General features: G+C 60.4%; 808 protein-coding genes, 7 tRNA genes, 8 pseudogenes and 3 riboswitches (2 of these 826 running past the window's edge). Of the genes and pseudogenes, 405 read left to right on the top strand and 418 right to left on the bottom strand.

From position 1 onward, the window contains the following. Positions 1-10,663, top strand: the 3' portion of a protein-coding gene (locus tag KVQ82_RS19985) for a non-ribosomal peptide synthase/polyketide synthase (protein WP_222015382.1). It extends 4,328 nt beyond the left edge of the window; the window shows 10,663 of its 14,991 coding nt (coding positions 4,329-14,991); the start codon falls outside the window, past its left edge; its stop codon occupies positions 10,661-10,663. 68 nt (positions 10,664-10,731) lie between these two features. Further along, positions 10,732-11,691, top strand: a complete 960-nt coding sequence (locus KVQ82_RS19980) for an alpha/beta hydrolase (RefSeq protein WP_222015381.1) — start codon at positions 10,732-10,734, stop codon at positions 11,689-11,691. Positions 11,692-12,823: 1,132 nt separating this feature from the next. On the opposite strand, the gene KVQ82_RS19975 is transcribed toward KVQ82_RS19980, so the two are convergent. From KVQ82_RS19975 to pvdM, 5 genes are all read right to left on the bottom strand, one after another. Next, entirely contained in the window at positions 12,824-15,286 is a 2,463-nt protein-coding gene (locus tag KVQ82_RS19975; protein ID WP_222015380.1) for a TonB-dependent siderophore receptor, read from the bottom strand. Between the two features lie 116 nt (positions 15,287-15,402). Next, positions 15,403-17,052: a cyclic peptide export ABC transporter gene (locus KVQ82_RS19970; protein ID WP_007968743.1), complete on the bottom strand. Its 1,650-nt coding sequence runs from the start codon at positions 17,050-17,052 to the stop codon at positions 15,403-15,405. Between the two features lie 147 nt (positions 17,053-17,199). Then, positions 17,200-18,117: a formylglycine-generating enzyme family protein gene (locus KVQ82_RS19965; protein ID WP_222015376.1), complete on the bottom strand. Its 918-nt coding sequence runs from the start codon at positions 18,115-18,117 to the stop codon at positions 17,200-17,202. Positions 18,118-18,155: 38 nt separating this feature from the next. Continuing rightward, complete coding sequence (locus tag KVQ82_RS19960) at positions 18,156-19,436, bottom strand: aminotransferase class V-fold PLP-dependent enzyme (protein ID WP_222015373.1); 1,281 nt, start codon at positions 19,434-19,436, stop codon at positions 18,156-18,158. Next, positions 19,433-20,803: a pyoverdine-tailoring dipeptidase-like protein PvdM gene (pvdM, locus tag KVQ82_RS19955; RefSeq protein ID WP_103369045.1), complete on the bottom strand. Its 1,371-nt coding sequence runs from the start codon at positions 20,801-20,803 to the stop codon at positions 19,433-19,435. Before pvdM ends, KVQ82_RS19960 begins: the two co-directional genes overlap by 4 nt. 320 nt (positions 20,804-21,123) lie before the next feature. Here pvdM and KVQ82_RS19950 point away from each other — a divergent pair, with 320 nt between their 5' ends. After that, positions 21,124-22,743 carry a PvdJ/PvdD/PvdP-like protein gene (locus tag KVQ82_RS19950; RefSeq protein WP_222015371.1) on the top strand — a complete coding sequence of 540 codons (1,620 nt, stop codon included), beginning with the start codon at positions 21,124-21,126 and terminating at the stop codon, positions 22,741-22,743. A gap of 195 nt (positions 22,744-22,938) precedes the next feature. Here the strand turns inward: KVQ82_RS19950 and KVQ82_RS19945 are convergent, their stop codons facing one another. The 3 genes from KVQ82_RS19945 to KVQ82_RS19935 are packed head-to-tail and all read right to left on the bottom strand — an operon-like array spanning position 22,939 to position 27,484. After that, positions 22,939-24,330 (bottom strand): efflux transporter outer membrane subunit, encoded by a 1,392-nt coding sequence (locus KVQ82_RS19945; protein ID WP_222015370.1) that lies wholly within the window; start codon positions 24,328-24,330, stop codon positions 22,939-22,941. Positions 24,331-24,337: 7 nt separating this feature from the next. Further along, positions 24,338-26,311: a MacB family efflux pump subunit gene (locus KVQ82_RS19940; RefSeq protein ID WP_222015368.1), complete on the bottom strand. Its 1,974-nt coding sequence runs from the start codon at positions 26,309-26,311 to the stop codon at positions 24,338-24,340. After that, positions 26,312-27,484, bottom strand: a complete 1,173-nt coding sequence (locus tag KVQ82_RS19935; RefSeq protein ID WP_027614028.1) for an efflux RND transporter periplasmic adaptor subunit — start codon at positions 27,482-27,484, stop codon at positions 26,312-26,314. Positions 27,485-27,804: 320 nt separating this feature from the next. On the opposite strand from KVQ82_RS19935, the gene KVQ82_RS19930 reads away from it, so the two are divergent. From KVQ82_RS19930 to KVQ82_RS19895, 8 genes are all read left to right on the top strand, one after another. Continuing rightward, positions 27,805-28,287: a sigma-70 family RNA polymerase sigma factor gene (locus KVQ82_RS19930; protein ID WP_027614027.1), complete on the top strand. Its 483-nt coding sequence runs from the start codon at positions 27,805-27,807 to the stop codon at positions 28,285-28,287. Positions 28,288-28,421: 134 nt separating this feature from the next. Continuing rightward, complete coding sequence (locus KVQ82_RS19925) at positions 28,422-29,756, top strand: lysine N(6)-hydroxylase/L-ornithine N(5)-oxygenase family protein (RefSeq protein ID WP_222015366.1); 1,335 nt, start codon at positions 28,422-28,424, stop codon at positions 29,754-29,756. A 591-nt stretch (positions 29,757-30,347) separates the two neighbouring features. Then, entirely contained in the window at positions 30,348-33,047 is a 2,700-nt protein-coding gene (gene mgtA, locus KVQ82_RS19920) for a magnesium-translocating P-type ATPase (RefSeq protein ID WP_222015364.1), read from the top strand. Between the two features lie 186 nt (positions 33,048-33,233). Beyond that, positions 33,234-33,950 carry an MgtC/SapB family protein gene (locus KVQ82_RS19915; RefSeq protein ID WP_007968289.1) on the top strand — a complete coding sequence of 239 codons (717 nt, stop codon included), beginning with the start codon at positions 33,234-33,236 and terminating at the stop codon, positions 33,948-33,950. A gap of 343 nt (positions 33,951-34,293) precedes the next feature. Then, positions 34,294-35,502, top strand: coding sequence for an EAL domain-containing protein (locus tag KVQ82_RS19910; protein WP_260687689.1), 1,209 nt, complete (start codon positions 34,294-34,296; stop codon positions 35,500-35,502). Between the two features lie 86 nt (positions 35,503-35,588). Then, positions 35,589-36,023: a chemotaxis protein CheY gene (locus KVQ82_RS19905; RefSeq protein ID WP_222015356.1), complete on the top strand. Its 435-nt coding sequence runs from the start codon at positions 35,589-35,591 to the stop codon at positions 36,021-36,023. Between the two features lie 142 nt (positions 36,024-36,165). Then, the gene (locus KVQ82_RS19900) at positions 36,166-36,792 is read left to right on the top strand and encodes a response regulator transcription factor (RefSeq protein WP_108182209.1); all 627 of its coding nucleotides are present in this window, start codon (positions 36,166-36,168) and stop codon (positions 36,790-36,792) included. 8 nt (positions 36,793-36,800) lie between these two features. After that, positions 36,801-40,019 (top strand): transporter substrate-binding domain-containing protein, encoded by a 3,219-nt coding sequence (locus KVQ82_RS19895; protein ID WP_222015355.1) that lies wholly within the window; start codon positions 36,801-36,803, stop codon positions 40,017-40,019. 4 nt (positions 40,020-40,023) lie between these two features. Here the strand turns inward: KVQ82_RS19895 and dkgB are convergent, their stop codons facing one another. Then, positions 40,024-40,827: a 2,5-didehydrogluconate reductase DkgB gene (gene dkgB, locus KVQ82_RS19890; protein ID WP_222015354.1), complete on the bottom strand. Its 804-nt coding sequence runs from the start codon at positions 40,825-40,827 to the stop codon at positions 40,024-40,026. 319 nt (positions 40,828-41,146) lie between these two features. Between dkgB and KVQ82_RS19885 the strand changes: the two genes are divergently transcribed. The 3 genes from KVQ82_RS19885 to KVQ82_RS19875 all read left to right on the top strand — a co-directional run bounded on the left by KVQ82_RS19885 (position 41,147) and on the right by KVQ82_RS19875 (position 44,201). Then, entirely contained in the window at positions 41,147-42,013 is an 867-nt protein-coding gene (locus tag KVQ82_RS19885) for a pirin family protein (protein WP_222015353.1), read from the top strand. Positions 42,014-42,220: 207 nt separating this feature from the next. Next, the gene (locus KVQ82_RS19880) at positions 42,221-43,663 is read left to right on the top strand and encodes a mechanosensitive ion channel domain-containing protein (RefSeq protein WP_041070791.1); all 1,443 of its coding nucleotides are present in this window, start codon (positions 42,221-42,223) and stop codon (positions 43,661-43,663) included. 97 nt (positions 43,664-43,760) lie between these two features. Beyond that, complete coding sequence (locus KVQ82_RS19875; protein ID WP_027614017.1) at positions 43,761-44,201, top strand: carboxymuconolactone decarboxylase family protein; 441 nt, start codon at positions 43,761-43,763, stop codon at positions 44,199-44,201. A 136-nt stretch (positions 44,202-44,337) separates the two neighbouring features. Here the strand turns inward: KVQ82_RS19875 and KVQ82_RS19870 are convergent, their stop codons facing one another. Next, positions 44,338-45,930, bottom strand: coding sequence for a DHA2 family efflux MFS transporter permease subunit (locus tag KVQ82_RS19870; protein WP_222015352.1), 1,593 nt, complete (start codon positions 45,928-45,930; stop codon positions 44,338-44,340). Beyond that, complete coding sequence (locus KVQ82_RS19865) at positions 45,927-47,048, bottom strand: HlyD family secretion protein (RefSeq protein WP_222015349.1); 1,122 nt, start codon at positions 47,046-47,048, stop codon at positions 45,927-45,929. Before KVQ82_RS19865 ends, KVQ82_RS19870 begins: the two co-directional genes overlap by 4 nt. A gap of 342 nt (positions 47,049-47,390) precedes the next feature. On the opposite strand from KVQ82_RS19865, the gene KVQ82_RS19860 reads away from it, so the two are divergent. Then, complete coding sequence (locus tag KVQ82_RS19860; protein WP_222015347.1) at positions 47,391-49,118, top strand: ShlB/FhaC/HecB family hemolysin secretion/activation protein; 1,728 nt, start codon at positions 47,391-47,393, stop codon at positions 49,116-49,118. Between the two features lie 113 nt (positions 49,119-49,231). After that, entirely contained in the window at positions 49,232-53,701 is a 4,470-nt protein-coding gene (locus KVQ82_RS19855) for a hemagglutinin repeat-containing protein (protein WP_222015346.1), read from the top strand. Between the two features lie 138 nt (positions 53,702-53,839). On the opposite strand, the gene nhaA is transcribed toward KVQ82_RS19855, so the two are convergent. Beyond that, positions 53,840-55,042, bottom strand: coding sequence for a Na+/H+ antiporter NhaA (gene nhaA, locus KVQ82_RS19850; RefSeq protein WP_222015344.1), 1,203 nt, complete (start codon positions 55,040-55,042; stop codon positions 53,840-53,842). 215 nt (positions 55,043-55,257) lie between these two features. Here nhaA and KVQ82_RS19845 point away from each other — a divergent pair, with 215 nt between their 5' ends. From KVQ82_RS19845 to KVQ82_RS19835, 3 genes are all read left to right on the top strand, one after another. After that, positions 55,258-55,758: a sigma-70 family RNA polymerase sigma factor gene (locus KVQ82_RS19845; RefSeq protein WP_047295156.1), complete on the top strand. Its 501-nt coding sequence runs from the start codon at positions 55,258-55,260 to the stop codon at positions 55,756-55,758. A gap of 40 nt (positions 55,759-55,798) precedes the next feature. Further along, entirely contained in the window at positions 55,799-56,782 is a 984-nt protein-coding gene (locus tag KVQ82_RS19840; protein ID WP_222015342.1) for a FecR family protein, read from the top strand. Between the two features lie 98 nt (positions 56,783-56,880). Then, the gene (locus KVQ82_RS19835) at positions 56,881-59,304 is read left to right on the top strand and encodes a TonB-dependent receptor (RefSeq protein WP_222015340.1); all 2,424 of its coding nucleotides are present in this window, start codon (positions 56,881-56,883) and stop codon (positions 59,302-59,304) included. Between the two features lie 53 nt (positions 59,305-59,357). Here the strand turns inward: KVQ82_RS19835 and KVQ82_RS19830 are convergent, their stop codons facing one another. Both KVQ82_RS19830 and KVQ82_RS19825 read right to left on the bottom strand, forming a co-directional pair. Further along, positions 59,358-60,866 carry a serine protease gene (locus KVQ82_RS19830; RefSeq protein ID WP_222015338.1) on the bottom strand — a complete coding sequence of 503 codons (1,509 nt, stop codon included), beginning with the start codon at positions 60,864-60,866 and terminating at the stop codon, positions 59,358-59,360. Between the two features lie 93 nt (positions 60,867-60,959). Further along, a complete protein-coding gene (locus tag KVQ82_RS19825; protein WP_222015336.1) occupies positions 60,960-62,111 on the bottom strand; it encodes an MFS transporter in 1,152 nt (383 codons plus the stop codon). 372 nt (positions 62,112-62,483) lie between these two features. Here KVQ82_RS19825 and KVQ82_RS19820 point away from each other — a divergent pair, with 372 nt between their 5' ends. Next, a complete protein-coding gene (locus KVQ82_RS19820; RefSeq protein ID WP_222015334.1) occupies positions 62,484-63,464 on the top strand; it encodes a diaminopimelate epimerase in 981 nt (326 codons plus the stop codon). Positions 63,465-63,630: 166 nt separating this feature from the next. Here the strand turns inward: KVQ82_RS19820 and codA are convergent, their stop codons facing one another. From codA to KVQ82_RS19800, 4 genes are all read right to left on the bottom strand, one after another. After that, positions 63,631-64,878, bottom strand: coding sequence for a cytosine deaminase (gene codA / locus KVQ82_RS19815; protein ID WP_222015332.1), 1,248 nt, complete (start codon positions 64,876-64,878; stop codon positions 63,631-63,633). An 18-nt stretch (positions 64,879-64,896) separates the two neighbouring features. Then, positions 64,897-66,168: a cytosine permease gene (gene codB / locus KVQ82_RS19810; RefSeq protein ID WP_222015331.1), complete on the bottom strand. Its 1,272-nt coding sequence runs from the start codon at positions 66,166-66,168 to the stop codon at positions 64,897-64,899. A gap of 492 nt (positions 66,169-66,660) precedes the next feature. Continuing rightward, positions 66,661-67,017 carry a 6-carboxytetrahydropterin synthase QueD gene (gene queD, locus KVQ82_RS19805; RefSeq protein WP_007915588.1) on the bottom strand — a complete coding sequence of 119 codons (357 nt, stop codon included), beginning with the start codon at positions 67,015-67,017 and terminating at the stop codon, positions 66,661-66,663. A 95-nt stretch (positions 67,018-67,112) separates the two neighbouring features. Further along, a complete protein-coding gene (locus tag KVQ82_RS19800; protein WP_222015329.1) occupies positions 67,113-68,192 on the bottom strand; it encodes a patatin-like phospholipase family protein in 1,080 nt (359 codons plus the stop codon). Positions 68,193-68,397: 205 nt separating this feature from the next. Here KVQ82_RS19800 and KVQ82_RS19795 point away from each other — a divergent pair, with 205 nt between their 5' ends. The 4 genes from KVQ82_RS19795 to KVQ82_RS19780 are packed head-to-tail and all read left to right on the top strand — an operon-like array spanning position 68,398 to position 70,999. Beyond that, a complete protein-coding gene (locus KVQ82_RS19795; RefSeq protein ID WP_041070839.1) occupies positions 68,398-68,706 on the top strand; it encodes a PepSY domain-containing protein in 309 nt (102 codons plus the stop codon). Further along, the gene (locus tag KVQ82_RS19790; protein WP_222015328.1) at positions 68,706-69,017 is read left to right on the top strand and encodes a PepSY domain-containing protein; all 312 of its coding nucleotides are present in this window, start codon (positions 68,706-68,708) and stop codon (positions 69,015-69,017) included. Before KVQ82_RS19795 ends, KVQ82_RS19790 begins: the two co-directional genes overlap by 1 nt. A 3-nt stretch (positions 69,018-69,020) precedes the next feature. Next, positions 69,021-69,689, top strand: coding sequence for a response regulator transcription factor (locus KVQ82_RS19785; RefSeq protein ID WP_222015327.1), 669 nt, complete (start codon positions 69,021-69,023; stop codon positions 69,687-69,689). Next, positions 69,686-70,999: a sensor histidine kinase gene (locus KVQ82_RS19780; RefSeq protein WP_222015326.1), complete on the top strand. Its 1,314-nt coding sequence runs from the start codon at positions 69,686-69,688 to the stop codon at positions 70,997-70,999. Before KVQ82_RS19785 ends, KVQ82_RS19780 begins: the two co-directional genes overlap by 4 nt. A 126-nt stretch (positions 71,000-71,125) precedes the next feature. On the opposite strand, the gene KVQ82_RS19775 is transcribed toward KVQ82_RS19780, so the two are convergent. Continuing rightward, positions 71,126-73,273, bottom strand: a complete 2,148-nt coding sequence (locus KVQ82_RS19775) for a methyl-accepting chemotaxis protein (protein ID WP_222015325.1) — start codon at positions 73,271-73,273, stop codon at positions 71,126-71,128. A gap of 365 nt (positions 73,274-73,638) precedes the next feature. Here KVQ82_RS19775 and KVQ82_RS19770 point away from each other — a divergent pair, with 365 nt between their 5' ends. Beyond that, on the top strand, positions 73,639-74,955 hold the full coding sequence (locus tag KVQ82_RS19770; protein ID WP_222015324.1) for a Na+/H+ antiporter family protein: 1,317 nt from the start codon (positions 73,639-73,641) through the stop codon (positions 74,953-74,955). A gap of 193 nt (positions 74,956-75,148) precedes the next feature. Beyond that, the gene (locus KVQ82_RS19765; RefSeq protein ID WP_222015323.1) at positions 75,149-76,831 is read left to right on the top strand and encodes a methyl-accepting chemotaxis protein; all 1,683 of its coding nucleotides are present in this window, start codon (positions 75,149-75,151) and stop codon (positions 76,829-76,831) included. Between the two features lie 119 nt (positions 76,832-76,950). On the opposite strand, the gene KVQ82_RS19760 is transcribed toward KVQ82_RS19765, so the two are convergent. Continuing rightward, positions 76,951-77,886 carry a LysR family transcriptional regulator gene (locus tag KVQ82_RS19760; RefSeq protein ID WP_086794868.1) on the bottom strand — a complete coding sequence of 312 codons (936 nt, stop codon included), beginning with the start codon at positions 77,884-77,886 and terminating at the stop codon, positions 76,951-76,953. Positions 77,887-78,000: 114 nt separating this feature from the next. On the opposite strand from KVQ82_RS19760, the gene KVQ82_RS19755 reads away from it, so the two are divergent. The 3 genes from KVQ82_RS19755 to KVQ82_RS19745 all read left to right on the top strand — a co-directional run bounded on the left by KVQ82_RS19755 (position 78,001) and on the right by KVQ82_RS19745 (position 80,334). Beyond that, a complete protein-coding gene (locus tag KVQ82_RS19755) occupies positions 78,001-78,486 on the top strand; it encodes a DMT family transporter (RefSeq protein WP_108182234.1) in 486 nt (161 codons plus the stop codon). A gap of 4 nt (positions 78,487-78,490) precedes the next feature. After that, positions 78,491-78,946 (top strand): DMT family transporter, encoded by a 456-nt coding sequence (locus KVQ82_RS19750; RefSeq protein ID WP_222015322.1) that lies wholly within the window; start codon positions 78,491-78,493, stop codon positions 78,944-78,946. A gap of 1,220 nt (positions 78,947-80,166) precedes the next feature. Next, positions 80,167-80,334, top strand: a complete 168-nt coding sequence (locus KVQ82_RS19745) for a metallothionein (RefSeq protein WP_080963240.1) — start codon at positions 80,167-80,169, stop codon at positions 80,332-80,334. A gap of 22 nt (positions 80,335-80,356) precedes the next feature. Here KVQ82_RS19745 and KVQ82_RS19740 read toward each other — a convergent pair whose 3' ends face one another. After that, complete coding sequence (locus tag KVQ82_RS19740) at positions 80,357-80,629, bottom strand: hypothetical protein (protein WP_145596453.1); 273 nt, start codon at positions 80,627-80,629, stop codon at positions 80,357-80,359. Positions 80,630-80,669: 40 nt separating this feature from the next. Continuing rightward, positions 80,670-80,897, bottom strand: a complete 228-nt coding sequence (locus KVQ82_RS19735) for a DUF6555 family protein (RefSeq protein ID WP_003223528.1) — start codon at positions 80,895-80,897, stop codon at positions 80,670-80,672. A gap of 145 nt (positions 80,898-81,042) precedes the next feature. Between KVQ82_RS19735 and KVQ82_RS19730 the strand changes: the two genes are divergently transcribed. The 3 genes from KVQ82_RS19730 to KVQ82_RS19720 all read left to right on the top strand — a co-directional run bounded on the left by KVQ82_RS19730 (position 81,043) and on the right by KVQ82_RS19720 (position 83,168). Next, positions 81,043-81,810 carry a helix-turn-helix domain-containing protein gene (locus KVQ82_RS19730; RefSeq protein WP_222015321.1) on the top strand — a complete coding sequence of 256 codons (768 nt, stop codon included), beginning with the start codon at positions 81,043-81,045 and terminating at the stop codon, positions 81,808-81,810. 196 nt (positions 81,811-82,006) lie between these two features. Beyond that, complete coding sequence (locus KVQ82_RS19725; protein WP_073471384.1) at positions 82,007-82,180, top strand: DUF1427 family protein; 174 nt, start codon at positions 82,007-82,009, stop codon at positions 82,178-82,180. A gap of 31 nt (positions 82,181-82,211) precedes the next feature. After that, complete coding sequence (locus KVQ82_RS19720; RefSeq protein ID WP_222015320.1) at positions 82,212-83,168, top strand: zinc-binding alcohol dehydrogenase family protein; 957 nt, start codon at positions 82,212-82,214, stop codon at positions 83,166-83,168. Positions 83,169-83,295: 127 nt separating this feature from the next. On the opposite strand, the gene KVQ82_RS19715 is transcribed toward KVQ82_RS19720, so the two are convergent. Further along, positions 83,296-84,318 (bottom strand): purine nucleoside permease, encoded by a 1,023-nt coding sequence (locus KVQ82_RS19715; protein WP_222015318.1) that lies wholly within the window; start codon positions 84,316-84,318, stop codon positions 83,296-83,298. A gap of 15 nt (positions 84,319-84,333) precedes the next feature. After that, positions 84,334-85,293 carry a nucleoside-specific channel-forming protein Tsx gene (locus KVQ82_RS19710; RefSeq protein ID WP_027613853.1) on the bottom strand — a complete coding sequence of 320 codons (960 nt, stop codon included), beginning with the start codon at positions 85,291-85,293 and terminating at the stop codon, positions 84,334-84,336. Positions 85,294-85,735: 442 nt separating this feature from the next. On the opposite strand from KVQ82_RS19710, the pseudogene KVQ82_RS19705 reads away from it, so the two are divergent. The 3 genes and pseudogenes from KVQ82_RS19705 (at position 85,736) to mnmH (ending at position 98,674) form a co-directional block, all read left to right on the top strand. Further along, positions 85,736-96,255: pseudogene (locus KVQ82_RS19705) on the top strand (autotransporter-associated beta strand repeat-containing protein). 281 nt (positions 96,256-96,536) lie between these two features. Further along, a complete protein-coding gene (gene selD / locus KVQ82_RS19700; RefSeq protein WP_222015316.1) occupies positions 96,537-97,571 on the top strand; it encodes a selenide, water dikinase SelD in 1,035 nt (344 codons plus the stop codon). Beyond that, positions 97,571-98,674 carry a tRNA 2-selenouridine(34) synthase MnmH gene (gene mnmH / locus KVQ82_RS19695; protein ID WP_222015314.1) on the top strand — a complete coding sequence of 368 codons (1,104 nt, stop codon included), beginning with the start codon at positions 97,571-97,573 and terminating at the stop codon, positions 98,672-98,674. Before selD ends, mnmH begins: the two co-directional genes overlap by 1 nt. A 133-nt stretch (positions 98,675-98,807) precedes the next feature. Here mnmH and KVQ82_RS19690 read toward each other — a convergent pair whose 3' ends face one another. After that, entirely contained in the window at positions 98,808-99,482 is a 675-nt protein-coding gene (locus KVQ82_RS19690; RefSeq protein WP_222015313.1) for a histidine phosphatase family protein, read from the bottom strand. Positions 99,483-99,707: 225 nt separating this feature from the next. Between KVQ82_RS19690 and KVQ82_RS19685 the strand changes: the two genes are divergently transcribed. Both KVQ82_RS19685 and hemB read left to right on the top strand, forming a co-directional pair. Beyond that, complete coding sequence (locus KVQ82_RS19685; RefSeq protein WP_047291489.1) at positions 99,708-100,406, top strand: glutathione S-transferase family protein; 699 nt, start codon at positions 99,708-99,710, stop codon at positions 100,404-100,406. A gap of 240 nt (positions 100,407-100,646) precedes the next feature. Next, positions 100,647-101,621, top strand: a complete 975-nt coding sequence (gene hemB, locus KVQ82_RS19680) for a porphobilinogen synthase (RefSeq protein ID WP_041074196.1) — start codon at positions 100,647-100,649, stop codon at positions 101,619-101,621. A 129-nt stretch (positions 101,622-101,750) separates the two neighbouring features. Here the strand turns inward: hemB and KVQ82_RS19675 are convergent, their stop codons facing one another. Both KVQ82_RS19675 and KVQ82_RS19670 read right to left on the bottom strand, forming a co-directional pair. Beyond that, on the bottom strand, positions 101,751-103,286 hold the full coding sequence (locus tag KVQ82_RS19675; RefSeq protein ID WP_222015312.1) for an FAD-dependent oxidoreductase: 1,536 nt from the start codon (positions 103,284-103,286) through the stop codon (positions 101,751-101,753). 213 nt (positions 103,287-103,499) lie between these two features. Then, a complete protein-coding gene (locus KVQ82_RS19670; RefSeq protein WP_222015310.1) occupies positions 103,500-105,704 on the bottom strand; it encodes a TonB-dependent siderophore receptor in 2,205 nt (734 codons plus the stop codon). Positions 105,705-105,983: 279 nt separating this feature from the next. Between KVQ82_RS19670 and KVQ82_RS19665 the strand changes: the two genes are divergently transcribed. Beyond that, positions 105,984-107,066 carry a DUF1615 domain-containing protein gene (locus KVQ82_RS19665; protein WP_108182245.1) on the top strand — a complete coding sequence of 361 codons (1,083 nt, stop codon included), beginning with the start codon at positions 105,984-105,986 and terminating at the stop codon, positions 107,064-107,066. 7 nt (positions 107,067-107,073) lie between these two features. Here the strand turns inward: KVQ82_RS19665 and KVQ82_RS19660 are convergent, their stop codons facing one another. From KVQ82_RS19660 to KVQ82_RS19610, 11 genes are all read right to left on the bottom strand, one after another. Next, a complete protein-coding gene (locus tag KVQ82_RS19660) occupies positions 107,074-107,775 on the bottom strand; it encodes an anti-sigma factor (RefSeq protein WP_222015309.1) in 702 nt (233 codons plus the stop codon). Continuing rightward, positions 107,772-108,308: a sigma-70 family RNA polymerase sigma factor gene (locus KVQ82_RS19655; RefSeq protein ID WP_222015305.1), complete on the bottom strand. Its 537-nt coding sequence runs from the start codon at positions 108,306-108,308 to the stop codon at positions 107,772-107,774. Before KVQ82_RS19655 ends, KVQ82_RS19660 begins: the two co-directional genes overlap by 4 nt. 226 nt (positions 108,309-108,534) lie before the next feature. After that, on the bottom strand, positions 108,535-109,056 hold the full coding sequence (locus KVQ82_RS19650) for a DUF3455 domain-containing protein (RefSeq protein ID WP_108182248.1): 522 nt from the start codon (positions 109,054-109,056) through the stop codon (positions 108,535-108,537). Positions 109,057-109,252: 196 nt separating this feature from the next. Further along, positions 109,253-110,857 (bottom strand): ABC transporter ATP-binding protein, encoded by a 1,605-nt coding sequence (locus tag KVQ82_RS19645; RefSeq protein WP_222015303.1) that lies wholly within the window; start codon positions 110,855-110,857, stop codon positions 109,253-109,255. Position 110,858: 1 nt separating this feature from the next. Further along, positions 110,859-111,881, bottom strand: a complete 1,023-nt coding sequence (locus tag KVQ82_RS19640) for an ABC transporter permease (protein ID WP_222015301.1) — start codon at positions 111,879-111,881, stop codon at positions 110,859-110,861. Continuing rightward, the gene (locus tag KVQ82_RS19635; RefSeq protein ID WP_108182251.1) at positions 111,881-112,945 is read right to left on the bottom strand and encodes a microcin C ABC transporter permease YejB; all 1,065 of its coding nucleotides are present in this window, start codon (positions 112,943-112,945) and stop codon (positions 111,881-111,883) included. The genes KVQ82_RS19640 and KVQ82_RS19635 overlap by 1 nt, the downstream gene beginning before the upstream one ends. Position 112,946: 1 nt before the next feature. Further along, a complete protein-coding gene (locus KVQ82_RS19630) occupies positions 112,947-114,812 on the bottom strand; it encodes an extracellular solute-binding protein (RefSeq protein WP_086794729.1) in 1,866 nt (621 codons plus the stop codon). 149 nt (positions 114,813-114,961) lie between these two features. After that, positions 114,962-117,673: a TonB-dependent receptor gene (locus KVQ82_RS19625; RefSeq protein ID WP_222015300.1), complete on the bottom strand. Its 2,712-nt coding sequence runs from the start codon at positions 117,671-117,673 to the stop codon at positions 114,962-114,964. A gap of 207 nt (positions 117,674-117,880) precedes the next feature. After that, positions 117,881-118,282, bottom strand: a complete 402-nt coding sequence (locus KVQ82_RS19620; protein ID WP_003223575.1) for a biopolymer transporter ExbD — start codon at positions 118,280-118,282, stop codon at positions 117,881-117,883. Then, positions 118,282-118,989 carry a MotA/TolQ/ExbB proton channel family protein gene (locus KVQ82_RS19615; protein WP_007966644.1) on the bottom strand — a complete coding sequence of 236 codons (708 nt, stop codon included), beginning with the start codon at positions 118,987-118,989 and terminating at the stop codon, positions 118,282-118,284. Before KVQ82_RS19615 ends, KVQ82_RS19620 begins: the two co-directional genes overlap by 1 nt. Before the next feature lie 51 nt (positions 118,990-119,040). Beyond that, positions 119,041-119,865, bottom strand: coding sequence for an energy transducer TonB (locus tag KVQ82_RS19610; RefSeq protein ID WP_222015298.1), 825 nt, complete (start codon positions 119,863-119,865; stop codon positions 119,041-119,043). Between the two features lie 1,082 nt (positions 119,866-120,947). On the opposite strand from KVQ82_RS19610, the gene KVQ82_RS19605 reads away from it, so the two are divergent. Then, positions 120,948-121,571: a glutathione S-transferase N-terminal domain-containing protein gene (locus tag KVQ82_RS19605; RefSeq protein ID WP_041074054.1), complete on the top strand. Its 624-nt coding sequence runs from the start codon at positions 120,948-120,950 to the stop codon at positions 121,569-121,571. 134 nt (positions 121,572-121,705) lie between these two features. Here the strand turns inward: KVQ82_RS19605 and KVQ82_RS19600 are convergent, their stop codons facing one another. After that, positions 121,706-122,146 (bottom strand): CBS domain-containing protein, encoded by a 441-nt coding sequence (locus KVQ82_RS19600; protein WP_041074056.1) that lies wholly within the window; start codon positions 122,144-122,146, stop codon positions 121,706-121,708. Between the two features lie 342 nt (positions 122,147-122,488). Here KVQ82_RS19600 and KVQ82_RS19595 point away from each other — a divergent pair, with 342 nt between their 5' ends. Continuing rightward, entirely contained in the window at positions 122,489-124,849 is a 2,361-nt protein-coding gene (locus tag KVQ82_RS19595) for a DNA polymerase II (protein WP_222015297.1), read from the top strand. Here the strand turns inward: KVQ82_RS19595 and KVQ82_RS19590 are convergent. The 3 genes from KVQ82_RS19590 to KVQ82_RS19580 form a co-directional block, all read right to left on the bottom strand. Beyond that, on the bottom strand, positions 124,814-125,284 hold the full coding sequence (locus KVQ82_RS19590; protein WP_222015292.1) for a DUF1810 domain-containing protein: 471 nt from the start codon (positions 125,282-125,284) through the stop codon (positions 124,814-124,816). The genes KVQ82_RS19595 and KVQ82_RS19590 overlap by 36 nt on opposite strands. A gap of 28 nt (positions 125,285-125,312) precedes the next feature. Further along, complete coding sequence (locus tag KVQ82_RS19585; RefSeq protein WP_222015290.1) at positions 125,313-126,134, bottom strand: aldo/keto reductase; 822 nt, start codon at positions 126,132-126,134, stop codon at positions 125,313-125,315. 178 nt (positions 126,135-126,312) lie between these two features. After that, positions 126,313-127,461: an aldose epimerase family protein gene (locus KVQ82_RS19580; protein WP_222015288.1), complete on the bottom strand. Its 1,149-nt coding sequence runs from the start codon at positions 127,459-127,461 to the stop codon at positions 126,313-126,315. A 359-nt stretch (positions 127,462-127,820) separates the two neighbouring features. Between KVQ82_RS19580 and KVQ82_RS19575 the strand changes: the two genes are divergently transcribed. The 3 genes from KVQ82_RS19575 to KVQ82_RS19565 all read left to right on the top strand — a co-directional run bounded on the left by KVQ82_RS19575 (position 127,821) and on the right by KVQ82_RS19565 (position 130,935). Next, complete coding sequence (locus KVQ82_RS19575; RefSeq protein WP_047291528.1) at positions 127,821-128,570, top strand: hypothetical protein; 750 nt, start codon at positions 127,821-127,823, stop codon at positions 128,568-128,570. 156 nt (positions 128,571-128,726) lie between these two features. After that, positions 128,727-129,941 carry an MFS transporter gene (locus KVQ82_RS19570; RefSeq protein WP_222015286.1) on the top strand — a complete coding sequence of 405 codons (1,215 nt, stop codon included), beginning with the start codon at positions 128,727-128,729 and terminating at the stop codon, positions 129,939-129,941. Between the two features lie 208 nt (positions 129,942-130,149). Then, positions 130,150-130,935: a sulfite exporter TauE/SafE family protein gene (locus tag KVQ82_RS19565; protein ID WP_041074069.1), complete on the top strand. Its 786-nt coding sequence runs from the start codon at positions 130,150-130,152 to the stop codon at positions 130,933-130,935. 80 nt (positions 130,936-131,015) lie between these two features. Here the strand turns inward: KVQ82_RS19565 and KVQ82_RS19560 are convergent, their stop codons facing one another. After that, positions 131,016-131,489 carry a GNAT family N-acetyltransferase gene (locus tag KVQ82_RS19560; protein WP_222015284.1) on the bottom strand — a complete coding sequence of 158 codons (474 nt, stop codon included), beginning with the start codon at positions 131,487-131,489 and terminating at the stop codon, positions 131,016-131,018. Between the two features lie 209 nt (positions 131,490-131,698). Between KVQ82_RS19560 and KVQ82_RS19555 the strand changes: the two genes are divergently transcribed. Continuing rightward, positions 131,699-132,271, top strand: coding sequence for a DUF4174 domain-containing protein (locus KVQ82_RS19555; RefSeq protein ID WP_041074073.1), 573 nt, complete (start codon positions 131,699-131,701; stop codon positions 132,269-132,271). 137 nt (positions 132,272-132,408) lie between these two features. Here the strand turns inward: KVQ82_RS19555 and ampC are convergent, their stop codons facing one another. Next, positions 132,409-133,575, bottom strand: a complete 1,167-nt coding sequence (gene ampC / locus KVQ82_RS19550; RefSeq protein WP_222015283.1) for a class C beta-lactamase — start codon at positions 133,573-133,575, stop codon at positions 132,409-132,411. A 160-nt stretch (positions 133,576-133,735) separates the two neighbouring features. On the opposite strand from ampC, the gene KVQ82_RS19545 reads away from it, so the two are divergent. After that, entirely contained in the window at positions 133,736-134,608 is an 873-nt protein-coding gene (locus KVQ82_RS19545; protein ID WP_222015280.1) for a LysR family transcriptional regulator, read from the top strand. Positions 134,609-134,736: 128 nt separating this feature from the next. Here the strand turns inward: KVQ82_RS19545 and gudD are convergent, their stop codons facing one another. Then, positions 134,737-136,080, bottom strand: a complete 1,344-nt coding sequence (gene gudD / locus KVQ82_RS19540) for a glucarate dehydratase (RefSeq protein ID WP_222015279.1) — start codon at positions 136,078-136,080, stop codon at positions 134,737-134,739. 25 nt (positions 136,081-136,105) lie between these two features. After that, positions 136,106-137,452 carry an MFS transporter gene (locus KVQ82_RS19535; protein WP_222015278.1) on the bottom strand — a complete coding sequence of 449 codons (1,347 nt, stop codon included), beginning with the start codon at positions 137,450-137,452 and terminating at the stop codon, positions 136,106-136,108. Positions 137,453-137,818: 366 nt separating this feature from the next. Between KVQ82_RS19535 and KVQ82_RS19530 the strand changes: the two genes are divergently transcribed. Together KVQ82_RS19530 and KVQ82_RS19525 are read left to right on the top strand one after the other, a co-directional pair. After that, the gene (locus tag KVQ82_RS19530; protein WP_041074082.1) at positions 137,819-138,532 is read left to right on the top strand and encodes a FadR/GntR family transcriptional regulator; all 714 of its coding nucleotides are present in this window, start codon (positions 137,819-137,821) and stop codon (positions 138,530-138,532) included. Between the two features lie 92 nt (positions 138,533-138,624). Then, complete coding sequence (locus KVQ82_RS19525) at positions 138,625-138,840, top strand: hypothetical protein (protein ID WP_222015276.1); 216 nt, start codon at positions 138,625-138,627, stop codon at positions 138,838-138,840. Positions 138,841-139,069: 229 nt separating this feature from the next. Here KVQ82_RS19525 and yegQ read toward each other — a convergent pair whose 3' ends face one another. Beyond that, entirely contained in the window at positions 139,070-140,413 is a 1,344-nt protein-coding gene (yegQ, locus tag KVQ82_RS19520; protein ID WP_222015275.1) for a tRNA 5-hydroxyuridine modification protein YegQ, read from the bottom strand. A gap of 249 nt (positions 140,414-140,662) precedes the next feature. On the opposite strand from yegQ, the gene KVQ82_RS19515 reads away from it, so the two are divergent. Beyond that, positions 140,663-141,724: an AI-2E family transporter gene (locus KVQ82_RS19515; RefSeq protein WP_041074089.1), complete on the top strand. Its 1,062-nt coding sequence runs from the start codon at positions 140,663-140,665 to the stop codon at positions 141,722-141,724. Here the strand turns inward: KVQ82_RS19515 and KVQ82_RS19510 are convergent. The 3 genes from KVQ82_RS19510 to KVQ82_RS19500 all read right to left on the bottom strand — a co-directional run bounded on the left by KVQ82_RS19510 (position 141,721) and on the right by KVQ82_RS19500 (position 142,780). Next, entirely contained in the window at positions 141,721-141,903 is a 183-nt protein-coding gene (locus tag KVQ82_RS19510) for a hypothetical protein (protein WP_041074091.1), read from the bottom strand. The genes KVQ82_RS19515 and KVQ82_RS19510 overlap by 4 nt on opposite strands. Positions 141,904-142,005: 102 nt before the next feature. Beyond that, positions 142,006-142,200 carry a hypothetical protein gene (locus KVQ82_RS19505; RefSeq protein WP_025108897.1) on the bottom strand — a complete coding sequence of 65 codons (195 nt, stop codon included), beginning with the start codon at positions 142,198-142,200 and terminating at the stop codon, positions 142,006-142,008. Positions 142,201-142,429: 229 nt separating this feature from the next. After that, positions 142,430-142,780, bottom strand: a complete 351-nt coding sequence (locus KVQ82_RS19500) for a hypothetical protein (RefSeq protein ID WP_007965394.1) — start codon at positions 142,778-142,780, stop codon at positions 142,430-142,432. A gap of 257 nt (positions 142,781-143,037) precedes the next feature. Between KVQ82_RS19500 and KVQ82_RS19495 the strand changes: the two genes are divergently transcribed. Next, positions 143,038-143,856 (top strand): shikimate 5-dehydrogenase, encoded by an 819-nt coding sequence (locus KVQ82_RS19495; RefSeq protein ID WP_222015274.1) that lies wholly within the window; start codon positions 143,038-143,040, stop codon positions 143,854-143,856. Positions 143,857-144,066: 210 nt separating this feature from the next. Continuing rightward, positions 144,067-144,585, top strand: a complete 519-nt coding sequence (locus KVQ82_RS19490; RefSeq protein ID WP_222015273.1) for a cupin domain-containing protein — start codon at positions 144,067-144,069, stop codon at positions 144,583-144,585. A gap of 132 nt (positions 144,586-144,717) precedes the next feature. Here KVQ82_RS19490 and KVQ82_RS19485 read toward each other — a convergent pair whose 3' ends face one another. Continuing rightward, a complete protein-coding gene (locus tag KVQ82_RS19485; protein WP_041074096.1) occupies positions 144,718-145,362 on the bottom strand; it encodes a YceH family protein in 645 nt (214 codons plus the stop codon). 125 nt (positions 145,363-145,487) lie between these two features. On the opposite strand from KVQ82_RS19485, the gene KVQ82_RS19480 reads away from it, so the two are divergent. Then, a complete protein-coding gene (locus tag KVQ82_RS19480; RefSeq protein ID WP_222015272.1) occupies positions 145,488-145,997 on the top strand; it encodes a DUF1993 family protein in 510 nt (169 codons plus the stop codon). Between the two features lie 154 nt (positions 145,998-146,151). Here KVQ82_RS19480 and sstT read toward each other — a convergent pair whose 3' ends face one another. Then, positions 146,152-147,384, bottom strand: coding sequence for a serine/threonine transporter SstT (sstT, locus tag KVQ82_RS19475; protein ID WP_222015271.1), 1,233 nt, complete (start codon positions 147,382-147,384; stop codon positions 146,152-146,154). Positions 147,385-147,722: 338 nt separating this feature from the next. Here sstT and KVQ82_RS19470 point away from each other — a divergent pair, with 338 nt between their 5' ends. Then, entirely contained in the window at positions 147,723-148,886 is a 1,164-nt protein-coding gene (locus tag KVQ82_RS19470) for an MFS transporter (protein ID WP_222015270.1), read from the top strand. On the opposite strand, the gene nhaR is transcribed toward KVQ82_RS19470, so the two are convergent. Then, positions 148,881-149,780 (bottom strand): transcriptional activator NhaR, encoded by a 900-nt coding sequence (gene nhaR / locus KVQ82_RS19465; protein ID WP_145596531.1) that lies wholly within the window; start codon positions 149,778-149,780, stop codon positions 148,881-148,883. The two genes, KVQ82_RS19470 and nhaR, sit on opposite strands and share 6 nt — an antisense overlap. Before the next feature lie 230 nt (positions 149,781-150,010). Here nhaR and KVQ82_RS19460 point away from each other — a divergent pair, with 230 nt between their 5' ends. After that, entirely contained in the window at positions 150,011-150,253 is a 243-nt protein-coding gene (locus tag KVQ82_RS19460) for a hypothetical protein (protein ID WP_025108906.1), read from the top strand. 29 nt (positions 150,254-150,282) lie between these two features. Further along, positions 150,283-151,032: a TerC family protein gene (locus KVQ82_RS19455; protein ID WP_041074106.1), complete on the top strand. Its 750-nt coding sequence runs from the start codon at positions 150,283-150,285 to the stop codon at positions 151,030-151,032. Between the two features lie 187 nt (positions 151,033-151,219). Here KVQ82_RS19455 and KVQ82_RS19450 read toward each other — a convergent pair whose 3' ends face one another. Beyond that, the gene (locus KVQ82_RS19450; RefSeq protein WP_177327930.1) at positions 151,220-151,381 is read right to left on the bottom strand and encodes a hypothetical protein; all 162 of its coding nucleotides are present in this window, start codon (positions 151,379-151,381) and stop codon (positions 151,220-151,222) included. 234 nt (positions 151,382-151,615) lie between these two features. Between KVQ82_RS19450 and KVQ82_RS19445 the strand changes: the two genes are divergently transcribed. The 3 genes from KVQ82_RS19445 to KVQ82_RS19435 all read left to right on the top strand — a co-directional run bounded on the left by KVQ82_RS19445 (position 151,616) and on the right by KVQ82_RS19435 (position 152,789). After that, positions 151,616-152,287 carry a peptidase C39 family protein gene (locus tag KVQ82_RS19445; RefSeq protein ID WP_222015268.1) on the top strand — a complete coding sequence of 224 codons (672 nt, stop codon included), beginning with the start codon at positions 151,616-151,618 and terminating at the stop codon, positions 152,285-152,287. Positions 152,288-152,376: 89 nt separating this feature from the next. Beyond that, on the top strand, positions 152,377-152,583 hold the full coding sequence (locus KVQ82_RS19440; RefSeq protein WP_041074110.1) for a DUF6021 family protein: 207 nt from the start codon (positions 152,377-152,379) through the stop codon (positions 152,581-152,583). Between the two features lie 11 nt (positions 152,584-152,594). Beyond that, positions 152,595-152,789 carry a hypothetical protein gene (locus KVQ82_RS19435; RefSeq protein ID WP_047291581.1) on the top strand — a complete coding sequence of 65 codons (195 nt, stop codon included), beginning with the start codon at positions 152,595-152,597 and terminating at the stop codon, positions 152,787-152,789. 150 nt (positions 152,790-152,939) lie between these two features. Here the strand turns inward: KVQ82_RS19435 and pbpG are convergent, their stop codons facing one another. Both pbpG and folD read right to left on the bottom strand, forming a co-directional pair. Continuing rightward, entirely contained in the window at positions 152,940-153,878 is a 939-nt protein-coding gene (pbpG, locus tag KVQ82_RS19430) for a D-alanyl-D-alanine endopeptidase (protein ID WP_041074112.1), read from the bottom strand. 230 nt (positions 153,879-154,108) lie between these two features. Continuing rightward, complete coding sequence (folD, locus tag KVQ82_RS19425; RefSeq protein WP_041074114.1) at positions 154,109-154,963, bottom strand: bifunctional methylenetetrahydrofolate dehydrogenase/methenyltetrahydrofolate cyclohydrolase FolD; 855 nt, start codon at positions 154,961-154,963, stop codon at positions 154,109-154,111. Between the two features lie 275 nt (positions 154,964-155,238). Here folD and KVQ82_RS19420 point away from each other — a divergent pair. From KVQ82_RS19420 to KVQ82_RS19370, 11 genes are all read left to right on the top strand, one after another. Beyond that, positions 155,239-155,315: transfer RNA gene (locus tag KVQ82_RS19420), tRNA-Arg, on the top strand. A 32-nt stretch (positions 155,316-155,347) separates the two neighbouring features. After that, positions 155,348-155,423: transfer RNA gene (locus tag KVQ82_RS19415), tRNA-His, on the top strand. A 57-nt stretch (positions 155,424-155,480) separates the two neighbouring features. Then, positions 155,481-155,565 (top strand) — tRNA-Leu (locus tag KVQ82_RS19410). A 76-nt stretch (positions 155,566-155,641) separates the two neighbouring features. Then, positions 155,642-155,717 (top strand) — tRNA-His (locus KVQ82_RS19405). Positions 155,718-156,115: 398 nt separating this feature from the next. Then, positions 156,116-157,426 (top strand): trigger factor, encoded by a 1,311-nt coding sequence (gene tig / locus KVQ82_RS19400; protein WP_025108913.1) that lies wholly within the window; start codon positions 156,116-156,118, stop codon positions 157,424-157,426. Positions 157,427-157,518: 92 nt separating this feature from the next. Next, on the top strand, positions 157,519-158,154 hold the full coding sequence (clpP, locus tag KVQ82_RS19395) for an ATP-dependent Clp endopeptidase proteolytic subunit ClpP (RefSeq protein ID WP_007951559.1): 636 nt from the start codon (positions 157,519-157,521) through the stop codon (positions 158,152-158,154). Between the two features lie 112 nt (positions 158,155-158,266). Further along, positions 158,267-159,550, top strand: a complete 1,284-nt coding sequence (clpX, locus tag KVQ82_RS19390; RefSeq protein ID WP_003223632.1) for an ATP-dependent Clp protease ATP-binding subunit ClpX — start codon at positions 158,267-158,269, stop codon at positions 159,548-159,550. Positions 159,551-159,713: 163 nt separating this feature from the next. Then, a complete protein-coding gene (gene lon, locus KVQ82_RS19385) occupies positions 159,714-162,110 on the top strand; it encodes an endopeptidase La (RefSeq protein WP_003223634.1) in 2,397 nt (798 codons plus the stop codon). A 148-nt stretch (positions 162,111-162,258) separates the two neighbouring features. Then, positions 162,259-162,531, top strand: a complete 273-nt coding sequence (locus KVQ82_RS19380; RefSeq protein WP_008077714.1) for an HU family DNA-binding protein — start codon at positions 162,259-162,261, stop codon at positions 162,529-162,531. Between the two features lie 236 nt (positions 162,532-162,767). Further along, a complete protein-coding gene (locus tag KVQ82_RS19375) occupies positions 162,768-164,639 on the top strand; it encodes a SurA N-terminal domain-containing protein (protein WP_047291588.1) in 1,872 nt (623 codons plus the stop codon). A gap of 247 nt (positions 164,640-164,886) precedes the next feature. Further along, positions 164,887-165,774 carry a DUF2242 domain-containing protein gene (locus KVQ82_RS19370; RefSeq protein ID WP_041073907.1) on the top strand — a complete coding sequence of 296 codons (888 nt, stop codon included), beginning with the start codon at positions 164,887-164,889 and terminating at the stop codon, positions 165,772-165,774. Between the two features lie 324 nt (positions 165,775-166,098). On the opposite strand, the gene KVQ82_RS19365 is transcribed toward KVQ82_RS19370, so the two are convergent. Beyond that, positions 166,099-167,139 carry an AraC family transcriptional regulator gene (locus KVQ82_RS19365; RefSeq protein ID WP_222015266.1) on the bottom strand — a complete coding sequence of 347 codons (1,041 nt, stop codon included), beginning with the start codon at positions 167,137-167,139 and terminating at the stop codon, positions 166,099-166,101. A gap of 3 nt (positions 167,140-167,142) precedes the next feature. After that, the gene (locus KVQ82_RS19360; protein ID WP_222015264.1) at positions 167,143-168,273 is read right to left on the bottom strand and encodes a nitrilase-related carbon-nitrogen hydrolase; all 1,131 of its coding nucleotides are present in this window, start codon (positions 168,271-168,273) and stop codon (positions 167,143-167,145) included. A gap of 206 nt (positions 168,274-168,479) precedes the next feature. Between KVQ82_RS19360 and KVQ82_RS19355 the strand changes: the two genes are divergently transcribed. After that, positions 168,480-170,519: an FAD-dependent oxidoreductase gene (locus KVQ82_RS19355; protein ID WP_222015262.1), complete on the top strand. Its 2,040-nt coding sequence runs from the start codon at positions 168,480-168,482 to the stop codon at positions 170,517-170,519. 226 nt (positions 170,520-170,745) lie between these two features. Further along, on the top strand, positions 170,746-171,669 hold the full coding sequence (locus KVQ82_RS19350; protein ID WP_222015260.1) for a 1-aminocyclopropane-1-carboxylate deaminase/D-cysteine desulfhydrase: 924 nt from the start codon (positions 170,746-170,748) through the stop codon (positions 171,667-171,669). Between the two features lie 159 nt (positions 171,670-171,828). Here the strand turns inward: KVQ82_RS19350 and KVQ82_RS19345 are convergent, their stop codons facing one another. The 3 genes from KVQ82_RS19345 to KVQ82_RS19335 form a co-directional block, all read right to left on the bottom strand. After that, a complete protein-coding gene (locus KVQ82_RS19345; protein WP_108182278.1) occupies positions 171,829-172,383 on the bottom strand; it encodes a cytochrome b in 555 nt (184 codons plus the stop codon). Positions 172,384-172,570: 187 nt separating this feature from the next. Beyond that, positions 172,571-173,398 (bottom strand): phosphonoacetaldehyde hydrolase, encoded by an 828-nt coding sequence (gene phnX / locus KVQ82_RS19340; protein WP_222015258.1) that lies wholly within the window; start codon positions 173,396-173,398, stop codon positions 172,571-172,573. 154 nt (positions 173,399-173,552) lie between these two features. Continuing rightward, positions 173,553-174,662 (bottom strand): 2-aminoethylphosphonate--pyruvate transaminase, encoded by a 1,110-nt coding sequence (locus tag KVQ82_RS19335; protein WP_222015256.1) that lies wholly within the window; start codon positions 174,660-174,662, stop codon positions 173,553-173,555. Positions 174,663-174,775: 113 nt separating this feature from the next. Between KVQ82_RS19335 and KVQ82_RS19330 the strand changes: the two genes are divergently transcribed. Further along, positions 174,776-175,636, top strand: coding sequence for a LysR substrate-binding domain-containing protein (locus KVQ82_RS19330; protein ID WP_222015254.1), 861 nt, complete (start codon positions 174,776-174,778; stop codon positions 175,634-175,636). A gap of 120 nt (positions 175,637-175,756) precedes the next feature. On the opposite strand, the gene KVQ82_RS19325 is transcribed toward KVQ82_RS19330, so the two are convergent. Then, positions 175,757-176,629: a LysR family transcriptional regulator gene (locus tag KVQ82_RS19325; RefSeq protein ID WP_222015252.1), complete on the bottom strand. Its 873-nt coding sequence runs from the start codon at positions 176,627-176,629 to the stop codon at positions 175,757-175,759. Positions 176,630-176,898: 269 nt separating this feature from the next. On the opposite strand from KVQ82_RS19325, the gene KVQ82_RS19320 reads away from it, so the two are divergent. Continuing rightward, positions 176,899-178,224: an MFS transporter gene (locus tag KVQ82_RS19320; protein ID WP_047291611.1), complete on the top strand. Its 1,326-nt coding sequence runs from the start codon at positions 176,899-176,901 to the stop codon at positions 178,222-178,224. A 71-nt stretch (positions 178,225-178,295) separates the two neighbouring features. Beyond that, entirely contained in the window at positions 178,296-179,687 is a 1,392-nt protein-coding gene (locus KVQ82_RS19315) for an FAD-dependent oxidoreductase (protein ID WP_222015251.1), read from the top strand. Positions 179,688-180,669: 982 nt separating this feature from the next. Here the strand turns inward: KVQ82_RS19315 and KVQ82_RS19310 are convergent. Further along, positions 180,670-182,055: a type VI secretion system Vgr family protein gene (locus KVQ82_RS19310; protein ID WP_222015248.1), complete on the bottom strand. Its 1,386-nt coding sequence runs from the start codon at positions 182,053-182,055 to the stop codon at positions 180,670-180,672. 221 nt (positions 182,056-182,276) lie between these two features. Here KVQ82_RS19310 and KVQ82_RS19305 point away from each other — a divergent pair, with 221 nt between their 5' ends. Beyond that, the gene (locus KVQ82_RS19305; protein ID WP_027614601.1) at positions 182,277-182,981 is read left to right on the top strand and encodes a YebC/PmpR family DNA-binding transcriptional regulator; all 705 of its coding nucleotides are present in this window, start codon (positions 182,277-182,279) and stop codon (positions 182,979-182,981) included. A 124-nt stretch (positions 182,982-183,105) separates the two neighbouring features. Here KVQ82_RS19305 and KVQ82_RS19300 read toward each other — a convergent pair whose 3' ends face one another. Together KVQ82_RS19300 and zapE are read right to left on the bottom strand one after the other, a co-directional pair. Next, on the bottom strand, positions 183,106-184,419 hold the full coding sequence (locus tag KVQ82_RS19300; protein WP_222015246.1) for a leucine-rich repeat-containing protein kinase family protein: 1,314 nt from the start codon (positions 184,417-184,419) through the stop codon (positions 183,106-183,108). Positions 184,420-184,544: 125 nt separating this feature from the next. Next, the gene (zapE, locus tag KVQ82_RS19295) at positions 184,545-185,666 is read right to left on the bottom strand and encodes a cell division protein ZapE (protein WP_222015245.1); all 1,122 of its coding nucleotides are present in this window, start codon (positions 185,664-185,666) and stop codon (positions 184,545-184,547) included. 285 nt (positions 185,667-185,951) lie between these two features. Between zapE and KVQ82_RS19290 the strand changes: the two genes are divergently transcribed. The 7 genes from KVQ82_RS19290 (at position 185,952) to KVQ82_RS19260 (ending at position 192,547) form a co-directional block, all read left to right on the top strand. After that, on the top strand, positions 185,952-186,473 hold the full coding sequence (locus tag KVQ82_RS19290) for a spore coat U domain-containing protein (RefSeq protein ID WP_222015243.1): 522 nt from the start codon (positions 185,952-185,954) through the stop codon (positions 186,471-186,473). 105 nt (positions 186,474-186,578) lie between these two features. Further along, on the top strand, positions 186,579-187,112 hold the full coding sequence (locus tag KVQ82_RS19285; protein WP_222015242.1) for a spore coat U domain-containing protein: 534 nt from the start codon (positions 186,579-186,581) through the stop codon (positions 187,110-187,112). Between the two features lie 19 nt (positions 187,113-187,131). Further along, complete coding sequence (locus tag KVQ82_RS19280; protein ID WP_007961145.1) at positions 187,132-187,668, top strand: spore coat U domain-containing protein; 537 nt, start codon at positions 187,132-187,134, stop codon at positions 187,666-187,668. 4 nt (positions 187,669-187,672) lie between these two features. Beyond that, complete coding sequence (locus KVQ82_RS19275; RefSeq protein WP_041068749.1) at positions 187,673-188,173, top strand: spore coat U domain-containing protein; 501 nt, start codon at positions 187,673-187,675, stop codon at positions 188,171-188,173. A 34-nt stretch (positions 188,174-188,207) separates the two neighbouring features. After that, on the top strand, positions 188,208-188,996 hold the full coding sequence (locus tag KVQ82_RS19270; protein WP_222015241.1) for a molecular chaperone: 789 nt from the start codon (positions 188,208-188,210) through the stop codon (positions 188,994-188,996). Between the two features lie 225 nt (positions 188,997-189,221). Continuing rightward, on the top strand, positions 189,222-191,579 hold the full coding sequence (locus KVQ82_RS19265; RefSeq protein WP_222015240.1) for a fimbria/pilus outer membrane usher protein: 2,358 nt from the start codon (positions 189,222-189,224) through the stop codon (positions 191,577-191,579). Continuing rightward, on the top strand, positions 191,576-192,547 hold the full coding sequence (locus KVQ82_RS19260) for a spore coat U domain-containing protein (protein WP_222015239.1): 972 nt from the start codon (positions 191,576-191,578) through the stop codon (positions 192,545-192,547). Before KVQ82_RS19265 ends, KVQ82_RS19260 begins: the two co-directional genes overlap by 4 nt. Positions 192,548-192,650: 103 nt before the next feature. Here KVQ82_RS19260 and KVQ82_RS19255 read toward each other — a convergent pair whose 3' ends face one another. Next, positions 192,651-193,406 (bottom strand): anti-sigma factor, encoded by a 756-nt coding sequence (locus KVQ82_RS19255; RefSeq protein ID WP_222015238.1) that lies wholly within the window; start codon positions 193,404-193,406, stop codon positions 192,651-192,653. Next, positions 193,403-193,909: an RNA polymerase sigma factor gene (locus KVQ82_RS19250; RefSeq protein ID WP_222015237.1), complete on the bottom strand. Its 507-nt coding sequence runs from the start codon at positions 193,907-193,909 to the stop codon at positions 193,403-193,405. The genes KVQ82_RS19255 and KVQ82_RS19250 overlap by 4 nt, the downstream gene beginning before the upstream one ends. A gap of 238 nt (positions 193,910-194,147) precedes the next feature. Here KVQ82_RS19250 and KVQ82_RS19245 point away from each other — a divergent pair, with 238 nt between their 5' ends. From KVQ82_RS19245 to KVQ82_RS19225, 5 genes are all read left to right on the top strand, one after another. After that, complete coding sequence (locus tag KVQ82_RS19245; RefSeq protein ID WP_222015236.1) at positions 194,148-195,725, top strand: amino acid adenylation domain-containing protein; 1,578 nt, start codon at positions 194,148-194,150, stop codon at positions 195,723-195,725. Then, a complete protein-coding gene (locus KVQ82_RS19240; RefSeq protein ID WP_222015235.1) occupies positions 195,722-197,056 on the top strand; it encodes a hypothetical protein in 1,335 nt (444 codons plus the stop codon). The genes KVQ82_RS19245 and KVQ82_RS19240 overlap by 4 nt, the downstream gene beginning before the upstream one ends. Positions 197,057-197,106: 50 nt before the next feature. After that, positions 197,107-197,874 (top strand): enoyl-CoA hydratase-related protein, encoded by a 768-nt coding sequence (locus KVQ82_RS19235; protein ID WP_222015234.1) that lies wholly within the window; start codon positions 197,107-197,109, stop codon positions 197,872-197,874. Between the two features lie 117 nt (positions 197,875-197,991). Continuing rightward, entirely contained in the window at positions 197,992-199,086 is a 1,095-nt protein-coding gene (locus tag KVQ82_RS19230; RefSeq protein WP_222015233.1) for a catalase family peroxidase, read from the top strand. Continuing rightward, positions 199,083-199,628, top strand: a complete 546-nt coding sequence (locus tag KVQ82_RS19225) for a cytochrome b (RefSeq protein WP_222015232.1) — start codon at positions 199,083-199,085, stop codon at positions 199,626-199,628. The genes KVQ82_RS19230 and KVQ82_RS19225 overlap by 4 nt, the downstream gene beginning before the upstream one ends. Here KVQ82_RS19225 and KVQ82_RS19220 read toward each other — a convergent pair. From KVQ82_RS19220 to KVQ82_RS19210, 3 genes are all read right to left on the bottom strand, one after another. Then, positions 199,625-200,824 (bottom strand): MFS transporter, encoded by a 1,200-nt coding sequence (locus KVQ82_RS19220; protein WP_222015230.1) that lies wholly within the window; start codon positions 200,822-200,824, stop codon positions 199,625-199,627. The genes KVQ82_RS19225 and KVQ82_RS19220 overlap by 4 nt on opposite strands. A 149-nt stretch (positions 200,825-200,973) precedes the next feature. After that, entirely contained in the window at positions 200,974-202,125 is a 1,152-nt protein-coding gene (locus KVQ82_RS19215; RefSeq protein WP_222015228.1) for a M14-type cytosolic carboxypeptidase, read from the bottom strand. A 482-nt stretch (positions 202,126-202,607) separates the two neighbouring features. Next, entirely contained in the window at positions 202,608-202,946 is a 339-nt protein-coding gene (locus KVQ82_RS19210) for a DUF3077 domain-containing protein (protein WP_003223691.1), read from the bottom strand. Between the two features lie 131 nt (positions 202,947-203,077). On the opposite strand from KVQ82_RS19210, the gene KVQ82_RS19205 reads away from it, so the two are divergent. Beyond that, positions 203,078-203,737, top strand: coding sequence for a LexA family transcriptional regulator (locus tag KVQ82_RS19205; RefSeq protein WP_086794635.1), 660 nt, complete (start codon positions 203,078-203,080; stop codon positions 203,735-203,737). A 39-nt stretch (positions 203,738-203,776) separates the two neighbouring features. On the opposite strand, the gene KVQ82_RS19200 is transcribed toward KVQ82_RS19205, so the two are convergent. Genes KVQ82_RS19200 through KVQ82_RS19185 form a run of 4 tightly spaced genes read right to left on the bottom strand, consistent with a single transcriptional unit; the run spans position 203,777 to position 209,338 of the window. Beyond that, positions 203,777-205,726 (bottom strand): acetyl/propionyl/methylcrotonyl-CoA carboxylase subunit alpha, encoded by a 1,950-nt coding sequence (locus KVQ82_RS19200; protein WP_222015226.1) that lies wholly within the window; start codon positions 205,724-205,726, stop codon positions 203,777-203,779. Further along, a complete protein-coding gene (locus KVQ82_RS19195; protein ID WP_222015224.1) occupies positions 205,726-206,541 on the bottom strand; it encodes a gamma-carboxygeranoyl-CoA hydratase in 816 nt (271 codons plus the stop codon). Before KVQ82_RS19195 ends, KVQ82_RS19200 begins: the two co-directional genes overlap by 1 nt. A gap of 13 nt (positions 206,542-206,554) precedes the next feature. Continuing rightward, positions 206,555-208,162 carry a carboxyl transferase domain-containing protein gene (locus KVQ82_RS19190; protein ID WP_041068786.1) on the bottom strand — a complete coding sequence of 536 codons (1,608 nt, stop codon included), beginning with the start codon at positions 208,160-208,162 and terminating at the stop codon, positions 206,555-206,557. A gap of 12 nt (positions 208,163-208,174) precedes the next feature. Beyond that, positions 208,175-209,338: an isovaleryl-CoA dehydrogenase gene (locus KVQ82_RS19185; RefSeq protein WP_041068789.1), complete on the bottom strand. Its 1,164-nt coding sequence runs from the start codon at positions 209,336-209,338 to the stop codon at positions 208,175-208,177. Positions 209,339-209,694: 356 nt separating this feature from the next. On the opposite strand from KVQ82_RS19185, the gene KVQ82_RS19180 reads away from it, so the two are divergent. Continuing rightward, the gene (locus KVQ82_RS19180; RefSeq protein WP_222015222.1) at positions 209,695-211,392 is read left to right on the top strand and encodes an AMP-binding protein; all 1,698 of its coding nucleotides are present in this window, start codon (positions 209,695-209,697) and stop codon (positions 211,390-211,392) included. Between the two features lie 665 nt (positions 211,393-212,057). Here KVQ82_RS19180 and KVQ82_RS19175 read toward each other — a convergent pair. The 5 genes from KVQ82_RS19175 to KVQ82_RS19160 form a co-directional block, all read right to left on the bottom strand. Beyond that, entirely contained in the window at positions 212,058-212,957 is a 900-nt protein-coding gene (locus tag KVQ82_RS19175; RefSeq protein ID WP_222015220.1) for a hydroxymethylglutaryl-CoA lyase, read from the bottom strand. Between the two features lie 146 nt (positions 212,958-213,103). Beyond that, on the bottom strand, positions 213,104-213,502 hold the full coding sequence (locus KVQ82_RS19170) for a MerR family DNA-binding transcriptional regulator (RefSeq protein WP_041075047.1): 399 nt from the start codon (positions 213,500-213,502) through the stop codon (positions 213,104-213,106). Between the two features lie 142 nt (positions 213,503-213,644). Next, on the bottom strand, positions 213,645-214,481 hold the full coding sequence (locus KVQ82_RS19165) for an IS3 family transposase (protein ID WP_260687688.1): 837 nt from the start codon (positions 214,479-214,481) through the stop codon (positions 213,645-213,647). Beyond that, complete coding sequence (locus KVQ82_RS31645; protein WP_232967021.1) at positions 214,478-214,780, bottom strand: transposase; 303 nt, start codon at positions 214,778-214,780, stop codon at positions 214,478-214,480. The genes KVQ82_RS19165 and KVQ82_RS31645 overlap by 4 nt, the downstream gene beginning before the upstream one ends. 149 nt (positions 214,781-214,929) lie before the next feature. Beyond that, entirely contained in the window at positions 214,930-215,859 is a 930-nt protein-coding gene (locus KVQ82_RS19160; RefSeq protein ID WP_222015217.1) for a LysR family transcriptional regulator, read from the bottom strand. A 157-nt stretch (positions 215,860-216,016) separates the two neighbouring features. Here KVQ82_RS19160 and KVQ82_RS19155 point away from each other — a divergent pair, with 157 nt between their 5' ends. Next, on the top strand, positions 216,017-217,246 hold the full coding sequence (locus tag KVQ82_RS19155; RefSeq protein ID WP_041075051.1) for an acyl-CoA dehydrogenase: 1,230 nt from the start codon (positions 216,017-216,019) through the stop codon (positions 217,244-217,246). A 145-nt stretch (positions 217,247-217,391) separates the two neighbouring features. Here the strand turns inward: KVQ82_RS19155 and KVQ82_RS19150 are convergent, their stop codons facing one another. Next, positions 217,392-218,726, bottom strand: a complete 1,335-nt coding sequence (locus KVQ82_RS19150) for a substrate-binding domain-containing protein (protein ID WP_222015216.1) — start codon at positions 218,724-218,726, stop codon at positions 217,392-217,394. Positions 218,727-218,888: 162 nt separating this feature from the next. Next, positions 218,889-219,701 carry an exodeoxyribonuclease III gene (gene xthA, locus KVQ82_RS19145; protein WP_145596614.1) on the bottom strand — a complete coding sequence of 271 codons (813 nt, stop codon included), beginning with the start codon at positions 219,699-219,701 and terminating at the stop codon, positions 218,889-218,891. 327 nt (positions 219,702-220,028) lie between these two features. Between xthA and KVQ82_RS19140 the strand changes: the two genes are divergently transcribed. From KVQ82_RS19140 to KVQ82_RS19130, 3 genes are all read left to right on the top strand, one after another. Then, a complete protein-coding gene (locus KVQ82_RS19140; RefSeq protein ID WP_086794616.1) occupies positions 220,029-220,679 on the top strand; it encodes an N-acetyltransferase in 651 nt (216 codons plus the stop codon). 66 nt (positions 220,680-220,745) lie between these two features. Continuing rightward, positions 220,746-222,473 (top strand): autotransporter assembly complex family protein, encoded by a 1,728-nt coding sequence (locus KVQ82_RS19135; protein WP_222015215.1) that lies wholly within the window; start codon positions 220,746-220,748, stop codon positions 222,471-222,473. Then, positions 222,470-226,144 (top strand): translocation/assembly module TamB domain-containing protein, encoded by a 3,675-nt coding sequence (locus KVQ82_RS19130; protein WP_222015214.1) that lies wholly within the window; start codon positions 222,470-222,472, stop codon positions 226,142-226,144. The genes KVQ82_RS19135 and KVQ82_RS19130 overlap by 4 nt, the downstream gene beginning before the upstream one ends. A 155-nt stretch (positions 226,145-226,299) precedes the next feature. Here the strand turns inward: KVQ82_RS19130 and KVQ82_RS19125 are convergent, their stop codons facing one another. The 8 genes from KVQ82_RS19125 to KVQ82_RS19090 all read right to left on the bottom strand — a co-directional run bounded on the left by KVQ82_RS19125 (position 226,300) and on the right by KVQ82_RS19090 (position 239,352). After that, entirely contained in the window at positions 226,300-228,810 is a 2,511-nt protein-coding gene (locus tag KVQ82_RS19125; protein ID WP_222015212.1) for a fimbria/pilus outer membrane usher protein, read from the bottom strand. A gap of 84 nt (positions 228,811-228,894) precedes the next feature. Continuing rightward, a complete protein-coding gene (locus KVQ82_RS19120; RefSeq protein ID WP_222015210.1) occupies positions 228,895-229,644 on the bottom strand; it encodes a molecular chaperone in 750 nt (249 codons plus the stop codon). A 72-nt stretch (positions 229,645-229,716) separates the two neighbouring features. Continuing rightward, on the bottom strand, positions 229,717-230,310 hold the full coding sequence (locus KVQ82_RS19115; protein WP_222015208.1) for a fimbrial protein: 594 nt from the start codon (positions 230,308-230,310) through the stop codon (positions 229,717-229,719). Between the two features lie 109 nt (positions 230,311-230,419). Beyond that, positions 230,420-231,067, bottom strand: coding sequence for a response regulator (locus KVQ82_RS19110; RefSeq protein ID WP_108182311.1), 648 nt, complete (start codon positions 231,065-231,067; stop codon positions 230,420-230,422). A gap of 22 nt (positions 231,068-231,089) precedes the next feature. Continuing rightward, a complete protein-coding gene (locus KVQ82_RS19105) occupies positions 231,090-234,257 on the bottom strand; it encodes a hybrid sensor histidine kinase/response regulator (RefSeq protein ID WP_222015206.1) in 3,168 nt (1,055 codons plus the stop codon). 86 nt (positions 234,258-234,343) lie between these two features. Then, positions 234,344-235,531 carry an EAL domain-containing response regulator gene (locus KVQ82_RS19100; protein WP_222015204.1) on the bottom strand — a complete coding sequence of 396 codons (1,188 nt, stop codon included), beginning with the start codon at positions 235,529-235,531 and terminating at the stop codon, positions 234,344-234,346. Further along, positions 235,518-238,331 (bottom strand): ATP-binding protein, encoded by a 2,814-nt coding sequence (locus KVQ82_RS19095; RefSeq protein ID WP_108182314.1) that lies wholly within the window; start codon positions 238,329-238,331, stop codon positions 235,518-235,520. Before KVQ82_RS19095 ends, KVQ82_RS19100 begins: the two co-directional genes overlap by 14 nt. 52 nt (positions 238,332-238,383) lie before the next feature. Then, a complete protein-coding gene (locus tag KVQ82_RS19090) occupies positions 238,384-239,352 on the bottom strand; it encodes a fimbrial protein (protein ID WP_222015203.1) in 969 nt (322 codons plus the stop codon). Positions 239,353-239,529: 177 nt separating this feature from the next. On the opposite strand from KVQ82_RS19090, the gene KVQ82_RS19085 reads away from it, so the two are divergent. From KVQ82_RS19085 to KVQ82_RS19065, 5 genes are all read left to right on the top strand, one after another. Continuing rightward, complete coding sequence (locus KVQ82_RS19085; RefSeq protein WP_222015201.1) at positions 239,530-240,852, top strand: DUF308 domain-containing protein; 1,323 nt, start codon at positions 239,530-239,532, stop codon at positions 240,850-240,852. A gap of 253 nt (positions 240,853-241,105) precedes the next feature. Beyond that, the gene (locus KVQ82_RS19080; RefSeq protein ID WP_222015200.1) at positions 241,106-241,588 is read left to right on the top strand and encodes a MarR family winged helix-turn-helix transcriptional regulator; all 483 of its coding nucleotides are present in this window, start codon (positions 241,106-241,108) and stop codon (positions 241,586-241,588) included. Next, entirely contained in the window at positions 241,578-243,047 is a 1,470-nt protein-coding gene (locus tag KVQ82_RS19075) for an efflux transporter outer membrane subunit (RefSeq protein WP_222015199.1), read from the top strand. Before KVQ82_RS19080 ends, KVQ82_RS19075 begins: the two co-directional genes overlap by 11 nt. A 14-nt stretch (positions 243,048-243,061) precedes the next feature. Then, complete coding sequence (locus KVQ82_RS19070; RefSeq protein ID WP_108182318.1) at positions 243,062-244,264, top strand: HlyD family efflux transporter periplasmic adaptor subunit; 1,203 nt, start codon at positions 243,062-243,064, stop codon at positions 244,262-244,264. A 236-nt stretch (positions 244,265-244,500) separates the two neighbouring features. Beyond that, positions 244,501-246,030, top strand: coding sequence for a DHA2 family efflux MFS transporter permease subunit (locus KVQ82_RS19065; protein WP_027614637.1), 1,530 nt, complete (start codon positions 244,501-244,503; stop codon positions 246,028-246,030). 125 nt (positions 246,031-246,155) lie between these two features. Here the strand turns inward: KVQ82_RS19065 and lpxH are convergent, their stop codons facing one another. Together lpxH and KVQ82_RS19055 are read right to left on the bottom strand one after the other, a co-directional pair. Then, the gene (lpxH, locus tag KVQ82_RS19060) at positions 246,156-246,908 is read right to left on the bottom strand and encodes a UDP-2,3-diacylglucosamine diphosphatase (protein ID WP_222015198.1); all 753 of its coding nucleotides are present in this window, start codon (positions 246,906-246,908) and stop codon (positions 246,156-246,158) included. After that, positions 246,905-247,411, bottom strand: coding sequence for a peptidylprolyl isomerase (locus tag KVQ82_RS19055; RefSeq protein WP_027614639.1), 507 nt, complete (start codon positions 247,409-247,411; stop codon positions 246,905-246,907). Before KVQ82_RS19055 ends, lpxH begins: the two co-directional genes overlap by 4 nt. 251 nt (positions 247,412-247,662) lie before the next feature. On the opposite strand from KVQ82_RS19055, the gene KVQ82_RS19050 reads away from it, so the two are divergent. Beyond that, positions 247,663-249,363, top strand: coding sequence for a glutamine--tRNA ligase/YqeY domain fusion protein (locus KVQ82_RS19050; protein ID WP_222015197.1), 1,701 nt, complete (start codon positions 247,663-247,665; stop codon positions 249,361-249,363). 22 nt (positions 249,364-249,385) lie between these two features. Next, entirely contained in the window at positions 249,386-250,768 is a 1,383-nt protein-coding gene (cysS, locus tag KVQ82_RS19045) for a cysteine--tRNA ligase (RefSeq protein WP_041073270.1), read from the top strand. A 196-nt stretch (positions 250,769-250,964) separates the two neighbouring features. Here the strand turns inward: cysS and KVQ82_RS19040 are convergent, their stop codons facing one another. After that, positions 250,965-252,806, bottom strand: coding sequence for a sigma-54-dependent Fis family transcriptional regulator (locus tag KVQ82_RS19040; protein ID WP_222015196.1), 1,842 nt, complete (start codon positions 252,804-252,806; stop codon positions 250,965-250,967). A 331-nt stretch (positions 252,807-253,137) separates the two neighbouring features. Here KVQ82_RS19040 and KVQ82_RS19035 point away from each other — a divergent pair, with 331 nt between their 5' ends. From KVQ82_RS19035 to KVQ82_RS19010, 6 genes are read left to right on the top strand one after another with little or no spacing between them, the layout of a single operon-like run. Then, positions 253,138-254,232: an ABC transporter ATP-binding protein gene (locus tag KVQ82_RS19035; protein ID WP_041073274.1), complete on the top strand. Its 1,095-nt coding sequence runs from the start codon at positions 253,138-253,140 to the stop codon at positions 254,230-254,232. After that, positions 254,232-255,347 carry an ABC transporter ATP-binding protein gene (locus tag KVQ82_RS19030; RefSeq protein WP_041073275.1) on the top strand — a complete coding sequence of 372 codons (1,116 nt, stop codon included), beginning with the start codon at positions 254,232-254,234 and terminating at the stop codon, positions 255,345-255,347. The genes KVQ82_RS19035 and KVQ82_RS19030 overlap by 1 nt, the downstream gene beginning before the upstream one ends. Continuing rightward, on the top strand, positions 255,344-256,210 hold the full coding sequence (locus tag KVQ82_RS19025) for a carbohydrate ABC transporter permease (RefSeq protein ID WP_007961995.1): 867 nt from the start codon (positions 255,344-255,346) through the stop codon (positions 256,208-256,210). Before KVQ82_RS19030 ends, KVQ82_RS19025 begins: the two co-directional genes overlap by 4 nt. A 10-nt stretch (positions 256,211-256,220) precedes the next feature. Further along, positions 256,221-257,021 carry a carbohydrate ABC transporter permease gene (locus tag KVQ82_RS19020; RefSeq protein ID WP_041073277.1) on the top strand — a complete coding sequence of 267 codons (801 nt, stop codon included), beginning with the start codon at positions 256,221-256,223 and terminating at the stop codon, positions 257,019-257,021. 10 nt (positions 257,022-257,031) lie between these two features. Then, on the top strand, positions 257,032-257,304 hold the full coding sequence (locus KVQ82_RS19015) for a DUF2160 domain-containing protein (protein ID WP_027614647.1): 273 nt from the start codon (positions 257,032-257,034) through the stop codon (positions 257,302-257,304). Positions 257,305-257,351: 47 nt separating this feature from the next. Beyond that, positions 257,352-259,094, top strand: a complete 1,743-nt coding sequence (locus tag KVQ82_RS19010; protein ID WP_047291695.1) for an ABC transporter substrate-binding protein — start codon at positions 257,352-257,354, stop codon at positions 259,092-259,094. A 516-nt stretch (positions 259,095-259,610) separates the two neighbouring features. On the opposite strand, the gene KVQ82_RS19005 is transcribed toward KVQ82_RS19010, so the two are convergent. Both KVQ82_RS19005 and KVQ82_RS19000 read right to left on the bottom strand, forming a co-directional pair. Further along, positions 259,611-261,044 (bottom strand): heavy metal sensor histidine kinase, encoded by a 1,434-nt coding sequence (locus KVQ82_RS19005; protein ID WP_222015195.1) that lies wholly within the window; start codon positions 261,042-261,044, stop codon positions 259,611-259,613. Next, positions 261,041-261,715 (bottom strand): heavy metal response regulator transcription factor, encoded by a 675-nt coding sequence (locus KVQ82_RS19000; protein ID WP_095666954.1) that lies wholly within the window; start codon positions 261,713-261,715, stop codon positions 261,041-261,043. The genes KVQ82_RS19005 and KVQ82_RS19000 overlap by 4 nt, the downstream gene beginning before the upstream one ends. Positions 261,716-262,124: 409 nt before the next feature. Here KVQ82_RS19000 and KVQ82_RS18995 point away from each other — a divergent pair, with 409 nt between their 5' ends. The 6 genes from KVQ82_RS18995 to KVQ82_RS18970 all read left to right on the top strand — a co-directional run bounded on the left by KVQ82_RS18995 (position 262,125) and on the right by KVQ82_RS18970 (position 269,494). After that, the gene (locus tag KVQ82_RS18995) at positions 262,125-263,372 is read left to right on the top strand and encodes a TolC family protein (protein WP_222015194.1); all 1,248 of its coding nucleotides are present in this window, start codon (positions 262,125-262,127) and stop codon (positions 263,370-263,372) included. A gap of 49 nt (positions 263,373-263,421) precedes the next feature. Beyond that, positions 263,422-264,615, top strand: a complete 1,194-nt coding sequence (locus KVQ82_RS18990) for an efflux RND transporter periplasmic adaptor subunit (protein ID WP_222015193.1) — start codon at positions 263,422-263,424, stop codon at positions 264,613-264,615. A gap of 15 nt (positions 264,616-264,630) precedes the next feature. Beyond that, positions 264,631-267,780, top strand: a complete 3,150-nt coding sequence (locus KVQ82_RS18985) for a CusA/CzcA family heavy metal efflux RND transporter (protein ID WP_222015192.1) — start codon at positions 264,631-264,633, stop codon at positions 267,778-267,780. Positions 267,781-268,038: 258 nt separating this feature from the next. Further along, entirely contained in the window at positions 268,039-268,242 is a 204-nt protein-coding gene (locus KVQ82_RS18980) for a co-regulatory protein PtrA N-terminal domain-containing protein (protein ID WP_182404272.1), read from the top strand. A gap of 76 nt (positions 268,243-268,318) precedes the next feature. Further along, the gene (locus KVQ82_RS18975; RefSeq protein WP_041073199.1) at positions 268,319-268,651 is read left to right on the top strand and encodes a DUF2790 domain-containing protein; all 333 of its coding nucleotides are present in this window, start codon (positions 268,319-268,321) and stop codon (positions 268,649-268,651) included. Between the two features lie 462 nt (positions 268,652-269,113). Further along, on the top strand, positions 269,114-269,494 hold the full coding sequence (locus KVQ82_RS18970; protein WP_222015191.1) for a DUF6124 family protein: 381 nt from the start codon (positions 269,114-269,116) through the stop codon (positions 269,492-269,494). A 206-nt stretch (positions 269,495-269,700) separates the two neighbouring features. Here KVQ82_RS18970 and KVQ82_RS18965 read toward each other — a convergent pair whose 3' ends face one another. The 24 genes and pseudogenes from KVQ82_RS18965 to KVQ82_RS18850 all read right to left on the bottom strand — a co-directional run bounded on the left by KVQ82_RS18965 (position 269,701) and on the right by KVQ82_RS18850 (position 297,984). Beyond that, positions 269,701-271,026: an OprD family porin gene (locus KVQ82_RS18965; protein ID WP_222015189.1), complete on the bottom strand. Its 1,326-nt coding sequence runs from the start codon at positions 271,024-271,026 to the stop codon at positions 269,701-269,703. Between the two features lie 440 nt (positions 271,027-271,466). After that, positions 271,467-271,547, bottom strand: a pseudogene (locus KVQ82_RS31640) (transcriptional regulator); the annotation flags it as partial. Positions 271,548-271,817: 270 nt separating this feature from the next. Further along, on the bottom strand, positions 271,818-273,281 hold the full coding sequence (gene nuoN / locus KVQ82_RS18955) for an NADH-quinone oxidoreductase subunit NuoN (RefSeq protein WP_222015186.1): 1,464 nt from the start codon (positions 273,279-273,281) through the stop codon (positions 271,818-271,820). Positions 273,282-273,288: 7 nt separating this feature from the next. Then, complete coding sequence (nuoM, locus tag KVQ82_RS18950) at positions 273,289-274,821, bottom strand: NADH-quinone oxidoreductase subunit M (RefSeq protein WP_027614661.1); 1,533 nt, start codon at positions 274,819-274,821, stop codon at positions 273,289-273,291. Between the two features lie 39 nt (positions 274,822-274,860). Beyond that, positions 274,861-276,714: an NADH-quinone oxidoreductase subunit L gene (gene nuoL / locus KVQ82_RS18945; protein WP_095666946.1), complete on the bottom strand. Its 1,854-nt coding sequence runs from the start codon at positions 276,712-276,714 to the stop codon at positions 274,861-274,863. Continuing rightward, positions 276,711-277,019: an NADH-quinone oxidoreductase subunit NuoK gene (nuoK, locus tag KVQ82_RS18940; RefSeq protein ID WP_003180046.1), complete on the bottom strand. Its 309-nt coding sequence runs from the start codon at positions 277,017-277,019 to the stop codon at positions 276,711-276,713. Before nuoK ends, nuoL begins: the two co-directional genes overlap by 4 nt. Before the next feature lie 3 nt (positions 277,020-277,022). After that, the gene (nuoJ, locus tag KVQ82_RS18935; protein WP_041073216.1) at positions 277,023-277,523 is read right to left on the bottom strand and encodes an NADH-quinone oxidoreductase subunit J; all 501 of its coding nucleotides are present in this window, start codon (positions 277,521-277,523) and stop codon (positions 277,023-277,025) included. Positions 277,524-277,532: 9 nt separating this feature from the next. Beyond that, complete coding sequence (gene nuoI / locus KVQ82_RS18930; protein ID WP_003223795.1) at positions 277,533-278,081, bottom strand: NADH-quinone oxidoreductase subunit NuoI; 549 nt, start codon at positions 278,079-278,081, stop codon at positions 277,533-277,535. An 11-nt stretch (positions 278,082-278,092) separates the two neighbouring features. Next, entirely contained in the window at positions 278,093-279,100 is a 1,008-nt protein-coding gene (gene nuoH / locus KVQ82_RS18925) for an NADH-quinone oxidoreductase subunit NuoH (RefSeq protein ID WP_007964859.1), read from the bottom strand. Continuing rightward, positions 279,097-281,811 carry an NADH-quinone oxidoreductase subunit NuoG gene (nuoG, locus tag KVQ82_RS18920; RefSeq protein WP_222015184.1) on the bottom strand — a complete coding sequence of 905 codons (2,715 nt, stop codon included), beginning with the start codon at positions 281,809-281,811 and terminating at the stop codon, positions 279,097-279,099. Before nuoG ends, nuoH begins: the two co-directional genes overlap by 4 nt. A 136-nt stretch (positions 281,812-281,947) precedes the next feature. Beyond that, entirely contained in the window at positions 281,948-283,303 is a 1,356-nt protein-coding gene (nuoF, locus tag KVQ82_RS18915; protein WP_041073222.1) for an NADH-quinone oxidoreductase subunit NuoF, read from the bottom strand. After that, on the bottom strand, positions 283,300-283,797 hold the full coding sequence (gene nuoE, locus KVQ82_RS18910) for an NADH-quinone oxidoreductase subunit NuoE (protein ID WP_003223804.1): 498 nt from the start codon (positions 283,795-283,797) through the stop codon (positions 283,300-283,302). Before nuoE ends, nuoF begins: the two co-directional genes overlap by 4 nt. Before the next feature lie 2 nt (positions 283,798-283,799). Beyond that, positions 283,800-285,584 (bottom strand): NADH-quinone oxidoreductase subunit C/D, encoded by a 1,785-nt coding sequence (gene nuoC / locus KVQ82_RS18905; RefSeq protein ID WP_041073225.1) that lies wholly within the window; start codon positions 285,582-285,584, stop codon positions 283,800-283,802. Positions 285,585-285,653: 69 nt separating this feature from the next. Then, the gene (locus KVQ82_RS18900; RefSeq protein WP_003223809.1) at positions 285,654-286,328 is read right to left on the bottom strand and encodes an NADH-quinone oxidoreductase subunit B family protein; all 675 of its coding nucleotides are present in this window, start codon (positions 286,326-286,328) and stop codon (positions 285,654-285,656) included. A 10-nt stretch (positions 286,329-286,338) separates the two neighbouring features. Then, the gene (locus KVQ82_RS18895) at positions 286,339-286,752 is read right to left on the bottom strand and encodes an NADH-quinone oxidoreductase subunit A (RefSeq protein ID WP_003223812.1); all 414 of its coding nucleotides are present in this window, start codon (positions 286,750-286,752) and stop codon (positions 286,339-286,341) included. A 558-nt stretch (positions 286,753-287,310) separates the two neighbouring features. After that, positions 287,311-288,636 (bottom strand): isocitrate lyase, encoded by a 1,326-nt coding sequence (gene aceA, locus KVQ82_RS18890; protein ID WP_145596671.1) that lies wholly within the window; start codon positions 288,634-288,636, stop codon positions 287,311-287,313. Positions 288,637-289,109: 473 nt separating this feature from the next. Then, positions 289,110-289,871, bottom strand: a complete 762-nt coding sequence (locus KVQ82_RS18885) for a secretin N-terminal domain-containing protein (protein ID WP_222015183.1) — start codon at positions 289,869-289,871, stop codon at positions 289,110-289,112. Between the two features lie 263 nt (positions 289,872-290,134). Beyond that, positions 290,135-290,560, bottom strand: coding sequence for a GNAT family N-acetyltransferase (locus tag KVQ82_RS18880; protein ID WP_003223818.1), 426 nt, complete (start codon positions 290,558-290,560; stop codon positions 290,135-290,137). Then, complete coding sequence (locus KVQ82_RS18875; protein ID WP_041073232.1) at positions 290,553-291,725, bottom strand: cupin domain-containing protein; 1,173 nt, start codon at positions 291,723-291,725, stop codon at positions 290,553-290,555. The genes KVQ82_RS18880 and KVQ82_RS18875 overlap by 8 nt, the downstream gene beginning before the upstream one ends. 86 nt (positions 291,726-291,811) lie before the next feature. After that, positions 291,812-293,182: an adenylosuccinate lyase gene (gene purB, locus KVQ82_RS18870; protein WP_027614666.1), complete on the bottom strand. Its 1,371-nt coding sequence runs from the start codon at positions 293,180-293,182 to the stop codon at positions 291,812-291,814. A gap of 127 nt (positions 293,183-293,309) precedes the next feature. Continuing rightward, positions 293,310-293,933, bottom strand: coding sequence for a high frequency lysogenization protein HflD (gene hflD / locus KVQ82_RS18865; protein ID WP_041073234.1), 624 nt, complete (start codon positions 293,931-293,933; stop codon positions 293,310-293,312). After that, positions 293,930-295,054: a tRNA 2-thiouridine(34) synthase MnmA gene (mnmA, locus tag KVQ82_RS18860; RefSeq protein WP_222015181.1), complete on the bottom strand. Its 1,125-nt coding sequence runs from the start codon at positions 295,052-295,054 to the stop codon at positions 293,930-293,932. The genes hflD and mnmA overlap by 4 nt, the downstream gene beginning before the upstream one ends. A gap of 59 nt (positions 295,055-295,113) precedes the next feature. Then, the gene (locus KVQ82_RS18855; protein ID WP_041073236.1) at positions 295,114-295,560 is read right to left on the bottom strand and encodes an NUDIX hydrolase; all 447 of its coding nucleotides are present in this window, start codon (positions 295,558-295,560) and stop codon (positions 295,114-295,116) included. A 198-nt stretch (positions 295,561-295,758) separates the two neighbouring features. Then, positions 295,759-297,984: an NADP-dependent isocitrate dehydrogenase gene (locus tag KVQ82_RS18850; RefSeq protein WP_222015179.1), complete on the bottom strand. Its 2,226-nt coding sequence runs from the start codon at positions 297,982-297,984 to the stop codon at positions 295,759-295,761. Between the two features lie 480 nt (positions 297,985-298,464). Here KVQ82_RS18850 and icd point away from each other — a divergent pair, with 480 nt between their 5' ends. Then, positions 298,465-299,721 carry an NADP-dependent isocitrate dehydrogenase gene (gene icd, locus KVQ82_RS18845; RefSeq protein ID WP_222015178.1) on the top strand — a complete coding sequence of 419 codons (1,257 nt, stop codon included), beginning with the start codon at positions 298,465-298,467 and terminating at the stop codon, positions 299,719-299,721. 79 nt (positions 299,722-299,800) lie between these two features. On the opposite strand, the gene KVQ82_RS18840 is transcribed toward icd, so the two are convergent. After that, positions 299,801-300,082: a cold shock domain-containing protein gene (locus KVQ82_RS18840; protein WP_198758132.1), complete on the bottom strand. Its 282-nt coding sequence runs from the start codon at positions 300,080-300,082 to the stop codon at positions 299,801-299,803. Between the two features lie 224 nt (positions 300,083-300,306). Between KVQ82_RS18840 and clpS the strand changes: the two genes are divergently transcribed. Next, on the top strand, positions 300,307-300,690 hold the full coding sequence (gene clpS / locus KVQ82_RS18835; protein WP_011334948.1) for an ATP-dependent Clp protease adapter ClpS: 384 nt from the start codon (positions 300,307-300,309) through the stop codon (positions 300,688-300,690). A 30-nt stretch (positions 300,691-300,720) separates the two neighbouring features. Beyond that, entirely contained in the window at positions 300,721-302,991 is a 2,271-nt protein-coding gene (clpA, locus tag KVQ82_RS18830) for an ATP-dependent Clp protease ATP-binding subunit ClpA (protein WP_041073244.1), read from the top strand. A gap of 971 nt (positions 302,992-303,962) precedes the next feature. Here the strand turns inward: clpA and infA are convergent. The 4 genes from infA to trxB form a co-directional block, all read right to left on the bottom strand. Continuing rightward, on the bottom strand, positions 303,963-304,181 hold the full coding sequence (gene infA / locus KVQ82_RS18825; RefSeq protein WP_002553999.1) for a translation initiation factor IF-1: 219 nt from the start codon (positions 304,179-304,181) through the stop codon (positions 303,963-303,965). 112 nt (positions 304,182-304,293) lie between these two features. Continuing rightward, positions 304,294-305,001: an arginyltransferase gene (locus KVQ82_RS18820; RefSeq protein ID WP_222015176.1), complete on the bottom strand. Its 708-nt coding sequence runs from the start codon at positions 304,999-305,001 to the stop codon at positions 304,294-304,296. A 57-nt stretch (positions 305,002-305,058) separates the two neighbouring features. After that, positions 305,059-305,739: a leucyl/phenylalanyl-tRNA--protein transferase gene (gene aat / locus KVQ82_RS18815; protein WP_222015174.1), complete on the bottom strand. Its 681-nt coding sequence runs from the start codon at positions 305,737-305,739 to the stop codon at positions 305,059-305,061. Positions 305,740-305,801: 62 nt separating this feature from the next. Continuing rightward, positions 305,802-306,761: a thioredoxin-disulfide reductase gene (gene trxB, locus KVQ82_RS18810; protein WP_222015173.1), complete on the bottom strand. Its 960-nt coding sequence runs from the start codon at positions 306,759-306,761 to the stop codon at positions 305,802-305,804. 309 nt (positions 306,762-307,070) lie between these two features. Here trxB and KVQ82_RS18805 point away from each other — a divergent pair, with 309 nt between their 5' ends. The 6 genes from KVQ82_RS18805 (at position 307,071) to cysG (ending at position 314,754) form a co-directional block, all read left to right on the top strand. Further along, positions 307,071-309,479, top strand: a complete 2,409-nt coding sequence (locus KVQ82_RS18805) for a DNA translocase FtsK (protein ID WP_084234290.1) — start codon at positions 307,071-307,073, stop codon at positions 309,477-309,479. Between the two features lie 66 nt (positions 309,480-309,545). Continuing rightward, the gene (gene lolA, locus KVQ82_RS18800; protein ID WP_041074219.1) at positions 309,546-310,166 is read left to right on the top strand and encodes an outer membrane lipoprotein chaperone LolA; all 621 of its coding nucleotides are present in this window, start codon (positions 309,546-309,548) and stop codon (positions 310,164-310,166) included. Between the two features lie 200 nt (positions 310,167-310,366). Continuing rightward, positions 310,367-311,689 carry a replication-associated recombination protein A gene (locus KVQ82_RS18795; protein ID WP_003223849.1) on the top strand — a complete coding sequence of 441 codons (1,323 nt, stop codon included), beginning with the start codon at positions 310,367-310,369 and terminating at the stop codon, positions 311,687-311,689. Further along, positions 311,689-312,063 (top strand): fluoride efflux transporter CrcB, encoded by a 375-nt coding sequence (gene crcB, locus KVQ82_RS18790; protein WP_041074221.1) that lies wholly within the window; start codon positions 311,689-311,691, stop codon positions 312,061-312,063. Before KVQ82_RS18795 ends, crcB begins: the two co-directional genes overlap by 1 nt. Before the next feature lie 15 nt (positions 312,064-312,078). After that, a complete protein-coding gene (gene serS, locus KVQ82_RS18785; protein WP_003223852.1) occupies positions 312,079-313,359 on the top strand; it encodes a serine--tRNA ligase in 1,281 nt (426 codons plus the stop codon). After that, positions 313,360-314,754, top strand: coding sequence for a siroheme synthase CysG (cysG, locus tag KVQ82_RS18780; RefSeq protein WP_222015172.1), 1,395 nt, complete (start codon positions 313,360-313,362; stop codon positions 314,752-314,754). It abuts the gene before it with no gap. A gap of 114 nt (positions 314,755-314,868) precedes the next feature. On the opposite strand, the gene KVQ82_RS18775 is transcribed toward cysG, so the two are convergent. The 8 genes from KVQ82_RS18775 to KVQ82_RS18740 form a co-directional block, all read right to left on the bottom strand. Beyond that, positions 314,869-315,876: a glutathione S-transferase family protein gene (locus tag KVQ82_RS18775; protein WP_222015171.1), complete on the bottom strand. Its 1,008-nt coding sequence runs from the start codon at positions 315,874-315,876 to the stop codon at positions 314,869-314,871. Positions 315,877-315,967: 91 nt separating this feature from the next. Further along, positions 315,968-316,969: a glycosyl transferase family protein gene (locus tag KVQ82_RS18770; RefSeq protein WP_222015170.1), complete on the bottom strand. Its 1,002-nt coding sequence runs from the start codon at positions 316,967-316,969 to the stop codon at positions 315,968-315,970. Continuing rightward, on the bottom strand, positions 316,966-317,301 hold the full coding sequence (locus KVQ82_RS18765) for a TusE/DsrC/DsvC family sulfur relay protein (RefSeq protein WP_003223861.1): 336 nt from the start codon (positions 317,299-317,301) through the stop codon (positions 316,966-316,968). The genes KVQ82_RS18770 and KVQ82_RS18765 overlap by 4 nt, the downstream gene beginning before the upstream one ends. Continuing rightward, positions 317,298-317,591 (bottom strand): sulfurtransferase complex subunit TusB, encoded by a 294-nt coding sequence (gene tusB / locus KVQ82_RS18760; RefSeq protein ID WP_121184803.1) that lies wholly within the window; start codon positions 317,589-317,591, stop codon positions 317,298-317,300. Before tusB ends, KVQ82_RS18765 begins: the two co-directional genes overlap by 4 nt. Continuing rightward, positions 317,591-317,947: a sulfurtransferase complex subunit TusC gene (tusC, locus tag KVQ82_RS18755; protein ID WP_041074231.1), complete on the bottom strand. Its 357-nt coding sequence runs from the start codon at positions 317,945-317,947 to the stop codon at positions 317,591-317,593. Before tusC ends, tusB begins: the two co-directional genes overlap by 1 nt. A gap of 1 nt (position 317,948) precedes the next feature. Beyond that, positions 317,949-318,341 (bottom strand): sulfurtransferase complex subunit TusD, encoded by a 393-nt coding sequence (tusD, locus tag KVQ82_RS18750; RefSeq protein ID WP_222015169.1) that lies wholly within the window; start codon positions 318,339-318,341, stop codon positions 317,949-317,951. 236 nt (positions 318,342-318,577) lie between these two features. After that, positions 318,578-319,282: a YoaK family protein gene (locus tag KVQ82_RS18745; RefSeq protein ID WP_041074232.1), complete on the bottom strand. Its 705-nt coding sequence runs from the start codon at positions 319,280-319,282 to the stop codon at positions 318,578-318,580. A 25-nt stretch (positions 319,283-319,307) separates the two neighbouring features. Further along, positions 319,308-319,637 carry a DUF6388 family protein gene (locus tag KVQ82_RS18740; RefSeq protein WP_108182343.1) on the bottom strand — a complete coding sequence of 110 codons (330 nt, stop codon included), beginning with the start codon at positions 319,635-319,637 and terminating at the stop codon, positions 319,308-319,310. Positions 319,638-319,771: 134 nt separating this feature from the next. Here KVQ82_RS18740 and KVQ82_RS18735 point away from each other — a divergent pair, with 134 nt between their 5' ends. Beyond that, a complete protein-coding gene (locus KVQ82_RS18735; RefSeq protein ID WP_041074236.1) occupies positions 319,772-320,122 on the top strand; it encodes a hypothetical protein in 351 nt (116 codons plus the stop codon). Between the two features lie 89 nt (positions 320,123-320,211). On the opposite strand, the gene KVQ82_RS18730 is transcribed toward KVQ82_RS18735, so the two are convergent. Continuing rightward, a complete protein-coding gene (locus KVQ82_RS18730) occupies positions 320,212-320,637 on the bottom strand; it encodes an N-acetyltransferase (protein ID WP_041074238.1) in 426 nt (141 codons plus the stop codon). A 147-nt stretch (positions 320,638-320,784) separates the two neighbouring features. Between KVQ82_RS18730 and KVQ82_RS18725 the strand changes: the two genes are divergently transcribed. From KVQ82_RS18725 to KVQ82_RS18710, 4 genes and pseudogenes are all read left to right on the top strand, one after another. After that, complete coding sequence (locus KVQ82_RS18725; protein WP_041074240.1) at positions 320,785-321,222, top strand: hemerythrin domain-containing protein; 438 nt, start codon at positions 320,785-320,787, stop codon at positions 321,220-321,222. Between the two features lie 222 nt (positions 321,223-321,444). Further along, complete coding sequence (locus KVQ82_RS18720; RefSeq protein WP_222015168.1) at positions 321,445-322,080, top strand: lytic polysaccharide monooxygenase auxiliary activity family 9 protein; 636 nt, start codon at positions 321,445-321,447, stop codon at positions 322,078-322,080. Between the two features lie 40 nt (positions 322,081-322,120). After that, positions 322,121-323,122, top strand: a pseudogene (locus KVQ82_RS18715) (chitinase); the annotation flags it as partial. 152 nt (positions 323,123-323,274) lie between these two features. After that, complete coding sequence (locus KVQ82_RS18710) at positions 323,275-323,865, top strand: NUDIX domain-containing protein (RefSeq protein ID WP_222015165.1); 591 nt, start codon at positions 323,275-323,277, stop codon at positions 323,863-323,865. Between the two features lie 83 nt (positions 323,866-323,948). Here KVQ82_RS18710 and KVQ82_RS18705 read toward each other — a convergent pair whose 3' ends face one another. Further along, positions 323,949-324,464, bottom strand: coding sequence for a methylated-DNA--[protein]-cysteine S-methyltransferase (locus tag KVQ82_RS18705; RefSeq protein ID WP_222015163.1), 516 nt, complete (start codon positions 324,462-324,464; stop codon positions 323,949-323,951). A gap of 150 nt (positions 324,465-324,614) precedes the next feature. On the opposite strand from KVQ82_RS18705, the gene ggt reads away from it, so the two are divergent. From ggt to KVQ82_RS18690, 3 genes are all read left to right on the top strand, one after another. Next, complete coding sequence (gene ggt, locus KVQ82_RS18700; RefSeq protein WP_222015162.1) at positions 324,615-326,342, top strand: gamma-glutamyltransferase; 1,728 nt, start codon at positions 324,615-324,617, stop codon at positions 326,340-326,342. Positions 326,343-326,408: 66 nt separating this feature from the next. Beyond that, the gene (locus KVQ82_RS18695) at positions 326,409-326,942 is read left to right on the top strand and encodes a cysteine hydrolase family protein (RefSeq protein ID WP_222015161.1); all 534 of its coding nucleotides are present in this window, start codon (positions 326,409-326,411) and stop codon (positions 326,940-326,942) included. Positions 326,943-327,264: 322 nt separating this feature from the next. Continuing rightward, positions 327,265-328,284 carry a lysozyme inhibitor LprI family protein gene (locus KVQ82_RS18690; protein ID WP_222015160.1) on the top strand — a complete coding sequence of 340 codons (1,020 nt, stop codon included), beginning with the start codon at positions 327,265-327,267 and terminating at the stop codon, positions 328,282-328,284. Between the two features lie 59 nt (positions 328,285-328,343). On the opposite strand, the gene KVQ82_RS18685 is transcribed toward KVQ82_RS18690, so the two are convergent. Next, positions 328,344-328,985 carry a TetR/AcrR family transcriptional regulator gene (locus KVQ82_RS18685; RefSeq protein WP_222015159.1) on the bottom strand — a complete coding sequence of 214 codons (642 nt, stop codon included), beginning with the start codon at positions 328,983-328,985 and terminating at the stop codon, positions 328,344-328,346. A 240-nt stretch (positions 328,986-329,225) separates the two neighbouring features. Here KVQ82_RS18685 and KVQ82_RS18680 point away from each other — a divergent pair, with 240 nt between their 5' ends. Continuing rightward, positions 329,226-329,861, top strand: coding sequence for a hypothetical protein (locus KVQ82_RS18680; protein ID WP_123588268.1), 636 nt, complete (start codon positions 329,226-329,228; stop codon positions 329,859-329,861). A gap of 40 nt (positions 329,862-329,901) precedes the next feature. On the opposite strand, the gene KVQ82_RS18675 is transcribed toward KVQ82_RS18680, so the two are convergent. The 4 genes from KVQ82_RS18675 to KVQ82_RS18660 form a co-directional block, all read right to left on the bottom strand. Then, positions 329,902-330,447 (bottom strand): hypothetical protein, encoded by a 546-nt coding sequence (locus KVQ82_RS18675; RefSeq protein ID WP_222015155.1) that lies wholly within the window; start codon positions 330,445-330,447, stop codon positions 329,902-329,904. Positions 330,448-330,540: 93 nt separating this feature from the next. Then, the gene (locus tag KVQ82_RS18670) at positions 330,541-330,876 is read right to left on the bottom strand and encodes a hypothetical protein (RefSeq protein WP_147438961.1); all 336 of its coding nucleotides are present in this window, start codon (positions 330,874-330,876) and stop codon (positions 330,541-330,543) included. 80 nt (positions 330,877-330,956) lie between these two features. Next, complete coding sequence (locus tag KVQ82_RS18665) at positions 330,957-331,673, bottom strand: hypothetical protein (protein WP_222015153.1); 717 nt, start codon at positions 331,671-331,673, stop codon at positions 330,957-330,959. A gap of 105 nt (positions 331,674-331,778) precedes the next feature. Beyond that, positions 331,779-332,084 carry a hypothetical protein gene (locus tag KVQ82_RS18660; protein WP_222015150.1) on the bottom strand — a complete coding sequence of 102 codons (306 nt, stop codon included), beginning with the start codon at positions 332,082-332,084 and terminating at the stop codon, positions 331,779-331,781. Positions 332,085-332,240: 156 nt separating this feature from the next. Between KVQ82_RS18660 and KVQ82_RS18655 the strand changes: the two are divergent. Next, positions 332,241-333,686 (top strand): annotated as a pseudogene (locus tag KVQ82_RS18655) (SulP family inorganic anion transporter). Between the two features lie 106 nt (positions 333,687-333,792). Here KVQ82_RS18655 and KVQ82_RS18650 read toward each other — a convergent pair. Next, positions 333,793-334,686 carry a DMT family transporter gene (locus KVQ82_RS18650; protein WP_222015148.1) on the bottom strand — a complete coding sequence of 298 codons (894 nt, stop codon included), beginning with the start codon at positions 334,684-334,686 and terminating at the stop codon, positions 333,793-333,795. Positions 334,687-334,775: 89 nt separating this feature from the next. On the opposite strand from KVQ82_RS18650, the gene KVQ82_RS18645 reads away from it, so the two are divergent. Both KVQ82_RS18645 and KVQ82_RS18640 read left to right on the top strand, forming a co-directional pair. Continuing rightward, entirely contained in the window at positions 334,776-336,107 is a 1,332-nt protein-coding gene (locus KVQ82_RS18645) for a PLP-dependent aminotransferase family protein (RefSeq protein WP_222015146.1), read from the top strand. Positions 336,108-336,268: 161 nt separating this feature from the next. Further along, positions 336,269-336,655 carry a cytochrome c family protein gene (locus KVQ82_RS18640; RefSeq protein WP_041074265.1) on the top strand — a complete coding sequence of 129 codons (387 nt, stop codon included), beginning with the start codon at positions 336,269-336,271 and terminating at the stop codon, positions 336,653-336,655. Here KVQ82_RS18640 and KVQ82_RS18635 read toward each other — a convergent pair. After that, positions 336,652-336,792: pseudogene (locus KVQ82_RS18635) on the bottom strand (LysR family transcriptional regulator); the annotation flags it as partial. The gene KVQ82_RS18640 and the pseudogene KVQ82_RS18635 sit on opposite strands and share 4 nt — an antisense overlap. Positions 336,793-336,998: 206 nt before the next feature. On the opposite strand from KVQ82_RS18635, the gene KVQ82_RS18630 reads away from it, so the two are divergent. Next, positions 336,999-337,694: a hypothetical protein gene (locus KVQ82_RS18630; protein WP_041074271.1), complete on the top strand. Its 696-nt coding sequence runs from the start codon at positions 336,999-337,001 to the stop codon at positions 337,692-337,694. Between the two features lie 40 nt (positions 337,695-337,734). Here KVQ82_RS18630 and KVQ82_RS18625 read toward each other — a convergent pair whose 3' ends face one another. The 3 genes from KVQ82_RS18625 to KVQ82_RS18615 all read right to left on the bottom strand — a co-directional run bounded on the left by KVQ82_RS18625 (position 337,735) and on the right by KVQ82_RS18615 (position 340,818). Continuing rightward, positions 337,735-339,378: a diguanylate cyclase gene (locus KVQ82_RS18625; protein WP_222015145.1), complete on the bottom strand. Its 1,644-nt coding sequence runs from the start codon at positions 339,376-339,378 to the stop codon at positions 337,735-337,737. A gap of 227 nt (positions 339,379-339,605) precedes the next feature. Next, complete coding sequence (locus KVQ82_RS18620) at positions 339,606-340,124, bottom strand: phage infection protein (protein WP_222015137.1); 519 nt, start codon at positions 340,122-340,124, stop codon at positions 339,606-339,608. A gap of 124 nt (positions 340,125-340,248) precedes the next feature. After that, positions 340,249-340,818: a chorismate mutase gene (locus tag KVQ82_RS18615; protein WP_086790841.1), complete on the bottom strand. Its 570-nt coding sequence runs from the start codon at positions 340,816-340,818 to the stop codon at positions 340,249-340,251. Between the two features lie 125 nt (positions 340,819-340,943). On the opposite strand from KVQ82_RS18615, the gene KVQ82_RS18610 reads away from it, so the two are divergent. Next, a complete protein-coding gene (locus KVQ82_RS18610) occupies positions 340,944-342,302 on the top strand; it encodes an MATE family efflux transporter (protein WP_222015135.1) in 1,359 nt (452 codons plus the stop codon). Between the two features lie 98 nt (positions 342,303-342,400). Then, positions 342,401-342,961, top strand: a complete 561-nt coding sequence (locus tag KVQ82_RS18605) for a YceI family protein (RefSeq protein WP_108182361.1) — start codon at positions 342,401-342,403, stop codon at positions 342,959-342,961. A 15-nt stretch (positions 342,962-342,976) separates the two neighbouring features. On the opposite strand, the gene KVQ82_RS18600 is transcribed toward KVQ82_RS18605, so the two are convergent. Together KVQ82_RS18600 and KVQ82_RS18595 are read right to left on the bottom strand one after the other, a co-directional pair. Continuing rightward, entirely contained in the window at positions 342,977-343,189 is a 213-nt protein-coding gene (locus KVQ82_RS18600) for a YXWGXW repeat-containing protein (RefSeq protein ID WP_095666916.1), read from the bottom strand. Positions 343,190-343,230: 41 nt separating this feature from the next. Then, positions 343,231-343,554 carry a YXWGXW repeat-containing protein gene (locus tag KVQ82_RS18595; protein ID WP_222015134.1) on the bottom strand — a complete coding sequence of 108 codons (324 nt, stop codon included), beginning with the start codon at positions 343,552-343,554 and terminating at the stop codon, positions 343,231-343,233. A gap of 256 nt (positions 343,555-343,810) precedes the next feature. Here KVQ82_RS18595 and KVQ82_RS18590 point away from each other — a divergent pair, with 256 nt between their 5' ends. Continuing rightward, complete coding sequence (locus KVQ82_RS18590) at positions 343,811-344,497, top strand: GNAT family N-acetyltransferase (RefSeq protein ID WP_222015124.1); 687 nt, start codon at positions 343,811-343,813, stop codon at positions 344,495-344,497. Between the two features lie 192 nt (positions 344,498-344,689). On the opposite strand, the gene KVQ82_RS18585 is transcribed toward KVQ82_RS18590, so the two are convergent. Beyond that, positions 344,690-345,328, bottom strand: coding sequence for a TetR/AcrR family transcriptional regulator (locus tag KVQ82_RS18585; protein WP_222015122.1), 639 nt, complete (start codon positions 345,326-345,328; stop codon positions 344,690-344,692). A gap of 86 nt (positions 345,329-345,414) precedes the next feature. Between KVQ82_RS18585 and KVQ82_RS18580 the strand changes: the two genes are divergently transcribed. Then, positions 345,415-346,002 (top strand): NAD(P)H-dependent oxidoreductase, encoded by a 588-nt coding sequence (locus KVQ82_RS18580; RefSeq protein WP_222015120.1) that lies wholly within the window; start codon positions 345,415-345,417, stop codon positions 346,000-346,002. A gap of 102 nt (positions 346,003-346,104) precedes the next feature. On the opposite strand, the gene KVQ82_RS18575 is transcribed toward KVQ82_RS18580, so the two are convergent. Continuing rightward, complete coding sequence (locus KVQ82_RS18575; protein WP_108182362.1) at positions 346,105-347,223, bottom strand: P1 family peptidase; 1,119 nt, start codon at positions 347,221-347,223, stop codon at positions 346,105-346,107. Between the two features lie 173 nt (positions 347,224-347,396). After that, entirely contained in the window at positions 347,397-348,512 is a 1,116-nt protein-coding gene (locus tag KVQ82_RS18570) for a polyamine ABC transporter substrate-binding protein (RefSeq protein WP_222015118.1), read from the bottom strand. A gap of 111 nt (positions 348,513-348,623) precedes the next feature. Between KVQ82_RS18570 and KVQ82_RS18565 the strand changes: the two genes are divergently transcribed. Continuing rightward, positions 348,624-349,403, top strand: a complete 780-nt coding sequence (locus KVQ82_RS18565; RefSeq protein WP_222015115.1) for a LuxR C-terminal-related transcriptional regulator — start codon at positions 348,624-348,626, stop codon at positions 349,401-349,403. Between the two features lie 132 nt (positions 349,404-349,535). Here KVQ82_RS18565 and KVQ82_RS18560 read toward each other — a convergent pair whose 3' ends face one another. Further along, the gene (locus tag KVQ82_RS18560) at positions 349,536-350,477 is read right to left on the bottom strand and encodes a class I SAM-dependent methyltransferase (protein ID WP_222015114.1); all 942 of its coding nucleotides are present in this window, start codon (positions 350,475-350,477) and stop codon (positions 349,536-349,538) included. 199 nt (positions 350,478-350,676) lie between these two features. Between KVQ82_RS18560 and KVQ82_RS18555 the strand changes: the two genes are divergently transcribed. Together KVQ82_RS18555 and KVQ82_RS18550 are read left to right on the top strand one after the other, a co-directional pair. Next, the gene (locus KVQ82_RS18555; RefSeq protein WP_041062997.1) at positions 350,677-351,090 is read left to right on the top strand and encodes a response regulator; all 414 of its coding nucleotides are present in this window, start codon (positions 350,677-350,679) and stop codon (positions 351,088-351,090) included. 78 nt (positions 351,091-351,168) lie between these two features. Further along, positions 351,169-351,837 (top strand): HAD-IA family hydrolase, encoded by a 669-nt coding sequence (locus KVQ82_RS18550; RefSeq protein WP_222015112.1) that lies wholly within the window; start codon positions 351,169-351,171, stop codon positions 351,835-351,837. Between the two features lie 102 nt (positions 351,838-351,939). Here the strand turns inward: KVQ82_RS18550 and KVQ82_RS18545 are convergent, their stop codons facing one another. Further along, on the bottom strand, positions 351,940-352,599 hold the full coding sequence (locus tag KVQ82_RS18545) for an isoprenylcysteine carboxylmethyltransferase family protein (protein ID WP_222015110.1): 660 nt from the start codon (positions 352,597-352,599) through the stop codon (positions 351,940-351,942). 176 nt (positions 352,600-352,775) lie between these two features. On the opposite strand from KVQ82_RS18545, the gene KVQ82_RS18540 reads away from it, so the two are divergent. Next, complete coding sequence (locus KVQ82_RS18540) at positions 352,776-353,573, top strand: SDR family NAD(P)-dependent oxidoreductase (protein WP_222015108.1); 798 nt, start codon at positions 352,776-352,778, stop codon at positions 353,571-353,573. A gap of 198 nt (positions 353,574-353,771) precedes the next feature. On the opposite strand, the gene KVQ82_RS18535 is transcribed toward KVQ82_RS18540, so the two are convergent. Both KVQ82_RS18535 and KVQ82_RS18530 read right to left on the bottom strand, forming a co-directional pair. After that, positions 353,772-355,166, bottom strand: a complete 1,395-nt coding sequence (locus KVQ82_RS18535) for a HAMP domain-containing sensor histidine kinase (RefSeq protein ID WP_086790850.1) — start codon at positions 355,164-355,166, stop codon at positions 353,772-353,774. After that, entirely contained in the window at positions 355,144-355,827 is a 684-nt protein-coding gene (locus KVQ82_RS18530; RefSeq protein WP_003223938.1) for a response regulator transcription factor, read from the bottom strand. The genes KVQ82_RS18535 and KVQ82_RS18530 overlap by 23 nt, the downstream gene beginning before the upstream one ends. Positions 355,828-356,133: 306 nt before the next feature. Here KVQ82_RS18530 and KVQ82_RS18525 point away from each other — a divergent pair, with 306 nt between their 5' ends. From KVQ82_RS18525 to KVQ82_RS18500, 6 genes are all read left to right on the top strand, one after another. Beyond that, complete coding sequence (locus KVQ82_RS18525) at positions 356,134-357,075, top strand: hypothetical protein (RefSeq protein WP_108182368.1); 942 nt, start codon at positions 356,134-356,136, stop codon at positions 357,073-357,075. A gap of 265 nt (positions 357,076-357,340) precedes the next feature. Beyond that, entirely contained in the window at positions 357,341-357,688 is a 348-nt protein-coding gene (locus tag KVQ82_RS18520; protein ID WP_041062977.1) for a metalloregulator ArsR/SmtB family transcription factor, read from the top strand. 26 nt (positions 357,689-357,714) lie between these two features. After that, positions 357,715-358,185 (top strand): arsenate reductase ArsC, encoded by a 471-nt coding sequence (locus KVQ82_RS18515; protein WP_108182369.1) that lies wholly within the window; start codon positions 357,715-357,717, stop codon positions 358,183-358,185. 12 nt (positions 358,186-358,197) lie between these two features. Continuing rightward, the gene (gene arsH / locus KVQ82_RS18510) at positions 358,198-358,896 is read left to right on the top strand and encodes an arsenical resistance protein ArsH (protein WP_222015106.1); all 699 of its coding nucleotides are present in this window, start codon (positions 358,198-358,200) and stop codon (positions 358,894-358,896) included. A 102-nt stretch (positions 358,897-358,998) separates the two neighbouring features. Beyond that, on the top strand, positions 358,999-359,838 hold the full coding sequence (locus KVQ82_RS18505) for an AraC family transcriptional regulator (protein ID WP_041062968.1): 840 nt from the start codon (positions 358,999-359,001) through the stop codon (positions 359,836-359,838). A gap of 68 nt (positions 359,839-359,906) precedes the next feature. Continuing rightward, positions 359,907-360,485: a LysE family translocator gene (locus KVQ82_RS18500; protein ID WP_222015103.1), complete on the top strand. Its 579-nt coding sequence runs from the start codon at positions 359,907-359,909 to the stop codon at positions 360,483-360,485. Here KVQ82_RS18500 and KVQ82_RS18495 read toward each other — a convergent pair. Genes KVQ82_RS18495 through KVQ82_RS18465 form a run of 7 tightly spaced genes read right to left on the bottom strand, consistent with a single transcriptional unit; the run spans position 360,456 to position 366,777 of the window. Beyond that, the gene (locus tag KVQ82_RS18495) at positions 360,456-361,850 is read right to left on the bottom strand and encodes an ATP-binding protein (protein ID WP_222015102.1); all 1,395 of its coding nucleotides are present in this window, start codon (positions 361,848-361,850) and stop codon (positions 360,456-360,458) included. The two genes, KVQ82_RS18500 and KVQ82_RS18495, sit on opposite strands and share 30 nt — an antisense overlap. Further along, complete coding sequence (locus KVQ82_RS18490; RefSeq protein WP_041062959.1) at positions 361,847-362,509, bottom strand: response regulator; 663 nt, start codon at positions 362,507-362,509, stop codon at positions 361,847-361,849. The genes KVQ82_RS18495 and KVQ82_RS18490 overlap by 4 nt, the downstream gene beginning before the upstream one ends. A gap of 11 nt (positions 362,510-362,520) precedes the next feature. Continuing rightward, the gene (locus tag KVQ82_RS18485; protein ID WP_198758161.1) at positions 362,521-363,165 is read right to left on the bottom strand and encodes a tetratricopeptide repeat protein; all 645 of its coding nucleotides are present in this window, start codon (positions 363,163-363,165) and stop codon (positions 362,521-362,523) included. Then, positions 363,162-363,971 (bottom strand): SDR family oxidoreductase, encoded by an 810-nt coding sequence (locus KVQ82_RS18480; RefSeq protein WP_222015101.1) that lies wholly within the window; start codon positions 363,969-363,971, stop codon positions 363,162-363,164. The genes KVQ82_RS18485 and KVQ82_RS18480 overlap by 4 nt, the downstream gene beginning before the upstream one ends. Next, a complete protein-coding gene (locus KVQ82_RS18475; protein ID WP_222015100.1) occupies positions 363,958-364,632 on the bottom strand; it encodes a TenA family transcriptional regulator in 675 nt (224 codons plus the stop codon). Before KVQ82_RS18475 ends, KVQ82_RS18480 begins: the two co-directional genes overlap by 14 nt. Beyond that, positions 364,629-366,110: an AMP-binding protein gene (locus KVQ82_RS18470; protein ID WP_222015099.1), complete on the bottom strand. Its 1,482-nt coding sequence runs from the start codon at positions 366,108-366,110 to the stop codon at positions 364,629-364,631. Before KVQ82_RS18470 ends, KVQ82_RS18475 begins: the two co-directional genes overlap by 4 nt. Further along, entirely contained in the window at positions 366,100-366,777 is a 678-nt protein-coding gene (locus tag KVQ82_RS18465; RefSeq protein ID WP_145596800.1) for a thermostable hemolysin, read from the bottom strand. The genes KVQ82_RS18470 and KVQ82_RS18465 overlap by 11 nt, the downstream gene beginning before the upstream one ends. A gap of 207 nt (positions 366,778-366,984) precedes the next feature. Here KVQ82_RS18465 and KVQ82_RS18460 point away from each other — a divergent pair, with 207 nt between their 5' ends. Next, positions 366,985-367,533, top strand: coding sequence for a cytochrome b (locus KVQ82_RS18460; protein ID WP_121184874.1), 549 nt, complete (start codon positions 366,985-366,987; stop codon positions 367,531-367,533). 7 nt (positions 367,534-367,540) lie between these two features. Beyond that, positions 367,541-367,654 (top strand): annotated as a pseudogene (locus KVQ82_RS31635) (metal ABC transporter ATP-binding protein); the annotation flags it as partial. Positions 367,655-367,810: 156 nt separating this feature from the next. Here the strand turns inward: KVQ82_RS31635 and KVQ82_RS18455 are convergent. Together KVQ82_RS18455 and KVQ82_RS18450 are read right to left on the bottom strand one after the other, a co-directional pair. Beyond that, positions 367,811-368,209, bottom strand: coding sequence for a carbohydrate-binding module family 20 domain-containing protein (locus KVQ82_RS18455; RefSeq protein ID WP_222015098.1), 399 nt, complete (start codon positions 368,207-368,209; stop codon positions 367,811-367,813). Between the two features lie 192 nt (positions 368,210-368,401). Further along, the gene (locus KVQ82_RS18450) at positions 368,402-368,941 is read right to left on the bottom strand and encodes a thioesterase family protein (RefSeq protein ID WP_222015097.1); all 540 of its coding nucleotides are present in this window, start codon (positions 368,939-368,941) and stop codon (positions 368,402-368,404) included. A 507-nt stretch (positions 368,942-369,448) separates the two neighbouring features. On the opposite strand from KVQ82_RS18450, the gene KVQ82_RS18445 reads away from it, so the two are divergent. The 6 genes from KVQ82_RS18445 to KVQ82_RS18420 all read left to right on the top strand — a co-directional run bounded on the left by KVQ82_RS18445 (position 369,449) and on the right by KVQ82_RS18420 (position 374,467). After that, complete coding sequence (locus tag KVQ82_RS18445) at positions 369,449-369,811, top strand: DUF6124 family protein (protein ID WP_222015096.1); 363 nt, start codon at positions 369,449-369,451, stop codon at positions 369,809-369,811. Positions 369,812-369,951: 140 nt separating this feature from the next. Further along, positions 369,952-371,493: a DUF2235 domain-containing protein gene (locus KVQ82_RS18440; RefSeq protein ID WP_222015095.1), complete on the top strand. Its 1,542-nt coding sequence runs from the start codon at positions 369,952-369,954 to the stop codon at positions 371,491-371,493. Then, positions 371,493-372,149, top strand: a complete 657-nt coding sequence (locus KVQ82_RS18435; RefSeq protein WP_222015094.1) for a DUF2931 family protein — start codon at positions 371,493-371,495, stop codon at positions 372,147-372,149. Before KVQ82_RS18440 ends, KVQ82_RS18435 begins: the two co-directional genes overlap by 1 nt. Positions 372,150-372,160: 11 nt before the next feature. Beyond that, positions 372,161-372,820, top strand: coding sequence for a DUF2931 family protein (locus tag KVQ82_RS18430; RefSeq protein ID WP_222015093.1), 660 nt, complete (start codon positions 372,161-372,163; stop codon positions 372,818-372,820). Positions 372,821-372,851: 31 nt separating this feature from the next. Continuing rightward, positions 372,852-373,508, top strand: coding sequence for a DUF2931 family protein (locus KVQ82_RS18425; protein WP_222015092.1), 657 nt, complete (start codon positions 372,852-372,854; stop codon positions 373,506-373,508). Positions 373,509-373,768: 260 nt separating this feature from the next. Next, positions 373,769-374,467 (top strand): hypothetical protein, encoded by a 699-nt coding sequence (locus KVQ82_RS18420; protein WP_222015085.1) that lies wholly within the window; start codon positions 373,769-373,771, stop codon positions 374,465-374,467. A 371-nt stretch (positions 374,468-374,838) separates the two neighbouring features. Here KVQ82_RS18420 and KVQ82_RS18415 read toward each other — a convergent pair whose 3' ends face one another. From KVQ82_RS18415 to KVQ82_RS18385, 7 genes are all read right to left on the bottom strand, one after another. After that, entirely contained in the window at positions 374,839-376,044 is a 1,206-nt protein-coding gene (locus KVQ82_RS18415) for a PIN domain-containing protein (RefSeq protein ID WP_222015083.1), read from the bottom strand. Between the two features lie 135 nt (positions 376,045-376,179). Continuing rightward, positions 376,180-376,797: a hypothetical protein gene (locus KVQ82_RS18410; RefSeq protein WP_222015082.1), complete on the bottom strand. Its 618-nt coding sequence runs from the start codon at positions 376,795-376,797 to the stop codon at positions 376,180-376,182. Next, positions 376,797-377,144 (bottom strand): hypothetical protein, encoded by a 348-nt coding sequence (locus KVQ82_RS18405; RefSeq protein ID WP_222015079.1) that lies wholly within the window; start codon positions 377,142-377,144, stop codon positions 376,797-376,799. The genes KVQ82_RS18410 and KVQ82_RS18405 overlap by 1 nt, the downstream gene beginning before the upstream one ends. Beyond that, a complete protein-coding gene (locus tag KVQ82_RS18400; RefSeq protein WP_222015077.1) occupies positions 377,141-378,292 on the bottom strand; it encodes a hypothetical protein in 1,152 nt (383 codons plus the stop codon). Before KVQ82_RS18400 ends, KVQ82_RS18405 begins: the two co-directional genes overlap by 4 nt. Positions 378,293-378,602: 310 nt before the next feature. Then, positions 378,603-379,709: a DNA alkylation repair protein gene (locus KVQ82_RS18395; RefSeq protein ID WP_222015075.1), complete on the bottom strand. Its 1,107-nt coding sequence runs from the start codon at positions 379,707-379,709 to the stop codon at positions 378,603-378,605. Positions 379,710-379,711: 2 nt separating this feature from the next. Next, on the bottom strand, positions 379,712-380,317 hold the full coding sequence (locus tag KVQ82_RS18390) for a glutathione S-transferase (protein WP_115985012.1): 606 nt from the start codon (positions 380,315-380,317) through the stop codon (positions 379,712-379,714). A 61-nt stretch (positions 380,318-380,378) separates the two neighbouring features. Then, a complete protein-coding gene (locus KVQ82_RS18385) occupies positions 380,379-381,287 on the bottom strand; it encodes a MurR/RpiR family transcriptional regulator (protein ID WP_222015073.1) in 909 nt (302 codons plus the stop codon). Positions 381,288-381,826: 539 nt separating this feature from the next. Between KVQ82_RS18385 and KVQ82_RS18380 the strand changes: the two genes are divergently transcribed. The 3 genes from KVQ82_RS18380 (at position 381,827) to KVQ82_RS18370 (ending at position 384,374) form a co-directional block, all read left to right on the top strand. After that, positions 381,827-382,231, top strand: a complete 405-nt coding sequence (locus tag KVQ82_RS18380) for a TraR/DksA family transcriptional regulator (RefSeq protein WP_003225981.1) — start codon at positions 381,827-381,829, stop codon at positions 382,229-382,231. Positions 382,232-382,456: 225 nt separating this feature from the next. Further along, the gene (locus tag KVQ82_RS18375; protein WP_222015071.1) at positions 382,457-384,061 is read left to right on the top strand and encodes a methyl-accepting chemotaxis protein; all 1,605 of its coding nucleotides are present in this window, start codon (positions 382,457-382,459) and stop codon (positions 384,059-384,061) included. A 112-nt stretch (positions 384,062-384,173) separates the two neighbouring features. Beyond that, positions 384,174-384,374, top strand: coding sequence for a hypothetical protein (locus tag KVQ82_RS18370; RefSeq protein ID WP_007966907.1), 201 nt, complete (start codon positions 384,174-384,176; stop codon positions 384,372-384,374). 6 nt (positions 384,375-384,380) lie between these two features. On the opposite strand, the gene KVQ82_RS18365 is transcribed toward KVQ82_RS18370, so the two are convergent. Beyond that, a complete protein-coding gene (locus KVQ82_RS18365) occupies positions 384,381-384,617 on the bottom strand; it encodes a DUF2789 family protein (RefSeq protein ID WP_041062897.1) in 237 nt (78 codons plus the stop codon). A 46-nt stretch (positions 384,618-384,663) separates the two neighbouring features. After that, on the bottom strand, positions 384,664-384,939 hold the full coding sequence (locus KVQ82_RS31630; protein WP_260687686.1) for a hypothetical protein: 276 nt from the start codon (positions 384,937-384,939) through the stop codon (positions 384,664-384,666). Between the two features lie 423 nt (positions 384,940-385,362). On the opposite strand from KVQ82_RS31630, the gene KVQ82_RS18360 reads away from it, so the two are divergent. The 3 genes from KVQ82_RS18360 (at position 385,363) to KVQ82_RS18350 (ending at position 387,160) form a co-directional block, all read left to right on the top strand. After that, positions 385,363-385,812, top strand: a complete 450-nt coding sequence (locus KVQ82_RS18360) for a hypothetical protein (RefSeq protein ID WP_222015070.1) — start codon at positions 385,363-385,365, stop codon at positions 385,810-385,812. 8 nt (positions 385,813-385,820) lie between these two features. After that, positions 385,821-386,018: a hypothetical protein gene (locus KVQ82_RS18355; RefSeq protein ID WP_108184379.1), complete on the top strand. Its 198-nt coding sequence runs from the start codon at positions 385,821-385,823 to the stop codon at positions 386,016-386,018. 128 nt (positions 386,019-386,146) lie between these two features. Continuing rightward, positions 386,147-387,160 (top strand): ABC transporter substrate-binding protein, encoded by a 1,014-nt coding sequence (locus tag KVQ82_RS18350; protein WP_222015068.1) that lies wholly within the window; start codon positions 386,147-386,149, stop codon positions 387,158-387,160. A 122-nt stretch (positions 387,161-387,282) separates the two neighbouring features. Here the strand turns inward: KVQ82_RS18350 and KVQ82_RS18345 are convergent, their stop codons facing one another. Together KVQ82_RS18345 and KVQ82_RS18340 are read right to left on the bottom strand one after the other, a co-directional pair. After that, positions 387,283-389,415 carry a TonB-dependent siderophore receptor gene (locus KVQ82_RS18345; RefSeq protein ID WP_222015065.1) on the bottom strand — a complete coding sequence of 711 codons (2,133 nt, stop codon included), beginning with the start codon at positions 389,413-389,415 and terminating at the stop codon, positions 387,283-387,285. Positions 389,416-389,507: 92 nt separating this feature from the next. Beyond that, positions 389,508-389,897 (bottom strand): DUF2946 domain-containing protein, encoded by a 390-nt coding sequence (locus KVQ82_RS18340; RefSeq protein WP_222015064.1) that lies wholly within the window; start codon positions 389,895-389,897, stop codon positions 389,508-389,510. A gap of 94 nt (positions 389,898-389,991) precedes the next feature. Here KVQ82_RS18340 and KVQ82_RS18335 point away from each other — a divergent pair, with 94 nt between their 5' ends. Continuing rightward, on the top strand, positions 389,992-390,432 hold the full coding sequence (locus KVQ82_RS18335) for a DUF3995 domain-containing protein (RefSeq protein WP_222015062.1): 441 nt from the start codon (positions 389,992-389,994) through the stop codon (positions 390,430-390,432). Between the two features lie 145 nt (positions 390,433-390,577). On the opposite strand, the gene KVQ82_RS18330 is transcribed toward KVQ82_RS18335, so the two are convergent. The 7 genes from KVQ82_RS18330 to KVQ82_RS18300 all read right to left on the bottom strand — a co-directional run bounded on the left by KVQ82_RS18330 (position 390,578) and on the right by KVQ82_RS18300 (position 397,786). Further along, positions 390,578-390,940, bottom strand: a complete 363-nt coding sequence (locus KVQ82_RS18330) for a Na+/H+ antiporter subunit G (protein WP_047294967.1) — start codon at positions 390,938-390,940, stop codon at positions 390,578-390,580. After that, the gene (locus KVQ82_RS18325; RefSeq protein ID WP_003225959.1) at positions 390,937-391,215 is read right to left on the bottom strand and encodes a K+/H+ antiporter subunit F; all 279 of its coding nucleotides are present in this window, start codon (positions 391,213-391,215) and stop codon (positions 390,937-390,939) included. The genes KVQ82_RS18330 and KVQ82_RS18325 overlap by 4 nt, the downstream gene beginning before the upstream one ends. Further along, positions 391,212-391,700 (bottom strand): Na+/H+ antiporter subunit E, encoded by a 489-nt coding sequence (locus KVQ82_RS18320; protein WP_047294965.1) that lies wholly within the window; start codon positions 391,698-391,700, stop codon positions 391,212-391,214. Before KVQ82_RS18320 ends, KVQ82_RS18325 begins: the two co-directional genes overlap by 4 nt. Continuing rightward, complete coding sequence (locus KVQ82_RS18315; RefSeq protein ID WP_095666874.1) at positions 391,697-393,376, bottom strand: monovalent cation/H+ antiporter subunit D; 1,680 nt, start codon at positions 393,374-393,376, stop codon at positions 391,697-391,699. Before KVQ82_RS18315 ends, KVQ82_RS18320 begins: the two co-directional genes overlap by 4 nt. Continuing rightward, a complete protein-coding gene (locus KVQ82_RS18310; protein WP_003225953.1) occupies positions 393,373-393,717 on the bottom strand; it encodes a Na+/H+ antiporter subunit C in 345 nt (114 codons plus the stop codon). Before KVQ82_RS18310 ends, KVQ82_RS18315 begins: the two co-directional genes overlap by 4 nt. Further along, on the bottom strand, positions 393,717-396,635 hold the full coding sequence (locus KVQ82_RS18305; RefSeq protein WP_047294961.1) for a monovalent cation/H+ antiporter subunit A: 2,919 nt from the start codon (positions 396,633-396,635) through the stop codon (positions 393,717-393,719). Before KVQ82_RS18305 ends, KVQ82_RS18310 begins: the two co-directional genes overlap by 1 nt. 212 nt (positions 396,636-396,847) lie before the next feature. Further along, entirely contained in the window at positions 396,848-397,786 is a 939-nt protein-coding gene (locus tag KVQ82_RS18300) for a DMT family transporter (protein ID WP_086790876.1), read from the bottom strand. Positions 397,787-397,871: 85 nt separating this feature from the next. On the opposite strand from KVQ82_RS18300, the gene KVQ82_RS18295 reads away from it, so the two are divergent. Further along, positions 397,872-398,435, top strand: coding sequence for a helix-turn-helix domain-containing protein (locus KVQ82_RS18295; protein ID WP_041062862.1), 564 nt, complete (start codon positions 397,872-397,874; stop codon positions 398,433-398,435). Further along, positions 398,436-399,830 carry an FAD/NAD(P)-binding protein gene (locus KVQ82_RS18290; RefSeq protein WP_222015060.1) on the top strand — a complete coding sequence of 465 codons (1,395 nt, stop codon included), beginning with the start codon at positions 398,436-398,438 and terminating at the stop codon, positions 399,828-399,830. A 189-nt stretch (positions 399,831-400,019) separates the two neighbouring features. Here KVQ82_RS18290 and ppnN read toward each other — a convergent pair whose 3' ends face one another. Beyond that, entirely contained in the window at positions 400,020-401,393 is a 1,374-nt protein-coding gene (ppnN, locus tag KVQ82_RS18285) for a nucleotide 5'-monophosphate nucleosidase PpnN (RefSeq protein WP_222015057.1), read from the bottom strand. A 223-nt stretch (positions 401,394-401,616) separates the two neighbouring features. Here ppnN and KVQ82_RS18280 point away from each other — a divergent pair, with 223 nt between their 5' ends. Next, entirely contained in the window at positions 401,617-402,144 is a 528-nt protein-coding gene (locus KVQ82_RS18280; RefSeq protein ID WP_086790878.1) for a DUF3087 domain-containing protein, read from the top strand. Here the strand turns inward: KVQ82_RS18280 and KVQ82_RS18275 are convergent. Further along, positions 402,141-402,527 (bottom strand): DUF2784 domain-containing protein, encoded by a 387-nt coding sequence (locus KVQ82_RS18275; protein ID WP_222015055.1) that lies wholly within the window; start codon positions 402,525-402,527, stop codon positions 402,141-402,143. The two genes, KVQ82_RS18280 and KVQ82_RS18275, sit on opposite strands and share 4 nt — an antisense overlap. 152 nt (positions 402,528-402,679) lie before the next feature. Here KVQ82_RS18275 and KVQ82_RS18270 point away from each other — a divergent pair, with 152 nt between their 5' ends. From KVQ82_RS18270 to KVQ82_RS18260, 3 genes are all read left to right on the top strand, one after another. Then, positions 402,680-403,378 (top strand): AzlC family ABC transporter permease, encoded by a 699-nt coding sequence (locus KVQ82_RS18270; protein ID WP_027612977.1) that lies wholly within the window; start codon positions 402,680-402,682, stop codon positions 403,376-403,378. After that, positions 403,378-403,689 (top strand): AzlD domain-containing protein, encoded by a 312-nt coding sequence (locus KVQ82_RS18265; protein WP_177327894.1) that lies wholly within the window; start codon positions 403,378-403,380, stop codon positions 403,687-403,689. Before KVQ82_RS18270 ends, KVQ82_RS18265 begins: the two co-directional genes overlap by 1 nt. A gap of 62 nt (positions 403,690-403,751) precedes the next feature. Continuing rightward, entirely contained in the window at positions 403,752-403,907 is a 156-nt protein-coding gene (locus KVQ82_RS18260; protein ID WP_174376867.1) for a hypothetical protein, read from the top strand. A gap of 45 nt (positions 403,908-403,952) precedes the next feature. Here the strand turns inward: KVQ82_RS18260 and KVQ82_RS18255 are convergent, their stop codons facing one another. The 4 genes from KVQ82_RS18255 to KVQ82_RS18240 all read right to left on the bottom strand — a co-directional run bounded on the left by KVQ82_RS18255 (position 403,953) and on the right by KVQ82_RS18240 (position 407,196). Next, the gene (locus KVQ82_RS18255) at positions 403,953-404,225 is read right to left on the bottom strand and encodes a hypothetical protein (RefSeq protein WP_047294946.1); all 273 of its coding nucleotides are present in this window, start codon (positions 404,223-404,225) and stop codon (positions 403,953-403,955) included. Positions 404,226-404,574: 349 nt separating this feature from the next. Next, a complete protein-coding gene (locus tag KVQ82_RS18250; RefSeq protein WP_222015053.1) occupies positions 404,575-405,255 on the bottom strand; it encodes an SOS response-associated peptidase in 681 nt (226 codons plus the stop codon). A 48-nt stretch (positions 405,256-405,303) separates the two neighbouring features. After that, positions 405,304-406,149: an ABC transporter permease gene (locus KVQ82_RS18245; RefSeq protein WP_222015052.1), complete on the bottom strand. Its 846-nt coding sequence runs from the start codon at positions 406,147-406,149 to the stop codon at positions 405,304-405,306. A 60-nt stretch (positions 406,150-406,209) separates the two neighbouring features. Then, positions 406,210-407,196 (bottom strand): aliphatic sulfonate ABC transporter substrate-binding protein, encoded by a 987-nt coding sequence (locus KVQ82_RS18240; RefSeq protein WP_222015051.1) that lies wholly within the window; start codon positions 407,194-407,196, stop codon positions 406,210-406,212. 291 nt (positions 407,197-407,487) lie between these two features. Between KVQ82_RS18240 and KVQ82_RS18235 the strand changes: the two genes are divergently transcribed. The 3 genes from KVQ82_RS18235 to KVQ82_RS18225 all read left to right on the top strand — a co-directional run bounded on the left by KVQ82_RS18235 (position 407,488) and on the right by KVQ82_RS18225 (position 409,818). After that, positions 407,488-408,435, top strand: a complete 948-nt coding sequence (locus tag KVQ82_RS18235) for an ABC transporter substrate-binding protein (protein WP_222015050.1) — start codon at positions 407,488-407,490, stop codon at positions 408,433-408,435. A gap of 131 nt (positions 408,436-408,566) precedes the next feature. Next, the gene (locus tag KVQ82_RS18230) at positions 408,567-409,466 is read left to right on the top strand and encodes a polysaccharide deacetylase family protein (RefSeq protein ID WP_222015049.1); all 900 of its coding nucleotides are present in this window, start codon (positions 408,567-408,569) and stop codon (positions 409,464-409,466) included. 109 nt (positions 409,467-409,575) lie between these two features. Further along, entirely contained in the window at positions 409,576-409,818 is a 243-nt protein-coding gene (locus KVQ82_RS18225) for a DUF1652 domain-containing protein (RefSeq protein WP_041062828.1), read from the top strand. A 4-nt stretch (positions 409,819-409,822) separates the two neighbouring features. Here the strand turns inward: KVQ82_RS18225 and KVQ82_RS18220 are convergent, their stop codons facing one another. After that, positions 409,823-410,185, bottom strand: coding sequence for an NUDIX hydrolase (locus KVQ82_RS18220; RefSeq protein ID WP_222015048.1), 363 nt, complete (start codon positions 410,183-410,185; stop codon positions 409,823-409,825). 221 nt (positions 410,186-410,406) lie between these two features. On the opposite strand from KVQ82_RS18220, the gene KVQ82_RS18215 reads away from it, so the two are divergent. Next, entirely contained in the window at positions 410,407-410,604 is a 198-nt protein-coding gene (locus KVQ82_RS18215; RefSeq protein ID WP_041062822.1) for a hypothetical protein, read from the top strand. A 58-nt stretch (positions 410,605-410,662) separates the two neighbouring features. On the opposite strand, the gene KVQ82_RS18210 is transcribed toward KVQ82_RS18215, so the two are convergent. Then, entirely contained in the window at positions 410,663-410,902 is a 240-nt protein-coding gene (locus KVQ82_RS18210) for a hypothetical protein (RefSeq protein ID WP_041062819.1), read from the bottom strand. A gap of 186 nt (positions 410,903-411,088) precedes the next feature. On the opposite strand from KVQ82_RS18210, the gene KVQ82_RS18205 reads away from it, so the two are divergent. Together KVQ82_RS18205 and KVQ82_RS18200 are read left to right on the top strand one after the other, a co-directional pair. Beyond that, entirely contained in the window at positions 411,089-411,424 is a 336-nt protein-coding gene (locus KVQ82_RS18205) for a hypothetical protein (RefSeq protein ID WP_041062809.1), read from the top strand. Between the two features lie 188 nt (positions 411,425-411,612). Next, positions 411,613-412,212 (top strand): DUF6338 family protein, encoded by a 600-nt coding sequence (locus tag KVQ82_RS18200; RefSeq protein WP_222015047.1) that lies wholly within the window; start codon positions 411,613-411,615, stop codon positions 412,210-412,212. 137 nt (positions 412,213-412,349) lie between these two features. Here KVQ82_RS18200 and KVQ82_RS18195 read toward each other — a convergent pair whose 3' ends face one another. After that, positions 412,350-413,234, bottom strand: coding sequence for a LysR substrate-binding domain-containing protein (locus KVQ82_RS18195; protein WP_041062806.1), 885 nt, complete (start codon positions 413,232-413,234; stop codon positions 412,350-412,352). 159 nt (positions 413,235-413,393) lie between these two features. Between KVQ82_RS18195 and KVQ82_RS18190 the strand changes: the two genes are divergently transcribed. After that, on the top strand, positions 413,394-416,420 hold the full coding sequence (locus KVQ82_RS18190) for an FAD-binding and (Fe-S)-binding domain-containing protein (protein WP_222019425.1): 3,027 nt from the start codon (positions 413,394-413,396) through the stop codon (positions 416,418-416,420). Here the strand turns inward: KVQ82_RS18190 and KVQ82_RS18185 are convergent. Both KVQ82_RS18185 and KVQ82_RS18180 read right to left on the bottom strand, forming a co-directional pair. Beyond that, the gene (locus KVQ82_RS18185; RefSeq protein ID WP_222015046.1) at positions 416,353-417,042 is read right to left on the bottom strand and encodes a paraquat-inducible protein A; all 690 of its coding nucleotides are present in this window, start codon (positions 417,040-417,042) and stop codon (positions 416,353-416,355) included. The two genes, KVQ82_RS18190 and KVQ82_RS18185, sit on opposite strands and share 68 nt — an antisense overlap. Further along, the gene (locus KVQ82_RS18180; RefSeq protein WP_041062800.1) at positions 417,039-417,635 is read right to left on the bottom strand and encodes a paraquat-inducible protein A; all 597 of its coding nucleotides are present in this window, start codon (positions 417,633-417,635) and stop codon (positions 417,039-417,041) included. Before KVQ82_RS18180 ends, KVQ82_RS18185 begins: the two co-directional genes overlap by 4 nt. Positions 417,636-417,815: 180 nt before the next feature. Between KVQ82_RS18180 and KVQ82_RS18175 the strand changes: the two genes are divergently transcribed. Then, complete coding sequence (locus tag KVQ82_RS18175; protein ID WP_222015045.1) at positions 417,816-418,985, top strand: DUF1624 domain-containing protein; 1,170 nt, start codon at positions 417,816-417,818, stop codon at positions 418,983-418,985. A gap of 150 nt (positions 418,986-419,135) precedes the next feature. Here the strand turns inward: KVQ82_RS18175 and KVQ82_RS18170 are convergent, their stop codons facing one another. Next, on the bottom strand, positions 419,136-420,527 hold the full coding sequence (locus tag KVQ82_RS18170; protein ID WP_222015042.1) for an aldehyde dehydrogenase family protein: 1,392 nt from the start codon (positions 420,525-420,527) through the stop codon (positions 419,136-419,138). 103 nt (positions 420,528-420,630) lie between these two features. Between KVQ82_RS18170 and KVQ82_RS18165 the strand changes: the two genes are divergently transcribed. Next, entirely contained in the window at positions 420,631-421,509 is an 879-nt protein-coding gene (locus KVQ82_RS18165) for a LysR family transcriptional regulator (RefSeq protein ID WP_041063049.1), read from the top strand. Between the two features lie 47 nt (positions 421,510-421,556). Here KVQ82_RS18165 and KVQ82_RS18160 read toward each other — a convergent pair whose 3' ends face one another. After that, complete coding sequence (locus tag KVQ82_RS18160) at positions 421,557-422,180, bottom strand: glutathione S-transferase family protein (RefSeq protein WP_222015041.1); 624 nt, start codon at positions 422,178-422,180, stop codon at positions 421,557-421,559. A 104-nt stretch (positions 422,181-422,284) separates the two neighbouring features. Next, positions 422,285-423,700, bottom strand: a complete 1,416-nt coding sequence (locus tag KVQ82_RS18155) for a cytosine permease (RefSeq protein ID WP_145596870.1) — start codon at positions 423,698-423,700, stop codon at positions 422,285-422,287. Between the two features lie 397 nt (positions 423,701-424,097). Here KVQ82_RS18155 and KVQ82_RS18150 point away from each other — a divergent pair, with 397 nt between their 5' ends. Continuing rightward, positions 424,098-425,009 carry a LysR family transcriptional regulator gene (locus tag KVQ82_RS18150; protein WP_222015035.1) on the top strand — a complete coding sequence of 304 codons (912 nt, stop codon included), beginning with the start codon at positions 424,098-424,100 and terminating at the stop codon, positions 425,007-425,009. 19 nt (positions 425,010-425,028) lie between these two features. Here the strand turns inward: KVQ82_RS18150 and argE are convergent, their stop codons facing one another. The 5 genes from argE to KVQ82_RS18125 all read right to left on the bottom strand — a co-directional run bounded on the left by argE (position 425,029) and on the right by KVQ82_RS18125 (position 429,278). Then, a complete protein-coding gene (gene argE / locus KVQ82_RS18145; protein ID WP_222015034.1) occupies positions 425,029-426,180 on the bottom strand; it encodes an acetylornithine deacetylase in 1,152 nt (383 codons plus the stop codon). Next, positions 426,177-426,854 (bottom strand): DUF1028 domain-containing protein, encoded by a 678-nt coding sequence (locus KVQ82_RS18140; protein ID WP_108182409.1) that lies wholly within the window; start codon positions 426,852-426,854, stop codon positions 426,177-426,179. Before KVQ82_RS18140 ends, argE begins: the two co-directional genes overlap by 4 nt. A 152-nt stretch (positions 426,855-427,006) precedes the next feature. Then, the gene (locus KVQ82_RS18135; protein ID WP_003225869.1) at positions 427,007-427,423 is read right to left on the bottom strand and encodes a RidA family protein; all 417 of its coding nucleotides are present in this window, start codon (positions 427,421-427,423) and stop codon (positions 427,007-427,009) included. 57 nt (positions 427,424-427,480) lie between these two features. After that, a complete protein-coding gene (locus KVQ82_RS18130) occupies positions 427,481-428,800 on the bottom strand; it encodes an NAD(P)/FAD-dependent oxidoreductase (protein WP_047294907.1) in 1,320 nt (439 codons plus the stop codon). A 247-nt stretch (positions 428,801-429,047) separates the two neighbouring features. Then, positions 429,048-429,278: a hypothetical protein gene (locus tag KVQ82_RS18125; RefSeq protein WP_222015033.1), complete on the bottom strand. Its 231-nt coding sequence runs from the start codon at positions 429,276-429,278 to the stop codon at positions 429,048-429,050. Positions 429,279-429,318: 40 nt separating this feature from the next. Between KVQ82_RS18125 and KVQ82_RS18120 the strand changes: the two genes are divergently transcribed. After that, entirely contained in the window at positions 429,319-429,687 is a 369-nt protein-coding gene (locus KVQ82_RS18120) for a lysozyme inhibitor LprI family protein (protein WP_052510566.1), read from the top strand. A 37-nt stretch (positions 429,688-429,724) separates the two neighbouring features. Here KVQ82_RS18120 and KVQ82_RS18115 read toward each other — a convergent pair whose 3' ends face one another. The 5 genes from KVQ82_RS18115 to KVQ82_RS18095 form a co-directional block, all read right to left on the bottom strand. After that, positions 429,725-431,854, bottom strand: coding sequence for a TonB-dependent receptor (locus tag KVQ82_RS18115; protein WP_222015031.1), 2,130 nt, complete (start codon positions 431,852-431,854; stop codon positions 429,725-429,727). 199 nt (positions 431,855-432,053) lie between these two features. Next, positions 432,054-433,598: a class I SAM-dependent methyltransferase gene (locus KVQ82_RS18110; RefSeq protein ID WP_222015029.1), complete on the bottom strand. Its 1,545-nt coding sequence runs from the start codon at positions 433,596-433,598 to the stop codon at positions 432,054-432,056. Between the two features lie 290 nt (positions 433,599-433,888). Further along, entirely contained in the window at positions 433,889-434,383 is a 495-nt protein-coding gene (locus KVQ82_RS18105; RefSeq protein WP_222015027.1) for a PaaI family thioesterase, read from the bottom strand. An 8-nt stretch (positions 434,384-434,391) separates the two neighbouring features. After that, entirely contained in the window at positions 434,392-435,549 is a 1,158-nt protein-coding gene (locus tag KVQ82_RS18100; protein ID WP_047294881.1) for a GGDEF domain-containing protein, read from the bottom strand. A gap of 103 nt (positions 435,550-435,652) precedes the next feature. Beyond that, positions 435,653-435,901, bottom strand: a complete 249-nt coding sequence (locus KVQ82_RS18095) for a hypothetical protein (protein WP_047294879.1) — start codon at positions 435,899-435,901, stop codon at positions 435,653-435,655. 170 nt (positions 435,902-436,071) lie between these two features. Here KVQ82_RS18095 and KVQ82_RS18090 point away from each other — a divergent pair, with 170 nt between their 5' ends. The 3 genes from KVQ82_RS18090 (at position 436,072) to KVQ82_RS18080 (ending at position 438,315) form a co-directional block, all read left to right on the top strand. After that, positions 436,072-436,716 carry a hypothetical protein gene (locus KVQ82_RS18090; RefSeq protein WP_041062703.1) on the top strand — a complete coding sequence of 215 codons (645 nt, stop codon included), beginning with the start codon at positions 436,072-436,074 and terminating at the stop codon, positions 436,714-436,716. A gap of 86 nt (positions 436,717-436,802) precedes the next feature. Continuing rightward, a complete protein-coding gene (locus tag KVQ82_RS18085; RefSeq protein ID WP_222015025.1) occupies positions 436,803-437,144 on the top strand; it encodes a hypothetical protein in 342 nt (113 codons plus the stop codon). 217 nt (positions 437,145-437,361) lie between these two features. After that, positions 437,362-438,315, top strand: coding sequence for a helix-turn-helix domain-containing GNAT family N-acetyltransferase (locus KVQ82_RS18080; RefSeq protein ID WP_222015023.1), 954 nt, complete (start codon positions 437,362-437,364; stop codon positions 438,313-438,315). Positions 438,316-438,360: 45 nt separating this feature from the next. Here KVQ82_RS18080 and KVQ82_RS18075 read toward each other — a convergent pair whose 3' ends face one another. From KVQ82_RS18075 to KVQ82_RS18055, 5 genes are all read right to left on the bottom strand, one after another. Then, the gene (locus tag KVQ82_RS18075; RefSeq protein ID WP_222015021.1) at positions 438,361-439,365 is read right to left on the bottom strand and encodes an XdhC family protein; all 1,005 of its coding nucleotides are present in this window, start codon (positions 439,363-439,365) and stop codon (positions 438,361-438,363) included. Positions 439,366-439,376: 11 nt separating this feature from the next. Then, complete coding sequence (locus KVQ82_RS18070; RefSeq protein ID WP_222015018.1) at positions 439,377-440,729, bottom strand: cytochrome c; 1,353 nt, start codon at positions 440,727-440,729, stop codon at positions 439,377-439,379. A gap of 17 nt (positions 440,730-440,746) precedes the next feature. Continuing rightward, entirely contained in the window at positions 440,747-442,999 is a 2,253-nt protein-coding gene (locus KVQ82_RS18065; RefSeq protein ID WP_222015016.1) for a xanthine dehydrogenase family protein molybdopterin-binding subunit, read from the bottom strand. Further along, positions 442,999-443,454: a (2Fe-2S)-binding protein gene (locus KVQ82_RS18060; protein ID WP_027613020.1), complete on the bottom strand. Its 456-nt coding sequence runs from the start codon at positions 443,452-443,454 to the stop codon at positions 442,999-443,001. The genes KVQ82_RS18065 and KVQ82_RS18060 overlap by 1 nt, the downstream gene beginning before the upstream one ends. Positions 443,455-443,543: 89 nt before the next feature. After that, the gene (locus KVQ82_RS18055; RefSeq protein ID WP_222015012.1) at positions 443,544-444,476 is read right to left on the bottom strand and encodes an AraC family transcriptional regulator; all 933 of its coding nucleotides are present in this window, start codon (positions 444,474-444,476) and stop codon (positions 443,544-443,546) included. Between the two features lie 160 nt (positions 444,477-444,636). Between KVQ82_RS18055 and KVQ82_RS18050 the strand changes: the two genes are divergently transcribed. The 3 genes from KVQ82_RS18050 to KVQ82_RS18040 all read left to right on the top strand — a co-directional run bounded on the left by KVQ82_RS18050 (position 444,637) and on the right by KVQ82_RS18040 (position 447,788). Continuing rightward, entirely contained in the window at positions 444,637-445,686 is a 1,050-nt protein-coding gene (locus tag KVQ82_RS18050; protein WP_041062671.1) for an NAD(P)-dependent alcohol dehydrogenase, read from the top strand. A gap of 55 nt (positions 445,687-445,741) precedes the next feature. Continuing rightward, the gene (locus tag KVQ82_RS18045; protein ID WP_222015010.1) at positions 445,742-446,938 is read left to right on the top strand and encodes an MFS transporter; all 1,197 of its coding nucleotides are present in this window, start codon (positions 445,742-445,744) and stop codon (positions 446,936-446,938) included. A gap of 121 nt (positions 446,939-447,059) precedes the next feature. Further along, positions 447,060-447,788, top strand: coding sequence for a type 1 glutamine amidotransferase (locus tag KVQ82_RS18040; RefSeq protein ID WP_222015002.1), 729 nt, complete (start codon positions 447,060-447,062; stop codon positions 447,786-447,788). Here KVQ82_RS18040 and KVQ82_RS18035 read toward each other — a convergent pair. From KVQ82_RS18035 to KVQ82_RS18025, 3 genes are all read right to left on the bottom strand, one after another. Further along, a complete protein-coding gene (locus tag KVQ82_RS18035; protein WP_222015001.1) occupies positions 447,785-448,141 on the bottom strand; it encodes a hypothetical protein in 357 nt (118 codons plus the stop codon). The two genes, KVQ82_RS18040 and KVQ82_RS18035, sit on opposite strands and share 4 nt — an antisense overlap. Positions 448,142-448,371: 230 nt before the next feature. Then, positions 448,372-449,211: a glutathione-dependent disulfide-bond oxidoreductase gene (gene yghU, locus KVQ82_RS18030; protein ID WP_222014997.1), complete on the bottom strand. Its 840-nt coding sequence runs from the start codon at positions 449,209-449,211 to the stop codon at positions 448,372-448,374. A 73-nt stretch (positions 449,212-449,284) separates the two neighbouring features. Continuing rightward, complete coding sequence (locus KVQ82_RS18025) at positions 449,285-449,905, bottom strand: LysE family translocator (RefSeq protein ID WP_222014995.1); 621 nt, start codon at positions 449,903-449,905, stop codon at positions 449,285-449,287. Between the two features lie 176 nt (positions 449,906-450,081). On the opposite strand from KVQ82_RS18025, the gene KVQ82_RS18020 reads away from it, so the two are divergent. Further along, positions 450,082-450,975, top strand: a complete 894-nt coding sequence (locus KVQ82_RS18020; protein WP_222014993.1) for a LysR substrate-binding domain-containing protein — start codon at positions 450,082-450,084, stop codon at positions 450,973-450,975. A 33-nt stretch (positions 450,976-451,008) separates the two neighbouring features. On the opposite strand, the gene KVQ82_RS18015 is transcribed toward KVQ82_RS18020, so the two are convergent. Next, a complete protein-coding gene (locus KVQ82_RS18015; protein WP_222014991.1) occupies positions 451,009-451,938 on the bottom strand; it encodes a LysR family transcriptional regulator in 930 nt (309 codons plus the stop codon). Positions 451,939-452,064: 126 nt separating this feature from the next. On the opposite strand from KVQ82_RS18015, the gene KVQ82_RS18010 reads away from it, so the two are divergent. The 3 genes from KVQ82_RS18010 to KVQ82_RS18000 all read left to right on the top strand — a co-directional run bounded on the left by KVQ82_RS18010 (position 452,065) and on the right by KVQ82_RS18000 (position 455,280). Continuing rightward, positions 452,065-452,340 (top strand): DUF2798 domain-containing protein, encoded by a 276-nt coding sequence (locus KVQ82_RS18010; protein ID WP_222014989.1) that lies wholly within the window; start codon positions 452,065-452,067, stop codon positions 452,338-452,340. A 222-nt stretch (positions 452,341-452,562) separates the two neighbouring features. Continuing rightward, complete coding sequence (locus KVQ82_RS18005) at positions 452,563-454,350, top strand: thiamine pyrophosphate-requiring protein (protein WP_222014987.1); 1,788 nt, start codon at positions 452,563-452,565, stop codon at positions 454,348-454,350. A gap of 216 nt (positions 454,351-454,566) precedes the next feature. Next, positions 454,567-455,280, top strand: a complete 714-nt coding sequence (locus KVQ82_RS18000) for a DUF72 domain-containing protein (RefSeq protein WP_222014985.1) — start codon at positions 454,567-454,569, stop codon at positions 455,278-455,280. Between the two features lies 1 nt (position 455,281). On the opposite strand, the gene mntP is transcribed toward KVQ82_RS18000, so the two are convergent. The 3 genes from mntP to KVQ82_RS17985 form a co-directional block, all read right to left on the bottom strand. Continuing rightward, positions 455,282-455,845 (bottom strand): manganese efflux pump MntP, encoded by a 564-nt coding sequence (mntP, locus tag KVQ82_RS17995; protein WP_222014983.1) that lies wholly within the window; start codon positions 455,843-455,845, stop codon positions 455,282-455,284. 6 nt (positions 455,846-455,851) lie between these two features. Beyond that, a riboswitch (yybP-ykoY riboswitch) is annotated at positions 455,852-456,024 on the bottom strand. A gap of 237 nt (positions 456,025-456,261) precedes the next feature. Then, positions 456,262-457,632: an ATP-binding protein gene (locus tag KVQ82_RS17990; protein WP_222014971.1), complete on the bottom strand. Its 1,371-nt coding sequence runs from the start codon at positions 457,630-457,632 to the stop codon at positions 456,262-456,264. Then, the gene (locus tag KVQ82_RS17985; RefSeq protein ID WP_222014970.1) at positions 457,629-458,291 is read right to left on the bottom strand and encodes a response regulator; all 663 of its coding nucleotides are present in this window, start codon (positions 458,289-458,291) and stop codon (positions 457,629-457,631) included. The genes KVQ82_RS17990 and KVQ82_RS17985 overlap by 4 nt, the downstream gene beginning before the upstream one ends. 170 nt (positions 458,292-458,461) lie before the next feature. Here KVQ82_RS17985 and KVQ82_RS17980 point away from each other — a divergent pair, with 170 nt between their 5' ends. Genes KVQ82_RS17980 through KVQ82_RS17960 form a run of 5 tightly spaced genes read left to right on the top strand, consistent with a single transcriptional unit; the run spans position 458,462 to position 463,281 of the window. Next, complete coding sequence (locus tag KVQ82_RS17980) at positions 458,462-458,728, top strand: PepSY domain-containing protein (RefSeq protein ID WP_007960465.1); 267 nt, start codon at positions 458,462-458,464, stop codon at positions 458,726-458,728. Continuing rightward, positions 458,728-459,273 carry a cytochrome b/b6 domain-containing protein gene (locus KVQ82_RS17975; RefSeq protein ID WP_222014969.1) on the top strand — a complete coding sequence of 182 codons (546 nt, stop codon included), beginning with the start codon at positions 458,728-458,730 and terminating at the stop codon, positions 459,271-459,273. The genes KVQ82_RS17980 and KVQ82_RS17975 overlap by 1 nt, the downstream gene beginning before the upstream one ends. A gap of 51 nt (positions 459,274-459,324) precedes the next feature. Then, complete coding sequence (locus KVQ82_RS17970) at positions 459,325-460,620, top strand: exo-alpha-sialidase (protein WP_222014968.1); 1,296 nt, start codon at positions 459,325-459,327, stop codon at positions 460,618-460,620. Next, positions 460,620-461,231 (top strand): hypothetical protein, encoded by a 612-nt coding sequence (locus KVQ82_RS17965; RefSeq protein WP_222014966.1) that lies wholly within the window; start codon positions 460,620-460,622, stop codon positions 461,229-461,231. Before KVQ82_RS17970 ends, KVQ82_RS17965 begins: the two co-directional genes overlap by 1 nt. Before the next feature lie 22 nt (positions 461,232-461,253). Then, positions 461,254-463,281, top strand: a complete 2,028-nt coding sequence (locus tag KVQ82_RS17960; RefSeq protein ID WP_222014965.1) for an LTA synthase family protein — start codon at positions 461,254-461,256, stop codon at positions 463,279-463,281. 29 nt (positions 463,282-463,310) lie between these two features. Here KVQ82_RS17960 and KVQ82_RS17955 read toward each other — a convergent pair whose 3' ends face one another. Further along, entirely contained in the window at positions 463,311-464,129 is an 819-nt protein-coding gene (locus tag KVQ82_RS17955; protein ID WP_222014964.1) for an alpha/beta fold hydrolase, read from the bottom strand. Between the two features lie 172 nt (positions 464,130-464,301). On the opposite strand from KVQ82_RS17955, the gene KVQ82_RS17950 reads away from it, so the two are divergent. The 5 genes from KVQ82_RS17950 (at position 464,302) to KVQ82_RS17930 (ending at position 479,122) form a co-directional block, all read left to right on the top strand. Beyond that, positions 464,302-464,751: a helix-turn-helix domain-containing protein gene (locus tag KVQ82_RS17950; protein ID WP_027613044.1), complete on the top strand. Its 450-nt coding sequence runs from the start codon at positions 464,302-464,304 to the stop codon at positions 464,749-464,751. Positions 464,752-464,905: 154 nt separating this feature from the next. Continuing rightward, the gene (locus tag KVQ82_RS17945) at positions 464,906-466,612 is read left to right on the top strand and encodes a ShlB/FhaC/HecB family hemolysin secretion/activation protein (protein WP_222014963.1); all 1,707 of its coding nucleotides are present in this window, start codon (positions 464,906-464,908) and stop codon (positions 466,610-466,612) included. Between the two features lie 24 nt (positions 466,613-466,636). Continuing rightward, the gene (locus KVQ82_RS17940; protein ID WP_222014962.1) at positions 466,637-478,192 is read left to right on the top strand and encodes a filamentous hemagglutinin N-terminal domain-containing protein; all 11,556 of its coding nucleotides are present in this window, start codon (positions 466,637-466,639) and stop codon (positions 478,190-478,192) included. Between the two features lie 6 nt (positions 478,193-478,198). Then, positions 478,199-478,603: a hypothetical protein gene (locus tag KVQ82_RS17935; protein ID WP_222014961.1), complete on the top strand. Its 405-nt coding sequence runs from the start codon at positions 478,199-478,201 to the stop codon at positions 478,601-478,603. Between the two features lie 210 nt (positions 478,604-478,813). After that, entirely contained in the window at positions 478,814-479,122 is a 309-nt protein-coding gene (locus KVQ82_RS17930; RefSeq protein ID WP_222014960.1) for a hypothetical protein, read from the top strand. A 91-nt stretch (positions 479,123-479,213) separates the two neighbouring features. On the opposite strand, the gene KVQ82_RS17925 is transcribed toward KVQ82_RS17930, so the two are convergent. Both KVQ82_RS17925 and KVQ82_RS17920 read right to left on the bottom strand, forming a co-directional pair. Then, a complete protein-coding gene (locus tag KVQ82_RS17925; RefSeq protein WP_222014959.1) occupies positions 479,214-480,257 on the bottom strand; it encodes an LLM class flavin-dependent oxidoreductase in 1,044 nt (347 codons plus the stop codon). A gap of 63 nt (positions 480,258-480,320) precedes the next feature. Next, a complete protein-coding gene (locus KVQ82_RS17920; protein ID WP_003225754.1) occupies positions 480,321-480,806 on the bottom strand; it encodes a flavin reductase family protein in 486 nt (161 codons plus the stop codon). A 324-nt stretch (positions 480,807-481,130) separates the two neighbouring features. Between KVQ82_RS17920 and KVQ82_RS17915 the strand changes: the two genes are divergently transcribed. Both KVQ82_RS17915 and KVQ82_RS17910 read left to right on the top strand, forming a co-directional pair. After that, the gene (locus KVQ82_RS17915; RefSeq protein WP_222014957.1) at positions 481,131-482,552 is read left to right on the top strand and encodes a cytosine permease; all 1,422 of its coding nucleotides are present in this window, start codon (positions 481,131-481,133) and stop codon (positions 482,550-482,552) included. A 299-nt stretch (positions 482,553-482,851) separates the two neighbouring features. After that, positions 482,852-483,952, top strand: coding sequence for a polyamine ABC transporter substrate-binding protein (locus KVQ82_RS17910; protein ID WP_007960451.1), 1,101 nt, complete (start codon positions 482,852-482,854; stop codon positions 483,950-483,952). A gap of 94 nt (positions 483,953-484,046) precedes the next feature. Here KVQ82_RS17910 and KVQ82_RS17905 read toward each other — a convergent pair whose 3' ends face one another. The 4 genes from KVQ82_RS17905 to KVQ82_RS17890 all read right to left on the bottom strand — a co-directional run bounded on the left by KVQ82_RS17905 (position 484,047) and on the right by KVQ82_RS17890 (position 488,651). Beyond that, positions 484,047-485,024 (bottom strand): TerC family protein, encoded by a 978-nt coding sequence (locus KVQ82_RS17905; protein WP_222014956.1) that lies wholly within the window; start codon positions 485,022-485,024, stop codon positions 484,047-484,049. A 289-nt stretch (positions 485,025-485,313) separates the two neighbouring features. Continuing rightward, positions 485,314-485,787, bottom strand: coding sequence for a hypothetical protein (locus tag KVQ82_RS17900; RefSeq protein ID WP_108182449.1), 474 nt, complete (start codon positions 485,785-485,787; stop codon positions 485,314-485,316). Positions 485,788-486,010: 223 nt separating this feature from the next. Further along, positions 486,011-487,723: an amidase gene (locus tag KVQ82_RS17895; protein ID WP_222019423.1), complete on the bottom strand. Its 1,713-nt coding sequence runs from the start codon at positions 487,721-487,723 to the stop codon at positions 486,011-486,013. Positions 487,724-487,862: 139 nt separating this feature from the next. Further along, complete coding sequence (locus KVQ82_RS17890; RefSeq protein WP_108182450.1) at positions 487,863-488,651, bottom strand: helix-turn-helix domain-containing protein; 789 nt, start codon at positions 488,649-488,651, stop codon at positions 487,863-487,865. An 85-nt stretch (positions 488,652-488,736) separates the two neighbouring features. On the opposite strand from KVQ82_RS17890, the gene KVQ82_RS17885 reads away from it, so the two are divergent. Continuing rightward, the gene (locus KVQ82_RS17885) at positions 488,737-489,735 is read left to right on the top strand and encodes a bile acid:sodium symporter family protein (protein WP_222014946.1); all 999 of its coding nucleotides are present in this window, start codon (positions 488,737-488,739) and stop codon (positions 489,733-489,735) included. Between the two features lie 95 nt (positions 489,736-489,830). Here the strand turns inward: KVQ82_RS17885 and KVQ82_RS17880 are convergent, their stop codons facing one another. Then, positions 489,831-490,025 carry a PLDc N-terminal domain-containing protein gene (locus tag KVQ82_RS17880; RefSeq protein WP_041062599.1) on the bottom strand — a complete coding sequence of 65 codons (195 nt, stop codon included), beginning with the start codon at positions 490,023-490,025 and terminating at the stop codon, positions 489,831-489,833. Positions 490,026-490,079: 54 nt separating this feature from the next. Next, entirely contained in the window at positions 490,080-490,694 is a 615-nt protein-coding gene (locus KVQ82_RS17875) for a response regulator transcription factor (protein WP_086790923.1), read from the bottom strand. Between the two features lie 114 nt (positions 490,695-490,808). Between KVQ82_RS17875 and KVQ82_RS17870 the strand changes: the two genes are divergently transcribed. Further along, positions 490,809-492,434: a hybrid sensor histidine kinase/response regulator gene (locus KVQ82_RS17870; protein ID WP_222014944.1), complete on the top strand. Its 1,626-nt coding sequence runs from the start codon at positions 490,809-490,811 to the stop codon at positions 492,432-492,434. Position 492,435: 1 nt separating this feature from the next. On the opposite strand, the gene yecR is transcribed toward KVQ82_RS17870, so the two are convergent. From yecR to KVQ82_RS17850, 4 genes are all read right to left on the bottom strand, one after another. Then, a complete protein-coding gene (gene yecR, locus KVQ82_RS17865; RefSeq protein ID WP_041062589.1) occupies positions 492,436-492,744 on the bottom strand; it encodes a YecR family lipoprotein in 309 nt (102 codons plus the stop codon). A 31-nt stretch (positions 492,745-492,775) separates the two neighbouring features. Then, positions 492,776-493,090 (bottom strand): hypothetical protein, encoded by a 315-nt coding sequence (locus KVQ82_RS17860; protein ID WP_041062586.1) that lies wholly within the window; start codon positions 493,088-493,090, stop codon positions 492,776-492,778. Positions 493,091-493,598: 508 nt separating this feature from the next. After that, entirely contained in the window at positions 493,599-494,771 is a 1,173-nt protein-coding gene (locus KVQ82_RS17855; RefSeq protein ID WP_041062583.1) for a cystathionine gamma-synthase, read from the bottom strand. Next, the gene (locus tag KVQ82_RS17850) at positions 494,768-496,144 is read right to left on the bottom strand and encodes a pyridoxal-phosphate dependent enzyme (protein WP_108182454.1); all 1,377 of its coding nucleotides are present in this window, start codon (positions 496,142-496,144) and stop codon (positions 494,768-494,770) included. The genes KVQ82_RS17855 and KVQ82_RS17850 overlap by 4 nt, the downstream gene beginning before the upstream one ends. Before the next feature lie 392 nt (positions 496,145-496,536). Between KVQ82_RS17850 and metE the strand changes: the two genes are divergently transcribed. After that, a complete protein-coding gene (gene metE / locus KVQ82_RS17845; protein WP_222019422.1) occupies positions 496,537-498,825 on the top strand; it encodes a 5-methyltetrahydropteroyltriglutamate--homocysteine S-methyltransferase in 2,289 nt (762 codons plus the stop codon). Between the two features lie 123 nt (positions 498,826-498,948). Here the strand turns inward: metE and KVQ82_RS17840 are convergent, their stop codons facing one another. Then, positions 498,949-499,884: a Ppx/GppA family phosphatase gene (locus tag KVQ82_RS17840; RefSeq protein ID WP_222014942.1), complete on the bottom strand. Its 936-nt coding sequence runs from the start codon at positions 499,882-499,884 to the stop codon at positions 498,949-498,951. Here KVQ82_RS17840 and KVQ82_RS17835 point away from each other — a divergent pair. From KVQ82_RS17835 to map, 3 genes are all read left to right on the top strand, one after another. After that, complete coding sequence (locus tag KVQ82_RS17835; protein WP_222014940.1) at positions 499,883-500,227, top strand: hypothetical protein; 345 nt, start codon at positions 499,883-499,885, stop codon at positions 500,225-500,227. The two genes, KVQ82_RS17840 and KVQ82_RS17835, sit on opposite strands and share 2 nt — an antisense overlap. A gap of 77 nt (positions 500,228-500,304) precedes the next feature. Further along, a complete protein-coding gene (locus KVQ82_RS17830) occupies positions 500,305-500,532 on the top strand; it encodes a ParD-like family protein (protein WP_025111624.1) in 228 nt (75 codons plus the stop codon). Then, on the top strand, positions 500,529-501,320 hold the full coding sequence (gene map / locus KVQ82_RS17825; RefSeq protein WP_222014938.1) for a type I methionyl aminopeptidase: 792 nt from the start codon (positions 500,529-500,531) through the stop codon (positions 501,318-501,320). The genes KVQ82_RS17830 and map overlap by 4 nt, the downstream gene beginning before the upstream one ends. 127 nt (positions 501,321-501,447) lie before the next feature. Here the strand turns inward: map and KVQ82_RS17820 are convergent, their stop codons facing one another. From KVQ82_RS17820 to ribBA, 5 genes are all read right to left on the bottom strand, one after another. Beyond that, positions 501,448-502,602: an ABC transporter ATP-binding protein gene (locus KVQ82_RS17820; protein ID WP_222014936.1), complete on the bottom strand. Its 1,155-nt coding sequence runs from the start codon at positions 502,600-502,602 to the stop codon at positions 501,448-501,450. Between the two features lie 17 nt (positions 502,603-502,619). Next, a complete protein-coding gene (locus KVQ82_RS17815; protein WP_025111627.1) occupies positions 502,620-503,429 on the bottom strand; it encodes an ABC transporter permease in 810 nt (269 codons plus the stop codon). A gap of 6 nt (positions 503,430-503,435) precedes the next feature. After that, positions 503,436-504,350 carry an ABC transporter permease gene (locus KVQ82_RS17810; protein WP_041062560.1) on the bottom strand — a complete coding sequence of 305 codons (915 nt, stop codon included), beginning with the start codon at positions 504,348-504,350 and terminating at the stop codon, positions 503,436-503,438. After that, a complete protein-coding gene (locus KVQ82_RS17805; protein WP_108182459.1) occupies positions 504,347-505,372 on the bottom strand; it encodes an ABC transporter substrate-binding protein in 1,026 nt (341 codons plus the stop codon). The genes KVQ82_RS17810 and KVQ82_RS17805 overlap by 4 nt, the downstream gene beginning before the upstream one ends. 330 nt (positions 505,373-505,702) lie before the next feature. Beyond that, positions 505,703-506,812, bottom strand: coding sequence for a bifunctional 3,4-dihydroxy-2-butanone-4-phosphate synthase/GTP cyclohydrolase II (ribBA, locus tag KVQ82_RS17800; RefSeq protein ID WP_222014934.1), 1,110 nt, complete (start codon positions 506,810-506,812; stop codon positions 505,703-505,705). A 65-nt stretch (positions 506,813-506,877) separates the two neighbouring features. Here ribBA and KVQ82_RS17795 point away from each other — a divergent pair, with 65 nt between their 5' ends. Beyond that, a complete protein-coding gene (locus tag KVQ82_RS17795) occupies positions 506,878-507,171 on the top strand; it encodes a DUF1330 domain-containing protein (protein ID WP_222014932.1) in 294 nt (97 codons plus the stop codon). A gap of 100 nt (positions 507,172-507,271) precedes the next feature. Here KVQ82_RS17795 and KVQ82_RS17790 read toward each other — a convergent pair whose 3' ends face one another. From KVQ82_RS17790 to KVQ82_RS17760, 7 genes are all read right to left on the bottom strand, one after another. Next, the gene (locus KVQ82_RS17790) at positions 507,272-507,835 is read right to left on the bottom strand and encodes an NUDIX hydrolase (RefSeq protein ID WP_041062549.1); all 564 of its coding nucleotides are present in this window, start codon (positions 507,833-507,835) and stop codon (positions 507,272-507,274) included. A gap of 1 nt (position 507,836) precedes the next feature. Beyond that, a complete protein-coding gene (locus KVQ82_RS17785) occupies positions 507,837-508,589 on the bottom strand; it encodes a GntR family transcriptional regulator (protein WP_086790933.1) in 753 nt (250 codons plus the stop codon). A gap of 58 nt (positions 508,590-508,647) precedes the next feature. Then, positions 508,648-509,037 carry a carboxymuconolactone decarboxylase family protein gene (locus KVQ82_RS17780; RefSeq protein WP_222014920.1) on the bottom strand — a complete coding sequence of 130 codons (390 nt, stop codon included), beginning with the start codon at positions 509,035-509,037 and terminating at the stop codon, positions 508,648-508,650. Positions 509,038-509,165: 128 nt separating this feature from the next. Beyond that, positions 509,166-509,651: a flavin reductase family protein gene (locus KVQ82_RS17775; protein WP_222014917.1), complete on the bottom strand. Its 486-nt coding sequence runs from the start codon at positions 509,649-509,651 to the stop codon at positions 509,166-509,168. A 12-nt stretch (positions 509,652-509,663) separates the two neighbouring features. Beyond that, positions 509,664-511,145 (bottom strand): aldehyde dehydrogenase, encoded by a 1,482-nt coding sequence (locus KVQ82_RS17770; protein ID WP_222014916.1) that lies wholly within the window; start codon positions 511,143-511,145, stop codon positions 509,664-509,666. Then, positions 511,142-511,975: an alpha/beta fold hydrolase gene (locus KVQ82_RS17765; RefSeq protein ID WP_198760183.1), complete on the bottom strand. Its 834-nt coding sequence runs from the start codon at positions 511,973-511,975 to the stop codon at positions 511,142-511,144. The genes KVQ82_RS17770 and KVQ82_RS17765 overlap by 4 nt, the downstream gene beginning before the upstream one ends. A gap of 31 nt (positions 511,976-512,006) precedes the next feature. Beyond that, positions 512,007-512,597, bottom strand: coding sequence for an amino acid synthesis family protein (locus KVQ82_RS17760; protein ID WP_007968626.1), 591 nt, complete (start codon positions 512,595-512,597; stop codon positions 512,007-512,009). A gap of 449 nt (positions 512,598-513,046) precedes the next feature. Here KVQ82_RS17760 and KVQ82_RS17755 point away from each other — a divergent pair, with 449 nt between their 5' ends. Together KVQ82_RS17755 and KVQ82_RS17750 are read left to right on the top strand one after the other, a co-directional pair. Continuing rightward, on the top strand, positions 513,047-514,090 hold the full coding sequence (locus tag KVQ82_RS17755; protein WP_222014915.1) for a YCF48-related protein: 1,044 nt from the start codon (positions 513,047-513,049) through the stop codon (positions 514,088-514,090). Continuing rightward, a complete protein-coding gene (locus tag KVQ82_RS17750) occupies positions 514,087-516,471 on the top strand; it encodes an RND family transporter (protein WP_041062522.1) in 2,385 nt (794 codons plus the stop codon). The genes KVQ82_RS17755 and KVQ82_RS17750 overlap by 4 nt, the downstream gene beginning before the upstream one ends. A gap of 175 nt (positions 516,472-516,646) precedes the next feature. Here KVQ82_RS17750 and KVQ82_RS17745 read toward each other — a convergent pair whose 3' ends face one another. Next, on the bottom strand, positions 516,647-517,366 hold the full coding sequence (locus tag KVQ82_RS17745; protein ID WP_007968622.1) for a FadR/GntR family transcriptional regulator: 720 nt from the start codon (positions 517,364-517,366) through the stop codon (positions 516,647-516,649). A gap of 156 nt (positions 517,367-517,522) precedes the next feature. Further along, complete coding sequence (locus tag KVQ82_RS17740; protein WP_097087141.1) at positions 517,523-519,259, bottom strand: IlvD/Edd family dehydratase; 1,737 nt, start codon at positions 519,257-519,259, stop codon at positions 517,523-517,525. A gap of 194 nt (positions 519,260-519,453) precedes the next feature. Here KVQ82_RS17740 and KVQ82_RS17735 point away from each other — a divergent pair, with 194 nt between their 5' ends. The 8 genes from KVQ82_RS17735 (at position 519,454) to KVQ82_RS17700 (ending at position 526,208) form a co-directional block, all read left to right on the top strand. Beyond that, entirely contained in the window at positions 519,454-520,776 is a 1,323-nt protein-coding gene (locus tag KVQ82_RS17735; protein ID WP_108182466.1) for an MFS transporter, read from the top strand. Between the two features lie 158 nt (positions 520,777-520,934). After that, complete coding sequence (gene araD1 / locus KVQ82_RS17730; RefSeq protein ID WP_222014914.1) at positions 520,935-521,927, top strand: AraD1 family protein; 993 nt, start codon at positions 520,935-520,937, stop codon at positions 521,925-521,927. Between the two features lie 9 nt (positions 521,928-521,936). Next, positions 521,937-523,517, top strand: coding sequence for an aldehyde dehydrogenase (NADP(+)) (locus KVQ82_RS17725; RefSeq protein ID WP_222014913.1), 1,581 nt, complete (start codon positions 521,937-521,939; stop codon positions 523,515-523,517). 155 nt (positions 523,518-523,672) lie between these two features. Further along, complete coding sequence (locus tag KVQ82_RS17720) at positions 523,673-523,972, top strand: DUF5629 family protein (RefSeq protein WP_222014912.1); 300 nt, start codon at positions 523,673-523,675, stop codon at positions 523,970-523,972. Beyond that, on the top strand, positions 523,972-525,147 hold the full coding sequence (locus KVQ82_RS17715; RefSeq protein WP_222014911.1) for a lactonase family protein: 1,176 nt from the start codon (positions 523,972-523,974) through the stop codon (positions 525,145-525,147). The genes KVQ82_RS17720 and KVQ82_RS17715 overlap by 1 nt, the downstream gene beginning before the upstream one ends. Before the next feature lie 157 nt (positions 525,148-525,304). Beyond that, a complete protein-coding gene (locus KVQ82_RS17710) occupies positions 525,305-525,484 on the top strand; it encodes a hypothetical protein (protein ID WP_041062495.1) in 180 nt (59 codons plus the stop codon). A 260-nt stretch (positions 525,485-525,744) separates the two neighbouring features. Further along, a complete protein-coding gene (locus KVQ82_RS17705; protein ID WP_222014910.1) occupies positions 525,745-525,954 on the top strand; it encodes a hypothetical protein in 210 nt (69 codons plus the stop codon). Continuing rightward, on the top strand, positions 525,951-526,208 hold the full coding sequence (locus KVQ82_RS17700; RefSeq protein ID WP_222014903.1) for a hypothetical protein: 258 nt from the start codon (positions 525,951-525,953) through the stop codon (positions 526,206-526,208). The genes KVQ82_RS17705 and KVQ82_RS17700 overlap by 4 nt, the downstream gene beginning before the upstream one ends. Before the next feature lie 174 nt (positions 526,209-526,382). Here the strand turns inward: KVQ82_RS17700 and KVQ82_RS17695 are convergent, their stop codons facing one another. The 3 genes from KVQ82_RS17695 to KVQ82_RS17685 are packed head-to-tail and all read right to left on the bottom strand — an operon-like array spanning position 526,383 to position 531,846. Next, positions 526,383-526,967 carry a glutathione S-transferase gene (locus KVQ82_RS17695; RefSeq protein WP_222014902.1) on the bottom strand — a complete coding sequence of 195 codons (585 nt, stop codon included), beginning with the start codon at positions 526,965-526,967 and terminating at the stop codon, positions 526,383-526,385. After that, positions 526,964-530,605, bottom strand: a complete 3,642-nt coding sequence (locus tag KVQ82_RS17690) for an AAA family ATPase (protein ID WP_222014900.1) — start codon at positions 530,603-530,605, stop codon at positions 526,964-526,966. Before KVQ82_RS17690 ends, KVQ82_RS17695 begins: the two co-directional genes overlap by 4 nt. Next, positions 530,602-531,846 carry an exonuclease SbcCD subunit D C-terminal domain-containing protein gene (locus KVQ82_RS17685; protein ID WP_086790942.1) on the bottom strand — a complete coding sequence of 415 codons (1,245 nt, stop codon included), beginning with the start codon at positions 531,844-531,846 and terminating at the stop codon, positions 530,602-530,604. Before KVQ82_RS17685 ends, KVQ82_RS17690 begins: the two co-directional genes overlap by 4 nt. 242 nt (positions 531,847-532,088) lie before the next feature. On the opposite strand from KVQ82_RS17685, the gene KVQ82_RS17680 reads away from it, so the two are divergent. Continuing rightward, entirely contained in the window at positions 532,089-535,712 is a 3,624-nt protein-coding gene (locus KVQ82_RS17680) for a hypothetical protein (RefSeq protein ID WP_222014898.1), read from the top strand. Between the two features lie 88 nt (positions 535,713-535,800). Here the strand turns inward: KVQ82_RS17680 and KVQ82_RS17675 are convergent, their stop codons facing one another. The 7 genes from KVQ82_RS17675 to KVQ82_RS17645 all read right to left on the bottom strand — a co-directional run bounded on the left by KVQ82_RS17675 (position 535,801) and on the right by KVQ82_RS17645 (position 543,274). Further along, the gene (locus KVQ82_RS17675; protein WP_222014896.1) at positions 535,801-537,438 is read right to left on the bottom strand and encodes a BatD family protein; all 1,638 of its coding nucleotides are present in this window, start codon (positions 537,436-537,438) and stop codon (positions 535,801-535,803) included. Beyond that, positions 537,435-539,168 carry a tetratricopeptide repeat protein gene (locus KVQ82_RS17670; RefSeq protein WP_222014894.1) on the bottom strand — a complete coding sequence of 578 codons (1,734 nt, stop codon included), beginning with the start codon at positions 539,166-539,168 and terminating at the stop codon, positions 537,435-537,437. Before KVQ82_RS17670 ends, KVQ82_RS17675 begins: the two co-directional genes overlap by 4 nt. Continuing rightward, entirely contained in the window at positions 539,165-540,244 is a 1,080-nt protein-coding gene (locus KVQ82_RS17665; protein ID WP_222014891.1) for a VWA domain-containing protein, read from the bottom strand. Before KVQ82_RS17665 ends, KVQ82_RS17670 begins: the two co-directional genes overlap by 4 nt. Further along, positions 540,237-540,734 (bottom strand): DUF4381 domain-containing protein, encoded by a 498-nt coding sequence (locus KVQ82_RS17660; protein WP_222014882.1) that lies wholly within the window; start codon positions 540,732-540,734, stop codon positions 540,237-540,239. Before KVQ82_RS17660 ends, KVQ82_RS17665 begins: the two co-directional genes overlap by 8 nt. Then, positions 540,731-541,675 (bottom strand): DUF58 domain-containing protein, encoded by a 945-nt coding sequence (locus KVQ82_RS17655; protein ID WP_198760045.1) that lies wholly within the window; start codon positions 541,673-541,675, stop codon positions 540,731-540,733. The genes KVQ82_RS17660 and KVQ82_RS17655 overlap by 4 nt, the downstream gene beginning before the upstream one ends. Positions 541,676-541,680: 5 nt before the next feature. After that, positions 541,681-542,640, bottom strand: coding sequence for a MoxR family ATPase (locus KVQ82_RS17650; protein ID WP_003218556.1), 960 nt, complete (start codon positions 542,638-542,640; stop codon positions 541,681-541,683). 280 nt (positions 542,641-542,920) lie between these two features. Beyond that, on the bottom strand, positions 542,921-543,274 hold the full coding sequence (locus KVQ82_RS17645; RefSeq protein ID WP_041062446.1) for a hypothetical protein: 354 nt from the start codon (positions 543,272-543,274) through the stop codon (positions 542,921-542,923). A gap of 503 nt (positions 543,275-543,777) precedes the next feature. Here KVQ82_RS17645 and KVQ82_RS17640 point away from each other — a divergent pair. Then, positions 543,778-548,673, top strand: a complete 4,896-nt coding sequence (locus KVQ82_RS17640; protein ID WP_222014880.1) for an NAD-glutamate dehydrogenase — start codon at positions 543,778-543,780, stop codon at positions 548,671-548,673. Positions 548,674-548,878: 205 nt separating this feature from the next. On the opposite strand, the gene KVQ82_RS17635 is transcribed toward KVQ82_RS17640, so the two are convergent. The 4 genes from KVQ82_RS17635 to KVQ82_RS17620 form a co-directional block, all read right to left on the bottom strand. Then, on the bottom strand, positions 548,879-549,592 hold the full coding sequence (locus KVQ82_RS17635; RefSeq protein WP_222014877.1) for an ATPase: 714 nt from the start codon (positions 549,590-549,592) through the stop codon (positions 548,879-548,881). Between the two features lie 241 nt (positions 549,593-549,833). After that, positions 549,834-550,235 carry a cupin domain-containing protein gene (locus tag KVQ82_RS17630; RefSeq protein ID WP_041062438.1) on the bottom strand — a complete coding sequence of 134 codons (402 nt, stop codon included), beginning with the start codon at positions 550,233-550,235 and terminating at the stop codon, positions 549,834-549,836. Between the two features lie 190 nt (positions 550,236-550,425). Next, positions 550,426-550,719: a putative quinol monooxygenase gene (locus KVQ82_RS17625; protein WP_003225668.1), complete on the bottom strand. Its 294-nt coding sequence runs from the start codon at positions 550,717-550,719 to the stop codon at positions 550,426-550,428. A 123-nt stretch (positions 550,720-550,842) separates the two neighbouring features. Beyond that, positions 550,843-552,276 (bottom strand): PLP-dependent aminotransferase family protein, encoded by a 1,434-nt coding sequence (locus KVQ82_RS17620; RefSeq protein ID WP_222014876.1) that lies wholly within the window; start codon positions 552,274-552,276, stop codon positions 550,843-550,845. 315 nt (positions 552,277-552,591) lie between these two features. Between KVQ82_RS17620 and KVQ82_RS17615 the strand changes: the two genes are divergently transcribed. Then, positions 552,592-553,032 (top strand): carboxymuconolactone decarboxylase family protein, encoded by a 441-nt coding sequence (locus KVQ82_RS17615; protein ID WP_174376880.1) that lies wholly within the window; start codon positions 552,592-552,594, stop codon positions 553,030-553,032. A gap of 228 nt (positions 553,033-553,260) precedes the next feature. On the opposite strand, the gene KVQ82_RS17610 is transcribed toward KVQ82_RS17615, so the two are convergent. Then, positions 553,261-553,593, bottom strand: coding sequence for a hypothetical protein (locus KVQ82_RS17610; RefSeq protein WP_222014875.1), 333 nt, complete (start codon positions 553,591-553,593; stop codon positions 553,261-553,263). Positions 553,594-553,800: 207 nt separating this feature from the next. Between KVQ82_RS17610 and KVQ82_RS17605 the strand changes: the two genes are divergently transcribed. From KVQ82_RS17605 to KVQ82_RS17595, 3 genes are read left to right on the top strand one after another with little or no spacing between them, the layout of a single operon-like run. Then, complete coding sequence (locus KVQ82_RS17605; protein WP_260687685.1) at positions 553,801-554,466, top strand: secretin and TonB N-terminal domain-containing protein; 666 nt, start codon at positions 553,801-553,803, stop codon at positions 554,464-554,466. Continuing rightward, entirely contained in the window at positions 554,463-555,014 is a 552-nt protein-coding gene (locus KVQ82_RS17600; protein WP_041062424.1) for an RNA polymerase sigma factor, read from the top strand. The genes KVQ82_RS17605 and KVQ82_RS17600 overlap by 4 nt, the downstream gene beginning before the upstream one ends. 31 nt (positions 555,015-555,045) lie before the next feature. Then, positions 555,046-555,984: a DUF4880 domain-containing protein gene (locus KVQ82_RS17595; RefSeq protein WP_222014873.1), complete on the top strand. Its 939-nt coding sequence runs from the start codon at positions 555,046-555,048 to the stop codon at positions 555,982-555,984. A gap of 219 nt (positions 555,985-556,203) precedes the next feature. On the opposite strand, the gene KVQ82_RS17590 is transcribed toward KVQ82_RS17595, so the two are convergent. Further along, positions 556,204-556,812: a prepilin-type N-terminal cleavage/methylation domain-containing protein gene (locus KVQ82_RS17590; RefSeq protein ID WP_222014872.1), complete on the bottom strand. Its 609-nt coding sequence runs from the start codon at positions 556,810-556,812 to the stop codon at positions 556,204-556,206. Then, positions 556,809-557,261 (bottom strand): type II secretion system minor pseudopilin GspH, encoded by a 453-nt coding sequence (gspH, locus tag KVQ82_RS17585; protein ID WP_222014870.1) that lies wholly within the window; start codon positions 557,259-557,261, stop codon positions 556,809-556,811. The genes KVQ82_RS17590 and gspH overlap by 4 nt, the downstream gene beginning before the upstream one ends. 131 nt (positions 557,262-557,392) lie before the next feature. Between gspH and KVQ82_RS17580 the strand changes: the two genes are divergently transcribed. From KVQ82_RS17580 to KVQ82_RS17555, 6 genes are all read left to right on the top strand, one after another. Beyond that, a complete protein-coding gene (locus tag KVQ82_RS17580) occupies positions 557,393-557,827 on the top strand; it encodes a type II secretion system protein N (protein ID WP_222014858.1) in 435 nt (144 codons plus the stop codon). A gap of 215 nt (positions 557,828-558,042) precedes the next feature. Next, positions 558,043-560,451 (top strand): hypothetical protein, encoded by a 2,409-nt coding sequence (locus KVQ82_RS17575; protein ID WP_222014857.1) that lies wholly within the window; start codon positions 558,043-558,045, stop codon positions 560,449-560,451. Positions 560,452-560,526: 75 nt separating this feature from the next. Beyond that, on the top strand, positions 560,527-560,916 hold the full coding sequence (locus KVQ82_RS17570; protein ID WP_222019421.1) for a type II secretion system protein N: 390 nt from the start codon (positions 560,527-560,529) through the stop codon (positions 560,914-560,916). A 165-nt stretch (positions 560,917-561,081) separates the two neighbouring features. Beyond that, a complete protein-coding gene (locus KVQ82_RS17565) occupies positions 561,082-563,463 on the top strand; it encodes a DUF4062 domain-containing protein (RefSeq protein ID WP_222014855.1) in 2,382 nt (793 codons plus the stop codon). Positions 563,464-563,553: 90 nt separating this feature from the next. Then, positions 563,554-564,465, top strand: coding sequence for a hypothetical protein (locus tag KVQ82_RS17560; RefSeq protein WP_222014854.1), 912 nt, complete (start codon positions 563,554-563,556; stop codon positions 564,463-564,465). 491 nt (positions 564,466-564,956) lie between these two features. Further along, positions 564,957-565,316 carry a hypothetical protein gene (locus tag KVQ82_RS17555; protein WP_222014852.1) on the top strand — a complete coding sequence of 120 codons (360 nt, stop codon included), beginning with the start codon at positions 564,957-564,959 and terminating at the stop codon, positions 565,314-565,316. A 211-nt stretch (positions 565,317-565,527) separates the two neighbouring features. On the opposite strand, the gene gspI is transcribed toward KVQ82_RS17555, so the two are convergent. After that, a complete protein-coding gene (gspI, locus tag KVQ82_RS17550; RefSeq protein ID WP_222014848.1) occupies positions 565,528-565,902 on the bottom strand; it encodes a type II secretion system minor pseudopilin GspI in 375 nt (124 codons plus the stop codon). 148 nt (positions 565,903-566,050) lie between these two features. On the opposite strand from gspI, the gene gspG reads away from it, so the two are divergent. From gspG to KVQ82_RS17505, 9 genes are all read left to right on the top strand, one after another. Continuing rightward, positions 566,051-566,509: a type II secretion system major pseudopilin GspG gene (gspG, locus tag KVQ82_RS17545; RefSeq protein WP_027613117.1), complete on the top strand. Its 459-nt coding sequence runs from the start codon at positions 566,051-566,053 to the stop codon at positions 566,507-566,509. An 8-nt stretch (positions 566,510-566,517) separates the two neighbouring features. Further along, entirely contained in the window at positions 566,518-567,471 is a 954-nt protein-coding gene (gene gspK, locus KVQ82_RS17540; RefSeq protein WP_222014847.1) for a type II secretion system minor pseudopilin GspK, read from the top strand. Further along, positions 567,468-568,652 (top strand): type II secretion system protein GspL, encoded by a 1,185-nt coding sequence (gspL, locus tag KVQ82_RS17535; RefSeq protein WP_222014846.1) that lies wholly within the window; start codon positions 567,468-567,470, stop codon positions 568,650-568,652. The genes gspK and gspL overlap by 4 nt, the downstream gene beginning before the upstream one ends. Then, positions 568,645-569,193 (top strand): type II secretion system protein GspM, encoded by a 549-nt coding sequence (gene gspM / locus KVQ82_RS17530; protein ID WP_222014845.1) that lies wholly within the window; start codon positions 568,645-568,647, stop codon positions 569,191-569,193. Before gspL ends, gspM begins: the two co-directional genes overlap by 8 nt. Next, entirely contained in the window at positions 569,190-571,571 is a 2,382-nt protein-coding gene (gene gspD, locus KVQ82_RS17525; RefSeq protein ID WP_222014843.1) for a type II secretion system secretin GspD, read from the top strand. The genes gspM and gspD overlap by 4 nt, the downstream gene beginning before the upstream one ends. A 307-nt stretch (positions 571,572-571,878) precedes the next feature. Next, positions 571,879-573,285, top strand: coding sequence for a type II secretion system ATPase GspE (gspE, locus tag KVQ82_RS17520; protein WP_222014841.1), 1,407 nt, complete (start codon positions 571,879-571,881; stop codon positions 573,283-573,285). Continuing rightward, positions 573,285-574,499 carry a type II secretion system inner membrane protein GspF gene (gene gspF, locus KVQ82_RS17515; protein ID WP_047293962.1) on the top strand — a complete coding sequence of 405 codons (1,215 nt, stop codon included), beginning with the start codon at positions 573,285-573,287 and terminating at the stop codon, positions 574,497-574,499. The genes gspE and gspF overlap by 1 nt, the downstream gene beginning before the upstream one ends. 489 nt (positions 574,500-574,988) lie before the next feature. Then, entirely contained in the window at positions 574,989-576,101 is a 1,113-nt protein-coding gene (locus KVQ82_RS17510) for a substrate-binding domain-containing protein (protein ID WP_222014838.1), read from the top strand. A gap of 203 nt (positions 576,102-576,304) precedes the next feature. Beyond that, complete coding sequence (locus KVQ82_RS17505) at positions 576,305-588,799, top strand: filamentous haemagglutinin family protein (protein WP_222014837.1); 12,495 nt, start codon at positions 576,305-576,307, stop codon at positions 588,797-588,799. Positions 588,800-588,847: 48 nt separating this feature from the next. On the opposite strand, the gene KVQ82_RS17500 is transcribed toward KVQ82_RS17505, so the two are convergent. The 3 genes from KVQ82_RS17500 to KVQ82_RS17490 form a co-directional block, all read right to left on the bottom strand. Beyond that, a complete protein-coding gene (locus KVQ82_RS17500; RefSeq protein WP_222019420.1) occupies positions 588,848-589,189 on the bottom strand; it encodes a type II toxin-antitoxin system RelE/ParE family toxin in 342 nt (113 codons plus the stop codon). Beyond that, positions 589,122-589,316 (bottom strand): stability determinant, encoded by a 195-nt coding sequence (locus tag KVQ82_RS17495; RefSeq protein WP_095136765.1) that lies wholly within the window; start codon positions 589,314-589,316, stop codon positions 589,122-589,124. Before KVQ82_RS17495 ends, KVQ82_RS17500 begins: the two co-directional genes overlap by 68 nt. A 254-nt stretch (positions 589,317-589,570) precedes the next feature. Continuing rightward, on the bottom strand, positions 589,571-590,518 hold the full coding sequence (locus tag KVQ82_RS17490; RefSeq protein ID WP_222014833.1) for a transporter: 948 nt from the start codon (positions 590,516-590,518) through the stop codon (positions 589,571-589,573). A 210-nt stretch (positions 590,519-590,728) separates the two neighbouring features. Between KVQ82_RS17490 and KVQ82_RS17485 the strand changes: the two genes are divergently transcribed. The 11 genes from KVQ82_RS17485 (at position 590,729) to KVQ82_RS17435 (ending at position 601,530) form a co-directional block, all read left to right on the top strand. Then, the gene (locus KVQ82_RS17485; protein ID WP_222014832.1) at positions 590,729-591,766 is read left to right on the top strand and encodes an AraC family transcriptional regulator; all 1,038 of its coding nucleotides are present in this window, start codon (positions 590,729-590,731) and stop codon (positions 591,764-591,766) included. Between the two features lie 229 nt (positions 591,767-591,995). After that, positions 591,996-592,883 carry a Dyp-type peroxidase gene (locus KVQ82_RS17480; RefSeq protein ID WP_222014831.1) on the top strand — a complete coding sequence of 296 codons (888 nt, stop codon included), beginning with the start codon at positions 591,996-591,998 and terminating at the stop codon, positions 592,881-592,883. A gap of 27 nt (positions 592,884-592,910) precedes the next feature. Then, positions 592,911-593,879, top strand: coding sequence for a Gfo/Idh/MocA family protein (locus KVQ82_RS17475; protein WP_222014830.1), 969 nt, complete (start codon positions 592,911-592,913; stop codon positions 593,877-593,879). Between the two features lie 262 nt (positions 593,880-594,141). Beyond that, positions 594,142-594,894 carry a GntR family transcriptional regulator gene (locus KVQ82_RS17470; RefSeq protein WP_222014829.1) on the top strand — a complete coding sequence of 251 codons (753 nt, stop codon included), beginning with the start codon at positions 594,142-594,144 and terminating at the stop codon, positions 594,892-594,894. Further along, positions 594,891-596,621 (top strand): fumarate reductase/succinate dehydrogenase flavoprotein subunit, encoded by a 1,731-nt coding sequence (locus KVQ82_RS17465; RefSeq protein WP_222014828.1) that lies wholly within the window; start codon positions 594,891-594,893, stop codon positions 596,619-596,621. The genes KVQ82_RS17470 and KVQ82_RS17465 overlap by 4 nt, the downstream gene beginning before the upstream one ends. Before the next feature lie 25 nt (positions 596,622-596,646). Then, positions 596,647-596,892: a ferredoxin family protein gene (locus KVQ82_RS17460; RefSeq protein WP_041062341.1), complete on the top strand. Its 246-nt coding sequence runs from the start codon at positions 596,647-596,649 to the stop codon at positions 596,890-596,892. Positions 596,893-597,130: 238 nt separating this feature from the next. Further along, entirely contained in the window at positions 597,131-598,534 is a 1,404-nt protein-coding gene (locus KVQ82_RS17455) for an ABC transporter substrate-binding protein (RefSeq protein WP_222014827.1), read from the top strand. A gap of 131 nt (positions 598,535-598,665) precedes the next feature. Continuing rightward, positions 598,666-599,448, top strand: coding sequence for an ABC transporter permease (locus KVQ82_RS17450; RefSeq protein ID WP_222014825.1), 783 nt, complete (start codon positions 598,666-598,668; stop codon positions 599,446-599,448). Continuing rightward, complete coding sequence (locus KVQ82_RS17445; protein ID WP_222014823.1) at positions 599,448-600,296, top strand: ABC transporter ATP-binding protein; 849 nt, start codon at positions 599,448-599,450, stop codon at positions 600,294-600,296. Before KVQ82_RS17450 ends, KVQ82_RS17445 begins: the two co-directional genes overlap by 1 nt. After that, positions 600,293-601,255, top strand: a complete 963-nt coding sequence (locus tag KVQ82_RS17440; RefSeq protein ID WP_222014822.1) for a HEAT repeat domain-containing protein — start codon at positions 600,293-600,295, stop codon at positions 601,253-601,255. The genes KVQ82_RS17445 and KVQ82_RS17440 overlap by 4 nt, the downstream gene beginning before the upstream one ends. Then, entirely contained in the window at positions 601,252-601,530 is a 279-nt protein-coding gene (locus KVQ82_RS17435; RefSeq protein ID WP_222014821.1) for a DUF971 domain-containing protein, read from the top strand. Before KVQ82_RS17440 ends, KVQ82_RS17435 begins: the two co-directional genes overlap by 4 nt. Positions 601,531-601,655: 125 nt before the next feature. Here the strand turns inward: KVQ82_RS17435 and KVQ82_RS17430 are convergent, their stop codons facing one another. The 3 genes from KVQ82_RS17430 to KVQ82_RS17420 all read right to left on the bottom strand — a co-directional run bounded on the left by KVQ82_RS17430 (position 601,656) and on the right by KVQ82_RS17420 (position 606,140). Continuing rightward, on the bottom strand, positions 601,656-603,314 hold the full coding sequence (locus KVQ82_RS17430; protein ID WP_222014813.1) for a phosphoethanolamine transferase: 1,659 nt from the start codon (positions 603,312-603,314) through the stop codon (positions 601,656-601,658). Between the two features lie 200 nt (positions 603,315-603,514). After that, complete coding sequence (locus KVQ82_RS17425) at positions 603,515-604,252, bottom strand: TorF family putative porin (protein ID WP_222014812.1); 738 nt, start codon at positions 604,250-604,252, stop codon at positions 603,515-603,517. 145 nt (positions 604,253-604,397) lie between these two features. Continuing rightward, a complete protein-coding gene (locus KVQ82_RS17420) occupies positions 604,398-606,140 on the bottom strand; it encodes an amidohydrolase (protein WP_222014801.1) in 1,743 nt (580 codons plus the stop codon). A 103-nt stretch (positions 606,141-606,243) separates the two neighbouring features. Between KVQ82_RS17420 and KVQ82_RS17415 the strand changes: the two genes are divergently transcribed. From KVQ82_RS17415 to KVQ82_RS17365, 11 genes are all read left to right on the top strand, one after another. Next, positions 606,244-607,161, top strand: coding sequence for a LysR family transcriptional regulator (locus KVQ82_RS17415; RefSeq protein WP_222014791.1), 918 nt, complete (start codon positions 606,244-606,246; stop codon positions 607,159-607,161). Between the two features lie 219 nt (positions 607,162-607,380). Then, positions 607,381-607,998, top strand: a complete 618-nt coding sequence (gene lexA, locus KVQ82_RS17410; RefSeq protein ID WP_086790987.1) for a transcriptional repressor LexA — start codon at positions 607,381-607,383, stop codon at positions 607,996-607,998. Continuing rightward, positions 607,998-608,615, top strand: a complete 618-nt coding sequence (gene imuA, locus KVQ82_RS17405; protein ID WP_222014790.1) for a translesion DNA synthesis-associated protein ImuA — start codon at positions 607,998-608,000, stop codon at positions 608,613-608,615. Before lexA ends, imuA begins: the two co-directional genes overlap by 1 nt. A 7-nt stretch (positions 608,616-608,622) precedes the next feature. Continuing rightward, the gene (locus KVQ82_RS17400; RefSeq protein WP_222014783.1) at positions 608,623-610,038 is read left to right on the top strand and encodes a DNA polymerase Y family protein; all 1,416 of its coding nucleotides are present in this window, start codon (positions 608,623-608,625) and stop codon (positions 610,036-610,038) included. After that, positions 610,035-613,112: an error-prone DNA polymerase gene (locus tag KVQ82_RS17395; RefSeq protein ID WP_222014780.1), complete on the top strand. Its 3,078-nt coding sequence runs from the start codon at positions 610,035-610,037 to the stop codon at positions 613,110-613,112. Before KVQ82_RS17400 ends, KVQ82_RS17395 begins: the two co-directional genes overlap by 4 nt. A gap of 253 nt (positions 613,113-613,365) precedes the next feature. After that, positions 613,366-614,052, top strand: a complete 687-nt coding sequence (locus KVQ82_RS17390) for a CsgG/HfaB family protein (protein ID WP_186448497.1) — start codon at positions 613,366-613,368, stop codon at positions 614,050-614,052. Between the two features lie 29 nt (positions 614,053-614,081). Further along, entirely contained in the window at positions 614,082-614,450 is a 369-nt protein-coding gene (locus KVQ82_RS17385) for a DUF4810 domain-containing protein (protein WP_003225593.1), read from the top strand. Continuing rightward, entirely contained in the window at positions 614,447-615,106 is a 660-nt protein-coding gene (locus KVQ82_RS17380; RefSeq protein WP_041073763.1) for a DUF799 domain-containing protein, read from the top strand. The genes KVQ82_RS17385 and KVQ82_RS17380 overlap by 4 nt, the downstream gene beginning before the upstream one ends. 239 nt (positions 615,107-615,345) lie before the next feature. After that, positions 615,346-616,035, top strand: coding sequence for a GntR family transcriptional regulator (locus tag KVQ82_RS17375; protein ID WP_041073761.1), 690 nt, complete (start codon positions 615,346-615,348; stop codon positions 616,033-616,035). Positions 616,036-616,170: 135 nt separating this feature from the next. Next, a complete protein-coding gene (locus KVQ82_RS17370; RefSeq protein WP_145597110.1) occupies positions 616,171-618,282 on the top strand; it encodes a PAS domain-containing sensor histidine kinase in 2,112 nt (703 codons plus the stop codon). Positions 618,283-618,464: 182 nt separating this feature from the next. After that, entirely contained in the window at positions 618,465-621,098 is a 2,634-nt protein-coding gene (locus tag KVQ82_RS17365) for an excinuclease ABC subunit UvrA (RefSeq protein WP_222014779.1), read from the top strand. Positions 621,099-621,686: 588 nt separating this feature from the next. Here KVQ82_RS17365 and KVQ82_RS17360 read toward each other — a convergent pair. The 7 genes from KVQ82_RS17360 to KVQ82_RS17330 all read right to left on the bottom strand — a co-directional run bounded on the left by KVQ82_RS17360 (position 621,687) and on the right by KVQ82_RS17330 (position 627,892). Then, positions 621,687-623,630: a response regulator gene (locus tag KVQ82_RS17360; RefSeq protein WP_222014778.1), complete on the bottom strand. Its 1,944-nt coding sequence runs from the start codon at positions 623,628-623,630 to the stop codon at positions 621,687-621,689. Then, positions 623,620-624,495, bottom strand: coding sequence for a sensor histidine kinase KdpD (locus KVQ82_RS17355; RefSeq protein ID WP_222014777.1), 876 nt, complete (start codon positions 624,493-624,495; stop codon positions 623,620-623,622). Before KVQ82_RS17355 ends, KVQ82_RS17360 begins: the two co-directional genes overlap by 11 nt. Then, positions 624,488-625,498, bottom strand: coding sequence for an ATP-binding protein (locus KVQ82_RS17350; RefSeq protein ID WP_222019419.1), 1,011 nt, complete (start codon positions 625,496-625,498; stop codon positions 624,488-624,490). Before KVQ82_RS17350 ends, KVQ82_RS17355 begins: the two co-directional genes overlap by 8 nt. Further along, entirely contained in the window at positions 625,495-625,899 is a 405-nt protein-coding gene (locus tag KVQ82_RS17345; RefSeq protein ID WP_041072521.1) for an anti-sigma regulatory factor, read from the bottom strand. The genes KVQ82_RS17350 and KVQ82_RS17345 overlap by 4 nt, the downstream gene beginning before the upstream one ends. Continuing rightward, complete coding sequence (locus tag KVQ82_RS17340; protein WP_041072523.1) at positions 625,896-626,258, bottom strand: STAS domain-containing protein; 363 nt, start codon at positions 626,256-626,258, stop codon at positions 625,896-625,898. The genes KVQ82_RS17345 and KVQ82_RS17340 overlap by 4 nt, the downstream gene beginning before the upstream one ends. A 4-nt stretch (positions 626,259-626,262) precedes the next feature. Beyond that, complete coding sequence (locus KVQ82_RS17335; RefSeq protein WP_222014776.1) at positions 626,263-627,114, bottom strand: STAS domain-containing protein; 852 nt, start codon at positions 627,112-627,114, stop codon at positions 626,263-626,265. A gap of 256 nt (positions 627,115-627,370) precedes the next feature. Next, entirely contained in the window at positions 627,371-627,892 is a 522-nt protein-coding gene (locus tag KVQ82_RS17330; RefSeq protein WP_121185148.1) for a DUF4142 domain-containing protein, read from the bottom strand. Between the two features lie 204 nt (positions 627,893-628,096). Between KVQ82_RS17330 and KVQ82_RS17325 the strand changes: the two genes are divergently transcribed. Further along, a complete protein-coding gene (locus KVQ82_RS17325; protein WP_041072529.1) occupies positions 628,097-628,339 on the top strand; it encodes a DUF465 domain-containing protein in 243 nt (80 codons plus the stop codon). Positions 628,340-628,761: 422 nt separating this feature from the next. Further along, complete coding sequence (locus tag KVQ82_RS17320; RefSeq protein WP_041072532.1) at positions 628,762-630,750, top strand: U32 family peptidase; 1,989 nt, start codon at positions 628,762-628,764, stop codon at positions 630,748-630,750. Between the two features lie 27 nt (positions 630,751-630,777). On the opposite strand, the gene KVQ82_RS17315 is transcribed toward KVQ82_RS17320, so the two are convergent. The 6 genes from KVQ82_RS17315 to KVQ82_RS17290 form a co-directional block, all read right to left on the bottom strand. Beyond that, positions 630,778-631,740, bottom strand: a complete 963-nt coding sequence (locus tag KVQ82_RS17315) for a Dyp-type peroxidase (protein WP_222014775.1) — start codon at positions 631,738-631,740, stop codon at positions 630,778-630,780. Positions 631,741-631,808: 68 nt separating this feature from the next. Continuing rightward, a complete protein-coding gene (locus KVQ82_RS17310) occupies positions 631,809-633,074 on the bottom strand; it encodes an FAD-binding oxidoreductase (protein WP_222014774.1) in 1,266 nt (421 codons plus the stop codon). Between the two features lie 2 nt (positions 633,075-633,076). Continuing rightward, positions 633,077-634,654: an aldehyde dehydrogenase (NADP(+)) gene (locus tag KVQ82_RS17305; RefSeq protein ID WP_222014773.1), complete on the bottom strand. Its 1,578-nt coding sequence runs from the start codon at positions 634,652-634,654 to the stop codon at positions 633,077-633,079. 58 nt (positions 634,655-634,712) lie between these two features. Continuing rightward, on the bottom strand, positions 634,713-635,660 hold the full coding sequence (locus KVQ82_RS17300) for a dihydrodipicolinate synthase family protein (protein WP_222014772.1): 948 nt from the start codon (positions 635,658-635,660) through the stop codon (positions 634,713-634,715). A 51-nt stretch (positions 635,661-635,711) separates the two neighbouring features. Beyond that, a complete protein-coding gene (locus KVQ82_RS17295) occupies positions 635,712-636,638 on the bottom strand; it encodes a 4-hydroxyproline epimerase (protein ID WP_222014770.1) in 927 nt (308 codons plus the stop codon). A 21-nt stretch (positions 636,639-636,659) separates the two neighbouring features. Next, positions 636,660-638,288, bottom strand: coding sequence for an APC family permease (locus KVQ82_RS17290; RefSeq protein WP_222014768.1), 1,629 nt, complete (start codon positions 638,286-638,288; stop codon positions 636,660-636,662). 200 nt (positions 638,289-638,488) lie between these two features. Here KVQ82_RS17290 and KVQ82_RS17285 point away from each other — a divergent pair, with 200 nt between their 5' ends. Beyond that, positions 638,489-639,262 carry an AraC family transcriptional regulator gene (locus tag KVQ82_RS17285; RefSeq protein WP_222014766.1) on the top strand — a complete coding sequence of 258 codons (774 nt, stop codon included), beginning with the start codon at positions 638,489-638,491 and terminating at the stop codon, positions 639,260-639,262. Positions 639,263-639,272: 10 nt separating this feature from the next. Here KVQ82_RS17285 and phnE read toward each other — a convergent pair whose 3' ends face one another. From phnE to KVQ82_RS17260, 5 genes are all read right to left on the bottom strand, one after another. After that, on the bottom strand, positions 639,273-640,040 hold the full coding sequence (phnE, locus tag KVQ82_RS17280; RefSeq protein WP_222014761.1) for a phosphonate ABC transporter, permease protein PhnE: 768 nt from the start codon (positions 640,038-640,040) through the stop codon (positions 639,273-639,275). Next, complete coding sequence (locus KVQ82_RS17275; protein ID WP_222014756.1) at positions 640,037-640,864, bottom strand: ABC transporter permease; 828 nt, start codon at positions 640,862-640,864, stop codon at positions 640,037-640,039. Before KVQ82_RS17275 ends, phnE begins: the two co-directional genes overlap by 4 nt. After that, the gene (locus KVQ82_RS17270) at positions 640,858-641,655 is read right to left on the bottom strand and encodes a phosphonate ABC transporter ATP-binding protein (RefSeq protein ID WP_222014755.1); all 798 of its coding nucleotides are present in this window, start codon (positions 641,653-641,655) and stop codon (positions 640,858-640,860) included. Before KVQ82_RS17270 ends, KVQ82_RS17275 begins: the two co-directional genes overlap by 7 nt. Next, positions 641,652-642,515 (bottom strand): putative selenate ABC transporter substrate-binding protein, encoded by an 864-nt coding sequence (locus KVQ82_RS17265; RefSeq protein WP_041072554.1) that lies wholly within the window; start codon positions 642,513-642,515, stop codon positions 641,652-641,654. The genes KVQ82_RS17270 and KVQ82_RS17265 overlap by 4 nt, the downstream gene beginning before the upstream one ends. 270 nt (positions 642,516-642,785) lie before the next feature. Continuing rightward, a complete protein-coding gene (locus KVQ82_RS17260) occupies positions 642,786-643,178 on the bottom strand; it encodes a RidA family protein (RefSeq protein WP_198758772.1) in 393 nt (130 codons plus the stop codon). A 122-nt stretch (positions 643,179-643,300) separates the two neighbouring features. On the opposite strand from KVQ82_RS17260, the gene KVQ82_RS17255 reads away from it, so the two are divergent. Further along, positions 643,301-644,245 carry a LysR family transcriptional regulator gene (locus KVQ82_RS17255; protein WP_041072558.1) on the top strand — a complete coding sequence of 315 codons (945 nt, stop codon included), beginning with the start codon at positions 643,301-643,303 and terminating at the stop codon, positions 644,243-644,245. 74 nt (positions 644,246-644,319) lie between these two features. Then, a complete protein-coding gene (locus tag KVQ82_RS17250) occupies positions 644,320-645,480 on the top strand; it encodes a radical SAM protein (protein ID WP_222014754.1) in 1,161 nt (386 codons plus the stop codon). On the opposite strand, the gene KVQ82_RS17245 is transcribed toward KVQ82_RS17250, so the two are convergent. After that, the gene (locus tag KVQ82_RS17245) at positions 645,462-646,346 is read right to left on the bottom strand and encodes a LysR substrate-binding domain-containing protein (RefSeq protein WP_222014753.1); all 885 of its coding nucleotides are present in this window, start codon (positions 646,344-646,346) and stop codon (positions 645,462-645,464) included. The two genes, KVQ82_RS17250 and KVQ82_RS17245, sit on opposite strands and share 19 nt — an antisense overlap. Positions 646,347-646,457: 111 nt before the next feature. Here KVQ82_RS17245 and KVQ82_RS17240 point away from each other — a divergent pair, with 111 nt between their 5' ends. From KVQ82_RS17240 to KVQ82_RS17220, 5 genes are read left to right on the top strand one after another with little or no spacing between them, the layout of a single operon-like run. Further along, the gene (locus tag KVQ82_RS17240) at positions 646,458-647,510 is read left to right on the top strand and encodes an agmatine/peptidylarginine deiminase (protein ID WP_222014752.1); all 1,053 of its coding nucleotides are present in this window, start codon (positions 646,458-646,460) and stop codon (positions 647,508-647,510) included. A 3-nt stretch (positions 647,511-647,513) separates the two neighbouring features. Beyond that, positions 647,514-648,422, top strand: coding sequence for an N-carbamoylputrescine amidase (gene aguB / locus KVQ82_RS17235; RefSeq protein ID WP_222014751.1), 909 nt, complete (start codon positions 647,514-647,516; stop codon positions 648,420-648,422). Positions 648,423-648,424: 2 nt separating this feature from the next. Then, positions 648,425-649,528, top strand: coding sequence for an extracellular solute-binding protein (locus tag KVQ82_RS17230; protein WP_222014742.1), 1,104 nt, complete (start codon positions 648,425-648,427; stop codon positions 649,526-649,528). Positions 649,529-649,575: 47 nt separating this feature from the next. Further along, positions 649,576-650,697 (top strand): agmatine/peptidylarginine deiminase, encoded by a 1,122-nt coding sequence (locus KVQ82_RS17225; RefSeq protein WP_222014740.1) that lies wholly within the window; start codon positions 649,576-649,578, stop codon positions 650,695-650,697. Between the two features lie 50 nt (positions 650,698-650,747). Beyond that, on the top strand, positions 650,748-651,770 hold the full coding sequence (locus KVQ82_RS17220; RefSeq protein WP_222014738.1) for a GlxA family transcriptional regulator: 1,023 nt from the start codon (positions 650,748-650,750) through the stop codon (positions 651,768-651,770). Positions 651,771-651,795: 25 nt separating this feature from the next. Here the strand turns inward: KVQ82_RS17220 and KVQ82_RS17215 are convergent, their stop codons facing one another. Beyond that, positions 651,796-652,830, bottom strand: a complete 1,035-nt coding sequence (locus KVQ82_RS17215; RefSeq protein WP_222014737.1) for an alpha/beta fold hydrolase — start codon at positions 652,828-652,830, stop codon at positions 651,796-651,798. A 301-nt stretch (positions 652,831-653,131) separates the two neighbouring features. Between KVQ82_RS17215 and KVQ82_RS17210 the strand changes: the two genes are divergently transcribed. Continuing rightward, the gene (locus KVQ82_RS17210; protein ID WP_222014735.1) at positions 653,132-653,545 is read left to right on the top strand and encodes a cupin domain-containing protein; all 414 of its coding nucleotides are present in this window, start codon (positions 653,132-653,134) and stop codon (positions 653,543-653,545) included. A 6-nt stretch (positions 653,546-653,551) separates the two neighbouring features. On the opposite strand, the gene KVQ82_RS17205 is transcribed toward KVQ82_RS17210, so the two are convergent. Further along, on the bottom strand, positions 653,552-654,541 hold the full coding sequence (locus tag KVQ82_RS17205; RefSeq protein ID WP_256198928.1) for an AraC family transcriptional regulator: 990 nt from the start codon (positions 654,539-654,541) through the stop codon (positions 653,552-653,554). A gap of 120 nt (positions 654,542-654,661) precedes the next feature. Then, on the bottom strand, positions 654,662-655,357 hold the full coding sequence (locus tag KVQ82_RS17200; protein ID WP_222014733.1) for an SDR family NAD(P)-dependent oxidoreductase: 696 nt from the start codon (positions 655,355-655,357) through the stop codon (positions 654,662-654,664). Positions 655,358-655,760: 403 nt separating this feature from the next. On the opposite strand from KVQ82_RS17200, the gene KVQ82_RS17195 reads away from it, so the two are divergent. Continuing rightward, positions 655,761-657,266, top strand: coding sequence for a sensor domain-containing diguanylate cyclase (locus KVQ82_RS17195; protein ID WP_222014731.1), 1,506 nt, complete (start codon positions 655,761-655,763; stop codon positions 657,264-657,266). A 24-nt stretch (positions 657,267-657,290) separates the two neighbouring features. On the opposite strand, the gene KVQ82_RS17190 is transcribed toward KVQ82_RS17195, so the two are convergent. Next, positions 657,291-658,304 (bottom strand): zinc-dependent alcohol dehydrogenase family protein, encoded by a 1,014-nt coding sequence (locus KVQ82_RS17190; RefSeq protein ID WP_222014730.1) that lies wholly within the window; start codon positions 658,302-658,304, stop codon positions 657,291-657,293. Between the two features lie 176 nt (positions 658,305-658,480). Here KVQ82_RS17190 and KVQ82_RS17185 point away from each other — a divergent pair, with 176 nt between their 5' ends. Then, positions 658,481-660,856, top strand: a complete 2,376-nt coding sequence (locus KVQ82_RS17185) for a phosphoketolase (protein WP_222014727.1) — start codon at positions 658,481-658,483, stop codon at positions 660,854-660,856. A gap of 4 nt (positions 660,857-660,860) precedes the next feature. On the opposite strand, the gene KVQ82_RS17180 is transcribed toward KVQ82_RS17185, so the two are convergent. Both KVQ82_RS17180 and KVQ82_RS17175 read right to left on the bottom strand, forming a co-directional pair. Then, positions 660,861-661,286 (bottom strand): potassium channel family protein, encoded by a 426-nt coding sequence (locus KVQ82_RS17180; protein WP_041072585.1) that lies wholly within the window; start codon positions 661,284-661,286, stop codon positions 660,861-660,863. 27 nt (positions 661,287-661,313) lie between these two features. Next, positions 661,314-661,961, bottom strand: coding sequence for a BON domain-containing protein (locus KVQ82_RS17175; RefSeq protein ID WP_108182556.1), 648 nt, complete (start codon positions 661,959-661,961; stop codon positions 661,314-661,316). Between the two features lie 356 nt (positions 661,962-662,317). Here KVQ82_RS17175 and KVQ82_RS17170 point away from each other — a divergent pair, with 356 nt between their 5' ends. From KVQ82_RS17170 to KVQ82_RS17160, 3 genes are all read left to right on the top strand, one after another. Then, the gene (locus KVQ82_RS17170) at positions 662,318-663,712 is read left to right on the top strand and encodes an MBL fold metallo-hydrolase RNA specificity domain-containing protein (protein ID WP_222014725.1); all 1,395 of its coding nucleotides are present in this window, start codon (positions 662,318-662,320) and stop codon (positions 663,710-663,712) included. Positions 663,713-663,776: 64 nt separating this feature from the next. Continuing rightward, entirely contained in the window at positions 663,777-664,664 is an 888-nt protein-coding gene (locus KVQ82_RS17165) for a universal stress protein (protein WP_145593478.1), read from the top strand. 189 nt (positions 664,665-664,853) lie between these two features. Further along, a complete protein-coding gene (locus tag KVQ82_RS17160; RefSeq protein WP_047294075.1) occupies positions 664,854-665,108 on the top strand; it encodes an Lpp/OprI family alanine-zipper lipoprotein in 255 nt (84 codons plus the stop codon). A gap of 95 nt (positions 665,109-665,203) precedes the next feature. Here the strand turns inward: KVQ82_RS17160 and KVQ82_RS17155 are convergent, their stop codons facing one another. Together KVQ82_RS17155 and KVQ82_RS17150 are read right to left on the bottom strand one after the other, a co-directional pair. Beyond that, on the bottom strand, positions 665,204-665,752 hold the full coding sequence (locus KVQ82_RS17155; protein ID WP_222014723.1) for an Hsp20/alpha crystallin family protein: 549 nt from the start codon (positions 665,750-665,752) through the stop codon (positions 665,204-665,206). Positions 665,753-666,124: 372 nt separating this feature from the next. After that, positions 666,125-666,649 carry a GAF domain-containing protein gene (locus KVQ82_RS17150; RefSeq protein ID WP_222014721.1) on the bottom strand — a complete coding sequence of 175 codons (525 nt, stop codon included), beginning with the start codon at positions 666,647-666,649 and terminating at the stop codon, positions 666,125-666,127. A gap of 214 nt (positions 666,650-666,863) precedes the next feature. Between KVQ82_RS17150 and KVQ82_RS17145 the strand changes: the two genes are divergently transcribed. Together KVQ82_RS17145 and KVQ82_RS17140 are read left to right on the top strand one after the other, a co-directional pair. Further along, positions 666,864-667,094 (top strand): hypothetical protein, encoded by a 231-nt coding sequence (locus KVQ82_RS17145; RefSeq protein ID WP_027613841.1) that lies wholly within the window; start codon positions 666,864-666,866, stop codon positions 667,092-667,094. Between the two features lie 171 nt (positions 667,095-667,265). Continuing rightward, positions 667,266-668,183, top strand: coding sequence for a LysR family transcriptional regulator (locus tag KVQ82_RS17140; protein ID WP_086791012.1), 918 nt, complete (start codon positions 667,266-667,268; stop codon positions 668,181-668,183). A gap of 90 nt (positions 668,184-668,273) precedes the next feature. On the opposite strand, the gene KVQ82_RS17135 is transcribed toward KVQ82_RS17140, so the two are convergent. Next, positions 668,274-668,777 carry a cupin domain-containing protein gene (locus tag KVQ82_RS17135; protein ID WP_174377038.1) on the bottom strand — a complete coding sequence of 168 codons (504 nt, stop codon included), beginning with the start codon at positions 668,775-668,777 and terminating at the stop codon, positions 668,274-668,276. 316 nt (positions 668,778-669,093) lie between these two features. Here KVQ82_RS17135 and KVQ82_RS17130 point away from each other — a divergent pair, with 316 nt between their 5' ends. Together KVQ82_RS17130 and KVQ82_RS17125 are read left to right on the top strand one after the other, a co-directional pair. Then, a complete protein-coding gene (locus KVQ82_RS17130) occupies positions 669,094-669,858 on the top strand; it encodes a glucose 1-dehydrogenase (RefSeq protein WP_222014719.1) in 765 nt (254 codons plus the stop codon). Positions 669,859-669,951: 93 nt separating this feature from the next. Further along, entirely contained in the window at positions 669,952-672,342 is a 2,391-nt protein-coding gene (locus KVQ82_RS17125; protein ID WP_222014717.1) for a membrane-bound PQQ-dependent dehydrogenase, glucose/quinate/shikimate family, read from the top strand. 211 nt (positions 672,343-672,553) lie between these two features. Here the strand turns inward: KVQ82_RS17125 and KVQ82_RS17120 are convergent, their stop codons facing one another. Continuing rightward, on the bottom strand, positions 672,554-672,982 hold the full coding sequence (locus tag KVQ82_RS17120) for a hypothetical protein (RefSeq protein ID WP_260687684.1): 429 nt from the start codon (positions 672,980-672,982) through the stop codon (positions 672,554-672,556). 474 nt (positions 672,983-673,456) lie between these two features. Between KVQ82_RS17120 and KVQ82_RS17115 the strand changes: the two genes are divergently transcribed. Then, positions 673,457-673,768, top strand: a complete 312-nt coding sequence (locus tag KVQ82_RS17115; protein WP_222014715.1) for a hypothetical protein — start codon at positions 673,457-673,459, stop codon at positions 673,766-673,768. A gap of 80 nt (positions 673,769-673,848) precedes the next feature. Here the strand turns inward: KVQ82_RS17115 and KVQ82_RS17110 are convergent, their stop codons facing one another. Both KVQ82_RS17110 and KVQ82_RS17105 read right to left on the bottom strand, forming a co-directional pair. Then, positions 673,849-674,241: an Imm41 family immunity protein gene (locus tag KVQ82_RS17110; protein ID WP_222014712.1), complete on the bottom strand. Its 393-nt coding sequence runs from the start codon at positions 674,239-674,241 to the stop codon at positions 673,849-673,851. Positions 674,242-674,511: 270 nt separating this feature from the next. Continuing rightward, positions 674,512-674,982, bottom strand: a complete 471-nt coding sequence (locus tag KVQ82_RS17105; protein WP_085654133.1) for a hypothetical protein — start codon at positions 674,980-674,982, stop codon at positions 674,512-674,514. A gap of 56 nt (positions 674,983-675,038) precedes the next feature. On the opposite strand from KVQ82_RS17105, the gene KVQ82_RS17100 reads away from it, so the two are divergent. Then, positions 675,039-680,903 carry an NEL-type E3 ubiquitin ligase domain-containing protein gene (locus tag KVQ82_RS17100; RefSeq protein ID WP_260687683.1) on the top strand — a complete coding sequence of 1,955 codons (5,865 nt, stop codon included), beginning with the start codon at positions 675,039-675,041 and terminating at the stop codon, positions 680,901-680,903. 49 nt (positions 680,904-680,952) lie between these two features. On the opposite strand, the gene metH is transcribed toward KVQ82_RS17100, so the two are convergent. Then, positions 680,953-684,663: a methionine synthase gene (metH, locus tag KVQ82_RS17095; protein WP_222014710.1), complete on the bottom strand. Its 3,711-nt coding sequence runs from the start codon at positions 684,661-684,663 to the stop codon at positions 680,953-680,955. A 156-nt stretch (positions 684,664-684,819) separates the two neighbouring features. On the opposite strand from metH, the gene KVQ82_RS17090 reads away from it, so the two are divergent. The 3 genes from KVQ82_RS17090 to nfuA all read left to right on the top strand — a co-directional run bounded on the left by KVQ82_RS17090 (position 684,820) and on the right by nfuA (position 688,963). Continuing rightward, entirely contained in the window at positions 684,820-687,114 is a 2,295-nt protein-coding gene (locus KVQ82_RS17090; RefSeq protein WP_222014708.1) for a fatty acid cis/trans isomerase, read from the top strand. A 181-nt stretch (positions 687,115-687,295) separates the two neighbouring features. Then, on the top strand, positions 687,296-688,321 hold the full coding sequence (locus KVQ82_RS17085; RefSeq protein WP_222014707.1) for an acyltransferase: 1,026 nt from the start codon (positions 687,296-687,298) through the stop codon (positions 688,319-688,321). 57 nt (positions 688,322-688,378) lie between these two features. Continuing rightward, positions 688,379-688,963, top strand: a complete 585-nt coding sequence (gene nfuA, locus KVQ82_RS17080; RefSeq protein ID WP_003225494.1) for a Fe-S biogenesis protein NfuA — start codon at positions 688,379-688,381, stop codon at positions 688,961-688,963. Between the two features lie 187 nt (positions 688,964-689,150). Here the strand turns inward: nfuA and cobM are convergent, their stop codons facing one another. The 4 genes from cobM to KVQ82_RS17060 form a co-directional block, all read right to left on the bottom strand. Next, complete coding sequence (gene cobM, locus KVQ82_RS17075) at positions 689,151-689,897, bottom strand: precorrin-4 C(11)-methyltransferase (protein ID WP_222014706.1); 747 nt, start codon at positions 689,895-689,897, stop codon at positions 689,151-689,153. 81 nt (positions 689,898-689,978) lie between these two features. Continuing rightward, positions 689,979-690,392: a cobalamin biosynthesis protein gene (locus tag KVQ82_RS17070; RefSeq protein ID WP_222014702.1), complete on the bottom strand. Its 414-nt coding sequence runs from the start codon at positions 690,390-690,392 to the stop codon at positions 689,979-689,981. Beyond that, the gene (locus KVQ82_RS17065) at positions 690,389-691,087 is read right to left on the bottom strand and encodes a CbtA family protein (RefSeq protein WP_041072677.1); all 699 of its coding nucleotides are present in this window, start codon (positions 691,085-691,087) and stop codon (positions 690,389-690,391) included. The genes KVQ82_RS17070 and KVQ82_RS17065 overlap by 4 nt, the downstream gene beginning before the upstream one ends. 11 nt (positions 691,088-691,098) lie before the next feature. Next, the gene (locus tag KVQ82_RS17060) at positions 691,099-691,296 is read right to left on the bottom strand and encodes a CbtB domain-containing protein (RefSeq protein ID WP_047598594.1); all 198 of its coding nucleotides are present in this window, start codon (positions 691,294-691,296) and stop codon (positions 691,099-691,101) included. A 122-nt stretch (positions 691,297-691,418) separates the two neighbouring features. After that, a riboswitch (cobalamin riboswitch) is annotated at positions 691,419-691,641 on the bottom strand. A gap of 857 nt (positions 691,642-692,498) precedes the next feature. Continuing rightward, positions 692,499-692,712: riboswitch (cobalamin riboswitch) on the top strand. Between the two features lie 97 nt (positions 692,713-692,809). Here KVQ82_RS17060 and cobW point away from each other — a divergent pair. The 6 genes from cobW to KVQ82_RS17030 all read left to right on the top strand — a co-directional run bounded on the left by cobW (position 692,810) and on the right by KVQ82_RS17030 (position 703,208). Next, positions 692,810-693,880 carry a cobalamin biosynthesis protein CobW gene (cobW, locus tag KVQ82_RS17055; RefSeq protein WP_222014701.1) on the top strand — a complete coding sequence of 357 codons (1,071 nt, stop codon included), beginning with the start codon at positions 692,810-692,812 and terminating at the stop codon, positions 693,878-693,880. A 3-nt stretch (positions 693,881-693,883) separates the two neighbouring features. Then, positions 693,884-697,732 (top strand): cobaltochelatase subunit CobN, encoded by a 3,849-nt coding sequence (cobN, locus tag KVQ82_RS17050; protein ID WP_222014700.1) that lies wholly within the window; start codon positions 693,884-693,886, stop codon positions 697,730-697,732. Between the two features lie 75 nt (positions 697,733-697,807). Continuing rightward, complete coding sequence (locus KVQ82_RS17045; protein WP_198759270.1) at positions 697,808-698,806, top strand: ATP-binding protein; 999 nt, start codon at positions 697,808-697,810, stop codon at positions 698,804-698,806. Continuing rightward, positions 698,734-699,465, top strand: a complete 732-nt coding sequence (locus KVQ82_RS17040; protein WP_260687682.1) for a VWA domain-containing protein — start codon at positions 698,734-698,736, stop codon at positions 699,463-699,465. Before KVQ82_RS17045 ends, KVQ82_RS17040 begins: the two co-directional genes overlap by 73 nt. A gap of 156 nt (positions 699,466-699,621) precedes the next feature. After that, on the top strand, positions 699,622-701,268 hold the full coding sequence (locus tag KVQ82_RS17035) for a phospholipase D-like domain-containing protein (protein WP_222014699.1): 1,647 nt from the start codon (positions 699,622-699,624) through the stop codon (positions 701,266-701,268). 380 nt (positions 701,269-701,648) lie between these two features. Next, positions 701,649-703,208, top strand: a complete 1,560-nt coding sequence (locus tag KVQ82_RS17030) for a TerC family protein (protein ID WP_222014698.1) — start codon at positions 701,649-701,651, stop codon at positions 703,206-703,208. A gap of 166 nt (positions 703,209-703,374) precedes the next feature. Here KVQ82_RS17030 and KVQ82_RS17025 read toward each other — a convergent pair whose 3' ends face one another. Further along, positions 703,375-703,803 (bottom strand): co-chaperone YbbN, encoded by a 429-nt coding sequence (locus KVQ82_RS17025; protein WP_222014697.1) that lies wholly within the window; start codon positions 703,801-703,803, stop codon positions 703,375-703,377. 276 nt (positions 703,804-704,079) lie between these two features. On the opposite strand from KVQ82_RS17025, the gene KVQ82_RS17020 reads away from it, so the two are divergent. The 10 genes from KVQ82_RS17020 to KVQ82_RS16975 all read left to right on the top strand — a co-directional run bounded on the left by KVQ82_RS17020 (position 704,080) and on the right by KVQ82_RS16975 (position 711,556). Next, positions 704,080-704,328: a type II toxin-antitoxin system Phd/YefM family antitoxin gene (locus KVQ82_RS17020; protein ID WP_150368399.1), complete on the top strand. Its 249-nt coding sequence runs from the start codon at positions 704,080-704,082 to the stop codon at positions 704,326-704,328. Further along, a complete protein-coding gene (locus KVQ82_RS17015) occupies positions 704,318-704,599 on the top strand; it encodes a type II toxin-antitoxin system RelE/ParE family toxin (protein ID WP_098964185.1) in 282 nt (93 codons plus the stop codon). Before KVQ82_RS17020 ends, KVQ82_RS17015 begins: the two co-directional genes overlap by 11 nt. Before the next feature lie 286 nt (positions 704,600-704,885). Next, positions 704,886-705,734 carry a transporter substrate-binding domain-containing protein gene (locus KVQ82_RS17010; protein WP_222014696.1) on the top strand — a complete coding sequence of 283 codons (849 nt, stop codon included), beginning with the start codon at positions 704,886-704,888 and terminating at the stop codon, positions 705,732-705,734. Positions 705,735-705,785: 51 nt separating this feature from the next. Next, positions 705,786-706,448, top strand: a complete 663-nt coding sequence (locus KVQ82_RS17005; RefSeq protein ID WP_003225455.1) for an amino acid ABC transporter permease — start codon at positions 705,786-705,788, stop codon at positions 706,446-706,448. Positions 706,449-706,457: 9 nt separating this feature from the next. After that, on the top strand, positions 706,458-707,120 hold the full coding sequence (locus KVQ82_RS17000; RefSeq protein ID WP_222014693.1) for an amino acid ABC transporter permease: 663 nt from the start codon (positions 706,458-706,460) through the stop codon (positions 707,118-707,120). After that, the gene (locus tag KVQ82_RS16995) at positions 707,117-707,914 is read left to right on the top strand and encodes an amino acid ABC transporter ATP-binding protein (RefSeq protein WP_041064592.1); all 798 of its coding nucleotides are present in this window, start codon (positions 707,117-707,119) and stop codon (positions 707,912-707,914) included. The genes KVQ82_RS17000 and KVQ82_RS16995 overlap by 4 nt, the downstream gene beginning before the upstream one ends. Before the next feature lie 28 nt (positions 707,915-707,942). Further along, positions 707,943-708,332: a RidA family protein gene (locus tag KVQ82_RS16990; RefSeq protein WP_007912330.1), complete on the top strand. Its 390-nt coding sequence runs from the start codon at positions 707,943-707,945 to the stop codon at positions 708,330-708,332. 130 nt (positions 708,333-708,462) lie between these two features. Further along, a complete protein-coding gene (locus tag KVQ82_RS16985) occupies positions 708,463-709,227 on the top strand; it encodes an IclR family transcriptional regulator (protein ID WP_222014691.1) in 765 nt (254 codons plus the stop codon). A 39-nt stretch (positions 709,228-709,266) separates the two neighbouring features. Further along, a complete protein-coding gene (locus KVQ82_RS16980; RefSeq protein WP_222014689.1) occupies positions 709,267-710,481 on the top strand; it encodes an amino acid deaminase in 1,215 nt (404 codons plus the stop codon). A 139-nt stretch (positions 710,482-710,620) separates the two neighbouring features. Then, positions 710,621-711,556, top strand: coding sequence for a sugar kinase (locus tag KVQ82_RS16975; RefSeq protein WP_222014687.1), 936 nt, complete (start codon positions 710,621-710,623; stop codon positions 711,554-711,556). Between the two features lie 118 nt (positions 711,557-711,674). Here KVQ82_RS16975 and KVQ82_RS16970 read toward each other — a convergent pair whose 3' ends face one another. Both KVQ82_RS16970 and KVQ82_RS16965 read right to left on the bottom strand, forming a co-directional pair. Next, complete coding sequence (locus tag KVQ82_RS16970) at positions 711,675-711,950, bottom strand: peptidylprolyl isomerase (protein ID WP_003225447.1); 276 nt, start codon at positions 711,948-711,950, stop codon at positions 711,675-711,677. Between the two features lie 39 nt (positions 711,951-711,989). Next, positions 711,990-714,539 (bottom strand): PAS domain-containing sensor histidine kinase, encoded by a 2,550-nt coding sequence (locus KVQ82_RS16965; RefSeq protein WP_086791455.1) that lies wholly within the window; start codon positions 714,537-714,539, stop codon positions 711,990-711,992. Between the two features lie 133 nt (positions 714,540-714,672). On the opposite strand from KVQ82_RS16965, the gene KVQ82_RS16960 reads away from it, so the two are divergent. Then, complete coding sequence (locus KVQ82_RS16960; protein WP_222019416.1) at positions 714,673-715,785, top strand: PilT/PilU family type 4a pilus ATPase; 1,113 nt, start codon at positions 714,673-714,675, stop codon at positions 715,783-715,785. 22 nt (positions 715,786-715,807) lie between these two features. On the opposite strand, the gene KVQ82_RS16955 is transcribed toward KVQ82_RS16960, so the two are convergent. The 10 genes from KVQ82_RS16955 to KVQ82_RS16910 form a co-directional block, all read right to left on the bottom strand. Continuing rightward, positions 715,808-717,763 carry an acetoacetate--CoA ligase gene (locus KVQ82_RS16955; protein ID WP_222014685.1) on the bottom strand — a complete coding sequence of 652 codons (1,956 nt, stop codon included), beginning with the start codon at positions 717,761-717,763 and terminating at the stop codon, positions 715,808-715,810. A 164-nt stretch (positions 717,764-717,927) separates the two neighbouring features. Then, complete coding sequence (gene hbdH / locus KVQ82_RS16950; protein WP_041064562.1) at positions 717,928-718,701, bottom strand: 3-hydroxybutyrate dehydrogenase; 774 nt, start codon at positions 718,699-718,701, stop codon at positions 717,928-717,930. Between the two features lie 7 nt (positions 718,702-718,708). After that, on the bottom strand, positions 718,709-720,100 hold the full coding sequence (locus tag KVQ82_RS16945) for a GntP family permease (RefSeq protein WP_027612663.1): 1,392 nt from the start codon (positions 720,098-720,100) through the stop codon (positions 718,709-718,711). 283 nt (positions 720,101-720,383) lie between these two features. Continuing rightward, entirely contained in the window at positions 720,384-721,799 is a 1,416-nt protein-coding gene (locus tag KVQ82_RS16940; RefSeq protein ID WP_222014682.1) for a sigma-54-dependent Fis family transcriptional regulator, read from the bottom strand. Positions 721,800-721,968: 169 nt separating this feature from the next. Further along, entirely contained in the window at positions 721,969-723,543 is a 1,575-nt protein-coding gene (locus KVQ82_RS16935) for an ABC transporter ATP-binding protein (protein ID WP_222014680.1), read from the bottom strand. Positions 723,544-723,552: 9 nt separating this feature from the next. After that, positions 723,553-724,575 carry an ABC transporter permease gene (locus KVQ82_RS16930; protein ID WP_041064553.1) on the bottom strand — a complete coding sequence of 341 codons (1,023 nt, stop codon included), beginning with the start codon at positions 724,573-724,575 and terminating at the stop codon, positions 723,553-723,555. Next, positions 724,575-725,636: a microcin C ABC transporter permease YejB gene (locus tag KVQ82_RS16925; RefSeq protein WP_222014679.1), complete on the bottom strand. Its 1,062-nt coding sequence runs from the start codon at positions 725,634-725,636 to the stop codon at positions 724,575-724,577. The genes KVQ82_RS16930 and KVQ82_RS16925 overlap by 1 nt, the downstream gene beginning before the upstream one ends. Further along, positions 725,636-727,504, bottom strand: a complete 1,869-nt coding sequence (locus KVQ82_RS16920; RefSeq protein WP_222014675.1) for an extracellular solute-binding protein — start codon at positions 727,502-727,504, stop codon at positions 725,636-725,638. The genes KVQ82_RS16925 and KVQ82_RS16920 overlap by 1 nt, the downstream gene beginning before the upstream one ends. 135 nt (positions 727,505-727,639) lie before the next feature. Continuing rightward, complete coding sequence (locus KVQ82_RS16915) at positions 727,640-727,921, bottom strand: peptidylprolyl isomerase (RefSeq protein WP_007912303.1); 282 nt, start codon at positions 727,919-727,921, stop codon at positions 727,640-727,642. Between the two features lie 96 nt (positions 727,922-728,017). Next, the gene (locus KVQ82_RS16910) at positions 728,018-728,887 is read right to left on the bottom strand and encodes a triacylglycerol lipase (RefSeq protein ID WP_222014674.1); all 870 of its coding nucleotides are present in this window, start codon (positions 728,885-728,887) and stop codon (positions 728,018-728,020) included. Between the two features lie 338 nt (positions 728,888-729,225). Between KVQ82_RS16910 and KVQ82_RS16905 the strand changes: the two genes are divergently transcribed. After that, entirely contained in the window at positions 729,226-730,404 is a 1,179-nt protein-coding gene (locus tag KVQ82_RS16905; RefSeq protein WP_222014673.1) for a hypothetical protein, read from the top strand. A gap of 69 nt (positions 730,405-730,473) precedes the next feature. Here KVQ82_RS16905 and KVQ82_RS16900 read toward each other — a convergent pair whose 3' ends face one another. Further along, positions 730,474-731,541, bottom strand: coding sequence for a 3-deoxy-7-phosphoheptulonate synthase (locus KVQ82_RS16900; protein ID WP_222014671.1), 1,068 nt, complete (start codon positions 731,539-731,541; stop codon positions 730,474-730,476). Between the two features lie 616 nt (positions 731,542-732,157). On the opposite strand from KVQ82_RS16900, the gene KVQ82_RS16895 reads away from it, so the two are divergent. The 8 genes from KVQ82_RS16895 to KVQ82_RS16860 all read left to right on the top strand — a co-directional run bounded on the left by KVQ82_RS16895 (position 732,158) and on the right by KVQ82_RS16860 (position 738,322). Further along, positions 732,158-732,919: a carbon-nitrogen hydrolase family protein gene (locus KVQ82_RS16895; RefSeq protein ID WP_222014669.1), complete on the top strand. Its 762-nt coding sequence runs from the start codon at positions 732,158-732,160 to the stop codon at positions 732,917-732,919. After that, positions 732,916-733,359 carry a GNAT family N-acetyltransferase gene (locus tag KVQ82_RS16890; protein WP_222014668.1) on the top strand — a complete coding sequence of 148 codons (444 nt, stop codon included), beginning with the start codon at positions 732,916-732,918 and terminating at the stop codon, positions 733,357-733,359. The genes KVQ82_RS16895 and KVQ82_RS16890 overlap by 4 nt, the downstream gene beginning before the upstream one ends. Positions 733,360-733,486: 127 nt before the next feature. Beyond that, entirely contained in the window at positions 733,487-734,128 is a 642-nt protein-coding gene (gene uvrY / locus KVQ82_RS16885) for a UvrY/SirA/GacA family response regulator transcription factor (protein WP_222014666.1), read from the top strand. A gap of 2 nt (positions 734,129-734,130) precedes the next feature. After that, the gene (uvrC, locus tag KVQ82_RS16880) at positions 734,131-735,954 is read left to right on the top strand and encodes an excinuclease ABC subunit UvrC (RefSeq protein WP_198759285.1); all 1,824 of its coding nucleotides are present in this window, start codon (positions 734,131-734,133) and stop codon (positions 735,952-735,954) included. Between the two features lie 32 nt (positions 735,955-735,986). Then, positions 735,987-736,547 carry a CDP-diacylglycerol--glycerol-3-phosphate 3-phosphatidyltransferase gene (pgsA, locus tag KVQ82_RS16875; protein WP_003225417.1) on the top strand — a complete coding sequence of 187 codons (561 nt, stop codon included), beginning with the start codon at positions 735,987-735,989 and terminating at the stop codon, positions 736,545-736,547. Between the two features lie 60 nt (positions 736,548-736,607). Beyond that, a tRNA-Gly gene (locus KVQ82_RS16870) sits at positions 736,608-736,683 on the top strand. 46 nt (positions 736,684-736,729) lie between these two features. Continuing rightward, a tRNA-Cys gene (locus KVQ82_RS16865) sits at positions 736,730-736,803 on the top strand. Positions 736,804-737,236: 433 nt separating this feature from the next. Then, positions 737,237-738,322, top strand: a complete 1,086-nt coding sequence (locus KVQ82_RS16860) for an LPO_1073/Vpar_1526 family protein (RefSeq protein ID WP_222014664.1) — start codon at positions 737,237-737,239, stop codon at positions 738,320-738,322. 53 nt (positions 738,323-738,375) lie between these two features. Here KVQ82_RS16860 and KVQ82_RS16855 read toward each other — a convergent pair whose 3' ends face one another. The 12 genes from KVQ82_RS16855 to KVQ82_RS16800 all read right to left on the bottom strand — a co-directional run bounded on the left by KVQ82_RS16855 (position 738,376) and on the right by KVQ82_RS16800 (position 745,804). Continuing rightward, positions 738,376-739,443: a tyrosine-type recombinase/integrase gene (locus KVQ82_RS16855; RefSeq protein ID WP_222014662.1), complete on the bottom strand. Its 1,068-nt coding sequence runs from the start codon at positions 739,441-739,443 to the stop codon at positions 738,376-738,378. A gap of 2 nt (positions 739,444-739,445) precedes the next feature. Next, a complete protein-coding gene (locus KVQ82_RS16850) occupies positions 739,446-739,682 on the bottom strand; it encodes a DUF4224 domain-containing protein (protein ID WP_222014661.1) in 237 nt (78 codons plus the stop codon). 44 nt (positions 739,683-739,726) lie between these two features. Then, positions 739,727-740,716: a phosphoadenosine phosphosulfate reductase family protein gene (locus tag KVQ82_RS16845; protein WP_222014659.1), complete on the bottom strand. Its 990-nt coding sequence runs from the start codon at positions 740,714-740,716 to the stop codon at positions 739,727-739,729. Then, entirely contained in the window at positions 740,713-741,255 is a 543-nt protein-coding gene (locus KVQ82_RS16840; protein WP_222014657.1) for a phosphohydrolase, read from the bottom strand. The genes KVQ82_RS16845 and KVQ82_RS16840 overlap by 4 nt, the downstream gene beginning before the upstream one ends. Continuing rightward, entirely contained in the window at positions 741,252-741,899 is a 648-nt protein-coding gene (locus KVQ82_RS16835) for a hypothetical protein (RefSeq protein WP_222014653.1), read from the bottom strand. Before KVQ82_RS16835 ends, KVQ82_RS16840 begins: the two co-directional genes overlap by 4 nt. Before the next feature lie 72 nt (positions 741,900-741,971). After that, positions 741,972-742,781: a DUF2303 family protein gene (locus KVQ82_RS16830; RefSeq protein WP_222014651.1), complete on the bottom strand. Its 810-nt coding sequence runs from the start codon at positions 742,779-742,781 to the stop codon at positions 741,972-741,974. Between the two features lie 44 nt (positions 742,782-742,825). Next, on the bottom strand, positions 742,826-743,176 hold the full coding sequence (locus tag KVQ82_RS16825; protein WP_222014650.1) for a hypothetical protein: 351 nt from the start codon (positions 743,174-743,176) through the stop codon (positions 742,826-742,828). 58 nt (positions 743,177-743,234) lie between these two features. Next, positions 743,235-743,477 carry a pyocin activator PrtN family protein gene (locus KVQ82_RS16820; protein ID WP_108589632.1) on the bottom strand — a complete coding sequence of 81 codons (243 nt, stop codon included), beginning with the start codon at positions 743,475-743,477 and terminating at the stop codon, positions 743,235-743,237. Next, positions 743,474-743,857, bottom strand: coding sequence for a hypothetical protein (locus tag KVQ82_RS16815; RefSeq protein WP_222014648.1), 384 nt, complete (start codon positions 743,855-743,857; stop codon positions 743,474-743,476). The genes KVQ82_RS16820 and KVQ82_RS16815 overlap by 4 nt, the downstream gene beginning before the upstream one ends. Next, the gene (locus tag KVQ82_RS16810) at positions 743,854-744,132 is read right to left on the bottom strand and encodes a phage antirepressor KilAC domain-containing protein (RefSeq protein WP_222014646.1); all 279 of its coding nucleotides are present in this window, start codon (positions 744,130-744,132) and stop codon (positions 743,854-743,856) included. Before KVQ82_RS16810 ends, KVQ82_RS16815 begins: the two co-directional genes overlap by 4 nt. 10 nt (positions 744,133-744,142) lie before the next feature. After that, a complete protein-coding gene (locus KVQ82_RS16805; RefSeq protein WP_222014645.1) occupies positions 744,143-744,715 on the bottom strand; it encodes a deoxynucleotide monophosphate kinase in 573 nt (190 codons plus the stop codon). 333 nt (positions 744,716-745,048) lie between these two features. After that, positions 745,049-745,804 (bottom strand): S24 family peptidase, encoded by a 756-nt coding sequence (locus KVQ82_RS16800; RefSeq protein ID WP_222014643.1) that lies wholly within the window; start codon positions 745,802-745,804, stop codon positions 745,049-745,051. Positions 745,805-745,910: 106 nt separating this feature from the next. Between KVQ82_RS16800 and KVQ82_RS16795 the strand changes: the two genes are divergently transcribed. The 33 genes and pseudogenes from KVQ82_RS16795 to KVQ82_RS16635 all read left to right on the top strand — a co-directional run bounded on the left by KVQ82_RS16795 (position 745,911) and on the right by KVQ82_RS16635 (position 771,362). Next, positions 745,911-746,159, top strand: coding sequence for a YdaS family helix-turn-helix protein (locus tag KVQ82_RS16795; protein WP_222014640.1), 249 nt, complete (start codon positions 745,911-745,913; stop codon positions 746,157-746,159). A gap of 141 nt (positions 746,160-746,300) precedes the next feature. Continuing rightward, positions 746,301-746,789, top strand: coding sequence for a phage regulatory CII family protein (locus KVQ82_RS16790; RefSeq protein WP_222014638.1), 489 nt, complete (start codon positions 746,301-746,303; stop codon positions 746,787-746,789). Next, the gene (locus KVQ82_RS16785; protein WP_222014637.1) at positions 746,782-747,033 is read left to right on the top strand and encodes a TraR/DksA C4-type zinc finger protein; all 252 of its coding nucleotides are present in this window, start codon (positions 746,782-746,784) and stop codon (positions 747,031-747,033) included. Before KVQ82_RS16790 ends, KVQ82_RS16785 begins: the two co-directional genes overlap by 8 nt. Further along, the gene (locus KVQ82_RS16780) at positions 747,030-748,067 is read left to right on the top strand and encodes a PriCT-2 domain-containing protein (RefSeq protein ID WP_222014635.1); all 1,038 of its coding nucleotides are present in this window, start codon (positions 747,030-747,032) and stop codon (positions 748,065-748,067) included. The genes KVQ82_RS16785 and KVQ82_RS16780 overlap by 4 nt, the downstream gene beginning before the upstream one ends. Before the next feature lie 107 nt (positions 748,068-748,174). Further along, positions 748,175-749,779: pseudogene (locus tag KVQ82_RS16775) on the top strand (primase-helicase family protein); the annotation flags it as partial. A gap of 328 nt (positions 749,780-750,107) precedes the next feature. Beyond that, positions 750,108-750,596 (top strand): hypothetical protein, encoded by a 489-nt coding sequence (locus KVQ82_RS16770; RefSeq protein ID WP_222014631.1) that lies wholly within the window; start codon positions 750,108-750,110, stop codon positions 750,594-750,596. 257 nt (positions 750,597-750,853) lie between these two features. Further along, positions 750,854-751,207, top strand: a complete 354-nt coding sequence (locus tag KVQ82_RS16765; protein ID WP_108589620.1) for a putative holin — start codon at positions 750,854-750,856, stop codon at positions 751,205-751,207. After that, positions 751,200-751,490: a phage holin family protein gene (locus KVQ82_RS16760; RefSeq protein WP_222014628.1), complete on the top strand. Its 291-nt coding sequence runs from the start codon at positions 751,200-751,202 to the stop codon at positions 751,488-751,490. The genes KVQ82_RS16765 and KVQ82_RS16760 overlap by 8 nt, the downstream gene beginning before the upstream one ends. Further along, a complete protein-coding gene (locus KVQ82_RS16755) occupies positions 751,490-751,858 on the top strand; it encodes an HNH endonuclease (RefSeq protein WP_222014627.1) in 369 nt (122 codons plus the stop codon). Before KVQ82_RS16760 ends, KVQ82_RS16755 begins: the two co-directional genes overlap by 1 nt. A 295-nt stretch (positions 751,859-752,153) precedes the next feature. Further along, complete coding sequence (locus tag KVQ82_RS16750; RefSeq protein ID WP_222014626.1) at positions 752,154-752,552, top strand: phage terminase small subunit P27 family; 399 nt, start codon at positions 752,154-752,156, stop codon at positions 752,550-752,552. Next, positions 752,512-754,326 (top strand): terminase large subunit, encoded by a 1,815-nt coding sequence (locus tag KVQ82_RS16745; protein ID WP_222014624.1) that lies wholly within the window; start codon positions 752,512-752,514, stop codon positions 754,324-754,326. Before KVQ82_RS16750 ends, KVQ82_RS16745 begins: the two co-directional genes overlap by 41 nt. Next, entirely contained in the window at positions 754,323-754,508 is a 186-nt protein-coding gene (locus KVQ82_RS16740; RefSeq protein WP_222014622.1) for a hypothetical protein, read from the top strand. Before KVQ82_RS16745 ends, KVQ82_RS16740 begins: the two co-directional genes overlap by 4 nt. Before the next feature lie 2 nt (positions 754,509-754,510). Then, entirely contained in the window at positions 754,511-755,782 is a 1,272-nt protein-coding gene (locus tag KVQ82_RS16735) for a phage portal protein (RefSeq protein ID WP_222014621.1), read from the top strand. Further along, on the top strand, positions 755,779-756,723 hold the full coding sequence (locus KVQ82_RS16730) for a S49 family peptidase (RefSeq protein WP_222014619.1): 945 nt from the start codon (positions 755,779-755,781) through the stop codon (positions 756,721-756,723). The genes KVQ82_RS16735 and KVQ82_RS16730 overlap by 4 nt, the downstream gene beginning before the upstream one ends. An 80-nt stretch (positions 756,724-756,803) precedes the next feature. Continuing rightward, a complete protein-coding gene (locus KVQ82_RS16725; RefSeq protein ID WP_260687681.1) occupies positions 756,804-758,117 on the top strand; it encodes a phage major capsid protein in 1,314 nt (437 codons plus the stop codon). A gap of 48 nt (positions 758,118-758,165) precedes the next feature. Beyond that, the gene (locus tag KVQ82_RS16720) at positions 758,166-758,462 is read left to right on the top strand and encodes a hypothetical protein (protein ID WP_222014617.1); all 297 of its coding nucleotides are present in this window, start codon (positions 758,166-758,168) and stop codon (positions 758,460-758,462) included. Positions 758,463-758,465: 3 nt separating this feature from the next. Beyond that, positions 758,466-759,017: a hypothetical protein gene (locus KVQ82_RS16715; protein ID WP_222014615.1), complete on the top strand. Its 552-nt coding sequence runs from the start codon at positions 758,466-758,468 to the stop codon at positions 759,015-759,017. Between the two features lie 2 nt (positions 759,018-759,019). Next, positions 759,020-759,382, top strand: a complete 363-nt coding sequence (locus tag KVQ82_RS16710) for a phage head closure protein (protein WP_222014613.1) — start codon at positions 759,020-759,022, stop codon at positions 759,380-759,382. Further along, a complete protein-coding gene (locus KVQ82_RS16705; protein ID WP_222014611.1) occupies positions 759,375-759,896 on the top strand; it encodes a hypothetical protein in 522 nt (173 codons plus the stop codon). The genes KVQ82_RS16710 and KVQ82_RS16705 overlap by 8 nt, the downstream gene beginning before the upstream one ends. Before the next feature lie 24 nt (positions 759,897-759,920). Then, on the top strand, positions 759,921-760,511 hold the full coding sequence (locus tag KVQ82_RS16700; protein WP_222014609.1) for a hypothetical protein: 591 nt from the start codon (positions 759,921-759,923) through the stop codon (positions 760,509-760,511). After that, a complete protein-coding gene (locus tag KVQ82_RS16695) occupies positions 760,508-760,711 on the top strand; it encodes a DUF2635 domain-containing protein (protein WP_222014607.1) in 204 nt (67 codons plus the stop codon). The genes KVQ82_RS16700 and KVQ82_RS16695 overlap by 4 nt, the downstream gene beginning before the upstream one ends. Then, entirely contained in the window at positions 760,711-762,207 is a 1,497-nt protein-coding gene (locus KVQ82_RS16690; RefSeq protein WP_222014605.1) for a phage tail sheath subtilisin-like domain-containing protein, read from the top strand. Before KVQ82_RS16695 ends, KVQ82_RS16690 begins: the two co-directional genes overlap by 1 nt. 60 nt (positions 762,208-762,267) lie before the next feature. Beyond that, on the top strand, positions 762,268-762,615 hold the full coding sequence (locus KVQ82_RS16685) for a phage tail tube protein (RefSeq protein WP_108589606.1): 348 nt from the start codon (positions 762,268-762,270) through the stop codon (positions 762,613-762,615). Continuing rightward, a complete protein-coding gene (locus KVQ82_RS16680) occupies positions 762,612-762,908 on the top strand; it encodes a phage tail assembly protein (protein ID WP_222014603.1) in 297 nt (98 codons plus the stop codon). Before KVQ82_RS16685 ends, KVQ82_RS16680 begins: the two co-directional genes overlap by 4 nt. Before the next feature lie 130 nt (positions 762,909-763,038). Next, positions 763,039-765,093 (top strand): phage tail tape measure protein, encoded by a 2,055-nt coding sequence (locus tag KVQ82_RS16675; protein WP_222014601.1) that lies wholly within the window; start codon positions 763,039-763,041, stop codon positions 765,091-765,093. Positions 765,094-765,096: 3 nt separating this feature from the next. Continuing rightward, entirely contained in the window at positions 765,097-766,353 is a 1,257-nt protein-coding gene (locus tag KVQ82_RS16670; protein WP_222014599.1) for a DNA circularization protein, read from the top strand. A 3-nt stretch (positions 766,354-766,356) separates the two neighbouring features. Next, positions 766,357-767,469 carry a phage baseplate assembly protein gene (locus KVQ82_RS16665; RefSeq protein WP_222014597.1) on the top strand — a complete coding sequence of 371 codons (1,113 nt, stop codon included), beginning with the start codon at positions 766,357-766,359 and terminating at the stop codon, positions 767,467-767,469. Then, positions 767,466-767,972, top strand: coding sequence for a phage baseplate assembly protein V (locus tag KVQ82_RS16660; RefSeq protein WP_222014595.1), 507 nt, complete (start codon positions 767,466-767,468; stop codon positions 767,970-767,972). Before KVQ82_RS16665 ends, KVQ82_RS16660 begins: the two co-directional genes overlap by 4 nt. Beyond that, entirely contained in the window at positions 767,972-768,370 is a 399-nt protein-coding gene (locus tag KVQ82_RS16655; protein ID WP_222014593.1) for a phage GP46 family protein, read from the top strand. Before KVQ82_RS16660 ends, KVQ82_RS16655 begins: the two co-directional genes overlap by 1 nt. Further along, complete coding sequence (locus KVQ82_RS16650) at positions 768,360-769,397, top strand: baseplate J/gp47 family protein (RefSeq protein WP_222014592.1); 1,038 nt, start codon at positions 768,360-768,362, stop codon at positions 769,395-769,397. Before KVQ82_RS16655 ends, KVQ82_RS16650 begins: the two co-directional genes overlap by 11 nt. Beyond that, positions 769,388-769,987, top strand: a complete 600-nt coding sequence (locus tag KVQ82_RS16645) for a YmfQ family protein (protein ID WP_222014590.1) — start codon at positions 769,388-769,390, stop codon at positions 769,985-769,987. Before KVQ82_RS16650 ends, KVQ82_RS16645 begins: the two co-directional genes overlap by 10 nt. Before the next feature lie 11 nt (positions 769,988-769,998). Then, a complete protein-coding gene (locus tag KVQ82_RS31625; RefSeq protein WP_260687680.1) occupies positions 769,999-770,973 on the top strand; it encodes a hypothetical protein in 975 nt (324 codons plus the stop codon). After that, entirely contained in the window at positions 770,973-771,362 is a 390-nt protein-coding gene (locus KVQ82_RS16635; protein ID WP_222014589.1) for a tail fiber assembly protein, read from the top strand. The genes KVQ82_RS31625 and KVQ82_RS16635 overlap by 1 nt, the downstream gene beginning before the upstream one ends. Here the strand turns inward: KVQ82_RS16635 and KVQ82_RS16630 are convergent. Continuing rightward, positions 771,359-772,378 carry an acyltransferase gene (locus tag KVQ82_RS16630; protein WP_222014588.1) on the bottom strand — a complete coding sequence of 340 codons (1,020 nt, stop codon included), beginning with the start codon at positions 772,376-772,378 and terminating at the stop codon, positions 771,359-771,361. The genes KVQ82_RS16635 and KVQ82_RS16630 overlap by 4 nt on opposite strands. Positions 772,379-772,504: 126 nt before the next feature. Between KVQ82_RS16630 and KVQ82_RS16625 the strand changes: the two genes are divergently transcribed. Next, the gene (locus KVQ82_RS16625; RefSeq protein WP_222014587.1) at positions 772,505-773,038 is read left to right on the top strand and encodes a glycoside hydrolase family 19 protein; all 534 of its coding nucleotides are present in this window, start codon (positions 772,505-772,507) and stop codon (positions 773,036-773,038) included. Continuing rightward, positions 773,035-773,553, top strand: a complete 519-nt coding sequence (locus tag KVQ82_RS16620; RefSeq protein ID WP_222014586.1) for a lysis system i-spanin subunit Rz — start codon at positions 773,035-773,037, stop codon at positions 773,551-773,553. The genes KVQ82_RS16625 and KVQ82_RS16620 overlap by 4 nt, the downstream gene beginning before the upstream one ends. A 6-nt stretch (positions 773,554-773,559) precedes the next feature. Here the strand turns inward: KVQ82_RS16620 and KVQ82_RS16615 are convergent, their stop codons facing one another. Continuing rightward, positions 773,560-773,940, bottom strand: a complete 381-nt coding sequence (locus KVQ82_RS16615; RefSeq protein ID WP_222014585.1) for a hypothetical protein — start codon at positions 773,938-773,940, stop codon at positions 773,560-773,562. Positions 773,941-774,383: 443 nt separating this feature from the next. Between KVQ82_RS16615 and KVQ82_RS16610 the strand changes: the two genes are divergently transcribed. Together KVQ82_RS16610 and KVQ82_RS16605 are read left to right on the top strand one after the other, a co-directional pair. Beyond that, positions 774,384-774,470 (top strand) — tRNA-Leu (locus KVQ82_RS16610). A 164-nt stretch (positions 774,471-774,634) separates the two neighbouring features. Continuing rightward, on the top strand, positions 774,635-775,864 hold the full coding sequence (locus KVQ82_RS16605; RefSeq protein WP_222014584.1) for an integrase arm-type DNA-binding domain-containing protein: 1,230 nt from the start codon (positions 774,635-774,637) through the stop codon (positions 775,862-775,864). Here the strand turns inward: KVQ82_RS16605 and KVQ82_RS16600 are convergent. Genes KVQ82_RS16600 through KVQ82_RS31620 form a run of 7 tightly spaced genes read right to left on the bottom strand, consistent with a single transcriptional unit; the run spans position 775,834 to position 778,364 of the window. Next, positions 775,834-776,079: an AlpA family transcriptional regulator gene (locus tag KVQ82_RS16600; protein WP_222014583.1), complete on the bottom strand. Its 246-nt coding sequence runs from the start codon at positions 776,077-776,079 to the stop codon at positions 775,834-775,836. The genes KVQ82_RS16605 and KVQ82_RS16600 overlap by 31 nt on opposite strands. After that, positions 776,076-776,816, bottom strand: coding sequence for a hypothetical protein (locus KVQ82_RS16595; protein WP_222014575.1), 741 nt, complete (start codon positions 776,814-776,816; stop codon positions 776,076-776,078). The genes KVQ82_RS16600 and KVQ82_RS16595 overlap by 4 nt, the downstream gene beginning before the upstream one ends. Continuing rightward, positions 776,813-777,052, bottom strand: a complete 240-nt coding sequence (locus KVQ82_RS16590; protein ID WP_222014573.1) for a hypothetical protein — start codon at positions 777,050-777,052, stop codon at positions 776,813-776,815. Before KVQ82_RS16590 ends, KVQ82_RS16595 begins: the two co-directional genes overlap by 4 nt. After that, positions 777,036-777,617 carry a hypothetical protein gene (locus KVQ82_RS16585; protein WP_222014571.1) on the bottom strand — a complete coding sequence of 194 codons (582 nt, stop codon included), beginning with the start codon at positions 777,615-777,617 and terminating at the stop codon, positions 777,036-777,038. Before KVQ82_RS16585 ends, KVQ82_RS16590 begins: the two co-directional genes overlap by 17 nt. Continuing rightward, positions 777,610-777,786 (bottom strand): hypothetical protein, encoded by a 177-nt coding sequence (locus KVQ82_RS16580; protein ID WP_222019469.1) that lies wholly within the window; start codon positions 777,784-777,786, stop codon positions 777,610-777,612. Before KVQ82_RS16580 ends, KVQ82_RS16585 begins: the two co-directional genes overlap by 8 nt. A 3-nt stretch (positions 777,787-777,789) precedes the next feature. After that, positions 777,790-778,059, bottom strand: coding sequence for a hypothetical protein (locus KVQ82_RS16575; RefSeq protein WP_222014567.1), 270 nt, complete (start codon positions 778,057-778,059; stop codon positions 777,790-777,792). Then, entirely contained in the window at positions 778,056-778,364 is a 309-nt protein-coding gene (locus tag KVQ82_RS31620) for a hypothetical protein (RefSeq protein WP_260687679.1), read from the bottom strand. The genes KVQ82_RS16575 and KVQ82_RS31620 overlap by 4 nt, the downstream gene beginning before the upstream one ends. A gap of 79 nt (positions 778,365-778,443) precedes the next feature. Here KVQ82_RS31620 and KVQ82_RS16565 point away from each other — a divergent pair, with 79 nt between their 5' ends. Next, on the top strand, positions 778,444-779,190 hold the full coding sequence (locus tag KVQ82_RS16565) for a hypothetical protein (protein WP_222014566.1): 747 nt from the start codon (positions 778,444-778,446) through the stop codon (positions 779,188-779,190). A 9-nt stretch (positions 779,191-779,199) separates the two neighbouring features. On the opposite strand, the gene KVQ82_RS16560 is transcribed toward KVQ82_RS16565, so the two are convergent. The 11 genes from KVQ82_RS16560 to KVQ82_RS16515 form a co-directional block, all read right to left on the bottom strand. After that, positions 779,200-779,808: a 3'-5' exonuclease gene (locus tag KVQ82_RS16560; protein ID WP_222014565.1), complete on the bottom strand. Its 609-nt coding sequence runs from the start codon at positions 779,806-779,808 to the stop codon at positions 779,200-779,202. Positions 779,809-779,872: 64 nt separating this feature from the next. Beyond that, positions 779,873-780,976 carry a DNA translocase FtsK gene (locus tag KVQ82_RS16555; protein WP_222014564.1) on the bottom strand — a complete coding sequence of 368 codons (1,104 nt, stop codon included), beginning with the start codon at positions 780,974-780,976 and terminating at the stop codon, positions 779,873-779,875. Between the two features lie 9 nt (positions 780,977-780,985). Then, positions 780,986-781,186 carry a hypothetical protein gene (locus KVQ82_RS16550; RefSeq protein WP_222014562.1) on the bottom strand — a complete coding sequence of 67 codons (201 nt, stop codon included), beginning with the start codon at positions 781,184-781,186 and terminating at the stop codon, positions 780,986-780,988. 1 nt (position 781,187) lies between these two features. Then, entirely contained in the window at positions 781,188-782,834 is a 1,647-nt protein-coding gene (locus tag KVQ82_RS16545; RefSeq protein ID WP_222014559.1) for a YqaJ viral recombinase family protein, read from the bottom strand. Further along, positions 782,831-783,589 (bottom strand): hypothetical protein, encoded by a 759-nt coding sequence (locus KVQ82_RS16540; RefSeq protein ID WP_222014551.1) that lies wholly within the window; start codon positions 783,587-783,589, stop codon positions 782,831-782,833. Before KVQ82_RS16540 ends, KVQ82_RS16545 begins: the two co-directional genes overlap by 4 nt. A gap of 158 nt (positions 783,590-783,747) precedes the next feature. After that, entirely contained in the window at positions 783,748-784,194 is a 447-nt protein-coding gene (locus KVQ82_RS16535; protein ID WP_222014549.1) for a hypothetical protein, read from the bottom strand. Next, positions 784,191-784,325, bottom strand: coding sequence for a hypothetical protein (locus KVQ82_RS31615; RefSeq protein WP_256574599.1), 135 nt, complete (start codon positions 784,323-784,325; stop codon positions 784,191-784,193). Before KVQ82_RS31615 ends, KVQ82_RS16535 begins: the two co-directional genes overlap by 4 nt. Then, on the bottom strand, positions 784,322-784,534 hold the full coding sequence (locus KVQ82_RS16530; RefSeq protein WP_222014547.1) for a hypothetical protein: 213 nt from the start codon (positions 784,532-784,534) through the stop codon (positions 784,322-784,324). The genes KVQ82_RS31615 and KVQ82_RS16530 overlap by 4 nt, the downstream gene beginning before the upstream one ends. After that, positions 784,531-784,824, bottom strand: coding sequence for a hypothetical protein (locus KVQ82_RS16525; protein WP_222014545.1), 294 nt, complete (start codon positions 784,822-784,824; stop codon positions 784,531-784,533). The genes KVQ82_RS16530 and KVQ82_RS16525 overlap by 4 nt, the downstream gene beginning before the upstream one ends. Before the next feature lie 739 nt (positions 784,825-785,563). Beyond that, positions 785,564-786,031: a hypothetical protein gene (locus KVQ82_RS16520; protein WP_222014543.1), complete on the bottom strand. Its 468-nt coding sequence runs from the start codon at positions 786,029-786,031 to the stop codon at positions 785,564-785,566. Between the two features lie 21 nt (positions 786,032-786,052). Then, complete coding sequence (locus KVQ82_RS16515; protein WP_260687678.1) at positions 786,053-786,715, bottom strand: helix-turn-helix domain-containing protein; 663 nt, start codon at positions 786,713-786,715, stop codon at positions 786,053-786,055. 44 nt (positions 786,716-786,759) lie between these two features. Here KVQ82_RS16515 and KVQ82_RS16510 point away from each other — a divergent pair, with 44 nt between their 5' ends. The 24 genes from KVQ82_RS16510 to KVQ82_RS16395 all read left to right on the top strand — a co-directional run bounded on the left by KVQ82_RS16510 (position 786,760) and on the right by KVQ82_RS16395 (position 808,065). Beyond that, positions 786,760-786,984, top strand: a complete 225-nt coding sequence (locus KVQ82_RS16510) for a helix-turn-helix transcriptional regulator (RefSeq protein ID WP_222014541.1) — start codon at positions 786,760-786,762, stop codon at positions 786,982-786,984. Between the two features lie 2 nt (positions 786,985-786,986). Continuing rightward, complete coding sequence (locus tag KVQ82_RS16505; RefSeq protein WP_047299716.1) at positions 786,987-787,295, top strand: CII family transcriptional regulator; 309 nt, start codon at positions 786,987-786,989, stop codon at positions 787,293-787,295. A 2-nt stretch (positions 787,296-787,297) separates the two neighbouring features. After that, positions 787,298-788,083: a DUF1376 domain-containing protein gene (locus tag KVQ82_RS16500; RefSeq protein WP_222014540.1), complete on the top strand. Its 786-nt coding sequence runs from the start codon at positions 787,298-787,300 to the stop codon at positions 788,081-788,083. Further along, positions 788,080-788,799 carry a replication protein P gene (locus tag KVQ82_RS16495; protein WP_222014537.1) on the top strand — a complete coding sequence of 240 codons (720 nt, stop codon included), beginning with the start codon at positions 788,080-788,082 and terminating at the stop codon, positions 788,797-788,799. The genes KVQ82_RS16500 and KVQ82_RS16495 overlap by 4 nt, the downstream gene beginning before the upstream one ends. Then, positions 788,792-789,235: a RusA family crossover junction endodeoxyribonuclease gene (locus tag KVQ82_RS16490; RefSeq protein WP_222014535.1), complete on the top strand. Its 444-nt coding sequence runs from the start codon at positions 788,792-788,794 to the stop codon at positions 789,233-789,235. Before KVQ82_RS16495 ends, KVQ82_RS16490 begins: the two co-directional genes overlap by 8 nt. A 126-nt stretch (positions 789,236-789,361) precedes the next feature. Continuing rightward, positions 789,362-789,637 carry a hypothetical protein gene (locus tag KVQ82_RS16485; RefSeq protein ID WP_222014533.1) on the top strand — a complete coding sequence of 92 codons (276 nt, stop codon included), beginning with the start codon at positions 789,362-789,364 and terminating at the stop codon, positions 789,635-789,637. A gap of 2 nt (positions 789,638-789,639) precedes the next feature. After that, positions 789,640-789,900: a hypothetical protein gene (locus KVQ82_RS16480; RefSeq protein ID WP_222014531.1), complete on the top strand. Its 261-nt coding sequence runs from the start codon at positions 789,640-789,642 to the stop codon at positions 789,898-789,900. Between the two features lie 146 nt (positions 789,901-790,046). Then, positions 790,047-790,508: a hypothetical protein gene (locus KVQ82_RS16475; RefSeq protein WP_222014530.1), complete on the top strand. Its 462-nt coding sequence runs from the start codon at positions 790,047-790,049 to the stop codon at positions 790,506-790,508. Positions 790,509-790,582: 74 nt separating this feature from the next. Then, a complete protein-coding gene (locus tag KVQ82_RS16470) occupies positions 790,583-791,170 on the top strand; it encodes a hypothetical protein (RefSeq protein WP_260687677.1) in 588 nt (195 codons plus the stop codon). Further along, a complete protein-coding gene (locus tag KVQ82_RS16465) occupies positions 791,170-793,320 on the top strand; it encodes a hypothetical protein (protein ID WP_222014518.1) in 2,151 nt (716 codons plus the stop codon). The genes KVQ82_RS16470 and KVQ82_RS16465 overlap by 1 nt, the downstream gene beginning before the upstream one ends. Positions 793,321-793,327: 7 nt before the next feature. Then, positions 793,328-793,771, top strand: coding sequence for a GNAT family N-acetyltransferase (locus KVQ82_RS16460; RefSeq protein ID WP_222014517.1), 444 nt, complete (start codon positions 793,328-793,330; stop codon positions 793,769-793,771). A gap of 2 nt (positions 793,772-793,773) precedes the next feature. Beyond that, positions 793,774-794,292 (top strand): hypothetical protein, encoded by a 519-nt coding sequence (locus KVQ82_RS16455; RefSeq protein ID WP_260687676.1) that lies wholly within the window; start codon positions 793,774-793,776, stop codon positions 794,290-794,292. Then, positions 794,292-796,310, top strand: a complete 2,019-nt coding sequence (locus KVQ82_RS16450) for a hypothetical protein (protein ID WP_222014516.1) — start codon at positions 794,292-794,294, stop codon at positions 796,308-796,310. Before KVQ82_RS16455 ends, KVQ82_RS16450 begins: the two co-directional genes overlap by 1 nt. Further along, on the top strand, positions 796,307-798,226 hold the full coding sequence (locus KVQ82_RS16445; RefSeq protein ID WP_222014515.1) for a hypothetical protein: 1,920 nt from the start codon (positions 796,307-796,309) through the stop codon (positions 798,224-798,226). Before KVQ82_RS16450 ends, KVQ82_RS16445 begins: the two co-directional genes overlap by 4 nt. Positions 798,227-798,271: 45 nt before the next feature. Continuing rightward, positions 798,272-798,655 (top strand): hypothetical protein, encoded by a 384-nt coding sequence (locus tag KVQ82_RS16440; RefSeq protein ID WP_222014514.1) that lies wholly within the window; start codon positions 798,272-798,274, stop codon positions 798,653-798,655. Between the two features lie 66 nt (positions 798,656-798,721). Then, positions 798,722-801,262, top strand: coding sequence for a hypothetical protein (locus tag KVQ82_RS16435; protein ID WP_222014513.1), 2,541 nt, complete (start codon positions 798,722-798,724; stop codon positions 801,260-801,262). Further along, on the top strand, positions 801,263-801,595 hold the full coding sequence (locus KVQ82_RS16430; protein WP_222014512.1) for a hypothetical protein: 333 nt from the start codon (positions 801,263-801,265) through the stop codon (positions 801,593-801,595). Beyond that, positions 801,585-803,198: a phage terminase large subunit gene (gene terL / locus KVQ82_RS16425; protein WP_222014511.1), complete on the top strand. Its 1,614-nt coding sequence runs from the start codon at positions 801,585-801,587 to the stop codon at positions 803,196-803,198. Before KVQ82_RS16430 ends, terL begins: the two co-directional genes overlap by 11 nt. Before the next feature lie 25 nt (positions 803,199-803,223). After that, on the top strand, positions 803,224-805,794 hold the full coding sequence (locus KVQ82_RS16420; RefSeq protein ID WP_222014504.1) for a hypothetical protein: 2,571 nt from the start codon (positions 803,224-803,226) through the stop codon (positions 805,792-805,794). A 40-nt stretch (positions 805,795-805,834) separates the two neighbouring features. Beyond that, positions 805,835-806,161 carry a hypothetical protein gene (locus tag KVQ82_RS16415; protein ID WP_222014502.1) on the top strand — a complete coding sequence of 109 codons (327 nt, stop codon included), beginning with the start codon at positions 805,835-805,837 and terminating at the stop codon, positions 806,159-806,161. Beyond that, positions 806,158-806,391, top strand: a complete 234-nt coding sequence (locus tag KVQ82_RS16410) for a hypothetical protein (protein ID WP_222014500.1) — start codon at positions 806,158-806,160, stop codon at positions 806,389-806,391. Before KVQ82_RS16415 ends, KVQ82_RS16410 begins: the two co-directional genes overlap by 4 nt. Then, a complete protein-coding gene (locus tag KVQ82_RS16405; protein WP_222014498.1) occupies positions 806,369-806,788 on the top strand; it encodes a glycoside hydrolase family protein in 420 nt (139 codons plus the stop codon). The genes KVQ82_RS16410 and KVQ82_RS16405 overlap by 23 nt, the downstream gene beginning before the upstream one ends. Beyond that, a complete protein-coding gene (locus tag KVQ82_RS16400; protein ID WP_222014497.1) occupies positions 806,785-807,039 on the top strand; it encodes a hypothetical protein in 255 nt (84 codons plus the stop codon). The genes KVQ82_RS16405 and KVQ82_RS16400 overlap by 4 nt, the downstream gene beginning before the upstream one ends. 585 nt (positions 807,040-807,624) lie before the next feature. Continuing rightward, positions 807,625-808,065 carry a hypothetical protein gene (locus tag KVQ82_RS16395; RefSeq protein WP_222014494.1) on the top strand — a complete coding sequence of 147 codons (441 nt, stop codon included), beginning with the start codon at positions 807,625-807,627 and terminating at the stop codon, positions 808,063-808,065. 152 nt (positions 808,066-808,217) lie between these two features. Here the strand turns inward: KVQ82_RS16395 and KVQ82_RS16390 are convergent, their stop codons facing one another. The 11 genes from KVQ82_RS16390 to KVQ82_RS16340 all read right to left on the bottom strand — a co-directional run bounded on the left by KVQ82_RS16390 (position 808,218) and on the right by KVQ82_RS16340 (position 817,894). After that, on the bottom strand, positions 808,218-808,379 hold the full coding sequence (locus KVQ82_RS16390; RefSeq protein WP_174376922.1) for a hypothetical protein: 162 nt from the start codon (positions 808,377-808,379) through the stop codon (positions 808,218-808,220). Positions 808,380-808,579: 200 nt separating this feature from the next. After that, positions 808,580-809,086, bottom strand: coding sequence for a peptide-methionine (S)-S-oxide reductase MsrA (msrA, locus tag KVQ82_RS16385; RefSeq protein WP_041064515.1), 507 nt, complete (start codon positions 809,084-809,086; stop codon positions 808,580-808,582). A gap of 208 nt (positions 809,087-809,294) precedes the next feature. Continuing rightward, the gene (locus KVQ82_RS31610; RefSeq protein ID WP_260687675.1) at positions 809,295-809,579 is read right to left on the bottom strand and encodes a hypothetical protein; all 285 of its coding nucleotides are present in this window, start codon (positions 809,577-809,579) and stop codon (positions 809,295-809,297) included. Positions 809,580-809,686: 107 nt separating this feature from the next. Beyond that, the gene (locus tag KVQ82_RS16375) at positions 809,687-809,917 is read right to left on the bottom strand and encodes a hypothetical protein (protein ID WP_007964939.1); all 231 of its coding nucleotides are present in this window, start codon (positions 809,915-809,917) and stop codon (positions 809,687-809,689) included. A 122-nt stretch (positions 809,918-810,039) separates the two neighbouring features. Beyond that, positions 810,040-810,270, bottom strand: coding sequence for a hypothetical protein (locus tag KVQ82_RS16370; protein WP_041064505.1), 231 nt, complete (start codon positions 810,268-810,270; stop codon positions 810,040-810,042). A gap of 189 nt (positions 810,271-810,459) precedes the next feature. Next, complete coding sequence (locus KVQ82_RS16365) at positions 810,460-811,488, bottom strand: DNA topoisomerase IB (RefSeq protein WP_222014489.1); 1,029 nt, start codon at positions 811,486-811,488, stop codon at positions 810,460-810,462. A 69-nt stretch (positions 811,489-811,557) separates the two neighbouring features. Next, positions 811,558-812,637: a molybdenum ABC transporter ATP-binding protein gene (gene modC, locus KVQ82_RS16360; RefSeq protein WP_222014488.1), complete on the bottom strand. Its 1,080-nt coding sequence runs from the start codon at positions 812,635-812,637 to the stop codon at positions 811,558-811,560. Between the two features lie 3 nt (positions 812,638-812,640). Beyond that, positions 812,641-813,321 carry a molybdate ABC transporter permease subunit gene (gene modB / locus KVQ82_RS16355; RefSeq protein WP_222014487.1) on the bottom strand — a complete coding sequence of 227 codons (681 nt, stop codon included), beginning with the start codon at positions 813,319-813,321 and terminating at the stop codon, positions 812,641-812,643. After that, complete coding sequence (modA, locus tag KVQ82_RS16350; protein WP_108182818.1) at positions 813,322-814,089, bottom strand: molybdate ABC transporter substrate-binding protein; 768 nt, start codon at positions 814,087-814,089, stop codon at positions 813,322-813,324. 166 nt (positions 814,090-814,255) lie between these two features. Beyond that, on the bottom strand, positions 814,256-815,320 hold the full coding sequence (locus tag KVQ82_RS16345) for a nitronate monooxygenase family protein (RefSeq protein ID WP_222014486.1): 1,065 nt from the start codon (positions 815,318-815,320) through the stop codon (positions 814,256-814,258). Positions 815,321-815,434: 114 nt separating this feature from the next. Continuing rightward, positions 815,435-817,894 carry an autotransporter gene (locus KVQ82_RS16340; protein ID WP_222014485.1) on the bottom strand — a complete coding sequence of 820 codons (2,460 nt, stop codon included), beginning with the start codon at positions 817,892-817,894 and terminating at the stop codon, positions 815,435-815,437. Between the two features lie 189 nt (positions 817,895-818,083). Between KVQ82_RS16340 and KVQ82_RS16335 the strand changes: the two genes are divergently transcribed. Together KVQ82_RS16335 and KVQ82_RS16330 are read left to right on the top strand one after the other, a co-directional pair. Further along, positions 818,084-819,067 carry an MDR family oxidoreductase gene (locus KVQ82_RS16335; protein WP_222014483.1) on the top strand — a complete coding sequence of 328 codons (984 nt, stop codon included), beginning with the start codon at positions 818,084-818,086 and terminating at the stop codon, positions 819,065-819,067. Between the two features lie 62 nt (positions 819,068-819,129). Beyond that, a complete protein-coding gene (locus KVQ82_RS16330; protein WP_198759467.1) occupies positions 819,130-819,588 on the top strand; it encodes a GyrI-like domain-containing protein in 459 nt (152 codons plus the stop codon). Here KVQ82_RS16330 and ada read toward each other — a convergent pair. The 5 genes from ada to KVQ82_RS16305 all read right to left on the bottom strand — a co-directional run bounded on the left by ada (position 819,585) and on the right by KVQ82_RS16305 (position 822,717). Further along, positions 819,585-820,652, bottom strand: a complete 1,068-nt coding sequence (gene ada, locus KVQ82_RS16325; RefSeq protein ID WP_222014482.1) for a bifunctional DNA-binding transcriptional regulator/O6-methylguanine-DNA methyltransferase Ada — start codon at positions 820,650-820,652, stop codon at positions 819,585-819,587. The two genes, KVQ82_RS16330 and ada, sit on opposite strands and share 4 nt — an antisense overlap. 86 nt (positions 820,653-820,738) lie before the next feature. Next, the gene (gene alkB / locus KVQ82_RS16320; RefSeq protein WP_222019410.1) at positions 820,739-821,404 is read right to left on the bottom strand and encodes a DNA oxidative demethylase AlkB; all 666 of its coding nucleotides are present in this window, start codon (positions 821,402-821,404) and stop codon (positions 820,739-820,741) included. A gap of 5 nt (positions 821,405-821,409) precedes the next feature. Further along, on the bottom strand, positions 821,410-822,120 hold the full coding sequence (locus KVQ82_RS16315) for a 2OG-Fe(II) oxygenase (RefSeq protein WP_222014481.1): 711 nt from the start codon (positions 822,118-822,120) through the stop codon (positions 821,410-821,412). 94 nt (positions 822,121-822,214) lie between these two features. Continuing rightward, positions 822,215-822,391 carry a hypothetical protein gene (locus KVQ82_RS16310; RefSeq protein ID WP_162531605.1) on the bottom strand — a complete coding sequence of 59 codons (177 nt, stop codon included), beginning with the start codon at positions 822,389-822,391 and terminating at the stop codon, positions 822,215-822,217. 23 nt (positions 822,392-822,414) lie between these two features. Beyond that, positions 822,415-822,717, bottom strand: coding sequence for a DUF1883 domain-containing protein (locus KVQ82_RS16305; protein WP_041064472.1), 303 nt, complete (start codon positions 822,715-822,717; stop codon positions 822,415-822,417). A gap of 212 nt (positions 822,718-822,929) precedes the next feature. Between KVQ82_RS16305 and KVQ82_RS16300 the strand changes: the two genes are divergently transcribed. Continuing rightward, on the top strand, positions 822,930-823,286 hold the full coding sequence (locus KVQ82_RS16300) for a hypothetical protein (protein ID WP_003225393.1): 357 nt from the start codon (positions 822,930-822,932) through the stop codon (positions 823,284-823,286). Positions 823,287-823,358: 72 nt separating this feature from the next. Further along, positions 823,359-823,589 carry a hypothetical protein gene (locus KVQ82_RS16295; protein WP_027612691.1) on the top strand — a complete coding sequence of 77 codons (231 nt, stop codon included), beginning with the start codon at positions 823,359-823,361 and terminating at the stop codon, positions 823,587-823,589. Between the two features lie 3 nt (positions 823,590-823,592). Here the strand turns inward: KVQ82_RS16295 and KVQ82_RS16290 are convergent, their stop codons facing one another. Continuing rightward, the gene (locus tag KVQ82_RS16290) at positions 823,593-823,880 is read right to left on the bottom strand and encodes a hypothetical protein (protein WP_131671764.1); all 288 of its coding nucleotides are present in this window, start codon (positions 823,878-823,880) and stop codon (positions 823,593-823,595) included. A 152-nt stretch (positions 823,881-824,032) separates the two neighbouring features. Beyond that, complete coding sequence (locus tag KVQ82_RS16285) at positions 824,033-824,218, bottom strand: hypothetical protein (RefSeq protein WP_007964653.1); 186 nt, start codon at positions 824,216-824,218, stop codon at positions 824,033-824,035. A gap of 258 nt (positions 824,219-824,476) precedes the next feature. On the opposite strand from KVQ82_RS16285, the gene galU reads away from it, so the two are divergent. Then, positions 824,477-825,316 (top strand): UTP--glucose-1-phosphate uridylyltransferase GalU, encoded by an 840-nt coding sequence (gene galU, locus KVQ82_RS16280; protein WP_007912230.1) that lies wholly within the window; start codon positions 824,477-824,479, stop codon positions 825,314-825,316. Positions 825,317-825,656: 340 nt separating this feature from the next. Here the strand turns inward: galU and KVQ82_RS16275 are convergent, their stop codons facing one another. Together KVQ82_RS16275 and KVQ82_RS16270 are read right to left on the bottom strand one after the other, a co-directional pair. Further along, positions 825,657-827,405, bottom strand: a complete 1,749-nt coding sequence (locus tag KVQ82_RS16275) for a phosphoethanolamine transferase CptA (protein ID WP_041064457.1) — start codon at positions 827,403-827,405, stop codon at positions 825,657-825,659. A gap of 199 nt (positions 827,406-827,604) precedes the next feature. Then, positions 827,605-827,787 (bottom strand): DUF6026 family protein, encoded by a 183-nt coding sequence (locus KVQ82_RS16270; RefSeq protein ID WP_041064455.1) that lies wholly within the window; start codon positions 827,785-827,787, stop codon positions 827,605-827,607. A 273-nt stretch (positions 827,788-828,060) separates the two neighbouring features. Between KVQ82_RS16270 and gnd the strand changes: the two genes are divergently transcribed. From gnd to KVQ82_RS16255, 3 genes are read left to right on the top strand one after another with little or no spacing between them, the layout of a single operon-like run. Next, positions 828,061-829,041: a phosphogluconate dehydrogenase (NAD(+)-dependent, decarboxylating) gene (gene gnd / locus KVQ82_RS16265; RefSeq protein ID WP_222014480.1), complete on the top strand. Its 981-nt coding sequence runs from the start codon at positions 828,061-828,063 to the stop codon at positions 829,039-829,041. Continuing rightward, a complete protein-coding gene (gene zwf / locus KVQ82_RS16260) occupies positions 829,038-830,561 on the top strand; it encodes a glucose-6-phosphate dehydrogenase (RefSeq protein ID WP_222014479.1) in 1,524 nt (507 codons plus the stop codon). The genes gnd and zwf overlap by 4 nt, the downstream gene beginning before the upstream one ends. After that, positions 830,558-831,364 carry an HAD family hydrolase gene (locus KVQ82_RS16255; RefSeq protein ID WP_222014478.1) on the top strand — a complete coding sequence of 269 codons (807 nt, stop codon included), beginning with the start codon at positions 830,558-830,560 and terminating at the stop codon, positions 831,362-831,364. Before zwf ends, KVQ82_RS16255 begins: the two co-directional genes overlap by 4 nt. Positions 831,365-831,467: 103 nt before the next feature. Here KVQ82_RS16255 and nhaB read toward each other — a convergent pair whose 3' ends face one another. The 3 genes from nhaB to KVQ82_RS16240 all read right to left on the bottom strand — a co-directional run bounded on the left by nhaB (position 831,468) and on the right by KVQ82_RS16240 (position 834,873). Continuing rightward, positions 831,468-832,970 carry a sodium/proton antiporter NhaB gene (gene nhaB / locus KVQ82_RS16250; protein ID WP_222014477.1) on the bottom strand — a complete coding sequence of 501 codons (1,503 nt, stop codon included), beginning with the start codon at positions 832,968-832,970 and terminating at the stop codon, positions 831,468-831,470. Positions 832,971-833,038: 68 nt separating this feature from the next. Continuing rightward, positions 833,039-834,328: a hypothetical protein gene (locus KVQ82_RS16245; protein ID WP_222014476.1), complete on the bottom strand. Its 1,290-nt coding sequence runs from the start codon at positions 834,326-834,328 to the stop codon at positions 833,039-833,041. Positions 834,329-834,606: 278 nt separating this feature from the next. Continuing rightward, positions 834,607-834,873 (bottom strand): hypothetical protein, encoded by a 267-nt coding sequence (locus KVQ82_RS16240; protein WP_041064446.1) that lies wholly within the window; start codon positions 834,871-834,873, stop codon positions 834,607-834,609. A 345-nt stretch (positions 834,874-835,218) separates the two neighbouring features. On the opposite strand from KVQ82_RS16240, the gene KVQ82_RS16235 reads away from it, so the two are divergent. Further along, on the top strand, positions 835,219-836,544 hold the full coding sequence (locus KVQ82_RS16235) for a sigma-54 dependent transcriptional regulator (RefSeq protein ID WP_041064445.1): 1,326 nt from the start codon (positions 835,219-835,221) through the stop codon (positions 836,542-836,544). Positions 836,545-836,630: 86 nt separating this feature from the next. On the opposite strand, the gene KVQ82_RS16230 is transcribed toward KVQ82_RS16235, so the two are convergent. The 9 genes from KVQ82_RS16230 to KVQ82_RS16190 all read right to left on the bottom strand — a co-directional run bounded on the left by KVQ82_RS16230 (position 836,631) and on the right by KVQ82_RS16190 (position 844,838). After that, the gene (locus tag KVQ82_RS16230) at positions 836,631-837,953 is read right to left on the bottom strand and encodes a hypothetical protein (protein WP_108182808.1); all 1,323 of its coding nucleotides are present in this window, start codon (positions 837,951-837,953) and stop codon (positions 836,631-836,633) included. Positions 837,954-837,998: 45 nt separating this feature from the next. Then, positions 837,999-838,745, bottom strand: coding sequence for a hypothetical protein (locus KVQ82_RS16225; protein ID WP_041064441.1), 747 nt, complete (start codon positions 838,743-838,745; stop codon positions 837,999-838,001). 44 nt (positions 838,746-838,789) lie between these two features. Further along, entirely contained in the window at positions 838,790-839,470 is a 681-nt protein-coding gene (locus KVQ82_RS16220) for a C39 family peptidase (protein WP_041064439.1), read from the bottom strand. A 63-nt stretch (positions 839,471-839,533) separates the two neighbouring features. Further along, the gene (locus KVQ82_RS16215; protein WP_108182807.1) at positions 839,534-840,532 is read right to left on the bottom strand and encodes a heme utilization protein; all 999 of its coding nucleotides are present in this window, start codon (positions 840,530-840,532) and stop codon (positions 839,534-839,536) included. 73 nt (positions 840,533-840,605) lie between these two features. Continuing rightward, positions 840,606-841,181, bottom strand: coding sequence for a hypothetical protein (locus tag KVQ82_RS16210; protein ID WP_041064433.1), 576 nt, complete (start codon positions 841,179-841,181; stop codon positions 840,606-840,608). Position 841,182: 1 nt separating this feature from the next. Next, positions 841,183-841,632 (bottom strand): hypothetical protein, encoded by a 450-nt coding sequence (locus KVQ82_RS16205; RefSeq protein WP_222014475.1) that lies wholly within the window; start codon positions 841,630-841,632, stop codon positions 841,183-841,185. A gap of 323 nt (positions 841,633-841,955) precedes the next feature. Beyond that, complete coding sequence (locus KVQ82_RS16200) at positions 841,956-842,492, bottom strand: AAA family ATPase (RefSeq protein WP_222019409.1); 537 nt, start codon at positions 842,490-842,492, stop codon at positions 841,956-841,958. After that, positions 842,489-843,052, bottom strand: a complete 564-nt coding sequence (gene pnuC, locus KVQ82_RS16195) for a nicotinamide riboside transporter PnuC (protein WP_222014474.1) — start codon at positions 843,050-843,052, stop codon at positions 842,489-842,491. The genes KVQ82_RS16200 and pnuC overlap by 4 nt, the downstream gene beginning before the upstream one ends. 151 nt (positions 843,053-843,203) lie before the next feature. Further along, positions 843,204-844,838 carry a methyl-accepting chemotaxis protein gene (locus tag KVQ82_RS16190; protein ID WP_222014472.1) on the bottom strand — a complete coding sequence of 545 codons (1,635 nt, stop codon included), beginning with the start codon at positions 844,836-844,838 and terminating at the stop codon, positions 843,204-843,206. Between the two features lie 302 nt (positions 844,839-845,140). Between KVQ82_RS16190 and KVQ82_RS16185 the strand changes: the two genes are divergently transcribed. Further along, positions 845,141-845,971 carry an undecaprenyl-diphosphate phosphatase gene (locus KVQ82_RS16185; protein ID WP_041064421.1) on the top strand — a complete coding sequence of 277 codons (831 nt, stop codon included), beginning with the start codon at positions 845,141-845,143 and terminating at the stop codon, positions 845,969-845,971. Continuing rightward, complete coding sequence (locus KVQ82_RS16180) at positions 845,968-846,396, top strand: DUF1294 domain-containing protein (protein ID WP_222014469.1); 429 nt, start codon at positions 845,968-845,970, stop codon at positions 846,394-846,396. Before KVQ82_RS16185 ends, KVQ82_RS16180 begins: the two co-directional genes overlap by 4 nt. A gap of 128 nt (positions 846,397-846,524) precedes the next feature. On the opposite strand, the gene KVQ82_RS16175 is transcribed toward KVQ82_RS16180, so the two are convergent. Continuing rightward, positions 846,525-846,884, bottom strand: a complete 360-nt coding sequence (locus tag KVQ82_RS16175) for an MmcQ/YjbR family DNA-binding protein (RefSeq protein WP_041064415.1) — start codon at positions 846,882-846,884, stop codon at positions 846,525-846,527. After that, positions 846,881-847,789 (bottom strand): LysR substrate-binding domain-containing protein, encoded by a 909-nt coding sequence (locus tag KVQ82_RS16170; protein ID WP_222014468.1) that lies wholly within the window; start codon positions 847,787-847,789, stop codon positions 846,881-846,883. Before KVQ82_RS16170 ends, KVQ82_RS16175 begins: the two co-directional genes overlap by 4 nt. Before the next feature lie 125 nt (positions 847,790-847,914). On the opposite strand from KVQ82_RS16170, the gene KVQ82_RS16165 reads away from it, so the two are divergent. Together KVQ82_RS16165 and KVQ82_RS16160 are read left to right on the top strand one after the other, a co-directional pair. Then, the gene (locus KVQ82_RS16165; RefSeq protein WP_222014467.1) at positions 847,915-848,526 is read left to right on the top strand and encodes an FMN-dependent NADH-azoreductase; all 612 of its coding nucleotides are present in this window, start codon (positions 847,915-847,917) and stop codon (positions 848,524-848,526) included. A 238-nt stretch (positions 848,527-848,764) separates the two neighbouring features. Further along, positions 848,765-849,802, top strand: a complete 1,038-nt coding sequence (locus KVQ82_RS16160; RefSeq protein WP_041064406.1) for a dienelactone hydrolase — start codon at positions 848,765-848,767, stop codon at positions 849,800-849,802. Between the two features lie 92 nt (positions 849,803-849,894). Here the strand turns inward: KVQ82_RS16160 and KVQ82_RS16155 are convergent, their stop codons facing one another. Beyond that, the gene (locus tag KVQ82_RS16155) at positions 849,895-851,082 is read right to left on the bottom strand and encodes an MFS transporter (protein ID WP_222014466.1); all 1,188 of its coding nucleotides are present in this window, start codon (positions 851,080-851,082) and stop codon (positions 849,895-849,897) included. A gap of 276 nt (positions 851,083-851,358) precedes the next feature. Next, a complete protein-coding gene (locus tag KVQ82_RS16150; RefSeq protein WP_041064399.1) occupies positions 851,359-852,945 on the bottom strand; it encodes an ABC-F family ATPase in 1,587 nt (528 codons plus the stop codon). Positions 852,946-853,341: 396 nt separating this feature from the next. Between KVQ82_RS16150 and KVQ82_RS16145 the strand changes: the two genes are divergently transcribed. The 3 genes from KVQ82_RS16145 to lpxO all read left to right on the top strand — a co-directional run bounded on the left by KVQ82_RS16145 (position 853,342) and on the right by lpxO (position 855,846). After that, on the top strand, positions 853,342-853,809 hold the full coding sequence (locus tag KVQ82_RS16145; RefSeq protein ID WP_222019408.1) for an anti-virulence regulator CigR family protein: 468 nt from the start codon (positions 853,342-853,344) through the stop codon (positions 853,807-853,809). A 176-nt stretch (positions 853,810-853,985) separates the two neighbouring features. Beyond that, a complete protein-coding gene (locus KVQ82_RS16140) occupies positions 853,986-854,495 on the top strand; it encodes a hypothetical protein (protein ID WP_260688124.1) in 510 nt (169 codons plus the stop codon). Positions 854,496-854,946: 451 nt separating this feature from the next. Next, complete coding sequence (lpxO, locus tag KVQ82_RS16135) at positions 854,947-855,846, top strand: lipid A hydroxylase LpxO (protein ID WP_222014464.1); 900 nt, start codon at positions 854,947-854,949, stop codon at positions 855,844-855,846. A gap of 135 nt (positions 855,847-855,981) precedes the next feature. Here lpxO and KVQ82_RS16130 read toward each other — a convergent pair whose 3' ends face one another. After that, a complete protein-coding gene (locus KVQ82_RS16130) occupies positions 855,982-856,854 on the bottom strand; it encodes a Ku protein (protein WP_222014463.1) in 873 nt (290 codons plus the stop codon). Between the two features lie 192 nt (positions 856,855-857,046). On the opposite strand from KVQ82_RS16130, the gene KVQ82_RS16125 reads away from it, so the two are divergent. Both KVQ82_RS16125 and KVQ82_RS16120 read left to right on the top strand, forming a co-directional pair. Beyond that, positions 857,047-857,388 (top strand): hypothetical protein, encoded by a 342-nt coding sequence (locus KVQ82_RS16125; RefSeq protein WP_145598224.1) that lies wholly within the window; start codon positions 857,047-857,049, stop codon positions 857,386-857,388. A gap of 52 nt (positions 857,389-857,440) precedes the next feature. Continuing rightward, positions 857,441-858,586 (top strand): PQQ-dependent sugar dehydrogenase, encoded by a 1,146-nt coding sequence (locus KVQ82_RS16120; protein WP_222014462.1) that lies wholly within the window; start codon positions 857,441-857,443, stop codon positions 858,584-858,586. 130 nt (positions 858,587-858,716) lie between these two features. On the opposite strand, the gene KVQ82_RS16115 is transcribed toward KVQ82_RS16120, so the two are convergent. Further along, positions 858,717-859,835 carry a GNAT family N-acetyltransferase/peptidase C39 family protein gene (locus KVQ82_RS16115; protein ID WP_222014454.1) on the bottom strand — a complete coding sequence of 373 codons (1,119 nt, stop codon included), beginning with the start codon at positions 859,833-859,835 and terminating at the stop codon, positions 858,717-858,719. Between the two features lie 92 nt (positions 859,836-859,927). Between KVQ82_RS16115 and KVQ82_RS16110 the strand changes: the two genes are divergently transcribed. The 3 genes and pseudogenes from KVQ82_RS16110 to ilvA all read left to right on the top strand — a co-directional run. Continuing rightward, positions 859,928-861,502: a RimK family protein gene (locus KVQ82_RS16110; protein ID WP_260687674.1), complete on the top strand. Its 1,575-nt coding sequence runs from the start codon at positions 859,928-859,930 to the stop codon at positions 861,500-861,502. A 7-nt stretch (positions 861,503-861,509) separates the two neighbouring features. Beyond that, complete coding sequence (locus tag KVQ82_RS16105) at positions 861,510-862,433, top strand: magnesium transporter CorA family protein (protein ID WP_222014453.1); 924 nt, start codon at positions 861,510-861,512, stop codon at positions 862,431-862,433. A 340-nt stretch (positions 862,434-862,773) separates the two neighbouring features. Beyond that, positions 862,774-863,769, top strand: a pseudogene (ilvA, locus tag KVQ82_RS16100) (threonine ammonia-lyase, biosynthetic); the annotation flags it as partial. Between the two features lie 30 nt (positions 863,770-863,799). On the opposite strand, the gene KVQ82_RS16095 reads toward ilvA, so the two are convergent. Together KVQ82_RS16095 and eco are read right to left on the bottom strand one after the other, a co-directional pair. Beyond that, positions 863,800-864,105 (bottom strand): NIPSNAP family protein, encoded by a 306-nt coding sequence (locus tag KVQ82_RS16095; protein WP_003225174.1) that lies wholly within the window; start codon positions 864,103-864,105, stop codon positions 863,800-863,802. Positions 864,106-864,126: 21 nt separating this feature from the next. Beyond that, positions 864,127-864,612 (bottom strand): serine protease inhibitor ecotin, encoded by a 486-nt coding sequence (gene eco / locus KVQ82_RS16090; RefSeq protein WP_222014451.1) that lies wholly within the window; start codon positions 864,610-864,612, stop codon positions 864,127-864,129. 370 nt (positions 864,613-864,982) lie between these two features. On the opposite strand from eco, the gene KVQ82_RS16085 reads away from it, so the two are divergent. Next, a complete protein-coding gene (locus KVQ82_RS16085) occupies positions 864,983-865,252 on the top strand; it encodes a DUF1652 domain-containing protein (RefSeq protein ID WP_047294641.1) in 270 nt (89 codons plus the stop codon). Here the strand turns inward: KVQ82_RS16085 and KVQ82_RS16080 are convergent. Together KVQ82_RS16080 and KVQ82_RS16075 are read right to left on the bottom strand one after the other, a co-directional pair. Beyond that, a complete protein-coding gene (locus tag KVQ82_RS16080) occupies positions 865,249-865,647 on the bottom strand; it encodes a hypothetical protein (protein WP_222014448.1) in 399 nt (132 codons plus the stop codon). The two genes, KVQ82_RS16085 and KVQ82_RS16080, sit on opposite strands and share 4 nt — an antisense overlap. A 90-nt stretch (positions 865,648-865,737) precedes the next feature. Further along, on the bottom strand, positions 865,738-866,007 hold the full coding sequence (locus KVQ82_RS16075) for a DUF2790 domain-containing protein (RefSeq protein ID WP_222014447.1): 270 nt from the start codon (positions 866,005-866,007) through the stop codon (positions 865,738-865,740). Between the two features lie 484 nt (positions 866,008-866,491). On the opposite strand from KVQ82_RS16075, the gene KVQ82_RS16070 reads away from it, so the two are divergent. Beyond that, positions 866,492-866,788, top strand: a complete 297-nt coding sequence (locus tag KVQ82_RS16070; RefSeq protein ID WP_047597132.1) for a hypothetical protein — start codon at positions 866,492-866,494, stop codon at positions 866,786-866,788. A 90-nt stretch (positions 866,789-866,878) separates the two neighbouring features. On the opposite strand, the gene KVQ82_RS16065 is transcribed toward KVQ82_RS16070, so the two are convergent. The 6 genes from KVQ82_RS16065 to KVQ82_RS16040 are packed head-to-tail and all read right to left on the bottom strand — an operon-like array spanning position 866,879 to position 874,615. Next, a complete protein-coding gene (locus KVQ82_RS16065; RefSeq protein ID WP_222014446.1) occupies positions 866,879-869,104 on the bottom strand; it encodes a lipase family protein in 2,226 nt (741 codons plus the stop codon). 12 nt (positions 869,105-869,116) lie between these two features. Then, a complete protein-coding gene (locus KVQ82_RS16060; RefSeq protein ID WP_260687673.1) occupies positions 869,117-869,986 on the bottom strand; it encodes a hypothetical protein in 870 nt (289 codons plus the stop codon). Next, positions 869,979-870,863, bottom strand: coding sequence for a hypothetical protein (locus KVQ82_RS16055; RefSeq protein WP_222014445.1), 885 nt, complete (start codon positions 870,861-870,863; stop codon positions 869,979-869,981). Before KVQ82_RS16055 ends, KVQ82_RS16060 begins: the two co-directional genes overlap by 8 nt. Beyond that, positions 870,856-871,701, bottom strand: coding sequence for a hypothetical protein (locus tag KVQ82_RS16050; protein WP_222014444.1), 846 nt, complete (start codon positions 871,699-871,701; stop codon positions 870,856-870,858). Before KVQ82_RS16050 ends, KVQ82_RS16055 begins: the two co-directional genes overlap by 8 nt. Next, positions 871,698-872,546 (bottom strand): DUF4123 domain-containing protein, encoded by an 849-nt coding sequence (locus KVQ82_RS16045; RefSeq protein ID WP_222014443.1) that lies wholly within the window; start codon positions 872,544-872,546, stop codon positions 871,698-871,700. The genes KVQ82_RS16050 and KVQ82_RS16045 overlap by 4 nt, the downstream gene beginning before the upstream one ends. Beyond that, complete coding sequence (locus KVQ82_RS16040; protein WP_222014442.1) at positions 872,543-874,615, bottom strand: type VI secretion system tip protein VgrG; 2,073 nt, start codon at positions 874,613-874,615, stop codon at positions 872,543-872,545. The genes KVQ82_RS16045 and KVQ82_RS16040 overlap by 4 nt, the downstream gene beginning before the upstream one ends. 374 nt (positions 874,616-874,989) lie before the next feature. Here KVQ82_RS16040 and KVQ82_RS16035 point away from each other — a divergent pair, with 374 nt between their 5' ends. After that, positions 874,990-876,291 (top strand): OprD family porin, encoded by a 1,302-nt coding sequence (locus tag KVQ82_RS16035; RefSeq protein WP_222014441.1) that lies wholly within the window; start codon positions 874,990-874,992, stop codon positions 876,289-876,291. Between the two features lie 112 nt (positions 876,292-876,403). On the opposite strand, the gene KVQ82_RS16030 is transcribed toward KVQ82_RS16035, so the two are convergent. The 12 genes from KVQ82_RS16030 to KVQ82_RS15975 form a co-directional block, all read right to left on the bottom strand. Continuing rightward, entirely contained in the window at positions 876,404-877,024 is a 621-nt protein-coding gene (locus tag KVQ82_RS16030; RefSeq protein WP_222014439.1) for a hypothetical protein, read from the bottom strand. 43 nt (positions 877,025-877,067) lie between these two features. Continuing rightward, positions 877,068-878,006: a carbohydrate kinase gene (locus KVQ82_RS16025; protein WP_222014437.1), complete on the bottom strand. Its 939-nt coding sequence runs from the start codon at positions 878,004-878,006 to the stop codon at positions 877,068-877,070. A 13-nt stretch (positions 878,007-878,019) separates the two neighbouring features. After that, complete coding sequence (gene xylB, locus KVQ82_RS16020; protein ID WP_222014435.1) at positions 878,020-879,516, bottom strand: xylulokinase; 1,497 nt, start codon at positions 879,514-879,516, stop codon at positions 878,020-878,022. A 152-nt stretch (positions 879,517-879,668) separates the two neighbouring features. Further along, positions 879,669-881,144, bottom strand: coding sequence for a mannitol dehydrogenase family protein (locus tag KVQ82_RS16015; RefSeq protein WP_222014433.1), 1,476 nt, complete (start codon positions 881,142-881,144; stop codon positions 879,669-879,671). 17 nt (positions 881,145-881,161) lie between these two features. Beyond that, a complete protein-coding gene (locus KVQ82_RS16010; protein ID WP_145598206.1) occupies positions 881,162-882,265 on the bottom strand; it encodes an ABC transporter ATP-binding protein in 1,104 nt (367 codons plus the stop codon). Between the two features lie 118 nt (positions 882,266-882,383). Then, the gene (locus KVQ82_RS16005) at positions 882,384-883,214 is read right to left on the bottom strand and encodes a carbohydrate ABC transporter permease (protein ID WP_047294621.1); all 831 of its coding nucleotides are present in this window, start codon (positions 883,212-883,214) and stop codon (positions 882,384-882,386) included. Positions 883,215-883,222: 8 nt separating this feature from the next. Further along, positions 883,223-884,149, bottom strand: coding sequence for a carbohydrate ABC transporter permease (locus tag KVQ82_RS16000; protein WP_003225141.1), 927 nt, complete (start codon positions 884,147-884,149; stop codon positions 883,223-883,225). 173 nt (positions 884,150-884,322) lie between these two features. Continuing rightward, the gene (locus tag KVQ82_RS15995; protein WP_222014432.1) at positions 884,323-885,633 is read right to left on the bottom strand and encodes a sugar ABC transporter substrate-binding protein; all 1,311 of its coding nucleotides are present in this window, start codon (positions 885,631-885,633) and stop codon (positions 884,323-884,325) included. Positions 885,634-885,878: 245 nt separating this feature from the next. Then, positions 885,879-886,772 (bottom strand): AraC family transcriptional regulator, encoded by an 894-nt coding sequence (locus KVQ82_RS15990; protein WP_222014430.1) that lies wholly within the window; start codon positions 886,770-886,772, stop codon positions 885,879-885,881. A 68-nt stretch (positions 886,773-886,840) separates the two neighbouring features. Beyond that, positions 886,841-887,710: a phospholipase gene (locus tag KVQ82_RS15985; RefSeq protein ID WP_222014427.1), complete on the bottom strand. Its 870-nt coding sequence runs from the start codon at positions 887,708-887,710 to the stop codon at positions 886,841-886,843. A gap of 146 nt (positions 887,711-887,856) precedes the next feature. Next, positions 887,857-889,149, bottom strand: coding sequence for a glycosyltransferase (locus KVQ82_RS15980; protein WP_222014426.1), 1,293 nt, complete (start codon positions 889,147-889,149; stop codon positions 887,857-887,859). Between the two features lie 82 nt (positions 889,150-889,231). Then, entirely contained in the window at positions 889,232-889,594 is a 363-nt protein-coding gene (locus KVQ82_RS15975) for a response regulator (RefSeq protein WP_145598202.1), read from the bottom strand. A 260-nt stretch (positions 889,595-889,854) separates the two neighbouring features. Here KVQ82_RS15975 and KVQ82_RS15970 point away from each other — a divergent pair, with 260 nt between their 5' ends. From KVQ82_RS15970 to KVQ82_RS15950, 5 genes are read left to right on the top strand one after another with little or no spacing between them, the layout of a single operon-like run. Further along, positions 889,855-893,355 carry a response regulator gene (locus KVQ82_RS15970; protein ID WP_222014425.1) on the top strand — a complete coding sequence of 1,167 codons (3,501 nt, stop codon included), beginning with the start codon at positions 889,855-889,857 and terminating at the stop codon, positions 893,353-893,355. Next, a complete protein-coding gene (locus KVQ82_RS15965) occupies positions 893,355-894,188 on the top strand; it encodes a protein-glutamate O-methyltransferase CheR (protein WP_041064296.1) in 834 nt (277 codons plus the stop codon). Before KVQ82_RS15970 ends, KVQ82_RS15965 begins: the two co-directional genes overlap by 1 nt. After that, positions 894,185-894,778 (top strand): chemotaxis protein CheB, encoded by a 594-nt coding sequence (locus tag KVQ82_RS15960; protein WP_047294607.1) that lies wholly within the window; start codon positions 894,185-894,187, stop codon positions 894,776-894,778. Before KVQ82_RS15965 ends, KVQ82_RS15960 begins: the two co-directional genes overlap by 4 nt. After that, the gene (locus tag KVQ82_RS15955; protein WP_041064291.1) at positions 894,772-895,986 is read left to right on the top strand and encodes a hybrid sensor histidine kinase/response regulator; all 1,215 of its coding nucleotides are present in this window, start codon (positions 894,772-894,774) and stop codon (positions 895,984-895,986) included. Before KVQ82_RS15960 ends, KVQ82_RS15955 begins: the two co-directional genes overlap by 7 nt. A gap of 44 nt (positions 895,987-896,030) precedes the next feature. After that, positions 896,031-896,408: a response regulator gene (locus KVQ82_RS15950; protein WP_016774860.1), complete on the top strand. Its 378-nt coding sequence runs from the start codon at positions 896,031-896,033 to the stop codon at positions 896,406-896,408. Between the two features lie 113 nt (positions 896,409-896,521). Here KVQ82_RS15950 and KVQ82_RS15945 read toward each other — a convergent pair whose 3' ends face one another. The 8 genes from KVQ82_RS15945 to KVQ82_RS15910 form a co-directional block, all read right to left on the bottom strand. Beyond that, positions 896,522-898,192 (bottom strand): ATP-binding protein, encoded by a 1,671-nt coding sequence (locus KVQ82_RS15945; RefSeq protein ID WP_041064284.1) that lies wholly within the window; start codon positions 898,190-898,192, stop codon positions 896,522-896,524. Further along, a complete protein-coding gene (locus tag KVQ82_RS15940; protein WP_145598198.1) occupies positions 898,189-899,691 on the bottom strand; it encodes an ATPase domain-containing protein in 1,503 nt (500 codons plus the stop codon). The genes KVQ82_RS15945 and KVQ82_RS15940 overlap by 4 nt, the downstream gene beginning before the upstream one ends. 140 nt (positions 899,692-899,831) lie before the next feature. Further along, entirely contained in the window at positions 899,832-900,887 is a 1,056-nt protein-coding gene (locus KVQ82_RS15935) for a tetratricopeptide repeat protein (protein WP_222014424.1), read from the bottom strand. A gap of 258 nt (positions 900,888-901,145) precedes the next feature. Continuing rightward, positions 901,146-902,567 carry an efflux transporter outer membrane subunit gene (locus KVQ82_RS15930; protein WP_041064275.1) on the bottom strand — a complete coding sequence of 474 codons (1,422 nt, stop codon included), beginning with the start codon at positions 902,565-902,567 and terminating at the stop codon, positions 901,146-901,148. Continuing rightward, positions 902,567-905,755, bottom strand: coding sequence for an efflux RND transporter permease subunit (locus KVQ82_RS15925; RefSeq protein ID WP_041064272.1), 3,189 nt, complete (start codon positions 905,753-905,755; stop codon positions 902,567-902,569). Before KVQ82_RS15925 ends, KVQ82_RS15930 begins: the two co-directional genes overlap by 1 nt. Before the next feature lie 15 nt (positions 905,756-905,770). Then, the gene (gene mexE, locus KVQ82_RS15920) at positions 905,771-907,024 is read right to left on the bottom strand and encodes a multidrug efflux RND transporter periplasmic adaptor subunit MexE (RefSeq protein WP_041064269.1); all 1,254 of its coding nucleotides are present in this window, start codon (positions 907,022-907,024) and stop codon (positions 905,771-905,773) included. A gap of 273 nt (positions 907,025-907,297) precedes the next feature. Continuing rightward, entirely contained in the window at positions 907,298-907,750 is a 453-nt protein-coding gene (locus KVQ82_RS15915) for a DUF805 domain-containing protein (protein WP_108182774.1), read from the bottom strand. Positions 907,751-907,765: 15 nt separating this feature from the next. Beyond that, positions 907,766-908,113: a DUF4190 domain-containing protein gene (locus tag KVQ82_RS15910; RefSeq protein ID WP_041064263.1), complete on the bottom strand. Its 348-nt coding sequence runs from the start codon at positions 908,111-908,113 to the stop codon at positions 907,766-907,768. Positions 908,114-908,279: 166 nt separating this feature from the next. Between KVQ82_RS15910 and KVQ82_RS15905 the strand changes: the two genes are divergently transcribed. Together KVQ82_RS15905 and KVQ82_RS15900 are read left to right on the top strand one after the other, a co-directional pair. Further along, positions 908,280-908,645, top strand: a complete 366-nt coding sequence (locus KVQ82_RS15905; protein ID WP_222014420.1) for a hypothetical protein — start codon at positions 908,280-908,282, stop codon at positions 908,643-908,645. 192 nt (positions 908,646-908,837) lie between these two features. Beyond that, complete coding sequence (locus tag KVQ82_RS15900; RefSeq protein WP_145598196.1) at positions 908,838-910,016, top strand: sugar transporter; 1,179 nt, start codon at positions 908,838-908,840, stop codon at positions 910,014-910,016. 916 nt (positions 910,017-910,932) lie between these two features. On the opposite strand, the gene KVQ82_RS15895 is transcribed toward KVQ82_RS15900, so the two are convergent. Further along, positions 910,933-911,278: the 3' portion of a MaoC family dehydratase gene (locus KVQ82_RS15895; protein WP_222014418.1), read on the bottom strand. The gene runs 110 nt beyond the window's last position; 346 of the gene's 456 nt are visible here — the last part of the coding sequence; the start codon falls outside the window, past its right edge — the gene reads right to left on this strand; its stop codon occupies positions 910,933-910,935.

Below are 911,278 nucleotides of genomic sequence, written 5' to 3'. Positions count from 1 at the left end.
GCGCAGCCTCAGCCACAGCCCGCTGTTCCAGGTGATGCACAACCACCAGAGCCAGGTGCGCCAGGCGCAGGGCGCCACGCGGCTGCCAAAACTGGCGATTGAAGGCTTGCCGTGGGCGTCCAGTACTGCGCAGTTCGACTTGACCCTGAACACCTTTGAATCGAGCGACAACGTCTGGGCCGAGGTGACCTATGCCACCGACCTGTTCGACGTCGAAACCATCGAACGCCTGGCGCAACACTGGACCCATCTGCTGCAAGGCATCGTTGCCGACAGCGCTCAGCGCATTGCCGAACTGCCGCTGCATGACGCCGCCGAACACGCGGCGACCCTGCGCCAGTGGAACCCGTGCATCCGCGATTTCCCAAGCGAACAGTGCCTGCATCAACGGATCGAACAACAAGCCGCCCGCGCCCCGCAAGCGATTGCCGTGAGCTGTGCCGGGCAGTCCCTGAGCTACGGCGAGCTCAACAGTCGCGCCAACCAGTTGGCCCACAAGCTGATTGCCAGCGGTGTCGGCCCGGACGTGCGCGTCGGTCTGGCGGTGGAGCGCAGCCTCGACATGCTGGTCGGCCTGCTGGCGATTCTCAAGGCCGGCGGCGCCTATGTGCCGCTGGACCCGACGTACCCGGAGGAACGCCTGAGCTACATGATCGGCGACAGCGGCATCGCCTTGCTGCTGACCCAGAGTCATCTGCTGGGTCGTCTGCCGGTGCCGGATTCGCTGCGCAGCCTGATGCTCGATCAGGAGCGAGACGGTCTGGAAGGCTACAGCGACAGCAATCCGCAGGTACGCATGAGCCCGGACAACCTTGCTTACGTGATCTACACCTCCGGTTCCACCGGTCAGCCGAAGGGTACGTTGCTGGCCCATCGCAACGTGCTGCGCCTGTTTGAGGCCACTGATGCGTGGTTCGATTTCGGTGCCGCGGATGTCTGGAGCCTGTTCCATTCCTACGCCTTCGATTTCTCGGTGTGGGAGGTTTTTGGGGCGCTGCTGTATGGCGGCAAACTGCTGGTGGTGCCTTACGAGGTCAGCCGCTCGCCGGAAGATTTCTTCGCCTTGCTTTGCCGCGAAGGTGTCACCGTGCTCAATCAGACGCCGTCGGCGTTCAAGCAATTGATGCAAGTGGCCTGCGCCCCGCAGCACGCGGCGCAAGCACTGGCGCTGCGTTACGTGGTGTTCGGCGGTGAGGCGCTGGAGGTCAAGAGCCTGCGTCCATGGTTCGAGCGTTTCGGCGATCAGGCACCGCAACTGATCAACATGTACGGCATCACCGAAACCACCGTGCACGTGACCTACCGGCCGATTTCGCTGTCCGACTTGCAGCGTGATGCCAGCAGTCCGATTGGCGAACCGATCCCGGACCTGTCCTGGTACTTGCTCGACGGAGATCTGAACCCGGTCGCCAAAGGCTGCATCGGTGAGCTGTACGTCGGTCGCGCCGGCCTGGCTCGCGGTTACTTGAACCGCGCGGATCTTACCAGCCTGCGCTTCATTCCCGACCCGTTCGCCGCCGATGGCGGGCGTCTTTACCGTACCGGTGACCTGGCGCGCTATCGCGCCGACGGCGTGATCGAATACATCGGCCGGATCGACCATCAGGTGAAAATTCGCGGGTTCCGTATCGAACTCGGCGAGATCGAAGCGCAACTGTTGGAACAGGCTGCCGTGCGCCAGGCCGTGGTGCTGGCGCAGCCGGGCCTCAGCGGTCAGCAACTGGTGGCGTATCTGGTGCCAGGCGACGCCGCGCTACTCGACGCGAGCCCGGCCGAACAGGCGTTGTGGCGCGACAGCGTGCGCGCCGAACTCAAGGCCAATCTGCCGGATCACATGGTCCCGGCGCACCTGTTGCTGCTGGCGCAATTGCCGTTGACCGCCAACGGCAAACTCAACCGCAATGCCTTGCCGTCACCGGACGCCAGCCAGGCGCAGCAGACCTATCAGGCGCCGCAAAGCGCGATGGAGCAGGGGCTGGCCGCGATCTGGCAGGACGTGCTGAAGTTGCCGCAAGTCGGCATCCACGACAATTTCTTCGAATTGGGTGGCGACTCGATCATCTCGATTCAGGTGGTCAGCCGTGCCCGTCAGGCCGGCATTCGCCTCAATCCCAAAGACCTGTTCCAGCACCAGACCTTGCAGCGTCTGGCACTGGTCGCGCAGTGGGGTGGCGACGAGTCGACGATTGATCAGCAAGCCGCGAGCGGTGCAGCGTTGCTGCTGCCGATCCAGCAGCAGTTCTTCGCCGACGAAATTCCGCAGCGTCATCACTGGAACCAGTCGGTGCTGCTGCAACCGCGGCAGGCGCTGGACGCTGAAAAACTCGAGCAAGTGTTGCGCGCACTGGTGGCTCATCACGATGCCTTGCGCCTGAGCTTCACCCAGCGCGATGGCGTGTGGCAGGCCGAGCACCGCGCGGTCGAAGCGCTGCCGCAGAACCTGCTCTGGCAGGAACACGTCGCCGATGCCGCCGCCCTTGAGGCCTTGGGCAATCGCGCCCAGCGCAGCCTCGATCTGCAACACGGACCGTTGCTGCGGGCGGTGCTGGCAACTCTGGCCGATGGCACTCAGCGTCTGCAGTTGGTGATTCATCACTTGGCGGTGGACGGCGTGTCGTGGCGGATTCTGCTGGAGGATCTGCAAAACGCTTATCAGCAATTGCTGAATGATCAGCCGTTGAGCCTGCCGTCCCGAACCAGTGCGTTCAAGGACTGGGGTGAGCACTTGCAGCGCTACGCTAACAGCCCGGCGTTGCAGGCCGAACTCGGTTATTGGCAGGCCTGCCTGAGCGATGTGAGTACCGATCTGCCGTGCAAACGCGTTGACGCCAGCGAGGACAATTGTCTGGCCCAGACCGTGCAGACCCGGCTCGGCGCCGAACTGACGCGGCAATTGCTGCAAGAGGCCCCGGCGGCGTACCGCACCCAGGTCAACGATCTGTTGCTGACGGCATTGGCGCGGGTCATCGGCCGCTGGAGCGGGCAGGCGTCGACGCTGATCCAGCTCGAAGGCCATGGTCGCGAAGAACTGTTCGACGGTGTCGATCTGACCCGCACGGTGGGCTGGTTCACCAGTCTGTTCCCGGTGCGCCTGACACCGGCAGACACGCTTGGCGAGTCGATCAAGCAGATCAAGGAACAACTGCGCTCGATCCCCAACAAGGGCATCGGTTTTGGCGCCTTGCGTTACCTCGGTGATGCGCAGGCGCAGCAGAGCTTGCAGGCCTTGCCGAGCCCGCGCATCACCTTCAACTACCTTGGGCAGTTCGACGGCAGTTTCGCTGGCGACGAGGCGGCGCTGTTTGTGCCGTCGCCGGACAACGCCGGCCTCGATCAGAGCCCGGAGGCGCCGCTGGGCAACTGGTTGACCCTCAACGGTCAAGTGTATGGCGGCGAGCTGCGGGTCGGCTGGACGTTCAGCCGTGAGCGTTTCGACAGCGCGGTGATCGAAGCTTTGGCCGCAGATTACGCCGCAGAACTCGCAGCGTTGATCGGCCATTGCCTGACCCCGGGCGTTGAAGGCCTGACCCCGTCGGACTTCCCATTGGCCGGCCTGACGCAGGCGCAGCTCGATCAGTTCCCGCTGGCGCCACGCCAGGTCGCCGATGTGTATCCGCTGTCGGCGATGCAGCAGGGCATGTTGTTCCACAGTCTCTACGAGCAGGCCACCGGCGATTACATCAACCAGGTCCGGCTCGATGTCGAAGGCCTCGATCCGCCACGCTTCCAGCAAGCCTGGCAAGCGGCGGTGGACAACCACGACATCCTGCGCAGCAGTTTTGTCTGGCAGGGTGAACTGGCGCGTCCGGTGCAGGTGGTGCACAAGCAGCTGGACATGCCGTTCTGCGTGCTCGACTGGCGTGATCGCGACGATTGTCAGAGCGATCTGAATGCACTGGCGGCGGCCGAACAGGCGCAAGGTTTCGACCTGAGCCAGGGGCCACTGTTGCGTATGCTCGTGGTGCGTCTGGACGAGCAGCGTTGCCATTTGATCTACACCAACCACCACATCCTGATGGACGGCTGGAGCAACTCGCAGTTGCTCGGCGAAGTCCTGCAACGCTACAGCGGGGTTGCCCAGCCGCCACTGGCCGGGCGTTACCGCGATTACATCGAATGGCTGCAGCGCCAGGACGTGCAGGCCAGCGAACGTTACTGGACCGCGCAACTGGCTGACCTGCAAGCGCCGACCTTGCTCGCACAAGCGTTGCAGGCGCAGCGCGGCGATGCACCGCGCGACGGCCACGGCGAGCATTTCTGCGTGCTCGACGCTGAGCAGACGCGGCGTCTGGGCGAGTTCGCGCGCCAGCAGAAAGTCACCCTCAACACGCTGATTCAGGCGGCATGGCTGCTGCTGTTGCAGCGCCTGACCGGCCAGCCGTGTGTGGCGTTCGGCGCCACGGTGGCGGGGCGTCCGGCCGAGCTCAAAGGGGTCGAGCAGCAGATCGGTCTGTTCATCAACACCTTGCCGGTCATCGCCAGTCCGCAGTCGCCCTCGAGCGTTGGCGAATGGTTGCAGAGCGTGCAGGCGCAGAACCTGGCCTTGCGCGAGCATGAGCACACCCCGCTGTTCGACATTCAGCGCTGGGCCGAGCGCAACGGTGAGGCGCTGTTCGACAACATTCTGGTGTTCGAGAACTACCCGGTGTCCGAGGCGCTGGCGCAGGGCGCACCGCAAGAACTGCGCTTCGGTGAAATCCACAATCATGAGCAGACCAACTATCCGCTGACGCTGTTGGTGCACTTGAGCGACGAATTGTCGATGCACTTCAGCTACCAGTGCGAAAGCTTTGCCGCGCACAGCGTGGTGCAGCTGGCCGGGTATCTGCAGCGCTTGCTCGGGCAGATGAGCGAGTCGGGGCAGCGTTCGCTCAGCGAGCTGAACCTTATCGAGCACAGCCCGCAGGTGAATACCGACTTCTCCACCGATCTGTGCATCCATCAAGCCATCGCCCGTCAGGTGGCGGCGACCCCGGATGCCTTGGCGGTGACCTTCGCCCATACGCAACTGACCTACGCCGAGCTGGACGCGCAGGCCAATCGCCTGGCGCATAAACTGCTTGAGTTGGGTGTCGGCCCGGAAGTGCGCGTGGGCGTGGCAATGCCGCGTTCCGAGCAGTTGCTGGTCGCCTTGCTCGCGGTGCTCAAGGCTGGTGGCGCTTACGTGCCGCTGGACCCGGACTACCCGGCGGATCGCGTGGCTTACATGCTCGAAGACAGTCGGGCGCGGGTGTTGCTCACCGAGCAGGCCGTTGCCGCGACTCTGAGTGTGCCGGGCGATACGCAAGTGCTGCTGATGGATCAGCTTTCGTTGAGCGCTTTTCCGAGCAGCGCGCCGCAAACATCGGTCGCTCCGGACAACCTCGCCTACGTGATCTACACCTCCGGTTCCACCGGCAAACCAAAAGGCGTGGCGATTGCCCATCGCAACGTCATGGCGCTGATCGATTGGTCGGCCAAGGTCTACCGCCGCGAGGACATTCAAGGCGTGTTGGCCTCGACGTCGGTGTGCTTCGACCTGTCGGTCTGGGAGCTGTTTGTCACTCTGGCTAACGGTGGTTCGCTGATCATCGCGCGTAATGCCTTGGAGCTCCCGCAACTGCCGGCCCGTGATCAGGTGCGCCTGATCAACACCGTGCCGTCGGCGATTGCCGCGCTGCAGCGTTCCGGGCAGATTCCGTCGAGCGTGCGCATCATCAATCTGGCGGGTGAACCGCTGAAGCAAGCGCTGGTGGAGGCGCTGTATCAGCAGCCGACGGTCGAGCATGTTTACGACCTGTATGGCCCGTCGGAAGACACCACCTACTCGACCTGGACCCGCCGCAGTGCCGGTGGTCAGGCGCGGATCGGGCGTGCGCTCGAGCACAGCGCCAGCCATCTGCTGGATGCCGATCTGCACGCGGTGCCGCAGGGCGTTTCGGCGGAGCTGTACCTGTCCGGCGCCGGCATCACGCGCGGTTATCTGGGGCGTGCGGCGATGACCGCCGAGCGCTTCGTGCCGAATCCTATCGGCGGCAACGGCGAGCGCCTGTACCGCACCGGCGACCTGATTCGTCAGCGCGAGGAGGGCGAGCTGGAGTACATGGGCCGGATCGACCATCAGGTGAAAATTCGCGGCTTGCGTATCGAGCTGGGCGAAATTGAAGCGCGTCTGCTGGCGCATGCCGCCGTGCGTGAAGCGGTGGTCGTCGCCAGCGAAGTCTCGGGCAGTCAGCAACTGATTGCCTATCTGGTGCCGAGCGATCCGGCGATCATCGAGGCCAGCGTCGAGCAACAGGCTGCACTGCAGCAAACCCTCGGCAACTGGCTGGGCGCAACCCTGCCGGATTACATGGTGCCGAGCCATCGCCTGTGGCTGGCGCAGCTGCCGCTGACCCCCAACGGCAAGATCGATCGCAAGCGCCTGCCAGCACTGGAGCTGAGTTCCGCGCAGTTGCATGTCGAACCGGCGAATGCCACCGAGCAGGCGCTGGTGGAGATCTGGAAGGAGGTATTGGGCCTTGAGCAGGTCAGCACCCATGACAGTTTCTTTGCCTTGGGCGGCGACTCGATCATCTCGATTCAGGTGGTCAGTCGCGCCCGTCAGCAAGGGCTGGAGCTGAGCCCGAAAGACCTGTTCCAGCAACCGACCATTCAGCAACTGGCCCTGTGCGTGCAGGCTGCCGAAGGGCGTTTGGCGCCGGCGCTGATCGACCTGCCGCTGCACGGCTTGAGCGAGGCGCAAGTGGCGCAATTGCCACTGCCGGCCGGGCAACTGGACGGGCTCTATCGCTTGTCACCGATGCAGCAGGGCATGCTGTTCCTCGGCCTGAATTCGCCGGAATCCGATCTCTACGTCAACCAGTTGAGCGTTCCTGTGCAGGGCCTTGAGCCGCTGCGTCTGCAGGCCGCGTGGGAAAGCGTCAGCCGTCGCCACGACATTCTGCGCACCGGTTTCCTCTGGCAAGACATGGCCGAGCCGCTGCAATTCGTACTCGCCGATCCGCAGTTGCCGTTCAGTCTGCTTGACTGGCGTGAGCAGGATCATTCGGCCGAGGCCTTGCAAGGTCTGGCGGATGCCGAGCGGGCCAAGGGCTTCGACCTTGACCAGCCACCGCTGCAACGGCTGACGCTGGTGCAAGTCAGCGAGCACAGCTATCAGCTGATCTGGACCTACCATCACATTCTGATCGACGGCTGGAGCAGTTCGCAGTTGATCGGTGAGGTGCTGAGCCAGTATTCCGGACGACCACTGGCCGACGCGGTGCCGTATCGCGGTTACATCAACTGGCTGCAACAGCAGGACGCGAACGCCAGCGAAGGTTTCTGGCGTCAGCACCTGAGCCGGCTCGACGAGCCGACCTATCTGGCGGACGCAGTGACGCGTACCGGCAGCGGTCGCGGTCACCAGGCGCTGTACAGCCGTCTGGGCGAGGCCCGCACCGAACAGTTGAAAGCCTTTGCCCAGTCGCAGCAGGTCACCCTCAACACCTTGGTGCAGGGGGCGTGGCTGGTGCTGCTCAGCCGTTACAGCGGCCAGCGTTGCGTGGCGTTCGGCGCCACGGTGGCGGGGCGTCCGGCGAGCCTGCCGGCCTCGGAATCGATCCTCGGCCTGTTCATCAACACCTTGCCGGTGATCAAGGACGTGCCGGCCGAGCAGGCCGTGGGCGCCTGGTTGCGCGAGTTGCAGGATTTCAACCTGGAACTGCGCGAGCGCGAGTACACCCCGCTGACCGACGTCCAGCGTTGGGGCGGGCGTGCCGGGCAGTCGCTGTTCGACAGCATCATCGTGTTCGAAAACCACCCGATCGATCAGGCGCTGCGCGAGTGGCGCGATGATTCGCTGAAGTTTGGCGAGATCAATAACTCGGGCCTGACCAACTTCCCGATGGACCTGATGGTCACCCTCGAAGACGGGTTGGTGATCGAGTACATGTTCCTGCGCGAACATTTTGATCTGGCGACCGTGGAGGGCATCCGCAGCAACATGGAAGGCCTGCTCACGGCACTGGTTCAGGACGCCGGGCAGGCGCTGGGACGCATCGGTCTGCCGACCGGGCAAGTCGCGTCCACGCCGGACGTTGTCGCGCAAACGCAGACCACGCTGGTGCACCAGCGCATTGCCGGGTGGGCTGCGCAGCGGGCCGAACAAACCGCCGTGATCTTCAATGAGCAAGCCTTCAGTTATGGCCAGATCGAAGCGCGGGCCAATCGTCTGGCGCATGCGCTGATCGCCGAAGGTGTCGGTCCGGAAGTGCGGGTCGGTGTGGCCCTGCCACGCAGCGAAAACATGATCGTCGCGCTGTTGGCGGTGCTCAAGGCCGGTGGTGCCTACGTGCCGCTGGACGCGACCTATCCGCGCGAACGCTTGAGCTATTTGATGCACGATTCGGGCATCGCTTTGCTGCTCAGCGATTCGAGTCTGCGTCAGGTGCTGCCGACCCAGGCCAACCTGCAGGTGCTGGAACTCGATCAGCTGGATCTGCGCGCTCGGCCGGATTCGGCGCCGCAGGTCGCGGTGCAGCCGGGCAACCTGGCCTACGTGATCTACACCTCCGGCTCCACCGGTCAGCCGAAAGGTGTCGGCGTGGCGCACGGGCCGCTGGCGATGCACTGCCAGGCGATCGGCCAGCGTTACGAAATGAGCGCGGCCGATTGCGAGTTGCACTTCATGTCGTTCGCCTTCGACGGCGCGCATGAGCGGTGGCTGACCACCCTGACTCACGGCGCGCGTTTGCTGATCCGTGACGACAGCCTGTGGACGGCCGAACAAACCTACGACGCCCTGCATCAGCATGGCGTGACTGTGGCCGCGTTCCCGCCGGTGTATCTGCAACAACTGGCTGAACACGCTGAGCAGCACGGCAATCCGCCGCCGGTACGGATCTACTGCTTCGGCGGGGATGCGGTGCCGGTGGCGAGTTTCGAACTGGCCAAACGCGCACTGCAACCGCAGTACATCATCAACGGCTATGGCCCGACTGAAACGGTGGTCACGCCGCTGATCTGGAAGGCCGCGGTCGACGATCAATGCGCCGCGGCCTATGCGCCGATCGGCAGCGTGGTCGGCGAGCGCAGCGGTTATGTGCTCGACAGCGATCTCAACCCGCTGCCGGCCGGCATTGCCGGTGAGTTGTACCTGGGTGGCGCGTTGGCGCGCGGTTATCTGGGGCGTGCCGGTGGCACCGCCGAACGTTTCGTTGCCAACCCATTCAGTGCCGACGGCAGTCGCCTGTACCGCACCGGCGACCTGGTGCGCCAACGTGCCGACGGCACTGTCGACTATCTCGGGCGGATCGACCATCAGGTGAAAATCCGTGGTTTCCGCATCGAGCTGGGTGAAATCGAAGCGCGCCTCAAGCAGCAGCCGGGCGTGCGTGACGCTGCCGTGGTGGCCCGCGAGGGCGTCAGCGGCAAGCAACTGCTCGGCTATGTACTGGCCGCTGCCGAGACGCCAGCCGACGGCTTGGGCGAACGTCTGCGCGAGCAACTCAAGGCCAGCCTGCCGGATTACATGGTGCCGGCACACCTGATGGTGCTTGAGCGCATGCCGCTGACGCCGAACGGCAAACTCGACCGCAAGGCCCTGCCGAATCCGGACGCCGAACAGCGGCTGGCCTACGTCGAGCCGCGCACCGAGCTGGAAAAAGCCCTGGCGAAGATCTGGCAGGAAGTGCTGAAAATCGAACGGGTCGGGCTCAGCGACAACTTCTTCGAACTGGGTGGCGATTCGATCCTCAGCCTGCAAGTGGTGGCCCGCAGCCGTGTGCTCAAGGCTCAGGGCCTGAGCCTGAAACTGCGCGATCTGATGCAGAAACCGAGCATCGGCGAACTGGTAGCGAGCGTTCAGGGCACGGCGGAAAAAGCCTCCGGGTTGCTGGCGATGAACGCCGAGGTCAAGGGCGTGGCGCCGCTGTTCTGCCTCCACGCCGGTTTCGGCACGGTGTTCGACTACGAGCCGCTGGCGCGGCGCCTGAGCGGTCAACGCCAGCTGTTGGCGATTCAGTCGCGGATGCTGCTGGATCCGGCGTTCAACGACACCTCGCTGCAGGAAATGGCCAGTGATTACCTGGCGCAGATTCGCCAGAAACAGCCGCAGGGGCCTTACCACCTGTTGGGCTGGTCGCTGGGCGGTACGCTGGCGATGTTGATCGCCGCGCAACTGGAGCAGGCCGGGCAACAGGTCAAGTTTGTCGGGCTGGTCGACAGCTTCGTGCCGTCGGCGGCGGTCGACGCCGGGGCTGTCGATGACTGGCAAGCCGACCTGCGCGATTTCCTGCAGGTGACACTGCCGGACGCCGCACCGGGCCTGTCCATCGACGGTGAAGAAACGCCGCACAACCTGCGTGCGCTGTTCAAGCGTGCCATGAGTGCCGAGCGCGGGGCGTCGACTTACGTGGCGCTGGGTGCCGAAGAACTGGCGCATGTGTTCAGTGTGGCGCGCCGGCTCAAGCAGCTGTCGCGCAAGCTTGAGCGTTGTGCGCCGTTGACCGTCAACCCGACGTGCTGGTGGACCTTGGGTCGCGAAGCCGAGGCACTGGAGCTGGCGGCGCAACTCGACCAGCCGGGCATGGGCGGTGAATGGCTGGATTGCGGGCACTTCCAGATCCCGCGCGATGAAACTTTCCTGTCCGAGGCTGAAGAAATGCTCGGCCAGATCGTTGAATCAGTAGTCATGTCCTGAACCCAGCTGTGAAACCCAAAGTAGAACCGATCGGGCGTTGATGGCGCCCGATCGGTTTGGAGATTTGAATGTCATTGAATCCTGATATCGCCGCATTTCTGCAATTGGTCGGCAACGGCCGGGCCACTGGCAAACGCGTCGGCATGCACGAGTTGAGCCCGACCGAGGCCCGTGAACAGTTCGATCAGTCATCGTTGCTGATGGACGCCGGCGGTGAAGAACTGGCCGTGGTGGATGAGCTGCAATTGCCGGTGCGTGACGGCGCACTGTTGCACGCGCGGATCTACAGCAATCATCCGTTGCAGGCGGGCGCCGGTCGTCCGGCACTGCTGTATTTCCATGGCGGCGGCTATGTGGTCGGCAGCCTCGATTCGCATGATTCGCTGTGCCGTGCGTTGGCTTCGCTGGCCGATTGTGTGGTGCTGTCGGTGGCGTATCGACTGGCACCGGAACATCGCTTTCCGACAGCGGCCGATGATGCCCGCGATGCCTGGGACTGGCTGCTGGCGAGTGCGGCTGATTTGGGCATCGATGCGGCGCGGCTGGCGATTGCCGGCGACAGCGTCGGTGGCAGCCTGGCCACGGTGCTGGCTGCGCAACTGACGGCTGCCGCTGTGCAGCCGTGTTTGCAGGTGTTGATTTATCCCGTTGCAGATGCCAGTCGCAGCACGCCTTCGATCGAGCGTTTCGCCGAAGGCTATCTGCTGGAGAAGGCTTCGCTGCAGTGGTTCTACGCGCACTACCAGCGTGATGCCAGTGATCGTCTTGATCCGCGTTTCTCGCCGTTGCTCGGCGAAGTTCCGGCCAATGTCGCGCCGGTGCTGATGGTGTTGGCCGAGTGTGATCCGTTGCACGATGAGGGGGTGGCTTATGCCCGGCATTTGCAGGCGGCGGGGGTTGCTGTGGAGTTGAAGGTTTATGAGGGGATGACCCACGACTTCATGCGTATGGGGGCGATTGTTGATGAGGCTGAGGAGGCGCTGGGGTTGATTGCTGGGCGGTTGGTAGAGGTGTTTGCTTTGGCTTGACCGGGGTTGGGGGTGAGTGAATATCCGTTGCTGCGGTAACGGCCACCTAGGGTTCCGCCCTGACGGCGGGTCACTTTGGCAAACGCCCCAAAGTAACCAAAGGGCTTTACCCTGACGTTCGGCCCTCGCTCAGGCTCGGGTTCCTTCGCTGCGGGATTCATCCGGGGGGCAGCGCCTACGGTTTGCTTCGCTGCACCTCCTCTCGCTGTGTTTGGCTGCGCCAAACGGTCGCTGCGCTCCCACCCCCGGATAAATCCCTCCACTCAGCCTTCCGACGGGCCCTGAGATCAAAAGCTTTACTCGAGCTAACGCTCATCGTTTTGAGTGGGGCGGCTTCGCCGCATGGGGTGCACGCTCTCTAAATTGTAGGAACCAGCCTGCTGGCGATGGCGGCCTGCCAGCCGACCAATTTCTAACTGATGACACCCGATCTCACTGTGGGAGCTGGCTTGCCAGCGAAGGCGGCCTGACAGCCGACCAATTTCTAACTGATGACACCCGATCTCACTGTGGGAGCTGGCTTGCCAGCGAAGGCGGCCTGCCAGCCGACCAATTTCTAACTGAAAACACCCGATCCCACTGTGGGAGCTGGCTTGCCAGCGAAGGCGGCCGGACAGCCGACCAATTTCTAACTGATGACACCCGATCCCATGTAGGAACTGCCGAAGGCTGTGATCTTTTGATCTGCTTTGGCTTTGGCTTTGGCTTTGGCTTTGGCTTTGGCTTTGGCTTTGGCTTTGGCTTTGGCTCTTGATGTGGCTTTTGATCTTTTGCCCCTTCGGCAGGCCGAGCGGAGGTGTTCATCCGGGGTAGGCGCGCAGCGCCGTGCGGCGAAGCCGCATGCATCGAGAGGAGGTGCAGCGAAGCAAACCGTAGGCGATGCCCCCGGATGGACGCCGTAGCGAGGGAACACTGAGCCTAAGCGAAGTGCCGTACGCCGGGGCAAAGCCTTTTGGGTTACCTTTTCGGCGTCTGGAAAAGGTAACTCGCTGTAAGAGCGAAACCGCCAGCAGCAACACCCGCAGAAACGGATATTCCCCCAAAACCCCAAGAGCCTGGTCGGCCCAAAGGCCGCCAAGTCCCCCAAAAAAAACGCCAGCAAATGCCGGCGTTTCATTGAGCGCTAAACGTATTACCAGTTGTAGGTCACGTCAGCAGTCATGGTCCGACCTTCGCCGTAGTAGCAATCGAGGGTACCGTTGCACGCGGCAACGTATTTCTCGTCGGTGAGGTTTTGCAGGTTGGCTTGCAGCTTCACACCTTTGACATGCAGCGGCGATTTCTCCAGGTCGTAAGAGACCATGGCGTCATACACGGTGTAGGACGGAATCTGGAACGAGTCCGACTCGTAATCCGAACCGTAGCTGCTGCGCACGTAACGGGCGCCCAGGCCCATGCCGAAACCGGCGAGGGCGGTGGAGATGTCGAAGTCGTAGTTGACCCACGCGGAGGCGGTCAGCGGTGGACGCATGGCCAGGGTGCGACCTTCGCGCCCGTCGTTGTCTTTCTCCCACTTGGTCTGGTTACGCGACACTGCCGCCAGCACGCGCAGGTTGCGGGTGACGTTGACCTTGCCTTCCAGCTCGATACCGCGCGAACGCACGGAGCCGCTCTGGGTGCTGAAACCAGGGTTGTTGAGGTCGGTGGTGAGCATATTGTCCTGGTCGATCTGGTACGCCGACAACTGGATGAAGCCGTCGATCGACTTCGGCTCGTACTTGACGCCGATTTCGTACTGCTTGCCGGTGGTCGGTTCGAAGGCGCTGCCGCTCATGTCGGTACCGGTTTGCGGCAGGAACGATTCGGCGTAGCTGACGTAAGGTGTGATGCCGTTGTCGAACTCGTAGCCCAGGCCGGCACGCCCGGTGAACTTCTCGTCCTTCTGGTTGCTGTGGCCGCCGCTCAGCGGTTGCTTGTTGTCGGTTTCGGCGAAGTCATACCGACCGCCGAGGGTCAGGAACCACTGGTTCCAGCGCAGTTGATCCTGAGCGTACAGGCCGGTCTGGGTGATGGTGTTGTCCCATTTGTACGGCTGACGGAAATTGATCTGGCTGCCATACACCGGGTTGTACAGATCCAGACCTGGAGCGGTGCGGTCGTACAGGCCGAGGAATTTCGAATTGTAGTGGTAGTAGTCCACGCCCAGCAGCACGGTGTGCTCGACGTCGGCGGTGTGGAACTTGGCCTGGGCGATGTTATCGATGCCGTAGACCTTGTTGTGCTGCGACCAGTCCACCGCATAACGGCTCTGGTAGCTGCCGTCGTTGAGGCCGGTAACCGGGTTGGTCGGGAACGCATAACCGTGCAGCGGCGCCACGTACTGGTCGTTGATGTCGGCGTAACGCGCGTTCTGCTTCAGGGTCCAGACGTCGTTGAGTTCGTGAGCGATCTCGTAACCGACGACGAACTGCTCGCGGTGGTACTTGTTCACGTCCGGCTCGCCGAGGAACAGGCTGCGGCTGATGCGCCCGGCCTGGCTGCGATGCACGGTGCCGTTGGCCGGCAGGCCCTGGGCTTCCGGTACGTCGTGGTCTTTCTGGTACTGACCGAACACGGTGATGGTGGTCTGATCGTTAGGCAGCCAGGTCAGGCTTGGCGCCAGCAGCATGCGGTTCTGGCTGGCGTAGTCGATGGCCGAGCCGCTGTCGTTGACCACACCGGTCAGGCGATAGAGGAATTCGCCTTGATCGTCGATCGGTCCGCCGAGGTCGAAGGCACCGTACTTGCGGTCATAGCTGCCGCCACCGATCTTCACTTCGTGCAGCGGGGTCGCGGTCGGACGCTTGCTGACCATGTTGACGATACCGCCCGGCTGGTTCTGGCCATACAGCACCGAGGCCGGGCCCTTGAGCACTTCGACGCGCTCCAGGGTGTACGGGTCGATCTGCAGCGAACCGCCGGTGCTGCCGCCGCCGTAAGGCATGTGCAGGCCGTCGAGGTACAGCGGAGTAGGGGAGAAGCCACGGGACGTCGGTTCGTCGAAGATCTTCACCCGATCCGAGAAACCGCCGCCGGTCATGCCCGGCGTGTACTGCAGAGCTTCGGTGACGGTCTTCGAGCCGCGCATCTTGATTTCGTCTTGAGTGACGACGTTGATGGTCTGCGGGATTTCCTTGAGCGACGAATCGGTCTTCGATCCGGTGGCGCTGCGCTTGGCGACGATCCCGTCGACCGGGCCCCAGGCCGATTCGGCGGTGGCGGAAATGCTGGTCGGGGCCAGATCGAGGCTGGCGCCACCGCTGCTGCGCGAACGCAAGGCGACGTTGTTGCCCTCGACGCTGTAGGCGATGTTCGTGCCTTGCAGCAGTTGCGCGATGGCGGCGGTCGGTTCCAGGTTGCCACTGACCGCGCTGCTGCGCAGGCCGCTGACTTCATCCGGGCTGTAAAGCACTTGGAGGTTGGTCTGGCGACCGAATTCCTGCAACGCGCTCCCCAGCGACTGTGCAGGAATATTGATCGCCACGGCGGCGGCCTGGGCCTGGCCGATCATCGGCACAGTCAGGGCCATGGCGCAGAACGCGGGCAAGGTGCAACGGAAGGAGCGGCGGATCAGCAGGGCCTTGGCGAGCGGGTGGAGTCCGTGCGGTGCGGGCATTGTTCTTCTACTCTTCAAAGTGTTGACTGAGAACTATTTCTATTAACTGTTAGTAAGACGTTGAGCCTTCCGAAAACCGGAAAGCTCAACGCCATTTTTTTACAAAATTTTCACAGTCAGGCGGGTTGCAGCTCAGTGACCACTTTGCCGGCGCTCATGCGCACCAGTTGGTCGGCGACATCGAAGTAACGATCGTCGTGGGAAATGACGATGATGGTCTTGCCCAGACGCTTCAGGTCCGGCAGCAGCTCGGTGTAGAAAATCCGCCGGAAGGTCGGGTCCTGATCGGCGGCCCACTCGTCGAACACCAGCACCGGACGCTCCTCCAGCCAGGCGTTGATCAGGGCCAGACGCTTGCGCTGGCCGGTGGACAGGTCGGTGGTGGTGAACGAGCCGTCACGCACGCTGACCTTGTGCGCAATTTCCAGGCGCTCCAGGTATTGGTTGGCGTCTTCCGGGATATGGGTGTCGCCCTGAACCACGTCGTCGAACAGGTAATAGTCGGCGAAGATCGTGGTGAACAACTGGCGGTAATCGTCGCGGTTGGCGGCATCGACGAGCTGCTGATTGAGGCGGATTTCGCCTTGCTGTGGCGCGTACAGGCCCAGCAGCAATTTGATCAGCGTGGTCTTGCCGCAGCCGTTTTCGCCGACGATGAAAATGATGTCGCCTTGTTCGATTTTCAGGTTCACCGGCCCCAACCGGAACGGCTTGGCGCCTTCAACCGTCGGGAAACTGTACGAGACATCGGTCAGTTCCAAACTGTGCACCGGGGTCTTTTGATGGCCCTGGTCGCTGAGCAGCAGGTGCGGCTCGGGCGAGGAGAATTGCTCGGACAGATCGGCAATGCGGCGGAACGCGATTTGCGCGCGACTGACGATCGGCAAGGTGCCAATGATGTGTTCCAGCGGCCCTTTCATGTACAGCAGCACCAGCACGAAGCCGCTCATGACTGCTTTGTCAGCACTCGGCCACAGCGATTGCAGGCCCAGCGCCAGACCGATCACCACGAAGAACAGCATCGACCCCAAGGTCTTGGCGACCACGAAAATGTTCACCGAACGCACCTGCGTGTCGCAGATCTTGTCGGCCGTGCCTTCGATGCCCGAGACGAACATGCGATGCCGGCGCGGGCGGTGGATGCGCAGTTCCTTGGCGCCCTCGGCGACCGCGTGGTAGTGCTTCTGCAACTCGTCTTCGTAGTCGCGGGCCTTGAGGAAACCCTGCATGCCACGCCCGCGCGCGATGTACTGAATGACCGTGCCGATCAGGATCGCCACCGCCATCATCAGGAACATCGGCCACGACAACATCGCCAGGTAGCCCATGCAACCGAGGGTCACGGTCAGGGAAATCGCCAGCGGCGCAAAGGCGAAGGCGAAGTCGCTGATGGTGTCGACATCGTGGGTCAGCACCGGAATCAGCCGATGGCTGCGATAGCGCTCGATCTGCTCGATCGGCGCCGAAAGGACTTTCTCGCCCAGCTCTTTGCGCAATTTGGCGATGATGTGCTGGCCGACGAAATTGGTGCCGATGTCGGAAAAGATCGAGCTGGTCAGCGCCAGCAGGCACAGGCCGGCAAACACCGCGACCATGGTGCTGGTCAGTGCGCCCTCGGCGTGCAGCACGTTGTTGATGGTCGCCAGCAGCGCGGTGACGCTCAGGCCACCGACCATGCCAAGCAGGATCGACACGCTGACGATCAGTCGAAAGGGTTTGAGCAGGGCGAACAATTCATTGATCACCCCGCGTGTTGGTTTGCTCATGGAGGTTCCCTGCTTGAAGGAGCGGCGAACACCGGCACTGCTCGTGGGGTTCGCCTGGATGACGTAGAGGGCAGTGGGCGCGCCATGGAGGATCGCGCCCACCTGTAGAACGACTGGCAGGACGGCTAATTTAGCCGGGCGATGGCGTTACAGATCACGGGCGACCCGGAAGCCGATCCAGTCGCCACGGGTGTCGGTGTAGGTGGCGTTGCGGTTGCCCGAGCGCGAGAACACCGGTGCCTCGCCCCAGTCGTTGCCACGGATGCGCCGCACTTCGCACTTGCCGCTCAGCCAGGCACTGCCATCGCTTGGCGCACCGACGTAGTTCTCGTTGTAGCAATCGGCGGTCCACTCATAAATATTGCCGTGCATGTCGTAGACGCCGAACGCGTTGGCCGGAAAGCTGCCGGCCGGCGCGGTGAAGTTGTAGCCATCGGCGGCGCCGTAGGTGTTGGCGTGTTTGGCGATGCTGTATTCCTTGCCTTCGTCAAACGGGAAAGGGAACGGCCCGGTGCTGCCGGCGCGGGCGGCGTATTCACGCAGCGACTCGCTGACCAGCCGGTATTGCTGGCCGGTCTTCTTCGACAGCCAGGCCACGTAAGCTTCGACCTCCAGGAAATCCATGCACACCGCTGGGTGCTTGTCGGTGTACTGCTTGCGCGGGTCGCTGCCCTGATAATCCGGGATCCCGGCCTTGCACGCGCGACCGGGGCGCGTGTCGCCGTCGGGCATCTTGTAGCCGCTGTCCTTGAGGTAGGCGTCCCACTCGCCGCGCAGTATCTGGAAACGGCTGATCGCCAGCGGTTTGGCAAACGTCACCGGGTGCATCGGTCCTTCGTCCGGCTCGCGGCCGACCTCATCCTCCGGGGTGCCCATGGTGAACGTGCCAGTGGGCAGCACGACCATTTCCGGGCAGTCCTTGCAGTCCTTGAACACCTTGCCCGGCGCAGGCGGGGTGGCGGCCTGCGCGGCACCCGGCAGCAGGCCGGCGGCGAGGGCGGTGAGGGCGGTGAGCATCAGCGCCGGCAGCGCCTTCAAGGAAAATCGACGCAGTTCACTGTTCATTGCGAGTCTCGCTAAAAGGAAAAAAAGGAGCGTCCGGGTCAAAGGGCCTGATCGAGCACGCCCAGCAAGCGGTCGATTTGCGCTTCGTCGTTGAGCAGCCCCGGTGCGGTACGGATCACCGGGCCGACGTCACGGTGCACGGCATCGGCCACCACGCGGTTAGCCATCAGGTGCGCGGCGATCTTGTCGCTGTCCTTGCCCTTGACCCGGAAGAAGGTGAAACCGGCGGACAGTTCGGGGCTCAGTGGCGTGACCAGTTCGATCTGCGGACGCTGCTGCAGGCGTTGTTTCAGGTAACTGTTGAGCTCGTGAATACGCGCCTCGACCTCGGCCTTGCCCAGCTCAAGATGCAATTTGAACGCTTCGTCCAGCGCCCAGCGGTGCTCGAACGAGTGGTAGCCGCCGGGCGTCATGGTGGTGGAAAACGCCGTGGCTTCGGAGAACGTCGGAATGATCGGGGTGACGTATCTGACCTCGGCGAAGCGGCTGCAGACGATGCCGGTGCCACGTGGGCCGAACATCCACTTGTGGGTGCCGGCGATGAAGAAGTCGCAGTTCATCTGCGCGAAGTTCAGGTTGTCCACGCCGAAGCCATGCACCCCGTCGACCACGTAAACGATGCGGTCAGCGTCGCTGCGACCGCGGTTGTGCTGGTCGACGATGGCGCCGATTTCACCGATGGGCAGTTTCATGCCGCTGCCCGAATGCACCCAGCACATGCCCAGCACCCGGGTTTCGGGGCGGATGGCGCCGTCGATGGCAGCAAGGATTTCTGCCTTGCTCGCGTTGTACGGATCCTGGAACAGGCGAATCTTGCGCACCCGGGTGCCGTCGCGTTCGCTACGCAGGGCGAGGATGGTGTGGGTCGCGTAGTGCTCGTGCTCGGTGGTGAGGATTTCCTGATCGGGGCGCACGTGCACGCCGCCGTAGATCGTCGCCAGACCTTCGGTGGTGCTGCCGGTCAGGGCGATCTGTTTGGCGTCGGCTTGCAGGTAGCGTCCGGCCCAGACCCGCACGTTCTCCTCGCGCTGTTCGATCACGCCGAGGTCCCAATCCATGGCCAGGCCGGGATTTTTGTCGAGGGCGGCGCGGTGCCGCTCAATCGCCTCGCGCACTGGTTTGGGGTGCGAGGTAATCAGGAAATTGGAGAAGTGCAGATACGCCGGATCCTGGTCGAACAGCTGCTGCAACCGCGTCCACTTGTTGCCGGTCACGGGCGCGGCGTTCGCGGCACCGGCGACATTCGGCAGGCTCGCGCCCAGTGGCAGAGCCGCGGCGAGAATCCCCGCCTGCTTCAAGAACTCACGACGATTGCTCATGGCTTGGCAGTTCCCGGCGCGGCGGCCAGTGCCGGTTTCGCGGCTTTCTCGACCTGATCCCAGACCCGCAGGAAGTTGCCGCCCCAGAGCTTGGCGATGTCCGCTTCGGAGTAACCTCGTGAGATCAGCTCGGCGGTGACGTTGCGAATTTCGCCGACGTTCTCGAAGCCTTTGACGCCACCACCTTCGTTGAAGTCGGAGCTGATGCCGACATGGTCGATGCCGATCTTGCGCACCGCGTAATCGATGGCATCGCCCAGATCCTTGAGGCTGGCTTTCGGTTCTTCTTCGAGGATGCCGTACAGGCGGCTGGCGTACTGGCCGAACTTCTGCTCGGACCACGCCGCAATGATCGGGTCGCCCGGCATCAGCGCCATCGCCAGGTTCGGCAGCGGCGGCAGGTCGAAGTCCTTGCGCATCTCGTTGAGCTTGTCCTGGGTTTGCTGGGTGAGCGGACGCAGGTACTGCGAGAACGCGACGATCTGCACCACGCCGCCGCTGTTTTTGATCAGCTGCATTTCCTTGTCGCTGAGGTTGCGCGGAATGTCGACCATCGCACGTGGCGCCGAATGCGAGGCTACCAGCGGCGTGCGGCTCAGTTGCGCAACTTGTTCGAGGGCTTTGGTCGACATTTGCGAGACGTCGATGATCACGCCCAGATCGTTGAGGCGCTTGACCGCCTGCTTGCCCAGATCCGAGAGGCCGTCGAGGGCGTCCGGCGAATCATTGAGGAATGGCAACGGTCGCGACGAATCCGCCCAGTCGTTGTTGCCGATGTAGCTGAAGCCGAACATGCGCATGCCGCGCGCGGTCCACAGGTCCAGCAGGTTGAGGTCGTGGCCCAGCGGATAGGCGTTGAGCATGCTGATGAAAATCGCGAATTTGCCTTCGCCGTGCAAGCGCCGGAAGTCATCGGGTGTGTAGGCGATGGCCACCTGATTGGGGTAGTCGCGAACCATCCCGGAGATGATCTTGAAGCGGATTTCCTGCTGATTGCGCGCCTCGTCGACGAAGCCGGGTGTCGGCTTGTGCGGAGCGTTCGGGCCGTTCCACATTTCCGGCCAGCCGAAGATGGTCAGCGCGGCGCCGGACAGGCGCCCGCGGTTGGCCTTGGCGAGGTCGAACTGGCCGTCGCCGTCCTTGTCGGCTTCGTGGCCGTCAGTGCCGAAATTTTGCGTCAGGCTGACATGGCTGTCGAAAGAGAGCATGCGTTCGTGCAGCTCATCGGCCTGCTTCATGACTTTGGCCGGGTAGCCGAGGTCGTCCTTGAACCAGTGATGCCACACGGCAAAGCCTGCGCCGGCGCTGATCGCCAGGGCCAACGGCAGGCCGATGAATAGAGCCTTTTTCGAACGTGGTTTTGTCATTGCCATCTCAGTCAGGTTCGCCATCGAGGTGCAGGCGCGGGGGCCTTCGCTATCTGGGAAGAACGAGTGGTTGGCGGCAAAATTTAAGCCTGGTGCTGTGGCGAGGGGATTTATCCCCGATCGAGTGCGAAGCGCTCGCAAAGCCTGCCAGCGCTGTCCCTTCTGGTGTCGCCGCCAGCGTCGGATGGGAGTTGCTTCGCAACTCATCGGGGATGAATCCCCTCGCCACAAGTCATCATCGCCGGGCGCGTTAAATTTGTCGGGGCAACAAACGTTCTAGCTTGGATAAAGCCTGCTTCATGGCTGACACAGGTAGGGCAATGAAGATTTCTCGACGATGGTTCATGGCGGGCCTGGCGCTGACCGGCGCTGCCGTGCCTGCGGCGTATTTCGGGCATCGTGAATGGACGAAGCCGGACCCGACGATCACCCCGGGCGAAGCGTCTTTCGACGTCGCCGACATGGCCGGACAGCGCCTGGCGAATGCGTTGCGCGGGGTGTGGGATATCCGTTTCGAAGGTGCCGATGCCGGCCTCGAGGGCTTGCCGCTCAAGGGTCTGCAAGTGTTTCTCGACATCGGCCAGAAGGGGCGCGGCGTGTGCGGTTTTCTCGACACGCCCGAGCGCCTGCGCTCCGCTGAAACACCGCGTTATCGAATTCTGGGCGACCTCGCGATAGCCGATGCGGCGAAGTTGAGTTGGCGCCTGATCGGTGCCGACGGCCAGATCAGCTATGAGCTGGAGATGATCCTCGATGAGGTCTGGGCCGACTTCGGCAATGCCGGCAGTGGCACCCTCAGCGGCAAGGCTTTGCGCCTGGATCGAGCGCTGGCCTTGCCGGAGCAGGACAACCGCTTCGTCGCCGTCAAGCGGCTGTTTCCCGAAGCGCGCGAGCGCACGCCGCTCAACCCGACGTTGCTGGCGTGGCTTATCTCTCCCGAGCATCGCCTGTTTCACCAGTTGTGGCATGCGACCCGGGACAAGTGGCACAAACTGCCCGAGGACAAACGCGAAGCCTTGCGCGGCATTGGCTGGCAGCCCGGCCCGCGCGACAAGGAGCGCGATGCCCGTGGCCCGCGCAAGGATCGCAATGGCTCGGGCGTGGACTTTTTCTTCATGCACCGGCACATGCTCGGGACGGCGCGCTCGATGCAGGATCTGCCGTCGTGGGCGTTTTTCCCGCTGCCGCAGCCGGAGCTGATCCGCGACCGTGTCGGCTTCGCCCGCTATTTCGACAACCACGACGGCTCAGCCTTGCCGCCCACCTGGACGGCGGCGGGCGATGACGAATTCAGTCAGTGGGTCAGCGACATCAAGACCGCCGAGACCTACGAAAGCAACTTCCAGGTCTGGGAGTCGCAATACCGCGATCCGGCGTATCTGGCCCGGCTCACCCTCGGCCAGTTCGGCTCCGAAGTCGAGCTGGGCCTGCATGACTGGTTGCATATGCGCTGGGCCTCCGTGCCGCGCGATCCGTCCAACGGTCAGCCGGTGCCGTTTGCCCGCGATCCGGCGGACTTCGCGGCCCGCTGGTACAACGCCGAAAACGACTTCCTCGGCGATCCGTTTTCTTCCCACGTCAACCCGACGTTCTGGCATTTCCATGGCTGGATCGATGATCGCATCGAGGACTGGTTCCGCGCTCACGAGCGTTTCCACCCGGGCGAAGTCGCGCGGCTGCAGGTCAATGGCGTGCCATGGTTTGCCCCGGGGCGCTGGGTGGAAGTCGATGATCCGTGGCTCGGACCGATCACCCATGGCTGCAGTACCACGCCGGGATTGCAGGTGGGCAAGTCGGTGGAGATGGATCCGGAAACCATGAAGCTGGCGCTGCGCATCACCTTTATCAGCGACGAGGAAAAACTCGCCGGTCTGTTCCGCCGCGTGCCGCAACGGCCATGGTATGCGCGCAATCTGAAGGCTAAAACCAGCCCGACTTGAGGGCTGCGTCATCGATCATTCGCGAGCAGGCTCGCTCCCACAGGTTCAGGTGTCAGGCCGAGAGAGCGGCAACATCGTCAATCAATGTGGGAGCTGGCTTGCCAGCGATAGCATCGGGTCAGGCAACGTTGATGTTGGGAGTGCTGGCCTCATCGCTGGCAAGCCAGCTCCCACAGGGTTGTTGTGTTGATTCGATTACAGCGTCTGCCACCCGCCACCAAGTGCCTTGTACAGCGCAATGCTCGCCTGCACTCGTGACAGCCGTAGTTGTGCATGCTGATCCTGGGCCGCGTACAGCGTGCGCTGGGTTTCCAACACGGTCAGCAAGTCTTCAGCGCCGGCCTGGTAACGGCTCTGCGCGATGTCGAATGCGGTCTGCGCCTGATTCAGTTCTTCGTTCTGCCACAACCGCTGCTCATCCAGGCGACGAATGCCATTGAGCGCTTTTTCCACATCGGCAAACCCGTTGATGATCGCCCCACGGTAGGTTTCCAGCAGCTCTTGCTGGCGCGCCATGGCCTTGTCGCGTTCAGCACCGAGACGACCGTTATTGAAAATCGGTGCGACCAGTCCGGCGGTCAGGTTGTAGAAAGGGCTGCGAATCAAATCGTCGAACTGATTGGCGCCTGAGCCGAGTTGGGCGGTCAGGGTCAGTGCCGGCAACATGGCCGCGCGAGCGACTTTGACGTCAGCTTCGGCGGCGGCCAGTTGGGCTTCGGCGCGTGCGATGTCCGGACGCTGCGTGAGCAACTCGCTGGGCACGCCAGCGGCGATGTCTGGCCATTGCAGGTGATCGAAGGGCTCTGTCGCCGACAGTTGCTGCACCGGTCGGCCGAGCAGGGCGGCGAGGCTGATCAGCGCGTCCTGGGCTTGCTGTTGCACGCGCGGCAGTTGCCATTGCTGGGCGGCGACCAGGCTCTTCTGCTGGGCCAGCTCCAGCGCGGTGGCGGAGCCTGAATCAAACCGCGTCTGCACCAGTTTCAGCACGCTTTGTGCGTTGGCCAGGTTGAGTTCGGCGATGCGGCTCTGCTCGCGCAGCGACAAGGTTTGCGCATACGTGCTGGCAACGCCGCTGAGCAATGTCAGCTCGACCGTCGCCCGGTCGAATTCGCTGGCCCGCAGGGCGAACTGGGCACTGTCGCGCGACGCGCGTTTGCCGCCCCAGAAATCGATTTCGTAGGTGGCGCTCAGGTTGGTATCGAAATAGTCCACCGCCTTGTTGCTGCTGTTGGCATCGAGTTGGCTGTAGCCATTGCCGCGCAGCAGTTTCTGCCGATTGGCATTCAGGCCGGCCTTGACCTCCGGCAACTGTGAGCCGCCAGCGATGACGGTGCCCGCCTGCGCCTGACGCACGCGAGCAACGGCAGCCGCGAGGTCGAAACTGCCGACGCGCGCCTGCTCGATCAGACGATCCAGTTCCGGGCTGCCAAATTGCGTCCACCACTGCGGGTTGTTGCGGGCAACGCTGGCGCTATGGGGCGACTGCCAGGCAGCTGGCGTTTGCACGCCACTGTCCGGGCGCTGGACGGGACTGCCGCAGGCGCTGAGCAACAGGCACATGGTCAACAGGCTGAGACGCGGTTTCATAGGTCGATCATTCACTGGTAAGGGCCGTGACCGGGTCGAGCCGGGCGGCTTTGCGGGCAGGCATGAAGCCGAAGACAACACCGGTGACCACGGCGCAACCGAAGGCACCGAGCACCGCCATCATGGAAAAAGCCACGGCCACTTCGCTGAGGACCAGCACGCCGCCGACGATCAGCGCCAGGGCGATCCCGGCAATGCCGCCGACCACCGAGAGCATCACCGCTTCGGTGAGGAACTGCCGGAGGATGTCGCGCTGGCGGGCGCCGGTGGCCATGCGAATGCCAATCTCGCGAGTCCGCTCACGCACGGTCATGAGCATGATGTTCATCACCCCGATCCCGCCGACCAGCAGCGAGATCGCGGCAATCGAGCCGAGCATCAGCGACAGGGTGTTCTGGGTGCGCGCCTCGGCCTGGATCATCGCGGCGTTGTTGGTCAGTTCGAAATCCTTCTTGCCGTTGTGCAGGCGCAGCATCAGTTGCTCGATGGCCTGCTCGGTGTCCTTGACCTTGCGCGCGTCGGCGGCGGCGATGGCCACGTATTCCGGATTGCGCGTGCCGAACAGCCGGACGCTGGCCGCCGAATAAGGGATGGCGATGCGATTATCGCTGTCGGAGTCGCCGGAGCTGGCGCCTTTTTCCGCGAGTACGCCGACCACCTGGAACGGCACATTCTCGATCAGGATGAATTGCCCGATCGGGTTCGGCACATCCTTGAGCAGTTTGCTGCGGACTTTGTGGCCGATCACCGCGACGGCTGCAGCATTCTGCTCATCGGCCTCGGTGAAGTAACTGCCTTGCACCACCGGCCAGTTGAAGATCGCCGGGAAGTTGGTGTCGTTGCCGCCGACGTAACTCAGGTGGTCGGCATTGCCGTAACGTACGCCGGCCTCGGCGCCGTTGACCGGCATGATCCGCTGCACTTGCGGCAGGCTGGCCAGCGCGTGCACATCGTCGAGGGTGATGATCCCCGGCGGCGTGCGCGGGTTGGGCGCCGAGCCGCTGAGGTAAATAATGTTCGAACCGAACGCGCCCATCTGCGCCATCACCTGGCGTTTGCTGCCTTCACCGACCGCCAGCATCACCACCACCGACGCCACGCCGATGATGATCCCGAGCAGGGTCAGTGCGGTGCGAAAGCGGTTGATCCACATCACCCGCCACGCCGCGTGCAGGGCATCGACCAGTTCGCCTTTCCAGGCGCCGGTGGCTTCGGCGCCGTCGGCCAGACGCTGGCGCAGATCCACCGCTTGCAGGGCGCCGGGGTTGGCGCTGGTCTGGGCTTCTGGGTTGTCGCGGGCGCTGTCGCTGATGATCAGGCCGTCGCGTATTTCGATGATGCGTTTGGCCCGGGCCGCGACTTCGCGGTCGTGGGTGATGAGGATCACCACGTGGCCCTGACTCGCCAGTTCGTCGAGCAGCGCCATCACCTCTTTGCCGCTGTGGCTGTCGAGGGCGCCGGTGGGTTCGTCGGCGAGGATGATGTGGCCGCCGTTCATCAACGCCCGGGCAATCGACACCCGTTGCTGCTGGCCACCGGACAACTGATGCGGGCGGTTGCCGGTGCGCGAGGCCAGACCGAGGCGGTCGAGCAGGGCAGCGGCGCGGGCGTGACGTTCGGCGGCCGGGGTGCCGGCATAGATCGCCGGCATCTCGACGTTTTCCTGGGCCGAGCCGGACGGAATCAGGTGATAGCCCTGGAACACAAATCCAAAGGCTTCGCGACGCAGCCAGGCCAGCTCGTCGCTGTCGAGGCCGGCAACGTTTTCCCCGGCGAAGCGGTACTCGCCGGAGGTCGGGCGGTCGAGGCAGCCGAGGATATTCATCAGGGTCGATTTGCCGGAGCCGGAAGCGCCGACAATCGCCACGAATTCACCAGCGTGAATCGACAGGTCGATGCCGCGCAACACGTGAACTTCAGGCGCGTCACCGCCGCCGTAGGATTTGCGAATGTCCTGCAGATCGATCAGAGGCGTTTGCATTCAGCCTCCGCTGCCGTCGACCGGGCCGATCAACAGGTGATCGCCTTCGTTGAGGCCGTCGACAATCTGCACCTTGAGCCGGTCGCTGATGCCGGTGCGTACCTCGCGTTGCTGGATGTCGCCGTTGGCCGCCACCACCTGCGCGGTTTGCAGGTTGGCCGTGGTGCTGCCCTGCAACGCGGCGACCGGCGCGGTGAGCACGCCTTTGGCCTGATTGGCGACGAAAAACACCTGAGTGGTCATCTCGGCCATCAAGGCGTTGTCGGCGTTATCGACGTCGAGCAAAACCGTGTACAGCACAACGCGGGCGCTGCCGCTTTTACTGCTGCTGGCTGGGCTGCCGCCGCCCTGGCTGGTCTGGTCCAGCGGCTTGGGCGGCACCGGCAGAATCTGCCGCACGGTGCTGCTCCAGCGCCGCTGGCCGCCGCTGAGGGTGGTGAAGTAGGCGGTCATGCCCGGTTTGACGTGACCGATGTCAGCCTCGGAAACCTCGGCCCACACGGTCATCGGTGACAGCTTGGCGATGCGCAGAATCAGCGGCGTCTGCTGTTGCGCGTTGAGGGTCTGGCCTTCGCGGGCGTCGAGGGCAACCACGGTGCCGGCCATCGGCGCGTAGATCCGCGTGTAGCCGAGTTCGGCCTGATCGCTGCGCAGGCTCGCTTCGGCCTGGCGGATCTGTGCCTGGAACATGTCGACGCGGGCCTGAGTGGCTTTCAGTTCGGCGCGGGCGGTCTGCACGTCTTCTGCACGGGTGGCGCCGCCGGCGGCGAGATTCTGCTGGCGCTGATATTTCTGCCGCGCCAGTTCATGCTGGGCGCGTTGCTCCTGCAATTGCGCCTTGAGGTTTTCGATGGAGAAGCGTCCGGCGTCGAGTTTGGCCTTCTGCGTGGACGGATCGATTTCCACCAGCAGTTGACCTTCCTTGACCACGTCACCGACTTCGACGTGGATTTTCTGGATCTGCCCGGAGGCCTGCGCGCCGACATCGACATACCGGCGCGGTTGCAGGGTGCCCAGCGCGGTGACGCTGCTCTCGATGTCGCCACGGCTGACTTGCACGGTGGCGAAGCGCTCGCGGCCCGGCGGCATGATTTGCCACGCGGCGTAGGCAACAACAGGAATCAGACAAAGGACTGCGAGCAGGGCGCGTCGAGCGGGGCGGGGACGTTTCATGCAGGGTTCCGGCCAGTGGAATTCGGCCCGTCGTCCGGCTGCACGCCACAGCGCGCAGCCGCCGAACGCTGTCGCAGGGCGCGACAGACACGGGGAGCTGTCCTGTAAACGATGAATACGCGGGGGAATTTAAGCGAAGACACAGGATGTTACAGGTATAGAACGACACTATTTAGCGGGCAACGACAAACGCCACTTTAAATCTATATGAGAATTACTATAAATTACGCACCTCAGTTGCCACTATCTTGCTACCCGTGTTCGCGGGCCGTCGATCAGTGTGCTCAAGGATCGAATCCGCATCGATGCGGCCGGGAGTCATGTTGGAAAACTACTATCGCGAGCTGGTGTGTTTCCTGAACGCCAAGCTCGGCAACCGTCAGGTCGCCGAAGATGTGGTGCATGACGCTTATGTGCGGGTTCTGGAACGCTCCAGCGACACGCCCATCGAGCAGCCCCGAGCCTTTCTTTATCGCACTGCGTTGAATCTGGTGATCGACGATCATCGGCGCAACGCCTTGCGCCAGGTCGAGCCACTGGAAGTGCTCGACAGCGAAGAGCGCTATTTCACCCCGTCGCCCCATGGCACTCTCGATCACGGCCAGCGTCTGGAGATGCTCCAGCGCGCCCTGGCGGAATTATCGCCGCTGTGCCGCGACAGTTTTCTGCTGCGCAAGATCGAAGGCCTGTCGCACCCGCAGATCGCCGAACAGCTGGGAATTTCCAAGGCACTGGTGGAAAAACACATCGTCAATGCGATGAAGCATTGCCGCCTGCGCATCAAACAATGGGATGCCCATTGAGCCGCCATCGCTAAATTTTATTTCACTGTCCTCGTTCCTACTCAACAGACGACCTGCTGTCCTGCTCAAGGCCAGTCGGGTCACTTAGGCTCTCCTTTCCCCTTGTTGAGGGGTTCATCCAGAGGACACTGGAAATGACTCAGGCAATTGCATCGCCCATCGTTCACGACCTGATCGGCGTCGGTTTCGGACCTTCGAACCTGGCGCTGGCCATCGCTCTGCAAGAGCGCGGCCCGACCCACGGCGAACTGGATGTGCTGTTCCTCGACAAGCAGGCCAACTACAGCTGGCACGGCAACACCCTGTCGACCCAAAGCGAATTGCAGATTTCCTTCCTCAAGGATCTGGTGACCCTGCGCAACCCGACCAGCCCGTACTCGTTCGTCAATTACCTGAAGGCTCACGGCCGCCTGGTGGACTTCATCAACCTCGGCACCTTCTATCCGTGCCGCATGGAGTACAACGACTACCTGCGCTGGGTCGCCGGGCAGTTCACCGAGCAGAGCCGCTACGGCGAAGAAGTGCTGACCATCGAACCGGTGCTGCACAACCACCAGGTTGAAGCGTTGCGCGTGATCTCCCGCGACAGCGAAGGCCAGCAGTTTGTGCGCACCGCGCGTTCGGTGGTGGTCAGTGCCGGTGGCACGCCGCGTATTCCGGAGGCGTTCAAGGCGCTGAAGGGCGACAGCCGCGTGTTCCACCACTCGCAGTACCTGTCGCAGATGGCCAAACAGCCGTGTGTGAACAACCAACCGATGAGCATCGCGATCATCGGCGGCGGGCAGAGCGCGGCGGAAGCCTTCATCGATCTGAACGATTCGTTCCCGTCGGTGCAGGTCGACATGATCCTGCGCGGCTCGGCGCTCAAACCTGCGGACGACAGCCCGTTCGTCAACGAAGTGTTCTCGCCGGAGTTCACCGATCTGGTGTTCCAGCAAAACAGCGCCGAGCGTGAGCGGCTGGTCAACGAGTACCACAACACCAACTACTCGGTGGTGGACATCGACCTGATCGAGCGCATCTACGGCATCTTCTATCGGCAGAAAGTCTCGGGCATCGCCCGTCATGCGTTCCGTACCCTGACCACCGTCGAGAGCGCCACCGCCACCGAACGCGGCATCGAACTGGCGGTGCGCAACAACGCCACCGGCGAAGTCACCGTGCGCCTCTATGACGCCGTGGTCCTGGCCACCGGTTACGAGCGGCAGATGCACCGCAAACTGTTGGCACCGCTGGAAGAATACCTCGGTGATTTCGAGGTCGATCGCAACTACAAACTGATCACCGACGAACGCTGCAAGGCCGGCCTGTATATGCAGGGCTTCTGCCAGGCCAGCCATGGCCTGAGTGATACGTTGCTGTCGGTGTTGCCGGTGCGTGCTGACGAGATTGCCGGGTCGTTGTATGAGCATGGCAAGAACCGTGGGCATCGTTCGATGGCGGATCTGTTGTTGGCGACTGCCAGCTGAATCAGCATTGCCTGATCCACCGCCTTCGCGAGCAAGCTCGCTCCCACAAGGGATTTTCAGTGAACACAGATTTTGTGTCAGATGAAGATCCAATGTGGGAGCGAGCTTGCTCGCGAAGGGGCCTCAAGGATCACCGCAAAAAACCATTCCTGAACCCTTCCTGAACATCCCCCGATATTCCCCGACACACTTCCTTTTGCGGGTTTACTCTCCAATCATCGAGGCGTAAGCTTCGCGCGTTTTCATCAATAGCGGAGACCCACAGTGGGTACTTGTTCGAGTGACAGTTGTCGGCCGGTCTCGGTAACCGGCAGATTCTCGGCAAGATAACGCGCAGCCTTTCTCTGCCGTTGTCTCGCCGTAAAGCGAGCAGCGGCATCCCGATCATGGTCAGTTGAGACCATGTCCCGACGTCCTTCTCATCGACACTGAAAGTATGTGATTTCGACCGTGTGGTCGTGATCGCAAACCTATCGACACGCCTGTCTTTTCTGACCGGCGCGCCAAGCCTTGCCGTGCCGGATTTTCCGGTGAACGAGGCGTGGTCGTACCTGCTCGACGGTTTCCCGGCTGACCATAGGGGCAACAGCCATGAAACTTACGCTCAAGGAATTTTTCGCAGGCTTCCTGCGCACACGCCACATCGCCCGGCACTTCCGCCGTCTGGCGCTGCTGGAATCGATCAACGACACCACGGTCAGCCGTGAAGTCCCGCCCACGCTGGCCAACACCCTGGTCGATGCGGCCCATCGCGACAGCGGCGAACTGCTCTCGTCGCTGGGCACTCACACCGACGGCCTGACCGATTTTGAAGTCGACGCACTGCGCGCGCAGTACGGCCTCAACGAAGTCGAACACGAGCAGCCGCTGCCATGGTGGACTCACCTGTGGCACTGCTATAAAAACCCGTTCAACCTGCTGCTGACCCTGTTGGCGGTGATCTCCTGGCTGACCGAAGACCTGAAAGCCGCCACGGTGATTTTCTCCATGGTGGTGCTGTCGACGCTGCTGCGCTTCTGGCAGGAAAGCAAATCCAACCGGGCCGCCGACTCGCTCAAGGCGATGGTCAGCAACACTGCCACGGTGATGCGCCGCGACGAGCCACGCATCGAGCTGCCGATCAAGCAACTGGTTCCGGGCGACCTGATCGTGCTGTCGGCCGGCGACATGATTCCCGCTGACTGCCGGGTGCTCAGCGCCAAGGACCTGTTCGTCAGCCAGGCGGCAATGACCGGCGAATCGATGCCGGTGGAAAAGTTTGCCCGTCAGGCCGACCGCGACACGCGCAATCCGCTGGAGCTGGAGAACATTCTGTTCATGGGCACCAACGTGGTGTCCGGCACGGCGGTGGCGGTGATTCTCACCACGGGCAACAGCACCTATTTCGGCGCGTTGGCACAGCGTGTGGGCGCAACTGACCGCGCGGTGACCTCGTTCCAGCTGGGCGTGAACAAAGTCAGCTGGCTGCTAATCCGCTTCATGTTCGTCATGGCGCCGCTGGTGCTGTTCATCAACGGTTTCACCAAGGGCGACTGGACCGAAGCGCTGCTGTTCGCGCTGTCGATTGCCGTGGGCCTGACCCCGGAAATGCTGCCAATGATCGTCACCTCGACCCTGGCCAAAGGCGCGGTGTTCCTGTCGCGCAAGAAGGTCATCGTCAAGCGGCTGGATGCGATCCAGAACTTCGGCGCGATGGACGTGCTGTGCACCGACAAGACCGGCACCCTGACCCAGGACAAGATCTTTCTCGCGCGCAATGTCGACGTCTGGGGTGAAGACTCCGACGATGTGCTGGAAATGGCTTACCTCAACAGTTACTACCAGACCGGGCTGAAAAACCTGCTCGATGTGGCGGTGCTGGAGCACGTGGAAATCCATCGCGAATTGAAGGTTGGCACGGCGTTTCGCAAGGTCGATGAGATCCCGTTCGACTTCAATCGCCGGCGCATGTCGGTGGTGGTCGAAGGGCGTGGTCAGCCACATCAACTGATCTGCAAAGGTGCGGTGGAAGAAGTGTTGGCGGTGTGCACCCGTGTGCAGCACGGCGAAGTCGAAGAAGCCTTGAGCGATGAATTGCTGACCCGGATTCGTCAGGTCACCGCAGCATTCAACGCTGAAGGCTTGCGCGTGGTGGCGGTGGCTGCCCGTTCGATGCCGGAAGGTCGCGACACTTACAGCCTGGCGGATGAACAGGAACTGACGCTGATCGGTTACGTGGCGTTCCTTGATCCACCGAAGGAAAGCACTGCGCCAGCGCTCAAGGCGCTGGCCGAGCACGGCGTCGCGGTCAAAGTGCTGACCGGCGACAACGAACTGGTGACCGCGAAGATTTGCCGCGAAGTCGGCCTCGCGCAACAGGGTTTGCTGATGGGCAACGACATCGAGCGCATGAACGATGCCGAACTGGCCGTGGCGGTAGAGAAAACCAACGTCTTCGCCAAGCTCACGCCGTCGCACAAGGAGCGCATCGTGCGCATCCTCAAAGGCAACGGCCATGTGGTCGGTTTCATGGGCGATGGCATCAACGATGCGCCGGCGCTGCGTACCGCCGACATCGGTATTTCGGTGGACAGTGCGGTGGACATCGCCAAGGAGGCCGCCGACATCATCCTCCTGGAAAAGAGCCTGATGGTGCTGGAGGAGGGCGTGCTCGAGGGGCGTCGGACCTTCGCCAACATGCTCAAGTACATCAAGATGACCGCCAGCTCCAACTTCGGCAACGTGTTCTCGGTGCTGGTCGCCAGTGCGTTCATTCCGTTCCTGCCGATGCTGCCGATGCACCTGCTGGTACAGAACCTGCTCTACGACATTTCGCAGATCGCGATTCCGTTCGACAACGTCGATGACGAGATGCTGAAAAAGCCACAGCGCTGGCAGCCGGCGGATGTCGGTCGCTTCATGCTGTTCTTCGGGCCGATCAGTTCGATCTTTGACATCACTACGTTCGCCTTGATGTGGTACGTGTTCGATGCCAACACCCCGGATCACCAGACGCTGTTCCAGTCCGGCTGGTTCGTGGTGGGCTTGCTGACCCAGACGCTGATCGTGCACATGATCCGCACGCCGAAGATTCCGTTCCTGCAAAGCCGTGCAGCCACGCCGCTGCTGGTGATGACCGGGATCATCATGGCGGTCGGGATCTTCCTGCCGATGGGGCCGCTGGCCAACTACTTCAAACTGCAGGCACTGCCGTCGCTGTACTTCGTGTTCCTGCCGATGATCCTGCTGGCATACATGGCGCTGACCCAGGCGGTGAAAGGTTTCTACATCCGCCGATTCGGCTGGCAATAACAGCAGGCTGCAATCTTCACCTGCCACCCTGTAGGAGCTGTCGCAGGCTGCGATCTGTCGATTGTGTTTTTAAAAGACAAGATCAACAGATCGCAGCCTGCGGCAGCTCCTACAGGGAACGGGTAGTTCAAGTGAATTGGCAGCAAGCCCAACAAAGGGACTGTGGACTATTCAAGGAGCTTCATCATGCAAGCCATCAACAACCTCAACCTCACCTCGCTGCTCGACACCCTCGTCAGCCTCAGCGCGGCGTTCATCCTCGGTGGCCTGATCGGTTTCGAGCGCCAGTACCGGCAACGCACCGCCGGCCTGCGCACCAACGTGCTGGTGGCGGTCGGTGCGGCGATTTTCGTCGACATGGCCAACCGTCTCGGCGGCGCTGAAGGCGCGGTGCGGGTAGTCGCGTACGTGGTTTCCGGCATTGGTTTTCTCGGCGCGGGCGTGATCATGCGCGAGGAAGGTAACGTCCGTGGCCTCAACACCGCCGCGACCTTGTGGACTTCCGCCGCTGTCGGCGCCTGCGCCGGGGCCGATCTGTTGGCCGAGGCGGTGCTCGGCACGCTGTTCATCCTCGCCGCCAACACCTTGCTGCGGCCGATCGTCAACAACATCAACCGCCAGCCACTGGACGTGGTTTCGGCGGAAGTCACCAACATTGTTTACGTGATCGCCCGGCGCTCGCAGCAGAAAGCCGTGTTCGCCCTGCTCGAAGCCGAGCTGGAACGCAGCAATTACCCAGCCAGCGACGTCGATGTACACGCCTTCGGTGCCGATGAAATCGAGATCGAAGCGACGCTGGCGACCACCTCGGTGGACGGTGACGAGCTGGACGCACTGGTGGCGCGAATCTCGACGTCGGCGCTGGTGGTGCAGGCGTTCTGGAGTCCCAGCACCACCGAATAAGGCAACCACATTGCACCGCCATTGGGCGTGGCTCTCAGCGTTCACAGTCGCTGGTGCTGTCATGAACATCGCCGCATCGGCCAATGCCTGTGCGGCATCTTGTCGGCTTTCAAGAGATTTCCAGCTGTTTTCAGGACGTTTCCTACAGCGTTTCTGGTGAGTTCTGGATAGCGTGCTCAACACATTTTCTTACGTCGTCAAACTCTAAGTCCTACACGCTCTGCGACCCGGAATCGCCAGGGCCCTGGCATCGTGCTGGAACATCTCGATGGTTAAGCGATCACAGACGCTCCCTCGCGAGCTCCATTCTCATCCGTGCGTCACCCACAGCGAGCCGACCCTCATGCCCAACCTGCCGCTTCGTATCCTGGTGCTGGAAGACCACGCTTTTCAGCGCTCCGTGGCGGTGAACCTCCTGCAAGGGCTGGGTTGTCAGCAGGTGCTGGAGGCCAGCGATGGTGCGCAGGCGCTGGCGTTGCTCGATGAAGTCGGCGCGGTGGACATCGCCCTGTGCGACTTGCAGATGGAGGGCATGGACGGGCTGGCGTTTCTGCAACGGGTCGGCGCCTCGGGGCAGGTCAGGTCGGTGATCATCTGCAGTGCGCTGTCGGCGGACCTGCGGCGCGCGGTGCATCAGATGGTCGCACTGCTTGGGCTGGACCTGCTCGGTGATGTCGGCAAACCGCTGCACGTTGAGGGACTGGCCGAGTTACTCGACACATTCGTCAACCGGCAGATCAACCCGCCGCAGCCGCTGCGCGCGATGACGCTGGCCAGTGAAACGACGGTCCGCCATGCGCTGGCCGAGGGCCAATTGCAGGCCTGGTATCAACCCAAGTTCGACCTGCAGAACGGCGAGGTTCGAGGCGTCGAAGTGCTGTGCCGCTGGCAGCACCCGACACGCGGGCTGATTTCGCCAGCGCTGTTCTTGCCGGTGCTCGAGCGTTGCGGTTTGCTCGACGAGATGCTGTTGGCGCAGATCGACCAGGCCTTGCACGTGCAGCGCAGCGCCCGGGCGCAAGGCTTTGTCCTGAACCTGGCGTTCAACCTGCAAACCGTGCAACTGGCCAATGCGCAACTGACGTCGACCTTGAAAAGCCTGTTGGCCGAACATACAAGCAGCGGCTCAAGCCTGACCTTCGAGCTGACCGAAAGCGGCCTGCTCGAGGCACCCGCCGCCAGCCTGGAGACACTGGTGCGGTTGCGGATGATGGGCTGTCGCTTGTCGATCGATGACTTCGGCGCCGGATTCTCTTCGTTGCAACGCCTGTGTCAGTTGCCCTTCAACGAGATCAAGCTCGACGCCGATTTCATTCGCAACCTTGCGCATGAACCCCGTTGTCGCGCGGCCATCAGCAGCACCCTGGCGTTGGGCGAAGCCTTGGGCATGAACGTGGTCATCGAAGGCATCGAAACCGCCGCGCAACGTCATGAACTGCTGGTGCTGGGCTGCACGCAAGGGCAGGGCTACTGGTACGCACGGCCGATGGCCGGGGCCGATCTGTTGAACTGGCTGCAACGGCGCAACCACGGCAAAGGAACAGACGAATGAGCGGATTTTTAGGAAAGGTCCTACAGAGCTGTTCCGGCGAGATGCGTAGTCTTGGCGCGCCACCTCCGAGCTTCGGGACATCGAGCATGATCAATAAAACCCTGCGCATCCTGATTGCCGATCCGCAGCATTTTCACCGAATGAAAATCGAGCGGCTGTTCAACCATCTCGAATACTTCCGCGTCGCTCCGGTGCAGAGTCTGCTGGAGTTGCTGACGCTGGTGGAATACGGCTGCGAACCCTTCGATGCCGTAGTCATCAATGCCGAACTGACGGCCGGGTCGCTGGACCTGTCGGACTTTTTCCTGAACAACCCGCATGTCCGTCATGTTCTGATCTACAACGAACCTTCGGCCCCGGTGCAGACCCCGGCAGGTTTTGCTCAGGAGAACATGCAGATCAGCCATGTCGCACTGCCCGACCTGGCAGCGATCAAGCACCTGATGGATCGGGTTGAGGGCCCGCCGCAGTGCGCAGCGAATGCCCGGAAACCGGCATCGGCCCTGCAGCGCCGGGCGTGAGCACGGTTTGGCGTTTACTGCAACTGTCAGATCTGACAGGTAGATCCCGCAGGGTTCCCGTGTAACAGTCTTTGCACAGCAGCGGCGTCCGCAGCATCCGACGTCGTGGCACCTTTGTCATGTGGTTGCACGGGGAGCCGTCATGAAGTCAGCGCTGATCGTCGACGATCATCCGGTGGTGCGCGCAGCCGTGAGACTCGTACTCCAGACCGAGCGATTCAAGGAGATTCACGAGGCCGCGAGCGCCAGCGAGGCCCTGGCCCTGAATCGTGAGCACAAACCCAAGCTGGTGATACTCGACCTCAAGTTACCGGGGATCGGTGGCCTGGAGGTGCTGGAACGGCTGAAGGCCATCGACCCCAAATGCAAGGTGCTGATCTTCACCTCTCAGGACCCGCAGTATTATCAGGACCGCTGCCTGCGTGCCGGTGCCTTGGGCTTCGTGGCCAAAACCAACCAGTTGCTGCAATTGCACAAGGCAATTCAGGCGTTGATGTCAGGCTATTCCTACTTTGCGGCGCCGTCTGACAAGGACTATACGTCGACCCCTATGCACCGCAGCGAAAAGCAGATGATCGACGACTTGTCCAATCGTGAGCTGAATATCCTTGAGCAATTGGCCCAGGGCAAAGCCAACAAACTGATCGCCGAAGACATGCACCTGAGCCATAAAACCGTCAGCACCTACAAAACCCGTTTGATGAAAAAACTCGGGATCAACTCGACGGTGCACTTGCGCGAATTCGCCAAACGCAATCATTTGCTCTGAGTGACCTGATGAATCGGCAAGGCTGGTGCTGTGTCCTGTGGTTGAGCATCACGGCCACCTCTTGGGCCGGTGACTCGGCGCAGCACCTGCAACTGTTGCCCCAGGCCGAACTGGACAATGTCCATGTTGCGCTCGATGGGCGTGACCGTCAGTGGTTACGCCAGCATCCGGTCTTGCGCATGGGCGTTTCCGGTGCGGACTATCCGCCGTTCGAAATCACCCGCAATCAACAAGAGTTGGAAGGGCTCACCGCCGATTACGCCGAGCTGCTGGCGCAACTGCTCGGGGTGCGCATCGATGTGCAGCGTTTCGCCAATCGCGAGCAAGTCATGGCTGCGCTGAAACATGGCGAGCTCGACCTGCTCGGCACCTCCAACGGCTTTGAACTCGCCGACCCTGATTTCGTCCTGTCGCGACCCTACGCCGACGATCAGCCGATGCTGGTGACCCGGTTTGACGAAACGTTGTCGGTGGATCTGGCAGGCAAACGCATCGCCATGGTCGAGGATTATCTGCCGCTGGCCAGTGTGCAGGCGTTCTATCCCGAGGCGCAGGTGCTGCGCTATCCCTCGGCGATGGACGCACTGGGGGCGGTGGCTTTCGGTGTCGATGATGGCTATCTCGGCGATCTGATCAGCGCCAATTACCTGATCAACACCAATTATCGCAATGACCTGCAATTGGCCGGGCCGTCCGGGCTGGATGCCAACGCCTTCGGTTTCGCCCTGCGGCGCAGTGAAGTACGCCTCAAACGCATCATCGACAAGGCACTGGTGGCGATTCCCATGGAGCGTCGTCAGCTTATCGAGCAGCGCTGGAGCGCAGGACGCGCGCAGATGGCCGCACAGTCGCGGGTACACCTGAGTGCTAGCGAGCAGGACTGGTTGGCGCAGCACCCGGTGGTGCGGGTGGGGGTGATCGAGGACTTCGCGCCACTGAGTTTTTTTGATGCCGAGGGCCGTTTCAGTGGTCTGTCGGCACAGCTGCTCAACCTGATCAGCCAGCGCACCGGTTTGCAATTCGACGTGGTTCGGGGGCGTTCGCTGGACCGCCAGATCGAACAGCTCAAGGCCGGTGAACTCGACGTGTTGCCGGTGGTGACGCCCAGCAGCGAGCGTGAAGCCGAGCTGCAGTTCACCCGCGCCTATCTGAACAACCCGTTTGTGCTGATCAGTGCGACAACGGCCGGCAGTCCGCGCAGCCTCGACGATTTACAGGACAAGCGCCTGGCGATTTATCGCGGGCATCCGTTGCGCGACTACCTGGTGCGGCGCGTGCCACGAGTCCGACTGGTGGAGGTGCGCAGTCCCGCCGAGGGCATGGAACTGATCGTCAAGGACCAGGCCGATGCGACCGTCAGTTCACTGCTGGTGGCGCGCTTTCTGCTTGCCCGCCAGTACCGCGAGCGTTTGCGCATCACCAACACCGTCGGCGATCAACCGGCACGCATTGCATTGGCGACTGCACCGCAAGCCACGGCGCTGCACACAATGCTGAACAAGGCACTGCTGAGCATCGCGCCGCAGCAGATGGACGAGTTGGTCGAGCGCTGGAGCCATGATGTGGTGGTGGAGGAGAGCTATTGGGTGCGCCACCGCCGCGAGATTGTCCTCGGGTTTGCCGCCGCGGCGGGGTTGCTGGTGCTGGCGCTGGCCTGGATCGGTTTTCAGCGCTGGCAGTTACGTCAGCGTCAGCAATGGTTGCATCAGTTGCAGCAGGCCAAGGAGGCGGCTGACGATGCCAACCGCGCCAAGACGACTTTCCTGGCGACCATGAGCCATGAAATCCGCACGCCGATGAACGCGTTGATCGGCATGCTCGAACTGGCGCTCAAGCGTGCCGAGGAGGGCGTCACTGACCGGTTGGCGATTCAGGTTGCGTCGGGCGCCGGACAGCAACTGCTCGCGCTGATTGGCGATATTCTCGATATTGCGCGCATCGAATCCGGGCAGTTGTCCCTCGCGCCGCAGCGGGCCAACCTGCGCGAACTGGTGGCCTCGGTGTGCCGGGTATTCGAAGGGCTGGCGCGACAAAAGTGCCTGTCATGGCACATCGAGCTGGGGGCGGGCAGTGACGTTGACGTATTGATTGATCCGGTGCGCTTCAAGCAAGTGCTGTCGAACCTGTTGAGCAACGCGATCAAGTTCACCGAGCAAGGCGAGGTCAGCTTGCGGCTATCAGTGCACGCTATGCCGCTTGCAAGCGTGGGCGTGACGGTGGTGATCGAAGACAGTGGCATCGGCATCAGCGAGCATGACCGCCAGCGCCTGTTCAGCCCGTTTGTTCAGGCCGGCAACCCCGGGCAGTCCGCGCGCAGCGGCTCGGGGCTGGGGTTGGTGATCAGCCGTGAGCTCTGCGAAATGATGGGCGGTACGCTGCGCCTTGACAGCGAGCCGGGGCATGGAACAGAGGTCGAGGTCAGTCTGCAATTGCAATCGTTGGCCGCGCTTGCCACCGAGGCTGCAAGCACCGCGGTGGCCGACACGCCGGCGCGCTCACTGAGCGTGCTGGTGGTGGATGACCATCCGGTCAACCGGCTGCTGCTCTGTTGGCAGTTGAGTGAACTCGGCCACCGCACCGTTGATATGGAGGACGGGGAACAGGGGCTGCAACGCTGGCGGGCGCAAGCGTTTGACGTGCTGATCACCGACTGCAACATGCCCCGGCGCAACGGCTACGAACTCGCGCGGGCGATCCGTGGCGAAGAGGCGGCGAGCGGCCGGGCACGGTGTCTGATTCTCGGCTTTACCGCCAATGCGCAGATCGAGGAAAAGGCACGGTGTCTTGAGGCCGGTATGGATGATTGCCTGTTCAAACCGATCCGCCTGGCTGATCTGGCGCTGGCCTTGCAGGGCGCCAGGCACAGCGAAAATGCGGGCGAGCCGAAGCAGCCACGGCCCTTGACCGAACTCGACCTGAGTGCGCTGGAGCAAATGGCCGGTGACGATCATGCGCTGATACAACGTTTGCGAGAGCAAGTCTTGTGCAGTCTGCAGGACGACCTGCAACGGCTGGACGTCGCACGCCGGCCCCTCAATCCGAGTGAATTGCGCACGCTGGCGCATCACATCAAGGGCGGCGCGCAGATGGTCGGTGCCGCGCGAGTGGTGGCAGCCTGTGCGGATCTTGAGCAGGCCTGCCGAGACGCCGAAATCCAAGTGGTCGAGCGCTCGGTCGAGGTGCTGCGCCAGGCCATGCTCAGTCTCGCGCAGCGCCTTCAGAGCTGAACGATCAGTCCCACAGCGGAGCAATGCCTTCCGGGCTGGTCAGGCGCTGGCCGCGCTCCAGTGTGGCGATCAACGCCATGTCGGCGTCGCTCAGGGTCAGCGCCGCAGCACCGAGGTTGCTCTGCAGATTGGCGCGTCGGGTCGACGATGGAATCACCGCGTAGCCCTGTTGCATTGCCCAGGCCAGAGTGACTTGCGCCGGGGTCGCTTGCAGGCGTGCGGCAATCTGCTGGATCAGCGGGTCCTTGAGCACTTCGCCATAGGCGAGGGTCATGTACGAGGTGATCTGGATGCCTTGGCTTTGCGCGAACTCGACCACTTTGCGGTTTTGCAGGTACGGGTGCAGTTCGATCTGGTTGGTGGCGATGTTTTCTGCGCCGACCGCTGCAATCGCCTGTTGCATCAGCTCGATGGTGAAGTTGGAAACGCCGATCTGCCGAGTCAGGCCCAGACGTTTGGCTTCGAGCAGCGCGCCCATGAACTCGGCGACGGGCACTTGATCTTCCGGCGATGGCCAGTGGATCAGCGTCAGGTCGAGGTAGTCGGTCTGCAGCTTGCGCAGGCTTTCCTTGAGGCTGTCGATCAAGCGATCCTTGGCGAAGTTGGCGATCCAGATCTTGCTGGTGATGAACAGCTCTTGGCGAGCAATGCCGCTGGCGGCGATGGCTTGACCGACCTCGGCTTCGTTCTCGTAGATCTGCGCGGTGTCGATGACGCGGTAACCGAGTTCAAGGCCGGTGCGCACCGAATCGATGACCACCTGACCTTGCAGGCGAAACGTACCCAGACCAAAAGCGGGAACAGACATTGATGACTCCAGGGGTGCAGTGGGAATGGGCGGGAGTATCCGCGTCTGCGTTCTTGAGAAAAACCGCTGGGGGGACAAAGCACTGTTGAGCACAAGTCACGAATCTTGCGGGCGCTGCGGCACGCCGCGATCTTTTGATCCTGTTATTAAAATCAAAAGATCGCAGCGTGCCGCAGCTCCTACAGGGCGAGGCGGGGACGCTTTTGGATGAGGACTGTTCTATGAGTGGGACGCTAAGACTGGTTTTTGCCGTCTAGTCCTTCAACCGTCATGGATTTAAGCTTAATTCATTGCGTCACCCACTTTTCTGGAGGCAACCATGAAAAACATCATCGGTATCTACACCAGCCCTCGCGGCCATTGGGTCGGCGATGGCTTCCCGGTTCGCACTCTGTTTTCCTACGACAATCTGGGCAAGCACATCAGCCCGTTCCTGCTGCTCGATCACGCAGGACCTGCGCAATTCACCCCGACCAACGAGCGCCGCGGTGTTGGCCAGCATCCGCATCGTGGTTTTGAAACCGTGACCATCGTCTACGACGGTGAGGTGCAGCACCGTGACTCCACCGGCAGCGGCGGCACCATCGGCCCGGGCGACGTGCAGTGGATGACGGCTGCGTCCGGGATCCTGCATGAAGAGTTTCATTCGGATGATTTCGCCAGAACCGGCGGCAAGCTCGAAATGGTGCAGCTGTGGGTCAACCTGCCGGCCAAGGACAAAATGGCCGCGCCCGGCTACCAGACCATACTCGACGGCGATATTCCGAATATCGCGCTGAAGGACGACGCCGGCAGCCTGCGGCTGATTGCCGGTGAGTTCGATGGGTATACAGGCCCATCGCGCACGTTCACGCCGATCGACGTCTGGGACCTGCGGCTCAATGCCGGCAAGTTGCTGAGCCTGGATCTGCACGAAGGGCGCAACACTGCGCTGGTGCTGTTGAAAGGTTCGGTCAAGATAAACGGTGTGGAAACTGCGGGTGTCGGGCAGTTGGTGCTGTTCGAGCGCGACGGTCGTCAGTTGACTCTTGAGGCCAATGAAGACGCGGTGGTGCTGCTGCTCAGCGGCGAGCCGATCGACGAACCGATTGTCGGCCATGGTCCGTTCGTGATGAACACCGAGCAGGAAATTCATCAGGCATTCGCCGACTTCCAGTCCGGGCGTTTTGGCCAAATGCACGAGTAAATTTCACCCCTGTGGGAGCGGGCTTGCTCGCGAAAGCGCAGTGCCAGTCAATGCGTGTCTGACTGATCCACCGCCTTCGCGAGCAGGCTCGCTCCCACAGGGGTTTTTGGTGTTTTTGCGCGGGCGTTCTGCCTCTGAAATCAATTGCTCCTACACTGAGCCAATCTGTGCGATCTTCTCGCGATTGGCCCGTATCGGAGTGGTTTGATGCTGTCTTTCTTGACCGAACATCCGTTGTTTTGCGCGTTGATCCTGATCCTGCTCGATCTGGGCCTGTGGCGCCTGATCAGTTCCCGTGGCAGCGCGTGGAAGCTGTTGGTGCGGGTGCTGATTTTCAGCCTGTTCAGCGCGGTGCTGTTCAACGAAGGCCTCAACCCGATGGAGCCTGCGCCGTGGGCGGACAACGTGCCGTTGCATCTGGCGGCGACCGGGTTGCAGATCGGTTGGTGGCTGTTTGGCGCACGCACCCTGACCGTGCTGATCGGCGCGGTGATGATGCAGCGCGTCGGGCACACCGGGCGGCTGTTGCAGGATCTGCTCGGTGCGGTGATTTTCCTGATCGCCATTATCGCCGCACTGGCCTACGTGCTGGACTTGCCGGTCAAAGGCGTGCTGGCGACGTCCGGGGCCTTGGCGATCATTGTCGGTCTGGCGTTGCAGAGCACGCTCAGCGATGTGTTTTCCGGGATCGTGCTCAACACCACCAAGCCGTATCAGATCGATGACTGGATTTCGATCGATGGCACCGAAGGCCGGGTCATCGACATCGATTGGCGCGCTACGCGTCTGCAGACCAGCCAGGGCAGCATGGCGGTGATTCCCAACTCGCTGGCGGCCAAGGCCAAGATCATCAACTTCAGCCGGCCGAGCAACATGTTCGGCCTGGCCGTCAGTGTCCAGGTCAGTCCGCATGCCCGGCCCAATACGGTGATCGATGCGCTGGAACGGGCGATGCAGGGCTGCCGTCCGCTGCTGGACAATCCCGCGCCGAGCGTCGCACTGAAAAGCGCCAGCAGCACCGGTGTCGAATACGAAATCAGCGGCTTTGTGTCGTCGATGGACCAGAAACGTCCGGTGCGCAATCAGCTGTTCGATCTGGCTTACCGGCATCTGCAGGCGTCCGGGGTCAATCTGTTGTCGAGTGTCGAACCGATCGTCACCGGCAACCTTTCGCGGCCGCGGGCGCTGCTCGACAGCTCACCGATTTTCTCCACCCTGCGCCAGGAAGAGAAAGACACCTTCAGCCAGAACATGACCCTGCAAACCTTTCGTGCCGGCGAGACGATCCTCGAAGCCGGCGAGGTCAGCGACCATTTGTTCATCATCGAATCCGGCGTGGTCAGCGTGACGTTGACCCGCCATGGCAGCCCGTTCGAATCCGGGCGCATGGGGCCGGGCGAAGTGATTGGCGAGGCCGGGATTCTGTCTGATTCGTCGGTGCCGGCGACCTTCGCAGCAAAAACCTTTTGCGCGCTGTATCGCATCGAGAAGACCTACCTGAAGCCGTGCCTGGATGCCCGCCACGACATCAACGAGGCGATGAAAGCCTTGCTCGATTATCGCCTGCACAAGGCCCAGACCCTGACCCAGGACGTGCCGACCGTGGTGGCGAAAACCGGGTTCCTGCACTGGTTGCGTCAGCGCGTGTGACGCGGTGGTCTACTCGTCTTCCGGGAGATTGGCTATTTGTCCGGGGCAGTGGCGGGACTACCTTAGTCACACATTCACTGGCCCCGGAAACTCAATCATGAAAGCTCGTACCGATTTCTACACCGCCTCCCCAGACGCCCTGAAAGCGATGATCGCCCTGGAAACCGCGGTCTCGAAACTGCCGCTGGAAAAGACCCTGATTGAACTGGTCAAGCTGCGCGCTTCGCAGATCAACGGCTGCGCCTTCTGCATCGACATGCACACCGCCGATGCAATCAAGGGCGGTGAGACCCCGCGCCGGCTGTTCGCGGTGACCGCGTGGCGTGAGGCGCCATTCTTCACCGAGCGCGAACGTGCGGCGCTGCTGTGGACCGAGTCGCTGACTCAACTGAGCCTGACTCACGCGCCGGACGAAGACTATGACATCGTCGCCGCGCAATTCACGCCCAAGGAAATGGTCGACCTGAGCGTGGCGATCAGCACCATCAACAGCTGGAACCGTCTGGCCGTAGGCTTCCGCAAAACCCCGCAGCTCTAACCCCTAACCCCTAACCCCTAACCCCTGTAGGAGCTGCCGCAGGCTGCGATCTTTTGACTTTGATTTTAAAAACAAGATCAAAAGATCGCAGCCTGCGGCAGCTCCTACAGGGGGAGGGGCGTTTCGGAAAGGGTGATCAATGCGCATCCGCACTCGGCGCGGCCGGTGGTTGTACCTTGCGCATCAAGGGCACCATCGCCGTGGCGATGATGAAGCACAGCATGATCATCAAAAAGGTATCGCCGTAGGTCTGGGTCTGCGCCTCGCGGTAAGTCAGCAACCACAGTTGACGCAGGCCGGCGGTGGTCCCGACATCACCGCTCTGGCCCAATGTCGCCAGGTTGCCACCGACCTGCGACAACCACTGATTCAGCGCCTCGTTGCTGCTGTTCAAATGCTCGGCCAGGCGGGTGAAGTGCAGGTTGGTGCGGTCATTGAGAATGGTCGCGCAGGCGGCAATGCCGATGGCCCCGCCCAGATTGCGCATCAGGTTGAACAGCCCCGAAGCGTGCTTCAAGCGTGCCGGTGCCAAGCCTCCCAAGGTCAGCGTCACTGCCGGCGGTACCGCCAGTTGCTGGGCGATCCCGCGCAGCGCTTGCGGCAACATCAATTGGCCGGCGCCCCAGTCGTGGGTGATTGGACTGAACTCCCACATCGATACGGCAAACAAGCCCAACCCAAGCATCATGATCCAGCGCAAATCCATGCGATTGGCGAGAAAGGCGTACAACGGAATCGCCATGATCTGGAACACCCCGGTGGAAAAAACCGCCAGACCAATGTCCAGCGCGCTATAGCCTCGCACCCGGCCGAGAAACAGCGGCGTCAGGTAAATCGTCGCGAACAGACCAATCCCGGTGACGAAGGAAAAGAAGCAGCCGAGGGCGAAATTGCGATCCTTGAGTGCGCGCAGATCGACGATCGGATTGGCCACGTGCAAGGTGCGCCCGATAAAGGCCAGACCCGCCAGACCGCTGATCCACGCCGTGGTCTGAATCGTTTGATCGCTGAACCAGTTCCAGCGCGGACCTTCTTCGAGGGTGTATTCCAGGCAACCGAGAAACAGCGCGAGAAACACCATGCTCAGGTAGTCCGCGCCCTTGAGCAGCGCCAGTTCCGGCTGGTCGATCTTTACCAGCATCGGCACGGCCACGGCCACGAAAATCCCCGGCACCAGGTTGATGTAGAACAGCCAGTGCCATGAGGAAATGTCGGTAATCCAGCCGCCGATTACCGGACCCAGGGTCGGCGCCAGTGACGCCACGGCGCCGATGGTTGCAGCGGCGATCACCCGTTGTTTGCCGGTGAAGAAAAAGAACGCGGTGGTGAACACCAGCGGAATCATCGAGCCGCCGAGAAAGCCCTGCAGCGCCCGAAAGGCGATCATGCTCTGGATGTTCCACGCCACCCCGCAAAGCAGGCTGGCCAGGGTAAAACCGACCGCCGAGGCGCAGAACAGCCAGCGCGTGGAGAACACTCGCGACAGCCAGCCCGACAGCGGGATCACGATGATTTCGGCGATCAGGTAACTGGTCTGCACCCACGCAGTTTCGTCGGTGCCGGCCGAGAGTCCGCCGCCGATGTCGCGCAGCGAGGCCGAGACGATCTGGATGTCCAGCAGCGCAATGAACATGCCGATGCACATCGTCGCGAAGGCGAACACTTTGGTTGCGGTGGCCATGTCGGCGGCGTTGAACGGTTGCGCCGGGGCGGTGAGGGTGGTGCTCATGGTGCGACGGCCACGGCGCTGGATTCAGCGGGCGCGCGGGTGTCGACTTCAGCGGTGACCGACAAGCCTGGCCGCAGATGCCCGAGCACGCCGTCGGCCGGATCAAGCAGAATTCGCACCGGCACCCGCTGGACGATTTTGGTGAAGTTGCCGGTGGCGTTCTCTGGCGGCAGCACGCTGAATTGCGAGCCGGTGGCGGGGGCGAGGCTGTCGAGGCGGCCGTGGAATTCCTGGCCGGAAAGCACGTCGGCGCGGATGCTCACCCGTTGCCCGGGTTTCATCCGCGCCAGTTGGTCCTCCTTGAAGTTGGCATCCACCCACAGACCGCTGGCCGGCACCACCGACAACTGTTGCGACCCCGCCTGGGCATAGGCGCCAACCCGTGCGCGGCGATTGCCGATCACGCCATCAACCGGCGCGCGCAGTTCGGTGTAGCCGAGGTTCAACTGCGCCAGATCACGCTCGGCCCGGGCTTGTTGCAGGGCGGCGCGGACCTGTTGTTTCTGGGTGTCGATCACCGCCAGTTGGCGCTGTGCGGCAAGCAATTCGGCCTGGGCGCGGGCACTCAGGGCCTGGGCGGTCTTGAAGCTGGCGTCGGCGCGTTGGGCGCTTTCCACCGACACGGCATTGCTGCTGACCAGGCGTTTGTAGCGCGCGTTGTCATCCCGCGAGCGGGCGGTTTCGGCACCGGCGGCATCGATGCCGGCGCGGGCCTGGCCGATCACTGCTTGCTGCAGTTGCTCGGTGGCGTCGAGGTTGGCCAGCAGCGCTTCTTCGGCGGCTACTGCGCCTTCGGCTTTGGCGAGGTTGGCGCGGTAATCCCGTGCGTCAAGGCGGATCAGCACCTCACCGGCCTTCACCGATTGGTTGTCGCTGACCAGCACTTCTTCGATGTAGCCGGCAACCTTCGGCCCGATCACCGTGACGTCGCCACCGATGTAGGCATCGTCAGTCTCCTCGAGAAAACGCCCGGTGCTCCACCAATGACTGGCGTACACGCCGACCACGACCAGCGCGATCAGGCCAGAGCCGGTCAGCAGCAGGCGCTTGCGCAATGGCGGTTTGGCGGGAGTGACCGGGGATGACAGGCCGGGCTCGAGGGTGGACATGGCGGTCATGGCGTAATACCTGCGGGAACGAGTAGTTATTACAGCCGTAATATGACGCAAGTAATATTTTGTGGCAATTATGTTTTTGTGCCGGTCGTCAGTTGCTTACCCGGCCTCGGGGTTTGGAGCGGTTTCGATGAATGACAGCCCTGGTAATGCGGGGCAGGTCTTCGAGTACTCGATGAAAGCCCTCGGGGAAACCCTGATGGCCTAGCGTTGAACGCAGCAAAATCAAATGTTTAAGAAATGTAAGCGCTGTAGGAAGCGTCTTGCATTTGTGTAGGAAGGCTCTGACTATCACTCGCATTGATGAAGTGGCATTACGCCATTTCATGCTTGCAAGGATGTTGCGTGCCGTATTTGCTTTGCGCTGTTTCTCGTCGTCGCTTCACGCTTTGCCCGCTGTTGTCGGCCTTTGTGTTGAGTGTGTGTGCCTCCTCGATTCAAGCGGCTGACCCTGTTGCGCCGGGCCAGGAAGTGCTGCGCCAGCAGCAACAGCAACAGCGCGATCTGCAACAACTGCAGCTCGAGCAGCGCAAGCGCCAACTGGAGCGCGGTGCGTTCGGTCCGGCACCGGCCACGCCGGCCATCCCGCAAACCGTCACCCCCGATGAACGCTGCTGGCCACTGAGCGGCACGCGCATCGGCGGCGTTACGCTACTCGACAGCAACAAGCTCAACACGCGGATCAAACCGCTGCTGGCGCCGTGCATGGGCGTCGGCCAGATCAATCATTTGCTGGCGACCATCACCGCGATCTATGTCGAGCAGGGCTACATCGCCAGCCGCCCGTACCTGTTGAGCGCGCCGGCGGCGGGGCAGTCGCTGGACATCATGGTGGACGAGGGCTACATCGAGTCCATCGAACTGGCCGATCAAAGCCTGCCCGTTTCGCTGGGCGGCGCGTTCCCGCACATGCTCGGCCAGCCGCTGAACCTGCGCGATCTGGAGCAAGGCCTCGATCAGTTGAACCGCCTGCGTTCGCTTGACCTGACCGCCGACATCGCCCCCGGCAGCCAGCCCGGCGCGTCGCGAATCATCCTGCGTTCGCGCACGGCCGGGCCGTCGCGCTGGGCGTTGGGGCTGGGCATGGACAACCTCGGCAGCGCCAGCACCGGGCGGGATCGCAACAGCGTCAGCCTGAGCGTCGACAGCCCGTTGCAACTCAACGACCTGCTGAGCCTCAGCGCCAGCGACACGTTGAATCAGGGCGACCGCTACAGTCGCAACGCCAGCCTGTATTACGCGATTCCCTATGGTTACTGGACCTACAGCGCATTCGCCAGCCACGCTGAATATCGCGCGCCGTTCAAACTGCCCAGCGCGATCCTGTACAGCACCGGCATCACCGATCAACTGAGCCTGCGCGCCGACCGCGTGTTGTGGCGCGACCAGAGCCGCCAGCTCAGCGCCAACCTGCAACTGGCACACAAGGACGTCGACAGCTACCTGGAGAATGTTCGCCTGGGCATTCAGAGCCCGACCCTGACCGTGGCCGAAGCCGGGCTCAATCTGTTCTGGCTCGACCGTGCGGTGTGGAACCTCGACTTCACCTACTCGCAAGGCCTGCGCTGGCTGGGCGCTGATGACGATGCCAATCATGCGGTCAACAATTTGCCCAAAGCGCAGTTTCGCAAGTACCGCGCTGGCCTCAGCCAATGGCGCAACGGCCAGTTCGGCGCGCAAGCGTGGCAGTGGCAGAGCCAGCTCAATCTGCAATACAGCCCCGACCCGTTACCGGCCATCGAACAGTTGCTCGGCACCGATGATTCGGCGGTGCGCGGCTATCGGGTCAGCAGCGCATCCGGTGCCAGCGGCGCGATCTGGCGCAACACCTTGCGTCTGCCGCTGCGTAGCGATTGGCCGGTGCAGATCACCCCGCGCGTGGGCCTGGACAACGGCTGGCTCAAGGCCGACCACGGTGCCCAGAGCCAACGCCTGAGCGGCGCCAGCGTCGGGCTGAATCTTGGCTGGAAGAATCTGCAAGTGGACGTCGATTACCAGCGCGCCCTCAACACCCCCAACGGATTGCAGCACGAGCCAGAGATCTGGCTGATGCGCGTGGGGTTGCAGATATGAGCACCACCGAGACTTATCAAGCAGTGAACAAACAGCCGTCGGATCTGAGCGCGACAGCCACGGCCAATACTCAATCGCGCGCCGTGATGCCGTACTTACATGGAGACGTTTTTATGCCAGCACACACCTTTGCATTTCATCTTTCTCCTCGGGGCAAACTGCGCTGGGCGATCGCCAGCCTGTTCTTCGCCGTGCACCTGCCGACCGCTATCGCCGGCGGTGTGGTGGTCGCACCCGGCCCCGGCGGCACCGCGCAATTGCAGACCCAGGGCGGCGTGCCCATCATCAATATCGTCGCGCCCAACGGCTCGGGCCTGTCGCACAACCAGTTCCTCGACTACAACGTCGACCGTCAGGGCCTGGTGCTGAACAACGCTTTGCAGGCCGGGCAATCGCAGCTCGCCGGGCAACTGGCGGCCAACCCGCAACTGCAGGGGCAGGCGGCAAGCGTGATCCTCAACGAGGTGATCAGCCGTAACCCTTCGGCGATCAATGGCGCCCAGGAAATCTTCGGCCGCGCCGCCGATTACGTGCTGGCCAACCCCAACGGCATCTCGGTGAACGGCGGCAGTTTCATCAACACGCCGAACGCCAGTCTGCTGGTCGGTCGTCCTGAATTGAACGACGGCAAACTGCAAGCACTGAACACCCGCGATGCCAGCGGTCAGTTGCAGATTCAGAGTGGCGGCCTGCGTAATGCCGAGGGTTCGGTCAACCTGATCGCCCCGCGTATCGACAGCCAGGGCCGCATCGACGCCCGCGATCAACTGAACCTCACGGTCGGACGCAATCAGGTCGATTACGCCAGCGGTCAGGTAAAAACCGTGGACCCGGCGGGCAACACCACCGATCAACGTATCGACGCCAGCCTGTTCGGTGCGATGCAGGCCGGGCGCATCAACATCGTCAGCACCGCCGAAGGCGCGGGCGTGCGTGTGGGTGCGGTACAAGTGGCCGGGCGTGACGGCGTGCAGATCCGTTCGGCTGGCGACCTCAGCGTCAGCGGTGAAGCGATCCCCAACAGCCTCGACGTGACCCGTGCCGGCATTCGCAGCAGTCAGGGCGATGTCGGCCTGCACAGCGGCAACGACCTGACATTGGCCGCCACCGACGTCAGTGGTCGCGATGTCAGCGTCAATGCCAAGCGCAACCTGACCTTGAGTACCGTCGAAAGCCGCAAGCTTCAGGAAAAACGCGAAAACTGGAGCAACAGCACCATCGGCATCACTTGGGAAACCTACGACCGCACCCAGACCGACAGTGAAACTCGCCAGCACGGCAGCCAGATCGTCGCCAGCCGCGATGCGAAATTGTCTTCCGGCAAAGACACCGAACTCAAAGCCGCCAAGGTTGAAGCGGCGAAAAATCTCGATGTGCACAGCGGCGGTGATCTGCGCCTGACTGCGGCCACCGAAAGCCACACTCAGACCGATCAGGGCAACCATCGCAAGCATTTGTGGAAGGCTGACTGGAACAACAGCAGCGAAGAGCAGCGCAGCCTCGGCAGCCAGTTGCAGGGTGGCAATATCGCGCTGCAAACCGCCGCGTTGTTGCGTTCCGAAGGCGCCGAACTGAACAGCGCCGGCGATGTGAAACTGGCGGGTAAGCAAGTGGACGTCACCACCGCCACGCGCACCAGTCGCAGTAATAACAACAGCTACTCCGGCGACCTGGTTGGCGGCGGATTCTTCGGCAAGACCGGCGACGCCGACAAGGGCCAGACCCGGCATCAGGGCAGCAAAATCAATGCGGCCGGCAAACTGATCGTCAAGGCTGACGACGTGCGCATCAGCGGCAGCCAGGTCCGTGGCGGCACCGAGGCCAGCGTGATCAGCGATCAGGGTTCGCTGGTGATCGACGGCGTGCAGGACACCTCGCACAGCAACAACCACGACAAGGACAGCAAGTTCTTCGGCATCAGCAAGGACGAGTCGCGGCAGAATTCCAGGGACAGCACCACGGTGCGCAGCGAGCTGGTTTCCGACAGCAACCTCAAGCTCAAAAGCGCCAAGGACATCGAAGTGGCCGGTTCCACGGTCAAGGCTGGCGGCGCGCTGATGGCGGACGCTGCCGGTGATGTGAACGTGCATTCCACGCAGAACAGCCACGACAGCAGTTCGACCACCGAGACCCGTGGCTTCGATGCCTACGCCAAAGAGCAAACGCCGGAGCAATACCGCGCCGGGGTGCACTACGAAGACAAGCAGCAGACCGTCACCCGCAACGACGTCAACCAGCAAGGTTCGAGCCTCAGCGGCGGCACCGTGCAAGTGAAGGCCGGCGGCGATCTGACGATCAAGGGCGGTGAAGTCAAATCCACCGCTGGCGACACCACGCTGGGCGGCAAAAATGTGTCGTTGCTGGCCGAACAGGACAGCCACAAAACTTCGACCGACACCTCCAGCACCGGCGGCGGTTTCTACTACACCGGCGGCCTCGACCGTGCCGGCAGTGGCGTCGATTTTGCCCACAGCACCACGCAAGACAGCAGCAGCAAAACCACCGCGCAAACCACCAACGTGCAGAGCAGCGGCGGCTTGACCCTCAACGCCGACAAGCTGGTGACCGAAGGCGCGCAGGTCAAGGCTGGCAACAGTCTGAACGTCGCGGCCAACGAGATCGACAACCGCGCGGCAAGCAACACCGAAAACAGCAGCCATAACCAGAGCACCTGGTCGGCGGACATCGGCGCCAATGTCGAGTACAAGGACATCGCCCGCCCGATTGCCGGTGCGGTCAAGGATGTGCTCAACGGCAAGGTGCCGGACAAGGAAGGCCTGAGCAATCTTGGCCAGCCGAACGTCGGCCTCGACGTGGCGATCGGTCACGCCAGCGCCGACAAGACCGAGCAGAGCAGCAACGCGGTAGTCAGTCGTTTCGATGGCGGCAGTGTCGACGTGAAAAGCGCCGGCACCCTGCGTGACCAGGGCACTCAGTACAGCGCGAGCAACGGCAAGGTCAACATCAACGCCGACACACTGGTTGCCGATGCCGCGAGCAACACTCACAGCAGCACCGATAATTCAGTTGATGCCAAGGTCGACGTGCGCGTTTACACCAAGACCGGCGAAGACGTGAACGTCGCCGGCAGCGGTGCGGGCGGCAACAGCTACAGCAGCAAGGACAGCAACACCGCAGTGGTCGGCGGGTATGCCGGCAATCAGGGTGTGAACATCAACGTTGGCGCAGATGCGCAGTTCGCTGGCAGCCGTTTTGACGGCGGGCAGGTCGGGGTGAACATCAAGACCGGCGGCGATCTGGCGCTGAATCAGGCCAATGATCGCCAGAGCAGCAGCGACTCCAGCCTGCGCGGCAACGGCTCGCTGACGGTCGGCACCTTGCCGGGCACCGACGGCACCAACGTCGACCTCGGCGCAGGCTTCCAGCTCGATCACACCGGCAAGCAGACCACTGACACTCAGGCTCATGTGGCGAGCATCAGCGGCATTGGCCCGGTGCAACTGAGCAGCGGTGGCAATCAGGTCCAGCAAGGCACGCAGATCGACAGCGCCGGCGGCATTGAGCTGCACGCTGACGGCAAACTCGATCTGCAAGCGGCCGTTGATACGCACACGGCAACCGGCAGCAATCTCGGCGGCGGTTTGAAGGGCGGCGGCAGCAAATCCAGCAGCGAGAAGAGTCGCGATCAGGGCGCTAATCTGAGCGGTAACTTCAACATCGGCCGGATCAACGAACACTCGCAAACCCTGACCGGTGGCCAGCTCAACAGCCAGAGCCAAATCGCCTTGAGCGGTGACGCGGTGCACCTGCAAGGCACGCAAGTCAGCGCGCCGAACATCAGCATCGATGCGCAGAAGGGCGGTTTGGTTCAGGAGTCGGCGCAGTCCACCGAGACGCGCAACAACTGGAACGTTGCGCTGAATGCCGGCGGCAACCTGAGCAGCAAGACCCCGACCGCCGCCGATGAACAGGCCAGCAGCGACCACGGCTTCAACGCCGGGGCCAAGGTCGGCGTCGATTACCTGCAAGGCACCACCCAGCAGAACAGCCAGATCAAGGCTGACAGCGTGGTCCTCAACAGCGCAGGCGATGCACAACTGTCGGGCGCACGGATCGACGCGAAAAATGTCAGTGGCAAGGTTGCCGGTGACCTGACTGTCGACAGCCGTCAGGACTCGAAGACGCAAGCCAAGGTCGATGTCGATCTGGGCCTTGCCGCGAAGAAGAACCCGCCGAGTGACAAGGAAAAACTCGCCGGCACCGACTACAAACCAACGCTGAAAGCGCAGGGCGAATACGCGCACAAGGACAGCGTGGCGCAGGCGTCCGGCATCGGTGGCAATCAGGGTGTGAACCTTGCGGTGGGCGGTGCGACACAGTTGACCGGCGCGCGGATTTCGGCGACTGAAGGCAAGGTGGACCTGGGCGGTTCGAAGGTCGGTAGCAGCGACTTGGTCAATCTTGAATACGGCGTGAAAGCCGGACTGGACCTGCCGCAGAAAACCGAGGAGAACGCACCGAAGGTGTCGTTCGAAAACGGCAATCTGAAAGTCGGTCCGGTAACCCTGAGCGGCAATCTGGACAGCCAGACCCTACAGGCCGGGATCGACGAAAAAGGCTGAGCAGCACCGCTGTAAAAACTGTGGGAGCGGGCTTGCTCGCGATAGCGTCAGTTCAGTCAGCGAAGCTGTTGACTGAACCGGTGCCTTCGCGAGCAGGCTCGCTCCCACATTGTTTTTTGTTTCGATGAGACTTTGAGGTCAGTTCGAAGCCTTCGCTTTACCCGCATTCATCAGCACAACCACCGCTAGCAGCGCCGACAGGATCGAACCCAGCAACACACCGACCTTCACCGAATCGACCAGATGCGGCGCGCCCGGAAAGGCCAGTGCGCCAATGAACAGGCTCATGGTGAAGCCGATCCCGCAGAGCAGGGCGACGCCGTACAGCTGCAGCCAGCTCGCGCCTTGCGGCAGTTGTGCCAGACCACTGCGAATCGCCAGGGCGCCGAGGCCGAGGATACCGATCTGCTTGCCGAACAACAGGCCCAGCGCCACGCCCAGTGGTACCGGCTCAAGCAGGTTGCTCGGAGAAATGCCGGTCAGCGACACACCCGCGTTGGCGAAGCCGAAAATCGGCACCACAGCGAATGCCACCCACGGATGCATTTTTTCTTCGAGGTAGAGCAGCGGCGAGTTGTGCTCGTCTTCGGGATTTCCCAGCGGAATGCACAGGGCCAGAATCACCCCGGCGAGGGTCGCGTGGATCCCCGATTGCAGCATGAAGAACCACAGCAGGGCGCCGGCGATCAGGTATGGCCAAAGCTTTCTGACCCCGCAGCGGTTGAGGATCACCAGCAGTGCAATCACCGCCAGCGACGCCAGCAGCATGCTTATCGACAGGCCGCTGGTGTAGAAAATCGCGATGATCACCACCGCGCCCAGGTCATCGAGGATGGCCAGCGCCGAGAGGAAGATTTTCAGCGACACGGGCACCCGTTTGCCCAGCAGCGACAGCACGCCCAAGGCGAAGGCAATGTCGGTGGCGGCGGGGATCGCCCAACCGCTCAGGGTCTGTGGATTGCCCCAATTGATCGCAACGTAGATCAAGGCCGGGACCAGCATCCCGCCCAGTGCGGCAAAGCCCGGCAGCGCGCGCTGCCCCCAGGTCGACAACTGACCGGCGAGCATTTCGCGCTTAATCTCCAGGCCCACCAGCATGAAGAAGATCGCCATCAGGCCATCGTTCACCCAATGCTCGATCGACAGACCAGCGACTTTGATGTGCAGGGTCGAGAAGTAGGTGGCTGCCCAAGGCGAGTTGGCGACCAGCAGCGCGGCGAGGGCGGCGGCCATCAGGATCAGGCCACCGGCGGACTCGGCAGCGAAGAATCGGGTGAGAAAGGCCAAAGCAGACGGCGACTGCTGACGGGCAGCCTGCAGGCGTGACGGATCGTGGCTCATAGGCACGGGAACTCCGCGCGGCGGCCCGACCTGCGCTGAATTAAACCTGCCCTGCCGCGTTGTTGCGGTGGCACCCGGGCGGCATTTTACACAATAGGTGGGGGAAGGCGCGGTTTTACTGACGATTACCCTTGAATCGAGCGTTTCCAAGGAATGAATTGCCGGGCTTAATAGGAAGCATTACTATTCACGCCTCTTTCCCCCAGCACGCTGTCATGAACCCCATGCTGCCCCGCAGACCCGGCTTTTTCGAGCATTACGAAGAGTTGATCGGCACCTGGACCCGGCGCCTGCGCAATCGCGCGCAGGCCGAGGATCTGGCGCACGACACCTTTGTGCGGGTGCTCGAATCCGATTCGGCAGCGGTGCAGCAGCCACGGGCGTATCTGCACCAGACCGCACGCAATATTGCGGTCGACGGTTATCGGCGTGAGGATCGGCGGGAAGCCATGGAGTCGCAGGCGATCGATCACAGTGTGTCGTCCACCGGCGACCCGGAGCATTATATGCAGGCGATCCAGTTGGCCGACTCCATCGAACGGGCGCTGCAGGAATTGCCGCTCAATTGTCGGAGGATTTTCGTCTGGCAGAAGATCGAAGGGCTGACTCAGGCAGAAATCGCCGAACGCCTGGGACTGTCCAGGAACATGGTCGAAAAATATATGATTCGCACCCTGCGGCATCTGCGCGACCGTCTCGACGGCATGCAGTCATGAGCGACCACCGCTTTTCATCCTCAGCCCGACAGGACATTCCATGATGGATACCCGTGATTGCGCGTGCGGGCAAACAACGGTGCGCGATGAAGCGGCACGCTGGTTTGTGCGTTTGCAGGAACCGCTGATCAGTGCCGACGAGCAGCAGCGCTTCGACGCTTGGCTGAACCAGCACCCGCAGCACCGTGACGAATTCCAGTTGCTGCAAGGTCTGTGGACAGCCGCCGATCTGTTACCGGCGCCACGCCTCAAGGCGCTTGTTGAAACACCGTCAACCCGCCGCGAGCGACGTCCTTTACTGCGTTATGCCGTGGCCGCCAGCGTGTTGGCGGTGGCGCTCGGGCTCGGTCTGTTCAGTGGTTTGAATCATCCGGGCGGCTATCACGCCGAGTTCGCCACGGCGTTGGGCGAACGCAAGCACGTGGCGTTGCCGGACGGTTCAGTGATTGATCTGAACAGCCGCAGCCGTCTGCAGGTGCGTTTTGAGCAGGATCGACGACTGATCGAATTGAGTGAAGGCGAAGCGATGTTCAGCGTTCAGCACGACACCGCGCGCCCGTTCGTGGTTGAGGCTGGCAGCGGCAAGGTCACGGTCACCGGCACGCGTTTCGATGTGCGCCGCGATCTTGCGCAAACCCGGGTTGCGGTGGAGCAGGGCACGGTCAAGGTGCAGGGGCGCAATGCACCGGACAATGCTTTCATCAACCTCACCGCAGGCCTCGGCACCCATGTCGACGCCGAGGGCAAAGTCGCTGCGGCCTATGCGGTCAACCCCGTCGAACTGACGGCCTGGCGCAGCGGCAAACTGGTGTTCAACAACGCCAGCCTCAGCGAAGTGGTGGCGGAGGTTTCGCGTTATCGCGACAAACCGCTGAAGGTCGCCAACGCGACGGTGGCCAACCTGCGCTTGACCAGTGTGTTCAAATCCGACAACACCGACGCCTTGCTCAAGGCCCTGCCAAACATCCTGCCGGTGGCCGTGCGCACCCTGGCCGACGGCAGTCAGGAAATAATTTCAAAATAGCATTCAGGTTTTTTTCGAGTTCATCGTCTTCCTGTTCAACTGCAACTGGTTTGCATTAACAGACGCACACTCTTGCGATCCACAGGACTACGTTCGACGTGAAAAACACCTCAGCCCACAACAAAAAATCCCCTTGGCTGCCGCTGGCTCTCGCGCTGGCGGTCAATGCCGCCGTGCCGCTGGCCTTCGCCGCTGAAGCCATTCACATCCGCGCCCAGCCGCTGGGCCAGGCCCTGAGCGAACTCGGCCAGCAAACTTCGCTGCAGGTTTTCTTCAGCCCGGATCTGGTTGCTGGCAAACAGGCACCGGCGGTCGACGGCAACCTTTCCCCCGAGCAGGCGCTGCGTCAGTTGTTGCAGGGCAGCGGCCTGGAGTATCAGATCAACGAAGGCTCGGTGACCCTCGCACCGGCCGCGACCGCTGCCAACAATGGCCCGCTGGAGCTGGGCGTGACCGACATCAAAGTGGTCGGCGACTGGCTCGGTGACGCTGATGCCGCGGTGGTGCAGAACCACCCGGGTGCGCGTACGGTGATCCGCCGCGAAGCCATGGTCGAGCAGGGCGCGATGAACGTCAGTGATGTGCTCAAGCGCGTGCCCGGCGTGCAGGTGCAGGACTCCAACGGCACCGGCGGCAGCGACATCGCGCTGAACGTTGGCGTGCGTGGCCTGACTTCACGACTGTCGCCACGCTCCACGGTGTTGATCGACGGCGTGCCGGCCGCGTTCGCACCGTACGGCCAGCCGCAACTGTCGATGGCGCCGATCTCTTCCGGCAACCTCGACAGCATCGATGTGGTGCGTGGCGCCGGTTCCGTGCGTTATGGGCCGCAGAACGTCGGCGGCGTGATCAACTTCGTCACCCGCGCCATCCCGGAAAAAGCCACCGGGGAAATCGGCACTACCCTGGAAACCTCCCGTTACGGCGGCTGGAAACACATCGACACGGCATTCCTCGGCGGCACCGCCGACAACGGCATGGGCGTGGCGTTGTTGTATTCCGGGGTCAACGGCAACGGTTACCGCGAGCGCAACAACGGTAACGACATCGACGATGTGCTGCTCAAGACCCATTGGGCGCCAACCGATCAGGACGATTTCAGCCTCAACTTCCATTACTACGACGCCAGCGCCGACATGCCTGGCGGTCTGACGCAGAAGCAGTACGACGACAAGCCGTACGACTCGGTGCGCGACTACGACAACTTCAGCGGTCGGCGCAAAGACGTGTCGTTCAAGTGGATTCGCCAGATCGACGAGCGCACTCAGGCAGAAATCCTCACCTACTACACCGACAGCTTTCGCGGCAGCACCATCGCCGCCCGCGACCAGAAAACCCTCAGCTCGTACCCGCGTTCCTACTACACCCTCGGTGTCGAACCGCGTGTGTCGCGGGTGTTTGACGTCGGCCCGACCACGCAGGAAGTCAGCGTCGGTTATCGCTACCTGAAAGAGGCGATGCACGAACAGTCGAGCCGTCTGGCGCTGGTCAATAATCAGCCGGTGGTCACGCCGACGTCCGACGGCCATGTGTTCCAGGACCGCACCGGTGGCACCGAGGCCAACTCGGTGTATGTCGACAACAAGATCGACGTCGGCAACTGGACCATCACTCCGGGCATTCGCTTCGAACACATCAGCACCGACTGGCATGACCGCGCCGTGCTCGATACTTCGGGCAAACGCGTGCCGGAGAAAAACCGCAGCATCGAGAGCAATGAACCGCTGCCGGCGCTGAGCGTGATGTATCACCTGTCGGATGCATGGAAACTGTTCGCCAACTACGAAACCTCGTTCGGCAGCCTGCAGTATTTCCAGCTCGGCCAGGGCGGCTCGGGTGACCAGACCGCCAACGGCCTGGAGCCGGAAAAAGCCAAGACTTACGAGATCGGCACACGCTACAACGATGATGTGTGGGGCGGGGAAGTGACGCTGTTCTACATCGACTTCGATGACGAGCTGCAATACATCAGCAACGATGTCGGCTGGACCAACCTCGGCGCGACCAAGCATCAGGGCATCGAAGCGTCGGTGCATTACGACATGGCCGCGCTCGATCCACGCCTTGACGGGCTGACCGCCAACGCCGGTTTCACTTACACCCGCGCGACCTACGAAGGCGAAATTCCGGGCTTCAAGGGCCGTGATCTGCCGTTCTATTCGCGGCAGGTGGCGACCGTGGGCTTGCGCTACGACGTCAATCGCTGGACCTACAACATCGACGGTTTTGCCCAGTCCAAACAGCGCTCACCGGGTACCGGGGTCAACGCCGATGGCAGCTTCAACGGTAACTACATCACCGAAGGCACGGCGGACGGGCAGTATGGCGACATCCCGGGTTACGTGACCTGGAACGTGCGCGGCGGTTATGACTTCGGGCCGCAAGTGTCGAATCTGAAACTGGGTGCCGGGGTGAAAAACGTCTTCGACAAGCAGTACTTCACCCGCTCCAGCGACAACAATTCGGGGATGTATGTCGGCGCGCCGCGTACGTTCTTCGTGCAGGCCAGTGTAGGTTTCTAAGGCGCTGTTGTGGCTGAACCGGTTTCACACGGTTCAGCCACAAAAGCCTGAAGCTATTGAGGGATCAGAAACTCGATGGTCGGCCCGGGATTCCCGGCCAGGTCTGCGCCTTTAAGGCAGACGTTCTGTCGGCCATTGGCAATGGAAACATGGAACACGCCTGTGGAGGGTGATACGCGTTGAAATCCCTGCCCGTCATTGCAATTGATGCTCCCTGGCCGGCCGTACTTGTATTGAAACCGGGCGGGATCCAGATCCGGTGAAACCGGAAATACTCTGATGTCGTATTCGTCGCCACCTACCGCTTCGACCTTATAGGCAGGCTTCAGCGGTGCGGGCGCGTCCATCATCCAGCGCCAGTAGACGCTGGGTGTTCTTCCGGCCCATTGCTTGGGCACGTCCGTAGGCCGCTGTTGGCCAATCAGGCAGAGAAAGTACAAGCCTGAGCCGTCTTTAAGTTCATGACTCAATTGATTATCGGCGTCCGGTGCAGCCGTTCGCACTTGGCTATAGCCATCAAGGTTCTGACATTCGTCCAGAGTGCGCGTAAAGCGATAGCGGTAGTAAGGAGCGGTTGTGGTGAACGTTTGCAGCCATCGCCAAGGCACGACTTGTCCATGTTCGTCGCGCTCGAGCTTGATGTAATCGCTGTTTTGCGACGAACCAGGAAACGACCAGTTCTCGCCCAGCGAACAACCGCCCAGACGTGGATTGAAATGTCCCTTGGCGAAACAGGCGTCCAGCCCATCGGTTGTGGAGGCGTAATTGGTATTGCTGCGTTTGTTGACCTGTCCCGCCACGACTTCGCAGGGCGCGCCCTTGTCGCAGCGATTGCGGTCACTCCCGCGAGTGGTGGTGCCGAGCACACCCACAATTTCATTGGTGTAACGTGCAAGCAGTGGCGAGCCTGACAGCCCGCTGACAACATCGAGACAACGGTTGCTCAGTTGTCCGACCCAACGCCATGGGCCTTCAATAATCGCCGCCGAGTGTTCTTGTTTGCAGGCCATGCGCTGAATGAAACCGTTCATGGGCGCGCCGGTGATCAGAATGTCGTCTTCGCTGTCCAACGGGGCCCGCGCCAGTTTCAACGGCTGGATACCGTCTCTGATCAACTGTTCCAGAGGCTGTTCAAGCTCAATGATAGAGAGGTCTTGACCGCGTAGCGTGCTCCAGCCGACGCGACTGACCGTGTAGGAACGGCTTTGCGGTTGCGTGTCGAAAAAATAATTGAACGTCACCCGACCCTTTGCAGGTTGATTGACGATGATCTCGTTATTGCCTATCTCCGGATGTGTGCAGTGTCCGGAGGTCAGCACATAGGCGGGTTGCGATACTGCTCCGGGTTCTCGAGTGTCAATCAGCGTGCCGGAGCAGGTCATGCCGCTTTCAACTTCAACACGGCCAATGGCTTGCCAATGCGCATAGTTTCCGCCGGCATTGGCCAGGCGCTCAGCGGGCGCAAAATTGGCAGTGCCTTCACCCCAGTCGTATCGATTGACGGAGGCACATCCCTGGAGAAGCGTGATTAGCGCGATAACCGATCCGGTTCCAATGTTCATGACAGATTTCCATTTCCGCTGAGCTGGAAATCAACATGATGCCTGGGGGCAATTCTTGTCTACTGTCAAAGCTGACAGGTATCGCACCCGTGTTCAGACTTTCAAGGTCTTGCCGCCGATAGCCACCGCCACCAGTAACACCGCCATCAAGCCAAAGGCAAAACTCAAACTGCTGGCATGTGCCACAAAGCCAATCACCGCCGGACCGGCCAGAATCCCTGCGTAACCGAGCGTGGTGATTGCCGGTACCGCGATGCTCTCCGGCATCACCGTCTGCTTGCCCACCGCCGTGTACAGCACAGGCACGATGTTCGAACAACCCGCACCCACCAGTGCGTAACCGACCAATGCCGCTTCCCAGCTCGGCGCGAATGTCGCCAGAAACAGACCTGCAGCTGCCAACAGACCACCAAACAGAATGATCCGCGTTGCACCGACAATCCGCACGATCCGGTCACCCATCAAACGTCCGGCCGTCATGGTCAATGCAAACGCCGCATAACCCAATCCCGCGTACGCCGTGTCGATCCCGCGCTCCTGCGCAAGAAACACCGCACTCCAGTCCAGCGCCGCGCCTTCGGTGAGGAACACGATGAAGCACATGCCGCCGATGAACAACACAATGCCGTGGGGAATGGCGAAGGCAGGTCCCGAGCTTTCACTGCCGTACGGCAACATGTGCGGTACACACTTGAACAGCGCGCCGGTCAACACCGCTACCACTACCAGCATCGCTGCCAGCGGTGTCAGGCCGAGGCCGAGCAGGGCACTGACCCCCGCTGCACCGACAATCCCGCCGAGGCTGAACAGGCCATGAAAGCCCGACATCATGTGCTTGCCGCTGGCCCGTTCGACGATCACCGCTTGCAGGTTGACGGTCGAATCCACCGTGCCCAGACCGGCACCGAACATGAACAGCGTGGCGATCAGCGCCGGAATCGACGATACCGTCGCCAGCAACGGCAGCGCTGCGCAGATCAGCAGGGTGCCGCCGGTGGCGATTTTGCGGCAGCCGAAGCGCGTGGCGAGAATCCCCGCCAGCGGCATTGCGAGAATCGAGCCGACGCCGAGGCACAACAGCAGCAGGCCCAACGTGCCTTCGTCGAGCCCGGCGCGAGCCTTGGCGTATGGCACCAATGGCGCCCACGCGGCAATGCCCAGGCCGGCGATGAAGAAAGCGATGCGCGTCGACATCTGCTGCAGGCGTCCGGGGACGAAAGTGTCTTGGGGGTTGAGGCTGGTCATATCGATCCTTGGCAAAAAACGTCGCGTCCCCCGAATGACAGTCATCGCGCGGCGAGGTTCGATCGCAGGTCTCGGGGCGGGGCAGCCGACATCCTAACCTGTGGGAGCGAGCTTGCTCGCGAATGCGGTATATCAGCCAATGAATATGGCGACTGATACGCAGCCTTCGCGAGCAAGCTCGCTCCCACATTGGATGACCGGTGTTCACAATTGCCCGTTCTGTGCAGAACCCTGTGGGAGCGGGCTTGCCCGCGATTGCGGTGGTTCAGGCAATGAATATGGCCGCTGACAAACCGCTTTCGCGAGCAGGCTCACTCCTACAAGGGATCGCGGTTTACAGTGATGGCTTCGACAAGGTGAGAGAGATCGGTGATGACGCAGTTCTACGATGCGCGAGGCAATATTTACGGGGTGATTTCGCCGCAGGCACTTCGTGAGGCGGGGATCGATCTGCCGATGGGAGCCGCGCAGTGTGCGGTGTCGAGACCGTCCTGGAGTCAGGCGGCCATTGCCCTGTGCTGCGACTGGCCCGAGGGCCAGCGTCCGGCGGGGAGCAAGGCGCATCGCAGTGACGGGCTGCTGATCGGTCCGTTCCAGTCAGCGCCGCCGTTCGACGTGCTGATCGTCAACACCGACGGCACCTTGGCCGAGCGCAGTGGCAATGGCTTGACGATTTTTTCCCAGTCGTTGCTGGAGCAAGGGCTGATGCCGGCGCAAGGGGCGTCGCTGCGAGTGCATCACGACAAGGGTGATGCCGTGGAAACCTCGGTGAAACCGGCCGTAGTCGAAGGCGTGAACGGTTTCTGGCTGGACCTTGGTCAACCGGGCTTCGGGCCTTCAGCGGTGGGTGCGCAGCAGGTTGAACAGCGCGGGTTCAATGGTCATGAGGTGAGCCACGTAGCGCCGTTGGCACAACTCGATTCCGCGTGGCAGCACAGTCAATTCGTGCGCATCGGCAATCCGCATTGCGTAACGTTGTTGACCGACATCGCCGAGTTGCCGAGCAACTCACAAATGCGCCAGTCGCCATGGGCCGAAGGCCTGACCCGAATCGCCTACGCGATGCCGACGGGCGCCGGCCAGCCATGCCCGGCGGGCGTCAATCTGCAATGGGCCGCGCTTGAGTCAGCGCAGCGCATCGTCGCCCGAGTGTTCGAGCGTGGTGAAGGACCGACGGCGTCTTCCGGTACCAGCGCCAGTGCAGTGGCCTGTGCCGCATGGGCGGTGGGTTGGGTGGCGAGTGGGGAGGTTCACGTCGTCATGCCGGGCGGGACGGCGCCGGTGTTGCTTGAAGAAGAGCGGGGCGAATTGATGCGGGTCAGGTTGTTTGGTACGGCTCGCTTGATCGGTTGAAGTGGTGATTGCCTTCGCTGGCAAGCCAGCTCCCACAGGGAAATGCATACCCATGCAGGATCGCGAGCATTCTGTAGGAGCTGCCGCAGGCTGCGATCTTTTGATCTTGTTTTTAGAATCAAAAACAAAGATCGCAGCCTGCGGCAGCTCCTACAGGAAATGGCGGTCAGTTAAGAGGGCTGCTGAACTCCACCACCGGCATCTGCCGCTTCATCAGCACCTTGCCGCCGCGAATCGAATACAGCGGCAGACCCTGGCTGCGGATCACTTCGTAATCGCTGTCCGCCGACAGAATCAGCAGGTTGGCCGGACGCCCCTGTTCCAGGCCGTAACGCTCGCCCAGGTGCATGGCCTTGGCGCTGTTGTCGGTGACCAGATCCAGCGCGTTCTGCAGGTTGCGATAGCCGAGCATATGGCAAATGTGCAACCCGGCCTCAAGCACGCGCAGGATGTTGCCGTTGCCCAGCGGGTACCACGGATCAACGATTGAATCTTGGCCAAAACACACGTTCATCCCGGCCTCCAGCAGCTCGTTGACCCGGGTCACGCCTCGACGTTTCGGGAAGTTATCGAAACGTCCCTGCAAGTGAATGCTTTCGGTCGGGCACGAGACGAAACTGATCCCGGAATGACCGAGCAAACGGAACAATTTCGCGCAGTAAGCGTTGTCGTAAGAGCCCATCGCCGTGGTGTGGCTGGCCGTGACCCGCGCGCCCATGTCGCGGCTGCGTGCCTCTTCGGCGAGTACCTCAAGAAAGCGCGAATGGGGGTCATCGGTTTCGTCGCAATGCACATCGACCAGGCAACCGGTGCGTTCGGCCAGGTCCATCAGAAACTTCACCGAACTGACGCCCTGATCGCGGGTGTATTCGAAATGCGGAATGCCGCCCACCACATCGGCGCCCATGCGAATCGCTTCTTCCATCAGCTCGCGACCGTTGCGGAACGACTCGATGCCTTCCTGTGGGAACGCGACGATTTGCAGGTCGATCAGATGGCGGGTTTCTTCGCGGACTTCGAGCATCGCCTTCAGCGCGGTGAGCTGCGGGTCGGTGACGTCGACGTGGGTGCGCACGTGCTGAATGCCGTGAGCGGCCAAGGCTTGAATGGTCTTCCTGGCGCGGGTTTTGGTGTCTTCTTCGGTGATGGTGACCTTGCGTTCGCCCCAGCACTCGATGCCCTCGAACAGCGTGCCACTCATGTTCCAGCGCGGTTCGCCAGCAGTCAGCGTGGCGTCGAGGTGGATGTGCGGCTCGACGAAAGGCGGCACCACCAGATTGCCGCCGGCGTCGAGGTCGCCGGGGTTGAGGGTCGGGGCTTCGGTCTGGCGGCCGATGCTGCGGATCAGGCCGTCTTCCAGGTGCAGTTCGTGCAAACCTTCCTGGTTGCGCAGCCGGGCGTTGATGATGTGCATCAGGCGAATCCTTCTTTCTTATAGGTCTGGTAGTGGCGCACTGGCGCGACGGGCGCCGAGCAGGCCGGTGACGATGACATACGTTAGCGCGGCGGCGGCAATCCCTACCAGCGGCGCGACCCACGGCGAATGGAACGCGGCGAGCGTACCGACCGCGTAAGCCCCCAGCCCCGGCCAGTTGAACGCCGGCAGCCGTGTGTCGGCCAGACGCGGATAGCGCCCACGCCAGCGGAAGAAAAAGTCGGCCATGATCACCCCACCAATCGGTGGAATCACCGTGCCCAGCAGGATCAGGTACGGCACCAGCATGTCGTACATGCCCAGCAGCGCGAGCAGGGTGCCGATCATCGCGCCGGCCAGGGTCACGGTCTTGCGCCGCCCGGTGCGCAGCAGGTTGCAACCGGCGACGGCGAAGTTATAGATGGTGTTGTCCTGGGTGCTCCAGATATTCAGTAACAGCATGGCCATTGCGGCCATGGCGAAGCCTTGCAGCAACAACACTTCAACCACGTCGGGCTGCTGATAGACGATTGCGCCGTAGGCACCGATCAGCACCATCAGGCCATTGCCGATGAAAAAACCGATCAGGCTCGCCAGCACGGCAACCCGTGCCGAGCGTGAGAAACGTGTCCAGTTGGTGGCCTGCGTCGCGCCGCTGACGAAGGTGCCGAACACCAGCGTGATCGCGGTCGACCAGTCCAGAGAACCGCTCGGCACCACCGCCAGCAACCCATCGAGGCCACCGACTTTCACGGTCGCAACCCACATCGACAGCATCAGCAGCAACATCATTGCCGGCACCGCGATGTACGACAGGATCTCCAGGCCGCGATAACCAACATACGCCGTGGCGCAGAACACCAGGCCGAACAGCACCATCAGGCCCAGCACCGTGCCTTGCTCCAGCGCGAAGTATTTGCCAATCACCACCGCGGCGGTTGCAGTGCCCCAGGCGTACCAGCCGATCTGGGTAAATCCCAGGATCAGGTCACTGAGTTTGCTGCCGACCTCACCAAAACAGAAACGCCCCATCAGCACCGAATTAAGGCCGCTTTTGAAGGCGATATAACCCAGACCTGCCGCGTACAGCCCGAGCAGCAGGTTACCGACGATGATCACCGCCATCATCTCGCCAAAACTGAAGGCCACGCCGAGCTTGCCGCCGGCAAACATGGTTGCGGTGAAAAATGTGAATCCCAGTAACACCATGGCGGTCGAGGCCAGGCCTTTTCGTGCATGCATCGGGACTTCGCTGAGGGGGTAGTCGTTGCCGGGATCGTTCTGCGTCATGGGGCGTTCCTTGCTGAAGAGGGGGGACGCGAAGCAGGTTGCAGTGGTCGTGCCAAATCCGGTTGGCGCGGGTTATGTATAGACGAGACACATGGATTGGCGCGAAAGCGGTGCAACCGAATGCACCCGAGCCCAAAGTGGGAGCGAGCCTGCTCGCGAAGGCGGCGAGTCAGGCGACATCTGCAATGGCTGATATTCCGCTTTCGCGAGCAGGCTCGCTCCCACCAGGAATGGGTGTTGGGTCAGAGGAATCTGAGCAGGGCGGCGACGATCGCTTCCGGGGCGTCCTCTTGGACGAGGTGTCCTCTTGGCGGGTTTGAGCCAAAAAGCATAGGCATAAAAAACAGCCGTGAAGGCTGTTCTCTATTTCCCTGACAACACACCCTTCCCTGTAGGAGCTGCCGCAGGCTGCAATCTTTTGATCTTGTTTTTAAAGATCAAGGTCAAAAGATTGCAGCCTGCGGCAGCTCCTACAGGGGGATTGGTGTTCAATCACTCACCGCGATAGATGCAACCGCTGGTGCAGGTCTCGTGAATGCGGATCGCGCTGAGTTCCGGCAGCAGGGGCTTCATTTCATTCCAGATGAATTTGGCCAGCACTTCGCTGGTCGGGTTTTCCAGGCCAGGAATGTCGTTCAGGTAGTTGTGATCCAGACGCTCGTACAGCGGCTTGAAGATCGCCTTGATCTCGGAGAAATCGCGGATCCAGCCCGTGTGCGGATCGAGGTCGCCGCTCAGGTGCAGCGCCACCTTGAACGAGTGACCGTGCAGGCGTCCACACTTGTGGCCGTCCGGTACGTGTGGCAGGCGGTGGGCGGATTCGAAAGTAAATTCCTTGAAGATTTCCACAGTATTTTCGGCTCTGTTCAGGTGGCGTTCGCCGCAGCGATTCGGGCAGGCGGCGAGTTTACCAGCTTGTGTTTAGCGATGCGGGAAAACACTGACTAAAGGGTCAGCAAGCGCTCGGCGAGGCGACCGTTGGCGGTCAGTTCGAGAAACTCGTCGCCCAGTCGGCGGCTCTCGTCCATCGCCGCGTGCCAATACTTTTGGCGGCTCGGCGCATCACCCATGAAGCGCTTGAAGTCGTTACGGTCGGGCAGTTTGCCGTAGGGCAGGCGCGCCAGATATTCCTTCGATGGTGCGAGCAACAGCACGTCCTGCAAGCGCTCCACCGAGGCGCGGCGCCAAGGCAGGGTCTTGTCGAACCAGCCCGGGATCACCCGGTCGGTGAAGTGCGGATAGAGCACGATGCCATCGCCGCTGTAGGGCAGGTCGAGGTGATAGTCGAGCAGACCGCCGTCGCGGAAGGTGCCGGCACCGGCACCCGGCAGGTCGCGCACGCCTTCCATGACCATCGGGATCGAACCGGACGCCAGCAGCGCCTGGCGCAGATTGCCCTTATTGAGCGCGACAAAGCGCGACGGAAAGTCATTCAATGCATTGACCGGTGGGGCGAGGCGCGGATCGTGAATGATCAGGCGTTCGAAGTGCCGCGACAGCCGTGCCCGCCCGCGCAGGTTATCGGCGATCACCGAGCCCAGGGCCAGGCCGAGGCGTCCGCGATGGTCATCGGCCAGACGTCCGTGGCTTTTCACCACCATGATGTTCAGGCGGTAATCGGCGTTGTCGAGGATGCTGGCGTCGCGGCCGTCGAGCAGGTCATTGAGCATGCGCTGCGAGCTCGCGCTGATCTCGGCCATGGTCACGCCTTTGTTGAAATTCTGCTCGGCGTACAACTGGCCGAGGCGGCGAATGCCTTCGGCAGCGTCCGGCAGGCAAGCGCTGGCGAAGCGCCAGGAACCGACCGAGGCACCGATCAGCGAGCGCTCACGCGGCGCGCTCGGCAGCCATTCGCCAAACAACGCCAGGTCCAGCCCCTGAATCCCCAACGCCTTCGGCCCTCCGGCCGCACCGGGCAGGGTGCCGACGTCGGCGGCGTTCAGGCCTTCGGCACGAATGCGCGCCATGGCCCGAGGGCCGGCCTTGAGGGTGAGGGCGGGAAACTTGATGTGGATGGCAGTCATACCGGTCTCGATCGTTAGCAAGCGAACAATTATAAGCACATGTTGCAAAACACTGTAGGAGCTGCCGAAGGCTGCGATCTTTATAAAAGTCAAAAGATCGCAGCCTCCGGCAGCTCCTGCAGGGCAATGATGGCAATTCAGTTTCAGTTAAGTTGATCCCGCTAAGGTGCCCACCGTAGCTGCATATAAAAATACGGAGACATCCATGAAAACCCTGACTGCCCTGTCCATTGCCGCGATCATCGGCCTGACCGCCAGCCTCGCCCATGCCCGCGATCTTGGCCCCGACGAAGCCCTGCGCCTGCGCGACGCTGGTACTATCGTCTCCTTCGAGAAGCTCAACGCCACGGCGCTGACCAGACATCCGGGGTCGACCATCACCGATACCGAGCTGGAAGAGCAGTACGGCAAGTACGTCTACCAGGTCGAAATGCGTGATCCACAAGGGCTGGAGTGGGATCTGGAATTAGACGCGGTGACTGGGCAGGTTCTCAAGGATCATCAGGATACGTAATGAAGGTTAATGTTCGCGCCACCAGCCGCACGGCGTTGGCGCTTGTGATTGTTTGCTCGGCGGCGATGGCTCGCGATCTCGATCAGGACGAGGCGCTGCGGCTGCGGCAGCAGGGGGTGATCCTGCCGCTGGAGCAAGTGCTGCAACAGGCGCTGGATCGCTACCCCGGCGCGAAACTGCTGGAAGTCGAGCTGGAGGAAAAGCACGACGTCTACGTGTATGAAGTCGAGCTGCTGACCGTCGAGGGCGTGGCGCGCGAGCTGCACCTGAAGGCCGACAGCGGCGAATTACTCAAAGACAAGGAAGATTGACCGATGCGTTTGCTTCTGGTTGAAGACCATGTGCCGCTGGCCGACGAACTGACCGCCGGCCTGCAGCGCCAAGGCTACGCGGTGGACTGGCTGGCGGACGGGCGCGATGCGGTGTATCAGGGCAGCAGCGAGCCGTATGACCTGATCATTCTCGACCTTGGTCTGCCCGGCGTTCCCGGGCTGGAGGTGCTGGCGCAATGGCGCGCCGGCGGCCTGTCGACCCCGGTGCTGATCCTCACCGCCCGTGATTCCTGGGCCGAGCGCATCGAAGGCCTGAAGGCCGGCGCCGATGATTACCTGACCAAACCGTTTCACCCTGAAGAGCTGCACCTGCGGGTGCAGTCGTTGCTGCGCCGTTCCAAGGGCCAGGCCAACCAGCCGACGCTCAAGGCCGCCGGCCTGCATCTGGACGAAGGTCGCCAGTGCGTGATTCGTGACGGCAGCGAGATTCAGCTGACCGCCGCCGAATTCCGCCTGCTGCGTTATTTCATGCTGCACCCGGAACAGATCCTGTCGAAAACCCACCTCGCCGAGCACCTCTACGACGGCGAGACCGAGCGTGACTCCAACGTCCTCGAAGTCCACGTCAACCACCTGCGGCGCAAGCTCGGCAAATCGGTGATCGAAACCCGTCGCGGCCAGGGTTACCTGTTCGGCGGGCAGGCTTCGTGAGGTCGATCCAGCGCCGTTTGAGCCTGGGTTTGATCAGCGTGATGGTGATCGTCGGCCTGGTACTGGCGCAAACCAGCCTGTGGTTGTTCGAAGTCGGTTTGCAGCGTTATCTCGAAGCCGGCCTGCGCAACGACAGCGAAAGCCTGCTGGTGGCGCTGGTGCGTGGCCCGCAAGGTTTGCAACTGGATGAGCGGCACCTGTCGCCGGCCTATCAGCGACCGTTTTCCGGGCATTACTTCCGCATCGATTTTGCCGACAGCCACTGGCGCTCGCGTTCGCTGTGGGATCAGGACTTGCCGCTGCTTGACCATCCCGGCCTGCACAGCAACCTGCAACTGGGCCCGGACGGTCAGCAGTTGCTGGTGTTGCGTTCGGATTATCGGCGTTTGGGGCAGTCGATCTCGATCAGCGTCGCCCAGGATTACACCCCGGTGCGCGAGAGTTTCCAGCGCATGCGCCAGATCGGCCTCGGTCTGGGCCTTGCCGGCTTGCTGCTGATTCTGCTGCTGCAACGGTTGACGGTACGTCGCGCGTTGAAGCCGCTGGAACGGGCGCGCGAGCAGATCGCTCAGTTGCAGCAGGGCCAGCGCTCGCAACTGGACGATCAGGTGCCGGTGGAACTGGAGCCGCTGGTGGCGCAGATCAACCATCTGCTGGCGCACACCGAAGACAGTCTCAAGCGCTCGCGCAATGCATTGGGCAATCTGGGACATGCGCTGAAGACCCCGCTGGCGGTGCTGCTGAGTCTGGCGTCGAACGAAAAACTCGACGACCATCCAGAGTTGCGCAAGATCCTCAAGGAGCAACTGGAGCAGGTGCAGCAGCGGCTCAATCGTGAACTCAATCGCGCACGTTTATCCGGTGATGCACTGCCCGGTGCGCTGTTTGATTGTGATGCGGAACTGCCGGGGCTGCTGGCGACGTTGAACATGATCCACGGCGAGCATCTGGCGTTGAGCTACATCGCGCCGCCGGGGCTGCAATTGCCGTGGGATCGCGAGGACTTGCTGGAGCTGCTCGGCAACCTGTTGGACAACGCCTGCAAATGGGCGGATGCCGAGGTGCGGCTGAGTGTGATCGAACGTACTGACGGTTACGCCCTGAGCGTTGAAGATGACGGGCCGGGAATTCCTGAGGAGCAACGCACTCAGGTGTTCAGCCGTGGCACGCGGCTCGACGAGCAGACTGACGGGCATGGCCTGGGGCTGGGGATTGTGCGCGATATCGTCGAGACGTGGGGCGGAGTGCTGGTGTTGGGCGAGAGTGAGTGGGGCGGTTTGAAGGTGGTGATCGAGTTGCCTAAACGCTGATCCCCCAAACACCACCAATCCCGTGTAGGAGCTGCCGCAGGCTGCGATCTTTTGATCTTGGCTTTTAAAAAATCAAAGTCAAAAGATCGCAGCCTGCGGCAGCTCCTACAGGCGAGGGTGATACAGTCAGACCCGGAACTGATCCATCAGACTCTGCTGTTGATTCGCCAGGCTGTTCAGCGACTGGCTCACCCGCGCCGACTCATTGGCTTGTCCGGACAGCGATTCGGTGACGTCGCGAATGGTCGCCACGTTGTTGTTGATCTCCTCGGCCACCGCGCTCTGTTCTTCCGCCGCGCTGGCGATCTGCAGGTTCATGTCGCTGATCACTGTCACCGCGTCGCCGATTTGGCGCAGTGCGGTCACCGCTTGCCCGACCTGTTCGACACTGCCCTGAGCCTGGCGATGGCTGTTGCCCATCGAACCGACCACGTCCTGGGTACCGGTCTGCAATTGCTCGATGACCTGACGGGTTTCTTCCACCGACTCCTGCGTGCGGCGGGCGAGGTTGCGCACTTCGTCGGCGACCACGGCAAAACCGCGCCCGGCTTCACCGGCACGCGCCGCTTCGATTGCCGCGTTGAGCGCCAGCAGGTTGGTCTGTTCGGCGATGGCGCGGATGGTTTCCAACACCGTACCGATCTTCTCGCTATTGGCCGCCAGCCCTTCGACCTGAACCATCGCCGCGCTCATGTCGGCGGCGAGGGTGTCGATGCTCGCGGTGGTGCGGTCGATCACGGTCAGGCCCTGACGGGTGGCGCGGTCGGCGTCTTTGGCCGCTTCGGCGGCTTGCGCAGCACTGCGCGCAACATCCTGCGCGGTGGCGCTCATTTCGTGGGACGCGGTGGCGACCTGATCGACCTGGCGGTATTGCTGCTCCATGCCGGCGCTGGTCTGAGTCGCGATGGCCGAGGACTGGTCGGCGGTATTGCGCGCGTCCTGCACCGAGCGTTTCACTTCGGCGATGATCGGTTGCAACTTGTCGAGGAACTTGTTGAACCAGCCGGCCAATTGGCCGAGTTCATCTTTCTTGTCGTAGGCCAGACGGCGGGTCAGATCGCCTTCGCCACTGGCAATGTCTTCGAGCATATTGGCCACGCCGAGGATCGGTTTGGTCACGCTGCGCGCCATCAGCCACACCAGCAACAGGCCGATCAGTGCCGCCAGCACGCCGAGGCTCAGTTCGATCAGGGTGCCCGAGTTGTTGCTCGCATCCAGTTGCTGCTTGAGCGCTTCGGCGCGGCTGACCAGCACCTTTTCCGGTACATCGAGCAACACGCCCCACGCCGGGCCGCCGGGGATCGGCTGGAACGGCGACAGCACTTTCAACTGGCCGTTGCTGTGCAGGCTGCTGACGCTGCTGCTGGCGCTGAGTTGACGCAGCAGTTCGGCGCCGCTGACGGTGTCCAAGGCATCCAGACGTTTGCTCAGCTTGCTGGCGTCCGGGCTGTAACCGGCGAGCAGGCCGGTGGGGCTGATGATGCTCACGGCGGTCTGGCCGTCGTAGAGTTTTTTGCTCGCGGCCTGGCTGATCGCCTGCAGGCTGTTGAGATTGATGTCCACCGACAGCGAGGCGATGACTTTGCCGTTGACCATCAGCGGAAAGACGATGCTGGTCATCAGCACGTTCTGGCCGTCGATCACATAAAAGTACGGTTCGATCACGCAGGGTTTGAGCGTGGTGCGCGGGCAGGTGAACCAGGCATTGGCCGCCTGACCGCTGGGGCCTGTGCTGGTGTCGGTCATGTCGCTTTCCGGCAGGGCCATCGAGGTGACTTTGCCGGGAGTCGGCTGCGACCAGTACAGGGCGAAGCGGCCCTTGTCATTGCTGCCCAGCTCGGGCTGACCGGCGAACAGTTCATCCTTGCCATCCAAGGCGTTGGCTTCGAACACCAGTGACAGACCGAGCAGGTCCGGGTTGGCCTGCAGCGCGGACTTGACCTGACGGGTCATGTCTTCGCGCAGGTCAAAAGCATCGAGGAAGCGCTTCTCGGCCTGCTCGCGCAGGAACAGCACCTGCCGCGAAAAACCGTGGCCGTATTGATAGGCGTCCATGAACTGCTGGCGAATCCCGGCAGCCTGCACTTCGCCTTGCGATTCAATGCGCGCCTGGGCCGACTCGGTCAGCATCTCCATGCTCGAAGCCTTCACCAGCTCGGAGCTGTGCTCCATGCGATACAGCGAAAGACCCACCAGCAGGGTCACGATGCCCGCCAGGCACAGGCCGGCGAGCAGGGTGATTTTCCATTGAATGGAAAGTTGTCTGAGCGACATGGAGACGTCCTTATTCGATAAATATCTGAGACTTTGCACTGTAACGGCCGCGTTTCGGCTTTCTTTATTGTTCAAGCGCAATATGACCGATTGCCGCATGCAACCAATCCCCTGTAGGAGCTGCCGAAGGCTGCGATCTTTTGATTTTGATTTTTTAAAAACAAGATCAAAAGATCGCAGCCTTCGGCAGCTCCTACAGGGTGGTTCATCGGTTGTTACATTCGGTTGCTTTGACACCATCGCCACTCTGCGGCACAGTGCGCGCCCTTCTAATAAGACCCTCTTTGCCAATCCGCCGGTTAACCGTTGGCGGACTCATCCTGTCTGGCGGTGATATTTCATCGCAGTGTTTTTGAGGTAGTGAAATGAATGCAGTGATTGCTGCGGTCGGCGTCATGCTGATCCTCAGCCTGTCCCGCGTGCACGTGGTGATCGCCCTGATCGTCGGTGCGCTGGTCGGTGGCCTGACCGGTGGTTTGGGCATCGACTCCACGCTCAAGGCGTTCAACAGCGGTCTGGGCGGCGGCGCAACCGTGGCCTTGTCCTACGCGTTGCTGGGCGCGTTCGCCGTGGCGATTGCCAAGTCCGGCCTGGCCCATGCGCTGGCCGACAAGGCGCTGGCGATGGTCGATCGGCAACACGCGACCGGGGGTGGCAGCGTCAAATGGCTGCTGATCGGCCTGCTCTGGGTGGTGGCGATTGCCTCGCAGAACATTCTGCCGATCCACATTGCGTTCATTCCGCTGCTGGTGCCGCCACTGTTATATGTGTTGACCAAGCTGCAACTCGATCGCCGGTTGATCGCCTGCGTCATGACCTTTGGCCTGATCACTCCGTACATGTTCCTGCCGGTGGGCTTCGGCAACATCTTCCTCAATGAAATCCTGCTGGCCAACGTCGCGCGCAGCGGCGTCGACATCAGTGGCATCAACGTCACCCACGCCATGGGCATTCCGGCGCTGGGCATGCTGTTCGGCCTGGCCATGGCGTTCATCAGCTACCGCAAGAAGCGCGTCTATGATCTGCAGAAAATCGAACAGGTCGAGCAAGTGGCCGTGCACTACAACCCGCTGAGCCTGATGATCGCCGGTGTGGCGATTGCGGCGGCGTTCATTGTGCAACTGCTGTTGGACTCGATGATTATCGGGGCGCTGGTCGGTTTCCTGATCTTCTCGGTGTCCGGCATCGTCAAGTGGCGTGAGACCGATGACCTGTTCACCGAAGGCATGAAGATGATGGCGATGATCGGTTTCATCATGATTGCCGCGTCCGGGTTCGCCGAAGTGATGAAGGCCACCGGGCAGGTGCAGACCCTGGTCGAATCGTCGGCCTCGTGGATCAATCACAGCAAGGGCATCGGCGCGCTGTTGATGTTGCTGGTGGGGCTGCTGGTGACCATGGGCATCGGTTCGTCGTTCTCCACCGTGCCGATTCTGGCGGCGATTTTCGTGCCGCTGTGCGTGCAACTGGGTTTCAGTCCGCTGGCGATTGTCTGCATCGTCGGCACCGCCGGAGCCCTGGGTGACGCCGGTTCGCCCGCCTCGGACTCGACGCTGGGCCCGACCTCCGGCCTGAACATCGACGGTCAGCATCACCACATCTGGGACACCGTGGTCCCGACCTTCCTGCACTACAACCTGCCGCTGCTGGCGTTTGGCTGGGTGGCGGCGATGGTCCTCTGACACCCTGAAAACTGTGGGAGCTGGCTTGCCAGCGATGGCGTCGGCACATTCAATATTTATGTGGCTGACACACCGCCATCGCGGGCAAGCCCGCTCCCACAGGGAGATACAGTGTCTGCAGACTCAACTTTTGCTATTGCGTGCCGTTAACGCCTTTAACCACGCCAATAAAACCAAAAGAGTGAGCCCCCCAATGCGCTTGAGTCTCAAGGCCAAAGTCCTGTCCCTTGCCGTCCTGCCGGTGCTGCTCTTTGCGCTGGTCATCAGCCTGACCACGCTGTTCATCCTCCAGCAGCAGGCGCACACCGAGGTCGAGCAGACCCGCGAACGCCTGCTCGCCGACGCCAAGGCCACGCTGCAAAGTTACGTCGCCGTGGCGATGACCACGATCAAACCGCTGTACGACGCGGCCGCCCCCGGTGATAACGCGGCGCGGGCGCAGGCGATCAAGCTGTTGTCGGGCATCCGCTACGGCAAGGACGGCTACTTCTTCGGCTACGACTCCGAGACCGTGCGCCTGTTCAAGGCCAACGACCCCGAAGGCGTGGGCAAAAGCTTCAAGGACAACCGCGATCCAAATGGCGTCTACGTCAACCTCGGCCTGGTGAAAGTAGCGAAGGACGGCACTCACTATCTGCAATACAGCTCGCCACTGCCGGGCAATGCCAACGTGCTGGTGCCGAAACTCGGCTACACCGAATACTTGGCGAAGTGGGACATGGCGGTGGGCACGTCGGTCAACCTCGACGGCATCGAGGCGCAAGTGGCGGTGGTCGAGGCGCAAGTGCAGGAGCGTATGCAAGGCGTGATCCTCAGCATCGTCGGCGTGGCCGTGCTGGTGCTGCTGGTGATCGCCGCAGCGGGCATGCTGTTGGCCAACACCATTTTGCGGCCGCTGAACCTGATGAAAGCCAACCTCGACGACATCGCCGCAGGCGAGGGCGATCTGACCCGCCGGCTGAACATCAGCAGCCAGGATGAGCTCGGCGAACTGGCCGGCTCGTTCAACCGCTTCGTCGACAAGATCCACGGCCTGGTGCGACAGATCACCGAGATGACCACGCAACTGACCGGCCTGGTGACCCAAGTGTCGGATCAGGCCCAGCGTTCCGATCAGGCGATGGAGCGTCAGCGCCATGAGACCGACCAGGTCGCCACGGCGATCAACGAAATGTCCGCCGCCGCCCAGGAAGTCGCCAAAAGCGCGCAGAACGCCGCGGTGGCCGCGCAGCAGACCGACGAGGAAGGCCAGAGCGCCAAGCGCGTGGTGGCCGGCAGCATCAAACAGATTCATGCGCTGGTGGATGACATTCGCAGCAGCGGCGTATCGCTCGACAGCCTGCAGCAGGACGTGTCGTCGATTGTCGGCGTGCTCGGAGTGATCCGCTCGATTGCCGAACAGACCAACCTGCTGGCGCTGAACGCGGCGATTGAAGCGGCGCGGGCCGGGGAGGCCGGGCGTGGCTTTGCGGTGGTGGCGGACGAAGTGCGGGCGCTGGCCAGCCGCACGCAGATCAGCACCCAGGAAATTCAGAGCATGATCGATCGTTTGCAGGCGGGCACGCAGTCGGCGGTCGAGGCGATGCGCCGCTCCAGCGAGGCGGGCGATGGCACCTCGGCGCAAGCCAATCAGGCTGGCGCGTCGCTGGATGCGATGGCCGAGCTGATTGCGACCATCAATTCGATGAACGCGCAGATCGCCAGTGCGGCGGAAGAGCAGACGGCGGTGGCCGAAGAGATCAACCGCAGCGTGCATCAGATCGCCGTGGCGGTGGACAGCGTGGCGGATGAGACCCAGTTGGGCGCGCAGACTTCGCGCAGTCTGGCGGAGCTGGGGCAGCGGTTGGGCAAGCTGGTGGGCCAGTTCCGAATTTAACGTTTACACAAACCTATGTAGGAGCTGCCGAAGGCTGCGATCTTTTGATCTTGCTTTAAAAGATCAAAGTCAAAAGATCGCAGCCTTCGGCAGCTCCTACACGGGGGGCGGTGTAAGGCTCAGGGTCTGTCCCAGTAGGGGACTTCGCCGAAACATTCGATGAAGAAGTCGATCACCGTACGCACCTTCACCGACAGTCGCCGGCTACCCGGCCACAGCACCGCAATCTGCTGCGGCTCCAGACTGTTGGACACCTGATACTCGCGCAACACCGGTACCAGCGTGCCTTCACGCACCGCTTCACCAATCAGCCACGACGGAAACATCACCAGTCCCAGGCCTTGTTCGGCGGCCTGGGTGAGGGTGTCGGCGTGGTTGCCAGTGATCGGGCCTTTGACCGAGTAAGGCGTCCAGTCGCCCTGACCTTGACGAAAGAACCAGCGCTGCTGACCGGTTGCGCCTTTGTAGGCCAGGCACTGGTGCTGCGCGAGATCTTCGGGGTGTTGCGGGATGCCGTGGCGCTGCAGATAGGTCGGGCTTGCGGCGACCTGAAAACTGTGCGGTGCCAGAATCCGCGCCTGCATGCTTGAATCGTGCAGCGGGCCGATGCGAAACAGCAGGTCGGCACCTTCCTGCAGCGGGTCGACGTAATGGTCGGTCTGCTGGATGTCGAGTTGCAGCTTCGGATAGCGCGCGCACAATTTTCCCAGCCACGGCGTCAGGTGACGCTGGCCGAACACCACCGGCGCATTGATGCGCACCAGCCCGGTGGGTTCGCTTTGCTGCTCCTGCAGCGCCTGTTCGGCTTCTTCCAGTTGCACCAGCACCAGCCGCGCATGGTGGCCGAGCATGCGCCCGGCCTCGGTCGGCGTCACGGCACGGGTGTGGCGGTAGAGCAATTGCTGGTTCAGCGCCTGCTCCATCAACTGGATCTGCCGCGAGATTGAAGAGGGCGCCACGCCCTCGCGACGGGCGACTTCAGAGAAACTGCCGTGGTCGAGTACCGCCACAAACAGCCTCAACGTCTTGAACCCCAGTTCGTTTAGCCCGTGCATGAATCTATCCTGTTGTGCGAGTTGCGCAAAAGTGTTGTCTGGATGCTCCCATTTATCGCACAGCGGCGCCAGCCGATAATCCGCACCATCGTTTACTTGCATGGGAATTTGAATATGCAAACGCTGGATGAAGTAAGTGGGGCGGCACCGGCTACCCGGTCGGGGCTGCGCTTGTTGTTATTGCCGTTGGTCATTCTGGCCGGCATGGGCCTGTCGGTGGAGGCCGGATTGCTTGGGCCATTGGGTGAGCAAGTCGGGCATCTGTGGGCGACCTTGAGCATCTTCGGCGTGGGTTCGGCGATTCTGTTTTTGCTGCTGTTGTTCGCCGGCCCCCAGAAAGGCCCAGCGCTGACCGAGCTGCCGCGCTGGCAGTTGATCGGAGGATTTCTGGGGCCAATGTACGTGGTGGTGCTGACCCTGGCGACGCCGCATATCGGGATTGCGATGACGATGATCGCGATTCTCTCGGGGCAGGTCGGCAAGAGTGTACTGATCGACCACTTCGGCTGGTTCGGCGCGACGCGCAAGAAAGTCAACGCCGAGCGCTGGCTGGCGTTGGTGTTGATTGTGGTGGCATTGATTCTGATTGCGCGAGGTTGAAGAGATGAGTCTGGTTATTTTGTTGGCAGTGGTGGTGTTGGCTGGCGCGGTGTTGAGTGTGCAGGCGGCGATCAATGGACGCCTGGGTGAAACGGTCGGGGTGTTGCGCAGTAGTCTGCTGACGTTTGTCGTGGGGGCTGTGACCACCGGATTGTTGATTCTGTTCTTTGAGCCGGCGCAGGCGGTCAGCCTCTTGGACGTGCCGAAGTGGCAGCTCACCGGGGCGCTGTTTGGTGTGGTTTACATGATGGTCATGGTCGGTGCTGTGCCTGTCGTGGGCACGGCGGTGGCGACTGTTGCGGTGATCGTCGGGCAACTGGGGATGGGGATGTTGATCGATAATTTTGGCTGGCTGGGGAATCCGGCGATCGAGCTTTCGTCTTCTCGGGTGTTGGCGATGGTTTGTCTGGGGTTGGCTTTGGTCTTTATGTATCGCAGCAGTGTTCGTCGTTCTGGTTGAGATTTGGGTGAATATCCGTTGGTGCGGTAACGGCCACCTAGGGTTCCGCCCTGACGGCGGGTCACTTTGGCAAACGCCCCAAAGTAACCAAAGGGCTTTACCCTGACGTTCGGCCCTCGCTTGGGCTCGGGTTCCTTCGCTGCGGGATTCATCCGGGGGGCAGCGCCTACGGTTTGCTTCGCTGCACCTCCTCTCGCTGTGTTTGGCTGCGCCAAACGGTCGCTGCGCTCCCACCCCCGGATAAACCCCTCCACTCAGCCTGCCGACGGGCCCTCAGATCAAAAGCGGTACTCGAGCTAACGCTCATCGTGTTGAGTGGGGCGGCTTCGCCGCATGGGGTGTGCACGAATAAAGTTGTGGGAGCTGGCTTGCCAGCGATGGCGGCCTGACAGCCGACCAATTTCTAACTGAAAACACCCGATCCCACTGTGGGAGCTGGCTTGCCAGCGATGGCGGCCTGACAGCCGACCAATTTCTAACTGATGACACCCGATCCCACTGTGGGAGCTGGCTTGCCAGCGAAGGCGGCCTGACAGCCGACCAATTTCTAACTGATGACACCCGATCCCAGTGTGGGAGCTGGCTTGCCAGCGATGGCGGCCTGACAGCCGACCAATTTCTAACTGATGACACCCGATCCCAGTGTGGGAGCTGGCTTGCCAGCGAAGGCGACCTGACAGCCGACCAATTTCTAACTGAAAACACTCAATCCCATGTAGGAACTGCCGAAGGCTGTGATCTTTTGATCTGGCTTTGGCTTTGGCTTTGGCTTTGGCTTTGGCTCTTGATGTGGCTTTTGATCTTCAGCCCCTTCGGCAGGCCGAGCGTAGGTGTCCATCCGGGGGGTAGGCGCGCAGCGCCGTGCGGCGAAGCCGCATACATCGAGAGGAGGTGCAGCGAAGCAAACCGTAGGCGATGCCCCCGGATGGGCACCGTAGCGAGGGAACACTGAGCCTAAGCGAAGTGCCGTACGCCGGGGCAAAGCCTTTTGGGTTACCTTTTCGGCGTTTGGAAAAGGTGACTCGCTGTAAGAGCGAAACCGCCAGCGGCAGCACCCGAAGAAACGGATATTCACCCAATATCGCCAGCACGAACGGATATACACCCAATCCCGCAAAAAACACCAGATCAAAAGATCGCAGCCTTCGGCAGCTCCTACACTGGTATTCACGGCTTAATCCCACAAGCCCAGACAACCACCCAAAAAGGAGTCTGCCCCCATGCCCGATAGAAAATGCGACTGCCCGAACTGCAAATGCACCATCAAGGAAGGCGAACACGCCTACGCCGTGCACGGCAAACACTACTGCTGCGAGGCTTGCGCGCATCACCACAAGGGCGGTGAAGAGTGTTCAAGCAAAGGCTGTCATTGCGCCCACCCCAAATAACCGCGCGCAAAAAAAGTGGAGCCTAATCAGGCTCCACTTGCAGTTTCAGGCTTTCATCATCCAGCCGTTCGGTATGGCGGACCGTGCCTTGCAGACGCCGGCCTTCGACCCTGACCACCACGGTTTTCGCCTGGTCGAGGTCCTCCGGTAACGGCGCCGGCACGCGCAGGGCGAAGCGATAGGGGTCGTCTTCGACAGCCTCAAGACCCACCTGACAGTCCACGCTTCTGGTGATACGTCCGAAAAGGGTGTCCAGGCCATAATCCAGATGCGCCGGGCTGAAGATGCTGGTCATTGTGTACGCCCCCAAAGAGTCCCCATTGTCTGGCGAGAGTCTAGCTCGCCGGTCGCCATGTGACGTTTTCCACGCCGAATTTCTCCGCCATCGGTTTGCTGGTCTTTTGCACTTTTTCCCGGCCGAAACGCGGGATGCGACCCACGCCGGCATCACAGCTTGCCCAGTGCCACGCCTCGGCGTTGTCCATTTTGTCCGAGCGGATAATGAACGACTTGGGCGTGCCGTGAAGGGTGTAATCGATGACAAACAGTTTTGCGTTGTTCATAAAGCCCGTATTCCTCCCTGTGGTATTAGAAGGATCGCGGCGCGTCGCGAAAATTCATTCGGATTGTCCGACGGTATCTATCGTTGGCGGCGCTGTGACCGACTGGTTACCATGCGCCTTCCGCCAACCCCAATGAATACTCGCCATGGCCCTCGCCGCACCCCCCGATCTGACGGATACCGATGTGCCGGTGCAACCGCTGGCGCGTACCTATCCGCGTGGTTTGTTTATTGAGCCGCATGAGCATGTTTGGGGGCAGTTGCTGTATGCGATGAGCGGGGTGATGTGGGTCGAGACCCCGCATGAGGCGCTGGTGGTGCCGCCGCAGCGCGCGGTGTGGTTGCCGCCTGGAGTGCCCCACGGGATTCGCGTGGTGTCGGACTTGCAGATGCGCAATATCTACCTGCGCCCGGTGCTGGCGGCAACGCTGGATGCGACGGTACAGGTGATTGAGGTCGGTGGGCTGCTGCGCGAGTTGATCGTCGGTTTGGTGGAGCAGGGTCACAGCGGCGAGCCGGCTTATTACGACGCCTTGGTCGGGCTGGCGTTGCTGGAACTCAAGCGTGCCCGGCGTTCGCCATTGAAGATCCCGCTGCCAGACGATTCCGACCGGCGCCTGATGAATTTGTGCCAGGCGGTGATGGCGGCGCCGTCGCTGGACATTCCATTCGAGCAGCACGCGGAAAACGCCGGAGCCAGCGTGCGCACGCTGGCGCGGCTGTTCAAGGACAGCCTCGGCATGGGCTTCGCCGAATGGCGGCGGCAGGTGCAACTGGCGACGGCGGTGGCCGAGTTGATTCAGGGCGTGCCGGTGAATGCGATCGCTCGGGAGCTGGGGTATTCACCGAGCAGTTTCAGTGACATGTTCCGGCGTGAACTGGGGGTGGCGCCTTCGCAATTCTCCACGGCCTGAACGCGACCCTGTAGGAGCTGCCGCAGGCTGCGATCTTTTGATCTTGTTTTCAAAATCAAAGTCAAAAGATCGCAGCCTGCGGCAGCTCCTACAGGGGGATGTCGGTCTTTTGGCCGAAATTCAGAAGTCCTTGGCCGACACCTCTGCCGATCCTTCCCTAGACTTTGCCCATTCCTTTCACGCGGCGGAGTTTTCCATGAACTACCTGATTTCGCTGGCCATCGGTCTGGGCGTCGGCCTGCTCTATGGCGCGCTGGATTTCCGTTCCCCGGCGCCACCGGCCATCGCGCTGGTGGGGCTGCTGGGCATGCTCGCGGGTGAGCAGCTGTGGCCGCTGGGCCGGCAACTGGTCGCCGGTTGGTTGTCCTGAATGTCCTTTTTTTCCTTTGGTGGATGTCCTCATGAAAGCACTGCAATTCGATAAAACCGGCGATCTGTCCTCCCTGCGTTTCGTCGACGTACCGACCCCGGTGCCCGGCGCTGATGACGTGCTGGTCGAAATCAAGGCCGCCGGTCTGAACCCCAGCGATGTGAAGAACGTACTCGGGCGGTTTCCCTACACCACATTGCCACGGATTCCCGGGCGCGATTTTGCCGGTGTCGTGGTCGAAGGCCCGCAGGCGTTGCTCGGTCAGGAAGTCTGGGGCACCGGGCGCGAACTGGGCTTTTTTGCCGATGGTTCGCACGCGCAATTCGTCAAATTGCCGGCCAATGGCGTGGCGCATAAACCGTCGCACTTGAGCTTCGCTCAGGCGGCCAGCCTCGGCGTGCCTTACACCACGGCGTGGGATGCGCTGGAGCGCAGTCTGGTGAGCGCTGAAACCCGTTTGTTGGTGATCGGCGGCGGCGCGGTGGCCACGGCAGCGTTGGCGCTGGCCAAAGTGCGCGGCGCGCAGATATTGGCGGCGGCGCGGCGGCCGGAGCAGGTCAAGGAGTTGCAGGCGCAAGGCTTCCAGACGATTCGGCTGGATAAACCCGAAGACCTCGGCGCGCAGGTCAACGCGGTGTACAGCGGTGGCGCTGACGTGATCTTCGACACCACCGGCTTCTGGCTGCCCGCCTCGGTGGCGGCATTGGCCGCGTTCGGCCGCATCGCGATCATCGCCGCACCGGTCGATGGCCATGTGCAATTGCCGGCGCTGGCGTTGTACCGCAAGGGCGGTTCGGTGGTCGGGATCAACTCGCTGCTGTACGGCGTGCAAGCCTGTGCGGTGATGCTCGAGCAGTTTGGGCGGTTCTTCGATGAGGATCTGTTGCCGTTGCCGCAGGGGTTGGTGGAGGTGCCATTGGCGGAGGGGGTGGACAGCTACGCGCAGGTGAATCAGGGCAGTGGCGACAAGGTCATCCTGATTCCCTGATCTTCCAGACACCGCATAGCCTGTGGGAGCTGGCTTGCCAGCGATAGCGGTAGAACAGTCGATGGAGATGTTGACTGAACTGATGCCATCGCTGGCAAGCCAGCTCCCACAGGGTTCTTTGTTGGGCTCAGGATTGCGGGACGCCGTTTTCCCACGCCGACCAGTTTTTCAGAATGTCCTGCACCAGTGGATTGCCCGCGCGATAGAGGTTTTCCAGCGCCGGCACAAAGCCGCCCTGATCGGCGTACTTGAGCAGATTGTCCACTTCACTGCCGCCCGGTGCCGGCCGATCAAAGTCAGAGCCGGCACGCACCACGGCCAGACGCTGCACATCCACCAGACCTTCGCGACTGGCGCGTAACAAGGCCTCGTAGGTCGAGTTGTCTTCCTGTTGCGTGGTGCAGTATTCACCCTTGTTATCGGTCAACAATTTGGTCCAGACCTCGGCGCGTTCGCTCAGGCGTGTACCGGAGAACCAGGTGTTGCCAGCCAACGTGTCGCAGCGGGTGACGACCGGCGGCTGATTGGCCGGGGCCGACGGGTATTTGCGGCGCCACGCTGCCGATTCCTTGCTCTCGCTCAGCTCGACCTTGTGGCTCAGGGCGAAGGCTTTGGCCTGCAGTTTCGGGTTGAGTTCGAAGACTTCGGTCTTGTAGTCCAACGGCGGTTTTTCGTTCGGGCCTTTGGTGTTGATGCCGAGGTAACCGGTCGGCCAGCTCGCCGGCGCATCGCGCGAATCCAGCTCCCATTGGGTACCGAATTCCACCAGGTAATGCGCCCACGCCGCAGTGCCGATGGTTCCGTGTTTCGGGCTGATGCCGGCGATCCCGGCGATCAGAAACCAGCTTTTGCGCAGGTCGAATTTCGGCGACAGGGCCAAGGCCAAGGTTGAAGCGGCGGCGTTGGTCTGGCCCATGCCGGTGGTCAGCAGGCACACCTGTTGCGTGTTGCAGCGGATGGTCGGGTACTCGGCGGACAGGCCCGGTACGCGGATTTCCTGTCTCAGGTCGAGGCGCTCGATCCAGTGCTGCGCCTCGGGGGCGAACATGGTGATCAGCACGACTTTCGGCTGGATCGGCGCTTCAGCCGCCCAAGTGGTGGAAGAGAGCAGGGCCGCAGCGGCCAGGGTCAGACGCGTCATTGCTTGCATGAAAATCTCCTGAATTCAGAACTGGTAGCCGATGCCGGCGTAGTAACCCCAACCGTTGGAGCGCGCGCGGAAATTGCCGTCGCCGAAGTTCAGCTCGCTGCCGTCCTCCCAGTTGCCGCCGTTGTGGAAATAACGGCCGACCAGGGTGAAACGCAAGTGGGTGAACGAATACAGCAACACGTTGGTTGCCACCGTGGCATTGGCGGTGCGTGCCGGGTTGTCCTTGTGGATGTCCGAGCCGAAGTCGAAGTTGGTGAAGCCGATGTAGGTCAGCGAAGCGCCGTTGCTGAACTTGTCGATGGGCACGATGTACTTGAGCTGCGCGCGGTAGCCGTCCCACGAGTATTCATTGCTCGCGCCGTAGTTTTCCCACTGGTAGCGCCCGTACAGGTTGGCCGACAGATTGACCCGCGAATGGGTGTCGATGTCGGTGCCGAAGCCGCTGTACAGGGTGTTGGCGCGGTTCTCTTTACGGCTGCCGTGATCGTAGATCCAGTCGAACGCCACGTACCATTCCTTGAACGGGCCGATGGCCAGGCTGCGGCCGGCGAGGTAGTCGATGGAGATGCGCGGCTCGTGCTCCATGAACACCGGTGAGCCATGGTCCCACACGCCTTTGTCGTGGCTGTTGCCGATGTTGAAGATCTTCGGAATGTCGACGTAGCCGTACAGCTCGAACGGCCCCTTGCGCCCGAAGTACTCGTATTCCAGATAAATGTCGTCGGCCGGTTGCGGGCCGAAGCTGATGTCCTTGCTGCCGATCAGCGTCAGGTCCTGGTTGTACCAGTCCGACAGATACGCGCCTTTTTTCGGCGGGGCAGCTTCCGGGCTGAGCGCTTCGCCCTGAGCGGATTCGTCGGGCAGCGCCGGTTGCGCCAATGCGCTGTGGCTGAGAACTCCGGTAACGCCGGTCAGTAGCAGGGAAACAGCAAACGTGCGCGCAAACGGGGCGCGAAGAAGGGAAGCAGCGTGCATTCAAAGTCCTTTTTTTGCGGATCAAGGCCCGGGTTCTGCGGGTCTGTACGGTTTTGTTACGAAAAAGCCGATATAGGTAGGTCGCAAACGTTTGCACAACACGTACCAAGTCGCACCGTTCGCCCCTGTAGGCGCTGCGGCACGCTGCGATCTTTTGATTTTGTTTTTAAGGATCAAGATCAAAAGATCGCAGCGTGCCGCAGCGCCTACAGGGGGATTTCGTTTAGGCAGAGTCCTGTGTTTAGAGGCCGAAACCCGCGGTTTAGACGGCCGTAGTATTAAAGTATTAACACCATTTAATCAGTGCCTCATCGCGGGGCGTCTACTAGCTTGTCACCCATAACGCGGTTTTGTGATGACCGTCGCAGTCTTGATTCGCGTGTGGAATAAGCCCGACTTGCACGCCTTCAAGGAAGAATTTGGCCACGACAAGGAGTAGCCCGTGGAAGCAAGGTTTGGTGTCGCCCTCGTTTCGCGTTTTTCCCCTCTTTCCCTTGCCGTGCACCTGAGCGTTGCCGGACTTTTGTTCGGTGGGGTCAGCGAGCAGGCGCTCGCGACATGCTCGGCGGCAGGTTCGACGATTACCTGTTCGGGCGTCCCGACGCTGCCGCTGTTTCTCAATGACTACAGCAGCGCCACCAGCGGCTTGACGGTCAACGTCAACTCCGGGGCGCAGATGAACGCGACGCTGGGTGGCAAGGTCATCAACCTGACCGGGGCCAATATCAACCTGAACAACTCCGGCACCCTCGACCCGGCGTTGCTGGGCCTGGTCTCGATCCTCAGTGGCGGTGCGTTCATCGGTACCGGCGCGACCAGCACGGTGAGCATCGTCAACAACGCCACCGGGATCATTCGCGGTACCGGCATGCTGCTCGGTCTGAACCTGACCAGCATCGACGGGCTGGGGATTGGCGTGAACAACTCGGTGTCGGGCACCACGACCATCACCAACGACGGCACCATCACCTCCACCGGACTGTCGGTCGGCGGCATCACCCTGGCCGATACCCCGGTGGTCGGGGTGTATGGCGGTTCACAAGTCAACATGACCAACAGTGCCAGTGGCACGATCAACGGCCGGATTGCGTTCGAGACGTCAGTGGCGGGCAACACCTTCACCAACGCCGGCAACATCACCGGCGGTGTGTCGATGGGGGCGGGCAGCACCAACACCTTCTACGCGATCACCGGTTCCAGCGTGAACGTCGGCGACGGTGTACAAGTCTCCGTCGGCCTCGGGGGCCTGATCGGCATCAACCTGACCTTCGCCCCGACTGGCACGATCGATGGCGGCGCAGCGGGCACCAACACGCTGATCCTGCAAAACCCGATCGGCCTCGGCGGCGGCACCACCGGGACCGGCACGGCGTCCAGCGCGACCTACGTCAACTTCAACAACCTGACCCTCAACAGCGGCACCTGGACCTTGCAGGGGCCGTTGGTCAGCGGCGCGACCACGCTCAATGGCGGTGTCGCGCAGTTCAACGACAACGCGGCGTTCGGCAGCGGCGTGCTAACGTCCAACGGCGGGATCCTGCAGGCCAGCAATGCCGGTTTGACGCTGGCCAACCAGATCAATCTGGGTGTCGGCGGCCTGACCCTGCAGGGCATCAACGGCACGACCCTCAACGGTGTGATTTCCGGCAGCGGCGGCCTGACCAAGATCGGCAGCGGTCAGCTCAACCTCAACGGCATCAACACTTACACCGGCAACAGCGTGCTCAATGGCGGTGTAGTGCTGGTGGGCAACAACCAGGCGTTCAGTACCGGTGGCATCACGGTTGGCGGCTCTTCGAGCATCTCGGCAACGACGCCCATTTCGCTGGCGAACGCGATCACGCTCAACAGCACCCTGACTGCGACCGGCACTGGTGCGCTGACCCTGGGTGGGGTGATCAGCGGCGCCGCCAACCTGACCAAAACCGGCAGCGGCAGCCTGACCCTCAACGGCAGCAACACCTACACCGGGATCACCAGCCTCAGCGCCGGGACCCTACGCGTGGGCAACAATAACGCCTTGGGCACCGGGGTGCTCAACACCAGCAACGGCACCAGCCTCGACAGCACCGGCAACGTGACCCTGGCCAACAACGTCGGCATCACCGGCGCGTTGAACGTGCTCGGCAGCAATGCCCTGACCCTGGGCGGTATTGTGTCCGGCACCGGCGCGATCACCAAAAGCGGCAGTGCCAGCCTGACCCTGACCGGCAACAACACCAACAGCGGCACCACCGCGCTCAACGGCGGCAGCTTGCTCGTTGGCAGCAACACCGCCCTCGGCACGGGCGCCTTGAACGCGGCGGCGGGCACCACGCTGGATGCGACCACCGCGGTGACCCTGGCCAACGCTGTCGCGCTGGCGGCGGATCTGACCCTCGGCGGCACCCAGGCGCTGGGCCTGAGCGGCGTCATCAGCGGTGCCGGCAACCTGATCAAAAATGGCACCGCGAACCTGACCCTCAGCGGCAACAACACCTTCTCCGGCGGCACGGCGCTCAATGCCGGGACGCTGATCGTCGGCTCCAACACCGCACTGGGCACTGGCGCATTGACCACGGCGGCGGGCACTACCCTCGACGCCAGCACCACCGTGGCGCTGAGCAACGCGGTCGCCCTTGGCGGTAACCTGAACATCGCCGGTAACGCCAACCTGACCCTCGGTGGTGTGGTCAGTGGCAGCGGCGGGCTGACCAAGAACGGCGCGGCCAACCTGATTCTCAACGGCGCCAATACTTTCCTCGGTGCTGTTGCGTTGAACGCAGGCACCATCACGGCGGGTGCCAACGCTGCGCTCGGCAGCGGCGATATCACCGTCGGCGGCGCTGCGACCCTCGACAGCATACAGCGGTGACGCTGAACAACAACGTCATTCTCAACAACAATCTGGGGATCGGCGGCAGCAACGGGCTGACCCTCGGTGGCGTGATCAGTGGCGCCAGCCAGTTGACCAAGAACGGCAGCGCCAACCTGACCCTCAACGGCGCCAACACCTTCACCGGTGGCACCGCGCTCAACGCCGGCAGCCTGACCGTCGGCAACGGCGCGGCACTCGGCACCGGTACGCTGACCGTGGGCGGCGCGGGCGCAACGCTCAACAGCAGCACCAACGTGACGCTGAACAACGCGATTGCCCTGAACGCCAACCTGACTGCCGGCGGCGCCAACCCGCTGACCCTCGGCGGCGTGATCAGTGGTGGCAGTAACCTGATCAAGACCGGTTCTTCGACCCTGACCCTGACCGGCAACAACACCTACACCGGCGCTACGTCGCTGAACGCCGGGACACTGATCGTCGGTTCCAACACCGCCCTCGGCACCGGCGTGCTCAACGCCGGCAACACCACCACGCTGGATGCCAGCACCGCGACGAGCCTGGCCAACAACGTCAACCTCGGTGGCAACGTGACCGTCGGCGGCAGCAACGCGCTGACCCTCGCGGGCGTGGTTTCCGGCGTCGGTGGGTTGACCAAAAGCGGCCCCGCCGACCTGATTCTCAACGGCGCCAACACCTACTTCGGCAACACCGCACTCAACGTCGGCAAGCTGATTGTCGGCAGCAACACCGCGCTGGGCAGCGGCGCATTGAACGCAGCGGCGGGCACCACGCTGGACACCAACACCGCCGTCACCCTGGGCAATCAGGTCAACCTGGCCGGGGCGCTCAATGTGGGCGGCAGCGCGGATCTGACCCTCACCGGAACCGTCGCCGGGGCTGGCAGCCTGGTGAAAAACGGCGCGGCCAATCTGAGCCTCAACGGCACCAACACCTACGTCGGCGGCACCACACTGAATGCCGGTACGGTGACCGTCGGCAATAGCTCGGCCCTCGGCACCGGTGCCTTGACCGTCGGTGGCGCAGCAACCCTCGACAGCAGTTCGCCGCTGGCCAGCCTGGCCAACGCGGTCGTGCTCAATGCGGCCCTGAGCGTCGGCGGCACCCAGGACCTGACCCTCGGCGGCGTTACCAGCGGCACCGGCCAGTTGATCAAGAACGGCGCGGCCAACCTGACCCTCAACGGCACCAACACCTTCAGCGGCGGCACCACCCTCAATGCGGGTACGCTGACACTGGGCTCGGCCGCTGCATTGGGCAGTGGTGGCCTGACCGTCGGTGGCGCTTCGACGCTGGATACCAGCACCGGCATGAACGTCGGCAACAACATCACCCTCAACGCCGGCCTGACCCTGGCCGGCAGCAACACCCTGAACCTGAGCGGCGTGATCGATGGCGCCGGCAGCCTGACCAAGGACGGCTTTGGCGATCTGACGCTCAGCGGCAACAACACCTTCACCGGTGCGCTGAACATCGCCTCCGGCAGCGTCACCACCGTGAGCAGCGGGGCGCTCGGCAACACTTCCGGCGCCAACATCAGCGCCGGTGCCAATCTCTATCTCAACAGCAGCGCCAGCCTCAACGGGCTGAGCGGCAGCGGCAGCGTGCAGGTCGCCGGCGGCAACACGCTGACCGTGGGCGGCGTGAGCAGCACCAGCATCTTCGACGGCGACCTCGGTGGCAGCGGTACCCTGACCAAAGTCGGTACCGGGACGCTGAACCTCACGGGCAGCAACGGCATCACCGGCAACACCGAGGTCAACGGCGGCACGCTGAACCTTACCGGTTCGCTGGCCAGTACCCAGCTCAACGTCAACAACGGTGCGACCCTCACGGGGACCGGTTCGGCGCTTGGCGTCATCACTGTCAACAGCGGCGGTCATCTGGCGTTGTCCTCGGGCAACACCTTGTCCACCTCGTCGCTGATCCTCACGGCCAACAGCAATGTCGACGCAAGCCTCGCTACGCCATCGACCAGCTCGCTGATGAACATCGGCGGCAACCTGACCCTCGACGGTAACCTCAACGTCACCGATGCCGGCGGCTTCGGCGTGGGTGTCTATCGCTTGTTCAACTACATCGGCGCACTGACCGACAACGGCCTGACCGTGGCCGGTGTACCGGTGGGTTACGGCATTGGCGACATCCTTGTGCAGACCCTTGGCAATCAGGTGAATCTGGTGGTGTCGGCGCCTAACACCAATCTGCGCTTCTGGGACGGAAGCCAGACCATCCCGAACGGTAATGTGGACGGCGGCAGCGGCACATGGACTGCCGGCGGCACCAACTGGACCAATTCCAACGGTACGCTGAACCAGACCTGGGCCGGCGACTTTGCGGTGTTTCAGGGCACGGCCGGTACGGTGTCGGTCAACGGCACGCAACTGTTCACCGGAATGCAATTCCTCACCGACGGCTACAACGTGGTCAACGGCACGTCGGGTCTGCTGACTGCCGTCAATGGCAGCGGTGGAACCACCGCGATGCGGGTCGATCCGGGCGTGACCGCCACGGTCGGCGTGAACATCGACGGCAGCGGCATCCTCAACAAACTTGACGCCGGCACCCTGGTGCTCAACGGCGCCAACAGCTACACCGGCGGCACACAACTGGATGGCGGCACCCTGGTGGTCGGCAGCAACACCGCGCTGGGCAGCGGAGCGTTGATCGCCAACGCCGGCACGCAACTCGACAGCAACACCGCCGTAACCCTGGCCAACGCGGCCACCCTCAACGGCAACCTCACTGTGCTCGGCAGCAATGCGCTGACCCTCAACGGTGTCATTTCCGGCACTGGCGGCTTGATCAAGAACGGTTCGGCCAGCCTGACCCTCGGTGGCAACAACGCTTTCCTCGGGCCGGTGGCGCTGAATGCGGGAGGTTTGATTCTGGCGTCGAACAGCGCGCTGGGCTCGGCGACCCTGAACGCGGCGAACGGCACCACCCTGGATGCCGGCGGCGCCTTCACGGCGGGTAACGCGATCAATCTGGCGGGCAACCTTGGTGTCGTCGGTAGCAACGACCTGACGCTGAGCGGCGCGATCAACGGCGCTGGCAGCCTGACCAAGAACGGCGCGGCCAACCTGATCCTGAGCGGGGCCAACAACTTCCTCGGCGGCGTCACCCTCAACGCCGGCACCCTGACCGCCGGCAGCAACGGCGCCCTCGGTCTGGGCAACCTGACCGTGGCCGGTGCCTCGGCGCTGGACAGCAACACCTCGGTGTCGTTGGGCAACAACGTGGTGCTCAACGCCAATCTGACCAACACCGGCAACAGCGACGTAGCGCTCAGCGGCGTGGTCAGCGGTACCGGCGGTCTGATCAAGAACGGCGCGTCCAACCTGACCCTCAACGGCATTAACACCTACAGCGGCGGCACCACACTGAACGCCGGCACCGTGACCCTCGGCACCTCGGCGGGCCTGGGCTCCGGCGCGGTGACCGTGGCGGGTGCGTCGACCCTCGACACCACGGCGCCGCTGGTGCTGGCGAACAACGTCAACGTCAATGCCAACCTGAGCGTGGCCGGCAACAACAATCTGACCCTCGGCGGTGTGATCGCCGGGGCGGGCACCTTGACCAAAAATGGCCTGGCCGACCTGACGCTGTCGGGCAACAACACTTTCAGCGGCACCTTTGATGTGCAGTCCGGCAGCTTGACCACGCTGGGCAATTCGGCGCTGGGCAGTAACGCCGGAGTCAATCTCGGCGCTGCGGCGACGCTGAATCTCGGCGGCTCCGGCAGCCTCGCCAGCCTGACCGGCAGTGGCACCGCACTGATCGGCGGCGGCAACACCTTGAGCATCGGCGGCAACAACGCCAGCAGCCTTTTTACCGGTGTACTCACCGGTACTGGCGAATTGAGCAAACTCGGTACCGGCACGCTGACCCTCGCCGGCCTCAACAGCCTGACCGGCAACACCACGGTCAACGCCGGCACCTTGAACGTCAGCGGCTCGCTGGACAGCGCCAGTGTGCTGGTCAACAGCGGCGGCACCCTGACTGGCGGCGGCTCACTGGGCGGTGCCGTGACCGTGGCCGATGGCGGTCACCTGGCCGGCGCCACCGGCAGCACCCTGTCGGTGAACTCGCTGGTGTTCAACGCCAATTCCAACTTCGATGTCGGCCTCGGTGTGCCGGTTTCCGGTGGCGGCAATGCGCTGGTCAACGTCGGTGGCAACCTGACCCTTGACGGCACCCTCAACGTCAGTGACATCGGCGGTTTTGGCAGCGGCGTGTACCGGTTGATCAACTACACCGGCGGCCTGACCGACAACGGCATGTTGATCGGCACGGTGCCGGGCAGCGTCACCCCGGGGGATCTGACCCTGCAAACCGCGCTGGCCAACCAGATCAATTTGCTGGTCACCGCACCGGGCGTCACCGTGCAGTTCTGGGACGGCAACCAACTCGTCGCCAACGGTTCGGTCGATGGCGGCAGCGGCACCTGGGGCACCGGCACCACCAACTGGACCGACGTCAACGGCACCACCAATCAGGCCTGGACCAATAATTTCGCAGTGTTCCAGGGCACAGCCGGCACGGTCACCGTCAACGGCGCGCAAACCATCACCGGCCTGCAATTCGTCACCGATGGCTACACCCTGCAGAACGGCGCGGCCGGTGCGCTGAACCTGGTCAACGGTTCGCTGGGTAACGCCACGGTGCGAGTCGATCCGAATGCCACCGCGACCGTTGGCGTAGCGCTCAACGGCAGCGGCACCCTCGGCAAATACGACAGCGGTACGCTGGTGCTCAATGCCGCCAACGGCTACACCGGTGGCACCGCGCTCAACGGCGGCAAGATTGTCGTCGGTAATAACGCGGCGCTGGGCACTGGCGTCTTGACTGCCGCTGACGGCACCGCACTGGACAGCAACGCGGCCGTCACGCTGGGCAACGATGTGGTGGTGAACGGTGGCCTGAGCGTCGCTGGCAGCAACGCCTTGACCCTCGACGGTGTGGTCAGCGGTGCAGGCAGCCTGATCAAGTCCGGCGCTTCGAGCCTGACCCTCAATGGCAGCAACACCTACAGCGGCGGCACGCAACTCGCTGGCGGCACGCTGGTGCTGGGCAACAACAGCGCCATCAGCAGCGGTGCATTGAGCGTGACCGGCAACGGCAGCCTCGACAGCACCTCGGCGCTGCAACTGGCCAATGCCGTCAACCTTGGTGGGCAACTGACCCTGGCCGGCAACCAGAACACCACGTTGCTCGGCGCCATCACCGGCACTGGCAGTCTGGTGAAAAACGGCAGCGGTGATCTCGTGCTCAATGGTGCCAACACCTACAGCGGCGGCACCACGCTGAACGCTGGCACGACCACTGGCGACACCAGCAGCCTGCAAGGCGCCATCGTCAACAACGCGGCGCTGACCTTCGCGCAGAACGCCGACGGCAGCTACACCGGCAACCTCACCGGCAGCGGCACGCTGAACAAAACCGGTACCGGCCAGTTGCTCCTGACCGGCAACAATACCTTCACCGGCAACACCTCGGTGCAGGCCGGCGACCTGATCGTCAACGGCGTGCTCAATAGCGCCAACGTCAATGTCGCCAGCGGTGCGCAAATCGGCGGCAGCGGGCAACTGGGTGGCAACGTGCAACTGGCCAGCGGTGCAACGCTGAGCGGTGGCGGCTCGGCCACGCCGTTGTCGGTCGGTGCGCTGGCGCTGTCCTCGGGGACCAACCTGGACTTCAGCCTCGGCTCGGCCGCCAGTTCAACCACGGTGGTCAACGTCGCCGGCAACCTGACCCTCGACGGTACGCTGAATATCAGCAACGCCGGCGGCTTCGGCACCGGGGTCTATCAACTGTTTCGCTACGGTGGCAGCCTGACCGACAACGGTCTGGTCTACGGCAGCCTGCCGGTGTCGGCGGCCAACCTGACTCTGCAAACGGCGATCGCCAATCAGGTCAACCTGCTGGTGCAGGGCACTCCGGGTGAAGTGCAGTTCTGGAACGGCGGCACCACCAATCCTGACGGCAGCATCGGTGGCGGCAGTGGCGTGTGGGGCCCGGGCACCAACTGGACCGATCCGAGCGGCACGCAGGCGCTGGCGGCCAATGGTCAGTTCGCGGTGTTTGGCGGTCAGCCAGGTGTGGTCACCGTGCAGGGCAATCAGAATTTCACCGGCCTGCAATTCCTCGTCGGTGGCTACAGCCTGGTGCCGGATGCCGGTGACACGCTGACCCCGGTCAATGGCCCTGGCGGCACGCCCGCACCGATCCGCGTGAATGCCGGTGCCAGCGCCCAAATCGATGTGCCGCTGATCGGCACCGGCGGGATCGAAAAGCTCGATTCCGGCACGCTGGTGCTGACCGGTGCCAATACTTACAGCGGCGGCACCACCGTCAGTGGCGGTACGCTGATCGGTAACACCACCAGTCTGCAAGGCAACATCACCGACAATGCCATGCTGGTGTTCCAGCAGAATACCAATGGCCAGTTCAACGGCGTCCTCAGCGGACTCGGGGCGATGGCCAAACGCGGCACCGGCACGTTGCTGCTGACCGGCAATCAACCGTTCAGTGGCACCGTCTCGGTCGATCAAGGCGTGCTGCAAGTCGGCAGTCGTGCGGCCCGGGCCTCGCTGGGTGGGCAGGTCACTGTCGCCAACGGTGCAGGCCTGAGCGGTAACGGCAGCGTCGGTTCGGTGGTCAACCACGGGATGGTGGCTTCCGGTGGCGCTGAAGGTACCTTGAGCGTGGCCGGCAACCTGACCAATGCCAGTGACGGTGTGTTGGCGCTGACGGTCAGTTCGCCAACCGCCACGCCGTTGGTGGTGGGGGGCACGGCAGCCCTGGGTGGTGGTCTGGTGGTCAACAGCCTCGCGCCGTTCACCGGTAATACCACTTACTCGCTGATCACTGCGGGCGGTGGTGTGACCGGCACCTTCAGTGCCGCTGATCTGCCGCAGTACGCGTTCCTCAGCAGCTCGCTGGTCTACGGTGCAGATTCGGTCACCCTGGCCGTCAGCCGCAACGGCAACTCGTTCGCTGACGTCGCCGCCACGGGCAATCAGCGCGGCACCGCCACGGCACTGTCCAATAACGGTGCGGCCGGCGCGGCGTTGCAGAACCAGATCGTCAACCTCAGCGTGGCCGGTGCGCGCAATGCGTTCGACAGCCTCTCCGGGGAAATCCACGCCAGCACCGCCAGCGCCATGCTTGAAGACTCGCGCTTCATTCGCGAGGCGGTCAACGACCGCATGCGCCAGCCATCGTGCAGCGCTGCGGATGATCCGCGTCGTACCCTGGCACCGAGCGACACGCAACTGAGCAGTAACGGTTGCCACGGTGAAATGGTCGGCTGGATCCGGGCCATCGGTGCCTGGGGCGACATGGGCGGCGACAGCAACACAGCCAAAGTCGATCGCAACCTCGGCGGTTTCATGCTCGGCACCGACAAGGCGCTGGATGACAACTGGCGTGCCGGGATGGCCGCCGGCTACACCCGCAGCAACCTCAACGCGCATGATCGCAACTCGGACGCCAAGGTCGACAGCTACCACTTGGCCGGTTATCTGAACTCGCAATTCGATGCACTGGCGGTGCGCCTCGGCGCGGCTTACAGCTGGCACAGCATCGAGACCAAACGCGACGTCAGCGTCGGCAGCTACAACGATCGCCTGAAGGCCGATTACGACGCACGCAGTGCGCAGGTGTTCGGTGAAGTGGGTTACGCAATCAACGCGGCAGGCGTCGCCATCGAACCGTTTGCCGGGCTGGCCTACGTTAACTACAACAGCGACACCGGCAAGGAAAAAGGGGGAGTGGGGCGCCTGAAGGCCGACGCCGATCAGGACATCACCTACTCGACCCTCGGCGTGCGCGTCGGCAAGTTGGTGACCCTGGCCAACGGCAGCCAGCTGACACCACGCGCGGCCATCGGCTGGCGGCACGCCTACGGCGACACCAAACCTGACGCCGACCTGACCTTCATCGACGGCGGCGCCTCGTTCAGCACCCAGGGCGTACCGATTGCCAAGGACAGCGCACTGCTCGAAGCCGGCATCGACTTCCAGGTCACCCCGACCGGCAAGCTGGGCATCGGGTACTCGGGCCAGGTATCGAGCGACAACAACGACAGCGCGTTCAACATCAGCTTCAGCCAAAGCTTCTGAATCATGGTCGAAGTACTTTAGCCGCCCGAAAGGGCGGTTTTTTTTGGGAGGCAGAATAGAGCGGCTTTATATGTCCGGCGATGAAGTGGCGGTGACCGCTCGATAGCCTTCGCGAGCAGGCTCGCTCCCACATTGGCTCTCTGTCACCCACCGACTCTGTGTCCACTGGAGATCCCGTGTGGGAGCGAGCCTGCTCGCGAAGAGGCCCGGACAGTCAGCGCAAAAATCTGCCGGCCCGCGCTCTGCTAGAATCCGCCCCATCAACTGCCAGAGACTCTCCCATGAGCGAGCCGATTCGCCTGACCCAATACAGCCACGGTGCCGGTTGTGGCTGCAAGATTTCCCCGCAGGTGCTGGAAGTGATTCTGGCCGGTAGCGGTGCGCAGAACCTTGACCCGAAACTGTGGGTCGGCAATGCCTCGCGTGATGACGCGGCGGTGTACGAGATTGATGCCGAGCGCGGGGTGGTATCGACCACTGACTTCTTCATGCCGATTGTCGACGACCCGTTCGACTTCGGCCGTATCGCCGCGACCAATGCGATCAGCGACATCTATGCCATGGGCGGCGACCCACTGATGGCGATTGCGATCCTCGGCTGGCCGGTGAATGTGCTGGCGCCGGAGGTGGCGCGGGAAGTGATTCGCGGCGGGCGTGCGGTGTGCGACGCCGCCGGCATTCCGCTGGCCGGCGGGCATTCGATCGATGCGCCAGAGCCGATCTTCGGCCTGGCGGTGACCGGTCTGGTGGAAAAGCGCCACATGAAGCGCAACGACACCGCCACCGCCGGTTGCCTGCTGTACCTGACCAAGCCGCTGGGCATCGGTATCCTCACCACCGCCGAGAAAAAGGGCAAATTGCGCCCCGGCGACATTGGTGTGGCCCGTGACTGGATGTGCACCCTGAACAAGCCGGGCAGCCGCTTCGGCAAACTGGCCGGCGTCACCGCAATGACCGACGTCACCGGTTTCGGCCTGCTCGGGCACCTGGTGGAAATGGCCGATGGCAGCCACCTGACCGCTCGCATCCGCTACAACCATGTGCCGCGTCTGGACAGCGTCGAGTACTACCTCGAACAAGGCTGCGTGCCCGGTGGCACTCTGCGTAACTTTGACAGCTATTCGAGCAAGCTCGGCCGTCTGCAGGAGTTGCACAAGCGCGTGCTGTGCGACCCGCAGACCAGCGGTGGTCTGTTGATTGCGGTGACCCCTGAAGGTAACGATGAGTTTCTCGCCGTGGCCGCCGAACTGGGCCTGGACCTGGCGCCGATTGGCGAGCTGGTTGAGCGACAGACCCACGCAGTCGAGGTGATCTGATGTACCGCGACTGCACCGATTACCGCGACATTTTCCTCAACGACCGGCCGATGATGGACGCCCGCGCGCCGGTCGAGTTTGCCCACGGAGCATTTCCCGGCGTGGTCAACCTGCCGCTGATGAACGACCGCGAGCGCGAGCAAGTGGGCACTTGCTACAAGCAGCACGGACAACAAGCCGCCATCGCCCTGGGCGAGCGGCTGGTGTCTGCCGAGGTCCGGGAGCAGCGCATTCAGGGTTGGGTCGAGTTTGCCCAGGCGCACCCCGACGGCTACCTGTATTGCTTTCGCGGCGGCTTGCGTTCGCAGATCGTCCAGCAATGGATCAAGGAGGAGGGCGGGATCGATTACCCGCGTGTCGGCGGCGGCTACAAGGCCATGCGCACGTTCCTGCTGGAAACCATCGATCAAGCCGTGGCCGAGTGCGATCTGGTGTTGCTGGGCGGCATGACCGGTACCGGCAAGACCGAACTGCTGGTGCAGTTGCGCAATGGTCTGGATCTGGAAGGCCACGCCAATCATCGAGGATCGAGTTTCGGCAAGCGCGCCACCGGGCAACCGACCAATATCGATTTCGAAAACCGTCTGGCCGTTGATGTGTTGAAAAAACGCGCCGGCGGCGTCCAGCAGTTTGTGCTGGAAGACGAGAGCCGGGTAGTCGGCAGTTGTGCCTTGCCACTGCCGTTGTACCGAGGCATGCAAGTGGCGCCGATGGTCTGGCTGGAAGACAGCCTGGAACAGCGGGTCGAGCGGATTCTGCAGGACTATGTGATCAACCTGCACGCCGAGTTCGTCGCCGTGCACGGCGAGCAGGGCTTTGCGCTGTATGCCGAGCGGTTGATTGCTAGCTTGAACAATATCCAGCGCCGGCTGGGCGGCGAGCGCCATCAGCGGATGTTCCTGCAGATGGAAGAGGCCTTGGCCGAGCAGGCGCGCAGCGGATCGGTCGAGCAGTTCCGGGACTGGATCAGCGTGTTGTTGCGCGAGTATTACGACCCGATGTATGCGTTCCAGCGGGAGAAGAAGGGCGGGCGGATTGAATTTGCCGGGGAGCGCGGGGCGGTGCTGGAGTATTTGCGCGAGCGAGTGAACCAGCGGGTTTGAGGGTGGCTTTGCTGGCCCAATCGCTGGCAAGCCAGCTCCCACAGTGTTTTAGGGATGCTGTAAATGTAAGCATCACCCAAACCCTGTGGGAGCTGGCTTGCCAGCGATGAGGAACCGACAAACAGCCAATCCCTCAAGTCGGACAGGTCGCCTTGCCGTTATCCAGCCCCTGCTTGTAGCTGTGACTCTGCAGGCTGGCCTTGCCGTTGTGCCAGGTCAGGGTCAGCACATACAGCGTATCGAAATCGCCCGCCGCCCAGTCGTCGGTGATGGTCTGCTTTTCGCCGACGGCCTTGCCGGCAACCTTGTTGATCAACTCCGGCAGATAACCGTGCGACCACGCGGTGTAGATCGTCGCGTTGTGGTACTTGTCTTCGGTCAGTTCCCGCGCCAGGTCACTGGTATCGTTGGCGGAGAACTCGATGTTCACCGGCAGGCCGAGTTTGATCGCGGCGGGGCTGATAGTCATCAGCGGGCGGATGTAGCTGTAGGAGTTGTCCCGTTCGCCTTCCTCGACATTGCGTGTCGGGTCGGCGGCGAACACGTAATCGGCCTTGCCGAATTTTTCCGGCAGCAGGGTCGACAGCTCGATCGCCCGGTTCAGGCCCTGGCAGTTGAGCTGGCCGAGGCCGCCGGCGGGCTTTTCCGCGTGGCGCAGGAAAACCAGGGTCTGGGTGCCGTCCACCGGCTGGGCGCGAATCTGGCTCGATTCGAGCGACAAGGTCAGCGCACTGACCGCCAGCAGGGAGGGCAGGGCCACGCAGGCGCGATGTTTGAAGCGTTTGGCGAAACTCATGAGGTTCGTCATTGAATATAGGATTCTTCAGCAAATTCGGTGGGGGCTGACCAACCCTTGCACCACGGGCTCCCGGCACCGGGTGTTGTCCATGTCGTGTGTCGCGCTTCCGTTACGAAGGGCATAGCTCAGAGTCCTCTGAGGCCGGTTTGGTTCATGCACATTAGCCGCAGGATGTTACGGTTCGTGTAGCTCCTACATTATGATCAGTGCTTTCCATGTGACTGGATGTTTCCCATGACCGATCTGTCCGCGTTCCCGATCACCCAGAAATGGCCGGCGCAGTACCCCGACTGGATTCAGCTCTATTCCCTGCCGACCCCCAACGGCGTCAAGGTCTCGATCATGCTCGAAGAGATCGGCCTGCCGTACGAGCCGCACCGTGTGGGCTTCGACACCCAGGATCAGATGTCACCGGAATTCCTCTCGCTGAACCCCAACAACAAGATCCCGGCGATCCTCGACCCTCACGGCCCCGAGGACCAACCACTGGCGCTGTTCGAGTCCGGCGCGATCCTGATCTACCTCGCCGACAAGAGCGGCCAGTTGCTGGCCCAGGAAGGCGCGCTGCGTTACGAGACGATTCAGTGGCTGATGTTCCAGATGGGCGGTATCGGCCCGATGTTCGGCCAGCTCGGTTTCTTCAACAAATTCGCCGGCAAGGACTACGAGGACAAGCGTCCGCGTGACCGCTATGTCGAGGAGAGCAGACGCCTGCTCAACGTGCTCGACAAACGTCTGCAAGGGCGCGACTGGATCATGGGCGAACGCTACACCATCGCCGACATCGCCACGTTCCCGTGGGTGCGTAACCTGATCGGCTTCTATGAGGCCGGGGATCTGGTGGGAATCAGCAATTTCCCGAATGTGACCCGGGTGCTGGAGCGTTTTCTGGCGCGGCCGGCGGTTGTTCGAGGCCTGACCATTCCCTCGTAATCAACACCAATCCCTGTAGGAGCTGCCGCAGGCTGCGATCTGTTGATCTGGTTTTCTAAAAACAAAGTCAAAAGATCGCAGCCTGCGGCAGCTCCTACAGGGGAATGTGGGTTGTCTGACGGATTATTGCGCACCCGGTAATGCTGTCTTGATTGATCCAGGTTTGTACCTGCGCCCAGCGAAGGCATAAGCTTCGCCCCCTACGACTTTCGTCTCATCTTCCGATTTCAGGAAAGCCCCATGTCCAGCCAGTTCCCCGAAGCACGTCCCCGCCGTCTGCGCCGCAATGCGAGCCTGCGCAGCCTGTTCCAGGAAACCGAGTTCAGCCTGAATGATCTGGTGCTGCCGATTTTCGTCGAAGAAGAAATCGATGACTTTGTGCCGATCAAGAGCATGCCCGGGGTGATGCGCATTCCCGAACGCAAGCTGGCCAGCGAAATCGAGCGTTATGCCCGTGCCGGGATCAAGTCGGTGATGACCTTTGGCGTGTCCCATCATCTGGACGCCAATGGCAGCGACACCTGGCGTGAAGACGGCCTGGTCTCGCGCATGTCGCGAATTGCCAAGGACGCGGTGCCGGAAATGATCGTGATGTCCGACACCTGTTTCTGCGAATACACCGATCACGGCCACTGCGGCGTGATGCACAACCACGAAGTCGACAACGATCAGACCCTGATCAACCTCGGCAAGCAAGCCGTGGCGGCGGCGCGTGCCGGTGCTGACGTGATCGCGCCGTCGGCAGCGATGGACGGTCAGGTGCGGGCGATCCGCCAGGCGCTGGACGCCGCCGGTTTCACCCAGATTCCGATCATGGCCTACTCGACCAAATTCGCCTCGGCGCTGTACGGCCCGTTCCGCGAGGCCGGCGGCAGTGCGCTGAAGGGTGACCGCAAAAGCTATCAGATGAACCCGATGAACCGCCGCGAAGCCCTGCGCGAATCGCTGCTCGACGAGCAGGAAGGCGCCGATGCGCTGATGGTCAAACCGGCCGGTGCGTACCTCGACATCATCCGCGACATTCGTGAAGCCTCGAACCTGCCGCTGTCGGCGTATCAGGTCAGCGGCGAGTACGCGATGATCAAATTCGGCGCGCAGGCCGGCGCGATCGACGAGGACCGTGTGGTGCGTGAAAGCCTGGGCGCGATCAAGCGCGCGGGTGCGGATCTGATCTTCACTTATTTTGCGATGGATCTGGCGTTGGCCGGGATCTGACGAATACCGCAGAACCCTTGTGGGAGTTGGCTTGCCAGCGATTGCGTCGGCACAGTCAAAATCAATATTGGCTGATCCATCGCTATCGCTGGCAAGCCAGCTCCCACAGGTATTCAGGGTGTTCTTGGGTCAGGGGCTGTTGAAGAACGGCCGGATGCCGTGATCGCGGAAATACCGCTCAATTACCTTCGGATCCGCACTGTTGTCGGCAATCGCCACATAGGTATCCGGGCGCAGCAGATAAAACCCGTTACGCCCCAACCCCGCCGTGTCAAACGCCGGCCGCCAGTCGAACACGTGCAGCGACAGATGGTGTTCATTGCACCAGGCGATCATCTCGTCGCTGGTGTCGCCGTACACGTGCACCTGCCAGCAGGGCTGGCGCAGCGGCTCGAAATTATCCCCCTCACCATCATGCGCCCACGGCAAGCGGTCGCCGCCGTGGACGTGGCCGGCCGTGCCCTGGCTCAGCGGCATGCCGCGATAGTTGAGGGTGACTTGCGAAACGGTGCGAAAAAGGAATTCGCGGCTGGCCTCGAACGTGGCCATTTTCGGGATCAGAAACGGTGCCAGGCGCGTGCGCAGCAGATCGGCGATGCGCCCCTCGGCGGTGACGAAAGTGAATACCTTGTCGGTGGTCGACACCAGCCGCCGGGCGAAGGCGATGCGCTCGGTTTCGTAAGTGTCGAGCAGCTTCGCCGTGGCGCTGCCGTTGAGCACGGCGGCGAGTTTCCACGCCAGGTTGATTGCATCGCCAATCCCAGTGTTCATGCCCTGGCCGCCGGCGGGGCTGTGCACGTGCGCCGCGTCACCGAGCAGAAACGCCCGACCGCTGCGAAAGTGCTCGGCCACGCGGTGATGCACGCGGTAGGTGGAGAACCAGTTGACCTCGTCGATGTGCACGTTCAGGTGCTCGATGGCGCGGCGGCTGACGTCGGCAAATTGCAGGGTTTCGGCGCGGTCGGCACGTTCGTCACGCACGGTGCCGATCAGTCGGGCGCGGCCTTCACCGGCCAGTGGAAACACCGCAAGGAAGTCCGCTTCATCCAGATCCAGGTGCAGCTCACCGTTCATCGCCGGGCCGCTGGCCTTGACGTCGGCGACGTAGAAAATCTGCTGATAGGTGCCGCCGGGAAAACCGGTGTCGAGGGTTTTGCGCACCACTGAGCGGGCGCCATCACATCCCGCCAGATAGCAGGCCTGGCAGATTTCCTGTTCGCCATCGGGCAGGCGCAAGTGCGCGGTGAGTCCGTCGCCGGTCTCTTCGAAACTTTCCAGAGTGGTGTCGCGTTCGACGGTGACGCCGTAGTCTTCGAGACGCTCAATCAGCAGCCGTTCGTGCTGGTCCTGGGGAAAGATTTCGATGAACGAGTAGGGCGTCAGGCCTTCGCCGATGCGCTGCAGCGGCAACTGCGCAACCGGTTTGCCCTTGACCCAGAAATGCGCCGCCGCGACCTTGTGCCCGTTGCGCACCACGGTATCGGCCAGATCCAGCTGGCGATACAACTCCAGCGTGCGCGCCTGCACCGCCAGCGCCCGCGAAGTGGTGCCGGGCGCGGACGTCTTGTCGATGATGCGCACGCGCACGCCCAGTTTGCTCAGCCACAGAGCCAGCACCAGACCGGTCGGGCCGGCGCCGATGATCAGTACGTCGCTGCGGTGCATGAGCCTGTCCTCCGTTGGCTGTGCAGCAAGTATGGATCAGATGGAAAGGCTAGCCAGTGCCGGACTCTTCGCGAGCAAGCTCGCTCCCACAGTCGAACGCATTCCGATGTGGGAGCGAGCCTGCTCGCGAAGGGGGCTTACCACCCGCCACAAAAAACAAAAAAGGCCCCGCAACGTTAAAGCTGCGGGGCCTTTGTTACGACGGGATGACGCTTAGAAATCGATTGTCCCCGACAACTTCGCCACCCGCGGCTCTCCCTGGGTCAGATAGCCGCCCTGCGCCGATTCCCAATACTTCTTGTTCGCCAGGTTTTCGACGCCCAGACGCAGGGTCACGTCTTTCTGCGCGACCTTGAAGGCGTAACGCGCACCGGCATCGAAGCGATTCCAGGTCGGCAGGCTGAGGTTGTTGGCCGCGTCGGCGTACTGGCCGCCGGTGCGCAGCATCCGCGCATTCAGCGCCACGCCTTGCAGGCCCGGTACATCCCAGTCGGCGCCGGCGTTGAACTGGAAGCTCGACACGCCGATGGCGCGGTTGCCGTCGTTGGCGCCGTTCTGGGTGTTGCGCAGTTCGGTGTCCATCAGGGTCAGGCCGCTGATCAGACGCAGGCCGTTGATCGGCTCGCCGAACACGTTCATCTCTACGCCTTTATTGATCTGCTCGCCTTCACGCACGTAGGTGCAGGTGGTGGCGCTGTTGATTTCACAGTAGCCATCGCTCGGCTGCTCGATGCGGTACACGCCCAGGCTCGCGCCGTAAGTGCCCATGTCGACCTTGACCCCGGCCTCGGTCTGTTTGGAACGCGCCGGTGCGTAGACTTCGTTGCCGTTGGTCACGCGCAAGCCGCCGGTGCTGGTCGGCGAAGTCGGGCCTTGCGCCAGACCTTCGATGTGGTTGGCGTAGAACGACACGTGCTCCCATGGTTTGAAGACGATGCCGTAGACCGGTGTGGTGATCGATTCGTCGTAGCTCGACTTGCGGCTGCCGCTGCCGTAACTGGCGTAGTTGTAGCCTTGCACCACCAGTTGCTGACGACGCAGGCCAGCGGTGATCAGCAGGCGATCGTCGAAGAAACCGAGGGTGTCGGAGAGCGCTAGGCTGCGGTTGAAGGTCTTGCCGACGATGCCCGGATCGCTGAGGTCGCCGCCGGAAAAGTTGCCGACCGGCGACGGGGTTTCCACCGGGTGGTAGATATTGTTGGCGTACTGGGTCAGGTCGAAATCGTAGGCGCTGCGCTGTTCGGCCCACAGACCGCTGAGGCCGAAATTGAGCTTGTGGCTGACCGCGCCGGTGTTGAATTTGCCGTTGAGGCCGGCCATCAGGCTGGTGTTGTCCTCGTCGTGGGGGATGAACGAGCCGGTGGTGTACGAGGCGCCGTTGTTGCCCACCAGCGTGGTCGAGTTGTAGCGTCCGACTTCGCGGGTGTGCTTGGCGCCGCCAGCAACATAAGCGGTCCAGTTGTCGTTCAAATCGTATTCGGCGCGGAGCATGCCGAAGGTGTCTTCGATGTCGGTGTAGCCCCACTTTGGCGCGTAGTTGGTGTCGGCCGACGGCGCGTCCGGAATGTGCGTGGCGGTGCCGAGGTTGACTGAGTTGCGGCCACCGTTGACGCGTTCTTTCTGGTAGGCGAAGTCGCCGGAAATACGCAGCGCGTCACCGCGATAATCGAGGCCGATGGCGAACAGTTTCGAACGCTGGTTCTCGTGATCGATGCCGGTGTCGCCTTCGCGCTGGGACAGGTTGATCCGCGCGCCAAAGCGGTTGTCTTCGCCGAAACGCTGGCCGATATCGAGGTGCTGACCGATCCGGCCTTCGCTGTTGATGTCGGTGGTGTAGCGGCGCAGCGGCTCGTCGCCGGCACGCTTGGGCTGCAGGTTGACGCCACCGCCGATGCCGGAGCCGGTCGGGGTCACGCCGTTGATGAAGGCGTTCGGGCCTTTGAACACTTCCACGCGCTCCAGGGCGTCGCTGGAAATGATCTGCCGGGGCAGCACGCCGTACAGGCCGTTATAGGAAATGTCGTCACCGTTCAGCGGCAGGCCGCGGATCATGAACACCTGCGCCTGGTTGGAGTAGCCCGAAGCCTGACGTACCGAGGCATCGTTAAGCAGGACGTCGGCGACGTTTTCCGCTTGCTGATCCTGAATCAGCTGTTCGGTGTACGACGCGGCGCTGAACGGCACGTCCATCATGTCCTGGTTGCCGAGCACGCCGAGTTGACCACCACGGGCGACCTGACCACCGGCGTAGACCGGGGGCAGGGCGTTCGGCGTCGGTGCCTGGGCGTTGACGTTGACATTGTCGAGCACCAGCGCCTTGCCGTTTTCATCGGCAGCGTGGGCGGTGACCGTCAGGGAGCACAGCAGGGCGAGAAGCGTCGGGCGGAACGGGACAGAGAGGCGAACTGAAGCGGGCATGTGTTCGTACCTGGAGGCGCAGGGCCGGTAAGAAAAAATAGGGCAGCGCGGGGAACTCCTTGCGCAAATACGACTCCAGGTGCAAATGATAGGAGTTCGCAGTAACGTTTTGCAATCAGTTTGTCATCAATCCGAAAAACACATTCACCTGTAGGAGCTGCCGCAGGCTGCGATCTTTTGACTTGGTTTTTAAAAGACAAGATCAAAAGATCGCAGCCTGCGGCAGCGCCTACACGGATTGTGTATGGTGTCCGGGCTTAATGGACTGGATGGAGCAACATGCGATTACTCATTACCCTCGCTGCGCTGCTGGCGCTCGCCGGTTGCGCCGGCCAGCGCAGTCAGGAGCCGGCGCCGCGTGCGCCGGCTGAAGTGAAGGCCGAAATCGTGCGGCTGATGCCGGCCAAGGTGCCCGACCGCGAGGGCTGGGCCACCGACATCTACGCCGCGTTCGCCGCTCAGCACATCAGCCCGACCACGCAGAATCTCTGTTCAGTGCTGGCCGTGGCCGAGCAGGAATCGACCTATCAGGTCGACCCGACGGTGCCGGGGCTGGGCAAGATTGCCCGCGACGAAATCGACCGTCGTGCCGCCAAAGTGCATATCCCCGGCCTGTTGGTCAGCGGCGCGCTGCAAGTGCGCTCCACCAACGGCAAGACCTACAGCGAACGCTTGAACGCGGCGCGCACTGAAAAAGAACTCAGCGCCATTTTTGACGACTTCATCGGCAGGGTGCCGATGGGCCGCACCTTGTTCGGCGGCTTCAACCCGGTACACACCGCCGGACCGATGCAGGTCAGCATCGAATTCGCCGAGCAGCACGCCAAGGACTATCCATACCCGGTAGACGGCACGATCCGCCACGAAGTGTTCACCCGCCGAGGCGGCATGTACTTCGGCATCGCGCATTTGCTTGGCTACCCGGTGAGTTACCGCGAGCCGCTGTACCGCTTCGCCGACTTCAATGCCGGCTGGTACGCCAGCCGCAATGCCGCGTTCCAGAACGCCGTCAGCCGAGCTTCGGGCATTCCGCTGGCGCTGGATGGCGACTTGATTCGCTACGACTCGATCATGCCCGGCAGCACCGAACTGGCGGTGCGCACCCTCGGCAAAGCGCTGGGCCTGCGCAACCCGACGATTCGCGATCAACTGGAAAAGGGCAAAACCCTGGAGTTTGAAGACACCAGGCTTTATCAACGGGTGTTCGAACTGGCCGAGAAGGCTGAAGGCAAGACCTTGCCGCGCGCGGTATTGCCAGGGATCGTCCTGCAGAGCCCGAAAATCACCCGCAAACTGACCACGGCGTGGTTCGCCAAACGCGTGGATGAGCGCTACAAGCGCTGCATGGCCAAGGCCGGTTGACGCGGGTTCAAAGCACTTTGACGGCGCGGCCGATCGCCTGAATCGGCCCGGTCGGTTTACCGATCGGCGAGCCATTGGCGCCTTCCAGCGTCAGCTCGAACAGCTGATTCGGTTGCAGCGGCGGCAGCTTGTCCAGCGGCACCGACAGCGCCTGACCCGGCTTGACCAGCCCCAGCGACACCGGCCCTTGCCAGCCGTCAGCCTTGGTCCAGAACTCCAGCGCCTTGTCCGCCGGCACTTCAACCACGCCCAGCGGGATCAGCTGAATTTCCCGGGCGTTGCTGGCCTGAATCACCCAGCCCGGTGCCTTGTCCTGCGGCGCGACCAGCACCACCAGATAACTGGGTTTCGGCGTGGTCTGGGTCAGCAGAATCGAGCCCAGGATCAGCGTCGCGGCCAGTCCGACCGCACTCAGCCCGCGCCACAGCGGCAGCAGATTCCACCATGAGGTGGGCGCCGGAGCCGGTGTTTTTCGTGAGAGTTGCTCGACACTGCGCTCGATACGCGGCCACAAGTGCGGCGATGGCTGCTGTGTCACGGCGAGATCGGTCAGGTCGAGCAAACGTCGCTCCCAGGCGTCCACCGCCGCTTGTAGCTCGGGCTCGTGGGGCAGGCGCCGTTGCACCGCTTCGCGCTCTGGCGCCGACAGGGTGCCGAGCACGTATTCACTGGCCAGTTCATCGCGTTCCTGCGCCGATTCAGTGGTCATCCCATGCACTCCCGCAAAGCGTTGAGGCTGCGTTTGATCCAGGCTTTGACCGTGCCCAGCGGCGTGCCCAACCGTTGGGAAATCTGCGCGTGGCTGTAGCCATCGACATAGGCGTGGAGGATGCAGCTTCGGCGTTGCGGGTCGAGCTGTTCCAGGCAGCGATGGATGCGCCCCGAATGCGCCTGGGCATCGAAACCGTCATCTTCGTTCGCGGGTATTTCATGATCTTCGCTGAACGGCGTTTCCCGAGCCTGATTGCGCAGCAGATTCAGCGCCAGATGCCGGGTCACGCTGAACATCCAGCCCCGCGCCGAACCGCGCGCCGGATCGAACTGCGCCGCACCGTTCCAGATCTTGATGAATGCCTCATGCACGATGTCTTCGGCCAGCGCCGTGTCACGTACCAGCCGCTTGGCCACGCCGAGCAGGCGCGGGCCTTCCTGCACATATAAATCGCGCAGGGCCGAGTGCTCGCCGCGGGCGCAGGCCGCGAGACGGGCTTCGTAATCGAACAGCGGTTCAGGCAAAGACATGGGGTGCAATCTAGCTCACATTCTTCAAACATCCAGCCAACAGTCTTCTACTGTGGGAGCGAGCCTTTGTGGTGAGGGGATTCATCCCCGACCGGCTGCACAGCAGCCGTAACCGTTGGTTGCGGTGAATTCCTGACTCCGCAGTTGCCGGATTTTGGGGCGCTTCGCGCCCCATCGGGGATGAATCCCCTCGCCACCAGTTCGCTCCCATAGGAGCATCAAGGAACTAGTTTGCCGCCCAGAAAATGTAGTCCGCCTGATATTTCACCACTTCCTGTTTGCCCTTGTTCGCCGCCGTGCATTCGCTGCCCGGGGCCACGCCGCCCTTGAGCGCGACACGCTGGATGTAACTCACGCCACTCATCGCGCCTTTGCCTTCGGCGGGGTTGGCCTTGACCAGTTGATAGGGCAGGTTGCCCGGGCTCGACGGGGCGACGGCCAATTGCGTACCGGTGACTTTCGAACCGTCCTTGGCCTGCCAGGTGGCGGGCGGGCCGAAGTAGGTGCCGACCTGCTGGCCGCTGCGATCATTGAGCACCGCTTTCGGGCCGACGAAGGTCCATTCGGTCTGCCCGGCCGCGTTGGGCTTGTCGCGGCATTCATAGGTGATCTCGCCGACGCCGGTGGTTTCCATGGCGATCTTGTGGCCTTCCGGGACTTTGATCGCGTCGGGATAGCTGCTCTGGGCGAAGGTTGTCGAGGACAGGGCGAGCAAACCGGTGAGGCCAATCAGTTGAGTGATGTTCATCTGTGTTATCTCTGAAAGGGGTAAACCGCTGACAGCCGAAGAGGGCTGCTACAGGGACTACCCGTGACGGAGGCGTTTGGATGCAGTGGCCGAAAAATATTCTCCAGGCCCCACCAATCCCCTGTAGGAGCTGCCGCAGGCTGCGATCTTTTGCTCTTGAAAAACAACATCAAAAGATCGCAGCCTGCGGCAGCTCCTACACAAGCTCGGCAGTTTTACGCGGGACGCTCAGGCCGGAGGCTTTCAGCAGTTCCTGGGTGTAGGGATGCTGCGGCGCAGCAAAGATCTCCCGCGACGCCCCTTGCTCGACCACCTGGCCGTCCTTGATCACCAGCAAGTCATGAGCCAGCGCCTGCACCACCGCCAGGTCATGGCTGATGAACAGATAGGTCAGCCCATGCTTGATCTGCAATTGTCGCAACAGCTCCACCACTTGTTTCTGCACCGTGCGATCCAGCGCCGAGGTCGGTTCGTCGAGCAGGATCAGCGCCGGCTCCAGCACCAATGCGCGGGCGATGGAGATGCGCTGGCGCTGGCCGCCGGAAAATTCGTGGGGGTAGCGATGGCGACTCTTAGGGTCGAGGCCGACTTCCTCCAGTACGCGAATCACCGCCGCCTCGCGCTCGGCCTCGGTGCCGATGCCGTGAGTCAGCAGGCCTTCGGCAATGATCTGCTGCACCGACATGCGCGGGCTCAGGCTGCCGAACGGGTCCTGGAACACCACCTGAATCTGCCGCCGCAACGGGCGCATCAAGCGCTGATTGAGCAGGCTCAGTTGCTTGTTGCCGAAGCGGATCTCGCCCTCGGATTCCACCAGCCGCAGGATCGCCTGGCCCAGCGTGGATTTGCCCGAACCGGATTCGCCGACAATCCCCAACGTTTTGCCGCGTTGCAGGCGGAAGCTGACGCCGTCCACCGCTTTGATGTATGCCTGTGAACGACTGAACAGCGCCTTGGGCAGTGGAAACCAGACCTTCAGATTATCGACCTCCAGCAGATTGTGTTGATACGCACTCGGCACCGGTACACCGCAGGGTTCCGCTTCGATCAACAAGCGGCTGTAAGGATGTTGCGGGGTGCGAAACAGCGTCTCGCAGTCGGCCTGTTCGACGATTTCGCCGTGGCGCATCACGCACACCCGTTGCGCGATGCGCCGCACCAGATTCAGATCGTGACTGATCAGCAACAGTGACATGCCCAGGCGTTGTTGCAGTTCGATCAACAGCTCAAGAATCTTCTGCTGCACGGTCACGTCCAGCGCGGTGGTCGGTTCATCGGCGATCAGCAGTTCCGGCTCATTGGCCAGCGCCATGGCGATCATCACCCGTTGCCGTTGTCCGCCCGACAGCTGATGCGGATAGGCTTTCAAACGCTGCAAAGGCTGGCGAATACCGACCAGTTCCAGCAGTTCGAGCGTCCGCTCACGTGCCGCGCGCCCCTTCAGGCCTTTATGAATTTCCAGCACTTCACTGACTTGCTTTTCCACCGTGTGCAACGGGTTCAGCGAGGTCATCGGCTCCTGGAAAATCATCGCAATCCGGTTGCCGCGTAAACCGCGCAGGTGTTGCTCGCTGGCCTGCAGCAAGTTCACCCCGTTGTAAGTAATCGAACCGCTGCTGCTGACGCTTTTACCCGGCAGCAAACGCAGGATCGAATGCGCCGTGACCGACTTGCCCGAGCCGGACTCACCGACCAGCGCCAGACATTCACCCCGGCGAATGTCGAGGTTCAAACCGTGCACCACGGCCTGCTCGCCAAAGGCTACGCGCAGGTCGCGAATCTCGATCAAATGGTTTTGCATGTCAGCTCCTCGGATCAAACGCGTCTCGGCAAGCCTCACCGATGAACACCAACAAAGACAGAATCAGCGCCAAGGCAAAAAACGCCGTCAGGCCCAGCCACGGCGCTTGCAGATTGCGCTTGGCCTGGCCAATCAGTTCGCCCAGTGAGGCGGTGCCCGCCGGCATGCCGAAGCCAAGAAAATCCAGCGCGGTGAGGGTGGCGATGGCGCCGGTCAGAATGAAAGGCAAATAGGTCAGGGTGGAGGTCATCGCGTTGGGCAGGATGTGCCGCAGCATCAGCTCACAGTCGGTCAGCCCCAGCGCCCGCGCGGCTTTGACGTATTCCAGATTGCGTCCACGCAGGAACTCGGCGCGCACCACATCCACCAGCGCCAGCCAGGAGAACAGCGCCATGATCCCCAGCAGCCACCAGAAACTCGGCGAGACAAACCCGGACAAAATGATCAGCAGATACAGCACCGGCAGCCCCGACCAGATCTCCAGCAGCCGTTGCCCGAGCAAATCCACCCAACCGCCGTAATAACCCTGCGACGCGCCGGCAACGATACCGACCAACGCACTGATGCCGGTGAGGATCAGCGCAAACAGGATTGAAATTCGTGTGCCGAAAATCACCCGCGCCAACACGTCCCGCGCCTGATCGTCGGTGCCCAGCCAGTTGCTCGCCGAGGGCGGGCTGGGTGCCGGTTCAGTCAGGTCATAATTGACCGTGTCGTAGCTGAACGGAATCGGCGGAAACAGCATCCAGCCGCCCTGATCCTCGATCAGCGAGTGCACGTAAGCGCTGGCGTAATCCGGCTGGAACGGCAGCTCGCCGCCGAAATCGGTTTCCAGGTAATCGCTGAGGATCGGGAAGTACAAAGCGCCGTGGTAGCGGATCACCAAGGGTTTGTCGTTGGCAATCAGTTCGCCGCCAAGGCAGATCAGGCACAGGCCAATGAACAGCCACAGCGACCAGCGCCCACGGCGGTTGGCCTTGAACTGCGCGACCCGGCGCTGACCCAGAGGAGAGAGTGTGAACATCAGGCAGTCCTCGCCGAGAAGTCGATGCGCGGGTCGAGCAGGGTGTAGCTGAGGTCGCCGATCAGCTTGATCAACAGGCCGAACAGGGTGAACAGGAACAACGCGCCGAACACCACCGGATAGTCCCGCGACACCGCCGCTTCGTAACTCATGCGCCCGAGGCCATCGAGGTTGAAAAGGGTTTCGATCAGCAAGGAGCCAGCGAAAAACACTTCGATCAGCGCCGACGGCACACCGGCCACCACCAGCAGCATGGCGTTGCGAAACACGTGGCCGTAAAGCACGCGGCGCTCGGTCAGACCCTTGGCCCGTGCGGTAATCACGTACTGGCGGCTGATCTCGTTGAGGAAGCTGTTTTTGGTGAGGATGGTCAGGGTGGCGAAGCCACCGATGACCAGCGCCGTGACCGGCAACACCAGGTGCCAGAGGTAGTCGCCGACCTTGCCCAACGTGCTGAGGTTGTCGAAGTTATCCGACACCAGCCCCTGCACCGGGAACCAGTTGACGTAGCTGCCGCCGGCGAACACCACGATCAGCAGAATCGCAAACAGAAACGCCGGCATCGCGTAGCCGATGATGATCGCGGTGCTGCTCCAGACATCGAATGCGCTGCCGTTGCTGATCGCTTTGCGGATGCCCAACGGGATCGAAATCAGGTAGGTGATCAGCGTCGCCCACAAGCCGAGCGACAACGACACCGGCAGTTTCTGCAGGATCAGATCGGTGACCTTGGCACCGCGAAAGAAACTGCTGCCCAGATCCAGCTGGGCGTAGTTTTTCAGCATCAGCCACAAGCGTTCGTGCATCGGCTTGTCGAAACCGTAGTGGTGTTTGATTTCCTCGATCAGCGCCGGGTCGAGGCCACGGCTGCTGCGCCCGGCACCGCCCGTCGCAGCGACTTCACCACCACCGCCCATGCTGTGCCCGCCGAAACCTTGCAGACGCGCGATGGCTTGTTCCACCGGGCCGCCCGGCGCGGCCTGCACGATGAGGAAATTGACCACCAGGATGCACAGCAGCGTGGGGATGATCAGCAGCAAACGTCGACTCAGATAACGCAGCATGTCACTGGCCCCCCGCAAGCTGGGTGTGCATCTGTTGCGTGGTCAACGGCTTGGCCGAGACCTCCCACCAGGTGTTGAGGCCTTCGTCGTAAGCCGGTTGCACTGGCGGCATGCCGAAGCGGTTCTGATACACCGTCGGCGTGCCCTTGGAGTAGTAGTTGGGAATCATGTAGTAACCCCATTGCAGCACTCGGTCGAGGGCGCGGGCGTAATGCACCATGGCATCGCGGGTGTCGGCCTTGACCAGCCCGTCGATCAGTTGATCGACCGCCGGGTTGGCCAGCACCATCGAGTTCGAACTGCCGACTTGCGTGGCACTTTGCGAGGCGTACAGGCTGTACAGTTCGCGGCCGGGAGAGACGATCGGATCGCCGCTGCGCGGGAAACTGGTGACGATCATGTCGTAGTCGCGGGCGTTGAGCCGATTGACGTATTGCGCCGAATCGATCCGGCGCAAATTCAGGGTGATGCCGATCTGCGCGAGGGTGCGTTTGAATGGCAACAGCATGCGGTCGAAGCCGCCCTGACCGTCGAGGAAGGTGAACGCCAGCGGCTCGCCATCGGCGTTGACCAGTCGGCTGTGTTGCGGCGTCCAGCCCGCCTCGGCGAGCAGTTTCAGCGCCTGCAACTGCTTGTCACGTATGTAGCCGCTGCCGTCGGTTTTCGGCGCCTGATAGACCTCGGTGAACACCTCGTCCGGGATCTGCCCGCGCAACGGTTCGAGGATCTTCAATTCCTCGGCGTCGGGCAGGGCGGTGGCGGCCATTTCACTCTTGGGCCAGAAGCTGTTCTGACGCACGTAGAAGCCGCGCATCATCTGCTTGTTGGTCCACTCGAAATCCCACAGCAGACTGATCGCCTGACGCACGCGGCGATCCTGAAAAATCGGGTTTTGCAGGTTGAACACGAAGCCTTGCGCCGCCGTGGGTTTTTCCGGGGCGAGAATCGCCTGTTGCAAACGCCCGTCACGCAATGCCGGGCTGTCGTAGCCGACCACGTAACCGGACGAAGAAAACTCGCGGTTGTAATCGAACGCACCGGCCTGCAGCAGTTGGCGAGCGACGTCGGTGTCGCCGTAGAAATTCACCGTGAGCGTGTCGAAGTTGTACATCCCGCGACTGACCGGCAGGTCCTTGCCCCACCAGTCCGGATCGCGCTGGAAACTGATGCTGCGCCCGGCGTCGACCTTGCTCACGCGATACGGACCGCTGCCCAGCGGCGGTTCGAAGCCGCCGCCGTTGGCGAAATCGCGCGTCTTCCACCAGTGTTCGGGCACCACGCGCAGCGTCGCCAGGTCCAGCGCCAGGGTGCGGTTGAGGTTGTTCTTGAAGGTGAAACGCACCTGCCGTGGACCTTCGATCAGTACGTCCTGCACGTCGGCGTACTGCTGGCGATAACTGAGGCTGCCCTTGGTCATCAGCAGGTTGAAGGTGTAGCGCACGTCCTCGGCGGTGATCGGCGTGCCATCGGCGAAGCGAGCCTTGGGGTTCAGGGTGAAGCGCACCCAGAGCCCCTCGGGATCGCGTTCCATTTGTTGCGCGACCAGTGCGTAAACGGTGTAGGGCTCGTCCAGCGAACGGAACGCCAGCGGCGCATACACCCAGTCGTTGACCTGCACCACGGAAATGCCTTGATCGGCATACGGGGTGATGTAGTTGTACTGGCCGATTTCCATCGACGCGCGACTGAGCGAACCGCCCTTGGGCGCGTCGGGATCGACGAAATCGAAATGCTGGAAACCCGCCGGATACTTCGGCGCCTCGCCGTACACCGTTAACGCATAACCGCCGCCGGCCAGCGCCGAAGTGCCAGTGCACAGCAGCGCACTGCCGAGCAGCAGGCCAGCCATGTTGCGCAAAAAACTCATGAGGTCACCCTGAAAATCCCTGAAGAAACCCGGTTCCCATGTGGGAGCTGGCTTGCCAGCGATAGCGGTATGTCAGTGAAGTAAATGTCGACTGATACGACGCTATCGCTGGCAAGCCAGCTCCCACAGGGTTTTTTGGCGCTCGTTCTTTAGAAGTGATACGTCATGCGCGCAAACAGCGTGCGGCCCAGCGGGTCGGTGTAGCGCGGGTCATAGCCGCTCTGGAAGTTGTAGGCCTGGTTGGAGAACGGTGGGTTGCGGTCGAACATGTTCTTCATCCCGGCATCGACATCCAGCACCTTGTTGAAGGTGTAGCCGGCCGACAGGTCCCACACCGAATACGACGCCACGCGCGCATGGGTATCGCGGTCGTAGTCGTTGTAACCGGTGGTGAAGCGGTTGGTCAGCGACGCCCTTGCGGCGCCGAAGATCCAGCTGCCGGTGAGGTTGTGTTTCCAGCGCGCGATCACGCCGTCCCCTTCGAAGTCGCCGACCTTGTCGGTGAACGGGCCTTTGATGGTGCTCTGGAAGTCATAACTGTCGACGTAGGTGCCTTGCAGCCCCAGGCCGAACTGGCCGTACGGGGTGTTCGGGAAGCGGTAGTCCAGCGACACATCGACACCATTGGTTTCGACGATGCCGAGGTTGGCGTTGCCGGTGACGATGTAGTTGAGCGTGCCGTCGGCGTTGCGCACGAAGCGATCCGGGTAGCTGCCAGCCTGATCGAACACGGTGGATTCAGGGAACGGCTGGATCTGGTTGGAGATGTGAATCCACCAGAAATCCAGACCCACCGACAGGTTGCTGACCGGCTGATAGACGAAGCCCAGCGTCACGTTGCGCGCTTTCTCCGGAGCCAGATCTTCATTGCCGCCGATCTGATTGAGGAACTGCTGACCGCAATCGCGCCCGCCGTTGCCACCCGGTTGCACCACGCCGCCGGTACACAGCACCGGATCGTTGTAGTAGCCCTGGGTGTAGGTGATGCTGCGCGGCGAATACAGCTCGTAGAGCGACGGCGCCCGGAAACCTTCGCTGTACGCGCCGCGCACCACCAGCTCTTTGAGCGGCTGATAACGGAACGAGTATTTCGGGTTGGTGGTGCTGCCGAAGTCGCTGTATTTGTCGTGACGCACAGCGGCGGACAGTTCGAGGCTGTCGAGCACCGGCACGTTGATTTCCGCATAGGCGGCTTTCACACTGCGGTCACCCTCGACGCTACCGGCCGGGTCGATGCCGAGGCTCTGGATGTCACCGGCAAACTGTTCGAAGTCCTGGTGGAATTTCTCTTTGCGGTACTCGCCACCCAGCGCCAGACCGGCCGGCCCGGCACCGAACCAGTCACCGATCTCGCGACTGACCCGTCCGTCAAAACCGGCCACGCGGCCAACGGCGGTGGTGTAGGCGCCGTGGTACATCGCGGCGTCGATGTACTGCTGACCGGCGGCGGATTGCGGGCCGAACGGGTTGAGCAGGCCACTGGCCAGACCGTTGATCATCGCCTGATCGCTGACATAGCCGCTGGTGACGCTGGAGACGATTTTGTTCTGGTTGTACGAGGCGCCGACGTTGTAATCCCAGCCGCCGACCAGACCGTCGAAGCTCAGCAGAAAGCGCTGGCTGGTGTTCTGGTCTTTCGATTCCCGTGGGCCGGCGGCGGTTTCGCGCCAGTTCACATCGACCGGTTGCGTCGGGTCGAGGGCGAAACCGGTCGGGCCGGGGGTGATGCCGTTGCCGGGGTAGTACGGCGACGAGGAATCCAGGCTCAGGCCGGTGAGCGGGGCCGGGCCGACCGCCGTGGCGTTGTTGTTGCGTGACCAGAAGTATTCGAGGTTGACGTTGTGATCGTCGCCGAGTTTGCCGGTGGTCTTGCCGAAGAACGAGGTCTTTTCGGTTTGCGGAATCAGGTCGATGTATTCGCGGGTGCTGAAGCGGCACAGGCCATCGCGCGCGACCAGGTTCGGCCCGTTGCAATTGCTGTTGGCCAACGGGTTGGTGGCGTTGCCGTTCTGGCTGTAGTTGCCGGGGAACGCGGTGCCGGAGGTCTGATCGAGGCCACGACCAGGATCGTAGTCGCGGGCGAAGGAGCGGTCGTTGGCGTCGAGGTTCTGCTGCTTGTTGTAGTTGAACACGCCGAGCACGTTGAAGCGGTCTTCTTCCAGATCGCCATAGCCCCAACTGGCGCTCATGTCTTTGGTGGCACCGCCGCCGCTGTGGGTCGGGGTTTCGCCACCGAGGGTGAGCTGGCCGTCGGTCAGGGATTTTTTGGTGATGAAGTTGATTACGCCGCCGATGGCGTCGGTGCCGTACAGGGCTGATGCGCCGTCGCGCAGAACTTCCACGCGCTCGATGGCGGCAAACGGGATCATGTTCAGATCCACCGCGCCACCGGCCGAGTTGGTGCCGGACAAGGCATTGTTGGCCAGGCGTCGACCGTTGAGCAGCACCAGGGTCTTGTTTGCGCCGATGCCGCGCATGTCGGCAAACGAAGCGCCACCGGTGGCGGCGCCGACCGAGCCTGCGCTGTTGTTGATCGACTGGCTGCCGGTGATCCGCTGCACCAGTTCGGCGGTGGTGGTCACGCCCTGTTTGCGCAGCTCATCGGCTTTCAGAATGGTGATCGGCACGGCCGTTTCCGCATCGACCCGGCGAATCGCCGAGCCGGTCACTTCCACCCGTTGCAGTTGCGTGGTCGGTGCCACCACTGCGGCTGCAGCGGGGACGGCGGCGTTGTCGTCCTCGGCGGCTTGCACGGTCCCGGCGCCCATCCCCATGGCCACCAGGTACAACGGAACAAAACGGTGACGAGAAATCGTTGCCACCAAAGGTTTGAGCGTGAAGCGTGGAGTGTTCATCAGCATGGTTGTTTCCGACTTGATCAGACGTTATCGAATTGGCCTTGTGAGCCCCTCATTGCTCCGCTTTCGGTGATACCGCATGCGGAAAGCCACTTTCTTCAAGCAAGCCGATCCCCTCCGAAGACGTCTGGCGTTTTTCGGTCGGCTGATTGCGACGGGAAGCGGTTCGCGGTGTCGGGCGCGTTTCTCAACGCGCGCCCGACACCGCACTCAGTGGGTGGTCATCACCGAAATCTTGCTGATGCCCGAGCGTTCGATGGACGCCATGGCCTTGGCCACCTGGCCGTAATTGACGTTGGCGTCGGCCTGCAGCTGCACGCGCACCTCGGCGTCCTTGGCCTTGACCTCCTTGAGGCTGGCCTCCAGAGATTCCGGTGCCAGTTCGGTTTTCGCCAGGTAGAACTTGCCGTCCTGATCGACGCTGACCACCACCGGGTCTTTCTTCTCGGCGGGGGCGACGGCGTCGGTTTTCGGCAGGTTGACCTTGATCGCGTTGGTCATCAGCGGTGCGGTGACGATAAACACCACCAGCAGCACGAGCATCACGTCCACCAGCGGCGTGACGTTCATTTCGCTGAGCACTTCATCGCTGTCTTGAGTGGAAAAGGACATCAGCTGGCCTCCCGCACGGCGGCAGTGGTTTTGCTGGCGATGGCCTGGCGGCTGATGGAAAACGCGCTGCGCGAGGCGAGGGCGTCGAAGTCGTGGGCGAAGTCATCCATGTCTGCCGAGGCCAGTTTCAGGCGACGCAGAAAGAAGTTGTAAATCAGCACCGCAGGGACCGCGACGGCGATCCCGACGCCGGTGGCGATCAGCGCGTGACCGATCGGGCCGGCGACCGCTTCAAGGCTCGCCGAACCGGTTTCGCCGATGCTTTGCAGGGCTTCCATGATCCCCCACACCGTGCCGAACAGACCAATGAACGGCGCGGTGCTGCCGATACTGGCGAGGATCGCCTGGCCGTTTTCCAGCGAGCGGCGTTCTTTCTGGATCTGCTGGCGCAGGTTGCGTTCCAGGCGATCCGAACGGTTGATGGTGTGCGCCAGTTGTTGCGTGGTCCGCGGCGATTCTTCCACCAGCAAGGCTTCGAAACCGCTGCTGGCGATGCGCGCCAGCGAGCCCGGATACTGGCTGGCATGTTCGGCAGCGGTGAGCAGATCCGGTGCGCCCCAGAAGGCTTTGCTGAACTGTTTGTTCTGGGCTTTCTGGCGCAGGTATTGCGCCGACTTGACCAGCAGGATCGCCCAGCTGACCACGGAAAACAGCACCAGGCCCCAGAGCACACCGGGGACAATCATCGAAGACAGTGAATTGTTCATCGCTACACCTCGCTTGCATTAAGTCGGTTGTGAGTTCGTTGGGTTGTGCCGTTATTGCGGCAATTTGAAATCGATGGTCTGGGTGGCGAAGCCGTCAATCGGCGTGTCACCGCGTTTGGCCGGAATGAACTTCCAGTTCTTTACCGCCGCGACGGCGGCGTCATCCAGTTGCGGCTTGCCGCTGGACTTGGTCACTGTCACCGAGCCGGCGCGACCGTTGGCCAACACCTGAATGCGCAGCACCACGCTGCCTTCCCAGTTGCGCCGCAGCGCCAGTGACGGGTACTCCGGCGGCGGGTTGCCAAGGCTGGCAAGGCCGGAAATCGCGGCCGATTCCTTGACCGGGCCAGGCGCGGCCGCCGGGGCTGGTGGCGCGCTCGGTGTCGCCGGCGCAGCGGGAGCGGCCGGGTGTGCCGGGGCGGGCGGAGCTTTTGGCGGCTCGACTTTCTTCACCGGTTTGGGCTTCTCGACCGGTTTCGGTTTTTCGATCGGCTTGGGTTTCTCCACCGGTTTGGGCGGTGGCTTGACCGCGTCTTCGTCTTCCACCGGTTGTTCCGGTTCCGGAGGTGGAGGGGGCGGCGGTGGCGGAGGTGGTTCCGGTGTGGGCGGTGCCGGTGGCGTCGGGCTGGTCAGCTCGACGGTCATTTCCGGAATCTGCGGCGGCGTCGGCAGGGGCTCGGGCCGGGTCTGCTGGAAAAACCACCAGGCACCGCCGTGTATCAGTGCCGACACCGCCACCAGCAACAGCATCTGCTGCTTATTCAACCCGCCGGGCTGCGAAGTGTTGGCCGTGAAGGCCGGTCTGCCCGGTGGTGGCGGGACTGGCGCGTCCCGTAACGGCCCCGGCAGGGTTCTGTGCTTTACCGCATCGTTCATTAAAGCTCCCTCGGGTTGATGAAGGGCAATAAGGTGCCGTGCGAACATTTCGATGATGTTCGAGTGGGTGGGTGTAACTTTCTTTTGGGTGTACGCAAGCCGATAGTTGAACTATCTATTGAATAGGCTTGTGCAGGCTTACTGGCTTAACGCCAATGACTTCGTTTGTTCATTCGCCATTCCCTGGTGTTGTTCTGTATCGGTATGGATTGTTTCAATGGTCGTGATTCATTTTGCAACCGCTGTGCCAAATATTGCTGAAATGTAGCGCGGTTATTTCATGGCTGTTACTCATGTCGCATTTATATAAGTTTTACAGAGTGTCCCGGTTTTCTTTAGTGCATGACTGTCCGCGGCCCCGAACGCCGGGGCTTTTTTGCAGGCGAGTCAGACCGGGCGCTGTATCGGCCGGATTAGCCAGATAGAGCCGCTGAGCTCGGGTCCTCCAGGGCGCTTGATGGTGCGCGACGGACTGATTTGGTGCGGGTCAATGTTTTAGCGGGTCACGGCGCATGTTCCTTGTTTTTGTTTAAATGAAATCCGTATTCCGGATCTGCGTTAGTTGCGTGTGCAGGAACGCTTTTGGTGCAATTAAAAAATCAATTGAAATTATTGTTCGACAATTCGGCAATCGTTGATTGACGCAGTGCTTGCGCAATAACTTCATGGGTCTTATTTAAAAAATAAATACCACGCTGCTGTCGGCACATTATTCAGCGCCAACACAGTGGTCGGTTGTCAGGTTCAGGTAATGACGTAAATTCGCGGATGGCCGGTACTGTTCAGGTGAACTCGACATTGCGCGGATGGATATATACAGGCCGTGAAACGGCAGAACGATTGAAGATTCACGCAGTGACCTCCTTGTTGCCAGTTCGGATACGCGAACTTTTGGTCCGGTATCGCACCTTACAAGAACGCGGATAGCGTTCGATGATTGCTCTTGGTGCGGGATGGGCACCGCCAGCGCGGTTTTGCGGGGTTTGAATTCGCAAGTCGCGAATGCATGGGAAAAACGTGCCAAAGCCGATACACCCGCTATAAATAGGGCTACACAGATCCGTCGAGATCGAGGAGGGGGCATGTATCAACTGTACGGACATCGCAATTCGGGTGCTGCAGCCATCGAAGCAGCGCTGGAGTTATGCCAGATCGCCTATCGCTTCATCGATATCGAAGCTTCGAGCGAGGCGGCCGAAGCCCTGGCTCGCCTCAATCCACTGAAACAGGTGCCGACCCTGCAGTTGCCCGATGGCAGTGCGATCACCGAGAGTGTGGCGATTCTGATTCACCTGGGCCTGCGCTTTCCCGGATTCGGCCTGTTGCCGGCCGAGGCCACTGATCGCGATCAGGCGATTCGCGGCATGGTCTACATCGCGAGCAATTGCTATGCGGCCATCGGCGTCATCGATTACCCCGAACGCTGGCTGGTGATGCCGGACGAAGCCTCACGACAGAATCTGATGGCCGGTGCCCGCGAGCGCTTGCACTGGAGTTGGGAAGTGTTTGCCGACCAGTTTTCCGCCGAGTTGTACCTGGACGACGAGACGCCCGGCGCCCTGGACGTGCTGGCAGCGGTGGTGACGCGCTGGTCGGGGAGTCGCGAGCACCTGCGTCAGACCCGCCCCGGGTTCTACGCATGGTTGCAGCGCATTGACCGGCACCCGGTGCTGGCGCCGGTGTTTGCCCGGCATTGGCCGGTTTGACCACCACAAGATCCTGTAGTGAGGGGATTTATCCCCGATGTGGCACGAAGCCCCCAAAAAAGCCGGGACCGCTACGCAGTCCATCGGGGATAAATCCCCTCACCACAGGGCTCACTCCTAAAGGAGGGAGGGACTTATTCCCCGCGAATGTACTGCTCCAGCTGCTTGATCAGCTCAGCCTGTTCGGCAATCGCCTCTTTCACCAGGTCGCCGATCGACAGCAAGCCGATCAGTTTGCCGTTCTCCACTACCGGCAAGTGGCGCAGGCGTCTGTCGGACATGATGCCCAGGCAGGTGTCGACGGTCTGATGGGTGTCCACGGTGATGACATCCTTGACCATGATGTCGCGCACCGGTGTACCGACCGAGGAGCGCCCGTGCAGTACCAGTTTGCGCGCGTAATCACGCTCACTGATGATGCCGACCACTTTTTCGTCTTCCACCACCAGCAGGGCCCCGACGTTTTTTTCGGCCATCTTCATCAGCGCTTCGAGCACCATGTGATCGGGTTTGATCTGATGCACTTCCTGATTTTTCTGATCTTTGAGCTTGAGCAGTTGGGCGACGGTCTTCATGGTGGTTACTCAGGTGTTGTCGTTGTTCTCCAAGCATCGTAGACGCTGGCGTGCAGGGCAAGGTGGCAAAGCGGCAGATAGCACGCAAAAAACGTCATTTGCCGAAAATACCTACCCCTGAGCCTGCGCAAAGGGAAACCTTGTGGTGAGGGGATTTATCCCCGATGGGCTGCGAAGTAGCCCCAAACTCATGAAGCCGGATTTTTCTGACACATATCACTGGATGGTTTTGGGCCCGCTACGCAGGCCATCGGGGATGAATCCCCTCGCCACAGGGTATGGGGTTATCCCCTGAATGGCAGCGTAGAATGCCCCTCTGATTCAATTTCTGAGGTTGCAGTGGTGGATTTACAGCAGGGCTTCGTCCTGACCCGGCATTGGCGCGATACCCCGGCCGGCACCGAAGTCGAGTTCTGGCTGGCGACCGACGCCGGACCGCGCCGTGTGCGTCTGGCGCCGCAGACGTCAGTGGCGTTTATCCCCGCTGCACAACGCGAAGCGGCCGAACGTCTGCTACACGATGAAAAGAATGTCGAACTGCGCCCGCTGGCCCTGCAGGATTTCGAGCATCGCCCGGTGCTGGGCCTGTATTGCCAGCAACACGGCCAGTTGATGCGCCTGGAAACCGCGCTCAACCGCGCCGGGGTCGACGTCTTTGAAGCCGACGTGCGTCCGCCTGAACGCTACCTGATGGAGCGCTTCATCACCGCGCCGGTGCTGTTCAGTGGCAGTGCCGATGACGACGGCGTCTTGCTCAACGCCCAACTGAAACCCGACCCCAACTACCGACCGCAACTGCGGCTGGTCTCGCTGGACATCGAAACCACCGAAACCGGCGAGCTGTATTCCATTGCCCTGGAAGGCTGCGGCCAGCGTCAGGTGTACATGCTCGGCGCACCGAACGGTGATGCGAGCATCGTCGACTTCGACCTTGAATACTGCGACTCACGCACCATCCTTCTCAAAAAGCTCAACGACTGGTTCGCCCGGCATGACCCCGACGCGATCATCGGCTGGAACGTCGTGCAGTTCGACCTGCGCATCCTCCACGAACACGCGCGGCGCCTCGGCGTGCCGCTGAAAATCGGCCGTGGCGGTGAAGAGATGCAGTGGCGCGAACACGGCAGTCGCACGCATTACTTTGCCTCGGCAGCGGGGCGCTTGATCATCGATGGCATCGAATCGCTGCGTTCGGCGACCTGGAGTTTCCCTTCGTTCAGCCTGGAAAACGTCGCCCAGACCCTGCTTGGCGAGGGCAAGGCGATCGACAACCCGTACCAGCGCATGGACGAAATCAACCGTATGTTCGCCGAGGACAAACCGGCGCTGGCCAAGTACAACCTCAAGGACTGCGAACTGGTCACGCGGATTTTCGCCAAAACCGAACTGCTGACGTTTTTGCTCGAACGCGCCAGCGTCACTGGCCTGCCGGCGGACCGCAGCGGCGGCTCGGTGGCGGCGTTCACCCACTTGTATATGCCACTGATGCACCGTCAGGGTTTCGTAGCGCCCAACCTGGGCACCAATCCACCGCAGGCCAGCCCGGGCGGCTTCGTCATGGATTCACAGCCAGGGCTGTACGAGTCGGTACTGGTGCTCGATTACAAGAGCCTGTACCCGTCGATCATCCGCACCTTTCTGATCGACCCGGTGGGGCTGATCGAAGGTTTGCAGCACCCGGACGATGCCGATTCGGTTCCGGGTTTTCGCGGCGCGCGTTTCTCGCGCACCCGGCATTGCTTGCCGTCGATTGTCGCGAGGGTCGCCGAAGGTCGCGAGACCGCCAAACGCGAGCACAACGCGCCACTGTCGCAGGCGCTGAAGATCATCATGAACGCCTTCTACGGCGTGCTCGGTTCCAGCGGCTGCCGGTTTTTCGATACGCGTCTGGCGTCGTCGATTACCTTGCGCGGCCACGAGATCATGCTGCGCACCCGTCAACTGATCGAAGCGCAGGGCCATGCGGTGATCTATGGCGACACCGATTCGACCTTCGTCTGGCTGCGCCGGCCTCACGGTCAGGAGGAGGCGGCGCAGATCGGCCAAGCGCTGGTCAAGCACGTCAACGACTGGTGGCGCGAGCACGTGCGGGAAGAATACGGCCTGCAAAGCGCCCTCGAATTGCAGTACGAAACCCACTACAAACGCTTTCTGATGCCGACCATTCGCGGCGCCGAGGAGGGCAGCAAGAAGCGCTATGCCGGACTGGTGACCCGCGCTGATGGCAGCGAAGACATGGTCTACAAGGGCCTGGAAACCGTGCGCACCGACTGGTCGCTGCTGGCCCGGCAGTTCCAGCAGGAACTCTACGAACGGATCTTCCAGCGCAAGCCGTATCAGGATTACGTGCGTGATTACGTGCGCAAAACCCTGGCCGGCGAGTTCGATGAACGACTGGTCTACCGCAAGCGCCTGCGCCGCACTCTTGATGACTACGAACGTAACGTGCCGCCGCATGTGCGGGCGGCACGACTGGCCGATGATTACAACGCGCAGCACGGGCGCCCACGGCAGTACCAGAATGGCGGCTGGATCAGTTACGTCATCACCCTGGCTGGGCCGGAACCGCTGGAAGTGCGCCGCGCCGCGATCGACTACGACCACTACATCACCCGCCAGCTGCAACCGGTGGCGGATGCGATTCTGCCGTTTGTCGACGACGATTTTTCAACCCTGATCGGGGGCCAACTGGGCCTGTTTTGAGTCCAGCAGTTGCAGGGTCCATTCATCGAGGATGCCGTGGAAGTAGCGCTCCAGTGCCTGAGCGAACGGGCAGTCGTCGGCGCTGAACTGCGCAAACAGGGTCATCGAGGAGTGGAATTTCAGGTCGTCGGGGTGGCCGAAAATCTCGGCTATCGAGCGCTGACGGATGTTCAGCACCAGTTGCGTGCAGGTGCGCAGCCGTGCGCCAAGCAGGTCGTGGGCCAGATAGGCCTGCGCCTCTTCGGCGGATTGAATGGCGTAACGCCGGGACATCTCGCTGCCACCCAGCCCGGCGAACTGCGGGAACACAAACCACATCCAGTGACTGCGTTTGCGCCCCTCATCGAGTTCGCGCTGAACCCGTTCGAACACTGGGTCCTGCGCCTGGACGAAACGCTGCAGATTGAACGGATCGTACTGATCAGTGCTTCTCATGACGAAGCCCTCGCCAACGGCCAGCGACTCAGACCATCGCCAGCCGTTGCTTGCGTTGTGGCGCTTTGAATACCTGATCCAGCGCCGCCAGATCCCCGGCATCCAGTTGCAACTGCGCCGCTTGTGCATTGAGTTGCACGTGTTCCGGTCGCACAGCCTTGGGAATCGCAATCACACCATCCTGGCGCAGAATCCACGCCAGTGAAACCTGTGCCGGGGTCACCTTGTGACGAGTGGCAATCTGCTTGAGTACCGGTTCGGCCAGCATCGCACCGCCCTGACCGATCGGGCAGTACGCCATCAATGGCATGCGTTGCTGTTGGCACCATGGCAGCAGATCGAATTCGACGCCGCGCTCTTCCAGGTTGTACAGCACCTGATTGGTCGCGCAGGCCGGGTTGGCCAGTTCTTCGAGGTCATCGACGTCGAAATTCGACACGCCCCAACGGCCGATCTTGCCGTCCGAACGCAGGCGTTCGAAGGCTTCGACGGTTTCTTCCAGCGGATACTGGCCGCGCCAATGCAGCAGATAGAGGTCGATGTAATCGGTGTCGAGCCGGCGCAGACTGCGCTCGCAGGCTAGCGGAATGCCTTTGCGGCTGGCGTTGTGCGGGTAGACCTTGCTCACCAGAAACACTTGGTCGCGCAGGCCCGCGATGGCTTCGCCGACGACAGATTCGGCACCGCCTTCGGCGTACATTTCTGCGGTGTCGATAAGGGTCATGCCCAGTTCGATGCCTTGGCGCAGCGCGGACACTTCACGCGAGTGCGCCGAGCGGTCTTCGCCCATGCGCCAGGTGCCTTGGCCGATCACTGGAACCTGCACGCCTGCCAGTTCAAGGGTACGCATTCAAACCTCCTGTGCTGATGGTCATACCTTAGTGGGCAGCAGGATAGCGCAGGGGTTCCAATGGAGGGCGATGAACCTGTGGCGAGGGGATTTATCCCCGATGGGCGCGTAGCGCCCCCAAGAAGCAGGGTTGCTGCGCAACCCATCGGGGATAAATCCCCTCACCACAAGGCCGGTGCTATTTAGCGGAGAACTTCAACACCACGCTGTGGTTGTAAGTCTGCCCCGGATCGAGACGCGTACTTGGGAAGTCCGGCTGATTCGGCGCATCCGGATAGTGCTGCGTTTCCAGGGTAAACGCGCCCCAGTGCGGATAGACCTTGCCGCCCTTGCCTTTGACCGTGCCGTCGAGGAAGTTGCTGGTGTAGAACTGCACGCCCGGCTCGCTGGTGAACAGCTGCAGATGCCGTCCGGATTGCGGATCACTGACCTCGGCGGCAACTTTGCTCACATCACCTTTTGTGTCCAGCACCCAGTTGAAATCAAAGCCGCCCTGTTTCGGTTCGGCGAATTTCAGCTGCGGGTGATCAGCCTTGATGTGGGTGCCGATGGCAGTGGGCTGGGTGAAATCCATCGGCGTGCCGGCCACGGGCGCCAGTTCGCCGGTCGGGATCAGTTTGCCGGTGACCGGGGTGTAATGGCTGGCGTGCAAAGTGGCAACCTGCTTGAGGATGTCACCATTGCCGGCGCCGGCGAGGTTGAAGTAGCTGTGGTTGGTCAGGTTCAGCACCGTCGGTTTATCGGTGCTGGCCTTGTAGTCGATGCGCAACTCGTTGCTGTCGGTCAGGCGATAGGTCACTTCGGTGGTGAGATTGCCGGGGAAGCCCATTTCACCGTCCGCCGACAGATAGGTGAGGGTCACGCCGACGGAATCCTTGTCCTTGGTTTCCTGCGCTTTCCAGACTTTCTTGTCGAAACCCTGAGTACCGCCATGCAAGGCGTTGGACTTGTCGTTCTGCGGCACTTGATAGCGCTTGCCGTCGAGTTCGAATGCACCCTCGGCCAGGCGATTGCCGAAACGGCCGATGGTCGCGCCGAAATACGCCCTGCCTTTCTGGTAACCCTGCACGTCGTCGAAACCGAGCACCACGTCAGCGGCTTTGCCGTGCTTGTCCGGTACTAGCAGCGATTGCAAGGTGGCGCCGTAGGTGATGACGGTCGCCTGCATGCCGTGGCTGTTGCGCAGGATGTATTGCTCGACGGGTGTGCCGTCATTGGTTTTGCCAAAGGCTTTGTGTTCGGCGGTCAGGCCGGCGGCGTTGGCGGAGAGGGTGGCGATCATCAGGGACAGTCCGAGGCCGGAGAGCAGGTGTCGGGATTGAAGCATGGTTGACCTTCCTTTTTGTTGTTGTTTTGAAAACACCACAATTCCCCTGTAGGAGCTGCCGCAGGCTCGGGCCGCGTTCGGACGATCTTTTGACTTTTGTTTTTCAGGATCAAGATCAAAAGATCGCAGCCTTCGGCAGCTCCTACACGGAATTAGTCAATCTATTTTCGCGTGTGGAAAAGATTTATAGCTGATTAATCGTGTATTTCAAAAATAAAGACTGACTAATTAGCTTGGCGCTCATTCGCCGCCAATCAACCGGGCAGATCCGCCACTGCACTTTTTTGCAATTGCCGGCTCTATCCTTGGCCAGGATGCGGCGACGCCCGCCGCGCAGGAATGTGCCCGTTCGAGAATTCATGCCGAGAGCTTTTCACCCGATCATCCGATTTGTTCGCCGCCCGTGTCTGCTGCTGGCCTGTTTGTCATCGCTGTTTGTCAGCGGTTGCACGCACCAGACCGGCAACGGGTTCATCGCTCAGATGCGTGACGGTCAACCGCAGGAATTCCTGCAGACCAGCGTCGACCGCATGGCCACATTAGCGATGCGCGACAACCTCAACAGTCTTTATCGGTTGATGGGCAAGCTGTATTTGCGCAACCCGGAAGAACTGCGCAAATCGGGGTTCCTCGACATCAACACCGCGGTGAAACAGGTGCGCCTGGCGGTCGAGCAGCAGCAACCGTTGCCGGTGCTGGGCGGGCGCAAGGATCTGGCGGCGCTCAGCTATGCGATGAGTCCGGAGTTTCTCGGGGATCGGGTCGGCGCCTTCATCTATGCCATCGGTAGCATGCTGGTCACCGCTCATGGCAACCGCGTCGAGTTCTACATGACCGACGCAATCAACCCGACCTTCGTCCACAACGCCGCGCGTAATATCGAGAAAGCCACGTGGATCCTGGCCCAGCGCCAGAACAAGGAAGGCCAGCCGCTGCTGTTCTCCAATGAAATCTCGGAGGAGGGCAGCAACCTGAGCTTCGCCACCGAATTCGGCAAGATCGTCGCGCGGCTCGACTTGCTGACGCAGATGCTCGACGAGCGTTACCGGCGTATTGGCCTGAATTACGCGCAGAGCCTGCTGTTCCTGAATTTCCTCCCGGTGCAGTGAACCCTGTAGGAGCTGCCGCAGGCTGCGATCTTTTGACCTGGATCTTAAAAAACAAAGTCAAAAGATCGCAGCCTGCGGCAGCTCCTACAGGGGTTGGTGGTGTAAGTTGTATACAGTTTCAAATAAAAATTAGCTCAAAAGGGAGCTGCACCTGTCATGACCGACTCCGCAAGCACCGACTTCAACCGCATCGACCGCGTCGCCCGTACAGAAAAACTGCCGTACGCCGCGTTACTGGCGTTCGCCATGACCGGCTTCATCGCCATCCTCACCGAAACTCTGCCGGCCGGGCTGCTGCCGCAGATCGGCGCCGGGCTCGGCGTCAGTGAAGTGCTCGCCGGGCAACTGGTGACGCTGTATGCGCTGGGTTCGATTGTCGCGGCGATTCCGTTGACCGTGGCCACCCGGGGCTGGCCACGGCGCCGGGTGCTGCTGATGACGGTCGGCGGTTTCCTGCTGTTCAACACCGTCACCACGTTCTCCAGCCATTTCGGCCTGACCCTCGCGTCGCGGTTTCTCGCCGGGATGGCCGCAGGACTGTCGTGGGGCATCATGGCCGGTTACGCCCGCGGGATCGTGCCGGTGCACCAGCAGGGGCGGGCGCTGGCAATCGCGATGCTGGGTACCCCGGTGGCGCTGTCGCTGGGTACCCCGGCGGGGACGTGGCTGGGTACCCTGATCGGCTGGCGCGCGTCGTTCGGGATCATGTCGGCGCTGGCATTGGTGCTGGCGGCGTGGATTGTACTGGCGGTGCCTGATCGTCCGGGTCAGACCAGCGCCGAGCGCCTGCCGTTGCTGCAGTCATTGCGCCTGCCGGGCGTGCGGCCGGTGCTGTTCGTGGTGCTGACCTGGATGCTCGGGCACAACATTCTTTACACCTACATTGCGCCTTTCCTGATGCAGGCCGGGCTGGCCGAGCGTGTCGATCTGGTGCTGCTGGTGTTTGGTCTGTGTTCGCTGGTCGGAATCTGGATCATCGGCGTGCTGGTGGATCGCTGGCTGCGCTGGCTGACCCTGATCAGCCTCGCGGTGTTTGCCGTGACTGCACTGGTGCTGGCGTTGATGTCTCCGTCGCCGTGGCTGATCTACACCTGCATGGCGGTGTGGGGCCTGTCATTCGGCGGCTCGGCAACGTTGCTGCTGACGGCTGCGGCGGATTCGGCCGGCGAGCATGTGGACGTGGTGCAGGCAATGCTCACCACGTCCTGGAACGTGGCAATTGCCGGCGGCGGCCTGTTTGGCGGGTTGCTGCTGGATCAAGCGGGGGCAATGTCGTTTCCGTGGGCGCTGTTGATCCTGTCGCTGATTGCGCTGGCGACGGTGTGGATCAACCGGCATCACAGTTTCAAACCGGGCCGGCGCCAGCACTGAACCACACCTCCACTGTAGGAACTGCCGGAGGCTGCGATCTTTTGATTTTGTCTTTTAATCAAGATCAAAAGATCGCAGCCTCCGGCAGCTCCTACGGTGTTAGATGTAGGAATCGGGCATAACGATAGACCGCATCGATATATGTGGTTATATGAAAAATCGCTATGCTGCGGGCCAGATTTTTCCTGTCGTTTTTCTGGACGTCTTAATGGAATTGGCAAATTTCGGCCTGGTCATCGCCGGGCTGGTGGTGGGTTTTATTGTCGGCATGACCGGTGTCGGCGGCGGTTCGTTGATGACGCCGATCCTGCTGTGGTTCGGTATCAACCCGGCAACCGCGGTGGGCACTGACCTGTTGTACGCGGCCATCACCAAATCCAGTGGCGTGCTGGTTCACAAGAAGAACAACAACATCGATTGGGCGATCACCGGTTGGCTGACCCTTGGCAGCGTGCCGGCAGTCGCCCTGACCTTGTGGTTTCTCAGCAGTCTGCACACCGCGCCCGAGGCGATGAACGCGATCATCAAGCAAGCCTTGGGCTGGGTATTGTTCGCCACCGCGCTGGCGATTCTGTTCAAGAAGCGCCTGCTCGAATTCGCCCATAACCGTGCGGGCGGCAACTACAACCCGAGCGGCGCGCGCCTGAACGTAATGACGGTGATCACCGGTCTGATCCTCGGCACCATGGTCGCCCTGACCTCGATCGGCGCTGGCGCCCTCGGCACGGTCGCGTTGTTCATTCTCTATCCACTGCTGCCAACACGGCGCCTGGTCGGCACCGAAATCGCCCACGCCGTGCCGCTGACCCTGGTTGCAGGTCTGGGCCATGCGAGCATGGGCAACATGGATTGGGGCGTGCTGGGTTTCCTGCTGATGGGTTCGCTGCCGGGCATCTGGCTGGGCAGCCACCTGACCGGGCGCATTTCCGATGAATTGCTGCGCCCGTGTCTGGCGACCATGTTGCTGTTGATCGGCTATAAACTGGCGTTCTGATGTAGGAGCTGCCGAAGGCTGCGATCTTTTGATCTTCGTTTTTACGATCAAGATCAAAAGATCGCAGCCTGCGGCAGCTCCTACGCTGCGGTATGAAGGATGTTGAATTTCATGACGGTCACCGGCAAATCCTCGTAGACCAGATCCTCGACCACCTCCCAACCCAACCCCGCATACAGCGATTGCGCGGCGTCGGTGTACAGATACAACTCTTGCACACCCAACGCCGCCGCTTCTTCAACAATACGTTTGACCAGTTGCGAAGCAATCCCGCGTCCACGCTCCTCGGCCTTCACATAAACCCCCGCCAGCCACGGCGTCAGTTGCGGGCGGATCTTCATGTCGCTGTCGATCAGCAGCGCGCCGCCGAGCAATCTTTCGTCTTCAATGGCCACCACCACGCTGGGAACCGCACCCTTGCCGCAGGCGGCGCGCATCCGCTCGGTACGAGCCTCAAGGGTATCGCCGTCACGGAATTCGCCCCATTCGTTGAAATTGAGTTCGGCCAGTTCCTCAATCAAATGCGGGTGATCACACAGGTAGTCGATGTGCATGGGCTGAACTCCTTTTCATGGGCGGAACAGCCAGCCTAATGCGCTCACAAAACGTAATCAAATCCGCGTCACGATTACGCCGATGCGGTTGCGCAATGACGCGGCTGACCTAAGCTTCTGACAAGGCGAAACATATTTGCCGGGCACGACCCCGGAACAATCGCCGCGATGCGCAATCATTAGAGCGTGGATATCAAAAGGAGATGCGCATGCTCATCAGGTCTCTGACCCTGACACTCTTGCTGGCGATTGCCGGTCCCTTGTTCGCCGCTGACAACGATTCGCCCATAGCCGGGGATATGGGTCGGGCCCGACCGTTGATCGTGATCGCACAAAGCACCGTCGACCCCGTGTGGGTGGGGTTGAAAAAGTCGCTGGAAGATCCGGCGAACAAGAAAGGTGTGACTGACCGCAACATCAAGGTCTACACCATCCTCAATATGGCCGGTCAGCTCGACGGCAAAGACCTTGGCCAGCAGGACACCATGGCCCTGTTGCGCTCGCTGAAGCTGGGCGCCGGGGCGTACCCGAAAGTGTTCCTGTTGGGCAAGGACGGCGAGACCAAACTCTCGGCCTCGGGCGATGAAGCGAAATCGGTGGACCTGAAGAAAATCTTCGATACCGTCGATGCACTGCCGGCCAGCGAAAAGGAAATCAGCGCACCAACGGTCGCTGAAACCAAGGCCACCACCGCCGAACCGGCAGCCAAGAAAGGCGAGAAGGGCGCCAAGGCGAGCAAACCGGCGAAACCGAGCAAACCACCGGAAATGCCGGATGATTGACGGCATGGCCTGAATCAAAAAAATGGGCGACCACTACAGGTCGCCCATTTTTATTGCCCGCCAAAAAGATCGCAGCCTGCGGCAGCTCCTACATGGGGCCGGTGCAGGAGCTGCCGCAGGCGGCGATCATTTGATTTTCAGTCGGTCAAAGCGCTGAGGATCGTGTGAGCAATCTTCACCCGCTCCGGAATCGGAAAGTTCTTGTTCGCCAGAATCACCACGCCGACATCCTTCGACGGCACAAACGCCACGTAACTGCCAAAGCCACCCGTAGACCCGGTTTTGTTCAGCAGCACATTATCCGCCTGCGGTTGCGGCGGGTTGAGCCACTTCACCTTGTGCGGCTGCATGGCCATTTCCGTACTGTTACCGGCCAGCAAGCGGTCGAGGCTGATCGGGTAACGGTACATTTCCCAACCCAGGCCTTGGGTCATGTCGCCGACGGTGTAGTAACCGGTGTGGGTGTTGGCGATGGCTTGTTGCAGCGGAGTATCGAGGCTTGCCGGTTTCAGGTTGGCCTGAACGTAACGCAGCATGTCGGCGGCGCTGGTTTTCACGCCATAGGCTTGCGCATCCATCGCGCCCGGGGTGACGCGCACCGGTTGGTTGTTCTTGTCGTAGCCCTGCGCGTACAGGCTCATTTGCGCTTTCGGCACTTGCAGGTAGGTGTGTTGCAGGCCGAGTTTCGGCAGCAGGGTTTCACTCATCGCCTGATCATAGGGCTGGCCAAGGGTCTTGGCGGCCAGATAACCGAACAGGCCCAGGCTGGGGTTGGAATACAGACGCTGGCTGCCAGCCGGGAAGCTCGGTTTCCATTGTTGGTAGTAGCCGAGCATCTTGTCCGACGAATCCCACGGGTCAGGGAATTGCAGCGGCAGGCCGCCGGCGCTGTAGGTGCCCAGTTGCAGCACGCTGATGCCATCGAAGGCGCTGCCCTTGAGTTCTGGCCAGATCTGGCTGGCCTTGGTCGACAGGTCCAGTTTGCCCGTCGCCTGCGCATAGCCCGCCAGGGTCGCGGCGAAGGTTTTGCTCACCGAGCCGATTTCGAACAGGGTGTTTTCGCTGACTTTCTGCCCGGTATCCTTGGCGGCGACGCCGTAATTAAAGTAATGCGGTTGGCCGTGGACGGTGACAGCCACGGCCAGGCCCGGAACCTGTTGTTGCTGCATCACCGGGGCGACGGCTTTATTAATCAGGGCTTGCAATTGCTCGTCGCTGGGTGTGGCGGCCATGCACGTGGTAGCAGCGAAAATCACGCCAAATGCGCTGCAGATATTGACTTTGCTCGGGTTGATGAAGGACATGTGTGACCCACTCTCCATGAGTGTTGAGGGTGATATCCCGCTACACTGCGGGCGATCTTCTTGTTGGGCGACTGATCAGCGTCGTCAATTTAGGCAGTCCGGCGATGATCGACAAACGATGAAATCTCGCATGAGCCATTAGAAAAATTTGGGAATGGGCATGATTCGACCTCAACTGCCGCTCAATGCATTGCGCGCGTTCGAAGCCTCGGCGCGGCATTTGAGCTTCACCCGCGCCGCCGTGGAGTTATGCGTGACCCAGGCGGCGGTGAGCCATCAGGTCAAAAGCCTCGAAGCGCAACTCAGCGTCACCCTGTTCAAACGCCTGCCCCGCGGGCTGATGCTGACCAGTGAAGGGGAGACCCTGTTGCCGGTTCTGAGCACTTCGTTCGATCACATCGCGCAGATGCTTGAGCGGCTGGCCGGCGGTCAGTATCGGGAAATGCTGACCGTGGGTGCCGTCGGAACCTTTGCGGTCGGTTGGCTGCTGCCACGGCTGGCAGACTTCCAGGCGAAACATCCGCTCATAGATTTGCGACTGTCGACTCACAACAACCGGGTCGATGTCGCCGCCGAAGGACTGGATTACGCGATTCGTTTCGGTGCCGGGGCGTGGCATGGCATCGAGGCCACGCGCTTGCTCGATGCGCCACTGTCGGTGTTGTGCGTGCCGGAAATTGCCCGGCAGTTGCAATCCCCGGGTGACCTGTTGCAGCAGCGTTTGCTGCGCTCGTATCGCACCGATGAATGGCCGCAGTGGTTTCACGCCGCCGGCCTGGCGACCCACGCCGCGCCGCCGCAGAGCATCGTGTTCGACTCGTCGCTGGCGATGATGGAGGCCGCGCTGCAGGGCAGCGGCGTAGCGCTGGCACCGCCGCTGATGTTCGCCCGGCAATTGGCGGCGGATGTGATTCGTCAGCCGTTTGCGATTGAAATCACCACCGGCAGTTATTGGCTGACGCGTTTGCAGTCACGGCCGGAGACGGCGGCGATGACGGCGTTCAAAAACTGGCTGCTGCAAATCTCTGGTTAATACAAGACCCCCTGTGGGAGCGAGCCTGCTCGCGAAAGCGGTGTGTCAGACGACAAAAATGTTAGCTGTTTTACCGCATTCGCGAGCAAGCTCGCTCCCACATTTGAAGTACGGTGAGCTTGAGAATGTCAGCGCACCAGGCACGGCCGCTTGTTATCGAATGTCCACCCCGGAAGCAAAAACTGCATCGCCACGCTGTCATCCCGTGCGCCAAGGCCCATGCCTTTGTACAGCTCATGAGCCTTGGCCACTTGGTCCATGTCCAGCTCCACCCCCAGTCCCGGTTTCTGCGGCACTTGCACGCAACCGTCGACAATTTGCAGCGGTGCCTGGGTCAGGCGCTGGCCGTCCTGCCAGATCCAGTGCGTGTCGATGGCGGTGATGTCGCCCGGTGCCGCGGCCGCGACATGGGTGAACATCGCCAGCGAGATATCGAAGTGGTTGTTGGAGTGCGAGCCCCAGGTCAGTCCCCACTCGTGGCACAACTGCGCGACACGTACCGAGCCTTGCATGGTCCAGAAGTGCGGGTCGGCCAGCGGGATGTCCACCGACTGCAGCTGAATGGCGTGGCCCATCTCGCGCCAGTCGGTGGCGATCATGTTGGTCGCCGTCTTCAGCCCGGTGGCGCGGCGAAATTCGGCCATGACTTCACGCCCGGAGTAACCGTTTTCCGCACCGCAAGGGTCTTCGGCATAAGCCAGCACGTGATGCTGATCGCGGCACAGGCGGATCGCTTCCTTCAGTGACCAGGCACCGTTCGGATCGAGGGTGATACGCGCCTCGGGAAAGCGTTCGGCCAGTGCCGTCACGGCTTCGATTTCCGCATCACCGCTGAGCACGCCGCCCTTGAGTTTGAAATCCTGGAAACCGTATTTGGCCTGGGCCGCTTCGGCCAGACGCACCACCGCTTCGGCGCTCATGGCCTTCTCGTGACGGACGCGGAACCAGTCGTTATCGGCGTCCGGTTCGCTGCGGTAGGCGAGGCTGGTTTCGCGCTGGTCACCGACGTAAAACAGATAACCGAGCATCTTCACTTGGTCGCGCTGCTGGCCTTCGCCGAGCAGCGCCGCGACCGGCACGTCGAGGTGTTGCCCGAGCAAGTCGAGCAGGGCGGCTTCGAGTCCGGTCACTGCGTGAATGGTGATGCGCAGGTCGAACGTCTGCAGGCCACGGCCGCCGGCGTCACGCTCGGCGAAGGTCTGGCGCACCTGATTGAGGATCTTCTGATAGTTGCCGATTGTGCTGCCGAGCACCAGGCTGCGGGCGTCCTCCAGCGTCTGGCGGATGCGCTCGCCACCGGGCACTTCACCGACGCCAGTGTGGCCGGCGTTGTCCTTGAGAATGACGATATTGCGGGTGAAAAACGGCCCGTGGGCGCCGCTCAGGTTGAGCAGCATGCCGTCGTGGCCGGCCACTGGAATCACTTGCATGTCGGTGATGATCGGCGCTTTGGCGGTGTCGTGTGCAGTCATGGTTTTGATCCTAATCAGACAGAATTCAGGCGTGCTTCGGCGCGGCTTCGGCCACGGCAAGGTCAGCAGCGGGTTTCGGCGTGGTGCGGGCCGCGAAGACGATGATCGCGGCGATGATCGAGGTCGCGGCCAGACCGTAGAGGCCGCCCTGAATCGAGCCGGTGTGTTGTTCCAGCAGGCCGAAGGTGGTCGGCGCGACGAAGCCGCCGAGATTGCCCACCGAGTTGATCAGCGCAATCACCGCTGCGGCGATTCGCGCATCCAGATACGCCTGCGGAATCGGCCAGAACAACGAGGAGGCGGACTTGAAGCCGAGCGCGGCAAAACAGATCGCGACAAAGGCAAAAATCGGCCCGCCGGTGGTGGACATGAACATCCCCGCCGCGGCGATCAACAACGCGGTGGCGACCCAGGCCTGCTGATGCTTCCACTTGGCCGAGAAGGCAGCGAAGGCGTACATGCCGATGATCGACAGCAGCCACGGAATCGAGTTGAACAGCCCGACCTGGAAATCGCTCATCTCGCCCATTTTCTTGATGATGCTTGGCAACCAGAACGTCGCGGCGTAGATGGTCAGTTGGATAAAAAAGTAGATCAGGCAGAACAGAATGATCTGCCGGTCCTTGAGCAGTTTGCCCATTGATGGGCGGATCGGCGTCGCGGCTTCGCGGGCCTTCTGTTCGTCATCGATGGCGCTGACCAATGCGTCTTGCTCCGCGCGGGTCAGCCATTTCGCGTCGTGAGGTTTGGCGTCGAGCCAGAACCAGACGAACACGCACAGCCCGACCGAGAACATCCCCTCGATGAAATACATCCATTGCCAGCCGTGCATGCCCAGGCCGTTGATCTGCAACAGCAGGCCGGACAATGGGCCGGAGATCAACGAGGCCACCGCCGAACCACTGAGGAAAATCGCGATGGCCTTGCCGCGTTCGGCGCCGGGTAGCCAGCGAGTGAAGTAGTAGATCACCCCGGGAAAGAATCCGGCCTCGGCCACGCCAAGCAGAAAGCGCAGGATGTAAAAGTGCGCTTCGTTCTGGATGAATGCCATGCCGGCGGCGACCAGGCCCCAGGTGAGCATGATGCGGGTCAGCCAGATACGCGCGCCGACTTTTTGCAGGAGCATGTTGGACGGCACTTCGAACAGCGCGTAACCGATGAAAAACAGACCGGCGCCGAAGCCGTAGGCGGCCGCCCCGATGCCCAGGTCATGTTCCATGTGAGTGCGGACGAAACCGATGTTCACCCGGTCAATGTAATTGACGATGAACATGATCACGAAGAGCGGCAGGACGTGGCGTTTCACTTTCGAGATGGCGGACGCGAGTGTCGAATCGACGCCCTCGTTGATCCCGGAGACGGAGGTTTTCACTTGGTTTTCTCCCACTGATTATTTTTATGCGGGGTAGGGCTGGGTGCTGCGTTGTTGCTAGACATCATACAACTGAGATTTTTTGTCCTACAAGTGGGGTGTGGCGATTAATTTTTCTGGCGGGCAGGTTTTTTATTGCTTTTTTGTCAGATGGTCCACGTTTGTCGGGGTTTTATGGAGGTTTGGCTGGTTGTCAGTGTTAAGGAAACTGCTATCCGCCTTTGTTCCTGTGTCTGTCGGAAATCCCATATTTCCTGCTTTCTTGAGTGTTGTCATACAAGTAGGTGGCAGTTCCAGGACTAAAATCAATCTCGTCAGCCACCGCGCAGTGCTACGATCCGCAAGCCCCGATGACCGGAATTGATCATGCAAGAAGACCTCGACGCACCCGCGCCCAAACGTGCGCACAACCTCGCCCATGATCTGGTGGAGAAACTCACCCAGAGCATCCTGCTCGGCCAGATGTCGCCCGGCGACAAGCTGCCGTCGGAGAACGCTATCGTTCAGGAGCACGGCGTCAGTCGCACGGTGGTGCGCGAGGCGATTTCCAAGTTGCAGGCGTCAGGGCTGGTGGAAACGCGGCACGGCATCGGCACTTTCGTCATCGAACGCGCTGCCGAGCAGGGCTTGCGCCTGAATGTCGACACCGCGCTCGGCGTGCGCAGCATTCTTGAATTGCGCATGGGCCTGGAAACTCAGGCCGCCGCATTGGCCGCGCAACGGCGCAGCGAACAGCAATTGCTGCACATGCGCCAGGCGCTGGATGACTATCAGCGTCTGCTGGACAGCAACGACAGTTGCGTCGAGGCGGATCGACGTTTTCATCTGCTGATCGCCGAAGCCACCGGCAACGTCTGCTTCAGCGAAATCATGCAGCATCTGGGCAGCGCGATGATTCCGCGTCAGCGGCTCAACGCGGCCGAGCGTGGGGCGGCGGATCTGAGCAAGCTAGGGCAGTTGGCGCATCTGGAGCACGAAGCGATCCTGAATGCGATCAAGCGCCAGGACCCGGACGCAGCGCGCGCGGCGATGTGGCTGCACCTGACCAACAGCCGCGACCGTTTCAGTGCGCAGGGCTGATTGCCGTTGGTCTGCTCGATGGCACGGCCTGCGCAGGCCTGCTTCCAAGCGGTATGGCCCGGGTTTTCCGGACCTCCTTGGTGAGGTGTGTCATGGCTAATGATTTGCTGTTTCAAGGTGGTGTGCTGCCGACCGATCCGACCCGTCCGGTGCCCGGCACGGATGAGCCGACACTGGCCGATCACGATGCGCCACCGGGCATGAGTCCCGGGCGCGATCCGTTGAGTGCTGCCGATCGGCCGGAAGACTGGAAGGACCCGGCGGCAGACGATGATGTGCCGCCGGCGGATGAGCCGACGCCGTTGTAGGATGATCGCCGGTAGTGAAAAACCCGGCTCTGGTGCCGGGTTTTTTTTGGTCGTCAGTGGCGAGGTGTTTTGTTCATGCCGGCCTCTTCGCGGGCAAGCCCGCTCCCATAGTAGTTGTTGGTGGCATGGGATTTTGTGTTCAACACAACCCCTGTGGGAGCTGGCTTGCCAGCGATGGCGGCCGCAATGTCGCTGAAGATCAGTGACGCCTACAAGGTGTTGCGTGTCCTCATACCGGATTGGCAGCTACATCACGCATCAGCAACCCAAAGCGCAAATCCACCGCATCCGGAATCGGCAGGTACACCGTGTGCCCATCCCCCGGTGCCACCTCGATCGCTTCACCCTTGGCACTCTGCAACTGGTGCAGATCAAAGTGGAAATTGCCCTTGGGCGTCATCAGTTCCAGGTGGTCGCCCAGTGCAAACCGGTTCTTCACCTTGACCTCGGCCAACCGGTCACGGCGTTGGCCGGTGAGTTCGCCGACGAATTGCTGACGTTCCGACACCGAGCTGCCGTTCTGATAATTCTGGTATTCGTCATGCACATGCCGGCGCAGGAAACCTTCGGTGTAGCCGCGCTGGGCCAGTGATTCGAGGTCGGTCATCAGGCTGCGATCAAACTCGCGCCCGGCTACGGCATCGTCGATTGCCCGGCGATAGACCTGGGTGGTGCGCGCGCAATAGAAGTGCGACTTGGTGCGACCCTCGATCTTCAGCGAATGCACGCCCATGCGCGTCAAGCGTTCGACGTGCTGCACCGCGCGCAGATCCTTGGCGTTCATGATGTAGGTGCCGTGCTCGTCTTCAAACGCCGGCATCAACTCATCGGGACGATTGGCTTCCTGCAGCAGGAACACCTGATCGGTCGGCGCGCCAATGCCCAGGGTCGGCTCGGGCTGGAAGGTCTGCACGATCTCGCCGAGCTGGTTTTCCGTGGCTTCCTGCGCCGAATATTTCCAGCGGCAGGCGTTGGTGCAGGTGCCTTGGTTGGCGTCGCGCTTGTTCATATAGCCCGACAACAGGCAGCGCCCGGAGTAAGCCATGCACAGCGCGCCGTGGACGAACACTTCCAGTTCCATGCCCGGCACCTGTTCGCGGATTTCAGCGATTTCCTCCAGCGACAATTCCCGCGACAGGATGATCCGGCTCAGACCTTGTTGCTGCCAGAACTTGACGCTCGCCCAGTTCACCGTGTTGGCCTGCACCGAAAGGTGGATCGGCATCTGCGGAAAATGCTGGCGCACCAGCATGATCAGGCCCGGGTCGGACATGATCAGGGCATCCGGCGCCATCTCGATCACCGGCGCCAGGTCCTTGAGGAAGGTCTTCAGCTTGGCATTGTGCGGGGCGATGTTGACCACCACGTAGAAGCGCTTGCCCTGGGCCTGCGCTTCGCGAATACCAAGGGCGAGGTTGGCGTGGTCGAACTCGTTGTTACGCACCCGCAGGCTGTAACGCGGCTGGCCGGCGTAGACCGCATCGGCGCCGTAGGCGAAGGCATAACGCATGTTCTTCAGGGTGCCGGCGGGGGCCAGCAGCTCCGGGGCGGCGAGGGGGAGGTCAGGGATCATGGCGGCATCGGTCGCAAAAGCGCGGCAGGGTAGTGCAGCGGCAAGTGCGGTTTATTGATCTGGATCTATCTTTGCGCGGGTGCCGCTGATCTGTGCCGCGCCGGCACCATGACAAGGTCCCGCTGCATCAGGTGCAGCGAGCTGCTTCTACCAGGCGATCTATGCTCCATGAACAAAGATGGCACTCGTGCGCGCCCCGGTGGACTAAGGTTCGAGGCGTGCATGACGCCTGGCTGACATGGATCGGACATGAACGAAAAAACGCTGCAATTCAAATCCCTCACCGTGCTGTTGCTGTTGGTGACGGTCGCCTTCATCTGGATTCTGCTGCCGTTCTACGGTGCGGTGTTCTGGGCGGTGATTCTCGGCATTCTGTTTGCGCCGATGCAGCGCAAGTTACAGCTCAAATTCGGCTGGCAGCGCAACCTGACAGCGCTTTGCACGCTGGGCATTTGTCTGGTGATCGCGATTCTTCCGGTGATCATTCTCAGCATCCTGTTGGTTCAGGAAGGCGCGACGGTGTACAACAACATCGAAAGCGGTCAACTGGACATCGGTGCCTACCTGGCACAGTTCAAACACAGCTTGCCCCCTTACTTTCAGCATTTGCTCGATCGCTTCGGCATGGGCGAACTCAACGGTCTGCGCGAGAAAATCGTCAAGGCGTCGATGCAGGGCAGTCAGGTGCTGGCCAGTCAGGCCTTCAGTTTCGGCCAGGGCACATTCGAGTTTGTGGTCAGCTTCGGCATCATGCTGTACCTGCTGTTTTTCTTTCTGCGCGATGGCGCCGAACTGGTCCGCAAGGTACGCACCGCAGTGCCGCTGGAAGAGACCCACAAACGCCGTTTGCAGTTGAAGTTCAACCGGGTGGTACGGGCGACGGTGAAGGGCAACCTGGTGGTGGCGGTCACTCAGGGCGCATTGGGCGGGGCGATTTTCTGGTTTCTCGACATCCCCAGCGCGTTGCTCTGGGCGGTGCTGATGGGCTTTCTGTCGCTGTTGCCGGCGGTGGGCGCGGGAATCGTCTGGGCGCCAGTGGCGGTGTACTTCCTGCTCAGTGGGATGATCTGGCAGGGCGTGGTATTGGGGCTGTTCGGGGTATTTGTGATCGGTCTGGTGGACAACGTGCTGCGCCCGATTCTGGTCGGCAAAGACACGCGCATGCCCGACTACATGATCCTGATCTCGACCCTCGGCGGCCTCGCAGTGTTCGGCCTCAACGGTTTCGTGATCGGGCCGCTGATCGCGGCGCTCTTCATGTCGAGCTGGGCGCTGTTTATCGAGACCAAGCCGAAAGTCCAGTTGCCTTAAGCGTGGAACGGCGCGCTGACGATTTTCTGCGACAGTGCCTGCGCTGCCGGGAGCGAAGTCAGCGGGCCGCTGATGGGCTCACCGTCGCGCACCAGATACCAGCAGGCGAGCAAGCCCGACGCTCTGAGCGATGCGGGAACAGCGCTGCCGATGACCGACATGATTTGAACCTGAGCCATGACCAGTACCTCCATCTATCTGTGGAGCTACCTTAAGGATTCGCTGTGCTCAGGGACAATCAACGCTTTCGATAGTGGTCATTGATAACAGTGAGGACGGGTTCAGTCGACAACCTGGTCGAGCATGTGCACCACTTCGCGCTCGTTGAGCAGGCCCTTGTGCACCAGGTTCTCCGCCAGCAGCGAAAGGAACTTGGCGCAGCGGTGGCCTTCCAGGTGTTTGAGTTCGGTCAGCGCGCTGTACACCTTGCTTGAAGTGCACAGGCCGACGATGCGGTGCGGATTTTGAGTAGGCATGGGTCGTCCTTGTTGTTATCAACCTGTTGTTTACGGACGGATTCAGATTGCGGTTCCGTCATGACAAATCGATGACCGTTCTGTGTTTTGCCCCCAACGGTCAAGTCCATCATGCCGACTTTAGCCGCTGGAACTGTCCTCACAGCGACCTTGGCAAGATTTTTTCAGACGTTGCCCGACCGACGGTCATAAAAAAGCCCCGCTATAAAGCAGGGCTGTTTGTTGGCGATTACCAGCGTGGGCCACCGTAGTAGCCATGTGGCCGGCCGTAATAGCCGCGTGGTGGGCCGTAGTAGACCGGGCCAGGCACGTAGACCGGTTGTTGCACATAGACCGGCGCCGGCTGGTAGTAGACCGGTGGCGGCGGTTGTTGCACATAAACCGGTGCCGGTTGAGCGTAAACAGGCTGTTGCACGTAGACCGGCCGGTCCTGGTTGATCAGTGCCGAGCCGATGATGGCCGAGCCGACGATCGCACCAAACACGGCCGGACCCTGCCAGCCACCGCCGTGGGCTTCTGCCTGACCTGTGATCGCGAATGCACCAATCAACAAGGCCACGATGGGGAGTTTACGAATCATGATAATTCCTCGGTTCTTCGACCCGGCGTCCGGGCCTGCACCAGGCCCAAAGTTGTCGCGGGGATACTTCTATGACAGCGAAATTCTGAAAATCAGCACAGCCGCTGGGTAAATTTTGTGTAAGGTCTGTACCGGCTTCTTTACCGGTGGGTCAAAGGGGCACGCGGTCCGTTGCAGACAGGCGCTTATGATCGTCCAGAACCCGATGGAATGGCTAACTCCGTCCATCCGAAAGTCCGTTTTGAAGGAGAAGTTTCATGCAGATGAATCCCAACAAAGACACCCAGCTGTGCATGTCCCTGTCGGGGCGCCCGGGGAATTTCGGTCTGCGGTTTCATAACCATTTGTACGAGCAGTTGGGCCTGAACTTCTATTACAAGGCGTTCAGCAGTCAGGATTTGCCGGGGGCTGTCGGCGGCATTCGTGCGCTGGGGATTCGCGGTTGCGGCGTGTCGATGCCGTTCAAGGAAGCGTGCATCGCACTGGTCGATGAGCTGGATGCGTCGGCGGCGGCGATCCAGTCGATCAACACCATCGTCAACACCCACGGTCACCTCAAGGCCTATAACACTGATTACATCGCCATCGCGCAATTGCTGGAAACCCACGCAGTGCCGAAAGATTCGACGTTCGCCCTGCGTGGTAGCGGCGGCATGGCCAAAGCCGTGGCCAGCGCCCTGCGTGATGGTGGCTACAAGAATGGACTGATCGTTGCGCGTAACGAGCGCGCCGGGCAGGCATTGGCGGATTCGCTGGGTTACCGCTGGCGGGCCGAATTGGGTGAAGAGCGTCCGCAGATGCTGATCAACGTCACACCGGTGGGCATGGACGGCGGGCCCGAGGCGGGGCAACTGGCGTTTGAGCCTGAAGTGATCCAGGCAGCCGGGATTGTGTTCGATGTCGTGGCGATTCCGTCGGAAACGCCGCTGATCGTGCGCGGCCGGGCCGAGGGCAAGAAAGTGATTACCGGACTGGAGGTGATTGCGATCCAGGCGCTGGAGCAGTTTGTGCTGTACACCGGGGTGCGGCCGAGTGAAGAGCAGTTTGCGGCGGCGGTGAATTTCGCCCGCAGCTGATGTTCAGGATTATGTGTTGAATGAGTTGGCCCTATCGCTGGCAAGCCAGCTCCCACAGGTATCAGGTTGCAACACAACCAGGTAAGCAACCACAAATCTTGTGGGAGCCGGCTTGCCAGCGATGAATTCAACTCGGTTTATCGGGTTGCCTATACTGCGGCCTCAGCAAGCCAAGACTTGCCCCTCATAAAAACCTGATCGAGGCACCCCATGCATCCGCCCATCCTCAACCTGCACCAGGTCGAACTCGAACCCCTGCCTGAAGCCCTTGCCCCGGAAGGCGAAACCGCGGGTCGCTACCAGCAAAGCATGGCGCGCATCGGCCAGCAGCTCGGTGCGCAGAAACTCGGCTATCGGTTGTACGCCTTGCCGCCAGGCATGCGCGGCAGTCCGTTTCACAGCCACCGGGTCAATGAAGAGATGTTCTATGTGGTGGTCGGGGAAGGCGAGGTGCGCTTGGGGGCCGAACGCTTTCCGATTCGCGCGGGCGACGTGATCGCCTGCCCGCCGGGCGGCCCGGAGACGGCGCATCAAATCATCAATACCAGCGAAGCGGAACTGCGTTACCTGGCGGTCAGCACCCAGCAGCAACCGGATATCTGCGAATACCCGGACTCCAACAAATACGCAGTGATGGACAACTTCAAGGTTGATACCGAGGGCAATGCATCAGGTTTTGTCGCCGTGGCGCGGCAGGCGGATGGGGTGGATTATTGGGATGGTGAGTAAATAGAGACCTTCGGCTTGGTGCAGTCCCTGTGGGAGCGAGCTTGCTCGCGAATGCAATGTGTCATACATATCATTGCTAAATGACACGCCGTATTCGCGAGCAAGCTCGCTCCCACAGTAGGATTTTGCGGGTTATTCGAGGCGCGCCAGGCGCTCTTCCAGTGCGGCAATCCGTGCTTCCAGCTCTTCGATGCGCTCGACCGAAACGCCGCTGGTCGCGCGCTCCCCAGGATTCTGCCGCGCCGCCAGGATCGCCTCGATGTCCGCCGGATCGCCCAGTGCATGGGTGTAGCGGTCTTCGCGTTGCCCGGCCTGACGCGGGATCAACACCGCCAGCCCACGGGCGATCAGACGCTCGAGCTGATGCACCACTTGCTCGGCATCTTCGAAATCGTGCATGCGGCCGCTGCGGGTCAGCAGCTCATTCACTGTCTGCGGGCCACGCAAGAACATCAAACCGGTGAGAATCACTTGGGCCGGCACCAGTTCCAGCGCCTTGTCGAGCTTATGCTCCCAGCGATCAGCGCGACTGCCCATGACCAGTTTGGTGTAACCGTGGCTTTCCAGCGCCCGCAGACTTTGGCCGACCTGGCCCTGAGTCAGGTTCATCACCGGCTCGCGGCTGGTCTTCTGATTGCAGGCCAGCACCAATGCATTGAGGGTCAACGGATAGGTTTCCGGGCTGGTGGCCTGTTTTTCGATCAACGAACCCAGAATGCGGATTTCCGTGGCGTTGAGCCGTGGTTCGTTGGTGGTGGTTGCAAGTTCGGTGGTCATCGCGCGTTCCCTCAGCAGTCGAAGGCGCCTAGCCTAATCCTTGGCTAACAAAAGGCAAGCCGTGTGGTCATCAAGCATGGCTATAATCGCCTCCACGTTCCACCCAGCCACCACACGAGACTGCCATGACCATTTCCCTTTACGCCGCATCCGTCCCGGTTTTTCAACAAATGCTCAACGCCCTGAGCGATGTCCTGAAAAAGGCTGAAGCCCACGCCACCGAAAAAAACATCGACCCGAGCGCCTTCCTGCAAGCGCGCCTGTACCCGGACATGTTCCCGCTGGTGCGTCAGGTGCAGATCGCCGTCGACTTCGCCAAGGGCGTTTCCTCGCGTCTGGCCGAAGTCGAAATCCCGAAGTATGACGACACTGAAACCACGTTCGCCGAACTGCAGGCGCTGATCGCCAAGGTGCTGGCCTACATCGGCGAGATCAAGCCGGAGCAGATCAACGGCAAGGAAGGCATCGAGATCGTGACCCGTCCGGGGACGCCGAAAGAGAAGCGCTTCAGCGGTCAGGCTTACCTGCTGAGCTACGGTCTGCCGCAGTTCTTCTTCCACGTCACCACCACCTACGCGCTGCTGCGCCACAACGGTGTTGAAGTGGGTAAACGCGATTACATGGGCGCGTACTAAAACACCCAGCTACAAAAAAGCCCGCCAAGGTTCACACCTTGGCGGGCTCTTTATTGGATAAAGCAAAAGATCGCAGCCTGCGGCAGCTCCTACAGGGAAACGCATTCCTAATGTAGGAGCTGCCGCAGGCTGCGATCTTTTGATCTTTTGATCTTCAGACTGAGCGCTGAACTTTCGCCTCTTCACCCAAGCAAGCCGCGGCAGTAAACAGCACATCAGTGGACGAATTCAGCGCTGTTTCCGCCGAGTCCTGCAGCACACCAATGATGAAACCCACCGCCACCACCTGCATGGCAATCTCGCTGGGAATGCCGAACAGGCTGCACGCCAGCGGAATCAGCAGCAGCGAGCCACCGGCCACGCCCGAGGCGCCACAGGCACAGATCGCCGCGACGACGCTGAGCAGGATCGCGGTCGGAATGTCCACGGCAATCCCCAGCGTGTGCACGGCAGCCAGGGTCAGCACGGTGATGGTGATCGCTGCGCCAGCCATGTTGATGGTCGCACCCAGCGGGATCGATACCGAGTAAGTGTCTTCATGCAGGCCCAGGCGCTTGCTCAGTTCCAGGTTGACCGGAATGTTCGCTGCCGAACTGCGGGTGAAGAAGGCGGTGATGCCGCTTTCGCGCAGGCACTTGAGGGTCAGCGGGTACGGGTTGCGGCGCAGCTTCCAGAACACAATCAGCGGGTTCATCACCAGCGCGACAAACAGCATGCAGCCCAGCAGCACGGCCAGCAGGTGCGCATAACCGATCAACGCGCCGAAGCCCGAGGTGGCGAGGGTAGACGCCACCAGACCGAAAATGCCCAGTGGGGCGAAACGAATCACTACGCGCACGATCACGGTCACGCCGTTGGACAGGTCGCCCAGCACCTCGCGTGTGGTGTCGCCGGCGTGGCGAATCGCGACGCCCATGCCGATCGCCCAGGCCAGAATGCCGATGAAGTTGGCATTCATCAGCGCGCTGACCGGGTTGTCGACCACGCTCAACAGCAGGCTTTGCAGCACTTCGGCAATGCCGCCCGGCGCGGTGACTGACACGTTGTCGGTGGACAGCACCAGATGCGAGGGAAACGCCATGCTGGCCACCACCGCGACCACGGCTGCAGCGAAAGTGCCGAGCAGGTACAGGAACAGGATGGGTCTGATGTGGGTTTCCTGACCGTGCTTGTGGTTGGCAATCGATGCCATCACCAGCACGAACACCAGAATCGGCGCCACGGCTTTCAGCGCCGAGACAAATACTTTGCCGATGAACGCCGAGCCTTTTGCCGCTTCCGGGGCGAACAACGCCAGAGCGATACCGGCGAGCAGGCCGATCAGGATCTGCGTGACCAGACTGAGGTTTTTCAGGCGTTGCAATAGAGAAGGGGATGAAGCGGTCATAACGGCATCTCTGGTTTTTTATAGGGTGCAAGGTTGCGTGAAACCGGTGGTACATCAAGGGGGCAGGTCACCGGCACGAACCGAAAGGGCTGACGCGCGATCAACGCTGTTAAACGGGGCGCTGAACAGGGTGTACGTTTTTCAGGGCGCGGACTTTATCACAGCGTAGGCGTTATCCTTCAGGCCTGTGACGATCTGCCACCGGATTGATCGGCAAGTCGGCAGGTTTATGCAAGTCACTGCTGAAACACTCTGTTAAGATTCGCCATCCTCATTTTCATAGTCTGCCAGCGGGCCTCTTGGTCATCGCTGGTGTCGTCGTTTTGCTGGAGTTGCTCATGCTGTTGCCCATTCTTCTGTTGTCCGCCGCCGGATTCACGGTGCTGACCACGGAATTCGTCATCGTCGGCCTGTTGCCGGCCATTGCCCGAGACCTGGCGGTAACCATTCCGCAGGCGGGTCTGCTGGTGACTCTGTTCGCTTTCACGGTGGCGATGTTCGGCCCGTTTTTGACCGCCTATTTCGCCCGCTTCGAGCGGCGCAAGTTGTTCATCACCATCCTGATCATGTTCGGCCTGGCCAACACCGTTGCCGCGCTGGCGCCGAACATCTGGGTCATGGCCATTGCGCGCTTGATCCCGGCCCTCGGCCTGCCGGTGTTCTGGGCCTTGGCCAGCGAGACAGCGGTGGACATCGTCGGCCCGGATTACGCCGGCCGTGCGATTGCCAAGATCGGCTTCGGCATCGTCTGCGCCACGGTATTCGGCATCCCGGTGGGCACGTTGATTTCCGATGCGTTCGGCTGGCGCAGTGCATTCGCGATTCTGGCGGTGATCGCTTTTGCCAAGGCCTTGCTGCTGTTTGTTTACCTGCCGAAAACCAGTCTGCATCAGCACCAGGTCAGCTTCAGCTCGCAGTTCAAGATCCTGCGCAGCCCGCTGATGCTCGGCCATGTGCTGTTGTCGATCCTGGTATTCAGCGGCATGTTCACCGCCTACACCTATCTGGCCGACATCCTCGAGCGTCTGGCGGGTTTTAACGGCACCGTGGTTGGCTGGTGCCTGATGGGCTTCGGTGCGGTCGGGCTGATCGGCAATTCGCTGGGCGGGCGTGCAGTGGATCGTCATCCGTTGGGGGCGTCCGTGCTGTTCTGCGCGTTCATGATTGCCGGCATGGTCTCGCTGGTGCCGAATATCCACTCGACGCTGGGCCTGGCGGTGGCCATGGGCATCTGGGGAATCACTCAGGCGGCGCTGTTTCTGGTCAGCCATGTGCGCCTGATGAAAGCCGCGCCGCAAGCGCCCGCGTTTGCCGCGTCGCTGAACATCGCCGGCGCCAACCTCGGTATCGGCCTGGGCGCGATGATCGGCGGGCGGGTGATCGACAGCGCTGGCCTGAGCTTTCTCGGCTTCGCCGCTGCCGGATTCATTCTGTTGTCGGTATTCCTCGCCATGGTCTTGATGACGCTCAAGCCGCGCGAAGACTGCGCCCAGACCTCATAACGCGGTAAACAGCTCGCGTCGGGCACCTTCGGTAATCGCCACGATGCCGGGGTGCTTGACCTTGCGTTCCACGGAAATGGCGTAGAACGACTCGGTCACCGCGTCGGTCTGGCCAATCACTTCGACGCCGTACTGGCGTTTGACTTCATCGGCAATCACGCTCGGACCGATGAAAATCCCGCTGCCCGATTGGCCGAAGGCCTGCATCAGGGCGCTGTCATCGAATTCCCCAACGATTTGCGGCTGGATCTGCTGTTCGGCAAACCAGCGCTGCAAACGGCTGCGCACCACGGTTTCCGCGCCGGGAATCAGCAGCGGTGCGCCGTTGAGGCTGCGCGGAAAGTCCTGCCCGTATTGCGCCGCCAATTGCGCGGTGGCGAAAAAACTGATCCCGCATTCGCCGAGTTTCTGGCTGTAGCCCTTGATGTCGAGGTGCGACGGCATCGGGCTGTCGGAAATCACCAGGTCCAGACGCTGGATGGCCAGGTCCGCCAACAGGCGTTCGAGTTTGTCTTCGCGGCAGGTGATGCGCAGCGGTTCGTGCAACTCCATGGTCGGCGCGATCAGCCGATAGACGATGGACTTGGGCACCACGTCGGCCACGCCGACGCGAAACAGGATCTGCTGTTCGTTGGGCTGGGCACGCAGCATCAACTCCAGTTCGCCGCCCAACTGGAACATCTGCTCGGCGTAGGGCAGGGCTTGGCGTCCGGCCTCGGTCAGTTCCAGCTGGCGGCCGACCCGCTGAAACAGTTCGATGCCGTAGGTTTGTTCGAGCAGCGAAATCTGCCCGCTGATGGTTTGCGGAGTGAGGTTGAGTTGCTCGCAGGCACGCACGATGCTGCCGGTCTTGGCGACCACCCAGAAGTAATGCAGTTGTCGGTAATTGAGCACTCTAAGGTTCCCCCTCCTGTAGGAGCTGCCGCAGGCTGCGATCTTTTGATCTTGCTAAAAAAAATCAAAAGATCGCAGCCTTCGGCAGCTCCTGCACTGATGGTCATAGTTCGTTAAAGCCGAAGTATAGCCGCTAAAAATACGAATTTTCCTGAAGTGTTTGTCTCCCTAGAATGCCCAGCCATCGACGGGTGGTCTGTGACCCTGTCTGTTCATTCGAAGGAAGTCTCATGAAATACACAATCCCTGCATTGATGTTTACGTCTTTACTGCTCATGGCCGGTTGCGATCAGGCCGAGAAAAGTGCCCAGCAGTTGATGGGCAAGGCTGCCGAAAGCGCCAAACAGGCGATCGACGATACGCACAAAGCTGCTGAACAAGCGCTCAGCGACGCCACCGGCGGCTTGATCGAGAAAAAAGAAGCGCCGGAAAAAGATGCGGAAAAATCCGAATCTTCCTCCAAGACCATCTAAAACCGTCATACAAGAGTCAGGACTGACCCATGGAATATCTCTTAGAACTCGCCGCCAGCCCCGCCGCCTGGGTTGCTTTGGCCACACTGGTGGTGATGGAAATCGTGCTCGGCATCGATAACCTGATCTTTATTTCGATCCTGACCAACAAGTTGCCTGTGCAGCATCGGCAGAAGGCGCGCCGCATCGGTATCGGCATGGCGCTGATCCTGCGTCTGGCCCTGTTGAGCACCATCGCTTTCATCGTGCAGTTGACCGAACCTGTAATCGAAATCATGGGCCAGGCGTTCTCCTGGAAAGACATGATCCTGATTGCCGGTGGTCTGTTCCTGGTGTGGAAAGCCACGACCGAGATCCATCACAGCATGGACCCGGCCCCGGAAGATCCGAAAACGGCAACTTCGACCGTGACCCTGGGCTTCGCTGCCGCAATCGGTCAGATCCTGATGCTGGACATGGTGTTCTCCATCGACAGCATCATTACTGCGGTGGGCATGACTGAACACTTGCCGATCATGGTGATCGCGGTGGTGGTGTCGGTGATGGTGATGCTGTTCGCAGCTGAGCCGCTGGCCAAGTTCATCAACGACAACCCGACAGTGGTGATGCTGGCCCTGGGCTTCCTGATCATGATCGGCATGACGCTGATCGCCGAAGGCTTCGGTGCCCATGTACCGAAAGGTTATGTGTACGCGGCCATGGCCTTCTCGGCAGCGATTGAAGTGCTGAACATGATGTCGCGCCGGGCGAAGCAGAAGAAGCTGGCTCAGCAGGCTTAATCTGCAGCAAACCAAAGGCCGGCTGGACTCGTCGAGTTCAGCCGGCCTTTTTGCTTATGCCTCATGCCGTACGGCTTGTGCCTTATGCAGGAGCTGCCGAAGGCTGCGATCTTTTGATTTTTTAGAGCAAGATCAAAAGATCGCAGCCTTCGGCAGCTCCTGCAGAGGTTTTATATCAACTGACCTGTCAGTGCGCAGTCGCGTGGTGGTGCTTTTCTGGCTTGTGATTCGGGGTCGAATCGACTGGATGATGATGGCGTCGCGCAATGCGCAGCACGCCCCACAGCATGGCGCTGGCAACGGCCAGCCAGCCGGCTATCAACATTACGATGGTCATGGTCAGGCTCATCGGTGCCTCCTCTTTGCCCTGCGTCGGGCACACACTTTTTCAATTCGCTCTGTTTCAGTGACAGTCTAGACAATGGGGTGTTTCAGACTATTGACCAAAGGTCGGTGATGACCAATCAGTTCGCTCTATGCAATCGATCGGTCTGCGGTTTAAGGCTATACCGCAGCCGTGCGTCGCCCTATGATCGCAGGCGTTGCCGGAACACGATGACCGGCGTCTGATCAGAGAGTGACAATGGTGCAGGTATTGACTCGATTGCGAGGGGCGTTGCTGGTGGCCGGTTGCGCGGCTGTATTGGCGGGGTGTGCGGGCGCTGTCGCGCCGCAGGTCAAGCGCCTGCCGGAGCGGGTCGAACTCAGCGGTACGTTCTATCGCGGTGAAGCCAATCAGAGTGGTCCGCAAGTGCTGGCCAGCCTGTTGTCGCAGCAGGGCATCATGATCACGCCGGGGCTGCTGGAAAAACCGTTGCAGCTGCCGGGTGCACAGGATCAGTTGCAGCAGAATCTGCAAAACCTGGCCCGCGATTACGGCATGGTGGTCTATCCGCTGGACAAGAACCTGCCAGCCTTGCTCACCCAGGTCGCGGCCGGATATCCGGTGATGGTGCGCTTTAGCGAAGGCTCGGCGTTCTGGGCTGAACCGCGTTACGCCATTCTTTCCGGTTACGACCGCTTGAAACAGAAAGTACTGTTGCGCGCCGGAATGAATCGCCGCGAACTGATGAGTTTCAGTTCCTTCGAGTCGGCGTTCGAAAAGTCGGGCGGTTGGGCCGTGCTGATCCAAAAGCCCTCGCAGATCCCCGCCGAGGTTGATCGTCAGCGCTGGCTAAAGGCGGCGGATGAGTTGGCGCAGGCCGGGCAGGAACGTGAAGCGGAGCAAGCCAAAAAGGCTCTGGCTGCACATTAAACCTCCGTTCGTCATTTGCCGGGCACCCTCACGCCCGGCACGCCTCTTAACGATAGAGCCCGAATGTGCGGGTGAATCAGGAGGCGAGCATGGCAGATTCCCCATCCCCGAAAGGCCCACACTCAAGCGAGCATTCGTCCGGTCATGATCTGGGTTTCGATCCGGATTCACCGGATCTCGACGATCCGCAGGTTGATCCGGTCGGCCCTGCCAAGGCGCCGAAGGACGTGGAAACCGGCGAAGACAGCAAGCGTCCGGCCAAGCCTTACGATCCGTTGGCTGACCTGAAACCCTAAGGGAGGTGCGTATGAGTACCGATTCCAGCTTTGACGATAAAAAACCGGACAGCGTACCGACTACGCCGGAGGATGACGTGGATCCCGTGCTGGATCCGGACAGCCCGCTGCGTGATCCATTGGCCCGGCCTAATGTGCTGACGCCAGATCCGAGCGCTGGCGATGGCATTCCGGACGACGACAAAATGCCGTTACCCAATGATTGAATAACGGGTATTTAACCACTGGCTGAATAACTCTGTGGCGAGGGAGCTTGCTCCCGCTGGACTGCGCAGCAGGCCTTTTCTTGTTAAAAAAGAAGGTCCGCTACGCGCCCCAGCGGGAGCAAGCTCCCTCGCCACAGTTGGTCTTTCCGGTTACTTGGAGGCTTCGACCACGCCGCTCTGGCGCGCCTTGAGGTTTTTCTCGGCCTTGTATTGTTGGGCCACTGCCGGAACGTTGGTGCTGCGACCGGTTTCCATCCAGCTGCGGATACGGCTGGCATCGGCGAAGTGCGTGTATTTGCCGAACGCATCGAGAATCACCAGGGCAACCGGGCGGTTGCTCATCCGCGTCACCAGCACCAGGCAATGACCCGCCGGGTTGGTGAAGCCGGTTTTAGTGATTTTGATGTCCCAGTCGGCCTTGTTCACCAAGTGATCGGTGTTGCGGAAACCCAGGGTGTAGTTGGGTTTGCGGAATGACACCGTTTTTTCCTTGGTGGTCGTCAGTTCAGTGAGGATCGGGTGCTTGCTCGCGGCCACCAACAGTTTGCTCAGATCGCGGGCGGTAGAAACGTTACGTTCCGACAAGCCGGTCGGTTCGACATAGTGGGTGTTGGTCATGCCCAGTGCCTTGGCCTTGGCATTCATCGCCGCGATGAAGGCTGCATAACCGCCCGGGTAGTGATGCGCAAGGCTGGCGGCTGCACGGTTTTCCGAGGACATCAGGGCAATCAGCAACATTTCCCGGCGCGGCAGTTCGCTCTTCAGCTTGACTCGGGAGAACACGCCTTTCATTTCCGGCGTGTGGCTGATGTCGACGTCGATCCATTCGTCCATGTTCTGGTGCGCTTCAACGACCACCAGCCCGGTCATCAGCTTACTGACCGAAGCGATGGGTACGATCACATCCGGGTTGCTCGAATAGATGACTTTATTGGTCTGCAAATCCATGAGCAGGGCGCTGCCTGAGGCGATCTTCAGTTGCGAAGCATCGCGTGGCGCAGCAGTGGTTTCAGCGGCGTTGACGGTTGGCGTGACGAATGTGCCTGAAAAAGCAAAAACCAGGCTCAGGATCGAAAGACGAATTTTCACGCGGGCGAACTCATAAAGGTTGGATATTCCGTTAGTTTGTAACGGGTTATTTCTTCAAAGCGTCGCATTCTAGGAGTATGGCTGAAGATCTGTCGATGGTTGTTTGAATGACCTGAAAATCTCGTGAAAAGGCCTGTAAAAAGAGGGGTTTCCGGCGAACGGTTAGTGTTTTTTCTCAGATACAAAAAACCCCGCACAAAGGCGGGGTTCTTTTATTGCGGAAAAGCCTCTCAGGCGTGCAGAGTTTCTGCCGCGTAGAGGGTGTTTTCCAGCAGGCAGGCGCGGGTCATCGGGCCAACACCACCTGGCACCGGAGTGATCCAGCCAGCGCGGGGCAGAGCGGTTTCGTACACCACGTCACCGACCAGCTTGCCATCGTCCTGACGGTTGATGCCGACGTCGATCACGATCGCGCCTTCCTTGATCCACTCGCCCTTGACCAGGCCCGGCTTGCCGGCGGCGACCACCACCAGATCGGCGCGACCGACGTGGCCGGCCAGGTCCTTGGTGAAGCGGTGGGTGACGGTCACGGTGCAACCGGCCAGCAGCAGTTCCATTGCCATCGGGCGCCCGACGATGTTGGAGGCACCCACCACTACCGCGTCCAGGCCATAAAGGTCCACACCCGTGCTTTCCAGCAAGGTCATGATGCCTTTCGGAGTGCACGGACGCAGCAGCGGGATGCGCTGGGCCAGGCGGCCGACGTTATAAGGATGAAAGCCATCGACGTCTTTGTCCGGGCGGATGCGCTCCAGCAATTTGGACGCGTCCAGATGCTCGGGCAGGGGCAGTTGCAGCAGCACGCCGTCAATGGCCGGGTCGTCGTTGAGGCGATCGATCAGATCGGTCAGTGCTTCTTGAGTGGTGTCGGAGGGCAGGTCGTAGGCTTGGGAGAGGAAGCCGACCTCTTCACAGTCTTTACGCTTGTGCGAGACATAAACCTGAGAGGCAGGATCGCTGCCGACCAGGATCACCGCGAGGCCGGGAGTGCGCAGGCCTTGCTGGCGACGCTCGGCAACTCGTTGGGCGATCTGCTGGCGCAGGCTGGCGGCGATCGATTTGCCGTCGATTAGTTGTGCAGTCATTGCGCGTGATTAACCATCGAGAGGGGAAAAAAAGAGAACGCATTCTCGCATGTCAGACGGTGAGGGCAAAGGCGCTTGGTCAGCAAATTCCCCTAACTCCTTTAATTAAATGAATTTTTTTCAAAAAGGATTTGACGACCTTGGGAGCGCTCTATACTATTCGTCGCACTTGTCGGGCACAGCCTAGCACTGGTTAAGAAGGTTGAGCGGAATTAGCGTTCTGCGAAGCTGGAAAGCATTTAGTTTGTAGTCCTCCAAGAGTACAGATTAATAAGGCGCCCGTAGCTCAGCTGGATAGAGCATCCGCCTTCTAAGCGGATGGTCGCAGGTTCGAGTCCTGCCGGGTGCGCCATTAGGCAGCTTTGGCACAAGTAGCGCGATATGGTGGGCGTAGCTCAGTTGGTAGAGCACGGGATTGTGACTCCCGTTGTCGTGGGTTCGATCCCCATCGTCCACCCCATATTTCGAAAGGCGCCAGATGTAACAGTCTGGCGCCTTTGCTTTAAAAGCTTCATCTGCGGATGTGGTGGAATTGGTAGACACACTGGATTTAGGTTCCAGCGCCGCGAGGCGTAAGAGTTCGAGTCTCTTCATCCGCACCAATTAAAGCTTCATTCTTGCCGCAGGCCTGATGAAGTTCAGCAAAGAAGTTGAATGGCTTTTTTGTGACGCAATATGGTGGGCGTAGCTCAGTTGGTAGAGCACGGGATTGTGACTCCCGTTGTCGTGGGTTCGATCCCCATCGTCCACCCCATATTTCGAAAGGCGCCAGATTTAACAGTCTGGCGCCTTTTTTGTTTTACGGTTTGTGGTTTGTTGTGCTGGGTTTCAGGTCGAAGGGCAGGGCGTTTCGTCGTGTTTACGGGCTTGCAGCCTGCGTGTCGACCACCGGCCATGTTCGCTGGATCGGCCGTCAGGGAGATGGCTCGCAGTCTCTTCTATATATAGAAGCGGTTGAAGCAGAGCCCTGGCGTGATGGTCTTTATTCGTCTTCGGGGTGGAATGCATTGCTGCATTCACACCTATAAATGGCCTGCTGTTTTTTTACCCGTTTTCAGTAGGGTGACTTCTTGAGTTTGACCCACTAGAATGCATGCCCTTGATTCTGGGGTCGGAAACGGCCGGCTAACGTCTGTGCAACGAGGAATATCCATGCAAGTTTCTGTTGAAAATACTACTGCTCTTGAGCGCCGCATGAGCGTCACCGTGCCGGCTGAGCGCATTGAGAGCCAGGTCAACAAGCGTCTGCAGCAGACTGCCCAAAAGGCCAAGATTGCTGGCTTCCGTCCAGGCAAAGTGCCAATGAGCGAAATCAAGCGCCGTTTCGGTGCTGACGCTCGTCAGGAAGCTGTTGGTGATGTCATCCAGTCCTCCTTCTATGAAGCCGTGGTTGAGCAGAAGCTGAACCCTGCCGGTTCGCCTTCGATCGAGCCGAAGTCGCTGGAAGCTGGCAAGGACCTGGAATACGTTGCCGTATTCGAAGTGTTCCCTGAGTTCACTGTTGCCGGTTTCGACGGCATCACTGTCGAGCGCCTGAGCGCTGACGTGGCTGACGCTGATCTGGACAAGATGCTGGACATCCTGCGCAAGCAGAACACCCGTTTTGAAGTGGCCGACCGCGCTGCCCAGAACGAAGACCAGCTGAACATCGATTTCGTCGGCAAGGTTGACGGCGAAGCATTCGCCGGCGGCTCCGCCAAGGGTACTCAGCTGGTGCTGGGTTCCGGTCGCATGATTCCGGGCTTCGAAGAAGGCCTGGTTGGCGCCAAGGCGGGCGAAGAGCGCGTTCTGAACCTGACCTTCCCTGAGGACTATCAGAACCTGGACCTGGCCGGCAAAACCGCCGAGTTCACCGTGACTGTAAACACCGTGTCCGAGCCGAAGCTGCCAGAGCTGAACGAAGAGTTCTTCGCTCAATTCGGCATCAAGGAAAGCGGCATCGACGGTTTCCGCACCGAAGTTCGCAAGAACATGGAGCGTGAGCTGCGTCAGGCCATCAAGTCCAAGGTAAAAAATCAGGTCATGGACGGTCTGCTGGCCACCAACCCGATCGAAGTGCCAAAGGCTTTGCTGTCCAACGAAGTTGACCGTCTGCGCGTGCAGGCTGTTCAGCAGTTCGGCGGCAACATCAAGCCTGATCAACTGCCGGCCGAGCTGTTCGAAGAGCAAGCCAAGCGCCGTGTAGTGCTGGGTCTGATCGTCGCTGAAGTGGTCAAGCAATTCGACCTGAAGCCTGACGAAGCCCGCGTTCGTGAAATGATTCAGGAAATGGCTTCGGCTTATCAAGAGCCTGAGCAGGTCGTGTCCTGGTACTACAAGAACGAGCAGCAACTGAACGAAGTCCGTTCGGTTGTGCTGGAAGAACAAGTTGTGGATACTGTTCTGCAGAAAGCTAGCGTGACCGACAAATCGGTCTCTTACGAAGAAGCGGTCAAGCCGGTAGAAGCTCCAAAAGCCGACTGATTGTTTTTGCGTTAAGAAGTACACACATAAGCCAGCCTTCGAGCTGGCTTATGCGTATTCAAGACATAACTATTTGGGAGTGACTGCAGAGCATGTTCCGTAATTCGTATATTCAGCAGAACTCTGATATCCAGGCCGCCGGCGGCCTGGTCCCGATGGTTGTCGAGCAATCTGCTCGTGGCGAGCGCGCCTATGACATCTACTCGCGCCTTCTGAAGGAGCGCGTAATCTTTCTGGTGGGTCCTGTAGAGGACTACATGGCCAACCTGATCTGTGCGCAATTGCTGTTCCTTGAAGCGGAAAACCCGGACAAGGACATCCATCTCTATATCAACTCCCCGGGCGGTTCGGTGACAGCGGGCATGTCGATCTACGACACCATGCAGTTCATCAAGCCAAACGTATCGACGACGTGCATTGGTCAGGCGTGCAGCATGGGTGCATTCCTGCTGACGGCCGGTGCTCCAGGCAAGCGTTTCTGCCTGCCGAACTCGCGTGTGATGATTCACCAGCCGCTGGGCGGTTTCCAGGGCCAGGCCTCGGATATCGAAATCCATGCCAAGGAAATCCTCTTCATCCGCGAGCGTCTGAACACGCTGATGGCCAAGCACAGCGGTCGTACGCTTGAAGAAATCGAGCGTGATACCAACCGCGACAACTTCATGAGTGCAGAAGCTGCGAAGGAATACGGTCTGATCGACGAAGTCATCAACCAGCGTCCTGCGTAAAATAAGCAGCTCAAAATAAGGTGGGTCGGCAGGTCCGACCACCAGCGGGCTTGAAAAAGCCCGCAATAGCCTTCATCTTGTGTTGCAAGCCTATCGGATTTGGATCGAACGAATGACTGACACCCGCAACGGCGAGGACAACGGCAAGCTGCTCTATTGCTCCTTCTGTGGCAAAAGCCAGCATGAAGTACGCAAATTGATTGCCGGCCCCTCGGTCTTTATCTGCGACGAGTGCGTCGACTTGTGCAATGACATCATCCGCGAGGAGGTGCAGGAAGCACAGGCCGAAAGCAGCGCGCATAAATTGCCTTCGCCTAAAGAAATCAGCGGCATCCTTGACCAGTATGTAATCGGTCAGGAGCGTGCGAAAAAGGTTCTGGCCGTAGCGGTGTACAACCACTACAAGCGTCTGAACCAGCGTGACAAGAAGGCTGACGACGTCGAACTCGGCAAGAGCAACATCCTGCTGATCGGCCCGACAGGCTCCGGTAAAACCCTGCTGGCCGAAACCCTGGCCCGCCTGCTGAACGTTCCGTTCACCATCGCCGACGCCACCACCCTCACCGAGGCTGGCTACGTAGGTGAAGATGTCGAGAACATCATTCAGAAACTGCTGCAAAAGTGCGATTACGACGTGGAAAAGGCCCAGATGGGCATTGTCTACATCGACGAAATCGACAAGATTTCCCGCAAGTCCGACAACCCGTCGATCACCCGCGATGTTTCCGGTGAGGGCGTGCAACAGGCCTTGCTCAAGTTGATCGAAGGCACGGTCGCTTCCGTCCCGCCGCAAGGTGGCCGCAAGCATCCGCAGCAGGAATTCCTGCAGGTCGACACTCGTAACATCCTGTTCATCTGCGGTGGTGCGTTCTCCGGTCTGGAAAAGGTTATTCAAAACCGTTCCACCAAGGGCGGTATCGGGTTCAACGCAGAAGTGCGCAGCAAGGAAGAAGGCAAGAAAGTCGGTGAATCCCTGCGTGAAGTCGAACCTGACGATCTGGTCAAGTTCGGTCTGATCCCGGAGTTCGTCGGTCGTTTGCCGGTTCTGGCGACGCTGGACGAGCTCGACGAGGCTGCGCTGATGCAGATCCTCACCGAGCCGAAAAATGCGCTGACCAAGCAGTATGCCAAGCTGTTCGAGATGGAAGGCGTGGATCTGGAATTCCGGACCGACGCACTGAAATCGGTTGCCAAGCGAGCTCTGGAGCGTAAAACCGGTGCCCGTGGCCTGCGGTCGATTCTTGAAGGTGTGCTGCTCGACACGATGTACGAAATCCCTTCGCAGTCTGAAGTGAGCAAAGTCGTCATCGATGAAAGCGTGATTGAAGGCAAGTCCAAGCCACTGTATATCTACGAAAACAGTGAGCCGACGGCCAAGGCAGCGCCGGACGCGTAAGTGTCCACACTGCCGGAACAAAGAAGGGGCCTTCGGGCCTCTTTTTTTTTATGTCGTTTTTTACATCCGCTTTGCGCTTGTTTTTTTTCAAGGCAGCCCCCATCTTGGTTTCAAGCTTAATTCCATCTGATTACGGCCATATGGCCGCCGTAGAGGCGAAATCATGAAGACAACCATCGAATTGCCTCTCCTGCCATTGCGTGATGTCGTGGTTTATCCGCACATGGTTATCCCGCTGTTCGTGGGGCGCGAGAAATCCATCGAAGCCCTCGAGGCCGCGATGACGGGCGACAAGCAGATCCTGCTGCTGGCCCAGAGAAACCCGGCTGACGATGATCCCGGTGAAGACGCTCTCTATCGCGTAGGTACGATTGCGACGGTGCTGCAGCTGCTGAAGCTGCCAGACGGCACCGTCAAGGTTCTGGTCGAAGGTGAGCAGCGCGGCGCTGTAGAGCGCTTCAGCGAAGTCGACGGGCATTGCCGCGCCGAAGTCTCGCTGATCGACGAAGTCGATGCTGCCGAGCGCGAATCGGAAGTTTTCGTGCGCAGCCTGCTGTCGCAGTTCGAACAATATGTGCAGTTGGGCAAGAAAGTCCCGGCTGAAGTCCTGTCGTCGCTCAACAGCATTGATGAGCCTGGCCGCCTGGTTGACACCATGGCCGCGCACATGGCGCTGAAAATCGAGCAGAAGCAGGAAATCCTCGAAATCATCGATTTGTCGGCCCGCGTCGAGCACGTGCTCGCCTTGCTGGATGCCGAGATCGATCTGCTGCAAGTCGAAAAACGCATTCGCGGCCGCGTCAAAAAACAAATGGAACGCAGTCAGCGCGAGTACTACCTGAATGAGCAGATGAAGGCCATTCAGAAAGAGCTGGGTGACGGTGACGAAGGTCACAACGAAATCGAAGAGCTGAAAAAGCGCATCGATGCGGCCGGCCTGCCGAAAGATGCCCTGGCCAAGGCTACCGCCGAGCTGAACAAGCTCAAGCAAATGTCGCCGATGTCCGCTGAAGCCACCGTGGTGCGCTCCTACATCGACTGGCTGGTGCAGGTGCCGTGGAAGGCGCAGAGCAAGGTACGTCTGGACCTGGCGCGTGCGGAAGACATTCTCGATGCTGATCATTACGGCCTTGAAGAGGTCAAGGAACGCATCCTTGAATACCTCGCCGTGCAAAAACGTGTGAAGAAGATCCGTGGTCCGGTGTTGTGCCTGGTCGGTCCGCCTGGCGTGGGTAAAACTTCGCTGGCGGAGTCGATTGCTCACGCCACCAACCGCAAATTCGTGCGCATGGCCTTGGGTGGCGTGCGTGACGAGGCGGAAATTCGTGGTCACCGCCGGACTTACATCGGTTCGATGCCAGGAAGATTGATTCAAAAGATGACAAAAGTGGGCGTGCGCAACCCGCTGTTCCTGCTCGATGAAATCGACAAAATGGGCAGCGACATGCGCGGCGACCCGGCGTCGGCGTTGCTGGAAGTGCTCGATCCGGAGCAGAACCACAACTTCAACGATCACTATCTGGAAGTCGATTACGACTTGTCCGATGTGATGTTCCTGTGCACCTCGAACTCGATGAACATCCCGCCAGCACTGCTGGACCGGATGGAAGTCATTCGTCTGCCGGGTTACACCGAAGACGAAAAGATCAACATCGCCGTCAAGTACCTGTCGCCCAAGCAGATTGCCGCTAATGGTCTGAAGAAGGGCGAGCTGGAATTCGACGAGGAAGCGATCCGCGACATCATCCGTTACTACACCCGTGAAGCCGGTGTGCGTGGCCTCGAACGTCAGATCGCCAAGGTCTGCCGCAAGGCTGTGAAAGAACATGCGCTGGAAAAACGCTTCTCGGTAAAAGTGACAGCTGACCTGCTCGAACACTTCCTCGGTGTGCGTAAATTCCGCTACGGTCTGGCTGAGCAGCAGGATCAGATCGGTCAGGTGACTGGCCTGGCGTGGACGCAGGTGGGCGGCGAATTGCTGACCATCGAAGCGGCTGTGGTACCGGGCAAAGGTCAACTGATCAAGACCGGTTCGTTGGGCGATGTAATGGTCGAATCGATCACTGCAGCCCTGACCGTTGTGCGCAGCCGTGCCAAGAGCCTGGGCATTCCGCTGGACTTCCACGAGAAGCGCGACACCCACATTCACATGCCGGAAGGCGCGACGCCGAAAGACGGTCCAAGCGCCGGTGTAGGCATGTGCACGGCATTGGTATCGGCATTGACCGGGATTCCGGTGCGCGCCGATGTCGCCATGACGGGTGAAATCACCTTGCGTGGTCAAGTGCTGGCAATCGGTGGTCTGAAGGAAAAACTGCTCGCCGCCCACCGCGGTGGAATCAAGATTGTGATTATTCCGGAAGAGAACGTGCGCGATCTGAAGGAGATTCCTGACAATATCAAGCAGGATCTGCAGATTAAACCGGTTAAATGGATTGACGAGGTCCTGCAAATTGCGCTGCAATACGCGCCGGAGCCCTTGCCGGATGTGGCTCCGGAGATAGTTTCCAAGGACGAAAAACGTGAGTCTGATTCAAAGGAAAGAATTAGCACGCATTAATACGTTTTTGCCTGGGGGGCTTCCTTGACAGCTTTTTAGAGCCCTTGTTATAAAGCGGCTCTTAAGTGTCTGTAGGCCATTCAGCACTCGTTTTTGCTTTCACCAAAAAACTTAGAATCATCTCAAAATAGATATAAGGGGACTTAGAGTGAACAAGTCGGAACTGATTGATGCTATCGCTGCATCCGCTGATATCCCGAAAGCTGCTGCTGGCCGTGCGCTGGACGCTGTTATCGAATCCGTCACTGGCGCTCTGAAGGCCGGCGACTCTGTTGTTCTGGTTGGTTTCGGCACTTTCTCCGTGACTGATCGTCCAGCTCGCGTTGGTCGTAACCCACAGACCGGCAAGACGCTGCAAATCGCAGCTGCTAAAAAGCCAGGTTTCAAAGCCGGTAAAGCACTGAAAGAAGCTGTCAACTAAGTTAGTTTGTTTCAGGTTTTTACCCATCCGGGTCGGGGTCATGCCTGACTTGGCAGCGGAGCGGTAGAGCAGGTCGCTGGAACAGCTGCCTGTAACGCCGGGATCGAGGGTTCGAGCCCTGTCCGCTCCGCCAGTTACGAGAAGGCGCATCCTCGGATGCGCCTTTCTTCTATCCGGATTCTACCCACGCTCCACGGTTGCCAAATTTTTGAAGTTCAACCGTTTCTGGGGGACGCATGCTGCAGAATATCAGGGACAATTCACAAGGCTGGATTGCCAAGACCATTATCGGGGTCATCGTTGCACTGATGGCTCTGACCGGTTTCGACGCTATTTTCAAGGCCACGACGCACACCAACGATGCGGCCAAGGTCAATGGTGAAGAAATCAGCCAGAACGAGCTGAGCCAGGCCGTTGACATGCAACGCCGTCAGCTGATGCAACAGCTGGGCAAGGATTTCGATGCTTCCTTGCTTGACGAAAAAATGCTCCGCGAATCGGCCCTCAAGGGTCTGATCGATCGCAAGCTGCTGCTGCAAGGCGCAGAACAATCGAAATTCGCTTTCTCCGAAGGTGCATTGGATCAGGTGATCCTGCAGACCCCTGAATTCCAGGTGGACGGCAAGTTCAGTTCCGAGCGCTTTGATCAGGTGATTCGTCAACTGGGCTACACCCGCATGCAATTCCGCCAGATGCTGGCTCAGGAAATGCTGATCGGTCAGTTGCGTGCCGGTGTTGCCGGCAGCGGTTTCGTCACCGACGCTGAAGTGCTGGCATTCGCCCGTCTGGAAAAACAGACCCGCGATTTCGCTTCGCTGAACGTCAAGGCCGACCCGGCCGCGGTCAAGCTGACCGACGATGAGGTCAAGGCTTATTACGACGAGCACGCCAAGGAGTTCATGACCCCCGAGCAGGTGGTTGTCGATTACGTCGAGCTGAAGAAGTCTTCGTTCTTCGACCAGGTTGCGGTCAAGGACGAAGACCTGCAGGCGGCGTATCAGAAAGAGATCGCCAACCTGTCGGAACAGCGCCGCGCCGCGCATATCCTGATCGAAGTCAACGACAAGACCACTGACGCTCAGGCCAAGGCCAAGATCGAAGAAGTCCAGGCGCGTCTGGCCAAGGGCGAGAAATTCGAAGCGCTGGCCAAGGAGTTCTCGCAGGATCCGGGTTCGGCCAACAATGGCGGTGATCTCGGTTTCGCCGGTCCTGGCGTCTATGACCCAGCCTTCGAAAAAGCCCTGTACGCGTTGAACAAGGATCAAGTGTCCGAGCCGGTGCGTACCGACTTCGGTTACCACCTGATCAAGCTGCTGGGTGTTGAAGCGCCGGAAGTTCCGACCCTTGCCAGCCTGAAAGACAAGCTGACCCGCGAGTTGAAGACTCAACAGGTCGAGCAGCGTTTTGTCGAGGCGACCAAGCAACTGGAAGACTCGGCGTTCGAAGCGTCTGACCTGGCCCAGCCAGCGGCAGATCTGAAACTGACTGTGCACACCTCCAAGCCGTTCGGCCGTGAAGGTGGTGAAGGCATTGCGGCCAACCGTGCTGTGGTGAGCGCTGCATTCAGCCAGGAAGTGCTGGAGGAAAATGCCAACAGCACCGGCATCGAGCTGGACCCGGAAACCGTGGTCGTGCTGCGTGCCAAGGAACACCTGAAGCCTGAGCAGTTGCCTCTGGAAGCCGTCAACACGGCGATTCGCGCGCAGTTGACCAAGGAGCATGCCAGTGCTGCGGCCAAGACCAAGGCTGACCAGCTGATCGCCAGTCTGCGCGATGGCAAGACTCCGCTGGACAAGGCTGTCGAGGGTCAGAACTGGAAGGTTGTCACAGCGGCCACTCGCGCTCAGGAAGGGGTTGATCCGACTGTGCTGCAGGCGTTGTTCCGTATGCCGAAACCGGCGGCCAAGGGCAAGCCGACGTTCAGCAGCGTGACCTTGCAGGACGGTAGCCTGATGATCGTGCGCCTGGACGGTGTGAATGAAGCAGTAGCGCCGACTGATGAAGAGAAGGCGCAGTACCGTCGCTTCCTTGCTTCGCGTGAAGGTCAGCAGGATTTCGCGGCGTTCCGCAAGCAGTTGGAAAGTCAGGCGGATATCAAGCGCTATTGATGTTTGACTGAGCGGTAACAGGAAAGCCCCGATCTGATGGTCGGGGCTTTTTTATGCTTGGGATTTGGCTGTTTCCGTTGTTTTGGGTGTGGCGGCTGGCCGTTTCGCCCGTGCGGCGAGTGGCTGCGACTTTTTCTGGCAAACCATGGTCAATAGGGTTGTAACGGCTTTAAGACACAATCCATGCGCCGCAGGGCCAAGTTCTGTTGCACAATACGCCCCGGACTGTTTTCCCTCAGGATGTTCAATGTTGATTTCAACTCCCATGCGTGTCGTTGGGTTGGCGCTGTTGTTGACCGCTGTTGCTGGCTGTTCGAAGGACAAGCCGATCTATGAGCATGAGAACTTCGATGATTCCGGCACGTTCTCGCGCAATTATCCGGTGGCCGACACCGCGAGTTGCGAGGCGGCCCGTCGTGCGTTGCTCAGCCAGGGCTACATCATCACCAGCAGTGACCCGAAACTGATCAGTGGCCACAAAAGCTTCCAGCAAACCGGTGAAACCCACATGGAGATCAGCTTCAACGTGGTGTGTACCGAAGACGGCAGTTCCAAACACCATGCCACGGTGTTCGCCAATGCCTTGCAGGATCGCTACGCGTTGAAGAAGACCAACAACTCTGCCAGCCTCGGGGTCGGCGTGTTGGGTTCGGTGTCGATGCCGATCGGCTCGTCCGATGATTCGATGGTCAAGGTGGCGAGTGAGACCGTGACGTCGCAGAAGTTCTATGAGCGTTTCTTCACCTTGGTTGAGCTGTTCCTGCCAGCCGATGCGAAGAAAGCCGCGCACATCGAAGAAAAACCCAAGACTGATCTGGGTGTCCCGGAGCCGAAGCCTGCTGCTGTAGCGCCGACAACACCTGCCCCGGCAGTCGAGACAGCGCCAGCGCCACCGCCGGCCGGCATTGTCGAGCCAGCCCAGACCATGACGCCAGCCACTCCGGCGGTGACGCCTGCGCCGGCCACGGTTGCACCGACGCCAGCGGGTTCCGAACCCGTGGTGCCGCCTGCGGAATCCGCGCCGATCACCCCGGCACCGAGTGCAGATCCTGCACCGGCTGCCGAAACGATCACGCCGCCGGCCAACCCGACCAATATCCCGCCGCCATCGGAGCCGATTCCGGCGATGCAGTGAGCCGCGCGGGCTCTGCTGTGGGAGCGGGGGTGCTCGCTCCCACATTTGTTTTGTGGCGCACTCAAATCCCGTTACATTCCCCGGACAAAACTCCAGCGATAAATTCCTGACCACCTGCTACGTTTTATTCATGAAGGCGGGATGTCACTTTCCCTTCATACGGGCACGATAAGCTCGAGGCACTGGTCACTTGACCGGGCTGTATTTTCAACGGGCAGTAGGGGGATGAAACGATGGACGATTATCAAGAAGAACTGCTCGAATACCACGCGTATGAACTCGATCAGCCAGAACCGGCCGAAGACGCCACCGAGTTGTAAGGCGTCAGGCGGTTTTGCGGTGACTGCGGCGAAACTCGCCGGGGGTCTGGCCGCTCCAGCGTTTGAAGGCGCGTTGAAACGCCTCGGCTGAAGCAAAGCCCAGCAGATAGGCGATCTCGCCGAACGCCAGTTCGGTATCGCGGATGTAGGTCATTGCCAGGTCGCGGCGGGTGTCGTTGAGTATGGCGCGAAACTGTGTGCCTTCCTCGGCCAGTTTGCGCCGCAAGGTCCAGGTCGGCAGCTTCAGACGCGCCGCCACTTCTTCCAGGTCGGGTTCCCGGCCACCATTGAGCAACGGCCCCAACAACTGTGTGATGCGTTCGCGCAGGCTGCGGGTGCGGGTCAACTGCTCCAGTTCCCGTTCACACAACGCAAGCAAGTGTTTCCAGGTGCTCGGGCAGTGTTCCGGGTTGCGCAGAGCGAGGCTGGCAAGGCTCAAGCGCAGTTGATTGCGTTCGGCGCTGAACTGGATAGGGCAATCGCCCAGCACGCTATAGGCGTCGCGATAGTCCGGCGCGTCAAATTCGATGTCGATGCGCTCGGCGCGCAAAGGCTCGCGGCTGACGCTGGACAGCTGATGCAGCCAGCCGGCGATGATGGAATCCACCACAAAACGGTTATAGGCGTTGTACGGGCTGATCGAATAGAAGCGCAGCCACGCGCCATGGGCATCCTCGTGAAAGCTCGACTGCCCGCGATAGTTGGAACCGTACAGCGGCTCGAAACGGATCAGGCAGCGGGCCGCTTCGCGCACGGTCGGTGCCTGTGCAGCGGTGACCCCGGCGAGCCCGGCCTGACTCAAGCGGCTGAGTTGGCCCATGCTCAGGCCCAGCGCCGGATCGCCGGTCAACTGGATCGCGCTGTGCCCCAGCCGCATGTAACGCGGGATCGACAGTCGCGCGCCGGCTTCGGCCAATCGCGCGGCATCCAGTCCATATTGTTCGAGCAGCGGTTGCGGCTCGACGCCGTGGCTGCGCACGGCATCAGCCAGGCTGTGCACGAAGCCTACCGACAGATCCCCAAGGCGCATCGGCAGCGGTTTCATGGCTTACAACCAGATGTTCAGCAGACGCGCGCCACGGGCTTCGCCATCGGCGAATTGCTGGCCGTTGCTGCTGAGGAAGCTTTGCCCCGAGCCGGGCTTGTCCCAGAACTGGCCGCGCAGGAACACGCTCATGCCGGCGATCGCACGGCTGCTCGGCGGCTGTGCGGTGAGCGTCAGGCGATGCCAGGCCTGACCTTCACTGATTTCCCCGGGCTTGAGGCTGACCGACCCCGGTGTACTTGAGCCCTTATAACCGGCCCACGGCTGATTCCACGCACCGTGACCCACGACGAAGGCCGGCACCGCTACCAGTTGCGCGCCTTGCTCGTCGAGTTGGCGATAGTTGTCGGGGTACCAGCTGTCGCTGCCGATCAGCACGCCCAGGCGTCCGGCCGGCGTGTCGACCACGTTGATCGCGTGGGCGTCTTCGCCCTCGATCACATCGCGCTGTTCGAAGATCGGGTGCATTTGCCGCTGGGGCTGGCCCAGCGGTACACCATCACGGCCAAACACCACGCTGCTGTTGAACAGCGCGCCGCTACCGGGCTTGAGCTGGCCATCACGAATGCTGGGTTCGGGCAGGACGATGGAGCCGGCCACCAGCGTCACGTGGAATTCCTTGGCCAGTCCACCAAACAGTGCCTGGTAATCCTTGGCCATCACTTTGGACTTCATCCGCAGGTGGGCATCGTCAAGGCGGTTGTCGCCCTTGGCAGTAAGCCAGGCGCGGGCGAACAGCAACGGATTGCTCGCCGCCAGCCAGTTCATCGCTTCGACCAGGGTCGGCGCCTGATACAGCTCGTCTTTCTCGCCGCTGATCATCAGCCAGGTACCGACATGCTCGGGCAGCACCACCACGGTTTTTTCATTCAGCAGCCCCTGATCCTGCGCTTGCTGCAGATAGGCCGCGAGTTTGCGGTGCAGGCGCTCCGGGCTTTGGTAGTCGGTGGGGAACAGTTCCGGCTGGATACCCAGCAAGTTGCCACGGTCGCCGGGCGTGCCCTGATCGACCGCCAGTTTGATGCGCAGGTCCGACAGGTAATGTCCCGCCGGCCGGTCCGCCGCCCACATGGCGTAGGTGGTCAGGGTGGCAACGATGGCCATGGAGAAAAACAGGTACAGAAGTTTGCGCATGAAAACCAACAACAACCGGGTACAGGGTGTGGCGACTAGGGTAGGGCGCATGCCTGCGCTTGCCAAGGGGCGCTGCGCATTTGGATCAATAAGTTGTCAGTTTCGGTCATTGAGTGACAGCAGTGCGACTCTTAGTCTGTCGAACATGACTGACGGGGGACGCAGAGCTCCCGCAATTTCCGTGATCGCTCGTTGTGGAGTTACCGATGACCGCCGCTCATTACCCGCACCTGTTGGCCCCGCTGGACCTGGGATTCACCACGCTGCGCAACCGCACCCTGATGGGCTCGATGCACACTGGCCTTGAAGAGAAACCGGGTGGCTTCGAACGCATGGCGGCGTACTTCGCCGAACGTGCTCGTGGCGGCGTCGGCCTGATGGTCACCGGCGGTATCGGCCCGAACGACGAGGGCGGCGTGTACTCCGGTGCAGCCAAGCTGACCACCGAGGAAGAAGCGCTCAAGCATCGCATCGTCACTCGCGCAGTGCACGAGGCGGGCGGCAAGATCTGCATGCAGATCCTTCACGCCGGGCGTTATGCCTACAGCCCGAAACAGGTTGCGCCAAGCGCGATTCAGGCGCCGATCAACCCGTTCAAGCCCAAAGAACTGGACGAGGAGGGCATCGAAAAGCAGATCAGCGACTTCGTCACCTGCTCGGTACTGGCGCAGACGGCCGAGTACGATGGCGTGGAAATCATGGGCTCGGAAGGTTACTTCATTAACCAGTTCCTCGCCGCCCACACCAACCACCGCACCGACCGCTGGGGTGGCAGCTACGAAAACCGCATGCGTCTGCCGGTGGAAATCGTCCGTCGGGTGCGTGAAGCGGTGGGCCCGAACTTCATCATCATCTTCCGTTTGTCGATGCTCGATCTGGTCGAGGGCGGCAGCACCTGGGATGAGATCGTGACCCTGGCCAAAGCCATCGAGCAGGCTGGCGCAACCCTCATCAACACCGGCATCGGCTGGCACGAAGCGCGGATCCCGACCATCGCCACCAAGGTGCCGCGTGCGGCGTTCAGTAAGGTCACCGCCAAACTGCGTGGTTCTGTGAACATTCCGCTGATCACCACCAACCGTATCAACACCCCGGAAATCGCCGAGCAGATCCTCGCCGAAGGCGATGCCGACATGGTCTCGATGGCGCGGCCGTTCCTCGCCGATCCTGACTTCGTCAACAAGGCTGCAGAAGGCCGCGCCGACGAGATCAACACCTGCATCGGTTGCAACCAGGCGTGCCTCGATCACACCTTCGGCGGCAAGCTCACCAGTTGCCTGGTCAACCCGCGTGCCTGCCATGAAACCGAGCTCAACTATTTTCCGGTGCAACAGATCAAGAAGATCGCCGTGGTCGGTGCCGGCCCTGCCGGTCTGTCCGCTGCGACCGTGGCCGCCGAGCGCGGACATCAGGTGACGTTGTTCGATTCGGCCAGCGAAATTGGCGGCCAGTTCAACATCGCCAAGCGGGTGCCGGGCAAGGAAGAGTTCTTCGAAACCCTGCGCTACTTCAAGCGCAAGCTGCAGACCACGAATGTCGAGGTGTGCCTGAACACCCGCGTCGACGTGGCGAAACTGGTTGAAGGCGGTTACGACGAAATCATCCTCGCCACCGGCATCGCGCCGCGCGTGCCGGCGATTCCGGGCGTGGAGAATGCCAAGGTGCTGAGCTACCTGGACGTGATCCTCGAGCGCAAACCGGTGGGCAAGCGCGTGGCGGTGATCGGCGCGGGCGGCATCGGTTTCGATGTCTCGGAATTCCTTGTGCACCAAGGCGTGGCCACCAGTCTGGATCGCACCGCGTTCTGGAAAGAGTGGGGCATCGACACCCATCTGGAAGCGCGTGGTGGCGTGGCCGGGATCAAGGCGGCGCCGCACGCGCCGGCTCGCGAAGTGTTCCTGTTGCAGCGCAAGAAAACCAAGGTCGGTGATGGTCTGGGCAAGACCACCGGCTGGATTCACCGCACCGGTCTGAAGAACAAGCAGGTGCAGATGCTCAACAGCGTCGAATACTTGAAAATCGACGATGAAGGCCTGCACATCCGCATCGGCGAAACCGGCGAGCCGCAAGTGCTGGCGGTGGACAATATCGTGATTTGCGCCGGCCAGGATCCACTGCGGGACCTTCAGGAAGGTCTGGTCGCAGCGGGGCAGAACGTGCACCTGATCGGTGGTGCCGATGTGGCAGCGGAGCTGGATGCCAAGCGCGCGATCAATCAGGGGGCGCGTCTGGCCGCTGAGCTCTAAGCTACGCCGCTTAACCTGTGGGAGCGAGCTTGCTCGCGAAGGCGTGGTGTCAGTCGACATATATATTGGCTGACACTCCGCTTTCGCGAGCAAGCTCGCTCCCACAGTGTTTGTGTTGTTCACTGATTCGGTGAACAACATCGAACCAATGCAGGCGTGAGCCTGCTCGCGATGGCTGCTTATGAGCGACTAGAATGCCGGCTCTACTCAGAATGATCAGTCGCCCATGCTTCTTCCTCCCGCCCACTGGTTGCCCCAAACTCCCCTCCAAATGCTTGAACTCGACTGGCTCACCCGCGCCGGAATCGAGGTCGCGATCCTGCGTCTGGACCAGATCGACCCGCTGATCAGCGGCAACAAATGGTTCAAACTCGTCGAGCATCTCAAGGCCGCTGACCGCGCTGGCGCGAAGGGCGTCATCAGCCTCGGTGGTGCGCATTCCAATCATCTGCATGCGCTCGCGGCGGCGGGCAAGCGTCTGGGCTTCGAAACGGTTGGCCTGTTGCGCGGCCATCCACAGCAAACGCCGACGGTTAGCGATCTGCAAGCGTTCGGCATGCAACTGCACTGGCTTGGTTACGGCGGCTATCGGGCGCGGCATGAACCGGGGTTCTGGGAGCCGTGGCGGGCGCAGTATGCAGATTTTCATGCGGTGCCGGAGGGCGGTGGCGGATTGGCGGGCGCATTGGGCTGCAAGGTGTTGAAGGAGCAGGTGATCGCGCAACTGGGCAACCTGGGCTGGAGCAGTTATCACGGCTGGTGGCTGGCCTGCGGCACCGGGACGACGCTGGCAGGGCTGGTGCTCGCCGAGGCAGGGGCGCATCCGGTGTATGGCGCACTGGCGGTGCCCGAGGATCATGGGGTGGCGCCGCAGGTGGCGGCGATTATGCAGGAGGCAGGTGTCGCTGCTGCCGACTACGAGCTGCTCGACGCCAGTCGCGGTGGCTTCGCCAAGGTTGACGCGCAGCTACTTGCATTCATCGAGAGCATTGAACGCTGTAGCGGCGTTGCGCTGGAGCCGCTGTACACCGGCAAGGCGTTGCTGGCGCTCAAGGAGCGGATCGAGGCGGGCGGATTCGCGTCAGGTACACGGTTGATCTTCGTGCACACGGGTGGGTTGCAAGGGCGGCGAGGATTCACCACAGGATGAATGAGTAACCCTGTGGTGAGGGGATTTACCCCCGATGGGCTGCGCAGCGGCCCCTCATTGATCAGCTATTGAGTCTGATCCACTGCATGCACAGGTTTTGGGGCCGCTTCGCAGCCCATCGGGGATGAATCCCCTCGCTACAATGGTCAAAACCGGGCCTCAGCGTGGCGCGCGCTTGGGCATCATCCGCAACAAGGTGTTATCACCCACCACATAATGGTGATACAGCCCCGCCAGCGCATGCAGGCCGATCAGCCAATAGCCGATGTTGCCGATCAGTACGTGCCAGTGCTCCACCTGTTTGGCCAATGCCTTGTCTTCGTGGACCAGCAACGGCAGATCGAAGCCGTAGAACATCACCTGGTGCCCCTCGGCGCTGGTGATCAGCCAGCCGAGGATCGGCATGCTGATCATGAACAGGTACAACAGCCAGTGCATCACCCGCGCCAGCAGGGTTTGCCACTGCGGCGAGGCCGGGAAGATTTTCGGTGCCGGGCCGATGCTGCGGGCCACCAGGCGAAACCACACCAGCACGAACACGGTCAGGCCAAGCATGTAATGCACTTCGCGAATCAGCGAGCGGCCGCCGCTGCCCTTGGGAAAGATCCCGCGCAACTCCATGCTGGCATAGACCAGGATCAACAGGATCAGCATCAGCCAGTGCAGCAGCACGGACACGGTGCTGTAGCGCGATTCGGAACTTGTCCACGGCATACGGTGTTTCCTCACAGATCAGGTCGCCACGTGCCGTTCTTGTGCGACGGCATGCTTTAACTGTAATCCGCTTTGGCGGATTTGCCTGAGGCTGATCGGAGTTTCAATGCGCTGACTCAAGGCTTCAGCCATAAAAAAACGCCAGCGTTGCGAAGACCCTGGCGTTTTTTCTGACGACAAGACGCAATCAGCTCGATTGCGGCATCTCACCGTTGGCCAGACGCTTGTTGATGTCGGCAATCACTTCCGGCAGGTCGCTGATGGTGTCGATCATGTAGTGCGGGCGCGAATCGGCGAACAGCGCGTGGATGCGTTTGCGTTCGCTGGCCAGTTCGTCGCTGCCCAGTGCCCGGTAGCCGGCGTAATCCAGGCCCAGTGCGTTGCCCGAGCAGATCAGCGCCACGGTCCACATCCCGGCGCGACGGCCCTCGAGGATGCCCGGCACGGTGTCGTCGATCTTCACGCAGGCCGCGACATCATCGATGCCCAACGCAATCACGTTGGCCAGGGCCTGAGCCGGCCATGGGCGACCGTTCGGCACTTCGTCGGTGGCGACCACGTGGTCGGCAACGTAGCCGTTGGTGGCAGCCAGCGCCACGACCTTGTCCATCACCTGTTTCGGGTAGCCGGAGCAGGAACCGATCTTGATCCCTTGCTGACGCAGGTTGCCAATGGTTTCCAGCGCGCCGGGAATCAGCGCCGAGTGCTCGGCGATCTTCTCGATCTGCAGCGGCATGAAGCGATTGTAGATGGCGGTCACGTCATCGTCGGTCGGGGTGCGGCCGAATGCTTTGCGATAGCGTTCGGCGACCTGCGGCTGATTGCACAGGGTGCGGATGTGGTCCCATTTGCCCATGCCCATCGGGCCACGGGCTTCGTCGATGGACACCTGAACGTCGAACTCGGCGAAGGCTTCGACGAAGATCTGCGTTGGCGCGAACGAGCCGAAATCGACCACGGTGCCGGCCCAGTCGAGGATCGCGGCTTGCAGCTTGCTTGGGTTTACGTAGTTCATGGCAATAAGAATCCTGTGTTGGCAATGCAATTCAAAAGGTTCGGCGATCCTGTGGGAGCGGGCTTGCCCGCGATGGGGTCCTTTCAGTCGACATCTATGCTGATGGTCAGACCGCTATCGCGGGCAAGCCCGCTCCCACAGGTATCGTGGTGATTCAGATCTCCAGCACTTCCATCTCGCGCAGCACTTCACCCACCGCCGCCACGGCCTGGCGCATTTCATCCGGGCTGACGTGGCCGATGCAGCCGACGCGGAAGGTTTCCACCTGGGTCAGTTTGCCGGGGTAGAGGATGTAGCCCTTGGCCTTGACCCGTTCGTAGAAGTCCTTGAACTGGTAGCGCGGGTCTTGCGGGGCATGGAAGGTGGCGATGATCGGGGCCTGGATCGCCGCCGGCAGGAAGCTGCGCAGGCCGAGTTTGCCCATCTCGTCCATCAGTGCCTGACAGTTGGCGGCGTAGCGCGCATGGCGAGCGGGCAGGCCACCTTCTTCGTTGTATTGCAGCAACGCTTCGTGCAGCGCCGCGACCACGTGGGTCGGCGGGGTGAAACGCCACTGACCGGTCTTCTGCATATAGGTGTGCTGGTCATACAGGTCCATCGCCAGCGAGTGCGAGTTGCCAGCGGCTGCGGCCAGCGATTCCTTGCGAGCGAAGACAAAACCCATCCCCGGCACGCCTTCCAGGCACTTGCCCGAGGCGGCGATCAGCGCATCGAACGGGACTTTTTGCGCATCCACCGGCAGCGCACCGAACGAGCTCATGGCGTCGATGATCAGACGCTTGCCGTGCTGCTGCACGACGTCAGCGATTTCCGGCAGCGGGTTGAGGATGCCGGTGCTGGTTTCGCAGTGGATCAGCGCGACATGGGTGATGTCGCCATCGGCGCGCAGCAGGCGGTCGACGTCGGCGGCGGTGGTCGGTTCGTCTTCGGCGGTTTCGAAGGTGCTGAACGAGCGGCCGAGCACTTCGCAGATTTTCGCCAGACGCTTGCCGTAGGCGCCGTTGATCAGCACCAGTACCTTGCCGTCACGTGGCACCAGTGTGCCAATGGCGGCTTCGACGGCAAAGGTGCCGCTGCCCTGCAACGGCACGCAATGGTGAGTGGCGGCGCCGTTGAGGATCGCCAGCAATTGCTCGCAGAGGCTGGCGGTCAGTTGATTGAAGCGGTCATCCCATGACCCCCAATCGACCAGCATTGCCTGGCGGGTGCGGGCCGAGGTGGTCAACGGGCCGGGAGTGAGCAGGATGGGTGCGGCAGTACTCATTCGTGTGTCCTCGCGATAGCGCTGTGGGATGAAGCTACGGGGCATACGTTGCAATTCGCCGAGTCATCAATCAAATTGTTTGTTGTTATGCCAGCCATCAGTGAGGCTTATCCATGAATCTGTTCCAGCTGCGCGCTTTCGACGCCGTGGCCCGGGAAGGCAGCTTCACCCGCGCCGCCGCGCGCCTGTTCATCAGCCAGCCAGCGGTGACCGGGCACATCAAGGCGCTGGAGGAGCATTACCAGATCACCCTGTTACGGCGCACCGCGCGTCGGGTCGAACTGACCGAGGAGGGCACCAAACTGGCGGCGATCACCCGCGCCATGTTCGGCCTGGCCGAAGAAGCGCAGACTCTGCTCGAAGCCAACCGCCAGTTGCTTACTGGGCGCCTCGAAGTGGCGGCGGACGGTCCGCACATGGTCATGCCGATGCTTGCCAGCCTGCGCGCGCGGTATCCGGGGATCACGGTGAATCTGCGTCTGGGCAATGCCCAGGAAACCCTCGCCGCGCTGTTATCGGAACACGCGGACGTGGCGGTGCTGACCGAGGTCGAACCGCGCAAGGGCCTGCATCTGCAAGCCTTGAGCGAATCGCGGATCTGCGCGCTGGTGCCCGCCGGGCATGCGTGGGCGCAGCGTAGCGGCGAGGTGCGGCTCAAGGAGCTGGATCAGGTGATCATGGTGTTGCGCGAGCCGAGTTCGATCACCCGCCGTACCTTTGATCAGGCGTGTGCGCAGGCGGCGGTCAATCCACGGGTGTTGCTGGAACTGGACAGTCGCGAAGCGGTGACCGAGGCGGTGGCGGCGGAACTGGGGGTGGGCGTGGTGTCGTCGGTGGAAGTCAGCCATGATCCGCGAGTGGTGGCGATTCCGATTGCCGGGGACGGGCTGGTGAACCGGCACATGATCGGCTGCATGGAGCGGCGGCGGGAGTTGCGCTTGATTCAGGCGTTCTTCGCTCTGGCGCCGGCCTGATACACCGTGGTGTCTTCATCGCTGGCAAGCCAGCTCCCACAGAATTTGTGTTGGCCCCGAAATTTGTGTGCGACGCCATACCTGTGGGAGCTGGCTTGCCAGCGATGAGGCCGTCACTGTCTAAGCAAGGCTCTCGCGCACCATATCGAGAAACGTTGCCACCACCCGCCGCGAACTCTGCTCGCGCAAGCACACCAGGGTCTCGGTCAATCGCCGGGTGCAGTCGGTAATCGGCAACGCACACACCCGCGAATCCGCGCCGAACTCTGCCGCTGAAACAACCCCCACACCAATTCCCACCACCACCGCCTCGCGCGCCGCTTCCCGGCCTTCGACCTGAATTGCCGGACGAATGCGAAACCCGGCGCCGGCCATTTCTTCTTCCAGCGTCTGCCGGGTCACCGAGCCGTGCTCGCGCAGCACCAGCGGCGTGTCATCCAGATCCGCCAGGCAGATCGACTCACGCTCGGCCCACGGATGATGGCGCGAAACGAACGCCACCATCGGGTCATTGCGCAGCGGCACGCACAGCAAACGGTCATCGCTGACATCACGCCCGAGCAGCGCCAGATCGGCCTGATAGTTGAACAGGCGAAACAGCGATTCATCGGTGTTGCCGGTCTCGATCTTCACGCTGATCCCCGGGTAGCGCTCGCAGAACCGCGCAATCAGCGGCAGCACATGTACCGGAGCATCCACCGCCAGAATCAGGCTGCCGGTCTGCAGCGCCTGGGATTCCTGCAGCAGTTCCTGGGCTTCAGCCTCAATCACAAACAGCCGCTGGGTGATCGCCAGCAGGCGCTCGCCCAGATCGGTCAGGCGCACCGAACGTTTGTTGCGATGAAACAGCAACACACCGAAGCGCTCCTCCAGTTTGCGCACTTGGTCGGAAATCGCCGGTTGTGTGAGAAAAAGCCGTTCGGCCGCTTTAGTGAAGCTTCCGTGTACAGCCACGGCGTGAAAGGCTTTGAGCTGGGCGTGGGACACCGACATGCAGCCTCCAGTAACAAGCTGAGCTTATGTGTGAAATACGATAAATCGATTTTATTTATTAAACAGTAATTGCTTTGATCCGCTCACGCCATCGCTGACTGCCCGCTCGGGCAGCAACGCTGGCGATGAGCCTGTGCGTGCAATAACAGGACTCATCTGACCGCTATCGCCATAGGGACGGGGCGCTGGCGCAGTGCTCAACAATAAAAAACACAGGCGTTTACTTAACGATTCTGCCGGCACACTCACACCCTGAGGTCAGAACCACAATGAACAAGCACATCGGCACCCTTGCGCGTTGGCGCATGCAGATTTTCGCTATCACCTGGCTCGCGTACGCCGCTTTCTACTTCACCCGCAAAGCGTTTTCCGTGGCCAAACTGGGCATCGCGGAAGACCCGACCTTCATGCTCGACAAGATGGCCATGGCCAACCTCGATGCGATCTATCTGGCGGCCTACGCCATCGGCCAATTCACCTGGGGCATGCTCGCCGACCGCTTCGGCCCAAGGGTCGTGGTGCTCGGCGGGCTGTTGATTTCCGCCGCGGCGGCGTTAGTGATGGGCAGTTTTGCCACGCTACCGATCTTCGCCACTTGCATGCTGATTCAGGGCCTGGCGCAGTCCACCGGCTGGTCGGGATTGTGCAAGAACCTCGGCAGTTTCTTCCCGGCGCAGCAGCGCGGGCGGGTGCTCGGATTGTGGAGCTCCTGCTATGCGTTTGGCGGTCTGGTGGCCTCGCCGTTTGCCGGCTGGTGGGCGTATACGCTGATCGGCACCTGGCACGCGGCGTTCATATCCAGCGCCGCGGTGGTTGCGGCGGTGGCGCTGTTGTTCTTCATTTTTCAGCGCAACAAACCGGAAGACGTCGGCCTGCCGGCCGTGGAGCCGGAGCCGGAACTCAGTGCAGAAGAAACCGAGGCCAACAGTAAGCTCAGCGTCTGGGAGCCGTTGAAGGAAATCCTGCGCAACCGCACGGTGCTGGTCTTGGGCCTGGCGTATTTCATGTTGAAACCGGCGCGTTACGCGATTCTGTTGTGGGGCCCGGTGATCGTCTTCGAGCAGATGCCGAGTGTCGGCAAGGTCGGCGCGGCAATCATTCCCACCTCGTTTGAACTGGCCGGTCTGCTCGGGCCGATCATGATCGGCCTGGCCTCGGACAAGCTGTTCGGCGCCCGGCGCATGCCGGCCTGTGTCCTCAGTCTGCTGGCCCTGACCGTGACCCTGGCGTTGTTCATGGGCGCGTTGCACACCGGCAGCGTGATGCTGGTGGTGGCGCTGCTGTTTGTCATGGGCCTGACCCTGTACGGACCGGATTCGATGATCAGCGGCGCCGCGGCCATCGACTTCGGCAAGGCCAAGGCGGGCGCCACGGCGGCCGGTTTCGTCAATGGTTGCGGTTCGGTCGGTGCGGTGCTCGGCGGATTGCTGCCGGGTTACTTCGATTCGGTGACGGTGTTCATTGTCTTCGCCGGCTGCGCCTTGTTCTCGGCGCTGGTGCTGATTCCGCACTGGAACAGCCGCCCGGTCGGGGTGATGGAACCGCGCGCGTCTGTGCCCAATTGCCCGCTGACCATCAAACCCCTGCGTAACTGAAAACCCTTGCCTCGCGGCCTGCTGCGGTGCTCGCGGCAGGCTGTGTCGTGGCCATCTGACTGGAGAATCCCATGCGACCTTTTTGGCTCGAGCAAGCCTTGCAGGCCGACCCATCCTCGACGTGCCCGCCGCTGCAAGGCGAAGTGCGCACCAACGTGTGCATCGTCGGCGGTGGCTACACCGGGTTGTGGACGGCGATCATGCTCAAGCAGCAGAACCCTGAACTCGACGTGCTGATGATCGAAGCCGACATCTGCGGCGCCGGTGCCAGTGGGCGCAACGGTGGTTGTGCGTTGTCGTGGTCGGCCAAGTATTTCACCCTCGAGCGCCTGTTCGGTGTCGAGGAGGCAGTGCGCCTGGTCAAGGAATCCGAGCGCAGCATCCACGCCATCGGCGAGTTCTGCGAACAATACGGCGTCGATGCCGATTACCGCCTCGACGGCACGTTGTACACCGCCACCAACAAGGCGCAGGTCGGTTCGACCGACGCCGTGATCGCGGCGCTGGAGCGTAACGGCATCAACTCGTTCACCCAGCGGCCGGTGGCCGACGTACAGCGCATGGCCGGGTCCAGCCAACATCTGGAAGGCTGGTTCTCGCCGGCAGCCGCCAGTGTGCAACCGGGCAAACTGGTGCGCGGGTTGCGCCGGGTGGCGTTGCAACTGGGCGTGAAGATCCACGAAAACACGGCGATGACCGGGCTGGAAGAAGGCCGCCCGGCGCGAATCCACACCGCCCATGGTCGCGTGATTGCCGACCGCGTGGTGCTGGCGATGAACGCGTGGATGGCCCGCGCGTTCCCACAATTCGAACGCAGCGTGGCGATCGTTTCCAGCGACATGCTGATCACCGAACCGCGCCCGGATCTGTTGCAGGAAATCGGTTTGACCAGTGGCGTTACTGTGCTCGACTCGCGGATTTTCGTGCACTACTACCACAACACCCCCGATGGCCGGATCATGCTTGGCAAGGGTGGCAACACGTTTGCGTTTGGCGGGCGGATTCTGCCGGTGTTCGATCAGCCATCGCCCTATGCGAATTTGCTCAAGCGCAGCCTTGGGGCGTTTTTTCCGGCGTTTGCCGAGGTCAAGGTGGATGCGACCTGGAATGGGCCGTCGGATCGTTCGGTGACCGGGTTGCCGTTTTTTGGGCAGATGAGTGCCAGTGGCAATGTGTTTTATGGCTTTGGTTATTCCGGCAGTGGCGTCGGGCCGTGTCACATGGGCGGGCAGATTCTTGCCTCGTTGGTGCAGGGGCTCGATAACCTCTGGACCCGTTCGCCCTTGGTGAACGGGCCGTTGGGGTATTTTCCGCCGGAGCCGATTCGGTATCTGGGGTCGTTGATGGTGCGTAATGCGATTCGGCGCAAAGAGCGGGCTGAGGATCATGGGCGGCGACCGCGGCATCTGGATGTGCGGTTGGCGAAGTTTGCGGCGGCGGCGGGGAAGGCTGACAAGGGGTGATTGGGGGCTGGCGAGCGCTGCGTTCTTTTGGGTTACCGAGTACATATCCGTTTCTGCGGTAACGGCTTCTTATGGTTTCGCTCTTACAGCGACTCACTTTTCCAGACGCCGAAAAGTAAGCAAAAGGCTTGGCCCCGGCGTGCGGCCCTCGCTTAGGCTCGGGTTCCTTCGTTACGGGGTTCATCCGGGGGCATCGCCTACGGTTTGCTTCGCTGCACCTCCTCTCGATGTGTTTGGCTGCGCCAAACGGTCGCTGCGCTCCCACCCCCGGATAAACCCCTCCACTCAGCCTGCCGAAGGGGCCGGCACGGCAAGATCAAAAGCTGCAGCCGAGCTAACGCTCATCCTGTTGAGTGGTGAAAAGCATGCGGTCTGCCTGGGCTGCTTTGCTTTTTTGTGGGAGCGAGCTTGCTCGCGAAGGCGGCCTATGGGCCGACCAATTTCCAACAGACCACACCCAATCCACCTGTGGGAGCTGGCTTGCCAGCGATGGCGGCCTGACAGCCGACCAATTTCCAACTGAACACACCCAATCCACCTGTGGGAGCGAGCCTGCTCGCGAAGGCGGCCTGACAGCCGACCTATCTCTAACTGAACACACCCAATCCACCTGTGGGAGCTGGCTTGCCAGCGAAGGCGGCCTGACAGCCGACCAATCTCCAACAGACCGCACCCATCCCCACTGTGGGAGCTGGCTTGCCAGCGATGGCGGCCTGACAGCCGACCTATCTCCAACTGAACCCACCCAATCCATCTGTGGGAGCTGGCTTGCCAGCGAAGGCGGCCTGACAGCCGACCTATCTCTAACTGAACCCACCCAATCCACCTGTGGGAGCTGGCTTGCCAGCGATGGCGGCCTGACAGCCGACCAATCTCCCACTGCCCACACCCAATCCAACTGCAGGAGTTAGCCTGCTCGTGATAGCAACCTCCCGGCCAACCACTTTCCGGCGGCTGTACTCAATTCCAATGTCTGCGGTGCTTACGGATCGGCCCCGTGGAGCAGCCAGTCGAGCAACAGGCTGCCGTCGCGCGGTGGTGGCGTTTCGTTCGGTGGCGCCGGGGGTGGATGGGCGAGGCAGAGGATCGGTCGATCCGGGTCGCTGTCGAGGAAGCTCACCCACACCTCACTGCCGGCGCGGGGCAGTTGGTGGATGGCGAGCCGGCCGGCGCCGGTCAGCGCGATCGGCAGCCACAGGCATGCAGACTCGGGTATCTGCGTCGGCCACAGACTGACGCCGATGCGCCCGCGATCATCCAGTGGCGCTGGCTGGCCAGGCGATCCCAGCACTCGTGCCAGGTGATAGCCGCCGATGTTCGGGCGCGGCTGCGCCAGGGGCGGGCGAAAGTCGCTCGACCAGGGCAGGGCGCTGAAGTCGTTTCGGTAATCATGCACCTCGGTTGTCGGATCAAGGATCGAAGGGTGCCGGCCTTGATGGTGCAGTTCGGTGATCAGCCATTGCTCGTTGAACGCATGGATCGGGTGTTCGCTGATCTGCAGCAGATGCCCGCTGCGCAACGCGCTGCAATCGCCGGATCCGCGAATCGTGCGCGACTGGCAGCGCTGGCGCTGCAGATGACGCCGGCTGCGTTGTTCGGTGTGACGCTGGTCGCTCGACAGGTTGAGCGGTGTGGGCGCAGGCACGGGGTGGTTGGCCGCGTCGGCGCTGATGACTGCCTGGCCCCGATTGCGAATGCCGGGCGCGGCCATGACCGGTGTCGCGTCATGGCGCTGTAACAGCGTGCTGATGCGCGGTGAGGGCGTGTCGTCGGTCACGGCAAACGGCACTGCCAGCGGTTCCTGCGGCAGGCTCAGGTTGTCGTCGGCAAATACCACCACATGCCCGTCCGGGCGATGTTCGAAGTGATAGTGAATGCCTTCCTCCTCACACAGACGGTGAAGGAAGGCCAGGTCGCTTTCCTCGTATTGCAGGCAAAATTCCCGTGGTGGGTAATGGCCGACGCTCATTTCGATCCGGTAACTGTCGGCTGGCAGCTCATGCTCTTCGAGCAGTTGCGCAAGGATCGCCGGCACGCTCGCTTGCACGAAGACCCGACGCTGTGGCGACTGCGCCAGACGTTGCAGGTGCGGCACCAGCGTCAATCGGTAGCCAATGCGGTGGCTGGCGCGATGCTCACAACTGACACTGTGGATCAGGCCGTGAATGCCGTGAGCGTCGCCCAGGCGCAGGAACGCCGGTTGTCGCAGCAGGCTGCCCGGCGCCAAGGCCGGGGCCAGGGCGATCACTTCAATCTCGAAAAAAAACGGCTGATTGAGTGCTTCCTTGCCACTGAAACACAGGACCGGCAGGCACAGTGGGCCATCGGTCAGGGTCAGGGTGAACGGGCTTTGCTGGTCATTGAGCATTCATACGGGCTCTGTGGGGCAATACGGACGGCAGAGGGTACGAAAACGCGAGCATTAATGGTCGTGGCTGGTGGGCTTTTCAGAATCGCCCTACAAGTCGCGGTGAAGATGTCGATTCAACAATGAATTTTTTTGGTCGATTGCCGACTTTAGGCCGTATAAACTTGGCGCCACGCGTCGGCCAATAGATGTCTCGGCGCCACAGATCAAGAGAGTGAGTAATGGGCGCACAGTGGAAGGTTAAACACAAAGAAGCGGCAGCCAACGCCAAGGGCAAGATCTTCGGCAAACTGGTGAAAGAAATCACCATCGCTGCCCGCAACGGTGCCGATACCGCCACCAACGCACATCTGCGTCTGGTGGTCGAACAGGCCAAGAAAGCCTCGATGCCCAAGGAAACCCTGGACCGCGCCATCAAGAAAGGCGCTGGCTTGCTGGGCGAAACCGTGCAGTACCACCGTGTGACGTACGAAGGTTTCGCGCCGCACCAGGTTCCGTTGATCGTCGAGTGCGTCACCGACAACATCAACCGCACCGTCGCGGAAATCCGCGTGGCGTTCCGCAAAGGCCAACTGGGTGCATCCGGTTCCGTGGCCTGGGACTTCAACCACGTCGGCATGATCGAAGCCTCGCCGGACACCCCGGACGCCGATCCGGAAATGGCCGCGATCGAGGCCGGTGCCCAGGACTTCGAGCCGGGTGAAGAGGGCGCGACCCTGTTCCTGACCGATCCGACCGACCTTGATGCCGTCCAGAAAGCCCTGCCTGAGCAAGGTTTCACGGTGTTGTCGGCGAAACTCGGCTATCAGCCGAAGAATCCGGTCAGCGGCCTGAGTGCCGAGCAGATGGCTGAAGTTGAAGCGTTCCTGGAAGGCCTCGACAACCACGACGACGTGCAGGACATGTTTGTCGGCCTGGCGGGCTGATTTGTTACAAAGATAAGCTGTGGCGAGGGAGCTTGCTCCCGCTCGGCTGCGCAGCAGTCGTTGTTTTTGGGACGGCTTTGCCGTCCAGCGGGAGCAAGCTCCCTCGCCACAGGATTTGTGTCAGTCACAGCTTTTGCAGCACCTCGATCACCTCGCCAAACCCCGGCCGCGCCAGCACATCAGGCTGACAGCAACGCTGTTCCAGCGCTTGCAGCACTTCGCGCCGCTCGGCACTCAGCCCTGAGTCGATGCGCGCCAGCAATTCCCCCAGCAGAACCCCGAACGCCCGCACTTCGATGCGTTGCAGCGCCCGGGTTTCCAGATTGTCAGTGGTGGCATGGAACGATGCCGCGCCAAAATCCCCCAGCAAGCAATCGCCCTGATCGTTCAACAGAATGTTGTGGCCGTAGAGGTCGCCGTGGGTGATGCCCTGTTGATGCAAGTGTTCGGCCGCCGATGCGATCCCTTGGGCAATGTTCAGTGCCACCTCGGCACTGAAGCGGCAGTCCTCGGCATACACATCCCGCGAGCAACTCGCCAGGCTCGGCAATGCCGCGAGATTGCGAAAGCTCGGGTCGATCAGTTGCATCACCAACCCGTGTTGCCCGTCAGGATGACCGTGAATACGGCCTTCCACGCGGATCAGGTTCGGGTGCAGGCCGGCGGTGATGCAGGCGTTCATCTCATGCAGCGGCGAACCGTCGCTGGTCATCTCGCCTTTGTACAGCTTCACCGCGACCGGCACCGACGAGTCTGCGCTACGTTGCCACTGTGCCCGGGAAATCACCCCGGAAGCGCCTTCGCCCAAACGCTGTTGCAGACGCAGCGTCGACCAGTCGATCAGCGGCGTGGCCTCCAGCGCGGCGGCGTCGGCTTCGGTTTCCAGTGGATTGCCGGCATATGCCAGCCAGGTCAGGCTCGGCAGGGTCAGCAGCCACTGCGGCAGTTCACGCAACTGGTTGGCCGCGATGCGGATCAGCTCCAGACGGTGGCACTGGCTCATCGACGCCGGCAGCGCCTGCAGGCGATTGCCGGCCAGCAGCAGTTTTTGCAGGTACGGGCGCTCGCCCAGTTCGCTGGGCAGGGTGTCGATGCAGTTGTCGGTCAGGATCAACCAGCGCAGCAGCGGCGGCAATGCAGCGCCCGGCACGTGGCGGATGCGGTTGGCCTTGAAGCCGATCATCGTCAGCGCTGCACACTGGCCGACGCACTCCGGCACCTCGGTGAAGTGGTTGTCCGAGCAGAACAGAATGCGCATGCGGGTCAGCCGATGCAGGTCGTCCGGCAGGCTGCTCAAGGCGTTGCCGCTGAGGTTGAGCACCTCCAACGTATCGGCCAGATCGAAAATTTCCCGGGGGAACTCGGTCAGGCCGCAGGACAGGTCCAGCCGGGTAATGCCCGACAACTCGCCGGCGCGCAATTGAGCAAGGGTGTGCATGTGCAGGTTCACTATCAAATGAAGAAGCGCCGGGCGCTCGGAATGGGCGACATGATAACGGCAAAGCCGGGATTTGCACTGAAGAACACTCTGATCCACTGTGGGAGCGGTGGTGATTAATGGGATCAGTGGATTTCCTGCAACTGCCCCAGACGGCTGCGGGTGCGGGCCAGATCGATGGCGTTGCCGCTCAGGGTCTCGCGCAGCGGCAAGCGGCTGAGCAGGGTCAGGTGTTTGTCCTGGTCGTAGAGCACGTCGATCAGGTTGATGAAGCGCTGTTGCGCGGCGATCGAGCGTTCGTCCAGTTCCGGCAGGTCGTCGATGATCCACTGGTCGAAACGCCGACACAGTTCCAGGTAATCCATCACCGCCATCGGTTGCTCGCACAAATCGTTGAAGCTGAAAGCCACCCGGCGACCCTCGCACAGGCGCGCCTGAATGTGGCGGCTGCCCACCGGCAGAGCCATGGCTGGCGCACCCTCGGGCGGCAGATTCAGCGCCTGGCGCTGGGTCGCTGCGGCCGGCCACACATAATGGCCTTGAGTGAAGACCTGGTGCGCATGATTGCTCGCCTGACTGCGGTAATCGTGGGGGCCGCCGACCTCCATCACGTGCATGCGTGCGTTGATCAAGTCGATCACCGGTTTGAAACGCGCGTGATAGAGCGGGTTAGGCAGCAAGCCCTCCGGCGGATAATTGGAGGTCACCAGCAACACAATGCCGCGCTGAAACAGGGCCTTGAACAGCCGGGTAATGAGCATGGCATCGCCGATGTCATGCACATGAAATTCGTCGAAACACAGCACCCGGCAGTCGTGTAACAGTTCATCGAGGGTGACGCCGAGGGCATCGTTCTGCTCGCGATGCTCGAACATGCCCTGATGCAATCGGGCGAAGAATTCATGGAAATGCACGCGCTGTTTCTGCGCGGTGGGCAGGGCCTGAAAAAAGCCTTCGAGCAGCCAGCTCTTGCCGCGTCCGACCGCACCATGCAGGTACAGACTCGGCGGCGTTTGCGGCCTGGCACCGAACAACAGGCTGGCCTGTTGTGCCATGCAATCGATCACCCGCTGCTGGCTGTGGCTGAGGGTGTAACCCTGGCTGTGAGCCTTGAGCCGGAAGTATTCGTGGATCGAGCGGGCAGTGGCGTCATGCCCGGCACTGGCTGGCCGGCCCTTGGCGAACCAGCGGCGCAGCGCCGACCAGCGTTGGGTCAGTGGCGATCGTTTGGGCGCTCGAGAGGGCACAGTGCAGTCACTCCGTAGTCATCAGGCCGGCGCCCGGGAGCGCGGCGCCGTAGTGTAACCAGAGGCGGCGTCAGGCTCCATGGCGGCTTGTCGACAATGGGCGATTACTGAACAACATTGTGTGGAACGTACAGCTATTTGCAGCGATGTAATTCGTTGTATTGCCAACCTTTCGAAACATATCCCGGAAGATCCATGGATCCAATCGACTGGCGGATTCGTCGACTGTTGCTAACCTGAAACACAGTAACGTCATCCGAATGTTCCCTGCCAAGGAATGGGACCGTGATTGCACGTGTGGTGGTGGGCCTGCTCGGGGTGCTTGGGAGCGCGGTATATGCGGCGGATCTTCAGGTTGAAGTCCGCGTTGACGTGATGCGTGGTTGCCAATTGATCGGCCAGCAGCGCGAGGCGGGTATCGAACAACTGGGCGTGCTGGATTTCGGCAGCACCGCGCGCCTCGATGATCCGGCCGGGTCCTTGGGTGCGGCGCTGACCAACCAACGGTTGCCACGCCTGGAGTGCAACCCCGACACACCTTATCAGTTGCGTGTCGACGGTGGCCTGCACGGCGGCGTCGGTGAGGTTCGCTACATGGCGGGAGCGGCCGGGAGCAAGCCGATTCCGTACCACCTGTATCAGGACGCGGCGCGCCGTGTGCCGTTGGTGGTGGACGTACCGGTCAGCGGTCGGGTGCCGGACACCGGCACCGTGGAGCTGCCGCTGTATGCGCGGATCGAGCGTCTGGCCCAGGTGCCACAGGTCGGGCGCTATTCGGACCTGGTGAAGGTCACCGTGACCTGGTAAGTGCAGGATTTCAGGCAATCCGCTGGAGGCGGGCTGCGCAGGGAAGGGGCGTTCAATACTGAGCGCGGGAGACGCAAGCATCCTGAAGGAGTAGGGACGGACGCAATGACAAGCAAGCACTGGATGGTCATCGCCACGGGTACGCTGCTGTTGCTCGCTGACGACGCACAGGCGGCGATCAGCGGGCAGATCAACGCGCGACTGATCCTGATCGCCGGGTGCGAAGTCACCAACAGCGCCACCCCGGCGATCCCGGTGAGCAATCTGGGCACCCTTGATTTCGGTCAGCAGGGGCCGACCTGGACTTCGCCCATCAAGGCCAGTCTCGACGGCGACAGCAGCGGCAAGCTGAATGTGGCCTGCAATCCCTCGGTCACCGGTTTCACGGTCACCATCGACGGCGGCACTCACGGCGACGGCACCACCCGCCGCCTGAGCAACGGACGCCAGACCCTGCCTTATCAACTGTTCCTGGATGCCTCCGGCAGCCAACGCTACAGCATCGGCCAACAACACAATTTCGCTGTCACCAGCGGTGCGCAGATACCGATTCCGGTCTTTGGCACGGTGGTGGCGAATACCCGCGCGGTACCGGCAGGTGTCTATACCGACACGCTGACGGTGACGCTCGACTGGTAACCCGTAGAGGACGGACACCATGCGCACGTTTGCATCAAGGATAGGTTTGTCGTTGCTCGGCCTGACGCTGGTTTCCAGTGCCCACGCCGCCACCACGGTCACCGGCCAGATCACCGCCAGCCTGACCCTGATCAGCAGTTGTCAGGTCAATGGCGCCGGTGGCTCCACCGGGCTGAACTTCGGTGCGCTGAACTTCGGCACTGCCAACAGCCTGTTTACCACCGCCAGCGGGCAAGTGTTGGGCGGTGGTGGCGGGGCGCTGTCGATTCTTTGCTCGAGCGGTACCACGCCGGTGGTCAAGGTGCGCGCCGGCGCCCACGACGGTCAATCGCCGGGCGGTGCACGTGCGTTGTACGACGGTGTCGCCAACTACGTGCCTTACGATTTCTACACCGATGCCGGGCATTCGCAGCTGCTGCCGATTGACGGCACGATCAATCTGGCGACCAGCACCGGCGTGGCACAGACGGTGAACATCTACGGTCAGGCGGTGGGTAAGGCCGGTTTGCCGGCGGGCACGTACACCGACACCGTCGCTGTCGAACTGACGTTCTGATGCCATGCGCCGTCAGGGCTGTGCCGCGCTGCTCCTGCTCTGTGCGGGCAGTGTGCCGCTGCCGCTGGGGGCCGCCACCAGCCAGAGCTTTCAGGTCAGCGCCACCATCACCCCGGGGTGCCTGGTGGTGGGCGGTGTCTCGAATTACGGTGGGCTGAATTTCGGTACCAGTTCGGCTCTGGGTACCGGCACGGTGCAAGTGGCGCTGACCGGTGGCGTGCAGTTGCAATGCACACCGGGCGTGACGCTGAACATGAGCGTCGATGGCGGCCAGTACAACAGCAGTGGTCGGCATATGCAGCTCAACAGCGGCAGTGCGCGGGTGGCGTACGCGCTGTTTCGCGATGCGGCTTACAGCCAGAGTCTGGGCATCAGTCAGAGCGTGGCGGTGGCTTACAGCGATGCGAACAACATCAGCCTGCCGATTTATGGGCAGGTGCAGTTGCCGGGCAATCAGCCTGGGGGGACGTACAGCGACGTGTTGCAGGTGCAACTGTCGTGGTGAGGCGACGTTTGAATGGCCGACAAGGAGCAGGTTCATGGGGGCAGTGACTTCACGGCATTCGGTTGCGCAGCGCGTGATGCTGGCGCTGATGATGCTTGGGGCTGGCAATGCGCAGGCCGCCAGTTCGGTGCTGATCTGGCCGATCGATCCGGTGCTGGAGGCCGATCAACAGGCCAGTGCGTTGTGGCTGGAGAACCGCGGCACGGAAACCGCCAACCTGCAGATCCGAGTGTTCGGCTGGAGCCAGAGCGGCTTTGAAGAGCAATACCAGAACCAGCGTGACGTGATCGGGAGCCCGCCGGTGGCGAAGATCGAACCGGGCCAGAAACAACTGGTGCGCCTGACCCGAACCAAGGATGTGCCGCCGGGACAGGAACTGGCTTACCGGATCATCATCGACGAAATCCCTGGCGCTCAGCCACCGGCTGCCGAGGGCGGCAAAACGGCGGCGGCGATTCGCTTCCAGATGCGTTATTCAGTGCCGTTGTTTGCCTACGGCGCGGGGCTGTGGAGCAAAGAGGACAGCACGCGGCCGCGCGATCCCAAAGGCGTGGGGCTGCCGCAATTGAGCTGGCGCACGGTGGCGGTGGATGGCCGGCCGTATGTCGAAGTGCGCAATCAGGGCGCGGTGCATGCGCGGCTGACTGACGTGGCGATCAAACAAGGCGGGCAAAGCAAGCCGTTGGCCGAGGGCCTGTTGGGTTACGTGCTGCCGGGGGCGGTGATGCGCTGGCCGGCACCGGGCCCCTTGGCGAGCGAGTCGGCGCTGCAGGTGCGGGTCAATGGCGGGGCGCAGGTGCAGAGCATTGCGCCAGCGAAGTAATGGCCGGGCTGAGCAGTCCTGGTTAAGTGATTCTTTGGCGAGAGGGTTTTGCCTCCGTCCAACTGTGTAGCAGTTGTCGATATACGCCACTCAGACGCATGGGTAAAAGTGAGGGACGCTGCGCGCCCCATCGGGGATAAATCCCCTCACCACAATGAGTAGCAACCTGTCATTGAGGGCGGTGGCATCAGGAGGATCGAGTCCATTGACGGACGTAAAGCGTGTATGAGCTCAGGATGGGCTCGTCGTATTCAGCGTCCGTTGTGGCTGATGACTGGCGCGTGGTGCCTGATGGTCGTGCAACCCACCGGGGCCGGCGAATTGCCGCCGCCTCCCAGCGGCATGGAGGCCGTCAGTGATGCACAGTTGTTTCTGGAGTTGGTGGTCAATCAGATGAACACCGGGCGGGTGGTGGCGGTACAGCAGCGTGACGGGCATCTGTTTCTGCCGGCCAGCGCATTACGCGAAACCGGGATGAAACTGCCTGACGGTAGTGCTGACGAAGTCGATCTTGACGGCCTGCCGGGACTGCACAGCGAGTACGACAGTGTCGGTCAGCGCCTGCTGCTGGATGTTCCGCCGCAGTGGCTGCCGGACCAGTTCATCGGCAATCGCGAGAACTATCCGCGCACGCCGGCGCTGAGCAGCTTCGGTGCGCTGTTCAATTATGACCTGTACCTCAACGACACCGACGACGCCGGCACCTATCTGGCGGCCTGGAACGAGCTGCGGCTGTTCGACGGCTGGGGCACCCTGTCCAACACCGGGCAGTACCGGCGCACCTTGTCCGGCTATTCACTCAGTACGCTGGACAACGGCTACCTGCGCTACGACACCACCTGGCGTTACTCGGATGACGAGCGAATGCTCACCTACGAAGGCGGCGACGTGATCAGCGGCGCCTTGCCCTGGAGCAACTCGGTGCGTCTGGGCGGCGTGCAGTTCTCGCGGGATTTTGCCGTGCGTCCGGATCTGGTGACCTATCCGTTGCCGCAGTTCGCCGGGGAAGCGGCGGTGCCGTCCTCGGTAGATCTGTTTATCAATGGCTACAAGTCCAGCAGCACCGACCTGCAACCGGGGCCGTATACCCTGACCAACATTCCGTTCATCAACGGCGCCGGGGAGGCGGTGGTGGTGACCACCGATGCGCTGGGGCGGCAAGTGTCGACGACGGTGCCGTTCTATGTCACCAGCAGTTTGCTGCAAAAAGGCCTGAGCGATTTTTCCGTGGCTGCCGGTACGTTGCGCCGCGATTATGGTTTGAAGGACTTCAGCTACGGCACCGGAGTCACCTCCGGCAGCCTGCGCTACGGCGTCAGTGACAGCTTTACTCTGGAAAGCCATGCCGAAGCGGCGGATTCGCTGACCCTCGGCGGCATCGGCGGCAACCTGCGTCTGGGCAATTTCGGCGTGCTCAACAGCGCCATCAGTCAGAGCCGTTTCGAAGGCGAGGGGGGCAACCAGTTCAGCCTCGGTTATCAGTACAGCAGCCAGCGCTACAGTTTTTCCTGGCAACGCTTGCAACGCCGCGACCAATACGCCGACCTGAGTGTGATCGACACGCCTTACATCAGCCTCAGCCGGCGCAGCGAGCAGGCGACCCTGAGTGTCAACCTCGACCGTTGGGGCAGCCTCGGTGCCGGCTATTTCGACGTGCGCGCGGCGGACGATTCGCGCACGCGCCTGCTCAACCTGAGCTGGAGCAAGCCGTTGTGGCGCAACAGCAGTTTCTACCTTTCGGCCAACCGCGAGATTGGCGACAGCAACTGGGCGGTGCAGGCGCAACTGGTGATTCCGTTCGATCTGCGCGGCAGTCTGGCGATCAGCAGCGAGCGCAGCAAGACCGGGCAGAGTCAGCAGCGGGTCAATTACAGTCGTTCGGTGCCGACCGAGGGCGGGGTCGGTTTCAATCTGGGTTACGCCGAGGGTGATGGCCCCGATTATCGTCAGGCCGACCTGACCTGGCGTCTGCAATCGGTGCAATTGCAGGCCGGGGTCTACGGCACTTCAGACGCCGAAACCCGTTGGGCTGATGCCAGTGGCTCGCTGGTGTGGATGGATCGCCAGGTGTTCGCGGCCAATCGTATCGACGATGCATTTGTGGTGGTCAGTACCGATGGCTTTGCCGACATTCCAGTGCGCTACGAAAACCAGCAGGTCGGTCAAACCGACAAGAACGGCCATCTGCTGGTGCCTTGGAGCAGCGCCTATTACCGCGGCAAATATGAAATCGATCCGCTGAACCTGCCGGCCAACGTGCGCAGCCCCAACGTCGAGCAGCGCATCGCCGTGCGCCGGGGCAGCGGTTATTTGCTGGAGTTTCCACTGAGTCGGGTGATCGCTGCGAGTATCGTGCTGGTGGACGCGCAGCAACGTGAACTGCCGTTGGGCGCGGGCGTGTTGCACGAGCAAAGCGGGGCGCGCACGGTGGTTGGCTGGGATGGCCTGGTCTACCTGGAAAACCTGCAGGCACAGAACTCGTTGTTGGTGACGCTGGCGGACGGCAAGACCTGCAAGTCGCAGTTCAATGTGGATATGCAACAAAGCCAGGTGCCGCTGATCGGCCCGTTGGTGTGTCAATGAGCGTGGCGCGGATTTGCTTATGTCTGGCGCTGCTGCTGCCTGGGGCGGCACAGGCCTTGTGTTCGGTGGTCAGTACCACTGCGGCGGCGTTCGGTTCGATCAGTTCGATTGCCGTGCGCACCACGACGCAGCCCAGTTCCACGCTCAACGCCGGGTTGAGTTGTACGGGTTCTTTGCTGACCCTGCTGACCAGCAATGATCACTTTTACGCCACCATCACCTCGACCCAGAGCGGCTTGCTCGGGCCGACCGGCGATGTCATCGGCTACACGATCTACGCCAACAACAGCACCAGCTACCCGGTGACCCGTGGCACCGCCTTCGACTTCGCCCGCAATGGCATCATCGACGCCTTGGGGCTGCTCAACGGCACCACCCCGAAAACCGTGCCGCTGTACCTGAGCACGACCATTGGCAGCAACGTTGCCGCCGGGGTCTACACGGAAACCCTGAGTATTTTCTGGAACTGGAATTACTGCTCCGGGATCGGTGCCGGCAGTATTTGCCTGGGGCGCGACATCAACAGCGGTACGGCGACGTTGACAGTGAACCTGACCGTGTCCAACGACTGCACGATTACCGCGCCAAACATTGCCTTTGGCAGCGCGCCGGTGATCAGCGCCTTTACTCCGGTGACCGGGCAAACGATCAATCTGGCCTGCACCAAGGGCAGCGCCTACACCGTCGGTTTGAGCGACGGGCAGAACCCGGTCAGTGTCGGCGGTCGGCGGCGGATGATTTCCGGGAGCAATTATCTGGCCTACGACATCTTCAAAAGCGCCGGGACTACTCGTTGGGGCAGTGTCGGCAGTGCGCGCCGGTCGAGCACTGACGCCGAGGTCAATCCAGGAAATGGTCTGGGCACCGGGAGCCAGATCTTCAATTACAACGCGAAAATCTACACCGACCAGACCACGCCGCCGGCGGGGACTTACCTGGACAATGTGGTGCTGGACGTGGGTTTCTGACCCAACACAGTCCCCTGTAGGAGCTGCGGCACGCTGCGATCTTTTGATTTTTAACATCAAGGTCAAAAGATCGCAGCGTGCCGCAGCTCCTACAGTGGGGCTTTCAGAATTGTATTGATTGTCTCAGTTGTTGCGCCGCCGGCGAGTCTGTTGGGCTGACCATCGCATAGTTGTACCCGCCGCCGGACCAGTAATCGGCCTGCAGATCGCCGTCGCTGCGGCTGCCGCGTGGCAGAAAGGTGTTTTTCGGCCCCGGTGGCCGCACGTAGAAACTGACCTTGTGACCGCTGCGATCCTCATACATCACCATCGCCGCCGGACCTTCGTCGGTGCTGAGCAGACGGCCGCTGACCGGTTCGAAGCCGGCGGATTTCAGATCCGGCAGACGACTGGCCTGAGTGAAATACCGGTCGAGCCAATGCTGCATGTCGCCGTCACTGTCGACTTTATAGTCCGCCGGCAATATTCCCTGCTGTGCAATCAGTCGATAGGCCTGCAAGGCATCGGTCATTGGCAGCACAGAGGCGCGCGCGAGGGTCATTTCCCGCGCCTGCCAGCCACTGAAACCACCGAGGCCGACCGCGATCAGCAACACTGCCGCGCTGGCCAGATGACGCCGTGATTGACGCTTGAGACGCTGGCGAATCTGCGCGGGATCCAACTGCGGATTCGCCGGTTGCTGCAACGCACCGCCCAGCGCAGCGCGCAATTGTTGGGCATCCTGCTGCCAGGCGCGAACCTGTGCGGCGGTGTCCGGATGATTGGCCAGCCAGGCGTCGAGGACGCGCCGATCGGCCTCGCTGAGTTGGTGGTCGACGTACGCGTGCAGGTCGCGTTCGCTGGGGGGCATGCTGATCATTTGAGTATCCGCAAGGAAGGGCTGCTGATTTCGCCGTCGCTGAGCTGGCGCAAGGCCTGACGAGCGCGGGACAGACGCGACATCACCGTGCCGCTGGGGACGTTAAGGATTTGCGCGACTTCCTTGTAGCTCAAGCCTTCCACCGAAACCATCAACAGCAGGGCTCGCTGTTCAGCAGGCAGGCGATCGAAGGCTTGCAGGGTCGATTGGGCGATCACCGTGCGCTCGGTCGAGGGCTCGGCGTCATCGCGACCGGTGAAGAATTCGAGCATCCGCGCATAACGACGGGAGCGCCGATGGGCGTCGAGAAACTGCCGATAGAGGATTGCGAACAGCCATGCACGCACGTCACCCTCGGCGCGTTTGCCGCTCCAGCCGGACAAGGCCCGTTCAAGGCTGGCCTGCACCAGATCGTCGGCGCTGGCGCCATTGTGCGTCAGAGACAGGGCGAAGCGCCTCAGACGGGGAATCAACTCACGCAGGTGTTCGTCGAGTGTGTTCATGGAAAGGGGCATGCCTGGGGTAGAAACGGCGGTATTGATTAGCAAGACGCCGCTTGATGCAGGTTATTCCATGAATCTGCGTGAAAGTTTTTTTTCTTAACTGAGTAGGAAAGTTCGTCGCGTTTTGTAGTCAGCGTAATAATGTTGCATGTCCCGGCTCAACGGGTTCGACATGCGCAGGCAGGCAACCTCGCCGAATGCGCTTTGTCGCCCGATGAGATCAAGGGGGACCTTTTTTATGCAAGCTTTCGCAATTTCCAACCAGCCGCAATCCCGTGCGGGAATTGATAGTTCATGGCAACGTTTTGGGTGTGGCCCGAAAGCCACACCGGCATTTTCTCTGATTCACCACGCCATTGAGGCGCAAGCGGTGCGCATGCCCGAGGGCATCGCGGCTCACTGTCGGGGCGAGACAATCACCTATGGCGAATTGAACCGGCAGGCCAATCGCCTCGCTAGGCATCTGCTTGAGCAAGGGGTGGCCGCTGGCGATCATGTCGCGCTGTTTGTCGAGCGCTCGATTCCTATGCTGGTGGGGATGCTGGCAACACTGAAAATCGGCGCTGCCTACATTCCTCAGCATGTGGGGATCACACCGACGCACCAGTTGCAGCACATCATGAAGGTCGCTCGCACGCGCATCGTACTGACGCTCTCGGAGCTGGCGTGCGCAATCCCGCTGACGGCACTGCAGCACTGCATACACCTCGATACCTTTATCAAGACGCCGTCATCGCAAGCTGATGAGCGCAACCCCGCCGGTCAACAGATTTCGGCCGATTCGCTGTGCTTCGTGCTGTTCACCTCGGGCACGACTGGCGTACCCAATGGCGTACGTGTCACGCAACGTAATGTCTGCAATATTCTGCTGACCGCCCCGGGCAATCTCGGTATGCAGCCGGGATGTAAGGTCGGACAAATCCTCAACATTGCCTTCGACATGGCGGCTTGGGAGATTTTCGGGTGTCTGGCCCATGGCGCAACGTTGCTGATTCGCGGCAAGAACATCGCCGCGACAGCCGAGCAGTGTGATGTGCTGATCGCCACGCCGTCGATTCTTGCCACGCTGGAGCCGGAACGTTGCACCCGCGTGAGGGTGGTGGCGCTGGCGGGTGAGCCCTGTCCGCAACCCCTGGCAGATCGCTGGGCATCGTTTTGCCAGTTCTATAACGCCTGCGGGCCGACCGAAACCACCATCGTCAACACCATGCAGCGCTACCGGCAACCAGGCGCCTTGACCATTGGCAAGCCGACGCCGAACAACACCGTGTATGTGCTGGATGAGGCAGGGCAGTTATGCGCGCCCGGTGAGCCGGGCGAAATGTGGGCGGGCGGGGATTGTGTGACGGCAGGTTATCTGGGCAATCCGCAATTGACCGCTGAACGCTATCGCGCTGACCCCTTTCTCGGTGAGGGCCGCATGATGTTCCGCACCCGAGACCTGGGCCGCTGGACGCAGGACGGTGAGTTGGAGCACCTGGGACGGGTCGATGACCAGGTCAAGATTCGCGGTTTCCGTGTGGAACTTGACTCGGTTTCCACTGCGCTTGAGGCATCCCCGAGCTGCGAGCGGGCGGTTACGTTGAAACTCGACAATCGCAACCTGGTGGCGTTTGTCTATCCGCGCACCACGGACATCGTCGCTGCCCGCCATTGCTGCGAACAGCGCTTGGCCTATTACTGCGTGCCGACTCTCATTCTGGCGGTGGACAGCATTCCGCTCACTTCCCGAGGCAAAGTCGACAAGCGTCTGTTACTCGAATGGGCCATGGCGCATCAACGGCAGCAGAGCAACGCTCAGGAGACGGGGCAATGAGTCGGCTGGATGCGGGCCTGGTCTTGCCCCCCCGGCGGGCACTTTGGCGGCGGTTGGGCTCGCTGCCGGTGTTTTCCCACTACAACCGTTTGTTTGCGCTGGTGCTGATCGTCAATGTCGCAGCGTTGGGCCATGGTCTGACCGCTGGGCAATGGTGGACAGGCGACAGTCTCGCATTGCCGACGCTGTCTGGCTGGGTCACGGCGAATCTGTCATTGGCGATTCTGGTTCGCCAGCAGTACCTGATCAATCTGCTGTTCTGGCTCGCAACCCGCGTCCCCACTAGCTGGCCGCTGGCAATTCGGCGCTCGCTGGCCAAGGTTTATCATTTTGGTGGTCTGCACAGCGGTGGTGCGGTTGCCGCGATCGTCTGGTTTGCGCTGTTGTTGGCGGTGATGCTCCAGGATCGATTCGCGGGGCCGGGTACCGTCTCGATGACGCTGTTGGCTGTCAGTGGCAGCCTGCTCGGCGTGCTGTTGTTGATGGCGATCATGGCACTGCCGCGCATTCGCTCGACGTTCCATAACGCGTTTGAACGAACCCATCGTTTTGGCGGCTGGACGGCACTCGGGCTGTTTTGGGTGATGACACTGATCGCCGCCCGTGATCAGAACCCGAAGGCGAGCCTGCTGCAGATGCTTGGCGACTCGACCTCGTTCTGGATGCTGCTATTACTGACGTTCAGCATCGTCCTGCCGTGGCTGCGCCTGCGCAGGGTGCCGGTGACACAGGTAAAGCCGTCGTCGCATGTGCTGATTGCAGGGTTCGAGCATCTGACGCCGTTTGCCGGATCGTCCACGGCCATCAGCCTCAATCCGCTGTGGGAATGGCATTCATTTGCCAATATTCCTGCGCCGGGCCAGCCTGGTTTTCGCTTGATCATTTCCCGCGCGGGCGATTGGACGGGGCGCTTGATTGATCAGCCATCGACTCATGTCTGGGTCAAGGGCATCACTACCGCAGGTGTTGCCCACATTGAAACGCTGTTCAAGTCGGTGGTGTATGTCGCGACCGGCAGTGGCATCGGTCCGGTGTTGCCGCACCTGCTGGCACAACAAGTGCCGATCCACCTGATCTGGTCAACCCGCAGCCCGCGCAAGACCTATGGCGATGAACTGGTGGACGAAATTCTTCGGGCTCAACCCGGTGCGCATATCTGGGATACCGACCTATCGGGTAAGCCGGATCTGGTGGCGTTGGCCTACGCGGCCGTCCAGGCAACCGGTGCCGAGGCGGTGATCTGCATTTCCAATCAAACACTGACTGAACGTGTTGTCGAGGAAATGGAGGCGCGAGGCATTGCGGCCTACGGCGCCCTCTGGGACTCCTGACGACCGCGCCTGTGACTTACTGAAATTTTCCCTTGTTTGAAGAGATTGTCATGAACCTGTTGATTGAACGACATGGGCGGGTTGCCCTGATTCGACTGAACCGCCCCCAAGCCCGAAATGCGCTGAGCACGTCACTGATGCAAGAGTTGCTGGCTACGTTGCAGTCGCTGGACAGCGATCCGCAGGTGGGCTGTTTCGTCATCGCCGGGACGAAGGACTACTTCGCTGCGGGCGCGGATATTCGTGAAATGTACGACAAGAGTTGTGCTGACATGATCCGCGAAGACTATTTCGCCGATTGGGAGGCCTTTTCGCGGCTACGCACACCGAAAGTCGCAGCGGTGAGCGGCTACGCATTCGGCGGTGGCTGCGAGCTTGCCATGATGTGTGATGTGATCATTGCGGCGGACACCGCGCAGTTCGGGTTGCCGGAAATCAGGCTCGGGGTCATGCCTGGAATGGGCGGCACCCAGCGTTTGACCCGCTTGATTGGTCGTGCCAAAGCCATGGACATGATTCTGACCGGACGCTCGCTTTGCGCCGCGCAAGCCGAGCAGGCCGGTCTGGTATCGCGGGTGACCGATTCCGCCGAGGTGTTGCCGCAAGCATTGGCCGTCGCGCAACAGATCAGTGGTTTTCCGCGCACGGCGGTGCGTGCGGCACGGGAGGCCGTAGACCGCGTTGATGAATCGGGCTTGCGCGAGGGCATTGTGTTCGAGCGCCGTTCCTTCCATGGCTTGTTCGCGACGCCGGGGCAACGGGAAGGCATGCGGGCATTTCTGGAGAAGCGTGCGCCTCTATTTGAGCTGGACCGCTAGTGGTTTGAATACGTCGCTCGCGATCAGATGAAAGAAACTACAGTTCAAAGGGAATAACCCTGCGAGACGAACGTCTCATAGCACCTTTCCCTATGGCCGATGGCCCTGGAGTCTTTCATGGTTGATCGCACCTCACCCCCGGGCGGGCCGCAGCGTCCGCCCTTGAGTGGCGCAAGCCTGGTGCTGCGTCTTGGCGGCATCGCGATAGTTGTCGCGGCTGTCGCCGGGGCGTTTGCCTACGTGCACGGTAACCTTGACCCACAACGTCTGACGCCCAAGGCGCTGGTCGATGTGCTAGAGAAAAACAACGGCGTGCATCCCGGGTTCCGTCGCAACCACGCCAAAGGCGTGTGCGTGATCGGGCATTTTGAGAGCAGCGGCGAGGCGCGGGCGTTTTCTACCGCGCAGGTGTTCAACGAGGCGCGGACTCCGGTGGTCGGGCGCTTCGCATTGCCGGCGGGCAATCCCTACGCCCCGGACAGCAGCGTGCCGATCCGCAGTCTGGCGCTGCGTTTCAGTCAGGCCAACGGTCAGCAATGGCGCACCGGGATGAACAGCATGCCGGTGTTCCCGGTCGGCACGCCTGAGGCGTTCTATCAATTGCAGCAGGCGCAGTCGCCGGATCCGGTCACGGGCAAACCGGACCCGTCGAAGGTGCCGGCATTCTTCGCCGCGCACCCTGAAGCCGTGCCGTTCCTGACGTGGGTGAAGACCGCCAAACCCTCGGCCAGCTATGCCACCGAAACCTACAACAGCGTCAATGCGTTCTATCTGGTCAGCGCCAGTGGGCAGAAGCAGGCGGTGCGCTGGAGCGTCACGCCACTGGCGCGCGATGCCGCCGGAGCAACAGCGCCGGAGGGCGCGGATTTTCTGGAAAAGGATTTGGTGCAGCGACTGGCCGAAGGGCCGTTGCGCTGGCAGTTGAACATCACCTTGGCCAACCCCGGTGACCCGGTGAACGATGCAAGCAAAACCTGGCCCGACGGCCGCAAGGTGATCAACGCCGGCACGCTGATACTGGAGAAGACCCAGCCGCAGCTCAGCGGTGAATGCCGTGACATCAATTACGATCCGCTGGTGCTGCCCGCCGGTATCGAAGGCTCCGACGACCCGTTGCTCGCTGCGCGTTCCGCCGGTTACGCCGATTCCTACCTGCGGCGTACCAGTGAAGTCAGCCAATTGCCCGCCGCCAAACAGGAGGCTCGCCCATGAGCACGCAACCGACTCATTTCGCGCTGTTGGCGCGGCTGCTGCACTGGCTGATGGCGGTCATGATCATTGCCATGTTGTTCATTGGCGCCGGCATGGTCACTTCGGTTTCACAGCGGCATGAATGGCTGATTCACCTGCATAAACCGCTGGGGATTGCGATTCTGCTGTTGGTGGTCGTGCGCCTGTTGGTACGTTTTTCCACCCGACAGCCACCGCTGCCAGCGGATCTGCCGGGCTGGCAGGTGATGGCGGCCAAGGCGTCGCATGTGTTGTTGTACGCGTTGATGCTGGTGCTACCGGTGCTCGGTTGGGCGATGATCAGTGCGTCGGGGGAGCCGGTGATGCTCAGCAATACCTTGCAGTTGCCGTCGATCCTGCCGGCCGATGCGCAGGTGTTTGCCCTGTTGCGCAAGGCGCACGGTTATCTGGCGTACCTGTTGTTCTTGACCGTGCTGTTACACCTGGCGGCGGCGCTGTTCCACGGTTGGGTGCGCCGCGACGAGGTGCTCGACAGCATGTTGCGCGGTCGCCAGCGCGATTAACCGGCCTGTGTGGCGCACCGATGTGGCGCGCCACTTTTCAGGGTCAGCCACCAGTAACCCAGCGCCAGCGCATTGATGGCGGCGCCGAGCAGGCACACACCGCTCCAGCCGGCCCACGCGTATGTCGCCGTGGAAAGGATTGAGCCCACGGCGCTGCCAATCGAGTAGAACAGCATGTAGCCAGCCGTGAGGCGGCTTTGCGCTTCGGGGCGCACGCTGTAGATCATGCTCTGGCTGGTGACGTGTAAGGCCTGCAAGCCCAGATCCAGAGTGATCACCCCCAGCAACAGCGCCCATAACGAGGACTGGGTGAGGGCGATTGGCAGCCACGAGGCGAGCATCAGCAGCAGCGACACACCACTGACCCATTGGCCCAGACCGCGATCGGCGAGATGTCCGGCGCGTGCTGCAGCCAGTGCCCCGGCGGCGCCGGCCAGTCCGAACAGGCCGATTTCGCTGTGGGACAACGACAGCGGCGGGGCGGCCAGCGGCAGTACCATCGGCGTCCACAGGACCATGGCGCTGGCGAAGGTCAGCAGGGCGAGGATTGCCCGTTGTCGCAGCACCGGCTCTTGTTTGAACAGGCGGAACACCGAGACGATCAGCGCCCCGTAAGCGCTGGACGGTCGCGCGGACTCATGCTTGGGCAGGACGCGTAACAGTAGAAAGGCCATCAGCAGCGTCAGCCCCGCCGACAACAGATAAATCGCCCGCCAGCCGGCCAGATCGGCCATGGCACCGGCCACGGTACGGGCGAGCAGAATACCGACGACGATGCCGCTGGTGACCACGCCGACCACGCGACCGCGTTGCGCCGGGATGGCCAATGTCGCGGCGTAGGCCACCAGCACTTGCGTCACCACGGCGAGCAAACCGGTCAACGTCATGCCGAGCAGCAACCACAGACTGTTGGGTGCCAGCGCAATCATCAGCAGGGCGACTGCCGAGAGCAGGGTCTGGGTGACGATCAGTCGGCGTCGGTTGAGCAGATCGCCGAGGGGCACCAGCAATACCAGACCGATGCCGTAACCGATCTGCGTCAAGGTCATGACGATACCGATGCTTGCCGGTGACATGGCGAATGCGTCGGCCATGGCGTCCAGTAGCGGCTGCGCGTAATACACGTTGCCCACGGCCAGACCGCAGGCAATGGCGAACAGCAGCACCACGCTGCTTTTGAGCGGTTGAGGTTGCATGCCCTGATTCCTTTTTGGGTTTCAAATTAAAACCAAAATCAAAGTAAGCATTCTGGTTTTAATTTGCAACCTTGTCGGTCATGGCATTTGATCGCGCAAAAAAAAGATCGCAGACAATGCTGCGATCTTCGGGTGGAGCGGGGGAGGAATCAGCGCAGGGTGTCGACCATGTCGGCGACGGTGGTCAGCACGTCTTTGCCCAACTGTTTCGAGCGTTTGCCCGACCAGCCCGTTTCTTTGTTCGGATGATCGTCGTGATCCTTGAACGGCATTTCCAGGGTCAGCGACAGGCAGTCGTATGTCTGACCGACCGCGTTGCAGGCCAGCGTCATGTTGGCCTGGCCCGGTTCGTCGCGGGTGTAGCCGAACTTGGTCTGGAAGTCCTTGGTGGTGTGCTTGAGGTGCGTGCGGAAATGCTCTTCGAGCTTCTCGATGCGCGGTGTGTAACCCGGGTTGCCTTCACAACCGGCGGTGAACACGTGGGGGATTTCCTCGTCACCGTGTACGTCCAGGAACAGATCGACGCCATACTTTTCCATCTGCTGTTGTACGAAAAGTACCTCGGGGCTGACGTCCTGACTGGCGCTCTGCCAGGCGCGGTTCAAATCCTGGCCCATGGCGTTGGTGCGCAGGTGACCGTGGAAGGCGCCGTCCGGGTTCATGTTCGGCACCAGATACAAATCGGCGCTGGCCAGCAGTCTGTTCAGCACCGGATCGTCGTGGCGTTCCAGGCGCTCGATCACGCCTTCCATGAACCATTCGGCCATGTGCTCGCCCGGGTGCTGTTGCGCGATGATCCAGATTTTGCGCTGGCTCTCGGCACCGCTGCCCTTGCGCAGTAACTGAATGTCACGCCCTTCGACGCTCTTGCCGGTGGCCAGCAGTTCGGTGCCGGCCTTGGTCAGCGCCTGCTCGATCAACCAGTCATGACGACCGCGGCTGTAGGGTTCGAAGTAGGCGAACCAGGCGTGGGTTTGTTCGGCTTCAAGGCAAAAGCGCAGGCTGTCACCTTCGAAACTGGTGGGAATGCGGAACCAGTTGACGTGGTCGTAGGAAGCGACAGCCTGATAGCCGGTCCAGGCCTTGTTGTAGGAGGATTGGCTGGCGTTGACCAGGCGAAACCAGTGCTCTTGATGAACATGCAGGCCGCTGGCTTTGAAGTGGAACCATTGAAAATGCGCGCTGCGGGTATCCGGGCGGATGGCCAGAACCGGGTTGAGCGGATTGGAGATGTCGATGACTTGGATGTTGCCGCTGTCGAAGTTGGCGCTGATGTCGAACGAAGATTTGGCCACGGTCATAATCGATTCCTGAATATGATTTTTATGGCGGCTACTTTACACGCAAGGCTGAGGTGAAACCGAGGGAAATTGCGGCTTGCGGTAGGGGGGCGTCTTCCGTGACGCGCAAGCAGCTTAGAGACTGTGCGATTGATTCTCAAGTGCTAATTATCATTGGTTTGCCCCAATCTGGCCGGGCCAAGCTTGCCAAGCGATATTCTTTTGATATTATCCGCGCCATCGAATTTGCAGTACCCACAGACTTCATTAGCCTGAAGCCATAAGCCCGAAAAACGGGCAAAAAAAGACCCGGCAAAAAGCCGGGTCAAAAACCGTGATTAGCCTGATGAGGAGATAGTCCAGAAGACCGACCTAAGGTCTCTGGTCCATCGACTGATCTCGCGACCAGCTGCTTGCAATAATAATCATTATCATTTGCAAGTCAAACGTTTTTATCTGCGCGATTGGAAAATTCTTTCCTGTCCGCTCACTTCCCGTGTTCGTCAGAGCTGCTCGCCATCAATCGAATGGTCGACCATCGCTCGCGCCATATCCACCATATGCACCACCGAAAAGGCCAGGTCACGGCTTGCGCCCTGCAGGTTTTCGGCTGCCTTGAAGGCGGTGGCCGCTGCGCAACGCAACAGATCCGACGCATGCACCAGCGCCTCCTCGCCGCTGAGATGGCGTTTCACATCAAAAAAACGCTCATCGACCTCGGGTTCTGACACAGCTGGTTTCAAGTAATAGTCCAGCGCTCGCTGCGCTGCCGCGTTGCCTTGAGGGGAGGTAAACGTGGTGTCCATTTGCAGATCGGGCAAGTCTTTGCTGCTGATATTCATGGTGAAGGGTCACTCCTTGTTCGATTGGAAGTCCGTGCTTTCAGGATAGTACGATGCGTAGTTGTGACCAGAATTTAAATACTACAATATGTGTTTTGCCGGCCGAAGGCGGGGCAAGTAAGGTGCCGCACATGGATAAATGGATTGAGTTGGTCAAGGCCAAGATGAGTGAACTCAAAATCACTCAAACAGAGCTCGGAGAGCGCGTCGGCATGTCCCAGGGCGGCATCGGCCATTGGCTGAACAAACGCCGCGAACCGGGCATCACCCAAATGAACCGCGTGTTGCAGGCGCTGGGCATGGACTTCCTCGAAGTGGTGCTGGTGATCCGTGAACCGCAGGAAGCGGCGGATGACGAAATGCCATTGGCACAGAAGTACAACCCGTACTTCCGCTACCCGGTCAGTGACTGGTCCACCTCGTGCGAAATCCGCGAGAGTGCAGCCACAACCTATGCTCCGACGCAAGACAAGCAGCGCTTCGAACTGACGGATTACCACGCCCGTGGTGCGGCGTTCTGGCTGACGGTGGCGGGGGATTCCATGACCGCACCGACCGGCCAGAGCATTGCCGAGGGCATGCTGATTCTGGTTGACCCGGAGGTGGAAGCGCTGCCAGGCAAACTGGTGATCGCCCAGTGGCAAGGCTGCGATGAAGCGATCTTTCGCAAGCTGGACGAAGAGGGCGGCCAGCGTTATCTGGTACCGCTCAATCCGACCTGGCCCAAAGCCTTGTTCACCGATGAGTGTCGAATCATCGGTGTAGTGGTTCAGGCCACAGCGCGTTTCTAGTCAGATCGATCCTCGCTCGGCGCAGGATCGATCCTCTGGCTACACGGCTTCCAGTTCAACCAAAGCGCTGCCTTCGCTGACCATTTCGCCTTCCTGGCAATACAGCGCTTTGATCACTCCCGCATGTGGCGCGCGAATGCTGTGCTCCATCTTCATCGCCTCCAGCACCACCAGTTGCGCGCCGGCCTCGACCGATTGCCCGGCCTCCACCAACACCCGCACGATGCTGCCGTTCATGGGCGCAGTCAGACCGCCCTGATGGCTGTGGCTGGCGTCGACGGCGCTGATCGGGTCGTAGGTCTGAATGCGCCGCAACTCGCCGTCCCATTGCAGGTACAGCGAATCGTCCTGGCGAATTGCCCGCAGGACACGGCGTACGCCATCGTGCTCGACCACCAGTGCTTCACCGGACAGTGTGGCGTTGCCTGAGCTATTCAGCGTCAGCGCCCGGTCCTGGCCCTCGCAGCTCAAATGCAAAGTGACTTCTGCCGGCAGGCCCGCACGCAAACCTCGGTTCAAGGCCCACGGCGACCCCGGATCATCTTCCCGAACAGCGCTCGGCAAACCCTGTGCAAAAGCCTGTGCTGCGGTCCGCCAGAATTCATCGCTCAGCACATCCGGCGCCGGCAGCAGCGTTTCCTGATAACGCGGAATAAACCCGGTATCCAATTCCGCAGCGGCAAACGCCGGATGCGCAATGATCCGCCGCAGAAAGTTGATGTTGGTCTTCAAACCGCCAATCGCGAATTCATCGAGCATGCTCAACAGCCGCAGCCGCGCCTGCTCGCGATCCTCGCCCCAGGCGATCAGCTTGCCGAGCATCGGGTCGTAGAACGGCGAAATTTCATCGCCTTGCTCAACACCGCTATCCACCCGACGCCCTGGTCCCGCAGCCGATTCACGATACAAATCCAGGCGGCCGGTGGCGGGCAGGAAATCATTCGACGGGTCTTCGGCATACAGGCGCACTTCAATCGCATGGCCATTGAGCGGCACCTGATCCTGGGTGATCGGCAACGCTTCGCCGCGCGCCACACGAATCTGCCACGCCACCAGATCGAGTCCGGTGATCGCTTCGGTGACCGGGTGTTCGACCTGCAAGCGCGTGTTCATCTCCATGAAGAAGAATTCGCCGCGCGCATCCAACAGGAACTCCACGGTCCCCGCGCCGACGTAACCAATCGCCTGCGCCGAACGCACCGCCGCTTCGCCCATGGCGCGACGCAGCTCCGGGGTCAGGCCCGGGGCCGGGGCTTCTTCGACGACTTTCTGGTGCCGGCGCTGAATCGAACAATCACGCTCGTTGAGGTACAGGCAGTTGCCATGCTGATCGGCGAACACCTGAATTTCCACATGGCGTGGTTTGAGCAGGTATTTCTCCACCAGCATCCGCGAATCGCCGAACGACGACTGCGCCTCACGCTGCGCCGAGGCCAGGGCTTCGGCCAATTGGCTGACGTCCTCGACCACTTTCATGCCTTTGCCACCGCCACCGGCCGTGGCCTTGAGCAGCACCGGATAGCCAATACGTGCGCAGGCATCGCGGAAGGTATCGAGATCCTGCGCCTCGCCGTGATAGCCCGGAACCAGCGGCACGCCGGCGGTTTCCATCAACGCCTTGGCCGCCGATTTGCTGCCCATCGCGTCGATGGCCGAGGCGGGTGGGCCAAGGAAGATCAGCCCGGCCTGTTCAATGGCACGGGCGAAACCAGCGTTCTCCGACAGAAAGCCATAACCCGGATGAATCGCCTGCGCGCCGCTGGCTTTGGCTGCTGCGATCAGTTTGTCGATTTGCAAATAGCTGTCAGCGGCTTTGCTGCCACCGAGATCAACGCGGACATCCGCTTCCCGGCTGTGCCGCGCTTCGCGGTCGATGGCGCTGTGCACGGCGACGGTGGTCAGGCCCAGCGCCTTGGCGGTACGCATGACCCGGCAAGCGATTTCGCCACGGTTGGCCACCAGCAGGGTGGTGAGAACAGGTGCGCTCATCAACGCGGCTCCTTGGGGGTGGTTGCAGCTTGCCAGCTTGGCGGGCGTTTTTGCAGAAAGGCGCGCAAGCCTTCCTGGCCTTCAGGGCTGACGCGGATCCGGGCGATGGCGTTTTCGGTGTAGCGGCGCAGCGCCGGGGTCAGTGCGCCGTTGCCGACTTCGCGCAGCAGATCCTTGCTGGCGCGCATTGCGGCGGGACTGTTGAGCAGCAGATTGTCGATCCATTGTTCGACGGCTTGATCAAGCTCGGCGACCGGGTAGCTCTCGGACAACAAACCGATTTCCCGCGCACGCTGCCCGCCGAAACGTTCAGCCGTCAGGGCGTAGCGACGCGCAGCCCGTTCGCCGATGGCCTGCACCACGAACGGACTGATCACCGCAGGTGCCAGGCCGATGCGCACTTCCGACAGACAGAACTGCGCGTCATCGCTGCCAATCGCCATGTCGCAGCAACTGATCAGACCCAGCGCGCCGCCGAACGCCGCCCCTTGCACCACGGCCACGGTCGGGACTTTCAGCTTGGCGAGGTTGTACATCAGCTCCGCCAGTTCCCGGGCGTCGTCGAGGTTGGTGTGGTAATCGAGCTCGGCCGATTGCTGCATCCACGCCAGATCGGCGCCGGCGCTGAAGTGCCTGCCACGCCCGCGCACCAGCAGGAAACGCAGGCTGGCATCGCTGGCCACCTTGTCCAGCGCCAGAATCAGTTCGCGGATCATTTCGGCGTTGAACGCGTTGTTCTTTTCTTCGCGGCTCAGCCACAGGGTCGCGAAACCCCGTGGATCGCTCTGCAATTCGAGGGTGTTGAAGTCGCTCATAGGGTTCTCCCGATCACATCCGGAACACGCCGAAGCGGCTCGGTTCGATAGGCGCGTTCAGCGACGCGGACAAGGCCAGAGCCAGCACGTCACGAGTCTGCGCCGGGTCGATGACGCCGTCGTCCCACAGTCGTGCGCTGGAATAGTAAGGGTGACCCTGCTCTTCGTATTGGTCGAGGATCGGTTGCTTGATCTCGGCTTCCTGCGCGGCGCTGAAGGCCTGCCCGCTGCGTTCGGCCTGCTCGCGCTTGACCTGCACCAGCACGCCCGCTGCCTGCTCGGCGCCCATTACGCCGATGCGCGCATTCGGCCACATCCACAGGAAACGCGGGTCGTAAGCGCGCCCGCACATGCCGTAGTTACCGGCGCCGAAGCTGCCGCCGATGATCACGGTGAATTTCGGCACCTTGGCACAGGCCACCGCCGTCACCAGCTTCGCGCCGTGCTTGGCGATGCCGCCGGCCTCGTATTTCTGCCCGACCATGAAGCCGGTGATGTTCTGCAGGAACAGCAGCGGAATGCCGCGCTGGCAGGCCAGTTCGATGAAGTGCGCGCCTTTTTGCGCGGCTTCGGCAAAGAGGATGCCGTTGTTGGCGAGGATCGCGATCGGGTAGCCGTGCAGGTGCGCAAAACCGCAGACCAGCGTGGTGCCGAACAGCGCCTTGAATTCATCGAACACCGAGCCGTCGACCAGCCGCGCAATCACTTCGCGCACGTCGAACGGCTGTTTGGCGTCGGCGGAAACCACACCGTACAACTCATCGCTGGCGTACAGCGGCGCAATCGGCGTGCGTTGTTGCACTTCACCGAGCTTGCGCCAGTTGAGGTTGGCAACGCTGCGGCGGGCGAGGGCGAGGGCGTGTTCGTCGCTCTCGGCGTAATGGTCGGCGACCCCGGAAATCTTGCAGTGCACATCGGCACCGCCGAGGTCTTCAGCGCTGACCACTTCTCCGGTCGCGGCTTTCACCAGCGGCGGGCCGGCGAGGAAGATGGTTGCCTGGTTGCGCACCATGATCGCTTCGTCCGCCATCGCCGGCACATAGGCGCCGCCAGCGGTGCACGAGCCCATGACCACGGCGATCTGCGGAATGCCCATCGCGCTCATGTTGGCCTGGTTGAAGAAGATCCGGCCGAAGTGTTCGCGATCCGGGAACACCTCGTCCTGACGCGGCAGGTTGGCGCCGCCCGAGTCCACCAGATAGATGCACGGCAAGCGGTTCTGCTGGGCGATGGTCTGCGCGCGCAGGTGTTTTTTCACGGTCAGCGGGTAGTACGAGCCACCTTTCACCGTCGCGTCGTTGGCGACGATCATGCACTCGACGCCTTCGACCCGGCCGATCCCGGCAATCACGCCGGCGGCGGGAACGTCTTCGCCATACACCGCGTGTGCGGCGAGCTGGCTGATTTCCAGAAACGGCGAGCCCGGGTCCAGCAGGCGATTGATCCGCTCACGTGGCAGCAATTTACCGCGCGAGGTGTGCCTTTCCTGGGCTTTCGCGCCGCCACCTTGCGCCACGTGGGCGAGCAGGGTGTGCAGGGCGTCGACCTGTTCGAGCATTGCCGCGCTGTTGGCGGCGAACTCCGCTGAACGGGGGTTGAGCTGGGTATGCAGGATAGCCATGGACAGCTCCGTTTAGCGGGTTTCGTTGAACAGTTCGCGGCCGATCAGCATGCGCCGGATCTCGCTGGTGCCGGCGCCGATTTCGTAGAGCTTGGCGTCACGCAGCAGGCGGCCGGCCGGGAATTCGTTGATGTAGCCGTTACCGCCGAGAATCTGGATCGCGTCGAGGGCCATTTGCGTCGCGCGTTCGGCGGTGTAGAGGATCACCCCGGCGGCGTCCTTGCGCGTGGTTTCGCCGCGCTCGCAGGCCTGGGCCACTGCATACAGGTAGGCGCGGCTGGCGTTGAGCTGGGTGTACATGTCGGCGACTTTGCCCTGGATCAGCTGGAACTCGCCGATGCTCTGGCCGAACTGCTTGCGGTCATGGATGTACGGCACGATCAGGTCCATGCACGACTGCATGATCCCGGTCGGGCCGCCGGACAGCACGACGCGCTCGTAATCGAGACCACTCATCAGCACTTTCACGCCACCGTTGAGCACGCCGAGGATGTTTTCTTCCGGCACTTCGACGTCATCGAAAAACAGCTCGCAAGTGTTGGAGCCGCGCATGCCGAGCTTGTCGAACTTGTTGCTGCGGCTGAAGCCTTTCCAGTCGCGTTCGACGATGAATGCAGTGATACCGTGCGGCCCTTTTTCCAGGTCGGTCTTGGCGTAGATCACGTAGGTGTTAGCGTCAGGGCCGTTGGTGATCCAGGTCTTGCTGCCGTTGAGGACGAAACGGTCGCCGCGCTTGTCGGCGCGCAATTTCATCGAAACCACGTCGGAACCGGCGTTCGGCTCGCTCATGGCGAGGGCGCCGACATGTTCGCCGCTGATCAACTTGGGCAGGTATTTGCTTTTTTGTTCGTGGTTGCCGTTGCGGTTGATCTGGTTGACGCAAAGGTTGGAATGCGCGCCGTAGGACAGCGCCACCGAGGCCGAACCGCGGCTGATTTCTTCCATCGCCACCACGTGCGCCAGGTAACCCAGACCCGCACCGCCGTACTCTTCCGGCACGGTGATGCCCAGCAGGCCCATGTCGCCGAACTTGCGCCACATATCGGCCGGAAACAGGTTGTCGTGGTCGATCTGCGCGGCGCGTGGGGCGATCTGATCGGCGACGAAGGACTGAACCTGATCGCGCAGCATGTCGATGGTTTCACCGAGGGCGAAATTCAGGGATGGGTAGCTCATGGGTCACCTTTTGGCTTTTTTGTAGGGTGGGGAGGGCAGTCGAACGGCTCTCACCTTTACGTTAACGTAAGCCTGCGCTGGTTGGCTGTCAATCACCCTTTACGTTAACGTCAACATAGGCGAGAGTAGGACCAGTTCAGGATTGAAGCGGAGTGCTTTTGGTGGGGGCGGGCTTGTGTGGCGAGGGGATTCATCCCCGATGGTTGGCGAAGCCGACCCAAAACCTGTGAATGCGGTTCAGCAGGAAAAACTGAGGTGCGCTTCGCACACCATCGGGGATGAATCCCCTCACCACAAGGCCACCCGCAAAAAAGTGAGCTCCGGTAAACCCACTAATAAAGACAATAGGGGTCATCATGGATCAACCCAGTGCAAACCCGCAGCGCAGCTACACCCGTGGTTCCCAGAGCAAAGCCTTGCTGGCGATGACCATCGGGCAGAAGTTCGACGAGACCGTCGCGCAGTACCCGGACGGCGAGGCGCTGGTGGTGCGCCACCAGCAGCTGCGTTACACCTGGCAGCAACTGGCCGACGCGGTGAACGTGCATGCCAGAGCGCTGCTGGCGTTGGGTTTGCAGGCCGGTGACCGGCTCGGCATCTGGGCGCCGAACTGCGCGCAGTGGTGCATCACACAGTTCGCCACCGCGAAGCTCGGCGTAATCCTGGTCAACATCAACCCGGCCTACCGCAGCTCCGAACTCGAATACGTACTCAAGCAATCCGGTTGTCATTGGCTGGTCTGTGCGGGAGCGTTCAAGAGCTCCAACTATCACGGCATGTTGCAAGGCTTGCTGCCGGAACTGGCCGAACAATCCATCGGCGAACTGCGCAGCGAGCGCCTGCCGGAATTGCGCGGGGTGATCAGCCTCGACGCACAGCCGCCTTCGGGTTTTCTCCCGTGGTCGCAACTGGCCGATCTGGCCGCCAGTGTCTCTGCCGAACAATTGCGTGAACGCAGCGACAGCCTGCACTTCGACCAACCCGTCAACATCCAGTACACCTCCGGCACCACCGGTTTCCCCAAGGGCGCGACCCTCAGTCACTACAACATCCTCAACAACGGTTACATGGTCGGCGAAAGCATCGGCCTGACCCCGAGCGACCGCCTGGTGATCCCCGTGCCGCTGTATCACTGCTTCGGCATGGTCATGGGCAACCTCGGCTGCATCACCCACGCCAGCACCATGATTTATCCCAACGACGCGTTCGACCCGTTACTGACTCTGCTAACCGTCGCCGAAGAACAAGCCACCGGCCTCTATGGCGTGCCAACCATGTTCATCGCCATGCTCGATCAGCCGCAGCGGGCCGAGTTCGATCTGTCGAGCCTGCGCACCGGGATCATGGCCGGTGCCACCTGTCCGATCGAGGTAATGCGCCGGGTCATCAGCGAGATGCACATGAGCGAAGTGCAGATTGCCTACGGCATGACCGAGACCAGTCCGGTGTCGCTGCAGACCGGACCCAACGATGAACTTGAACTGCGCGTGACCACCGTCGGCCGCACCCAGCCGCAACTCGAAAGCAAAATCATCGACGAGGCCGGTAACCTGGTTCCGCGCGGCACCATCGGCGAACTCTGCACCCGTGGTTACAGCGTGATGCTCGGTTACTGGAGCAACCCGCAAGCCACCGCCGAAGCCATCGATGAGGCGGGCTGGATGCACACCGGCGACCTGGCGAGCATGAACGATGAGGGTTACGTGAATATCGTGGGGCGTAACAAGGACATGATTATTCGCGGGGGCGAGAACATTTACCCGCGTGAGCTGGAAGAGTTTTTCTTCACTCACCCGGCGGTGGCGGACGTACAGGTGATCGGCATTCCGTGCTCGCGTTACGGTGAGGAGATCGTCGCCTGGATCAAATTCCACCCCGGCCACACTGCCTCCGAACTGGAACTGCAAACCTGGTGCAAGGAACGCATCGCCCACTTCAAGACGCCGCGTCATTTCAAGTTCGTCGAGGAGTTTCCAATGACGGTGACGGGCAAGATTCAGAAATTCCGGATGCGCGAGATCAGTATCGAGGAGTTAAAAACAATCGAACGGTAGCTACCACCCCTGTGGGAGCTGGCTTGCCAGCGATTGCGGTAGATCATTCAACATTGATGCTGGCTGACCTGACGCTATCGCTGGCAAGCCAGCTCCCACAGGGATGTTAGGGAATTCGGGAATTGCGGAAAGCACAAAGGGGAGCCGAAGCTCCCCTTTAATTTTGTCGTCGCGTGCTCTTTTTTATTATTGAGGGGCGGTCTGTTGTTGTTTTTGGCAACCGTGGCCCTTTACCGCTGTTTTTGGCGACCCCCATCCGGGGTCAAGAGCAAACGTATTTTTTTGAGCGCTGATCTGCTTTCTCGTCTAGCGATCCAACCGATTCGGGAGCTACCTGAAGGTAGTTTTATTGTTCTCTGCCCGGTTGCGGGTCACTCCTGAGAGCACCCTGAAAAGCACACCTTCTCCAAAAAAATCTGTTAGCTGCGTCTCTGCCGTGTTGTTTTTGTTATGTCAGAGTCGGTACGTCTTATTTTTATTGGTTTGCTGCTTTTTATTCTTGTTATGCCATAGAGATAGCAGAAGCCGTGCCAACTTTTTAAAACGCTTGTAAATCAATGGCTTGAGATTTTTGAAGGATTTTTCCTTCAGGGTAAACCAGACAATTTGTTTCCGTGTTACTCGACTGTGCCCACGTTTCGGACACCGCGGTAACACCTTCGCCCTCACTGTGCGCTACGGGCCTTGGCCACACGCGAACCGCTCGGGCGACCGAGCACCGTACTGATCTGCTGACCCGCGGCGATCAAGGCGTCGAGGTCGATACCGGTCTTGATACCCAGGCCGTTGAGCAGGTACACCACGTCTTCGGTGGCGACGTTACCGCTCGCGCCTTTGGCGTACGGGCAGCCGCCGAGGCCGGCGATTGAGCTGTCGAACACCGCAATGCCTTCCAGCAGACTGGCATAGATGTTGGCCATCGCCTGGCCGTAGGTGTCGTGGAAGTGCCCGGCGAGTTTGTCCCGTGGGACTTGCGCCGACACCACTTCGAACAGCCGCCGCGTGGCGCCGGCAGTACCGGTGCCAATGGTGTCGCCGAGGGACACTTCGTAGCAGCCCATCGCGTACAGTTCGCGCGCAACCATCGCCACTTGTTCCGGCGCGACCTCGCCTTCATAAGGGCAACCCAGCACGCAGGACACGTAACCGCGCACGGTAACGCCGTGCTGTTTCGCGGCTTCCATGATCGGTGCGAAGCGCGCCAGGCTTTCGCTGATCGAGCAATTGATGTTGCGCTGCGAGAACGCTTCGGACGCAGCGGCGAACACCGCGACTTCTTTCACACCGGCAGCCAATGCGTCTTCAAAGCCGCGCAGGTTCGGCGCCAGTGCGCCGTAGGTCACGCCGGGTTTGCGCTGGATCTGCGCGAACACCTCGGCGGATCCGGCCATTTGCGGCACCCACTTGGGCGAAACGAAACTGCCGACTTCGATGTAGCCAAGACCGGCAGCGCTCAACGCGTCGACCAGTTGCACCTTGTCAGCCACGCTGATCGGTTGGGCTTCGTTCTGCAGACCATCGCGCGGGCCGACTTCGATCAGGCGTACTTGGGAGGGGAGGGACATGGGATTGACCTGTAGTTATCTAAAGACTGCGGATGCCCCCTTGTGGGAGCGAGCTTGCTCGCGAAAGCGGTGGATCAGTCGACGAAAGATTTGAGTCGGACCGTATTCGCGAGCGAGCTCGCTCCCACAGGGGATAGGTTTTTCCGTTAAATAGCCTGCTGACCCTTGAGCGTCTGTTCCAACGCCTGCACGCAGCGTTCTTCCGCAGTGTCGAGCTCCAGCTTCATCTGTTCGATGTCGAGCAGCTGCTGCTCGAGCTGTTCGCGGCGTTCGCTGATTTTCGCCAGCATGCTGTTGAGCTGTTTGGTGTTACCGCTGGACGGGTCGTAAAGTTCGATCAACTCGCGGCATTCGGCGAGCGAGAAACCAATGCGCTTGCCGCGCAGGATCAGCTTCAGGCTGACCTTGTCGCGGGGTGAATAGATGCGTTCCTGGCCACGGCGCTCAGGGCTGAGCAGGCCTTGCTCTTCATAAAAGCGGATCGCCCGGGTGGTGATGTCCAGCTCGCGGGCGAGGTCGGAAATGCTGTAGGTCTGGCTGCTCATGAAAGCGCTCGAAAAAAGGTCTTGGCGCTAAGCTAATGGCGAGTTGACGTTTACGTCAAGCAGGAAGGATCGTTGCTGTCAGTGCCGGCCTCTTCGCGAGCAAGCTGAACTGGTCAAGTAATCTTGGACACTGATTAAGGTTTCACGCCGCCAACTTCTCCCTGGCGACTGGTGACCGATAGTCGTTGTAGCTATGTGGCCTGGTGATGTTGTAGCGCGATACATAGCGCTGCACATCCGCTCGGGCCTCATGCTCCGATTCGTAGCCTGCTTCTGGCACCCACTCTGATTTCAAACTTCCAAAGAAACGCTCCATCGCAGCGTTGTCCCAGCATTCGCCTTTACGGCTCATGCTCTGCCGGAGTCCATGTTCCAGCAGTTCATTTCTGAATTTATGGCTGGTGTACTGGCAACCTTGGTCGGAGTGAAACAGTACGTCTTTTGGGCGACCGCGTAGTTCAATCGCCATCCGCAGGGCTTCGCAGGTCAGCGTGGCATCGGAGATCATCGAAAATGACCAGCCCACAATCCGGCGAGCGAACAAGTCCAGAACCGCCGCGAAATACAGCCAGCGCTTGCCGACTTTGATGTACGTCACGTCCCCACACCACACCTGATTGACCGCCGTAACATCAAACTTGCGTTTGAGCACATGCGGTGCCACCAACGCTTCCACGCCAGGTGACTTGTACTTATGGCGCCGGCGTTGACGGCTGACAATGCCTGCTTCTCGCATCAAGCTGCGAGCCATGAACCGCCCGACATCATGCCCGCCTGCTTGCAGCTGTTTAGCCAAGGTACGAGCGCCCGCGGACTCTCTCGACGCCTTGTGATGCTTGACCAGCATGGCCTTGAGCTTCTCTCGCCTAGGGCTCACTTTGCCTTGGCGCTGACGCCATGCGTAAAAGCTACTGCGGTTTATTCCGAACACACGACAGCAATCGTTAACGCCATACTGCTCGCCCAGCTCACAGATCAACGAGAGTGATCTTTGGCGTCCAAAAGCAGGAGAGCACTGGCTTTTTTTAGGATTTCGATATCCCGGTCTCTTTGCCTGAGTAAGGCTTTAAGTTCCTGAATCTCTCTCTGATCTGCAGTAATCGCCTTGGCTCCCACCGGAGTCGAGCCCAAGCGCTCCTTACGAACCTGATCGACCCAGCGGCGCAAGGCCGTAGGGCCCATGTCCAAACTGGCACAGACCTCGGGAACCGACTGCCCCTCGTCCAGCACCATGCTGGCAGCCTTGAGTTTGAACTCACTTGAATAAGATTTACGCATATCCAAACACCTCAGATTTGGGCGCCATCATAGCGCCCGATTGAGGTGTCCAAAATCATTAGGCCAGTTCAAACTCGCTCCCACAAGGTTTCGGTGACCTCCTGTGGGAGCTAGCTTGCTCGCGAAGAACGAAGACGCGGTAGCCAGCCTTACACCTTATCGAGCTTCTTCTCCTGCGCCGCCACCTGCTGGCACAACTCGATGATCTGCTCGCGCATCCAACGGTTGGCTGGGTCCTGGTCGGTGCTTTCATGCCAGTAAAGGTGAGTCTCCACCGGCGGCACGTCGTTGACTGGAAGGTTGAACGCCTGCAAGTCGTTGCGCCGGGCAAAACGCTCGGGCACGGTCATGACCATATCGGTCTGCTGCATGACCTGCGACGCCATCAAGTAATGCTGCGAGCGCAGGGCGATCTTGCGCTGAATGCCCATTTTCCCCAGGGACAGATCGACATAGCCCAGACCGCTGCGGCGGCTGGAGATGTGGATATGTGTCAGCGACAGGTAATCGTCGAGGCTGAGTTTTTCCTTGCCCGCCAGCGGATGACCCTTGCGCATTGCACAGACGTAACGGTCTTCCATCAGCTTGACGTGACGCACTTGCGGATCGGTGTTGAGCGGCGCATCCACGGCGAAATCCAGACGCCCGGCCGCCAGTTCCTTGGTGGTTTCACGGCGTTTGGACAGGAAACTCTCGATGATCACCGTCGGCGCCAGACGCCGCAAGCGCTGGAACAGTGGCGGCAGAATCACCGCCTCCGTCAGGTCGGTCATGCTGATGCGGTAAGTCTTCACCGCCTGCGCCGGGTTGAAAATCCGGCTCTCTTGGACCGACACCCGCAGTAGCGACAGCGCGTTGCGCACCGGGCCGATGATGTTCTGCGCCATCGGCGTCGGCACCATGCCCTGAGCGGTGCGCACGAACAGCGGATCGTTGAAGGTCTCGCGCAACCGCGCCAGCGCGTTGGACACCGCCGGCTGGGTAATCCCGACAATCTGCCCGGCGCGGGTCAGGTTGGCTTCGGTGTAGATCGCGTCGAAGACGATGAAAAGGTTGAGGTCGACCTTACTCAGATTCATTACGCGGCTTCTCTTGTTCTAGGGGCTGACGATCAGCGGATCATATATCGGTGATGAATGTTTATACACGCCGAGAATAGGCTAGGTAAATTATCAGCGCTGTTCTAGCATCGATTGCATGATCTGAACAACCTCTGCCCATAGAAGGTAATTGCTCATGGATTTCGCTTATTCGCCCAAGGTGCAAGAACTGCGTGAGCGCGTGACCGCGTTCATGGACACTTACGTTTACCCGGCCGAAGCCGTGTTCGAACGCCAGGTTGCCGAGGGCGATCGCTGGCAGCCGACCGCGATCATGGAAGAACTCAAAGCCAAGGCCAAGGCTGAAGGTCTGTGGAACCTGTTCCTGCCGGAGTCGGAACTCGGCGCCGGGCTGACCAACCTGGAATATGCACCGCTGGCTGAGATCATGGGCCGTTCGCTGCTCGGGCCGGAGCCGTTCAACTGCTCGGCGCCGGACACCGGCAACATGGAAGTGCTGGTGCGCTACGCCAACGAAGAACAGAAACAGCGCTGGCTCGAACCGCTGCTGCGCGGCGAGATCCGCTCGGCGTTCGCCATGACCGAACCGGACGTGGCCTCGTCTGACGCCACCAACATGGCCGCCCGTGCCGTGCGTGATGGCGACGAGTGGGTGATCAACGGCAAGAAGTGGTGGACCTCCGGCGCTTGCGATCCGCGTTGCAAGATCCTGATCTTCATGGGCCTGAGCAACCCCGACGCACCGCGCCATGCCCAGCACTCGATGATCCTCGTACCGGTCGACACCCCCGGGGTAAAAATCGTCCGTCCGCTGCCGGTGTTCGGTTACGACGATGCACCGCACGGCCACGCCGAAGTGTTGTTCGACAACGTGCGCGTGCCGTACGAAAACGTGCTGCTCGGTGAGGGAAGAGGCTTCGAAATCGCTCAGGGTCGCCTTGGCCCGGGCCGCATTCACCACTGCATGCGTTCGATCGGCATGGCCGAGCGCGCACTGGAATTGATGTGCAAACGTTCGGTGAGCCGCACCGCGTTCGGCAAACCATTGGCGCGTCTGGGCGGCAACGTCGACAAGATCGCCGACTCGCGGATGGAAATCGACATGGCGCGCCTGCTGACCCTGAAAGCGGCGTACATGATGGACACCGTGGGCAACAAAGTGGCAAAGAGCGAGATCGCGCAGATCAAGGTTGTCGCTCCGAATGTCGCGCTGCGGGTGATCGACCGGGCGATCCAGATTCACGGCGGGGCCGGGGTCTCCAACGATTTCCCGCTGGCCTACATGTACGCCATGCAACGCACCCTGCGCCTGGCCGACGGCCCGGACGAAGTGCACCGCGCGGCGATTGGCAAGTTCGAGATCGGCAAGTATGTGCCGAAGGAAATGCTGCGCAGCGAGCGCTGATCCAGTACCGCGTCATCGTTCATCGCTGGCAAGCCAGCTCCCACAGGTTTGTTTGGTGTTCACAAACTTTGTGTTCACTGGAAATCTCTGTGGGAGCTGGCTTGCCAGCGATGACGTAAGCAGGTTCAACACATCAACATCAGATTCAGTACACCCAAACCTCAACCCGCCGATTCTTGATCCTGCCTTCATCCGCACTGTTCGCCGCCACCGGCATCAACGCGCCAAACCCGCGCACCTCGCGCATCACCACGCCGTTTCTCACCAGTTCGCGACGCACCGCCATTGCCCGCAGTTTCGACAGCAGGTCGGCGCGTGCCGGGTCATCTTTCTCGTCGCCAAACCCTACCAGTGTCACCGCGCGCTCGGTCTTGGCGTGACGCTTTATATAGTCGAGCACCCGCGCCAGGTCCTGCCGCGCCTTGTTGTCCAGATTCGCGCTACCTTCCTCAAAACGGAAGTTCACCGTCAGACGCAGGGCATGTCGGCTGAGGGATTGATAACCCTCGGGCATCAGCGCATTCGGGGTGACGGTCATCGCGTGCACGGTCTGGCTGATGAAACCGTTGGCCGCGACAATCTTCTGGCCCTGTGGGCTTTGCGCAAACGCCACCAGCGCCGATGCCCACGGATTCTGGTTGCTGGGCGGCAAATAAAAGAACAGGCGCCGCGACAGCGGATAGTCCTCGGTGGCAATCAGGCTGTTGAGCGGCGACATCGACTGCGATGCGCCGTCAGCGATGGCCACGGCTTTAGCCTGGCGCACATACGGCAGGCCGATGAAACCGATGCCTTGCGGATCGTTGCTCACCGCATCGGACAATTGCTCGCTGGATTCGAAGCGTTTCGCAGTGGAACTCAGGTGTTTCCCACGACGAACCAGCACCAGTTCCTTGAACGTGTCGTAGGTACCGGACTGATCATCCCGCGCATATAAATGAATCGATCCGCCGTGCCCGCCGACATCTTCCCAGGTTTTCACCTCACCGCTGAAGATCCGCGCCAGTTGCTCGGTGTCCAGTTGCTGCAGGGGGTTGCCGGGGTGAAGGATGATCGCCAAGCCGTCGATGGCGATCACTTGCTCGGCCTCAGCGCTTTTCAGGTCGCCGAGCGCTTCCAGGTTGAGCAGTTCGCTGTCCTTGATTGGGCGTGAGGAGGCGGCGAGGTCGGCGCTGGCGGTTTTCAGTGCGGTGAACCCGGTGCTGGAACCATGGGCGGCGACTTCAATCACCACCCGTTGGCCTTGCGCAGTCTGAGCCACGATGTGTTGTTCGTTGGCGTTGTCGGGGTTTTCGCGGTGAATCTTCAGCAGACCCTGCTCTTGCAGAAAACCTTCGACCAGCGCCGGGCCGAGATCGGCGCCGATGGTGTTGGAACCCTGAATGCGCAATGCCGGGCCGTTTTCGGGGACGGGCAGGGTGGCGGCACTGACCGTCAGCCATGCACTCGACAGAAAAGCGAACAGAACACGCAGGGTCATGCCGGCACCGAATCAGGCCAAGGGGATTGCCGGGGAGATTAAGTCAGGTGCATGACCAAAACATGACAGATCAAAAGATCGCAGCCTGCGGCAGCTCCTACAGGAAAACGCGTTCCAATGTAGGAGCTGCCGCAGGCTGCGATCTTTTGATCTTGACCAATATCAGCTCAACTCAAGCCAGATTGGCGCATGATCCGACGGTTTTTCCATGCCGCGCAGTTCGTAGTCCACGCCCGCATCCTTGACCCGTGGCAGCAAGCCATGGGAGGCGAGGATCACGTCGATGCGCAGGCCACGTTTCGGTTCATCTTCAAACCCACGGCTGCGGTAGTCGAACCAGCTGAACCGGTCGGTCACGTCCGGGTTGAGGTGGCGGAAGCTGTCGGTCAGGCCCCAGTTTTTCAGGCGGGCCATCCATTCACGTTCTTCCGGCAGGAAGCTGCATTTGCCGGTTTTCAGCCAGCGCTTCATGTTGTCCGGGCCGATGCCGATGTCGCTGTCTTCCGGGGAAATGTTCACGTCGCCCATCACCACCAGCGGCTGTTCGTTGTGGAACTGGCTTTCCAGCAGGGTTTGCAGGTCGCTGTAGAAGCGCTGTTTGGCCGGGAATTTGGTTGGGTGGTCGCGGCTTTCGCCCTGCGGGAAGTAGCCGTTCATGATGGTCACCGGTACGCCATTGGCGTCGGCGAAGGTGCCCCAGATAAAGCGGCGCTGGGCGTCTTCTTCATCGCTGGCGAAGCCTTTGTGAATCGCGATCGGCTCACTGCGCGAAAGCAGGGCAACGCCGTAATGGCCTTTCTGACCGTGGAAATAAACGTGATAACCCAGCGCACGCACTTCTTCCAACGGGAATTGGTCGTCGTGGACCTTGGTTTCCTGCAGGCCGATCACGTCCGGCTGATGCTTTTCGATCAGCGCTGCCAGCTGATGCGGACGGGCGCGCAGTCCGTTGATGTTGAAGGAAACAATCTTCATGGTCGGCAGTCCTGGCAAAAGGGCGATGCTAGCTGACATGTGGGATGGGGGCCAGTGTGGGGTAAGCAGATTCCCTGTGTTCTGTCAGATGAGTGTTGCCGGTATAGGCCTCATCGCTGGCAAGCCAGCTCCCACAGGTTCAATGGTGTTCACATATTTTGTGTGCGACGCAGGCACTGTGGGAGCTGGCTTGCCAGCGATGAGGCCCGCCCGGTCGATGAAGATCCGGAGTTGGTCTATACCTGTGGGGAACTGCGCCACCTGCAAGAGGTTCGTACCAACAAGAGCGCAGTCATTTGCGCTGCGCCCCGGGGGAGAATCACCGTCATGCCTGAAACCCAGACTGCCATCGCCGACATCCACATGCTCGACCGCGGTTACTCGCGCGAAGCCCGATCGTTGCTGTATCAGGCGTACCGCCACGAGCCGACCTTCGGTTACTTGTTCGAGGCCGAGCGGCCGGGCTACGAGCAGCGCGTACGGGCCACGGTGCGTGAGCTGGTCAAGCAGCATTTCCTGCAGGACCTGCCGGCCATCGGTCTGCTGGTCAACGACCGCCTGATCGGGATTGCCCTGATCGCACCGCCGCAACGGCGTCTGGGGATCACCGAGAGCTGGGCGTGGCGCCTGCGCATGGTGCTCAGCACCGGTTTCCGGTGCACCCGGCGTTATCTGGCCTATCACGATGCGGTGGCGGCGTGCGTGCCCAGCGACTCGGTGCACATGTTGCCGCTGCTGGGAATCCACCCGCAGTTTCAAGGTAAACATTTCGGTGAGCAGTTGCTGACGGCGGTGCACAACTGGTGTGCGGTGGACGAAACCTCGCAAGGCGTCGTACTCGACACCGGCAACCCGCGTTACCTGGAATTCTATAAACGCCAGGGCTACGAAGAGATTGGCGAAGTGGCCGTCGGCCCGGTGCGCGAACATGTATTTTTCCACGCCAATCCGCAGGTGTTACAAACTGCAACAGCATAGCAATCGAACTTCTTCGGAAATTTCCTGTTCTATCACGCTCCCAAGCCCGTGATAGCATCCGCGCCTATGAAGTTTCCAGGAAGATTTACCAGTGGCGTGCTCCTGCTGTTAACCAGCTGCGCGGCGCTGGCGCAAAGTGAATTGGACGTGCGGATCAAACCGTCCAACGACGAACTCAAGGCCAATATAGAAGGCTATATCGGCAGCCTCGGCGATCGTGACGAACAAGCCTTGCTGCGCTTCAGTCGCGGGGCCGAGGAGCAGGCGCGCAAAGCCGCGCAGGCCTTGGGTTATTACCAGCCGCAGATCGACAGCGATGTGAAGGGCGGTGATAAACCGCGCCTGGTGCTGAACATCGATCCCGGCGAGCCGATTCGTCTGCGCAACGTGACTATCCGCGTCGACGGGCCCGCGGCCTCCCTCAAATCCTTTCGTGTGCCGAGCAGTGACACGCTCAAGTCCGGCGCCGTGCTCAACCATGGGCGTTATGAAGACGCCAAACGCCTGATTCAGAACCAGGCCTCGCGCTTCGGCTTTTTCAGTGGCCATTTCACCAGCCAGAAACTTTTGGTCGACCCGCGTGCCGGGGTGGCCGACGTTGAATTGATCTACGACAGCGGCCCGCGTTATGCGCTGGGCAGCGTCAGTTTCGAGGGCGACACGCCGTTCGACGAAGACCTGCTGCAACGCATGGTGCCGTTCAAGGCCGGCGACCCGTATGACTCCGAGCTGATCGCCGAACTCAACCGCGACCTGCAATCGAGCGGCTATTTCGAAGGCGTACGTGTCGATGCCGCACCGACGGCGGCGAAAAACGACGTGATCCCGGTCGACGTCAAACTCGACACACGCAAGCCGCGCACCATGGGCCTGGGCCTCGGTTATTCCACCGACGTCGGCCCTCGGATCAAGGCCAACTGGACGCGCCACTGGGTCAACCCGCAGGGCGACAGCTACGGTTGGGAGGCTGAACTGTCGGCGCCACGGCAAAACGTCGGGCTGTTCTACGACATCCCGCTCGACCCGCCGTTGACCGATAAATTGCGCTGGGCCGGTGGTTATCAATACGAAGACATCGACGGCTCCGACACCCTGAGCAAGCTGCTGACCTTCGGCCCGGAATGGCACAGCAAGTTGCCCAGCGGCTGGCAGCGGGTGATCTCGCTGAAATGGCAGCGCGAGGAATATCAGCTCGGCGACGACTCCGGCCTGAGCACCTTGTTGATGCCTGGCATCAGCTATTCGTACCTGAAAAGTGACAACCGCATCGACCCGCATAACGGCTATCGCCTGACCTTCGAAAGCAAAGTGGCGAAGGAAGGCCTCGGCTCCGACAACAACCTTTTATATGGCACGGCGTTGATCAAAGGCCTGACCACAGTGTTCGACAACCACCGCTTCCTCGGCCGGGTGCAGGTCGGTGGCAGCGCCACCAACGGTTATAACTCGGTACCGCCGTCGCTGCGTTTCTTCGCCGGTGGCGATCAGAGCGTGCGCGGTTACGACTACCAGAGTCTGTCCCCGGAAAACGCCAAGGGCGACCGCATCGGTGGACGCTACATGGTCGCCGGCAGCGTCGAGTACCAGTATTCGATTGCCGAGAAATGGCGGATCGCGACTTTCGTCGACCAGGGCAACTCCTTCAACAAACTCGAACTGCCGAACCTCAAGACCGGGGTCGGTATCGGTGTGCGCTGGGTCTCGCCGGTGGGGCCGATCCGCCTCGACCTGGCCCACGCGCTGGACGACGACGGCGGCATCCGGCTGCACTTTTCCATGGGGCCTGAGCTGTGAAGCGTGGTTTGAAAATAGCGACACTGGCGCTGTTGGCGCTGGTGCTGTTGGTTGTATTGAGCATCAGCGCGGTACTCGGGACGCAGGCCGGCAGCCGCTGGGTGCTGAGCCTGGTGCCGGGTTTGAGCGTGGAGAATTTCCAGGGGCGCCTCGGCGGGCAATGGAGCGCCGATCATCTGTTGTGGCAGCAGGGCAGCAGCCGGGTCGAACTGAGCAAGCCGATTTTCGCCTGGTCGCCGCTGTGCCTGACGCGCATGACCCTGTGCATCGAACAGCTCAAGGCCGATCAGGTGATTCTGCAATTCCCGCCGAGTGAGGAAACCACCGACAGCGGCCCGATTCAACTGCCGGATCTGCAATTGCCGGTGGCCATCGAGCTGGGCGACGTGCAGGTTGGCAGCCTGCTGTTCAACGGCAGCGAACAGCTCAAGGGCTTGCAATTGGCGGCGCACTGGACCGCCAAAGGCCTGCAGATCGACAGCGTGAAATTGCAGCGCGACGACCTCAGCCTGAACCTCTCCGGCCTGCTGCAACCGACCGACAACTGGCCGCTGAACATTGTTGGCGACTTGACCCTGCCGTCACCGGGCACCGGCCCCTGGACGCTGGCGCTGAAGGTTGACGGCGATCTGCTGAAAACCCTCAACCTGCACGCCGATAGCCACGGCTACCTCGACGGCCAGTTGAGCGGCGAACTGCAACCGCTGGCAGAAAACCTGCCGGCCAAGGTGCGCATCACCTCCGAGGCGTTCAAACCCAGCGCCGATCTGCCGGACACCCTGCAACTCAATCAACTGGTTTTGACCGGCGAAGGTGACCTGAAAAACGGTTATCAGTTAAACGGCAATGCCACGCTGCCCGCCGATAAAGGCCCGGTGGCGCTGCTGCTCAAAGGCAAAGTCGACGCCAGCGGCGCGCAGATCGCCGGCCTCGACCTGACGGCCAACGACAAGCAAAGCCTGAAGCTCACCGGCAGCGTTGACTGGAGCAAGGGCCTCACGGCTCAGGCCAACATCAACTGGCAGGATTTCCCGTGGCATCGGCTGTATAACGAAATCGACGAGCCGCAAGTCGCCTTGCGCACCTTCACTGGCGAAGTCTCCTACACCGACGGTCAGTACCTCGGTAACTTCGCCGCCGACCTCGATGGCCCGGCGGGGGCGTTCAGCCTGAGCAGTCCGTTCAGCGGCAGCCTGAAGCAAATCGCCTTGCCACAGCTGAAGATGGAAGCCGGGCAGGGCAAGGCTGAAGGCCATGTGAACGTGCAGTTTGCCGATGGCATCGCCTGGGACACCGCGCTGGATCTGTCAGCACTCAACCCGGCGTACTGGGTTGCGGAGTTGCCGGGCACCCTGGCCGGGCCACTGAAAAGCAAAGGCGAAATGAAGAACGAACGCCTGAGCCTCACCGCCGACCTCGACCTCAAAGGCAAATTGCGCGGGCAACCGGCGATCCTCCAGGCCAAGGCGGACGGCGCCGGCGAGCAGTGGAACCTCAACGCCCTGCAAATCCGCCTCGGCGACAACAGCATCAGCGGCAAGGGCAGCATGCAACAGAAACTCACCGGGCAGATCGACATCAAGCTGACGCGCCTGGCCCAGCTCTGGCCGCAGTTGCGCGGGCAGGTCACGGGGCTGGTCAATGTCGCCGGTACGCTGAAAGCACCGCAAGGCAAGCTCGGCTTGCAGGGTTCGCAACTGGCGTTTCAGGACAATCGTCTGCAAAGCCTCAATCTCGATGCCACGCTCGACAGTGCGCAACGGGCGAAGATCGATCTCAAGGGCAGCGGCATTCAAGCCGGTGACACCAACCTCGGTGTATTGACCGCCAGCGCCCAAGGCGACATCAAGCAGCAGAAACTCAACCTCGACCTGCTCGGGCCGAAGCTGAAACTGGCCCTCGGCCTTGATGGCAATCTGGACAAGGGTAACTGGCGCGGACGTTTGGCCAGTGGCGATATTCAGGCCGGCGGCCAGGACTGGAAACTGCAGAGCCCGGCCAAACTCGAACGCCTCGCCGACGGCAAGATCAACTTCGGCGCGCATTGCTGGATGTCCGGTAATGCCAGCCTGTGCGGCGAAGATCAGCGCCTGCTGCCGGAGCCGAAACTGCGTTACCACCTCAAGCAGTTCCCGATTGAAAGCCTCGCGCAGTGGTTGCCGAAAGACTTTGCCTGGCAAGGCAGGCTCAACGCCGATCTGCAATTGGATCTGCCGGCCAGCGGCCCCAATGGCGTGGTCAGCATCGACGCCAGCGGCGGCACTTTGCGCATGAAAGAAAAGGATCAGTGGCTGGACTTCCCGTACCAGACCCTGAAGCTCACCAGCAAACTCACACCCAAGCGGGTGGACACCGAACTCAACTTCGTCGGCGGCAAACTCGGCGAGTTGATGGTGCAGGCGCAGCTCAATCCGCTGCCGAAAAACAAACCGTTGAGCGGCTCTTTCCGCCTGAGCGGACTGGACCTGTCGGTGGCGCGGCCGTTTGTGCCGATGGTCGAAAAACTCACCGGACGCCTCAACGGCAGCGGCACGATTTCCGGCGGGCTGCTGGCGCCGCTGGTCAACGGCACGGTCAAACTCAGTGACGGTGAAGTGTCCGGTGCCGAGCTGCCGATGGAGCTCAAGGACCTGCAACTGCAAGCAGTGATTGCCGGCGAATCGGTGCGCCTCGATGGCGGCTGGAAAAGCGGCAAAAGCGGGCAGGGCAACCTGAACGGTAACGTTGCCTGGGGGCAGGCGCTGATGGTCGATGTCGCGCTCAAGGGCACGCAACTGCCGGTGACCGTCGAGCCTTACGCCAAACTGGAAGTGGCGCCGGACCTGAAGATTTCCATGGCCGGCGACGAGCTGAAAATTGCTGGCAAGGTCCAAGTGCCCAGAGGCGAAATCACTGTGCGCGAACTGCCGCCATCGACGGTAAAAGTCTCCGATGACACGATCATCGTCGGGGCACAGACCGAAGAGGGCAAACCGCCGCTGGCCATGAAGATGGACATCGACGTGGTGGTCGGCGAAGACAAACTGAGTTTTGCCGGATTCGGCCTGACCGCCAACCTGCAAGGTCACGTGCACATCGGCGACAACATGGACACCCGTGGCGAGCTGTGGCTCAACGACGGCCGTTACCGCGCCTACGGCCAGCGCCTGAACGTGCGCCGTGCGCGGCTGCTGTTCGCCGGCCCGATCGATCAGCCGTATCTGGACATCGAAGCGATTCGCCAGACCGACGACGTGATCGCCGGTATTCGCCTGAGCGGCAGTGCCGAGCAACCGACCACGCAGATCTTCTCCGAACCGGCGATGAGCCAGGAACAGGCGTTGTCGTATCTGGTGCTCGGGCGGCCGTTGAGTACCAACGGCGAAGACAACAACATGCTCGCGCAAGCGGCGTTGGGTCTGGGCTTGATGGGCAGTTCCGGGGTCACCAGCAGTCTGGCCAAGGACCTGGGGATTCAGGACTTCCAGCTCGACACCCAGGGCAGCGGCAACACCACCAGCGTGGTCGCCAGCGGCAACATCTCCGAGAAACTCAGTTTGCGTTACGGCGTTGGCGTGTTCGAACCGGCCAACACCATTGCGCTGCGTTACAAGCTGAGCAAGAAGGTCTATGTCGAAGCGGCCAGCGGTGTCGCCAGTTCGCTGGATATCTTCTACAAGCGCGATTTCTAGATCGCGCTTCCTCCTTAAACCGAGTCGCCTCCATCGCTGGCAAGCCAGCTCCCACAAGTCTCTCTGGTGCACCTGAATATTGTGACCGGCAAGGACCCTGTGGGAGCTGGCTTGCCAGCGATGGCGTCTTCTCAGTCGTCGGCGCAGACGTTGGATCACTGGAGATCTGCGGATTTCTCAGAGGCTGTCGCGTGGCACACCAGCGCCACCCGCTCATAGTTCAGCGCCTTGTTGCGCTCCGGCAACGCGTAAGGCGCTTCGCAGCGCTGGTTCTGCCAGTTGATGATCAGGGTGCCGGCGTCGGCCTCCACCAGCGCCAGTGCCTTGCCGCCCGGGTCGGAGATCGCCAGTTGCTTGCCGGCGCTGTCCTCCAGCGAGGCGCCAAACGGGATCGGCTGGTGCTGCGCATCGAACAAGGCGAACTGCACGCGGCGTCCGGTCTTGCTGGTGTAACGCGCCAGCACCACGGCACCACGGCGTGGCACCACTTGTCGGGTCGCATTGTCGATCTCGACATCGCCGCCCAGATCGCGGGTGTCGAGGTTGATCCAGTTCACGCGATAGGGCTGCGCATTGGGCACCACGGCGAAGCCGTTACTGCCGGTGCTGGCCCCGGTGAAACTGCCGATTTTCACTCCTTCCACGCCTTCGACTTGAGCCAGCGCGAACGTCTCGCCCACGGTTTGTCCGAGGTTGATCCCGCCGGCATGGCCGACGATCGAACCTGCCAGGTTCAGGTTCTGCGAGTTGTAACCGCGGCCCTGACTGTAACCGGCACTGATATCCATCACCGAGGTGCGGGTGCTGAGGTTGACCGATCCGGAGCTGCCACCGGTGCTGCTGTTGCCGGCTTGTACCGAGTAATAGGTGTCGCTGTCTTCCGACAGATAGCCGTTGATGCCCATTTGCGTGGTGTCGCTGGATTTCTGCGTGCTGGCCGAGACAAACGCCCGGGGAGCGCGGGGCTTGGAACCCAGCGGGAACGACACCGACAGGTTGACCAGTGTGTCGTTGTTCGCCGGCCCGTAATTGCCGACATCCTTGGTATACGTCGCGCCGAGGTTGTAACTCACATCCCCCCAATAGTTGCTATAACCGGCCGACAGGCTTTGTGAACCGCCGCGTCCCCAGTAACGCTGGTCGCTGGCGTTGATGTAGACGCTGCCATATTCCTGGTTGCGCCCCAGGCTCTGATTGACGGTCAGGTCGGTACGGGTTTTCGAGTTGCCGGTACGTGGCTGGCCATCGTGGCTCAACTCCTCGACGTGCTCGGTGAGGGTGCGATAGCCCTCGGTCGAGTAGCGATAGGCGGCGAGAGTGAAGTTGGTGTCGGTGCCAGTGAACGTCTTCGCATACAGGGCACGCAAGCTATTGCCGGTGAGCGTTTCGCCGAAGGTGTTGCTCATGGAGTGGGTCAAGTCCAGTGAGATCGCACCGATGGCGGTATTGCGGCCAGCGCCGACGGACAATGCCTTGAAGTTGTCCGTGGCCTGCACCCCGACGATCCCGGACAAGTTGCTGCTGATGCCATACGCCAGTGTGCTGCTGACAAACTGCGGGGTCTTCTGATCCTCGCTATTGCTGTTGTACTGGCCGGCCGAGACGCTGTACTTCAACTGGCCCTGGCGAACCATGATCGGCAGGCTGGAAAACGCTTGCACTGTCACTCGGCGCCTACCATCGGCTTCGATGATTGTCACTTCCAGGTCACCGTTGGAGCCGCTGGGATAGATATCGCTGATCTCGAACGGCCCCGGCGGCACGTTTGCGCTGTAGAGGATGTAGTTGTTCTGGCGAATCTCCACGGTCGCGCTGGATTGCGCAATGCCGCGAATCACGGGTGCATAACCGCGCTCGCTGTCGGCACGCATGCCGTCGTCCGAGGCCAGCTTCAGCCCGCGGTAGCGCACGCTGTCGAACAGGTCGGCGTCGGAGAAAATATCCCCGGCGCTGAACTGGCCTTTCACTGCGGTCACGTCATGTTGCAGGTAACTGCGGTTGCTTTTGAACGTGCTGGGGCGGCCAGTGCTGCTGTTGAAGTTCGATTCGTTGCGCAGGCGCCAGCCACCGAGGTTGATCCCGTTGCGCAAGCCGAGGTTGTTGGACAGGGTGTTGTCGGCCTGGGTGCTGTTGCGGCTGCTGCTCAACTGATAATTGATGAACGCGGCGGGTACGCCTTCGTCCCACAGCGCCGAGTCGACGTAACCCCGTCGGCCACGCTCCATGGCACTTTGCGGGACACTGACCATCAGCCGCAGACGCGGCACGTCGTAACGGACAGTAGCGTGATCGATCAACGCGGGCAGATCGACGCAGGCGTTCGGGTCATCGCCGAGCAGTTTGCCGGCGGCCTGCAGTTTGCCGATGTCGACCCCCAGTTGCTGCACCATCTCCCGGGTCAGACAGGCTTCGATCTTTCCCGTACCAGGATGGCGACGGAAATCGATATCGCGCCGGCCGACCAGCGTTTCGTTGCCGTAGAGATCGACCCGATAAATGCCGGGCAGCACGCGACTGCTGGCGAGCAGTGATTGCAGGTCGACAGATGAGGGGGCGCCTTGCAGAAACGATGTATTGAATTGTTCTTCGTCATCGGCCAGGCAGGTGCAACTGATAACCAGAGCAACCGAAAATGGCGCCCATCCGTCGCGCTTGAGTAAAAACATGCAGGAACCCTATATCACCTCCGATACGAACTAACGGAGCGAAGAGAAATACAGTGAATGTGTGCGATCAGTGCGATTCGCGAGTTATGGCGTTTCTTTCTTTGGACTGGCGCGAGTGTCGACGCTGTTGGAAAGTTGCGCGGTGAAGCGATCTTGGGCGCCATAGTCATTAATGCTGCTGAACAACAAACTTGCCGCATTCGTCGAGTGAAGTTGTTTAAGCACGAACTCTTTGCGTTCGCCGGGCGCGATCATCATCGAATCAAACGGGTGCTCACTGAGTGCGCCGGATTGCAGAGTGATATCGGCGATGGACACGTGATAAAGACCGGGGTTATTCACCATCAGCACGCTTTTGCCGGCGCGCTCGGCCAGGCGCCAGGTCAATTCGCTCGGTGCCAGATAGGCGTTGTTTTTCAGGCCCGCCGGGCGGAAGAACACCTTGATGCGCTGGCGCACGGCGAGTTGCAGGGTGTTCTGGGTCTTCGCATTCTGGGGGATTTCCTGCACGTTGAGCCAGACCACCGACTCGCGGTCGGTCGGCATGCCCGCGCCTTCGTAGATCACCCGCAGGATCTGCTGTTCGTCGCCACTGACGCGTACCAGTGGCGGAGTGACGGCAAACGGTACCGCGGCAGTTTCACTGGAGTCGGTGTCGATCCATGATTGAATCAATACATCAGCACCACTGTTACGCACGGTGATTCCGGCTTCCTTGTGCTGGCCGTCGAAGACCAGACGGGTGCTGCTCAAGGAAATGCCGGCCATGGCCTGATTGGCCACGAGCAGGCCCAAAAGGCCCGCGCAAAGGGACAATGAGTGACGATAAAACATAAGGGGTACCGCGCTGTTGATTGAGGGTGCAGGGCCGGCCGGCCCTGCACCAGGCGTGAGTGTTCGCGCGGGTTATTCGTATTGCAGCGTGAACGGCAGGGTGGCGTCACCGCGACCGGCAACGGCGGTTGTCACGTCGCCAGTGGTGACGTAGGCGGCCGAGAATTTCAGCGTGGTGTTGCTGTCTTGCAGAGTATTTTCGATCTTCGCAGTTGACGGCGAGCTCAGGTCGATCAACGCTCCGTTGGAGTCGAGCAAGGCGATACCAATGTTCTTCGCAGCACCAAGACCGTCGATCAGCTTCAGCACTTTGGTTCCGGCAACAATGCCCGAACCTGCGCCCTTGGTCGGCTCGAAGATCATCGCAACCTTGGTCCCGGCGTTGCAGTTGATCTTCATGTCGAAGTTCTCGACGCTCAGGGTGCCGTTGCCTTTAGGCGCAGTGGCGGTGCCCATGCCCTTGATCGACACTTCACCCATGTCGACCGAAATGGTTTTGTTCTTGCCGGCGCCTGCAACCGAGCAGGCATCGTTGTTGATGGTGCCGGTGAAGTTGATCGTGCCGGTGCCGGCCTTGGTCGGGGTCAGTGGCGGGTCGGCTGCCAGGACATTGCCGGCCGCAGCGAAGATCGAAAGGGTGAGAAGCGTTCGGGACAACTTTTTCATGTTGCTTTTTCCATTGATGGGGTTAAAGCAACACAATAAAGCGCGGTTTACTAACGGAACATCAGACGATTCCTAGATGTACGAAAGTATCAGAGAGGTGGCTGCTTTATTAGTTGAACAAGTTGCGCTCAATACAATAGGCCATTAACTCTTGGTCGCTACTGACTTCAAGTTTGCGCATTGCCGATATTTTTTGTGTACTGATGGTTTTTGCACTTCTGTTCAGGTGACGGGCAATGTCGTTGACGCCTTGGCCCTGAACGAACAAACGCAGAATTTCATGCTCCTTGGGCGACAGCCGGGAAAAACGTTCATCCAGAGCGGCGCCGTCGCTCACTACGGATGTCGGCGCGGGTGCTTGCCAGCGCACCGGGCTGCCTTTGGCGATGGCTTTGAGGGCGGTCTCGATTTCGTCGTGCAGTTGGTTTTTCTGAATGACCGCCAGCACGCCCAGCTCCCGCAGGCGCGTCAGGATCAAGGGGTTGGAAATCATGGTCAGCACCAATACCCGGAGCTTGGGAAAGTGTCGTGTCAGGTATTCCATCAGTTTCAGACCGTCTCCGTAAGGCGAATCGGCGGGCATGTTGAAATCGGTGATCAACAGATCTACAGGCTTGGTCTCCAGCAGCTTGATCAGCTCATCGGAGCTAACGGCTTCGCCCACCACGCGAAAGCGTTGGTCACGCTCAACCAGTTCCCGCACCCCCAGCACCACGATGGGATGATCATCGGCAATGACAACGTTGAAGGTTTCCATGAGTGATTTATCCAGAGTGAAGTTATTCGAGGGAGTCGAGCAGATCTTGCAGACGCGTCAGATTTTGTCGCACCGCCACGGCCAGAGGGGGCGTCACGGCCATGCCGGTCAAGCGACATTCCAGCTCGACAAAAGCGCTGGCCAAGACGTTGACCTGCACCGCTCCCAGCGCCCCCGCCATGCTGTGCAGTTGCTGCGCCACGTTATTGGCGTCGGCCGCATCCAGTGCCGTCAGGGTGGTCTGAATATCCTGGCGCAGGGTGGTGACAAACAACTCGCGCATTTTTGCAGATAGCGACGGCGGGGCATCGATAACGGGGGCCATAGCGATTTTGCAATGTTGTTCAAGTTGCGCGCGCAGGGTGGCAAGGTTCAGTGGCTTGACCATCCAGGCGTTCATTCCGACGGCTGCGCAACGCTCGCCTTCTTCGCGCAGAGCGTTGGCGGTGACGCCGATGATCGGTAGCGTTGTGTCCTGTTGGCGTATCGCTTCGGCGAGTCGGTAGCCATTCATGACTGGCATGTTGACGTCGGTCAGCAGCAGATCGAAGCGGCCGGGTGTCCACTGCGCCAAGGCCTGTTCGCCATTCGCGGTGACGACCACCGTGCAGCCCAGTGCTTCCAGTTGTTCCTTGATGATTGCCGCGTTGATCACGTTGTCTTCGGCCACCAGCACTTGCAGATTCAACGGGCGGGTCTTTGCCTGCAACGAGGCTGGGCGCTGCGCATTGGCGCCGAGTTGGGCCAGATGAATCGCCCATGCGATCGCGCGCACATCATCGGCATCGACCGCCCAGTCGGTGCCGTTTGACTGCGCCGGATTGGGGCCACCCGGCACGGCGACGATCCGTGGCCCGTTCCGGAGTGGGGCATTGTCGATGGGCGCAAGGTCCACCAGCAGCGACGACGGCGGCGGCATCTCGCTCACCACCAAGCGGCAATCAAGACCAAAACGATTGAGCCAGGCAATAAGGTGCTGCGCCAGTTCGCTGACGGGGGCACGAACATAAACGGTGGGACTGCCGGCAGCGAAAGCAGGGCAGTCAGCCAATGCCCCCGGCACGGTCTCCAGCGCGAGCTGCAGGGTAAAACTGCTGCCCAGTCCCGGTTCGCTGACCACGTTCAACTTCCCTTGCATCAACTCGCACAGCCACTTGCAAATAGCCAGGCCCAGACCCGCGCCGGCCTGACTGTCGGCGTCGTTGACCTGATAGAACGGGTCGAACAACTGCTGCTGTTGTGTCAGGGAAATCCCCACGCCGGAATCACTGACCTGCCACTGCACCTCGGTGTTGCCAGCGGCGTTTTGCAACATGCGTAGGCGCAGCGCCACGCGGCCGTTGTCGGTAAACTTGATCGCGTTGCTCAGCAGGTTGTTGAGGATCTGGCGGATGCGCAACGGGTCACCGCGCAGTCGATCCGGCAAGGTCGAATCGATGCAGGCATACAGTTGCAGGCCTTTCGCGCGGGCAAATGCGCTGTAAGTACGCACGACGTCTTCAGTCAGCTCCAGCGGGCAGAAGTCCTGAAGCTCAAGAGTCATTTGCCCGGCCTCGATCTTCGACACATCCAGCACATCGCTGATCAGCTTGAACAGGCTGGCGGAGGAGCGCTGGATGGTGTCCAGATAATCCTGCTGGCGCGGGGCGAGTGGTGTCAGTCCGAGCAATTCAAGGGTGCCCAGTACACCGTAGAGCGGGGTGCGAATCTCATGGCTCATGGTGGCGAGGAAGCGGCTTTTGGCCTGGTTGGCCGAGTCGGCGGCCTGACGGGCCTCTTCCAGCGCTGCTGCGTCTTCGATATGCCGGGTCACGTCATGCAGTGCACACAGCCAGGCATCCTGGCCTTGGTAACGCGTCGACACGAAATCGACGTGCACGTGGCGGCGGTCAATCTCCAGTTCCGCGTGACCAGGCCCGGTCGACTGCTGGAGCAGACTCATCAGATCGCGGGTGTCCTGCCATTGCTGCGCACGCTGGTTTTGCAACAGTACGCGGTGATCGCTACGGCGGATCACGCACAGGCCTGTGGGAGCCGTGTCGATGATCGCGCGGCCGAAAGCCTCGCTTTCGGCGATGCTGGCGTGAGCGCTCTGCGCCGGCAGGATGACCCGGTTCATGTACCAGCGATTGAACGCGCGGCCACATCCGAGCATGGTCAGGACCAGAGCGAACAGGCCCAGCAGTGGCCACAGCGCGTAATCCATAAAACTCTGCACGCTGATGACGTAGATCGCCGTCCAGCGCTGATCTTCGGCACTGCTAAGTTTGAACACCAGACCGTCGCGATTGAAGTTCACGCCCTCATCCAGCGCCTGAGCAGATCGCTGTGCGCCGGTCAAAACCTCGCCAGCGGGACTGATCAAGGTGAAGTCATCGTAAATCGACCACTCCATCAATCGCTCTATGTTGTTCACCTGAGACAGTTTCAGCAACGTGCCGAGCACCACCCAGGAATCGGCGCCCTCAATGGTCAGTGTGGGCTGCAGCAGATTGATCCTGACGTAGGCCAGCAGCGTCGGTGTCGCTTCGTTGTCCTGAGTGGGCGGGTAGGGTGCCCAATGCACTTGATGATCGGCCGTCGATGAAGCCTGTTCGCGTGTGTGCTGGTTCATCTGGCTGATGATCTGGGCAACCGCGCCGATTTGTATCGGGCCGGCACCGCGCAAGCGCCCGGCGGAGGGAACGGCCACGTCGAAGTTGTCGGGGCCATTAAGCAGGATCACTTGCGGCGATTGATAGTGCGATGCCGCCCAGAACGCGCTGTAGTAGGCGGCCAGATAACTGCCCAGCGCGAAAACCTTGGGGTATTGGTCGGCGGCGATTCTCTGCGGATCAATCTTTACACTGAACGGCAGTGAGAACGGCAAGCCACGCCCCTCATAGACATTCGGGCCTTCTTCTGGCAGCGGTTTTTGCGAATAAGTGGGCAACACGACCAAAGGAAAATATTGACCCTTGGCACTGGCCTGAGAGATATCGCGAAGGAACGCTTCCTGCTCATAGATATTTTCCATCAAACGGGCGAAGTGAAACTGCAGCGTGTCGCGCTGTTCTTCAATCATGCGCTGCGCGCCCAGATAACTGACGCCGAGCAAAAACAACACCAGCGCGCCGAGCACTGGCAGGCTTTTGTTCAAACGCAACGAACTGCTGGCCAGCTTATCCAGAAATGCATTGGTCTGCGGCATTAGAGCGCCTGACCAGCGGTGATGGGGCAGCCTTGGGACACAGTGACCTCGGTAGCGAGCGACGTTCAATAACCGCCACGTGCCGCTCAATAGGCAGTCGCCGGCCCGTCGTGGGTCAGCAAGTGCTGGAACTGATCGGCTGAAACGGCATGGGAGATCAGGAAACCCTGAACCTGAGTGCAGTCGATTTTACGCAATAGGGCAAGTTCTTGCGCGGTTTCCACGCCTTCGGCGACTACGGTCAGGCCCAGTTGGCGACCGAGGCTGACAATGCTGGTCAGGGCTTGCGCGAGTTCGGCGTTGGCGTTGCAGCCTTGCACCAGCGCGCGGTCGATTTTCAGTTCGGTGAACGGTGCCGACACCAGGTTCATGTACGAGCTGTAGCCTTTGCCAAAATCGTCCTGCGACAGACCAAAACCTTTGATCCGCAAGCGGCAGGCGCCAGCGTAGAAATTGCTGATGTCGTCGGGCACCGAGCACTCCATCAACTCGAAACAGATCCGCGCGGGCAGGCCTTGATGGGTCAGAACGAACGCGAGAATGCGGTCGGGCAGGTCGTGGCTGTTGAGCAAGTGCGTGGGCAGGTTGACCGAGACCGGAATGTCATAGCCCTGTTCGCGCCAAGTCGCTTGGGCGGCGATCGCCTGTTTCAGCACGCACCAGAGCAGAGGCTCTTCGAGACCGAACGCAATCAACGCCGGCAAAAATACCCCGGGTAACAGCGTGCCATGTTCAGGGTGATTCCAGCGTACCAGCGCTTCGGCGGCGACGATCCGGCCATTGCTCAAAGCCTTCTTCGGTTGAAACCAGGCTTGCAGTTCACCGTTGTCGAGGGCGTTGCAAATACTCTGGCGATCAATGCCGGGATGGCTCGCCGCCGGGGCGCTTTGGCGCAGTGCCTGCAATTGATCGATCAGGCAGCGCAGGGCGGCGGCATTCACCGGTTTGGAAATCAGCCCGATGACTTTCACTTGCAGGTTGCTCGCCACCAGGCTCGCGCCCATCAACATTCGTCGTGAAGCGGCGCTCATGATCGCCAGTGCCGGGCGTGAGCGTTGCGCGGCGAGGCTCTGAATGAATTGCACACCGTCCATGCCCGGCATCAACAGGTCGGTAAGGACCATATCGAAGTCGCGTTGTTTCAGGCAGTCCAATGCTTCTTCGCCGTCCCTGGCGCACGCCAGATCGAAGTCACCCAACTCGCTGAACAGGTTCTGCAAATACAGGTGCTGGAAGGGGTGGTCTTCGACAATCAAAATGCTACAGGGCTTCATGAGCAACTCGTTCGTAGGGAGCCAGGATCGCGGACAAGGCTCGCAGCGTAAAAGGTTTGACCAGACAGTGATTCATCCCGGCCGCCAGACACAAGGCATCTTCGCCGCGCAGGGCGTTGGCGGTGGCGCCGATGATCGGGGTGACACAGCCGGCATGGCGCAGGGCTGCGGTCAATTCGTAGCCGTTGAGCCGGGGCATGTTGACGTCGGTGAGGACAATGTCGAACGCGCCTTCGCGCCAGAGCGACAAGGCTTCTTCGCCATCGCTGGCCAATGTCACGGTGCAGCCGAGCTCTTCGAGCTGATCGCGCAGGATCAACTGATTGATGACGTTGTCTTCTGCCACCAGTATGTATAGTTGTAATGGTCGTAACGTATGGGTTTTTCGATGCTGTGGATGCGGGGCGGTCGCGCCGCCCTGAGCCTGGCTGACCGCGCGCTGGATCGCGGCCAGATCGTTCAGATTAACTTTCCAGCCGTCTCCGCTGAACTGCGGTTCGTGGGCGCCGTCGCTGCTGGCGAGTACGCGCGGCCCGTACCATGCCGGGTTCGAAAACTGTCCGCAGGGTGCGGGATGCAGCTCCAGCAGTACAGCCGTCGCGCCAGCTTCCTGGCTGTCAGGTGCACCAATTTGTGGACGCGCGCCCCAGCGGCGCAACCAGCCGCTGATGCTGTCGGCCAGTTCGCGGATGGGCGACACCACATAAACGATGTCTGCCGCCAATTCCGGCAAAGCAATAATGGAGGCGCCTGAGGAGGGTTGCTCCAGCGGCACGCTCAAGGAAAAACTGCTGCCCAGTCCCGGCTCGCTGACCACGCGCAGGCTTCCGTTCATCAAGTGCGTCAGCCGCTGACAAATCGGCAGGCCCAGACCCGTGCCGGCCACTACGTTGGTGTGGCCTTCAGTCTGGTAGAACGGTTCGAAAATGAACGCCTGATCGTCATGGGCGATGCCTTTGCCGGTGTCCGAGACCTGCCATTGCAGGCACACGCGTTCACCTTCGCGACCGAGCAGTTTGACCCGCAGCACCACGCGCCCGGAGTCGGTGAACTTGACCGCGTTGCTCAGCAGATTGTTGAGGATCTGCCGCACGCGGCTGACATCTCCGATCAACCGGTCCGGCAATTGCGAGTCAAGGCATGCGTACAGTTGCAAACCTTTGCTTTGCGCCGCCGCCGCGTAACCCTGCACCACTTCCTGCACCAGTGTCGCCGGGCAAAACTCGCTCAATTCCAGAGCCAGTTGCCCGGCCTCGATTTTCGAAACATCAAGCACGTCGCAAATCAATTGCAGCAGAGTGGCCGAGGAGCCTTCGATGGCGTGCAGGTAACCTTTCTGCTGGGTATCGAGTTGCGTACGGGCGAGCAGTTCCAGGGTGCCGAGCACGCCGTAAAGCGGGGTGCGGATTTCGTGGCTCATGGTCGCGAGGAACAAGGTCTTCGCCTCGTTGGCGGCGTCGGCCGACTGGCGAGCCTGTTCCAGCGCCGCTTCGATTTGCCGGCGTGCACTGATGTCGCTGAAGGCACACAACAAAACGTCTTCACCTTTGTAGCGGGTAGGTGCGCAGCTCAGGTACAGGTGGCGGCCATCGGCGGTCTCGAAATAATCCGTCAGGAGAGGTTCGCTGGCGTCAAAGGCACCGCGAATCCAGCCTGCACCCAGTTGCTTGCTGCAGCCGCCCAACCACTGCCGGGCGAGGGTGTTTTCCAGCACCACCTGGCCGTCGCTGCGTCGCAGCACGCACAGCGCTACCGGGGCGGTCTGGATCACGTCGCGGCTGAACAGCTCGCTTTCCACCAGTGCCTGAATACGGTGAATGGCCGGGTTGATCACGCGGTGTTCCAGACGCCGGGTCAGCAGGCACACCAGGCTGACACTCAGCAGACAGAACAGCAGCGCACCGAGCATTTGCGGCCATAGTGCCCACAGTACCGCGAGCAGATCGAAGGAGTAGGTGAGCTGCCAATCCGATGATTTCAGCTGCTTGCGCAATACCAACTGTTCGGGCAGCCAGCCGTCACCGACAAAACCGAAAAAATCCTGTTGCCGCAGCAGCGGCAGATGTTGCCCGGGCGGTGGTCTGTGGCTGTTGCTGAACAGCGGCATGCCTTGCGCGTTGAACATGGTGAATTCGCCGGCACTGTGGTCGCTCAAGGCGCTGGAGACTTCGCGGTCGTCCATCTCCAGACCGAGCCAGCCGGAGTTGATGTCGCGCTCGTCCAGCCGAATGAATATGTACAACTGCGAGTGCCCGTCAGCGGCATGAGTCAGCCAGAGTTCCTTCAGATTTTCGCGATTGTGGTGCTTGAGGGTTTGCAGTTGCTCAAGCGTGGCCCGGGGAAAAGCACTGGGCACCGGCGTCGCGTTGTACAGGCGCCACACTTGAGGCTGGGGGGCGCTGCTGACATAGACCAGGTTGAGTTGCCGGGCTTTGAGGTAGTCGCGCATGCGTTGGGTCAGCCAGATGCTCCATTGGCGGCCCGGCGTTTGCCCGAGTAACAGACGGATCTCTTCCTCGGAGACCGGCAGATCCGGGTGGGCCATGCGCGTGGCCGAAAGGCTCAGGCTTTCCAGGAGTGCTTCGCGGGTGGTGAAAAAAGTATGCGCTTCCGCAATGGCGCTGCTCATGTAGCTGCGCCGCTGGGAGATTTCACTGTTGAAGGTAAACAACAGGAAGCTGTATACGCCGCCGAGAATGCCCGCCAGCAGCACCAGGGCAAAAATGCGCAACAGGCGACGCGCCGCGTGGGGCGATGACAGGATCGGGCTGATCTGGTGGAGGTAGTTCTTCAATCTCATCCCGGCACTCTAGGGACGGCCAGGTGCCGGGAACATCAGATGATCCTTAGTTTTAAAGGTAGTTGACGATGAAGGTGACCTCGGTGTTGGCGCTGCCGGCCTTGAGTTCATCTGTCGCCAGACGGTAGTACGAAGCCGATAAAGGAATTTTGAAGTTGGTGCCAGTAGTGGTGAATGCGCCGAAAGGGTAGGTGGTGCCCAGTGCAATGGGCTGTCCGGTGTCGTTCATCAATTGCAGGCCGATGCCCTTGGCGGTGGAACTGTCGTTGAGCGCGACGATGCCTTTGGCTGCATCGATCACAGGGGTGTTGGCCTTGAGCGTATAGGTGACCTTGTTGATGCCGGTCTGGCACTGGTTCAGGTCAATGTTGAATCGCACGGTACGCGGTTTGGCGCCTGACTCACTGAACTCGTGAAGTTGATAGTCGTCGCCCATGGCGACCGGCACAGTCGGGGTTTGGCAGGAGGCCGCATTCAGCACAAATGCATTGGTCAGGTTGAATTTGTTCAGGATCAGCTCACTGGACTGCAGGTTGCCCAGATTGCCGGCATCAATCCTGACTTGCGACGCCAGTGGGCCGGTCTTGACGATTTCCAGTCGGATTGTGCCGGCGTCGACGCGGTAGTGGGTGCCTGGGCTTGGCTTGATCGCATACGGAGAGGGTTCATAGCGACTTAACGAATCCATCCAGATACGGAACGAGAGCCCGGTCTTGCCTATGGGAAAGGTCGTTACGCTCCCGGGTGGTGTGCCTAATGCGGGATTGACTGCCACGCCGTATTGCGAAGTTGCACTGCACGACCAGTTGTGCGTGCTCGATTGCTGCGCGGTGTCCTGGTAGACCACTGTGCCATCGGGTGTGTCGGCGGGGATTGTCAGCCCACCATTGGCAAGGCTTGCGCCAAAGTTGAGCGTTTGGGTGTACGAAGAATTGACGAATGTGCAATTCGCCGCCATCGCGTCCGACGCGCACATGACTACCAGGGTGAGCAATGGGCGCTGAAGTTTTGATCGCTTCATGAAAAGGCTATACGTGTTGGCCAGGGAGGCCCTTACGTTAAACACGCAGTCTGCCGTGTGAAATCAGGCGATTCCTAGAAATCGCGTTCGCGATTCGGAAATGTCAGGATGTATTAGACTCAGCGAAGCCTGAAAGCTCGGTAGGTTGCAACTGCCCCAATGCAACAGGAAGCGCCTATGGTCCGCTTGAGTATGGTCCTGCTCGGTAACGACTTTGTCCGCAAGCGTTGGTCAGCACTGGCGCTGACCGGAATTGTCTGGGGTGCGGCCGGGGTGGCGATCTTCATCGATGCGCTGGATGGCGTTTTGTATTTTCCGCTGCATCTCTTTGGCTATCTGTTGTTGCTCGAAGCGTTGATCCTGCTGCTGGTGCCGGCCCCGCAAACCGGGACCGCTGCGGCCCTGCGTAAAGCGCGAGGTCTGGCATTTCTCTTGCTGGGGCTGCTGATCGTCGACCGGCAACATGCCGCCAGCCTGATTCTGGCGGTGCTGTTTGGTGTGGCGTTTCTGCTCGACGGCGGCTTTCGGCTGGCGGCGGCGGTGGTGGTGCGCTTTGTCGGCTGGCAAGTGTCGCTGCTGGCGGGGTTGTTCGAGCTCGGCTTTGGCGTGTTTATCCTTGAGCCGTATCCGACGCTGTACAAGGGCACGGTGCCATTCTGCATCGGCATGAGCCTGTTTCTCTCGGGCTGCGCGTTGTTGCGCCAAGCCGTGCGCTTCAGGCACCTGCCGCCGCTGACAAACCCTGTTGCGCTCAGTGCGCCGGCCAGCAGCGACGCATTGGTCATTCATGTCTGGACACCCAGCGGCACCGTAGATGACACCCTGGTACGCAACCGCCTGCTCAACCGCTATATCGCCGCGGTCGACATCAACGGCGTGATCTCCGCCGGCCACGCGGCGCTGGAATGCGGCCCGGACATTTACATCAGCCATTACCCGCTGGACGACATTGATCGGTCGGCCGGGGATTTCGTGCGCTTGCTGCGGGCGACGCCGAACAATGATGTCCCAGGGCGGTTTCTGCCGGACTATGCCGGCGAGGTCGCGGACTGGTGCCCGTCTTCGGTCCAGGTCAGCTTTGCCCACTACGACGCCCGGCGGTTGCAGGTGTTCTGGGTGGAGTATCGGCAGAACACCATCTACAACCTCACCAGTCGCAACTGTTCGAGTGTTGTCGCCCATAGCCTCGAAGCAGCGCTTGAAGGGGCGATGAATCACGGGCATTCGAGCATGCTCGATTTCGCCAGAGTGATACTCAGCCCCGAGTTCTGGGTGGCGGCGCAGGTGCGTAAACGCGCCGAAGTGATGGCCTGGACGCCCGGTTTGCTGCTTGATTACGCCCGGGCGCTGCATGCCGCGATCGAGCCGGCACCGCCGGGCTGGCACAGCATGTATGCGGTGATCAAACGCGCTTGCGGTTATGCGCTGACGGCCTTGCGCGGGCGTGAAGTGCATCCCCTCCAGCCGCCGGCGGCTGCCCGTCCTTCCGATGAAACCTGAGCGTCTTTAAACCGAGTTGCCCCAATCGCTGGCAAGCCAGCTCCCACAGGGTCAGTGGTGTACTCAAAATTCACGTACGCCATAGAAACCTGTGGGAGCTGGCTTGCCAGCGATAGCGTCCGCCCGCCAAACACAAAACCCAGCCCACTGGTCAACTAATTACAAAGCAACCTAACTATTGCGTTGACATTCGCTGCCTAGGCAGTAACATCTCGACATACATTCACTGCCTAGGCAGTTATTAGGTGAGCACATGAAGCATTTCACCCCGGACGAATTCAAACATTGCCATCTCGGCCTGTTGCTGGGCCGCGCCGCGTTGCTCAAGGACCGGATCATCGACACCCACATGGAACCCCACGGCATCACCGCTGCGCAGTTCAAGGTGTTGATCATCATGGCCCAGTACGGCGTCGACACCCCGGCCGAGCTGTGCCGGCATCTGTCGCTGGACAGCGGTTCGATGACACGCATGCTCGATCGTCTGGAGCAGAAAGGTTTCCTGGCTCGCCAACGCAGCGAAGGCGATCGCCGTCAGGTGCAGCTCAAGCTCACCGAGCAGGGCCAGCAACTGGCCGATCGCCTGCCCTACATCGGCGCCGATGCGATGAATGAACTGGCCGGCGCCATCTCCCGTGAAGAGCTGAAAACTCTGGAATACATCCTCAAGAAAATCCTGCTGGCAGCCGGTGACCCGATCACGATCCAGCGCTTAGGTGAACATAATGAGCGGTAAAACCTTGCGCACCAGCCTGACCCTGGTGCTGTCGGCGATGATCCTCGCCGGTTGCGCCAACTACAGCGGCCTCGACACTCAGGGCAAAAATCTCGACGCGAAAAGCCTGAAAGTCGGCCAGTCGCTCAACGGCGTGACTCTGTCGCCGGCGGCATGGCCGAAGAGCGACTGGTGGACCAGCCTTGGCGATCCGCAACTCGACGGGCTGATCCGCGAAGCGCTGCACGACAGCCCGGACATGCAGATCGCCGAAGCCCGCGCGCATCAGGCCAGCGCCGCCGCGTATGCCGCCGATGCCGAACGCTATCCGACCCTCGACGCCAGCGCCGGCATCAGCCGTTCGCGCTTGGCCAAGGATCAGGACCCGCGAGGGCAGGGCGATGCCTACGCCACCGTGCGTAACGTCAGCGCCGGTTTCAATTACAACTTCGACCTGTGGGGCGGCCAGCGTGATGCCTGGGAAGCTGCACTCGGTCAGGCTCGCGCTGCCGAAGTCGACCGTCAGGCCGCGCAATTGACCCTCGCCGCCGACGTGGCCCGGGCTTACAGCGATCTGGGTCAGGCGCACATCGTCTACGACCTGGCCAGCGACGACCTCAAGCGCACCAAACAGATGCTTGATCTGAGCCAGCGCCGCTTGAGTGCCGGGATCGACAGCCAGTACCAGTTCCAGCAAACCCAAAGCCTTGAGGCCAGCTCCGAAGCCAGCCTGATCGACGCGGAAAAACGCTTGAACAGCGCGAAGATCGCTTTGGCCGTGCTGCTCGGCAAAGGCCCGGATCGCGGCAACGAAATCGCCCGGCCGAAAGTCCTGCAAGCCAGCGCCGTGGCGGTGCCGTCGGTGCTGCCGGCGGAACTGCTCGGTCGGCGTCCGGATCTGGTCGCTGCGCGCTGGCGCGTAGAAGCGGCGAGCAAAGACATCGACTCGGCGAAAACCCGCTTCTATCCCAACTTGAACCTCACGGCCTCGGCCGGTGCCGAATCCTTGTTGGGTGACGCGATGTTCGGGTCGGCCAGTCGCTTCTTCAGCATCGCCCCGACCATTTCGGTGCCGATCTTCGACGGCGGGCGCCTGCGCGCCAACCTCGATGCGCGTGACGCCGATTACGATCTGGCGGTGGCGCAGTACAACAAAAGCCTGGTGAAAGCCCTCGGTGATGTCAGCGACACGATCAACCAGTTGCGTGACATCGGCCGGCAGATCGGCGCGCAGCAACACGCCACCGAGATTGCTCAGGATTCTTACAACACCGTCGTCCAGCGTTACGGTTCCGGCATCGGCAACTACCTGGACGTGCTCAGCATCGAGCAGCAATTGCTGCAGGCCCAGCGTCAACTGGCCAACCTCAATGCCGAGCAGATCGACCTGTCGATTCAACTGATGCAAGCGCTGGGCGGCGGCTTTCAGGGTGAAACCCTGACCGCAGCCAACGCCACCCCAGCCACGTCGCACAACTAATTCAGGTATTTGTCATGGCCACTGCCGAAAACACCCAAACTCAAGCCAACACGCCCGACACTGGCAATCCGCGCAAGCGCAAATTCATGCTGCTGGTGCTGGCCATCGTGGTCCTGCTCGCCGGTGCCGGCGTCTGGGCGTATCACGAATTCATCGGGCGCTTTAACGAAAGCACCGACGACGCCTACGTCAACGGCAACGTCGTGGAGATCACGCCGCTGGTCACCGGCACCGTGGTCAGCATTGGCGCTGACGATGGTGATCTGGTTCACGAAGGTCAGGTGCTGGTCAACTTCGACCCGAACGACGCCGAAGTCGGCCTGCAAAGTGCCCAGGCGAAACTGGCGCGCACCGTGCGTCAGGTGCGCGGCCTGTACAGCAACGTTGACGGCATGAAAGCCCAGGTCAACGCGCAACAGGCTGAAGTGCAGAAGGCTCAGGACAACTACAACCGGCGGAAAAACCTCGCTGCTGGCGGGGCGATTTCCCAGGAAGAACTGTCCCACGCCCGCGACGACCTGACCTCGGCGCAAAACGCCCTGGCCAACGCCAGGCAACAACTGAAAACTACCAGCGCGCTGGTCGATGACACCGTGGTTTCGTCGCACCCGGACGTGATGTCGGCCGCTGCCGATCTGCGTCAGGCGTACCTGACCAACGCCCGCAGCACCCTGATCGCGCCAGTCACCGGTTACGTCGCCAAGCGCACCGTGCAACTCGGTCAGCGCGTACAGCCGGGCACTGCGCTGATGGCGGTGATTCCGCTGGATCAACTGTGGATCGACGCCAACTTCAAGGAAACCCAATTGCGTGACATGCGCATTGGCCAACCGGTGGACATCGAGTCCGACATCTATGGCAGCAGCGTGAAGTACAGCGGCACCGTCGACAGCCTCGGCGCCGGTACCGGCAGCGCGTTCGCTCTGTTGCCGGCGCAGAACGCCACTGGTAACTGGATCAAGATCGTGCAGCGTGTGCCGGTGCGGATTCACATCAACGCCGAAGAACTGGCCAAGCACCCGCTGCGGGTCGGTCTGTCGACCAACGTTGAAGTGAACCTGCACGACCAGAGCGGCCCGGTGCTGGCCCAGCAACCGCCGCAAAAGGCCTCGTTCAGCACCAACGTCTACGACCGCCAACTGGCTGAAGCCGACGCGATGATTGCGCAACTGATCCACGACAACAGTGCTGCGGTGAGCAAGACCGCGCAACGCTGATACGTTCCCTGTGGGAACAGGTTCTCAAGGTGATGAGATTTACTGTGGTGAGGGGATTTATCCCCGATGGACTGCGCAGCAGGCCCGGCTTTTCTGAATCAAAGGAGGGGCCGCTTCGCGGCCTATCGGGGATAAATCCCCTCGCCACAGTGTTTCCTTGCAACATTGATTTTTCCCCACAAGGGCTGCTGTGTCTGTAACAGACAGGGCGTCAACCTGGTTTCATAGGATTCACAATGAGCAATAACGCCTCTTTCACGCCGCCCAGCCTGTTGCTCAGCACCATCGGCCTGTCGCTGGCGACGTTCATGCAAGTGCTCGACACCACCATTGCCAACGTGGCGCTGCCGACCATCTCCGGCAACCTCGGGGTGAGTTCGGAGCAGGGCACCTGGGTGATCACCTCGTTTGCCGTAAGCAACGCCATCGCGCTGCCGCTGACCGGCTGGCTCAGTCGGCGTTTTGGCGAGGTGAAGCTGTTTTTGTGGGCCACCATTCTGTTCGTGCTGGCCTCGTTTCTCTGCGGTATCTCGACGTCGATGCCGGAACTGATCGGTTTCCGCGTGCTGCAAGGCCTGGTGGCCGGGCCGCTGTATCCGATGACGCAAACCCTGTTGATTGCGGTCTATCCCCCCGCGAGGCGCGGCATGGCTCTGGCATTGCTGGCGATGGTCACGGTGGTCGCGCCGATTGCCGGGCCTATTCTCGGTGGCTGGATCACGGACAGCTACAGCTGGCCATGGATCTTCTTCATCAACGTACCGATCGGCATCTTTGCGGTGATGGTGGTGCGTTCGCAGCTGGCCAAGCGTCCGGTGGAAACCAGTCGGCAGCCGATGGACTACGTCGGTCTGATCACGCTGATCATCGGCGTCGGCGCGTTGCAGGTCATCCTCGACAAGGGCAATGATCTGGACTGGTTCGAATCGAACTTCATCATCATCGGCGCGGCGATTTCGGTGATCGCCCTGGCGGTGTTCGTCATCTGGGAAATGACCGACCAGCACCCGGTGGTCAACCTGCGCCTGTTCGCGCATCGCAACTTCCGCATCGGTACGCTGGTGCTGGTGCTGGGTTACGCCGGGTTCTTCGGCATCAACCTGATCCTGCCGCAGTGGCTGCAAACCCAGATGGGTTACACCGCGACCTGGGCCGGTCTGGCCGTGGCGCCGATCGGTATTCTGCCGGTGCTGCTGTCGCCGTTTGTCGGCAAGTACGCGAACAAGTTCGACCTGCGCCTGCTGGCCGGTCTGGCGTTCCTCGCGATTGGCTTGAGCTGCTTCATGCGCGCCGAGTTCACCAACGAGGTGGACTTCCAGCACATCGCCCTGGTGCAGCTGTTCATGGGGATTGGCGTGGCGCTGTTCTTCATGCCGACCCTGAGCATCCTGATGTCCGACCTGCCACCGAGCCAAATCGCCGACGGTGCCGGTCTGGCGACGTTCCTGCGCACCTTGGGCGGTAGCTTTGCGGCATCGTTGACCACGTGGATCTGGATCCGCCGTGCCGATCAGCATCATGCGTACATGAGCGAAAGCATCAGTACCTTCGAGCCGGCGACCCGCGAGACGTTGAATCATTTAGGTGGCGCGAGCCAATCGGCTTATGCGCAGATGGATCAGATCCTCACCAGCCAGGCGTACATGCTCTCCACCGTGGATTACTTCACGTTGCTGGGCTGGGGGTTCATGGGGCTGATTCTGATTGTGTGGCTGGCGAAGCCGCCGTTTGCCGCAAAAGCAGGGCCGGCCGCCAGCGGTCACTGACCTGCAACGCGATTCAATGTGGGAGCGAGCCTGCTCGCGAATGCAGTGTGTCATTCAGCGCTGAGGCGTCTGATACACCGCTTTCGCGAGCAGGCTCGCTCCCACATTGGTTTTTTGTTTGGTCTTTAGATGGAGGGGGCCGGCAGGGCAGGCGGCGGGGCAAAGTCGAACGGCGCCAGGGCAAACCCGTTCTCATCCACCTGCAGCGCCCAGCCCTGACGATCCCAATCCCCCAGCACAATCCGCTTCGCCGCCTGCTCGCCGAGCTGCAGCTTGTGGATCGCCGGGCGATGGGTATGGCCGTGAATCAGGGTATTCACCCCGTATTGCTGCATGATCCGCGGAATTTCCTCCGGCGTGACATCGACAATGTCGTTGGCCTTCATCCGTGTCTGCGCACGGCTTTCACTGCGCAGCTTGCGCGCCAGTTTGTGGCGGGTGCTCAGCGGCAGGTGGCGCAGGATGAACAGGGTGATCGGGTTGCGCAGGTAGCGCCGCAGCTTCATGTAGGCTTCGTCGCGGGTGCACAGGCTGTCGCCGTGCATCAGCAGCACCGGCTCGCCGTAAAACTGCACGACACTCGGATCCTTCAACAGCGTGCAGCCAGCTTCTTTGCAGAAGGCCTTGCCGAGCAGGAAGTCGCGATTGCCGTGCATCAGAAAGATCGCCGTGCCGCTGTCGCTGAGTTCGCGCAGGGCCTGGCAGATGGAACGCTGGAAGGGCGTCATGGCATCGTCGCCAATCCACGCCTCGAAAAAATCGCCGAGGATGTACAACGCACTCGCCGAGCGGGCGCGTCCGGCGAGCAAATCCAGAAACGCCCGGGTGATGTCCGGGCGCTCCTCTTCCAGATGCAAATCTGAAATCAGCAATATCACGCTTCGATGATCTCGGCTTTCTCGATGATCACGTCGTCTTTCGGCACGTCCTGGTGACCGGCCTTGGAAGTGGTGGCAACGCCTTCGATCTTGTCGACCACGTCGGTACCGGCAACCACTTTACCGAACACGGCATAACCCCAGCCCTGAGCGGTCTTGGCGGTGTGGTTGAGGAAGCTGTTGTTGGTGGCGTTGATGAAGAACTGCGCCGAGGCCGAATGCGGGTCCATGGTGCGGGCCATGGCAACGGTGTATTTCTCGTTCTTCAGACCGTTGTCAGCTTCGTTCTGAATGCTTGGGCTCTTGTCTTTCTTTTCCTGCATGCCAGGTTCGAAACCGCCGCCCTGGATCATGAAGCCCTTGATCACGCGGTGGAACACTACGTTCTCGTAGTGACCTTTCTTGACGTATTCGATGAAGTTGGCAGCGGTGATTGGCGCTTTTTCCGCGTCCAGTTCGATGACGATGTCGCCGTAGTTGGTGGTCAGTTTGACTTGAGTCATGATCGCTACTCTTTATAAGGAATTCGTGGTTCTGGGACATTCAGCCCCGCAACCGGTTCAGCCTGCTTCGGCCAAGGAGCGCAGTTTAGCGTGACAGGCGCGAATTTCGAGGCTGTTTTTCCAAAACCCGTCGATTAAATGCACGCCTTTATAGGCCGCGCTCTGTCAGCCCCTTGACAGCATCGGCTATGATAGCGGCTTTGTTTTGTCTGGCCCCCTTTGTGGCCGCGCACATGTAAGTCAAGGATCCTATGAGCAAGCCCACTGTCGACCCTACCTCGAATGCCAAGTCCGGCCCTGCCGTGCCGGTCAATTTCCTGCGGCCGATCATCCAGGCAGACCTGGACTCGGGCAAGCACACCCAGATCGTCACCCGTTTTCCGCCTGAGCCCAACGGCTACCTGCACATCGGCCACGCCAAGTCGATCTGTGTGAACTTCGGCCTGGCCCAGGAGTTCGGCGGCGTCACGCACCTGCGTTTCGACGACACCAACCCGGCCAAGGAAGACCAGGAATACATCGACGCGATCGAATCCGACGTCAAGTGGCTGGGCTTCGAGTGGTCCGGCGAAGTGCGCTACGCCTCGCAGTATTTCGACCAGTTGCACGACTGGGCGGTGGAGCTGATCAAGGCCGGCAAGGCCTACGTCGACGACCTGACGCCGGAGCAGGCCAAGGAATACCGTGGCAGCCTGACCGAGCCGGGCAAGAACAGCCCGTTCCGCGACCGTTCGGTGGAAGAGAACCTCGACTGGTTTGCGCGCATGCGCGCCGGTGAGTTCCCGGACGGTGCCCGCGTGCTGCGCGCCAAGATCGACATGGCCTCGCCGAACATGAACCTGCGCGACCCGATCATGTACCGCATCCGCCACGCCCATCACCACCAGACCGGTGACAAGTGGTGCATCTACCCGAACTATGACTTCACCCACGGTCAGTCGGACGCCATCGAGGGCATCACCCACTCGATCTGCACCCTGGAATTCGAAAGCCATCGTCCGCTGTACGAGTGGTTCCTGGAGAACCTGCCGGTGCCGGCCAACCCGCGCCAGTACGAGTTCAGCCGCCTGAACCTGAACTACACCATCACCAGCAAGCGCAAGCTCAAGCAACTGGTCGATGAAAAACACGTCAATGGCTGGGACGACCCGCGCATGTCGACGCTGTCGGGCTTCCGTCGCCGTGGCTACACGCCGGCGTCGATCCGCAACTTCTGCGACATGATCGGCACCAACCGTTCCGACGGCGTGGTCGACTTCGGCATGCTCGAGTTCAGCATCCGTCAGGACCTGGACGCGAACGCGCCGCGCGCCATGTGCGTGCTGCGCCCGCTGAAAGTCGTGATCACCAACTACCCGGAAGGTCAGGTCGAGAACCTCGAACTGCCGCGTCATCCGCAGAAAGAAGAACTCGGCGTGCGCCAGCTGCCGTTCGCCCGTGAAATCTACATCGACAGCGATGATTTCATGGAAGAACCGCCAAAGGGCTACAAGCGCCTGGAGCCGAACGGCGAAGTGCGTCTGCGCGGCAGCTACGTTATCCGTGCCGACGAAGCGATCAAGGACGCCGACGGCAACATCGTCGAACTGCGTTGCTCGTACGACCCGGACACCCTCGGCAAGAACCCTGAAGGCCGCAAGGTCAAGGGCGTGATCCACTGGGTGCCGGCCGCTGCCAGCATCGAGTGCGAAGTGCGTCTGTACGATCGCCTGTTCCGTTCTCCGAACCCGGAGAAGGCCGAAGACAGCGCGAGTTTCCTCGACAACATCAACCCTGACTCACTGCAAGTGCTGACCGGTTGTCGTGCTGAGCCATCGCTTGGCAATGCACAGCCGGAAGACCGTTTCCAGTTCGAGCGCGAAGGCTACTTCGTCGCCGACATCAAGGACTCGAAACCAGGTCAGCCGGTATTCAACCGTACCGTGACCCTGCGTGATTCGTGGGGCCAGTGATTTAGCGTCAAGGAAATATAAAGTGCTGACGATCTACAACACGCTCACCAAGAGCAAAGAAGTCTTCAAGCCGCTGGATGGCAACAAGGTGCGCATGTACGTGTGCGGCATGACCGTGTACGACTACTGCCACCTCGGCCACGGCCGCAGCATGGTCGCGTTCGATCTGGTGACCCGCTGGTTGCGGTTCAGCGGTTACGACCTGACCTACGTGCGCAACATCACCGACATCGACGACAAGATCATCAATCGTGCCCGCGAGAACGGTGAGTCGTTCGAAGCGCTGACCGAACGCATGATCGCCGCGATGCACGAAGACGAAGCGCGCCTGAACATCAAGAAGCCGGACATGGAGCCGCGCGCCACGGATCACATTCCGGGCATGCACGCGATGATCCAGACCCTGATCGACAAGGGCTTCGCCTACGCCCCGGGCAATGGCGACGTGTACTACCGCGTCGCCAAGTTCATGGGCTACGGCAAGCTGTCGCGCAAGAAGATCGAAGACCTGCGCATCGGTGCACGCATCGAAGTCGACGAGTCGAAAGAAGACCCGCTGGACTTCGTGCTGTGGAAGGCCGCCAAGCCGGGCGAGCCGAGCTGGGAGTCGCCGTGGGGTGCCGGGCGTCCGGGCTGGCACATCGAGTGCTCGGTGATGTCCACCTGCTGCCTGGGTGAAACGTTCGACATTCATGGCGGCGGCAGCGACCTGGAGTTCCCGCACCATGAAAACGAAATCGCCCAAAGCGAAGCGGCCACCGGCAAGACCTACGCCAACGCGTGGATGCACTGCGGCATGATCCGCATCAATGGCGAGAAGATGTCCAAGTCCTTGAACAACTTCTTCACCATTCGCGACGTGCTCGACAAGTACCACCCGGAAGTCGTGCGTTACCTGCTGGTGTCGAGCCACTACCGCAGCGCGATCAACTACTCGGAAGACAACCTCAAGGACGCCAAGGGCGCACTCGAGCGTTTCTACCATGCGTTGAAAGGCCTGCCGAGCGTTGCTCCGGCTGGCGGCGAAGCCTTCGTCGAGCGTTTCACCACGGTGATGAACGATGACTTCGGTACGCCGGAAGCCTGCGCGGTGCTGTTCGAGATGGTGCGTGAGATCAACCGTCTGCGCGAGAACGATCTCGACGCAGCGGCCGGTCTGGCGGCACGTCTGAAAGAACTGGCGAGCGTGCTGGGCGTGTTGCAGCTGGAGGCCGATGACTTCCTGCAAGCGGGCGCCGAAGGGCGTGTCGATGCGGCTGAAGTCGATGCGCTGATTGCTGCGCGTCTGGCGGCACGGGCCGGCAAGGACTGGGCCGAATCCGACCGCATCCGCGACCAGCTCACCGCCATGGGCGTGGTGCTGGAAGACGGCAAGGGCGGCACGACCTGGCGTCTGGCTGACTGATTGCCTGATCCGCGTTAAAACAAAACCCGCCTTGTGCGGGTTTTGTTTTTTGGGCTTTGGGTCTTGTGGTTACAGGGCTGACGCCATCGCTGGCAAGCCAGCTCCCACAAGTTTTTTGTTGTTCACGAGTGTTGCGTACAACCCGGAACACTGTGGGAGCTGGCTTGCCAGCGATGGGGTCCGCCCAGGCAACCAGTCATTCGGCCTGCCGCAAACGCTTGTAGAGCGTATTTCGGCTCACCCCAAGCCTGCGCGCCAGATGCGAAATATTGCCCCCGGCGGCTTTCAACTCCCGGTTCAACGCCTCGGCATCGCTCAGGTCGATGCCCAACGGCTCGGCCACCCCCACCGGCTCCATCTCCAGATCGACAAAAAAATCATCCGGCAGATGCTCCGGCCGTACCGGTTGTTCCTCGGCCATGGCCAGCGCCACCTGCATCACGCTGCTGACCTGACGCAGATTGCCCGGCCACGGATGTCGGCTGAACAACTCCAGCACTTCGCGGCTGAGCCCGGCCCATTGTGTCGGTTCACGATGCTGCTCCCACAGGCGTTTGAACAGCGCCTCTTTATCACTGCGCTCTCTGAGCGGCGGCAGTTCCAGCGTCAAACCGCCAATTCGGTAGTACAAGTCCTCGCGAAACCGGCCCAGTTGCACTTGTTCGCGCAAAGAGCGGTTGGTCGCCGAGATGATCCGCAGATCCACCGGGAACAATTCGCTGCTGCCCACCGGCTGCACGCAACGCTCCTGCAACACCCGCAACAACCGCGCCTGAGTCGGCAACGGCATGTCGCCGATTTCGTCGAGGAAGAGGGTGCCTTTGTCAGCCTTGCGGATCAGGCCGATGCTGCCTTTCTGGTTGGCGCCGGTGAATGCGCCTTTTTCGTAGCCGAACAGTTCCGATTCCACCAGTTCGGCGGGGATCGCCGCGCAGTTGACGGCGATGAATGCCTGTTTGCTGCGTGAGCTGGCTTGGTGCAGCGCTTTGACGAAGACTTCCTTGCCGACCCCGGTTTCGCCGTGGATCAACAGTGGAATGTCTTTCTCCAGCAGGCGTTCGGCCTGGCGCACGGCTTTTTCTACGCGGCTGTCACCAAAATGCAGAGAGTTGAGGCTGATCACGCCCGGCGCTTTGATCGGCGCCGTTTTCGGTTCGGCAAATACCCGAGGCTGAACAGGCGCCTGTTGCGGTCGCTTCAACAGGCACTGGAAACGGTTGCGCCCCGAGGTCTGCAAGGCAAACGGCAAGCCGTCGGGCTGATTCATCAGTTCCAGCAGCGACACGTTGAACAGGCTCTCGACACTGACCCGCGACAGGCGCACGCCGAGCAGATTGTCCGCGCGGCGATTAGCCGACAGCACCTGCCCGCTCTCATCGAAAATCAACAAACCGGCCCACTGACTGTCGAGGTTGTTCAACCCGGTGTTGAAGGTCAGTTGAAAGTGCTGACCGTGGAACAGGTTGAGGATCAGCCGGTTCTCCACGGTCTGGCTCATCATCTTGACCATGCCCAAGGTGTGCGAGGGCGGCAGGTAGCTGTCGCTGGACACGTCGAGCACGGCGATGACCTTGCGCTCGGCATCGAAAATCGGCGCGGCAGAACCGGTCATGAAGCGGTTGGCTTTCAGAAAGTGTTCATCGTGCTCGATGTGCACCGCTTGCTCGCAGGCCAGCGCGGTGCCGATGGCATTGGTGCCGCTGCAGCGTTCCATCCAGCTCGCTCCGGCGCGAAAACCCCGGGCCAGGTTCGGCTCGATAAAGCGCTGGGTGCCCCACGAGGTCAGCACCTGACCCTGGTGGTCGGCGAGCATGATCAGGCAATTGGAGTTGCTGAGGATGTTCTCGTAATACGGCAGCACTTCCTGATGGGTGGTTTGCACCAGCGCGTGGTGACGGTCGAGCAACTGCGCGATGCCGGCGGCGGGCAATTGATCGAAGGCCGGGGCGCTCTGGTGGTCAAGGCCGAAGGCGCGGCAACGTTGCCAGGAGGTCTGGATGATCGCGTCGTGGGACAGCGGCGGAGCAGGTGCGGCCATGGTGGTGGGCCTCTGATGCAGCATTCTTATTATTTTTATGCGATCCCTGTAGGAGCTGCCGAAGGCTGCGATCTTTTGACTTTGACTTTAAAAAACAAGATCAAAAGATCGCAGCCTTCGGCAGCTCCTACAGGAAGGTGAGCAGCCCGTAGAGTGTTGTTCACTATTGTTCATTGTCAATCGCCCGACTGTTCAAATGTGTTCAGCAATGAACGCCCGTTCCCCACGTTTTCGACACTTTTCACGACAAATCAACCACTTGCCATTTCTGGCACGAATGTCGCTCTGCTGCACAGGTCGCTTGACTCCAAATAATAAAAAAGGCCGAGCCATGTCACTCACCCTGGAGCACGTCAGCCGCACCGTCGAGGGCCAGACCTGGATCGACGATGCCTGCCTGACCTTCGAACCCGGATCCTTCAACGTTCTGCTCGGCCGCACGCTGTCCGGCAAGACCAGCCTGATGCGTTTGATGGCCGGCCTGGACAAGCCCGACAGCGGCCGCGTCCTGATGAACGGCGTCGACGTCACCCAGCGCCCGGTGCGCCTGCGCAACGTGTCGATGGTCTATCAGCAGTTCATCAATTACCCGACCATGACCGTGTTCGAGAACATCGCCTCGCCGCTGCGTCAGGCCGGTGTCGCCAAGGACATCATCCACAGCAAGGTGCAGGAAACCGCACGGATGCTGCGCATCGAGAAGTTCCTGCAGCGCCATCCGCTGGAGCTGTCCGGCGGTCAGCAGCAGCGCACGGCGATGGCCCGGGCGCTGGTCAAGGATGCCGAACTGATCCTGTTCGACGAGCCGCTGGTCAACCTCGACTACAAGCTGCGCGAAGAACTGCGCCAAGAGATGCGCGAGCTGTTCAAAGCCCGCCACACCATCGCGATCTACGCCACCACCGAGCCCAACGAAGCGTTGGCCTTGGGCGGCACCACGACCATCCTTCACGAAGGCCGGGTGATCCAGAGCGGCCCGTCGACTTCGGTGTATCACCAGCCGCAAACCGTGCTGGCAGCGGAGTTGTTCTCCGAACCGCCGATCAACCTGATGCCCGGGCGCATTGCCGGCAACGAAGTCAGCTTTGCCAACTTCGTGCACTTCCCGTTGAACGTCGATCTACGGCCGGTGGGCGAGGGCGAGTTCCGCTTCGGCGTGCGCCCCAGCCACATTTCGCTGGTGCCGAGCAACGATGACGATCTGGAACTGGCGGTCACCGTCGAGGTGGCCGAGATCAGCGGTTCGGAAACCTTCCTGCACGTGCGCAACGAACATTTCCTGCTGGTGCTGCACCTGCCCGGCGTTCACGAATACGACGTCGATGCGCCGATCCGCATCTACATCCCGACCCACAAACTGTTCGTGTTCGATGCGCAGGGCCGTCTGGTGCAGGCACCGGGCCGGCGTGTCGCGAGGGTTGCCTGATGGCCGAAATTCGTTTGCAGCACCTCGCCCACAGCTACAGCAAGCAGCCGAGCGGGCCTGACGATTACGCGATCCGCGAAATGGACCATATTTGGGAGCAGGGCGGCGCCTATGCCTTGCTCGGCCCTTCGGGTTGCGGCAAGTCGACGTTGCTCAACATCATTTCCGGCCTGCTCAGCCCCTCGCAGGGGCATGTGCTGTTCGATGGCAAAGCGGTCAATGACCTGACCCCGGAGAAGCGCAACATCGCCCAAGTGTTCCAGTTTCCGGTGGTCTACGACACCATGACCGTGTTCGATAACCTGGCCTTTCCCCTGAGAAATCAGGGCATGGCCGAGGCGAAAGTGCACAGCAAAGTGCAGGAAATCGCCGAAGTCCTCGACCTGCAAAACCTGCTGAGCAAGAAGGCCCGCAACCTCACCGCTGACGAAAAGCAAAAAGTCTCCATGGGCCGTGGCCTGGTGCGTGACGACGTCTCGGCAATCCTCTTCGACGAACCGCTGACGGTGATCGACCCGCACCTGAAGTGGAAGCTGCGACGCAAGCTCAAGCAGATCCACGAGCAGTTCAACATCACCATGGTCTACGTCACCCACGATCAGCTCGAAGCTTCGACCTTCGCCGACAAGATCGCGGTGATGTACGGCGGCCAGATCGTGCAGTTCGGCACCCCGCGGGAATTGTTCGAGCGGCCGAGCCACACCTTTGTCGGCTACTTCATCGGCAGCCCGGGGATGAACCTGATCGAGGTGCAGCCGCAGCCGGGCGGGGTCGGTTTCGCTTCGACGCACCTGCCACTGTCCGACGCCTTGCAGCGGCATATCGAACACGGCCAGTGGAAAAATCTGAAGGTCGGCATCCGCCCCGAGTTCATCCATGTCTGGGATGAACCGTTTGACGAAGCGATGCAGGCGCGGGTGGTCCACGTCGAAGACCTGGGCACCTACAAGATCCTCACCCTCGACCTCGACGGCGCGCCGTTGAAGGTGCGTCTGGCCGAAGACAAACCGGTGCCGCAGGGTACCGCGTACATCAGTTTTCCGGCGCAGTGGCTGATGGTATATGCCGACGAGTTTCTTCTTGAAGACACCGACTCTACCGAGGTGCAGCCATGAACAAGGTGCAGAACAACAAGGCCTGGTGGCTGGTGTTGCCGGTGTTTCTGCTGGTGGCGTTCAGTGCGGTGATCCCGATGATGACCGTGGTCAACTATTCGGTGCAGGACATTTTCGACCAGTCCAGCCGCTACTTCGTCGGTGCCGACTGGTACAAGCAGGTGCTGCTCGACCCGCGTCTGCATGACTCGTTGCTGCGCCAGTTCATCTACTCGGCCTGCGTGCTGTTGATTGAAATTCCGCTGGGTATCGCCGTCGCCCTGACCATGCCGACCAAGGGGCGCTGGTCGTCAGTGGTGCTGATCATCCTGGCGATTCCGCTGCTGATCCCGTGGAACGTGGTCGGCACCATCTGGCAGATCTTCGGCCGCGCCGACATCGGTCTGCTCGGGTCGAGCCTGAATGCGCTGGGCATCAGCTACAACTACGCGGCCAACACCATGGACGCCTGGGTCACGGTGCTGGTGATGGACGTCTGGCACTGGACTTCGCTGGTGGCGCTGCTGTGTTTCTCCGGGTTGCGGGCGATTCCTGACGTGTATTACCAGGCGGCGCGCATCGACCGCGCCTCGGCCTGGGCAGTGTTCAGGCACATCCAGTTGCCCAAGCTGAAAAGCGTGCTGCTGATCGCGGTGATGCTGCGCTTCATGGACAGTTTCATGATTTACACCGAGCCGTTCGTGCTCACCGGCGGCGGGCCGGGTAATGCCACGACCTTCCTCAGTCAGACCTTGACGCAGATGGCGGTCGGCCAATTCGATCTGGGCCCGGCAGCGGCGTTTTCGCTGGTGTATTTCCTGATCATCCTGCTGGTCTCGTGGCTGTTCTACACCGCCATGACCCATTCCGACGCCAATCGCTGAGGGCCCGGCCATGCACAAAAGAAAGCTGATTCCGTTGCTGGTGTACATCCTGTTCCTGCTGGTGCCGATCTACTGGCTGCTGAACATGTCGTTCAAGAGCAACACCGAAATCCTCGGCGGGTTGACCCTGTTTCCGCAGGATTTCACCTGGCACAACTACAAGGTGATTTTCACCGACCCGAGCTGGTACACCGGTTATCTCAATTCGCTGTATTACGTCAGCCTCAACACGGTGATCTCGCTGAGTGTGGCGTTGCCGGCGGCGTACGCGTTTTCTCGCTATCGCTTCCTCGGTGACAAGCACCTGTTCTTCTGGCTGCTGACCAACCGCATGGCGCCGCCGGCGGTGTTTCTGTTGCCGTTCTTTCAGTTGTATTCGTCGATCGGGCTGTTCGATACGCACATCGCCGTGGCACTCGCGCACTGCCTGTTCAACGTGCCGCTGGCGGTTTGGATTCTTGAGGGGTTCATGTCCGGGGTGCCCAAGGAAATCGACGAAACCGCGTACATCGACGGCTACAGCTTCCCCAAGTTCTTCGTGAAGATTTTCATCCCGCTGATCGGCTCCGGGATCGGCGTCACGGCGTTCTTCTGCTTCATGTTTTCCTGGGTCGAACTGCTGCTGGCGCGCACGCTGACCTCGGTGAATGCCAAGCCGATTGCCGCGGTGATGACCCGCACCGTGTCGGCCTCGGGCATCGACTGGGGCGTGCTGGCCGCGGCGGGGGTGCTGACCATCCTGCCGGGCATGCTGGTGATCTGGTTTGTTCGCAACCACGTGGCCAAGGGCTTTGCCCTCGGTCGGGTCTGAGGAACGCATGATGGAATGGATGAGCTGGACCACCCCCACGGCGGGGTTCTTTATTGCCATCGGCCTGTTGCTGGTGGGCATGACCACCTGGGAACTGCGCTCGCCGAGCATCCTGCGACGCGGTTTTCTGCCGATTGCCACCACCCGTGGCGATCGCTTGTTCATCGGTCTTCTCGGCAGCGCCTACCTGCATCTGCTGGTAATCGGCGTCACCGACTGGAGCATCTGGGTGGCGTCCGCGCTGTCTCTGGTGTGGCTGTTGGTTGTGATGCGCTGGGGCTAGTCGAGTCGCTCGGCAATCGTGCTCCGAAACTCTAACTGGAGGTCTCTATGTTCGATAAAAACAATAAGCTGCGACATAGCATTTCATTGGCAGCCATGCTCGCACTCAGCGGTTTGAGCGCTTCGGCCTGGGCCGATGCCTACGAAGACGCTGCGAAAAAATGGATTGGCAGCGAGTTCAAGCCGTCGACCCTGACGGCGGATCAGCAGCTCGAAGAATTGAAGTGGTTCATCAAGGCCGCCGAGCCGTTTCGCGGCATGGAAATCAAAGTGGTTTCCGAGACCCTGACCACCCACGAATACGAGTCCAAGGTGCTGGCTAAGGCGTTCAGCGAAATCACCGGGATCAAACTCACCCACGACCTGCTGCAAGAAGGCGACGTGGTGGAAAAAATGCAGACGGTGATGCAGTCGGACAAGAACATCTACGACGGTTGGGTCAACGACTCGGATTTGATCGGTACGCACTTTCGCTACGGCAAGACCGAGTCGATCACTGACCTGATGGCCAACGAAGGCAAGAACTTCACTTCGCCGACCCTCGACATCAAGGATTTCATCGGCATCTCGTTTACCACCGCGCCGGACGGCAAGATTTATCAGTTGCCCGATCAGCAGTTCGCCAACCTGTACTGGTTCCGCGCCGACTGGTTCGAACGCGCCGACCTGAAAGCCAAGTTCAAGGAAAAGTACGGCTACGAACTCGGCGTGCCGGTGAACTGGTCGGCCTATGAAGACATCGCCAAATTCTTCAGCGAAGACGTCAAGGAAATCGACGGCAAACGCGTCTACGGGCACATGGACTACGGCAAGAAAGACCCGTCGCTGGGCTGGCGCTTCACCGATGCCTGGTTCTCCATGGCCGGTGGCGGCGACAAGGGCTTGCCCAACGGTCTGCCGGTGGACGAGTGGGGGATTCGCGTCGAGGACTGCCATCCGGTCGGATCCAGCGTGACCCGTGGCGGCGACACCAACGGCCCGGCGGCGGTGTTCGCCACGCAGAAATACGTCGACTGGCTCAAGGCATACGCGCCACCGGAAGCGGCGGGCATGACCTTCTCCGAGTCCGGCCCGGTGCCGTCGCAGGGCAACATCGCCCAGCAGATTTTCTGGTACACCGCGTTCACCGCCGACATGACCAAGCCGGGCCTGCCGGTGGTCAACGCCGACGGCACGCCGAAATGGCGCATGGCACCGTCGCCGCGCGGGCCGTATTGGGAAGAGGGCATGAAGCTCGGCTATCAGGACGTGGGTTCGTGGACGTTCATGAAATCCACGCCTGAGAAACAGAAACTCGCGGCGTGGCTGTACGCGCAGTTCGTCACCTCGAAAACCGTGTCGCTGAAGAAAACCATCGTCGGCCTGACACCGATTCGCGAGTCGGATATCAACTCGCAGGCGATGACCGATCTGGCGCCGAAACTCGGTGGCCTGGTCGAGTTCTACCGCAGCCCGGCCCGCGTGCAATGGACCCCGACCGGGACCAACGTGCCTGACTATCCGCGTCTGGCGCAATTGTGGTGGAGCCACATCGCCGAAGCGGCCAGCGGCGAGAAGACTCCGCAGCAGGCGCTGGATGGCCTGGCCAAGGATCAGGACGCGATCATGACGCGTCTGGAACGCTCCAAAGCGCAAGCCACGTGCGCCCCGAAAATGAACCCGGAACGCGACGCGCAATACTGGTTCGACCAACCGGGCGCACCGAAACCGAAACTGGCCAACGAGAAGCCGAAGGGCGAGACCGTGAGCTACAACGAACTGCTGAAATCGTGGGCGGATGCGCGTAAGTGATGGTTGATGTGTGAAAGCAAACGGCACCGTAAGGTGCCGTTTTTTTTGCTGCCTGATCTACCGCCATCGCTTGCAGGCAAGCTCCCACAGGTTTCAGTGGTGTCCACAACCCCCCAAAACACCCCGACACTCTGTAGGAGCTGCCGCAGGCTGCGATCTTTTGCTCCTGATCTTCAAAGGCCAAGGCAAAAGATCGCAGCCTGCGGCAGCTCCTACAGGACATCGGTCAATGCCAGCTTCATGCTTGAATTTCTTCAAAGGTATCAAGCGTGGCGTCAGGCCCGGGTACACCGCGATTCACTGTGGGAGCTGGCTTGCCAGCGATAGCGGTGTGTCAAAAAAATAAGGATGTGACTGACCCGCCGTCATCGCTGGCAAGCCAGCTCCCACAAGTTTGCGTGTCGTCCAAAAAACTCAAAAACACCCCGATCCCTGCGGCAGCTCCTACAGGACACCGGTCAATGCCAGCTTCATGCTTGGTATCGAGCATGGCGTCAGGCCCGGGTACATCGCAGATCACTGTGGGAGCTTGCCTGCAAGCGATGGGGCCTTGGGTGCCGCCGCAGGAAAACCGAGGCGGAATACGGTCATGACGCCGGGCAAGCTTTTCACCTCCGCCACCCCCTGATGCAGGCTCATGATCGAGCGCACGATCGCCAGGCCCAGCCCGGTGCTGCCCTGTGAGCGCGAGCGGGCGCTGTCGACGCGGTAGAAGCGGTCGAACAGGTGCGGCAGGTGTTGCGCCTCGATGCCGGTGCCGGGATTGCTGACCAGCAGTGAAGCCTGCGTCGCGCCTTGCTCGATCAGCAAGGTGATGGTTTTGCCGTGCGGGCAATGACGCAGCGCATTGGACAGCAGATTGGAAATCGCCCGCTGAATCATCAGTCGATCGCCCAACACCGAGGCGCTGCCGACAACATTCAAGTGAATCTGCTTGTCCTGCGCCGCCAGCGAAAACATCTCCGCAACCTTCGCCGCTTCCGCCTCCAGCGCCACCGCTTCAAACGGCGCCAGCGCCGACGGGTGACTGACCTGCGCCAGAAACAGCATGTCCGAGACAATCCGCGCCACGCGTTCCAGCTCCTCGGTACACGACACCAGCACGTCCTTGTACTCCTCGGTCGTACGCTCGCGGGACAGCGTCACCTGGGCCTTGCCCATCAGGTTGTTGATCGGCGTGCGCAGCTCATGCGCCAGGTCATCGGAGAACTGCGACAACTGCTGCACTCCGGCATCGAGGCGGTGCAGCATGAAGTTGATGCCCTGCGCCAGTTCGCTCAGCTCCTGCGGCATGTTCACCACCGACAGCCGATGGTCCAGATCCTGCGTCGAAACCATCGCCGCCACTTTGCGAAACTCGCGCAGCGGCGCCAGTCCGCGCTGCACCGCGCCCCACGCCGTCAGGCCGATGAACACCAGCAACAGCGGCAAGGCAATCAGCGTCGAGCGCAGATAGCCGCTGAGCAGCGCCTGATCATGTGCGTTGTCCATCGACAGCAGCACCGGCACGCTGCTGCCGTCCTTGAGCCGAATCAGCTTCGACGCGGTAAGGAACTTTGCGCCCTCGTCATCGATGCTTTCGCTATAGGCCAATTGTTCGGTGGTGGTTCGCACTGCGCGCAATTCGGCGCGTGGATCCTTGAGTCCCGAGCCGGATTTGAGCAGCGGCGTACGCAGGTTCGAACGGTCATAAATCGTCAGTGTCAGGTTGTCATGGCCCATGACCTGATCGAGCAGAATGTGCGGCTTGCCGCTGACTTCATTGGCGTCGACGTACAGCGACAGGCTGTGCTCCACCTGCGCCATCTTCTTTTGCAGGCTGTCGCGCGACAGCGCATTCAGCTCATGAGTCAGGGCGAAATAGGCAAGGATCGCCAGAAACACCACCAACAGCGCGCCGAGAATACTCACCGTCAAACCGAGGCGCATCGACAGGCTGGCCGGCTTCATTCCCGCGCCTCCAGCACGTAGCCGACACCGCGCAGGGTGTGGATCAGCTTGTTGGCGAACGGGTCGTCGATCTTCGCCCGCAAACGGCGGATCGACACTTCGACCACGTTGGTGTCGCAGTCGAAATTCATGTCCCACACCAGCGAGATGATTTGCGTACGGGTCAGCACCTCGCCGGACTGGCGCATCAACAAGTGCAGCAGGGCGAATTCCTTGGTGGTCAGGTCGATGCGCTGCGCGCCGCGAAATGCCCGATGGCGGCCCGGGTCGAGCTCCAGATCGGCGACTTTCAACACCTGCGGCACTGGTATGTTTTCGCTGCGGCGCATCAGGGTGCGCACCCGCGCCAGCAGTTCGGGAAACTCGAACGGCTTGACCAGATAGTCGTCGGCGCCCAGGTCCAGACCGCGAATCTTGTCCGCCAGCCGCCCGCGCGCGGTGAGCATCATCACCCGTGTGGAGTGGGTACGGCGCAGTTGTTCCAGGACGCCCCAGCCGTCCAGTTCCGGCAAGTTCACGTCGAGAATGATCAGGTCGTACGTCTGCTGTTGCGCCAGATGCAAGCCATCGGCACCGGTGGCGGCGTGGTCAACGATATAACCACTTTCGGTCAAACCCTGATGCAAGTATTCGGCAGCTTTAAGCTCGTCCTCGACGACAAGGATTCGCATGATCTTTCACCACTTTCATTTAATGGATGTTTAATTAAGGCGGTCGGGAAAGTTGTTGTTTTTGTAGGGCCTTGCGCACGTTTCAATAACTTGATGCCAGGCACGGTAAAGGCTGAAGTGGCTACAGGGTCAACGAGCGGAGCCTTTAAAACGGCGTTGCGCGACACCCTGTCGCAGTTAAAAAAGCAAATTTCCGCGACTTCGATTTCGGCAAGTGCTGTTTGGCAGATAACCCGTGCGTATGTGTTTCGATGTATTACGACAACGCCGTTTGCACTTCGCATCCTAGAGCAAAACAACTTTCGCTAACCGTTGATAACGGATTTGTAATGTTCCAGTCACCTTGACGATAAGTTCAAAACCCTACCGTGGCGGCATCAAAGATTCTTGAATAAAGGAAGTCTTCCAATTGCCCGGTTTAATAAAACTGACGGCGCGATCACGCCTGAACATAACTGCCAGCGGCCTCTTGTGGTTGGCGTGCAGCAGCCTTGCCAGCGCCTCGACCCTGACGCTTGATCAGGCGCTGCAAAGTGCCTTCGCCGGCAACCCCGATCTCGCCGCCGCGCAGTGGGAAATCGGCATTGCCGAGGGCGATCGCCAACAGGCTGGCCTGATTCCAAACCCCGAAGTGTCGTGGGAAGCCGAAGACACCCGGCGCGACTCGCGCACCACCACGCTGATGCTCAGTCAGCCGATTGAGCTGGGCGGTAAACGCGCAGCGCGGATCGATGTTGCCAGCCGCGCGCAGGACGCTGCCAGCATCGAGCTGGAGCGCAAGCGCAATGCCTTGCGCGCCGATGTGATTCAGGCGTTCAACAGTGCGCAAACCGCGCAGCAACGCTTGCAGTTGGCGCGCCAGTCGCTGCAACTGGCCGAGCACGGCTTGCGCGTGGCCCAGGGCCGGATCGAGGCCGGCAAATCGTCGCCGGTCGAAGGCACGCGGGCACAGGTGCAGCTCTCGGAAGTGCGCCTGGAGGTGAGCCGCGCCGAGCGCGATCAGGCCAACGCGTATCAACAGTTGGCGCAGGTCATGGGCGCGCCGTTGCCGACTTCGACCAACGTGCAAGCCGCCACGCAAAACCTCGCCACGCTGCCGCCGCCCGGCCGCTTGCTCGAGCGTCTGAACCAGACCGCCGAGCTGCGTCTGGCGAAACTGCAGATCGATCAACGCGAAGCCTCATTGGGCCTGGAAAAGTCGCAGCGCATTCCCGATCTGACCGTCAGCATCGGCAGCCAGTACAGCGAAACTGAGCGCGAACGGGTCAACGTGGTCGGGCTGTCGATGCCGATTCCGCTGTTCAACCGCAATCAGGGCAACGTGCTCGCCGCCGCACGGCGCAGCGATCAGGCGCGGGATCTGCGCAACGCCACCGAGCTGCGTTTGCGCACTGAAGTTCAGACCAGCCTTGAGCAATGGCAGACCGCCAACGGCGAAGTCAACGCGTTCAATCAGACCATCCTGCCCGCCGCACAAAGTGCGGTGGACAGCGCCACCCGTGGTTTCGAAATGGGCAAGTTCGGCTTCCTCGACGTGCTCGACGCGCAGCGCACCCTGATTGCCGCGCGTGGCCAATACATCCAGGCCGTCAGCGAGGCGACCGACGCCCGCGTGCGTCTCGAACGGATCTTCGGCGACCTCAGCGTCAGCCCTTGAATTTCACTTTTCAGACAACTGCGCGATGGCACGGCGCAGAGGAGTTTCCATGGATAAAAAACTGATGGTGGTCGCGGTGGCGACTCTGGCGCTGGGTATTGGCATCGGTTCGATGTGGCCGGCCACGAGCAACATCGACGCGCATGCCGATGAGGCTTCCGAACATGCTGACCATGCCGAGGAGGGCGCTGCCGCCGAAGGCGAACATGCCGAAGAAGGCCACATCGAATTGAGCGCCGAGCAGATCGCCGCCGCAGGCATTCAACTGGCCGAGGCGCGGGCGCAAAGCATCAGTCTCGGCTTGTCGTTTCCCGGCGAAGTGCGCTTCGACGAGGACCGCACCGCGCACGTCGTGCCACGCGTGCCGGGGGTGGTCGAGTCGGTGGCGGTCAACCTCGGGCAAGCGGTGAAGAAGGGCCAGTTGCTGGCGGTGATCGCCAGTCAACAGATCTCCGATCAGCGCAGCGAGCAGGCCGCCGCGCAACGTCGCTTGGCGTTGGCACGTACCACCTACGAGCGCGAGAAAAAGCTCTGGCAGGACAAGATCTCCGCCGAACAGGATTTCCTCCAGGCAAAGCAAGCGTTGGAAGAAGCGGAAATCGCCATGAACAACGCCCGACAGAAAATCAGCGTGCTCAGCGGCAGCGTGGTCGCCACCGGCGGCAATCGCTACGAACTGCGCGCGCCATTCGACGGCGTGGTGGTGGAAAAACACCTGACGCCGGGCGAGGTGGTCGATGAAACCACCGCCGCGTTCACCCTGTCGGACTTGTCCCGCGTGTGGGTGACCTTCGGCGTTTCGCCCAAGGACCTGACCCAGGTGCAGGTGGGCAAACCGGTCACCGTCAGTGCGCCGGAATTGAAAGCTGAAGTGACTGGCAGCGTGGCTTACGTCGGTAGCCTGCTCGGCGAACAGACCCGCACCGCGACCGTGCGAGTGACGCTGGAAAACCCGCAAGGCTCGTGGCGACCGGGGCTGTTCGTCAGCGCACGGGTCGCCACTGACAGCCGCGAAGCGAAAGTGGCCGTGCCGGAAACCGCGATCCAGACCGTCGAGGACAAACCCACGGTGTTCGTGCGTACCGACGACGGCTTCAAGGCGCAGGCGGTGGAATTGGGCAGCCGCGCCGCCGGCCACGTGGAAGTCACCCAAGGGCTGGAACCGGGCGTGCAAGTCGCCAGCGCCGGCAGCTTCGTCCTCAAGTCGGAGCTGGGCAAAGCCTCAGCCGAGCACAGTCATTAATTCTGGAAGGTCACCATGTTCGAACGCCTGATCCAGTTTGCCATCGAGCAGCGCATCATCGTGCTGCTCGCCGTTCTGCTCATGGCCGGCCTCGGCATCGCCAGTTATCAGAAACTGCCGATCGACGCCGTGCCCGACATCACCAACGTCCAGGTGCAGATCAACACCGGCGCCGCCGGGTTCTCGCCGCTGGAAACCGAGCAGCGCATCACTTTCCCGATTGAAACCGCGATGGCCGGTTTGCCGGCACTGGAGCAGACCCGTTCGCTGTCGCGCTCCGGGCTGTCGCAGGTCACGGTGATCTTCAAGGACGGCACCGACCTGTTCTTCGCCCGCCAACTGGTCAACGAGCGCCTGCAGATCGCCAGGGAGCAATTGCCCGAAGGCGCGGAAGCGCTGATGGGGCCGATTTCCACCGGCCTCGGCGAGATCTTTCTGTGGACGGTGGAGGCGAAGGAAGGCGCGTTGAAGGACGACGGCACAGCCTACACGCCGACCGATCTGCGGGTGATTCAGGACTGGATCATCAAGCCGCAATTGCGCAACGTACCGGGTGTTGCCGAGATCAACACCATCGGTGGTTTTGCCAAGGAATACCAGATCGCGCCGGATCCGAAACGCCTCGCCGCGTACAAGCTCACCCTCACCGATCTGATCACCGCGCTGGAGCGCAACAACGCCAACGTCGGCGCCGGCTACATCGAGCGCAGCGGCGAGCAGTTGCTGATCCGCGCACCAGGGCAAGTGGCGAGCACCGAGGACATCGCCAACATCGTCATGGCCAATGTCGATGGCACGCCGATCCGGGTGAAGAACGTCGCCACCGTGGAAATCGGCCGCGAACTGCGCAGCGGCGCAGCCACGGAAAACGGTCGTGAAGTGGTGCTCGGCACGGTGTTCATGTTGATCGGCGAGAACAGCCGCACCGTGTCGCAAGCGGTCGCGAGCAAGCTCGAACAGATCAATAAATCCCTGCCGCAAGGCGTGATTGCGGTGCCGGTGTACGACCGCACGCACCTGGTCGACAAAGCCATCGCCACGGTGAAAAAGAACCTGATTGAAGGCGCGGTTCTGGTGATCGCGATTCTGTTCCTGTTCCTCGGCAACATTCGCGCTGCGCTGATTACCGCGATGGTGATTCCGCTGTCGATGCTGTTCACCTTCACCGGCATGTTCAGCAACAAGGTCAGCGCCAACCTTATGAGCCTCGGCGCGCTGGACTTCGGCATTATCGTCGACGGCGCGGTGGTGATCGTCGAAAACACCCTGCGTCGTCTGGCGCATGCGCAGCAACATCACGGGCGTTTGTTGAGCCGTGCCGAGCGTTTCAAGGAAGTGTTCGCCGCCGCGAAAGAGGCGCGGCGCCCGCTGATTTTCGGTCAGTTGATCATCATGGTGGTGTACCTGCCGATCTTCGCCCTGAGCGGCGTCGAAGGGAAAATGTTCCACCCGATGGCGCTCACCGTGGTCATCGCGCTGCTCGGTGCGATGCTGCTGTCGGTGACCTTCGTGCCGGCGGCGATTGCGCTGTTTGTCACCGGCAAGGTCAAGGAAGAAGAGGGCGCGGTCATGCGCGGCGCACGTCGGGTGTATGCGCCGGCGCTGGCCTGGGTCATGGCCCATCGCACGGTTGCGGTGGGCGCGGCGTTGGCGGTGATCGTGCTCAGCGGCGTGCTCACCAGCCGCATGGGCAGCGAGTTTGTGCCGAGCCTAAGTGAAGGGGATTTCGCTCTGCAAGCACTGCGCGTGCCGGGTACCAGCCTGACGCAATCGGTGGACATGCAGCAGCGCCTGGAAACCTTGATCCTGGCCAAAGTGCCGGAGGTTGAACGGGTGTTCGCCCGCACCGGCACGGCGGAAATCGCTTCCGACCCGATGCCGCCGAACATCTCCGACAGCTACGTGATGCTCAAACCCAAGGAGCAATGGCCAGACCCGAACAAGTCCCGCGAAACCCTGATGGCCGAACTGCAAGCCGCTGCCGCGACGCTGCCGGGCAGTAACTATGAACTGTCGCAGCCGATCCAGTTGCGCTTCAACGAACTGATTTCCGGCGTGCGCAGCGATGTCGCGGTGAAGGTGTTCGGCGATGACATGGACGTGCTCAACGCCACGGCAGCGAAGATCGCGGCGGCGATGCAGAAGGTCAATGGCGCCTCTGAAGTGAAGGTCGAGCAGACCACCGGGCTGCCGGTGCTGACCATCAACATCGACCGCGACAAGGCGGCGCGTTACGGGCTCAACGTCGGCGATGTGCAGGACACCATCGCCGTGGCCGTCGGCGGGCGACAGGCTGGCACCTTGTATGAGGGCGATCGGCGCTTCGACATGGTGGTGCGGTTGTCCGATGCCATGCGCAAGGACATCGAGGGTTTGTCGGCGCTGCTGATTCCGGTGCCGGCGCTGAGCGGTGCGGCGAACCAGATTGGTTTTATCGCGCTGAAAGACGTCGCCAGCCTCGATCTGGTGCTCGGGCCGAACCAGGTCAGCCGCGAAAACGGCAAGCGCCTGGTGATCGTCAGCGCCAACGTGCGCGGGCGCGATATCGGCTCGTTCGTCAGCGAAGCGAGTGCGGTGATCGAGCGCGAGGTGCAGGTCCCGGCCGGTTACTGGACCCGTTGGGGCGGGCAGTTCGAGCAACTGCAATCGGCGGCCAAGCGCTTGCAGATTGTGGTGCCGGTGGCGCTGCTGCTGGTGTTCGGGCTGTTGTTCATGATGTTCAACAATCTGAAGGACGGCTTGCTGGTGTTCACCGGGATTCCGTTTGCGCTGACCGGCGGGGTGATGGCGCTGTGGCTGCGGGATATTCCGTTGTCGATTTCGGCAGGCGTCGGGTTTATTGCGCTGTCCGGGGTGGCGGTGCTCAACGGGCTGGTGATGATCGCGTTTATTCGCAATTTGCGCGAGGAAGGAAGGGCGTTGGCCGAGGCGATCAATGTCGGCGCGCTCACGCGGTTGCGGCCGGTATTGATGACGGCGCTGGTGGCGTCGCTGGGGTTTATTCCGATGGCGCTGGCAACCGGCACCGGTGCTGAAGTGCAGCGGCCGCTGGCGACGGTGGTGATTGGCGGGATTCTGTCCTCGACCATTCTCACGCTGCTGATATTGCCGGCGCTGTACCAGATCGCCCATCGCCGGGATGAGGACGTAGTGCCCATCCGGTAGAACAGCACTACCTTTGTGGCGAGGGGATTTATCCCCGATGGGGCTGCGCAGCAAGCCCGCTTTTTTGGATAAAGAGCGGGGCCGCTGCGCGGCCCCATCGGGGATAAATCCCCTCGCCACAAGGTATTTCTCAGGCCTGAGATTTTCTGTGTGGCTGCCGTACTTGCCACATTACGAATCTGTAATTCCCCCGCCACCGTCACGAAAGGTACGCCTTGTTACCTTGATCCCGTCAGTTACTTAAACGAGGAATCAAAAATGAAAATCGTACAAATGGGTGCTTTTGTGGTGGCGTTGGCGATGTCTTCCCTGGTCATGGCTGAAGGTGGCGGCGACCGCACGTTCGACCGGATGATGACCAACAACGACCGTTCCATGGAGCTGTTCGTGGCCAAGGAAAAAGCCGCCGGCAACCCGGTGGTGGTCAATGAAAAAGCCGTCGACAACCGCAAGAGCCTGTAAGCGACAGCACTTGATCAAGCCCGTCATCGCGCATCGATGCTGGGCTTTTTTATGCCTGGATGGGAAGGAAATGGATATGAAAATACGCAAGTTGATCGCGTTCGCCAGTGTCATGGCGATGTCTTCTCTGGTCATGGCCGAAGGCGGCGGTGACCGCACTTTCGAGCGTGCCTTCAGCGCCAACGCCAAAGCCATGGAGCAATATGCCGCCGAGCAGGGCAAAGCGCCGCCGGTGGTCAAGGAATATGAATACGGGATGAAGCTGGACGTGGTGAAAATCGTCAGCGTGGTGAAGCCGCAGCCGGCTTGCTCGGTGGTCCCGACAGCCATGACCTACGAGGACTCGCAAGGGCAGCTCAATACGCTCAAGTACAGCGTGGCGGGTGTGTGCCGCAACAGTGGTGGCTAATTAATCCCTATCCCTGTAGGAGCTGCCGAAGGCTGCGATCTTTTGATCTTGATCTTAAAATCAAAGTCAAAAGATCGCAGCCTGCGGCAGCTTCTGCACGGGGCACATTTTCAGTATCACGATCGGTATTTCAATTCGGGATGTTTAAGGTTGTGTGGGCAAAACAGAACCTTCCCACAATGTTTTCAGGTTGTCCCTCAGACGTCCGCTCTCTAGCCTGTGTGGGTCGCTGCCAAATCAGCGATCGGGATTGGAACCCCGGAGAACGTGTCAGCGCCAAAGCGTCTTTCATGACGTATGCTTGCCCATCTTCATGGTGTGCAGTCTGTAATGGCGGCTGTGCGTGGGAGACTTTCGAGTCTGCCGGGTTTCTCCGTTCCCCGGGTTCCAACCTGCGTACAGCTGCCACCCCATCGCGTGGAACCGATCGGGTCAGCTCCAACGTTTTGAAGGAGAAAAAACATGAAAAAGCCAACACCGAATCCGCCCGAAACAGACACGCCTGCAGACCCCGATCCAACATCCCCCTACGCCGCCATCGACACCCACAAGCTCCACGAAGCCGCCGACCGCGCCCTCGACTACTACCTCAAGCCCGCAGCGCCCATCATGGCCACACCTTACACCGCCAACGCGCTGTTCCTGATCAACCCCTACGCCGACACCGAATCCCTGCTGGCCAACGCCTGCGAATCCCTGGCCTCGGCCACGGTGATGCTCGGCGACTTCGCCGCCTTGCTGGAGGGCACGCATCGCAAGACGCTGCTCGGCATCGCTCAGGTGGTCATGCTCGGTGAACTGGCGGTGAACAAGGCACTGGATAACGTCGAACCCAGCGCCTGACCAATGTCTTCTGTAGGCGCTGCCGAAGGCTGCGATCTTTTGATCTTGATCTAAAAAACCAAAATCAAGGGATCGCAGCCTGCGGCAGCTCCTACAGGAGTGTGTTTCGGACGGGATAAAAAAGGCGCCCCGAAGGGCGCCAAAAAATTCACCTCTGACCAAAGGAGCAAGGAGCTTCTAAAGGTGAATGGTGTTGCTCGGGAAACTCAGAGAATCGCCAGCGGGTATTCGACGATCACGCGCACTTCGTCCAGGTCCGACTCGAATGCCGTGGCGCGAGTGGTGGCCTGGCGCAGACGCAGCGACAGGTCTTTCATCGAACCGCTCTGCACCACGTATTTGACTTCCACATCACGCTCCCAGCGTTTCTGGTCGGTCAGCGGATTGCCGTCGGCATCGCGGCGCATGTACACGGCGTTGGCGTTGGAATAATCGGCGTCGGTGCCGCGCGCGTAACGGGTCATGAACGACAAACCGGGTACGCCGTAAGTGCTCATGTCGAGGTCATAGCGCACCATCCACGAACGTTCTTTCGGCGAGTTGAAGTCGCTGTACTGGATCGAGTTGTCGAGAAAGATCGAGTCAGACTGGCGCAGGTAATCGAAGTCGTCGTTGCCGTTGTTGCGCTGGTGGGAGAGGGCGACGGAGTGCGCACCGAGTTTCACCCCGACGCGGCCGCTCCAGATGTTGTTGTCGAACTGGCCGAGCAGTTGTTTGCCTTCGTCGACCGCTTTGTAATAGTTCAGCCCCCCGAACAGCGACAGGTCGTCCGCCAGCGGATAGGTCCAGGCGGTGCCGGCGTAATACTGGTTCCAGGCGTCCTTGAGGCGGCTGGAGTACAGGCTGAAACTGAGGTTCTTGTTCAGCACATAATCACCACCGCCGTAAGCGATCCACGGCGAGTTGACCGGACCGGCGTAAAACGTGGCGAAATTTTCGCGCATGTCGCTGGACACCGGTTGGCTCATCGCATGCAGACGACCGCCCTGAATCGACAGACCGTCGATGCTGGTGTTGGTCGCCGTCACCCCGCGAAAGCTTTCCGGCAGCAAGCGTGAGTCACCGGCCGCCACCACCGGGTTGGCCGGAAACACATCCCCGACCTTGATCACCGTGTCGAACGCCCGCACTTTCGCGGCGCCACCGATCTTGGTGTATTCATCCCGTGCCTGGCCGTCACTGTTGACCGGCAATACATCGAACGAACTGCGCCCTCCATTACGTCCGTCACCGGTATCGAGTTTCAAACCGATCATGGCAAACGCATCGACCCCGACCCCGACGGTGCCTTGGGTAAAACCGGATTCGAACTTGCTGATCACCGCATGCGCCCAGGCCTCGGAGTAACCGTTGCCGGTGGGGCTGGACTGGCCGTTGCGATGATCACGATTGAAGTAGAAGTTGCGGTTGAGCACCGTCAGGCTGCTGCCTTCAACAAAGCCCTCAGGCTTGTCTTCTGCAAACACCATGGACGGCCCGGCGCCGACTACCACCGCTAAAGCGGCCATCGATATTTTTGTAGGGTTAACCATCAAACACTCCTTGGGTTCGGCAGAACGGGAACGTGCGTCGGCGTGGTCTTATTGTTCGGCGGGGCAGGGCCCGCCGGCATTGGTCGCCGGGTCACATCGTTGCAGGCTGCGGATAACGCCAAGGTGATGGGGGAATTACAATTTCGTCATGTGGTTATATGGATTGAGTGAACGCCACATAAACCTGTGGGAGCGAGCCTGCTCGCGAAAGCGGAGTGTCAGGCACTGAAGATGGGGATGTGCCGACGCCTTCGTCGGAACGCCGCCCGGATCAGGCTCGCTCCCACAGTGGGTTGAGTGAGTCTGATAGATCACATGAGAGCCGATGTGGCTTTTTATCGTTCGAAGGTATCCAGCAAACCGTGTGATAGAGAGGCATCAGTTTCGGCGGGAAGTATGAGTTTGCCCTTCGTGTCGCCGATCCGTTTTACACGCGTCTTCTTCAAGGTAATTTTGCCTTGGCGTTCTTCGGCTATCGCATCAAGGCCATCCATCAACTCTGAAAAAATATCCCGCTTCATGGTTCGTGGATCTCCACTTGATAGTTGATCCTCAAATTTAACCGCAATTACCTTCTGCAGAATGTCAGCCATTGCTCACCACTTTGCAGGCAAATTCCTAGAAAGGGGAGAGCGTTATAAGTCAAAAGATCGCAGCCTTCGGCAGCTCCTACAGACCGCATACCATCCCAATGTAGGAGCTGCCGAAGGCTGCGATCTTTTGATGTTGATTCCCGCAAAAACAAAAACGGCACCCGAAGGTGCCGTTTCCGTTTCCAGCCAGCCGAGCAATCAGCCTGCCAGACCCGCCTGCTGAACCAGCGTCAGCAATGGCTGCGGGTACACACCGAGGAAGAACGCAACCACGGCGATAGCCAGCAGCATTACACCGCCTGCTTTCTGTTCCCAGTGCAGCTGGGCGTCGTGGCGGCGCAGGTTCGGTTCGATCAGGTACAGGGTGACCATCACACGCAGGTAGTAGAACACGCCGATGGCGCTGCCCAGTACCAGGGAACCGACCAGCCACCATTGGTGCGACTCGACACCGGTGGCGATGATGTAGAACTTGCCGATGAAGCCGGCAGTCAGCGGGATACCGGCCAGGGACAGCATCATCACGGTCAGTACCGCGGTCAGGTACGGACGGCGCCAGAACAGGCCGCGGTACTCGTACAGCGCGTCGGCGTCACGGCCGTTGTACGGCGAGGACATCAGGGTGATCACGCCGAACGCGCCGAGGCTGGTGATCACATAAGTCACCAGATACACGCCGATGGCTTCCACCGCCAGACCCTTGCTCGCCACCAGTGCGATCAGCAGGTAGCCGAAGTGTGCGATGGACGAGTAACCGAGCAGACGCTTGAGGTTGCTTTGGGTCAGGGCCAGCAGGTTACCGAACAGGATCGAGGCGATGGCGATGACGGTCAGTACGTCGCTCAGCACGCCACTGCTCGCGGCAGGGGAGATCTGGAACAGACGCACCATCACCGCGAACACGGCAACCTTCGACGCCGTGGCGAGGAACGCGGCCACCGGCGCCGGAGCACCTTCGTACACGTCCGGCGTCCACAGGTGGAACGGTACCAGCGACAGCTTGAACGCCAGACCGATCAGCATCATGCCCAGACCCAACTGAGCCAGCGAGCTCGGCAGGTTGGTGGTAGCCAGTGCCTGACCGATACCGTTGAAGCTCAGGGTGCCGGCATCAGCGTAGAGCAGGGCCATACCGAACAGCAGGAACGCGGAACCGGCGGCCGACAGCACCATGTACTTGATGCCGGCTTCCAGCGAACGCTTGTTGAAGAAGGCGTAAGCCACCAGACCGTAGACCGGTACCGACAGCAGTTCCAGACCGATGAACAACCCGGCCAGATGCTGCGCGCTGACCAGAACCAGACTACCGGCGGCGGCCATCAGGATCAGCAGGTACAGTTCTTCACGGTTGCCCGGGTAACCCGAGCCGCCATCGCCGAGGTAGGCATGGGCGAGGGTTACACAGGCGAGGGTGGCGACCAGGATCAGCGCCATGTACAGACAGGCGAAGGTGTCGACTTGCAGCAATGGGGTCACGGCCAGAGGCGCGACTTTCAGGGCCGGCAGGATCGACAGCAAGGCCAGGTTCAGACCGGCGACCGAGATCAGGAAGGTCTGCGAGTGGTTGCGGCGCCAGGCGATTGCCAGCATCACCACGATAATGGTGAGGCTGGTGATCAACAGTGGCGCAAGCGCAATAAAGTGTTGAATCGTGAATTCCATAGCGCTCTTACCGGGCCGAAGCGAGTTGAGTGAAGGCGGTGCCGAGCCACTGCTGCACGCCATGCATCGTGGCGGCGGAAGTGTCGAGGAACGGTTGCGGGTAGACGCCGAGGTAAATCAGCAGCGCCGCAAGGCCCAGCACCATGGTCAGTTCGCGACCGTCCATGCCGTGCAGGATCGAATCCGATTTCGACGGACCGAAGTAGGCACGGTGGATCATGATCAGCGAGTAGACCGAACCGAACACCAGACCGGAGGTGGCAATCGCGGTGATCCATGGCGCACTGGCGAACGTACCGATCAGGATCAGGAACTCGCCGACGAAGTTACCGGTACCCGGCAGACCCAGAGAGGCGGCGGCAAAGAACAGGCTGATCGCCGGCAGATAAGCGATACGCGACCACAGACCGCCCATCTCACGCATGTCACGGGTGTGCAGACGCTCGTACAGCTGACCGCTGAGGATAAACAGTGCTGCCGCCGACAGACCGTGCGCGAGCATCTGGATCACTGCACCTTGCAGCGCCAGTTGGCTGCCGGAGTAGATGCCGATCAACACGAAGCCCATGTGGGAAACGGACGAGAAGGCGATCAGACGCTTGATGTCGGTTTGCGCGAACGCGAGGAACGCACCGTAGAAGATCCCGATCAGACCGAGGGTCATGGCGATCGGCGCGAACTCGGCCGAAGCATTCGGGAACAGCGGCAGGGCGAAACGCAGCAGACCGTAGGCCGCGGTTTTCAGCAGGATACCGGCGAGGTCGACGGAACCGGCAGTCGGTGCCTGGGCGTGCGCATCAGGCAGCCACGAGTGGAACGGTACGACTGGCAGCTTGACCGCGAAGGCGATGAAGAAGCCGAGCATCAGGATGTACTCGGTGGTCATCGACATCTTGGTCTTCAACAGGTCGGCGTAGTTGAAGGTAATCACGCCGGTGTTGTTGAAGTTGACCAGTACCAGACCGAGGATCGCCACCAGCATGATCAGGCCGGAAGCCTGAGTGAAGATGAAGAACTTGGTCGCCGCGTAGATCCGGGTTTTCTTGCCGTCCGAAGAACTGTGACCCCAGAGCGCGATGAGGAAGTACATCGGCACCAGCATCATTTCCCAGAAGAAGAAGAACATGAACAGGTCGAGGGCGAGGAACACGCCGACAACGCCGCCCAGGATCCACATCAGGTTCAGGTGGAAGAAGCCAACGTGACGTTGAATCTCTTTCCACGAGCAGAGTACCGAGAGGATACCCAGCAGGCCGGTCAGCAGGATCATCAACAGCGACAGACCGTCGAGGGCCAGGTGCACGTTGATGCCGAAGCGCTGGATCCAGACGTGCTTGAACTCGAGCGCCCAGGTCGGATCGGCGCCAGGCGCCGGAGCAAATGAATAGTCACCGTGGGCCCACAGCCAGAGGCCGAGGGCGAGTTCCAGGGTCATGGTCAACAGCGCAATCCAGCGGGGGAGGGTAGCGCCGAAGCGCTCACCCATCCAGCACAGCAGGCCGCCGATGAAGGGGATCAGGATTAGCCAAGGCAGAATCATGACGGGCTCGTTTCCTTTCGCAAATTCGCAAGGTTCATATCAGACCGCTACCAGCACGATGGCGCCGATTACCAGCACGGCACCAGCAGCCATCGAGGCGGCATACCAACGCAGTTGACCGGTCTCGGTGCGGCTCAGGGCGGTGTGACCGCCTTTGGCCATACGCGGGATCAGACCGATGGTCTGGTCGAGCGGGTCTCTGCGCAGTACATGGCTGATCGCAAGGTACGGCTTGACGAACAGTTTGTCGTAGATCCAGTCGAAGCCCCAGGCAGCGAACCACCAGGCCGAAAGGAAACGGCCGATGCCGCTGTTGGCGATCGCCGTCACGAAGCGACGCTTGCCGAGGAACAGCAGGGCCGCCAGCAGGATACCGGCCAGGGCGATGGCGCCCGAGGCGATTTCCAGACTGTGCTTGGCTTCGCCACCGGCATGGCCGACGCTCTCCGGCAGTACGCCGTGCAGCGGCGGTACGATCATCGCGCCGACGAAAGTCGACAGCACGATCAGCACCGACAGCGGCAGCCAGTGAGCGATGCCGTGACCGGCGTGGGCTTCGGTCTTGGCTTCACCGTGGAACGTGATGAAGATCAGGCGGAAGGTGTACAGAGAGGTCATGAACGCGCCGACCAGACCGGCGTAAAGCAGACCGTGGTTACCGCTGGCGAACGCTTCCCAAAGGATTTCGTCCTTGGAGTAGAAACCGGCGGTGACCAGAGGCAGGGCGGCCAGTGCAGCACCACCGACGATGAAGCTGGCATAGGCCAGTGGCAGCTTTTTCCACAGACCGCCCATCTTGAAGATGTTCTGCTCGTGGTGGCAGGCAACGATCACCGCACCGGAAGCAAGGAACAGCAGGGCCTTGAAGAAGGCGTGAGTCATCAGGTGGAAAATCGCGCCATCCCAGGCACCCACGCCCAGCGCCAGGAACATGTAGCCGATCTGGCTCATGGTCGAGTAGGCGAGGATACGTTTGATGTCGGTCTGTACCAGGGCGGCGAAACCTGCCAGCACCAGGGTCACACCACCGACGATGCCGACCAGGTGCAGGATTTCCGGCGCCAGGGTGAACAGGCCGTGGGTACGGGCGATCAGGTAGACACCCGCCGTCACCATGGTCGCAGCGTGGATCAGTGCCGACACCGGGGTCGGACCGGCCATCGCGTCCGCGAGCCAGGTTTGCAGTGGCAGTTGCGCCGATTTACCGACCGCACCACCCAGCAGCATCAGGGTCGCCAGGGTGATCCAGAAGTCGCCGGCCTGGAATTTCTGCGGTGCCAGCACCAGCAGTTCCTGGATGTTCAGCGTGCCCACTTGCTGGAACAGGATGAACAGGCCGATGGCCATGAACACGTCGCCGATCCGGGTCACGATGAAGGCCTTGAGTGCGGCGTTACCGTTGTTGCGGTTGCTGTAGTAGAAACCGATCAACAGGTACGAGCACAGGCCTACGCCTTCCCAGCCGAAGTACAGGAACAACAGGTTATCGCCGAGCACCAGGAACAGCATGCTGGCGATAAACAGGTTGGTGTACGAGAAGAAGCGCGAGTAACCCGCTTCGCCGCGCATGTACCAGGACGCGAACAGGTGGATCAGGAAACCGACACCCACCACCACGCCGAGCATGGTGATCGACAGACCGTCGATGTAGAGGGCGAAGTCAGGCTTGAAGCCTTCGACCGCCATCCATTTCCACAGCACCAGGGTGTAGTGACCGCCCTCGGGAGGCGCGACGTTGAATTGCCAGATGACGTAGGCGGCGACAATCGCCGACAGGCCGATGGAACCCACGCCGATCAGCGCCGAGAGGTTTTCCGACCAGCGTCCACGGGAAAACGACAGCAGCAGGAAACCGATCAGAGGGAATACGAAAGTCAGAAAGATTAGGTTCATCCGCGCATCTCACTGGCAGCGTCGATATCGAGCGTGTGGAAGCGGCGATACAGTTGCAGCAGGATCGCCAGGCCAATACTGGCCTCGGCGGCTGCCAGGCTGATCACCAGGATGAACATGATCTGTCCATCCGGTTGCGCCCAGCGGGCGCCCGCAACGATGAAGGCCAGTGCAGAGGCGTTCATCATTACTTCCAGACTCATCAACACGAACAAAATGTTGCGGCGGACCATCAGGCCGACCAGACCAAGGCAGAACAGGATGCCGGCAACGGCCAATCCATGTTCGAGAGGGATAGCAGGCATGTCTTACTCCTTCGCCTCGTTACGGCCCAAATGGAACGCCGTGACGGCTGCGGCGAGCAGCAGCATCGAGGCGAGTTCGACCACCAGCAGATACGGGCCGAACAGGCTGACGCCCACGGCTTTTGCATCGACGGTGGTGTGGCCGATGGCCTGACCGCTCTGGTGAGCGAACAGCACATACAGCAGTTCGGCCAGCAGCAGGGCGGCGAGAATCACCGGGCCTGCCCAGATGCCGGGCTTGAGCCAGCTGCGTTCCTGCTGAACCGAGGCGGGACCCAGGTTCAGCATCATCACCACGAACACGAACAGCACCATGATGGCGCCGGCGTAGGCGATCACTTCCAGCACGCCGGCGAACGGTGCGCCGAGTGCAAAGAAGGTCATGGCCACGGCGATCAACGAGATGATCAGGTAGAGCAGGGCGTGCACAGGGTTGGTGTTGGTGACCACACGTAGCGTGGACACAACCGCGATACCCGATGCGAAATAGAAAGCGAATTCCATCGTTCTTCCTTAAGGCAGCAAGCTCTTCACGTTGATCGGTTCGGCTTCGTTCTGCGCGGAGCCTTTCGGCTTGCCAGCGATTGCCATACCTGCAACACGATAGAAGTTGTAATCAGGGTTTTTGCCGGGGCCGGAGATCAAAAGATCTTCTTTCTCGTACACCAGGTCCTGACGTTTGAACTCGGCCATCTCGAAATCCGGGGTCAGCTGGATCGCGGTGGTCGGACAGGCTTCCTCGCAGAGACCGCAGAAAATGCAGCGCGAGAAGTTGATACGGAAGAAGTCCGGGTACCAGCGACCGTCTTCGGTTTCAGCTTTCTGCAGCGAGATGCAACCTACCGGGCAAGCCACGGCGCACAGGTTGCAGGCTACGCAACGTTCTTCGCCATCGGGGTCACGGGTCAGGACGATGCGACCACGGTAGCGTGGTGGCAGGTAGACCGGCTCTTCCGGGTATTGCAGGGTGTCGCGCTTGCGAAAGCCATGGCCGAAGACCATGACCAGGCTGCGCAACTGGGTACCGGTACCCTTAACGATGTCGCCAATATATTTGAACATGGGTCAAATCCTCACTGAACCGCAACCGCAGGTGTGTTCCACAACACAACCGCAGCGGTTATCAGCAAATTGATCAGGGTCAGTGGCAGGCAGAATTTCCAGCTGAAATCCATCACCTGGTCATAACGCGGACGCGGGATGGAAGCGCGCAGCAGGATGAACAGCATGATGAAGAACGCGGTCTTCAGTGCGAACCAGACGAAGGACAGTTGCGGCAGGATGCCGAACGGACCGTGCCAGCCACCGAAGAACAAGGTGACCAGCAGCGCCGAGATCAGGATGATGCCGATGTATTCACCGACGAAGAACATGCCCCATTTCATACCGGCGTATTCAATGTGGTAACCGTCGGCCAGTTCCTGTTCCGCTTCCGGCTGGTCGAACGGGTGACGGTGAGTCACGGCGACGCCAGCGATGAAGAAAGTACAGAAGCCGAAGAACTGCGGAATGATGAACCACAGGTTCTGCGCCTGGTACTCGACGATGTCGCGCATGTTGAACGAGCCGACCTGCACCACGATGCCCATCAGGGCCAGGCCCATGAACACTTCGTAGGACACGGTCTGCGCCGAGGCACGCAAGCTGCCGAGCAGGGCGAACTTGTTGTTGCTCGACCAGCCGGCGAACAGCACCGCGTAGACCGACAGACCGGCCATGGCGAAGAAGAACAGCAGGCCGATGTTCAGATCCGCCACGCCCCAGGTCGGGGTGATCGGGATGATCGCGAACGCGATCAGCAGGGCGGACATGGCGACCACCGGTGCCAGGGTGAAGATCACCTTGTCGGCAAACGGCGGGGTCCAGTCTTCCTTGAAGAACATCTTCAGCATGTCGGCGGCGATCTGGAACATGCCGAACGGGCCAACGCGGTTCGGACCGTAACGGTCCTGCCACCAGCCCAGCAGGCGACGTTCGACAAAGCTGAGCAACGCGCCCGCGACCACAACGGCCAGCAGAATCACGATGGCTTTGATGACCGTCAGGATCACATCGATCACTTCAGGGGTGAACCAGGTCATTGCGCTGCCTCCTGCAGACCGTCGACGGACACGCCGGCGAATGCCGGTGGAATGCCGGCGATGCCCGCAGGCAAGGCCACCAGACCAGCGCCCAGTTCTTCATTGATGCGCAGCGGCAGACGCAGGGTCTGGCCGGCCACGTTCAGGCTCAGCAGGGCACCGTCGTTGACGCCCAGGCGATCCGCTTCGGATTTGGCCAGCGCCACGTACGGAGCCGGGATGCGTTCTTGTACCGGCGCGGCTTTCGACGAGTTTTCGTCGCTGCCGAACAGGTGATAGAACGGCACGGCTTGCCAGGTGCCCGGTGCCGGGTTGAACGCACGCGGTGCGGCAGTGAACCAGTTCAGCGAATCACCGGTGCTTTCGATCAGGCGGGTGCCCGGGTCGCCAGCACGCAGGTGACCACCGACTTCGTCCTGGAACTTGTTCCAGGCTTGCGGCGAGTTCCAGCCCGGCGACCAGGCGAATGGCACCTGCTGACGCGGTTCGGCCGAGCCCGAGTAACCTTCCATGGAGAAGGCGAACGCGGTGTCTTTGTCTTGCGGGGTGCGCGGTTCGTGAACGCTGATGTCGGCGCGCATCGCGGTGCGACCGGAATAACGCAGCGGCTCACGCGCCAGTTTCAGACCCTTGATGCGGAATGCGGCAGACGGCGCGGCATCGACGATACGCGCCAGTTGCTCGGTGCTCGACGCCACGGCAGCGGTGACGTGGTCGAGTTGCGTCCAGTCGATCGGCTGGTTCAGCAGGGTCGAGCGCAGGGCGTGCAGCCAGCGCCAGCCTTCGTGAACCAGGATGCTCGCATCCATGTATTGCGGATCGAAAACCTGGAAGAAGCGCTGGGCGCGGCCTTCCTGGCTGACCAGCGTACCATCGCCTTCCGCGAAGCTCGCCGCTGGCAGCACCAGTTGCGCGCGATCGGTGGTGGCGGTTTTCTGGTGGTCGGCAACGATCACTACTTTCGCAGCGTTCAGCGCGGCATCGACCTTGGCTTTCGAGGTGCGGGTGTACAGATCGTTTTCCAGCACGACGATGGCGTCGGCCTTGCCATCGATCACGGCTTGCAGCGCCGCGTCGACCGATTCGCCACCGAGCATGGCCAGGCCGAGGCTGTTGGCTTCCGGCACGATCAGGCTGATCGAACCGTTCTTCTCGCGCAGCTTCAGGGCTTTGGCGATGTTCGCCGCGGCTTCGATCAAGGCTTTGGAACCCAGCGAAGTACCGGCGATGATCAGTGGGCGCTTGGCCGCGAGCAGGGCGTCGGCGATACGCTTGGCCAGTTCAAGGGCTTCGGCGTCCAGACCTTCAACGGCCGGGGCGCTGGCGTCCAGCGCGTGAGCCACGGCGAAACCGAGGCGTGCCAGGTCATCCGGAGCGGCGTGAACGCATTCTTCGGCGATGTCGTCGAGCTTGGTTTCGGCCAGGCTGGCGATGAACAACGGGTTCAGTGCGTGCTGACCGATGTTCTTCACCGCAGCGTCGAGCCACGGCTGCACGCGCATGGCTTCGGCCATGTCTTCGGCCTTGCCCTTGACCGACTGACGCAAGGCCAGCGCCATACGGGCGGCGGTCTGGGTCAGGTCTTCACCAAGGACGAACACAGCGTCGTGGTCTTCGATGTCGCGCATGTTCGGCACGGGCAGCGGGCTGTCTTTGAGCACTTGCAGGACCAGACGGATGCGCTCCAGCTCGGAGGCTTCGATACCGGAGTAGAAGTGCTCGGCGCCGACCAGCTCGCGCAGCGCGTAGTTGCTTTCGAGGCTGGCACGCGGCGAACCGATACCGACGATGTTGCGCCCGCGCAGCAGATCAGCGGCTTTATCCAGCGCAGCGTCGACGCTCAGCTTGGTGCCGTCGGCCAGCAGCGGCTGACGTGGACGGTCGGTGCGGTTGACGTAGCCATAACCGAAACGGCCACGGTCGCACAGGAAGTACTGGTTCACCGAACCGTTGAAGCGGTTTTCGATGCGACGCAGTTCGCCGTAACGCTCGCCCGGGGAGATGTTGCAACCGCTGGAGCAGCCATGGCAGATGCTCGGCGAGAACTGCATGTCCCATTTGCGGTTGTAGCGCTCGGAGTGCGTCTTGTCGGTGAACACACCGGTCGGGCAAACCTCGGTGAGGTTGCCGGAGAACTCGCTTTCCAGCGTGCCGTCTTCAACGCGACCGAAGTACACGTTGTCGTGGGCGCCGAACACACCGAGGTCGGTGCCGCCGGCGTAGTCCTTGTAGAAACGCACGCAGCGGTAGCAAGCGATGCAGCGGTTCATTTCGTGGGAAATGAACGGGCCCAGTTGCTGGTTCTGGTGGGTGCGTTTGGTGAAGCGATAACGGCGCTCGTTGTGGCCGGTCATCACCGTCATGTCTTGCAGGTGGCAGTGACCGCCTTCCTCGCACACAGGGCAGTCGTGCGGGTGGTTGGTCATCAGCCATTCGACAACGCTGGCGCGGAACGCCTTGGATTCTTCATCGTCGATGGAGATCCAGGTGTTGTCGGTGGCAGGCGTCATGCAGGACATGACGATGCGACCACGGGTGTCGTTCTCGTCGGTGTACTGCTTGACTGCGCACTGGCGGCAGGCCCCGACGCTACCAAGCGCGGGGTGCCAGCAGAAATAAGGGATGTCGAGGCCCAGCGACAGACATGCCTGTAACAGGTTGTCTGCCCCGTCGACTTCGAGCGCTTTGCCGTCTACGTGGATAGTGGCCATGGTTCAAAGGTCTTCGTTGGCCCGGTGTCAGCGGGCGTGGCTAATGGAATCTTGTTATCCGTCCGAATCCAGTCAGCCCCGAAAGGCGTCATCGGACGAAAGGCGAAGGGCACGGACCCTTCGCCTTTTTAAGCGTTTACGCGCCGATTACGATCGGCCTTGCCAGAGGCGGGACGGCGGCGCTTGCAGGCGCGATACCGGCTTCGAACTCTGGACGGAAGTATTTGATGGCACTGCCCAGCGGCTCCACGGCACCCGGTGCGTGAGCACAGAAGGTCTTGCCTGGGCCGAGGAAACCGACCAGACCCAACAGGGTCTCGATGTCGCCCGGCTGACCACGGCCTTCTTCGATGGCCATCAAGAGCTTGACGCTCCATGGCAGGCCATCACGGCACGGGGTGCAGAAGCCGCAGGATTCACGGGCGAAGAACTGCTCCATGTTGCGCAGCAGGGAAACCATGTTGACGCTGTCGTCCACCGCCATCGCCAGGCCGGTACCCATCCGGGTGCCCACTTTGGCGATGCCGCCGGCGTACATTTGTGCGTCGAGGTGTTCTGGCAACAGGAAGCCGGTACCGGCGCCACCTGGCTGCCAGGCCTTGAGCTTGTAACCGTCGCGCATGCCGCCGGCGTAGTCTTCGAACAGCTCGCGACCGGTGACGCCGAATGGCAGTTCCCACAGGCCAGGGTTCTTGACCTTGCCGGAGAAGCCCATGAGCTTGGTGCCCATGTCTTCACTGCCTTCGCGGGCCAACGATTTGTACCAGTCAACGCCGTCGGCAATGATCGCCGGCACGTTGCACAGGGTTTCGACGTTGTTCACGCAGGTCGGCTTGCCCCACACGCCGACAGCGGCAGGGAAGGGCGGCTTGGAGCGCGGGTTGGCGCGGCGGCCTTCGAGGGAGTTGATCAGTGCGGTTTCTTCACCGCAGATATAACGCCCGGCGCCGGTGTGGACGAACAGCTCGAAATCGAAGCCGCTGCCCAGAATGTTTTTACCCAGCAGGCCTGCAGCCTTGGCTTCTTCCACGGCACGATTCAAGTGCTTGGCGGCGGTGGTGTACTCGCCACGCAGGAAGATGTAGCCACGGTAGGTTTTCAGTGCGCGGGCACTGATCAGCATGCCTTCGATCAGCAGATGGGGCAGTTGCTCCATCAGCATGCGGTCTTTCCAGGTGTTCGGCTCCATCTCGTCCGCGTTGCACAGCAGGTAGCGGATGTTGATGGATTCGTCCTTGGGCATCAGGCCCCACTTCACGCCAGTGGGGAAGCCTGCACCGCCGCGACCTTTGAGGCCGGCGTCTTTCACGGTCTGGACGATGTCGTCCTGGGCCATGTCGGCGAAGGCTTTGCGCGCAGCGGCGTAACCGTTCTTGGCCTGGTATTCGTCGAGCCATACGGCTTCGCCGTCGTCACGCAGGCGCCAGGTCAGCGGGTGAGTCTCGGCCGAACGCTTGATGCGGTTGGCAGGACCGAAAGATGTCAGGGTCATACGTAGCCCTCGAGCAGTTTGGCCACGCCGGCAGGCTGCACGTCGCCAAAGGTGTCGTCGTCGATCATCAGCGCCGGAGCCTTGTCGCAGTTGCCGAGGCAGCAGACAGGCAGCAGGGTGAAACGACCGTCGGCGGTGGTCTGACCCAGGCCGATGCCCAGATTGTTCTGGATCTCGCTGACCACCGACTCGTGGCCGCCGATGTAGCAGACCATGCTGTCGCAGACGCGGATGATGTGGCGGCCGACCGGCTGACGGAAGATCTGGCTGTAGAACGTCGCCACGCCTTCAACGTCGCTGGCCGGGATGCCGAGGATCTCGCCGATCGCGTACAGGGCGCCATCCGGCACCCAGCCGCGTTCTTTCTGAACGATCTTCAGGGCTTCGATCGACGCCGCGCGCGGGTCTTCGTAGTGATGCAGCTCGTGCTCGATGGCCGAGCGCTCGGTTTCACTCAAGGTGAAACGGTCTGTCTGGATAAGCGTGCTGTTCATGCTTAGCGGTCCACGTCGGCCATAACGAAGTCGATACTACCCAGGTACGCAATCAAGTCCGCGACCATGCTGCCTTTGATCACCGAAGGGATCTGTTGCAGATGCGCGAAGCTCGGAGTACGGATCCGGGTACGGTAGCTCATGGTGCCGCCGTCGCTCGTCAGGTAATAACTGTTGATGCCCTTGGTCGCTTCGATCATCTGGAAGGATTCGTTGGCCGGCATGACCGGGCCCCACGAAACCTGCAGGAAGTGCGTGATCAGGGTTTCGATGTGCTGCAGCGTGCGCTCTTTCGGCGGCGGCGTGGTCAGCGGGTGATCCGCCTTGTACGGGCCTTCCGGCATGTTGCGCAGGCACTGATCGATAATCTTGACGCTCTGGCGCATCTCTTCGACGCGAACCATGCAGCGGTCGTAGGCATCGCCGTTGGCAGCCAGCGGCACTTCGAACTCGAAGTTCTCATAGCCGGAGTATGGACGTGCTTTACGCAGGTCGAAGTCGCAACCGGTGGAACGCAGGCCGGCACCGGTGACGCCCCATTCCAGCGCCTCTTTGGTGTTGTACTGGGCAACGCCGATGGTACGACCCTTGAGAATGCTGTTCTGCAGGGCGGCCTTGGTGTATTCGTCGAGGCGCTTTGGCAGCCATTCAACGAAGTCTTTCACCAGTTTTTCCCAGCCGCGTGGCAGGTCGTGGGCGACGCCGCCGATGCGGTACCAGGCCGGGTGCAGACGGAAACCGGTGATGGCTTCGATCACCGTGTACGCCTTCTGGCGGTCGGTGAAGGTGAAGAACACCGGAGTCATCGCGCCGACGTCCTGGATGTAGGTGCCGAGGAACAGCAGGTGGCTGGTGATCCGGAAGAACTCGGCCATCATGATGCGGATGACGTCGACCTTCTCTGGCACCTTGATGCCGGCCAGCTTCTCGACCGAGAGCACGTACGGCAGGTTGTTCATCACGCCGCCGAGGTAGTCGATACGGTCGGTGTACGGGATGAAACTGTGCCAGGACTGACGCTCGGCCATCTTCTCGGCGCCACGGTGGTGGTAACCGATGTCCGGCACGCAGTCGACGATCTCTTCACCGTCCAACTGCAGAATGATGCGGAACGCACCGTGTGCCGAAGGGTGGTTCGGACCCAGGTTGAGGAACATGTAGTCCTCGTTGGCCCCGGAACGCTTCATGCCCCAGTCTTCAGGACGGAAGCGCGCGGCTTCTTCCTCAAGCTGTTGCTTGGCGAGGTTGAGGCTGAACGGATCGAATTCGGTGGCGCGCGCCGGGAAGTCCTTGCGCAGCGGGTGACCTTCCCAGGTTGGCGGCATCATGATGCGCGACAGATGCGGGTGGCCTTTGAAGTCGATGCCGTACATGTCCCAGACTTCACGCTCGTACCAGTTGGCGTTCGGCCAGATGCTGGTGACGGTCGGCAAGCTCAGGTCGCTTTCGGACAAGGCGACTTTGATCATCACGTCACTATTACGCTCAAGCGACATGAGGTGATAGAACACGGTGAAGTCGGCGCCCGATGGCAGCCCTTGACGCTTGGTGCGCAGACGCTCGTCCACGCCGTGCAGGTCATAGAGCATGACGTACGGCTTGGGCAGGTTGCGCAGGAAAGTCAGGACTTCGACGAGTCTGGCGCGCGCCACCCACAGCACCGGCATGCCGGTGCGGGTCGACTGAGCGGTGAACGCTTCGGCGCCAAAACGGTTGTTCAATTCGACGACCACATCCTGGTCGTCTGCCTTATAAGGCGGGATGTACAGAGCGCTGCCTGTAGTCATGGTTATTTTTTCGCTTTCGGTCAACGTAAAGAATGAAGCCAGCTTCTCGTTTCTTTGAAACAGACTGGATCAGACTTCGTCAGGGCTGCGCAGGTTGGTGACTGCGATTCGCTGTTCGCGGCGCTGTTCCTTTTGCGAAGGCATGTCGGCGCGATAAACGCCTTGGTCGCCAACGACCCAGGAAAGCGGACGACGCTCCTGTCCAATCGATTCCTGCAACAGCATCAAGCCTTGAAGGAATGCTTCTGGACGAGGCGGGCAGCCAGGTACGTAGACGTCCACGGGCAGGAACTTGTCCACCCCTTGAACCACGGAGTAGATGTCGTACATGCCACCGGAGTTGGCGCACGAACCCATGGAGATCACCCACTTCGGTTCGAGCATCTGCTCGTAGAGACGCTGAATGATCGGCGCCATCTTGATGAAGCAGGTACCGGCGATAACCATGAAGTCGGCCTGACGCGGTGATGCCCGGATAACTTCGGCGCCAAAGCGCGCGATGTCGTGGGGCGCCGTGAAGGCGGTGGTCATTTCCACGTAGCAGCACGAAAGGCCGAAGTTGTACGGCCACAGGGAGTTTTTACGCCCCCAGTTGACCGCGCCACTCAGCACGTCTTCGAGCTTGCCCATGAAAATGTTTTTGTGGACTTGATCCTCTAACGGATCGGAAACGGTTTCCCGTTCGCCAATCGGATACTGCTCGTTAGGAGCATCGGGGTCGATTCTGGTGAGATTGTATTGCATTGCCAAAGCCTCATTGTTTCAGCTTCGCCTGCCGCTTGCGACGAGCTTCCGGAGCCCAGTCAAGGGCGCCCACTCGGAACAGGTAGACAAGACCTGCCAACAGAATTGCTATGAAAACGAGAGCTTCGACGAATCCGGTCCAGCCGCTTTCGCGGACGGACACAGACCATGCAAAGAGAAAGAGGGCTTCGATATCGAAGATCACGAACAGCATCGCGACCAGATAGAATTTGGCTGAGAGCCGCAAGCGGGCGCCACCTGTAGGTAGCATGCCGGACTCGAACGGTTCGTTTTTGCTGCGGCCCCAGGCTTTTGACCCGAGGAGGCTGGAGACGCCAAGCATGAAGGCACACAGGCCGACGACACCCAGAAGGAAAATGGCAAAGCCCCAGTTGTGGGCCATGAGTCCTGTCGCTTCGGGCATGCTGGTAATCCTTAACAGAGAGCAAAGGTCTCTGAGCTTGATAAAGAAATAGGCAGTGACGATATGTCGCAGCAATCAATCGCGCTGATTTTATGGCTAAACACCCGGCAAGTAAAATTCCTATAGCGAAATTATTTATTGGAATAAGGACATAGCGAACCTCCGATGCCCTGCAGGCCATGCGTTGCGGGCATTAGCCGGGATTCTGCCAATTATGTTTTGTAGGAAATGTAACGAACATAGTTGTCGCTAAATGATAATTAATATCGTTTGGGGTGGTTTTGTAACTGTTTAACGGGGCGCTAGTTGGGAAGTTGTCTTATATGCCCGTTACTGCAAGTAGCGGAGGCGCCAGTTTTACCCGTTTTTTCTGCCATTCGTACCGGTCTGGATCAATGTTTTGTCCCGTAGCTTCCCACCGGTCCTACAGGGGTTTTGTGGTGTTTGGGGGATCGGCGGGCAAAAAAAACGCCCCGAACCAGTCGGGGCGTCAGTCTTGCGGCTTTGCGGTTAGCTTTTTATACGATCCGCAAAGGCCGTTTGCTCAGCGAAGTCGAATCAGTGGAACTGTTCTTCTTCGGTCGAACCGGTCAGCGCGGTGACCGAGGACGTGCCGCCCTGGATCACGGTGGTCATGTCGTCGAAGTAGCCGGTGCCCACTTCCTGCTGGTGAGCCACGAAGGTGTAACCCTTGGCGGCGTCAGCGAATTCCTGCTCCTGCAGCTTCACGTAGGCAGTCATGTCGTTGCGGGCGTAGTCGTGCGCCAGGTTGAACATGCTGTGCCACATGTTGTGAATGCCGGCCAGGGTGATGAACTGGTGCTTGTAGCCCATGGCGGACAGTTCGCGCTGGAACTTGGCGATGGTCGCGTCGTCCAGGTTTTTCTTCCAGTTGAAGGAAGGCGAGCAGTTGTACGACAGGATCTGGTCCGGGTATTCCTTTTTGATCGCTTCGGCGAAGCGACGGGCTTCTTCCAGGTCCGGCTTGGCGGTTTCGCACCAGATCAGGTCGGCGTACGGTGCGTAGGCCAGGCCACGGGCGATTGCCTGGTCCAGACCGGCGCGAACCTTGTAGAAACCTTCCTGGGTACGGGTGCCAGTCACGAACGGCTGGTCGTACGGGTCGCAGTCGGAAGTCAGCAGGTCGGCAGCGTTGGCGTCGGTACGGGCCAGGATGATGGTCGGTACACCGGCAACGTCGGCAGCCAGACGAGCAGCGGTCAGCTTCTGCACGGCTTCCTGGGTTGGAACCAGCACCTTGCCGCCCATGTGGCCGCACTTCTTCACGGAAGCCAACTGGTCTTCGAAGTGCACGCCGGCGGCGCCTGCTTCGATCATGCTCTTCATCAGTTCGTAGGCGTTCAGTACGCCGCCGAAACCGGCTTCGGCGTCAGCCACGATCGGCGCGAAGTAGTCGATGTAGCCTTCGTCGCCCGGGTTCTTGCCGGCTTTCCACTGGATCTGGTCAGCACGACGGAACGAGTTGTTGATGCGCTTGACCACGGTCGGCACAGAGTCCACCGGGTACAGCGACTGGTCCGGGTACATCGATTCTGCGGAGTTGTTGTCTGCAGCCACCTGCCAGCCCGACAGGTAGATCGCCTGGATACCGGCCTTGACCTGCTGAACAGCCTGGCCGCCGGTGAGGGCGCCCATGCAGTTGACGAAATCTTTCTCTGGGCGGAAGGACGGCTTGGCACCCTGGGTCACCAGGTTCCACAGCTTCTCGGCGCCCATTTTCGCAAGGGTGTGCTCAGGTTGAACCGAGCCACGCAGACGGACGACGTCAGCAGCGGAGTAAGTGCGAGTCACGCCTTTCCAGCGCGGGTTTTCAGCCCAGTCTTTTTCAAGGGCTGCAATTTGCTGTTCGCGTGTCAGTGCCATGGAGATAAACCTCGTCGCGTCTTTATGAAAAGTTGTTCTGCGGTGGAAAATTCCTGCGCTCGCTGACCAGAAGCTTAGGCGGTCAGGTCGGGTTCGGCGGGGTAGGCGACGGGATGAACGATGGGCTCGAGGGGAAGTGAGCAGGTAGTGGCGGACTGCGGGCGCATTCGGGCGTCGTGGGCCTTTATACGTTCTACAGCGTAAAGCCGGGTTACCTAATTACGCTTCCGTCCCTCGGGACAACTTCGTTCCAGTCGGCAACCTCGTCAAACACACCTTGTGGGCGGTACAGACACGAAGCGGTTCGCGGGGTAGGTGCGGACGTCGCTTCGAAGGCCCTTGCCAGGGCCTCTGATTAGCGGGAGCGAGGCCATCATGCCTTCGCTTTTTTGGCTCGTCAAACGTTTTGTAGTGCTTTTTTTCAAGCACTACATCTTTCGTCTAATACGACTAATCAGTCAGTTTTCGGTGCTTTAGTCCAGGGCGTCGACTTTGACCCGCAAGGTCATGTCATCCCGGCCTTGAGTCGAGTAGCTGCGGGTCAGCTCCTGTTTGTCGGCCTGAGTCTGGCGATTCACCCCGGCGAGAGTGATCCATTCGCCCAGGCGTCCGCTGACTGTTGTGTCGGTACTTTGCACGTTCACTACATCGGGACGTTCCTGGCTCATGCGGTCACGGTTAGTACTGATTGCCAGGTGAACGATGTCGCCGGTGACGCTCGCCGTCACGTAGAAACCCTGGGTGACGTTGCGGTATTGCGTCTGGCTGCTGTAATCGCCGTAGGAGTTGGTCTGGCTGCTGGTGATCGGCACACTTTGACCGACTTGAATCAGCGCCGGCATGCCGTCGGTGGCTTGCACCTGCTGCACGCCGCCATCACGGCTGGCGGTGCTGCGGCTGATGATGCGGGTCTGGTTCGGTTGGGCGCCGTTGACCGAGTAGCCTTCATCGCCACGGTCGTTGTTTTCATTGGTATCGACCGTGATCAGCAGGCGTTTGGGCGCAGTGTCGAGTTGACTGATCAGCGCCTTGAGTTCCTGGATCTTGTCCGGCTCGGCCTTGATGATCAGTTGATTGCCATAGGCGCTGACCTGACCGTCCTTGCCGATGAAGTCCTGCGCCATCGGCAGCATATCGGCACTGGTGCGGTAATTGAGGGGCACGATTTCTGTGGCTGCCATCACCGAAAAACTGCAGCCGAGCAGCAGGGTGGTGAGCAGTGTGCGTAGGGACATGTCCGTTATCTCCGCTTTCGAAAGGCTTGATATTGCCAGTTTGTCGGCCCGGGGTGGGGCAAGTTGAATCGTAGACAGCAAAACGCCCCGGCATCCGAAAATGGCGGGGCGTTTTGAGAGGGCGCTCAAGAGCCTTTGTAGTGAGGGGATTTATCCCCGATGGGGCGCGGAGCGGCCCCAAAAAACCTTGGGCCTGCTTCGCAGTCCATCGGGGATAAATCCCCTCACCACAGGATCTCCAAAGATCACAAGACTTCTGCCGCTCAGGCCGAATGGCGAACCATATCGACATGCGGAATCCCGGCTTCAAGGAATTCCTCACTGACCAGGCTGAAGCCCAGGCGCTCATAGAACGCCGTGGCCTGCACCTGCGCGCTGAGCATTTGCTGCTGCAGGCCGCGGGCTTCGGCTTCGGCGATGACTGCTTGCATCAGCGCATCGCCCACCTTCATCCCGCGCCAGTCCTTCAGTACCGAAACCCGGCCAATGTGCCCGTCGGGCAGCAGGCGCGCGGTGCCGATCGGAAAGTCACCTTCGAACGCCAGAAAATGCACGGCGGTCGCGTCATCGGCGTCCCATTCAAGCTCGGGTGGCACCGATTGTTCGGCGATGAACACCGTTTCACGAATGCGCCGGATCTCGGCGTTGTCCTTTTGCCAGTCTGCGACACGTACGCGAATCTTATTCATCGGCAAATCCCAGGCTGCCCTGTTTGACCAGCTCACAGAGCAGGCCGCGACCGTCTTCGTCGTTCAGCCACTCGCCGAGGTTGTCGACGTGCAGCGCATCGGCGGCGCAGATCATCTTCAACAGCTCGCGCAGCTTGCCCGGCAGGTAACGGCTCTGACCGCTGGCGAACAGCAGCAGATCGTCATCGACTTCCGACCAGGCCAGGCGCGCGCTCGGGTTGCGGATCAGCACCGCACCGTCTTGCAGGGCGTTGAGGAAGTCATCTTCTTCAACGTCTTCCGGGCCGACCACCAGTTCCGGGTAGCGCGGTTCGGTCATGTACTGGCCGAACCAGGTCAGCAGCAGGCGTTCGTCGCTCATGTGTTCGGCGAGCAGGCTTTTCAGGCGGCCGAGTGCGTCGTGCTGGATCTGATGCGGATCATCGCTGACCGGTTTCGCATCGGCGTCGGTGTAGCGTTCTTCGTCAGTCAGGAACTGGCTGAGGAAGTCAGTGAAATGGGTCAGCACTTCAGAAGCGCTCGGCGCGCGGAAGCCGACTGAGTAGGTCATGCAGTTGTCCACGGCGACACCGCAGTGGGCCAGGCGCGGTGGCAGATAGAGCATGTCGCCCGGTTCCAGCACCCATTCTTCGGTTTCGTGGAATTCGGCGAGGATGCGCAGATCCGCGTGTTGCAGCAGCGGGCTTTCGGAGTCGCACATCTGGCCGATCTTCCAGTTGCGCTTGCCGTGGCCTTGCAGCAAGAACACGTCGTAGTTGTCGAAGTGCGGACCGACGCTGCCACCCGGGGCGGCGAAGCTGATCATCACGTCGTCGACGCGCCAGCTCGGCAGGAAGCGGAAGTTTTCCAGCAGCTCGCTGACTTCCGGGACGAATTGATCAACGGCCTGAACGAGCAGGGTCCACTCTTTTTCCGGCAGCTTGCTGAATTCGTCTTCGGCGAACGGGCCGCGACGCAGCTCCCACGGACGCTCGCCGTGTTCGATCACCAGGCGCGACTCGACCTCTTCTTCCAGGGCCAGGCCGGCCAGTTCGTCGGCGTCGATCGGGCTTTCGAAGTCAGGGATGGCCTGACGGATCAGCAGCGGCTTTTTCTGCCAGTAATCGCGCATGAATTCGCGCGCCGTAAGACCGCCCAAAAGTTGAAGAGGAGTATCAGGATTCATGTGTAACCTATTGAAAAAAAGCATTTTTCAGACGGGAATAAAAACGCCCGGCGCGGCCGGGCGTCTCAAACGGGTCAAGCGGTGAATCAGATGCGTTTTGCTTGCGCCACAGCGTTACCGATGTAGTTGGCCGGGGTCAGCTGTTTCAGCTCGGCTTTCGCTTCGGCTGGCATGTCCAGGCCGTCGATGAAAGTCTGCAGCGCTTCAGGGCTGATGCCCTTGCCGCGGGTCAGTTCTTTCAGCTTCTCGTACGGGTTTTCGATGTTGTAGCGGCGCATTACGGTCTGGATCGGCTCGGCCAATACTTCCCAGCAAGCATCCAGGTCGGCAGCAATCTTGTCGGCGTTGAGCTCGAGTTTGCTGATGCCTTTGAGGCTGGCTTCGTAGGCAATCACGCTGTGAGCAAAGCCCACACCGAGGTTGCGCAGTACGGTGGAGTCGGTCAGGTCGCGCTGCCAGCGGGAGATCGGCAGCTTGCTCGCCAGGTGCTGGAACAGTGCATTGGCGATGCCCAGGTTGCCTTCGGAGTTTTCGAAGTCGATCGGGTTGACCTTGTGCGGCATGGTCGACGAACCGATTTCGCCAGCGATGGTGCGCTGTTTGAAATAACCCAGGGAAATGTAGCCCCAGATGTCACGGTCGAAGTCGATCAGGATGGTGTTGAAGCGCGCGATCGCGTCGAACAGCTCGGCGATGTAGTCGTGCGGTTCGATCTGCGTGGTGTACGGGTTGAAGCCCAGGCCCAGTTCGTCTTCGATGAAGGCGCGGGCGTTGGCTTCCCAGTCGATCTGCGGGTAGGCCGACAGGTGCGCGTTGTAGTTGCCTACGGCGCCATTGATCTTGCCCAGCAGCGGCACGGCAGCGACTTGAGCGATCTGACGCTCGAGACGGTAAACCACGTTCGCCAGCTCTTTGCCCAGAGTAGTCGGGGAGGCCGGTTGACCGTGGGTGCGCGACAGCATCGGCACGTCGGCGAAACGGATCGCCAGTTCGCGGATGGCGTTGGCAGTCTGGCGCATCAGCGGCAGCATCACGTCGTCACGGCCTTCGCGCAGCATCAGGGCGTGGGACAGGTTGTTGATATCTTCACTGGTGCAGGCGAAGTGAATGAACTCGCTGACCTTGGCCAGCTCCGGCAGTTTGGCCGCCTGCTCCTTGAGCAGGTATTCGATCGCCTTGACGTCGTGGTTGGTGGTGCGCTCGATCTCTTTGACGCGCTCGGCGTGCTCCAGCGAGAAGTTTTCAGCCAGTTCATTCAGAACGGCGTTGGCCTCGGCGGAGAAGGCCGGCACTTCCGGGATACCGGCGTGGGCGGCCAGGCGCTGGAGCCAGCGCACTTCAACCAGGACGCGGGCACGGATCAGGCCGTACTCGCTGAAAATCGGGCGCAGGGCCTGGGTTTTGCCGGCGTAGCGGCCGTCAACAGGGGAAACCGCAGTGAGCGAAGAGAGCTGCATGGGGTGTTCTCGGACAGTCGGGCAACGAAATGGGGCGCGTATCATACATGAAAAAATCCGCCGGTCCGTTGCCAACTGACCGGCGTATTACGCGCTACAGACTACAAAACTTTTATTGCGCGACGATTTACTCGCTGCGCATCAACGGATACAGCTCTTTGAGCAGCTTGCGCCGGCTGATCACCAACTGCCAGCGGTGGCCGCCGAGCTGTCGCCACAGGCGTGCCGAACGGATGCCGGCCAGCAGCAGGGCGCGGATCTTCGAAGCGTTGCTCGGTTGCTGCAGGTTGCGCATGTCGCCGTGTACCTGAATCCGCTGGCGCAGGGTGCTCAGGGTGTCTTGATACAGCGCACCGCAAGCGGCGATCACGTTTTCGTGGGCCGGGCCGAAATGTTCGACCTGCGACTGGATCTGCGGCAAGCGCTTGCCAATGGTGTCGAGCATGTCGTCACGCTTGGCCAATTGACGTTCGAGGCCGAGCATCGACAGGGCGTAGCGCAGCGGTTCGCGCTGCAGGGTGCTCGGGTCGCGCTCGAGGGCGCCGATCAATGCCCGATAACCCTCGCGCAGATTGATATCGTCGCCGCCGTACACGTCCAGTGTGTCTTTCGGGTCGCGTACCAGCAGGCTGCCGAGCATGCAGCTCAGGCCGGCTTCGCTGGTCTGGCCGGTCTTGGCGATCCGGTCGACCAGCACTGCGGCGAGAAACACCCCGCCCAGCGCCGTCAGTTGCTCCTGAGTCGGGCTCATGCCTGGCCGCTCCACGGCTCGGCGACTTCGATCACGCCGCCCCCGAGGCAGATTTCACCGTCGTAGAACACCACGGACTGGCCCGGGGTGACAGCGCGTTGCGGTTCGTCGAACACAGCGCGGTAGCCGTTTTCGGTTTTTTCCAGGGTGCAAGCCTGATCGCTCTGGCGATAACGCACTTTGGCGGTGAGGCGCAGCGGCTGGCTCAGGTCGATCGGATTGACCCAGTAGATTTCCGAAGCGAGCAGGGCGCTGGAGAACAGCCACGGATGGTTGTTGCCTTGGCCGACGATCAGCTCGTTGGTGTCCAGATCCTTGCGCAGCACGTACCACGGTTCGTCGCCGGCATCTTTCAGGCCGCCGATACCCAGGCCCTGACGCTGACCGATGGTGTGGTACATCAAGCCGTGGTGACGGCCGATGACCTCGCCTTCGGTGGTCATGATCTCGCCCGGTTGCGCCGGCAGGTATTGCTTGAGGAAATCGCTGAAGCGTCGTTCACCGATGAAGCAGATTCCGGTGGAATCCTTCTTCTTGGCGGTCGCCAGCTCGTATTTCTCGGCAATGGCGCGCACTTCGGGCTTTTCCAGTTCACCGACCGGGAACAGGGTCTTGGCGATCTGTTCGCCGCCGACGGCGTGCAGGAAATAGCTCTGATCCTTGTTCGGATCGAGGCCCTTGAGCAGTTCGGTGCGGCCATCGATGTCACGACGGCGCACGTAGTGGCCGGTGGCAATCAGGTCGGCACCAAGCATCATGGCGTAGTCGAGGAACGCCTTGAACTTGATCTCGCGGTTGCACAGGATGTCCGGGTTCGGCGTGCGACCGGCCTTGTATTCGGCGAGGAAGTGCTCGAACACGTTGTCCCAGTACTCGGCGGCGAAGTTGGCGGTGTGCAGCTTGATGCCGATCTTGTCGCACACGGCCTGGGCATCCGCCAGGTCATCCATGGCGGTGCAGTATTCCGTTCCGTCGTCTTCTTCCCAGTTCTTCATGAACAGGCCTTCCACCTCGTAACCCTGCTCGATCAGCAGGAGAGCGGAAACGGAAGAGTCCACGCCGCCGGACATGCCGACAATGACGCGCTTCTTGGATGTGTCAGAAGGGGCTGGATCACGCATAGGGATTCAATGAGTGTCTTGAAAAAGGACGCGATTCTAGCAGGCTCACGGCCTCAAGGCTAAAGAGAAGGGCGGATCAGTTCGAGACTGAAGTGATGACCGGCCAGATAGTCGTCGATGCAGCGGATGATCAGCTCGCTGCGCCAGTTGTCGCGCTGAGCGATTAATTCGCTACGGGTCAACCACTTGGCGCCGACGATGCCGTCGTCGAGTTGATAGTCCGGGTGGTGTTTCACTGCTTTGGCACTGAAACACACGCGTTGATACGTCACGCCGTTGCTCGGCGCGGTATACAGATAAATGCCGATCACCCCGGTGGGTTCGACGTCCCAGCCGGTTTCCTCAAGGGTTTCGCGGATGGCGGCGTCGATCAGGGTTTCGTCCGGGTCGAGATGGCCGGCGGGCTGGTTGAGCACGTTACGCCCGGCCTTGTGCTCTTCGACCATCAGGAAGCGGCCGTTGTCTTCGACGATGGTGGCGACGGTGATGTGGGGGAGCCATTCCATAAAACCTTCCTCAATATCCAGGTTTAACCCGATTCCCTGTGGGAGCTGGCTTGCCAGCGATGGCGGCTTATCATTCACCATTGAAGGTGCCTGATCCACCGCTATCGCTGGCAAGCCAGCTCCCACAGGGTTTCGTGTTGTGTTCGGAAACACAAACCCCGGCACACGGCCGGGGTTTGTGATGTTCCCTTTACAACCTTAAACCAGCGCAGCAATCGCCGCGTTGAAGGTTGCGCTTGGGCGCATGGCCTTGCTGATCAGCTCGGCGTCGGCGTGGTAGTAACCACCGATGTCCACTGGCTTGCCCTGCACGGCGTTGAGCTCGGCAACGATGGTCGCCTCGTTCTCGGTCAGGGTTTTGGCCAGGGTCGCGAACTGCGCTTGCAGTGCAGCGTCTTCGGTCTGGGCGGCCAGGGCCTGAGCCCAGTACAGCGCCAGGTAGAAGTGGCTGCCGCGGTTGTCGATGTTGCCGACTTTGCGCGATGGCGACTTGTTGTTGTCGAGGAACTGGCCAGTGGCCTGATCCAGGGTCTTGGACAGAACCAGTGCTTTCGGGTTGTTGTAGTTCACACCCAAATGCTCAAGGGACGCTGCCAGCGCGAGGAATTCGCCCAGCGAGTCCCAACGCAGGAAGTTCTCTTCGACCAGTTGCTGCACGTGCTTCGGCGCCGAACCGCCAGCGCCGGTTTCGAACAGGCCACCGCCGTTCATCAGCGGCACGATCGACAGCATCTTGGCGCTGGTGCCCAGTTCCATGATCGGGAACAGGTCGGTCAGGTAGTCGCGCAGGACGTTGCCGGTCACCGAAATGGTGTCCTTGCCTTCGCGGGTGCGCTGCAGGGTGTACTTCATGGCGTCGACCGGCGCCATGATCTGGATGTCCAGACCGCTGGTGTCGTGATCCTTCAGGTACGCCTGAACCTTCTCGATGACCACGCCGTCGTGGGCGCGCATCGGGTCCAGCCAGAAGATCGCCGGGGTGCTGCTGGCGCGAGCGCGGTTGACCGCCAGTTTGACCCAGTCCTGGATCGGCGCATCTTTGGTCTGGCACATGCGGAAGATGTCGCCGGCTTCGACAGCCTGTTCCATCAGCAGGTTGCCCTTGCTGTCGGTAACGCGAACCACGCCGTCAGCCTTGATCTGGAAAGTCTTGTCGTGCGAGCCGTACTCTTCGGCTTTCTTCGCCATCAGGCCAACGTTTGGCACGCTGCCCATGGTGGTCGGATCGAACGCGCCATTGGCTTTGCAATCTTCGATCACGGCCTGGTAGATGGTTGCGTAGCAACGATCCGGGATCACTGCCTTGGTGTCGTGCAGTTGACCGTCGGTGCCCCACATCTTGCCGGAGTCACGGATCATTGCTGGCATCGAGGCGTCGACGATGACGTCGCTCGGCACGTGCAGGTTGGTGATGCCTTTGTCGGAGTTGACCATCGCCAGCGATGGGCGAGCAGCGTAGACCGCCGCGATGTCCGCTTCGATCTGTGCTTGCTGCTCGGCCGGCAGGGCCTTGATGCGCGCGTACAGGTCGCCGATGCCGTTGTTCAGGTTGAAGCCGATCTGGGCCAGCACGTCAGCGTGCTTGGTCAGGGCGTCTTTATAGAACTCGGCAACAATCTGGCCGAACATGATCGGGTCGGAGACCTTCATCATGGTCGCTTTCAGGTGCACCGAGAGCAGTACGCCTTGCGCCTTGGTGCTGTCGATTTCAGCAGCGATGAACGCACGCAGGGCGTTTTTGCTCATCACGGCGCAGTCGAGGATCTCGCCGGCCTGAACGCTGGTTTTTTCTTTCAGGACGGTCGCGGTGCCATCTTTGGCGATCAGTTCGATCTTCACAGCGTCAGCGGCGTCGATCAGGGCAGCTTTTTCGCTGCCGTAGAAATCGCCGGTGCTCATGTGAGCCACGTGGGACTTGGAGTCTTTGGCCCAGGCGCCCATTTTGTGCGGGTGCTTGCGCGCATAGTTCTTGACCGACAGCGGAGCGCGGCGGTCGGAGTTGCCTTCACGCAGAACCGGGTTCACGGCGCTGCCCTTGACCTTGTCGTAACGCGCCTTGGCTTCTTTTTCGGCGTCGTTGGTCACGGTTTCCGGGTAGTCCGGCAGGTTGTAACCCTGGGCTTGCAGTTCTTTGATCGCTGCTTGCAGCTGAGGCACCGAAGCACTGATGTTCGGCAGCTTGATGATGTTGGCTTCAGGCGTAACGGCCAGGGCGCCCAGTTCGGCGAGGTGGTCGGCTACGGCTTTGTCGCCCAGTTGCTCGGGGAAGCTGGCCAGGATGCGTGCTGCAAGAGAGATATCGCGGGTTTCCACGGCGATATCGGCCGAGGCGGTGTAAGCCTCGATGATCGGCAGCAGGGAATAGGTGGCGAGGGCTGGAGCTTCGTCGGTGAAGGTATAGATGATCTTCGAGCGGGTGGGCATATTCGGATTAACTCTCTCTTCTTTGCTAAAGCGTGCGCAGAAACTCGAGGGGCGCCGGGTAAGCGCGTTCGTTCAAAGTCATCCATGAACCGAATGTCGAGAATCTTCGCGGTGATGTTGGGTGCATCGTTGAGCGTCAAGCAGTCAGGCTGCGGTAACAACCCGACCAATCAGGCGGAAAGTCTCGTGCTAGAGAGGCCAGCCGTCGTGACCCTTTGGTCAGCGGGCGGCATTATACATAGGTAGCTGGCAATCTGCCGATGGTTCATATGCAACCCGTCTCGTCCATTGGTCTAAAGGTCGCAGGGCGGGGTGGGGCGTAGAGTCGCCGGGAATGCTTGAGTTTGGCGCTTTTCCCTTTGCTTTCAGGCTTGTACGAAACCAGATGTGCCCGCGTCGTGAACAGAGGGTTTGCGTGTTGATTTAACTGGGTTACGCTCGAACCAAGCCAGATGTTCAATCCAAACAATGGAGTTCAGCATGGGTTACAAGAAGATTCAGGTTCCAGCCGTCGGCGACAAAATCACCGTCAATGCAGACCATTCTCTCAATGTTCCTGATAACCCGATCATCCCCTTCATTGAAGGTGACGGCATTGGCGTCGACGTCAGCCCGGTGATGATCAAAGTGGTTGATGCTGCCGTGGCCAAGGCCTACGGGGGCAAGCGCAAGATTTCCTGGATGGAGGTTTATGCTGGCGAAAAAGCGACTCAGGTCTATGACCAGGATACCTGGCTGCCCCAGGAAACCCTGGAAGCCGTCAAGGATTACGTGGTCTCCATCAAGGGCCCGCTGACCACCCCGGTCGGTGGCGGCATCCGCTCCCTCAACGTTGCCCTGCGCCAGCAGCTCGATCTGTATGTCTGCCTGCGCCCTGTGGTGTGGTTCGAAGGCGTGCCGAGCCCGGTGAAAAAGCCTGGCGACGTCGACATGGTGATCTTTCGCGAGAACTCCGAAGACATCTATGCCGGCATCGAGTGGAAGGCCGGCTCCCCTGAGGCCACCAAGGTCATCAAGTTTCTGAAGGAAGAAATGGGCGTCACCAAGATCCGTTTCGACCAGGATTGCGGTATCGGCATCAAGCCTGTTTCCAAGGAAGGCACCAAGCGCCTGGTGCGCAAGGCCCTGCAATACGTGGTGGACAACGACCGCAAGTCGCTGACCATCGTGCACAAGGGCAACATCATGAAATTCACCGAAGGTGCCTTCAAGGACTGGGGCTACGAGGTGGCGAAGGAAGAATTCGGCGCCGAGCTGCTCGATGGCGGCCCATGGATGAAATTCAAGAACCCGAAAACCGGCCGTGAAGTCATCGTCAAGGATGCCATCGCCGACGCCATGCTCCAGCAGATCCTGCTGCGTCCGGCCGAATACGATGTGATCGCCACGCTGAACCTCAACGGTGACTACCTCTCCGATGCCCTGGCGGCTGAAGTGGGCGGTATCGGTATCGCGCCGGGCGCCAACCTGTCCGACACCGTGGCCATGTTCGAGGCGACCCACGGTACCGCGCCGAAGTACGCCGGCAAGGACCAGGTCAACCCGGGCTCGGTGATTCTGTCGGCCGAGATGATGCTGCGTCATCTGGGCTGGACCGAAGCGGCTGACCTGATCATCAAGGGCACCAATGGCGCCATCAAGGCCAAGACCGTGACTTACGACTTCGAACGTCTGATGGAAGGCGCCACGCTGGTGTCTTCTTCGGGCTTCGGTGAGGCGATCGTCAAGCACATGTAAGAACGGCAGTCGCAACAAAACCGCCCGGCTCGAGTGATCGAGCCGGGCGGTGTGTTTTCTGGCAGGTGTCCGGGTGGCTTCAGCTGGTCACTGATTGGTGATGAGCGGCGGTCGAGGCACTATCTTTTGCGGCCTCGACATTCTGAATTTTTGTGGCGTGCAGGCCTTTGGGCCCTTGCACGATCTCGAATTTGACGATTTGCCCGGCTTTAAGGGTTTTGTACCCGTCCATTTCAATGGCGGAGTAGTGGGCAAAGAAATCGATGTCCTTGCCATCCTCGTCCTTCCCCTCGCGGGAGTCGGTGTTAATGAAACCAAACCCCTTGGCATTGTTGAACCATTTCACCTTGCCGACAGCCATGCTCAAATCCCTCTGCAACAGTCTCCATCGCTGGAGTATCATCCAATTCATCCGCAATCGAATCCGTTAAAAAGATTGACTCCGCGGATCTTTTTTACCCACTGTGGGCTCTATTGGTTGTAACACCGTTTTCCCGATAGTCAAGGTGACCGGGCAGTCGGAGTTGAAAAGGTGTACAGCCGCCCCCACCACTGTATTTGCACAACTGACGAACCTTTCTTTCCATGCATGCAATCAGCCAGATTCGACTAACATTCAATCAGGATCGCCCGCTTCTCCAAAAGGATCTTCCACAGGAGCACGACGACGATTCGGCAGGCGTTGCTGTTCAGGAAGCAAAGCCTGCGTTACAGGCGCCGCCGATGTACAAGGTGGTTTTGTTCAACGATGACTACACACCGATGGATTTCGTCGTCGAAGTGCTCGAGGTGTTTTTTAACCTGAATCGCGAGCTGGCGACCAAGGTCATGCTGGCCGTTCACACAGAAGGACGGGCAGTATGTGGAGTGTTTACCCGCGACATCGCCGAGACAAAGGCCATGCAGGTCAACCAGTACGCCAGGGAAAGCCAGCATCCGCTACTCTGTGAAATCGAGAAGGACGGTTAATCGCCGACCACTTGGGTATGAGGTGAAGCTATGTTAAACCGCGAGCTCGAAGTCACCCTCAATCTTGCCTTCAAGGAGGCTCGTTCGAAGCGTCATGAATTCATGACCGTCGAACACCTGCTGCTGGCCCTATTGGACAATGAGGCTGCCGCCACCGTATTGCGTGCCTGCGGCGCAAACCTCGACAAACTCAAGCACGACCTGCAGGAGTTCATCGACTCAACCACGCCATTGATCCCCGTCCATGACGAAGATCGCGAAACCCAGCCAACCCTGGGCTTCCAGCGTGTACTGCAACGTGCTGTTTTTCATGTACAGAGCTCGGGCAAACGCGAAGTGACTGGCGCCAACGTGCTGGTTGCAATCTTCAGTGAGCAAGAGAGTCAGGCCGTGTTCCTGCTGAAACAGCAGAGCGTTGCGCGCATTGATGTCGTCAACTATATCGCCCATGGCATCTCCAAGGTGCCGGGGCATGGCGATCACTCTGAAGGTGAACAAGATATGCAGGACGACGAGGGCGGTGAGTCTTCTTCTTCAGGCAATCCGCTGGATGCTTATGCCAGCAATCTCAACGAACTTGCGCGCCAGGGTCGAATCGATCCGCTGGTCGGTCGCGAAACGGAAGTCGAGCGTGTCGCGCAGATCCTCGCGCGTCGACGCAAGAACAATCCGCTGCTGGTCGGCGAGGCGGGCGTGGGTAAAACCGCGATTGCCGAAGGCCTGGCCAAGCGCATTGTCGACAACCAGGTGCCGGATCTGCTGGCCAACAGTGTCGTCTATTCGCTCGACCTCGGCGCTCTGCTTGCAGGCACCAAGTATCGCGGTGATTTCGAGAAGCGCTTCAAGGCGCTGCTCAATGAACTGAAAAAACGTCCGCAGGCGATCCTGTTCATCGACGAGATTCACACCATCATCGGTGCGGGCGCTGCGTCCGGTGGCGTAATGGATGCCTCGAACCTGCTCAAGCCGCTGCTGTCGTCTGGCGACATCCGCTGCATCGGCTCGACCACGTTCCAGGAATTTCGCGGCATCTTCGAGAAGGATCGTGCGCTGGCACGACGCTTCCAGAAAGTCGATGTCGTCGAGCCGTCGGTGGAAGACACCATCGGTATCCTGCGCGGCCTGAAGGGGCGTTTCGAGCAACACCACAACATCGAATACAGCGATGAGTCGTTGCGCGCCGCTGCTGAACTGGCATCGCGTTACATCAATGACCGGCACATGCCGGACAAGGCCATCGACGTGATCGACGAAGCGGGCGCCTACCAGCGTCTGCAGCCGGCCGACAAGCGCGTGAAGCGCATTGACGTGCCGCAGGTTGAAGACATCGTGGCGAAAATCGCGCGGATTCCGCCGAAACATGTCACCAGCTCCGACAAGGAACTGCTGCGCAATCTGGAGCGTGACCTGAAGCTGACGGTATTTGGTCAGGACGCGGCGATCGATTCGCTGTCGACCGCGATCAAGCTGTCCCGCGCCGGCCTCAAGTCGCCGGACAAGCCAGTGGGTTCGTTCCTGTTTGCCGGTCCAACCGGTGTCGGTAAAACCGAGGCTGCGCGGCAACTGGCCAAGGCGTTGGGGATCGAACTGGTGCGCTTCGACATGTCCGAGTACATGGAGCGCCACACCGTATCGCGTCTGATCGGTGCGCCTCCAGGCTATGTCGGCTTTGATCAGGGCGGTCTGTTGACCGAAGCGATCACCAAGCAGCCGCACTGCGTGTTGCTGCTCGATGAAATCGAGAAGGCGCATCCGGAAGTCTTCAACCTGCTGCTGCAGGTGATGGACCACGGTACGCTCACCGACAACAACGGGCGCAAGGCGGACTTCCGCAACGTGATCATCATCATGACCACCAACGCCGGCGCCGAGACGGCAGCGCGGGCTTCGATCGGCTTCACTCATCAGGACCACTCGTCCGATGCGATGGAAGTGATCAAGAAGAGCTTCACGCCGGAGTTCCGTAACCGTCTGGACACCATTATCCAGTTTGGTCGCCTCAGCCATGAGGTCATCAAAAGTGTGGTGGACAAGTTCCTTACCGAACTGCAGGCGCAGCTGGAAGACAAGCGTGTGTTGCTGGAGGTTACCGATGCGGCGCGCAGTTGGCTGGCGGCCGGTGGTTACGACTCGGCGATGGGCGCACGTCCGATGGCGCGTCTGATCCAGGACAAGATCAAGCGTCCGCTGGCAGAGGAGATTCTGTTTGGCGAGCTGGCCGAGCATGGCGGTGTGGTGCACATCGACATCAAGGATGGTGAGTTGACGTTTGACTTCGAGACTACGGCTGAGATGGCCTGACGGTTGTTGGTCTGTTGTAAAGCGAAAGGCGCCTTCGGGCGCCTTTTTGTTATTTATCGTTTGGTTTTTTGGGTGAATATCCGTTGCTGCGGTAACGGCTGCTTAGGGTTCCGCCCTTACGGCGGGTCACTTTTGACAAACGCCTCAAAAGTAACCAAAAAGGCTTTACCCTGACGTTCGGCCCTCGCTCAGGCTCGGGTTCCTTCGCTGCGGGATTCATCCGGGGGCAGCGCCTACGGTTTGCTTCGCTGCACCTCCTCTCGCTGTGTTTGGCTGCGCCAAACGGTCGCTGCGCTCCCACCCCCGGATAAACCCCTCCACTCAGCCTGCCGACGGGCCCTCAGATCAAAAGCTTTACTCGAGCTAACGCTCATCGTGTTGAGTGGGGCGGCTTCGCCGCATGGGGTGTGCACGAATAAAGTTGTGGGAGCGAGCCTGCTCGCGAAGGCGGCCTGACAGCCGACCAATTTCTAACTGATGACACCCGATCCCACTGTGGGAGCTGGCTTGCCAGCGATGGCGGCCTGACAGCCGACCAATCACCAACTGAAAACACCCAATCCCATGTAGGAGCTGCCGAAGGCTGCGATCTTTTGATCTGGCTCTTGCTCTTGATGTGGCTTTTGATCTTCAGCCCCTTCGGCAGGCCGAGCGGAGGTGTCCATCAGGGGGGGAGGCGCGCAGCGCCATGCGGCGAAGCCGCATACATCGAGAGGAGGTGCAGCGAAGCAAACCGTAGGCGATGCCCCCTGATGGACACCGTAGCGAGGGAACGCTGAGCCTCAGCGAAGTGCCGTACGCCGGGGCAAAGCCTTTTGGGTTACCTTTTCGGCGTTTGGAAAAGGTGACTCGCTGTAAGAGCGAAACCATAGGAGGCCGTTACCGCAGCAACGGATATACACACACAAAACCAACAAATCCCAGACAAACAAAAACGCCCGGTATAAACCGGGCGTCTTGTATTGACTTGATTAGCGAGCGCGGTAAGTAATGCGCCCTTTGCTCAAGTCATAGGGCGTCAGCTCGACGCGCACTTTGTCACCGGTAAGAATACGAATGTAGTTCTTGCGCATCTTGCCGGAGATATGCGCGGTTACGACGTGCCCATTTTCCAACTCCACACGAAACATGGTGTTGGGCAGGGTGTCGACGACAGTGCCTTCCATTTCGAAGCTGTCTTCTTTCGACATGCAGTAAAGCCCTCGGTGTCCAATGAATGGCCCGGTGCAACTGCGCCAGGCAAAAGCGGCGTGCATTGTGCCCGAAAAAGGGGGTTCAAGCCAAGGGGTTTAGGGTTCGCGATTAGTTCAGGATTACCCAGCGCTGATTGATCAGCAATTCGATGGGGCGATATTGGGTCTTGTAGTTCATCTTTTTGCAGTTCTTGATCCAGTATCCGAGATACACCGCTTCCAGCCCCAGACGCTGGCTTTCGGCGATTTGCCACAGGATCGCGAAGCGCCCCAGGCTGCGGCGCTCCTCGTCAGGTTCGTAAAAGGTATAGACCGCCGACAAGCCGTTGGGCAACAGATCGGTCACCGCGACGGCGAGTAACCGTCCGTCGAGACGAAATTCATAAAAGCGCGAGAAGGGCAGATCGCGCACCAGAAAGGTCGAGAATTGGTCACGACTTGGCGGGTACATGTCGCCGTCGGCATGGCGCTGCTCGATGTAACGCTGGTACAGATCGAAATATTCTTCGCTGAAGTGCGGTTTTACCGGGCGTACCTGCAGATCGGCATTGCGTTTGAAAATGCGTTTCTGCTGGCGGTTGGGCAGGAACTGCGCCACCGGGATGCGTGCAGGCACGCATGCATTGCAATTCTGGCAATGGGGCCGATACAGATGATCGCCGCTGCGACGAAAACCCATTTCCGACAGGTCTGCGTAGACGTGCACATCCATGGGCTGACTCGGGTCGAGAAACAGCGTCGTCGCCTGCTCCTCGGGCAGATAACTGCAGGAATGAGGCTGAGTGGCATAGAACTTCAAGCGCGCCAACTCGGTCATGATCAACCCTCGGGATAAGCTGGTGAATTAAGTGTAAGCCACGCGCGCAAAAGTCGCTCAGCAAACCCAGGTGGCGCGACTGGATTGATCCAGGTGGCGGGCCAGGTAGTTGGCGAATTCGTGGCGGGGGATCGCCCGGGCGCCGAGGCTGTGCAGATGATCGGTCGGCATCTGGCAATCAATCAGAACGAATCCCGCTTCTTTCAGATGCTGCACCAGCGTGGCAAAGCCATATTTGGAGGCGTTGTCGGCGTGGCTGAACATCGATTCACCAAAAAACAGCTGACCCATCGCCAGGCCATACAGGCCGCCGACCAGTTGGCCCTGATCCCAGACCTCGACCGAGTGGGCGAAGCCGCGGCGGTGCAGTTCGAGGTAGGCGTCCTGCATCGCTTCGGTAATCCAGGTGCCATCGGCGTAGTCCCGAGGCGCGGCGCAGGCGCGAATCACGGCTGCGAAATCCCGATCGAAGGTCACCTGGTAGCGTTGCTTGCGCAGCAGCTTGCCGAGGCTGCGCGAGACATGCAGTTCGTCGGGAAACAGAACGGTGCGCGGATCCGGCGACCACCAGAGGATTGGCTGGCCCTCGGAAAACCATGGAAAACAGCCGTGCCGGTAAGCCTGCACCAGGCGATCGGCGGACAGGTCGCCACCGGCAGCCAGCAATCCATTGGGATCGCGCATGGCCTTTTCCAGGGGCGGGAAAGTCAGGGAATTGCGTTGTAACCAAGTCAGCATGGCGTCCAGGCTTGCAGAAGGGGAGGGCGGTGCGGGCGCGAGGCCCGCGATAAAGTGTGCCGTTAAATGACAGGAATGTCGTCCAGATACTTCTCCGCGTCCAGTGCCGCCATGCAACCGGCACCGGCCGAGGTCACGGCTTGACGGTAGACATGGTCGGCCACATCGCCAGCGGCGAAGACGCCGGGGATCTCGGTGGAGGTGGCGTCGCCGTCGCTGCCGCCCTTGACCAGCAGATAGCCGTCGCGCATTTGCAGCTGGCCCTGAAACAGGTCGGTGTTGGGTTTGTGGCCGATGGCGATGAACACGCCGGCCAGGGCCAGTTCGCGGGTCTGCCCGGTGTGGCTGTCACGCAGGCGCGCGCCGGTCACACCGCTGGCATCGCCTAGCACTTCGTCCAGATTCTGGTTCCAGTGCAGGTGAACGTTGCCGTTGGCGGCTTTTTCGAACAGTTTGTCCTGGAGAATTTTCTCCGAGCGCAACTTGTCGCGGCGATGGATCAAGTGCACCTCTCTGGCAATGTTCGACAGGTACAGGGCTTCCTCGACGGCAGTGTTGCCGCCGCCCACCACGGCGACCACCTGATTGCGATAGAAAAAGCCATCGCAGGTCGCGCAGGCAGAGACGCCTTTGCCGGCGAAGGCTTCTTCCGAGGGCAGTCCCAGATACTGCGCTGAAGCGCCGGTGGCGATGATCAGGGCGTCGCAGGTATAAGTGCCGCTGTCGCCGATGAGCTCAAAAGGGCGCTGCTGCAACTTGGCAGTGTGGATGTGGTCGTAAACGATCTCGGTGGCAAAGCGTTCGGCGTGTCTCTGCATGCGCTCCATCAGTACCGGGCCGGTGAGGCCTTCGACGTCGCCGGGCCAATTGTCGACTTCGACGGTGGTGGTGAGCTGGCCACCGGCCTGCAACCCGGTAATGACCACCGGTTTGAGGTTGGCGCGGGCGGCGTATACGGCGGCGCTGTAGCCGGCAGGACCGGAGCCAAGAATGATCAGGCGTGAATGCTTCGCTGCGTTCATCAAATACACCTCATAAGCCTTTGTCACAAAAGACAATGCATGCTCAAATTGAACCGCAGGATTTGTGCGGTTGGCTATGCTCAGCTAAGGGGTTTGAAGCATGGCATCAGCCGCGCAAACCCGTACAATGCCGGGCTGTTACAGAATATTTGTAGAGCGCTGTGTTTATAGCTGTGTTTATAAAAGCTGCGGCACAGTGTTAAAAGTAGTCTCAGATGCGCCGGTTCACTTTTTTACCTGCCTGGATTGGGCAGTTTTTTATCGTCATTCAATAGATGGACGCGCCTTGGGCGCAGGAAAAGAAGCGTTTTGAAGAAATCCACCGCAGCACCAAAAACAGTCGTTCCGCTCTGGCGCCAGCAATTGCACTACCGGCTCAAGGAAGGTGCATTGATCGCCATCGGTGCCTTGTGCCTGTTCCTGATGATGGCCTTGCTGACCTACGGCAAGGACGATCCGGGCTGGAGCCACAACAGCAAGATCGACGACGTGCAGAACTTCGGCGGCCCCGCCGGTTCCTACAGCGCTGACATCCTGTTCATGGTGCTGGGTTATTTCGCGTACATTTTCCCGTTGCTGCTGGCGATCAAGGCGTATCAAATCTTCCGTCAACGCCACGAACCCTGGCAGTGGAGTGGCTGGCTGTTCTCCTGGCGCCTGATCGGTCTGGTGTTTCTGGTGCTGTCCGGCGCTGCGCTGGCGCATATCCATTTTCATGCCGCCACCGGTCTGCCGGCGGGTGCGGGCGGGGCGCTGGGCGAAAGTCTCGGTGACCTGGCGCGCAACGCCCTGAATATCCAGGGCAGCACGCTGCTGTTCATCGCGTTGTTCCTGTTTGGCCTGACGGTGTTCACCGACCTGTCGTGGTTCAAGGTGATGGACGTCACCGGCAAGATCACCCTCGACCTGTTCGAACTGTTTCAGGGCGCGATCAACCGCTGGTGGTCGGCCCGTACCGAGCGCAAGCAATTGGTCGCGCAGTTGCGTGAGGTCGATGACCGCGTCCACGACGTGGTGGCGCCGACCGTTACCGACAAGCGTGAACAGGCCAAGGTCAAGGAGCGCCTGATCGAGCGCGAGCAGGCCTTGAGCAAGCACATGTCGGACCGCGAGAAGCAGGTGCCGCCGGTCATCGCCCCGGCCCCGGTCAAAGCTCCGGAACCAAGCAAGCGCGTGCAGAAAGAGAAACAGGTGCCGTTGTTCGTCGACAGCGCCGTGGAAGGTACTTTGCCACCGATCTCGATTCTCGATCCGGCGGAAAAGAAACAACTCAATTATTCGCCGGAATCTCTGGCTGCCGTTGGCCACTTGCTGGAGATCAAGCTCAAGGAGTTCGGCGTCGAAGTCACCGTGGATTCGATCCATCCGGGCCCGGTGATTACCCGTTACGAAATTCAGCCTGCCGCTGGCGTCAAGGTCAGCCGTATCGCCAACCTGGCCAAAGACCTCGCACGTTCGCTGGCGGTGACCAGCGTGCGTGTGGTCGAGGTGATTCCGGGCAAGACCACGGTCGGTATCGAAATTCCCAACGAAGACCGGCAGATCGTGCGTTTCTCCGAAGTGCTGTCGACCCCCGAGTACGACAACTTCAAGTCGCCGGTCACCTTGGCCCTGGGCCACGACATTGGCGGCAAACCGGTCATCACCGACCTGGCCAAGATGCCGCACCTGCTGGTGGCCGGTACCACCGGTTCCGGTAAGTCGGTGGGCGTGAACGCGATGATCCTGTCGATCCTGTTCAAGTCCGGCCCGGATGACGCCAAACTGATCATGATCGACCCGAAAATGCTCGAGCTGTCGATCTACGAAGGCATTCCGCACCTGCTGTGCCCGGTAGTGACCGACATGAAGGACGCCGCCAACGCCCTGCGCTGGAGCGTTGCCGAAATGGAACGCCGCTACAAGCTGATGGCGAAGATGGGCGTGCGTAACCTGTCCGGCTTCAACGCCAAGGTCAAGGAAGCCCAGGACGCCGGCGAACCGTTGAGCGACCCGCTGTACAAGCGCGAAAGCATTCACGACGAAGCGCCGTTGCTGCAGAAGTTGCCGACCATCGTTGTGGTGGTCGACGAATTCGCCGACATGATGATGATCGTCGGCAAGAAGGTCGAAGAACTGATCGCCCGTATCGCGCAGAAGGCACGTGCCGCCGGTATCCACTTGATCCTCGCGACCCAGCGTCCTTCTGTGGACGTGATCACCGGTCTGATCAAAGCCAACATTCCGACCCGTATGGCGTTCCAGGTGTCGAGCAAGATCGACTCGCGGACCATCATCGATCAGGGCGGTGCCGAGCAACTGCTCGGTCATGGCGACATGCTCTACATGCCGCCGGGCACCAGCCTGCCGATCCGGGTACACGGCGCGTTCGTTTCCGACGATGAAGTACACCGCGTGGTGGAAGCGTGGAAACTGCGTGGCGCACCGGAATACAACGATGACATCCTCAACGGTGTCGAAGAGGCGGGCAGCGGCTTTGAAGGCAGCAGCGGTGGTGGCGACGGTGATGATGCCGAGACCGACGCGCTGTACGACGAAGCCGTGCAGTTCGTGCTGGAAAGCCGCCGGGCGTCGATTTCTGCGGTACAGCGCAAGCTGAAGATCGGTTACAACCGCGCCGCGCGCATGATCGAAGCCATGGAAATGGCCGGGGTCGTCACCTCAATGAACACCAACGGTTCGCGTGAAGTTCTGGCCCCCGGCCCGGTGCGCGACTGATTGCCAAGCAAGAGGCGGGACAATGATGTGCCGCCGCTCTCCCAACGAGTATTCAAGAGGACTCCCATGCGTCTTATCCGCATGCTGTTGCCAGTACTGGCGCTGACCACGCTCACGGCCCACGCCGATGACAAGGACGTGGCGCGTCTGACTCAATTGCTGGAAACATCGAAAACCCTGACCGCGAACTTCTCCCAGCTGACCCTCGATGGTAGCGGCACCCAGTTGCAGGAAACTCGCGGTGATATGGTCCTGCAGCGTCCGGGCCTGTTCTACTGGCACACCGAAGCGCCAAACGAGCAGACCATGGTTTCCGACGGCAAGAAGGTCACCCTGTGGGATCCGGATCTGGAGCAGGCAACCATCAAGAAGCTCGACGAGCGTCTGACCCAGACCCCGGCGCTGCTGCTGTCCGGTGACGTGTCGAAGATCAGCCAGAGCTTTGAGATCAGTGCCAAAGAGGCGGGCGGCGTGATCGACTTCACCCTCAAGCCGAAGACCAAGGACACCCTGTTCGACAGTCTGCGTCTGTCGTTCCGCAACGGCCTGGTCAATGACATGCAACTGATCGACAGCGTCGGCCAGCGCACCAACATTCTGTTCACCGGGGTCAAGGCCAACGAAGCGGTGCCGGCGTCGAAGTTCAAGTTCGACATCCCGAAGGGTGCTGACGTTATCCAGGAATAAACCCCGGACCCCGGGTCGGGTTCTTGTGGCTTGGAGCTTTTGTGGCGAGGGGATTTATCCCCGATGGGCTGCAAAGCAGCCCCAAAAAGGTGACTGCTGCGTAGTCCATCGGGGATAAATCCCCTCACCACAGGGTCACCAACAGGTGTCCACAGGTATTCCAACCGGTTTCAGACAATCAGAGGTTTCAACGCTACGTGATGGATCTGTTTCGCAGTGCACCGATTGCCCAGCCGCTGGCCGCGCGTTTGCGCGCGACCAATCTGGATGAGTACGTCGGTCAGGAGCACGTGCTCGCTCGCGGCAAGCCTCTGCGTGAGGCGCTGGAGCAGGGTGCCCTGCATTCGATGATCTTCTGGGGGCCGCCGGGTGTGGGCAAGACCACCCTGGCGCGCTTGCTCGCGGAAGTCTCGGACGCGCATTTCGAAACGGTCTCGGCAGTGCTCGCCGGGGTCAAGGAAATCCGTCAGGCGGTGGAAATTGCCAAGCAGCAGGCCGGCCAGTACGGCAAGCGCACGATTCTGTTCGTCGATGAAGTGCACCGCTTCAACAAATCGCAGCAGGATGCGTTCCTGCCCTACGTTGAAGACGGCACGCTGATTTTTATCGGCGCTACCACTGAAAACCCTTCGTTTGAATTGAACAACGCGCTGTTGTCGCGGGCCCGCGTCTATGTGCTGAAAAGCCTCGACGAGACGGCACTGCGCAAACTGGTGCACCGCGCGCTCACTGAAGAGCGTGGCCTGGGCAAGCGTAACCTGACCCTCAGCGATGAAGGCTTTCAGATGCTGTTGTCGGCGGCCGATGGCGATGGTCGGCGCCTGCTCAATCTGCTGGAGAACGCCTCGGACCTGGCCGAAGACAACAGCGAAATGGGCACCGAGCTGCTGCAAAGCCTGCTCGGCGACACTCGACGGCGCTTCGACAAGGGCGGCGAAGCGTTCTACGACCAGATCTCCGCGCTGCATAAATCGGTACGCGGTTCCAACCCTGATGGCGCGCTGTACTGGTTCGCGCGGATGATCGATGGCGGTTGCGATCCGTTGTACCTGGCGCGACGCGTGGTGCGCATGGCCAGCGAAGACATCGGTAACGCCGACCCGCGCGCTTTAAGTCTGTGCCTGGCAGCGTGGGAGGTGCAGGAGCGCCTTGGCAGCCCGGAAGGCGAACTGGCGGTGGCCCAGGCCATCACCTATCTGGCCTGTGCACCGAAAAGCAACGCGGTGTACATGGGCTTCAAGACCGCGCTGCGCGCGGCTGCCGAGTACGGCTCGCTGGAAGTGCCGCTGCACTTGCGCAATGCGCCGACCAAACTGATGAAGCAATTGGGCTATGGCGACGAATACCGCTACGCCCACGACGAACCGGACGCGTATGCCGCCGGCGAAGATTATTTCCCGGAAGAGCTCGAGCCCATTCCGTTCTATCAACCGGTGCCCCGTGGCCTGGAGTTGAAGATCGGCGAGAAGCTCAACCACCTCGCCCAACTCGACCGTTTAAGCCCAAGACAGCGGAGAAAATAGTGCTTCCATTGATTGTTGCGGTCTCCGTCGGCGGAATCGCCGGCACGCTGTTGCGCTTCGCCACCGCTAATTGGGTCAACGCCAATTGGCCGCGGCACTTCTATACCGCGACGCTGGCCGTTAATATCGTGGGCTGTCTGCTGATTGGCGTGCTGTACGGCCTGTTTTTGATACGCCCGGAGGTGCCGATCGAGGTGCGTGCCGGGTTGATGGTCGGCTTCCTCGGGGGGCTGACGACTTTTTCATCCTTTTCACTGGATACGGTGCGCCTGCTGGAAAGCGGGCAAGTGCCGCTGGCCCTGGGCTATGCGGCGATCAGCGTATTCGGCGGGCTGCTCGCGACGTGGGCCGGCCTGTCCCTGACCAAACTTTGATAACGAGAAACCGACATGCTCGATTCCAAACTGTTACGTAGCAACCTTCAGGACGTAGCGGACCGCCTGGCTTCCCGTGGCTTTGCCCTGGATACCGCGCGCATCGAAGCGCTGGAAGAACAGCGCAAGACCGTCCAGACCCGCACCGAAGCACTGCAGGCTGAGCGTAACGCGCGTTCCAAATCCATCGGTCAGGCCAAGCAGCGCGGCGAAGACATCGCGCCGCTGATGGCGGACGTCGAGCGCATGGCGGGCGAGCTGAGTGCCGGTAAAGTCGAGCTGGACGCGATCCAGACCGAACTGGACTCGATCCTGCTGGGTATCCCCAACCTGCCGCACGAATCGGTACCGGTCGGTAAAGATGAAGACGACAACGTCGAAGTGCGTCGCTGGGGCACGCCGACCCAGTTCGATTTCGAGGTCAAGGACCACGTCGCGCTGGGTGAGAAGTTCGGCTGGCTGGACTTTGAAACCGCCGCCAAGCTCTCTGGCGCCCGTTTCGCTCTGCTGCGTGGCCCGATTGCTCGCCTGCATCGCGCCCTGGCGCAGTTCATGATCAACCTGCACGTCAACGAGCATGGCTACGAAGAGGCCTACACGCCTTATCTGGTTCAGGCCCCGGCGCTGCAAGGCACCGGTCAACTGCCGAAGTTCGAAGAAGACCTGTTCAAGATCGCTCGCGAAGGCGAAGCCGATCTGTACCTGATCCCGACTGCCGAAGTGTCGCTGACCAACATCGTGGCCGGTGAAATCGTCGATTCGAAACTGCTGCCGATCAAGTTCGTGGCGCACACTCCGTGCTTCCGCAGCGAAGCCGGCGCATCGGGTCGTGACACTCGCGGGATGATCCGTCAGCACCAGTTCGACAAAGTCGAGATGGTCCAGATCGTCGAGCCGTCGACCTCGATGGAAGCGCTGGAAGGCCTGACCGCCAACGCCGAAAAAGTCCTGCAGCTGCTGGGTCTGCCTTATCGCACCCTGGCGCTGTGCACCGGCGACATGGGCTTCAGCGCCGTGAAGACCTACGACCTGGAAGTGTGGATTCCAAGCCAGGACAAGTACCGCGAAATTTCCTCGTGCTCCAACTGCGGCGACTTCCAGGCCCGCCGTATGCAAGCGCGTTTCCGTAACCCGGAAACCGGCAAGCCTGAACTGGTACACACCCTGAACGGTTCCGGCCTGGCGGTCGGTCGTACTCTGGTTGCCGTGCTGGAAAACTACCAGCAGGCCGACGGTTCGATCCGCGTGCCGGACGTACTGAAACCGTACATGGGTGGCCTTGAGGTCATCGGCTAAATGAAATATCTGCCGCTGTTTCACAACCTGCGCGGCAGTCGTGTGTTGGTGGTCGGTGGGGGGGAAATTGCCTTGCGCAAATCCCGCCTGCTGGCCGATGCCGGTGCGCTGCTGCGGGTGGTCGCACCTGAAATCGAAGCGCAACTGCGCGAACTGGTCACTGCCAGCGGTGGTGAATGCCTGTTGCGTGGTTATGTGGAAGCGGATCTGGACGGCTGCGGCCTGATCATCGCCGCCACCGACGATGAAACGCTCAACGCCCGAGTCTCCAGCGATGCCCATCGGCGTTGCGTGCCGGTCAATGTGGTTGACGCGCCGCAGTTGTGCAGCGTGATCTTCCCGGCGATCGTCGATCGCTCGCCGCTGATCATCGCGGTGTCCAGCGGCGGCGATGCGCCAGTGCTGGCGCGGCTGATTCGCGCCAAGATCGAAACCTGGATTCCGTCGACTTACGGCCAGTTGGCCGGTCTTGCCGCACGTTTTCGCAATCAGGTGAAAAACCTGTTTCCCGATGTGCAGCAGCGTCGCGGGTTCTGGGAAGACGTGTTTCAAGGCCCGATTGCCGACCGGCAACTGGCCGGGCAGGGCGCCGAGGCCGAGCGTCTGTTGCAGGCCAAGATTGATGGCGAGGCGGACATCACCACCGGTGAGGTGTATCTGGTGGGCGCCGGGCCGGGTGATCCGGACCTGCTGACCTTCCGCGCCTTGCGTTTGATGCAGCAAGCTGACGTGGTGCTGTACGACCGCTTGGTCGCGCCGGCGATTCTTGAGCTGTGCCGTCGCGATGCCGAGCGTGTCTACGTCGGCAAGCGTCGCTCCGACCATGCGGTACCGCAGGACCAGATCAACCAGCAACTGGTGGACCTGGCCAAGGCCGGTAAGCGGGTGGTGCGCTTGAAGGGCGGTGACCCGTTCATCTTCGGTCGCGGCGGTGAAGAGATCGAAGAGCTGGCGGCCCACGGCATTCCGTTCCAGGTGGTGCCGGGGATCACGGCGGCCAGCGGTTGCGCGGCGTATGCCGGGATTCCGCTGACCCATCGCGATTACGCGCAGTCGGTGCGCTTCGTCACCGGTCACTTGAAGGACGGTTCCACCGATCTGCCATGGGCCGACCTCGTTGCCCCGGCGCAGACGCTGGTGTTCTACATGGGCCTGGTGGGCTTGCCGGTGATTTGCGAGCAGTTGATCAAACACGGTCGCAGCGCGGACACCCCGGCGGCGTTGATCCAGCAGGGCACCACGGTCAATCAGCGAGTCTTCACCGGCACGCTGGCCGACCTGCCACGCCTGGTGGCGGAGCATGAAGTGCATGCGCCGACGCTGGTGATCGTCGGTGAAGTGGTGCAGCTGCGCGAGAAGCTGGCGTGGTTCGAAGGGGCTCAGGCGCAGGTCTGAAATACCGAGTTGCCCTCATTCGCGAGCAGGCTCGCTCCCACATTGGATCTGTGTCATGCACAAATCCCCTGTGGGAGCGAGCCTGCTCGCGAAGAGGCCCTCAAACACACCGAATCAATCAGAGCCTCTACGCCAAACCCCTTTCCCGTTGAGCCGCGCCCGATCATGCGCCCCGCTGAAATCCTGCTCTGGCCCCTTCGGCACAATCCCCGTGGGATTGATGGTCTTGTGGCTGCCGTAGTAGTGATTCTTGATGTGCTGAAAATCCACTGTCTCGCCAATCCCCGGCCACTGATACAGCTCACGCAGCCAGTTCGACAGGTTCGGGTAATCGGCAATCCGCCGCAGATTGCACTTGAAGTGCCCGTGGTACACCGCATCGAAGCGAATCATCGTGGTAAACAGACGCACGTCGGCTTCGGTCAGGTATTCACCGGTCAGGTAACGATTGGCGCCCAGTATTCGCTCCAGGTGATCCAGCTCGGCAAACACTTCATCGAAGGCCTGTTCATAAGCCTGTTGCGAGGTGGCGAAGCCGGCGCGATACACGCCGTTGTTCACCGCCGGATAAATCCGCTCGTTCAGTGCATCGATCTCGCCACGTAGCGGTGCCGGGTAGAAGTCCAGTTCGTTACCGGTCAGGTCATCGAAGGCGCTGTTGAACATGCGGATGATTTCCGCCGACTCATTGCTGACAATGCGCTTGAGTTTCTTGTCCCACAGCACCGGCACCGTGACGCGCCCGGTGTAGTCCGGGGTGTCGGCGGTGTAGCGCTGGTGCATGAAGGCGAAATCATCAAGTTTGTCGCCGGTCGAGCCCAAGGCCTTGTCGAAGGTCCAGCCGTTTTCCAGCATCAGCCAGCTGACCACGGACACGTCGATCAGGCTTTCCAGACCTTTGAGCTTGCGCAGGATCAACGTGCGGTGCGCCCACGGGCAGGCGAGCGATACATAGAGGTGATAGCGCCCGGCTTCGGCGGCGCAACCGCCTTCACCGCTCGGCCCGGGCTGGCCGTCAGCGGTGACCCAGTGCCGACGTTGCGCCTGTTCGCGCTGGAACGCGCCGTCCTTGCTGCTTTCGTACCACTTGTCCTGCCAGTGGCCATCGACGAGTAAACCCATGATCAAGACTCCTGAATCCAATAAGCGTTGGAGCCGAGTCTATTCCGATGAGTTCGAACAAAAAGCGCAAAGATCAGGCGTCTATGATCGGTTAAATCGATTTGTTGCGCGCGGCCCAGTATTGCTCGGCGGTTGCGAACGCTTGCTCGCGGCTTTGCCCGAGGCCGCGCAGGGCCAGGGCCATGGTTGAAATCAGGGCCATTTGCGGATAGCTGTCGACCACGTCGCCACGCCACACCGCTTTGAGATGTTCAACGTCCAGCGAGGCCGGTTTGACGTGGCGCTGACTGGACAGTTGCGGCCATTCCTCGTCCCAGCTCTCCCCACCGCGTGTGCCATAGAGATGGCTGTCGGCATCCGGGTTGATCTCGATCTCGCCGCCGTCGCCCTTGACCACGATCGCCGTGTCGCCGAGCAGACCGCTGGCCTCGCGATGCACCGCTTGATAGCCCGGATGAAAAATACTTTGCAGGCCACAACGGGCGCGCAGCGGGTTGAGGATTCGCGCCAGCGAATGGATCGGCGAGCGCAGGCCCATGGTGTTGCGCAGGTCGATCATCTTCTGCAACTGCGGCGCCCAGTCCATCAGCGGCATGAACGCCAGACCGCCGTTGTCCAGCGCGCTGCCGACCTGCTGCCACGTGCGGCACAGCGGGAGGTTCAGCTCGCCAAGCAGTTGTTCGGTGTACAGACGCCCGGCGGTATGCGCGCCGCCGCCGTGCATGAAGATGCGCACGCCGTTTTGCGCCAGGCACTTGGCCGCCAGCAGGTACCACGGCAGATGACGTTTCTTGCCGGCATAGGTCGGCCAGTCCAGATCGACGTGCAATGCTGGAGCGTGCAAGCGTTCACGCAAGGCTTCGGTGAAACCGGCCATTTCTTCGGCGCTTTCTTCCTTGTGCCGCAGCAGCATCAGAAAGGCTCCGAGCTGGGTGTCTTCGACCTTGTCGTCGAGCACCATGCCCATGGCTTCCCGGGCCTCTTCACGGGTCAGGTCGCGGGCGCCGCGTTTGCCCTTGCCGAGAATTCGCACGAACTGCGCGAACGGGTGCTCGGCGGGCGTTTCAAGGGTCAGCGCTGGAAAGTCGGTCATAGGCAATTCGTCGGTTTGGGCAGGCCCGCCAGTTTCGCGGCGAGTTTGGCAGGGGTGCCTTTGAACAGTCGGTTCAGGTGCAGGCTGTTGCCTTTGTCCGGGCCGAGTTTGAGTGCGGTGTATTTGATCAATGGACGGGTGGCCGGCGACAGCTGAAATTCCGCGTAGAAGCTGCGCAGCAGTTCGAGGACTTCCCAGTGTTCGGCAGTCAGTTCGATGTCCTCGGCAGCGGCAAGGGCGCTGGCGACGTCATGGGACCAGTCATCGAGGTCGACCAGAAAGCCGTCCTTGTCCAGTTCGATGGCGCGTGCGCCGACAGTCATCGAGTTCATAGCCAGCTGTTGACCTTGTCGTGGCGGATCGACAGTTCGACGAATGCCGGGTAATCGATGGCCTCTGCCCAGTCGGGAGCAACGATGGCGCGGGCCTGCAGGTCTTCAGCGAGGGCGAACAGCTTGACCCGGCGCTCGTTCAGCGTGGCGAATGGCGCGGTGCCGGGTTGCAGGGCATACACCGCGTCACCGGATAACAGCAGGGCGTCGGCAGCGCCGATCACGCGCAGGCAACTGTTCAGGCGCTCGTCGCCGAACGGGGAATGAGACAACACATGCAAAGTCGACATCAGAGGGTGATCACCTGGTCGTAACGGTCAATAAGGGCGCTGATTTCGCTGGCGCCGAGCGGCTGCGCTTCGTCCAGCGACAGCGTGCTCAGGCCACGGGCGCTGGCGCTGTCGGTGCAGTAGAACAGTTCTTCAACGCCGAACATCGGCAGCGCCTGCAGGTTGGCGCTCAGGTCTTTCTGTTGCAGGGCCTTGGCGTTCTGTCCGGCGGCCAATTGCAGTACGCCGTCATCGAGAAACAGCAGGCCGATCGGCAGATCGAACGCGCCGCCGGCCAGCACGATGTCCAGCGCCTCGCGGGCGCCGGGGCCGGACCATGGCGACTGGCGGCTGATGATCAACAGGGATTTGGCCATCTCACGCACCTCCGAAACAGATCAGTCGATCGGCGTCCTGCACTGCATCGTGCAACTGGCCGAGGCCGGACAACTCCCACGGCGCGCTGACCGCGACTGCATCACGCTGGTAGCGTTTGGCTTCTTCGTCATTCAGCACGCCACGGCGCAGGGCGGCGGCGATGCACACCACGCCGTCCAGGTGCTGCTCGCTGATGAACGCGCGCCACTGTTTGGGCAGGTCCAGCTCGTCCTGCGGGGTGACCACCGCGTCGGAGGCGTTGTACACGCCGTCCTGATAAAAAAACAACCGGACAATCTCATGCCCGGCGGCCAGCGCCGCCTGAGCAAACAGCAGGGCACGGCGCGAGGAGGGCGCATGGGCGGCGGAAAACAGCGCAATGGCGAACTTCATGACGGACTCGATCAGCAAAACTGCGGCCATGATAAAGCTTTATGAAGGCAGCCGCGAAACCCAAGTTGCACACACCGATTGCGCGGGAATAACTGTCCGCCTGCTGCTATCGGTCATAGTGCGAATCCATGTAGGAGCTGCGGCACGCTGCGATCTCTTGATCTTTACAAGCAAGATCAAGAGATCGCAGCCTCGTTTCACTCGACAGCTCCTACAGGGGGGGAGTGAGGCCTCGATCAGCGGGGCATATAGCCCAGTTGCCAACGCCGCGGAATGCTCAGCGACAGCACACCGAGCGCCGCCGCCAGCAAGCCGCTGGCGAACAGCGCCCGAAGCCCGAAATGATGTTCCAGTACCGCGCCGAGAATTGCGCCGATGAACATCCCGCTCCATGGCACCAGTTGCACCCGCCAGCCGTTACGGCGTTCGCCGAGCATCCAGCGGCCGAGTCCACGGCCGAAGCGCGATAGCGCGCCAGTCACATAGGTCAGGCCGACCGGCAGACCATTCACTTCCTCGACCGCCGCGTTAAGCATGCCCATCGCGATGATCGCCGCCAGCAGCGCCGGCAGTTGCGTGTCATACGGCCACGCGGCCGCGAAGCACAGCAGGGTGGCGATGCACAGCAGCAAGGGCAGTGTGCGCCGACCACTGAGGCGACCGATCACGATGCCCAAGGCATTACCGATCACGAACGTGACGACGAGGATGACCAGGCGCAGCGTCAGTCCGAGGTCGCCGTCACTGATCGCCACCGCCAACCGCGTGGTGTTGCCGCTCATAAAGGACACGAAATCGCCACTGGCCATGAAGCCGATAGCATCGGTCATGCCTGCCAGCACGGACAGACTGGCCACCAGTGCCAGACCGATACGGCCACGCCATTTCTGCCGATGCAAATGCCCGGACGTGGCGCGGTGAGTCGAAGTGGAGGGCAGCATCGGTGACGATATCCTTGAGCGGCGGTTAAGGTTCCAACCCGTACAGATCGCAGTAATCGGCCCAGCTCATGTGGGCCATTTCCGCCACTTCGCGGTGCACCTCCATGCGCTGAGCCTGGTACTCCTCGGGCGTTTGCGCCGTGAGCTGCAAGGTCAGTTCCCAAGCGAACAGGCCTTGATTCTCCGCCTCAGCCTCGAAGGCTTCGTGCAGGCGTTCCTCACGATACTGCGCCGGGGTTTCGCCCTTGGCCTGGGCCAGCAGTGGATTGAGATGATCGAGGGTTTCGCGCAATTCGGGGCGCGCGTCGAGAAACAGTTTCAGGGCTTGTTCATGTCGCTGGTCGGTGGGCGCCATGTGTATTCCTTGTCAGGCTGATGACTCTAGGGTGCCGGAGCGGCCGGCGTGTGTCGCGCTATAAATGCAGTAAAGCAGAACGATTTTGCCTGTTGCGATGATACAGTCCGCTTTTTTCTGAATGAGCGAATGCAATGCGAATTCTGATGGTAGCGCTGGCCGCGACCGTGCTGGCGGGCTGCGCGGGTTCGGTGATGGACGATTCTCGCACCAAAGCCCCTTACAAGGTTCTGACCTCGGACAAGCCAGAGAAAGTCGTGGCCCAGTGCGTGCAATTCGCCTGGCAGGACGAGGCGGTGTTTGGCGTGGACGCCGGCGCGTATCTGCAACCGGGCAAGAAGGGCGGCTCGACGGTGTATACCCGTTCGGCAGAGTCGTTTGTCGACGTGACCAGCGATGCGTCGGGGACGGTGCTCAATTACTACGTGCAGAAGGATGATTTTGTCGCCAAGCGGCGTTTGGCGGGGTTGGCGACCTGTCTTTGATATTGCGCTGAGCGGCTGCAGGCTTGCTCCCACTGTTTGAAATGCATTCCATTGTGGGAGCGAGCCTGCTCGCGAAGGGCTCTTGAGATTCAACCCTTCAGGCGCTTCTGGAAATAGTGCCTGCTATGCCCCGGCGGATAGTCGACGATCTCGCCAAACTGGCTGAATCCCAACTTCTTGTAAAACTCCGGCGCCTGAAAATCGAAGGTATCCAGCCAGATGCCCAGGCAGCGCTTCTCGTTGGCCAGCTCTTCGGCCATGGTCATCAGTCTCGAGCCAATACCCTGGCCGCGCCCCTGTTCCGGCACCGAAAGCAACTCGATGTACATCCACTGGAAAATCACCCGGCCATACAAGCCGCCGAGTATCGCGTCGTGTTCATCACGTACCAGCAGGGCGAACGGTTCCGACGTGGAGCCCCCGGTCTGGGCGTCGTTGTAGGCAATCAACGGCTCGAGGATAGCCTTGCGCTGTTCTTCCGTGGGGTTCTGTGACAGCTCGATTCGCAACGTCATACGCAACTTCCTTGTGAGGTGAACGCGCAGCCTATCCTGCCCGGCGGGCGCTTTCCAAGTCCTTGCTCATCCCTTTGGAACCGCCGCTGTTGCGTCGGGGTCTAGCTTCTACAGCGTCATTTCGAACGCGGTTGATGAGGACCCCCCATGAATATTTTCGAAGCCCTTCGCGAAAGCCACGACCGTCAGCGCAATTACGCCAAAGCTCTGGTCGAAACCAGCGGCGACACCCCGGAGCGGGTCGAAGCCTACAAACAGCTCAAGGCCGAACTGCAGGCTCATGAGACCGCCGAAGAACGCCACTTCTACATTCCGCTGATGGAGTTCGACAACGGCGTCGATCTCAGTCGTCACGCGATCTCGGAACATCATGAAATGGACGAGATGATGGAAGAGCTGGATGAGACCGAGATGTCCAGCCCGGCGTGGCTGGCCACCGCTAAAAAACTTTCCGACAAGGTTCATCACCATCTCAAGGAGGAAGAGCAGAAATTCTTCCAGATGGCCGGCAAGCTGCTCGACGACAAGCAAAAGGAACAGCTCGCCGGGCAATACGAAAAGGAATATCAGGCACAACTGGAGTGAGTGATGAATGCGGGTTTTTGCTGTGTCGGCGTGTAGGCCTTTAGCCATGCGTCAGGTGGGCGTTGTCGTAATTGACTGTATATGCATCCAGTGTTTGCGGCGTTTTCCACTAGAGACGCCGATTACCTGCGACAACACCGCCGATGGACAAAAAAACCACCTCCGTTAGCTTGAAGGCCTCTCCTCGGACAGGAGAGTTCTTAAATCAACGGAGTGAAAAACATGAATCAACCACAAGCTCAAACCCAACTGCGACACGGTCGCGTTACCTCTCCAGCCAGCCGCGGTGCGGTCGCCATCGAGCAAGGATTGCTCGGTGCCTGGCAGGTCAACGAAATGGAAGGGGGCAAGAATTTCCCGGCGCTGACGGCAGGACCTTTTCCTGCGCCCTATGGCAGTGACAGCGACAGCGTCACACCACCCGCCGACGGTTACATTCTCAGCGGTGGCAAGACCGATGCCCGTGACTGTGTGAACTTCACCGACGAGGAAATGAGCAAAAAGCTCAACCGTCCGTTCAACTGGCCACTGCTCAGTGTGACCCCGGGCCAGATGCTGGAAGTGAAGTGGGAATACACCGCGCCACACACCACCCGTGGATATCGCTGGCTGATCACCAAGGATGGCTGGGATCCGAAGCAACGTATTTCCCGTGCACAGCTTGAAGCGCAGCCTTTCGCCGAAGACTTCTACACTCAGGTGCCGTATTACAGCTATCCGGGGGAATTGAAGGCCAAGGTCAATCATTCGGTGAAATTGCCGGCCAGCAAAAAGGGTCGTCACGTCATCGTGTTGATGTGGATTGTCGCCAACACCGGTAACGCGTTCTATCAGGCGTTCGACGTCGACTTCAAATAATGGCGTAACGCTCAACCCACAGGTTCTGAAGGATTAGAACATGTCAAATATCGACTTTTCGTTAATGCACAGTCAGGCCGCCGACGCTGCCTCGCTGATGCCAAGCATCGCCGGCAAGAAAATTCTCATGGGTTTCTGGCACAACTGGCCGGCCGGTCCGAGTGACGGCTACCGCCAGGGCCGCTTTGCCGAGATCGCTCTGGAGGCGGTGCCCAAGGAGTACAACGTGGTTGCGGTGGCGTTCATGAAGGGCAGCGGGATTCCGACCTTCAAACCGTACAACGTCTCCGATGCCGAGTTCCGGCGCCAGGTCGGCGTGCTCAACAGCCAGGGGCGGGCGGTACCGGTCTCCCTGGGCGGCGCCGATGCGCACATCGAATTGCGTGCCGGTCAGGAACAGCCGCTAGCCAATGAAATCATCCGTCTGGTGGAAACCTATGGCTTTGACGGGCTGGACATCGATCTTGAACAGAGCGCGATTGATTTCGCTGCCAACAAGACCGTGTTACCGGCCGCGCTGAAGCTGGTCAAGGATCACTACGCAGGCCAGGGCAAGCATTTCATCATCAGCATGGCCCCGGAGTTTCCGTACCTGACCACCAACGGCAAATACGTCGGTTACCTGCAGGCGCTGGAAGGCTACTACGACTTCATCGCACCGCAGTTCTACAACCAGGGCGGCGACGGGGTCTGGGTGCCGGAAGCCAACAATGGCAATGGTGCGTGGATCGCGCAGAACAACGACGCGCTGAAAGAGGATTTCCTCTATTACCTGACCGAAAGTCTGGTGACCGGTACCCGGGGCTTCACCAGAATCCCGGCGGACAAATTCGTCATCGGCCTGCCGGCCAACGTCGATGCCGCTGCCACCGGTTATGTGATCGACAGCACCGTCGTGGGCAATGCGCTCAAGCGTCTGGCGATCAAGGGGCTGCCGATCAAGGGCCTGATGACCTGGTCGGTGAACTGGGACAACGGCGTCAGCAAGGATCGCCTGCCGTACAACTGGGAGTTCAGCCGGCGTTATGGACCGCTGATTCACAGCGCTCGAACAGCGGCGCAGGAAACGGATGATGCGTTGTCGCGCATCGCCCGTTAATCGCAAGTAAAGAAGCCCGGTAGCGCTGCCGGGCTTTTTTTGTGGGCGCGATTAATCGACTATGGGCGTTTTCCGATGACAAAGGATCAGGCGTCATGATCAAGACAGCCGAGCGGGTCAACATCGTCGACACTCAGGTGTTGTCCCACGACTGGTACCTGTTGAAGAAGATTACCTTTGACTACCTGCGCAACAACGGCGACTGGCAGCGGCAGACGCGCGAGGTCTACGACCGGGGCAATGGTGCGGCGATCCTGTTGTTCAACCGCGAACAGCGCACCGTGGTGCTGACACGCCAATTCCGTTTGCCGGTATTCGTCAACGGCCACGACGGCTTGTTGATCGAAGTGGCGGCAGGTCTGCTGGAAGGTGCGGCACCGGAGCAGCGGATCCGTGACGAAGCCGAAGAGGAAACCGGTTACCGCGTCCACGACGTGAAGAAGGTGTTCGAGGCTTACATGAGCCCCGGTTCGGTGACCGAGAAACTGCACTTTTTCATTGCCGAGTACGACGCGAAATCGAAGGTCAGTGAGGGCGGCGGCCTGGAAGAAGAAACCGAAGAGCTGGAAGTGCTCGAATGGGGCTTCGATGAAGCACTGGCTGCATTTCACCGTGGCGAGATCTGCGATGCCAAGACCATCATGCTGTTGCAGTATGCGGCGATGAATAACCTGTTTGTCCGATAAAGCAAAGATCGCAGCCTGCGGCAGCTCCTACAGGGAACGCATTCTCATGTAGGAGCTGCCGCAGGCTGCGATCTTTTGATCTTCTAAAACAAATCCCCAGTCCTGCCCACCGCCGACCAGTTACCACCCTCCAACACCAGCAACCGCTCTTTGGCCTCAAGCCCACCCGCAAATCCGGTCAACTTCCCCGACGCGCCAATCACCCGATGGCACGGCGCCACAATCGAAATCGGATTGCGCCCATTCGCCGCTCCGACCGCACGCACGGCTGTCGGGTGACCGATCTGCTCGGCGATCTGGCTGTAGGTTCGGGTTTCGCCAAACGGAATGGTCAGCAACGCTGCCCAGACCTTTTTCTGAAAATCGGTGCCGACAAAATCCAGCGCCAGGTCGAAGCGATCACGCTTGCCGGCGAAGTATTCTTCAAGCTGCTGTGCGGTTCGTTGCAGCAGCGGATTGTTCGGTGCTGCGCTCATCGGACCAAGGCGCACCCGGCCCGGTTTGTCGTTTTCCCAGAGGATGGCCGCCAGTCGTGCGCCGTTCGCAACCAGCTTCAGTTCGCCGACCGGTGAGGGCAGGGTGATGAACGTGTAGGGCATGGGCAGAACTCCGGATCAGCGTGGCGAAGGCGTCCAGCATACTGGCTGATCGGGGAGGCGCAAATCGCAATAGCGACCATACTGCTTGGTGCTTTTGCAGCGTTCCCTTCTGCTCTGCACAGAACCCAAAAACAAAAAAGAGATCGACTCATGAAGTACGAACCTTTGGCCAAAACGCTGATCGCGACTTCACTGGCACTGAGCTGCCTGATGGCCCACGCCGCTTCCGTTGCCCCGGTTGCCGCCGAGAACGGCATGGTGGTCACTGCCCAACACCTGGCCTCCCATGTCGGCGTCGATGTGTTGAAAAGTGGCGGTAACGCGGTGGATGCGGCAGTCGCTGTGGGCTATGCGCTGGCGGTGGTGTATCCCGCGGCAGGCAACCTCGGCGGTGGCGGTTTCATGACCATTCAACTGGCGGACGGGCGCAAGACCTTCCTCGACTTCCGCGAAAAAGCCCCGCTGGCGGCGACCGCCAACATGTACCTGGACAAGGACGGCAACGTCGTCCCGGACCTGAGCACCCGCGGTCACCTCGCCGTGGCGGTGCCCGGCACCGTGTCGGGCATGGAGCTGGCGCTGAGCAAGTACGGGACCAAGCCGCGCAAGGAGATGATCGCCCCGGCGATCAAACTGGCGGAAGACGGTTTCGAACTGGAGCAGGGCGACGTCGATTTGCTGGACTACGCCACCGATGTATTCAAGAAGGACATGCGTGATTCCGGCTCGATCTTCCTGCACAACGGCGAGCCGAAGCAGGTCGGGCAGAAACTGGTGCAGAAGGATCTGGCGAAAACCCTGCGCACCATTTCGGAAAAAGGCGCTGACGGTTTCTATAAGGGCTGGGTGGCCGACGCCATTGTCACCTCCAGTCAGGCCAACAAGGGCATCATCACCCAGGCCGACCTCGACAAATACAAGACCCGCGAACTGGCCCCGGTGGAGTGCGATTACCGCGGCTACCACGTGGTTTCGGCGCCACCGCCAAGCTCCGGCGGGGTGGTGATCTGCGAGATCATGAACATTCTTGAAGGCTATCCGATGAAGGACCTGGGCTTCCATTCGGCCCAGGGCATGCACTACCAGATCGAAGCGATGCGCCATGCCTATGTTGATCGCAACAGCTATCTGGGCGACCCGGATTTTGTGAAGAACCCGATCGAGCATCTGCTGGACAAGAACTACGCGACCAAGCTGCGCAACGCGATCCAGCCGCAGAAGGCCGGAATCTCCGCCGAACTGAAACCCGGCGTCGCGCCCCATGAAGGCAACAACACCACGCACTATTCGATCGTCGACAAGTGGGGCAACGCAGTGTCGGTGACCTACACCCTCAACGACTGGTTCGGCGCCGGGGTGATGGCGAGCAAGACCGGGGTGATCCTCAACGACGAGATGGACGACTTCACCTCCAAGGTCGGCGTGCCGAACATGTACGGTCTGGTGCAGGGCGAGGCCAATGCCATCGCTCCCGGCAAAACTCCGCTGTCGTCGATGAGCCCGACCATCGTCACCAAGGACGGCAAAGTGGTGATGGTGGTCGGTACGCCGGGTGGCAGCCGCATCATCACCGCGACCTTGCTGACCATGCTCAACGTCATCGACTATGGCATGGGCCTGCAGGAAGCGGTGGACGCGCCGCGCTTCCACCAGCAATGGATGCCTGAGGAAACCAACCTCGAAGACTTCGCGGCCAGCCCGGATACGAAGAAGCTCCTTGAGAGCTGGGGCCACAAGTTCGCCGGGCCGCAGGACGCCAACCACATCGCCGCGATCCTGGTCGGCGCGCCGTCGCTGGGCGGTAAGCCAGTGGGCAAAAACCGCTTCTACGGGGCCAACGATCCACGACGCAATACCGGATTGTCACTAGGCTACTGACAGGGGTAAAAAGGGGGCGGGCGCTGCTCCGCCCCGGTTTCAACGTTCGATCAAGGAAGGCCCATCATGTCTAGCGCATTGCTGATCATCGACGTCCAACAGGCTCTCTGCTCGGGCCAATATCAGTGCTTCGACATTCGCCGCGTCATCGACACCATCAACCAGCTCAGCACTCGCGCGCGCAAGGCTAGCGTGCCGGTGGTGCTGGTGCAGCATGAAGAAAAGGACAGCCCGCTGGCCCATGGAGCCGAAGGCTGGCAACTCGCCGATGGCCTGCTGACGGCAGATCAAGACCTGCGCATACGCAAAACCACCCCGGATTCGTTCTACCAGACCGAGCTGGGCAAACTGCTGCCCGGTGAAGACTTCGAGTGCCTGATCATCTGCGGCCTGCAAACCGACTATTGCGTCAACGCCACCGTGCGCCAGGCCCATCAGTTGGGTTACGACGTCGTCCTCGTAGCAGACGCTCATTCCACTCTCGACAACGGCAACATGAGCGCCGAAGACATCATCGCCGAACACAACAAGGATCTGGCGCACCTGACGGGGGCCACCGGACGCATTGACGTCAAACCCGCAACCGAGGTCATTTTCTGAAGCCCGAAAATAGCTCTGTTGTTCTTACTGGCCTCATCGCTGGCAAGCCAGCTCCCACAGGGTTTGGCATGGATCACGAAGTCTTTGAACAACACAGATCATTGTGGGAGCTGGCTTGCCAGCGATGGCGATGGATCTGTTAATGAAGATGCAAGCTGTACCCACCCAATCGCCAGCAGGCTGGCTCCCACAGTGATTGATGGTGTTCACAGATTCCATGTACAGCAAAAAATCCCTGTGGGAGCGGGCGTGCTCGCGAAGACGGCAGTACTGACCGCACTTCACTGGCATAATCCCGCGCCCCGAAGAATGGAATCTGTCGATGTTGTCTTTCAAACCCCGCCACGCCTTGCTGCTGACATCCCTGGTATTTTCCACTACCGCGCATGCCACCAGTTTCGATTGCACCGGCGCCACCAGCCCGGCTGAAAAAACCATTTGTTCTGATCCCTACATCTCCAACCTTGATGAAAAACTGAGCTCTCTGTGGCGTGTCACGTTGCCGAAAGTTGCGGATTCGAAAGCCTTGAAGGCCGATCAGCGAGGCTGGCTAAAGCAACGCAATCAATGTGCTGTGGATGTGGCCTGTTTGCGCCGGGAATACCTGATGCGCCTCAAAGCACTGGAATTCATGGCCAAACCCTTCAATTGGGATGCGACCTGGCAACTCATTCCATGGGGCGTATCATCGTCGGTCGAGGTTAAAACCAAGCGTATCGATGCCACTCATATCGCCTTTGATATTTCAGGCGTGGCTGGCGCCAACTCCGGCGATATGGATGGCGTCGCCAACATTGTGGGCAGCGAAGCACACTATGCCCAAGATGACTGTTCGTTGAAGTTCAGCGCATTCAACGGTCTGTTGGACATTGACCAGGATGGTGCAGACCCTACCTGCGGCGGTGGAATGGGGGTTTACTACGGCGGTCGCTACGTGGCATCGGAACAGCCAGTGGCGATTGATTACGACTTGCTGAGTCTGGGGGTGGCGCGGACTGAGCAGGAAAACGAGCTATTACACACTCTGCTCAAAGGCGATTATCAGACGTTGTTGCAAAACAGTGGATCGATGGTGACGGCTGATGCTTCCCGCGATGTGCCGGATGCTCAGGTCGATGAGTTCTGGTTGCGTGGGCTGGCCAACACCAATGCAGGCATTCTGATGCGCGCGCCGGACGCTCGGGTATGGCTGGTTTTATTGGTGTTCGATGAGCAGCGTAATTTGCGTGCCCGCTATTACACCAACGCGCTGCAATGGAAAAAACGTGTGCCCGAAGCATTGCTTGCCTGGCACAAGCGAATAGAGAACGGTGAGACGTTGCCGCTGGATTTCATGCCCTGATTCTCTGCGGCGAGGTTTTGGCGAAATGTCGACGGGGCTGACCAACAGCCCCGCTGCAGTCAAGTCGCAAACAACCAGCCACGCGCACTCGCGACCGGTTCCGACACCACCCCCTCCAGCACCATCCGCGTAATCGTCTCCGCCGCCGTCCGATAATCCTCATCCTGCGGCACTGCGCGCCCGGTGATGCAGCCCATTTGCCAGCCAATGTTGGTGTAGGTGCGGGTCGCCGACCAGATGAACAGCATCAGGTGCTCAGGATCCACCGGGGCCAGCAGGCCGCGGTCGATCCAGCTGCGCAAGCAGTCGACGTTGCGCCGGGCTTCGGCGTGCAGCAGGTCGCGGCATTCGGTCGGTAGCTGGCGGCCCCCCAGCAGCAGCTCGCCGCTGAAAACCCTGGCAATCGCCGGGTGTTCACGGGCGATGCGGATGCGCGCGGCGACGTAGGCGCGCAGGCCGATCATCGGATCGTCGCTTTCACGTAACGCCGCCGAGGCTTCCAGCAGCGGTTCGACGAACCCCAGCAGAACCTTGGCGTAGAGGTTTTCTTTGGTCTGGAAGTAGTAATACAGGTTGGCCTTGGGCACGCCGGCGCGGGCGGCGATATCGCGGGTCTGAGTGGCGTCGAAACCGTTGGCGGCAAATTCTTCGCTGGCGGCGGCGAGGATCAGTTGCTCGTTGCGTACGCGGATGGCGCTCATGGGAACACGATGTAAATGGTTGGCATGGGCAGATACTGACAATTTGGTTTCGCAATATACAAAACTATATAGCGATGAGGCCAGCTGACTGCTTGATTTGCGGCAGAGCTGAGCGAATTTTTATGAGTAAATTTCCCGAAGCGGCCTTTCCTCAAGCGAGCGCTCTCTCTAGAATCCGCCCCGCCTCCGCAATGGAGGCTCATTGCTATCATTTGGCTCGGTTCACATAGGGAAGACAACATGCAATTCGGGAAAATCCTGGCGCTGGGCCTGGTGCTTGCGCTCGGTGGTTGTGCCAGTTTCACCAAAGACGAAGTCGCGCCGGTCAAGCTGCCATCGATGGCCAGCTACGCGAATAAACCGAACGTGTATGTGGACTTCGACTTCTATCAGGGCGAGCCGAAAAGCACTTCGGCCGTAGAAGTGCCGCAAGCGCGAGATCAGCTCAAACCTGAGCTGCAAAAAATTCTGACCGATTCGGGCCTGTTCGGCCGCGTCACCCTGGACGAGTTCCAGAAGCAACCGGGTGACTACAGCCTGCGTCTGAAAATGTACAACCATCCGCCGAATGCCGGTTCGATGGTGTTGGGCTTCATCAGTGGTTTCAGCCTCGGGGTAATCCCCGCGTACGGCACCGATCAGTACACCATGAGCCTCGAAGCCGTGGACGGAACAGGCCAGGCCCTGACCACCGCGAGCAACCATGATGCGGTCGGTACCTGGATCGGTATCTGGTTCATTCCGCTGATGGGCAACACCCCGAAGGCCGCGGTCAACGACACGTTCGCCCGTCAGGTCAACGCGCTGCTCAAGCAGATGATCGACAATAACAACCTGAAATACTCGGCACTCGAGACCCGCACTCCGCGGGCCTGATGCCAAAAAAAGAGCCGCAATTGCGGCTCTTTTTTTGCCCTTACTTCAGGGCCTGGATGAACTGCGGATCGCTGTACAGTTCCTTCAACAGATCACGCAGCATCGGGTTATAGGCGTTGACCGCATTCGGGATCGCAATGAAACCGAAGAAGCTGCTGCTCCACTGGCTGCTGACATTCTTGGTTGCGTCGTAGACCACATTCTGGCCATTGAGCAGAGTGAAGCGTGCCGCGATTTGACCTTCGCCTGTGCCCATGCCGGCCGACAGGTTGTTCTTCACCACCAGCACTTTCAACTGACGCTGAGCCTGTGGATCAAGCAGGCCGGCCTTGCGCAGTTCTTCGGTGATCGCGTCCTGGATATGCGCCGGGATGCTGCCGGACGGCGAGCGCACCGGATTGGCCCGCACGGTCAGCGAGCCTTCGCCGGACTCGGCCGTCACCAGTGGATTGCTGACCGCATGCAGGGGCGGGGTCTGCTTGAGCTTCTGGACGTTTTCGAAGCTCGGCTCATAGCGGGTCATGGTCATGCCACAACCTTGCAGCAGCACGGCCAGCATCGGGATCAACAACAGAGACTTTTTCACGGCGTTTCCTTGCGTGAGGAATAAAGGGGGCGGATTATGGGCAGAGTGCCATCATTGATCAACATCAAAAGGGCCGCCGTTTGCGTTCATCTGCTAGATGAAATCCACCCATACTGCGTTGCCCACCAGATGGCAACGCGCCACCCCTTCGTGATCCAGCACAGCGCAAAGAAATGACGCATGACGCGGTGTAAGGGCCGGCCAGTTACTCTCCAGAAACGATCCCACACTGTGGGGAGGAGCATTGGTCATGTCGAAACCGCCGCGAACTCGCTGACCGTGAAAGTTCAGTGTTATGGCATTGATGACTGCACTGCTGATAGTTACCTCGCCTGATTCAAACTCCAGGGTAATACCTGTGCGGGCATTGCCTCTGTAGCTGAATTCGGTTCGTCTGGACGCATGGCCACAGGTCATGATGGTTGGCAATTGATCACCTCTAAAAGAAAAAGCGCGACAGGTTGATACCTGGAGAGTCAAGGTCGGATAACGACAGGCGCTGCCCGGCGTCAATCAGCCCGTACCTGATTGATCAAAACCGGTAATCCCCAGCCTCCTTTTCCGTCCAGTGACATGATGGAAAGCAGGTAGTTGTCGACTTGGCGCAGAGACACGTCATGCGCGAATAGCGCTTTCATATCATTCTGTAGATTGAGCACTTTCTTGCACCACTCGCCATAACGCGCAACTTTGCCGAATGTCGTATAACCCCGATAGCTTTCCCCCCGAGCGTCCATGACCCATGACCAGCTCAATCGGGCGAGTGAATCGACTATCGGAAAAAAATTCGGGCGGTGGAAGTGCAAGTATTTGGACGCCAGGCTGCTGTTTTCCCGTTTATTGGCAGCGCTCAATGCTTTGCACAATTGGGCATGGATCGCTGTCGCCTGGTCGATGTTGCGCAAGGAAAGCACAGCCGGTCGAGGAATTTTCGCCAGCAGGTCATGAACATCGGACTGAGCAATGGCATGGGCCGCCTCGATAATCACATCCAGCGCCTGGCGTTCGTCTTTTGAAGTGCCATTGGTTTTCCGGCGCTCGACCGATGCCGAATAAGTTCGACCGATCAGCATCAGTTTTCCGATGATTTGCGCCGGCTCGTCATTGTCTGGATTGTCCTTAACCGCTTGGTAAAGCATCTGATTGACGACGTCGAACGGTGGGCAGCCAAAAGCGTTGCCCAGCCAATTTGCTTTAGGTGGATACCATTGTTCCTGAGTAGACATTTTCAGATCCATGAATGATGGCGAGTTGGTATTATGCCGGTGTCATTGCCAGGAAAAAATGCAGCGGCGACGGCCATCGAAAAGAGTAGAACGTCAGCGTATTGTTTATTGGGCACTGGTCGCCAAACGAACTTCGATTTGAGCCAGCTCCCAAGTACTTAACAGGCTGATCGGGTCGGTACCGAAAAACTGCGAGCTGCCGAACACCCATTCTTTGCCATCCGGACAGCGGCACTGTTTGCAATGATGCAGACGCTGACCATCAAATTCGACCTGTAGCTTCCAGCCTTCAAGATCCAGCCATATGTGATTGGCAGCGAGTGGCCCGTCGACATGAGTCAGCGATAGACGTCCCAGCGCAGCCTCGCGCAAGCGCTGGCAAACGTCGCGGGCGGTCAGCAATGCAGTCATGGTCGTACTCGGTGGATGCAGGACGCGCCAGCATAAAGGTCGCTTCGTCGGGTGTCAGCGATCACTGGCCCGAGCCCGGACATTTCCGTAACATCCGCAACCCTCATTTTCGTGAACATCAGCGGCCGCGCTCGTCGGCCGTCAGTCAGGTAAGCCATGAAACCACAACGTCTGCGCGCCGATGTCCTGGCCGGACTCACCACCTCGTTTGCCTTGTTGCCCGAATGCATTGCGTTCGCGCTGGTGGCGCATCTCAATCCACTGATGGGCCTGTACGGCGCCTTTTTCATTTGCACGTTGACTGCGTTGTTCGGCGGCCGGCCGGGAATGGTCTCCGGTGCGGCGGGTTCGATGGCGGTGGTGATCGTCGCGCTGGTGGTGCAGCACGGCGTGCAATTCCTGCTGGCGACCGTGTTGCTCGGTGGCCTGATCATGATGGCGTTCGGCTTGTTGCGCCTGGGCAAACTGGTGCGCATGGTGCCGCATCCGGTGATGCTCGGTTTCGTCAATGGCCTGGCGATCATCATTGCCCTGGCGCAACTGGAGCATTTCAAGAGCGGTGAACACTGGCTCAGCGGCACGCCGCTGTACCTGATGACCGGGCTGGTGCTGCTGACCATGGCCATCGTCTACATTCTGCCGCGCCTGACCCGCGCGGTGCCGCCGGCATTGGTGGCGATCCTCGGTGTGGGCCTGCTGGTCTAACTGTTCGGCCTGCCGACGCGCACCCTCGGCGACATGGCGCACATCGCCGGCGGTCTGCCGACTTTCGCCTTGCCGGATATCCCATGGAGCCTGGAGACCCTGCGCATCATCGCTCCGTACGCGATTCTGATGGCGCTGGTCGGTCTGCTGGAAACCCTGCTGACCCTGAACCTCACCGACGAAATCACCGAAACCCGCGGCTATCCGGATCGCGAATGCGTGGCGCTGGGCGCGGCGAACGTGGTCTCCGGCGCGTTCGGTGGCATGGGCGGTTGCGCAATGATCGGCCAGACTGTGATCAACCTCAGCTCCGGCGGACGCGGGCGTTTGTCCGGGGTGGTCGCGGGGGTGTTGATTCTGCTGTTCATCCTGTTTCTGTCGCCGCTGATCGAGCGTATTCCGCTGGCGGCACTGGTGGGCGTGATGTTCGTGGTGTCACAGCAGACTTTCGCCTGGGCCTCGTTGCGGGTGTTGAACAAAGTGCCGCTCAACGATGTGCTGGTGATCATTGCCGTAACCACCATCACCGTGTTCACCGATCTGGCCACCGCCGTGCTCTGCGGGATCATCATCGCCGCGCTGAATTTTGCCTGGCAGCAGGCCCGCGAGTTGTACGCCGATGAACATCTGGAAGCCGACGGCAGCAAACTTTATCGCCTGCACGGCACACTGTTTTTCGCCTCGACCACGCCGTTTCTCAACCAGTTCGACCCGGCCAATGACCCGGCCCGGGTGACGCTGGATTGCCGGCATTTGAGCTTCGTTGACTATTCGGCGATTGCCGCACTGAAGACCTTGCGCGAGCGTTACGCCAAGGCCGGGAAGGAGTTGCAGGTGTTTCATCTGTCCGAGCGCTGCAAGAAACTGCTGAAACGCGCGGGCGTCGAACACCACTGATCCTCCCTGTAGGAGCTGCCGCAGGCTGCGATCTTTTGATCTTGTCTTTTAAAAGATCAACATCAAAAGATCGCAGCCTGCGGCAGCTCCTACAGAGGCGGTCGGGTTATCTGGCAAATTTCTTCGCCCCCGCCACACACAAAATCACCCCCAGCGTCACCGCCAGCATCCCCACGCTGACCTGTTCATGCAGTAACGTCGCCGCCAGCGCCAGACCGAAAAACGGCTGCAGCAATTGCAGCTGTCCCACTGCCGCGATTCCGCCCTGGGCCAAGCCGCGATACCAGAACACAAAGCCGATCAGCATGCTGAACAGCGCCACGTAGGCCAGGCACAGCCAGGCCGACAGGCTGATGTGGCTGAACGAGGCGGGCGCCAGCCACAGGCTGAGCACCGTCATCACTGGCAGCGACAACACCAGCGCCCAGCAGATGACCTGCCAGCCGCCGAGGACGCGCGACAGCTTCGCGCCTTCGGCATAACCCAGGCCACAGGCCAGAATCGCGGCTAGCATCAGCAGATCACCGGTGGGCGAGGCGGTCAGCCCCTGTGACAGGGCGAAGCCCACGACCAACGCGCTGCCGAGAATCGAGAACACCCAGAACACCGGTCGCGGGTGCTCGCCGCCACGTAGCACGGCAAAAATCGCCGTCGCCAGGGGAAGCAGTCCTACAAACACAATCGAATGCGCCGACGTCACGTGTTGCAGCGCCAATGCCGTCAGCAGTGGAAAGCCCAGCACCACGCCCAGCGCCACAATCAATATCGACAACCACTGATCGCGTGCCGGACGCCGTTCGTGAAACAGCCTCAACAGAATGAGCGCCAACGCGCCGGCAATGGCTGCGCGCGCGACGGTGAGGAACACTGGATCGAATTCCAGCACCGCCAGACGCGTCGCAGGTAGCGATCCGCTGAAGATCACCACGCCGATAAAGCCATTGATCCAGCCGCTGGTTTTTTCCAGGGCGGGATTAACCAGGTTCGAAGTCCGTTCCATACAGGTCACGCTCAAAAGGTGAGTTGCTTTCGAGCCATGCTGAGGCTGAGAATCAGCACAATCAAATAATTGTCATGGATACATCCAGCATGCCGCGCTCGCGCTACAAGACGCTCGTTGACGCCTACGCCGCAGACATTCGCGCGGGGCGTCTGGCGCCCGGAACCCGACTGCCGACCCACCGGGAACTGGCAGCGAGTGCGGGGTTGGCGCTGGTCACCGCGTCGCGGGTGTACGCCGAGCTTGAGGCGATGGGACTGGTCAGCGGCGAAACCGGGCGCGGGACGTTCGTGCGCGAAACCTCGTTGTCGCCGGGGCAGGGCATCGACCAGAAAGACGTGGCGGTCGGCATGATCGATCTGAATTTCAACTATCCATCGCTGCCCGGCCAGGCCGATCTGTTGCGTACGGCGTTACGCCAGTTGGCGCTGTCCGGTGATCTGGAAGCCTTACTGCGTTACCAACCCCACGCCGGGCGCCAGCATGAGCGCGCTTCGGTTGCGCAGCATTTGCAGGCTCTCGGAGTGCAGGTCGATGCCGGGCAGGTGTTGATCGTCAACGGTGCCCAGCAAGGGTTGGCGGTGACGTTGATGGCCTTGCTCAAACCCGGTGATGTGATTGCGGCCGATGCGCTGACCTATTCCGGTTTCAAGGTACTGGCCGAAGCGCTGCATCTGGAAGTGGTGGCGATTCCGCCCGGTGATCACGGGCCGGATCTGGCGGCGCTCGACAAGCTCTGTCGCAGCCGTTCGGTGCGGGCGATTTACAGCATGCCGACCTTGCACAATCCCTTGGGTTGGGTGACGCCGATCGAACAGCGCGAGCAGTTGGTCGCGCTCGCCCGCCGCCATGATCTGACGATCATCGAAGACGCGGCCTACGCTTTTCTGGTGGAAAACCCACCGCGCACCCTGGTCGATCTGGCACCGGAACGCACGGTGTACGTGTCGGGGCTGTCGAAAAATATCGCCACCGGCCTGCGCGTCGGCTTCATTGCCGCGCCGCTGCACACGGTGCCGGCGCTGGAGCGGATCATTCGCGCCACCACTTGGAACACCCCCGGCGTGATGACTGCAATGGCTTGCTGCTGGCTCGACGACGGCACCGTCACCCTGCTGGAACAACAAAAACGCGACGACGCCAAGGCCCGGCAAATGCTCGCCACTGAGTTACTGCAAGGGCTGACGTGCATCGGACATCCAGCTTCATACTTCTTGTGGCTGCCGCTGCCAGAAGATGTGCGCGCGGATCAGATTGTGGTGGAGTTGATGCACGAGCAGATTTCGGTGACGACTGCCGAGCCGTTCGCGGTGTCGGCGCATGTGCCGCATGCGATTCGGCTGGCGTTAGGGTCGGTGCCGATGGATGTCTTGCGCCAGGCATTGATCACCGTCAGAAAGGTCATCGGCGCTTATCTGTAAAAATACTGACTGTGTAATACACCTGTGGCGAGGGAGCTTGCTCCCGCTGGCCTGCAGCGCAGGCCCATATTGGGGTCGCTACGCAACCCAGCGGGAGCAAGTGCCCTCGCCACAAAATGTTAGCCTTGCCTCGACTGCATCACACCGTTCTGGATTGCCCGATGAAAAACACCGCTTCATTTCTTCTTGCCCTGGCCGCAACCGCCGTGCTGTTCAGCTCAACCGCCCGCGCCGCAGGCGATCCGGCAGCCGGCGAAAAGATCTTTCCACGTCTGTGCGGCGGCTGCCATCAGGTTGGCCCGGACGCGCGCCCCGGCTTCGGCCCGCAACTCAACGGCATCATTGGCCGACCGGCCGGGACGTCGGCCAATTACGTGTATTCCGAGGCGATGAAAAACTCCGGCAAGACCTGGGATCGCGACACGCTGACCGCGTATCTGAAAGATCCAAAAGGCGTGGTGCCGGGCACGCGAATGATTTTCTGGGGGCTGAGTGACGAGGAGAAGATCGATAATTTGCTGGCGTATCTGCAGCAGTTCGCCAACTAAAGAGTTTTCTCGACCTGCGCGGCAAACCACTGCATGACCACCGCGCACGCCGCATGCGAAGCCGTCGCCGGTTGCAGGCGTAACGCGTAAATTCCGCCCGTCTTCAGCAGTGATCCGAACGGCACCACCAACACGCCCAATGCCAGCTCATCGAGGTTGTGTTCACCGTGGAGGAACGGCCGTCGGCGATTGCGCGGTTGTTGACCAAGTTGAAGACCAATACCTGAGTTCGCTCGTTTGATCCGGATCAGGCACGCAAGCCTGACTCTCCAGCTCATACGGATTCAAGAAATGCAGGCGGCGGGCGATACGACTGTCACCCATGTTCTGGATCCTGCCTGATATGAAGAAGATTCTCGGTATTGTTTGTGCGCTGGCATTGCTCTCTGGTTGCGTGACCAAAAACCTCAGCACTGAAGACCGCCAGCAAATCAAGACCCTGAAGGTGTTGCCGGTGTTTGTTGCGGTCGACAATTTCCAGTACACCAGCATGACTCAGGCATGGGGTGCAGGCCTGGGCGCGGGTGCCGGCGCAGCAACCGGCATGGTGGCCGGTGCATCCTCTGCCGGTACAGCAGCACTGACCGGGGCAGGCTCCGTGGCCGGGACTAAAACGGGCGATGTGCTGACTGGCGATATTTCCCGAGCGATCCAGAACAATATGAAAGCCAACGGTATCGACCTGAGTCAGTTGATCCGCCAGAGTTTCGTCAAACGCATCCAGCAGGAACGAGTCTTCACTGTCGTGGGTGAGGGCGAGCAGGCTGACGCCGAAGTGGAAATCCTCGTGATGCAGTGGGGACTTTCCCTGAAGAACTACAGCACCGTGCTGTACCCGGTTATCGGCGCCAATGCGTCCATCAAGCGCAATGGCTCTGCGGTATGGCGTAACTTCGAAACCATTTCAGTGTTCAACGACGCCAACACCATCGCCTATACACCGGAGCAATATGCGACTGACCCCGAGGCATTGCGCACGGCGTTCACCCATGTTTCCGATCTGGTGATGAAAAAGCTTGTCGATGACTTGAAACCTTGATTTTTCGGCGAGGACAACTCGACTCCTTACACCTCGCTGATCAAGCCACCTGATTACGGCCCGCCGCTTTCGCCTGATACAGCTGCTGATCGGCACGTTTGATCAGCATCGTGTGACTGTTGTCCGCCGGATCGGCCAGCGCGACGCCAATGCTTACCGTGACCTGTCCGATGTTGGGAAAGTGCGCCAGTGCCACGGCAACACGGATCTTTTCGGCTACCACCTCTGGCGTATCAGGCTGGGCAACTTCCGGCAGCAGTACGGCGAACTCCTCGCCGCCGTAACGGGCGACGAAATCGGTGGCGCGCACGCTGACCTGAATGAGTTGCGCCAATTGCTGCAGCACGTCGTCGCCAATCGCATGGCCGTAGGTGTCGTTGATGCGCTTGAAGTGGTCGGCGTCAATCAGCAGCAGGGCAAACGGTCGCCCGGTGCGGCGGAAGAGCAGGCTGTACTCGCTGAGTTTTTCGTCGAAGCGACGGCGGTTGTAGACGCCGGTCAGGGCATCGTGGGTCGCCAGGTTCAACAGTTCGGCATTGGCCTGCATGAGTGCGGCGGTGCGCTGGGCGACGGTGGCTTCCAGGGAGGCGTTGGCTTCCTGCAGTTCGCGTTCCTTGGCCAGCAGCGACTGGGTCATGGCGTCAATCGACTGCCCCAGCTGGGCGATTTCCCGCACCGGGTGTTGCAGCGGGAAGTGTGCGCCGGGCTGCTGGTTCTGCACCTGTTTGGCAGAATGCGCGAGTTGCTCGATGGGCCGGCTCAGGTACTGCGCCAGGTAATACGCCACCAGCCCGAACGCGACGGCGGCGGCCACACCCAGCAGCAGCAATTTATAGAGCAGCAGGCGTGCCGGTTCCAGCGCGGTGTCCAATGGCTGGCGCACGGCAATCGACCATGACAGCGCGGTACTCGAAGGCGTCGGTACGGTGACCATGCTGGTCAGGTAACCGTTGCCGACCGACCAGCCCGGCGACTTCGAATCATTCACCGCCAGTTGCTGGCCCATCAGCGCTTCCGGGTACAGCACCTTGCCATCGTGATCAATGATCAGCGCTTCGATATCCGGCGAGGCATTTTTATGCGAGAACGCTGCCGATTCGACGATGCGCGTCACCCAGCTCCAGTGCGCGTGCGCCCCCAGTACGCCAATCACCTGGCCGTCGGCGTTGCGGATCGGGGCGGCGAAATCGATGAAGCGCAGCGGTTCGCCGTTGGGTGTTCCCGGTAGCAGTTTGGCCAGCAACACCGCTTCGTGCGGGTCACCGGTGTACTCGCCCCGCAGACCCGCCTGAAACCATGGGCGTTGCTGCACCGATTGCCCGACCAGCAAATTATTGACCGCTTGATGCACATGGCCCTCGGCATCGGTCACACCCATCCACGCATACTCGGCACGGGCCTGGGTGCGCAGTTGCATTGACTTGAGAATCGCCGGGTTGTCGAGATCGCCACGTTCCAGATGCGGCGCACGGCTGAGCAGGTAAACCTCCAGCTGGCGTTCGCGCAACTGGTCACCGAGCAGCGTCGCCGCCGAACGCGCGGTATTGAGCAGGGCACTGCCGCTGGCCTGTTTCATCTGTTCGGTGGCGATATGGCCGACATAGAAGCCGACGCTCACCAGGGTCAGCAGGGACAAACCGGCGAACCAGAGGGTCAGGTGGCTTCGCAGACTGGCTTTGAGCATGGGCAGGCAAATTCTGTTTGGACGTTGTGGCCGCATGGTATGCGCATTAAGCGTCGGGCTGCCAGTCGGTCGCTGCGGATAAGCGCCGTCGGAAGTTTCGCCGATGCTCTACAGGGCAAGATCCGTTCTGACGCTGATTGTTGAAAAGAACCACGCCTGCATACGACAAAATGAAAAAGCCCGGCTGATCAGGCCGGGCTTTCCTTGACTGCTTTAGAACTGGTGTTTCAGGCGTTACGGCTTTCGATCAGACGATCCGAACCACCTTCAGCCACACGGCGTTCCAGCAGACGATCCGAACCACCTTCAGCCACGCGGCGTTCCAGCAGACGATCCGAACCACCTTCGGCTACACGGCGCTCCAGCAGACGATCCGAGCCACCTTCAGCCACGCGGCGTTCCTGCAGACGATCCGAGCCACCTTCAGCCACGCGGCGTTCCTGCAGACGATCCGAGCCACCTTCAGCCACGCGGCGTTCCAGCAGACGATCCGAGCCACCTTCGGCTACACGGCGCTCCAGCAGACGATCCGAGCCACCTTCGGCTACACGGCGCTCCAGCAGACGATCCGAGCCACCTTCGGCTACACGGCGTTCCAGCAAACGATCAGAACCACCTTCAGCCAAACGGCTTTCAATCAACTTGTCCGAGCCGCCTTCAGCGACCAGGGTGTGAGCGGGTGTTGCTGCAAAAGCGTTAACTGCAAGAACCGAGAAAGCGATGCCGAGGATGGTTTGGCGTTTCATGATCGTGTGCTCCGGGGTGTATTGGGTTGGTATGGAGCTGATGTTACGCCGCGGATTTTTTATGAGAACTTCATTGACGTGATGGTGACTATCGACGCCAGCGATGTATGCCGGAACCCCTGATTTAAAGCTTCGGCGCCCGAATGCACAGCTCTCCGGTGGCACGGGTCAGGGCCAGATCATGCAGTGCGTCGTGGGTCAGACCCTGCCGAGCCTTGGCCAGCAACGCCTGGCAATTCGGCTCGCGGCGGTGCGGCGCGAAGTCGGCGTACTGGCGCAGCAGGCGGGTTTGCAACTCGTCCAGACGCGGACGAATCTGCTTCGCCAGATCCGGTCGCGGGGTGTCCGGCGCCGCCCCGGCCGCTTGCCATTGTGCGAGCAATCCGTACTGCACCAGTTTGTTCGCCTCCATCTGCGCGGCGATCAACTGAGCCACGTCTTCGGGGTCGAGCTGGTGTTCGGTCGCCAAAGTGCGGGCATTGGCGATGACCTGGGCTTCGCGCGGGCTGTCCTGAATCGGCTTGCCGCTGTCCCATTTGGTCAGCGCCACCAGATCGCCGATGTTCAGGCGTTCATTCAAGGTTGCCAGCAAGGGGCGCAACGATTCGATGGGGGCGGTGGCTTCGGCGGCGCCAGCCATGTGGCTGAAAACGACTAGCAGGGAGCAGGTCAGGGCATTTCGCAACGGGGTCATGAGCAGATGCGTTCCACGGAAAATAGTGCCGACATTTAAGCCTTGAGCAGAGGCGCTGTCGACCGGCTTTAATCCGCCATCTAGCGTAGTATCCAACGCATCTCCCACCCCGAGACGGATCCTCAATGCAAACCCCTGGCACCAGCAAACCGCTCTGGCAAACCTACCTGTTGTTCCTCGCGCCGATGGTGCTGTCCAATTTTCTGCAATCGATGTCGGGCACGGTCAACAGCATTTACATCGGGCAAATGCTCGGGACTCAGGCGTTGGCAGCGGTGTCGGGGATGTTTCCGGTGATCTTTTTTTTCATTGCGCTGGTGATCGGTCTGGGCGCGGGTGCCGGGGTGTTGATCGGTCAGGCGTGGGGTGCGCGCGAGGCGCACATGGTCAAGGCAATCACCGGGGCGACGCTGCTCTTGGGGGTGTTGATCGGCTTGCTCGCCGCGGTGCTGGGCAGTGTGTTTGCGCGGCAGGCGTTGCAGGGGCTGGGGACGCCGGCGGATGTGCTGGACGACGCGGTGGCGTATGCGCACGTGATGATGTGGATTCTGCCGTCGATGCTGGTGTTTGTGCTGTTCACGCAATTGCTGCGCGGGGTCAGCGACACCGTATCGCCATTGTTGGCGCTGATGGTATCGACCTCGGTCGGGCTGGCGCTGACCCCGGCGCTGATTCGTGGCTGGTTCGGTTTGCCCCAGTTGGGAATCCAGAGCGCGGCCTTCGCCGGTCTGGCTGGCAACCTGTCGGCCATGGCGTGGCTGGCCTGGCGGTTGATTCGCAACAACCATCCGCTGGCGCCGGACCGTGAGTTTTTCGCGGCACTGCGGCTGGACAGGGCGATTCTGGCCAAAGTGCTGCGCATCGGCCTGCCGACCGGGGTGCAGATGATCGTGTTGTCGCTGTCGGAGCTGGTGATTCTGGCGCTGGTCAACCAGCACGGCTCGCAGGCGACGGCGGCGTATGGCGCGGTGACGCAGATCGTCAACTACGTGCAGTTTCCGGCGCTGTCGATTGCCATCACTGCCTCGATCCTTGGCGCCCAAGCCATCGGTGCCGGGCAACTGCAGCGCCTGGCCGCGATCCTGCGCACCGGGCTGTTGATCAACGTGTGCCTGACCGGTGGCTTGATCGTGCTCGGTTACCTGTTATCGCACTGGTTGCTGGGACTGTTCCTGACCGAAGAATCGACCCGGGCGATGGCTGAGCACTTGTTGCACATCATGTTGTGGAGCCTGCTGGTGTTTGGTTTCCAGGCGATCATCGGCGGCATCATGCGCGCCAGTGGCACGGTGCTGGTGCCGGTCATTATTGCGATTGTCTGCGTGGTCGGCGTGCAGTTGCCGGCGGCTTACTGGCTGGATGGGCAGTACGGCCTGCAAGGCGTGTGGATGGCGTTCCCGGTGGCGTATCTGGGCATGTTGGTGTTGCAGACGCTGTATTACAAACTGGTCTGGCAGCATCAGAAGATCGAGCGGCTGGTCTGAGCCTGAGCCACACCGGCGGACAGATGACATGGCACAACTGCCGGTTGTTTGCTTAAGTCAATCGAGGCCTCGAAGGTTTGCCCTGTCCGGAGAATCCCATGCGTGTCCGATTCACCGCTGTGGCACTGTTCACCGGCCTGTGCGTCATGACCTGCGCGCAGGCCGCTGAATACAATCGCGTCAACACTACCGCCAGCAAGATCAGCTTCATTTACAAGCAATTCGGCGACCAGGTCTATGGCACCTTCGGCAAGTTCGACGCGACGCTGCAGTTCGACAGCGACAACCTCGCCAACGCCCACACCACGCTGCACATCGACCTGGCCAGCATCGATGCCGGCAGCGACGACGCCAATACCGAGCTGGTGAAACCGGCGTGGTTCGATACCCAGCGCTTTCCTGAGGCGGTGTTCGTATCCAGCCGTTTTACCCGCGTGGCGAACAACCGCTATCTGGTCGCCGGTCTGCTCACCGTCAAAGGCATTACCCGCGAGGTGCAGGTGCCGGTCGAGCTGAAGCCGGACAGCGCGATCGGCATTTTCGACGGCGAGCTGGTGCTCAAGCGCAGCGAATTCGGGCTCGGAGCGGGGGAGTGGGCGGATACCGTGGTGTCCAATGACATTGCCATTTCCTTCAAGGTGGTGGCGCCACAGCAGTGACGCCAGCCTTTCAGGTCAGTAGGCGCGCCAGTGCCCTGGCACCCAGCGCCATTCATGGCCGCCCCAACGGTAATGCCCGGCGACCCAGTGATAGCCCGGCGCAGGCATCACCGGCACCACTTCCACCGGCGGCGGTGGCCGGTGCGGACGGACCGGTTCGACGACGCAACCGGACAGGGTGATCGCCACCAGTGCGGCGGCGAGCAAGGCTTTAATGCTTCTGGACATGGGTTGTTCCTTATAGAAGAGGTGTGCAGGTCGACGGCCAATCAGCGCACCCAGCGCCCTTCAATCCAAAACCAATTCGGCCCGCGTGCCTGCCAGTGCCCCGGCCGCCAGTGCGCACCATGACGCACCGGTTGCCAGTGGCCGGGCATCCACACATAGCCGCGTCCTTCCCAGCGCCAGTGGCCCTGATCCCAGACATACCCGGGACGCGCGCCGGGCATCACTTCCATGCGCATCGGCGGTGGGGCTTGCTGGACGATCACCACCTGCTGGGCAAACGCTGGCGCACTGGCCAGCGCCGCCAGCGTCATCGGCACCAGCAGCAGGGTTTTTCGCCATTTGAACAGTGAACGCAACACGCTCATGAAAACTCCTCAAGGCCTGCGTGAAAAAGTGAACGCAGCTGAAGAATTGGACGCCAAATCGGCGAAAGATCCGCTTCACGGAGGATGAAATTTTCTTCAGGTCAACCGCGAGCTTCCCTGTAGGAGCTGCCGCAGGCTGCGATCTTTTGATCTTGCTTCTATAAAGCCAAAAGATCGCAGCCTTCGGCAGCTCCTACACAGAGCAGGCGTCGGGACAGGGTATGATGGCGCGGTTTTTCGCCGGAGTTCACCCGTCATGTCACGTATCACCCACTACAAATCCCCATGCCCCGAAAGCGTCAACAGCCAGATTCTGCAACTGGTGGTCGATTACCTCACCGACATCAGCGCGGTCGGTCTCGGCCCGAGCAACCTGCTGTACAACGTCTATCAGTACGCGATCGGCTATGAGGTGCATCTGTATCTGGAGGCGCTGAACGGCGAGAAGGGCACCGAGGTGGAATTGCTGGTGGCGACCGCCGAGGACGATCCGGAGCAGGTCACCGGTTTCCTTTTGTACTTGCCGGTGCAGGGCGACTGGGAAGCGTGCAGCGTTGCCTACATGGCCGTGCGTGAAGGCTATCGGCGCCAGGGCGTGGCGCGGGCGATGATCGGCGAGATGGTCAGCCGTTATCCGCACGCCGAGCTGACCTGCAGTGTCGGCAAAGTGCCGTACTTCGAAGCGCTGGGGTTCGAGGTGATCGGCGCGCGCGAAACCCAGGTGTTGATGAGCACCCGGCATTACCGCAGCAATGGCCTGCGCGGTTTTATCGACACCACACCGATCTACCGCTCGCTGGAAGTGCAGCAGATCCACACCTACCTGCTGCAGAAGAACGGCAAGCGCGCGATGCTCGATGCCGAGAAGCAGCGCGACCGGCATCTCGATCAGGTCACCCGGCACACTGAAGCGTTCGTGCGCCAGCGTTTGACGCTGCACTGAGTCAGCGGCAAAAAGCGGACAAAAAAAGAGCCTCAGGGCTCTTTGATGGGGAGAAGTAGAGCCCATGAGGCTCAAGCTGCGCATGAAACAGGGAACGGGCTTGATTTGGGGTTCAGAACACCCGATCCCTACACAGGCGCTCAGGAGTGAAGCGCCTGCGTACCTTCATCATGGGAACGCGCAGAGGCTGACTCAAGTACCGCTAGTCGCACGGGCGGCGGCCCGTTCCACCATCGCGATGATGGTGGCGGACAATTCGTCCTTCGCTTGCCCGGCACTGATTTCAGCACTGGCGGCAGCATTCGACAACGCCTCGGCGGCACCGAGCATCGCGCGCAAACCGGCCTGGGTGATTTCCCCGCCAGCAGCCAGCGGTTGCAGCACACTGCGGCACTTTTCGAGGAAGATTGCCTCGTAGTCACGCTTGATCTTTTCCAGCTCCGGCGTGCTGCCCAGCGCGGCAATGACCCCCGGAATTTCATTGCCCTGCAATAACACGCAATCGACGTATGCCGTGGCGATTACCGTCGCGGTGTCGATCAGCGTTGGCGGGCAATGGTCGATCGCTGCATCCATCACCGCAGTCTGGCGAGTATCGAAGTCGCGATACAGCGCCGCGAGCAAGCCCGAGCGAGTGGTGAAGTGGTCGTAGACCACCGGTTTGGTCACCCCGGCCTTGTCCGCCAGATAACCCAGGGTCAGCGCATCGGTGCCCTCGGCGCGAATGATCTGCCAAGCGACGTCGAGCAACTGGCGGTTGCGATCTTCGCGCGACAGGCGACGGCGCGGTTGGGCAGGGGAATCGGCTTCGGTCATTTCTGTGGTTGACATCGGTTATATACCAAACGTAACTTACTGTTCGTAACTTACCAAGAGTACATTGCCCTTGGTCAGCGCAAACTTACAGGAGAATGACCATGCACGCATTGATTGTTGTGGCGCATCACGAGCCGCGTTCGCTGACCTGCAGTGTGGCGACGCAGATTGCCGAGGGCCTGAACCGCGCCAACCCCGTCAATACCTGGGAAATCGCTGATCTGTACGCCGAGGGGTTTCAGCCGGTGTTCGGCGCAGCGGATTTCGCCGTGCATCACCGTGAGGCGCTGCCGCCAGCCGACGTACTGGCGGAACAGGCACGGATTGACCGGGCCGACGCTCTGGTGCTGGTATTCCCGGTGTACTGGTGGTCGATGCCGGCGTTGCTCAAGGGGTGGATTGATCGGGTGTTCAGCAACGGCTGGGCGTTCGATTTCGCTGGCGACCTCAAGCACGTGAAGAAGCTGCAGCGCCTGCGCGTGCATCTGGTCGGCCTTGCAGGGGCCGATGAGCGCGCCTACGAACGCCACGGTTATGGCCCGGCGATGAAGGCGCAGATCGAACACGGGATTTTCGATTACAGCGGGGCGACAGTGGTCAGTTCGACGCTGATGGTGGAGTCGGAGGTGCGTGATCCGCAGGAGCATCTGCAGACGGCACGGCACATCGGCGCCCAGATGTTCACCTGATTCCCACCTCATGCGGGAGCTGCCGAAGGCTGCGATCTTTTGCTTTTCAATACAGGATCAAAAGATCGCAGCGTGCCGCAGCTCCTACAGGTTTTTGTAGCGTCAACGGGCGCCGGGCCAGCCGGCCTTGGCCAGTGCGGCGAGCAGTGTTTCCTTGTCCAGCCCCGGCACCGCATGCCCGTTGCCCTCAGTACTCTCGCTGGCGAGCAGGGCGTTGATGATCGCTTCTTCGACCGCTTCGGTGGCGGCCAGGAACAGTTCGCTGATGTGGTCGTTGTTGACCATGCGCAAGCCGTCGCAGGTCGGCGCGCCTTTGCCCTCGTAGGCAGCAGGCGGCACCTGTTCGTTGCCGGTGGCGAAGGCGATGAAGATGTCGCCACTGTGGTCTTCGTTGCCACCGCCGCTGCGGGCCAGGCCCAAGCTGGCGCGTTGCGCGAGACGCGTGCATTGATGCGGCAGCAGCGGTGCGTCAGTGGCCAGGCAGACCACGATCGAACCCATGCCCGGATGCGGCAGCGAAGCCCGCAGGAACGGCGAATCGACCTGTTCCATGTAGCGGCCCACCGGATAACCGTCGACCCGCAACTCGCTACGAATGCCGTGGTTGGCCTGCACGATCGCCCCCACCGTCCAGCCGCCCTGAGCGCTGCTCAAACGCCGTGAGGCGCTACCGATCCCACCCTTGAATTCATGGCAGATCATGCCGCTGCCGCCACCGACAGCGCCTTCTTCAACGGCACCGGCATGCGCGCAATTCAGTGCCTCGGCGACATGTTCGGGTTTGACGTGAAAACCGTTGATGTCGTTGAGCAAGCCATCGAAGGTTTCCAGCACCACCGGCATGTTCCAGTAGAGCCGACCGTCGTCCGGTTGCTGTTGGCGGTCCAGCGCAATCAGTGCATCGCGCACCACGCCGAGGCTATGGGTGTTGGTAAAGGCGATGGGACTGGTCAGCAGCCCGGCCTCGCGAATCCACTCAAGGCCGGTGGCATCGCCGTTGCCATTGAGTACATGCACCCCGGCAAAACACGGTTGCTGGTTGCTTGAGCCACGGCGCGGTTCGATCACGGTGACGCCGGTGCAGATGTCGCGTCCGCTGTCGCTGCGGCCACGCACATTACTGTGGCCGACGCGCACGCCGGGTACATCGGTGATGGCGTTGAGCGGGCCGGGTTGCAGTTGGCCGATGCGGATGTTGAGGTCACGGGCACGGGGTTTCATGGGTTATCTCTCTATAACAAGGCAGAAATGAATGAGTGGGGCTGAACACAAAACCCTGTGGGCGCGTGGCTTGCCCGCGAAGGCGTCCGTCCAGCCAATGCATGTGTCGCCTGACACTCCGTCATCGCGGGCAAGCCACGCTCCCACAGGTTTTGTGTGGTTTGCAGGTGGGGTTACTGGCCGTTCTTGACCTTGCTCCACACCCGCGTGCGCACGCGTTCGGTGGCTTTGGGCAGCGGCTCCAGGGTGTACAACGTGGCCATCGCCGCCGCCGACGGATACACCGCCGGGTTATCCCGCGTGGCTGCGGCCACCAGTGGGGTCGCGGCGCGGTTGCCGTTGGGGTACGACAGGTGATCACTGACCGGCGCGATCACTTCCGGGCGCAGCAGGTAGTCGATGAACGCCAGGCCCTGAGTGCGGTTCGGCGCATCCTTGAGCAGCACCAGCGTGTCGAACCACACTGGCGCGCCTTCCTTGGGCAGGCTGTAGGCGATCTTCACACCGTTGTTGGCCTGCTCGGCGTTGGTCTTGGCTTCGAGCATTGCCCCGGACCAGCCGACCGCCACGCAGATGTTGCCGTTGGACAGGTCACTGATGAATTTCGACGAGTTGAAGTAGGCAATGTGCGGGCGCAACTTGAGCAGCAGCGCTTCGGCTTTCTGATAGTCCTCGGGATTGGTGCTGTTGGGCGGCAAGCCCAAGTAGTGAAGGGCCACCGGGAGCATTTCCGATGGCGAGTCGAGCATCGCCACCCCGCACTGTCCAAGCTTGGCGAGGTTCTCTTCCTTGAACACCAAGTCCCAGGAATCCAGCGGCGCCTGGTCGCCAAGGGCGGCGCGCACCTTGTCGACGTTGTAGCCGATGCCGTTGGTGCCCCACAGATAAGGCACGGCGTATTGATTGCCGGGGTCGTTGTTGGCCAGTTTGCTCAGCAGATCGCTGTCCAGATTCTTCCAGCCCGGCAGTTGATCGCGCGGCAGCGGGGCGAGGGCGCCGGCCTTGATCAGCGTCGGCAGGCTGAAGTTGCTCGCCACCACCACGTCGTAACCGCTGCGGCTGGTCAGCAGTTTGCCTTCGAGCACTTCGGCGCTGTCGAAGGTGTCGTAAACCGGTTGAATGCCGCTGTCGCGCTTGAAGTCAGCCAACGTCGTGGGGCCGATGTAGTCGTACCAGTTGTAGACGTGCACGCTCGGTGCTTCGGCGGCACTGGCGACGGATGCGACACCAAAACAGGCGAGCAGGCCAAGGTTGATGCCCCGGTTGATATAGCCACGACGACAACGCATGATGCGGCACTCCTGGCCTGCGGCAGGCCGGTAATTGACAGGAGTGCTCAGCCTATCGGGGCGGGCGCGCCTGACCCATTCCCATCATGGGTTACACAAAAGGGGTAGTGCGTGGACGCGTTGTTGCAGGAGTTGCCGGTGCATCAAAGTCTGGCGCGGGTGTTTGCCGCCGTCGGCCAGGACGGGTTCTGGCGTTCGCTGGTCGACACGCTGCGGCTGCTGGTGCCGCTGGACAACGCGCTGGTGGCGCTGATGAAGGCGGGGCAGGCGCCGCAGTTGCTGATCGACTTCGACAGCAAGGGCCGCGCCGACGAGCAGGAAGAGCTGGCCAGCTACAGCGCCGGGATGTACCTGCTTGATCCGTTTTATCAAACCGCCTCGACCGGCATCGCCGACGGCCTGCACAGCCTGGCCTCGGTGGCGCCCGACCAGTTTCTGCACAGCGAGTATTACCAGAGCTACTTTCGCTCGGTGGTCGGTGAGGACGAGTTGCAGTTCATGATCAACATCGACGGCGGTGTACTGGGCCTGTCGCTGGGGCGCTCGACGGCTTTCGATCTGGTCGAGCAGGGCCGTCTGTTGTGCGTGCGCGACTGGGTGCTGGCGGCGATGCGCCGTCACGTGCAGCTATTGCCGCCGCAAGGGACCGGCACCGAGCCGGTGGCGGGGGATCTGGCGACGCTGCTCGATCGCTTCGACGCGCGTCTGACCCTGCGCGAAGTCGACACCGCGCGGCTGATTCTGCAAGGGTTTTCCAGCAAGGCCATCGCCCAGCAGATGGGGATTTCGCCGGAGACGGTGAAGGTTCATCGGCGCAATCTCTATCACAAGCTCAACGTGAACGGGCATGGTGAACTGTTTGCGCTGGTGTTGCGTCCACCCACTTCCTGACCCACCAAACCCCTGTGGGAGCTGGCTTGCCAGCGATGAGGGCGGCACAGCTGACATCCTCGTTACCAGAAACACCGCCATCGCTGGCAAGCCAGCTCCCACAGGGATCAGCGGTGTTGGCGAGGTGTCGGGTCAGTCGAAACGTTTGAACACCAGCGCCTTCAGGCCGCTCTCGGGATCGACATCCGGAAACTCCGGCGGATTCTCCAGCCGCTGCTCAAAGCGCAGACTTGGCGCCTCCTGAGTCACGCCATCAATCAAAAAGTCCGAACCCAACGACGGATCATTCATGCACGCCAGCACCGTGCCGTCTGCCGTGAGCAATTCCGGCAAACGACGCAGCACCCGCTGGTAATCCTTGGTCAGCAGGAAACTGCCTTTCTGGAATGATGGCGGGTCGATGATCACCAGGTCGTACGGGCCGCTGTTGATCACCTTGCCCCAGGACTTGAACAGGTCGTGGCCAAGGAAACTCACCTTGCTCAAGTCATGCCCGTTCAAGCGATGATTGTCGCGACCACGACTCAGCGCGGCGCGGGACATGTCGAGGTTGACCACGTGGCGGGCGCCACCTTCGATGGCCGCCACGGAAAAGCCGCAGGTGTAGGCGAACAGGTTCAGCACGCGCTTGCCCTCGGCCTGCTCACGCACCCAGTTGCGCCCGTAGCGCATGTCGAGAAACAGCCCGGCGTTCTGCTTGCGGCCCAAATCGACGCGGTATTGCAAGCCGCCCTCGACGATGCTCATCTCGTCGATTGCATCCCCCAGCAACCATTCGGCGGTGCTTTGCGGCAAATAGCGATGTTGCAGCAGCAGGGTGTGGGCGCCGGACTGCTGCCACTCGGCCGAGGCGCTGAGGTCGAGCAGCACGTGCTTGAGCGCTTCGAGCTGTTCCGGTGCCGGTTCCTTGAACAGCGAGACCAGCACCACGCCTTGCAGCCAGTCCACCGTCAGTTGCTCCAGCCCCGGCCAGCAACGCCCGCGGCCATGGAACAGGCGACGGGTTTCGCTCGGTGCGGCCGCCAGTGCTGGTAACAAGTGGGCGCGGAGGGTGGTGAGGGCTTCAGGGTTCATCAGTCACGGTCGGCAAGCAAAAGGGCCGGCATTTTAACCACAAAAACCGCCTGACGAACGCCCGAAAGCCAAGACCACTGACCACTGTTAAGAAAAGACCTGTATCAAAAATGAATTTATGCAGGGCGCGCTGCTCATACCTGATAAGCAGCGGATTTGAGCCGCTAAGTCGTTAATGCAATTCAGGGAGTGCCAGTTCATGAGTCCAACACCGACGCCGAGCGCGCACCTTCCTGGCGGGTTGATTCTGGTGGTTGAGGACGACCCGTTGATTCTGGAATTTCTCTGCGAAATTCTTCAGGAGGAAGGTTTCAAGGTCGAGCCGCAAACCAGTGCGGATGCCGCCAAGCTGTATCTGGAGGCGCACGCGCCGGAAGTCGCGCTGCTGCTGACCGACATCACCATGCCCGGTGAAATCAACGGCGCGGGGCTGGCCAATCTGGTCGGCGAACGCTGGCCGGACAAACCGGTGATGGTCATGTCCGGTTATGAAACGCCGGAGACTTCCGGGGTCAAGCATCCGGTGGCGTTCATCAAAAAGCCCTGGGCCATCGGCCAGTTGCTCGATTGTGTCGACAGCGCGTTCAAGTCCAAGGCCGCGCGTCTGCACTGAGTCTTCGGGTCGAATTGCCGGGCAAAAATGCTACATTGCCCGGCCAATTCGCCCGGTTCTGTCAAAGGATGCGACCTTTTGTCTGCTCACGATAACGTCTTCGATCGCGCGTTCGGCGCGTTCCTGTTCGACATGGACGGCACCGTCCTCAATTCCATTGCTGCTGCCGAGCGCGTCTGGGCGGCGTGGGCTGAACGCCACGGCGTGGATGTCGAAACGTTTCTGCCGACCATTCACGGTGCCCGCGCCATCGACACCATTCGCCGGCTGAACCTGCCGGGGGTTGATGCGGAGGCGCAAGCGGCGTTCATCGCGCAGGCGGAAATCGATGATGTCGAAGGGATTGTGCAGATTCCCGGGGCCGCGGCGTTTCTCGACAGCCTGCCTGCGCAGCGTTGGGCGATGGTGACGTCGGCGCCTCGGGATCTGGCGTTGCGCCGCATGGCGGCGGCGGGGATTGCCGAGCCAGCGGTGATGATTACGGCTGAGGATGTGACGGCCGGCAAGCCTGATCCGGCGGGTTATCGTCTGGCCGCGCAGCGTCTGGGGCTTGATCCCGCCGATTGCCTGATTTTCGAAGACGCCACCGTCGGCATCCAGGCTGCTGAAGCGGCCGGAGCAGCGCTGATGATCATCACCACAACCCACCAGCATCCGCTCGACACCCGCCACGCGACGATCGACAGTTATGAGTCGCTGAGCGTCACCGTCAACAGCCAAGGCCAACTGCACCTGCAAAAGACGTGATATCACCCATTCCCTGTAGGAGCTGCCGAAGGCTGCGATCTTTTGCCTTTGATTTTCAAAAGCAAGGTCAAAAGATCGCAGCCTGCGGCAGCTCCTACAGGGTCAGTAGACGCCCGGTAACAAGCGCCAGCTACGTGCGCAATAAGCCTCGTACTCCGCACCAAACTGCCCGCGCAGCAAGGCTTCTTCCGAGTGGATACGCGCGATCAACGGAATCAATGTCAGCGCCGCCAGAATCAACCCGACACTGGAACGAAACGCCAGCGCCCAGCCCACGGCATTGATCACCAAGCCCAGGTAGCTCGGGTTGCGCAGGCGCGTGTAAATGCCGTCGGTGACCAACCGATGCCCCGGCTGAATCGCCACCAACCCGCTGAACCGTCGGCCCAGCACAAACACCGGCCACAGACGCAGCGCGCCACCGACGATAAACAGCAGCGCACCGAGCCAGCGCACGCCTTCAGCGCCGAAGGTCCAGAAGTCGATGCGATCGCAGTACGCCGGCAGAAAACCGCTGAGCAGACCGATGACGCCGAACGCCGGGATCACCCAGCGATTGGCCCGGTCCTCGCGCTCGCCCGAGCTCATGTTCACATCGGTGAACAGCGACGCCAGCACCATCAATACCGTGGCCAGCGCCACCAGCACCAGCGCCCCATGGGAGAAGAACACCGCCGGCCCGCCGATGCCCCACACCGCCAGCCCCAGATAGGCAAGGGTGGCCAGCACCGCGACCACGGTCATTTGCGCAGACATTTTCATGGTGTTCTCTAAAAAGCAGCTGACCCTTTCAGTGTAGAACGCCGCTCAACCCGCGAAGGCGTCGGATCGTTCGCGACCGGTCTTTGGTCGGCCACGTCTTCATACGGCCGACATCGCGTCTACGCTGATCCATTCCTTCTATTCGTCCGTGTATTGCCTATCGAAGAGGTGAACCCATGAAAATCGACTTGAGTGGAAAACTGGCCATCGTCAGCGGCAGCACGGGTGGCATTGGTCTGGGCATCAGTCAGTCGCTGGCCGAAGCCGGCGCCACGGTGGTGGTCATCGGGCGTGAAGCGGCCAAGGTCGAGCAAGCGCTGGCGAGCATTCGGCAGCAGGTGCCGGGTGCGCAATTGCGGGGTCTGACGGCGGATCTGGCCACCGCCGAAGGCGCGGAAAAACTCTTCGCCGCTGAACCGCGTACAGACATTCTGGTGAACAACCTGGGGATCTTCGACGCCGTGGATTTCTTCGACACCCCGGACAGCGAGTGGACGCGTTTTTATGAGGTCAACGTGATTTCCGGCGTGCGCCTGTCGCGCCATTACGCGCCGGCGATGGTCGAGCAGGGTTGGGGGCGGATCATTTTCCTGTCTTCGGAATCCGGCGTGGCCACCCCGGCCGACATGCTCAACTATGGCGTGACCAAAAGCGCCAACCTCGCGGTGTCCCATGGCTTGGCCAAGCGTCTGGCCGGCACTGGCGTGACGGTCAATGCGATCCTGCCGGGGCCGACCTTTACCGGCGGCGTGGAGCACATGCTCAAGGACGCTGCGGCCGAGTCCGGTCGCAACTTGCGCGATGAAGCCGACGCTTTCGTCCGCCGGGCGCGGCCGACCTCGATCATCCAGCGGGTGGCCGACGTTGCCGAGGTGGCGCATCTGGTCACGTACATCGCCTCGCCGTTTTCCTCCGCCACCACGGGCGCGGCCTTGCGCGTGGATGGCGGTGTAGTCGACAGCATGGCGATCTGAGTTCAACGGCCTCTATCAGGGTGGCCTTGAGGCGCTGCGGGCCAATTACCCGGCCTGATCATCCAACATAAAAAACGGTGGGAGCTGGCTTGCCAGCGATGACGGTGTTTCAGTCGAATAGATATTGACTGGACCGCCGCCATCGCTGGCAAGCCAGCTCCCACAGGGGATGTATCAGTTTGAAAGATCGGCGCAAATTCAGGACTGTGAGATCAAACTCTGCCGGCAATCCAGCACCAGCTTCGCACCGCCCAGTTCACTGCTGCCCACCTCAAGATTGAAGCCATGCAGGCTGACAATCGCCGCGACAATCGACAGGCCCAGGCCAAAGCCGCTTTGCGGTTGCCCGCCTTCGGCCCGATAGAAGCGCTGGAACACCGCCTCACGCTCGGCTTCGGGAATCCCCGGCCCGGAATCGTGGACTTCGATCCGCGTATGCCCGCCGTCATTCACACCACGCAAAATCACCGTGCCCCCCGCCGGAGTGAACTTGATCGAGTTGCTCAACAGATTGGCCAGCGCCTCGAACAACAACGCGCGGTCGCCATTGAGGGGCGGCAGGGTTTCCGGCATGTTCAGCACGAACAGCAGTTCGCCTTCTTCGGCCAGTGGCAGGTAAAACTCATGCAATTCTTCCAGCAATTGCACTGGATCGAGCTCGACAAATCCTGAGCGCCGTTGACGATCTTCCAGTTCGGAAATCCGCAGCAAGCCGCGAAACCGCGCCATCAGCGTATCGGCCTCGGCGAGCACCAGATCCAGTTGCGCCGCTGCTGGCGAACCTTCGCCGGCCTGTTGCTGCATGCGATACAACTGCGCGCGCAGCCGCGTCAGTGGCGTGCGCAAGTCATGGGCGATGTTGTCGCACACGCCTTTGACTTCGTGCATCAGCCGTTCGATGCGATCGAGCATGGCGTTGACGATGGCGGCGAGCATGTCCAGTTCGTCGCGGCGGTTGGACAGCGGCAAACGGTGAGTCAGGTCGCCGGCGACAATGGCCTGGGCGCTGTCCTGAATCGCGCGGATGCGCCGCAGCGGCCGACGGCGCAACAAATGCCAGCCGGCAATCCCCGGCAGGATCGTCAGTGACACACCCCAGAACAAGGCATGCAGAATGATCCGCGTCACGGCGAACAACGAACCGTTATCGCGCAACAACACCAGCCAGCGGCCATCGCGGGTCTGAGTCGCCACCGCGTCGCAGCTGTCGGCGGGCAGGGTCGGGTCATCGGAATCGGCGCAGTCATCCAGAGTATGAATCTTGCCGTCCAGCGGCAGGCCTTCGGGCAGTTGCTGCAAGGCGCCACCGAGGTACACGCCCTGGGCGTCGAACAGGCCGTAGGCGTCGATGCCGCGGATGTCGAAGGTCATGCTGGCGGCGAGTGCTTCTTCCAGTTGTTCACCGCGAAAGTGCGAAAACAGATGCTGACGTTGCATCAGCGAATGCTTGGCAAGGTTATCGAGGTAGCTGGAGACTTCGAAGTACATGACCCCCATGAGGATCGCGCTCCAGGCCACGAACAGCGAACTGTACAGCGCCAGCAGACGACTGCTGGAGGAGCGCCAGCCGTCAGACGGGTTCGGCAATGACATAACCCGAGCCCCGTACCGTGCGAATCAGCGGAACATTGCCCGCCGCGTCGATCTTCTTGCGCAGACGACCGATGTGCACGTCGATCAGGTTGGTGCCCGGGTCGAAGTGATAACCCCAGACTTCTTCGAAAATCATCATCCGCGACAGGATCTGGCCGCTGTTGCGCATGAGGAATTCCAGCAACTTGTATTCGGTCGGCAGCAGCGTCAGCACCTGTTCGGCGCGGCGTGCTTCGTGGCTGATCAGATCCAGTTCGAGGTCGGCCACCTGCAATGTGGTGGCCTGGGTGGCGACGCTGTTCTGGCGGCGCAGCAGCACTTCCACGCGCGCGGCCATTTCGTCGGTGGCGAACGGCTTGGTCAAGTAATCGTCGCCGCCGGCCCGCAAGCCGCGCACACGCTCATCGACATCGGAGAGCGCGCTGATCATCAGAATCGGCGTGGCCACGCCCATGGTGCGCAGGGTGGTGACGATGGCCAGGCCATCGAGTTCCGGCAGCATGCGGTCGAGGGTAATCAGGTCGTAGTTACCACTGACCGCACGGTCCAGACCTTCGCGGCCATTGTCGACCCAATCCACTTCCAGGCCGTGGCTGCTGAGTTCGGCAACGATTTCACGGGCAGTCACGGCGTCGTCTTCGATGGTCAAAATACGAGTCATAGAGCAGGCCTTGATCGGTTCAAACGGGATGGCAGCATTTTGCCAAGTATTTTCCGTCGCGCTTTAAATTAACTTTCATGTATAGCCTGTCACAAACGCAGGTTCGGGTGCCCGGCTGTTTTGCCGTCAATGCAGAAAACCCGCTGCTTTGCGTGCATTGTTGCAAATTGCAATGAATAGAGAAGTTCAGTCTTTTTAAGCCGTTGAAAAATATAGATTTATTTAAAGTTGTCGACTGGCACGGTCGCTGCAATTCATCTGCTGAAGAGTTGTAACACCATTTTTCATGCCTGGAGCACTACAACAATGAATAGATCCTCTGATGGGTTTTATCCGGCCTTCGAAGGAGAGTCGAGCAACGTGTCAGGCGTGTCCTGGGGCGCGATCTTCGCGGGCGCGGCGGCGGCTGCAGCACTGTCGATGATTCTGGTGCTGCTTGGCTTCGGTCTGGGATTCTCTGCCGTTTCACCTTGGGCCGGGGAGGGCGTCAGTGCCAAGAGCCTAGGGATTTCCACGATTGTCTGGCTGGCGGCGACGCAGATTATCGCCTCCGGCCTGGGTGGCTACATCGCCGGTCGCCTGCGGGTGAAGTGGGCCAACATGCACGGAGATGAAGTGTATTTCCGTGATACCGCCCATGGCTTCCTCGCCTGGTGTGTGGCGACGCTGGTCACCGCCGTGCTAGTCGTCGGCTCGGTGAGCAGTGTCATCAGTGGCGGCGTGCAGGCCGGTGCCAGTGTCGCCGGTGGCGCAGCCGCTGCCGCGACTCAGGCGGCCGGTACCGCTGCAGCAAACACCAGCAGCGATCAATACGGTTACTTCGTCGACAGCCTGTTTCGCGATGACCGTCCTGCGTCCGTCAGCGATGACGCCGCGCATGGTGCGGTGACCCGTATCTTCGCCCAGAGCCTGGCCAATGGCCAACTCAGCCCTGAAGACCGCACCTACCTCGCGCAACTGGTCGCACAGCGGACCAACCTGAGTCAGGCCGACGCCGAGAAACGTGTCGACGAGGTTTATGCGCGTACTCAAAAAGCCATTGCCGATGCCAAGGTCAAAGCCCAACAGGCGGCTGACACCGCTGCCAAAGTTGCTGCCTGGACGTCGCTGTGGATGTTCATTGCGCTGTTGGCCGGTGCGTTCTTCGCCAGCCTGGCAGCCACCTTCGGCGGCCGTCGTCGGGATGCAGTCGAGTACGTTGAAGTCGAGACTTACACCGCCACCACCACGCTGCCTCCAGTCCGTTAACAAGGAGAATCACCATGCGCTCTCTACTACTGTTTTTCCTCGGTGTGCCAATCCCGATCATTATCCTGATCGCCCTGTTCGTGCACTGATCCTGTTGCTCTATTGAGGCCTTTGCCTCAGCCGCTTTCACTTCACGGTGAAAGCGGCTTTTTGCTTTCTGCGACCACGCACGTTCCCGCAGGACTCATCGTTGTCGCTGAAACTCGGGGTTGAATAATATATGGATATCCGTATATTCAGTTTTCCATATGTTCGAGTCCGCCCCATGCTCACTCCCACCGAACTGTTCAAAAGCCTGGCCGACGAAACCCGCGTGCGCGCCACCTTGCTGATTGCCGAGCAGGGTGAGCTGTGCGTTTGCGAGCTGATGTGCGCCCTCGACGACAGCCAGCCGAAAATCAGCCGCCACCTCGCGCAATTGCGCAGCAATGGGTTGCTGCTTGATCGGCGTCAGGGCCAATGGGTCTATTACCGGCTCAACCCGGACCTGCCGGATTGGGTCCGGCAGGTCCTCAACGTCACGGCCAAGGCCAACACCGATTGGCTCAAGGACAACGCCTGTCGCCTGCACAACATGGATGGCCGTCCTGCCCGCGAAACCGCGTGCTGCTGAACTTCAAATATCCCCGGGAGCTACCCATGCGTGTCCTGTTCATGTGCACGGCCAACAGTTGCCGCAGCATCCTTTCCGAAGCCATGTTCAATCATCTGGCGCGGGAGGGCTTCGAGGCGGTGAGTGCCGGCAGTTTTCCCAAGGGCCAGGTGCTGCCGCGCAGCCTGACGACGCTGCAACAGGCCGGTATCGCTATCGAGGGTTTATACAGCAAGGGCAACGACGCCTTTGAAGGCAACCCGCCGGACATCGTCATCACCGTTTGCGACAAGGCGGCGGGCGAAACCTGCCCGGTGTACTTCGGCCCGGCAATCAAATGCCATTGGGGGCTGGAGGATCCCTCCGAGGTGACCGGTGATGAGGCGGCCGTGGACGCGGCGTTCCGTGCCACGCTGGCGATCATCGAGCGCCGTTGCGCAACCTTCCTCGGTCTTCCTTTCCAAACACTCAGCCGCGTTGAGCTTCAGCGTGAACTGGATCGCATCGGCTCCCTTTGAGCCGGAGGACATATGTCAAAGCACCTGCCCAATCTTGATCACAGCCTGTTCGAAGGCCGCAACACGCCACCTTCGCACGAACACAAACCGCGCATCCTGCTGCTCTACGGCTCGACCCGCGAGCGCTCCTTCAGCCGTCTGCTGGTGGAGGAGGCCGCACGCTTGCTGGAGCACTTCGGTGCTGAAACGCGCATCTTCAATCCGTCCGGTTTGCCGTTGCCGGACGATGCTCCGGTCGATCATCCCAAAGTGCAGGAACTGCGCGAACTGGTGCTCTGGTCGGAAGGCCAGGTGTGGTGTTCGCCGGAACGCCATGGCGCGATGTCGGCGGTGTTCAAGGCGCAGATCGACTGGATCCCGCTGGAACTCGGCGCGGTGCGTCCGACCCAGGGCAAAACCCTCGCGGTGATGCAGGTCTGCGGCGGTTCGCAATCGTTCAACGTGGTCAATCAACTGCGCGTGCTGGGGCGCTGGATGCGCATGTTCACCATCCCCAATCAGTCTTCGGTGCCCAAGGCTTTTACCGAATTCGACGAGGCGGGGCGGATGAAACCTTCGCCGTTCTATGATCGCGTGGTCGATGTGATGGAGGAGTTGGTGAAGTTCACCGTGCTGCTGCGCGAGCGCCAGGATTTTCTGGTGGATCGCTATTCCGAACGCAAGGAAAGCGCCGAGCAACTGATGGCCCGGGTCAATCAGCGCTCGATCTGAAGCGCCGCGACACGCCTTCATCGGTCGGGCAGTGCACAAACGTTCTAGCCGTTCCGGGGCATTTGTGGATTACTGGCGCCAGCCCATTAGCGTATTCAAGCCATGAGTAACTGGATCGACCTTGCCCACGACCGGGAAACCGGCATCGAAACCCTGCACGCGCATTTCGCCGGGCATGCGCACGCCTACGATCCGCACTGGCATGAGACCTACCTGATCGGTTTCACCGAGCAAGGCGTGCAGCGCTTCAACAGCCGTCGGGCGCGGCACGACAGTACCCCGGGCAAAGTCTTCATGCTCGAACCCGGCGACATCCATGATGGCGACGCGCCGAGCCCGGACGGCTTCACTTATCGCATGCTGTACCTGCAACCGGCATGGCTGGAGCAAGCGCTGGACGGCTTGCATCTGGGCAGTTACGGCAGCGGCCTGCCCGGCATTGGCAGTGTGCTCAACGATGATCCCGAATTGGCCCGCGCCACCTTGTTTGCGTTCAATGCGCTGCATCAACAGGACGTGCGCATGGTGCGCGAGGTGGCGCTGGACGCCTTGCTCGAACGACTGGCGATTCATCTGTATCGCCGACCGCAACCGATCGCTGCCAACCGCGCGCCTTTGATCGCTCGTCAGGCGCGCGATTATCTGGTGGCCTTTCACGAACAGGACATCAGCCTGCAAACCCTGGCCGAAGTCTGCGGCACCGACCGCTTTCGCCTGACCCGCGCCTTCAAGGCAGCCTATGGACTTGCGCCGCACGCGTGGCTGATCCAGCTGCGCCTCAGTCGTGGCCGGCAGATGCTCGCCGCCGGCATACAGCCTGTGGACGTCGCCAGTCGCCTCGGATTCGCCGACCAAAGCCATCTGGGCCGCTGGTTCGTACGCGCTTATGGCATCACGCCGGGCGCCTATCAGCAACGCGCCATCGGCGCCTCTCGACGCTGAACAAACGTTCAAGACCGCAGCCCTGCGCAGCCGTCAGAGTAGGCCCTGACTTTCTACAGGGCCGTGCCATGCTTGCGTTCATCCTCTTTGCCTTCGTGGCCTCGGTTACTCCGGGGCCGACCAATCTGATCGTGCTCAGCACCAGTGCCCGACGTGGCTGGCGGCCGTGCCTGCCGATCATCCTCGGCGCGGGAGCGGGTGCTGCGTCGCTGGTGTGGGTGGCCGGTGCGGGTGCCAGCACCTTGATGCTGCCCGGCGTGCGCCCGGTGATCAGTGCGCTGGGAATGGGCTGGATGCTCTGGTTGGCGTGGCAGATCTTCAGCGCGCCGGCCACCGCCATCGACCCCGCCGCCGGCGAAGAGAAACCCGAACTGGGGCTGGTTGGCGCCGCGCTGTTGCAATGGGTCAACCCCAAGTCGTGGATGATGGCGATTGCGGTGATCAGCGTGTTTACCGCACAAGGGCAGGGCTTGAACGCGTTGTGCCTGGCGTTCTTTCTGGTGTCGTTGCCGTGTCTGGCGCTCTGGGCGTTGCTCGGTCGCGGTGCAGCGCGCTGGCTGAGCAATCCGGTGCAGTTGCAGTGGCTGAACCGGATCCTCGCGGTGCTGCTGGTCGTCTCATCCGCCGCGGCGTTGCTGCACACCTGAGCTGATCGGCACTGACAACGTTGCGCACAAGCCGCCCTCGGCCCGATTGACCAACGTAATCCGTCCGCCCAGGCGCAACGCGATGGTGTTGACGATGGTCAGCCCCAGGCCTGCACCGTTGGCGTTGCCGCGACTGTAAAAGCGTTCGAACAACCGTGCCCGATCGGCCTCGTCGATGCCCGGGCCCTGATCTTCGACGCTCAAAAGGCACCAGCCATCGGCCTCGCTCAGCTTGACGGTGATCACCCCGTTCTCCGGGGAGAAGTTGGCGGCGTTGGTGATCAGGTTGCTCAGGGCGATGTCGATGGCGGCGGTGCTGGCCATGACGTGCAGCGCTTGTGCGCTGTCTTCGAGGGCCAGTTCCAGGTGCTTGCTCAGCAGCCACGGAGTGAGTTGCACCAGGCTGTTGCGCACGGTTTCGCTGAGGTCGATGCGTTGCAGCGGCGGCGGGTTGGATTTCGGTTCCAGGCGCGCCATGGTCAGCAATTGATTGACCAGGCGACTGGCGCGGTCAACCCCGGAAATCAGGAACTGCAACGACTCGCGGCGCTCCTGTTCGGTGCCCGCCTCCAGCAGGTTTTGCGCATGCACCCGCAGCACCGCCAGCGGCGTACGCATCTCGTGAGCGGCATCGGCGATGAAGCGCCGTTCACGGCCAAGCACTTCCTGGATCTGCGCAAGCATGCGGTTGAGCGCCGCCTGCATCGGTTCCAGTTCGCTGGGCAGGGGCGTCAGTTGCAACGGTTCCAGCGAGCCGCTGTGGCGGGCGCGCAGGGTCGCGGCCATGTTCGCCAACGGCTTGAGGCCCCAGCCGATGGCCAGCCAGACCATCGCCGCGAGGATCAGACTGCCCAGCACGTTCGGCCACAGCGTATGACGCACGATGCGGTCGACCAGATCGGCCCGCACATCGTCGCGTTCGCCAACCCAGATGCGCAGCCCGTTTTGCGGGTCTTCGAGCATGAAGGCGCGCCAATGGCGACCGTTCAAGTCCACCACATCGCTGAAGCCCGGTTGCGTCGGCGGCGCGGTGAACGACGGCGCACTGGCGGTGTGCACCAGTACCTCGTTTTTCGGGTTCCACACCTGGAAGGCGATCTTGCTTTCGTAAGGGTGACCATCGACGCGCGGCTTGGCTTCGCCGAGCGCCTGATTGAACGCCTGATACAGCTGCGAGTGTTCCTGGCTCGCCAGCGGCATGCGCATCACGCCCTGCAGCAGCCGAGCGTTTTGCGCCAGTTGTGCGTCGTAGACTTCGGCGATTTCGTGGTTGCTGTCGTGCAGGTTGAACACGCTGAGCACCGCAAGACCCGCGAGCAACAGCCCGATGATCAGCGTCAGCGTGCGGCGACGAATCGAGGTCATCGACGCTCCTCCACCAGATACCCCACACCGCGAATGGTGCGGATCAGGTCGGTGGAGAATTTTTTGCGCAGGTGATGGATGTGCACTTCGAGGGTGTTGCTTTCCGCTTCCTCGTTCCAGCCGTAAAGCAGCTGGATCAGTTGATCGCGGGTCATCACCCGGCCGGGCGGCGAGAGCAATTCATGCAGCAACTGATACTCCTTGGGCGTCAGCGCCACGGGTTGGCCCTGATAGCTGACCTGCTGGGTACCGGGGTTGAGGCTGATCCCGGCGTGCTCGATCAGCGCCTGAGCGCGGCCAGCACTACGCCGCAACAGAGCGCGCAGGCGTGCCTTGAGTTCGGCGAGGTCGAACGGTTTGACCAGATAGTCGTCAGCGCCGGCATCCAGCCCGGCGATGCGGTCTTCGGTGGCATCGCGGGCGGTGAGTATCAGCACCGGCAGGTTCGAACCGCTGTCGCGCAGGCGCTGCAGCACTTCGAGGCCGTCCATGCGCGGCAGGCCCAGATCGAGCACCGCCACGTCAAAGGTTTCACTGAGCAGCGCATGCAACGCGCTGCTGCCATCCTTCAACCAGTCGACGGTGTAGCCCTCACGGCCTAATGCCCGATGAATGCCTTCACCGAGGGCCACGTCATCCTCAATCAGTAATAAACGCACGCGGACTCCTGTCAGTCGAGTTTCTTGTTCACGTCCACCAGCAGCGCAGCGATCTCTTTGCGGCGCCCGGCGTCAGCGGTTTCCCGGCCCGGGCGCGGTGCAGCCTGCTGGGCCTTGAGCAGCGCGACCCTGGCTTCAGCGTAGCGCTTCTGACGGTAGAGGTGATCACCCCAGAAGTACAGGCTGTCGATGCCATCCGGATTCAGTTGCAGCGCCTGCTTGAGCAGTTGCTCGGCCTTGTCGCTGTCGCCGAAACCGATCGGCCAGCCCGGGACGCGATCATACAGCGCCGCCAGGCTGGTATAGGCCGAACCTTGCAGGGCCTTGGGGTCGAGCGTCAGGGCTTTTTCCAGATCGGCCTTGGCGTCCTTGGCCTTGCCCAAGGCACCGAGCCCGCCCTGAGCGCCGGCCCAACTGCTGGTGACGATACCTTTCCAGATCCACGCTTCGGCCACCGCCGGGCGCTGTGTAGTGAAGGCAGTGGCTTCGGACGACAACTGCTCGAACGCGGCGGCGCGTTGCTTTTCCGCCACTTCATACTGGATGTGCGCCCAACTCTGCTGGATGCCGTTCAGACGCTGCTGATCGGCCGGCTCCAGTGCCCAGACGCTTTGGCTGAGGACGGCGAACAACAGGCATGCGCTAAGTTTTTTCATGGCTTCAGGGACTCGTTGTCGGTTTTTTCACTGAGGCGGCGGATCAGCGGCAACTGCTTGCGCAAGCCTCGATCCACCAGGTGCGGCAGCAGATTGTTCAGGCGTACGAAGAAGCGCTCCGGCCAGCCCAGATACAAGTCGCGGCGGTCGCCGGCAATCGCGTGGATCACCGCCGAGGCCACGGTTTGCGGGTCATCGACGCTGGACTTGAGCGCATCGTTCAAGGCTTGCGCCGCCGCACTGTTCATCGACGTGCGCGTGGCGCGGGGCGCGACATACAGCACGTTGACCCGAGTGTCGGCCAGCTCGCGGCGCAGCGCTTCGGAAAATCCGCGCAGGGCAAACTTGGTCGCGCAATAACTGGCGTAGCCCGGGTAGCCGATCGAGCCGTAAGTGGAACCGACATTGACCACCATCGCGCTGTCGGCCTGTTTGAGCAGCGGCAGCAGCAATTTGGTCAGGCACATCGGCGCGCTGATGTTTACCGCGAGCATCGCGTTGATGTCGCTGTCGTCGAGCTGTTCGAGCATGGCGAAGTGATTGACCCCGGCCGCATTGATCAGCAGGTTGATGCCGCCGATGGCTTCGGCAGCGGCCAGCACTTTGCGCCGGTCACTGAGGAAGGTCAGGTCGGCGGCGACCCAGCACAGCGAATCTGGATAGCGCTCAAGCAACGGCGTCAGCGCCTGCTCATGCCGCGCCACCGCCAACACCTGGGCGCCGGCGGCGCACAAGGCCTCGGTAATCGCCAGGCCGATGCCGCCACTGGCACCGGTCAACACCACCCGCGCGTCACGCAGCTGCATGTTGAGTCTCCGCGTCGCGCGGCAGGCCACGGAACATGTCGGTGTACAGGCGATAGACGACTTTCGAGGCGTGAATCACGGCCGCTTGGTCTTCGGGATCTTCCAGTTGATTCATCAAGCGGCGATAGGTCTGCATGTGCTCGATGTCCAGCGAACCGTGCGAGCTGAGGTAGCTGAACGCGGTGTCCGGCAGCGCCAGACGCTCGCGAATGCTTCCCGCCGCATGGGTAGCCAGCGCAATGCTGGTGCCTTCGAGCACATTGACCATGCCGAACAGACCCACCGGATTGCCTCGGGCGATCAAGTCGTAGAGAAAACTCACCATCAGCTCGATCGGCAGCGAGGGCTGGCCGTCGCGGACCGCATCGCGGTCACCGCCACACGCGGCAATATCGTTGAGCACCCAGTGTTCATGGCCGTATTCGTCTTCGATGTACTCGGCCACCGCTTTGCGCAGCCACTCCAGACGTGTCGGCAGGCGCGCGCCGCAGGCCATCATCAATGGCACGGTGTGGCGCACGTGGTAGTACGCCTGCGCCAGAAACGCCCGATAGCTTTCCAGGCTGACCTTGCCTTGCAGGGCATCAAGAATGATCGGCAGATTGAACAGCTCGTGGCGTTCCTGCTGCGTGGCTTCTTGCAGGGTGTCGAAAAAACTCATGATGCGGACTCCTCGGAAACAGCGGATTCAGTCAATTGGGCGTGGTACAGCGCGGCAATCGCCTCGCGGCGTGGCCGACCGTTGGCCGTGAGCAAGCCATTGGCGGCGGTGAACGGTTGCGCCAGGCGCGTCCAGCCATGCACCTGGGCGTAATCGGGCAAGGCTTCATTGGCTTCGGCGACCGCGGCGGCCAGCTCCGCGTCGCTGCAATCGGCACGGTGCGGCCAGAGCAGGGCGTGGTTGCGCGGCAAGGCCTCGCCATAGACGAAGGCCTGGGCGATGTGGCGGCGCTGGGTCAGTTCCGACTCGACCCATTCCGGGTTGACGTTGCGCCCGAAACTGGTGACGAACTGGTGCTTCTTGCGACCCTTGAGGTAGAGAAAACCTTCGGGGTCGAACTCGCCCAGATCGCCACTGGGCCACCACTCATCGGCGTACGGCGCGTCCCCCAGATAACCGAGCAGGGTCGAGCCCTTGATCAGCACTTCGCCGTCCTCGGCCAGGCGCACTTCAACGTGCGGCAGCGGCTGGCCGACGCTGCCCGGACGCCGCGCGCCGGGGCGATTGAGGCACACCACCGAGGCGCATTCGGACAAGCCGTAGCCCTCGAACACCGGCAGGCCGACACGCTGCGCGCGGTGCAGCAGATCCTCCGAGACCCGCGCACCGCCGACGGCGGCGAAGCGCAGTTTTTGCGGATCGAAGGCTTTCTGCTCGGCAGCGCTGACCAACATCAGCAACAGTTGCGGCACCAGAATCAGACTCTCCGGCGCACGTCCGGCCAGATAACCCAGCAAGTGCGGTACATCGACGCCGCTGGCGCCCTGTATGCCCAAGGTTTTCTGGCTCGGCAGACTCAGCGTCGCACCGGCATACAGCGCGGCGTAGCAGCCGAGGTTTTCCAGCAGAATCGCCAGTGGCAGCAACGCCAGATGATGCTGTGGGTCGGTGGGTTTGCTCGCGTGATCCAGCTCCCGCGCCACCCGCAGCAAGCTGTCGGCGCTCAGGCACACGCCTTTCGGTGTGCCGGTGGTGCCGGAGGTGAAGGTCAGTTTGGCGGTGCCGGCCGGCATCCGGCTCGGGCCGCTGAAGGTGCGGCACCAGAACTCGCCGCGCTGTTCATAGCCGGCGGCGAGCAGCTCGGCCGCCAGCTCCGGTTCGGCAATCACCCGTTCGGCCTGGCTCTGTTCCAGACAATGCGCCCGTTGCGCAGAGCTGAAAAACGGCGGCAGCGTCACGCAGGTCAAGCCCTCGAACAGCACGGCCAGATCCCACAGCATCGCATCGACGCCGTTATCCAGCGCCAGGGCGACGACTTGCGCCTGTTCATCGCGCAGGCGTTCCTGGCGATACAGCACCTCGGCATACACCGTGGCGTAATCAAGTTTCAGCGTATCGCCCCACAGTGCGGTGGCGTTGTCATTGCGCCGGGCATGGTCGCGCAGGGTTTCCTGGAAGCGTTGCAGTTCAAGCGACATGGCAGGCTCCTTCAATCGAAGTCGGCAGGCCCAATCGAGTGAACAGGCCGATATTGCGCAAATGGACGAAGCCGGCGCGGATGTTGCCGACATGCACCCACGGCTTGCTTTCGTAATAACTGCCCCAGTGTTGACGCTCGTCACCCAGGCGTTCCGGGTCGGCGGCGCATAATGTCACTGGCTTCAGACCGAGCCGATGGAAGCTGTTGACCAGCCCGATGTTGCCGGTGAAGGTCACCCATTCCAGACCGCCCATGGCCAACAGATAGGTGATGGCGATGATGCTCAAGCGTGCGCTGCCGGTGTCGCTGGCAGCGAGGTTGCCGACTTCGACGATGGCGCTACGCTCAACCGGACGATCCGCCGCCGCACTGATCAAGGGTTCGATCGGTTCATCCAGATAGCGCTCAAGGAACAGCGGTTCCACATGCGCTCGGCGCACCCCGGCCACCGCACACAGCGCACCGTCGCCGTTGTGCATGCCGAACAGCTCGGGCATAAAGTGCCGAATGTCGGCACCGTGGGCCTTGCGAAAACGCTGCTGGATGAAGGCTTCGAAAGTCTCTCGCAGCGCGTCGTCGGGCAGGGCGCCGGTCAACGTCATCTGCGGCGTTTCGGCCTGGCCGAAACGTAGAGGAAGGGGAATGTTCCAGTGGTAATCGGGCATGGGCAAAGCGCCTCCCTCAATGGTTTGAGCGCAGTATCGGAGGCATTTCTTAACGAAGTCTGAAGGTGAAAAAAGGTTAATCAACGGGCAATCTTCAGATTGTCTTAAGACTGCAAGGGCAGGGTGGCACCGTCGGTTCGCCCTGCAACCGGATCGAGACTGTCGAACGAATCGACCGTCGCTCACGACAATCACGAGGCGCTTCTTATGACCCGCGACACCGCCGTCACCCGTTATGGAAAACTGTCAATTACGTTGCACTGGCTGATGCTGGCGCTGTTCGTCGGCGTCTATGCCTGCGTCGAAATCAAAGGCTTCATGCCCAAGGGCAGCGAAGCGCGCGGCCTGCTGATGGGCTTCCACGGCCTGTTCGGCACGAGCATCTTCATCCTCGTCTGGGTGCGCCTGCTCGGCCGCCTGACGCCACGCCCGCCGATCACTCCCAAGCCGCCAGCGTGGCAGACCGGCATCTCGCACCTGATGCACCTGGCGCTGTACGTGCTGATGATCGCCACGCCGATCCTCGCCTGGCTGATGCTCGCCGCCGCCGACAAACCGTTCCCGTACTTCGGCTTCCACGTCCCGGCACCGGTCGCCATCGACCCGGACTTCGCCAAACAACTCAAGTACTGGCATGAAACGCTGGGCAGCGCCGGCTACTGGCTGATCGGCTTGCACGCGGCAGCGGGGCTGTTTCATCACTACTGGGTGCGGGATAACACGCTGGTGCGGATGTTGCCGGGCCGCACGGAATAACACTGACCTGCTTCAACCCCCAATCCCTGTGGGAGCGAGCTTGCTCGCGAAGGCGTCGTGTCAGCCGGCATCATCGCTGACTGACACACTGCCTTCGCGAGCAAGCTCGCTCCCACAGGTTTTTGTGGCGTCTTGAAGAGCGCAGCAGTTGCCCGAATAACACTTCGCGTCCACGCTATGGCATGCCAACGTCGAGCGCAGGCGTGTGGCGCTGATCAACGTGACCCGCGGCCGAGGTCAGAGTTCGAGCTTGTAGCCGCGGCGCCATACGGTCGATTCAGAAGCTTCCCGTCGCCAGAGGTGTGGGACTGAAAGCCATGGTTACTTGATTGTTGGGGGCTGTTTGCCAAGTCGCGTCGCTGGGGTTGCTGTCACTGCGGACGATACATTTCCACTCCACGACATCACCGGCTTTTACGTTGTTGAATTTAATCTTGCCGGACCAAGAGGGGTAGGCGGAAGGCGTGAGTCGAACCGCTTTGGCCGGGTCCCAATTCCCTAACTCCGGCCGATCACCCACCGCATAGACGCTATAGCCTTGTGTCGTGACGCCGTTATCACAGCGGAAATTCACCTCGAGCGAAATATACGTCCAGGTGGCACCGGCATAGCCAATTATCGGCTGCAAGGCCAGCAGCAGAGCACTCAATGGCAACAAGTATCGAATGCGGCCCATGATCAGTTCCTCAGTTTTCCTTCAGTCGGGCCAGCTTAGCCCTGCGAAAACTGGAAGAGACCTGTAAGAACTGACAGTCCGTCAGACTCTTTTGCGATACCGTCACTGGCGCCTTATTCCCACCCCAAGCCGTGCGCGAAACCTGTGGGAGCGAGCTTGCTCGCGAAGACGCCAGCCCAGCCAACCCATCACTCAAACCTCCTCACCCCTGAGCTGAAGACTCATCAGATCGCAACTCGCCGACCACGACGTCAACCACGCCGGCATCTCCGGCGACTGCTCAGGCAACCCCAACGCCCTGACAAACTCACCCGGCGCCATCGTGCCTTTCGCCGAACGAAACAGCCCACGCATGACCACCACGCCGATCACCCGGCCCTTGCTCACAAAACGATGCTCCATGAAGCTCCATTTATCGTCCCAGCCAAGCATCCGGCTGTGAATTTCAAACGCTTCAAACAGCTTCAGCTCACGCCGAAATTTACCCCAGGTATCGCCAACAATCGGCAACGCTTTAGCGCGCAACGCCACCCGAAACGCGCCACTGCGCAACACAAAATCCATGCGCCCGACGTCAGCCATGGTGAAGTAGCGGCCATTGGTGACGTGCCGATTCAAATCGAGATCCAGCGGCCACACGCGCATGCGGATCACGGTGGATTCCAGCGCATTGACCGGCTTGCGCCACGGTCGGCGAAAAAGCATGCAGAGCAATCGAAACCACAGATTCATCAGTACGTCAGCCCGTTGAAAAGAGCGCTGCACTCTAGCGAGCCGGGCGATGGCGAGGTAGGTGCGTAAATGACTTTTTTGGACTGAACAGTGCATTCCGATCATTGCCGGGTGGGCGATGGATCGGTAGCCCGTTCAACCGGCGGATAAACAGGAAACAATCGGGATGTTTATGTGAAGCCTGCCGTTACCACCGAAGCCCTACAACGCCTTGCGCCATCGCCTACGAGTACGCCAGAATCCGCCGGCTTGTGCGTCTAGAGCGCGGGTTCTATCGTCTGTCGGTCACTGAAAAACAGTGATCGGGTTTGGTAGCCCTGAGTTCTCGTAGATTGCATAAGCATCATGATTTGCAGTGTCTGTTCGACACGGCTTTATGGTGGTCATGCACAGGGCGTCTTCGGGCGCGCCGGTTTTCTACGTCCCGGTCTACCAACCTGCGCATGGCCGCCACCCTCGTTTGGTAGCGAGAGTGATGGCTCCCTTTTTTGACGTAGGAGCTTCACCATGATCAAACCAACACCCAACCCGCCAGAAACCGACCTCGCATCCCCCTACGAATCGCTCGATTCCAAAAAACTCCACGAAGCCGCCGAACGCGCCCTCGACCACTACCTCACCCCGGCCACCCCAATCATGGCCAGCCCCCAAAACCCCGAACCCATGTACCTCGCCAACCCGAAGTGCGACACCGAATCCCTGCTCGCCAACGCCAGCGAAACCCTCGGCTCCGCCAGCGAAATGCTCAACAACTTCGCCGCCACACTCGACACCTCCCACCGCAAAACCGCACTGGGCATCGCCCAGGTCGTCATGCTCGGCGAACTCGCCGTAAACCAAGCCCTCGACAACGTCGAAATCGCCCACTGACCACCCCGGTGCGACGAGCCCAAACCCTCGTCGCACCCGGCAATCCCAACCGGGCTGGCACAGAGCCACGCCTTGCGCCCCCAAGCCTCGGCTGTCACCCTTCGGCCCGTTCTTCAAGGATCAGAACAAGGAATCAAGGATTGAGTGGCTACGTTCCCAACCCCCCGAAAAACTACCGCTACGAAGAAGCCACACCCGTCGACATCCACGCCCAGCGTTGGGCTGAGTACGAGAAACACGGGAAAGAACCTGCGCGCGAGCCTGAGAAAGTCGGCATTGCGTTGAGGATTGGGGTGTTCTTTGATGGTACTGGTAATAACGCGAATAACACGGCAGCAGGGCTGCTGTGTGGTGCGCAGCATCCGATTGCGCCGCAGGATATTCCTGCGAGTTGCATGCCTTATATGAGTGATCCGGATAGCAGTTACGGCAACGATGTCAGCAATGTGAAAAAGCTGAGCGACTTGTATGACGCCGTACCAGACGCTGTTGGAGAGGGATTACATAAGAGCACTTCACGTGTGATCTATATCGAAGGCATCGGCACACGAGCGGGTGAAGAAGACAGCAAGTTCGGCGCTGGCACCGGTCGTGGAGAAACGGGTGTAGCGGGGCGAGTCGAATCCTCGTTCCCAAAAATTCAACAAACGATCAGCCGAGTTTTGGTCGATAACCCGGGCAGTGAAATCAGTTCCCTGACCTTTGATGTATTTGGGTTCAGTCGCGGCGCTGCGGCTGCTCGCCATTTTGTCAATGAGCTTGTCCGCTCTAGCCGTGGGCCGCTGGGTACAGTCCTGCGTAACCTGCCCAGAGCCTTCAGCCCCAAGTTTATCGACCAATACAAAAGCGATATCAATGTGGGCTTTATTGGCTTGTTCGATACCGTTCCCTCAATTGCAGGTTGGTCCAATCTGGGGAACATCAAAAGCTCCATTGCGACGGGCATCAAACTGTATCTAGATCGTCGCTTTTTTACCGATGTCGTCCAATTGTCTGCCCGAGATGAATGCCGGGCCAACTTCGCTCTCAGTCGTGTCAAAGCAGATCACTTGGAAATTACCCTGCCGGGTGTGCATTCCGACATCGGTGGTGGTTACCTGGAGGAGGCAGAGGAGTGTGTCCTTGTCACGCCTATGCAAACACTCATCGTGTCTCTAAATACAGATGTGACCACTACCTCGATTTATCGCGATGCCGTTAATGCCAAAAGCCAATGGCTAGCTAAAGGCTGGCCTGCTGACATGCTCGAAGTCGTAACACCTGAGGCGTTATCAATGCCGGATAGCCCACAGGACAGATTGAGTCCAAGGCAGAAGCGCGTGTACGCCGCACTTCAACTCAAACGCCCCGTGAGTGGCTTGTTATCCAGGGTCTATCTGCGGGTGATGCATCGTTTGGCGAGAGAAAAGGGAGCTCGTTTCAACGACATTCCAGATACTCCAGATCTCGCCATTCCCCCAGAGCTACAAGCCATGTGTAATCGGTTTTTAGCAGGTAACTACAGCACTACACCGCAAGAAGAACAATTGCTAAAACTCAAGTACATTCACACGTCCGCCAACTGGAACCATCCACTTGGTCGAAGGGACGGCAGCGGCATCAATGCGGTTTACATCAATGCCCCCACGGAGGACTCAATCCGTGTGCAACACCCCCACGTACCCGACTGGACGCTTTGGTGATGAAAGTTCTTGTAACTCTGCTGTGCGCATTATTCATGGCTGGATGCCAATCTGCTGATTCCTTATCGGCGAAGAACGACCCGAAATCGGATTCGTGGGAGCTTGCGTTCACCGAACCCTATTACATGAAGGTTTGGGTTGAGGACAGTGCCGTCGAAGACATAAACGGCAAGCTATTCACGCGGACGGGAGGAGGCACAGCCGCTGGTGGCGAACCAGAGAATGGCAAAGAGTCCGCGCGCGGTTGGCATGCGATAGGCGCGGCTGCGAAACCAGTGATTGGTGCTGACTTGCCCAAACGCATTTACGTGCGCTGGCAATCCATTGTTGAGCCGCAGACCTATAAGGTTTGGGTGGATGTGCCTGAAGAGGCGAGGCAACTGATGGTGCAATCGGTCAGTCAGCGGTGCCCGGAAACACCGGAAGAGCAGGCCAGCTACAGCGCATCTATTTATCTGGGATTGGCGCCTGGGGGCGTTGTACAAGTTTTTGTTCGGGACGAGTGCCATCGCCCTGTCAAAGTCGCCAGAGCGCAGGCAGAGGTTGAGCCGCTGGGGCCTAGCCAAGGAAAGAACCAAGGGCGCTATGCGTATCCCGTCAGCGAAAAGTCCAAGCGGTATATCGATAAATTCGGCATACCGTACGGAAGTTGGTAATCCTTAAGCCAATGAAACAACTCATAACGATACTTTGCGGTTTGCTGATCTCAGGGTGCCAAGAAACTGATCCACTCTCAGCCAAAAATGACCCGAAGTCGGAATGGTGGGAGCTGGCGTTTACTGAGCCGGACTATATGAAGGTTTGGGTTGAAAACAGCTCTGTTCAAGACATTAACGGCAGGATTTTCTACAAAACCGGCGGCGGCACCGCTGCTGGGGGAGAACCTGAAGATGGCACAGAGTCAGCCCGGGGGTGGACAGGCGGAGTGGGCGGCAGCGGGAGGAGGGTGATAGGAGCAGACCTGCCCGTTCGCATCTGGGTCCGTTGGCAATCAATCGTCGAGCAGAAAACCTGGCAAGCATGGGTAGATATTCCGGAAGAGGCTAGGCAGTTGATGGTGACGTCCGTCAATCAGCGCTGCCCGCGAACTCCCGATCGGCAAGCAAGATTCATGGCATCGGTTTATCTCGGTCTGGCTCCCGGCGGTGTTGTGCAGGTTTGGGTAAGAGACTCATGTCATCACCCGGTCAAGGTCGCGCGAGCACAGGCGGAAATTGAGCCACTGGGGCCGAGTCAAGGCAAGAACGAAGGGCGTTACGCCTATCCTGTGAGTGAAAAGGCCAAGCGGTATATCGACAAGTACGGCATTCCATATGGAAGTTGGTAGTCGTGACAAATACTTGAATGGATCATTTGTAATGAAAGCAACGATTGCACTGCTGGGCGCATTATTGTTGTCCGGCTGCCAAAGCAGTGGCCCAGAAACAGGCGAAAATGACCCTAAATATCCATGGTGGGAATTAGTATTCGTTCAGCCGAACTACATGAAGGTCTGGGTAGAGGACAGCTCCGTCCAAGACATCAATAACAGAGTCACCTTTAGAGCTGGCAAGAGCACTGCAGCCAGCGGAGAGCCCGATATCAGCACAGAGTCTGCCCGTGGTTGGGGGACGGTGTCGGGGAGCGGGATGCCTGTGACAGGCGCCGATCTTCCAAAACTGATCTTTGTCCGCTGGCAATCCATAACAGAGCAAAAAACCTACAAAGGCTTCATCGAAATTCCGGAAAAGGGCAGGCAACTGATGGTGAAGTCAACACACCAGCGATGTCCGGAAACACCGGAGAAAACTGCTCGCTTTATGGCGTCACTTTACGTGGGGCTCGCTCCGGGCGGCGTGCTCAAAACATGGGTTAGAGATTCATGTCGAAATCCGGTTGAGATTTCTCGCGGTCAAGGGGAGATAGAGCCTCTGGGGCCGGAACAAGGGAAGCACGGTGGTCGATATGCCTATCCGGTAAGTGAGAAGGCTAAACGATACGTCGAAAAGTACGGCATTCCGTATGGGAGTTGGTAGGGAAGAGGTAGTAGTCACTTCTCTTGCCTGCTTTCAGTGGCGTTGTCTGGAGTGAATCACATTTGACAGCCACAGAGTCAGTGCTGAGCTCAACGAAGTGCCGCTTTCGGCCAAAAGCGGACGCTCACCCGGCCTCCTCTGCAAGAATTAGGCGGTCAGAATCAGACTCGATTCACGACTAATCCATGCGCCGCTTCATGATCTGGGAACTGCTCGAGATCTGCTATCCTTGTCGACCAATTTCAAACTGACTGGCGGACATGGACCTTTTTATAATCGTTTTCTTAATTAGTTTTTTATTTTTTCAGGTACTTGGGCTTTTCACTTTCAAGCGCGAGATTCTATGGCTCTCTAGTGATTATGTGTGGCTTGGATTGGCAGCTATTTCGCTAATTTTCTACGCTCAGAAGGCTGAACAAGATAATGCTAAGCGAGTGTTACCAAACTATAATACGCACCTTAGCCAAATGCAAAAAATGACACAGTCCGATGTTCTTTTCAATTTGGGCCATCTTGACATAATGTATGAGTACGGCCCAGGAGAAGGCATCAAGAACAGCAATGAATATCGTTCTGATATTTTGTTATTAAAGCACCGCATTGAAGCACTCATCGAGCCAACGCAGGCTAAAGACTGGCCAGATAGAATGGAGCAGTTTTTTGACTGCGCCCAGATATCAGCGAATTTAGTGAGTGAAACGACGCGCCTCACGGCAGAAAGATTATGCGAAAAATTTGAATGGGTACATAAATCAAGAGAGGATAGAAATGCGGTAGCTAAAACCGCTAAAGGCGGGATCGCATCAGCCTTAGAAATTCACATCTACCCAATTTTCTTTGCTTTGGCGCTGGCCATTCGACTTGGCCGTACGACAGCAGATGTCCGTAGAAAGCAACCGGCAAAAACGCCTCTAACCGTACTAAAGCCCGATGATGCAGCCGATACCTCTGAGGCATAACTTTTAAACTTAATTAAGTCTAATTTTGCAGGCAGATCATATATCTATCTGTTATAGCGTCCGCTCATTCTGATCGCCCGATTCTTGCAGAGGAGGCCGGGCGAGCGTCCGCTTTTGGCGGAATGCGGACGGTCAGAAGCGACAGCTGTCAGCCAAAGCTTGCCCTTCACCCCGAGCTCGATCCGAACCTCAGATGTCGTTGTAAAGGTACAAAATGGATTTTACCTCATTGATTAATCTTTTGAGAATCAATATGTTTATGAACAAATTGAATAAGATCTAGGAGCGGCAAATTTCCTTGCCTGCCCCTCCTTTTTACCACGTATTTATCGATAATAGGTGTTTAGGTACAGCGCATTTTGCAGGAGCGACTAAATTAACTCATCGCTAAGGAACTGAGATATTCTACGGGCATAATAACGTTGCTTCATTCGTAAAGATTTTCGCCGTCTCACTGAAAAACTTAAACGGCCCTTATATACTTCAATCACTGATGGGGTTGAGGAAGACTCTGCTTCGGATAACTTTTCGCGCAAATTTTTTATTATGACGTCCATCTTGGCGATGGCTTCCTCAATCATTATTTCTTGTTGCTGATAATACTCCGCACCGTACTTTCTCGATATGGCGTTATCTACATCAACTTCACTAGCCTCGTCTTCAGTTGACGATAGATCTCGATCCTTAATTGAGGGTTGCTTTTCATTGATGAACGTATCCCTCACCTCCTCGACAGCTGCGGAAGAGGTTTTTTGGTGAAGGTACTCATTAGCAAGCTTCAAAAAACTGTGAGTCGAGTATATGTAAAAGTCCTTGCCAGTGACTTCAAGAAATTCATCCATCAGTCCAGGTAAAGGTCCGATAGTTTTCCCGCCGCATATTGACCACCAATCCTCTTTTCGCTCACCGGTGACTAAGATCACCGAGCTGGACGACTCTCTTGCCTTGTCTAATATCTGCTTCCAAAAAATCAGATCTCCATAGCGTTTATAAATTTCCTTTACCAGCATCGACCCCTTATGTTTGTCCTTGTCTTCAAACCCAGGCGGGATTTTCTGAAGGTATCTAATATCGCCCTCTATCACTAGAGCATCTAGTTCTTCAGTGGAATACTTTGGCCCAACTTTTCCCTCTAATAGCTCGCCAAGTCTCGCTTTGACATCATCATCTGTGATTCGACCCTCATGAAAATCTTTTCTGTTTTTTAATTCATCTAAAACTTTTTCTGTAGAAATGCAGAATTCATCGTAAATATCTCTCGATACAAATGGATGCCGGGTTGGCATCTCTAGCTCTGTCTTGAATTCTTCGAGCGTAGCAATCGCCGAAGTATAAAGCTTCGATTGGTCGTGTACGATCTTTGCCCGATTATCCAGATACTCAAGCATGACTTGGTACGGAATCCACAATCTTTCACCAAGGGATTCTATAACTTGGTAAAGTGCATCCCGAGTTTCATCGGAGTATTTATACAGCCCAGTCAAAACATTTGTGTCAAAAACAAATATGCACTCCGCCCACAATTTTACTATTCTTTCGTTGTCGCTAGCGAAATGACTTGGAAATAATGACTTCATAAAATTGCACCCTTAATTCCATTTCTCTTGGTTTTTAGCTTATTAATTTATGCCTGAAAGGGCCTATAACTAGGAATGCAGGCGCCTGAATCCCTATCCCTTTAGGATCGATTTAATAAAGCGAGCGCCGCACTTTTACATGTTTCTGTCTTTTGGATCAAAGTGTAAAGGAATATTGTAGTGAGTAACAAAGTAATCCCTGCCAGACTTGACATGTTTTCCGACAGTTTTAAAATCCAAGTCCTGCTCGTCGTACGGAGCGATGATAAGCTCGGGGTAAAACTCTTTCAGTCTCGATCGCCATTCGTTTGTAACACTCAACGCGTCCACATTGAAGTTATATATCAGAAAGGCTCCTCGATCCTCATCTTTCATTCCAGTAGAATATCTAGAGTTCAGTTGCTCCCAACCTCTTTGAAGATTCATGTAGTCTTTGTGAATCTTAGCTTCTGCAAGCCACAAGTAGTCCTCGTATTCGATGCTAATATCAACGTGGCCGCCAATCATGACATCATGGCGAGCGCCAAATCCCCATCCTTTGAAATGTGAAATGATATGGAAGGTTATTTGGTCTTCAGATTGCTCTTGAAAGTAATTGCTGCTTCTAACCATTTCCTTGGTTATCTGGCATAACTTTGTCTCAATAGCACTAACAAAATCTCCGTAACATTCAATCGAATCGCTCAATGTAGATCGAAGTATTGGCATTAAGTCTATTTTTTTTGATGCGGACTTTATATTGAGGTTAGTCATCAGAGCACCAAAAATTCTATCGCTATACTTTCTTCGGAAACACTTTCAATCGGCATTTTTGTTTCTGGGTGGGAAAGTACACCTGTCAGCAAATAGTGCTTTATATACTTAGGCGGGATAAATAGTGGTCGACCGTTTTCGTCTTCGTAATAAAATTCTTTTTCAAGCACGCCTACTGATTTATTGCAAAGCAGTTCAATTCTCAGTGCTAATTCGCAGGTTTCTATTGGAGAGAACAATCTTTGCAAGGCCGCGAAAGTTAAAGTTTGTTTCTTGTAGCCAATAAGCGTCCTTTTAGCGTCGTCAATCAAAACGACAGCTTCTTGGCTATCAGGATTAATTCTCATGGCATCCTTGCAAACGTCATTAAACGACCGTAGGTGAAGTTAAACGACGAACGGCCAGTACACCCCAGAATGATGGCATGATCAATGCTTGCACTGCTGAGAGCGCGGTAGCTGCCAGGGATTGAAAGAATTGGCTCGTCATCACTCATAGTGATTCTCCAACTGACATTCAGTTTGTAGATGTCAATTGTATCAGGAGTGGGCGCGGATGCTATCGCAACCATAGCTCCTGCATGCCATGTTTCGCTCCTCAAATCCGCAGAGTTTCGCTTCATTTTCTCGGTTTTCATCGAGTTTCCGAGCATCGTTACAAAGCCCAACTCACAGACGTTACCTTCCTTCGAGTTATAAATTTTCTGAATAACAGGAAAAAAATTTAATTCACTTGGTATCACAAATGAACTATTACTTCTCAATAGGCACGTATTAATAATAGATCGATATTCTTTTGATCGAATTAAGATTTCATTCGAATTTAAAATAGTGCCGCCGGGCTTAGTAATGTCCAGAATCATTTCTATAGTTGGTGAGAAAGAAGCGCTGTTGCCTGACCAACGAAATCTGATGGTGTCGATTTGCTCGTGAAGGGCTGTACGAATTCCTACCACCTTTGAATAACCATCGAGTTTCTCAACAGCTTGGGTGTCTGCTGGAGAGATCGCTATGGTCTCTCTTATTTGATACTCCCTTATCGATGAGAATACGAACGATATGCCACCGGCCTGGCGGTAGACCTTGCGCAGCATTGTTTTGCCGTTAAAGGAGGGTAGCTCGTGTTTATCCAAAAGACCTGGAAAAGTAGCCGGGTGATCTCTGCGAACTCCTACGTGCTTGAGGTTTTTCCTAAAGTCAGCCGCTAAGTCCTGAATCTTCCCGGGCTTTGAATTTGAAAAATCAAATATGAATATTGCCTTTGAGGAATACCGAAAATATTCGGATACCCATGATTTTATAGCCTCTAGCGAACTGATTACGGCAGATGTAATTTTTGGATTTTCAGCAATGTCTGTTAATGCTGCTACGGTTTTCGACCACGAGTTTGATACTGGTAGATCTAATTCTCGTAATTTAGAGGCAAAATCTGGCAGAGGGATTCTTTTGTCTATGTTTGCAATACAAGACGTGAATTCAGTTGCGTCGAAAACCATTAGCAAAAAATCCCTTTAAGCAGGTGAGCTGGCTAGCACGCAGCCAAAAGGCTTTTCTACCATTGAGTCACTTAAAATGAAAGCAAAATGCCACTTCAGCGATCAGTGGAAAATCCTGATGCTAAATTCGTCAACGAAAACGATGCTGCTCCGACTAGCGGGGCTCACGAAAGCTGGAAGTGTTACTTAAACGATCAGCGCCTTAAAGAGGTGATCCGTACCCATCTGTCCGCTTTTGGCCGAAAGCAGCCCCATCCGTAACTCCCTTTCACTCCTAGTACCGCCAGATCAACAGAACCTATCAGTGGTATCAATCAGCAACAATCTCAAACGCACCACTCCCCAAAACCTCCCCATTCACCAAAACCCTAACCCCATGCCGCCCCACAAAATGCTTCCGCGTCGTAAAATCTTTAATCACCTGCCGCCTCCCCACAACCACCTCCCCAAACCCCGGCAACTCCACCGTCTTCAACTTGAAAACCTTCCCCGAAACCCCGCCATTCGCCTTCACATAGTCAATCGCATAATCAATCACCAACCGCTGTTCATGCGCCACCGTCGACTTCACCGTAAACGACAACGTAATCGCTTCACCCAACCGAACCACCGCCGGCTCAACCCGCACATCCAGCAACTCCACCTCAGCCTTGGCTCCCGCACCAATCACCGTCAGCGCGCGCAGATCTCCCTGTTTGATCAAACTGCGCAACGCATGCTTGGCAATCCACGCCGTGTGTTTGTTCTCCAGTGGCCAGCCTTCAATCGTGTCCAGCACCCATTCCGGATGCTCTTTGGTCACGTCGTTCAGATGGTTCGCCACGGACTTGCGTACGTACAAACTCTCATCGGCTTTCAACCGATCGAGGATTCCGGCGGTCAGTTGCGGGTTGGCTTGCACGGCTTCGAGGCGGAATGACCAGGGCAGGCGGGGGCGGGTGCCTTCGCTGGCGAGGCGGCGGACGTGGTGGTTTTGGTCTTGGGTCCAGTCGTGCATGAGTTCCAGCGAGCGTTCGAGGTCGTTGCGCAGGAAGTGGCGGATGGCGAATTCGGAGGAGCCGAAGGTTGTGAAGTATTTCAGTGCTTGCATGGAGGTATCGAAGGCGTGGCCGCCGTAGCTGGCGACGTAGTGCGGCAGGCACATGCTGACGAATCCGCTGTTGAGGCGGGGGGCGAGTTCGCGCAGGACTTCGAGGGAATCTTCGTAGTCCAGTGGCAGCACGGCATGCAGGCTTTCGCTGACGCGGGCCATGCGTTGCATCACCGACAATTCCGCCAACCCTTGGTTGGCATGCTTGAGAAACGCCTTGGCCTTGAACGCCGGGTACACGGCGCTCATTTCGCTGGCGATGTGTTGCAGGCGTTCGGCGTTGAAGATTTCCTTTAACGCCGGGGCGGCGGTGTCGGTGGTGCTCATGGTCAGGTCATCGGGGTGCTGACGAACGCTTCGAGGGTTTCGGCGTACGCGGTGTATTGGGCGATGTGCGGGTAGCGGCGGGTGTCGATCTGGTCGGGGACGACGAGGCCGGTGAAGCTCCAGGCGACGGCGAGACTGATGCCAGCCTGGGTCAGGGTGCCGTCGGTGGGCAGGCCGGTTTTTTCCAGTTCCTGTTCGAGGGCGGTGAAGGCGGCGGCGAGTTGGCCTTCGACGCGTTCGACCCACGGCTGGTATTGAATGTCGGCCGGGCGCAGGTTGCGTTCGTAGTAGAGTTGCACGGCTTTTTCACAGGCGGCGAGGCTGAGGCCGATCAGGCGCAGGGCGTGGGCGCGTTGTTTGAGGTCGCTCGGCAACAGGCTTTTGCCGCTGGCGGCTTCGAGGTAGTCGAGGATGAGGGTGGAGTCCATCAGCACCACGCCGTCGTCGAGGATCAGCGTGGGTGCCTTGACCACCGGGTTGATCTGCTGGAATTGCTCGAAGTGGCGGAACACCGAGACCGATTCATGTTCGAGGTCGATGCCCAGGCGTTTGGCGGAGATCGCCACGCGGCGCACGTAGGGGGAGTCCAGCATGCCGATCAGTTTCATGACGCGTTCCTTCAAGTCGAACCGGTGGGAAGGCATAACCTAGCCGAGCCTGAGGCAAATGTCAGTCGTCAAACCCGGCCTGCTCGTGAATCTCATCCACATTCAATTCCAGCCGATACGCCACCGCCACGAACAACGCCTGACACAAACACAAGGTCGCACTCAGTGAACGGAACGCCAGTGCGCTGCCCTCATTCACCAGCAGCAGGCTGTTGGCGTTTTTGGCCAATGGCGAGAGGTGGCTGTCGGTGAGGATCAGGGTGTTGGCCTGTTGCTGGCGGGCGTAGCGCAGGCAGTGTTGGGTTTCCTTGGCATACGGGGTGAAGCTGATGGCGATGACCAAATCACCGCTACGCACGCTGCGCATCTGTTCGCGATAACTGCCGCCCAGCCCGGAAACCAGGTGAATCCGCTTGTGAGTGTGTTGCAAGTTGTAAACGAGGTAGTCGGCGACGGCGAAGGAGCGGCGCACGCCGACCACATAGATGTTGTCGGCGTTGACGATCAGATCGACGGCTTTTTCGAAGGCGATGTCATCGAGTTCGCGGCCCAGGCGTTCGATGCCGGAGCGGGTGGCGTCGATGCATTCGCGGGCGAGGTCGCCGTCGCTGGCCTGCTGCGACTGGTTGGCGATCATGCTGCGGATGCGCTGCTGGTAGTTGTGCACCGGCGAGGCTTTGTGGGTGTAGGCGGTGCGGAACAGCGCCTGCATTTCGCTGAAGCCACTGAAGCCGAAGCGCTGCGAGAAACGCACGATGGCGGAGGGATGCACCTCGCATTCGCGGGCGATGTCGCTGATGCGATCGACCATGATCCGCTCGCTTTGCTGGCTCATGTAGCTGGCGATGCGTTTGAGTTGGCGCGGCAGGGTGTCGTATTCGTCGGTGATCAGTTGCAGCAGACGCTCGGCATTGATCGGGGGGCTGGCGAGGGCAGGCTCGTCGTTGGCCGGCAGATCGGGGCGGGGCATAAGTCTTCCTTCAGGCTGATCAAATCACACTGTGGCGAGGGAGCTCGCTCCCGCTGGACTGCGCAGCAGGCCCAAAGTTGGGGGCCGCTTCGCGACCCAGCGGGAGCAAGCTCCCTCGCCACAGTTATTTACGGTGTGCCTGATGATAGGCGGGGTGCGGGGAGTTGGCAGGGGAGATTTCCGGCGTCTGCGCAGCTGAAACGATGCACCGCGCGGGCGGCATGGCTGAAAAAAATGCGACCAACTGCCGCTCGGTTAGCCGTTTGTCTTCTATATACAGCCGTTGGACTGAATTTCTTGCTATAAACGCACTCCGATGACCGCCATGACGCCTGTGTCAGAGCTGTTTACGGGGCTTGTCGGACAAATTCCCGGTATTTACAGTTGCTGAGGCCTCAAACGGGCCTTAGACTGCCGCCCCTTCGTAAATTGAGTGCCGGGTGGCGTTTGCAATAAACGATGCCTTTTCGTCGACCGGACACGGTTCGCCGGAACGCTCCCTATTTCGCCTTAATGCACGTTTTTTTATAGAGATATCAATGACAAAGGACAAGTTGCTGGCCATGCCGGCAGATGACTACATGAATGCCGAGCAACACGCTTTCTTCACTGAGCTGTTGCAGAACATGAAAGTCGAAACCCATGAGCGCATTGAGCAAAACCGTATCGCCATCGAAAGCCTGGACACTCCGGCCGACCCGGCGGACGCGGCTTCGGTTGAAGAAGAGCGCACCTGGCTGGTGAACGCGATCGATCGCGACCAGCGCATGCTGCCGCAACTGGAACAAGCCCTTGAGCGCATCAAGGAAGACAGTTTTGGCTGGTGCGACGACAGCGGCGAGGCCATCGGCCTGAAACGCCTGCTGATCAGCCCGACCACCAAATACTGCATCGAAGCTCAAGAGCGTCACGAGCAGATCGACAAGCACCAGCGTCAGGCCTGATTCCATGGTTGCCCCCTGAATCGGGGGCGCCTGCAAAAGATCGCAGCCTTCGGCAGCTCCTACACGAGCTGACGGGGCTGCGATCTTTGCTTTTGCTCGTCTGCGATATCTTGCGCACCGTTCCATTGACCTGCTGCAGACTCCACGACTAACGGACCATGGATAATGGCGTTCTAGTGGCGTTTAATGCAGTCACAACAATGAGAACACGCGTGGGGTGTTGATATGACGAGAGATGGATCTCTGGTTGGGGCTTTGCCCGCACCAGTGCTGTTGCCGAAAAACCGCTGGATCGCTCCGACCCTGCAAAGCATCGCCCTGATGCTGTTGCTTGCCGGCATGACGCTGGGTGGAGGGTCGCTGTACATCGGCCTGCCGCTGGCGGTGCTGATTGTCTGGCTGCCGCGCCTGCGCTCGCGTGCCATCCCCGATGTTGCCCCTGTCGATGCCGGCAGCGCGATTTCCGAACTCACTCGCGACCTTTCCTACACCACCAGTCATAACGCGCTGTCAGCCGCCGGTGTGGCGTTTTCCGTCAAGCAACTGGCGAGCAAACTGGAATCGCAACTCGACGCGGCGGCGCAGATTGTCAGCAACGCCGAAGTGATGATCGCCACCGAACACGCCACCTCGCAGCTCAGCCGTGAAGCGCTGGACGCCGCCAGTGAAGCGCATCACAGCAGCGCGGCGGGGCGCACCGAACTGGTGGATTCGATTGCGCGCATGCATCAACTCAGTCAACGCGCCAACGCCAGCCGTGAGTTGATCGAAGCCTTGAGCCTGCGCAGCGACGACATTCAACGGGTGACGCTGGTGATTCAGTCCATCGCCAGCCAGACCAATCTGCTGGCGCTGAATGCGGCGATTGAAGCGGCGCGGGCCGGCGAGCATGGCCGGGGTTTTGCGGTGGTGGCGGATGAGGTACGCGGTCTGGCGGCGCGCACGGCGTCGGCGACGGGCGAGGTCGGCGAGATGGTCGCCGACATTCAGCAGCGCACCGCGCAAGTGGTGGAGCAGATCCGCGAGCTGTCCAGCGATCTGCAGACCGGCGTCGAGCAGGTCGAGAACACCGGTCAGCATCTGGAAAACATCGCCCGGTTGGCCGCCGGGGTGGAAGGTCAGGTCGGCGAAATCGCCCGGGGTGCGGAAACCAATCGCGAGCAGCTCGACAGCCTGTTCAAGGCCATCGAACAAATGCGCAGCGATCTGGCGATCAGCGATCAGCAGACCCGGCGCCTGGCCGAGGCCGCCGTGCAGATGGAAGGCCAGGCGGAAACCATCAGCGAGCGCCTGGCCGAAGTTGGTCTGGATGACTATCACCAGCGCGTCTATGACCTGGCGCGTGAGGGCGCGAGTCAGATTGCTGCGCGGTTCGAGGCGGATGTCGAGCAGGGGCGGATCAGCCTTGAGGATTTGTTCGACCGTCAATATCAGCCGATTCCCGGAACGCAACCGCCGAAGTTTCAGACCCGGTTCGACCGCTACACCGATCAGGTGCTGCCGGCGATTCAGGAGCCGTTGCTGCCGCGTCATGAGGGGTTGGTGTTCGCCATCGCCTGCACGCAACAGGGCTATGTGCCGACGCACAACCTGGCGTTCAGTCAGCCGTTGACCGGTGACGCGCAGGTCGACGCGGTGGGCAACCGCACCAAGCGCAAGTTCGCTGACCGCACCGGGATTCGCTGCGGCAGTCATCAGCAAGCGGTGCTACTGCAGACTTACACCCGCGATACCGGCGAGTTGATGCATGACCTGTCGGTGCCGATCATGGTCAAGGGCCGGCATTGGGGTGGTCTGCGCCTGGGCTATAAACCGGAGAGTCCGCGCTGATCGATTGTTACCGCTGGCGCAATGAATCTGTGCACGGGCGTTGCTGTTTCCTCTGCGACGAAGTCATTAACATGGCTATTAGTTAGGTAGCTAATGAAATCGAGAGGTCAATATGTGCAGAGTCGATGTCGCGGTGATGATTGGCAGTGGTGTGCCCGCCGGATTGCGCGCGATGGGCCAGAGTGTCTGCTGGGTGGTGCTGCTCAACGGTGAGCGGCGCGGCACTGCGTTCGCCAGTCGCGACGAGGCGGAGGAGTGCAAGGCTGCCTGGCTCGCGCAACTGATGGCCGAGCCTGGCGACAGCCTGCACTGACATTTATTAACGTCCGTCGTGCAGGCGTACGTTCAACTCATCGACCATCACCGCTTCTTCGCCGTCGGCGCGCAACCACTCTTTCAGAAGTTGCGCCTGTTGCGGCGTCCAGAACTCGGCATCAATCAACTTGGTGTTGGCGTCCAGCGGATGCGCTTCGATGAAATCGTCGATTGCCTCGTTTTCCGAAGGCAGGCCCAGTTGGTCGAACAGGGTTTTCAGATCATAGGCTGGCAGTTCCATCGTTTACTCCTTTTGCGTTGGCCGGAATGGCGCTGTCGCTCGCTCTTTATCTGAGGCGGCCGTTGGACAAGAGTTCGATTCGTGATTCAAGCGAGCGGGCAAGGGCGCATGCTTCGTTATGATCTTCGCGGAAACCTCTTACACGACCGGTGGATGATTCTTTGATATGAAAGAACGCGTTGCCCGCCGGAACTACCTGAAATCGAGGTCTGTGATTGCCTGGTCCGTGCTCCGCCAGTTCAGCCAAATCGGTACCTCGCAGCACGAACGGCGAGTCAATGCCAAGGTTGGAAGGCTGGGCAAAGTGAGTCAGAGTGCACATATGAAGTCCTTTTCATGAGATAGCCGACGGTTACAGGTCGGTTCGGGTAGTCGGAAGGAGCATCGCTGCTCTAGAATCGCCAGTGTCTGTTGGCGACAGGTGCCTATCTAAAGCAATTTTTTACCGGCGATATGTCGGAAAAGGGCTTTTTTTCGTCAGTTTTTTCCCTAAAGTTTGTAGTTCCTCTTCGTTGCGCCTCATTGAAGATTTTTCCTTCAAGGTTTGGCGAACGTCGAGGCAAGTTTCTCGCCTGACTTTCCAGTAGTCTTGCGAACCCTTGATGAATGAGCGTTCTGCTTGTTTCAGGTGTGTTGAAGTCGTTCGGTAACAGCATCGGCCTGGCCGTTTTTTTTGCCGTGCGCGTTTTGGCGCAGGGTACTTTTCAGATGTGGGGATGTTTCTTTGGCAGTCAGTAATCTCGATATGCATGCTTTGTTCGTGTTGGGTGATTTGCGTGCAAAGCTGGTCAAGCTGTTTCAATCGCGTTTTGTTTACATCACCGAACAGAACGCCGAAGGTATTTACGTGGCCGAGATCGACACCGAAAGTGCATTGGTGGTCGATGACAAACCGGGGCTCAAGCTCAAGGTCGGCGATCATTTCAGCGCGGCGGTGCTGCCCAGCCGTGAAGGCGGCAAGATGGACATCCGCTTTCGCGAAATCAAACTGACGGTGTACGGCCTGGGCGATTATGCCTTTGTCGAGACAGCGGAGGGTCACGCGATCCTGTTCAAGGAAGGCCACAGCGTGGTGACGGTGTTTGCCGCGCATCAGCAATTGCAGGAAGGCCTGACCAAAACCCTGAAAGCGGTCACCGGCAAAGCCGCGAAGTGGCGCAAGGGCGAGCTGGTCACGTTCAAGGCCAGCGAGTGACTGGCGATTTGAATCGCGCTGACTTCCATTCCCGGCACCTCGACCGAGCACGTGAAGAGGCTTTGCGGCTGTTCAACGCCAAAGCCGGAATGCAAGGCGCGTGGCTGAACTGGGTGGCTGCGCAGATCTACACCTTGCGGCCTGCGGAATACGCCAGCATGGTCAGACGCGAGCTGCAAAGCTTGCAGGAAAAGTCTGAAACGTAACCTCGTCGGGATAGGGTCCCGGAAAAAGCAGGAACCTCGGCTACAGTCAGTTGACTGAGTATTCAGAGGCTTGCGGTCTTCTGCCAGGCCATCCTGCTATTGCTGTGAACAGCACGAGGTGCAAAAGCATGAAAGGATTTCGACGGCTACTGGCCGCCAGCATGGTCACGTTTGGTGTACTGACATCGGCACAACCGGTGACGGCGGCGCAAACGCCCATCCATTTTGCCGACCTGAACTGGGAAAGCGGCAGCCTGATCACCGATGTCCTGCGGATCATCGTCGAGAAAGGTTACGGCTTGCCGACGGATACGCTGCCGGGCACCACCATCACCCTGGAAACGGCGCTGGCCAACAATGACATTCAGGTCATTGGCGAGGAGTGGGCCGGACGCAGTCCGGTGTGGGTCAAGGCCGAGGCGGAGGGCAAGGTCGCCAGTCTCGGTGATACGGTCAAGGGCGCTACGGAAGGCTGGTGGGTGCCGGAGTACGTGATCAAGGGTGACCCGGCCAAGGGTATCAAGCCGCTGGCGCCAAATCTGCGCAGCGTCAGTGACCTGAAGCAATACAAGGACGTGTTCAAGGACCCGGAAAACCCGAGCAAGGGCCGTTTTCTCAACAGCCCGATTGGCTGGACCTCGGAAGTGGTGAACAAGCAGAAGCTGACCGCTTATGGCCTGCAGGATGACTACACCAACTTCCGCAGCGGGTCGGGTGCGGCGCTGGATGCCGAGATCAGTTCTTCGATCCGCCGGGGCAAACCGGTGCTGTTCTATTACTGGTCGCCGACGCCATTGCTGGGCAAATTCAAACTGGTGCAGCTGGAAGAGCCACCGTTCGATGCCGAGGCGTGGAAGACCCTGACCGATGCCGATAACCCCAATCCGAAACCGACCCGTTCGCTGGCATCGAAGCTGTCGATTGGCGTGTCTACGCCGTTCCAGAAGCAGTATCCGCAGATCGCGGCGTTCTTCAGCAAGGTGGATTTCCCGATCGAGCCATTGAACAAGGCGTTGGCCGATATGAGCGAGAAACACACTGCGCCGCGCCTGGCGGCAGAAGCGTTCATGAAGGCGCATCCAGAGGTGTGGCAGGCGTGGCTGCCGAAGGATGTGGCGGAGAAGGTCTCCGCCAGTTTGTAATCGCTCTCTGTAGGAGCTGCCGCAGGCTGCGATCTTTTGATCTTGATCTTAAAATCAAAGTCAAAAGATCGTCCGATCGCGGCCCGAGCCTGCGGCAGCTCCTACAAGGCATCGGGTTAAGTTCAGAACCTGGTCTGCACCGCCAATTCAAAGGTGCGCGGCGTACCCAGATAGTAAGCCGGTGATACATGCGCAAACTCGGCGTACACCTCGTTGGTCAGGTTGCGCACCCGACCGGTAACGGTGGTGTGCGAGTCGACCTTGTAGCTGAGGAAGCTGCCGAACAGCGTGTACGACGGCACGGTCATGGTGTTCGCCGTGTCCGCATACACCGACGCCACATACCGCGCATCGACCCCACCTTGCCATTGCGGCGAAAAATCATAAGTCAGCCACAGATTGCCGACCCGGTCCGGGACGTTGGTTGGCGTGTTGCCCTTGCGTGAAACCACCGCGCCGGCGGCGTTCTTTTCGGTGAAGTCATCGTACTGCGCATCGACCCAGGCGAAGTTGCCTTCGGCCAACAGCTTGTCGGTGATCCGCAAGGAGCTGGCGATCTCGATGCCTTTCGAGGTTTGCTGACCGACCGGAATACTGCTGGTCGGGTCCAGCGGGTCAGTCACGGCGAAGTCCTTGCGCTCGATGGTGTAGGCGGCAACTGTCGCCGAGCCACGGCCATTGAGGTAGTCGAACTTGCTGCCGATTTCCCACTGTTTACCGGTTGAAACATCGAAGTCCTGCGTGCCGTTCGGTTGTTCGGCGGCGGTGCTGTATTGCACGTAGACGTTGGCCGACGGGATGAACTGGTAGGTCAGGCCGACGCGCCCGGTGACCGGCTCCCAACTCCGTTTGAGGTGCTTGGGATTGGTCGCTGTCACCGTGCGATGGTTGGTCACGTCGAGGTCGATGTCGTCGTAGCGCAGGCCGGTGAGCAGCGCCAGCTTGTCGGTCAGGGCCAGACGGTTTTCCGCGAATAGCGCTTTGGTCGTGACTTCGTTGGTCTTGTCGCTGATCAGCGCCGGGTTGGTGCCGGGAATATCGTAGAAATGCCCCGGGCGGTAGTTGTTCGGATCGACGGTGCTCGCGCCTTTGATATTCAGCGGCGAGTTGGTGGTCTGGTTGACCTTGTACTCGAAACCACCGGACCACGTCGTGTCGATACCGAAAAACCTGTTGTCGTGGCGCAGTTCGAACTGGTTGCCGTTCTGCTCACCCTGATGCCGCACTTGATACGCGGTGGAGCGGTTCACCGCCGTGTTGTCAGCGTTGTACTGATAGGTCTCGAGGTTGCGGTAGTCGCGCTGGCTGTCGAGGTGATACAGCGTGTTGCGCAGGGTGGTGCTGTCGTTGATCCGGTAATCGATGATCGAGCGCACCCAGATCGTGCGCTGTTCGTAGCGCCCGTCCTCGACGTTGTAGTTGTTGAAGCGGTTGTGTTTGTCGATCTTCAACTCGCCAGCCTTGGGGTTGAGCACCGGCGTGCCCCAGTACGGGCTGTCTTCGTGTTCGTCTTGATATTCCAAGGCCAGCGTGTGCGACAGATCCGGCGTAAGGTCGCTGAGCAACGAAAACGCCACGCTCCAGGCATCGCGTTCCTGGCGATCAATGTAGCCGTTGCTGGTGTTGTGGCTGACATCGAGGCGCGCGTAGTGCTGCACGTCGGCGTTCGGTTCGGTCAGCGCATGGTTGAGGCCGAACGCGGTTTCGGTGGTGTCATAGCTGCCGTAGCTGACGCGGCCTTCGACCGCTTGTTCTTCGCGGGTTGCCAGTCTGGTCACGTAGTTCAACGAGCCACCGACCGAGCCTGCACCGTTGATCAGCGACGACGGGCCGCCCACCAGTTCGACTCGATCATAGATCCACGCATCCACCGGCCGGGCGAGGCCGCCGGAGACGTTGATGCCGTTGAACATCTGGGTGATCTGGCTGCTGGTGAAACCGCGATAGGAGACGAATCCGCCAAAGCCTGGCGGTGCGCTGGCATTGACCCCCGGCAGCGTGTTGGCGGCGTCCTGAAAGTTCTGCGCGCCGTGGCGTTCGATGTCGTTGCGGTTGGCGACGGCCACTGACGCAGATGTGTCGCGCACGCTCAAGCCGAGACGCGAAGCCATGCCGCTGGATTGATCGAGGCTCAGGCCCGGTTCGCTGGTGGATTCGCCGTCGATGGTGATCGGCGCCAGATCCACGGTGGATTGCGCCCAGGCGTTAAGGGACAGGCAGCCGCACAGGTTCGCCAGTAGAGGAATATGTTTCATCGTTGAATCCTGAATGCTTGTCTAGGAGTCAGCGCACAGGCAAACGCCGCGCGTTGGCGCAGTGGGCTGAACAATCAAAAAGGCAAAGACACTCAGGCGAGCGGCGGGGCGCGAGGGTTGGCCGAAGGCCAGGTGAAGCGGGCAGGGAGGTCGGCGCTGACGATGGGCGCCAGCGGCGGGCTGTGGTGCTCGGGCAGAACCGCGAGGGTCAGGCTGGAGTTGAACGCCGGGCCCATGCCGCCGCCGACCGAGCACAGCGGGCAGCCAAACGCCTTGGACAGGGTCGGCAATGGTTCTTCGCTGGGATTGCTGCTCTGCGGCGCTTGAGTGGCCGGATCGACCGTACAGAACTGGCCGCCGATGCCGTTGAGCTGCATCCCGACCATTTGTCCGTGACCGATGCTGCAGGCGAACACGTTGAACAGGACGCAGCAATAGAGCATCCAGGCCAGCAGTGAGCGATCGGAACGGGTGAATTTCATGGGGCGGCACTTTACCGTACCGCTGATCGGTCGTGCACTTCAAAAAATGCCGACTAGGATGTTTTGTTCAAATCCCTCGAAAGGATTCTCGACCATGACCTTTGTGTTGGCTCAATGGCTGGTGACGATATTTGCGGCAATCGCCCTGGTACACGTGTACTGGGCGCTGGGTGGGCAATGGGCGGCGGTGGCGGCGGTACCGCAAGTGCCGGTGCGAGGGCTGGTGGCGACGGTGCGACCGGCCTTCAAACCGTCTGGCTGGATCACGCTGTTGGTGGCGGCAGCGTTATTGGTGATCGCCGCGCTGGTGTGCATGCGGGTCGGCTGGGGCATGCCGCCGGTGCATCACAAGGCGCTGCAGTGGGTGATCAGTGCGATTGCGTTACTGATGTTTGCCCGGGCGATCGGCGATTCGCATCTGGTGGGATTTTTCAAGGAAGTGAAGGGGTCGCGATTTGCGCGGCTGGATACCTGGGTGTATTCACCGCTGTGTCTGTTGTTGGGGGCGGGGTTGCTGGCGGTGGCTTGGGTCTGACCCGGTTCATGTGTTGGCAGTACCGGCCTCTTCGCGGGCAAGCCCGCTCCCACAGTGATTGTGGGTGTTCACAAGTAATGGACTCCATCCAAAAACCTGTGGGAGCGGGCTTGCCCGCGAAGAGGCCTGTCCAGACACCGCCGAATTAACTACCACTCTCGGTCCTGCGGCTGCTCACCTCAGCCGGCACATCATCCCCGGCCATGCGCTTGCGGAACAACGCTGCGCGCGCCAGCAGCAACGTGGTCACCGGCACAGTAATCGCCAGCAGGATCGGAATCAGCCAGGCATGCATCACCGGCCCGGACTTGAGTGCCGAAAAGCAGATGATCGACGCCAGCGCCACGCACCATGCGCCCAGCGTAGAGGCCAGCGCCGGTGGATGCATGCGCTGGAAGTAATCCTTCATACGCAGCAAGCCGGCCGCGCCAAGCAGCGCAAACACTCCGCTGAGCACCAGTAGAATGGCCACCGGAATCTCGACCCACAACGACAATTGCGCAGTCATTCGATCACCTCGCCACGCAGCAGGAATTTCGCCAGGGCAAATGAACCGACGAAGCCGAACAGCGCGATCAGCAGCGCTGCCTCGAAGTAAGTGTCACTGGAATAACGAATGCCCAGCGTCAGCATCATCAGCATGGCGACGATGTACAGGTAATCCAGCGCGAGTACCCGATCCTGTGCCGACGGCCCCTTGAACAGGCGGATCAAGGTCAGAACCATTGCCAGCGAGAACAGGAACAGCGTCAGCAGAATCGCGTTCGATAGCAGCGGGCTCATTCGAAAATCTCCATCAACGGCTGCTCGTAGGCAGTCTTGAAGTGGTGGATGAAGTGCGCCTCGTCATCCAGATCCCAGACGTGCAGCAGCAGAATGCTGCGATCCAGCGCCAGCTCCGACCACACGGTGCCCGGCACCACGGTGCAGATCATCGCCAGCGCGGCCAGACCGTTGGCGTCGCGCAGGTCCAGCGGCACTTTGACGAAGCGCGAGCGTGGCGGTCGGCGACCCGCGTTGAGCACGCCCCAGGCGACGATCAGGTTGGAGAGGATCACGTCACGACCGACCATCACGAACAGGCGCAAAATTGTCAGCGGGCGGCGAATGCGCACCTGTTTCGGGCGCAGCTTGCGCATCATCAACGGTGCGGCGAACCCGAGTATCGCGCCGAGCAGCAGGTTGCCCGGGCTGACAGAGAGGTTGAGTGTCAGCCACAAAACCCATAATGCCAGTGACAGCAGCGGAGCCGGGAACACGCGCTTCATGGCTGCACCTCCAGCATCGCGGCTTTGGCTTCAGGGCTGGGAACGGCGCGGGTGCCGAGCACGGCCATCACGTATTGCTGCGGGTTGTTCAGCGCGTCGGCGGTGGCCTGGGTATAGCGCAGCAGCGGTTCGGCCTTGAAGGTCAGCGCGATGCTCAGCCCCAGCAACAGGAAAACCGGCGCACATTCGAGTTTGCGCAGCAGCGGTGAAGGGCGCTCTTCCGGCGTCCAGAAACGCTGGACACCCATGCGCGCGAACGCCATCAGAGAGGCCAGCCCGGAGAGGATCAGCAGCGCCAGCAACGCCCAGGACGCGTTGGAAATCGGCGCTTCATCGCCCAGCCCCAGTGGATTGAGCAGCGCACCGATCAGACTGAGTTTGCCGATGAACCCGGACAGCGGCGGCATGCCGATGATCAGCAGTGCGCAGGCAATGAAGCTCAGGCCGAGAAACGCCATGGTCCACGGAATGACCTGACCGACCACGGCTTTCTGCTCGTCATCGAGGTTGATGCCCTTGGGCGGTTGCAGGGATTCCTGCGGACGCGGCAGCAGTTCGCTTTCATCCTCCAGCGGGATTTCGTTGGCCGAACGCGACCGCTCGATCAACTCCGCCAGCAGGAACAGCGCACTCAGGGCCAGCGTCGAGCTGACCAGATAGAACAGCGCCGCGCCGATCAGGTTCGGCTGGGCGAAACCCACCGCCGACAGCAGAATCCCCGCCGACACCAGAATGCTCAGGCTGGCCATGCGCTCCAGGCGTTGCGCAGCCAGAATCGCCAGCGCGGCGCAGGCGATGGTCGCCATGCCGCCGTAGATCAGCCAGTCACCACCGAAGAACGCCGATGCCCCGGCCTGGCCGGAGAACAGCAGCGTCCACAGGCGCAGCAGGGTGTAGACGCCGACCTTGGTCATGATCGCGAACATCGCCGCGACCGGTGCGCTGGCCGAGGAGTAGGCCGGCACCAGCCAGAAGTTCAGCGGCCACATGCCGGCCTTGGCCAAAAACGCCACCGCAAGAATCCCCGCGCCAGCATGCAGCAAGCCACGGTCGGCTTCCGGCACCAGCGGGATCTTCAGCGCCAGATCGGCCATGTTCAGGGTGCCGGTGACGCCGTAGATCAGCGCCGCGCCGATCAGAAACAGCGACGAGGCCAGCAGGTTGATCGAGATGTAATGCAGGCCCGACGATACCCGCGCCCGGCCCGAGCCGTGCAGCAACAGGCCATAAGAGGCCGCGAGCAGCACTTCGAAGAACACGAACAGGTTGAACAGGTCGGCGGTGAGGAACGCGCCGTACAGGCCCATCAGCTGAATCTGGAACAACGCGTGGAAGCTCGAGCCCGCGCCATCCCAGCGCGCCATGGCGAACAGCAGGGCGCTGACGCCGATGATCCCGGTCAGTACCAGCATCAATGCCGACAGGCGATCGACCACCAGCACGATGCCGAACGGCGCCTGCCAGTTGCCCGGCAGGTACACGCCAATGGAGCCGGGCACGCCGGTGGTTTGCGTCCATTGCAGCAGCATCACCGAAATGAACAGGCCGACGAGGCTGGAGAACAGGTTGATTTTCGCCTTCAGCGGCCGGTGTTTCTCGCCCAGCATCAACATCACGGCGGCGGTCAGCAGCGGCAGCAGGATCGGTGCGGCGATCAGGTGAGTCATCGCCATCATTCCTTGGGCTCCCGGCCGTCGACGTGGTCAGTGCCGGTCAGGCCCCGCGATGCCAGCAACACCACCAGGAACAGGGCGGTCATGGCAAAGCTGATGACGATTGCGGTCAGCACCAGTGCCTGTGGCAGCGGATCGGTGTAGTGCAGCAGGTCCTGGGTCACGCCGTCCTTGATCACCGGCTCTTTACCGATGAACAGGCTGCCCATGCTGAAGATGAACAGGTTGACCGCGTAGGACAACAGGCACAGGCCCATGACCACCTGGAACGTCCGTGGCCGTAGCACCAGCCACACGCCGGACGCGGCGAGGACGCCGATGGCGATTGCGATGACTTCTTCCATCAGACGGCTCCTTTGCTGGCGACGGACTTGGGCAGCGACGCGGTTTTGTGACCACGCACCGATTGGTGGGCGAGAGCGGTGAGGATCAGCAGCGTCGAGCCCACGACCACGGCGTACACGCCGATGTCAAAGAACAGCGCGCTGGCGATATGGATGTCGCCCAGCAGCGGCAAGGCGAAATGCCAGGTGTGGGTGGTCAGGAACGGATAACCGACCGCCATCGCCCCGAGACCGGTGGCGGTGGCGAACAGCAGGCCGGTGCCCATCCAGCGCAACGGTCGCAGGCTCATTTGCGCCTCGACCCACTGCGTCCCGGCGACCATGTATTGCAGGATGAACGCCACCGACATCACCAGCCCGGCAACGAAACCGCCGCCCGGCTGGTTGTGGCCGCGCATGAACAGATAGCACGACACCACCAGCGCAATCGGCAGCAGCAGGCGCACCAGCACCGCCGGCACCATCATGAAGCCGAGCGCGGTATCGCTGGCGCTGCGCGGGTTGACCAGATCGGTGACCACGTCCGGCGCGAGCAGGCGTTGCTGGGCCGGCAGTTGCAGGCTTTCTTTCGGCGGGCGGAAACGCCGGAGCAGGGCGAACACGGTCAGCGCCACGGCCACCAGCACGGTGATTTCACCCAGGGTGTCGAAACCACGGAAGTCCACCAGCATCACGTTGACCACGTTGCTGCCACCGCCCTCGGGCATGGCCCGGCTGAGGTAGAACGAGGAAATGTCGTTGGGCGTCTGCCGCGTCAGCATCGCGTAGGACAGCAGCGCCATGCCGGCGCCGACCGCAATCGACAACAGCAAGTCGCGCAGGCGCCGCACCCGGGCCTTGCGCAGGCTCGACGGCAGTGGCGAGACTTCTTCGATGCGTCGCGGCAACCAGCGCAGGCCGAGCAGGATCAGCACCGTGGTCACCACTTCCACCGCCAGTTGCGTCAGGGCCAGATCCGGCGCCGAGAACCAGACGAAGGTCACACAGGTCATCAGGCCGCAGACGCTGACCATGGTCAGGGCGGCGAGACGGTGATACTTGGCTTGCCATGCGGCGCCGAGGGCGCAGGCGATTGCCAGCAGCCACAGGGTGACGAACACGATGGAGCCCGGAATCTTCGGCCGGTCGCCCCAGCTCAGCTGGCTGTGCAGCATCGGGATCAGGCCGGCGAGCACTGCCGCCAATACCATCAGGAACAGTTGCATCTGCAGGCGGCGGGTGCCGAGTCGACGTTCTACCCGGCGGGCCATGCGCATCATCAGCACCAGACTGCGCTCGAACAGCCGCTTGCCGTTGAAGCGACCTACCAGCGGCGGGTATTTGAAGCGGCCACGCTTGAGCTGATTGCGCAGCAACAGATAAACCACGATGCCGCCGGACATGGCGATCAGACTCATGATCATCGGCGCATTCAGACCGTGCCAGATGGCCAGGCTGTACTCGGGCAGCGTTCCACCCACTACCGGCAGAGCGGCGGCCGCGAGCAGCGGACCGACCACTTGCGCCGGGAAAATCCCGACGATCAGGCAGGTGAACACCAGCAGCTCGACCGGCGCACGCATCCAGCGCGGCGGTTCGTGCGGGGTGTGCGGCAGGTCGGTGGCGGTCGGGCCGAAGAATACGTCGACGGTAAAGCGCAGCGAGTAGGCGACGCTGAAGGTGCCGGCGATGGTTGCGACAATCGGCAGCGCCGCTTCGACCCACGCGGTGGCATTGATGAACACGGTTTCGGCGAAGAACATTTCTTTCGACAGGAAGCCGTTGAGCAGCGGTACGCCGGCCATCGATGCGCTGGCAACCATCGCCAGGGTCGCGGTGAACGGAATCAGTTTGATCAGGCCGCTGAGCTTGCGGATGTCTCGGGTGCCGCTCTCGTGGTCAATGATCCCGGCGGCCATGAACAGCGACGCCTTGAAGGTCGCGTGGTTGAGAATGTGGAACACCGCCGCGACTGCCGCCAGCGGGCTGTTCAGGCCCAGCAGCAAGGTGATCAGGCCCAGATGGCTGATGGTCGAATAGGCCAGCAGCCCCTTGAGGTCGTTCTGGAACATCGCGCAATACGCGCCGAGCAACAGCGTACACGCGCCGGCGCCGCTGACGATGTAGAACCATTCTTCACTGCCGGACAGCGACGGCCACAGGCGTGCGAGCAGAAATACCCCGGCCTTGACCATGGTCGCCGAGTGCAGATAAGCCGAAACCGGGGTGGGCGCCGCCATGGCGTGCGGCAGCCAGAAGTGGAAAGGGAACTGAGCGCTTTTGCTGAGGGCGCCGATAAGGATGAGGGGAAGCAGGATGGGGTAGAGGGCATGTGCGCGAATCTGATCGCCGGCGGCCAGGACCTTGTCCAGGTCATAGCTGCCGACGACATGGCCGAGAATCATGACCCCCGCCAGCAGGCATAGTCCCCCGGCGCCGGTGACCATCAGCGCCATATAGGCGCCACGCCGGGCATCGGAGCGGTGGTGCCAGTAGCCGATCAGCAGGAACGAGAAGAGGCTGGTCAGCTCCCAGAAGAACACGATCTGGATCAGGTTGCCGGAGATCACCAGGCCGAGCATGGCGCCCATGAACGCCAGGAAGAAGGCGAAGAAGCGCGGCACCGGGTCGTCCGGCGACATGTAATAACGCGCATATAAAGAGACGAGGGCGCCGATGCCCAGCACCAGCAGCGAGAACAGCCAGGCGAAACCGTCCATGCGCAGGACGAAGTTCAAACCGAGGCTGGGCAGCCACATGAATTCTTCGCGGATCACGCCGCCGTGGGCGATTTGCGGGTACAACAGCGCGACCTGCACGGTGCCGATCAGAGCGACCAGACCTGCCAACAGGGATTCGGTATTACGCGCATTGTGTGGCAGCACCGCTGCCAGACAGCTGCCAATGAATGGCAGAAGCAGTAGAACTATCAGGGACATAGGCTTCTAATCTGCGGAAGTTTGTGAAGCATCATACGTGCCAGCTCCCTGATTACCAAACGCCAGGATGTCTCAGAATCCTACAAAGTAGTCTGAAAAAATTGGTTTGGCTTTGTTTCAAGGGGAAAAAGATCGCAGCCTGCGGCAGCTCCTACAGGGATATGCATTCCGTGTAGGAGCTGCCGCAGGCTGCGATCTTTTGATCTTCGCTTTCAATTACCGCTGTCGTTCTCCAAGGCACCTTCAACTGCTTCGTCAACCTTACCCTTGGTCTTCAACTCACTGACAATCACCGCCGCGACAATCAACCCTGCACCCACCAAGGCAATCGCCGGCAAGCGCTCCCCGGCGATCCGCCCGACGATCCCGGCCCACACCGGCTCACCGGCATAGATCAACGTTGCCCGGGTCGGCGAAACGCTTTTCTGCGCCCAGTTCATCGCCACCTGAATCGCCGCACTCGCCGCGCCGAGTCCTAGTGCGGTCACCAGCAGCGTCCAGGAAAAATCCGGAAGTGCCTCACCGGTCGGCACCACCAGCAGAAACGACAGCACCGAGGTCGCTGCCAGTTGCACCACGGTCACCCGGCGAACATCGACCTGGCCGGCATAGGTGCTGATCAGAATGATCTCGGCGGCAATCGCGATGGCGCTGATCAGCGTGGCGATTTCGCCGGGGCTGAAATTCAGCGCAGCCCCGGACGGCCCGGACAACAGCATCAGACCGGTAAACGCCAGCATGATGCCAATGCTCGGCATCAGCCCCGGCCGACGGCCCAGCACCAGCCATTGCAGCAACGGCACGAAGGGCACGTACAACGCGGTGATGAATGCCGACTGGCTGCTCGGGATCGTTTGCAGGCCAACGGTTTGCAGGCCGTAACCGAGCATGATCGCCACGCCGATGAAGGTGCCGGCTTTGAGTTCGAACAGGGTCAGGTTGCGCAAGTGGCGCCAGGAAAACAGCGCGACAATGGCGGCCGCAGCGGCAAAGCGCAGGCCGACGAAGAACATCGGGCCGCTGACGGTCATGGCGTGTTGCACCAGCAGGAACGTACCGCCCCAGACCATGGTGATCAGCACCAGCACGCACTCGGCCTTGCTGAAGCGGGAGAAGCGAAGAGGGGTGGGGGAGCTGTTCACTGACGTCATGACCTTGCGCACTATAAAAGGCAGGACGCACAATGCGCCCAACGTTGCGCAGTATACTGCCCAACCCCACCGAGTGAGCAATATAGTGCACAAAGATTCCAGCCAACGGGCGTCCGTCCTGCAACACGTCAGCCACAACGTTCGGCGCCTGCGCCACGCTGCTGACATGAGCCAGACCGCGCTAGCCGAAAAGTCCGGGGTCAGTCGGCGCATGCTGGTGGCGATCGAGGCCGGGGAAAAGAATGTCAGCCTGACCACCCTCGACCGCGTCGCCGAAGCGCTCGATGTGGCCTTCAGTGACCTGATCCAGGCCCCCGACGCGCGCGATACCAGTCGCATCAACGAAGTGGCGTGGGCCGGGGTGATTCCCGGGAGCAAAGCGGTGCTGCTGTCCAAGGCCACCGCCACCCGTGAAGTCGAACAGTGGGAATGGTGCCTGCAACCGGGCGAGGTCTACCCGTCGCAACCCGACGCCGATGGCTGGAGTGAACAGATCTATGTGTTCGAAGGTTGCCTGACGTTAACGGTGGGTGAAGTGACCAATACCATTGCGACTGGCGAGTTTTTCATGTTCGCCAGCAACCAGCCGCACGGCTATCGCAACGACGGATCCGTCGCGGTGCGCTTTGTGCGCAATGTGGTGATTTGAATGGCCCAGAGCGCAGACATCCTGATCATCGGCGGTGGCCTCAGCGGCACGATGCTGGCCGTGCAATTGTTGCGACTGCCCGGCCAGCGGCGGATCCTGATCATCGAACCGCGCGCCGAACTCGGCCGTGGCGAAGCCTACAGCGCCGTCGAACTGGGCCACACGCTCAACGGCAATGCGGCGCGCATGAGTGTCGACCCGGACAACCCTGATGACTTGACCCAATGGCTGACTGCGCACATTGCCGCTGGTGGCTGGCCGGAGTCTGCCGAGCAGAACGTACCGATCAGTGAACTGTTCCCGCCGCGCGGGCTGTTTGGCGTGTATGTGCAGCAGCGCCTGGCCGAGGCGCGAGTCGTTGGTGCGCGACACGGTTCGACCGTCGAGCACGTTCGCGCCGAAGTCGTCGATCTGCAAACCGATGCTGATTCGGTGCAACTGACCTTGAACGATGGGCAGCACCTGAACGGCGCCTGTGCCGTGCTCGCCACGGGCATGTTCCCCGCCGCGCGCACGCCACAGAATGATTCCAGCGGCCTGAATGCCGCTGCGCTTGATCCGTGGGACGTCGCGGCCATGCGCCAGCTCGATCCGCAGTCAACCGTGCTGATTATCGGCTCCGGGCTGACCATGGTCGATGCCGTGGTTTCGCTGGAGCAGGCCGGGCATCGCGGGCCGATCGAAGTGTTTTCCCGCCATGGACTATTGCCCCATGTGCGTCGACAACCGCCGGCGTGGGTGGATTTCCTTGCGCAAGATCCGGGCATTCGCACGCCGCGACAGTTGCTGCACGAACTGCGCAGGCATTGCCGTGACGCCATTGCCCAAGGCATCGACTGGCAGGCGCCGCTGGACACCGTGCGAGCGAATATCGGCCGGCTCTGGAGTCAGGCGACTGACGTGCAGCGAAGACAATTCGTACGCCATGTGCGGCCATGGTGGGAGAGTCATCACCACCGTTCGCCACCGTTGAGTGCGGCGTTGGTTGAGCGCTTGCACAACGCGGGACGGTTGCGGATTCAGGCAGCGTCGTTCAAGGGGCTTGAGCCGAGTACGCAAAATGGTGTCAGCATTCGCATTCGGCCACGCGGTGAGTCTGAGACTCGCGTGGTACACGGCGCAGCGCTGATCAATTCCAGTGGCATCGAGTACGACTGGAGGCGCGTGGCGCGACCGTTGCCGCAGCAGTTGCTGGTGCGTGGGCTGGTGCGTCCGGGGCCGTTGGCGTTGGGGATTACCGCAGCGGTGGACGGCGCGGTGCTGGACGCCGAGGGGCAAGTCGCCAGCCGTCTGTTCGCCATGGGCCCACCGCTACGCGGAATGTGGTGGGAAAGTACGGCAGTGACGGATGTGGCGTTGCAGGCCAAGGCGTTGGCGGTGCGATTGGCGGGATAACGTGATGCTTGTCTTTCGCGAGCAAGCTCGCTCCCACAAGTGACTCTGCTTGTAAATAACCTGTGCGCCACGCAACAGATCCTGTGGGAGCGAGCTTGCTCGCGAAGAGGCCGTGTCAGTCAACATCAATGTTGCCTGACACACCGCTTTCGCGGGCAGGCCCGCTCACACATTGGGCGGCCGGAAGAGTTACGCCACCACGCGATAGCACGGCACATACGCCGCGCCGCCCGGCAGTTTCATCCGGTGCTGGGCGACGAAGGCTTTGAGCAGCGCATCGAGCGGTTGCATGATCGCTGCGTCACCACGGATCTGGTACGGCCCGTGTTCCTCGATCAAGCGGATGCCCTTGTCCTTGACGTTGCCGGCGACGATCCCGGAGAACGCGCGGCGCAGGTTGGCGGCCAGTTCATGGGGCGGCTGGTCGCGGTGCAGCTTGAGGTTGGCCATGTTCTCGTGGGTCGGATCGAACGGACGCTGGAAGCTTTCGTCGATCTTCAGCAGCCAGTTGAAGTGGAACGCGTCGTTGCGCTCGCGGCGGAACTGCTTCACCGCTTTGAGGCCGGCAGTCATCTGCCGCGCGACTTCGGCCGGGTCGTCGATGATGATCTCGTAGTGCTGCTTCGCCGCATCGCCGAGGGTGGCGGTGACGAACGCATCGAGTTGCTCCAGATACGGCGCGGCATGTTTCGGCCCGGTCAGGATCACCGGGAACGGCAGGCCGGCGTTGTCCGGGTGCATCAGAATGCCCAGCAGGTACAGGAACTCTTCGGCGGTGCCGGCGCCGCCCGGGAAGATGATGATGCCGTGGCCGACACGCACGAACGCTTCCAGACGTTTTTCGATGTCCGGCAGGATCACCAGCTCATTGACGATCGGGTTCGGCGCTTCAGCGGCGATGATCCCCGGTTCGGTCAGGCCGAGGTAGCGCCCACCGTGGATACGCTGCTTGGCATGGGCGATGGTCGCGCCCTTCATCGGGCCTTTCATCACGCCGGGGCCGCAACCGGTGCAGATGTCGAGGCTGCGCAGGCCCAGTTCGTGGCCGACTTTCTTGGTGTATTTGTATTCCTCGGTGTTGATCGAGTGACCGCCCCAGCACACGACGATTTTCGGCTCGACACCCGGGCGCAAGGTGCGCGCGTTGCGCAGCAGATGGAACACGTAGTCGCTGATGCCTTGCGAGGTGCTGAGGTCGATGCGTTGGCTGTCGAGTTCGTTTTCAGTGTAGACGATGTCACGCAGGGCGCTGAACAGCATCTCGCGGGTGCTGGCAATCATTTCGCCGTCGACGAACGCGTCTGCCGGGGCGTTCAGCAGTTCGAGGCGCACGCCGCGATCCTGCTGGTGAATGCGGATTTCGAAGTCCTTGTAGGCTTCGAGGATGGTCTTGGCGTTGTCGACATGCGCGCCGGTGTTGAGGATGGCCAGGGCGCACTGGCGGAAGAGGGTGTAGATGCTGCCGGATCCGGCTTCGCTCAGTTGCTGCACTTCACGTTGAGAAAGGGTTTCCAGGCTGCCTTTCGGGCTGACCGAGGCGTTGATTACGTGTCGTTGGGTCATGCAATGATCCTTAAAACGATGTCATTCCAATGGCAGGCAAATGGCATCCGAATAGTGTGTATCCATGAATGAAGATGGCACGATCTGCGCTGTACCGCCATGTCCCCGTTGGACGCTGAAAAGATGAAAAGGGCCCCCAGCATAGCTAAATCGTGCACAGAGGCGATAATGCGCAACGAGTTTTTTCCGTTGCCCTTTTTATCGTTCAAGGAAGTCATGCCTGATGTTCGAGATCCAGCCGATGGACCCAGCAACGTTTCGCCAGCAGACCCGTCGCAGCACGCTGATCATTGCCGTGCTGTTCCTGGTGTTGGCGATGGCGCTTTCGACGGCGGCGGTGGCGCTGTTCGGTGAACCCGGCGGCGATAATCTGCGTTTCAATGTCGGCGGAGTGTTCGTCGCGTTTCTGCTGACGGCGGCGCTGATGCGCGGGCAGTTCTGGCAGCAGCCGTGGATGGCCCCGGCGGTCTATAGCTGGCGGCTCAAGCGCAGCCTGATGAGTGTGACCAACGTGATGCATCAGGTGACAGCGGCCGTTGAACAAAACGATCCGACGGCAATGAAGGTGCTGCGTTTCTATCATCTGGGTTTGACCCAGATGCACGAACTGGACGGTAACTCCAGCGATCACGCGCAGTTGCAGCGGGAGGTCGCAGCGCACCAGGAGCGGATGCAGGCGCTGGGTCTGGAGATCGACCAGAAGCGCCTGGATCCGGCCTGGTTGCAAGCCTTGAAACCCGCCGCGCGTTAAAACGGGATGCGGCTGGCGCGGCGCAGTTTCCACGCACGGGCCAGACGCCCGTAGACCAGCAGGTTGATCACCAGCACCACGCTGCCCAGTGCCAACTGGATCTGTGGCGTCAGACCTGCGGGGTAGATGATCGGCCACACGTAGTGCTCGATGAAGCCGCCGGCGTATTCGGTCTGCCCGGCGGCGTGGCGCATCAGGTTTTCCCAGTAGGTCAACGGACAGGTCAGGTGCAACACCTCGACCGCCACGCCCCACGCCGCCGCCGGCAGATGCAACCACATCAGGCGTGGCCACTTGAGCACCGGCAGCCCGCCGAACAGCACGAACAGAATGAATGACAGATGGAACAGCACCAGCCCGTCGGCTGCGATTCGGTACAGCATGTCGTCTCCCTGACACGGTTGTGAAGGCCTCCATGGTACGCCGACAGCGACGCCGGGGCGCGACGATTCAGCGTAAGTGCGCAAGATTGTTCAAGCCACGAAGGGGCATTTGCTGGCAGAGTCTGCGACCGTTTCCTCGGTTGAAGAGCGTTATGTCTGACTCACTTATGCCGCGCCGTGCGTTTCTTCGCGGCGCTGCGGCGATCATGCCGTTATCGTTGGCGACGGCGCCGTGGGGGCTGCTGGCCGGCTCCATGGCGATCGAAGCCAATCTCACACCGCTGCAGGGGCAGGGCCTGTCGAGCATTGTGTTCGCGGGCGCCGCGCAACTGGTGGCGATCGGCATGCTCAAGGGCGGTGCCGGGATTTTCTCGATTCTGCTGACCACACTGCTGCTGACCTCGCAGCACCTGTTGTACGGAATGAGCATGCGCTCGGTGATCTCGCCGCTGCCCGGGCGCTGGCGTATCGGTCTGGGCTTTTTGCTCACCGATGAACTGTTTGCCCTGACCAGCCAGCATGACCGTCAGCAGTTCAATCGCTGGTATGCCTTGGGCGTCGGTCTGACGTTCTACATCGCGTGGAACCTGTTCACCCTGGCCGGCATCGTCCTGGGCAGCAGTATTCCGGGGCTTGAGCATCTGGGCCTGGACTTCTCGATTGCCGCCACTTTCATCGCATTGATCACCCCGGTGGTGCGTAACGTGCCGACCGTGGTTTGCGTGGCGGTGTCGCTGTTCTGCTCGGTGCTGTTCAGCTATTGGCAATGGGGCTCGGCGCTGGTGCTGTCGGGGCTGGCCGGGATGACCGCAGGATTTGTCTGCAACAAGCTGTATCGGGGGCGCACATGATGGTCTGGGCAGTGATTGTCGGCATGGGGATTCTGGTGTTCCTCAACCGCTACGTGTTTCTCGAACCGCGCCTGCCATTGCGTTTGAGCAGCAACGCGCGGCAGTTTCTCGGGTTTGCCGTACCGGGAATGTTGACGGCGATCTGCGGGCCAATCGTGTTCATGCCGGACAAACAGTTGAATGTGCAGTGGGATAATCCGTATTTGCTGAGTTCGCTGGTTGCGATCGGCTTGGTGCTGTACACCCGCAATACGTTACTCAGCATGCTTTTAAGCATGGCGTTTTTCTTTTTGTTGCGCTGGTGGTTGTAAGTTGACGGGGAAAAACTGTTCTACGCTTATTGGATGATTATTGTCGACGAGGCGAAGTTCACATGACGACCGAGCAGAAGCGTCCGGATGAAAACCAGGCAGTAGACGACGAAGTGGACGAACCGAGCGAAGAGGAAATCGAGCGCGAGAAACGCAAGGAACAGACGTGGAAGCACGACGATGACAAGGAACTCACCGGGCCCGACGTGAAATTCTGACAGCCCCATGCAAAAAGCCCCGCAGATGCGGGGCTTTTTGTTGTTTCATAGGTCTTCCAGGTGCGGGAAGTCCGGATGTGACGCCCGATAGCCCAAAGTCTTGTCGATCCACGCATTGAGCTCATTGACCATCACCGGTGGGTGGCCGGGATAGCCCTCGAGCGTGGTGCGCAGAATACGTTCGATGTCCGGCACTGAACGCAGGTTTCGGGTCTTGATGTAGTGGCCGATAAAACAGTCGAGTTGAAAGCGTTCTGTCATGGACAGATAGATACACTCCAGGCCGTTGGCCTGTTTGATTGCAAAATCGTCGCGCAACTTAGTTCTCTGCAAGGCTTGGTAAAAGTTGTAGGGGATTCCTGGTTTGTTGACTCTTTGGTCAACTGGTATGCCAATTGGAAATGCGGCGCGCATGCTATCCGTAGTGCATCTAAATGTATGTATGACGGTTGAAATGTCAGACAAGCGGTTAAATCGCTCAAACGACTGTTTTTTTCGGGCTGTTTCAGCGATGAAACACCAGTTGTAAAGATCGAGTGTCACCTGTAATCACCTGTAGGAGCTGCCGCAGGCTGCGATCTTTTGATCTTGCTTTTAAAAAATTAAAAATCAAAAGATCGCAGCCTGCGGCAGCTCCTACAGGGTAAACGCGTGAGATCACAGATCTTTAAGCCACTTCTTCAATGAGGTTGGCGCCCTGATTGCGCGAATTGCCGACGGCTTTGCCAACCTTGTGCCAGGCAAATGCCTCGCTGGCTTCACCTTCGAACAGCAGCATCTGCTCGGCACGCTCCGCTGGTGTTGCCGGGTCGAGCCACTCGGCAGCCAGCTCCGGGCGAAAAACCACCGGTCGGCGATCATGGATATCGAGCAGGCCGCCGACGCTGTCGGCGGTGATGATCACGAAACCATCGTCGTCCCGGGCTTCGCTGCCGGGTGTCGGAAACTGGCCGATGGCCGCACAGAACACCGGCCCGTGATCGGCCCGCCGGATCAGCCACGGCTGTCGGGTGTTATCCGGGCCGTCGACCCATTCGAACCAGTTGTCGACCGGGACGATCAACCGATGACGCCAGATCGCCCGGAAGAAGGGGCCATGGGCGACTTTTTCCACACGGGCGTTGATCGGTGCCGCGCGGTCCCTGGCCCAGTGCGGACGCCAGCCCCAGCGCAGGTTGTCGGCATACAGGCGTTGATCATGTTGATGGAGCACCGCGAGTGACGTGGTCGGCGCCGCGTTGTAGCGCTCCAGCGCAGCGTCGCCGACGTGATTGATCAGCGCATCGGGAATGCTCAGCACCGCGACAAAGTCGTGAATGCCACGGTACTGCGAGAGTCTTCCGCACATGCGCTGAATCTCCGGTTGCACGCTTTCAGCTTAGTTGGCTCTGGCCAATCAATCCTGCGCCGCCTGACCGGTGAACGTGTCGCGCCAGATTAGCCAGCGGCGTTCCAGCACTGCGAGCAAACCGTCGCTGAGTTTGCCGAGCAAGGCGAGCACGATAATCGCCGCCAGCACGATGTCCGGTCGCGAGGTTTCGCGGCCGTCGCTGAGCAGATAACCGAGGCCCTTGGTCGCGGCGATCAGCTCGGCGGCCACCAGAAACATCCACGCCAGACTCATGCCGCTGCGCAGACCGGTGAACAGGCCGGGCAGGGCGGCCGGCAACAGAATCCGCCGTACCAGTTGCAGGCGGCTGAAGCCATAAATGCGCCCGACCTCGACCAGTTTCCGATCGATGTTGCGAATCGCCGCGACCACGTTGACGTACACCGGAAAGAACGCGCCGATGGCGATCAGCACGATTTTCGAGGTTTCATCGATGCCCAGCCACAGCAGCAACAGCGGCACCCAGGCCAGACTCGGAATCGAACGCAGCGCGGCGAACATCGGTTCCAGATACGCCTCGGCCTCACGACTGAGGCCGACCCAGGCGGCGAACACCAGCGCCAGGCTGGCGCCAATTGCAAACCCGAGCAATACGCGGATCAGGCTGGCGCCGATGTGTTTCCACAGCGCGCCTTCGGCGAGGTCGGTGAGGGTCAGGGCGATCTCGCTGGGGGCCGGCATTTGGTAGGACGGCAGCCAGCCGAGACGCACGATGAACTCCAGGACGACTACGATCAGCAGCGGCAGGGCCAGACCTTTGAAGCGCCGTCGCCATGTCGGGTTGAGGGATGACGCTCGCGGCCTCGACAAGCGCCGAGGAGGTGCGGGCAGTTCGTTACTGCGAGTGGTCATACATGGGCTCCGCTCACAGCGAATCCGCAGCGGACGCGGATGGACTGTGAGTCTGGTCGGTTACTGGCGGGCGACGGCTTGCTGCACACCACTGTCGAGCAACTGATCGATGACTTGATCGACATTCACCCCACGCCGCACCAATTCCTCGGACACCAGAATCGGTGCCGCCGCCTTGGACGCCTGCACGTCGTTGGCGGTCAGTTGCGGGCTGCTCAAGTCGGTGCGCGACAACTGCAGTTTGGCCACGTCCAGCGGCAGGCCGGATTCCTTGGCGAGCAGGGCGGCGAACTCGTCCGGATTTTGCAGCGCCCATTGTCGCGCCTGCTCGTAGGCTTTGATCACCGTGTCGATGGTGTGCGGATGCTCCTTGGCGTACTGCTCGGTGACGCTGACCACGCCATAACTGTTGAACGCCGGGTTGCGGTACAGCAGACGCGAACCGGCCTGCACCTGACTGGCGGCCATGTGCGGATCGAGTCCGGCCCAGGCGTCCACATCACCTTTTTCCAGCGCGGTGCGACCATCCGGATGTTGCAGGTGCACCAGCTCAACGTCGTCTTTCTTCAGCCCGGCCTGTTGCAGGCTGCGCAGGGTGAACAGGTAAGGATCGGTACCTTTGGTGGCGGCGATTTTCTTGCCTTTGAGGTCGGCGACGCTCTGGTACGGCGAATCCTTGCGCACCACCAGCGCAGTCCATTCGGCGCGGCTGTAAACATAGACCGATTTGATCGGGCTGCCGTTGGCGCGGCTCAGCACTGCAGCAAGGCTGGCGCTGGAGGCGAAATCGACGCCGCCGCTGTTCAGATATTCCAGCGAACGGTTACTGCCCTGGCTGAGCACCCAACTGACTTTGGTCTGCGGCAGGGCTTTTTCGAGGAAGCCGAAATGCTTGAGCACCAGGCTGACCGGTGAGTAGTAGGCGTAGTCCAGATGAACTTCGGCGGGCGCCGTTTCGGTGGCGTGAGCCAGCGGTTGCAGGCTTAGCGCCATGGCGCTGGCAACCAGCAGCGTTTTGAGGCGGAAAAAAGGTGAGAAGGATGTCATGGCGGCGCTCCGGCAAAGGCACTGTTTTTATGTCCAAAAATATATTTTCAATGGCTGCTTCCTGCATGAATGGAATATTGCAGGCTCTGTGCCATGTGCGTATCAGCCAATGTTTACGGGTTTTTCGCCGGGTTTGGTGGCTTTCAACTGTTGCTTGGGCAACACGCTGGTATCGCACTGTTGCACAGCGAACAGTGAGCATTCGGTGTGCTGAGCTTATGCATTAATCGAATTTAAAAAGCGCCAATCAAGAGCGTTATCGTCTATGCAAATCCCATTGCAGGACCCGCCATGAAGCTCTCCAAATTCTTGCGAATCACACTGATTGCTGGACTGTTCAGCGCACCGCTTGCCTACGCCGCCGAGTCGTTGGTCCTGCACGTCGGTGATCAGAACTACTACAACATCCGTGCCTCCATCGAGGCCTCCGGCGTGTTGAAAGACGCGCCGTACAGCGTCGACTGGAAACATTTCCAGGCCGCTGCACCACTGGCTGAGGCGTTGCAGACCGGCTCGCTGGATCTGGGCTTTCTCGGTGATTCGGGCTTTCTGTTTCTTGCTGCCAAACAGGCGCCGGTGAAGCTGATCGGGGTATCGCGGCAGAACCCGGACACCATCGCCTTGCTGGTGCCGAAGGATTCTCCGGTGAAAACCATTGCTGATCTGAAGGGTAAAAAAGTCGCCTACTGGCCTGGCGCGTGGAGCCAGCAGCTGACCTTGCGCGCCCTGGAGCAGGGCGGTCTGCCGGAAAACTACGTCGACTTCGTCAAGCTGATGCCGATTGACGCTGCGGCGGCATTGCCACAGGGCAGCATCGACGCTTTCCCGGTGTGGGAACCGTACATCTCCCAGCAAATCGTGTTCTCCGGTGCGCGGCCGATTCTCACGGCGAAAAACCTGATGCCGGGCCTCAGCGCGATTGCCGCGTCGGCGCCGTCGATCGACAGCAAGCGTGCGGCGATTGCCGATTTTCTCGAGCGTTTGAAACGGGCGCGGGCGTGGGTCGACAGCCACACCGATGAATATGCGGATCTGTGGGCGAAGAAGGCCAATCTCGATCAGCAGGTGTCGCGGCACTGGTTGCGCCAGGCGCACATGAGCATCGGGCCGGTGGATCGACAGGCCGCCGCCGACCTGCAAAGCACCGCCGACTTCCTGTTCAAGGTCAAGGCCTTGCCGGCGCCGCTGGCCACTGCCGGGATCATCGACACCTCGTTTCAACAGGCATTGGCGGACTGAGCGAGCGCCGGAACCAAAGCCTGTGTACCCTATCCAACGCTGGCTCGAATAGCCGGGCGCAGGGATGGATCAGGGCGAGGGAGTTTTGCCGGACGACAACAGGACCGCAACGGTCAGGCGCAAGGCAAAACATGAAATACGCGTTCAATCTTCTCTGTGCAGCGGCCATCGCGTTCGGGCTGGCCGGCTGCATTGCCGCGCCGATCGAAATGACCGCGCAGACCGAAACCCGGCTCAAGGCCCAGGCGCCGGTACGGTTTCTGCTGACGTTCGATGACGGCCCCAGCGCTTCGAGCTTGTGGAACCCGTCGGCGACAGTGCTCGACAGCCTCAAGGACAACCCGGTGCAACCGGACATCAAAGCGGTGTTCTTCGTCCAGACCCGCGCGCCCCGCGCCGGCAACAGTGAGATTGGCCGCGGCATCATGCGACGCGAATACGCCGAAGGGCACATCCTCGGATTCCACACCGCCACCCATTGGCACACCAACCATCGCTCGCTTGATCCGCAAGAGCTGGAGCAGTCGCTGAGCAATGGCACGGCGGATATCGCCGCGATCACCGGCGCTGCGCCGATCCTGCTGCGTCCGCCCTTCTGGAATTATGACAAGCGCACCTTCGCCGCCTATCAGCAACACGGTCTGCATGTGTTGCTGACCGATTTGAGCGCCAATGACGGCAAGATCTGGGGCTTCAACGCCAGCCCCCGACGTCGGGAGAATATGCTGCGCCAGCTATCGGAAGTCCGCGAGCGCATTGCCCGCGGCGAATTACCAACCGTGGACGGCGTCATTCCGGTGGTGGTGACCTTTCATGACCTCAACCGTTACACCGCGCGACATACTCGCGAATACTTGCAGATCCTCCTCGACAGCGCCGCCGCCACGGGCGTGAGGCTGGCGGACAAAGCGTTCTACGACGATCACGCGGCGCTGCAGAAAGCGGCGCTGGCACGAACGGTTCAGCAGAGTTCGCAGCCGGTGCAGTTGCCGGGCATCTGGAACTGGATCTGGGATCACGACGCGCACTGAGGCGGGGTCAAATATGTGAGCGGGTTGGCAATTGCCGGGGCGGCAGGTTGCTGATGGCTCATCTATGCTCAACGGGTCGACCGACTCAACGCCTGCGAGGCGTGTACCCATGTTAGCCATTGCCGACATCTGCCGGATTGTCGAGTCCGGCTTTCCGTCGCTTGAATGCGAATGCACACAAGTGGAGCAGGGACTGCTGCGGATCAAGGTTTATGAGCCTGACTCCGGGCGAGTCGAGTTGTTGCTCAATGGGGTTTCGCCGGAGCATCTGGTGACGATCCGCGATCTTTCCAACTTCATCGGCGAATTGCGCACGGAAATCAGCGCCGGGCGCCGGGCGTTTGCCGGTTGAAACCTCACAAGCGTCGTTGAAATGCCTGCACGATGCGCAAGGTCGCGTCGCTGGTGGGCAGATTCTGCACCGCGTCCAGCGGATGCCAGATGCATTCGATGATCTCGTTTTGCGGGCGCAACGGCTCAAGGTCGAGCACCGAAGCCTCGTAGACATGATGCTGGGTGCTGCCGCTGTGCAGTTCCATCAGATACAACATTTGCTCGGCATTGAGTGCCGTTTCTTCCTGCAGCTCGCGCGTCGCCGCCCCGGCTCTGGTTTCCCCAGGCTCGACCTTGCCGCCGGGCAGTGTCCAGCGACAGCGGGGTTTGCGGACCAGCAGAACGTGTCGATCCTGCTCGCAAATGACGGTTGCGCGTACTTTCATCTGTTACCTGTTTGTTGCGTGTCACATAAATGAAATAAAACTGCAATATTCGAGCCTGGCCCGGATTCAAAGGTTCCGTCAAGGTTTGAGCGGGTGGAGAGACGGAAAGTGCCAGAGCCTTGGCACATGACTGTCGCGACACCCGGTCGGCACATCTGCGGCAACAGGGTGTAAGGTAAAAAAGCTCAGCTGAAACCACCGTCAGCAAAAAGGAGGTACCCATGAGCATTCCTGTTCTGAACAAAATGCACATGAACGGCTACGACGTACTCAGCGTGAACAACGGCCCTTGGCGGGTTTGTACCCAAGGCGACCGGCTGGCATCGTTTGGTAGCAGAGAGGAAGCGCTGGCCTACGCCGCTGCGTTGCCGGGTTACAGACAACGCTCGGCGCGAGCGCGAAGTCACACTGCAAATTGAAGCAGATGTAACGAAAGAGCCCCGGTGATGACCGGGGCTTTTGTCGAGGGCAGGGGGATCAGTGAACCTTGATCCGGCTTATGGAGCGCGTCTTCACTTCCTTGGCATAGGACTGCAAGCGTTCTTCATCACTTTGCAGCACCTCACAAGACCTCAGAACCGCTTGGGCATCGGCTTCATTGCCGCTCTTGCGCAGCTGTTCGGCGATGCGCTTGAGGTCGACCGCCGACCATCTCAGATCCGATGCAACGGCTTGCAGGTCGCGTTGAAGTTCGTGTTCGTATTCATTGAGCCGCATGATCACCTCCGGAACATTCTCGGTAAAACAGAGTAGCCGCATTTTTCAGCGATGATGCGCAGCTCGTCTGCCATCGGGCTGGATGCATGTAAATATTTGTCCAATCCCCCTTGTGGGCGAGGCGTCGCGCTGGATGTACATCCGGTTACACGTTACATTCGCTTTTTTTCAAAACAGGGAAACACCATGCGGATATGGATCGGGAGTTTGGCGTTGGCATTGCTGGCGGGTTGCTCATTGCCAGCATCGCTGGTTCCGGGCGAGCCGAATCTCAGCAAGACCACCACCAAGGCGCCTAAAGACTATGCCGCGTGCTTGTTGCCGTTGTGGCAGCAGGACATTCCGAAGACCACGCAGACCGCGATTTCCAATGGTTACCGGATCACGGCACCGAGCATTGTTACCGCCGACGAGATTCTTGACATCATCAAGTACAAGGACGGCAGCCGGGTTTCCCTGTATCAGGGACCGCCATGGGCCAAGTCCGGGTCGTTGCGCAAATCGGTGCGTGACTGCCTGTAAAGCCCGGCCTCAGCTGCAAAACCCGCCGCCAGAAAAGCAGAAACCGCAGCAACGGTTTCTGCTTTTTTGCTTTGTGAATTTGCGAAAAGCGTTGTGACAGATCGGCACGAGGCGTTTTCCAGTGTGCGCTAGGCTTTTGAGTGCTGCCCGGTAACCAGTGGGGCATGCCTTTCAAGGAGCCACGGATCATGGATGATCTGGTCAAAGAAGTTATTCCGTTGTTGCAGTATCTGATTCCCGGATTTGTCTCGACTTGGATTTTCTACACGCTCACTTCATTCAAGCGACCTGATACGTTTGGGCAGATTGTGCAGGCGTTGATTTTTACGTTTGTGATTCATGGGGTGGTAACAAGTATTGGCGAGATCCTTTTGTGGGTGGGGATGAAGGGGGTTTCCGTAGGAATATGGGATGGCAAGGCGCAGACGTCTTGGGCAATCTTTTGTTCGCTGGTACTTGGATTGCTGTCCTGTTGTCTGGCGACCAATGACAAGCTACATGGTTGGTTGCGTAGCAGAAACGTAACGAAACAATCTTCTTACCCAAGCGAATGGTTCTGCGCATTCGCCCAACTTGATCGACTCATTACCCTGCATTTGCATGACGAAAGGCGCGTACTTGGTTGGCCGGCCGAGTGGCCGCCGGAATCAGCCAACGGCCAGTTCGTGATCCATAAGCCGCGTTGGCTGCATGAAGATGGCAATGTGGCGCCTTTGGGCGCCGAATATTTGTTGATAGATTCCGCGAAGGTTAAATGGGTTGAATTCAGCCCGGCATCAGAGGATTGATTATGAGCGCCCGCGCACCACAACCAATGCCAAAGAAATATGAACACCTGTTCTTTGGGCCAGACGGAAAACCGTTGGATAGTCCACTGTTGAAGGGGCCGAGTGCGCCTCCACCTTTAAAAAAGCACTGCTGCTGTTCACAGCGTATCCACCAACCAGTCCCTGAACGCTTTCAATGACGGTAACGCCTCATTGCGCGGCGGATACACCAGGTAATAGCTGCGCCGGCTGGTGATCGGCTCCCCCAGTTGCAGCAGTTCGCCGTTGAGCAATTCATCCTCCACCAGAATCCGCGGCACCAGCCCGACGCCAATATTCGCCCGCACCGCCTGAATCAGGTGTGAGGTCATTTCAAAGCTCGGGCCGATGCGCATGCTGCGGTGTGGCAAACCATGATGGGTGAACCATTCCGCCCACGCCTGGGCATTGCTGCTGACATTGAGCAGCAACTGCCCGGCGATGTGCTGTTCGGCGTCGTCGCGTTCGGCCGTCGACAACTGCGCGCTGGCGATCACCACCAGTTCCTCAGTGTGCAGCGGCAGGGCACTGAGGCCTGGCCATTCACCGCCGCCGACACAGATCGCGGCGTCGATTTCGCTGGTGTCGAAGTCGATTGCTTCGATGCGCGAATGCAAGTGCACGGTCATGCCCGGGTGCGCGGTGTAGAAGTCCTTGAGCCGTGGCAGCAGCCATTTCGAGCCGAAGGTCGGCAGCGTCGCCAGACGCAAACTGTGAATGCCCGAACCGAACGCCATGGCCTGCAACGTCGCGCTGCGGATCTGCCCGAGGGCTTCGGCCAGTTCGCGCTGATACATGCGCCCGACATCGGTCAAAACCACTTGCCGGCCTTCGCGGCTGAACAGGCGCATGCCGAGCATCTTTTCCAGAATCTGCACCTGCCGGCTGACCGCGCTTTGCGTCAGCGACAGTTCGTGGGCGGCGCGGGTGTAGCTTTCATGGCGTGCAGCGGCCTCGAAGGCCAGCAATAACGACATGGAAGGGGTGAGGGTTCGCGGATTCATTCGTTTTAGTCATGGATTGCGGGTCGATTTTACGTTTGTCCCGACGGCGCCAAGCAATGAAAATAAGCACCATGAGATGGCGGGAGCGTGACGCAATCATTCATTGCGCACAACTGTTCACCGCCACACGGCCCGATTTTGACCGAGATTTCCTCACCGATGATTGCCCAGCTGTCGCCCGCCACCGCATTGACCACTGATTACCAACAGTTCCTCAAAGCCCTGAAAGCCAGTGGCTTTCGTGGTGAGATCAGTGCCGATTACGCCAGCCGAGTAGTGCTCGCCACCGACAATTCGATCTATCAGCGCCTGCCGCAAGCGGCGGTGTTTCCGATGGATGCCGAGGATGTGATGCGGGTCGCTCGGCTGATCGCCGAACCGGCTTATCAGCAAGTGGTGATCACTCCGCGCGGCGGTGGCACGGGCACCAACGGTCAGTCGCTGACCGATGGCATCGTCGTCGACCTGTCGCGGCACATGAACCGCATCTTGGAAATCAACGTCGAGCAGCGCTGGGTACGGGTGCAGGCCGGGGTGGTCAAGGATCAGCTCAACGCCGCACTGAAATCCGCCGGGCTGTTTTTCGCCCCGGAGCTGTCGACCTCCAACCGCGCCACTGTCGGTGGCATGATCAACACCGACGCCAGCGGCCAGGGCAGTTGCACCTACGGCAAGACCCGCGACCATGTGCTGGAACTCGACATGGTGCTGCGCGGCGGTGAACACCTGCACGGTGCAGCGCTGGCGGAAGACGACCTGACAGCGTTGTGTGCCCGTGAAGACCGGATCGGTGACGTCTATCGCTGTGCGCGGCAGATCATTGATGAGCAAGGCGAGTTGATCAAGCAACGCTTCCCTGATCTCAACCGCTGCCTGACCGGCTACGACCTGGCGCACCTGCGTGAGGCCGACAATCGTTTCAACCTCAACAGCGTGCTGTGCGGCGCCGAAGGCTCGCTGGGGTTTGTGGTCGAGGCGAAGCTCAACGTTCTGCCGATCCCCAAACACACGATGCTGGTGAACATTCGCTACGCCGGCTTCATGGATGCGTTGCGTGATGCCAGGGCGCTGATGGCGCTCAAGCCGCTGTCGATTGAAACCGTGGATTCCAAGGTGTTGCTGCTGGCGATGCAGGATATCGTCTGGCATGGCGTCGCCGAATATTTCCCGGAAAGCGCCGAGCGGCCGACACTGGGGATCAACCTGGTGGAGTTCTGCGGCGACGATCCTGAAGATCTGCAACGCCGGGTCGAGGCCTTTCTCGAACACTTGAGCAGCGACACCACCGTCGAACGCCTCGGCCATACCCTGGCGGTCGGCCAAGCGGCGGTGAACAAGGTCTATGGCATGCGCAAGCGCGCCGTCGGCCTGCTCGGCAACGTTGCCGGCGAAGCGCGGCCGCAGCCGTTTGTCGAGGACACCGCAGTGCCACCGCAGCACTTGGCCGAATACATCGCTGAACTGCGCGAACTGCTCGACAGCCACGGTTTGCAGTACGGCATGTTCGGCCACGTCGATGCCGGTGTGTTGCACGTACGGCCGATTCTCGACATGAAGGATCCACAGCAAGCGGCGTTGGTGCGTCCGGTGTCCGACGGTGTCGCTGCGCTGACCCAGCGCTACGGCGGCCTGTTGTGGGGTGAACATGGCAAGGGCCTGCGCTCGGAATACGCGCCGGCATTTTTCGGTGAGCTGTACCCGGCGTTGCAGGCACTCAAAGCCGCGTTCGACCCGTTCAATCAGTTCAACCCGGGAAAGATCGCCACGCCGGCCAACACGCACGCGCAGCTGTTGAAGATCGACGAAGTGACCCTGCGCGGCGAACTCGACCGGCAGATCGACGAAAAGGTCTGGCAAAGCTACGGCGCGGCCCTGCATTGCAACGGCAATGGCGCCTGCTACAACTTCGATCCCGACGACGCCATGTGCCCGTCGTGGAAGGCCACCCGTGAGCGTGCGCAATCGCCCAAGGGCCGCGCATCGCTGATCCGCGAATGGCTGCGCTTGCAGGGCGAGGCGGGGGTGGATGTGCTGTCCGATGCGATTCGTCGTCCGGCGTTTTTCCGCAACCTGTGGATCCGTTGGCGCAACAGCCGTGGGCAGAGTGCAGACTTTTCCCATGAAGTGTATGACGCCATGGCCGGCTGCCTGGCGTGCAAATCCTGCGCGGGGCAGTGCCCGGTCAAGGTCAATGTGCCGGAGTTTCGTTCGCGGTTTCTGGAGCTGTATCACAGCCGTTATCTGCGCCCGGCGCGGGATTATCTGATTGCTTCGCTGGAGTACAGCATTCCGTACATGGCGCGGATTCCGGCGCTGTACAACGGTTTGATGGGCGCTGCGTTCGTGCGCCAACAGTTGGAGCGCCTTGGTGGCATGGTCGATGTGCCGTTGCTCAGCCGCTTTGATTTTCACGCTGCGCTGCGTCGCTGGAAGGTGCAGCCAGCGACGGTCTCGACACTGTCGGCGCTGACCCCGGCTCAGCGCGAGCGCAGTGTGGTGTTGGTGCAGGATGCCTTCACTCGTTACTTCGAGGCGCCGCTGCTGGCGGATCTGCTGGAGCTGATTTCGCGGCTGGGCTATCAGGTGTATCTGGCGCCGTTCAGTGCCAACGGCAAGCCGCTGCATGTGCAGGGCTTCCTGTCGGCGTTCAACCGTGCAGCATTGCGCAATGCCCGACAACTGCGTGAGCTGGCCGATATCGGCGTGCCGTTGTTGGGGCTGGATCCGGCCATGACGCTGGTCTATCGCCAGGAATACCAGAAAGTGCCCGGCATGCTGGAGTGCCCGGAAGTTGCACTGGTGCAGGAATGGTTGCTCAAGGTGATGCCGGAGCAGCCTGGTGCCGACGCGCCGCAGTCATTCCGGCTGCTGGCGCACTGCACCGAGAAAACCAACGCGCCAGCCGCCACTCGCCAGTGGGAGCAAGTGTTCGAACGGGCCGGGTTGAAACTGGCGACGCAGGCCACCGGTTGCTGCGGCATGTCCGGCACCTATGGCCATGAAGCACGCAACCGTGAAACCTCGGCAGTGATATACGAGCAATCCTGGGCGCGGCAGGTCGAGGCGCCGGCGGAGCAGGGCGAAGCGCTGGCCACCGGTTATTCCTGCCGCAGTCAGGTCAAGCGCCAGTCGGATCAGGCGCTGCGCCATCCGTTGCAGGTACTGCTGGAGGTGGTACGTCGCTGAGCGGTTCGTCGTCCGGGGCATTGTCCCAGATCAGCCGTGGGTCGAAACTCATCGCCGAGAGCATGGTGAACACCACCACCATGCCGAAAAACAGGATGCCCGGGCGTGGTTCGATATCGCCCAGCGCCTGGAACTTCACCAGCGCCGCGACCAGTGCGACCACCAGCACGTCGAGCATCGACCAGTAGCCGATCAGCTCGACGAAACGGTACAGCTTCGAACGTTCACGGCGCGCCCAGTCGCTGCCCCGCTGCACGGTGATCAGCAGCAGCGACAGGGCGACGAATTTGATCCCCGGCACGGCGATGCTGGCGATGAAAATGATCAGTGCGATGTCCCACGCGCCGCCCTCCCAGAACTCCAGCACGCCGCTCATGATCGTGCTGTCGGCGCCGTTGCCGAGCATCACCGTGTTCATCACCGGCAGCAGATTGGCCGGCACGTAGAACGCCAGCGCGGCAAACAGATAGGCCCAGGTGCGCGCCAGGGAGTTGGTCTTGCGCCGATGCAGCGGTGCATCGCAGCGCGGGCATTCGTGCGGTTCGTCGGTCATGTCGCAGGCCAGCCCGCAGCTGTGGCACAGGCACAGATTCAATTCGCTGGCGGTCGCCGGTCGCTTCATAGAATGTCCCACAGATCACGAATGTCGCGGCCGGCAATGCGGATCATCATCAGGCTCAGCACCGCCAGGGCGAACAAACCGATGCCCGGCAGCACATCCAGCAGTCCGGCGAGTTTGAACACCGCCACCATTGCCCCCAGCAGACACACTTCGAGCATGCTCCACGGGCGCAGGGTTTCCAGCCAGCGCATGCACAGCTTGAATCCCGGTGCCCGCCGAGAAGACAGTGCGTAACTCAACACCCAGATCAACAGCACCAATTGAAAGGCCGGGGCGATGATGATCGAAATCGCCGCGACCATCGCCATGAACGTGATCGGTCCCTGACTCAAGGCCAGCACCGAATCCCACAGCGTCGCGCTGTTCTTCAGGCCTTTCATGCTGATGCTCATCACCGGGTAGAAGTTGGCGAACAGCCACAGCATGGCGGCGGTGAACGTCAAGGCCAGCCGCTGTTCCACGGTCAAGCCGTTATAACGCTGCAGCACGCCGCCACAACGCACGCAGAGGGTTTTCTGGTGTTTGCCGAGCACGACTTTTTCATACACGCAATCGCAATGCTCGCAGATGATCAGGTGTTCGGTTGAGGTCATGGGCAACGCTCGACAGCTGGCGCAAAGGGCGGGGGGCGCCTGATCACTATAGAAGCCTGACGTGATTGGGCAAATGTCGATTGGCTTGGGGATCGACTTTTTATGTTATAGAGTAACGCGAATTTTTGCTGAGGCTCGCCGTTGCGACCCCTGATTCATTGACTCGATGGCGAAATGTCCATGACGATTACCTGTGCTCGTTCCAATCCGCCGCCGACCGGTCGCTTGCTGTCCATTGATGCCTTGAGAGGTCTGGTGATCCTGTTCATGCTGCTGGATCACGTGCGTGAGACGTTCCTGTTGCACCGTCAGGTGTCCGATCCGATGGACATCGCCAACACCGAGCCGGCGTTGTTTTTCAGTCGCACCCTGGCGCATCTGTGCGCACCGGTGTTCGTGTTGCTGACCGGATTGTCTGCGTGGTTGTTCGGCGAAAAGTACGCGGGCAAGGCCGATGTCAGCGCCTTCCTGTTCAAGCGGGGGCTGTTTCTGGTGCTGCTGGAATTCACCTTGGTGAACTTCGCGTGGACGTTTCAGTTACCGCCGAGCGTGATCTATCTGCAGGTGATCTGGGCGATTGGCCTGAGCATGATCGCGCTGTCGCTGCTGGTCTGGTTGCCGCGCTGGCTGTTGCTGACGCTGAGTCTGGCGATCATTGCCGGGCATAACCTGCTGGATGGGCTGCATTTTTCGCCGGAGTCGGCACTGCATGTGCCATGGGCGATTCTGCATGACCGGGGCTGGATCGAGGTCGGTGACAGTCTGCGCTTGCGCACTTCGTACCCGCTGTTGCCGTGGATCGGCGTGATCGGTCTGGGTTATGCACTGGGCCCGTGGTTCGCCCGCGGGGCTGATGCCTGGAGCCGTCAGCAGGCTCTGTTGCTGGGCGGTATCGCCGGTCTGCTGGGCTTCGTCGGGCTGCGGCTGATCAACGCTTATGGCGAAAAGCCTTGGGCGGTTGAAGACACGACCGTGCAAACGCTGATGGCGTTTTTCAACATCACCAAGTACCCGCCATCGCTGCTGTTCATCACCCTGACGGTGAGCATCGGGTTGCTGTTATTGCGGGTGTTCGAACGGCGGCAGACGCGCCGCTGGATTCACTGGCTGACGGTCTTCGGTTCGGCGCCGATGTTCTTCTATCTGCTGCACCTTTACGTGCTGAAGGTGCTTTACCTGATTGCCGTGGCGCTGTTCGGCCTTAACCACGGTAGCTATTTCGGCTTCGATTCAGTAGCGGCAATCTGGCTGGTGTCACTGCTGTTGGCGCTGGCACTGTACCCGGCGGTACGCTGGTTCTCTGCGCTGAAATCGCGGCGTCGCGACATCGCCTGGCTGAAATATCTGTAAGCCCTGGGGTCATTGCGCTCGCGCAATCAACGCACGACGTAAAACCCTGTAGGAGCTGTCGAGTGAAACGAGGCTGCGATCTTTTGATCTTGATCTGGAAAATCAAAATCAAGAGATCGCAGCGTGTCGCAGCTCCTACAGGGGGCGGTGTTATTTTCGATCCAGCCACACCGTCTGCGCGTTGCAGAACTCACGGACGCCGAAGTGCGAGAGCTCGCGACCGAAACCGCTTTTCTTCACGCCGCCGAAGGTCACGCGCGGGTCGCTGGCGGAGTAGCCGTTGATGAACACGCCACCGGTATCCAGTTCGCTGGTCAGTTGCTGGGCCAGTTGCACGTTGGCGGTGTAGATCGTGGCGGTCAGGCCGAAGTCGCTGTCGTTGGCCAGAGCCACGGCGTGGGCGCAATCGCGGGCGGTGATGATCGACGCGACCGGGCCGAACAGCTCCTGTTTGAACGAGGTCATGCGGTCGGTGACATCGGCCAGCACGGTCGGTTCGTAGTAGTTACCCGGGCCTTGGGCCTTGCCACCGCCGAGCAGCAGGGTCGCGCCTTCTTCGAGGGTGTCGCGCACTTGCTGGTCGAGTTCGTCACGTAGATCGAAACGTGCCATCGGGCCGATGTAGGTGTCAGCGGACAGCGGATCGCCAACCTTCAGTTGACGCGTGGCCTCGACGAATTTGCGGGTGAACTCTTCGACCACGCCTTCTTCGATGATCAGGCGCTTGGCGGCGGCGCAGACCTGGCCGGAGTTCTGATAGCGCCCGATGACGGCAGCCTGCACGGCTTCGTCCAGATCCGCGTCATTGAGCACGATGAACGGGTCTGAACCACCCAGTTCCAGCACGCATTTCTTCAGCGCGGCACCGGCCTGAGCGCCGATGGCCATGCCGGCACGGACGCTGCCGGTCAGGGTGACAGCGGCGATGCGCGGGTCGGCGATGGCGGTGGAAACGCCTTCGGGAGTGACGTTGATCACTTCAAACACGCCGTCCGCGAAACCGGCGTTCTTGAAGGCATCGCGCAGCAGGTAGGCGCTGCCCATCACGTTCGGCGCATGTTTGAGCACGTAAGTATTGCCGGCGATCAGCGCCGGTACCGCGCCGCGCAGCACTTGCCAGATCGGGAAGTTCCACGGCATCACCGCGAGGATCGGGCCCAGCGGACGGTACTCGATGCGCGCTTTGCCACCCTCGACCTGAGTCGGCTCGGCGCAGAGCATGGCCGGCCCGTTTTCGGCGTACCACTCGCAAAGCTTGGCGCACTTTTCGATTTCGCCACGGGCCTGGGCGATGGGCTTGCCCATTTCCTGGGTAATCATGGTTGCCATGGCTTCGGCGCTGTCGCGCAGGGCGCCGGCCAGCGCAGTCAGGGCGCGGGAGCGATCCTGCAGCGGCTTGCGTTTCCATTTCGAGAAACCGAACGCGGCGCGGGTCAGCGCAGCGTCGAGGGCCTCAGCGGATTCAAAGGCGTAGTGACCGATCTGTTCGCCGGTGGCGGGGTTGATCGAGATGGCGTGGGTCTGGCTGGAAATCTGGCTCATGGCTGGCTCCTGCGAGTTCAGTGGATGGGCCTAGAGTAGGGTGGCGTTTGTTTTCTGGAAACTGAATAATAAAGATCGATTCTTTCACGATTGGAGAATGACTGTGGATCTGGTGCAGCTGGAAATCTTCAAGGCCGTTGCCGAGCACGGCAGCATCAGTGCGGCGGCGGCGCAGATACATCGCGTGCCGTCGAACCTGACCACGCGGATCAAACAGCTGGAGCAGGACCTGGGCGTCGACCTGTTCATTCGCGAGAAAAGCCGTCTGCGCCTGTCGCCGGCTGGCTGGAGTTTCCTCGAATACGCCCGGCGCATTCTCGATCTGGTGCAGGAGGCGCGGGCCACGGTCGCCGGTGAAGAGCCGCAGGGTGCATTCCCCCTCGGTTCGCTGGAAAGCACCGCCGCAGTACGCATTCCCGAACTGCTGGCGGCGTATAACCAGTTGCATCCCAAGGTTGATCTGGATCTGTCCACCGGCCCGTCCGGAACGATGATCGATGGCGTGCTGGCCGGGCGCTTGGCGGCGGCGTTCGTCGATGGCCCGGTGCTGCACCCGGCGCTGGAAGGCGTGCCGGCGTTCGAAGAGGAAATGGTCATCATCGCACCGCTCAATCACGCCCCGGTGCAGCGTGCGGCGGACGTGAATGGCGAAAACATTTACGCGTTCCGCTCCAACTGTTCCTATCGTCACCACTTCGAAAAATGGTTCAGCACCGACGCCGCTGTGCCGGGCAAGATTTTCGAGATGGAGTCATATCACGGCATGCTCGCCTGCGTCAGTGCCGGTGCCGGATTGGCGCTGATGCCGCGCAAAATGCTGCAGAGCATGCCCGGCAGTGCGACGGTCAGCGTCTGGCCGCTGGCGGCGGATTTCCGTTATCTGACGACGTGGCTGGTGTGGCGCCGGGGTACGGTGTCGCGCAGTTTGAGCATGTTTGTGCGTTTGCTGGAGGAGCGCGGCGTGGTGCGTGCAGAAGAGTAGCTGCGTCGACGACGTCACTCATGCCTCGACGCCGCAACAGTCATGCTTCACGGCGTACCGTTTCTGCCGTACAGGCGAAAGCCTTCGCGTTGGCTCAGACGCTCGTAATACGCCCTGACGGCGGCATAGTCCGGATGTGCGAACGGCGTTTCGAACCAGCGGTTGACTGACAACCCGATGGGGATATCGGCGAGGGAAAACCGGTCGCCACTGACGTAGGCGCCAGTCTTCAGCAACTGTTGATCGAGGATGCCCATGGTCTTCGACCATTGCTCGATGCCCTTGGCCAGAGCGGCGCTGTCCTGATAATCCGCTGACCGGCGCACCAGCGACATGAACGCATACGACCACGAGCGGTTCAGCTCCGACGCTTGCCAGTCGATCCACTGATCGACCCGCGCACGAACTCGTGGCTCGGCGGGGTAGAGGTCTGCGCCGCCATAGGCGCCTGCCAGATAACGAATGATCGTGTTCGATTCCCACAGGGTGAAATCGCCGTCCTCAATCACCGGCACCATGGCGCAGGGATTGAGCGCGAGAAATTCCGGCGTGTCGGTGGATTTGAAACCTGAGCCCCAATCCTCACGTTCGAACGGGATCTGCAGTTCGGCGCAGGTCCACAGCACTTTGCGCACGTTGATCGATGACGCCTTGCCCAGAATTCGCAGCATGAGTTTTCCCTGTCTCGTGGGTGCCTGTCGGGGCATCAAGAAATACCACACCACAACGCAGAAGGCCCGCGCATGGCGGGCCTTCTTTTTACATCGAATCAATCTCAGTGACTGCCCACCAGTTTCCCGCCCATCATCCGCCGCCGATAAGCGCTGTCACGATTGGCCAGCCAGAAGTACAGCGGCGAGGTCACCAGCAGCCCCACCAGCCATGACAGGTCGGCGCCGTTGATATGCGCCGACACCGGGCCGACGTACAGCGGGGTGTTCATGAACGGGATCTGCACCGCAATGCCGATTGCGTAGGCCAGCAGCGCTTGCGGGTTGTAGCGTCCGTAGATGCCGCCGTCGACCTGAAAGATCGACTGGATGTCGTACTTGCCCTTGTGGATGGCGTAGAAGTCGATCAGGTTGATCGCGGTCCACGGCACCAGGACCACCAGCAGCACCAGCACCATGTCGACGAAGTGACCGATGAAGTCCTTCGAGGCGCCGACGGCGGCGAAGCAGCAGGCCAGCAGCACGATGATCGAGATCACCGCACGGCTCTTGGCGGTCGGAATCCAGCGGTAGGCGAAAGTCTGCACCAGGGTAATCAGCGACAGCACCGCGCCGTACAGATTGAGGGCGTTGTGGCTGATCACGCTGAGCAGGAACAGCACCAGCATCAGCGGCCCGATCGAGCCGGTGGCAAGTTTGACCGCATCCATGGTGTCCATGCCCACGGGCGTTGCCAGCACGGCAACGGCACCGAAGATGAACGCCAGGCTTGAGCCCAGCGCCGAACCCAGATAGGTGGTCCAGAACGTCGACGAGACTTTCACGTCCGCCGGCAAGTAACGCGAATAGTCGGACACGTACGGGGCAAACGCGATCTGCCACAGCGCGGCGAGCGACACGGTGGCGAGCCAGCCGGAGAGGTTGAAGCTGCCGCGGGTGAGGAAGTCATCGGTCTGGATATGGGTGAAGATGTAGCCGAAACCGACGACGATGCCGATCCCCAGCACCCAGGTACCGATGCGGTTGAGCACGTGGATGAAGCGGTAACCGATGATGCCGATGATCCCCGAACCGAGGGCGCCGATGACGATGCCGACCGGCACCGGCACGCTGTCGACCACGCCGTGCAACGACTTGCCGGCCAGTACGATGTTGGAGGCGAAGAAGCCGATGTACATGACGCCGGCAATCAGCACCACCAGCAGCGCGCCGAGCGAGCCGAACTGCGCGCGGCTCTGGATCATCTGCGGAATGCCCATCTGCGGGCCTTGCGCCGAGTGCAGTGCCATCAGCACGCCGCCGACCAGGTGACCGACCAGAATCGCGACGATGCCCCAGACCAGATTCAAGTGGAACAACTGCACGCCCAGCGCGCCGGTGACGATGGGCAACGGCGCGATGTTGCCGCCGAACCACAGCGTGAACAGATCCCTGACCTTTCCGTGGCGATCTTCGGGGGGCACGTATCCTATCGTGTGTTTTTCAATGAGCGGGGCGGACGTTGTTGCAGAGGTGGACATGACGAACTCCAAGGCAAGGATGAGTACGTGGACGTACTTCGGTAAGCGCCGACACGGACGGCGCATTTCTTGTTGAAGCGATCATGTGCAAAGGCCCGGGATAGATAAATTAGTAAGTTTGTTGCTTCAGACCTTAAAAAATATATGCCGCGTGTAATGCGTAGCTCCGGTATGTTCAGGCTTCACTCTGTTCTGGATTTACACAGTTTTGTGGTGAGGGGATTTATCCCCGATGGGCTGCGAAGCGGCCCCTCTTTTGACTTTAGAAACAGGGGCCGCTTCGCGCCCCATCGGGGATAAATCCCCTCACCACAGAACCCCCTAACTACAGATAAATGTCCTGACAACAGATAAATCCCCTCGCCACAAAGCGTCGTCTCATTTGCAGAGGTTTTATATGGCCGCCTACAACCTGCGCCAGCTCAAATACTTCGTCACCACCGCCGATTGCGGCAGCGTGGCCGAAGCCTCGCGCAAGCTCTATATCGCCCAGCCGTCGGTCTCCACGGCGATCAAGCATCTGGAAGAAAGCTTCGGCGTGCAGCTGTTCATCCGCCATCACGCCCAAGGCGTGTCGCTGACGCCCAGTGGCTCGCGGTTTTATCGCAAGGCGCTGGAGTTGCTGCGGGTGGCGCATGAGTTCGAGCAGAACGCGCTGGCGGACAACGACGTGGTCTCCGGGCAGATCGATATCGGCTGTTTCGAAACCGTCGCGCCGTTGTACCTGCCGCGCCTGATCGCCGGGTTCAAGCAGCGCTGGCCGGGGGTGGAAATCCGTATTCGCGACGGCGAACAGCAGGAACTGGTGCAGGCACTGACCGCCGGCAGCATCGATGTCGCGATGCTGTTCGAGCACGACCTCGACAGCACCATCGAAACCACCTCGCTGATGCCCCCGCAGCAGCCTTACGCCTTGCTGCCGGCCGACCACCGCTTTGCGCAACAGGCGAAAGTCTCGCTGCACGATCTGGTGCTGGAGCCGATGATCCTGCTCGACGTGGTGCCGAGCCGTACCTATTTCGTGAGCATCTTCGAAGAGCGCGGACTGGCCCCGCACATCGTTTTCAGCTCACCGTCGATCGAGATGGTGCGCGGCATGGTCGGGCGCGGTTTCGGCTTTTCGATTCTGGTGACCCGACCGTTCGGCGAGTACACCTACGACGGACAGAAAGTGGTGTGCGTGCCGCTGGTGGAAACCGTGACTGGCTCGGGCCTGTCGGCGGCCTGGCTGCGCCGGGTGCAACTGACCAAACCGGTGCAGTTGTTCGTCGATCACTGTCGGGAGGAATTGGCTCGACTGTACGCCTGAACGTACGTCGAGCCGTGTTTCAAGCGCGGATAAAGGCCAGCATCCGTTGCAGCATCGCATCACAGGCATCGAGTTGCGCGCGACTGACAAACTCGTCCGGTTTGTGCCCCTGATCCATGCTGCCGGGACCACAGACCACGGTGGGAATGCCCGCCGCATCGAACAGCCCGCCCTCGGTGCCGAACGCCACGGTGCCGAATTCCCGTGAACCGCAGAACGCCGCGATCAGCTCCGCCGCCTGACTCTGCGCATCGGTGGCCAGGCCGGGATAAGCCGACAGTTCGCTGAAACGAATCGCGCTGTGTTCGCTGACCGCCCGCATGCGTGGCAGCACTTGCTGCTCGGCGTAGGCCTGCAACTGCTGCGCGACCTGGGCCGGATCCTGTGAGGGCAGGGCACGGATTTCGAAGTCGAAACGGCAATCGGCGGGGACGATGTTCAAGGCCTTGCCGCCGCTGATCACTCCGGTCTGCACTGTGCTGTAGGGCGGATCGAAACGGCTGTCGTGCTGCTCGGGCGCCTTCAGTTGTTGGCCGATGCGTCCCAGTTCGCCGATCAGCTCGGCGGCGTACTCGATGGCGTTGACCCCCAGCGGCGCGTAGGCCGAATGGCACGGATGCCCGTGTACGTCGCAGCGCATCGCCAGTTTGCCTTTGTGGCCGAGCACCGGTTTCAGTTCGGTGGGTTCACCGATGATGCACAGCAAAGGTTTGACTGGATGTTGTTCCAGCTCGGCGAGCAACGAGCGCACGCCGAGGCAACCGACTTCTTCGTCGTAAGACAGGGCAATGTGCACCGGCATGCGCAATGTTGCTTGCACCAGCGCCGGCACCAAGGTCAGCACGCAGGCGATGTAGCCCTTCATGTCTGCGGTGCCACGGCCGAACAGCTTGCCGTCACGTTCGCTGAGTTCGAACGGCGCTACGGTCCACGGCTGGCCGTCGACCGGCACCACATCGGTGTGCCCGGAGAGCACGATGCCCGGTCGCCCGGCCGGGCCAATCGTGGCGAACAGATTGGCCTTGTTGCGCTCGGCGTTGTAGATCAGCTCGCACGGTACGTCGAAGCCTGCGAGGTAGTCGCGCACGAACTCGATCAATTGCAGGTTGGATTCGCGGCTGGTGGTGTCGAACCCCACCAGCGTCTTGAGCAACGCGGCGCTGTTGCTCATCGATCATCTCCGGCAACGCCATAGCCCGGTGCCTTGGCCGGGTCGAGCGCGCGATCGATGTAGTCCTGCAGCTGCGGCTGATAGGCGTCCCATAGTTTTTGCAACTCGCCGATCGGATTCTCGTCGGCCCAGTCGACCCGCAGATTGACGATCGGCCAGGTCTGTTCGCCGACCACCACCACCGCTGCCGAATGCACTGGCCCGGCTTCGCCACCGAGGGCCTGGGCGGCGTGCAGGGCCTTGAGCAAACGGTCGGCCAATTGGCCTTCGCCGTCTTCAAAGGCGCTGACCATTGCTTCGATCACCGCGCGCCCGGCGAGCATGTTGCCGGCGGCCACGCATTGTTCGCCGCAGACGGCGTTGTGCACGCCGAGGGTTTGCGCACCGCTGAAATGCGCGGTCTGGCCGAGGTGGTTGATCGCGGTGATCTGCCGGTACTGGCTATAGCCGTTGCGGGTCAGCACCTGGTCCAGCGCCGCATCGGGCGCGTGACCTTGTTCCATCAGCGCGAGGACTTCCGGGCCAAGGGACGGCAGGGTGATGTTCTGGCTCGACACCGCGCCAACCCCCGGCAGCAGCCACGGGCAACGCGCACCGACGGCGATGCTGGAGGAACTGATGGCGACACCGAACTGGCCGGTTTCGGGGCAACGGGCTGCGATTGAAAAGGTCATGGTCTAACTCCTTTCGAGGAATTTGTTGTCCTTGCGGGCCTCATCGCTGGCAAGCCAGCTCCCACAGTTATTGGGTTGGTCACAAAATCTGTAAGCACCTCAAACCTGTGGGAGCTGGCTTGCCAGCGATGGCCGCGACGCGGTGCGTCTGATTACTCGGGAATCACCGCCACCACATCAATCTCCATCAGCCACTGCGGCTGCCCGAGTGCCGACACCACCAGCCCGGTGGAAATCGGGAACACGCCTTTGAGCCACTTGCCGACTTCCTGGTACACCGGCTCGCGGTAGCGCGGGTCGATCAGGTAAGTCGTGGTCTTGACGATGTGGCTCATGTCGCTGCCGGCTTCTTCCAGCAGTTGTTTGACGTTGCGCATTGCCTGTTCGGCCTGCGCGCGCGGATCACCGAGGCCCACCAGATTGCCGTCGAAATCAGTGCCGACCTGACCCCGGACATACACGGTGTTGCCGGCACGCACGGCCTGGCACAGGTCGTTGTCCAGGGTCTGGTTTGGGTAAGTGTCTTTGGTGTTGAACATACGGATGCGGGTGTGAGTTGGCTTGCTCATGTACAGCTCCAGACTAGGTATTCAGCGGCGCAGAAGCACCGCCGCGAAAGTAGGCAATCAAGCGTCGACGGTGTCGGCGGCTTTCGTGTTGGCGGTCGAATGCAGGGCGGCTTCACGCTGCTCGGCATCTTTGTAATCAAGGTATTTGCGCTGGGTGGCGATGTGGTCGGCCACGTGTTTGGCGTCATGCCAGACGCCCCAGATAAACGACGAACCGCGTCGCGACTGCCATGGCAAGCCGAGGAAATACACCCCCGGCTCGCTGGACACGCCGCGCTGGTGCTGCGGTTTGCCCTTGTCATCAAATGCCGCGACTTGCAGCCAGGAATAATCCACGGCGAAGCCGGTGGCCCAGATGATCGAGGTGATCCCGGCTTCGGCCAGATTCAGATCGAGCAGCGGATTTTTCACGCACTCCGGATCTGGATAGGTCTCTCGCGCTTCAGGTTCTTGTGGCAGGTCGAGGCCGTTGCGCTCGATGTAGGCATCGGCGGCATCCAGCAAGGCGAGGTAGTTGTCATCGCCACGTTTGAGGTTGTCGACCAGGTCCTGCTTGAAGGTCACCACGCCGTTGTTGAACGACTCGGTCACGCCGACCAGGGTCATGCCACGATGGGCCAGACCCCGGAAATCAATGGTGCGCCCGCCATGCGCGCCGCTGACCGCGATGGTCACGTGTTCGCGACCGGGTTTCATCGCCGCCTGATCCCACTCGCCGAGCACCCCCAGCCACCAACAGAAATCGCGGTTGCGATAGGCACGCGGCGGACGGTCGTGAGCGCCGACCGAAAGGTAAACCTGTTTGCCGGAACGCTGCAGTTCATCGGCGATCTGCACGCCGGACGAACCGGCACCGACCACCAGCACTGCGCCGTCGGGCAGTTGCTGCGGGTTGCGATAGTCAGCGGAGTGGATCTGCAACAGACGCGGGTCTTGCGGTGCAATCGGCGGGATCACCGGACGCTGGAAAGGACCGGTCGCCGCAACCACCCGGCTGGCCTCGATCACGCCCTCGGAGGTCTCGACAGTGAAGCCCGGACGCCCGACATTGCGCACCACGCTTTTGACCTCGACGCCGGTGCGGATCGGCGCGTTGAATTTCTTCGCATAGGCTTCGAAATAGTCCGCGACGCGCTCCTTGGGGGCGAAACCATCGGGATCGACGTCATCGAATTCCAGCCCCGGAAAGCGGTCGTGCCACGCCGGACCGTTGGCCACCAACGAGTCCCAGCGCCCGCTGCGCCAGCGTTCGGCAATGCGGCTGCGCTCCAGCACCAGGTGCGGTACACCGAGTTTGCTCAGGTGCTCGCTCATCGCCACACCCGCCTGTCCGGCGCCCACGACAAGCGTGTCTGTTTTTATTGTTTCAGTGCTCATTTGTACATCCTTCCTGGCAAGGCAAGTGGATTCGGATCGCTTCAGGCTTGTCCGTTTTGCTTGCGGTCAGACTAGGCAGGAGGGGGGTATCGGTAAAATATTATTAAGCTGGGATGTGAATACAAATTGCTGAAGCAGAAGGGGTGAAGCCAGTAAAAACGCGGCTTGCAGGACAGGGGGAGGATCGTCCCGGGCAGGAAAACCCGGGACAGGAAGGTGAAAATTCACTCTTAGAGGGGGGCGTCCGTCAGTTACCGTCGGCGACCTTGCGTTCGATCGCATCGGACCTACGCTTGAGTTCCTCGGCCTCCTGTTCCTTGGTGCGGATCGAGGTCGGCGTCAGCACCTCGTCCACAGCTTTGGTATCGTCGTCGCTGTCCTGCAGATCCCGGCGAACCACATCCACCGGTTTGCCGGCAGCGTCGAGCGGAGGCGCGTTATGAGGGGTTGCGGGCTTGCGGTCGTCAGTGTTTTTCATTTTCATACCTCCATTGGCTTACAACGTTGGATACGACGACATGACACGAGTTCGAGAAATTTCACGGGTGACCGCCGCGGCCCTCGGCTGTGCGCTGCTAATCGCTGCCAATTCAGCACACGCCGCCAGTTTCGACTGTGCCAAGGCCAAAGCGGCAGACGAGAAAGCAGTCTGCGCCAACCGCTCGCTGAACGACCTGGACGTGACCATGGGCGAGCTGTTCAGCCTCGACAAACGCCTGCTGCCGATGGGCGGGCGCGACGCGCTGATCGGCGAGCAGCAGGCTTTCCTGAAACGCCGCAAGGCCTGTGGCGCGAAGGTCGGTTGCTTGACTGAGCTGTATCAGAAGCGGGTTGACGCGCTGCGCAACATCATCGAGACGCGGGTGATGACGCAGGGGCCGTTTTGACCCGCTGTTTGTTGCCGCTACGGGTCAGATCCTGCGGTCAGAGCAAATTCCACGACACCCCGACATAAACCCCCAGCCCTTCACCCGGCGTAGACCGCGCCGCATCCAGACCCTTGTCGTCATACCCCGGCGTGACTGTCGCGGCGTAGTGCTTGTTGGTTAGGTTGCGCAGGTCGAGCCAGGTTTGCCAGTCGTTTTTCGGCGCGTTGTAGCCGACAGTGGCGCCGAACAGTGCGTAGGGATCGGCGTAGTAGCTGTTGGCGTAATCCACCGCGACTTTGGATACCAGTTGCGTGTTGATCGCCGCGAAGAAGCCTTGTGGCCAGTCGTGGCGCAGTTCGCCCTGGTAGTAGTGCATCGGCAGGCCGGGCAGGCGGTTGTCGCCAAAACGCTTATCGTCGCGGTAGTGGAAGTCGCTGAAGGTGTAGGCCTGACGCAGGCTCAATTTACGTCCGTCGGCGGCTGACCACAGCGTGCTTTGCAAGCTGGCTTCGACACCCTGATGCACGGTGGGGCTGGCGTTGAGTTCGTACGGGGTGACGGCGTTGGCGTCCGGCAGCACCGACAGCAATTCGTGGCGCACCTGCGCGTAGTACCACGCCAGGCTCCACTGGCCGAGTGTGCTGTCGCCGCGACCGCCGAGTTCGAGGGTGGTCGCGGTCTGGTTCTGCAGTTTGATCGGATCGCTCTGGGTGCCGGTCGCCGCACCGTTGCCGGCCGGGAAGCGGATGTTCGAGCTGTAGATCAGCGACCACGGGTGCGGTGCTTCGACCGAACGGCTGAGGTTGCCGAACAACTGCAGGTCCGGCGTGACCTGATAGCGCAGGCCCAGACGCGGCGCGTAGTCCCAGTCGCCCAGGCTGGTTTTGCCGCCGTTTTGCGGGTAGGTGACGGCGCTTTCGCGGCGGGTGTAGAGGGCGGCGAGGCCGGTGGTCAGCCACAGGTCGTCGGCGATTTCCAGGTCGTTGCCGACGTGCAGAACGGTGTCCGAACCCTGATAGGTGAAGTTGCGCATGCGGGTGCCCGGCGCATACGCGGCGGTGTTGCCGGACGGGATGCGCACGAATTCACTGGCGCCGTCGTTGGGCAAATGTTTGGTGGTGCGCAGGCCGATGGTGCTGCGGCTTTCCATGCCGAACAGGGTGTCGCGGCGCTTGTAGTCGAACGTGCCGCTGACGTCGGTGTAGGCCACTTTCAGACGGTTCGGGCCTTCGCGCAGGTCCATCGGGTAGTCGTGATAGACCAGGCCGGTCTGAATGCTCGAATCGTCGTCGATGTAGTAGGTGGTCTTGTTGCCGATGAAGGTGCTGCCCGGTTGTTTGCGACTGTCGTCGCGCGCCACGTAAGCCGGGTTGGCCGCCCGTGGCGTGTGCTCGATCGAATGCTTGGTCACACGGCCGGCGAGGTCGTTGTCGGTCTCGCGGTAACGGAAATAGAAGCGGGTCTCCAGGTTCGGATTGAAGCGATAGCCGAAGTTGGCGATCACGCCCTGGCTCTCGCTGGCGGTGTGATCCTGATAGCCGTTGGCGTTCGCGTCGGTCAGCGACACGTAGTAATCGAAGTCGCCCAGCACTTGCCCGGAACTGATCTGACGCTGCTGGTAACCATGGCTGCCGGTGGCATAGCGCACCTGCAATTTCGGCGCGTCGTAGCCGGTGTGGCTGACGTAATCGACGGCGCCGCCCAGCGCCAGCGCACCACGATCAAAGCCGTTGGCGCCGCGCAGCACCTCCACATGGTCGAGCCACAGCGGTTCGAGCAATTCGTAGGGCGTGCCGCCGGGGCCGGTCAGCGGCAGGCCGTCGAGCATCGTGTACAACCCCGAAGCGTGCGCGCCGGGTGCGCGGTTGATCCCCGAACCCCGGATCGAAATCTTCACCCCTTCGTTGCCCGCCGACTGCGCGTAGACCCCCGGCTGATACGCGAGGACGTCCTGATTGCTCGCCACCCGGCCCTGCAACGGCTGACGCATGTCGACCACATTGCTGCCGCCGGGCACTTGCGCCAGACGCGCTTCGGCCTCCGCCACGGAGGCATCGGTGCCACTTTGCTCGTCAGCGGAAATCAGCACCTGGCCCAGCTCCATGCCTTTGGGTTCCTCGGCCATGACCGGGCAGGCGAGGGCCAGGCCCAGCAGGGCAGAGGGCAGGGATTTGGGCGACGGCATCGAGAAACTCCAGACAGACAGGGACGGGCAATGAACAGTGCGACGCCAGAAGGAACGATGGAAACACATGGCAATTTTGCTTTTTCGCCGGGGAGTCAGGGATGGAAGTGCTGGAGGTCAAGTCCGGAGACGGCATTCATGGCCGCCAACGCAGACGACCGGCCGCTGGTGATCGCGGCCAGTCGTTCGGGGGGAGGGGTCAGGCAATCTTCAACGCCATGAGAATGTCCAGCGGTGTCTGGGCAAATGCCCGGGCCTGCTCAGTCATCTCGGCAAGGTTTTCTTCGGCGGTGAGCAGCGGCTGGTCACCCCTGAGCAGCACTTCGCCCTGTTCACCGATGACGGCCCACGCCAGTTGCGCCCAGTCTTGCGGGTCAGTCATGCCTTGTTTGAGCGAAATCAGGAACAACTGCTGGACGCGGCTGACTGCCACGCCACCGCCGGTGACCGGGCTGGCCAGCACCTGAATATCGCTGTTGAACAGCGCCCGCTTGCACAGTTGCAGGTTGAGGGTGTCGCAATGTTCCTGCACCTGTCTTTCAGCGGCTTCGCTCTGGCACGGGGCGGCGACGCCCATGCCGATCAGCACGGTGACAGCCTGCACCAGGTCGTCGTAAGACACGGAGCCCACAGCCATCGACAACTGCTGCAGGGTCTTCGCGGCATAGGCATTGGCTGCGAGCGCTGCGAGCACCGGGCTGTAAATCTCCGCTTGCAGCGAAGCCGCACCGGCCGGACCCGTGACGGTGTCGGGAATGTTTTCAATGGCTTGCAACAGGACAAAACGGCTTCTCAGCAGGGCATCGCGCTGTTCGGCGGCAGACAGACGATTGGCACCGCGTACGTACAGATCCCGGCGGAAGTTCTGATTGATGAAGTAGTCGCGCGCCTGTTCGCGCATGACTGGATGCTCGATCCCCTGCAGAAAGTCCATGCCTTCTGCACTCAGATTCAGCGCTGCAACGGTATCCAACGGCACGGCGGTCGCGGCGTAGTCGAGTTTGGCCGCCGCCATGGCGTCGACCACGTCGGTGAAATACATGCAGTTCCAGTCGCGATTGAAGTACTCATGGGCCACGTACTGACGATTCTGGCCCTTGATGCTCTGCAACTGGGCACCGAGAGCCGGCGCCGTTCTGGCGTACTTCGGATTGGCCGCCAGCAGCGCTTCGGAAAATTGCATCGCGGCATCGATACGTTTGGCCGGGCTGGTGGAGGCATGGCTGGCAAAGCGGTTATGCAGACTGAACAGATTGCGCAAGGGCGCCGAAGGCGACCAGCCCGGGAAACAGTTGTAGCTGACATACAACAGGCCGCCGGGTTTGAGGTGACGGCGGGCGAATTCGACGATCAGTTGCTGATTGTCGCGGCTGACCCAGGTCCAGATGCCATGCAGGCTGATACTGTCGAAGGCCGGCAGGTCATCCCGGGCCAGCAGTTGCTCGAAACTGTCGTCATACAGGCGGGCCTGGCTGTTCCAGTCGCTCGCCAATGCAATGGCATGCGCGGCCTGGGATGGCATGAAATCGGTGCCGACGTAGTTTCCCGGGTTGGCGGCGGCATGGATGTTGATCGACACACCCTGGCCGAAGCCCAGTTCGCAGTGGTAGCCAGCGGCACTCTCCAGCGTGGCAAAGCCGCGCAACAATAGGCAAAAACGCTGGAACACCGGATTGATTTCCCGGCTATACGAGTAGGTGTAGCCCTCGTCGGTGAAATACCCTTCGTTCCAGGCATTGCTCATGGGTGCATCCTTCAATTCGCGAGTGAGAGCCGCTCTTATAAGGGTTTGGTAATGTGCACCACAAGCGGAAAAACATGTAGGTGAGTCTTACGATTGCCGAGGCGTTTAGACGTCTGTCTGCCATCGCTGCTGTGGGCCGCAAATCGGTCATGCAGTCTTTCGGGCCAGCGCGCGGGTTAATTCGAGCACCATACCCTGTAGGAGCTGCCGCAGGCTGCGATCTTTCGATGTTGATCTTTAAAGTCAAAAGATCGCAGCCTGCGGCAGCTCCTACAGGGGCGCGTGTAAATTCAGCGCCCGTGCGCCGCGTCCGCCAGTTGCCCGGTATCGACCCGCACGAACACCGAATCACCCACCGCCGTCAGCACTTCCCCGGCGTACACCTCGCAGATCACCCGGGTTTTGCGCCCGACATCGCCTTCGACCCTGGCGCGCAAGGTCAGGGTGACGCCCATCGGCGTGGGTTTGATGAACTTGAGGCCAAGGTTGCCGGTGACGCAGTCGATGCGCGGCAGGCTGCCCGGGGCACGCTGTTCGGCGCGGTAGTGGTAAGCCATCGCGGTCCAGTTGGAATGGCAGTCGACCAGCATTGCCAGCAGGCCGCCGTATACCAGGTCTGGCCAGCCGCAGTATTTGTCTTCCGGCAGGTGTTCGGCCATGACGTGCACGCCGTCCTCGTGCCAGTAGCTTTTGACGTGCAGCCCATGCGGGTTGCGGCCGCCGCAGCCGTAGCAGATGCCTTCGGGGGCGGCGAGGTCTTGCAGGGGAGTTTCGGAACGGGTCATGGGGCTGGTCATCCTGAAGGGGTGATTCCGGTCAGGCGCAGGCGGTTGCGCCCACCGCGCTTGGATTCATAGAGCGCGGCGTCGCCTTGTTCGATCAATGCCGCGAGACTGGCCGGCGGCTGGTTGAATAGGGTGGCGCCGATGCTTAACGTCACCGGCTCTGGTGTCGGAAATGCCTGGGCGGCGCTGCGGTGAAACTGATCGCGCAGGGCGTCGCCCAGTCTGACGACGTGATCACTGGGCGCGTTGCTCAGCAAAATCACGAACTCGTCGCCACCCAAACGGGCGGCGAGCGTCTCATCGGAAGTCTCGGCGCGGATCATTTCACTCAAGGCCACCAGCAAACGGTCGCCGGCGCTGTGGCCGTACTGATCGTTGACCGATTTGAAGTTGTCGATGTCGATCAGCAGCAGGGCTCCCGGATGCGCCGGGGAGACGTCTTGCAGCAAGCGCGGCGCGCGCACATCGAGGGCGCGGCGGTTGTAGAGAGCGGTCAGCGGATCACGGGCGGCCAGTCGGGCGATCTGTTCCTCGCGCCGGTAGCGTTCGGTGCCGGTCATCGACAGCGCAATCAGCATGATCGCCATTGCGCCTTCGACCAGCGAAATCTGAATGATTTCACCCCGGAACGCCGCCAGATCGATCAGCGTGCCCGGGATCATCACGGTCAGGGCCTTGGCCACATAGAACAGCCCGTGACCGAGCAACACGTAGCGCAGTTGCACCGCGCCGACGCTCAGCGAGCTGCCGTGGGGGCGCAGCAGCAGACTGGCCTTGAGCGTCGAGGCGGCCACCAGCAGCGAGTTGGCGGCCAGCATGACTTTCGACCACAGCGGCCCGTCCGGCAACAACAGCATGACCAGCCAGCTGACGAAAATCAGGTACCAGGCCGGGGATAGACGGATCTGCGTGAAGCGCGCCACCCCCAGCAAAAACAGAAAGTGCGCGGTCACCAGCAAGCCGTTGGCGAACCAGATGCCGATCAGCAGAAAACCGTTGCTGCGCAGCAGGGCCAGGGTGGAACCGATGGTGATGGTGGCGAAACCGGCGCTCCAGAACAGCAGCGAAGGCTCACGAATGCTGCGCCACTCGACCGCCAGATACAGCGCGGCGGCGGCTGCGAGAGCGATCGAAATGGTCAGCATCGTCAGTGGGTCGAGCGGCATTTCCGGGGGAGCCTGTCAGAAGGTCGGTAGGGCCGGCGATTGTAAGCGTTCGGGGCCGTTTTGGCAGGCTCCGCACGCTGATGTCATGGCCGGGCGTTCGCCGTCATGACTGTGGCGCGAGCCAGGTGTCGACGACCCGCCGATCCAGTTCTTCCCAATAAGCCATGCCCAGCACTCGCGTGGTGTTCAGCCCGCGCAGATAGCCACGCAGCTGATTGGCCGTATCGCGTTTGAGCTGCACATCGGTGATGTCCTTGTCCAGCAACACGTTTTCGTACTGCACCAGGTATTCCGCCACCCGCTCGCGAAAGTCGGGCAAAACCGCGTCGCGGATCAGGTCAAAGGTTCTCAAAGCGGCGTCCTCACTGTTGTTTTAGTCATTAGAGATGAGCATGGATCAAACGTTATCGTCGGTAACTATCGCTAGAAGTAATAGTGACCATCACGAAACGCAAGTTCAGCTTTGCAGGCAATAGGCGGAAAATTGCCTTCATTGAAAACGCAGCTCAAGGAAATTGCGCGATGAAGACACTGACCCGACTGGCGCTGACCGCTCTGCTGATGAGCGGCATGGTAGCCACGGCACCGTCTTACGCAGACGACGCTTGTGCGTGTCATCTTCAGCCAATCGCCGGCAGCAGCGCGACATTGCAACATTCACAGACCGTGGGTGTGCTGTACAGCGAAAACACCCGGGAAAACCTGCAATACCTGACGCGCTACCACGACATGGCGTTGCACGGCGCCAAGGATGCGCTGGATTCGCGAATTCGTGCAGCCTTTGTCAGCAGCTCCGACCCGGAACTGGCCATCGATTGGTTGCTCAGCTCGCTGCAGCGTCATTTTTCGTCGGTGACGGTTTACGACAGCCTTGATGCGCTGATTCAGGCACACCCGGACATTGTGGTGAAACTCGACACCTTCAACCGCTTGCTGACCCAGCAAAACAGCCTGTACGAGGCGCATTTCATCGCGCGTTTCTACGATGCCGACCTGCAGTACATCGGCAAGGCCGAGGGCTCGGTGGAGAAACAGATTCCGTCGGTCTGGGTACACGACAAAGCGGCGCAGGAGATTGCCGCGCAGATCGAGCAGCAACGTGATCTGCAACTCAATGCCTTGAAGCAGTTCGATGCCTCGCTCAAGGCGCTGGTGGCTTCCAGCTGAACACTCAAAACCAAAAGGGCAGCGGCGGCGCCGTGACGCTGAACCGTTGCCGGATGAACCGGACTTTTATTTTCAGGATTACACCGATGCGTACTTTTTTTGCCCCGACCCTGGCGGTTGCCTCCTTGCTGCTCGCCGGTTGCGCCTCCGCACCGAACGACCCGACGCTGACCTTGCAGACCAACAAGACTCCGGCGCAATACGCCGATTGCGTGGTGCCCAAGCTGCAGAGCAGTGCGCTGAACCCGACCGTCTCGCAGACCCAGCGCAGCTACCGGATCGTGGTGCCGAGCAAGGTGTCGGCAGACAACGTGCTGGAAGCCTACAAGGCCGGCAACGGCGGCAAAGTGTTCATCTATGAGCGCCACTTGCTGGCTTCCAATTTCCTGCCTTCCAGTTTTGAACGCGCTGCCCAGGATTGCATCTGACCCGGCCGCGCAAACCGTTCTGACCGAGCTCCTTTGGTTGGCCGCAACCAACCAATACTTTGCCCCGCACCTCATTCGGTAGCGGGGCTTTTTTTGCCTGACATTTGCTGCTCTGGTGATGTCGGCACGCTAGCGTTTGCCCGGCGTGGTTGGCTGCTTGCGTCGGTGTGGGGGAATATGGTTGTATGGTACAACTAAATTTCAGCAGTGATGTGTCATGAGTGTCCCTACAGCCTTGATCGAAGAAATCCGTACAGCGTCGCGCACAATGGTGCGTGAGTTCGGTTTCCTGCGCGCCACCCTGGCGGCGACCGACTATTCAGCCTCCGGCGTGCACGCATTGCTGGAAATCGAGGCCGGGGACGGCGTCAGCGCTGCACAACTGGCGCAAAGCCTTGGTCTGGAAAAGTCCAGTGTCAGCCGCATGGTCGGCAAACTGATCAAGGCCGGGGAGATCGAGGAGCGCGCCGCCGAGGACGCCCGGGTCAAGCATCTGCACCTGACGGCGCAGGGCCGGCAGACCGTCGCCGACATTCATGCCTACGGCCGGGCGCAGGTCAGCAACGCACTGAACACGCTCAATCCGTCGCAGCAACAGAGCGTGGCGCAGGGCCTTGCAACCTACGCCCATGCGCTCAAAAGCATCCGTCTGGGCGCTGACCAGCGACTCGCGCCGAACCTGCACATCAGCGCCGGCTATCGCCCCGGGCTGATCGGCCGCGTGGCGCAAATGCATGCGGATTATTATTCGCGGCATTCCGGTTTCGGCGCGATCTTTGAAAGCCGCGTCGCCAGTGAAACGGCGGAGTTTGTCGGGCGCCTCGATCAGCCCTGCAACCAGATCTGGGTGGCGATGCTTGATGAGCGCATCGTCGGCTCGATCGCAATCGACGGCCAGGATCTGGGCAACAATCAGGCGCATCTGCGCTGGTTTATCCTCGACGACGGCTGCCGCGGCAGTGGCGTCGGCCGGCAGCTGCTGAGCGCGGCAGTGGAGTTTTGCGATCAGCAGGGTTTTGATGCGATTCAGCTCTGGACCTTCAAGGGCCTCGACGCCGCGCGCCGACTGTACGAAGCCGCCGGGTTCGAATTGACCATGGAAGAGCAGGGCAGCCAGTGGGGCAGCGTGGTGACGGAGCAGCAGTTCACCCGTGCAGGCGCCTCACGTTGAAGGTTGATTCAGCGTCATCACGCAGGTGCTGAATGTATCCGCCAGTCAGGCTTCCTGCGCCTTGGCGCTGGCGATCGAAAAAGCCTTCGGCAAATTGGCGCCATTCTTCGCGGCCAGGATCTCGGCCATCACGCTGACCGCGATCTCCGCCGGTGTCTTGCTGCCAATGTAGATGCCGATCGGCCCGTGCAGGCGCTCGAGTGATGCCTGGGTCTCACCAAAATGCTCGATCAGACGTTCGCGGCGCAGCTGACTGTTGCGCCGCGAGCCGATGGCGCCGATGTAAAACGCCGGGCTGTGCAGGGCCTCGAGCAGTGCCAGATCGTCGAGTCGCGGATCATGGCTCAAGGCGACGATGCAGGTGCGCAGATCGACCGCGAAGTCGCGCACCACGTCGTCCGGCATGCCAATAATGCGCTCCACACCGTCCACCGCCCAGGTGTCGATGTATTCGGCACGCGGGTCGCACACGGCGACCTTGAAGCCGTTGAACAGCGCCATGGTCGCCAGATACTCGGCCAGCGCGCCGGCACCGATCATCAGCAGCCGATACCCCGGCCCGAGGGTATTGCGCATCTGTTGGCCGTCAAAACTGAATTGCTCAGGAGTTGCCGTGGTTTCCAGCGTGACGCGACCGCTATCCAGTGCCAGGCAGCGGCGCACCAGTTGCCCGGCATCCAGTTGCAGCAGCAGTTGGTCCAGCACCTGCCATGAGGGATTGAACTCAAGAATCAGCTCAAGCGTGCCGCCACAGGGCAAACCGAAACGATGCGCCTCGTCGGCGCTGACGCCGTAGCGCACCACCTCGGGCGCACTGTCCTTGAGGCCGCTGCCGCCCTGCGCGGTGGTGTAACGATGGATCAGATCGTCCTCGATGCAGCCGCCGGACACGCTGCCGACCACCCGACCGTCGTTGCGCAAAGCCATCATCGACCCTGTCGGGCGCGGCGAAGAGCCCCATGTGCGCGCGACCGTGGCGAGCAACACCTGCTCGCCGGCGGCGAGCCAGTCCCGCGCGGTGCGCAGGACCAGCAAGTCGATGCTTTCCATCAAACGTTCCTCTAACGCATTTGCAGGATGATCGGGCTGCTGCTGGCCGGATCGGTACGTTCACGCAGCTTGTTGACCGCCTGCGCTTCAATGGCACCGCCCTGATTGCCCCAGGTGCTGCGCATGAAGGTCAGCACTTCGGCGATCTCTTGATCCGACAACTGCTCACGGAAGGCCGGCATGCGATAGGCGTCCGGTACTCCGGCGGCCACCACCCGTTGCGAACCGTTGAGGGTGATGTTGATCGCCGAAGCACTTTCCTTGGCCAGTGCCGACGTGGCGCCGGCCAGCGGCGGCATCCATTCCGACTGGCCCTTGCCGTCCAAACCGTGGCACGAAGCACAGCGCGTGACGTAGGTATGGGCACCGGGCGCGTCCAGACGTTCCGTCGCCGAAACCGCTTGGTACTGCCATGGCTGGCCGTCGCGCTGACGGTCCCCGGGCAATGACTTGAGATAACGGGCAATCGCGGTCAGATCGTCATCGCTCATGAACTGCGTCGAGTTGTTGAACGCCTCGGTCATTGAGCCATAAACCACTGCATGTTTGTTACGCCCGGTCTTGAGGAACTGCACGATCTCCGGTTCGCTCCAGCGACCCAGGCCGGTGTTGTGATCATCACGCAGGCTCGGCGCGTACCAGCCATCGAGCAAGGCGCCGGCGAGGTACGGCGTGGCGGACTCCTCCAGAGCCTTCTCGTTGAACGCCAGACCGCGCGGCGTATGGCAACTGCCGCAGTGTCCTGCGCCTTGAACGAGATAAGCGCCGCGATTCCACACGGCATCCTGCGACGGTTTGGCCACGTAAGGTTCGGTATCGGCAAACACACCGTTCCACAGCGCAATCGGCCAGCGCAGGTTCAATGGGAAAGGAATCGCACTCGGGATATTCGCCTGCTTGACCGGTGCCACGCCTTTCATGAAAAACGCGTACAGCGCGCGCACATCGTCGTCACTGAGCTTGGCGTAGGACGGGTAGGGCATCGCCGGGTAGAGACGGCGGCTGTCGGGTGCCACGCCGTGGCGTAGCGCACGGTCGAAGTCCGCCAGGCTGTAGCGACCGATGCCGGTTTCCGGCTCCGGGGTGATGTTGGTCGCGTGGATCGCGCCCAGTGGTGTGGCCATTTCCAGGCCGCCAGCGAACGGCGCACCGCCCGGCACGCTGTGGCATGCCACGCAATCGCTGAGTCGGGCGACGTATTCGCCACGAGCCACCAGCGCCGGGTCGATATCGGCCACGGCGATGTGGTTGTTTTCAAGGCGCGAGACAGGCTCGCGGGTGACATACCAGGCCAGCAGGCCTGCCGCGACCAGGCACGGCACTGCCAGCCAGCCTGCGGTTCTTGCGAATCGGCGGTTATTCATGGACGCTCCGGCGTTGATCAAGTGAAGGTGTGGCGGCTCATGGGCAGGCTGCGCACCCGTTGCCCGGTCAGCGTTGCCACCGCATTGGCGACGGCGGGTGCGACGGCGGGCAGCGGTGGTTCGCCGATACCGCCCATTTTTTCCCCGCTCTCGACCACACGCACGTGGACCCGGGCCATCCGCGCAGGCGGCAGGATCGGATACAAGTCGTAGTTGCGCGCACGCGGTTTGCCATCAATCCACACGGCTTCCTCCACCAGGGTTTGCGACAGGCCCAGCGCCACCGCGCCATTGACCTGCGCTTCGACAATCGCCGGGTTGACGATGCTGCCGGGGTCGATTGCCTGCCAGATGTCGTGCACCTTGACCTGACCGTGCTCGATGGAGACCTCGGCGATCACCGCCGTCTGGGTACCGAACGGCGACGCCATCGCCACGCCTCGCGCACGTTTGCTGCCGTCCGCCGCGGTGAACGGCCCACGCTTCCAGCCACCCGACAGCTCGCCCACTGCGTGCAGCAGCGTGGTCAGTCGCGGGTTGTCGCGCAGCAGATGCACGCGCAGTTCGAACGGGTCCTTGCCGCCCTTGTCGGCCAGTTCGTCAAGGAACGACTCATAGAAGAAATCGTTGAGCGAATTGCCCACCGAACGCCAGTAACCGAGCATCGCCGGGCCTTTGGCGTAGATCTGCGCGATGCGCTTGTTGGGGATTGCATAGGACTTGCCCGACAAGCCTTCAAGCGCCGTCGGGTCGAGCTTCTCACCCTGTTTGCCGGCCAGCGCCTCGGTCGGTCCTTCGGTGGCGCTGATCGCTTCGATTGCCAGCGGCCAGCCGTCGTTGTCCAGCGCGGCGCGGAAATTCACCGCGGCTACAGGACGCAGCACGTCGCGCAGGAACTCTTCCTCGCGGCTCCAGATCAGTTTGACCGGGCGGCCAACCGCCTTGGACAATTCAATCGCCTGAGGGTAGGGACTGGCGGCGTCGTAGAGGAAATGCCGACCGAAGAAGCCGCCCAGCAATGGCGAATGCAAGGTGATGCGCGACGGGTCCAGTCCGGTGCGTTTGGCGATGTCGGCACGGAACATGTCCGGCGCCTGATTCGGCAGCCAGACTTCCAGTGATCCGTCGGGATTGAAGCGGGCCAGCGCTGACGGCGGCTCCAACTGGCCGTGGTTCAGATACTGGTTGTGGTAAGTGGCGTCAATCCGCGTTTTGGCGCTGGCCAGAATTGCAGCCACGTCGCCTTCATTTTCATCATCCCTGGCCGGGCCTTTGTCTTCAGCCAGGCGCTTGAGCCAGGCATCGCTGGAAAAGTCTGCAGGCATCGGCCGTACCTTGCTGTCGGCCGTGGGTTCCTGCCAGTCGACCTGAATCGCTTCCACTGCACGTTTGGCGTGCCACCAGCGCTCGGCGACTACCGCCACGGCACCCGGCAGGCGATGCACGGAATGCACGCCTTTCATCGCTTTGACCTGCTCTTCGTTGCGCAGGTTGCCCACGGTCATGCCCAAACGCGGGGCGTGCTGAACGGCGGCATGCAGCATGTCGTCGACCTTCAGGTCGATGCTGTACAGCGCCTTGCCGGTGGACTTGTCGTAGGCATCGACGCGCTTCACCGGTTTACCGATCCAGCGGAACTGGCTCGGATCACGCAGTTGCACCGAGGCCGGATCGGGAACCGGCAGATCCATGGCGTGTTCGGCCAGTTCGCCGTAGGCCAGCGAGCGGCCCGACTTGGCGTGCACGACTTTGCCGGGTTCGGTAGTCAGTTCGCTCACCGGCACCCCAAGTTTCTGCGCGCCCGCCTGCAGCAGCATGGCGCGGGCGAGGGCGCCGAGGCGGCGCATCACCGGGTAACTCATGCGCACCGACATGCTGCCGCCGGTGATGCGCATGCCGTTCTCCATCACTACATAGGCTTCGCCGGGGGGCGCGGCTTCTACCAGGAACGTCGCCGGGTCGGCATCCAGTTCTTCACCGACGATCTGCGCCATCGCGGTGAACGTACCTTGTCCGCCTTCCATGAACGGGCACAGCAGGCGCACGCGGTTGTCCGGGCGAATTTCCAGAAACGCCGGCACCTGCGTGCCGCGTTCGGCAGTGGCCGACGCCGCTGCCGCTTGCACGCGCGTCGTGCCCAGCGGCAGGCCGAAGCCGAGCACCAGTGCGCCGACGGCGGTGCCGGCCAGAAAGCGTCTGCGCGACACATTGATCGGTTCGTGCAGCGTCAGTGCTGAGGCTTCCTGAGCAGGATCGATACGCACGTTCATCAGGCGTCTCCCTTGCCGGCCAGCTCATGCACGGCGGCATGAATGGCGTTGTACGTGCCGCAGCGGCACAGGTTGACCATCGCCGCTTCGATCTGCGCATCACTCGGCTTGGGGTTCTGCTTGAGCAGCGCCGTGGCGGCCATCACCTGCCCGGACTGGCAGTACCCGCACTGGGCGACCTGCAGATCAACCCAGGTCGAGACCACCCGTTTGCCCACATCGTCGGCCTCGATCGCCTCAATCGTGGTGACCTCGCGACCGACCACGCCGGCCACCGGCGTGACGCACGAGCGCACCACGTTGCCGTCCACCAGCACGGAGCAGGCGCCGCACTGCGCCAATCCACAGCCGTACTTGGTGCCGGTCATGCCCAGGTCATCGCGGATCACCCACAGCAGGGGCGTATCGGCGTCGGCATCGACCTGATAGGTTTTCTGGTTGATTCGTAGTTCCATGGTTCACCCGCTCGATCATCGGTTGACGTGCATTTTTATAAGCGGTGAAACGCTGCGTGGCGCCTCATCGGTAAAGCGTGTTCTTTTGCTCAACTGGCCGTATTGCCCAGCGCTTCTGCGGCGAAGGGGTCGCCACGCAGCAGCGCGATATCACGACTGGGTGCGGTGCCATACAGGCGCGCGTATTCGCGGCTGAACTGCGAGGGACTTTCATAGCCGACCGCAAACGCCGCTCGCGAAACGTCCAGACGCTCCATCAACATCAGCCGGCGCGCCTCGTTCAGTCGCAGCCACTTCTGGTACTGCAGCGGGCTCATACCGGTGAGCTGGCGGAAGTGGTGGTGAAAGGTCGGTGCGCTCATCAGCACCCGCGCCGCCAGCTCATCGATGCGCAGCGCCGCGCTGTAGTTGACCTTGAGCCAGTCGATGGCTTTGGCGATGCGATAACCCTGGCCATCGACGGCCGTGATCTGCCGCAGCCGCGCGCCTTGATCGGTATGGAGCAGGCGATAGTGGATTTCCCGCAGCACCAGCGGCGCCAGTACCGGGATCGCTTCAGGCTCGTCGAGCAATGCCAGCAGGCGCTCAAGCGCGCCTTCCAGCGCGGACGACATGCTGCCAATGCCAGCGCCCGCGTTCATCGACGGCTGCCGTTTCGCAGGCAAGCCACCTTTGCTGAGGATTTCGGCGAGCATGCCGACATCCAGTTTCAGCACCAGCCCGACACAGGGCTGTTCGGGGCTGGCAAGCATCACTTCGGAATTGGCGGGCAGATCCAGTGAAGTGACCAGAAATCGCGAAGGGTCATAGCGGTAACCCTCACCGCCGACCCACAAGCGCTTTTCCCCACGGCCCACCAGAATCAGGCTCGGCTCGATCATGCACACAGCCGGTGGCGCCGGCTGATCGCGACGAAACAGCGACAGGCCGGGTATCAGCGTGGCGAAGTCGCCCGCTACGCTCACGCGCGGGTCAATGTTCAACGCCAAAGGTGATGCGTGGCGCAGCGGGGTAGGGATCATGTCGGACAACTCCTGTTGATCGAACTCTAATCCGCTGCACAGCCGTTTCCTATACACCACCCCGCAACCTCAGAGGATCAGGCAAGCATTCAAGAGGAATGCACTAGGGCGGAGGTGAATCGACCGGGAGAATGTGTCAAACCATTACAGGAGAGCCACCATGCAAGTCTTCGCTTATGGCGCCCATGCGGGCGACAAACCGCTTGAACCTCTGCGCATCACCCGTCGCGATCCCGGCCCGGAAGACGTGCAGATCGAGATTGCCTATTGCGGTATCTGCCACTCCGACCTGCACCAGGTGCGGGCCGAATGGGAGGGCACACAATATCCTTGCGTGCCCGGTCACGAGATCGTCGGTCGGGTCACCGCCGTAGGCCAACAGGTCAGCGGCTTCGCTCCGGGTGATCTGGTCGGCGTCGGCTGCATTGTCGACAGCTGCAAACATTGCGAAGAGTGTGCCGAGGGTCTTGAGAATTACTGCGACGGCATGATCGGCACCTACAACTTCCCGACTGCAGATGCGCCCGGCTGGACCCTGGGCGGTTACTCGCAAGCGATCGTGGTGCACCAGCGCTACGCATTGCGGATTCGTCATCCTGAAACTCAACTGGCTGCGGTGGCGCCGCTGCTGTGCGCGGGCATCACCACCTGGTCGCCGCTGCGGCACTGGAACGCCGGCCCCGGCAAAAAAGTCGGCGTGGTCGGCATCGGTGGTCTGGGCCACATGGGCATCAAACTGGCGCACGCGTTGGGCGCGTACGTAGTGGCGTTCACCACGTCCGAATCGAAACGCGAGGCCGCGAAAAGCCTCGGCGCCGATGAGGTGGTGGTTTCAAGCGATGCCCAGCAAATGGCCGCGCACCTGAAAAGCTTCGACCTGATCATCAACACCGTGGCCGCCCCCCACGACCTCGACGCCTTGCTGGTGCTGCTCAAGCGTGACGGCGCGATGACGCTGGTGGGGGCACCGGCGTCGCCGCATCCATCGCCGAACGTGTTCAACCTGATCATGAAGCGTCGCACCCTCGCGGGATCGATGATCGGCGGTATTCCAGAGACTCAGGAGATGCTCGATTTCTGTGCCGAACACGGCATCGTCTCGGACATCGAGCTGATCCGTGCCGAGCAGATCAACGAGGCGTACGAGCGCATGCTCAAGGGTGACGTCAAATACCGTTTCGTGATCGACAACGCGACGCTGGCACCGTGAAAAACAGTGCGTCCGGGCCATCGCCCGGACGCCTCTCGCCATACAGGTAGTTCCAATGACTTCCCTTTCTACAGAACAGCGCGGCTGGAGCGCGGTGCTGGCTATGTCGCTGGCCGCCTTCGCCCTGGTCGCTTCAGAATTCATGCCGGTCAGTCTGCTGACGCCGATTGCCGCCGAACTGCACATCACCGAGGGCCAGGCCGGGCAGGGGATTTCCGTGTCCGGTGCATTCGCCCTGATGACCAGCCTGGTGATTGCAACGGTCGCTGCTCGTGTCGAGCGCAAGACGCTGTTGCTGGGGCTGACCTTGCTCATGATCGTCTCGGGCACGGTGGTCGCTTTCGCGCCGGGCTATCCGTCGTTCATGTTCGGGCGGGCCTTGATCGGCATCGCGATCGGCGGTTTCTGGTCGTTGTCAGCGGCAACCGCGATGCGTCTGGTGCCGCCTGACCAAGTGTCCCGGGCACTGGCGATCGTCAACGGCGGCAACGCGCTGGCGACGGTAATTGCCGCTCCGGCGGGGAGTTTCCTCGGCGCGTTGATAGGCTGGCGCGGCGCATTTTTCTGCGTGGTTCCGGTCGCCGCGCTGGCGGCCATATGGCTGCTGATCAGTCTGCCGTCCTTCAAGCTCGAGCGTCAGGCCGGTCGCGGCAACGCCCTGCGGCTGATGAAGCAATGGCCAGTCGCTTTGGGGATGGTCGCCGTCAGCGTATTTTTCATGGGGCAATTCATGCTGTTCACCTACCTGCGGCCCTTTCTGGAGGAGGTCACCGGGGTCAGCATCTCAACCCTGTCCTTGATGCTGCTGGGACTGGGGCTTGCAGGGTTCATCGGGACCTTTGTGATCGAAAGATTCCTCGGCACCGGCCTGTACCGCACGCTGACGGTTATCCCGCTGATGATGGCGGTCATCGCCCTGGCGCTGGTCAACTTCGGCGCATCACCGCTGCTGACTGCGGTGCTGCTCGGACTGTGGGGGCTGGTCGCCACAGCGGCGCCCGTGGGCTGGTGGACATGGCTGGCACAGACGCTCCCGGAGGATGCTGAGGCCGGCGGAGGCTTGCTTGTGGCCATCGTGCAACTGGCAATCGCCGGAGGGGCCATCGTCGGTGGCCTGGCATTTGACCTGAGCGGTTACAAAACCACCTTCGAGCTGAGCGCGGCGGTGTTGGTGATTGCGTCGGTGCTCGCCTGGTTAGCGGGGCGCAGCGCTGCACAAGTGCATTTTGTCGAGTCGAACGCGACCGGTTGAGAGAAGTGCGAGAGTGATCGTGGAGTTGGCAGCTCTGCTCCAGCAACGGATTTGCCAATGACACTATGTGTCATATAGTCTTTGGCGCATCACTCATCCAGCCCCTCATCAAGGATTTCCAATGAACGTTCATTTCGTGGTTCACGAAGCATTCGAATCGCCCGGCGCCTATGAAACCTGGGTGCGCGAACGTGGCCATGAAGCGAGTTATTCGCGCGTGCATGCGTTTGAGGCCTTGCCCGCGAGCGTCGAGAACATCGACCTGCTGGTGGTGTTGGGCGGCCCGCAATCGCCGGCGACGAGCAAAGAGGAATGTCCGCATTTCGATGCGGCTGCCGAGTGCGACCTGATCGTTAGAGCGATCAACGCGAACAAGGCAGTGGTAGGCGTTTGCCTGGGGGCGCAATTGCTCGGCGAAGCGCTGGGTGCTGCGCATGGTCACAGCCCGGAAAAGGAAATCGGCAATTTTCCGATCACCTTGACCGAGGCGGGCAAGAACAACGCCAAGGTGGCGCACTTCGGCGATGCGCTCGACGTCGGTCATTGGCACAACGATATGCCGGGGCTGACGGCGCAGGCGAAGGTCCTCGCCGTCAGTGAGGGCTGTCCGCGCCAGATTGTCGAGTACGGCGATCTGGTCTACGGCTTCCAGTGCCACATGGAGTTCACCGCGGAGGTCGTGGAGCGTTTGATTGCCGCGTCCCCTGACGAGCTGGCGGCGGCGCTGGATTGTCGTTTCGTTCAGCAGCCGGCGGCGCTTCTCACCAACGCTTATGAGCAGATGAACCTTAAGCTGTTCGAGTTCCTCGACAAGCTGGTGGCGCAGTATCAACAGCAACGCAAGGGCTAGGAATAGCGGGCCAAACGCTCACGCCAGTTGCCACCGTGAGAACGCATGCACGCTTGCTCGGAGTCGAAACCCACGTTGCGCTCTGATGCGGGCAGGTCGATATCGGCCTCCCTCAGCGCAGTGGTCGTCAGTTCGAAGATCCGCGCTTTGGCTTGTGTGAAAGCGAGATGTTTGTCGGCCTCGGTATCGAACACCCAGATTACTTTCAGGGTCGCCTCAAACGCGTTCAGGTCAGCGGTGTGGGTCAGCCAGGTGAAGCCCTGGATTTCAGCTTTTGCGGCTTCACATGCGTCGGTGAGCGTGGCAATCAAGCGCCGCTCGATCCGCGCCAGTTCTCGTTTTCCAGCAGGCATTGCAGATCCTTATACGACAGTGGTGGTGTGGTCTCACTGTAATTGCTGAGGTTCACAAAACCTCATGTCCAACCCGAATTCCCTGTGGGAGCGAGCTTGCTCGCGAAAGCGGTAGGTCTGTTATGTCAGTGTTGACTGACTTGGCGCCTTCGCGAGCAAGCTCGCTCCCACAAAGGTTGCTGTGAACCGGGATGCCCCTGTCCAGTACAAATCCTTGTGGGAATGTGGCGTCAGTCCAGATCGCTGGCCTGATGCCGCTCGGCAACCTGGCTCGCCTCGTCACCCCAGGTGCGATTGACGCGCTGGCCACGCTTCACCGCAGGGCGTTGGGCGATGTCTTCGGCCCAGCGCTGCACGTGGGTGTATTCGTGGGCCGCTAGAAATTCGGCGGCTGAATACACGTTGTTGCGCACCAGTTGGCCGTACCACGGCCAGACCGCGATGTCGGCGATGGTGTAGCTGTCGCCGGCCAGGTAGCGGCTTTCCTTGAGGCGTCGGTCGAGTACATCGAGCTGACGCTTGGCTTCCATGGTGAAGCGGTTGATCGGGTATTCGAGCTTCTCCGGCGCATACGCGTAGAAGTGCCCGAAGCCACCGCCCAGATAAGGTGCGGCGCCCATCTGCCAGAACAACCAGTTCAGGGTTTCCGTGCGGCCAGCCGGATCTTTCGGCAGGAAGGCGCCGAATTTCTCTGCCAGATACAGCAGGATCGAACCGGATTCGAATACCCGAATCGGCGGCTGTACGCTGTGGTCGAGCAGCGCCGGAATCTTCGAGTTCGGATTGATCTCGACAAAACCGCTGGAGAACTGATCGCCCTCGTTGATGCGGATCAGCCACGCGTCGTACTCGGCCTCGGTGTGCCCCAGTGCGAGCAATTCTTCCAGCAGGATGGTCACCTTGACGCCATTGGGCGTCGCCAGTGAATACAACTGCAGCGGGTGTTTGCCCACTGGCAGGGTCTTTTCATGCGTCGGCCCGGCAATCGGGCGGTTGATGCTAGCGAAATGGCCGCCGGACGGGGCTTCGTGTTTCCAGACTTTGGGCGGTACGTAGGGCGCTTTACTCATGAAATGGGCCTCATGGTGAACTTGCCGAGAATGACCTGACGGGTATCAGACCAGACAGCATAAACGCTCTAGCTCAAGACTGCGCAACCCCCGGAATGATCAAACACGCCGCCAGACCCATCAACGCGATCCCGATGACCTTGTCGAGGAGCCGCTGTTTTTCCAGCAGGCGACGGCGTAACCGTTCAGTGGAGAAAAACAGCGCGACCAGGCTGAACCACAGCCAATGAATGACCGACATGAACAGGCCATAGGCGAAGTTCACCGTCAGCGAACTGCCAGGCTCCACCACCTGGCTGTAGGCCGCCACCACAAACAACATGGTTTTCGGATTCAGTGCATTGGTCAGAAAACCTGAGCAGAACACCTTCCAGGCACGGGGTGCCGAAGCGCTCGCATCGGTAAATGTCAGCACCGATTGATTGGTAAAGGATTTGATGCCCAGATAGACCAGGTAGCCGGCGCCCAGCAGCTTCATCATCCAGAACAGCATCGGTGACTGAGTGATGATCAGCGCCACCCCGAACACCGTGTAGAACACATGAACCTGCACGCCACAGGCGATGCCCAGCGCAGCCAGCAAACCACTGCGCCGCCCGTAGGCATAACTGTTGCGAGTGACCATGGCAAAGTCCGGGCCGGGGCTGATCACCGCCAGAAGGGTGATGGCGATTACCAGAAACAATTCATTCATCCCTACGCTCCATCGCGTGATTTGCGCTACTTGATTTCACAGATGCACTGTCCGAAGTCATTCTTGCAAAAGTTTGGAAGGATGCGGCAGGCTCCGATTGGCGCCATGATGGGGAATTGTCACTGGCAAAAAAAACGATTTATAGTCGCGAAAATCTGTGAGAAATCATCGTCTATATGAACCTGCCTCCGCTGGCTGCCTTTCGCTTCTTCAACACCGCCGCCCAGACCCAGAGTTTCGTCAAGGCTGCCGAGCTGCTGCACGTCACCCACGGCGCAGTCAGCCGCCAGGTGCGTTTGCTGGAGGAGGCGATCGGGGTCGAGTTGTTCGAACGGCGTAACCGCGCGATCTTTCTCAATCACGCGGGACGTTTGCTGTTCAATGTCACCGCGCCGATGTTCGAGCAGTTGCAGAGCACGGTTTATCGCCTGCAACGCGAAGTCCACGATGACGTGCTGGCGGTGTCCTGCGAGCCGACCATCGCCATGAAATGGCTGATCCCGCGTCTGCCCGACTTCCACAGCGCGCATCCACAGTTGCAAGTGCAATTGCTGACGGCCGGCGGGCCGATCGACTTCGCTCGTTCAGGCGTGGATCTGGCGATCCGCCGCGACGATTTCCATTGGGACGAAACCGTGCACGGCGTGACCCTTTGTGAAGAGTGGATCGGCCCGATCTGCGTGCCGTCCAGTCGACCTGACGGCGATCATTTGCGTGGCGCCTGCCTGCTGCACAGCAAGACGCGCCCGCAGGCGTGGGACAACTGGATACGACTGACTGGCATGAACGCATCGGATGTCAGTCGGGTCGATTACGAGCATTTCTACCTGTGCATTCAGGCCGCGCTGGCCGGGCTGGGCGTCGGTATGGCGTCGTTTCTGATGGTGCAGGACGAACTCAAGTCCGGCCAGTTGATCGCGCCGTTCGGCTTCGTTCGCGACGGTTCGAGTTATTGCCTGCTGTCACCGCGACCCTTCGAACAGAGTGCCAATGCCATGCTTTTTCGCGAGTGGATTAGCCAGCAGATGAGCGCGTGCAGCCAATGGCTCGGGGGTGATCTGCAGCCTTGAAGACAGAGCGCTGCATTCATCAGCCAGGCATGATCAACGGGCTTGCATTGGCCAGCGCCTGTTCAGGTGCTCCGTCAAATAATCCATGAAGGCTCTGACCTTCGGCGTCATCGCCGCACGTTCCTGCACGCATGCATAGATGTCCATCGGTTCGACATGCCCGTGGGTTTCACCCGGAAGATCTTCGAACAGTTGCACCAGTTGACCGCTTTCAAGGTAGGGCGCGGCGACGAATTCGGCCAGACGCGTGACACCTGCGCCGTTGACTGCCATTTGCGCCAGGGCGTCGATGTCGTCGCTGATGGCGGTGGCGTTGATCGGAGCGTCGTAGTGTTGGCCGTCTCGGATGAAACCCCAGCGCAGAAAGCGCCCATCCAATGGGTACCGGAACGCCAGGCAGGCGTGGTGTTGCAGGTCTTGCGGTGATTGCGGCACGCCGGCGCGTGCAAGGTAGGCGGGTGCGGCGCAGAAGATGAAAGGCAGGGAAACGATTCGGCGTGCGACGATGCCGTCTTCCAGTTGTGGTTTGATCCGCAGGCTCAGATCAATGCCGTTCTGGATGTGATTGATCTTGCCATTGGTGGTCGACAGCTCGACCAGCAGGCGCGGATGCAGTGCGGAGAAACTGGCGAGTAACGGCGCCAATACGTGGCGACCGAATGCGCTGGTGGAGGCAATGCTCAAGCGGCCTTGCAGTTCGCCTTCGTCGCCGATGATCGCGCTTTGCGCCGACTCCAGGTCCGCCGCGATGCGTTTGACTTTCTCGTAATACAGAGCGCCATTTTCAGTGAGGGCCATGCGGCGGGTGGTGCGCTGCAGCAGGCGCACGCCGAGGTGCGTTTCCAGGCGATTGAGGGTCTGGCTGACCGCTGCCGCACTGACGCCCAAGGCCTTGGCGGCGCCGACGATCGAGCCGGCTTCAACCACTTTGATAAAACTGGCAATCGCCGCCAACAGATTCATCCGTGTCCCGCCGTGTGGGTTTGATTCGTAAGTTGTGCTTTATAAAGTACCTATGGCAGGCCGTCTAGTTGAGGGCTGGGGGCTTTGCTAAGGTGCCGGCTCCCTGTCAATGGATGGAAAAGCCATATGAATCAAAGAACCACTACCGATGCCTTGCATTCGCTGCGTCGCAAGTTGTCGTCACGAGCGACGCCCTACGTGTTTGCGTTGTACATGGCGACGATCATGGCATTCCTGATGTCGCTGGTGATCACCGCCGCCAACTCCGGGATTGATAACGACTACCTGAGTAATGCGCTGCACGCCTACAAGCTGGCGATGCCGGTGGCGTTTTTGTGCATCCTCGTGGTGCGGCCGATCGTGATCAAACTGGTGGCGATGACGGTGCATCCGCATCGTTGATGATCCCCGTGCAGGAGCTGCCGAAGGCTGCGATCTTTTGATGTTGTTTTTGCATATCAAAAGATCGCAGCCTTCGGCAGCTCCTACAGGGAGCGGTTCGGCAATGCTGTCGGGAAAAAACAATCGAAACTTCGCGCGCTCCGAAACTGTCCAGACCCTTGTACCGCCCGGCGGATGTCTCGCCGGGCAGGCTTCATGTATCGGTGACAGGCGAGGAACGAAATGACGACGACAGTGGGCGATTTTCTGGTTGAGCGGCTCAGCCAATGGGGCGTCACGCGGATTTTTGGTTATCCGGGAGACGGCATCAATGGCGTATTCGGCGCGCTCGCCCGAGCCAATGGCAAGATCGAATTCGTTCAGGCCCGACACGAAGAAATGGCCGCGTTCATGGCGTCGGCCCACGCCAAATTCACTGGCGAACTGGGCGTGTGCATCGCCACGTCGGGGCCGGGTGCTTCGCACCTGATCACCGGGTTATACGACGCTCGGATGGATCACCAACCGGTGCTGGCGATTGTCGGCCAACAGGCGCGGACGGCGCTCGGCAGTCATTACCAGCAGGAGCTGGACCTGGTGTCGATGTTCAAGGATGTGGCCGGGGCGTTTGTGCAGCAGGCGTCGGCGCCGTCGCAAGTGCGGCATTTGCTTGATCGCGCCGTGCGTACGGCAGTTGGCGAGCGGCGGGTGACGGCGATCATCCTGCCCAATGATTTGCAGGATCTTGCGTACGAGCCACCAGCGCGGGCGCACGGCACCGCGCACTCTGGCGTCGGTTATACCAAGCCGAAAGTGCTGCCCTTCGAGGCCGATCTGCAGCGCGCCGCCGACGTTTTGAACAGCGGTGAAAAAGTCGCGATTCTGGTCGGCGCTGGCGCGTTGCAAGCGACGGATGAAGTGATCGCCATCGCGGAAAAACTCGGTGCTGGCGTCGCCAAGGCGTTACTCGGCAAGGCCGCGCTGCCGGACGATTTGCCGTGGGTCACCGGCAGTATCGGCCTGCTGGGCACCGAACCGAGCTACAAGATGATGCACGAGTGCGACACCTTGCTGATGATCGGCTCGGGTTTCCCCTATGCCGAGTTCCTACCCAAGGAAGGTCAGGCGCGCGGCGTGCAGATCGACCTGCAGCCAGACATGCTCAGCCTGCGTTATCCGATGGAGGTCAATCTGGTCGGTGACTCCGCCGAAACCCTTGCCGCGCTGCTGCCGTTGCTCGAACAGAAGACCTCGCACAAGTGGCGCAAAAAGATCGAGGGCTGGCGCGCCAGCTGGGAGAAAATTCTGGAAAGGCGTGCGATGGCCAAAGCCGATCCGATCAATCCGCAGCGGGTGGTGTATGAGCTGTCACCGCGCCTGCCGGAGCAGGCGATCATCACCAGCGACTCGGGTTCCTGCGCCAACTGGTACGCGCGTGATCTGAAGATTCGCCGCGGCATGCAATGTTCGCTGTCCGGTGGCCTGGCCTCGATGGGCGCTGCCGTGCCGTATGCGATCGCCGCCAAGTTTGCGCACCCCGAGCGTGCGGTGATTGCGCTGGTGGGTGACGGCGCGATGCAGATGAACAACATGGCCGAACTGATCACCGTTGCCAAATACTGGCGCCAATGGAGCAGCCCGAAATGGATCTGCGCGGTGTTCAACAACGAGGATCTGAATCAGGTCACCTGGGAGCAGCGGGTGATGGAGGGCGATCCTAAGTTCGAAGCCTCGCAAAGCATTCCCGATGTGCCGTATCACCTGTTCGCCATTTCCATTGGTCTGAAAGGGATTTTCGTCGACCGCGAAGAAGACGTCGCCGCTGCCTGGGAGCAGGCACTGGCCTCGGACGTGCCGGTGCTGATCGAGTTCAAGACCGACCCCAACGTGCCGCCATTGCCGCCGCACATCAAACTCGAACAGGCGAAGAAATTTGCCACGACCCTGCTCAAGGGCGACCCGGACGAGGCGGGCGTGATCGTGCAAGCCGCCAAGCAGGTGCTGGCCAGCGTCCTGCCCGGCAAAAAATAATCGTGAAGGCACTTCGTCGTGCACCAAGGCTGTGAGCACCGCCGAAACCTGTGGGAGCGAGCTTGCCCGCGAAAGCGTTGTGTCAGGCACAGCGATTGTGGAGGTGTCGACGCCTTCGCTGGCAAGCCAGCTCCCACAGGTATTTCGCCGTGTCCTAAATCTGTTAACGAAGACCATGGAGATTTTCATGCGTGAAGCGGCGAAGGGGCTTTTTTGATGTTCATCGGTTGCGCGGGCTGGAGTCTGGGGCGTGAGTATTGGCCGGAGTTTCCGGTTGAGGGCACGCATCTGCAGCGTTACGCGGCGCGGTTCGACTGCGTGGAAATCAACAGCTCGTTTTATCGTCCGCATCGGCGTCAGACTTATGAACGCTGGGCGGATTCGGTGCCGCCGGGCTTTCGCTTTTCAGTGAAGGTGCCAAAGCAGATCACTCATGAATGGCGTCTGCGGGGCTGTGATCAAGCGCTGGACGAGTTTCTTGGGCAGTGCGAGGGTCTGGCCGATCGGCTGGGATGCTTGCTGGTGCAACTGCCACCATCGCTGGCCTTTGAACCGACAAGCGCAGAGGCGTTTTTCGTGGCATTGCGTCAACGCTTCGCCGGTGCCGTGGTGCTTGAACCACGGCATGAGTCATGGGTGGCGGCGGCGCCGATGCTGCAGGCGTATCGGATTGCCCAAGCCATGGTCGATCCGTCGCGGATCAGTACCGATGGTTCGGCGCAGGGCTGGACGGGGGTGCGCTATTGGCGACTGCACGGGTCGCCACGGATTTATCACAGTGCTTATGAGTTGCCTTATCTGCAGCAACTTGCGCAGGACATGCAGCTTTGCGCTGCTGATGGGGCCAGCGTCTGGTGCATCTTCGACAACACCGCCAGCGGCGCCGCGTTGGGCAACGCGATGACGCTGGCGGCGCTGAGCCGGGCTTGAATCAGGCTGACAAGTGCTCATACAGAATGGTCGCGCCGACGATCATCAGCACCACGCCACCAACCATTTCCGCACGCTTGCCGACGACCGCACCGAGCACCCGGCCGAGCATCACGCCGATAGTCACCATGGTCATGGTCGCCACGCCGATGGCCGCTGCCGCCACCCAGATATTCACGTCGACAAACGCCAGGCCGACGCCGACCGCGAGCGCGTCAATGCTGGTGGCAAACGCGGTGACCGCCAGAATCAGGAACGAATGTTGACCGGGCTTTTGCTCTTCCTCGTCTTCGTGTTTCAGGCCGTTGCAGATCATGTGCAGACCGAGGATCAGCAGCAGGGTGAAGGCGATCCAGTGGTCCCATTCGGCGACCCAGCGGGTCGCAGCCTGGCCGATCAGCCAGCCGATGATCGGGGTGATGGCTTCGATCACGCCGAAGATCAGGCCGGTGCGCAGCGCTTCGCTCAGACGTGGTTTGTGCAGGCTGGAGCCTTTGCCGATGGCTGCGGCGAACGCATCCGTGGACATGGCCAAAGCGAGGAATATGAGGGAAACAGGATTCACGGGGGCACACTTCCAGTCGGGCTATGAGTCAACGACACAACCACACGCCCGACTTCAGGCATGGATGTGTCGTCGGTCTCACCAACCAAAAGGTGTTCGTACCACGGCAGGTTGCCGAGAATGTTGATACGAACGCTTCCGAGGGACTCGGAAGCAGGCTACTCCCCAACGAGGCTGCGGATCTTATGGGGGCAAACATGAAAATTTTGTCAAAAGCATCGATTGGCTCAGGGGTCCTTACTGCCCAGATCTGCATTGGGTTCTGGAAGATCACTGTGGCGAGGGGATTTATCCCCGATGGGGCGCGAAGCGGCCCCTCTTTGACGAGTTGGACTGCCGCGCATTCCAGCGGGGGCGGCGCAACGCTTCGCTAAATCACCTCATTGCAATGTCTTCTCACTCAAAGGCTATCCGGGTCACGGTGCCTCATTTATCCGCAACTGCGCACACAACCCGCCCTGCGCACGGTTATACAACTGCAACGAACTGCCGATCTTGCTGACGATCATCTGCACGATCGCCAGCCCCAGCCCGGCGCCATTGTCGTGGCCATGGCTGTAGAAACGCTCGAACAGTCGTGCGTATTCCTGCTCGTTGATACCGGGCCCGGCGTCTTCGACGCTGATGTACACCGCGCCGCCCGCCTGCGGTTGCACCTGGACTCGCACCTCGCTGCCCGGCGGGGCGAAATTCAGGGCGTTGGTCACCAGGTTCTGCAAGGCGATGGCGAGGGCTACCGGGTCGGTGTCGACCGGGCAGTGGTGGTCGCTGTCGAGGATCAGTTCGACGTCCTTTTCCATGGCCAGCGGTGCCAGTTCGGCGAGCTCTTCGCGCACCAGTTCGGTCAGATCCACAGTGCGGGTGTCGGGATTGGCCAGGTGCGGTTCGATGCGCGCCATGGTCAGTAATTGACTGGCGATGCGCGTCGCCCGATCCACCGCACTGACCAGATATTCCAGCGCCTCTTCGCGTTGTTGCGGGGTCGCCGCCAGTTGCGCGTTTTGCGCGTGGATCCGCAGGATCGCCAGCGGTGTGCGCAGCTCATGGGCGGCGTCGGCAATGAAGCGCCGCTCTCGGGCCAGCAGATTGTCGATCTGCTGCAACAGGCGATTGAGCGCGGTCTGCATCGGCTCCAGATCGTGGGGCAGGGGGCTGAGGTGCAGCGGTTTCAGGGTTTCGGTGTCACGTCCGCGAATGCTTTGCGCCATGGCGCGCAGCGGTTGCAGGCCCCAGCCGATGGTCAGCCAGATCAACGCGGCCAGCAGCGGTACGCCGATCAGGCTCGGCCATAACGTGTGGCCGACGATGCGCTCGATCAGGTCCTGACGGATGTCGTCGCGCTCGCCGACCCAGATCAGCAATCCTTGCTGCGAATCCTTGAGCAGAAACGCGCACCAGTCGCGGCCATTCTCCATCAGGTCATGCGAGCCGAGGGTGGTGGGTGGTGCGGCAAGCTCCGGCGCTTCGGCCGAGCGCACCAGCAATTGCCCGTCGCTGCGCCAGACCTGAAAGGTCAGACGGGTTTCGTAAGGGTGCGCGGCCTCGCCGTCGCCGACCCGGCTCATGGCGTCATCGAAGGCCTGATAGAGCCGGCTCCAGTCGTTGTCGCCGGGTGCGCGCTGGGCCAGCACGCCTTGCAGCAGGCGCGCGCTTTGCGCCAGTTGGGCATCGTAGACTTCTTCGATTTCATGGTGACTGTCGCGCAGCACCAGCCAACTGATCAGCAGGTCGCCGATCAATACCAGAATCAGCACCGGCACCAGTATCCGCGCGCGTATGGAAATCATGGTTTGAGCTCCACCACATAGCCTACACCGCGCACGGTGCGGATCAATTCGCTCGAGAGTTTTTTGCGCAGGTTATGGATCAGCACTTCGAGGGTGTTGCTCTCGACCCGATCCTGCCAGCCATACAGCGCTCGCGACAGGCGCTCGCGGGTGACCACCTTACCCGGGCGGGCCAGCAGTTGGTGCAGCAGTTGATATTCCATCGGCGTCACCACCACGTCGGTGCCGCGCCAGGTGACCTGCTGTGTGACCGGATCGAGACACACGCCGGCATGTTCAAGCACCGGCTGCGCACGGCGCTGACTGCGGCGCAGCAAAGCGCGGATGCGCGCTTTCAGTTCATCGACATCGAACGGTTTGATCAGGTAGTCGTCGGCGCCGGCATCCAGCCCGGCAATGCGTTCGGCGGTGCCGTCGCGGGCGGTGAGGATCAGTACCGGCAAGTCCTGTTGATCGCCACGCAAGCGTTGCAGCAGCGCGAGGCCGTCGAGCCGTGGCAGGCCGAGGTCGAGCAGCAGCAAGTCGAAGCTTTCACTGCGCAGGGCGTGCAGGGCGCTGGCCCCGTCCTGCAACCAGTCGAGGGTGTAGCCTTCGCTGCCGAGGGCAACGCGAATGCCTTGACCGAGGGCGCGATCATCTTCGACCAGCAATAGGCGCATAACGGATTCTCTTGAGCAAACACGGCGGTTGACCGGCGGCATCATGCCGCTGTGCAGGCGGCTGTGGCAGCTGACCCGACGGGAAAGATGTAACGACTCATTGCCAACTAAGCTTCGACTAAGGTTGCTTTTGCACAGTGAGGCCTTCCTCATCGAGCGAGAGTGTTTCCATGCGCAAACTTCTGCTGTTGTCCCTCATCGTTGCCAGCCCATTGGCGGTCGCCGGCCCGCAATGCACCACCGCCGAACGCTCGCAGTGGCAAGACCAGAAAGCCTTTCAGGAGCAGCTCAAGGCCCAGGGCTACGAGATCAGCAAATTCAAGGTCACCGACGGCAACTGCTACGAGATCTACGGCTTCGACAAGGACAAGCGCAAAGTCGAGATCTACCACGACCCGGTCAGCGGCAAAGCGGTGAAAACCGAGATCAAGGGCTGATGCCGAACGCCTCCGTGCGCCTGTGGGACCCCGTGGTGCGGCTGTTTCATCTGTCCATCGCGGGCGTCTTCGTTGCCAATTACTTCTTCAATGAAGCCGGTGACGCCTGGCACATCTGGCTCGGCTATTACGCCATGGGCTGGCTGCTGGTGCGGCTGGTCTGGGGATTCGTCGGGTCGCGCAGTGCGCGTTGGGCGGATTTCTGGCCGACACCGACGCGGTTGATCGCTCATGCGCGCTCGCTGATTGCCGGACGGCCCGAGCATCGCCTCGGGCATTCGCCGATGGGTGCGCTGGTGATGCTGTTGATGTTGCTGGCGATGTTTAGCGCCGGTTTGAGCGGCTGGGCCATGGAAGAGATCGACGCCCTGTGGGGTGCCGACTGGCCGTTGCAGGTACACGAATTCGCTACCGACACCTTGCTGGTACTGGTGTGTCTGCACATCGTCGCCGCGTTATTCGAGAGTTTTCTGGTTCGCGACAACTTGCCGTTGTCGATGCTCACCGGACGCCGACGGCGCTTGCCGGACGATCCGCCGCGCTGACAAGGATGTTTTGCCGATTGCCCTCCATCCTGTTTTTGCCGTGAGTCCACTATGCGTGCGCTTCCCGATCGCTTGAAATTTGTCCTCGGCGGACTGGCCGTGAGCCTGATTTTCTGGGGCGCCTGGCGCAGTCATCCGGCTCATGTGCTGGCGCCATTTGCCGTGGCCACGCCGCCGGTGGATGCTTCGCTGCAGGCACCGGAGCCGCTGTACAGCAGTCGCTTCGTCTCCTCGCAATTGAATGATTTCGTGCACTCGTCGTCGGTGACCGCGCTGCCGGGCGGCGACCTGATGGCGGTGTGGTTCGCCGGTTCCCGCGAAGGCGCCGCCGACGTGCAGATCCGTACCGCCCGCTATGACGCCGACAGCGCGGAGTGGGGCGCCGAGCAGGTGTTGGCCACCCGCGAATCGACCCGCGACGGCACCCGCCGCTACATCCGCAAACTGGGCAATCCGGTGATCGCCCTCGCGCCGGATCAACGGTTGTGGATGTTTTATGTCTCGGTATCCGTGGGCGGCTGGGCCACCAGTGCGATCAACGTGATGGTCTCGGATGATTTCGGGCGCAACTGGTCGGCGCCGCGACAGCTGATCACTTCACCGTTCTTCAACATCAGTACGCTGGTGCGCGCTGCGCCGGTATTCCATGCCGACGGTTCGATCGGCCTGCCGGTATATCACGAGTTCATGGGTAAATTCGCCGAGTACCTGTACCTGAGCGCCGACGGCGCGGTGATCGACAAATTCCGTATCAGCCGTGGCAAGCATTCGTTGCAGCCAACCATTGTGCCGCTGGACGGAAAACGTGCCGTGGCCATGCTGCGTTATGCCGGCGACACCCATCATCGGGTGCTGGCCAGCCGCACCGAGGACGCCGGGCAGACCTGGAGCGAGCCGTATCCGCTGGAGCCGGCCAACCCCAATTCATCGCTCGCGGCAGTCGGCACCGGCGACAACGGTCTGCTGGTGGCGCTCAATGATCTGCAGGACGGGCGCTTCAAGCTCAGCCTCTACGGCACTGATGCCAACCTGAGCAACTGGCGCAATGTGATCGAACTCGATCAGTCGCCCGATCCGCTTGGCCAGCCGTTCGCGCCCGACGCTTACAAGGCAATCATCGGCGAAGGCTTTCGTGCTTCCAGCGGGGCGCGTCGTCTGCCGCTGGAAGCGCGCTTTCTGAGCAATCTGGACTACCGGGTGTGCAAGCCGCAGGGCTGTGATTTCGAGTACGAGTATCCGTACTTCAGTCGCGGCAGCGATGGCCTCTATCACCTGGTGTATTCGTGGAATAACACCTTCATCAAACACGTCAGCTTCAATGACGCGTGGCTCGAGGAGCGCCTGTGATGCTGTTGCTCTGGCAAGCCCATTTGACGTTCGTCCTGCTCGCTTTTGTCTTGCTCGGCTCGCTGCACTTCACGCAACGCTGGCGCCCGTGGCTGTTGCCGCTGCTGGCGCTGGTCAGCTTCGTGCCGATCAACGAACTGCCTTTGGCGGCGTACGTGCGCAGCTTCACCGATGATCTGGCGATCACCACGCTGGTGTTGCTCGGCTGGGCCAGTCTGGTCCGGCTGGGCGTGGTCGAGCGGCAGACATTGTCGGCACGGGTGCAGATGCTGGTGCTGTTCACCGTGCTGGCCGCGCTGTTGTACCCGGCGACGATGGGCATGACCTATTTCGATCCGTATCGCTGGGGCTTCAATCCACGGCCGATGATCGTCTGTATCGGTGTGCTGGCACTGGCGCTGTTGTGGCTGCGCAACACGCTGGCCGTGTCGATGCTCGCGCTGGGCACGCTGGCGTTCGCCTTGCGTCTCAAGGCTTCGGAAAACTATTGGGACTACCTGATCGATCCGCTGCTGCTGGGTTACTGCCTGGTCACCGCTGCGGCGCTGTGCATCCGCGAGGTCTGGCGTCTGCTGCGAGCCGCACCGGCAAGCACGACATCTTCTATTTGAACCAACGACACTGAGGTCAATGATGGGCTGGTTGCAATCGCGACGCCTGCGCTATGGCGTGGGTGCGGCAGGTTTGGCGTTCTTGTTGTTTACCGTGCTCCGGTTGGTGTTCGTGCTGGGTTTCTCCGGGATCGCGCCCAGCGAGTTCGTCGACAACCCGGCACTGCGCGAAACCCTCGGGATCGGTTTGCGCTTCGACCTGCGCCTGGCCGTGTTGCTGATCCTGCCACTGGCGTTGCTGGCCTGGGTGCCGCGCTGGAACCTCACGCGGTTGCCGTGGTTACGCGGGGTCGCACGGGTTTACTGGCTGCTGGCGCTCGGCGTGATCGGCCTGTTGTACATCATCGATTTCGGTCATTACGCCTATCTTGGCGTGCGGATCAACGCCACGGTGCTGCGTTATCTGGAAGATGCGCAAATCTCACAACAGATGGTCTGGGAAACCTACCCGGTGCTGTGGATTGCACTCGGCTGGCTGGCGGTGCTGGGCGTCTGCTTCTACGGACTTTTGCAGCTGGAACGGCTGACGCTGGCCCGTGAACCCAAGGTTATCCGGCGTCCGTCGCTGGCATTCGGCACCGGGCTAAGCGTGGTCGTGGTGCTGCTGGCGCTGCTCGGTCGGGTCGATAATCTCAACCTGGAAAACCCGGTGCCGCTGCGCTGGAGCGATGCGTTCTTCTCCGGTAACGCGCAGATCGCCGCGGTCGGTCTGAACCCGGTGCTGTTCCTGTACGACACGCTGAAAACCGGGCAGGCGCAATTCGATGAGGCGCAGGTGCGCGAGCACTATCCGTTGATTGCCCGCTATCTGGGCGTGGATCGACCGGACCCGCAATCGCTCAACTTCGAACGTCCGCAAGGCGTGCAGCCGTATCGGCTTCAGGGCACGCCAAACGTGATGTTCGTCATGCTCGAATCACTGGGCACCAGCGCCGTCGGCGCCTACGGTAATCCGTTGAACCCGACGCCGAACCTCGATCAACTGGCGAGCCAAAGCTGGTTCTTCAAGCACTTCTATGTGCCGGTCACCGGTACCGCAAAAACCGTGTGGGCGAGCATCACCGGCGTTCCCGACGTTACCCGCCGCGAGACCGCAACGCGCCATCCGCTGATCACCCGCCAGCACACGCTGATCAATGCGTTCACCGATTACCAGAAGCTCTACATGATCGGCGGCAACGCCGGCTGGGCCAATATCAATGCGCTGATCCAGCAGAGCATCGACGGCGTGCGCCTGTATCAGGAAAGTGACTGGCGTTCGCCGCTGGTGGACGTGTGGGGCATCTCCGATCTGGATCTGTTCAAGGAGAGCGACCGCATCCTGCGCGACTTGCCGAAGGACCGACCGTTCTTCGTCTACGTGCAAACCTCGGGCAACCATCGGCCGTTCACCATCCCCAAGGACAACGACGGCTTCGAAGTCAGCAACCTGTCGCTGGAGCAGGTGCAGACCGCCGGTTCGCGCAGCGTCGAGCAGTACAACGCGGTGCGCCTGCTGGATTTCAATATCGGCAAACTAATGGAATTGGCCAAGGCTGGCGGCTATTACGACAACACGATTTTTGTGTTCTTCGGCGACCACAACACGCGCATCAGCCAGATCCCGCACATGCCGCCGGCGTTTGAGCAACTGGGCCTGGAAAGCAATCATGTGCCGATGCTGATTCATGCGCCGGGGCTGCTGGCGCCAAAGATCATCGAGCAAGCCGTGGGGCTGACGGATCTGCTGCCGACGGTGGCGGGGATGGCTGGCGTGCCGTTCAGCAATGGTGCGATGGGCCGCGATGTCCAGCAACCGGCTCCGGAAGGTGAGCGCGTGGTGCCGCTGGTGCTGCGCGAGGGCACGTTCCCGGTGATTGGCGGGGTAACCAAGGATTTCCTCCTGCAGATGCAGCATGACGGCAGCTCGCCGACCCTGCATGACCTGGCGTCGAATAGGCCGCTGGATAACGTCGCCGGGCAGAACCCCGAGGAATTCCAGCGCCTGGTGGAGCTGACGCGGGGTCTGCACGAGAGTGCGCGGCTGATGCTGTATCGCAACGTGCGCTGACCGGGCTGCACCCGGTCAGCGCAGTGTTCTCAGCGGTTGAGGAAGGCCAAAAGGTCTTCATTCAGCGCCTGGGCGTGGGTCACGGCAAAACCATGGGGCGCGCCGGCGTAGACTTTCAGCTCGGCGCCCTTGATCTGCGCGGCGGCCTGCTTGCCGGTGGTTTCGAACGGCACGATCTGATCGCCGTCACCGTGGATCACCAGAGTCGGCACGTCGATCTTTGCCATGTCCGGGCGGAAGTCGGTTTGCGAGAACGCGGTGACGCAATCCACGGTGCCTTTCAGCGAGGCCAAAAGGGCGACGTTCAGGGTTTGCGTAAGCACGCCGTCGGAGACTTTCTGGCCCTGATTGGTGCCGTAGAATGGCGCGGCGAAGTCCGCGATGAACTGCGCGCGATCCTTGAGCAGGCCAGCCTTGATTCCGTCGAACACCGAAGTGTCGACGCCTTGCGGATAGTCGGCCTTCTTGCCGAACAGTGGCGTCACCGCCCCGAGCAGCACCAGTCCGGCAACGCGCTCGCTGCCGTGGCGGGCGATGTAGCGGCTGACGTCGCCGCCGCCCATGGAGAAACCGACCAGCGTGACGTCGCGCAGGTCGAGGTGTTTGATCAGTTGCGCGATGTCGTCGGCAAAGGTGTCGTAGTCATAGCCGTTCCACGGTTGATCGGAGCGCCCGAAACCACGGCGGTCGAAGGCAATCGTGCGGTAGCCGCGACTGCTCAGGTATTCCATCTGGTATTCCCACATGTCGGCATCCAGCGGCCAGCCATGGCTGAACAACACGGGCTTGCCGCTGCCCCAGTCCTTGAAATAGATCTGTGTGCCGTCATCGGTAGTGAATGTGCTCATGGAAACTCCTTGCTTGAGTACGCGTTGGGGAGGGGCTGTAAAAGCAGGATTCACTATCCGCGCAATCGACCGTGGCCACTTGTATGCAGGTGCTGCGCTGGCGGCGTGGTTCTTTTCCGCGAACACAGTTGTAAGATGCAACCACACGCTGGATTTGACGGAGAAACACCCTGTGAAGCGCAAAAGCCTGCACGGCAACGCCTGCCCGGTCGCCCGTACGCTGGATCTGATCGGCGACTGGTGGTCGCTGCTGATCATCCGCGATGCGCTGGAGGGCATTCGCCGCTTCAGTGATTTCCAGAAGAATCTGGACATCGCCAAGAACATGCTCAGCGCTCGGCTCAAGGCCTTGGTAGAGCAGGGGATCCTGCAAACCGTGCCGGCCGCCGATGGCGGTGCCTATAAGGAATACGTACTGACCGAACGCGGCAAGGCCTTGCAGACGGTGATCGTTGCGCTGTCGCAGTGGGGCGGCGAGCACCTGTATGCGCCGGGGGAACCGGGTTCGGTGATGGTTGACGCGCAGCAGCGGCAGCCGATCAGGAAGCTGGAGTTGCGTTCAGCGGATGGCCGCCTGCTGGCGCCTCAGGACGTGGCGACGAAGTTGGGCGTCGCGCACTGAACCCAGGATTAACCCCGGAAAACCGCAACCGCGTCGATTGTTCAATCCCTGTTACAAACCCGACAAAAGGTTGAAACGATTGTTTGACGTCAAAATGATGGCCATCTAATATTGCGCCACTATTTTGATGTCATTCCGTATCGAGGGATCGAACATGTACCCACCCGCCCTCGCGGCGAGGTTGTGTGCAGCTTTGCTGTGCCTGTCTCCACTTCAGATTGCCTTCGCTGCACCCACTCCCGGTGAAACCGACCTGATCCGCGATCGCCAGAATCGCCTGCTTGAAGAGCAGCAGCGGCGTCTGGAAGAACTCAAGGACTTGCCCGGCAAAGATGCCAAGCCCGCGCAACCGGCAGCGCCCACCGATACCCGCTGTTTCCCGATCAAGGACATCGAGCTCAAGGGCGCCGACAGTTTGTCCGACAGCGACAAAACTCGTCTGCTCAAACCCTACATCGACCAGTGCCTCGGGGTGCCGCAACTCAACGAGCTGCTCAAGGTCATCACCGACCATTACATCGAGAAAGGTCTGGTCACCAGCCGTGCCTACCTGCCGCAGCAGGATCTGTCCGGCGGGCACCTGAAAGTGCTGGTGGTCGAGGGCAAACTCGAAGGCATGAAGGGCGCCGAGAACAGCCAGCTATCGCAGCGCGAACTGGCGATGGCGTTTCCCGGCAAGTCCGGCGAACTGGTCAACCTGCGCGAGATCGAGCAGATGGTCGATCAGCTCAATCGCCTGCCGTCCAATCAGGCCAAGATGGAGCTGGCGCCGGGCAAGAACGTCGGCGGCAGTGAAGTGCTGGTCACCAATAACCCGCAGAAGCCATGGCGTGCCGGACTGTCGCGCAGCAACGACGGCCAGCGCAGCACTGGTGAACAGCAGTGGGGCACCACTTTTGATTGGGACAGCCCGCTGGGCCTGGCCGATCAGTTGAGCCTGCGCGGCGGTCACGATGCAATGACCGACCACCAGCACACCTCCAGCAACGCCATGCTCAATTACAACCTGCCGTGGGGCTGGTGGAACTTCAGCTACACCTACAGCCAGAGCGACTACCGCTCGCAGATCGCCGCCAACGGCTACAACTTCAAGCAGACCGGCGACAGCGAAAACCATCAACTGCGCGCCGAACGGGTGATCCATCGCGACTCGGTGAGCAAGACTTCGCTCAGCGCCGGGCTGTCCTACCTGCGCACCAACAACTACATCGAAGACAGCAAGCTCAAGCTGAGCAGCAACCGCATCAGCGAAGCGCAGTTCGGCTTCAACCACGGTCGCCGCATCGGCAGCGCCTTCGTCAACTTCGACGCCGGCATGCAGGAAGGCATCGGCGCGTTCGACGCGCAGGGCAGCCACGATCCAGGCCCCGGCGAGCCCGACGCACGCTACCGCAAATACACCGCGACCCTGAGCTACCTGCAACCGTTCAAGGTGTGGGGCGAATCCTTCAGCTTCAGCAGCCTGATGACCGGCCAACGCAGCGAGGACGTGCTGTTCAGTTCACAACGCACCAGCCTCGGCGGGCTGTCGTCGATCCGTGGCTACAAGGATCAGTCGCTGTCCGGCGACAGCGGCGGCTACTGGCGCAGCGATCTGCGCTGGAGTCGACCAGTGACGGCCGAATGGCTGCGCCCGGTGTTCGCTGAATACGGCACCAGCCTCGGCTACGACCAGGGCGTGATTCGCGGTGATCGTTACAACGGCGATCAGCACGGGCGCATGTCGAGCAACTCGCTGGAACTGTTCGCCCGTGGTCAACACGTGGCTGCCAGCGTGACCTTTGCACATTCCCTCGAACGCCCGGATGTGCTGACCGAGCGTGAAGCGCCGATTTATTTCCGCCTCGACTTTTTCATCTAACTCAAATTCTTCGAGACCATCGACATGGATGTTCGTCAGTTCGCCTTCCTTGCAGGCCAGCCTTCTGCGGCCGTAAAAAAACGTGAGTCGTTCCTGGGCATGCCCAAACGCGGACTGGCGTTCCTGCTGGCGAACGTCATGTTCTGGCAGCCGATGTGGGCGCAGGCCGACGGCATAGTCGTGGCCAACCCCAACACCTCGTTGGATCGGGCCGGCAATGGCGTGCCGATCATCAACATCGCCACGCCCAACGGCAGCGGGCTGTCGCATAACCAGTTCCACGATTACAACGTCGGCGCGCAGGGCGTCATCCTCAATAACGGCTCGGCGCAGACCTCGAACACCCAGTTGGCCGGCCACATCATCGGCAACCCGAACCTGAAAAACAGTGGCTCGGCGCAAGTGATTCTCAACGAAGTCATCAGCGGCAACCCGAGCCAGTTGCGCGGTTACACCGAAGTGGCGGGGCAGTCAGCGCGGGTGATCGTCGCCAACCCGTATGGCATCACCTGTAATGGCTGCGGCTTCATCAACGCGCCGCGCGTGACGCTGACTACCGGTAAGCCGGTGCTGGATGGCGCGGGGCGGCTGGATCGTTTTCAGGTTGATCAGGGCAGCGTCGCCATCGAAGGCGCCGGCCTCAACGCCAACAACGTCGACCGCTTCGAAATCATCACCCGCAGCGCGAAGATCAACGCCGAAATCCAGGCGCAGAACCTGACGATTGTTGCCGGGCGCAACGACGTCAATGCGCAGACCTTGAACGCCACGGCCCGTGCCGATGACGGCAGCAGCAAACCGCAACTGGCGATTGACTCCTCGGCACTCGGCGGCATGTACGCCGGGGCGATCAAACTGGTGGGCACCGAGGCCGGGGTCGGGGTGAAGCTCGACGGCAAACTGATCGCCAGCGGTGGCGATATTCAGCTTGATGCCAATGGTCAATTGAGCCTGGTTGATACCTCGGCGACCGGTGCGGTCAACGTCAAGGCGGCCAGTCTCGATGCGCGCGGGCCGGTGTATGCCGGTACCGCGTTGAATGTGCAGACCCAGGGCAACCTGATCAACCGCCAGACACTCGCCGCCCGCGACAGCATCGCCCTTAGTGCCGGCGGTCAACTGACCAACGCCGGCGTCATTGAGGCCGGGGTCAACGCCGACGGCAGCCGCAACGCCAACGGTGATCTGAGCCTGAATGCGCAGTACCTCGACAACAGCGGCAAGAGTCTGGTGGCGAGCCGCAATCTCACCGTCAGCACCGCGCAAACCCTGAACAACCAGGGCGGTACGCTCAGCGGACAAACCACGGCGATCACGGCGGGCACGCTGGACAACCGCAACAGCGGCCGCGTGCTCGGTAATGCGACGCTGAACGTCACCGCCAATCAGCTATTCAACACTCAAGGGGTGATCCATAGCTCGGGCAATCTGACCGGTAGTTTCGGTCAACTGGACAACAGCAACGGCGAGTTTTCCAGCAGCGGCGTCACCCGGCTCAACGCGGCAACGGTGAACAACCGCAGCGGTCAGATCCTCGGCGATCTGGGGCTGAATATCGACCTCAGCGGCGCGCTGGACAACCGTGATGGCGTGCTCGGCTCCGGCCAGTGGGTGAGTCTGCAGGCGGCCAGCCTGGATAACCGCGATGGCGGTGTGCTCGTCAGCGACGGTAGCCTGACCGTGCGTCTGCGCGGCGCACTCGACAACCGCAACAAAGGCGAGATCACCGCCAAGGGCGCCATCGATGCGCAAGCCGGCAGCCTCGACAACCGCGACGGCAAACTCATCGGTAAAACCACCCTGGCACTGCGCAGCGATACCGCGGACAACCGTGCCGGCGTGATCCAGGCTGATCAGCAACTAACGCTCAACGTCGATCGCCTGGACAACCGCGACAAGGGCCAGATCACCGGCAAGTCCGGTATCGCTTACGCCGGTACACGTCTGGACAACAGCGGCGGACTCATCAGTGCGGTCGGTCCGGTCAGCCTCAACGCGGGCGAAGTGCAAAACGCCGCAGGTCGGATCTCCAGCCAAGGCGATCTGACTGCGGCCATCGGGTTGCTGCAACAGCAGGGTGGTGCGCTGGTCGCTCAGGGCAATCTGAGCCTGACCGGCAAGACGCTCGACAACCGCAATGGCGGTCTGGTCGGCAACACAAAAGCGCTGACCCTGACTGTCGACGACATCGACAACCGTAACGGCGAAATCTCCAGCAGTCTGCTGCTGAACATCAAGGGCCAGCGCCTGGACAACAGCGACAGCGGCAAGCTGCTGGCCGGCACCGATCTGGGCCTCGCCGTGGTGGAACTGATCAACCTGAATAAAGGCCTGATCAGCGCCAAGGGCGCAACCACGCTTACTGGCAGCAGCCTGGATAACAGCGGCGGTCGCCTCAACAGCCTCAACGGCCTGGTGATTACCCTCGACGATGCCCTGATCAACGCGCAGGGCACTATCAGCAGCGAGGGCACGCTGACGGCCAATCTCGGCCGATTCGACAACAGTGCCGGTAGCCTGAGCACAGCCGGCGTCTTGTCGGTAACCAGCCGTGGCCTGGTACTCAATCGGGCGGGTTCGATCGGCACCGACAACACGTTGACCCTGACCAGCGCCAGCCTCGATAACAGCCAGAAAGGTTTGATCAGCGCCAAAGGCGCCAGTCATGTCGATACCGGCGACTTCGACAACAGCCTGGGCGGCAAACTCACCAGTGAAGCGTCTCTGACGCTCAAGGCCGCTCAGGTCAACAACGCCACTGGCCGGATTGCCAGCCAGCAAGCGTTGAACGTATCGGTCACCGGGCTGGATCAGCAGGGTGGCGAGCTGTTCAGCAAGGCAGACCTGACCCTTGATCTGAACAACGGTCAGTTGAACAGCCAGAACGGTTTGATCAACGCGCCCGGCACGCTGCTGCTGAAAAACCTCAATGGCGTGAACAACCACAGCGGCGAAATCTCCAGCCAGCAAGCATTCACCCTCGCGGCCAATGACCTGGACAACAGCAACGGCAAGTTGATCAGCCAGCAAGGGCTGACGCTGCGCATTGCGGCAGCGCTGAATAACCTCAAAGGCGTGATTTCTGCGGCGGCACTCGATAGCCATTCCGTGAGCCTCGACAACCAGGATGGCTTGATCAGCAGTCGCGGCCCACTGGTGCTGACCACCAACAAGACCTTGAACAACCAGTCCGGCACTCTCATTGCCGATGGTGAACTGATGCTGACCGCCGATACGCTGGTCAACCAGCAGGGCAGCATTGCCGGCAAGTCCGATGCGTCCATTCAGGTAAAAAGCCTGAACAACCAGGACGCTCAACTGATCGCCACCGGTGTGCTCAAACTCAGCGCCGAGACCCTCGACAATCGCCACGGTGGCTTGCTCGGTTCGACCAAGGCCATGACCCTGACGGTCGATGAACTGGACAACCGTGGCGGTGAAATCACCACCAACAGCGATCTGCTGCTGACCGGTAAAAGACTCGATAACAGCGATGGCGGCAAGGTTTTCACCAGCAAGGCACTGACGCTTACGGTCGATCAGTTGCTCAACCGCAACAAAGGCCTGATCGATACGGGCACGCTGCTGAAGCTCCAAGGCCATACGCTGGACAACAGCGGCGGTGAGTTGCTCAGCCAGCAGGACACGCTGCTGAACCTCAGCGGCGACTTCACCAATCACCTCGGTAAAGTCAGCAGCGAAGGCGCGCTGACCGTCACTTCCGCGCAACTGAGCAACACTGGCGGCAGCCTGTCCAGCGCTGCAGATCTCACCCTCGACAGCACTGGCAAGGTCGATAACCAAGGCGGGCGGATCGTCACCGATGGCCTCCTCGTGCTCAAAAGTACCGGTCTGGATAACCGGCAGAAGGGCACCGTCAGCGGCAAAGGCGCGGTCACGGTCGCGACCGGTGACTTCGATAACAGCAGCGGTTCGCTGAGCAGCGCCGACACGCTCGATCTCGTCGCCGGCCAGGTCACCAACAGCGATGCCGGCAGTATCGGCAGCCAGGGCGCACTGACCGCGTCGGTGACAGGCTTCGATCAACAGGGCGGCAAGCTGCTCAGCAACACGCGCTTGAGCCTGGACCTGAACCACGGCCAGTTGAACAACATCAACGGCGTGATCAGCGCGCCCGGCACTCTGCTGCTCAAGCAACTCAACGGTGTCAACAACCAGGGCGGCACGATCTCCAGCACTGAAGCGTTCACCCTGACCGCGCAGAGCCTGGATAACAGCAACGGCAAACTCCTGAGCAATCAGGGGCTGACCCTGCGCATTGCCAATGCGCTGGACAACGTCAAGGGCCTGATCGGCGCGGCGTCGATTGATGCGCGGGCAGGCAGCCTGAACAACAGCGGTGGCAGCCTGGTCAGCCGTGGCGATCTTGAACTCACGGTCGATGGCCTGCTGCGCAACGATGCCAGCGGCCTGATCAGTGCCGCGCAGGCGCTGAACATCAGCAGCGCCGATCTGAATAACCAAAGCGGCACGCTGCTGGGTGTCAGCGCGGTCACGCTCAATGCGATGGCGCTGAACAACCGCGACAAGGGTTTGATCAACAGCAAGGGCAACCTGACGCTGACCGCGACCGGTCTGGATTCCAGCAATGACGGTGAAGTCTCCGCGGCGGGTGACATCGGTCTCACCCTGACTTCGTTGACCCAGAACGGCGGACGCCTGTTGGGCGACCAAGCCGTCACGCTGGACCTGGCCAACGGCGACCTCGACAACCAGAACGGTCTGCTCACCGCCAAAGGCCCGCTGACCCTCAAGCGCCTGCGCGACCTGAACAACCAGCGCGGCGAGATCTCCAGCAACCTGAGTTTCGACGTCATCGCTCGTGCCGTGAACAACAACGCCGGCAAGTTGATCAGCGGCGAAAAATTCTTGCTGCGTGGCACCTCAATCACCAACCAGAAAGGCTTGCTGTCCGGCTGGCAAGGGTTGAGCGTCAGCGGCAACAGCCTCGACAACCGCGACAGCGGCACACTCTCCAGCAAGCTCGGCGATGTCGCGGTCGAGCTAAAAGACGTGTTTCTCAACAGTGGCGCCGGTGCACTGGTTGCCGAGGGCAGCCTGACCGTCAAGGCGGGCAGCCTCGATAACAGCAACAAAGGCATTCTGAGCAGCGGAGCAGGGCAGAGCCTGACGCTAAGCGGCGCGCTCAATAACAGTCAGGGCGGCTTGATCGCCAGCGACGGTGCGCTGGATCTGCTGAGCATGGCGCTGACCAACGTCGGCGGCGCGATCAATGCACAGCAGGCGATCACTGCCACGGTTTCGCGACTGGACAACAGTGGCGGCCAGATAGCCAGTAATGACGCAATCAGCTTTAACCTCAGCGGCGACCTCAACAACAACGGTGGCCGACTGGCTGGCGCGGGTCCGATGCTGATCAAAGGCGTGACCGACCTGAGTAACCAGAACGGTCAACTCGCCAGCCAGAAAAACCTGGAGCTTTCGACCGGCTCGCTGGACAACAGCAACAAGGGCACCATCGCCGCCAGGGATCTGTTGCAGATCACCGCCAGCGGTGCAGTACGCAACAATGCTGACGGCTTGATCTACAGCCAGAACGCTGCCCTGCAACTGAAGGCGGCGAGCCTGAACAATGGCAAAGGCGCGCTGCAAAGTAAAAACGGCCTGACCCTCGATGTCAGCGGCGACCTCGACAACCAGAGCGGCAAGGTCATCGCACAAAACGGAGGTGTGAGCATCAACGCCGCCAACATTGATAACCGCGGCGGCATCCTGTCCAGCATCAAGGGGGCGCTCGAAACACGTACGGTGGGGGTGCTGCGCAATGGCTTCGACCTCAATAACAACCATCAGGGCGGCATCATTCAGGCACAGGGTCTGAAGCTGTCGGCACTGGCCGGGCTGGACAACAACGGCGGGCGAATCTCCGCGCAAGCGACAGAGGCGAACATCACCACAGCGGGATTCGATAACCGCAACGGTGTGCTTTATGCCAAAGGTCTGGTGAGCGTCAGCGGCACCAGCCTGGACAACGGCGCCGGGCAGATCGCCGGCGAGCGCATCGACTTCGGCCTCAGCGGCGCACTGAACAACGTTGCGGGTGTCATTGAAAGCAACACGCAACTCACCGTCAAAGCGGCCAGCGTCAACAACCAGAATGGTCGTCTGCGTTCGCTGGGCAACTGGGGCAAGACCGATTTGCAGATCGGCGGCCAACTCGACAACCGCAACGGCGTGCTGGAAACCGCAAACACCGACATGACCGTCAACGTTGGCAACTTCCTCAATGACGGCGGGCAACTCAACCACGTCGGCCGCGGCAAGTTCGAAATCGCCACGGCCAATGTGATCGGTGCGGGTGGCAGCATCACCACTGGTGGGCTGCTGGAACTCAATGCCGATACCTGGAACAACTCCAGCGTGATTCAGGCCGGAACCTTGAATGTCAATGTCCGGCAGTTCAGCCAGAGTGCCAACGGCAAATTGCTGGCCTCGGATGTGTTGCAGGTGCGAGGCGGCAACTGGACCAACGACGGCTTGATCGCCAGTGATGGCTTGATCGACATGCAGTTGAGCGGCGGCTACAGCGGCAATGGCCGACTGTCGAGCCAGCGTGGGACCTACCTCTCTGCTGCACAGATGAACATCGGCGCGAGCGGCAGTTTTGCCGCGGGTGCGACCTCGACCATCAGTGTGGGCGGGGCCCTCATCAACTCCGGGCGCATCACTTCCGGCGAAGACCTGACCGTCAATGCCGGTAGTGTGACCAACTACGGCACCTTGGGTGCGGCGCAGAACCTGAACATCAACACGTCTTCGTTGCTTAATGATCGCGGGCTGATATTCAGCGGCAACGACATGACGCTGAGTGTGGGCAATCTGACCAACCAGAACGGTGATTTCTACGGGTTGGGGAATGTGACCATCAAGGGTTACGGGACCGCACAGGCTAGTCAGGTGTCGAACCTGTCCGGTTCGATGGAGAGCGGCAAGACCTTCAAGATTGACGCAGCCAACTTCGCCAACCGCACCTCGGGAGACGACGGTACGCAGAGCTTCGCCCTGAATCGTAAGCTAGTTTCCGGATTCATCGGCGTTCAGTGCGGCGACTGTTCCGGTGGCACCTACGACGTCAATCTGATTGCCCACGAAGTCTTCGAAGGCGGGCAGGACAATGACACCACGGCTTCGTCGTTGCTGACGGCTGGTGGCGATTTCATCTTTAACGGCGGTGAATTCCTCAACAGCAAAAGTACGCTCAGCGCTTCCGGCAACATCACCATCAACGCCAACAATATGCGGAACGTCGGTGCGGTGAGTGGCAGCATCGAACGCACCCGAATCTTCCGTACCGGCGCGATCGACTCGGGCTCGTTCAATGTCTTTATGCCTGAGGTGGTGGCGTACAACCAACGCAATAACCCTGACTTTCCGAACGTCTATTACATCGATGGAACCGGGAACTTTGCTCAAGGCGTCGTTACCTCGGCAACGGGGCGGGAGCCCGGCCACGATGGTGGTCTGACCCGAGTGGTCGTGATCAAGGATTCGGTAACAAACAAGTCGGTGGGCGACCTCACCCTGTCCGGTTATTCCTGGGGTAACACCAGTCCGCAATCGCAATTTGATCCGAATAACCTGGTCGACATGCCGACCAGACTGCAGGGCTTCACACTGACCTCTGACAAAGAAGTCGCCACTGACGGCACCAGTCCAGTCGCGGGTCGCAACGCGGTCATTCAGGCCGGCGGCAATGTCTCGATCACCGCTACCAAGGAACTGCAGAACAGCGTGATCCACGAGGATTACGGCTCTACCGGCGGTACCAATAAAGTTGGCAACACCAACGTCGGCAACACCGGCACCACCGTTATCCGCATCAACAGCCAACTGCCGCCGGACCTCGCCCAACAGCAGGTCAACCCGCTGTCCCTGCCAGGCTTCTCCCTGCCAACCGGGGAGAATGGTCTGTTCCGCTTGAGCGGGCAGGGCGCCGCTGATACCGCGCCAGTCGCCGCGACCGGCCCGGCGCCAACCTGGACCGTAGGTGGGCAAACCGTCACTACCGAGGCACACGTAGTAGCCGGAAGCAGCGGCGGCCCGCGCAATCTTTTCATTGATGCACCGCCCGCAGTCTCCGACAGTACGCGCGCAGTGGATACGTTCCACCGCACCCCGAGTGTCGTGCAGGCCGTGGCCAGCACGGTCGACGTCAACGTGCCGGTGAAACCCGCCGGCCCGGGCATGAAAGACCGTGGCAACGACGCCATGGAGTCGATCGACACCCGTCCGGTGACCCGCGTCACCGGTCTGCCGGACACCAAGGCGCCGTCCAGCGCGCACAAATACCTGATCGAAACCAACCCGGTGCTGACCGACCTCAAGTCGTTCATGAGCTCCGACTACCTGCTGGAAAAACTCGGCTACGACCCCGACCAGAGCGCCAAGCGTCTCGGCGACGGCCTCTACGAACAACGCCTGATCCAGCAAGCCGTCACCGCCCGCACCGGCCAGGCGTTCATCGACGGCCAGACCTCCAACGAGGGCATGTTCAAGTACCTGATGAACAACGCCATCGCCAGCAAGGATGCACTCAACCTGTCGGTAGGCGTCGGCCTCACCTCGCAGCAAGTCGCCGCGCTGACCCACGACATCGTCTGGCTCGAAGAGCACGAAGTGAACGGTGAGAAAGTGCTGGTGCCGGTGGTTTATCTGGCGCAGGCCAATGGTCGTCTGGGTCCTACCGGGGCGCTGATTGCCGGTAATGATGTGACGCTGATTGCCGGTGAAAACCTGGATAACGTCGGGACGTTGAAGGCGACGAATAATCTGTCGGCGACGGCGGGCAAGGATCTGGTCAACAGTGGAGTGATCGAAGCGGGCAACCGTCTTGATCTGCTGGCGACCAACAATATCGTCAACAAGTCCGGCGGGATCATCACCGGGCGCGACGTGAACCTGACGACTCGCACCGGGGATGTGATCAACGAACGGACCATCACCTCGTCCGACAACAGCACCCGATTCGGCACCCAGCATCATGACTACGCCGACAACGCCGCACGGATCGAAGCGGCAAATGACCTGACCGTCAAAGCGGCCAACGACATCAACATCACCGGTGGCGTGATGAAAAGCGGCCAGGACATGGTCCTGAACGCCGGGCGCGACATTAACGTGTCGTCGGTGCAAGTCACCAACAGCGTGTTCCATGACGATCGGCACAACAGCAGCGACATCACCCAACTGGGTGCTGATATTGGTGCTGGGCGTGACTTCAAGGCTGATGCGAGTCGTGATCTCACAGTCATCGCCAGTCAGATCGACGCCAAGCGTGACCTTGCGATGTCAGCCACCGAAAACCTGACTGTTAGTTCGGCTGCTGATGAAGAACATTCTTTATCCAAGAATAAGAAAGTTACCCGTCAGGAAGATCACGTCAGCCAGGTCATGTCCGGTATTACCGCAGGCGGTGATGTGGCGTTGGCTGCGGGCCAGAATCTTGCGGTGATCTCTAGCCGCATCACCTCAGGGGATGAGGCTTATCTGGTGGCCGGGGATCGTATCGATATCCTTGCCGCGCAGGACACGGATTACTCGTTGTATGACATGAAGAAAAAGGGCAGCTTCGGCAGCAAAAAAACCAAGCGCGACGAAGTCACTAGCGTCACTCATGTCGGCACTGAAATCACCACAGGTGGAGACCTGATTTTGGTCAGTGGTGGTGATCAGCGCTATCAAGTGGCGAAGCTTGATAGCGGTAACAACCTGATGGTGCAAAGCGGTGGTTCCGTGACCTTTGAAGGGGTAAAGGACCTCAAGCAGGAAAGTCACGAAAAAAGCAGTAGCAGCCTGTCTTGGAACTCCATGAAGGGTAAAGGACACACCGACGAAACTCTGCGACAAAGTGAATTGACCGCAGAGGGGAATCTGGTGATCAGAGCTGTCGATGGCCTGAAGATTGATATCAGGCAAATCGATCAGAAAACGGTGAGTCAGACCATCGAGACAATGGTGCAGGCTAATCCGCAGTTATCTTGGTTGAAGGACGCCGAGCAACGCGGAGATGTGGATTGGCGCAAGGTGCAGGAGGCTCATGAGAGCTTCAAGTACAGCCACTCGGGACTTGGTCAGGGTGCGATGTTGGCGATCATCATCATCGTGACCGCATTGACTGCGGGTGCAGCAAGTGCCGCTGTAGGTACGGCGGCTGGAGCGACGGCAGGGTCGGGAACCGCCATGGCGGCTGCAGGAACGTCGCTTGCAGGCACGGCGACCGCCGCCGGTTGGGCGAATATTGCTGCAACTGCTGTGTTGACGTCTGCTGCCAGTGGCGCAGTGATCAGTACGATCAATAATGGAGGGAATCTGGGAGCAGTTATCAAGGATGTCACTTCAACCGACAGTCTGAAAAACTATGTAGCGGCTGGGGTTAGTGGTGGCATTGCGGGTCAGGCTATTGGTGTTCGATTGGCGGTTAATTCGGCACTGAAAACTGTTGTCAACGGTGGGAAGTTCAAGGACAACTTGAGTCAGGCGATAATCGGCCTGGCGGCAGATGCCTTGAGCGGTGCCATTTACGAAAAAGTCGGTGATAGCCTTCTTGGCAGTGGTTTACCAACCAAAGTCGCCGTGCATGCGATTGTCGGTGGATTGATCGGTGAAGCTGCCGGTGGAGACTTTGCAACCTCCGCATTGGCTGCCGGCGCGAACAAGGCACTCATTGACTTAGCCGGGGAGAAAATATTCCCGGGTGCCGCGCACGATCAAGTATTGGCCATGACCTCTCAACTGCTGGGCATGACGGTAGCTGCCGCAGCGGGAGGAAGCGATAAAGATCAACAAGTTGCAGGATGGGTGGCACAGCAGGCTACAGCTAATAACTACTTGACCCATGCGCAGAAAGAGGCCATTTCCAAGCAGTTGGAAGAGGCGTGTGGGAAGGATGTGCAATGTCAGGAAAATGAGCTGAGCAAGTGGAAGCCTATAGCCGACAGCCAGAATGGTTTCAATGAGGCTGAGCAGGCTCAATTTGACCAGGCTAGCAAGACCCTGGGAGATAAGTTGCTGCTGAATTGTCAGTCGGAGTTCTGTAAGGCTTTCACTTTAGTCAGCGTAAAAATGGCGAACCTGAGCTGCGGCACTATCTCGTGTTTGCGGGAAACAGCCGGAGAAACTCAAAAGTCGCAATACCTGCTTCAAAGGCAATGGGGTAAGCTTTTTCTTGATGCGTTAGGAGATGGTGGCGCCATCGCGGGTGCGATTCTCCCAGTCCTTACGGCCTCCAAGGCAGTGGGGGGGGCAGAAACAATTATTGATGTCGCAGGTGGTGCAAAAGGTAGTCTCCCAGAAATCAAGATGGTTGATGGTTTCTACCAGGCGGAAGGAACTCCTTTCAAATTCTCAGAGTATTACTACAATCGCTTATGGTCGACTGGGCGTGGGGCACCTTTTGTTCAGGCGGATGAGGTCCTGAAAACAGCAACAACGGTTACGCCGGATAGGATGGCAGGGTTCTTTCGTTATACGAATGGCTCGATGGAGATGGTTTATAATCCTGTTACTAAAGAAGTTTGGCATCTTCAACCTTTAAGGTAGTTAAGAATGTGCGAAATCACCATGCGTATTGTTTATTTTCTGTTTGTGCATCAGAAGGGAAGGCGGCTTTCTGCTTTAGAATTCTGCATAAATTATATTGATGGGGAATTGACTTTTTCAGAAGATTTTTTACGCAACGAGCCTGCAATGTACGAGCAGCTCTTCTCTTTAGAATGTAAGGGGTATGTACTTGATTTGCTTGAAAAAATGATGGGTAAGATGAAAGTGTTAAGATTTGAGGAGTCAGGAGAGGTCTTGGATGGATTGGAGTTCGTTCAGAATGTTGGCGCTACAGCATTGTGGAAGTTTAATTGTAATTTAGATTCTGAGGTAGAGAGCTTTGTTAGGGAGTTCGATCGATTGGATATTGTTGAGGAGAGGAAAAGATTGTATTCATTAGCGCAAGCTTAATGATGCAAGCGCTATCGAGCGAGCAGGGGGTAAGTGGGGACAGATCATGTTTAAGAAGAGTAAATGGGATAATAAATGGGGACAGATCACGGTTGGAAAGCACTCGGAAAATGTGGTCTGTCCCCGTTAACCACATTAGCCCAGCCCCCCGTTAACCCAACTTTTCGGGTGCGCAGGACGTTTGGGGTCATATCGTTAAAAGAACTGTCGATGCCTATAACAAGTAAATCAATAATCAGCTGGCTATTTAAATACCATGACTGGGTGGGGGTGGGGTTATTACTCGCAGCACTACTCAATGGATACTTTCAGTTCAATGGCAGTTGGGGGCGTTTTTTTACGGTACTTGCTGTTCAGTTATGGTTTGCTCAAGGTGTTTATAACTATTTAAGAGGGGCAACGGTTGTCATTGCACCCGGTGGATTGGGCAGGGGTGCTGACCCCGCCGGGCGGGCGGTATTGGCAAGTTTTGCGTTCTTTTTATATGCGATATTTTTCTTTGCGGATTATCAATACTGAATTGTTGATTGCAAAATTTCCTTTGATATTCGAACTGTTTCGGAGACACCTATAAAAAACCGGGCTAATGCCCGGTTTTTTACAAGTCAGCTCAGCCAAACGCCGGCACCACATCCCTGATAAACAACTCCAACGACTTCTTCTTCTCCGCATGCGGCAGACTGTTGTCACACCAGAAACTGAACTCATCCACCCCCAGTTCCTGGTAGTACTTGATCCGCGGAATGATCTCCTCTGGCGTACCGATCATCGCCGTCTTGTGCAAACTCTCCAGCTCAAACTCTGGACGCCCGGCAAACTTCTCTTCCGGGCTCGGAGCGAGGAAGCCATTGACCGGCGTTTCCTTATTGCCGAACCACGCATCAAACGTGCGGTAAAAACGCGAGATGGCTTTCGCACCGACTTTCCAGCCGTCCGGATCGTCAGCCGAATGCACGTGGGTGTGACGCAGCACCATCAGTTGCGGACGCGGGACGTCGGGGTTGTTGTCCAGCGCGGTCTGGAATTTGTTCTTCAGGTCGACGACTTCTTCATCACCTTTCATCAACGGCGTGACCATCACGTTGCACCCGTTGGCCACGGCGAAATTGTGCGAATCCGGGTCGCGGGCGGCGATCCACATGGGTGGATTCGGCTTCTGAATCGGCTTCGGCACGCTGGTGGAGGTGGGGAATTTCCAGATGTCGCCGTCGTGGGCGTAGTCGCCTTGCCACAAAGCGCGGACTACGGGGACCATTTCGCGCAGGGCCTGACCGCCGCTGGAGGCGGGCATGCCGCCCGCCATGCGATCGAATTCGACCTGATAGGCGCCACGGGCCAGGCCGACTTCCATGCGTCCGTTGCTGATGACGTCAAGCAGCGCGCATTCACCGGCCACCCGCAGCGGATGCCAGAACGGCGCGATGATGGTGCCGGCGCCGAGGTGAATGGTGGTGGTTTTGGCAGCGAGGTAGGCCAGCAGGGGCATCGGGCTGGGCGAGATGGTGTATTCCATCGCGTGGTGTTCGCCGATCCATACGGTGCTGAAGCCACCGGCCTCGGCCATCAGGGTCAGTTCGGTCAGGTCTTCGAACAGTTGGCGGTGGCTGACGCTTTCGTCCCAGCGTTCCATGTGGATGAACAGGGAAAATTTCATGACGCTTCCTCGGATCTTTTATTGTTGAGGCTACAAAGCTGTGTGGGAGGGCTGAAATCTTGCTCAGGCCAGAACGGGCAGGGCGCCCATCTTGCCGTGGCAATACACCAGCGGCCCGGTGTGCTGCTCCGGGACGATCAGGTTCTTCACCGCGCCGACCATGATCGCGTGGTCACCACCTTCATATTCGCGCCACAACTCACACTCGATGATAGCCGTCGCATTGGCCAGGATCGGGTTGCCCAACTCGCTCAATGTCCACTCGATGCCTTGCGCTTTGTCCTTGCCTTTGCGGGCGAAGGCGTAAGCCTCGCTCTGTTGGCCGCCGGACAGGACGTGGATCGCGAAGCGCTTGTTCTTGATCAGCACAGGATAGGAGTCGGAACTGTAGTTGGGGCAGAACAGCACCAGCGCCGGGTCCATCGACAGTGAACTGAAGGCGCTGGCGGTGAGGCCGACGATCTGGCCGTCATCGTCCAGCGTGGTGATGACAGTGACGCCGGACGGAAACGAGCCCATGACTTGTTTGTAGATGGCAGCATCGATCATTGAACGATCCTCGGGTGTTGTGACGCGATTTTTATATGTTTGTTGGTCTGATGGTATACCAGTATTTTTTCTTTGCAAGGGCTTTTCGGCTGAACCGATAAACGTGGTGCTTTCGTCGGAAACTCAGCGTTTATTGAGCTCTCGGCTGGCCTGCAGGCCGCAGAATCAGTGAGGATAACGGATCAGATAGCGCCTTGAACTACGGATCAGTCTTGTGAAATGTTTGGAATACCATAATATGGTCTTCATCTGAGGGGCGGCCGCAGAGTCCCCCCGGTTTGGCTTCATACAAAGATAAGAACAGACAAACTCGAGTTCATGCATATGTCCCAGATGTCCCGGCAAGATCCGTTGATCGAAAATCACACGGTCGACTACGTCCCACTCGCGGAACGCCACGGGAAGGCCCGCGACCTTTTCACCTTATGGTTCAGCACCAACATCGCGCCACTGCCCATCGTCACCGGCGCCATGGTGGTTCAGGTGTTCCATCTCGACTTGCTCTGGGGGCTGCTGGCGATTGCGCTGGGGCACCTGATCGGCGGCGTGGTGATCGCGCTGGCGTCGGCACAAGGCCCGCGCATGGGCATTCCGCAAATGGTCCAGAGTCGCGGTCAGTTCGGGCGTTACGGCGCATTGTTGATCGTGTTTTTTGCGGCGCTGATCTACATCGGTTTCTTCATTTCCAACATCGTGCTTGCCGGTAAATCGATTGTCGGCATTGCGCCGTCGGTACCGGCGCCGCTGAGCATTCTGATCGGCGCACTGGCGGCCACGGCGATTGGCGTGATCGGCTACAACTTCATCCACACGCTGAACCGCATCGGCACCTGGGTGATGGGCAGCGCGCTGCTCGCCGGTTTCATCTACATCTTCTCCCACGACTTGCCGGCAGACTTCCTGACGCGCGGCAGCTTCAATCTGTCCGGCTGGTTGGCGACGGTGTCGCTGGGGATCATCTGGCAGATCAGTTTCTCGCCGTACGTGTCTGACTATTCGCGTTATCTGCCGGCGGATATCGGCATCGCCAAACCGTTCTGGGCCACTTATCTGGGCGCGACGCTGGGGACGATTTTGTCTTTCAGCTTTGGCGCCGTGGCAGTGCTGGCGACCCCGGAAGGCACCGAGGCGATGGCAGCGGTCAAGCAGTCCACCGGTTGGCTGGGGCCGATTCTGATGGTGTTGTTCCTGCTCAATATCATTAGCCACAACGCGCTGAATCTGTACGGCGCGGTGCTGTCGATCATCACCTCGATCCAGACCTTCGCCAGCCAGTGGACGCCGAGCATCAAGGTGCGTGTAACGTTGTCGAGCATGGTGCTGGCGGCTTGCTGCGTGGTAGCGCTGGGTGCCTCGGCGGATTTCATTTCGCAGTTCATCGGGCTGATTCTGGCGTTGCTGCTGGTGCTGGTGCCGTGGGCGTCGATCAATCTGATCGACTTCTACCTGATCAAGCGCGGCAGCTATGACATCAGCTCGATTTTCCGCGCGGACGGCGGCATTTACGGGCGCTTCAATCTGCACGCGATCATTGCCTATTTCATCGGGATCATTGTGCAACTGCCGTTCGCCAATACGTCGCTGTACGTCGGGCCGTACGCCAATCTGGTCGACGGTGCAGATCTGTCGTGGCTGTTCGGCCTGGTGGTGACGGTGCCGTTGTATTACTGCCTCGCCACGCGCGGGCAGACGCAGAAGCAACGTGGCGAGGGGATTTATCCCCGATCGGCTGCGAAGCAGTCATGAAATCAGCGAGTGCGGCCCCCCTTTGAGATACAAAGGGGGCCGCTTCGCGTTCCATCGGGGATAAATCCCCTCACCACAAGTGATGTTTCCTTGGACCTTGTGCATTCCAGCGGTCATTCAAATTGGCCATTTCGATCCCCTTTTGGCCCATCACCCACTGTGCCGCGACCCCGCGGTCGGCAAGAATCAAAGCCACAACAAAACGCTGGACTTTACTTGCCCTTGGCTACCTTTACAGCCGCTGCCGTGTACAGAACATAAAAACCATCGATCTCACGTCGCATTTCGGGGAAACAACCATGGTCACGATGAAACGCATTCTGGGTGCCACCGTGTGTGGGCTGACGCTGCTGGCCAGCGCGGTACACGCCGAGCAGCGCGAGCTGCGGGTCTACAACTGGGCGGATTACATCCTGCCGTCGGTGCCCAAGGATTTCGCCGCAAAGACCGGCATCAAAGTGACCTGGGACACCTTCGACACCAATGAATCGCTGGAAGCCAAGTTGCTCACCGGCAACTCCGGCTACGATCTGGTGGTGCCGTCGAACCAGTTCATCGACACCCAGATCAAGGCCGGGGTGTTCCAGAAACTCGACAAGTCGAAACTGCCGAACTGGAGTCACCAGGATCCGGCGCTGCTCAAACTGCTCGACGCCAATGACCCTGGCAACCAGTACGGCGTGCCCTACATGTATGGCACGGTGCTGATCGGCTTCAACCCGGCCAAGGTCAAGGCCGCGCTTGGCGACAACGCGCCGGTCGACAGCTGGGATCTGGTGTTCAAGCCGGAAAACATGGAGAAGCTCAAATCCTGCGGCGTGGCGATGCTCGATTCGCCGTCGGAAATCCTCCCGCTGGCCCTGCATTACTTGGGCCTCGACCCGAACAGCCAGAACCCGGCCGACTATGAAAAGGCCAAGGACCTGATGCTGAAGATTCGTCCGTACGTGACATATTTCAACTCGGCCAAGTACATGACCGACATCGCCAACGGCGATATCTGCGTGGCCATCGGTTACTCCGGCAGCTTCTATCAGTTCGGCAACCGTGCGAAAGAGGCGGGCAACGGTGTGGTGGTCGACTGGCGTTTGCCGAAGGAGGGTGCGCCGATCTGGTTCGACACGTTCGCCATTCCGAAGAGCGCGAAGAATGTCGAAGAGGCCCACGAATTCCTCAACACCTTGCTCGATCCAAAAGTCATTGCGCCGATCAGCGACTTCCTCGGCTACCCGAACGTCAACAAGGACTCGATGCCGCTGGTGAACAAAGACATCACCGCCAACCCGAACCTGACGCCAACGCCTGAAGCCCTGAAAACCCTCTACGTCGTCCAGCCCCTGCCGCAAAAACTCGAACGCGTACGCACCCGGGTGTGGACCAGCATCAAGTCCGACAAGTAACCGCCTCCTCTCCTGTAGGAGCTGCCGCAGGCTGCGATCTTTTGATCTTGTTTTTCAGGAAGCAAAATCAAAAGATCGCAGCCTGCGGCAGCGCCTACAGGGATTGAGTTTGGTCTTCCTTGCGGGTGACGATCAGGCTCAACACCACTGACCCCAGAATCACCCCGCCGACCACCGCCAGCGACCATTCCACCGGCATGTGAAACCACGGCATCAGCGTCATCTTGCCGCCGATGAACACCAGCACGATCGCCAGTCCGTACTTGAGCAGATGAAAGCGGTCGGCCATGTCTGCCAGCAGGAAATACAACGCCCGCAGGCCCATGATCGCGAAGATGTTCGAGGTGAACACAATAAACGGGTCGGTGGTGACTGCGAAAATCGCCGGGATGCTATCGACCGCAAACATCAGGTCGCTGGCCTCGATCAGCACCAGCACGAGGAACATCGGCGTGGCCCAGCGTACGCCGTTCTGCAGCACGAAAAAGCGCTCGCCGTGAAAGCCCTGCGTGATTCGCATGTGCCCGCGCACCCAGCGCAGTAGCGGGTTTTTGTCGAGATCCGGTTGCTGCTCGGCGAACATCAGCATCTTGATCCCGGTGATGATCAGGAACACCCCGAAGGCATACAGCAGCCACTCGAACTGCGACACCAGCCACACCCCGGCGAAGATCATCGCTGCGCGCATCACGATCGCCCCGAGCACGCCATACAGCAGCACCCGGCGTTGCAGTTCCGGCGGCACCGCGAAGTAGCTGAAGATCATCACGAAGACGAACATGTTGTCGATCGACAGCGACTGCTCGATCAGATAACCGGTGAGGAATTCCAGGGTCTTGCGCTGGGCAATGTCGGCGCCGAACTCGCCGTGCAGATACCACCAGAGCAACCCGGCGAAAGCGAAAGCCAGCGCACACCAGGCAATCACCCAACAGGACGCTTCCCGCACTGAAACGCGGTGCGCCTTGCGTCCGCCAAAAACGAACAGGTCCAGTGCAAGCATGGCGAGGACGAAGACGATAAACGCGCCCCACATCCATGGTTCGCCGATGTTGATATTGTCAGTTGGCATGGCGGGCTCCCTGGCTTTATGTCGTTGGAGATAGACCGGGACATGCTAGCGAGGAGTGAGTGCCAAGGAAAAATCGTATATTCCTGAGATAAAGTTCGATAAAAACGAAGTGTCTGGCGTTTTTTTGCAGCAGGCGTCTTTGCAAGGGCAAGCGGCATTGATGCGTGAATGCGAGAGAAATTTCAACGTGAGTTAATTTGAAAGGTGGAGCTGCCAAACACTGCGGGCAGGCACTTACCCGTTTGGCATTGATGTGTGTTTGCAACCAGCTTTCCTATTGCTGAAAGTTTTAAAGAGGGCCCGTCGCCAGTAGTTCTAATGTGCCCTTTACTTTGTAGGATTTTTCGCCGGACTCTATTTCAAAATTAAAATCTGCGAATATTGATTCTTTTATGTTGTCTCGCAGAAGTTTGATTTCGCCGTTGCCACCATGAAGCCACCCTCCAGTGGAAATGACGCTGGCAAGTACATGGCTTCCTTCACCTTTCTTAATCGGATATGTGCCGCTTTGGAGTTTGCGACCAAAGATAATGGCTATTTGGTAGAAATCGTCTTGTGTATGATATCGCCCAATGGCACTGACTGATTCGTCGGTCAGGGAAGCATAAATAAACACGTTCGGCTCGAACCTCGGAATGGGCGGAAAATCAGGGGTGAATGTCGCCTTGTAGTATTTGTCAAGCGGCTGTTGTTTTACTTTGATAGGTAATGGCTTCAAGTTTTCATCGACGCCAAGTTGTTTAAATAGATTGGCATTGCTCATGGTCTGCGTTCCTTTAGTGATTAGCGATTTCGCGGATTTTCTAAATGGAAAGTCCATCGAGCGAGAACGTTACTCGCGGTCCTGTTCGACCGCTACTGTCAGAACTGTCAGTTGTCAGGCACGGGAGGGTATGTTGAAGGGGTATTGACGCAGAGATGAGCGACAGGCCATTGCAGCCGAGAGCGGATTGAGACCCTTTCGAGCCTCAATCCAAACCTCCTTGTTACTTGCCGGTAGTCAGCGCCGGAGTGCGCGGCGGCACCTGACGCTTGGAGCCGGTCGCCTCGAACGCCGAGGCCAGGCGCAGCAGGTTCGAGTCATCGTAGGCGCGACCGGCGAAGGTCAGGCCGACCGGCATACCGATGTCGGCCATGATCCCCATTGGCACAGTGACGGTCGGCACGCCGAGGTGACGGATCGCCAGGTTGCCGTTGGCAACCCAGATGCCGTTGCTCCAGGCGATGTCCGCCGATTCCGGATTGATATCGGCATCTGCTGGGCCGACGTCAGCGTTGGTCGGGAACAGCACCGCGTCGAGTTTCAGCGTGTCCATCCAGTCTTCCAGATCGAGCTTGCGGGTCTTTTCCAGGCCGCGCAGGCCGTCCGGCAGAGTCGGAATCTGATCCCACGGGGTGATGCCGCGCTCGGCCATGCGCACGTATTCGTCCATGCCGGCGGCCAGGTCGCCCTCACGGTTGGGCAGGGTGCCGGGGTCGTGCGGGAAGATCTTCGGCCCGTCGACATCGGCCAGGCGATTGAGCTTCGGATCGCCGTTGGCGCGCAGGAAATCGTCGAAGGCCCAGGCCGACAGGTCCCACAGTTCGTGGTGCAGGAACTCCTTGGAGACGATGCCGCGATTGAACACGGTCGGCGTGCCCGGACGGTCGCCTTCGCAGTTGGAGACCAGCGGGAAATCCACTTCGATGACTTCGGCGCCGGCCGCTTCCAGAGCCGCGCGGGCCTGCTTCCACAGGTCGATCACCGAAGGGCGGGTGTTGATGCGTTGCCCGGTCGGGCCGCCGATGCCCGGCGCTTCGCTGGTGCCGGCTTCAGGGTCGGCATTGATGTACATCTTCGGCACACCGAGGCGTTTGCCGGCCAGTGCCGCGGGTTTCACTGCCAGTTCGGCGTAGGACGCCGGACGCACCGAGGCGACGCTCGGGATCGGCACCCACGGCTGCAGGCGCCACAGGTCGCCACGGGTGTCGGGGTCTTCCGCGACGACCACGTCGAGCACTTCAAGCAGATCGGCCATGGTGCGGGCGTATGGCACCACCACGTCCATGGTCGGCGTCAGCGGCCAGTTGCCGCGTACCGAAATCACGCCGCGCGACGGCGTGTAGGCGCACAAACCGTTGTTCGACGCCGGGCCGCGACCGCTCGACCAGGTTTCTTCCGCCAGGCCGAAGGCCGAGAAACTCGCGGCGGTGGCGGTGCCGGCGCCGTTGGACGAGCCAGAGGCAAACGGCGCGGTCAGGTAGGCCGCGTTGTACGGACTTTCGGCCCGGCCATAGACGCCACGCTGCATGCCGCCATTGGCCATCGGCGGCATATTGGTCTTGCCCAGGCAGATCGCCCCGGCGGCGCGCAGGCGTTCGATGGTGAAGGCGTCGCGATGCGCCACCAGATCGGCGAAGGCCGGGCTGCCGGAGGCGGCGGTCAGACCCTTGACCAGATAGCTGTCCTTGGCGGTGTAGGGGATGCCGTCGAGCGGGCCGAGGGTTTCGCCCTTGGCCCGGCGTGCATCGGACGCCTGGGCTTCGGCCAGTGCTTGGGGATTGCGCACCACCACGGCATTCAGTGCGGTGGCGGTGTTCGGGCCGTCGTAGGCGTCGATCCGGGCCAGATAGGCCTGCACCAGTTCAACCGCGGTGGTTTGGCCGGCTTCTAGCGCCGCGCGTAATTGAGCAATGGAGACTTCAGTGACTTCGATCATGCTGTTACCGCCGACAGGTTCGCTAAAGGGTTGGGTCATTAGGGTTATCGTCGAAATACGTGAAGCATTTCGTATGGGCGAAACTCTACCCTGAACTTTGCCGAATGGCATGTGCTAATTCGATAAATATCGACAAAAGTCAGCGAAAAAATTCGCCCGGCGTCTCGCCGAACTGCTGACGGAACGCGGCGATGAACGCCGACGTCGAGTCATAACCGCAGGCCAGCGCCACGTCGGTGACCCGTTCGCCGCGTTCCAGCGGGGTCAGCGCACCCAACAGACGCAAGCGTTGACGCCAGGCGCGGAAGGTCAGGCCGGTGTCGCGTAAAAACAGGCGGCTGAGGGTTTTTTCGGTGACACCGAATTTTTCGCTCCAATGGTTCAGTGTGGTCTGCTGTTCCGGATGTTGCTCCAGACTTTGATAGATCTGCCGCAGACGGCTGTCCTGCGGCAGTGGCAGCATCAGGTCGATCTGCGGCGCCTCGGCCAGTTGATCGAGGATCACCTGGGCCAACCGGCCATGGGCGCCGCTCTCGTCGTATTCCACCGGCACCAGACTGAAGGCGCGAATCAGCTCGCGCAGCAGGTCGCTGACGCCCAGCACATGACAGCGCTCAAGCGCCCAGCCGGCCACGCTGCAATCGATATACAGGCTACGCATTTCCGTGTGCGGCGAGCTGAACACTCGGTGCGGCACGCCCGCCGGAATCCACACCGCACGCTCTGGCGGCGCGACGAAACGCCCGACGCTGGTCTGCACCTCAAGCACGCCCTGAATCGCGTACGACAATTGCACCCACGGGTGACTGTGACGTCGGGTCAGCGCGCGATTGGGCAGCGATTCGGTGCGCCCGTACAGTGCACGTGGCAGGCTCGGCAGCCCGGGAATGCTGCGCCGGAAGCTTTTCTCGTGTCCTTTAGGCGGCATCTGTTGGCTCTTCGGCGTTAGTCGGTAATTTCTGCTCACGTTAGAGTCGCAGTCACGTACTGGCAACCCCCGGATGAACAGACCCATGACCCGACCAAGATTCCTGCCCGACAACTTCACCCTGACCCTGATCGGCGTCGTGCTGCTGGCCAGTTTCCTGCCGGCCAGCGGTCAGGTCGCGGTCGGGTTCGGCTGGCTGACCAACATCGCCATCGCGCTGCTGTTTTTCCTGCATGGCGCCAAGCTCTCGCGTGAGTCGATCATCGCCGGTGCCGGCCACTGGCGCCTGCACCTGTTGGTGTTCGGCCTGACCTTTGTGCTGTTCCCGCTCCTCGGTCTGGCATTGAAACCGCTGCTGTCACTGCTGATCGGCGACAAGCTGTACATGGGCATGCTCTACCTTTGTGCGTTGCCGGCCACCGTGCAGTCGGCGATTGCTTTCACTTCGCTGGCCCGGGGCAATATTCCGGCGGCGATCTGCAGTGCGGCGGCATCGAGCCTGTTCGGGATCTTCCTCACGCCGTTGCTGGTGACGCTGCTGCTGAACGTGCACGGTGACGGCGGTTCGACCGTCGATGCGATTCTGAAGATCAGCGTGCAACTGCTGCTGCCGTTCATTGCCGGGCAGATCGCTCGCCGCTGGATCGGTGCGTGGGTCGGACGCAACAAGAACTGGCTGAAGTTTGTCGATCAGGGTTCGATTCTGCTGGTGGTGTACGGCGCGTTCAGCGAGGCGGTCAACGAAGGCATCTGGCACCAGATTCCGCTGGTCGATCTGTTGGGGCTGGTGGTGGTTTGCTGCATCTTGCTGGCGCTGGTTTTGCTGGCGTCGACCTTGCTGGGCAAGGCGTTCGGTTTCAGCCAGGAAGACCGTATCACCATTCTGTTCTGCGGTTCGAAGAAGAGTCTGGCCACTGGCGTGCCGATGGCGCAGGTGTTGGTTGCCGGCAGCACGATTGGCGTGTTGATCCTGCCGCTGATGCTGTTCCATCAGATTCAATTGATGGTCTGCGCAGTGCTGGCGCAACGTTACGCGAAACGGCCGGAGTCGGTGCCGGAGTTGATGGCGCAGGTTGATCCGTAAAACTCCGCTTCCCTGGTAGGAGCTGCCGCAGGCTGCGATCTTTTGATTTTAAAAGATCGCAGCCTGCGGCAGCTCCTACAGGGGATTGTGTTGTATCAATCCTGCGTAACGTGTTTCGGGCCGGCCAGTGCCCAGGCAATCAGGCCAAACAAGGGCAGGAACACGATGGCGATAATCCACACGCCTTTATTGCTGCCTTTGCCTGCGCTCTTGCGCACCCTGTTGATCGCCCACAGTTCAATGATCACAAGAACGACGGCGAGTACGATCCAGACGGGTTCAATTTGCATGGGCTACCTCCTGATGGTCTTTCAGTTAGGTGAGCCCAAGCGCGCAGGGTTCATTTAAATTGCGCCACTGCCTCCCGAATACTTCACCGCAGCGGCTGCCCGCGACGGCACATTGAGCGTGCGCAACAACGACGACACATGGATGCGCACGGTGAACGGCGAGATATCCAGCTCGCGGGCGATTTCCTTGTTGGTCTTGCCTTGGGCGATCAACCGCAACACGTCCTGCTGACGCGGGGTGAGGGCGGTGCCGGTCTCCAGCGGCAGCAGCCCGGACGGCGCGAACCTGACCAGCACTTCGCCTTCGCGGATCGCCAGAATCGCCTGGCCGATCTCATCCGGGGCGATGTTCTTGCCGATGAAGCCGTCGATGCCGGCCGCCATTACTTCGCCGATCAGTGTTTCGTCGTCGACCATCGACACCACGATCAATGTGGTGCGTGGCAGTTTTTGGCGCAGCGCGGCGAGTTGGCTGATGCAGGTCAGGCCGGGGAAACGCAGGTCGAGAATCAGCGTGTCCGGCTCGTTGCCGGCGGGCAGCAAGGCCAGCACGGCGTCGAGATCGCCGGCCTCCTCGATAGTCGCCTCGGGCAGCAGGCGCTGCACGGTGCGCCGCATGGCTTCGCGAAACAACGGGTGATCGTCGGCTATGATGATTCGGCCGGTCATGGCGTGACCCTCCCTGGATCAGGCGTGGTTTACGGCATGCACCTTAGCACCGCAGACGCGGATTGCCTGCTGGCCGGTGCTGATTCTGACGACTGTCGCACAAGGACGTTGCCCATGAAGTTCGAAAAAAACACCGAGCTGGATCAGGCCAATCTGCGCATCATCATCGCCAGCATTGCCATGGTTTACATTGGCGTGCTCGGTGTCTTGCCGGGTCAGCGCTTCGCTACCTATCTGCCGGTGGTGGTCTACATCGCGCTGTTTCTGCTGGCGTCGATTGGCTTGCGCCAGGCCATTGCGCGCTGGCCCGGGCATTACCCGGCGCGGCGGATTTTCGGCATGGTCCACGATTACACCGGCACCTGTTTCGGCCTGGTGCTCGGCGGTGAAGCGGCGTTGCCGCTCTACGCGGTGATCATCTGGGTCAACCTCGGTAATGGCATGCGCTATGGCTCGCGCTACCTGGCGATCGCCACCGGGTTGGCGCTGCTGGCGTTGCTGGCGGTTTATCGCTTGACGCCGGTGTGGCAGGCGCAACCGTACATGGTGCTGATGTTGATGCTCACCAGCACGGTGATTCCGTTCTACGCGCACTTGCTGCTGGAGCGCACGCGCAAGGCCTCTGAAGAAGCCGTCGCAGCCAATCTGGAAAAGTCGCGTTTTCTCGCCCAGGCCAGCCACGATCTGCGCCAGCCGATTCACTCCATCGGTCTGTTCACGGCGTGCCTGCGTGAATCGCGGCTGGGTGAGCAGGAGCGGCAACTGGTCGACAACATTGACCGATCGCTGCTCAACGTCTCGCAGTTATTCCGTTCGATTCTTGACCTCTACACCCTCGACAACGGGCGCGTCCTGCCCAGGTTGCAGGTGTTCAATCTGGGCGAGTGGCTGGCCGACCTGGTCCGCCAGAACGCCGAAGCCGCGCGCTGGGCCGGTGTGGAATTGCGCCTGCGCCCGTGCCGACACTGGGTGCGGAGCGATCCGGCGCTGCTTGCGACCATGGTGCAGAACGTGCTTTCCAATTGCTTCAAATACGGCGCGCAACGCCCGGTGCTGATCGGCGTGCGCAAACGCGGCGCCGGGCTGGCCATCGTGATTCATGACCGCGGCAACGGCATTGCCGAGGAGCATCTGCCGAAAGTGTTTGAGGAGTTTTATCGGGTGCGTCAGGTGCGTGACAAGGACGTGGAAGGCGTCGGCCTCGGGCTGTCGATCGTCAAGCGTCTGGGGCAGTTGATCGGCGTCGATGTGGCCTTGCGCTCGCAGCTTGGGCGCGGCACGGCGGTCTCCCTGTATGGCTTGCCGGTGGCCGTGGCGCCGCAGTTGCCGGCCATGCGTGACGATGTGCGGCAGGCCGGCCTGCTGACCGGGCTGAAGGTGTGTCTGGTGGAGGATGATCGCAACGTCTTGCTGGCGACCTCGGCGCTGCTCGAACGCTGGGGCTGCGTGGTGCAAGGCGAGTTGAGCGGGCAGGGGCTGGTCACCGATTGCGACATCATCGTCGCCGATTACGATCTGGGTCCACATTCCACGGGCATCGAGTGCATTGACGAGGTGCGGCGCCAGCGGGGTTTTGCGGTGCCAGCGATGATCATTACCGGGCATGACATCGAGAAAATACAGGCGGCCTTGCACGACCGCCAAATTGCCATCCTGTCCAAACCGGTACGCCCGGCCGAGCTGCGCGCGACCTTGCGAGCCCTGCGCGACCGGCAAACCGAACCGGTCGAACAGGTCTGACTCAACGCTTGCAGAGGTAGTCCTGAGTGATGGTGGTTTGCAGGCAGTTGTACTGGCCCATGGTGCGGCAGATGTTTTTCTCCGAACCGGTCACCTCGGCGTTCTTGTAACCCCAGGTCTTGCAGCGCTCCATCGCGACAGTCAGACCTTGCGCGGCGTTGGTCTGGCCGCTTTCGAACTGGCCCAGTTCGTAGGAAACCTGAACCACGCCGTCGTTCTTGCTGCCGCCGGTGGCTTCCCACTGTTTGGGCGTGGCGCAGCCGGTCAGGGCGAGGGCGGTGAGGGTGAGAGTAGCGATCAGGATTTTCATGATGAACGTCGTCCTTTACCGGAGAAATCAATTACTGAACGGGGATCGGTGAGGCACCTTTGGGCAGGCAAGACAGCGGCGGAGTCATGATGCCCATGCTCGCCACCGCGATAATCGCGCCGCTGGGCAACTCACAGTTGTACTCGCCGGCCGAGGTATACGCGGTGTAGTAGGTGAGGGTGCTGTCGCTGCGGATGTTGTCGATTTTCGACACCGGTTTGCCGATGACGGTCTGGGCCCGTTCTTTCATGCTGGCTTCGGTAGGTTTGGCAGTCTGGCAACCGCTGGCGCCCAGCATCAGGGCGCCGACAATGGCCACTTTGCACAGATTGGAATGCAGTTTCATGGTGCTTCTTCCTTGGTGTTGTTCTGATTTCCAGGCACAACGATCCCGCGCACTGCACAAAGGCAATGTTGGGGAACATCGGGGGTTGCGAGGGAATATAGCGCCGGTGGGCGGGGCGGTCGATTAGCACAAATGTGCTAGTGAGCCGTGAAGCCGATAGTCTTTTCGCTTCCTTGCAAGGGGGCGCAGAAAGGAAATCAATCTAAAAACACTCACCCATCAGCTGATGGCGTTTGCTAGCCTCAAAGGTGTAGGCGAAGACGCAGACTGATGCGCAAGCGGATAGCAAGGGGACGTGGGGCGCGTTCCGAAGGGTACACGGTTAGAAAGATCTCCGCGCTGAGATCCAGCCCTTATGCCGTGTGAGGCAGCAAAGCACCGTTCTTTTTCCATGGTTGCTTTTGTACTGTGAGAGGCCCGATAAACCTTGTAAGCCAGAGACCAGCACTGGCCGCCTACTCGAATAACCAAAGCCCGCATCACTGCGGGCTGTGTCGTTGTTGCAGGATCAGATTTTCGTCAGCGCGTACGCCAGATCGGCGCGCAGGTCTTCGAGGTCTTCGACGCCCACCGACAGACGCACCAGGCCATCGCCGATGCCCAGTTTGGCGCGGGTTTCAGCAGGAATGGTCGCGTGGGTCATGATCGCCGGGTGCTCGATCAGGCTTTCCACGCCGCCCAGGCTTTCGGCCAGGGCAAAGATCTTCACGTTTTCCAGAAAGCGTCGGGCGCCCTCCAGATCACTGTTCAGATCCACCGAAATCATCCCGCCAAAACCATGCATCTGCCGTTTGGCCAACTCATGCTGCGGGTGCGACGGCAGGCCTGGGTAGTAAACGCGTTTGACCTGCGGCTGCTGCTCCAGCCACTTGGCCAGTTCCAGTGCGTTGCTGCAATGACGTTCCATGCGCAGCGCCAGGGTTTTCACCCCGCGCAACGTCAGGAATGCATCGAACGGCCCGGAAATCGCGCCGACCGCGTTCTGCAGGAAGCCGAGTTTGTCCGCCAGTTCGGCATTCTGCCCAACCACCGCGATACCACCGATCACGTCGGAGTGACCGTTCAGGTACTTGGTGGTCGAGTGCAGCACGATGTCGAAACCCAGCTCCAGCGGGCGCTGGATATACGGGCTGGCGAAGGTGTTGTCGGCAACGCTGATGATCCCGCGTGCGCGGCAGATGCGTGCAATCGCGGCCAGATCCGACAGGCTCAGCAGCGGGTTGGTCGGCGACTCGACAATCACCAGGCGGGTGTCGTCCTGCAGCGCCGCTTCGAACGCCGCCAGGTCAGTCAGATCGACGTAGCTGAAACGGTGTCCGGCACTGCGCTGGCGTACCTTGTCGAACAGGCGGAATGTGCCACCGTACAGGTCATTGCCGGAGATCACGTGCGAACCGGCATCGATCAGTTCAAGCACGGTGGAAATCGTCGCCAGCCCGGACGCGAACGCGAACGCGCGGGTACCGCCTTCCAGATCCGCCACGCAACGCTCCAGCGCAAAACGCGTCGGGTTGTGCGAGCGCCCGTAGTCGAAGCCCTTGTGCACGCCGGGGCTGTCTTGCAGGTACGTCGAGTTGGCGTAGATCGGCGGCATCAACGCACCGGTGGTCGGGTCAGGCGTTTGCCCGGCGTGGATCACCCGGGTCGCGAAGCCTTGGGATTTATCGTCGTGCTGACTCATGCGAGGGATCTCCGTAATTGGTTGAGCATGTCGGTGCGGGTAATCAGACCATGGAAGCCCGAAGCGTCGGCAATGATCGCCACGAGGCCACGACTGAGCACCGCTTCCAGCTCTGTGAGATGGGCGCCAGGTGCGAGGGTTTGCAGTTTGTCGGTCATCACGCTGGACACCGATTGACTGAAGCGCGCGGCGTCTTCGTGCACCGCGAGCAAGATGTCGGATTCGTCGATCACGCCGACCAGTTGTTTGCCTTCCACCAGCACCGGCAGTTGTGAGACATCCGCCAGACGCATGCGCTGGAACGCGGTCAGCAGGGTGTCGTCGGGGCCGACGCTGATCACGCGGCCGTCTTCGAAACGTCGCGCGATCAGATCGCGCAGGTCGCCATAGCGTTTGCGCTGCAACAGGCCCTGATCGGTCATCCACTGGTCGTTGTAGACCTTCGACAGATAGCGCGTGCCGGTGTCGCAGACGAAGCTGACCACACGTTTCGGCTCGGTCTGTTCGCGGCAATAACGCAGCGCGGCAGCCAGCAAGGTGCCGGTGGACGACCCCCCGAGAATGCCTTCGGCCTTGAGCAACTGACGGGCATGATCGAAGCTTTCTTCGTCGCTGATCGAGTAAGCGTGGCGCACGCTGCTGAGGTCGGTGATCGACGGAATGAAGTCTTCGCCGATGCCTTCCACCGCCCACGAACCGGGCGTCGGCATCGTGCCGTCGCGGCTGTATTGCGCCATCACCGAACCCACCGGATCGGCGAGGACCATTTCCAGATCCGGCTGCACGCGTTTGAAGAAGCGACTTAGCCCGGTCAGGGTGCCGGCAGACCCGACGCCGACCACGATCGCGTCCAGATCATGCTCGGTCTGCGCCCAGATCTCCGGTGCGGTGCTGCACTCGTGTGCCAGCGGGTTGGCGGGGTTGTTGAACTGGTCGGCGAAGAACGCGCCGGGAATGTCTTTCGCCAGGCGGGCGGCGACGTCCTGGTAATACTCGGGGTGGCCCTTGCCGACGTCCGAGCGGGTGATGTGCACTTCGGCGCCCATGGCTTTCAAGTGCAGGACTTTCTCGGTGGACATCTTGTCCGGCACTACCAGCACCACGCGGTAGCCCTTGGCCCGGCCGACCAGTGCCAGGCCCAGACCGGTGTTGCCGGCGGTGGCCTCGACGATGGTGCCACCCGGTTGCAGGCGCCCGTCGCGTTCAGCGGCGTCGATCATCGCCAGACCGATGCGGTCCTTGATTGAGCCGCCGGGGTTTTGTGATTCCAGTTTGAGAAACAGTGTGCAGAGGCCGGTATCGAAGCGGGTAACTTGTACCAGCGGCGTGTTGCCGATCAGCCCAAGTACGGCAGGGCGTGAATCCTTTGACATTTCTTCACCTCTTGTAGTGGTGTTGATCGCGTTCCATTCGCGGGGAAAAGCTCGCGTGCAACATAGGCGCAGACAGGATCTGTCGCAACCATTAGTCAGCCGCAGATACAGCCATTTCGATCTAACCATAGAACAGATTCGAAGCCTGCAACGGCGCGGTTTCAGAGGGTTTACATCAAGGCGCCATCGAGTATTCAAAGGGCGTCGTGACCGCGCTCGCCAGCTTGATTCGCGCAGGAATATCCTGCAGGGCAAAACATGTTTTCAGCGCGCATACAGGTGATATTCGATCATGAGGGAAACTTGTGATCATCAAGATTAAAATGAGTTTGTCTCACCAGCGCCTGATCCTGACAATGGCCGCCATCAACAAGACATTGGAGTTGTTTGTCATGGCACTGGCCCATTCCCTCGGATTTCCGCGCATCGGTCGCGACCGCGAACTGAAAAAAGCGCAAGAGGCGTTCTGGAAAGGAGAGCTGAACGAGGCTGGCCTGCGTGACGTTGGCCGCGAGTTGCGTAAGGCCCATTGGGACTTGCAGAAAAACGCTGGCCTCGAGCTGCTGCCGGTGGGCGATTTCGCCTGGTACGACCAGGTGCTGACTCACTCGCTGATGTTCGGGGTGATCCCCGAGCGTTTCCGTCCGCACGACGGCAAAGCCACGCTGCAGACCCTGTTCGGCATGGCCCGTGGTGTCAGCGACAGCTGCTGCGGCGGTGCACACGCTCAGGAAATGACCAAGTGGTTCGACACCAACTACCACTATCTGGTCCCGGAATTCAGCGCCGATCAACAGTTCCAGCTCGGTTGGGAACAGTTGTTCGAAGAAGTCGAAGAGGCACGTGCCCTCGGCCATAACGTCAAACCGGTGATTATCGGCCCACTGACTTATCTATGGCTGGGCAAGGCCAAAGGCGCCGCATTCGACAAGCTGGAATTGCTCGACCGCCTGCTGCCGCTGTACGGGCAGATCTTCGCGCGCCTCGCCGCACTCGGTGTGGAATGGGTGCAGATCGACGAGCCGATTCTGGTGCTCGACCTGCCGCAGGAATGGAAGAACGCTTTCGAGCGTGCATACAACCAGATCCAGCGCGATCCGTTGAAAAAGCTGCTCGCCACTTACTTCGGTGGTCTGGAAGAGAACCTCGGCCTGGCCGCCAATCTGCCGGTCGATGGGTTGCACATCGATCTTGTGCGTGCAGCGGAACAGTATCCGACCATTCTTGATCGCCTGCCGGCCTACAAAGTGTTGTCGCTGGGCCTGGTCAATGGCCGTAATGTCTGGCGCTGCGATCTGGAACATGCGCTGGCGACTTTGCAGCATGCGCATGAGCGATTGGGTGATCGGTTGTGGGTCGCGCCGTCCTGTTCGCTGTTGCACAGTCCGGTGGACCTGAGCCGCGAAGACCAGCTCGATGCCGAGCTGAAAAGCTGGCTGGCGTTTGCCGTGCAGAAGTGCGAAGAAGTCGCCGTGCTGGCTCAGGCCGTCAACGAGCCTGAGTCACCAAAAGTGCTCCGCGCCTTGACCCAAAGCCGCTCGGTACAGACCAGTCGCGCCGCCTCGCCACGTATTCACAAACCGGCGGTGCAGGCCCGTGTGGCGGCCATTACAGTGCAGGACAGCCAGCGCCAATCGCCGTTTACCCAGCGCATCGCCAAGCAGCGCGCCGGCCTCGAGCTGCCGCTGTTCCCGACCACCACCATCGGTTCGTTTCCGCAGACCGCCTCGATTCGTCTGGCGCGTCAGTCGTTCAAGCAAGGCAAGCTCAGCGAAGCCGAATACACCGAAGCCATGTACAGCGAAATTCGTCACGCTGTGGAGATCCAGGAGCAACTGGGCCTCGATGTACTGGTGCACGGAGAAGCCGAGCGCAACGACATGGTGGAGTACTTCGCCGAGCAACTCGACGGCTACGTGTTCAGCCGTTTTGGCTGGGTGCAGAGCTACGGTTCACGTTGTGTGAAACCGGCAGTGATCTTCGGTGATCTGAGCCGTCCGCAAGCCATGACCGTCGACTGGATCCGCTATGCTCAGGGCCTCACCGGCAAGGTCATGAAAGGTATGCTGACCGGCCCGGTGACCATGCTGATGTGGTCGTTCCCCCGTGAAGACGTGTCCCGTGAGGTGCAGGCGCGGCAACTGGCGCTGGCGATCCGTGACGAAGTGGTGGATCTGGAGGCCGCCGGAATCAGGATCGTGCAGATCGACGAAGCCGCCTTCCGCGAAGGTCTGCCGCTGCGCCGCGCGCAATGGCAGCACTATCTGGATTGGGCCACCGAAGCGTTCCGCCTGTGTGCCTCCGGTGTACGCGACGAAACGCAGATCCATACGCACATGTGCTACAGCGAGTTCAATGATGTGATCGAGTCCATCGCCGCCATGGACGCCGACGTGATCACCATCGAAACCTCGCGTTCGGACATGGCGTTGCTCGACGCTTTCGAAGCCTTCGCCTATCCGAACGAGATCGGCCCGGGTGTCTACGACATCCACTCGCCACGCGTTCCCGATGCTTCGGAGATGGCTAACTTGCTGCGCAAGGCAGCGCAGCGGATTCCGGCCGAGCGGTTGTGGGTCAACCCGGATTGCGGTCTGAAAACCCGTGGCTGGCCGGAGACTGAAGCGGCGCTGGTGCATATGGTTGCCGCTGCCCGGCAACTGCGCAAAGAACTGGCCTGAAGCCTGAATACAAACCCTGTGGGAGCGAGCCTGCTCGCGAAGGCGGCGTGTCAGTCGAATAATGTTTCTCTGATACACCGCTTTCGCGAGCAGGCTCGCTCCCACAATGGAGTTAGTGATCGGTCAGTGCCGGCTCATCAAACCATGCAGCACACCCAGGCGCAGCCCCGGTTCCGACGGCACCATCTGTGAAATCCCGAATGCCTTGAACGCCGCCAGCATCAATACCAATCCGCCGGGCAAAATGCTCTGGCGATGCGGCTGCAAACCTGCCAGCTTCAACTGCTGAACATTCTTCACCTTCAGCAGCAACAGCGACAAACGCAACAACCTACCATAGGTAATGCCATCCTGACCGAGGTCGTTCAAGCGATTGGCCTTGAGCACTTTCGCCAGCATCCGCGCCGTGCCGGACGAGCCAATGGTCTGCTGCCAGCCCTGTGCACGGTAGCGGCGGGCGACTTTCTCGAATTGCAGGATCGCCACGCGTTCGGCTTCCTGCAGCGCACCGGGCGCGATGCGCCCGTCAGGGAAATAGCGTGCGCCCAAGGTGCCGCTGCCGATGGCGATGCTTTCGGTGAGCAGCGGCTGCGACCCCTGGCCGAGAATCAGCTCGGTGGAACCTCCACCGATGTCGACCACCAACCGCATGTCTTCAGCGCCCGGCAGGGAATGGGCGACGCCGGCATAGACCAGTTGCGCCTCTTCATGGCCGGAAATGACATCGATGCGAAACCCCAGATGACGTTCGGCGCTGTGCAGAAACAGCTGCGCATTGTCGGCCTCGCGTACCGCGCTGGTTGCCACGGCCCGCACCTTGCCGGCCTCGAACCCGCGCAGTTTCTTGCCGAACCGCGCCAGCGCCTGCCAGCCCCGATCCAGCGCCAGTGCGTCCAGAGCACCGCCTTCGAAACCTTCGGCCAGTCGCACCGGCTCACGCAGGGTTTTGACCTCCTGAATCATCAAGCCCTGTCGACTGCGTACCGACTGGCCGATCATCAGGCGAAACGCATTCGAACCCAGGTCAATGGCGGCAAACAGCGAGGCGTCTTCTTTCATGGGAATCCCTGCAAAGCGTCCGTCGAAGGCTCAAGACGGTTTGCGAGGATTTTGCGGTGCGGTTGATGACATCCTGATGACGGGGCAGGGGCGCTTCAGTGAATTGTTGACTGTCATGACTCTGTCATTATCCGGCTACTATCCTGACCCCAATACATCGCGTGTTCTTAAAGTTTTTGCTGCCTCTTTGGGCAGCTTTTTTTTGTCTGAAATTCCACACGTTTCCCCCAAAAACCAACACAAAATCCCTGTAGGAGCTGCCGCAGGCTGCGATCTTTTGACTTTGTTTTTGAAGATCAAAAGATCGCAGCCTGCGGCAGCTCCTACACGTTTATGTCAGTAGGTTTGCGGAGTGTATTGCAATTTTCCATGAGGCTTGGATAGTATACGATCCATATACACTTCGTATTGGATTTGGATATGGGCATCGTAAAGATTTCTGAAGACATGCACGAGAACCTGCGCATCTCCAGCACCGCGCTCAGCCGCTCGATCAACGCGCAGGCCGAGCACTGGATGCGCATCGGCATGCTCGCCGAGCTGCACCCCAACCTCGACCACAGCGCCATTTGCCGCTTGCTGATCCGCGCCGAACAGAACGGCGGGCTGGATCTGCACCAACTGACTCAGGAAGCCGTCAGCGCATGAGAAACCAGATCAAGATCAACACCCCCGCCGAAATCGCTCAGTCACGCGCTGCCGGCAAGCTGGCCGCCGAGGTGCTGGCGATGCTGGTACCGCATGTGAAGGCGGGCGTGACCACCGATGAACTGGATCGCCTGTGCAACGACTACATCGTCAACGTGCAGAAAGCGATTCCGGCCAACGTCGGTTATCACGGCTTCCCGAAAACCGTCTGTGCCTCGGTCAACGACGTGGTGTGCCACGGCATCCCGTCGGGCACGCCGCTGAAGGATGGCGACATCGTCAACCTCGACATCGCGGTAATCAAGGATGGCTGGTTCGGCGACACCAGCCGCATGTACGTGGTCGGCGAGGCGACGCCTGAGGCGCAGCACCTGATCAAAACCACCTACGACGCCATGTGCGCCGGCATTCGCAGGGTGCGTCCCGGAGCGACACTGGGCGACATCGGCCATGCGATTCAGAGTCTGGCGGAGAAAGAAGGCTTCAGCGTGGTGCGCGAGTATTGCGGGCATGGCATTGGCAAGGTCTACCACGATGAACCGCAGATTCTGCATTACGGTTTTCCCAATCAGGGCATGAAGCTCAAGGCGGGGATGATCTTCACCGTCGAACCCATGCTCAATGCCGGCAAGCGCCATGTGAAGAACATGCCGGACGGCTGGACCGTGCTGACCAAGGATGGCTCGTTGTCGGCGCAGTGGGAGCATATGGTGGCGGTGACCGACACCGGCTTCGAGATCCTCACGGCGTGGCCGGACGAAATCGAAGGGTTCACTCCGATCGCCTGAACACTGAGATTCCTGTGGGAGCGGGCTTGCCCGCGAAGACGTCAGCACATTCAACATTGATATTGAATGTACCTGCCTCTTCGCGGGCAAGCCCGCTCCCACAGGGAGGTGTATTGCGTGGGGTATATCAGTGAGATCCGGCGGCTTTGTTGAGATCGCTTTCAGCCCATTCGCTGTAGACACAGGCATCCGCCGTCGCCCAGCGCACTCGCACCGGGTCGCCAGCCTTAAGCGGCATGCCGGCGGCGGACAAGGCTTTCACCGTCATCGAAGTACCGCCCGCGGTGAGCACGCTGCAGGTCTGGCTCTCACCAAGAAACAACACCTCCACAACCTGCGCCGACACCTCGTTCCAACCCGCTGCCAGCGGCTCTGCGCTCGCCTGCTGCACGCTCAGCGCCACAGCCTTTTCCGGACGCACCATCAGCAGCACATCCTGATCGGTGTGCAACCCGGCGGTCAGTCGAATCGACAATGACTGTCCTTCAAACGAAGCCGCCGCATTGCCTTGCGCCTTGAGCTTGAGGAAGTTCGAGTTGCCGAGGAACGATGCGACAAACGCGTTCGGCGGATTCTGGTACAGGTCATAACCGCTGCCCAGGCCGACAATCTTGCCGTGACTGAAGATCGCGATGCGCTGCGACAGGCGCATGGCTTCTTCCTGATCGTGGGTCACGTAGACGATGGTGATGCCCAGGCGCCGATGCAACTGGCGCAGTTCATCCTGCAGGTCTTCACGCAGTTTTTTATCCAGCGCTCCGAGGGGTTCGTCCATCAACAGAATGCGTGGCTCGTAGACCAGCGCGCGGGCGATGGCGACGCGTTGCTGTTGCCCGCCAGAGAGTTGCGAAGGGCGGCGATGGGCGAATTGTTCGAGCTGCACCAGTTTCAGCATCGCGTCGACGCGCTTGTCACGTTCGGCGGCGGCGAGTTTGCGGATCGCCAGCGGGAAGGCGATGTTGTCGCGCACCGACAGATGTGGGAACAGCGAATAGCGCTGGAACACCATGCCGATGTCGCGCTTGTGCGGCGGCACGTTGACCAACGACTGACCGTTGACCAGGATCTCGCCGCTGCTTGGGGTTTCGAAGCCGGCGAGCATCGACAGCGTGGTGCTTTTGCCCGAGCCGCTGGAGCCGAGGAAGGTCAGGAACTCGCCGTCCTTGATGTCCAACGAGATGTTGTCGACGGCGGCAAAGTCGCCGTAGTGCTTGTTCAGGTTGCGCAGGCTGACCAGAGGTTTGTCGTTCTGCAGGGAGGCGTCTTTGATCACGGCACTCATGTCGTACTCCTGGGCGCTCAGGCGCTGATTTCGTTGCGCCGGCGCAGCGCGGCGGCGATGACCATGACCAAAACCGACAAGCCGATCAGCAGCGTCGATGCGACGGCGATCACCGGGGTCAGGTCCTGGCGCAGGGTGGTCCACATTTTCACGGGAAGGGTTTGCAGGGTCGGGCTGGCCATCATCACGCTGAGCACCACTTCGTCCCACGAAACCAGAAAGGCGAAGAGGGCGCCGGCAACCATACCCGGGCGAATCGCCGGGAATGTCACCTTGAACACCGCTTGCAGGCGTGAGGCACCGCAGATCACCGCCGCGTCTTCAATCGACTGATCGAACAGCTTCAGCGAGTTGATGATCGAGATGATGGTGAACGGCAGCGCGACGATCACATGGCTGACCACGAAGGCGAACATGGTCCCGGTGTAACCGAGCTTGAGAAACAGCGCGTACACCGCCACGGCGATGATCACCAGCGGCACGATCATCGGCAGGGTGAACAGGCCGTAGAGCATTTCCCGACCGGGGAAGCGCCCGCGCACCAGAGCGAAGGCAGTCGGCAAACCAAGGGCCACGGCGCAAATCGTGGTCAGCACGGCAACCTTGAGGCTGGCCGCCGCAGCGTTCATCCAGTCGGCGTTGGAGAAGAACTGGCCGTACCATTTCAGCGTCCAGCCCGGCGGCGGGAACACCAGCCACTGCGACGAGCCGAACGACAGCAGGACGATAAACACGATCGGCAACAGCAGGAACAGACCGATCAACCCGGTGGTGGCGTACAAGCCGAAACGCATCCGCCGGCTCATGGCATTGGGAGTCAGGAGCATCTCGGTTTACCTCGCGTTGCTGGCGCCAACCGGGGATTCCGGCTGAAGCTTCAGGTAGAAGTAGAACAGCACCAGCGTGATCGCGATCAGCAACGCGGCGCCGGCACTGGCCAGGCCCCAGTTGAGGAACGATTGCACCTGCTGAATGATGAACTCCGGCAGCATCATGTTCTGCGCCCCGCCGAGCAGCGCCGGGGTGACGTAGTAACCGAGCGACATCACGAACACCATCAACCCGCCGGACGCCAGCCCCGGCCGGCACAGCGGCAGGAACACCCGGAAGAAGTTGGTCCAGGGACTGGCGCCACAGATCGAGCCGGCTTGCAGGATCATCGGGTCGATGGCCTGCATGGTTGCCTGCAACGGCAGGACGATGAACGGGATCATGATGTAACTCATGCCGATCACCACGCCGGTCAGGTTGTGCACCATTTCCAGCGGCTGATCGATGATGCCCAGCGCCATCAGCGCCTTGTTGATCACCCCCGAGGCCTGCAGCAATACCAGCCACGAATAGGTGCGGGCGAGCAGGCTGGTCCACATCGACAGCAGCACGATGTTGAGGATCCAGCGGCCCCAGCCGCGCGGCACCAGAGTGATCGCCCACGCCAGTGGAAAGCCCAGCAACAGGCTGAAAATCGTCACCAGCCCGGCCACCGAAAAGGTGTTGAGCAGCACCCGCGCATACGCCGAGTTGGCGAACAGTTGTTCGTAGTTGCCAAGGCCGGGGGTCGGTTCGAGCACGCCGCGCAACAGCAGGCCAATCAACGGCGCGAGAAAGAACAGGCCGAGGAACAGCAGTGCCGGGACCAGGTTGCCGGCACCTTTCCAGCGTTGTCTGAAGGTGGGGGATGAGCCGGCAGCGCCAGTGGCGCTCCCGGTCACCGTTGCGGGGCGGGGCGCAGTGGCCGCCATTTTCATTTGACCAGCCATTCGTTCCACCGTGTCGCGATGGCTTGACCGTTCTTGGCCCAGTACGCGAAATCAAGCGTGATTTGATCCTTGGCGTAGGCCGTCGGCAGGTTCGGGGCCAGCACCGAGTCCAGGCGCGCCACGCTGTCGACGTTGACCGGGGCGTAGGCGGTCAGGTTGGAGAAGTCCGCCTGGCCTTTGGCACTGCTGGCGTTGGCCAGAAACTTCATCGCCGCGTCCTTGTTTTTCGAGCCTTTTGGAATCACCAGAATGTCGGCCATGACCAGGTTCTGTTTCCAGCTCACACCGACGGGGGCGCCGTCTTCCTGCAGGGCGTGAATCCGGCCGTTCCAGAACTGACCCATGCTCGCTTCACCGGAGGCCAGCAGTTGCTGCGACTGCGCGCCACCGCCCCACCAGACGATGTCTTTCTTGATGGTGTCGAGTTTCTTGAAGGCGCGATCCAGATCCAGCGGGTAGAGCTTGTCAGCCGCTACGCCGTCGGCCAGCAGCGCCAGTTCGAGCACGCCGGGGCTTGGCCATTTATAGAGCGCGCGTTTGCCGGGATAGGTCTTGGTGTCGAACAGGGCGCTCCAGTCTTGCGGCTTGGCAGCGCCGAGCTTGCCCTCGTTGTAGCCGAGGACGAAGGAGAAGAAGAACGAGCCGACGCCGTAGTCGCTGACGAAACGCGGGTCGATCTTGTCGCGCTGGATGACGTTGAAATCGAGGGGTTCGAGCAGGCCTTCGGAAGCGGCGCGCAGGGCAAAGTCGGCTTCGACATCGACCACGTCCCATTGCACGTTGCCGCTCTCGACCATGGCCTTGAGTTTGCCGTAGTCGGTCGGGCCGTCCTGCACGACGGTGATGCCGCTGGCCTTGCTGAACGGATCGGCCCAGGCCTGTTTCTGCGCATCCTGGGTGCTACCGCCCCAGCTGACAAAGTTCACACTCTCGGCGGCCATTGCAGCCTGGCCGGTCACGCTCAGCAGTCCCGCAAAAAGGATTGCGGTTGCAGCTTTGTTCAACACCATTTTTACGCCCTCATTGTTGTGTTTTTGAGCGGGCTTGCGTTGTTGCCCGCCTGTCGGGAGCAGTAGCTGGACGGTTTTTCAGGTCGTCCGGTCTATGGAATATCATATTATGGTATTCCAAACTTTGTGCAAGCACTTTGCCTTACCGGTTATCTGGGGAATGTGTTTTTTTTACCGCTGGAAGTTTTGTGATAGATGGAAAATTGTGGCGAGGGAGCTTGCTCCCGCTGGGTTGCGAAGCGACCCTCGCTTCTCTGAAAAGCTGGGGCCTGCTGCGCAGTCCAGCGGGAGCAAGCTCCCTCGCCACAGGAAATCACCTGTGTCTGGGCGTTATTCGGTAAACGGAATGCTCTCCACCACCTCCAGGTCATACCCGGTCAGCCCCGCATACTTCAGCGGCGGCCCAAGATGGCGCAGTTTGCCGACGCCGAGGTTCTGCAGAATCTGCGCCCCGGTGCCGACCTCCGAATAAATCCGCGATTGCGAGCGACTGAACTGCCGTGGCGGCTGAGTCAGTTGCGGTACGCGCTCAAGCAGCGCCTGTGACGATTCATGATTGGCCAATACCACCACAACCCCATGACCTTCCGCCGCGACCCGTTGCAGCGCCGCCCACAGCGTCCAGTTGCTCGGCCCGCTGTACTCGGCGCCGACCAGATCACGCAGCGGATCGATCACATGCACGCGCACCAGCGTCGGCTCTTCGCGGCGCAGATCGCCCATGACCATCGCCATGTGTACGCCGCCCTCAATGCGATCTTCGAAAGTGATCAGGCGGAAGGTGCCGTGCACCGTTGGCAACTCACGCTCACCGATGCGCTCGATGGTGTGCTCGGTGCTCAGGCGATAGTGGATCAGGTCAGCGATGGTGCCGATCTTGATTCCGTGCTTACGGGCGAACACTTCCAGATCCGGGCGGCGGGCCATGGTGCCGTCGTCGTTCATCACTTCGACGATCACCGAGGCCGGCGTAAAGCCCGCCAAGCGCGCCAGATCGCAACCGGCCTCGGTGTGGCCGGCGCGGGTCAGCACGCCGCCTTCCTTGGCGCGCAGCGGGAAGATGTGCCCAGGCTGCACCAGGTCTTCAGCGCGGGCGTCTTTCGCCACAGCGGCCGCGACCGTGCGCGCGCGATCGGCTGCAGAAATGCCAGTGGTGACGCCGACCGCCGCTTCAATCGACACGGTAAACGCGGTGCTGAATACGCTGCCATTGCTCGGGACCATCTGCTCCAGGCCCAGGCGTTGGCAATGCTCGTCGGTCAACGTCAGGCAGATCAATCCGCGCGCTTCACGGGCCATGAAGCTGATCGCCTCGGGCGTGCAACAATCGGCGGCCAGCAGCAGGTCGCCTTCGTTTTCTCGGTCTTCGTCATCGACCAGCAGGACCATTTTGCCGAGGCGATAATCTTCGAGGATTTCTTCGATGCTGTTGAAGGCCATGCTGGACTCTCGATATGGATGAAATTCGTGGTATACCATAATACAAATTCAACCAAGAGGTCACTATGAAGGCGTACTGGATTGCTCACGTGGACATCACCGATCCCGATCACTACAGCCAATACACCCAGCGCGCACCGGCAGCCTTCGCCGCGTTCGGCGCGAAGTTTCTGGCCCGGGGCGGGCGCAGCGAAGCGCTGGAGGGCAGGGCTACGCCTCAGCGTAGCGTGGTGATCGAGTTCGAGAGCTACGAGCAGGCGCTGGCGTGCTACCACTCGGCGGCGTATCAGGAGGCGAAACGTTATCGCGAGGAATGGGCGCGGGCGGAGATCGTCATCGTCGAAGGTCTGGCGCCGTAGCCATTGTAGGAGCTGCCGCAGGCTGCGATCTTTTGATCTTGTTTTTTAAAATCAAAGTCAAAAGATCGCAGCCTGCGGCAGCTCCTACAGGGGTCAGGTATCAGCGGATAAAGTGGATCTTGCCGCTGTCATCATTGCCCATGTAGATCCCATACACCCCGGCCTGGCGTTCCTCGATATAGCGCTCGAGGATCTGCCGGATCGCCGGGTAGTAGATCTGCTCCCACGGAATGTCTTCAGGGGCAAAGAACTTGTAGTCGAGCGTCTCGGGCCCGTACTGCCCGGTGATCTCCAGCGCGATCGCGCGGAAGATGATGTATACCTCGCTGATTTTCGGCACGCTGAAGATCGAATACGGCGAGACGATTTCCGCACGTACGCCGCTTTCTTCCCAGACTTCGCGCAGCGCCGCCTGCTCGGTGGTTTCGCCGCTTTCCATGAAGCCGGCGGGCAGCGTCCAGGTGCCGGGGCGCGGCGGGATCGCCCTTTGGCACAACAGGTATTTGCCGTCCTGCTCAATGATGCAGCCGGCGATGATTTTCGGGTTCACATAGTGGATGTAGCCGCAGCCGCGGCACATCAGGCGCTCGTGCGTATCGCCCGGCGGAACTTGCTGACCGAGGTCAGGGCCACCGCATTTCGGGCAAAAGCTCGGGCTGAACATGTCAGTGACCTATGCGTGGTTCTTTCAGCGCGATCGGCAGGGTGATGTTCGGCGTGGCGCCGGTCTCTTCCTGTTTGCGCTTGAGGTAATCGAGGGCCACGGCAGCAGCCGCACGCACGTGATCGACGCAGGCCTGATGCGCCGCCAGCGCATCACCGCTCTTGATCGCCTCGACCATTTTTTCCATTTCGTGATTACTCGCGCCGCGCCGGTTTTCCTGGGACACCGAGGTCGCCCGCAGGTAGCTGATGCGCGCCTGCAACTGGCGCAACTGCGTGGCCGCAACATGGTTGCCCGAGCCTTCCAGCAATACGTCGTAGAAGCCCTGCACCGAGTCGATCACCTGTTGCAGTTCGCCGTCCTTGAGTGCCTTGCGGTTCTCGTCGAGGGCTTTTTCCAGGGCCTTGATGTCCTTGGCCTTGGCGCGCAGGGTGAACAGCTGGACGATCAGGCCTTCGAGCACGCAGCGCAGTTCATAGATGTCGACTGCATCGGCGAGGGTGATGATCGCTACGCGCGGGCCTTTGGCATCGGCGAATTCGACCAGTCCTTCGGACTCCAGGTGACGCAAGGCTTCGCGCACCGACGTGCGACTGACACCGAGGCGATCGCACAGATCGCGCTCCACCAGACGATCGCCGGGCATGAGCTGGAAATTCATGATCGCGCTACGCAGTTTATCCAGCACGATTTCGCGCAGGGTAACGGGGTTGCGATTGACCTTGAAGCTGTCGTCGAGTGGCTGGCGTTTCATGGGGTCCGCTCTTTAAGTTGGCTGTCCATGCCAGACGGGCATCTAAACAGCCGAGGGGTTAACTGGAGGCCTCGGCGTCGGCTTCGGCGAAGGCTTCACGGGCGAGCCGGAAACTGTCCACGGCTGCCGGGACGCCGCAATAAATACCGACCTGAAGCAGAATTTCGCGTATTTGCTCATGACTCAGGCCGTTACGCAAGGCGCCGCGCACATGCAGCTTGAGTTCGTGCGGACGGTTGAGCGCCGAGATCATCGCCAGGTTGATCATGCTGCGCTCCTTGAGCGACAAACCCTCACGGCCCCAGACATGACCCCAGCAGTATTCGGTGACCATTTCCTGCAGCGGGCGGGTGAAGTCGTCGGCGTTCTCGATCGAGCGTTTCACGTAGGCTTCGCCCAGCACTTGGGTGCGGATCTTCAGGCCTTTTTTGTACTTTTCGTTACTCATAAATCTTCCTCACACACACATTGCCCTGTAGGAGCTGCCGCAGGCTGCGATCTTTTGATCTTGCTCTTAAAAATCAAAGTCAAAAGATCGCAGCCTGCGGCAGCTCCTACAGGGATTGTGTTTATCCATCAGGCCAGGGTTGGCAATGCCCCGAGCTTGCCCTTGTGATAAATCATCGGCGTCACCGGTTGCGCGGGCAGGATCAGGTTCTTCACCGCGCCAACGATAATCGCGTGATCACCACCGTCGTATTCACGCCACAACTCGCACTCGATGATTGCTGTGGCCTTGGCGAGGATCGGGTTACCCAGTTCGCTCAAGTGCCACTCGATGCCTTTGGCCTTGTCCTTGCCTTTGCCGGCGAAGGCGTAGGCCTCGGCGGTCTGCTCGGCGGACAGCAAATGGATCGCGAATTTCTGGCTGTCGCGCAGCACCGGGTAGGTGTCGGAGGCGTAGTTGGGGCAGAACAGCACCAGCGCCGGGTCAATCGACAGCGCACTGAAGGCGCTGGCGGTGATGCCGACGATGGCGCCATCCGGGTCGAGGGTGGTGACCACCGTGACCCCGGACGGAAACGAGCTCATGACGTCTTTGTAAATGCCGGGTTCGATCATGTCGCAGGACTCCTAGCGCATCACAAACGGATCAGGCATCGGAGCCTGAGAGAGATTGATCCACACCGTTTTCAGTTCGGTGTAGGCCAGCACCGAATCGATGCCGCTTTCGCGTCCATAGCCACTGTTCTTGAAACCGCCAATTGGCGCCATGGCCGATACCGCGCGGTAGGTGTTGACCCAGATGATCCCCGAACGCACATCCCGGGCCAGACGATGGGCGCGGCCCAGGTCGCGGGTCCAGATGCCGGCGGCAAGGCCAAACTGCGAGTCATTGGCAATCGCCAGCGCTTCGGCTTCGTCCTTGAAGCGAATCACCGAAGCCACCGGGCCGAAGACTTCTTCTTGCATGATCTTCATCGAGTTGCGGTCGCACTCGAACAGCGTCGGCTCGTAGAACCAGCCGTCACCGAGGTCGGTCGGACGCTTGCCGCCGGTGCGCAACCGCGCGCCTTCAGCGATGGCATCCGCCACCAGACCTTCGACCACCGCCAATTGCTGCGCAGTGGCCATCGGGCCCATTTCGCTGTGGTCTTCCTGCGGGTTGCCGATGCGGATGCGCTGGGCGCGTTCGACCAGGCGGTTGACGAACTCGTCGTAGATTTCGTCCTGTACCAGCAGGCGCGAACCGGACACGCAGCTCTGGCCCGAAGCCGCGTAGATCCCGGCGATGGCACCGTTGATCGCGCTGTCCAGGTCGGCGTCGGCGAAGATGATGTTCGGCGACTTGCCGCCCAGTTCCAGCGACAGTTTGGCGAAGTTCTCGGCGCTGCTGCGCACAACGTGCCGGGCCGTGGCCGCGCCGCCGGTGAAGGCGATCTTGCGGATCAGCGGATGGCGGGTGAGGGCGGCGCCGGTGCTCGGGCCGTAACCGGTGACAACGTTGACCACGCCCGGTGGAATTCCGGCTTCCAGCGCCAGTCGCGCCAGCTCAAGGATGGTTGCCGAAGCGTGCTCGGACGGCTTGATCACAATCGTGTTGCCGGCGGCGAGGGCCGGCGCCAGTTTGATCGCGGTCAGGTACAGCGGGCTGTTCCAGGGAATGATCGCGGCGACCACGCCCATCGCTTCGTGCACGGTGTAGGCAAACAGGTCGGGTTTGTCCAGCGGCAGGGTGCCGCCTTCGAGCTTGTCGGCCAGGCCTGCGGTGTAGTGGAAGAACTCCGGCAGATAACCGACCTGACCACGGGTTTCGCGGATCAGTTTGCCGTTGTCGCGGCTTTCCAGCTGCGCCAGTTGTTCCTTGTTTTCCGCGATCAGGTCACCGAGACGCCGCAGCAGTTTGCCGCGTGCGGTGGCGGTGAGACCGCGCCAGGCCGGGCTGTCGAAGGCAGTCTGCGCCGCTTGCACGGCGCGTTCGACATCGGCTTCATCGGCGTCAGGCAGTTCGGCCCAGGCTTGCGCGCTGGCCGGGTTGAGGCTTTCGAAAGTCTTGCCGGAGAGGGCGTCGACCCATTCTCCGCCGATGCACATCTGGAAGCGTTGGAGTGTCATGCAACGATCCCCTTTATAGGGTTTTGTCGGGCGTGTGCGTAGTCGAGAAATTCCAGCAACGTCTGGTTGACCAGGCGCGGCGACTCTACCGGCATCATATGCCGTTGCTCGGGCAGTACCGCAACCTTCGCACCGGGGATGCGCCGGGCCAGTTGCTCGGCCATTTCCGGCGTGGAACCGGGGTCCAATTCGCCGGTGGCGATCAGCGTCGGCGCCTGAATACTGCCGAGGTCGTCGGCGCGGTACATGTCCTGAGTGGCGAACAATTCATAGGTAGTCAGATAACCCTGCGGGTCGTTGCCGGCCAGGGTCTGACGAATGGCCGCGATCTGCGCCGGGTTCGCCGCCTGATATTCGCGGCTGAACCAGCGCGACAGCGCCGCTTCGGCATTGGCGTCCGGCCCGTGTTCGGCGGCCTGCGCGGTGCGGGCGATGACCCCGGCGCGCTGTTCTTCGCTGCGGTTGAACACGCTGTTGAGCACCACCAGGCTTTGCAGGCGCTCCGGGTAATGCAGGGCAAACGCCCGCGCCACCAAACCGCCCATGGAGAAACCGATCACCGCTGCCTGGGGCAGATTCAGGTGATCGAGCAGCTCCAGCAACTGATCGGCATAACCGAGCAGGCCGGTGCCGCTGGTCGGGCGCGGGCTGGCGCCGTGGCCGAGCATGTCGTAGGCGATCACCTGGTATTGGGCAGACAGGCCAACGATCTGGCCGCCCCACATTTCTTTGTTCAGGCCCACGCCGTGGATCAAGACCACGGGCTGGCCTTGGCCGGTCGCCAGGTAACTGGTGCCAGCCGGGGTGAGTTCAGCGGTGAGCCGAATCATGGAGCGCTCCTGCAATGCCTTTTTATTGTGATTACTGGGCTTTTTCGGCGGCCAGTTCTTCCAGATCGATGTAGCGGTTGCCGATGCGCGGGTGCAGTCGACCACCGTCGGCGCAACCGAGCACCACGACGATTTCGTCGGCACGCGGCGCGTCCTCGATCTGCATTTCCAGGGTGATGTAGTGCGAGCGCAGACCTTCGTCGTCCTTGTGCATCATCGGGATCTGGATCGACGTGCCCGGGCCGCCGCGCTTGTTGGTGAAGCTCAGGTAGCTCTTGGCCTTGACCGCTTCGCGGTAGTGGTTGCCGAAGCGCAGGGTGTGGATCACGGCCGAGGCGTGTTCGATTTCGCCGTCGGCGCCGACCACTGCCGCTTTACCGTAAGCCTCAATCTTCTCGGCACCGCCGATGATGCCCACCAGACGCTCGACCATCATTGCGCCGAGGTCGGAGCAGTTGGCGCGGATTTGCGGTTTCAGGTCCTCGACGAAGCCGTTGCCTACCCACGGGTTCTTCATCACCACGGCCAGGCCAACCATGGTCACTGGCTTGTCAGTGGCCTTGCCGCCTTCGATGAAGGTTTCTTCGACATAGCTGACGATCTTGCGAATTTCGAAACTCATGAGCTGCTCCGTAGGGGGATTGAGAGTGTCTGTGTGTCTGATGGTATACCATAATACCGATCGTGCAAGTCCCCCACGCAAGATTTGCCGCATCGATCCGGCGAATGGCGGTGTATTCGCCTGCCATCCTCATCAATCCGCCACGACGCGATATCGATGTAGGAGCTGCGGCACGCTGCGATCTTTTGATCTTGTTTTTAAAAACCCGGATCAAAAGATCGCAGCGTGCCACAGCTCCTACAGGGGGTTGTGTCGGGGTCATTTGGTTAACAAAAGATAACGTGGCGCCGATTGTCAGACGTTTCCAAAGCCCGATAGGATGAGCCAGCTTCCCAAGGCGCTCTGGACTGCGGGTTTCACGGCTATGCTTGTGACCCATCAGTCACCACGAGCACCCTTGCGGCGCCCTAAGGCCCAATGGCCTAACAATAATAAATAGGGGAAGGTCTATGAGTCGTTGCCGCCCGCCGGCGTTACGCAACACCGCGTTGCTGGCCACAGCACTCACACTGCTGGGCTGTGCTGCCTTGTCGGCACCCGTTCTGGCCGCCGAAGCGCCCGCCGACGGGGTGTATTCCACCGAATCGGCCAAAGCCGCCAAAAGCCTGATACTCGATGTTGTCCACGCCGGCACCCGGTTGGTGGCGGTGGGTGATCGCGGGCACATTCTCTATTCCGATGACCAGGGCAAGACCTGGACCCAGGCCAAGGTGCCGACCCGGCAACTGCTGACGGCGGTGTACTTCGTCGACGACAAGCACGGCTGGGCGGTCGGCCACGACGCGCAGATCCTCGCCAGCGCCGACGGCGGCCTGACCTGGAGCAAACAATTCGAAGACCTCAAGCGCGAAGCACCGCTGCTCGACGTCTGGTTCCAGGACGTCAACCACGGCGTCGCGGTCGGTGCCTACGGTGCATTGCTGGAAACCACCGATGGCGGCAAGAACTGGCAGGACGTCAGCGACCGCCTCGACAACCAGGACCAGTTCCACCTCAACGCCATCGCGGCGGTCAAGGACGCCGGGCTGTTCATCGTCGGCGAGCAGGGCAGCATGTTCCGCTCCCCGGACTGGGGCCAGACCTGGGAAAAACTCCAGGGCCCATATCAAGGCTCGCTGTTCGGCGTGATCGGCACCGCCCAGGCGCAGACCTTGTTGGCCTACGGCCTGCGCGGCAACCTCTATCGTTCCAGCGATTTCGGCAGCACCTGGCAGCAGGTCGAACTCAAAGCCGCGCGTGGTGCGCTGGAGTTCGGCCTGTCCGGCGCCACGCTGCTCGCGGATGGCTCGATCGTGATCGTCGGCAACGGCGGCTCGGTGATCAGCAGCAGCGACAACGGCGAAACCTTCAGCGTGTTCAACCGCCCGGACCGCATTTCGCTGTCCTCGGTGACAGCGGCCGGCGACGGCAATCTGATTCTGACCGGGCAGGGCGGCGTGCACACCACGCAGCCCAACGGCGCCGACATCAATAATAAGAAGGCGGGGCTATGACTTCCTTGAGCACTCATCATCAGGACAAGGCGACGTTCCTCGAACGTCTGATTTTCAACAACCGCCCGGCCGTGATCCTGATCTGCCTGGTGGTCAGCGTCTTCCTGTTCTGGCAGGCCACGCTGATTCGCCCCTCCACCAGTTTCGAAAAAATGATCCCGCTCAAGCATCCGTTCATCGAGAAGATGATGGAGCACCGCAACGATCTGGCGAACCTAGGCAACACCGTACGGATTTCGGTGGAAGCCAAGGACGGCGACATCTTCTCCAAGGAATACATGGAGACCCTGCGCCAGATCAACGACGAGGTGTTCTACATCTCCGGCGTCGACCGTTCCGGCCTCAAATCGCTGTGGAGTCCGAGCGTACGCTGGACCGAAGTGACCGAAGAGGGTTTCGCCGGCGGTGAAGTGATTCCGCAGAGCTACGACGGCTCGCCGGACAGCCTCGACATGCTGCGCAACAACGTCCTCAAATCCGGGCAGGTCGGGCGCCTGGTGGCCAACGACTTCAAATCGAGCATCGTCGACATCCCGCTGCTGGAGTCCTACCCGGACCCGCAGGATCAGGGCAAGCTGCTGGCGCTGGACTACCGCCAGTTCTCCCATGAGCTCGAAGACAAGATCCGCAACAAGTTCGAAGCGCAGAACCCCAACGTCAAAATCCACATCGTCGGCTTCGCCAAGAAGGTCGGTGACCTGATCGACGGTCTGGTGATGGTGGTGATGTTCTTCGGCATCGCGTTCGTCATCACCCTGATCCTGTTGCTGTGGTTCACCAACTGCCTGCGCAGCACCATTGCGGTATTGAGCACCACGCTGGTGGCGGTGGTCTGGCAACTGGGGCTGATGCACTTCTTCGGTTTCGGGCTGGATCCGTATTCGATGCTGGTGCCATTTCTGATTTTCGCCATCGGCATTTCCCACGGCGTGCAGAAGATCAACGGCATCGCCCTGCAGTCGAGTGAGGCGGACAACGCCCTGACTGCCGCGCGGCGCACGTTCCGGCAACTGTTCCTGCCGGGGATGATCGCGATTCTCGCTGACGCCGTAGGCTTCATCACCCTGCTGATCATTGATATCGGGGTGATCCGCGAACTGGCGATCGGCGCGTCCATCGGCGTGGCGGTGATTGTGTTCACCAACCTGATCCTGCTGCCGGTGGCGATTTCCTATGTCGGCATCAGCAAGCGTGCGATTGCCAAGAGCAAGAAGGACGCGAATCGCGAGCACCCGTTCTGGCGCCTGCTGTCGAATTTCGCCAGCCCGAAAGTCGCCCCGGTTTCGATTGCTCTGGCGCTGCTCGCCTTCGGCGGCGGCCTCTGGTACAGCCAGAACCTGAAGATCGGCGACCTCGACCAGGGCGCGCCGGAGCTGCGTCCGGACTCGCGCTACAACAAGGACAACAACTTCATCATCAACAACTATTCCACCAGTTCCGACGTGCTGGTGGTGATGGTCAAGACCGCCACCGAAGGGTGCTCGCGCTACGAAGCGATGGCGCCGATCGACGAACTGATGTGGAAGATGCAGAACACCGAGGGTGTGCAGTCGGCAATCTCGCTGGTGACCGTGTCCAAACAGATGATCAAGGGCATGAACGAGGGCAACCTGAAATGGGAAACCCTGTCGCGCAACCCGGACGTGCTGAACAACTCGATCGCCCGCGCCGACGGCCTGTACAACAACAGCTGTTCGCTGGCGCCGGTGTTGATCTTCCTCAACGACCACAAGGCCGAAACCCTCGACCGCGCGGTGCATGCGGTGCAGGAATTCGCCAAGGCCAACAACAAGGACGGTCTGGAATTCATCCTCGCCGCCGGTAACGCCGGGATCGAAGCGGCCACCAACGAGGTGATCAAACAGGCCGAGCTGACCATCCTGATCCTGGTGTACATCTGCGTCGCAGTGATGTGCATGATCACCTTCCGTTCATGGGCGGCGACCCTGTGCATCGTCCTGCCGCTGGTGCTGACCTCGGTGCTGGGCAACGCGCTGATGGCGTTCATGGGCATCGGCGTCAAAGTCGCGACCCTGCCGGTGGTGGCACTGGGCGTGGGGATTGGCGTGGACTACGGCATCTACATCTACAGCCGTCTGGAGAGTTTCCTGCGCGCCGGTCTGCCGTTGCAGGAAGCCTATTACCAGACCCTGAAATCCACCGGTAAAGCGGTGCTGTTCACCGGCCTGTGCCTGGCCATCGGCGTATGCACCTGGATCTTCTCGGCAATCAAGTTCCAGGCCGACATGGGCCTGATGCTGACCTTCATGTTGCTGTGGAACATGTTCGGTGCACTGTGGCTGTTGCCAGCGCTGGCCAAGTTCCTGATCAAGCCGGAGAAACTGGCGGGGCAGAAGGGCAATTCGCTGTTTGCTCACTGATCCGGACGCCTGAAACGACAAAGCCGCAACCTCAGGGTTGCGGCTTTTTTGTAGCTCAAGATCAAAAGATCGCAGCCTTCGGCAGCTCCTACAATGGGCACAAGTACACCCGACTTTCACCAATACACACGATCGCTGTAGGAGCTGCCGAAGGCTGCGATCTTTTGACTTTGCTTCAGGAAAGTTCGGTGCCGAGCACAGCGCTCAATGCACTGCGCGCATCATCCAGCTGCACCAGCGTCGCGTGGCGGGCACCCAGTGCATCGCGGTTCTCGATCGCCGTAAGAATCGCCTTGTGCCGCGGCAACGCCAGTTCATGCAGATTCGGCCGCTGGTTGGAATGCTTCAACGCCTCGGCAATCGCCACCGAAAGCATGTTGCACAGGTTCGCCAGCAAATCGTTGTGCGTCGCATCGGCAATCCGGCTATGGAAGTCCAGGTCCGGTTGCAGCAACGCCTCCGGGGTCGGCGCGGCTTCCATGCGTTGATAGGCCTCGCCGATGGCGGCGATGTCGGCCTCGGTCGCGTGCTGGGCGGCGAGGGCGGCAGCGGCCGGTTCGATGATGCTGCGCACACTGGTCAGCACATTGAAGAATTCATTCTGCGGGCTGCTTTGCATCAGCCAGTGCAGCACGTCCGGGTCGAGCATGTGCCATTCGCGGCGGGCCTTGACCACCGTGCCAACGCGCGGTTTTGAATACACCAGTCCCTTGGCCACCAGCACCCGCGTGGCTTCGCGCAACACCGGGCGGCTGACCGCGTACTCCTCGCACAACAGCGCTTCGGCGGGCAGTTTGTCGTCGGGCAAAAAGCGTCCGGAGACGATCTGCATACCCAGTTCCTGGACAATGCGCGAGTGCATGCTTTTACGGTCGGAAGGTTTGCGGTAATCCATGGGGAACGGCGCGATCCTGAGCGATGGAGATGCCGCGCATCATAGCAGGCACGGGCGGTGGGCGATCCAGCCCTTGAAAAGATCGCAGCCTGCGGCAGCTCCTACAGGGAAATGCATTCCAAGGTAGGAGCTGCCGCAGGCTGCGATCTTTTGATCTTAATGAGAATGGCGCGGCACTTCGGCCCCTCGGCAACCCACCAGGAAGTCAAAGTCACAACCCTGATCCGCCTGCAGCACATGGTCGATGTACAGCTGACGATAGCCGCCGACCAGTAGCTGCTGCGGTGGCTGCAGATCGGCCATGCGCGCTGCCAGTTCGGCATCCGGAATGTCCAGGTGCAAACGCCCGCTGGCGCAATCGAGCTCGATCCAGTCGCCTTCCTGCACCACCGCCAACGGCCCACCGGCAGCGGCTTCCGGGGCAACGTGCAAAACCACGGTGCCGTACGCGGTGCCGCTCATCCGCGCATCCGAGATGCGCACCATGTCGGTCACGCCTTGGGCCAGCAGCTTGGCCGGCAAGCCCATGTTGCCCACCTCGGCCATGCCTGGATAACCTTTCGGCCCGCAGTTTTTCATCACCAGAATCGAGTCTTTATCGACATCCAGCTCCGGATCATTGATCCGCGCCTTGTACATGTCGAAGTTCTCGAACACTACTGCGCGTCCACGATGCTGCATCAATTCCGGGGTCGCGGCGGACGGCTTGAGTACCGCACCCAGCGGCGCCAGGTTGCCGCGCAACACGCAGATACCGCCGTCCGCGCGGATCGGATTGTCGAGGGTGCGGATCACTTCGTCCTCGCCATAGATCGGCGCGTCCTTGGTGTTCTCGCCCAGCGTCTTGCCATTCACGGTCAGCGCGTTCGGATTGGGGATCAGATTGGCCTCACCGAGACGCCGCAGCACCGCCGGCAAGCCTCCGGCGTAGTAAAACTCTTCCATCAGGAAGCGCCCGGACGGTTGCAGGTCGACGATGGTCGGCATGCCGCGCCCGATACGCGTCCAGTCGTCCAGATCCAGCTCGACGCCGATGCGACCCGCGATGGCTTTCAAGTGGATCACCGCGTTGGTCGAACCGCCGATCGCCGCGTTGACCCGAATGGCGTTTTCAAAGGCTTCCTTGGTCAGGATCTTCGACAGGCGCAAATCTTCGCGCACCATCTCCACTGCGCGCATGCCGGACATGTGCGCCAGCACATAACGCCGCGCATCGACTGCCGGAATCGCCGCGTTGTGCGGCAGCGAAGTGCCGAGCGCTTCGGCCATGCAGGCCATGGTCGACGCGGTGCCCATGGTGTTGCAGGTGCCCGCCGAGCGCGACATGCCGCCCTCGGCCGCGAGGAAATCGTCAATGGTGATGGTGCCGGCCTTGACCTGCTCGCTGAGCTGCCACACCACCGTGCCGGAACCGATGTCCTTGCCCTTGTGCTTGCCGTTGAGCATCGGCCCGCCGGTGACGACGATCGCCGGCACGTCGCAACTGGCCGCGCCCATCAGCAGCGCCGGGGTGGTCTTGTCGCAGCCGGTCAGCAGCACCACGCCGTCAATCGGGTTGCCGCGAATCGCTTCTTCGACGTCCATGCTCGCCAGGTTGCGGGTGAGCATGGCGGTGGGGCGCAGGTTCGATTCGCCATTGGAGAACACCGGGAATTCCACCGGAAAGCCACCGGCCTCGATCACGCCGCGTTTGACGTGCTCGGCAATCTGACGGAAATGCGCGTTGCACGGGGTCAGTTCCGACCAGGTATTGCAGATGCCGATGATCGGCTTGCCGTGGAACTGGTGGTCGGCGATGCCCTGATTCTTCATCCAGCTGCGGTACATGAAGCCGTTCTTGTCGGCCGTGCCAAACCATTGGGCGGAGCGCAGGGTGGGTTTCTTCTCAGACATGATCGATTCTCTTATTGTAAGACTATTGTTTGCGAGTCATGGCTAAACATAAGCGCAAAATCGCCGCTTTGGAAGTGTTGTTGGGTAATTAGTATTACTATATAGTCGTTTTCGACGGAGGGATTGGCCCTGGCGATTTTTCGCGAGAGGCGTCCCCCGAGGTTCTATAAAAACAACAATCGGAGACCGATCCCATGAGCCAGGAATTGCGGCTTATCCGCCGCATCACGCTGAAACTGATTCCCTTCCTGATCCTGCTGTACCTGATCGCCTATGTGGATCGCTCCGCCGTCGGCTTCGCCAAGCTGCACATGGGCGCTGACATCGGCATCGGTGATGCGGCCTACGGTCTCGGTGCCGGGCTGTTTTTCATTGGCTACTTTCTTCTGGAAATTCCCAGCAACCTGATGCTCGAACGCTTCGGTGCGCGGCGCTGGTTCGCGCGGATCATGATCACTTGGGGCGCGATCACCATCGGCATGGCGTTCGTCCAGGGCCCGCACAGTTTCTACGTGATGCGCTTTCTGCTTGGCGCGGCGGAGGCGGGGTTCTTTCCCGGTGTTCTGTACTACATCACCCAATGGTTCCCGGTGCGCCATCGCGGCAAGATTCTCGGGCTGTTCATCCTCTCCCAACCGATTGCGATGATGATCACCGGCCCGGTGTCCGGCGGTTTGCTCGGTATGGACGGCATTCTCGGGCTGCACGGCTGGCAGTGGCTGTTCATTGTCATCGGCACCCCGGCGATCCTGCTGACCTGGCCGGTACTGCGCTGGCTGCCCGATGGCCCGCAAAACGTGAAGTGGATGGATCAGGCCGAGAAAGACTGGCTGACCGGCGAGCTGAAAAAGGATTTGCAGGAATACGGCCAGACCCGTCACGGCAACCCGCTGCATGCACTCAAGGACAAACGCGTGTTGCTGCTGGCGCTGTTTTACCTGCCGGTGACCCTGAGCATTTATGGCCTTGGCCTGTGGCTGCCGACGCTGATCAAACAGTTTGGCGGCAGCGATCTGGTGACCGGTTTCGTCTCGTCGGTGCCCTACATCTTCGGCATCGTCGGTCTGCTGATCGTGCCACGCAGCTCCGACCGCATGAACGATCGCTACGGCCACCTGGCGGTGCTCTATGTGCTGGGTGCACTGGGCCTGTTTTTCAGCGCCTGGCTGACCCTGCCGGTGGCGCAACTGGCGGCGTTGTGTCTGGTGGCGTTCGCGCTGTTTTCCTGCACGGCGGTGTTCTGGACCTTGCCCGGACGGTTCTTTGCCGGCGCGAGTGCGGCGGCGGGGATCGCCTTGATCAACTCGGTGGGCAACCTTGGCGGATACATCGGGCCGTTCGTGATTGGGGCGTTGAAGGAATACACCGGGAATCTGGGTTCGGGGTTGTATTTCCTCAGCGCAGTGATGGTGTTCGGTTTGATTTTGACCGGCGTGGTTTACCGCGTGCTTGAGCGCAAACACGTCCTGCCAACCGAGCAATTCGCCGCCAGCGCACGCGGTGCCACCCGCACCTGATATCAAACGAACCATCACCGCAAACCCTGTGGGAGCTGGCTTGCCAGCGATGGCGGCGGCACATCCAACATAGCGGTATCTGACAGATTGCTATCGCTGGCAAGCCAGCTCCCACAGGGTTTTGCAGTGTTTCGAAGTTTTGTTTACAGGAGAAATTTATGCATCTGGTTCAATTCGAATTGATCAACGGCGAGCGCCGCGTCGGTGTGGTCGACAACGGTCTGATCCGCGAAGTGCAGGACGCCCGTAGCGTACGCGATCTCGCGCTGGCCGCCATCGAAGCCGGCGGCACTCTGGAGCAGCAAGTAAAAACCCACGGCCTGGGCATCAGTCATGACTATGCCGAGCTGCTGAGCACGCGGCGAATTCTGCCACCGCTGGATCACCCGGACCCGGCGCACCTGCTGGTCAGCGGTACCGGCCTGACGCATCTGGGCAGCGCCTCGGCGCGGGACAAGATGCACCAGCAGGCCGGTGACGAAGCGCAAATGACCGACACCATGCGCATCTTCAAGTGGGGCGTGGAGGGCGGCAAACCGGCGGCGGGGCAGGCGGGCGTGCAGCCGGAATGGTTCTACAAGGGCGACGGCAGCATCGTCGTGCGACCGGGCGAAGCGTTCCCGTTGCCACCGTTTGCCGAGGATGCCGGCGAGGAACCGGAAATGGCCGGGCTCTACGTCATTGGCCACGACGGCAAACCGTATCGCCTCGGTTTCGCGGTGGGCAACGAGTTCTCCGATCACGTCATGGAGCGCAAGAACTACCTGTACCTGGCCCACTCGAAACTGCGCAGTTGCAGCTACGGCCCGGAACTGCGCACCGGTGAATTGCCGCAGCATCTGGCCGGCAGCAGCCGCATCCTGCGTGACGGCGAAGTGCTGTGGCAAAACGAATTTCTCAGCGGCGAGGCAAACATGTGCCACAGCCTCGCCAACCTCGAATACCACCACTTCAAATACCGCCAGTTCCTGCGTCCTGGCGACGTGCACATCCACTTTTTCGGCACCGCGACCCTGTCGTTCGCCGATGGCATCCGCACCCAACCGGGCGACCAGTTTGAAATCAGCCAGGCCGAATTCGGCGCACCGCTGGTCAACGGCATAGCCCCGGCAGCAGCGGCTTTTCAACCGGACAGCATCGGCACCCTTTAAGGAGCTCCCATGACTCAGATTCTCGGTCACAACTACATTGGCGGACAGCGCAGCGCAGCGGGCAATGTGAAACTGCAAAGCGTCGACGCGACTACTGGCGAACAGCTGCCGTACGATTTCATTCAAGCGACTGAAGCCGAAGTCGATGCTGCCGCCAAAGCCGCCGCCGCAGCGTACCCCGCTTATCGCAGCCTCAGCGCCGAACGCCGCGCGCAATTTCTCGACGCGATTGCCGATGAACTGGATGCCTTGGGTGATGAGTTCGTCGCGCTGGTCTGCCGCGAAACCGCGCTGCCTGCGGGGCGGATTCAGGGCGAGCGCGGGCGCACCAGCGGCCAGATGCGCCTGTTCGCCAAAGTCCTGCGGCGCGGAGATTTCTACGGCGCGCGAATCGATTTGCCATTGCCGGATCGCCAGCCGTTGCCGCGCCCGGATCTGCGCCAATACCGCATCGGTCTCGGCCCGGTGGCCGTGTTCGGTGCGAGCAACTTTCCGTTGGCGTTCTCCACGGCCGGTGGCGATACCGCAGCGGCGCTGGCCGCCGGCTGCCCGGTGGTGTTCAAGGCCCACAGCGGCCACATGGCAACCGCTGAACTTGTTGCTGATGCACTGATTCGTGCCGCCGAAAAAACCGCGATGCCGGCAGGCGTTTTCAACATGATCTACGGCGGTGGCGTTGGCGAATGGCTGGTCAAGCATCCGGCGATCCAGGCAGTGGGTTTTACCGGTTCGCTCAAGGGCGGTCGGGCACTCTGCGACATGGCAGCGGCGCGGCCGCAACCGATCCCGGTGTTCGCCGAAATGTCGAGCATCAACCCGGTGATCGTTCTGCCTCAAGCCTTGGCTGAGCGCTCGGAAACCATCGCCCGCGACTTGACCGCTTCGGTGGTGCAGGGCTGCGGTCAGTTCTGTACCAACCCGGGTTTGGTCATTGGGATTCGCTCGCCGCAGTTCAGCGCCTTCGTCCAGCAAGTCGCCGGGCTGATTGGCGACCAACCGGCGCAAACCATGCTCAACGCCGGCACCCTTGGCAGTTACGGCAAAGGTCTGCAAAAGTTACTGGCACATTCCGGCATCGAGCATCTGGCGGGTAATCCGCAACAGGGCAATCAGGCGCAGCCACAACTGTTCAAGGCCGATGTCAGCCTGTTGATCAATGGCGATGAAGTGCTGCAGGAAGAAGTGTTCGGCCCGACCACGGTGATCGTCGAAGTGGCGGACAAGGCGCAACTGAGCGCGGCATTACACGGCCTGCACGGGCAACTGACGGCGACCATTATCGGCGAGCAGGCCGACTTCGAACGCTTCCCGGAACTGACGCCGCTGCTCGAACAGAAAGTTGGACGGATCCTGCTCAATGGTTATCCAACGGGTGTGGAGGTGTGTGATTCGATGGTGCACGGCGGGCCGTATCCGGCGACTTCCGATGCGCGCGGTACCTCGGTGGGGACGCTGGCGATCGATCGGTTCCTGCGCCCGGTATGCTTCCAGAACTACCCCGATAGCTTGCTGCCGGAACCACTGAAAAACGCCAACCCATTGCGCATTCAGCGGCTGGTAGACGGCAAGCCCTCGCGCGACGCCCTCTGACCCATCACTCTGTAGGAGCTGCCGAAGGCTGCGATCTTTTGACTTTGATTTAAAAAAACAAGATCAAAAGATCGCAGCCTTCGGCAGCTCCTACAGAGGGATCGAGGCGCTATAAGCTATCATTGGCCCTTTCCCCCCTAGAAAGACTGTTTGCCATGACTGCCCAAACCCTTCTCAACGCCCTCGAACACTGCGGCATGGTCGAAATCGATGGCTTGCACGCCTTCGAATTCGCCCTCGACGAAGACGACAACCTGCACATCGAATGCATCGACGGCCGAGAGGCCAAGCATTGGGAATTCACGCCGGCTCAGGTTGAAGCAGCAACGTTTGACGAAGACCTGCAGAGCTGGCTGATCATTGGCTACGCCGGCGACACCAAGACCACCGGCGAACACCGTCTGGTGTGCCTCGGTGATGTGGTCAGCAGCAGCGACGACGAGGATGACAATTAATGAACATGCGTAAATTCTGGCCATTGCTGATGGCCGGCAGCGTCGGTGCGATGGGCCTGTCCAATGCCAGCGCCGAGAGCTATCAATTGCTGGTCGGCTCCTACACCGCCGGCACCAGCCAGGGCATCTATCGAATGAATTTCGACAGCGCCACCGGCCAGATCGCCGCCAAGCCACTGCAAGTGGTGAAGAGCGAAAACCCGTCATGGCTGACCTTGTCCAAAGACCAGAAGCAGTTGTTCGTGGTCAATGAAAACGGTCCCGGCCAGAAAGACCCGGTCGGCCGCGTCAGCAGCTACTCGATCGATCCCAAGACCCACGCCCTGACGCTGATCAATCAAGTGCAGAGCCTGGGCAACGAGCCGACCCATTCGAGCCTCAGCGGCGATGCCAGCCATCTGTTCGTCAGCAACTATTCGGTGGTCGAAGATCCGGGCGGCACCCTCGCGGTGTTGCCGGTCGGTGCCGATGGCAAACTCAAACCGGTGGTGCAGATGAGCGCGCACCCGGCGAGCCGGGTCAACCCCGAGCGTCAGGCCTCGAACCACGTGCACTCGACGGTGTCCTCGCCGGATGGCCGCTACGTGTTCTCCAACGACCTGGGGGCGGACAAAGTCTTCATTTACCAGTTCGACCCGAAAGCCAACCCGGAGCTGCCGTTGACCCCGGCGAAAACTGCTTCGGTGAGCCTGCCGGCCGGCAGCGGCCCGCGTCACTTGCTGTTCAGCGCGGACGGTAAACATGCCTGGCTGACCATGGAAATGAGCGCGCAGGTCGCGGTGTTCGACTACCACGATGGCGTGTTGACCCAGACGCAACTGGTCGATCTGGCCGCCGGTCAGCCGACTTCGGACAAAGCCGCCGCCGCGCTGCATGCCTCGGCCGATGGCAAGTTCCTCTACGTCAGCAACCGTGGTACCGCCAATCAGCTACTGGTTTTCAGTATCGATCCGGCAACCGGCCAGCTCAAGGAACTGCAAAAACGTTCAGTGGAAGGCGATCACCCGCGTGAGTTCAGCCTTGATCCGAGTGGCAAGTTCCTGCTGATCGCCAACCAGAAGAGCAACGAAATTGTCGTCGTCGAGCGCGATGCCAAGACCGGTCTGCTTGGCAAAACCGTGCAAAAACTGCCGATGGACGCCCCGAGCGACCTGAAGTTTCTAGTGCGACAATAAGCCACAGGCCCCGGTTTACGGGGCCTGTCTCTTTGTATTAATCGCGCTGATATCCGGTAATGCTACAAAGCATTTCAAGCGATCAACCCTCGAGCGTTAAGTTTGCTTCACGGCCCAACCGGGCAAAGCAAGCCAACCGAACACGAGGGTTACCGCCATGAACTTCAATCTCTTCTCCGTCATCGCCGCTTCCGCCATCTCCGCCACCGTTGCATTGCCAGCCAGTGCCAACGTTGAAATCGCCAGCAAAAAATCCCACACCCAGAGCTACACCCAGAAATACCTGCAACAGAGTGCCAACTTCTACGCCGCGCTGGATCACAAAGCCCAACACTGAAATGCCCGCTTCGAACAACTCCCTGTAGGAGCTGCCGAAGGCTGCGATCTCTTGATCTTCAACGTCAAAAGATCGCAGCCTTCGGCAGCTCCTACACGTATGCGTGATCAAAAATTTCCGCTCGATAGGTTTTCGCCAACGCTGAGATAGACGGCCTAAATAATCAATGAAGCTGATGTTTACTATGGCAAACCCTGAGTGTTTACCACGGCTTTTTTGATTGATCCTGACGGCACTGAAACATGCCCACGGAGCACATCATGGCCAGTTCAATCATCACCTCAGCCAAGCGCGGCGCCTACCTGGCCATCGGTCTTTACCTGGCTCTGGTGCTGTTTGTCAGCATCGCCGCGCAAACCCAACACAGCTTCGACGCACCGATCGAAGTCGCACACCCCGGCATCCAGCTCGAACACCGCGCAGACGTGCTGGTTGATCGTGCTGAACTCGCAGGAGTGAGCGGCGCATGAAAGGCTACAGACTCTGGGTCATCGCCGGTCTGGCATTGATGACCAATGGCGCGGCGTTACTCGGTTTTGGTCAAGGCTCGGTCGGTGCGCTGGCCCGGGCCATAGAGGTCAATCACAGCATTGCGCACAATATCGAACGGGCCAACTCGCAGGGGTTGCTGGCCGGTAATCCGCCGATCAAGGCTGAGGTCGATTTTCTTGGGCCGTTTGAAGTGGATTGCTTGGCACTGGGCATGTGCAACGCACTGGCTTAGACAACCCGATCATTGTGGTGAGGGGATTTATCCCCGATGGGTCGCGAAGCGGCCCCAGACCCGGCAAACCGGATTATTCTCATACACCGAGGTGTCTGATTTCAGGGCAGCTTCGCCGCCCATCGGGGATGAATCCCCTCGCCACAAGGTGTTCGGCAAGCAGGAAGAGGGGGGTTATTTCTTCATGATGGAGGTGAAGAGGTTGGATTCGAGGAAGCGCTGTAGCCACGCCTGCAAGCGAACATAGGGCGTCTGCGCGAACCACTCGCGATCCACATGCGCAAACTGTCGAACGAACGGCAGCAACGCCACATCTGCCAGACTCAAGTGATCACTCAGCAAATAATCCCGACCTTCAAGCAACCCATCCAGCCTCTGCAAAAATACCGCCCCCTCGGCCCGATAAACCTCCATCGGCTGCTCCGGATAGCGTTCGGCGTATTTATAGCGGTTCAAATGCACCTTGAACCCCTGATCATTGGCCTCGATCAACTCGGCAATCCGTGAATCGCCATCGAGCAGCCAATCGTCCGGATCATGCTGCGCCAACGCCCAGCGCATGATCTCCAGGCTCTCGTCGATCACCCGGCCATCGGCCTCCAGCACCGGCACCGTGCCTTTGGGGGAGATCGCGAGCATCGCGGCCGGTTTGGCCTTGAGGCTGACTTCGACGATCTCCACCGCTACCCCCGAATAGCGCAGGGCCATTCGCGCGCGCATCGCGTAGGGGCAGCGGCGGAAAGAATACAGCGTGTTCATTTCACCTCCAGGGTGCTCAAGCCGTTGCCTTGGCGCTGCACCTGAATCTGCACCGGAATCCGCTCGTGCATTTCCTGCACGTGGGAAATCACCGCGACCTTGCGCCCCTGCGCCTGCAGGCCGTCGAGGGCATCCATGGCCAGTTGCAGCGATTCCGGATCGAGGCTGCCAAAGCCTTCGTCGATGAACAGCGATTCGATTTTCAGCGTGCTCGACGCCATCGAGGCCAGGCCCAGTGCGAGGGCCAGTGACACCAGGAAGGTCTCGCCGCCGGACAGCGAATGCACCGAGCGCAATTCGTCGCCCATCTCGGTATCCAGCACCAGCAGGCCGAGCATGCTGCCGCCGCGTTTGAGGCGATAGCGTTTGACCAGTTGGCGCAACTGCACGTTGGCGTGATGCACCAGCAGGTCGAGGTTGTAGGCCTGGGCGATCTTGCGGAAGGTGTCGCCGGTGGCCGAACCGATCAACGCATTCACGCGCGCCCAGCGCTGGTACTCGGCGTAAGCCTCGGCGATCTGCTGCGCCAATGCCTGATTGGCGTTTTGCCGGCGCTGATCTTCAGCCTGCTCGGCGCGCAATTCGGCGCACTGTTGCTCGCTGAGGTTGAACTGGTTCTGCAGCTCGGCGAGAGCGCTGGCGAGTTGCTCGGCATCGAGATTGCCGTTGTGCTGCGCCTGATGATCGGCCAGGCGCTGATCGCGCTCCTGCAGCAGCACCTTGGCCTGTTCGATGGATTTTTCGTTGTGCTGCAAGCGCTGGCGCAGTTCACTGAGTTGCGTGTCATCGACGCGCAGCAGATCTTCCAGACCGCCGTCATCCAGTTCAGGATGGCGTGCGCGCCAGTCGGCAATCTTCTGCGTCAGTTCGTCGTCTTCGCTTTGCAGTACCTGCAAGCGTTCCTGCTGCGCCTTGAGTTCGGTACTGATCTGCACTTGTTGCGTGCGCACGTTCTGCAGTTGCGCAGCGGTGCTGGTTTCGGCGTTGCGCGCCTGTTCCACGGCCTGTTCCAGCTGCTGCTGCCAGTGCTCGGCGCTGCTGTGTTCGCCCAGCAGTTGCGCGAGTTTCGCATGACTGGCCTGTTGCTGCTCGGCCAGGGCGCTGAACTGCTGCTCGGCGCTTTGCAGCTGCTGGACGCGGCTGAGCTGGCGATCCTGTTCTTTCTCCAGCGTTTGCTGGCGTTGTTGCTGTTCGGCCAACTCTTCCTTCTGCTGCTCGACCTGCGCCAGACGCTCGGCAATCTGCCGATCCAGTTGCATGAAGGTTGCCGCCGGTTCAACGCGCAGGGCTTCGAGGGTGTCGGCTGGCAACAGGCTGGCGAACGCGCTGAGCTCTTCGTCGAGACGCTGACGGTCGCTGCTCAGTTCGCGTTGTTGATTGCTCAGGTGCTGCGCCGCTTGCTGATGTGCGGTTTCGGCATTGCGCAGTTGCTGGGTCAGGCGCGCCGCATCCTGTTGCAGGGTGAGCAGGGCGCTCTGGCGTTGTTCGTCCTGAGTGATGCTCTGGTTCAGTTGCTCGTTCTGCCGGGCCAGCCAGGCATCGCGCTTGTCGGCGTCCTGATTGAGCAACTGAGGCGCCAGCGGATGCGCCTCCAGACTCGGCGCTAGTGCCTGTTGCTGCGCGACCAGTTGTTCCTGTTGTTGCAGCAGCTCCTTTTGTTGAGCGATCACGCCACCGACTTCGGCGCGCAGTTCGATGAGCTTTTCCTTGAGCTGATCGACCACTTGCTGGGCGTTGGACTGTTCGCTTTCATCATGACGGCCGAGGCTTTGCAGCAGCGCTTCCGGCTGATGATACGGATGCTCGTTGCTGCCACAGACCGGGCAGGGCTGGTCGGCCTGCAACTGCGCGCGCAGCTCTTCGACACTGGCGCTGCGGGCCAGACGCTGGCGTTCGAGCAGTTCACGGGTGACGTTGAAAGTTTGTTCAGCGACAGTCAGTTCGGCCTTGGTTTTCACCCCGTCCTGGGTCAGGCGCTCGCGTTCCTGCTGTGCAACGAGCAGGCGCTGTTGCACCTCGGCGCTGCGTTTTTCCAGCTCCTGCTGACTGGCCCAGAGCCGCGTCAGGTCTTCGATAGCGCGCAGTTGTTTGCGATTGTCCTGCAGCAGATTGCCAAGGATGCCGATCTGTTCGGCGACGGCATCCGGCTCGGCGCCGGCCTCCTTGAACAGCACTTCCAGTTGTTGTTTTTGCGCGGCCAGCGTCTCGGCGCTGAGCGCCGCGTTCTGTTCGAGGGACGCCAGTTCGGCCTGGCCCTTGTTCAGGCGATTGCCGATCAGCATCAGCTGTTGCAGGCGATCGCGGTAGGCATTCCATGCATCGCTGAGCGGCGCCAGACCCGCACTCTGCTCCAGCCCGGCGGCGATTTTCTGCAGGCGTTCAGCGACTTCTACCTGTTTCGTCTGCAAGGCCTGAATTGCGCTCTGGCCTTCGCTGCAGGCCAGCTCGGCGGCTTGCCGGGTTTCGGCGCTAAGGGCTGTTTCCTTGGCGAGGCGGGCGAGGGTGCTTTGCTCGTCGAAGGCCTGACGCAGCAGCGGGCCACTTTCGCTGTGCCGCTGCTGCGCTTCGCTCAGGGCGATGTTTGCCGCATTGAGCGCCTGTTCCAGTTGCGTCTGGCGCTCGTTGAGCTCGCCGTGTTGCCGGGTATGCGCGGCAATCTGTGCCGCCAGCGGCGTCAGTTGCGCATCGAGTTCAGTCTTGCGCGCGAACTGGTGGCGTTGCGGCGCGAGTTGCTCCAGGCGCGTGAGCTTCAGGCGCTCGCCAGCCAGACCTTCCCACTGCTGCTGTGCACTCTGCAGTTGTTCGGCGGCCGCTTGTTGCGCGTCCTGCAATTGGCGCAAATCCTTGAGCCAGCTGTGCTGTTGTTCCAGTTGCTTGAGCTGCGCCTGCTGCAACTTCAACTGTTGCTGGGCGGCGTTGAAGCGTTCGTCCAGATCGGCCCGCGCTTCGGGCGTCAGCGGAGTCACGCCAGTGGCCTGATCCTGCAACAGCTTGTGCGCTTCGCGGGCCTCTTTGGTCTTGTCGAACGCGCGGCGGCCGAGGCGAGTGTAGAGCGCGGTGTCGGTGAGTTTTTCCAGCAGTTCGCTGCGGTCGTTGTCGTCGGCCTTGAGAAACGCGCTGAACTCGCTCTGGGCCAGCAGCACGGCACGGGTGAATTGTTCGAAGTTCAGGCCTAGCGCAGCTTCGAGTTGGGTCTTGTATTCGCCTTTCTGGCTGGCGAGCAGTTGATCCTGATCGATGTCGCGCAGGCTCTGGCGACTGGCCTGCAACTTGCCGCCGGCCTTTTCCCGGGCGCGGTTGGCTTCCCAACGCGCGCGGTAACGCCGGCCATCGACGCCGACAAAATCCACTTCCGCGTAACCTTCACCGGTACCACGGCGCAGCAAGGTACGCGGGTCGCCGGTGGCGATTTCGCCGTCGGCATCCGGCACCTTGGCGTCACGACCGGTGTTGTTCAGCCGTGGCACGGCGCCAAACAGCGCCAGGCACAAGGCGTCGAGCAAGGTACTTTTACCGGCGCCGGTCGGCCCGGTGATCGCGAACAGGCCGGCACTGGCCAGCGGTTCGGCGGTGAAATCAATCTCGAACGGCCCGGCCAGCGAGGCGAGGTTCTTCAAGCGAATGGCGAGAATCTTCATGGCTGCTCGCCCTCCAGTTGCACGTCCTGCAGCAGCTCGGCGAAGTCCTTCAGCGTCTGTTCATCGACCTCGTTACCGTAGTTGTCGAGCCAGGCGCGGCTGAACAGCTCCTGCGGAGTGAGTTGATCCAGTTCGACCAGTGCGCTGCCGTCATCGCTGCCCTCAGCGCCACGGTTGCCGGCGTACTCGGCGGCGATCCGCACCAGGCGCACGGCTTTGCCTTGCAAGGCGTTTTCCACCTGATGGCGCAGGTCCGGCTGCGGCTCGTCGAGGGTGACGCGCACTTCCAGCCATGGCTGACGCTGGGTTTCGGCGAGCAGATCGATGTTCGGCAGGTCAGCCAGTTGCAGCAGAATCTCCGCCAGCGGCGCCGGGCCGATGCGTTGCAGGTTGACCGAGCGCGGGATCAGTTTCGGCTCGACGCTGACCAGGGTTTCGCCGTCGAGGGTGATGTCGAGAATCTGGTGTTGATAACCGATCTCCGAGAACGACAACGGAATCGGCGAGCCGCTGTAGCGAATGCGTTCTTCACCGTTGACCTTCTGCGGCTTGTGCAAATGGCCGAGGGCGACGTAACTGATGCTCGGCCCGAACAGACTGGCGGGCAGCGCCTCGGCATTACCGATGATCAGGCTGCGCTCGGAGTCTTCCGAGACCGAGCCGCCGGCCATATGCGCGTGGCTGATGGCGACCAGCGCCTGGCCCGGCTGGCGCTTGGCATTCGCCGCTTCGATCAGCCACTCATGCACCTGTCCGATACCGCGCAGATAGTCGTCGCCCAGATGCGCACCGGTCACTTCCGCCGGACGCAGGAACGGCAGCGCCAGACACCACGCAGCGATCTCGCCTTGGGCATTGGGCAGTGGCAGCAGCAGACGTTCGGCGTCGAGCTGGCCGTCATCCAGCCACAACACCCGCCCCAGCGCATGGGTGCGCAAACGGCGCATCAACGGCGCTGGCAGCTCGATGCGTGAGCCGGAATCGTGGTTGCCGGCGATCATCACGATGGTCAGCAATGGTTGCTGCTCGTGAGCGCTGACGATGAAGTCGTAGAGGCGTTCCTGGGCTTTGACCGGCGGGTTGACCGTATCAAAGATGTCCCCGGCAATCAGCAGCACATCCGGCTGCGCCAGTTGCAGTTGGCGCAGCAGCCAATCGAGAAAGCACGCATGCTCGAAATCGCGCTCCTGGCCATGCAGGTTTTGCCCAAGGTGCCAGTCGGAGGTGTGGAACAGACGCAAGGTGGACTCCGCTACAGAAAAAGGTGATGGCCGCGGGGGAAATGATGGGCGGCGAAAGAGGGGGGAGTTTACTGGCAAACGGGCGGGCTTGCCCAAAGGCTTGCAAGATCAAGAGGCCGTAGCCGCTGCCGTCTGTCGCTACTGTCAGATCTGACAGTAGCGACAGACGGCGTCGGGTGATGGGATACCGCAGTCGCCAAGGCGTCAAGCCAGGGCTTTCTGTCACCTGAGGAATTGCCTGTATGAAAACGCAATCATCGTCGACCTCTACGTCTTCTGATCCAGGCGTGAGCGCACTCAAGCCCTTAAAAATCATCAAGCTCAGGACTCCCGTGCAGGGCTATGACGGTGGGTTGCCGGTGGCCGCTGTGGAGGGAGGCGTCGAGTTTCTGGTGCCTCCCTGGCTGGTCATGAAGGCGGGTGATCTGCTTGAGGTGTTCTGGGGCGACCTGCAGATGCCGGTCTGGAGCAAAGACATCGAGCCAGAAGATGAAAACGAACTCATCAAAGGGGTTATCGATGAGGGGCATATCCGCAGAGGGGAGGCCTATCCGGTTTTTTATCGCGTGACCCGACCGTTTCAGGAGCCTGAGTCAACTCCGCCGGAGAGGTTCTTCGTCAAACTGGATCGCCCCGGCGGCTTCGATGACGACCAGTCGACGCCCGGTAACCAGAACCTGCGTTACCATATTCCGCAGAGCATCATTGACGGCGGTGTTGGCCCCGAAGAGGCCGCAGCGGGTGTGCCAATCACGATCCTGCCGTACCTCTTCATGCGCATCAACGACCTTGTCAAAGTGGCATGGGGCAGCGTAGAGAAAACCGTCCTTGTCGAGCAAAGACATATTGATGACCCTGACGATAACCCGCTGGTCGTGACCATCGATAAGTTACTGATCGAGCAGGCGGGCGACAGCGCCGGGGTGATCGTGACGTACCAGGTGATCGATGAGTGCGGCAATTATCCCGATCTGCGTTCACCGTGGTCAGCGGAAATCCGACTCGTGGTGGATCTGAAAGAAAATCGCCTCGATGCGCCTATCGTGCTGGAGGCCGATCCGCAGACTGACGAAATCGACCTCGACGAATTGAACGATGACGATGTGAACGTTCTGGTCAACACCCCCGCCGGCTCCTTCCAGGTACAGGATGTCGTCGCATTGACTTGGCTGGGAACCAACGCCCAGGGCGCACCGATCAACCATGGCCCGGTAGAGCTGACGGTGACGCGAGTCGGTCTTGCGCTGCCGTTCACCATCCCGAACGACAAGGTACGGGCCATTGCCAAAGGCCGGGCCAGTGTCTCCTACATCCTCAAGCGAGCGGGCGAGGCCGATCGGCCGTCCAAGACCGTCGGTATCTCGGTGATAGGGGAGGCCTTCCGACTGCCTTCTCCTACGGTGGACGAAGCCCCTGCCGGTACGCTGAACCCGGACGAACGCTGGGCCACCGTGCGCATTCCATGGTTTGCGGGGCGTGCCGCCAGTGACCTGTTGACGCTGATCTGGCAGGCCACGCGCCCCGGCGGCGGCATCGTCTATTACGAAGATCCGCGTCCGGTTGGTGATGTGCCGGATGACGAGCCGGTTTTGCGCAACGTCTCGAATGTGGTGATCCAGCGTTTCGACGGGTTGAAGGTTTCGGTGTTCTATTCCGTCGCCAATGATGACGAGGCGACACTCAACGTGCGCGAGTCGTTGCCGTTCGAGATGCAGGTGGGCGAGGTGCAACCGCTTTTCGTGACGCCGCGTGTGGAAGAGGCAGTGCCTGGCACGTCGTTGATCGATCCGGAAGCCGTACCGCCGCTGGGCTGTAAATTGATTGTGCCGTATCTGGAGACGCTGCCCGAAGACGTGGTGAATTATCGCTGGCGCGGCTCGGCCACCAGCGGCAGTACCAGCGGCTCGCTGCAACTGACATCGCAAACCGCCGGCAAGGAGGTGCCGTTCACCGTGCCTAAACAGTTTGTGACCAACAACCTCAATCGGCGGATCGTCATTGACTACTTTATCGTGCGTAACGGCAAGACCCTGGGTTACTCCTTTCCGCTGACCTTGCGGGTCGGCAATGCCCTGCTGGATTTCGATCCGCCCTCAATCGATGGCGCACGCGGCGACCAGATCGATGCGAGCGCGGTACCTGCGGTGGGTGCCACCGTGCGCCTTGCCGCGACGTATGGCCTGAAGGTTGGCGACCGCGGCGAGATCCGCTGGATCGGCGTTGCCGGAGAGGGCACGGCGATGGTGCCATTTCGCGTGGAAAGCGGAGAAGCGGGACGCGACAAACTGATCAGCGTGCCGCAGTCGGTGGTGTTGGCCAACGTCGGGCAGGAGATCTCGCTGGATTGCACCGTGCTGCGTCAGGCCGGTGGTCAACAGTACTCGCGCGTGGCGGTTTATGACGTGCGTGCTTCGCTGGGGACAGGCCGCTTGCTGGTAATGGGCGCGCGCTCGCGGGGCAATTATCAGATTTATGGCGGCGGGACTGCGTGGCTGACCGCGCTGGATGCAACCGACCGGCAGCCGGTCAAGGCCTGGTGGCGTTATAACGGCGAGGAGGGCGAGGTCAGTGGTATGACGTTTCGTGACACCCGCCCGGACCGACTGCTGCATGTGCGGATCAGTGATGATCAAGTGACGATCAATCCGCTGAATTTGTGTGGGAACGGGAATTTTAATTCCGGCCCCGAAGCAAACAACGCAGCCTTTGCGGCACGGACTGAACGTGGTGCTCTGGTGGTTTGGGGTAGTCCTCGCTGTGGTGGGGATTTGGGGGATTCGTTACCGGCCATTTCTGATGCCTTATCGCTGAGTGCTTGCGGTTATGCGTTTGCGGCGCGGCAGGCAAATGGTGCGGTAGTAGCTTGGGGGCTTAGGGAATACGGGGGAGACGTGTCGGAACCCATCAGTCTTTTGCGGGACATCGTAGCGGTAAGCGGCAACGGTTATGTGTTTGTTGCGTTACGTCGCGACGGGAGTCTGGTGGCGTGGGGAAGCCTGGGTAATGGGGCAACACTTCCACAGCCAATCCCTGCATTGAGAGATGTCGTCAGAGTGATTGGCAACCTCTACGCCTTTGCTGCGTTACGGGCCAATGGTTCGGTCGTGGCGTGGGGGCACCAAAGCTACGGTGGTAATGTGCCTGCGGCCATCGCGGCACTGACTGACATCGTCGATCTAGTCGCTACCGCATACGCCTTTGCAGCTCTGCGTGCCAATGGTTCGGTAGTGGCATGGGGAGCCGGCACTATCGGCGGAAACGTGCCTGCCACGATTGGAGAGATGACAGACATAATCGAGCTGAGCGCCACTCAAAGGGCCTTTACCGCCCGACGAAGCAATGGCAGCGTGGTTGCCTGGGGGGATGGGGCACATGGCGCCAACGTTCCTGCGCCGATCGCAGCCCTGACGGATATCCGGACCGTGACGGGTAACTTTGGATCTTTCGTCGCACTGTTGAGCAGCGGGCGTGTAGTGGGGTGGGGAGCCCAGGCTATTCCGGCGCCGGTTGCAGCTCTGACAGATATCGTACAGGTTGTATGCGGGCACGTTGCTTTTGCCGCGCTGCGGGCCAATGGCACCGTTGTAGCTTGGGGGGCTGCTGATCGAGGCGGTGAAATCCCGGCTGCCACTGCGGCCAGATTGATCAACGTCCGGGCCATTTATGGCAACACCCATGCCTTTGCTGCACTGACTTCCAGCGGCGAGGTCGTGACCTGGGGGAGTGGTCCGGCCGGTGGGGACAGCGATGCCGTCGCCGATCAGCTCAATGGCAAAATCTTCTACGAAGCTACAGCGCTGTCCCGTGGTTTGGGAATGCGTGAGACGCGATTGCTTGAAGCGGCAGAAAGTGAACAAACGTCTTAACACCGCCAACGCCTGAACGATCGCAGCCTGCGGCAGCCCCTACACGGACTAAATGTAGGAGCTGTCGCAGGCTGCGATCTTTTGCTTTTTACTTCGGATAAAGCGGCGGCAACCCACTGTCACCCACCGGATCCTGCACCCGCTCCGCCGCCGGAATGGTACGAATCGCCCGCCACAGATCCTCGCCCTGCCAATGCTGCCCGGTCTCGCTGTACAGCGCGCCATTGAGCCCGTCCAGCGCGTCGGACAACGGCACAAACCGCGCCGCCATATCCGCCAGTGTCTCCGGCTGCTGCCGCGCCCAGGCATCGAGTGCCTGCCGCGTCGCTTGCGGATCATTCGCCTGGCACGCCCGTTTGATGTCATCCAGCAACGTACGCGGGCTTGGGCCGGTCTGGGCGGCGCGATGCACCGCCGGTTGCCAGCGCGCACGCCACCACAGGCCGAAGCCAAGCAGGGTGGTGCAGGTGAGGATCAGCGTGCTGAGTTTCCACCACCACAGGGTGTCGCTGTCGACAATGGCCGATTGCAGGGTGCCCGCCGCGGTGTCGACTTGCAGGCTCGGGTTGTTCGCCACCTGCAGGGTGCGCGCCGGCAGGCTGGTGTGTTCCAGATGATCTTCGAAGGTGTTCCACCAGACCACATCGACGGTGGGCAGCTCGATGCTGCCGCTGCGGCTGGGCACCAGTGCTTCGCGTTCTTCACGGCTGCCGATCAGGCCGCGCTCGCCGCTCTGGTTGCTCAGCACCGGTTGATCCGGGTAACGGCGCAGGCCGTTGGCTTCGGTGCCGGGCAGGGCCGGCAGCTGCGAGCTGGCCAGGCCTTCGACTTTCAGGGTCAGGCTGCGGGTCAGCGAGTCACCGACTTGAATGTGCTCCGGCTCCGGGTTCCAGCTTTCGCTCAGGCTCAGGCTGCGAGCGGGCAGCCACGGCGCATCGGCCGGATAGGTCAGCGGTTTCGGTTTGACCGTCAGGGCGATCTCGGCGGAATTGACCCGCAGCAATTTGCCCGGTTTCGGGCCTTGCGCGGTGGCGTCCTGGCTGGGCTGGGTGTCGACCAGCGTGGCGCTGAACGTTTGCGGGGCGATGAGCAACAAACCACTGTGCTGCGGGTAGATCGCATAGCGCATCTCGATCACGCCATGGCGCACGCCGTTGATGTCTTTCTCATAGGTACGCATGTCGCCCAGCTGTTCGATCCGCGCATCGGCGATTTGCAACGGGGTCAGGCTGCTGTCGTCGTACAGCGACACTGAATGGTAGATGCGCAGGGTCAGGATCGCCTGGGCTTGCACGTAAACGCTGGACTGATCGAGGCTGGCCTCGATGAACACCGGGTCCAGGTTGTTTTTCTCTTCGCGGCTGTCGCTCTCGATTACTTGCACGGTGATCGGCTGGCTCTGCACGTCACCCAGTTGCAGCGGTGGAATGACCACGCTGCCGTTCTCTTTCGGCAGCAGGGTGATGATCCAGCGCGTGGTGGCGCGGTTGTCGCCATTAAGCGTGTTCAACTGGTTGACCTGACGCGTGCCGCGCACCTCGAACAACGGTTCCAGCGGGGTCAGGTCGGGTTTGCCGAACTGGGTGACATCGCTGGTTTCGAGGGTGAGCTCGACCGTCTCGCCGGAGTTCAGGCGACTGCGATCCACGCTGGCCGTCAACTCGGCCGCCTGAGCGGTGGCCGTGCAGAGCAGCAGGGGTAGCAAGAGGGCGCTGAAGCGGGTCATCGAGTTTTTTCCTGATCCTGATGTTGTTGCTGTTCGTACCAGAATTTGCGTCGCAGCAATTCGCCCGGGTTGTCCGGAATTTTGCCCAGCCATTGTTCCAGTGCCTGACGCTGTTCGCCTTCGAGGTTGTCCTCGGCCGGTTGCAGCGTCGGTGCCGTATTCGGTGCTTCTTCCGGCGGATTGCCCGGCACTTCGTCAGGGCCCGGCTGCGGGGGCGTGGTCGGCGGCTCGGTGGCCGACTCGCCGGGCTGAGCCTCGCTCGGGGTCTCGTTTTTGACCGTCGGTGGCGGCGCGGTCGCTGGCGGTGGTTCATCGCCGGGCACGTTCGGCTGGGCCGTTTGCGGCTGTGGTTCGGCCGGTGGCGGGGTGTTCTTCTGCTTGAGCAGGTTTTCCACCAGGGCCTTGTTGGTCAGCGCCGGGCGCAAATCCGGTTGCAGTTCCAGCGCTTGCTCGTAGGCATCAATCGCCGCTTCCAGCTCACCACTTTTCGCCAGCGCGTTGCCTCGATTGTAGTGGGCGCGGGCGTCGCTGCCTTCGGCGAAACGCTGAGCGGCGCCACTGTAATCGCCGGCCTCATACAACGCCAGCCCTTGCCACTGGTGATCTTCAAAGTGTTCGGCAGCCTCGGCCGGGCGCTTCTGCTTGAGCAAGTGCAAGCCCTGCTGGTCAGGACGCAGCCACAGGTCTTCGAAGTCGAAAGCGTAGCTCGGCTGCGGCAGGCTCAGCAGCAACGGCAGGCAGAACAACCAGCCACGCCGTCCGGCACACGCGGCGAGCAGCAACAGCGGCAACAACAGCCAGTAACCCTGATCGGCCCAGGTGTCGAGGCGCACAGTCTGACCATCGTCGCGCAGGCTGCGCGGGCCATCGAGCAGGCCGAGGGCGCGCAAGTCGGACTCGTCCAGACGCGCGCTGTGGTATTCACCGCCGACGCTGGCGAGGAACGCGCCGAGGCCCGGGCTGTCGAGTTGCGGTACGCGAATCGCGCCTTGTTCATCCTTGAGGAAACTGCCGTCCTCCTGAGCGATGGGCGCGCCTTCAGCGGTGCCGATGCCGAGCATCAATAGTTGCGCCGATTGCTCGCCGAGGGCACGGCGGATGCCTTGGCGTTCCTCCTCGGTCAGCGAGGAGCCGATCAGCAGGATGCGTCCCTGGCCCAGAGCGCCTTGCTTGAGCAACGCCAATGCTTTGCCCACGCCGAGGTCGGCGCGGTGGCCGCTTTCCGGCATCAGCGACGGCTTGAGGGCGTCGAGCAGGTTGCGGCTGGTCGCCAGGTCATCCGACAGCGGCACCAGCGTGTGCGCGCTGCCAGCGTAGACGACGATCGCGGTCTGCGCATCGCTGCGTGCCTGCAACAGGTCGAACAGCTTGCGCCGGGCCTGTTCCAGTCGCGTTGGCGGCGAGTCGGTGGCGAGCATTTCCGGGGTCAGCTCCAGCACCACCACCAACGGATCGGCGGGTTTCTGGCTGGTCTGTTCGACGCGCTCCCAGCTCGGCCCGAGCAGCGCGACGAGGGTCAGCAACCACGCGACGCCGAGGGCAACCCACGGCAGCTTGCTGTCGCGTCCACCGCCACCGCTTAGCAACGTCGCGTGGAACGCCGGCGGCAGAATCATCTGCCAGCGTCCGGCGCGTTTCTGTCGGTGCCAGAGTTGCCAGATCAGCCAGCCGAGCAGCGGCAGAAGCAGCAGCCACCAGGGGCGGAACCAGTGCGGCCAGAGCGCGATCATCGGCGCCTCCGCAAACGCAGGCGCTTGAGACGCTCACGCCAGTCAGGCAACGGACTTTGCAGATACAGCTCCTTGGTAAACAGGCGTTGCAGCGGGTTGTCCGGCCACAATTCGCGGACGACCAGCAACAGGCTCAGCAGCAGGGCCAACGCCAGCGGCCAGTGATACAAGGCTTGCGCCGGGCGCGCCTGGGTCGGTTGCTGGGTGACCGGTTCGAGTTGATCGAGGGTGTCCCTGATCGCTTGCAGCTCTTTGCCGTCGCGGGCGCGGAAGTACTGACCGCCGGTGACTGCGGCAATCGCCTTGAGCGCCGGTTCGTCAAGATCCAGGCTCGGATTGACCCCGAGCAGGCCGGTGCTGCCACTGTCTTCCGGGTCCGCACCAATGCCGATCGGGTAGATTTTCACCCCTTCGCTGGCGGCCAGTTTTGCTGCGGTCAGTGGATCGATTTCGCCACCGTTGTTGGCACCGTCGGTGACCAGAATCAACACTCGGCTTTGCGCCGGACGCAGGCGCAGGCGCTTCAGCGCCAGACCGATCGCATCGCCGATGGCGGTGTTCTTGCCGGCAATGCCGATGCGCGCTTCATCAAGCCAGACGCGCACGGTGTGCCGGTCAAACGTCAGCGGTGCCTGCAGGTACGCCTGACTGCCAAACAGGATCAGACCGACGCGGTCGCCATCACGGCTTTCGAGGAAATCACCGAGCAGATGCTGGACCAGCGACAAGCGGCTGACGTCTTCGTCCTGCCACTGCATGTCGGGAAAATCCATCGAACCGGACACGTCCACCGCCACCAGCAGATCGCGACCGCTGGCGGCAATCGGCAACGGTTCGCCGAGCCATTGCGGGCGCGCCGCGGCGCTCAGCAGCAACAGCCACAGCAGCAGGAACGGTGCTTGCTGGCGCCACGCCGGCAGGTTGGCGCGGGCCCGGCGCCGTGCCAGGCCTTCGAGGTCGGAGAGAAAACTGACGCGCAACGCCGGCTCGCCGCTGTCGGCCACCGGCAGCACCAGACGCATCAGCCACGGCAGCGGCAGCAGCACGAAGATCCACGGCCAGGCGAATTCAAACATGCTTGCGAATCCAGGTTTCGACGGCTTGGGTCAGGCCGGCGATGGCTTTGTCGTCGAGTTTGCATTCCGGTTTGTAGGCGCCTTCGACCAGCACCATCCAGCGCGTCAGACCGGCCGCCGGGCAACGGTTGTCGAGAAATGCCAGCCATTTGCGGCCATTGAGCGTGTGGCTCTGGCTGTAAGGGTAGTGGTTGCGGCAAAGGCGTTTGAGCAGGCCGTTGAGCTGCTGCAGCCAGGCCCCGGCGGGTGCGCCGTCGTAGGGTTTGGGCATCTGTGCCAGTTCGGCCAGCGCGGCGATGCGTACCGGATCGAGCGGCTGTTCGGCGCGCACGATAGGGCGTTTCTTGAGCGGAATGAACCGGCGCAAACGCCACACGGCGAAGCCCAGCAGCGGCAGCAATAACAGCAGCAGCCACCAGCCCGGTGCTGGCGGCCAAAAGTCGATCGGTGGCGGGGAAATCAGCGGTTGCAGTTGCTCGAGGCCGTTCATCGACTGCTCCCCGGGCGCTGCGGATTGAGGAACTCGCGCATCTGCTCGACCATTTCGCTTTGCGTGCTCAACGGCATCAGCAGCACCCGCAGTTTTTGCGCGAGCAATTCCCAGCGGGCGATACGGGCCTCGGCCTGGGCGCGATAGGTTTGACGCAGCTCGAAATTGAGGGTATCGATTTCCAGTTGCGCGCCCCTTTCCGCGAATCTGAGCAGCCCGGCGGCGGGCAGGGCGTGGTCCAGCGGATCGGACAGCGGCAGCATCAGCAGGTCGCAATGGCGCGCCAGCAGGCTCAGTTGCTGCTCGGCGCTGTCGGTCAGCGCGCGCTCGTCACAGATGACGATCACCAGACTACCTGGGCGCAACACTTCACGCGCCCGGCGCAACGCCACGCCGAGGGCGTCGCGGTCCGGCTCGCGTTCGCTGTGCAGCGACTGATTGACCTTGACCAGGCGGTTGAGCAATTGCAGCAGGCTCTGCTTGCTGCGGCGCGGTTTGATTTCGTAGTGCTCGTTGTCGCCGAACACCAGCCCGCCAACCCGATCATTGTGCCCCAGCGCGGCCCAGCCGATCAGCGCCGCCGCTTGCGCCGCCAGCACTGACTTGAACATCAGCCCGGAGCCGAAAAACAGCCGCGTGCTTTGCTCGACCATGATAAAAATCGGTCGTTCGCGCTCCTCGTGGAACAGCTTGGTGTGCGGCTCTTGGGTGCGCGCGGTCACGCGCCAGTCGATGGTGCGCACGTCGTCGCCGGCCTGATAGACCCGCACCTGATCGAAGTCGACCCCGCGTCCGCGAAATTTCGAGTGGTGCAGGCCGATCAGCGGGCTGCGCTGACTTGGCGTGGAAAACAGCTGCACTTCGCGCACACGGTGACGCATCTCGATCAGGTCGGTGAGGCTGATGCGGATGCCCGGTTCGGACGGCAGGGGGGCGTTCATGGGGGTCAAGCGACGGCTACGACGTCGAGAATCCGCTGCACCACCCGATCCTGATCGATGCCGGCGGCTTCGGCTTCAAACGACAGAATGATGCGGTGACGCAACACGTCGAACAGCACCGCCTGAATGTCTTCCGGGCTGACGAAATCGCGACCCGCCAGCCAGGCGTGAGCCCGGGCGCAGCGGTCGAGAGCAATAGAACCACGCGGGCTGGCGCCGTAGGCGATCCACTCGGCCATCTCCGGGTCGAACTTGGCCGGGGTGCGCGTGGCCATGACCAGTTGCACCAGGTATTCCTCTACGGCGTCCGCCATGTACAGACCGAGGATTTCCTTGCGCGCGGCGAAGATTGCTTGTTGGCTGACCCGGCGTTCAGGCTTGGTTTCGCCGTTGAGCGCTTCACCACGGGCCTGCTGAAGGATCCGGCGTTCGACGGCGGCGTCCGGGAAACCGATCTTGACGTGCATCAGGAAGCGGTCGAGCTGAGCCTCCGGGAGCGGATAGGTGCCTTCCTGCTCGATCGGGTTCTGCGTGGCCATCACCAGAAAAAGTGGTGACAGTTCATACGTGCTGCGCCCGACGCTGACCTGCCGTTCAGCCATGGCTTCGAGCAGCGCCGATTGCACCTTGGCCGGGGCCCGGTTGATTTCGTCCGCCAATACCAGGTTGTGGAAGATCGGCCCTTGCTGGAACACGAAACTGCCGGTTTCCGGGCGATAGATCTCGGTGCCGGTGATGTCGGCCGGCAGCAGATCGGGAGTGAACTGGATGCGATGGAACTGGGCTTCGATGCCCTCGGCGAGTTCTTTGATCGCTTTGGTCTTGGCCAGACCCGGAGCGCCCTCGACCAGCATGTGGCCGTCGGCGAGCAGGGCGATGAGCAAACGCTCGATGAGTTTTTCCTGGCCGAGAATCTGCGTTGAAAGAAAGGTTCGCAGCGCCAGCAGCGCTTCACGATGTTCCATCGGTGACTGTTCCTGGAAAGGGTGGCCGCAGGCGTTCGGATAACGCCGGGGCTGGGGGCGTTACTTTAATCCATCGAGGGGGGTGGCGACTAACGGCATTTTGCGCAAAGTGCGGGAAATGACTGGGGCAATTGTTGGAATTTTGTAGCCGGAGAAAGGTGCAGTGTTCTTTCGGACGCCTTCGCGAGCAAGCTCGCTCCCACAGTTACCGCGTTCTGTCAGGAAAACACCGTTCATTGTGGGAGCGAGCTTGCTCGCGAAGGCGCCAGTTCAGACAAGATCAAATCTGGCTGATGTAGGTGCCAGTCCCGTCCAGAATATTCTTCAGGGTTTCTTCAACTTCAGCCAGATCAACCATGTCCGGATTGAAGGTAATTTCCAGCACATCATCGCCATTCAGCGCATCGGCATCCGCCGCCGCGATCTCGATCTTCAACTGCGTTTTGCTCAGGGTGACCTTTACGCCGTCCAGCGTCGAAGGCTCGCCATCCAGGGTGATCTCCAGCTCGTCCTCGTCCGGATAGCGGCTCATCAGAAACATGTCGCCCTTGTCGCTATGGCAGCAGAGCATGGCCATGTTGTCTTCTTCGTCGTCGCACGGGTTGACGATCAGTAGGGCGGTGGTCATTTGCATGGGAATTCCTGCCTCGGCGGGCGTGTTGGTCGCAATTGGGCGCGATTCTGCCAGCCCTCGGGAATTTCTGCATGTGAGAGTGTCAGAGGATGTGTCGTGAACGCGACACAGGTCAATGGTCACTTCTGGCACAGATGTACCGTAAATACGGGCATTCAGGCCGCCGTTTTCCGCCATGAATGCTAGTGTTTACCGTTGCCAAAGCCTTGGTTTACGTGCCAATGACCGAATATGTCGCAGCACCGCAAGCAGACACATTGTCGCACCCATTAAGCTGCGCAACGGATGAGCACCCGTAAAGACATTGTCGGCAGCCTCGACAGTCGTTTTTGCAGATGCCCATTCAATGGAAGGTGAATGTGACCTGAGTGTCTCGTCCAGCTTCACCCACCTGTCCCCCTGTTTCCTCTGCCCGAGAATCAGGAACAGGGCGACACAAGCCCCGCAAGGGGTGTTGCACGCGACGCTTTCCATCAATAACAAGCTTAAGCGGAGTACCACAGATGGCGTTCTTCACCGCAGCCAGCAAAGCCGACTTCCAGCACCAACTGCAAGCGGCACTGGCGCAGCACATCAGTGAACAGGCACTGCCACAAGTGGCGCTGTTCGCTGAACAATTCTTCGGCATCATTTCCCTGGACGAGCTGACTCAACGTCGCCTCTCCGACCTCGCTGGCTGTACTCTTTCCGCGTGGCGCCTGCTTGAGCGCTTCGATCACGCGCAACCGCAAGTGCGCGTCTACAACCCTGATTACGAGCGTCATGGCTGGCAGTCGACCCACACCGCGGTCGAAGTGCTGCACCACGACCTGCCGTTCCTGGTCGACTCGGTGCGCACCGAGCTGAACCGTCGCGGCTACAGCATCCACACCCTGCAGACCACCGTGCTCAGCGTGCGTCGTGGCAGCAAGGGCGAGCTGCTGGAAATCCTGCCAAAGGGCAGCACCGGCGAAGGCGTGCTGCACGAGTCGCTGATGTACCTGGAAATCGACCGCTGCGCCAACGCGGCCGAACTGAATGTGCTGAGCAAAGAGCTGGAGCAGGTGCTCGGTGAAGTGCGCGTCGCGGTCGCTGATTTCGAGCCGATGAAGGCCAAGGTGCAGGAGATCCTCACCAAGCTCGATCACAGCGCATTCGCCGTCGATGCCGACGAAAAGAGCGAAATCAAAAGCTTCCTGGAATGGCTGGTGGGCAACCACTTCACTTTCCTCGGCTACGAAGAGTTCACCGTTGTCGATCAGGCCGATGGCGGCCATATCGAATACGACCAGAATTCCTTCCTCGGTCTGACCAAGCTGCTGCGCACCGGCCTGACCAACGAAGACCGGCACATCGAAGACTACGCGGTGAACTACCTGCGCGAACCGACCCTGCTGTCGTTCGCCAAGGCTGCACACCCGAGCCGTGTCCACCGTCCGGCCTACCCGGACTACGTGTCGATCCGCGAGATCGACGCTGACGGCAATGTCATCAAGGAACACCGCTTCATGGGCCTGTACACCTCCTCGGTGTATGGCGAGAGCGTGCGGGTCATCCCGTTCATCCGCCGCAAGGTCGAAGAAATCGAACGCCGTTCCGGCTTCCAGTCCAAGGCTCACCTGGGCAAGGAACTGGCGCAGGTGCTCGAAGTGCTGCCGCGTGACGACCTGTTCCAGACCCCGGTCGACGAACTGTTCAGCACCGTGATGTCGATCGTGCAGATCCAGGAACGCAACAAGATCCGCGTGTTCCTGCGCAAAGACCCGTACGGTCGCTTCTGCTACTGCCTGGCCTACGTGCCGCGCGACATCTATTCCACCGAAGTGCGCCAGAAGATCCAGCAGGTGCTGATGGAGCGCCTGAAGGCCACCGACTGCGAGTTCTGGACCTTCTTCTCCGAGTCCGTGCTGGCTCGCGTGCAGTTGATCCTGCGCGTCGATCCGAAGAACCGCATCGACATCGATCCGCTGCTGCTGGAAAAAGAAGTCGTGCAGGCCTGCCGCAGCTGGCAGGACGACTACGCCGCACTGACCGTCGAAAGCTTCGGCGAAGCCCACGGCACCAACGTGCTGGCGGATTTCCCGAAAGGTTTCCCGGCGGGTTACCGCGAGCGTTTCGCGGCGCATTCGGCTGTGGTCGACATGCAGCACCTGCTGAGCCTGAACGAAAAAAATCCGCTGGTGATGAGCTTCTATCAGCCGTTGGGCCAGGTGTCTGGTCAGCGCGAGCTGCATTGCAAGCTGTACCACGCCGACACCCCGCTGGCGCTGTCCGACGTGTTGCCGATTCTGGAAAACCTCGGCCTGCGCGTGCTGGGTGAGTTCCCGTACCGTCTGCGTCACACCAACGGCCGCGAGTTCTGGATTCACGACTTCGCGTTCACCGCAGCCGAAGGTCTGGAGCTGGATATCCAGCAACTCAACGACACCCTGCAGGACGCGTTTGTCCACATCGTCCGTGGCGATGCCGAGAACGATGCGTTCAACCGTCTGGTGCTGACCGCCGGTCTGCCATGGCGTGACGTGGCGCTGCTGCGTGCCTACGCCCGTTACCTGAAGCAGATTCGTCTGGGCTTCGACCTGGGTTACATCGCCAGCACCCTGAACAACCACACCGACATCGCTCGCGAGCTGACCCGGTTGTTCAAGACCCGTTTCTACCTGGCGCGCAAGCTGGGCAGTGATGATCTGGAAGACAAGCAACAGCGTCTGGAACAGGCGATTCTGACCGCACTGGACGATGTTCAGGTGCTCAACGAAGACCGCATCCTGCGTCGTTACCTGGACCTGATCAAAGCCACCCTGCGTACCAACTTCTATCAGACTGATGCCAACGGCCAGAACAAGTCGTACTTCAGCTTCAAGTTCAACCCGCACGCGATCCCTGAGCTGCCGAAGCCGGTTCCGAAGTTCGAAATCTTCGTGTACTCGCCACGCGTCGAAGGCGTACACCTGCGCTTCGGCAACGTTGCGCGCGGTGGTCTGCGCTGGTCCGACCGTGAAGAAGACTTCCGTACCGAAGTCCTCGGCCTGGTAAAAGCCCAGCAAGTGAAGAACTCGGTCATCGTGCCGGTGGGTGCGAAGGGCGGCTTCCTGCCGCGTCGTCTGCCACTGGGCGGCAGCCGTGACGAGATCGCGGCCGAAGGCATCGCCTGCTACCGCATCTTCATTTCCGGTCTGCTGGACATCACCGACAACCTGAAAGACGGCGCGCTGGTGCCGCCGGCCAACGTCGTGCGGCATGACGACGATGACCCGTACCTGGTGGTGGCCGCGGACAAGGGCACTGCGACCTTCTCCGACATCGCCAACGGCATCGCCATCGACTACGGCTTCTGGCTGGGCGACGCGTTCGCCTCCGGTGGTTCCGCCGGTTACGACCACAAGAAAATGGGCATCACCGCAAAGGGCGCGTGGGTCGGCGTACAGCGCCACTTCCGCGAGCGCGGCATCAATGTTCAGGAAGACAGCATCACTGTGGTCGGCGTCGGTGACATGGCCGGTGACGTGTTCGGTAACGGCCTGTTGATGTCCGACAAGCTGCAACTGGTCGCTGCGTTCAACCACATGCACATCTTCATCGATCCGAACCCGAACCCGGCGACCAGCTTCGTCGAGCGTCAGCGCATGTTCGACCTGCCGCGTTCGGCCTGGACCGACTATGACACCAGCATCATGTCCGAAGGTGGCGGCATCTTCTCGCGCAGCGCGAAGAGCATCGCCATCTCGCCGCAGATGAAAGAGCGCTTCGACATCAAGGCCGACAAGCTGACCCCGACCGAACTGCTGAACGCCTTGCTCAAGGCGCCGGTGGATCTGCTGTGGAACGGCGGTATCGGTACTTACGTCAAGGCCAGCAGCGAAAGCCATGCCGACGTCGGCGACAAGGCCAACGATGCACTGCGCGTGAACGGCAACGAGCTGCGCTGCAAAGTGGTGGGCGAGGGCGGTAACCTCGGCATGACCCAGCTGGGCCGTGTGGAATTCGGTCTGAATGGCGGCGGTTCCAACACCGACTTCATCGATAACGCCGGTGGCGTGGACTGCTCCGACCACGAAGTGAACATCAAGATTCTGCTGAACGAAGTGGTTCAGGCCGGCGACATGACCGACAAGCAACGCAACCAGTTGCTGGCGAGCATGACCGACGAAGTCGGTGGTCTGGTGCTGGGCAACAACTACAAGCAGACCCAGGCCCTGTCCCTGGCAGCGCGTCGTGCCTACGAGCGCATTGCCGAGTACAAGCGTCTGATGAGCGATCTGGAAGGCCGTGGCAAGCTGGACCGTGCCATCGAGTTCCTGCCGACCGAAGAGCAGATCAACGAGCGCGTTGCGGCAGGCCATGGCCTGACCCGTCCGGAGCTGTCGGTGCTGATCTCGTACAGCAAGATCGACCTCAAGGAACAGCTGCTGAACTCGCTGGTGCCGGACGACGACTACCTGACCCGCGACATGGAAACGGCGTTCCCGCCGACCCTGGTCAGCAAGTTCTCTGAAGCCATGCGTCGTCACCGTCTGAAGCGCGAGATCGTCAGCACCCAGATTGCCAACGATCTGGTCAACCACATGGGCATCACCTTCGTGCAGCGACTCAAAGAGTCGACCGGCATGAGCCCGGCGAACGTGGCCGGCGCCTACGTGATCGTGCGCGACATCTTCCATCTCCCGCACTGGTTCCGTCAGATTGAAGCGCTGGACTACCAAGTAAGCGCTGACGTGCAACTGGAGCTGATGGACGAGCTGATGCGTCTGGGCCGCCGTGCTACGCGCTGGTTCCTGCGTGCCCGTCGCAACGAGCAGAACGCTGCCCGTGATGTCGCGCACTTCGGTCCGCACCTGAAGGAGCTGGGCCTGAAGCTCGACGAACTGCTGAGCGGCGAAATCCGTGAAAACTGGCAGGCGCGTTATCAGGCTTACGTCGCGGCCGGTGTGCCGGAGTTGCTGGCGCGCATGGTGGCGGGTACCTCGCACCTGTACACCCTGCTGCCGATCATCGAAGCGTCCGACGTCACTGGCCAGGATCCGGCCGAAGTGGCCAAGGCCTACTTCGCCGTGGGCAGTGCGCTGGACATCACCTGGTACCTGCAACAGATCAGCGCGCTGCCGGTTGAAAACAACTGGCAGGCCCTGGCCCGTGAAGCGTTCCGTGACGATGTGGACTGGCAGCAACGTGCGATCACCATCTCCGTCCTGCAACAGGGCGACGGCACCCAGGACGTGGAAGCACGTCTGGCGCTGTGGATGGCACAGCACGAAAGCATGATCGAGCGCTGGCGCGCCATGCTGGTGGAAATCCGTGCTGCGAGCGGCACTGACTACGCCATGTATGCCGTGGCCAACCGTGAGCTGCTGGACCTCGCGTTGAGCGGGCAAGCGGTGGTGCCTGCGGCTGCTGCGAATGCCGAGCTTGAACCGGCCTGAGTAGTGGTTGAATGAGAAAGCCCCGGTGTCGTGGATGCCGGGGCTTTTTTATGCATCGTTGATGCGCTCCCTGTAGGAGCTGCCGAAGGCTGCGATCTTTTGATTTTAAAAGTCAAAAGATCGCAGCCTTCGGCAGCTCCTACAGGGTTTGAGTGTCACCACAAATCCTGTGGGAGCTGGCTTGCCAGCGATGAGGGCCTTACTTTCAATACAAGTCAGGTGCTTGTTTGTTATCCAGCATCGACACTTTATCTGTCGGTCTGGTCAATAAATTATTCAGCGACTGATCAAACTTCTGCAGCGCCCGAACTTGCACATCCTGCTGTTGATTAATATCCGCGACGATCTCTTCCGAACGTTTGAAGTCGGCCCACACCGGCGTCAGTTCCTTCGCTTCAGAACCTTTCGCCGTACCGATGTAGTTCAACTTCGCATCATAAAAATCCGCACTCACATCGGCCTTGATGTCGGAGCTGCGCGAGGTGATCAACTGGCTGTGGGTGTCGATGATCGCCACCACGTCGGGATGCGCTGCACGCAAACTCTGCATGTCCGGGTACACCGTTACTGAACCGAACTGCCGTTGCAGCGAGGCCTTAACCCAATCCACCGCCATGTCCGGTTTCGAGGTGTTGACGTAGGCGTCATGGATCGGCTGCACCAGCAGGCTCTGGCCGAAACCGGTGCCGGCGTTGGCTTGATAGTTACGCAGGTATTCGCGGTTGGTCAGGGTGCTGGGGCTGTAGACCACGCCCAGTGACACGCCGGGGCCGCTTTGCACCTGGGCGGCGCTGCTGCGGCCAACCGGTTGGGTGAACAGCGTATCGAGGGACGAAACCGCTTTCGGCGCGGTGGGTACTGAGCAGGCGGACAAAGCTAAAACCGATATCGCCAAGGTACTGGCAAACGCAAGTTTCATGGTGAGTCTCCCGTGAAGCAACTTCAGTCGGAACGTCATAGTTGTCGCGGCTGTTTGTCAAAGGCGCACGACAGTTGACTCAGACTAAACCCGCCAACCTGTAAATAAGCTGACAATTTTCCGTGTTGTGGCAATGCATTAGTTTTATTGGCTTTAAGGCAAATCGGTTAATTGCCTCGGGAAATAAAAAGGCGCAAAACAGTGTTTTGCGCCTTTTTATTTATGGCTGTGCCAACAACCATCAGTTTTTCAAAGGGATCAGCACTTGTTCGTCCGGCGCCAACACCATGAACACCAGCAACTTCGCCGGTTTGCTGTTGCTGGCGTTTTTCGATACCAGGTGTTCGGAGCCGGCCGGTTCGTACCAGAACTGCCCTTTCTTGTAGGTGATCGGCTGTTCGCCCTTGACCTGGGAAATCACTTCGCCTTCTAGCACATAGGCCATGGCGGTACCGTCGTGTTTGTGGGCAATCGAGGATTGGCCGGGTTTGTAGTCGACTTCGATCATCATGGCTTTCTTGCCGGGGGCGTTTTTCAGCATCTGGTCTTGCAGGACGGTGACTTTTTCGGATGGGTCGTGGGCCAAGGCGGCAGCGGACATGGACAGGGCGAGAATGGCGGTGAAGAGGTGCAGGGCTTTCATGGCGGATCACCTGTGGGAGGAGGGGGTGGTGACCACAGTAGTCTGCGCGGTGGGGCATGCAAACGGCCAATATTCGGGAAGATCGGGTGACCAATCGGCTGCCGCCAAAAAGCAAAAGATCGCAGCCTTCGGCAGCTCCTACAGGGATAGTGTAGGAGCTGCCGAAGGCTGCGATCTTTTGATCTTGCTTCTAAACGATCGGAAAACTATTGAAATCCACACTATTGGCCAGACGGCTATCGATCAGGTCAATAAACCCCTGCGCCTCGGGCCGGTTGAAGTGCGCCTGCATCGCCGCTTCCGACTGCCAGCGTGCGCTCACTGTCCAGCGTTGGCTGTCCTCGGGGCAGCGGTCGACCATATAGGCGTCGCAACCCGGTGTCTGGCGCAGGGTGTCGACGATCTTCTGCAACTGCCGGCCGAGCTCTTCCGAACGGCCGGCGGCGGCGCGCACCTGGACGGTGTTGATCACTTCGTTGGACATTGCTCACTCTCCTGAATCAGGCCGGACGAATCCTGCTCATTGAGGGATAACGCCCATGCAGAATAGGCCCGCACCCGTTGATCACCAATAACCAATCGGCGGTTAATCGCGCAGACCAATCATTCACGCCACTTGTTGCAGAATGTCGCGCAGGCGATCCAGAGCGGTGTCGATGTCGAGGGTTTCGATGGCGCCGAAGCCGAAATACAGGCCGCTCCTCACCGGCTGTTGATAATAGAAAATGTCGATGGGATACAACCCGACCTCGACCTTTCTCGCCAACTCGATTACCAGCGCCAGGTCGACCGGCACCTTGCACAGCACTGCCATGTGGAACCCGGCACTGGGCGCTATCGCCTCCAGCCACGGCGACAGATCCGTGGCCATGCGCGCCAGAATCCGCTCGCGGCGCTGGGCGTAAATCGCGTGACAGCGGCGGATATGCTTGAGCAGGCAACCTTCGGCAATGAACTTGGCCAGCGCCCATTGCGGCAAGGTTGAAGCGTGCTGGTCAGTGAGCTTTTTCGCGCGGATCACCGCTTCGAGGATCGCCGGCGGCAGAATCGCGTAACCCAGGCGCAGCTCCGGCAGCAGGGTCTTGGAGAAGGTGCCGACGTAGGCAACGATCCCGCGCTGGTCGAGGCTGAACAGAGAGTCCGTAGGCCGGCCTTCATAGCGGAACTCGCTGTCATAGTCGTCCTCGATGATGATCGCGCCCAGTTCATACGCCCGGGCGAGTAACGCCTCGCGGCGTGCCTGGCTCATCGGCATGCCCAGCGGAAACTGGTGCGACGGCGTGACATAAATCATCCGCGTGCCCTCGGGAATCTGCTCGACCACAATGCCTTCCGCATCCACTGGGATCCCGACCACTTCCGCGCCGTGGCTACCGAACAGCAGTCGGGCCGGCGGATAACCCGGGTCTTCCATCGCCACTTGGCTGCCGGGGCTGATCAGCACGCGGGTGATCAGATCCAGCGCCTGCTGCGCGCCGTTGCACACCACGATGTCCTCGTCCCGACCGTTGATCCCGCGCGAAAACGCGATGTGCCGGGCAATCGCATTGCGCAGTGCCGGCAAGCCTTCGGGAACGCTGTAGAAACCTTTGGAGCCGGCCATCTGGCGCATCGCATGCGAGACGCAACGGCGCCAGTCGTCATGCGGGAACTGGCCCTTGCTGGTGGCGCCGCCGATAAAATCGTAACGCAGCGAGCCTTCCAGCGTCGGGTGCTGCAGGAACATCGGCAGGTTGCGCCAGCGCTCGATCTGTTCGGCGCTGGCCAGTTCGGTGTGGCTTTGCTTGCGCTGAACCTGCGCCGGACGGGCGTTGACGTAGGTGCCTTTGCCGATGACGCCGGTGAGGAAGTTTTCGTAGGTCAGTTGCGCGTAGGTGTCGGAAATGGTTTTGCGCGAAATCCCCAGTTGCTCGGCCAGCAAGCGGCTGGGCGGCAACTGCGTGCCGGCGGCCAGACGCCCGGACTCGATGGCGCCGCGCAGCTGGTTGTACAGCTGGCCGGCCAGGTCCTTGCGGCCATTGATCACGACGTGAAGTTCCATACCGACGCGGCTCCGGGGGGCGATTGGGGTGTCGGCCAGATTACCGCTGTTGCGTGATGGGCAGTAGTTGCGCAACACAAAAACCCGAAATTGGTCACCATCGCTGTAGGAGCTGCCGCAGGCTGCGATCTTTTGACTTTGATTTTTTATAAGCAAAAGCAAGATCAAAAGATCGCAGCCTACGGCAGCTCCTACAGGGGAAATGTGTGGGACCGGGATTTCAGTGGTGTGGCGGTTTTTCGTGGAATTGGGGCTGTAACGCTGGCGCATCAGCGCCTACCGTAAAACCACTATCCCGCATTCCGAGACCTGCCTATGTCCCCGCGTCTGGACTACTACAACGCATCGCCCAAGGCGATGAAAGCCATGCTCGCCATGGAAGCGCTGACCCGCGACCTGAGCATCGAGGCGCCACTGTTGCAACTGATCCGGATCCGCGCCTCGCAGCTCAACGGCTGCGCGTTCTGTACCGACATGCATTCAGTGGATGCGCGACGCGCCGGGGAGAGTGAACGGCGTTTGTATGCGATTGCGGTGTGGCGCGACAGCGGCTTTTTCAATCCGCGCGAGCGCGCCGCGCTGGCCTGGGCCGAGGCGGTGACGTTGTTGGCTGAAAGTCATGTGCCGGATGATGTTTACCAGTTGGCCAAAGCGCAATTCAGTGAAGCCGAACTGGTGGATCTGACCATGGCCGTCACCACCATCAACAGCTGGAATCGCCTGGCGGTAAGCTTCCGCCAGACCCCAAGCGACTGACGTGCATACCCTGTGATTGAGGTGTTCCTTGGGGTGAGGGGATTCATCCCCGATGGCCTGCGCAGCAGGCCCAACACTATCCGCCGCGGGTCCTTCAGATAAACCGAGTCAGCGGGATTGACGACTGCTGCGCAGCCGATCGGGGATAAATCCCCTCGCCACAGGTGTGTTTCCCCTTCCTCTAGGTGTGTGAGTTTCTTAGCCTCAGGTGTTTGATTCATTTATTGGTTAATGGGATGTTCCGTTATTGGCGGGTGGGCGCTGCGGTTTGACTGAAGTCCCGAAGGTATTGCCCATCCGCGTACTGGTCGCCGCTGGCGTTGCGAGCCCAACCTGATTCGGCGGCCGCTTGTTCACCGGCACATTCAGCGCTTCCTGATTCTTCTGCGCGGCCGCAGCGCCCTCGGGATTGTTGCCCATCTGCTGACTCAGACAGTCGTAATTCGGCGCCTTGTAGCCACCCACCGTCACCTCCACACAGCCCAACGGTTGTTCGGCGTGGGCACTGGCGAAGGCGCTCAGCAGCAGCCCGCCAAGGACGAATTTCCACAGTGATTTCATGCAAGCCTCCTGGCCGGCCCGAAGCGGCCGTTGTCTGCTTGCAGTCTAGTGCAAGCCTTGGGCAAATCCCGTGATGGTTTTTTTGCACTGCCCGTCACACCAGATTCATAAACAGCCATCAGGATGACGGTTTTCAGGGGTACGTCAGCCGTGCAGCGAGGCAGTTCCAGGGACGGTCTTCAGCGTTCAGCGACTCTCGTGCGCCGGGTGAGTCTGGGGCTGCTGCTTGGCTGGTTCAGCGGTGCGGCGACCGCCGAACCGCTGCCGGCGGATTTGCGCATGACCCTGCACATTCCGGCGCAGGACCTGGCCCGGGCGCTGGATCAGTACAGCCACGCCACGGGTGTTGCGGTGCTGGTCGACAGCCAGTTGAGTCGCGGTCGGCGCTCATTGGCGGTCGATGGCGAATACACCGCTGCAGACGCCTTGCGCCGTTTGCTCGGCGGCAGCGGCCTGATGGCGCGTTACGCCCGCGCCGATGCGTTCACCTTGCAGGTGGCGCAGGTCGAGGACGTGCCATCGGCGCTGGACAAAACCACCTCGGCCAGTGTCGCTGTCAGTCGCAGCTACGCCACCGCGGTGCAAGCGGCGATCGAGCGCAACCTGTGCCGTTCGCCGCTGACCCGTCCGGGCAGTTATCGCGCGGTGTTGCAGGTCTGGGTCGGGCGCGACGGTGTGGTGCAGCACAACCGGTTGGTCACCACCACCGGTGATGAACGGCGCGATACCGCGCTGGTGGAGAGCTTTCGCACGCTCAGGATCGACCGGCCGACACCCAGCGCGTTGCGTCAGCCGGTCACGTTGCTGTTGTTACCGGAGTCGTCAGGGAAACGCATGGAATGCACCAAATGGGAAGGAGTTTCCGGGGGATGAAAGACACCGGACAAGGTTCGATGGTCCAGCTGTTCCTGACGTCCTACGAGGACTTTCGGGTGCGTTTGCGACGCCGTCTCGGCTCGGAAGACCTGGCCAACGACGTGCTGCACGAAACCTACCTGCGGGTCGACCGCATGGAAACGCCGCCGAACCTGCTGCGGCCCAATGCCTACCTCTATCGCATGGCCCTGAACATCGCCGCCGACCGCCGTCAGGCCGACGCGCGCCTGCTCACCGGCGAGGAAGTCGAAGAGCTGTTGCAAGTCGGCGACGAGGCGCTGGACCCGGCGCGGGTGGTGGGCGGGCAAAAGGAAATTCAGTCGCTGCTCAGTGCTCTCTACGAGCTGCCCGCGCGGCGTCGCAGAATCTTCATCGCCGCGCGACTGGAGGAGGCACCGCACCTGGAAATCTCCCAGCGTTTTGGCATCTCCACGCGCATGGTCGAAAAGGAAATCAAAGCTGCATTGGGCTTCTGCGCCGCGAAACTGGAAAGAAAAGTGTTTCAGCGGTTCGGTCGCGGGGCCGGAAAACCGTCTTCTGAATAGTGCCCGATCATTTCGCTGAGAATCTGCGCGTTTGAACATCTTTCGACTGACACCTGCCAAGCCATCGGCGGCCGACAATCTGCACAACGAAGCCCACGACTGGTTGGTCCTGCTGACCTCCGGCCGCGCCACCGTGGCCGACGCCCGCGCCTTGCGCGACTGGTGCGCGCAGAGCGCCGAACATGCTCAAGCTTTCGAGCAGGCCAAGGTGTTGTGGCACAACCTGCAGCCTGCCGCTGAAAGGCTGCAGTCGCCACGGCGCTTTGGTCGACGGGCGTTTCTCGGTGGCGCCATTGCTGCGTCGGCGGCGTTTTTGCTGGTGCGCGGCACGATTCCCGGTGGTTTCGAAGGGCTCGGCGCCGATTACATCACCGAGGTCGGCCAGCAGAAGCGCTTCGAACCCGCCGACGGCGTGCGCCTGGAACTCAACACCCAGACCCGCATTAACCAGCGCGCTGGCGATGATGGTGTGCAGGGGTTCGAACTGGTCAGCGGCGAGGTTGAAGTGCAGACCGCGCGGCTGCCATTGGCGATGCAGGCTGGAGGAGGGTGGTTGCGCGCCAGTCAGGCACGGTTCAACTTGCGCAACACCGATCAGCAGGTGTGCGTGACGTGCCTCGATGGTTCGGTGGACGTCAATGTCGATGGCCGCAGTCTGCGCCTGCAGCCCGGTGAACAACTGACCTACGACGCGCAGCAAGTGGGCGCAGTGCAAAGCGTCGACACCGCCGCAGTGATGAACTGGCGCCAACAAGTGCTGGTATTCAACGGCGCAACCCTCAGCCAGATGATCGACGAGATCAACCGCTACCGCCCCGGCATGCTGCTGTTGCTCAACCGCGAACTCGGCCAACGCCGCGTCCAGGCCCGCTTCAGCCTCGACCAACTCGCCGGCGTTGCGCTGCTGATTCGCGATGCCTACGGCGTCAAATGCACCGAACTGCCCGGCGGCGTCGTCGTCCTCAGCTAACCCAATTCAGCCAACCCCACTACCCCCTGTGGGAGCTGGCTTGCCAGTGATGACGCCCTAACAGCCAACCACCCCCCAACTGACTGCCCCCATTCCAATGTAGGAGCTGCCGAAGGCTGCGATCTTTTGATCTTCAAAATCAAAGTCAAAAGATCGCAGCCTCCGGCAGCTCCTACAGAAATCTCCGATGCGCAGGGATATCGACATAACCTGCATGCATCACTCAAACGGCCCCATCACCTGCCGATACCGCTCCACCCCCTGCGCCGTCTCCCGCGTCAACCGCACCTCCAACCCCAACGGGTTCTCCCGCCGATTGCCACTCAACTGCCGCCAACCCTTATCCACCTCCCAAACCCGCACCTGCACATCACTCACACCTTCCAACACCGCCACCCCAGCCCCCGGCGCCGGCAACGGATACCGACTGCGCGCCTCAGCCCCCGCCCGATACAACGTATCCCCCTTGACCCACCAACGCACCCGCTGCAAAGCCCCAGCCTGATCCGCCGCACGGCGAATAATATCCAGCCGAAACCCTTTGCTGTCACTGCTGCGCACCGTCAGCGCAGGCGGCGCACTCGGCGGCTCATCATCCACGCCAACCTTCTTCGGCTCACTCAGCTCCACACCCGCACGCATCTCCACATCACGCTGCAACTGATTCAACGCCCGCAACAAACTGTCACTCTGCTCACTGCTCGCCTGCAAATGACTGTCCGCCCGCGTCACACTGTCCAGCCCGCGCCACGCAATCAGACTGACCACCGCCATCAGCAGAATCGCGACCATCACCTCGATCAGGGTAAAGCCCCGTTGATCGTTCATTGCACACTGATCCTGCCACTGGCATCACGCAGCACACTCAGCCGATTGAGCCCATCTGACAGGGTCAATTGCAGCGGCGGATTGATCCACTCGGCATTGAGCACCACCTTCTGCTTCGGCTCCACCCGCACCTCCAGCTTCGGGCTCTGCCAGTTGCGCGGCCGCAACTGCGGGTCATCCTTGAAATGCTCAAACTCCTGACCACTGTCATTGCGCCGACTGAAGCGAAAGCCCTTGCCATCGCTCAGCCACACAATCGGCCGACCATCCACCCGCGCCTCCGCCTGCGCCACCTGCAGCAGCTGCGCCACACGCTCGGCGTCCTTGCGCAGCAACTGCAGCGGATCCGGCTTGATACTCAGGCTGATCGCCGCACTGGCGATCCCGATGATCACCAGCACCACCATCAGTTCGATCAGCGTAAAGCCCTGTTGCCTGCCCACCTTCATTGGTTGCGCGCTCCGTTGCGTCCAGCCCCGTCCAAAAAAACATCCTGCACGGACAACATGTAAGCCGTGTGAAATAAAACCGTGAGAATTGCCGCGTAGCCTGTCAGCAGGGACAAAAGGAGATTCAGCCCATGATGCTCACCGCACGCATTTCCCCCCCGCAAACCGTCCAGGCCCTCGCACTGCTCGCCGCCTTGGTCGGCGTTGCGACCTGGTCGTCGCTGCTCCTGACCTCCGCCGAATCCCACACCCCACCAGCCCCCCCACAAATGCTCGCGGCACGCAGTGATAGCCCGGCGTTGCAGTGGTTTTCCAACCAGACGGCGCCGATGGACATCAAGGTGAGCGGGGTGATGGCGGGGGGGCGCGGGGCGGTGGCGATTTTGAGTTTGAACGATGGGCCGCCGCGGAGTTTTTTGCAGGGAGAGCGGGTGGGGCCTGGGGTGAAGTTGGTGACGGTGGAGGGGGATGGGGTGGTGATTGAGCAGAGTGGCGAGAGGGTGAGGTTGGGGGTGGAAAGGTTGGCGGAGGGGCCGCCGTTGTCGCCGCTCATCCGGCCTGAGTAGAGCCTGTTCTTCCGCTTCCAGGAAATGACCATTCGTCATAAAGCCCCACTCACCTGTCAGATGTGACAGGTGACAGCCGCTCTGCATCAAGCCTTCAATCATCCCGTATCTGCATGGCTGAACAGAAGTGTTCGCCATGCATAACTAATGATTGCCTGACAGTGAACCGGGTTATTCCAGGGCCTGTTCGAAGCTTGAGATCAAGGCGGAGCATCATGAAAATCGAATGGACGCGGGTTAAGGCGTGGCTACTGGCATTGCTACTGTTCAATAGCCTGGGGGAAGCCGCAACCGGCCCGGAAATCGCACAGTTGCTCAACAAGCGCTATCAAAACGTGCAAACAGAGTGTGCAGGGGGTAATCCGGCGTATTTTTGCAGCGGCGTCATGTTGCATGGCAGCGCTCCGATGATCGAATTCTGGAAACACGATGATGTAGCCGCGCAATTGGGGGCGGAAAGTTTTGTCTATCTGCGCGCCGATTTGGGTACCCAGACATTGTCGTCAGCCAATGGCGTGGTGTTCAGTGATTCGTTCACGGCTATTGGCAAGGACCAGCCACTGGATGTCCTGTGCGCCTATCCTTTCGCGTTTGTCCCTGTTGAGAGCCATGCGGGTTTCGGTTGCGGCCTGTCAAGTGCAAGTCGACAGGCCGCCGACGCGAGCTCTTGCGCAAGCGAGGGCGTAAGTGATTCAGCGAGTTGGTTGGCGCACTTCGAGCAACAAGGCCGACAACCGACAAAGCAATGCTCGTTGAACAGCCTCAATCCCACGTTATTCAAGGCCAGCCTGCTGGCGCATCAAGGCATCGACAGCGATTGGTCGGCCCGACCTACCCAGTTGCAGATACGAAACTGGGACGAAACCGCACCCAAGAAAATCCCGATCCAGGCGCTTTTTTACGATACGAATCAATCAGGTTCGTTGTTCGGGGCACAGAGAGATCAGTATGACTACTTTGCAACTACCGGGGATTGGCTGCCAATTCTGCGAATGGATTTGACTCAGCCAGACCGTGCGGTATTTGGATTCAATCAGCAGGATCAGTTGTACATCGGTTATCAAGTGGCCGATAAGCTGAATGCAAGGTATGCCGACACAGCGCCTGCCTGTCGCGGCAACTCGCCAGCCTACGAGTGCAATGGCGTGTTGATCAGAGTGACAAGTGCTTCACCGGACTACCATGCTTGGAACCCAAGCCCGGGATCAGTACAGCGAAACGGCGTGTCATTTTCCTATATTCGAGGAGATGTCGGCACCGAGGGCTTTTTGTATGCGAAAAGCCAAGGTTTGATTCTCAAGGAAATGGCGGCACCCGCAGGTTTTCCCCTTACCGTGCGCTGCGCCTATCCGTTAGATGCTGCAACCGAACACCGAAGCGACAGTTGCAACGAGTACGGGGAGTTATCCATTAGCAAGCCCTGTGTGGAGCAAGGTGTTATCGATATCGCAACATGGCGCGTTTATTACGATGAGTTGCAGGGGCTTTATAGGCACCATTGTAGTTTCGGTGCAAATCAATCCGAATTTGCGATGAGTGTTGATGTTAGATCTCACCTTCCTGATCCGAATATGCGCAGGCTTCATAACGAGGTCATCATCGCCGCGTGGCCCCAGAACATTGCGACGCAGCTCCCCATTCAAGCCTTTTTCCATACAAGTGAAACAGCGTTAACGAGCGCGCGCTTTTTTCAGCGCGATTACTTTCAGGAGACGGGGCAGTTCATGCCTATTGTCCGGGTGGACTTGAGTGGCTCTGATGGCCGCACCTTTGTTTATGAGCCTCAGGACCAAAACGCTCAAGTTCCCATACTGCAAGTGCCACACGCGTCAGATGTCGGGGCAAGTGTGACCCTGGCCGCTGTTGATGCCAAATCAGGTTTACGGGTCAGCGTTGCCTACCCTGGTATGAATAAGGACCAAAGCATTCAGTTGATAATGTCCGGCACGCCGGGAGCCGGCTCCCCGACAATTCCACCCATGCAGGGTGCGGAGAGTGGGAGTGCGGAGTTTTCGATTGATTCTGAGGCCATTGCTGCCAACGTCGGCAACGCCGCTAAAAGCTTCATGCTCAAGTACGAAGTCACGGAAGGCGACAGTAAAACCTCGTCGGGCACGCTGACTGTAAACGTCCTGCCGTTACCTGCTGCGGAGCTGGATAAACTCGGCATCGTGCAGGCTGAGGGCGATGAGCTGGATCTGAGCAAAGTTACGGAGGGCGGTACTCTCCGAGCGGGAGTCTGGGCATTCATGCAGGCTGGTCAGCCTGTTTGGCTGGAATTCAAAGGCAAGACTGCTACGGGTGCAGAGCACAATCGTCAGGTGTGGAACGTCCCGGGCGCGTCGGTGAATCAGAATTGGATAAATGCCGGGCAATACCTTCAGACAGTGCCATACAGCTATTTTCAAGAGCTGGGAAACGATAGCGTGCTGGAGCTGCATTACAAGGTGGCTTTGACTATGAGCAAAGTCAAAGCGGACGCTATTGACGGGCCAGTGAAACGGTACAGGATCAAAGCGGTGGATGTTGCGAAGCCTTCTGTTAACCGGGCGCGCGCTCCGTTGCGGCCAGCCCCTTCCCAAAAAAACATCCTGCACGGCCAACATGTAAGACGTGTGAAATGAAACCGTGAGAATTGCCGCGTAGCCTGTCAGCAGGGACTGAAAGGAGATTCAGCCCATGCTGCTCACCACTCGCATATCCCCCCGCAAACCGTCCAGGCCCTCGCACTGCTCGCCGCCCTGGTCGGCGTCGCGACCTGGTCGTCGCTACTCCTGACCTCCGCCGAATCCCACACCCCTCCGGCGCCACCGCAAATGCTCGCGGCGCGCAGTGATAGCCCGGCGTTGCAGTGGTTTTCTAATCAAGCGGCGCCGGTGGACATCAAGGTGAGCGGGGTGATGGCGGTGAGTCGGGGAGCGGTGGCGATTTTGAGTTTGAACGACGGGCCTCCGAGGAGTTTTTTGCAGGGGGAGAGGGTGGGGCCTGGGGTGAAGTTGGTGGCGGTGGAGGGGGATGGGGTGGTGATTGAGCAGGGTGGGGAGAGGGTGCGGTTGGGGGTGGTTTTGCCGAGGTTGGTGAGACCGTGATTGTTGACCACTAAAGTCAGATGACATGGGGATTGTGATCTGTCGAATAAATCAGAATACTGGAAGCCTTAATTCAGATGGATATGAGGTCGTACGGTGGCTGGAAATAGGAAGGTCATAAGTTTTTTCTTAGCTTCTCCGGGCGATCTATTCCTAGAGCGAAAAGTGGCTAAGCAGGTTGCTGACGAACTAAACTCTATGCTTTCACTGAAGTTAAATGTGCATATCGAATTAGTGGGGTGGGAGGATACAGTCTCAAGTGCGGGTAGACCGCAAGAAATTATCAATCGTGATTTAGAGCGTTGCGACGTATTTATTGGGATTCTGTGGAAACGCTGGGGGTCGGCCCCTGACAACGAAAGTAAATATGAGTCAGGATTCGAAGAGGAGTTTGCAATCGCGACGACAGGTCACAGGAATTGCAAGAAGCCTCTAATAAGTTTGTTTTTCAAGAAAATTGATGCGCTTGCCTTGAGCGATCCCGGTCAGCAGCTTCAAAAGGTTGTAAGTTTTAGGAAGAAAATCATTGAGGAGAAAACACTACTATTTCAAGAGTTTGAAAATGAAAAGGATTTTGAAGGTGTAATTAGAAAATGTATTTCTAATTACGTGTTGGAGCATATAGATTTAATCGATTCGCAACCGCAAGCCACTCACGCTCCAGATATCGAGCTCGAATCCAGTAAAAGCGATAAAAATAGAGAAACATTCGACTTTAGTCCTATTCAGGGGGAGAGTGCGAATTTTATTCAGTCCATTCTGCGCCGCAGCGGCGACGCTTCCAAAAGAGCGAAATTAGAGCCGTTCGAAGTCGCTAGGTTGAGGCTCATAGCTAATGGATTGGGTGATGGGCAAAATGACAATTCTTATCTAGGTACACACGATGCCAATCTAATTTATCAAAACAAAAATAGTTGTGAGTTGGATGAGCAAGAAATACTAGGTTTACTCCATTCAGGTGCAAAGAATCTTAAATATGAAAACATTCCTATATGGTACTGGCTGCAGCATCCATTAAATAAGCACTACAGTCTAAGTTTTCTAACTTTAACAATACCGGAGGGAGGGCATTCCATTGTCAGCTCCATCCTGGATTTGATGACTGTCACAGGGACGAAATTGACGTCGCATGATTTTGTCACTAGAAGAGAGTTTGTCGATACGTGGCTTTCAGAGAGGTTTTCGTCTTCGGTCAAGAACTCCGCTCTTCGTTATTTGGGTGAAAATGGGGTGGAGGATGATCTTGATGAAATACACAAAGAAATTATAAAAAATGATTCGCAGACCATCGCCTTGGCGCAAGAAGCCTACGTGTCTATTAAGTTTCGTGTGGGTTTGAACTCCGGCTTAGAAGCTGTTAATTATCTTCAGCCAGCAGTGCTGGGGGAGGAATTAATAAATTCAATATTTGAAAATCACAGTCATATCGGAACCGAAGTTTTAATTAAAACACTGGAAAACAGGAATAAAATGGTTCGCGCTAAGGCTGTAGAGATATTGATTGTTAGAGATTTGTTCTCCACTAATTTTATTGAAACTATACAACAGGATTCAGAGCCCAGTATTAGGGCTTTGGCCATCCCTGCCTTGTTAAAACAGGGGGCAATCCTTAGCGATGATGAAGCTAAAGCCATTGTGATGAAGGATCCGTCAAACCCAACGTCCGAGGAAAATCTTGCGTGGTCGAAATTCCAGTCGCGCGTTTTAGCTTTAATGGACAGCGCTGAGTTAGAGAGGAGAATGCATAGGCTTCTACCAATAAACTCTGATGCTTACATCGAGTTGGCGAGGAGAAGAATTGATATTTATCGCCCGGAGCTCACTAAAAACTTGCTAGATAAATATGAGGCTTTTTATCAAAAGCACATGCGCTTATGGGCTGAAGCAAGAAATGATGACCCAAATTCGACGTTGAAGAATTTTGATAGTTTGAAGCAATATATAATAAGCAGATTTATTAGAGAGGCGTTGACATTGCTGGTGGAAAAAAAGTCAAAAAAAGACTTGGCCGTTATCAGGTCGTCACTAGCTGATACCTCGGTGCTTCCCATCGAGCCCGACTTGGAATACTTTTATTCATTTGGAGAGTGGCAGGACGTTTTCTTGGTTATCGATTTGTTTAAGAGATTTGGTGGCGCTTCTTCTGGTAGATCACTACTTGGTGGTGGCGAGGTCTCTAAGGAGGTTCAGGGCTTAGCAGTCAGAACGGTCTTGAAACTTGGAAGAAACAGGCTTGCCGATGTTTTGGCTTTGGATTGTCCTAGCGTTATAAAGCGAAACATTATTACTTCTATTAAGGAAAAAGAGTTTGCAAGTCTTGGTGATGATGTGATTTTGGCGATGCTTAATAATGATGATCCTCAAGTTCGTAAGTATTGCGCGCTTAAATGTGCAAAGACCTATTCAAGAGCCCGGCTAGTTTCTATGTTTGATAGGTGTAATCATGCTGATCAAATATTCTATAATGTGATTCACTGGCTTGATTTTGGACTCTTTAGTTCAAAAGAGCAGATTAATAATGTCTTCAAGAAAATATGCATTCACTGATTAAATGGAGGGGTCGGTTATAAGGTTGCTGGTGTGGCGTTGTAGCGAGAGCGCTGGTCAGTAAACGAACCAAAGCCAAGCATTATGCATGTGGCAAACAAAGAAGAGGGGGGGGCGATGACGGTCTGGGAACCTATTAATGGCGTGTATATGGCTACAACCGCTACAACACCATTTCTTGTAAACCTAGGATGGTTGGAAAAATGGGCTAATTCGCCGCTGATAACTGCTGTTATAGGCGGCATGATTGGGGCGGGTTTCGGTGCATGGGCTGCGGGGTACATCGCAAAAAGGGGAAAACGATACGAATCTATTAATGAAGAAATTCGGGCTTGCAACTTAGCGATGCTACTGTCTCAACAATGCTTCAATCTTGCTTTGACACTTAAGATTGATGCAGTAAAACCCATTACAGAAGCCTATAACATAGCCCGTGGTGAGTATCTAGATACAAAGGTGGATGCACCTTCAGAAAGACAGAGTCTACAGAAGATCCACCCGATAAGCCCGCCGCTCGACGCATTGCGCACCACTGCCCTAGAACACCTTACTCTGCCGGGTCCTGCCATTCGGGCGGTATTGCAGGTAGTCGAATCGACGAATTGCCTCAATCGCGCTCTAATTCTTCGTAACGAACTGACAGATACGTTTTTACACCAACAATTTCCACCCGGTATGAATTTCCACCACATGTATTTCGGGATACCGAAGGATGGTACCTGCCACGCCGGCTACATGGACAGTATGAAAAGCATGACTAGGTACAATGATGAAGCACTGTTTTTTAGCATGACGCTATGCCAGATGTTGGATGATCAAGGGGTGCAGTTGCGAAAAGAGCGTAAAAAACTCAGTCGAGGGAAAGTCTCCATTAATCGCTTCCGACTGAATGACAGAATTCCAGAGGGAATCATCCCGAACTCCGGTAACTACGCAGAATGGTTTGCTGGTTATGAAGTCCACACCGTTTCTAAAAAAAGGTGGTATTGGAGTAGAAGATGAAGCAGGCCAACCCTCGGCTACGTTGTTATTACCTTCCGACAGCTAAACATCAGCTTTACGCTGCATTCCACCAAGCGATCTAAGACCTGAAAAGAGGATGGGTCTATTTAGGGGATATTTTTCCGCAGTAAGGTCAAAGTAAACATCGGCGTTTAAAAAGACATCTCCAGATACTCACTCGGTCTACACATCCTTGCGCCATTGCCTACAGCTACGCCAGAATCCGCTGGCTTGTGCGCCTTTGGGGTGGGTTCTATTGTGGTTCGGTCGCTGACAAATCAGCGATCGGGTTTCGCAGCCCGGATTAATCAAGGCGCACAGCGCTCCCAATCGTTGCCATTTTTGGCAATGGTGCTTCATGGCGGCTGTGCGCGGGATACCTTCGGGTATGCCGGGTTCCTTGATTCCCGGTCTGCGAACCTGCGTACAGCTGCCACCTCCCTTCGTTTCGCAGCGAACCGTGGCGGCTCCAATAATCAAGGAGCTTCACCATGATCAAACCAACACCCAACCCACCCGAAACCGCCTCGGTTTCCCCCTACGAATCCATCGACTCAAAAAAACTCCACGAAGCCGCCGACCGCGCGCTCGACCATTACCTCTGTCCGCCCGGTGCCACGCCGCCGCCGCGTAAAACCCGTGGGATGTATGCCGTGACGGCGGACAACAAAACCGAAGAGTTGCTGGTGGATGCCAGTGAGACGCTTGCTTCGGCCAAAAACATCGCGCAGAACATTGCCAGCCTGGTGCCGGTGTCGCAGCGTCGGGCGCTGTTGGGGATTGCGCAGTTGATTATGCTCGGGGAGTTGGCGGTGAATCGGGCGTTGGATAATTTGCAGTTGCCGGGGTGATGGTTGTGCTGGGCGTGCCTGCTGATTGATTGGGTGTCGGTTCTGGCGCCTTCGCTAGCAGGTTCACTCCCACAGGGTTTCAGGCTGATGGCCGGTATCGTGTGGGGCATGCGTTGTTTTGTTGCCTGAGATGTTTGTGTAGGGGCTGCCGAAGGCTGCGATCTTTTGATTTTAAAAAACAAGATCAAAAGATCGCAGCCTTCGGCAGCTCCTACAGGGGACGATTCAACAGGGTTTCCAGGCGGGCCAGGGGCGGGGCGTCCTGGTTGCGGTTGAAGACCTGGATGGCGATTTTGAGTAATCGGCCATTCTCTGCCGCTGCGATTACCTGCTCACACCGCAACAACAACCGTCCCTGATCACAATCAACAGCCTTCACTCCCGTCGGCAATCGACCTTCCAGTTGCAGCTCCGCCATGCGCGTTTGCGCCGCAATCATCGCCACCGACCGATCCCGCAAAATCCCGCTGCTCTGCGTCATCAACCCCGCCACGCGCACGGCCGCCGACATCGCCACGGCGATGATCGCCAGCGCCACCAGCACTTCAATCAGGGTGAATCCGTTTTCTCGGGAGCGTGCAGGCATAGATGGCCCAAAACCAGAACACAGCCCTCGACCCTAAGCCCCGTCCTTGACGGCTTGACGACGAAAACTCCCGAGGATTTTCAACATCCCTGACATATCTTCTTGCAACACTGCGCGTCGAATCGAATCAAGCCAAGGGAATGTCGAGATGGATATCGCGCAGTTCAAACAGCCCGGACGACCGAGCCGGATGCCGCGTGGGCAGCAGGGTTTTACTCTGATCGAGATCATGGTGGTGGTGGTGATTCTCGGGATTCTGGCGGCGATGGTGGTGCCCAAGGTGCTGGATCGGCCGGATCAGGCGCGGGCCACGGCGGCGAAGCAGGACATTGGCGGTTTGATGCAGGCGCTGAAGTTGTATCGACTCGATCACGGCACTTATCCGAGCCAGAGTCAGGGTTTGAAAGTGCTGGTGGAGCGGCCGGCGGATGCGAAGAACAGTAACTGGCGTTCGTACCTGGAGCGTCTGCCGAATGACCCGTGGGGCCGTCCTTATCAGTACCTTAACCCTGGCGCCAACGGCGAGATCGATATCTTTTCCCTCGGTGCCGACGGTCAGCCTGACGGCGACGGCGTGAATGCCGATATCGGTTCCTGGCAGCTGTAAGGCCGGTGATGAACAGCCAATCGAACCAGCAGGGGATGGCGATCATCAGTGCGCTGTTGATCGCGGCGGTGGTCGCGGTGATTGCGGCGGGGATGTTGACCCGGCAGAGCGTTTCGACCCGCGCGCTGGAGGCGGATCAGCAGCGGGTGCAGGGGCGCTGGGTGTTGCACGGTGGTCTGGAGATCAGTCGGCAATTGCTTTGGGATGCGCGGCAGCGTGATCCGTTGACCCGGCTCGATCAGCCGTGGGCGCAGCGTTTGAATGCGCACGGTTTCGAGGGGCGGCTGGAGGATGAGCAGGGCAAGTTCAACCTGCGCAATCTGGTGGCCAACGAGCGTATCGATGAGGCGCAGGTGCAGGCGTTTCAGCGGCTGTGCGCGCTGATCGGCATCAGCGCCGGGTTGAGTCAGCGCATCAGTCAGCGGGTGATCGGCTCTTATCCGTATCTGTTGAATCCGCAGATTGCCGAAAACACCACGAGCAAAAACGCCTTTGACAGTGGCCGCGCCACGTCGCCGAATGCGTCGCGCAAGCCACAGAATCCGAAGTTGCCGATGCTGCGCAGTGTCGATGATTTGCGCAGCGTCGAGGGCGTGAATGACGCGGTCATTGGCAAACTGGCGCCATACCTGACGGTGATCCCCGCGACCACCTGGCTCAATGGCAATACCGCCACCGCGCCAGTGTTGGCCGCGTATGTGCCGGGGTTGTCGCTGGAGCGGGCGCAGGCGCTGATCAATGAGCGCGACGCCGGGCGCTGGTTCATCAACCGTGGCGATTTCGTCAACCGCTTGCGCATGCCGAATCTGGAGCTGACCAGCGTCAAGGTCGGCATCACCAGTGACTGGTTTCGTCTGCGTGGCGAGGCACGGCGTGATCAGCGTCGGGTCAGTCTCGATGCGTTGCTGCACCGCAGCGAGGATCGTCTGCCGCAAGTGATCTGGTCGCGGGTGGGGGCATGAGCCAGTTGCGTGTGAGTTTGCCGCCACTGGCGCAGTTGAATCTCGACAGTGAAATGGACTGCGCGTGGCTGGACCGTCAGGGGCAGGTCATTCGTGAACAGCGCCAGACCTTTAGCCAACTGGGGCAGTCACCCAGGCAGCCACCGCTCAGCGCTTTTCTGAACCCGGCGGACAGCCTGCTGGCGAGCATCGACCTGCCACCATTGCCGGCGAACAAGACCGCAGCGGCGGTGCAATGCGCGGCGCAGGCCTTGATGCTCGGCGACTGCAGTGACATGCATATCGCTCACAGTTCGCGGGATGAAGCGGGGCAGGTGCAGATTGCCTGGGCGCCGCGTCAACGCTTGCAGCATCTGGGGCAATTGCTGAAGCAGGCCGGTTTGAATCTGCGTGGTTTGTACCCGGCGGCGTACCGCTTGCCGGTGCTGCCGGGCACGGTGGCCTGTCGGCAGGACGGCCATTTGTTGCTGCGCGAAAGCGTGCAGGTGGCGCGGGTGCAGCCGCTGTTCGACGACGAGATTGGCGATTGGCTGCTGAGCTGCGGCACGCCGCTGCACTGGATCGGTTCGACGCCACCGCCGGATGCGCAATTGCCGATGGCCGAAGCGCAGCGCTGGACCGGGCCGTTGCCCGGTTGGGGCCTGCAGGGTGCGGTGCAACAGCAGCGCAGCGAGCATCGCGGTTGGGGCCGGGCGCTGGGGCTTTGCGCCTTGGCGGTGGCGGTGTGGGTGATTGGCTTGAATCTGTATGCCGCCCGCGAAGCCAGTCAGGGCCAGCAGCTCAAGGCGCAGATGACGCTGCGGGTGAAGCAGGCGTTTCCCGAGTTGCCGGTGATCCTCAATCCGCTGCAACAGGCGCGTCAGCAACTGGCGGCGCGGCAGAAGGGCGCGGCGGAGGACCCCGCGCAGCCGTTCAATCGGCTGGTGTTGCAGGCCGGCAGTGGCATGCCGTTCATGGCCGGCACGGTCGAGCGCCTGACGTTTGTCGACGGCAGCTTGCAGTTGAGTCTGCTGGCCGATGCCCGGCGCAGCGCCAATGACAAGGACAAGGATTGGCAAGCCGCATTGGCCCAGGTCGGGATCAGTGCGACGGCTGATGATGAAGGCTGGCTGCTGCGACCGAGCGACGAAGTCACCACCCCCGACGAAAGCGCTGACGACAGCGGAGCAGAAGATGAATAAGGCATCGCTCGCGGTGTATCGCGCCCGTTGGCAGCGTTTCAGCGCGCAGCTTCAAGTGCGCTGGCAGGCGTTGGCCCTGCGCGAAAAGCGCATGGTCGGCGGCATGGCGGTGGTGCTGCTGTCGCTGTTGGTGTGGGTCGCATTGATTCAGCCGCCGCTGAAAAAAATCACTTACTGGCAACGCGAAACGCCGAAGTTGCGCGCCCAGACCGAGGCCCTCGAAGTGCTGTTGCGCGAGGTCAGCGTGCGTCCGCAGGGGCAAAGCATCGAGCAGTCGCTTGAGCAGACGCTGCAGGCCACCGGGTTGGCCGGGCACTTCCAATTACAGGCCGGGGAGGCCGGCGCTTGGCAACTGACGTTCGACGCGGCGCCAGCCGATGCCGTGCTCGACTGGCTGCTGAGCACCCCGACACAACTTTCTCTGCAAGTGGTCGAGGCCCGTCTGCAACGCGCCGACAACGCTTCGACCGAAGTCACTGCCGGCACATTGTCAGGCACCGTTCGCATGGATCAGGCGCTGGGCGCTAAGGAAGCTTCATGAAGGGGTCAGGATCCAAACCGGCACGTCTGGCATTGCCGATGCTGCTGATGGCATTGAGCGCGTGCAGCAACACCACCGCGCCGCCGAATCAGCCGCCGTTGCTGGTGGACAGCGAACTCGGTCGGCCATTGGCCAACACCCAACGTAGTGGCGATGCGCTGCTTGATCGGCAACGCGCCCAGGCACAAACCGCGCCGCAACCACGGCAGATGCACAACATCACCGAACGCGCACGCAGTGGCGGCGCCCCACGCGGCAGCACACTGCCGAGCAATCCGCTGGGCGATCAGCCGGTGACGCTGAATTTTGTCGACGCCGATATTCAGGCGGTGGTGCGCGCGTTGTCGCGTTCCACCGGCCAGCAGTTTCTGGTCGACCCTCGGGTCAAGGGCAGCCTGACGCTGGTCTCGGAAGGTCAGGTGCCGGCACGCCAGGCTTATGACATGTTGCTCGCGACGTTGCGCATGCAGGGTTTCAGCGTGGTCGATGTCGGCGGCGTCGCCCAGGTGGTGCCGGAGGCCGACGCGAAACTGCTCGGCGGTCCGATCTACAGCGCCGACAAACCCGCCGGCAACGGCATGCTCACCCGCACCTTTCGCCTGCAATACGAGAACGCGGTGAACCTGATTCCGGTACTGCGCCCGATCGTCTCGCCGAACAACCCGATCAATGCCTACCCCGGCAATAACACCATCGTGGTTACCGATTACGCCGAGAACCTGACCCGCGTCGCCCAGTTGATCCAGACCATCGACACCCCGAGCGCGATCGACACCGACGTGGTGCAGATCCAGAACGGCATCGCTGCCGACATCGCGCCGATGGTCGCGGATCTGCTCGACGCGCCGGGCAATGATCCGACGCAGAAAATAGCGGTGATCGGCGACCCGCGCTCCAACACCATCATCATCCGCGCCGGCAGCCCCGAGCGCACGGAGCTTGCGCGCAACCTGATCTACAAACTCGATAACGCACAGAGCAATCCGAGCAATCTGCATGTGGTGTATCTGCGTAACGCGCAAGCGGCGAAACTGGCGCAGGCCCTGCGCGGTTTGCTGACTGGCGAAAGCGACAGCGGCACCAGCGACAGTGCGCGCTCGGTGCTCAGTGCCATGGGCAGCAACGGCAACAACAATGGCGGTTCGGGTGCGCAGAGCGGCACGCAAACCAGCGGCAGCACCTCGACCACGTCGAGCACTGGCAGTACCGGCGGCAGTTATGCGCAGGGCAGCAGTTCGACCGGCAGCGGCGGCAATCAGGCCAGCGAACAGAACGTTGCGTTCAGCGCGGGCGGGGTGACGATTCAGGCTGACGCGACCACCAACACCTTGCTGATATCAGCGCCGGAACCGTTGTATCGCAACCTGCGCGAGGTCATTGATCTGCTCGACCAGCGCCGCGCGCAAGTGGTGATCGAGAGCCTGATTGTTGAGGTCGGCGAGGACGATGCCAGTGAATTTGGTGTGCAGTGGCAGACCGGCAACCTCGGCGGCAACGGCGTAATCGGCGGGGCGAACCTTGGCGGTTCGGGGATCAATCTCAACGGCAAGACCAGCCTCGATGTGCTGCCGCAGGGTTTGAACCTCGGTTATGTCAACGGCACCGTCGATATCCCCGGCATTGGCAAGATTCTCGATCTGAAAGTGCTGGCCCGGGCGCTGAAGAGCAAGGGCGGCACCAACGTGCTGTCGACGCCGAATCTGCTGACCCTGGATAACGAGGCGGCCAGCATTTTTGTCGGCCAGACCATTCCGTTTGTCAGCGGCAGTTACGTCACTGGCGGCGGGGGCACCAGCAATAATCCGTTCCAGACCGTGACCCGTGAAGAGGTGGGCTTGAAGCTGAATGTGCGGCCGCAAATTTCCGAGGGCGGCACGGTCAAGCTCGATATCTATCAGGAAGTCAGCAGCATCGACGAACGTGCTTCAGTCAGCGCGCGAGCGGCGGGGATCGTCACCAACAAGCGCGCAATCGACACCAGTATCCTGCTCGACGACGGTCAGATCATGGTCCTCGGCGGCCTGCTGCAGGACGGCTACAGCCAGAGCAACGAAGCGGTGCCGTGGCTGGGGACGTTGCCGGGAATCGGTGCGCTGTTTCGCAACGAGCGCCGGGCGATCAGCAAGACCAACCTGATGGTGTTCCTGCGCCCGTACATCATTCGCGACAGCGAAGCGGGTCGCAGCATCACCCTCAACCGCTACGACTTCATGCGCCGCGCCCAGGGCGGCCTGCAACCGGAGCGCAGCTGGGCGATGCCGGACATGCAGGCGCCGCAGTTGCCGACGGCGGCGCAGGGTGTTCCGGCGGTGGTGCCGGGGACGGGGCCGAGGGCGACGATCAAGGCTGTGCCGATTGAAGGGAGCACACGCTTTTGAACAGAGTCCTCAATCTGAGAAGTAACCCTGTAGTGAGGGGATTTATCCCCGATGGGCAGCGAAGCGGCCCCAAAACCTATGCACGCGGTCAATCAGATGGATCCGGATGTCAGGTTTCGGGGCTGCTGCGATGCCCATCGGGGATAAATCCCCTCACCACAAGAATTCCCCTCACCATAGAGAGCCGGGGCGACGCTGGACCTGTAGGAGCTGCCGCAGGCTGCGATCTTTTGATCTTTAAACGCAAAAGATCGCAGCCTGCGGCAGCTCCTACACGGGATTGTATTGTCATGGGGGGAGGGTGTAGATGAGTGCATTGCCCTACGCCTGGGCCAAGGCCCAGCGCATTCTGTTGTGCGACGGCGTGCTGACCGTTTGCCCATCGACGCCGGGCTGGTCGATCAACGAGGTGCGGCGCCAGTTCGGTGAAACCTCGCTCAGGCGCGTGCGCGACGACGAACTCGACGGCTTGCTCGCCTCCGCTTATGCCGACACCGGCAGCGCCGCCGCTGTGGTCGGTGCAGCAGAAAACGAAGTCGACCTCGACCGCCTGATGCAGGACATGCCGGAAATCACCGACCTGCTCGACACTCAGGACGGCGCGCCGGTGATCCGCATGATCAACGCCTTGCTCACTCAAGCCGCGCGCGATGAGGCCAGCGACATTCACATCGAACCGTTCGAAACCCATTCGGTGGTGCGCTATCGGGTCGATGGCACCCTGCGCGACGTGGTCTCGCCGCGCAAGGCGTTGCACGGTGCGCTGGTGTCGCGGATCAAGATCATGGCCCAGCTCGACATCGCCGAAAAACGCTTGCCGCAGGACGGTCGTATCGCGCTGCGTGTGGCCGGGCGGCCGATTGATATTCGCGTCTCAACCGTGCCCACCGGGCATGGCGAGCGCGTTGTCATGCGTTTGCTCGACAAACAGGCCGGGCGTCTGCATCTGGAAACCCTCGGCATGGACGCGCAGGTGCTGGCCAAACTCGATCAGCTGATCCGCCAGCCCCACGGCATCGTGCTGGTCACCGGCCCCACCGGCAGCGGCAAGACCACCAGCCTCTACGCCGCGCTGGCGCGACTGGACGCCAGCACCAGCAACATCCTCACCGTCGAAGACCCGGTGGAATACGACTTGCCGGGGATCAGCCAGATTCAGGTCAACGCCAAGATCGACATGACCTTCGCCCTGGCGCTGCGGGCGATTCTGCGCCAGGACCCGGACATCATCATGATCGGCGAGATCCGCGACCTGGAAACCGCCCAAATCGCCGTGCAGGCCTCGCTCACCGGGCATCTGGTGCTGGCGACCTTGCACACCAACGACGCGGTGTCGGCGGTCAACCGCTTGATCGACATGGGCGTCGAGCCGTTTCTGCTGGCCTCGTCGATGCTCGGTGTACTGGCGCAACGCTTGGTGCGACGGCTGTGCAATCAGTGCAAGCAGGAAGACCCGGCGGCACCGGGCACGTGGCGGCCAGTGGGCTGCGCCGCCTGCAACCACACCGGCTACAGCGGACGCACCGGCATCCACGAATTGTTCTGCATCGACGACGACATCCGCACCCTGATTCACCAAGGGGCAGGGGAGCAGGCCTTGCGCGCGGCAGCGGCCAAGGCCGGGATGTTCAGCCTGCGCGAGGACGGCGAGCGCTGGATTCGCAGCGGCGCCACCGCGCCTGAAGAAATCCTCCGTGTCACTCGGGACGCCTGATGAATCGCTATCGTTTTGAAGCCGCCGACGCCACCGGCAAGATCGAGTCCGGGCACCTGGAGGCGGACAGCCAGGGCGCGGCGTTCGGCGTGTTGCGCAGTCGTGGATTGACCGCGTTGTCGGTGCACAAGGAAAGCAACGTCGCCCAGCATGGCGGCGGCAGTGGCTTGTTCAGTGCGCGGATGTCGGACAACGACCTGGCCTGGGCAACCCGGCAATTGGCGAGCCTGCTCGGTGCCAGCCTGCCGCTGGAGGCGGCGCTCAGCGCGACGGTGGAGCAGGCCGAGAAAAAACACATCGCCCACACGCTCAGCGCGGTGCGCGCCGACGTGCGCAGCGGCATGCGTCTGGCCGAGTCATTGGCCGCGCGGCCACGGGACTTTCCAGAAATCTACCGCGCGTTGATTGCTGCGGGGGAGGAGTCTGGCGATCTGGCGCAGGTCATGGAGCGGTTGGCGGATTACATCGAAGAACGCAACAACCTGCGCGGCAAGATTCTCACCGCGTTTATCTATCCCGGTGTGGTCGGGCTGGTGTCGATCGGCATCGTGATCTTTCTGCTGAGTTACGTGGTGCCGCAGGTGGTCAGTGCGTTTTCCCAGGCGCGGCAGGACTTGCCGGGGCTGACCTTGGCGATGCTCACCGCCAGTGATTTCATTCGGGCGTGGGGCTGGTTGTGTGCGGCGATCATGGCCGGGGCGTTCTGGAGCTGGCGCCTGTACCTGCGCAATCCGGCGGCGCGCTTGAGTTGGCATCATCGGGTGCTGAAATTGCCGCTGATCGGGCGTTTCGTGTTGGGCCTGAACACTGCGCGATTCGCCTCGACCCTGGCGATTCTCGGCGGTGCCGGGGTGCCGTTGCTGCGGGCGCTGGAGGCGGCGCGGCAGACGTTATCCAATGATCGACTCAGCCTGAGTGTCAGCGACGCCACGGCCAAGGTGCGTGAAGGGGTGAACCTGGCGGCGGCGTTGCGGGTGGAGAACGTGTTCCCGCCGGTGCTGATTCACCTGATCGCCAGCGGCGAGAAAACCGGCGCACTGCCGCCGATGCTTGAGCGGGCGGCGCAGACCCTGTCCCGCGATATCGAACGGCGGGCGATGGGCATGACCGCGTTGCTCGAACCGCTGATGATTGTGGTGATGGGTGGGGTAGTGCTGGTGATTGTGATGGCGGTGTTGTTGCCGATCATCGAGATCAACCAGCTGGTGCAGTAGCTGCGATTGATGTTGTCTGCCCGGGCCCCATCGCTGGCAAGCCAGCTCCCACAGGGGGCAGTGTTGTTAATGCGATCTGCGTCACAACATCAAAACCTGTGGGAGCTGGCTTGCCAGCGATAGGGCCATGCAGCACAACAAATAACTCAGACTTTTTTACCAGGACTTCAGCATCACCCGAGCCTCAAAAGAACCATCCTCGGGTTCTCCTTTCTGTCATCTGCAACCACCCCGCAACGGCTGCAGCCAGTTTCAGCCAAACCCACGATCCAGCCCCCTCGCCATCCCCCGCAAACACCCGAGAAAACCCCCTGAAATACCCCGCGCAGCTCCCGAGGTTTTTTCCTTTATCTGTCACCGGAAACTGCGAATTTCTCACTGCGACTTAACCCCGGGCCCGCTTGCAAAGGTCAGCGGTGAGTCTTCCCAGTGTCATGCAAGTCCCCTGAAAACCTGTGTTCACAACCATCGTTGAAAAGGAGATTCTTCATGTTCAAGCGCACTCTGATCGCCGCTTCCCTGACCGTCGCCGCCCTGGCTTCCGCCCAGGCCATGGCCGTTACCGGTGGCGGCGCCACGCTGCCAGCCGCGCTGTACAAAGGTTCGGCCGACAGCATCCTGCCTGCCAACTTCAGCTACGCCGCCGTGGGTAGCGGTGCCGGCAAGACCGCTTTCCTGACCAACAACCCGGCCGGCTTCAGCACCACCGGCACCGTGCATTTCGCCGGTAGCGACTCGATCCTCAGCGCTTCGGAAATCAGCACCTACAACACCACGTACGGCGCTTCGTACGGCCCGCTGATTCAACTGCCGTCGGTGGCCACTTCGGTTGCCATCCCGTACAAAAAAGCCGGCCAGACCGCGCTGAACCTGACCAGCGCTCAACTGTGCGATGCGTTCTCCGGTGCCAAAACCACTTGGGGCCAGTTGCTCGGCACCACTGACACCACACCGATTCGCGTTGTTTACCGCAACGTTTCCAGCGGTACTTCGGAAATCCTCAGCCGTCACTTGAACTCGGTCTGCCCGACTCAGTTCGCCACCAACTCCACCTTCACCAACGCGCGTCTGCCAGCCGGTTCGGCACTGCCGTCGAACTGGGTCGGCGTCGCCAACACTGCCGATGTCGCCACCGCCGTGAACGCGGTTGACGGTTCGATCGGTTATGTCGGTCCGGACGGTGTCGACGCTACCAGCAACGCTGTTGTTGCTCGCGTCAACGGCGTTCAGCCAACGTCGCTCAACGTCACCCTGGCACTGTCGTCGGTGTCGGCTCCTTCGACCCCGGCCCAGGCTGCAAACCCTGCCAACTGGTCGCCCGTGGTGGCTAACCCGGCTTCGGGTTACAAACTGGCTGCCTACACCAACTTCATCTTCGGTCAGTGCTACAAGGATGCAACCGTGGCCGCGGCCGTCAAAGCCTTCCTGACTCAGCACTACAGCAACCCGGGCAACAACACTGCGACTCAGGCCCACAAGTTCGTCGCCGTGCCTAACGCCTGGAAAACCGCGGTCACCGCCAACTTCATCACCAACACTTCGGGCAACAACCTGGACATCAACAACGCCAGTGTCTGCAACGCTATCGGTCGTCCTTTGTAAGCTCGCGCGGTCGTAACGCCGATGACGGCAACCTTGGGGTTGCCGTCATTTTTTTTGGCTCGAATACACGCCGAACATGAAGTTTGTGTGACATCCGTTCGGTCGCGCCCTCCGCCAACGGCCTATGTCGTAACAGCAGGTTTTTGCAGGCCTGCGGCATCTTTGGCAACCAAAGTGTGGCAATCAAAAAGGATCTCGTAGTGATGCTCGCTCGCCCATCCCGTCGTCGTACCCACGTTCAGTCCTTCCAGCGTGATGCCGTGGAGCCGGCGCTGTGGCTGCTCAAGCCGTTGGCGCACGCGGTGGCGTTGTGTCTGGTGGCGGGCAGTGCGCAGGCGCAGACGGCGTTCAGTTCGAGCTGGTTTGCCGCCAAGGGTGCAGCGCAGCAGGCCGCAGCGGCGCGTCCGAGCGTGGGTGGCTTGCCGGGGATGACACCGCCATTGGCCCAACAGCAAAAAGCCAATGCGCAGTTGCAGCGTTCGATCCAGACCCTGAACAACACGGTTGCCGCGATTGCTGCGCAACAGGCGGCACAGGCGGCCGGACGCACGGCGGCGTTGGGCACGGTACAGTTTGTACCGGACGGTCTGGGCGAGGGCGGTTTGAAAGTCGATAACAGCCTCACCCAGGGTTGGCAGAACGCCAAGGGCCCGCAACAGACCCGGGCCGACGGCAAGACCACGGTGAAGATCGAGCAGACCGCCGACAAGGCGATCCTCAACTGGGAAACCTTCAACGTCGGCCGCAACACCACTGTTGAATTCGCCCAGCAGTCGAACTGGGCGGTGCTCAACCGGGTCAACGATCCGAATGCCCGGGCCAGCCAGATTCAGGGCCAGATCAAGGCCGACGGCACGGTGATGCTGATCAACCGCAACGGCATCGTCTTCAGCGGCGGCAGTCAGATCAACGTGCGCAACCTGGTGGCAGCAGCGGCGAATATCACCGATATCCAGTTCCGCGATCGGGGTCTGTATTTCGACAGCAGCGCCACCCAGCCGACCTTCACCGATGCCGCCGGCAAAGTGTTGGTGGAACGCGGTGCCTCCATCGACACCCACAAGCCGGCATCGTCTACCGCTGCCGGGGGTTATGCCTTGCTGCTCGGCAGCGACGTACAGAACGACGGCAGCATCAGCACCGCCAAGGGCCAGACCGTGCTCGCCGCTGGTGATCGTTTCTACATACGCAAGGGCTCGGGCACCGAAGGCAATGCGCTGTCCACCACATTCGGCAGCGAAGTCATTCCGGGCTTCAAGACCGGTGCCGTTGCGGGCAAAGTCACTAACAACGGACTGATCCAGTCTGCCACGGGCGACATCACTCTGACCGGTCACGAGGTGGTGCAAAATGGCGTATTGCTCGCCAGCACGTCAGTGGCGACGCGGGGCACGATTCACCTGACCAACCCGAACAGCGACAGCAGCGGCAGCGTCACGCTGGGGCAGGGCAGCGCCACGGCCGTCATGCTCGACAGCAGTGACCTGACGGCCCTCGACAGCCAACGTCAGGCCGCGCTGACAGGCGTCACGGCCAATAACCGGATCCGTGGCGATCAGTCACGCGTCGAGATTCAGAGCGGTGGCAGTGTCGAGTTCCAGAGCGGTTCGATCACCCTGGCCACTGGCGGCCAGGTTGCGGTCAATGCACAACGCCGCAGCCTGGTGCGCGACGGTGCAATGATCGATGTGTCCGGTGCCCTCGGCGTCAGAGTGGCGATGGAAAACAACAGCATCAAGATCAACGTGCAAGGCAACGAGCAGCGCGATGCCTCGGTCAACCGCGAGAAAGGCGCGCTCAACAGCTATGACATCTGGGTCGATGTGCGCGATCTGGTGTATGTGCCGGCGGGCACCAACGGCTACGCCACGGATCGCTGGTACACCGCCGGTGGCCTGTTGGAAGTCGGTGGTTATCTCGGCACTCAGGGCCACAGCGTCGGCGAATGGATGGCTCAGGGCGGCACGGTGAGTTTTGCCGGCAACGACGTGGTGACTGAAAAGGGTTCGCTGATCAACCTGTCCGGCGGCACCCTGGATGTGCAGAGCGGCGAGATCCGCCAGAGCTGGCTGCGTGGCGCCGACGGCAAGTTGTATGAAGTGTCGCGCGCGCCGGGGGACTTGCTCTACACCGGCCTGTACAAAGGTTATGAAGACAGCAGCCAACGCTGGGGCCAGACCAGTTATTACTACAGCCCGCTGATTGCCCCGCGCTCGCGTTTCGAGTCGGGCTACACCGTCGGTCGTGACGCCGGACAACTGGTGATCGCCACGGCCAACGCCGTGCTCGACGGGCAAATGATCGGCGAGGTGTATCAGGGCGAACGGCAGAACCAGGCGCCGAAACCGCTGCTCGACGGCTATCAGCAGAGTCAGACCGCGTTGGCCCGGCGTGCGCAGTTGATCGTCGGCAGTTACGACCCGACCTTCGTCGCGGCGTCGAATGGCCTGCTCTACACCCTCAATCCATTGCTCGATCAGGTGCAGATCGGTGGCGCGCCTCCGGTTGCCGGCAACGATCTGGACTTGACCGGCGTAGTGCCCGGTGCCCGCAAGGGCAAGCTGTATCTCGATAACGATCAGCTCAACGGATTCCGTCTCGGTGCACTGAAGGTATCTGCCAAGGATCAGATCGCCGTCGACGGTGCGCTCACGGTCGATAACGGTGGCGACATCACCCTGTACGCCCCGGATGTGCAGGTCGGCGCCGACCTGACCGCGCGTGGCGGCAGCCTGCGTCTGGGCAATGTGCTCAATCAGTTCAATGGTGGCGCAAACACCGACACTCGCCTGGCGGCCAAAGCCGACAAAACGATGCAAACCCGCATCGCCGAAGGCGTGCATCTCGATACCCGAGGCCTGTGGAGCAACTTGCGCACCAATCCGGACGATAACGCCAGCCTCGCGTATCTGAACGGTGGCCTGGTATCGATCCGCAGCAGCGGCGATATCGACGTCGCTGCTGGCAGCTTGCTCGATGTTTCTTCCGGTGGCGCGGTACTCGCCAATGGCAAGACTCGGGGTGGCAAGGGCGGTGATCTGACGCTGGAGTCGAGCGCCATTTCCGCGCCGGGCTCATCGCATCTGAACCTCAATGGCGAACTGCGCGGTTACGGCGTCACGGGCGGCGGCACCTTGACAGTGCAGGCCAACAGGATTCTCGTCGGCCAGACGGATAAAGCCCTGGCAGACAATACCCTGCAACTGTCCACCGACCTGTTCAGCACGGGGTTCTCCGCCTACAACCTGATCGGTCTCAACGGGCTCGACGTTGCCGAAGGCTCCGCCATTGATGTGACCCTGCCGGTGTACCGTTTCGGTGATGCGGCACCCAACCAGGTCAGTGGTGTCGACCCGCAAACGGCGCTGGAGCTGTGGACACCGACGCTGTTCCAGGAAAACCCGACCAAGGGCGTACTGACTCAACGCGCCGGCGCCAGCCTGACACTGCAAGGTGGCGCGACGCTGGTCGGGCTGATAGACGCCGCCAACAGCACCTTGACCCTGGGCCGCGGTTCGCGGATCAGCGTCGATCCGGGGCAGAGCATCAAACTGCGCGGTGCCGGGCAGATCACCGTGGAAGGTGAACTGAATGCCTGGGGTGGTGCGATTGATATCCGTCAGCAACAGTTTGGTTCGAACAAACCGGCGACCGCCATTGTCGTGGCCGATCCGAGCGCACATGACCGCTCCATCTGGATCGGTGAACAGGCTGTGCTGGATGTCTCCGGACGCGCCACTACGGCAGTCGATGCGCTGGGCCGCACTTACGGGCAGGTCGGCAAGGGCGGCAGCATCATCATCGGCGGTGAAATCGATGCGAAACTGGCTACAGCCACGGCCGCCGATGCCTATGTGATCGTGCGTCAGGGCGCCCGGCTGGACGCTTCCGGCAGCGAGGCCGTTGTGGATATCGCCGGCCAGGGACCGACCCGCGTTGCGACGGATGGCGGGCGGATCAGCCTGAGTTCCTACAACGGCCTGTTTGTTGAGGGCAACCTGCGTGCAGCGGCGGGCGGTGTCGGGGCTGCCGGCGGTCGTCTGGACATTGCGCTTGAAACACCGCTGTACGTTGACTCGGCAAGCAATGCCGTGCGGGCGCCGCGAGAGATGATCATTGGCCAGGCGCCGACAGACAAACCGCTCGCGCCGGATCTGCGTCCGGGCGAGGGTGCCGCTGACCTGCGCTACGGTCAGACGCGCTTGAGCGCAGACAGCCTGATGGCGGGCGGCTTCGATAACCTGAGCCTGTTGAGCAACGGTTTGCTGTCGTTTGACGGCGACGTCAATCTGCACATGAACCAGAGCCTGACGCTGTACGCCGGAGCGCTGTCGCTGGCCGAAACTTCCGCAAATACGACTCGCGTCGATTTGAGCGCGCCGTACCTGCGTCTGTCCGGCGTCGGCACTTATCACGCCGGCTTCGGCCTGATACGGCCGCGATTGACCAATAATCCGACGACACAGCTGTCGGACGCGACCTTCAGCGCGTCAGCGGACTTGCTGGACGTGAGCAATGGCCTGTCGTTCGGTACGCAGGGTTCGATCCTGCAACTCGGCGCGCCCGCGGTTGCGTATGGCCGACGGGCATTTGGTCAGGTGAGCCTCGACAGTCGTGGCGATCTGCGTTTCCTCGCGCCCAATGACGGTGCCGAAAAAACCCGGCTGTGGACGCCGGGTGACTTGAACCTCGGTGCTACACAAATCTATCCCGCCAGTGACGTCCAGGCTGAAGTGCGCGTTGGCTATCAGGGTGCCGTTGCGGTGTCCGACCATACGCTGCGGATCAGCAGCCACGGTGCGGCACCCGCTGAGGTGCCGTACTCGGTCTTCGGCAATCTGAGTTTTTCCGCGGCGTACATCGAGCAGGGCGGGGTGGTGCGGGCCCCGCTGGGCAAGATTGTTCTGGGTGACGATTTGCAGACCACCAGTCATGAGGTTCGACTGCTGGCTGGCAGCACCACGTCGGTCAGCGGCGCCGGTCTGGTCATGCCATACGGTGGCACTACGGACGGCATCGATTATCTCTACAACGGTAAATCGGTGGTGTTGAACGGCATCACGGGCGATAAAAACGGCGTGGCGATCGGTGGGCAATATATCGAGGTGCAGAACGGTGCGCTGATCGATCTGTCCGGCGGTGGCGATCTTCGCGGCGCCGGTTTCATTTCCGGGCGCGGCGGCTCTACCGATGCGCGCTTCAATCCGCTGGTGCGCAATGCCACCGATGGCACCTTCAGTCTGCCGGGGCTGGCGAGTAATCCGGTCTACGCCATCGTGCCGGGCAATCAGAGCCGTTACGCGCCGATCCTGGCCGAAGCCGGAGCGGTCGATCCGCGCATCGGCCAGCAGGTCACTATTGGCGCCGGCGTGCCGGGGCTGGCGGCGGGGACATACACGCTGCTGCCGTCCACCTGTGCCTTGTTGCCGGGCGCATTCCGGGTCGAGGTCAACGGTCAAGCGACGCCAGCTGCGACGACGGCAGCGTTGCAGCTACGCAACGGTTCGTGGACCAGCAGCGGGCAGATGTCGATTGCCAATACCGGACTGCGCGACAGTCTGGCCAGTCAGGTGATCCTGACGTCAGCTGACGTGTTGCGTAGTTACTCGCAGTACAACGAAATGTCGTTCACCCAGTTTATCCGCAGCGATGCCGCCCGGCGTGGCGTGCCGCGTGCGTTGGCGCCAATGGACGGCAAGGTGCTCGATCTGCGCCTGAGCACGGGTGGCAAGCAGGAGACTGCGTTGCAGTTCGATGGGCGAGCGCTGTTTGATGCCGCCGAAGGCGGGCTGATCGGCACGGCGGCGCTACGCGGTGGTTACGCCGGCGCCGAGTTCGAGGTGCTCGGTGCGGGGCATGCGCCGACGCCGGGTTTCAGTGGCGTGTCGGTGTACGCCGACACGCTGAACAACTTCAATGCCGGACGTCTGACGCTCGGTGCGCTGCCGGAGGTGATTTACAACACAACCGGCAACATCATCAAGTTCGTGGGGACCTCCAGCAACATCACGCTGCGTGAAGGGGCCATCCTGTCAGCGCCGGAAGTCGTGCTGCGCACCACCTCGACCACCGGTGGCATCACGGTCGAAGCGGGCGCCGGGATCAACACCCTGGGGCGTGGCAATGTGGCCTTCGATTCAACGTCCGGCTACCTCTACCAGCCTGAAGCCTCGAGCCTGTTGGTCGTATCCAACGGCTGGACCCATGTGCTGGCTCCGGCAGCGGCCAGCGGCATCAGCGGCGCGGGCAGCATCCGGATTGGCGTGTGTGCCTCGTCACCCTGCAACGATCCGGCGCTGCTCTATTCGAACGGCAGTATTACGGCGGCGACGGACAATCAGTTCGAACTGGGTGAAGCAGTACGTTTCGGCACGCGCCGACTGGCACTGGCAGTGGGCTCGGTCAACGCCGGCAGCGCCACCGCGCTGGCGGCGGCCGGCAGTCGCGTACCGGCCGGTCTGACCCTTAACCAGAACGTGCTCGACCGCCTGCTGCGCGGCGACACCCAATATGGCGCGCCAGCGCTGGAAACCCTGAGCCTGACCACCCGCGATGCCTTCAATTTCTACGGCAGCGTGAGCCTCGACACAATCGATCCGCAGACCGGCCAAAGCAAACTGCAGAACCTGGTGCTGGTCACCCCGGCGATCTACGGTCTGGGCGATGCCAACGATGTGGCGAGCATCCGCACCGCCAACCTGATCTGGAACGGCGCGACGCAAAGTGCTGGCAGCGTCATCACCGGTGGCGCCGGTACGGGCAGCGGCACACTGGACATTCAGGCCCAGCGGATCGAGCTGGGTTACGGCCCGATGCCTCAGGCCAGCGGACTGGATCAGAACAATCGTCTGGCGCTGGGTTTTGCCAACGTCAACCTCAGCGCCAGCGAGCGCATCACCGCCAATCACAAGGGCAGCCTGGCGGTGTATCAGGAGCAGGGCGCTTACGATCCGCTCAAGGGTTACAGCTACAGCGGCGGCAATCTGAACCTGCGCACGCCGTTGCTCACCGGTGAAGCAGCTTCGGTCAGCCTGCTGAAGGCCGGCAACAGCCTGACGCTCAGCGGCGGCGGAACTGCCGGGTTGGCGAATGCCTTGGGTGCGGAGTTGAATCTTGAAGCCCGCGACATCGTGCTGGACAGCCGTATTGCCTTGGCCAGCGGCAAGTTGACCGTCAAGTCCGAGGGCGATTTGACGCTGGGCACTCGTGCCGTGCTGGACATGGCCGGGCGGACCTTGCCGTTCAACGATGTCAGCAAGTACAGCTGGGGCGGCGACGTATCGCTGTACAGCGCCAACGGCAATATCCGTCAGGCTGCGGGCTCGCGGATCGACCTGTCGGCGAAGAATAATCAGGCCGGTAATCTCAGCGTCGTAGCCTTGGCCGACGCGGCCGGGGTGGTTGATCTGCGAGGTGAGATCCTTGGTGGCAGCAGCGGTTACTACGACGCCGGGGGCACGTTGGTGCCGTACAAGGCCGGTGGCGTGGACATTCGCGCGCAGCGCCTGGGTGGTGACGCCACCGAGCAGTTCGCCGCATTCAATCAGCGCTTGAATGCCGGGCAGGTTTACGGCAGCCGCAGCCTGCAGCTCAAACAAGGCAACCTGGTGATCGGCGACGGTCTCAAGGCCGGTGAAGTCAATGTCTCGGTGGACAATGGCAGCCTGACGGTGGCCGGTCTGATCGATGCCAGCGGCGAGCGTGTCGGCAGCATTCGCCTGTCGGCGAAAAATGGCCTGACCCTGGCAGGCAGCAGCGTGCTCGATGCCCATGGTCGCGTGCTGCGGGTCGACAGCTACGGCAAGATCATCGATGCGCCGAACCGCGCCACGGTCGAACTGAATTCCGGCGATGGTTTGCTCACGCTGGGCAGCGGCGCGCGCATCGACCTGCGCCACGGCACCGATGCCGTGCCCGGTTTCCTCGCCGGGCAACACGATGGAATGCTGCGCGGCACGCTGGAGCTGAACGCGCCGCGTCTGGGCAGCAATGACATCGCCATCGACGCCAGCGGTGTGTTGACCATTCAGGGCGCGCGATCCATCGGTCTCAATGGTTTGCGCCGCTATACCGATGCCCGCGATGGCGTCGATCCGGCGGTCAGTGGCCGACCGTATCAGGTGATTGATCAGGCCATGCTCGAACGCATTCACGGCGACAGCAATGATTTTATCAACGCCGCACTGGGCAATAACGATCTGCTGCAACGCAAACTCGCCGGGTTGAACAACGCCACTTACGCCGACGCCTTCCATCTGCGCCCGGGCGTGGAAATCGCCAGCAAGACTGCCGATGGTGATCTGGTGGTGGAAGGCGATCTGGATTTGTCCGGTTATCGCTACGCCAGTCTCAATCCGCACACGCAGCTGAACCCCTCCGTATATGGTTCCGGGGAAGCGGGCAGCCTGGTGATTCGTGCCGGTGGCAACCTCGATATTTACGGCAGCATCAATGACGGCTTCGCGCCGCCACCGGAAACCCAGGATGACGCCGGGTGGAAACTGATTGCCGGTGTGCAGCCGTTCGGTGGCGATCTGATCGTGCCGGGCAGTGGGGTGACGCTGGCCGAGGGCACGCAGTTTCCGCTGGGGGCGACACTCAATTACGACGTGACGATTCAACCAGCGGTTCTGGCCAGTGGCACGTTGCTGCCGACTCAAGCTGTGCTGAACGAGGCGTATACCTTCAGCGCCGGCACCGTGCTGGCGGGGGCGATTCACGACAGCAACGGTCATCTGCTGTACGCCGCCGGTACGCTGCTCAGCGACAGCGTGACGTTGCCTGCCGACACACGCCTGGGTGCCGGGATCCGTTTGAACAAGGCCACCGCCCTGCAAGCGATGAACTGGCCCAAGGGTGTGCCGTTGCCCAGCGTTTACGATGCAGACCTGACGACGTTCTCCGGGGTGAAATTAAAGGGCGAAGTGGCCTTGCTGCGCGGTTCGCTGATTCCGTCGATGACCGATGTGAAGCTCGCCGAAGGCACTTCGCTGATCGAGTTGCGGCCGTTCAACGGCACACAACAGGGCAAGAACTGGGCGCTGGCCAGCATGCTGCCGTCGGGCAGTGCTTCCTGGTCGATGCGCGTGGTGGCGGGTGCAGATCTTGCTGCGGCCGACAGCCGTGCGGTCAAACCGCTGACCCCTGAAGGCAATCTGCGGCTGGCGGACAGTCATTACGGCGTCAACATCACCACGGCGGCTGGCAAGCTGGTCTGGGCTCCGGATAATCCCTTCTTTACTCCCTACGAGCCGGTCCCTGATGACATGCTCGAGTACTGCCAGCAAATTGCCGATTTGTGCGTACCCATGGCCCGGTGGGTCTGGGCGCCAGGCAGCGGAATGGGGCCGGACTACGAACCGGTTCCCGAGGAGGCTCAATTCATTTGTGATCTGCAGCCAGAGCTGTGCATCGGCAACAATCCCGGGAAAACGGCCAAGGCCCATACGCAGATGTTCAGTGTTCTGCGCACCGGCACGGGTGATCTCGACCTGATCGCCGCAGGCAATCTGAGCATGGATTCACCGTTCGGCGTGTACACCGCCGGCACCCAGTCAGCGAATATCGACCCGCTCTATAACCAACCGCGCGGGCATCTTTCGGATAACAATTCGGTGTTGGGCACGGCCGGTGCCGCTTATGAAAAATGGGTCGACGGCGGTAGCGACAGCCTCTATCAGGCCTGGTATCCGCAGATGGGGGGCAACCTGACAATCAATGCCGGCGGGTCGGTTTCGGGTGACTCGGTAGGCACGAAAGCGCAATCGACAGCGGCTGGGTTCCGCGAACAGATCGCCAGTGCGTCAGTGGGCAACTGGTTGTGGCGCCAAGGCACGGGCAACCCGGATGTGCCCACAGCGTGGTGGATCAACTTTGGCAGTTACGCTACTCGGTTGATGACGCCTGACGCCAATACCGAACCGTACCTGGTGGGCTTCACCGGATTCGGCACCCTGGGCGGCGGCAACATCAGCCTGCGTGCCGGTGGCGACGCCGGGATGCTCAGACCGTTGGGCGATGCGGTCAATTATCCGCGCAGCCAAGGGCTGATCGTTGCCGTGGGCAGCACCGGGCGTGTCGCCGACGATGGCAGCGTGCAGATGACCGGCGGTGGCGATATGGACATTCGCATCGGCGGCGCATTCAACCCATCGTTGCAAGCGCGGGCCGGGGATAACGGGACTCAGCCGCCGAGGCACGACCTGCAAGGCGCACTGATCAACTTGCGCGGTGCGGCGCAATTGACCGGAGGGGCGCTGGGCGGCATCAATCTGCAATACGGTGCCAGCTCGCAGTTGCATGATGTCCGTGAAACCCGACCGCTGGATCCGTTCACCTCGACGACCAGCAACGCCTCCGGTGGCCTGGTGCTGATTCCCGGAGACGCCGGCATGAGTCTCAGCACCCGTGGTGACCTGGTATTGGGCGGGGCGGCCGATCCCGGTCGTGTGAGCCAATTCAACGCCACGCCACTGCTCGATAGCGACGCTAATATCCTTACCGGCGGCATCCTGAGCGGCTTCTCACTGTGGACCGATCACACCGCCATCGATCTGTTTTCCGCCGGCGGCAATCTCACGCCCAGCACTCAGTTGGCGCAGGTCGATGGGAGTCTGTCTCCTGTGAGGGGCGCCAATACCTCGCCCACCGATGGTCGTTTTGTCTACCCGGCGATTCTTCGGGCCGTTGCCGCTCAAGGTTCGATTTATGCGGGGCCATCAGCGGCTTACGGGGTCGGCAATGCTGCGCCGAAAACCGCGTACTCCCTGCTTTTGGCGCCTTCTCCATCCGGGCAACTCGAACTGTTGGCGGGCGATTCCATCTATGCCGGCGGCTACGCAATCAATCAGTCCGGTGCCAGCCCGCTGGCCATTGCCACCCCGTTCAGGCCGTCATTCCTCGCCTTTTCCAGCAATAACCCCAACAAGCCACTCAACAGCAACTACGGCAGTGACGGTGTTAAACCGGATGGTTATTCGCGTTACCCATTGTTCGCTTTTGGTCTCGACAGCTATTCCGGTTTGAGTGATGTGCAGGGGCCCGCACGGTTCTATGCCCTGACCGGCGATCTGGTAGGGATACGCAGTGGCGAGACGTTGAGTTTCGATACCTCGAAACGCACTTGGTACGAAGCAGCAGGCCCTGTCTGGATGATTGCCGGACGTGACATCGTGGCATCCGGAACCCACCTGGGCCAACCGACAGCCGTGCAGCCCGAGGAAATGGGCGTCGGTCAGGAGGGCATTACCTCGACCGGCAACCTGTTCGTTCATAACAATCCGCGAGATATATCGCGGGTGTCGGCGGGTCGCGACATTCTCTACAGCAGCTTCGATATCGCCGGCCCTGGCACGCTGGATATCAATGCCGGGCGCAACATCCTGATGGAAAATCGCGCCAGCATTACCAGTCTTGGCGCGATAGTGGCCGGGGATAAGCGACCCGGTGCCAGCGTGGTATTGCAGGCGGGCACGGGCGCACAGGGGCCGGATTACACAAGGTTCATCGCGCGTTACCTGAACCCGCAGAACCTTGCCAATCCGAATGCCGCTCTCAACGGTCAGCCGGGCAAAGTGGTCAAGACCTACCTCGACGAGTTGCGGAGCTGGCTGACCCTCGGCTACGGCTTCAGCGGCAACGCAGAGCAGGCACAGGCGTTCTACGCCGTGCTGCCGAGTACCGAGCAGGCGATTTTCGCCCGTCAGGTGTATTTCGCCGAACTGCGCGCCGGCGGCCTGGAATACAACGACGTCGATGGCCCGCGCAAAGGCAGTTACCTGCGTGGTCGCAACGCCATTGCGGCGCTGTTCCCGAGCACCGATGTGGCGGGCAATCCGCTCCGTTACGACGGTGACATCACGCTGTATGGCGGCGCCGGGGTCAAAACCCTGTTCGGCGGCGATATCCAGATGCTTACGCCGGGCGGCGCTCAGGTGTTCGGCATCGAAGGTGCGGCGCCACCGTCCACGGCGGGGATCATTACGCAGGGTTCGGGCAACATTCAGCTCTACTCGCAGGGCAGCATTCTGCTGGGGCAGAGCCGGATCATGACCACCTTCGGTGGTTCGATACTTGGTTGGTCGGCCGAGGGCGACATCAACGCCGGTCGCGGTTCGAAAACCACCGTGGTCTACACCCCGCCAAAACGCGTCTATGACACTTGGGGCAACGTGACGCTATCGCCATCGGTGCCGAGCACCGGTGCCGGTATCGCCACCCTTAACCCGATTGCCGAAGTGGCGCCGGGCGACATCGACCTGATCGCGCCGCTGGGCACCATCGACGCCGGGGAGGCGGGGATTCGCGTCTCGGGCAACGTCAACATCGCCGCGCTGACGGTGGTCAACGCGGCCAACATCTCGGTGCAGGGCAAGGCGACGGGTGTGCCTGTTGTGTCGGCGGTGAACACCGGGGCGATCACCTCGGCAAGCTCCGCTGCCTCTTCAGCCACCCAGGCCGCTGAAGACGTGGCCCGTCAGCAGCAGGCAGCAGCGCGGCAGAATCAGGCGTCGGTGTTCACCGTGCAGGTGCTGAGTTTCGGTAACGAGCAACTGGCGCCGACCCGCGATGGCGCCAGTCGTGCGCCGGCCAGCGGATATAACCCGAACAGCCCGGTGCAGGTGCTGGGCGCCGGAGCGCTGGATGAACAGGCGAAACAGCAACTGACCGAAGAGGAGCGGGGGCAGCTGACGTTGTAAAGGACTCTCGTGTAGTACGCTTCGGGCGGCCTTTTGGCCGCCCTTTTTTTATGTTGATGAGGTTCGTGGGTATTGTCGTCGGGTGTGGACTAACGTCAGTATTTTGATGCGCCCGTTCACTCGATAGACCAGCAGATAGTTCGGATTGACCACCATTTCCCGAGTGCCTGGCACTCGACCGGCCCGGTAACCATAGGGGATTGATGAAAGCCTTTGCGTTGCTGCACCAACCTTGTGCTGTAGAGCCACTGAAGCGTTGGAATTGTATTGTTCAACGTAATCGATAATGTCAGCCAGATCGTTCAGAGCTTGATCGCTCCATTCAAGCAGCAGCGCGGCGCTTCCTGCGCATCTCTTCCAGCATCTGGTCAAGCATTGCCATAGCTTCATCATGGGGAATGCCAGGGCTGGGGTCATCGAGTGCCTCCTGCACCTTGGCACGAAACCAGCGATCGTAGCTCTCTGCCTCTTCTTCGGATTCGAAGTCAGAGTAAAACGGGGAAAGCAATAAGCTCATAGTGATCTCCGTGATCAATCTCAGCAGTTTAAGGGGGGAATGGCCCATTGTCGTCACTGGCAGACGATGTACCCCATGAGCTCTCGAAGAACCATGGGATAACGAAGCCCAGTATCTGCATGCGCCCCTTTGGAATCTGCCGGACGCTTCCCTCCGTTGTCCGGCAATCTCGACCGCCGTTGTAGGCCTATTCCTCCACTCTGTTTTTCAGGTTTCCAGCCTACATATCCGCGCGCACCTTCCTACAAATGCACTCAGAACGCATACGGAATACTCACCTTCGCCCACAACATTTCCCCCTCCGGCCGGTTCTCCACGTCAAATTCCTTGGCCCAGCGAATCTCCGCGCTGGCGTATTTGAGGAAGGTGAAGTGCAGCGCCGGGCCAATCGCGAAGACCTTGCCGCGTACGCCGTCGTCCACATCCTGCCCGGCGAACTGCACGGTATGGCCGTACTGTTTGTCGTCGGTGGTCTGCTTGAGGTAGTAGCCGTTGATACCGAACATCACATCGTCAGTGATCTTGTAACTGGCCGAATAATCGAAGTGGAAAATCTGTCCGGACTTGTAGTCGGTGTCCTTGTTCTTTTCGTTGAAGCTGTAGGTGGTCTTGAGTGACACCTCGGTCTTGTCGGTCGGCAGCCAGGTGAACGAGAACAGCGGCTTGTAGGTGTAGAAATTGTTGCTGGTATTGGCCAGCCGATCGACGCTGTATTCACCGGTGGGCACCGTGATTTCCAGGGCGGCGCCGAGGGTCAGGTTCTTGCTCATGTCCCACAGGATGATCGGTGCAATCGTGGTGTCGCCCATGCCTTCGCGGGTATCGCTGAGACCGAATACCGACACTTCCTGCTTCAACCAGGGCTGGGCGATGTAGCCGGCCAGGCGTCCGCCGAACACGCGTACCGGGCTCAGGTAATCGATGCGTGGAATGACCGCCGTGGATTCGATGTCGACATTCGGCACCTTGCCGCCCAACGAACTGATGTTGAGCTTCGTCGACTTGTAATGGTTGTAGTAAAGGTTGAACGCAACCATGTTCTCCGGAAGGCTGTCGACCTCCAACGGCAGCATGAAGAACCCGTCGGTGCCGGGGCCGATGTTGTCGACGCCGGCTTCGGTGGCCAGGGCCGACAGGGACGCGGTGCAACCGAGCAAAGTCAGTGCCAGACGCAAGGGGAAAGTGGCGCGGTTCGGGCTCATGGCTGTCCTCATTATTATTGTGGTGGGACGTGGCGCCGGTACGCGGAACGTCCGGCACCATAGAAATAAGCGCTAGAGGCCCGACGGGGCAGGGTATTGGCGGACAGTTAGGGGGACTTCTGCGGACAGTCGGCCAACCCTGTGCTAACTTCCTTCGACATAACCGGTTACAAAAATAACAATCAAGCGTGATCCGGAATGTCAGCTCCCATGAACGTAAAAGTCCAAGACCCCACTTTCGAATTGGCGCTGGTCTCGCCGTTTCTCCTGCAAACCCTTGCCGAAGTCGTACACAACAAAGGCATCGACCCCGGAAGCCTGTGCCGTGGCCTGGGCTTCACCCTCGAAGATCTGCAGGATCCGGCGCAACGGATTTCCTATCGCCAGGCCGTAGCGATGATTCAACGGGCGCTCAAGGTGTTGCCCAATCAGGGTTTGGGGCTGTGGGTTGGCGCGCAGAATGTGCTGGGTACGCTGGGCTTGCTCGGGCATGTGCTGTCGCTGTGCAAGACCTTGCGCGATGCCTTTGCCCTCGGTATCCGCCACCAACACACCTCCGGCGGGATCGTGGTGTCCAGCGTCGATGTGGTGGGTGATCAGGTGCACCTCGACGCCGAGTGCCGCTTGCCGTTCGCCGACGTTCAGGTGTTTGCCGTCGAAGAGTTTTTCGCCAGCCTGCTGGTGTATGGCCGAGCCTTGGCCGGCAGTGAATTCAAGCCGATTGCCGTGGAGTTTGTGCACGCCGCGCCGGATTACCTGAGCGAATACCACCGCTTGCTCGGGCCCGATGTGCGCTTCGGTTGTCTGCACAATCGTATGTTGATCGATGTTCAGTGGCTGGACGTCAACTTGCCCAATCATCATTCGCTGGCGCTGCGCCAAGCGGTTGCATTGCTGGAGCTGGAAGCGGCGCAGGTGCACCAGAAACTCGATTTGATTCAAGCCGTGGAACGGGCGATTGCTCGGGACCTGAGCCGGGGCAGTCATATCGAAAAAATCGCCGGCGACCTGAACATGAGCAGCCGCACCTTGCGTCGGCGCCTCACCGAGCATGCGCTGACCTTCGAGGCGCTGCTGGAACAGGTGCGGCAGGCGCGGACCCTGAGTCTGCTGGCGAATCCGGACATGCCGATTGAACGCATCACCGAAGAAGTCGGCTACAGCGACGTGCGCAGCTTCCGTCGGGCGTTCAAGCGCTGGACCGGGATGAGCCCGAGTGCGTGGCGGCATGACACATCTCCTGCCTGAACACGAACACTGTGGCGAGGGGATTTATCCCCGATCGGCGGCGCAGCCGTCGCGAATTCTGAAAGCTCGGTATTTCAGTAGTCCGAGATTGCAGGGTTGGGGCCGCTTCGCTGCCCATCGGGGATGAATCCCCTCACCACAGGACTCTGTGAACTCCGATATTGGCGTCTCAACCCCACAAACCCTCCGGCCACAGGTAAACTCCCGCGCACTTTCCCAAGGAGTTCACATGAGTTACTACCAGCCGGGCATTCTCGCCACCCCCGTTCCTGCACAAGCGCGCCACCTGTTTTTCGCCCTGGCGTCGGTTGAAGCACTGCCGCAGGCGATCGACAACCTGCTGAGCCTGGTGGACGGCAAGTCGGCGGTGGTCGGTTTCGGTGAATCCCTGACCAAGGCGCTGAACGTACAGATTGATGGTCTGCGCAGCTTCCCGGCCATAACCGGCGTCGGCGTGGAAAACCCCTCGACCCAGCACGCGCTGTGGGTCTGGCTGCACGGTGACGACCGTGGCGAACTGCTCAACCGCTGCAACGCCGTCGAGGCCGCACTGGCCCCGGCGCTGCGCCTGGTCGACATGCAGGAAGCCTTCCGCCACAAGGACGGCCATGACCTGACCGGCTACGAAGACGGCACCGAAAACCCGCACGACGAAGCCGCCATCGCTGCAGCCTTGTTGGGCGAGGGCGCAGAAGGTCTGGTCGGCGGCAGCTTCGCCGCGATCCAGCAGTGGCAGCACGACCTCAAGGGTTTTCATCAATTGTCCGGCGAAGACAAGGACAACATCATGGGCCGTCGCCTGAGCGACAACGAAGAGATCGACGATGCGCCAGTCTCTGCCCACGTCAAACGCACCGCCCAGGAAAGCTTCGCCCCCGAAGCCTTCGTCGTGCGCCGTTCGATGCCATGGATTGAAGGTGACCGGGCCGGTCTGATGTTCCTCGCCTTCGGGTTCTCGCTGGACGCCTTCGAGGCGCAACTGCGGCGCATGAGCGGTCTGGAAGACGGTATCGCTGATGGTCTGTACCGCATCAGCCGACCGATTACCGGCGGCTATTACTGGTGCCCGCCCATCAAGGACGGCCACCTCGATCTGCGCGCGCTGCGCCTGGGCTGAGGTTTTGCAAGCACGGAGGGTTTGACCATGGACGTGGTGCGTTGGGGCATGATCGGCTGCGGCAGTGTCGCCGAGCGCAAGAGCGGGCCGGCCTTCTACAAGGCCCCGGGTTCGGCGCTGGTGGCGGTGATGGGCCGGCGCCTCGAAGCGGTGAGCGATTACGCCGCACGTCATGGCATCGCCCGGGTCTACACCGATGTTGACGCACTGATCAACAACCCCGAGGTGGACGCGGTGTACATCGCCACGCCACCCGATAGCCACCACGCCTACAGCATGAAAGTCGCCGCCGCCGGCAAGCATTGTTGCGTCGAGAAACCGATGGCGCTCAACGCCGGGCAAAGCCGCGAGATGCAGCAGGCGTTTGCCGACGCCGGTCTGCACCTGTTCGTTTCCTACTACCGCCGTTCGTTGCCGCGTTTTGCTCAAGTGCGGCAATGGCTGGCGCAGGGCCGCATCGGTGAGGTACGACACCTGAGCTGGACGCTGACCAAAGCCCCCTCGGCGGCCGATCTGGACGGCAGCGCCAATTGGCGAACCGACCCGAGCGTCGCCGGTGGCGGCTACTTTGCCGATCTGGCCAGCCATGGTTTTGACCTGTTCCAGTACCTGCTCGGCGACATCGTTGAAGTCGCCGGTTTCACCGCCCGGCAAGCCGGGTTGTATGCGGCGGAAGACGCGGTCAGTGCCAGTTGGCGCTTCGCCTCCGGAGCACTGGGCATGGGCTGTTGGAGTTTTGTCGCGGATCGGCGCGAGGACCGGGTGGAAATAATCGGCAGTCAGGGGCGCATCGCGTTCTCCGTGTTTGACGAACATCCGGTGCAGCTATTCGCCGATGAGCAGATCAGCCTGGAGATCCCGCATCACGAGCACATTCAGTGGCACCACGTGCTGGGCATGAATGCGCATATTCGGGGCGATTCGCAGCATCCGGCCGTCGCCGAGCAAGCCGTCAAGACCGACTGGGTGATGGACCAGATCCTTAAACGGCAGTGAATTTTCTCTGTAAACAGAACCCCTGTGGTGAGGGGATTTATCCCCGATCGGCTGCGCAGCAGTCGTAAACCATGCGCCTCGATCCGTCAGGTAGATTGCATCAGCCGGGTCAGGGCCGCTTCGCAACCCATCGGGGATAAATCCCCTCGCCACAAAAGTCCCGGTCAACCTGTGTCTAAGGTTATGCCCAAACAATATTTCTCAAGCTTGTCATAACGTCTCTAAGATCACGTCATAACTCGTTATAACAAGTGATCCCGTGATGACCGATAACGTACTGTCCCTGGCAAGTGTCCCCTTGCACACCCAACTGCGCGATGTCCTGCGCGCACGCATTCTTGACGGCGAATATCCGCAAGACAGCCAAATGCCTTCCGAAAGCGAGCTCGGCGCGCTTTTCAAAGTCAGCCGCATCACCGTTCGTCAGGCACTGGGCGATCTGCAGAAAGAAGGGCTGATCTTCAAGATCCACGGTAAAGGCACGTTCGTCGCCAAGCCGAAAACCTTCCAGAACGTCAGCAGCCTGCAAGGCCTCGCCGAGTCCATGACCGGGCGCGGTTACGAGGTGATCAACCGCCTGCGCAGCTTCAAATTCATCCCTGCCGACAAACGCGTGGCCGAGCGCCTGCAGGTCGCGGAAGGCGAGACCGTGGCGCAGATCAAACGCGTCCGCCTGATCAACCGCGAACCGATCTCGCTGGAAATCACCTACCTGCCCAAAGCCATCGGCGAACGCCTGGAGAAGGCGGATCTGGTGACGCGCGACATCTTCCTGATTCTGGAAAACGACTGTGGCATTGCCCTCGGCCACGCGGATCTGGCGATCGACGCGGTACTGGCCGACAGCGATTTGACCCAGGCGCTGAACGTCGAAGCCGGCTCGCCCATCATGCGCATTGAGCGCCTGACCCACAACGCCGACGGCCAGCCGCTGGACTTCGAGCACCTTTACTACCGTGGCGATGCCTTCCAGTACCGCCTGCGGATCGACCGGCAAAAAGGGGAGCAGGCATGACGCGCAACACGTTGGAACAGGAGTACGACATCGTCGTGATCGGCGGCGGCACTGCCGGGCCGATGGCCGCGATCAAGGCCAAAGAAAAGAACCGTGATTTGCGCGTGTTGCTGGTGGACAAGGCCAACGTCAAACGCAGCGGTGCGATCAGCATGGGCATGGACGGCCTGAACAACGCGATCATCCCCGGGCACTCGACGCCGGAGCAGTACACCAAGGAAATCACCATCGCCAATGACGGCATCGTCAATCAGGCCGCGGTGTACGCCTATGCCACTCATAGCTTCGAGACCATCGAGCAACTGGATCGCTGGGGCGTGAAGTTCGAGAAGGACGAAACCGGCGATTACGCGGTGAAAAAAGTCCACCACATGGGCGCCTACGTGCTGCCGATGCCGGAAGGGCACGACATCAAAAAAGTCCTTTACCGCCAGTTGAAACGGGCGCGGGTGAGCATCACCAATCGCCTCGTTTGCACCCGTTTGCTGACCGACGAGGAGGGCGCAGTCAACGGGGTGATGGGCTTCGATTGCCGCACCGCCGACTTCCATGTGATCAAGGCCAAAGCGGTGATTCTCGCCTGTGGCGCGGCCGGTCGCTTGGGCTTGCCGTCCTCGGGTTACCTGATGGGAACCTACGAAAATCCGACCAATGCCGGCGACGGCTACGCGATGGCGTATCACGCCGGGGCCGAGCTGGCGAACCTGGAATGCTTCCAGATCAACCCGCTGATCAAGGATTACAACGGCCCGGCCTGCGCCTACGTCACCGGCCCGCTCGGTGGTTACACCGCAAACAACAAGGGCGAACGCTTCATCGAGTGCGACTACTGGAGCGGGCAGATGATGTGGGAGTTCCACCAGGAACTGGAAAGCGGCAACGGCCCGGTGTTCCTCAAACTCGATCACCTGGCCGAGGAAACCATCCAGAACATCGAAGAGATCCTGCACAGCAACGAGCGTCCGAGTCGCGGCCAGTTTCACGCCAATCGCGGCACCGATTACCGCACGCAGATGGTCGAGATGCACATCTCCGAGATTGGTTTTTGCAGCGGCCATTCGGCGTCCGGGGTGTGGGTCAACGAGTGCGCCGAGACCTCGGTCAAAGGATTGTACTCGGCCGGTGACATGGCCGCCGTGCCGCACAACTACATGCTCGGCGCGTTCACCTACGGCTGGTTTGCCGGGCACAACGCGGCGGATTTTGTTTCCGGGCGCGAGTTCTCGGCGCTGGATGCCGCGCAGATCGAAACAGAGAAAGCGCGGGTCTACGCGCCGCTGGATCGTGAGCACGGTCTGCCACCGGCGCAGGTCGAGTACAAGCTGCGACGCTTCGTCAACGACTACCTGCAACCGCCGAAAGTGACCAAAAAAATGCTGATCGGCTTGCAGCGCTTCAGCGACATCGAACGCGACCTTGAGCAGATGAAGGCCAACAACGCCCACGAATTGATGCGCGCCATGGAAACCAGCGTGATCCGCGACTGCGCCGAAATGGCCGCGCGCGCCTCACTGTTCCGCGCCGAGAGTCGCTGGGGCCTGTACCACTATCGCGTCGATCATCCGCAACGCAATGACAGTGAATGGTTCTGCCACTGTCACCTGAAAAAGGGCGAGGACGGCCGGATGACCAGTTTCAAGAAACCCGTCGAGCCTTACATCATCGCGCTCGATGCCGAAGACATGCAGGCTTACGACCGCTTGCGAGTGGGCGCTTTTGCCGCTTGATGCATCACCAGAGAGAGTCCGAACCATGGCCTATCAAGCCCAGGAAATCTTCTTCCGCTCCAACGCCCCGGTCACCGTGGACGAGGACAAATGCATCGCCGACAAGGGCTGCACCGTGTGCGTCGACGTCTGTCCGATGGACCTGCTGGCGATCAACCCGGCCACGCAAAAGGCTTACATGGCGTTCGATGAATGCTGGTACTGCATGCCGTGTGAGAAGGATTGCCCGACTGGCGCGGTGAAAGTCGAAATCCCCTATCTCCTGCGGTGACTGGGCGGACGCCATCGCTGGCAAGCCAGCTCCCACAGGGATTTGTAGTGAGACACGGACTTTGCAATCACAGAGAAATCTGTGGGAGCTGGCTTGCCAGCGATGAGGCCCGCCTGGACAACACAAAAGCCATCCGGCATACCCCGGACGCTGGAATAACCGAAACCCCTCGTTTCCCACCGCGCCCTGATCGCGGCGGAGACGAACATCCTATAAATGATTCGAGGGGAAACACACCATGTTGCGTGCAGCACTCGCCGGTCTGGTACTGGCCTCATTCACCCTGTCGGCCTCGGCCGAGACCATCCGCATTGCCATCGGTACTCAGGACACCACCATCAACTGCGCCGCTGGCGGGCTGTTGATTCGTGAACTCGGTCTGCTCGACAAATACCTGCCGCACGACGGCGCCTACAAAGACGCGAAATACGATGTGCAGTGGAAAAACTTCACCAGCGGTGCGCCGCTGACCAACGAGATGGTCGCCGGCAAACTCGATTTCGGCGCCATGGCCGATTTCCCCGGGGCGTTCAACGGGGTGGCGTTCGAAACCGCCGGCAAGCACAGCCTGTTCATCAGCGTCCTGTCGGGCAGCATCAAGGGCAGCGGCAACGGCATCGTGGTGCCGAGTGCCTCTGGGGTGCAGGCGCTGAGCGAACTCAAGGGCAAGACCATCTCCGTGCCATTCGCGTCGACCGCCCACGGCATGTTGCTGCGCGCGGTGGCGGAGCAGGGTTGGGACCCACTCAAAGACGTCAACATCATCGCCCAGCCGCCGGAAGTCGCCGGCTCCGCGTTGCAGGCCGGCAAGATCGACGCCCACGCCGACTTCGTGCCGTTCGCCGAACTGTTTCCCAGCCGTGGTTTCGCCCGCAAAATCTACGACGGCGCCCAGGCCAATGCGCCGACGTTCCACGGCGCGCTGGTCGATCAGGCTTACGCGAAAAAATACCCGGAAATCGTCGTCGCCTACCTGCGCGCAAGCATCGAGGCCAACCAGTTGCTGGCTGCTGAGCCGGAGAAGTACAGCGAGCTGATCGCCAAGGTCACCGGCGTCGATGCCGAGGTCAACTACCTGTTCCACGGCCCGCTGGGCGTGCAGACCCGCGATCTGAGCTGGAAGCCGGAATACCGCCAGGCGGTGGGCACGGCGATCGACACCCTGAAACTGTTGAAAAAGGCCGATCGCGGCCTCGACCTCAACACCTTCATTGACGATCAGTACATCCGCGCCGCCTTCAAGGCGTCGAACCTGGACTACACCGCGCAACTCGCCAACTACGCGCAGATTCCGTTGAAAGCCGTGGATGCGGCGACTGGCAAAGCCATCAAGGACTTTAGCCACGTCGCCGAAATCTGGGTGCGCGGCGAAGACAAAGTACGCCAGTACACCTCCGCCGAATCCGCTTTCACTGCGCTGGCCGCATTGAAACAGGAAGGCAAAAACATCCGCGCGGTGTATGCCCAGGCCAGTGACAGCGGGATCAAATTGCTCGCCGATCAGGCGTGGTTTGCCAGTGATGCCAAGGGCCGCCTGAGTGCGTTCCTGCTCAAGGGCCAAGCGCAGCAATATGCGGCGGCGCAGGGCGGCAAGGTTTTCGACTTTACCGATGCCACAACCCAAGCCGTAGCTGCCCGCTAACCCGAGAACACCTCGGTCACTGTAGGAGCTGCCGAAGGCTGCGATCTTTTGATCTTGCTTTTTAAAATCAAAGTCAAAAGATCGCAGCCTTCGGCAGCTCCTACAGGGGATCTCGGTTGAGAGGAAGAATTGTGTACCGATCCTATTTACGCTGGGCTCCAAGGGCCGCCTCTTTGCTGCTCTGCCTGCTGTTCTGGCAACTCGCCGCCAGCCACCACTGGAATCTCGGTCTGGTCACTTTCGCCAACGTGCCAACCCCATTGGCGGTGATCGAAGCGGCGCTGGGCCTGGGCGATTCCGGCAAGCTGCTGCAGCACCTGAGCGCCAGCCTCAGCCGCGTGTTCGCCGGTTACTTCGCGGCACTTTTCATCGGCATCGCTCTGGGTCTGGCCATCGGCCGCTCGAAATGGGCTGAAGACTTGCTGCTGCCACCGCTGGAAGTGCTGCGCCCGATCCCGGCGGTGGCGTGGATTCCGTTGGCGATCCTGATGTTCCCGTCGTCGGAGCTGTCGATGGTGTTCATCACCTTCACTGGCGCGCTGTTCCCGATCCTGCTCAACACTGTGCACGGCGTCGAAGGCGTCGACCGGCGGTTGATCGCTTCGGCAAAAAGCCTCGGGGCAGGGCGCCGGGCGATCCTGCTTGAAGTGGTTTTGCCCGGCGCTGCACCGAGCATCATCACCGGCCTTGCGATCGGCATGGGCACCTCGTGGTTCTGCCTGGTGACGGCGGAGATGATCTCCGGCCAGTTCGGTATCGGCTACTACACCTGGGAGTCCTACACCATCCAGAACTACGCCGACATCGTCGTCGGCATGCTGCTGATCGGTGTGCTGGGCATGGGCAGCAGTCTGCTGATCAAGCGTCTGGGCGGGCTGTTCACGCCTTGGCACCGACCACGAGGAAAAGCCTGATGAGCGCGATGCAAACCCCGGAAGGGCGAATCGATATTCGCCAGTTGTCGATCGTGCTCGGCGAAGGCCAACACGCTTTTGAAGCCGTGCACGGTCTGGACTGCCAGATCGAACCGGGCCAGTTCGTGTGCATTCTCGGCCCGTCCGGTTGCGGCAAATCCACCTTGCTCGGTGCACTGGCCGGGCACCTGCACGCCCACTCTGGCGGCCTTAAAGTCGATGGCAGCGAGGTGTCCGGGCCGTCGCCGCAGCGCGGCATGGTGTTCCAGCATCACACGCTGTTTCCGTGGCGCACCGTGCGTGACAACGTCGCTTTTGGCCTGAAAATGCGCGGCATCGGCAAAACCGAGCGCCATCGCGCTGCCGATGAAATGCTCAAACTGGTGGGCCTCGACGGCTTCGCCGAGCGCTGGCCCGATCAGCTCTCCGGCGGTATGCAGCAACGGGTGGAAATCGCCCGGGTGCTGGTCAACCGTCCACGGCTGCTGCTGATGGACGAGCCGTTCGGCGCGCTGGATGCCTTGACCCGCCTGAACATGCAAGAGCTGCTGCTGGATATCTGGACACAGATTCGCACCACCGTGGTGTTTGTCACTCACGACATCGATGAGGCGCTGTTCCTCGCCGATCGACTGTTGGTGATGAGCGCACGTCCGGGGCGAATCATCGAAGACCTGCGCCTGGACTTCCCGCGTCCGCGTACCTCTGAGCTGGTCACCAGCACCGAATTCTCCTGCCTCAAGCGCCATTGTCTCGACCTGCTGCGCCACGACAACGACCGACCGCTGCCGCGCCTCAATCCGCTCGGCCTGCCGCCCGAACACCCCTTGCCGCGATTTGCCCTATGACCTCATTTTTTGCTGTGACCGATAACGACAACATCCTCGCCCTGCAACCGCGTCTGACCGCTGACGATGCCGGTGTGCGGCGCATTGCCCTGATCGAGCTGGCAGATCTGGAAGAACCGGACGGCCTGCTGTGGCTGGTCGAAAGGCTCACCGATGATCCGGCTGAAGACGTCCGCGCCGAAGCCGCGCGGCTGCTGGAAGCGTGGGAAGACGAACCGGTGGTGGCTGCGCTGTGCCAGGCGCTGACCGATCCGTCTGCGGCAGTGCAGGCCGCCGCCGCGCAAAGTCTGAGCCTGCTCAAGAGCGAGGCGGCAGGCCGGGTGATTCTGCCGTGGACCGAGCATGCCGAGGTCAGTGTGCGGATCGCCGCGTCCCGTGCCTTGCGCGAACTGCGTTTCGCCGCTGCGGCGCCTGCTGCTGTCGCGGCACTTGATGATGCCGATGCCAACGTACGCCGCGAAGCTGTCGGCGTGCTCGGCTGGCTAAAGCAGCTCGACGCACTGCCGGCATTGGCGCGACTGGCCAGTGCCGACCCGGACACCGAAGTGCGCCGCGCCGCCACCGGGGCTTTGGGATTGGCCTCCTGCGCCGAAGTTCTGCCGGCCCTGCGTCAGGCATTGCAGGACGCTGCCTGGCAAGTGCGCGAAGAAGCGGCGACAACCCTGGGCAAAGTCGGCCACAGCGACGCCGGCCCGGCATTGATCGCAGCCCTTGGCGATGACTACTGGCAAGTGCGCCTGCGCGCCACCCGCAGCCTCGGTCGCCTGCGTTTTGCGCCAGCGCTGGACGCCTTGATTGAGACCCTCGGCCATCGCATCAGCAACCTGCGCAAGGAAGCCGCGCTGGCCCTCGGTGAGTTGCATGATCGCGGCGCGGTGGCGGCGTTGCAGGCGGCGCAGGATGACGGTGATCTGGAAGTGCGCAAAGCAGTGCGGATTGCCTTGAGTCAGTTGCAATGAACCCGCTGTCGCTGGGCAATTCACAGAGCGAGCAGACCCTGCGCCTGAGCTGGCCGGACGGCCGCGAGTCGCTGTTCAATCACGCCGCACTGCGCCGCCAGTGCCCGTGCTCGCAGTGCCGCGCGTTTCGCCTGAAAGGTGTGACTCCGCTGGTGGATGAGCGTGTTCGCCTGATTGAGATCAACCCGCAGGGCTACGGCGTGCAACTGGTGTTCAGCGACGGCCATCAACGCGGGATCTACCCGTGGGATTACCTGGCACAGCTCAGTTCTTGAGAACACTGCTTTCCCTGTGGGAGCTGGCTTGCCAGCGATGAGGCCGGCATATAAGGCATCTATGTGACTGACAGACCGCCATCGCTGGCAAGCCAGCTCCCACAGGGTTTTGTGCAATATCTGGATTACTGCGCAGCCGTCATGGCTGGCCGGCACCCGTGAAACACATCCAGCCCCGGCTGATACAGCGCGGTTTTCACCTCGAACAACCCCAGCACCGAATGAAACAGGTTGTCATGGCTCAGATCCGGCTGTCCGGTCTTGCCTTGCAGGCAATCGCGATCAATCCCCAGTTGCGCCAGCGTGTTGTTGCCAAACCACATCACCATCGGCACATGAGTCTGCGCCTCGGGCGCCAATGCATACGGCGCCGCATGCAGGTACAGGCCGTTTTCGCCCAGGGATTCGCCGTGGTCGGAGACGTACAGCATCGAGGTATCCAGGGTGTCCTGATTGCGCTTGAGCAACTCGATCACCTTGGCGAGGAAGTGGTCGGTGTAGAGGATGGTGTTGTCGTACACGTTGACCAGTTCATCGCGGCTGCAACTGCCCAACTGGTTGGTGTGGCAGATCGGGGTGAAGCGCTCCATGCTTTTCGGGTAGCGCTCGTAGTATTCCGGGCCGTGGCTGCCGTCGGCGTGCAGGACGATGATCGCGTGGCCCTTGAGGCTGTCGATGTAGCCTTGCAGGTCGGCCAGCAGCGCTTCGTCGAGGCAGTTGTTGCCATCGCAGAACGTTCCGGGCTGGTTCTTCGCGATGTCGCGGTGCGGCACACGCAGGCAGGTGCCCTTGCAGTCGCTGTTGTTGTCCAGCCACAGCACCTGCACGCCGGCCCGTTGCAGAATGTCGAGCAGGCCTTCGTAGGTTTTGCCTTTCTTGTCGCTGTAGTCCTCACGGGGGAACATCGAGAACATGCACGGCACCGACACCGCCGTGGACGTGCCGCAGGAATGCACTTGGGTGAAGTTGAGGATGTCCAGTTTGCTCAGCTCGGGATTGGTCTCGCGCGCATAGCCGTTCAGCGAGAAATGATCGGCGCGGGCGGTTTCGCCGACCACAAACACCATCAGCGACTTTTTCTCGCGGCTGGCGGCTTTGGTGCTCATCACCGCGTCTTCACCGATCGCCTGCACCACAAAGTGCTTTTTGATGCCCAGGCGTTGCTTGGTGTATTTGCTGATGGCGTAAATGTAGTTGGTCGGGTTGATGAAATGGGTGAGCTTGTCTTCTTCGCGGAAGATCGGCGCGTAGGTCGAATAGAACGCGCCTACCGATGCGCCGATCACCAGCACGCAAGCGGCAATCACCAGCAGCTTGTTGAGCACGCCGCGAAAGAACGGTCGATAACGCACCGGCCAGCGCCAGATCAGCACCGCTGGCAGCACGCCGAGCAACAGCACGTAGGCCAGCAGCTTGCCGTTGAACAGCGCCGCAGCCTCGGCCGGGTTGGTTTCGAACACGTTCTGGATCATCACCGTGTCGATGGTGATCCCGTATTCGTTCATGAAATACGCCGCGCAAGCCGAGAGCAGAGCGACCACGGTCAGCGCCGGTTTCAGCGTCCAGCGAAACGAAACGAGGGTCAGCAGCAGGGTGATCGCCGCCCACAGGAACAGCCCGAACGAGGCGAAAAACGCCAGTTTGTGCGCGCCTTGCAAGGTGATCAGATTCCCCAGCGCCTTCCAGGTTGCCAGGTTGTACAGCGTCACCAGTGCCAGGGAAAACAGCAGCACCAGACGGGTTGAAGTGATGGACGGTAAACGCAGTCCTTTGCCCAAAGCCATTACAGACATTCCTCTAGCAGAATAGAAAACACGCGCGGTAACGCGCGTAACTGTAGAAGAACATTGGTAAAAATTTTGTAAACATCCTGTAACAACTACTCCGTTTCCCTGTAGGAGCTGCCGCAGGCTGCGATCTTTTGATCTTGCTTTTCAAAATCAAAAGATCGCAGCCTGCGGCAGCTCCTACACAAGGCGGGGTGTCAGAAAGATTTGCTCACGCTCGCCACCACCGTCGCCGTGCACACATCCTTGAATCCCCAGTTGCTCAGGCACTGGCTTTGCGATAGATCGGTATCGATGTAGCTCAGGCCCAACACCACGCCGGCCAGGTTGTGCGTCAGCTTGACCTCCCATTCGCGGTAGCTGTCCTCGGTATGCCCGGACGCCGAGTACAGGTGTGGGTCCTTGAAATCCATGTTGCCGTAACGCAGTTTCAACCCGGAATCGAACGGCAGCTCGGTTTCATAACCGACATAGGTGTAGAGCGAGCTCTGCTTGCTGTCGATCCCCGGTGCATCGCTGGAGTAATACGCCGCCAGCTTCACCCCGTAGACGCCGAGAATGCCGTACACCTCGCTCTGGTTGAACTGGCTTTCTTTGGGATAGGCGTACTTGATGTAGCCCAGGTCGAGGCTGACATCCTCGGTGGCCTGCCACAGCCAGCCGGCGTAGTAATCGACTTCCTGACGGGTTTTCAGGCCGCCGCCAAAATCGACGTTGGAGCTCCAGGCCCCCGCGTACAAGCCGCTGCTGTGGGCCAGGGTCAGACCGGCCTGCACGGCCGGGTCATTCTGGGTTTGCGAGATGCCGCGGGTGCGGTAGTCGCTGGCCAGGGTCAGGTCGACCAGCAAAGCGAAGTCGTCGTTCAGGGGGATCGCCTGGCTGCTCAAGGGCAACAGACTCAAGGAACTCAGGGCGAGCAAGGGCAAGGCTTTCATGTGAAGTCCCGGTGTTGTGATTGTTTTAGGGGCTGGACGCAAAACCTGTAGGAGCTGCCGAAGGCTGCGATCTTTTGATCCTGATCGTAAAAAACAAGATCAAAAGATCGCAGCCTTCGGCAGCTCCTACACGGGGAACGAATTGTTATGGGGTGGCGGTGTAGACCTGACGCCCGCCAAACCAGGTTTGCAGGACCTGGGTGTCATGCAGGGCTTTTTCGTCGACGCTGAACACGTCGCGGTCGACCACGATGAAATCAGCCTGCTTGCCCGGTGTCAGCGAACCGATCTGTTTGTCCAGGCCTATGGTCCGCGCCGCGTTGGCGGTATAGGCATAAAACATGGTTTCGCGGTCCAGACGCTCGTCGGCATTCAGCACGCCCATCGGCCCGACGCGGGTGATGGCCTGGGCCATGGCATTGAACGGGTTGGGTGACGACACCGGCCAGTCGCTGGCACCGGCAATCGTCGCGCCCTGTTTCAGCAGTGAGTGCGCCGGGTACTGATAACGGAAGGCGAGGGCACTGACGTAGGGTTTGATCATGTCGGTGGTGTAGTCGTCGGCGCTGGCCCACAGCAGCTGCATCGAGGCGATCACGTTCAATGGCTTGAAGCGCGCGAACTCTTTCGGATTGACCATTTGCAGGTGGGTGATCGAATGGGTGATGCCGCTCTGCCGATCCTTGCGCGCGCGTTCGATGCCGTTCAGCGATTCACGCACCGCGCGGTCGCCAATGGCGTGGATGTGCACCAGCCAGCCGCGCTGGTCGATGGCGCTGACCAGTTCGCCGAAATGCTGCGGATCGATCAACAGTTCGCCCTGTTTGTGCGAATTGCGGTACGGATCGATCATCGCCGCGCTCTGCGCCGGGTACTCGATCACGCCGTCAGCGAAGATCTTGACCCCGGGCAGGGTCAGGTTGGGGATGCCCTGAAACTGTTGGCGCACGTTATCCAGCGTGTCGAGGTCGGCCGGCAGGCTTTTCGGGTTGGCGACCAGCAACGCTGCGACGTGCACGCTCATGTCGCCGCTTGCCGACAGCGCTTTGTAGGCCGGCAGCACGCCGACGGTTTTCTCGGTGGGTTTGAGCGCGAACACGGCCTCGCCCGGGGCGGCGTTGGCGGCGGGGTCCATCCACGCGGTGATGCCGAGGCTGTTGTTGAAGCGCACCGCGGATTTGGCTGCGCTGAGCATATCGGCCGAGCTCGGCACCGGCATTTTGGCTGCGACCCGGTCCCAGCCGGCATCGACCAGAAAACCGTTGGGTTCACCGTTCGCCAGTGTGCCGATCGTGTCTTTTTCCGCAGCGGGCAGGGTTTTGAGCAATGCCGCGTCGATGCCGGCGCGCTTGAGCATCACGTTGTTGGCCCACGCGGTGTGGTGGTCACTGCCGGTGAACACCACCGGCACGTCGGCCCATTCGCCCTGGTTGAACGTCTTGCCCAGCGCCTCGGCCTGCGCCCAGTACGCCGAACTCATGCCGGCGATGCTCAGCACGTCGCCGTGTTTCGCCTTGCCGTCATCACGCCAGGCGCGCAGACGCTTTTGCAATTCATCGAGGGCGACGACTTCGTCCTCCATGTTGGCCGAGACCATTTCCAGACCGCCGAAAATCGCGTGGGAATGGCTGTCGATCAAGCCTGGCATCAGGGTCTTGCCGCCGAGGTCGATCACCTGCGTTCCGGGTTCGATCAGCGCCTTGATCTGCGCATTGGTGCCGACTTTCAGCACTTTGCCGTTCTCCACGGCCAGCGCCTGAACCTTTGGTTGTGCACGGTCGGCGGTGAAAATCTTGCCGTTGACCAGCACCAGATCGGTGGCGGCCATGGCTTCCATCGAGGCAAAACTTACAGCGCCAACCAACAGGCTCGGGATGAATCTTTTCATTGAAGATTTCCTTGTTATTGCGTCTGATGGCCAGATTAGTGGCTGACACTGGCCGACAGAACGCCTTCCTCACGAAAAACGTTTTTGCCTGAATGGAAAAAGCATGGACAAGTTGGGTGCACTGAAAATGTTCGTGGTCACCGCGCAACTCGGTAGTTTCAGCCGCGCGGCCGAGCAACTGGGCAAGACCCCGTCGGCCCTGACCAAAGCGGTCAATCACCTGGAGGCGGAACTCGGTGCGCGCCTGTTCGAGCGCAGCACGCGGCGGATCCTGCTGACCGAAATCGGCCGGGTCTACCTGGAAACCGCACGGCTGGTGCTGCAGCGGCTGGAGGAGGCCGGCGAAGAGATCGAGCAATTGCAGCACGGTCTGCGCGGCAACCTGAAAATCACTGCGCCACTGGCTTATGGGCGGGCGTTTCTTGATCAGGTGTGCGACGGCTTCTTGCAGCAATACCCGCAGATCAGCCTGCAAGTGGATCTGTGCGACGCGTTCGTCAATCTGCTGGAAAGCGGCTACGACCTGGCCTTGCGCGAGGGCCATGACGACTTGCCGGGGCTGATTGCCCGGGTGGTCGGCAGCAATCGACTGGCCTTGTGCGGCAGCCCGGAGTATCTGGCGCGCAAGGGTTTGCCGGTGAATCCGCAAACCCTTGAGCAGCATGAATGGCTGCTGTATCAGCACCCATTGCTCAGTCGCGAATTCTGGTGGGCCGAGCGCGACGGCCAGTGCCTGAGCCTGCCACAGCCGACGGCGCCGCGGTTGCGCAGTGACAATTACGACCTGCTGCTGGCCGGCGCCCTGGCCGGACGCGGCTTGCTGCACACGCCGCTGTGGAGCGCCGCGCCGTACATCGCCGACGGGCGTCTGGTGCGGGTCATGGCTGATTATGAAATCGACCCGGACAGCTTCGGCCCGCACATTCTTGCGGTGTACCCGAGCCATCGACGAGCCACGGCCAAGGTCGTCGCGTTCATCGATTACATCGCCGCCTTCCTCGCCGAACGTGGCCTCAACTGAAGCCCCGTCCCTCTGTAGGAGCTGCCGCAGGCTGCGATCTTTTGATCTTGCTTTTTAAAATCAAAAGATCGCAGCCTGCGGCAGCTCCTACACAGTCCCCGAGTCGCCTTCTTTTGTAGGAGCTGCCGAGTGAAACGAGGCTGCGATCTTTTGATTTTTGTGGATCGCCAGCTCAGGCCGACTGGCGGTGCTTGTCAGTAAAATCCCACAGGAGTACAAATGTACTCCATGACCAATCTTACTCCCCGCCGTACCGCCATCCTGACCTTTATCCGCGAACGCATCGCCGAACACGGTCAGCCCCCAAGCCTCGCTGAAATCAGCGAGGCTTTTGGTTTTGCCTCGCGCAGCGTGGCGCGCAAGCATGTGCTGGCGCTCACCGAAGCCGGGTTTATCGAGGTCAACCCGCATCAGGCCCGGGGCATTCGCCTGCTCGGGCAACCCGCGCGGCCGGAGCTACTGGACATTCCGGTGCTCGGCCGGGTGGCTGCCGGTGCGCCGATCGGTGCCGATGCCGACATCCATAACCGCTTGATGCTTGATCCCGCGCTGTTCTCCCGTGCGCCCGACTACATGCTCCGGGTGCAGGGCGATTCGATGATCGAGGACGGCATTCTTGACGGCGATCTGGTGGGGGTGAAGCGCAATCCCGAGGCGCTCAACGGCCAGATCGTGGTGGCGCGCCTTGACGGTGAAGTGACAATCAAACGCTTCGAGCGCGTAGGCGATGAGGTTCGGCTGCTGCCGCGCAACCCGGCGTACCAGCCGATTGTCGTGCGCGACGATCAGGACCTGGCCATCGAAGGGGTGTTCTGCGGTCTGGTGAGGCAAGGCTGATGGGCGCCGTCGTTGCACTCGATACGCTGTTCAATGGTGGCCAGGTCTGGAAGGGCCGCCCTGCGCCGCCGGCGGCCAGCCCGCAACCCACCGGGCATGCAGCCCTCGATGCGGCATTGCCCAGCGGCGGCTGGCCGGAAGCGGCGCTGAGTGAAATCCTCCTGGCCGGCCCCGGTGTCGGCGAACTGCAACTGGTGTGGCCGACGCTCGCGCGGTTGTCGGCAGCGGGCGAGCGCATCGTGCTGGTGGCGCCACCGTTCGTGCCGTACCCGCAGGCGTGGGCGAACGCCGGGGTCGATCTGCGCCAGTTGTCGGTGATTCAGGCCAGCGAACGCGATGCCTTGTGGGCGGTGGAACAATGCCTGCGTTCGGGCAGTTGCGGCGCGGTGCTGTGCTGGCCGCACAAGGCCGATGATCGTGCGTTGCGGCGCTTGCAGGTGGCGGCGGAAACCGGCCAGACCCTGGCGTTTGCCTGGCGTGCGCTGAGCGAGGCGGTCAACCCGTCGCCGGCGGCGTTGCGCATTGCCATCGATGCCAGACCGTCCCAGTTGCGCGTGCTCAAATGCCGGGGCGGACTGGCGCGCACGGCACCGATTGCCTTTGCCGTGGGGCACTGAGGTCGTCATGCGCTGGGTGTGTATTCTGTTCCCGCAATTGGCCCTCGACGCGGTGTTGCGTCAGCGTGCCGATCCCGATGAACCGTTGGTGCTGCTCAGCGGCCCGGCCCAGCGCCGGGTGCTGCAAGCGGTCAATCCAGCGGCGCGCCAGCTCGGGCTGCGTGCCGGCCAGTCGATGACCGCCGCACAAGCCTTGTGCAAAGGCTTTGCCACGGCCGATTACGACCTGGCCGAGGTCGAGCACTGGCAGCAATTTCTCGCGGCGTGGGCTTATCGGTTCAGCGCCCAGGTCAGCGTGCATTATCCGCGTACCGTGGTGTTCGAGATCGAGTCGAGCCTGGGCCTGTTCGGTTCCTGGACGCAGTTCGAAGCGCGGCTGCGCAAGGAACTGACCGAGCTGGGTTTCCGCCATCGCATCGTCGCCGCACCGAATCCGGTGGCGGCGCGGGTGCTGGCCAACGCCTACGACGGTCTCGTCGTACCGGACGGCGAAGCCCTGCAACATCACCTCGGGCAGTTGCCCGTCGACCGTGTCGGGCTGGAGCCGCAAGTCGCCACGGCGCTGACGCGCATGGGCCTGCGCCACCTGAACCAGCTGCAAAGCCTGCCACGTCAGGCCCTGGCCCGGCGTTTCGAAGCGTCAATGCTCAAACACCTCGACACCTTGTTTGGCGCGCGTCCGCTGGCCTTGGCGTTCTATCTGCCGCCGGATCGTTTCGATGTGCGCATCGAGCTCAATTTCGACGTGCAGTCGCATCAGGCGCTGCTGTTCCCGTTACGCCGCTTGACCGCTGACCTGTCGGCGTTCCTCTGCGGACGTGACAGCGGCGTGCAGCGTTTCGACCTGCATCTGGAGCACGCCGGGCTGCCGGACACGCTGATCAAGGTCGGGCTGCTCAGCGCCGAGCGCGATCCGGCGATGCTCTTCGAACTGGCCCGCGGGCGACTGGAGCAAGTCCAGGTCGAGGCCCCGGTGCGCGGTTTTCGTCTGCGTGCCGAAGACCTGCCGAGTTTTGTGCCACAGTTTCAGGAACTGTTCGATGACCGTCCGCAACAGACCTTGCCCTGGGAGCAGTTGCGCGAACGCCTGCGCGCACGGCTCGGCGATGACGCGGTGCAGGGGCTGCGCTTTCAGGCCGACCACCGCCCCGAATGTGCGTGGCAGAACGCTGTCGACAAACAGCGTTGCAGCGGTTTGCCGAGCGTGCAGCGTCCGGGCTGGTTGCTCGGCGAACCGCAAAGCGTGCCCGAAGGTTCGGCGCGAATCCTCATGGGCCCGGAGCGCATCGAATCCGGCTGGTGGGACGGGGACGACGTGCGCCGCGATTACTACCTGATCCAGAACCGCGCCGGTCAGCAGGGCTGGGCCTATCGGGCGGTGGGCGAGGGCGGTCCGTTGTGGCTGCAGGGCTGGTTTGCATGAGCGATGGTTATGCCGAACTGCATTGCCTGTCGAACTTCAGTTTCCAGCGCGGTGCCTCCAGCGCCCTTGAGCTGTTCCAACGGGCAAAAAAACACGGTTATCAGGCGTTGGCGATCACTGATGAATGCACGCTGGCCGGGATCGTCCGCGCCTGGCAAGCGGCAAAATCAGTGGAGCTGCCGCTGGTCATCGGCAGTGAAGTCCGTATCGATAACGGCCCGAAACTGATACTGCTGGTGGAGAATCTGGCGGGCTATCAAACCTTGTGCGGCTTGATTACCCAGGCTCGGCGGCGCACGCAGAAGGGCCAGTACCAGGTGTTGCGCGAGGATTTCAGCGAGGCGCTGCCGGGATTGTTCATCGTGTGGGTGCCGGACAGCGTCGATGACGTGCAAGAGGGGCGCTGGCTGAAACAGGCTTTCGGCGCGCGCCTGTATCTGGCGGTGCAGTTGCATCGCGGTCAGGACGATCAGCGCCGGCTGGCGGCGCTGCGGAGTCTGGCCGAGCAGCTGCAGATTGCCGCTGTCGCCAGCGGTGATGTGCACATGCACGCCCGTGGCCGGCGCGCTTTGCAGGACACCATGACTGCGATCCGCCATCACGTCCCGGTGGCCGAGGCCGGGTTGCGCCTGCACCCCAACGGCGAGCGCCATCTGCGCAGCCTCGACGTGTTGCGCGAGTTGTATCCGCAAGCGTTGCTCGACGCCTCGGTGCAACTGGCGCGGCGCTGCACCTTCGATCTTGGCGAGTTGCGCTATGAGTACCCGAAAGAGCTGGTGCCGCAGGGGCATACCGGCAGCTCCTGGTTGCGCCAACTGACTGAAGACGGCATTGCCTGGCGCTGGCCAAAAGGGCCGCAGGCCAAAGTGCTCAAGCAAATCGACGATGAACTGAAACTGATCGCCGAACTCGGCTACGAAAGCTACTTCCTCACCGTGCACGACGTGGTGCGCTTTGCCCGCGAGCAAAGGATTCTCTGTCAGGGCCGCGGCTCGGCGGCCAACTCGGCGGTGTGTTTTGCCTTGGGTATCACCGAGATCGACCCGGATCGCACCACGCTGCTGTTCGAACGCTTCATGTCCAAGGAGCGCAACGAGCCGCCGGACATTGATGTGGATTTCGAGCACGAACGCCGCGAAGAAGTCCTGCAATACGTGTTTCGCCGATATGGTCGCCAGCGGGCAGCGCTGACGGCAGTGGTCAGCACTTACCACGCCGCCGGTGCGGTGCGTGACGTGGCCAAGGCCTTGGGCTTGCCGCCGGATCAGATCAATGCGCTGGCCGATTGCTGCGGTCACTGGAGCGATGAAACACCGCCGCTGGCACGCTTGCTCGAAGGCGGCTTCGATCCCGACAGCCCGGTACTGCGCCGGGTGCTGAGCCTGACCGGGCAACTGATCGGCTTCCCCCGGCACCTGTCGCAGCACCCCGGCGGTTTCGTGATTTCCGAACAGCCGCTGGACACCCTGGTGCCGGTGGAAAACGCGGCCATGGCCGAGCGCACGATCATTCAGTGGGACAAGGACGACCTCGACGCGGTCGGGCTGCTCAAGGTCGATATCCTCGCCCTCGGCATGCTCAGTGCGATCCGTCGCTGCTTCGACTTGCTGCGTCGGCATCGGCATCTGGATCTGAGCCTGGCGACGATTCCTGCTGAAGACAAACCGACCTACGAGATGATCAGCCGCGCCGACACCATCGGCGTGTTCCAGATCGAATCGCGGGCGCAGATGTCGATGCTGCCGCGCCTGAAGCCGGCGAAGTTCTACGACCTGGTGATTGAGGTCGCCATCGTCCGCCCCGGGCCGATTCAGGGCGGTATGGTTCATCCGTACCTGCGTCGCCGCAACAAGGAAGAGCCGGAAACCTATCCCTCGCCGGAGCTGGAAGTGGTGCTCAAGCGCACCCTCGGCGTGCCGCTGTTTCAGGAACAGGTGATGCAGATCGCCATCGTCGCCGCCGACTACAGCCCCGGTGAGGCCGATCAGTTACGTCGCTCGATGGCCGCGTGGAAACGCCACGGCGGGCTGGAGCCGCACAAGGAGCGTCTGGCTGCCGGGATGAAGAAAAACGGCTACACCCCGGAATTCGCCGCGCAGATCTTCGAGCAGATCAAGGGGTTTGGCAGTTACGGGTTTCCCGAATCCCACGCTGCCAGTTTCGCCTTGCTGACCTACGCCAGTTGCTGGCTCAAGTGCCACGAACCGGCGGCGTTCGCCTGTGCGCTGATCAATAGCTGGCCGATGGGTTTCTACAGCCCGGATCAGATCCTTCAGGACGCGCGCCGCCATCAATTGCAGATCCGTCCGGTGGACGTGCGTGCCAGCGACTGGGATTGCAGCCTGGAACCGATCAGCGGCGCGCAACCGGCGATCCGCATGGGCCTGCGGATGATCAAGGGCTTTCGCGAGGACGATGCGCGGCGCATTGAGGCGGCGCGGGCGCGGGGAGCGTTTGCCGATGTCGCCGACCTGGGCGAACGGGCCGCGCTCGACAGTCGGGCCCAGGCGTTGCTCGCGGATGCCGGGGCGTTGCGCGGGGTGGCCGGGCATCGGCATCGCGCGCGCTGGGAAGTGGCCGGGGTGCAGAAACAGCTGGGTCTGTTTGCCGGCTTGCCGAGCCAGGAAGAGCCCGATGTGCTGCTGCCCAAACCGAGTGTCGGCGAGGACTTGCAGGCCGATTACGCGACGCTTGGCACCACCTTGGGGCCGCATCCGTTGGCGTTGCTGCGTGGCGAACTCAAGGCCCGGCGTTGCCGCAGTTCACAGGAGTTGCTGGAGGTGGAACACGGTCGGCCAGTGAGCATCGCCGGGCTGGTCACCGGGCGTCAGCGACCGGGCACTGCCAGCGGCGTAACCTTCGTCACCCTCGAAGACGAGTTCGGCAACGTCAACGTGGTGGTCTGGCGCGATCTGGCCGAGCGTCAGCGTCAGGTGCTGGTCGGCTCGCAACTGCTCAAGGTTGACGGCCGCTGGGAGCGTGAGGGCGAAGTGCGGCACCTGATCGCCGGGCGGCTGAGCGATCTGAGTCCGCTGCTCGATGGCATCCGCGTACAAAGCCGCGACTTCCACTAACACCGATCCCCCTGTAGGAGCTGCCGCAGGCTGCGATCTTTTGATCTTGATTTTAAAAAGCCAAGTCAAAAGATCGCAGCCTGCGGCAGCTCCTACACGGGGTATTTGTGTCGTTCAGATCAGCCAATTCATTGGCGTCAAAAAAATCTGTCGCGAATGATGGCGCTTTGTCATAATGCCGCCCCTTTTCCTGCTCCCCACCGCTTTGCCGTGCCGGGGCACACCGTTTTTTCAGAAGGAATGCACAGTGAGAATGATCTCCCGGATGTTGGTCTCAGGCGTTGCGATTGCCGTGCTCGGCACCCTTGCCAGCTCCCTTGCCGGATGCGCCACCGAAAGCTCCCGCGCACTGCCGGTGGCCAAGGTCGAGAGCGCCACGCAAGTCTGGACCGGCGTTCGCGTACCGATGGCGGTGGGCAAGTTCGATAACCGCTCCAGCTACATGCGCGGGATCTTCTCCGACGGCGTCGATCGTCTCGGCGGCCAGGCCAAGACCATCCTGATCACGCACTTGCAGCAGACCAACCGTTTCTCGGTACTGGACCGCGACAACATGGGCGAGATCCAGCAGGAAGCCGCGATCAAGGGCCAGGCCCAGCGCCTCAAGGGTGCCGATTACGTGGTCACCGGTGACGTCACCGAGTTCGGCCGCAAGGAAACCGGCGACCACCAACTGTTCGGCATTCTTGGCCGTGGCAAGACCCAGGTCGCCTACGCCAAGGTCAACCTGAACATCGTCAACATCAGCACCTCCGAAGTGGTGTATTCGACGCAGGGCGCCGGCGAGTACGCCTTGTCCAACCGCGAAATCATCGGTTTTGGCGGCACCGCCGCGTACGACTCCACCCTCAACGGCAAAGTCCTCGATCTGGCCATGCGCGAGGCGATCAATCGTCTGGTCGATGGCATGAACGCCGGTGCCTGGAAACCGGCTAACTGATCGTTATTCATTGCAAGGAGCAACACCCCATGAATCTGACTTTGTCGCGGTCGCTGCTGGCCCTGACGCTGGCCGCCAGCGCCTTGCTGGCCGGTTGCAGCAGCCCGAAAACCCTGTACCAGTGGGAAGACTATCAACCGCAGGTCTACGAATACTTCAAAGGCGAAGAGCCGAAGGAAGCACAGGCCGAAGTGCTGGAGCGCGATCTGCAAAAGATCCGTTCCACCGGCAAGGCTGTGCCGCCGGGCTACCACGCGCATCTCGGGCTGCTGTACCTGAGCATGGGCAAGGACGATCAGATGGTGCAGCAGTTCCGCACCGAAAAAGCGCTGTTCCCCGAGTCCGGCCCATACATGGATTTTCTGCTTAAAAACGCCAAGACCGGAGACGCCAAATGATCTCGCGCAGCCTGAAACTGCTGGCCGCCGGTTTGGCCCTGACCGTACTCGGTGGCTGTGTTGCGCCGAAAACCGTCGACTATTCGGCGTACAAGCAGGCACGGCCGAAGACCATTCTGGTGCTGCCGCCGCTGAACACCTCGCCGGACGTGAAAGCCTCGTACAGCCTGTTGTCGCAAGTGACGTTTCCACTGGCTGAAGCCGGTTACTACGTACTGCCGATCGCGCTGGTGGACGAAACCTTCCGCCAGAACGGTCTGACTACGCCGGATGATATCCATCAGGCTCCGGCGAACAAACTGAAGGAAATCTTCGGCGCCGACGCTGCGTTGTACATCACCGTGACCGAGTACGGTACGCGTTACATGGTCATCAGCAGCGAAACCGCGGTGACCGCCACCGCCAAACTGGTGGACCTGAAGTCCGGCACCACGCTGTGGACCGGTTCGGCGCGGGCGTCGAGCGAAGAGGGCGGCAACAACAGCGGTGGCGGTCTGGTCGGCATGCTGATTACCGCCGCAGTGAAGCAGGTGATCAACAGTTCGACCGACGCCGGGTATCCGATTGCCGGTGTGGCGAGCAATCGTCTGTTGTCGGCCGGTCAGCACGCCGGTCTGTTGTACGGTCCGCGTTCGCCCAAGTACGGTACCGACTGAAGATCAAAAGATCGCAGCCTGCGGCAGCTCCTACAGGGAAACGCATCCCAAATGCAGGAGCTGCCGCAGGCTGCGATCTTTTTGCATCATGACGGCCTCCCGCTCACTTGACCCCTCCTGACTTGCGATTCATCCCCTGCATCTCGCCACCAAAGGCGATATCCTGCGCCACACTTATCGAAGCAAACAGCGCAAAACTCTGGAACACCGTGTTTGCCTGAGGCTAAAGGAGTGTTCGAATGACCGAGAAGAAACTGGAAACCACGGTCGACCGCGTCTACCAAGGGGTTTACCAGGCGATCAGCAAGCGTTCGCTGCGTCCGGGGATGAAGTTGGGTGAAGCGTCGCTGGCCGAACTGTTCAATGTCAGCCGTACGTCGGTGCGCGCTGCGCTCAAGCAACTGGAGGCTGATGGCCTGGTCACCACCGAGCCCAATAAGGGTGCGTCGGTGTCTTTGCCCAGCGATGAAGAGATCCGCTCGCTGTTCGAAACCCGGCGGCTGATCGAGATCGGCATCGTCACCGAGCTGTGCCGCCGCAAGGACACCGCGGCGATGCAAGACCTGCGCAAACATCTGTTGCTGGAAGATGAAGCCCACGCCGCCGGCGATCATGAACGACTGATCCACCTGCTCGGCGAGTTCCATATCAAACTGGCGCGCAGCCTCAATAATCCGGTGCTGCTGGACTGGTTCCAGAAGCTGATTTCCCGCGCCTCGCTGTACGTTGCCGCACTGGATGACGACAGCCACGAAGCCTGCCGCGACAACGAACATCTGCGCCTGATCGAATACATCGAGGCAGGCGACCAGAACGCCGCCATCGAGCTGACCTGCCTGCACCTCAATGGCGTCGAAAAGGCGATTCTCGACGTCGCTGCGAAGATGAAAACTGGCTACCATCCGCTCAAACACCTGATCGGGGTCTGAACCCGGGGCGCCGCGAGAAATCGGCTATACCTTCAATGAAACCAATGCGACCGACGGCGCTCGAAACACAGGGGCGCTGCGTTCGTTCAGCGTTGCGATATATCGGGCAAACACCACAGGACACCGAGTCAATCGATGCAGTTTTTATCCGATAGCCACGGTTGTGACGGCTGGAAAGGCGAGATGGCCGAACGCATTTGCGCGTTCGACTGGCGCCTCACCGAACTCGGCCCGCTCGACACCTGGCCTGCCAGCCTGTGCAGCACCGTGCAATTGATGCTGGCTTCGCCCCTGCCGATGGTCATGCTCTGGGGCCACGCCGGGTACATGATCTACAACGACGCGTACTCGCAGTTTGCCGGTGGCCGCCACCCGTATCTGCTGGGTGCACCCGTGGAACTGGGGTGGCCGGAAGTCGCCGAGTTCAACCGGCACGTGGTCGACACCTGTCTGGCGGGCGGCACCTTGTCCTACCGCAACAAGGAACTGGTGCTGTTGCGCGATGGCGTGCCTGAAGATGTCTGGATGGATCTGTATTACAGCCCGGTGGCCAACGATGATGGCGTGCCTTCCGGGGTGATGGCGATGGTGGTCGAGACCACCGAGCTAGTGCGCTCCGAACAACTGCGTCAGGCCGCTGAAGACGCCTATCGCGCCGATAACGAACGGGTGCGTCTGGCGCTGAATGCCGGGGCGTTGCTCGGCTCGTTTGTCTGGGATGTGAAGAACAATGTGTTGTCGGCGGACGAGCGTTTCGCTCGCACGTTTTCGTATCCGCCGGAGCAGGATCTGAGCAACCTGCCGCAATCCTTGACTGAATCGCGGATTCACCCGGATGACCTGGCGTGGGTGCAGGACCGGGTCAATCATTCGCTGCACACCGGTGAGCCGTACAACGCCGAGTACCGCGTGTTACGGGCCGACGGCAGCTATCTGTGGGTGCTTGCCAGCGGCGCATGCGAGTTTGACGAGCAAGGCACGCCGCTCCGTTTCCCCGGGGTGTTGATCGACATCCATGAACGCAAGATCGCCGAAGAATCCCTGCTCAAATTCACGCGCAACCTGGAGCAGCGGGTGGCCAGTGAAGTGGATGCCCGGCTGGCGGCGGAAGAGCAATTGCGCCAGTCGCAAAAACTTGAAGCCATCGGCGGACTCACCGGTGGCGTGGCCCACGATTTCAACAACCTGCTGCAAGTGATTGCCGGCAACCTGCATTTGCTGGCGCGGCATGAGCCGGACAATGCCAACGTGCAACGCCGGGTCAGCGCCTCGCTGGCAGCGGTGGAACGTGGTGCGAAACTGTCGTCGCAATTGCTCGCTTTTGCCCGGCGCCAACCGTTGTCGCCGGCGGTGTGCGATCCGCGGCAGATCTTCGACGGCGTCGGCGAATTGCTCCAGCGTGCGCTGGGCGAAACCATTCAGATCGACGTGCAATTGCCGCAGGAACCGTGGCACATCAACGTCGACCGCAATCAGCTGGAAAACGCCATTCTCAATCTGGCGATCAACGCCCGGGACGCGATGAAAGGCGAGGGCACGATTGTCCTCAGCGCCATCAATACGCGGCTGGACAGCACTTTTTGCGCAGGCAAAGGCATCGTCGCCGGCGATTTTGTAAGGGTGATGGTCAGCGATAGCGGCGTCGGCATTGCGCCTCAAATGCTTGAGCAGGTATTCGAGCCGTTCTTCACCACCAAGGCTGACGGCCAGGGCACCGGGCTCGGTTTGAGCATGGTGTTCGGTTTCGTCAAACAAAGTGGTGGCCATGTCGAGATCGACAGCACCGTGGGCGAAGGCACGCGGGTGCAACTGTACTTTCCGCGCAGCCTGCGTCCGGTCCTTGATGAGACGCCGAGTATCGACAAGCAACAGGGCGGCGGCCACGAGACCATTCTGGTGGTCGAAGACAACGACGCGGTGCGCGCCTCGGCCGTGGAATTGCTGCGCGAAGAGGGTTATCGCGTGTTGACCGCCGGCAATGGCGACGTGGCGATGCAGAGGCTGCTGGAAGGTATCGAAGTGGATCTGATTTTCACCGACGTGGTGATGCCGGGGCTGATCAAAAGCTCCGATCTGGCGGCATGGGCCAAGGTGCAGGTACCGCCGGTGGCGGTACTGTTCACCTCTGGCCACACCCGCGACATCATTTCGCGCAACCACCAGTTGAGTCCGGACACGCACTTGCTGAGCAAACCGTATGGCCCGGAGTCACTGTTGCAGATGATTCGATCGGTGCTCAGTGCCTAGCTGGCCAATTCCCGATTCCTGTGGCGAGGGGATTCATCCCCGATGGAGTGCGCAGCACTCCCCTGCATTTTTCCAGCTATATGGCATTTGCAGTGACTGCGCCGGCTGCGCCGCCGATCGGGGATAAATCCCCTCACCACAGGGTTCAGCTTCGCCCCTAATTTTTTCTGCAGGGACAGCCAATGACTTCCAAGCGTAATTCCAAAGCACCTACCGGCATGGTCCGGGTGCGTGGCGCCCGTGAGCACAACCTGAAGAACGTCGACGTCGACATCCCCCGCGATGCGCTGGTGGTGTTTACTGGCGTTTCCGGTTCGGGCAAGTCGTCGCTGGCCTTTTCGACCTTGTACGCCGAAGCCCAACGGCGCTATTTCGAATCGGTGGCGCCGTACGCGCGGCGCCTGATCGATCAAGTCGGAGTGCCGGATGTCGATTCCATCGAAGGCTTGCCGCCCGCCGTGGCTTTGCAACAACAGCGCGGTACGCCGAGCACGCGGTCGTCGGTGGGCAGCGTGACCACGTTGTCCAGCCTGATCCGCATGCTGTATTCCCGCGCCGGCAGTTATCCGTCGGGGCAACCGATGCTCTATGCCGAGGATTTTTCACCGAACACGCCGCAGGGCGCCTGTCCAGAGTGCCACGGCCTTGGCCGGGTCTACGAAGTGACCGAGGCGCTGATGGTGCCCGATCCGAACCTGACCATCCGCCAGCGCGCCGTGGCGTCCTGGCCGCTGGCGTGGCAAGGGCAGAACCTGCGCGACATTCTTGTGACCATGGGCATCGACGTCGACATTCCGTGGAAGAAGCTGCCGAAAAAACAGCGCGACTGGATTCTGTTCACCGAAGAAACGCCCACCGTGCCGGTGTACGCCGGGCTGACCCCGGAGGAAACCCGGGTCGCGCTCAAACGCAAGATGGAACCGAGTTATCAGGGCACCTTCACCGGCGCCCGCCGTTACATCCTGCACACCTTCACCCACTCGCAAAGTGCGCTGATGAAGAAGCGCGTTGCGCAATTCATGCTCGGCAGCCCGTGCCCGTTGTGTGACGGCAAGCGCCTCAAGCGTGAAGCGTTGTCGGTGACCTTTGCCGGTTACGACATTGGCGAGTTGTCGCAGATGCCGTTGCTGCAAGTCGCCGAAGTATTGAAGCCCGTGGCTGCGGCGACGTATCTGGAACAGGCCGAGGAAAGCGGTGAAACCCTCAGCCAAGCGCAAACCCGCGAGGCGCGTCAGCAACGCGTCGCCCACGGTGCCAGCGGCCACGCCAGCGCGCCGGACGTACGCCACACGCCGAACCTGTCGCTGGAAAAGCGTCTGGCAGCGCAGCGCATTGCCGAGGACTTGCTGGAACGGGTGAGCACCCTGACCGATCTGGGCCTTGGTTACCTGGCGCTGGAGCGCAGCACGCCGACCTTGTCGTCCGGCGAGCTGCAGCGCCTGCGCCTGGCGACGCAATTGGGCTCGCAACTGTTCGGCGTGATCTACGTGCTCGACGAGCCGTCCGCCGGCTTGCATCCAGCCGATGGCGAGGCGCTGTTCGAAGCCTTGCAGCGCTTGAAGGCTGACGGCAATACGCTGTTTGTGGTCGAGCACGATCTGGAAACCATGCGCCGTGCCGACTGGCTGATCGATGTTGGCCCGGCAGCGGGCGAGAAGGGCGGGCAGGTGTTGTACAGCGGCCCGCCAGCAGGCTTGGCCGAGATCGACGAATCGCAGACCCGCGCCTATCTGTTTGCCGAGAGCCAGCAGCCGATCCGTACGGCGCGCAAGCCGAGCGGGTGGCTGAAACTCGATGGCGTCAGCCGCAATAACCTGCACAACCTCAGCGCTGAATTTCCGCTGGGCTGTTTCACCTCGGTGACCGGGGTATCGGGTTCGGGCAAGTCGAGTCTGGTCAGTCAGGCGTTGCTCGAACTGGTCGGCGCGCAACTTGGGCGGCCGCTGGTTGAGGACGAGCCGGAAGAACTCAGTCTCGAAGACGACGCGCCGCAGGCCAGCAGCGGTCAGGTGACTTCAGGGCTGGAGTCGATCAAACGACTGGTGCAGGTCGATCAGAAGCCGATTGGCCGCACGCCGCGTTCGAATCTGGCGACCTACACCGGGTTGTTTGACAACGTCCGCAAACTGTTCGCCGCCACCCCCGAGGCGCGGGCGGCGGGGTACGACGCCGGGCAGTTCTCCTTCAACGTCGCCAAGGGCCGTTGCCCGACCTGCGAGGGTGAGGGGTTTGTCAGCGTTGAGTTGCTGTTCATGCCGAGCGTGTATGCACCGTGTCCAACCTGTCATGGCGCGCGCTACAACCCGCAGACGTTGATGATTCAGTGGCAAGGCCTGAGCATTGCGCAGGTGCTGCAACTGACCGTGGATGAAGCGGTCGAGGTGTTCGGCGAACAGCCGACAATTCGCCGTTCGCTGGAAGTGCTGCGAGACATCGGCCTCGGTTATCTGCGGCTCGGGCAGCCGGCCACCGAGCTGTCCGGTGGCGAGGCGCAGCGGATCAAACTGGCAACCGAACTGCAGCGCAATCAGCGCGGCGCGACCTTGTATGTGCTGGATGAACCGACCACCGGCTTGCATCCGCGGGATGTCGATCGGCTGCTTGAACAACTGGACAACCTGGTGACGGCAGGGCACACGGTCATCGTGGTCGAGCATGAAATGCGCGTGGTAGCGCAGAGTGACTGGGTGATCGACATCGGCCCGGGGGCCGGGGATCAGGGCGGCCGGATTGTCGTGGCGGGCACACCGCAGAAAGTCGCAACGAGCAAGAAGAGCCGGACGGCGCCGTTTCTGGCGCGGGCCTTGAGCCGATAGCCCACCGGTTCTGCGGTGTGCACAAGGCTGATGATCAACAAAAACGTTGTGGGAGCTGGCTTGCCAGCGAAAGCGGAATGTCAGGCAATGAGAGGCTGAATGTGCCGACGCCATCGCGGGCAAGCCCGCTCCCACAGGTTTTTGCGGTGTTCACAACACCTGCGGATGGCATCAGTCCTGTGGGAGCTGGCTTGCCAGCGAAAGCGGAAGGTCAGGCAATGAGAGGCGGAATGTGCCGAAGCCATCGCGGGCAAGCCCGGCTCCCACAGGTTTTTGCGGTGTTCACAACACCTGCGGATGGCATCAGTCCTGTGGGAGCTGGCTTGCCAGCGAAAGCGGTGTGTCAGGCAATAGAGATGCTGGATGTACCGACGCCTTCGCGGGCAAGCGCGGCTCCCACAGGTTTTTGCGGTGTTCACAACACCTGCGGATGGCATCAGTCCTGTGGGAGCTGGCTTGCCAGCGAAAGCGGAATGTCAGGCAATGAGAGGCTGAATGTGCCGACGCCATCGCGGGCAAGCCCGCTCCCACAGGTTATCGGGTGTACATAACCCTTTTGGGAGCCAGCCTGCTGGCGATGGCGGTATGTCAGGCACCATCAAGCGTGCGACGAACCTTGTCCAGCAGTTCGCTGATCTGGAACGGCTTGACCAGCATTTCCATGCCGCTGCCCAGGAATACCTGACGATTGATCGCGGTCTCGGCATAACCGGTCATGAACAGAATCGGCAGGTTTTCGCGCCAGCCCCGCGCCACGTCCGCCAGTTCGCGACCGCTCATGCGCGGCAGGCCAACATCGCTCAGCAACAGGTCGATGGTCGGATCATTCTGCAAGCGCTCCAGTGCGGTTTCGATATCCGCCGCCTGGGTGCAGCGGTAACCCGCATCCTCCAGCACTTCGGTGACGAACATGCGCACCGCCGGCATGTCTTCGACAATCAGGACATGCTCACCGGCGCCCTGCGGATCAATTTTCGGTGCCGGGATATCGGCCCCGGTCGGGTCGTTGGTCGCCGGCAGCATGAGGGTCACTTCGGTACCGCGCCGTGCCACGCTGCGAATGTGCGCATCGCCGCCGGACTGGCGGGCGAAACCGTAGATCGTCGACAGCCCCAGACCGGTCCCCTGACCCAGCGGTTTGGTGGTGAAGAACGGATCGAACACTTTGTCGATCACACTGTGCTCGATACCGGTGCCGTCATCGCGCACCGACAGCGCCACATACGCACCATCGGCCAGGTTCGGGTCGCCGTGGGAATACGCCGCATAGGTGTTGACCCAGATATTACCGCCCCTGGGCAGCGCATCCCGGGCATTGATCACCAGATTCAGCACCGCGCTTTCCAGTTGCACCGGATCGACCAGGGCAATCGCCGGTTTGTTGGTCAGCTCCAGTTTGAGCGTGATGCGTTCACCGATGGTGCGCATCAGCAACTCTTCCAGCGAGCGCACTTGCTCATTGATGTCTACCGGTCGGGTATCCAATGGCTGTTGGCGAGCGAAGGCCAGCAGGCGATGAGTGAGTGACGCGGCGCTCATCGCTGAATTCAGTGCGGCTTCGGCGTAGAACTGCACCTTGTCCGGACGCGCATCGGCCACGCGTTTCTGGATCAGTTCCAGGCTGGTGATGATCCCGGTCAGCAGATTGTTGAAGTCGTGGGCAATGCCTCCGGTGAGCTTGCCCAGCGCGTCCATTTTCTGCACTTGCAGCAGCTGCGATTCGGCACGCACGCGCTCGGCGACTTCCTTGGCCAGTTGTGTGGTGGTGTCGTCCAGCTGTGCCAGGTGCGAGCGTTCGCGGTGGCGATGCTCGGTGACGTCTTCGACGAATACCAGGCTGAGCTGCGGCGTGCGGTACGGCGAAATCTGCCACTCGGTTTCGCGAATCTCGCCCTGTACGCGCATGTTCAACGTGCCTTTCCAGCGCTCGCCATCGACCAGTCGCAGGCGCAACTCGTTGAGGATCGCGCCCTGGTCATCGTCGAAGCATTCGCTGAGGGTGTGCGGGTTGCGGTTGTCCTGAATCATTTGCGTGAAGGCGTGGTTGCATTCATGCACTTTCAGGTTGGCGTCGAGCACGGCAATCGGCGCCGAGACATTGACGAAAATCTCGCGAAACCGGGCCTCGCTCTCGCGCAGCGCGTTTTCGGTATCACGCACTCGCAGCAGGGTGCGCAGGGTCGCCAACAGCACGTCCGGGTCCACCGGGTGAATCAGGTAGGCATCGGCCCCGGCGTCCAGCCCGGTGATGATGTCGCCGGTCTGGATCGACGCCGCAGACACGTGGATCACCGGCAGCAGCGCGGTGTGTGCATCGGCCCGCAGGATGCGCACGATATCGAAACCGCTCATGTCCGGCAGATTGACGTCGAGGATCAGGGCATCGAGCGCTTCGCTGGCGATCAGCGTCAGGCCCTCGTTGCCGGTACCGGCCTCCAGCACCTCATAGCCATGGCGCTCCAGACGCCGGCGCAAGGCGTAGCGAGTGGCGACGTTGTCGTCGACGATCAACAGACGGATGTCACGTTTCATCGACATTCTCCAGGGCGAGCGCCAGTGGAATGATCACGAAAAAGGTCGAGCCGACACCCGGCGTGCTGTCCATTCCGACCTCGCCGCCGAGCAGGGCGGCGAAGCGCTTGCACAGCGACAAGCCGAGACCGGTGCCGCGCAGGCGTTTCTGCAATGGCGAGTCGACCTGAGAAAAGTCCTCGAACAATGCACCATGCAGCTCCGGCGCGATACCGATGCCGGTGTCGCTGACGGCAAAACGTACTTTGTCCGCACCTTCCAGGCGCGCCGAGACCCGGACTTCGCCACGGGTGGTGAATTTCAGCGAGTTGGAAATGAAATTGCGCAAGATCTGCGCGAGTTTCTTGTCGTCGGTGTACAGGCGCGGCAATCCGACCGGCTCTTCGAAAATCAGATCAACCGCCGACGCATCGACGATCGGCCGGAACATGCCGCGCAACGCGCTGAACAGATCGAACATGTCGAACCACGCCGGAGAAATACTGATTCGTCCGGCTTCGATCTTCGCCAGATCGAGCAGGTCATCGACCATGTCGCTCAGTTCCCGGGCGGCGCTGCTGACGAACGCCACTTGTTTGTGCTGCTCGGTGCTGAGCGGACCGTCGAGCTCGTCGGCGAGCAAACTGTTGACGCTCAGGATCGAACCCAGCGGCGTGCGGAACTCGTGGCTCATGTACGACAGGAAACGGCTTTTCAGATCCGAAGCCTGGCGCAGTTGTTCGGCCTGGGTGTCGAGCTCGGCGTAAAGCGCAAGCACGCCCTGATTGGTTTCGTCGAGTTCGTCGCGCAGGGCGGCGGTCTCGCTTTGCAACTGGGCGATCAGCGCAGCCTGCTCCGCCGCGTTCAGGGTGGGCGACTCAGCCACGGGCGGCCTCCAGGGCAACGACCAGCACTGTTACGTCGTCGCGTCCGCGACAGAAATCGCGGTGCAGGACGCTGGCTATCACGGCGGGATGGCGGTGCACCAGACCGGGGTAGTCTTGAAGATTCCAACGGGACTGCAGGCCGTCGCTGTACATGATCAATAGATGTCCGTTCACGTGAGCATAGTCAAAGGGCTGGGCTTTCCGGTATTGGCCGCCGACGATCCCCGGATGAGAGGCCAGCCCGCGCGACTTGTCGGCGGTGATCAGGCTGGCGCCGATGTTGCCAACGCCGGTAAAGGTCAGGCCGTCGCGGGCGGCATTGAACTGCGCGAACGCGGCAGCACCACCGCGGCTGCCGATCATGTCGCGGTGCATGTCCTCCATCAGCAGCACCGGGCTGGCGAACGGGCTCTGGGCGAACACCTGTTCGCCGGCCTTCGCCGCCCGTTCGGCGTCTTCACCGTGGCCGAGGCCGTCGATGATCAGCGCACTGACGTTGGCACCGTTGTACGCCAGGTGCCAGGCGTCGCCGCACGCCGGATCGTTGTGCAGTGAGTGCTGGCTGACGCCGTAACGCAGGTCGGGCTGACGGTCTGCGCGTGGATACAAACGCGCCAGCAGCACCGCGCCACGGGTGTCGGCATAAACGTCAAATACTTCGGTCTGGCGCGCCACGGCGCCCAGCCCGATGCCCTGGGTGCCGCCGGTGGAAAAGCCATCGGTCAGGCACGCGTCCAGGTCAAAGCCTTGAGCGCGATCGACCGCAAGCATTTCGATGCCGAAGCCGCCGGTTCGCGGTAGCAGCCGCAGATGAAACTCGCCACGGCTGGCATGCTTGAGCACATTACTGGCCAGTTCGGTGGCGACCAGCGCCACACGTCCGGCTTCGGTCGCATCGAAGCCATGTTGCTCGGCGAGCCGTTGCGCGGTGCGCCGGGCGTGGCCGATCTGGCTGCTGTCTTCGATCAGCAGCACCTGGGTCAGCGACCCAGCGATATTCATGTCCATCGGGTGATCGTTATTCGAGTGCCCTTGCCGGGCTCGGTGTCCAGTTCGAATTCGTCGACCAGCCGTTTCGCGCCCGTAAGCCCCAGGCCCAGACCGCTGCCGGAGGTCCAGCCATCGGTCATCGCCAGTTTGATGTCGGGAATACCCGGGCCTTCATCGCGGAAGGTCAGGCGCAGGCCGACACGAGCGTTTTCGTCGAGGATCTGCCAGTCCATGTCGCCGCCACCGCCATAGACCATGGTGTTGCGCGCCAGCTCTGAAACGGCCGTCACCAGTTTGGTCAGGTCGATCAGCCGCATGCCGCATTCGGTGGCCAGTTTGCGCGCCGTCTGCCGGGCGAGCACCACGTCCTGCTCGATGCTGATCGGTTGAGTACCGCTGCTGCGCACGGTCATTGTTGGCGTACTCGTTCCTGCAGCAGTTTCATTCCGCGCTCGACGTTCAGCGCGGTGCTGACGCCGGGCAGGGTCAGGCCGAGCTCGACCAGAGTGATCGCCACGGCGGGTTGCATGCCCACCAGCATGGTTTCGGCATCCATGATTTTTGACAGGCCGGAGATGGTGCCGATCATCCGCCCGATGAACGAGTCGACCATGTCCAGCGCCGAGATGTCGATCAACACACCGCGCGCCGACGTCCTGCTGATGCGCTCGGACAGATCGTCCTGCAGGGTCAGGGCCAGTTGGTCATGCATGTCGACCTGGATGGTGACGAGCAGAAAGTCGCCCATTTGAAGAATCGGAATACGCTCCATCGGCTCAGACCGCTTTGCCGAGGCTGATGCCCAGGCGAGTGAGCGCGAGTTTCAGGGCATCGGCCAGATTGGCCTTGGTGACCACGCCTTGCAGGTCCAGGCCCAAGTGCACGATGGTTTGGGCGATCTGCGGACGCACGCCGCTGATGATGCAGTCGGCGCCCATCAGGCGAATCGCGGTCACGGTTTTCAGCAGGTGTTGCGCGACCAGGGTGTCCACGGTGGGGACGCCGGTGATGTCGATGATGGCGATTTCCGAACCGGTGTCGACGATGCGTTGCAGCAGGGACTCCATCACCACCTGGGTGCGTTGCGAATCCAGGGTACCGATCATCGGCAGCGCCAGCACGCCATCCCACAGCTTGACCACTGGCGTGGAGAGCTCCAGCAGTTCTTCCTGTTGACGTTTGATCACCGCTTCGCGGGACTTCTGGAAGGTACGGATGGTGTGCATGCCGAAGGCGTCGAACAGTTCGGAAATCTCCCAGAGTTGTTCGGCCAGCAGTGCCGGTTGTTCGCGATAGTGACTTTGCAGCAAGGCAAACAGCGGGCCTTTGAGCGCGAAAATGAAGCTGGCGGTCTGTTGCGAATCCTGACCGAGCAGGGCACGGCTATGGGACAGCTTTTCGAGGAACTGGCGGGTGGCTTCCCAACCCGGCGCATTGATGTTTGTGCCGTTGTCATCCTGCAGGCCATTGATGACCAGTTGCAGGAAGTCGCTGGTCTGTTGTTGCAGGTCTTGGTCCTTGAGATTGCGGGTGGCGCCGCTGGCTTCCAGGCCCTTGATCCATTCGCTCAGCAGTTGGGGTTGTTTGTTTTTCATCGCATCGTATGTGCTGTTCTGCAGTGCTGCCATGTGCCTGTTGCTCCGTAGCGTATCGGGGCCGGTTCTGTAAAAAATGACCGGTGCGAAGTCAGTGACCTTTGCCGTTCAAAATAGTTGTTCCATTGCGCAAGGATATTTTTGATCTGGCGCAAGAAAGGCCCCGGTAACTCTAGTCGGGATGGCCGCATTTGGCGGTTTTTTGCGCGCCGGGCGTGCGCAGGGTGCGGGGCGCAGAATGAAAAAAGCCGCATCGGCAGGATGCGGCTTTGTGGGGCAGTCGCGCGGATTACTTGCTTGGGTGCTTGGCCTGCAACTCTTTGGCAGCCGCCAGGTGTTTTTCCAGCGCCGGCAACATCTTCTGCGCGAAGGCTTTCAATTCCGTGGCGCCCTTGACCTTGTCGTCGGTCACCGTATTCGCTTCTTTCTTGAACAATTCGATGGTTTCTTCGTGGGCTTTGACCTGATTGTTGGCGTAGGCCGCGTCGAAGGACTCATCGCGCATGTCGAGGATCTTCTCCTTGGCCTGCTTGACCAGGGTGGTGCTGTCCGGCACCTCGATGTCATTGGCCTTGGCGATGCTCGCCAGTTCATCGTTGGCCTTGCCGTGGTCGGTGATCATCATGTTGGCGAAGGCCTTGATGTCGGCCGACTGGCTTTTTTCCAGGGCCAGACGGCTGGTCTCGATCTCCGCAATGCCGCCGGCTGCGGCATTGTCGACGAAGCTGTTGGAAGTGGCGGCAAAGGCACTGCCCATGCCGCTGCTCAACGCGACAGCCAGAACGAGATGACGCAGGTTGAATCCGTCCATTGGTATTTCTCCACACAGGTTTTTGTTGACGTTATGCAATGGAGGCAATGGCGCGGGCAAAGGTTTGATCGCGTTTACGACAGGGCGACGAACGGCCACCGCTGGTCTGACAGGTGGTCGACAGAACCCCTCAACCGAGGCCATTCTGATACAGGCTGACGCCATCGGTCGCGTTGGCTGCCGATCAACTGACGGAGGTGTTCCATGCCGGTGACTCATGACCTGTATCAGGATTTGAAGCTAACGAAGGAAGAGGTCCAGCAAAAACGCTCCGAGGATCCATTTCTGGATGCACTGATCAACAAGTATTCCGAGGCGGACGCCGACGTCGTCAAGGCCGAGACGGCAACCTCGGATGCGCCCAGCGATGACACATTGAAAAAACTCAAAGAAAAACGCCTGCAGGTCAAAGACAAGATCGTCGCCCAGTTGCAGGCTCGATCCTGACCGTCAGTCGCTTCACCGCTGCGCGATGGTGAAATGACTGAACGCCGCCCCCGACCGGCACCTCGAATGTACAGAGTCTTCACTTAGCGACTCTTTGCGAGGTGCCTCATGAACACACCCAGATTTCCCAGTGAAGAGCAGGGCGCTTTCGACCCGGTGCCCACGCATCCGGAACCCGATAGTCCGGCACACACCACAAGCCATCCTGAAGAACCGGATGAGGGTCTTCCTGAAGACGAAGATCCGGACACGTTCGACCGATCCGGCAATTGACAGGCCTTAAGCGCTGGCAAGCCGGTTATCGCAGGGGATGTGTCTTTCAGTGGCGTCGGGACAATTGCCACTTGGCAGCACAAGCGTGCCGCTCGGGCGTTTCGCGGCTACAATGCGCGCCTTGACCGTGACCGCCTGACTAAAAAACTATGTCCTTGCCCAAGCATCACCTGGAACTGCTCAGCCCCGCCCGTGACGTGGCCATCGCCCGCGAAGCCATCCTGCACGGCGCCGACGCCGTGTACATCGGTGGCCCGAGCTTCGGCGCGCGCCACAACGCCTGCAACGAAGTGAGTGAAATCGCCGAACTGGTGGAATTTGCCCGCCGTTATCACGCGCGCATTTTCACCACCATCAACACCATTCTGCACGACAACGAACTGGAGCCGGCCCGCAAGCTGATCCACCAGTTGTACGACGCCGGCGTCGACGCGCTGATCGTTCAGGATCTGGGCGTAATGGAGCTGGACATCCCGCCGATCGAGCTGCATGCCAGCACCCAGACCGACATCCGCACCCTGGAGCGGGCGAAGTTCCTCGATCAGGCCGGTTTCTCGCAACTGGTGCTGGCCCGCGAGCTGAACCTGAAAGAAATCCGCGCCATCGCCGATGAAACCGATGCCGCCATCGAGTTCTTCATCCACGGCGCCCTGTGCGTGGCGTTCTCCGGGCAGTGCAACATTTCCCACGCGCAGACCGGGCGCAGCGCCAACCGTGGCGACTGCTCCCAGGCCTGCCGTCTGCCGTACACCCTCAAAGACGAAAAGGGTGGGGTGATCGCCTACGAAAAACACCTGCTGTCGATGAAGGACAACAACCAGAGCGCCAACATCCGCGCGCTGGTCGAGGCCGGTGTGCGCTCGTTCAAGATCGAAGGTCGTTACAAGGACATGGGCTATGTGAAGAACATCACCGCCTACTACCGCCAGCGCCTCGACGATGTGCTCGAAGACCGCCCGGACCTGGCCCGTGCTTCCAGCGGCCGCACCGCGCACTTCTTCCTGCCGGACCCGGAAAAGACCTTCCACCGTGGCAGTACCGACTACTTCGTCACCGATCGCAAGATCGACATCGGCGCGTTCGACTCGCCGACCTTCACCGGCCTGCCCGTTGGCACCGTCGAGAAAGTCGGCAAGCGTGACATGCAGGTGGTGACGCAGGAGCCGCTGTCCAACGGCGATGGCCTCAACGTGCTGGTCAAGCGTGAAGTCGTGGGTTTCCGCGCCAACATCGCCGAGCCGAAAGGCGAGTTCGAAGAAGACGGCGAGAAGCGCTACCGCTACCGCGTCGAGCCGAACGAAATGCCCGAAGGCCTGTACAAGCTGCGCCCGAACCATCCGCTGAACCGCAACCTCGACCACAACTGGCAACAGGCACTGCTGAAGACCTCCGCCGAACGCCGCGTGGCCCTGAGCTGGGTGGCGCGCCTGCGTGAAGAGCAGCTGGAACTGACTGCCACCAGTGAAGAGGGCATCAGCGCCAGCGTGACCCTGAACGGCCCGTTCGGGGTGGCCAACAAGCCGGAGCAGGCGCTGGAGCAATTGCAGGATCTGCTCGGCCAGCTCGGCACTACCCAATATCACGCAATCGACGTGAAACTGGACGCACCGCAGGCGTTCTTCATCCCGAACTCGCAGCTCAAAGCCTTGCGCCGTGAAGTCATCGAAGCGCTGACCGCCGCCCGCGTTGCGGCGCACCCGCGTGGCAGCCGCAAGGCCGAAACCACGCCGCCGCCGGTGTACCCGGAGTCGCACCTGTCGTTCCTGGCCAACGTCTACAACCAGAAGGCCCGCGACTTCTATCACCGTCACGGCGTGAAGCTGATCGATGCGGCCTACGAGGCGCACGAAGAGGCCGGTGAAGTGCCGGTGATGATCACCAAGCACTGCCTGCGTTTCTCGTTCAACCTGTGCCCGAAACAGGCCAAGGGCGTGACCGGCGTGCGCACCAAAGTCGCGCCGATGCAGCTGATTCACGGCGACGAAGTGCTGACCCTGAAGTTCGACTGTAAGCCGTGCGAGATGCACATCATCGGCAAGATGAAAGGCCATATCCTCAACATGCCGCAACCGGGCAGCGTGGTGGGCCACATCAGCCCCGAAGACCTGCTGAAAACCATCCCGCGCGCGCCACACTGAGTGACGGGCGGGCGTGGCGCTACGGTGTCACGCCTGCTCGGGCTCGCGCTCCGCGAGGTCTTCGAGCAAGTTGGCTGACGGCACGAAAAACAAACCTCCGGTGACTGCCGTGCTGAAGTCCAGCAAACGGTCGTAGTTGCCGACGGGTTTGCCGACAAACATGTTCTCCAGCATCTGCTCGATCGGTTCCGGCGAGCGCGCGTAACCGATGAAATAAGTGCCGAACTCGCCAGCCCCCGGGCGACCGAACGGCATGTTGTCGCGCAGGATCTTCTGCTCCTGGCCGTCCTTGGTGATGGTGGTGAGGGCGCTGTGGGAGTTGCTCGGCTTGACCTCCTCACCGAGTTCGATGTCAGCCAGCTTGGTGCGGCCGATCACCTTCTCCTGAGCCTCGACGCTCAATGCATTCCACGCCTCCATCTTGTGCAGGTACTTCTGCACCAGCACATAACTGCCGGATTCGAACGCCGGGTCTTCGTTGCCGATCAGGGTGAAGTGATCTGCCTTGCGCCCCACCGGGTTCTCGGTGCCATCGACGAAACCGATGATGCTGCGCATGTCGAAGTAGCGGAACCCCTGCACCTCATCCACCACGGTGATCGCGCCATTGAGCGCGCTGCACAACTGGGTCGCCAGTTCGAAACACAGGTCCATCTGGTCGGCACGGATGTGCAGCAGAATATCGCCGGGAGTGGCTACGGCGCGACGGCCCTCGACGCCGAACTCACGAAACGGATGCAGCGAGGCCGGGCGCGGGCTGCCGAACAGCGAGTCCCAGGCGCTGGCGCTGAACCCGCAGACACATGACAAGTTGCCGTTGGGCACACGTTTGCCGACCGAACGGGTGAGGGCGGCGATGTCGCCGCACCAGCCGCGCACCTGACTGGCTGCATCGTTCCCGGGCAGCAACGTTGCAACGATGAAGATCGCGCTGCTGGTGATGGGGTTGCAGATCGCTTGCGGCTCGGGGGTATCCATTGCTGAGGTCATCGTCGGTTCCATATGCGCGGGGCCAAGGTCGGCGCTCAGTATGAAACCAAAAACGTTTCATCGGAATCTCAGAAACGCTCCAGTCGATAGGCCTCCTGTGCCGGCAAGCCAGCGTTTGCCGAAGGGGATACCAGCTGCGCGACCATCTGCGCCGTCACCGCCGCCTGCGTCAGCCCCAGATGCTGATGACCGAAGGCGAGCAGCACCTTGCCGTCGCAAACCTGGTCGATGACCGGCAGCGAGTCCGGCAGCGAAGGGCGAAAGCCCATCCACGGCGTCGCGTCCTCCGCGTTCAAATCATGACGGAACAAGCCTTTGCTCAAACGGTGCAACTGCCAGGCGCGCTGCATGAACGGCGGGCGCTGCAGGCCGGCGAACTCCACGGTACCGGCCAGGCGCAGACCGCCGGTCATTGGCGTCATGATGAACTTGCGCTCCAGTGACGTCACCGCAAACGGCAGGCGCCCGTGCTCGTGCGGCAACATCAGGTGATAGCCGCGCTCGGTGTCCAGCGGGACGCGTTTACCGGTCAGTGCAGTGGTGAGCTTCGCCGAATGCGCGCCACAGGCGATCAGCACCTGCCGTGCGCTGAAACGCCCCTGATCGGTAAGCAACGACACGCCATGCGCCTGCAACTGACCACCCTGAACTTCCTGCTGGAGAAACTGCACGCCGGCCGTTTTCGCCGCACTCACCAGTTCACACACCACCTGATACGGATCTAGAAAATGCCCGGTGCGCGGGTAGAACAACCCACCCTGAATCTGCTCGCTGAGCTGCGGCGCGTGCTCCCTGACAACGTCGGCCGACCAGAATTCCACCGGCACCTGTTGCTGACGCATGCGCGCCTGCAAGGCGTCGACGGCTTGTCGCGATTCGGCGCGCTCAAACACCAGCAGCGAGCCGTCCTCCTTGAGCAGGTCGGGTCGGGCGATGCTGTGCAGCAAGCGCTTCCAGGCGTCGAGGCTGCTTTCGTTGAGCGCGCGCAAGCCGGCTACGGTGCGCTGAAACGGCGCCGGGCGCAGGTTCAGCAACAGACGGGTGAACCACGGCACGGCGCACGGCATGTACTTCCAGTCCAGGCGCAGCGGCCCCATCGGGTCCATCAACATCGCCGGCAGGCGCTTGAGGATCGACGCGTCGGCAATCGGAAACACCTGCTCAGTGGCCAAGTGTCCGGCGTTGCCGAACGAGGCGCCATGACCGGGCGGCTGCTTGTCGATGACCACCACCCGTTTACCCTGACGCGCCAGTTGCAGAGCGCAGGCGACACCGATGATGCCGGCGCCAATCACCGCGATATCGGCGTTGTCCGCTGTGAGGTTGTCGGGCATGTTCAGGCTTTCCTCTGGCCGTCGAGCAAGCGCCGCAAGTGCAGCGGATTTGCCTGTTGCAACGGTAGCGGCAGCAGACTGTCGGGGAAGTCCTGATAACACACCGGACGCAGGAAACGCAGAATCGCCGCGGTGCCAACCGAGGTGCTACGCGCGTCCGACGTGGCCGGAAACGGCCCGCCATGCACCATCGCGTCACACACTTCGACCCCGGTCGGCCAGCCATTGACCAGCAGACGTCCAGCCTTGCGTTCCAGTGTCGGCAACAAGGCCCGGGCGTGATCCAGATCGGCGTCATCCAGGTGCAGCGTGGCGGTCAATTGGCCTTCGAGGTGTTCGCAGACCTGACGGATTTCATCGTCGTTGGCGCACTGTACGATCAGCGACGCGGCGCCGAAGATTTCACCTTGCAGGCGTGCGTCGGCGAGGAAGTCCTGCGCGTGGGTCACGAACAATTGCGCCTGACACTGGTTCGGGCCTTCAGCGGTGAGACCGATGGCCACGCGTTGCGCTTGCGGATTTTCACCCAATGCGCCGACGCCAGTTTTATAGGCGCGGAAGATCCCCGGCGTAAGCATGGTCTGCGCCGGGCTGCGCTGGATCAGTTTGGCGGCAGCCGCGATGAAACCGTCCAGCGCTGCCCCTTGGCGCGCAATAACCAGTCCGGGATTGGTACAGAACTGCCCGGCGCCCTGAGTCAGCGAGGCGACAAAACCCTGCGCCAACGCCTCAGGGCGAGCTGCAAGCGCTGCGGGAAACAGCAGCACCGGATTGATCGAACTCATTTCCGCATACACCGGAATCGGTTCGGGCCGTGCCTGCGCCGCTCGGCTCAGGGCGAGGCCGCCGCTGCGCGACCCGGTGAAGCCCACGGCCTTGATGCGCCAATCGCTGACCAGGGCAATCCCCACTTCATTGCCGGAACCGAACAGCAGGGAGAACACACCTTCGGGCAACGCGCACTTTTTCACCGCGCGCGTCAGCGCCTGACCGACCAGTTCACTAGTGCCGGGATGCGCGCTGTGCGCCTTGACGATCACCGGGCAACCGGCGGCCAGCGCCGAAGCGGTGTCGCCGCCCGCCACGGAGAACGCCAGCGGAAAATTACTTGCACCAAACACGGCCACCGGCCCCAGCGCGATCTGCCGCTGGCGCAGATCAGAACGGGGCAGTGGCTGGCGTTGTGGTTGTGACTGATCGACGCGAACGTCCAGCCATTCGCCGGCACGGACGGTACGGGCAAAAGTGCGCAATTGCCCGCAGGTGCGTCCGCGTTCGCCTTGAATCCGTGCGCGCGGCAGGCCGGTTTCGGCCACGGCGCGGTCAATCAGCGCATCACCGAGGGCTTCGATCTCATCGGCGATGGTTTCGAGAAATTCGGCGCGAGCACTGAGGGATGTCTCGCGATATTGATCAAACGCTTGCCACGCCAGTGTGCAGGCCTGGTCGACATGCTCGCTGCTGCCCCCGGCGTACGCGGGTTCCAGCACCGCATCGGTGGCGGGATTGATCGCACGGATCGCTTCACGGCTGCCGGCAATGGCTTGGCCGCCGATCAACATGTGGCCTGTCAGAGTCATGGCGCTTCCTTGATAAAAGAGGTGAAGCCCCGATATCGCACCGGGGCAGGGACTGCGGTCAGGCGAGGTTCTGTTCGGCGGACCAGTTTTTGTACCACTGACGGAACAGCGCGTACTGGGTCTCGGCGTAACGGCGCTGGGCATCGCTCAAGGCGTCGGTTTCGTTGAAGTGCAGGGCGTATTCGCGGTCGCCGTTGAGCACCATCAGATGCTTGTAATACAGCACCAGATCGCAGCCTTCATCGAACGACGACAGCACCGCCAGCGCCGCTTCCAGTTCGCGCGCCAGACGCCGGGCCTTGGCATCGCCCTTGGCCGCTTGTTTGCTCAGCGCCACCAGTTGCAGGACTTCGCGCGGCAGGGCGTTGCCGATGCCGGTGATCGCGCCGGTGGCGTTGCAGTTGACGAAACCGTGCACCACTTGCGTATCGACACCGACCATCAGGGTCACGGCATCGTCCTGCGAGGTGATGTTTTCAGCGGCGTAGCGCAAGTCGGCGCCACCGCCGAACTCCTTGAAGCCGATCAGGTTCGGGTACTCGCGGCGCAGTTCGAAAAACAGCTCGGCGCGGGTAGCGAAGCCGTAGTAAGGGCTGTTGTAGATCACCGCCGGCAGGTTCGGTGCGGCCTTGAGGATGGCGGCGAAGTGGGCTTTTTGCGCAGTCGCCGAAGCACCACGGGACAGCACGCGTGGAATCACCATCAGGCCATGGGCGCCGATTTTTGCAGCGTGAGCGGCGTGGGACACCGCTTCACGGCTGTTGACCGCGCCAGTGCCAACGATGGTTGGCACCCCGGCGGCCACCAGGCGCTCCACGCCTTCCTGACGTTCGGCCTCGGTCAGCAACGGCCAGTCGCCCATCGAGCCACAGTAAACCACCGCGCTCATACCAATATCGATCAGTTCGCGACCTTTGGCGACCAAGGCGTCGAAGTCCGGTTTGCGTTCGGCGGTGCACGGGGTCATCAGCGCGGGAATGCAGCCAGTGAAGATGTTATCGCTCATTGTTGTAGCTCCTCGGGAGATTCATTCAGATCGGTAAAAAAGCGGGGCAGGTCAGATGCCCCACGCAAAAGGGTCCTGCTCGTCGATCAGCAGGGTGGCGTCGGCGGTCATGTAGGCGCGCCCGGTAATGAACGGGCGCACGCGTTCGCCTTGCCATTCGAAGCGCCCTTCGAACTGGCTGCCGGTGATGCTCGCCTGGGTCCAGACCTGGCCTTCGGCGAGCTTGCCGTCGGCGGCGAGGCAGGCCAGTTTGGCGCTGGTGCCGGTGCCGCAGGGCGAGCGGTCGTAGGCCTTGCCCGGGCACATGACGAAATTGCGGCTGTCGGCCTTGGCATCGTCGGCGAACAGTTCGACGTGATCGATGAGCGCGCCGTCCTCGCCATGAATGCCCTGGGCTTCCAGGGCCTTGAGCATCGCCCAGGTGTAATCAGTGAGGGCCTCGACGTTGCTCATCTGCAGGTCCTGGCCGTGTTCGGAAACCAGGAAAAACCAATTGCCACCCCAGGCAATATCGCCGAACACGCGGCCGTGGCCGGGCACGTCCACCGGCACCTGTTTGCGATAGCGATACGCCGGGACGTTGCCCAGGGTCACCGCGCCGTCCTCGTGCAGGGTCGCGCTGACCGGGCCGACCGGAGTGTCGATCGTGTGCACGCCCGGTTCGATGAGGCCCAGGTAATGCAGCGAGTTGACCAGGCCGATGGTGCCGTGCCCGCACATGCCGAGGTAACCGGCGTTGTTGAAGAAAATCACTCCACAGGTGGCGTCCGGCGAGACCGGCGCGCAGTACAGTGCGCCGACCAGCACGTCGTTGCCGCGCGGTTCCAGCAGGCAGGCGCGGCGCCATTGGTCGTAGCCTTCGCGCAAGGCATCGCGCTGCTCGGCGATGCTGTTGCCGGGCAGGTCGGGGAAGCCTTTCATCACCAGACGCGTGGGTTCGCCGCCGGTGTGGGAGTCGATGATGTGCAGTCGTTTCATGGTTCGTCCCTTGAGTGAAGGTCAGGCGTGAGCAGGGCGCTGGCCCGTTGCCGAATGGGTGGAGGATTGAGCGGCTTCGCTTTCGTCGTCCTCGGTTTCCAGACGAATCAGGCGTGCCGGTACGCCGGTTGCGGCGCCCCAGTAGTAGATGCCCAGCGCGCAGACCGCGACGATCACCGTGTCGAACGGATGACTGAGCACGCCGATGCCGCCGAAACTGCCGAGCTTGGAGAGGACGATGGTCACGGCGTAGAAGCCGATCAGCCACGCCGACGAGCGCACTTGCTGGCCGAGATTCAGGTGCACGGTCGGCACCATGCGCCCGCACAGCAGGTAGATCACGAACATCAGGATTTGCAGGCCGAGCAACCACGACACGGTGCCCCAGCCTGACCAGTAGACGATCAGCGCGGCGATGATGAACGACAGTGGCCCGAGCACATTCATGCCCTTGACCCGGAACGGACGCGGCATGCCCGGCGCGCTGCGGCGCAGTGCGGCCACCGACACCGGGGCCACGGCGTAGCTCAATACCAGCGCGGCGGAGACCACGTTGATCAGCGCTTCCCACGACGGGAACGGCAGGGTCCAGAACACCGACAGGCCAAAGGTCAGCCACAGCGCGGGGCGCGGAATGCCGGACTTCTCGTCGATGCGGGTGAAAATCTTGAAGAAGGTCCCGGTCTGCGCCCAGCCGTAGATCACTCGCGGCGTGGCATTCATGTAGATGTTGCCGCAACCGCTGGGCGAGATCACCGCATCGGCCACCACCAGATACGCCAGCCAGCCGACACCCAGTGCCAACGCGATGTCGCGATACGGCAGGGCCAGTTCCTTGGCGACACCGGCCCAGCCATTGGCGAGCATTTCGGTCGGGATGCCGCCGAGGAACGCGGTCTGCAGCAGCACGTAGATCGCGGTGGAGAGCAGCACCGACAGGATCAGCGCAATCGGAATCGTGCGTTGCGGATTCTTCACTTCACTGGCCACCGAAATGATCGGTGTCAGGCCCAGATACGCGAAGATCACCCCGCCGGCCGACACGGCCATTTCGATGCCGGACAGGCCGAACGGCGCAAAGCCGTGCACGTCGAAATTCGCCGGTTTGAAGAAGCTGAACAACACGCCGATCACCAGCAGCGGCACGATGAACTTGAACACGCTGACCAGATTGTTGGCCATGGCGAAGGTCTTCACGCTGCGGTAATTGAGCAGGAAAAACAGGCACAACAGCCCGAACTGTACGAACCAGCCAAGCACGGTCGGGTCGCTGGAGCCGACCTTGGTCAACTCGGGAAACCATGCTGCCGCATATTGCCGCGAGGCGACCACTTCGATCGCCACCAGACTGGAAAACGCAATCAGCGTAATGAAGCCCATCAGATAACCGAGCAGCGGGCCGTGGGAGTAAACCGGGTAACGCACCACGCCGCCGGCACGGGGCAGCGCAGCGCCCAGTTCGCAGTAGACGATGCCCAGCAGCAACACGGCGAAACCGCCGAGCAGCCAGGAAAAGATCCCCGCCGGGCCGGCGATGGCGGACACGTGACTGGCGGCGAACAACCAGCCCGAACCGAAGATTGCCCCCAGCCCGATGAACGTGAGGTCTATTAATGAAAGTTGTTTCTTGAACTTGCCTTGGCCTGTCATAGCGTCGCCTTCTTGTTGGTTGTTGGAGGGGCGTGCAGTGGCGCTACAGTGAACTTGTCAGGCGCTGCGCGATTGATGTTTTTTGCCGGTGTCGATGACGAAATCAGCACAATGGCCCACGGCAAGGCCCCGGCTCGACAGGCCGCCATCCATGGGGCAATCTGCGCGCAAGCCAATGCGCACCGTGGGGAGTGACAGTCATGACGCAGAATGCGTTTGCGATCCTGAGCCAGCAGAACCAAGCGAGCCGACCGCAATGCCTCGACGATCTGCTCGCCAGCATGGCGCTGCTGTTGCCCATGCTGGATGTGATTCCCAACGCGGCAATCTTCATCAAGGATCCGCAGGCGCGCTACGTCATGGCTAACCAGACACTGGTGCAACGCTGCGGTTTGAAAGACCTGCGACCGTTATTGGGCAAGACCAGCGCCGAGGTGTTTCCGGCGCAATTGGGCCCGGGCTACACCGAGCAGGATCGGCGCGTGCTGGAAGAGGGATTGGTGCTGGAGGATCAGCTGGAGTTGCACCTGTACGGCAGCCGCGAACCCGGCTGGTGCCTGACCCACAAACGTCCGCTGTACGATCGTGATAACCGGATCATTGGCCTGGCGGGCATTTCCGTCGACCTGCAAACCGCCAGCGAAACTCATCCGGCGTATCAGCGTCTGGCGGCGGTGGATGAGTACATTCGGGCGAACTTCGCGAGCCGCGTCAGTCTTGGCGAACTGACGCGCATCGCCGGAATTTCAGTGGCGCAACTGGAGCGTTACTGCAAACGGGTGTTCCACCTGACGCCGCGGCAGATGATCCAGAAAGTCCGTCTTGAGCACGCGCATCGGCTGTTGCATGGCGAGTTGCCGATCACCGAGGTGGCGCTGCAGTGCGGCTATACCGACCACAGCGCTTTCACCCGGCAGTTCAAGGCGTCGACCGGATTCACCCCGCGCCAGTATCGGTTGGCGACGGCGCAGTGAGGCTTGCCTGTCAGGCCTTGACCCAGCGCTGCCGGCTCCAGGCACTCAGCGAGTCCACGCCCAGCACCAGAATCAGCATCGCCAGAATCACCGTGCTCGCCTGCGCTTCCTGAAACAGGCTGAGGCTGACATACAGCATCTGCCCCAAACCACCGGCCCCGACGAAGCCTAGCACGCTGGCCATGCGGATGTTGTTTTCCCAGCGATACAGGCAATAGGCGAGCAATTGCGGGGCGAGGTTGGGCAGGGTGCCGTAGCAGAAGGCAAGCACGGGATTGCCGCCCTGCAAGCGGATCGCTTCGGCCGGTTCTGGCGGGGTATTCTCCAGCGCTTCGGCGAACAGTCGACCGAGCACGCCGGTGGTGTGCAGGGCCAGCGCCAGAGTGCCGGCATTCGGCCCAAGGCCGGCGGCGAGCACCATCAGCGCCGCCCACACCAGTTCCGGAATCGCCCGCAAACCGTTAAGCAACAGGCGCGAGGCGCTTTGTAGCGGCCAGCCGAAACGCCCGGCCGCAGGCAGCGCGAGGAGAATGCCGAACACGGCCGCGAGCAGGGTGCCAAGGGCCGACATGGCGAGGGTTTCCAGCGCGCCCTTGAGGATCGCCTGCAAGTGCGTGGCGCTCAGGTCCGGGCTGAGAAAGCGCTGCGCGTAGGCACCCATCTGCTTGAGGCTGGTGGCGTTGCCCAGTTCGCCGAGGTCGAGTTCGAGGTAGCCGAACGAGGCGATCACCGCGACGCCAATCACGACGATCAGCAGCAGATTGATCAGGCGATTCATGTCAGCCTCCAGCGCAGCAGGCGGCTGAGTTGGTCGGCACCGAGCACCAGAATCAGGAAGGTCAGCAACATGCTCGCCACTTCACCGCTGGCGAACATGCGCAGCGACAGGTCGATCTGCTGGCCGAGGCCACCAGCGCCAACAAACCCCATCACCACCGAGGCACGAATCGCGCACTCCCAGCGATACACCGTGTACGACAGCAGCTCCGCCGCGACATTCGGCAGAATCCCGTAGGCGAACGCCGCGAGTCGTCCGCTGCCGGCCTGCATCAAGGCATGCGCCGGGCGTTGGTCGGTGGACTCGAAAATCTCCGCGTAGACCTTGCCGAGCATGCCGCTGTAGGTGATTGCGATCGCCAGTACACCCGCCGCCGTGCCGAGGCCGACAGCACGCACGAACAGCAGCGCCCAAACGATTTCCGGCACGCTGCGCAAGAAGATCAGCAGGCCGCGTACCGGCCAGCGCAACAAGCGCCCGAGCCGACTGGGAATGCCGCTCCGGGATGCCGCAGACAACGACAGCGCGCGGCTGGCAATCAGGCTGGCCGGCACCGCCAGCAGCAACGCCAACGCCATGCCGGCGGTGGCGATGGCCAGGGTTTGCAGGGTGGCCTTGAGCAGTAACTGGAGAAAATCGTGGTCATGCGCCGGTGGCCAGAACCCGGAGATGAAGCGGCCCATTTCGGTCTGGCTGTCGCTGTGCAGCAGCACGCCAAGGTCCAGTTCGCTGAGCTGGATGCCCGGCCACAGCAAGGCCAGCGCCAGCAGGGTCAGCAGCAGTCGCGGCGCGGCGGCCGGGTCGCGGGAATCAGCCGTCAGCATCGCGGGATCTGCACAATCAGCGGCGCACTCGGCGTCGTCGGGCTTTGCAATTGCTCATTGGCGTACAGCGTGTCGAGCATTTCGCGGCTGACCTGCTCGGCAGGGCTGTCAAACAGGATCTGGCCGTCGCGTAAGCCGATGATGCGCGGAAAGTGTGCCAGCGCCAGTTCCACCGCATGCAGACTCGCCACCAGCGTGACGTTATGCGCCCGCGCGTGTTGGGAGAGGATCGACAGGGTGTGCCCGGCGAGCACCGGGTCCATCGCCGACACCGGTTCGTCCGCCAGCAGAATCTCCGGTGCCTGATACAGCACCCGCGCAATGCCCACGCGCTGCAGTTGGCCGCCGGACAATTGCTGGCAGTAAGCGAAGAGTTTGTCGCCCAGATCCAGGCGGGCGAGGGCGGCACGGGCACCGGGAATATCCGTCGGATGCAGCAGATTGAGCAGGCTCTTGCCCAGACTCCACTGCCCGAGTTTGCCGGCCAGTACCGCCGTCACCACACGCTGGCGCGGCGGCAGCGGTGGGGCCTGATGCACAAGGCCAATTCGTGCGCGCAGACGTTGCCGTTGGCGGGCGGAAAGGTGCCAGGGGCGTTCACCCAGCACCTCGATTTCACCGCTGCTGGGGCGCAACGCGGTGGCGAGCAGGTTCAACAGGCTGGATTTACCGGCCCCGGACGGACCGATGATCGCCACCTGTTCACCCGCCGCAATCTGCAGATCGACGCCACGTAGTGCGTCGACCCCATTGGCGTGGTGCAGGCGGCCTTGATTGAGGCTCAGGGTCATTTCAACAGATCGGCGGCGCGAGCAGCTTCCTCGATGCCCTTGTAGTTCTCGGGCTTGGTGTCGATGAAACGGCTGGCCGCCTGCAGATCAAGAATCTTCTTCTGCTCCGGGTTGGCCGGGTCGAGGTCGAGGAAGGCTTTCTTGATCTTCGCTGCCAGCGCCGGGTCGAGGGTGCCGCGCACGGTCCAGTTGTAATCGAAGTAGGCCGGGGTCGTGGCGAACACGTGCACCTTGCTGGTATCAACTTTGCCGGCGTCCACCAGTTTCTGCCAGACGCTGGCGTTCAGCACACCGGCATCGACCTTGCCGGCCTGGACCCAGGCGACGGTGGCGTCGTGCGCACCGGAGTAGGCGACGCGGCTGAAATAGGCTTCAGGCTTGATGTTGTCGTTCTTCAGCATGAAGTAACGCGGCATCAGGCTACCGGAGGTCGACGACACGGAGCCGAAGGCGAAGGTCTTGCCCTTGAGATCGGCCAGGCTCTTCACGTTCGGGTCGGCAGTGATGAACTTGCTGGTGAACTGCGCATCCTGCTCGCGCTGCACCAGCGGGATCACCGGGGTGGTGGCGTCGGTCTTCAGGCGTGCCTGAACGAAAGTGAAACCGCCCAGCCAGGCCATGTCGAGGCGATCGGTCGCCAACGCTTCAACCACTGCCGGGTAGTCGGCCACCGGAACGAACTGTACTTTCATGCCCAGTTGCTGCTCCAGATAGGCCCCCAGTGGTTCGAATTTGCGCAGCAATTCGGTCGGGGCTTCATCGGGAATTGCACTGACCCGCAACACATCGGCGGCATGCGCCACCAAAGCAGAAAAAGACAGGGCCAGACCAGCAGTCAGTGCCAGGGTTCGTTTGAGCATGGAAATCTCCGTTTCATGAGCGTCGCATTCTAAGCGCCACCGGGCGCGGTGTCGCGCGCGGGCGCTCAATCAGGTTAGACGAAACGGCCAGGTTATACGCAGCCGCGCCGTGAAAGGCCAGCGCGCTTGTCCGGCGATGTTTTGCTCCACATTTCCTGCAGCCCACTGCCGCTGTCACCACGAAAACACCTGTAGGAGCTGTCGAGTGAAACGAGGCTGCGATCTTTACATTTCGATTGAAGATCAAAAGATCGCAGCGTGCCGCAGCTCCTACACGGGGATTCTGGCAATCACCTTGATCTCGAACTGAAACCCGGCCAGCCAGGTCACGCCGACCGCAGTGATCGTCGGATACGGCGCGCTGCCCCAGAACTCCGGCACCACTTCCCAGATGGTTTCGAAAGTCGATTGTGGATCGATCATGAACACCGTGACGTCCACCGCATCGGCGAAGCTGCAACCGGCGGCATTGAGGATCGCATTGAGGTTGTTGAACGCCAGGCGCACCTGATCCTGCAGATCCGGCTCGGGCGAACCGTCTTCACGGCTGCCGACTTGCCCGGAGACGAACAGAAAGCCATTGGAACGAATGGCCGGTGAATAGCGATGACGCTCATAAAGTGCATGGCGGGCAGGCGGGAAAACGACGTCGCGTTGGGTCATGGGTGTCTCCATCATTGTTTGGTGGTTGTTGATGGAGTGACTTTAGGGGCTTGCGTAAGGGGGATAAACGCGCAACCTTGGCGTTCACTGTTTGCATTTTCCAAACAATCAGAGGGCGCGAAGTGGACCGTTTCGATGCAATGCAGGCGTTCGCCCGGGTGGTCGAGGCGGGCAGTTTCACCAAGGCTGCCGAGACTTTGCACATGAGCAAGACCACGGTGACGCAGCTGGTGCAGCAGTTGGAGGCACGGCTGCGGGTCAAGTTGCTCAACCGCACCACGCGCAAGGTCAACGTCACGGCCGACGGTGCGATCTATTACGAGCGAGTGATCAAACTGTTGGCCGACATGGACGACGCCGAAACCAGTTTGTCCGGCGCCTCGGCATTGCCCAGAGGGCGCTTGCGCGTCGATGTGCCGAGCCCGCTGGCGAGACTGATTCTGATGCCGGCATTGCCTGAGTTTCACGCGCGTTATCCGGATATTCAGATCGACATGGGGGTCAGTGACCGCATCGTCGACATCATCGATGAGAACGTCGATTGCGTGGTGCGCGGCGGTGAATTGCTCGACCAGTCACTGATGGCCCGGCGGGTGGCCGACCTGCAGCTCGGGGTCTTCGCCGCGCCAACTTACCTGGCCCGCGCCGGCACGCCGCAGCATCCCCGCGAGCTGGAAGACTCCCATCATCGGGTGGTTGGATTTCTCTGGGCGCGCACCGGCAAACCCGTGCCTTACGCCTTGCGCAATGGCAGCGAACACCTGCAGATCAAGGGTCGCCACGTATTGGCCGTCGATGACGGTAACGCCTACCTTGCGGCAGGGCTGGCCGGCATGGGCGTGCTGTGGTTGCCCCGGTACATGTCGCACGCGCATCAGGCTCGGGGTGAGTTGGTACCGCTGTTCGAGGACTGGCAACTCGAGCCGATGCCGCTCTATGTGGCGTACCCGCCGAACCGGCATATCAGCCAAAAGCTAAGGGTATTTATCGATTGGATCGTGGAATTGATGGCGCACCATGGCAATGGCCCGGAACTTGCTGAGCCGCGCTCCGGGACTGTCAAATAACTAACGAATAACGCCAACCATGACAGTCGCTTGCTCTGGATGCACCGCTATTCACTCAAGGAGCGTCACCCGTCATGAATATGTATATCGATATTGTCGGTGCGTGCAATTTGAGCTGCCCCTCCTGCCCGATGGGTAACTCGGAAAACGTCAACTTCAAGAAAGCCATGCAAGTTGACATGTTTCGCAAGATCGTCGAGAAGGCCCGGAACGAAGGGGTCGAGACGATCTTTCTGTATAACTGGACCGAGCCGTTGATCCACCCGCGAATCGGTGAGTTTGTCGAGATCATCAATGCCGCCGGTTTGCAGAGCGGTATCAGTTCCAACTTGAATCTAGCCAAGAACATGCAAACCGCCATGCTGGCCAACCCATGGTTCTTCCGTATTTCGTTGTCCGGGTTTTACCAGGAGACTTACCAGCAGGGGCACGTGGGCGGCGACATTGAAGTGGTCAAGGCCAATATGATCAAACTGCATGAACTCAAACAGCAACATGGTTTGAGTACGCGGATCGAGGTGTACTACCACCGTTATCTGGACAACATGGAAGAAGAAGGGCTGATGCGCGAATTCGCCCAGCGTCTGGGTTTCGAGTTCTCGACCGGATATTCAGTGATGATGCCGCTTGAGAAAACGCTGGCGCTGATCGAACGCGATCCTTCGGTGACAGATACCGATCATGAAACCCTGAAAAGGCTGGCGCTGCCGCCCTTCGACGATCTGGTCAATCTGGTCCGCCAGTATCCCAAGCAGGCGTGCTCGCTCAAGGATGACTGGCTGGTGCTCGACTGCAACGGCAATACCGTTTTGTGCTGTTCGGTTTTCAATCAGACCGAATACCAGGTCGGCAAGTATCTGGACATGCCTCTGGCGCACCTGACCGGCCTCAAGTCCACCCAGAAAAATTGCATCGACATGTGCAATCGTTGTGCAAAAAACGGCTTGCACATCTACTCGACCCAATCCAATCGGGGGCCGCTGGAAAGTCACGCCGTTAACCGCATTATCGACTTCCAGCGGCGCACGATCATGGGGCTGCCGGTCGAAAGCGAAAAGCTTGGGCGAGCCGGCGAAGTCAGTGCGGAGAACTTCGACGAAGCGCAATACCTGCAGATGAACCAGGACGTCAAAAACGCGATTTCCACCGGCGCGTTCACCAGTGGATATCAGCATTACGTGCTGTTCGGTCGTCTGGAAGGCCGGCTCGGTGCGGGCTATCTCACCGTGGTCTGACCGTGATCAGGTCCCGCCAGTTGGCTTGAAAGCCATTCACTGAAGCATCGCGCCATCGGGTCATTCTCGCTGTCGCGATGGGTCAGCAGCGCCCAGTTCGGGCCGCGAATGGTTTGCTCCACCAGGGGCAGCAACAGTCCGTTTTGCTGCGCCTGTTGGCTGAGCAACTGACTGACCAGCGCGATCCCCAACCCTGCCGCAGCGGCATCGAGCAACAAGCCCGGATCGGAAAAATTCAGCCCCTGATCCTGCTGCCCGACATCGACCCCGGCTTCCACTGCCCAATGGCTCCAGTCCATTTCCCGCTCACCGTGCAGGGTGGTGCGCTGCGCGGTGGGCTGCGCCAAAACGCTTGGATGACACGCCGGAAGCAGGCGGTCGGCATGGAGCACCTTGAAGCTGCATTCAGCCTGCGAACTGATGTCGTCGCGCACTGCCAGATCGATGGTTTGCGTGGCCATGTCCGGCACTTCATCGGTGCTGAAAATCCACAGATCGACCTGCGGATGCTGGCGCCGAAAATCCGCCAGACGCGGCAACAACCAATGTCGGGCGAAGGCTGGCGTGGTGTTGAGCACCAGTTGATTGGGCTTCTGATATTGCCCCAGACGCCGGATGCCGACCGCCAGTTGCTGCAACATCGCCTGAGTGGTGCTGAGCAGATCGTGGCCGGCATCGGTCAGGGCGACGCTGCGACCGTTGCGAAAAAACAGCGGCTGTTCGAGGTACGCCTCAAGGCTGCGGATCTGCTGGCTGATTGCCGATTGGGTGAGGTGCAGTTCATCGGCAGCCTTGTGAAAACTGCCGAGGCGAGCCGCCGCTTCGAAGCCGCGCAGAGAGCTGAGCGGTGGCCAGTGTTTAAGCATATAGATAAGTTCCTCTAATCATTTCTGCGCAAAATCCATCGTTTGTTTGCCTGTTTGCGCGTCCGTAGCATGGTCGGCGTGAACACATTGGCTTAACTTACGAGACTTATCATGCAGCACAATGACAATAAAAACAGCGCTTGGATGATGCCGGCGGAGTGGGCCACCCACGCTGCCACCTGGATGGTCTGGCCGCACAATCAGGCGCTGTGGGAATCGGGATGGCGTGTGACTTTGCCGCAGGTGCAAGAGGATTTCGCCCGGGTCGCGAATGCCATTGCCCGTTTCGAGCCGGTGAAAATGGTCGTCGATCCGTCGGCGCTAGCGAGCGCCAAAGCGCTGTGCGGACCGAACATCGAGCTGATCCCGTTGGCGGTCAACGACAGCTGGTGCCGCGACTCTGGCCCGAGCTTCGTCTGCCACCCGCAACAAGGGCTGGCCGGTGTCAGCTGGCGCTTCAACGCCTGGGGCGGCAAGTCGGCGCACGAGCTGGACGAAAGCCTGGCACGCCGGGCACTCAATCACCTGGGGCTGGAATGCTTTGGCACGCCGCTGAGCAACGAAGGCGGGGCGATTCACGTTGATGGCGAAGGCACGCTGATCACCACCGAGTCGGTGCTGCTCAACCCCAATCGCAACCCGGACATCGGCAAGGCTGAGATGGAAGAAATCTTCAGTCGCTTGCTCGGCGTGAAGAAAACCATTTGGTTGCCGGGCGATCCTGATTACGTCACCGGCGACATGACTGATGGCCACGTCGATGGCGTCTGCGCCTTCGCCCGTCCCGGCGTGTTGCTGGTGGATGCGACCCACGACCAAAGCTCGGTGTACGCCGAAGTGGTGCGCGAAAACCGCCGCGCACTGGAGCTGGCGACCGACGCTCAGGGGCGCAAGTTCGAGCTGATCGAACTCTACGAAGCCAGCGAAGCCGTCGATACCGAAGCCGAAGTGTTCTGCGCCTCGTACACCAATTTCTACATCGCCAATGGCGCGATCATCATGCCGGCCTACGGCATCGAGGCCGACGAAGCGGCGGCGAAAGTGCTGGCGCAGGCGTTCCCCGGACGCGAAGTGGTGCCGGTGCGCATCAATCATCTGGCCCATGGCGGCGGCGGGGTGCACTGCATCACCCAGCAGCAACCCGCCTGGCCAGTGGAGGGTTGAGCGATGAGCCATCTGACCATCGCCACCACCCAGATGTCGTGTACCTGGGACCTGCCGCGCAACCTCGATCAGGCCGAGCAACTGGTGCGTGAGGCCGCCGCGAAGGGCGCGCAGGTGATCCTGTTGCAGGAGCTGTTCGCCACCCCGTATTTCTGCATCGAACAGAGCCACAAACATCAGGCGCTGGCCGAAGAGTATCGCGACAGCCGCCTGCTGCAGCGTTTCGCCGCGCTGGCCAAAGAGCTGGGCGTGGTGCTGCCGCTGAGCTGGTTCGAAAAGGCTGGCAATGCCTACTTCAATTCGCTGAGCGTGGCCGATGCCGACGGGCGTCTGTCGGGGGTGTATCGCAAGACCCACATCCCCAACGCCATCGGCTATCAGGAGAAGGAATATTTCAGCCCCGGCGACAGCGGCTTCAAAGTCTGGGACACCGCGTTCGGCCGCCTCGGCGTGGGCATCTGCTGGGATCAATGGTTTCCCGAGACCGCGCGTTGTCTGGCGCTGATGGGCGCTGAAGTGTTGCTGTTCCCCACGGCCATCGGCTCCGAGCCGGGTTGCGCGGCGCTGGACTCTCGCGACCATTGGCAGATGACCATGCGCGGCCATGCCGCCGCCAATCTGCTGCCGGTGGTGGCGGCCAACCGGGTCGGGCGAGAAGTGGCGAGCACCGATCAGGCGCTGCAGATGAACTTCTACGGTTCGTCGTTCATCAGCGATCACAAGGGCAAGTTGCTGGCCGAAGCCGACCGCGACAGCACTGGCGTGCTGGTGCACAGCCTCGATCTCGACGCGATGCGCGAAGAGCGCCTGAGCTGGGGCATTTACCGCGACCGGCGCCCGGACATGTATGGCGCGCTGCTCAGTCAGGACGGCCACCACCTTCACGCACGCTGGACCACTCAAGGGGTTTGAACATGGCTTCGCACCACCAACGACTGCTCGGTGTTCTGGGCTTGACATTGATTTGCGTGATCCCGTCGCTGCATGCCGAGGACAAAACCCTGCGGCTGTACAACTGGGCCGATTATTTTGCCGAAGACACCCTGAGCCGCTTCACCGCCGAAACCGGGATCAAGGTGATCTACGACGTCATGGACGGCAGTGAAACCCTCGAAGCGAAGATGCTTTCAGGTGGCAGCGGCTATGACCTGATTTTCCCCGGCGACACCGTGGCCGAGCGCCTGATGCGTGCCGGCAGCCTGATGCCGCTGGATCAATCGAAGCTGACAGCGCTGGCCGACATCGTGCCCGGTCTGCAGAAACTGCGCAGCCATTACCAACATTCCAGCCAGGCCACCGTGCCCTACACCTGGGGCACCATCGGCCTGACTTACAACGCAGCGCAGATCAAACAGCGCATGGCTGATGCCCCCGTCAATAGCCTGGACATGCTGTTCAAACCGGAGCTGGCGGCGAAGTTTGCCGACTGTGGCATTTCGTTGATCGACTCGCCGGATGAAGTGCTGGCAGTCGTGCTCAATTATCTGGGCCGAGACCCGCGCAGCGCGAAACCGGCGGATCTGGCGGCGGCCAGTGAGGTGCTGATGAAGCTGCGACCGTACGTGCGCAAGTTTCAGTCGCAACCGGTGACCGATCTGGTCAACGGCAACCTGTGCCTGTCGCTGGGTTACAGCGGCGACATGACCCAGGCCCAGCGCACCTCGGACAGCGCTGGCAAGAGCACCCGCTTCGAGTACCGCATCCCGCGCGAAGGCACCACGGTGTGGATGGACACCATGGCGATTCCGGTCGATGCGCAACACCCGGAATACGCCTACGCCTTCATCAACTTCGTGATGCGCCCGGAGAACATGGCGGCGATCAGTAATTTCACCGGTTACCCGACTTCCAACGCCAAGGCTCGGGCCAGCGTCGACGCGGCGATGCGCAATAACCCGGACATCTACCTTGACGAGGCGACCTATGCTCGATTGATCCCGGGCAAGGACATTCCTCAGGCTGATATGCGCGCCCGCATGCGCACCTGGACCAAATTCAAAACCGCTACCCACCCATGATTCAACGGCCGGCGCCCGGTCGCCGGCCCCTTTCAGGAAAGCCCGTTATGTCGACGCGTCGTGAGTTCATCAAACAGGTATCGGTCGCTGCAGGTGTCAGCGCCGCGGTCATGGGCCTTGGCCTGGCCCCCGGCAAACTGCTGGCGGCCAGCGCGGGGGATTGGTTCATGCCCGACGAGGGCGACCCGCACGAGCGCGCCTTCATCGCTTTCGGCGCGCAGGATGCAATCTGGGAGGATTTCACCGCAGATGTGCAAGCCGCGCTGGGCCGCATCGCCCGCACCATTGCCCGTTATGAGCCAGTCACGGTGTTATGTCGCAGTGGCGAACGCAGCCTCGCCGAAGAGTATTGCGGCACCCGCAACGTCACCTACGTGACCGCCGCGCTCGACGACATCTGGATGCGTGACATCGGCGCCAATTTCGTCATCGACGACAAGGGCGGGCTTGGCGCCGTGGACTTCAATTTCAACGGTTGGGGCAACAAGCAGCGGCACAGCAAGGACGCGAAAATCGCTGCGCGAGTGGCCAGCGACGCGCAAGCGACGTACCTGCGCAGTGAATTGGTGGGCGAGGGCGGTGGCATCGAAGTCGACGGCCACGGCACCGGGATCATGACTGAGAGCAGCTGGATCAACAGCAATCGCAATCCCGGCTGGAGCAAGGCCGATGTCGAGGCCGAACTGAAGGAGCGTCTGGGCCTGCGCAAAATCATCTGGCTGCCGGGGATCAAGGGCAAGGACATCACCGACGCCCACGTTGATTTCTATGCGCGGTTCGTCAGGCCCGGCGTGGTGATCGTCAACCTCGACACCGATCCACAGTCCTACGATCACCAGGTGACGCTGGCGCACCTGGAAATTCTCAAGAAAGCCACCGACGCTGACGGTCGCCCGCTGCAGGTCCACACGATTTCGCCGCCGCTCAAGCCGCGCAAGAGCAAGTTCAACCAGAACAACCCGGATTTCGCCGCCGGTTACATCAACTACTTCGTGATCAACGGCGCGATCATCGCCCCGGAATTCGGCGACAAGGCAGCCGATCAGAAGGCTTACGACTTGTTGTCGAAGCTGTACCCGGAACGCAAAGTCGAGCTGCTGAACATCGATGCGATCGCTGCCGGTGGCGGCGGGATTCACTGCGTGACCAGTCATCAGCCGCAAGCGTGATTGACTCTTTGGCCCATCAAGCCAACTATCGGCGCATAACAACATGACCGATGGGCCAGACCTTGATCGAACGACGTCAATTCAGCGGAGGCATGAAGGGCAAAAACCTCCGCTATCTGAATGAGCAAGCCGCCGAGACCCGCATCACCCGCACCGGTTTCCTGTTGCTGGAGCATTTTTCACTGCCGGCCTTCACCCAGGCGCTGGACACGATCATCACCGCCAACCTGTTGCGCGCCGGACTGTTCAGCTCGCGCACGTTCGGGCTGGGCGAGGGTGAAGTGATCAGCGACCTGGGGTTGGTGATTCGCCCGGATGCGCGGATTGACGCCGCCAGCCTTGCGGATCTGGACTTGCTGGTGGTGTGTGGCGGCTACCGCACCGAGCTGAAGGCCAGCGAAGAGTTGATAAGCCTGCTGCGCTCGGCGCCGGAGCGCGGGGTCAGTCTGGCCGGTTTGTGGAACGGTGCGTGGTTTCTCGGCCGCGCCGGCCTGCTCGATGGTTATCGTTGTGCGATCCACCCGGAACACCGTCCCGCACTCACGGAAATTGCCAAAGCCACTCAGGTCAGCAGCGAACCTTATGTGATCGATCGCGACCGGCTCACGGCATCGAGCCCCTCCGGGGCTTTCCATATGGCGCTGGACTGGATCAAGAGCCTGCACGGCAAGGCGCTGGTCGAAGGCATCGAGGACATCCTGGCGTTCGAGGAGTCGCGCTATCGGCGGATCAAACCGGATGAAAACCTTTGCGTCAGTGCACCGTTGCGCGAGGTGGTCAAACTGATGGATGCCAACCTCGAGGAACCGCTGGAGCTGGAGCAACTGGCGGTGTACGCCGGTCGCTCGCGGCGCCAGTTGGAGCGTTTGTTCAAGGAGCAGCTCGGCACCACGCCGCAACGCTATTACCTGGAATTGCGCATCACTGAAGCCCGGCGCCTGTTGCAGCACACCGAGCTGTCGCAGATGGAAGTGCTGGTGGCCTGTGGTTTCGTTTCGCCGAGCCATTTCAGCAAGTGCTACAGCGCGTTTTTCGGTTATCGCCCGTCAAGGGAAAAACGCCTGGTCAAATAGTCCGAGGCGTTTTCTGCCTTCGGCCTCAGAGGTGATCGGCGTCGATCACTGCTTGGGCGAACGCCTGCGGATCTTCCTGCGGCAGGTTGTGGCCGATGCCGCCGTTGATCAGGCGGAACTGGTACTTGCCGGTAAAACGCTTGGCGTAATCCTCGGGCGCCGGGTGCGGCGCGCCGTTGGCATCGCCCTCGAGGGTGATGGTTGGCACGCTGATCGACGGGGCGCTGGCGAGTTTCTGTTCCAGCGCCGCGTATTGCGCTTCGCCCTGCACCAGGCCCAGACGCCAGCGGTAGTTGAACACCGTGATCGCGACGTGATCGGGGTTCTCCAGCGCTTTGGCGCTGCGGTCGAACGTGGCGTCATCGAACGCCCACTTCGGTGAGGCGAGCTGCCAGATCAGTTTGGCGAAGTCGTGGGTGTTTTTCCGGTAGCCGTCACGGCCTCGTTCGGTGGCAAAGTAGAACTGATACCACCACTGCAATTCGGCCTTGGGCGGCAATGGATTCTGCCCGGCAGCCTGATTGCCGATCAGGTAGCCGCTGACCGAGACCAATGCCTTGACCCGCTCTGGCCACAACGCCGAAACGATGTCCGCCGAACGCGCGCCCCAGTCGTAACCACCGAGCACCGCTTGCTGGATATTCAGTGCATCCATGAAGTCGATCACGTCACTGGCCAGTGCCGCCGGTTGACCGTTGCGCAGTGTCTGGTCCGAGAGGAAATGCGTGTCGCCATAACCCCGCGCATACGGCATCAACACCCGATAACCCTTGGCGGCGAGCAATGGTGCGACCTCGTCATAACTGTGGATGTCGTACGGCCAGCCGTGCAGCAGAACCACCACCGGCCCCTGCGCCGGACCGGTTTCGGCGTAGGCCACATCCAGCAGGCCGGCCTGCACATGCTTGAGCGGGCCGAACGGCGAAGGTGCGGCATAGCTGACGCGGTGGTCGTCGGATGCCGGCTGCGCGGCGGCGGCCGTTGGCATTTGCGTCGCCGCCAGCGCGCCGAACAGCGTCACGGCGAGGATGTTCATACGGTTGAATGCTGCGTTTTTCATGCTGAAGTCTCCTTGGCAATCCTGTCGGGGGCAGGTGCGGGGTGATCCCTGCAAACCTTGCAGGCATTTGAACGCCGGGACGGATCTGGCCCATGTCGAAAAAGCGCGGTGATTCAAGTTCATGTATCGCCGGGGCGTCTGTACACACTGAGATACATAGCCGGTGTGCTTTGTATGGCCGTGTATTCAGCGGTGCGCACGATACATGGCGAGACCAAACCCGGGTTTTTCGACACATCGGCGCTACATCCGGCGGTCACAGTGCAGGCCTTCACACCACCACTGTCGAGAGGGCAACTGCATGCAACGCACACTGATTCTGGCTACTGTGGCCGCACTGGTTTCATTCACCGGCCTGGCGCAGGCGGCAGACGCTCAGGCCATGAGCTGGCAACAGGGCCTGAGCCGTACCGAGCTGATGCGTCAGGACCTGGGTGACGCGGATCGCGAAGTGATCCAGGCGCGTATCGACTTCGACCCGGGCGTGACGGCGCCGCGGCATGCGCATCCGGGTGTCGAGGTGGCGCATGTGCTCAGCGGCACGCTGGAGTATCAACTGGAGGGGCGCGCGGCGGTCACGCTAAAGGCCGGCGACTCACTGTTCATCCCGGCAGGCGTGGCCCATGTGGCGAGGAACGTCGGTCAGGACCAAGGCGTTGAACTGGCGACCTATGTGGTGAAAAAGGGCCAGCCGCTGTTGGAGCTGAAACCGTGATCGGGCTTATCTGGCGCGCAGCAACTTGCGGTAATCCACCGGCGAAATCCCGCGAGCCTGACGGAAGGAATGGCTGAAAGAACTGGCCTGCGAGTAACCCAGCATCAGGGCGATGTTCATGATGCTGGTCTCGGTGCGGCGCAGGTAATGGTCGGCCAGTTCCATGCGCATGGTTTCCAGCACCTGATTGAAGTTTTCCCCTTCCGCCGCCAGTTTGCGTTGCAAGGTGCGCGGCGAAATCGCCAGCTGCCGGGCCAGGCTTTTCAAGCTGAAATCGCCGGTCGGCAACTGTTCGGTGAGCAAGGCACGCAAGCGGTCGGTCACGGAAAATGCCGGGTACGACAGACACAGCTGCCAGTCGGCCTCCAGCAGCATGCTGCGATGCATGCGCGGGTCGGCGCCCTGGATGCGTGACGAGAGGGTCGACTCGGCGAACACCAGCGCATTGCTCCCGGCTTCGAACTGCACCGGACAACCAAAAAACGCTTCGTAGAGTGCCGGCTCGCCGAGCGCCGGGTGCCTCATTCTGACCTCCAGCATCGGCGAGTTGCTGGCGATCAACCAGCGGCCGAACGCCGCCCAGCCGGCCATTAACGTTTCCTGATGCAGGGCGCAGTAAGGCTCCAGTTCATTGATGCGCTGATCTTCGAGGGTCACGCGGCCGTCGCCGATGACGATCCGGGTCTGGCTGGACGGGCTGTCGTAAACGATCTTGCCGAACCGCAGAATCATGTTCAGCGACTCGCCGAGCGTCGCACTGGTCATCAGCACGTAACCCAATACACCGTAGGTGCCGGGGCGCACGGCGGCGCCGACCAGCAGACCGAAATGCGGCAGGTTGCTGCTGCGCGCCGCCAGTTCCAGCAAGGTCCGCAGTTGGCGCATGGGAATGCGCACAATCGAATCGGACAACTGCTCGCGTGAGAGTCCGGTCTGCTGCAACAGCCAGTCGCCATCGCAGCCGTGTTGCTCGGCGACATCAAGGACGTGGTTCACGAAAGCAGCGCTGGAAGTGGCGGGTCGCATGGGGGGAGGGGAAGTCCGGTCATCCGGTGATCTTGCTTTTCCGAAAGGTGAAGAAAGCGACGTCGCCAAGGCGCGCGGCGTCAGTAGACCCTACATGCGCCCGATCACCGGAATGCCGGTGCCGGTGACCGCAGACGCCTGTTCCGAAATCAGAAACAGAATGACCGCCGCCAGCTGCGCGGGTGTCACCCAGCGCTGGTGCTCGGCGTCGGGCATGGCCTCACGGTTTTGCGGGGTGTCGAGCACGCTCGGTAGCACGGCATTGACCGTGATGCTCATGTCCTTGAGCTCTTCGGCGAGGCTTTCGGTCAGGCGCAGTACGCTGGATTTCGACGCAGCGTAAGCACCCATCCCCAGTCCGGCCTTGGCCGCCATGCTCGCGCCGATGTTGACGATGCGCCCCGCCGAGGATTGCAGCAGCAACGGCAGCAGGGCTTTGCTGGCATTCAAGGCAGTTCGCAGGTTCAGCGAGTAGAGCCGATCCCACGCCTCTATCGCACCACCGAGCAATGGCTCCCACGCGTAACCGCCAGCGCCGTTTACCAATGCATCGAGGCGCCCGAAGTAGCGATTGATCTGGTGGGCGACTTCCTGGCAATCGGCAAAGGAAGTCAGGTCGATGCCGGACAGGACCAGTCGGTTATGGGAACTGGGCAGCGTAATCGTCGCCTGATCGATCAGCACCAGATCCGCGCCCCGGGCGGCGGCCATGTCCGCCAGGGTCTCGCCGAGATTCCCCAGGGCGCCGGTAATCGCCACAACGCGCCGTGAGAGTGACTGAGTCATCAAGAGTCCTTTCCTTTTTAAGGGCGCATACTCTAATGATATCGGTCGCCCGTAGCATGCTTTTGGATGTCAACTTGTTGTGCAAAAGTGCCAATTTTTTTTGCTCGGCGAATCTTCGGGCAAGGGTCGTGAAACAGGCGTCAGAAAGTTGGCTTCTGCCGCTCTTCAGCCGTCCCAGTCCTGAAAGCCTGGCGATGGTTTGGTCTGGCATGCTTGTCATCGTTTCCCCAGGCGCGATGGCTTTTCTGAAGTCTGGCTGCGTGTTTTTTACGCCACCTATTCTGTTGCTGCAGCAAGCCCGTGCGACTTGTATCCTTGCCCGCGACAAGGACAAGCGGCTGTAGTCCTCGAGTCGGTCGACCCGCCGCAGGAACGGAAACCGGATTTTCCCAAAGGTAGTGATGTGAAGCGTGATACCCGCCTGGTAGTGCTGTTGTTGTTGGTCATCGGCTGTTCCCTCGCGTCGCTGACGGTATGGAAAGTGTTGGCCTCTCGCGAGCGTGCGCTGGAGGAAGTCAACGTTCATGGCTTGAACCTGACCCAGGCGCTGGCGACGTATTCCGAAGGGATCGTGCGCCAGAGTTCGTTGCTGCTGCTCGGACTCGTTGAACGTCTGGAAACCGAAGGCAGTGGCCCCGCGCAGATCCAGCGTCTGAGCGCACTGGTCAACCGTCAGGAACCGCTGATGCCACAGCTCAGCGGCATCACTATCTACGACAATCAGGGCCGCTGGCTGATGTCATCCAACCGACCGATTCCGGCCGGGGCCAACAGCCGTGATCGCGCCTACTTCATCCATCATCGCGACGATCCGAGCCGCGAGACCTTTATCGGTCCGCCGATCCAGAGCCGCTCCAATCAGGAGTGGGTGATTACCGTCAGCCGCCGTTTCAACGATGCGCACGGCGAGTTTGCCGGGGTGGTGGCGGTGACGCTGGGGGTCGAAAACTTTCTGCGCCTGTTCGGCAAGATCGATGTGGGGCAGGAGGGCGCCATTGGCTTGTCTTATACCGACGGTACGTTGCTGGTGCGCTATCCCTTCCGCGAGCAGGACATGGGGCGCAACTTTTCCAAGTCGCCGATTTATGCGAAGTATCTGGTCGATCGATCCGTCGGCACCGCGTCGTTTACCTCCAGCCTGGATGGCGTCGAGCGGCTTTACGCCTTCCGCAAGAGCGACCGGCTGCCGCTGATTACCACCGTCGCTCTCGGCAAGCGCGAGGCGCTCGCGGCGTGGCGTATGGAAGCCTGGCTGTCGGCTGTGGTGGTCACGGGATTGCTGGGGCTTACCGGGCTGATCGGCTGGTGCCTGATGCTGGATATCCGCCGGCGTACCAAGGCTGAAGATCAATTGTGTGGCACGCAGCAGCAGTTGCTCTCATCCAATCGCCAGCTTGAGTTGCTGGCGATGAAGGATGCCCTGACCGGTCTGGCCAACCGGCGCTGCTTCGATGAGAGCCTCGCCATGGAAGCCCGGCGCGCGCAACGTGACGGCACGACGCTGGCGTTGCTGATGATCGATATCGATTACTTCAAGCTGTTCAACGATTCATTCGGGCATGTCGCCGGCGATGCTTGCCTGCAGAAGGTCGGCAGAATCCTGGAGGGTTGCGTACGGCGGCCGTCGGATCTGCTGGCGCGGTATGGCGGAGAAGAAATGGCGGTGATCATGCCGGACACCGACCGTGCCGGTGCGACGGTCGTCGCACAATTGATCCTTGATCGTCTGGCGCAAGCGCATATTGCGCACGCCTCCAGCCCAGTCGGGCGTGTGACCGTGAGCATCGGGATTGCGGCGGCGTCGGGGGCACGACTGGATCACGTGCCAGATTTGATCGAGGTGGCCGACCAGGCGCTGTATAACGCCAAGACGTCGGGACGTAACCGGTTTGTACCGGCCGAGTGGTGACGGGGGCGAACAGGACGTTGTCAATCAGTGGTGTCGGGCGTATCCCGCAGAGTCTTTGGGCGTCAGAACGATGGCGCCGTTGAAGTGCCCGCTGCGCAGACACGTCAGCGCCTGATTGGCGTCCTCCAGGGCAAATCGGGTGACGTCGCAATGCACGGGTGTGTGCTGCAGCTGCGCAAAAAACGCGGTGCCGTCTTCACGGGTCAGGTTGGCCACGGAGCGTACGCTGCGTTCGCCCCACAGCAAACGATAGGGAAAGGCGGGGATATCGCTCATGTGGATGCCGGCGCAAATCACGCAGCCGCCCTTGACGGTGGCGGACAGCGCCAGTGGCACCAGCGCCCCGACGGGCGCAAAGATCAGGCTGGCGTCCAGCGCATGGGGCGGTGGCTGATCCGAAGGGCCAGCCCATTCGGCGCCGAGGGTGCGTGCATAGGCCTGGCCTTCGTGGTCATCCGCTCGGGTAAAGGCGTAGACCTGTTGCCCGCGACCGCGGGCAATCTGAATTGCCAGATGTGCCGCCGCGCCAAATCCGTACAGCCCCAGGTGTTGCGCGCCCTGAGCCATTTGCAAGGCGCGAAAGCCGATCAGGCCGGCGCACAACAACGGCGCCGCTTGAATGTCGCTCAACGTGTCCGGGATTGCAAAGCAGAAGCGCTGATCGGCGACGGTGTATTCGGCATAGCCGCCATCCAGCTGACAACCGGTGAACTGCGCCTGATCGCAGAGGTTCTCCCGACCCGAGCGGCAGAAGACGCATTCGCCGCAGGTCCAGCCCAGCCACGGCACGCCAACCCGCCGGCCAATCCATTCAGCGGCCACATCGGCGCCTGCGGCGATGACTTCTCCGACGATTTCATGCCCCGGCACGCGGGGCAGAACCGCTTGTGGCAACTCGCCGTCGAACAGGTGCAGATCGGTACGACACACCCCGCAAGCCAGTACCCTGAGCAACAGTTGCTGCGCGCTGGGCGTGGGGATCGGCCGTTCTTCGCATTGCAGCGGTTGCCCGGGTGAATACAGGACCATGGCACGCACGATGATTCTCCTCGCGTTGCAAGAAAGCGCTGAGTTGCGCTCCCTCCTGCAGCGTCTGTTTCCCATAGAACCGGAGCACTGATGACGGCGCTTGATTTAAATCAAGTCTTGCAGGTTTCAGGCTTTCAGAATCGACGGACGAATCTTTGTTCAGCGAACCCGGGGCGGTAAACCTCATGAGCGATTTCCTCAATGCGCAACAACTGGAAGGCCTGGACGCTTACTGGCGCGCTGCCAATTACCTGGCTGTCGGGCAGATTTACCTCAAGGACAACCCGCTGCTCAAGGAGCCGTTGCGCCGGGCTCATATCAAACCGCGTTTGCTGGGGCATTGGGGCACGACGCCGGGGCTTAACCTGATCTACACCCACCTCAACCGGCTGATCAAACAGTACGACCTCAACATGCTTTTTGTGACCGGCCCCGGTCATGGCGGGCCGGCGATCGTGGCGCAGACCTATCTGGAAGGCACCTATACCGAGTGTTATCCGGCGGTGGAGCGCAATACCAACGGTCTGCTGCGCCTGTTTCGGCAGTTTTCCTGGCCTTACGGAATTTCAAGTCATGTGTCGGCCCAGATTCCAGGGTCGATTCACGAGGGCGGGGAGTTGGGGTACAGCCTCGCGCATGCCTATGGGGCCGCGTTCGATAACCCTGACCTGATTGTCGCCTGCGTGATCGGCGACGGTGAGGCGGAGACCGGCACGCTGGCGGCCAGCTGGCACTCGAACAAATTCCTCAATCCTGTGCGTGACGGGGCGGTGCTGCCGATCCTGCACCTCAACGGCTACAAGATTGCCAACCCGACGTTGCTGTCCAGAATCAGCGAGGATGAACTTTCGGCGCTGATGTACGGCTATGGCTACGATCCCTTTTTCGTCGAGGGCGACGATCCGGTGCAAGTGCATCAGGCATTGGCGCAGACACTCAACACCATCGTGCTGAAGATTCGCCAGATTCAGCTCGAAGCGCGGCAACGGCCGCCGTCCAGGGCAGTGTCACGGCCGCTCTGGCCGATGCTGGTGTTACGTACGCCCAAGGGTTGGACCGGCCCCGGATTTGTCGACGGCCATCGGGTTGAAGGCACGTGGCGCGCGCATCAGGTGCCGCTGGCCGACTTCACCCAGCCGCTCCATTTGCAACAACTGGAAGAGTGGCTGAGCCGTTATCGTCCCGAGGAATTGTTCGATGCCCAAGGTGCCTTGATGCCGGAAATCGCCGCGCTGGCGCCCACCGGACATCGGCGCATGAGTGCCAATCTCCACGCCAATGGCGGTGTGATGCTGCGTGCGCTGGACCTGCCGGGTTTTGCCGATTACGCCGTGAGCGTGGTTGGGCCGGGGACTTTGCGCGCCGAAGCCACCCGAGTGCTGGGAGAATTCCTGCGTGATGTGATGAAAAACAGCCTGGCCAGCCGCAACTTTCGGCTGTTTGGCCCTGACGAAACCGCTTCCAATCGCCTTGATGCGGTGTATGAGGTCAGCGCCAAGACCTGGATCGATCCGCTGGAACCTGACGACCTGAACCTGTCGGCGGACGGCCGGGTGATGGAAATTCTCAGCGAGCAGGTGTGCGAGGGCTGGCTGGAAGGCTATCTGCTGACGGGTCGGCATGGATGGCTGTCGTGCTATGAGGCGTTTATCCATATCGTCGACTCGATGGTCAATCAGCATGCCAAATGGCTGAAGACAGCCGCCGAAGTGCCGTGGCGCAAACCTGTGGCATCGCTGAACCTGCTGTTGACCTCCCACGTCTGGCGTCAGGACCACAATGGCTTCTCGCATCAGGATCCGGGATTCATCGACATGCTGGCGAACAAGAAGCCGGACGTGGCGCGCATCTACTTGCCGCCCGATGCCAACTGCCTGTTATCGGTCGCCGACCACTGCCTGCGCAGCCGTAATTACATCAACGTCATCGTCGCCGGCAAGCAACCGGAATGGCAGTGGCTGAGCATCGACGCGGCACAGCAACACTGCCAGGCAGGTGGCGGCCGGTGGGCGTGGGCCAGTCACGATGATCAGGATCCGGACGTCGTCATGGCCTGCGCCGGCGATGTGCCGACGCTGGAAACCCTGGCCGCCTTGACCCTGTTGCGCGACTACGTGCCGGACTTGCGCGTCAGGGTGGTCAATATCGTCGACCTGATGCTGCTGCAGCCGTCCAGTCAGCACCCTCATGGCTGGTCGGATAGCGCTTTCAATGCGCTGTTCACCGTCGACAGACCGGTGATTTTTGCCTTTCACGGGTATCCGGCGCTGATCCATCGGCTGGTCTACAAACGCGCCAATCATGCCAACTTTCACGTACGAGGTTTCAAAGAGGAGGGCGCGACCACTACGCCGTTCGACATGGCCGTGATCAACGATCTTGATCGCTACCGACTGGCGCTGGACGTGATCGAGCGGGTGCCACGCCTGCAGGATCTCGTAAACGTTGCGCGGGAGCGTTACTGGGCCGTCATGGAGCAACACAAGCTGTACCTCATCGAGCACGGCGAAGACCTTCCCGAAGTGCGCAACTGGCAATGGACACCTCGCCAGACGCCATGAGCGGCTATTTGTGCTTCCAGTATTTCTGCATTTCCAGAAACAGAAACGACGCGGTCCAGGTTATGAGGACAAGGCCGGTCAAGGCCTCAAGCCCGGTCAGGTACTTGAGGTGGCCGACCGGCGAAATATCGCCGAAACCGATGGTCGTGTACGTCGTGAAGGAGAAGTACACGCAATCCATCAAAGAGCCGTCGAAGTTGCCGGTCAGCTGTCCCCATTCGCCCGCGCGGGACATCAGGAAATAAACCACGGCGAACGCCCAGACCTCGATGGCATGGGCCAGCAGACTGCCCAACACCCCGACAACGATTCTGAACCGGCTCCAGATTTTCAGGCGCGGCATCCAGTCATTCAGGCGCAGCAGGCACTCATAGTGGATCACTACCGCGATGATCACGACTAGGCTGTTGATCAGCGTGACGGCAAGCATTGGCCTGGCTCCAGGAAGACGAGCGTGTCACGCCAGCAGGAGATGGTCTTCGACCCGGCCGACGCCGGGCACTGACCAGGCCGCGCGCTCGGCAATCTGGCGTTCGCGCCACAGGTGAACCCGGCCTTCGAGCCGCACCACATCGCCTTCGACTTTGACGTGAATGTCTTGGGCATCGACTTCGGCGTTACGTTTGAGCGCGGCCTCGATGCGTTGCTGAATATCGAAGACATCCAGCCGTGGACGCAGGGTGATGCAATTGCTCACGCCGGTCACACCGGACAGCTTGCGTACCGAACGCTCGACGGTTTCCTTCTGATACTGCCAGTCGACTTCACCTTCCAGGGTGATGCGTCCGCTCTGCACGATGACCTTGACGTCACCTTCGGGAATGTCGCAGCTCCAGTGGATTATCTTCAGCGCCCGGGCAGCGATGGTGTCGTCCGCGGTGCCGGCATTCCTGTCCAGTCGTACCTGGAGTTCTTCAGCCACTGCGCGCACGCCTTTCATGCGTTTCACCGCGCGCTCGGCACTGACCTTCTGGGCATAGCTTTTGACATGCCCGCTGAGGGTGACCACACCGTCCTCCACCGTGACGCCGATGTTGGCGGCATCGATTTCCGGCTGGAACTCGAGTTCTTCGAGAATATTTTTGCGCAGGTTCAAGTCGCTCATGACGGTGTCCTCTTTCGGGTAGGTGTCGATCGGTCAAACGCGCCTGTTGTTGTTTTTCTACACCGCGGTGACGCGCGCGCATTGAGGTATATCAACAATGCCGGCCTCGCCCTCGCATTGGCTGATGGCGTCTGCAAGTCGGTGATTGTTTGACAAAGATCAGAGTGGTGACCGGATAACGCCAGATACTCGAATCATGACCTTTGCCGTCGTGAGCAATCGAGGGAACAACCATGAACAAGCGCTTGCCGATTGTGGTGCTGAGTGCGTTGTAGCTGGCAACAATCCCGAAACAGCCATGAATCGGCGTGATGGCTGAAAGTGTCGGCGTTCTCATCCACATTCAGGAGACGGCCATGCGAATCACTTTTCTGGGGGCGGCAGGCACCGTCACCGGCAGCAAATACCTGTTGGATCACCGCGACCGGCATGTGCTGGTCGACTGTGGGCTGTTTCAGGGTTACAAGCAATTGCGCCTGCACAACTGGGATCCTTTCCAGCTGCCCGTGCGGGATCTCGACGCGATCGTGCTGACTCACGCTCATCTGGATCACAGCGGCTACCTGCCGGTGCTGGTGCGCAACGGCTACCGTGGCCCGATCTATGCCACCGCAGCAACCTGTGAACTGGTGAAAATCCTGTTGCTCGACAGTGGGCGCCTGCAGGAAGAAGAAGCCGGGTTCGCCAACCGCCATGGTTTTTCCAGACATGCACCGGCGTTGCCGCTGTACACCGAACAGGACGCCGAGCAGGCATTGAAACTGTTGCAGCCGGTGGAGCTGCATCATCGGGTCGAGATTGTTCCCGGCCTGACCATCCTGCTGCGCGGTGCCGGACACATTCTGGGCGCGGCCACGGTCGAGGTGGTTGCCGACGGTGTCACGCTGGTCTGTTCCGGCGATCTGGGGCGGCCCAACGATCCGTTGATGTTTGCCCCCGAAACCATCGAGCAAACAGATTACCTGTTAATCGAGTCGACCTATGGTGACCGCCAGCACCCTGCCGACGACCCCGAGCAACAACTGACCGACGTGATCAACCGCACGGCGTTGCGCCACGGCATTACCCTGGTACCGTCATTTGCGGTCGGTCGGGCGCAACTGCTGATGTATCACTTGTATCGCCTGAAGCAGAAACACGCGATTCCGGATCTGCCGATCTACCTCAACAGCCCGATGGCGACGGATGTCACGCGTCTGTATCAGCGTTTTCGCAGTGAACACCGGTTGTCGCTGCAAGAATGCGAGGGCATGTGCCAAGGCACGCGTTTCATACGTTCGACCCAGGAGTCGATCGATCTCGATCATCAGCGCATTCCGGCCGTGATCATCGCCGCCAGCGGCATGGCTACCGGCGGACGGGTGCTGCACCACCTCAAGGCATTGGCGCCGAGCCCGGCCAACTCGCTGCTGATGCCCGGTTTCCAGGCCGGCGGCACGCGGGGCGCACAGATCGTTGCCGGTGCGCCGTCAGTGCGCATCCACGGTCAGGAGGTGCCGATCCGCGCCGAAGTGGTACCGATGCAGACCCTGTCCGCGCATGCCGATGCCGATGAAATCATCCAGTGGCTGCGCGGTTTCAAACGTGCACCGAAACACACGTACGTGGTGCATGGCGAACCCAACGCCTCGGACGTTTTGCGGCGGCGTATCAGCCTGGAACTGGGCTGGTCGGTGTCAGTGCCGGAGTACCGGGACAGCGCCGAACTGGGTGCCGCTGCCGATGTGCCTCCAGCCGAACGGCAGGAGTGACCGTTTCAAATCCGCTGTTGACGATATTGACCGTTCCGCACGGTTCATCCGATGGAGACCAATCATGAGCCAATATCAAAGTCTGTTGCTGGTGATCAATCCGGCTCTGCGCCGCTCTCCGGCGATCAGCCATGCGGCTGCGCTGGCCAAGGCCAGCGGGGCGACCTTGCATATCGTGGCGCTGGTCAAGTCATTGGACATTCTCTGGTTGCTTGAAGAAGGCGATCGGGAAAAAGCCCGGGCGAACTATTTGCAGGATCACCGCGACTGGCTCAAATATCAGGCCGGCAACCTGCGCGACAGAGGCATTGACGTGACAGTCGAAGTCGCCTGGTCGGATGACATGAAGCAAGAGATCCTCGACCTCGTCACCGAGATGATGCCCGACCTGCTGATCAAGCAAGTGCAGCATGAGTCGTTGCTCAAACGCGCCTTCTTCACCCCGCTGGACTGGCACCTGCTGCGTCATTGCCCGGTCCCGGTCTATCTGCTGGGCGGGGCAGGCCAGGCATTGCCACGCAAGATCGTGGCAGCGGTCGACGCCTCTGCAAGCGACCCAGTCAACGACCAATTGAACAAGCGCATCATCGATCAGGCCACGGCCATGGCGATCCAGTGTGACGCCGAGTTGCATCTGTTGTACGCCTACGACATTTCGCAGGAGTACCTGGAGGAACTGGGCGAAGGCTTGACGGTTTCAGAGCTGACCAAGGAGCTGCGCAGAGAGTTCGAGAGCGCGTATATCGACCTGGCCAATCGTTATGGAGTACCCGCCGAGCGCCGGCATTTCGTGGTCGGCCATCCGGTTGCGGCACTCAGTGAGTTCGCCGATGCACAACATGTGGATGTGATCGTCATGGGCCGGGTGCAATACCATGGGCTGGACAAGCTGCTGGGCAGCACCACCGAACATATTCTTTATCAGGTGCCGTGCAATCTGTTGGCGGTCTGACAGCGACGTCTGCCTGCGACAAATGCCGTGATGGGTTTATTGCAGTGTCGACCGGTGATTAACACTGCCAACATCCAGTTGCCTGCCGGTTGGCCGTTCATTGACAAAAATCAGAGGCCGGCCGTGCTGACGCCAGATACTTCAGGGGTGCCGGATTTTTCCCGGCGCAATGACCCAAGGAGAGTCATCATGAACAAGCGTTTATCTGTGGTTCTGCTCAGCGTCCTTTTGGCGATGAGCGCGGGGTGCAGCAATAAAAAGGCGCAGGAAATGGACACGCGAATCGACGCCGCCCAGAGCACTGCAAACGCGGCACAATCCCGTGCCGACGCGGCTTATTCCAGGGCGGATCAGGCAGCCGCTGCAGCCAGTCAGGCACAACGTACGGCCGATGAGGCCAATGAACGCGCCAGCCGGATGCTGGAAAAGGCCAGCCGCAAATAGTGAGTCCGTGCGGCCAGCGTTTGCAGCAGTTGTGCAAGGGGCGGCGGTAAAAAAACCTTGCCGGTTTCCCGGCAAGGGGTATGACAGCGCGAAACTTACTCGCCCTTGATCGGTACGACTTTGTCCGCTTTCATGGCTTCAGGCTTTTTCGGCAACGAGATACTCAGCACACCTTTGCTGAAACTCGCGTCGATCTTCTCGGCGTCGACGCCTTTGGGCAGGTTGAAGACCCGCTCGAAGGAACCATAGTGACGCTCGCTCAGGTGGTAGCCCTTCCTTTTTTCTTCCTTGTCCTCTTTCTTTTCGCCCTTGATGATCAGGCTGCCGTTCGACAGTTTGATCTCGATGTTCTTGTGATCCATGCCGGGTAATTCGGCGGTGATCTCGTAGCTTTTGTCCTTTTCACTGATATCCACGGCCGGCATGCCGTGACCGATCAGTTCGCGCCGCCAGAGCGGTTCGACGTCGAACAGCCTACGACCAAAGGGTGAAAGCCCCGAACCGCGGTTGAAGTCTTCGAACAGGTGATCCACCTGCTGGCGCAGTTTTTCCAGAGGGCGCCACAAGTCTGCATTCAGCGGATGCTGAAGGGATTTGTCTTTGGTATCGGTAGTGACCGGCATTTTCTTCACGGAGTTGCTCATTTTGAATTCTCCTTTGCGAATGGACGGCGGCTCACGGACATCCGAACCGGAGCGCTCAGTGGTTGGCAGAGGTTTCGCCCTGCCACGTCAGCTTCAATGTCGGCGAGAACAGCGTGTCAGTGGTTGATAAAAGTCAATTACGGGGGGAACGGCGTTTCGCTCAGAAGCCAAATGGCAGCGTGCGGCCCAGCCCTATGCAAACGTCGGCCCGCTCTTGGGCGACGGACTGGTAGCTCCTGTTCTGGAACCAGGTTTTGCGCACCACGTCGATGTTTCCTGCGCGGTGTTGAAGGAGGGAGCGCCAATCTCACACGCCAGAAATGAATCAGCCCTGAATATTCAGGGCTGATTTTTTAGTTATTCGTTAACACTTCATCCGTTCTTGCTGTAGCCGCTGCCGACGTCCGTCAGATTCGAATAAAAGATGCAGCCGATCAGCCTCGCGAACAGGCCTAACGTATCCGCCAGATCCGGGTCGTCGAATATGACCGCCCTGGAGTCCAAGGCACACAGCGCACCCCACAGTTGTCCATCGGGAAGGAAAATGGGCGCGCCGGCGTAGCTTTCAATCAAATATTGCTTCACCACGGGACGCGTGGAAAACCTGCCATCGCGACTGATTTGTGGCACGAACAGCACTTGAGGGTCTCTGCGAAACTCACTGCACAGCGTGGTTTCCAGTTCCAGTGTGTCACCGGTGTTGATACCAAGCTCGATCGGATCGTACGCGGAACAGACGATCCATTCCGTGTCGGTGAATTTAGCGATCGCCGCGAAGCGCGTCCCGGTCATGCGTGTGACCAGTTGCAGAATATTGGTAGTGGCTTCAATTTCAGCGATAGAGGAACGTTCCTCTGCGCTTAGCAACGCTCTGTGAATGGTGTCACTGAGAGGCATGCAGTGTTCTCCGGTCATGATTGTTCGAGCTGGCAACGGCTAAACGCGTTTGAAACTTCGCGTTTGATTGCCGGCAAAACGGATTCGTTCACTTGAAGGATTCTGATGGCTACCATAATGAAGGATCGTTTGCGTGTCGCTTGAGGCGCCGTTTTCGGCGGCGTAGCCTTGAACACACATTTGTTCGATGTCGCATTGAAGGCAAGGTGAGAAAGTGGAAGGCGTAGTGTTGAGCGAAAAGATGCAGCGTGAAGCTGATCGGCTGCTGGCGCAGATTGTCCGGGCAGATTCGATGATCATTGCGGTGAAGGCGGGGGCGCGTGCGGATGGCTTCGTGCTTGGGCTGGAAACCAGTGAGGTTTTGCGTGCCGGCGATGCTGAAAAGTTGTACGTCATTTTTGAAGCGGCTTTGGTGGAGCGCCTGAAAACGCTTTCACGGTCTTGAGCGGCTTGTCAGGCTTCAACTGTATTTTGCAGGCAGGTCAAGACCGGTGAGCCAAGCACCGCTGTCTGTCGAATCCAGTTGATTAGTGTTTGCGGTTTGTCTTGGTTAGTATCAAGCACGAAGCCGCCGCACCGCGAATGATTCTCTCCCGTCACCCCATTGAGGCATCCAATGCAGGCCAGTCGTGCCAATCTTGCCGATTTCGTTTATTTCCTGGCCATTGCTCGCCACCAGAGTTTCAGTCGCGCCGGGAAGGAAGTCGGTATCAGTGCTTCGGCGTTGAGCCATGCGATCAAGGGGCTTGAGTCGCGGTTGGGGGTCCGTCTGCTGAACCGAACGACGCGCAGTGTCACCTTGACCGCTGCGGGCGAGGAGCTGCACAGCGTCATCAGCAAACCCATGGATGAAATCGGTTTGGCGACGGAAGCGCTTAATCGCTTTCGCGATGAACCGATCGGACGTATTCGTCTGAATACCTTAAGCGATGCTGCCGACTTGTTACTGGGGCCCGTATTGCCGGTGCTCAATGATCGGTATCCGGAAATCCAGGTCGATCTGACGGTCACCAATCTCATCGTCGATGTGATCGGCGGCGGCCATGATGCCGGGATCCGCTATGGCGGAACGGTACCGGAAGACATGATCGCTCAGCGCTTGTCACCGGATATCCGCTGGGTGGTCGCGGGTAGCGCGGACTATCTTGAACGCTTCGGCGTTCCCCAACATCCGAACGACTTGATGCACCACCGTTGCCTGCGGATTCGGCTGGGCAATGGCGCCATGTACGATTGGGAGTTCGAGAAAGAAGGACAGCAGCTCTCCATTGCTGTCCCGGGGTGCATCACCATCGATGAAACTCGCGTCGGACTTTCACTGGCTCGTCAAGGCGCGGGCCTCATGTACGCCCCTGAGCCGGCGATGATGCCGCTGCTCGAAAGTGGTGAGGTGATCAGGGTGCTCGACGACTGGTCCAGCACAGGTTCCGGGTTTCACATGTACTATCCCAGTCACCGTCAATTGCCGGTAGGGCTGCGTCTGTTGATTGACTTGATCCGTGAACTTCAGCCCATCGGCGATTACCAGGCGTAAGCCCGTGACGCGTTGCCTGCTTCCGGCCTGATACCCGCGAGGTGTCGCGGCGGGCATCGATGCGCCCACGCCTGAGCTCGGCGCAACGTTTCAGTGTTGTGTGCCAAGCAATGCCTGGTACTGCGCGTCGGTCACCGGTTCCAGCCACTCGACGTTCTTGCCGTCCCGAGCTTCCTGAATGGCAATGTGGGTCATGCCGTTCGTGGATGTGGCGCCGTGCCAGTGCTTCACGCCCGGTGGTGTCCAGACCACATCACCCGGTTTGATGACGATCTTCTCGCCCCCGGCTTGTTGTATCCAGCCTGTGCCTGAGGTGACCACCAGCGTCTGGCCCAGAGGATGGGTATGCCAGACCGAGCGTGCGCCGGGCTGAAACGTCACTGCGCCTGCCGAAACAGTCGAGGGTGCCCGCGCTGCAAACAGTGGATCGATGCGCGCGTTGCCAACGAAGTTGCCGGGCGCCCCGGTGATGGATGCTTGTTCGCCATTTCTGACCACGCTCATAGTCTCGTCGGCAGGCAGTTCGGCAGCATGGCTTGCGAACGCAGGCATCAAGGTCATTGCCAGCATGGGTAAGGCGACACGTGTTTTCATCGGCAGATTCCTGTTGATTGAAGAAATGCGCCTCCACGCTAGTGCACCAACTTCCGCGCGACTACCGGGAAAAACCTGCATGAAACGATGAGCAGCGCTCACTAATCGTCTGTTTCATCGCACTCGGTGTTTTGTCACGGCGATCTCGCCTTTCTTCACGATTGATGAGTATTGCTCATCGGAACATCCCACTCAGGGCCGGTATTCAGCTCTCCGAGCGTCGATTACCTTGGTTACATCAAACAATGTCTGCTCAGTGCGTTATGAGGCTATTGCTCATAAACATTCTGCGCAGCTGCAAAGTGAGGAACATTCGATGAGTTTTTCGTTCGAGAACAAGGTCGCCCTGGTGACCGGCGCGGCTTCCGGTATCGGTCTGGCCACCGCGCAGGCGTTCGCACGGGCCGGCGCTGCCGTAGCGTTGGCGGATATCGATGGCGGCGCTGCACAGGCAGCGGCGCAGGCCTTGATAGCTGCAGGACATCGCGCTATCGGCATTCGCTGCGACGTGGCGGACGTCGGTCAGGTTCAAGCCATGGTCAAGGAAACGGTCGCGACATTCGGTCGTCTGGACGCTGCGTTCAACAACGCCGGTATTCAGAACCTGTTAGCTGAGACAGCCGACGCCACGGTCGAGGATTACGATCGGGTCATGTCGGTCAATTTGCGCGGCGTCTGGGCGTGTATGAAATTCGAACTCGAACATATGCGCCGCCAGGGCGGCGGAACGATCGTCAACTGCTCGTCTTTGGGCGGTCTGATCGGAGGTGCCGAGCGGGGCAACTATCACGCGGCCAAGCACGGTGTCCTCGGCCTGACCAAAAGCGCAGCGCTGGAGTATGCCGCACGCAACATCCGCGTCAATGCGGTGTGCCCTGGCTTGATCTGGACGCCGATGGCCGAGCGGATGGTCGAAGCGGGGCAGGGTGAAGAGCTGGCAGGCATGACCAAGGCTATCCCCATGGGACGTCACGGCAAGCCGGAAGAAATCGCTGACGCTGTGCTTTGGCTGAGCAGCTCGACCTCAAGCTACGTCACGGGGCAGTCCATCTCGGTGGATGGTGGTTTTGTCATGCGCTGAGGCGCGTCCACCGAAGTATCGGTAGGTCGAAACATACGGCCTGACGATCGGCCAACCGCAGGCTCTGTCGGTAATCACTTAAAGGAGTAAGCCATGCCGCCATCGAACACTTCCCGGTTAACCGCCACGCTGCTGATTGTCCTTGGCTCCTTTATCTTGCTCATCGGACTTTCGCTGCTAGCGGGTGGTTTTTATCTCGTTGCGCTGGGCGGCTCGTGGTACTTCGCCCTGGCAGGTGCAGGATTGGCCATCAGTGGTGTGTTGATGTTGCGTCGACGTCGATCCGGAGCACTGGCGTACCTGCTGGTGTTCGCCGGCTCTGTCTGCTGGTCGGTTCTGGATGTGGGGTTGACGTTCTGGCCGCTGTTTTCGCGCCTCTTCGCGCTGGCTGTCATCAGCGTACCGGTGCTGGTGGCGATCCCGTATTTGCGCAGTCGCCAGCGTGGCACACTGGCGCGGCTGGCTTGCGTGGCGGCTGCGGGCATGGTCGTGGGGCTGTGCGCAACGCTCTACGCAGCCTTGCAACCGCAACCCATTCTGACCGCCGAGAGGATGCCGGCGCCTGTACCGGGGAAAGCGGTCGGCACAGTCGAACCCACGACCGACTGGCGTTATTTCGGTCATACACCTTCAGGAACACGACATGCCGTGAGCGATCAGATAACGCCGCAGAACGTGTCGAATCTGACGCTTGCCTGGACATATCGCACAGGTGAAATACCCAAAGGTGCGCAAGGGCATGTGGTGACCCCCCTTCACGTCAATGGCGTGCTCTACGGTTGTACGCAGTCGAGCCAGTTGTTCGCCCTGGACGCGGATACCGGCAAAGAGATTTGGCATCACGACCCCAAAACCCAGGCAAACAATGTTTACCCGCGTTGCCGAGGCGTGGGCTATTACGAAGAAGCCCACGAGCTGGCCGCCTCAAACAACGCTGTTGCAGCGCAGCCCTGTTTGCGGCGAATCATCGCGACCACGGTTGACGCACGGTTGATTGCAGTAGACGCGCAGACTGGCCAGGCGTGCAGCGATTTTGGTCAGCATGGCAGCGTAAGCCTGCGTATCGGCGTGGGCGATACAGATCAGGATTTGTACTTTCCGACGGCCGCACCGACGGTTGTGCGTGATCTGGTAGTGGTCGGTGGGCTGGTGTGGGACAACCAGAAAACAGGTGAACCGTCTGGCGTGGTCCGCGCCTTCAATGTGCGCTCGGGGGCATTGGTGTGGGCCTGGGATCTGGGCAATCCGGCGATTACCCGCGAGCCTCCCGAGGGGCAGACTTACACCGCAGGTACGCCGAATGTCTGGTCGACACCGGCCTTTGACGATGCGCTTGGACTCATCTACTTGCCCACCGGCAATGCCACTCCGGATTTTTGGGGCGGTCATCGCTCCGAGGCCGATGATCGCTACTCGTCTTCCGTCGTCGCACTCGACATCGCGACTGGCCTCGAGCGCTGGCGCTTCCAGACGGTTCACCACGATCTCTGGGATTACGATGTACCTTCGCAACCAGCGCTTTACGATGTTCCTGATGGCCATGGAGGAATGCTCCCGGCACTGATTCAGACCACCAAGCGTGGCCAGATCTTCATGCTTGACCGGCGTAACGGAAAGCCAATTGCGACAGTCGAAGAACACCCTGTTCCTCAAGGTGGTGTGGCGGATGAGCGAACTTCTGCGACTCAACCCTATTCGACCGGAATGCCCGCCATCGGCACTGAGCCGCTCAGCGAAAAGCGCATGTGGGGGCTTACGCCGCTGGACCAATTGATATGCCGGATCGACTTTCGCAAGGCTAGATATGAAGGTGAGTTCACGCCGCCGAGCGAGCACCTGACGCTCCAGTACCCAAGCTGGTTGGGCGGCATGAACTGGGGATCGGTGTCCATTGCGGAAAACCTCGGCTACATGATCGTCAATGATACCCGGGTAGCCATCTGGAACCGAATGATCCCCCGTGCCGCTTATGACGCGAAAATCCTTAGTGGCGGCGGCCATGAAGGGAACGCTCCGCAGGCGGGGACACCGTGGGGTATCGAGCAAGGCCGCTTCCTGTCGCCGTTGGGTATTCCGTGCCAGGAGCCGCCTTTCGGCACCATCAGTGCAATCGACCTGGCGACTCGAAAGGTGGCTTGGTCGATGCCCTTGGGGACCACCGAGCAAACGGGTCCGCTGGGCATTGCCACGCACTTGCCGATGCCGATTGGCATGCCCACTCGGGGCGGTCCGGTGACTACATCAAGCGGCCTGGTGTTCATGGCCGGCACTCAGGACTTTTACCTCCGTGCCCTTGATGTTCGCACCGGCAAAGAACTGTGGAAGGGCCGTCTGCCTGTCGGAGCCGAAGCGACTCCAATGACTTATGTTTCCCCATACACCGGCAGACAATTTTTGGTCATCAGTGCCGGCGGTAACTCGGCGACGACGCAAAAGGGGGACTATGTGATGGCCTTTGCGTTACCTGAGCACGGCGTGCAGTAACTCCGCATGCCTGCTTACGGAAAGCACAAGCACGACTCAATTGATGAAAGGCGCGCCACTGACTGGACAACGCCTGCGCGTGAGGGGATTGACAGATCTTCCGAACAGAAATGATTGATGCAGCCACCGGAAGTTGTGTCTGCTGCGTGGACTCACTGTGGTACGACACGGCGAAAAAAGCCCGCGAGAGAGGCGGGCTTCAAGGGGGGCTTCAGAGGCAGTCGGACTTGCCTATCTGAAAATTGACGATCGGTGAACTGGTTGAATCTTTGTAGAGGAGGTCAATGGAAAGACCCGATTTCACGAACTGTCCCAAACCTTTTTCATTACAGAATGCAGAAGCTGCAATCGCTCTTGCATCCTTGGTGAATTCATCAGAATCGATTTCGTCTTTGGTAACTTTTGTGAGTGTGTAAGAGATACGCATGACCTCATCGCTGTAGGTCACAGAATCGACGCGAGTTGAGTCATCAGATACTTTTCCGGACAGCGCACTCATGATGAGCGCGAGCCCTTTGAGTTGGCGCTCCCGCTCCTGCTTTTTCTCTTCCTGGGCAGATTTTGCGTGCCATACCTGTACCAGGATAAAGAGAAAAGTCATAGCCGAAAAAAATAGGATGATTCCGCGATTCTGTTTCAATTGAGAGTACCGTAGCAAAAGGCCATTATTCATTTGAACATGCCGATCGCGCCATCTCAAGTTGGAGAGGTTTCATCATTGATGAACCAAAAATCTCGACGGCATCGATCCGCCCCGCTGACTGTCTCTAGGCGTTGAAGAAATCGCACTCGGGTCAGTCGGGAGGGGAATGGCGCCGGACTATCCGTACGATTCGTCATGTGTCGGTGCGGTGCCTGCACGAGCGAACAACGAGTTGCATAATGCTTATCGTGCAGTTTGCTGGTCGGACGAACCGGCTATTTGGCGATTTGGGTAGGCTTATGGTCGTCTCAAACTTCAGAGCTGCAGAGAGACTGCGCTAGGTCAGTCGTGACAGGCAGGAAACGGCCAGAAGCGGACGTCCAAGGCTAACTTTTCTCAAGCCAAAGCGGTCATCATCATGTTCCAGTATTATTGCGCCGATGCTCGGACTGCTCATAGGTAGGTTGATGTATGGCCAGAAGCGTTAGGCTTCAACAGAAACTTCATTCAAAGTATCTCGTTGAGGTAGCGGGAGATGTGGTGCTTGATGACTGCCTTGTTGAAAAGCTATGGGCGTTCAACAGAGGTGACAGGTTTGAGTTGAATTCGCGCTCCTTCAGTTTTGGGCCTGTTCAAAAATACCGCTTGGAATACGTGATAACGAGAGGACCGATTTCTGGGCATTGGCTTTACAAAGAATTTGACCCAAAGGAACTGACATTATTTTTTACGGCTAAAGACTTTGCCGGCATCTGCCATGGCTGGACCTTGTTTGACGAGTGACCACTCAGCGTTAGCTTTCTAGGAGGCAGCCTCTGGCCGATTTCAGCCTTTCGCGACCGGCTGAAACCGAACCGAAACAATCAACTTTGATGGTTGGAGACGAGCAGAGGATTGGGGTCGGAAAAAATGCTGGTTGCCGGCATTCTACCAGCAAAAAAACCTTCGAAAACCAGCTGCATTCTTTCACGTAGATCGTAAACCTCCTTCCTTTTGAGGTTTTCAATCTTGAAACTGTCTCGACGATCTAAGTGGCAGCCGAATAACAGAAAGGTGTAACTGAATATGCGGAAAATCCGCCTAGAGAGCTCTTGGGAGGGGCTTTTGCCGATCGCGAGTTGATATAGCGCCCACTCCAGCATCCAGTAGTCATCGTGAGCCCAGATTGATTCTTCGTGTAATCGCCCTATAAACGAATAGTCGTCGAATTCCTCGCAGTCAGAAGAATTTCTAGCGATTACAGAATGAGCATCCATCGAGGTAAGTCCCTTCTCATATGTCTTGGCAGCTTCGCAGGGCAGCGAGAGTGCTCTCTAACAGCGAATAGCCTACACTACCTTCTACTATTTTCTGGCACTAAAGAAGCGTTCTCAGCGATAGCTTTTGGCTGAAACCCGCCTGTCACGAAGGGCAACCACCGACCCAACTCTGCCGGTCATAACAGGCTTCTATCGACTCATAGCTACCGGTCGCCCAAAGTGATTATCACCATCGCAGCGTTTCAATACGCCACTCCTGCGAGCCAGTTACAGCTTTTTCTCAATAGCTTCGATGGCTGCCACATACGCATCATTGCCGATCCCGACTTGGCCCCACACCTCACGTTCTTCTCCGCGTTGACGGTCATATTGTTCATCAGCATCCCAAAGCGTGAGTATTTGGTTCGGAAAGCAGTACTCGTAACGGTCGAACTCATGGGGGCCAGAATCGTCCGAGGCAGCCATCAGTGAGAACAACTCAGCCGCAGAGATAGCAAAAACATCAACCCCTTTAAACGTGAAGTTGAGTTGAGAGCTCCAGGAAACGCCTATGAACTGGACTTCATCGCTTGGGCCGTACTCAAGCTGGATTGAAGATTCGCAGAAATAATCGACGCGGCCATTGGAGCACTCCAGCTGGAATCCACTCACAGACATTGCTTCCCTTGCTGCGGTACGTGAAGCGCCAAGCCGTGCGGGGCCGATTGCTTCCAGCGGCAAAATCTCAAAAACAGGCATTCACAAATTCGATCTGGATCAAGGTCGCACAGCTGATACCGCCGCTGTCCACTATCGTGCAGATCAAGGAGTTGCCACCCGAAGTCCCCGGCAAGCGCGAGCCACACCCTGACCCGTATCTCGACCCGTTTGCCATCACGCGCCAGGACGTTGCCGGGATCTGGGGCGCCAACACCGATTTGTGGCAATACCTTTATGAACAGCACCGGGCCAAATTCATCGCCGACGCGCGCGCCCATGCCGTCCCGACGGCGGATGTCGATGCCCGGGTCCGCGCAGCCAAACTCAGTCATTTGCTCGAACTCGGCATGCTGGGGTTGAACATGGTGTCGATGTTCGTACCGGTGCTGGGCGAAATCATGATGACCGTGATGGCGGGGCAACTGCTCTACGAGTCATTCGAAGGCGCCATCGAATGGTCGGAAGGCGATCGTCAGGCTGCCAAGGCGCATCTGGTCGATGTGGCGCAGAACCTGGCGCTGATTGGCGTAATGGGCGCTGTGGGCAAGGGCGTAAGCCGACTGCGCCCGGCCTCCGCCGAACCCGTGATCGAGCACCTGCAACCGGTCGAGCGGCCCGACGGCTCGGTTCGCCTGTGGAAACCCGACCTCGATACCTACGCCAGCGATATTGTCCTGCCTGCGACTGCCGGTCCCGACGCGCAAGGCGTGTATCGGTTCGACGGCAAGACGTTCATTCGCCAGCAGGGCAAGCTCTATCAGACGCACTACGATGAGAACCTGAATAACTGGCGCATTCTCCACCCGCAGGATCCGTCGGCGTATCAACCGATCCTCGAGCACAATCGACTGGGCGCCTGGCGCCACACCCACGAGCGGCCGCTGCACTGGGATCGACTGACCTTGCTGCGGCGCATCGGTCACTCGACTGACGCATTTTCGGATGAGCAATTGCTCGAAATCGCCGACCTCAGTGGTGTCAGTGATGATGCCCTGCGCCAGATGCACCTCGATCACCAGCCGGCGCCACTGGCCCTGGGCGATACCTTGCGCTTGTATGAGGCGAATCAGCAGGTCGGGCGTTTGATCGATCAGGTCGAACGAGGAACCAAGCTTGACGATTCGTACCTGCTGACGCTGCCCATGCTTACGCAAATGCCGCGCTGGCCGAGCGGGCAGATCCTGGAAGTCTTCGACGGACCGCAGTTGTCCGGGCCCAGCCGTCTGTTCGGCGCGCAGTCAGGTGCAATCGACGGCCCGACGCGTGCGCCGATCCGGATCACCCGCGCCGACGTGCTCGACGGCCAACTGCCTGAGCGCATTCTGGCAACGCTGGATGAGCCGCAAACCGTTTGGCTGCTGGGTGCCGAGTCGGCGCGGGTCATCGAAACCCGGCCGCTGGAACTGCGCAAACAGATCGCCGATTACCTGCGAACCCGGCAGCCGGCGATGTTCGACAGGCTGTATGACGAACCCGCGTTGAACGACCCGCGAATCGCCAGGCTACAAGCCGCCACACCGGGGCTGGGCAGCTCGGCGGCAATCCGTGTGCTGCTCGAGGCGAACGCCGAGGAACTGACGCGTCTGCAAACCGGTGGGCGGGTACCGTTGCGGCTGCTGGAGATCTCCCGTGAATATGCCCGGCAGCGGCGCTTCAACCATGCGATTGCCGGTCTGCACATGGAAAATTCGGCCGGCGGCGACAGCCAATGGCTGGCCTTGCGCGCTTTGGAGCGGCTGCCGGGCTGGTCGGACGAAGTGCGTCTGGAAGTACGCGAAGGCAGTGTCGACGGGCCGTTGATCGATAGCATCGGCAGCGAAAGCGCCGGCCAGACCCAGTATCTGGTCAAGCGCGGGCCGGTCTATCAGGCGTACAACGCGCACGGGGAAGCGCTCAACGGCGTCCCGCGGCGCGGGGACAACTTTTTTACCTCGATCCTCCATGCGTTGCCCGATCAGACGCGACAGGCTCTGGGTTTTGCTGAGGTTTCGCGTAGGGCCGGACTGCGCCGGGCAGTGATCGAGTATGTGGCCCGCCATCGCACCGAACTGGCTCGGCTAGCGAGCAGGCGCCATGGCCACAAGCAACGCTTCAAGGCGCCGGTGCGGGTGCGCCAGCATGGCCTGGGTTATTACGCCAGCGGTCGCGGCGAAGGCGTGAACCCGCTGCTGGTGACGCGCGTGCAGGACGTGTATCCGGCGCTCACCGATCAGCAGGCGGGCGGGTTCATCCTCAAGCAATTGGCCGCCGGGCGGACTGACGCGCAGATCTACGAGATGTTGCAACGGCGCCTGCGTGAATGGCAGGCGCTCGAATCGACACTGGCGCAATGGGAAGGTGTGCCTTCCCCGGAGCCGACGCTGCAATCGATGATCGGCGGCAAATCCAGCGTCGTGCGCAGCCTCAAGCAGAGCTGGCGCCATGCGCCGCTGGCCGAGAGTCAGGCGAGTGCCGCACGCCTCGATCTGACGTGCGACGAGCCGTTGCCGGAGCTGACGGCAGATTTCTCGCATGTTCGCGACCTGCGCATCAGAGGGCGTTGCATCACCGATGCCAACGGCGATGCACTGTTGAGCCGTTTCCCCAGGCTCAAGGCGCTGCGCATCAATGGCACCGCAGAAACGTTTACCAACGTGCCGACGGTGCTGCAGAACATGCCGGAACTGACTGACCTGACGCTCTACGGCGCGATGCCCTATGCCGCCGACATGCCGGCACGCCTGGCTCAATTGACCCGACTTGAAGTATTGAGTGTCAGTACCTCGAGTTATCAGTCACTGGCGTTCGACGTCAGCGGCATGCGCAATTTGCGCAGCCTGGACATCGTCGCCTATTCATTGTTCGACTGGCCTGCGGGTGCGCTGGAGTTACCGGCCCTGGAGCGTCTGAACCTCAGGGATACAAGCATCAGCACCGTGCCCGCCGAGCTGCTGCAGGGGCATGAAAAACTCTGGTCGGGGCTGTCGCTGGACTGGTCAAAATTCTCCCGGGAAAACTTCGCGGGCGTGTACGAATACGCCAAAAGCCTGCCGGAACACCTGATCGATCGAGAGACCATGGTCAGGGATTATTGTCGCGGCGAGTTGCGGCGTCTGGGCGAGGGTGTGCATCAATCCACCGAGGGGATACTCCATCGTTTCTTTGAGCAATGGCCGGATGAGCAACAGCGCTTCACCGCCATCAATGCCTTGAGCGATCAATATGCTGCGCTGGAACGTGAACTCAGTCAGTGGCAGCAGCGCCTGGTGGTGTCGGCAGAATCGCTGTCCGAACTGATCGCGCGATCAAACCTTGTCCATGTTCTCAAAGCCAGTTGGCGCAACGGACTGTTCAAGCGCTATGGCGCAACGATCAGCGCCTCGACCGTCGATTTGTCGGGGTTGGGGCTCAGCGAACTTCCGGTGTTACCGGCAGACGCCTTTGCGCATGTACGCACGCTGCTGCTCAATGGCCAGCGGGTTGCAGGTGCGCAGATGCGCGGTTTCATCAGCGCATTCAGCGAAGTCCGAACCCTTGATCTGAGTAACAATGCCTTGCACGAATGGCCGATCGAGTCGCAGCGCCTTTCGCGCCTGATGCACCTGGACCTCGCCGACAATCTGTTGACCGACAGTTCGCGCCTGCAGAGCGGATTGAGTGAATTGCCTGCGCTCGAACAATTGAATCTGCGCAACAATCCGCTGAGCGATTTGAACGTCGGCAATCTGCAGCGCTTGAAGGCCCTCGACCTGCAGCGTACGCACCTGCAACATTGGCCGGCAGGCGCAGAAGGCTTGCCGCAACTGTCATGGCTGGACCTGCGCGAGACCCGTATCAGCACGCTGCCACCTGCCGTGCTCGAGAGCACCTCACTGCTCAACACCAACCTGACCGGCGCGCCCCTGACCGCAGCGGCGTCGGCGCAGCTGCGTTCGGCGCAACTGCGGCTCGAGCACGAACTGGGCCTTCCTGCCGGCGCGCTGGAGGCATTTGCCCGGGAGCCGGTGCCGGCGACGTTTCCTCCAGCGGAGAACGGTTTGACCGTGGCCCGCCAGTTGCTGCCGTTGACGCCAGCACCTGTCAGTACCGGGCTGGCACGCATGCGCCAGAATCTGCAGCGGTTGCAGCCGGCCTTTAGCGATGAACAAGCCATGCAAGTGATCGAGGCGCTGCGTAGCGATGGCGCCACCGATGTGCAGATCGAGGAGCGGATCACGGGCTGGAGTCAGACATTCGAAACCCTCGTTCGCCGACTCAACGGCTGGCTGTATACCCGGGAAACCCGTGGAGCCGACTGGGTCATCTCCTCGCAGTCGCGCAGCCTCGCGGCGTGGCGCATCCTCACCTGCTGGCGTGCCAGGTTAGCGGTTGCCGGGGGCGATGCGGTTCTGGATCTCAACGGCCTGCAATTGGGCGATCTACCGGCGCTGCCCGAGGATTTCGGGCATGTCGGCAGCCTGGACCTGACAGGCACTCGGGTGACGACCGAGGGCAGCGACGGGTTTCTCAAGTCGTTCACCCACCTGCGTCATCTGACCCTTAATGGCAATGCGCTGACGGCGCTGCCGGATGGTGTCCGGCAAATGCCGCAGCTGGAGCGACTCGAGCTTTCCAGCAACCACTTCAGCGACACCGAGCACCTGTATGCCGCGCTGTCCGGTCTGGAGCATCTGCAAGCTCTGGACCTGAGCTACAACTACCTCGATGCGTTCGACGTCAGCTATTTCGAGCATTTGCAACGTCTGGATCTGCGCAACAACAACCTGGCCGAATGGCCGGCCGGTGCGCTGGATGCGCAGCACCTGCTGACACTGAACCTCAGTCGCAACGACATCGTCGCCATCCCCGAAGAGGCGCTGGACGGTCAGCACGATGAGCTGATGGACGGCACCGACCTGACTGACAACTACAACCTGTCGCAGGAGTCCCTCGAAAGGCTCAGGGCCTATCAGACGGCGGGTGACCGCCAGCGAGTGCTCGGTTTCTCGAGTTCCGAACTGGAGGAAATGGCTGACGACGTTGCCGGCGGGCTCAGCGAAACCACGGACAGCATCGAGTCGGACGAATCGCTCCCGGACGAACAGTCCCATGCGCAGCAGAAGGCGCCGTGGCTGGCGAATCTGCTGCCGGAACAGGCGTCCGCCCGAGACCGGCTCTGGGATCAATTGGCTGCGGAACCGGACAGCGGGGCATTCTTCCATTTGCTTGACCGATTGCAGGACACCCAGGAGTTTCGCGTGGCCAATGCCGACCTGACCCGACGGGTCTGGAGGGTCATGGAGGCTGCCGCCGCCGACAGTGAGCTGCGCGAGGTGATTTTCGCCGGCTCGGCCACCCATGGAACGTGCGTGGACGGGCGAATCCTCACCTTCAGTGGTCTGGAGAGCAAGGTCTTTACCTACAACGCCTTGCTCGATTTGCCGGCCGGTCGCCCGGGAATTCGCGGCGAGGCCTTGTTGTCCCTGTCGCGGCAACTGTTCCGGCTGGACAAGGTCGATGAACTGGCAAAGGCAGCGGCCGCGCGCAGTGGTTTTGACGAAGCCGAAGTCCGTCTCGGTTACCGGATCGGTCTGACCGGTGGCTGGGAGGATGGACTGGAGTTGCCCGGACAGCCGAAAAACATGAAATTTGCCTCCGGTGTAACGCCTCAGCAGTTGTTCGATGCGCGGGCCGAGGTGGTTAACGCGGAACACTCCGACCGGTTTCTGGAGGATCTGATCCAGCGCGATTACTGGCTGGATTACCTCAAGGAGCAGCAACCCGAAGCGTTCAGGCAAATGGATGAAGTGCAACTGATGGAGGAGGGCGAGGACGACGGTCTGAGTGCTGACGACCCGCTTTATCTGAGCCGGTTGTTCGATCAGGCAGCGGCGCGCAATGCCAGGCTCATCGAATTGACGCGACAGGAGATTGAACGGATCGGTTTGTCTGCCGACACGGCACAAATGCCCGGCTCCTCCGGGCAATGGTCAGGCGCGTAAACCTGGTGAACGGTCACTCCCCGGCTGATCCGCGGAGTGACCGTTGCGCTTATTCGTCGTAACCGAGGTTCGGCGCCAGCCAGCGCTCGGTCACGCTCAGTTCCTGACCTTTGCGCGAGGTGTAGCTCTGCACCTGATCCTTGTCGACCTTGCCCACGGCAAAGTATTGCGCCTGCGGGTGCGCGAAGTACCAGCCGCTGACCGCGGCTGCCGGGAACATCGCGTAATGCTCGGTGAGGAACACGCCGCTGCGGCCTGCGCGCATTTCGCTGGCCTCAGGATCGAGCAGGGTGAACAGCGTGGCCTTCTCGGTGTGATCCGGGCACGCCGGGTAACCCGGTGCCGGACGGATACCGGAGTACTGCTCTTTGATCAGTGCTTCGTTGTCCAGCACTTCGTCCTTGGCATAACCCCAGTGTTCTTTGCGCACTTGCTGGTGCAGCCATTCGGCGCAAGCTTCCGCCAGACGGTCGGCGAGGGCTTTGACCATGATCGAGTTGTAGTCGTCGCCGGCGTCCTGATAAGCCTTGGCCACTTCTTCGGCGCCGATGCCGGCGGTGGTGATGAACCCCCCGACGTAGTCGGTCACTTCGCTGTCTTTCGGCGCGACGAAGTCGGCCAGCGAGAAGTTCGGCTTGCCGTCGGTCTTGATGATCTGTTGACGCAGGTGATGCAGGCGCGCCATGGGCTTGCCGTCATCGCCGTACAGTTCGATGTCGTCATCGTGCACCTGATTGGCCGGCCAGAAACCGAACACCGCACGGGCGCTGATCAGCTTCTCGTCGATCAGCTTGGTGAGCATTTCACGCGCATCCTTGTACAGCGCGGTGGCGGCTTCACCGACCACTTCGTCTTCGAGGATGCGCGGAAACTTGCCGGCCAGGTCCCAGGAGATGAAGAACGGCGTCCAGTCGATGTATTCGGCCAGCACGTTGAGGTCGATGTTATCCAGCACGCGGGTGCCGGTGAAGGTCGGTTTGACCGGCGTGTAGTTGGCCCAGTCGAACTGTGGCTTTTTGGCGATCGCCGCCGCGTAGCTCAGGCGCTCGGTACGGGCGCTGCGGTTGGCGGTGCGCTCACGCACATCGACGTAATCGGCGCGGGTCTTCTCGACGAACCCGGCCTTGAGTTCCTTGGACAGCAACTGCGTCGCGACACCGACCGCACGCGAGGCGTCGGTCACGTAGACCACTGCGTCGTTGCTGTACTTCGGCTCGATCTTCACGGCGGTGTGCGCCTTGGAGGTGGTCGCGCCACCGATCATCAGCGGCAGATGGAAATCCTGACGCTGCATTTCCCGGGCAACGTGGACCATCTCGTCCAGCGACGGGGTGATCAGACCGGACAGACCGATGATGTCGCACTTTTCTTCCTTGGCCACCTGGAGGATTTTCTCCGCCGGTACCATCACCCCGAGGTCGACGATGTCGTAGCCGTTGCAACCCAGCACCACGCCGACGATGTTCTTGCCGATGTCGTGCACGTCGCCTTTTACCGTGGCCATCAGGATCTTGCCCTTGGCTTCCGGCTTGTCGCCTTTTTCCAGTTCGATGAACGGGATCAAATGCGCCACGGCTTGCTTCATCACGCGGGCAGATTTCACCACCTGCGGCAGGAACATTTTGCCGGCGCCGAACAGGTCGCCAACGATGTTCATGCCGGACATCAGCGGGCCTTCGATGACTTCGATCGGGCGCGCGAACGACTGGCGCGACTCTTCGGTGTCTTCGACGATGTGGGTGGTGATGCCCTTGACCAGCGCGTGCTCCAGACGCTTGTTGACGTCCCAGCTGCGCCACTCTTCGGTCTCGGCTTCCTTGACGCTGCCGTCGCCCTTGTACTTGTCGGCGATGGCGAGGAGGGCGTCGGTGCCTTCCGGCGTGCGGTTGAGAATCACGTCTTCGACGGCGTCGCGCAGTTCCTGCGGGATCTGGTCGTAGATCTCCAGCTGACCAGCGTTGACGATACCCATGGTCAGGCCGGCGCGGATCGCGTACAGCAGAAACACCGAGTGGATCGCCTCACGCACCGGGTTGTTGCCCCGGAACGAGAACGACACGTTGGACACACCGCCGGAGCTCAGCGCATAGGGCAGCTCGTCGCGGATGTAGGCGCAGGCGTTGATGAAGTCCACAGCGTAATTGTTGTGTTCTTCGATACCGGTGGCCACGGCGAAGATGTTCGGGTCAAAAATGATGTCTTCCGGCGGGAAGCCGACTTCGTTGACCAGAATGTCGTAGGAGCGTTTGCAGATCTCTTTCTTGCGCGCTTCGGTGTCGGCCTGGCCGGCTTCGTCGAAGGCCATGACCACCACTGCCGCGCCGTAGCGTTTGCACAGCTTGGCGTGATGGATGAACTGCTCGACGCCTTCTTTCATGCTGATCGAGTTGACGATGCCCTTGCCCTGGATGCACTTGAGGCCGGCTTCGATCACTTCCCATTTCGACGAGTCGATCATGATCGGCACGCGGGAGATGTCCGGTTCACCGGCGATCAGATTGAGGAAGGTCACCATGGCCTTCTTCGAATCGAGCATGCCTTCGTCCATGTTGATGTCGATCACCTGGGCGCCGGCCTCGACCTGCTGCAGGGCGACTTCCAGGGCTTCGGTGTAGTTGTCTTCACGGATCAGACGGGCGAACTTCGCGGAGCCGGTGATGTTGGTGCGCTCGCCGACGTTGACGAACAGCGAGCTGCGATCGATGGTGAACGGCTCCAGGCCCGACAGGCGGCAGGCCTTGGGAATATCCGGAATCTGCCGCGGCGCGTAACCGGCGACGGCTTTGGCGATGGCTTCGATGTGGCCCGGAGTGGTACCGCAGCAACCGCCGACGATGTTGAGGAAACCGCTTTGGGCGAATTCTTCGATGACCTTGGCGGTGTCCACCGGCAATTCGTCGTACTCGCCGAATTCGTTCGGCAAACCGGCGTTCGGGTGCGCCGACACGTGGGTGCTGGCCTTGTTCGACAGCTCTTCCAGGTACGGACGCAGCTCACGGGCGCCGAGCGCGCAATTGAGGCCGACCGAGATTGGCTTGGCGTGGGCCACCGAGTTCCAGAACGCTTCGGTGGTCTGGCCCGACAGGGTGCGACCGGATGCATCGGTGATGGTCCCGGAAATCATGATCGGCAGTTCGATGTGCAGTTCTTCGAAGACGCCTTGCACGGCGAAGATCGCGGCTTTGGCGTTGAGCGTGTCGAAGATGGTTTCGATCAGGATCAGGTCGACGCCGCCCTCGATCAGGCCTTTGGTGGCTTCGGTGTAGTTTTCTACCAGTTCATCGAAGGTGACGTTGCGGTAGCCGGGGTTGTTCACGTCTGGCGACAGCGAGCAGGTGCGGCTGGTCGGGCCGAGTACGCCGGCGACGAAGCGTGGCTTGTCCGGGTTCTCGGCGGTCTTGGCGTCGGCCACCTTGCGCGCCAGACGCGCGCCTTCTACGTTTAATTCGTACGCCAGTTCTTCCATGCCGTAGTCAGCCATGGAAATGCGCGTGGCGTTGAAGGTGTTGGTTTCCAGAATGTCGGCGCCGGCATCCAGATAAGCCTTTTCGATGCCGCCGATCACGTCCGGACGTGTGATCACCAACAGGTCGTTGTTGCCCTTGACGTCGCTCGGCCAGTCGGCGAAGCGTTTGCCGCGATAATCCTGCTCCTCGAGCTTGTAGCTCTGGATCATCGTGCCCATGCCGCCATCGAGTATCAGGATGCGCTCTTTGAGGGCTTGCTTGAGAGCTTGAAGGCGGACGCTGCGATCGGACATTGGGACTACTCGAAAAGACCATGACGAAGGGCCGGGATCATAGCAAACCTGTGCGCTTTTGGAGCACGTGCTGCTTTTGCATGAATATCGTTCATGTTGGTACGAGCGTCATACTGTAGAATCGCGGGCGTTTTTTTCACGATCGGGATCATGGGCATGTCGTACCGCGTCATCAGCATTTTCTTGCTGTTCTTAAGCTGGGGCGCCGTTGCGCAGGAACCCGCGATCTCACCTTCTATTTCATATACGCGTGACATCCAGCCGATCTTCACCGAGAAGTGTGTGGCCTGCCACGCTTGCTACGACTCGGCGTGCCAGCTCAATCTGGGCAGCGGCGAAGGCGCAGGGCGGGGCGCAAGCAAGATGCCGGTCTACGACGGCGAACGCACTCAGGCGGCGCCGACCACGCGGCTGTTCTACGACGCCTTCGGCAAACGTGCCTGGCAGCAGAAGGGCTTTTATTCGGTACTCGATGCCCAGGGCAGCCAGGCGGCGTTGATGGCGCGGATGCTGGAACTGGGCCACAAAGCCCCGCTGACCCCGAATGCCAAGCTGCCGGAAGACATCGTCCTCGGCCTGCAACGGGAAAACATGTGCGCGATGCCCGCCGAGTTTGACGGCTATGCCGGCGCCCACCCCAAAGAAGGCATGCCGCTGGCGGTGACCGGGCTGACCGATCAGCAATACCAGACCCTGCAACGCTGGCTGGCGTCCGGTGCGCCGATCGACGAGCAGGGGCTGGCGCCGAGCGCCAGGGAAGCGCTGCAAATCGTGCAGTGGGAAAACCTGCTCAACACCCCGGGCGCGCGGCAGAGTCTGGTCGGGCGCTGGTTGTTCGAACACTGGTTCCTCGCCCACATCTATTTCAAGGACGGCGAGCCGGGCCACTACTTCCAGTGGGTGCGTTCGCGCACGCCGACCGGGCAGCCGATCGACCTGATCGCCACCCGACGCCCGAATGACGACCCGGGCACTCAGGTGTATTACCGCCTGTGGCCGGTGCAAGGGGTGATCGTGCACAAGACTCACATCACTTATCCGCTGAGCGCGGCGAAGATGGCGCGTGTCAAAAGCCTGTTCTACAGCGGCAACTGGCAAGTCAACGCGCTACCGGGGTACGGGCCGCAGAGCCGGGCCAACCCGTTCGCCACGTTCGAAGCGATTCCGGCGCAGGCGCGGTACCAGTTCATGCTCGATAACGCCGAATACTTCGTCCGCACCTTCATTCGCGGGCCGGTGTGCCGTGGGCAGATTGCGACGGATGTGATCCGCGATAACTTCTGGGCGCTGTTCCAGGCCCCGGAACACGATCTGTACATCACCGACCCCAACTATCGCGGCCAGGCCACGCCGTTGCTGGCAATGCCGGGGCAGAACGACGACGTCGGCAGTGTGCTGAGCCTGTGGCACAACTACCGCAACAAGCGCAACGAATACGAAGCCTTGCGTCGCGACAGCTACGCTGACCAACCGCCGCCGAGCTGGTCGACCCTGTGGGCCGGTAACGACAACGCGCTGCTGAGCATTTTCCGCCACTTCGACAGCGCTTCGGTGACCAAAGGCCTGATCGGCGAGGTGCCGCAAACGATGTGGCTGTTCGACTATCCGCTGCTGGAGCGCACTTATTACCAGTTGGCAGTCAACTTCGATGTGTTCGGCAACGTCTCCCATCAGGCGCAGACCCGTCTGTATTTCGACCTGATCCGCAACGGCGCCGAACAGAACTTCCTGCGTCTGATGCCGGCCGATTCCCGTGAGGACTACCTCGACGATTGGTATCAGAGCAGCGGCCAGTTCAAGATGTGGCTCGACTACGAGGCCATCGATGACGACAAGCCGACCGGGTTGAAACTCGATCCGAAGGATCCGAAGTACGACTTCGCCATGCAACTGCTGGCACGCTACGGCGACCTCAATGCGCGGCCGGATCCGATCAACCGCTGTGACGGCGCCTACTGCTCGCGGCCGAACATTGATCCGGCGTTGCAGAACGCCGAACAGGCGCTGAGCCGCCTGACGTCACGACCGGCCGCCGGTCTGAAGGTCATCGACCAATTGCCGGAGGCCACCCTGCTGCGCATCGAAACCCGCAGCGGCAAACGCGAGGTCTACAGCTTGCTGCGCAACCGTGCGCACAGCAACGTGGCGTTTCTGTTGGGCGAATCCCTGCGCTATCAGCCAGGGCTCGACACCTTGACCATTTATCCAGGTGTGCTCAGCAGTTACCCGAACTTCATGTTCAATATTCCTGCCGCGCAAGTCCCGGAGTTTGTCGATGCCATGGAAAACGCCAAGGATGCCGATCGTTTCGAGAAAATCGTCGAACGCTGGGGGATTCGCCGCAGTCATCCGCAATTCTGGTTCTATTTTCACGACCTGAGTCAGTACATCCACGAAACCGAACCGGTGGAAGAGGGCGTGCTGGACATGAACCGCTACGAGAATCTTTGATCGTTGAGATCGACCTGCTGTCCCAACTCCAAGCAACACCGCAAAGCCCCTGTAGGAGCTGCCGAGTGCAACGAGGCTGCGATCTTTTGATTCTTTAACAACAAAGATCAAAAGATCGCAGCGTGCCGCAGCTCCTACAGGGGGCCGGAGGTGATTCAGGAATTGTGCACGGGAGCCGATCATGTTGATTTCAGTGCAGGCCCTGCGCGCGCTTGCCGCGTGGACCGTGGTCTGCCACCACTTCATGCAGATTTTTTTCGACTTCAAGGCGCGCGGCCCGGTCGGGCAGTTCTTCATCGACAAAGGCGCAGTCGGCGTCGATGTTTTCTTCGTCATCAGTGGTCTGGTGATTTTCCTCTCCACCGAAAGCAAAGCACTGCCGCCCGCGCGCTTTCTGCTGTACCGGCTGTTTCGCATTGTCCCGGCGTACTGGCTGTACACGCTGTTGATGGCGTTGCTGGTGCTGTTCGCCCGGCCAATGTTGCCGGATCAGACGGTGGACTGGGCGCATTTCCTCGCGTCGCTGCTATTCATTCCTGCGCAAAATCCTGGCGGCTACGGAATTTATCCGACGCTGAACGTCGGCTGGACGCTCAATTACGAAATGCTCTTCTATGTGTTGTTTGCATGCGCGCTGGCGTTCCGCTGGCAGGTGCGCTTGCTGGTGGTTGGCGCGTTGCTGTTTTCGGTTTGTCAGGCGTTTGGCTGGATCAACGAGTTTTACCGTTCGGACATCGTCTACGATTTTTTGCTGGGGATCGGCATTGGCGTGCTCTATCGCCGGGGCTGGATCGGTGCGGGTCTGTGGCTGCCACTGTTGGCGATGGGCGCCGCGTTGTCGGCGATCTATCACCTGGCGCCGGCGCCAAGGCTGTTGAACTGGGGCGTGCCGAGCGCGGTGCTGGTGATGGCGTGCATGGCACTGGAGCGCTACGTCGAGCGCAACCGCGTGATGAAATGGCTCGGTGACTGTTCCTATTCGGTGTATCTGATGCACGTGTTGGTGCTGTCGGTTGGTAGTTTTATCGCGCGACGCTACGGAATCAATCCGTATCTGATGTTCATCGTCTGCGCTGTGGCTATCGCCCTGGGGTCATGGTTGAGCTACGAATGGGTAGAAAAACGCAGCTATCAGTGGCTTAAAGCGCGGATCGATGGCGAACCGCTGCGCGTACCGGTCGAGAATCTTTCCCGACAAAAATACTAGGACTTTGTCCGGCGCAATGATTGGCGTAAACTGCGCCCAAGCCTGCGAGGAGTTTCCATGACCGCTATTACCATTACCGACGCCGCCCACGATTACCTGGCCGATCTGCTCTCCAAGCAGAACACACCAGGCATCGGCATCCGCGTCTTCATCACCCAGCCTGGCACCCAGTACGCCGAAACCTGCATTGCCTATTGCAAGCCGGGCGAAGAAAAACCTGAAGATACCGCGCTGGGGCTGAAAAGCTTCACCGCCTATATCGATTCGTTCAGCGAAGCGTTCCTTGACGACGCCGTCGTCGATTACGCCACCGACCGCATGGGCGGCCAACTGACCATCAAGGCGCCAAACGCCAAAGTCCCGATGGTCAACGCAGACAGCCCGGTCAACGAGCGCATCAACTACTACCTGCAAACCGAAATCAACCCGGGGCTGGCCAGCCACGGCGGTCAGGTCAGCCTGATCGATGTGGTCGAGGACGGCATTGCCGTGCTGCAGTTCGGTGGCGGCTGCCAGGGCTGCGGCCAGGCCGACGTGACCCTGAAGGAAGGCATCGAGCGCACCTTGCTCGAGCGCATCCCTGAGTTGAAGGGTGTTCGCGACGTGACCGACCACACGCAGAAAGAAAACGCCTACTACTGAGTAAGGTGTTCACTGCGAACATGAAAAACGGCGCCCCGTGAGCGCCGTTTTTTTATGTCCTTTTGTAGCGAGGGGATTTATCCCCGACGGGTTGCGAAGCAGCCCAAGAAATGGAACTGCTGCGCAGTTCGTCGGGGATAAATCCCCTCACCACAGGTTTTTTATCCAGCCACAAAACTCATCTGACTCAGGGCCTGTAGAGATGTGCATGCCCCGCGCGATACAACGATGATTCGCTGAACACCTCACTGCCCAGCACCCGACCCACCAGAATCAACGCCGTACGCCGAAACCCCTTGGCCTCAACCTTCGCCGCAATGTCCTCAAGTGTCCCCACCACCCAATCCTGATCCGGCCATGTTGCCCGGTGAATCACCGCAATCGGGCAATCCGCGCCGTAATGCGGCAGCAATTCAGTGATGATTTTCTGCAGATGGTTGACCCCCAGGTGAATCGCCATGGTCGCGCCATGCTGCGCCAGACTGCTCAACTCCTCACCCGCCGGCATCGCGGTCTTGTCCGCGTAGCGGGTCAGAATCACGCTCTGTGACACATCCGGCAGCGTCAGCTCGGCGCCGAGCAAGGCTGCACAGGCGGCGGTGGCGGTGACGCCGGGGATGATTTCGAACGGAATATTCAACTCGCGCAGATAACGAATCTGCTCGCCAATCGCGCCGTACAGGCTCGGATCACCCGAGTGCACCCGCGCCACGTCCTGGCCCTTGCCGTGGGCGGTTGTGATCAATTCAATGATCTGCTCCAGATGCAATTCGGCGCTGTTGACCACCGTTTCCGCCTGATGTCCCGCCAGCACGGCGGCCGGCACCAGCGAGCCTGCGTAGATGATCACCGGGCAGCTGCGGATCAGCCGCTGGCCTTTGACGGTGATCAATTCCGGGTCGCCGGGGCCGGCGCCGATGAAGTAGACGGTCATGAAGAAATCCTGTGAAAAACGGGGCAGGGCAACGCTTCAGATGAAGATTGCTCATGATCAAACAGGGGGATTATCGGGAATTTACGCAGCGCCGGCCAATGCCAGTGTCGCCTGAGCGTATTTCTGCCGGGAAATCAGCAGCTTTGCCGGTGCCTGAATCAACTGCTCGGCCAGGGCCAGGGCGGCACTTTCCGCCACACCGTAGCAACCGGTGCGCTCATAGGCGATCTGCGAGTGATGGCTCAGTCGCTGCTGGTAAATCGCCAATTCTTCGCTGCTGAAATACAACAGCGGCAGCGCCAGTTGGCTGGCCAGTTCCTGCAAACCGGGTTCATCGCGTTTAATGTCGATGCTGGCCAGGGCTTTGACCGCCTCGATTTCTATGCGATGCGCCTGCAACGCCTGATCGAGTAACGCGCGCAGCGTGCTGGCCGGGCAGCCGCGCTGGCAGCCCAGGCCGACCACCAGGGTCGGCGCTGCGCGGTCATCGGTCATGCGTGGTATTGACCATCGCTTTTGCGGCGGAACAACCAGGCGCTGATCAGGCCCAAGGCTAGCCAGAACGCCACGTTGGTCAACTGCGAAGCGATTTTGAACTGGGCTTCCAGCGCTTGCGGAGCGAGCATCGAATGCACTTCCGGTTGCGGCGCGCCGATCACATGCGGCACGGCGAGGATCGCCACGCCCAGCAGCTTCATCAGCCAGTGACGGCTGAACACGATGAGGGCCAGGCCGACAGCGGTGGAAGCGGCGGTGCCGATCCACCAGGTCTGTCGCGACGCCAGATCGGCGGCAGCGGTGCCCGGCAGTTCAGGCGGCAGGCCCAGGGTCGGTGCGAGCACGAAGGTCGCGTAACCGGCCAGGCCCCAGAGCAGGCCCTGCGAGGTTTTGGTTGGTGCGCGCAAGGTGTACAGGCCGGCGAGCATCAGCGCGAAACCGACCGCCACTACCAGATTGCCGCCAGTGGTCGAGACCACGCGTTGCCAGCCGTCTTCCGGCTCCCAGGCTTCAGCGTCGTGAGTGTGTGCGGCTGTACCGGCGGCGTGTTCGTGAACGGCCACCGGCTCGGACTTCTCGAAGGTTTCGGCCTGCAGAATCAGTGGCGAAACCCAGAAGCTTTGCAGCAACGTCAGCAGCAGGGCGGCCAGCAGGCCGGTGAAGCCTGCGGTTTGCGCGATACGCTTGATCATGTCGGCAGGTCTCAGTGGCACGGGAACGCGGCGCTGTGGCGGGTATCGTGAGCGGCGTTGTGCACCGCTTCGATGTGCGAGAAACCGGCGAAATAAACGAGGCCTGCACCCAGGATCGACGCGAAGATCGCGGCGGTCAGGCGTTGGCTCAAGGTGGCGGTGCTGGAGATTTTGTCGGTGTTGCTGCCGGTGCTGCTGATGATCGACATGGCGCTTCCCTCTGGAGTGTCAGCGGGTGATATAGAGCGCATGGAAACCCCTGCGAGTCGGGCACGCAGAGGTTCGAACAGCGCCCGCCCACCGCGGGTTTGTTATGTTCAGCGACGCAAAATGCGCGCTGTGTGTTGCGGGCCGGTCTCCGGGCTCACGAGGGGTTGGCATCAGGCCGACCTGCAAGCATCACCTTCCCATGCCGCAATGGCACAGTGGATTCGACGCTTCGCTCGCTTACCGTTGCGGGGGCAGCACCGGACTGACATGGCTTTGAGTAAAGCACATGATTCACCGGTTTCCCGTTTCACCCTGTGAAGGGCACCCGTAACAAGTTGTGTAGGAGACCATGAGGGGAGGATTTGAGTCAATTGGGATTGGGGGCATATCCGTTGCTGCGGTAATGGCCTCTTAGGGTTCCGCCCTGACGGCGGGTCACTTTGGCAAACGCCCCAAAGTAACCAAAGGGCTTTACCCTGACGTTCGGCCCTCGCTTGGGCTCGGGTTCCTTCGCTGCGGGATTCATCCGCGGGGCAGCGCCTACGGTTTGCTTCGCTGCACCTCCTCTCGCTGTGTTTGGCTGCGCCAAACGGTCGCTGCGCTCCCACCCCCGGATAAACCCCTCCACTCAGCCTGCCGACGGGCCCTCAGATCAAAAGCTTTACTCGAGCTAACGCTCATCGTGTTGAGTGGGGCGGCTTCGCCGCATGGGGTGTGCACGAATAAAATTGTGGGAGCCAGCTTGCTCGCGATGGCGGCCTGACAGCCGACCAAATTTCTAACTGAATACACCCAATCCCCTGTAGGAACTGCCGAAGGCTGTGATCTTTTGATCTGGCTTTGGCTTTGGCTTTGGCTTTGGCTCTTGATGTGGCTTTTGATCTTCAGCCCCTTCGGCAGGCCGAGCGTAGGTGTCCATCCGGGGGTAGGCGCGCAGCGCCATGCGGCGAAGCCGCATACATCGAGAGGAGGTGCAGCGAAGCAAACCGTAGGCGATGCCCCCCGGATGGACACCGTAGGGAGGGAACACTGAGCCTCAGCGAAGTGCCGTACGCCGGGGCAAAGCCTTTTGGGTTACCTTTTCGGCGTCTGGAAAAGGTGACTCGCTGTAAGAGCGAAACCGCCAGCGGCGACACCCGCAGCAACGGATATGCCCCCAATCCAAAAAAAACCAAAGCATTGACCCATCCTCAACCCATGCGTAGCCTTGCACCTTCGAGGTTCTTCGGCCCACGCCGAAGCTAAGAAGGGAACGCGGTCAAAGCCGCGGCTGCCCCCGCAACTGTGAACGGTGAAGTTCGTTGCCACGCCACTGCCAGCTCAATCCACTGAGCCCGCGGGAAGGCGCAGCGAACGCCGGGCCCAAGGCCCGAACACCGTCAGCCAGGAGACCTGCCTCGTGACAGATTTCTCACTACAACCGGGCGGGGTGATCCGGTGGCGAATTCTTCCGCGCGCACGCTCGCAGCGGATCTCGTCCCGTATGCCCGCCACCTTGCCAAAGGGCATCCGATGAAAACACTGGCCAAACTCCCTGTCACCATCGTCACCGGTTTCCTCGGCTCGGGCAAAACCACCTTGCTGCGGCACATGCTTGACAACGCTCAGGGCCGCCGTATCGCGGTGATCGTCAACGAGTTCGGCGAGCTGGGCATCGACGGTGAGATCCTCAAGCAATGCACCATCGGCTGCACCGAAGAAGAAGCCACTGGTCGCGTCTACGAACTGGCCAACGGTTGCCTGTGCTGCACGGTGCAGGAAGAGTTCTTCCCGGTGATGCGTGAACTGGTCGCCCGGCGCGGTGACCTCGATCACATCCTGATCGAGACGTCCGGTCTGGCCCTGCCAAAACCGCTGGTACAAGCCTTCCAGTGGCCGGAAATCCGCAGCGCCTGCACCGTGGATGCGGTGATCACCGTGGTCGACAGCCCGGCCGTGGCCGCTGGCACCTTCGCCGCGTTCCCCGATCAGGTCGATGCCCAGCGCAAACTCGATCCGAACCTGGATCACGAATCGCCACTTCATGAGCTGTTCGCCGACCAACTGGCCAGCGCCGATCTGGTGATCCTCAACAAGGCCGACCAGACCAGCGCCGAAGATCTGGCTCGCGTTCGCGCCGAAGTCGCTGAAGAACTGCCGCCAGCGGTGAAAATCATCGAAGCCAGCAACGGTCGCCTGCCGCTGGATGTGCTGATTGGCCTCGGTGCCGGTTCCGAAGAACACATCGACAGCCGCCACAGTCATCACGATCACCACCACGACGGTGATGACGACCACGATGACCACGATCATGACGCCTTCGATTCGATCTCCATTGAACTGCCGCAAGCCGACGAAAGCCTGCTGCTCGACGCGCTGACGCAATTGGTGGTCAAGCACGGCATTCTGCGCGTGAAGGGCTTCGCGGCGATTCCGAACAAGCCGATGCGCCTGTTGATTCAAGGCGTGGGCACGCGTTTCGACAAGCACTTCGACCGCCAGTGGGGCGCTGATGAGGCGCGTGTCACTCGTCTGGTGCTGATCGGCCAGAAGCTCGACGCCGCGCAACTCGAAGCGCAACTGCGCGCCGCGCTCAGCGTTTAAGCCATGCACCTGCTCAGGACCCAGCCCGGCGGTTTCGTGTCGGATGACAACATTGCCGACCTTGGACAAACCCCCGCCGAGCTGGTGATCCTGTGCAGCGGCGACTCCAGCCTGGCGCTGCTCGCCGAAGCCGCGCAGCAACTGCCCGAGGATTACCCGAGCCTGCGCCTGGCCAATCCGATGCAGGTGCAGAATCACGCCTCGGTCGATCTGTATGTTGATGAGGTGCTGCGCCACGCCAAAGTCATTCTGATTTCGCTGCACGGCGGCATCGCCTATTGGCGTTACGGTGTCGAGCGTCTGGTGGAGTTGTCCGAGCGCGGCGTGCAGGTGATTCTGGTACCGGGGGATGACCGTCCCGACCCGGAACTCAGCGACCTGAGCACCGTGCCCGCCGAAGATCGCGATCGTCTCTGGCAGTTTTTGCGTCAAGGCGGCATGGGCAATGCGCTGGGCTTCTTCCATTGTCTGGCCAACCGCTGGCTGGCGCGGGATTACGCCTGGGGCGAGCCGCAAGCGCTGCCGCGTACGGCGATTTACCACCCACAGAAAAACACCGCCGCACTGAGCGACTGGCAAGCCGAATGGCTGCCCGGTCAACCAGTGGCGGCGGTGCTGTTTTATCGCTCGCATTTGCAAGCGGCGAACACCGCGTTCATCGATGTGTTCTGCCAACGCTTGCAGGTGGCGGGGCTCAATCCGTTGCCGATCGCCGTCGCCAGCCTGAAAGAACCCGGCTGCCTGTCGGTGGTCGAGGACTGGCTGGATGAGGTCGAAGCTGCGGTGATCCTCAATACCACCGGCTTCGCGCAATCCAGCCCGGAAGCGCCGCACCTGCGGCCGTTCCGGCGCAATATTCCGGTGATTCAGGCGATCTGCGCTCAGGACAACGAGCCGGGCTGGCGCGACAGCGAGCAGGGCCTTGGCCCGCGAGATCTGGCAATGCACATCGCCTTGCCGGAACTCGACGGGCGCATCATCAGCCGGCCGATCAGCTTCAAGGATCTGGCCTGGCGCAGCGAGCGCAGCCAGTCCGACGTGGTCTGCTACCGGGCGCAACCCGAACGCATGGATTTTGTCGCTGAACTGGCGCGACGCTGGAGCGATCTGGCGCGGCTGCCGAACACGGAAAAACGCATCGCGCTGATCCTCGCCAACTACCCGACTCGCGACGGGCGGATCGGCAATGGCGTCGGTCTCGATACGCCGGCGGCGGCATTGAATATCCTGCGCGCGTTGCAGGCGGAAGGCTTCCCGCTGACGGCGGAGTTGCCGGACAGCGGCACCGCGTTAATCCAGCAATTGCTCGGCGGCGTCAGCAACGACCTCGACAGCATCGACCTGCGTCCGTGCCAGCAAAGCCTGGCGATGGACGCCTATCTGGCGATGTTCAACGCGCTGCCGCAAGCCAATCGCGCGGCAGTGCTGGAACGCTGGGGCGCGCCGCAAAACGATCCGATGTGCCGCGATGGGCGAATGATGATCGCCGGTCTGCGCTTCGGCCTGACCTTCGTCGGCATTCAGCCGGCGCGCGGTTATCAGGTCGATCCGAGTGCGGTGTATCACGACCCGGATCTGGTACCGCCGCACGGCTATCTGGCGTTCTATTTCTGGCTGCGCAACACCTACGGGGCGCACGCGGTGATTCACGTCGGCAAGCACGGCAACCTCGAATGGCTGCCGGGCAAGGGCGTCGGCCTTTCGGAAAATTGCTGGCCGGACGCGCTGCTCGGGCCGCTGCCGAACATCTATCCGTTTATCGTCAACGACCCGGGCGAGGGCGCCCAAGCCAAACGGCGCACGCAAGCGGTGATCATCGACCACCTGATGCCGCCGCTGACCCGTGCCGAAACCTACGGCCCGTTGCGCAATCTGGAACTGTTGGCCGACGAATATTACGAGGCGCAACTGCTCGATCCGCGTCGTGCGCGAGAGCTGCAACGCGATATTCTGCAACTGGTGCGCGAGACGCAGATCGATCGCGAACTGCAACTCGACGCCGGTCTGGACAGCGACGCCGATGCCGCGATCTGGCTGCCGCGGCTGGACACCTACCTGTGTGATCTGAAGGAATCGCAGATTCGCGATGGCCTGCACATCTTTGGCGAATCGCCGACCGGACGTTTGCGCATCGATACCTTGCTGGCCTTGCTGCGCATCCCGCGTGGTGACGGCAAAGGCGCGCAGTCGAGTCTGCTGCGGGCGTTGGCCAAGGCGTTCGAATTGAGCTTTGATCCGCTGGATTGCACCCTTGCCGAGCCATGGAACGGCCCGCGCCCGGCGGAGCTGCAAAGCGTCAGCGACGAAATCTGGCGCACCGCCGGTGACACCCGCGAACGCCTGGAGCTATTCGCCACTCAACTGATCTCCCAGGCACTACAAATCCCCTGTGGGAGCGAGCTTGCTCGCGAAAGCGGTGGGTCAGGTACATCAATGTCGACTGACACGACGCTTTCGCGAGCAAGCTCGCTCCCACAGGGGGCAGGATGGGCTGAAGTGAGCGCGATCATTGAAAACCTGCGCGAAGTCATCGCCCCACGCCTCGACGCCTGCGGCCCCGCCGAAATGCGCGGTCTGCTCGACGCCCTGAACGGCCGCTTCGTCCCCGCCGGCCCAAGTGGCGCCCCCAGCCGTGGCCGTCTCGACGTGCTGCCCACCGGGCGCAACTTCTACTCGGTGGACGTGCGCAACCTGCCGACCACCACCGCGTGGCGCATCGGCTTCCAGTCCGCCACGTTGATTCTCGAGCGGCATTTGCAGGATCACGGCGATCACCTGCGTCAGCTCGGCCTGTCCGTGTGGGGCACCGCGACCATGCGCACTGGCGGCGACGACATCGCCCAGGCCATGGCGCTGATGGGCGTGCGCCCGGTGTGGGCCACCGGCAGTCAGCGCGTCGATGATTTCGAGATTCTGCCGCTGAGCCTGCTCGACCGGCCACGGGTCGACGTCACGCTGCGGGTCTCGGGTTTTTTCCGCGATGCTTTTGCCAACCTGATTCGTCTGTTCGACGCGGCCGTGCAAGCGGTGGCGGCGCTGGACGAACCGGATGACCTCAACCCGCTGGCGGCGAAGGTGCGTGCCGAGCGCGAGGTGCTGTTGCAATCGGGGCTGGATGCCGACGCGGCGCGGCGTCAGGCCGGCTGGCGGATTTTCGGCGCCAAACCCGGTGCCTATGGCGCGGGCGTACAGGGCGCCATCGACGGTCGCCTGTGGCAGAGTCGCGAGGATCTGGCCGAGGTCTACCTGAACTGGGGCGCTTACGCTTATGGTGGGGCGGATGAGGGCACCGCTGCGCGCGAACAGTTCGTCCAGCGCCTGAGCCAGGTGCAGGCGGTGTTGCAGAATCAGGACAATCGCGAGCACGACTTGCTCGATTCCAACGACTATTACCAGTTTCAGGGCGGCATGCTCGCGGCGGTGGAAACCCTGCGCGGGGAAGCGGCGGCGAGTTATCACGGCGATCACAGCCAGCCGGATCTGCCGAAAATCCGCACCCTGAAAGAAGAACTCAATCGGGTGATCCGCTCGCGGGCGGCCAATCCGAAGTGGATCGACGGGGTCAAACGTCACGGCTATAAAGGCGCGTTTGAACTGGCGGCGACGGTCGATAACCTGTTCGCCTTCGACGCCACCACGCAACTGATCGATGATCATCAGTACGCGTTGCTGGCGGACGCCTACTTGCTCGACCCGGCGACCCGCGACTTTGTTCGTGAACACAATCCGCATGCCCTGCGCGACATGACCGAACGCATGTTGGAAGCGCAACAACGTGGGATGTGGCAGGAACCCGGCGTGTATAAAGAAGCACTGGAAAACCTGCTGCTGGATATAGAAGAAGACATCTGACACACCGCTCCCACTGGGATCAACGTGGCTCCCAGCAATTTTCGAAAGATCACCGACCATGACCGAGTATTGAAGATGACCGACATCCCGCATTTCCCGCTCTCCGCCGTGGTCGGCGCCGATGACTTGAAACTCGCGCTGTACCTCACCGCCATCGACCCGAAAATCGGTGGCGTGCTGATCGAAGGACCACGCGGAATGGCCAAGTCGACTCTGGCCCGTGGCCTCGCCGATCTGCTGGCCAGTGGTCAGTTTGTCACGTTGCCACTGGGCGCCACTGAAGAGCGTCTGGTTGGCACCCTTGATCTCGACGCGGCACTGAGTGAAGGGCGGGCGCAGTTTTCTCCCGGCGTGCTGGCCAAGGCCGACGGCGGTGTGCTGTACGTCGATGAAGTGAACCTGCTGCCCGATCATCTGGTGGATCTGCTGTTGGATGTGGCGGCCAGCGGCACCAACCTGGTCGAGCGTGATGGCATCTCGCATCGGCATTCGGCACGGTTTGTGTTGATCGGCACAATGAACCCGGAAGAGGGCGAATTGCGCCCGCAGCTGTTGGACCGTTTTGGCCTGAACGTCGCCCTCAGCGGTCACACCGCGCCGACTGAACGCGGGCAGATCATCCGCCGCCGACTGGATTTCGACAGCGACCCGCAGGCGTTCTGCGCGCAGTGGGAAGCCGAGCAGCAAGCGCTGCGCGAACGCTGCGAACAGGCGCGCTGCGCCTTGACGCGCATTGCGCTGGATGACGAGGCTTTGGCAAGCATCACCGAGCGCTGCTTTGCCGCCGGCGTCGATGGCTTGCGGGCCGACCTGGTCTGGCTGCGTGCGGCCCGAGCCCACGCGGCATGGCGCGGTGCCGAAGCCATTGCCGAGCAAGACATCGATGCGGTAGCGGAATTCGCCCTGCGTCATCGCCGTCGTGAGTCCACTTCGCCCAGCCTTCAACCACCTGCTCAGAACCAGACCAGCACCCAGGCCGAACCAAGCGAGGGGCAGGGGCAGTGGGGCGACATGCCTGCTCCGGCGCTGACGACTGGCGCACGCCGCGAAGTGCCGAGCTGGCCAAAAAAGTAACCGGCATTCGTCCCCGATCCGACGCGGGGGCGAATGCCAGACCCCGCGCCGGACGACTCGACCACGGACGCCAGGGCAAGCGCCACGCTGCGCGCAGCGGTCTGGTGAACTGGCCGGGGACGCTGCTCAACGGCCGGCCGCAAACCCGTGAGGACTTGCAGTTCCAGCTGCGCACGCGTGCTCCCCATGAGTTATGGCTGGTGATCGTCGATACGTCGGCTTCGACGCGTCGGCATCAGGCACTGAGCGATGCCAAGGGTTTGCTCGCGCAATTGTTTGATGACGCTTACAGACAACGGGCACGACTGGCACTGCTGACAGCCAGTGGCAGCGCGCCGCAATGGCAGGTGCAAGGATTGAAGGCTTCAAGTGGCTTGCGCACCTGGCTGGAGACACTGGGCGCGGGCGGCGGCACGCCATTGGTGGCGGCGTTGACGCAGGCGCAGCAATGGCTGATGCAGCGACAAAAGCGTTTTCCGGCCGAGCAGCAACGCTTGTTGCTGGTGACGGATGGACGTTTGAAAACCTTGCCGCCGCTGCTGCCGCTGGAGTGTCCGGGGTTGCTGATCGACATCGAGCGGGGGCCGATCCGTCTGGCGCGAGCGCGGGAATTGGCGGCGGTGCTGAATGCGGAATATCGGCATATCGATGATCTGTGAAGTCTGAGCGGGCCTCTTCGCGAGCAAGGTTGGTGAACACCGCTTGCTCTGTGGGAGCGAGCCTGCTCGCGAAGGTATCGCCTCGGACCATGCGGGATCACCAAAAACCGCAGCGCTGCTCTATGCTCCACCCAGCCCAATCACAAGGAGTGAATCATGCGGGTACTGGTCGCCAATCCTCAGGACGATTTTCGCGTCAAAGCCTACGCCGGCACCAACGGCGTGCTGCTCGCCATGGACCTGTCCGAACCCCGACGCAAAGGCTTGCTCGGGTTTGCCATCGAAAAGCAACAGGGCGACAAACCGTGGTTGTTCCTGTTCAACAGCCTGACGTTTCCCGGCAAGGCTCACACTTTTCCCCAATATCACGCCACGCCCAGTGATAAGGCACCGCTGCAAAAATTCCGCTGGGCCGATTACGCCGTCAACCCGGGCACGACCCTGCACTATCGCGTGCACCTGGCCTACGGCACGGCGGACGCGCCGCTACTGGGCGAATCGCTGGAGCTGAGCATCACCAGTGACGACGGCCACCCGGCCAATCAGAGCGTGATCTTCAATCGCGCCGTGGCTGCCAGTCAGGCGTTTCAGCGCAAATTTCCCGACCTCGACGCACAGATCAGCGCCAACAAGAACCTACCCATCGAAGCCTGGCCCGGCGCGGCGCGGCTGTGGCTGGAGAACGGGCTGCTGGAGCGTTTGCTGAACTTCATCGAGCGCGCTGCGGACGCGCAGTGGGCGTTGGACATTGCGATCTACGAGTATCAGTTGCAGGCGATCATCGATGCCGTAAACGCGGCGTTCGCGCGAGGGGTGCAAGTGCGCGTGCTGTACCACGCCCAGCCTGATGATCCCGATACGACCCTGAACGAAGCGAACCTTGCCCAATTACCAGCGGCGAACAAGCGGGGCCGGGTCACTCACAACATTTTCCACGACAAATTCATCGTCCTCAGCCGGGTCGATGGCGTCGGTCAGCGTCAACCGCAGGCGGTGCTGTGCGGCAGCACCAATTTCACCGCCAATGGCGTGTATCGCCAGGCCAATGTGCTGCATACGCTTGATGACGTGACCATTGCCACGCGCTATTTGCAAACGTTCGAAGAAGTCTGGGCCAATCCCGCCGACGTCGCTGCGACGCGCAACTGGATCACCGAGCACAACCCGATGGACCCGACGCAGCCGCTGTTCGCCGGGTTCTCGCCACGCAGCGGTGGCGGCGATTTGCGTGAGTTTGTCGAGATCATCGAGGCGGCCAGCAAGGACGTGCTGTTTGTCACGGCGTTCACCTTGCCGGACGCGATCCTCAATGCGTTGCTTGGCAAGCCCCATGACGACATCCTGCGTGACGGCCTGCAAAACACCGCTAGCCGCATCACCGGGTTTCATGCCGACCGCACCGCCGAATTCGCCGCCACCGCCTTGCTCAACACCGGGCTGGAAGGCTGGCTGAAAGAAAACATGAAAGGTCAGAAGGGCAACCTGCTGGTGCACACCAAAGCGGTGGTCGTCGACTTCACCAGCGACAGGCCGACGATTATCAGCGGCAGCCACAACCTCAGCACTTCGGCCAGTAACGGCAATGATGAAAACTACCTGATCATTCGCGGCGACACCGATCTGGCTGATCGCTATGGTCTGGAATTGCTGCGGTTTTATGAGCATTACCGCTTCCGCTATTTCGCGAAAAAACTCGAGCTGAAGCAGGTGAGTCCGTTGGCGCTGGATGACAGCTGGACCAACGATTACTACGTGGAGGGGGATTTGCGGCAGTTGTCGCGGTTGCGCTTTGCCGGACGATGACAGCCAACTGTAGGAGCTGCGAAGGCTGCGATCTTTTGACTTTGTTTTTTTAAGGTCAAGATCAAAAGATCGCAGCCTGCGGCAGCTCCTACAGGGGGGGCAGTGGTCGTTGATACAGATTTTGAAATGATTTCGCTCTGTAGGAATTGTCGTCAGAGCCTGTACGCTCCAAGGCCATTTTTCATTCAGGATTTGCATGAACACCCTTTTGGAGCCTCCCAGTCGTACCTTCTCCTCGCGCCATGGCGCGGTCTTGACGCACTCGCAGCATCCGGTTTTCCGCCTCCCGACTATCGTTGACAACGCGGCCTCAGAGCCTTCGCGTTGCACTTTGCCGTGCCCGGCAGCCTGAATTCACTGAAGAGAGATCGAGACATTTTATGGAATGGTTAGCGGATCCCACGGCCTGGTTAGGCTTGTTGACTTTGATCGTGCTGGAGCTGGTGCTGGGTATCGACAACCTGGTGTTTATCGCGATCCTGGCGGACAAACTGCCGCCGCATCAGCGCGATCGTGCGCGGATCATCGGCCTGTCGTTGGCGCTGATCATGCGCCTGGGCCTGTTGGCGAGCATTTCCTGGCTGGTCACCCTCACGCAGCCGTTGTTCGAAGTGTTCGGCAAGAGCTTCTCCGGCCGTGACCTGATCATGCTGTTCGGTGGTGTGTTCCTGCTGTTCAAGGCGACGATGGAGCTGCACGAACGGCTCGAAGGGCATGTCGGCCAGCGCTCGACCAACGCGGCTTACGCATTGTTCTGGCCGATCGTGGCGCAGATCGTGGTGCTCGATGCGGTGTTCTCGCTGGACGCGGTCATTACCGCCGTGGGCATGGTCGATGAACTGGCGGTGATGATGATCGCGGTGATCATTTCCATCGGTTTGATGATTGTTGCGAGCAAGCCGCTGACCCGCTTCGTCAATGCGCACCCGACGGTGATCATGCTGTGTCTGGGCTTTCTGATGATGATCGGTTTCGCCCTGACGGCCGAAGGCCTGGGCTTCCACATCCCGAAAGGCTATCTGTACGCGGCCATCGGCTTCTCGATCCTGATCGAGGTGTTCAACCAGATCGCCCGGGCCCGCCGCAAACGCTCGATGCAAGGCCTGCGCCCCCTACGTGAGCGCACGGCCCATGCGGTGATGCGCTTGCTGGGCGGGCGCAAGCTGGAAGTGGAGGAGGTCGGCGAGGAAATCTCCGACCTGCTGGATGACGGCGAAGCCCCGAGTGTAGAACTGTTCGACCGTCGCGAGCGGGTGATGATCAGTGGTGTGCTGCAACTGGCCGAACGCCCGATTCGTAATCTGATGACCGTACGCGCGGACGTCGACACCATCGATCTGGCTGACGACGCCGAGACGATTCGCACAAAATTGATGCACTCGTCGTATTCACGTCTGCCGCTGATTCGCAACGGTGCTGTGGATGAACCGTTGGGCTTCGTGCACAAGAAGGAATTGCTCAAGGAGTACCTGAGCGGCATTGAGCCGAACCTGGAACATCTGGCGCGCAAGACCATCAACTTGCTCGACAGCTATTCGATCCTCAATGCGCTGGAGCAGATGCGCGCAGCGTCGACCCACATTGCTTTTGTGGTCAACGAGTTTGGCGACTTCGTCGGCGTGTTGACCATGACCGACATCCTCGAATCGATTGCCGGCGAACTGCCCGATGCCAGCGAAATAGAAGGCCCGGACGTGATCGAGGAGCAGGGCGGTTTTGTCGTCAGCGGCGCATTGAATCTGACGCGTGTTCGCCAGCGCACCGGGTTTGGCGCCGAACCGACCGAGGACTATCAGACCCTGGCCGGACTGGTGATGAGCCTGCTGGATCGCTTGCCGATGATCGGCGATCGGCTGCAGTACGCAGGCTGGCAAATGACCGTCAAAGCCGTTGAGGAACGACGGGTGACGCAGGTGTTGCTGGTGCGCGATTCTGCGTAAGGCAGCAGCCTTGCGCTGACGGTGCCGGCCCCTTCGCGGGCAAGCCCGCTCCCACAGTGCACGCGTCGTACACGAAATGTGTGAACAACGTTGACCCCTGTGGGAGCGGGCTTGCCCGCGAAAGCGATGTGTCAGACGCCGTAACGATTACGGGAAATGCACTGCCTCAAATCACCCGCCGATGCGCACGCGTGATTGTGCAGAGCCTGCTCAATGTGCGGCGCAACCACGGCAGGTCATGTCGTGGTTTCTGCTGCACCACCGGTGCCCTGGTCATGCCAATATGCCGGGCAAAGTTCGCCGCCAGTGTTTCCTCTGTGCCGATGCCCTTGAGCTTCTTCAGCAACTTGCCGTTTTTGTAGAACAGCACCGTCGGCGTGCCGGTGACCAACGGATGGCGCGGCGACTCACGGGTGTTAAGCATGTAGATATTGGCGCGATGACGGTACGGCTCGGCAATCTGACGAAAAATCGGCCCGGCGAACTCGCAGGCGGGGCAGTGCTCATTGGCGAAATACAGGATCACCGGGCGCCAGGTTTTCAGGGCTTTGCGGTAAACCGGGGCCAGATTGGAAATGGTATTGGCAGCGCTCATTGAGAACTCCTTTTCAACGACCTCGAAGGTTCGATGACGTTAAAGAAGGGTGAAGAACAGGACTACTGTCAGAAATTACAGGTGGCCTGTGGATTCGCGAGATTTTTCCCACTTTTATGAAGGACCGGCCCGACACGAAGCCCGGAAATATGGAATGTCGGGACGTGATACCTTTTTTCACTCAATAAAAGAGAAGGCGGTAATAAGCGATAGGCGTCGAAGCCGTCTTGGAGTGCTATTTTAAGCACCATCAACAGCACTCCAGGGAGCACCATCATGACTCACATAGTTCTTTCTAATATCGTTGCGAGTATTTCTGAATTGAAAAGAAACCCCATGGGTACCGTGGCCGCCGGTGGCGGCCAATCTGTTGCAATCCTCAATCGAAATGAGCCAGCGTTTTATTGTGTTCCCGCAAAGGAGTATGAGGCGATGATGAATCGCCTTGAGGATCTGGAACTGATCGCACTGTGCAAGGAGCGAGAAAACGATCCCACCATCAAGGTCTCTATAGATGACCTATGAGCTGGAGTTTTCCGAGAAAGCCTGGAGGGAATGGAGAAAGCTTGATTCAGCACTTCAGGATCAGTTCAAGAAAAAGCTCTCTACACGTCTGGTCAATCCTCACGTTCCTGCCGATCGACTCCGAGGGTTGGGAAACGCCTACAAAATCAAGCTTCGCAGTGCTGGATACAGGCTGGTCTATCGCGTAAAGAACGAGGTTTTGGTTGTTACCGTGATTGCGGTAGGGAGAAGAGAGCGGGGAGAGGTCTACGACAAAGCCGCTTGCAGATAGATATGGAGAGCTGGCCCCTTCAATCGTTAACCACATTGCACCGAAGTAGCCCTTCGTGCTCCATCTGGGAACCTGCTACTCGTTATTTGTAGCCTAAGGTAGCGCAGCCCATCAGTACCCGCACCTGACTCCATTTTTCGCATTTCCTGCATCCCGTTGATTCCAAAAACATTTAACCCCTCTACAGTTTCCCTGTGATTCCTGTGGCACACTTTCTGCTGTCTATTCCGTAGTAACAAACCGTGTTCCGGTATAACGGAATAAACATCATCCTGGAGTGCTTGCCATGCATCGCCGTCCTTCGTTGTTCAAAGCGTGTGTTTTTGTTCTTGCGGCTTCGTCCGCTGCCATGGGCATGGCCCAGGCAGCCGACAGCAAACTCGACAGTGTTCTGGCCCGGGGCAAGCTGATTGTCGGCACCGGCAGCACCAATGCGCCGTGGCACTTTCAGGGTGCGGACGGCAAGTTGCAGGGCTTTGATATCGACATCGCCAGGATGGTGGCCAAGGGGTTGTTCAATGACCCAAGCAAAGTAGAGTTCGTCGTGCAGTCGTCCGACGCGCGAATTCCCAATCTGCTGACCGACAAGGTCGACATGAGCTGCCAGTTCATCACCGTCACCGCCAGCCGTGCGCAACAAGTGGCGTTCACCCTGCCGTACTACCGCGAAGGTGTCGGCCTGCTGCTGCCGGCCAACAGCAAGTACAAGGAAATCGAGGACCTGCAGGCGGCCGGTGACAGCGTTACTGTGGCCGTGCTGCAAAACGTCTATGCCGAAGAATTGGTGCATCAGGCGCTGCCCAAGGCCAAGGTCGATCAGTACGACAGTGTCGATCTGATGTATCAGGCGGTGAATTCCGGTCGCGCCGATGCCGCTGCTACCGATCAGTCGTCGGTCAAGTACCTGATGGTGCAGAACCCTGGCCGCTACCGCAGCCCGACCTACGCGTGGAGCCCGCAGACCTACGCCTGCGCAGTCAAACGCGGCGATCAGGATTGGCTGAACTTCGTCAACACCACTCTGCATGAAGCCATGACCGGCGTTGAGTTCCCGACTTACGCGGCATCCTTCAAGCAATGGTTCGGTGTCGACCTGCCGTCGCCGGCGATCGGTTTCCCTGTCGAATTCAAATGATCCCGTGAGAGTGGGGCGATACAAATCGCCCCGCTCAAGGTACTGCTGACCATGAACTATCAGTTGAACTTTGCTGCCGTGTGGCGCGATTTCGACACCTTGCTGGCGGGGCTCGGTCTGGGCCTTGAACTGGCGCTGGTGTCGATCGCCATCGGCTGCGTGATCGGCCTGCTGATGGCGTTTGCCTTGCTCTCGAAGCATCGCGCCTTGCGGGTGCTGGCCTCGGTGTACGTCACGGTGGTGCGTAACACGCCGATTCTGGTGTTGATTCTGTTGATCTACTTTGCCTTGCCGAGCCTGGGGATCCGTCTGGACAAGATTCCCTCGTTCATCATCACGCTGTCGCTGTATGCCGGTGCCTATCTGACCGAAGTGTTCCGTGGCGGCTTGCTGAGCATCCCCAAAGGCCAGCGCGAAGCGGGGCTGGCGATCGGACTCGGTGAATGGCAAGTCAAGGCCTACGTCACCGTGCCGGTGATGCTGCGCAATGTGTTGCCGGCGCTGTCGAACAACTTTATCTCGCTGTTCAAGGACACCTCGCTGGCCGCCGCGATTGCGGTGCCGGAGCTGACCTATTACGCGCGCAAGATCAACGTCGAGAGCTACCGGGTGATCGAAACCTGGCTGGTGACCACGGCGTTGTATGTCGCGGCCTGTTACCTCATTGCCATGCTGCTGCGTTACCTCGAGCAGCGTCTGGCGATCCGCCGATAGGAGGCTGCGATGTACGAATCTCCCAGTTGGTTGCATGAATTGTGGGTGGCACGCGAGACGTTGCTGCAAGGCTTCCTGACCAGTGTGCAGGTGTCGGCATTGGCGATTCTGTTCGGCACGCTGCTCGGGGTTGTCGCCGGTCTGGTGCTGACTTACGGCAAGTTCTGGATGCGCGCGCCGTTCCGCTTTTATGTCGACATTATTCGCGGCACGCCGGTGTTTGTATTGGTGCTGGCCTGCTTCTACATGGCGCCGGCGCTGGGCTGGCAGATCAGCGCGTTTCAGGCCGGTGCGCTGGGCCTGACGCTGTTCTGCGGCTCGCACGTTGCCGAGATTGTGCGCGGTGCCTTGCAGGCGTTGCCACGTGGGCAGATGGAAGCGAGCAAGGCGATCGGCCTTACGTTTTATCAATCCCTCGGTTACGTGCTGTTGCCCCAGGCGTTGCGGCAGATCCTGCCGACCTGGGTCAACTCATCCACCGAAATCGTCAAGGCCTCGACCTTGCTCTCGGTGATCGGCGTCGCCGAACTGCTGCTCAGCACCCAACAGATCATCGCCCGGACCTTCATGACTCTGGAGTTCTACCTGTTCGCCGGTTTTCTGTTCTTCGTCATCAACTACGGCATCGAATTACTCGGCCGGCACATTGAAAAGCGGGTGGCCCTGCCATGACTCAAGCTCAAGTTTCCAACGTTTCAAATGGCCAGCCGCTGCTGGACATCCGTGGCCTGCACAAGCAGTACGGTGCGGTCGAAGTGCTCAAAGGCGTCGACTTGAGCATGCAGCGCGGCAACGTCGTGACGCTGATCGGCTCCAGCGGTTCGGGCAAGACCACCTTGCTGCGCTGCGTGAACATGCTCGAAGAGTTCCAGGGTGGGCAGATCCTGCTCGACGGCGAATCCATTGGCTATGACGAGGTCGGCGGTAAACGTGTGCGTCACGCGGAAAAAGTCATCGCCCGCCATCGTGCGATGACCGGCATGGCCTTCCAGCAATTCAACCTGTTCCCGCATCTGACAGCCTTGCAGAACGTTACCCTCGGTCTGCTCAAGGTTAAGAAGATGCACAAGGACCAAGCCGTCGCGCTGGCCGAGAAATGGCTGGAGCGGGTCGGCCTGCTGGAGCGGCGCAATCACTTTCCCGGGCAGTTGTCCGGCGGTCAGCAACAGCGCGTGGCGATTGCCCGGGCGATTGCGATGAACCCGAGCCTGATGCTGTTCGACGAAGTCACCTCGGCCCTTGACCCGGAGCTGGTCGGTGAAGTGCTGAACGTGATCAAGGGCCTGGCCGAAGACGGCATGACCATGCTGCTGGTGACCCACGAAATGCGTTTCGCCTTCGAGGTCTCGGACAAGATCGTTTTCATGAATCAGGGGCGGATCGAGGAGCAGGGGCCTCCCAAGGAGCTGTTCGAACGCCCGCAATCACCGCGTCTGGCTGAGTTTCTCAAGAGCACGCGGTTCTAATTTTGCTATGTAATCAGGAGAAGTACCCATGAGCATTACTCGATACGGCACCGGCAGCACGGCCGCTGGCGGTCAGCCACGTCCCTTCGCGCGCGCCGTTGAAGCGGACGGCTGGCTGCACGTGTCCGGCCAGGTGCCGGCAGTGGATGGCGAGATCATCGTTGGCGGCATCGTCGAGCAGACCCACCAGACCATGAAGAACCTGATCGCGATTCTCGAAGAGGCCGGTTATGGCCTGGAGGATGTGGTGCGGGCCGGGGTGTGGCTGGACGATCCCCGGGATTTCAGCAGTTTCAACAAGGTTTTCGGCGAGTACTTCAAACCTGAACACGCCCCGGCGCGGGCCTGTGTGCAGGCGAGCATGATGGTCGATTGCAAGGTCGAGATCGACTGCATCGCCTACAAGAAAAAGGCCTGATTGTCGTCGGCTCTTGTAGGAGCTGCCGAAGGCTGCGATCTTTTGGCAATTTTGGATGCACCACGAAGGCAAGATCAAAAGATCGCAGCCTGCGGCAGCTCCTACAGAGGCATTTTGAGTGAGTACTGACATGACCGAAGACACCATCAAACGCCGGGCCCGTGGTCTGGACCGGGCGTTCGATATCCTCGATTTCCTCAAGGAGATCGGCCAGCCGCTGCGTCCGAATGACATCGCCAACGGTATCGGCAGCCCGAAATCCACGGTCTACGAACTGGTGGCGTCGCTGCTGGAGCGACGGATTCTGGAGCCGGTGGGCAAGGACGGTCACGTCTATCTCGGTCGCCAGTTGTACTTCCTCGGGCAGGCGCACCTGCGCCATTTCGACCTCAGTCGCGAGGCCGATCACGCCTTGCAGGAGATCGTCAGCCAGACCCGGGAAACCGCGCAGATGTGCCTGCTCAACGGGCGCAAATACACGGTGGCGCTGATGAAGGAGGGTGAGCGGCATTTCCGCATTTCGTCCGACATCGGCGAAAACGCGCCGATCCCGTGGACTGCGTCCGGGCGCTTGCTGCTGGCGCATTTGAGCGACCAGCAGATCATCGACCTGATCGACGAGGACGACTACATCCTGCCCGACGGCGAACGCCTGCCGCTGGAGCGCTTTCTGGCGGAAATTCGGCAGGCCGGGATCGACGGTTTCTTCTCCTTCGACAGCGTGGCCGACACCTTCACCCATTGCTTCGCCGCGCCGGTCAAAGACCCCAATGGTGTGGCCATCTGCACCCTGTGCATCGTCGCCCCACGGGCCGATGCGAAAAACAATTACGACGACTATCGCCGGGTGCTGATCGAGAGCGCCAACAGCCTCGCCCGGCGTATCAACGAATAACCGCGGCTGCCTGCGGCCGCGACAGTGAGGAGTTCAAGCATGACGACTGCCATCAATACCGCTGTGGAAAAAGGCGCCGCTGCCATTGGCGCGCACCTTGTGCGTGACGTCAGCCTGCCGGCGCTGGTGCTGCACCGCGAGGCGCTGGAGCACAACATTCGCTGGATGCAGACGTTCGTCAGCGACAGCGGCGCCGAACTCGCGCCCCACGGTAAAACCAGCATGACCCCGGCGCTGTTCCAGCGTCAGCTCGACGCCGGCGCGTGGGGTATCACCCTCGCCAGCGCCACCCAGACCCGCGCCGCGTATGCCCACGGCGTGCGGCGGGTGTTGATGGCCAACCAACTGGTCGGCACGCCGAACATGGCGCTGATTGCCGATCTGCTGGCCGATACCGATTTCGATTTCTACTGCATGGTCGATCACCCGGACAACGTCGCCGATCTGGGCGCCTACTTCGCTTCGCGCGGCGTGAAGTTGAACGTGATGATCGAGTACGGCGTGGTCGGTGGCCGTTGCGGTTGCCGCAGCGAGCAGGAAGTCATCGCACTGGCCCAAGCGATCAACGCGCAACCGGCGCTGGCCCTGACCGGCATCGAAGGTTACGAAGGGGTGATTCACGGCGATCACGCGGTCAGCGGTATTCGTGAATTTGCCGCGTCACTGGTGCGCCTGGCGGTGCAGTTGCAGGACAGCGGCGCGTTTGCCATTGCCAAGCCGATCATCACTGCCTCGGGTTCGGCGTGGTACGACCTGATCGCCGAGTCGTTCGAAGCGCAGAACGCCAGCGGGCGCTTCCTCAGCGTGCTGCGCCCGGGCAGTTATGTCGCCCACGATCATGGCATCTACAAGGAAGCGCAGTGCTGCGTGCTGGATCGTCGTAGCGATCTGCACGAAGGATTGCGCCCGGCGCTAGAGGTTTGGGCCCACGTGCAATCGCTGCCGGAGCCGGGTTTTGCGGTGATCGCTCTCGGCAAGCGCGACGTGGCGTTCGATGCCGGCCTGCCGGTGCCATTGCTGCGTTACAAGGCCGGTGTATTGCCAGCGGTGGGCGACGATGTCGGCGCGTGCAAGGTGACGGCGGTGATGGACCAGCATGCGTTCATGAACGTGGCGCCGGGGGTTGAATTGCGGGTGGGCGATATCATTTCCTTCGGCACCTCGCACCCGTGCCTGACCTTCGACAAGTGGCGGGTGGGGTTGTTGGTGGATGAGCAGTTGGCGGTGGTCGAGAACATGGAGACTTGTTTCTAAGGCTTGAGACCGCGTTGCGGCGATTCGCTGGCAAGCCAGCTCCCACAGGGATCTCATGAGCTGTGAAGATTGTGTGGGAGCTGGCTTGCCAGCGATGAGGCCGGATCAAACACCACCGAATCAGCAGAGACGCCACCCGATGACCACCCTCAGCCCCCTGGGCCCGAACACCCCGCGCATCGCCCTGATCGGCGAATGCATGATTGAACTCCAGCACCGCGCCGACGGCAGCCTGCAGCAAAGCTTCGGCGGCGATACCTTGAACACGGCGGTGTATCTGTCCCGCGCCCTCGGCGACAACGCTCAGGTCGATTACGTCACTGCGCTGGGCGATGACAGCTTCAGCGATGCCATGTGCCAGAGCTGGGCCGATGAAGGCATTGGCCTCGACATGGTGCAGCGTCTGCCCGGTCGTTTGCCGGGTCTGTACTGCATTCAGACCGACGCCAACGGCGAGCGACGTTTCCTCTACTGGCGCAATGAGGCGGCGGTGCGCGATTGCTTTACCACTCCGGCGGCGGAGCCGATTCTTGCAGCGCTGCCGGATTACGACGTGCTGTATTTCAGCGGCATCACCCTCGCGGTACTCGGCGCCAAGGGCCGTGAGCGTTTGATCCAGACTCTTATCGAAGCCCGGCAGCGCGATGCGCGGATCGTCTTCGACAACAACTATCGGCCACGTTTGTGGGCGTCACAGGAAGAGGCGCGGGCGGCCTATCGCAGTGTGTTGCCGCATGTCGATCTGGCATTGCTGACCGTCGATGACGAGCAGGCACTGTTCCATTTTTCCGACTGCGATGCGGTGTTCGAGGCGTATGCGCAGATCGGCACGCCGGAAGTGGTGCTCAAGCGCGGCGCCGAGGCATGTCTGATTCGTTGTGATGGCGAGGCGTTTGAAATACCGGCGCAGAAGGTCGAGAAGGTGGTGGACACGACGGCGGCGGGGGATTCGTTCAGTGCGGCGTATCTGGCCAGGCGGTTGTCGGGTGGCAGTCCGGTGGAAGCGGCGCAGGCTGGGCATTTACTGGCGAGTCGGGTCATCCAGTTCCCGGGAGCGTTAATCTCTAAGGACTGACAACTATCCCTGTAGGAGCTGCCGAAGGCTGCGATCTTTTGATTTTGCTTTTTTAAGATCAAAAGATCGCAGCCTTCGGCAGCTCCTACAGGGAAACAGGGCAATCAGGTCAATCAGGTCAATCGCGGAAAAACACCTGCACCAGGTGATAGCCAAACTTGCTCTTGATCGGTCCGTGCACCGTGCGCAACGGTTTCTTGAAGATCACCGCATCAATCGCGCCGACCATCTGCCCCGGCCGCACTTCACCCAGATCGCCGCCGCGCTTGCCGGACGGGCAGGTCGAGTATTTCTTTGCCAGCACATCAAACGCTTCGCCCTTGGCAATGCGTTGTTTGAGCTGTTCGGCCTCTTCGGCGGTTTTCACCAGAATGTGGCGGGCTTGGGCTTTCATCGTGCGATACCTGTAACGGGGTGACGGCGGGGCGCGGGATTATGCCTCAAGTGACGGCGTTTGGTTGATCATCTCGCGGATCTTGTTCGCCAGCACTTCAATCGAAAACGGCTTGGCCACCATGTCCATGCCGTCCTCAAGAAAACCCTGACGCTCCGCAGCTTTCTGCGCATAACCGGTCATGAACAGCACCTTCAGTCCCGGGCGATGCTGGCGGGCGATTTCCGCCAGTTGCCGGCCATTCATCCCCGGCAGGCCGACGTCGGTCACCAGCAGATCCACACGCAACTCCGATTCCAGCAGCGGCAGGGCGGCGCTGGCATCGGCAGCTTCGTGGGCGAGGTAACCCAGCTCCTTGAGCAGGTCGAGCACCAGCATGCGCACCGCCGGGTCGTCTTCGACCACGACCACGGTTTCGCCGCAAGTGGCCGTCGGCGCTGCACTGAGGGTTTCCACGACTGGCCGTTCGGGCTCCAGCAGGTTCAGGCGCGGCAAGTACAGGCGCACACAGGTGCCCTGGTTCGGCAGGCTGTCGAGGCTGACATGGCCGCCCGATTGCTGGGCGAAACCATAAATCATCGACAGCCCGAGACCTGTGCCCTGACCAATCGGTTTGGTGGTGAAGAACGGATCGAAGGCCTTGGCGCGCACTGATGGCGTCATGCCGGTGCCGTTGTCACTGACCGCCAGCATCAGGTAGTCGCCGGCCTTGACCGGTTCGAGGGTGGTGATGTCGTTGCCGTCGAGATAGACGTTGGCGGTTTCGATCAGTAACTCGCCACCGTCGGGCATGGCGTCGCGGGCGTTGATCACCAGGTTGAGCAGGGCGTTTTCCAGTTGGCTGACGTCGGTGCTGATCGGCCACACATCGTCGGCCAGGCGCAGCGTGAGTTCGATCGGGTCGCCCTTGGTGCGGCGGATCAAATCTTCCAGCGAATGAATCAGTTCGTTGACGTTGAGGGTCTTGCGATCCAGCGACTGCCGACGGGAGAACGCCAGCAGCCGATGAGTCAGCGCCGCTGCACGGTTGGCCGACGACACCGCCGCTTCGGTGAAGCGCCCGATTTCATCGGCGCGACCGTCGGCAATGTAGCGTTGCATCAGGTCGAGGCTGCCGATGATCCCGGTGAGCATGTTGTTGAAGTCGTGGGCGATACCGCCGGTGAGCTGGCCGACCGCTTCCATTTTCTGCGCATGGCGCAACGCATCTTCGGCGCGCTCGCGTTCGAACATCTCGTTCTGCAGGCGCTGATTGGCCTGGGCCAGTTGTTCGGTACGGGCGCTGACCCGTTCCTCAAGGGTTTCATTGAGATTGCGCAACGCTTCTTCGGTCTTTTTCCGTTCACTTTCGTCGATCACGAAAATATAGAAACCGTTGACTGAGCCATCGGCGCCGTGGCGCGGCAGGTAATTCATCAGCGCGTGACGGCTGCTGCCGTCGCGGTGCGGGGTGTACAGGCTGAACGAGCAGGGACGCCCGGCCAGCGCCTCGGCGATGTACGGCGCGCGCAGGAAGTAGGCTTCTTCGCCGATCACTTCACGAATGGTGCGGCCATACAATTCCTGAGGCGTGAGGCCGTACCAGTCCAGATACGCGGCGTTGTTCAAGCGGAAGCGCTCTTCGTGGTCGACGTAACTGATGAGGATCGGCATCGCGTTGATGATCAGCTGCAATTCGGTCTGGCTCTGACGCAGCGCCTGCTCGGTGTGCTTGCGCTCGGTCAGGTCCAGCGCGGCGCCGAGGAAGCGCACGGGGCGCCCGTGGTGATCCTTGTAACAGCGACCACGGGCAAACACCCAGCGCAGTTCGCCATCGGCTTTGAGCAGCCTGTATTCCTCGGCGTATTCGGTACCGTGGGTGATGCAATGCTTGATGCTGCGGGCGATCAACGCGCGGTCTTCGGGGTGCACCCCTTGCAGGTAATCGCTGATCGGCAGCTGACTGGCCAGCGCCGGATCGATGCCGTGCAGTTGGGCGAAGTGGGCATCGGCGATGAAGCGGTCTTCACCGATGTCCCAGTCCCAGGTGCCGACTGCATCGGTAGCGGCCAGCGCCAGTTGCAGGCGCTCCTCGGTGTCGCGCTGGGCCTTGAGGCTTTCTTCGGAACGACGTTGCAGTTCAAGGGCAATGCGCCGGCGCTCGTTGGTTTCGATGGCCGTGACCAGAATTCCGGCCACTTGCGCATCTTCATCGCGGATGGGGCTGTAAGTCAGGTCCAGCCAGAAGTCGGACTCCTTGCCTTCGCGTTGCAGGGTAAATCGCCGTTCGCTGTAGGTGCGCACCTGGCCTTGTAGGACGGCTCGATAAATCGGGTCGGTAAAGTCCTGAAGTTCTGGCCATATCAGGTGCGCCGGCTGTCCGAAAGCGTGCGGATGCTTGCTGCCGGCGAGCATCGCAAAGCCATTGTTGTAGATCTGTGTGAGCTGCGGCCCCCACAACAGCAGCATCGGCATCGGCGAGTGAATCACTATATCCACCGCGGTGCGCAGGCTTTGCGGCCAGGTGCCGGCGGCGCCCAGCGGAGTGCGGCTCCAGTCGATACGGGCGATCAGGGCTTGGGCGTCATCGGGGGTGGGTGCTGCGTTCATCACATCTATCCTGAGCGTCGGTCAGTGCGTTGGCATCTACTATTCTTGCACTTGCGGTAGACGCTGTATGACCCGTTACGTCACGACATCGGGTCATTTCTGTTCATTGAATGCTTCGCGGGTGCTTATTGCCATGGAAATCGATGCACTGTTGCTCCGTCTGTCGAGCCAGCACGGCTCGGATCTGTTTCTGTCCACGGGAGCGCCACCCAGTGCGCGTATCGATGGCGTGCTGACGCCGTTCAGCGAGCGGCCATTCAAACCCGGTGAGGTCGAGGCCATCGCCAACTCCCTGATGGACGCCGAGCAGCGGCGTGAGTTCGATCGGGAACTGGAAATGAACCTGGCAATTTCCCGCACCGGTGTCGGACGTTTTCGCCTGAACATCTTCAAGCAACGCAACGATGTGTCAATCGTGATCCGCAACGTCAAACTCGATATCCCGCGCTTCGAAGACCTCAAACTGCCGCCGGTGCTGCTGGATGCAGTGATGCTCAAACAAGGGCTGATCCTGTTCATTGGCGCCACCGACTCCGGCAAGTCGACCTCGCTGGCCGCACTGATCGACCATCGCAATCGCCATAGCAGCGGGCACATCATCACCATTGAAGACCCGGTGGAGTATATCCATCGACACAAGCGCTCGATCATCAATCAACGCGAAGTCGGCGTCGATACCCGCAGTTTCCATGCGGCGCTGAAAAACACCCTGCGCCAGGCCCCGGACGTGGTGCTGATCGGTGAAATCCGTGACCGCGAAACCATGGAACATGCGCTGACGTTCGCCGATACCGGGCATCTGGTGCTGTCGACGCTGCATGCGCACAACGCCAATCAGGCGCTGGACCGCATCGTCAATCTGTTCCCCGAAGAGCGCCGCCCGCAGTTGCTGCACGCGCTGGGCAACAATCTCAAGGCGTTCGTCTCGCAACGGCTGGTGCGCACATTGGACGGTCAGCGCCGTGCAGCGGTCGAAGTGATGCTCGGCACGCCGACCATTGCCGACCTGATCCGCCGCAACGAATTGGGCGAACTCAAAGGCATCATGGAGAAGTCCGGCGAGGTCGGCATGCAGACCTTCGACGCGGCGCTGTATGCGTTGGTGGTGGAGGGCGTGATCAATGAGGACGAAGGGCTCAAGCATGCCGATTCACAAAACAATCTGCGCCTGCGTTTGAAACTGCATGCCGAAGCGGGCCCGGCGCCCGCGCCTTCATCATCAGGCGATTGGGGCTTGATGGATTAACACCTCACCCCTGTGGGAGCGTTTAGTCCGACAGCTCCGTGCGATTGCGAAACTGCTCCAGCGCTTCAGGATTGGCCAGCGCATCAGTGTTCTTCACCGGTTCGCCATGCACCACATTGCGCACGGCAAGTTCGACCACCTTGCCGCTGATGGTGCGCGGAATATCGGTCACCGCGACGATCTTCGCCGGCACGTGGCGCGGCGTGGTGTTGGCGCGGATCACCTGGCGGATCTGTTGTTGCAGGTTGTCATCGAGCGTCACGCCCGCCTGCAAACGCACAAACAGCACCACGCGCACATCGTCCTGCCATTGCTGCCCGATTGCCACGCTGTCCAGCACCTGCGGGACTTTCTCGACCTGGCGATAGATTTCCGCCGTGCCGATGCGCACGCCGCCGGGGTTGAGCACGGCGTCGGAGCGGCCATGGATCAGCATCCCGCCGTGGGGCAATTGTTCGGCGTAATCGCCCTGGGCCCAGACGCCGGGGAACAGGCTGAAATAGGATTTGCGCAGCTTTTCGCCGTCAGGGTCGTGCCACAGACCGACGGGCATGGCCGGGAAGTGCCGGGTGCAGACCAGTTCACCTTTTTCGCCGACCACTGCAACGCCGGCGTCGTTCCACACTTCAACCGCCATCCCCAGGCTCTTGCCCATGATTTCGCCGCGGCGCACGGGCGACAGCGGGTTGCCGTTGACGAAGCACGAGACCACATCGGTGCCGCCGGACATCGATGCCAGGCACACGTTGCGCTTGAAGTCGCGGTAGACGAAATCGTAGCTTTGCGGCGACAGCGCGGAGCCGGTGCAGAGCAGCGTTTTGAGACTGCTCAGATCATGGCTGTGTGCAGGCTTGATGCCGCTGCTTTCCAGTGTCGCGAGAAACTTGGGACTGGTGCCGAACACGCTGATGCGCTCGTCGTCGATCAGATCCAGCAGTCGCTCATGGCCGGGGTGAAACGGCGAGCCGTCATACAACACCACCGCGCTGCCGACCGCGAGGGCCGAGACCAGCCAGTTCCACATCATCCAGCCGCAAGTGGTGTAGTAGAACAAGCGGTCACCGGGGCCGAGATCGACGTGCAGCCCATGCTCCTTGGCATGCTGCAACAGCACGCCGCCGGTGCTATGCACGATGCATTTCGGTACGCCGGTTGTACCGCTGGAATACAGCACGTACAACGGATGATTGAACGGCACCGGGACAAACTGCGGTTCGCCGCCGGGTTGGTAGAAGTCGTCCCACAACGTCACGTTGGCACGGGTGTGGAAATCCTCGGCACGGGCCTGCGCGCGAGCGTAGGGCACGATGATCAACTGCTGCAGCGATGGCAGTTGCGCGAGGATTTCGTTGACCTTGGTGGTTTGATCAATGTCTTTGCCGGCGTAACGGTAGCCGGCGCAGGTGATCAACACCTTGGGTTCGATCTGGCCGAAGCGGTCGATCACGCCATGGGTGCCGAAGTCCGGCGACGAGCACGACCAGATCGCCCCGAGGCTGGTGGTCGTGAGCATCGCCACCAGGGTCTGCCAGGTGTTGGGCATGCACGCGGCCACGCGGTCGCCGAGGCCGACACCGGCGGCTTGCAGGCTGGCCTGAAAACCGGCGACGTGTTCGGCCAGTTCGGCCCAGGTCAATTGCTCTCGCTGACCGTTTTCGGCCACGGCGATCACCGCGACCGCATCGTCACGACGGCGCAACAGGTGCTCGGCAAAGTTCAGGGTCGCGCCGGGAAACCATTCGGCACTGGGCATCTGCGCGCCTTCACGCAGGACGGCGTCGGGTTGGGTGTGAAAGCGGATATCGAAGAAGTCGACGATCGCCTGCCAGAACGCTTCGCGCTGATCCACGCTCCAGCGGTGCAGATCGGTGTAGCTGCTCAGCGCCAGGCCATGACGCTGATTGATATCGCGGCGGAACTGATCCATGCGCGACTGGGCGATACGTTCGGCATCGGGTTGCCAGAGGAAGTCGGACATTGGTTTGCCTCTTGTTTTATTGTTCAAGCACACAGGTCAGCGTGCAGCACTTAATGCTGTGGCGAGGGAGCTTGCTCCCGATCGGCTGCGCAGCAGTCGTAAATTCTCGGGGGCTTCGCCACCCAGCGGGAGCAAGCTCCCTCGCCACAGGCGGCTTGCGTCGTTTACTGCGCCAGCCACCCCCCATCAATATTCCACGCAGCTCCCCGCACCTGGCTGCCAGCCTCGCTGCACAGAAACAACACCAGTTCCCCCAAATGCTGCGGTGTGACGAACTCCAGCGACGGCTGTTTCTCCGCCAGCAAATCATGCTGCGCCTGCTGCGGATCGACCCCTTTGGCGGCGCGATCATCGATCTGCTTCTGCACCAGCGGCGTCAACACCCAGCCGGGGCAGATCGCGTTACAGGTGACGTTGCTGGTGGCTGTCTCGAGGCCAACCACTTTGGTCAAACCAATCACCCCATGCTTGGCCGCGACATACGCAGCCTTGCCGGTCGAGCCGACCTGACCGTGTACCGAGGCAATGTTGACGATCCGCCCCCAACCCTTGGTGCGCATGCCCGGCAGGCTCAGGCGGGTGCTGTGAAACACCGAGGACAAGTTGATCGCGATGATCGAATCCCAGCGCTCCACCGGAAACTCCTCCACGGCCGCCACATGCTGAATCCCGGCGTTGTTGACCAGAATGTCGACGCCGCCGAATTCGCGTTCGGCGTAAGCGATCATGTCGGCAATCTGCGCCGGATCGCTGACGTCCGCCGGGTGGTGACCGACCTTGCCGCCGAATTGGCCGACCTCGGCGATCACGCTCGACGCATCACCGAAACCGTTGAGAATCAGGTTGGCGCCGGCCTTGGCCAGGCTCAGGGCGATGCCCAGACCGATGCCGCTGGTGGAACCGGTAACCAGTGCGGTCTTGCCCGAAAGAGTCGTCATGAATACCTCACACAATGCCAGTGGCGTAGAAAGTACCGATCACTACGAAGACCGCCAGGGTCTTGATCAGCGTAATACAGAAAATGTCTTTGTAGGCTTCGCGGTGGGTCAGGCCAGTGACCGCCAGCAAGGTGATCACCGCGCCGTTGTGCGGCAGGGTGTCCATGCCGCCGCTGGCCATCGCGGCCACGCGGTGCAGCACTTCCAGCGGAATGTTCGCCGCGTGCGCCGCGGCGATGAACTGCTCGGACATTGCCGCCAGCGCGATACTCATGCCACCCGACGCCGACCCGGTGATGCCCGCCAACAGGGTCACGGTGATGGCTTCGTTGACCAGTGGATTGGGGATTTGCTTGAGCCAGTCGGCCAGCACCAGGAACCCCGGCAACGAGGCGATTACCGCACCGAAACCGTATTCCGAGGCGGTGTTCATCGCTGCCAGCAACGCGCCGCTGACCGCACTTTTGCTGCCTTCGGCGAGTTTGCTGCGGATCGCCTTGAAGCCGAACACCAGCACCATCAGGATGCCGATCAGCAATGCCGCCTGCACCGCCCAGATTGCGGTGAGCTTGGCGATTTCCGTGGTCACCGGCGTGGCCATGCCGGGCAGCGCGAGGCTGTGGGTCTTGCCGTACCACTGCGGAATCCACTGGGTGAACAGCAGGTTCATGATGCCCACCGCCAGCAGCGGTGAGAGGGCGATCCATGGGTTCGGCAGTTTCAGGTCTTCGGCGGTTTCCGGTTCGTTACGCAGTTCGGTGCCATAGCCTTCACCGGCGCGCTGGGCCTTGTTGCGTTGGCGCTGCAGGAACAGCATGCCGGCGCAGAACACGAAAATCGTGCCGATCACGCCCAGCCACGGCGCGGCCCATGCGGTGGTGTTGAAGAACGTGCTGGGGATGATGTTCTGAATCTGCGGCGTACCGGGCAGGGCGTCCATGGTGAACGAGAACGCGCCGAGGGCGATGGTCGCCGGGATCAAGCGCTTGGGGATGTTGCTCTGACGGAACATCTCGGCGGCAAACGGATACACCGCGAATACCACCACGAACAACGACACGCCGCCGTAGGTGAGCAGGGCGCAGACCAGCACGATCACCAGCATCGCCTGACGGGTGCCGAGCAAGCGAATCGCTGCGGCCACGATCGAACGGGAGAACCCCGACAACTCGATCAACTTGCCGAACACGGCGCCAAGCAGAAACACCGGGAAATACAGCTTGATGAAGCCGACCATTTTCTCCATGAACACCCCGGTGAAGGCAGGGGCGACGGCGGAAGGATCGGTGAGCAGGACAGCGCCGAGGGCGGCAATCGGGGCGAAGAGGATGACGCTGTAGCCACGGTAGGCGGCGAGCATCAGCAGCGCGAGGGCTGCCAAGGCAATGATCACACTCATGGAGTGTCTCCAGGGATTGTTATTTTTGTGGGTGTTGCGGGTGCAGGAGAGGCTTTAGCGAGATCTGTGCCAGATACTCAACCTGTTGAAATATAAGGGTTTTATCGGGTTTTGCGATCAGCTGTTAGAGACGAAGTCTCGATAGTGAGACTTTTTGGAGGCGAAAAGATCGCAGCCTTCGGCAGCTCCTACATGGGATTTCCGTATCAACCCTGTAGGAGCTGCCGAAGGCTGCGATCTTTTGATTTTGAAGCTAAAGTCTCGCTATAGAGACTAAGTCTCTTTATTGAGACTCTGCGATGCCCAAAGCCAACATCTTTTTGTACAACGTCGACCGCCCCAATCCCAGCTGAGCAGCTGCCTCCGGCACCTTGCCGGCACATTGTGCAAGGGCAGACTGGATCAACTGCCGGTCAAACCGCTGCCGCGCCTGGGCAAAAGTCTCTTCCGCCAACGGCTCCAGCGTCGGCACCGATGGGCGCTGAACCGGAGTAAAGGCGCCAATGGCCGCGCGAATATCCTGTTCGGTGAGGATCAGGTCATCGCTGAGCAGCGCCGCGCGTTCGAGCACGTTGCGCAACTCGCGGATGTTGCCCGGCCACGCATGTTGCCCGAGCAGATCCAGCGCTGTACGGCTTAGCTCATGCTGGCTGCGCAGCTCTTCAAGGATCGCCTCGCTGAGCGCTGGCAGATCGTCGAGGCGCTCGCGCAGTGGCGGGACCTGGATCGGCAGCACGTTGAGGCGGTAATACAGATCTGCGCGGAACTCACCGCGCTTGATCGCCGCTTGCAGATCGGTCGACGTCGCCGCGATCACCCGCACATCGCTCTGGATCACGTCGTTGGAGCCAACCGGCTCGAACTCTTTTTCCTGCAGCACCCGCAGCAGTTTGCTTTGCAGCGGCAACGGCATGTCGCCGATCTCGTCGAGAAACAGCGTACCGCCCTGAGCAATCTGCAACTTGCCGGTGCGCCCCTTGCGGTCAGCACCGGTAAACGCACCGGGGGCAGTACCGAAGAATTCGGCTTCCAGCAGCGCTTCGGGAATCGCCGCGCTGTTGATGCTGACGAACGCCTTGTGCGCCCGGGGCGAAGCGCTGTGAATCGCTTGAGCCAGCAACTCCTTGCCGGTGCCGGTCTCACCGAGCAGCAACACCGGGGATTCGGTGCTGGCACTGCGGCGGGCGCGGCGTTTGACGTCGAGGCTGGCGCTGCTGGTGCCGATGAAATGGGCGAAGTTGTATTTGGTCTGCCGGGCCCGCAGCAGCGAGCGGGTCGAGGCCAGCTCTTCCTGCATGCTCAGATAGCGTTTGAGCATCGGCGACAGCGTGCGCAACTCATCGAACAGGGCAAAACCGATAGCGCCAATCACCGCGCCGGCGTCGTCGTGGATCGGCAGGCGCATGACCACCAACGGCTCTTTTGGCGTGTCCTGCATGTCCAGCAGAATGGGGCGGCCGGTACGCACCACTTCACGCAGCAGGCTGCCGGGGATCACGCTTTCGCAGGGTTTGCCGATGGCTCTTTTTGCCGACTCCAGCCCAAAACGCCGGGCATAGCGCTCGTTCATCCAGACGATGTTGGCATCGCGATCGACAATCACCGTGCCCTCGCTGGACTGCTCGATGATCTCGAACAGCGAGCGGATCGCCAGCGTGCGCACGCGTTGGTAGTCCTTGAGGCTTTCGGTGGTGTTCATGGGTTGGCGGATCCGGAATTTGGGTTGTCTGTTCGGGCCTCTTCGCTGGCAAGCCAGCTCCCACAGGTTTCTCTGGGGTACCCCATATTTGGGTACAACCCGAATCCCTGTGGGAGCTGGCTTGCCAGCGAATGTTGCGACCCGGTATCAAGGCAAGCGCCGATTATGCCTACCCCGGATGCGCCGCTGCCAACAGCTCTTTGGTGTAAGGATGCTGCGGTGAGTCGAACACATCATGGCTGGCACCGCGCTCAACCACTTTGCCGTCCTTGATCACGATCATGTCATGCGCCAGCGCCCGCACCACCGCCAGGTCGTGGCTGATGAACAGGTAGGTCAGACCGTGTTTTTCCTGAAGGTCGCGGAGCAGGGCGACCACTTGTTTCTGCACGGTACGATCAAGGGCCGAGGTCGGCTCGTCGAGCAGGATCAGCGCCGGTTTCAGCACCAGTGCCCGGGCGATGGCGATGCGCTGGCGCTGACCGCCGGAAAATTCGTGCGGATAGCGATGACGGCTTTCCGGATCGAGACCTACTTCCTTGAGCACGCGGATCACCTGTGCATCGCACTCATCGGCGCTGGACTGGCAATGCACCTCCAGCCCTTCGCTGATGATTTGCGCCACCGACATCCGTGGACTTAGGCTGCCGAACGGGTCCTGAAACACCACCTGCATCTGCCGACGCCACGGCCGCAACTGCTTCTGATCGAGCCCATCAAGGGCGGTGCCCTGAAAGCGAATGCTGCCCTCGGAGTCGAGCAGCCGCAGAATCGCCTGGCCCAGGGTCGATTTCCCTGACCCGGATTCGCCGACAATGCCCAGGGTCTTGCCGCGCTGGATATTCAGGCTGATGCCGTCCACTGCACGCAGGTATTGCTTACGCTGGAACAGCCCGCCACCGACGATGAACTCAACCCGCAGATCATCGACTTCCAGCACGTTCTCGCGCTCGTCCCGGGGCAGGGCTTCGCCTTCCGGCTCGGCGTTGAGCAACACACAGCTGTAAGGATGCTTTGGCTCGGTAAACAGGGTTTCGCACGGTGCCTGCTCGACGATTTCACCCGCCTTCATCACGCACACCCGTTGCGCGATGCTGCGCACCAGATTGAGGTCGTGACTGATCAACAGCAGCGACATGCCCAGACGTTGTTGCAAGGATTTGAGCAGCAGCAGGATCTTGCGCTGCACCGTCACATCCAGTGCGGTGGTCGGCTCGTCGGCAATCAGCAGTTCCGGCTCGCAGGCCAGGGCCATGGCGATCATCACTCGTTGCCGCTGACCACCGGACAGTTGATGCGGATAGGCCTTGAGGCGCTCTTTGGGTTTCTGAATACCCACCAGTTCCAGCAGTTCAAGGATGCGTTGTTGCGCCGCTTTACCGCCCAGGCCGCGATGCACCAGCAGCGTTTCGCCGATCTGCTTTTCAATGGTGTGCAGCGGGTTGAGCGAGGTCATCGGTTCCTGGAAGATCATCGCGATCCGGTTGCCACGCAGTTCGCGCAGCACTTTCGGATCGGCGCCGAGCAATTCCTGGCCGCGATAGCGAATGCTGCCGCTGGTTTGCGCATCGCCTTCGGGGAGCAATTGCAGAATCGAATGCGCAGTCACCGATTTGCCCGAGCCCGACTCCCCGACCAGCGCCAGGCATTCGCCGGGCCGGATGTCCAGGCACAGGTCGCGCACCGCCGGCTGGCCATGGAAGGCGACGTTCAGGTCACGGATTTCGATCAGGTTATCAGTCATGGTCACACTTCAGGATCGCGGGTCGAACGCGTCACGTAACGCTTCGCCGATGAACACCAGTAAAGAAAGAATCAGCGCCAGCGTGAAAAACGCCGTCAGCCCGAGCCACGGTGCTTGCAGGTTCTGTTTGCCCTGGCCGATCAGTTCGCCCAGCGAAGCGCTGCCGGCGGGCATGCCGAAACCGAGGAAGTCGAGGGCGGTGAGGGTGGAAATCGCTCCGGTCAGAATGAACGGCAGGTAACTCAGCGTTGCGTTCATCGCATTGGGCAGGATGTGCCGGACAATCACCTTGCGGTCGCTCAGGCCCAGGGCACGAGCGGCTTTGACGTATTCCAGGTTGCGCCCGCGCAGGAACTCGGCGCGCACCACATCCACCAGCGCCAGCCAGGAAAACAACGCCATGATCCCCAGCAGCCACCAGAAATTCGGCTCGACGAAACCCGACAGGATGATCAGCAGGTACAACACCGGTAACCCGGTCCAGACTTCCAGCAGGCGTTGCCCGAGCAAATCGACCCAGCCGCCGTAATAGCCTTGCAGGGCGCCGGCGGCAATCCCGATCAGTGCACTGATGGCGGTCAGCATCAAGGCAAACAGGATCGACACCCGGGCGCCGAAAATCACCCGCGCCAACACATCGCGGGCTTGATCGTCAGTGCCCAGCCAGTTGACCTTCGAGGGTGGGCTCGGTGCCGGTTGGTTGAGGTCGTAATTGGGCGTGTCGTCGCTGAACGGAATCGGCGGAAACAGCAGCCAGCCACCGTCCTTGCGGATCAGGTTCTGCACATAGTCGCTGCGGTAATCAGCCTGGAACGGCAGTTGCCCGCCAAATTCCTGCTCGGTGTAACGCTTGAACACCGGGAAGTAGAGCTGGCCCTGATAGCTGACCACCAGTGGTTTGTCATTGGCGATCAGTTCACCGCCCAGCGTCACCACGAACAGTCCGATGAACAGCCACAACGACCACCAGCCACGGCGGTTTTTCTTGAATCGCGCAAAACGGCGACGGCCCAGAGGCGAGAGCTTGAACATCAGGCGTTCCTCGCGGCGAAGTCGATACGCGGATCGACCAAGGTGTAGCACAGGTCGCCGATCAGTTTTATCAAGAGTCCGAACAGGGTGAAGATGAACAGCGAACCGAATACGACCGGGTAGTCTCGGGAAACCGCCGCTTCGTAACTCATGCGGCCGAGGCCGTCGAGGGAGAAGATCACTTCGATCAGCAGCGAGCCGGCAAAGAACACACTGATGAATGCCTGCGGGATCCCCGAGACCACCAGCAGCATCGCGTTGCGAAACACGTGACCGTAGAGCACGCGGCGCTCGCTCAGGCCTTTGGCGCGGGCGGTGACCACGTACTGGCGGGTGATTTCATTGAGGAACGAGTTCTTGGTGAGGATCGTCAGCGTGGCGAAGCCGCCAATCACCAGTGCCGTCACCGGCAACACCAGGTGCCAGAAGTAATCGGTAATCTTGCCCAGGGTCGACAGCGATTCGAAGTTGTCCGAAACCAGCCCGCGCACCGGAAACCAGTTCAGCGAGGTGCCGCCGGCAAACACCACGATCAGAAACATCGCAAACAGAAACGCCGGCATTGCATAGCCGATGATGATCGCGGTGCTGCTCCAGATATCGAAGTGGCTGCCGTGATGCACCGCTTTGCGAATGCCCAGCGGGATCGATACCAGATAGGTGATCAGCGTCGCCCACAGGCCGAGGGAAATGGTCACCGGCATTTTTTCCAGAATCAGATCGGTGACGGTGGCGCCGCGGAAAAAGCTTTTGCCGAAGTCCAGCTGCGCGTAATTTTTGAGCATCAGCCACAGACGTTCATGCGCCGGCTTGTCGAAACCGTACTGTTTTTCGATGTCCTTGATCAGTTGCGGGTCGAGGCCACGGCTGGCACGCGAGGTGCTGCTCATGGTTTCGCTGGCACTGCCGCCGACACTCGCGCCGCCGATCCCTTGCAGATGGGCGATGGCCTGTTCGACCGGGCCGCCGGGTGCCGCCTGGATGATAGCGAAATTCACCAGCAGGATGATCACCAAGGTCGGAATGATCAGCAGCAGGCGCCGCAGAATGTAAGCCCACATCAGTGCGGTCCTCCGGGTCTGCCACGACCGATTTTTTCGGCGGTCATCTGCTGGTTGGTCAGCGGCGTGCTGCTGATTTCCCACCAGCTCTCGATGGCTTCGTCATTGCTGGCTTGTGTTGCCGGCATGCCGAACCGATTCCACCAGACGGTGGAGGTGCCCGGCGGGTAATAGTTGGGAATCCAGTAGTAGTTCCATTGCAACACCCGATCCAGCGCGTGGGCGTAGTGCAGCATGTCACTCTGGGTCGAGGCGCGGATCAGGCCGTTGATCAAGGTGTCGACCGCGGGATTCTTCAGCACCATGTAGTTGTTGGCGCCGGGGTCGTTGGCCGAAATCGAGCCGAAGTAGTTGAGCAACTCGCCACCCGGAGATGTGCTGACCGGGTAGCCGGTGACGATCATGTCGTAGTCGCGGCTCATCAGGCGATTGACGTATTGCGAGGAGTCGATGCGGCGGATATTCAGGTCGATGCCGATCTGATTCAGCGTGCGTTTGTAAGGCAGGAGCAGGCGGTCCATGCCGTTCTGGCTGACCAGAAAGGTGAAACTCAGCGGTTCGCCCTCGGCGTTGACCAGTTGGTCGCCATTGGGTTTCCAACCTGCCTGTTCGAGCAACTCCAGAGCCTGCAACTGTTTATCGCGGATCAAGCCGCTACCGTCGGTTTTCGGCGCTTGGAAGACCTGAGTGAAGACCTCGTCGGGAACCTGCCCGCGCAATGGTTCAAGGATTTTCAGTTCGGCGGCATCCGGCAGCTCGCGGGCGGCCAGGGCGGTGTTGGAGAAATAGCTCTGCTGGCGGATGTACATGTTGCGCATCATCTGCCGGTTGCTCCACTCGAAATCCCAGAGCATCGCCAGTGCCTGACGCACCCGACGATCCTGGAACATCGGTTTCTGCAGGTTGAACACGAAGCCCTGTGCCGATTGCGGGGCCTCGGTGGCCAGGTGGGCTTTCTGCAGGCGGCCGTCACTCAGCGCCGGGCTGTCGTAACCGATCGAATAGCCGGTGGCGGAAAACTCGCGGTTGTAATCATAGGCGCCGCCGCGCAGCACCTGACGTGCGACATCGGTGTCGCCGAAATACTCGATGCTGAAGTGATCGAAGTTGTACAGGCCGCGACTGACCGGCAGGTCCTTGCCCCACCAGTCGGGGTTGCGCTCGAATGTGATGCTGCGCCCGGAGTCGACCTTGCCCACCCGATACGGGCCGCTGCCCAGCGGCGGTTCATAGCCGCCGCCACCGGCGAAGTCGCGGGTTTTCCACCAATGCTCGGGAAACACCGGCAGGGTGGCGATGTCCAGCGGCAAGGTGCGGTTCTCGTTGCTCTTGAAGTCGAAGCGCACGGTCAGCGGCGCTTCCACTTCGACACCTTTGACATCGGCGAACTGCGTGCGATAGCGCAGGCTGCCCTGGGTCATCAGCAGGTCATAGGTGTAGCGCACGTCTTCGGCTGTGATCGGCTTGCCGTCGGCGAAACGCGCCTGGGGGTTGATGAAGAAACGCAGGGACAGGCCGTCCTCCGCGCGTTCCATTTTTTGTGCCACCAGGCCATAGACGGTGTAAGGCTCGTCCATCGAACGCTGGGCCAGCGGCGAATAGAGCATGCCGTCAATCTGGGTGACGCCGATGCCCTTATCGATATAAGGCAGGATGTGATCGAAATGCCCGATCTCTATCGCCGAGCGGCGCATGGTGCCGCCCTTGGGCGCCTGCGGGTTGGTGTAGTCGAAGTGGCTGAAGCCGGCCGGGTATTTGGCCGGTTCGCCATAGACGGTCAACGCGTGTTGCGGGGTGGCGTCCACACCGGCGGCGCCTAAAAGCAAGGCCACGGCAGTGAACAGCAGATAAGGGAAAGCCAGTCGCATTGTCAGCCTTAAAGCCGGGTGATCGATAAGCGCAATTTGTACGCGAGCGGCGCGTCAGTCGCCAGCCGCATCCTGTAACCAAAACACAACGGCCCACCAGAAGGCGGGCCGTTGGGGCAGCAATCAGGCGACGGATCAGTCCTGGCGGCTGGTGACTTCGAGCAAGTGATAACCGAACTGGGTCTTCACCGGGCCTTGCACGACGTTGATCGGCGCGCTGAAGACCACAGTGTCGAATTCCTTGACCATCTGGCCAGGACCGAACGAACCCAGGTCGCCGCCCTGACGGCTGGACGGGCAGGTGGAGTTGGCCTTGGCGACTTCGGCGAAATCAGCACCGCCTTCGATCTGGGCCTTGAGTTCGTTGCACTTGTCTTCGCTGGAAACCAGGATGTGGCGGGCAGTGGCTTTAGCCATGGGGAAATTCTCCAATCTATTTCAGTAAAGTGTGGAGCCTACCGGAATCAGTAAGCGATTTCTCGGCAAAGTTCCGCTCGGCGCATTGACGTACGTTTACAGGTGCGCAGCCCGCAAGCGTGCAGCGTGCTCGACATAGAGAGCGACGGGATCCTGGCCGGTTTTTTTCACTCCGTCGGGGCGACGCAGACTGCCCAGGTGGCTGAAAGGATAGTCGGAACGGATGACCCGGCCCAGATGGGAACTGAAGCGTCCCACGAAACCATCGTTTTGTCCGGTCTCTGCGACAAAATGCTCTGATAATCCCCGGCAGACGATATGCACCGGATCAAGTGCCTGCAATAAGTTGTCCTGCAGCGTGCCGCTCCAGGAATAGTAGTGAACGTCATTGACCCGCTCCGCACCCTGGCCGCCCCAGCTGGAAGGCAGACCTTGCGGGTACTTTCTGTTGAATTGCCCAACACCTGCGGTCGTCAGGGCACTGAGTGCGGCGACAGCGTTCTGCGGCAGTCCCGGTTGCCCGCTGAGCAGCGAGAGGAGGCGGGCAAACTGTGTTGCAGCGTGCTCCGCCACGTGCTCCGGCAGGCCACCCGGTATCAGGGCCTGGCGTAAGGCGTCAGCCAGTTCCGAACCGTGATTGGGGCCACTTACCGACGTGACCGAGGCGACTTTCTCTGGCGTCAGCGCAGCGGCGTAACGGCACGCCAGCGCGCCCTGGCTATGCCCGATCAGGTTGACCTTGCCGGCTCCGGTTCCTCGCAGAACGCTTTCGATCTGAAACATCAATTGCTGGCCGCGTACTTCGTTGTCATGGGTCGCAGACAGCTGCGGCACAAACACTTGGCCGCCTGCTTCCCTCAGCGCTTGCTTGACATCATGAAAAAGCTCGAAATGGCCGATACGGTCAAACCCGAACAGGCCATGGACCAAAAGGATGGGGTAGCGGGTTGTCGCATTCCGTTGCATGTTTCTGTCTCTTTCTGCAGATGCTTGTCAGTGGTTGGTGCGTGCCACTGTAAAACAGGCCTGCGGGTCGGCGATGTCTGAAAGCTCCTCGGTACTGAAAGGAAACTGGACTAAAAGCGGTACGAATATTCGCTTCTGCTTGAGGGGGTAGTCGGAACATCTGGCAATCTTTTGAGCGGTATCTCTTGATTCTGCTTCGTATGCCTACGTCATGCGGTGCATTTACCCTGCCGATGGAAGGCGTTGTGCTGACTTCTGGCGATGGCTGGATGGTGTTCAATGGAGTTCGTTCGACGTTGCCTTCATGGCGGCGTTTTATCCAAGGAATGGAGCTACGAATGTCTATATACGAAGTCAATGGCGACACCTCTGTGGCGACCGCGTCAATTACGTCTCCTGTAGCGGATGACTCCGGTGGACGCGGTCTTCTGAGTTTGAAGGTGGACGGCGAGAACTTCGAGTTCTGCTATCGACCTGCGTCTGCACCGGTACCCGCTCCAGTCTCGTCGCTGCCTGCGCCGATGCTTGAGGTTATGGAGGGCGGAATGCTTGATCCCTCACTGAACCAGGCATTCGTCAGGGTTGCGCCTTACCCGAACATGGTGTGCGGCGACAAACTTGTGCTGCACTGGCAAGGGCTGGATGACGAAGGTTTGTCCTACATCCACGAAATCACTCGCACGGTCAGTGAAGGCCAGGTGGGGCAGGAACTTGTCTTTGTCGTGAAGGGATTGCACATAGCTACGCTGGAGCGTGGCTCACTGGAGGTTTTCTGGACGCTGTACAGCGTCGCGCTGCCGGAGCCGCTGTCATCCAGGCGCTTGCAGCTGGATGTGGGCGATCCGGAACCCGATCTGCTGGCGCCAATCCTTGAAGAGACGGTGGGTGGGACGCTTGATCCGGACCGTGTTCCGCAAGGGACTGGCGTGATCGTGCGACCTTACGCCCGGATGGCTGTCGGGGACCGGGTCATCCTGTCCTGGCAAGGTGATGAAGGACTGCCGGTCATCAATGATGTATTGCACGTGGAACAGTTTGCTGTGGGCGAAGCGCTGTCTTTCTGGATGCCCGCACACTGCATCACCCCACATCGTATGCGAGAGGTGAGCGTCAGCTACAGGGTGGAAGCAGGCTCGGCTGAGGTAAGGCAGTCTGCAAACCTGCGCGTTCTGATCGCACCATTGATGCGAGGTGATCTCGCAGCTCCGCAGGTATTGGAGGCGCAAGATGGCGAGCTGGAGGTAGTGGATGCCGAGGATGGCATTACCGTAGTGATCGACAATGCCCAGGCTGAGGAGGGAGAGCTGGTTTATTTGAAGTGTGATGGTGAGTATTTCAGTCATCGCGATGATCGGGATATCACCCGGGAAACCGCAGGCCAGCCCGTGGTATTCATTGTGCCTCACCGTTTCTGGCGAGAGCATCGGGAAACTGTGGTGCAGGTGTCGTATTCGGTGGAGCGGCTGGATGATGTCAGCCAGGCCTCTGAGGTGACCCGTATTCGGGTGCGGGCATAACCTGTGGTGAAAGCTGAACGACGATCCAGCCTTTGCGGGATTTTGACAATTCCGCAAAGGCTGTTCCGATCAACAGGCTCGAAGGAGTTCGGCTGCGCTCGACAGCAACAGCTCTGTCGCATTGAACCCAAGGCAACCATCGGTCACCGACACGCCGTAACGCAGGGCAGGGCCTAAAGGCTGGCAGCCTTCGAACAGGTGGGACTCAATCATCATCCCGATCAAGGAACGATCCCCCAGCAGTCGTTGTTCGAGCACCGCATTGAACACCTCGGGCTGGCGCAGAGGATCCTTGCCGCTGTTGGCGTGACTGCAGTCAACCATGATCCGCGCCGGAATCTTCAGGCGTTTCAAGTCGGCACGGACCCGGGCAATGCTTTCGTGATCGTAGTTCGGGCCGTGATGGCCACCACGCAGCACCATATGCGTGTCGGGGTTGCCCGGGGTCTGAATGATCGCCGGGTGCCCCTGGCTGTCGACACCAAAGTGTCGATGCGGGTGAGCTGCTGAGCGCATGGCATCGACGGCTACAGAGACGCCGCCGTCAGTGCCGTTCTTGAAGCCGACGGGCATGTTCAGACCACTGGCCATTTCCCGGTGGATCTGCGATTCGGTGGTGCGTGCACCGATGGCAACCCAACTGAGCAGGTCGTCGAAGTAACCGGCAGCCATGGGCTGCAGGAGTTCGGTAGCGACAGGCAAGCCCAGGCGGATCATCTCGATCATCAATTCGCGCGACAGGGTCAGGCCGGCAGCCATGTCGTCGCTGCCATCCAGGTGCGGGTCGTAGGCCAGACCTTTCCAGCCGACGGTGGTGCGTGGTTTTTCGACATAGGCGCGCATCACCAGCAGCATCTCGTCGCTGACTTGATGTGCGAGGCGGGAAAGCTTTTCGGCGTATTCGAGTGCGGAACGCGGGTCATGAATCGAGCAGGGGCCGACGACGACCAGCAGGCGATGGTCTTCGCCATTGAGAATCGCGCGGACCGCCTGGCGGTGGGCTGCGACTTGCTGGGCGAGGGCATTGCTCAGGGGCAATTGCTGTTTGAGTTGCAACGAGCTGGGCAGACGCAGGGTCAGCGTTTCGTTGGCAGAGTCGAGGGTGGACAGTGGCAGAGCAGAAACAGACGAGTTCATATTCAGGATTCCTGGGCTGGCGGCGGGTGCTTCCCGCTCACTCGGCCCTACTGGGGTGTTCGACAATTGGCCGTATTGGCTGCGTGTGTGTGCTTGCCACCTGTGGGTGACCGATCGGAGGCGGCAGGCTGTCCCGAGCGGAGGCTGCTAAATCGCCAGGCGCTAAAAGTGTCGTAACGGTAATAAGTGGCGTAGTTCATGTCGTGATTCCTCAAAGTGTCTGGTGTGTTGCTGAAAAAGTTGGGGCCTGAAAAAACAAAACCCCCGGTCGGGAGGCCGACCGGGGGTGAGAGTTCTCTGGTAGGCGACCCGTTTTCATGGGCGCCGTTTGGGTATCAGGCGCGCCAGTGGCTAAACCAATACCCAAAATAAAAGTTGGCAGGAGCACAAGCGTCATTCACCCGTGCAGCCGCAACCGAGCGCAAGGCGCTGGCGGAACGAAGCTGTGAAAGGGCGTTGAACATGGTTTGTCTCCAATAAGTGCGCCGAGCTTACTAGAGGCCCATGCGCCTGAGCAATCAGAAATTGCTATCGCGCTTACATGGCATTTCCTATTGCTTGAGTGCCGCAGGCGTTGTGACACACTGCGTATTTGGCACAATCCCAAGGATGAATAATGTCAACGTTCACCATCGCTGCAGCTCAATCGTTCTCCGTTGCCGGTGATCTGGCGGCGAACATCGCCCGTCATTTGCGCTTCATGGCCTTGGCAGCGGAGCAGGGCGTCGAGTTGCTGGTGTTTCCGGAGCTGTCGCTGACAGGTTACGAAGGCCAGATGGCTGCAGACATGGCAATCGATCCGCAGGATTCGGTGCTGCAACCCTTGCGCGATTGCGCGCGCGAGCTGGGTCTCATAGCAGTGGTCGGGATGCCGATTCGCCATAAGGACAGTTCGAAGGTATTGATCGGCGCGCTGACGTTAGGCAGGGATGGTTCTCTTGAGGTTTACAGCAAACAACATCTGCACAGTGGCGAAGAGCTTTTCTATGCCACAGGTGCTGGTGGTTCGTCCTTGCGCATAGGCGGCGATACCGTCGCGCTGGCGGTCTGCGCTGATTTTTCCCACGCCAGCCACGCGGCAGCGGCTGCCGTTGCTGGCGCCGACCTGTACGCAGCAAGCGTGCTGATTGGCGAGAAAGGTTATGGCGTGGATAGCGCGATATTGCAGTGCTATGCACAAAAGCACTCGATGGCGGTTCTGATGGCTAATCACGCCGGGCTCACGGGTGGATGGCAATCGGCGGGTCGCAGTGCCGTCTGGGCTGAAAGCGGCACGCTGGTTGCCGCCGCGCCAGGGCCTGGTGAACTGTTGGTCGTTGCGCGACGTGATGCCGGCGCATGGCAGGGGCGGGTAGTTCCGGTGGTGGCGGGGCAATGACCTACCATTTGCGTCGCGCCGAACTGGCTGATCGGGTATTTGCCCGAGAGCTGACGTGTCAGAACATGCTGCGCTATTACATTGGCCACGATCTGCTGTGGCAGGACCAAGCGTTCGAGGTTGCCTGGGATGGACGGGACAATTGGCTGATCATGCTTGGCGAAGTTCCTGTGGGATTTTTCAGCCTCAGTCGGGATCGCAGGGCGCTGTATCTCCGCGAGCTGCAAATAGGCGAGGCGTTTCGCAGGCAGGGTGCTGGATCCTGGGCGATTGATCAGGTTATCGCCATGGCCCGCGCTGAAGGACTGCCGGCGCTGCGTCTGACCGTATTCAAAAATAATCCTGCGCAAAGCCTGTATGAGAGAAAAGGCTTGCATGTGTGTGGCGAGGACGAGTGTTTCCTGATGATGCAGCTCGATTTCGGTACACCTGTGCTCTGAAACCCACGGCCGGCAAGCCTTCGATGATGAATTGAAACTTTTTAAATGACGCTTGCCGCTAGGTCTGTCTGGCACTTTTTGCTAAGGTGTCCGGCATCCCAATAAGACCATATCGCGAGGTGTCTGCTTGATTAGGGTGCTAGTGGTCGATGACCATGATCTCGTTCGTACAGGCATTACACGGATGCTGGCCGATATCGATGGCTTGCAGGTGGTTGGACAGGCCGAGTTCGGGGAAGAGTCCCTGATCAAGGCCCGTGAGTTGAAACCCGATGTGGTCCTGATGGACGTCAAGATGCCCGGTATCGGTGGTCTCGAGGCCACGCGCAAGCTGTTGCGCAGTCATCCGGACATCAAGGTTGTCGCTGTCACGGTGTGTGAGGAGGATCCATTCCCTACACGTCTGTTGCAGGCAGGTGCCGCGGGCTACCTGACCAAGGGCGCGGGTCTGCCGGAGATGGTTCAGGCCATCCGCCTGGTGTTTGCCGGCCAGCGTTACATCAGTCCGCAGATTGCCCAGCAACTGGCGATCAAATCGTTCCAGCCGACCAATGACTCACCGTTCGATGCCTTGTCCGAACGGGAAATCCAGATTGCGTTGATGATTGTCGGCTGCCAGAAGGTGCAGATCATCTCCGACAAGCTCTGTCTGTCGCCGAAAACCGTTAATACCTATCGCTACCGGATCTTCGAGAAACTGTCGATCAGCAGCGATGTCGAGTTGACGTTGCTGGCCGTGCGCCACGGCATGGTTGATGCCAGCGCCTGATCATGACTGAAATATTCGATTCCGGCGCCTTCCTGGCGACTGTCAGTGGGCGTCCCGGCGTCTATCGCATGTTCGACAGCGAGGCACGCCTGCTGTATGTCGGCAAGGCCAAGAACCTCAAGAAGCGACTTGCCAGCTATTTCCGCAAGACCGGGCTGGCGCCGAAGACCGCTGCTCTGGTGGGGCGTATCGCACAGGTCGAAACGACCATTACCGCCAATGAAACCGAGGCGTTGCTGCTTGAACAGACGCTGATCAAGGAGTGGCGGCCGCCGTACAACATTCTGTTGCGCGACGATAAGTCTTATCCCTATGTATTTCTGTCTGACGGCCAGTTCCCACGGCTGAGCATCCATCGTGGCGCGAAGAAGGCGAAGGGCAAGTATTTCGGCCCGTATCCGAGCGCCGGGGCCATTCGCGAAAGCCTCAGCCTGCTGCAAAAGACCTTTTTCGTCCGACAGTGTGAGGACAGTTACTACAAGAACCGTACGCGCCCTTGTCTTCAGTATCAGATCAAACGCTGCAAGGCTCCTTGTGTCGGTCTGGTTGAACCGGAAGTTTATGCCGAGGATGTGCGTCACTCGGTGATGTTTCTTGAAGGACGCAGTCACGCGCTGACCAATGAGCTGTCAACGGCAATGGAAGAGGCGGCGATCAATCTCGAGTTCGAACGCGCCGCCGAGTTGCGTGACCAGATTGCCTTGCTGCGTCGGGTCCAGGATCAGCAGAGCATGGAAGGCGGTACGGGCGACATCGATGTCATCGCAGCCTTCGTCAACCCGGGCGGCGCGTGCGTTCATTTGATCAGCGTGCGTGGCGGGCGAGTGTTGGGCAGCAAAAACTTCTTTCCACAGGTGGGTATTGAAGAGGAGGTTGCCGAAGTCATGGCGGCGTTCCTCGGCCAGTACTATATCAGCAGCCCGGAGCGCGACCTGCCGAGCGAACTGATCGTCAACGTCGTGCCCGAAGACGCCACGGCCCTGATCGACGCCATCCACGAGTTGCGCGGTCGCGAGCTGAGCATCAGCCACCGGGTGCGTGGCACGCGGGCGCGCTGGCAGCAGTTGGCGGTCACCAATGCCGAGCAAGCGCTGGGCGCACGCCTGGCCAACCGTCAACACACGGCTGCGCGCTTCGACGCGCTGGCAGAAGTACTGAACCTGGATGAACCACCGCAGCGCCTGGAATGCTATGACATCAGCCACTCCAGTGGCGAGGCGACTGTCGCCTCTTGCGTCGTGTTCGGTCCGGAAGGTGCGATCAAATCCGACTATCGTCGTTACAACATCGAGGGCGTCACAGCGGGCGATGACTACGCGGCCATGCACCAGGCCCTGACCCGGCGCTTCAGCAAACTGAAGGACGGGGAGGGCAAGCTGCCGGATATTTTGCTGGTGGACGGCGGCAAGGGACAATTGTCGATGGCCCGTGACGTGCTCAACGAATTGGCAGTGCCGGATCTGATCCTGCTGGGTGTGGCCAAGGGCGCAACCCGCAAGGCAGGGTTCGAAACTTTGTATCTTAATGATGCCGCCCATGAGTTCACTTTGCGTGGCGACTCACCCGCGCTGCACCTGATCCAGCAGATTCGTGACGAGGCACACCGGTTCGCGATCACTGGCCACCGTGCGCGGCGCGGCAAAACCCGCCGGACGTCGACGCTGGAAGGCGTTGCAGGCGTAGGGCCGACCCGGCGTCGGGACTTGTTGAAACATTTTGGTGGATTGCAGGAGCTGTCTCGTGCAAGCATCGAAGAGATCGCCAAAGCACCGGGGATCAGTAAAAAGCTCGCAGAGTCGATTTATGCAAACCTGCATAGCGAGTAGAATGCCAACTCACCTCGTAGCCAGTTGTGCCGATGAATATCCCGAATCTGATTACCGTTCTACGCGTCCTGCTCATCCCGATCTTCATTTTGCTGTTTTACCTGCCTTATCAGTGGAGCTACATGGCCTCCGCCTCGGTGTTCGCCTTTGCGGCGGCCACTGACTGGCTCGACGGCTATCTGGCTCGCCGCCTGGAACAAAGCACGCCGTTCGGAGCTTTTCTCGATCCGGTTGCCGACAAGCTGATGGTGGCTGTCGCTTTGGTATTGCTGGTTCAGGAACACGGCAATTTGTGGCTGACACTTCCCGCAGCCGTCATCATTGGCCGTGAGATTGTCGTCTCGGCCTTGCGTGAGTGGATGGCAGAACTCGGTGCCCGCGCTCATGTAGCGGTGTCCAATCTCGGCAAGTGGAAAACTGCAGCGCAGATGCTGGCGCTGGTGATCCTGCTGGCCAATCCAAGAGACTTCAGTTTCTGGGTCTTGCTGGGTTATGCCTTGTTGATGATCTCGGCAGGCCTGACGTTGTGGTCGATGGTTCAATACTTGCGGGCCGCCTGGCCGCATCTGAAAACCGACGTTGAAAAGAAATAAAACTTTTTTGAATCAAAGGGTTGACGGGGCTTCTGAAATCTATAGAATGCGCCACACCAAGCGGGAATAGCTCAGTTGGTAGAGCACGACCTTGCCAAGGTCGGGGTCGCGAGTTCGAGTCTCGTTTCCCGCTCCAAGTTTGTACGCGGTTGTTGTGGTGCTACTAAACAGCGATCGTTTGAGGCCGAGTAGCAAAATGGTTATGCAGCGGATTGCAAATCCGCCTACGCCGGTTCGATTCCGACCTCGGCCTCCACTCTTAAAAACCCCGTAGATCAATGATCTACGGGGTTTTTTCTTGCCTGCAAGAAAGCGGGGTGTTCCGCAACTTTTCACAAGTGTTCCGCAACGAACCCTCTGTTTTCCGTAGAGAAGGTGAGTCTGTCGCGCTTGAGCTGCGTTATAGGAGGCGCGCGCGACGCTCGACATTGGTACTGGCGACGTGCCACGCTAGCAACAAGTTAAAACTCTGGAGCCGGTTATGTTCGTTCTTAAGCTGTTGGCGTTCGTTGCGTTCTTTGGCTCAATTGCGTGGTTTTGGGCTAGTCCTGATTACGAACCTGGAATCGCAATTGTCTCAACACTATCCGGACTAATTGCTATATGGTTTGGCGAGCGTCAGTCGGCTCGAAAAGCAGCACAATCACAAGTAGTCGGGGCTGGTGGTGTTGGAGTGCAGGCGGGCCGTGATGCTCACGTTGGAAGCATTTCGGGTGGGGGGTCTAAGGATGCTGAATAAAGACCAAAACCAAGAGGTCGGTGCCGGAGCGTTAGCGATACAAGCGGGCGGAAATGTCATTGTGGGTATTTCCGTTGCGGACGCGCGGGCAATTGCTTTGGATGTTGCAAGGGCGACGTTTCATGAGCTGACCGGTGCTGCGAGGGACACGATGAGTGCCCGGGTAGAGGAAATCACTGAGAAGGTCATTTCCCAAATTGAGAGAGATTATCCGGAAGGCCTCAAGAAAGCGGTTGATCCGGATTTCCAGCATGCCTTATATACCGTTCAGAAAAATTATGGGCGAACAGGTGATGTTGAGTTGGGGGACCTTCTCGTCGATTTGCTTGTTGATCGGAGCAAGCAAGATAAAAGGGATTTACTGCAAATTGTCCTGAATGAATCTCTGGAGATAGTTCCTAAACTCACTTCGGGGCAAGTGGCTAATCTTTCCTTACTTTTTTTATGTTGTTATACGACAAACAACGGAGTAGTCAATCACGAGCAGCTGGGGCTGTATTTCGACAAAAATATACTTCCACTTGCTGATCAGCTAGTTAAAAGTCCTTCGTCTTTTCAACATCTTCAGTTTACAGGGTGTGGTAGCGCGCAAATGATCTCGCGCAGCCTTGAGGAAGCCTTTTTGGCCCAATATCCAGGTCTTTTCTCGAAAGGATTCGCTAGAGATGCAGCGGATGTTGAGTTGCTTCCAATTAGAACTAGGCGTCAATTTTTGATTGCCTGCTTAAATGATCCGGAAAAGCTTCAAGTCCGAACCCTGCACGCTGCTGCTCTTACAGCGATGTATGACGAACATGGAGTTGATGAGGCGAATCGATTAATAGTAGATCGGCTGTTTGAGTCGGGGCGAATGTCTCATGCAGAAGTTCGCGCGAAGTGTATAGAGTTGCGAGCCTATATGGAGCCTGTATTTTCCTTGTGGAGCGATAGTGACTTCAGGGGGTTTACTCTCACTAGCGTGGGCATGGCAATTGGTCATGCAAATATGAAGCGAATTGCGGGTGTTTTTAGCGCCTTATCCCAATGGATTGAGTAAACTATATTCGTTAACCGGCTTAGGCCTGAAGCCGGTTCTCCCCAAAGGTGTAGTTATTTCGTTGGCTTAACGATCTCCCCCACTCGGCGGTATACCTTTTTTGTCATTTCCTCAGTGGAATGCCCAAGCAAGCGGCTCGCGTCCTTAATGTCATCGATTTCACTGCCGGCTTTCGGTCGAATATCCCTAAATTGAAACTTTCGGATTGTCACAGCCAGTTCTGTATCGCCGCCTGCTGCTGCTTTCGCTGCCGCGGCTTCCCTGGCTTCGTCCCAGCGGTTTCGAAGCATGTTGTAACTCATCCTCAGTCCAGCCTGGTTGGTTATGAGGATCGAAGTTTTGACGCCGGCCTGGGCTCTCCGATCCAGCAGGCCGTTGATAAAGATGCAGAGGTCCGTCTCGGTATCGCCGGCGTACAGCTGAATGCGCAGCCGCTTTTCCGTCTTGCCCTGGCCAACCATCAGGTAACCATTGTTGAGATCGGTGGTCGAGGCCTTGAGTACATCAGCCGCTCTCTGGCCAGTGAGATATGCCAAATCCATTGCGTCTCTGAGATCTTGCCCAGCTTGCTCGTACACCGCTTTCCAAACGATATCCCCGGCATAGAAGTCCCTAGGTGTTTCTTTATTCCGGCGCAAGCCAAAGCAGGGGTTGGCCTTGTCGGTCAGACCCCACTCGCGGGCGAAGGTGAACATGGTAGATAGCAGCGCTATTTCCCGATTAGCGCGTACCTTTGCCGTGCGTGCATCTCGATACTGGGCGATGACCTGAGGGCTCATCGCCTCGATTGGGGCTGACTCGAACGCTTTTCGAAGTTGCTTCAGACTCAAGAGGTAATCGCGCTGGGTGCGCGGTTTCAGTGTCGGTATTATTTTCGATGCGTAGTCGTCAAAGAGTCGGTCCATCAGGTGCGCGGGTTTAGGCGTCGCCTTGCGGTCGAGGCGCGCCCATTCGATCTTGGCTTCGTCGAGGTCCCCGCCGAGCGGTATCTCGACGCGATTGCCATCGGCGTCCCTGCCGTTGTAGTAGTAGCCCGTCCAAATAGTGCCGCCTTTTCTCTTGCGCGTACGCCGTATCATTCGAGGTGGCAGGTCTCGGTTGGCTGGTTTCTTCTGTCGCATCGTCAGCCCACGCGTGCCAGGTCAAGAGTCCAGGTCTCGGCTACGGCGTTAGTCGCCGTAGGCTTAACCCCCGCCAACTTCAGCCGGGCGTATACCCGACCTACAACTGGGCGCTGGGCACCGGTCAACACGAATTCCCAGTGATTGTTCGTCAGCCACTGGCGTTGGCAGGAAGGGATCTTGTAGCCGGTGATGGTGGCCAGCTCGTCGTCGGTGAGGGTTTCACTCAGAAATTCCATGGACTGACTCCGACTGGTGCATGCCAATTGGGATATCTTTGCTGTCATGCGGCCTCCCTTGCGATCTCCGCATCATCCGATGAGTCGCACAATCCATAGGCGCTGGAGCAGGCCGTTGCATCGGTTGCAATCATCAGGTCGTATTGAATGCCGCCTCGGGCTGTCTTCGACCACTCCACCGCTTGGCGGATGCTTGCGATTTCCATGACTTCCAGCGCCGTCATATCAGCGATTGAACCGCGCGGATGTTTGGCATTCGATCCAGCAAAAAATGTTGCAGCGCCGCGCTTGCTGGCCTGCTGCACCATTCGCTCCCACCGGTCTATTCGATCAATGACCTCCGGGAAACGCAGCGCTATTTCGCGCAGTTCATCTTTCCGGCAGTTGATGCAGGGCATGCAGCCAACTCGCCCCATGCCTTGTGAGTACAGTGGATTGGGCTTGATCCCCATGTATCGATGGGCCTCGAAGACTGCCGGGATATCCCATTTCAAGATCGGTCGATAGTTGAATAGTCCGCCGCCAACTTCGTCGAGCTCGGGCAAATAGCGCCGGTTGAGAGATTCATCAGCGCGAACTCCCTGCCAACTGATAAGCATGTCGCCTCTGCCCATCATCGGCATCACTACCTGCTCAAGCATGGGGTCACGCTTCAGTTCCATCGTGCAGAACTGCGCCTTGCGACTTGGAAAGCGGCCCTTCCAGATGCACAGATCCAAAAAGGGGTTACCGGTTGGCTGAAGAACCTCAAGCGCTGCCAGCACTACTGACTCTGACACGCCCTGTTCGCGCCACTTTGTTTCAACGAATTTGCGCTTTCCGGCGATCCGCTGGGTGAAGTCGGCGCGAACACGCGTGATCTTCGTTTGCGTGGTTTGTTCCAGGTAATCGAGGTATTCGTAGGTCTGGGGGTGCTCATTGCCGGTGTCCGCAAAGACGGCTTGAAGGTTCTCGGTTTCTAGAGCGATCGCCACAAGCAGTGTTGCGGTGGAATCTTTTCCACCACTGACGCTGACAATATTTTGAGTTGTCACGCGCAAGCCCTCCGATGATTACCCTGCATCAGCTCCATCAGCCGGCTGAAGTACTGCATGTAGGCCACTGGCGCGGGTTGCGGGATGATGGCTTCAGGCATCGGCGGTACGCCGCGCAAGCATTCCCACTCGGCGGGGTGCTTGGGCATAAGGTCGCGGCGTTCGGTGGCCAGCGCTACCAGGTCGGCGCGTACCACGCATTCGGGCAGGACCGGATCGAGGTTGAAGCGATCGCAGATGGCGTGCCAGATGATTTCTTCAGCGATGCGGAAACTAGGCATGATCGCTTTCAACGGTCTGGTCATGTCGCCGATGTAGGCTTCGGTCGCATCGTGCAGCAGGGCGACCAGTTTGTGCTGGTCCGGAACAAGGCTCGACACCAGCATGCTGTGCTGGGCCACGCTGTAGTGCGTGCGGGTGTGGCCGTTGAAGCGGCACAGGTTCGACAGTGCTTGTGCGATGTCGAGCGGGGAGATCATGGCGGCGGTTGGGTTTACCAGGTCGAACTGGCGACCGCTGTGCGTGAGTATCCAGCTCATGCTGCGTCCTCCACTGACACCCGGCCCAGCTTGATAGCCTGACGTTTCATGTCCAACTCAAAGGCTTCGCGCAGGGCATCACGTAGGTGTGGGTAGCCTTCAGTATCGGCGTCGTGCGGGAAGCTGATTGAGCTCAGTTCCGGCGAGGCGTTGAAGGTGCCGTGTTCGTTCAGCCATTCGATCAGCTGGGTGTCGAGCGGCTGCGTGTTGAGGTTTCCGGCCGTCTCGACAGCGTGGAAGACGCGGTAGGCCAAGGCCCGGGAAACCTTGATGAGTTGTTCAGCTCTGGCTTGGCTGGCTTCCGTACCTTTCAATGCCTTCCACGTCTGGAGTGCAAGCGCCAGAAACTGGGTGATCTCCGTCAGGTCGCGATAGTCGGTCGCTGTGAAGGGCGTGGCCTTGATGCTTTGCATCTGTGCGCGCAGGTCGGCCAGCTGTTCGGCCTCGCGGTTGCGTAGCTGCATGATAGTGGTCAGGTCGGTGTTGAGCGCGGCGATCCGTTGGCTGTGCAAGCCGTTGCGTTCCTTGAGCCCGGCGTCGTAGCTGCGATCCAGTGCCCGAAGGATGAGCTTGCGGATGTAGTAACCCAGCAGGAGCAAACCGAAGGCCATTCCGATGAAGATGATCGTGTTCTGTGCGTGCATGTGCTGTGCTCCGGTAGAGCCCGCCGCCGGGATTCTTGGTGAGAGGCCGGCGGCGGGATGTTGCAGTGGTAGTTAACCCAGGTTGAACGTGCCGATGGTCAAGGTCGCGGCGCCGCCGACCTCTTTTTGAACGACTTGTTTGAATTCTTGGGCCAGGTCTTCGCGCAACTGCGCTTCGCCAATCCAGCGCAGGCGGAGTGCTGGTTTATCGCCGCCAGTCAGCACGGCTACGCGCAAGCGAATGGTGCGTGCAATCAGCCCTTCGTAAGGCGCCACGGTGAACAGGAATTCAGCCGGCAGACCTTCGGAAGATTTGGCCTCGATCTGATCCATCGCCGAACGGGATGCGCTCATGTCGCCAACTACGTGTTCGCTCTTGCGAGCCTGCTCGATGCTGATGGAGCGGATCGCTCCGGCAGCCTTGCGCAGGTCAATTTCTTTATCGTCAGCGTCCAGAGCTTTCAGGTTCGGTGACCAGTCCTCGATCCAGTCGCTGAGATCTTTCTGGGCGTGCTGGCGTTGGGCGGCATATTCAAGCGCGAGGAACGCCGCGGTCTTTTTCAGGCCGAGAGTTGCGGTGTAGTCACCATGGCCCGGCTCTGCTGCGGTACCGAGGTTGAAGTACACAGTGCAGGTCATCGAGTCACCGTCTACAAAGCCCGCGACCGCCGGGCCTTTGCCGGCGATCACATAGTTGGCGAAGTCTTTCAGCGAGTGGGTGGACAGCGAGCCACGGAAGCGGCTGCGCCCCTCCTGAAACTTTTCAATGCTATGGATCTTGACGTCTGCCGGCAGCGCCAGAACTGGCGTGAAGGTGTCCAACGATTTGGCGTTGGCGAGCAGGGCGGTCTCTTGAATGATTTGGATTGCACGAGCTTCCATTGGATCTATTCCTGTTTTGGTGAGAGGTATGAAGCAGTGAGGCGTTACGACTTCGCGTGAATCGGTGCGTCGTCGCGGGAAAACATCTGATCGGCATGGGGCGTTTCAGGGAACAGGGTGAGGCAGCCGCCCGATCCGACATGCATAGGAGTGTCGAGGGTGGTGTCTTCGCTCCGGCTGCCGCGCTTGGTTGGCACTTTGTAGGCAAGCTTGTGGTTGACGGTCACCTGGTGGCTGTCTGCAATCTGTTTCAAGGTGAAGGTGAGCGTGACGGTGCCGACTTTCTTATTGTCAACGACGCCGGCCGCGACCTCCGAGAGGGCGTGGCCGATTTGACTGGCGAAGACGCCGGCGTTGAGTTCGCCAATAAATTCGGCAGTGTTGGTAGCTTTCATGTGCTGTGCCTCATTGAGTTGTGTTGTTTGCGCCTGAACGGCAGGTGCCACCGTTGAATCAGGCCGCTTGCTTCGTCGCTTGTGCGTCGAGGTACGCAGCCAGGTCATGCAGGTAAACGACCGCAGTGCCTTTGGCGGATCCGCCGAGGCGAGTCACCTTCAGTGCGATGCGGCCGGCGCTGATGCGGCGCAGCAGGTAGCGGTCGCTGGTGATGTGCGAGAAGTAGCGCTGCCGAACGGCGGACAATGTGGGGCAGGGCGTCGGCCATTCCTTTCGCAGTTGGTCGATGGTGGTGCTCACGCTGCTTTCTCCCCGTGCCCCTCTGTTGGGGGCAGCAACTTGAGGCGGATCATCTCGGCGAGACCTTCCTTGCTTTTGCCCATGGCGGCGGCGCAGACGTTGCCGTTTTCATCCGCAACCACGGCGCCGAATGGATACTCCGGCGAGTTGGTCGGGGTGACGTAGGCGGTCTGGCCTTGGTGGATTACGTTGTTGACGCAGCGGAATACGTCGGCCAGTTCAAGCACGCGCAAGGGGACGCTGCCGAGCATCTGCGCGGCTTCGTTGGCGGCGCCGAGAAGTAGGGCGCGGCTGACGATGCCGGGGCTGTCCAGGTAGATCGGGACCAGGCGAAGGCTGCCAAGCGCTTGCATGTGGGCATTGATGTAGTTGGTGCTCATGCGGCGGCGTCCTTTTTGGTGATGGTGATTCCCAGCTTTTTCGCCAACCAATCGACGCCGTCCTCTTTCACCATCACCACCGAGTAATGCCGTGGCTTGTTGTGAGGTGGAATCAATGTGATGCGCGGATCCGAGTACAGATAGCCGCGGTCGCGGTGCTGGCTGGCAAGGTCGCCGCTGCTATTCAGGATGCCCAGCTCGCGCAACCTGGTGCGGAAGGCGCGGGGCTTGAGTCCGAGCAGTGCGGCAGTTTCGTCCAGGGTGCGGTTTGTCATGGCGCAGTCCTCAGGCAACTTGCGGCGCGGCGCCGAGTGTCAATAGAGAAACGGTCACGGTCAGATGCTTTTGGAAGTCATCAAGCGATCCGTTGTTGGTGATAACAACGTCCCGGTCCCGGATCTCGATACCGTTCTCGCTGGCGTGCGCGTTCACCGATTTTGCCGTTGGGCGTTGTAGGTGAATGACGAGGCCGCCGCGCTTTCGGATGAACTCCGCTTCGTTCTCAAAGCGAATGTCGCTCACGACAAATCCCTTCGCGTTGTCGTGAGTTCGCGCTAGCAGGTCCAGATTCTGCGCAGCGAGCAGCAACCAGAGTTCTGGGTGCACGCTGTTACGCCCCCATTCGGTGCCCAGGGACTGCATCAGTTGCCGAGGTGAGCGGCCCAGCCATGGCAGCGGCTGTTCCTTCTGGTCGCCTTCGAAGTCGCAAGGGCTCAGGTTGAGGATGTGCATCAGGCCGTCCCGCAGTGGGTCAGCGAACGCGTACGACTGAAAACCGTGATGGTTGACCAGGTGCTGCGCTGCAGTGTCTTTGCCGCTGCGAGCGAGGCCGGCGAGGCCGATTAGTAAAGGCTTCATGCTGCGTCACCCCCGAATGGGCCTAGGTCAGACGCGACAGGCACTGCTTTCGCAGATGCCTGTCGAGCGCCGGGGGTGACGATTACCAGCAGGCCGGTGTGCTTTTGGATCGCTTCGACTGCTGCTGGACTGGTGCACGCTGCGGGGTGTAGGTACACGGGGCAGCGGGTGGTGCTGTGCTGTGTCGTATGCATGGCTCGTACTCTTGGTGAGAGGTGTACGAAACAAACATTACGCGTTTATTTGTATTTTGGTCAACGGTGTTTTTTGTTAATTTTGTGAGAGGCAGAAAAAAACCCGCGCTAGGCGGGTTTCTTTTCAGGAAAATGGGGGCTATCGAAGGACTGAATACCAGAAAATACGACCCAGAATCTCTATCTGTTCTTCGCGTACCTGGTCCGCTGGATACTCTTCATCGGGGTGCTCCTCGCGATTGAAGCTCCGCATGCGAAGACCGCCACGCGCCATCCGGTAAAGCATCTTCACGCGGATCTGACCGTTATGAAGAACCGCGAACATATCGCCGTCCTTAATCGTCGTGCGGCCTCGATCAACCCCGGCTTTGCCGCCATCTGGAATGACTGGTTCCATGCTGTTGCCGGATACCTCGATGCATACAACATCCTCGATCTGGATGCCCATTTCTTCCAAGGATTTCTTGGTGACCCCAAGCCTAAATGTGCCTTGTGCTCTAACTGTTGTGTGTCCTGAACCATCGTTCAGTTCTATTTCCTTGAGCAAGGGAACCTCTACTTCATCATGGAGTGGAGATTCCTCATCCCATAGCTCTGTAGGGCCAGCAATTATCCTTGCGTCTGCCGACGCGCCGGTTTTAAGACGGGAAGTCGTGAAGTTTTCATCTAGCGCGTCCAGCGGAATGTCCAGTACCTGGGCAATGGTGATTGCGTGCTTGGTGGTCTGAGACTTCCCCTTTTCAAACGCGGCATAGACCTGCTGCGTGAGCCTTTTAGGAGGTGAAAGAAGCGCGTTGACCCTGCTGGCTACTTCCTCTTGAGTGAGGTCTAGCTCTTCGCGGCGGGTCTTGAAGAGGACAGCTATGCGGCTTGGCTTGGGCGTCGATTCGGTCATCAAAGAAGGCTACAAAAAGATTTGTATTTGTTCCAACATAAAAACATGTTGTCCGTTTACAAATTTAGTTGTATTTTTGGTTGGTACTTCAGATTCAGAGGTTGAGATGAGCATTTCGAATTCCAAGCGAGAGGCGCTAGCAGAGGCAATCAGCCTTGCCGGTGGTCAGGCCGCGTTCGCGGTGCTGGTGTCGACCGAAGATCGGCCGGTATCGCAACAGCTTGTTTCCTATTGGTTCAGAAAAGGTGAATTGCCTGCTGAACTGGTGCTGCGCGTTGAGTTGAAGACGGGGATCGCACGTGACGTGCTCCGTCCTGATGTTTTTTTGTTGCCTGCTGACTTGCAGGCAGCCTGAAAGGGGTGCCGGACTGGGGCCTCTCACCAAAGAATCCCCCAGCCCGGCTACGACGATACACAGCACATGCACATCGGTCGTGGTCGTAGGATAGGGCGTGTCCCATCTGATGGCTAGGCCGTAAACGGGGTATTTACGGTTATGAGTCGCACAGATCTCCTCCCGGGCGCTGGCCCGGTTCTTTCTTTGCGTGAGGCGCTTTACCGTGCCGGGCGCGATTATCGAGGCGGCATCACTACGTTGGCCCATGACATGCTCATGGACTACGACGAGCTGCAGAAGAAACTAAAACTCAATGAAGAGCGCCGCTGGCTGACTCCGGATGAACTGGAAGAGGTCATTCGGCTGACGCAAAACGCTGCATTGCTCGACGCGCTGGTGCGTCCTGCGGGCGCTGTCTGGTACAAGCCGACGCCGGTACCTGCCACATCCGAGGCGTTGAAGTCTGTCGGCAAACTGCTGGAGAGAACCGGCGAGTTTGTTTCAAGCATGCACGCCGGTGCTGCCGACAACGTCTGGGAGCCGCACGAAGTCGCGACTCTGGATAAATACGGAATCGATGTCATCCAAGCGGTGCTGGGCATCATGGCCGGCGCCCGTCAGGCCATGGAGGGACAGGACAATGGCTGACGATATCGATCGCGCCAACGACCAGGCGCAATACCTGCTCGACGTTGCCCTTCACCGTAACCGCCGCGTGGCATCAAGCCGCGTTAGTGCGCAGTTCTGCGAGGATTGCGACGAACCCATCCCGTTACTTCGACAGCAGGCGAGCGAGGATTGCGACGAACCCATCCCGTTACTTCGACAGCAGGCGAGCGAGGGTTGCGAAACCTGCGTGCACTGTCAGGAGTTGCGGGAGGCTCGAAGATGAGCGGCGATAAAATCCCACTCCAAGTTCACGAATTGCCAAACCTCCTTCAGTACATCTCACCCGACCAGCGTGACACGTGGGTCGAGGTTGGCATGGGCCTGAAATCTGAGTTCGGGCAGGAAGGTTATGGCCCTTGGAACAACTGGAGTCAGAGCAGCAAGAGTTATGACGGCAAGGCAGCTTTGTCCGTCTGGAAGTCGTTCAAGAAGGCCGGTACCGGAATGGGCACGGTGTTAAAACTGGCCCTTGATGCGGGTTGGAAGCCCGACAAAATCGAAATGACTGCCGAAGAAAAGAAGCGGTTTGCGGCTGAGGCTGAGCAGCGGCGCAAGCAGCGTCAGGCGGAGGTCGAGGCTGACGAAGCTTTACTCGAGGAAATGCGTGGTCTGGTGGCGGACTGCTGTTTGCGAATCTGGAATGAGCATTGTCAGTCGGAGGGACACAGCCCGTACCTTGATCGTAAGCAGGTTGGCGCGTTCGGTGTCGGGTTCTTCAGCACCACGGTCATTCTGTCTATTGATGATCGTAACAAGCGCTGTCAGGTGTGGGCTGGCAGCAACGCGATGCAGTTTTTCAACGGTTTGCCCAAGCCTCGGCCCGACTACCTGAGTTTTCTGGTGTTCAAACCGGGCAGCATTGCGATCCCTCTTCGTGACGCCGCTGGCAAGTTGTGGAGTCTGCAATCAATTAATGGGCAGGGGACGAAGCTGTTTCCAAAGTACGGGCGCAAGTCCGGGTGCTTCCATGTGCTGGGGTCGATCGATTCGCCGACGGTGGTTGGTGAAGCCGAGGGATACGCGACGGCCGCAAGTGTTCACATGGCAAGCGGTTGGCCCGTAGCAATGGCGGTTGATTCCGGCAACCTGATGAATGTCGCCCGGGTTCTGCGTGAGGCGCATCCTGAAGCCTCGATCGTTATTGCTGGTGATGATGACCCCACTGCACCTGGTAATCCCGGGCGGACCAAAGCGACTGCCGCAGCCCGTGAGGTCGGCGGCGTTGCGACGTTCCCGTATTTTGGGGAGGTTGCTTGATGACCAAGGACTGGAACGATTTACACATTGAGCAAGGCCTTGATGTTGTGCGCACCCAGCTTTATGCAGCTGCTGCTTCTGCTGTCCCTGTTCAGTTGGAAGGCCTTCCCCGTTCCCCATCTGTTGAAGAGCCCGCCGAAAACGGCTCTGCAGCTCCAGAGGGGGGCGGGGGGAGCGGCTGGACGGCGGAACGGATCTTCACGCGCTTTGCGTTGGTCGAGGGCAAGACGGCGATCTTCGACACGTTCAAGCGGGTGATCATCAAGAAGTCTGCGTTCGAAATGCTGGTGACGAAACCGCTTGCGAAGGAATGGCTTGATCTGCCGGTGAAGAAGGTCATCGCTGATGACATGGCCGAGCGCCTGGCGAATAAGGCTAAGGCCGAGGCGAAGTTCAAACAGGTCAGCGGGGAGGGCATGCCCCCGGTTGAGCGTTACGTCTATATCGACGGGACGAAGGACACGTGGGATGTGCAGAAGCGCCGGCGCGTTCCGGAAGGGGCGCTGAAGATGTCGCTGGGTGATGCGTACGGTATGTGGCTGAACAGTCCCGATCGCCGCACTGTGGATATGGAGCACATCGTTTTCGATCCGCGTATGACGAAAGATCCTGAGGTTTACATCAACACATTTGAGGGGCTGCCTCTGGTGCCCGACAGCGACCGCGACAAGTGCAAGACCTTGCAATGGATCATCAGCTTTCTGTGCAACGGTGATCGAGACGCGGCGGACTGGTTGACGAAGTGGCTTGCCTTCCCGTTGCAGAATGTGGGCGCCAAGATGGATACAGCTGTGCTTTTCCACTCGACAGAGGAAGGCAGCGGCAAGAGTCTTCTGTTCAGTGACATCATGGGCCGGATTTATGGCGACTGCGGTGCAACAGTCGGCCAGGCACAGCTTGAGTCGAACTGGACTGTTTGGCAGTCGAACAAGCTGTACGGTGTGTTTGAAGAGGTTGTCAGTCGGGACCAGCGTTATAACCAGGTCGGCAAGATCAAGCATATGGTCACCGGTAAGACGGTTCGGATGGAGTCCAAATTCGTAAACGGTTGGGAGGAAGCCAACCATATGAACGCGGTGTTCTTGTCGAACGAGATCATGCCTTGGCCGATCGGGGAAAAGGATCGGCGGATGCTGGTAATGTGGCCCAAGGATCCGTTACCCGAGGCCGAGCAAAAGAAGGTCAAGCATGAGTTGGCCAATGGTGGTGTCGAGGCGCTTTATGATTACCTGCTGAGTTATCCGCTCGGCGATTTTGATGAGCGCACCAAGCCACCGAACACAGCCGCCCGACAACGGCTGGTTGAGCTGAGCATGGCGAGCTGGCAGACGTTCTTGCGGGAATGGCGTTACGGGATGCTCGGTGCTCCGTTCACGGTGTGCGTGAGCAGTGACCTTTATGCGTTGTTCTTGGAGTGGTGCCATCGCAACAAAGAGCACACGCTGAGCCATACGAAATTCAGCGGCTTCATTTCGACCCAGGTCGACAAGGTGCCCCGGGTGCCTTGGATGGAAGGCGCACGCCGGTCATTCGGTACTTTCTTCTTTCCGTGGTCCGGAGTAGAGCGTGCGCCTTCCCCGGCCCCATCCTTGACCGCAGCTGCGCTGGGAACAGCGGTTGCCACGTGGCGAGAGCAGGCCAAGGCCAGCGGCTGGAGCGTGGATAGCTGGGAGCATGTCAAGTTCGCTGACCGGGGGAGTGTGGCCGCATGATGACCATACGTGTGTCAGGTGTGTTTCCTGTGTTTCAGGTTGGAATTCGATACCTGACACAGCTACAGCCCACGTCTTACGCGGGTTTTCGTACCCGTGTGTCAGGTGTGTCAGGTTTATCCCGCGTGCAGGCGTGCACACGCACGCTAAAAAGGGCATTTCCTCTCACCTCAATTCATTTCCTTATGCGTGAAGAAAAACCCAACACACCTGACACACCTGACACAGTTGTTTTAAAGCAATGTTTTATATGGGTTTTTAGTGTGTTGGGTTTGTGTCAGGTTGAAGGTTTTTTGTGTTGGGTTCGGTTTTTCGGGGAGACAGGTCGATGATCGAAGAAATCGAAGAGCTCATGCAGCACTGGGGTAATCAGTTCAACCAAGTAGGCGATGGTGGTGGTTTGGGTAGCCCGATGGCGACGATCATGGAGTGGGGCGGCTCTGCTCCTCGCGGTACGCCGGGATCGCGCGACCTGATGATGGCGGCAGGTGGTGGCATGGATCACGCCGCGCAGGAAGTCGCCGCGGCGCTGGCACAACTTGAGCGTCAGTCTGAGAAGGGCGCGCTGCTGGCGAAGCTCGCTCGAAATCGTTATCTGCCTCGACCTGCGCTGTCGGTTCGCTCGCAGATGCCGATTCTGGGGCTTGGTGACAACGCTGACCGGACGTATCGGAACTGGGTTCATGCTCTGCATCAGCAGGTGCTGGTGATCTTGACCGTGCGGAGCGCCCCAGGTCGTGCACGTAATCGACGCGTGAAGTCAGCGGAGACCGCTCTTCTGCGAACGTCTAGGGTTGCGAGGGTCAGACCGTGCTGACCGCTCGTCGGGGCGGTTTGTCGCGTTGTGGTCGGATCGCGGTCACATTCGTGTCGTTTGCTGACCTACCGAAAATCACCGCTTTTCGGTTTTTCCGGAGGCAGGTAAAAAGTCACCACGATATGCAATTTGCGCCTTGGCGCTGACCTCGCACGTGCTGTGCAGCTTTACCCGGCCTTCCCTGAGCCGGTCACCCAACCCCGCTTCGGCGGGGTTTTTATTTTCGGCCCGTTGGGGTGTCTGCAAGGAGAATCAGCATGAGCGAGCCGGCAACTGTTGTCGTGGCCGGTGGTGTGGGACTGGCGGCTACCGGTCTGTTGGCGGGCGTGGACATGCTCGCTGTGATCGGTGCGCTGGCTGGCTCTCTGGTGTTCTTCACCACTACTGAGGAATTGCCGGTCTGGAAGCGGGTTCTGTTCCTGCTCGTGTCTTTCGTGATGGGTTACATGTTCGCACCTGGCATGGCCGAGGTTGAGTTGTTCGGCACGAGGCCCTTCAAGTACACCGGTCCGGCGGCGTTCGGCGCCTCGGTTGTGGTTGTTACCGTCGCGCTCGCCGTCATCAAGAGACGCGGCCTCGTTGCTGAACCGCAAGGGAGGCAGGATGGATAGTCAACTGATGCCGCAAGTTCTCACGCAGGCCACGTTCTGGTTGTGCGTGGCGTTGTTCGTTCGGCTGTTCACGTTCCGTCGTCGCGGTGCCCGGTTCCGCCGGAGCATGAGCTGTCTTGCTTGGGTGGTGATGGTCGCGGCTGGATCTGCGGTTGTGTACATCGGCAAGGGGCAGTTGGTCATGCCGCAGAACTCATGGCCACTGGTTATCGTGCTGGCGGTGTTCGTTGGGTCGGTGTACCAGAGCAGTGGCAATCTGGCCCGTGTCTGGAAGATGGGCTGATGAGCAAGGTATCGGATGACCGACGCGGCAGCAGCACCGAGCGGGGGTACGGGTACAAGTGGCAGAAGTCACGGGACGCGCACCTGCGTGCGAATCCGTATTGCACGATGTGTTCGAGCGATCTGCGCCCGGTGGCAGCAACGATCGTTGACCACAAGGTCGCCCCCAAGCTGAAGGACGCCAAGGACAGCGGTGATCCGGTGCGCATCAAGGCGGCATGGAAGCTGTTCTGGAACCCAGAGAACTGGGCGAGCCTGTGCAAGTTCTGCCACGACTCGACGAAGCAGCGGATCGAGAAGAGCGGGCGCGTACCCGGGTGTCATGCCGACGGCCGTCCGGTCGATCCGGGGCATCACTGGAACCGGTGACCGACCATCCCCGACGCACCAAAAAAACGCACACCCCCGAGGGTAGGGGGGGTGAAAAACTTCATTTGGACTTCCTTCTAGACCGATCGCCCCCCTCTTTACACAAAGTCGGGAAAAATGAGGGGAGGGGGGTATCGACAGGTAAGGGGTTGAATTTATGGCAGGAAATGGAAGTTCGGGTCGCCCATCTGTACCGGCGTCGGTCCATCTGTTGCGGGGAAACCCGAGTGGGAAAAACGTTGCGGCTCTGCTGGACGAAGTTCAGTCCCCGACTCTCCCGGTGAAAGCGCCACCCATGCCGGATGTCCTTTCGGCTGATGCGGTGTCCGAGTGGGAGCGAGTAGTGCCGGCGCTGATGTCTCTGCGCCTCATCTCCGAACTCGACTCCATGGCGCTGGCCGCGTACTGCCAAGCCGCTGCGGATTGGCGTCGTTACCAGCGGCTCATCGCGGAGAAAAACGCCAAGTCCACCGATGAGTTGGGCGGCGATGTCCAGACCTTCAAGACCGGTGCTCAGCAGATGCACGTTCTGCGGCAGCTCGCCAATGATGCCGAGCGCCGCGCCAATGCCGCCGGCGCGCAGTTCGGTATGTCGCCAGTGTCTCGGCGCAACCTGAAAGCGCCGCCAGCACCGCAAGGTGAGTTATTCCCCAATGACCCAAGAGCAGCCGCTGAACAATACTTCAGTAGATGACCGCGTTACCGGCTATGCGAATGCCGTGCTTGCAGGTGAGATCGTCGCAGGACCTGATGTCCGCAACGCCTGCAAGCGTCACCTTCGCGATGTAAAGAGCGGTCTTGATCGCGGGCTGGTGTTCGACCTAGCACTTGCCAATCGCGCTATTGGCTTTTTCGAAGATGTCCTATGTCTCAACGGCGGCGACTATGAGGGCATGCCGTTCTTGCTCGCACCTTGGCAGGCATTCGTTGTGGGCAGCCTATTCGGCTGGATGACAGTCGATGGTTTCCGGCGCTTTCGCTTGGGCTACATCGAGACGGGAAAGGGCTCAGGAAAAAGTCCGCTGGTGGCAGGGATCGGCTTGTACGGTCTGGTTTCGGATGGCGAACAGCGTGCCGAAATCTACGCGGCCGCCACCAAGCGTGACCAGGCAATGATCCTTTTTCGTGACGCCGTGTCGATGGTGGACATGTCCCCGGCGCTCTGCTCTCGACTCGCTCAATCGGGCCGTGACGAGAAAGTCTGGAACCTGTATTACCCCAACACCCGTTCCTTCTTCCGCCCCATCAGCGCGGACGAAGGCCAGTCCGGCCCGCGCCCTCACATCGGCCTGCTCGATGAGGTGCACGAACACAAGACCGCCGCGACCGTGAACATGATGCGCGCCGGTACCAAGAACCGGCGCAAGGCCATGGTGGTGATGATCACCAACAGCGGATCTGACAAGAAGACTGTCTGTGGTCAGTACCACGACTTGGGTGTGCGGATCTGCGCCGACATCGAAACAGACGACAGTTTCTTTGCGTTCATCTGTTCGCTGGACGAAGGGGACGATCCGTTTACGGACGAAGCCTGTTGGCCGAAGGTGAACCCATCGCTTGATTACATTGCGGAAGGGCAGACCGACGGCATTCCCGGGCGCAAGTATCTGCGCGAGCAGGTGCAGTCGGCCCGGGGGCTGCCAGCGCAGGAGTCGGTTGTGCGCCGACTCAACTTCTGCGAATGGACCCAGGCGGATGCGCCTTGGATCTCGTGGGCAGTCTGGAAGCAGGCGGAAGAGCGCGTACCGATGCGGATTCTACGTAACCGAAGGTGTGTCGCCGGCCTCGACCTTGCCAGCACCACCGACCTGACTGCATTCGTGTTGTTGTTCTGGCCGGTACCGCACGACCCTCACTGGCGCTTGCTGCCGTACTTCTGGATTCCCGATGAAGATCTTCAGGGGCGCGAGGACAGGGACAAAGTTCCATACGCCATGTGGGTCAAGGACGGCCACCTTGAAACAACACCTGGCCGAGCCATCAGCAAGAAACACGTACTGCTGAGGCTCGTAAAAATCTGCGCGTACTTCGACGTGGAGCGCATCGGTTATGACCGATGGCGCATCGAAGACTTGCTGCAGCTGATGGCCGATGAAGATATCACCCTGCCAGAAATGGTCGGTTTCGGTCAGGGCTTCAAGGATATGGCGCCGGCAGTCGATGAATTTGAGCGTCGATTACTGGGTCAATCATCTGAGCAGGAAGTGATAGATCTCGACCCGTCGGACTACGAAGTCATCGAACCCGAAGTGGTCGAAACCTTGCGCCATGACGGTAATCCGGTAATGACCTGGAACGCCGGCAACGCCGTGATTGTTTCCGACCCAGCCAACAATCGAAAGGCCGACAAGGCCAAGGCGACAGGCCGGATTGACGGCATCGTGGCCTCCATCATCGCCGTCGGGACCAGCATCAAGTCCGCTGGCCCGAGCGGCAAATCCATCTACGACGAAGGGGCGGGTATATGAAATTAGCCATCGCGGCCTGGCTGGCCGGCCTGTTGGGCTTCGGGCTGCTTGTCGGGGGCGTGGCGCTGATCAGCGTTCCCGCCGGCTGTATCGTCGCAGGTGTCGGCCTGCTGGCCTGGTCCTACCTTGCCGATCGCGCTGCCGCCGCACTGAAATCCCAATCCAAACCCGAAGGAGGTTGAGCATGTTTTTCTCAAGCGTGCTCGGCGATGGGCGCGGCACTCTCACAAACCCCGACAACGGTTTCTGGCGCGGGCTCATTGGCAGTGGCCGGAATAGTTCGGGCGTCACAGTCACGCCCGAGTCAGCGCTTGGCCTCCCTATCCTGCAGAACTGCGTCACGCTGCTGGCGGAAACCATGGGGCAGTTGCCCTGCGAGATGTACCGCCGCCAAGACAAAGGGCAGCGGGAAGCGGCGATCAATCATCCGGCCTACGACGTTCTGCGGTACCAGCCCAATGGCTTCCAGACGCCATATGAATACCGCGAATGCAGTCAGCTCGCGGCAGGGCTGCGGGGTAACAGCTACAGCTTCATCGACCGGCGCGACGACGGCAATGTCATTGGCTTGTGGCCGTTGTGCAACAACAAGGTTCAGGTGTTAAAGGGCGCCGACTTGCTGCCTTACTACCGGATCGGTGCAAGCGAGGCGCTACCGATGCGCATGATCCATCATGTGCGATGGGTCAGCACCAATCACTACGTGGGGCTTTCGCCCATCGAAGTGCACGCCGACTCTCTCGGGCTCGCCCAAGCCGTGCGGCAATACACCGGTAAGAGCTTCGCCAACGGCGTGACGGTGTCCGGCGTGATCGAGCGTCCCCGTGAGGCGCCGTCGATCAAGGATCAAGGCAGCATCGACAAGATTGTTGATCAGTGGGGCCAGAAGTTCGGCGGCATGGACAACGCCAAAAAGGTCGCGCTGTTGCAGGAGGGCATGACCTTCAAACCGGTGTCGATGAATAACGTTGATGCCGAGGTGCTGGGCATCCTCAAGACCACCGGCACCGATATCGCCCGGATCTACAAGATCCCGCTGCCCATGGTCAACGACCTGGAGAAGTCGAACTACAACACCCTTGAGCAACTGATGATTCAGTTCGTGGTGTTCGCGTTGCTGCCTTGGGTAAAGCGTCACGAACAATCAATGATGCGCGACTTCCTGTTGCCCGAGGATCGGCGCGAGTACTTCATTGAGTTCAATCTGTCCGGACTGCTGCGCGGCGATCAGAAGAGCCGCTACGAAGCGTATGCCATCGGCAGACAGTGGGGCTGGCTCAGCGTCAATGACATCCGGCGTCTGGAGAACATGCCGCCGGTACCTGGTGGCGATATCTACCTTCAGCCGTTGAACATGGTCGATGCAGGAAAGCCCGGTGGCGATTTGACCAACCCCAAAGTGCGAGCCCAGCTCGAACTCCAGCAAGCTGAAATCGGAAGGATTCTTGCCCAATGAAAAACTACCTGCGAGCCTCCAGCCTGCTGTTCAATCAGCCGCTGTTGGTGACCCCGGACATGCTGGATCTCGGCGTGCGCTGGGCCAACCAGGCGATGAGCCTGAACATCGTTAACATTGGCGCCAAGCAAGGTCCGGCCATCTGGGATGACGACGGCATCGACCGTATCGCGCAGCAAGAGGAAGAGCGCCGAACGGCCATTGCGCGAACCGGGATCGAGGTGATTCCCGTCAGCGGCGTGTTGGTCAGCCGTGGCAGTCACATCGGCATGTGCGAAACGATGACCAGCTATGAATCACTGCGTACGCAACTGCGCAACGCGGTAGCAGATCCGATGGTGGAGCGGATCGTGCTGGACATCGACAGCCCCGGTGGGTCAGCCGTCGGCGCTTTCGAACTGGCTGCCGATATCCGCGCCATGGCTCAGCAAAAGCCCATCACGGGTATCGTCAACTTCATGGCGTACAGCGGCGGCTACTTGCTCGGATCGGCTTGTAGCGAGCTGGTGGTGAGCCAGACCAGTGGAGTTGGTTCGATTGGCGTCATTGCCAGCCATATGGACCGGTCCAAGATGGAAGAGGGCATGGGCGTCAAGGTGACCACGGTTTATGCCGGGGCTCACAAGAACGATCTCAGTCCTCACGAACCCTTGAGCGAGCAGTCGCTGAAGTACCTGAACGATGTGGTTCAAGAGAGCTACCAGCTCTTCGTCAACGCTGTGGCGGACTACCGGGGACTTTCCGTGCAGCAGGTAATTGCCACCGAAGCAGGGCTGTATCGGGGGCAGGCCGGTATCAATGCCGGGCTGGCCGATCGAATGCAGAGCCCGCAACAGGTGGTCGATGACCTTTCTCACTCTGTCGCCATGAGCCGCACAGTCCGCCAGTCCGGCCGTCTGTCCGTTCGTGCATCCGCGTTGAATCTTCAAACCCAGATCTGACCGCGTTCGCGGCAGTCACCGAAACCCGCCCTGTGCGGGTTTTTTTATGCCCAGGAGGCAACATGTCCCAAGTACTTCAGTTGCGTAGCGAACGCGCGAAGATCAACGATTCGATTCAGGCGTTGGCCAAACTCGAAACGGCAGGCGAGTCCTTGTCGGCTGAACAGTTGGCCCAGTTCACGACTCTGGAAGCGGAGTTCAATGCACTGACTGACAAGATCAGTCGTGCAGAACAGGCCGAGCGTATTGCCGCTGCGAGCGCGGTTCCTGTTAACGAGTCTGCTCAAGGTCGCACCAGTCCGCCGCAGGGTCGTGCGCATGGGCATATTCACGGTGGTGGTCCGTCGGAAGCACCAGGTGTGCGGATGGCCCAGATGGTTCGTCTGCTCGCCGCCGCCGGTGGCAATCAGCATCAAGCCGCGCAAATGGCGCAGCAGGGCGGGTTTTCTACCGATGTTGCAATGGCTCTCAGCACTGTAACGCCGGGTGCTGGTGGTGTACTGGTTCCACAAAACTTCGCTACCGAAATTATCGAAGCGCTCCGCCCAATGTCTGTTGTGCGCAAGATGGGAGCGCGTAGTTTGCCGCTGAACAATGGCAACCTGACTCAACCCCGCATCACCGGCAACACAGTCGTCACCTACATCGGTACCGAAACCGATATCCCGATCACTGGGATGACGTTCGCAGATACAAAGCTGTCCGCGAAAAAGGCTGCGGCGATCGTGCCGATTTCCAACGACCTGATTGCAAATGCCGGTGTCAGCCCGCGAACTGACGATATCGTCGTTGAGGACTTGGCGGTCTCGATGGGGCTGTCAGAAGATCTGCACTTCATCCGTGCTGACGGCAGCGGCTCGCTGCCAAAGGGGATGCGTTATTGGGCACAGCCGTTCAACATTTTGCCGGCACCAGCGGTGGACACCATCACCCTGGAAAAGATCGACTTGTTTTGCGGAGGCATGATGCTCCGCTTAGAAACGGCGAATGTGATGATGAAGGCCTGCGGCTGGTTGATGCATCCACGCGTTCTCCGTTGGCTGCAGTCGCTTCGTGACGGCAATGGCAACAAGGCTTATCCGGAAATCGAACAAGGGTTGTTCAAAGGTTATCCGGTTGGCTTGAGCAACCAGATCCCGGTCAACCTCGGCGCCGGTGGCGATGAGACCGAATTCTACTTCGTCAACTTCGCAGACATGATGATCGGCGAAGACATGGACCTGACGATTTCCTTCAGTAACGAAGCCTCCTACAAGGACGCCGAAGGCAATATGGTCAGCGCGTTCCAGCGTGACCAGACGCTGGTCAAAGTGATCGCCAAGCACGACTTCGGCCCGCGCCACGTCGAGTGCATCGTCGTTGCCATCAACGTCAAGTGGGGCGCCGGCATGTAATTCCGCGACCCCGCTTCGGCGGGGTTTCGCATAACTGAGGGATGGGTAATGACAGACAAAGTAGTGGTGCGTTTTCTGAAGGCCTGGCGTGGTTACTCTGCGGACGAGTTGGCTGGCTTCGATCAAACTGTAGTCGAGGGGCTGCAGGCGAAAGGGTTCGCGGAAATCTATGAACCCAGCGGCGAGACGTCGGCAAAATCGAAGGGGGGCAAAGGCAAAACCGCAAAGGCCGGTGCTGCAAAAACTGAGAGCGGCCCGGCTGCTGGGGGTGGTACTTCCGAAGCAACCACCGAGCCAGGCGGTACAACCGAAACCGATGATGGACCCGACGAAGAGAAACCCTAAACCATGGCCCGTCGAATCGAATACTTCGGCGAGCCAGTTCTGACACTGGAACAAGTGGCTTTCCAGTGTCGGCTGGAACCGGAGGACATGGAGCCGGGGCTTATCAGTGACATCATCATTCCCGGTGTCACGACTCAGTGCGAGTCCAAGACCGGGGCCGGTATTCGCGGTGCGATCTACGAAGAAGACTGGCCCGCTGCATTCCCCACCGGCCACGCGCTGGATGTCGGTCAAGCGACCGAAGTTTTGTCGGTCAAGCTTCGGCAGGCTGATGGCACGTGGAGCGATTACGCTGGCCCGGTAGATCTCGAACAGGGCCAGCGCGAAAGCTTCGTGTCGTTTCCGTCGGGGCGACCTGCTGGCGCCTTGCGTATTCGCTACAAGGCAGAGACTGATCTTGACCTTCACCCCGGCGTTCGCAACTGGTTGCTGATGGCGGCGGCGGCGATTCATCGACATCCGGAAATGTTCCTGGTTGGCCAATCCCTGTCAGAGCTGCCTTCTGACTTTCTTGATCACCTGGTGGCTGAGATCACTTTACCGCCGAGGTTTTGACCATGGCCTATCGCGAACCGAGTGCCGGTGAGCTGGATCGGCGAATTACGTTGAGGCTGCGCACTGATGTTCCCGCGCCGGATCAGGGGCTTGACTCGATCTTCACCGACGAGAAAAAGCGATGGGCGAAGATTGAGCCGGTCGGTACTGCGGTCTACACGGCAGGTGTTCAAACGGACGTAAAGATCACTCACCGCGTGACGTTCTACTTCCTCAAGGGCGTGAGCGATGCCCATGAGGTCGTGCACGGCGGCACCATCTACCGGGTGCGGCGTGTTGCCGACATGAACGGTACACGTCGTTACACCATTCTTGAAGTCGAAGAACTCGGGCCGCAGAAATCCGGAGGCGGTATCTATGGCTAACTCTGCGTCGGTTGAAAGTTACCTGCACGTTGAAGGCTTCGAGGATTTCGAGCGCGACGCCTTCAATAAAAAGAAGATTCGCGCAGGGATGCGTAAGGCCGGCTTGCTGGTCACGCAGCATGCCCAAATGAACCTGGTGCTGGGCAAGGGGCGGCAAGGCTACCCGGCCAACCGGACCGGTGAGACGGTCAAGTCTATCAAGTTCAAGGTGTCGCGTTCGGGCTTCATGGTCAAAATCTCCCCGACGCTCACTCCCGCAATGGGTGAGTTCTACCCAGCCTATCTGTACTACGGCGTGAAGCAGGGGCGCCGGCCGCAGAAGCTTGCACCTGGTAAAGGTATTGGGCGTAAGAATCGGCGGCAAGCGGGGGTGAGGGCGCGGCTTATTGCTGAGCGGGCGGCGGGTGCGTGGCGGATTGAACCGCACGACAACTACATGGCCGATGCTCTGCAAGACACATCTGAGCAGGTTCGGTCGATCCTTTTTTCAGCGTTTGCCGATGCCTTGAACTGAACGCTGTTTTTCCTTGGACTCGTTATGAAATTGAACCCGATTGTTGCCCATCTCAAGGCGACATGCCCGACCTTTGCCGATCGCGTGGCAGGCGGTATCGATTGGGACTCCGTCGCAGAAAGCGCCAAGTTACCGATGCCGGCAGCATATGTGATTGCAGCGGCGGATGGGGCATCCCCCAGTAAGGCCCAGAACGTGGTGATACAGGACGTTACGGATCAGTTCGCGGTGGTGGTCGTGCTGGACGCTGGAGATGAGCGAGGCCAAGAGGCCAACGATCAGTTGCACGATCTTCGCTCTGAGCTGTGGCGGGCCTTGGTGGGGTGGTCACCTGGACCTGAATACACGCCGATTCAATACGACAAGGGTGCGCTGGTGTTCATCAGTCGTGCTCGAGTCATCTACCAATATCTCTTCACCGCAGAATTTCAGCTCGGACGAAACCGACCTGATCAGTCGCCCGAGACGTGGCAGGAATGGAATCTGGACGGCCTCCCCGGGTTCGCCGGCGCAACCATCAACATGGACTGCATCGATCCTGCAGATCCCAATCTGAAACGACCCGGCCCGGACGGGCGCATTGAAGTCACTTTCACTGGAGACGTAACACCATGACCAAGCGCATCACTGTGGTGCCGGCCGCTGGCCGCTCTGTGCCCGATCCGGAGGCTGGCGACCTGTTGCCCGTTGAAGGCCGGGAAGTTACCGATGGCGCCTGGTGGCGCCGCCGCTTGGCTGACGGTGACATCGTCGTCAAAGCCGACAAGCCCCCAACCACCAAAGCCCCAGCGGCGAAACTCGAGGAAGGCAAATAATGGCCATCGGATTCAGCAACATTCCCGCCGACATCCGCGTGCCGCTGTTCTACGCGGAGATGGATAACTCGGCCGCAAACTCGGCTTCATCGGCGATGCGTCGGTTGATCGTTGGGCAGGTCAACGATGACGCGGACCGCGAAAGCATCGGCAAGCTGGTGTTGGTCTCGAGCGTCGCCATCGCCAAGAGCATTGGTGGGCAGGGCTCGATGCTCGCGGCGATGTACGAAACCTGGCGCAAGGCCGACCCGATCGGTGAAATCTGGTGTCTGCCCCTGCAAAACGAAACCGGCGAATCGGCTTCAGCGACCGTGACCATCACAGGCACTGCTACCGAGGGAGGTTTGCTGAACCTGTACGTCGGCGGTGTTCGTGTCCAGTCAACGGTCGCGGCGGCGGCGACGGCAGCTGTCGTTGCCTCCGCGTTGGCAGTGAAGGTCAACGCAACACCCGATCTTCCGGTCACTGCTGCAGCCGCTGACGGCGTAGTCACGCTCACCTGCAAGTGGACTGGCGAAAGTGGCAACGACATCAACATTGCGATGAACCGGCTGGGCAAGTCCAACGGTGAATCGACACCTGCTGGCCTGACGGTGGTTGCCACGGCGATGTCCGCCGGAGTAGGCGCCCCCGACGCCGTGGACGCGATCGCCGCTCTCGGTGATGAACCCTTCGAGTTCCTGTGTCAGCCATGGTCGGATACAACCACGCTGAATGCCTGGAAGGATGCGATGGACGACAGCACCGGCCGCTGGAGCTGGGCCAAGCAGTTGTTCGGGCATGTCTACACCGCCAAGCGTGGCACCATCGGCACGCTGGTTGCGGCCGGCCAGGCGCGCAACGACCAGCACATGACCATTCAGGGTGTTGAGCCAGGCGTGCCGCAACCGGTTTGGGTGCAGGCGGCTGCACTGGGGGCTCGCACGGCGGTGTTTATCTCTGCCGATGCCAGCCGGCCCACCCAGAGCGGCAGTTTGCCAGGACTGGATCCGGCACCGGCAAGCGATCGATTCACCCTGACTGAGCGTCAGTCGCTGCTCAACTACGGTATCGCCACCGCGTACTACGAAGGCGGTTACGTGCGCATTCAGCGCTCAATCACAACCTACCAGAAGAACGCCTATGGCCAGGCTGACAACTCGTACCTGGACAGCGAGACCATGCATCAGTCGGCGTTTATCATTCGCCGCATGCAGAGCGTGATTACCAGCAAGTACGGACGCCACAAGCTGGCGTCCGACGGCACGCAGTTCGGCGCAGGCCAGCCAATCGTCACCCCCGCGGTGATTCGCGGCGAGCTGATTGCGCAGTACGCCAAGCTCGAAATGGAAGGTCATGTCGAAAATGCCGACCTGTTCGCCGAGCACCTGGTTGTCGAACGCGACAGCAACGACCCGAGCCGAGTCAACGTGCTATTCCCGCCGGACTACATCAACGGCCTGCGGATCTTCGCGCTGCTCAACCAGTTCCGCCTCCAGTACGACGACGCGGCATAACGCTCACCCTGAACACCCAGCCCGCCCTGTGCGGGCTTTTTCATTCTGGAGACAAAGACCATGGGTCAAAAAGTAGCGGGCACTGTGTACGTGAAAGTAGACGGTGAGCAACTGACCATCACGGGGGGCGCGGAAGCGCCGCTGATGGATGTGAAAAGAGAAACGGTGTGGCCGGGTTTTTTCAAGGAAGAAAAACTGGCGCCGTATATCAAGATGACCGCACTCATGCCGCAAGGCTTTCCGATTAAAAAGCTGACCAAAGGTTACGACCAGACCGTCACCTGCGAGTTTGCGAACGGGAAGGTATACGTGCTGTCCGGCGGCTATCTCGTCGATGAGCCTGCAGCCAAGGGCGAAGACGGAACGGTTGAACTGCAATTTGATGGTGTGAATGGGAGTTGGCAATGAGTGAGCCAGTGAAGTTGCAGGTTGCGATCGAGGCTCACGGTGAGCCAATCACCGAGCTGACGCTGCGCCGTCCGACAGTACAGGAAGTAAGGGCCATCAAAGCTCTACCCTACAAAATCGACAAGAACGAAGACGTCAGTCTGGATATGGACGTAGCGGCCAAGTACATCGCCGTGTGCGCAGCTATTCCGCCGTCCTCCGTCAACCAGCTGGATCTATCCGACCTCAACGCTTTGAGCTGGGCGGTGGCCAGTTTTTTCATGAGTCCGGCATCGGGACCGTCGAGCAACTGATCGAGGTCGCCTATGACCTTGCATGGTTCTGGAAAACCGATCCGGAGCTTGTAATGGCTCGTCCGTTGGACGTGCTCCTTGAGTCCTTAAGGCACGCCCAGCGCATCAACACAACCCAGCAGGTGCAGTGATGGCGGACAAGTTCCAGCTCAAGGCGTTGATCACTGGCGTCGACAGGCTGTCGCCGACGCTGAAGGGCGCCGCAAAAAACGTCGCGGGATTCCGAAAGCAGTTGAATAGCTCGGGCCTTGGCAACATCGGTTTCAAGGATGTCGTGCAAGGTGGGGCGTTCGCGGCCCCGTTCGTTGCCGGCGCAAGGGCGGCCATGGAGTTTGAAACTTCCATGGCCGATGTGAAGAAGGTTGTCGACTTCGACACCCCCGAGCAATTTAAGCAGATGGGCAAGGATGTCCTGGACCTGTCCGAGAAAATGCCGATGGCGGCCAGCGGCATTGCCGCCATCGTCGCTGCTGGTGGCCAAGCAGGTTTTGCTCGTGGCGAATTGAAGCAGTTTGCGGAAGACGCCGTGAAGATGGGCGTCGCCTTCGATCAAACGGCCGACCAGTCCGGCGACATGATGGCCAAGTGGCGGACGTCGTTCAAACTCACTCAGCCGGAAGTGGTTGCGCTGGCTGACAAGATTAACTACCTGAGCAACACCGGGCCTTCATCGGCGGCGCAGATTGCCGACATCGTGACTCGCATCGGGCCGTTGGGTGCGGTCGCCGGCCTGGCATCCGGACAGATTGCTGCGATGGGCGCCACATTGGCCGGCGTGGGGGTTCCGAGCGAGGTGGCAGCCACCGGCATGAAAAACTTCATGCTGGCGCTGACGAAGGGCGGCTCGGCCACGAAGCAACAGGCCAAGGCGTTCAAGTCGTTGCGGTTGGATGTGAAGACGCTGGCGCAGTCCATGCAAAAGGATGCTCAGGGCACCATTGAGGATGTGCTCGCGCGAATCGCCAAAGTTGACCCGGCGAAGCAGGCGGGCCTTCTTACCGAACTGTTCGGTACCGAATCTGTTTCGGCAATCGCTCCACTCCTGACAAACCTCGACCTACTAATAAAGAGCTTCAGGGATGTTGCCGAGGGGTCAGGTTTTGCCGGCTCGATGGAAAAGGAATATGCGGCGCGTTCGGCCACCACCGCGAATGCAATGCAGCTGCTGCAGAACCGCGCAACACGGTTGGGCATCGAGATTGGTAACGCGCTTTTGCCGCCGTTCAACGACTTGATGGCTGATATCGGTCCGCTGGTTTCGAAGGTCTCGGCACTGGCAGCGGAACACCCGGGGCTGATCAAGGCGGTGCTGGGCGCAGGCATTGCCTTCGGCGTGCTACGTCTTGCGGTGACCGGCGCAATGATCGCCATGAAGGTTTTCAGCGCCGTGACCGCAATGAGTCCGGTCGGAATCATTGTCCGGGTTATTGCGCTCGCGGCAGGTTTGCTGATTGCCAATTGGAAAACTGTGGCGCCGTTCTTTGAAAGGATGTGGGAGCGAGTGCGCCGTCCGGCCATGGTGTTCTGGGAATGGATCAAGTTGGCGTGGCAGTTCACGCCTATGGCGTGGGTCGTCAAGAACTGGGAACCGCTGACAGACCTGTTCTCGGCCATCTGGGACGTGCTCTATGCCGTGTCCACGCCAGTGATGAAATTCCTCGGTGACCTGTTCGACTGGACGCCGCTGGGCATGATCATCAACAACTGGGAACCCATTGTCGGATTCTTCAAAAAGCTTTGGGACCGTGTGCGGCCCATTCTTGAACCAATGATGAAAATGCTCGGCATGGATGCTGATGGGGAAGGACTCATCAAGAAGGCGACAAATGTCGCCAACAACTTCGCCGAAGAGCAGACAAAGCGCAATGCGGGGGTCGGCGGCGGTACCGGGGCGTTATTGCAAGCGGATGCCACTCAGGTTGCCAAAGGACGCCAGTCACTCAACAACCAGGCGTTTGGGATCGACAATAACCAGCTACTTCGCGCACCTGGGCAATTGCCGCCGTCAGGCAGCTTGCTCCAGCAGACAGCCGCGGCGAACACCCAGAAGGTCAACGGAGAGCTGACCATCAACCTGAACGGTGCGCCACCTGGCACCACCGTCGATCAGCCAAAAACCAACCAGCCCGGTCTGAAAATCAAACCGAAGGTGGGCACGCGAACCGTCGGCGTCATGAAGGAGTAGCGAATGGATCAGACATGGCGTGATCAGATGTTGCCAGCGTCGTTTCGGGGGATCAGCTTTTTGGTCCCGCAGGCGTCGGTCCCGATTGGCATGAAAGGGCAGCTTCACGAATTCCCTCAGCGAGATGAGCCGTATTTCGAACAGTTGGGCAAGCAGTCCCAGGTGCATCGACTGGTGTGCTGGATTATTGGCGATGATTGTTTTGAACGTCGCGACAAGTTCATGGAGGCGATCCAGACGCCAGGCGCTGGCGAGCTGGTACATCCTTGGCTGGGCAGGATGCAGGTCAAGGCGGGCGAGGGTGAGTTGACCCATGATTTCAAGTCCGGCGGGATGGCTGCATTTGAAGTGACGTTCTACCCCGACACCCCGCAGAAATTTCCAGCGGCCAAGGTCAACAGTCAGCAGCAGGTGGTCAAGGCTTCGGACAGCCTGCTGGACTCGGCGCTGGCCCGATACAAGTTAGCCATGGCGAAAGTAGACCAGGCCCGGCTTGGCCTGGCTCGCCTGCGCAACAGCCTGTCGGGTGTGTACACGGTGATCCAGCAGCAGTTTTCAACCATCATCGGTGCCTTCACCAATTTGACCGAGTTCGCCCGGTCCATCATGAATGCGCCGGACTCGCTGTCTTCGCTGTTCTCCAGCTACTTCAGTGAGTTTTCGGTGGATGATTACCTTGGCGATGACTCGGGTTCAAGCTACCGCAACACGGTGGCCGCCGCGACACAACAAACCGAAGCGGTGGCCAGCATCAACACCGTCAGCCAGGCGGGTGGCGTGGACGCCGCAGCAGCCTCTCAGGCCACCGCCGATCTTGTGCAGGACGCTCTGTTGGTGCAGGTGGCCATGATCATCAGTGAAATGCCCGTCGCATCGCAGCCGGTATCCACTGCGGTTGCTCCGTCGGTAGACCAACAGGCCGTGCAGCCAATCGTGCGTCCGGAGGTTCCCGTAGCTGACGATGTGATCGAGCTTCGCGACAACCTCAATGAGGCGATATTTCAGGCTTCACTGAAGGCAGATCCCGAGCACTACATGGTGCTCAACACTCTCCGACAGACCATCGTCAAGCACCTGACCGCCGTCGCGGAGTCTGGCGTGCGCTTGGTGGAAATCACTCCACCCGAAACCCTGTCGGCATTGGTGCTTGCCTACCGCCGTTTCGGTGACGCCACCCGTGCAAACGAAGTAGTCCAGCGCAACCGCTTGCGGCATCCGGGGTTCGTGCCTGCGCGTCCGATCAAAATCGCCCAGAGGTAACCGATGGAAGACTTGAATGCTGTCAGCCTTACGGTTGACGGTCTGGATTACTCCGGCTGGAAATCCGTAGAAATCACCGCCGGCCTAGAAGATCAGGCGCGCTCGTTCAATCTCAGCATCACTTGGAAGTGGCCCGGCCAGGTCGAGCCGTTGCCTCTGAAGCAGGGCGCGAAGTGTCAGGTACGCATTGGCGATGACCTTGTGCTGACTGGCTGGGTGTTCGCCACGCCGATCAGCTATGACCACCAGCAAATAACCACCAGCATCAGTGGGCGCTCGCTCACTGCTGATCTGGTGGATTGCGCGGCGATCAACAAGCCGGGGCAGTGGAACAACCAGAGCGTGCTGGCGATCGTCAAGGCGCTGGCTTCGCCCTATGGCATCAGAGTGCGTAGTGAGATTCCCGAAGGCGCCAAGCTGTCGGACCACACGATAGAGCCTGGTGAAACGGCGTTCGAATCCATTGACCGACTGCTGACGCTCTTCCGCGTGTTCTCTACGGACGATGCCAAGGGCATGGCTGTGCTGGCCAAACCCGGTAGCGAACTTCGCGCTTTCGACGCGTTGGAAGTAGGGAAGAATATTTTGGCCGGTGACGCATCGTTGGACTTCTCGGCCGTGTTTTCCGAATACCGGGTGCTCGGGCAGAAGAGCGGTACCGACGAAGAGTTCGGCGAACAGGCGGCTGAGATCTCCGCCGTGGTCACCGATCCGCGCATGACGCGTAAGCGCGTGATGATCATCCAAGAGTCCGGCCAGCTGACCAACGAACTGGCGCAGGCGCGGGCGAACTGGGAGCGCGGCAGTCGAATGGGTAAGGCGCTCACCACGACCTACACCGTGCAGGGCTGGCGGCAATCCAATGGTGCGCTGTGGAAGCACAACGCACTGGTGCGCGTGATCGATCCGATCATTGGCTTCGACCGAATCATGCTCATCGCCCGTGTGACCTACTCCCTCACTGACAGCGGGATGCTCACGAAAATGGAAGTCGGCCCGCCGGACGGCTTCGAGCCTGAGCCACACGATCCGCACAAGAATCGCAAGCTGAAGAAAGGCGGCAAGGGCGACAACTTCGAATACCTCATCCCTGCGGACTACGAGCCAAAAAAATGAGCCTGAAAAGCATGATGGCGCGCGGCACCGTGTTGCTGGCGGCTGCCGGGAAAAAGATGCAGACGCTGCAGGTCAGATTGACCGCCGGCGAAGTGAAAGACGCGGTCGAGCATTTCGAACCCTATGGGTTCACCAGCAACCCGTTGTCCGGCGCCGAGGTGCTGACCATGTTTCTCAATGGTGACCGCTCCCACGCTGTGGTGGTGGTCGCCGCTGATCGCCGGTACCGGATCAAGGAACTCAAGCCCGGTGAGGTGGCTATCTACACCGATGAAGGTGACAAGGTGCATTTCAAGCGCGGTCGGATCATCGACATCGAAACCAATACGCTGAACATCAAAGCCACGACGGCGGTGAACTTCGACACGCCGGTGATCAATCAGACCGGCAAGATCGTTTCTACGGGTGACCAGATCGCAGGCGGTGTCAGCCAGATCGAACACGTCCATACCCACGTTCAGGCCGGCAGCGGCAACAGCGGCCCGCCCGCGGTGGGGGCTTGATGATTATTTCTGACAACCGCGAAGACATGCTGACTCGCGCCGTGCTGATCAGCCTGTTTACCTGGCGCCGCGCGATGACCGATGCCCCGGTAGACGACGAAGAGCTGTTCGGCTGGTGGGGAGACAGTTACCCAACCATCGCCGATGACCGCATTGGCTCGCGCTTGTGGCTACTGCGCCGGGTAAAACTCACCGATGCCACCCAGCGTGACGCTGAGTTCTACGCCAATGAGGCGCTTCAGTGGCTGCTCGATGACGGTCACGTCATTGCGATCGAGATCGCCAGCGAGAAGCACGATATCAGCCGGCTGAACCTGATCGTCATCCTGACCATCCCCGGTGGCGAACGCATTGAAATCAAACCCAACTCTTCCTGGCAGGTGATCTATGCCGTTTGAAACACCTTCGCTGCCGGTGCTCATCAGTCGCACCCAGAGTGACCTGGCGAGCGACGCGCTCCGTCGCTCCGATGCTCAGGTGCTGGCAAGAACAATGGGCGGCACTGCCTACGGCCTATATGGATATCTGAATTGGATTGTCGAGCAGATCCTGCCGGACAAGGCCGACGAAGAAACCCTCGAACGAATTGCCGCGCTGCGTCTGAATCAGCCGCGAAACGCAGCCCAACCGGCCGAGGGCAGTGTGACCTTCACTGCTGCCGCCGGCGCAGTATTGGATGTTGACGTGGTGCTACAGGCCAGTGACGGGCGTATGTACGCAGTCACCGCGGGTGTTAGCACGTCGGCTGGGACCAACACCACTACGATTAAGGCCGTCGATGCTGGCGCGCTGGGCAACGCTGACGCGGGCTTGGCTCTCACACTGGTACAGCCGGTGCCTGGCGTAACCAATGGCTTCACCGTCATTGCGCCAGGATTGAGCGGCGGCGTAGAAAGGGAAAGTATCGAATCCCTCCGCGCGCGGGTGATCCGTTCATACCGTGTCATTCCTCACGGTGGATCCGTGGACGATTACGAGACCTGGGCCTTGGAGTTTCCCGGCGCCACGCGGGCATGGTGCCGAGGGAATTACTTGGGGCCAGGCACGGTCGGGCTCTTTGTGATGCGTGACAACGACCCAGTGTCGGTGCCAAACCCGGCGCAATTGCAGGAGATCAAGGATTACATCGAGCCTCTGCGGCCTGTGACGGCTGAGCTTTACGTTCTGGCCCCAACGCTGAAGCCCGTGCTTTACAGCATCCACCCCGTACCCGACACAACTGCGGTGCGCGCTGCTATCACCGCCAGCCTGAAAGACTTGCATGAACGCGAGGCTGGGCTGGGTGACAAGCTGTTGATAAGCCACATTCGTGAGGTCATCAGCGGCGCAGCTGGGGAAACCGACCACTCGTTGACTGTCCCGTCCGCCGACGTGACCGCTGCTGCCAATGAGCTGCTGACCTTTGGAGGCATCACATGGCTGTAGCGAGAACTGCCGATCAGTACCGGCGCCAACTGCGCGGCCTCTTGCCTGCTGGTCCAGCCTGGGATCCCGAACTGGTACCAGAAATTGACCTGGTGCTGAAGGGAGTGTCTGTTGAATTTTCGCGCCTCGATGCACGCGCGGTGGACCTATTGAATGAAATGGATCCTTCGGGCGTCAGCGAGCTGGTGCCGGATTGGGAAGCGGTAATGAACCTCCCAGATCCATGCCTCGGGCCAAACCCTGCGTTCGAGGATCGCCGCTTGGCCGTTCGCCGTCGGCTCGTTGAGGTGGGCGGGCAGAGCAGGGCGTATTTCATTGAAATTGCTGTGAGCCAAGGCTACCCGGACGCGTCAATCACCGAGCACCGAGCGCCCCGTATGGGGCGTTCTCGTTTCGGCTCTGCGCGTTTCGGGACGTGGCACGCGCAGTTCATGTGGACGCTGAATACCGGAGGTCGGCAGCGACAAGGACGGCGCTTCGGCGCCAGCTACTGGGGCGAGCGCTTCGGCACCAACCCGGGGGATCCGCTTGAATGCTCGATTCGCCGACCGGCACCGGCGCACACCGTCGTACACATCAATTATGACTGAGAGGTAAAACTGTGGATTATCCGATTAGCGTTCCCAGCATTGGATTGGTGGGCGGCAAGTTTGTAGATGAAGATCCGCTGGCCGGCACTCCCGGCTCGTTGATTCCGGCGCAATGGGGCAATGCGGTCACTGATGAAATTCTTCACGTGATCACTGTCGCTGGAATGGCTCCCGATGAGAGCAACAACCATCAGCTGGCAAAAGCGATCCAGCAAATAAACTCTGCTGGGGCGCCGTTGATCGGCAGTGTTAGAAACCTGCGGGGTAGCGTTGCCGCGGCATCCGCAACAATGCAATTTTTAGCTGATGAAGTGGTACTGAAAGCATCGCTCGGCGGTCTAACTTACGTCATCGCAAATTTTAACAAAACCATTAATCTGGCTAGCGTTGGTGCCGGGGGAATGGATGTTGGAGTTGCGCCTGTCAGCGGCTGGGTGGCAATTTACATTGCTTATAACCCCGCCTTGCCGATGTCTGGCAACAACCCAATGCTTCTTGGCAAAGACGCGACCTCCGCGTTACAGCCCGAAGCTTATAGCGGTTTGAACATGCCTGCCGGATATGCCGCATCTGCTTTGATAGCGGTTCTCCCTACCAACTCTAGTCGTCTAATTCCACCTGTTCGAGTTATGGACAGAGATACGTACTATTATAACGGCGCCTACTCTGGGGCTATCGCCTCTGTGAGTTCCGGATTTACCTCTGTGAGTATTCCAGCAGCAGTGCCAATTAATGCAAGATTGTTTACGCCAAACATTTCAATATCCTCCGGCGGGGCTGGAAATCTGTCAGCAGCGATTGCTCCAACCTCGCTAGGGGTCGGTTCGCCCGGGTATAGCGCTGCCGCCGGGTATGCTGCCTCTGCCGGTTCTGGTGTACTAATCGCTCAGCTTTCGCCTATTCCAATCGCGACGCCGCAGACAACGTTTTTAACAGCGAATGGCTCGGGTAATATTTTCCTTAATTCTTACGGGTATAGAATCTAATGGGTACTGTCCACGTTATGTTCGAGGACTCTTCTGAGTCAAAAGTAATCGCGGTTTTCGGCGGGCCACAGGACCCTGAAAAAACCTCGTGGGAAAACTTAGGGGAAATTGAAGAAGATGATGATCGTTATCTACAATGGCTCAATCCGCCCATAGATAACCTTCCGTCAGCTCGAATTGAACGTGACCGACTTATCAGTTATTCAACTCTCAAGATCAACCCATTACAAGATTCCGTAGATATCGGAGAAGCGACTGACGATGACCTGTCTTTGTTAAATAAGTGGAAGAAATACCGATCTGATTTAGGAAAGATGGAAACCAAACAAGGCTGGCCTGACTCGCCGCAGTGGCCAGTTCCACCAGTCGCACTGGAAGTTGGTAATTAATTGACTGCGGCCATTCTATCCATGGGCTTAGATTTCGGTTTGGCGAGTCTCAGGATTGGGCGTTCGATAAAATTGTAGGACGCCCAAGAAGCCGCGGCGACTGATGCACAGGTTAGAATTAGAGCCGTCAGTTCGCCCATATATTCATGTTTGTATAAGTAAAGGAATGAAAAGGTAATAATCGGATGGCAAAGATAGGTTGAATATGACCAATCACCTAGACGGTTGGCTTTAGGAAAATTCCCAACGTATTTATCTAGTGAGATAAAAGCCACTACAATAAGTGCGCATGGAATTCCCGTGAATAAAGGATCATGGGTAGCATTGCCTCTGCTCCAAAGGATAGTTATGGCTGCTACAAGAATTGTCATAGCAGTATGAGATTTGATTTTGACGATAAGGTTTTTTTGGTGTGCGACTGAGATTGCAATCCCTAATAGAAATTCGTATATCAATGATCTGCCGTAGAATGTAAATTCCCCGCCCAGCTTTGGTGCGAGATATTGCATGCCGACCAATCCGATACAGATTGCGGGAAGTAGTAGGCGTCGATTAAAAAAAAGCGCAATAAAAAATATAGCGTAGAAAGCCATTTCGTAGTTCAGTGTCCAGCCGACAGTTACCAGAGGGAATAACCCTATGCCTGCTGGATTCTGTGTCGGGATAAATAACATGCTTTTCAAAAGGAATTCATGGTTATACTTTGCATAGAAAAGTATGTTTGGCGCTAGCCATAAACTGACTGCGACGATTATCGTAAACGTCCAATAAGCTGGAACAATTCTAAGTAGGCGTTGTTTGGCAAATGCGAGCGGACTTTGTGTGTTTTTAGTCGTAGAAGTGTAGATGACAAAGCCGCTGATAACGAAAAATATATCTACACCTATCGCCCCGTAATTGGCAAGGAATCGCCCTATTGGGAAGTCAGCTTTAAGGCCGTAGAAGATCTCTATGTAGTGATGGAAAACTACAATCCATGCCGCGAAGGCTCTGAGGAGTTGAATTGAACCGATCATGCTTCCTGCTTTTTGTGGCGCGCTGTGTTTGTGCGGAGGTTACCATCCTAAGGAAAATCTCACACCTTACATGTCGTCCACCGTTGGGGCGATAAGCGTTATTTTTGAATATTTATGGAGCATGCTATGCCAGTCACTCAGCAGCAGTTGCTGCAAATCCTCCCGAACGCCCGCACCCAAGCGGGCGTTTTTGTTTCCGCACTGAACACCGCTATGCAGCATTACCAGATCGTTGGCTCGAAGCGCGCGGCCGCCTTCATTGCGCAGATCGGACATGAGTCCGGCCAGCTGCTCTACGTCCGTGAGATCTGGGGGCCGACCGCTGCCCAGCGCGGGTATGAGGGGCGTGAAGACCTGGGCAACACTGTGCCTGGTGACGGCCGAAAGTATTGTGGGCGCGGCCTGATCCAGATCACCGGTCGAGCCAACTACGCAAAGTGCGGCGAGGCTCTGGGGCTCGACCTGATCAATCAGCCTGAACTGCTCGAGCTGCCCCAGAACGCCGCGATGTCGGCGGCGTGGTTCTGGAAACAGAAGGGGCTGAACGATTTGGCCGATCGCGATCAGTTCAACACCATCACCCGGCGTATCAACGGCGGGCTGAACGGGCTGGCGGATCGCCTTGCGCTGTGGGAGAAGGCGCGGGATGTGCTGGCGTGACCGTTCCGTGGCGGATGATTGGCGCGCTGGCGCTGGTGCTGATCGGCGCCGGCAGCGCCTGGCAGTTTCAGGACTGGCGCTACGGCAAGCAGTTTGCCGAGCAAGCGCGGCTGCACGCAGAAACCCTCAATCAACTGACTCAGGCCGCGGCGACCGCGCAGCAGGCCGAGCAGGAAAAGCGTCTGGCGCTCGAGCAGCGACTGGCGATCAGTGAGCAAATCCACTTCAGGAAAATGACCGATGCCCAACGTGACCAAGATCGCTTGCGCGATCGCCTTGCCACTTCTGATCTGCGGCTGTCAGTCCTCCTCGATGCAACCGACGCTGCCAAAGGCTGTGGGGTGCCAGCCACCGCCAGCACCGGCGGCGTGGATCATGCAGTCGTACGAGCCCGACTTGACCCGGCGCATGCTCAACGAATTATCGCCATCACCGACACCGGCGACCGGGGGCTGATCGCGCTGCAGGCGTGCCAAGCCTATATCCGGACGTTGACCCTGTCGCGTGTCGAATAAACGCGCTCAGTCACGCGGTATTGGGGCAGGTGATTTTTGAAATACGCTTTTACCCTGCAAAGCCAAGACCTCCGCGTTCAGTTCGCTGATGTGCCTATTCTTCGCCATCAGCTCCCAGTTACTGCGAGTCTCGATGTCGCTGGCGCGACTGTTCGCCTCCGCAGCTTCAGCCTTGGCTGTGGTCAGTTGTGACCGAAGGGTGTCGCACTCCTTGCTGATCTCGGTGTGCATCTCGACCAGCTTGAATATCCGCTCCCTGGCGTGGCGCAGTTGCAGGTTCAGCTCCTCAAACTCGTTTTCGTAAAGGGCGAGCTGGTGCCGGCATGTTTCGAGCGGCGTCGGGCAGCCAAGCCAGTCGTCGGTGTTTTCAATATCGGAGGAATCCACAAAAGGCGCCTTACTTGGTACTGTTTTTATATACAGTATCCGAGGTTCGATGAGTGGGCGAGGGGGACGCGACGAGCTGTTGGCTTTGCGTTCCGCAACTGAAACGGCACCCCTTGAATTACGCGGGCTACGCACCGTTAAAAATCAGTAGCTTGCGGAACGAAAATAGTGCTAACCTATTGATCTACAGAGATTTATAGATGGATTGCAAATCCGCCTACGCCGGTTCGATTCCGACCTCGGCCTCCACTATAAACAAGCTCCGTAGATCCATGATTTACGGAGCTTTTTTATTTCCAGTGCGCTGCAAGATTTAGTCTTGAAATCAACCACTGTGAACTTGCTTCACCGGGACGTGATGTATATATTTCCCGCTCTGCTTTACAAGGCTTAACGCTGTCAGGTTTGCTGATCGACTGCTTTGAGCACTACACCGCGCTACCGCCCGAATGGCGAAACTGGTAGACGCATGGGACTTAAAATCCCCCGCTCGTAAGGGCGTGCCGGTTCGATTCCGGCTTCGGGCACCATCTTCTGTTTCACCGGCTTTCGCTGAGTACCGCGAAGCCCAAGCAATAGGCCGCCAAGTGCGGCCTTTTTGTTGCGCCGAGTTTCGCATTCTTTCGCTGCGTTCCGCGCATTTTTAGTACATCATCCAGCACTTCCCCAGTTCGACTGACGTGGTGATGTACTAATGCCCCTGACTGATACCGCAGTGCGCCAGGCCAAGGCGGCCGAAAAAGAATATTCCATGACGGACGCCAGCGGCTTGTCGCTGTTCGTCGCTCCCAACGGCACCAAGTCTTGGCACTTCCGGTTTTCATGGCACGGCAAGCAGCCGCGTATGTCGCTGGGCACCTATCCGGAGATCACCCTGAAGGAAGCCCGCGAGCAGCGCGATCAGGCTCGGGCACTGGTTGCCAAGGGCATTGATCCCCGTTTGCAGCGCCGTAAAGAGAGACGCGCCGCCGCCGATTCGTCGGTCAAGACCTTCGAAGTGGTGGCGAACGAGTGGTATGCCTTCAAGTTGCCGCGCTGGGCCAAGTCGAAGAGGGGCGCCGCTAACCAGGCTCAGTTGTACCTGGACAAGGATCTGGTTCCGTCTCTCGGGAAAATCCCCATCGCCGAGGTGACACGCTCTGAAGTTCTGGCCACCCTGCGCATTATCGAGAGGCGCGGGGCGCTGAACGTTGCGCGCAAGTGCCGCACCTGGTTGAACGAGATATTCCGCTTTGGGATCGCCTCGGGCTATCTGGAAATGAACCCGGCGTCGGATCTCGATATCGTGGCCGCGAAAGAACCGCCGGAAAAACACAACCCAATGCTTCGGCAGCATGAGCTGAAAGCGTTCCTGACTGCACTGCGTGAGGCTGACCTCAAGGACTACACACGAAGCGCAGTCAGGCTGCTGCTGCTCACTGGTGTGCGAACGATCGAGCTGAGAAGCGCAACAATCGACCAATTTGATTTTGATGGCGCGCTCTGGACAGTGCCGGCTGGCACCGTGAAGCAGTTGAAAAAGGTGATCAGGGTAAAAGGGGAGGGGGTTGTACCGCCGTATCTGGTGCCACTGTCGCGGCAGGCGGTTGAGGAAGCGCGCAAAGTGCACCAGATGACTGGCCGCTACAAGCTGCTGATCGCTGGCCGGCATGAGCCGACAAAGCCAATCAGCGACGGCACAGTCAACATGGCGCTGAGACGCATGGGATATGAAGGCAGACTGACCGGGCACGGGATCCGTGCCACGATTTCAACGGCCTTGAACGAGATGGGTTACAACGAGGATTGGATCGAGGCGCAGCTTTCGCATGCGGGCTCAAGCAAGGTCAGGAAGACCTACAACCACGCGGAGTACGTGGAACAGCGGCGGGGGATGATGCAGGACTGGGCGGATTACTTGGATTCGCTGGAGTCGGAAGCCTGACCACGGGCTTCGGCCAGTTTGGCGCTGTTCCATTGCAGAACCTCGGACTTCACCCAGGCCACGGAGCGGGCGCCCAGTTGCACCTGCTTCGGGAACAGGCCTTGGCTGGCCATCTCGTAAATCTTGGTGGTGCCGAAGCCAACCAGCTTTTTGACTTCCGGCAGGCGGATGAACTCGACCGGTTCTTCGTGGTGGTCATTGCGTGCGGTATTCATGGATTCACCTCGGTTGAAGGTTTGTTGTTCAGCGCAGCGGTGGCGTCGAGGCAGGCTGGCGACGAAGCGAGCATGTCCCGGTAAGCGTCAAACATGTCTGGGTCGTCGATGGTCTGGCGCTTCGAGTACCACGCCTCTGCAAATGCCACGATCATGTCGTCGGTCGGCTCAATCGGAACAAGCTTCCAGCCGTCAGGTACAACCGCAACAGGCGCTGGCGGGGTGGTGATACGGGCTGCAGCCTGGAATCCAGTCTCGGCAAAAGATTTTTCGTAATCTCCGGAAGATGACGGGGATTCTTCTTGCCACCATTTTTCAAAGGAGACCATGCATTCACCCCGCACACTCTCCAGCTCCTTCACGCGCGCCTGTAGCCGGGCGATGGTGGATTGCAGGGCGGCGAGTTCTGGGTCCAGTGTGCGCATCGCGACGTATGCGTGGCCCATTGATGAGTTATGCATGATGCCTATCATGCCGTCTGCGTCCATGTAGGCTTGACATCCCGCTTCCGTCATTGCCGCCGTTGGGCCGTGCTGATCGCCCTGTAATTGTTCGGCTTGCGCTGAATGAACCGGGCACGGCCAATGAGGATTATCTTTGCCGAATCGCCGGCACCTGCATGCAGCAGGAGCATGAAGAAGCTCGTTTAAGTCAGACCAGTTTTCATTGCAAGCCTCTGTTAACAGTCTTTCCAGCAACTCCCGCGACACGCCGTCAATCGTTGGGTTATTGGTCATTGCTTGGTCGCCTTTTCTGGCACCGATGCTTCTGCCTCGGTGCGGAATTTGATAGGTGAGAAATCGCCGTGGCGGCCTTCTGTCCAAGTAATGCGTTTGCTGCAGTAACACCCGGTCTGCTGCGAAAGGTCGAAGTTCTGGCGAAAGCCCATATCGATGCCGGTCATGCCGTGTTGGCGCGCCAGAGCAACTACAGCTTGGGCAAACGCGATGTCGTGGTCAGTTATTGCGGTCATGAATTTCTGCCTCGGGGTTGGGGTTGAGGGCGGCGTCATCGATACCTGGCCGCATTACATTGCTGTCACCAGTGATTGCGCGGAACCAGTTCAACAGCGCGGCCCCGGTGCTAATGGTGTGGTGCTTGGCCTTCTCCTCGTTCCCAAGCATCTGCGAAGTCATTGCCTTCTGCGCGAGGTAGCCGATAAGCCAGAACCAATCGGCCGGGCCTTTTCCTGCGTAGTGGTCAGAACCCCACCTTTGAATTTGATGGCCTGCTTCCAGCTTCACTCCTTCGAACCAGCCAGCCGTGTGTGGTGTATTCAACAAGGCTTCCAGCCTCTTCACTTCAGACTCAGCCGTATTGGCGCGCAGGCGTTGGGCGTCGAGCTGTTCATCGCGCTCATTCAGCAGCAGTTGCAGAGCATCGCGCTCGGCAACAACGCGGCCAAGCGAACTACCGAGCGCGGTGCCAACCGATATGGCGGTGTCGTAATCCGCCCCCAGAACAACACTGATCCGGCCCAGCGATACGCCTTCGACAAGCCCTTTATCGCCAACGTGGTAACGCTTCACTTCACTCATCACAGTTCTCCCGCGCGCGCAGCTCGGCCTCAGCGATCTGGCGGGCCTTGCTGCATTTGTCGTGGTTGCCATGGGCGCGGGACTTCCCGCACTGATCGCAGATGGTTACGAGGTCGAGCGGCTTCATCCGCCGCCCGCGAATGGTGGTCTTGCGGCGGAGGGCAGTCATTACTCACCTCCAGTAAGTCACGCCGTCATCGCACAGCCATGCGGTTTTTCCGAGGGTGGCAGTGGTGACGATCGCTGAGGGGCCGGTGGCCGTGGAGCCATAGCCCAGATTGAGGTTGCCGGTTGCTTCGCCGACCTTCTTGCACGCGCCGGAGTGGACGTAAGCGTCTAATTGCCGCTCGCGTTCGACTGAAGACAGAACCACCAGCAGGAAGCCGAGCACGGCCAGGGCGAACAGTAGCGGGGCGCTGAACAGAATCGGGCGTCCTTTCATGCCGCCCCCTTCAACACATCAATGACGATCTTCACGCCGCTGGCCACGCTGTCCGGCTGCTGCTGGGCGTAGCGGGTCAGGTCGGCAATGGCCTTTGTCCGGACTGGCTCCCGGCGGATTGAAGCGCCAAGCCCCTGCACGAAGTCCATGGCGTACCGCTTGCCCTCCAGTTGCATGACCCGGTTGATCGGGCCTGTGATGACCAGATCCGGTACCGGTTCGGGCCGAGCCCTTTGTTTCTCTGTAGGAGCGGACAGGGCACGGCCGAGGGCGCGGGCAAGCGCCTCGTTTGCGAGTGAGTTCATGGAAACCTCGATGCTTTATTTGGGGGAGGGCTATGATGTTGTTGGCGTTCGTAATCGTCGGCAAATCAAGGAGATTTAGATGCGTTTATTGATTGGCGGAATCGCAATAATTTTTTTTATATTGTCGTCGCTTTTAGGCGGGTACCTGCTGTACATAGGAAAACTGGAAGGGGGAGAGTTCGTAAAGTTATTTATTGGCTCCGCAGCAATCGCAATAGTTGGTGTTTTAGCAGGAAAAATTAAAGAGTTTTCCATTGCAGGTACGGTTGTCAAACTCAAAGAAGAAAACGACAAGGCAGAAGAAAATTTGCTGGAGCTGAAGAAGTCCCAAATAGAAACGATTAGGCTCAACCTGAGATCGAGGACATTCGAAAAAGAGGCACAGTACGGCGTTCCTGGAGACCTCTGCGTTGAGCAAGATCTTTGGGATGTTTACGCGCAGGCCAAAAGCTTGAAATGCTTGCCATTTGTAAAAGATGAGCTGTTGCGAGTTGTACGGTCTGCAAAAAACAAAATTCATTACACGCTCTTAACAAAGAGTCATGGCAATAGCGTTGTGCCTATCGAGCCGTACGACTTAATTGAACTCACTGCTGAATTTATGAGTGAGGACGCACTTCTGGCAATATCTCAAAAACAAAACGATCTGAATCCTGGTAGTGGCGGTTTAGAGGAAGTTAAAGCGTTTGTGCGTGCGAGAATTGAAGAATATGAAAAGCTTTCAACTCTTGAGAAAGAGTTGATGGCCATTAAGTCAGATGCGCCGGACTCAGGTGGCCGTGACACTTTAGTCTCACGGCTATCTGAGTGGCTGCGGTCTAACTGATTCGTACGCTCAAGCCACCTGAGCAGGCGGGTTCATGGCGAAGTAGATGCGGGCGCAGGCCTCGGTGTCGGGCCGGGCGCGGTGGCCGCCGACCAGTTCTTCACCGGTGAAGTGCAGCAGGGCCTCGGCCACGGTCGGCTGCTTGAACTGGCGACCGAAGCCGGCGGCGATCATCTTGGCGGTGGGCGGGCATTTCACGATGTTCTTGCTGGACTGACAGGTGCAGTAGCCGGGAGTGGTCTTGAACGCGTCCGCCGCGTCTTTACCGCGATACCGCGATAGCGCGATGCGCATGATGCGGTCATCGAACTGGATGTTGTGGGCAATCCGCAGGCCGGCGCGTTCGTGGATGGCCATGAAGCCGTCCAGCGCTTCGGACTCTGGGATACCCATGTCCATGGCCATTTCGGTGGTGATGCCATGGATCACCGCAACTTCGTTGGGGATAACCCAGCCATCGGGGCGCACCATTGCTTCGAAGGAATCGACTAGGGTGCCGTCCGGGCTGTAAGCCAGAATGCAGATGTCAACCAGGTGCGGCTGGCGCGGGTCGTCGCTCGGCTCTTTGAACAGCGGGAGGCCGGTTGTCTCTGTGTCGTAGGGGGTGAGCAGGTTCATGGGCACTTTCCTTTAGGCGAAAAGAAGGCGCCCTGAGGCGCCTGTGGTGTATCGATGGGATGGGTTAAACGACTTGATCCAGCGTGGCGATGACCTTGTAGCTGTGCTCAAGTGCTGATTCGCCCTCGGCTTCAACCGCAACGACCTTGTCATCGAGCAGACGCAGCAGCAGGGATGCCACCTTGTCGCTGTCGATCGCCAGCCGGCTTTGCACCCAGTGGGCCTTAAAGGCTTTGGTGCCTGCCTTCAGCACGATCAGTTGCTTGGCGTCGTCGTAGCTGAAGTCGCCGAACTCTTTGGTTTCCATGTCGATGTACTGACCGACATCGTGAACGTCATCAACGATGCCGAAGTTTTCATCCTCGGCATTGCCTTCTGCCTCAGCACCGCCTTTGATTTCGAAGACGTTGCCGCCATCAACTGCTACAGCAGCTCCAGACTCGACCATTGCGTTGAGCATCTGGGATGCTCGCTCATTGCTGATGCTCAGTGCACCGGCAATTGCCGCAGCACCCAGTCGGCCGTAGGCAGTCAACTGTTCCACGGCTTCGTTGTAGAGCGGGTCTTTGCTGCCGACCTGATCTTCGGTGAGTTCACTAGAACGACCTTCGTTCACCAGCGCGTTCAGCTCTTCTTCGGTGCCGAGCGGGTGTTTCACGCCGTCCGGTTCGTCTGGCCCGGCACCGCCACCGAACAGGCTGCCGGTCAAGTCGCTGACGTGGAGGGGAAACTCCTTCTGATCGCGGTCTGGCTTGATGAAGTCCAAGCCCTCGGCGTAGTCGTTCGGAGCCAGCACCAACAGGCACAGCTTGCCGGCAACGTCGATCAGGCCGTGGCGGTTTGGGTCGTCAGCACTGATAGATGCTGTGACAGTGATAGCCTTCTTCTTGAACTTGGCGTCGACCACCTCGACCTCGATCGTCTCGACGTTGCGCGAGCTGATGATCGCAATCGCGTTGTATGCCGCTTTAGTCGCGGCCTCGGTCAGGCGGTCAATAACTTCCTGCTGCTGACCCTCGTTCAACTTTCCGTAGGGCGAGTGCAGGTTCTTCAGCTCGAACAGGCCAGCGTTGACCAGGTCATGCACAAGCAGGTCATGCGCGAGGTAGGACGGCGGAACATCTGCCAGCTTGGCGCGCTCAATGATGTCGCGGTGTTCAGTCTTCATCGGGATCCCTCAGTGCTTGGCAATGCGCTCAAGCTTCGATTGTTGAGCCGGGCTCAGATTGGTATGGGCGCCGAAACGCTTGAAGTTGGCGCGTATGCTTTCGACGAATTCCAACTCCCAGCCGCCGCTGGCGTGCAGCTCAGCGGCAACGAGAATGGCCATGAATTCCTCGATACTGTCGTAGATGTCGAGGACGGACAGGGCAGCCATGTCACGCCGCTGCCCGAGTGTTCTGCACGGCCTGGATGTGGTTGATCAGGGCGCCGCAGATGCGAGGGAAGTCGACTTCTCGGTACAGCGATGCGCCGCGCTCTTTGGCCACAACTTCGAAGCCCAGCGAACTCAGGAAGCCCGCAGAGACGGTGAAGCCGAGGCGGTCGCTCAGATCACCCAGCTTGAAGCGCTGGCCATCGTCGGCGACCGTAGCCGGAGTTTCGGCTGCCTTGATCGGCGTGGTGGTGACAGGCGCCGGCTCGACGACTGACGTAACTGTTTGCTGCTGCGCGACCGGCTCAACGACCTGCTGCTGTTGAGCTGCGAGCAGTTGCGCCTTTTCTTCCTGCTGGCGCTTCAGCTCAGCCTGCTGCTGGTCATGCTCGTTGATGCGCACCTTGATCAGCGCCACCAAGTCATCGTTGGCCTTCATCACCAGTTCCTGTGCGTCGTGGAACAGGAATTTATGATTCACCGCCAGTTCGTTCAGGCTGGCCTGATTGATGCGGATGCCGTCGGCAATGCGGCTGGCCTCGATCTTCGCCCTGGCCAGTTCGGCGTCCGCCGCTTCGCGAAGGCTGGATACCGACTTCTTGCCCTTGATGGCTTCGGCGAAGTTCGCCGGCACCTTCGGCATCCGGATGCGACCGCCCAGCGTTGCGTCGATCTGGTCGATATGCACCTGCAAGGCCTTGGCCGCATCCATGACGATCTCGGTGCGGATGTTCTCCTTGCGGGCCTTGACCAGCTTTTCCAGTTCCAGCCGCTTGCGGCGAGTCTCGGCGGCGATGTCGTCGATCGCCTTAAACAGGATGTCGATGCTTTCGGTCTGGCTCAGCGCGTGTTCCTTGGCTGCCTTGAGCCTGTCCTCAACTTCACCGCACCACTTCACAGTTGCGTCCGCGTCCGCGAAGTCCTTGTCGTCTTTCAGGTCGGTGTTGATGTTGCCGATCACGGTCAGCGCGTGAGACTTGAAGGCGTCCAAGTTGCTTGCGGTAACCATGCCGGTCACGTCGATGCGCAGGGCAGGGAGCTGATCAGGCGCGGCGCCGATGGCTTCGACCTTTGCCTCTTGCGGCACATATGCCGCCAAGTCGATTTCAAACTGATTCCAGCCCTGAATGATGGTTTCCTTGCGACCTGCAACTGGCCGGTACTCCATCCAGGCGTAGTTTTTCGTGGTTCCGTCTGAGCAAACGAAAATAACTCGTTCCGCGCCGCTCACCAGCAACTGTTGCTCAAGCTGCCAGTAGTAATGCGGATCGAGCTCTTTGGCGCGAATCTGTGCTGCCAGCTCTTCATTCCACATTTTGTGTTCATACAGCGTTTCGCCAAGCATCGTGGCGCCATCCATAGACGCCAGCAACTTGCCGCTGGAGCCAACGATTGGATAAAGCTCTTCGCCGATAGAGTCCTCTACGATCGGGCGGGCCAACGCTTCGAACTCATGGCCTTTATCAAACAGGAACGTCTGTACCCACCAGGAAATTTCCCGGTCGAGGCCGGTTTTCTTGGCAAACAGAAGCTCGCTGCGCTTCATCTGCTTGGACTGCCCCAGCATCGCCGGCGCTTCGGACGCGGTCCAGTAATCGGCTCGCAGGGCCAGCCATTCAGCGGATCCTTGAGCAACGTTGTGGATGATCATTCGGCATCACCTTCAAGTGGTTTCAACTGGTTGATAGCCTTGGCCTGCTCGGCCGTGAGGGTGTATTTGCTGGCGACAGTGCCAATTACCTTTTCGGGCGTGCTGCGTCCTGTCTCGATCGCCATGCGCCACTTCGGTAGGTTCTCGGCCAGCTTTTCATCGGGATAAGCTGGTAGCTCAACAGCGACTCGCTCGCGCTGGGGTGAAACGTCGCGCTCGGTTGGAGTGTCTTCCACCTCTTCGGCGACCGGCATGCCGCGCAGCACGTCGGGGAATACGTCGCGCATCGCGAAAGCCCGAGCGCGCATCTGGCGCATGCGCTTCGGGTACTGCGTCCACGGCCCTTGCTTGCCGGCGAGCCCCGCCAGCTTGGCGTCGGTCATGCTGAACGTGCGGCTTTGTTCTTCTTCACCGCGGCGCTTGACGCGGCAGGTCGCCGTCTCGCCGTCGTCACTTTCGTAGACGTATTCGCAAAGTGTCGAGCTGCGTACCAGGGCGATCACCGCGTCACCCCACAGGGCAGGGCGACCGTTGATGACCGCAATGTTCTGCATCGCCTGCATCGGTTGCAGGCCCAGCTCCATGCCCCACTGGATCGCCACCAGAATGTTGCCGGGGTTGTTGGCGAAGTCCTTCGGCACGATGGTCGACTTGGCCAGGTAATCGGAGAACTTTAGGGCCTCTTCGATGTTCTGCGGGGCGAGGCTGAACGTCGGCTTGATCGCCTGGGTGGGTTGGGTTGTTAATTCTGACATGAGGGTTCCTTGCCGCGCGGGGCGCAGCGTGAAGAGGTTCGGTTATTGGGTGATCAGTCCGCCGAGCGCAGGGCCCAGCAGGACGATGGTGAGGAAGGTCAGACCGACAGCGGCCGAGGTGATGCGGATCGCGCGGCGCCGGGAGCGCTGGTGAGTGGTCATGGCACAGGCTGCTTGCGGTAGCCGGCGTCGTAGAGCTGTTCAAACGGCCAGGCATTCTTAGAGCCCGCAATCTCGCGCATTTCCTGAACAGCCGTATCGCGCTCTTCCGCCGCGATCTGCTCAGGTGTGCGGATTGGGCGGAACTCGTCTACCCAAGAAGGGCTGGTGGTTTCGAGTCCGAAAACAAGCACTTCGCCGGGCGAGTGAGGCAATGCGCCGTGCACAACTTTTGCCCGGTGCCATGCGTAATCGTCGTGCATGTTTCGGCGCATCATCGCCTCAATCTCAGCACCAACCGGCGGCAGGCCTTCGCCGTTCCAAGGTTCGGGGGCTGCGTTGAGTAACGCTATCGCCTCATCCCAAGCCTTCAAAGCATCTTGCTGGCTGCACCAAGGCGAGCGGGCCAGAATTTCCCGCGCCTTCGCTTCATTGTTCAGATTCATGACACCCTCGCTATCAACATGCCGCGCCGCACTTCAATGCGCAGCGGCCGGGGAAGATCGGCGACCAAGAAAAAGCCCTGATTTCTCAGGGCTTCGGTCAGTTGTTTGGCGGTTCGGCAGATGATCGTCATGGCGTCTGTCCTTGCCGGCGCTCGTAAACACGGTGCAAGCGTTCGGTGTAGTGGACGTCCTCGTCAGCGCTGATAACGCCAAGCGCGCGGAAGATCAGAATGGCGGTATTGCCCGAGGCCTTCACCACGGCAGCACTGCACTCCGGGTCAATAACTCGGGCGATATACCCTTCAAGCATGCCGACGGCTAAATCGTGATGGGCGCTCATGCTGCCCACCGACCGTTCTTGCGACGTTGCAGGGCGTCAATCTCCACCCACAGCGCCGTCTCGATCTGCTTGCCGTACTGCTGAGCCAGCACCGGCAGATGGTGCGCGGGAACATCCATCCGCACCCCGTCATCGTCGTAGCAGATGCCCGACAGCACTTTGAACTCCAGCTCGCGGCTGCCGTAAAAGTCCCAGTCGCTGTTCCAAGCGTTGAAGCAGGGCGGGATATTCTCGCAGCGGGTCACCTCCACCTGGAGGACAAACCCTTCAACAATCACTTCGTGTTCCATGGTGGTCGCCTCCGTGGTGGCGGTGTGTGAAGTCACTCGGCTGCCTTCGTACCTGCCGGTTGCCGTTGGGCGCAGGGGAAGGCATGCGACTGAGTTCAATAAAAAGGCCCAGTCGAAACCGGGCCTTTTCCCTCATTTCGTGACGACTGGCCCATGTGGGGCTGAGTCGTTGGCTGTCTGTTACATGGCTGCAAATCCTCCGTAATGCGCGCCGTTGGCATCTTTGCGGGCGCTCGCCGATCTCTGGTGTCGCTACATGCAGGTGTCCAGCGTCTGCTGGGTTGGCGTCCGCATCGGAGTGTGATCGTGAAGGCTGGGCAATCGACCCCTATACCGGGCGTCGAGGTGGCCACCCCGCTGTTTGCTTGCAGCTCATCCGATCACACTCCGATGCGCCCTGTTGCCAAGGCGCGACGGTGTTTCTTTCTCTCCAGCCGCGACCCTGTCCGCTGGAAAACTGATTCGGGGCTTTACGCTGCGCACCCTGGGACAGTTGCCATCCCTCTGGATCGTTGAGGCCGATCCATCGCTTGCCTGTGAATCTGGGCCGGTGGTGATCCGGCAAGGTGAATCGGTCGATCTAAAGAGCGCTGGCTTTCGCCGGGTTTCGTTTTCATGCGTGTTACCTGTGATTAATAATCACGCATCGTGTTTATGCTGTCAAACACGATTTGTGATTATTTTTTGTGTGGGCATAAAAAAACCCGCTCGAAGGCGGGTTTTGGTAGAAATTTGGCTTCTAGATTTTTACAAGGTGCTCCATGAGGCGTTCGCCACGTGGGCTTTTAAAGAAGAAAAACAGAGCTGCGAGTACGCCCAGCGAAATACAGCGAGTCACAAATCCAGGCATTTCAATCAAAGAAATGGGAGTCACCACGGTGATATATGCCAAGGCTGCAATGAAGAAAGCCCACCAGGACCTCCGGCTTTTAACACTCAGGTCATGGACAAATGATCCTGTCAGAATCAGGTGATAGATACGCCAAGCAATCATTCCAGCGATCACGACTTGGAATAAACCAACATCGGTCATCGCACCGTCAACTTCTTCGTCGTATGAATAGCGCCCGCTTCCCCTAGTTATGGTTTGGGAGGCCCCATAATCTATAAAAACTGGTAGGCCAAGGAGGCTGGCGATGATGCCGATCAGCCAAAAAACGCCAACGAACGAAACGATTGAGCCGGCTAAAGCAATTTTCCCTCGCATAACAACCTCCAAGTGTTTTCGTCAGGCGTTGGAATTACGGACCTTGGTATTCGGATGCACCTTTTCGTTGCGACGATTGCGGATAAGAGTAGTGAGCGCGTCGATTTCTTCTGGGCCAATTGCTCGAACGATTGCAGCCTCGCTGATGGCAATGAATAGTTCGACGAGTTTCGCGGCGTCAGGGCTGGGCCCAGCCAAGTGAATTGCAACCTCTTGGCGCTGATCCTTTGAAAGCTTATCCCATTGCTGGCTGACTACCATGAACTTCGCCAGCGTGCTGGCTTCTTCGGCAACGCGCGCAATGATCGCATCAACACCGCCCACTTCCTTGAGGCGGTAATTTGCAGCTGCGGCCCCAACAACTGCAGCACCAGTACTTCCCAGAATTAAGGGTATTGCCCAGCTCGTTCCTGTTCTTTTCGCACCGAGAAGATCGCCTGTCGTCACGCCTACCGCTTTCGCAATGGCGTCCAGATCGGCAAATGTCGGCTCTCGACTGTCGACCTCATAATTTCCAACACGTGATTGTGATTTCCAGCCGCAAGCCTTGGCGAGAGCTGCTTGCGAGAGCCCTGCCTGTGTGCGGAATTTCTTGATGCGTTGACCGATGGTTTCTTCCATGGCGTCAATTTTAATCACGCTGTGTAATTGGTGTTGCTCACTTATTGTGTTTGCCGTAATCACGTTATGTGTTTATCCTTCGCCTAGATCCATTCGAGGCCATGCCCATGAACCGTATCCGTGAAATCAGGGAATCCGCTGGTGTACGCCAATCGGCCCTGTACAAAAAACTCCAGTGGGGCCAGTCGCGAATCGCCAACTACGAGAGTGGCGACCGCACACCTTCACTGTCCGACGCTCGCTTGATCGTTGCAGCTCTGAATGATCTCGGCGCCGCTTGCGATCTGGCTCAGGTTTTCCCCGAGCCAGACGCTAATCAGTCGGCGGCCTGACCATGTCGACGAGCCCATTGAACCAAGAGCAGACCGTAAGGGCCCGCAAGAACTATTCGGTTCTCATGCAGCACCTTGCATCTGTCGGCAACGCGCCCGTAGCGCTTGCAGTCGGTTGCGACGAGGCGACGATCAGCCGCATGAAGCCGGAGAAGTTCGAGCAGTTCTGCCAGATCCTGGCTGTACTCGGGCTCAAGGTCGTTCCGATGGCAATGCAGTGCTTTGACAAGCGCGACATTGAAACCCTTCTGCATCAGGCCAAGCGGTACATGGAGCTGATACAGAACGTCGACCAGTTGCAGGAGGAATAGCCATGGCAGCCCTCCCGTACATGCAGCTATACGTCGCCGATTACCTGGCCGACACCATGCACCTCACCACCGAGGAGCACGGTGCGTACCTATTGCTGATCTTCAACTACTGGCAAACCGGCAAGCCCATCCCAGTGTCCCGACTGGCCCGGATTACAAGGCTTTCCAACGAGCGTTGGACGGACGTTGAACGGTCGTTGCGGGAATTCTTCAACGAGCGTGATAACGAGTGGATTCACGACCGAATCGAGCGTGATTTGGATTCCGTTCGCACCACACAAGAACAGCGAATTGCAGCAGGAAAGGCGTCGGCCGAGGCGCGCAAGCAGGCCGCAAAGCCAAGTAAACCAAAGGCTCGCAACGCCCGTTCAACGACCGTTGAGCAACCGTTGAACGAAAACGCAACGAATATAGAAGAGAAGAGAAGAGATACAGAAGAAGATCTAAAACCCCCTTTATCCCCCCTTGCAGAAAATCCGGCTGTCGCACCTGAACCCAAAGCCAAGCGCAAAACCCGATTGCCCGAGCCGTTCAACGTTTCGGGCGACATGCGCAAGTGGGCAGCTGAACGCGCCCCGGCCGTGATCCTGGTCAACGAAACCGAGAAGTTCGTGAACTACTGGCGCGGAAGCGGCGGAACCAAAGCCGACTGGATCGCCACATGGCGCAACTGGCTGCTCAAAGCCCAGGAAGACGCCAACCGCCGCATGACGGCGCCACCACGCATATCCGGACCACAACCGCTAAACATGGCCAGTACCGACTGGGCCAAGGAGCCGATCCTGTGAAAAGCGTTTCCGATATCACTAAGAACCTCGATCCACAACAGGCTCTCGCCCAGGCCCCAGTCGTCGCCCCGATCAAGGTCGATCAGCGAACCGCCGAAATCGTGAACACCGTGTTCGACAAGCTGCAAGGCATTTTCCCGGCATGGCGTCAGGCGTGGACCGATGACGCAGCCCTGTTCAACGCAAAGCGTGAGTGGATCGCGGGTTTCATTCAGGGCGGGATCAACTCCGACGAGCAACTGGCGTTCGGTTTCCAGCAGGCCCGCAAATCCAAAATCGCATTCCTGCCCAACGTCGGCCAGTTCGTTGACTGGTGCAAGCCAACTGCAGAGTTGCTCGGCCTGCCATCCGAGGCGCAAGCATGGGATGAAGCGCTTCGCGGCACCTACACGCACAAGGCCGTCAGGATCGCCGCCGAAGCCACCAGCACGTTTGACCTGAAGTCAGCGACCCACAACGACAAAGCGCTGAAGCAACGCTTCGAACGCAACTACGCGATCGTCATGCGCCGTGCACAGACCGGACAGCCGCTGGAAGGGCGGATCGCCAAGGGCATTGGCAACGACAGCATGCGACCACGCGAGCAGGTCCAGCTCGAGCACAGCCGCAACGAGGTCGACCGCATCGTCGACACCCTCGAAATCCCAAAAGACCCAAAGGCCTGCCGCGCGTTGCTGCTCGCCAAGATGGGCATCCGGAGAAACGACCATGTCTGAACTCGCGCCAGTTTCGTTCGTCGTGCCAGGCGAAGCCGTAGGGAAGGGCAGACCACGCGTTACCACCATCGGTGGACACGCTCGCATGTTCACGCCGGCCAAGACTGCCAGCTACGAAAACCTCATTGCCATCGCAGCTCAGACAGCCATGGCAGGGCGCGACCTGATCACCGGACCCGTCATGGTCGAGCTGAAAATATTCGTGTCCGTGGCTGCGTCCTGGTCGAGAAAGAAAACCCTCGAAGCGTTGCACGGGCTGGTGATGCCCACCAAGAAGCCCGACGCCGACAACGTGCTCAAGGCCATTTGTGACGGGATCAACGGCATCGTTTTCAAGGACGACGTCCAGGTTGTCAACGTCTCGCTGAGCAAGCGTTTCGGCGAAACCCCGGGCGTTCTCGTTCGCGTCATCCCGCTTGAGGGGAAATCATCGTGAACACTCTGAACGCAGTCCTGCTCACCTGCTACTTCGCAGTCTGCAGCCTGACCTACATGGGCCTCCAGATCTACTGGCTCGGTCTGCCGTCCGTTTGCCACTGAAACACCCTGGGGAGGGGAAATCATGAGAAAGCCAGTTATGCAATGGGCCTGCCGCAAGCTGGTAGACGGCTGGGTGATGATCGGCGTTGACGTCGACCTGTCAGCACCAGGGCAGCCCGAGGCGCTACTCGGTTACCGCAGGGCCATTCACCCGTTCCACTTCGACGAGTGCAGCGAACCGGTTATGGAATTCACCGCAGTTATCGCCGAAATGACTTACCGGATGCACAGGGGACTTGAGGGGGAGGCAGACGCGCAACCTCACTCTGTCTCGCGCGCGCACACGTTTGGGGCCTGACCATGCTCGCCCTGGCCGAACAGCGGGTTGACTGGTTCACGGTCATCACCGTGCTGTCACGCACCGGCTACTCCCCGCAGTCTGTGGCAGATGCCATCGGCGTGGCTCGCACCACGCTGCTGGGCTGGAAGCAGGGCGCCGAACCTCGTTACACCGAGGGGGAGCGCCTTGTGGCGTTCTGGTGCCAGATCACCGGCAATGACCGTACGAGGCTTCCAATGGTCGCGGTTGGCGACTGGTGGGCTTATCATTCAAAGGTTTAGGAAATACCCACCATCTCAAATGGAGTTCAGCATGGCCAAAACAGCCAAAGAATACATCGACGAAGCTATGCCGGCATCGTTGGAGCCGGATACGAATACTGGGAGATTTTTCCCAATCATTCCAATAACGGTTGAGGATGAGGACAGTGCCGCAACGGATCGACGGCGGTCGTTTGCGCGAACGCCTTGGTTTTGTCGAGGCAACCGCAACCGATTCCATTGCATCCGTGTACCGCCTGGTGCGCATCAACTCCGGTGACCGTATTTCCCGGGTTCTGCTGTCCTGCGATGCGATCACCACCGCCGTTGGCGATATCGGCATCTACGACGTTTCGTCGGTGAATGCCGGCGCCGCTGTCGACGTTGATTTCTTTGCGTCGGCTCAGGCACTCACCGCTGCACTGGTCAACCAGGACGTGACCCATGAAGCGGATGCTGCTGATGCCGGCGCCGGCTTCGGTCTGGCTGACGTGGAGAAACCGCTGTGGCTGGCTCTCGGGCTGGCCTCTGACCCTGGCAAGCAGTACGACGTGGCCGTGACCCTCACCGCTGCCGCAACTGGCGCGGGCACTATCGGCCTCAAGCTGCAATACGTCGACGGCAACTGATTCGCGGCGCCAAGGATGGCAATCAACTCAACCGGGGCCGCGTGCCCCGGTCTTTTTATCTGGAGGTTTTGACGATGGCCACGGCAACCGGTGTGTCGATCTGCTCCAACGCGCTGTTGATGCTCGGCTCACAGACCATCAACGACTTTGCCGACCAGCTCAATCTGGATCGGGCCAAGCTGTGCGCCAACCTGTATCCCAGCACGCGCGACCACATGCTGCGCCTGCACCCTTGGAACTGCGCCGTGAAGCGCATTGTTCTGTCCCCTGATGCAATCCCTCCGGCCTTTGGCTACAGCCAGCAGTTCCAGCTCCCGGCTGATTTCCTGCGCGTGCTGGAGGTCGGCGAGGCTGGTTTGCAGATCGATTATCTGGTGGAAGGCCAGACCATCCAGGCAGACGCCACCGTGCTGGAGTTGCGCTACATCTTCCGCAACGAGATCGAAAGCACCTGGGATGCAGCGCTGGTTGAGCTGGTAACGCTTGCGATGGCGGCGGCTCTGGCTTACCCGGTGACGCAATCGGCCGCTATGCGTGATTCGATCCGCCAGGAACTGGAGATGGCCAAGAAGGTGGCCCGCGCCGTTGATGGTCAGGAGGATCCACCGCAGACCCTCGGCGACGAGCGCTTGCTCGCTGCTCGCTTTGGAGCCTACCGCTAATGCCTCGGGTAACTGCAATTCAGACCAACTTCACCGCCGGCGAGCTGTCCCCGCGCATGCTTGGCCGTGTCGATATCGCCCGGTACCAGAACGGCGCTGAGCGGGTAGAGAACGCCTGGCCACTGATTCACGGCGGCGCTATTCGCCGCGACGGGACACTCTACGTTGGGCCTACAAAGTATTCCGGCATGGACGTCCGGTTGATTCCGTACATCTTCAACCGTAACCAGGCCTACATGTGCGAGTTCGGTGAGTACTACGTGCGTATCTACTTCTCGAGCGGGCTGTATACCGGCGTAGAGCTGCAAAGCCCTTACACCTCGGCAATGCTGGCCACGACCGATTACGTGCAGGGCGCTGACACCATGTTCCTGTTCAACCAGGCCATGCCGATCTACCGCCTGCGCCGCAACAGTGACTTTGAGTGGACGCTAGCACCGGCACCGTTCGTGACTCAGCCCTTCGACGAGAAGGGAATATTCGTTAACTCGGCAATGAACATCAACGATCGGACTGTGGGCGGTGGCCGCATCGTCACGGCAACGGCTGCCGTGTTCATGGCCTCGGATGTAGGGCGCGAGATCTGGTCCGGTGGCGGCGTGGCGAAGATCACCGCCTTCACCAGTGCCAACGTGGTCACCGTGGACGTCCTTACCGAGTTCTCTTTGAACAACGTGACGCTGTGGGCACTGAAGGGTTCGCCGCAAACGATAAATACGCCGAGTGTGAAAGACCCTGTAGGGGCAAGCACGACGTTAACGCTGACGGTTGCAGGCTGGCGGCCAGAGGACGTCGGCAAGTTCGTTAAAATCAACGGTGGGCTGGTAGAGATAACCTCCTACTCCAGCTCGACCGTGGTTAACGGGGTTATCAGGTCTGCATTGACCGCCGTTGTCGCGTCACCTGCAAACGCGTGGAGCCTTGAATCGTCCGTATGGAACCTGCTTGACGGATATCCCGGTACCGGCACGCTGCATGAGCAGCGGCTTGTGGTTGCCGGCTCACCGAGCTATCCCCAGAACATCTGGGAGTCGCGCACCGGTGAGTACCTGAACTTCGAGCTGGGCACCAAGGATGACGACGCGATGTCGTTCACCGTGTCGAGCGACCAGATCAACCCCATCATTCACTTGGCTCAGATCAAGGCTCTGATAGCGCTGACCTACGGTGGTGAGTTCAGCCTCACAGGCGGCGTCGAGAAGCCCATCACCCCAACCAACATTCAGGTCAAAAACCAGTCGGTGTACGGCTGCAACAACGTCAAGCCCGTCCGGATCGGTAACGAGCTGTATTTCATGCAGCGGGCCAACCGCAAGCTGCGTGCCCTTGCGTACAAGTTCGATTCCGACGCCTACGGCGCGCCGGATATGTCGGTGCTGTCTGAGCACATCACCGAGACGGGCATCAAGGACATGGCCTACCAGCAGGAACCTGAATCCATCCTGTACCTGGTGCGTGCTGACGGTGTGCTGGCAACGCTCACGATCGACCGTGACCAGGACGTCGTCGGCTGGGCGCGTCAGACCACGGCCGGCAAGTATCAGGCGGTTGCGTCTATCCCTAACGCCACAGGTGAGGAAGTGTGGGCGGTAGTGCGCCGCACTGTTGCCGGTAAGCCGGCGCAGTACCTGGAGCGATTTGTGAGCGGTGTTCAGGTGGATTGCGGAATCGTTGCCAGCAATCCGAATGGTGCAGCGGACTGGGGCGGTCTGGATCACCTCGAAGGTATGACGGTCGATGTGGTCGCTGACGGTGTCGTGATGCAGCAGCAGAAGGTGCTCAAGGGAGTGATCAGCCTGCCGCGTCCAGCCTTCAACGTACAGATCGGCCTGAACTACGTGACCACCATCAAGACGCTGACGCCTGAAATTGGTACTGCGACCGGCAGTGCTCAGGGCAACAGCATGCGCATCGGCGAAGTCACGCTGCGATTTCTCAAAACCATCGGCTGCAAGATCAACGGGCAGACCGTGGCTTTCCGCAACTTGGGCGTGAACGTCCTCGACAAGCCGCCGCCACTGTTCACGGGCGACCACCGCATGGAGAACCTTGGGTGGGATCGCGGACAGGCCCAGTTGCTGATCGTGCAAGACCAGCCGCTGCCGTTCCACCTGCTTTGCGTCATTAAAAAAATAACCGTCAATGATTGAGGTGCCCATGATCCGGCCTGCCAAACATTCGGATGTGCCCCGGCTTGTTGAGCTGGCAATCCTGCTGCACTCGACCAGCGATTACTCAACGATGGCGTTCTGTCCGGATAAGACCGGCGACTTCTTTCATGAGCTGATCAACGGACAAGGCGTGATCTTCGTTGCCGAGGTCAACGGCGTTGTGGTTGGCGGCATGGCTGGAGGCGTGGTTGATCAATGGTTCAGCCATGACCTCATTGCCTACGACTACTCACTGTTCGTTGAGCCATCCAAGCGCAACGGGGTGCTGGCAGTGCGGCTGATTCAGACCTTCAAAGAATGGGCAAAGCTCAAGGGCGCCAAGCAAATACACATGGGCATTGGTACCGGCGTCAACGTCGAGAGCACTACCCGGCTTTATGAATCACAGGGGCTGCGCAAAGTTGGCCCGCTTTTGATGATGGAGATCTGATCATGGCAGTTGGCGCAGTAGGAATGGCGGCCTATGCCGCATTGGCCGCAGCTACGGTGTATTCGGTGTACACCACCCAGCAATCCGGCAAGCAGGCAAGCCTTAACGCAGAGGCGCAGGGCGATCAGGCGAAGAATGATGCTGACACCGCTGCCAGCGCGGCGGTGGTCCAGGCGGAGCGTATCCGCAAGCTTGCGCGCATCCAGGCCAGCGAGGCGAATGCCGCCCTTGCCGGCTCTGGCGTTGAAGTGGGCGAAGGCACGGCCGTCAACATCAACGAGGAAATCATCGGCAACGCCGAGGAAGATGCCGCGCTGACCATCTTCAACGGCAAGAATCAGCAGTCGCGCCTGTACAACGACGCAGCGAACTACAGCCTTGCCGGCTCGCAAGCACGCTCAAACGCCAATTCACAATCGATCGGCACGGTGCTGTCCGCCGGCGCTCAGGCAGGTATGGCGTGGAAGGCCTCGGCTGCTGGCGCGAATGCAACGACACCGAAGGTTGGGGGTAACGCCTGATGGCACAGATTCCGCTTGGCAGCTTCGGACAGGGCCGTGTGCAGCAGGAAGTTGCGCAGAACCGCGTTATGCCGATCGATACGCGCGCTCAGGACCGCGCGGCACAGGAGGTCGCCGGCACCGTGCAGAACACGGCGCTTGGCGTTCTCGACCAGATCAACAAGGAAGACAAGGCGCTGTCGCGGGTGAAAGCCAGCAACGCGCTGATCGATCGTGAGTCGCAGATCAAGACCATCGCCACTGACCTCGACGAGCAGATGCGCACCGGCCAGCTCAGCTATGACAAGTCAGAGGAAGCGTTCAACACGGCAGTGTCCAAGCTGCCGCCGCTGGAAACACCGGGGCTTGATGAGGCCCAGCAGGGCGAGATAGGCAACTCGCTCAAGCGTATGCAGTTGGGCGGGCTTGATCGTGTGCGCGAGGCCTCGGCAAAAGGTCGTATCCAGTCGGCTCAGTCCGATCTGGTGTCACGCATGGATATGCTCGGCAAAGACGCTGGGATGCCCGGTGCGGACGTCAGCCAGATCAACGCCCGTATGGACGCAGAGGATATCGACGTTGCCGGGCGCCTGGCGTTTGGCGAGACGTGGGCCAGCAAGAAGCAGGAATTCAAGGACAACAACTGGTCGACCCACGCAACCCAGCGCGTGATCGAGGCACGGGAAAGCCTTGGCAGCCTGCAAAAGGTCGAGCACGACCTCACCGCAGCAGATGGCTTCTACGCACAGAAGCTGGATCCGGAGAAGCGAAACCAGTTGCTCAACACGGTGAGCGGCCGGATCTTCCAGGTAAAGGAACACCAGCAGCGTCAGGCTGAGATGCGCGAGATGAAGGCCGAGCGCGTGATCACCCAGATGGATCGGCAGGCTGCTACCGGCATTCCTCCTACGCCGGCGGATCAGCAGCGCTGGAAATCTGCGCTGTCAGGCACGTCCATGGCTGGCGAGTACAACACTCGCATCGGTGAGATGAACGAAGTGCAGGGCCTGCTCCGGCAGCCTTTGGCGGTTCAGCAGCAGTACATCGAGCGCAAGCGCTTCGAGATGGCCAAGAACGGCGCCAGCGTTACCGAACAGGCAAACGTCAGCCGCCTGCAAACCGCTGTCGACAACAACATCAAGTTGCTGCGAGAGAATCCGCTCACCTTCAACGCCATGCGCACCGGCGTCGATGTTGAGCCTTTGGATGTTTCGGGCATCACCACACCGGAAGGCAAGGTAAAGCTCGGTGAGCAGATCGCCAATCGCTTCGACGTGGTCAACTCTGTGCGCAAGGCATACGGCCCAGAAGTGGCGCGTAGTCCGTGGAAGCCGGAAGAACAGCAGATGCTGGCGTCTGTGCTCGCTCAGGCAGATGACGGCACCAAGTTGCAACTGTTCGGCGCCATCGCTGCAGCATCACCCTCGGGCTCCGACTATGCCGCTGCCATCAAGCCGCTGGCCGCCGATCAACCGATCACTGTATTGGCGGGTATGGCTCAGTTCCGCGAGCTCAAAGGCGTGGACGGCACCAATGTTCCCCAGACCCTGCTGGCCGGGGACAAGGTACTGAAGGACAAGTCGACGCCCATGCCCAAGGATTCCTATTTCCGCACGGCGTTTGATGAACATGCGGGCGTTGCCCTTGCACCTGGTACGCCGCAGCGCGAACAGGCTTATCTGGCGTTCAAGTCCCTGTATGCAGGCACCGCCGCTGCCAAAGGCCTGCAATATGAGGATGGTGACGACCTCGACAGCAAGACCGCGCAGGCGGCGTTCGATATGGCGACTGGCGGCGTAACCGAGCGCGGCGGGGCCAAGGTCATCAAGCCCTACAACATGCCGGACAGGGATTTCGACGATGCCGTCGATGTCCAGTTGCAAGGCCTTGCCGAGCGCACCAAGTTCCCGGTTGGCCAGCTCGAAGACATGCCGCTGTCACCGGTACCGGGCAAGGAGGGGTCTTACTACCTACTCAATGCGGGTCGTGTGCAGATCGACCCAACGACCAAAGAACCGATGGTGGTGAAAATCAAATGAGCTGGCTAGACGGGATGGTCGAAGAGAGCGAAGCCGCGAGCCAGGATCAACGCTTGGGGCGGACTGAGGATAAGCCTGCGCCGGGTGCTTTCACTGGCGCCTATGACGCACTGGGCCAAGGCTTGGTGCGCGGTGGCATTGAAGCAGTGAACACCGCCAAGTCTCTGGTGGTGCAGGCGGCTGGTGCTGATCAGGCGATGAGTCTGGGGCTGAGCGGCATGGTGCTGGATGGTCAGGACGCCGAGCAGCAGATAGACCAGATCACCACCGACACCGAGCGCCGGGCCAATGAGATCGGCAAGGACACAGCTCAGGCTGTTGAGCTGCTGCGCCCCGATCCTACAGAGGTGGGCATCGTTGGGCAGATCCTCGGCGAGGCTGCTGCTGTTCTCCCGCGCACGGTTGTCGGCGCGGTGACTGCTGGCCCTTTGGGGGCGGCGGTTGCTGCTGGCGCGCCTGCCGGTTACGCCGGCAAGCAGTCGGCCACGGCCGAGGGCATCGACGAGGCGACCGCCTACGGCAAAGGCACTATCGACGCGCTGACCATTGGCGTCGGTGCCGTGCTGCCGGCTGCACGCTTCGTCAAGCCTTTGCTCGGTGACGCTGCAATTGCTGTGGGAGCGAACGTAGGGTTGGGTATCGCGGGGCGCAGTGCTACGGCAGCTCTGCTGGAGAGTGGCGGCTACCACTTGCAGGCGGCTCAGTATCAGGCGCTCGACAGCACCGCTATTGCCACTGATGCGATTCTCGGCGCGGCATTCTTCGGCATTGGTCGCGCAGGCCTTCGCCGCCCGACCACTACGCAGGTCGACGCCGCGCTGTCCGAACGCACGTTTCAGCACGCCGATATCGACACTGCACCAGGTGCGGCGATCAACCCTCAATCCGCTGTTGCGCACCAGGATGCAATCCGTACCGCCATCGCCCAACTGAGTCGAGGTGAAAAGGTGGTGCTGCCTGAGAGCATCCACTCGGCCGAGTTCATGCGTGAAGCGGACGCCGCCCCGGTGATGGCGCCAAGCCGCGATGTTGCGCTGGCCACCGCCCGACAGGATCTGGAGCCTACGTTGCGCACTGAGCTGGAGCAGGAAGCCGCCGGCATTCTGCCAAACGTGAAGGACGTGAAAGCCGAGCTGTCTACTGTCGCCAAAAGCCTCGCCTCGCTGGATGACACTTTCAAAGCGAAGGCCAAAGAGTTTCAGCAGCAGGGCCAAAGCCGCAAGCAGGCTGAGCGTTCAGCCCGAGAATCGATCACGGCTGAGCGCCTGGCCCTGACTGACCGCCAGTCAGCGCTCAATGACAGCCTGACCGGCAACCGTTCTGCCGAGCTGGCCCGTGCCGACCTGAACACGCTTGATCGTGGAGAGGTGCCAGCCCGCTTTGAGGGGCGGCTCAAGCAGCGCGCCGACGCCATCGTGCAGGGCTTCGACAAGACGCCGCTCGCCGCCGGCGTGAGTGAAGCCAACACCAAGTTGACCATGGCCCAGACGGCACAGCAGGAAATCCGCCGCATCCTTGACGATATCGAACGCGCAGAGCCGACGTTGCAGGCCAAGCCGCTTGATATTCCCGCCTCAAAAAATGTTGGAAAACCGGAAACGTCGACGCCGGCCGATGCATCAAAACTCAGCAAAAGCGGATCGGAACCCGCGAAACCTGCATCAGAAAGCCCGGAAACTGAATCGCCAGCGGGCAAACCTGCATCAGACCCAGAGATCCAGGTGGCCGACGAAATCCTGAGCCGCATGGAAGACATGCGACTGTCCACCGGTGCGATGGACGCCGACGGCAATCCGATCACCGTGTCTGCGCGGGAAATGCTCGCGCAGGCTGATGCCGATATCGCCCGCGCTCAGGAGGAATCCAAGGGCTTCGCTGCTGCCGCCGCTTGCTTTTTGCAACGCGGAGACGGATAAAACAGCAGCGCCGATTCCAGGTGGCCAGCATTCAAGGAGAGTCCGATGGCAAAAGATAAAAAGCCAATTCAGCAATACAACGAGATAGGCGGATGGTTATGGTTTCCGGCCTTGTGGACGGTGACCAACTTTTTAGTGGCTGGCTACTTGGCTATACATGCGCCGATTGTTGGTGCGATTTTGCTAGTGCTGGCTATCCCAAATGCCTATTTTTTCTGGACAAGGAAGAAGATCTACAGATGGTTTTTCGTACTCCACTCGATCGCGGGCTTGTTCGTTCTTTTGGTGGCTTTTGGGCCGCAGGGTGTTGGTGGAGGCTTCGCTTGGAATCTGATTTTCATGGTGTACCTGCTCGTTTCTAAGCGAGCCCGTGGAACATTTACACAGCCTTTGTTCGGGCGGACTGAGCCTGCGGCCATTACCGAGTAATAAATAGTCGGGAAACCGTCTACTGCCCACCCATAGGCTTGCCTCCATTCCCACAGGAGGCAGGCCATGCGCGCCGAATGCATTCAAGCCGTCACCCAGGCCATCGGCCGATCCCTCACGCAACCAGAAATCCAAGGCATCGAGGACAGGTTGCGCCGCAACATGCGCCAGCTCGCCCAGACCGACCCCGCTTGGCAATCCAAAACTGCCGTTGACCGGCTCAACGAAGCCGCAACCAAGGCCGCTAAGGAACTGGTAGACGAGCAGCAGCTCAAGAAAAAGCGTGTGGCCCTGACGATCATGGCTCACGACCGCATCGACAGTTACATGAAGCGCTTCCCTGATCAGCCACTTGAAGGCCTCGACAGGCTGTTGGCGTTCTCCAGCGACGGTAAGAGCGGGATCCTGTCGATTGAGTCGGCTACCCGCGCCATTCGTGATGATTCGCTCAGCCGGATGCTGGACGTCATCGATGTCACGAAAGGCAAGTTCATGGGGCTGTTTCAGGACGAGGCCGGCAATCTGGCGCTGGTGCGCGAGCTGCACGGCGAAGACTCGGGCGTGCCGGAGGCAAAGGTCGCGGCCAAGCAGTTCAAGGACGTTACCGAACAACTGCGTCAGCGCTTCAACCGCGCCGGTGGCGACGTTGGTTTTCTGGATGATTGGGCCATGCCGCGCGACCACTCGCAGGTCAGAGTCGCGAAGGACCAGGCCAAGTGGGTTGGCGATCACATCCAGTGGGCGAACCGTGCCAAGTACATGAAGGAAGACGGCTCGCCAATGAACGATGCCGAGCTGACCGACTTCCTCAGCCACGCATGGCAGACGCTGGCCACCGGCGGCGTCAACAAGCTGGAACCCGGCAACGTCGCCGGCAATGGCATGCGCGCTAACCGTGGGAGTGAGTCGCGCCAGATCCACTACAAGGATGCCGAGTCGTTCATCGCTGCCCAGAAGGCCTACGGCGAGCGCAACTTGCTGGAGCTGCTGATCGGACACATCGACCGGGCGGCCCGGGATATCTCGCTTGTGGAAAACCTCGGGCCGAACCCGAACAACCAGTTGCGCTACTTCCTCGACGAAGGCCAGAAGGTGACGGATATGGCCGACCCCAAGAAGTCTGAAAAGACCTCGAAGCAGCGCCGCAAGATCGAACACCTTTACGAAGAGGTTGCCGGTACCCGCGAGCCGCCGGCGTCCCCCGCGCTTGCCAATGGCTTCGACACCTACCGGGCGCTCAATGTCGCCAGCCGCTTGGGTTCTGCTGTTCTGACGTCCATCACTGACCAGGGCACGCTGGGGCTGACCGCCGCAATGAACGGCATGCCAGTGATGAAGGTGTTCGCCAACGAGATTCGTATGCTCAACCCGGCCAGTGCTGGCGATCGTCGGGCAGCACAGCGCGCAGGTCTCGGCCTGAATCAGTTGATCGGCAGTCTGAACCGGTGGGGCGCTGATGGTCTGGGTACCACTGAGCAGATATCCGGACGCGTCTCGAAGTTCTCGCAGACCGCCGCCAGCAAGGTCATGCAGGCATCAGGCTTGAACGCACTGACCGCCGGCACCCAGCGCGCGTTCGGCGCCACGATGATGGACACCATCGGCGATATGTCCCGCCGTCACCCAACCATTGCGGCGCTGGATCCTGCTGACAGCAAGCGCCTGCTCGGTCAGGGCGTTACAGAGACTGACTGGTCCGTGTGGCGCCTGGCGCAGCCAGAGGACTGGCGCGGCGTTGGTGACACAGTGCTGACGGCGAACAGCATCTACCGCATTCCTAACGCTGATCTGGTGACGCTGGCTCAACAACTCAGCACAACCCCGCAGCGGCTGAAGGATCAGGCCGCTACCAAGCTGCTGGGCACCGTGCTGGATGAAACCAACATGGCAATCATTGAGCCGGGCGCGCGCGAGAAGGCGCTCATGCACGGCGGCGTTGAGCGCGGCACCTGGAAGGGTGAGTTGCAGCGGTCGTTCTGGCAGTTCAAAAGCTTCTCGATCGCCATGATGATGCGCCACATCCGGCGCGGCATGGCACAGGAAGGATGGGGCAAGGCCGGTTACATCGGCACGCTGGTCGCGTCGACCACCGTACTGGGTGGCATGGCCATTCAGCTTGGTGAAATCGCAGCCGGCAGGGATCCCAAGGACATCACCGATGACGAAAAGCTCGGTGTGCCCGGCTTACGGTTCGGTATCGCCTCTTTCCTCAAGGGCGGCGCGCTTGGTCTTTACGGGGACTTCCTGTTTTCCGACACGTCCCAGGGTGGCCAGTCGTTCATCGGGGCCATCGGCGGCCCGATTGCTGGCGATATCGAAGCCTTGTCGAAGCTGAAAGGGAGTGCTGCCGACGGCAAGGGAAGTCAGGTCGGGGGCAATCTCGTGCGCTTCGCCAAGTCGCACACGCCAGCGGCGAACCTCTGGTACACCCGCGCCGCGACTGATCACCTGATATTCAACCAACTGCAGGATTACTTCTCGCCCGGTTACCTGCGCCGGATGAAGCAGCGCGCCCGCAAGGAATTTAAACAGTCGTACTGGTGGGAGCCGGGCGACACCACACCAGATCGCGCCCCGAATCTTGGCGCCGCTGTAGGAGTGAAGTAAATGCGAGCGGATCAAATTGAGCGGCTAAAGAAACTTTCCGAAGGGCTGGCGGATGTCGTCCTTGATGAGGCGAATCCAGAAAACTGGCCGGGGACCGGTAAGACCTTGGCCGATCTGACGCGCGACGAGCGAGGCGATAGGCACTGGTGCAAAAAAAACGCCGCCGCCACCATGACTCTTTTGGTCAAGGTGATGAGCATCACTGGTCATGTTCAGGGAGGAACGTTGCCGGCCGGAACCACTGACGAGGACTTGGATACCATGCAAGCCAAGGCCGAGCGAGAAGCCACCGCACTACTGGAGCGCGCACAGGCGGGCGTGCATGTCCACTAAGTACATATCCTTTCTGGCGTTCTTCCTGATATGGGCAAAACGCATGAAATGGGAAGTCCCGGACATCCATATCCGGGCCTGCCACTGGCTTGAGCATCGCGGCGACCATGCGGTGCTTCGCTGTTTCCGTGGCTTTGGCAAGTCGACAATCCTGGCGCTGTACAACGCTTGGCGTTTTTATCTAGACCCAACTTATCGAATTCTGCACCAAGGGGACACGGACCCGACCGCGTACAAGACCAGTCGCGACAGCAAGGCGATTCTTATGCGCCATCCACTTACACTGGAAGCCCATAGGAAAATGAAGGGCGACACCGCTTTTTGGTGGGTTCCTGGTGCTGTGGATGAACGAAACCCGTCCATGCAGGCATCAGGGATCATGTCGAACATCACCAGTTCGCGTGCTGACGAATGCCAGAACGATGACGTTGAGGTGCCCAAGAATATCGCCACGCCCGAGGCACGGGAGAAGCTTCGCTACAGGCTTGGCGAACAGATTCACATCATGGTGCCAGGCGCGCGCCTGCTGTTCGTTGGTACGCCGCACACCCATGACAGCCTTTACGACGAGCAGGAAGCCTTGGGCGCTGACTGCCTGACCATCCGCATGTTCGCCAAAGAACATCGAATCGACGACGCCAAACTGATCGCCTACGACGTACCGTTTGTGCCTGAGTTCGTATTTTCTGGGATCGGAAAGCACGCTCGCGCCATGGTGCTTGGCAAGGATTATCAGCTTACAAAGACCGGTATCGCTTTCCTTTCCCCGCCTGGAACTCTGATTGACTGTTACGCCGGCATTGCTTGGGTGGAGCGATTCGACCTGATCGAGCTGGAGAAGCGACGCAAGAAAACCCGCACCATCAACGAATGGGATTCGCAGTACCAACTCCACTCGAAGCCTGTCACGGAGGTTCGCTTGGACCCTGAGCGCATCATTCCGTATGACGTGCAGCCCACTATGCGGTACGCCAACAACGCGGCCGCCATGTTCTTGGGGTCAACACAGATTGTCGGCGCGGTGGCCTATTGGGACTGCTCGCTGGGGAAGATCAAATCTGACGTTTCCGCATTCTCACTGATCCTCACTGATGCGCGAGGCCAGCTCTATTGGCACTTGGCCGTAGGGCTTACCGGGCAAATCGCCGAGTTCGACAGTAGAGACCGGATCATCGGCGGCCAGGTTCATCAGATCCGCGAACTGGTAATCAAGCATCAGATTCCGCGCGTGATCATTGAGACCAACGGACCAGGCGGGTTCGCACCAACTATTCTCAAGCAGGCGCTGAAAGGCACAGGGTGTGGGGTAGGGGAGGAATACTCCAGCGCGAACAAGCAGAAACGGATCCTCGACGCTTTTGAGTCGCCGCTGTCGGCCCACTTCCTGTGGGCGCACGTTGACGTACTGCGCACGATTTGGGACCAGATGCGCGACTTCAACCCGGCACTGACCAATCAAGACGATGACTTTATCGACTCCGGCGCCGGCGCAATCACCGCCACGCCAGTGCGTATCGGTCGAATAGTCGGGAAACCGACAGAGGTGCAGCGTGACGATTGGCGCCCAGACGCGGGCGTGCACGAAGTGCAGGTTGAATACTGAGCCCGCCACCACCAAGGGGCGCAGTATGTCAGTTCAAGAAGGTCCAGATTTCAAGCGGTACGCCGCAAACGGGACGTCACTTACCTTCGCCATTCCGTTCCTGTTGCTCAGCGCCTCTGACCTTGTGGTGACCCTCAACGGGTACGTGCTGACTGCCGGCTTCGTCCTGGCCAATGTGGGCGGCGTCAACGCTTCCGCCACGTTCAGCATTGCGCCGATTGGCGATCTGTTGTTTCAATCCAAGATCAGTTTCCAGCGCCTTGTCGATTATCAGGACAACGGCGATCTGCTGTCGCCAACACTGAACCGTGACTTTGACCGTCTGTGGTTGGCGCTCAAGGGCATCCGACGCGATTCGGGCCGCGCCATCACGGTCAGCCTGTTGGAGCCGGAAGGCGTTCCACCGCTCCCACCAGCAAGCGCTCGCATCAATCAGATGATGGGCTTCGACTCCGTGGGCAATCCGATTGTCGTTGCGCCGGCAAGCGGTTCGGCAAACGAGCTGGCCATCCTGCTGCAGGACACCATTGACCCGTTCAACGGTGACTACAAAATTGGCGTACGTCAGGCAACACCCAACGCGGTCGGTATCTCCCAGCACGCAGTCAACTTGCAAACCGTGTCCCTGCAAATGTACGGGGCTAAGGATGACTGGAACGGCACCACTGGCACCAACTGCGCGGCGGCAATTGCCAACATCGTCGCCGACTTCCCCAACGGTTGCCGCATCCGGGCACCGAGGACGGTCGGCGGCACCGGCATTTACTACATCAACGGTTCGGTGGGTTCCGCCGACATGTCCAAGTACGTGCTCGACACCGACCCGGACGTCTCGTTCTGGCACGTCGGCACGAACACGCACCTGATTGGTCCAGGCCTGCGCACCACGCGCTCCGTATCGATCTACCGCGCGACCCTCGGTTACACGTACTACCTCAGCGCAACGCCTTACGGTGATGTTGCGGGCAAGCCGTACACCCTGTCTTCGGCGGATGGTGAGGCGCCTATCGTCGAGCGGATCATCACATCCGCCTCCAACACCATGCAGTTCAAGACTGTGAACTTCTCGACCGGCGCCCTGGCTGACACAACCGCGTCCACGGATGGCAACTTCGCCAGCTTCGGAAGCATCTCCGGCACCGGCTTTACCGTCGGCTCCGTGGCGATTCGCCCAGGTCAGGAGGTTCACGCCCAGATCACCCTGCCGAGTAACTTTGGCAAGGTGTGCGCCTACGTTGAAACTGAGGGTGGGTGGGTCATCTTCTCGCAGGACTCCACCACCGGCGGGGTTATCACCCGCTATGTGTTCCTTGAAGGGTTCTCGATTCAGTCAACGAACATCGGCTCTCCGTTTGCGGACGCTCCGGCCTACAACCTCGCCATGGCCAATGTGGGTATCAAGGTGCATGGCGTTCGGTCTTTTTCGGTGCTGCTCAACCACGTCGAAGTTGCACGGATGGACGAACAGAACCTGACGTCAGACATCCTGCGCGCCGGCTGGGGCGCCGGGCAGGTGAGCAACACGAACCCGGCCTACATCTCTTACCCTTCGAGGATTCGTAATAACCGAACCTTCGGCATGCGTCCGTTGAAAGTCGTGATTGCCGGCGACTCGACATCGGACAAGGTCAACCCGTTTTCAATGGTCAACCACATGCGGCGCACAGCGTCGGGTGTCGGCGGCATCCAGTTCAAGCTGATCCGCAACCAAGCGATCGCCGGGCAGACCGCCTTGCAACAGCGCGACATCATCAACGCTACCGACTACCAAGCCCTTGGCGGCTTCGATTACATGCTGGTTGACGTAGGCATCAACGATATCGGCGGCGCATCCACGCCAGCCGACTTCATTACAGCGATCGTTGACATCATCAACCGCTGCGCGACGTTCAACATCATTCCACTGATCGGCCTTCCTGCGATGTTCTACGACCAGGCATCGGCTGCGCCATATGGCCAGACGGGGCAGGGTTCCGCTAACGCTGACCGTGGCGCACCGTACCGGCTCCAACTGCTGCGCAAGCTGGCAGAGCTCAACGTGCAGGCCGTGATGCTGCCGATTCAGGACATGGGCGCAATCCTGCCGAGCAACCTTGCCAATCCAGACTTGAACCCTGTCGTGCAGGACAACGTGCACCAGTCGAACTGGGGCGGTGAGCTAAAGGGGATGGCATGGGCTAAGGCCTTGATTGGCTACATATACGCCCGCATCCGCAAGGACATTGCTTACCGCACTATCAAGGCTTCTTGGGTTCCCACCGCTCAGCAGGCCACTTACGGAAACCTCGTAAAGCCTGCATTCGGCATTAGCGGCGACACCTTCTACATGGGTAACGCGCTGAACATGCCCGCCGGCGTGTCGAACACTCCAGGCCCCGAGGTTCCGCCCTTCGGCACCAAAGTCATTCAATTGCCTGCGACGTACGGGCCGCCGAATCAGCGCTTTATCTGGCTGCCTGCCGGCGTGACAAACGGTGCGTGGACGCTGCAAGTCCTGATGCGCTTTGACCAGGACGGATCCATTTACACGCAGCGTTCTACGCCGACTGCCGTGTATGTGGATTTCTCTTCTGTCTCTTGGCCACTCCCGAATTGATCCACTACCAACAACATCAACAGCCTGGAAGGGTGACCAATTGAACAATTTAGAGCGGCGCCCCGAGGGCGGAAGAAATCAAGGCGACCGGATCGGCGCACTTGAGCAGGACATGAAGGTGGTGCGGCATCGGCTGGATACGTGGGATCGCCGGCACGAAAACTCACCGGAGCGCCTGACGAAGCTGGAGCAGCAATTCGAACACCAGTCGGACAAGCTCGATGATCTGGAAACGGGGATCGAGAACATCAACAAAGCCATAGGCCGTATGGGGACCAAGATCACCTACGGCCTCGGTGCTGCAGCAGCAATCATGGTCATGTTCGACAAGATCTGGCCGATCATTTCCAAGGGGTTGGGGTCATGAAGCCGGTGTCTACGTGGCGTAAGTGGTGGAAGAAATACAGCACCTGGCTGGCGTTATCGCTGCCGGTGCTGACTGTGGCCCGTGAGGCGCTGCCCAACCTGCAAGAGCTGATCCCGCTGCCTCAGTACAAGCTGATCGCCGGGGTGTTGGGGTTTGTCATCGTCGTGGCCGTGAACATCAAACAGAACTCTGTATCGGGGGTGACCGATGAATCGGACAAGGCTCAGTAAGCAGCTCGGCGTCGATGAGGGGCGCAAGCGTCGGATCTACCGTGACACGGTGGGCAAGTGGACGGTAGGCGTGGGGCGCAACATCGAGGATCGCGGCCTGCGTGATGATGAAATCGACCTGATGCTCTCCAACGATATCGACGAAGCCCTGGGCACAGCCCGCGCGCTGCTGCCCAACTTCGACAAACTCGACGAGGTGCGTCAGGAAGTGGTGGTGAACATGGCGTTCAACCTGGGTATGACGCGGCTGGGCGGCTTCCGTAAGTTCCTGGCTGCACTCAACGCCTTCAACTACGCCCGCGCTGCTGACGAAATGGAAAGCTCAATGTGGTTCAAGCAGGTAGGCGATCGAGCGCGGCGACTGGTGTATGCAATGCGCGAGGGCAAATTCCAATGAGCCTTACAGCCATCATCTCGTTGATTGTCGGCTTCGTCCTGCTGCTGGTAGGTGGTGTGGCAGGCCGGGCCTCTGGCAAGGCTGCCGGGCGCAAGGAAGGCGCCGAGGCCGCGAAGGTCGAGCAAGCATCCATTCAGAACAAAGCGGCGGCCGAGTCCGCCATGGAGCGCACCCGTGTTGAAACTGAAATCAATGCTGGCACTGACGATGATGTTGATGATCGGCTGCAAAAGCACGACCGTCCTGGTTGATACCGCGTGCACTTGGGTGAAGCCCATCACCACCACTGCGACAGAGCGCAAGGTGATGACCCGGGAGACAAAGGTGCAGATCGCGGCACACAATGACCTGTACGATAGCCACTGTGCCGCACCGAACTGAGGGCCAGCGCATCACAAAAAGTACAGTGGTTAGCACATTGATTTTTGTGGTTTTCCATAAGTAGCTGAAAACAATGGGCTTGAGGCTTCAAATTAGGTTCCGGCTTCGGGCACCATCTTAAATCAAGGGTTTGCGGGCGAAAGCTGATGCAGACCCTTGTTTGTTTTCAGGGCACCATTTTTAAATGGCTCGTCGTCAATTCTTCCATGTCCTCTTCTTCCTGTTTGCAAAGACCGTTTGTCACTTCTTGATGCAATCAATCCTGCGAGCGTCTACGTTTGTGGCTTGGTCGAAGATATCAAAAGTTATTGAGTGAACATTTGAGCTTGACCCGATGGCGTTGATATCAGGATGGATCTTGATCAAGGCGCGGTGCATCGTTCAGGCGATGGGCATTCAGACCCCCAGTCTGTCACGCCAAACCCGCCATTTTTGACGTGTTAAGGAGAACACCGATGGCAATCAATCAAGTGCACGCAGCAACCGATAAAACCGCTCTCGTCGAAGCCGAGGTGTACCGTTGGTACAATCTCTTCTTTCCGTGGTCGCGCGGTATGTCTTCCCGGTCGGAAGGGGCCATCAAACCCCTGTACGACGCGTTGGCGAATGACTTTCGTGTGGTACTCACTGATGGACAGATCATGAGTCGAGCGGATTATTGGGAGCGACTTTGGGGTTTGTACGGCAAGCGTGCTGGAAGCCCTGAATCGCACATCACTAACCTCTCGATCACAGCGCTTCCAGGGGACTGCTTCCTGGCCGTTTTCGACCTTGTCAAGGACGGCATCACCAAGAAGAAAGTCGATTCGGCGCTTATGCGCCTCGACCAGACCTCGCCATCCGGAATTTCATGGGTTTACGTGCATGAAAGCGAGCACGAAAGGGCTCTTGCGTAAGTCACTTGAGTTCTACTCTTGTGGCCGAAAAGCCTGCATGTTTTAACGTTGACGAACAATCAGGCCCAGCCCCGTGCTGGGCTTTTTTGTATCTGCTGGTCAGTCAGAAAACAACAAGCCCAGGCATGCCCGGGCCGGTTTAGGGAATACATTCAGCGCGAATCAACCTCTTTTGCAGCCTGGGCGTTTAATCGTTCCTTGCGCCTGCGCAGCCAGCTGAAGAATGCATGTACCGGGTGCAAAAACGCAGCCAGTACGCACAGCAGCATGATGGTGAAAATGGCAATCAGCGGGATGCTTTCGTGCGAGAACATGGTGGGGTACTCCTGTAGGCACTATGTTGGAACCCGCAGGCTAGACGCTTAGAGCCATGCTTGCGATGAACGTATGTTCATCCTCGGGCGCTTGAACTGTGCTACGGAGGGCTCACCAAAATGATCAATTCCAGAGGTGCGCAAGCGCCGGCCTCAGCTGAGGCCAGCGCCGTGCGTGAAGTGATTACGCAGGTGTGTTTTCAGCTGCGTTTCGGCAGCTTCCAGTTCGGGCGGATGAAATGGCAGGTGTAACCATTCGGTATCCGCTCCAGATAGTCCTGGTGCTCGGGTTCCGCTTCCCAGAAGGGGCCCGCCGGTTCGATTTCAGTGACCACGCGCCCCGGCCACAGCCCGGATGCATCGACATCGGCCGCGGTGTCTTCAGCAATGTCGCGCTGCTGTTCGTTAAGGTAGTAAATCGCCGAGCGATAACTGGGGCCGAGATCGTTGCCTTGTCGGTTGGGTGTGCTGGGATCGTGGATCTGGAAGAAGAACTCAAGGATTTGCCGGTAGCTGATCACGGCAGGGTCGAAGACGATTTCGATGGCCTCGGCATGGTTGCCGTGGTTGCGATAGGTGGCGTTCGGCACATCGCCACCGCTGTAGCCGACTCGCGTCTGCAGCACGCCGGGATAGCGTCGCAGCAGGTCCTGCATGCCCCAGAAGCAGCCTCCGGCGAGAATCGCGGTTTCGGTCTTTCCGGTCATGATCTTTTTGCCTCTCGGTGACTGTGGATACGGATCTGGTTATGAGGGCGCGTTGGCTATTTGCAAGTTTGACTCAGGGTGAAGGGCTGCTCGAGACGGTGTTTTCAATAAAATGCCCTGACGATAAGGCCAGGGCATTGATGGTTTCGAGCGGTGAACTCGTGGCAATTCGCGCTGAGTGATGGACGAAAACCAAGATATCAAGCGGTTACACAAACGCTTGCCCGAAAAAGCCCCGTGGCAGGCGTTGCGGACCCGCCAGAGCGGTCAAGCGTGCGATCCATTCCGAGCGCCAGTTCGATGCACCGTGATCAGCCTGTGTGTGGCTCGCTGCGCGCCGAGCAGCATTGCGCTGGGTTTTGCGCGCATTTTTGTAGGCTTCGGTGTTGCGGCAGCTGCGGCATTTGACGCGATTGAGTTCCTGGCTCGAGGCAAGGTTGTTGCCTTTGTGACCACAAGCCAGGTGTCCGTCTACTTTGAAATGGATAACCATGGATCAGTCTCCTGGTGACGTGTACAGGTTATGACCTCCCACGACTGCGGGTGTTCGCCGGGTCGGCCAAGCGGTACGCGTTGAGACTGTCGTTTATTGCCATCCGGTCATCTGAAACGAGGCAGTGGCCGCTCGACAGGTTGCAGCGAAGACAGGGTGCTGCGAATCAGCGGCGTATCTTTTTCGATGTCGTTCAGGCGATCACGTATGCGCAGGGCGGTCGGATGGCCGCCTTGATGATCGACCCAGTCGGCAATTTCCTTGCAGGCCGCAGCCAGGCGCGCCTGACGGGAGTCAAGCAGGGTGAGGAGGGTGGTGATGGACTCTTTTTCGGACATGGAACACCTCCGTTCAGACAAACCGTTGAGAGGCAGCAAAAAGCCCGCGGGCTGCGAGCTCTCTGCCGTTGGGGCGCTGGTCCGTCAGCTGCTTTGAGTATAGACCCCGCCTGTCAATTGCATCAGCCGGCCGATTGTCGCGCCGGTCGCGGCGAGCTGGCCGCATTGAGCCTTTGGCATTCGCGCCGGGCATCTTCCTCAAGATCATAGCCATCACCGATGAAGCCTCCGGTTCGGGTGTCATTGATCCGAAACCAGCTGCTGGATTCGGCAGGTTCATGCTGACTTTCCCCGGCGCGACGGCCGTGAATGATGATCTTGTTGCAGCGCTTCACGACAAAGATGTCTTCCATGGCGTCACCACAGCAAATAGGTGTCAGATCAACTATAGAAGCCTTGGCCGATCGTGCAAAAAATAGCCAGTCAGTTCGTCGGTTGCAGCCACTCGGTGGCGCGCCAATCCAGGCGATGCGTCGGCCTCAACGCCTGTAGAAACTCTGGAACCTGGGAAACCGCGATTGATTGTTCGGCTACCAGCGCGATCAAGACGCGTCCATCATTTGCTCGAGAAACATCGCCAGCGCCACTTCCTCGGCGCGCAAGCCCTTGCGCACCCTCGGGCGTGGCAGTTCGGCCAAGGCACCGAGCAGGAAGCGCTCGACCACGGCCGGGTGGATGTAGCATTTGCGGCACACCGCCGGGGTGTTGCCCAGCTGTTTGGACACGCTCTTGACCATCTCCACCACATGCCGTTTCGCCTCGGCTTCGGACTCCCATTGCAGTTCGCGCAATACCGCCAGGGCCAGCGCGCTGCCGGCCCAGGTGCGGTAATCCTTGGCAGTGAAGTCGGCACCGGTAAGGGTTTGCAGGTAGCTGTTGACGTCGTGGGAGCTGACGGTGTGCCGCTCGCCATTTTCATCCAGATACTGAAACAGATTCTGTCCCGGGATTTCCATGCAGCGCTTGATGATGCGCGCCAGGCGACGATCCTTGACGGTGATCTGGTGTTCAATGCCGCTTTTACCGCGAAACTGGAACAGGATCGCGCTGCCGTTGACCTCGACATGCCGGCTGCGCAGGGTGGTCAGGCCATAGGAGCGGTTGTCCCGCGCGTACTGGGTGTTGCCGACGCGTATCAGTGTGGCGTCGAGCAACGTGATGACCGTGGCCATGACCTTGTCGCGGCTGAAGCCGGGTGCGTCGAGCAGGGTTTCGAGCTGTTTGCGCAACTTCGGCAGCGCCAGGCCGAACTCACGCAAGCGCGAGTACTTGTCGGCGTCGCGTACCTCGCGCCAGCGCGGGTGATAGCGATACTGCTTGCGGCCCCGGGCATCGCGGCCAGTGGCCTGCAAATGGCCCCGCGGATCGGCGCAGATCCACACGTCGGTATAGGCCGGCGGTACTGCCAGCGCGTTGATCCGCTTGATCTCATCGGGGTCGTTGATGCGCTGCCCGTCCGGATCGAAGTAGGCGAATTTGCCACGCAGTTTTTTGCGGCGGATGCCGGGTTGGGTGTCGTCGACGTAATGCAAGTCGGGCGGTAAGACGTCGGCTAGTGCGGTGTCGGGCATGGCGGTGTCCTTGGCGAATCGCTCTGTTACAGCGATTGACCGCGGGCCGTGGCCGTCGTGCCAACCAATTCAGGCCAGCACGGCGACGGCCTTGATCTGCGCCCACAAATGCTGGCCCGGGTGGATGCCGAGCTGATCCCGGGAAAATCGCGTGATCCGCGCCAGCAGCGGTGTTCCACCGGCATCCAGACGAATCAGCACATGCGCGGCGTTGTCCGCCGCCAGCTCGCTGACCACGGTCACCGGCAAGCGATTGAGGATGCTGCTGGCTTCGCTGTTGTGCAGGGCCAGACTGATGTCGCGGGCGTGTACCTTGCAGCGCAAGGCTTGACCGACCGCCATCGGCGCGTGCGTCACGCGGATGTTCATGGCCGTGGCCGGCAATTGCAGACTCAGCAGTTGGTACTGGGCATCGTAGGCGCTGACCTGGCCTTCGATGATCACCCCGGCGTCATCGCCCAGCGCCATTGGCAGGTCCAGCCGCGCGAGGGTCTCGCCAATCGGACCGCTGGCCAGGGCCCTGCCGTCGCTGAGCAACACCAGATGATCGGCCAGCCGCGCCACCTCATCCTGCGCGTGGCTGACATAGAGCACCGGGATGTCCAGTTCATCATGCAGACGTTGCAGGTACGGCAGGATTTCGTTTTTGCGCTGGCTGTCGAGGGCCGCCAACGGCTCATCCATCAGCAGCAGTTTCGGACTGGTCAACAGCGCGCGGGCGATACCGACACGCTGGCGTTCGCCGCCGGACAGATGCTGCGGATGGCGCTCCAGCAGATGGCCGATGCCCAGCAGTTCGGTGGCTTGCGCCATGTCGACACGGCGCTGGGCCTTGGCAATGCGCTTGAGACCGAACTGCAGATTGGCCAGCACTGACAGGTGCGGGAACAGACTGGCTTCCTGGAACACGTAACCCAGCGCACGTTTGTGCGGTGGGACAAAAATCCGACGCTCGCTGTCCTGCCAGACTTCGTCGTTGATCTGGATGAAACCTTGCTCGGCGCGCTCAAGCCCGGCGATACAGCGCAGGCAGGTGGTTTTGCCCGAACCGGAATGACCGTACAGCGCAGTCACGCCACGCCCCGGCAAATGCAGATCAACATCCAGGTTGAAACCCGAATAAGTGATTTTCAGACGTGCATCAATCATCGATCAGCTCCAGCCCGCGCGGGTCTTGCGGCTGGAGTAGAGCGCCAGCAACACCAGAAACGAAAACACCAGCATCGCCCCGGCCAGCCAATGGGCTTGAGCATATTCCATCGCTTCGACATGGTCGTAGATCTGCACCGAAACCACGCGGGTCTTGTCGGGAATGTTGCCGCCGATCATCAGCACCACACCGAACTCACCGACGGTATGCGCGAACCCGAGGATCGCCGCCGTCACGAAACCGGGGCGGGTCAAAGGCAGGATCACGCTGAAGAAAGTGTCCCAGGGATTGGCGCGCAAGGTCGCGGCCACTTCCAGTGAACGGGTGCCGATGGCCGCGAACGCGTTCTGCAACGGTTGCACCACAAACGGCATGGAATAGATCACCGAACCGATCACCAGCCCGGTAAAACTGAAGGTCAGCGTGCCCAGGCCCAGCCATTGCGTGAAGTGGCCGAGAAAGCCATTGGGCCCCATTGCCAGCAGCAGATAGAAGCCGATCACGGTCGGCGGTAGCACGAGGGGCAGGGCGACGATTGCGCCAATGGGGCCGCGCAGCCAGGAACGACTGCGCGCCAGCCACAGGGCAATCGGAGTGCCGACGACCAGCAGGATCGCGGTGGTCAGGGACGCCAGTTTCAGGGTCAGCCAGATCGCCGCGAAGTCGGCACTCGAGAGCGACATTTAGAGCTGGTAACCGTAGGACTTGATCACCGCAGCGGCTTTCGGGCCTTTGAGGTAGTCAACCAGTGCTTTGGCGGCGGCGCTGTCTTTGCCTTTGTTCAGGATTACCGCGTCCTGTTTGATCGGGTCGTGCATGTTCGCTGGAACGATCCACGCCGAACCGCTGGTGACCTTGCCGTCCTTGTAGATTTGCGACAGTGCTACGAAGCCCAGTTCCGCATTACCGGTGGACACGAACTGGTAGGCCTGGGTGATGTTCTGGCCTTCGACGATTTTGGCTTTGGTCGCTTCAGTCAGCTTGAGTTTTTCCAGCACCTGAGTGGCGGCCAGCCCGTACGGTGCGGCTTTCGGATTGGCGATGGACAGGTGCTGGTATTCATTTTTCTTCAGCACTTCGCCTTTGCCATCGACATAACCTTCCTTCGCCGACCACAGCGCCAGGGTGCCGATGGCGTAGGTGAAGCGCGAGCCCTTGACGGTATCGCCTTCTTTTTCCAGTTTTTCCGGCGTGGTGTCGTCCGCCGAGAGGAACACTTCGAACGGCGCGCCGTTCTTGATCTGGGTGTAGAACTGGCCGGTGGCCCCGTAGGCGGCGACCAGTTTGTGCCCGGTGTCTTTTTCGAAGTCGGCGGCAATGGCCTGGATCGGCGCGGTGAAGTTGGCGGCAACCGCCACCTGCACCTCATCGGCGTGAGCGGCGCCAAAGGCAAATACCGCCAGCAAAGAAGCCAGGCAAGTGGGGGCAAAACGTGAGGCACGAATGGTCATAACAGCTCCGTTATTGGCGAGTGCAGAGGGCAGTTATTGTTGGAGGTGGACTGCACCGATGCGAAGGGTGAAACGCTATATAGCGAAATATATAGCGAAATGCCGCTAAACAGGAAGTGCTGTTGTATACAGGATGAGGCTGCGCCGTGCCTCATCCTGGATCGGGTCAGTGTCGGACCAGTTTTGCCAGCGCGCCTTGCGCCAGTTCCCGGGTCAGTTCGGCGCTGCTCAGCTCCTTGCCCAACGGAAAAGCCTGCCCGGCCCAGAGGTTGCTGAACTGCGCTTCGTTTTTTGCACGCAAGGGCATCAGCGCTCCGCCGGCCAGCGGGAAGGCTGGGGCTTTCGCTGACATCGGGCCGATTTCGCGCATCACCCGATTGAGAATGCCGCGAGCCGGGCGGCCGGTGAACAGGTTGGTAATCGCGGTTTCGCTTTCCTTGGCGGTGCGCAGCGCCTGATGATGGGAAGCGCTGACTTTCGCTTCCGGGGTAAACAGATACGCGGTGCCGACCTGCGCTGCCGATGCACCGAGCATCAATGCCGCGGCCACCCCGCGCGCATCGGCAATGGCGCCGGCAGCGATCACCGGTACTTTCACCGCATCGACAATCTGCGGCACCAGGGCAAAGGTACCGACCTGACTGCTCAGGTCATCGCTGAGAAACATCCCGCGATGACCACCTGCCTCGTAGCCCATGGCGATGATCGCGTCGCAACCGTTTTGTTCCAGCCACACCGCTTCATCGACAGTGGTGGCAGACGAGAGGATTTTCGCACCCGTGGCCTTGACCCGATCCAGCAGGGATTTCTCCGGCAGGCCGAAGTGAAAACTCACGACTTCAGGACGAAACTCTTCCAGCACGGCGCACGCTGCTGCATCGAAGGGTGCCCGGTTGGACACCGGCGTCGGTGCATCGAAATCGACACCCAGTTCGCGGTAGTACGGCTCCAGCAGGTTTTTCCAGTCCCGCGCGCGCTGTTCATCGGCAGCCGGTGGCTGATGGCAGAAGAAGTTGACGTTGAACGGCTTGCGAGTGTGTTCGCGGATGGTCTGCAGTTCTTCGCGCAGTTGCTCGATACTCAGCATTGCGGCGGGCATCGAACCCAGGCCGCCGGCGTTGCACACGGCGATCACCATGGCCGAGTTCGTGGCACCGGCCATTGGGCCCTGGATGATCGGCAGCTCGATGCCGAGCAGGTCAAGAATGCGAGTGTCAGGCCATTGGCTCATGGAAGCGGTTCTCCGAACGATGAAACGGGGCAGGGACGGCAGAGCCGGTTTTTTAACAGCAAAACCGGACTCAGGGCCAGCGCGAATTTTCCTCGCACGGACAGCCATGCGCCGTCAGCGTCGATGAAAACCACCGCCACCGCCGCCAAATGAACGGTTCATGACTTGCGAGGAGTTGTGAAAGTTGTTGGTGCGCTGGTTGCCGAAGTTGCGCGCTGCAGATTCACGATTGAGATTCTGCAGCTGGGCAGTGTTGTTGACCGGTGCCGTGCGGGTCGGGCTGCCCTTGACCATTGATTGCCAACCGTTGTCGGTTTTCTTGTAGACGTTACCGTCGTGCCCGGCATAGACGTTGTCGCCGACCCGTGCAGCGCCGCTGTTGCGTCCCTTGACGCCAGCATATTGCGTGGTCTTGTCGGTGTTGGGGTTGTACACCGCGCCACGGTTGGCGGTGACTTGCGTGCCGTTGCGTGCGTTGCCCGCCGTCACTCGGCCGCCGGCGATGGCGCCACCGTTCGGCCCGACCACCTCACCGCTGCGTCCGGCCGCGTAGTTGCCGTTGTAGGCATTGTGTACGGCACCGCGCTGGCCCGCCGCAGCAATCCCGGTGCGCGAGTTATAGGACGAACCGACCTGACCGGCCCAGCGATTGCCGGTCCAGGCGTTGTAGCCGGCGCCGTAACGGCTGACGGTCGCGCGGTCGCCCCACTGACGATAAATGTTGCCGGTGGTGCCGGCCCAGCCACCGGGCCCCCAGGCTACGGCACCGCCGCGATAGCCGTAAGCGGCGCCGCCCCAGGCCAGCGGCGCCGGATACAAGCGCGGCCCCCAGGCATAACCCCAGCCGTAATTGCCCCACCACGGATAAGCGCCCCAGCCCCAACCCATTGCCACGGTGTTGCCGCCCCAGCTCCAGCCGAAGCCGAAACCGAAGGTCCAGCCGGTCCAGGGTGTATAGCGAATCGCGACGCCGAAACCGTAGGTCACGGGCGGCCCATACCAGACACTGCCAACCCACGGGGTGTACGGATATCCGGTGCCGTAAACCACCACACCCGTGGCCGGATCCAGGTTCGACCCTTGATACCCTGGGGTGTAACCAACCACCACCGTGTCGCCGCTGGACTCATAGACTTTGACGTATGTGAGGTAATGCATCGGTGAACTCGGCGGGATTGAATAGATCACCGACGGAACCGAACTGGCGACGACCCACGGTCCGCTGACTGTCGTTGCGGTGAACCAGATGCCGTTCTCCACGGCATACCAGCTGTCGTTGTCGACACGAATGATCGGCGTCGCGCTGTTGACCACATATTGCAGCGACGTGGTGTTGATCGGTTTGAGTTGCGGCTCGCCGTCGAACTGCGGCGCGGTCATTTTCACTGCACTTTTCTTGATCGCCGAGGTTTGCGGGATGGTGGCGGCAATCGCGGCTTCCTTGGCCTGCGGCGTACCGGCGACGGAGGCCTTGACGTTCTCTTTCGGGCTGTCGTCGGGGATGTTGGCGAAGTCGGCAGGCAATTTGTCCGCCGGGGTAAACGTCCACGGCCCGTTCATGTCGGCGGCCCGGAACCAGCGTCCGGAAATCAGCACGTAGCTGTTCTGGTCGCCGATTTCCTTGAAGATGTGCCCTGTGGTGTTGCTCACGTAGAGCAGGCTGGTGCCCTGGATCGGCGACCACTGCGCAGCCCCGTCGGTAACGATCAGCTCGGTGGGGGTGGTGGCGATGAAAATTTTCGGCTGCGGCGGCTTGGCCAGATTTGGCACCTTGTCTTTCGGATCACTCTGCCCGGTCAGCAGATCGACCTGACGGCTCTGGATCGCCACCTGTTTGGCCTTCTCCAGATCGGCCGGCGGTGTCGTCAGACGAGTGTATTCGCCGCTGAGGTTGTCAGCGACCATCCAGCCATCAAACACATGCAAGTAGTGCTTGCCCTCGGCGTCCTTGAGCAATAACGGGCGGGTGTTGATCACCCGCTGCAACGCGGTGCCCTCGACCGCGCGATACGCCGCGTCGCCATCAATATAGACAAGCAGGGCGGGGACGTCGGAACTGATGATCGCCGGCGGGGTATTTTCCAGTGGCGCGCTGTCGGCTTTCTGCTCTGCCGACAACACACCGACGGCGGCCTCGAGTTGATCGAGGGAAATGGTCTTCTTGCGGCTCTGGGCATCCTTTTGCAGTGCCGCGAGCCAGACATCCGCCTCACTGGCATCGGCGGGGAAGTCGGCCTTGATGATCTTGTATTGATCCAGTGCGACCCAGCGCGTGGCCTTGTCGACCAACGTGTGCGCACTGAACTGGACAATGCCGTAGGTGGGTTTGCCGTCGGCGCCGGTGGCTTCGACCGCCGCCCGGGCATTGAGTGTGTAGCCATCCCAGCTGTCGAGTTGCGGCTGGTACACGGTCAGCCTGGCCTTGCCGCTGGTGATCACTTGCGGCCACGTCGGCGCGCTGGGGGCGGCGTCAGCAGCGGCGGGTTTGTCGGCAGTGGCCGGGGCGGCCCACGGGTTGCCGGCGGTCAGCAGGCACAGCATGAGGATTGCAAGCCATGAGCGCGGGTAAGGCATTGTCAGCTCCATCGACAGGGGCCGCTTTCAGCAGGGGGGCAGCGAAAGCACGACCGTCGAAAAAGCATAGTCGCCCGCTCTGGAATGACTGGACGGATTTGCGAATTGGCGCAAAGTCGGGTGGGGCAATGTGTTGCTTTGTGTTATTTCAAGGCGCGAGGATTTGAATCCATTGAGTGAGAGGCAGCCATGTTCAACGGCATTTTGATCGACAAAGACGACAGCGGTTACCGCGCCAGCCTGCAGCAGATCGATGAAGCGCAGTTGCCCGAAGGCGACGTGACGGTGCAGGTGGCGTACAGCACGCTGAACTTCAAGGATGGTCTGGCGATTACCGGCAGCAGCCCGGTGGTACGCCAGTTTCCGATGGTGCCTGGGATCGACCTGGCGGGCACGGTCGAGGTCAGTTCGCATCCTGACTATAAGGTGGGTGATCAGGTGCTGCTCAATGGCTGGGGCGTGGGCGAAAGTCACTGGGGCGGCCTGGCACAAAAGGCGCGCCTCCGTGGCGATTGGCTGATTCCCTTGCCCGAGGCCTTCAGCGCCGCGCAAGCGATGGCCATCGGTACCGCCGGCTACACGGCGATGCTGTGCATTCTGGCGCTGGAGCGTAACGGCGTGACGCCGGATCAGGGTGAAGTGCTGGTGACCGGCGCCAATGGTGGGGTGGGCAGTTTCGCCATCGCCTTGCTCAGCAAACTCGGGTATCGCGTGGTGGCGTCCACCGGCCGGGTGTCCGAGCATGAGTACCTGAAACAACTGGGCGCCAGCGAGATCATCGACCGCGCATCCTTGTCGGAACCGGGCAAACCGCTGGCCAGGGAACGCTGGGCCGGCGTGGTCGACTCGGTCGGCAGCCACACCCTGGCCAACGCCTGTGCCAGCACCCGCGCCGAAGGCACGGTGGCGGCCTGCGGTCTGGCCCAGGGTATGGATTTTCCTGCGTCGGTGGCGCCGTTCATTCTGCGCGGCGTGACCCTGGCCGGCATCAACAGCGTGACCCAACCCAAGGCCCGGCGGATCGACGCCTGGAAACGTCTGGCCAAGGATCTGGACTTCGCCCTGTTACCTTTGATCAGCCACGAAATCGCCCTGAGCGAAGCCATCGACGCGGCACCCAAATTGCTCGCCGGACAGCTGCGCGGCAGGGTTGTGGTCGACGTCAATCGCTGACAGAGTAAGCGCCATTGCGGCCCTGCGTGGCCGCACTTCTATTACAGGGAGCGGCATTTTCGATGGATTTGAAACGACAGCAAATCGACGCCTTCACCGTGGCCGGCCTGCGTGTGCGCACGACCAACGCCGCAGAGCACCAGCCCCATAGCGCAAAGATCGGCCCAATGTGGGGCCGGTTTTTCAGTGAAGAACAGGCCGAGAGTATTCCCGGCAAGATCCCCGGCTCAGCAATTTATGGTGTGTATTCGGCCTATGAATCCGATGCCTCGGGTGCGTTCGATGTCACCGCGGGGGTCGCGGTCAATGCACGACCAAAAGGCTATGAGACCGTACAGATCGAAGCCGGCGAGTATCTGGTGTTCGAGGCGCAGGGCCCATTGCCCGACGCGGTCATTGCGACCTGGGGACGGATCTGGACCTTCTTTGAGGAGAACCCTCAGATTCAGCGCCGTTATGCCACCGACTACGAGGCCTATACCGGCCCCGAGTCCGTGGCGGTCTGCATCGGGATTCGCTAAGGCTGGTTTTCGCGTTCCAGCAACTGGCGTTTGCGCTCCACACCCCAGCGATACCCCGAGAGATTGCCATCGCTGCGCACCACGCGATGGCAAGGGATTGCCACGGCCAGACGGTTGGCGCCGCAGGCTTGCGCCACCGCGCGCATGGACGTCGGTGCGCCAATGCGTTGTGCGATTTCGGCGTAACTGGCGGTGCGACCCACCGGGATTTCCCGCAGCGCTTGCCATACGCGCTCCTGAAACGCTGTGCCGCGCACATCCAGTGGCAAGTCGAGGCCCAGTGCTGGGGCTTCGATGAAGCCCACCACTTTGGCAATCAACTGTTCGAACCCGGCGTCGGCGCCAATCAGGTTGGCCTGACGGAACTGATCCTGCAGATCGCATACCAGTTGATGCGGATCGTCGCCCAACAGAATCGCGCACACGCCGCGCTCACTCTGCGCTACCAGAATTGCTCCGAGGGAACATTGGCCAACGGCAAAATGAATGTCGTTGTTGCGTCCAGCCGCGCGGTAGTCGCCGGGTTTCATGCCCAGCACCTTGTCGGCTGACTCATAAAAGCGGCTGTTGGAATTGAAACCAGCGTCGTACAGCGCATCGGTCACCGTGCCGCCATCCGCGAGCCGTTCACGCACCCGGCGCGAACGATGCGCCGCCGCGTAACCCTTTGGTGTCAGGCCGGTTGCGGCCTTGAACACCCGATGAAAATGGAAAGGGCTGAGGCCGGCGGTTTCGGCGAGTTCATTGAGTGCGGGCACTGTTTCACTCGACTCGATCTGCCGACAGGCCATCGCCACGGTCGCGGCGTGCTGGCTGGCGACTTCAGTCTGATCCTTGCTGGTGCGCTTGCTTGGGCGGTAACCCGCCGCCTCGGCAGCTTGAGCACTTTCGAAGAACTCGACGTTCTGCGGCTTGGGTAAACGTGAAAGGCTGCTGGGGCGGCAATAGATGCCGGTGGTTTTCACCGCATAGACAAACTGTCCGTCGGCCCGCGGGTCCCGTGCAACGACGGCGGCCCAGCGTGGATCGGTTTCAACGTTGATGAGGGGTGAAAGCTTTTTCATGGCGAGTAGTCCGTTGACCTGTTTGATTCAGGTTAACCAGCGGCGATGTTGGTAACACTCCGGGCCTTGCGGTCAAACTTTTCAGATCACCCGGCGACCCGGAAGGTCAGATTGATCCGCCGCTCGCCCAGACGCGGATGCTGGCCGGGCTTGATCGGCAGCACACCGTGAAAACGCAGGCGATCGACCCCGCCCCAGACCACCATGTCGCCGTGCAGCAGAGGAATGCGCTGGCTCTTGTCGCTGCGGACAAAACCACCAAACAGGAACATTGCCGGCAACCCCAATGACAGCGAAACGATCGGCGCCGCGTAGGCATGTTCGTCTTTGTCCTGGTGCAAAGACATCTTGGCGCCGGGGACGTATTGGTTGATCAGGCAGGAATCCGCGTGAAATCCGGCAAATCCTGCGCGTTGCGCCGCTCTCTGTGCCAGTTCGAACAACACTTGGGGCATTGCCGGCCATGGTCTGCCGCTCAGCGGATCCACGGTGCTGTAGCGATAACCGCTGCGATCGGTGATCCAGCCCAGCGCTCCGCAGCTGCTGGTGCCCACTGACATGCTGAAACCGCCCGGGGTCATCATGTGACGCAATGGCGCTGCGGCGAGAACGCCGTCCAGCGCCGGCAACAGTTGATCGATCATCGGCAGGGCGAAACCGCGCAAAACCCACGATTGTTCGCCGATTTGCTCGGCGCGGGGTTGTTGCTCGGGTTCGTGGTCGGCGAACAGGTCGAAGTGGCTCGGTTGCATGCTGCTCATAATGCGTCGTGGAAGATGATGCCCAGAGTATGCCGGTTTCCGCTGTGCAGGCGACTGACGCCATGACGCATGGTCACTCGATAATCGCCACGTGTGCCGCTGACCGGGCGCTGGTTGACCGCGAATATAACAGCGTCACCCTTGTGCAGGTCCACGACGTGTGGTCGCGACTGCAGGCGTGGACGCTGCTCGGTCAGGACGAACTCGCCACCGGTAAAATCCTGTCCAGGCTCCGACAGAAGAATCGCCACTTGCAGTGGGAAAAACAGTTCTCCGTACAGATCCTGATGCAGGCAGTTGTAGTCCTGCGGGCCGTATTGCAACAGCAAGGGTGTGGGCCGCAGTTGGCCGGCATCGTGACAGCGCTGCACAAACCCGGCATGGGTTGCGGGAAAGCGTACAGGCACATTCATGCGTTCGTACCAGCGGTTGGCCAGCGGCACCAGACGCGGGTAAAGCGCAGTGCGCAGACGTTCGATGGTTGTCGGCAGGGGATAGCTGAAGTACTTGTATTCCCCGCGACCGAAACCGTGGCGGGCCATGATGACCTGCGAACGAAACGGTTCGGTCTGCGAATACAGGGCGCTCAAGCGCTCGCAGGTTTGCGCCGACAGCAGCGAGCGGACGATGGCATAGCCATATTGATCCAGATGCTGTTCGAGGCTTGCCCAATCGAGCGCATCCAGCCGAGACGGGGACATTGACATTCTGACTCCTGAACCCTTTGGTCGAGGCTGTCAGTCTGGGCAAATTCCGGCGGCAGAACACTCCGTCGCTTGCGGTCGAATCCGGGTTGTTGGGTTACAGGGCTTTGCTGACGGCGATATCGCTGATCACATCTTCAGTCTGGCCGTGGATGGCATCCAGTGCAGCCTTGGCTTCTTCCACGGTGCCGTTTTGCAGTTGCGCGAACTCGAAGCGGCGCTCACCGTTGAGCTTGTATTTGATGACGTATTTGGTCGTTTGGGCCACGGTCATGCTTACCTTTGCGTTGGGGCAACTCAGCTCAGTTTGGAGCTGGAGCGGCGGATGATCTTGATCGAGTGGGTCAGGGTCGGTTTGCGCGTGACGCTGATGGCGCGCCGGCTGACGGTGTCGATGGTGATGTTCCAGAAACCGGTGCTCGGCGCGGTGATGCGCGCAGGAAACGTGTCGAAAGCACCGCCGTGGTAGGTGTGGCGGCCGCCGTTCTTGAACGCGCGGAAGTTGGCGTCGTTCATCAAGCGGATGTTGCAGGTTTGCGAGCATTGGATGACGACAATGTCGTCTTCGTTGAGGTGCTCGCGCTGGTGAATGAATTTCATGGGCGCCTCCAGAAGGGCTTTTTCTACTAAATCAAAACGATAGCATGTGCGATTGGCGCAGTTTATCAGCCCGAACGGGTTATTATCCCGCCGTCGAGCGCTGCTTTGACAATTAAAAACGGTTATTCGCGATTCGCTGCGGGTTTAATGGAGTAAGCCTCGGAGAAAAATGGCATTACTGCTGTCCGAGGGTCTTTATGGGAGGTATTTGTATGAAGTGGGGTGTGGTGTGTCTGCCGTTGATGTTGGTCATGGGTGGTTGCGCGAGTGTTTCCGAAATCAATGAAACCTTGCCCACCATGAGCGTGATTTCCGGCAAGAAACCCCATGAGTATGCTCAGTGCCTGGCCGACAAGCTTGCCAACAGCCGAGGCGCGCTGCAGATGCAGCCGCACAAGGATGGCGTGCGAGTGATTGTTCCCGGGAAATTTTCCACCGGCGCGGCAGCGGTGTTTGATATCGACGATCGTTCCGGCGGCAGCAGCATCAAGTTGCATGAGCGCATGTCCAATGTGCCTATTCGTCCTCGTGACGTGCAAAACGCCGCCAATGCCTGCATTTCCGGCTGATAGAATAGCGGTCATCAGCACCAATGCCGCCACAGTCATGCTGTGGCGGCATTTTCATTTCTGGAGTCGCGCATGAAGCGAGAGCAAGTACGGGAACGGCATGCAGAGGGCCTTATCTCTGCCACGCATGTGATTCAGAATCCGGCGAACTCGGGTGAGTGGATCGTGTTTTTCAAGAAGAGCGCCGGTCGCAGCTATTTTCTGGTCGACGATAACGACGAAGTCGAATCCTTCGCCCGGCTCGATGACCTGATTGAGATCGTGCGCGGGCTCGGGATCAAATTCGCCGAGATCCACATGTAGGGTCTATTTGCAGACCACCACCACGCTGCGGTTTTTATAGTTGCCGACATCGACCCCCAGGGTCTTGTCGCTTTCCTTGGGTGCCGGCGTGCCGTCGGTACCGACAATGCGATAACCGGTGCCCGCGCAGGAAGCATCGGCTTTTTCGTAGCAGGTGGCCCAGGAGTTGGCTTCCCCGGAGCAGTCGATACTCAAACCCTGTTCGCCGTTGTTCAGGTAGGTGGTTTGCGAGGTGGCACAGCCACCCAGGGCCAATACCGCGATCAGCGGCAGCATTTTGTTCATGTTCATAAGTGTGTCGTCTTCAGCGAGGGAGGGGCTAAACGCTCTGACAGCGCCGGAGTGAAAAGGTTATAGCGATTGGCCACTTGTTTTCATCGGGTTTGCGAGCGGCCACAAAAAAGCCCTGCGCAAGGGCAGGGCTCGGCGCGTGTCGCAACCGGTCAGTCCTGATCTTTGCCACGGCGTTTGGACGACGCAGGGGTGTCAGTGAACACCGACGCCACATCAGTCGCCAGCTGCTCGCTGTCGAAAGGCCCGGCGATGTGTTCGCCATTGGTCGTGGTCAGGTTCCACTTGCCGTCTTTCTTGTCGATCACATACCCGTTGATGATTTTTACCGCGGCCATCTATCTGTCTCGTTCGCTGGTTCAAAGGCGCCATGATACCGACAAATCCTCACATTGGGGGATGATGAGCGTAGAGTGATGCGGCGCATTTGCGTGTTTGAGCTACTCTGTTTTCGCGGGTCGAAGTCGCCAACGGAACTATCGGCGAGAATATTTCTCTATGTTGGCATCGGTTAGCCAGTGCGGGGCATTGTAAGGTGCACGCCGCCTGATTAGACTGCGCCGAAACTCGTACACACAGCCCTTTCAAGGACTTATATGATCAAGAAATGCTTGTTCCCAGCAGCCGGTTACGGTACTCGCTTCCTGCCAGCGACTAAAGCCATGCCCAAAGAAATGCTGCCGGTGGTAAACAAGCCACTGATCCAGTACGGCGTTGAAGAAGCTCTGGACGCTGGCCTGACTGAAATCTCGATCGTGACCGGTCGTGGCAAGCGCGCTCTGGAAGACCACTTCGACATCAGCTACGAGCTGGAAAACCAGATCAAGGGCACCGACAAAGAGAAATACCTGGTCGGCATCCGCAAGCTGCTGGACGAGTGCTCGTTCTCCTACACCCGTCAGACCGAAATGAAAGGTCTGGGCCACGCGATCCTCACCGGTCGCCCGCTGATCGGTGACGAACCCTTCGCTGTGGTACTGGCGGACGACCTGTGCGTCAACCTCGAAGGCGACGGCGTACTGACCCAGATGGTCAAGCTGTACAAGCAGTTCCGCTGCTCGATCATCGCCATTCAGGAAGTCGATCCGCAGGAAACCAGCAAGTATGGCGTGATCGCCGGCGAGATGATCCGCGATGACATCTACCGCGTCCACAGCATGGTCGAGAAGCCAAAGCCGGAAGACGCGCCGTCGAACCTGGCGATCATCGGTCGTTACATCCTGACGCCGGACATCTTCGACCTGATCGAGCAGACCGAGCCAGGCAAGGGCGGTGAAATCCAGATCACCGACGCCCTGATGAAGCAAGCCCAGAATGGCTGCGTCATGGCCTACAAGTTCAAGGGCAAGCGTTTTGACTGCGGTGGCGCCGAAGGCTACATCGAAGCGACCAACTTCTGCTTCGAGAACTTCTACAAGACCGGCAAGGCTTACTGATCGCGCCGGATCTGCAACGCGAAGGGTGTGAGCACCCAAGCGAATGCACCCACAAACGCCCCGACTTGTTCGGGGCGTTTGTTTTTGTGCTGGAAAAAACCTTGGTCCCGGCGGCGTGATTGGCTGACGCCTTCTGAGCGTGCTGGCTGCTATTTAACGCGGGAAGGTGCGGGCGAGTTTGCTGGTGGCCCCGATTCCCTTCAGGCGGCACTGCAGGGCCCAGGACAAGCGGGCAACCGATCCGCCCAGAACGAAAAAAGCTCCGTATCTTGCGATACGGAGCTTTTTCTTTATGCGTTACTCCGATTGCGATTTCTCGAAACCGGCGCCTTCCAGGCGCTTACTGCTGCACGACATTCGCTGCGGTGGGCTCGACCTTTTTCGGCTTCATCAGGCTGAAGTCGATCAAGGCGCGCTGCTCGCGTTCGTACGGGTTGCCGATCATCAGTGGACGCGGTTTGAAGCTGTCGCTGACCAGACTCTTGCTGCGGTCCAGTTCATCGAAACTCAAACCGGCCATGTCCGCCCAGGTGTGGATCAGATGCGAGCTGCTGTACGGCCGGCTCAGGTCGGCGGCAAAGTTCCAGTCATGGTTCTCGCGCCATTTCGGCGAAGCCCAGGCCATGAACGGGATGGTGTACATCGGTGCCGTCGGTTTGTTCTCGTTACGGCCGAGGGTGTTGTGGCCGACCGAGTCAAACACATCTTCACCGTGGTCGGAGAGATACAGCAGGAAACCATTCGGATCGGACTTGGCGTAGTCCTTGATCAGGCTCGATACCACGAAATCGTTGTACAGCACGGCGTTGTCGTAGCTGTTGTAGGTCGGCACCTGATCGTCACGCACACCGGCCGGCACGCCGGTACGGTCCTGGAACTTGTCGAAGGTCGGCGGATAGCGGTACTGATAGCTCATGTGCGTGCCGAGCAGATGCACGACGATCAACTTGCGCTGCGCCGGGTCGCTCAGCGCCTTGTTGAACGGCTCAATCACGTCACCGTCGTACTGCGCGGCGTTCTGGTTGCGGTTGTTGTTCAGGTACACCTGCTCGTCGGCCTGTTCGGAGAAGGTCGTGAGCATGGTGTTGCGCTTGGTCATGGTCTGCTGGTTGGTGATCCAGAAGGTTTTGTAGCCGGCCTGCTTCATCATGCTGACCAGTGACGGCGTGGACAGGTACAAGTCCGGATTCTCTTCGTCGGCGAAGGTCAGCACCTGCTGCAACGCCTCAATGGTGTACGGGCGCGGGGTGATCACGTTATCGAACACCGCGAGCTGATCCTTGAGCTTGTCCAGTTCCGGCGTGGTCTTGCGGCCATAGCCATACAGGCTCATACGCTGGCGGTTGGTCGATTCGCCGATCACCAGTACCAGCGTCGACGGTTTATCCGCGTCGGCAGCCTTGAGGTTATGCAGCGGCGGGACCTTGCTTGCACTGTGCAGCATGTCCTGCATGCCGGCCAGAGTGTCGAGGTATCGGTGGTAAGCCACGGCCATTTGCCAAGGCACCGCTGGCTCGATGCGGTCTTCGAACTTCTCGAAACCGCCGGCGAAACTGCCGGTACGCTGGGTCTGCTTGATCAGCGGATAGCCGACCACGGCGAAGACGATCGCGATCGCAGCCACGAACGCCCGGCCTCGGGGCATGTACACCGGGCGCAGGCGTGTCCAGAGAAAGTAGGCGAAAGCGGTATGCGCGAGGAACGCCGGGATCATCCACCAGGCAAAGTACTGGGTCATGTACTCGCCGGCTTCCGACACGTTCGACTCGAACATGATGAAGATGACGCTTTGCGAGAACTCCTGCTGATAGATGAAGAAGTAGCCCAGGCTGGCCATGGAGCAGGCCCACAGGACAATACCAATCAGCGCAGCCAGCAATTTGGTACGTTTGGGGAACGCCAGCATCGGGGCGAGCCACAGCGCACTCATTACGAAGGCCTGACGGAAACCGCTGAAACCGGAGGTCCCGGTCAGTTGGATCAACAGTTGGGTGATGCCCGAGAAGTACCAGAAAAAAGCAAAGAGCCAGAGAACCCCGGCCCAGTCGAAACCTGTCGCAGTCGTTTTGCTGCGTTTGAACAATGCCATTCAGCACTCCAGCTCATCGTCACTAACCACCGCCGGAACACTACATCAAACCGACGAACGGAAGCCGCGCGCAAACGCACGACCAGAATGGGCGCGAGTATCACGAACGTAATGTGAAAACTTCGTTAGTTGCTGATTGTTGGCAGGAGCGGATCATGACGGGAACGACGGGCGCCGTTCCCGAAGCTGGCGGGGCAGGTCAGGCGTGCGGTTGACGCTGGACAACCGGCAGAGGTTTGGGCTGAGCGCCCTGGGTCAGCGAGCGCAGTTGCGCCAGCTCCTGCTTCAATTGGTCGCGCTCGTCCTTCAACTGGCGCAATTCATCGCGACGGATCGTGACATACAGGGTTTGTGGCGGCATTGCTGTGTGTACTGTGCCCATTGCTCACCTCGCAAATGGCGTGTCTCAACTGCAGATTGTCCCGGTGCCGGGCTACTGATCTGCTATCGGCGCCAATTTTGATTTCTTTTGCCCATGAATGGAACTTTTTTATTTTTCATGGTCGGTGTGTCTTCGGCATGATTCGGGGCGTTATCAGTCTGGATCGGGCACAATGCCCGGAAACTTCGGCCCGACGCTCTGGACTAACCTCCATTAGTCGCGTTGGGCTATAACCAATGACACACATTTATTTGTAGTAAGGAGCATCAGCACATGCAACTCGGGATTATTGGACTGGGCCGCATGGGCGGCAATATTGCGCGGCGTCTGATGCTCAACGGTCACACCACCGTTGTTTACGACCGCAATACCGCCTTTGTCGACACCCTGGCCGCCGAGGGCGCCACGGGCGTTGCCGATCTGCCTGCGCTGGTCGCCGGCCTGGCCAAGCCACGTGCCGTGTGGGTCATGCTGCCGGCCGGTGCGCCGACCGAAGACACCATCAACACCCTGAGCGATTTGCTGGAAGCCGGCGACACCATCATCGATGGCGGCAACACCAACTATAAGGATGACATTCGCCGGGCCAAGACCCTCGCCGAAAAAGGCCTGCACTACATCGACGTTGGCACCTCCGGCGGTGTCTGGGGCCTGGAGCGCGGTTACTGCATGATGATCGGCGGCGATGCCGAGACCGTGAACCGTCTGGATCCGCTGTTCGCCGCTCTGGCGCCGGGCATGGGCGAGATTCCGCGCACCAAGGACCGCAAGTCCGAGGATCACCGCGCCGAGCACGGCTACATCCACGCCGGTCCCGCCGGTGCCGGGCACTTCGTGAAGATGATTCACAACGGCATCGAGTACGGCATGATGGCCGCGTTTGCCGAAGGCTTCGACATCCTCAAGACCAAATCCAGCGAACGCCTGCCGGAAGATCAGCGTTTCGACCTGAACGTGGCCGACATCGCTGAAGTCTGGCGTCGTGGCAGCGTCGTTTCCTCGTGGCTGCTCGACCTGACCGCCGACGCGCTGGCCAGCGATCCGAAGCTCGACGGGTTCTCCGGTTCAGTGGCGGACAGCGGCGAAGGTCAATGGACCATCGAAGCGGCCATGGAGCAAGCGGTGCCGGTACCGGCGCTGTCCAACTCGCTGTTCTCGCGCTACCGCTCGCGCGGCCAGGGCACGTTTGGCGACAAGATTCTCTCGGCCCAGCGCTTCGGCTTCGGCGGCCACGTGGAGACACCGAAGAAATGACCCATACGATCCGCAGAAAATCCAAGGCAGAACCCGCACCACCGACCACGCTGTTTCTGTTCGGTGCCCACGGCGACCTGGTCAAGCGCTTGCTGATGCCGGCGCTGTACAACCTCAGTCGCGACGGCTTGCTTGACGAAAATCTGCGGATCGTCGGCGTTGATCACAACGCCATTACCGATGAGGCCTTCGCGCAAAAACTCGAAGACTTCATCCGTACCGAAGTGGCGGCGAAGGTCGGCAAGGGCGATCAGATGCTTGATCCGGCCTTGTGGGCCAAGCTCGCCAAAGGTATCAGCTACGTCCAGGGCGATTTCCTGGACGACAGCACCTATTCCGCGCTGGCGGCAAAAATCGCCGACAGCGGCACGGGCAACGCGGTGTTCTACCTGGCCACCGCGCCACGTTTTTTCAGTGAAGTGGTGCGCCGTCTCGGCGCCGCCAAACTGCTCGAAGAAACCCCCGAAGCGTTCAGAAGGGTGGTGATCGAGAAACCGTTCGGTTCCGACCTGCACACTGCCGAAGCTTTGAACGCCTGCCTGCTCAAGGTCATGTCCGAGAAACAGATCTATCGGATCGACCATTATCTGGGCAAGGAAACCGTGCAGAACATTCTGGTCAGCCGGTTCTCCAACAGCTTGTTCGAAGCGTTCTGGAACAACCATTACATCGACCACGTGCAAATCACCGCCGCGGAAACCGTCGGCGTTGAAACCCGTGGCAGTTTTTACGAGCACACCGGTGCGCTGCGCGACATGGTGCCCAATCATCTGTTCCAGTTGTTGGCGATGGTTGCCATGGAGCCGCCGGCCGCGTTTGGCGCTGACGCTGTGCGCGGTGAAAAGGCCAAAGTGATCGGCGCGATCCGCCCGTGGAGCGTCGAAGAGGCGCGGGCCAATTCGGTACGCGGTCAGTACAGCGCCGGCGAAGTCGATGGCAAAGCGTTGAATGGCTATCGCCAGGAAGCCAACGTGTCGCCTGACAGCAACACCGAAACCTATGTCGCGCTGAAAGTCATGATCGATAACTGGCGCTGGGTTGGCGTGCCGTTCTACCTGCGCACCGGCAAGCGCATGAGCGTGCGCGACACCGAAATCGTCATCTGCTTCAAACCGGCGCCGTATGCGCAGTTCCGCGACACCGAAGTCGATGAACTGCAGCCGACTTATCTGCGTATCCAGATCCAGCCCAACGAAGGCATGTGGTTCGACCTGCTGGCAAAACGGCCGGGACCGGCGTTGAACATGGCCAACATCGAGCTGGGGTTCGCTTACAAGGATTTCTTCGAAATGCAGCCGTCCACCGGTTACGAAACGCTGATCTACGACTGCCTGACCGGCGACCAGACGCTGTTCCAGCGCGCCGACAACATCGAGAACGGCTGGCGCGCGGTGCAACCCTTCCTTGATGCCTGGCAGCAGGACGCGAGCGTGCAGACTTACGCCGCCGGGGAAGACGGTCCACAAGCCGCCAACGATCTGCTGACTCGCGATGGTCGCGTCTGGCATGGTCTGGGATGAGTGAGTCGATCCGTTTTTTATTGAGTGACATGGACGGCACGCTGTTGCTGCCCGATCACAGCCTGAGTCAGCGCACCATCGATGCGGTGCGTTCGCTGCGCGAGGCGGGCGTGTTGTTCAGCCTGGCCACCGGGCGCCCGCCCAAGGCAATGTTGCAGCAGATCGAAGCCTTGGGGGTCGATCTGCCGACCGCCGCCTTCAATGGCGGCACCATCGTCAATCCGGACGGCAGCGTGCTGGTGGCGCATTACCTGCCGGTGCCGACGGCGTTGATTGCTTTGGCGTTGTTCGCCGATCAGCCGGAAGTGGAAATCTGGGTGTTCAGCGGTGGCGACTGGCTGCTCAAGGATCCGCACGGGCCGATGGTGCCGCGCGAACAGCACGGCCTCGGTTATCCGCCGGTGGTGGTCGAGAGTTTCGAGCCGTTTCTGGAGCGCATCGACAAGATCGTCGCGACCAGCAACAACACGGATTTGCTGATTGAACTTGAGGCGCGCCTGCTGCCCAAGGTCAACGGCATGGCTCAGGTGTCGCGTTCGCAGCCGGTTTATCTGGACGTGACGGCGCTGGAGGCCAACAAGGGCACCGCGCTGTCGACGATTGCTGCGCATCTGGGCATCCCGCTGGAGCAGACGGCGGCGATTGGCGATGGCGGTAACGACCCGGCGATGTTCCATTGCGCAGGATTGGCGATAGCCATGGGGCAGGCAGAGGAGGCGGTCAAGCGGCAGGCTGACGTGGTGACCGCGCCAAACACCGAAGATGGCGTAGCCCTGGCGATCGAGAAGTACATCCTCCCGTAACACTTGCAGGAGCTGCCGCAGGCTGCGATCTTTTGATCTTGTTTTTTTTATGCAGCAAGATCAACAGATCGCAGCCTGCGGCAGCTCCTGCATGAGGTTGTTGTCAGAGCCAGTAGCTGACGGCATACCAACCCAGCAGGCCCATCACCACGGTGTAGGGCAGCGCCATCCACACCATGCGCCCGTACGAGAGTCGCACCAGCGGGGCAATCGCCGAGGTCAGCAGGAACAGGAATGCAGCCTGACCGTTTGGCGTCGCCACGCTCGGCAGGTTGGTGCCGGTGTTGATCGCGATGGCCAGCGTCTCGAAATGCTCGCGGCTCATGTGCCCGGACAGGAAGGCCTGTTTCACTTCGGTGATGTAGATCGTGGCGACGAACACGTTATCGCTGATCGCCGAGAGCAGACCGTTGGCAATGAACAGCATGCCCGGCTGTTGATCCGCCGGCAGTGCCAGCACCCATTGGATCAACGGGGCAAACAGCTGTTGATCATGAATCACTGCCACCACGGCAAAGAACACCACCAGCAACGCGGTGAACGGCATGGCGTCCTTGAATGCGTTGCCCAGACGGTGTTCGTCGGTGATGCCGGTAAACGCGGTGATCAACACGATCACCATCAGGCCGATCAAGCCGACTTCGGCAACGTGAAACGCCAGGCAGCCGATCAGAATCAACGCAGCAGTGCCTTGCACCAGCAGCGCGGCACGCTGACGTGGAGTGCGTTCGGCGTCATCTTCGGCGGCGTAATTGGCCAGCACAGCACGCACGTTGTCCGGCAACAGGGTGCCGTAGCCAAACCAGCGCAGTTTTTCCAGCAGTACGCAGGTTGCCAGCCCCGCCACCAGCACCGGCAACGAGACCGGTGCGACTTTCTGGAAGAACGCCGCGAAGTGCCAACCCATCTCATGGCCGATCAACAGGTTCTGCGGTTCGCCCACCAGGGTGCAGACGCCGCCAAGTGCGGTGCCCACAGCGCCATGCATCAGCAGGCTGCGCAGAAACGCCCGGAACTGTTCCAGGTCGTCATGGTGCAGCACCGGCAAGTGTCGGTCGTCGCTGAACTCGCTGTCCTGACGCGGATCGTTGCCCGAGGCCACACGGTGGTAAACCGAATAGAAGCCGACGGCCGCGCTGATGATCACCGCCGTCACGGTCAGGGCATCGAGAAACGCTGACAGAAACGCCGAGAGGAAGCAGAACATCAGCGCCAGAATCGCCTTGGAGCGTACGCCCAGCAGCAGCCGCGAGAACAGAAACAGCAGCAGATCCTTCATGAAGTAAATGCCTGCGACCATGAACATCAGCAGCAGGATCACCGGGAAGTTGTGCACCAACTCATCGTATAGCGCCTGCGGCGTGGTCATCTTCAGCAGCAGGGCTTCGATCAACAACAAGCCGCCGGGCATCAACGGATAGCACTTGAGGGCCATGGCCAGAGTGAAAATGAATTCGATCACCAGCAGCCAGCCAGCGGCGACCGGGCCGACAGTAAATAGCACCACGGCATTGAGGATCAGGAACCCGACGATGCACGCCTTGTACCAGCGGGGCGAATGCCCGAGGAAATTATGCGCGAAGGCCTGGACCAGTGAACCGGACATCGGTTGCTCCTTGTATTAAGAAGCGCGCAAAGTGCCGCAAGTGACTGGCAAGTTCAAGTCTCGGGGGGTTATTGATTCAGATAGCGGGCAACCATGGCCCGGTAGTTGCCGTCCAGAGAATAGCCGCCGACCAAGATGTGTCCGTCGGCCTGCACCGCCAGTGAGTTGGCGATATCCAGGCTGCGTCCCAGTCGCGTGCGCAACCAGCCGTGGCCGTTACCGAACTCGCGGTCGAGTTGGCCGTCGGCCAGATAGCGCGCGACGATGAAATCGGCCTCGATACCGCCAATCGTCGCGCCCACCGCGATGATGCGGCCATCGGTCATGCACTGCGCCGCGCTCCACTGACAGCCACTGGGACCGATCTCCAGCAGATGCGGGTGGCCGGCATTGTTGCGCAACTCCGGGCGACCGTTGGGGTGCAGGCTCAGCGCCATGCAGCGGATCGGGTCGCGGCTGCTGCCAAAGCAATGCAGGTGTTCCATCGAATGCAGCACCTGACTGACCATCGCGCTTTGTCCGTGGGCCTTGAAGGCGAGGAAACCGTCCACCGCGAAGCGCTCATCCAGACGTCCGTCAGGTAGATAACGTGCCACCAGACCTTCCTGAGGAAAGTCGATGGCGCCAGCAACGATGATGCGCCCATCCTCTTGCAGCAGCAGGCTGTTGAGCCAGGTGTTGAGCAGCAGGTGACGGATCATCACGAATCCACGGCCATTGAAGCCGGGATCGAGGGTGCCGTTTGGAGTCAGACGAATCAGCATGCCGGCATGGTCGGCCAATTCGAAGTGGTGATTGGCGATCAACAGAATGTGCCCGTCGTCCTGCACCGCGAAGTCGCATGCTTCGGCCCCCGGCACTCCGGGCGGAAGCCAGCTATCCCGAGAGCCGACGGACAGGTCACCCGGCAGGCGCACGACTTGTCGACCATTGTCGCCAAACGATGGGTCAGGCAAGCCGTCAGCCGTGAATCGGGCTAAGGCGGGCAGGGTACGGTGAGCGTTTTCATAATGCAGACCGGCCAGCAGAATGCGTCCGTCTGGCAACACTTGGACCTTTGCGCCCATGGCTTCGAATCCGGGGGCGAATTCGCCGATCACACTGCCTTGAGCGCCGAAGCCGAGATCGGCAGAACCGTCGGGAAGCATTCGCGCCAGCCCAAAACGGCTGCCATCGGCAGTGCCAATCTTTGCAGCCACCAACACCCGCCCTTGTGGATCCAGAGCCAGGCCTTGAGTCATGCTCGACACGCTGCCGGCGAAATACACTTGAGCAATGCCGGAGTGGGCAAAATCTCTGTCGAGTTGCCCGGCGTTAGTCTTTGGCGGCGGGAGCGCAATGGCGTTCTCGGGGGACATGCATGCTTCTCCTTGCAAGTTGACCAAGCCCGAATCGGGCGGGTAACTGCATGAGCGAAACATTCAATCCCTGAATACGCCGAAGTACAACTGACATAACTAACAGGTGGAGGGTCGCACTGTGCCAGAACAGTGTCTTTTTGTACCAAATGAAAGCCTGCCAAGCAGTGTCGCCTGACGCTTTAAGGAAAGTTGTACAAAAGTACTGGAGATAAACAGCAACAGATCAATAAAAAGAGCGGGGCGGACGACTGGAAGTCGTCCGCATTACCTTCTGATCAGTGCGGCATCGACCACGATTGCAACAGGTAACCTTCTTCGCTGAGTTCGGCGCGTGCCTGCTGCAGCAGTTGTTCCAGTTGCGCCGGATCGGAGTAAGCGCTGCTTGGAATCTGCTTGCGGCCGATATGCGAATTGGTACGGTCGATGACGGTCAGGTTCAGTTCGCCGTTGCCGTCTTGTGGGGCCCAGGCCACGCACTGGAAAGGTTTAAATGCGTGGTTGGCAATCAAAAGAGCTTCGTTGATACGGAGCGGGGCGGTCATGGGGTCTTCTCTCTGTCGTGCCCAATCAAGTGATGTGCCGTCGGTTGGGCTTACCGTTCGGCTGGTTACTTGTACTGATGCACGCAACCCCGAAGCAGGTCACACACGAAACGGAGAAATTTCAACTTTATTGCTTATGCTCAAGATTTCGACAGTTTTTGAAAGCTTGGCGAAAGAGAGCAACTCGATAGCTAACTAATAACCCGGCTTCTTATAACTCATTAGCTTGTACACCTATAAGCAATCGATACAAGCCCCTGTCAATTTCTTGCTAATGTTACAGTCGGGTCTGCCAAATGACTGTTTTTACAATAATTTCCTTAAATTTGGCGCCAAGGAACAGTCATGATCGAAGCGCCAGCGTTACGACGTTTATTGGTAGTCGACCCCTGTGACGACTGCCACCGCCTGTTACCCGGATTGCGCGCGGTCGGCTGGGATGTCGACAGCTGTACCCTGGAAAATGCCGCCGATCGGCCATGCGACGTCGGCCTGCTCAGATTGCAACCTTTTCACCTCGAGCGCCCGGAAGCCGTCAAGGAACTGATCAGCCGCAGCGGCACCGAGTGGATCGCGGTGTTGAATCAGGAGGTCCTGCGGTTGCAAAACGTTGGCGACTTCGTCTGCGAATGGTTCTTCGATTTCCATACATTGCCGTTCGATGTCTCGCGGGTCCAGGTGACCCTTGGGCGCGCGTTTGGCATGGCGCGTTTGCGTGGACAAGGCACGATTCATGTCGATCAGCCCGAACACGAGTTGCTCGGCGACAGCAAGCCGATCCGCGAGCTGCGAAAACTGTTGAGCAAACTGGCGCCGACCGAGTCCCCGGTACTGATCCGCGGTGAAAGCGGTACCGGCAAAGAACTGGTTGCGCGCACGCTGCACCGCCAGTCCCAGCGCCACAGCAAGCCGTTTGTGGCGATCAATTGCGGGGCGATTCCCGAACACTTGATTCAGTCCGAACTGTTTGGCCACGAAAAAGGTGCCTTTACCGGTGCCCATCAGCGCAAGGTCGGGCGCATCGAAGCAGCCAACGGTGGCACGCTGTTTCTCGATGAAATCGGTGATTTGCCGCTGGAATTGCAGGCCAACCTCCTGCGTTTCCTGCAGGAGAAACACATTGAGCGTGTCGGTGGCAGCCAGCCGATTCCGGTGGATGTGCGCGTCCTCGCGGCCACCCACGTCGACCTGGAAGCCGCCATCGAGAAAAAACGCTTTCGCGAAGACCTGTATTACCGTCTCAATGTGCTGCAAGTGGTGACCGCGCCATTACGCGAGCGACACGGTGATCTGTCGATGCTGGCCAACCACTTTTCTCATTTCTACAGTCATGAAACCGGCCGCCGTCCACGCAGCTTCAGCGAGGATGCGTTGATCGCCATGGGCAAGCACGACTGGCCGGGTAATGTGCGCGAGCTGGCCAATCGCGTGCGACGGGGCCTGGTGCTGGCGGAGGGGCGGCAAATTGAAGCCCGGGACTTGGGGTTGATCAGTCAGCACTCAATCGCCACGCCGATGGGCACGCTTGAAGACTACAAGACCCGGGCCGAACGCCAGGCCTTGTGCGATGTATTGAACCGGCACAGCGACAACCTCAGCGTCGCAGCGAAAGTGCTTGGGGTCTCCCGGCCAACGTTTTATCGCCTGCTGCACAAGCATCAGATTCGCTAGAAACCAAAGATCAAAAGATCGCAGCCTGCGACAACTCCTACAGTTGTAATCCCTGTAGGAGCTGCCGCAGGCTGCGATCTTTCGCGTTAGAAGTAGTACGGGAATTTCAGGCTGAAGGAGAAGTCCGGGGCATCCGGGGTCATGCCGATCGACAGGTTGGGTACGATGGTCAGGTTGTCCGTGGCGGCAATGGTCATGCCGACGTTGAAGTAACCCGCGTTGGCGTCACTGGACACCACCGATTGCCAATCCCCGCCATCGGGTTTGAGTTTACTGCGGCGTTGCACCAGATCAGACATCGAAAACGACATACTCATCTTTTCGTTCAGTGCAAACGCGATACCGGCGCCGATCTGGAAGCTGTCGCCAATGCTGACCTTGCCTGGCGTTTTCTGATTGACGGTGGCACTGATGTCGTCGAACGACTCCTCCAGGTTGTGGGTGTAGGACAGGCTGCCGAACAACACGGCCGGGTCGAACGTCTTGACCAGCGAAACCCCGGGGGTGATCGACCAGACGCCGTTACCGGTGGGCAAGGTATCAGGCACGAACAGGTTGGAGTTGGCATCGGTCTGGCGCAATTTGATCCCGAACGGATCCTTGCCGGTTGGCGCCTTGACTCGCAGGGTGACCACGGCGTCCGGGGTGTTGACCGACTCGTCGAGGAACTTGTAGGCGATACCGAAGTTGACGTCGCCGATGGTTGGATCACGCGAAACATCCTGTTCCGTCGTGACGTTCGATGCACCACCGTTGCCGCCGCCGGACTGGTAGGTCGACTCGCGGTAGACCACCGGTACGTTGACGTCGAACTGCCAGCGGTTGTCGAAGTTGTAGCGGCCGGTCAGGTCCAGCGTCCAGGTGTCGGCCTTGATCCGGTCTAGGTTGATGTTGCCCAGAAAGATCGAGTCCAGTGCGAGGAAGCCGTTGAGAATCAGCTGCCGGGTGTCGTAACGCGAGTAGGTCACACCGGTTTCAAAGCTGAATTTGCCACCACCGAAGAAGCCGCTGGCCTCGTCGTAGAGGTTTGACACACTCTGTGCCGGTTGCGAATCGTCGGCCAGCGACTGGCCGTAAGACGCGCCACTGCCCCCTGCTGCGCCCCCCGACGCTGCTGCCGCCCCAGTCCCGGGCGCGCCGGTGCTGGTAGCGACTTTTGGATTGCCTTTCATGTCAGACGGCGACTTGGCCAGCCGTTTGGGTTGCGGCGCTGCCGGTTGATCTTCAACCTGACGGACCCGTTGTTCGAGCACCGCTAGGGCCTTTTGTTGTACTTCGTATCGTTGCTTCAGCTCCAGAAGTTCCTGTTTCAGGGTCTCCACATCTGCGTCGGGTGCTGCTTGCAGCATCGCCGCAGGAAGAAGAGTACTCAGACATACAGCGGCACGCAGTGATACTGATCGATACATGAATAAGCCGTCCCTTTAAGCCCAATGATCGAGACTCAGCGTAGTTCAATATCCGATATTGCGTAGTGCCCTGAGTTGAGTCAGGTTGCAGTCCAGTGCGCCGGGGCTGATGCCGTTATTGTTAAGTACAACATTGAGTTGGGTCATGTTGTTGACCACGTTGGCGCTGCCCAGCAGGCGCGTGTTCTGCAGCAGGCCACCCTGGGCGATTTGTTGCAGGGCGGTGCCCTGATTTCCCGAGGCCTGGATCGCCATTTGCACGCCACTGCTGCTGGCCGAAACGGCGACGTTGCCAGCGGCATTGCTGGCACCGATGGTTTGCCCGGCGATCAGGGCCTGACCTTGTGCGGGGGCCAGTGGAGGAGGGGTGTTGGCCTCTTTTACGTTGATCGCCACATTGTTGTTGGCGGTGTTGCCGTCGCCGGCGGCGCGCACGCTTTGGGTCACGCCCTGGCTGCTGTTGAGTGCCGCACCACCAATGACATTGCCAGTACCCGGCGTTGGGGTGCTGCCGTTGCCCTGTTCCTTGATGGTCGAGACATAAAATTCCGGTTTGATCGTGGCGGCCTGGATTTGCATCGACGTCGCAGCGCCGATCAGATCACCGCTGGCGTTGCGCCAGGTACTGCTCATGACAATGCCGAAGCTGATGATCCGCCCCGGCATGACGTAACGACCCCGAAGCTGTGACAGCTCCTGATCCTGGATTTCGATAGGTTTGAACCCTGCATTGGCATAGCCTGACGCGCTCGCTGCCAGGCAGGCGGCGGCCAGCCAGTATGAGGTTTTCATCTGCTGCTCCCGGGACATCCAGCCCCATTCTTTATAATCGGCGATTAAAAGAAGTCGCTCTGTATGAACCCGAAGTCCATCAATTCAGCATCTTTGACAGGGTTGAAGTTATCCAGCTTGTTCTTGGCCGTCAGCGGAGTCGGTGGTGAGCGCAATGCATTGGTTTTGTCATAACCGGGGCCGACGATGGCGAAGACGATGCCGTTCCAACCTTTGACAAAGTCATCATGGGTGTAGCGTTTGTGGCCTAAGACGGGATCTCCGATGTAAACCCAATCCTTGTCCGAACGCTGCAGTACCACGAAATGCTTGTAGCCGCGAATTTCCAACAGTACCACCACCGGGATTGTGACTGCGTCGAGCTTCTCCGGTGGAATCTTGTAACCCCTGGCGCGCATGCCGATGCTTTCTACGTAGCGCTTCATGTCCAGCATGGAAAAACCCTGAGTGCGAACAAGGTCCTGGTCGGCGTTGACCAGCATGCCTTTGATGATGTGCTCCTCATCGACGTCGAGCCAATAGGCCTGGCGCAATACCGTGGCCAGTGCGGCGGCGCCGCAGCTGAAATCGGTTTTCTGTTCGACAATGTCGGCAAACTTGCGCTCACGGATACTTTGCACGTTTTTGTAGACGAGTACGCCGCCGGGCAGGGCAGCGACGGGCATCTGGGCAGCCTGGGTCAGGCCGGACAGGCAAAGCAGGGCGATAAAGGCAGTCTTACGCATGATCGATACGCCTTTGCGGACTGAGGAAAAGCCCCGTTTCCGGGGCTTTCGTTTCGATCGCGATTACATGCAGGCTTTGCAACCTGCAGCGATGGACAGCGAGTTGCTTTGTTGGTTGCCCACACCGGAGGCGTTGTTGAAGCCACCGTTGCCCGACCAGTTGTTGCCTACGTTGGTCATGCTGGCAGTGTTGGTGACAGGGTTTTTCCAGCCGTCTGGGGTCAGCACTTGTTGAGTGGTCACACCCGCCAGGCCGAAGGCACCGACAGCTTCGAAGGTAGCTTTTTGATCTTTGCTACCGCCATTGCCGCCATGGCCTCTGTCGTCATTGCCGTAACCGCCACCGCCGTGGCTGTCACCCTTGATGGTAGCTTCGCCCACGGCGCCGAATACGCCGACGGCGGCGACAGTGCCAGTGAGGGTATCTTTCTTGAAGGTCTGAGTGCCGTTGTTGCCGACTTGCAGACCGGTAGTGCTTTGGTTGGCAGCGGCAGCGGCTTGCGCTACACGGCCACCGGACACAGCGATTGCCAGGTTGTTTTTCTGTTGGTTGAAGTTGCCGGCAGCGTTGTTCACGCCGATGTTACCCGAGCCACTGTTGCCGACGTTGTTCATGCCGGCGTTGTTAGTGGTGGAGTAGTTGCCAACGGTGTTGTTGCTGTTGACTTGAGTGGCGCTGGAAGCGGACACCGCAGAGCCGAAGATGAAGCTTTCGTCGGCAGTTGCCAGTGCAGCGGCGTTGTCTTGCTGGTTGCCGTCACCGGCCACGTTGTTTGCGCCGACGTTACCGTTGGCGCCGTTCAGCGAGCCGCTGATGCCGGCGTTGTTTTGAGTGCCCTGGTTCAGGACGGTGTTGTCGGCATTGTTCTGCACGTCGAGTACTGCGGCACCGGCACCTGCGCCGATTTGCAGCAGTTCTTCCAGGGTAGGGCCTTTTGGTGGAGGAGGGTTGTGACCGTGACCACCATTGTTACCATGATCATTACCGCCTGCTTGAGCCGCCATTGCCATTACTGCTGCAAGTGCGAAAACCAGTGGTTTGAGAGCCATTGTAGTTTTCATGGTGTTTCTCCATCGTGCTTATTAGTTGGTTAAGTGTTGGTACTTTCTAATTGCACTGCTTTTGTTGTTTGGGTCAGTCAGCGACCCGGATGCTCAGGGTGTTAGCCATACGGTTCCCCACCCCGGCACTCTGGTTCACCTGGATTACCCCTCGGCTGCCGGTGAAGGCCTGATCACTTGTCGTGACCTGGCGACTGCCGGGTGAGGTACCAGTTGCTCCTGAGCTCGGTAAAAGCGCCACGTTCTGTTGCGACAGGGCGCTGTCGTCAACGCTCTGCGGGGCAGCACTGATGCTGACGCGCGTCACGTTGGCCATCTGGTTGTTGGCCCCGGCCCCCTGGTTCACGCCCAGGATCCCGTTGCCATTACTGAAAGAGGTGCCGCCAATGGTGGCGCTGGCGTTCATCGACGGGTTGGCAGGGGTATCCAGCTTTTGCCTGACGATGGTTGTCGCGCTGGCGTTGGTGCCGATGGCGATCGCTTTGGTATTGGTTTGTTGCATCTGGTCGCCAGCGGCCTGGTTGACGTTGAAGTTGCCGCGGTACTGCACACCGGTGTCCTGAATGTCGGCGTTGTTGACTGACCCGGGCTCGGCGGCCATGGCGCTGGCGCAGCCGAAGAGAGCAAGCAGCAGCAGGGAACGATTCATCTCATTGACCTCCAGCCATGCGGGTCAGCGGTGCCAGACCGGTACTCAACGAGCGATTGATCGTGTTGGAGATCGTGCCGCCACCGCCGCCACCATGACCGGCACTCATGCCTGGCAGGCCGTTGGGGTTGGTGAGCACATTCATGCCGGGCATGTCCGAGTTCGGCGTGATCATGTTGCTGCGGATCGAAGCGCCACTGGCGACACTGGCGAACTCACCGTCACTGAGTTCGGTGCTGGTCATCGCTTGATGGATTCGATCGGAAGGGTTGGCATTGACCGTGGTGGGATAGGGGTCTTTGCCACCGGTGCGTCCGATTGGAATGGGCTGGACGTCGCGGTTGAGAACGATCACGCCATTGCCTTCGGCCTGAACGTTGAAACTGATGAAAGTGCTGGCGGCTGATCCAATCAGCAGAAGGCAGGTCAGGCCTTTATTGAAATTCCCCACGGCGGCAATTCCTTCTTCAGTGGGCTGGCTCTTGTCAGCGTTGGGAAGGAGAGAGCGAAAGCTGTGCCGCTTTTGAGTTGTTGTTGATTTTCAACAGGTTGGCGATGGGCCGCGCAGGGTTGATACAAAAGCTGTTTCAGCGCTGAAACAGTCGTGCAGACGCCCACAGGTTGCATGGCGGCGCAAAGCTCTGGGACAAGGGTTTGCCGGGGACTGTTTCACTGGCGAAACAGATGTCCCGACAAAATGATGAAGGCCACTGAACTGGCCGCTTTGCGCGCAGGGAGGTGTTTCAGGAATGGACACTTTCGTCCTGAACGGAGCTATTCGATGGATCCATCAGCCAATAACCGGGCGACGGCTTCAAAGGCCTGAACGCGGCGTTGATCCCAATCGCCCTGAATGATCTGCAACGGCTGCTTGTGCTGTTCCAGCCAGTCGAGGGTGGCCTGAAAGAACGCCAGGCGTGCGCTCAGTTGGGGCTGGCAACGTTGGCCGTCATCCGTCCAGTCGATCTGCTCCGGCGACAACAGCAGGTGCAAGTCGTAATGCCGCGCCAGCAGCTGGGGCTCCAGCCATGTCGGGCAGTCGCCGAACAGGGTACGGCTCCACAGGATGTTGCTCAGCAAATGGGTGTCGAGAATCAGCAACTGCGGTTGCTGCGTCCGCGCCTGATCTTCCCACTGCAACTGCCCGCGAGCGATAGCGGGGATGTCGTCGAGGCAGGTATCACGAGGGTTTTGCTCGATGAACCAGCGTACGTATTCGTCCACCCGCAGGCCGCCGAAGTGCTCCTGTAGGCCAGCGGCCAGCCAGCTCTTGCCGGTGGATTCCGGGCCGGTGAGGACAACCACCTTCATCGCTGCAACGCCGGATCGGCGCGCCATTCTCGCCAGCCTTGCACCGCAATCAGGGTGAACAGGGCATACAGCGCGGCGGTGAGGTACAGGCCCTTGTAAAGAAACAGGCCGACGAAAATCACATCCAGCACGAACCACAGCGCCCAGCATTGCAGGCGTTTCTGCGCCATCCAGAGTTGTGCGACGAGGCTGAAAGCAGTCAGTGCGGCATCAAGCCATGGCTGCGCGGCGTCGGTCCAGTGCGCCATGGCCGCGCCCAGCAGCAGGCTGCCCAGTGCGCCGACACTCAGGCCGAACAGGATCGAGCGCCGATCCAGACGCGTGACCTCGCGTCCGTCATGCATTGTCCCGGCGTGGGTCCATTGCCACCAGCCGTAGACTTGCAGCGCGGCGTAGATCACTTGCAGCAACATGTCCGAGTACAGCTTCACGTCATAGAAAATCCAGCTGTACAGCAACACCATGACCAGGCCGATCGGCCAGCACCATGGATTCTGTTTGACCGTCAGCCACACGGCAATCACACCGAGGGCGGCGGCAAACAGTTCAAGCCCGGACATGGGGGTTCCTTGGGGGAGTGCAAGAAGGGGCGCAATTGTACCCAAAAACCTGTGGGAGCGAGCTTGCTCGCGAAAGCGTTTTATCAGTAACGACTCTATCGACTGACACCAAGCCTTCGCGAGCAAGCTCGCTCCCACAAAGTGAGTCAGGTCAGACGCGGAACTGGCGCAGCAACTGGTTCAGCTGTTCACTCAACTGCCCAAGCTTGACGCTCGCCGCACTCGACTGCTCCGCCGCCAGCGCCGTACTGTGCGACAGACCGGCGGCCTGCGTGACGTTCTGGTTGATGTCCTCGACCACATGCGCCTGTTGCAGTGTGGCGCTGGCAATCGAGGCATTCAGGCCGTTGAGATTGCGCAGGGCCTGGCCGATCGCGTTAAGGCTGGCACCGGCGAGGCCGGCCTGTTCGATGGTCAGTTGCGAGGCCTTGCTGCTGTCGCCAATGACTTTCACCGCCGCTTCGGAATGATTCTGCAGGCGTTCGATCATGCTCTGGATTTCCGCCGTCGACTTTTGCGTGCGCTGCGCCAGCAACCGTACTTCATCGGCCACCACCGCAAAGCCCCGGCCCTGTTCCCCGGCGCGGGCCGCTTCGATGGCCGCGTTGAGCGCCAGCAGGTTGGTCTGCTCGGCAATTGAGCGGATCACCTCCAGCACACTGCCGATCTGCGTACTTTCGGCCGCCAGGGTGCGAATCACTTCGACCGCTTGGTCAATGGTGCCGGACAGTCTGTCGATCTGTTGCAGGCTGCCGTCGATGTTGATCTGGCCCTGCTGCGCCTGGGCTTCGGCATCGCGCATTTCAGCGGCAGCATGCTCGGCATTCTTCGCCACATCCTGCACGCCGTAGGTGACTTCGTTGATCGCGGTCGCCACCAGTTCCATCTGCTGCGATTGCTGCTGGCTGCGCTGCTGGGCCTGGGTCGCATCGTTGCCCAGTTCGCTGGACGATTGGCCCAGGGCGCTGGCCGAGATCTGCAGGTCACCGATGACCCGGCGCAACTTGGCGGTGAAGGCGTTGAAGTGATGCGCCAGCTGTGTGACTTCGTCTTGGCCGTGGGTATCGAGGCTGCGTGTCAGGTCACTTTCGCCGCTGGCGATATTGGCCATGGCGTTCACGGTTTCCTGCAACGGACGCACGATGCTGCGGGCAATCAAGATCACCAGCAGGGCCATGATCAGCGCAATCGCCAGGCCGATTACCGAAGCCTTGATCAACTGACCGCGAAACTCGCTCTGCACATCATCGACGTAAACGCCGGAACCAAGGATCCAGCCCCACGGCTCGAACAGTTTTACATAGGACGTTTTCGCGACCGGTTCGCTGGCGCCGGGCTTTGGCCAGCGATAATCGACCATGCCCGCGCCTTTGCTTTTGGCGATCGCGACCATCTCGTTGAATACCGCAAAACCGTCCGGATCGCGGATCGCCGAGAGGTTCTGGCCTTCGAGTTTGGGGTTGGTCGGGTGCATGACCATCACGGGGGTGAGGTCGTTGATCCAGAAGTAGTCGCTCTGGTCGTAGCGCAGTCCGCGAATGGCGGTCAGTGCCTGCTTCTGTGCGGCGTCGCGGGTGAGGGTGCCGGCGGTTTCCAGGTCGTGGTAGTAGCTCAGCAAGCCGCTCGCGGTCTGCACCACGTGCTGGGTTTTCTGCGCCTTGGCGTGGTAGAGATCATCGTGGATCTGCTTGAGCATCAACACACCCAAGGTCAACAACATGACCACGGCCACAATCAAAATGAGCCACAAGCGTCGGCTGATCGACACACTGCGCAAGCTGTTCATAACGCTGCCACTCCGATTTCTTTTTCTTGTAATAAATCAACGCCAGCATCCAACCACGTTTGAGTGGTCGGGCATACGCGACCCAAGTCGTATAACGCCGCAGCACTATTAAGGCTTGTCTGTTAGGATTTCGGCCCCGCGCGCGAAAACCTGAATCCAAGTTGATATTTCACGGAATTTTGACCGTTTCGTGTGGATGCTGTGCGCGCGGAATCGGTACAGCAATAAACAGCTACGCTGATCGCAGTGAACGTAAAAATATTATCGGGGCATGCCAGCGTGCATCGCTCTTTGGGGGACTGATGGATCTTTGGATCGCCTTGCAGGCACTGATTCTTGGAGTTGTAGAGGGGCTGACGGAGTTTTTGCCCATTTCCAGTACCGGACACCAGATCATTGTTGCCGACTTGCTCGACTTCGGCGGCGAACGGGCCATGGCGTTCAACATCATTATTCAGCTCGGCGCGATCCTCGCGGTGGTCTGGGAGTTTCGTCGCAAGATTCTCGATGTGGTGATTGGCTTGCCGACCCAGCCGAGCGCGCGACGTTTTACTGCCAACCTGCTGATCGCATTTCTGCCGGCGGTGGTGTTGGGGGTGATTTTTGCCGACCTGATTCACCAGTACCTGTTCAACCCGATCACCGTCGCGACCGCACTGGTGGTGGGCGGCGTGATCATGTTGTGGGCAGAGCGCCGCCAGCATGAAGTGCACGCCGAAAGCGTGGACGAGATCACTTGGAAAGATGCGCTGAAGGTCGGGTTCGCCCAGTGCCTGGCGATGATTCCCGGCACCTCGCGTTCCGGTTCGACGATTATCGGTGGTCTGCTGTTTGGACTGTCGCGCAAGACCGCGACCGAGTTCTCGTTCTTCCTGGCGATGCCGACCATGGTCGGTGCGGCGGTGTACTCCGGTTACAAGTATCGCCACCTGTTCGTTCCGGCTGATTTTCCGGTATTCGCCATCGGCTTCATCACGGCGTTTATCTTCGCCATGATTGCCGTGCGCGGTCTGCTCAAGTTTATCGCCAGCCACAGCTACGCGGCGTTCGCCTGGTACCGGATCGTCTTCGGTCTGGTGATTCTGGCGACCTGGCAGTTCGGCTGGGTGGACTGGTCGGCGGCCAAACCATGAGTGATTCCCGCGCACGCCGCCCGGATGGACGCCCGTCCGGCGGCGGCATTCAGCATCTGAAACTGAAACTGGCGGTGCTGCTGATTGTCTGCGCGCTGCCGCTGTTCGGCTCGCTGTCGATGTGGCTGCGCGGCATCTCGTTGGTACCGTTGACCTCTTATGGGGTTGTCAGTGTGCTGGCGTTTTTCATGTACTGGGCAGACAAGCGCAAGGCCCGCGCCGATGCCTGGCGCACGCCGGAGAACATCCTGCATGCGCTGGAACTGGCCGGCGGCTGGCCCGGTGCGCTGATTGCCCAGCAGGTGTTCCGGCACAAGACGCGCAAGGTGTCGTTCCAGATTCTGTTCTGGGTGATTGTGGCGCTGCATCAGGTGTTCTGGATCGACCAGTTGTTTCTGGGTTCGAACCTGCTGTCACTGTTCTGAATGACCACAAATCCCCCTGTAGGAGCTGCCGCAGGCTGCGATCTTTTGATCTTGCTTTTTCAAAGATCAAAGTCAAAAGATCGTCCGAACGCGGCCCGAGCCTTCGGCAGCTCCTACAGGGATCGGGTTCAGAGCAGTAATCCGATTTGAGTTTTTTTGGGCAATTTGCCCACCACCAACTGATGCGAACGCGTCAGCAATCCCTGCAGTTCCTCGGCGCCCAGCGGGTAGGGCGGGTGCATGATGATCCACTGTGCCCGCGCCAGATAAGGCGCCGGGTGAATACCCGGGCGGTCGCAATGGCCGAGAAACAGATCCTTGTCGACCTTGAATGCCAGTGAATCCCCGCGCAGCCCCTGCAAGGCAAACATCTTGTTGCCGGCAATCGAGAACACCCGCACGCCGCCCCATTTGTAATCCTCCCGCGCGCCCGGCAAGGCCAGGCAAAAGGCGGCGACATCCGCTTCGTTCATCTTTCCCTTGCTCATAACAGCCGCTCCCCGCACGCATTGAACGATTCGACCAGATGGTCGATCCACGCCCGCACCGCCGGCATCACCCCGCGCCGGTGCGGATACACCGCCTGCAACCAGCCGCCGGGCAACGACCACTCGGGCAACAGTTGCACCAGCGCGCCGCTTTCAAGATCGGCTTCGCAATACATCATCGGCAACAGGGTAAAGCCCTGACCGGCGAGTACGCAGGCTTTGCGCACGATAAAGTCATCGATGCCCAGGCGCGCTTCCATATTCAGCTCGACGCTATTGCCTTGCTGATCAAGCAAACGCACGTGGACCATGCGGTCGGCTTCCAGCGCGCCAAGTACCGGCAGGTTTTTCAGATCCTGCGGGTGGGCAATGGTCTTGCCTTCGACAAAGGCCGGGCTGGCCACCACCACCATTTGCGCCTGCCGCAGACGGCGGGTGACCAGCAATGGATCCTCATCGCCGAGTTCACGTACGCGCAGCGCCACGTCGAAGCCCTCGGCGACCAGATCCACGCGGCGATTGAGCAGCACCACCTCCAGCTGCACCTGGGGGAATCTGCCCAGAAATTCGCTGATTACCCATGGCAACATTTCTCGCGCCAGACCGGTCGGACACGATACCCGCAAGCGCCCGCGCGGTTCACTGGACATGCTGGCAACGGCTTCGTCGGCCATCTCCGCTTCCAGCAACATCGCCTGACAGTGACGCAAGTAGCGCTCGCCAACAGCGGTCAGATTCAACTGGCGCGTGGTGCGCTGCAGCAGGCGTGCGCCCAAGCGTTCTTCGAGCTCGGCAATGCGCCGCGACAACCGCGACTTGGGAATGCCCAGTAAGCGGCCGGCTGCCGCAAAGCCACCGGCCTCGACCACTTTGGCGAAATAGTACAGATCGTTGAGATCCTGCATGAAAAGTCCACCGTTCTATCAGTGGGACGAACTATCGCATTGTCGGCGGCTAATCAGCTATTGGTTTCTTCCGTAGGATTGTCTCCATTCCGTCGCCGCCGGCGATTCTTTCCAGGAGATTCCACATGAAACTGCTGCACATCGATTCGAGCATTCTGGGCGACAACTCCGCTTCCCGTCAGCTGAGCAGCCAAGTCGTCAAAGCCTGGCAAGCCGCCGAGCCAACCGCCGTGGTCACCTACCGCGACCTGGCCGCCGACGCCATCAGCCACTTCTCGTCGACCACCCTGGTGGCTGCCGGTACCACCGCTGAACTGCGCGACGCCGCGCAACAGCACGAAGCCGAATTGAGCGCTTCGACCCTGGCTGAATTCATCGCTGCCGACGCCATCGTCATCGCCGCGCCGATGTACAACTTCACCGTACCGACCCAGCTCAAGGCCTGGATCGACCGCGTCGCCGTTGCCGGCCAGACGTTCCGTTACACCGAAGCGGGTCCGGAAGGCCTGTGCGGTGGCAAGAAAGTGGTGATCGTCTCCACCTCCGGTGGCATCCATGCCGGTCAGGCGAGCGGCATCGCCCACGAAGAATATTTGAAGCTGGTTCTCGGTTTCCTCGGCATCACCGACATCGAAATCGTCCGTGCCGAAGGTCTGGCCTACGGTGATGAAGTGCGCAACAACGCAATGAGCGCTGCTCAGGCGAAGATCGCCGAGCAACTGTTCGCCGCTGCGTAAGCATTGCGTAAAGACCAGCTGCCGTTCAGGTAGCGCTTAAAAAAACTCTGTATTCTGGTTCTGCAAGGGCCAGGTGCGGAGTTTTTTGTTTCAGACTGTTGCATAATCTGGCCCGGGTTATGCAGTCAAACGATCAACGTCTGAGTGCAACGCCACGCCGGATCACCGAATCTCAGGGTTGCGGGCGTGTCGGAACACAAAGGATCTTTCGATTGAGTAACACAGGGTGGGCCATCCGATGATGCGTCTTTGTGCAACGTTACTGATTTGCCTGCTTGGCAGCCTCGGTTCAGTGCATGCCGCGCCCGGGCGACACCCTGTCTGGAGTGTCGGTTACCACGAAATGACGTTTCTCGATCCGCTGGATCTGCAACCGATGCGCGCCATCGCCTTCTATCCCTCCAGCGACCGCGAGCACAGCAGCCTGCTTGAGGGTTACACCGTCGAGGCGGGCGCCGACACCAAGGTTGCCATCGGCCGCTTCCCGATGCTGATGCTGTCCCACGGCAACACTGGCACGCCGCTGGCGCTGCATGACCTTGCCACCTCGCTGGCACGCAAGGGCTTTGTGGTGGTCGCGGTGATTCATCCCGGCGACAACTCCAAAGACCACAGTCGCCTCGGTACCCTGAGCAATCTGTATGGGCGGCCAATCCAGATTTCCGAAGCCATCACCGCCACCCTTGGCGACCCGATGCTCTCGCCGTTCGTCAACGCCGATCAGGTCGGGGTGATCGGCTATTCGGCCGGTGGCGAAACCGCGTTGATTCTCTCTGGCGCGCAGCCGGATCTGGATCGCCTGCGCCGGTACTGTCAGGAGCGCCCGGATGACCGTGACGCCTGCAACACTCAGGGCGAACTGATCGTCGATCGTGATGACTTGCAACCGGTGGCTGATCCGCGCGTGCATGCGCTGTTGCTGATGGCGCCGCTGAGCCTCAAATTTGGTCGTCACACCCTCGCGGACGTGCATGTGCCGGTGCTGCTGTACAGCGGCGATGGCGACAAACTGGTGGCCTTCGACAAAAACGCCGCGGCGCTGGCGCGCAAACTGCCGACCGCGCCGGACTTCAAATTGCTGGCCGGGGCAGGGCACTTCGTGTTCATGGCGCCGTGCAACGAAGAGCAGATCCGCGCCATGCCGGCGCTGTGCACCGACGCTGACGGCGTGGATCGCGAAGACATCCACCGCAACCTGATTTCCGAGGCCGGACAGTTTTTCTCGCGCACGCTGGGCAGGCCGAGCCGGGCGGGGATGCAGACCGCGGATCAATAAAGATCAAAGATCAAAAGATCGCAGCCTTCGGCAGCTCCTACAAAAATCGAGTGTAGGAGCTGCCGGAGGCTGCGATCTTTTGATCTGGTTTTTCAACTCATCGCCCGGCGCTTGAGCAACAAGGTCAACCCCAACCCGAGCACCGACAACAGCGCCGCACTGAAGAAAATCCACGCATATCCCAGGTTCAACGCCACCGCGCCCATCAGTGGCCCGGCAATTGCCAGTGCCAGATCAAAGAACACCGCATAAGCCCCCAGCCCCGAGCCACGGCTGGAACTGGGCACCTGCTTGATCGCCTCGACTCCCAGCGCCGGATACACCAGCGACAGGCCAAACCCGGCCAGCCCCGCGCCGATCAAGGCGAACGCGGTCGACGGTGCCAGCCACAGCAGCACCAGGCCTAGGGTTTCGATGCTCATGCAGGCGATCGCTGAATTGAACCCGCCAAAACGGCTGATCGCCGAAATGAACAGCAGCCGCGACAGGATGAAGCACACGCCGAATACCGTCAGGCAATACGCGGCGCCGCTCCAGCCACGGTTGAGGTAATAAAGGGTGATGAAGGTGGTCAGCGTGCCGTAACCGATCGACGCCAGACTCAAACTGGCCCCATACGGTGCGATGCGCCCGAATACTGCCCAAAAAGACAGCCGTTCGCCGCGCACCACCGGTACCGAGGGTTTATTACGGATGATCACCAGAGCGGCCGCCGCCAGTACCGACAGGACAATGCCCAGGCTGGTAAAGCCGTAGTCGGCAACCATCACCACGCCCAGCGGCGCGCCAATCGCAATCGCGCCGTAGGAGGCAATGCCGTTCCAGCCGATCGACCTTGCCGTGTGCTCCACGCCGACCTGGCCCATGCACCAGCTGATGGTGCCGACGCCGATCAAACCCTGTGCAACGCCGAGCAGCAGCCGACCGATGATCAGAATGACCAGGCTCGGCACCGGGAAGTCTTGCAGGAGCGTCGAAATCAGCGTCAACAGGCCGCTGAGCACAATCCCCGACAAGCCATAGACAATTGCCCGTTTGGTACCCAGCGTGTCCGACATGCGCCCGGCCATCGGTCGACTGAGCAAAGTCGCCAGATATTGCGAGCCGATGACCAGTCCGGCAACGATCGCGCTGAACCCCAGTTGCTCGTGAACATAGCCGGGTAACACTGCAATCGGCAGGCCGATGCACAGGAAGGCGATAAAGGTATAGAAAACGATGGAGACGATCTGCAGGGTGATCGCCAGGGAGCTTTGCAAAGGCTGTTGCTGCGCAGGCATGTGGACTCGTTCGCGGGCGGCGGTGGGAGAGTCGGCATCATGGCTGGGTGCTGAAATAAAAGGAAGCAGGCTAACTAATTTACTTGGAGCCGGTGGTGTTTTTGAAGGGCTCTTCGCGAGCTGGCTCGCTTCCACGGTAATCGCGTTCCAAATGTGGGAGCGAGCCTGCTCGCGGGGCTTCGCAGCACAAAATCACGATCCCTTGAAATGCAAAAAGCCCTGTCACACCGACAGGGCTTTCGCTTGAAGCTTGGAGCGGGAAGCTCGCAGCTATCTTTAGAACACCACACCCTGACTACGCAGGTAGTCATCGTAAGTGCCGCTGAAGTCAGTCACGCCGTTCGGGCTCAGCTCGATGATGCGCGTGGCCAGAGACGATACGAACTCACGGTCGTGGCTGACGAAGATCAGCGTACCCGGGTAGTTTTCCAGCGCCAGGTTCAGCGCCTCGATCGATTCCATGTCCAGGTGGTTGGTCGGTTCGTCCATCACCAGCACGTTCGGCTTTTGCAGGATCAACTTGCCGAACAGCATACGACCTTGCTCACCGCCGGAGATGACCTTGACCGACTTGAGAATCTCGTCGTTGGAGAACAGCATGCGACCCAGGGTGCCACGAATCACTTGCTCGCCCTGCGTCCACTGACCCATCCAGTCGAACAGGCTGACATCGTCTTCGAAGTCGTGGGCGTGATCCTGAGCGTAGTAGCCCAGCTCCGCGCTCTCGGTCCATTTCACAGAACCGGCGTCGGGCGTCAGCTCGCCCATCAGGGTGCGCAACAGCGTGGTCTTGCCAATACCGTTCGGGCCGATGATCGCCACGCGCTCGCCGGCTTCTACGGTGAAGCTGAAGTTCTTGAACAGGGTCTTGCCGTCGAAGCCTTTGGACATCTGCTCGATGGTCACGGCCTGGCGGTGCAGCTTTTTAGTCTGTTCGAAACGGATGAACGGGCTGACACGGCTCGAAGGCTTGACCTCGGCCAGCTGGATCTTGTCGATCTGCTTGGCGCGGGAAGTGGCCTGTTTGGCTTTCGAGGCGTTGGCCGAGAAGCGGCTGACGAACGTCTGAAGTTCGGCAATCTGCGCTTTCTTCTTGGCGTTGTCCGACAGCAGTTGCTCGCGGGACTGGGTCGCGGCCGTCATGTACTCGTCATAGTTGCCCGGGAACAGACGCAGTTCGCCGTAGTCCAGGTCAGCCATGTGGGTGCACACGCTGTTAAGGAAGTGACGGTCGTGGGAAATGATGATCATGGTGCTGTTACGCACGGTGAGAATCGATTCCAGCCAGCGAATGGTGTTGATGTCCAGGTGGTTGGTCGGTTCGTCGAGCAACAGCACTTCCGGATCGGAGAACAGTGCCTGAGCCAGCAAGACCCGCAGCTTCCAGCCTGGCGCCACTTCAGACATCGGGCCGAAATGCTGTTCCAGTGGAATACCCAGACCCAGCAGCAGTTCACCGGCACGGGATTCGGCGGTGTAGCCGTCCATCTCGGCGAACTCGGTTTCCAGCTCGGCCACGGCCATGCCGTCTTCTTCGCTCATTTCCGGCAGCGAGTAGATACGATCGCGTTCGGCCTTGACCTTCCACAACTCTTCGTGACCCATGATCACGGTGTCGATCACGGTGAATTCTTCGTAGGCAAACTGATCCTGACGCAATTTACCCAGGCGAACGTTCGGCTCGAGCATGACCTGACCGCCGGACGGCTCGAGATCGCCACCGAGGATTTTCATGAAGGTCGACTTGCCGCAACCGTTGGCGCCGATCAGACCGTAGCGGTTGCCGCCGTTGAATTTGACCGAAACGTTTTCGAAGAGCGGCTTGGCGCCGAACTGCATCGTGATGTTAGCTGTGGAGATCAATTGCTTTACCTATCAATGGGTTGCGAGCCGCACATTTGGCGCTTGGGCCATTTCTGGGGCATTTTGGAGCGTTTTCTTCCCTACCCGGTCAGTGTTGGCGGTAGCCAGCAGGCGAGGGGTGAGAGCAGCAACTGGACACGGCGTCCAGGCTGTTGGGCATTAAAGGCGGGATTCATGCCAGACATTGCGCGCATTGTCGCATAAGTCATGCGGCAGTTGTATGGCGGAGGCTGACGAACCGGCAGACTGCCTGCATCGGGGAGCGTGAAATGCGCGTTCACGCCGTGGTCTATCGAATTCATGAGTGTCGATGCGGGCTTCCAACAATCATGGGAGGAACTAAAACGCCTGATGTCGTCTACATTTCATCAAGGAATTTCCGATGAGAGGACGGTCATGTTTAAAAAACGCTTACTGGTTGCGTCTGTTACTTGTCTGGCCTTGGCGGTGAATTCTGTAACGGCATTGGCCGATCCCGGAAATGGCAATGGCAACGGCAAAGGGAACGGCAAGGGCGGCCCGCAGAACAGTCAGGGCCATGGCAATCAAGGGGGCAAAAACAAAGGATCCAGTTCGGGCAACTGGGACCATGCACCAGTAGTCGATCGAAGCGGTGTGCTGACCGTGCTCAACGGCTACAGAGACTACTGGAGCCCTGGTCCGGCGTTGCCTCCCGGTATTCAAAAGAATCTGGCGCGCGGCAAACCGCTGCCGCCGGGCATCGCCAAAAAACTGGATGGACGTCTGGCGGGGCGACTGCCTCATTACGACGGATATGAGTGGCAGCAGGCGGGCACCGACTTGATTCTGGTGGCCATTGCGAGCGGGCTTATCTACGAAGTGCTGAATGGCGCTTTCGATTAGTCTGATGGCAGGTCAATGAATCTGATTTTTTGAATCTGTTCACCTAAGGTAAAAGCAATACATTCTCACCCACTTTATATATAAGGCGATTGGCTTCCGCTGATCGCTTGTGGGTGAACCAGATCTAAATGAATGCATCTCAGATGGCAGTAAAACCAACCCCTGTGGATGCCGTCATGCGTTTTAAAAAGAAAAATCTGGTTGCCGTCATGTCCTGCGTAATGATGTTTGCTGCTGCGCCGTTACTGCCTGCTCAACTGTCCATCATGGCCTCTGCCCACGCCAAAGATGGTGGTGGTGGTGGTGGTGGTGGTGGTGGTGGTGGTGGTGGTGGTCACGGTGGTGGCGCCGGTGGCGCTGGCGGTGGAGGCAGTCACGGCGGCGGTGCCGGCAGCGCTGGCCATAGCGGCGACAGTGCCGGGCACTCAGGCAGCGTCTCCAGCAATGGCCGCGCTGAAGGCCAGGAAACGGATCATGACGGCAGGGCCGTACGGGATCATGGCGTCAGTGGCCAACATATTGGACGCGACCACAATACCGACCGCGGGCACGGCCTGGCGACTTCAGGTGTAGCGCATTCCAAGGACACCAAGGGGTTGTCGAAAGCCACGGCGGTCTCCGCCACGACGCCAGGCGATCACAATACCAAGGGATTGAGCAAGGCGAGCCTTTCCACCGATAAATAAGCCCTTACTCGCAACCCGCCAGGTGTCATGCTCGGTTGAGCTCCAAACCTGGCGGGTTTCGCTTCACCCTTTCAAACTCATTTCTCATTGCCCGCAGACCATTTTCAAGTGGTACGCAGCGGCTGAAACGTACACGTCAAAGCTCAGCGCAAACGCTGCGGCGCTTCCCGGAATAACCGCTGTTTTGCTCTGCGTCAGCACTCATGCGCCTGCACGAGCGTACTGTCGCGTCTGCCGTTTGGCAGATTCAGCCGACAGTTTTTCACAGATCAGGTTCACCATTGGTTACAAAGTATGGCTAAAATGCCATCCGATTACCCAATAGCCGCTCACGGCATGGGCTCAAGGAAGTGCCACCGGGACAGTATTTGTATTCATGCCACTGCATCAGACCCTGGGCCTTTGGCCGGCAGGCGCGCAGTTTGTTCACTTTTGACGTGTGACGATTTCCGTGAAACTCATCATTGCCGCTATTTATGTCATTTCCATTGCATACGTTCATCTTCGTGGTCGTGTGCGTCACAAACTGGGCCGTCAGTTGAGCGACCACTCGACGTTTCTGGCGCCGATCAACTGCTTTCTGTACCTGTTTTCAAAGAAACCAAACAAGCCCTATCTCGATCCGTCCGAGTTTCCGGACCTGAGCCCGTTACAGGCGCATTGGGAAGAAATTCGCCAGGAAGGGCAAAACCTGCTGCGTGCCGGTGAGATCAAACGCTCGAATCAGTACGACGATGTGGGTTTCAACTCGTTCTTCAAAAGTGGCTGGAAGCGTTTCTACCTCAAGTGGTACGGCGAGAGCCATCCGTCGGCGATGAAACTGTGCCCGCGCACCACAGAACTGGTGCAGAGCATCGGTTCGATCAAGGCCGCGATGTTTGCCGAACTGCCACCGGGTTCGAAACTGGTTCGTCACCGTGACCCGTATGCGGGCTCCTATCGCTACCACTTGGGCCTGGATACGCCGAACGACGCGGGTTGCTACATCAACGTCGACGGTGAAAGCTACCACTGGCGCGACGGTGAAGCGGTGATGTTCGATGAGACTTTCATCCACTACGCCGAAAACACCACCGACAAAAACCGCATCATCCTGTTCTGCGACATCGAGCGTCCGATGAAATATCGCTGGGCGGCAGCGTTCAACAGATGGTTCAGTCGCACCGTGATGTCGGCGGCAGGCGCGCCTAACGATGCGGGCGACCGTACCGGCGGGATCAACCGTCTGTTTACCAAGATCTACAAAGTGCGACTGCGTGGCAAAGAGCTGAAAAAGCGCAATCGCGCGCGTTACTACATGGAAAAATGGGCGATCTTTGGCGGTTTGCTGGCGATCTTCATTCTGATCTGACTGTTGTGTCGCGCCTGTTTGTCATTGCCACAGACTGGTTTCCACAGGGGAATGCATTGCAAACCGTGGGAGCCACTCTGCTGGCGATGACTGTCTCAAAAGCAACCTGTCAGTTACCTGACAGGTGTTGAATATTCATTCCCCAGAGGCTTTTTTGGTTTTCCTTGCCGGCGTGGACTTCGTGGGTTTCTCCGGTTTAGCCTTGGACTTGGCCGGCGCTTTCCCACCCAGACTGCGTTTAAGCAGCTCGGTCAAGTCGATCACATCCGCAGACTTGCGCTCCGCTTCGCCACCCACGGTTTCGACATCCTCGATCTTGCCTTCGTGGGCCTTTTTCTCGACCAGGGCCATGATCTTGTCTTCAAACTCGTCCTTGTAGTCCTCCGGGCTCCAGTCGCCGCTCATGTCCTGCACCAGACGTTTAGCCATGTCCAACTCGCCCTTGGCCAGTTGCGGCTTGGTCACCTCGCTGCCCAGTTCCAGTTCGTCGAGGCCGCGCACCTCCTGCGGCCAGCGCAGTTTCACCAGCACCAGCGCCGATTCCAGCGGCATCAGCGCCGCCAGATATTGGCGAGTGTGCAGAACGACACGGGCAAGTGCGACCTTGTTGGTTTTGCTCAATGTTTCGCGCAGCAGGGCGTAGACCTTGCCGCCGCGTTTGTCTGGGGCCAGGTAATAAGGCGTGTCGATGTTCTGCAGTGGAATCTGCTCGGCGTCGACGAAGGAAAAAATGTCGATGGTCTGCGTGGACACCGGGTGCGCCGAGCGGATTTCTTCCTCGCTGAGCACCACATAACGGCCCTTCTCATAGGCCACACCTTTGACGATGTGCTCTTTGGTGACTTCCTTGCCGGTGACTTTGTTTACCCGTTTATAACCCACCGGATCCATGCTGCGGCTGTCGAGCCAGTCAAAGTCGACGCCGTGCGAAGACGTTGCCGACACCAGCGCAACGGGGATATGCACCAGTCCGAAACTGATTGCGCCTTTCCAGATTGCCCGAGCCATGGTGAGTCCTCCGCGAATGATGTTCAGGTGACCTGCAGCCGGCGGCGAAAGTTTCCAGCGTTTGCCGGAGACAGCAGTGCTGTCGGTCAAGCCGTGTTACATCTTGTTTAAGGGCGATGGGTTAACAAATCCGAACCCGGGGCGTAGCGTGGACTCGAAGGCTCTATCACCTGTGCATCGAGAGGCCGTCCCATGAACCGAATATTGCCCGGAATGATCGTTCTGCTCCTTGGGGCAGGTCTTGCGCATGCCGAGGTCACGGCACCGTCCGCGCCGCTGTTGCTGGCACAAAGTCCCACCGGCAACAGCAACAATCCCTACAACAGCCCGATTCGCCGGGCCAATCCCAACAGCATGCAGGGCACCCAGCCCAGTACGCCGGTGATTCGCGGGCCGAATACAGTGCCGGTGCCCAGTACGCCCACCGTTGGCAATGGCGGCATCGGCAATGGTCAGCAGCAACGCTCGGTACCGAGTACGCCACCCAAATTCATTCCCAACCCACCGCCGCGTGATGGAGACAGCAACCGTTGAACATCAGGCCTGAGCGCCTGTCAGCCTTCGAAACGAACAAAAGGAATCGTGCATGTTGCGTAAAACCTTTCTAGCCACGCTGTGCGCCGGCGCGTTGATCAGCGCGCCCGCCTTCGCTGCGATCCCCAAAGCGCTGCAGAGCGAGCAGGGCGCCCTTGAAGTCACCACGATTACTCAAGGCCTGGAGCATCCGTGGGCGCTGGCGTTTCTGCCGGATCGTCAGGGCATGCTGGTGACCGAGCGTCCGGGTAACCTGCGGGTGATTACCGCTGATGGCAAGCGTTCCGAGCCCGTCAGCGGCGTGCCCAAGGTCTGGGCCAAAGGCCAGGGCGGTTTGCTCGACGTGGTGCTGTCGCCGGACTTCCGGCAGGATCGATTGGTTTACCTGTCCTACGCCGAGGGCGGGGGCGCCGGAGACAAGGCCGGGACGGCGGTGGGGCGAGGCCGGCTGTCGGACGATTTGAAGACGATTAACGATTTCAAGGTGATCTTCCGTCAGGAGCCGAAGCTCTCGACCGGTAACCATTTCGGTTCACGTCTGGTGTTCGACCGCGATGGCTATCTGTTCATCACCCTCGGCGAAAACAATGATCGGCCGACCGCGCAGGATCTCGACAAACTGCAGGGCAAGGTCGTGCGGATTTTTCCCGATGGCAAGGTGCCGGATGACAACCCGTTCGTGGGGCAGTCCGGCGTACGTCCGGAAATCTGGTCCTACGGCCACCGCAACCCGCAGGGCGCGGCGCTCAATCCGTGGAACGGCACTCTCTGGGAGAACGAACATGGTCCCCGTGGCGGCGATGAGGTGAACATCATCGAGCGCGGCAAAAACTACGGCTGGCCGCTGGCGACCCACGGCATCAACTATTCCCTGCAACCAATACCCGAAGCCAAGGGCAAAAGTGTCGAAGGTGCGGTTGACCCACACCATGTCTGGGAGAAATCACCGGGTGTTTCCGGCATGGCGTTCTATGATGCTGATCGCTTCAAGCCGTGGCAGCAGAATTTGTTCATCGGCGCGCTGGTCAGTCAGGAGCTGATCCGCTTGCAGTTCGATGGGGACAAGGTGGTGCACGAGGAGCGGCTATTGGGCGAACTTAAACAGCGGATTCGTGATGTGCGGCAGGGGCCGGATGGCTATCTGTACGTGCTGACGGATGAGCAGGACGGTGCGCTGTACAAGGTCGGCCTGAAATAACTTCACTTCTAATTTTCACTGATGTCCTGTGGCGAGGGAGCTTGCTCCCGCTGGGTTGCGCAGCAGCCCTAAGCTCTTATGAGCACTACGCACTAATGCGGGAGCAAGCTCCCTCGCCACAAAAAAACCTCTAGGGCCTGACGATAGTTGGCGTAGCGCGGGCATACAAAACCACCGCCGCGCGCAATTTCCCACGCCCAAACCGACTCATCTTCTCAAACTCACCATGGCTGACCGGTACATGCTGGCAGTCCATCGGTTGACGATGCTGGCTGTGGTCGACATCCGGATCGTGCAGATACACAAAGTCTTCATCGCAATCGGTGACCACCACCCAATGCGGGGACTTGGAACGGGTCAGGCGATAGCTGCTGATCAGCACCAGAGGCTGTCCGCCAGCCTGCAGCAGGCGCGGTAAATCCAGATGGTTGCCAATTTTGCGCTCGATATCGGTCTCGTGCATTTGTGCGCTGAACTCCTCATGCACCAGGCGCATGACGTCTTTTTTATGCTCATCGCGCACGCCATCGAGAAACAATGGCCCGGCCATGCTGAGCTGTAAACGCACTTGGAAACCTCGACGCCAAGCGGCCAGTGCCAAGCCCTGAGGACTGCAGCCACCATGGCCGGAAGTCATGAACACCGTGGTCGCCTCACGCCAGATCTGCAATTCTTCACGTCGCTCCAGTGAGCGCGCCGACTGCAACGCGCCCATGGCCATCAATAGACAGGCCGGGCCACAAGTGAAATCGGTGGTTTGCGGGTAATAGGGCACCTTGATATTGCGCGAATCACGGTGCTGAACAATGCGCTTTTCCAGGCGCAGCGCATCGGCGTGGTCCTCGTAGTAATCGTGAATCAACGCAAAGCGCCGATAGCCGTTGCGCTCGTAAAGCGCGATGGCGCCGGGGTTGTCGATGCGCACCTCAAGACGCAGGTACGCGCAGTCATGCTCGACGGCACAGGCCTCGATACGTTGCAGCAGTTGTTTTCCCAGCCCAGTACCGCGAGCTTTGCCGGCAATGGCGATGGAATACAGGCGCGCCAGTGATGTGCCGCGATGAAACAGCACCAGGGCGTAGCCGAGCAATTGACCGTCAAGTTCGGCGACCAGCAGTTGCGCATGGGCGCGGGTGATCATCCATTGAAAGCTGCGACTGGTGAGCCGGTCGCTGGTGAAACATTGCATTTCCAGAGCCAGCAGCGCTGGCAAATCTTCAATTACCGCCAAACGAAAAACAGCACTCATATGACCACCGTAAAAGTTGCGTAACGAAACGGGACTTTCGAAAAACTTCGTGCTTAATAGAAATGGTCTTGTTCTCCAACGGATCAATCTCTATGTCAGCGGTACAGGGTCATTGGCGCGAAGTATCCGAGCAAAGTTTGCCGGCGGCAACTTTTTTAAATCCAGCCATCAGAACTTCCAGTCAAGTGTTGATCATCGTCGAACGCAAGGAAGATTGGGCCTCGTACTTCCCCAGCGAGGACATCGTCACCGCTCAGGAATACCTCGAGCAAACCCGTGACAACGAGCCGGGCAAGCGCGTGCAGGTGATCAATCTGTGCCGCAGCTACAAGTATCTGGGGCACGGTTACTACTGCTCGCTGCTGGCAGAAGCCCGCGGCCACAAGGTGATTCCATCGGTGCGCACCATCAGCGAACTGACGAAAAAATCGCTTTACGGTCTGGCACTGGACGATCTCGATAAAACTCTGGAAAAAGCCCTCACTCATCATCTGTACAGCGATACCGAAGGTTTCACCTTGACGCTTTACTTCGGCAAGACGCATATCGAGCCGCTGCAGGATCTAGCTCGACAATTGTTTGAAGTGTTTCCGTGCCCGATTCTGTTAGTTGAGTTTCGGCGAACTAACGGTTGGCACATCGAAGGCATTAAGTCCGGTGCCCTGCACAAGCTGCGTGATGACCAAGAAGATCAGTTCGCCAATGCGCTGGACGGCTTCAGCCGTAAAGTCTGGCGAGCACCACGCTCGCCGCAAGTGGCGCGTTACGACCTGGCGATCCTGCACGATCCGCAGGAGGCCTTGCCGCCATCCAACGCCAAGGCACTGGAGAATTTCGTCCGGGTCGGCAAGCGTATGGGCATCGACGTCGAGCTGATCGAGCGCAAGGACTATGCGCGGATCGCTGAGTACGACGGCTTGTTGATTCGCGAGACCACCAGCGTCGACAACCATACCTACCGCTTTGCCAAGAAGGCTGAAAGCGAAGGCCTGGTGGTGATGGACGACCCGACGTCGATCCTGCGCTGCACCAACAAGGTCTACCTGACCGACCTGCTCAACAGCCATCAATTGGGCATGCCCGCCACGGAAATTCTCTACAAGGAGCGACCGGAAGATTTCGAACGGGTCGGTGAACGCCTCGGTTTTCCGCTGGTGTTGAAGATCCCCGACGGCTGTTTTTCTCGCGGAGTGATCAAAGTCGAAAGTCAGCAGGCGCTGCTGGAGGCTACTGCCGAACTGTTCGAACACTCGGTGTTGTTGCTGGCTCAGGAGTTTTTCTACACCGAGTACGACTGGCGCATCGGCGTGCTCAACCGCAAGCCGATCTTCGCCTGCCAGTACTTCATGTCCAAGGGCCACTGGCAAATCTACAACCACAAAGCCAAGGGCCAGTACGTCAACGGCGAGTGTCGCACCCTGGCCGTGCACGAGGCGCCGCGAGCGGTGGTGGAACTGGCGGTGAAGACCGCCAACCTGATCGGCGATGGCCTTTACGGCGTAGACCTGAAACAGGCCGGCGACAAAGTGGTGGTGATCGAGGTCAACGACAACCCGAACCTCGACGCCGGTATCGAGGATGCCTATTTGCAGGACGATCTGTATTCACTGGTGCTGGAGGAGTTTGTGCGACGATTGGAGCTCAAACGTCGCGGCCAGGCCTGGTGAAGCGCCGATGATCAGCAGTTTCGCACTGACTCATGGCGCGTTGCAGCGGGTCGAGCGGCTGGACGCCGAGGTGATGCTGTTCAGCAATCCCGATGCGGCCGAGCGTGACTTGCTCCACAGCCACTACAAGGTCGACGAACACGCACTGGCTTCGGCGCTGGACCCGGATGAAGTCTCGCGAATCGAGTTTCACCCCGACCACTTGTTCCTGATCTGGAAACGCCCGGAAAACTATTCCGGCGGTGGCGGCCTGGCGTTTGAGGTGTCGTCCTGCGGCCTGCTTTTTTCGCCCGGTCAATTGCTGGTGATCGCCACCGACGACACGCCGCTGCACGGCATCGGTACGCGCCAGCCGCTCAATGCGCCGCTGGATGTGTTGCTCGATCTGCTGTTCAACAACATCCACCATTACCTTGGCCATCTGAAGGTGATCAAACTGGTCGCCCGCGAGCTGCAACAGAAGTTCAACGCCTCGATGCAGAACCAGCATCTGGTGCAGATGTTCAACCTCAGCGAAAGTCTGATCTATTACATCAATGCCTTGCACAGCAACGGCGCGGTGTTGACGCGGCTGCGCAATCATGCGGAAAAACAGCATTTCGGCAGCGAGGCGATCGGACTGATCGACGACCTGATCATCGAGAATAACCAGTGCTACAAGCAGGCGGAGATCTACTCCACGGTGTTCTCGGGGCTGATCGATGCGCGCGGCAATCTGATGAACAACAGCATGAACAACCTGCTGCGCAAACTGACGTTGATCAACGTGGTGTTTCTGCCGTTGAACCTGATTGCGAGCATTGGCGGGATGTCGGAATTCAGCATGATGACGGCGGGCACGCCGTGGTGGATTTCCTACCCGGTGTTTCTGCTGGTGATGTTGTTGGGGGCCGGGGGGATGTTGTTTGGGTTGCGGCGGTTGGCCAAGTGATCTGTGGTGACTTGGCCGACGCCAGCCTATAGCGCCAGCGTTAAATAAGCCGTTGACTCGCCGGCCGCCGCCGGGCTAACTTCAGGCCCATGACTTCCACCGTATTGCGCTGCCAGCCAAGCATTATTACCGCCATTCCTCATTTGGCGGGCTAGCTCACGACTGCAGCACCCAACCCGCCCTAGAGGCGGGTTTTCATTTTCTGTCTCCGGGGTTTTACCAACGAAGGCTCCCTGTAGGAGCTGCCGAAGGCTGCGATCTTTTGATCTTGCTTTTGATTTGAGAATAACAAAGTCAAAAGATCGCAGCCTTCGGCAGCTCCTGTACAGAGCGCCCGGAGATGACGATGAAATACAGCCCTGACCAGCAAACCCTGCTTGAGCAGTACGTGAAAAAGATCCTCGCCGCGCCGGTCTACGACATCGCCGTGCGTACGCCGTTGCAAGCGGCGCCAGCGCTGTCCGAGGCGTTGGGCAATCGGGTCCTGCTCAAGCGCGAGGACCTGCAACCGACGTTCTCCTTCAAGATCCGTGGCGCCTACAACAAACTGGTGCAATTGAGCGATGCGCAGAAAGCACGCGGGGTGATCACCGCTTCGGCGGGCAACCATGCGCAGGGCGTGGCGCTGGCGGCGCGTGAACTGGGGGTCGCGGCGACCATCGTCATGCCCTCGACCACGCCTGAACTCAAGGTGCTCGGCGTGCGAAGTCGTGGCGCCGAGGCGCTGCTGCACGGCGAGAGTTTTCCGTTTGCCCTGGCCCATGCGCTGCAACTGGCCGAGCAGACCGGGCGCACCTTTGTCTCGCCGTTTGACGACCCGGAGGTGATCGCCGGCCAAGGCACGGTGGCCATGGAAATCCTCCGTCAGCATCAGGGACCGCTGGATGCGATCTTCGTCCCGGTGGGCGGTGGCGGCCTGATCGCCGGCATCGCGGCGTACGTCAAATACCTGCGGCCAGAAGTACGGATCATCGGTGTCGAATCGGAGCACTCGGCCTGCCTTAAGGCGGCGCTGCACGCGGATGCGCGGGTGGTGCTGCCCAGTGTCGGTACGTTCGCCGATGGCGTGGCCGTGGCGCAGATCGGCGCTTATGGATTTGAGGTGTGCCGGTTTTGCGTGGACGAGGTGGTCACCGTCAGCAATGACGAGCTGTGCGCGGCGATCAAGAATATCTACGACGATACCCGCTCGATCACCGAGCCTTCCGGGGCATTGGCGGTGGCCGGCATCAAGCAATACGTGGCGCGCAGCGGTGTTCGCGAGCAGACTTTCGTCGCGATCGACTCCGGCGCCAACATCAACTTCGACAGCCTGCGCCACGTCGCCGAGCGCGCCGCGATGTGCGGCGTCCCGGCGTGATTACACTCAGGGCAGCAATGGGCGCAGGAAACTGCGCTCGTAACTGACGATGAATTTCTTCTGCACCAGTGATTCCACCAGCGCCGTGCTTTCCGGGTCGGTCAGCGCGATGTGCCGGTAGCTTTCGTAATCGGCCAGCGAAGGAAAGCTGAACAGGCAATAGGCGATGTTGCTCGCGCCCTCGGAGGGCAGGAAGTAGCCGTGATGGGTGCCGCCCAAGCGCTCGACGATGCCCAGCCAAGCCTTGGCATAGGCTTCGAACTCGGTCAGTTGGTACGGATCGATCACGTATCGCACATGGCAAGTAATCAAGTGTGGCGCTCCTGTTTCAGGTCATTCCGCGATGGCGGTACCGACCTTGTCCGAAGCCGACCAGATGCGGTAACGCACTTCGACGTCCTTGGGCGCGTAAATCACCAGCGGCAGCTTGCTGTTGTAACGCAGCATGAAGCCATCACCGACGACCGGGACAAAGGCGCGCTTTTTCTGGCCGCCGGGCGGACAAGCCATCAGCGTACTCATCGGCCCGATGACTTTTTCCAGTCGGTAGAACGGGTAGCCCCAACCTTCGAGATTTTTCTCGTCCAGAACACCACCCAGACGTTGGCGATTGCAGTCGACTTCCAGGGTCTTGCCGGCGAGCACTTCAACCTGGAAGTTCTCTTCCTGATCCTGTTTGGGCAGGTAGATGACTTGGCGGGTGAAGCCATTTTCCGCCTTGGGATACGGCGCGACGTCTTCGAGTTTGGCCGCGTGGGCGAGGGTGGACAGGCCGGCAATGAGCAGACCGATTGTCGCGCGAGCGCGTAAAGAACCCATGAAAGCCTCCTGGCGGGTGTAGGGTGGATGTCGGGCATTCTCACTGTCATCAGCGATGAATGCAAACCGGCGTCGACTTGCAAATTGCAGTGCGCAGAAGGCCCGATCTTGCATTTTGCAACTGGCTAACTGCTGGCCACCGCGCCAAGTGCTTGATTTCATGAGGGTCGAAATGACCCGATGAAAGGCACGTTTTATGCGTCGCTTTGGTGCAGCGCACCGGCTTCGGGCGCCTACACTCCAATGGGCATTTCGCAGTACAACCGTTTGCCGCACCAGGGAATCAGCGGGGACACACCCGTGCAGGGGCAGCAAAAGCGGTCAACGTGAAGAGTTGATTGGCAGTTTCATCAATAAGGAGAGGTTCACCATGTTTCTGTCTGCCTTGGAACTACGCAATATCATTGAAAGCAGTTTTCTGCCGAAACGCTGCCAGTGCACGCTGTCGCCCGACCTGTCGATGACCGTCAAGGTCTTCGGCGACCACCAGACTGACCAGGTTGATCTGCACGTCACGGGTATCGATGCCAGCCATCTGAATGGCTGCCGCGAGATCAACGACCTGATCGCCGGCCTGCGTTCGGATCTGGCGCAACAAACCACGCAGTCGCATTACAGCCCACGATCCAGAGCCGTTTAACTCACCGTTTCACCCAGTTCGACCGTCACGCGCCGGGCCTGCACAAAGCCGAGGCCCAGCGCGAACTCGACCAGCACCGCGAGCAGAATCCCGGGGCCGGCATGGCCGTTCAGCCATTCGCCAAACCCCAGCACCGCCAGACCAAAACAACCAACGATAAACCCGTTGCTCAGGGCATTGCGACCCAGCGACGGCGGCGCGCTGCGCACCAGATAAAACATCATCCCCAACGCCGCAAACAGCACCGCACTGCGCCGCGCGACAAACCCGACAGCGCTCGAATACTCAATGCTCCAGATCGCCAGCAATACCTCCGGGAAAAAGCCCCAGACCAGCGCCAGTACAAAACACAACGAAGCGGTGATGATCGACAATGTGCGAAACGACAACTGCATGGCGAGTCCTTGCGGCAGTAAGAAGGGACCCCGAGCATAACCCGCGAAGCCTTCATCGCCTACCGCAAAGCCGCAAATCAGAGCCTTCTGTCAGTTCTGCTCGCTGCAGGCGTCAGACATTTTCCGGTAGGTGATTTCCGCCGGCTTGCCGGCATTGTCGATGTACTTCATGTCGGCGGTGATGACCTTGCACTGCTGAGTCTGTGGCTCGGTCAGCGAGATCACTTTGTTCACCTGCAACGGCATGCCGTACTGGTAAGGAACGGGCTGGGTAGCAGCGTTGGTGTCATTGGCCTGAGCCAGTCCGGCGAATGCGGTGCAGGCGAGGGCGGAGGTGAGCAATAGCGTGCGAATGTTCATGAATCGTACTCCCGTGCGACGGAATAAGCGTTCGGCGCCATACGGCCGAACCTGCCGCACTCGGCGCCAGCCAGGGGCTGAGGTGTGCGGTTCAGTACAGTCTTGGACTGCGGCGTTAAGCGATGGTTAACCTGGCTGAACGCCGGCTGTCTGGCGGAGGGAGGATTTCTCGGGGATGCGGTGCCGATTCCTACAAGGGGTGATGCCTTGTCTGCTTTCGGCGGCGGGAGCGGGGCGGGTATGGTTTGGCGTCGCTGCAAAATCAGCGGCTCGGGTTTGGTCACCTGAAAATACTCACACATGTGTGCCATCATTCGCACCGCGGACATCTATGTCTTCGTAGTGCATCGCTGTGGCGGCTGTGTGCAGGACGCCTTCGGGCGAGCTGATTGGGTATTCAGTTGACCAAACTTGCATACAGTCCGCCTCCCATCGTTTGGTCACGGTGTCGGCGGGTTACCTTACCCAGCAAGAGATAACTCTGATGCCGATATTAAATCCGTTACCCAATCGTTATCACCCTCTAAACAGCGGCGTTACCGACAGCGCGCCAATGGTCATCGACACCCAAGCCAACCCCCAAGACATCCTCGAGTCCGCCGTCCAGCGCATCCGCGCCTGCAGCGACCTGCTCGAAACCCTGCACTGCATGTGCTTCCGCCATGGCGATGTTCAGGACATTCCACACATCACCCATGCGCTGTACCTGCTGGCGCAGGACGGCAATGATTTACTGCAGGTGGCGCAGCAGCAGATGCTGGATTGGAAGGCGCCGGTTTGAAATTCTAGAATCAGGCTTGGAGGGAAGTCAGACGAGACTTCCCTCCAACTGCATAGGCCGTTTGCATCAGACCATTATCGTGATGCCGCCTCAAGCCATGCTTGTCGTGGTGGATCGCGGAATTTGTGCCAAACGTACCGACTCCTGATTCTCACGATGTTCAGCCCAACGATCGATATGCTTTTGCAGCTCCGGCAGTGCCGTGCAATCGCCGTAGATTTCAGCCAATGTCAGCTTTGTAGAGCTCAAGCGCGTGATCGTCAGGAGTGTTTCTTCAAGCGCTTTCAGCTCTTTTTGGTTATGTTTTATTGCTTGCCTGATTGCCGTCTGGCGCTCCTGAAGGTCGGACATCGTCGAGCGACGCTGGAATGCGGTGGCGCGATCTTGAGGGCGGCTTTCAATAGTGCCGCCGGGGAATTCCTTATCCGCGTCGGTCTGCCATTGCTGCAGTTGTGTGCGGTAGGTTTCCACCTCCAGCTTCAAACGGTCGGATTCGGTTTTGCTGACGATGTAGCCGCCGGTTTTCTCTGTATCCTGCCAGCGGCGTAACGATGCCCAGCATGCCGGAATATAACCGTCGAGCATCTTGTGATCGGCACCGTTGGCCGCCTGAACCAGGAATTGCTTGCGATCCGGTGTGTCGTTGTTCTTCAACTGAGCAACGCACTTGGCCATGGCTGCTTCTTCGTAGCCTTCGCAACCGGGTGTCCAAAGGACAGACGAGACCTCTCGACCGGGCAGGCGCAGTGGCATGAAGTAGCGCTGCTCGCCGTGATGCCAATAAGGCTTGCCGCCAAAACGCGTCAAGCCGGCCGCAAACACCAGTCCCCCGGCGGCTGGCGTCAAAACACCCGAGACAGTTGCCGCAAGGCCGGTGATCCAGATCGGTTTTTTGGTATCCATCCAGCCGGCGGGTACGCTCGGCACTGGGTCGTTCTGGTTGACGATCCGGTGATGAACCAGGCCGCTGGCGGATTCGACGAAGTCTTTGTCGCCGGCACGCGGTGAGCCGAAGGTGTAGAGGATTACGTCGCTGGTGATCTCACGATGGAGCCATTCCGAAAGCAGCAAGGAAATGGCGCCGCCCAGACTATGGCCGCAGACGATGATTTTCTGGTCGGTGCGAAAACGAAGAATGTAGCGTTCGATAAATGGCCGCAACGCCATGAACGCTTCATAAAAGCCTTGATGCGCCTTTCCGGTTCCGCCCTCAATCGGTACTTGTTTGGCATCGGCATCTCGCCAGCCGTCCCAGCCTTCGGCCGTACCCCTGACACCGATAAGGATGATCCGGTCATCGTGGGTGGCATAGGCCTGGGTGTCGGTATTTTTCCAGTCCGTTGCTCCTTGTCTCAAATCATTGAAAAAATGCACATCTGAGGGGGTTTCCAGTTCTTCACCAGAGGATGGGTCATTCTGCGGGTAAAGTTCTGGATCGAAGGGGACGATTTCCAGGCGCTTGGAGTAGGGCACATCTTCTACGAGTGGAAACGATGGCTTCTTGGAGTCCGCGTAACTCGACGGCTCTTCGAAACACGCAAGGCAGGTATTCAGTACATGACCAATGGTGCCGCGCGAGGGATAGGTGAACGCAAAATCTTTTTTCGGGGCCGCATCAGCTTTCTCAGGTGTCTGACCGAAAGCGCCGTAACTGAGCGTGGCGAGCAGAGACAGTTGATAAAGGTTCAACGCACTGAATTCCGGCGCCAGCGACAGAAGCGGCCTGAACGCGCGCAAGGCGCGAACTTCGAGGACATAGTGTTTTTCTGGTAGCAGGCCTACACCAAAACTCGGAACTTTGTCCCCGGCGAAATCACGGGCGAGTTTGGCGCAACCTGCTGGCACAGGATTTGAAAGTTTTGCAGCAGGGGGCAAATGTTTGCTGAATTCAACAAAGTCACGAACTTCAACGTTGTGAAACTCGCCTTTTTCTGCCGAGGCACGGTATGCACCCGTTTTGCTGGTGCTACCAATTGGTCGTCGTAGTGTTTGCTCTGCGGCAGCTTGCAGCTCTGTTATTGGAATGTTGTAAATTTTACGGTCTGTTAAATATTTATAAAAATCGTCTGCACCTTCATATTTTTTATTTAATGTAAGGATGGCCGGGCCAGCATAAGTTCCCTCTAAGCGTGCGAAGCCCTCTGTGTCCAGTATTCCTGTTTTTTTCTCGCCTTCAGTGTCTGTAAGCGTATATGAAAGCCCCGCGTATGGTTTTCCCTCTCCAAACTCATCGACCAATCGGAAGCTTATCCAAGTTCCTCTTAAAGGGCATGAGCGCCGTTGGTCGTTTAACGTTGAAGCTTCCGTATTATCCATTGCTTAATCCTTTTAATTACAGGTCGGATAAACCGTGCATTCACTTCCATTTAACTTGAAGGTTCTAAAGTCTGTAGTATTGCCACGGCAAAACCCATACGGATCGTCTAAACCCTTTCCAAGACATGGTTTCCAGCCTCCAGGAGTCTTTACCCATGTGTCGTTTACAGCGGGCTCCTCGTCAGTGGAGAGGCGGAATTCTATTTTGATCGTTTTGTTGACTAATCCAGCTCTCTCAATAGCGCCGCCGGGCTTTCTTTTTTTGGCTACCGTTTCAGGGACCTTCCAACTCTCATCAGTTGCATTGCAGGAAAGGATTTTTTCGATTTCACCTTTCTTTATTTTTGAGTTGCTAAGTTTGAACAGCCAAGAACAGAGCCCTCGCTGTTCAATCGTGGTTGCGTATTCTGTCGGGGGGTGCCCAGGTTTTATCGGTATTACTGTTATGCCTCCAGCAAGCTCTAAATCACGATCCAAGGAGCCTGCCCCATATCTGGCTGTTAACTCATAACTTACCCGTGTGAGCTCCATCGAACAGCCCGCGATGTGATATTCCAGCGGGATGTCAGCAGAAACAGTTTGCTCGACATCTTTTGCGTCAGTCGTATTGGATTTTTGTTGTCGACGTGTCACATTTCCGCCAAGACCGGGGCTGTAAACATCGCATTTTTCACCATCTTTAGGAGAGTATTTGGCTTTTGATGTAAAGCCAACTTTGGCAGGAATGGTGGCAATCAGGGTGAAATGATCGCCGCTGTAATAGCTTGTAGCGCCATCTACTGATTCCTTTGCCATCTGTCCGGCAAAACTGCATGCACCCGCAAATGGCAGCATAAGGAAAAAAACGTATCGAGCACTGCTCGTAAAAAAACAACTACTCATTAACTGCTCCCGTTTCAACGCAATTGGGGTAGACGGTGCACTCTCGCCCATTTTGTTTGAATTTCCTAAGTAGTGGTGGAGTGGTGCATAGCTCTTCACGGTCAGAGTTCCAGCGCCCTGTACATGGTTTCCAACCATTGAGTGCTTTAAACCAGTAATTTTGATAGTAGGGTTTCTCTGCGGATGACAGTCTAAACTCAACATGGACGGTCCTGTCGGCCAAAACACTCCTGGCCAACACACCTCCCGGCTTTCTGCGCTTGAATCGATCTTCTGTAACTTCCCACTCAGGGCCTGCGGCTTCACAGGAAAGGATTTTTTCAATTTCGCCTTTTTTGATTTTTGATGTGCTTATCTGGAAGTACCAAGTGCAGATTCCGCGTTGCTCTATAACGCTAGAGGCCGACTCTATTGTGATGGAGGCCTTATCTGCAACTGAAAGCCCACCTGCTAACTCCATGTCGCGATCCAAGGAGCCTGGGCCGTATCTACCGCTTAGCTCATAGCTAACGCTTGTAAGCTCCATCGAACAGTCCGCGATATTATATTCAAGCGGAATATCCGTAGATACTGTCTGCTCAACTTGCTTTGCCTCAGTCGTATTAGATTTTTGTTGTTGGCGTGTCACCTTTCCACCAAGGCCGGGGCTATAGATATCGCATTTTTTTCCATCTTTAGGAGAGTATTTGGCTTTTGATGTGAAGCCGAATTTGGCAGGGATGGTGGCAACTAGAGTGAAGTGATCGTCGCTGTAATAGCTTGTAGCCCCTTCTAACGAGTTGCTCGCAATTTGCCCGGCAAAGCTGCATGCGCCCATTAATGGTAGAACAAGGAAAAACACAATTCTGACACTGTGCGGGAAATAACGGTCACTCATTAATTGCTCCTTGTTCAACGCAGTTTGGATATACGGTGCATTCGCGCTCATTTGCCATGAAGGATCGAAATATAGGTGGATCTACACATCGGGCAGTATATTTCGTTTCTTGACAAGGTTTCCATCCGTAAGCTGTTTTAATCCAGCGATTAGCTTTGGAGGGTTCTTCAATTTTAGAGAAATTAAATGTAACGCCGATTATATTTTTTGACAGTATGTCTCGAGCTATCGTGCCCCCAATTTTTTTTTGTTGGGAATAATCAGCCTGGACTTTCCACTTTTCGTCCGCGGCGCTGCATGACAAAATTTTCTCAATATTGTCTTTTTTCGTCTTCGCTGTGCTGATTTGAAAAAGCCATCTACAGATTCCACGTTGTGCTATTACATTTTTTGAAGGTTGTTCTGGGGCGCTCTTGGAGTCTTTTACAGTTAACCCTCCTGCAAATTCCAAATCACGATCCCGGGCGCCCGTTCCATAAGAAGCACTCACCTCATAACTAACCCTGCCAAGCTCCATCGAACACCCCGCAATGTGATATTCCAGCGGTATATCCGTAGACGCAGTCTGCGCTTCCGCTTTTGCTTCAACCGTATTGGACTTCTGCTGTTGACGGGTGACGTAGCCGCCGAGTCCAGAGCTGTAGACCTCGCAGGTCTGGCCCGGTTTTGGGTAGTAGTGTGCTTTAGAGGTGAAACCGAAGTTCGCCGGTACGGTGGCGACCAAGGTGAAATGGTCGCTTGAGTAGTAACTCACGCTGCTTTCGGCAATCTGCTGCGCGAAGCTGCATCCGCCCAGTGCCGGTAGCACTGCCATCGCAGGGCAAAGACTGATTCTCAAGCCAGGACGCCTGCTTTGGGATTACTGAACACTCGCTGACAACGCGCAAAATGGACTTCTGGCGTCTCCCCCGAAAGGGGTTCCCACGCGATATCAGATGCGCACTGTGTCGACAGGCGCAGGCTCAGCATCAACTGACGTTGTTCTTCGGTCCGCCAGTCCCATGCATCCAGCAAGTCCATTTGCTCCTCAAGCCATTCACTGACAACTCGGGTTTCGGCCAGTGAGGCAGCCGCATCGACGTGGTAGGTCAGCAACCAGCGCTTGAGGTTGTCTCGCAGGATGCTTCTGGCTTGCTCGCCCGACTCCGGAGTGCGTAGCCATGGCGCCGGATTCGGCACCGGATACATCCCAGACCTACTGTTATCTGCACTTTTCCATTGATCCTGGTCCCAATACAGCACGCTGCTGATTGGCCCGAGCAGTAATGGCCATTCAGTGTCCTTCATGTTGCCCAGGCAGCGGGCCAGAACCCGGTTGTCTTGAAAACGGAACAGCGAGCGCTCGCCGTCTTCGTCGATGACCATACGGGCAATCCAGTGCTGAGTCAGACTGTCGAGATCAGCCTCGTCCATGCTACCGATCCAGCCCCAGTTCCGCTGTGGCTCATCGAGCAGTTTGCGGAAAGCATCATTGCCCGGGTTCTGCAGTTCAGTCAGCCATGGACTGATGGCGGCGAACTGCGCGTATTCGGTACGGCGGTAAAGTTGTACCGAGCGTTGCATGACGCCGGCGCTGTACAGCGAGGTGACCGGATTGGGTTCGGCGAGGCTGTCCAGTGCCAGAATCAGCACGCGATTGAGTCTGGACTGTTCGCCTAGCCAGTTGTTGAGTATTTCGCTCATGCTGTGGCTCCCAGATCGCATTTGCCTTCGCGGCAGGCTTCGCAGATCGGGCAGCGTATGTCGCCGGCAGCGCGAGCGGCTTTGGCCAGGGCCAACTGTGCGGCGGCCGGGACGAGCAGGGCACCAGCTTTGTCTTTCGCTGCGGCCCACGGGATGACAGGTTCCAGAATCCCAATCCCGGTCCCCACACCCGGCGCACCACCGGTATTGACCTTCACCTCAGCCCCGCTGATGGTCACTCCACCTGCATCCACCTTCACAAAACTCCCACCCGCTTTGGCGGTCAGCTCCATGCCACCCTCGATCACCACCTTTTCACCCGCGTGATAGTGAATCTCCGTCCCAGCCTCGACAAATTGCGCCGTACCGACCTTCACATGCTGCGTCACGCCCACCGTGAGGTGATCATCCGCGCGCATCTCGCTGACGCGATCCAGATGGGTAATCCGGTGCTCCTCAACCTTGAACTCGCTAAGGGTGTTGGCCTCAACCGTGTCATGCCGCTCATTGCCCACGCGAATCTTCTGGTCGTGTTCGATGTTCTCGTCCCAATCGCGCTGGGCATGGATGTAGATCTGCTCGGCACCCTTTTTGTCTTCAATCCGAAACTCGTTGTAGCCCTTGCCGCCCGGGGAGCTGAGGGTTTTGAAGGTGCTGCGGGTCTTGTTTGCCGGCAGGTCGTAGGGGACGACGTTTTCCTTGTGGTACAGGCAGCCGGTGACGAGGGGCTGGTCGGGGTCGCCTTCGAGGAAGGTGACGAGGACTTCCATGCCGATGCGCGGGATGGCGATGCCGCCGTAGGCGGCGCCGGCCCAGCCGCTGGCGACGCGCAGCCAGCAGGTGGTTTTGTCGTCGGACTGGCCGTCGCGGTCCCAGTGGAACTGGACCTTGATGCGGCCGTACGGGTCGCAGTGGATTTCTTCGCCGGCCGGGCCGGTGACGACCGCGGTCTGGCTGCCGAGGACTTTGGGTTTCGGGTGTTCGAGGGCAGGGCGGTAGTGCGCGTCCCACGGGGTGGCGAGGAAGCTGTTGCGGTAGCCCTGGTGGAAATCGCTTTTGTTGTCGGTGACGTCGCTGGTGACGTTTTCACCGAGCACTTGCGGTTGTTTGCCTTCGTGGAAGACTTCCAGCAGCAGCCACAGGTCGTTCCATTCAGCGCGCGGGTGTTCGGCCAGGGTCAGGAAGTGGCCGCTGGTCAGAGTCGGTTCGTCACCTTTGCCTTCGGCGAGTTTGTAGTCGCTGCGATGGCGTTCGAGGGCGCGGGTCGAGAGGAATTTGCCGCGCTCGCGGGTGGTGAAGCGGCCGGGGTAATCATAGTCCTCAAGGTCCGGGGCGAACTCGGATTTGACCGCGCCTTCGGGCAGGATCTTCGGTTTTTCGAAGTCGTAATCACGGCGGCTGACGCGGGTGGTGCGGGTTTCCAGGCGCAGGTTGAAGCGTTTGATCACCGGTTTGTCGGCGCTCATGCCCGAGTCTTGCTGGTAGCTCACGGCCTTGAGTTTGCGGAACACTGTCTGATCGTCGCCGAACACCAGTTTGTGCCCGCTGCTGCTGTGCTGGAAGTGGAAGTGAATGCCTTCCTCTTCGCACAGGCGCTGGATGAAGTGCAGGTCGGATTCGTCGTACTGCACGCAGTAATCGCGCTGCGGGTACTCGGCATTGAGCTGGAAGCTGTAGGCGTCGGCGAGGATGCCGCGATCTTCAAGGACCTGGGCGATGATTTTCGGCACCGTGAGGTTCTGGAAAATCTGCTGGTCATGGTTGTGCCGCAGATAGGCCAGTTGCGGCACCAGGCTGATGCTGTAACGGGTCAGGGTCTTGCCGGAATCGCCTTGTTCGATGCGATACACCAGGCCGTGGATCTTGCCTTGGCCGGTGGCGCCGAAGGTCAGGACGCCGGGCTTGTGCAGCAGCTCTTCGAGTTTGAGGTCGGGGCGGGCGCTGACCAGTTCGAGGTCGAAACGGAAAGGCTCGTTGAGGGCTTCGCGACCGGTGAAGCTCAGCACTTGCAGGTCGGCGGAGGCGCCTTCGAGGGTAAGGGTAATGTGGGTAGCGTTGGCGTCCAGCATGCCTTGAATTCCGTCCATTGAATAAGCAGGTGACGGATGATGGAGGATTAGACCGCCTCGTTCAAGGCGCAAATGCCGTAGGCGCGGGAGCTGCGACGTATAGGGAAAACCCTTAGATCGGTGTTTCGAGCCAATGAAAACGCGGGTTGCGCCGTTCTGAAGGAGCCGGCAATGCGTGGTTCAGAGCGGTCCAGCGCTTGAGAATCGCCAGTCAGTTTCAGACTAAAGTCGCCTTCAGGCCGTCAAAGCCATCTGCCATCATTGTCGCTCACCCCTGCGTGTCCACTTCTTCCCGGCTGTTTCTGACCCGGGACGGGAGCTATTTTTCTGGCTGACTGCGCCCTGGCGCAAACGCTGTACTGTTGGAGTTTTTCATGCGTCCCCCATTCCCTCTCATCACCCCGCGCCAGTCGTTTGGCTTCGGAGCCGTTGTGCTGTGCGCCGGTTTTGCTGCGCAGGTTCAGGCCAGCGGTTTTCTCGAAGACACCACGGCGAAAATCGAATCGCGCACGGTGTACTTCAACCGCGATTTCCGTGATGGGCACACCTCCAGTGACCAGGGCGCTTCCAAGCGTGAAGAGTCGGCGCAAGGCTTTATTCTCAATCTGCAATCGGGTTACACCGAGGGCACGGTCGGCTTCGGTATCGATGCGCTGGGCATGCTCGGCTTTCAGCTCGACTCCAGCCCTGATCGCAGCAACAGCGGCTTGCTGCCATCCAGCGGCGAGAACCCGCGCGGCTCGAAGGGGCAGTACGCGAAGATGGGCCTGACCGCCAAGGTCAAGGTCTCGGACACGGTGTTGAAGTACGGCGCGCTGCTGCCGGATCTGCCACTGCTCAAGTACAACGACGGCCGCCTGCTGCCCACGATGTTCAACGGTGCGATGCTGACCTCCAGAGAAGTGAAGGATCTGACCTTCATGGCCGCGCGTCTGGACAAGTACACCGCACGGGATTCCACTGATTCGCAAGACATCCGCGTGCACTGCAAGAACAAGCGCTACGCCTGTAACACCACCGCCGACCATTTCGACATGTACGGCATCGACTACAAGATCAATGATCGCCTGACCGCGCAGTATCACTACGCGGAACTGGAAGACATCTATCGCCAGCACTTTGTGGGGATGTTGGCTAACCAGCCGCTGGGTGACGGTGTGCTGAAGGCCGATGTGCGTTTGCTGAAAAGCGCCGACAGCGGTGATGCCAAGGCCGGCTCCATCGACAACCGCGCGTTGAGCGGCATGCTCTCGTACGGCATCAGCGGCCACACCTTCAGCGCCGGTTGGCAGCGCATGAACGGCGACAACTCGATGCCGTACCTCGATGGCAGCAATCCGTATCTGGTCAACTACGTGCAGGTCAACGACTTCGCGGCGGCGCAGGAGCGCTCCTGGCAGTTGCGTTACGACTATGACTTCAAGGCCATCGGCATCAACGGCCTGAGCTTCCTGACCCGTTATGTGAACGGTGACCACATCAAAGTCGCGGGCAGCGATCAGGAAGGCAAAGAGTGGGAGCGCGACAGCGAGTTGAAGTACGTGATCCAGACGGGCACGTTCAAGGATGTCAGCCTGCGCCTGCGCAATGCGACTTACCGCACCAACTATGAGAAATTTGCGCGGGATGTGGATGAGACCCGGTTGATTGTGAGTTACAACTTCTCCGTCCTGTAAACCTCGCTCCCTGTAGGAGCTGCCGCAGGCTGCGATCTTTTGATCTTGATTGTGAATAACAAAATCAAAAGATCGCAGCCTGCGGCAGCTCCTACAGGGGGACTGCGGCGGCCTACAACCAATGCCAGAGCCGGCTCCAGAAGCCGCGATTCAGATCCTCTTTGCACCCGGCATACTGCTGCGCATACACGTCGGAACGCGCCTGCACCTTGCGTGCAGTCGGCATCAGCCAGGCCTTGCTGGCGTAGGTCTTGTTGCGGAAACCGCCCCAGCCTTCGTGGTAGTTCAGGTACTGGTTATAGGCGTCGTACTTGTACACGCCGTTGATCGAGGTGGTCTTGTCCATGTACCAGCCGACGAAGTCGATGGCGTCGTCAAAGTCTTCGCGGTCAGCCCAATTGCGCCCGGTACTCTTCTGGTAATCGGCCCAGACTTCATCCTTGGCCTGGGCATAGCCGGCGGCCGTCGACACCCGGCCCCACGGAATCACCCACAACAGGTATTTGCGCGGCGTCTTGGCGTCGTAGCGGTAGCCGGACTCCTGATACATGATCGCGAAGGGCACTTGGATCGGCACGCCCCAGCGCTTTTGCGTGACTTGCGCCGCGTCGTACCAGTCGCTTTTTTCGCGGAAGATTTCGCAGATGTCTTCCGGCGAACGCGGCGGCGAGGTGCCGCAGCCGCTGAGTAATCCCGCCAGTATCAAAAGTCCCGCCGTCCGCCCCGACATCAAACCGTCATCCCCATGCGCGCAAAAAGGCCGACAGTCTACGCGCTCAGCTCAACTGGTGACGATAGGGCAAATCCGGACCGGTCTTGCTGCACGTCTGGGCGGCCGCCTGTACGGCAAACCTGAGCATCGCGTCGATCTGCTCGCGGCTGAGCTGTTGCACGCCCTCAACCGAGTCCAGACCTTGTTCGGTCAGCCAGGTGATCAGCGCCGCCTGAAAGGTATCGCCGGCGCCGACGGTATCGGCGATTTGCACCGAGCATGCTGGTACTGACCACGAGCCATGGGCGCGGCTGAACACCGTTGCGCCTTCGCCGCCACGGGTCAGGAACACCAACTGGCAGCGATGCTGCAGCCAGCCTTCGATCACGCGCTGCGGGTCCTGTTCGGGATACAGCAGGCTCAGGTCTTCGTCGCTGACCTTGATCATGTCGGCCAGTTGCACCAGGGTTGCCACGCGTTCGCGCCAGAGGTCGATGTTCGGCTCGGGGTTAAGGCGCACGTTGGGGTCGAGGGTGATCAGGCGCTTGCCGCTTTCGCGCTGCACCAGGGTCAGCAGGGTGTCGGCTATCGGCTGTACCACCAGCGAGAACGAGCCGATGTGCAGGCCACGCACGTCATCTCCGAGTTGCGGCAGATGGGCGAAGCTTAATTGGCGATCAGCACAGCCCTCGCCGCGAAAACTGTAATGCGGCGAACCGTTGGCACCGACCGCGACCATCGCCAGCGTGGTTGGCGCGGCGAAGTCGATCAGGTAGTCCGCACGCACGCCTTCTTCCTGCAGCACTTGCTGCAAACGTCGACCGAGATAGTCGGTGGACAGCCCGGCAAACAACGCCGAATCCACACCCAAACGGCGCAAGCCGACCGCGACGTTGAACGGCGAGCCGCCGGCAATCGCCTTGAAATTCACCTTCGAGGCCAGACCGCTGGCATCGTCTTCGCTGAAAAAATCGAACAGGGCTTCGCCACACACCAAATACATGATTGTTTGCTCTTTATAGGGTTGCGACATGCTGTTGATAGCGTTCATAGGCCTGCTGGAACGCCGCGACATGGGCGGCAACCGGCAGGGTTTCACTGTGCAGATCGAGCTTTACGCAGCGCTGGCAAAGATCGGCCAAAGAGTCCTCGTGGCCGTTCGACCATGACTTGCACCACGCCGCCTGAATCGCCGCGCCGAGGGCTGCGGCTTCGCTGTGTTCGGTGCAAATCACCGGGGTGTTCATGATGTCGGCGACGATCTGCCGCCACACCGCACTTTTCGAACCGCCGCCGATCAGGCAAATGCTGCGGCTTTGTAAACCATTGTGGCGCAACAGATCCAGTCCATAACGCAAACCGAAGGTCGTGCCCTCGACCACGGCGCGACACAGATTGGCCTGGGTCAGGTTGTTCAAGGTCAGGCCGTGCAGGCTGCCGGTGGCATGGGGCAGGGCGGGGACGCGTTCGCCGTTGAGGAACGGCAGCATGCTCACGCCTTCCGCGCCGATGGGCGCCTGGGCCACGAGCTGATTGAACTGCTCCAGGTCGAGGTCGAACAGCTCGCGTATTGCGCCGGTGGCGTTGGTCAGGTTCATGGTGCAGATCAGCGGCAGCCAGCCGCCGCTGGACGAGCAGAATGTGGCAACCGAAGCATCCGCGCTGACCTGCGGCGCCTCGGCGTAGGCGTACACCGTGCCGGAGGAACCGAGGCTCATGGTGATCGCCCCGGGTTGAATGTTGCCGGTACCGATGGCGCCCATCATGTTGTCGCCACCGCCGCTGGCGACCACTGCGTTCGGGTTGAGGCCCAACTGCTCGGCAATCGCTGGCAGCAGTGTGCCCACCGCCTGATGCGCGTCGATCAGCTCCGGCAATGCCGCTTGCAGGCGACCGGTGGGGTCAATATCACGCAGCAACTGCAAGTCCCACTGGCGGCTGCGCACGTTGAAATAACCGGTGCCGGAAGCGTCGCCGTACTCGCTGCAGGCGCGCCCGGTGAGCCAGAAATTCAGGTAATCGTGGGGCAGCAGGATGCGTGCGATGCGCGAGAACACCTCAGGATGCTGTTCTTTAGTCCAGAGTAATTTCGAAACGGTGTAACCCGGCGCGATGACCACACCGAGGCGCTCAAGCGAGCCTTTTTCACCGCCGAGGTGTTGGAGCAGACGCTCGTTTTCGTCAGTGGTTTCGGTGTCGCACCACAGCTTGGCCGGGCGCAGCACCTGGCCCTGATCGTCGAGCAGCACCAGGCCGTGTTGCTGGCCGGAGACACCGATGCCGAGGATCGCCTGCCCGTCGACATCGGCCGCGAGCAGGGCGCGGCGGGTGGCGAGAGCGAAGGCGTCGAGCCACTGTCGGGTGTCCTGCTCGCGGCGACCATTGGCGCCGCTGATCATCGTGTGCGTGGCGGCGCCTTCGCCGAGCACTTGACCGCTGGCCGCATCGAGGATGATCGCCTTGGTGCCCTGGGTGCCGCAGTCGATGCCGAGGAAGAGTTGTCGGGTGGTCACAGTGAGGTCCTCAGGGTGTCAGGTGAGTCAAGGTGAAGCCAATCGCTGGCAAGCCAGCTCCCACAGGTTCTCGGGTGTACGCAAAATTCATCAACGATTGAAAATCCTGTGGGAGCTGGCTTGCCAGCGATGGCGCCGGTGGTTTCACCGCATCACTCAGCCAGCACCCGCTCCAACGTGCGCGTCACACCCACCTCACGCAAGCTGTTGCAGCACCACTCAAACGCCGCCACAAATGCCGCCGAACGTGGAATCGCCGTGCCGAAAATCTCCTCGACCGCCAACAACCGCTGAGTGATCAACGCATCATCCGCCACCAGCCCCTGACAAAATTCCGCCCGTGGATCCGGAATCGTATAAGTGTCGCCATTTTCATCGACGCCCTGCAGATACAACGCCCAGGCTGCCACCACCAACGCTGCGCGCCTGGTTTCCTGGCCATCGGCAATCAAGCGATTGATCGTCGGAATGGTGAACTTGGGAAACTTCGATGAACCGTCCGAACACACCCGCTCCAGTTGATCGGCAATCGCCTGATTGGAAAAGCGCGCCACCAGCGTGTTCTTGTAGTCGGTCAGATCTATGCCCGGCACCGGCGCCAGTTGCGGGGTGACGTCAAGGTCCATGTAGGCGCGCATGTAGCGTACGAACAGCGGGTCGTTCATGGTCTCGTGGACGAAGCGATAGCCCTTCAAAAAACCCAGGTAAGTCAGGGCCAGGTGGCTGCCGTTGAGCAGCTTGATCTTCATCTCTTCGTAGGGCGAAACGTCATCGGTGAACTGCACGCCGACCTGTTCCCAGGCCGGGCGACCGTTGACGAATTTGTCTTCCAGCACCCATTGCACGAACGGCTCGCAGACCACTGGCCAGGCATCGTCGACGCCGTGTTTGTCGGCCAGTTGCAGGCGGTGGGCGGTGCTGGTCATCGGTGTGATGCGATCGACCATGGCGTTGGGGAAACTCACGTTCTGCTCGATCCAGTCGCGCAACCCCTGGTCGCGCAGCGTGGCGAAGGCCAACAGTGCCTTGCGGGTCACCGCGCCGTTATGCGGCAGGTTATCGCAGGACATGAGGGTGAACGCCGGTGTGCCCGCGTTACGGCGCTTTAGCAGCGCTGCGCAGAGGAAGCCGAACACCGTGGTCGGCGCGTCCGGGTTTGCCAGATCGTGCTGGATCTGTGGCAGGTGCGCCATGAACTCGCCGTTGCTGTCGTCGATGCAATAACCGCCCTCGGTGATGGTCAGCGAGACGATGCGGATCTGCGGATCGGCGAGTTTGTCGATCAGCGCCTGCGCGCCGTCTTCGGCCAGAAGCATGTCGCGAATCGCACCGATCACCCGCACTTCGGTGTCGTCGCTGTCGCCGAGTTCGAACAGGGTGAACAGGTAATCCTGCTCTTTGAGATCGTCGCGGGCACGGCGGTCTTCTGTGCGCAGGCCGACGCCGCAGATTGCCCAGTCCAGCGCCTGACCGGTATTCATCAGTGCATCGGTGTAATACGCCTGATGCGCGCGATGGAAGCCGCCGACGCCAATGTGCGCGATGCTCTGGCGGGTGTCGCTGAGGCTGTAGGCCGGCAGTTGCACCTCGGGGGCGAGGTGCTGCAGATTTTGCTTATTGAGTTTCATCGGACAAGTCTCGAGGTTCAAGCCGCGGCGCGCAGCGGGCGGGTCAGCGCCACGCCATTGGCGTCGAACAGGTGGCAATGGCTGGCGTCCAGGTGCAGGTTCAGTTGCTCGCCGTAGCGGCTCGCCAAGTCACCGCGCACACGCATGGTCAGGGCTTCGCCGGCGTTGGTGGTGACGTGGCAGAAGGTGTCGCTGCCCAGGCGCTCGCTGACGTCGGCGGTCACTTGCAGAGTGCAGTCGCCCGGTTGCGCTAGCTCCAGATGTTCCGGGCGAATGCCCAGGGTCACGGCGCTGCCGACGCTCAGATTGGCGGCGTTGAACGGCAGGGTGATGCGTGTACCGGCGTCCAGCGAGACTTCGCAGCTCTGGCCGTCGATGCGGGCGATCTTGCCCTTGAGGAAGCCCATTTTCGGCGTGCCGAGGAACCCGGCGACGAACAGATTGGCCGGGTTGTGATAGAGGTCCAGCGGTGAGCCGACCTGTTCGATCTTGCCGCCATTGAGCACCACCACCTTGTCAGCCATGGTCATGGCTTCGACCTGGTCGTGGGTCACGTAGATCATCGTGGCTTGCAGGTCCTTGTGCAGGCGCAGCAGCTCCAGACGCATTTGCACGCGCAGGGCGGCGTCGAGGTTGGACAGCGGCTCGTCGAACAGAAAGATCTTCGGATTGCGCACGATGGCGCGGCCGATGGCGACCCGTTGCCGTTGGCCGCCGGAGAGCTGTTTCGGCTTGCGCTCGAGCATCGGCCCGAGTTCGAGAATGCGCGCCGCTTCGCCGACCTTTTTCTCGACTTCGGCTTTTGGCACACCGGCCAGATCGAGGGCGAACGACATGTTCTTTTTCACGGTCATGTGCGGGTACAGCGCGTAGGTCTGGAACACCATCGCCAGATCGCGCTTGGCCGGGCTGACTTCGGTGATGTCGCGGCCATCGAGTTCGATGGTGCCGCCGCTGACTTCTTCCAGTCCGGCGATCAGCCGCAGCAGGGTGGATTTGCCGCAGCCGGACGGGCCGACGAAGACCACGAATTCCTTGTCGTTCACCTCAAGGTCGATACCCTTGATGATGGAGAAACCTTCGAAGCCTTTTTGCAGATTCTTGATTTTCAGGTTGGCCATGGTGATGGGCCTCCGCATTGTTGTTTTTTTTAAGATCAAAAGATCGCAGCCTGCGGCAGCTCCTACGCAGTGCCCCTGTAGGAGCTGCCGCAGGCTGCGATCTTTTGCTTTTAAATCTTCATTTCACGGCGCCAAATGAGAGGCCGCGCACCAGTTGTTTCTGGCTGATCCAGCCAAAGATCAGGATCGGCGCACAGGCCAGGGTCGAGACCGCTGACAACTTGGCCCAGAACAAGCCTTCGGGGCTGGAGTACGAGGCGATCAACGCGGTCAGTGGCGCGGCTTTCGACGAGGTCAGGTTCAGCGACCAGAAGGCCTCGTTCCAGCACAGGATCAGCGACAGCAGCACGGTGGACGCGAGGCCGCCCTTGGCGATCGGCAGCAGCACGCGGAGCATCTCCTGGGCGAGGGTGGCGCCGTCGAGGCGGGCGGCTTCGAGGATGTCTTTGGGGATGTCCTTGAAGTAGGTGTAAACCATCCAGACCACGATCGGCAGGTTGATCAGCGTGTAGATCACGATCAGCGCGATGCGCGTATCAAGCAGGCCGAAACTCTTGGCCAGCAGGTAAATCGGCATCAGCACACCCACCGGCGGCAGCATCTTGGTCGAGAGCATCCACAGCAGCGTGCCTTTGGTGCGCTGGGTTTCGTAGAACGCCATCGAGTAGGCGGCGGGTACCGCGATCAGCAGGCACAGCGCCGTGGCACTGAACGAGATCACCACCGAGTTCCAGGCAAAACTGAAGTAGTCGCTGCGCTCGTTGATGTGCAGGTAGTTCTCCAGCGTCGGCGTGAAGATGAATTGCGGCGGCGTGGCGAACGCGTCGATTTCGGTCTTGAAACTGGTCATCACCATCCAGAAGATCGGGAAGAAAATCACGATCGCGATGGCCCAGGCCAGGGTGCCGAGCAGCAGGCTTTGCAGCCGGCGGGATTGTTGAAGGGTCATGGCAGGCCTCAGGCTTTGTCAGTCAGGTTTTTGCCGATCATCCGCACCAGAATGATCGCGGCGATGTTGGCGATGACCACGGCAATCAAGCCGCCGGCCGAGGCCATGCCGACGTCGAACTGCACCAGCGCCTGGTTGTAGATCAGGTAGGCGAGGTTGGTCGAGGCGTAGCCGGGGCCGCCGTTGGTGGTGGTGAAAATCTCGGCGAACACCGACAGCAGGAAGATCGTTTCGATCATCACCACCACGGCAATCGGCCGCGCCAGGTGCGGCAGGGTCAGGTGCCAGAAGATCGCGACGGGACCGGCGCCATCCAGACGCGCGGCTTCCTTCTGTTCCTGGTCGAGAGATTGCATGGCGGTCATCAGGATCAGGATCGCGAAGGGCAGCCATTGCCACGAGACAATGATGATGATTGACAGCAGCGGGTAGTGCGCCAGCCAGTCCACCGGCTCGGCGCCGAACAGCCGCCAGACGTAAGCGAGAATCCCCGAGACCGGATGGAAAATCAGGTTCTTCCAGATCAGCGCGCCGACCGTGGGCATGATGAAGAACGGCGAGATCAGCATCACCCGCACGATGCCGCGGCCGAGAAACTCGCTGGCCTCGAGCAACGCACTGATCAGTACGCCGAACACCACGCTGATCAACAGCACGCTGCCCACCAGCAACAGGGTGTTGGTGGCACCGGGCAGGAACCCGGAGTCGGTCAGAAAGTAAGTGAAGTTCTCCAGCCCGACGAATTCGTTCACCCCCGGATCGAGCAGGTTGTAGCGAATCATCGAGAAATAAATGGTCATGCCCAACGGCACGATCATCCACAGCAGCAACAGGGCCACCGAAGGGCTGACCAGAAACCAGCCGGGATTGCGTACGCGGACTTTGCGCTGGGGTTGCGACAGGTCGAGGTGGGCTTTGGCAGTTGAAGTATTCATGGTGATCACAACCGTTTGGGTGCAGATACATGTTCAGGAGAGACAACCGTCCTGACATCGACGCGAACCCTGTGGGAGCTGGCTTGCCAGCGATGAGGCAGGCACATCCGACATTGATGTTGGCTGCTCAATCGCCATCGCTGGCAAGCCAGCTCCCACAGGTCAAGCAGTGGTTACTTGGGATAACCCGCGCGCTTCATCTCGCGTTCGGTGGTTTGCTGTGCGGCGGCCAGGGCTTGATCCACCGTGGTCTGGCCGATCAGCGCCGCCGAGAACAGCTTGCCGACCTGGGTGCCCACGCCCTGGAATTCAGGAATGGTCACCAGTTGAATGCCGATGTATGGCACCGGTTTCAGCGTAGGTTTGCTCGGATCTGCCGCTTTCAACGATTCCAGCGTGACCTTGGCGAACGGCGCCGCGCTCATGTAAGCATCGCTGTAGGTCGAGGCGCGGGTGCCCGGCGGCACGTTGGCGATGCCGTCGGTCTTGGCCACCAGCTCGCCGTATTCCTTGGAGGTCGCCCAGGCACTGAAGGCCTTGGCGGCGTCCTTGGCCTTGGAGCTGGTCGGAATCGCCAGTGCCCACGAGTACAACCATGCCGAGCCCTTGTCGGTGACCTGATGCGGGGCGAAGGTGAAGCCGACGTGATCGGCGACCTTGCTCTGGGTCTTGTCGGTGACGAACGAACCGGCGACAGACGCATCCACCCACATCGCGCACTTGCCACTGTTGAACAGCGCGAGGTTCTCGTTGAAACCGTTGCTGGAAGCGCCCGGCGGGCCGGATTTCTTCATGGTGTCGACGTAGAAGTTCAGCGCGTTTTTCCACTCCGGGCCATTGAATTCCGGCTGCCATTTCTCATCGAACCAGCGCGCGCCGTAAGCGTTGGCGACAGTGGTGATCAGCGCTATGTTCTCGCCCCAGCCGGCCTTGCCGCGCAGGCAGATGCCGTACTGCTCTTTGTCCTTGTTGGTGAGTTTTTCGGCGAAACCGGCGATCTGTTCCCAGGTCGGACGCTCGGGCATGGTCAGGCCGGCGTCCTTGAACAGGTCGGTGCGGTAATAGGTGATCGAGCTTTCGGCGTAGAACGGCAAAGCGTACAGCGAGCCCTTGACCGAGAGCCCTTCGCGCACAGACGGGAACACGTCGTCGAGGGCGTAACTGGCCGGCAAGTCCTTCATCGGTTCCAGCCAGCCTTTGGCGCCCCAGAGTGCGGCTTCGTACATGCCGATGGTCAATACGTCGAACTGCCCGCCCTGGGTGGCGATGTCGGTAGTCAGGCGCTGACGCAGGACGTTTTCTTCCAGCACCACCCAATTGAGCTTGATCTCCGGATGCTCGGCCTCGAAGGTTTTCGAGAGCTTTTGCATGCGGATCATGTCGCTGTTGTTGACGGTGGCGATGGTCAGGGTCTGGGCGCCAAGGCTGACGCTGCTGAGGGTCATGCAAGTGAGGGCAAGCAGAGCTTTTGCAGTGGGTTGCATCGTGCACTCCTTTTCTGCGTCCGTTGGGAAACAGAAGGACAGTTATTGTTTTTGTGTCTTCCTGTGCAGGAAGAATGTGTGCTGATTACAGCCCTCTATCGACGGACTGACAAATCATCCATCGCACTTGAACCGATACTTTTTTGCACTGGCAAAAAAGATCGCAGCCTGCGGCAGCTCCTACAGGGATCGGTGTAGGAGCTGCCGCAGGCTGCGATCTTTTGATGTGGCTATCAAGCGTGATTCTATTCGGTCAGGCGCTGCACCGCGAGGCGTCGATAGTGTGAAGGCGTCATGCCCTTGAGTTGCTGGAAGCGCCGATTGAAGTTGGAAATATTGTTGAACCCCGACTCGAAACACACCTCGGTCACTGGCTTGTCGCCGTCGGCCAGCAGTTCGCAGGATTTGCTGATGCGCAGGCGATTGACGAACTCGATGAAGTTGCGCCCGGTGGCCTGTTTGAATACGCGACTGAAGTAGGTCGGCTTCATCCCCAGATGCTCGGCGACTTCTTCCAGCGTCAGCTCCCGGGCGTAATGGTCGAAGATGAAATCGACGGCGCGGTTGGTGCGGTCGATATTGTGCTCGTCGGCCAGTTGCGTGTTGGTGGCGCCGGACAGCAACTGATAGTCGTCTGTCGCCGCCAGCAACTCCATCAGAATGAAAAAATGCCCCAGACGAGTGATACCGCGCGTATCGGCAATTCGCTGCATCAGCGTCATGGCCTGGCGGATCGTGTCTTTGTCGCGAAACTCGATGCCGTATTGCGCGCGCTCCAGCAGCGGCGCCAGAGTCTTGAGTTCGGCAAACACCTGGTGCCCACTGTCGAACAACTCATCAGTGAAGTTCACCAGCATGTCGCGCTTTTCCACCACTTCGTCTTCGGCCACCTGGCTGATCCAGTTGTGCGGCAGATTGGGCCCTGTAAGGAACAGCGTTTGCGGATAAAAGTTGCCGATGTAGTCGCCGATGAAGACCTTGCCGGAACTGGCGACGATCAGGTGCAGTTCGTATTCCTTGTGAAAATGCCAACGCACTAACGGGCAGGGAAAACCATGCTGACGGTAGATGATGGACAACCCGTTGTGATCGTCCATCAGCTCGTAGGAGGGATCAGTGATTCTGGTTGCCCGAGTCATGTCCTATACGTTCTGTTGTTATGTCCGGATGCTCATCATGCACGCGCGTCACGGACAGTGCCAGCACCTCAGCCCCGAGCCTTGACCAGGCCTTTGGCATGGTTGATCTGCTGGCAATATTCCGCGAGGCGCGTGGCACCGACGAAATCGGCATTGATAATGCTGCACTTTGGTGCCCAGCCCGAGTCCGGGCCAAACCATTGATTGAGTTCGTGGGTGATCCGCTTTACGCCGGCCAGTTCGCCATAGCTGGTGGCCGATAATGACCAGAGGCTGCCGGACGGCGGCGGGTTGGCCAGTGTTCGTGTGATGTATTGCTTGAGTTGCTCGGCAGAGGTGATATCTGAACCGCTCCACTCATGACGGATTTGCGGCCAGTACAGGGGCGATCTGAAATCCGGGTGCGAGTCGCTTGCCAACACCACTCGTTGTATCGGACTGATCTTTTTAAGTTGTTCAATGGTCAGCTGGCTGTTGTTTCTGGGAATAAGCCGCGAACCCAGCTCCGTGGTGATGACTTCGTGCAAGCCCTTGTAATCGAATGGTTGATTATTGATGCCCGTGAGTTCATGTATGTCCAATACGATGAACTCGTTCGGGTTATCACTGAGGAAGACGTTGAGACTTTTGACAAGTTCGCTCAAGGCACGCCCCCGGAACAGTTTCAAGCCATGAAACGTATGGAACTTCTTGATACCCAGCCAGTGTTCATCGGCATGCAGACGCACGTCGAAAGCGCGCACGCCTTCGTTAAGTTGCTGAATGAACGGGCCATCCTGGCAGACAAACCAGTTTTTCGCTGGCTGCACATACGCCGGGTACGAAAAGTCGTAATCAAGCCCGGCGTTATGGGCTCCGGGCCAGACCACTTCACCCAGCGTCAGTTGGTCGATACCGGGTGCGGACGCCATCCAGTTTTTTAAAGGGTAGTTGTTCATGGTGCATTCCGTTGCAGACAAAGTTTTATTTTCCGACCAGTCCATTATTCGGTCAGTTCGGAAGTTATTCTTTGATGCAGTCGGAAAAAGTACAAGTCAGCACTCTTTGCAAAGTGTTGGTACTGGGTTTTTGCAGTGTTGGCTTATCAACTTTTCTGGTTTTTGGCTTCGATCCACTGCGCCATGTATTGGGTACTTTTGTGCAAGTGGTGACGCAACATGCTGCCAGTAAAGTTGGCGCGCCGTAATGCCGACAAGTTATCGCGACAATGTTGCAGGCGAGCGATCAGCGCCGGGCCGTGATCAGCCTGCCGATAGCGCGCGTTCAATAACGCGACGCCGGCCTGCTGTGCGTCAGTCCAGCGCTGTTGGTCTTCATGCAGGGCGACCGCGGCATCGGCCAGGGCCTGGGCCGACAGGGCCACTTCACCCGGCCATGACAGCGCACCGCACATGCCTTCGGCACCGATGGGCGTGGTGACATTGGGCGTACCGCAGAGCATCGCATCGACGAGCTTGCCCTTGATCCCGGCGCCAAAGCGCAAAGGCGCCAGGCAAACCCGCGCTTGCGCCATCACTTGCAGTGCATCTTCTGCCCAGTTCATCACATGAAACCCCTGCGCCGCATTGTGCAGGGCTGTGGCCTTGGGCGGCGTATAGGCACCGTAGATATGCAGTTGGGCGCCGGGCAATTGCTGGCGGATCAGCGGCCAGACGGCGGTCTTCATCCACAGCACGGCGTCCCAGTTGGGCGCGTGACGGAAGTTGCCAATACTCAGAAAGTGCGCGCGCTCTTCAAAGGGAATGAACGAACCGCGCGGGGGTTCGAGCATCAGCGGGCACCAGTGCAGCAGTTCGCCAGGGACTTGAAACTGTTCGACCAGCAACTGGATTTCCACTTCGGAAATCATCAGATTCAGATCGCAGCGGTACAACGCGGCGATTTCCCGTTTGGCCAGATCGGTATCGGCCATCAACTCGAACTCTTCGCGCAGCGCCGGCGCGAACAGTGCGCTGAAGTCCTGATTGTCCGGGTCGTCTTTCAAACGCTCCTTGAGCCGTTGGTGGCGGGCGTGGCGCAGGCTCTGCAGGTCGGAAGTCTCCAGCACCCGCAAGGCATTCGGGCATTGCTTTTCGACGCGCCAGCCGAACTGCTCTTCCATCATGAACTGGTCGAACAGCACGATATCCGGGGCCAGTTCACTGATGAAAACATCGAAGCTGCTGTTGTTGAGTTCGATCGGCACCTCACGGATGCCCAGCGCGGTCAGGTCAGCCTTGTGCTCGCCCGGGCCGGCCGGGCTGCTGAAGGTGATGTCCCAGCCTTGCTGCAGGAATGTATCGAGGATCTGCATCACGTGCCCGCTGGCTGCCGAAGAGCGCGGTTCGGGCCAGACGTAACCGATGACCAGAACTTTGGTGGCGGGGGATGCAGTCATTGACAGGTGTTCCTTGCAGGCAGGCGGCTAAAAATGGCGCGCAATTAGACCACATCTGCAGCCGCTGCCGGATCAAGGCCAATCACTGCCCCAGAATGCTCTTGACCTTGTCACGCAATTGATCGATGGAGAACGGTTTGCCGATCACGTGCATGCCGGCAGGTACGTCGATGTTTTCGGCGTAACCGCTGGCGAACAGGACGGGCAGGGTGGCGCGGAGTTCACGTGCCTTGCCGGCCAGTTCACTGCCTGTCATGCCCGGCAGGCCGTAATCGGTCATCATCAAGTCGATACCCTTGCTCTGATCCCCGAGAATATTCAGCGCAGACTCACCGTCGTCCGCCTCCAGCACACTGAACTCCAGTTCCTCCAGCACATCGACGATGAGCATGCGTACGATGTCGTCGTCTTCTACTACAAGGATGGTGGGCGCTGGGGTGGACATATTGGGGCTCTCAAAAAAGGAAATCGGAATGGCGACCGGTCTAAAATGCCGGGCTCTTGCATGAGTAAGTGGCGCATGGCCACAAGTTCCCGATTCAACGGAAAAAAGATTAGCTGCTCTTCGCGGCGCAAGGATAACGGTTGGTGCTCGGTAAGCGCAGGAAAATGTAGGAAATTGCTGCCAAAGCAGTCAGAAAAATGGATCCATACGACGGTTTTGGGGCAAACTCCCGGGTTTCGACAGTTCGACAAGGCCGCCCCATGCCCACTCCGTCTTCGATTGATGAAACACGGTTTCGCAAACTCCTGACGCGCAACATCGGATTGCCGCTGGGCGTTGGCGCGCTCAGCGCCGTGTTCTTTGTATCCCTGATTACTTATCTGCTGTCGGTGATCCAGTGGGTGGAGCACACCGATCGCGTCATCAATAACGCCAACGAAGCGGTGAAACTCACGGTTGATCTGGAAACCGGCATGCGCGGCTTCCTGCTCAGTGGCGATGAGCATTTCCTCGACCCGTACGAGACCGCCAAGCCGCGGATCAACGTGGCCCTCAACACCTTGCTCGAACTGACCGCCGACAACCCGGTGCAGACCGATCGTCTGCGTCGTTTGCAGGCGCTGCAGACCGAGTGGGCCAACTACGCACAATCGATGATCGATCTGCAGCGCTCCAGCGGTGATTACCGGGGCGCGGTCAAGGCCGGGCGCGGCAAGCGCTTGACCGACGAGATCCGCAAGCAATTCGAAGACGTGATCGACATGGAGCAGCAGTTGCGCACCACGCGCAACGAAGAGGTGCGCCGCACCACAATCTGGAGCATCACCCTGTACCTGCTGTTTATCGCGGGGATCAGCGGTTTGCTGGCGTATGTCGGTCGCCGTGATCTGGTTCGTTTGTCTGACAGCTACAGCGCCACTCTCGCCGCGCAACAGGCCAGCGCCGAGCGACTGGAGCGTCAGGCATGGATGCGCAGCGGACAGACCGAGCTGGCGGAGCAGGTGCTGGGGCAACTGACGCTGAACCTGCTGGGGCGCAATATTCTGCAGTTCTGCGCGCAATACCTCGGCACGGCGGTGGCGGCGCTGTACGTGCGTGAAGAACACGGCGGCCTCAAGCGCGTGGCGTCCTACGGGTTCTCCCGCGAGCAGGAAGAAAAGGATCAGCAGATCTACAGCGGCGAAGGCATCGTCGGCCAGGTGGCCCAGCAGGGGCAACTGATTCGGCTGGATTCGGTTCCGGCCGACTACTTCAAGGTCAGCTCCGGCCTGGGCGCGGGCCTGCCGCACAGTGTGCTGGTGGTGCCGACCAGTGATGACGACCGAGTCAATGGCGTGATCGAGCTGGGCTTCCTGCGTCCGCTCACCGACCGCGATATCGATTTGCTGGAACTGATTGCCGGCAACATCGGCACCTCGATCGAAGCGGCGCGTTATCGCCAGCGTCTGCAGGAAGTGCTGGCCGAAACCCAGCAGCTCAACGAAGAGTTGCAGGTGCAGCAGGAAGAGCTCAAAACTGCCAATGAAGAACTGGAAGAACAGTCGCGGATTCTCAAGGAATCCCAGGCGCATCTGGAAACCCAGCAAGTCGAGCTCGAACAGACCAATGAGCAGTTGGCCGAACAGGCGCAAACCCTGGCCGAGCAGCGCGACGCCATGGACCAGAAGAACACCGAGCTCAATCAGGCTCAGGTGCAGCTTGAAGAGCGCGCCGAGGAGCTACAGCGCTCGAGCAAGTACAAGTCCGAATTCCTCGCCAACATGTCCCACGAACTGCGCACGCCGCTGAACAGTTCGCTGATCCTCGCCAAGCTGCTGGCCGAGAACCCGCAGGACAACCTGACGGCCGAGCAGGTCAAGTTCGCCGAGTCGATCTATTCCGCCGGCAACGATTTGCTGAACCTGATCAACGACATTCTCGACATTTCCAAGGTCGAGGCCGGCAAGCTGGAAGTGATCCCGGAAAACACCAGTGTCGCGCGGCTGGCCGACGGCCTGCGCAGCGTGTTCGAGCCGCTGGCGGCGGACAAGCAATTGACCTTCAGCGTCGAGTTGCAGCCGGATGCGCCGATCATGCTGTACACCGACCGCCAGCGCCTGGAGCAGGTGATCAAGAACTTGCTGTCCAACGCTGTGAAGTTCACCGAGCACGGCGCGGTCAGCCTGACCATCGCCGGCCAGCCAGACGAGCGCATTGCCTTCATCGTGCGCGATTCGGGGATCGGTATCGCTGCGGATCAGCAGGAAAGCATCTTCGAAGCGTTCCGCCAGGCTGACGGCACCACCAACCGCAAGTACGGTGGCACTGGCCTTGGTCTGTCGATTTCGCGGGATCTGGCGGCCTTGCTCGGCGGCTCGATCAGCGTCAGCAGCGCGCCGGGGCAGGGCAGTGTGTTCACCCTCGTGTTGCCACAGCAATACAGCGAGCCGGGCGACTCATCGTCCGCGCCGTTGTCCTTTACGCCGCCGCCAGTATCGAGCCCGGCCCCGGTGGCGCCGCCGTCGATTGCGGTGTCGCCCATGGCCCCGGTGCACATCCCGCGCTTTGCCGATGACCGTGGCAAGGCACCGTTCGCCACCCGCTGCATTCTGGTGGTGGAAGACGAGCCGAATTTCGCCCACATTCTTTACGATCTGGCCCACGAACTGGGTTACCAGTGCCTGGTGGCTCACGGTGCCGACGAAGGTTACGACCTGGCTCGCGAATTCGTACCGGATGCGATCCTGCTCGACATGCGTCTGCCGGACCATTCCGGGCTGACAGTGCTGCAACGCCTGAAAGAACATGCCGAAACCCGGCACATCCCGGTGCATGTGATCTCGGTCGAAGACCGCGTTGAAGCTGCGATGCACATGGGCGCGATCGGTTATGCGGTCAAGCCGACCACCCGTGAAGAGCTCAAGGACGTGTTCGCCCGTCTCGAAGCCAAGCTGACCCAGAAAGTCAAACGCGTGCTGCTGGTCGAAGATGACGATCTGCAGCGCGAAAGCATTGCCCGCCTGATCGGTGACGATGACATCGAGATCACGGCCGTCGGTCTGGCGCAGGATGCGCTGGAGAAACTGCGCACCACGATCTACGACTGCATGGTGATCGACCTGAAGTTGCCGGACATGCTCGGCAACGATCTGCTCAAGCGCATGTCCACCGAGGACATCTGCTCGTTCCCGCCAGTGATCGTCTACACCGGGCGCAATCTGACCCGCGATGAAGAAGCCGAGCTGCGCAAGTATTCGCGTTCGATCATCATCAAGGGCGCGCGCTCGCCGGAACGCCTGCTGGATGAGGTGACACTCTTTCTGCACAAAGTCGAATCGCAGTTGTCCCATGAACGGCAGAAGATGCTCAAGACCGCCCGCAGCCGCGACAAGGTCTTCGAAGGCCGCAAGGTGTTGCTGGTGGACGACGACGTACGCAACATCTTCGCCCTGACCAGTGCGCTGGAACACAAAGGTGCAGTCGTGGTGATCGGCCGTAATGGTCGCGAAGCGATTGATAAGTTGAATGAAGTCGAGGACATCGATCTGGTGTTGATGGACGTGATGATGCCGGAGATGGACGGCTTTGAAGCCACCATTGAAATCCGCAAGGATCCGCGCTGGCGCAAACTGCCGATCATCGCGGTGACGGCCAAGGCCATGAAAGACGATCAGGAGCGCTGCCTGCAGGCGGGCGCCAACGATTACCTGGCCAAGCCCATCGACCTGGATCGCCTGTTCTCGTTGATTCGCGTGTGGTTACCGAAGATGGAACGCATTTAGTGGACAGCAGTCACTCCGTGGAGCGCAACAGCGAAATCGAATTACGCTTGTTGATTGAGGCGATCTACCTCAAGTACAGCTACGATTTTCGTGATTACTCGGGCGCTTCGATCAAGCGCCGGGTGCAGCACGCCTTGAGCCAGTTCGAGTGTGCGACGATCTCGGCGCTGCAGGAGAAAGTGCTGCACGATCCGACCGCGTTCATGCAGCTGCTGCAACTGCTGACGATCCCGGTCAGCGAGATGTTTCGCGATCCGTCGCACTTTCTGGCGATCCGCCAGGAAGTGGTGCCGCTGCTGCGCACCTACCCGTCGCTGAAGATCTGGATTGCCGGGTGCAGCACCGGTGAGGAGGTCTATTCGATGGCGATTCTGCTGCGCGAGGAAGGCCTGCTCGAGCGTACGATCATCTACGCCACCGACATCAACCCGCGCTCGCTGGACAAGGCCAAGCAGGGGATTTTCTCAATGGAGAACGTGCGCGCCTACACCGCCAATTATCAGCAGGCCGGCGGCCAGCGCTCCTTCGCCGATTACTACACCGCCGCCTACGGCTACGCGATTTTCGACAAGAGCCTGTGCGAGAACGTGACCTTTGCCGATCACAGCCTGGCGACCGACAGTGTGTTCTCCGAAACTCAATTGATTTCCTGCCGCAACGTACTGATTTACTTCAACAAGAAACTTCAGGACCGTGCCTTCGGTCTGTTTCATGAATCGCTGTGCCACCGAGGCTTTCTGGTGCTGGGCAGCAAGGAAACGCTGGATTTTTCCGGCTACTCGAATCAGTTCGAGCCGCTGGTCAAACAAGAACGGATCTACCGCAAATTATGAACGATGCCTTGGATTTGCCTCGTGTCGAGGCCATCGTGGTCGGCGCTTCGGCGGGTGGGGTCGAGGCCCTGCTGACCCTGCTCGCGCCGCTGCGCCAAGGCTATGTGCTGCCAATCATCGTCGTGTTGCACCTGCCGGAAGAGCGCCGCAGCCAGTTGGCCGAAGTATTCGCCCGACGGCTGATGCTGCCGGTGGAAGAGGCGACCGACAAACAGGACATCGCTCCCGGTACGGTTTACTTCGCGACACCCGGTTACCACCTGTCGGTTGAGCAGGATCGCAGTCTGTCGCTGAGTCTTGAAGACCGCGTGCACCATTCCCGGCCAGCCATTGACTACTTGTTTGAATCCGCCGCTGATGCTTACGGCGCAACCCTGGCTGCCGTGTTGCTGACCGGTGCCAATCACGATGGTGCTCGCGGTCTGGCGCAAGTCAAACGGCGCGGCGGACTGACCATTGTTCAAGACCCGCAGGACGCGCAGGTCGCCACCATGCCTCTGGCTGCGCTGAAGATTCAGCAGCCTGACCATGTCCTACCCATTCACGGCATCGGCCGTCTGCTTGTCGAGCTGGAACGAATCGCATGCTGAGTAATATCCAGGCCAAATTGCTGATCGTCGACGATCTGCCGGAGAACCTGCTGGCCCTCGAAGCGCTGATCAAGCGCGAGGACCGCACGGTGTACAAGGCGCTGTCGGCGGACGAAGCACTTTCGCTGCTGCTGCAACACGAGTTCGCCATGGCCATCCTCGATGTACAGATGCCGGGCATGAACGGCTTTGAACTCGCCGAGTTGATGCGCGGCACCGAGAAAACCAAAAACATCCCAATCATTTTCGTCAGCGCCGCCGGCCGCGAACTCAATTACGCGTTCAAGGGCTACGAGAGCGGGGCGGTGGACTTCCTGCACAAGCCGCTGGATATTCACGCGGTGAAGAGCAAGGTCAACGTGTTCGTCGACCTGTATCGCCAAAGCAAGGCCATGAAGCAACAGGTCGAAGCCTTGGAGCAGGCCCGCCGCGAGCAGGAAGCGCTGCTGCAACAGCTGCAGAGCACTCAGTTGGAACTGGAGCAGGCGGTGCGTATGCGCGATGACTTCATGTCAATCGTCGCTCACGAAGTACGCACGCCGCTCAATGGCCTGATACTCGAAACCCAATTGCGCAAGATGCACCTGGCCCGGGACAACGCCGCCGCGTTCACCCTCGACAAGATGCACGCGATGGTCGATCGCGACGAGCGCCAGATCAAAAGCCTGATCCGCCTGATCGAAGACATGCTCGACGTCTCGCGGATTCGTACCGGCAAGTTGTCGATCCGTCCGGAGCGTTTCGATCTGGTGCAACTGGTGAGCAACCTGCTGCAGAATTTTGCCCAGCAGATAGAGGCCGCCGAGACCGAAGTGTCGTTCACTGCGTCCGGGCCGGTGGAAGGTTATTGGGACGAGTTCCGCATCGAGCAGGTGGTGTCCAACCTGCTGACCAATGCTCTGCGCTACGGTGGTCGCAGCCCGATCCAGGTGCGGGTGTACCGTGAAGGTGATGAGGCGCGGGTCGAGGTTCAGGACCGGGGCATCGGCATCAGTGAAGAGAATCAGAAGCGTATTTTTCAACAGTTCGAACGGGTTTCCGCCAAGACGGTAGTGGCTGGTCTCGGGCTGGGTCTGTTCATTTCCGAGCAGATCGTCGCCGCCCATGGCGGTTCCATCGTCGTCGAGAGTCAAATCAACGAGGGCGCCCTGTTTCGCGTTTGTCTGCCAATCCAGGAAAACGGCATATCCGACGCAACCTCTGAGTGACCGCACGGTCGTATCAGCAGCTATTGACCGAACAAAGGCTTCCCATGAGCGTAGATGCACAAGATGTAGTACTCGTCGTCGAGGACGAACCGGTTATCTTGATGGTGCTGACAGACTATCTGTCGGGGCAGGGTTACCGCGTGTTGCAGGCCGAAAACGGCGAGCAGGCGTTCGAGATTCTCGCGAGCAAACCGCATCTGGACATGCTGATCACTGACTTCCGCCTGCCGGGCGGGATCTCCGGCGTGCAGATCGCCGAGCCGGCAGTCAAGCTGCGTCCGGACCTGAAAGTAATCTTCATCAGCGGCTACCCGCAGGAAATCCGCGAGACCGGCAGCCCGATCACCAGCAAGGCGCCGATCCTGGAAAAACCGTTCGATCTGGACGTGTTGCAGGAAAAGATTCAGGAATTGCTGGCCTGATCAAAAAACACTGAAATGCCCCTGTAGGAGCTGCCGCAGGCTGCGATCTTTTGATCTTGTTTTTAAATCAAAAGATCGCAGCCTGCGGCAGCTCCTACAGGTGTTTTTGGGAGTCAGTTCTTGATCATCTCGCGGACCTTGGCGGTCAGCAGATCAAAGGTGAACGGCTTGGTGATCATCTGCATGCCCGGGTCGAGGAACCCGCCGCGCACAGCGGCGTGCTCGGCATAACCGGTAATGAACAGCACCTTCAGCCCCGGCCGGTACTGTCGACCGATTTCCGCCAGTTGCCGGCCGTTCATGCCCGGCAGGCCGACGTCACTGATCAACAGATCAATGCGCTGCGTCGAGTTGAGGATCGGTACCGCGCCGTCGGCATCGCCGGCTTCGACAAACGCATAACCCAACTCACTGAGCACTGCGCTGACCAGCACGCGCACGGCAGGGTCGTCTTCGACGATCAACACCGTCTCGCCGTCCAGCGCCTCCGGAGCCTGTTGAATAGCGGACACCGGATGCTCCAGTTCCTCGCCGCGGAAGCGCGGCAGGTACAGTTTGACCGTGGTGCCCTGATCGATTTCGCTGTCGATCGAGACATGACCACGGGACTGTTTGCTGAAGCCATAGATCATCGACAGGCCTAAACCGGTGCCCTGGCCGATGGGCTTGGTGGTGAAGAATGGATCGAACGCGCGGTTGATCACGCTCTGTGGCATGCCGCTGCCGTTGTCGGTGACGCTGAGCATGACGTACTCGCCAGGTTCGAGGTTGGTGTAGGCCTCGGTGAATTCCTGTTTAAGGATCTGATTGCTGGTTTCGACCACCAGTTTGCCACCCTCGGGCATCGCATCCCGGGCGTTGAGCACCAGGTTGAGCAGGGCGCTTTCCAGTTGATTGGGGTCGGCTTCAGCGACCCACAAATCGTCGTTCAGGCGCATGTCGAGCTGAATGCTTTCGTTGAGGCTGCGTTGCAGCAACTCGCCCATCGACAGCACCAGGGTATTCATCTGCACGGCTTTGGAGTCCAGCGATTGCCGCCGGGAAAATGCCAGCAAACGGTGGGTCAGGCCGGCGGCGCGGTTGGCTGAGGTGACGCCCAGATCGATCAGGCTGTCGAGGTCATCAAGGCGCCCGCGAGCCAGTCGTCGGCGCAGTAATTCAAGGCTGCCGATGATCCCGGTGAGCATGTTGTTGAAGTCGTGAGCAATACCGCCGGTGAGCTGACCGACCGCTTCCATTTTCTGCGACTGGCGCAAGGCTTCCTCGTTGTGGCGAAGCTGCGCGGTGCGTTCCTCGACTTGCTGCTCGAGGGTTTCAAGGGTTGATTGCAGGCGCCGTTCACTTTCACTCAGATCAATCAGGCGATCACGAGCTTCGTACTGTCGTCGTCGCCCGCGCAGGGCGGTGGACACCAGACTGACCAAGGTCGCCGGATGAAACGGACGCTCGAGAAAGGTCACGTTGCCCAATAATTCACTCAGGCGTGAGGAGGGGCCTTGTTCGGGGCCGCCGTGGTGCGTCAGCAAGACGATCGGCAGATCCGACCAGGCCGGTTGCTGCTCCAGAAAATGCAGAAGCGTTTCCAGTTCCGGGCCGCGCAACGCTTCGGTAGCAATCAACAAGAGCCCGGCGCCAGGTTCCAGTTCTGTGCACAATGCGCCCAGATCCGGGGTGATGACCCCACCGTAGCCCGCCTCATTGAGGATCATCAGCGCCACTTGGCTGTCGCGGCCCATGGGCGCGAGAATCAGCGCCCGTTCCGGCAGTGAAACGGAGGCTGTCACAAGGCTTCTTCCCGCAACAGCGGATTGCTGGCACCAAGGTAAGTCGGTACGCCCCGCAACACACCCTGGAACGCTTCCAGCGGTTCGCCAATGGTCATGCCCTGGCTCGAAATGCGGTATTCACGGATGGTCGACTCGTGGTTGCCGGTGCGTTTCTTGATGATGGAAATGGCTCGGCGTACTTTGCCGATGGCTTCGAAGTAGCGCAGCAGGATCACCGTGTCGGCCAGGTAAGTGATATCGACCGGCGCCTGCATGTCGCCGACCAGACCGTGCTGGGCAACCGTCATGAATGTCGCCGCACCTTTGCGGTTCAGATACAGCAGCAATTCGTGCATGTGCAGCACCAGCGCGTTTTCTTCGGGCATCGCGGCCTGATAGCCGTTGATACTGTCGATCACGACGGTCTTGATGTTGCCCTCATCGACGCAGCGACGCACCCGGTGCGAGAACTCGCCGGGGGACAGTTCGGCGGCGTCCACCTGATCGATCAGCAGGTTGCCGGTCGCTTGCAGGGCCTTGAGGTCGATGCCGATATTTTTCATCCGCTCGAAGAGCAGACCCAGCTCTTCATCAAAGATGAACAGCGCCGCTTTTTCGCCGCGTGCTACGGCAGCAGCGGCGAAGATCATTGCAATCAGCGATTTGCCGGTACCGGCCGGGCCCAGGATCAATGTGCTGGAACCGGTCTCGATGCCACCACCGAGCAGGGCGTCCATTTCCTTGATGCCGCTGGTCAATTGCAGGCGTGGATAGTCGCCACGGTGTTCGGCAGCGACCAGGCGCGGAAATACATGGACCCCATCGCCCATGATGGTGAAGTCATGGTAACCGCCACGGTACTTTTGCCCGCGGTACTTGATGATGCGTACGCGGCGGCGCTCGGCGCCGTAATTGGGGGTCAGCTCTTCGAGGCGGATGACGCCGTGGGCGACGCTGTGCACGGTCTTGTCGAGGGACTCGGTGGTCAGGTCGTCTAGCAGCAGGACCGTGGCGTCGTAACGCACGAAGTAATGTTTGATCGCCAGAATCTGCCGACGGTAACGCAGCGAGCTTTGCGCCAGCAGGCGGATCTCCGACAGGCTGTCGAGCACCACACGGGTCGGTTTGAAGCGCTCGACCACTTCGAAAATCTGTTTGGTGGCTTCACCGAGCTCAAGGTCGGAGGAATACAGCAGGCTTTGCTGATGTTCGGCGTTGAGCAGACTTTCCGGCGGTGTAAGCTCGAAAATCTCGATGTTCTCGTTCAGTTCCCAGCCGTGAGAGGCTGCGCCCTGGCGCAGTTCACGCTCGGTTTCCGACAGTGTGATGTACAGACAGCGTTCGCCGGCACGGGCGCCCGCCAACAGGAAATGCAACGCGACGGTGGTTTTGCCTGTACCGGGTTCACCCTCGAGCAAAAACACATGCCCTCGGGACAGACCACCGGCGAGGATGTCATCCAGGCCAATGATGCCGGTGGCGGCTTTTGCACTGATCAACTCGTTGGACGTAGACAAAGAATGCCCTCTCATGACTAGGGGAATCGAGGCAGCAGGCTGTACCAGCCGTTGTGCTCTACCTGATTACTTGACCGCTGGCGCTCATGACGGTTCCGAGGTTTCGATAGCAAAGTGTCATTGAATCAGCGGCCAACGGCTCAAAGTCCCTGCTGCAGGGCCGGGTCGTCGGGGTTCATCTGTTCCAGTTGCGCCAGCAGAATCTGCACGTTCTGCAACTGGCCGCTTTCCTTCCAGTAATTGATCAGCAGCACTCGCGCCTTGCGGTCGGCTGGGTGACGCTGGACGACTTCCTGCAACTGCTTTTGCGCCGCTTCCAGCTCTTCGGCAGCGTGCAGGGTGGTGGCGAGGTCGTAGCGGTAATCCTTGTTGTCCGGCTCCAGCTCCACCGCTTTGGACAAGCCGAGCAGGGCGAATTCACGCTGGCCGTGGTGCAACAGCCACAGTCCGAGCGCGTGTTGCAGGTAGGCGGAGTCCGGTTGCGCCTGCAACTGTTTGGCGAGCAACTGGCGCGCGGCGTCGCTCTGGCCCTGGCGGTCGAGCACATCGATTTGCATCACCAGCGCCGGCAGGTTGCCCGGTTCCAGACGCAGCGTGTTGTCCAGCGCTTGCTGCGCCTGTTTGAGCTCGGCGTTGTGAAGATACAGGCGCGCCAGCTGCGCATAGGTGGCGGCGCTTTCCGGTTGGCCCTGGAGCACTTGTTCCCAACCATCGATGGCTTGCTGCAGCGGGGCAAAATACAGCCCCAGCTCATCCGGCGTCAGACCGAGGAGGGCGTTGATCGCGGCAAAACGCACGTTTTGATCTTCATCGTCGAGCATCGGCCCGAGCAGCAGGCTGCGTTGCCCGCCGGGCACCAGCCCGACCACACTTTGAATCGCTGCCAGCCGGACTTCGGGGGCTTCGTTCTGCAGATGTGCATCGGCCAGTTTCAGCGCTTGTGGGCTTGGATAGTTGGGCAGTTCGGCCAGCAGCCAGACGCTGCGCTTGGCCGACAAGTCCGGGCGCCCCAATTGCTGGTACAACTGCCGTGCCGCCCCGGGCTGCCCGGAGCGGGCCGCCGTCAGGGCTTCGCTGTAGCCGCGCTTGATCGCCTCGGGCACTACCGGGGCGGTGGAGCGCAGAGATAACCAGGCAACGACGATGATCAGCACGAGGCCAAGGCTGATGAGCAGGTAGCGGCGGGACTGAGGCATGCGATTTCCGTGAACGGGTGTTCTTTAGCAGAGGGGCAAGCTTCGGTCAGAGAAGGCCATGAGTCAAACCCATGCTTGCGAATTGGCCTGCAGGAGCTGCCGCAGGCTGCGATCTTTTGACTTTGATGTTCAAGATCAAAAGATCGCAGCCTGCGTCAGCTCCTACAGGGGCGGGCACAAAAAAGCCCCGCGACCGAATGATACGCGGGGCAAAAAATTGGTTGGTTGCGGCCAACCAAAGGAGCGCTTTGAAAACCTTTACTTGCTGGCGACGGTTTCTGGCTGCCAGCCACCACCCAAGGCTTTGTAAATCGCGACGATGCCGCGATACAGATCAACCTCGGCCTGGGCCTGACTGTCTTCGGCGTTCAGCCGTTCACGCTGGGCGTCGAGCAGCACGAGGAAGTCGGTGGTGCCTTCGCGGTAGCGGATTTCAGCCAGGTCGGCAGCCTTGCGGCTCGATTCACTCTGACGAATCAGCGAGATCAACCGTTGCTGACGCTTGCCGTAATCGCTGAAGGCGTTTTCCGATTCTTCCAGCGCCAGCAACACTTGCTGCTCGTAGGTGGCGAGTGCGCCTTCGGCATCGGCATCGGCGCCACGCAAGCGGGCGCGCACGCTTCCCAGATCGAACGCCGCCCAGGTAATGCTCGGGCCGAGTGCCCAGGCGTTGGCCGCCGAGGAGCCGATCTGCGAACCACGCCCGGCCGTCCAGCCCAGGAACCCGCTGAGGCTGACCCGTGGAAACAGGTCGGCTTTCGCTACGCCGATCCGCGCGGTGGCCGAGGCCAGTTTGCGTTCGGCGCTGAGGATGTCCGGACGGCGTTGCAGCAGCTCACCCGGATCACCGATTGGCAAAGCCTTGGCAATTGCCGGCAAGTCTTTCGGGCTCAAGTCCACGGTCATTTTGTCCGGACGCTCACCCAAAAGGGTGGCGATGCGGTTTTTCTGCCGTACCTGTTCCGCCTGCAGTTGCGGCACGCTGGCTTCGACCGAGGCCAGACGCGCATCGGCACGCTCGACGTCGAGCTGATCACCGACGCCGGCGTCACGCAGGCTGATGGTGATCTTGCGCGACTCCTGCTGGTTTTCCAGGTTGGCCACGGCGATTTTCTCGCGCAGTTGCGCACCGCGCAGTTGACCGTAGGCGTCGACCAGTTCGGCAATCATCGTGACTTGCAGTTGATACAGATCGGCTTCGGCCGCCTGCTGGTCGGCGTCGCTGGCTTCCAGATTGCGCTGGATCCGGCCGAACAGGTCAAGCTCCCAAGCCATGTCCAGGCCCAGATCGTAGCGCTCGCTGTTGACCCGCTTGGTGGTCTGGCCGGGAATTTGTCCCTTGGCCAGATCACTGCTGGCGCGGCTGGTGATGGTCGGCATCGCGTCGTTGCTGACGTCGTCGCGGATCGCCCGGGCGGCTTTCCAGCGGGCGAACGCCACGCGCAGTTGACGGTTGCCTTGCAGCGATTGCGTTACCAACTGGTTGAGGGTCGGATCGTCGAATTGCTGCCACCAGATGCCTTCGAATTTTGAACGGTCAAAGTTCTTTTGCCCGGCGGCGCCATCGGTGGCGGCCGTGATATTGGCCGCCTCCGTGGCTGGGGTCTTGTAGTCGGGGCCGACGGCGCAGGCGCTCAGCGCCAGCACCAGAAGACTCGGCAGGAAGACTTTCAGACTCATTATTGCGCCTCCAGTGGCTTTTGAAGAGCGTGCGCTCTGGCCGCTTTGCGGGCTTCCCCGCGTTCGACAAAGTTACGGATCAACACGTAGAACACGGGCGTCAGCAACAGACCGAAGAAGGTCACCCCGAGCATCCCGGAGAACACGGCCACACCCATGGCGTGACGCATCTCGGCACCGGCACCGCTGGAGAACACCAGTGGCACCACACCCATGATGAACGCGAACGAAGTCATCAGGATCGGCCGCAGACGCAGACGGCAGGCTTCCAGTACCGCAGCCAGCGGGTCGAGACCTTCCAGCTGTTTGTCCTTGGCGAATTCGACGATCAGAATCGCGTTCTTACAGGCCAGGCCCACCAGTACGATCAGGCCGATCTGGGTGAAGATGTTGTTGTCGCCGCCGGAGACAATCACCCCGGTGATGGCCGACAGCAGGGTCATCGGTACGATCAGGATCACCGCCAGTGGCAGGCTCCAGCTTTCGTATTGAGCCGCGAGCACCAGGAACGCCAGCAATACGCAGAGCGGGAACACGAACAGCGCAGTGTTACCGGACAGAATCTGCTGATAGGTCAGGTCGGTCCACTCGTAGGTCATGCCGTTTGGCAGTTCATCCTTGAGCAGTTTTTCGATGGCTTTTTCGGCCTGGCCGGAGCTGTAGCCGGGGGCTGCCGCACCGTTGATTTCCGCGGTGATGAAGCCGTTGTAGTGCATCACGCGATCCGGCCCCGAGGTGTCGCTGACCTTGATGAAGGTCGCCAGCGGGATCATTTCGCCCTTGTTGTTGCGTACCTTCAGCTGACCGATCTGATCGGATTCGAGGCGGAACTGCTGTTCAGCCTGAACGTTGACCTGATAGGTGCGCCCGAAGCGGTTGAAGTCGTTGGCATACAGCGAACCCAGGTAGATCTGCAGGGTGTCGAAGATGTCGCTGACGGCCACGCCGTGAGTCTTGGCCTTTTCGCGGTCGATGGCGGCATCGACTTGCGGCACGTTCACGGTGTAGCTGGTGAACAGTCCGGCCAGTTCCGGCACGTTGTGGCTCTTGGCGATGATGTTCATGGTTTCCTTGTACAGCTCGTCGTAGCCCAGGTTGCCCCGGTCTTCGATTTGCAGGCGGAAACCACCAATGGTGCCCAGACCTTGTACCGGCGGTGGCGGGAAAATCGCCATGTACGCTTCCTGAATGTTCGCGTACTGACCGTTCAAGGCCCCGGCGATGGCACCGGCGGACATGCTCGGGTCTTTACGTTCGTCGAACGGTTTCAGGGTCACGAACACGATGCCGGCGTTCGGGCTGTTGGTGAAACCGTTGATCGACAGGCCCGGGAACGCTACGGCGCTTTCCACGCCCGGTTGTTTCAACGCCAGGTCGGACATGCGCTTGATCACGTCTTCGGTGCGATCCAGGCTCGCGGCGTCCGGCAGTTGCGCGAAGGCCACCAGGTATTGCTTGTCCTGGCCGGGTACGAAACCGGTTGGTGTGCTGGAGAAACCGAAGAACGTCAGCACCATCAGGCCTGCATACAGCAGCAGAGCGATGCCGCTGCTGCGGATCACGCGGCGCACCGTGCCTACGTAGCCATGGCTGGCTTTGTCAAAGAAACGGTTGAACGGGCGGAACAGCCAGCCACCGAAGATCTTGTCGAGAATCCTGGAAAAGCGGTCTTTCGGCGCGTCATGCCCTTTGAGCAACACGGCGGCCAGTGCTGGCGACAGCGTCAGCGAGTTGAACGCCGAGATCACGGTCGAGATCGCAATGGTCAGCGCGAACTGTTTGTAGAACTGCCCGGTGAGGCCGGAGATGAATGCCGCCGGAACGAACACTGCACACAGTACCAGTGCGGTCGCGATGATCGGGCCGGTCACTTCGCCCATGGCCTTTTTGGTCGCATCGAACGGGTTGAGCCCCAGTTCAATGTTGCGCTCGACGTTCTCCACCACCACGATGGCGTCGTCCACCACGATACCGATCGCCAGCACCAGGCCGAACAGCGACAGGGCGTTGAGCGAGAAGCCGAACAGGTGCATGACCGCAAACGTACCGATCAACGACACCGGCACCGCCACCAACGGAATGATCGAGGCGCGCCAGGTCTGCAGGAACAGGATCACTACCAGCACCACGAGGATCAGCGCTTCGAAGAGGGTGTGAACCACCGCCTCGATCGAGCCGCGCACGAAGATCGTCGGGTCATAGACGATGCTGTAGTCCATGCCTTGCGGGAAGCCTTTCTTCAGCTCTTCCATCTTGCCGCGAACTTCGTTCGAAATATCGATGGCGTTGGAGCCTGGACGCTGGAAGATCGGGATCGCTACCGCTGGCTGGTTATTCAGCAACGAACGCAGGGCGTACTGACTGGAACCCAACTCGACGCGCGCGATGTCCTTGAGACGAGTGATCTCACCGTTGTCGCCGGAGCGAATGATGATGTTCTCGAACTCTTCCTCGGACACCAGACGGCCTTGGGTGTTGACCGACAACTGGAAGCTCTGGGCATTCGGGGCAGGGGGCGCACCGAGCTGACCGGCAGCAACCTGACGGTTCTGCTCACGAATCGCCGTCACCACGTCAGTGGCAGTCAGGTTGCGCGAAGCGGTCTTGTTCGGATCAAGCCAGACCCGCAGCGAGTAGTCGCCCATGCCGAACAGTTGCACGTCACCGACACCGCCCAGACGCGCCAGCTCATCCTTGATGTTGAGGATCGCGTAGTTGGACAGGTAGAGCATGTCGTAGCGTTTATCCGGCGAGGTCAAGTGCACAACCATGGTCAGGTCGGGCGAGGCCTTGTCGACGGTGATACCGATGCGCGTCACTTCCTCGGGAAGTTTCGGCTCGGTACGGGTCACCCGGTTCTGCACCTGTACCTGCGCGTTATCCAGGTCGGTGCCCAGCGCGAAGGTGATGGTCAGGGTGATCTTGCCGTCAGCGGTGGATTGCGAGGACATGTACAGCATGTTCTCGACGCCGGTGATGGCCTGCTCCAGCGGAGCGGCCACGGTTTCACCGATGACTTTGGGGTTGGCGCCCGGGAAGTTGGCACGCACCACCACGGTCGGTGGCACGACTTCCGGGTATTCGCTGATCGGCAGCTGGAACAGCGAGATCGCACCGGCGATCAGGATCAACAGCGAGAGGACCGCTGCGAAGATCGGCCGTGAAATGAAGAATTGGGAAAAATTCATCGGAGTTGTCGTCCCTTAACCGCGTGGGGTCGTAGCGGCCAGCTTCACAGCCGTACCCTGTGCACCTTTGGCGGGTGCGACTTTGGGCAGGTTGCTGGCTTCCAGCGCTTGACGTTGTTGAGCCAGAGCGGCAATGGTCTGCTCGCTGGCCATCGGGATCACTTCAGGGGTCACCGGCGAACCCGGACGTACCCGCTGCAGACCCTTGACGATGATCGTGTCGTCCTTGTTCAGACCGGTGCGCACGATGCGCAGGCCTTCGATCTTCGGCCCCAGTTCAACGGCGCGATAAGCGGTTTTGTTGTCCGCATCCATCACCAGCACGAACTTCTTGCCCAGGTCGGTACCGACCGCTTCGTCGTTGATCAGCATGGCGTTGTAGGTGCCGCTGCCGACCAGTTTCAGCCGTGCGTACAGGCCCGGGGTGTAGGTGCCGTCGCTGTTGTCGAACACCGCGCGACCACGGATGGTGCCGGTTTTCGGGTTGACCTGGTTGTCGACGAAGTTCATCTGACCGAGGTGTGGGTTGCCGTCTTCATTGGACAGGCCCATGTACACCGGCGTGGTGGCGCCACGTTGGCCGTTGCGGGCGAGTTGGGTGTATTTGAGGAACACACGCTCGTCGGCGTCGAAGTAGGCGTAAACCTTGTCGGTCGAGACCACGCTGGTCAGCGCGGTGGTGTCGGCGGTCACCAGGTTGCCGGCGGTGATTTCGGCGCGACTGACGCGGCCGCTGATTGGCGCGGTGACGCGGGTGAAACTCAGGTTCAGTTTGGCCAGATCCAGTTGCGCTTGCAGGGCGCCAACGGCGGCGCGGGCCTCTTGTGCAGCGCTGGTGCGCGAGTCAGCCAGTTCAGCGGAGATCGCGTTGCTGGCGCGCAGACGTTCGCCGCGACCGGCTTCGTTTTCACTGCGGGTGGCATTGGCGCGCGCTTGGGCTACCAACGCTTCGAGACGGCGAACCTCTGCCTGGAAAGGGCGCGGATCGATCTGGAACAGCAGGTCGCCTTTCTTGACCAGCGCGCCTTCGGTGAACGCCACCTCGTCGATCTGGCCGGAGACCCGCGGACGGATTTCAACGGTTTCCGGCGCTTCAAGGCGCCCGGTGAATTCGTCCCACTCGTTGACCGGCTGTTCCAGCACCTTGGCCACGCTGACTTTGGCAGCGGGCATAGTGGCGGCAGTCTCCGGAGTCTTGCCGCAAGCGCTCATCACCAGCACGGCCAACATGGCCAAGGGGAAGCGCAAATGTTTGAGTGACTGTTCCATGGAATCATCCGCCAATGTATTGAAGATGGGCGGATGATGCTCGGCGGGCTGTGATGGCACGAATCGAATGAAGCAAAGGTAACTATCATTCGGAATGATATAAGAGCGATTCGAGCCCTCTAGCATGCACCTTTCGTTAGGGTGCTATCAATTGGTTTGATGACAAATGTGTGTTGCGCCGCCAGTAAAAATCCAGCGGCGGCTTCAGGAACAGAATTCACAAACAAAGAGACGGCCATGAAGGCCGTCTCGTTCAACGTGATGCGAAGTGACTCAGTTGTTGCCTTTGCGGTTCGGCCCGAAACGGTTCGGACCTGGCTGGCTGTCTTGCACCAGGAACACCAGGTTGACGATCGGCAGCAGCAACCACCAGCCGCTACGGTCAGTGTCGTGCATACGGCGCGCGCCCACTGCGATGCTCGGCAGCAACATCGCCAAGCTGTACAGGTTGTAGAGCAAGCCCTTGGTGTTGAGCATGGCGTCGAGAACGCCCATGACAATGCAGATACCCATGTTGATCAGCACAAACATCCAGTACTCGCGGCGGGTGGCGCGGCCTTTGAATTCGGCGTAATTCTTCAGCGCTTCCACGTAAGGATTGCCCGTGGTGATGGCGGGGCCGCTTGCATAGGACGGTTGAGCGGCCTGAGGTGCACCGCATTGTGGGCATGCCACGGCCAGGCTACTAATTTCCTTGGCGCAACCACGGCAGAAAACCAAGCTCATATTTTTTCCCTAAAATTATTCAATCGATAGACAGGACAAAACGAACGCGGCAAGGCCAGACAAAACGATGCCGGCGATCGCTAGGTTTCTTCCTGGGTGTTTTTGGTTGATACAGACGATGCCGCAAGTGAGGCCCGCAAGGCTGAGGATGCCCACACCGACAATCGCATCCCTGTCCCATTCGGAATCATCAAACAGGTTGAGTGCGCTGATAATCCCGAGGATCAATGAAACGATGGCCAGCCAGGGTGTTTCGGCTTGCGTTTGCGGCACGGAGGCCTGTTGGGGCGCCCCGCATTGGGGGCAGGTGAGCGCCGTTTCGTGTAGCTCCTTGGCGCAAGCACGACAATAGACCATTGCCATCGTTTTCCTTAACTGAGTGCAAATGCCCGATCCTCCAGCGGTCGGGGCGGCGGTAAGTTAAACTTTATTACCGGATTTGTCATTATCACTTTGCCATCATTGCTGCCGTGGGTGTGCGGGGACTCAAGGACTGAAGGCTATCGGGATTGTGCAAGCGTCTGGAGCCGTGCCAGCCAGCGAGGCCATTTACCGCTTCGGCATGGTCGAACGCTTCACCGGCTCCTTGCTGCTCAAGATACGTCGCGCAGCACGAACCGCATTTCCATGCGCGGCGATTGCAACGCCCAGGCGTGCCAGTAAAGCTCTACACGATGGGTCCAGGCCCGGCGACAGTGCTGCTGATATCCAGCACGATATAGCTGAATGCCAATATCAGGCCAACGCTGCGACCGCCAGCTACCTTTCAACCCCGGCAGCGAACGATAAAACCCACGGCATGGGCAGTGCCGTGGGCGACGGGATTATCATCGCGGAGAAACAGATCGACCTGAAGAATGACTGTATGCAGGGCAACGTTTACTTGGGCCAGTGAACAAGGCAGCTTGTTTGATCAAGACCTCGTATGCTTCTACCGCATTGGATCAGATCAGTGTGGCTTGACCCTCTGATGATGCGTCCCCCTAAACGTCGAAACATTCGGCAATCGGTACCAAGACACCGACAGATGGGCACAGATCGCTTGCGTGCATTCACGCGCGATCATCGACGAGTAATACGACGTTCAATGAGTGATTCTACGGCGACAAACACCGGCAACTGGTACGCAGTCATTGCCCTGGCATTGGCCGCGTTTGTGTTCAACACCACCGAGTTTGTGCCTGTCGGGCTGTTGAGCTCGATCGGCAGCAGCTTCGACATGTCGACGGCGCAGGTCGGTCTGATGCTGACCATTTACGCGTGGGTGGTGTCTCTGACGTCGCTGCCGATCATGCTGCTGACGCGCAACGTCGAGCGACGCAAACTGTTGCTCGTGCTGTTCGCAATGTTTATCGCCAGCCACATTCTGTCGGGTCTGGCGACCAGCTTCGGGGTGCTGCTGGTGAGCCGGATCGGCGTGGCGCTATCGCATGCGCTGTTCTGGTCAATCACCGCTTCTCTGGCCGTGCGCCTGGCTCCGCCGGGCAAGCAGGTTCAGGCGCTGGGCTTGCTCGCAACCGGTACTTCGCTGGCGATGGTGCTGGGCATTCCTCTCGGCCGCTTGCTGGGCGAGGCGATGGGGTGGCGCACAACCTTTATCGTGATTGCGGGCTTCGCGGCGGCGCTGGTGTTCTGTCTGGCGAAGGTGCTGCCGTTGCTGCCCAGCCAGAACTCGGGCTCGCTCAAGAGCCTGCCCATATTGCTGAAGCGACCTGCGCTGGTAGCCGTTTATGTGCTGACCGCTCTGGTGGTGACTGCACAGTTCACCGCTTACAGCTACATCGAGCCGTTCGTACTGACCGTGGCCAACATGAGCGGTGAGGTGGTGACGCTCCTGCTGTTGTTATTCGGCGGCGCCGGCATTTTCGGCTCGCTGCTGTTCAGCTATTTGCACAGCTATAACCCGCAACGTTTTCTGATCATCTGCGTATCGGTGCTCGCCTTGTGCCTGGCGTTGCTGTTGCCGTTCAGCGGCAATGTGTCGTACCTCGGCGTGCTGAGTGTGTTCTGGGGCATGGCGATCATGGGCTTCGGGCTGGCGCTGCAGTCGAAAGTCCTGGTGCTGGCGCCGGACGCCACCGACGTGGCGATGGCGCTGTTTTCCGGGATCTACAACATCGGCATCGGCGGCGGGGCACTAGTGGGGAGCTGGGTCGGCAGCCAGTTCGGCTTTGCTTACGTCGGGCTTGTCGGCGGGATGCTGGCGGCGTTGGCGTTGTCGTCTTACTGCGTGTCGATCTATCGCATCAGCCGGCCGAGGACTTGAGCCTTTGGCTGCCTGCTTAATGTGCGGGCAGCTCGAGGCTGTCTGGGTCGCCGAAGAACATTTTGACTTGGCTCTAGGACGCTGTTTTCAGACGGAGAAAATTCAAGTGTGCCCCCAGTTTTGCCCCCACTGGCGCGGGATATACGGGCGATCGAGATTGGCGATCTCTGAGGCGTGCCAGGGTGGTCGTCGATGGCTTTCAGTGTTGCTCCTCATCGGATCTGGGTGGGAGAGGGCAGGGCTCAGGAAGGACCAGCTAGTCCGCTCTAGGTCGACAACAGCAACTCCGATCGGCTGTGTTCGACCGAATATTTGTATCCGCGTAATTGGTTTGCTGGGCTTGGAGGTTTCTACGGAACCAGTGGCGATTCAGGAGGTGGAACGACAGCTGACCGTTGCACTACGTCAACGGCTCAGCGAAGCGGCTCAAGTGTCCAGCGACGATTTTGGATTTGTATTAGACGAACGCTAAAAGTATATCGATGTCATTCGGCCGGCATGATGGTTAAAGCGTCCTCTGCTATCAGCCAAAAGCGGTAATCTGCGTTTTATAAAGTGCGAGTTAAGCAGCAAGCCTTTCGCAGGCTTTAGGTGATTATTCCAGTTTGATCGCCTCTATCCCCTCATGCTACGGCTCATTAGGCGTTGGTCTCTCAGAGGGTAGAGGCACCAAGCTTGGGGTTCGCCACGTGAAATAAAGCATCAGGGTCGCGACTAGTGCAAAGGGCAATCCCACCCATAGCGATACCTTGTAGGCCAGTAATACTCCCGCAGCGCCACCAACGAAAGCAGCTAGCAGGAGAAAGTAGGCGTCTTCAATTCCCCTTGCTGGTCTAACAATAAATATTACTAAGTCTTGCATGCGTGGTTCCTATATAAGAGGTGTTTTTGGCATGTCTTGGCCACCGTTATAAATCTAAGTTTCATCAATTTTTATTGATGCGAGTAGATTCCTCTCGGTGTCAGTGGGGATCAGCCCTGTTGTGTCTGCGAGCAAGACAGCCTGGCCGTTAATGTTGTTCACGGTTACCTCGGCTCGCGCTCGATTTCCGTCATCAATCCCCATGATTTTCCACACGCAAGTCAGCTCATCACCAATGTAAACGGGGCGCTTGAAGCGAAAATTCATAGAGGTGGCCAGCCAACCCAATTGCCCTCCGATTTCCGTAATCAGCGTCGCAGTCAGCAAGCCATGAGCGATGACACCATCAAGGCCTTTTGCTTCCGCGTACATAGCGTTGGAATGCACCGGGTTGTGGTCG

The organism is Pseudomonas sp. AO-1 (assembly GCF_019775695.1).
Classification (GTDB): domain Bacteria; phylum Pseudomonadota; class Gammaproteobacteria; order Pseudomonadales; family Pseudomonadaceae; genus Aquipseudomonas; species Aquipseudomonas parakoreensis.
This window is presented reverse-complemented; position numbering and strand designations above follow the sequence as displayed.

What these genes read in the sequence shown, in the direction of transcription:
- KVQ82_RS18445 (WP_222015096.1), top strand. Translation starts at nt 369,449, where the DNA reads ATGATCAAACCAACACCCAACCCGCCAGAAACCGACCTCGCATCCCCC.
- selD (WP_222015316.1), top strand. Translation starts at nt 96,537, where the DNA reads ATGAGCGAGCCGATTCGCCTGACCCAATACAGCCACGGTGCCGGTTGT.
- nuoN (WP_222015186.1), bottom strand. Translation starts at nt 273,281, where the DNA reads ATGGAATTCACGATTCAACACTTTATTGCGCTTGCGCCACTGTTGATC.
- KVQ82_RS19100 (WP_222015204.1), bottom strand. Translation starts at nt 235,531, where the DNA reads ATGAAGCCCTGTAGCATTTTGATTGTCGAAGACCACCCCTTCCAGCAC.
- KVQ82_RS19865 (WP_222015349.1), bottom strand. Translation starts at nt 47,048, where the DNA reads ATGACCGCCATGTCCACCCTCGAGCCCGGCCTGTCATCCCCGGTCACT.
- KVQ82_RS18710 (WP_222015165.1), top strand. Translation starts at nt 323,275, where the DNA reads ATGATCAAGACAGCCGAGCGGGTCAACATCGTCGACACTCAGGTGTTG.
- KVQ82_RS16580 (WP_222019469.1), bottom strand. Translation starts at nt 777,786, where the DNA reads ATGACTGCCCTCCGCCGCAAGACCACCATTCGCGGGCGGCGGATGAAG.
- KVQ82_RS18615 (WP_086790841.1), bottom strand. Translation starts at nt 340,818, where the DNA reads ATGACCCCGTTGCGAAATGCCCTGACCTGCTCCCTGCTAGTCGTTTTC.
- tusB (WP_121184803.1), bottom strand. Translation starts at nt 317,591, where the DNA reads ATGTCGACTTTGCATGTGTTGTCTCATTCCCCGTTCGGCGACGAGCGC.
- KVQ82_RS16815 (WP_222014648.1), bottom strand. Translation starts at nt 743,857, where the DNA reads ATGAGCACCAACTACATCAATGCCCACATGCAAGCGCTTGGCAGCCTT.
- KVQ82_RS18885 (WP_222015183.1), bottom strand. Translation starts at nt 289,871, where the DNA reads ATGTCCCTACGCACACTGCTCACCACCCTGCTGCTCGGCTGCAGTTTT.
- KVQ82_RS19715 (WP_222015318.1), bottom strand. Translation starts at nt 84,318, where the DNA reads ATGCAAGCAATGACGCGTCTGACCCTGGCCGCTGCGGCCCTGCTCTCT.
- KVQ82_RS17935 (WP_222014961.1), top strand. Translation starts at nt 478,199, where the DNA reads ATGTGCGAAATCACCATGCGTATTGTTTATTTTCTGTTTGTGCATCAG.
- KVQ82_RS16485 (WP_222014533.1), top strand. Translation starts at nt 789,362, where the DNA reads ATGAGAAAGCCAGTTATGCAATGGGCCTGCCGCAAGCTGGTAGACGGC.
- sstT (WP_222015271.1), bottom strand. Translation starts at nt 147,384, where the DNA reads ATGACCGCTTCATCCCCTTCTCTATTGCAACGCCTGAAAAACCTCAGT.
- KVQ82_RS18110 (WP_222015029.1), bottom strand. Translation starts at nt 433,598, where the DNA reads ATGAGCAATGCCTGGAACGAAGGGTATTTCACCGACGAGGGCTACACC.
- KVQ82_RS16795 (WP_222014640.1), top strand. Translation starts at nt 745,911, where the DNA reads ATGAGCATTTCGAATTCCAAGCGAGAGGCGCTAGCAGAGGCAATCAGC.
- cobM (WP_222014706.1), bottom strand. Translation starts at nt 689,897, where the DNA reads ATGACCGTCTACTTCATCGGCGCCGGCCCCGGCGACCCGGAATTGATC.
- KVQ82_RS19605 (WP_041074054.1), top strand. Translation starts at nt 120,948, where the DNA reads ATGTATCAACTGTACGGACATCGCAATTCGGGTGCTGCAGCCATCGAA.
- KVQ82_RS18545 (WP_222015110.1), bottom strand. Translation starts at nt 352,599, where the DNA reads ATGAAAATGTCTGCGCAAATGACCGTGGTCGCGGTGCTGGCCACCCTT.
- KVQ82_RS18640 (WP_041074265.1), top strand. Translation starts at nt 336,269, where the DNA reads ATGAAAAACACCGCTTCATTTCTTCTTGCCCTGGCCGCAACCGCCGTG.
- cobW (WP_222014701.1), top strand. Translation starts at nt 692,810, where the DNA reads ATGAAAACACTGGCCAAACTCCCTGTCACCATCGTCACCGGTTTCCTC.
- KVQ82_RS18120 (WP_052510566.1), top strand. Translation starts at nt 429,319, where the DNA reads ATGACACGAGTTCGAGAAATTTCACGGGTGACCGCCGCGGCCCTCGGC.
- KVQ82_RS16455 (WP_260687676.1), top strand. Translation starts at nt 793,774, where the DNA reads ATGGCAGTTGGCGCAGTAGGAATGGCGGCCTATGCCGCATTGGCCGCA.
- KVQ82_RS19630 (WP_086794729.1), bottom strand. Translation starts at nt 114,812, where the DNA reads ATGAGTTTTTTGCGCAACATGGCTGGCCTGCTGCTCGGCAGTGCGCTG.
- KVQ82_RS17315 (WP_222014775.1), bottom strand. Translation starts at nt 631,740, where the DNA reads ATGACCTCAGCAATGGATACCCCCGAGCCGCAAGCGATCTGCAACCCC.
- KVQ82_RS17975 (WP_222014969.1), top strand. Translation starts at nt 458,728, where the DNA reads ATGCCGAACGCCTCCGTGCGCCTGTGGGACCCCGTGGTGCGGCTGTTT.
- KVQ82_RS19270 (WP_222015241.1), top strand. Translation starts at nt 188,208, where the DNA reads ATGGGGGCAGTGACTTCACGGCATTCGGTTGCGCAGCGCGTGATGCTG.
- KVQ82_RS17455 (WP_222014827.1), top strand. Translation starts at nt 597,131, where the DNA reads ATGTTGCGTGCAGCACTCGCCGGTCTGGTACTGGCCTCATTCACCCTG.
- KVQ82_RS16075 (WP_222014447.1), bottom strand. Translation starts at nt 866,007, where the DNA reads ATGAACATTCGCACGCTATTGCTCACCTCCGCCCTCGCCTGCACCGCA.
- KVQ82_RS18515 (WP_108182369.1), top strand. Translation starts at nt 357,715, where the DNA reads ATGCGTGTCCTGTTCATGTGCACGGCCAACAGTTGCCGCAGCATCCTT.
- KVQ82_RS19000 (WP_095666954.1), bottom strand. Translation starts at nt 261,715, where the DNA reads ATGCGAATCCTTGTCGTCGAGGACGAGCTTAAAGCTGCCGAATACTTG.
- KVQ82_RS18630 (WP_041074271.1), top strand. Translation starts at nt 336,999, where the DNA reads ATGAAGAAGATTCTCGGTATTGTTTGTGCGCTGGCATTGCTCTCTGGT.
- KVQ82_RS18435 (WP_222015094.1), top strand. Translation starts at nt 371,493, where the DNA reads ATGAAAGTTCTTGTAACTCTGCTGTGCGCATTATTCATGGCTGGATGC.
- KVQ82_RS18595 (WP_222015134.1), bottom strand. Translation starts at nt 343,554, where the DNA reads ATGAGCGTGTTGCGTTCACTGTTCAAATGGCGAAAAACCCTGCTGCTG.
- KVQ82_RS19305 (WP_027614601.1), top strand. Translation starts at nt 182,277, where the DNA reads ATGGGCGCACAGTGGAAGGTTAAACACAAAGAAGCGGCAGCCAACGCC.
- KVQ82_RS17330 (WP_121185148.1), bottom strand. Translation starts at nt 627,892, where the DNA reads ATGGACGGATTCAACCTGCGTCATCTCGTTCTGGCTGTCGCGTTGAGC.
- KVQ82_RS19950 (WP_222015371.1), top strand. Translation starts at nt 21,124, where the DNA reads ATGAAGATTTCTCGACGATGGTTCATGGCGGGCCTGGCGCTGACCGGC.
- KVQ82_RS16490 (WP_222014535.1), top strand. Translation starts at nt 788,792, where the DNA reads ATGTCTGAACTCGCGCCAGTTTCGTTCGTCGTGCCAGGCGAAGCCGTA.
- KVQ82_RS19485 (WP_041074096.1), bottom strand. Translation starts at nt 145,362, where the DNA reads ATGACCACCGAACTTGCAACCACCACCAACGAACCACGGCTCAACGCC.
- KVQ82_RS18205 (WP_041062809.1), top strand. Translation starts at nt 411,089, where the DNA reads ATGCGGATATGGATCGGGAGTTTGGCGTTGGCATTGCTGGCGGGTTGC.
- KVQ82_RS16450 (WP_222014516.1), top strand. Translation starts at nt 794,292, where the DNA reads ATGGCACAGATTCCGCTTGGCAGCTTCGGACAGGGCCGTGTGCAGCAG.
- KVQ82_RS15930 (WP_041064275.1), bottom strand. Translation starts at nt 902,567, where the DNA reads ATGAGTCTGAAAGTCTTCCTGCCGAGTCTTCTGGTGCTGGCGCTGAGC.
- KVQ82_RS17400 (WP_222014783.1), top strand. Translation starts at nt 608,623, where the DNA reads ATGCGCTGGGTGTGTATTCTGTTCCCGCAATTGGCCCTCGACGCGGTG.
- arsH (WP_222015106.1), top strand. Translation starts at nt 358,198, where the DNA reads ATGTCAAAGCACCTGCCCAATCTTGATCACAGCCTGTTCGAAGGCCGC.
- KVQ82_RS17895 (WP_222019423.1), bottom strand. Translation starts at nt 487,723, where the DNA reads ATGATCGAAGTCACTGAAGTCTCCATTGCTCAATTACGCGCGGCGCTA.
- KVQ82_RS19690 (WP_222015313.1), bottom strand. Translation starts at nt 99,482, where the DNA reads ATGACGAACCTCATGAGTTTCGCCAAACGCTTCAAACATCGCGCCTGC.
- zwf (WP_222014479.1), top strand. Translation starts at nt 829,038, where the DNA reads ATGACCCATACGATCCGCAGAAAATCCAAGGCAGAACCCGCACCACCG.
- KVQ82_RS16575 (WP_222014567.1), bottom strand. Translation starts at nt 778,059, where the DNA reads ATGAAAGGACGCCCGATTCTGTTCAGCGCCCCGCTACTGTTCGCCCTG.
- KVQ82_RS19010 (WP_047291695.1), top strand. Translation starts at nt 257,352, where the DNA reads ATGTTCGATAAAAACAATAAGCTGCGACATAGCATTTCATTGGCAGCC.
- KVQ82_RS18090 (WP_041062703.1), top strand. Translation starts at nt 436,072, where the DNA reads ATGAAGACACTGACCCGACTGGCGCTGACCGCTCTGCTGATGAGCGGC.
- KVQ82_RS18650 (WP_222015148.1), bottom strand. Translation starts at nt 334,686, where the DNA reads ATGGAACGGACTTCGAACCTGGTTAATCCCGCCCTGGAAAAAACCAGC.
- KVQ82_RS17555 (WP_222014852.1), top strand. Translation starts at nt 564,957, where the DNA reads ATGATCAAACCAACACCCAACCCACCCGAAACCGCCTCGGTTTCCCCC.
- ppnN (WP_222015057.1), bottom strand. Translation starts at nt 401,393, where the DNA reads ATGACCCAACGACACGTAATCAACGCCTCGGTCAGCCCGAAAGGCAGC.
- KVQ82_RS16430 (WP_222014512.1), top strand. Translation starts at nt 801,263, where the DNA reads ATGCGAGCGGATCAAATTGAGCGGCTAAAGAAACTTTCCGAAGGGCTG.
- KVQ82_RS16400 (WP_222014497.1), top strand. Translation starts at nt 806,785, where the DNA reads ATGAGCCTTACAGCCATCATCTCGTTGATTGTCGGCTTCGTCCTGCTG.
- KVQ82_RS17750 (WP_041062522.1), top strand. Translation starts at nt 514,087, where the DNA reads ATGACTTCCTTGAGCACTCATCATCAGGACAAGGCGACGTTCCTCGAA.
- KVQ82_RS19525 (WP_222015276.1), top strand. Translation starts at nt 138,625, where the DNA reads ATGGCTAATGATTTGCTGTTTCAAGGTGGTGTGCTGCCGACCGATCCG.
- KVQ82_RS17850 (WP_108182454.1), bottom strand. Translation starts at nt 496,144, where the DNA reads ATGTCAAAGGATTCACGCCCTGCCGTACTTGGGCTGATCGGCAACACG.
- KVQ82_RS17135 (WP_174377038.1), bottom strand. Translation starts at nt 668,777, where the DNA reads ATGAAAACACGTGTCGCCTTACCCATGCTGGCAATGACCTTGATGCCT.
- KVQ82_RS19460 (WP_025108906.1), top strand. Translation starts at nt 150,011, where the DNA reads ATGAAATACACAATCCCTGCATTGATGTTTACGTCTTTACTGCTCATG.
- KVQ82_RS18720 (WP_222015168.1), top strand. Translation starts at nt 321,445, where the DNA reads ATGAATCAACCACAAGCTCAAACCCAACTGCGACACGGTCGCGTTACC.
- KVQ82_RS17020 (WP_150368399.1), top strand. Translation starts at nt 704,080, where the DNA reads ATGACTCACATAGTTCTTTCTAATATCGTTGCGAGTATTTCTGAATTG.
- KVQ82_RS17770 (WP_222014916.1), bottom strand. Translation starts at nt 511,145, where the DNA reads ATGACACTCCAACGCTTCCAGATGTGCATCGGCGGAGAATGGGTCGAC.
- KVQ82_RS19625 (WP_222015300.1), bottom strand. Translation starts at nt 117,673, where the DNA reads ATGCTGATGAACACTCCACGCTTCACGCTCAAACCTTTGGTGGCAACG.
- KVQ82_RS18500 (WP_222015103.1), top strand. Translation starts at nt 359,907, where the DNA reads ATGCTTGCGTTCATCCTCTTTGCCTTCGTGGCCTCGGTTACTCCGGGG.
- KVQ82_RS16590 (WP_222014573.1), bottom strand. Translation starts at nt 777,052, where the DNA reads ATGACCGCAATAACTGACCACGACATCGCGTTTGCCCAAGCTGTAGTT.
- KVQ82_RS18290 (WP_222015060.1), top strand. Translation starts at nt 398,436, where the DNA reads ATGGCCCAGAGCGCAGACATCCTGATCATCGGCGGTGGCCTCAGCGGC.
- KVQ82_RS19085 (WP_222015201.1), top strand. Translation starts at nt 239,530, where the DNA reads ATGGTCCGCTTGAGTATGGTCCTGCTCGGTAACGACTTTGTCCGCAAG.
- KVQ82_RS18360 (WP_222015070.1), top strand. Translation starts at nt 385,363, where the DNA reads ATGCATGCTTTGTTCGTGTTGGGTGATTTGCGTGCAAAGCTGGTCAAG.
- KVQ82_RS17090 (WP_222014708.1), top strand. Translation starts at nt 684,820, where the DNA reads ATGTCGTACCGCGTCATCAGCATTTTCTTGCTGTTCTTAAGCTGGGGC.
- KVQ82_RS16330 (WP_198759467.1), top strand. Translation starts at nt 819,130, where the DNA reads ATGGATTTGAAACGACAGCAAATCGACGCCTTCACCGTGGCCGGCCTG.
- KVQ82_RS16650 (WP_222014592.1), top strand. Translation starts at nt 768,360, where the DNA reads ATGCCGTTTGAAACACCTTCGCTGCCGGTGCTCATCAGTCGCACCCAG.
- folD (WP_041074114.1), bottom strand. Translation starts at nt 154,963, where the DNA reads ATGACTGCACAACTAATCGACGGCAAATCGATCGCCGCCAGCCTGCGC.
- KVQ82_RS17620 (WP_222014876.1), bottom strand. Translation starts at nt 552,276, where the DNA reads ATGGAACTTCACGTCGTGATCAATGGCCGCAAGGACCTGGCCGGCCAG.
- KVQ82_RS18495 (WP_222015102.1), bottom strand. Translation starts at nt 361,850, where the DNA reads ATGACCTCGATTCGTCGCCGCACGCTGACGCTGATCATCGGGCTGTTG.
- KVQ82_RS16055 (WP_222014445.1), bottom strand. Translation starts at nt 870,863, where the DNA reads ATGAGTGACCGTTATTTCCCGCACAGTGTCAGAATTGTGTTTTTCCTT.
- KVQ82_RS16295 (WP_027612691.1), top strand. Translation starts at nt 823,359, where the DNA reads ATGAAGCGAGAGCAAGTACGGGAACGGCATGCAGAGGGCCTTATCTCT.
- KVQ82_RS16655 (WP_222014593.1), top strand. Translation starts at nt 767,972, where the DNA reads ATGATTATTTCTGACAACCGCGAAGACATGCTGACTCGCGCCGTGCTG.
- yghU (WP_222014997.1), bottom strand. Translation starts at nt 449,211, where the DNA reads ATGAGTAAAGCGCCCTACGTACCGCCCAAAGTCTGGAAACACGAAGCC.
- KVQ82_RS16470 (WP_260687677.1), top strand. Translation starts at nt 790,583, where the DNA reads ATGGCCACGGCAACCGGTGTGTCGATCTGCTCCAACGCGCTGTTGATG.
- KVQ82_RS17740 (WP_097087141.1), bottom strand. Translation starts at nt 519,259, where the DNA reads ATGTCTGAGAAGAAACCCACCCTGCGCTCCGCCCAATGGTTTGGCACG.
- KVQ82_RS17860 (WP_041062586.1), bottom strand. Translation starts at nt 493,090, where the DNA reads ATGAAACTGCATTCCAATCTGTGCAAAGTGGCCATTGTCGGCGCCCTG.
- KVQ82_RS19720 (WP_222015320.1), top strand. Translation starts at nt 82,212, where the DNA reads ATGAAAGCACTGCAATTCGATAAAACCGGCGATCTGTCCTCCCTGCGT.
- KVQ82_RS17710 (WP_041062495.1), top strand. Translation starts at nt 525,305, where the DNA reads ATGAACTTCAATCTCTTCTCCGTCATCGCCGCTTCCGCCATCTCCGCC.
- KVQ82_RS19105 (WP_222015206.1), bottom strand. Translation starts at nt 234,257, where the DNA reads ATGCCGCAGACCAATGCATTTCTGGATAAGCTGGCCAGCAGTTCGTTG.
- KVQ82_RS16240 (WP_041064446.1), bottom strand. Translation starts at nt 834,873, where the DNA reads ATGACCGCCCCGCTCCGTATCAACGAAGCTCTTTTGATTGCCAACCAC.
- KVQ82_RS19825 (WP_222015336.1), bottom strand. Translation starts at nt 62,111, where the DNA reads ATGACCAGCCTCAACCCCCAAGACACTTTCGTCCCCGGACGCCTGCAG.
- KVQ82_RS16230 (WP_108182808.1), bottom strand. Translation starts at nt 837,953, where the DNA reads ATGTATCGATCAGTATCACTGCGTGCCGCTGTATGTCTGAGTACTCTT.
- KVQ82_RS17270 (WP_222014755.1), bottom strand. Translation starts at nt 641,655, where the DNA reads ATGACCCTGAGCCTCAATCAAGGCCGCCTGCACCACGCCAATGGGGTC.
- metE (WP_222019422.1), top strand. Translation starts at nt 496,537, where the DNA reads ATGGCACTGGCCCATTCCCTCGGATTTCCGCGCATCGGTCGCGACCGC.
- imuA (WP_222014790.1), top strand. Translation starts at nt 607,998, where the DNA reads ATGGGCGCCGTCGTTGCACTCGATACGCTGTTCAATGGTGGCCAGGTC.
- KVQ82_RS18160 (WP_222015041.1), bottom strand. Translation starts at nt 422,180, where the DNA reads ATGCTGCGAATTCTGGGCAAGGCGTCATCGATCAACGTGCGCAAAGTG.
- KVQ82_RS18620 (WP_222015137.1), bottom strand. Translation starts at nt 340,124, where the DNA reads ATGAAACGCCAAACCATCCTCGGCATCGCTTTCTCGGTTCTTGCAGTT.
- KVQ82_RS16980 (WP_222014689.1), top strand. Translation starts at nt 709,267, where the DNA reads ATGACGACTGCCATCAATACCGCTGTGGAAAAAGGCGCCGCTGCCATT.
- KVQ82_RS16160 (WP_041064406.1), top strand. Translation starts at nt 848,765, where the DNA reads ATGATGCGTCTTTGTGCAACGTTACTGATTTGCCTGCTTGGCAGCCTC.
- KVQ82_RS17775 (WP_222014917.1), bottom strand. Translation starts at nt 509,651, where the DNA reads ATGATCGAACCCGGCATTTACAAAGACGTCATGAGCTCGTTTCCGTCC.
- KVQ82_RS18425 (WP_222015092.1), top strand. Translation starts at nt 372,852, where the DNA reads ATGAAAGCAACGATTGCACTGCTGGGCGCATTATTGTTGTCCGGCTGC.
- KVQ82_RS17115 (WP_222014715.1), top strand. Translation starts at nt 673,457, where the DNA reads ATGGCCAGAAGCGTTAGGCTTCAACAGAAACTTCATTCAAAGTATCTC.
- KVQ82_RS16890 (WP_222014668.1), top strand. Translation starts at nt 732,916, where the DNA reads ATGACCTACCATTTGCGTCGCGCCGAACTGGCTGATCGGGTATTTGCC.
- KVQ82_RS19635 (WP_108182251.1), bottom strand. Translation starts at nt 112,945, where the DNA reads ATGCTGCGTTATCTGAGTCGACGTTTGCTGCTGATCATCCCCACGCTG.
- KVQ82_RS16735 (WP_222014621.1), top strand. Translation starts at nt 754,511, where the DNA reads ATGTTTTTCTCAAGCGTGCTCGGCGATGGGCGCGGCACTCTCACAAAC.
- KVQ82_RS17140 (WP_086791012.1), top strand. Translation starts at nt 667,266, where the DNA reads ATGCAGGCCAGTCGTGCCAATCTTGCCGATTTCGTTTATTTCCTGGCC.
- KVQ82_RS16690 (WP_222014605.1), top strand. Translation starts at nt 760,711, where the DNA reads ATGGCCATCGGATTCAGCAACATTCCCGCCGACATCCGCGTGCCGCTG.
- KVQ82_RS18875 (WP_041073232.1), bottom strand. Translation starts at nt 291,725, where the DNA reads ATGAATCCTGATACTCCTCTTCAACTTTTGGGCGGTCTTACGGCGCGC.
- KVQ82_RS19470 (WP_222015270.1), top strand. Translation starts at nt 147,723, where the DNA reads ATGCTGTTGCCCATTCTTCTGTTGTCCGCCGCCGGATTCACGGTGCTG.
- nuoE (WP_003223804.1), bottom strand. Translation starts at nt 283,797, where the DNA reads ATGAACAGCACGCTTATCCAGACAGACCGTTTCACCTTGAGTGAAACC.
- KVQ82_RS18735 (WP_041074236.1), top strand. Translation starts at nt 319,772, where the DNA reads ATGCGAATTCTGATGGTAGCGCTGGCCGCGACCGTGCTGGCGGGCTGC.
- KVQ82_RS18705 (WP_222015163.1), bottom strand. Translation starts at nt 324,464, where the DNA reads ATGCCCTACACGTTCATCACCCTGCCCTCACCGGTCGGCGAACTGAAG.
- KVQ82_RS16900 (WP_222014671.1), bottom strand. Translation starts at nt 731,541, where the DNA reads ATGAACTCGTCTGTTTCTGCTCTGCCACTGTCCACCCTCGACTCTGCC.
- KVQ82_RS19905 (WP_222015356.1), top strand. Translation starts at nt 35,589, where the DNA reads ATGATCAATAAAACCCTGCGCATCCTGATTGCCGATCCGCAGCATTTT.
- KVQ82_RS19545 (WP_222015280.1), top strand. Translation starts at nt 133,736, where the DNA reads ATGATTCGACCTCAACTGCCGCTCAATGCATTGCGCGCGTTCGAAGCC.
- KVQ82_RS16990 (WP_007912330.1), top strand. Translation starts at nt 707,943, where the DNA reads ATGAGCATTACTCGATACGGCACCGGCAGCACGGCCGCTGGCGGTCAG.
- KVQ82_RS17905 (WP_222014956.1), bottom strand. Translation starts at nt 485,024, where the DNA reads ATGCCAACTGACAATATCAACATCGGCGAACCATGGATGTGGGGCGCG.
- alkB (WP_222019410.1), bottom strand. Translation starts at nt 821,404, where the DNA reads ATGCAACCGAGCCACTTCGACCTGTTCGCCGACCACGAACCCGAGCAA.
- KVQ82_RS19875 (WP_027614017.1), top strand. Translation starts at nt 43,761, where the DNA reads ATGAAAGCTCGTACCGATTTCTACACCGCCTCCCCAGACGCCCTGAAA.
- KVQ82_RS17390 (WP_186448497.1), top strand. Translation starts at nt 613,366, where the DNA reads ATGATCTCCCGGATGTTGGTCTCAGGCGTTGCGATTGCCGTGCTCGGC.
- KVQ82_RS19665 (WP_108182245.1), top strand. Translation starts at nt 105,984, where the DNA reads ATGCGATTACTCATTACCCTCGCTGCGCTGCTGGCGCTCGCCGGTTGC.
- KVQ82_RS19315 (WP_222015251.1), top strand. Translation starts at nt 178,296, where the DNA reads ATGCGACCTTTTTGGCTCGAGCAAGCCTTGCAGGCCGACCCATCCTCG.
- KVQ82_RS16675 (WP_222014601.1), top strand. Translation starts at nt 763,039, where the DNA reads ATGGCGGACAAGTTCCAGCTCAAGGCGTTGATCACTGGCGTCGACAGG.
- KVQ82_RS16370 (WP_041064505.1), bottom strand. Translation starts at nt 810,270, where the DNA reads ATGGAAGACATCTTTGTCGTGAAGCGCTGCAACAAGATCATCATTCAC.
- KVQ82_RS19615 (WP_007966644.1), bottom strand. Translation starts at nt 118,989, where the DNA reads ATGAACAATTCACTGTCTTCGATGATTGTCCCCGGTGTGCTCTGGGGC.
- KVQ82_RS16395 (WP_222014494.1), top strand. Translation starts at nt 807,625, where the DNA reads ATGGCAATCAATCAAGTGCACGCAGCAACCGATAAAACCGCTCTCGTC.
- KVQ82_RS18575 (WP_108182362.1), bottom strand. Translation starts at nt 347,223, where the DNA reads ATGAAACCCCGTGCCCGTGACCTCAACATCCGCATCGGCCAACTGCAA.
- KVQ82_RS19530 (WP_041074082.1), top strand. Translation starts at nt 137,819, where the DNA reads ATGCAAGAAGACCTCGACGCACCCGCGCCCAAACGTGCGCACAACCTC.
- KVQ82_RS17755 (WP_222014915.1), top strand. Translation starts at nt 513,047, where the DNA reads ATGAGTCGTTGCCGCCCGCCGGCGTTACGCAACACCGCGTTGCTGGCC.
- KVQ82_RS16215 (WP_108182807.1), bottom strand. Translation starts at nt 840,532, where the DNA reads ATGAAAACTACAATGGCTCTCAAACCACTGGTTTTCGCACTTGCAGCA.
- KVQ82_RS19585 (WP_222015290.1), bottom strand. Translation starts at nt 126,134, where the DNA reads ATGCGTACCCTTGAACTGGCAGGCGTGCAGGTTCCAGTGATCGGCCAA.
- KVQ82_RS17060 (WP_047598594.1), bottom strand. Translation starts at nt 691,296, where the DNA reads ATGTCGATCATCAGCAGCACCGGCAGCAACACCGACAAAATCTCCAGC.
- KVQ82_RS17240 (WP_222014752.1), top strand. Translation starts at nt 646,458, where the DNA reads ATGCAGCACAATGACAATAAAAACAGCGCTTGGATGATGCCGGCGGAG.
- KVQ82_RS17035 (WP_222014699.1), top strand. Translation starts at nt 699,622, where the DNA reads ATGCGGGTACTGGTCGCCAATCCTCAGGACGATTTTCGCGTCAAAGCC.
- KVQ82_RS19155 (WP_041075051.1), top strand. Translation starts at nt 216,017, where the DNA reads ATGGATTTCGCTTATTCGCCCAAGGTGCAAGAACTGCGTGAGCGCGTG.
- KVQ82_RS18300 (WP_086790876.1), bottom strand. Translation starts at nt 397,786, where the DNA reads ATGACGTCAGTGAACAGCTCCCCCACCCCTCTTCGCTTCTCCCGCTTC.
- KVQ82_RS16915 (WP_007912303.1), bottom strand. Translation starts at nt 727,921, where the DNA reads ATGGCTAAAGCCACTGCCCGCCACATCCTGGTTTCCAGCGAAGACAAG.
- KVQ82_RS18065 (WP_222015016.1), bottom strand. Translation starts at nt 442,999, where the DNA reads ATGAACGTGCGTATCGATCCTGCTCAGGAAGCCTCAGCACTGACGCTG.
- mgtA (WP_222015364.1), top strand. Translation starts at nt 30,348, where the DNA reads ATGAAACTTACGCTCAAGGAATTTTTCGCAGGCTTCCTGCGCACACGC.
- KVQ82_RS16545 (WP_222014559.1), bottom strand. Translation starts at nt 782,834, where the DNA reads ATGATCATCCACAACGTTGCTCAAGGATCCGCTGAATGGCTGGCCCTG.
- KVQ82_RS19355 (WP_222015262.1), top strand. Translation starts at nt 168,480, where the DNA reads ATGACCGCCGCTCATTACCCGCACCTGTTGGCCCCGCTGGACCTGGGA.
- KVQ82_RS17790 (WP_041062549.1), bottom strand. Translation starts at nt 507,835, where the DNA reads ATGTTCAGCCCGAGCTTTTGCCCGAAATGCGGTGGCCCTGACCTCGGT.
- KVQ82_RS17830 (WP_025111624.1), top strand. Translation starts at nt 500,305, where the DNA reads ATGGGCATCGTAAAGATTTCTGAAGACATGCACGAGAACCTGCGCATC.
- KVQ82_RS19555 (WP_041074073.1), top strand. Translation starts at nt 131,699, where the DNA reads ATGCTCATCAGGTCTCTGACCCTGACACTCTTGCTGGCGATTGCCGGT.
- KVQ82_RS19370 (WP_041073907.1), top strand. Translation starts at nt 164,887, where the DNA reads ATGTTGATTTCAACTCCCATGCGTGTCGTTGGGTTGGCGCTGTTGTTG.
- KVQ82_RS19330 (WP_222015254.1), top strand. Translation starts at nt 174,776, where the DNA reads ATGAATCTGTTCCAGCTGCGCGCTTTCGACGCCGTGGCCCGGGAAGGC.
- KVQ82_RS18400 (WP_222015077.1), bottom strand. Translation starts at nt 378,292, where the DNA reads ATGGTTTTCGACGCAACTGAATTCACGTCTTGTATTGCAAACATAGAC.
- KVQ82_RS17480 (WP_222014831.1), top strand. Translation starts at nt 591,996, where the DNA reads ATGAGTTACTACCAGCCGGGCATTCTCGCCACCCCCGTTCCTGCACAA.
- KVQ82_RS16660 (WP_222014595.1), top strand. Translation starts at nt 767,466, where the DNA reads ATGAGCCTGAAAAGCATGATGGCGCGCGGCACCGTGTTGCTGGCGGCT.
- KVQ82_RS17340 (WP_041072523.1), bottom strand. Translation starts at nt 626,258, where the DNA reads ATGGAGCGTATTCCGATTCTTCAAATGGGCGACTTTCTGCTCGTCACC.
- KVQ82_RS16080 (WP_222014448.1), bottom strand. Translation starts at nt 865,647, where the DNA reads ATGCAGTTGTCGTTTCGCACATTGTCGATCATCACCGCTTCGTTGTGT.
- KVQ82_RS17130 (WP_222014719.1), top strand. Translation starts at nt 669,094, where the DNA reads ATGAGTTTTTCGTTCGAGAACAAGGTCGCCCTGGTGACCGGCGCGGCT.
- KVQ82_RS16860 (WP_222014664.1), top strand. Translation starts at nt 737,237, where the DNA reads ATGCTCACGTTGGAAGCATTTCGGGTGGGGGGTCTAAGGATGCTGAAT.
- KVQ82_RS18395 (WP_222015075.1), bottom strand. Translation starts at nt 379,709, where the DNA reads ATGAGCACCACCGACACCGCCGCCCCGGCGTTAAAGGAAATCTTCAAC.
- KVQ82_RS17250 (WP_222014754.1), top strand. Translation starts at nt 644,320, where the DNA reads ATGAATATGTATATCGATATTGTCGGTGCGTGCAATTTGAGCTGCCCC.
- KVQ82_RS18315 (WP_095666874.1), bottom strand. Translation starts at nt 393,376, where the DNA reads ATGATGGCGATGACTCACCTGATCGCCGCACCGATCCTGCTGCCGCTG.
- KVQ82_RS19970 (WP_007968743.1), bottom strand. Translation starts at nt 17,052, where the DNA reads ATGAGCAAACCAACACGCGGGGTGATCAATGAATTGTTCGCCCTGCTC.
- KVQ82_RS18230 (WP_222015049.1), top strand. Translation starts at nt 408,567, where the DNA reads ATGAAATACGCGTTCAATCTTCTCTGTGCAGCGGCCATCGCGTTCGGG.
- KVQ82_RS16190 (WP_222014472.1), bottom strand. Translation starts at nt 844,838, where the DNA reads ATGAACAGCTTGCGCAGTGTGTCGATCAGCCGACGCTTGTGGCTCATT.
- KVQ82_RS16105 (WP_222014453.1), top strand. Translation starts at nt 861,510, where the DNA reads ATGATCAGCAGTTTCGCACTGACTCATGGCGCGTTGCAGCGGGTCGAG.
- KVQ82_RS19885 (WP_222015353.1), top strand. Translation starts at nt 41,147, where the DNA reads ATGAAAAACATCATCGGTATCTACACCAGCCCTCGCGGCCATTGGGTC.
- KVQ82_RS18795 (WP_003223849.1), top strand. Translation starts at nt 310,367, where the DNA reads ATGGATCTGTTTCGCAGTGCACCGATTGCCCAGCCGCTGGCCGCGCGT.
- KVQ82_RS16565 (WP_222014566.1), top strand. Translation starts at nt 778,444, where the DNA reads ATGCGTTTATTGATTGGCGGAATCGCAATAATTTTTTTTATATTGTCG.
- KVQ82_RS18010 (WP_222014989.1), top strand. Translation starts at nt 452,065, where the DNA reads ATGAATCAAAGAACCACTACCGATGCCTTGCATTCGCTGCGTCGCAAG.
- KVQ82_RS17875 (WP_086790923.1), bottom strand. Translation starts at nt 490,694, where the DNA reads ATGACCGGCCGAATCATCATAGCCGACGATCACCCGTTGTTTCGCGAA.
- KVQ82_RS19450 (WP_177327930.1), bottom strand. Translation starts at nt 151,381, where the DNA reads ATGAGCCTGACCATGACCATCGTAATGTTGATAGCCGGCTGGCTGGCC.
- KVQ82_RS19945 (WP_222015370.1), bottom strand. Translation starts at nt 24,330, where the DNA reads ATGAAACCGCGTCTCAGCCTGTTGACCATGTGCCTGTTGCTCAGCGCC.
- KVQ82_RS15970 (WP_222014425.1), top strand. Translation starts at nt 889,855, where the DNA reads ATGCCCACTCCGTCTTCGATTGATGAAACACGGTTTCGCAAACTCCTG.
- KVQ82_RS16200 (WP_222019409.1), bottom strand. Translation starts at nt 842,492, where the DNA reads ATGAAGGTGGTTGTCCTCACCGGCCCGGAATCCACCGGCAAGAGCTGG.
- KVQ82_RS16015 (WP_222014433.1), bottom strand. Translation starts at nt 881,144, where the DNA reads ATGAAACTCAATAAGCAAAATCTGCAGCACCTCGCCCCCGAGGTGCAA.
- nuoF (WP_041073222.1), bottom strand. Translation starts at nt 283,303, where the DNA reads ATGACCCTGACATCTTTCGGTCCTGCCAACCGCATCAAGCGTTCGGCC.
- KVQ82_RS16740 (WP_222014622.1), top strand. Translation starts at nt 754,323, where the DNA reads ATGAAATTAGCCATCGCGGCCTGGCTGGCCGGCCTGTTGGGCTTCGGG.
- gspF (WP_047293962.1), top strand. Translation starts at nt 573,285, where the DNA reads ATGAATCGCTATCGTTTTGAAGCCGCCGACGCCACCGGCAAGATCGAG.
- KVQ82_RS18320 (WP_047294965.1), bottom strand. Translation starts at nt 391,700, where the DNA reads ATGAAGCGCGTGTTCCCGGCTCCGCTGCTGTCACTGGCATTATGGGTT.
- KVQ82_RS18625 (WP_222015145.1), bottom strand. Translation starts at nt 339,378, where the DNA reads ATGCTCAAAGCCAGTCTGCGAAGCCACCTGACCCTCTGGTTCGCCGGT.
- KVQ82_RS19580 (WP_222015288.1), bottom strand. Translation starts at nt 127,461, where the DNA reads ATGCTTCAATCCCGACACCTGCTCTCCGGCCTCGGACTGTCCCTGATG.
- KVQ82_RS18265 (WP_177327894.1), top strand. Translation starts at nt 403,378, where the DNA reads ATGGTCTGGGCAGTGATTGTCGGCATGGGGATTCTGGTGTTCCTCAAC.
- KVQ82_RS17230 (WP_222014742.1), top strand. Translation starts at nt 648,425, where the DNA reads ATGGCTTCGCACCACCAACGACTGCTCGGTGTTCTGGGCTTGACATTG.
- KVQ82_RS18460 (WP_121184874.1), top strand. Translation starts at nt 366,985, where the DNA reads ATGACCCGCGACACCGCCGTCACCCGTTATGGAAAACTGTCAATTACG.
- KVQ82_RS17715 (WP_222014911.1), top strand. Translation starts at nt 523,972, where the DNA reads ATGAACATGCGTAAATTCTGGCCATTGCTGATGGCCGGCAGCGTCGGT.
- KVQ82_RS16535 (WP_222014549.1), bottom strand. Translation starts at nt 784,194, where the DNA reads ATGAATCTGAACAATGAAGCGAAGGCGCGGGAAATTCTGGCCCGCTCG.
- KVQ82_RS16530 (WP_222014547.1), bottom strand. Translation starts at nt 784,534, where the DNA reads ATGAGCGCCCATCACGATTTAGCCGTCGGCATGCTTGAAGGGTATATC.
- KVQ82_RS18690 (WP_222015160.1), top strand. Translation starts at nt 327,265, where the DNA reads ATGTTGTCTTTCAAACCCCGCCACGCCTTGCTGCTGACATCCCTGGTA.
- KVQ82_RS18485 (WP_198758161.1), bottom strand. Translation starts at nt 363,165, where the DNA reads ATGAAAAAACTTAGCGCATGCCTGTTGTTCGCCGTCCTCAGCCAAAGC.
- KVQ82_RS17445 (WP_222014823.1), top strand. Translation starts at nt 599,448, where the DNA reads ATGAGCGCGATGCAAACCCCGGAAGGGCGAATCGATATTCGCCAGTTG.
- KVQ82_RS16585 (WP_222014571.1), bottom strand. Translation starts at nt 777,617, where the DNA reads ATGAGTGAAGTGAAGCGTTACCACGTTGGCGATAAAGGGCTTGTCGAA.
- KVQ82_RS17575 (WP_222014857.1), top strand. Translation starts at nt 558,043, where the DNA reads ATGAAAATCGAATGGACGCGGGTTAAGGCGTGGCTACTGGCATTGCTA.
- KVQ82_RS16275 (WP_041064457.1), bottom strand. Translation starts at nt 827,405, where the DNA reads ATGGCATTGTTCAAACGCAGCAAAACGACTGCGACAGGTTTCGACTGG.
- KVQ82_RS17345 (WP_041072521.1), bottom strand. Translation starts at nt 625,899, where the DNA reads ATGACCGTGCGCAGCAGCGGTACTCAACCGATCAGCATCGAGCAGGAC.
- KVQ82_RS18085 (WP_222015025.1), top strand. Translation starts at nt 436,803, where the DNA reads ATGCGTACTTTTTTTGCCCCGACCCTGGCGGTTGCCTCCTTGCTGCTC.
- KVQ82_RS17425 (WP_222014812.1), bottom strand. Translation starts at nt 604,252, where the DNA reads ATGAAAGCCTTGCCCTTGCTCGCCCTGAGTTCCTTGAGTCTGTTGCCC.
- KVQ82_RS17785 (WP_086790933.1), bottom strand. Translation starts at nt 508,589, where the DNA reads ATGAAACGCCAGCCACTCGACGACAGCTTCAAGGTCAATCGCAACCCC.
- KVQ82_RS18140 (WP_108182409.1), bottom strand. Translation starts at nt 426,854, where the DNA reads ATGACCTTTTCAATCGCAGCCCGTTGCCCCGAAACCGGCCAGTTCGGT.
- KVQ82_RS16730 (WP_222014619.1), top strand. Translation starts at nt 755,779, where the DNA reads ATGAAAAACTACCTGCGAGCCTCCAGCCTGCTGTTCAATCAGCCGCTG.
- KVQ82_RS19675 (WP_222015312.1), bottom strand. Translation starts at nt 103,286, where the DNA reads ATGCACCGCAGCGACGTACTGATCATCGGCGCCGGCCCGACCGGTCTG.
- KVQ82_RS19015 (WP_027614647.1), top strand. Translation starts at nt 257,032, where the DNA reads ATGGAATGGATGAGCTGGACCACCCCCACGGCGGGGTTCTTTATTGCC.
- KVQ82_RS19505 (WP_025108897.1), bottom strand. Translation starts at nt 142,200, where the DNA reads ATGCCTACTCAAAATCCGCACCGCATCGTCGGCCTGTGCACTTCAAGC.
- KVQ82_RS19935 (WP_027614028.1), bottom strand. Translation starts at nt 27,484, where the DNA reads ATGAAACGTCCCCGCCCCGCTCGACGCGCCCTGCTCGCAGTCCTTTGT.
- KVQ82_RS16665 (WP_222014597.1), top strand. Translation starts at nt 766,357, where the DNA reads ATGGAAGACTTGAATGCTGTCAGCCTTACGGTTGACGGTCTGGATTAC.
- KVQ82_RS16225 (WP_041064441.1), bottom strand. Translation starts at nt 838,745, where the DNA reads ATGAAAACCTCATACTGGCTGGCCGCCGCCTGCCTGGCAGCGAGCGCG.
- modC (WP_222014488.1), bottom strand. Translation starts at nt 812,637, where the DNA reads ATGATTGATGCACGTCTGAAAATCACTTATTCGGGTTTCAACCTGGAT.
- metH (WP_222014710.1), bottom strand. Translation starts at nt 684,663, where the DNA reads ATGTCCGATCGCAGCGTCCGCCTTCAAGCTCTCAAGCAAGCCCTCAAA.
- cobN (WP_222014700.1), top strand. Translation starts at nt 693,884, where the DNA reads ATGCACCTGCTCAGGACCCAGCCCGGCGGTTTCGTGTCGGATGACAAC.
- KVQ82_RS17690 (WP_222014900.1), bottom strand. Translation starts at nt 530,605, where the DNA reads ATGAAGATTCTCGCCATTCGCTTGAAGAACCTCGCCTCGCTGGCCGGG.
- KVQ82_RS19645 (WP_222015303.1), bottom strand. Translation starts at nt 110,857, where the DNA reads ATGCAAAACCATTTGATCGAGATTCGCGACCTGCGCGTAGCCTTTGGC.
- KVQ82_RS18080 (WP_222015023.1), top strand. Translation starts at nt 437,362, where the DNA reads ATGAGTGTCCCTACAGCCTTGATCGAAGAAATCCGTACAGCGTCGCGC.
- xthA (WP_145596614.1), bottom strand. Translation starts at nt 219,701, where the DNA reads ATGAAGATTGTTTCCTTCAACATCAACGGACTGCGCGCCCGTCCGCAT.
- KVQ82_RS18260 (WP_174376867.1), top strand. Translation starts at nt 403,752, where the DNA reads ATGACGACCGAGCAGAAGCGTCCGGATGAAAACCAGGCAGTAGACGAC.
- KVQ82_RS18585 (WP_222015122.1), bottom strand. Translation starts at nt 345,328, where the DNA reads ATGTCAACCACAGAAATGACCGAAGCCGATTCCCCTGCCCAACCGCGC.
- KVQ82_RS16440 (WP_222014514.1), top strand. Translation starts at nt 798,272, where the DNA reads ATGGCAAAAGATAAAAAGCCAATTCAGCAATACAACGAGATAGGCGGA.
- KVQ82_RS17955 (WP_222014964.1), bottom strand. Translation starts at nt 464,129, where the DNA reads ATGAGCACATTCACTACCGATGACGGCACACAGATCTATTTCAAGGAC.
- infA (WP_002553999.1), bottom strand. Translation starts at nt 304,181, where the DNA reads ATGTCGAAAGAAGACAGCTTCGAAATGGAAGGCACTGTCGTCGACACC.
- KVQ82_RS19280 (WP_007961145.1), top strand. Translation starts at nt 187,132, where the DNA reads ATGCGCACGTTTGCATCAAGGATAGGTTTGTCGTTGCTCGGCCTGACG.
- KVQ82_RS16170 (WP_222014468.1), bottom strand. Translation starts at nt 847,789, where the DNA reads ATGCAGGATCTCAACGATCTGTACTATTTCGCCAAAGTGGTCGAGGCC.
- KVQ82_RS16465 (WP_222014518.1), top strand. Translation starts at nt 791,170, where the DNA reads ATGCCTCGGGTAACTGCAATTCAGACCAACTTCACCGCCGGCGAGCTG.
- KVQ82_RS19730 (WP_222015321.1), top strand. Translation starts at nt 81,043, where the DNA reads ATGGCCCTCGCCGCACCCCCCGATCTGACGGATACCGATGTGCCGGTG.
- KVQ82_RS18455 (WP_222015098.1), bottom strand. Translation starts at nt 368,209, where the DNA reads ATGGGCCGCATTCGATACTTGTTGCCATTGAGTGCTCTGCTGCTGGCC.
- KVQ82_RS16935 (WP_222014680.1), bottom strand. Translation starts at nt 723,543, where the DNA reads ATGACTGATAACCTGATCGAAATCCGTGACCTGAACGTCGCCTTCCAT.
- KVQ82_RS17165 (WP_145593478.1), top strand. Translation starts at nt 663,777, where the DNA reads ATGAGCCAATATCAAAGTCTGTTGCTGGTGATCAATCCGGCTCTGCGC.
- ampC (WP_222015283.1), bottom strand. Translation starts at nt 133,575, where the DNA reads ATGTCCTTCATCAACCCGAGCAAAGTCAATATCTGCAGCGCATTTGGC.
- KVQ82_RS18075 (WP_222015021.1), bottom strand. Translation starts at nt 439,365, where the DNA reads ATGGAAAGCATCGACTTGCTGGTCCTGCGCACCGCGCGGGACTGGCTC.
- KVQ82_RS17700 (WP_222014903.1), top strand. Translation starts at nt 525,951, where the DNA reads ATGAAAGGCTACAGACTCTGGGTCATCGCCGGTCTGGCATTGATGACC.
- KVQ82_RS17365 (WP_222014779.1), top strand. Translation starts at nt 618,465, where the DNA reads ATGACTTCCAAGCGTAATTCCAAAGCACCTACCGGCATGGTCCGGGTG.
- KVQ82_RS18070 (WP_222015018.1), bottom strand. Translation starts at nt 440,729, where the DNA reads ATGAATAACCGCCGATTCGCAAGAACCGCAGGCTGGCTGGCAGTGCCG.
- KVQ82_RS18840 (WP_198758132.1), bottom strand. Translation starts at nt 300,082, where the DNA reads ATGGCTGTCGGCAAGGTGAAATGGTTCAACAATGCCAAGGGGTTTGGT.
- KVQ82_RS17835 (WP_222014940.1), top strand. Translation starts at nt 499,883, where the DNA reads ATGGGAATCCCTGCAAAGCGTCCGTCGAAGGCTCAAGACGGTTTGCGA.
- KVQ82_RS19735 (WP_003223528.1), bottom strand. Translation starts at nt 80,897, where the DNA reads ATGAACAACGCAAAACTGTTTGTCATCGATTACACCCTTCACGGCACG.
- KVQ82_RS16840 (WP_222014657.1), bottom strand. Translation starts at nt 741,255, where the DNA reads ATGAGCTGGATACTCACGCACAGCGGTCGCCAGTTCGACCTGGTAAAC.
- KVQ82_RS19795 (WP_041070839.1), top strand. Translation starts at nt 68,398, where the DNA reads ATGAAAACCCTGACTGCCCTGTCCATTGCCGCGATCATCGGCCTGACC.
- KVQ82_RS16220 (WP_041064439.1), bottom strand. Translation starts at nt 839,470, where the DNA reads ATGCGTAAGACTGCCTTTATCGCCCTGCTTTGCCTGTCCGGCCTGACC.
- nuoH (WP_007964859.1), bottom strand. Translation starts at nt 279,100, where the DNA reads ATGACCTGGTTCACCCCTGAAGTGATCGATGTGATCCTGACGGTCATC.
- KVQ82_RS17030 (WP_222014698.1), top strand. Translation starts at nt 701,649, where the DNA reads ATGGAATGGTTAGCGGATCCCACGGCCTGGTTAGGCTTGTTGACTTTG.
- mnmA (WP_222015181.1), bottom strand. Translation starts at nt 295,054, where the DNA reads ATGCGTGATCCAGCCCCTTCTGACACATCCAAGAAGCGCGTCATTGTC.
- KVQ82_RS18410 (WP_222015082.1), bottom strand. Translation starts at nt 376,797, where the DNA reads ATGACTAACCTCAATATAAAGTCCGCATCAAAAAAAATAGACTTAATG.
- KVQ82_RS19220 (WP_222015230.1), bottom strand. Translation starts at nt 200,824, where the DNA reads ATGCAACCTCAACCGCTCAAAAGCAGCGTGGTGCTGCTGTTCGCCATT.
- phnX (WP_222015258.1), bottom strand. Translation starts at nt 173,398, where the DNA reads ATGAACTACGTAAACCCAAGCAAGCTGCAAGCCGCGATCCTCGACTGG.
- lon (WP_003223634.1), top strand. Translation starts at nt 159,714, where the DNA reads ATGAAGACAACCATCGAATTGCCTCTCCTGCCATTGCGTGATGTCGTG.
- KVQ82_RS16695 (WP_222014607.1), top strand. Translation starts at nt 760,508, where the DNA reads ATGACCAAGCGCATCACTGTGGTGCCGGCCGCTGGCCGCTCTGTGCCC.
- KVQ82_RS31610 (WP_260687675.1), bottom strand. Translation starts at nt 809,579, where the DNA reads ATGGTTATCCATTTCAAAGTAGACGGACACCTGGCTTGTGGTCACAAA.
- KVQ82_RS18725 (WP_041074240.1), top strand. Translation starts at nt 320,785, where the DNA reads ATGAATATTTTCGAAGCCCTTCGCGAAAGCCACGACCGTCAGCGCAAT.
- KVQ82_RS17245 (WP_222014753.1), bottom strand. Translation starts at nt 646,346, where the DNA reads ATGCTTAAACACTGGCCACCGCTCAGCTCTCTGCGCGGCTTCGAAGCG.
- map (WP_222014938.1), top strand. Translation starts at nt 500,529, where the DNA reads ATGAGAAACCAGATCAAGATCAACACCCCCGCCGAAATCGCTCAGTCA.
- KVQ82_RS16140 (WP_260688124.1), top strand. Translation starts at nt 853,986, where the DNA reads ATGCGTTTTAAAAAGAAAAATCTGGTTGCCGTCATGTCCTGCGTAATG.
- KVQ82_RS17045 (WP_198759270.1), top strand. Translation starts at nt 697,808, where the DNA reads ATGACCGACATCCCGCATTTCCCGCTCTCCGCCGTGGTCGGCGCCGAT.
- KVQ82_RS16920 (WP_222014675.1), bottom strand. Translation starts at nt 727,504, where the DNA reads ATGCGACTGGCTTTCCCTTATCTGCTGTTCACTGCCGTGGCCTTGCTT.
- KVQ82_RS18000 (WP_222014985.1), top strand. Translation starts at nt 454,567, where the DNA reads ATGTTCATCGGTTGCGCGGGCTGGAGTCTGGGGCGTGAGTATTGGCCG.
- KVQ82_RS16155 (WP_222014466.1), bottom strand. Translation starts at nt 851,082, where the DNA reads ATGCCTGCGCAGCAACAGCCTTTGCAAAGCTCCCTGGCGATCACCCTG.
- KVQ82_RS18035 (WP_222015001.1), bottom strand. Translation starts at nt 448,141, where the DNA reads ATGCCTGCTGGAAAACGAGAACTGGCGCGGATCGAGCGGCGCTTGATT.
- KVQ82_RS16780 (WP_222014635.1), top strand. Translation starts at nt 747,030, where the DNA reads ATGAGCGGCGATAAAATCCCACTCCAAGTTCACGAATTGCCAAACCTC.
- KVQ82_RS19245 (WP_222015236.1), top strand. Translation starts at nt 194,148, where the DNA reads ATGCAAGCTTTCGCAATTTCCAACCAGCCGCAATCCCGTGCGGGAATT.
- KVQ82_RS16905 (WP_222014673.1), top strand. Translation starts at nt 729,226, where the DNA reads ATGTCTATATACGAAGTCAATGGCGACACCTCTGTGGCGACCGCGTCA.
- pgsA (WP_003225417.1), top strand. Translation starts at nt 735,987, where the DNA reads ATGAATATCCCGAATCTGATTACCGTTCTACGCGTCCTGCTCATCCCG.
- KVQ82_RS17590 (WP_222014872.1), bottom strand. Translation starts at nt 556,812, where the DNA reads ATGAACGATCAACGGGGCTTTACCCTGATCGAGGTGATGGTCGCGATT.
- KVQ82_RS18170 (WP_222015042.1), bottom strand. Translation starts at nt 420,527, where the DNA reads ATGAGCCAGATTTCCAGCCAGACCCACGCCATCTCGATCAACCCCGCC.
- KVQ82_RS16060 (WP_260687673.1), bottom strand. Translation starts at nt 869,986, where the DNA reads ATGAGTAGTTGTTTTTTTACGAGCAGTGCTCGATACGTTTTTTTCCTT.
- KVQ82_RS19050 (WP_222015197.1), top strand. Translation starts at nt 247,663, where the DNA reads ATGAGCAAGCCCACTGTCGACCCTACCTCGAATGCCAAGTCCGGCCCT.
- ada (WP_222014482.1), bottom strand. Translation starts at nt 820,652, where the DNA reads ATGAAAAAGCTTTCACCCCTCATCAACGTTGAAACCGATCCACGCTGG.
- KVQ82_RS17440 (WP_222014822.1), top strand. Translation starts at nt 600,293, where the DNA reads ATGACCTCATTTTTTGCTGTGACCGATAACGACAACATCCTCGCCCTG.
- hemB (WP_041074196.1), top strand. Translation starts at nt 100,647, where the DNA reads ATGTCCAGCCAGTTCCCCGAAGCACGTCCCCGCCGTCTGCGCCGCAAT.
- KVQ82_RS17460 (WP_041062341.1), top strand. Translation starts at nt 596,647, where the DNA reads ATGGCCTATCAAGCCCAGGAAATCTTCTTCCGCTCCAACGCCCCGGTC.
- KVQ82_RS18610 (WP_222015135.1), top strand. Translation starts at nt 340,944, where the DNA reads ATGCAAACCCCTGGCACCAGCAAACCGCTCTGGCAAACCTACCTGTTG.
- KVQ82_RS15950 (WP_016774860.1), top strand. Translation starts at nt 896,031, where the DNA reads ATGAGCGTAGATGCACAAGATGTAGTACTCGTCGTCGAGGACGAACCG.
- nuoK (WP_003180046.1), bottom strand. Translation starts at nt 277,019, where the DNA reads ATGCCTGCTATCCCTCTCGAACATGGATTGGCCGTTGCCGGCATCCTG.
- KVQ82_RS16670 (WP_222014599.1), top strand. Translation starts at nt 765,097, where the DNA reads ATGGATCAGACATGGCGTGATCAGATGTTGCCAGCGTCGTTTCGGGGG.
- KVQ82_RS19500 (WP_007965394.1), bottom strand. Translation starts at nt 142,780, where the DNA reads ATGATTCGTAAACTCCCCATCGTGGCCTTGTTGATTGGTGCATTCGCG.
- KVQ82_RS17005 (WP_003225455.1), top strand. Translation starts at nt 705,786, where the DNA reads ATGAACTATCAGTTGAACTTTGCTGCCGTGTGGCGCGATTTCGACACC.
- KVQ82_RS19115 (WP_222015208.1), bottom strand. Translation starts at nt 230,310, where the DNA reads ATGAAAAAGTTGTCCCGAACGCTTCTCACCCTTTCGATCTTCGCTGCG.
- KVQ82_RS15935 (WP_222014424.1), bottom strand. Translation starts at nt 900,887, where the DNA reads ATGCCTCAGTCCCGCCGCTACCTGCTCATCAGCCTTGGCCTCGTGCTG.
- gnd (WP_222014480.1), top strand. Translation starts at nt 828,061, where the DNA reads ATGCAACTCGGGATTATTGGACTGGGCCGCATGGGCGGCAATATTGCG.
- KVQ82_RS19325 (WP_222015252.1), bottom strand. Translation starts at nt 176,629, where the DNA reads ATGTCGGTGTCCCACGCCCAGCTCAAAGCCTTTCACGCCGTGGCTGTA.
- KVQ82_RS18420 (WP_222015085.1), top strand. Translation starts at nt 373,769, where the DNA reads ATGGACCTTTTTATAATCGTTTTCTTAATTAGTTTTTTATTTTTTCAG.
- KVQ82_RS19170 (WP_041075047.1), bottom strand. Translation starts at nt 213,502, where the DNA reads ATGAGCAGCCAGACCTACAGCATTTCCGACCTCGCCCGCGAGCTGGAC.
- KVQ82_RS16000 (WP_003225141.1), bottom strand. Translation starts at nt 884,149, where the DNA reads ATGAATACTTCAACTGCCAAAGCCCACCTCGACCTGTCGCAACCCCAG.
- KVQ82_RS17485 (WP_222014832.1), top strand. Translation starts at nt 590,729, where the DNA reads ATGAACGTAAAAGTCCAAGACCCCACTTTCGAATTGGCGCTGGTCTCG.
- KVQ82_RS17805 (WP_108182459.1), bottom strand. Translation starts at nt 505,372, where the DNA reads ATGGTGTTGAACAAAGCTGCAACCGCAATCCTTTTTGCGGGACTGCTG.
- KVQ82_RS18730 (WP_041074238.1), bottom strand. Translation starts at nt 320,637, where the DNA reads ATGACGTTGCGAATCGAGCTGTCACAGAACCCCACGGAAGAACAGCGC.
- KVQ82_RS19360 (WP_222015264.1), bottom strand. Translation starts at nt 168,273, where the DNA reads ATGCGCAAACTTCTGTACCTGTTTTTCTCCATGGCCATCGTTGCCACC.
- KVQ82_RS19770 (WP_222015324.1), top strand. Translation starts at nt 73,639, where the DNA reads ATGAATGCAGTGATTGCTGCGGTCGGCGTCATGCTGATCCTCAGCCTG.
- KVQ82_RS18130 (WP_047294907.1), bottom strand. Translation starts at nt 428,800, where the DNA reads ATGAGCACTGAAACAATAAAAACAGACACGCTTGTCGTGGGCGCCGGA.
- KVQ82_RS17600 (WP_041062424.1), top strand. Translation starts at nt 554,463, where the DNA reads ATGAAAGACACCGGACAAGGTTCGATGGTCCAGCTGTTCCTGACGTCC.
- KVQ82_RS17640 (WP_222014880.1), top strand. Translation starts at nt 543,778, where the DNA reads ATGGCGTTCTTCACCGCAGCCAGCAAAGCCGACTTCCAGCACCAACTG.
- KVQ82_RS17980 (WP_007960465.1), top strand. Translation starts at nt 458,462, where the DNA reads ATGCGCAAACTTCTGCTGTTGTCCCTCATCGTTGCCAGCCCATTGGCG.
- KVQ82_RS18250 (WP_222015053.1), bottom strand. Translation starts at nt 405,255, where the DNA reads ATGTGCGGAAGACTCTCGCAGTACCGTGGCATTCACGACTTTGTCGCG.
- KVQ82_RS18385 (WP_222015073.1), bottom strand. Translation starts at nt 381,287, where the DNA reads ATGCCCCGCCCCGATCTGCCGGCCAACGACGAGCCTGCCCTCGCCAGC.
- KVQ82_RS19855 (WP_222015346.1), top strand. Translation starts at nt 49,232, where the DNA reads ATGCCAGCACACACCTTTGCATTTCATCTTTCTCCTCGGGGCAAACTG.
- tusD (WP_222015169.1), bottom strand. Translation starts at nt 318,341, where the DNA reads ATGAAGTTCGCCATTGCGCTGTTTTCCGCCGCCCATGCGCCCTCCTCG.
- KVQ82_RS19240 (WP_222015235.1), top strand. Translation starts at nt 195,722, where the DNA reads ATGAGTCGGCTGGATGCGGGCCTGGTCTTGCCCCCCCGGCGGGCACTT.
- trxB (WP_222015173.1), bottom strand. Translation starts at nt 306,761, where the DNA reads ATGAACGCAGCGAAGCATTCACGCCTGATCATTCTTGGCTCCGGTCCT.
- KVQ82_RS19940 (WP_222015368.1), bottom strand. Translation starts at nt 26,311, where the DNA reads ATGCAAACGCCTCTGATCGATCTGCAGGACATTCGCAAATCCTACGGC.
- KVQ82_RS19030 (WP_041073275.1), top strand. Translation starts at nt 254,232, where the DNA reads ATGGCCGAAATTCGTTTGCAGCACCTCGCCCACAGCTACAGCAAGCAG.
- KVQ82_RS15975 (WP_145598202.1), bottom strand. Translation starts at nt 889,594, where the DNA reads ATGTCCACCCCAGCGCCCACCATCCTTGTAGTAGAAGACGACGACATC.
- dkgB (WP_222015354.1), bottom strand. Translation starts at nt 40,827, where the DNA reads ATGTCTGTTCCCGCTTTTGGTCTGGGTACGTTTCGCCTGCAAGGTCAG.
- KVQ82_RS16605 (WP_222014584.1), top strand. Translation starts at nt 774,635, where the DNA reads ATGCCCCTGACTGATACCGCAGTGCGCCAGGCCAAGGCGGCCGAAAAA.
- KVQ82_RS18900 (WP_003223809.1), bottom strand. Translation starts at nt 286,328, where the DNA reads ATGCAATACAATCTCACCAGAATCGACCCCGATGCTCCTAACGAGCAG.
- KVQ82_RS16960 (WP_222019416.1), top strand. Translation starts at nt 714,673, where the DNA reads ATGGAAATCGATGCACTGTTGCTCCGTCTGTCGAGCCAGCACGGCTCG.
- KVQ82_RS16800 (WP_222014643.1), bottom strand. Translation starts at nt 745,804, where the DNA reads ATGACCGAATCGACGCCCAAGCCAAGCCGCATAGCTGTCCTCTTCAAG.
- KVQ82_RS17125 (WP_222014717.1), top strand. Translation starts at nt 669,952, where the DNA reads ATGCCGCCATCGAACACTTCCCGGTTAACCGCCACGCTGCTGATTGTC.
- KVQ82_RS18050 (WP_041062671.1), top strand. Translation starts at nt 444,637, where the DNA reads ATGCAAGTCTTCGCTTATGGCGCCCATGCGGGCGACAAACCGCTTGAA.
- KVQ82_RS17290 (WP_222014768.1), bottom strand. Translation starts at nt 638,288, where the DNA reads ATGACAGGCCAAGGCAAGTTCAAGAAACAACTTTCATTAATAGACCTC.
- KVQ82_RS16925 (WP_222014679.1), bottom strand. Translation starts at nt 725,636, where the DNA reads ATGTGGGCTTACATTCTGCGGCGCCTGCTGCTGATCATTCCGACCTTG.
- KVQ82_RS18310 (WP_003225953.1), bottom strand. Translation starts at nt 393,717, where the DNA reads ATGGAAGAAGTCATCGCAATCGCCATCGGCGTCCTCGCCGCGTCCGGC.
- KVQ82_RS19195 (WP_222015224.1), bottom strand. Translation starts at nt 206,541, where the DNA reads ATGAGCGACTTCAACACCCTCGAATTGCAGAGCGATCCACGGGGTTTC.
- KVQ82_RS16940 (WP_222014682.1), bottom strand. Translation starts at nt 721,799, where the DNA reads ATGAACACCACCGAAAGCCTCAAGGACTACCAACGCGTGCGCACGCTG.
- KVQ82_RS17495 (WP_095136765.1), bottom strand. Translation starts at nt 589,316, where the DNA reads ATGAGCTTATTGCTTTCCCCGTTTTACTCTGACTTCGAATCCGAAGAA.
- codA (WP_222015332.1), bottom strand. Translation starts at nt 64,878, where the DNA reads ATGCACATCATCAACGCCCGGCTGCGCAACCAGGAAGGTTTGCACGAA.
- serS (WP_003223852.1), top strand. Translation starts at nt 312,079, where the DNA reads ATGCTCGATTCCAAACTGTTACGTAGCAACCTTCAGGACGTAGCGGAC.
- KVQ82_RS16685 (WP_108589606.1), top strand. Translation starts at nt 762,268, where the DNA reads ATGGGTCAAAAAGTAGCGGGCACTGTGTACGTGAAAGTAGACGGTGAG.
- KVQ82_RS16540 (WP_222014551.1), bottom strand. Translation starts at nt 783,589, where the DNA reads ATGTCAGAATTAACAACCCAACCCACCCAGGCGATCAAGCCGACGTTC.
- cysG (WP_222015172.1), top strand. Translation starts at nt 313,360, where the DNA reads ATGAAATATCTGCCGCTGTTTCACAACCTGCGCGGCAGTCGTGTGTTG.
- KVQ82_RS17335 (WP_222014776.1), bottom strand. Translation starts at nt 627,114, where the DNA reads ATGGCAGCACTGCAGAACAGCACATACGATGCGATGAAAAACAAACAA.
- KVQ82_RS16600 (WP_222014583.1), bottom strand. Translation starts at nt 776,079, where the DNA reads ATGAATACCGCACGCAATGACCACCACGAAGAACCGGTCGAGTTCATC.
- KVQ82_RS19655 (WP_222015305.1), bottom strand. Translation starts at nt 108,308, where the DNA reads ATGTCTTTGCCTGAACCGCTGTTCGATTACGAAGCCCGTCTCGCGGCC.
- KVQ82_RS16005 (WP_047294621.1), bottom strand. Translation starts at nt 883,214, where the DNA reads ATGACCCTTCAACAATCCCGCCGGCTGCAAAGCCTGCTGCTCGGCACC.
- KVQ82_RS19660 (WP_222015309.1), bottom strand. Translation starts at nt 107,775, where the DNA reads ATGACCACTGAATCGGCGCAGGAACGCGATGAACTGGCCAGTGAATAC.
- KVQ82_RS18415 (WP_222015083.1), bottom strand. Translation starts at nt 376,044, where the DNA reads ATGAAGTCATTATTTCCAAGTCATTTCGCTAGCGACAACGAAAGAATA.
- KVQ82_RS19070 (WP_108182318.1), top strand. Translation starts at nt 243,062, where the DNA reads ATGGCCACTGCCGAAAACACCCAAACTCAAGCCAACACGCCCGACACT.
- nfuA (WP_003225494.1), top strand. Translation starts at nt 688,379, where the DNA reads ATGACCGCTATTACCATTACCGACGCCGCCCACGATTACCTGGCCGAT.
- tig (WP_025108913.1), top strand. Translation starts at nt 156,116, where the DNA reads ATGCAAGTTTCTGTTGAAAATACTACTGCTCTTGAGCGCCGCATGAGC.
- gspL (WP_222014846.1), top strand. Translation starts at nt 567,468, where the DNA reads ATGAGCCAGTTGCGTGTGAGTTTGCCGCCACTGGCGCAGTTGAATCTC.
- KVQ82_RS16390 (WP_174376922.1), bottom strand. Translation starts at nt 808,379, where the DNA reads ATGTTCTCGCACGAAAGCATCCCGCTGATTGCCATTTTCACCATCATG.
- KVQ82_RS16520 (WP_222014543.1), bottom strand. Translation starts at nt 786,031, where the DNA reads ATGCGAGGGAAAATTGCTTTAGCCGGCTCAATCGTTTCGTTCGTTGGC.
- KVQ82_RS19300 (WP_222015246.1), bottom strand. Translation starts at nt 184,419, where the DNA reads ATGCACACCCTTGCTCAATTGCGCGCCGGCGAGTTGTCGGGCATTACC.
- KVQ82_RS18045 (WP_222015010.1), top strand. Translation starts at nt 445,742, where the DNA reads ATGACTTCCCTTTCTACAGAACAGCGCGGCTGGAGCGCGGTGCTGGCT.
- aat (WP_222015174.1), bottom strand. Translation starts at nt 305,739, where the DNA reads ATGCTGACTTGGTTACAACGCAATTCCCTGACTTTCCCGCCCCTGGAA.
- KVQ82_RS18990 (WP_222015193.1), top strand. Translation starts at nt 263,422, where the DNA reads ATGGATAAAAAACTGATGGTGGTCGCGGTGGCGACTCTGGCGCTGGGT.
- KVQ82_RS16760 (WP_222014628.1), top strand. Translation starts at nt 751,200, where the DNA reads ATGGATAGTCAACTGATGCCGCAAGTTCTCACGCAGGCCACGTTCTGG.
- KVQ82_RS19150 (WP_222015216.1), bottom strand. Translation starts at nt 218,726, where the DNA reads ATGACCCTGCGTGTTCTGTTCGCTTTTCTGTCGAGTGCATGGCTGACG.
- KVQ82_RS17615 (WP_174376880.1), top strand. Translation starts at nt 552,592, where the DNA reads ATGTCCCCGCGTCTGGACTACTACAACGCATCGCCCAAGGCGATGAAA.
- KVQ82_RS17110 (WP_222014712.1), bottom strand. Translation starts at nt 674,241, where the DNA reads ATGGATGCTCATTCTGTAATCGCTAGAAATTCTTCTGACTGCGAGGAA.
- KVQ82_RS16955 (WP_222014685.1), bottom strand. Translation starts at nt 717,763, where the DNA reads ATGTCCGACTTCCTCTGGCAACCCGATGCCGAACGTATCGCCCAGTCG.
- KVQ82_RS19640 (WP_222015301.1), bottom strand. Translation starts at nt 111,881, where the DNA reads ATGTTCACACTCTCTCCTCTGGGTCAGCGCCGGGTCGCGCAGTTCAAG.
- KVQ82_RS16745 (WP_222014624.1), top strand. Translation starts at nt 752,512, where the DNA reads ATGACCCAAGAGCAGCCGCTGAACAATACTTCAGTAGATGACCGCGTT.
- KVQ82_RS16285 (WP_007964653.1), bottom strand. Translation starts at nt 824,218, where the DNA reads ATGGCCGCGGTAAAAATCATCAACGGGTATGTGATCGACAAGAAAGAC.
- KVQ82_RS18340 (WP_222015064.1), bottom strand. Translation starts at nt 389,897, where the DNA reads ATGAAATTCACCCGTTCCGATCGCTCACTGCTGGCCTGGATGCTCTAT.
- KVQ82_RS16035 (WP_222014441.1), top strand. Translation starts at nt 874,990, where the DNA reads ATGCGTCCCCCATTCCCTCTCATCACCCCGCGCCAGTCGTTTGGCTTC.
- KVQ82_RS19025 (WP_007961995.1), top strand. Translation starts at nt 255,344, where the DNA reads ATGAACAAGGTGCAGAACAACAAGGCCTGGTGGCTGGTGTTGCCGGTG.
- KVQ82_RS18745 (WP_041074232.1), bottom strand. Translation starts at nt 319,282, where the DNA reads ATGCTGCCCTCCACTTCGACTCACCGCGCCACGTCCGGGCATTTGCAT.
- KVQ82_RS18350 (WP_222015068.1), top strand. Translation starts at nt 386,147, where the DNA reads ATGAAAGGATTTCGACGGCTACTGGCCGCCAGCATGGTCACGTTTGGT.
- KVQ82_RS16835 (WP_222014653.1), bottom strand. Translation starts at nt 741,899, where the DNA reads ATGCACGCACAGAACACGATCATCTTCATCGGAATGGCCTTCGGTTTG.
- hbdH (WP_041064562.1), bottom strand. Translation starts at nt 718,701, where the DNA reads ATGACGACTCTTTCGGGCAAGACCGCACTGGTTACCGGTTCCACCAGC.
- KVQ82_RS18480 (WP_222015101.1), bottom strand. Translation starts at nt 363,971, where the DNA reads ATGCAGCTGCGTGACGCGCGGGTGGTGTTGACCGGTGCCAGTGGCGGC.
- KVQ82_RS16810 (WP_222014646.1), bottom strand. Translation starts at nt 744,132, where the DNA reads ATGACAAACCGCACCCTGGACGAAACTGCCGCACTGCTCGGACTCAAG.
- KVQ82_RS15985 (WP_222014427.1), bottom strand. Translation starts at nt 887,710, where the DNA reads ATGAACAACTACCCTTTAAAAAACTGGATGGCGTCCGCACCCGGTATC.
- KVQ82_RS16435 (WP_222014513.1), top strand. Translation starts at nt 798,722, where the DNA reads ATGCGCGCCGAATGCATTCAAGCCGTCACCCAGGCCATCGGCCGATCC.
- KVQ82_RS19745 (WP_080963240.1), top strand. Translation starts at nt 80,167, where the DNA reads ATGCCCGATAGAAAATGCGACTGCCCGAACTGCAAATGCACCATCAAG.
- KVQ82_RS18475 (WP_222015100.1), bottom strand. Translation starts at nt 364,632, where the DNA reads ATGAGTTTTTTCGACACCCTGCAAGAAGCCACGCAGCAGGAACGCCAC.
- KVQ82_RS17665 (WP_222014891.1), bottom strand. Translation starts at nt 540,244, where the DNA reads ATGTTTGAATTCGCCTGGCCGTGGATCTTCGTGCTGCTGCCGCTGCCG.
- KVQ82_RS18590 (WP_222015124.1), top strand. Translation starts at nt 343,811, where the DNA reads ATGTCACGTATCACCCACTACAAATCCCCATGCCCCGAAAGCGTCAAC.
- ribBA (WP_222014934.1), bottom strand. Translation starts at nt 506,812, where the DNA reads ATGGCCTTCAACAGCATCGAAGAAATCCTCGAAGATTATCGCCTCGGC.
- KVQ82_RS17695 (WP_222014902.1), bottom strand. Translation starts at nt 526,967, where the DNA reads ATGAACACGCTGTATTCTTTCCGCCGCTGCCCCTACGCGATGCGCGCG.
- KVQ82_RS16235 (WP_041064445.1), top strand. Translation starts at nt 835,219, where the DNA reads ATGATCGAAGCGCCAGCGTTACGACGTTTATTGGTAGTCGACCCCTGT.
- KVQ82_RS18685 (WP_222015159.1), bottom strand. Translation starts at nt 328,985, where the DNA reads ATGAGCGCCATCCGCGTACGCAACGAGCAACTGATCCTCGCCGCCGCC.
- KVQ82_RS19160 (WP_222015217.1), bottom strand. Translation starts at nt 215,859, where the DNA reads ATGAATCTGAGTAAGGTCGACCTCAACCTTTTCATCGTCTTCGACGCG.
- KVQ82_RS19230 (WP_222015233.1), top strand. Translation starts at nt 197,992, where the DNA reads ATGGTTGATCGCACCTCACCCCCGGGCGGGCCGCAGCGTCCGCCCTTG.
- KVQ82_RS16460 (WP_222014517.1), top strand. Translation starts at nt 793,328, where the DNA reads ATGATCCGGCCTGCCAAACATTCGGATGTGCCCCGGCTTGTTGAGCTG.
- KVQ82_RS19480 (WP_222015272.1), top strand. Translation starts at nt 145,488, where the DNA reads ATGACCATTTCCCTTTACGCCGCATCCGTCCCGGTTTTTCAACAAATG.
- KVQ82_RS18600 (WP_095666916.1), bottom strand. Translation starts at nt 343,189, where the DNA reads ATGTCCAGAAGCATTAAAGCCTTGCTCGCCGCCGCACTGGTGGCGATC.
- KVQ82_RS17370 (WP_145597110.1), top strand. Translation starts at nt 616,171, where the DNA reads ATGCAGTTTTTATCCGATAGCCACGGTTGTGACGGCTGGAAAGGCGAG.
- KVQ82_RS18560 (WP_222015114.1), bottom strand. Translation starts at nt 350,477, where the DNA reads ATGAACCCTGAAGCCCTCACCACCCTCCGCGCCCACTTGTTACCAGCA.
- KVQ82_RS16180 (WP_222014469.1), top strand. Translation starts at nt 845,968, where the DNA reads ATGAGTGATTCCCGCGCACGCCGCCCGGATGGACGCCCGTCCGGCGGC.
- KVQ82_RS16345 (WP_222014486.1), bottom strand. Translation starts at nt 815,320, where the DNA reads ATGAGCCAATGGCCTGACACTCGCATTCTTGACCTGCTCGGCATCGAG.
- KVQ82_RS16500 (WP_222014540.1), top strand. Translation starts at nt 787,298, where the DNA reads ATGGCAGCCCTCCCGTACATGCAGCTATACGTCGCCGATTACCTGGCC.
- KVQ82_RS16550 (WP_222014562.1), bottom strand. Translation starts at nt 781,186, where the DNA reads ATGGCTGCCCTGTCCGTCCTCGACATCTACGACAGTATCGAGGAATTC.
- KVQ82_RS18325 (WP_003225959.1), bottom strand. Translation starts at nt 391,215, where the DNA reads ATGAGCCCGCTGCTATCGAACGCGATTCTGCTGACGCTGTTCCTGTTC.
- KVQ82_RS16505 (WP_047299716.1), top strand. Translation starts at nt 786,987, where the DNA reads ATGTCGACGAGCCCATTGAACCAAGAGCAGACCGTAAGGGCCCGCAAG.
- KVQ82_RS18100 (WP_047294881.1), bottom strand. Translation starts at nt 435,549, where the DNA reads ATGCCGCTCGACCCACTGACGATGCTGACCATTTCGATCGCTCTCGCA.
- KVQ82_RS17810 (WP_041062560.1), bottom strand. Translation starts at nt 504,350, where the DNA reads ATGAAAATGGCGGCCACTGCGCCCCGCCCCGCAACGGTGACCGGGAGC.
- icd (WP_222015178.1), top strand. Translation starts at nt 298,465, where the DNA reads ATGGGTTACAAGAAGATTCAGGTTCCAGCCGTCGGCGACAAAATCACC.
- KVQ82_RS18580 (WP_222015120.1), top strand. Translation starts at nt 345,415, where the DNA reads ATGCACGCATTGATTGTTGTGGCGCATCACGAGCCGCGTTCGCTGACC.
- KVQ82_RS19035 (WP_041073274.1), top strand. Translation starts at nt 253,138, where the DNA reads ATGTCACTCACCCTGGAGCACGTCAGCCGCACCGTCGAGGGCCAGACC.
- KVQ82_RS16010 (WP_145598206.1), bottom strand. Translation starts at nt 882,265, where the DNA reads ATGGCCAACCTGAAAATCAAGAATCTGCAAAAAGGCTTCGAAGGTTTC.
- uvrC (WP_198759285.1), top strand. Translation starts at nt 734,131, where the DNA reads ATGACTGAAATATTCGATTCCGGCGCCTTCCTGGCGACTGTCAGTGGG.
- KVQ82_RS19760 (WP_086794868.1), bottom strand. Translation starts at nt 77,886, where the DNA reads ATGCACGGGCTAAACGAACTGGGGTTCAAGACGTTGAGGCTGTTTGTG.
- KVQ82_RS19255 (WP_222015238.1), bottom strand. Translation starts at nt 193,406, where the DNA reads ATGATCAGCATGCCCCCCAGCGAACGCGACCTGCACGCGTACGTCGAC.
- KVQ82_RS18555 (WP_041062997.1), top strand. Translation starts at nt 350,677, where the DNA reads ATGAGTCCAACACCGACGCCGAGCGCGCACCTTCCTGGCGGGTTGATT.
- KVQ82_RS17395 (WP_222014780.1), top strand. Translation starts at nt 610,035, where the DNA reads ATGAGCGATGGTTATGCCGAACTGCATTGCCTGTCGAACTTCAGTTTC.
- KVQ82_RS17470 (WP_222014829.1), top strand. Translation starts at nt 594,142, where the DNA reads ATGACCGATAACGTACTGTCCCTGGCAAGTGTCCCCTTGCACACCCAA.
- phnE (WP_222014761.1), bottom strand. Translation starts at nt 640,040, where the DNA reads ATGAATCGCCTGATCAATCTGCTGCTGATCGTCGTGATTGGCGTCGCG.
- KVQ82_RS17885 (WP_222014946.1), top strand. Translation starts at nt 488,737, where the DNA reads ATGACCCGACCAAGATTCCTGCCCGACAACTTCACCCTGACCCTGATC.
- KVQ82_RS15915 (WP_108182774.1), bottom strand. Translation starts at nt 907,750, where the DNA reads ATGAGCTTGGTTTTCTGCCGTGGTTGCGCCAAGGAAATTAGTAGCCTG.
- KVQ82_RS16045 (WP_222014443.1), bottom strand. Translation starts at nt 872,546, where the DNA reads ATGAGCGAAATACTCAACAACTGGCTAGGCGAACAGTCCAGACTCAAT.
- gspD (WP_222014843.1), top strand. Translation starts at nt 569,190, where the DNA reads ATGAAGGGGTCAGGATCCAAACCGGCACGTCTGGCATTGCCGATGCTG.
- KVQ82_RS18055 (WP_222015012.1), bottom strand. Translation starts at nt 444,476, where the DNA reads ATGATCCCTACCCCGCTGCGCCACGCATCACCTTTGGCGTTGAACATT.
- purB (WP_027614666.1), bottom strand. Translation starts at nt 293,182, where the DNA reads ATGCAGCTCTCTTCGCTCACTGCGGTTTCCCCTGTTGACGGCCGCTAC.
- KVQ82_RS18150 (WP_222015035.1), top strand. Translation starts at nt 424,098, where the DNA reads ATGGCCGCCTACAACCTGCGCCAGCTCAAATACTTCGTCACCACCGCC.
- hflD (WP_041073234.1), bottom strand. Translation starts at nt 293,933, where the DNA reads ATGAGCCCGACTCAGGAGCAACTGACGGCGCTGGGCGGGGTGTTTCTC.
- KVQ82_RS15960 (WP_047294607.1), top strand. Translation starts at nt 894,185, where the DNA reads ATGAACGATGCCTTGGATTTGCCTCGTGTCGAGGCCATCGTGGTCGGC.
- KVQ82_RS19435 (WP_047291581.1), top strand. Translation starts at nt 152,595, where the DNA reads ATGAGTACCGATTCCAGCTTTGACGATAAAAAACCGGACAGCGTACCG.
- KVQ82_RS19925 (WP_222015366.1), top strand. Translation starts at nt 28,422, where the DNA reads ATGACTCAGGCAATTGCATCGCCCATCGTTCACGACCTGATCGGCGTC.
- KVQ82_RS17820 (WP_222014936.1), bottom strand. Translation starts at nt 502,602, where the DNA reads ATGAGTGCCGTGATCAAAGACGCCTCCCTGCAGAACGACAAACCTCTG.
- KVQ82_RS16185 (WP_041064421.1), top strand. Translation starts at nt 845,141, where the DNA reads ATGGATCTTTGGATCGCCTTGCAGGCACTGATTCTTGGAGTTGTAGAG.
- KVQ82_RS17465 (WP_222014828.1), top strand. Translation starts at nt 594,891, where the DNA reads ATGACGCGCAACACGTTGGAACAGGAGTACGACATCGTCGTGATCGGC.
- KVQ82_RS19845 (WP_047295156.1), top strand. Translation starts at nt 55,258, where the DNA reads ATGAACCCCATGCTGCCCCGCAGACCCGGCTTTTTCGAGCATTACGAA.
- KVQ82_RS19345 (WP_108182278.1), bottom strand. Translation starts at nt 172,383, where the DNA reads ATGCCGTGGACAAGTTCCGAATCGCGCTACAGCACCGTGTCCGTGCTG.
- yegQ (WP_222015275.1), bottom strand. Translation starts at nt 140,413, where the DNA reads ATGATCCCTGACCTCCCCCTCGCCGCCCCGGAGCTGCTGGCCCCCGCC.
- KVQ82_RS18225 (WP_041062828.1), top strand. Translation starts at nt 409,576, where the DNA reads ATGTTAGCCATTGCCGACATCTGCCGGATTGTCGAGTCCGGCTTTCCG.
- gspH (WP_222014870.1), bottom strand. Translation starts at nt 557,261, where the DNA reads ATGAAGGTGGGCAGGCAACAGGGCTTTACGCTGATCGAACTGATGGTG.
- KVQ82_RS19870 (WP_222015352.1), bottom strand. Translation starts at nt 45,930, where the DNA reads ATGAGCACCACCCTCACCGCCCCGGCGCAACCGTTCAACGCCGCCGAC.
- KVQ82_RS15955 (WP_041064291.1), top strand. Translation starts at nt 894,772, where the DNA reads ATGCTGAGTAATATCCAGGCCAAATTGCTGATCGTCGACGATCTGCCG.
- KVQ82_RS18245 (WP_222015052.1), bottom strand. Translation starts at nt 406,149, where the DNA reads ATGACCACTCGCAGTAACGAACTGCCCGCACCTCCTCGGCGCTTGTCG.
- KVQ82_RS17360 (WP_222014778.1), bottom strand. Translation starts at nt 623,630, where the DNA reads ATGAAACGTGACATCCGTCTGTTGATCGTCGACGACAACGTCGCCACT.
- KVQ82_RS16705 (WP_222014611.1), top strand. Translation starts at nt 759,375, where the DNA reads ATGGCTAACTCTGCGTCGGTTGAAAGTTACCTGCACGTTGAAGGCTTC.
- KVQ82_RS17430 (WP_222014813.1), bottom strand. Translation starts at nt 603,314, where the DNA reads ATGGCTTTGGGCAAAGGACTGCGTTTACCGTCCATCACTTCAACCCGT.
- KVQ82_RS16165 (WP_222014467.1), top strand. Translation starts at nt 847,915, where the DNA reads ATGAAACTGCTGCACATCGATTCGAGCATTCTGGGCGACAACTCCGCT.
- KVQ82_RS19125 (WP_222015212.1), bottom strand. Translation starts at nt 228,810, where the DNA reads ATGTTTTTACTCAAGCGCGACGGATGGGCGCCATTTTCGGTTGCTCTG.
- KVQ82_RS19830 (WP_222015338.1), bottom strand. Translation starts at nt 60,866, where the DNA reads ATGAACATTGGAACCGGATCGGTTATCGCGCTAATCACGCTTCTCCAG.
- KVQ82_RS17580 (WP_222014858.1), top strand. Translation starts at nt 557,393, where the DNA reads ATGATGCTCACCGCACGCATTTCCCCCCCGCAAACCGTCCAGGCCCTC.
- KVQ82_RS18335 (WP_222015062.1), top strand. Translation starts at nt 389,992, where the DNA reads ATGACCTTTGTGTTGGCTCAATGGCTGGTGACGATATTTGCGGCAATC.
- KVQ82_RS18430 (WP_222015093.1), top strand. Translation starts at nt 372,161, where the DNA reads ATGAAACAACTCATAACGATACTTTGCGGTTTGCTGATCTCAGGGTGC.
- gudD (WP_222015279.1), bottom strand. Translation starts at nt 136,080, where the DNA reads ATGACTGCACACGACACCGCCAAAGCGCCGATCATCACCGACATGCAA.
- nuoI (WP_003223795.1), bottom strand. Translation starts at nt 278,081, where the DNA reads ATGTTCAAATATATTGGCGACATCGTTAAGGGTACCGGTACCCAGTTG.
- KVQ82_RS17475 (WP_222014830.1), top strand. Translation starts at nt 592,911, where the DNA reads ATGGACGTGGTGCGTTGGGGCATGATCGGCTGCGGCAGTGTCGCCGAG.
- KVQ82_RS19570 (WP_222015286.1), top strand. Translation starts at nt 128,727, where the DNA reads ATGACCGACTCCGCAAGCACCGACTTCAACCGCATCGACCGCGTCGCC.
- mnmH (WP_222015314.1), top strand. Translation starts at nt 97,571, where the DNA reads ATGTACCGCGACTGCACCGATTACCGCGACATTTTCCTCAACGACCGG.
- KVQ82_RS16270 (WP_041064455.1), bottom strand. Translation starts at nt 827,787, where the DNA reads ATGGGCACAGTACACACAGCAATGCCGCCACAAACCCTGTATGTCACG.
- KVQ82_RS16635 (WP_222014589.1), top strand. Translation starts at nt 770,973, where the DNA reads ATGGGTACTGTCCACGTTATGTTCGAGGACTCTTCTGAGTCAAAAGTA.
- KVQ82_RS17920 (WP_003225754.1), bottom strand. Translation starts at nt 480,806, where the DNA reads ATGATCGATGCTGCCATCTACAAACAAGTCATGGGCTCGTTTCCGTCC.
- KVQ82_RS16245 (WP_222014476.1), bottom strand. Translation starts at nt 834,328, where the DNA reads ATGTCCCCCGAGAACGCCATTGCGCTCCCGCCGCCAAAGACTAACGCC.
- KVQ82_RS17900 (WP_108182449.1), bottom strand. Translation starts at nt 485,787, where the DNA reads ATGAGCAATGCCAATCTATTTAAACAACTTGGCGTCGATGAAAACTTG.
- KVQ82_RS18880 (WP_003223818.1), bottom strand. Translation starts at nt 290,560, where the DNA reads ATGAATAAGATTCGCGTACGTGTCGCAGACTGGCAAAAGGACAACGCC.
- KVQ82_RS19185 (WP_041068789.1), bottom strand. Translation starts at nt 209,338, where the DNA reads ATGAGCTACCCATCCCTGAATTTCGCCCTCGGTGAAACCATCGACATG.
- mexE (WP_041064269.1), bottom strand. Translation starts at nt 907,024, where the DNA reads ATGGAACAGTCACTCAAACATTTGCGCTTCCCCTTGGCCATGTTGGCC.
- KVQ82_RS18280 (WP_086790878.1), top strand. Translation starts at nt 401,617, where the DNA reads ATGTTCGAGATCCAGCCGATGGACCCAGCAACGTTTCGCCAGCAGACC.
- KVQ82_RS17380 (WP_041073763.1), top strand. Translation starts at nt 614,447, where the DNA reads ATGATCTCGCGCAGCCTGAAACTGCTGGCCGCCGGTTTGGCCCTGACC.
- KVQ82_RS16625 (WP_222014587.1), top strand. Translation starts at nt 772,505, where the DNA reads ATGCCAGTCACTCAGCAGCAGTTGCTGCAAATCCTCCCGAACGCCCGC.
- KVQ82_RS16750 (WP_222014626.1), top strand. Translation starts at nt 752,154, where the DNA reads ATGCCGGATGTCCTTTCGGCTGATGCGGTGTCCGAGTGGGAGCGAGTA.
- KVQ82_RS17415 (WP_222014791.1), top strand. Translation starts at nt 606,244, where the DNA reads ATGGACAAGTTGGGTGCACTGAAAATGTTCGTGGTCACCGCGCAACTC.
- KVQ82_RS17350 (WP_222019419.1), bottom strand. Translation starts at nt 625,498, where the DNA reads ATGAATATCGCTGGGTCGCTGACCCAGGTGCTGCTGATCGAAGACAGC.
- nuoC (WP_041073225.1), bottom strand. Translation starts at nt 285,584, where the DNA reads ATGACTACAGGCAGCGCTCTGTACATCCCGCCTTATAAGGCAGACGAC.
- KVQ82_RS18540 (WP_222015108.1), top strand. Translation starts at nt 352,776, where the DNA reads ATGAAAATCGACTTGAGTGGAAAACTGGCCATCGTCAGCGGCAGCACG.
- KVQ82_RS19285 (WP_222015242.1), top strand. Translation starts at nt 186,579, where the DNA reads ATGACAAGCAAGCACTGGATGGTCATCGCCACGGGTACGCTGCTGTTG.
- msrA (WP_041064515.1), bottom strand. Translation starts at nt 809,086, where the DNA reads ATGACCGGAAAGACCGAAACCGCGATTCTCGCCGGAGGCTGCTTCTGG.
- KVQ82_RS18380 (WP_003225981.1), top strand. Translation starts at nt 381,827, where the DNA reads ATGACAAAGGACAAGTTGCTGGCCATGCCGGCAGATGACTACATGAAT.
- KVQ82_RS17210 (WP_222014735.1), top strand. Translation starts at nt 653,132, where the DNA reads ATGCAACGCACACTGATTCTGGCTACTGTGGCCGCACTGGTTTCATTC.
- KVQ82_RS16555 (WP_222014564.1), bottom strand. Translation starts at nt 780,976, where the DNA reads ATGAAGACTGAACACCGCGACATCATTGAGCGCGCCAAGCTGGCAGAT.
- KVQ82_RS19180 (WP_222015222.1), top strand. Translation starts at nt 209,695, where the DNA reads ATGGATCAACCCAGTGCAAACCCGCAGCGCAGCTACACCCGTGGTTCC.
- araD1 (WP_222014914.1), top strand. Translation starts at nt 520,935, where the DNA reads ATGCATCTGGTTCAATTCGAATTGATCAACGGCGAGCGCCGCGTCGGT.
- KVQ82_RS17275 (WP_222014756.1), bottom strand. Translation starts at nt 640,864, where the DNA reads ATGCTGACGGCTGATTCCCGCGACCCGGCCGCCGCGCCGCGACTGCTG.
- KVQ82_RS18770 (WP_222015170.1), bottom strand. Translation starts at nt 316,969, where the DNA reads ATGACCGACTTTCCAGCGCTGACCCTTGAAACGCCCGCCGAGCACCCG.
- KVQ82_RS19040 (WP_222015196.1), bottom strand. Translation starts at nt 252,806, where the DNA reads ATGGCCGCACCTGCTCCGCCGCTGTCCCACGACGCGATCATCCAGACC.
- KVQ82_RS17225 (WP_222014740.1), top strand. Translation starts at nt 649,576, where the DNA reads ATGTCGACGCGTCGTGAGTTCATCAAACAGGTATCGGTCGCTGCAGGT.
- KVQ82_RS17175 (WP_108182556.1), bottom strand. Translation starts at nt 661,961, where the DNA reads ATGAGCGACTTGAACCTGCGCAAAAATATTCTCGAAGAACTCGAGTTC.
- KVQ82_RS17305 (WP_222014773.1), bottom strand. Translation starts at nt 634,654, where the DNA reads ATGACTCTGACAGGCCACATGTTGATCGGCGGCCAAGCCATTGCCGGC.
- KVQ82_RS19590 (WP_222015292.1), bottom strand. Translation starts at nt 125,284, where the DNA reads ATGAGAAGCACTGATCAGTACGATCCGTTCAATCTGCAGCGTTTCGTC.
- KVQ82_RS19020 (WP_041073277.1), top strand. Translation starts at nt 256,221, where the DNA reads ATGCACAAAAGAAAGCTGATTCCGTTGCTGGTGTACATCCTGTTCCTG.
- KVQ82_RS18390 (WP_115985012.1), bottom strand. Translation starts at nt 380,317, where the DNA reads ATGAAACTGATCGGCATGCTGGACTCCCCCTACGTGCGCCGCGTGGCG.
- pvdM (WP_103369045.1), bottom strand. Translation starts at nt 20,803, where the DNA reads ATGACAAAACCACGTTCGAAAAAGGCTCTATTCATCGGCCTGCCGTTG.
- KVQ82_RS18240 (WP_222015051.1), bottom strand. Translation starts at nt 407,196, where the DNA reads ATGACATCCTTCTCACCTTTTTTCCGCCTCAAAACGCTGCTGGTTGCC.
- KVQ82_RS16910 (WP_222014674.1), bottom strand. Translation starts at nt 728,887, where the DNA reads ATGCAACGGAATGCGACAACCCGCTACCCCATCCTTTTGGTCCATGGC.
- KVQ82_RS16410 (WP_222014500.1), top strand. Translation starts at nt 806,158, where the DNA reads ATGAAGCCGGTGTCTACGTGGCGTAAGTGGTGGAAGAAATACAGCACC.
- KVQ82_RS18965 (WP_222015189.1), bottom strand. Translation starts at nt 271,026, where the DNA reads ATGGTTAACCCTACAAAAATATCGATGGCCGCTTTAGCGGTGGTAGTC.
- KVQ82_RS19275 (WP_041068749.1), top strand. Translation starts at nt 187,673, where the DNA reads ATGCGCCGTCAGGGCTGTGCCGCGCTGCTCCTGCTCTGTGCGGGCAGT.
- KVQ82_RS31630 (WP_260687686.1), bottom strand. Translation starts at nt 384,939, where the DNA reads ATGTGCACTCTGACTCACTTTGCCCAGCCTTCCAACCTTGGCATTGAC.
- KVQ82_RS19175 (WP_222015220.1), bottom strand. Translation starts at nt 212,957, where the DNA reads ATGTCCCTCCCCTCCCAAGTACGCCTGATCGAAGTCGGCCCGCGCGAT.
- KVQ82_RS19260 (WP_222015239.1), top strand. Translation starts at nt 191,576, where the DNA reads ATGAGCGTGGCGCGGATTTGCTTATGTCTGGCGCTGCTGCTGCCTGGG.
- KVQ82_RS17420 (WP_222014801.1), bottom strand. Translation starts at nt 606,140, where the DNA reads ATGAAAAGATTCATCCCGAGCCTGTTGGTTGGCGCTGTAAGTTTTGCC.
- KVQ82_RS17200 (WP_222014733.1), bottom strand. Translation starts at nt 655,357, where the DNA reads ATGACTCAGTCACTCTCACGGCGCGTTGTGGCGATTACCGGCGCCCTG.
- KVQ82_RS18520 (WP_041062977.1), top strand. Translation starts at nt 357,341, where the DNA reads ATGCTCACTCCCACCGAACTGTTCAAAAGCCTGGCCGACGAAACCCGC.
- KVQ82_RS19820 (WP_222015334.1), top strand. Translation starts at nt 62,484, where the DNA reads ATGACGCAGTTCTACGATGCGCGAGGCAATATTTACGGGGTGATTTCG.
- KVQ82_RS17015 (WP_098964185.1), top strand. Translation starts at nt 704,318, where the DNA reads ATGACCTATGAGCTGGAGTTTTCCGAGAAAGCCTGGAGGGAATGGAGA.
- KVQ82_RS18215 (WP_041062822.1), top strand. Translation starts at nt 410,407, where the DNA reads ATGAGCATTCCTGTTCTGAACAAAATGCACATGAACGGCTACGACGTA.
- KVQ82_RS18005 (WP_222014987.1), top strand. Translation starts at nt 452,563, where the DNA reads ATGACGACGACAGTGGGCGATTTTCTGGTTGAGCGGCTCAGCCAATGG.
- KVQ82_RS17650 (WP_003218556.1), bottom strand. Translation starts at nt 542,640, where the DNA reads ATGGAACATCGTGAAGCGCTGCTGGCGCTGCGAACCTTTCTTTCAACG.
- KVQ82_RS18470 (WP_222015099.1), bottom strand. Translation starts at nt 366,110, where the DNA reads ATGTCGCTTGAACTGCAACGCTTCCAGGAAACCCTGCGCGACCATGCC.
- KVQ82_RS16720 (WP_222014617.1), top strand. Translation starts at nt 758,166, where the DNA reads ATGACAGACAAAGTAGTGGTGCGTTTTCTGAAGGCCTGGCGTGGTTAC.
- KVQ82_RS19910 (WP_260687689.1), top strand. Translation starts at nt 34,294, where the DNA reads ATGCCCAACCTGCCGCTTCGTATCCTGGTGCTGGAAGACCACGCTTTT.
- KVQ82_RS17510 (WP_222014838.1), top strand. Translation starts at nt 574,989, where the DNA reads ATGTTCAAGCGCACTCTGATCGCCGCTTCCCTGACCGTCGCCGCCCTG.
- KVQ82_RS18850 (WP_222015179.1), bottom strand. Translation starts at nt 297,984, where the DNA reads ATGCCCACCCGCTCGAAGATCATCTATACCTTCACCGACGAAGCTCCA.
- KVQ82_RS19755 (WP_108182234.1), top strand. Translation starts at nt 78,001, where the DNA reads ATGCAAACGCTGGATGAAGTAAGTGGGGCGGCACCGGCTACCCGGTCG.
- KVQ82_RS18985 (WP_222015192.1), top strand. Translation starts at nt 264,631, where the DNA reads ATGTTCGAACGCCTGATCCAGTTTGCCATCGAGCAGCGCATCATCGTG.
- KVQ82_RS19005 (WP_222015195.1), bottom strand. Translation starts at nt 261,044, where the DNA reads ATGAAGCCGGCCAGCCTGTCGATGCGCCTCGGTTTGACGGTGAGTATT.
- KVQ82_RS16290 (WP_131671764.1), bottom strand. Translation starts at nt 823,880, where the DNA reads ATGAACATGAACAAAATGCTGCCGCTGATCGCGGTATTGGCCCTGGGT.
- KVQ82_RS17630 (WP_041062438.1), bottom strand. Translation starts at nt 550,235, where the DNA reads ATGAAAGCCCTGCACCTCTTCACCGCCATTCTCGCCCTGTCCATGTCC.
- KVQ82_RS17490 (WP_222014833.1), bottom strand. Translation starts at nt 590,518, where the DNA reads ATGAGCCCGAACCGCGCCACTTTCCCCTTGCGTCTGGCACTGACTTTG.
- KVQ82_RS17260 (WP_198758772.1), bottom strand. Translation starts at nt 643,178, where the DNA reads ATGACCCAACGCGACGTCGTTTTCCCGCCTGCCCGCCATGCACTTTAT.
- nuoJ (WP_041073216.1), bottom strand. Translation starts at nt 277,523, where the DNA reads ATGGAATTCGCTTTCTATTTCGCATCGGGTATCGCGGTTGTGTCCACG.
- KVQ82_RS19135 (WP_222015215.1), top strand. Translation starts at nt 220,746, where the DNA reads ATGAAGTTTCCAGGAAGATTTACCAGTGGCGTGCTCCTGCTGTTAACC.
- KVQ82_RS19215 (WP_222015228.1), bottom strand. Translation starts at nt 202,125, where the DNA reads ATGACCGTGGCCAAATCTTCGTTCGACATCAGCGCCAACTTCGACAGC.
- KVQ82_RS17945 (WP_222014963.1), top strand. Translation starts at nt 464,906, where the DNA reads ATGTACCCACCCGCCCTCGCGGCGAGGTTGTGTGCAGCTTTGCTGTGC.
- nhaA (WP_222015344.1), bottom strand. Translation starts at nt 55,042, where the DNA reads ATGAGCCACGATCCGTCACGCCTGCAGGCTGCCCGTCAGCAGTCGCCG.
- KVQ82_RS19225 (WP_222015232.1), top strand. Translation starts at nt 199,083, where the DNA reads ATGAGCACGCAACCGACTCATTTCGCGCTGTTGGCGCGGCTGCTGCAC.
- modA (WP_108182818.1), bottom strand. Translation starts at nt 814,089, where the DNA reads ATGACCATTCGTGCCTCACGTTTTGCCCCCACTTGCCTGGCTTCTTTG.
- KVQ82_RS16790 (WP_222014638.1), top strand. Translation starts at nt 746,301, where the DNA reads ATGAGTCGCACAGATCTCCTCCCGGGCGCTGGCCCGGTTCTTTCTTTG.
- KVQ82_RS19095 (WP_108182314.1), bottom strand. Translation starts at nt 238,331, where the DNA reads ATGAGATTGAAGAACTACCTCCACCAGATCAGCCCGATCCTGTCATCG.
- KVQ82_RS18505 (WP_041062968.1), top strand. Translation starts at nt 358,999, where the DNA reads ATGAGTAACTGGATCGACCTTGCCCACGACCGGGAAACCGGCATCGAA.
- KVQ82_RS19445 (WP_222015268.1), top strand. Translation starts at nt 151,616, where the DNA reads ATGGTGCAGGTATTGACTCGATTGCGAGGGGCGTTGCTGGTGGCCGGT.
- KVQ82_RS16995 (WP_041064592.1), top strand. Translation starts at nt 707,117, where the DNA reads ATGACTCAAGCTCAAGTTTCCAACGTTTCAAATGGCCAGCCGCTGCTG.
- KVQ82_RS16120 (WP_222014462.1), top strand. Translation starts at nt 857,441, where the DNA reads ATGTTGCGTAAAACCTTTCTAGCCACGCTGTGCGCCGGCGCGTTGATC.
- KVQ82_RS17985 (WP_222014970.1), bottom strand. Translation starts at nt 458,291, where the DNA reads ATGCGCCTATTGCTGGTCGAAGATGATCGCGCCCTCGGTCAAGGCATT.
- KVQ82_RS18105 (WP_222015027.1), bottom strand. Translation starts at nt 434,383, where the DNA reads ATGACCCGTTCCGAAACTCCCCTGCAAGACCTCGCCGCCCCCGAAGGC.
- KVQ82_RS16930 (WP_041064553.1), bottom strand. Translation starts at nt 724,575, where the DNA reads ATGTTCAAGCTCTCGCCTCTGGGCCGTCGCCGTTTTGCGCGATTCAAG.
- KVQ82_RS19710 (WP_027613853.1), bottom strand. Translation starts at nt 85,293, where the DNA reads ATGCACGCTGCTTCCCTTCTTCGCGCCCCGTTTGCGCGCACGTTTGCT.
- KVQ82_RS19490 (WP_222015273.1), top strand. Translation starts at nt 144,067, where the DNA reads ATGCATCCGCCCATCCTCAACCTGCACCAGGTCGAACTCGAACCCCTG.
- gspK (WP_222014847.1), top strand. Translation starts at nt 566,518, where the DNA reads ATGAACAGCCAATCGAACCAGCAGGGGATGGCGATCATCAGTGCGCTG.
- KVQ82_RS19800 (WP_222015329.1), bottom strand. Translation starts at nt 68,192, where the DNA reads ATGACTGCCATCCACATCAAGTTTCCCGCCCTCACCCTCAAGGCCGGC.
- KVQ82_RS19980 (WP_222015381.1), top strand. Translation starts at nt 10,732, where the DNA reads ATGTCATTGAATCCTGATATCGCCGCATTTCTGCAATTGGTCGGCAAC.
- KVQ82_RS16445 (WP_222014515.1), top strand. Translation starts at nt 796,307, where the DNA reads ATGAGCTGGCTAGACGGGATGGTCGAAGAGAGCGAAGCCGCGAGCCAG.
- KVQ82_RS17660 (WP_222014882.1), bottom strand. Translation starts at nt 540,734, where the DNA reads ATGAACGGCCTCGAGCAACTGCAACCGCTGATTTCCCCGCCACCGATC.
- KVQ82_RS17375 (WP_041073761.1), top strand. Translation starts at nt 615,346, where the DNA reads ATGACCGAGAAGAAACTGGAAACCACGGTCGACCGCGTCTACCAAGGG.
- KVQ82_RS18765 (WP_003223861.1), bottom strand. Translation starts at nt 317,301, where the DNA reads ATGAACTCGATGACTGTCGGCGCACGCGCCATCGAACTGGACAAGGAC.
- KVQ82_RS16145 (WP_222019408.1), top strand. Translation starts at nt 853,342, where the DNA reads ATGTTTAAAAAACGCTTACTGGTTGCGTCTGTTACTTGTCTGGCCTTG.
- KVQ82_RS19510 (WP_041074091.1), bottom strand. Translation starts at nt 141,903, where the DNA reads ATGGCTCAGGTTCAAATCATGTCGGTCATCGGCAGCGCTGTTCCCGCA.
- aguB (WP_222014751.1), top strand. Translation starts at nt 647,514, where the DNA reads ATGAGCCATCTGACCATCGCCACCACCCAGATGTCGTGTACCTGGGAC.
- KVQ82_RS31645 (WP_232967021.1), bottom strand. Translation starts at nt 214,780, where the DNA reads ATGCGTAAATCTTATTCAAGTGAGTTCAAACTCAAGGCTGCCAGCATG.
- tusC (WP_041074231.1), bottom strand. Translation starts at nt 317,947, where the DNA reads ATGGCCAAATCCCTGTTGATCATCAGCCGCCAGTCGCCATGGTCCGGC.
- KVQ82_RS16340 (WP_222014485.1), bottom strand. Translation starts at nt 817,894, where the DNA reads ATGCCTTACCCGCGCTCATGGCTTGCAATCCTCATGCTGTGCCTGCTG.
- KVQ82_RS16335 (WP_222014483.1), top strand. Translation starts at nt 818,084, where the DNA reads ATGTTCAACGGCATTTTGATCGACAAAGACGACAGCGGTTACCGCGCC.
- KVQ82_RS19250 (WP_222015237.1), bottom strand. Translation starts at nt 193,909, where the DNA reads ATGAACACACTCGACGAACACCTGCGTGAGTTGATTCCCCGTCTGAGG.
- KVQ82_RS16115 (WP_222014454.1), bottom strand. Translation starts at nt 859,835, where the DNA reads ATGAGTGCTGTTTTTCGTTTGGCGGTAATTGAAGATTTGCCAGCGCTG.
- KVQ82_RS16825 (WP_222014650.1), bottom strand. Translation starts at nt 743,176, where the DNA reads ATGAAAGCTACCAACACTGCCGAATTTATTGGCGAACTCAACGCCGGC.
- KVQ82_RS16755 (WP_222014627.1), top strand. Translation starts at nt 751,490, where the DNA reads ATGAGCAAGGTATCGGATGACCGACGCGGCAGCAGCACCGAGCGGGGG.
- nhaB (WP_222014477.1), bottom strand. Translation starts at nt 832,970, where the DNA reads ATGTCCGGTTCACTGGTCCAGGCCTTCGCGCATAATTTCCTCGGGCAT.
- KVQ82_RS17105 (WP_085654133.1), bottom strand. Translation starts at nt 674,982, where the DNA reads ATGCCTGTTTTTGAGATTTTGCCGCTGGAAGCAATCGGCCCCGCACGG.
- KVQ82_RS19205 (WP_086794635.1), top strand. Translation starts at nt 203,078, where the DNA reads ATGGATAAATGGATTGAGTTGGTCAAGGCCAAGATGAGTGAACTCAAA.
- KVQ82_RS17970 (WP_222014968.1), top strand. Translation starts at nt 459,325, where the DNA reads ATGCGTGCGCTTCCCGATCGCTTGAAATTTGTCCTCGGCGGACTGGCC.
- KVQ82_RS18970 (WP_222015191.1), top strand. Translation starts at nt 269,114, where the DNA reads ATGAAAAAGCCAACACCGAATCCGCCCGAAACAGACACGCCTGCAGAC.
- KVQ82_RS17505 (WP_222014837.1), top strand. Translation starts at nt 576,305, where the DNA reads ATGCTCGCTCGCCCATCCCGTCGTCGTACCCACGTTCAGTCCTTCCAG.
- KVQ82_RS17940 (WP_222014962.1), top strand. Translation starts at nt 466,637, where the DNA reads ATGGATGTTCGTCAGTTCGCCTTCCTTGCAGGCCAGCCTTCTGCGGCC.
- KVQ82_RS17780 (WP_222014920.1), bottom strand. Translation starts at nt 509,037, where the DNA reads ATGAGTAACGAAAAGTACAAAAAAGGCCTGAAGATCCGCACCCAAGTG.
- KVQ82_RS19620 (WP_003223575.1), bottom strand. Translation starts at nt 118,282, where the DNA reads ATGTCCTTTTCCACTCAAGACAGCGATGAAGTGCTCAGCGAAATGAAC.
- KVQ82_RS18125 (WP_222015033.1), bottom strand. Translation starts at nt 429,278, where the DNA reads ATGAAAAACACTGACGACCGCAAGCCCGCAACCCCTCATAACGCGCCT.
- KVQ82_RS17915 (WP_222014957.1), top strand. Translation starts at nt 481,131, where the DNA reads ATGTCCCAGATGTCCCGGCAAGATCCGTTGATCGAAAATCACACGGTC.
- KVQ82_RS17170 (WP_222014725.1), top strand. Translation starts at nt 662,318, where the DNA reads ATGCGAATCACTTTTCTGGGGGCGGCAGGCACCGTCACCGGCAGCAAA.
- KVQ82_RS18025 (WP_222014995.1), bottom strand. Translation starts at nt 449,905, where the DNA reads ATGAATGAATTGTTTCTGGTAATCGCCATCACCCTTCTGGCGGTGATC.
- KVQ82_RS16855 (WP_222014662.1), bottom strand. Translation starts at nt 739,443, where the DNA reads ATGCGACAGAAGAAACCAGCCAACCGAGACCTGCCACCTCGAATGATA.
- KVQ82_RS17215 (WP_222014737.1), bottom strand. Translation starts at nt 652,830, where the DNA reads ATGAAAAACGCAGCATTCAACCGTATGAACATCCTCGCCGTGACGCTG.
- KVQ82_RS16830 (WP_222014651.1), bottom strand. Translation starts at nt 742,781, where the DNA reads ATGGAAGCTCGTGCAATCCAAATCATTCAAGAGACCGCCCTGCTCGCC.
- KVQ82_RS19200 (WP_222015226.1), bottom strand. Translation starts at nt 205,726, where the DNA reads ATGAGCGCACCTGTTCTCACCACCCTGCTGGTGGCCAACCGTGGCGAA.
- KVQ82_RS16310 (WP_162531605.1), bottom strand. Translation starts at nt 822,391, where the DNA reads ATGACCGTGGCCCAAACGACCAAATACGTCATCAAATACAAGCTCAAC.
- KVQ82_RS17320 (WP_041072532.1), top strand. Translation starts at nt 628,762, where the DNA reads ATGTCCTTGCCCAAGCATCACCTGGAACTGCTCAGCCCCGCCCGTGAC.
- KVQ82_RS18040 (WP_222015002.1), top strand. Translation starts at nt 447,060, where the DNA reads ATGAACGTTCATTTCGTGGTTCACGAAGCATTCGAATCGCCCGGCGCC.
- KVQ82_RS16175 (WP_041064415.1), bottom strand. Translation starts at nt 846,884, where the DNA reads ATGAGCAAGGGAAAGATGAACGAAGCGGATGTCGCCGCCTTTTGCCTG.
- KVQ82_RS18135 (WP_003225869.1), bottom strand. Translation starts at nt 427,423, where the DNA reads ATGAGCAAGCCAACTCACACCCGCATCCGTATGTTCAACACCAAAGAC.
- KVQ82_RS17705 (WP_222014910.1), top strand. Translation starts at nt 525,745, where the DNA reads ATGGCCAGTTCAATCATCACCTCAGCCAAGCGCGGCGCCTACCTGGCC.
- clpX (WP_003223632.1), top strand. Translation starts at nt 158,267, where the DNA reads ATGACTGACACCCGCAACGGCGAGGACAACGGCAAGCTGCTCTATTGC.
- KVQ82_RS19965 (WP_222015376.1), bottom strand. Translation starts at nt 18,117, where the DNA reads ATGAACAGTGAACTGCGTCGATTTTCCTTGAAGGCGCTGCCGGCGCTG.
- KVQ82_RS15990 (WP_222014430.1), bottom strand. Translation starts at nt 886,772, where the DNA reads ATGACTCGGGCAACCAGAATCACTGATCCCTCCTACGAGCTGATGGAC.
- KVQ82_RS18975 (WP_041073199.1), top strand. Translation starts at nt 268,319, where the DNA reads ATGAAAATACGCAAGTTGATCGCGTTCGCCAGTGTCATGGCGATGTCT.
- KVQ82_RS18185 (WP_222015046.1), bottom strand. Translation starts at nt 417,042, where the DNA reads ATGAAGCGACCGGCGACCGCCAGCGAATTGAATCTGTGCCTGTGCCAC.
- KVQ82_RS17840 (WP_222014942.1), bottom strand. Translation starts at nt 499,884, where the DNA reads ATGAAAGAAGACGCCTCGCTGTTTGCCGCCATTGACCTGGGTTCGAAT.
- KVQ82_RS17760 (WP_007968626.1), bottom strand. Translation starts at nt 512,597, where the DNA reads ATGAGTTTCGAAATTCGCAAGATCGTCAGCTATGTCGAAGAAACCTTC.
- KVQ82_RS19455 (WP_041074106.1), top strand. Translation starts at nt 150,283, where the DNA reads ATGGAATATCTCTTAGAACTCGCCGCCAGCCCCGCCGCCTGGGTTGCT.
- KVQ82_RS18525 (WP_108182368.1), top strand. Translation starts at nt 356,134, where the DNA reads ATGAATAGATCCTCTGATGGGTTTTATCCGGCCTTCGAAGGAGAGTCG.
- KVQ82_RS18665 (WP_222015153.1), bottom strand. Translation starts at nt 331,673, where the DNA reads ATGTCTACTCAGGAACAATGGTATCCACCTAAAGCAAATTGGCTGGGC.
- KVQ82_RS19210 (WP_003223691.1), bottom strand. Translation starts at nt 202,946, where the DNA reads ATGAATATCAGCAGCAAAGACTTGCCCGATCTGCAAATGGACACCACG.
- KVQ82_RS17435 (WP_222014821.1), top strand. Translation starts at nt 601,252, where the DNA reads ATGAACCCGCTGTCGCTGGGCAATTCACAGAGCGAGCAGACCCTGCGC.
- KVQ82_RS17625 (WP_003225668.1), bottom strand. Translation starts at nt 550,719, where the DNA reads ATGTCCAACGAAGTGATCAACACCGTCCAGGTGCGCGCCGCCGCCGGC.
- KVQ82_RS17720 (WP_222014912.1), top strand. Translation starts at nt 523,673, where the DNA reads ATGACTGCCCAAACCCTTCTCAACGCCCTCGAACACTGCGGCATGGTC.
- KVQ82_RS18200 (WP_222015047.1), top strand. Translation starts at nt 411,613, where the DNA reads ATGGATGATCTGGTCAAAGAAGTTATTCCGTTGTTGCAGTATCTGATT.
- KVQ82_RS17680 (WP_222014898.1), top strand. Translation starts at nt 532,089, where the DNA reads ATGAAAACGCAATCATCGTCGACCTCTACGTCTTCTGATCCAGGCGTG.
- KVQ82_RS19515 (WP_041074089.1), top strand. Translation starts at nt 140,663, where the DNA reads ATGAACGAAAAAACGCTGCAATTCAAATCCCTCACCGTGCTGTTGCTG.
- KVQ82_RS16560 (WP_222014565.1), bottom strand. Translation starts at nt 779,808, where the DNA reads ATGAACCTGCTCACCCCCTACGACACAGAGACAACCGGCCTCCCGCTG.
- KVQ82_RS17150 (WP_222014721.1), bottom strand. Translation starts at nt 666,649, where the DNA reads ATGCCTCTCAGTGACACCATTCACAGAGCGTTGCTAAGCGCAGAGGAA.
- KVQ82_RS19320 (WP_047291611.1), top strand. Translation starts at nt 176,899, where the DNA reads ATGAACAAGCACATCGGCACCCTTGCGCGTTGGCGCATGCAGATTTTC.
- KVQ82_RS16025 (WP_222014437.1), bottom strand. Translation starts at nt 878,006, where the DNA reads ATGTATTTGGTGTGTGGCGAAGCCCTGTTCGATTTTTTCAGCGAAGAC.
- terL (WP_222014511.1), top strand. Translation starts at nt 801,585, where the DNA reads ATGTCCACTAAGTACATATCCTTTCTGGCGTTCTTCCTGATATGGGCA.
- KVQ82_RS18405 (WP_222015079.1), bottom strand. Translation starts at nt 377,144, where the DNA reads ATGAGAATTAATCCTGATAGCCAAGAAGCTGTCGTTTTGATTGACGAC.
- KVQ82_RS16420 (WP_222014504.1), top strand. Translation starts at nt 803,224, where the DNA reads ATGTCAGTTCAAGAAGGTCCAGATTTCAAGCGGTACGCCGCAAACGGG.
- KVQ82_RS18175 (WP_222015045.1), top strand. Translation starts at nt 417,816, where the DNA reads ATGACGATTACCTGTGCTCGTTCCAATCCGCCGCCGACCGGTCGCTTG.
- KVQ82_RS15900 (WP_145598196.1), top strand. Translation starts at nt 908,838, where the DNA reads ATGAGTGATTCTACGGCGACAAACACCGGCAACTGGTACGCAGTCATT.
- KVQ82_RS19335 (WP_222015256.1), bottom strand. Translation starts at nt 174,662, where the DNA reads ATGAGTACTGCCGCACCCATCCTGCTCACTCCCGGCCCGTTGACCACC.
- KVQ82_RS19440 (WP_041074110.1), top strand. Translation starts at nt 152,377, where the DNA reads ATGGCAGATTCCCCATCCCCGAAAGGCCCACACTCAAGCGAGCATTCG.
- KVQ82_RS17000 (WP_222014693.1), top strand. Translation starts at nt 706,458, where the DNA reads ATGTACGAATCTCCCAGTTGGTTGCATGAATTGTGGGTGGCACGCGAG.
- KVQ82_RS19055 (WP_027614639.1), bottom strand. Translation starts at nt 247,411, where the DNA reads ATGACTCAAGTCAAACTGACCACCAACTACGGCGACATCGTCATCGAA.
- KVQ82_RS19915 (WP_007968289.1), top strand. Translation starts at nt 33,234, where the DNA reads ATGCAAGCCATCAACAACCTCAACCTCACCTCGCTGCTCGACACCCTC.
- KVQ82_RS18660 (WP_222015150.1), bottom strand. Translation starts at nt 332,084, where the DNA reads ATGACTGCATTGCTGACCGCCCGCGACGTTTGCCAGCGCTTGCGCGAG.
- KVQ82_RS18330 (WP_047294967.1), bottom strand. Translation starts at nt 390,940, where the DNA reads ATGACTGCGCAATTGTCGTTGTGGGTCGAGATTCCGGTGGCCATTCTA.
- KVQ82_RS19975 (WP_222015380.1), bottom strand. Translation starts at nt 15,286, where the DNA reads ATGCCCGCACCGCACGGACTCCACCCGCTCGCCAAGGCCCTGCTGATC.
- KVQ82_RS19350 (WP_222015260.1), top strand. Translation starts at nt 170,746, where the DNA reads ATGCTTCTTCCTCCCGCCCACTGGTTGCCCCAAACTCCCCTCCAAATG.
- KVQ82_RS19930 (WP_027614027.1), top strand. Translation starts at nt 27,805, where the DNA reads ATGTTGGAAAACTACTATCGCGAGCTGGTGTGTTTCCTGAACGCCAAG.
- KVQ82_RS16110 (WP_260687674.1), top strand. Translation starts at nt 859,928, where the DNA reads ATGTCAGCGGTACAGGGTCATTGGCGCGAAGTATCCGAGCAAAGTTTG.
- KVQ82_RS18980 (WP_182404272.1), top strand. Translation starts at nt 268,039, where the DNA reads ATGAAAATCGTACAAATGGGTGCTTTTGTGGTGGCGTTGGCGATGTCT.
- gspE (WP_222014841.1), top strand. Translation starts at nt 571,879, where the DNA reads ATGAGTGCATTGCCCTACGCCTGGGCCAAGGCCCAGCGCATTCTGTTG.
- KVQ82_RS17960 (WP_222014965.1), top strand. Translation starts at nt 461,254, where the DNA reads ATGGGCTGGTTGCAATCGCGACGCCTGCGCTATGGCGTGGGTGCGGCA.
- KVQ82_RS17745 (WP_007968622.1), bottom strand. Translation starts at nt 517,366, where the DNA reads ATGGATTACCGCAAACCTTCCGACCGTAAAAGCATGCACTCGCGCATT.
- KVQ82_RS18195 (WP_041062806.1), bottom strand. Translation starts at nt 413,234, where the DNA reads ATGAATCCGCGAACCCTCACCCCTTCCATGTCGTTATTGCTGGCCTTC.
- KVQ82_RS16085 (WP_047294641.1), top strand. Translation starts at nt 864,983, where the DNA reads ATGTTTCTGTCTGCCTTGGAACTACGCAATATCATTGAAAGCAGTTTT.
- gspG (WP_027613117.1), top strand. Translation starts at nt 566,051, where the DNA reads ATGGATATCGCGCAGTTCAAACAGCCCGGACGACCGAGCCGGATGCCG.
- KVQ82_RS19900 (WP_108182209.1), top strand. Translation starts at nt 36,166, where the DNA reads ATGAAGTCAGCGCTGATCGTCGACGATCATCCGGTGGTGCGCGCAGCC.
- KVQ82_RS19190 (WP_041068786.1), bottom strand. Translation starts at nt 208,162, where the DNA reads ATGGCTATCCTGCATACCCAGCTCAACCCCCGTTCAGCGGAGTTCGCC.
- KVQ82_RS18210 (WP_041062819.1), bottom strand. Translation starts at nt 410,902, where the DNA reads ATGCGGCTCAATGAATACGAACACGAACTTCAACGCGACCTGCAAGCC.
- KVQ82_RS19375 (WP_047291588.1), top strand. Translation starts at nt 162,768, where the DNA reads ATGCTGCAGAATATCAGGGACAATTCACAAGGCTGGATTGCCAAGACC.
- KVQ82_RS19310 (WP_222015248.1), bottom strand. Translation starts at nt 182,055, where the DNA reads ATGCTCAATGACCAGCAAAGCCCGTTCACCCTGACCCTGACCGATGGC.
- KVQ82_RS18270 (WP_027612977.1), top strand. Translation starts at nt 402,680, where the DNA reads ATGTCTGACTCACTTATGCCGCGCCGTGCGTTTCTTCGCGGCGCTGCG.
- KVQ82_RS17185 (WP_222014727.1), top strand. Translation starts at nt 658,481, where the DNA reads ATGAGCGATTTCCTCAATGCGCAACAACTGGAAGGCCTGGACGCTTAC.
- KVQ82_RS17870 (WP_222014944.1), top strand. Translation starts at nt 490,809, where the DNA reads ATGAAGTTCGAAAAAAACACCGAGCTGGATCAGGCCAATCTGCGCATC.
- KVQ82_RS16255 (WP_222014478.1), top strand. Translation starts at nt 830,558, where the DNA reads ATGAGTGAGTCGATCCGTTTTTTATTGAGTGACATGGACGGCACGCTG.
- KVQ82_RS17065 (WP_041072677.1), bottom strand. Translation starts at nt 691,087, where the DNA reads ATGATCAAGCGTATCGCGCAAACCGCAGGCTTCACCGGCCTGCTGGCC.
- KVQ82_RS18235 (WP_222015050.1), top strand. Translation starts at nt 407,488, where the DNA reads ATGAAGCTCTCCAAATTCTTGCGAATCACACTGATTGCTGGACTGTTC.
- KVQ82_RS19685 (WP_047291489.1), top strand. Translation starts at nt 99,708, where the DNA reads ATGACCGATCTGTCCGCGTTCCCGATCACCCAGAAATGGCCGGCGCAG.
- clpS (WP_011334948.1), top strand. Translation starts at nt 300,307, where the DNA reads ATGCATGCAATCAGCCAGATTCGACTAACATTCAATCAGGATCGCCCG.
- KVQ82_RS17965 (WP_222014966.1), top strand. Translation starts at nt 460,620, where the DNA reads ATGCTGTTGCTCTGGCAAGCCCATTTGACGTTCGTCCTGCTCGCTTTT.
- KVQ82_RS16315 (WP_222014481.1), bottom strand. Translation starts at nt 822,120, where the DNA reads ATGTCAATGTCCCCGTCTCGGCTGGATGCGCTCGATTGGGCAAGCCTC.
- KVQ82_RS19785 (WP_222015327.1), top strand. Translation starts at nt 69,021, where the DNA reads ATGCGTTTGCTTCTGGTTGAAGACCATGTGCCGCTGGCCGACGAACTG.
- KVQ82_RS18275 (WP_222015055.1), bottom strand. Translation starts at nt 402,527, where the DNA reads ATGCTGTACCGAATCGCAGCCGACGGGCTGGTGCTGTTCCATCTGTCA.
- KVQ82_RS17610 (WP_222014875.1), bottom strand. Translation starts at nt 553,593, where the DNA reads ATGAAATCACTGTGGAAATTCGTCCTTGGCGGGCTGCTGCTGAGCGCC.
- KVQ82_RS19560 (WP_222015284.1), bottom strand. Translation starts at nt 131,489, where the DNA reads ATGCACATCGACTACCTGTGTGATCACCCGCATTTGATTGAGGAACTG.
- KVQ82_RS17990 (WP_222014971.1), bottom strand. Translation starts at nt 457,632, where the DNA reads ATGATTTCCATACGCGCGCGGATACTGGTGCCGGTGCTGATTCTGGTA.
- nuoG (WP_222015184.1), bottom strand. Translation starts at nt 281,811, where the DNA reads ATGGCCACTATCCACGTAGACGGCAAAGCGCTCGAAGTCGACGGGGCA.
- KVQ82_RS16970 (WP_003225447.1), bottom strand. Translation starts at nt 711,950, where the DNA reads ATGAAAGCCCAAGCCCGCCACATTCTGGTGAAAACCGCCGAAGAGGCC.
- KVQ82_RS17635 (WP_222014877.1), bottom strand. Translation starts at nt 549,592, where the DNA reads ATGAAACTTGCGTTTGCCAGTACCTTGGCGATATCGGTTTTAGCTTTG.
- KVQ82_RS19750 (WP_222015322.1), top strand. Translation starts at nt 78,491, where the DNA reads ATGAGTCTGGTTATTTTGTTGGCAGTGGTGGTGTTGGCTGGCGCGGTG.
- KVQ82_RS19880 (WP_041070791.1), top strand. Translation starts at nt 42,221, where the DNA reads ATGCTGTCTTTCTTGACCGAACATCCGTTGTTTTGCGCGTTGATCCTG.
- KVQ82_RS17890 (WP_108182450.1), bottom strand. Translation starts at nt 488,651, where the DNA reads ATGCCGCCTAAAGGACACGAGAAAAGCTTCCGGCGCAGCATTCCCGGG.
- KVQ82_RS18015 (WP_222014991.1), bottom strand. Translation starts at nt 451,938, where the DNA reads ATGAATCTGTTGGCGGCGATTGCCAGTTTTATCAAAGTGGTTGAAGCC.
- KVQ82_RS18695 (WP_222015161.1), top strand. Translation starts at nt 326,409, where the DNA reads ATGTCTAGCGCATTGCTGATCATCGACGTCCAACAGGCTCTCTGCTCG.
- KVQ82_RS17675 (WP_222014896.1), bottom strand. Translation starts at nt 537,438, where the DNA reads ATGACCCGCTTCAGCGCCCTCTTGCTACCCCTGCTGCTCTGCACGGCC.
- KVQ82_RS18375 (WP_222015071.1), top strand. Translation starts at nt 382,457, where the DNA reads ATGACGAGAGATGGATCTCTGGTTGGGGCTTTGCCCGCACCAGTGCTG.
- KVQ82_RS31620 (WP_260687679.1), bottom strand. Translation starts at nt 778,364, where the DNA reads ATGAACTCACTCGCAAACGAGGCGCTTGCCCGCGCCCTCGGCCGTGCC.
- modB (WP_222014487.1), bottom strand. Translation starts at nt 813,321, where the DNA reads ATGTCGCTCTCGAGTGCCGACTTCGCGGCGATCTGGCTGACCCTGAAA.
- KVQ82_RS17925 (WP_222014959.1), bottom strand. Translation starts at nt 480,257, where the DNA reads ATGAAATTTTCCCTGTTCATCCACATGGAACGCTGGGACGAAAGCGTC.
- KVQ82_RS16365 (WP_222014489.1), bottom strand. Translation starts at nt 811,488, where the DNA reads ATGCCCGACACCGCACTAGCCGACGTCTTACCGCCCGACTTGCATTAC.
- KVQ82_RS16965 (WP_086791455.1), bottom strand. Translation starts at nt 714,539, where the DNA reads ATGAACGCAGCACCCACCCCCGATGACGCCCAAGCCCTGATCGCCCGT.
- KVQ82_RS19120 (WP_222015210.1), bottom strand. Translation starts at nt 229,644, where the DNA reads ATGTTTTATCGTCACTCATTGTCCCTTTGCGCGGGCCTTTTGGGCCTG.
- nuoL (WP_095666946.1), bottom strand. Translation starts at nt 276,714, where the DNA reads ATGAACCTAATCTTTCTGACTTTCGTATTCCCTCTGATCGGTTTCCTG.
- KVQ82_RS18345 (WP_222015065.1), bottom strand. Translation starts at nt 389,415, where the DNA reads ATGAAACATATTCCTCTACTGGCGAACCTGTGCGGCTGCCTGTCCCTT.
- KVQ82_RS16765 (WP_108589620.1), top strand. Translation starts at nt 750,854, where the DNA reads ATGAGCGAGCCGGCAACTGTTGTCGTGGCCGGTGGTGTGGGACTGGCG.
- pnuC (WP_222014474.1), bottom strand. Translation starts at nt 843,052, where the DNA reads ATGTCCGGGCTTGAACTGTTTGCCGCCGCCCTCGGTGTGATTGCCGTG.
- KVQ82_RS19610 (WP_222015298.1), bottom strand. Translation starts at nt 119,865, where the DNA reads ATGAACGATGCGGTAAAGCACAGAACCCTGCCGGGGCCGTTACGGGAC.
- KVQ82_RS16895 (WP_222014669.1), top strand. Translation starts at nt 732,158, where the DNA reads ATGTCAACGTTCACCATCGCTGCAGCTCAATCGTTCTCCGTTGCCGGT.
- KVQ82_RS19600 (WP_041074056.1), bottom strand. Translation starts at nt 122,146, where the DNA reads ATGAAGACCGTCGCCCAACTGCTCAAGCTCAAAGATCAGAAAAATCAG.
- KVQ82_RS19575 (WP_047291528.1), top strand. Translation starts at nt 127,821, where the DNA reads ATGCCGAGAGCTTTTCACCCGATCATCCGATTTGTTCGCCGCCCGTGT.
- KVQ82_RS16040 (WP_222014442.1), bottom strand. Translation starts at nt 874,615, where the DNA reads ATGCTGGACGCCAACGCTACCCACATTACCCTTACCCTCGAAGGCGCC.
- KVQ82_RS17180 (WP_041072585.1), bottom strand. Translation starts at nt 661,286, where the DNA reads ATGCTTGCCGTCACGCTGATCAACAGCCTAGTCGTGATCATCGCGGTA.
- KVQ82_RS18645 (WP_222015146.1), top strand. Translation starts at nt 334,776, where the DNA reads ATGCCGCGCTCGCGCTACAAGACGCTCGTTGACGCCTACGCCGCAGAC.
- KVQ82_RS17645 (WP_041062446.1), bottom strand. Translation starts at nt 543,274, where the DNA reads ATGCAAATGACCACCGCCCTACTGATCGTCAACCCGTGCGACGACGAA.
- KVQ82_RS17765 (WP_198760183.1), bottom strand. Translation starts at nt 511,975, where the DNA reads ATGATTCGGCTCACCGCTGAACTCACCCCGGCTGGCACCAGTTACCTG.
- KVQ82_RS16130 (WP_222014463.1), bottom strand. Translation starts at nt 856,854, where the DNA reads ATGGCTCGGGCAATCTGGAAAGGCGCAATCAGTTTCGGACTGGTGCAT.
- KVQ82_RS17155 (WP_222014723.1), bottom strand. Translation starts at nt 665,752, where the DNA reads ATGAGCAACTCCGTGAAGAAAATGCCGGTCACTACCGATACCAAAGAC.
- KVQ82_RS18740 (WP_108182343.1), bottom strand. Translation starts at nt 319,637, where the DNA reads ATGGCGCCCACCGACCAGCGACATGAACAAGCCCTGAAACTGTTTCTC.
- KVQ82_RS17910 (WP_007960451.1), top strand. Translation starts at nt 482,852, where the DNA reads ATGGTCACGATGAAACGCATTCTGGGTGCCACCGTGTGTGGGCTGACG.
- KVQ82_RS19235 (WP_222015234.1), top strand. Translation starts at nt 197,107, where the DNA reads ATGAACCTGTTGATTGAACGACATGGGCGGGTTGCCCTGATTCGACTG.
- KVQ82_RS19265 (WP_222015240.1), top strand. Translation starts at nt 189,222, where the DNA reads ATGAGCTCAGGATGGGCTCGTCGTATTCAGCGTCCGTTGTGGCTGATG.
- KVQ82_RS16700 (WP_222014609.1), top strand. Translation starts at nt 759,921, where the DNA reads ATGAAATTGAACCCGATTGTTGCCCATCTCAAGGCGACATGCCCGACC.
- KVQ82_RS16770 (WP_222014631.1), top strand. Translation starts at nt 750,108, where the DNA reads ATGATCGAAGAAATCGAAGAGCTCATGCAGCACTGGGGTAATCAGTTC.
- KVQ82_RS18855 (WP_041073236.1), bottom strand. Translation starts at nt 295,560, where the DNA reads ATGGAATGGCTCCCCCACATCACCGTCGCCACCATCGTCGAAGACAAC.
- KVQ82_RS17160 (WP_047294075.1), top strand. Translation starts at nt 664,854, where the DNA reads ATGAACAAGCGTTTATCTGTGGTTCTGCTCAGCGTCCTTTTGGCGATG.
- KVQ82_RS17220 (WP_222014738.1), top strand. Translation starts at nt 650,748, where the DNA reads ATGGGCCAGACCTTGATCGAACGACGTCAATTCAGCGGAGGCATGAAG.
- KVQ82_RS16630 (WP_222014588.1), bottom strand. Translation starts at nt 772,378, where the DNA reads ATGATCGGTTCAATTCAACTCCTCAGAGCCTTCGCGGCATGGATTGTA.
- KVQ82_RS31615 (WP_256574599.1), bottom strand. Translation starts at nt 784,325, where the DNA reads ATGACGATCATCTGCCGAACCGCCAAACAACTGACCGAAGCCCTGAGA.
- ggt (WP_222015162.1), top strand. Translation starts at nt 324,615, where the DNA reads ATGAAGTACGAACCTTTGGCCAAAACGCTGATCGCGACTTCACTGGCA.
- KVQ82_RS18450 (WP_222015097.1), bottom strand. Translation starts at nt 368,941, where the DNA reads ATGAATCTGTGGTTTCGATTGCTCTGCATGCTTTTTCGCCGACCGTGG.
- KVQ82_RS19775 (WP_222015325.1), bottom strand. Translation starts at nt 73,273, where the DNA reads ATGTCGCTCAGACAACTTTCCATTCAATGGAAAATCACCCTGCTCGCC.
- KVQ82_RS17795 (WP_222014932.1), top strand. Translation starts at nt 506,878, where the DNA reads ATGAAGGCGTACTGGATTGCTCACGTGGACATCACCGATCCCGATCAC.
- KVQ82_RS16375 (WP_007964939.1), bottom strand. Translation starts at nt 809,917, where the DNA reads ATGTCCGAAAAAGAGTCCATCACCACCCTCCTCACCCTGCTTGACTCC.
- KVQ82_RS17300 (WP_222014772.1), bottom strand. Translation starts at nt 635,660, where the DNA reads ATGAGCGATAACATCTTCACTGGCTGCATTCCCGCGCTGATGACCCCG.
- KVQ82_RS17735 (WP_108182466.1), top strand. Translation starts at nt 519,454, where the DNA reads ATGAGCCAGGAATTGCGGCTTATCCGCCGCATCACGCTGAAACTGATT.
- KVQ82_RS17500 (WP_222019420.1), bottom strand. Translation starts at nt 589,189, where the DNA reads ATGAAGCTATGGCAATGCTTGACCAGATGCTGGAAGAGATGCGCAGGA.
- KVQ82_RS16595 (WP_222014575.1), bottom strand. Translation starts at nt 776,816, where the DNA reads ATGACCAATAACCCAACGATTGACGGCGTGTCGCGGGAGTTGCTGGAA.
- KVQ82_RS18370 (WP_007966907.1), top strand. Translation starts at nt 384,174, where the DNA reads ATGTGCAGAGTCGATGTCGCGGTGATGATTGGCAGTGGTGTGCCCGCC.
- KVQ82_RS18220 (WP_222015048.1), bottom strand. Translation starts at nt 410,185, where the DNA reads ATGAAAGTACGCGCAACCGTCATTTGCGAGCAGGATCGACACGTTCTG.
- KVQ82_RS16710 (WP_222014613.1), top strand. Translation starts at nt 759,020, where the DNA reads ATGGCCTATCGCGAACCGAGTGCCGGTGAGCTGGATCGGCGAATTACG.
- nuoM (WP_027614661.1), bottom strand. Translation starts at nt 274,821, where the DNA reads ATGATTCTGCCTTGGCTAATCCTGATCCCCTTCATCGGCGGCCTGCTG.
- KVQ82_RS16785 (WP_222014637.1), top strand. Translation starts at nt 746,782, where the DNA reads ATGGCTGACGATATCGATCGCGCCAACGACCAGGCGCAATACCTGCTC.
- KVQ82_RS19075 (WP_222015199.1), top strand. Translation starts at nt 241,578, where the DNA reads ATGAGCGGTAAAACCTTGCGCACCAGCCTGACCCTGGTGCTGTCGGCG.
- KVQ82_RS19650 (WP_108182248.1), bottom strand. Translation starts at nt 109,056, where the DNA reads ATGAACATCACTCAACTGATTGGCCTCACCGGTTTGCTCGCCCTGTCC.
- KVQ82_RS19080 (WP_222015200.1), top strand. Translation starts at nt 241,106, where the DNA reads ATGAAGCATTTCACCCCGGACGAATTCAAACATTGCCATCTCGGCCTG.
- aceA (WP_145596671.1), bottom strand. Translation starts at nt 288,636, where the DNA reads ATGGCACTGACACGCGAACAGCAAATTGCAGCCCTTGAAAAAGACTGG.
- KVQ82_RS16715 (WP_222014615.1), top strand. Translation starts at nt 758,466, where the DNA reads ATGGCCCGTCGAATCGAATACTTCGGCGAGCCAGTTCTGACACTGGAA.
- KVQ82_RS19140 (WP_086794616.1), top strand. Translation starts at nt 220,029, where the DNA reads ATGCCTGAAACCCAGACTGCCATCGCCGACATCCACATGCTCGACCGC.
- KVQ82_RS18680 (WP_123588268.1), top strand. Translation starts at nt 329,226, where the DNA reads ATGCAATTCGGGAAAATCCTGGCGCTGGGCCTGGTGCTTGCGCTCGGT.
- KVQ82_RS16525 (WP_222014545.1), bottom strand. Translation starts at nt 784,824, where the DNA reads ATGGAACACGAAGTGATTGTTGAAGGGTTTGTCCTCCAGGTGGAGGTG.
- KVQ82_RS16975 (WP_222014687.1), top strand. Translation starts at nt 710,621, where the DNA reads ATGACCACCCTCAGCCCCCTGGGCCCGAACACCCCGCGCATCGCCCTG.
- KVQ82_RS19740 (WP_145596453.1), bottom strand. Translation starts at nt 80,629, where the DNA reads ATGACCAGCATCTTCAGCCCGGCGCATCTGGATTATGGCCTGGACACC.
- KVQ82_RS18535 (WP_086790850.1), bottom strand. Translation starts at nt 355,166, where the DNA reads ATGTCATTGCCGAACCCGTCTGACGGCTGGCGCTCCTCCAGCAGTCGT.
- KVQ82_RS19895 (WP_222015355.1), top strand. Translation starts at nt 36,801, where the DNA reads ATGAATCGGCAAGGCTGGTGCTGTGTCCTGTGGTTGAGCATCACGGCC.
- KVQ82_RS15995 (WP_222014432.1), bottom strand. Translation starts at nt 885,633, where the DNA reads ATGCAACCCACTGCAAAAGCTCTGCTTGCCCTCACTTGCATGACCCTC.
- KVQ82_RS16305 (WP_041064472.1), bottom strand. Translation starts at nt 822,717, where the DNA reads ATGAAATTCATTCACCAGCGCGAGCACCTCAACGAAGACGACATTGTC.
- KVQ82_RS17930 (WP_222014960.1), top strand. Translation starts at nt 478,814, where the DNA reads ATGCCTATAACAAGTAAATCAATAATCAGCTGGCTATTTAAATACCAT.
- KVQ82_RS17285 (WP_222014766.1), top strand. Translation starts at nt 638,489, where the DNA reads ATGACGCAGAATGCGTTTGCGATCCTGAGCCAGCAGAACCAAGCGAGC.
- KVQ82_RS16645 (WP_222014590.1), top strand. Translation starts at nt 769,388, where the DNA reads ATGGCTGTAGCGAGAACTGCCGATCAGTACCGGCGCCAACTGCGCGGC.
- KVQ82_RS17385 (WP_003225593.1), top strand. Translation starts at nt 614,082, where the DNA reads ATGAATCTGACTTTGTCGCGGTCGCTGCTGGCCCTGACGCTGGCCGCC.
- KVQ82_RS18305 (WP_047294961.1), bottom strand. Translation starts at nt 396,635, where the DNA reads ATGTCCCTGATAGTTCTACTGCTTCTGCCATTCATTGGCAGCTGTCTG.
- argE (WP_222015034.1), bottom strand. Translation starts at nt 426,180, where the DNA reads ATGAGCAACAGCGCCGCGTTGCTCAAGACGCTGGTGGGGTTCGACACC.
- KVQ82_RS18570 (WP_222015118.1), bottom strand. Translation starts at nt 348,512, where the DNA reads ATGCGTTGTCGTCGTGGCTATATCAACCGGGGCATCAACCTTGGCCTG.
- KVQ82_RS18895 (WP_003223812.1), bottom strand. Translation starts at nt 286,752, where the DNA reads ATGCCCGAAGCGACAGGACTCATGGCCCACAACTGGGGCTTTGCCATT.
- KVQ82_RS16065 (WP_222014446.1), bottom strand. Translation starts at nt 869,104, where the DNA reads ATGGATAATACGGAAGCTTCAACGTTAAACGACCAACGGCGCTCATGC.
- KVQ82_RS17010 (WP_222014696.1), top strand. Translation starts at nt 704,886, where the DNA reads ATGCATCGCCGTCCTTCGTTGTTCAAAGCGTGTGTTTTTGTTCTTGCG.
- gspI (WP_222014848.1), bottom strand. Translation starts at nt 565,902, where the DNA reads ATGCCTGCACGCTCCCGAGAAAACGGATTCACCCTGATTGAAGTGCTG.
- KVQ82_RS17670 (WP_222014894.1), bottom strand. Translation starts at nt 539,168, where the DNA reads ATGATCGCGCTCTGGCCGCACTGGTTCCGCCCCTGGTGGCTGCTGCTT.
- KVQ82_RS19565 (WP_041074069.1), top strand. Translation starts at nt 130,150, where the DNA reads ATGGAATTGGCAAATTTCGGCCTGGTCATCGCCGGGCTGGTGGTGGGT.
- KVQ82_RS19065 (WP_027614637.1), top strand. Translation starts at nt 244,501, where the DNA reads ATGAGCAATAACGCCTCTTTCACGCCGCCCAGCCTGTTGCTCAGCACC.
- clpA (WP_041073244.1), top strand. Translation starts at nt 300,721, where the DNA reads ATGTTAAACCGCGAGCTCGAAGTCACCCTCAATCTTGCCTTCAAGGAG.
- KVQ82_RS19725 (WP_073471384.1), top strand. Translation starts at nt 82,007, where the DNA reads ATGAACTACCTGATTTCGCTGGCCATCGGTCTGGGCGTCGGCCTGCTC.
- KVQ82_RS18115 (WP_222015031.1), bottom strand. Translation starts at nt 431,854, where the DNA reads ATGCCGTCGCCCAAATCCCTGCCCTCTGCCCTGCTGGGCCTGGCCCTC.
- KVQ82_RS18365 (WP_041062897.1), bottom strand. Translation starts at nt 384,617, where the DNA reads ATGGAACTGCCAGCCTATGATCTGAAAACCCTGTTCGACCAACTGGGC.
- KVQ82_RS18465 (WP_145596800.1), bottom strand. Translation starts at nt 366,777, where the DNA reads ATGCCCGATTACCACTGGAACATTCCCCTTCCTCTACGTTTCGGCCAG.
- KVQ82_RS17025 (WP_222014697.1), bottom strand. Translation starts at nt 703,803, where the DNA reads ATGAGCGCTGCCAATACCATTTCCAATCTGGCCCCGGTTTACCGCAAA.
- KVQ82_RS15910 (WP_041064263.1), bottom strand. Translation starts at nt 908,113, where the DNA reads ATGGCAATGGTCTATTGTCGTGCTTGCGCCAAGGAGCTACACGAAACG.
- KVQ82_RS17070 (WP_222014702.1), bottom strand. Translation starts at nt 690,392, where the DNA reads ATGACCGATGACCGCGCAGCGCCGACCCTGGTGGTCGGCCTGGGCTGC.
- lexA (WP_086790987.1), top strand. Translation starts at nt 607,381, where the DNA reads ATGTACTCCATGACCAATCTTACTCCCCGCCGTACCGCCATCCTGACC.
- KVQ82_RS15925 (WP_041064272.1), bottom strand. Translation starts at nt 905,755, where the DNA reads ATGAATTTTTCCCAATTCTTCATTTCACGGCCGATCTTCGCAGCGGTC.
- KVQ82_RS19960 (WP_222015373.1), bottom strand. Translation starts at nt 19,436, where the DNA reads ATGAGCAATCGTCGTGAGTTCTTGAAGCAGGCGGGGATTCTCGCCGCG.
- galU (WP_007912230.1), top strand. Translation starts at nt 824,477, where the DNA reads ATGATCAAGAAATGCTTGTTCCCAGCAGCCGGTTACGGTACTCGCTTC.
- KVQ82_RS16125 (WP_145598224.1), top strand. Translation starts at nt 857,047, where the DNA reads ATGAACCGAATATTGCCCGGAATGATCGTTCTGCTCCTTGGGGCAGGT.
- KVQ82_RS17655 (WP_198760045.1), bottom strand. Translation starts at nt 541,675, where the DNA reads ATGAACGCCCCCCTGCCGTCCGAACCGGGCATCCGCATCAGCCTCACC.
- eco (WP_222014451.1), bottom strand. Translation starts at nt 864,612, where the DNA reads ATGGGTTCTTTACGCGCTCGCGCGACAATCGGTCTGCTCATTGCCGGC.
- KVQ82_RS16850 (WP_222014661.1), bottom strand. Translation starts at nt 739,682, where the DNA reads ATGGAATTTCTGAGTGAAACCCTCACCGACGACGAGCTGGCCACCATC.
- KVQ82_RS19790 (WP_222015328.1), top strand. Translation starts at nt 68,706, where the DNA reads ATGAAGGTTAATGTTCGCGCCACCAGCCGCACGGCGTTGGCGCTTGTG.
- KVQ82_RS17815 (WP_025111627.1), bottom strand. Translation starts at nt 503,429, where the DNA reads ATGCTCCTGACTCCCAATGCCATGAGCCGGCGGATGCGTTTCGGCTTG.
- KVQ82_RS19840 (WP_222015342.1), top strand. Translation starts at nt 55,799, where the DNA reads ATGATGGATACCCGTGATTGCGCGTGCGGGCAAACAACGGTGCGCGAT.
- KVQ82_RS18180 (WP_041062800.1), bottom strand. Translation starts at nt 417,635, where the DNA reads ATGACCTCAACCGAACACCTGATCATCTGCGAGCATTGCGATTGCGTG.
- KVQ82_RS18530 (WP_003223938.1), bottom strand. Translation starts at nt 355,827, where the DNA reads ATGACTCGTATTTTGACCATCGAAGACGACGCCGTGACTGCCCGTGAA.
- yecR (WP_041062589.1), bottom strand. Translation starts at nt 492,744, where the DNA reads ATGAAAATCCTGATCGCTACTCTCACCCTCACCGCCCTCGCCCTGACC.
- KVQ82_RS19090 (WP_222015203.1), bottom strand. Translation starts at nt 239,352, where the DNA reads ATGAAGCGATCAAAACTTCAGCGCCCATTGCTCACCCTGGTAGTCATG.
- KVQ82_RS19670 (WP_222015310.1), bottom strand. Translation starts at nt 105,704, where the DNA reads ATGCCCGCTTCAGTTCGCCTCTCTGTCCCGTTCCGCCCGACGCTTCTC.
- KVQ82_RS18775 (WP_222015171.1), bottom strand. Translation starts at nt 315,876, where the DNA reads ATGGGTTTACTCGTCGATGGCCACTGGCAGGACAAGTGGTACGAAAGC.
- KVQ82_RS16510 (WP_222014541.1), top strand. Translation starts at nt 786,760, where the DNA reads ATGAACCGTATCCGTGAAATCAGGGAATCCGCTGGTGTACGCCAATCG.
- KVQ82_RS16945 (WP_027612663.1), bottom strand. Translation starts at nt 720,100, where the DNA reads ATGAGTGTGATCATTGCCTTGGCAGCCCTCGCGCTGCTGATGCTCGCC.
- gspM (WP_222014845.1), top strand. Translation starts at nt 568,645, where the DNA reads ATGAATAAGGCATCGCTCGCGGTGTATCGCGCCCGTTGGCAGCGTTTC.
- KVQ82_RS15980 (WP_222014426.1), bottom strand. Translation starts at nt 889,149, where the DNA reads ATGACTGCATCCCCCGCCACCAAAGTTCTGGTCATCGGTTACGTCTGG.
- KVQ82_RS16300 (WP_003225393.1), top strand. Translation starts at nt 822,930, where the DNA reads ATGAAGTGGGGTGTGGTGTGTCTGCCGTTGATGTTGGTCATGGGTGGT.
- KVQ82_RS16070 (WP_047597132.1), top strand. Translation starts at nt 866,492, where the DNA reads ATGCCGATATTAAATCCGTTACCCAATCGTTATCACCCTCTAAACAGC.
- KVQ82_RS16405 (WP_222014498.1), top strand. Translation starts at nt 806,369, where the DNA reads ATGAATCGGACAAGGCTCAGTAAGCAGCTCGGCGTCGATGAGGGGCGC.
- KVQ82_RS18820 (WP_222015176.1), bottom strand. Translation starts at nt 305,001, where the DNA reads ATGACCGAGTTGGCGCGCTTGAAGTTCTATGCCACTCAGCCTCATTCC.
- KVQ82_RS19110 (WP_108182311.1), bottom strand. Translation starts at nt 231,067, where the DNA reads ATGGAAACCTTCAACGTTGTCATTGCCGATGATCATCCCATCGTGGTG.
- KVQ82_RS18155 (WP_145596870.1), bottom strand. Translation starts at nt 423,700, where the DNA reads ATGTCCACCTCTGCAACAACGTCCGCCCCGCTCATTGAAAAACACACG.
- KVQ82_RS17880 (WP_041062599.1), bottom strand. Translation starts at nt 490,025, where the DNA reads ATGCAAATTGAACCCGTCTGGATCGTACTCGCCGTCGTTCTTGTGATC.
- KVQ82_RS19765 (WP_222015323.1), top strand. Translation starts at nt 75,149, where the DNA reads ATGCGCTTGAGTCTCAAGGCCAAAGTCCTGTCCCTTGCCGTCCTGCCG.
- KVQ82_RS17295 (WP_222014770.1), bottom strand. Translation starts at nt 636,638, where the DNA reads ATGAAACGACTGCACATCATCGACTCCCACACCGGCGGCGAACCCACG.
- KVQ82_RS17855 (WP_041062583.1), bottom strand. Translation starts at nt 494,771, where the DNA reads ATGAGTCAGCACGACGATAAATCCCAAGGCTTCGCGACCCGGGTGATC.
- KVQ82_RS18060 (WP_027613020.1), bottom strand. Translation starts at nt 443,454, where the DNA reads ATGGAACTACGAATCAACCAGAAAACCTATCAGGTCGATGCCGACGCC.
- KVQ82_RS19495 (WP_222015274.1), top strand. Translation starts at nt 143,038, where the DNA reads ATGCAGATGAATCCCAACAAAGACACCCAGCTGTGCATGTCCCTGTCG.
- KVQ82_RS16985 (WP_222014691.1), top strand. Translation starts at nt 708,463, where the DNA reads ATGACCGAAGACACCATCAAACGCCGGGCCCGTGGTCTGGACCGGGCG.
- clpP (WP_007951559.1), top strand. Translation starts at nt 157,519, where the DNA reads ATGTTCCGTAATTCGTATATTCAGCAGAACTCTGATATCCAGGCCGCC.
- lolA (WP_041074219.1), top strand. Translation starts at nt 309,546, where the DNA reads ATGCGTCTTATCCGCATGCTGTTGCCAGTACTGGCGCTGACCACGCTC.
- KVQ82_RS19365 (WP_222015266.1), bottom strand. Translation starts at nt 167,139, where the DNA reads ATGAAACCGCTGCCGATGCGCCTTGGGGATCTGTCGGTAGGCTTCGTG.
- KVQ82_RS18020 (WP_222014993.1), top strand. Translation starts at nt 450,082, where the DNA reads ATGAACCTGCCTCCGCTGGCTGCCTTTCGCTTCTTCAACACCGCCGCC.
- KVQ82_RS17085 (WP_222014707.1), top strand. Translation starts at nt 687,296, where the DNA reads ATGTTGATTTCAGTGCAGGCCCTGCGCGCGCTTGCCGCGTGGACCGTG.
- KVQ82_RS17265 (WP_041072554.1), bottom strand. Translation starts at nt 642,515, where the DNA reads ATGCTCAAACGAACCCTGGCACTGACTGCTGGTCTGGCCCTGTCTTTT.
- KVQ82_RS16210 (WP_041064433.1), bottom strand. Translation starts at nt 841,181, where the DNA reads ATGAATCGTTCCCTGCTGCTGCTTGCTCTCTTCGGCTGCGCCAGCGCC.
- codB (WP_222015331.1), bottom strand. Translation starts at nt 66,168, where the DNA reads ATGACGCAGAACGATCCCGGCAACGACTACCCCCTCAGCGAAGTCCCG.
- KVQ82_RS16480 (WP_222014531.1), top strand. Translation starts at nt 789,640, where the DNA reads ATGCTCGCCCTGGCCGAACAGCGGGTTGACTGGTTCACGGTCATCACC.
- KVQ82_RS18605 (WP_108182361.1), top strand. Translation starts at nt 342,401, where the DNA reads ATGCGTGTCCGATTCACCGCTGTGGCACTGTTCACCGGCCTGTGCGTC.
- KVQ82_RS17725 (WP_222014913.1), top strand. Translation starts at nt 521,937, where the DNA reads ATGACTCAGATTCTCGGTCACAACTACATTGGCGGACAGCGCAGCGCA.
- KVQ82_RS17310 (WP_222014774.1), bottom strand. Translation starts at nt 633,074, where the DNA reads ATGCCCGACAACCTCACAGCGGACAACGCCGATATCGCGGTGATTGGC.
- KVQ82_RS16805 (WP_222014645.1), bottom strand. Translation starts at nt 744,715, where the DNA reads ATGAAGCCTTTACTAATCGGCCTCGCCGGCCTCGCTCGCAGCGGCAAA.
- KVQ82_RS18190 (WP_222019425.1), top strand. Translation starts at nt 413,394, where the DNA reads ATGATTGCCCAGCTGTCGCCCGCCACCGCATTGACCACTGATTACCAA.
- KVQ82_RS17325 (WP_041072529.1), top strand. Translation starts at nt 628,097, where the DNA reads ATGCCGGTGACTCATGACCTGTATCAGGATTTGAAGCTAACGAAGGAA.
- KVQ82_RS16680 (WP_222014603.1), top strand. Translation starts at nt 762,612, where the DNA reads ATGAGTGAGCCAGTGAAGTTGCAGGTTGCGATCGAGGCTCACGGTGAG.